The organism is Capnocytophaga sputigena (assembly GCF_002302495.1).
GTDB lineage: Bacteria > Bacteroidota > Bacteroidia > Flavobacteriales > Flavobacteriaceae > Capnocytophaga > Capnocytophaga sputigena.
Genome location: NZ_CP022379.1, coordinates 980,066 through 1,902,811, shown reverse-complemented (window position 1 = coordinate 1,902,811; position 922,746 = coordinate 980,066). Strand labels below are relative to the sequence as shown.

Sequence of the window (922,746 nt, the reverse complement as noted above, 5' to 3'; positions counted from 1 at the left end):
GTTGAACGAAAAGAAGTAGGCTCTCGGATATTCTTTGTTAAGAGATAGGTTTTCGGGCGATTGCCACTCATCACCTGTAGGGGCAGCAGGGTTGCCATAAGCGAAGCCTGCTAAGGTTTTGTGTTGGGCAGTAGCTGAAATGGTAGCGACTAATGTAAAGGCTAAAAAGTAGTTTTTCATTTGTTGTAAATTTATTGAAAGCCCCTGAACCCCCAAAGGGAGACTATCCTCAAAGGTGATTGTATATCAGTTGTGGGGGAGTATCCAAAATGTTTTTTGTGTGGACGTTTGCAACACATACCCAGCTATCGCTGGCTTTCCTACATAACACACTCTAAAAGTGATTGATTATCAAAGCAATCCATTTTAGTAAAGTATGATAATTTGCTTTTTTAAACTCCCACGAATTTCACAAATTTTCACGAAATTGGGAGTGCATAAAAGTCTTTATTTTTTTATTATCTCACGAATTTTCACCTGACGGTGAATTATCTTGTGATTATATTACGATATAACGCTATAAATCAACATTCTGTTATATCGGTAGTAGTGAATAAAACAGCGAACTACTTGTGAGGAGTAGCTCGCTGTTTGTGAAAGTTCAGAAATTAAGTGAAAACTAAATTTATTTTTTGATGAGTTCGTAAGTACCTGTACCCGCTTCTTCGTCAAAAGAGAAATTGATATCGTAAGTACCAGCAGTAACAGGAATATTAGCACCACCACTCTTTAGGTTGCCATCGGAAACATATCCGTAGTTAGTACCCCAAGAGTTATTCAAACGGAATTTAATCTCACCGTTGCTAAGCACTACGTTTTTAGCTTCCCATTGGTCAAGCTGACCGTTATAGCTCATCACCACATCATCAGTATCTCCCCAACCTTTGGCACCATTACCTATGATACCCCAAGAGTATGCTTCCATTTTGTAAGTAAGAGCGGAAAGATTGATAGTAATACGAGTAGCACCAATAACAGAGGCTTCAATATCACTTCCACCAGTTACTAATTTACCTCCTGTGCCACCATAATTGGTACCCCAGTTATTATTAGTGCGGAATTTAATTTTACCTGCTTTAAGAGTAGTATAGGCTACTAAATTACCTCCTTGATTCCACATAGACACATCGGGACCATTCCAACCATTAGGTGTAGCATCACCTACAACTCCCCAAATAGAAGGAGAGAGAAGAGTTTGGTAAGAATTGATACTAATAGTATTTTCAGAGACACCTTTAGTTACTTGTTGTTCACCTACTAATACAGTAGAGGTAATTTTCACATCGGCGGCTTGCCCTACAGGGAGTTTCAAAGTACGAGCAATTCTATTGAGTTCGGCTACGGTATAGGTTACTTTATTAGAAGTAATTTTTTTAGTATCCGATTTAGAACCATACGAAAAAACCGTTTGATACTTCACTGGAGTATTCACACTTAGATTAGCATTATAGGTAATAGTAAGTGCTTCTTGGCTCGCGTTAGCTTCTTGTAAAACAAGGGTATTGCTTGATACTTGTGTAGTAAGTGTTACAGCACTTGTATCGAGAGTTGTTTTATCTTCTTTTTCACAGCCTGCTAATAATACTAACGATAGCAAGGCTAATTTAGTTATTTTTTTCATTGCTTATTCGGTTTTTAGTATCCAGTATTTTGTTTGATTACACCTCCTGATGACAATACTACGTTAGCAGGTATAGGATAGAGTTTGCGGAAGTTATCAACAGCTGCACCAGCTGCTACACCACCTTTGAAAGGCCATAAATACGTACCTTCTACAAATTGGTTATAACGAATCAAATCAGTACGGCGGAATCCTTCCCAATAAAGTTCACGAGCACGTTCATTAAGTATTTCATCGGTAGTAACAGCACCAAGTGTAGTTACTCCTGCACGAGAGCGCAATAGGTTTACATAAGTAAGTGCATTAGCTGTATTATTACCACTGCGCATAGCAGCTTCAGCATAGTTCAAGTATATTTCGGCTAAGCGTATAAGAGCTACATCGGTATCTACAAAGTCACCTGCAGGGTCTTTACCTTTTGTACCTGCTGAAGTGATGTTTTTGTACTTAGTAATAGCATAACCATGTTTGAAATTAGAGATAGAACTAATTTCGTATTCTTGACCATTGGTGAAGAACATTGCACGTGCATCTGTCCAAGCAGTAGGAGGGTTGTTTGTTCCGTTGAATTTTTGCACTAAAGATTTAGTAGTGCGAATACCAGCCCAACCACTACCTACACCATAGTTTTGAGCTGACATAGCGCCTCCTATAGATGCGTGTACTAAGAAAGTACTACCTGCCCAAGTTTTTGAGCTCAAACCATCGAAATTAGCGGTAAAGATATTTTCGTTTTGAGCGCCATTGGTATCGTTATCGGCTAAGAAAAGGTTTTTGTAATTAGGAGCTAAGCTATAACCAGAGTTGATTACCTTTGTAGCGTATTCCATACAATCAGCCCAACGAGGGGTACCTGTATACACTTCGGCATTGAGATATAGGCGAGATAACAAAGCCCAAGCAGCCGCTTTATCCACACGACCATATTCATTAGTTTTAGGAGCCTTGAGGTCGTTTTCGATAGCTTTGAGTTCACTTTCTATAAAAGCAAACACCTCTGCACGACTTTTGCGATCGGAAGTAGTAAGGTTATCTTTTACTTCGGTTATAATAGGTGTTGCCCCAAATAAATCCATTAAGTAATAATAGGCATAAGCACGAATAAAACGGGCTTCGGCAACTCCGTAGGTTTTCATTTCCTCAAACTGGCTATTTTGGTTAATTGAGATAAATGAATTAGCAAATGAAACGGTTTGTGCCAATCGGTAGTACATACCTTCAATGATACCATTGCTGGCAGTCCAGTTCATATTGTGAAAATCGGGCACACCTGGGTCGCTCCACGCTACTACGGCTTCATCTGTAGGGAGTTCTTGCATATAGAACAAGAGACGAGTGAACTGACTTGTTCCTTCATCTATCCCTTGTATATCAGGAGATCCCGAAGGTCCTTGTTGCCCTGTAAGAGCTAAAGAAGCGTATACTTTTGCTAAGGCTTGTTCTGCTTCATCTAAGTTTGATTTTACTGAATTTTCAGTTTTGCTATCGGGGTCGATAGAAGGGTCTTGGTCTAAGTCTTTCAAACAACTGCTAAGTGATAAAGCTGCTGCCAATCCCCATATTTTGATATAATTACTTTTCATACGCTTAGAAATTTAAGTTAATACCAAATAGGTAAGTTTTAGGACGTGGGTATACGTTGTTATCGATACCTGAAGTTGCTCTGTTATTAGCATCCACAGATAATACTTCTGGATCTAATCCTTTGTATTTAGTAAGGGTAAGTACATTTTGCATAGTAGCATAGAGGCGTACTTTTAGTTTGTTAGCTTCAGGGAAATTGTAACCTAAGGTGATATTGTCAATCTTGAAGAAAGACGCATCGTGTAAATACATATCGCTAAGCATTGTTTGCGTTTTACGCTGACTTAACAAAGTGTCGTAGTAAGAGCTTGGTGTATTGCGCAAAATGTTATCGGAATACACGCGGTCAAGCGATGCATTGGCAGATGATACGTTGTCGTACACATAGTTACCAAGGCTTGCACGGGTAGCGATATTCAAATCCCACTGTTTGTAAGTGAGGTTGGTAGTAAGTCCCATAGTGATATCGGCATAAGGAGATTTGCCCATATAACGGTCGTTTTCATCTATTTTGCCATCATTGTTTCTATCTACATAAGCCCCTTCAATAGGCATACCATCAGCTCCATACACTTGCTCGTAGAGGTAGAAAGTGTAAGGGGCATAGCCTTCTTGGTGGCGTTGTACCGTATTACCAGTACCTCCACTAATACCTCCTACGTTTTGAAGGTTGGTAAGTTTGGTAATTTCGTTTTTGTTGTAAGCAACGTTATAAGTAAGTGTCCAGTTGATATTTTTTTCATCATTGCGCACAGGTACTACGCTCACAATAGCTTCAATCCCTTTGTTTTCCATATCTCCAATATTGCTAGCAATACGGCTACCATAGTTAGTAAATGGAGCTACGTTAGCTTCGGCGATAAGGTCTTTGGTGAGCTTGCGATATACATCCACACTACCAAAGAGGCGATTGCCAAAGAAACCATAGTCGATACCCGCATTGAGAGTATTACCAATTTCCCATTTGAGGTGTTTGTTCACACTCTCAGGACGTGCTGTTGCAATATAACGGTTGCCTATTTGATAATAAGCACCATCGTTGATACTACCTACATAACGAGTAAGGAATAGATAATCGCCGAGACCATTTACGTTCCCTACTTCACCATAACCGAGGCGAAGTTTAAGTTCGTTTACTTTTTCTTTATCTTTTAAGAAAGATTCGTTTTTCACATTCCAAGCTAAGGCTACAGAAGGGAAGTAACCCCAACGATCGTCTGGATTCAATTTAGAAGAAGCATCGGCACGGAGGGTAGCTGTAAGCATATAGCGATCGTTGAAACTATAGTTAGCACGACCGAAGAAAGAGATAAGTACATTTCGGCTCTTGTCGTTCACTGGAGTTTCAACATTATTTTGCCCTGTGAAGTATTCAGTTTTATTTGATTCTTTACTGAAATAAAAACGTTGGTAAGAGTGTCCCACCATAAATGAAAGGTTATGTTTACCAATTTCTTTCATATAGTTTGCATAGGCATCAAACAGGGCATTAGAGGCAATGTGTGTATAATGATCGTGTACCCCATTGAAAGTACTTGATGAAGAAGGCATACGAGGATCGGTAATATCATCACCATTACTCTTAGTATAATCGATACCTGTGTTAATAGTAGCCGTAATATCTTTGAAAAAAGGCAAAGTATAATCTACTTTCACGTTAGAAATCAAACGATTTACAGTAGAGGTATTATCACGCAAATAAAGCAATGCCAATGGGTTAGAAGGAGCATTATTATTTTTGTTGCCATTTTCTAACCAAGTGTGATAACCTGCATATTTATCAGGACCTCCATATATTGATTGGGTAGGGTCATACTCAATAGCAGCACCTATAGCACCTTTATCGGCAAAGCGGTTTTTGATAAAAGAGCCTGATACGTTGAACTCAGTACGCAATGATTTATCAAAGAACTGAGGTGTTAAAGACAATTTAGCGGTTGCACGTTGGAATTTATCAGTTTTGAGAATACCATCGGCATAAGTATGTCCTACAGAAAGGCGGTAAGGAACCACAGATTTGATAGAACCAGAAACTCCTACAGTGGTATTGGTAGTAGGTGCTATTTGGTAGATTTCTTTTTGCCAATTAGTATTTGCATTACCTAATAGTGCTTTTTGATCAGCAGTACCAGTTTGGTTTACTAAGGCACGAAACTCATCGGTAGATAGGAGGTTTACATAATCGGACACTTGGCTGAAAGAGATACTAGAATTTACCGCTACTTGTGTATCTTGGTTCATCTTTCCTTTTTTGGTGGTAATCATAATTACCCCATTGGCAGCACGTGAACCATAGATAGCTGTAGATGAAGCGTCTTTTAGCACGGTCATACTCTCGATGTCTTCGGGGTTGATAGAGTTCAAAATACTACGTGACCCTCCAACAGCTCCATCGTTCATTGGTATACCATCTACTACTACAAGTGGATTAGAGTTCAAAGTAAGAGAGCCTGTACCGCGCACGCGGATGTTTTGCCCATCACCAGGAGCACCACCAGCGGAGGTTATTTGCACCCCTGCTACTTTACCTTGTAACAATTGGTCGGCAGAGAGGTTTTGCCCTTTGTTGAAGTCTTTAGTAGTTACCAAGTTTACAGAACCTGTAACATCTTGTTTTCTAGCTACTCCATACCCGATAACTACTACGTCGCCGAGTTGTTGTACATCTTCTTGAAGAACGATGTTCATAGTTCCTGCTTTAGCAGCTACTTCTTGAGATTTGAAACCTACAGATGAGAATACGAGAGTAGCCCCTTTCTCTACTTTTAGTTCAAAATTACCGTCGAAATCGGCGGCAGTACCGTGAGAGGTACCTTTTACGAGCACACTAGCACCCATTAAGGGTTCGCCAGCGCCATCTTTCACTGTTCCTTTTACAGTGATTTGTTGTGCATAACCGAAAGCTACACACAAGAAAAACACTACTGCATAAAGTAGTTTGTTCATTTTTACTTTCATACGCTTTTCTAATTTGAAAATTTGTCGATTTGTCGATGCTAATCAAGAATTAATTTGACTTATCAACTTTGCCAAAGTGTGAAACTTTGGCAAAGTGTGGTGATATATTTGTTGATTTGCGAATCGACTTACTGACTCATTATTTAATTTCTTTAATGCTAATAGCATAGCCGCCACCTTGAGCAGCTGTGAGTTTTAATTTGGTTTTAGCATTTACTTTTTGTTTGGTAATAGTATATGCTTTAGGATTGGTTTTCCAGTTGGCATCTTTGGCATCGGCATAGATGGTAGCCTCATACTTCTTGCCTTTATCGAGGAAGTTGAGCAAGAGTTCTGAAGTATGACCACCTTCGTGAGCGGTACAACCTACGTACCAATCGTTGCTGTGTTTATCTTTACGAGCAATGGTGATGTAACGTCCTGGTTCAGCTTCAAGATATACGCTTTTTTGCCAATCTACGGGTACATCTTTGATGAATTGGAAAGCATCAGCGTACTTTTCGTAGTTCTCTGGCAAGTCAGCTGCCATTTGTAACGGACTGTACATTGTTACATACAAGGCTAATTGGCGTGCCAAAGTGGTGCGTATTTGGCTGTTGTTGTTAGGGTTTACATACTTCATTTCGGTCTCGAAGATACCAGGGGTATAGTCCATAGGTCCTCCTTGCAAACGTGTGAAAGGCAAGATAGTAGTGTGGAATACTTTATTACCACCAAAAGCCTCGTACTCAGTACCGCGAGCTGATTCGTTACCTATCATATTCGGGTAAGTACGGCAGAGACCAGTAGGGCGTACTGCTTCGTGAGCATTCACCATTATTTTGTATTTAGCAGCTTCTTTAATCGCATAAAGGTAGTGGTTGATAGTAGATTGGCTATAGTGGTGTTCGCCTACTGGAAGAATATCGCCTACATATCCACTTTTCACTGAGTTATAACCATATTTGTTCATCAACTCGTAAGCGGCTTTCATATGGCGCTCGTAGTTGCGCGTAGAGCCAGAAGTTTCGTGGTGCATCATCAGTTTCACACCTTTAGAATGAGCGTACTCGTTAAGCGCTTTGAGGTCGAAGTCGGGGTAAGGAGTTACAAAATCGAACACATAATCTTTTTTGTGACCAAACCAATCTTCCCAACCCACGTTCCAACCTTCTACCAACACTTGGTCGAAGCCGTGTTTAGCTGCAAAATCGATGTATTTACGCACGTTCTCGTTGGTAGCGCCGTGTGTACCGTTAGGTTTGGTTTTGGTGTAATCTACGGTATTGAGGTCGATAGTAGGGAGGTCGTTCGTATAGCTCCAAGAGCTTTTACCGGTAATCATTTCCCACCAAACACCCACGTATTTCACAGGTTTAATCCAAGAAGTATCGGCGATAGCACAAGGTTCGTTGAGATTGAGAATCAATCGAGAAGCTAAGATTTTACGTGCATCGTCGCTCACCATAATCGTACGCCAAGGGCTGTGGCAAGGCGCCATTAGGTAACCTTTATCACCTTTAGCATCAGGAGTGAGCCAAGATTGGAAGACGAAAGTTTTGTCGTCGAGATTAAGGTTCATCAAGGAGTAATCAACCAAGGCAGCTTCGTGAAGATTGATATACAAGCCGTCTTTGGTTTTCATCATTAGAGAAGTTTGTACGCCAGTAGGTGAAAAAGCAAACTGCGATACGTTTTCGGTAACAGCTTCTTTCATCAATCCGCGAATTTCAGAAAGTTTGCTTTCCATATAATCGTACTCTTGGGTATCGTAATCCCCAGGAATCCACCAAGCGGTGTGGTCGCCAGTCATTGCAAACTGAGAAAGTTCTTCCTCTATTACAAAATAGGTGAGCTCTTTTTGTGAAGGGAACTCATAGCGGAATCCCACTCCTTCGTTGTACACGCGAAAACGAATGTTCATTTTGCGGTTGGTATTATTTTGCTCTAAAGAAACAAGAAGCTCATTGTAGTGGTTAAGGATTTCGCTTTCTTCCCCCCATACAGGTTTCCAAGTTTCTTTGAAAGTAGATTTTTTAGTATCTACTACTTTAAAGTTATTGGTTAAAGGCTCGGCTTTTTTAAGAGTGAAGCCCAAAGTACTTTCGTTTATCACTGGTTTATTTTTGTAGGTAACCTTATATGAAGGAGTTCCGTCGCTTTTCAGTGAAAAAGAGAGCATCACACTGCCATCTGGAGAGCTTTGTTGCTGTGCCATAGTGAGATGGGCAGCAAAAATGCTCATCAAAAAAATTATTTTTCTCATCTTTTTATTCCTTTATAGTGTTAAAATCGGGCTCAAAGTTACGAATATTTTCTTAATAAGCAAATTTTCTTCACTTTTTTTTAACATAAAAAAATAATATTCAGATGTTAGTAATTATATATTAGGGGGTTATAGTTGTTTGATCACAAGTGCGGTGTTGCTACCACCAAAGCCTGAGGCTGTTTTGAGGATGTAATTCACTTTTTTATGCTGGGTTTCTCTCAACACATTAATAGGATGAGAAACACCGAGAGTTTCAAAATTAAGACTTTTTAGAAGGGTTTTGTAATGAGCTAATTCAATGGTAAGTAGGGTTTCGAGCAGACCTGAAGTACCTAAGGTGTGACCAAAGTAACCTTTGTAGCTGTTGAGAGGCGCTGAAAGGAGATTGGCTCGCATAAAGGCGATGCTTTCCATCTCGTCGTTATAGAGGGTACCAGTGCCGTGAGCATTGATGAGGTCTATTTGCTTGGGGTCTATTTTTGCCTCATCGAGAGCGTTTTGGATACTCAAATACAATCCTTCGCCGGTACGAGAAGGTCCTGAAATATGATTGGCATCGTTGATAGAACTGCTCCCCAAAAGTTGCGCTTTAGCACCTTGCGCTTGCTTACTCACATATACAGCAGCGGTTGCCTCACCCAAGGTAATGCCGTCGCGAGTAGCGTCGTAAGGCTTGCAGGGTTTAGGACTCATCGCTTGAAAGGACTGAAATCCCGAAAGCACAAACTCACTTATCTCATCGCCAGCCAATACCACAGCACTGTCGTAACTATCTGTTTTTAGCAGGCTATCGGCTACTGAGAGCGCCATTACCCCTGATACACAAGCATTAGAAACAACAATAGGCGTTGCAGAGATTCCTATTGCATTGGCTATTTTTTGGGCAGTAGCCGAAAGTAAAGGGGTAGGATTTCCTTTGGCAAGTGCTGAAATATTACCTTTAGTAGTGGAAAGAATTAGGGCAGTGCGAGGAGTAATTTTGATATAACGAAGTATAGGAGCAACTGCCAAAAGGAGCATTTTTTCCAATCGCGAAAAACCTTCAAGCCCCACGAGTTGCTGGTATTTGCTCTCCAAAGCTCCATCGCCTATTTTAGAAAGACAAACATTGGTGAGCTGCCCATAGATAGGATAACGAGCGATACCCGATTGTTCTCTCAGCACCAAATGAGCGGTGGTAGCGAGGTCGAGTCCTAAAGGTGTTACGATATTATAGTGATGGAAATACATTAGGCGATTTAGTGCGAGCCACACGAGCTATTTGATTTGTAAATGAACTATAGCGTTTTTAGCAAGCGGGATGGGGTGATAGAAATAAATTTTTGTCTCGGGAGTAGTAGCTTCTATAAGGTAATGTGCTCCCTGAAAGTAGTTATGTTGCACAGTAGCTCGCCAATCGGTGGGATGAGGGGCAAGCACAATTTGATGAGGTCTAAAGAGTTTGCCTTGATAGGTAGTTACTTCTCCAAAGAGAGAAGCGGTATAAACATCGGTATCTTGAGCGTAGACATTGAGAGTGTCGCCAAAGTGCAACAATTCACCTTTGCGCATTATTGCTGTTTTATCAGAATAAGAAAGGGCATCTTTACCGTCGTGAGTTGCTACTATACAGCTGATATTCTGCTCTTTTAGATAAGCAAAAAGGGTGCGTTGTAAATCGTTTTTCCTAAAATTATCTACCTGACTAAAGGGTTCATCGAGCAACAACAATTGGGGTTCTTGTGCTAATGCCATTGCCAATGCTACACGTTGTTTTTCGCCACCACTGAGGTTTAGGGCTTTTAAAGGAGCAAAGCGCTCCATACCTACTAAGGTGAGGAGTTCCATTACACGTTCTTTTTTATAATCCAAATCGAGATTGGAAATAAACTTACCAACATTCTCAGCAACAGTGTGGTAAGGTCCTAAACCAAAATCTTGTGCGAGGTATTTCATCGTTTTGAAACCTGGCACTAACTGACGTGAGGGTCCCCAAACGCGCTCATTGTGAAAGAGGACAGAGCCTTCTTGCACGTCTACAAGTCCGTAGATAACTTTGAGAAGGGTACTCTTACCACATCCGCTTTCACCCATCAAGGAAAGGTGTTCGCCTTGTGAGAGTTCAAAAGAGATGTTTTTCAGTAATTCGGGTTGCCCGTTGTAGGCAAAAGAAACGTTTTTAAGGAAAAGCATTTTTTAAGGTAACAAGTAACAGGTAACAGGTAACAAGTGTTGTGACACGTTTGTTAGTCTGTTAATTTAATTAAAGAGCGCTTTTGAATTGTTCTAAGAATCGAGCGTCGTTCTCGTAGAACATACGGATATCCCCTATTTGGTAAAGCAACATTGCGATGCGTTCTACCCCCATACCAAAAGCAAAACCACTGTACTGTTCGCTATCGATACCGCAGTTTTTAAGCACATTAGGGTCGGTCATACCACAACCCATAATTTCGAGCCAACCAGTTCCTTTGGTAATGCGGTAATCTACCTCGTTGTTAAGCCCCCAGTAGATATCTACTTCGGCACTAGGCTCGGTGAAAGGGAAGTAGGACGGGCGTAAGCGGATACGAGATTTGCCAAACATTTCTTTAGTGAAGTACAAAAGTGTTTGTTTGAGGTCGGCAAAAGATACGTTTTTATCGATATACAAGCCTTCTACTTGGTGGAACAAGCAGTGAGAGCGAGCAGAAATAGCCTCGTTGCGGAACACGCGCCCTGGGGAGATTGTACGGATAGGCGGCTGGTGGTTTTCCATATAGCGTATCTGTACAGAACTGGTGTGAGTGCGCAAAAGGATATCGGGGTTAGTTTGTATAAAGAAAGTGTCCTGCATATCACGTGCAGGGTGATATTCGGGGAGATTGAGGGCAGTGAAGTTGTGCCAATCGTCTTCCATTTCAGGTCCATTGGAAACATCGAAACCTATATTCGCAAATATTTTTACAATTTCATTCTTCACCAATGAAATAGGATGGCGAGCGCCAATGGGAGCAGGAGCAGCAGGGCGGCTCAAATCACCATAAATACCATTGCTCTCGTTGCGTTCTTCGAGACGGTCACGCCATTCTTGTACTTTAGCTTCAGCTTTTTGTTTGAGTTCATTCACTACCTGCCCAAAGGTCTTTTTTTCTTCATTAGGCACTTCTTTAAAAGCTGCAAAAAAATCGTTTAACAAGCCTTTTTTACCGAGGTATTGAATGCGAAATTGTTCGAGTTCTTCTTTAGTTTTCGCTGTAAAATCTTCAATTTTAGCGATATGTTCTTTTATTTTATCAATCATCATAAAAGCGGAGTGGGTTCATTTAGTTTTTCTCAAGAGGCAAAAGTACAAATAATTTATAAATTAGCAAATTTGTAAATTCCCAAATTTATCAATTAAAAATCTGTTCTAATATTTTAAAGGTGATGAGATAGGTAGGTTTTACGCCCGTAGTACCCAATCCGCCAGAAGCGAGAGTGCTACCAGTTTCGAGAGGGTTATCGGAAGCATAGTAAGCATAACGCACTTTCACATCTTCGCGTATGCTTTTCCGTATTTTAGAAGCTGATTGTATAGCTTTTTGGTAATGAACACCTTCCATTTCCAAGCCTACGGCATTCCACGTAGAGTGCAAGAAGAATTTCAGGATATCCTTATTTTGGAGAGACGTTCCTAACACTGTAACCATCGTGCCTTCAAACACTTTAAGACCATTCCCTTCAAAATCGGCTTTAGAGAACTCGTTGTGGAAAGGATAGTTATCGGCAGTACCTTCAAAAATATGAGAAGTAGGAATCATCAAATCGCCTTTTTCGCCTTCCAAAATACCTGCTTTTCCCATAATAGAAATAGAAATCACATCGAGAAAATGCGTCTTACCACCTTTGTGATAAGGTTTTAGCAACTCGTCGATGGTTTCGTAAGCCTGTTCGCCAAAAGCGTAGTCCATCACAAAGATTACAGGTTTTTGGTTTTCCTCAAGGTGATGCACTTTGTAAGGCGTATCGGCAAAATCTATTTTGGCAGTATCAAAGAGTTGGACATCGATATTGGTACCTGAAGTATCGTCTACCGAAATCATTCCGTGTTTGTGAGCATAGTCTTTCACCTTTTTGCGCAGAGGTTCACTCTCGGGCAAGCTAAGCAGCTCAAAAAGTTCGATACGTGATTTTACTTTCACTTCGCCTGCAAGAGCTTCTTCGGCAAACAAGCTATTCATCACGCTGTGCATATTAGCACTGATGATGTGCAAGGGGCGGTTTAAGAGTCCGTTTTTAAGGAGGATATGTTTGATATTTTCCGCCCATATTTCGCCGTGGAGGTGGTGACCGATGCGTTCGCGCAATACGGTACTGAAAGTAATCACGCGTTTATCGTCGTTCACACGCTCATTGAACGCCAATTTACCCAACCAGTAGATGATGTGAATAAATCGATCGGGGAAAGCGGGGGTAGCCAATGCTTTGTAAGCAGTGAGTACCTCTTCAAAGGTGCGCCCCAACAAGTTACCGATGTGTATGAAAGTAGCCTCACGCTCGGCAAGGGTGAGTTTATTTTTTTGAATATTAGATTCGAGTTTTGCCCAATCGTGAGAAATTTTATTATCGTCTAAGAAAATACGATCGGCGATTTTGTGAGATTCTATAAAGAGGAAAGTGAGGTGCGTAAGCACATCGTAGATATCGGAACGACCGCGAGTAATTTCGATATTCATTTGCTCGGGATCAATGCGATAGCAATTGCGGCGGCGTTTAGGGGGGATAATAGGTTTGAAATGCGATTGGCGATACCCTTCATCGGCGATGAGATTAATGTACTTACATTGCTCAATACCCTCGGGAAGACGGTCGAGTACATAGATAAGTCCGCTGAGTTCAGATTTACTTTCAGCGATAGTGCCATAGATTTCGGGGCGTAGAACGAGTAAAGACTCGCGGAGTGCCTCGCCTGAGATACCCATAGGTTTATAGAAACCTCTTGAGAAGAGGTGTCTCATTGTTACATACATACGCTCAATGGCGTTTGTGGATTCTTGTGCTCTACTTTTCATATTATTCGTCGTATAATTCATCTACTATTTCGTAGACGAGTTCGGGTTCAAAGCCGCGGTATAGGAGAAAGTTGGCTAATTTTGCTTTGGCTTTATAAGGATTTTTTTCTTTGATGGCAGCCTGTTTTTTTTCGGCTAATAGATTGAGGGTTTCGTAGTAGTCATCGTCAGTAATTTCACTCAAGCCAGCTTCGATATTATAATCGGTGAGCCCTCGAGCTTTGAGTTCTCGCTGTATGCGGAGTTTTCCCCACTTTTTGTTATAGAATTTACCACGGGTAAAACTTCGGGCGTAGCGTTCTTCGTTGAGGAATCCATAGTGAATAAGGTGAACAACGATATCGTCGATTGCTAAAGGAATCATACCCATAGTGCGGAGTTTAGCTACTACCTCGCGGTGGCAACGTTCCTGATAGGCACAATAGGCTTCGAGACGAGCTTTAGCTTCTTGGACGGTGTAAGTCTTTTCCAATTAACAATTAATAATTTGCAAAAAAACCATCCTTTTGGGATGGCTTTTTAATTATTAAACTAAATTTGTTTATTATGACAACAGCTCCTTATTAGAAGATAGCTGCTAGGTCTTTTTTGTATTTAGCGAGCAAAGCACGGGTAAGACCGAGATTTGCTTTTGAAGAATCTACTGCTAAGTAGATGAAGTAGCCACCACTTGCAGCGATATCGATAATGTGGATTTGATTAGTAAGAGTAATAAGGATATCCTCAATTTTTTCTTTAGAAGCCAAACCAAGTATTTGGAGGGCGTTTTGTTTTGCCTTTACAACTTCGAGGTTATAAGCAGAAGCTAAGTTAGGGTCGAAACTAGGATCTACTGATTCTGCTCCATAAGAAACACCTGAACGCACTTCAGTAACTGAAACAGCGATAAATCCAGGAACATTGGTTTTCATATCCTGAATGAATTTGTCTAAAACATTTATCATTGTCTTGTAAGTTTTTTTTATTAATTATTAAATGAAATATTGTAAGTGAGGCATCGAGCGGATTTGAACCGCTGTATAAGGTTTTGCAGACCTCCGCCTAACCCCTCGGCCACGATGCCTTTTATTGTTCAGGGCGCAAAGATAGAATTATTTTTTTTAACTACCAAATCTTTTGCGCTTTATTTTTACAATTACTTGAGCTACATCCCCTCCTATAGGAGGATTAACCTTGGCGATTTTTAGTTTTAGTTTCTGAACCTGTGGAAGTTCTGAGAAAATTCTATCGGAGATGCGACCTGCTACATTTTCTAACAATTTCGCACGGATAGCCATTTCTTCTTTTACTATTTTGTTCAGATGTACATAATCTACGGTATCAATGAGCTCATCGGTTTGGATTGCTTTTTTTAAATCGGCGTATATTTTTAAATCAACGCGATAGTCGCTACCAATAATACCTTCTTCGGCAAGGCAGCCGTGACAAGCATAGACGCGTATGTTTTTAAGAATAATTTCTTCCATTTATTATCGTTGTGCACACTTACAGTTACTAACCCCTTGGAACAAGTCGAGACCTAAAGTAAGCATGTGTGTACCAGAGTTATAGCCTATAAGTTCGTTGAGGGTAACTTGATAAGAATAAGCAGCATAGAACATTCCGAATTTAGCTCCTGCCATAGGACCTATATTGAGAGGGCGGAAAAGCTGGTCGTTGAGAGAACGATAGTTCAATCCTACCCAATAGTAATCTTCTATATCAAGCCAACGGAATTTGATATTAAAATCGGTTGTAGAACGCCCATCACTTTCGTAGTGTTGGAAGAGGACAGAAGGTTCGATTTCAAATCGGCTATTTTTGTCACGTTTGTAGCGGTAACCAGTATACACCATATAGTTACGGAGTGCTTTAGGTTCTTCTTTGTAGAAACGCTCGATATCTTTGTTGAGAATATTGAGAGCTGTAAGGTTGATCCACCATTTTTTATAGCGATAAAGGACAGCCACATCGAAGTTATGGTTTACAGTGAAGCGGTCGTTTGTAAGCGCTTGGTCGTTACCAGATATAGTTCTATCAAACTTATCGATTTCAATTTTAAAAGTATTCAAAGCATAAGAAATACCGAAAGAGATGAAGTGGTTGTCGTAACGGTCGAGAGTAAGGTGGTGAGCGAAGGTAGCTTTACCCCCCATTTGCTTAGTAAAACCATTGCGGTCGTTATAGAGCATCACCCCTGCCCCACTGCGTTCACCGAGACGCATATCACCTCCAAGTGATTGATAGTCGGGGGCGCCTTTTACACCTACCCACTGAGTAACCGCAGAGAGACGGATGCGCACGAAGTCACCAATACCAGCGTAGGTAGGAGCGATTAGGAACTCGCTATCTGCCAAATACTGATTTTGTTGTGGTAAATTTAGCTCTTGAGAGAAGGCTTTTGGAGCAAAAGCACATACTGCTAAAACAAACAAAACTATTTTTTTCATTGTTGATAAAATTAAACTATTAGATTGCTATAATACTCAATTTCTGATTTTATGAGACACCTATTTAGTATATAAGTACAACTCACAAAATTTTCAGCAAAGATATTTATTTTTTTTGTGTTACGCTACTATTTGAGTAAAAAAAAACGAATATTTAACGTATTTAGATTTTTTTTAACATTTTTAAAGTATGTTTTTTATTGCATATTTTTTAATAAAAATCCTATTTTATTGGATATAATCTAATGTTTTCGTGTTTTTTGTTACTGTTTATTCAATTTTTTGTGGATTTTATTGATTTTTTAACCAATTGAGAAAAGAATACCCTTTTACGTGAGTTGTGACGAATATTTTAACACTGAAACAAGAGGTAAGAAGCAAAAAAATAAAAGAACTAAAATTTGCTATTTTGCTAATTTTCGCATACTTTTGCCAAAAATTATTCATTTAAATAAAAAAAGCAATATGAAAAGATTTACTTTTGTATGGGCGCTCATAGCGCTATTTTTTATAGGCTGTAAAAACAACAACAGCAATAATCCTTTTAGTGGTTCGGCAAGTGGACAACAAGAGGCTAATGAGGTGATTGAATATTACAACAACGCCTTAGAACTCTATAAAACATATAACAACTCGTACATCAACCAAGGGGTGAATTATATAGAGAAAGCTCAAGAGTTTGTAGAAAAAAAAGCAACAGGTGCTTTGGCTATTAAGCCTATCAAACCTATTTTTATGATGATCAGCCCTATGAAAGAAAACAAGGAAGCACCGAAGGGTTTTGGCGACAAGCAAGAAACCATTAAAAAAGCAATGGAAGAGATGAAACGCAGCGCTCAAGCAATGCGCAATTTAATAGATGCTACTACATCGTACTTAGATGCAGAAGATTACAAAGATGACAATGGCAAAAAACTGAAAGACCACCAAAAAGAAGCTGAAGCTCAAGCCTTGACTTTTAGAGAAAATGCTAAAACACTTCTCAACACAATGAGCCCCATCGTAAATCAAGCTGAAGAGAGCAGTTTAGAAGACCAACCTCTAAAAGAACACATCATTTCGTCTAAAAAATTAGTAACTCAAACAGAAGATTTTATAGATGAAGTAGAAACTCAAGCTGAAAGCGAGCGCTTAGACGATGCTAAATTGCAAAACTTGTACACTGCTATTGAAGAACAAGTTGAAAAAAATGAAAAGTTAGAAATCAGCAACAAAGAATATGCAAGCAGAAAAAGCAGTTTTGATTTTTTCAACAAAAGTGTGAGAGAGTATTTAGGTGCAGCACGCAAATTGATACGTAATGCGAAAGAAGCAAAGGAATTTTCGGAAAGAGATTATCAAGAGCTCAACTCTAATTACAACCAATTGATTAACGCTTATAACAATTTTGTGGATTAATATAAAAAGACTTAGAGAAGAGGGTGTCCAAAAAGTTTTGTTTTGTAAGGGCGTTTGCAAAACGTCCTTACAAAACATATTCTAAAAGTAATTGATTATCATAAAGATTTTGATACCTTTTCAAAATCATAAAGAAATGACAATAACAGATTCAAAAAATAATTATCAAAATGTTATTATTATACTCATTTGCTTTGGGTTGCATATAGGTTTAAGCAATTATCTATATACATTTGCTAAAAACTTAGAGCTTGTACTTTCTATGCGCTTCATTTCAAATTGCTTTGCCAATTTGCTGATTACCTCCCCAATATGGGTGGGCAATGCGCTACTAAATGACGGAAAAAGTTATTGGCAGCGATTAGGACTTGGCAGTAACATCAAAGAGGCTTTGGTATTTATAGGACTTTTAACTTTATTGCTCTCTCCTTTTTTTATTTATAACTTTAGCGACTTCTTACATTTTCTGAACACTAAAGGAACTGTATGGATATTGAACATCTTTTTAGCTGAAATATGCTTGCGAGTATTCTTTTTTCGCAATCTTTGCAACTATACCTCGTGGGGAATTTTGCGCAATGCCTTGATTTATACAGTTATTTATTTAGCTTTTCTCATCTATTCTTCTTTAGACAATATCATTGAAGCCCCCTCCGATTTTCTACCTTATTACGCTTTGAACTATTTGATTAACTTCTGCGTTATTTTTATATCTTCCTGTTTTTATTTTTGGCTTTATGTAGAGTGGAAACACAATTTTTGGTTGGTTTTTGGGGTGCGATTGTTAATTAGTTATTACATAGCATTTGTTTTTGGAGACGGACTCTTACACTATATCACTTGGCTCTTTGTAGCAGTCCCTGCAGTACTGATAATCATTGGGACTATTCTATACAAACGAAAAAAAGGTTTACCTTTAGAAGTAAAACGATTTTGGTAGTAGCACAACAAGCAATTATAACACAATAGGTAATTGCAGGTCTTTATCTTTTCTTTCCCATAAAGAAGAGACCATAACAGCGTTCATTTTCTTCTAATTGTAGAAAATCTTTCAGTTGAAACATAAAACCAGGGGTACCCCAATAACAGCCTACCGCGTGGGCAGTGCAGGTGAGATACATATTCTGTACTGCCATTGCTGTAGCAGCAATTTCTTCCCATTCGGCTACTTTACCACTAAAATGAACACTGATAGTAACTACGGCATAAGATTTAGCTACTTTTTTCGCTATTTCATTCATTTTTATCTCAGAAAAGCTCTCTGCTGGTACATTTTCTTTGTATAAACGCACTAATTCTTCTCCCAAACGCACTTTCTCATCACCTTTATACACTTTTAATCGCCAAGGTTTAGTGCGTTTGTGGTTAGGAGCTTCATCTGCAGAACTAATAATCTCTTGTAAGACTTCTTCGGGTATAGGGCTATCACTATATTCGGGTGGATAGACGCTTTTGCGAGAGGTAATGATATGCTTGAGTGTTTGGGCTTCTGTCATAATATTAAAAAAATAATGTTTCACGGGGCAAAGATAGTAAATAAAGACGAATTACGAATTACTAAAAAAGGAGGTAACAAGGTTGTAACTTCAAAAAATAATCGTACATTTGTAGCCTGATTAACCATTTAGAGTTCTAAACGAATGAAGAAACTACTTTCTTTTGCCACTTTGTGGGTGGCTTTATCACTACACGCACAACAACCTGTGGATTATATCAATCCGCTTATTGGTACTTCTAACTTTGGTGCTACCCACCCTGGCGCAATTGCTCCTCGCGGTATGCTTAGCATTTCACCCTTTAATGTGGCTTTTGACACTACGGGAGTGAAAGCTCCGCTCGAAAAAGATAGTCGATGGCTTTCAAATCCTTATGTAAATGAAAATAAATTCTTCACGGGGCTTACTCACGTGAACCTCAGCGGGGTGGGCTGTCCTGAACTCGGGGTGATTATCGCAATGCCTACTACTGGTAAATTGGAAATCAATCACTTAAAATACGGCTCTACTTACCAAAAAGAAGTCGCTAAAGCGGGTTATTACAGCAATTTCCTCACTAAATACAATATCAAAACTGAAGCTACTGCCACCACCCGCGCAGGTATTACTCGCTATCACTTCCCTAAAGGAGAAGCTAACTTGCTTATCAATCTCGGACTCGGACTCACCAATGAGAAAGGCGCAATGCTGAAATTCGTATCGCCTACCGAAGTGGAAGGAATGCGTATGGTAGGGACTTTCTGCTATAACAGTCCGGAACTGGCATATCCGGTGTATTTTGTAGCCAAAGTGAACAAAGTAGCCCCTTCTTATGGCGTTTGGCATCAGCCAGAAAAACACCAAGGGGTGGAAGCTCAATGGATGTGGTACAACGGCGACACCCGCCTCAAAGAACAATTCGCCCGCGAGGTAGTAGGCGATAGTATAGGGGCGTATTTCCGTTATAAATTTGATAAAGAGGAAGTCGTGGAACTCAAGGTGGGTATCTCATACGTGAGCATAGCCAACGCCCGTGAAAACCTTGAAAAAGAAATAGGCAACCGCACTTTCGACGAGGTGTATGCCACCACACGCCAAACGTGGAACGATGCTCTCCGCGCTACCGTAGAAGGCGGTACCGACGACCAAAAAACCATATTCTACACGGCTCTGTATCACGCGCTTATTCACCCAAATCTCCTCAACGATGTGAATGGCGATTACCCTGAGAGCAAGACTAACAAAATAGGCAAAAATCACCAGCGTTATACGGTGTTCTCGCTTTGGGATACCTATCGCAATTACCACCAATTGCTCACCCTGCTCTACCCCGAACAGCAACTGCAAATGGTGCGCACGATGCTCGACATCTATAAAGAAAGCGGTTGGCTACCCAAATGGGAACTCAATTCTACCGAAACCTTTACGATGGTAGGCGATCCTGCCAGCATAGTATTAGCAGATACTTACCTGCGCGGTCTCACCGATTTTGATATACAAACGGCTTACGAGGCGATGCTCAAAGGGGCAAATACGCTTGAAAATAACCCTATACGCCCAGGGGTGAAAGAGTATTGGAAATTGGGTTACCTGAGTGTAGACGGAGGGGTAAGAGGACCTGTATCTACTACCCAAGAGTACAATGCTGCCGACTTTGCCATTGCGCAAATCGCCAAGAAACTCGGCAAAAAAGCCGATTACGAGAAGTTTAACAAACAAGCCTATTCGTATAGAAAACTATTCGACAAAGAAACCCATTTATTGCGTCCGCGTCACGCCAATGGCAAGTGGTATGCGCCTTTCAACCCCGAAAGTGGGGCTAACTTTGAAGAGAATGTGGGCTATATAGAGGGCAATGCGTGGCAATACGTATATATGGTAACCCACGATGTAAAAGGAATGATCAAGCTAATGGGTGGTGAAAAATCTTTTGAAAAGCAACTCGACCATATTTTCGACAGCAAGCAGTACGATATGGCGAACGAACCCGATATTGCCTATCCGTATCTCTACAACTTCCTGAAAGGCAAAGAGTGGAAAACCCAACAGAAGATAGACCAACTCATCAATGAGTATTTCCAAAACAAACCTGCGGGACTCCCAGGCAATGAAGATACAGGGGTGATGTCGGCTTGGCTCATTTATGGAATGGCAGGTTTTTATCCTATTACTCCTGCTGAACCTAACTATACTTTTACCTCGCCTAAGTTTACTAAAATCACCCTCAAACGCAACCCACAGTACTATCCTGCTGGTGATTTGGTAATAGAAAGTAATGCTTCGCCTGAAAACATTTACATTAAGAATATTTACATCGACGACAAGCCTTACAAATCCTATTTTATTAGCCACGAGGCACTAAAAAATGCGAAGAAAATACGATTTGAGCTAGGTAAAAGATAAGAGGTAAGAAAAGTGTGTCCCACCGCTGGCGCGAGCTTGTAGCTCGTGCCAAATAAATTAGTAAATCAGTAAATAAAAAACACAATGAAAAAAATCCATTTTGTATTAAAATTAACCTTACTGTTGTGTGGCTTTACGGCTTTGGCACAACCTAAATACTTTATCTTTGAAGAAAAAGGTAAGTTAGGATTGGTAGATTTGCAGGGAAAAACAGTGTTAGCCCCTACTTTTAATTCTATAGAAGAAAAACAACCATACTTCATTGCTTGTAAGCAAGCAAAAGGCTGTTCGGTGTATAACGAAAATTTACAACCCATTCTTAAAGGGACTTATAACTCTATAAGATTTGGGTGTGAAGGTCAGTTTATTGTTGAGAAGAATGGAAAGTATGGGGTGGTTTCTGAAAAGGGCACTATAATACTCCCCTTAAAATATTCATTTATAAACTCTAACAAAAATGGCTATACCGTAACTCTTAATGAGAAAATGGGTCTTTTTAACTCTGAAGGGAAAGAAATTATCCCTATAAGCTATCGCTGGATTTACACTGATAAGATAGATGATAATATTCCTATTGTAGCAAAATTGGATAGCAAAGAGGGATATATCAATACTAAAAATGAATGGGTGATACCTCCTACCTACAGAGATGCTTTCGCTTTTCGACAAGGTTTGGCTAAAGTAAGGGAAGTGAGAGATTACATATATATCAACCTTAAAGGAGAACCTATTATTCAAGATTTTGATGCCAATGTGATTGAACCTTCTGACAACACTTACATAGTAGGTGTACGTAAGGAATGTAAGTATATGGTCTATGATTTGAATGGTAATTTGTTAGATACCTACAATCTTTTAAGAAACAATAGGAGTGATGATGCTATTTTCGCGGTTAAAAAAAATGGTAAATGGGGCTATATAGATGGCTATGGCAAGGTAATAATTCCGTTAGAATATGAAGAAGTCGGTAATTTTAGCGAAGGATTGGCTGCTGTACGCAAAGATGGTAAATGGGGGTATATCAACCTAAAAAATGAGGTAGTGATTCCGTTTGAGTTTACTAATAGAGGGGTAAGCTCCTTTAAAAATGGGGTTGCTACATACTATACTGATAGCGGTATAGGTCTTATCAATCTGAAAGGAGAAATAATAGCTGAACCTAAATATAATAGTATAGAATACGTAAGAGAGAATGTTGCTATAGTACTTTTTGATGATTATTACTATCTATATGATTTTGTAAAAGAAAAGAAACTAAAACGCCTTGAAGAAATAAAAATTGAAGAAACCGATATAGCTATAGCACCAGATTGCGACTAATTGACCCTCTGCTGGTGCGAGCTTGTAGCTCGTGCCAAACAAATTAACACATCAACAAATCGCCTTTGCGTAATTCGTCTCTCGTAATTCGTAATTATTATGCATAAACTTCACTTAATTCTTTCCCTAATAGCAGGGGTATTCATATTGCTGGGGGCTCTTACAGGGGGCATCTTGGCGGGTGAATCGGTGTATAACCAAACGTTGCCTTACAAAAGTGCATCGTTTGAAAGCACTACCCTTGCCCAAACCATTGCTGTTTTAAAGGAAAAGAATATAGATGCCCTTAAACTCTCTATCGACCGCAATCACTTTGTGCAGGTGGAGACGACTGAGGGCGAAAAACTCTTTATCCATCCGCAATCGGGGGAGGTCATCAAAGGGGATTATAAGCCCTCGAAGTTTATACAGTTCGTTAAAACCTTGCACCGCTCGCTCTATATGGGCAAAACGGGACGGGTGATTATGGGGATTACGGCTTTGTGTTTGTGTGTAGTAGCCTTGTCGGGTATATGGCTCATCGCCCGCAAACAGCAACGTTGGGGCAGGTTCTTCCACAAACTTCCGCAAGAAAAATTCTACAATCATTACCACAGTGCTCTGGGGCGCTGGGCGCTCGTGCCCATCTTTATCATTGCCCTCACGGGGGTGTATATGACGCTCGAAACAGTGGGAGTGTTTCCTAAGTTCAAAGCTGAACACAATTACGATATTAGCACACTACAAGAAACACCCGCAAAACCCGCTAAAGACTTCCCTGTTTTTCAAGTGCCTCTCGCCGAAGTGCGCCAAGTGGAATTCCCTGCTTTTGAAGATGTAGAAGAGGTTTATAAAGTAGATTTCATCGATAAAAATATAGTAGTCAATCAGTTTACGGGCAAGGTGATTAGCACCTCCACCTCTCCTTACAAAGGCTTGGCGTATTTGGTGCGCACCCTGCACATCGGCAAAGGGCATTACCTCTGGGCGAGCGTGTTGTTGCTATCGTGTGTGGCTCTGTTGTTTTTCCTCTACTCTGGTTTTGCGATGACCCTCAGAAAACGAAAGAAAGGCATCAACAATCCGTTTGATAAAAGCGAATGTGAATACATCGTGTTAGTAGGTACCGAAGGAGGCACCACCCGCAAGTTTGCCGTTCTTTTCCATAACGAACTCCTCCGTTTGGGCAAACGTTCCTACCTGACCGATATGAACGCCTACACTCGTTTTGCTAAAGCAGAGCAACTCATTGTATTTACTTGCACTTATGGCGATGGCGAGGCGCCTATCAATGCTACTCACTTTGCGCAACTATGGGCGAAAAATTCCCCCACACAACCTTTGGCGTATAGCGTACTCGGTTTTGGTTCTGACACTTACCCCGATTTCTGCAAATATGCCAAAGAAGTAGACCAACTTTTGTCGGCTACTGCACAAGCTGAATGTGCGCTGCCTTTGCATACCGTAAACGACCAAGATTTCAGTCAGTTTAAAGCGTGGGCAACGGCTTGGGGTATGGCGCAAAAGCTCTCTTTAGCTTTGCCCGATGATTTCAGCGTACAACCTCAGCGCAAACCGCTCACTTTCACCGTAACAGAGAAAACGCCCGTAATGGACGACGATATTTTCCTAATAGCGTTACGTCCGTCGCAAAAAAGTAGTTTTACCTCTGGCGACCTCTTGGGCATTACCCCTGAAGACGGGCGCGAACGGCTTTATTCTATTGCCAAATACCAAGGAGATGTGTGGCTGAGCGTAAAGCTACATTCACAAGGGGTTGTTTCTAACCTGCTGAACAATTTGCAAATAGGCGATACGCTGCAAGGGGCTTTGGTAGCCAATAAACACTTCCACTTTCCTAAAAAAGCACCTCAAGTAGTGTGTATTGCCAATGGTTCGGGGATGGCGCCCTTTATAGGAATGATAGCCGAAAACACTAAAAAGAAACCCATCACCCTGATATGGGGTTGTCGCCGTGAAGCCTCTTTGGAAATCTACCGCCCTTATATAGAACAGTTTACTCACGAAGGAAAGATAGCCAACTATTGGCAAGCCCTCTCGCGTGAAGGGGACAAATTCTATGTGCAGGACATCTTGCGAAGAGAAGCTCCTTTCTTTGCAGAACTCCTGAAAAACAAAGGAATTGTAATGATATGCGGGTCGGTTGCGATGGAGAAAGCAGTTACCGAGGTCTTAGAGACGATTTGTAGAGAACATTTAGAAAAACCACTGAGCTACTTCCAAAACAAAGGACAAATCAAAACGGATTGTTATTGATTAGATAAGAGATAAGGGATAAGAATATGACAACACATTTTTTACATATAGACCCCAATACTTCGATAGAGGAAGTGAATTTGCTTTTTGAAGCGCACTCGCTTTCGGCTTTGCCCGTGTGCGAAAACAATTCTTTTATAGGGGTACTCCGCAAAGAAGCCGTGGAAGAGGCTGCTAAAGAGGCGTTAGTAAGTGATTATGAGTATGCGCTTGAACACTATTTTATACCTTCAACGGCTACGTGGGATGCTGTGGTAGAGGCTTTTGCGCTCTATCAAACCGATATGTTACCGGTAATCAATGAGGGAGGAGATTTTATAGGTTACTATCATTTAGATGAGTTTGTATTACAATTTATCGAAACTCCTTTTATACAAGAAGCTGGCTATGTGCTTATTTTGCAGAAAGATACTCTTAACTATTCACTTGCTCAAGTTAGCAGCATCGTAGAGGAAAATGGAGGAAAACTCTTAGGGCTTTATCTCTCTAATCGCACGGAAAACAACGTGCTTATCACCCTAAAAATCACCACCAACCGACTCTCGGAAATACTACAACACCTCCGCCGTTATGGATATGGTATCCTCACCGAAAAAGAAGATGATCACTACCGGAAAGAACTGAAAGACATTGCTGATTACTTTGAAAAATACTTAGACTTAGGTAACAGATAAGAGATAAGAATAATCTTTAACTAATATATACTATGAAACGTTTTTTAACTACAATTTTATGGCTTTGTGCTACTTATGTTGGCTTTGCGCAAACCGCAATAGGGGTAAAAGTGAATACTCCATTACATTCTTTTAATTTTTTCAACGAGCTCACCTCTAACGAAAATTATGATATTGAGATTTATCCGCGAATTGCTGCTTTTAATTCAGGTGTATTTGCTCATTTCCAACTCGCCAAACGTTGGGCATTACAAACTGAAGTGCTTTATCGCCGAGAAACATTATCATTCCGTCCTAAAAATAGCACTTGGGATACCGAAGAACGTCCTTATTACGAGTTTGACTACTTAGAAATCCCTCTTATGATGCAATTCGAGGGCAAAAAACCCGTTAGAGGATTTACACAGTTAGGTTTTTCACCCAAAATTAGTACGAGAGCAGCTTTTAGAGATAAAGGAAGCAATGAGGTGCAAGATATGGAATACTATTTTGGTACAGGACAACTACACATTAACTTCAATATAGGAGGAGGGTTGATCGTAGAACGCCCCAGATGGTTGTTGTTTGCCGAAGCACGTTATTCAGTTAATCTTACCAAAATGGCAACGAATAGCAGTTCTCCTTATTTAAATTTCATAGAAGCGAGAAATCATACCTTTACATTTTCGTTAGGTGCAGGCTATAAATTCTCTAAAAAGAAAAACGATACTCCTCCTACTGAAGAAATCGTAGCTCCTACTGAAGAAGTTATCACACCTACTGAAGAAATCGTAACTCCTACTGAAGAAGTAAATAAAGAACCCATAACCGAATAATCTTTAACTAAATCATATTATGAAACGCTTTTTAACTACAATTTTATGGCTTTGCGCTGCTTATTTGGGCTTTGCGCAAACCGCGATAGGGGTAAAAGTAACTGACCCACTATCGGCTGTTAGCTTAGCAGCTCCTCTATATACAGCAACCAATGTTGATCTAAAAAACTACAATGCCTTTGTTAGCCTTGGAGGCTTTGTTCGTATTCCTCTAAAAGAACATTGGGTTTTACAAAGTGAATTGCTTTTTAAGCACGAAGCTGTGCGTTTTAGAATAGAGAATAGCAGCAAAGATTCTTATTATAGATTTGAATATTTGGACGTGCCTTTCTTAGTACAATACGAAGGCAAGAAAGCTATTAGAGGTTTTGGTTTTGTAGGTTTTTCACCTAAATTTCTCATTACTTCTTCTTTTTATGATGCTTCTAAGAGCGTTACTTACGGAGGGAGTTCGCAATTCAATACGGTGATGATGATGGGACATATAGGAGGAGGTGTGCTATTTGAGCGCCCTAAATGGATTTACACAGTTGATGCCCGTTTTTCTACCAGCATAACGAACTTAGCTTCAGGAAGCCATACAGAATATATCAATTTTGATAAAGCGAGAACATTTGTGTTTGGCATTTCGTTAGGTGCAGGCTATAAATTCTCTAAAAAGAAAAACAATACTCCTCCTACTGAAGAAATCGTAGCTCCTACTGAAGAGGTAGTAACTCCTACTGAAGAAGTAAATAAGGAACCTATAACCGAATAATCTTTAACTAAATATATTATGAAACGCTTTTTAACTACAATTTTATGGCTTTGCGCTGCTTATTTGGGCTTTGCGCAAACCGCGATAGGGGTGAAAATCAATAGCCCTGCAAGTACTTTTACGATTATTACTCCTATACAATCAATGGAGGGGTATAATGTGGAGTATTTTGGAAAGACAGGCGTAGTGAACTCTGGGTTATTTTTGCGAATGCCTATCAAAACTCACTTTGCTTCACAAATAGAATTGATGTACAAGCGCGAAGCAATTCCGTATCGCCCTGAAGGCTCAGATTTAAAATTGCAAGACCGCCGTCACATTCGTTTTGATTACTTAGAAATGCCTTTCTTATTGCAATTTGAGGGCAAGAAATGGTTTAGAGGCTTTGGACAAATAGGATTAGCTCCTAAAGTTTTGCTTTTGGCTTCATATTCTGAAAAACAGAACAGTGAGAAGTTCAATATGACACAATATTTCAATAAAATATTGTTTACTTTTCACGTAGGTGGAGGAGTGATGTGGGAGATACCTAAATGGATATTCACCGCTGATGCTCGTTTTTCTATGAACCTCACCCCTATCACCGATCAAGAACACGTTCCTCATCTCTATTTTAAAGATGCTAAAAGTTACTACTTCGCTATTTCTATAGGCGCAGGCTTAAAACTTCCTAAAAACAAAAATGAAGAACCAGCTATTCAAGAGCCGGTATATCCTTCAAGTGAAGAGCCCGTATACCAAGAAGTGAAAGAAGAGCCTATACCTCAAGAAGCGAAAGAAGAGGCTGCTCCTCAAGAAGTAAAAGAGACTGAATAACGCTTATTATCTTCCTAAAATCAAGATTTCATCATCATCTAAAAGGGTATCATTGCGGAATCGCAGAAGAATTTGCGCAACCGTAATGGTATCTTTTTCGCAATAAGTAGCTATACGGTCGATATCACCTTCGTTGTAGAACACATTGCGCACTTCGCTGCCATCAATATCGTCTTTAGGAGAGGGAATGCCTAAAATATGAGCTAAGAGTTTCAGTGAAGTATAGTGTTTGTAATCGCCGAACTTCCACATTTCCATCGTATCGAGATGAGGAATTTCCCAAGGCTTTTTGCCAAAGAGCTGTAGCTTTTGCGGAATCTCTATTCCATTGATTATCATACGTCGGGAGATATATGGAAAATCAAACTCCTTGCCATTATGGGCGCAAAATAATTTATTAGGGCGTGAAAAATGTTCGTTTACTAATCTGCCGAAATCTTCTAACAGATTCTTTTCTTCACCCGTGAACGAGGTAACCCTAAAGGTGCGTTGCTGATGCCGGAATGAAAAATACCCTACTGATATGCACACAATTTTCCCAAACTCAGCCCAAATACCTGCGCGGTCGTAGAATTCTTCGGCAGAGAACTCTTCCTTGCGTTGGTAACGCGTTTTTTCTTCCCAAAGCATTTGAGCTTCAACCGACAATTCGCTGTACTGCTGGTGTAACGGTACAGTTTCTATATCCAAAAAAAGTATGTCGTCTAAGTTGAGTTTGTGAAGCATTACTGTTTTTTTATCTGAAAACGAATATAGGTAATGGGTTTGCCTTGTTCTAAATAGAACTGTTCGTAGAAGGTTTTAATTTCGGTTACTTCTGGGGGTACGCCATCACTATTGTAGATATTGTGATTCGCATAAAGCACTTTATGCCCTGCTCCGTGTAACAATCCCAAGGTATAACCGTGCATAAACTCACTATCGGTTTTGAGGTGCACATAGCCATCGGGGGCAAGGATATGCTCGTAACGCGCGAGAAAATCGGCGTTTGTGAGGCGGTGTTTGGTGCGTTTGTATTTTATTTGCGGATCGGGGAAAGTAATCCATATTTCACTCACTTCGCCTGAAGCAAAACATTTTTCAATGAGTTCTATTTGAGTGCGGAGGAAAGCTACATTGGCAATATTTTCTTCTATAGCGTTTTTGGCACCTCGCCAAAAACGCGCGCCTTTGATGTCTATTCCTATGAAATTCTTCTCGGGATGACGTTTGGCTAACCCTACTGAATACTCGCCTTTGCCACAGCCCAATTCTAAAACTATAGGGTGATTATTCTTGAAATAGAGTTCATTCCAACGTCCTTTATAAGCAAAAGCATCGGTGAGGACTTCCTCACGTGAGGGCTGAATTACATTGGCAAAAGTTTTATTTTCTTCGAATCGTTTGAGTTTATTTTTGCTTCCCATAGGTAAGTGAAAAGTGAATAGTGTTAGGGCGGCAAAGATAGCAATATTTTTTTAATTACAATTTTCTTCTTTGCAATGGCAATTCTCAGTATCTATTTCAAAAGTGCTGTGGGTAATACCTTCGTGAGAAAGGGTGTGTTTCAGTTCGGCTTTGATGGTCATAAATTCTTTTAGCGTAATGCATTCTTTGAGTACCAAATGGGCTGTTAAAGCATTTTGCGCACTACTGAGCGCCCATATATGCAGGTGATGCACACTTTCTACCATAGGGTGTTGTTCTATCAGTTGCTGAATATGAGCTTGGTTTATATTCTGAGGTACGCCATCTAAAATCAGTTTTACACTTTCTTTTAAGAGCCCCCAAGTAGAGAAGAGAATCACGATTCCCACCATAAAACTACTGATAGGATCGGCGATATACCAACCGGTAAAGTATATTATCGCTCCTGAGACAATCACTCCTACCGACACTAAAGCATCGAGTAGCAGGTGCAGAAAAGCCCCTTTGATATTGATATCAGTTTGCTGACCTTTATAGAAGAGAAAAGCCGACACCCCATTGATAATCACCCCTATGAAAGCTGTAATCATAATAGCAGTTCCTGCCATTTCGGGTGGATTGGAGAGACGTTCAAAGGCTTCGATAAAGATTTTTATCACAATATATATCAGCAGTACCGCATTGATAAGTGAGGCAAGAATAGAAGCCTTTTTGTAGCCATAAGTGTATAGCTGGGTAGCAGCGCGGTGAGTGAGTTTCAGCCCGATAAGAGAAATCACCAAACTGGCGACATCACTCAAATTATGACTGGCATCGGAAATTAGCGCCAGCGAATCAACTCTAAAACCTACTATAAATTCGATAAGGGTATAGAGCAAATTCAAGCCTATACCTATATAGAAGGCACGATTCAGCGCACTTAAATCGGTTACGGTGTGATGATGATGGTGGTGATCGTGATGATCGTGATCGTGGTGATGATCGTGATCGTGGTTGTGTAAATGTTCCATAATAGTAATTTTAGGTAAGAGATAAGAGGTAAGAATTGGGGCAAAGTTACAAAATTATTTAGAAATAATCTCTGTTTAGAGGTGTTTTTTCATAGCCTAACCTCCGCTGGAGATGTTTTGGAGAATCTCAGAGAATCTTGGAGAATCTCAGAGAATCTTGGAAAATCTCGGAGGTGGGAAGGGTGGTGTAAATAGTTTTTTGTGTGTAGGTATGGGCGTTTGCAAAACGCCCATACAATGTAACTAAAAATGATTGATTATTTAGGTAATCAACTGATGATTTAGGAGTTTTTGGAGAATCTCAGAGAATCTTGGAGAATCTCGGAGGTGGAAAGGGTGGTGTAAATAGTTTTTTTCTATTTCTTTAGAATATATTTTTTGTATTGGTAATAGGCGATAGCTACTAAAATAAGTGCGATTAGCCAATAAGTTTTTGGGGTTAGCCCGAAATTGTGTTCTTTTTGTTTGAGTGATTGATGTTGGTGGAAATTCAGTACTTTTTGACGAGCTTGGTGCATTTCTTTCTGTTGCAGGCTGTCGGTGCGCTCACGCAAGTGTTTTACGTGGGTAGTGCTGTGGAGTTGCACTTGGGTATGCCCTGTGCTGTCCTTAAACGCCTCAAGTGTGAGATGTACTTCTTGTAGGCCACTGAGCCATTCTACGGTGTGCAAGACTGCTGTTTGTTGGCGGTAGAGACTATCTATTTGCTCACGTATTTGGAGGGTTTCAGTTTGTTTTAGCTTATGTGTTTTGCAGGAGAATAGTAATAAAAAAGGCAATAAAAAGAGAATTTGTTTCATTTTGAGAGTTGTTTTATGATTTTTTTGAGTTGGGTTGCATAATCGGGGGCAGTAGCGTAGCCTGCACGAGCAATAGCTTCAGCAAATAAGTATGGGTCGGTTTTGACTTTTAGAGCCTCGGCGTAGCGGGGATTGTGCAGGAAAAACAGGGCGTGATCGGTAAAGCAGGCTTCGGGAGTGGGGTATTTTTTGAACCAGTCTTTCACCTTATAGGTGTATTTGCCATCGGTGCGCTTGGTAACGCTTAGCACTTCGGGGAATTTTTGTAATGCAGGGTTGCGCTGATAAGTTTCCCAATCACAAGAGAGCACTTCGGTAGTTACTAATAATTGTCGGTCATCAGCGGAGGTATTTGCTTTGGCTTTTACACCAAAGAACATATTACCAGGGGCGTGTGTTCCCCAAGCACTTTCCAAGGCTGCTTGTGCCAAAATAAAGAGGTGTGAGATGCCTGTTTTGCGTTCAGTTTCGATTGCATAAGGCTTGTAGGTAACTACAAAATGTGCGATTTGTTGTTCGTTGTTTGTCATTTTCTAAGTTGTTTTAAAAGGTTTTCGATAGAAGTTTCGAGTTCTTTGATGCGTAGGTTAGCCTCTTTAAGGTCGGCAATGGCTTTGGCGTATTTTTCGCCTAAGTCATCAATCATTTCGCGATAGATATGTATCGCTTTATCTACATTGTCTAATTCGCTGGCTTGTAGTTCCACGCGTTGTTTAGGGCGACCGAAGAGCCAGCCTGCCCATCCTGAGAGCAAAAGCCCTATAAAAGTGATGAATTGTTCTTTGAGAAGTTCCATTTTCTTTTTGATTTGTGATGCAAAATTGAGGAGTTTTGAAGAAGTGCACAAATAGTTGTAACGAGTGGTTACAAGATTGTTACAAGGGAGAAGTAGGGAATAAAAAAAGCGCGAGCTATGAAGCTCGCGCCTTTAATTATTAGGTATTCTCTAATGAGTTATCCTTTCTTAATTGTTGTAATTCCGCCGCTTAGGGCAAATTCCATCGCTTTTTGGGCAGTAAAGCCTTCGGCGGGTTTTACATTCTCGGCAGAAGTAACAATCACCCAACCCGAAATAGCATACGAATGGGGCAAATATACGCTCACCATTCCCTCGAGATTGACAAAATCCATTGACGACTGGGTAAGAAAACCTATGCGCCATACCTCGGGGGTTTCGTTTACACGTACCCACACTGGATTGGAGAACTTGCGTTTATCGCCTACAAATGATGCTAAGACATCTTTGATAGATGAATAGATGATTTTTACCCCAGGGATATGTGCCACCAAATAATCTAACAAACCTACCAATAGTTTCCCTAAAATGAGACGGCTACCTATAAATCCAATGATGGCTGTGCCTAATAGGACTAATGCGAACACTAAACCTGGGTAATCCTTAGAGAGGTCGGGGACGAGGTTATCGACACTTTTGAATATTGACCAAATAATCCAAATAGTAGCACTGAGAGGTCCTATGATAAGTATCCCTTGAAAAAAGTATTTGATAAAAGTACTGAAATAGTGTTTTTTCATTGTTGTAATTTGCTGATTTTGCCAATTTAACCATTGGCAGTAATGCAAAAATAGCACTATTTTTCTAAATAGGAAAATTTTTCTTGCAAGGGAGAGTTTTTGGAGTTCTAGGAGTTTTCAGAGGTTTCTGGAGCGATTGAAGTTTTTGTAGTTGCATAAAATTAGATTGTGGATAGAATAGATTAAATTGTTTTATACAAAAAAAAGCTGCTAAGCGGGGTACTTAACAGCTTTTATTATTTATCCAGAATAGGTATGTACACTCATTTGTGCCGTTGGCAAGTAGTTTACACCAAACCAGCAAACAAGGAGTAGTATAAAGGCAATTCCTACGATAAGGAAACTCTGAAAAGGTTTCTTTTCTTTGTGATTGTACTTGTGGTGGAGATATACCAAATAGCCAAGCCAAGTGATAAATGCCCAAGTTTCTTTAGGGTCCCACGTCCAATAATGTCCCCACGCTTCTTTTGCCCAAAGAGCTCCAAAAAGCAATCCAAAGGTGAGAAATACATAACCTATTTTTACGAGTTGGTCGATGACAGTAAAGATTGATTGTACTTCTTGTCCTTTTTTATAGCGATAAATGCCATAGAAAGCAGTGAGTGAAGCCATCCCTAACATTGCATAAGCAAAGATATACACGATTACGTGTGGAATGAACCACACGCTCTGCAAGGCAGGCATTAGGGCTTTGTTCATTGTATCGGGGTGGGTATAGGTAAGTACTATAAATACAATCCCCATTACAGCTGAATAGCTGAGCATCCACTTTTGGCGATAGAGCCAATAGATGGCACAGCCTATGAGTCCCATAAAGAATGCGTACCAAATACGTGTTTCGGCAAGGGTGCGCAAGGGCGGACGATCTAAGTTTTGCCACAAGGCAACAATAAAGACTCCAATGGTTAGGGTAGCTACTAAATGAGCTGTAATACTGAGGTTTCTAAGAGCTTTACTTTTACTATAGATAAGCGTTCCGGAAAGTAACCATAGGGCTACTGAAATATATGTTATAAGATTGAAATAATGCCACATAGTTTAGAAAATAGGAATTAGGAGTTAGGAATTAGATGTTTGTTTTTTAGTTTTTACTTCAAAGAGGAGGGCAATACCTCCGGCAAGTAGTAAGAAAATTCCTACATAAACGACAGGTAACCAAGGGTCGGAGATGAGTTCGACGACACTGAGTTCTGACCAGCGTCCCATACGTTCATCGTAACTCAATTGGTAAATGCGCCAACCACCTACGCTGATAGGGTGGTTTACTTCTATTTTTTCTTCGAGTACTTCGTTTATATGATCTTTTTGATATATCAATACATCGGATTGGAATTTGCGTGCTTCGGCAGGCGCCATTACCAAGGTATGTTCATCATCTAAATGAATGGCACGAGGTGAGAATTGGAAGTTACCAGCTGAAATCCAATCGGTTTTCTTTTTATGAGTACGGAGGTCTTCTACGGTTACTTTGGCTGCATTGGTCGCACCCCACATCGTGTGATTGACATAAGTACTATCGGTATCGGGGATTGCCTTTTCGAGGTATTGGTGAAGAGTAATTTTCCAATTGAGCAGGGTCATACTCTCACCTTGTTTTTCGAGCATAAAGCCTATAGGTTTTTCGTGAGGCAGTGCTGAGCCTGTGCTATCGATAACAAATAGTTTATTAGGATAAATATCTATACTAAACTCTTTGAGTTCCATAGCGATAGGCAGTTGTACTACACGATTATCATCGGTAGTTGCACGCCATTCGAGTTTATCCTTGTAAAGGTTCATTTTCAAGCGAATGATGTCACCTTGTCCTAATACCCCAGCAAACATTGTAAGCCATAAGCCAAAGTGATTAAGAAGGAAAGGAATGTTTTTGCGTTGATAAACCATTGAGCGTTTGAGGATAGAAAACCAGAGGTTCATCAGTGCTAATACGAAAACGATGCCGAAGTACCAAGTTTTGGTAAGGTCGTCTAATCCTAATTTGCCTAGAAAGCTATTTGCTACTTCTTGAGGATTCACATTGATACTCCCCAAGCCGATGGTGAGTATTCCAAGAGTTGCAACTGTAACAATTGCAAAAGGCGCCGAAGAAAAGCGCACGATGAAGTTTGTTTTTCTAAAGATAAAATATACAGCTGTAGTGATTACTACGAAGGCAAAGCCTTCTATCACATTGTAAGGAAAACTAAACCAACTTTTGCTGATACTTCCTAAGGTAAGTTGCAGTATCAACCCTATGATAAGGGACACACACGCAACCAAAATAGCGAAAGGATATTGTTTCATTAGTTAGGTAAGAGATAAGAGGTAAGAAATAGGGGCGAATTGCCATTCGCCCCTACATCGTTATTTATTATTGGTAATTTGTTATTATTTTTGGGTTACTAAGCGTCCTTTTTCTTTGGCTTCTTTAATCCATTTAGGAACGATAGTTTCTAAGAATTTTTTCTTAGCAGCTTCTTCTTTAGGGATATCTAGACCAATTTCTTTTTGAGCTTTAGCTTTAGTACTGATATCAGGCATTACGAAAGCTGTTTTGATGTTTAGTTTTTCTTTAAGCACATCTAAATTATTTTCAGCTTGATAAGCATAGATAAGACCATCGCTAAGGAGGCGTTCAGATTCGATAGGAGCGTGGAAAGCGGCACCGTGTGAAGAGTGTACCATATCCCAACGCCATTGTGATTTGCGGATAAGTGCCAAAGTAGGTTTCATTTGTTCTTCAGTAGCACCGTTATCCCACAAGAATTTAGCTTTGAAGTGTACTTTTGCTAATTGTTTTTCGAGTTTCATACGCATACCATATACAGCATCTTGGCGATCGTATACGTTTTTCACCAATTCTTCTTCACTTTGGCGGTGACAAGTTTGGCAGCTTGCTGACACATTGCGCAATGGACTGCTGATTTGGTGATCAGAGAATTTTACAGCACCATCAGTTTTGTAAGGCATGTGGCAATCGGCACAAGAAACGCCACGTTGTCCGTGGATACCGAGTTGAGAAAGTTCATAATCAGGGTGTTGTGCTTTGAGGATAGGAGTACGGCTAAGAGAGTGAACATAGTCAGTCCAACCTTCTTTATCGTAATATTCTTCCATTTTTTCAACAGTCATTCCTTCATCCCAAGGGAAAGTAAGATATTTTTTATCACCTTTGAAGTAGTACTCTACGTGGCATTGCGCACAAACGAGAGAGCGCATTTCTTGGTGAGTAGCTTTATTGATGTCACGACCTTGACGTTTGAAAGCTTCTTGTAAAGCCAATTGTTTTACTTGTAATTTCATAGTTTTGGTATCGTGGCAAGTAGCACAACCGATAGGGTTTACGATTTGGCTACCCCATTGATCCCAAGGAGCACTATAGTAAGTTTCAGCACCTACTTCTTTCATAAGGCGAGGCACATCAGGGCTTTTACAAGTCCAACAAGTACCTGGTTGAGGAGAGTGGGTAGAATCAGTAGGCGCGCCAGTACGAAGGATTTTAGTAACATCCTCAATAGCGTGCATGTGTCCGCGAGGAGCGTTATATTCCTTAGAGAAAGCATAACCAGCCCAAAGGATTACCATTTCGGGGCGCAAAGCGAGCAAATCATCATCTTGACTGCTCATATACCTAGAGCGGAATGTAGTGTCGGCAGTTGCTGCCCACGAAGCGTATTCACGAGGATAGAACGGTTCAAAGAGCTCGTTTTTGCATTCCTGATCGGGGAGGTTATTACCGCCTCTTGCGATAAACTGAGCTTCTGAAGATCTATTCATTATTGAATTAGCCAATAGTCCTAACAAAAAGGTAACTACTGCTAATAAACCTGCAATTAACCAATGTTTCTTTTTCATCGCTGTATAAATTATATTTCGTTTTTTTAATTTGTTGATTTTTCTTTATTTTTGACCATATTATCAAGCCATTCAGGGGTGTTGTTTGGCATATTACTAATAATAGGTACGGGTGAATGAGGAGCTGAATTGAGTCCGCGTACACGGCTGTGAGGCACTTCGCGGTGGCAGTCCCAGCAGAGTCGCCCGTTATCGGCGTGAGCCATTTCGGCAGTTACCTTTCCTGCTTGTACTTCACTTACCAAAGTACTATGGCAGCGGATACAGTTTTCTTGTACTACCTTTTGCCCTGGGGAGTGCATTTTAATCACTTGAGGTTCCAAGCGGAAAGTGAACATCGTGGCGTGGCGCAGACCGTCGTTCGCTTTGAAATAGTATTTGCGAAAAACGTTGTCGTGAGGCACGTGGCAATCGTTACACACGGTATTGCGACCGTGAGAGGAGTGCATCCACGTAGCGTACTCAGGCTCCATAATATGGCAGTTCACACACGCCTTAGGGTCGTCGGACAGATAGGAGTGCGCTTTGGATATATAGAATATGTATCCTCCAAGCCCTATCAGTATCCCTACTAATGATGGAATCAAGAATCGAAACCATCGTCCTTTTTTAGTAGATTGGGTGTTGTTATTCGTTGTCGCCATTATATAAAAAAATGTTTTTTCGTTGTTTTTCGTTGCAAATGTAAAATACTTTCTATACATTTGCAAATGAAAACGATAGGATTACGTTACTTTATTGTAAGTCTAAATAAGGTTAATTTATTCCTGTCTAATTTTCAATATATTAACCTTTTTAAATGTAAAAAATTCAAAGAAATTTATACCTATGAAAAAACATTTATTATCAATTTTTGCTTTGGGCACAACTTTCGTTTTGTACCCCACTTTGGCAACTGCTCAAGAAGAGTTACCACCACCTCCACCGATGGAAGAAATGGCACCTCCCCCACCCCCTAATGAGTTTACATTATCGGCACAATTGCGTCCGCGTTTTGAGTATCGCAATGGAGCTTACAAGCCAATTCAAGAAGGAGAAGCACCTGCTATCCTCACTAACAATCGCGTTCGCTTGAATTTTGACTACAAGCACACCGACCGCCTACACCTATATATATCACTACAAAATGTGAATGTATGGGGACAAGCACCTCAAATACAATCATTTGATAGAACTGGTGGTATGTCGGTTTTCGAGGCTTACGCCGAATTTCCTCTCGTTAATACCCTCAGTGCAAAAGTAGGTAGACAAGTGATTGTGCTGGACGATGACCGTATTTTTGGTTCTCTTGATTGGCACCCTGCAGGTCGTAGTCACGATGCTGTGAGCTTGAATTGGAACGCTTGTGACCAATGGACACTACGCAGCTTCTTTGCTTACAACCAAGGAATTGCTTCAGGAACAATGAATGTAAACACCCCTAATGGAGTACATTTCCAAGGAGGACAAGATTACCAACACCTTGAAGCAGTTCACTCTCACCACAAATTTAGCGAAGACCAAAAATTATCTCTCTTGTTTGCTAACTTAGGTTACCGCGTTAATAATGGTACAAACTATAATATGCAAACATTTGGAGCACACTACACTGGCAAAAGTGACGACTTGAGTTATGGCGCTTCTGCTTATTTGCAAACTGGTAAAAATGCGAAAGGACAAGACAAGAGCGCTTATATGTTTGCAGTGAATGCAGGCTACAAGTTCTCTCCTATTTTCAGTTTAGCAGCTGGAGTAGACTACCTTAGTGGCACAGCTACTCCTACCTCTAACACAACAGATAAAACTTTTGATCCATTCAGTGGTACCAACCACAAGTTCTACGGCTTTATGGATTATTACTATGTAGGTTTTACTCCTTCTGCAGGTTTGCTTAATCCTTACCTTACTGCTAATGTACGCACTGGTGAGAAGAGCAACCTCAGCGCTACTTTCCACTATTTTGCACCTGCTGCTAAGTTTGAAACTGACAAAAAACACAGCAGCTATGGCAGTGAAATCGATTTGGTGTATAACCTAAAAGTACAACCTTTTATCGGACTACAATTAGGTTACTCTACTTACTTTGCTAACGATGGCACTAAAGCCCTTAAAAACACCCCTAACCAACGTGGTTACCAAGACTGGTTTTGGTGTAGCTTGAACATCAATCCTAAGTTGTTTTCAGCGATGTTTTAAAGTGAATAATAACTCATAACAAAAAAAGGATAGCTCTCCACTGAAAGCTATCCTTTTTATTTTTCACTCTATCTATTATGATAAATATTGATGAGCAAATAAATTTTGTATTTACTTCTTATTTGCGATTGCTTGTTCAAAAGGGGTGATTGTAATGTTTTGCGCGAGTAATAAACAAGTACTAAACATCAAAGCTCCATAAAAACCATAAACTTTGAAGCCTCCTACAATCAGTGAGGTGAAAAATACCATTATAGCACTGTTTAAAAACATTGTAAGCCCAAAAGTAAGTTCGGCGATAGGCATCAACAAATAGTCTAACAGCGGACGCACATAGGCGTTCAAGCAGGAAAGCACAAAGGCTGCAAGTATGGCTGTGGAATACCCCTCGATGGTAGCGCCTACATTCAAAATACACAATAGGAATATAAGCGTTGCCGAAATTATTAGATATACAAAATATTTTAGGAATTGCATAAAAATTGTATCGTTTTATCGTAAAATTCAGTAGGATTTTGGGCGTGAAGCCAATGTCCTGCCTTACTCACAGTCTCTATAATAGCGTGAGGAAAATGAGTATAAATAAGTTGCTCATCTTCAGGCATTACATATTCAGAATACTCACCTTTGAGAAAGAGTGTTTTACCATTGTACACATTGCTATCCGGCAATTCAGCTCCTATCTCACTCTCATTGGCAATAAGCGCTGAAAGGTTCAGGCGTAAGCCTAAATGCCCAGGGGTTTCCCAATAGAGATTTTTGAGCAAGAACTGACGGGTGCCTATATCACTCACATAGGCAGCAAGTGCTTTATCAGCCTCTACACGCGAGGTTATTTTATTAAAATCAAGAGATGCTAATCCTCGTAATATTTGTTCGTGATGAGGTGGAAAATATTTAGGTGCCATATCGGCAACGATGAGTGAGAGTACTTTTTCGGGATATTCAGTAGCAAAAAGCATTGCTGTTTTGCCTCCCATAGAGTGTCCCATTAAATGAAACGCCTCCAACTGATGCGCTTCGGCATATTGCAATAAATCTTGTACCATTAGCGGATAGCTAAAATCATCGCTGTGGAAGCTGCGACCGTGATTGCGTTGGTCTAACAAATGCAGTTGAAAACCTGCTTCGGCATATTTAAGCGCTAAGGAACGCCAATTATCGGACATTCCTAAGAATCCGTGTAAAATCACGAAGGGAGTTCCTTCTCCTATAATTTGAGAGTGTAATATCATAATTTCAATTAACAATTAACAATTAATAATAGCTAATTTGTTAGTTTCAGTCCGATAATGGAGCTGATAAGGGTCACCAGAAACACTACACGCCAGAGAGTTATGGGTTCTTTGAAAAAAAGCATTCCTACCACTACGGAGCCTACTGCTCCTATACCTGTCCATACAGCATAAGCTGTACCTAAAGGGAGAGTTTTGGTGGCTTTCATCATCAGCCACATACTCAGTGAAAATGCAATAGCAAAAAGTGTATACCACAAGAAACTCTGTCTGCCAATAGTCTCACGTGCTTTACCCATACTAAACACAAAAAGAACTTCAAAAAGTCCTGCTAACACAAGATATATCCAAGCCATATTAGGGGGTTAGGGATTAGAAATTAGTTTATAGGAACGCCATTTTTCGATACATGCCTGCATATCATCGGGGAGTTCGCTATCAAAACTCATAAATTCGTGGGTTACAGGATGCTCAAAACCTAATGTTTTAGCGTGTAGGGCTTGCCGAGGTAATACGGAAAAACAATTCTCTACAAATTGTTTATATTTAGCAAAGGTAGTACCTTTCAGTATTTTGTCGCCGCCATAACGCTCGTCGTTGAAAAGGGTATGTCCTATGTGTTTTAAATGTACCCTGATTTGGTGAGTGCGCCCTGTTTCTAATCGGCAGGACACAAGGGTTACATAACCAAAACGCTCTAAGACTTTGTAATGTGTTACTGCCTCTTTGCCGTGAGAACCATCGGGGAAAACATCCATTTGCAAACGATCTTTCAAGTGTCGCCCTATATGCCCTCGCACAGTTCCCTCATCTTCTTCTATATTACCCCACACTAGGGCAATGTACTCACGCTGGGTAGTTTTATAAAAAAACTGTTGGGTGAGATGTAACATAGCCTCTTCAGTTTTGGCAATTACCAATAGTCCGCTAGTATCTTTATCAATGCGATGCACCAATCCAGGGCGATTGCTGCTGTTGTTAGGTAAATGCTCAAAATGATACACTAATGCATTGATGAGCGTTCCGCTATAGTTGCCGTGCCCTGGGTGTACTACCATACCCGCAGGTTTATTCACTACGAGCAACGCATCATCTTCATATACAATATTTAAAGGGATATTCTCGGGCACTAACAAATCCTCGTGTGGAGGGTGAGAGAGGAGTACCTTCACCACATCGTTAGCCTTCACACGGTGATTAGCTTTCACCGGTTCACCATTTACAAAAATATTCCCCTGTTTAGCTGCTTGTTGTACCTTGTTGCGAGTTGCATTTTCTACAAAATTCATCAAAAACTTATCCACACGCAAAGGTTCTTGTCCCTTGCCTGCTGTAAATGAATAATGTTCGTAGAGTTCGGGAGCTCCCTCGTCATCTGGTTCTAAATCGTCTACTAAATCTTCTTCGTACAAAGTCATAGAATTTTTAGAGATTGTTTTGGATTAATTTGTTGTAATTGAGGATAGAAACTTAAGTAAAACGCTAATCGCCCATCAGTTCCTCTATCGGTATCTCGTTGGGAATTGTATCACGCGTTTCAAAGCCATTACCACAAATCAAGTCTATACGTGAAGTTTTCACTAACTTATCACCTGGTTGCACTGGCTTGCCATTGTATTGCATCTCAAGTACCATATCCTTACCGATATTATCCACATAAGTTACTTGCCCAATAGTAAGCCCCACCGATTGCAGAGTAGCTTCAGCATTCCGGCGTGTTACTTGTATCACCTTGGGAACAGTTACTTTGTGGTAACCCTTAGGATTGAGCGTGAGATATATTTTGCGATTGTACTTCACTCGCTCATTAGGCTCAGGACTCTGACTGATAACTGATAACGGTGGAAATGAAGGATTGTACTCGGTAGAATCGATTACCTCACAGCGCAAATCTTGTTCTTCCAGAAGGATTTGCACTTCGGTAAGGCTTTTATTAGTAAGATCGGGGACTACCACAAACTTACCGTGAGCCGTATAGAGTTGCAAAAATTTGAGTGATATCCACACCAATAACACCACTGCTACTGCTGCAAAAAGCAGTTGCCAAGCGATTTGTTTTCCTGATTTTTTAAAAAATTCTTTGAAGTTCATAACTTTGCAAAGTATTGTTACAGACGGCAAAGATATAAAATAATTGACAATTAACAATTGATAATTAACAAATTATTCTTACTTTTGCAATCTAAAAACTTATCCATAAAATGAATACACGCTTTATAACAATGTCTATCTTAGGGCTCGCTCTTACTGCTTGCCAAAATACTCCTCAAGAAATACCCGTCGCCGAAGATGCTCTTGCTAATACTGAATTAGCTGAAGCACAACGCAATAAATCAAAAGAAGACAATCCTTTTGAGCAGATGAACAACAACACTACGCAGGCTACTCTACCTTCTACCCCTACAGGAGTAACCCTTAATCCTCCTCACGGACAGCCAGGACACCGTTGTGACATTGCAGTAGGCGCTCCACTGCCCAACGACGGCAATGTAGTTGCTCAAGCACAATCTCAAGCTCACCCTGTATCGCAAGGAGACGCGATGCCCGTAGTTTCAGGCGGTATGCCTCAACAAGTGGTGCAAGTGCAACAACCTCAAGCCCAACAGAGTTATGTAGGACCTAAGGGCGAAAAACTCAATCCTCCTCACGGACAGCCAGGACACCGCTGTGATATACCTGTAGGAGCACCCCTCAATAGCAAACCTGCTGCCCAGCCAGCTGCCGCTCAACCACAAGTAACCCAACAGCAAATTGTAATCGACCCTCAACAAGCACAACAACACACGGGCACTACCGAGCCTGGTTTTTCGGGCAAACCTAATCCACCACACGGACAACCAGGACACCGTTGCGATATTGCTGTAGGAGCGACTTTACCTTAATTAAAAATTAACAATTATTAATTAACAAGCTGCAATGTAAAATTGAGAAGAGGTTACTTAAACTTTCATATCAATTTTACCCATAAACTTTGTCGAAATCTATAACACAACTAGTGTTGAGATTTCGACAAAGTTTTTTATTTAGTTTATTTCAAAATAGCTTGCACACTTCAATTCTATTTAGTACTTTTGCCGCCATTAAAAAAACAATCTCATTTTTTATACTACTACCCCACTAATAACTAATATTTATGAAAAAATATCTAATCGCGTGCGCGCTCTTGCCTTGTGGTATGGCAATGGGGCAGGCGCCTGTCACTCCTAAGGACAGTATCATACAACTGTCATCGGTTGATGTAGTAGCTACTGGCTACCAAAATCTTCACAAAGAGCAAACTACTTCGGCTTATACCGAAATTAAGCCTTCACAAATCAATCGGCAAATCAATGCTACTCTCAAAGATGTGATAGAAGGGCAAGTTGCAGGTTTGCGTTTCACAAAAGACCCTTCTACGGGTAAAGAAGTTCCTATCTTGCGCGGTGTAGGCACTTTCTCGGGCAATGTAGGGTATACCCCTCTCGTTGTAATAGACAATATCCCTACTGACATTCCGTTAGAGAACATCAACCCACAAGACATAGAATCAGTAACTGTACTAAAAGATGCTGCTGCTACCGCTATCTACGGGGTGCGGGCTGCCAATGGGGTGATTGTAATCGTTACCAAAAAAGGATTGCATAACGGTTTACGCATCAATGTAAATACCGACCTTTTCTACACTTTCAAGCCCAATGTAGACCGTATGCACTACGCTTCTACCTCCGACCTCATCGACCTTGAAACAGCTTTCTACCAAAGCAAATTAGCGGATAGCAATGGCAATGTAGACAATCTTTTTGCTTCGTATGGAGAAATTGGGGGCAGACAAACCGTGCGATACTACTCGCCCCTCTTCCAGCTCTACCGCGACCAAGCCAAAGGAAAAATCAGCGCTCAGGAGGTGAATAGCACTCTCAACACTTGGCGCAACCGCGATTACGTCCGCGACTTCAAACGTTATGTGTGGCAACCTATCATCAGCAAACGCTATAATATAAGCGTAGAAAGTGGCAATAACCGCAGTCAGAACTACGCTTCGTTGCAATATGAAGACACCGATGAGCGCATCATTACCGAAAAAACTCGCGCTCTCAACCTCTATTTAAAAAATACTTATCAGCTCACCTCTTGGCTCAAAAGTACTATAGGGGTAAACGGCAGGTATACTGCTATTGATGCTGTAGCCGAACCAATGCGCAGTGCTTATACCAATCCGCTAGGGCAAGCTCGTTACACCTCAGTATTAGGTACCAATCCGTATGCAGGGTTTAATTTAGTAGCCCCTATCAACGGTCATATTTTAGAACAAATTGCCGGTAACGATGCTTTTCGTCCGTATAGCTTCAATTTATTAGAATCAATCGCGCAAGAACACCAAAAACAACACACTCTCAACTTGCGTCCGTTTGTAAATCTGCAAGTATCTATACTCAAAGGGTTACAATACCAAAGTTATTTTCAGTACGAACTGAACACTTACGACAGCGAAACTTTCTTAGGCAAAGACACTTACTATATGCGTTTACGCCATAACCAATTGGTAAAACAAGACGCTACTACTCAAAAATTCTCTTCAGAACTACCTGAAGGTGGTTATTACGAGCAACACAAGAAACAAACACAGCATTATACCTTCCGTCAGCAGTTAGATTTCAATCGCACTTTTGCCCAAGCGCACAATGTAAGCGCTTTAGTAGGTTTTGAGATGCGCCAACACTACACTCCGCGCAATATTGCTGAAGCTCATTACGGCTATGATGAGCAAACCCTCTCCTTCCCTACCCTCAATTGGAAAGACCTCTACAACCCTGGGGTAACTTCTTATCTCTATGGCAGGCAATCACTATCGCTAAATCGCAATCAGCAAAGTGAAACCAAACACCGCTTTATTTCTTTTTACAGCACATTAGGCTATTCGTACCGCCAAAAATACAACCTCACAGGGAGTTTGCGTGTAGATCAAGCTGATATGTTTGGGGCAGACCCTAAGTACAAATACCGTCCGCTTTGGTCGGTAGGTGGTAGCTGGAATTTGCATCGCGAAGATTTCTTCAACATCAATGATATTAACTTGCTAAAATTGCGTGTTACCTATGGTATCAGCGGGAATGTAGATCAAACCACTACCCCTTTCTTGCGCGGGCGCTTACTTACTGATGTGCGTGGTGCTTACCCTTCTCTACAGTATTTGCATTTCAACGATACCGATTTGCCTAACCCTAAATTGCGTTGGGAAAAGACTGAAACTGCTAATATAGGTATTGACTTTGGTATGTGGCATTGGCTCTCAGGAAGTATTGACCTCTACCGTCGTTATAGTTCTGACTTATTGGTTCTTACCGAACTCGACCCTACCGTAGGGGCTCAACGACGCCTGATCAACAACGGAGCTTTGCTAAACAAAGGTATAGAAGTGAGTTTGAACGCTACACGCAAATTAGCTGACGATTTGCAACTTAGCATAGGAACTACCTTTGCCTACAACAAAAATACGATTGAAAAAGTGAGCAGCAAGCCTACCAATGCTGTAGAATATGCTCGCAATCCTTTGCTATACTACCGCGAAGGTGATGATTTCAACTCGCTATACGCTTACCGATACAAGGAAACTACCAATGGCTACCCTGTTTATTTAGATGAAAATGGCAATCCTAACACTACTTTCGATGCCAATGGCGTACCTACTATCAAAGATATTAAAAATGAAGATGCCCTTGTACGATTAGGAACGATGAATCCCACTTTCAATGGGGCGCTCAACTTGCAACTGCGCTACAAAGTTTTTGAAGTCTCTACTATGTTTGTTTACGCTGGCGGACATAAACTTCGCAAAGATACCTATTCCATCAACCAAGAAAACGAAACCCACCGCGATATCAACCAGCGTTGGACAGCAACTAACCCTACTGATATGCCGCGTATGTCGTTTGACTATCCAGCCGCTTTGAGACGCACCGCCAACACGGTGAATACGCTTTGGCAACTCGGCGATAACCACGTGGTAAATGCCGATTACCTCAAATGGCGCAACATAGCTTTTGCTTGTTATATCCCTAAAGATATTTGCGAGAAATTGGGCTTGCAAAATGCCAAAGTTACCGCTCAGCTCAACAACCTGCTCACTTGGAGTGCTGCTGGCAATGACATAGACCCCGAAGCTTATAATCTCAACACTGGCACACGCTCTTTGCCCATAGCAACCACTGCCCTCTTTGGCATCTCATTTAGCTTTTAGTCGTAGCAGCCGTAGCACGGCAGGCAGTTTTTTATATCTTAATAATTTTACAATGAAAAGAATCATAATCACAATAATATTCAGCGCATTGTTTTTCAGTGCTTGCGAAAAATATACCGACCTTACCCCTAAAGGTGAAAAGATTATCAACACTGCTGAGGAATACTACGATTTGGTAGTATTTCCCACTAAAAACTACCCTCCTTTTAACTTCCGTACTTTGGTAGACGACAATTGGGTGAAAGAGAGTAGCATCGTTGGGAAAAGTCCCGATCTAAACAGCATCAACTTCTATTATGAGGAAAGTGCCCCACGTGCCGATTACATCGAGTCATCAGCCTTTTATAACAATGTATATAGTTATATCAACAGGTGGAATATGATTATCTCTACCATTGATTATTCCAAAGGCGATACCTCACTAAAAGCACGTGCCAAAGCTGAAGCCCGCTTGCTAAGAGCTTTTGACTACTTTATGCTGGTAAACGTCTATGCCAAAGGCTATAACCCAGCTACAGCAGCTACCGATGGCGGGGTGTGCCTAATGCGTGAATTTGATTTAGAAGCCCATCCTACTAAAGCTACCGTAAAAGAAGTGTACGACTTTATTCAGGAAGACATCGAGGCAGCCTTGCCCCTTTTGCAAGCACAGCCCGTGAATATATATCACCCCTCTTTAGCTTTCGGTTATGCACTGAAAGCCAGAGTACATCTCTTCCGAAGAGAATACCAGCAAGCATTGGCAGCCGCCCAAAAGAGTCTGTCATACAACAAACAACTGATAGATATGGTAGCTTATGAGGCTAACCCAACCAATATTACGATAGACAAAAACCCCGAAGTGCTCAACTTAGCCTATATGAACGGATATACCGAGATGAACATTTGGTACATCTACCCCGTGAGTCCTGAGTTTTGCAATCTTTTTGATGCGACAAACGATATGCGTTTCAAGCTCTTCTTCAAGAAAAACCACCGCTATGCTGATGTAGGTTCAGGTGCAGCCAACTGGGATATGCCCGCCACTAAATTCTTCTACCCTACTGTAGGGATGAAAACAGGCGAAATGTATCTTACTATGGCTGAATGCCAAGCGCGTTTGGGCGACCTCAACGGGGCAATGCAAACCGTAAATACCCTCCGCAGCAAGCGTGTGAAAGGCAGTGGTGCAGCCCTTGCAACCCCTGCTACCACCGAGGAAACGGTAAAACTCATCATCGATGAGCGCCGCCGAGAGCTAGCTATGGGCTTTAATCGCTTTTTTGATTTAAAACGATTGAACACCGAGCCTGCTTATGCTAAAACCTTGCAACGCACTTTCCCTTTGGTGAATACCACTGTACCCCAACGCACTTATACCCTACCTCCTAACTCCCCTATGTATATCGTTCCTTTTCCTAAAGATGTAATGGACAAAAACCCTTCACTCACACAGAATTATTAGAATGGTAGTTAGTTATTTAATGAAAATCATTATTTTTGTATTTTAAAAATCATACAAATTAAATAATAAAATGGAAAACGGAAAACTTTTTACTATTTTAGGTTGGGTAGCTACCGCTACTGCCATAGGAATGTATGTATCATATATTCCACAGATTAGTGACAATCTTGCTGGACACAAAGGCAACCCTATACAGCCTTTGGTGGCAGCGATTAACTGCTCACTTTGGGTAGCTTATGGTTTACTGAAGAAACCCAAACGCGATTATCCTGTTGCCATTGCCAATGCTCCTGGGATTATCTTTGGGCTTTTAGCTTTTGCAACAGCATTATAGCATTTTCAGTCACACAGTTTTCAAAATATCATTTGGCGCGAGTTTTTAACCCGCGCCAATTTATTTTATACTCTTCAAGATATATTATAGGCACAATTATTGTGCATTTATTAAAAATGATTACCTTTGCACTTTCTTTCAACAAGATATAAAAGACAACAAAAAATTAGCATACTAACTCCCACCCCCTAACATCCTAACAACTAAACACTAACAGCTACATATGGAACTGATTAAAATAAACGATAAGACCTTTGAGCCTTACGTATCCGCCGAAGAACTCAACCAAATTGCCGAACGAATGGCAAGTGAGGTTTACCAAGACCTACAAGAGTCCCGACCTATATTTATTGCAGTGCTCAACGGCTCTTTTATGTTTGCTGCCGACTTCCTAAGGCACTACAAAGGCGAATGTGAAATATCATTCGTGAAAATGGCATCCTATCAAGGCACCCAGTCCACCGGAAAAATACACCAACTCATCGGACTTTCTACCCCAGTGGAAGGACGCGATGTGGTAATCTTGGAAGATATTATTGACACTGGTAATACCTTAGAAGAAATTTACCGACTATTTGAAAACCAAAAGGTAAAATCTTTCCGCATCGCTACCCTATTCTTCAAACCCGATGCCTACAAAAAAGACCTCAAAATAGACTATGTAGGCAAACCTATCCCTAATCGCTTTATCGTGGGCTACGGCTTAGATTTCGATGAGATAGCGCGCAACCTACCCCAAGTATATCAATTAAACACTTCATTAACGATGACAAATTTAGTACTTTTCGGCAAACCAGGGGCTGGCAAAGGCACCCAAGCCGCATTTTTGAAAGACAAATACAACTTAGTACACATCTCTACCGGCGATCTACTCAGAGCAGAGAAAGAAAAAGGTACAGAATTAGGAAAAATTGCAGAATCATACTCTAAAAGAGGTATGTTAGCTCCAGATGAAATAACTATTAAAATTCTTGAAAAAGAAGTAGAGAGTCACCCTGAAGCTGAAGGATTCCTCTTTGATGGTTTTCCACGTACCTTAGCACAAGCTGAAGTTCTTGATGCTTTCTTAGAAAGTAAAGGTATGCGCATTCACGGTACCCTTGGACTAGAAGCTGATGAAGAAGCTCTTATTCCTCGTATAATAGAAAGAGGTAAAGTGAGCGGTCGCGCTGATGATCAAGATGAAGAAAAAATCCGAAAACGTTTCAGCGAATACAACGAAAAAACTGCCCCTCTTATCGCTTTCTATCAAGCACAAGGCAAATACCACCCTATCAATGGTATTGGTACTATCGAAGAAATTACTACTCGCCTCTCTGAAACTATCGACAAAATTAAAGCTGAATAATCCCCAATGACCGAAGGCAATTTCACCGACTACGTAAAGATATACGCCGCCTCTGGCAAAGGAGGCGCAGGTTCTATGCACCTACACCGCGAAAAATTTGTACCCAAAGGAGGTCCTGATGGGGGCGATGGCGGTCGTGGAGGACACATTATCTTGCGTGGCAACAAACACCTCTGGACACTTATACACTTCAAGTTCCAACAGCACTTCCGCGCCGAACACGGTGAAGCAGGAGGTGCCAATCGCAGTTTTGGTGCCGACGGTAAAGATATCACTTTAGAAGTCCCCTTAGGAACCATTGTTAAAGATGCTGAAACCGAAGAGGTGCTCTTTGAAATTACTGAAGACGGGCAAGAAATCATCGCACTCCGCGGTGGCAAAGGGGGATTAGGCAACTGGCATTTCCGCACAGCTACCAATCAAACCCCACGCTATGCCCAACCAGGTCTCCCTGGTGAAGAACGCGAGTTGCTTTTAGAGTTAAAAGTATTAGCCGATGTAGGCTTTGTAGGCTTCCCTAATGCAGGCAAATCTACACTGTTATCAGTAATAACTTCTGCTAAGCCCAAAATAGGTGATTATCCATTCACAACGTTAAAACCCAACTTGGGTATTGTGCAAAACCGCGATTATCAATCGTTTGTAGTAGCCGATATCCCTGGGATTATAGAGGGCGCTGCCGAGGGCAAAGGTTTAGGGCATTACTTCTTGCGACATATAGAGCGCAACTCGGTATTGCTATTCCTCATCCCTGCTGATAGTAAGGATATCATAGCCGAATACCACATCCTGCTCAACGAACTCAAAGAATACAACCCTGAACTATTAGATAAAGACCGCCTCATAGCCATTTCAAAAGCAGATATGCTCGATGACGAACTCACCGAAGCCATTCGTCAAGAAGTAGCCGCAGGATTAGGCGATACACCTTTTTTGTTCATCTCATCGGTAGCAGGCAAAGGCATCCAGCAACTCAAAGACAAACTCTGGGAAATGATACAATAAATAAAAAAGTCAGCTTAAAAGCTGACTTTTTTATTATAACATCTTTCATAAAGTTAATAAGCGCGTTCTTTATTGCCTTCATAGAAATTGATAAAGGCGCGATTTACAACGCGATTACCGCCATCGGTGGGATAATCACCGGTGAAATACCAATCTCCGAGGTTTTCGGGGCAGGCTTTATGCAAACTGTCTACTGTTTGGAATATCACTTCCACTTCTAAGGTGAAATCCTTTGGCAAAAGCAAATCTCTTATTTTATCCGAAATTTCTTCATCGGTGAAAGGATCATACACTTCTTTTACATAATTCACTACCTTGTCATCACTTAGTACTACTTGGGTGAGACACTTTTCATATACTTCTTTTATGATGTGATACGTACCGCGTTCTTTATGCAAAGCTAAAGCCGCTTGAAAGGCTACCAAATCTTCTAAACGCGCCATATCAATACCATAACAATCGGGATAGCGGATTTGAGGAGCTGAAGAAACTATTATTATCTTCTTAGGCTCTAAACGCCCTAATATACTAAGAATACTCTTCTTGAGGGTTGTTCCGCGCACGATACTATCGTCTATAATCACCAAATTATCGCCTTTTTGTACTGAGCCATAGGTAATATCGTATACGTGTGCCACGAGGTCGTCGCGACTGCTGTCTTCGGTGATGAAAGTGCGCAGTTTCACATCTTTGATAGCCACCTTTTCGGTGCGTACTTTTTGAGAGAGAATTGTGGGAATTTCGGATTTTTCGGCTACTGCCAACTGTTTGGCTTTCTGCTCATTGAGGTACTGTTCTGCTTCTTCTATAAGTCCTAAGTAAGAGGTTTCGGCAGTGTTAGGGATATAGGCAAAAACTGTATCTTTTAGATTGTGATCTATAGCTTGAGCGACACGAGGGAAGAGCAATTTGCCTAACTTTTTGCGTTCGCGGTAGATATCGCGATCGCTGCCACGAGAAAAGTAGATACGTTCAAACGAACAGGCTTTGCGTACCTTGGGGGTGAGAATTTCCTTGATAGCTGTCTCTCCGCTTTTTTTAATGATAATCGCATTACCAGGGGGGAGTTCGCGTATATTCTCGTATTTTACATTGAAAACGGTTTGTATAGCAGGGCGTTCGGAGGCTACTACCACCACTTCTTCATCTTGATAGTAGAAAGCAGGACGTATACCTGCAGGGTCGCGTAGCACAAAAGCATCTCCGTTGCCTATCATTCCTTCCATTGCATAACCACCATCCCAATATTTGGCAGCGCGTTTGAGGATGCGCTCTATGTTTAGTCGTTCGGCGATGAAAGGAGAGGCTTCTTGTTTGGTATAACCTTCTTCTTTGAGTTTGCGATAGAGTTCTTCTACTTCATCATCTAAAAAATGACCTATACCTTCCATTACAATGACAGTATCGGTCTTGTCTTTAGGGTGTTGCCCGAGGCGTACGAGGTTTTGGAAGAGCTCGTTTACATTGGTCATATTGAAGTTGCCCGCCATAATGAGATTGCGGTACATCCAATTGTTTTCACGCAAGAAAGGGTGCACATTCTCAATGCTATTTTTGCCAAAAGTGCCATAGCGCACGTGTCCCATAATCACTTCGCCTATGTAAGGGAGTTCTCGTTTTTGGAGGGTTACATCGTCTTTCAAAGAAGGATTAGCTTTGAACCCCTCGTTGATGCGCTGGTTGATGCGAGTGAAGATGTCTTGCACGGGTTGCGCCTCGTTGGAGCGTATCCTACTGATGTAGCGTTCACCAGGTTGCATATCGAGTTTGATACTCGCAAGTCCTGCTCCATCTTGTCCGCGGTTGTGTTGTTTTTCGAGCATCAGGTACATTTTATTGATGCCATAGAAGGCTGTACCGTATTTTTCTTTGTAAAAATCAAGAGGTTTGAGCAGGCGGATTAGAGCAATCCCGCACTCGTGTTTGATTGTATCACTCATTATTAAAATTGATATACTACTTCTAATTTATGGTTGCCGAGAGCGCGTTTGGCTTTCTCTAAGTCTTCAGTAAATCCTAAGATATAACCTCCGCCTCCCGATCCGCAGAGTTTTAGGAAATAATCACCCGTATCGATGCCCTGTTTCCAAAGGGTGTGAAACTCTTTAGGTATCATCGGTTTGAAGTGATTGAGCACAATACCCGATAGGCTTTTGATATTGGCAAAAAGCGATTTGAAGCGCCCTTTGAGAAAATCGTCTATACAAGCATCGGTATATTTGATAAATTCCTCTTTGAGCATTTTTTGGAAGGCTTCATTCTTCATATTCTCCATAAAGATACGCACCATAGGGGCAGTTTCGCCTATCACACCACTATCGAGCAAAAAAACAGCGCCTTTGCCATTAGGAGTTTGGGAGGGAATGCCAGTAGGCTCGATATGGTCGTGTGAATTGATGAGTATGGGCAAGCTGAGATAACTATTGAGGGGATCTAAGCCAGAGGAAGTGCCGTGGAAGAAGGATTCCATACGTCCGAAAATTGCTTTGAGTTGCAGTAGTTTTTCACGAGAAAGATTGTCCATCGCACTGATAGGATCGATAGCGTATTCGCTGTAAATGGCAGCTACCAAAGCCCCGCTACTCCCTACTCCATAGCCTTGCGGAATACTGCTATCAAAGTACATACCGGCAGCGATATCGGCGTTGAGTTTTTCTATATTAAAGCGGACGATAGGATTTTCTTCTTCGGTAAGCGTTTGCAGGTAAGAAGCAAATTCGCGAAGTGCCTCGTTTGATTTTTTGGCAGTAGCTTCTTTACCATCCTGCACATCGGATAGCATTTTTAGAGTCCCTTTATAGAAGTTATAAGGGATAGCAAGTCCTTTAGAGTTTTTGATAATGCCATACTCACCAAAGAGGAGTATTTTAGAATAAAAAGGTTTCATTTTTCAGTGAAAAGGGAATAGAGAAAAGTGAAAAGTTGTTATAGTATTTAAAGAGAGTGCAAAGATATATATTTTTAGGATATATTGGTTGTTTTTGAGGGAGAAAAGTTTTTGTAATATAGGTTAGCTTCCTTATTTTACAAAGGTTTTTGAGAGCTACTGCGGAAATGAATTATATAAATAGTCTTATTTTCTTCATCTACTTGATAATACAAGACAAACCTACTTTTGAAAAAGACTCTCTTATACGCCTCTACAGCTTCTACATAATTAGCTAAAAAATAAGGAGACACAGTTATTTCCTCTATTAATTTGGTAGTTTCTACATCAATTTTTTTAGAATAAGAATCAGACATATTGTGAATTGTCCAATACATTAGAGTTTGTTTCAATTCAATTTTAGCTTCTTCTGTCCAAAAAACTTTCATAATATGCTCTTACTTCTTTAAAAACCTCTTCATTACTATACACTCTTCCGTGTTTTATATCTTCACGAGAGCGTTCAATGGCACGGATATCTTCTTCTGTAATGTCAAAAGGGTCTTCAGGTTCAGCTACTTCAATACCCATATTAGCTAAGGCTTTTACTGCCAATTGATATTGCTGAAAGTCTAACTGATTTTTTAATACAATAGTGTTCATTGGTGTTGTCTTTATGTTTTGAACCGCAAAGGTACAAATAATTTGCTAATTTCCAAATTTGCTAATTTGCTAATTTCCTCCTATCTTTGCCGTGATTTTAGAGAATTTCTTTAAAGTTGTTTATCTTTCTCACTGATTATGAATGTAAAAGAACGTATCAAAAAATTTATAGACCACGAGGGACTCTCTATTTCGGCTTTTGAAAAGACGATAGAGGTCTCTAACGGCTATGTGAATAGTATTTCCAAAAATATAGGGATTGACAAGCTGAATGTGATTGTAGAGAAATATCCTCAGCTGAGTTTGGAATGGCTGATTACGGGCAAAGGTGAGATGCTAAAACCCACACTACCAACAACTAAAACCAACAAACTACTGATGCCCAAAGTGGTGGTGGTAGATGATAAAGACAACGAGCGGATTCCGTTAGTGCCTATACGCGCACAAGCGGGTTACCTCACTGGTTACGACGATATTACCTTTATTGAATCACTACCTACTTACAGTTTGCCAAATATGACTAACGGCACTTATAGGATGTTTCAGGTAAAAGGACTCTCGATGTACCCTACCCTGCAAGATAGCAGCTATGTGGTGGGGCGCTTTGTAGATGATTGGCTCGCACTGAGCAGCAATAGGGTGTGCGTGGTAGTAACTCAAAACGATGGGATTATCGTAAAACGCGTTACTAATACCCTTGAAAAATACGGGACTCTTTATTGTAGATCCGACAATCGGGATTTTCCACATCTATCGGTAGCGGCAGAGGATATCAAAGAGATTTGGGAATGCAAGATGCATCTTTCGTTTGAGTTTCTCGACCCTGTTACCAACTACCAAAAAATAGCCTCGTTAGAAGCCGATGTAGCGCACCTGAAAGAAGAAGTACAACAACTGCGGATTATTGATATTCAAGGTAAAGCCAGCGAGTGAGCATAGTTGGGTATGTGAGTACAATTTGTATGGGCGTTTGCAAAACGCCCATACATAAAATGATTACAGTTTTATCTCTTTGGTTTCTCCTTGAAAAATCACTTTAAAGGAAAGACTTTTCCAATGTTTGGGCAGGCGGGGAGTAAAGTGTAATTCGCCATTCTTTACACGCATACCGGCAAATCCTTCTACAATGCTGAGCCAAGTACCTGCCATTGAGGTGATGTGTAAGCCTTCGTGAACTTCTTTATTGTAGTCGTCTAAATCGAGGCGGGCGGTGCGGAGGTAGAGGGTGTAAGCCTCATCAATCTTGCCTAAGGCAGAAGCTAATACACTGTGTACACAAGGTGATAAAGAGGACTCGTGTACTGTGAAAGGTTCATAAAACTCGTAGTGTTTTTGGAGTTCTTTTTTGGTAAAATGGTCTTCAAAGAAATAGAAACCTTGCAGCGTGTCGGCTTGCTTGATATAAGGTGAACGGAGGATTCTATCCCACGACCAATGTTGGTTGAGCGGGCGCTCCCCAGCAGGAATAGCACTCACAGGTTTGAGGTCTTTATCGAGGAAGCCGTCTTGTTGCAAATATACTCCATACTTTTCGCTATAAGGGAAATAGATATTTTGGGCTATGTGTAGCCATTGTTGTGTTTCTTCTTTTGTAATATCTTCTTTTTGGAATGTTGTTACCTGCTCGGCAGCATAACGCAAACACCAAGAGGCGAGGTAATTTGTATAAAAATTGTTGTTTATATTATTTTCGTACTCATTAGGGCCTGTAACGCCTAAGATTACATATTTTTGTTTTTCTGCCGAAAAAGAGACCCTTTGAGCCCAAAAACGCGCTATGGCAATAAGCACTTCTATTCCATAGTCTTTGATATAGGACTCATCGCCAGTATAGCGGGTATAGTTGTAGATTGCAAAAGCAATTGCCCCATTGCGGTGGATTTCTTCAAAGGTGATTTCCCACTCGTTATGGCATTCTTCGCCATTCATTGTTACCATAGGATAGAGCGCTGCGCCACCTGTAAAACCGAGTTTTTGGGCGTTTTCAATCGCTTTATCCAACTGGTTGTAGCGGTACATCAGTAGGTTGCGAGCTACTTCAGCACCTTTGGTAGCCATATAGAAAGGCAGACAATAGGCTTCGGTGTCCCAATAGGTGCTACCGCCATACTTTTCGCCCGTAAAACCCTTAGGACCTATATTGAGGTGAGCGTATTTGCCAGAATAGGTTTGGTTGAGTTGGAAGATATTAAAACGGATGCTTTGTTGGGCTTTTTCATCACCTTCAATCACAATATCCGAGGTTTCCCAAATAGTAGCCCAGTCTTCTCGTTGATTTTCTAAAAGACTATCAAAAAGAGCAATAGACTTTGACAAAGTTGAGCAATCATTACTTCTACTATAGCCTCCGTATTTTTCAATGCAGAAAGTTTGGTTTTGCTTCACTTTTACTTCATATTGCAACCCTATATAATTCTCTTTTTTATTTTCTTTAGGAGAAATATTTAGTGCTTTATTATCTATAAAAAGTTGATTTTGCATAAAAGTATGCACTTTAAACCCTGTTTTTTTAGTTTTGGCAAGTATCGTTGCAAAGTTATCTTCTGAAGAAATTTCCAAAGTATTCCAAAAACGTTCATCCCAATTGGCATCACTGTTTTTGATACCACTGTCTAAGTAACTTTCTATTTCTATAGTAACCTCGGTGGTGAGGGGGGTGATTTCGTAGCGCAGAGCACCGAGTTCATCGTAGCGCAAGGAGAGGAAACGCAAGACTTTCACTTGTATTTCTTGCTGATTGGGGAGTATAGCAGTGAATGAACGCTCATACCAACCTTCTTTCATATTGAGTTGGCGGCGGAAGTTTTTCACTTCGAGGCAGGTGTTCAAATCTAATAATTCCCCGTTGATTTTGATGTGTAAGCCTATCCAACAGGGAGCGTTTAGCACTTTGGCAAAGTACTCGGGATAGCCGTTTTTCCACCAACCTACTCGGGTTTTATCGGGGTAATAGACCCCACCGATATAACTGCCTTGCAGGGTATCGCCTGTGTAATCTTCTTCAAAATTAGCACGCATTCCCATAGCCCCATTGCCGAGGCTAAAAATACTTTCGTGTTTGGTAATATCGGCTTTATTAAAGCCCTCGATGATGATGTTCCAAGTGTTCATTTTTTTTAGGTTTCAGGTGTCAGGGGGTAGGTTTCAGGGGATAGGGTTTTTGGAGAATTGAAATTGTAAAAAACAAATGTGCCAATTAGCTTATTGACTAATTGACACATTGACTATTTTTCTAATTATCCTATAATCATTCCGGCGATGGTGGCTGACATTAGGGAGGCTAACGAACCGCCTAGTACTGCTTTGAGTCCGAATTCTGAAAGAGTTTTGCGTTGGTTAGGAGCTAAAGCGCCTATACCGCCTATCTGGATACCTATAGAGGCAAAATTGGCAAAACCACAAAGCATATAGGTAGCTATCATTATTGATTTGTTGTACATCAAGTGTGGCTGACTCGCCATATCTTTGAGGATACCTAATTGAGTGTAGGCTACGAACTCTGAAGAAGCGAGTTTTACCCCGAGCAATTGCCCCATTAGCATCACATCTTCTTTGGCAATCCCGATGAGCCACATCACAGGGGAGAAAATTGTACCGAGAATCATCTCAAGCGAAAGCCCTTCTTTATAAGGCGTATTGGCAGCGATAAAGCCATTGAGGTCGCCCATATAGCCCATCCAGTGGAGAATATAGTTGATCATCGCAATCATCGCAACGAATACGAGGAGCATAGCAGCTACGTTGGCAGCAAGTTTGAGTCCTTCGGTAGTACCATTGGCGATAGCATCGAGTACATTAGAACCTACATTTTCCATTGATACGTGAGAATCGTTAGAGAATTGTTCGGTTTGTGGACAGAGGATTTTGGAAACTACAATAGCTCCAGGAGCAGCCATTACTGAGGCGGCTAACAAGTGACGAGCGAAGAGCAAGCGCATTTCGGGGTCATCACCGCCGAGATATTGTATATAAGCCGCCATTACCCCACCGGCTACAGTAGCCATACCACCTATCATCACGAGGAGGATTTCGGAGCGGGTCATTTTAGAGAGGTAAGCCTTAATCATCAAAGGGGCTTCGGTTTGACCGAGGAAGATATTACCTGTAACCGAAAGGCTTTCGGCTCCTGAAATATTGAGAAGTTTAGAGAGTGCCCACGCCATTCCGCGAACTACTATTTGGATAACTCCTAAGTAGAACAAGAGAGAGGTGAGCGCTGAAAAGAAAATAATAGTAGGTAGTACTTGGAATACGAATATATACCCAAAAGTACTGGTATCAAGCAGGTTACCCAATAGAAACTGGCTACCAGCTTTGGTGAAATCTAATATCAACACGAACACACTACCAGCGAAATCAAAAGCTTTTTGAATGAAGCCTACTTTGAGGATACCTATAGCGAGCAGTAGTTGTATACTTAAACCAATACCTACAGTGCGCCAATTGATAGCACGGCGGTTGCTGCTAAAGAGAAATGCTATGAGGAGAATCACTACCATTCCTAACACCCCACGTCCAAAGCTTTCCATTGTAAATCCTTCGCTGGGGATTACTTTCATAATTGTTTCTTCCATCTATTATTGTTTTTAAAAGGTATTATCACGTTTTGAAATTTCGTCTCTCACTTGAGCAGCCATTTCGTAATCCTCATTTTCCACACATTCACCGAGCATTTTCTTAAGTTCGCTAAGCGAATATTTGGAGTAACGATTGCGAGTAGCATCATCGGTAACATTATCTAAGGAGGGACTCACAGGTTGTTTTTTGCTATCTTCGTTAGGCAAAGGGATGTAGATGCCAGCGCGTTCTACAATTTCCTTATAGGTGTAAATAGGTGCGTTGAAACGTAATGCGATAGCAATAGCATCGCTGGTACGAGCATCGATAGTGCGTTCTTTGCCGTTTTGCACACAGAGCATATTAGAATAAAAAATACCCTCCTCTAATTTGTAAATCACTACTCTTCTCACTTGAATACTGAAAGTATCAGCTAAGTTTTTGAAGAGGTCGTGCGTGAGGGGGCGTGGGGGGATAATGTTCTTTTCTAACTCTAAGGCAATAGCCTGCGCCTCGAAGGTACCAATAACTATAGGCAACTTCAAATCGGACTCTAATTCGTGCATTATCAGCACAAAAGCATCGTTTTGAGAGTGATTATATGATATTCTTTTTATAAAGAGGCGTACTAAATCCATTAGTAGGGTTAAGTAAGAACTTTTTAATTAGGGGGTAAAGGTAAGCTAAAAAAAGGAAACCACAAAGATTTTGGCTGATTATTTAAAAAAATATACAAAAAAGGCTATGCAATTTTATTGCACAGCCTTTTTTAGTGTGGTTTTGTTTTACATTTGTTTAGTGAGTGTGTATTCTTTCACCATTTGAGGTTCTTTACCATCTTCACCTACTTGTACGATATTATCGCCTTTGGTAATATAGAAAGATTTGTGATTATCAGCTTTAGAAACGAGTGTAAAACCTTTATCAGTGCGTTCTACTTTACCTTCTTCTTTAGATTCGAAGTTTTTGCTTGCGCAATTTTCTTGTTTTACATAGGTGTCATCGGCATAAAGGTGAATAACAGTAGCCATTCCGCCGCAATCGGCAGCAGGAAGCGTTCCTACATAAGTAGCCAACAATTGAGGAGTTACCACTTCCTCTACTTTTTTAGCAGCGTCTTCCATCATAGTGGTGGTTTCACTTACTACAGTGTTAGCTGTTTGTGAAGGATTGTTTTGGCAGGAGGCGAGCAAAAGCACAGCAGCTCCTAGTGTAAAGATGTGTTTTTTCATAAAAATATAATGTTTAATACGTTACTTATTCAAAAAATGTACCAATGTTATAACAAATTCACTGCCTTTGCCTACTTGAGAGGTAAAAGAAATGCTACCATTGTACGAGAGCACAATATTCTTTACCATTGCTAAGCCTAAGCCACTACCACTGGTTTTTGTAGTGAATTTGGGTTCAAATATTTTTTCTTTATCGGCATCGGCGATACCTATACCGTTATCTTTGACAGTGAGGATAATATCTTTCTCTTTTTTAGTAAGCGTTACTTCTATTGCGGGGAAAGGTTCATTTTCAGTAGCTTGTAGCGCATTTTTCACCAAATTGGTAACTACACGCCCTAATTGGTCTTTATCAAACACCGCAACAATCTCATCGTGAGAGTGGGTGAAGTGAATTTCATCGGTGTTGAAAATATCCAAAGTACGCTTGACAACAGACACAAAATCAAATTCCTCATCGTTTTTAGCCGGCATATTCGTAAGTGCGGAGAAAGCCGTTGAAATATTGCTGAGGATATCAATTTGCTGGATAAGTGATTCGCAAAACTCATTAGTTTGTTCGGTTGTTTGGGGTTCGCGGCTCGCTTTACGCTGGTAACTCTGCACCGAAAGGCGCATAGGGGTCAGCGGGTTTTTGATTTCGTGCGCTACTTGTTTTGCCATATCGCGCCACGCTTGTTCGCGTTCCGATTGTGCCAAGAGCGCTTTGCTATTTTCAATCTCGTCAATCATTCCGTTATAGGCATTTACCAATTCGGTAATTTCGGCAGGTGCCGATTTGAGGAGGATTTTTTCATTCTGCGATAGCAAGCGCGTTTTCTCTAATCGGTTTTCGATAGTTTTAAGCGATTTGGTGATATACTTAGAAATAAAGTAAGCCACCGTGAGCGCTACCACCAAGAGTGAGAAATAGACAATTGCCAAATTGTAGAGTGAGCCTTCTAAAGCGCGCTCGTTGAAGGTATCGTTCTCAAAATAAGGAATATTGAGGATAGCGATAGGCTTGAACTGCAAATCGGTGATGTAGCTATAGGAAGTTTGATAGCCACGCCCTGCAAACTCGTGATGCTCTACCAAGCGTTTATTGAGGGTTGCTGAGAGCTGATGTAGTACTGCAGGTGGAATGAAAAACGCATCTTGATCGGGAGAGAGAGAGGCTTTAGAGCTTTTGAGCAGCACTCCATCGAGGTCATAGAGGGCAAAGTTCAAGTTTTGGATATTGGCAATGCTATAGATATCCTCTCGGAAAATAAGGGGAATATAAGGAGTTTCGACAGGGAAAGTGGTTTGCGAAAACACATATTGTATTTGCATTTTTATTTGGTTTTCCTTATCGACAAGACGTTCGTCGTGATATTCCAACGCTTGTTTTTTGTATTGGCTGACCATCACTAAGGCTAAGATAGCAAAAGACACCAGTACGAGGAGGGTCATACTGAGGAATATCTGAAAGCGAAGGCTGTTTTTCTTAAACATAGCGTTCCCCTATTAGAGATTATTTTAAGCCAACCACGAAAGCAGCAGGATAGGATTTTTTAATCTCTATCAAGTTTTTTTCAGCTTCTAAACGTGTGCGGAAACTACCGATACGCACTTTGTAATTAGGAGACTCGAAAGTGAGCAAGGCGGGATATTGTTTGTATTTATTTTTAGCATCGAGTAAGGCTTTGTTAGCCTCGGTGATGTTACCGTTGTAGATTTGTACTTGGAAAGCACTTTCACTGCGAGCTATTTCCTTTTTGTACTCCATAATATCGGCGATATTGCTCTCTTGGTTGATAGTTACTTGTGCATAAGTAGCTCCGGTGAGCAATAAAGCAGCGGTGATAAATATATTTTTCATCTTTGTTTAAAAAAAGTTTTACTTATTAATTACTTGAACGGAATTGTTGTTCCAATTCACGATTACACGTTCGTTGTTGATAGCATCTACCTGCTTACCGCTGTAATCGGGCTGGATAGGCAGGTGGCGGCTAAAACGTCTGTCGATGAGTACTAAGAGTTCTATTTCGGAAGGGCGACCAAAACTTTGTATAGCACTGAGTGCCGCACGGATGCTCCTACCGGTATAGAGCACATCGTCAATGAATACCACTCGCTTGTTTTCCACAATGAAATCGATAGCGGTAGAGTTGGCCTCTAAAGGTTTGCCCGTACGGCGGAAATCGTCACGGAAGAAAGTAATATCCAACAGTCCTAAAGAAATATTAGGCACGTGGTATTCCTCGGTAAGGAGCTTTACCAAACGCTGGGCTAAGTGAGTGCCGCGAGGCTGTATACCGATGAAAACTGTATCGGAAAAATCGTTGTGGGTTTCAATCAGTTCACAAGCAAGGCGATGGAGCATCACTTGGAGTTCCTTATCACTGATAATTTGCTTAGTATAAGTGTTGTCGACAGTCATTATACGTGTTTAAAAGGTAAGTGTATTCAAATTTTTCTGTGCATCGGCATTACCTTCGGCGGCAGCCTTTTGGAAAAAGGCTTTGGCGTTAGCTCTGTCACCCAACATATAGTAACAAGAGGCGCGATAGTTGTTTAACACAGGATCTATTGGAATACCAAGTTGTTCCATTTGGGCAATATCGTTGATAGCACGTTGATACTGCTGAGTGTTGTAGTAGCTAATAGCGCGGTATTTAAGTCCGTCGATATGAGCGGGTACTTTTTCTAAGAATTTAGTAAATACAGGGATAGCCTCGGCATATCGTTGTTGCAAATAGAGTTGCATAGCCTCGCTGTAGAGGGGAGCAAATTGTTCTACTTGCATACGTGAAATAATTTTGTTGCGATTGTTGATGATTTCCTGATTGGTAGGCAAATACACAAAAGCGGTATCTAACACGGCACGTGCTTCGGCAATTTGGTTATTTTTCTCCAATAGGTATGCCAAAGAGTTCCAAGCTTGTACTTCTCCGCGATTCGCCAAACGACCATCTCTATCCACATCAACGTGGAAGATGCTTTTCAAACGTTTTCTCCACTTAGGTTCTTCTTTTTGTACGCTATCTTTTTCTAAACTCAAATACTGTTTGAGCAATTTGATAGATTCTTGTTCTTTACCGAGATTGTTCAGTGCAAAAGTTTCCAAGTTCAAACTACCATAGAAATTAGGTTTGATCATTCGGGCTTTGTGAGCGTATTTGTAGATACTATCTAATTTCTTTTCGGGTTCCATAAAGTAGGAAACAGCCATAAAATACTCAGGGCGAGCATCGTAAGGATGATAGTGAATAGAGGAAAGGATTTTGCGAGCTTCATCAAATTTTTGTTCATCAATGAGGTAGCGCGCTTTTTCCACATCTACAGGTTCGGCAACAGCGGTGAGGTTAGGGATGCGAGGGTAGTTGCGTATGAGGTAATCGGCAGGAGATTTAGGAGAGCGTACCCCTTGTTGTTCTTCTTTTACCATACGTTGGATTTTAGAGGAATCGAAGTACATTCTTTCAACAATCACTCCTAATACCATAGCCACTACAGCTACAGCTCCTATAAAACCTATAGCAAGCATAGGAAGTTTGCGTTCTTTGCTGTTTTTTCCAAAGTACAATACAGCTAAACCAACCGCTATCCCTACATAGATACCAAAGAGCGCTTGAATTTCGGGGCGGTCTTGAGGGAAGTTGAAGAAAGCATCAAACGAATAGGCAAAAAGCCCAAAAAGCGGCAAGAAAAACCACTGTTCTTGTTCAGAATTTTTATTTTTATATGTGCCTTTGATAAAATAGAAAGCCGCTAATAGGAAGATAGCCACAAACGCCAAACCTCCTAAAATACCCACTTCGGCAGTGAGTTCTAAGAAGTCGTTGTGGTTTTTATACATATAGATATAATGCGGACTATAAGAGTTTTCATACTGCAAGAAGCGCACTTTCCAGTTACCAATACCCACACCGAGTAGAGGGTCGTTAGGAATCATATCGGTAGCAGTGATTACCCAAGCGGTTTTACGCAAGTTGTTACTAGCATTTTCTTGGTTAGCCACCTCAGCCAAACGCGCACCGAAACTAGTGCTTTGTCGTACTTCTTGAGGATATAGATAATTCTGTACAAAAGAGAAAATACCGAAAGCAATAACTACTAATCCTACGTGTATCAGTACTTTTACTCCTGTTTCGCGACGTTTGAGGATGAAAAAATCGATTGCCCCATAGATCACAAAAATCACCACAGTGAGGATTGTAGCCAAATAGAAGGTACGGGTACTCATAAAGAAGACCGCCAAAGTACCTAAAGTAAGTCCGACAGCTCCAATGAGACGCAAATAGTTTTCTCGGCGGAAGTAGAACAGCCATACTGCAAAAGGAATCTTGATAAATATAGCTGAAGCTAAGATGTTTTTATTAGAATATGAACCTTTGATAGCCAAATCGGTAGCGGTACCTCTGATGACCCCTTTGATACCGTCCATTGCTACTAAGAAGTCATAGCAAAGCAAAATTGTCATTGCTAAGGCTAAGACAACAATTCCTTCTTTGTAGTAAATCACCAAAGCGGAGACCATCCAAGCGGCAGAGAAAGCGGTGAATATTTTGAAGAAATGGAGTATAGCTTCTTCAGTATTGATAGCCTTGGAAAAAGAGAGCAGTGCCATCACCATTATGAGGCTATAGGCAATCCCTATTTTATTGGTAAAGAAGCCAAAGAGCACCTGAGTGCGTTCTCTAAATTCTTTGACAAAAAACACGAGAGCAACCACTACTAAGTTGAGGATTGCAAAGGTGTAGAATTTGGTAGCGTTAGAGTCAAACGCCATCCAGTTAGGGGTGATTACCGTTACATAGCCATAGGCTATGAGCAAGAAGGTTGCTAACCATTTGATAGAGGTGTCTTGGGGTTGTGCTGCAACGGCAGCAGTAGAGGTTTTCTTGTTATTGGGTTTCATATTCAATTAACAATTAACAATTTATAATTAACAATTGTGATATTTCTTATATTAAGCTTGTTTTTTAGAGAGCGTTTGCAAAACGCCCCTACTTTTAGGTTACTTGAATCAGTTCATAGGCTAAGCCGGTGCTTTTTACCACTGCTTCAGTACGTTGTGAGTGGGTATCGGTGATGAATAGCTGTCCGAAATGTTTTTGAGTTACTAACTGCACTAATTGGGTTACACGAGTGTCATCGAGTTTATCGAATATATCGTCTAAAAGCACTATGGGGGTAATCCCTAATTCTTGTTGCAAAATTTTGAACTGCGAGAGCTTTAGGGCTATCAAAAACGACTTCTGCTGCCCTTGGCTACCGTATTTTTTCATCGGGAAACCTTCAATTTCAAAGAGCAAATCGTCTTTATGAATACCGCTTGTGGTGTATTGCGCACTGCGATCACGCTCGGCATTTTCGCGAAGTAGTGTTGCTAAATCGCTCTGGTGTAACTGACTTTCGTACTGCAAATTCACGCGTTCCTTCCCTCCTGATATATAGGCGTATTGCTCGCTAAAAACAGGCAAAAACTCTTCCATAAAAGCGCGTCGTTTTTCGTAGAGATGTTGCCCTAAGGGGGCTAATTGCTCGTCGTAAATACTGAGAGTTTCTACAGAAAATACTCCGTTTTCAGCCATTTGCTTTAGCAGGGTGTTGCGTTGCAAGAGGATGCGATTGTAACGCAAGAGCAGTTCTAAGTAAGCTCTATCGGTTTGTGAGATGACACTATCTAAAAACTTACGGCGGGTTTCACTACCTTCTACTATCAAGTCGCGATCGGAGGGGGAGATGATTACCATAGGATATTTACCTATATGGTCGGCAAGGCGTTCGTAAGCTTTACCATTGTGTTTCATCACTTTTTTTTGTCCTTTTTTGAGGCTACAGACAATCTGTTCTTCGCGGGTTTCGTGCTGAAACTGCCCCTCAATGAGGTAGAACTCCTCACCGTGGCGCACATTCTGCACGGCACTTGTGGTGAAGTAGCTCTTTGCCATTCCTAAGTGATAAATAGCATCGAGGAGATTGGTTTTCCCTACGCCGTTATCACCTACAAAACAGTTGATAGTAGGGCTAAAGGCATACGCTTGTGAGGGTATGTTCTTGTAATTGACGACGGATATTTGTTTTAAAAACATCATTTGCAACGGCAAAGATACAAAACAATTGATAATTAACAATTAATAGCCAACAAAAAACTTTGCCAAAGGTGTGAGCCACACGGGCTATCATCTTTGGCAAAGTGTATTTTCTAATTGAGGTTTAGATGTTTTTAGTAGGTGTATTCAGTAGTTTGGACAAGTGTTTCACCAGCAGTTTTGTCTTCAGGAACTGAATAAACTTTGATTTGGATAGGATAATCACCATCATACTGAATGTCGTAACGATGTACAGTTTTAGTAACTTTTGTTGAATTAGCAAGTTCAGTAGCTGTTACTGTTTTTTTGGTGATATTGTTAGGAGTAAGGAGTGATACAAAATGGTCTGGAGTAGTTTGTACTCTAAAGCTAACGTATTCAGGATTAATTTTAGTATCATACTCATAAACTATTTCATAGCTATGTGTAGCATCTCTGTACTCATCTTTCACTACATTACCATTAGCTCCTAAAGTATAAACATGCCATTCGTTTACATCATCTCCTTTTTTAGCTTTATCTACTGAATAAGAAGTTTTAGTAACTCTCACCACATTAGCGCTAGGATACTCAAAAGAAGTAGTAATATAATTCCCATCACCATTACTAGCAGGTTTTTCTACTTTTTTACTCAATTTACCATTGGCATACTCGTAATTCTTAATTGTATAAGGAAGTGTAACAAAAACCCTTTCTTCTTTTTCTAACTTTCCATTAGCATTGTACGAAAAGTTACTAAGATACCAAAGACTTGGCTCATCAGTAGGGTCTACTTTAGAAATCAAGCGGTTGTTACTGTCATAATTATACTCGTGGGTTTCTACTCTTCCATTAGTAGAAGAACCTTGATAAGTAGTAATTGTTTCTTTTTTGGGGCGAGTCGCATCTTGTAGTTCAAAGGTGCGCTCTACGCGAGTAGTACCTGTAATCTGAGTGATTTTTTTAGGGAATTTACCACTTGTGTGGTCATCTTCCTTGTCATCACTTTTGCTGCAAGCTACAATAGCTGCTGTTGCTATTAAGGCTAAGATTGTCTTTTTCATTGTACAATTGGTTTTTAATTAATGCGGCAAATATACAAAACAATTTATAATCAGCAATTTTTTTAACATTTTAATTCAGGGAAATCTCAAAAAATCTTGGAGAGGCTCAGAGAGCATCAGAGAAAAAAATCTTTATTTATAGAGGTTGTTATCAACTTTGGCAAAGGTGCGAGTTGCTAATTCCCTAATTTGCTAAATCCTGCAATCTTTTTAGTTCATCACGGTATTGAGCAGCTTTTACAAAATCCAGCTCTTTGGCAGCGGTTTCCATCAATTTACGGGTTTCTTTGATTTTCTTTTCCAACTCCTTAGCCGATAAATAGACTGATTGCGCTTCGGCTGCTGTGCGCTCTTTAAACGAAGGATCGTAGTGAAATTCGGTTATAGGGCTCTTGCTGAGGCTATTCTCTATTTTCTTATGCAAAGGCTGAGGAGTGATGCCGTGCGCTTTGTTGTAGTTCATTTGCTTTTCGCGGCGGTAATTGGTATCATCAATGGTGCGCTGCATACTATCGGTAATCTTATCGGCGTACATTATCGCCTTGCCATTTACGTTGCGGGCAGCCCTTCCTACGGTTTGAGTGAGCGAACGTGTGGAACGCAAAAAGCCTTCTTTATCGGCATCGAGGATAGCCACGAGCGACACTTCGGGCAGGTCTAAGCCCTCACGGAGGAGGTTTACCCCTATGAGCACATCAAAGAGTCCCTTGCGGAGGTCTTGCATAATCTCTACGCGCTCTAATGTATCCACATCGCTGTGAATGTAACGACATCTAACGCCAATGCGAGTGAGGTATTTGGTAAGTTCTTCTGCCATTCGCTTGGTGAGGGTGGTTACCAATATACGCTCGTCTTTCTCGGTGCGCAGTTGTATTTCTTCTACTAAATCATCTATCTGGTTGGCACTGGGGCGTACTTCTATTTCGGGGTCAAGCAAGCCAGTGGGGCGTATCACCTGCTCTACGTACACACCTTGTGTTTGCTGGAGTTCATAGTCGGCAGGGGTAGCACTCACGTAAATCACTTGGTTTTGTAGTGCTTCAAACTCTTCAAATTTCAGCGGACGGTTGTCCATTGCAGCGGGTAAGCGGAAACCATATTCCACGAGATTCTCCTTGCGACTGCGGTCGCCCCCATACATCGCGTGTACTTGTGAGACGGTTACGTGACTCTCGTCAATCACCATCAAGAAATCATCGGGGAAGTAATCTATGAGGCAAAACGGACGTGTGCCAGGTTCTCTACCATCTAAATAGCGGGAGTAGTTCTCAATACCCGAACAATAGCCCAATTCGCGTATCATCTCAAGGTCGAACTCAGTGCGTTCTTTCAGCCGTTTGGCTTCTAAGGCTTTGCCTGATGCCTCGAAGAACTCTACTTGCTTCATCAAATCTTGCTGGATATTCCATATCGCTTTTTGGAGAATATCGGGGGAGGTAACGAACATATTCGCAGGGTAGATATTGAGGCTCTCGTAGTGGTCTAACACCTGATTAGTAGTAGGGTCAAACTGTTCTATTTCTTCAATTTCATCGCCAAAGAAGTGAATGCGGAAAGCGTTGTCGTCATAGCCAGGGAAGACATCGAGCACATCGCCTTTGATGCGGAAATTGCCGTGCCTAAAATCGGCAGTTGTGCGGGCATAGAGACTTTGTACTAATCTGTGCATCAGCTTGGTACGAGGGAGTACGTCGCCTTGTTTGATTGTAATCACATTCTTTTGGAATTCCACAGGGTTACCAATCCCATACAAACACGACACCGATGCCACAACCAGCACATCACGCCTGCCCGACAACAGAGCAGAGGTAGTGCTAAGGCGCAGTTTTTCAATTTCATCATTGATAGAGAGGTCTTTTTCTATATAAGTGCCGGTGGAAGGGATATATGCTTCCGGCTGATAGTAGTCGTAGTAAGAAACGAAGTATTCCACCGCGTTATTGGGAAAGAAGGCTTTAAACTCTGAATACAACTGAGCCGCCAGCGTTTTGTTATGTGCCAGCACAAGGGTAGGACGCTGAATGCGTTCCACCACATTGGCGATAGTAAAAGTTTTTCCAGAGCCCGTAACGCCTAACAACACTTGGTACTTATCGTCGCGCTCAATGCCTTTTACTAACTGGTCAATAGCCTGAGGTTGGTCGCCCGTAGGGGCAAAATCGGAAACTATATTGAATTTCATTTTATTTAGGTAAGAAATAAGAGGTAAAATGAGGGACAAAAGTACTATTTTTTACTGAGATTGCCAAAAAGAGGATAGGCGCACGAGTTATAAGCTCACGATAGCTTGAGACCTTACTTAAAAACAAACTTCGTTTGATGCGGTACTTTATAGCATTCGTACCTACGGCAATGGGTGCTAATAAATTCTATAATACGCTCTATTTCATCATTGACATTCTCTTTGAAAAACGCAGTGTCAATCTCTATAAAATGTTTATCAAGAGGCGTTGATGAAAATTTATTAAACTTAACCGTAGCTTTATTTTTCAAAACTATCATCATACTACTGTATTTTTCAGAAGGCTTTCGCATCATAACTCTCCTTCCAAAGTTAATATGAGCAACCTCTTCCCACTTCACCATTCCCTGAATATATTCATCAAAAAGAATACCTTCATCAGTGAAAGTCATTTTGGGATTTTTTAATCGAAGAAAAAAGAACTCTCCTCTCAACGCCTTAAAAAATATAAACGCTATAAAAAACATTAGTAAGCCTATTGCTATATTTTTTCTTTCAAAAAAATATTCTGACCTATAAGAGATAATAATATAGAAAATCAAAGGCATTACTGAAAGTAACAAAAATACGATTGTATGAAAAATACTTTGCTTTTTACTCAAATGTATTGTAAGTGTTCCCATCGTTTATTAATTTATCCAACCCGTCGCGATAAGACGGCTCGTTTTGAGGTACAAAAATAGCACTTTTTATCAATATATCCAAAACTTGTAATCCATTAAAAATCAGCTTTAAAAAACCTCTTCCAAAAAAAAGATACCAAAAAATTGCTGCTATCTCAAAAATTATTCCTAATATTGACGGCTCAAATCAATTACGAATGACGAGTTACGAATGACGAAATATACCTTACAAGTTACAAATGACGTATTACGAATGAGGAAATATACCTTACATAAGAACTTATATGGGCGCAAGGCTTTGTACTTTTGCGCACTTTTGCTTATCTGTTACTTATTACCTCTGAGTTTAAATGCTCAAACGCTTCAAGAGATTTGGACTAAGGGCACCTTCTACCCTGAACGTATGTTCAACCTCAAAGCACTGAAACACACCCCTCAATACACTGTATTAGAGTACAACCGCGAGAAACGCGCTCAGGAAATCAACCTCTACGATTTTGCAACTCTCACTAAAGTGCAAACCCTCTTTCAAACTAATGATAGAGTGAATCGCATTGAGGGTTACGAATTTACTGCCGATGAAAAAAAACTGCTTATCGCCACTCGTAAAGAGGATATTTACCGCCATTCGTTTATAGCCGATTATTTCCTATACGACCTCGCTACTGGCGACCTTAAAAAAGTGAGCGACAAGCGCATACAAGTCCCCACTTTTTCACCTAACGGCAAACAATTGGCTTTTGTATACGAAAACAATCTCTACTTATACGACCTCGCTACTGGCGAAGAAACCCAAATCACTACCGACGGACAAAAGAATGCTATCATCAATGGTACTGCCGATTGGGTATATGAAGAAGAGTTCGGGATTGTGAAACTCTTTGCTTGGAATGCGGATGGCAGTCAGTTAGCTTTTATACGTTCGGATGAACGCAAAGTCCCTGAATTTTCAATGGATATCTACGGTTACGACCTCTACCCTACCCCTTATAAATTTAAGTATCCTAAAGCAGGTGAAGCCAACTCGGCAGTGAGTTTGCACATCTACACTGTGGCTAACCAATCGGTTGCCGAAATACCCCTCAACGCCTATTATATCCCGCGTTTGCAATGGACGAACGACCCTCACAAACTCACAGTGCAAACCCTCAACCGCCACCAAAACGATTGGCAGTTAGTGCAAGTGAACAGTCTCACTAAAGAGGCTACTACTTTGGCAAAGGAAACAAGCGCTACTTATGTGAGTATCAATAGCGATATACTATTTTTGCCCGATAATAGTTTTATTTACCAATCGGAGAAAGACGGGCATAACCATTTTTACTATTGTAATGCCAAAGGAAAATTGGTGCGCCAGCTCACACGTGGCAACTGGGAAGTAACCGATTGTTATGGTTACGACCCTAAAACACAGCAGTTGTTCTACCAATCTACCCAAATAGGCTCTACCCGCCGAGGACTCTATGCTGTGAGCCTCAAAGGCAAAGCCCCTCGCGCACTTTCTACTGAGGCAGGCACAAACAAAGGCACCTTTAGTGGGGATTTCACTATGTATATCCACGCTTTTGCCAATGCCTCTACCCCTCCACGTTATACGCTAAACGATACCAAAAGCGGCAAACAACTGAAAGAAATCGTTACCAATGCGGAATATACCCAGCGATTGAAAACCTATAATTTGCCCGAAAAAGAGTTTATGGAACTAAAAACTACCAAAGGCACTTTCAACGCTTATATGCTGAAACCTAAGGATTTCGACCCTAAAAAGCAATACCCCCTCTTGATGTACCAATACTCAGGACCAGGTTCACAAGAAGTAGCCGATCAGTGGTGGGATATGAACGACTTTTGGCACGCATCGCTCACCCAAAAAGGCTATATAGTGCTATGTGTAGACGGCAGAGGCACAGGTTACAAAGGAGCAGAATTTAAGAAATGTACCTATCAGCAATTGGGCAAATACGAAGTTGAAGATCAAGCCGATGTCGCACAGCTCGTAGGCAATTATCCTTATATCGACAAGAGCAGAATAGGGATATGGGGTTGGAGTTTTGGCGGATTTATGTCGTCTAACTGTCTGTTTCAAAAAGGCGATATATTTAAAATGGCAATAGCAGTAGCCCCTGTTACCAATTGGCGTTTTTACGACACTATTTACACCGAGCGCTTTATGCGTACCCCTCAAGAAAATGCGAAAGGTTACGACGAAAATTCACCCTTGTTTCACGCTGCTAAACTCAAAGGTAAATACCTGCTCATTCACGGTAGTGCCGACGACAATGTACACGTGCAAAACGCAATGGTGCTGATAGAAACCTTAGTGAGTTTGCAAAAAGATTTTGATTGGCTTATCTATCCCGATAAGAACCATGGAATTTACGACAACACCGGCAGCACACGCTTTCAGTTATACACAAAAATGACGAACTTTATTGAACAAAATTTATAAACTGTAGAATTTTAATTTATAAACAAACCTTAATTTATTAATAAATGAATACAAACGTAGAAAATGAGAAGAAAAAGCACCCTAAGGGGCTTTATTTGGTGTTCCTAACAGGGATGTGGGAGCGTTTCAGTTACTATGGAATGCGCGGTATTTTGATGTTATACCTCACCAAAACGTGGCTTGAAGGCGGTTTGGCTTTCGATCCTTCCACCGCAAGTTTGATTTATGGTTTTGCCACCGGTCTTACCTATTTCACCCCACTAATTGGCGGATGGATAGCCGATAACTTCTTAGGACAACGCAGAGCGGTGTTGTTAGGAGGATTTATAATGTTCTTGGGTGAGGCAGCTCTCTTCGCTTGGACGAGCCACGCAGGACTTTATTTAGGACTCTTCCTACTCATCATCGGTAATGGATTCTTCAAACCAAATATTTCAGCCTTAGTAGGAGGACTCTATGAATCAGGAGATAAACGCCTTGACTCAGCTTTCTCTATTTTCTATATGGGTATCAACTTGGGGGCTTTCTTAGCGCCTCTTATCACTGGACTCCTCACCGATAATATTTTTGCCAAAACCACTATTGATGCCAATACAGGTGAAGTAGCAATGTCGTTCGGGTACAAATTTGGTTTTGGAGCAGCGGCTATAGGGATGCTCATCGGTGAATTGATATTTATTTTCTTTGCACAGAAATATTTAGGAGACCTCGGTTTGAAAGCCAAAGGCTCTAGCAAAAAAGTAGTGGAACTTTCAGAAGCTGAAGCTCATAAACCACTTACTAAAGAAGAAAAAGAACGCATTACAGTAATCTTTGTTTATTTCTTCTTTGCTATCTTCTTCTTTGCAGGCTTTGAACAAGCAGGTTCATCACTTACCCTCTACACCGATAGTTATATCAACCGTGTGGTAGGTAGTTTTGAAATTCCTACCGCTTGGTTCCAATCGGTAAACCCATTGTTTATCGTGTTGTTAGCGCCAGTATTTGCAACATTCTGGGGTACTAAAATGGGACAACGCCTCACTACGCCTTTCAAAATGGGATTAGGTATGATCCTCCTTGGGGTAGGGTTCTTCTTTATGCTTGGTGCTGTGTACGAACGCGGTGGCGCTATAGGGGTAGACCCTAAAGATGTAGCTGTGAAAGCGAGCTTGGCTTGGTTGATACTCACTTACCTCACTCACACTATCGGTGAGTTGTGCTTATCGCCTGTAGGACTTTCTACTGTTACTAAACTTTCTCCTCCACGCTTAGCAGGACTTATGATGGGAGTTTGGATGATGGCTGCATTCTTTGCCAACTCTATAGGAGGGGTGATTGCTTCTTATGTAGAAAAACTCGGTGCGAGTGTAGTATTTGCTGCCGTATCAGGATTTGTAATCCTCTGCGGTTTAGGAATGATACTCCTCAACAAAAAACTTCAAGCGATGATGCACGGAGTAAAATAGTACGAGCCGTACAGGCACAAGCAGGTACGAACTATAATAAAAAAAGGCTGTTCTAAAATAGAACAGCCTTTTTTATTTACCTATAAGTTTTTCTTCTGATTTTTCTTTTTTATATCAGAAATCTTTCGTAATTTTACCGCGATTTTTTCTAATTCCTAACTCCTTATTTTCTAATGACTAACAATAATAATTATGACAAAATTTAGAACAGAATCAGACCTTATCGGCGATTTGCAAGTGCCCGCCGATGCTTATTACGGTGTGCAAACTCAGCGCGCTATTGAGAATTTCCGCATCACCGGTACTAAAATGGGTGACTATCCCGCTTTTGTAAAAGCTATCGGTTATGTAAAACTCGCTGCTGCTCAAACTAATCACGCTTTGGGACTATTACCCGATACACTCCTCAAACCTATTAGTGAGGCTTGTAAAGAAGTTATCGACGGTAAGTTCGACAGTCAGTTTCCTGTAGATATGATTCAAGGGGGAGCAGGTACTTCGGTGAATATGAATGCCAATGAAGTGATTGCTAACCGCGCTTTAGAGCTTATGGGCTATGAAAAAGGCGATTATCCACACTGCTCACCTAACGACCACGTGAACCAATCACAATCTACTAACGATGCTTATCCTACCACCGTAAAATTAGCGGTGATTATGATGAACAAATCACTCATCAAGAAATTGCAATCACTCATCGAGGCTTTCCGCAAAAAAGGACAAGAGTTCGCCGATGTAATTAAAATGGGACGCACCCAATTACAAGATGCGGTACCTATGACCCTCGGTCAAGAGTTTGAGGCTTTTGCAGCCAACTTAGAAGAGGAAATTGCTCGTTTGCAAAGCAATGCCAATCTTTTCTTGGAAATCAATATGGGAGGAACGGCTATCGGTACAGGGCTCAACGCTCCTAAAGGCTATGCCAAACTATGTGCTGAGAACTTAGCCAAACTCACTGGCGATGCTTTTGTAACCGCTGCCAACCTCGTAGAGGCTACCCCTGACACTGGTTCTTACGTGATTTACTCATCGGCATTGAAACGTATGGCGGTGAAACTCTCTAAAATTTGTAACGACTTGCGTTTGCTCTCTTCAGGACCTCGTGCAGGACTCAATGAAATCAATCTTCCTGCTATGCAACCAGGTTCGTCTATTATGCCAGGGAAAGTAAACCCTGTAATCCCCGAAGTGGTGAACCAAGTGTGCTACAAGGTGATAGGTAACGACCTTACTGTTACTTTTGCTGCCGAGGCTGGTCAGTTGCAATTGAATGTAATGGAACCTGTGTTGTGCCAAAGCATTATAGAATCAATTGTATTCTTAGAACGCGCTATTGATACTTTGCGCACTAAATGCGTGGAAGGCATCACTGCCAACCGCGAAGTGTGCCTCAATATGGTGAAAAACAGCATTGGTATTGTAACAGCTCTCAACCCACATATCGGTTATAAGAACAGTACCAAAATTGCCAAAGAAGCCTTACAAACAGGTAAATCAGTTTATGATTTGGTGTTAGCACACGGATTGCTCTCTAAAGAGAAATTAGATGAAGTGTTAGACCCTAAAAATATGCTACACAATTAGGTAATTAGCAAATTTGGAATTTAAAAGAGGCTGCCCATTGTTTGGGCAGCCTCTTTATTTTAATTGGTAAACAGCCTATGCGGCTCGCTCTAAATCTATTCGATATACAAATACAACTGCAAGCGGGCAATCCGTTCTTTATCAAACCCTTCGATTTGCAAAAGGTCGTCAAAAGATTTGATAGCACCGAGTTCTGAGCGTAAGCCTACAATCTTCTTACCTTCGCCGTATTTCACATAGGGTATTTTGCTCAGTTCGTACATATTGAGCGCATTGATGTTCTTTTTCTCAATCACGGGAGCGGTTTGTACCTCAAAACGTTCGGCTACACGCTGGTAGACCTCTTTGTCAAGTCCGTAGACCTCAGCTACTTGGTCGATATAGGTAAAGCCGTGTAGTTTGTCGCGGTATTTCAAAATACGATTAGAAAATCCCTCGCCTATGCCGTAGATTTTCATCAGCTCTTCGGCAGTAGCCGTGTTGATATCTTGTTTGGGAAAATATTTAGAAGAGGCTTCCTGATAGTTATAAGCAGTTGTTTTGCGATTGTTCACCCAATCGGGGAATTTGAAAGAAGGGGCAATCTTAGCGAGCAAACTATCCGAAACACCCGTTACTTGCTGGAATTCTCGAGCAGAATTTACGTATCTATTCTGTGCGCGAAAGGCTTGCAAACGGTCGATTTGCTCTGGAGTGAGCCCCAGTTTGAAGCCTTTATAATCGGTAATGAAATTAGGGTTGAAAGGATAGATCGTATCCTTTTTAAGGGCAGTTACGAGCGCCCTTAGTGAATCCATTTCGCGGTAGCCCAATGCAGTTTCAACGGGAGTGAACGTATGGCGGAATTCACAATTGCGAAAGGCGAATTGCAGTGCAACGATAAGAACGAGGAGCAGTATAACTCCTCGGGTTTGTTGGCGGTTCATTGGTGTTAGAGGTTAGGAGTTAGAGGCGTTGTTTTACTACTTCGTACAAGAAGACGGCACAAGCTACCGAAACGTTTAGCGAACTGATATCGCCTACCATTGGCAATTTGGCTTTGCTATCTACTACCTTCAACACAGCAGGCGATACGCCTACATCTTCAGCGCCCATCACAATGGCGGTAGGCACGGTAAAATCTTCGGCGTATAGCAATTGGTTTGTTTTTTCGGTTGCTGCTACTACCCTGATGCCACTGCCTTGCAGGTAATACACAGCATCTACGAGGTTTTCCACCTTGCAAATAGGCACGCGAAACACAGCCCCAGCCGAGGTTTTGACAGTATCGGCGGTGATGCTCACACTGCCGCGCTTAGGAATGATAATCCCTGAAACGCCTGTACACTCTGCCGTACGGATAATCGCGCCAAAGTTGCGCACATCCGAGAGGTGGTCTAACACGAGGAAAAGCGGTATGGCACCACTTTCGGTAACCGAAATCACCAAATCCTCAAAGTTGTGATAATCTACGGGGGAAAGATTTGCCACTACCCCTTGGTGGTTTTTCTTGGTAAGGCGGTTCAGCTTCTCAACGGGCACATACTGCACGGGCACTTGGGCTGCTTGCAGTAGGGGCATTAGCTCTTTATACAAACCGCCTTGTAAGCCTTTTTGCAAAAAGACTTTATCGATGGTTTTGCCTGCTTTGAGAGCTTCTATCAGGGCACGAATGCCGTATATTTGGGTTTCTTGTTCTTGCATATTGTAGTACGACGGGCGTTTATTTTTATGGTTATACTAAATTTGTGGCAAAAATACTAAAAACTTCTTCTTTCTACAAATATAGTCAAACAAAAGTAGATTGTGAATAAGTTTATTTCAAAAACCTCCACCAATTCACTCCAAAGAATAAACAAAATACGAATAATACAAGGAGTACTAAAATAGTTATTGTAACATTGGTCTCTATCTTTTTCCAACCTCCATAAGTTCCATAAACACTCATACTTAACTGCAAAAATGGCTCTGTAGAAGTTATCATAGCTATAACAATAAAAGGTGTAGTGATAACAGATACCCCTTTAGGTAGTAGATAAATACTTCCACATAAAATCAACATAAATAAAGTTGCAGCACCTATCAGAATCAAAAAACTTATACAGTTATGAGCTACATTCACTGAAGGGTGTTGCAGAATAAAAGGGCGTTGGGTTTTGGCATACTGCTCAGCTTTGGGTTGCTCGTCGATAGGTGTAAAATCGAGGTGTATTTTGTATTTAGGAATGGGGGTATTCACAAAGGCTTTCACTTCAGGAGTGAAGAAAATATTAGGATTAATCATCTTAAGGTCTTTGAGCAAACGCTGCATTGTATCACCGTCCAACACATTGTAACGCAAGTATTGTGGTGTTTTGCCTTTCACAGCAAATTCATAGTAAATACAATAAGTAGTTGTGCCTCTATAGTAAGTCCCTTTTTCATAACATCGCACCGAGAGTATATCCTTTATTTTTATAGGTTTCATATTAGGGAGAGGAACACAAGTAGTCCTCAGCACACCGTTTTCAATATGAACAGCGTGCTTGCAAAGCCCTAAAGAGAAGACTCTTAAAGCAGTACTGGCTTTGTATTTTCTTTCCATTTTTTATTTTTATTAAAAGCCCACGAGTTGCACGAATTTAAGACTACACACCTCTCACATACTCCGCTGCACCTGCTCACGGATTTCCTTCAAAGGGATAACCTCCCCCCGTCACATACTCCGCTCTCGCGGACTTCCTCCAAAGGGGAAAATGCGATGCAAAAGTGATAACACTTTGTTAATCAAGGTTTATTATTTTTCAACTCTTAATTTATATTACAACCCCTAATGATCCAAATAACAGCCCTAAAAAGAGACAAATAGCAGCTATGTAAAGGTTTTTCTTTATTTTTTGCCAGCCATCAGAAGAACCATATAAAGCTAAAGACAGCCCCATCCCCACATTAAAAAGAGGAAAAAAACTTACCGCCATTGGAGGAATGAACATAGAATTTGTTCTGCTTCCAAAACATCCTAATAAAACTCCCAAAACAATTGAATTCCCTATGAAAATAGGTGCCATAACTAAAATAATCATCAGCCAATTATGAGCTACATCCACTGAAGGGTGTTGCAGAATAAAAGGGCGTTGGGTTTTGGCATACTGCTTAGCTTGGGGTTGCTCGTCAATAGGTGTAAAATCAAAATGAATTTTATAGGGCTTAATATATGTATTCATAAATGCCTTTATTTCAACAGAATACTCAACCTTAGGATTGAGCTGCCTTATATCTTTTAGTAGCTGTTGCATTTCTTTGGCGTCGAGCACATAAAACCTTAACAAACGATGTTCTTCACCTTTTACAACAAATTTATAATAGGTTTTATTTACATACCCTCCTTTTGCCCATACTTTTTTAGTATAACACTGTATACAAGTAATATTCTCTATTTTAATAGGTTTTATCCTAAACAGAAAACCACAAGTAGTACGCAACACCCCGTTTTTAATACTCACGGCGTGTTGAAAAATTCCTAAAGAGAGGACTCTTAAGGCGGTACTAGCTTTGTATTTTCTTTCCATTTTTTATTTTTATTAAAAACCAAAGAATTTCACGAATTTAGGACTATATACCTCTTACCTCAACAAAACTCCCATTCTAATTGGTTTTTGGGATTTTCGGCTTCCCAATAGCGTTTCCACTGTTCTAAATCGGCGGTGATTTCGTGATAAATAGGCAGTTTTTTCAGGGCTCCACTGCGCATAAAAAGTATCTTTATCTTGCGATGCCCTACATCCGATGAAAATATATGCCACATCGTATCATTGATATGAGGCTCCTGACCGGTATGAATGAAAAAAGCATCGTTGAGTGCCTCTATAAAACCTATATAGGTTCTGCACTTACTCGCCTCTATCATCGCGATATATTCTTTTTCTTCTTCAAAAGGAAAATCTTTCATAATTATAGTCAAACAAAAATAAATTGTGAATAAATTGTAGCCCCTGCCTGAAAAGTTTTATTGGCGTGGGCGTTTGCAAAAATTATTGACGTGGGCGTTTGCAAAACTTATTGACGTGGGCATTTGCAAAACTTATTAGTGTGGGCGTTTGCAAAACGCCCCTACAGCACTGACCCCTGATACCTGATACCTGAAACCTAAATCCTGATCCCTAACATCTTATACGCCTCATCGATATAGTCGTAGATGTCTTGAGGGTAGATAGTTTCTTCCGAGGGTTTGGAGGCAGTGTCGTGTCCTAAGCGCACAATGATAACATCATCCGTAAGATTGGCAATCACATATTGCCCTAAGTGTCCGCGCATCATAAAGAAGTGCATCCCTTTATAGTCTAACAACCACCAGCCATAACCATACTGCGGACTCTCGGCAAAGCGCGGTTGTACTGAGGTGGCTACAAAAGTGGAGTCTAACAACTGCTTGCCATTCCATTTGCCGTGGTCGCGATAGAGTTTCCCCAAACGAGCGAAATCACGTGCATTAGAGGCAATACAGCAATACGCTTTTTCCAATCCGCTCTCCTCGCTATCCAATTGCCAAAGCGCATCGCTCTCACAACCCATTGGTTGCCAAAGACTCTCGGTGAGGTATTGGGTAAGCGTTTTGCCTGTAGCTTTTTCTAAAACCATCCCTAAGAGGAAAGTATTCCCACTGAGGTATTCAAACGATTTCCCTGGGAGTGATGTAATTTTTAAGTGCAACATCTTCTCGCGGAATTCCTTGTCAAAATAAGCGCGAGTAGTGATAGAGAAAGGGTTGTAGTAGGATTCGTCCCAATCGAGCCCCGACGCCATAGAAGAGAGGTCGCCTACTGTTAGCTGTACCGCCAAACCTTCTTTGTATTCAGGAAAAAAATCACTCACTTTTTGGTCGAGGCTCTTGATATAGCCATCGGCAATAGCCCTACCCAAAAGTGCTGATACATAGCTCTTCGCCATTGAAAACGAATTGCTCATACTTTTAGAATTGTAGTTATCAAAATACTGTTCGTGCCAAATGCTATCCCCTTTGATGATGAGAAAAGCGACTGTGCCGTATTTTTGATGCGCATTTTGCAGTTCGGGAGTTTCGGGAGTTTTGTTGTAATCCAAAGAAATCGCCCAAGGTTGAGCGGCGGAGCTTTTGGCAATCGTACGATTATCAAAATACGTATAATCATCGAGGAAAGTAGTGGTATGTCCTGTACCATAGACCATTGCCACCGCTTTGAGGATATAGCCATAGCCAGTGAGGTAGAGCGTACCTATCACTAAACACAAGAAGCAAAGCAAACCTAATAAAAACTTTTTCATAGAGAAACATTTTTGTTACTGCCGACAAAGATACTACATAATTAGCGAATTAACAAATCGGTAAATTTGTAAATTAGTGAATTATTCCTACCTTTGCCGAAAAATATAATCTATTATGGAAACAGAGGTTTTAGAAAAAAGAAAAACTTCTTCAGATTTAGGGGTAAAAGATATAGGTTTGGCTCTTACAACAGAAGAAAAAGAGGCTTCAAATCAAAGAGAAAACTTTGCTGAGCTGATAAAAGAAGCCCAAGAGATAGGAAGTGAGCTTTACAAAAAAGGCTTAATAGCCCCCTATGACCCTATTCGATAAGATGAAAAAGATAATTTGTGACACGAATGTAATAAGTCGTTATATCCTTAATAGTAGTACTGAAATTACAATCACTATTGAGGAAATTATAGGGATAGAAAACATATTCATTACTCCCGTTATTTATATTGAATTGATGAATTGGCTTGCTTTCTACGAAGGAATTGAAAAAACTAAACGAATGCAACTTAAGAAACTGATAAACAGTATTCCTGTCATCACTCTCAATGAAGATATTTGTAATTTTGCAATGAAACTTGCCTTCCAAAATCCTCATTCTAAAGTAGCTGACACTTTGATTGGTGCAACTGCTATTTATTACAATATCAATATCTACACTTTGAATAAAAAAGATTTTGAGCTTATAGGAGCTCCTTTGTATAGCATTACCTAAAATAATGAAAACCTGCACTATAGAAAACAATACCATCACTCTAAACGGTTCAGTGCTTTTCTCCGATAAAAGCACTTCATTTACCGATTTCTCCAAAAAAGCCCTCAAAGCCCTGCAAATGGAGTATCCTAAATTCTTCAAAATGGATAACCTCAGCAAGCTCGCTTTCTTAGCCGCCGAAGTATTGTTACGTCCGTTTTCACAATCCGAGAAAAACGGTGTAGCCTTAGTATTTGCCAATCGTTCTGCCAGCCTCGATACCGACCGCAAACATCAGGCAACTATTGCCAATCCGCAGGAATATTACCCCAGTCCGGCGGTATTTGTTTACACCCTGCCCAACATCTGTTTAGGTGAGATAAGCATACGTCATCAACTGAAAACCGAAAACAGTTTTTTTGTATTCGATAGTTACGAGGAGGCACAACCCTTTTTAGAGCAATACAGCAAATCACTTTTAGCCCAAGGCAAAGCCCAAAGTGTGCTCACTGGTTGGGTTGAGTTTTTAGACGATGATTATAGAGCAATTTGCCAATTAGCAGATTAGTGAATTTGCTAATTTGCTAATTCTTCACTATCTTTGCCCCCTGATATTAATAACATTTATAATGGACGCACTTATTTTAGAACTCAAGAACAAGATTATTGAAGTACTCAACTTAGAAGAAGTAACCCCCGAAGATATTGATGAAAATGAGCCCCTCTTTGGCACTGGCTTAGCCCTCGACTCTATCGATGCTCTCGAACTTATCGTACTACTCGACAAAAATTATGGTATCCGCTTAGACGACCCTAAAAAAGGAAAAGAAATCTTCCAATCGGTGAAAACAATGGCTGATTACATCACCGCTCACCGCACCAAATAACAATGCCAAAAAAAATAGTCATCACGGGAATGGGTATCAACTCTTCGATAGGCAATACTGTCGGAGATAATTTTTATGCCCTTACTCATCGCCAAGCAGGCATCAGCAGGATTGAAAATGTAGCAACCATTCACGCTGATCACATCAAAGTAGGCGAAATCAAACGCACAAACACTGAGCTTTTTAGCGCTTTGGGATTACCCGAAGTAAACGCCTATTCACGCACTTCTCTCTTGGGGATTATCGCCTTACAAGAGGTGATTGCCAATGCGGGTCTTACCCCAAAAGACCTCTCTCATAGCGGACTTATTATGGCTTCTACTGTGGGCGGTATGGATATGACTGAAAACTATTTCTTCCGCTACGGCGATGAAGAACCCCTGCGACGCTATATCACTACTCACAATATAGGCGAGGTAACTCACCAAATCGCTGATTACGTAGGCATAAAAGGCGTTGTAACCAGCGTAAGCACTGCCTGCTCTTCTTCGGCAAATGCTATAATGACGGCTATCAACCTGCTTCGTACTGGTAGAGCCAACTGCCTCATTGCTGGTGGCGCCGATGCCCTTTCTAAATTCACTATCAACGGCTTCAATACCCTGATGATTCTCTCGGATACCGACTGCACGCCTTTCGACCAACATCGCAAGGGCTTAAACTTAGGGGAAGCTGGGGCTTTTTTGGTATTGGAAACCGAAGAAAATGCCCTACAACGCGGAGCTACTATATTAGCAGAAATCAAAGGGTGGGGCAATGCCAATGATGCTTATCACCAAACAGCCTCCTCCGCCGATGGTGAAGGCGCGTTTTTAGCAATGCAAAAAGCCCTACAAATAGCAGGATTAACCCCCGCAGATATCGATTATATCAATGCACACGGCACGGCTACTGTAAACAACGATCTCTCCGAAAGTCGCGCCTTAATGCGTATCTTTGGCGAGTACGTCCCCGATTTTAGTTCTACCAAAGCCTTTACGGGGCATACTTTGGCAGTAGCTTCGGCAGTAGAAGCGGTATTTAGCGTTTTAGCCTTACAACACGGGGTGGTATTCCCTAACCTCAACTTCAGCACTCCAATGGAAGAAGTGCCTATCCGCCCGCAAACCGAACTGAAATACAAATCTATACAGCACGTGCTTTCTAACTCCTTTGGCTTTGGAGGGAACTGCTCAACGCTTATTTTAGGTAAGAGATAAGAGGTAAGAGATAAGAATTAAGTAGAGTGAAAACAGGAAAATATATGACTGAACTAAGAAAAAAAACAATAGTTTGGTGCAGTAATTATTCTTTGTTTTTACTTCTGTTAAAAAAGTTAAACTTTATTAATTATTTGGTTATTAGGTTCTTATTCTATAGATTTGTACTCTAATCTTAAAAAATCATATTATGAAACAGGCTCTTAAAAACAACTTGATAGTCGTATCGCTTTACATTTTAGCGGGATTTATCTTCAACGGATACCTACCTTATATGTTGGTTGTATTCCTAACTCTATCAGCAACAGTTTCTTACTTTTTGTTCAGAAGAAAAAGTAAAGAGGAAACACGCAAGGGATTATTGCTTATGCACATTCCTTTTCTGTTAATTTTAATGGTAGCTGCTTTGTTTCTCAACAATATAAGGGTAGTACTTCCTTATTTGCTTTTTGTACCTGCTGTTGTATATTTAACGTATTGCGCTATATTTTCAGAAAGAAAAGTGCTGTTTTTTGCAGGAATCATAGCCTTATCTGTTATTAGTGTCGCTACCTACAACGAAATTTCAGGGACAAATGAAATATTTGATGTAAGCTACTACTCGAGATTCATTACACAAAAATAAAATTAAGAAAAACCCGATTTTAGGTAATAAATCGGGTTTTTCTATTGCTTATAAGGGGAGAATCCAAAAAAAATGGTTATTAGATTACAAAACCTATCCCCTGACACCTGACACCTATTACCTGACACCTGATTATGTTACAATTATTCTATCATTCTTCATTAGAAGCGGGTACTGACGAGGCAGGGCGCGGCTGTTTGGCGGGTCCCGTAACGGCTGCCGCTGTAATATTGCCCCCCGACTTCAAAAACGACCTCCTCACCGATTCTAAACAACTCACCGAAAAACAACGCAACCTCTTGCGACCTATCATCGAGCGTGAGGCAGTGGCTTATGCTGTTTGTCACGTACTCCCTGCCGAAATAGACGAGTTGAACATCCTCCGCGCTTCTATCACGGCTATGCACCGCGCTATTGCTCAGCTCTCCCCTACCCCCGAATTTATTGCAGTAGACGGCAATAAGTTTGTGCCTTACCAGAAAATACCTTACGCTTGTGTGGTGAAAGGCGACGGCAAAATACAAACCATCGCGGCAGCTTCGATACTTGCGAAAACCTACCGCGATGCCTATATGGAAGATCTTGCCCAGCAGTTCCCTGAGTACCATTGGCAGCAAAACAAAGGTTATCCCACCCCCGAACACCGCAAAGCTATCGCCGAGCACGGTGCCACTGAGCACCACCGCAAAACATTTCAGTTACTACCCGTGGAACAGTTGAGTTTGTTTTAGGAAGTAGAAAAAAGCCAGCTGGGGAGCTGGCTTTGTTGTATTTGTATGGGGGGATTAGGTATTGATGATTTCTTGGGTTTTCTGTAGGGCTACTATCATTTGTTGATAATGGATAATATCATTGTAGGAGAGGGTTTGCCCTTTGCGGTCTTTGAGCCATTTTTGTGCGGGCTGGTAGCCCCCGATATAGGCTTCCCACGCTTTGAGGGGTACATCTGCGAAATATTGGGTATCGTTGATATATACGTTGCCTTTGTCTTTTTGCCCAGTATCTACCCTTTTTATTTCGGTAATGGTGTTGTTGCCTGCTATGGGGAAAGAGGTGATGAGGGCTTGTAGCTGGGGGCTTTCGAGCAGGTGTAGCTCTCGCAGGTGTTTGCCTATGGTGGCGTAGTGCTGAAGTTCCTCGTTATCTTTTGGGTAGGGGATGCGGGGGAAGTCTATTTTTAGGAATTCTTTGTATTGTTCTCTATAGTTTTTGTCGTGCAATACACCATAGCAATAATCGAAGGCGGTGAGTGGGTTGCCTCCGAGTTTTTTGAGTATTTCGGGATTTAGGTTGGGGATTTTGTCTAAGGTATCTTTAAAGTGTCCTTCGCCTTGGAGGTATAGGTAGAGGGGGAAGATGTTACCTGCTCCCAAACGCCCAGCAGTAGCGGTAAAATTTTTATTACAGATGTTTTTTGTTACAAATACATATTTCCAATCATCTGCACATTGGCGAGAAACAACTAAAGCTATGTTATCTTCTTTTATAAGATGTTGCATTACACTTAGGCGATTTCTATCTATTAGTTTTGTATCCCAATAGATATAACGTGTATCAAAAGGGCGATAGTCTATTTTTTCTACTTTTGTTGGGTCAGAGGCTATATTATAGATTTCTCTTATTTTGGTAAGTAGGGTTTGTTTATCGGTATCCACCAATACAGCATCATTCCCTGTTACTACTCCTACACTATTGATTTTAAAGAGTTCGGTAATAGAGAACCCTTGGTTATATTCTGCTAAGAGGGTATCGTCTTTGGGTACAAAAAGGTAGTTGGGGGCGGTGGGATTGAGCTGGGTAAAGGGTATGGTGTGGAGGTTGTTTTCGCTCAAAAAAGCAAATTTTTCAGCACGCTTACCATAGAGGTCGTAGTGGTATACTTTGGCAAGTTCTGTGTTTTTGGGGTTATTTTTTTTGACAAAGATGTTGATACTTACGCCTTGCATAATATTGAATACGTTTTCGTCGGTTTCGCCACTGGGTGTGGTTTCTTTTTTACGGCTGTTGCCGTGCAAATCGATGGTATAAATGCTGTCAAAGGTTTTGAGCAGGTGGTAGCGCATTCCACGAAAGGTGATGTTATCTAAAAAGCCGTGAGGATTAATATAAACCAGCACCCCACTGCCGTTTTTCTCGATAAAGTGGGAGGCGTAGCGGATAAACTTGACATAGTCATCGTTTATCATTTTGGGGTTTCGTTCGGCAAGTTTTTTATCAGTGTTGGGTTCTTTTTTATAGTCTTCCATTAGGTTCATAATCCAAGAGCCTTTGTTGGTGCTTTCTCCGTTGTAGGGAGGGTTTCCTATTACGCACATTACGGGGGTGTCTCGCTTTATGCGGTTGGCTTCGTTGGCTTCGTCGGAGAGCCAACGGGCGAGGGGTAGAGAGCGGTCGGGGGTGGGTTCTTCGAGGGAGTTGGTGAGGTATATTTGTATGCGGTTGGTGCTCTGGGTGATTTGTGTTTGAGAGAGGAGCATATCGAGCTTTAGGTGTGCGATGGCGTAGCTTGCCATTAGGAGTTCGAATCCGTTGAGGCGTGGCAGGAGGTGTTCTTGGACGTAGTTTTGCCAAATGCCTTGTTGGCTGGCGAACTGCTGGGCTATATACTCGATGATTTGGGCGAGGAAGGTGCCTGTACCGGTGGCGGGGTCGAGTATTTGTACGCGGTGGTATTCTTTTTCTTCTATATCGAAGCCTGCTATTTTGTTGTCTTGCTGTGTTTGTACTTTTATTTTGGAGGTATCGGCGATGCCTTGTGGGAGTTGGAATTGCTCTTTGAGTAGGGTATCGAGGGTACGCACCATAAAATTGACTACGGGCAGGGGTGTGTACCATACGCCACGATCTTTGCGTGTTTCTTTATCAAAGACTTCAAGGAAGTCTTCGTAGAAGTGTACGATGGGATCTCTGGTGGCGTCTTTGCCATAGGAGGAGAGCATTTGAGCTACATCGCAGGCGAGGTACATTTGCACGAGGTCGTCGATAACCCAGCTGATACGAGTATCAACCTCCATTCCTGCGATATATCCAAATAGTTTTTTGAGGAAGGGGTTGGAGGCGGGCAAGAGCTGGTAAGCTTCTTGACGGCTAAAGGTTGGGAGGGTGGGGTCGTGATAGCGTGCGGTGAAGAGCCCATAGGTAATGGTTTGGGCATACATATCGGCGAAGTCTTTAGGGGAGATGTCGTGAATGAGTACGTTGCTAAAGGCGGTGAGCTGGTCGGTAAGGTCGGTTTGTATGCCTTTTGTATGGTCTTCGTTGAGTGCTTTTTCGATGATTTTGGAGAGTAGTTGTGCTTTGGCAGCCATTAGGGTAACGAGGTCTTCGGCTTTGGCGATACCAGAGGGCTCGAAGGAGCCGAAATTTTGGATATAGGTAAGGAAGGTATCGAAGTTTTCGGGTAGGGGTGTGATGCCTTTGTCGGTTACTTTTGCGATGGCTATAGAATGTAGGAGTTCTTCATTTCGGTAGAAATGGAAGGTGAGGTAATCGGTAAATATAAGGTTGGTGAGTGATTTTTTGTAGCGGTCGAACTGTTCTTTGTTGCCGTTTTTGGACTTTTCGCCTTTGAGGTCTTTGTCGTTAATGTCTTTGGTTTCGATGAAACCGATGGGCAGGTCGGCGTGAGTTAGGATATAGTCGGGTGCGCCACAAGCTTGTCGCTTGGGTTCGTTGATGATATTGAGTTTTGGGAGGAGGCTTTCTAATAGGTTTTTAAGCAGGGGACGGTAGGAGTGTTCGGTGGCTTTGCCAGAGGTATATTGGGTATTGAGGTCTGTGATATAGGTATTAAGCATATTGTTTTGTTATTAAGAGTGAGGGGACAAAGGTAGTGATAATTGGGAAAATGAGCAAATACAAAAAAAGCCTCTTCGCTTGAAAGAGGCTTGTAATTCGCTTTTAAAGTGCCTGTTTTACTGCTAGTGTAAAAGGACATTGTAAGATAATGCTGTTGTACTTTCACAATATAAAAGTACCACTTTTTTACGTGGGCAATAATATATACTAAATTCTCCTATAAGATATCAAGGTAAGAGCAAACATAGGGAAATTTGTTTTTCTTATGAGTTTTGTAAATGATTAATAATATTTTTGAGCAGTTCGTTGAAATTGTTATATACATACCATTCGGGTCCTGATCTTAATTTAGTAGCTTTTTTCTCAATAGATTGTTGTAATTGTAAGTAGAAATCTTTTTCTTTTTGCAAAACTTCTTCTCTATAGTAGATATATCTATGATTGAAGATTTCGGACAATCTTACTCTTAAATCTATCTTATCATTGTAAAATTTGGAAATAGTTTTACCATTGATATATTTAAAAATAGGAATTGTGTTATATTTATTCTTTACTTGATGCTCAAAATGGTCGAAATCATTTTTTAATATATTGATTAAGTTTATACTGTCTTGTTTGTATTTTTCTTGTTCTTTTTCATTATTGATTGTAAGACAAAGGTCTATTATCTCTTTCTGATTTTTATCCACATCGCTTCTTCCTTTAATATAGAGTAATTTGTTTGGTAACTCAGGGTCATATACGAATTTGTCTTTACCTTTTTTTATTCCTTTAATGATTCTTTCCTTTAGGGTTTTCTTTTTGACTTTTAACGGGTTGTTAAAATCTAATACAAATCTATAAACGGAATGATAATCTCCTAAACCATACTCTCCTTTATCTACATAAGATAGCATTTCTTTTAACAACTGCTCATAAGTGTCATTGCTCATACTAAACACTTCATTGAATTTGATTCGATTATAAGTGATATAGCACTCTGGAATAGTGTTGTCTTTGGATATTTTATATTTTTCTTTGATATCTTCTTCAAATAATTTTTCATCTAGAATATTGATTCCTACTATGTAATCAAAGATGGGTTCATGGAAATAATAACTAACGTTGTTTTGATAGTAATATTTAAAATCTATTTTCTCAAGTATTGTTTCCTCTTTATCTTTTTCCTCATCAGATGAAGATTTGTTATTTAAATATCTTTCAATATCTTTTATACTAAATCCAATTATATTGCCTATCTCATCTTTATTTTTCTTAGTAACATATCCTCCTTTGTGTTCTATGGAAATAGCTATTGTAAATAATAGGGTTTCTTTCAAGACAGTATTTTTGTTTGATTGTATGTAATTAATACTGGGGGCTATTTTTTCTATTTGTGAATGGATATCGTGATAACGGGTTAAAATAAATTTTAAAGTACGTATATTTTTGTAGTCTTGGAAAAAACTACAGATAAAGTTTTTTTCTTTTTGTAAGAAATTTGTATATTCTGAGAAACTTTGAAATTCATTTTGTATAAGAGTGTCAAAAACTTCTTCTATATTGATTTTATATTCTATTTCTCTACCTATTAGTTTTTCTTTTATCTCATCAAAACTTTCATCTTCTATTTTGTTAGTATTTGCTATGATAATTGTTTTTAGGTTATTGTTTTCAGTGAGGTTGTTTATATAACCTATGAGACTATCTATAGGGAAAGTTTTGCTTCTTCTTTCTAAGTCATCAAAACAAATAATAAGATTATCAGTTTCTGAGTCTATTACATCACTATTAGGAATTTCGGGGATATATTCTTTTATTTTTGGGACACTTGAAAGGAGTTTAAAGATTCCTTTTCCCCATTTTAATCCTTTGTTTAAGGAAGGGTATAGTTCTGCTACAATTCTTCTTTCTATATCATCTATGCTTGTAACGCCTGATAGAGAGACTCTAATAGGTTTGTATTTGACACTTTCATTTTCTTTAATGCTTGTTCCCTTTATTTCTTCACTCAGTTTATTATCAAAGAAATAGGTTTTGCCTACGCCCCATTCTCCTGTGATGAGGAGGGCGTTATTGGATTCTTTGATTAGGTAGTCTTTGACTATATCAATGATTTTTTGCATAACTTCTTTTAATTACTTGGCAAAGGTAGTAAAAATTAGCAAATTGGTAAATACAAAAAGCCTCTTCGCTTGGAAGAGGCTTATAATTCGGTTTTAAGTGGTTGTATGATAGACTTTGTCAAAGTGTAGGATTAATTGATGATATCAAAGCCGGTGTATTTTCTGAGGACTTCGGGGACTACAATGCCTTCGGGGGTTTGGTAGTTTTCTAAAATGCCTGCCAATACGCGCGGAAGGGCTAATGAACTGCCATTGAGGGTATGCGCTAAGCGGTTCTTACCGTCGGAGTCCTTGAAACGCAATTTGAGTCGGTTGGCTTGGAAGGTCTCGAAATTTGATACTGAACTTATCTCTAACCATTTTTCTTGAGCGGTGGAATATACCTCGAAATCGTAGGTTATGGCTGAAGTAAAGCCTAAATCTCCTCCGCACAAGCGCAAAATATGGTAAGGGAGTTTCAGTTCGTTGAGGATGCCTTTCACGTGTTCTACCATTCCTTCTAATGCCTTGTAAGAATTATCGGGGTGCTCGATGCGTACAATCTCCACTTTGTCGAATTGGTGCAAGCGGTTGAGTCCGCGTACGTGAGCGCCATAGCTACCAGCTTCGCGGCGGAAGCAAGGGGTATAGGCAGTGCAGCAAATAGGCAAATCGCTTTCGTTTAACAAAGTATCGCGGAAGATATTCGTAACAGGCACCTCGGCGGTAGGGATGAGATAGAGATTATCAACCCCTATGTGGTACATTTGTCCTTCTTTATCGGGTAACTGACCAGTGCCATAGCCTGAGGCTTCATTCACCACGTGAGGCACTTGAAATTCGTTGTAACCTGCCTCGGTGTTCTTGTCGAGGAAGTAGGTAATGAGAGCGCGTTGCAGTTTTGCTCCTTTCCCTTTGTATACAGGGAAGCCTGCACCGGTGAGTTTTACGCCCAGCTCAAAATCGATGAGGTCGTATTTTTTGGCGAGTTCCCAATGTGGCAAAGCATCTTTACCTAAGTTAGGGATTTCGCCTGCCTCGAATACTACTACGTTATCGGCTTCGGAGGTACCTTCGGGCACTAACTCATTAGGGATATTAGGCACACGATAGAGCAAATCATTGAGCTCCTCTACAGTAGTGTTGAGGGTATCAGTAAGGGTTTTGATATCCTCTTTAAGGGTGGCTGTTTGCTCTTTCAGGGCATTGGCTTTATCGGTTTCACCTGCTTTGAATAGGTTACCGATTTCCTTAGAGAGATTGTTAGATTTCGCCAGTGTTTCGTCTAATGAAAGCTGAGTAGCACGGCGTTTTTCGTCTAAGGCGATGATATTGTCTATGAGATGCAATTCTTTGAAATTGCGTTTTTTAAGTCCGCTGAGTACGCGGTCTTTTTCTTCTCTAATAGTGTTTAGTTGTAACATAGTGTTAGGTGTTAGGTTTCAGGGGACAGGTTTCAGGGTTGTGATGCTATTCAAATTAGAAAATAAGCTAATTAGCAAAATTCGTCGGTAACATCCTCCCAGCTATCATAGCTATAGGGGGTGTTGTTGTAGAAGGCTTCGAAAGGCACAAAGGCTTCATCGGCAGTTTCTACAAAGGTACGGTAATGTGTGAAAGAATCGGGTGAGTGGTATACGCGTGCTTCTACTTGATAACGGCTTTCCTCATCGAGTTCTTCGTTTTCTAAAATAGTTTGCACGTAATCACCCGTATCGCCGTCTTCTGAGAAAACGACAAAACGATGTTCACTATAAGGCAATTCATCAATAAGAGTTTTAATCTCTGTGAGGGTTAAAACAACGGGAGCGTGATACTCATCTGTGACAATTCTTTTCATTTTATTTCAGGTGCTAGGGGTTAGGTTTTAGGTGTAATGGTATTTCACCTTTGTTGGGTCTTCAACTTTGCCAAAGGTGCGAGCCGCACTGGCAGATTTTTTTGGCACTTTGTTAGGTCTTCAACTTTGGTAAAGTGTAGCGACGCTTTTCATTGGCAAATTACTCTGTAGGGGATAGATATGCGGTTTTATCGATGATCTTTTGAGCGAAAGAAGCGATGGAATTATCGGTGAGTTCGCGCATAAAATTGTCTCTAAAAGGTTGTACAGAGGTGTGCAGCGGACAGGGTTTTTCGGACGAGCATTCTTTGAAGCCCATCGCACAAGAAGTAAACTTCTCGGCTTCTCCTATTTGCTTTACCACATTCATTAAAGGGGCTGCTTTTTCTTCATCGGTGAGCCAAAAGCCGCCTCCTGGTCCTTTGTTAGAACTAATGACCTTTTTGCGGGCTAAAGTTTGTAATATCTTTGCCAAAAAGGAGGTAGGAATATGTAACGCTTCTGCCACATCTTTCGGGGCTAACCTCTTGGTTGCCGAAGCGTATAGGGTTAAGTATATTACTGCATTGATGGCATACTTGCTGGAATTGGATAACATATTCGTTTTCTTTTTATTATGAGTTTTTATCTATCTGACGGGTAATAACTAATTTTTGTATTTCGGTGGTTCCTTCACCTATGGTACACAATTTAGAATCACGGAAGAATTTTTCTACCGGAAAATCTTTGGTATAACCATAACCTCCGTGAATTTGAATGGCTTCGGTGGCTACACGCACACACACTTCTGAACTGTACATTTTAGCCATTGCCCCTGATAGGGTTACGCGCTGTCCGTTGTTTTTCTGAAAAGCGGATTTGTGCAAGAGCAGTTCAGAGGCTTCAATTTCGGTTGCCATATCGGCGAGTTTGAATCCAACGGCTTGTAAATCAATCAGGCGTTTGCCGAATTGCATACGTTCTTTGGCATATTTGAGAGAGGCTTCGTAAGCGCCTTTGGCAATACCCAAAGAAAGTGCGCCTATAGAAATACGTCCGCCGTCCAATATTTTCATTGCTTGGATAAAGCCGTCGCCTACGGCACCGAGGCGGTTGGTATCGGGGATGCGGCAGTCTTGGAAAATCATTTCGGCGGTCTCGCTGGCACGCATACCGAGTTTGTTTTCTTTTTTGCCTGCACTGAAGCCCTTGGTACCGCGTTCTACCGCAAAGGCAGTGATACCGTGTTTGTCGCCTTTTTCGCCCGTACGAGCAATCACTACGGCGATGTCACCACTTTTGCCGTGGGTGATGAAGTTCTTGGTGCCGTTGAGCACCCACTCATCGCCGTCTTTCACGGCGGTAGTAGCCATTCCACCAGAGTCGGATCCGGTGTTGTGTTCGGTGATGCCCCACGCTCCTATCCACTCGCCTGAAGCTAATTTAGGCAACCAGCGTTGTTTTTGTTCCTCGTTGCCAAAGCTGAGGATGTGATTGGTACAAAGGGAATTGTGAGCAGCTATAGAGAGCCCTATGGAGGGGTCGACTTTTGAAATTTCTTCAACAATAGCGATATAATCGTGGTAGTCGAGGGCTGAACCTCCATAGATTTCGGGGACTAATATGCCCATAAAACCGAGTTCTCCTGCTTTGCGGAATACTTCTACTGGAAATTCCTGACTTTCATCCCATTGCATCACGTGGGGACGGATATATTTTTCGGCGAAGTCCTTAGCGGCTTCGGCTACCATCTGTTGTGTTTCAGAAAAGTTAAAATTCATTCGTTATATGCTTATATCTAATACCAAGGGGCAAAGGTACAAAATAATTACGAATTACGAATGATTAATGATAAAAAAGAATTACGAATGACGAGGGACGAGAGACGAGAGACGAATGACGAATGACGAATGACGAGGGACGAATTACGAATTACGAGGGAAGAGGGGGTGAGTGCAAAATATATAAATATATAGGGGCGTTTGCAAAACGCCCCTATATAACATAGTTCAAAGATAATTGATTACCAGAATAATTTATCGTTAAGACAATTGATTACCAGAATAGTTCATCATTAAAACAATTGATTATTAGGATAATTCATTACCAGAATAATTCATCTTTAAAGCAATTGATTACCAGAATAATTGATTTTGGTAAAGTGTATGATTTACAATATTACAATTATTCTGAAATTCTCATTTCAACAACATCGGGTTCTACGGAGAGACCTCTTCCGCTTTGATAAGCACCACGTCGTGAGGTGGCATCGCGGTGGTTTTTAGATTGGTCTTTCACATAGTAGTTACCGTCTTTTTGATATACATCAGTACCATTAAGCTTCCAATAGCCAAAGAGACCTTCGCTGTTAGGATCTACGCCAAGTTTGTTGTTTTTAAGCTCGTTGGCGGTACGTGCTACACTCCATACACGACATTCGCACATTTTACCTCTCCAAGTACGAGATCCATCGTAATCGTAAGCATAACCTATAAAGAAGTTACCATTGAGATTAAAGCTATTAACTGAGGCAGTTTTTTCGGCTACGCGTTCTCCATCTACATAGATTTCAGCGCGTTTGGTAGCTCCATCAAACACAAGGGCAACGTGATACCATTGTTTGGCAGCGAATTTTTTGGAAGGGTTGAACTGTACATTTCCAGCCACTTGAATTTGGTCGGCATCTACTGTGGTATCACCAAAACGGAAGATAAGATTCCCTTCAGCTCCCATTACTGTACTGAGTTTTACAAAATTATCTACATAAATCATTGCCTCATAAGTAAGCGCATTGAATTTTGCCTTTTCGTCCATTGGGATAGAAAGGTATTTTCTACCTGTAAAATCGAATACTTTATTGATAACAATAGGTTTAGCCACCTCTACAAATAAGGTTTTAGCTTCGATAGTAGGGACACTTGCATCGGCTATAGTTACAGGGATTACATAGGTATTTCCTTCTTGTATAGTTGAAAGATTTGTAAGAGCTAACTGGCAAGGTTCGGCATAAACACTTCCTTTTTTAATCACAGAACTATTTTTCTGTAAGCTAAAGTTATTCGCTGGCATCATTTGGTATTTGGTGCCATTTTTAGCATTATAGTCGGCTACCATTTGGGCATCACCTATTTGGTAGGTTACGTTCACATCGCTATCACTGATATTTGAGACACGGGCTGTGATGTTGAAAGCGTGACTACTAACATTATTTTCTAATTTGAGTCGCTGTTGAGGTTGCTCAAAATAGACTTTAGTTTCCAACAATTCGTTTTCTTTGTCTTTACAAGCGTTCAGAGCCAAGAAAGCGAAGATTCCTATACAATATTTTATAAGTTTCATAAGGCTGTAGTTTTAGGGTTGTGGATGTTTTTTCATATAATCGGCATAAGATTTATGCATTAAATAAATGGCTTTGCGCATCCATTTATAATCGGGCTGATTGTCGTAGTCGTTATCCATACGATAAGCGCCTACACCTCCTTTAGGTCCTTCAGATGAATTATATTCAGCTTGATCGAGTAGCGCTCCTCCTGATTTTGAATAAGACTCAAAGTTTTCAGTAAAAATGTGTTTACGTGTATTGTAATGCTCGCCAAAAGCATTTTTAACCCCTTGCACCCTATAATCAAGATTTCTATTACCGTAAGATTGTGAAATAAAATAATCAAAATAAGGGGCTGATTCTTTTTTCACATTCCACAATTCACCATCTACCAATAAATAGCGACGTTTACCCGTATCGACAGTAGCTTTGGGTCCTAAGTATTTACCGAGTTCTTCTACCAAAACGTGCAAATACTCACCTCTATCATAACCACCTTTTAGATTACCAAAACCATCGCCAGCACCATCGGGCTCCCAGTCGATATCAAGACCATCGTAATCATATTTTACAATAGTATCGCAGAGCGCTTTGGCATATTTTCTAATAGCGGCAATATGGTCGGTAGAACTTTGTACGCCACTGGTATAGCCCCAATAGGCTTCTTGCGCTTTTTTAATTTTATCATTGAGTACTGCCTGAGAAGCCCCTGGGTTTTCAGCTTTTATTTTATCGGCAATTGAAGAAGGGGTGATACCTGTACCGATATTGTGCAAGATAAAGCACACAAACACTTTAGTACCTTTTACTTTTTGCACATAAGCTTTATCGGCTTTTTTAGCTTCGCTGATACCAAAGGGGCCACTCCACATTGATACCATATCGATACTATCGGGCAAGGCAGACAAATAGCCTTTGCGCACACTACCTTCGGGTGACCAGTTACTAAACCAACCAAAGGACACGGGGCGACCATAGTTTTCGGCAGTTTTTTTCCAAGCGCGCAAGGAAGCATAGTGAGCATCGCGTTCTTCAGGGCTGAGCGTATTAGCTCCCCCATTGTGGTCTATTTCCTTATTCTCTACCTCCGTCCATTTTTCGCAGGAAGTAAGAGAGAAACCTATCATCAATATTGCTATACTGATAATTTTAGATATATACTTCATAACTTTCATAGTATTTTAAACGTTAGTTCTTTTTATCCCACCAAACTTTGGTAGCACCAGTATTGGCACCGCCTAAGAGTTGTAAAGCACGTGCTAAATATACTTTATCCTCGGCAGTGAGTTTGCTTTCTGGATAAGGTATGCGGCGCACTCCCTGCTCAGTAGAGATAACTCCTCCACTGGTATTTTGGACTACTTTATGGAGTTTAGGGTAGCCTGTACGACGCCATTCAGTCCACGCTTCTTGACCATTAGGGTAAAGAGCAATCCATTTTTGAGTGATAATTTTTTCTAATTTTTCCTCGGTAGTACCTTGCCACTGAGTAGTAGCTTGAGTAGGAGCATCGGCATTTCCTAACCAGCTAGCATAATAGTCAGCAGGTTCTTTACCTGAAGTGAGATAAGGATCTACTTGAGCTACATTGATATCGTTCTCAGCAAAAGAAGTCTCTACACCTTTTTTATACAAATCTTCAGGAGTTCCTCCCATATTCCATCCCATTAAAGCACCTTCTGCTCTTAGGAAATATACTTCGGAAGCACGCATCCAATAGGTAGGAGTAGTTTTCTCTATATTAGGCAAGGAAAAACTTTTAAAAGATGTTGATTTCCACCCTGCTCCCGTAGGTAAAGCTTGATATTTAGCTCCAGCAAAAGGTACATTTTGAGCGTATCGACTATCACTAGGTTTGAAATATTTCATCAAGCGAGGATCTTCATAACCTACTAAATAAGAGAACATAGAAGACCCCATACGAGTTTCGCCATATTGGTTTGCAAAGGTTTCGATATTATTTACAAAACTAAGTCCAGCACCTTCTCTCATTTTAGCCTCATCAGCCTTATCGGTCATTACTCCTAAAGTTTGATTGATAGCTTGTTCAGCATATTGTTGAGCTTTGGCAGGAGCGGCATAACGTATGCGCATTGCCAAGCGCAACATTAGTGAATTAGCATATTTTATCCATTTGCTCACATCACCAGCATATACAGCATCATATTTAGGCAACAAGGCACCTCCTTGTTCATATTTAGTTTGCAATACTGCAATAGCAGCTGTAAGATCATCAAAAAATGCTTGATATACTTCTTCTTGGCTATCATAAGGAACCCTTAACAAGCCTTTTCCAGCTTGTTTGTAAGGAATAGGTCCAAACATATCGGCAGTTTTATGCCAAGCTGAAATTTTGAGTATTTGTGCCAAAGCAAAAGCTTCGGGGAAGTTACTCTTTTCAGCATCTTCTTTCACACTGCTCCAAAGGGGTAACATTTTAGTATAAGAGCTGCTATATGAGGCTTCGTACCATCTTTCTAAAAGGAAATAGGTAGTATTATTTTTCCCGTTATCCCAATCTTGGTTTTGAGCAAAATAACCACTCCACGTATCGGCTGCTAAGTGGTAAGCCACTTGATATTGGTTTATAACACTTGTACCATCAGCTTGTGTACCTACAGGTACTACTTGTGCTTGCATAGAGGTAATTTTTGCCCCAATAGTAATACCATCTCTCTTGCCCATTTCTTGGGTTACCCCAAAGGCATCGGTGTTGATTTCTTCAAATTTGTTACAAGAAACCGCAGCAAGAGCTATAGAGGTGTATATAAATAATCTCTTTTTCATAACATTACAATTTTACTTTTACGTTAAATCCTATACTACGCAAGCTAGGTTGCATAAAATAGTCGTTACCTTGACCATAAGTAGCGGTAGAAGGGGTAAGCTCAGGATCAAAAGGAGCTTTGTTGTAAATCATCCACACGTTGTTACCTATCACCGATACAGTAAGTTCATCAATTTTCTTTTTAAACCATTTTGCAGGGAAAGTATAGCTTACCGCTAATTCTTGCAAGCGTACATTGGTAGCATCATAAGTGTAATAGCCTGCTAACTCACTATCGCCTGTACCTACTAATTCGTAATATTTTTTAGCGTCATATTTACCTTGACCAGGGAGTGCTACACCTCCATTATCACGGGCAATAGCTGAAGTTTTAGACACTCCAAAACGATCTAATATCGCTTGAGTAGAAGAAGTTACGATACCTCCAAAACGACCACTGACAAGGAAACTCAAGCCAAAACCTTTATAACCAAAGGAGTTGTTCCAACCCAAAAGGAAATCGGGAGTGGTTTTGCCTAAATACACTGGTTTTTGGTTCTCTAAAGTTAAATCGCCACTTTCAGGAATATTGATGTAACCTTGATTGTCTTTTTTCAAGAATTTAGAGGCATATACATCACTGATACTACCTCCTTTTTTGAGGATAGTTCTACCATTTTCTTTGCTCACTTCATCTATATTGAAAGGTTGCTCAATAAAAGGGTGCTTATAGTTTTTTACCATTTTCTTAATCACGTTTTTATTACGAGTATAAGAAACTGAACTAGCAATATCCACACCGCCTATTTGGTTGCGATAACCTACACTCAATTCTATACCGCTATTTTGCACATCACCCGCTTGCAAATAGATATATTTATAACCTGTAGATTCTGGTAGGTTAGCGATAAAGGTTTGGTTATAAGTATTAGAGCGATACCAAGTAGATTCGATATTAAAGTGTTTGAAGAGTCGCAAGCTAAGCCCTAATTCATAAGATTTAGTACGTTCTGCTTTGAAATCGGCATACGGATATATCTCTTCAGGTTTGATCACACCTCCTATAATTTTTTGGGTAATAGTACCAGGAGTACGACCTGACCAAGCGATAGGTGAAGCCACTTCAGTATATGAACTTCTCACTTTGAAATAATTCAAGAAAGCAGGCATCTCACCCATTTCGGAAATCACGGCAGAAAAACCAATTGAAGGGTAGAAATAAGATTCTTCCGCTGAATTTACTAAGCGAGAATCCCATTCGTTACGTCCTGAAAGAGTAAGATAAGCACAACGTTTAAAGCCTATTTCAGCATTTCCAAACACTGCTACATTGCGTCGGCGGGCATCGCCATATCTTTCGGTTATTTTGCCTTCAGAAGGTGTGATGTTTTGGATCGCAAATAGGTTAGGAACTAATTGCAAGTTACCACCATAACCACGTTCTATAGCATCAAAGTCGGAATAGCTACCCCCTAAGTTAAGCATCAAACTCCAATCATCAAAAAACTGTTTGTTGATAGTTCCAATCACATCGGTATAGAATTGATGATCGTTGTAGTTTGCATATTCATAAGCACCATTAGGTTTGGCAAATATTTCATTTGATGAAGCGTAGAGTTTGCGTTCAAAATTGATATAACTCTTATCTAAACGCGCACGAGCGGCAACATTTGCCCAAGAGGTAATTTTGTAGCTAAGCCCTGCATTGAACATAAATCGGTCTTTGTTGTTAGATGCTAAGTTGCGATAGGCTGTCCAATAAGGGTTTTGAGGAGCAAATCTACTTTCGCTAATAGGCCAATATTGAGTAGCAAAATAACGAGAAGTATCGTAGCGTTCAAAAGTTTTTACTTTTTCAAAATCCTCACCACGAGGGTAGAGATAGGCAGCTACAATAGGGTTCCAATACTCACCTTGAGAGACCATATTCATATCTTTTTGTTTGATATATGAAGCTCCCAAATCTAATTGTACTTTATCTTCAAAAAGCGAAGTAGTGTTGCGTACATTGAAGTTATAGCGGTGGTAGCTATTGTTAGGCACTACGCCATTATTGTTAGTACTCGCTGCTGAGAAGAAGGTTTGATTGGTTTTATTACCCGCTGTAAGGGTGAACGAGTTGATAAAGTTAGTACCTGTTTCAAAGAAGTCTTTTGCAGGATCATAGCTGCTAGGAGTTGCCAATTTGCTACCCCAACTGCTATATTGCCCACTGCGGTTGCCATAAGTGTTTTGGAATTCAGGCAATATAAAAGGCTTGCTAAACTCGGTAGTAGAAGAGAGTGAGATTTGCATTTTGCCTTCTTTACCTTTTTTAGTATTGATAAGGATCACCCCATTGGCAGCATTACTACCATAGAGGGCAGCTGCCGAAGGACCACTAAGCACTGAGATGCTCTCAATATCTTCAGGGTTGAAGTCGGCGATACCTTCACTACCTACACGGCCTTCACCTTTGATACCACTGTTATCACCACCAGCTTGGGTGTTGAAAAGCGGAATCCCGTCCACCACATAAAGCACGTTGTTACTACCTTCGATAGATTTCTCACCGCGCATTATCACACGAGTAGCACCTCCTGGTCCTGAAGCACTTTTGTTGATAGTAACCCCTGCAACTTTACCATTGAGGCTGTTTACAAAGTTAGGAGCTTTCACTTTGGTGAGTTCTTCCGATTTCACCTGTTGCACGTTGTAGCTCAACGCTTTTTCTTCGCGCTTGATACCCAAAGCTGTTACCACAACCTCAGAAAGTTGTTGGGTTTCCTCTTTGAGGACTACATTCATATTCAGTGTTTTGCCAGCTCCTGTTACCTTTTTGTCTTGAGCGACATATCCCACTGAACTAAACTCAATAGTTTCACCTTCTTTGGCTTGGAGGGTAAATTTCCCGTCAAAATCGGTAGAAACACCACGTGTAGTGCCTTTTACCACCACACTCACCCCGATGAGCGGGGTTTTGCTTTCATCAGTAACGACACCCGTTACCGTTTTATCTTGTGCATAAAGTCCTCCAAAAAGTAAGAAAAAGACACTAAACACAAAGAATAGCTTAGGGTAATTCATAAAATAAATGTTAAAAATTGACAATGCAAAAGTATAATTTTATCTTAAACGAAACAAGAAAAAAGCAGACGTTTTTTAAAAATAACTAAAAGAAGCTATGTTTGTTAGTTTATATAGAAAAAAGCACAAGAAAACTATGTTTGTACGCTATAAAAAATCTAAAAATGAAAGGAAGTTGGGACGTTTTTCTTTTTAACACAATAAAGGCAATAAAAAGGGCGGTTTTAACAAAAAATTATCTAAATAACGAGAGACGAATGATGAATGACAAATGACGAGAGACGAATGACAAGAGACGAGGGACGAGGGGTGGAAGTGACAAATAACGATTTAGAGATTTGAAGGTTTGGGGATTATTGCTATTTTTGCGGAGAAAACCCTGAATCCTGACACCTGAAACCTAACACCTAGCAACTATGAGCTTTCAATTTAAACAATTTAGTGTAAAGCAGGAGCAAACTGCAATGAAAATAGGCACTGATAGCGTACTTCTCGGCGCGTGGACTCCTCTTGAACAACCTCAAAGTATTTTGGATATTGGGGCTGGTACGGGCTTACTCGCCCTAATGCTCGCTCAGCGCTGTGATGCCCTTACCATAGATGCTGTGGAAATAGATGAACACGCCTATATAGAATGCACTGAAAATTTTGAAGCAAGTCCGTGGGGCGACCGACTTTTTTGTTATCACGCATCTTTTGAAGAGTTTTTTACTGAAATGGATGAGCCTTACGACTTGATTATCTCTAACCCTCCTTTCTACCCTACCGATTATAAAACTCCTGAAAAAGCACGCAACACCGCCCGTTTTAGCGATGCGTTGCCTCCTAAACAACTCTTAGAGGGTGTGAATCGTTTGTTAGCCATTGAAGGGAAGTTTAGCGTCATTCTCCCATATACCGAAAGTGAAGGTTTTATTACTTTGGCAGCTACTTTCGGGCTTTTTCCTCAACAAATCACTCATACACGCGGCAATGCACAAAGCGAACTCAAACGCAGTATGATGCTCTTTGCTCGCGCCCCTCAAGCCTCCTACCCCATTGATATCCTTACTATTGAAAAAGAACGAGGGGTATATACCGAAGCATATAAAGCACTTACAAAAGAGTTTTATTTGAAGTAAAGAGTAAAAAAATGAAAAGTAAAAAAGGCTATTCAGCGGGATGCTGAATAGCCTTTTTTGTGCTTTATCCTTAGGGTTATTTCTTGAGATATAACCAACCTACTAAAGATTCTTTATTGTTATTACTATCGTAATATTCAATTACATAATAGTAAGTGCCTTGTGGGAGTTTTTCGGCTTGTTCGATAGTTACACGTCCGTTAGAGATGCCTCTAAACACGCGAGTAACATTATCATAACCTTCAACTTCAAAGACTTTCACGCCCCAACGGTTGTAAATACGTACCACATTGTTAGGATAACGCTCGATTCCTCCGATATGGAAATAATCGTTTTTGCCATCGCCATCTACCGACATACCATTGTAAGGCACTATTTTGTTCACCACATCGATAGTAACCGTTGCTGAAGCACAACCATCGGCGTTGCAAATTTCATACACAAAGGTATCTATGCCTTCAAATCCTGTGTTAGGACGATATTCGATAGAGCCGTCGAGGTTTACAACTACTGTACCGTTGGCAGGGTTTGTTACCACATTAGGAGTGGTTGCTCCGTTAGGGGTATCGTTGCCCAATACATTCACCACTACTGGGGTGTTGATAGCGGTTGTAGAACGATCGTCTACTGCTATCGGCAACACTGGGGTAGTGCTTGTAGTCGTGCCACTTACCGTTACTACGATGCTCGCTGTGCTACATACCGTAGGACTTGCTACTGCACATATAGTGTAGCTTATTGTATGTGTGCCCGCAGGGGTATTTGGTGCTACATCAATTGTTCCGTTAGGGTTCAAAGTGAAGCCTGTAGGAGTTGCGGTATTCCAAGTGAGTGTTACAGAGCTGATACTTGGGTTCGGTACTCCATTGAGTTTATCATTAGTCAATACACTTGGCGTAGTGCCTCCTGTGGTACTAGTGATAGTGGTTACACCATCGTTTACAGCTTCGATAGTTGTTGGTGTTGCCACAGCAGGAACAAACACTTTTACAGTCGCTGTAGCTGTTGCACAATTATTAGGGTTCAAACGCTCACAAATACTATACACTATCTCGTAAGTACCCGATTTAGTACCCGAAGGTACAGTAATAGTACCATCGTTGTTTAATGTAGGCGTTTTAGTTGCGCCTACTACATCGGTGGTAGTGGTTACTACGGTAAGGATGACATCGGTAGTGGTTGGCGTTTTAGTGCCGAGTTTGTCGTTGTCTAATACCGTTCCAGTGGTAGTAGTGGTGGTAATACCATTGGTTATTGTATAAGTATCGGCTTTGGCAACTATTGGCGTACTGCCTACTTTTACAGTAGCTGTGGCGGTTGCACAATTATTAGGGTTCAAACGCTCACAGATGCTATACACTATCTCGTAAGTACCCGATTTAGTACCCGAAGGTACAGTAACAGTACCATCGTTGTTTAATGTAGGCGTTTTAGTCGCTCCTACTACATCAGTAGTGGTGGTTACTACCGTAAGGATTACATCGGTAGTTGTTGGCGTTTTAGTACCCAATTTATCATTGTCTAATACCGTTCCAGTAGTTGTTGTGGTGTTAGTACCATTGGTTACGGTGTAAGTATCAGCTTTGGCAACAATCGGCGTACTGCCTACTTTTACAGTGGCGGTAGCGGTTGTACAATTGTTAGGGTTCAAACGCTCACAGATGCTATACACTATCTCGTAAGTACCCGATTTAGTACCCGAAGGTACAGTAACAGTACCATCGTTGTTTAATGTAGGCGTTTTAGTTGCGCCTACTACATCAGTGGTGGTGGTTACTACCGTAAGAATCACATCGGTAGTGGTTGGCGTTTTAGTGCCTAATTTATCGTTGTCTAATACCGTTCCAGTGGTAGTAGTGGTGCTAGTACCATTGGTTATTGTATAAGTATCCGTTTTAGCAATAATTGGCGTACTGCCTACTTTTACAGTCGCTGTGGTTGTAGCGCAGTTATCAGGGTTCAAACGCTCACAGATACTATACACTATCTCATAAGTACCCGATTTAGTGCCCGAAGGTACAGTAACAGTACCATCGTTGTTTAATGTAGGCGTTTTAGTCGCTCCTACTACATCGGTGGTGGTGGTTACTACCGTAAGGATAACATCAGTCGTTGTTGGCGTTTTAGTACCCAATTTATCATTGTCTAATACCGTTCCAGTGGTAGTAGTGGTGCTAGTACCATTGGTTATTGTATAAGTATCCGTTTTAGCAATAATTGGCGTACTGCCTACTTTTACAGTCGCTGTGGTTGTAGCGCAGTTATCAGGGTTCAAACGCTCACAGATACTATACACTATCTCATAAGTACCCGATTTAGTGCCCGAAGGTACAGTAACAGTACCATCGTTGTTTAATGTAGGCGTTTTAGTCGCTCCTACTACATCGGTGGTGGTGGTTACTACCGTAAGGATAACATCAGTCGTTGTTGGCGTTTTAGTACCCAATTTATCATTGTCTAATACCGTTCCAGTGGTAGTAGTGGTGCTAGTACCATTGGTTATTGTATAAGTATCCGTTTTAGCAATAATTGGCGTACTGCCTACTTTTACAGTCGCTGTGGTTGTAGCGCAGTTATCAGGGTTCAAACGCTCACAGATACTATACACTATCTCGTAAGTACCCGATTTAGTGCCCGAAGGTACAGTAACAGTACCATCGTTGTTTAATGTAGGCGTTTTAGTCGCTCCTACTACATCGGTGGTGGTGGTTACTACCGTAAGGATAACATCAGTCGTTGTTGGCGTTTTAGTACCCAATTTATCATTGTCTAATACCGTTCCAGTGGTAGTAGTGGTGCTAGTACCATTGGTTATTGTATAAGTATCCGTTTTAGCAATAATTGGCGTACTGCCTACTTTTACAGTCGCTGTGGTTGTAGCGCAGTTATCAGGGTTCAAACGCTCACAGATGCTATACACTATCTCATAAGTACCTGATTTAGTACCCGAAGGTACAGTAACAGTACCATCGTTGTTTAATGTAGGCGTTTTAGTCGCTCCTACTACATCAGTGGTGGTGGTTACTACCGTAAGAATCACATCGGTAGTTGTTGGCGTTTTAGTGCCTAATTTATCGTTGTCTAATACCGTTCCAGTGGTAGTTGTCGTGCTAGTACCATTGGTTACGGTGTAAGTATCAGCTTTGGCAACTATTGGTGTACTGCCTACTTTTACAGTGGCGGTAGCGGTTGCACAATTGTTAGGGTTCAAACGCTCACAGATGCTATACACTATCTCATAAGTACCTGATTTAGTACCCGAAGGTACGGTAACAGTACCATCGTTGTTTAATGTAGGCGTTTTAGTCGCCCCTACAACATCAGTAGTGGTGGTTACTACCGTAAGGATTACATCGGCAGTTGTTGGCGTTTTAGTGCCGAGTTTGTCGTTGTCTAATACTGTACCGGTAGTCGTTGTGGTGCTAGTACCATTGGTTACAGTGTAAATATCAGCTTTGGCAACAATTGGCGTACTATTTACTTTGATGACACTTGTTTTAGTTACTGTATTTCCTTGAGGGTCTTTTCCTACAAAGGTTACTGTTACTACTGATGTATTACACCAGTTCGCAGGTTTTACAGTAGTATAGTTATGAGTAAGCGTCGCTGTACCACAAGTATCGGTAACAGTAGCCTGACCGAGCCAGTTGTTTACTGTCGTATCGATATTGGCAGCTGTACAAGTTACTGTTAAGGTTGCTGGTACTGTTAGACTTACAGTATTGCTAATAGTAACTGCCACGGCTACTTTATCTGTTTCGCAAGTAGCGTTGAAACGACTTACGGTATAAGCCGCTGTTGCGCTGAGCGCTTCATTGTTATTGGTTACCAAAGTACCGTTTTTATAAACATTTACAGTAGCGGTATCTGTTGCTACTTTGGCTTTCAATTCGGCTACTGTAGCAGCAGCACAGAAAGTATAGGTTTTTCCGTTAGCTGGTTTTTCTAAAATTCTTACATTATAGTTGAAAGTTACTGTATTAGCAGCGCAGGTGAGTCCTTGTGCTACCACTTGGTAAGTACCTGCGTGTTGTGCATCAATTGATGGTATTACCAACTGAGGAGCGCTAGTAGTTACTATAGTTCCGTTAGGATATTTCCACTGATAAGCGGTTGCTCCCAACGAATGCAAGGTAATAGTTACTGTCTCTCCTTTGCAATAAGCCGTTTGTAATGGCGTAGCCAATGCCAACTGTGGGCTGTTGAGTGGCGTGATAGGCAATTCTTTCCAAACAGGATCGGAAGCACAAGCTGAATCGGTGATTTTCACCCAACGACTATTTTGTCCTCCAGTGAAAGTTCCCAAATTAGTAAAGGTAACTTCAGTACCCTTAGCAGCGGTTTTGCTTTCGATAAGAGTGCCGTTTTTCACGTTGTACAAATCGTATTGGTAGTTGCCAGAACCGCCAATACCATTGATAGCTTTTACTACGATTTTACCAGTATTATCTTCACATTTATAGCCTATATAGCCATTCCTATCAAAGTTGAGCAATACATCGTCTACACTAATAGTAAAAGTACGTACACAACCATCAGCTCCATCTGTACTTATATATTTAATAAGATCCTGTTCTTCTCTACCTACTCCACCTATTTTTGCTCCATATATGAAAGTGTAGCTACCTTCAGAATTTTGGTTTCTTGGCAAAGAGAAATACTGGTTGTCAGAATTTGCTTCGTTAGGTTTGAATACCGCTTTTACATATCTTGTTCCTCCTATTACCTCTGATAAATTACTACTTACGGCTATATCTCCATCAGTAATACCAGTAGGGCGTTTGAATAGATATACATAAATATTTTTGTTTTGATTGTTAATTTTTAGCCAATCAAAAGTAGGGTTATTTTTAAATGGATATACTATCACCTTAGTACATTCGGTTTCTACTTTAGGCGTTAATGGTTTTTCTTGGTAAGATGGAAAAACAAGTTTAAACTCTTCTTTAGTAGAATCAAGACCACTATACACATAGGTTACCTTTCCACAAGGGTCTTCTACTCTAATTTTATAAGTACCTTCGGGTAATGAGAAGTTTTGTGTAAGGTCATCTTGGTTCTGAGTAGCCATAATGTTAGTAATAAGGCTATTAGATTTTCTATAAGTGATAGTAACCGTTTCATTGAGTTTGAGTTTTCCAGGCTCATCTACATAACTAGCAGGAGCTTGCTCTAAGGTAACCTTAAAGCCATTCATAGACAATATAGAGCCTGATTGATTTACTCTGAAAAGTACCTCTATTCTTCCCTTAGGTGTACGAGTATCTCCAAAACATCTTACTTCTTGTTTGTATTCTCCTCCTGGACGTACTAGATTATAGAATTTGTTAAAAGATTCTTCTTGGCTTACTGTTTGTCCATCTACAGATGTAAAGGTTACCTCATACTTTTGATCTGCTTTAAATGATTGCCCATTGTCTAGAGTGGTTATTTTCTTCCTTTCACCAGCACTATTTATTTGTCCCTGAGATACTTGCACTCCATTATGTTTAATAACATAAGTTACAGGATAACATACTATTTGATTCTCTGCAGTGACTGACATCTCAGGAGCTTTACAAGAGCCTCCAAATACAATACCTGTATTCATAAAGCGCATATCGCCTGCAAGCATTGGGTCACTGTTGTTATTACAATTTTGCCCTTTGATACGGAAGTAGAACTTAGGACGTTTAGTAGTGGCTATTAAATCCTTGTATTTACGATTATGTGCTTGCAAATCGTAATAAATTATTTTTTGCGCAGAAGTTTTACCTGCAGGTACTGAAAATAACGAACGCCATACAATATTAGGATGGTTGTGATTACCTCCATAAAACTCTGCCAAGTCATCGTCAGAATATGCTGTATACTCATAGAGAGCTGCTAATTCTGGTGTATTGAAATACTTATAGAATGGAGAGTTAGTATTACCACTATAACGAATAGTCATATAGCCACAATCTGGAGAACCTCCACTATGAATATCCCTATACATTTGATCACTACCAAAGTCGTTATTTCTTCTATCAGGAGCTGGGAAATCGCGTTGTAATTTTCCTATTGTAGCAGGCACTGGCTGCGAGTTTGCTACGCTAGAAGTGTGTAACTTAGCCTTATAGCTACCTGCTGGCATATTATAGCCTGTAAGTTTTACAAAACTTACAGCTCCCTCTTTGTCGCTTTCTGTAATGGTAAAGGTACGCGTACCGGTATAGGTTGCTGGCATCTCAACAAGCTCTACTACATAAGTCTTACCTGCTTGAGCATTTTGTATTTGGAAACGCAACTGACCTGTTGGGATACAATTGAGTGAGTTGTTAGTTGCTTGGAAGTTCAGTGTTTCATTACCAGGAGCGGCTTGCGTTACTTTCGAAAAGGTGGTTACACGAGTTTGCTCCAACGCCTTGCATATATTCTCATCGCAAGTTCGAGCACTGAGTTTTGCAAAGGAAAATAAAAGTGTAAATAATACTAATAGTGATTGTAATTGTCTATACGTTTGTGATAACATTGAGGTATAATTAGTGATTTTAGCGGGCAAAAGTAGAAAAAATATTTTACAGTATTATTATAAATATCACACTTTTAATATTTTTTTAACACACTATCCCCTCTAACTACCCTATTCTCTCTTTACTTTATACCCTCTTTTTTCAAATGTTTGCACTAACTGCTGGATATGGTCGGTGCCATTGGTTTCGACTGTGATAAGCACCTCCTTATCGCGGAAACGAGAAAGGTTCTTAAACTGATTGTGAGCGAGTTTTACAATATTTGCACCTACTTCGGCGATGATATGAGTGATTTTAGCGAGTTCCCCAGGACGGTCGGGGATGCTTACTGAGAAGTTAAAAATACGATCACGACTCACCAATCCTTTGTTTATCATTGAAGAAATCATCAGCACATCGATATTACCGCCACTCACTACGGGCACGACATTCTTATTGCGGTCGGTGAGTTTTTTAAGGGCAGCCAAAGGCAATACCCCTGAGTTTTCAGCTATAATTTTATGTTTTTCAGCCAGTAGCAAGAAAGCCTCGGTGAGTTCGTAGTCGTCTACGGTTACTACCTCGTCTACATATTTTTTGATATACTCAAAATTGAGTTCCCCTATGCGTTTTACGGCAGTACCATCAGCGATGGTATTGGCTTCGGGCAGAGTAACGAGTTTATTTTTCTTAAGCGCTTCGGTAGCCGAGGCTGCTCCTGAAGGTTCTACCCCTACAATTTTTATATCGGGTTTAATTTGTTTAGCGGCACAAGCAATACCCGAGATGAGTCCGCCACCACCTATAGGTACGACTATCACATCGGTTTGTGGCAATTGTTCGAGGATTTCGAGGGCTATAGTACCTTGTCCTTCAAGCACATCGGGGTCGTTGAAAGGATGGACAAACACATAACCTTCTTTTTCTTCTAACTCTTTGGCTTTCTGGTAAGCATCGTCGTACACATCGCCGTAGAGCACCACCTCAGCACCGTATTTTTTAGTAGACTGTACTTTGATAAGAGGTGTAGTTTTAGGCATTACAATCACCGCTTTGATACCCAACTCGCGGGCAGCATAGGCAACTCCTTGAGCGTGATTACCCGCCGAAGAAGCAATCACTCCGCGTTGTTTTTCCGCTTCGGTGAGTTTGAGCATTTTGTTATAAGCGCCACGAATTTTGAAAGCTCCTGTTTTTTGGAGATTTTCGGGCTTGATGTAGATGTTGTTGCCTGATTCTTCACTGAAGATAGGGCTATACATAAGAGGTGTGGGAAGGAGCACATTTTTAAGGTGCTCACGTGCTGTGGTAAAGTTCATAATTTTCAATTAACAATTGATAGTTAACAATTAACAATTAGGTTATAGGTCGCAAAGATAGTTAAAATAAATTTCAATTTACAATTACAAATGAAAAATAACCAATGGAAAGTGATGTACAAATTTAAAACTTATACGCTACTCCTGAAGAGGTGCTAAAAAGGTAAAATCTCGCTTTACTGAGATTTAAAAACTCCTTGTTGTTATGTTCTGACACGTTGAATACACTCATAGAAAACCGTTGATCTAAAGTGAAAATCCAATGTTTGCGCTCAATGAGTATACCTGCGCCTATATGCCACATCAGTAAGCTCTTCTTAAAACGATGGCTATCAGCAAATGAAATATCATACGTTCTATCCAAACCATTCTCGCGCCATAAATAAAATTTAGGTGAAAAACCTGTTTGCACAAAACCTCTAATAGGCTGTTTGCCTTCATATTGCAATAATAAAGGCATATCAAAATGTACAAAACGATAGCCCGAATAAAAAGATTGTCCTTGATAAACGCCATCGAAATCTACTTCGGCAATACTGAACATTCCTTCAATTTGCAAAGTAAATCTTTCTTGTATAGGAATTCTAATAAAACCTCCCGCATTCAAATAATTTCTAAATTTACCGAAACTCACAGATGAAGAAGGCACATTGGTAGTAACTGGTCGCATACTTTGTACCATAGTAAAAGGATAAGAAAAACGTACCCCTATAGCTACCTGTGAAAAACCGATTGTTACGATGCTAAAAAAAGCGATAAAGGTCAAAAAATGTTTCATATAGTCTTGAAATTTGGTGATTTGCTAATTAATGTGGGTTCAGCGTAAGTGATTATTTAAAAATCAGTAAAATATTTTTAATCTCCCACGAATTACACGAATTTTCACGAAATTGGGAGCATAAAAGTCTTTATTTTTTTATTATCTCACGAATTTTCACCTGACGGTGATTTTTTTTATGAATATATTATGGTATAAAGCTGTAAATCAATAGTTTGTTATATTAAACTGATGTTAATTATTATGGTTTTGCTTGAATTTTAGCAGCAAAATCTTTCCAAAAGGGTGCTGCTTTATATTTTTCTACTGAGGCTTTAGGCACATATACCTTTTGTAAATTAGTGTCTTTGAAAGGATAATTCACTAAAGTAGGTGGGGTTACAGCATTGATAGTAACTGTTTTAAGATGTTGGCAATACCAAAAAGCATCGTATCCTATAACTTTGATTGTAGCGGGGAGAATGACATTCTCTAACGCCGTACAGCCCGAAATGCCAACAGTTTCTATTTCGGTAATGCCTGTATTTTCCAAGTTGATTTCTTTTAGAAAATTCCACCCGATAGCACCAAACCCTAACACTTCTACTTTATTGAAGTGTAATTCTTCGAGATTATAAGACATTGATAATGCGCTATAAGGCAGTCGTTTTATATTGGGAAGGGAGAGTTTTCTAATTTTGGTTTTGAAGAAGGCTTTATCGCCAAAAACTACTGTAGCATTGGTATTAAAAGTAACAGTACCACTGAGGCTAGCTTCTTCAAAAGCACTTTCTTCTATTTCCTTGAGGTTGTTAGGAAAGGTAATTGATTGAAGGTTTTGATGTTCTTTAAAAGCCTCTTTAGCAATAGTATTGACGCGTTTCAACTCACTATCGGCTTGCATATCAAGTTCGGTAGTATTAGGATTTTTCCATTTGATGAGTGTACGACCATCGATTGAGATGTCGTAATCGGGGGTAGAGCGATAAGAGGCTGAAGAATTATCATCGCTCTTAGAACAACTTGCCAAAGTGATAAAGACAAGAGTAAAAAGGATAAGGGGTTTCATTTTAGTTTGATTATTAAATAGATTCAGAAAAACTCAGAGAGAATCTAAGAATCTCAGAGACTAGGAGTTATTAAAGATTATTTTTAACATCGTGCTTGTAATCTTGCTTGTTTCATTTGTTCTCTAACTCCTCCTTCTTTTAGAAATTTTTCTTGTTGTCTTTCTAACAAATGCTGAAGCATATAAGAAGCTTGATGAACAAGTGTAAGACAGAGATTTGCCATTTCTTCATCAGTACATTTAGGGAGAATTGAAGGGTATTGTAAATACAATTGTTCACTTTGGGCATATTGTCGTGTTTTTAGATAACGAGGATGCCCTTTATCCCATTTCACTTTATTGCGTACTCTCAAATAATCTTCATAGTCAATTTTCAGTTCTTCCAAACTTGCCTTAGCGACATTAGTAAGCTTTATTTGTGTTTCTATAGATGTATAACCAGCTTCATTACCCTCAACGATATTTTGTTTTCCTGAACGAGCGGCTTGTATCATTTGGTCGATTGTACGATCACCTCTATTGAGAAACTTATGAATAAAGAAAGGAGACTTTATAGACACGCAATTTCTTATAGTTCCCTTTAAGTTTTAAGAAGGTGGTATTTTTCATTTTAGTTTGATTATTAGAGAGAGAGTCAGAGAATCTTGGGGAAATTCTAAAAATCTCAGAGAGTTTTAATTACAACATCTTTTGAAATTAACTTGCGACAAAATTACAAAACAATTGACAATTAGCAATGAATAAGTAACGTTATTTTAAGGCTTTAGTTATAACTTATGGATTTTATCGGCTAAAGCTTTCCATTGGGAATCTCTTTTGTATATATCAATCAAATCATCGGGGGTGGCAGGCACATATACTGTGGGGTAAGGGATGCCTTGAAAAGGATTGCCTTCAAAATAAGGGGGATAAAGCGCAAGTACGGTGAGATTCTCTAAGGACGTACAATTAGCAAAAGCCTTGTCGCCTATAGGTTTGAGGTTCATTGTTACCGAGAGAACCACCCTTTTGAGGCGTTTACAGCCGGCAAAAGCCTCTGTACCTATAGCAATAGCTTCGGCTTGAGAGAGGTCTATTTGTTCAATAGCTGTACAGCCTTTAAAAGCTCCTTTGCCAATTTTGCCTGTCTTTGCAAAAGTAACATTTTTCAAAGCAGTACAATTTGCAAAAATCTCTGCCGATAGTTCTTTGGTTTTAGGAAGTGTTATTGAGGTGATGCGGGTATTGCTAAAAACTTTTTCACCCAACACTACATCAGAATAAGAATTGAAGACTACTGAAGTGCGGAGGTCGGTTCCAGCAAAGGCTTCGGCAGCTATTTCTTTGAGGTTATTAGAAAAAACCACCGATTGCAGTCGGCTACAACCTTTAAAGGCTTTTTCGGCAATAGTATTCACCTCACGCAAACGGCTATCAGCTTGCATATTGACCCCAGCGGTAAGGGGATTGAGCCATTTCACTAAGGTTAAGCCATTGGGACTGAGTTGGTAGTCGGACTCAGGTACATTCACACTGTCGTCATCGCTTTTGGAACAGGTGATTAGTGTAAGCAGGAGGATCAAAAAAGTGGTATTTTTCATTTTAGTTTGATTATTAGAGAGACTAGGAAAAGAATCTCGGAGAAACTTTGAAGAATCTCCGAGATTAGGATTCTTATTTTTTAACCTTATTGATGCACTTGCACTTGTGGGAATGGAATTTCTATACCCGCAGCATCGAAGCGATTTTTGATGGTTTCGACTGTGCGGAAATAGCACTCCCAATAATCGGGGGTAAGACACCAATAGCGCAATGAAAGGTTTACAGAGCTATCGGCTAACTCCTCTACATAAACCACAGGATCAGGCTCAGGAAGGGCTTTGACTTCCTCTTTGGCAATTTGCAAGAGCACTTCACGGGCTTTCTGAATATTAGAACTATAGCCTATACCTACAAGTACATATACGCGGCGTTTTTCCTCCTTGCTGTAGTTGATAATACTATTACTAAAGAGCTGGGTGTTAGGGATTATCGCCTGCTCATTATTGGCTTTGTTGAGGGTAGTAGCAAAGAGACCTATATTTTTCACGGTACCTTTTGAATTACTCGCCTCAATAACATCGCCTACACGGAAAGGCTTGAAAATGATTATCATTATCCCACTGGCAAAGTTAGACAACGACCCTTGTAATGCCAAACCTATTGCTACAAAACCACTGGTAATAATAGCGATAAACTGGGTAGCTGGCAAACCAATCACCTGTACTATGGTGAGGAAGAGGGCAATATGAAGTATCCAACGCACTACCTGCAAAAGGAAATTTTGCAAAGCGAGGTCTACCTCACGGCGTTCCATCATTTTTTTTATCAATTTTACAATAAAACGAATGATGTATCGCCCTATAAAATAGAGAGCAATAGCCCCAATTATTGTAGGGGCATAGTTGAAGAGTCCTTTAATCCAATCTTTAATCAGACTCTGAAAATCAATAGGTGAAAATTCGGGCATATTTATTCAATTAACAATTAACAATTAATAATTAATAATTAACATGTTACACAATTAACAATTAATGTTATACGGGTTCATTTTCTTCTATTCTTCCTTCTAATTCGGCTTTTGTTTTTTTGCGCATCAAGCGGCGTTTGATAAAATCATTGAGGTCTTTCCCTTTTACCGAATAGGTATTGAAGAGTAACATAGGGGTAATCACTCCAAAGGCTAAACACATAGTAATAAAGCCTGTTTGCAAACCGAGTTTAAAAGTTTGATAAAGCAGGTCGAGAGTTTCATCCTGACGAGTTTCAACAGTTACTATTTGGATGATTTTCATCATAAACTCATAGCCGTATTTACCAGGAATCATATTGATAACGGCAGGAATGGTGAAGACAATAGGTGGTGTATGCACGCGATGGGCAAAATAGACCGCCAAGAGTCCTACGGCACAAGCTCCTAAAAAGGAGGTAATCACAATTTGCTCAGGCATTATAGTACCTAAAAGTATAAACTTAATCCCCCAACCTATACCGCCTAACACCCCTGTAATCCACAAGGCACGGCGGGGAGTGTTGAACAATAACGCAAAGCCAATAGATATCCACATCGACCAAAAGATGCGTTCGGCTAATCCTAAAAATACATCAAAGAAGTTCATAACCAAATAATAGTAAAGCTAAATAAAAACCTAATGAAATCATAAAAACCAAGATAGCAGCGTGAGTGAGTTTGGCTATCCCTGCTACAATACAACCAGAGAGCATATCGATAAATCCGTTGATAAGAGGCACTCCAGGTACCAACCACAGTACACAAGCCGCCAAGGCATTGTGGTACTGCTCTACTCCCGCCAAACGGAAGATACTCATCACGGCTACCGACACAAAAGCAGCCCACCCCCAACAGATGTAGACATTGAACTTGCGCAACTGCAGAATACGACGTCCCGCCAAACCTAATAGCGTTGCTATAAACGACATTCCAAACTCGGTATAACTAGCGTTTTCTTTACCAAACACATAGGCTAATGAACCTCCTGCTACCGATACGAAGAACCACATTACATACATATTGTAGTGAGGTTTAGCTTTAATAGTTGCTACTTGTTCTTCAATTTCTTCGATAGGGAGTTTCTTTTCAATAGCTTCCCAAGAGAGGATACTAATATCGGAAATAGCACTAAAGTTCACACCGTGATGAGGGATTGTACGGACGATAGTTTCCTTTTCGCCTGTAGCCTTATCCTGCACAGTAAGCACGATAGCAGCGTGTGAATAGAAATTTTCGCAATGGTAGTTGAGGGCATTAGAAATGCGTTCTACATTGCGTTCTACCCTACGGGTATTGGCACCGCTGGAAATCAGCAGTTCGTTAATGTCGGCAAATAGACGTGCCGCTCGTTCAATGGGTTTCATATAGTTAATTTATCGATTTGTTGATAGAGGGTTGGAAAAACTCTGAAAGACTCTGAGAAAATGAGATTTAATTTTCTTTTACTTTTGTTTATTGCCCCCAACCTTCAAGGGGGAAAAGCTGCAAGGGTGAGTATTTTCTATGTTTTATTTTTGAATGGTAATTTCTTGGCTAAAAGGCTCTGATTTCAGCTGTATTTGAGAGGAGAGTACTACTTTATAAGTACCTGCAGGCACATCGTTCTCTATTTTAAAAGCAGCCTCAGTAGGTGTTTTATACGAAGGATAAAGTGTTGCTTTCACTTCATTACCTTGCATCAAAAGTAAAGTGCAAAATCTATAGTTTCTATCAAAGTTCATACCGGTATAAGCAAAATACTCTCCTGTAACTGTTAATTCATCACCTGCCTTGAGTGTTGTTTTAGAAAGTGCTTTGATTATAGGTGTACGAACGGGCTCTATTGTTATAGGTTGTTTTTCACTATTCACAAAAGGAAGTACTTGTTCTTTAGCACCACCTTTTACTACAAACTTAAAGTCGTTACCTCCGCTAAATGCTCCTGAAGGTGTATTGAACATCTTAAATTGGATGTTATAATTGGAGATGTCACTCACTGTAAGCTGATAGTCGTGGGTGCCTTTTCTCAGATAATAAGTATATTTCTTCAAGGCTTCAGTATTGGCGAATACTACTGTTTTGAAAGTTTGCAATTCGGTAGTTGCTAAGGAAGTAGTAGGTTCGTACATAATAACATCTAATACATCCAGTACTATCTCACCGCTATCTAAGGTAAAAACGCCACTTTCTACTTCTTCTTTATCAAAAGTTGCCTTGAAGTAGTATTGACCATTTTTATAAGAGTCGGGCAATACCACATACACACGTCTTTCTTTTTTATCGATTTTCTGTACTTTAAGGGTGTAAACATCAAATGGAGGGCGACGTTGAGCGAGTTCCACTTTTATCTGTTCTTTTTTGACAGGCAAGGTATTGACATCAAAATAAACGACCTCGCCTCCTGCTTTGTTGGTGGTATATTCATTAGGGACGTGTCCAATTTCAATAGGTTCATTAGGCTGTGGTGTTTTTTCGGTAGTTACAAGCACTTTGTAGATTTTAGTGCTTTTATCTTCGGCAGTTACGGTATAACTTACTTCTTTGGAGAAATCTTGAGCTATACCGCTATTAGGCGTTACGGTAGCCCCCTTAGAGAAGGTGATAGTAGGGGTAAGGGAGGTAAGACTGGTATCTTCGGGCAATTGGGCAGTGATGGTAGTATTACTAATAGTACTGCTATAAGTAGTACCTTCTACAGTAAAGGTGAACGAAAGTATATTCTTTTCACTGCTTAACAAAGGGGTTTCATCATTGTCTTTTTTACAGGCTAAAGCGAGAAAAAGGACACATAAAGCGTATATCTTTTTCATTGTAAATTAAGTTTTTAGACAGAAGCCGAAACTTCAAGCCGATGTTACAAAGTGCAAAGATAGCGATAATTAGGAAATTAGCAAATGAACAAATAAGGAAATGATTTATAAGATAAGGTGGATTTCAAAAAACTGTTACTAATTTTTGGTACTTGGCATAATTTTTGTACTTTTGCCGCCGAAATAATTTTAAGCAGGCTTTTTTCCTTGTGAAAAACCATCAGTCTTAAAGAAAACAAAATTTATGAATTTAGTTAAAAAGAGGTATTTTTTTGCAGTAATGGTCTTTGCCTTCTTAGGCTTTACCATCAAAGATGAAGAAACAAAAGTAATCACAATTCCACCCACTTTTGTAGTTGATGTACCTCAAATGGCTACCGCTACGCCAGCAGATGCAACTGCAAATAGCGAACTACTCCCTACTTCTTTTACTCTCCACACAGGAAAATCGTTTATTGGATTTAAAGAAGCCTTAGCCTATCGCGAATCACGCGGTAATTACACTATTGTAAACCGTTTTGGCTATATGGGAAAATATCAATTTGGGAAACGCGCCCTTCGCTTCTATGGCGTAACTGATACCGAACAATTCCTCAACTCTCCTGAGCAACAAGAACAAGTATTCGTGTTGAGCTTACAGCGCACTAAATGGTTTTTGCGCAAAGAAATTAAAAAATATGTAGGCAAAACTATCAACGGTATTCACATTACTGAATCGGGGATATTGGCAGCCGCTCACTTGGCTGGTGAGAGTTCTGTGAAGAAATTCTTCAAACATCAAGGGGGATACAACTTTGCTGATGGCAACGGCGTTACCTTGCAACACTACCTTAAAACATTTGCAGGTTACGACACATCGGATATTGAAGCTGTACAAAAACCTCAATGGAAATCCCCTGAAGAAACTCTTTCTTTAGCAGCATTGTAAGGAAAATCCACAAGTAATTCAAAAAAAGTTTTTTTGAGGGTGTTTGCAAAACGCACCCCAGAAATACTATGCAAACAAATTAATTCCAGTCAATTTCACTTTGTCAAAGTCCGTAAAGCCCTGCGTTAAGGACTTTGGCAAAGTTTGAATTTATTTTTTACCCCTTACTTGAATATACACTAAAGTAGCAATGAGTAATAGGTGGAGATAGACTGAGTACCCTACCAAAGATAAATAGTCCATCGTATGGGCAAATTGGTATAGGGCGATTACTTGTGCTCCATAAGGAATGAGACCTTGCGCATAACACGAGAAGATATCTAATACTGAAGCCGCATTGCGGAGGGGTATTTGGAATTGCTCGGCTATACGCTTACTTATTTTAGAAACAATGAGAATTGCCACCGTATTATTCGCTACGCACACATCGGCAACGGTTACTAAAAAGCCCATTCCCAGCAAGGCTGAAGCTCCACTCTTGATGCGTTTGGCAACGAGATTCATCAGGAACTGAATGCCGCCAAAACGCTCTACTAAAAAGGCTAATCCGCCAATGATAAAGTAGAGGAAGAAGATGTCAGCCATATCCATAAAGCCTTTATAAGTGTGTTGAGTGAGGTCTAAGAAAGAGAACTTACCATACACAACTCCCATAACGCCTGAGAACACAACTCCCAAGAACAATGACACAAACACATTCACTCCAAAAAGCGAAATGACCACTACTGCCACATAAGGCAAAATGAGCAAGGGATTGAAGGTGTGATAGGCTTCGCTATGAGTGAAGGTGGTAGCACCAGGGTTGCCAATAAAAAAGAGAATCACCGCCGATAGCAGCGCAACAGGAAGTGCTATTTGAGCATTAGTTTTCATCTTATCACTCATCTTGCAGCCTAACGACTGGGTGGCGGCGATAGTAGTATCGGAAATGAGGGACAGATTGTCGCCAAACATCGCGCCACAAAGCAACGCAGCCCCTATAAGAGCGGTATCAGAATGACTTTCGAAAGCTAAATTGAAGACAATGGGCGAAAGGGTCATAATGGTACCTACCGAGGTGCCTGTTGCAAACGAGAGGAAAGAAGCAATTACAAAAATACCCACGGGAAAGTATTCGGGTGAAATGTAGTACATACCCATATTCACTATGCTATCGATGCTACCAGAGGCTTTGGCTACCGAAGCAAAAGCGCCTGCCAAAAGGGCTATCACACACATCTGCAACACATTGCTATTACCTGCCCCTCTAAAGAAAAGGGCTATCTTCTGGTTGAGAGGTGCGCGGTAGATAAGCAAAGCTACCACCACTGCAAAAAGCGCAATAATAGGCGCTGGCAATGAATAGAAATTATCAAAATAAATACCACTGCCCAAAAATATAGCTACGAATATGAGTAGTGGGATAATACTTACTATTGAGGTTTTTTTCGTCATTTTATAATTTTGTTAATCTGCTAATTTTCTATTTGTTAATTCTCTCGGCTACTACGGCATAATATCTATTAGTAAAATACCGCAACAGCGGACGCAAGCCTAACTTCTTCACGGGGTGCGTCCATTTTTCTCTATATACAATCCGAAATCCTGCTTTTTCTACCAGCATATCTAATTGCCAATCTTCAAACTCGTGGTAATGACAGTCGCGGGGGTCGGCAGTATTGCGATAGGCTTTGGCAAACCAAAGTCGCAAAGGCACGGTAATCAATATTTTATCTGTAGGGATATTTTGCAACACAGCCAAAGGGTTTACCAAGTGTTCCAAAATCTCTAAAGCGGTAGTGAAATCGGCTTGAAAGTTTTGAAGCGTATTTGCCTCAAAATCTAAATCCTGACCAGTAGTATTAAGCACCGTATAGCCTTCCTCTTTCATAATAGTTGAAAAAGGATTTTCTACCCCTATATCGAGGATTGTACTGCCCTGAGGAGCATATTGTTTGAGAATACTCAAGGTTTTTTGATAGCGTTTTTTAGGAAAGGTTTTGTACATAAATTGAGAATTAACAATTGACAAGGGGATAACGTTTAATTTTAAAGAAGTTATCCGAATTTTTTTTCTTTAAGGGCGTTTGCAAAACGCCCCTACATACATAACATACTATAAAAGCTAATGCGCGTCGAGCCAATTGTTACCTACACCTAAATCGGCGACGAGGGGAACGGCAAGGGTAAAGGCGTTTTCCATCGCATCTTTGATGAGGGGCTTTACAAGTTCTAATTCAGTTTTAGGCACATCAAACACTAACTCATCGTGTACTTGGAGGAGCATACGGGTTTGGAGTTTTTGGGCTTGCAATTGGTTGTGTATGCGTATCATTGCAATTTTGATAATATCGGCAGCTGAGCCTTGTATAGGGGCGTTCACGGCGTTGCGCTCGGCACCTCCACGCACTACTTGGTTATGCGAATGAATATCGGGTAGGTAACGACGTCTGCCTAAAATGGTTTCTACATAGCCGTGCTCGCGAGCAAACTCTATTTGTCTATTGATATAGTTGCGCAAGTTAGGATAGGTAGCGTAATAGGTATCTATCAATTCTTTGCTTTCGGAGCGGGAGAGGTCGGTTTGTGCCGATAGCCCAAATGCCGACACGCCATAGATAATCCCAAAATTCACGGTTTTGGCGTGGCTACGTTGCTCGCGGGTTACCTCTTCCAAAGGAACATTGAACACCTTTGCCGCTGTAGAACGGTGAATATCTTCATTGCGGAGGAAGGACTCAATCATATTGTGTTCTTCGCTGAGGGCAGCGATGATGCGGAGTTCAATTTGCGAATAGTCGGCAGAGAGGAGCACATAATCGGGATTGCGAGCGATGAACGCCTTGCGCACCTGCTGCCCACGAGGGGTGCGGATAGGAATATTCTGCAAATTAGGATTGTTGCTACTGAGTCGCCCTGTAGCGGCTACCGTTTGCATATAGGTAGTATGCACGCGACCTGTATTTTTATTCACCTCTAAAGGCAGGGCATCTACATAAGTAGATTTGAGTTTCTGCACTTGTCGCCATTCCAATATATCGGCTACGATTTTGTGTTTGGCTGCAAAAGGTGCTAAAACCTCTTCGGAAGTAGCATACTGACCGGTTTTCGTCTTTTTAGGTTTGCTGTCAATCTTCAGTTTTTCAAAGAGAATATCGCCGAGTTGTTTAGGTGATGCCAAATTGAAAGTCTCGCCTGCCTGCTGGGCTATGGCTGTTTCGAGTTGAGCAATATCGGCATCTAAGGTTTTAGAGTATTCTTTTAAAAAATCCACATCGAGGTTTACCCCTTCGCGTTCCATAGCTGCCAATACTTTGATGAGAGGTGCTTCTAAATCGGTATAGATTTTTTGAGCATTTACTTGGGGCATTTGGCTTTGGAATACATTTTTGAGTTGCCAAGTAACATCGGCATCTTCCACAGCGTATTCCTTTACCTCATCGATAGGCACGGTACGCATAGAGCGTTGGGCTTTTCCTTTGCCAATAAGGCTCTCGATAGCAATAGGTGTATAATTTAGGTAGGTTTCGCTGAGGATATCCATATTGTGACGCATATCAGGATTTAGGAGGTAATGGGCTATCATCGTATCGAAGAGTGCGCCCTGTACCTCAACACCATAGTTTTGCAATACTTTGAGGTCGTATTTCAAATTCTGACCTACTTTGGCTATCTGTTCATTCTCAAAAAACGGACGGAATTGCTCTATGAGCTTAGTAGCTGCTTCTTTTTCTTTAGGAAATGGCAAATAATGACCTTTATGGGCTGCCCAGCAGAAGGAAATCCCCACTAATTCGGCTTCGAGGGCGTCCACATTAGTAGTTTCGGTATCAAAACACACTTCAGTTTGCTGCAATAGGCTTTGCAACAAGAGTTGTTGTGCCATTGGGGTATCGGCTAATTGGTAGAAGTGAGGCGTATTGCTGCTGTTTTTCTTATCGCTCACCAATTGCGGTTGCGCAAAGAGGTCGCCTTGCGAAAATAAATCCAACTGCCCTGAAGTAGCCTTAGGGGGAGCTTGTACCACAGCTTCTGGCTGGTAGGTTTTTAGGAAATTTTGCAGCAACTGACGGAATTCTAACTCATCGAAAATCTTGCCCACCGCTTCAAAATCGGGTTGAGACATTGCGAAATCGGCTTCATCAAAAGTTACCGGCACATCGAGCATAATAGTTGCCAATTGTTTGGAGAGTATGCCTTTTTCCTTGTTATTCTCTATATTTTCGCGGAGTTTGCCTTTCAGTTTATCGGTATTAGCGAGGAGGTTCTCCATAGAGCCAAAATCGGCGAGTAGCTTTTTGGCGGTCTTCTCGCCTACCCCAGGCAGCCCAGGGATATTATCAACAGCATCCCCCATCATACCGAGGAAATCAATCACTTGCAAAGGGTTTTGCACTTCAAATTTCTCTTGCACCTCTTTCACACCCCAAATTTCTATATCATTGCCCGAGCGCGCAGGTCGGTACATAAAGATATTGTCGCTCACCAGCTGCGCATAGTCTTTATCGGGAGTTACCATATACACTTGGTAATCTTGGGCTTCAGCTTGTTTAGAGAGCGTCCCGATGATATCATCGGCTTCGTAGCCCTCTTTTTCGATGATAGGGATGTGCAAAGCCTTGAGTATTTCGTGGATATAGGGGATAGCCAAACGAATCGCTTCGGGAGTTTCCTCGCGATTGGCTTTATAGTCGGTAAAGAGTTCGGTGCGAGCTACGCTCCCTCCCTTGTCGAAAGCGACCGCAAGGTGGTCGGGTTTTTCTTTTTTAATCACCTCGAAAAGGGAGTTCATAAAGCCGAGAATCGCCGAAGTGTTCAATCCTTTGGAATTGATACGCGGATTCTTGATAAAAGCGTAGTAACCCCTGAAAATAAGGGCATAAGCATCGAGGAGGAAAAGACGTTTTTTCATTTTAGGTGTCAGGGGTTAGGGGTTAGTGATTTGCCAATTTTCTTCAACTTCCCAATTGGCGCGGAGTTCGATTTCTTTAGGCAGATACCACACTCGCTCGGGTTGCCGATGTTCTAAGAAACTACCGGTATCCCATTGGCGATTTTTGTTCTTATCTTCAATGAGTCGCAAGCGGAATTTACCAGGGGTTACGTTCTCGAACAGATATTCGGTTAGAGGTTTTTCGATATAAATTTCGCGGAGTACCTCTGTCGCCTTCTCATTAGTAAGTTGCAGTATAAGTGGATATTGCAATGTATTTTCATCAGCATTGAGATGCATTTTTAGGATAGCTACCTCTTCGAGCTTTTTAGTGCGCAGGGTTACTTTTAGAGTATCGTTCGTATGTCCAAAAAAATCGGTGAGGGCATTAGGAAGGGCTTCAATGCGGTAAGTCTCGTCATTCTTTTTATCGAATGAGAGATAGAATTCCAAATTATTGGGGTCTAAACGCGTTTTGAACGGAATAGCCACCGCTGTAGAGTCTTTGCCAGCAAAGACTTTCAGTTTAGAAGGGTCGGTTTTTACGATAGGGATATTGCTCTTGAAGCCAAAATCCTTGTGCATAGGCAAGTCGCCCGAAAAGAGGTTCTCCATCTGCAAACTGTCGTTTTTCATCTCCTTTAAACGCACTTTAAAAGTATCGATTTTCTGTTGTTTGGCAATTGTAAATACCAAAGAATCTTTTTGTTTAGGCGTATACCAAAAGTTGAGTGTATCTTTCTTAGGATCTTTGGAGATGATGTATTTAAAATCGGGAGTTACGTGAGAGATAGGTTTGATTTTCACGCTATCGGTTTTGCCTTCAAAGCCAAATTGCACGCGGTTGCCAGCAGCTTGAGTAGGGCGATGCGCCTTGTAAGGAGGTACTTCTTTGAACAAGCGCAATTTAGGGTAAAAACCTTGTGGATTGCCTTTCAAATCGGCAACGGTAATAGGTTCGTCCATAAAAGCAATTTTGTCGTCCTTAGGATTGAAGATATAATTAGGACTTTTCTCTTTGAGAGCGACGAGTTTGTATTTGCCCTCTTTGAGGTATTCCAGCACAAAACTATCGAGGCTATCGAGAGTATTGGTTACATAAGTAGGTTGCGTTTTGTACACCAATGAGTCGTTATACTGCTCGTTGTAAGGATAGAGCATCACAGTTACGAAATTATCGGGTTTAGGAGCGATTGCATCGGCGATGTCGCCTTCATACCACAGTGAATCGAGGGTGCTACCGGTAGAAAATACGTATTTGAAATCGGAAATCGGGTTGCCCTCGTTGTAATCCTGAATGCTATTACCGAAGTTTAGCACATAGGTAGTATTAGGTTTAAGGGTGTCGATAATATTAATTTCCAACCATTTAGAAGCCGAAGTAGGCGAAATGATAGGAAAAGTTTTCATAGGAGGCGAAATGATGAGCTGCTTGCGAACATCTTTAGTTACCACAAACTCATCAAACTGCAAGCGTATTTTCTTACCGTGGAACTTCATAGCCCCCGATTTAGGCACCGATTGCAAGAGTACGGGTGGGGTAACATCTTTAGGACCTCCAGTGGGAGAGCCACGGCGGGCGCATTGCCAAAGGGTGAGAGCGATAAGGAGAGAGAGGAGTATGGGTAAACGATGTTTCATAGCTAAGATACGAATTTCTAATTTGCAAAAGTAATAAATAATGTGAATATGGCAAGATTTTTGCGGCTTTTATAGTACAGTCCCGTTCGTCTGAAGGGGAACAATCTTCAAAAAACAAGTACTTATAAGATAATTTATTTTAACATAGAACTATATTCTTTCTAAATGAAAATCAATTAAATCATATTATACAATGAGACGAGTGAGTTTATTACTTTCAGCAGTAGGGCTATTAGTCGCTTGCAACAAGAACGACTACAATGAAGAGCCAGAGCTTATTTATTTTGCAGATAAGATTCACGAAGAAATCTTAGCTGTAGGCAGCACCGAAACCACAACCACCGATTATGAGTTTAAATACCGCGGGGTAGGTTTAGTTACGAATGAAAGCGTTAAAATTTCTACACCTTCTACCATAACGCGGACACTTACATACGAGACTTCATACGATGGCAGTTTTCCTAAAACAACGCTTTATAAAGTGGGTGGAACAACAGTGAACACTACCACTTATGATGAATATATTGATAGAGGTAGTATAAAAAAGAAAACAACAGTGGAAGTAGGCAAAGAAAATCTTCCAATAGTAGAAGGATACGAGTATTACAACCGCAATACGCTTTCTAAATACACTTCAGCAAAAAAGACAGCTACCAATACTACCGTTTATACAGTGAAAGAATATACTTGGGGTGGCAGAAATGAACTGAATGTCAAAACATCAGTATATACGCAAACGGGAAATTCAACTACTTCGGCTACAGTAGTTGTTACTGATAAGTATCTGCTTAACTACAACGAAACTGTGAGAGAACACACTCACACCGAAAACAATCAAACCGTGGTGATTACCTATACTTACGATACCAAAACTAACCCTCGTTACTTGCAATTTTCACACCGAATGACCCACCCCGATTTCTTCTTACAAGAGGGCTATGGTCGCAATAATATCACTAAAAAAACAGTGAAATATCCTAATGTTGCAGGAAAAGACTACGAGGAAGAAACTGCTTATGAGTATTTTAAAAACGAATATCCACAAAAAGCTATTATAAAAAGGAATGGCGTAGTAGTAGGAAGCAGGGAGTTTACTTATTAAATAAGAGATAAGAAGTAAAAAAACGCCAAAGGTCATAGTGTTATGCTATGACCTTTGGCGTTTTTAGAGGGTTAGTACTAACTGACTAACTAAATTAGACTACTACAATTTGTCCTACACCTAAAAGTATCAGTTCTTTGCCTTTGGCTTTGAAGCTGCGTACTGCGGCATCTTTATCTATTTTGATATGCGACATAGTGTTGTAGTGGTATCCTAATATTTTATTACATTTTACGAAATCGGAAGCCATAATAGCATCTTCTACGTCCATAGTGAAGTTACCTCCTATAGGCAATACGGCTAAATCTAATTTGTAACGCACTGGGATAAGCTGCATATCGAAATGCAAAGCGGTACTTCCTGCAATGTAAACGGTCTTATCGGCAGTTTTGATTACGAAGCCACAAGCAGAACCTCCATCACTACCATTTTCAAAGGTAGATGAATGCAACGCCGATACCATTTTCACTGAACCAAAAGGGAAATTGAAAGTACCTCCTAAGTCCATAGGGTGGCTGTTCTCAATACCAAGATTGAAAAAGTATCTAGCAATCTCGAAATTAGAGATGATTTGAGCTTTGGTGCGTTTGGCAATCTTCTCTACATCCCAAGTATGGTCTTGCAAAGCCGTAGTGATGAGGATATAATCGGCTTTTATTTGATTGATATCTATATCACTCGCTAAAGGGTTTTCGGAGATAAAAGGGTCTATAAGCAAGTGTGTTTCACCTATTTTTATCCCTATACACGCGTGTCCATAAAAAGTAACTTCCATAGTAATTTGATAAATTTTTAAGTATGTGTATTTTGTTTATTTACTGATATATATTCCTATAAAAAAGAGTATTGAGAGCAAAAAAGTGCTCAAGGCGACTACTTTTAGTTCTTTGTCTAAAAGCTGAAGTTCATTATTGCGCTTTACTGAAAGCAAATGTACCACCAATGGAAGGAATGCTATGAGATAAAGCAATTCCCAACGCATTTGCAGGCGCAATACCGAAAAACTGAGTAAGGCAACCATTGCCAAGACCATCAAATAGTAGTGGTAGTACTTAGCGAGCGAAATTCCCATTTTCACTACCAAAGTATGCTTGCCCGAACGCTGGTCGTTCTCGTAGTCGCGCATATTGTTGAGGTTTAGCACTGCTACACTTAGTAAGCCTATAGAGATTGCAGGCAAGAAAGAAATCCACTGGAGGGATTGTGAGTAAAGAAATTCACTGCCTACTACACTCACCAATCCAAAGAATACGAACACAAAAAGGTCGCCTAAGCCGCGATAACCATAAGCTGAACTGCCTACAGTATATTTGATAGCTGCTGCTACACACAACAATCCTAACACAAAAAATATCGCTAAATAGAGTAGGTTTTCCGAACCAAAAGCTAAGTAGATAAGTATTAATGCTGAAAGTATAGAGAGTCCTGCAGTGATGAGTACTACCCGCTTGAGCTGAGAGCGACTTATCGCTCCGCTTTGCAAAGCGCGTTGAGGACCTAAACGATGTTCATTATCAGTACCTTTTACGCCATCGCCATAGTCGTTAGCAAAATTAGAAAGCACTTGAAACAATATAGTAGTAAGCAAAGCCCAAGCGAATATTTGCCAGCTAAAAGCTGAAGGGTCATTGCGATATGCCAAAGCACTACCGGTGATAATACCTGCTACCGAAAGGGGCAAGGTGCGGAGTCGCGCAGCTTTGATAAGTGTAATTGCTTTCATTTAAGGTACAAAAGTATAAATAATTCGCCAATTAGCAAATTTGTAGCTATGATAATTAACAATTTTAACAAAAAACGGCTATTTTAAGTAGGTAGGCTCAAAATAAGCTATATCTTCAAAATCTTGGGCGTTGTATTTTGCTATTGCAAAAGGGAGCATATCTTTGGCTTGAGGGAAGGCATCGGGGATAAAAACAGCATTGGGGTGCTTACAAATCGCAGCAAATTTATTACTGCCATCGCCTAAGAAAGTTACTTTGCCTTTGTTTAATTCATCTTGATAACTATGTTCATCGAGGATTTTAGCTTCGGTGGGGGTTACAAACTCATATTGGCTATTAAATACCGCACTATAGACTTCCATACGGCGGGCATCGAGCATTGGTATAATGCAATTGGCTTTGGCTTGATGAGCGAGGATTTGGAGGGTAGGAATTGCTATAAGGGGTTTCTCTAAGGCAAAACAGAGACCTTTAGCGGTGGCAATCCCTATGCGCAAACCGGTATATGAACCTGCACCAGCACTTACTGCTATAGCATCTAAGGCTGAGAGGGGCATTGAGGCTTGTTGCATCACAGCTTCTATAAAGAGATGTAAATTTTCAGAGTGAGTGAATTTTCCAGCATTCTCGGACTTTTCAGCGAGAATACGATTGTCTTTTGACAAGGCTACAGAACAATTAAGCCCTGAGGTTTCTATAGAAAGTAAAAGCATTTTTTTGAATAATATCTAATAAAATTTTCTCGTTTTAATTCCTCTATTGAAAAAACGAATGAAAGTTAATCCATATTTTTGGATTTTTATCTTCTACATATCTAAAATCGTGAATATGACCATCTATTTCAATAACTAACTTTAATTCTTGACAATAGAAATCAGAAAAACATTGTAAATTTCCCACGAATTACACGAATTTTCACGAAATGAGAAGTGCATAAAAGTCTTTAATTTTTTATTATCTCACGAATTTTCACCTAACGGTGAATTATTTTGTGAATATATCTATGATATAAAGCTATAAATCAATGTTTTGTTATATCGGACTGATGCAAAAGCGATACTATTACTTGTTAGCTGAAACAATCATCACTATTTCTCCTTTTACATTTTTATCTTTATAAAAATCCAATAATTCTTGAAGGGTACCCCGTTGGGTTTCCTCGTGAAGTTTGGTAAGTTCACGCGAGAGACTCGCAGGTCTATCAGCACCGAAAGTAGTGATAAAATCGGTGAGAGTTTTGAGGAGCTTGTGAGGGGAAACGTAGAAAATCATTGTTTTGTTTTCGGTAGCAAGCTGTGAGAGGCGGGTTTGGCGACCTTTTTTATCGGGTAAAAAACCTTCGAAAGTAAATCGGTCGTTAGGCAAGCCGCTATTCACTAAGGCAGGCACAAAAGCTGTAGCTCCTGGCAGGCATTCCACAGCCACTCCCTCGGCAATACAAGCGCGAGTGAGCAGGAAACCGGGATCGGAGATGGCAGGCGTACCGGCATCGGTGATGAGGGCGATGGTTGTTCCCCCTTTGATACGCTGCACCCAACTATCTACCACCTTATGTTCGTTGAACAGGTGGTAGCTTTGCATCGGGGTGTGAATATCGTAGTGTTTGAGGAGCTTACTGCTGGTGCGAGTATCTTCGGCTAAGATGATATCCACCTCTTTGAGTAGCCTAAGGGCACGCAGTGTTATATCCTCTAAATTTCCAATAGGGGTAGGAATCAAATAGAGTTTGCTCATTACACTTCAAAACGTTTAAGAACGAGGTCAAGGAAGCGTTGTTCGTACTCTTCTTTACCTTTCCAATAGTTGTAAGTAGGTTTTACTTCTTGCTCGATATAAACTACAGCATCTTGCATAGAATGAAGGTCGGCTATGTGTTTTACTACTTTGTTGTACTCACTTTCACTACCAAAGAAAAGTTTTTGTACAAAAGCCAATTTATCATTCAAGCCTATTTGAGCCGTTTTACCAAATTTATCGTTGAGTGACTGTGCAGGTTTTACCTCTTCATCGGCATCTTTTTTATCGAAAACTGTATGTTTGCTTTGAGAAATAAACTCTTCTAAGGAAGGTGTTTGTTTGAGAATGCGTTCTTCATCGGTATACTCAGGTTGCTGGATAAAATCAGCGAGCTGTTTGATTGCAGATTTTGAAAGTTCAGACTCGTCTATTTCAGGTTTTTCAATGGTAGGCTGTTCAATAGCAGGTTGTTCAATGGCAGGTTGTTCAATTTCAAATGTTACTGCTGACGCTTCTTCGGGGGTAGGTTTTTCTACTATCTCTGCTTTTTCTACAGGTTCAGCAACTTCTTCAGTTTTTGAACGATTTACAGGTAGTGCCCAATGAGGTTCTGGATACTGCTCTTCTTTCAAAGTTTTTTTGGCTACTGGCTTTTCGGCAGGAGTTGGTTTTTCAGCAGGAGCAGTTTTTTCTTCTTTTGTAATAGGCGCTGGTTCCATTGCCACAAAGGTAGCGGGTTCCTCTTTTGGAGTTTCTTTAGCGGCTGTTTTAGGAGCAGTGATAGGTTGCACTTCAGATGCTTCGACTTCGATATCAAAAAGATCTTCTTGACGATTATCATCAATAAAATCGGATACCTTACGCATAGTTCGGTACATACGATCTTCTGAAGCTCCAAGTGTTTGGTAATATTTTTCCACAAAAGTGAGAATGGTAATTTTCTCGGTGATTTTGTGCGCTTGTTTGTTCAGTTGAGCAAGGTTCCACTCTCCTTCGTTAGCGAGAATTTCAGTAGCTAAGATAATGAGGTCGTGTTCTAATGCTTCTTTCATTTGTTACAAATTTTTAGTTCTTTTTTATTATTTAATAGAGGCTTCGTAAATACCTTCTACGGTATGAGCCAGAGCGTTGTTGAACTGTTCATCGGTTTGTGTTGCAGAGAGTCCTTCGGTAAGGGCGCGAGAAAAACTAGCAATTACACCTTTGTTTTCGGCGAGAATGGCATTAGCTTTCTCGCGTGGATATCCTCCTGAAAGAGCGACCACGCGCACTACACGAGGATGCTGAGTAAACTCTTTGTACAAATTGTTGATTGTAGGTAGAGAGAGTTTGAGCATCACATTGGCAGTAGAAGGCAGGGCGTCTAACTGTTTTCTAACTTCGTCGCGTAAAATAGCCTCGGCAGGAGATTTATCGGGGATATTGATATCCACTTCGGGTTCTATGATAGGCACCAATCCTGCGGCTATAATCTGTTTAGCTACCTCAAATTGTTGCTGAACTACTCTTGCAATGCCTTTAGGAGAAGCCTTTTTAACCACTGAACGCATTTTAGTGCCAAAAATATGTCGTTCGTTAGCGCGAGATAATAGTTCTGCAAGTCCGTCAATGGGTTTCATCAGTTGTACTCCGTCGCTATCGAGGGGTTCTAAGCCTTTATCTACTTTTAGGAAAGGTACTACGTGTTTTTCATCCCAAAGATAATCGGCGGTGTATTTACCATCGATTTGTCTGTCCATAGTTTGTTCAAACAAGATAGCGCCTATAATTTTATTGTGAGAAAAAGCGGGACTTTTGATAATGCGGGTGCGCATTTGATGAATGAGGTCGAACATTTGTTCCTCGTTGCTATATTGATCTTCAGTTATCCCATAGAGTTTGAGGGCTTTAGGGGTACTTCCTCCACTTTGGTCAAGAGCTGCAATAAAGCCCTTGCTATTTTTCATTTGTTCAAATTGTTCTTTATTCATTGCTATTAAGTTTTAAAGAATATGCTACAAAGGTACAACTTATTTTTAAATAAAAAAATTTAATCCAGCAACTTGTTTTAAAATGCCTACCCCGTTCCCCTCCCGAAGGGAAGGGACAAGCCGCAAAAGCGACTTTTTTGGTGAGATATATTTGATATTTGTTAGGGGCGTTTGCAAAACGCCCCTACATAAAGCGATTGATTTTCAAGACAATCAACTTTGGCAAAGGTCGTAGCACGACGAGCTATTAAAACTTTGACAAAAGTGATTAGATGACTTGCCTTAGGGTTTAGTGGCAATTGCTTTTTGATAGAGTTGTTCAGCTACATCCCAATCGATTACGTTGAAAAAGTTGTTGATGTAATCGCCGCGGCGGTTTTGGTATTTCAAGTAATAAGCGTGTTCCCATACATCCATTGCTAATACAGGAATACCTGATACACCTAAGCCTGGCATCAATGGGTTATCTTGATTGGCAGTGCTCACGACTTGCAATTTACCGTTATTGACTACTAACCAAGCCCAACCAGAACCAAAACGTTTAGCTCCTGCTTCGGCAAAGGCTTTTTTGAAGTTCTCAAAGCTACCAAAATCGCGGTCGATAGCGGCTGCTAAGGCTCCTTTAGGGTTTCCACCACTGGGTGACATCCCTGCAAAATACATATTGTGATTGTAGTAACCACCGGCATTGTTGCGCAAGGTTGCATTGTTCATATCAAGCGTGCGAAGGAGTTCCTCAATGCTCATTTGCGCTTGAGGGGTACCCGCTACCGCCTTGTTGAGGTTGTTCAAATAAGCGACATAGTGTTTAGAGAAATGGATGAACATTGTTTCCTCATCGATATATTCTTCTAAATCGAAATATTTGTACTTTAGAGGCACAATAGCAAAAGCACCTGCTTCGGCTTTTACATCTTTAGGGTCACCGTAGTTAGAGCCTCTTTGGACACCTATAACGGTCTCTTCTTGTGCTTTTTTAGTTTTTGTTTTTTTCTTCTGAGCGTAAAGGTTACCAGAAGTGAAGGCTGTAGCCAAAGCTACGGCGCTGAGTGTGATTGCGTTTTTGAGTTTCATATAATAAATTAGTTTATTTAGGGGTTAGGGGGATTAGAATTTTTAGTTGTAATTAACGGTTTTTACGATATTGTCGTGGTCGTAAGTTTCTTCAGAGGTGAGTCGACCGGCTTGGTTATAGTATTTCCAAACACCCTCTTTTCTGTTGTTTTTATAAGTACCTTCTTCGGTGATTTTACCATTAGGATAATAGATAACGCTTTTTCCGTTTTTCTTACCATCCTTATAGGGCATTTCAGAATATAACTTACCATTGGAATGATAGGTTTTATACAGAACGAGCTCACCATTTTCTTTCAAAAGTTCTTTTGACAAATAGCCTTCTCTTTGGTAATACTTTTGAGAGCCATCTTCTTTACCTTCTTTGTAAGTGTGTTCTTCAGAGAGTTTGCCATTATCGTAATATATGCACAGGGTGTAATTTTTTTCGCCTTTGTAATCAGATTCTGACTGCAACCACTCGGCATCGTCATCCCAGAGTTGCCATTTGCCCCAAGGCTTTCCATCCTTGTAATTTTTGAGGGATATGAGTTTTCCTTTATCGTTGTAATACTTCCAAGTACCGTCGTTTTTACCATTCTTGTAGTGTTCCTCGGCGGTGAGTTTACCTTCACCATTATAGCGTTTGTAAGCACCATTGATGCGCCCCTCTACAAAGGTTGCTTCGTAATAGGCACCGCCGCTCATCACTACTTTGTAAGCCCCGTCAAGAGGTTCATCGGTAGTGTAGAGTTTGAAAAACTTCTCACCTGCAAATACTTGCTGACGGACATCTCTTTCAGGGAGTAGTTTTTGGGCAAATGAGATGCTGACAAGCAGCAAACTAATGGATAAAAATAGAGATTTCATATTTTTCAATTAACAATTAATAATTAACAATCAGTAAATATGTTGTACTGAGATTATCTTACCATTATATCAATTTTCCCTTTCAATTTCTTAGTCTTAGCCTCTATGTTTATTATACCTGATTTATCTCCTGCTTGTACCATCATCACTAATTTTCCGTTGAAGAGGTGCATTTTAGGCAAGTGGAATTGGTCGGTGCAAGTAGCATCGCCATTGGCAGCTGCTTTATAAAAGCCTGCTCCTTTAACGGTAAACGTTACTAAATCGTTTACAGTAGGGCATAGATTGCCGTCCTTATCTACCGCTTCTACGGTGATGAAAGCGAGCTCTTTGCTATTAGGGGTAAGTTCTGTTTTGTATTCAGTGCTGAGACGCAAGGCATAAGGCTTGCCTGCAGTATGGATTTCTTTTTCGGCTACTGCCTTACCATTGTCATCATAGGCTACTACTTTCACAGTACCAGGTTCGTACTTAGTATCCATCCACATCAGGCGGTAACGCTTCTGACGTTCTAAATCTGAAGGATTACCGTCTTTTTCTTCCTCTTCTAATTTTATAGAAAGGTCTTTAGTGCGTTTGCCTTGACTCTTGCCATTGATAAACAATTCGGCTGAAGGATAATTCGTATAAACGAAGATAGGAGTTACTTCACCCTCGCGCCCTTCCCAATTCCAATGAGGGAGGATATGCAAGGTTTCGGCTTCCTTATTCCAATGTGAACGATAGAGATAGAAGCGGTCTTTAGGCAAGCCTGCCAAATCTACTGCCCCAAAATAGGAACTGTGGGAAGGCCATTCTACATAGTAAGGAGTAGGTTCGCCAAGATAGTCGAAGCCTGTCCAAATGAACTCGCCTACGGTATAAGGCAAATCCTCTTGATGTATCCAGTCGTCTTCGGGCAAGTTTGACCAACCGCAGTGTTCTACGTCATAAGACGACGATTGCATATCGGGGTATTTAGCCATTGATTTGCGCTCTACGGGGAACTTATACACCCCACGCGAACTTACCGTTGAAGCGGTTTCACTACCCAAAATAAGCTGTTGTGGCAACTTGCGGTAAGCCTCTTTGTACTTAAACGGACGGTAATTGAATCCCATTAGCTGCATTGTTGCTGCCATATTGTTTTTAAGCACATCGTGGGGTCTATCCATACCATTGCTCACGGGGCGGGTAGTATCGTATTTTTTGATGATATCTTGCAAATAGCGCGCTACTTGCGAGCCACTTTCTACGCTTTGCTCTTCCACCTCATTCCCGATGAACCACATCAGCACGCTAGGGTTGTTGCGGTAGTGTTTTACAAGGTTGGTAAGGTCTTTTTCAGCCCATTCTTTGAAGTACAAGTGATAACCATTTTCCACTTTGGGGATAGCCCATTCGTCGAAGCTCTCTACAGCCAATAGCATACCCATCTCGTCGGCTAAACGGACGTATTCAGGCGCCGGCATATTATGAGAGGTGCGGATAGCATTTACGCCCATATCCTGCATAATGCTTATTTGTCGGCGTATGGCACTCTCATTTACCGCAGCACCCAGCGCCCCTAAATCGTGGTGCATACACACCCCTTGGATTTTGATTTTTCGTCCGTTGAGGTATAGACCATCGTTAGGTTTGAGTTCGATAGAGCGCACCCCAAAGGTAGTGGTTACCTCATCTTTTACAGTATCACCTTCATAGAGTTTGGTAACCGCTTTATAAAGGTACGGCTTGCCGATGTCCCACAAGCGAGGGTTATCAATATACAATTCTGCTGAAATCTTATCGGTAGTGTAAGGAGTTGCTTTGGTATTAGCATACGCTACTCTTTCACCTTGATTGTTGAAAATAACAGTTTCTGCTGCAATAGAAGTCTTTTTATCAGCTACAAACTCAGTATTTACTACTACTTTGGCGAAGTTGTTTGTTATTTCGGGGGTGGTAATCTGTACGCCCCAAATAGGGATATGCGTTTTGTTTTTAGTGATGATATGCACATTGCGGTACAAACCAGCCCCTGGATACCAACGAGACATCTGGGTAAGGTTGTTAAGTCGCACTGCCAAAGTGTTGTTATTGGCTTTTACGTAAGGAGTGATATCCAAGAAGAAAGTGTTGTAGCCATTGTGCCATTCACCCGCTTTTTGTCCGTTTACGAATACTTCGGGGTTACTCATCGCTCCGTCAAACTGTACAAACACTTGCTTATCGGACGTAAGTTCAGGTACGTTGAACTGCGTGCGGTACCAACCTACACCTACAAAAGGTAACCCTCCCGTACGTCCTGTGTGTTCAATAGCTGCTTTTTGTCCGTCCTGCTTGATAGCCGTGCGCTGGATATCGTTTTCCATATCAAAAGGGCCATAGATAGCCCAATCGTGAGGCACGGTTACGCGTTGCCATTTAGCATCGTTGTAGTTCGTTTGTGAGAAGGCGGGTTTGTCCTCACGGGTAAATTTCCACCCTTTTTGGAGGGTTTGCTGTTGTTGTGCCCAGCTTGTAGCGACAACGCCTAATAAAAGTAAAAGGTTGATTTTGTTCATTCTTATAAATCAGTAGTTTTTTAAATTGGAGTTTTGGGAGCATCTTATAGCTTTCGTTTATCTTTTCACTCCTCGATTAATTTGAGTCCACCTCAATTTTTGAAATAGTTACAGAGTTTGCCTTTAATTTTTTTCCGTTGAGGAGAGGAAATGAAAATTGAAGGTGGTGATCATTTCCAATCCAATAATTACCAAATTCTGCACCTTGTCCTTGGACGCCATTGCTCCAAGGTTGCAAAACTTGTCCATCGGTGGTTCTCGCTTGCATATAAACTCTACCTTTTGGTTTAGAATTGGCATTGGATTTTTTCAACAACAAGTTTACATACAACACCGTGTTACCTCCATCTCCACCCCATTGTTCTTTATCTATTTTGGCAGTAATTCCATTTTGAGTGAGTTCTCTAGTGCCTTCTGGGCACTCTTTACCACTCCCTTTATCATCATCTTTTCCACAAGAGACTAAGGTAACTGCTGAGCATAGTAGTAATAATGCAAACGTTACGTTAATCAGCTTTTTCATCTTTATGATGTTTTTTAAATTATTAATTCTGCAAATGTAAGGATTTATTTTTTACTTACAAGTTTCAGTTTCTTAAAAAACGCTTCTTCTCTCACGGCTATGGCGTACAACTGTTGTGAGAGGGCGTTATAGACATCGGCTTGGGTGCTGCGGTTTTTGTATACGCGGGCTATGGCTACTGCAAAGTCGCGCCACGCATCACCTATGTCGGTAATTTCTTTAGAGAGTTCTAATAAGGCATCGTTTTTCAGGAGTTTGCCGGCTTCTTGCAAGAAAGCGCCATAGATAAACCTAAACCCTGCCCCTCCTGTACCTACTTCTTCCTGCATACGTATCAGCTGGGCGAGGTAGTGATTGGTGGTTTTTGCACCTTTCTTGCGGTACCATTTCAGAATATCCTTGCTAACTGTCTTGATGCCTGCCACCCCCACTATCGGCACGGGAGCGAGCATCGTACTGCACGTTTGCTTGATACCCTTCCATATTGCCTTTTCTAATGAAAGTTCTTTAGGCAGATGGGTGGGGTAATACAAATGTCCTTTAGGAGCCAACACTCCACTGGGGAAGCGCACTTTGGTGAGTTCTTCGGGGGTAAGCGTGGTAACGTGTGGAATCACGGGATCGCTGATGAGGTACTTGCCGTCCTCTTTGCCATAAACTACTAAGTTATGCGCGTTGAAATGAAAACGGTATTCATCGGGAAAATAAGGCAAGTTGAACACCCCTACTTGCAAACCCGTAGGGATACCTTTTGCGAGATTGTCGTCGAGGGCTTGTTGTGCCTTTTCGGGAGAAGAAAACTTTTGGCGTTTCACCTTAAAACCTAATCGTTTAGCTACTTTACTAAAAATATGCCCCGGCATAGTGCGGTAGCTAATAGCGGGAGCTTCATTTACTTTTATCCAAGGAAAATAGAAGAACAAGAGTCCGGAGCCAATACCAAAAACCATAGGCTCACTCAGCTGAACGCCATTGAAATATAACAAATTAGAGGCTACACCATTCTCACAGTGCGCCGATTGTCGATGTTTAAAATCTATTGTTGCCATATAAAATCGGGCAAAGATAGGAGATAATTAGCAAATTAGCAAATTAGCAAATTAGTAAATTTGGCAATTTGCAGATGGGTCAATTGCGCGATGCTAATTATTAGCGAGTATTATAGGCATTTTTAATTCTATTTTTTAGAGAGGGGTGAGTTACACTTCCTTTCATCATCTTGTTCTCAGTGATTTCATTGAGTTTTTCAAGTGTTTGAACGTATTGCTCTGCTCCTACTTTTCTCACAGCAAATGCATCTGCTTGATATTCTAATCGGCGTTGAAAAAAATAAGGGATAAGTATAAAAGCAATAACTCCATAGATAAGCCCCTCTAATGCTACTATAACAGGCTCCATAATTATATCTCTATAATGCTGACTTTCAATAATATTTTCAGAAAAACTATATATAAAAACAAAGATAATAGAGCTTACCATATTTAGGAAAAACATTTTGTACAAATGTCCTAATTTCAGATGTCCTATTTCGTGGAAAACAACCCCTTTTAGTTCATTATCAGTCATTTTTTCGCATAGAGGTTCTCCTATGAGAATTGTTTTGGTAAAAGGAAAAACTCCCGTCGCAAAAGCATTTTCAATTTTTCCTTTAATGATGCGTATGCGATACGAGTAGCCTTCATTACGCAGAAAAGACTCGATTTCTTCATTTTTTAAATACTTCTTTTTTTGAAATAATGCCCTTAAAGGTACAATCAAAAAATAGTAAGAATTGATGAGTGCTAACACTATCACAGCCATTGCATTTGTAAACTTTATATGACTGAAAAACAACATCATAAGAATAAAAATTAACGAGACTACAGCACTATCAAACAGCTCATCTTTCCATATAAAAAGATCTGTAAAAGCATATTTTTTCTTTTTGTCTATTTTGAATGAAAGGTACGCCACAAAGATTTTCAAAGCAAAAATGGCAATCACATAAATAATGTAGAGGAAGAATGGATTCATATTTATTAGGTTTTATATGTTATTGAGCGCAAAAATAATAAATCATTAGGAAATTTACAAATTAGCAAATGGAAAAATGTACTTTATTACGCTTCAAAATTATGAATTTTCTATCCTTTTTCACTAAAAACACCTATTAAATTTCCTATAAATCTCTATAATAATTAACATTTCGTTTAGGCTCTTTCCTTGAAAAACCGCACTTTACAGTGTATAAACTTAAAATTATAAAAAATTTTCTCGGGAAAATTTGGTAGTATTCAAAAAAATATATTAATTTTACGGCGAATTTAATTGACTTACTCAAAAGCCGAGAATTCGACTTTTCCGTAGCCACAAACACCAAACATTATGAACGACCCACTCTTGCTACCATACCTCCCTATCATTCAGGGAAGGCATCAGCACTTTATAAACACACTTCATAGAGTGCAAGGGGACGCTAAGTGCCTTGCTGATGCTTGTAATTCGCACCTCTATTACGGTCTGCACCGTAACAATACAGAATGGGTGCTACGCGAGTGGGCTCCAAATGCAACAGCTATCTTTCTTCTTTGCGATAGCAACGATTGGCAAAAAAACAATCACTATTCTTTTACTAAACTAAACGACCAAGACTGGGAATTGCGTCTCCCTGCTAATATCCTCCGCCACGAAATGCTCTACAAATTGCTCGTGGAATGGGAAGGAGGTAGCGGCGAACGTATCCCTTCACATACTACCCGCGCTGTGCAAGACGACTATACCAAAGTGTTCTCCGCCCAAGTGTGGTGTCCCGATCATCCCTACCACTGGCAACACCCGCGCCCCAAAGCTGCTCCACATCCGCTTATCTACGAAGCACATATCGGGATGAGTACTGAGCACCAGCGCGTGAGTACCTTTATAGAGTTCCGCCTCTATGTGCTACCTCGCATTGCTGTTTTAGGTTACAACACCCTCCAACTGATGGCAATACAAGAACACCCTTACTACGGTTCTTTTGGCTATCAGGTGGCTAACTTCTTTGCGGTAAGTTCGCGCTTTGGCACCCCTGAAGAACTCAAAGAACTCATCGATGCTGCCCACGGCTTGGGTATACGCGTACTGCTTGATATTGTACATTCACATTCGGTGAGCAATGAGGCTGAAGGTCTCAGCCTTTTTGACGGCACTGACTATCTTTACTTCCACCGTGGCGAGCGCGGTAAACACCCTGCTTGGGACTCCCGTTGTTTCGACTATGGCAAGCCACAAGTGCTCAATTTCCTACTCTCAAACTGCAAATATTGGCTTGAAGAGTTTCGCTTCGACGGTTTCCGTTTTGACGGGGTTACTAGTATGATTTATTACGATCACGGTCTGGGCAAAGCCTTTACCGATTATAGCTTCTATTATGATGGCAATGAGGACGACGACGCTTTGGTGTATCTCACTATGGCTAACCAACTTATACATGAGCTCTACCCCGAAGCGCTCACCATTGCCGAAGAAATGAGCGGACTGCCAGGGCTTGCTTCCCCCATCAGCGAGCAGGGAATGGGCTTTGACTACAAGTTGAGTATGGGCATCCCCGATTATTGGATCAAACTTCTCAAGGAAGTCCCCGATGAACAATGGCACGTAGGCGATATCTATTACGAACTGACTAACAAGCGCGCTGAAGAACGCACCATTAGCTATGCCGAAAGCCACGACCAAGCGCTTGTAGGCGATAAAACCATATTCTTCCGCCTTACCGATAAGGAAGTGTATACCGGAATGAGCGTGTTCGACCACAATCTAGTTATAGACCGCGCGATGGCTTTACACAAGATGATACGCCTCATCACTTTAGCAACAGCAGGAGGCGGTTACCTCGCCTTTATGGGTAACGAATGGGGGCACCCTGAGTGGATTGACTTCCCTCGCCAAGGCAACAACTGGAGCTATGCCCACGCTCGCAGACTATGGAGCTTAGTTGATAACCCCGACTTGAAGTTTAAATACCTCAACGCTTTTGATAGCGCGATGATACACTTTGCCGCCGAGAGCAAATTCCTCGACCGTGAACCTCGTGTGTTGGTGCGCGACATCGAGCGACAATTACTCGTATTTGAACGCAGTGGGTACTTATTTGTTTTCAGTTTCAACCCCACCACCTCCTACACCGATTATCAGTTTGATGTGCCAGCAGGCAAATATATCACGGTACTCAATACCGATAACCCCGCCTTTGGAGGTGATAACCGCATCGATGAAAGCGTAGAACATTTCACACAGTACACCGGTAAGGAGAATTTGTTGTCACTATATGTACCCGCGAGAATTGGCTTTGTGTTGAAAAATGACAATTAACAAAGGTTATGGCTTAAACAACACATCACGTTTTGAGAAAAACATTATGAAACTTAAAAAACTTATAGGTATATTATTAGATACTATTTATCGTGATCATATTTACTTGATAAGCCCTGTAATTAATTGGACATTAATCGATGGGGTAAATAGGCACTTTAGAGATAATTACAACAAAGTATTACCCACCTTATTGAAGTGGCAGGAAAAAGGGTATATCTCTTTAGTAAATGATGATGATACTATTTTTATTTTTCACCCTGAAAAACTACCTTTAAAAGAAGATTTACGATCAGAGAGTGTTCTTGTTAAAAAGGAAGAAATTATTGATGATTTCATACACAAAATAGAGGTATACTATAGAAATTTTGGAAGTGAATGGTCTATTTGTGATTTTTCTCAAAATGAAGTTCGAAAAGAAGTAATGAAAATTTTTCTACCAACTCTTGAACAAAAAGGCATTATCAAAATGATAACAGATGAAAGATTTGAAATCATTGATTTACCATCTAATCAATTAAAGTGAGTAACAGCTTTTAAGGTAAGAGCCCTAATATCTTATATATTTTCACAACTTTAAGTAAGCAAAAAAAAATAAGAAAATGGAAATCATAAGCTCAAAAAACCAACAACTCATCAAAGATTTATGTGATTGGAAAATCAATAGAGAACAATTTATAGAAAAAACTGCTTTTAAAGCTAATTACGAACAGTTAAGATATTTATTATTGAGTGTTAAGGATTATATAAACAAAAATGAATACAATCAATACTTTGGCGCTATTCTTTGGGATTTACCCAATAGTATGAGTAATAAAGAAGATGAAGCTTTATTTCAAGAGTTTTTGTCATGTGATTTTCACTCTGAACACGAGAATATGGCAAGTACTTTTCAGTCTACTTTTAACAATAATATAGAAAACATTCCTATCTTACTAAAAGCAATAGAGAACGTCCCTAAATATTTAGAGCCAGAAGATTTTAAATACCCTTATGTAAGAAAAATCATTTATGCTATAGGTGCCCAGCCACAACCTGAAAGTTTTTTAGCTTTAGAGCAATTAGTTTCTCAGACTAAAGACGTAGAAATAAAAAAATTAGCTTTACACCAATTAAAAAAGCGGAAAGAATTAGGCCGATGGGAGTATGAAAGAAATAAATAATGAGCTATAAACTTAGTCAAAGTTTAAAACATTAACTAACTCTAAAACATAATAACGCGTATTATACTACAACCTAATTGTTAATTATTAATCGTAAATTGTTAATTGAAATATGAGTTATTTATCATTTAAAAAAGACCAACTTATTAACCTTGAATATTCTCTCGCGAGAGAATTTCTCGGTACTAACCGCGGTGGAGGTTACTGCTCCTCTACCCTCGTATTCTGTAATACCCGTAAGTACCACGGGCTACTTGTTGTGCCTATCGAAAAGTTCAGAGGCAAAAACTATGTAATGCTTTCCTCCTTAGATGAAACCATCCTACAACACGGACGCGATTTTAATTTTGGAGTGCATAAATATGAGGGCACCTACGAACCTCGTGGGCATAAGTACATTGTTGATATATCGTATGAAAAAGCCTTTACAGTAACCTATCAGGTAGGTGGGGTAGTACTCAAAAAAGAAATTTTAATGATGCATAACGCCCCGCAAGTGCTCATTCGCTATACTTTAGAGGACGCTCATTCGGCTACTCTCTTGCGCTTGAATCCGCTATTGGCATTCCGTGATATCCATTCACTTAGCAAGCAAAACCCCGTAGCCAATACCCAAGTAGAAGAAGTAGACGGTGGCGTACGTGCCAAATTATACCCTGAGTTCCCTTACCTATATATGCAACTCAGCAAACCTGCTAATTTTGGTGGTGCTGCTTATTGGAATAACAATATCTATTACACCAAAGAAAAAGAACGCGGCTACGATTTCCAAGAAGATTTGTTGAGTGTTGGGGCTTTTGAGGTGAGTTTGAAAAAAGGTGAGAGCATTGTTTTCTCTGCCAGCTTAGAGGAAGCTAAATCTAAAAATCTCGCTAAGGATTTTACTAAATATCTGAAAGAACGCGCGGACCGCAATTCGTTTGAAGAATGCTTGCAATACACAGCCTCTCAGTTTATCATTCAGAAAGCAGGCGAAACACGTATCAAAGCAGGTTATCACTGGTATGATAGCACTACCCGCGACACCTTTATAGCACTCCCTGGTATTGCTCTTTCAGGAAGTACCGCCAAAATATTCGACGAGGTGCTACAATCAGCACTCAAATACTGCTACAACGGGCGCTTTGCTCGCGACATCAGCACCCACATAGTAAATCCTGTGTTTGATGCCGACACCTCCTTGTGGTTCTTCTGGACACTCCAACAATACGAAAAAGAAACCACAAGAACCAAAAAACAAATCTGGAAAGAGTATGGCGAGACCCTCAAAGCTATCCTCAACGCCTTCAAAAGTCGTGAACACAAAACAATGCGTATGGACGACAACGGACTTATATGGAGCGACGACCTCAGCCGTCCGCTTACGTGGTTCAACGCCGAAAGTAACTATGGAGCTATCGTACCCCGCAATGGCTATGTAGTGGAAGTGAATGCTCTGTGGTACAATGCCGTATGTTATGCTTTGGAATTAGCCAAAGATGCAAAGGACAAAACTTTCCTATCCGAATGGGGTACTATGCCCGAAACTATTGCCGAGAGCTTCAATCAGATATTTTGGATTGAAAGTGAAAAATACTTAGCCGATTATGCTAACAACACTCACCAAAACACCGAAGTGCGCCCTAATCAGCTATTGGCTTGCGCCCTTGATTATTCACCACTTAGCGAAAAACGCCAACGCAAAGTGTTAGCGATTATCACTCAAGAGTTGCTCACTCCCAAAGGCTTGCGCAGCTTGTCGCCCGAGAGTCCGCGTTACGAAGGAGAGAGCGTAGGCAATGTATTTGTGAGAGATAAAGCTACTTTCAACGGCTCAGTACACCCTTGGTTTGTAGGGTTCTATGTAGAAGCAAACCTCAAACTCTTTGGCGATACTTACATCCCCGATGGCAAAGCCTTCTTAGAAAATTTTGAAGAAGAAATCAACACTCACGGTGTTGGACTCATTTCTGCCATCTACGACGGCAACCCACCTTTCAACCCTCGCGGTTGTATTTCCAACGCCAAAAACGTTGCCGAAATATTGCGCGCTCAATGGCTACTTTCAGATAAGAAGTAAGAGGTATGGCAAAGAATAAAACTATCAGTGTACAAGGTTTTGATATTGTATGGTATGAAACTAATTACAACGACTATATTTCTCTTACTGATATAGCTCGCTATAAAGATGCTGAACATACAGATGCTATCATTCAAAACTGGCTTAGAAATCGCAATACGATTGAACTATTGGGGTTTTGGGAAAGTATTTACAATCCCAATTTTAAACCCCTCGAATTCGAGGGGTTTAGAAAACAAGCTGGACTAAATAGCTTTGTAATGACACCTAAAAAATGGATAGAGAGTACCAATGCTATTGGCATTGTATCCAAATCAGGAAGATATGGAGGAACATTTGCCCATAAAGATATTGCTTTAGAGTTTGCTTCGTGGATTTCAATAGAATTCAAGCTCTATATTATCAAAGAGTTTCAACGTTTAAAAGAAGACGAAACAAGTCAGTTAAAATTAGAATGGAACTTACAACGAACCTTATCTAAAATCAATTATCACATTCACACTGACGCCATTAGAGACAATTTGATTCCAAAAGAAATTACTAAACAACAAGCTAATTTTGTTTATGCTGACGAAGCCGATTTACTGAATGTAGCCCTTTTTGGACTCACGGCTAAAGAATGGAGAGAAAGTAATCCTGATAAAAAAGGAAATGTGCGAGATTATGCTTCTTTAGAACAGTTAGTTGTTTTAAGTAATATGGAGAGTATTAATGCCTTACTTATAAGCCAAGGAATAACACCGTCAGAAAGACTTAGAGAACTCAATAAAGTCGCTATTACTCAAATGAAATCTTTACTAAAAAACAAAGCAATTAAACAGTTGAATTAAAACAACACCCTTCTTCCTCTCCATAGAGGAGAGTTGGGAAAAGGAATAAATATAAAGCGTATGAAGAATGCAAGAGTATTAATGTTTGGATGGGAATTTCCCCCTCATATCAGTGGGGGATTAGGAACAGCCTGCTTGGGTATAGCCCAAGGATTGGCTAAAAACGGCGTACAAGTGCTGTTTGTAATGCCAAAAGCCTCTGGTGATGAGGATGGCAGCGTGGCGAAAATTATTAACGCCAGCGATGTAGAGATGTTGCAAAACACCGAAAAAATAGAAGATTTCTGGAAACATATCAACTTTATGGAGATAGGCTCAAACCTCGTGCCTTATCTCGACCCCGAAACCTTTGCCCGCGAACGCGACCAATACCTCAAAGAAGGAGAACATCACCAACGCATTTCGTATCACAACAAATTTCAGTTTTCGGGTAAATATGGCGCTAATCTTATGGAAGAGGTGTACCGCTATGCCTTAGTTGCGGGTACCGTTGCCAAACGCTATGAGTTTGACGTGATTCACGCCCACGACTGGCTTACCTATAGTGCAGGCATCATTGCTAAGAAGATTTCGGGCAAACCCCTTATCGTACACGTACACGCTACCGAATACGACCGCGGGGGCGAGTACAACCGCAATACACTGGTGTACGACATCGAAAAACGCGGTATGGAAGCAGCCGATAGAGTGGTAACTGTGAGCAACTGGACGCGCAATATCGTCATTGAAAAATACGGTATCCCTGCCGAAAAAGTGATTACCGTGCACAATGCAGTAGATTTCAAAGCCGAAACCGATGCCAAAGAAGAACGCGGCGTGAAAGATAAAATCGTTACTTTCTTAGGGCGTATCACCTTGCAAAAAGGTCCTGAGTACTTTGTAGAGGCAGCTGCCAAAGTGATGAAACGCGTGCCTAACGTGCGCTTTGTAATGGCAGGTAGCGGTGAGAAGATGAACCCCTTAGTGCGCCGTGTAGCACAATTAGGATTGGGCACCCGCTTCCACTTCACAGGCTTCCTTAGAGGTAATGATGTACAGCGTATGTTCCAATACAGCGATGTATATGTAATGCCCTCAGTGTCAGAACCCTTTGGCATTTCTCCTTTAGAGGCGATGCGCTCAGGAGTACCTACTATCATCTCCAAACAATCGGGGGTGGCTGAGGTGTTAGACCACGCTATCAAAGTGGATTATTGGGATATCAACGCCCTTGCCGATGCTATTTATGGCATTTTGGCTTACCCTACACTGGCTCACTATATGCAACGCGAAGGCTACGACGAGGTTAATAAACTCAAATGGGAAAATGCCTCTTTGAAACTTAAAAACATTTACGAATCTTTAATATAAAATAACCAACGATGAAAAAGTCAATTTGTATTTATTTCCAAATCCATCACCCCGAACGTCTTAGAAAATACCAATTCTTTGACATAGGTAAAAAACACAACTATTTCGATAACTACGCCAATCGTTCAGAGCTCGAAGATTTGGCAGAGCATTGCTATCTACCTGCCAATGCCCTCTTGTTAGAGCTCATCAAAAAATACGAAGGCAAATTCAAAGTAGCGTTTTCTATCACAGGGAGTGCTATCGACCAGCTTGAAATGCACACCCCCGAGGTGATTCGCAGTTTTCAAGAACTCGCCGCTACTGGCTGTGTAGAGTTTTTAGCAGAGACTTATTCACATTCGTTGGCTTCACTTTCTGAAGATACCGATGAGTTTGAACAACAAGTAAAACGCCACAGCAATGCCATCAAACAGCTCTTTGGCAAAAAGCCTGTAACCTTCCGTAACACCTCTCTCATCTATTCCGATAAGATAGGCGAACGCGTTGCAAAACTCGGTTTCAAAACGATGCTCACCGATGGCGCTAAACACGTATTAGGCTGGAAGAGCCCCAATTTCGTTTATAAAAACGCTCTCAATGAGAACCTCAATCTCTTGCTTAAGAACAGCAAACTGAGTGATGATATCGCCAATCGTTTTTCCGATAGCAACTGGAGTGAATACCCGCTCACTTCCGAAAAATACGCCTCTTGGGTAGAAAGCAGTTTGCGAGATACTGAAGTGCTCAACCTCTTTATGAACTATGAGGTCATAGGCTATTTCAACAATGCTCAAAGCGGTATTTTCGACTTCTTGCGTTACTTTATAGAAAATATGTTAGCCAACCCTAACTATCAGTTTTTATTACCTAAAGAAGTAGCCAAAAAGCACCCTGCTAAAGATATATTGCCTGTGCCCTACCCTATTTCGTGGACAGATGAAGAGCGCGACACTACCTCTTGGCTTGGTAATGAACTACAAAAAGAAGCTTTTAGCGAGCTCTTTAAAGTACAACCTTTGGTGAGAAAGAAAAAGAATGCCGAGCTCATCGAAGATTACAGCCGATTGCAAGGTAGCGAACATTTCTATTTTATGCGCACCAAGCTCTTTTCGGGCACTGATTATCACAAGTACCTCCTACCCTATGATTCGCCCTACGAAGCCTTCATCAATTATATGAATGTACTGAGCGATTTTATTGAAAGAGTAAATAATTAGGGGGTAGGTAATAGGGGGTAGGTGTCAGGAAACCTGACACCTAAAACCTACCCCTTGAAACTTGACTCCCACTGAAAGATTTAATAATAATTTAAAAAACAGACAAAATGAAAAATGCAGAAAAGAAGAGGGAAAGCAATTTCTTTGAAGGAATTGTTTCCGAAGAGATGAATGAACTGTCTGGAACTACAAGAGTTGCCGAGACAAACCCCGACGAAATGTCTACAGGACATTTGAGTAGTGAAGATTTTCTGTACTCAAACCCCAAAAAGAAAATCAAACCCCTCGCTAAAAACGTCGATAGCGACTTAGTGGAGAACCTTATCTTCACCCCATAGTAAAGAAGCCCCGCGCTTTTGCGCGGGGCTTCTTTTAAATTAGTAATAAGTAAAAAGTAAATCGTGATTTATTAAAAAAATCCTAAAAAAATTTGCAGATTCAAAAAACTATTGTACCTTTGCGCCGTCAATCAAACGAAAGTTCATCATTTTGCGGGTGTGGTGAAATTGGTAGACACGCTAGACTTAGGATCTAGTGCTTCACGGCGTGGGGGTTCGAGTCCCTTCACCCGCACTTGCAAAAGGCTGCCTAATGTAGGCAGCCTTTTTATTTTAATAAACAACAAGTAACAGCTTAACAAGTATGAAAGTATCAGTAGAACTTACCTTCAGTCCGTTGCAAGATGATTTCGAGCAACCTATCATTCATTTTATCAAAAAATTGCGCGCCTCTGGGCTTATCGTGCAAGAAAATCCTCTTAGCACTCAAGTGTATGGCGACTACACCCAAGTAATGAGCGTGCTCACTACCGAAATAGAAGAAGCACTCGAGCTAGTAGAACGCGGATTGATGTACATAAAAATCGTAAAATCCGATCGCCACGAGTATAAAGCGTTTTTTTAGGTAAGAGGTAAGAGGTAAAAAGTAAGAACGAATGACTGATTTTTTTGCGCAATATAGAGGAGTAGATACGCATTTGGTAGTGCTCGAAATCATTGGGGTACTCTTTGGATTCCTCAGTGTGTGGTATGCTAAAAAAGGTAATATATGGGTATACCCTACGGGGATTATCAGTACGGTGTTGTTTGTATATTTGCTTTGGCACTATGTACTGTGGGGTGATATGCTCATCAATGCTTATTATACAGCAATGAGCATCTACGGCTGGGTGTTATGGGCAAAGAACGCACACGATAATGTGATTACCATTTCGGTTACTACGCGCCGTGATTGGCAAATTTGCGGTCTGTTAGGCTTGTTTAGTTTGAGTTTTGTAACCATAGTATATTACCTGAAACCCTACATCAAAAACAACTTTTCAATGGAGGGCATTTCCTTAGGTTTTCACAACTTCCTCCCTACCGAATATGTTGATGTATTTACTACCGCCATTTTCTTAGTAGGGATGTGGCTAATGGCAAAACGCAAGATAGAGAATTGGCTCTTTTGGATTCTCGGAGATCTTATTTCGGTGCCGCTCTACTTCAAAAAAGGAATGCTTTTCACTTCTTTTCAGTATTTATTATTCACTATCATCGCCATAATGGGCTATATCGAATGGAAAAAACACTTGCGCAACGAGAGAGCAACATCAAGCGTATCGCCTTTATAGGTCCGGAATGCACGGGCAAAACCACGCTGAGTCGCACCCTTGCCCAGCGTTACCAAACCGTATGGACAGAGGAGTATATGCGCACTTATTTGCAACACAAGTGGGACACCCAGCGCCTCACCTGCACCCCCGATGACCTGCTGCCTATCGCTCGCGGACAAGTAGCTCTTGAAAATGAGCGCATTTCGCAAGCAAATAAGGTGTTATTCTGCGATACCTGCTTGTTAGAACTTATGATTTATTCATACCTCTATTATGGCAAATGTGAGCCTGAAATAGAACGCGCTGCCCTTGCCCATCATTACGACGCTATTTTCCTTACCTATATAGATGTACCTTGGCAAGCCGATGACCTGCGCGACAAACCTCACGAACGAGAAAGTGTTTTTACTTTCTTTCAAGAACAATTAGATGCCCGAGATATAAAATATCAGATTTTAAAAGGAAGTGTTGAAGAGAGAATTCTTCAGGTAGAAAATAAGGAATTAGCAAATAAGAATTTGTGATAAATAAAAATCCCAAGTATTTTAAAACAATACTTGGGATTTTTTATATGAATTACTACACTACTAATCGGCAAGGATTACCACCTTGTTGTGATTGCACTCCAAGGTACCCCCCTTAATAGTAAAGGATTTCAATTCATTTTTACCTTCAAAAAGGGTTACCTCGCCCGCTGTAAGCATTGAAATAATAGGGGCGTGGTGATCTAATATTACAAATGCCCCCTTAACCCCAGGTACATTCACTGCGGTTGCTTCACCTTTAAACAAAAGGGCTTCGGGAGAGAGGATTTCTACTGTCATAAGCGCGAGCCGCACGGGCTTTTTTTGTTATTGTTTAAAACTTTGTCAAAGGTGAAAGCCGCACGGGCAATTAAGGACTTTGACAAAGTATATAATATTCTAATTAACTAGCTAGCTTCAGCAAGCATTTTTTCACCAGCTTCAATTACTTCTTCAATAGTACCTTTAAGGTTGAAGGCAGCTTCAGGAAGGTGGTCGAGTTCACCGTCGAGAATCATATTAAAGCCTTTGATAGTATCTTTGATATCTACGTAAGCCCCTGGTAATCCGGTGAATTGTTCGGCTACGTGGAAAGGCTGTGACAAGAAGCGTTGTACACGACGCGCACGAGCTACCGCAATCTTGTCGTCTTCGGAAAGTTCTTCCATACCGAGGATAGCGATGATATCTTGCAATTGTTTGTAGTGTTGCAAGAGCTCTTTCACACGTTGTGCGCACTCGTAGTGTTCTTTACCGAGAATTTCGGGGGTAAGGATACGCGAAGTAGAGTCAAGTGGGTCTACGGCAGGGTAGATACCTAGCTCAGCAATTTTACGCGACAATACGGTAGTGGCATCGAGGTGGGCAAAGGTAGTAGCCGGAGCAGGGTCGGTAAGGTCATCGGCAGGTACATATACCGCTTGTACTGAGGTAATTGAACCGTGTTTGGTAGAGGTGATACGCTCTTGCATTGCCCCCATTTCGGTAGCCAAGGTAGGTTGGTAACCCACCGCTGATGGCATACGACCTAAAAGGGCTGAAACCTCAGAACCTGCTTGGGTGAAACGGAAGATATTATCAACGAAGAAAAGCACGTCTTTTCCTTGTCCTTCACCAGCACCATCGCGGAAGTACTCGGCAATGGTAAGTCCAGAGAGAGCTACACGCGCACGTGCTCCAGGGGGTTCGTTCATTTGTCCGAAAACAAAAGTAGCTTTAGATTCTTTAAGAACTTTTCTATCTACTTTGCTCAAATCCCAACCTCCTTTTTCCATTGATTCTACAAACGCATCGCCATATTTGATGATGCCCGATTCAATCATTTCGCGGAGGAGGTCATTCCCTTCACGAGTGCGTTCGCCTACACCAGCAAATACTGAGAGACCGCCGTGCCCTTTAGCGATGTTGTTGATAAGTTCTTGAATAAGTACCGTTTTACCTACACCAGCACCTCCAAACAAACCGATTTTACCACCTTTGGCATAAGGTTCGATAAGGTCGATTACTTTGATACCGGTGAAAAGCACTTCGGTAGTAGTAGAAAGTTCTTCAAATTTAGGGGCTTCACGGTGGATAGGCAAACCATTATCGCCATCTTTTGGCAGGTCGCCAAGACCGTCTACACCATCGCCAATTACGTTGAAGAGGCGACCATAGATATCTTGACCTACAGGCATTTTGATAGGGCTACCGGTAGCGATAACTTCGGTATCACGGCTAAGCCCTTCGGTAGAGTCCATAGAGATGGCTCGTACCACATCTTCGCCTATGTGCGATTGTACTTCTAATATAAGTTTAGTGCCGTCGGGTTTGGTGATTTCTAAAGAATCGTAAATGCGAGGCAGTTGTTTATCCGATGCGAACTCTACATCTACCACCGGACCAATAACTTGAGCTACTTTACCTTTTTGAAACATATTTTTTCAGTTAAGAGTTAAGAGTAAGAAATAAGAAAAAATCCTATTCCCTAATTTCTATATTTCTAATATCGGGCAAATGTAGGAACTTTTTCGTAAAGTAACAAATAAAACGAAGATTTTTTTATTAGTGGTGATTAGTTATCTCTGCTTTACAAAGAAAAAGTGGGGACAAGAGAGAGAAAAGAGTATCCCCTACTTTTCTTTGTAATCACCTGATTTTTCTTTACGGAAAATAAAGGAGATAAAAAATCAGGACTTAAATAAAAGCAAATATTTCGGGGCAAAGACACAAATTTTACCCCCCCCATTATGTTAAAATACTGTTAAATTTTACAACTATCAATGCTAAAGTGTTAATTTAAGAGATGAAAAGGTGGTTTTAGAGTGTCAGGATGTTTTCTTAGGAAGTTTTTATCATTAGTTTTATAAGGTTACTTACTTTTCAATTACAAAATTATTCTTAGCTTTGCAAAATCAATTCACAACAGATGAACAAAATACTTACTAAAAACGCTTTTCTCTGGCTCTTGGTAGCAATGGTGCTCCTCGGTTACCTCCTCCCCTATCGCGAAAGTTATAATGCTTATTTCAATCTCGGCACTTTTATCGACTGGGGAATTGTGATTATCTTCCTGCTTTACGGACTCAAACTAAATCTCCGTGAGGTATTGAACGACATCAAAAACTGGAAGTTACACCTCTTAGCACAGGTAGCTACTTTTGTACTGTTTCCGCTTTTGGTAATGCCTTTCTACAAGATAGCGCAAGGCACTGAGTTTTACGTGTTATGGCTCTCGATATACTTTTTGGCGTGCTTACCTTCTACGGTTTCCTCATCGGTGGTGATGGTTTCTATTGCCAAAGGGAATGTGCCTTCAGCGATTTTCAACGCTTCTATTTCGGGACTTATCGGTATTTTTGCTACCCCTATGTTGATGCAGCCTTTTTTGGAAAACAGTAGCGGGGCAGCTGTAGATCAAGGGGCTATCATTCAACAATTACTACTAAAAGTATTGTTGCCTATTGTGTTAGGTTTGTTCCTCAATCCGCTGTGCAAGAAATTCATAGAACGCTATGGCAAGCTCATCGGTAAGTTTGACAGACTCATTATCTTACTCATCGTTTACGAGAGTTTTTCAACGGCTTTTGTAAATCGCGTGTTTAGCAGTGTGCCGCCTATTACTTTTGCGATTATTGCCTTGGCAGCGGTAGGTTTATTTTTTATAGTGTATCACCTTTTGGGCTGGACATCAAGGCGTTTGCATTTCAATCGTGAGGACACGATTACCACGACTTTCTGTGGTTCTAAGAAATCATTAGTTCACGGGAGCTTGTTTATGATGGTATTAGGCATTCCTGACGACAACAAAGTAATGTTTCTATTGCCCATAATGCTTTACCACAGCTTTCAGCTGTTTTATGTAAGTTGGCTAGCAAATAAAATAGGTAACAGGTGTTAGGTTTCAGGTGTAAGGTAAAGACAGTGAGTTGGTGCAGCTGGGCAGGTGAGTAACAATTCAGCTAATGTTCAATAGTTAATATTTCACTGAAAATCAATCAATCACAACATAAAAAATAAAGAAGATAAACAAACGCAATACAAACATCTAAAGTTTATCCGATAACTAACAACTAAATTATGACTATCAAAAATTGGGAAGATACCGATAAGCCTCGTGAGAAGATGATGGCTCAAGGAAAAACAGCTTTGAGCAATGCTGAACTTTTGGCTATTTTATTAGGTTCAGGCTCTGCCAATGAAAGTGCTGTTGCTTTGAGCAGACGTATATTGGCTTCAGTAGGCAACAGTCTCACGGCTTTGGGCAAACAAACATTGGCGCAACTCACCGCCTTCAAAGGGATTGGTGAAGCCAAAGCAATTACCATTCTCGCCGCTACCGAAATGGGTCGCCGGCGTGCTGCCGAAACTCCTGAACCTCAACCTAAAATTGAAGCTCCCCGACACGTTTTTACTTTGATGCAACCCCTTATTGGAGACCTACCTCACGAGGAATTTTGGGTGCTCTACCTCAACAGTGCCAACCGCGTGATTCACAAATGCCGACTTTCTTCAGGGGGCATAACTCATACCACTGTGGATATACGATTGCTCTTCAAAAATGCCTTAGAACAAGGCGCTGTCTCACTGATTTTAGTACATAACCACCCCTCGGGGAGTACCACTCCCAGCAAAGAGGATATAGAACTTACCCAACACGTGAGAAACGCTGGTGATACTTTGGATATTAAACTCTTAGACCACATAATCGTTACCGAAAAAGAATACTATTCAATTAACAATTAATAGGTAACAATTAATAGGTAACAATTAACAAGTAATAGTATCAATTAAGGATTGAAACAACTTGTTGATTATAAATCAAATAATCTTTTTTTTCAACTCTTAATCCTCATCAATAGATAACCAATAATAAGGGGCACAACTTATTAATTGTTAATTATTATTTGTTATTTGTTAATTGCTATTTATTTCTCATCATTTTCACTGAAAAAACAAAGATGAGTAGGACAACAATCCCCATAATTGTCCATAGTAGTGGCTTAGCCGACACAAAAGTACCATTGGTAGGGCTTTTAGTAACTGAAGTCGTTGTAGTAATAGGCTGATTCTTTACATATTCTACAGTCTCATTGTAATGAATGGAGGGGAGTTGTTTAGGGATATGCTTCACAAAATGAGTGATGTCGTACTGAGGCGCTATGTCGTTAGCTTTGCCATACACTAAAAAATAGTGATGAGCTGTATCGGGGAAGCGTGCTGTGAGTTTATAAGTGATAGGAAAGAGGGTAATTTCATCAATGGCAAGTGGAGTATTGTCTTGGTTATCAATATCAATTTGCAGATGCTTAAACAGCTGTGGTGCAAAAGTATATGTGTTATTCCCCTTAGAGTCGAGCACCCCTTTAACTACACTGCTCAGATAGGTGTCATCGGTAGTTTCGTTTTGCAAAATCTTCACAGAACGATAATAATCATAAGTTGTTGCAGGGTGAATCGCGACTTTGCCAAGGAGCAAAATTTCGGGAAGTTTCACATCGATAATCGTATGTTTAGACACTTTGTCGTTCTTTACAGCAAAGTGCGTAATAGTTTGGGTAGCAACCACTGTATCAGCTATCATATAAGGCACTTCAATAGTATCGGTAACCGAAATGCCATAAATGCGCAAATCGTTATAACTCTCCATACGGTCGAAGATAGTAATGGGCAAAGTGAGAGAATACCAACCGCTTTGATTGAGATTTTCAAGCGCTTGTTTATAGCGGTATGACGAGAGCTGTGCCTGAGCGGTAATACTACAGAAAAACAGCAATACAAAGAGTTTTTTCATAGTTTGATAGCAACTTTACTAATTTATACCGCAAAAGTATAAAAGTTTTTCGTTATTCGCAATTATTTAGTACCTTTGTCGCGATATACTGAAGACATTTTTTGAACTCAATACAATTCAAATGGAAAACATAGCATCACAAATCGTTCATTGGATAAAAACTTACGCCGAAAATGCTCGCGTAAAGGGCTTAGTCATAGGCATATCAGGTGGAGTAGACTCGGCGGTAGTCTCTACGCTTTGTGCGCGTACGGGTTTACCTACGCTCTGTCTCGAAATGCCCATTCACCAAGCTGAAAGCCACGTGAGCCGCGCCCAAGAGCATATTGCTTTCCTTAAAGCTCACTACCCTAATGTGAGCGACTTGCGCACCGACCTCACTCCTGTATTCGACCAATTTGTGGCACAAATACCCCCTACCGATAAATCTACTTATGAAATGGCACTTGCCAACACTCGTGCGCGCCTAAGAATGACGACCCTCTACTATTTTGCGGGACTCGAAGGCTATATAGTGGTAGGCACGGGTAATAAAATTGAGGATTTCGGGGTAGGATTTTTTACCAAATACGGCGATGGGGGCGTGGATATCAGCCCTATTGCCGACCTGATGAAAAGCGAAGTATACCAACTTGGCAAATACTTGCAAATTCCGCAAAGTATCCTCAAAGCAAAACCTTCTGACGGTCTTTTTGGCGACGACCGCAGCGATGAAGACCAGCTCAAAGCCTCTTATGATGAGTTGGAATGGGCAATGCTCCAAACCGATCAAGGCAAAAAAGCTGATGATTTTAGCGGTAGAGAGCGCGAAGTATTTGAGATATACACCCGCCTCAATCGTGCTAACCAGCACAAGATGCAACCAATACCGATTTGCAAAATCGACAAGTGAAACAAATCTACTAATCGACAAATTGACTAATTAATAGAAATGAACATACTTATCCTTGGCTCTGGCGGTCGTGAACACGCCTTTGCCGTAAAACTACACCAAAGTCCGCTTTGCGATACCTTATACATCGCCCCTGGCAATGGGGGTACCCACACTGTAGCTACCAATGTGGCTATCAGCCCTACCGACTTCCCCACTCTCAAAGCCTTTGTGCTTGAAAAACAGATTGCAATGGTAGTGGTAGGTCCCGAAGACCCTTTAGTGCAAGGGGTATACGATTTCTTTGCCAATGATAAAGAACTCTCTCACGTGCAAGTGATAGGTCCTTCACAGCAGGGCGCTACCCTCGAAGGCAGTAAAGAGTTCGCCAAAGAGTTTATGGTGCGCCATAATATCCCCACGGCTAAATATGCGAGTTTTACCAAGGAGACAGTGGACGAAGGTTGCGCTTTCCTCAGCACGATGAAAGCCCCTTATGTACTCAAAGCCGATGGTTTGGCTGCTGGTAAAGGAGTAGTGATACTCGAAGATTTACAAGAAGCCCAAACCGAATTACGCCGGATGCTCATCAACGAGAAATTTGGAAAAGCAAGTACTAAGGTGGTGATTGAAGAATTCCTCAAAGGTATTGAACTAAGCTGCTTTGTCCTCACCGATGGACAAAACTACAAAATATTGCCTACTGCCAAAGACTATAAGCGCATAGGTGAAGGTGATACAGGGCTCAACACGGGCGGTATGGGGGCTGTTTCACCAGTGCCTTTTGCCGATGCAGCCTTTATGCAGAAAATTGAAGAGCGCATCGTAAAACCTACTATTGCAGGATTGTACAAGGAAGGCATTGTATATAAAGGCTTTGTATTCATCGGACTCATAAAAGTAGACGGTGAGCCTTACGTGATAGAATACAATGTGCGTATGGGAGACCCCGAAACCGAAGCCGTATTGCCGCGTATAGAAAGCGACCTCATTCCGTTATTCCAGTCGTTGTACAACGGCACTTTGGCTTCACAAGAGTTGAAAGTAACCCCACAGAGCGCTACTACGGTGGTAATGGTATCAGGTGGCTATCCTGAGGATTACGAGAAAGGAAAAGAGATTTCTGGCACTGAAAAAGCAACAGATAGCACTGTATACCACGCCGGTACCACCCTTAAAGACGGTAAACTCCTCACCGCTGGCGGTCGTGTGTTAGCTGTAACTTCTTTAGGTGATGATTTCAAAGAAGCCTTACAACGCTCCTACAACAATATCAGTAAAATACATTTTGAAGGTGCTTACTGGCGAAAAGACATTGGGAAAGACCTTTCCAATTAACAATTGATAATTAACAAAAAAACACCTCAAAAATTACTAATCCTTATAAATATGAAAAAGAATATAATCGCAATCCTCACCTATATAACCCTAATTCCACTATCTTTTTCTCAGAACACCCTCTCCAAATACCTTGCGGATAAGGAGACTAAAGCCCCTTTAAAAAGTGCTACTATCCATAATGCAAACGATTATACCGTTACCAATGACGACGGGCACTTTGTATTCTACTCTACCAATGACAGTATAACTATCAAAATGTTAGGTTATGAAACCCTCAAAACCACTTTCAAAGCCCTCAGTCGTACAAAAGACACCTTGTACCTTACCCCAAAACCTTTTCAGTTAGACGAAGTAACCCTTTCCAACAAAAACATTATACAAGAAGCTTATAATCACGCTACTACCAATTATCCTATGGAACCTTTTGTTGAAGATTTCTTCTTGCGTTGTGTCCTCAAACACAATGGTGAACTCGTGAAAATAGAAGATTTCAGTGGGCGTATCAAGCGCGATAAGTTATTAGGAGCCGAGAAAAATTTCACCTTTCAATTGCTGAATATGCGTAAGTTTGGTATAGAAAAGAAAGGAGTGCGTGCAGACGATTTTAATATCCCTTCCTTAAATGATGTTTTTCAATGGTGGAGTAATATTTTATTTTTAGATTCAAAGGAGTACCGTTTTTCATTCCTTAAAGTTATAGATGAAACACATCATCAGGTAAGTCATACTCCTAAAAATGAAGAGGATGATAAAAGTAGTATAGGTCATTTCATTATCAATACCGATGATTATGCCGTCAAAGAGCGTATTCATAAAATCAATCCTAAAATAATTCATAAAATACCCTATACTAAAAAACCATTCATCAAATACAGAACTATTGATTATTTTTATAAGGAAAAATGTGAGAAAGACACCAAAAACAACAAATATTTTATAGCCAATGCCATAGTTGGCGCAAAAGTAGAAGGATATGTAGGCAAAGAAAGAATAGTGTACGATGTAAGCTTCGAGCTCATTGTTACTCACCCTTTTTCAGACCTCAATACTTTTAAAGCCAATGTAAATGGCAAAAAAGAGCTCTTTAAATTAGATGTACCCTATAACAAAGAATTTTGGGAGACTCAAAACCAACTCCCCCTTACCAATGAAATGCGCGATTTCATCAATAAACCCCACAACCCAAAAGAATACCGCGTGATTTCTAATTTCTAAAGTAATGTAAAAACATAACAATATGAAAATACTATTCCTTATCCTATTATTCACAGCCACAGCCTTACCCGCCCAAGTAGCCGAACTCACCCTGCTGGATGTCTCTACAAAGCAGCCCATTCCCAATGTCGAAGCCTATTACACACGCTCTCTCAACGGTACTATTACCAATGAGGAAGGCAAATTGCGTATTGCGGTGGAGAATGATACCCTTACCCTAAGCCATATAGGCTATGCAACTAAAAAGATTTTTACCGATAAAACCTTTGCCAAAGCAACCATTTATCTCAATCCTCAGGAAATACAACTTGAGGAAGTTGTGTTGTACAATTTTGATTTAAAAAAGAAAGTAAAGTATGTTTTAGATAATTACTTCAAATTGTATGACACTAAGGCTAAAATATTGGAATGTACTTATCGAGAAAAGATGATAAGAAATGACACCCTTACACGCCTTTATCAAGTGCAGTTAGATTGGTGGAGCAAAAGTTATCGTTATACTTCTTTCAAGCAACCTTTAGAAAAACTATTACAAATCCGACTTAAAAATATCGACTACTCTAAAATGTTAAGCCAAGAAGAAGTCGCGGCTCGTTCTGTTCACTTAGAAAGAACACCGATGTTTATATATATTTTTGTGAACACCTATTTGTCATTTATAGATCAATTTGGTGAAAATATTGATATCAAAAAAGTAGAGAAAAATAAAGAGGTTACTAAAGTAACTTTTAACGCTGATATCGTTATCAATAAAAAGCTAAATCTAAAACTTGAAAACTCGGTATTGGTGTTTGACAATACTACCAATGCTGTGAGAAAAGTTATTTTTAACGACATACATCAAGGTATAAAGGATAAAGTTTCTGAGAAAACTAATAAGCCTTATAAGTCTATTACAGATAATTATCGCTTGGAACTCACCTTAACTGACTATAAAGGCAAACTACTATTTAGTTCTTATTATGTAAGACTCATAGGAGCTATTGAATACAAAGGAAAAAGAGATAAACTCTTTTTAGAACACAGTTTTTTGCGTACAGGAGTACAGAACAAACATATTAAAAAGGAAGATAGAATAGATATTCAAAAGTCTTTCCACGAATACATTACCCCTCACAAACAAGGTGAAGCCAAGTTTTTACTTACCAAAGAAGAACAAGATTTTATAAACCAATAATCTTATATAATCAACTTTGCCAAAGGTACGAGCCGTACGGCAAGAAACTTTGGCAAAGTGTAGCGACGCAAAAGCGATTTTGAAACCTTTTTTGAATAGCTTTTGTCAATTGTTAATTGATAAATGAAACCTGACCCCTGACCCCTGAAACCTAAAACCTGACACCTGCCCCTCACCCTTGGTGAGTTTTCTTGAGCAGGTCGTTTACTACTTTCACAGGGTTGAAGGTGATGATAGGCACTTCAACGAATAGGGTAATCCAATGTGCCATTGAGCCATTCCATAAACCTGGGAGTTCTAATGCTTTTAGCGGACGACCCATATAGGTTTTAGAGGTGATAAAGGCTTGGTTAGGGTCTACGTATTGTTGTAGGTCAAACTTCTCGCCTTTATAGTCTTTGGTACCGCAAATCAAATCTACAGGGTTGAAGTGAGTAGACTGTTGGAAGATTTCCTTTTGCTTGCTATCAGCCATATTCACTTGGGCAGATTCGATGATTTGAAGGCTGTAGCCCTCACCGTCTTTCACCCAGAACGGACCTCCACCAGGTTCACCTTCATTCTTTACCATTCCGCACACGCGTATAGGGCGATTGAGCTGTTCTTTGATGAACTCCATAGCGTATTGGCGGCGGAATTTATAGATGTAATCAGGAACAGAGATATTGATTTCTTTTAGAAAATCAAGGATGTGTTTCACTTCTTTCTTCTTAATCTTATTATTGTCGATACGGTGTAAGATTTTAAAAATTTCATCTTGTACCTCACATAGTTTGCCCGCAAGTGCTTCTTTGTAGAAAACCGTCTCATCGGTGTATTTTTTCACTACCACATTGTCGATATTCTTAATAAAGATGATATCAGCATCAATGTCGTTAAGGTTGCTCAGCAGAGCTCCGTGACCAGCAGGGCGGAAAAGGAGATTACCTTCTTCATCGCGGAAAAGCTCGTTATCTTCGGTTACCGAAACCGTGTCGGTACTTGGTTTTTGGTAAGAGAAATTCACATCAAAACTGATGTTGTAACGCTCTTCAAGCACAGGTTTGATAAGGTTGAGTTCTTTGTGGAATGCTTCGGTGTGCTGCTCAGTAATAGTAAAATGCAGGTGAGCTTCTTGTTCATCGGAAGCGTAGAGCACTGCCTCGCGGAAGTGTTCTTCAAAAGGAGTAGCGATTTTTTCGGAGTGTTTGTGGAAAGGAAGTAGTCCTTTGGGCATATTGCCATAGCCCAAACCATCCTCATTAAGGAGGGTATTGACGATAATGTGTTTTTGGATATCTTCGTTTAGTGAGGAAAAGTCGGGGTGATGTTTATCAATAGCTGTTTTGAGGAGGGGGTAGAAAGCAAAGCGTTCAAGACCTTCAAAGAAAGCCTTTACTTCCTTATTACCAGTCCTACCGATATAGGCTACAAACGATTCGCGATCGAGCTCAAAATCGTCTCTAAAGGCGAAAAGCGATTTGAACATACGCGTCGCTGCCCCCGAAGCTGGTACAAATTTCAGGATAGTGTTGCCTTGTTTGCGCTTTTGGTAGATAGCAGCGTATTTGGCAGCTTCTTCTTTACTAAAAGGGATAATACCATCGTCTAACACAGCAGCTTTGTAGAGCTGGATAGGGGGTACTCCTTGTTTGAATTGTGCTACTTGAGCGTTGAGCATTGCTTCAGTAATGCCTTTTCTGATGAGTAGCTGGCGGTCTTTTTCTGTTAATTCATTCATAATATAATAGTTTCGTTCAACATTCTAATTCTTACGATTGTTTGAGACGTCAAAGGTATAAACAAAAAAAGACAAAAGCAAGAAAAAGCATAAAAAAGTTTTAATTGTTAATTACCAACCGTCAATTGTTAATAGTTAGAATTTCGTCGTAGTTGATGTAATTCCTATAGAACGGCTTACCATTGAAGCGTATTTCACCTGCTTTTTTACCTTTTTCAATAGTAAAAGTCTTGCCATTTTCTAAGTGAAGGGTAGCTTTATCAAACAATGGGGTGGTTAGATAATACCTGCCATCGGAAGGGTTGAGAGGATAAAAACCTAAAGCTGAGAGCACATACCAACTGCTCATTTGTCCGCAGTCCTCATTGCCACAATGCCCACTGGGGGTATTTTTATATTGAGTATTCAATATTTCAGTAACGCGTTGTGATACTTTTTCAGGGTGGTTTGTAAAATGATAGAGGTAAGCCACGTGATGACTCGGTTCGTTACCGTGTACGTATTGACCTATCATTCCGGTACTGAAAATAGGCAATTTTTCATCGGGAGTAACGGCTAAAGTGAACATCGAATCGAGTTTCTGTTCAAAAGCATCAGTACCTCCCATCACATCGCGCAAGCCGAGAATGTTATGAGGCACAAACCAGCGATAATGCCAAGCATTGCTTTCGCAGAAGTATTTGCTGTAGTCCTTAGGATTGAAAGGCTTGATAAACTGTCCTTTGCTGTCTTTAGGACGGAAGAAAGTTGTTTTTCCATCAAAGAGATTGCGCCAATTTTCAGCGCGTTTGGCAAAATAAGCTGCATCTTGTTCCTTGCCGAGTGATTTGGCAAATTGCGCAATACACCAGTCGTCGTAAGCGTACTCTAAGGTTTTAGACACCGACCAGTTTTCATCTGATTTATCTAAATCGTAAGGCACATAACCATATTGCTGATAAAGGTCGATTTCGCGTTCTTTCACCATCGCACTTTGTTTGCAAGCCTCATAAGCTAAGGGGATATCCATCGGGATATTCTTAAAATAAGCATCTACGATAATAGGTACAGCGTGATAGCCTATCATCATATTGGTTTCACCGCCTTGCATACTCCATACTGGCAGCGTGCCATTTTCGCGGTAGTGTGCTAAAAAGCTCTTGATAAAATCGGCAGATGCCTCGCGATGCAACAAGGTATAGAGAGGGTGAGCTGCGCGGAAAGTATCCCAAAGTGAGAAAGTATCGTAACGCTTTTCAGAGGCATCAGCATCACTGAAGAGGTTAGGCGCCAACATCGATTGGTAGAGCATTGTATAGAAAATTGTTTTTTGCTCCTCAGTTCCCCCTTCTACTGTAATTTTCTGTAATTGTCGTTCCCAGAGGTTACGAGCCGCCTCGCGATAGTCATCGAAAGCAAAATGAGGGGCTTCGGCTTCCATATTTTTATAAGCGCCTGCAATGCTGTGCATAGAAAGTGCTGTTTTTACTACTATAGTCTCATTGTCGGCGGTAGCATAGCGAAGTACCATTTTAGAGCGGTTGGCTTTGCCATTTTCTTTTTCTTCTGTAAATTCCTTATCAACAAAGGGTTTGGAGAGCTTGATCACAAAATATACCTTTTGGTTGCGCGCCCAGCCAGTAGAAAACCGATAACCTTCCAAAGTAGTGCTATCCACCACTTTCAAATAAGTTTCAGTAGGTTTATCCCAGTTGATGCTATAGCCTAAATCTACAGTAATTTTGGATTGTTTGTCCTTAGGAAAAGTATAGCGTTGTACGCCTACACGCGGAGTGGCAGTAAGTTCAGCTTTGATGCCATAACTCAGCAAATCAACACTGTAGTAACCCGCAGTGGCGGTTTCGTGTTGGTGAGAGAAATAGGAGAAAGGCAGGTGGTTGTTTGCCTCAATACGCTGGTTAAATCTACTATTGGTGGGCATAATGAGTACATCGTAGAGGTCACCAGCCCCCGTGCCTGAAAGGTGGGTGTGTGAGAATCCAGTAATGATGCTATCGGGGTAGAAATAGCCCGAAATTCTGTCCCAACCTGGGATACCAATATCCGGACTGAGTTGCACCATCCCAAAGGGAGTCATTGCCCCAGGGTAGGTATTCCCCGTCCCATCAGTACCGATGAAGGGATTAACATAATTAGTGAGTTCTTCTTTAACTGACTCTTTTTGTTCTGATGAATTATGGCAAGCTACCAAGGCAAATGCCAAAAGGTAAAGGTATGGTTTCATTAATTTATTATTAGGTTTCAGTTTTCAGAATTTCCAAATTTTCTAATTCCCTACAATTCCATTATCACTCTGTTAAGAGCGCTGATAGTTTTATCCAAATCTTCGTAAGTGAGGGCGTCGTTTAGGAAATAACTTTCAAAAGCGCTTGGCGGTAGATAAATACCTTCGCGCAACATTCCATGGAAATACTTGCGGAAACGCGCTGCATCACTCTTAGCCGAAGAAGCGAAATCGGTTACAGGATTTTCGTTAAAGAAAAGGGTGAACATCGAGCCAAAACTGTTGATTTGGTAAGGTATACCCGCACGTTTTAGCACATTGTCAAATCCTTCGTGCAAGTAAGCTGTTTTTTTCGCTAAACTATCAAACACTTCGGGCTGTTCATTCAAAGCGGTGAGCATTGCCAAACCAGCACTCATCGCCAAAGGATTACCGCTAAGGGTTCCCGCTTGATACACGGGACCTTCGGGAGCTAAGTAGCTCATTATTTCTTTATTAGCAGCAAAAGCCCCTACGGGAAGTCCACCGCCAATCACTTTCCCAAAGGTAACAATATCAGCTTTGATGCCAAAGACTTCTTGCGCTCCACCTTTTGCCAAGCGGAAGCCGGTCATCACCTCATCAAATATCAAAAGTGTGCCATTTTCAGTACAAAGTTGTCTCAATCCTTCTAAAAATCCTTCGGCAGGAGGCACACAGCCCATATTGCCCGCCACAGGTTCGATAATCACACAAGCAATTTGCTGAGGATTGGCTTCAAAAAGGGTCTTCACCGATGCTAAATCGTTGTAGTTTGCTAAAAGTGTATCTTTAGCTGTACCTTGGGTTACCCCAGGGCTATTGGGGCTGCCAAAAGTCGCTCCTCCACTACCCGCCTCAATGAGGAAAGCATCGGAGTGTCCGTGGTAGCAACCGGCAAACTTGATAATTTTCTCTCTGCCAGTATAGCCACGTGCCAAGCGGATTGCGCTCATACAAGCCTCTGTACCGCTATTTACAAAGCGGATTTTATCGATATTTGGCACCATTGCAACCGCCAATTCGGCGATTTGCACTTCTACTTCAGTAGGAATACCAAAAGAGGTACCTTTTTTAGCGCGCTCGGTTACTGCCTCAATTACAGGGGCGTACGCGTGACCTAAAATGAGAGGACCCCAAGAGGCAATATAATCAATGTACTTGCGATTGTCCTCATCGGTAAGATAAGCGCCTTGCGCTTCTTTGATGAAAATAGGATGTCCCCCTACGGCATTGAAAGCGCGTACGGGAGAGTTCACTCCACCAGGGAGTACTTGTTGTGCAGCTGCGAATAATTCGCTACTTCTTTTGTAAAGCATATCTTTTTTAGCTAAGAAGTAAGAGATTAAAGGTAAATTACTTGCCTCTTATCTCTTACCTAAGTTGAATATCAAACTGTGTAAGGTCTCTAAATTGTTGTAAGCGAGTTGTTCGCTCGTTGTGGGTGAGGGTGAGCAAACGTTCAGCACCAAATTTTTCAATGCAAAATGAAGCTACATTTGCCCCTTGAACAATAGCGTTTTTCAAATTAGCAAACGAGTAGTCGCGAGTTTTAGTGAGATACCCCACCATACCCCCTGCAAACACATCGCCGGCACCCGTAGGGTCAAACACTTCGGCTAAAGGCAAAGCAGGTGCAAAGAACACCTTATCCTCGTGGAATAATAACGCCCCGTGTTCGCCTTTTTTAATGACCACATACTTCACGCCCATTGCCATAATCCGATGGGCTGCTTTCACAAGCGAATACTCTTTGGTAAGCTGGCGTGCTTCTTCATCGTTGATAGTGAGCACATCCACACGAGCAATTACCTCCATTAGCAAATCCCAAGTGTGGTTCATCCAGTAGTTCATCGTGTCCATTACCACCAATTTAGGGCGCTGTGTCATTTGGTGGAGTACATCCATTTGGAGGGTAGGATGCAAATTACCGAGCAGAAGCACTTCGGCATCACGGAAAGCCTCAGGGACTACGGGTTTAAAGTCGTTGATAACATTTAGTTGGGTATCGAGGGTATCGCGTTGGTTCATATCGTTGTGATATTTGCCACTCCAGAAGAGTGTTTTGCCTCCTTGTACAATCTCAATACCCGACACATCAATACGACGTTCAGTTAGTAGATTTAGATACTCTTGTGGATAGTCGCTGCCTACGATAGATACGACAGCAGCGGGAATTTCAAACTGAGCAGCAGCCAATGCAATATAGTTAGCTGAGCCCCCCATAATAGAGTTGCTTTTTCCAAAAGGTGTTTCTATTTGGTCGAAAGCGATGCTTCCGAGAATAAGTAGTTTGCTCATTTATTTTAGGTAAGAGATAAGAAGTAAGAAATATATAATGCCACTTACAGTATGTTAATTTTCTGGCAATTACATTTGTAATGTTCTTACTCTTTGTAAATTTTGGGCAAAAGTAAGAAATTATTATGAAATACGGATTACAAATGAAGGGAATTGTATTATTTTTCTGTTTTGCGCCAAAAAAGTAGTAAATTTTTCTACCATCGAAAAAGCTCTAAAAAACATCATAACTACATTGATAACAAAGTTTTTTCTTCATTAATTATTGCTATTTGCTAATTATTTTGTAATTTTGCACTTTCAAACTCAACAATACTAAAAATCAACAATAAAAATGATTAAAATTACACTACCCGACGGTTCAGTAAAAGAATACCAAAGTGGTATCACCCCTGCTCAAGTAGCACAAAGCATCAGCGAGGGGTTGGCGCGTAACGTACTCTCTGCCTCTTTCAATGGCAAGACTGTAGAAAGCGTTACCCCACTGACGACGGATGGTAGTCTTACTCTATACACTTGGGATAACCCCGAAGGTAAAAAAGCTTTCTGGCACTCATCTGCCCACATCTTGGCACAAGCGCTCGAAGAACTTTACTCTGGCATCAAGCTCACCATAGGGCCTGCCATCGCCAATGGTTTCTACTACGATGTAGATTTCAACGGCAAACCGATTTCCGAAAAAGATTTCCCTGCTATAGAAGCTAAATTCTTGGAAATCGCTCGTGGCAAACACGAATTTAAAATGCGTCCCGTGAGTAAAGCCGAAGCCTTGTCGTACTACGCAGGCAAAAATGAGTACAAAACAGAACTCATCGAAGCCCTCGAAGATGGTACGATTACCTTCTGCGACCACAGCACCTTCACCGACCTTTGTCGTGGGGGGCATATCCCTAACACAGGCTTTGTAAAAGCCGTAAAAGTACTCAGCGCTGCTGGGGCTTATTGGCGTGGCGATGAGCACAACCCACAACTTACTCGTGTATATGGTATCTCATTCCCTAAACAAAAAGAACTCACCGAATACCTCGAACTGCTTGAAGAAGCTAAAAAACGCGACCACCGCAAGCTTGGTAAAGAACTCGAACTCTTTACCTTCTCTAACAAGGTAGGACAAGGCTTACCTCTCTGGTTACCCAAAGGAGCTGCCTTGCGAGAACGCCTCGAAGCCTTCTTGCGCAAAGCTCAAAAACAAGCGGGTTACGAGCAGGTAGTTACCCCGCATATCGGTCATAAGAATTTGTATGTAACCTCAGGTCACTGGGATAAATACGGAAAAGATAGTTTCCAACCCATTGCCACCCCTAACGAAGGTGAGGAATATTTACTAAAACCAATGAACTGTCCGCATCACTGCGAGATATACAACTCACACCCTTGGAGTTATAAAGATTTGCCAAAGCGTTTCGCCGAGTTCGGTACAGTATACCGCTACGAGCAAAGTGGCGAGTTGCACGGCTTAACTCGTGTGCGTTGCTTTACCCAAGACGATGCGCACATCTTCTGTACTCCTGAACAGTTAGACGACGAGTTCAAACACGTAATCGATTTGGTGCTCTATGTATTTGGTTCTCTTGGATTCGACAATTTTACTGCACAAGTATCGTTGCGCGACCCCGAAAACCTCAGCAAGTACATTGGTAGTGATGAAAATTGGGCAAAAGCCGAAAATGCGATCATCAACGCAGCGAAAGAAAAAGGCTTGAATTATGTAATCGAAACAGGCGAAGCCGCTTTCTACGGACCTAAACTCGACTTTATGGTGAAAGATGCCTTAGGCAGAAGCTGGCAACTCGGTACCATTCAGGTAGATTACAACCTTCCAGAGCGTTTCGACCTTTGGTATAAAGGTGCTGATAACGAGATGCATCGCCCTGTAATGATTCACCGTGCACCTTTCGGAAGTATGGAGCGTTTCGTAGCCATTTTATTGGAACACACCGCTGGAAACTTCCCTTTATGGCTCAATCCAAATCAAGCTATCATACTATCATTGAGCGAAAAATATGAAAATTATGCTCAAAAAGTTTTGAGTTTGTTAGAAAATTCCGATATTCGCACCCTGATAGACAATCGCGCTGAAACTATGGGCAAAAAAATACGTGAAGCCGAAACCCAAAAAATCCCGTATATGCTCATTGTCGGCGAGAATGAAGAGAAAGAAGGCACCGTATCAGTGCGCAAACGCGGTGGTGAAGATTTAGGCAGTATGAGCGTAGAAGCCTTTGCCAAACTCATCAACGACGAAGTCGCTAAGTCAATTAAACAATTTGGCAATTAGCCAATTGGCAAATCGACAAATTAGTATAGTGAAAGTAATTTAAAATTTTAATAGCTATCATAAAAAAAAGTAACACACCGGGCAGAGATGACAAACAACCTCATCGTATCAATCGCGACATCCGCGTTCCTGAGGTGCGTTTGGTAGGGGAAAACGTCGAAGGAGGCGTATACCCCACTCGCAAAGCATTAGAAATTGCTAATGAATTAGAACTCGATTTGGTGGAAATTTCACCAAACGCTACGCCTCCTGTTTGTAAGGTAATCGATTATAAGAAATTCCTTTACGAACAAAAGAAGCGTGACAAAGAGCTAAAAGCGAAAGCTACTAAGGTAGTGATCAAAGAAATTCGCTTCGGACCTCAAACCGATGACCACGACTATGAGTTTAAGAAGAAACACGGCGAAAAGTTCCTCAAAGAAGGTTCTAAAGTAAAAGCCTATGTATTCTTCAAAGGTCGTTCTATCATCTATAAAGATCAAGGGGAAATCCTCCTCTTGCGCCTCGCTACTGACCTCGAGGACTATGGCAAAGTAGAACAAATGCCTAAACTCGAAGGAAAACGTATGACGATGTTCCTCGCACCCTTACCCAAGAAAAAATAATTAAAGATAAAAGATAAGAAGTAACAGATAAGAGGTATGCAACCTTACCTCTTATCTCTTACCTAAAAAAACGGAATTATATCAATAAAAATCTAAGCAAATGCCAAAAATTAAAACTAAATCTGGAGCTAAAAAGCGTTTCAAGCTCACCGGCTCTGGTAAAATCAAGAGAAAACACGCGTTCAAAAGCCACATCTTAACTAAGAAAGCTAAAAAACGCAAGTTAGCACTCACCCACGCTACACTCGTTCACTCTAACGACGAATCAAGCGTGAAGAAACAATTAGGCTTAAAATAATTGTTTAAATAGTAGGAAATTAATAACCGTGGAGTAGGTACCCCTAAGAGTTTGTTTTAAGCACAAACCACCTGCTACAAAAATTAAAAAAAAGGAATTTATGCCAAGATCAGTAAATGCTGTAGCTCGTAGAGCTCGTAGAAAAAAAATAATGAAGCAAGCCAAAGGTTTCTTTGGCCGCAGAAAAAACGTTTGGACGGTAGCCAAAAACGCTGTTGAGAAAGCAATGCAGTACGCTTACCGCGACCGCCGTAACAAGAAGAGAACCTTTCGCGCTTTGTGGATTGTGCGTATCAACGCAGGGGCTCGCTTGCACGGATTGTCTTACTCTCAATTTATGGGTAAACTTAAAGCAGCTGACATCCAGCTCAACCGTAAAGTTCTTGCCGATTTGGCAATGAACCACCCCGAAGCGTTCAAAGCTATTGTAGAAAAAGTAAAATAAACGTTTAACTAACGATATAATTCCGTATAAAAATAGGCTGCCTCATAAAAAGACAGCCTATTTTTTTTCGTCATTCGTAACTCGTAATTCGTATTTTTTTATTACCTTTGCTCCCTAATAATGATTAATGTCTAATTTAAACACTCTCATAAAATGAAAAAACTTTTCTTATCTCTCTTCCTTATCGGAAGTTTAATGCTTACTTCTTGTTCTAAAAACTCTCCTAAAACTGTTGCCGAGAAATTTATGACAGCTGTAAATGCTAATAATTTTGAAGAAGCTGGCAAATATTGCGATGCGCAAACCTCTCAATTGCTCAAATCCCTCAATGAATTGATGAAATCTGTACCTTCATCTGATGCCAAAAACGAACAATTGTTCAAAGGTTTTAAAATCACAAAAGTAGAAGAAAACGGCGATAAAGCCAAAGTGTTCTACACTACTGAAGATAGCAACGGCAAAGAAACCGCTCTCGACCTCAAAAAAGTAGACGGCAAATGGATTGTTTCTATGAACAAAGAAAATAAAGAAAACGGCGGCGCCCCACACGACCACAATCACGATGGTCACGACCACGATATGCCAGAAATGGATCCTAATATCGATGTTGATGCCCCTGATATGCCTGCTGAAGTAGAGGATGCTCAAACTACAACCCCTACTAACAAATAAGATTACAACACTTTTAAACTACAACTTTGCCAAAGTTTCCTGCCCCTACGGCTCGCATTGCCCGTGCGGCTCGCACCTTTGGCAAAGTTCTTTTTATCCCCTACCCCCTAAAACCTGAAACCTAACCCCCTGACAATGAAAAAACTTCTCTTTTTCCTTGCAGCTTTCCTGCTCCTCTCCTACGCTGCTTTTCGCATTTTTTTCTATATCGACCATCGAAGTGAAGAAAAACAAGTAGCTGAGAACGAGCATTCCCTCCGTCTTACCCCTTCCCAACTCGATTCTCTACAAGAGGGCGACATCATTCTCAGGCGTGGTTATGGTATCTTCAGCGATATGATTGCTAAACGCCTCAACGATGGTCGTTTTGATGTCACCCATTCTGGAATTCTCTATCGCAAAAATGGCAATTGGTGGGTAATTCACTCCCTCTCTTCCGATGTAAGCAACATCGATGGTATGCAAGAACAGCCCTTAAACGCTTTCCTTAAATACTCAATGCCCGAAAAAATCTTAATCGTGCGCCCTTTGCACAGCACCCCCGAGCAAGGTCGTACTGTAGTACAACGTGCCAAACACTACCTCAAAGCTCAAATCCCCTTCGACCATTTAGGCACTATCGATGAGCCTTCTCAGCTTTATTGCACCGAACTCATCTACCAAATTTTAGACAACGACCTTCATTTTGTCGCTTTCCCTACCGATAAACCTCAACGCCAACAACTTTTCACCACTATGACGACGCTTTACAACCCTAAATACTTCGAGATTATCATCAATACATATCCTAAAAAGCAAAAAACCTTATAAAAAACGCCTTTTTCACGTTTTTTTTATAATTTTCTAATTCTCAAATTTGCTAATTCGCTAATTATTTCCTACATTTGTCGCGTAATCCTAAAAACTAACCCTATATAAAAAAACATCTATTTATTTTTACCATTGCAGGACTCTTCTTTTCCTGCCAACGCGAAGAGGCAGACGCCCCGTTCGCAACCAACACCGATATTTCAGTATTACCCAGTACTGAAACCAAGTCTTCCGACAACGGACTTTTAGGTTGGGGAGGAAATACAAAAGGTTTTGGAACTATAGAAGGCTATAATGGGAGATGCTAGTACAATATGGGTGTTTTTAATGCTAAGGATGGAAGAAAATTTAGCTCAAATACTTCTAAATCAGACTCATAAGGAAATTATATAATGATAAAAAATAATATATGTTAATCGATAATAATAAAGCTATGAAAAAGATTTTAATTTTTACAATACTATTAAGCTTATTTCTCTCTTGCGATAAAGGGAAAGATTGTATGAATGTACCTCCTTCTTTAAGTATTATTATTGTAAATAATGCTGTAAAGGATAATAGAGAATTACTGAAAAGTTTTGAAAATACAGAAAACTCAGCCTTTTTATATAAACTAATAGATAATAAAAAGGTGAAAATTAGTTATTCTCCTATGGCTAATAAAAATATAAAAATAAGTAACGGAGGGAAAAAATTAAAAGAATTTTATACAGGGAATTTAGAGACTTTTTATTTGGAGTATGATGGAAAAACAGATATTTTACAAGTAAAAGGAGATTATTATGAAACTAAGCATTGTGGAGATAATGCTTATTTATCAGAGCTATATTTCAACCATAAAAAAATAGAACTCAACCCCATTAGTGATTATACTTATCTAATAGATAATACAAAATAACCAAGTATGAAAAATCTCTTATTCTTTACGCTATTGCTTTTTGCTTTGCACACCTCTGCTCAAGAAGCCTACAACAAAGGTGATATATTTATTGATGTTTGCACGTCAATCGGCAATGCAGGAGTTGGTTATGGTGGAGAAATACACTATGCTTTTGCCCCATTGTTTTCGGTAGGAGCTCAGTTCTATAGTCAAAGTTTTAACTTCAACGATAAGTACATCACTTCCTTTCTACCCAAACTCTCTGCCGACTTTCACTTTGGCAATCGCACTACTATCGATTGGTATGCAGGACTTTCAGGAGGATATTTTATCTGGCAGAGCAATGACCCTTATGAAAATGCTGGCAATACTGGTTGTGTGATAACCCCTCCTACTTATGACATTAGCCTTAGAAACAATCACAAAAATAATTTTATAGCTTGGGGTGCTCACTTAGGCTTCCGTTACTTCATCTTCAAAAATGTAGGTCTCAATGGTCAAGCGTCCTTAGGTAATGTACGTTGGTTTAAAGTGGGAGTAAGTATAAAAATCTAAATAATATGAAAAATCTCTTATTCTTTACGCTATTGCTTTTTGCTTTGCACACCTCTGCTCAAGAAGCCTACAACAAAGGTGATGTATTTATTGATGTACAAACAGGCGCCTCGTTTATAGGAGGTATTATAGGCGGAGGCGTTCACTATGGGGTGACACCTCATATCTCGGTAGGCGCTAATCTTTCTACTCACAGTTTAGACCTCAAAAGTAAATACCAAACCGCTTTTGTGCCAGAACTCAGCGCCGATTTGCATTTTGACCATCGCATCACTACCGATTGGTATAGCGGTCTCTCTGTAGGCTATGGATTTTGGCAAAGCAACACCCCTGACGGACATAGCTCTGGAAGTTGTGATAGATCTTCCGATTCTATACCCGATAAATTCAGAAGAGAACACCCCGGTAATTTTGTATTGTGGAACGTTCACTTAGGCTTCCGTTACTTCATCTTCAAAAACGTAGGTCTCAATGGAGAAGTAGCTTTTGGCAATGCGCTATCATTCAAAGTGGGCGTAAGTGTAAAAATCTAACCCTTAAATCCTGACCCCTGAAACCTAAAACCTGAAACCTGACTCCTACCCCTTGCTAATTAGCAATTATTTCGTATTTTTGCCCTCAATAATAAAAAATCTAATTTTATTACAATGACGGATAAAGATTTTTCAAGATACAACCTCATCGCTGGTTGGCTGGTGTTTGCTATTGCTTTGGTTACCTATAGCCTTACCGTAGAACCTACAGTAAGTTTTTGGGATTGTGGTGAGTATATCGCTACATCGGCAAGATTAGAAGTAGGTCACCCCCCTGGAGCTCCTTTCTTCCAGATGATGGGCGCTTTCATCGCTGCCTTCGCTCCCAATAGCGACAAAATAGCCCTAATGGTAAACTATATGTCGGTGTTATCGAGCGCTTTCACAGTGTTGTTCTTGTACTTTATCATCGTTAATCTCACTAAAAAAATTGCTCTGCGCGGTGCTACAACTCTTAGCCATTCTCAAATCATTGCAGTAATGGGCAGCGGTGTGGTAGGCGCTTTGGCTTATACTTTTTCCGATAGCTTCTGGTTCAACGCTGTAGAAACTGAAGTATACGGAATGGCTATGCTTTTTATATCGGTAATGTTTTGGTTGGGCATCAAGTGGACGGATAGTCTGCACGAACCTCGTGGTGACCGCTGGTTATTGCTTATCTCGTTACTGGTAGGACTTTCCTTTGGGGTACACTTTATGGCACTGCTCACCATTCCTGCTATCGGGATGCTGTATTTCTTCAACAGCAACTACAAGAAAACCGCAGTGAATTTCATCCTCGCTAATGTAATTTCCATCGCCATACTATTGCTTATCTTCAAACTGATATTGCCCTACACATTGGCGTATTTCGGTTATTTAGAAGTCTTTTTCGTCAATAGCTTTGGAATGCCGTTCAACTCGGGAACTATTATCGCGGGGCTCTCAGTTATTGCTTTCTTCTATTTCACACTCAATTATGCTTATAAGAAAAACAAAGTGCGCTTGCAAACGGGCATTTTGTGTTTGCTATTTATATTTATAGGCTTTTCATCTTGGCTGATGATTCCTATTCGTGCAAATGCCAATACAGTAATCAACGAGAATAGTCCTACCGATGCGCGCTTGCTCTTGGCGTACTACAATCTCGAACAATATCCTGAAACGCATCTTTTCTACGGACCTATGTACACTGATAAGTACGCGGGCATCGACCCCGAACATCCTTATGAAGATGCTAAACCTAAATACGAACGCGACTATAAATTAGGCAAATACGTGATTGTAAACAACTACAAGAACGCTCAAACTGCCTCTAATAGAGCGCAAATGGGCTTCTTGCCTCGTATGTGGAGCGCCCAACACGCAGCTAACTATATGAAGCTCACCGGCAATCCGCCTTTCAAAATTACTGAAGAGGCTTATGCTGACCCTCAAGCCTACCAACTATTGCAAAGTATCCAACAGCAAATGGCGGTACGCGCAATGCCTCCAGAGCGTTACGACCAGTTCCTAATGCAATTCCGCGATGAAGTAGAAGTGCAAAAACCTACTTTTTGGCAGAATATGAACTACCTCTTTAGCTATCAGTTTGGCTATATGTATTTCCGCTATTTGGCGTGGAACTTCATTGGTAGACAAGACGATGTGCAAGGCAAAATGGAAAACGACCACGGCAATTGGCTTTCAGGAATTTCAGCTATCGACAGTGCTCATCTCGGCTCTCAAAAGAACCTCCCTTCCGATGTGTTAAACAACAAAGCCCGCAATACTTATTACTTCCTGCCTTTCCTTTTAGGAATTTTAGGCTTGCTGTTTATGGCTATCAAAAGTGAACGACAAACGTGGGTGATTATGGTGCTTTTTCTCTTCACTGGTTTAGCACTGAAAATCTATCTGAACGAGCGTCCGTTCGAGCCTCGCGAGCGTGATTACGCCTTGGTAGGTTCGTTCTATGCCTTTGCAATATGGATAGGAATGGGCGTGTATGCCCTTTTCGATTGGCTGAAAAAATACATCACTCCCAATATATTAGCCCCTACAACCGTTGTCCTCACCCTAATGTCTGTGCCTATGCTAATGGCTTATGAAAACTGGGATGACCACGACCGCTCTCAAAAATATTCGGCTGAGTTCATTGGGAATGCTTACTTAGAATCGGTGGCAAAAGATAAAGATGCGATGATTTTCACCATTGGTGATAATGACACTTTCCTCTTGTGGTATGCTCAAGAAATTGAAGGCTACCGCACCGATGTACGCGTTATCAACACAAGTTTGTTGCAAACCGATTGGTATATCGACCAAATGAAGCGTCAAGCATACAACAGTAGCCCTATCCCAGCACAAATAGAACATAAAAACTACGCTTACGGCGTGCGCGAGGGCATCTACTTCCGCAAACGCACCGAAAACCGTTGGAATATCAAAGATTTTGTAAATTGGGTTACCAGCAACGACCCTAATACGCAAGAAACACGTGGTGAAGGTGAGTACAAACAAACGTTCTACTACTACCCTACTAACAAAATACGTATCCCCGTAAACAAAGAAAATGTACTAAAAAGCGGTATCGTAAAACCTGAAGATGCCGATAAAATAGTAGATTATATCGATATTACCTTGCCTAACGCTATCGACAAGGCGCGCATTGTGATGCTGGACATCTTGGCAAACAACGATTGGAAACGACCTATCTACTTCACTGGAGGTAGTATGGATGCCACCGAGTACATTTGGATGAAAGACTATTTGCAACTCGATGGATTAGTGTACAAACTCGTGCCTATCAAAACCGAAATCGATAAAAACCACCCTTACGATATGGGGCGCATCGATACCGATTTGATGTGCAACATCGTGAAAAAATGGACGTGGGGCAATATGGGTAAACCTAATATCTATTTAGACCCCGAAACGCGCAAGAACAGTATCATCTTCCGCGGCAATATCGCTCGCCTTACCGAGAAGCTCATCGCCGAAGGTAAAAACGCCCAAGCCAAAGAGATGATGGATATCGCTATGAAAAATATGCCGGTAGAGGCGTATGGCTACTATTTCACTCTCGACCCCTTTGTGCAAGGCTACTTTAAGATAGGACAACGCGAAACTGCCCGCAAACTCGCCCAACAGATTTTCGCTAAATACCAAGAAGAACTGAACTACTATACCCACTTAGATGCCGAGGAACTCAACCTCAGCGTTGCCCGCATACAGTACGCTATCGACCGCTATGGCGACCTCTTACAACTCATCGCTCCTTTGGATAGTGAATTCTTCCAAAAAGAATGGGCAGTATTCAAAGCCAAAGCAAGTCCGTTTATGGGTGCTAAAGAATTAGAAGAATATTTTAAAGAGCCCACAGAAGAGGAAAAAGCCGCAGCTGATAGTACAGCAGTTGAAGAAGAAGAATAGAAAAAACTGATAACAATGCGCTATTTCAGCTATATCATCACATTTTTTGCTCACCCTATATGGTTTCCTATCTATGGAGCAATGTTAGTATTGTTTCAGATACCCTTTTCACCCACTATGGAAATCGTAAAATACACTTGGTTATTGCTACTGTTCATCACTGTAGCGTTACCCACCCTTGTATACCTGATGCTCTTTGTGCTGAATTGGCTCAACGACCCTTTCGAGGTGCCCCTTGAAAAACAGAAGTGGTTGCGTTGTGGCTATATAGCAATGTTATTACTCACCGCCTTCAAGGTAACCCCTATGGATCATTATCCCATTTTGTATTTCTACATAATGAATTTGCTCATCAGCACCTTTATCATCTTGTTGATGCACTATTTAAAATTTGTAGGCAATATGTTTGTAATGGGGGTAGGAGCGCTCACCATTTTCAGCATATTGCTGGGAGTTATCTTTGAGATAGATATGACCTATATTGTCGCACTATTCATCTTTCTCAGTGGAGCCATCCTTTCAGCACAAGCCTATCTCTCAGGGCAACCCCTCTGGAAACTCGCCATCAGCTGGCTCATAGGCGCCCTCCCACAGCTTTCACTCATAATGCTGTTTAAGAATTTATTATTCGGAATGCAAGAGTGAAGATAGAATCTCAAAAAACAGTAATTTTACTTTATAAAACATAAAGAAAATGGTTGATATAGTTATACCCATATATAAAAAAGACCCTACTCTTGATGATGCTACAGCTATCAATCAAGCGTTTAAGTTGCTCAAAGGATATGACATTACCTTTGTGCACCCTAAAAGTCTGGATATAACTAATTACAAAAAGTTTGGTGAAGCTACTTTCAAGGCCTTCAACGACACTTATTTTGAAAGTATTTACGGTTACAATCGATTGATGTTAAACGTCGAATTCTACGAGGCTTTTTCTAAAAAATACATTCTTATCTACCAAACTGATGCCTTTATTTTCAAAGACGACCTCAATTATTGGTGTGAAAAGGATTACGACTATATAGGAGCTCCTTGGATTCGCAGCAAGGAAAAACTTCCTCTCATTAAAAAAATATGGGACTATTCTATTTGCTGTGTAAAGAGCTTTATAAACTATCACAGCAGCGGCAACACTCAAAAAAACAAGAGTTTGCTGTACAATCAGGTAGGTAACGGAGGCTTCTCGTTGCGCAAACGTGAGAAATTTATAGAGGTGCTAAAAGCGCTATCACAACAAGTTGCTGTCTACCTCAACCCCATAAACAAAAGTAACTTCTATGCCGAAGATGTATTTTTTAGTATAGAACCTAAGCGAAACAACATCACTTTTAAGAAACCCGATTACAAAGAAGCCTGCCTTTTTGCAGTCGAAAATAAAGTAGAGAAAGCACTTGCTTTCAATAATCAAGTCTTACCTATGGGTTGCCATAGATGGAACAAAGAAAATAGAACTTTTTGGGAGCCTTTTATAAAAAATGAAACAGAAAGAGTTTGAAGGAAAATCAATTATCGTAGGTATACCTAATCATTTTGGGTTACCTCAGCGTTTTAAAGAGAATTTAGAGTTCTTAGGTTTTGAGGTTTTTTTATTAGAAAACTTTAACAATAAGTCTTTATCCCTCTTTGACAAAATCATTCACGGATATAAAAAACTTACTACAGGCGACAGAACTCATAAACCTTTGATGAAAAACAAACTCGCTAAAGGAAAAATTCTCAAACAGTTATCCTCCATCGAAAAAGCTGATTATGCCCTTTTTGTCCGCCCCGATTTGTTTGACTTTGAAGTGATTGAAAAAGCCAAACAATTAGCCTCTAAAACCATTGCCTACCAATGGGATGGAATGAGTAGATTCCCTTTAGCCGAGCGTTACATCAGTTACTTCGATAATTTTTATGTGTTCGATAAAAACGATTTAAACCTTAGCCCTAAGCTACAACACACTACGAATTTTTATTTCGATGATATCATCATCTCCAATCCCGATGTAACTCCAAAATCTGTGTTTTTCGTAGGCTCCTACATCAAAAATCGCATCCCTTTAATCAATAAAATTATTGAAGTTTTAGAAAAGAATCATTTAACACCTAATATCTATTTGTTTGCCCGTCACAAAAAAGCAAACAATGCAAAGTTTAAAATAATTGCAAAAGGATTTAGTTTCAAAGAAAGTGCTCAAAAAATACAACAGTCCGAGTTCCTTTTAGATTTCCATAACCCTATACACAACGGACTTTCATTTAGAACTTTTGAAAGTATAGGCTACGAAAAAAAACTCATTACTGACAATGTTTTGGTAAAAGGCTTCGAGTTTTACAACCCTAATAATATTTTCATAATCGAAAATGAAAACTTTAAAAGGTTTGAAGAATTTGCAACAACTCCCTATGAGCCTTTAGCTGAAGAAATAAAAGAAAAATATAGCTTTACTAATTGGATAAAACAACTATTAACACAATGAAAAAAAAACTCTTATTCATAGCCCCCGATTACTACGGCTTTAATGAGGTTGTTCTCCAAGGATTAAAAGAGTATAGCGGTTATGAGGTAGAACACTTAGTTTCAAACTTTAAATATAAATACAAAAATCACAGAGAAAAAATTCACAACTTTTTCCTTAAAACTTTCTCAGGCAGAAATCTTAAAAAAGAAAAAAAAGAGGCATATATTAGAGAAGTACTGAACCGACACCAAGGGTATGATGTACTCCTTATAAATGCACCTTATACGCTTAGTGATGAGCAATTAGATACTGTTTTGAAAAACACCAAATTCTCTATAGCTATTTTTTGGGATAGCATTGAAAAAATTCCTATGCAGAAAAAGTATTTAGACAAATTTGATGTGATTTACAGTTTTGAACCCGATGACTGCAAGAAATACCACTTGAAAAGCATCACCAATTTCTTTTTTGCCGAAAGCGATAGCCACAATAGCCTATACGATGTTTGCTACTTAGCTACTTTCGACGATAGAATCAAAGAAACTGAACTCATCTTTAAATATTTTGAAGAAAATGGCATCTCTGCCAAAGGACAAATATTTGTGCATACACCTAAGAAAATATCTATCAAAAATGTAGAAGTTATTGAGAAAATCATTCCTTTTTCTAAGTCTTATCAGTTCTATTTAAAGGGTAACATCATTTTAGATATAGCTCACCCTCACCAAAAAGGACTCTCTTTTCGCCCTTACGAAGCAATGGGCTTAAGAAAAAAACTTATTACAACTAATAAAGATATTGCTAATTACGATTTCTATAATCCTAACAATATTTTTATTATAGACGATGTATATAACATCCATATCCCTACGGATTTTATAACATCAAACTATCAAGAAGCTAACCCTGCTATAAGGGAAAAATACCATATTAAAAATTGGATTAAAAGCATTCTCTATGGGAACTAAAATATACTTTCTTTGCCCAAACAACAATTTTATGAGTGGTGGAGTAAAACAGATATTTCACCAAGTAGAAACCCTCAATAAGAACGGTTTTGATGCCTTTGTATTGCTACAAGGTAAGAGTAAGCAAAAATGGTTTGAATCTAATGCTCCCATTGCTTACAGCCCCTATTTGCTCAGAACTCTCAAATATATTGTCGAAAACCGAAAAATGACCCCTAGAAAGCAGCTCACCCTTTGGTCGTTGAAAAAGAAAAGTGTTACCTTAGATGAGGATAGTATATTAGTAATCCCTGAGATTTATGGCGATAAAATAGACCAAATAGCACCCCATATCAAGAAAGTAATCTTCAACCAAAATTGCTACTACACTTTCAATCTCTATTCTTTTGAAAAAGACTATCAAAAAACACCCTATCACCAGCCTAATGTTTTAGCAACCATCGTTGCTTCCGATGATGCTTTGGCTTATATGAACTATACTTTCCCTAATCTAAAGACTTATAAAATGACTTTAGGTATCGATACTTCTGTATTTTCGTATGCCGATAAAAAGCAAAAACAAATATGCTTTATGCCTCGAAAATTAACTGATGATGTTCGCCAAGTAATCCTCATCCTCAAACTGAGAGGCAAACTAAAAGACTGGAAATTAGTACCTATCGACAACAAAACAGAACAAGAAGTAGCCGAGATAATGAAACAGAGTACTTTCTTCTTGAGTTTCAATCACCGCGAAGGTTTCGGCTTGCCTCCTGTAGAGGCAATGGCTTGCGGTTGTTATGTAGTAGGATATCACGGGCAAGGAGGCAAAGAATACTTCAAACCTGAATTTTCTTCACTTGTTGAAGGTGGTGATATCATAGCCTATGTTAAAAAAGTGGAAGAATTGCTTTCTACTTATGAAAAATCACCTGAAACTATTTTAGAAAAAGGTAAAAAAGCCTCAGAATTCATTTTGTCTCACTACACTATGGCTAAAGAAGAGGAGGATACTATCAAAATTTGGAACGATATTTTAGATCATTGATTGCTTGGGCTTTTCTTTGAAAAAAACCATTATCAAAAAAGGAAGAGTAATATAAATACCAGGCAAGTAATTCAGCATTACATCAGTGTTCATTAGCAACAGAAATGTCATAAGACAATAGGCAATACTATCATCTTTGCTCAAAATTGCTTTTCGATAAACAAAAAATACCCATAACAAGAGCACTATAAGCCCTATCATTCCTAAATCAATAAGAGTTGCTAAAAAATCGTTGTGAATATGTATTTGCCCTATCGCCTCTTTAGCCACTAACTTTTCATAGATAGTCCCTTTTCCCACAATAGGATTTGCCATTATGCTATCAAAGGCTTTAGCAAGCATCTTTTCTCGTATAGGATCGGCAAAATAAGTAGAATGTGTAACCAATAGGTAAATTCCCAAAATACCTACGACTACCATTCCTATTTCAGTTATAGCACGCCTACTGATAACCCATCTCTTAGATATATAAAACCATCCCATCAACAAAACGGCTAAAGGGAAGCCTACTATCACTATTCTGGCTTGCATTATAAAGGCAAAACAAAATAATAACACTCCGTACCAAACTACTTCTGCCAGCGATAAATACTTAGATGATTTTCTCCACACCCAAACTCCAAGTCCCCAGATTGTAAACATTACCCAAGCTATAAAACTGGGGTGTTTAAAGAATGTCCAAGCCAATATATGCTCAGTAAAAGCCATATAGCCTTTATTAAAAGTGAAAAAACTAAAAAAGGGAACCCCTACTATCCTATGCACAATAATATAAGTAGCTATATTTAGTGTGAGCAAAAGCAAAAACATCCTAAAAGAAAGGGTAATAAAGCTCATCGTCTCTTGTGCTTTAGGTCGAAAACCTATACAAACTATAGGAGCCAACAGTAATAAGTACATTCCATCGGCATCTACTTCTTGCCAAGCAAAAGTTTTATCCACACTCCACAATATCCCTAAGTACTTGAGTACCATCAGTGCAAAGAAAGTAATCATCACAGCATCAGGTTTTATCCATTTGCGATACACTAAGGAATAAAGTCCACTGCAGAAGAGCAAAAGTAAATCCATACGAAAAGTAACCTTGTGCTTGTATGTCCATAGAAAAACAGCAGCTGCAGCACTACATATTGCTAAAGAACGCAAATAGTTACCTTTTTCAAAAAGAAGTTTGTGATGTTGAAACATCCATAAAGTCGCGATCAGCCCACAAAGATAAAAACCTATTTTGAAGAAATTCTCCCTAAAACTTTCACGCATCCATAGTTCAGGATAAGTATAGGATAGCACTAATACCCAAACGATGGTTACTACAGAGAGCAAAATGAACCAATTTTTAAATAGCTTGTTTATCATTTGTTTATGAATATTCCTCATTAAGAATGCGCAAATATACAAAATAATCACAAATTGCCGATGACAAATAATAAATTATTATTACCTTTGCCTTCGTTATGTTAATAGCTAAATGCTAATTTTTAATGAAAAAACACCTTTTTGAAATCCTCCTACTCCTTTTTTCGGTAGCCATCCCTTTTGCCTTGGATATGAACTTGGCAGTCTATGGTATGTTGGCTACTTTCTTGCTGTTTTTAGCTCTTAGACGACTGAATTATTGGCTATTTGCCCTCTTTTTTGGCTTTGTACTCATCACCTGCGTACTCTTCTTGCCTCAAATTATATGGTTTGGACACCCTCCTGCCACAATGATTGGTGCTTTCTTTGAAACCGATTTTCAAGAGTCTAAAGAGTTTATGCAGCAATTGCCTTTTTATAGTTATGGGATATCGGTGCTTACTTTAGTATTTGGCGGATATATTCTTTATATAGGCAAAAAGGAAACCTATCCTCACAGCCGCAATCAAAAGTTCATTACTTTGGGAATGGCTGTAGTAGGCGTGCTTCTTACCCTCTACCGCCCTTGGGCAAAAATAAAAGAAGAAGGTAGTTTCCAATGGCAAAACACGCGTACAGCCCCTATAGCTTTCTACGCTTCTATATACAACAACGTTCAATACTACAAGCAGTTGCGTGCCGATCTCAACCAGAGTATCGAGGGTACTCCCTCGTGGCAGGTAGTGAGCGCTAACCCCAAATATGCTAACTATGTACTGGTAATAGGCGAGAGTGTGCGCAAGGACTATATGTCGGCTTATGGATTCCCTGTAGAAAATTCGTCTTTCTTGAAGTCTGCCAAAGGCACCCTCATAGATGGTTATACGGCTACTGCCCCTAATACCACCACAGCGCTCTTGCGAATGTTCTTAAAGCAAAAGGACGGTGAGTTCGCTTATGCCGATAATCTTATCTCTTTGGCAAAAGCTGCTGGTTTTGGCACCTATTGGATTTCCAATCAGGGCTCAGTAGGTGAGTGGGATACGCCTATTGCCAAAATAGCCTCTTTGTGCGACCACAAGGTTTTCACCAAAAAAGGCGACTATTCATCTATGAATATCTACGACACTGCTTTGCTGCCTGTGTTACAGCGCTTTTTAGCCGAAAAAAGCACACAGCCGCGCCTATTTGTAGTGCATATTATGGGCTCACACACCTATTTCCCCGAGCGCTTGGAACACGCTATCCACTACGATTACTACAACCGCAACTTCTCAGCCTACCTGCAAACCATTGAACAGACCGATGCATTCTTACAAAGTGTTTACAAACTCTTAGAGGCTCAACACCTCCCCTTCTCTATGCTCTACTTCGCCGATCACGGACTAATGACTAAAGATCGCTCTTCTTCATTTTTTGCCACTCTCACTCACGGCGATACGCACCCTAACAAGGCTGTCTACCGCATTCCTTTTGCTTTGCTCAACAGCGATGACAGCGAGCATAAGGTAATAAAAGTAAACAAATCGGCGTTTCATTTTCTCAAAGGCTATGCCCATTGGTTGGGGATAGAGGAACCCTCTCTTAGCGGATATGATTTCCTTTCTACGACTCCCGACACTCTAAAAGTGTTCAACCAATATGAAAATGTACCTTTTGAAAGTTTAGAAGAAGACGAAGTAATTCGCAATTAACAATTTGCTAATTTACTAATTTACCACTATCTTTGTCGCCATATTACTTAACCCTCACCCAATGAACAAAACCGTTCTCATCACAGGCGCCACTTCGGGTATAGGCAAAGAAACTGCCCTGCTCCTCGCTTCCAAAGGCTTTTTGGTCTATGGTACAGCGCGCAATGTAGAAGGCAAAAACCTGCCTTTCCGCCTTTTGCCTATGGATGTGCGCAACGAAACTTCTATCAAAGAAGCGGTACAGCAAATACTCACCGAAGTAGGTCGTATTGATATACTGATCAACAATGCAGGCGTGGGCATCACTGGAGCAGTAGAAGAACTCCCCGCCGAGCAACTACACAACGTTTTTGCTACCAATCTCTATGGTGCTATAGCTGTGATACAGCAAGTGCTCCCCTCTATGCGCGCACAAGGCAGCGGACGCATCATCAACATTGCCTCTATTGCAGGTTATATGGGCTTGCCCTTCCGCGGAGCTTATTCCGCGAGCAAAGGCGCACTTCTTTTGATGAGTGAAGCCTTGCGTATGGAAGTAAAGCAGTTTGGCATCGAGGTAACCACCATTTCCCCAGGCGATTATGCTACCGATATTGCCTCTCGCCGTTACCACGCTCCTGTAAACGAAAACTCTCCGTATGCCGAAGTCTATGCCAAACAACTCCGTCTGATGAATGAGCACGTTGATAGCGGTGGTGACCCCAAAGAAATGGCAGAGAAGATACTAAAAGTTATCAACTCCAAACACCCCAAAGTGCATTACAAACAAGGTAGTTTCTTGCAGAAATTCTCTATTGTCCTCAAACGACTCTTGCCGAGCAAACAGTACGAGAAAATGCTGATGAAACACTACTCATTAAATTAGCAAATTTGCCAATTTGCCAATTTGTAACACCCACTTTGCCAAAGTTAAATACAATTCGTTTTTTTGACCTGATAACATCACAACTTGTTAATTATTAATCGTTAATTATTAATTGTCTTATGAAATTTTTTATCGACACAGCGAATCTATCGCAAATTCAAGAAGCCCAAGATTTGGGCGTGTTAGACGGGGTAACCACTAATCCGTCATTAATGGCTAAAGAAGGCATCACCGGCAAAGCCGCTATCTTGCAACATTACAAAAACATCTGTGAGATTGTAGAAGGCGATGTCTCTGCCGAAGTAATTGCCACCGATTTTGAGGGCATTGTGCGCGAAGGCGAAGAACTCGCTGCCCTTCACCCTCAAATCGTAGTAAAAGTACCGATGATTAAAGACGGTATCAAAGCTATTAAATACTTCACCGATAAGGGTATCCGCACCAACTGCACCCTCGTATTCTCAGCAGGTCAGGCGCTTTTGGCAGCCAAAGCAGGCGCTACTTATGTATCACCTTTCATTGGCAGACTCGATGATATCTCTGCCGATGGACTTTCTCTCATCGAAGAAATACGCCTCATCTACGACAACTATAACTTTGAGACACAAATCCTTGCAGCTTCTGTGCGCCACACTATGCACATCCTCGAGTGTGCTAAAATAGGTGCCGATGTGATTACCGCACCTCTTTCGGCTATCACCGGACTTCTCAAACATCCCCTTACCGATAGCGGCTTAGCACAGTTTTTAGCCGATGCCAAAAAATTGGGGTAACAATATTAAAACACTATGACAACAAGAGAAGAAATTCAAGAATTGAACGACCATTTGCAGGCGTTCCCCAAAGCAGAAGACATTTTTGTAAAAGAGCAACCGTGGCTCAAAAATCATTTTTTGCCCCTGATGAGTATCGATTTAGCCGAAATCAACCCTGATTGGGCAGGGCAAAAGGTGTATATGCTCGCTCCATTTGAGCCTTACGAGGGGTATATAGGCGATAATACCACCAAGTATCACAACGAATATACCGCGCCTAACTGGCTGGCTTTCCGCCTAACTGATGATAATAAGTTTGAGTTTCTGGGAAAAGAAGGATTTTTTGAAAGAACAGCCATTCACCATTGGGATTTTGATTCTGAAGAGGAGGAAGCCATACAAGAAATGGCTGATAACTATGAAAAAAGCAAGGAAAATGTAGCTAAATATGGTACTTTGGTGAATGTGCGTTACCCTGAATATAAGGGCGAACTGAATAAGGAAAACTATTTAGAGATATTGGGAGGAGAGCCTCAGTATGGTAACTGGTGTTCCACTATTGAAGATGAGGAATATCCGAAGGCTTTTAAGATGAACATAGAAGATGGTGAAGAAGATGATGAGGTAGTGTTTGACATTTCATACAAAGGAAATCCTTTTTATCTTATCTCAGAGGCAACAGCTTTCCATTGGGTGGGTGCTGGTGGCTATATCATTATGTTTTATGAGCCTGTTAGCCGTATCGTGCTATTTACTTTTGATTATTCGTAAGGGGCTGTCCGAAAAGTCTCAAAATCGCTTTTGCATCACTACACTTTGCCAAAGTTTTAATTGCTTGTCGTGCTACGACCTTTGGCAAAGTTGACTACTCTGATTATCAATATTTTCTTGAAGTATGCTATGTAGGGGCGTTTTGTAAACGCCCACACAAATAAAATTTTTCGGACAGACTCCCCTTTCGTCCGACTCGTCCGACAGGTCAGCCCCGTCTGAATTATCCAATAACAGCCCCTCGCTGGCGCGAGCTTGTAGCTCGTGCCTCCACTATCGAATAACGCAAATATAAATATGAAAAGATTATTTTTAACCTCATCGTTCAGTTCAGTAGCAAAATTGTTTGAAGATTTTGCAGGGGAACCTGTAAAAGGGAAAAAATTGGCTTTTATCCCAACAGCAAGTTTGGTAGAAAAAGTGCGTTTTTATGTAGATGATGATAGGAAAGCTTTTGAAAAATTAGGTCTTATCATAGAAGAATTAGAAGTTTCTACCGCTACTATCGAAGAAATAGCGACAGCATTAGAGCGAAATGATTATATTTTTATCTCTGGAGGGAATACATTCTACCTAATGCAGGAACTAAAAAAGAAAGGAGCCGACAAACTACTTATTGAACAAATTAATAATGGAAAGTTGTACATAGGTACTTCAGCAGGTTCTGTCATTGCCTCTCCTACTGTTGAATTTGTTAGTGATATGGACGAAACAAAAAAAGCCCCTGAACTCACTGATTATTCAGGATTACATTTGGTAGATTTTTACCTTTTACCTCACTATCTGAATTTCCCTTACAAGGAAGCTTCTCAAAAAGTAGTAAATGACTATTCACAGAAAATAGATCTAAAACCTATTTCCAACAATCAAGTAATTACCGTTTTAGGTGATGAAATAAAAACACTTGTTTTAGACGACGCCAAAAAATTAGGATAATTAACACAAATGAAAAAATTATTTTTAACCTCATCATTCAGTTCAGTAGCAAAATTATTTGAAGATTTTGCAGGTGAACCCGTAAAAGGAAAGAAACTAGCATTTATTCCAACAGCAAGTTTGGTAGAAGAAGTGCGTTTTTATGTCGATGACGATAGAAAAGCCTTTGAAAAATTAGGTCTTATCATAGAAGAATTAGAAGTTTCTACCGCTACTACCGAAGAAATAGCTACAACATTAGAGCGAAATGATTATATTTTTATCTCTGGAGGAAATACTTTCTACCTAATGCAGGAACTAAAAAAGAAAGGAGCCGACAAACTACTTATTGAACAAATTAATAATGGAAAGTTGTACATAGGTACTTCAGCAGGTTCTGTCATTGCCTCTCCTACTGTTGAATTTGTTAGTGATATGGACGAAACAAAAAAAGCCCCTGAACTCACTGATTATTCAGGATTACATTTGGTAGATTTTTACCTTTTACCTCACTATCTGAATTTCCCTTACAAGGAAGCTTCTCAAAAAGTAGTAAATGACTATTCACAGAAAATAGATCTAAAACCTATTTCCAACAATCAAGTAATTACCGTTTTAGGTGATGAAATAAAAACACTTGTTTTAGACGACGCCAAAAAATTAGGATAATTAACACAAATGAAAAAATTAGGATAATTAACACAAATGAAAAAATTATTTTTAACCTCATCATTCAGTTCAGTAGCAAAATTGTTTGAAGATTTTACAGGTGAACCCGTAAAAGGAAAGAAACTAGCATTTATTCCAACAGCAAGTTTGGTAGAAAAAGTGCGTTTTTATGTCGATGACGATAGAAAAGCCTTTGAAAAATTAGGTCTTATCATAGAAGAATTAGAAGTTTCTACCGCTACTACCGAAGAAATAGCGACAGCATTAGAGCGAAATGATTATATTTTTATCTCTGGAGGGAATACATTCTACCTAATGCAGGAACTAAAAAAGAAAGGAGCCGACAAACTACTTATTGAACAAATTAATAATGGAAAGTTGTACATAGGTACTTCAGCAGGTTCTGTCATTGCCTCTCCTACTGTTGAATTTGTTAGTGATATGGACGAAACAAAAAAAGCCCCTGAACTCACTGATTATTCAGGATTACATTTGGTAGATTTTTACCTTTTACCTCACTATCTGAATTTCCCTTACAAGGAAGCTTCTCAAAAAGTAGTAAATGACTATTCACAGAAAATAGATCTAAAACCTATTTCCAACAATCAAGTAATTACCGTTTTAGGTGATGAAATAAAAACACTTGTTTTAGACGACGCCAAAAAATTAGGATAATTAACACAAATGAAAAAATTATTTTTAACCTCATCATTCAGTTCAGTAGCAAAATTATTTGAAGATTTTGCAGGTGAACCCGTAAAAGGAAAGAAACTAGCATTTATTCCAACAGCAAGTTTGGTAGAAGAAGTGCGTTTTTATGTCGATGACGATAGAAAAGCCTTTGAAAAATTAGGTCTTATCATAGAAGAATTAGAAGTTTCTACCGCTACTACCGAAGAGGTAGCCCAAGCATTAGAGCGAAATGATTATATTTTTATCTCTGGAGGAAATACTTTCTACCTAATGCAGGAACTAAAAAAGAAAGGAGCCGACAAACTACTTATTGAACAAATTAATAACGGAAAATTGTACATAGGCACTTCGGCAGGTTCTGTTATTGCTTCACCTAATATTGAATTTGTTAGCGATATGGACGAACCCAAAAAAGCTCCTGAACTTACTGATTATTCAGGCTTACATTTGGTAGATTTTTACTTATTGCCTCATTATCTGAACTTTCCTTTTAAGGAATCTTCTCAAAAAGTAGTAAATGACTATTCACAGAGAATAGATTTGCGACCTATTTCCAACAATCAAGTAATTACCGTTTTAGGTAATGAAATAAAAACACTTGAAAAAACCCAAACGAGCAACTAAAAAATAGTTTTAATGATGCCCAACATTCTATTACAACAATTAGAAAATGCCCTCCCAAAGGGAATGCAAATCCCTGAGGGACTCCGCCAACTCTATCAGTGGATAGAGGATAACGGCTATTATGATTAGGAATTAGAAGTAGCAACTCCTCATAGTATGGCTGAAAAACCTAAAAAAGGAACTAAGAAATAGTTTCAATTTAAACACGTTTAATAAAATAATATAAGAAAAAATGAAAATTCCAGAAAAGTATTTTGCATTAGTTAAAAAGTATAGCAACTCCGATGATAGTTGGGTAGCTGACAAAGATCAGTTTGGAAATCCAATAGAAACTGAACTAAACATATTCTACAAAACTGAAAAACAAATAATAAAACACAGTAAAGAACTTGTGGAAGACTTCCCCGCTGAAGAGGCTGAAGAATATGCCGACACAGAGCGTATTAATGAATACGATTTAGGGTATATTACCGATTTTTCTAAGATATTCATATTTGGCGTAGATGGTGCAGACTGTCAGTTTTGTATGGATTTTAGTGTAGGAGAGGAACCTCGTATTATCTTCTGGGATGATGCGGAGCTTACTTGGCGGGTGATTGCCAATACTATTGAAGATTTCTTTGCTCTTTTTCATAAAGAATAATCTCTTAAATTAGGAAAATGTCAAACATCTTATTGCAACAATTAGAAAACGCACTTCCCGCAGGAATGCAAATCCCTGAGGAACTCCGCAAACTTTACCAGTGGATAGAGGATAACGGCTATTATGATTAGGAATTAGAAGTAGCAACCCCTCATAGTATGTGCGATGAACCTATTACAGACCCTTTTTTGAAGTGGTTTTTTGAAATAACAGAATAATCATAAAAAGAAAATGAACATTTATTTATCAGAAATAGCTCCTTTTTGCACCACCGATGCAGAAAAAGAATCGTGGCTACGGCTTAAAAAGATACAGAAGTTCCGTATCAAGCGCCATAGTGATAGTTTTCTGTTGGAATCGTTGTTGGATAGCTTCCATATAGAAGAGAAATATGAACCCATAATGTATTATTATGAGGAGGTTATCAAGTTACCATTAGATGAAGAGTTTCCGCTATGGGATACTTTTTGGAATATTTTATCCGTTTTCTATAACAATCCGCTGTGTACAGAGACGCAAAAAGAAGCTATTTTTGCACGCTATAAAGAGGTTACGCAATATACTTCTTCTTTTGAGGGGGCACAACACCTTTTCACTAACTTTTTTGCTAATATTCTTTCGTTGGAAGCGATAAAAGAACGCGAACAAGTACTAAAAAAAGCCGTAAAAGAGAATAATTTACTGCTAGAGTTTTCAATGCGTTATGGCCTGATACTCTATGCTACAAGGGTAATTATTGTCAACAATGGTAAAGATGTAGCCCTACAAGAGCAGATGCAAAACCTTGTAGCAGAGCAAACGCAAGCCTTGCGGTCAGGAAAATTTGAAGAATATATATAACTAAATATAACAAACCTATGAACAACGAAGTATTACCTACAACACATTTAGGGAGAGAGCTCCCAAAAGAGTATGTAAACAGTATTGAAAAGGGAGAGTCCTTCCCCGAATGGCTCACAATGTTCCCTCATACAGAATACGAACACAGTACCGAGATTCAAGTATGGAGCAAAGAGTATCTCTTGTCGCATACTTATAGCAAATCTTTCTGCAATTATGCTTTCTTTACTCGTGATGATCTTGATTTTTCGGTGCTGCAAACCCGTGATGAAGACACTTTAACCCCTGAAGAACTCCAATCAGCCTTTGCTATAGGTTCTGTAAACGAAGGATTTGTGTTTATCAACCTGCACGATGGTTCGCTTTGGATTTGGTATCACGATATGTTTTGTGAGAAAGTTGCTGAAAACTTTTCCGACTTCCAAAATCTTCTTACTAAAGAGCCTGTGGATGGAGATGAGGAGGATATAGATGAGGAGGAATAATTTATTGTATGGATATAGAAATTATCAAAAACAGAAAAGGGGCTCAAAAGGCAGTAGATATACCTGCCGAAGTGCTTTCGCTATTAAATGCGGGGCGTATAGAAACGGTAAACCTTACCGAATGGCTGGCTGTAGACCATTCTCAGCTGGTAAAATCTGTTTTTCCTGCTTTGGGGATTGATAAAAATATCATTGAAGAGTTGGTTTGCCAAATCCATCAGCAAAAGAAACCTTCTACAATGAATACGATTAAGCTCATAGGTGCATTGTTATACGAAAAATATGTACATACTGACCTTTATGAGCCTTTGTTTAAGCAAATCAGCACGCACTTATCCGATTCGGTGCGCTGTTATGCTTGTTATTTGGTGGCTTTGCATACCGAAATTCCTTTAGAAGATAAGCTACACAAACTAAAACCTTTGGTAGCCGATAGTCATTTTGGCGTTCGTGAGATTATTTGGATGGCATTACGCCCCGAAATGAGCGAGCATTTAGACTTTTCAATCGCTTTTCTTTCCCATTGGGCAGAAAGCGAAGAGGAGAATATCCGCAGGTTTAGTACAGAAGCCTTGCGCCCGCGGGGTGTTTGGTGTGCTCATATAGAAGCCTTGAAAGAAAAACCAGAACAGTATTTGCCTATATTAGACAAATTGAAGTCCGATAAGGCAAAGTATGTGCAAGATAGCGTAGGGAACTGGCTGAACGATGCCAGCAAAACCCGTCCCGATTTCGTAACAGCTCTTTGTGAGCGTTGGGAACGCGAAAGTCCTACCAAGGAAACCAAGTATATTGTAAAAAAGGCGCTGAGAACGATTGTCGCTAAATAGTATAAAAACTTATTTTTTTTACCAAATGACCCGAGAAGAACTCATACAATTAGGAAACCAAATCATAGAAGAAACCGATGACGATCGCCAAGAGGAGCTAATGGAGCGCTTCGATCGCAATGTACCTCACCCCGAGGGCAGTTCGTTATTCTTCTATCCAGAAAACTACAACGCCCGCACTATGGATATTTCCTCCTACGACCCCACTGTCGAGGAAGTGGTAGACAAATGCTTGGCGTATCAACCGATTATCTAAAAATATACAATGAACACAAACCAATACAATCAACCTATAGGGGATGCATTAGCTAATTTTTCAGTAGGAGCAACCCCTCATATAACCCTCTTAGAGGGATATTATTGCCTGTTGGAACCTCTTTCGGTAGCCAAACATTTAGACGATTTGAGTGATTTCTATTTGGAAGCCAATGCTGTGATGCCCGATTGGACGTATTTATCTATAGCTCCTGCAAAGAACAAAGAGGAGTTGCACGCTTTACTCACCAAGCAGGAAGCCTCTACCGACCCTTATTTTCTGACAATTGTAGATAAACAAACGCGAAAAGCCGTAGGTACGCTTGCCCTAATGCGTATAGACCCAAAAAACAGAGTGATAGAAGTGGGGTGGGTGAACTATTCGCCGGCTTTACAGCGTACGCGTATGGCTACAGAAGCACAGTTTTTGTTGGCAAAATATGTGTTTGAAGTCCTTCAATACAGGCGTTACGAATGGAAGTGTGACAGCCTTAATGCACCTTCGCGTCGTGCTGCAGAGCGCTTGGGCTTTGTATATGAGGGTACATTCAGGCAGGCAGTGGTTTACAAAGGGCGTTCGCGCGACACCGCTTGGTTTGCTATGATAGACAAGGAATGGGAAGCTAACAAACGCGCTCTTGAGCAATGGCTTTCCCCAGAGAATTTTGACTCGCAGGGTAAGCAAAGGAAGTCTTTGAAAGGGTTTAAGATATAATTTTCAGGTGAATTTTGAATTTTGAATTGGGCAAAACTGTAAGCTCGCGCCAGCGGAGGTAGCTGAAGAGGAACTATGGAAACTATAATTAATAAAATTAGAAGCATATTAGATGACAGAATGCTAAAAGCAGGATTGTACTTTGACAATAAATATACTGCCTATATAGGCACATTAAAAAAAGAAGCTCTACTTTCTTATGGCTATTTTTTTGATTTAAGAAAAAAAAATGGACAAGATTATTATTTATTAGATATTTCTTTATCAATACTTCAAGAAGAAATAGCCCATATAAGCAACCAAATAAAATTAAAATCTATAGGGGAACGTGAGATTCCTGACTTAGTAAAAAAAAGATTACTTAAATACATCAAAAAAAGTGCTCCCATAATAGGAGGCGTTTACAATTGGAGAGACCTTGATATTGTTTTTCAAACTATAAAGGTACAAAGCTGTTATATTAGTAATAGTTCAGAAATAGAAGTTTATAAAGATGAACTTATCACTCTTTTTGAATATGGACAAAAATGGGTGCAAAAAATAAGTGATTGGGATTTTTTAGTTCAATGGAATATAAAAAATAATAATGCTCTACAAGCTTTATGTATTTTGAAATACTTAGATAGAAAAGAAGATTTTAATTACTTAAAGAATGAATCTATTCTTAAATATAAAGCATTAAACTTACCTATTGATGAATTAGAAAATATAGAATGGTAATGATGAGGTAATGTATCAAACGTGTTGTTAAAAACACAACAACTTAACTATTAGTAAAATACAAAATGGCTAAAACCTTTATTTTCCTTTACCTAACATAGAGACAAGCATTTTAAAAACCTATAATACACTCTAAATAGTGCGAGGAGAATTATGAATTGTGAATTTTGAATTGGGCACAAGCTGCAAGCTTGCGCCAGTGGGGGTCTTTGAAGATGTTGAGAAAATTGGCAGAAGAATAGATGAATCAATAGTAAAACCTTACATTTTAAATAACTCTGAATGACTTCCAAGTCTCATCAAATAGATTACTTTTTCATCATCCTCTTGTATCCATATAATGAGTAAATCACCCTCTATATGGCATTCTAAACAACCTTTATATTTTCCTTTTAGATAATGAGGTTTCATCTCAGCAGGAATACCATCAACTCCTTTTTCTCTCAATATTTTAATGGCAGCAGTTACTTTTTCAACTTTTTCAGATTGCTTAGATATTTTTTTCAAGTCTTTTTTGAAGGAAGTTGAATACCTTACTAAAAACTCTTTGTTTTCATCATTATTCATCTTCTTCTAATATATCTTTTATCATTAGATCGACATCAGTATATCCCTTCATAAGGTGCCCCTTTTCCTTTACCTCCATAAAAGCAGCGTGCGTTTCCTCATTAGGAATCGCTGTTTCAATAGGATAAGTCTTTTTCCCCACTTTCTTCTTTAAAAGAACGGTTTTTACGTTGAACTTCTCAAACAAACCTAAAAAAATAGGATAATCGGCTTCATTAATCGTTGCTTGTAATACAATTGAGTTCATAATACTTCTTATTTTTGGGCAAAGGTACAAAATAATTGACAATCTACAAATTGGCTAATTGACAAATTATTACTACCTTTGCCCCCTAAATAATTTTTTCACTTTTCACTTTTCATTTTTCACTTATATGAATTGGATAACCGTAAAAGAATACGAAGATATTACGTATAAAAAATGTGACGGCGTAGCGCGTATTGCCTTCAATCGTCCTGAAGTGCGCAACGCTTTTCGCCCTAAAACCACTTCTGAACTCCTCGATGCCTTCAAAGATGCTTATGAAGACATCAACATAGGCGCCATATTGCTCTCAGCTGAAGGACCTTCACCTAAAGACGGCGTATGGAGCTTTTGTAGTGGTGGCGACCAAAAAGCACGTGGTCACCAAGGCTATGTGGGCGACGATGGTTATCACCGCCTCAATATCCTCGAAGTACAACGCCTTATTCGCTTTATGCCCAAAGTGGTGATTGCGGTAGTCCCTGGTTGGGCAGTGGGTGGCGGACACTCATTGCACGTAGTGTGCGACCTTACTCTCGCTAGCAAAGAACACGCTATTTTCAAACAAACCGATGCCGATGTAACCAGTTTTGATGCCGGTTATGGGTCGGCTTATCTCGCCAAAATGGTAGGGCAGAAGAAAGCCCGCGAAATCTTCTTCTTGGGGCGCAACTATTCTGCTCAAGAGGCTTTCGAGATGGGAATGGTAAACGCCGTAGTCCCTCACGACGAGCTCGAAGCTACCGCTTTTGAGTGGGCGCAAGAGATAATGGCAAAATCGCCTACTTCTATCAAAATGCTGAAATTCGCTATGAACCTCACCGATGACGGTATGGTAGGACAACAAGTATTTGCCGGTGAAGCCACCCGTTTGGCGTATATGACCGATGAAGCGAAAGAAGGTCGCGATGCCTTCCTCGAAAAACGCAAACCTAACTTTGAAAAGAAATGGATACCGTAAAATTTACCCTAAAAGAAGATGCTCAAGGCAATAAAAATCCTATATTGCCCAAGGGAGTAAAAAACTATCTCATCGACATTGATGGTACGGTAGGCGAGGATATTCCTAACGAAGAACCTGAGCGTATGGCTACTGCCGAAGTATTCCCCGATGCCTTAGCACAAGTAAACAAATGGTATGACGAAGGTCACGTGATTTACTTTTTCACCTCACGTACCGAAGCACACCGTGAGGTTACCGAGCAATGGCTCAAAAAGCACGGCTTTAAGTATCACGGCATCATCTTTGGCAAACCCCGTGGTGGCAACTATCATTGGATAGACAATCACATCGTAAAAGCCACCCGCTACAAAGGCAAATTCACCGATTTTGTCCTCAGAGAAGAAACCGTAGAAGTGTTTAACGATTAGTGCGAGCCGCTTTTACTGGCGCGAGCTTGTAGCTCGTGCCTATTCTGTCCGACTCGTCTGACTCGTCCTATCATCGTGCTACGACCTTTAGCAAAGTTGATTGCTCTGATTATCAATAATTTTTGAAGTATGTTATGTACGGGCATTTTGCAAACGCCCCTCAAGAAAAACTTTTAGGACAGCCTCTATTCTGTCCGACTTGTCTGACCCGTCTTACAAATCCTTTCACTGGCGCGAGCTTATAGCTCGTGTCAAATTACCAAATTACAACCCGTGCGGCTCGCACTAAAATAGATTATTATGATTCCAACAATGGCAGAACTCTCAGCTCGTGGCGAAACCCCCGAAGTACTCTTCTGGGTAGGCTGTGCTGGTAGTTTTGACGACCGCGCCAAACGCATTATCAGAGCTTTTGCCCACCTCTTGCAAAAAGCAGGGGTGCGCTTTGCCGTACTCGGCACCGAAGAGAGCTGCACCGGCGACCCTGCCAAGCGTGCTGGCAACGAATTTCTCTTCCAAATGCAGGCAATGATGAATATCGAGGTGCTCAACAACTATCAGGTAACCAAAATAGTAACCACCTGTCCGCATTGTTTCAACACTATCAAAAACGAATACCCTGCGCTGGGCGGGAATTACGAAGTAATGCACCACACTGAGTTACTCAAAACCCTTATCGATGAGGGCAGACTCACTATAGAAAGTGGCACCTTCAAAGGCAAGCGCATCACTTTTCACGATCCCTGCTACCTCGGCAGAGCCAACAAAGTGTACAACGCCCCCCGCGAACTGCTCACCTCCTTAGAAGCCGACTTGGTAGAGATGAAAAAGTGCAAAGCCCGCGCAATGTGCTGTGGAGCAGGAGGCGCACAGCTCTTCAAAGAATCGGAAAAAGGAGATAAAGAAATCAACGTATTGCGCACCGAGCAAGCCCTTGAAGTGCGTCCCGATATCATCGCCACTGCTTGTCCGTTTTGTAATACAATGATGACCGATGGTGTAAAAACCAAAGAAAAAGAAGCCCAAATAAAAGTCTATGATGTAGCAGAATTGCTAATGATGAATGACGAATGAGGTATGTTAAACGCCCTCTAAAATTGATTTTATAAAGATATGAAGAAATATATATTATACACACTATTATTGGGAATGAGCTCCTATGTTTTCGCTCAGCAAACCCCCACAGTCAAAGACACTATTACCAAAGCGGCAACCAAAACCGATACTACCGAAAAACCCGAAAAAACTCCCGAGCAAAAACGCGCCGAAGAGTACGCTAAACTCATCAAAAAAGGAGGTATAGAACGCAACGGACTCTTTACAATCCGCAAGATTGAAGAGAAATGGTACTTTGAAGTCCCCGATTCTCTCCTCAATCGCTATTTGCTATGCGTAACACGCCTCAAAGCGGCTCCTCATAACTTCGGACTCTATGCAGGCGAAAAAGTGAATGAACAAACCGTCTATTTCGAGCAGAAAGGCGAAAAAACACTCCTCTTGCGCTCGTTTCTAAATCTGCAAGAGGCTGGCAACGACGATAATATCTCGGTGGCAGTAGCCAATTCGAGTGCAAATCCTGTGGTAGCATCGTTCACCGTTATCGGGCGTAACCCCAAAACCAAAGCGCAACTCATCGACATCACCGATTTCTTCAAGCAAGACAACAGTATTACCTCTTTTTCATCGAATGCAAAAACCCAAATGAAAATAGGCGCTATCGCTACCGATCGCTCTTTTGTAGACGATATACGTCCTTATCCTATCAACGTAGAGGTCAATACTCTCAAAACCTTCAGTGCTTCACCCAGTACCATTCCGTCGGCAAACAAGGTGGGGGCTATTACCTTAGAGCTGAATATCTCTATGGTGCTTTTGCCCAAAACACCTATGCAAAAACGCCTCTTCGACCCTCGCGTGGGCTTTTTTGCTACCCGATACATCAAGTTTAGCGACCAGCAACAACGCACCGAAACTGAATATTATATCCACCGTTTCCGCTTAGAACCTCGCAAAGAAGACGTTAAAAAATACCTCAGCGGTCAGTTGATACGCCCCAAAAAGCAAATCGTTTTCTATATCGACCCTGCAACCCCTAAACAATGGCAAAAATACCTCATTTTGGGCGTAAACGATTGGAATGTTGCTTTTGAACAAGCAGGATTTAAAGAGGCTATCGTGGCAAAACCTTGGCCTAACGACCCTTCAATGAGCTTAGAAGATGCGCGTTTCAACGTAATTCGCTACCTCCCTTCCGAAAAAAGTAATGCCTACGGACCTAACATTGCCGATCCTCGCAGTGGTGAAATTATAGAATGCCACGTGGGCTGGTATCACAACGTGATGAAACTCCTCAACCAGTGGTATATGATTCAGGCAGGCGCTGTGGATAAACGCGCTCGTACAATGGAGTTCAACGAGGAACTAATGGGCGACCTCATCCGCTTTGTGTCCTCTCACGAAATAGGCCACTGCTTAGGTTTGCGCCACAATATGGGCGCCAGCAGCCAAACGCCTGTAGAAAAACTCCGCGATAAAAAATGGGTAGAAGCCAATGGACATACCGCTTCTATTATGGACTATGCGCGTTTTAACTATGTGGCACAGCCCGAAGACAATATCAGTAGCAAAGGACTCTATCCGCGCATAGGCATCTACGACAAATGGGCAATCGAATGGGGATATCGCTATTACGGCAACAAATATAAAGACGAGTATGCTGAACAAGAGGCGCTTGCCGAAATGGTTACCCAAAAACTCAAAGCCAATCCGCGATTGTGGTTCGGAGGGGAAGGCAAAGATGAAGACCCTCGTGCGCAAACTGAAGACCTTTCGGACAACGTGATGAAAGCCAATACCTACGGATTGAAAAACCTCCGCTATATCGTGCAACACCTCCCCGAATGGACTAAACAGCCTAACGACAAATACGAACATCTCGACGAAATGCAAAATGCTGCCTATATGCAGTATTTCCGCTATTTGAAACACGTGCTCAAGCACATTGGCAATAGATATGTGGGCATCATCGGGGAGAAAGAAGTCTATAAAGAAGTACCCAAAGAGAAGGTAAAAGAAGCTATAAACTATTTAGATAAAGAACTTTTTGAAGCACCTTTGTGGTTATATCCTCAGGAAATAGTAGAAAAAACAGGAGCAACCCCCGATAAGAACATCATCAGTATGCAAAATCTTACCCTGAGTGTGCTTTTAGGAGAGTCAACCCTCTACACCCTTTACAACCAATCGCTCACCTCCAAAAATCCTTATCCGCTAAACGAATATCTGCAAGATGTATTCAAAGCGGTATGGAAACCCCTCAACAACCCCGATGCACGCCAAAACACCTATCGCCGTGGGATAGAACGCTTGTACCTCTCTCAAATCGATAGGCTCATCAATGCGCCTGCTGAGGCTAAGAATACCAAAGCAGCGAGCATACAGCAAGTATCCGATGTGCGCCTCTTTGCCTTGCAGCATTTGGATATGATTGAGGCTTTCGCCAAACAAGCTCTTGCCAAAGAACCAGCGTCATCTATCAACCATCTACACTACCAAGAAATTGTAAAGGAAATAGAACATATAAAAGACCCTAAAAAATAGTGTTAGAACCCGAAGAACTCAAAGACTCTAAACCCGACTTACTGTTTATCCTCATTATGGGACTCCTATCGATGCTCACCCCGCTGGCTATCGATATGTATCTCCCTGCTTTTGTGAAGATTGCTAACGATTTGAACGTATCCGAAGAGATGATTCCTCAAACCTTAGCACTCTTTACCCTTGGGTTTGCTTTTGGGCAACTCTTCTGGGGACCTCTTTCCGATAGTTATGGACGCAAACCTATCATTCTCATCGGGATTATCACCTCAGCCTTAGTGTCGTTAGCGATTACGCAAATTCACCACATCCATCATTTTTATATATTGCGCTTTGTGCAAGGCTTTTTTGGAGCATCGCCAGCGGTAGTTACCGGTGCGCTCTTGCGCGACCTTTTTGCCAAAAATGAGTTTGCCCGCCAAATGTCGATGATTATGATTGTCACGATGATTGCCCCGCTCATTGCCCCCGTACTGGGCGGTCACCTCACCGACTGGTTTCATTGGCATATCATCTTCTATGTGCTGATGGTTTTAGGACTCTTGGCAGCCCTTTTGGTAAGTTACAAAATCCCTGAAACGCTTCCTAAGCTCAAGCGCGCTCCTTTGAAAATAGGCAACACCTTGCGCATTTACGGCAAGCTCCTCAGCAACAAAAAGGTATTGGGGTATATTTTCTGCAACTCGCTTTCCTATTCGGGAATGTTTTGCTTTATCACCACGGGGTCTATTGTATACACCAAACTCTTTGGCATAGCCCCTCAACACTTTGGATATTTCTTCCTTTTAAACATCATTGTAATGATGACGGCAACCTCGCTCAACGGCAAATTCGTCACCAAAATAGGCGTAGAAAAATCCTTGCGATTAGGGCTAACTATCCAACTCATTGCAGGAGCGTGGCTGGTGATATGCGGTATTTTCCATTTGGGATTATGGGCTACCGTAGCAGGCGTTTCAATGTTTGTAGGTTTGGTATCGGTAGTGTCCAGCAGTGCCAATGCCGCCATTTTGGATATGTACCCCGAAGTAGCGGGTACCGCCAATTCACTCACAGGAATGTTGCGTTTTGGTATCGGTTCGGTAGTAGGAGCAGTACTCTCACTTTTCGCCATCACCTCCGAGCGCCCAATGGTATTTGCAATGGCAATATGCATAGGAGTAGGTGCCCTCAGCTATGTATTATTAGTAAAACGATTTGCTGATTAGCGATTTTGTGACTTTTTGAGTGGCACAAGTTACAACCTTGCGCCTGTAGAGCATATATTTTAGTAGGGGGCAAAGTATAGCTTTGCCCCCTACTTTTTTTAATCTATAGTCATTAAAGTGTCTTTTAAATAAACAGTAAGCATTATAGAATCATTTTCTTTTACTTTTATTTTTTTGATATAGACACTTTTGCCTGCCATTACCCCCGTTACCCACATATCGTATTTTCTATTAGGAGAAAGACGCAAATAATTTTGCTTAGGTCTGAATATAGGAACGCCATTAACCCATAGATACCAACGATCACTTGGGATAGGATCACCATATTCAATCACATTGATATTTAAAAATCCAGTACCTCTATCTTTTAGTTTGTGATAACTAAGGGTATAATCCTCTCCTTCTACCCCTATTTTCCGTTCGTTAGGGTTTATTTGTCTTTTAAGGGAGTTACATCCCATTGATAGCAGACTTACTACTACAATTGTTAGGGTTATTACTTTTTTCATATATTATTTTAAGGCAAAGCTACACTTTGCCACTACTTTTTTAATCTATAGTCATTAAAGTATCTTTTAAATAAACAGTAAGCATTATAGAATCATTTTCTTTTACTTTTATGTTTTTGATATAGACACTTTTGCCTGCCATTACTCCCGTTACCCACATATCGTATTTTCTATTAGGAGAAAGACGCAAATAATTTTCCTTAGGTCTGAATATAGGAACGCCATTAACCCATAGATACCAACGATCACTTGGGATAGGGTCACCATATTCAATTACATTGATGTTTAAAAATCCTGTACCTCTATCTTTTAGTTTGTGATAACTAAGGGTATAATCCTCTCCTTCTACCCCTATTTTCTGTTGGTTAGGGTTTATTTGTCTTTTAAGGGAATTACATCCCATTGATAGCAGACTTACTACTACAATTGCTAGGGTTATTATATCTTTCATATATTATTTTAAGGCAAAGCTACACTTTGCCACTACTTTTTTAATCTATTATTTAAAGCGTATTTTTTTACGAGCTAATATCCCCTCATCTACTATTTCTGCTTTTATAACAAGAGAATCGCCTGACTGCGGTTTAATATTTAATATTTTCATAGTTTGAGAGGTGTGAGAACCTATATTAAAATTATATTTTCTATCACTGAAAACTCTAAATGTAACAATAGGTTTATCAAAAAAGAACATTCCATTATACTCTATATAGAACGGTACATCAGGAGTTTTTCCTGCATCATCAACAATTTGAAATGTAATTTGCCCTGAGGTACATTTACTCCTATATTTTTCAATGGTATAATCCTCCCCTAAAATGGCTTTTTTAGGCTTTTTATCAATTACCTTATGGGAGCCAGAATGATAGCAACTTATAAGCATAAGTATGGCAAAAAAGGAAAGTATTTTTTTTATTGGTAAGATTTTCATATCACATTTTTTTAATACTCCCCACTTAGAAATGGGGAGTATGATTATTCAATACAAAATAACATTTTCTTCCTCAAATAAACGTGCTTTTATAACAAGAGAATCTCTTTGTCGAGGTTTTATATTATTAATATGAATCATTTTATAACCAAGGGTGGTGATTTTTGCATTATATTTACTACCACTTTCTACATTCAAAGTAATTGTGTTCTTATCATTTGGAAATCTAAAATAAATATTATTTACTGAAAAGAAAAAATATTTAGCAGGGAGTTCAAACCCTCTTGTTGTTACATCAAAAGTAAGACGGGCACCTCCTATTTCTCTCTTTTTCATTTTATACTTTTCAATGGTATAATCTTTGCCTAATACTGCTATCTTTTCTGTATTAGGGTCTATTTTTGAAGTGCTACAACTCATTAAGAGGAGCGTCAAGAAAAAAACTATTTTATGGTCTATTTTTAGTGAGTTCATCGTATAAAATTCTTTTAATTTTCTCTTTTTCTGCTTCTGGAAGTGCTTTATATTCATCAGTTTTTTCTAAACCTCCCCACGACATCAACCTATAATACTCCAATGAATGTTGTCCACGGTCATATCGAGCTAAGGATTCAGCCATTGCCTCCACAAATTCAGTGATTAACTTATGCTGTGTGATATTAGCATCTTTGTTTTACCCTACTTGAGTGTTTTGATATAAAAGTATTAGCCTTTCAGCTATATCATTATATTGCCGTTCAATTCTCATTCTATCTAATTGCATCAACATATAAGCGTGTAAAGTTTTGTGAATAATAGTCTTAGCAATAGCAAGATTAGAACCTTCTTTTAGTAGTCTTTTGTCTAAGGTAATATTGTAATGGGTAAGCCCTGGTATTTTAGTAGTATTACCATTTGGCTTGAGCATTAATGAGCAATTGTGGCTCCTGCAAGGTAATGCCCTCCTCTTGAAGCGATGTATCTTCTTTTTGGCAACCAGCCAGTAAGAAAACACTACTAATAAGAAACATCACGCCTTTCATTTTATTACGGTTTTAAGTGATTTATCGCGCAAAGAAAAGAAAACTATTCAAAACAAGCAAATTAGAAATGTTAACTTTTTGTTAAAAATATAATAATATTCGCTTTTGCTTGTTTTTAGAGATACTCATAAGAGCAAAGTATATTCAAAAAAATCTCTTTTTTGTGCTTACTTCCATAATAATCCCCCCACTAGCTCGTGCTTTATCAATAAGGATTTAAAACATTACCCCTTACTTGCTTAACCAATGTTTAAACTCACTTGTTAATTTTTTCTCTTTGAGTTTGGAAAGTGGCATCTTCCTTCCTGATAACGTGTTTCTTATATTCCAATAACTTTTCTCCGCAAAAGAAAGAAAATAAAATGAATTTTACAAACTTTAAAGAAGTTTTCTGCTCATTTGCTAATTTTATCATTTGCTCATTCACTAATTTTTCAATACCTTTGTCGCTTGATTTTTTGAGTAAAAAAATGATAAACTTTTTAAGCAAACTACCTTGGTTACTGAGAATTTCACTCATTAGTATCGGTTTTTTCGCAGGTGCAATACTCATCTTTGCAGGACAACTGCTAATAGAAGGACGCCCAAAAGACTTCTTCACCGAAGAAGTTCCTCTGACATACAGCACCATAGGAGCAGTTACTTTTTTCATTGCCTTGCTATTAGTCCAAAAACAACAAGGGAAAGGGACAAAGTTCTACCCTATATTTTACATATTGTGGATTACCCTGCTCTACATCGTTATTCTATACTACAGCTACGGCGAGGAGTGGAAAGAAAATATGTTTGGTTACACCCTCCTTTTCGGACTCATTCTCATAGCAGGAACCCCTCATAACATTATCTTTTTAGGATTGAGTTTTGGGCTGTTATACCTCTGCAAGGAGTCGTCTTCTTAATATTATCCGTACAGAAGGTTAAAAATGTTAATTCTCTTGACAAACGAACAACAAAGCACTACCTTTGTAGCGGAGAATTGATAAACGTATTGCCTATGAAACATCTTGCAATGTAGGCATATAGGTCAATAGAGTGATAACCTATGGCTTACTACAACATTACTAAAAGTATCACTCTCAAACTTAATTACAACAACTTCGTCAAAGTCCTCAACACCTGCAGTGCGACCGCCTTTGACGAAGTTTTCTATTTCCTAAAAATTGCTATTTAAAAAAAACTTTGTACTTTTGCGCTTTACTAAAACTGATTGATTATGTCTTGGTTTAAAAGAACAGCAAAAGGAATACAAACCTCTACTGAGGAAAAGAAAGATATCCCTAAAGGATTATGGTATAAATCACCTAGTGGTAACATCGTGGAACAAGATGAGTTGGCTACCAACTTTTATGTAAGTCCTGATGATGGTTATCACGTGCGCATAGGCAGCAAAGAGTATTTCCAGATATTGTTTGATAACAACGAATTTCAGGAACTCAATGCCAAAATGACTTCTAAAGACCCGCTGAATTTCGTAGATACGAAAGCCTACACCCAGCGATTGGAAGAAGCCACCCAAAAAACGGATCTTAAAGATGCCGTTCGCACCGCCGTAGGTAACTCTAAAGGCAAACCTATAGTCATAGGCTGTATGGATTTCGCTTTCATCGGGGGTTCTATGGGAAGTGTAGTAGGTGAGAAAATCTGTCGTGCTATCGACTATGCTATCAAACACAAATTGCCTTTCTTAATGATTTCTAAATCGGGAGGGGCGCGAATGATGGAAGCTGCTCTTTCGCTAATGCAAATGGCTAAAACCTCTATCAAACTCGCACAGCTCGACGAAGCTAAACTTCCTTATATTTCTCTCTGTACCGACCCTACAACCGGAGGGATAAGCGCTTCATTTGCAATGCTTGGCGACATCAATATTGCCGAACCAGGTGCCCTCATAGGCTTTGCAGGTCCGCGCGTAGTGAAAGACACCACAGGGCAAGACCTTCCTGAAGACTTCCAAACCGCTGAGTTCTTGCTCGAACACGGCTTCTTAGACTTCATCGTAAACCGCAAAGAGCTCAAAGACAAGGTAAATCTCTACATCGACTTGGTGATGAACCGACCTTTGAGATAAAGGGTAACCCCAAAAAGACCAATAGTAATATGAACACACTTGTCTTAAACAAAAATATTAATTTTGAAGAGTATCAACAAATAGTTGATTACTTTGCTACCATAGGGATTGAGGTAACCAATCCTTATAAATATCCCTCTCTAATTACTGATGAAGATAGAGAAGCTATTGCTTTAGCTCGCGAAGATGTTAAAAATGGCAATTGGATTGATGGAGAAGAATTGTTTGAGACTATTAGAAAAAAATATGTGAGTAAAATGGTCGGGTAAGGCAAGAACAGAATTAGAAAACACTTTAGACTTTTGGAGTGAAAAGAATAAATGTTACTCAAACTGACAAAATAACTGTAAACCAATTTTAGGACGTGACACTTGTTACCTCTTACCTCTTACCTAATAAAAATGACAACATTCAAAGCACCTAGTAATATCGCCCTCGTAAAATATTGGGGCAAAAAGGGAGAACAACTCCCTGCAAACCCCTCTATTAGTTTTACACTTACGCATTGTTATACCGAAACTTCTATCGATTACGAACGTAGAAGTGAACTTTCTATAGCTTCAGGTGATTCTTTTTCTTTTAACTTTAGCTTTGAAGGACAACCTAAACCGTCATTTCACCCTAAAATTCACACTTTTTTTGAGCGTATTCTTCCTTACCTACCTTTTTTAAAGGATTATCACTTCAACATTGCCTCTCATAATTCATTTCCTCATAGCAGTGGCATTGCCTCCTCGGCGAGTGCTATGGCAGCACTTTCGGTATGTTTGATGAAAATAGCTAAAGAATTAGGCGAAACTTATACCGAAGAAGCCTTTTGGCAAAAAGCGTCTTTCTTAGCGCGCTTAGGTTCGGGCAGTGCTTGCCGCAGTGTAAAAGGCAACATAGTAGTATGGGGTGAACATCCTGCTATTGCAGGTAGTTCGGACGAGTATGGCATTACCTACCCCCTACCCGTTCACGAGGTTTTTCAAAATTATCAAGATACTATTTTGCTCATCGACCGCGGGCAGAAGCAAGTGAGTAGCACCGTTGGGCATAACCTGATGCACGGTCACCCTTTTGCTGAGGCGCGTTTTGCACAAGCTAATGAGAATATCAACCAACTCGTTAGCTGCTTTGCCTCTGGTGATATTGAGCATTTTATGGAGATTGTAGAAAGTGAAGCCCTCACCCTTCACGCGATGATGCAAACCAGCATTCCATACTTTATCTTGATGCGTCCCAATACCTTAGAAGTCATTCAGCGTGTGTGGCAATACCGCAAAGACACCAAAGTACCGCTCTGCTTCACCCTTGATGCAGGTGCTAATGTGCACTTGTTATACCCTAAAACTTCTATTGCAGAAGTGCAAAAGTTTATTGCAGAAGAATTAGCGCAATTCTGTGAAGGACAGCACTACATTCACGACGAAGTAGGTCAGCTTATTTGAGATAGCAGTATAGGTAAGGCACTTTTGTCAATCTCTTTGCTGGCAGTGAGCAAGGTTACCACTTTGTGAGTTTTCAGCGTTTCGCAAAAAGCGGGAAAATCCACATTGTGTTTTAGTTCTTCAGTATAATCCTTTTTAAAAGTATCAAAATCACCGTCTTGGTGATAGCGTTTGCGCAATTCGGTGCTTGGGGCGATTTCCTTTGCCCAAAGGTCTAAAGCAAGTGCTTCTTTTTTAATGCCGCGAGGCCAAAGGCGGTCGGCAAGTACTCTAAAACCATCGTTAGGGTCGTTTTCTTCATATACGCGTTTGAGATGTATTTCCATTGTTTATCTGTATTAGTTCGTACAAAGTTCGTACAAAGGTAGTGAAAAAAGTAAATATTTCGTACTTTTGCCGCTGATTTTTCAATATAAACAATGACTGCCCACCCACAACATCTTCTCAAACGCCTTTTAATTTGGCGTGTAAAACATATTTCCGATAGGCATTTTATCCTCATTCTCAGCGGGGTAATAGGTATTGCCACAGGCTTAGCGGCTTTGGCAATGCGCTCGTTCACACACCTTATTCAGTGGCTGTTAGACGGCAAACTCGCACAAACAATTACCTACGGATTTTACTTTATCCTCCCGATGTTGGGTTTTGCCATTGTCTATTTAGTAAAAAAATACGTAATACGCCACGATGTAAATCACGGAATCCCCTCAATTCTCTATGCAGTAGCCCATCAAAAAGGGATAATGAAACGTTATCAGGCGTATGGGAGTATTCTTGTAGCGCCTATTACCATTGGTTTTGGGGGGTCGGTAGGGCTCGAAGGACCTATGGTAGTAACAGGAGCAGGCATTAGTTCTAATATCTGTAGATTTTTTCACATCAACCAGTCAAACCGAATGTTGCTTTTAGCGTGTGCCTGTGCAGCGGCTTTGGCAGCTATCTTCAAAGTGCCTATTGCAGCCATATTGTTTGCTATCGAGGTTTTTGGCTTGGATTTAACGCTCTCATCGCTCATTCCGCTATTTATTGCTTCCCTTTGCGGGGTATTCACTTCTTATTTCTTCTTTGGTAGTGAAGTACTAATCCCAATGACGATCACACGTGCTTTTTCATTGCAAGGCATTCCGTTTTACATTCTTTTAGGGGTCGTAGGCGGACTGATGTCGGCTTATTTTACGTATATTTATGAGAAAATCAATGCTTTTTTCAAAAAACTATCTTCTCCTTGGCTGCGAATAGTTGTAGGCGGAGCTCTTTTGGGGTTGCTTATCTACATAATGCCACCGCTTTACGGCGAAGGACACGAGATTATCAATCATTTGAAAGAAGGTCACCCCGAATTATCACTGAGTAGCAATATTTTCGGTTGGGATTTATCCAATGCGTGGGTGATTATCCTACTTTTGGCGGGACTTACCTTTGCCAAAGTCGTTGCTACCTCACTCACCTTTGGGGCAGGAGGCGTTGGGGGAATCTTTTCGCCTATGTTGTTTATGGGCGGAGTGATGGGCAACTGCTTAGCACGGATTATCAATGAGTTTCCTATCTTGGGCTACAAAGCTGCTTTGCCTAACTTCACTTTGGTGGGAATGACTGCCCTAATGACGGGCGTATTGCACGCACCCCTTACAGCCGTTTTCCTCATCGCCGAAGTAACCGGAGGTTATTCGCTATTAGTACCCGCGATGCTCACAGCTGCGGTATCATTTTCGGTAGCCAAATATTTCAATAAATATTCTATTTACACAATGGAATTAGGCAGAAAAGGAGAACTCATCTCCCAAAACAAAGACCAATCTATACTCACTCTAATGGACTTCGACCAAGTAGTGGAACACAATTTCACCCCCGTATATACCGATATGAAACTCCGCGAGGTGGTGTACAACGCTGTACGCGAATCAAACCGCAACATCTACCCCGTACTCGACCGCGAAACGGGTACGCTACAAGGCGTAATCTTGCTTGACGACATACGACACTTAATTTTCGAAACCGATTATTACGATAAGATTCCTGCCGTAGAACTAATGCAAAAACCACCTGCCATCATAGAAATGGGCAAGGACAAAATGAGCACTGTAATGGATAAGTTTCAGCACACTGGCGCGTGGAATCTACCCGTAGTAAAGAACGGCAAGTACGAAGGCTTTATTTCCAAATCAAAATTACTGAGCATCTATAGGCGAAAATTAATCTACTTCACCCAATAAAATATTGCTTTTCCAAAATAATTGTATAACTTTGCTATTTAAAGAATTAAAAGTAAAATAACACTACTCCTCTTACCTCTTATCTCTTACCTAAAACACAGTGATTTCAAAAAACACCATTGATAAAGTATACGACCAAATGCGGGTGGAGGAAGTCATTGGCGACTTCGTCCAACTCAAGCGCGCAGGGTCTAATTACAAAGGGCTGAGTCCGTTCTCTAACGAGCGGACGCCCAGCTTTATGGTCTCGCCCGTAAAGCAAATATGGAAAGACTTCAGTAGTGGCAAAGGTGGGAATGCTATTGCCTTCCTAATGGAACACGAGCACTTCACCTACCCCGAAGCCATTCGCTATTTGGCTAAAAAATACCATATCGATATTGAGGAAACCGAGCAATCTAACGAAGAAAAAGCACAAGCCGATGAACGCGAGAGCCTCTATATTGTATCAGAATACGCCCAACAATATTTTCAGGACACCCTTTTCAATACCGAAGCCGGCAAAGCTATCGGTATGACCTACTTCAAAGAGCGCGGTTTTACTGAGGAAACCATCCAAAAATTCCGCTTAGGCTTCTCACCCGACGAATGGACAGCCTTCACCGATACCGCCCTTGCCAAAGGCTATCAGTTGGAGTTCTTAGAAAAAACAGGACTCACCATCGTCAATGGCGACCGTAAATTCGACCGCTTCAAAGGGCGCGTGATGTTCCCCATTCACTCTATGAGTGGACGGGTATTGGGCTTCGGAGGGCGTATCCTCACCAACGACAAGAAACAAGCCAAATACCTCAACTCTCCCGAAAGCGAGATTTACCACAAGAGCAAAGTGCTGTACGGCATCTTCTTTGCCAAACAAGCTATCGCCAAAGCCGATAATTGCTATCTGGTGGAAGGCTATACCGATGTGATTCAAATGCACCAAAAAGGCATCGAAAATGTAGTAGCATCGAGCGGAACAGCACTTACACAAGACCAAATCCGCCTCATTCACCGCCTTACCCCCAACATCACAGTGCTGTACGATGGCGATGCCGCAGGCTTGCGCGCTTCCATTCGTGGGGTAGACCTCATCTTGGAACAGGGTATGAATGTGAAGGTCTGCTCTTTCCCCGATGGCGATGACCCCGATAGCTTTGCCCGCAAAACTGCCTACGAAGACCTCGTGTTATACCTCGAAAACAACGCTACCGATTTCATTCGCTTCAAAGCCTCCCTCCTAATGCAAGAGGCGCAGAACGACCCTATCAAAAAAGCCGAAACCATACGCGATATGGTAGAGAGCATCTCAAAAATCCCCGACCTTATCAAGCGGGAAGTATATGTGCGTGAGTGCGCTACCATTATGGATATTTCCGAGCAGGTGCTCTTCTCTACTTTGGCACAAATCCTCAAAAAGGACTTTTATGAGGGGCAAAAAGTAGAGCGCAAGCAAAAAGCGGCGATGCAGGTAGTGCAAACGCCAGAAGAAGCCCAAAAACGCACCGTAAATCGCTTAGAAGTCTTGGAATACGACCTTATCAAAAACCTTTTGCTCTACGGCAATAGAGAATGTGTATTCACCGATACCATACTCGTGGAAGAGGAAGACGGCACCCTCAAAGAGGAGCAAGTACAGCAAACGCTGAAAATCTACGAAAAAATATTCCTCGAACTCCAAGAAGACGAAATAGAACTCGCCAACCCCGATTTCAAACAAATCTACGAACTGCTGATGGGCAAACTCAGCGAAAACCCTAATTATGACGTCAATCGCATCGCCAACGAGTTGCCTATAGAACTAAGTGAAAAAGTATCGGGAATGTTGTTAGACGACGAAAACAATCAGCTACACGATTGGAGCAAACGCGACATCGTCCCCAAAGCAAAAGACGCTCATCTTGAAACTATTGTAGGCGATATTATCCTCAACATCAGGAGTTTGTTAGTTCACCATCTCATCCAAAGTCTTACACAGCAAATGGCGCAAGCTAACGAAGAAGAAAAGAAAGAACTTTTAGAGAACGTAATGAACTACATCCAGCTGCAAAAACTCTTAGCCAAACGTCTCAATATTGTAGTGAATTATTAGTCGTTAGTAATCAGTTTGAGACTCTCTTACCTCTTATCTCTTACCTCTTACCTAAATATCACCAGCTTTTTTCTTAGAAAAATATCACTTTGGAACGATTTTAGCTACACATTTTTGCGAAAAGCAGAAAATTATCTTTTTTATGAAACGCCTATTATTCTTTAGCGTATTGAGCGCTCTCCTTTTTGCAGCTTGCAACGATACTAACAATGACAAAAACAACACCTATTTGCCCCCTTCAGTAGGTCCTATCAACAGTGTAGCTGTGGTGATTGACAACGACTTATGGGAAGGCACCATAGGTGATACCATTCGCCGTTACTTCGCTGCTCCTGTAGACGGGCTACCTACCGAAGAACCTACCTTTACTCTCCATCAAATTCCCCCCCAAGTATTTGAAGGCAATACCCGCAATAGCCGCAATATCCTCATCGTTCAACGCGGCGATGAGAAAAAAGCGTTTGTAAAAGAAAATCTTTTTGCTAAACCTCAAGTAGTGTGTGTAGTACAAGGCAAACAAGTACGCGACATCGCTTGCAAGGTTGAAGAATACCACAAAGAGTTTGTCAATGAGTTTAAAAACAGTGAACTTACCGAAACACGCAAACGCTTTGATAATTCCCTTAGTAAAGACAAACAAGTAGAAAATACCTTAGGCGTTAAATTCACTATGCCTAACGTGTTTAATATCCAAAAGTACGGCAACAACTTCTTTTGGATGGAACGCCCTATCAAAGGCGGTAAAGCAAGCATCATCCTCTACGAAATGCCCCTTGGTAGCATCCCTACCGATGAGGAAGGACGCGCCAAAGCTATTGTGAAAATGCGCGATTCTATAGGCGAAAAATATATCCCAGGACCCGAAAAAGGTATGTATATGGTTACCGAAACCTACCTTGCCCCCAGCATCAGTGAGGTGATGATCAAAGGACATAAAGCTATTGAAAGCAAAGGCTTATGGGAAGTAAAAGGCTTCGCTCTTGGAGGTCCTTATATCAACTACATCATTGAGGATAAAGCCCATAACCGACTCTTAGTTGTAGAAGGTTTCCTATATGCTCCAGGAGTTGCCAAACGCGATATGCTCTTTGAACTCGAAGCAATTATCAAATCAATTGAATTTAAATAAATTAGTTAATTAACTAACTCTATAATAAATTTTATTCATCATACATTGTTAATTGCTAATTGTTTCATACCTTTGCACCACAAACAAGTAATAGCTAATAGGTAACACTTTACCTCTTATCTCTTACCTCTTAACTAATAGAAATTATGCTAAGTATATTTTTAGGGGTCGTAGGACCTTGGCAAATCATCATTATTGTAGCCCTTATATTATTGCTCTTCGGAGGAAAAAAAATCCCTGAACTAATGCGCGGTTTGGGCAGTGGCATTCGCGAATTCAAAGATGCTGCTAAAGACCCCAACGAAAAGAAACCCGAAGCTAACAACTCTGAAAAATCAGAAAATTAGCAAATTTGCTAATCGGCAAATTGACAAATCAAAGAAATTAACACTATGATTTTAACAACTACCCCTACCCTCGAAGGACAACCTATCAAACAGTATTTAGGCATCGTTACTGGTGAAACTATCATCGGGGCAAATGCGATTAAAGATTTTATGGCTGGACTTACTGATTTCTTTGGCGGACGTTCTACTACCTACGAAAAAGTCCTTATCGAAGCTAAAGAATCTGCCCTTGCCGAACTCCAACAACGCGCTGCCCAAAAAGGCGCTAATGCGATCGTTGGTATCGACCTTGATTATGAAACCGTAGGTGCTAACGGCGGTATGCTAATGGTTACTGTTAGCGGTACAGCTGTAGTTATCTAATTAGCAAATTCACCAATGAGTAGCAACACTCTCTAACACCTAAAACCTAACCCCTGAAACCTATTTCCGACAAATTAGTGAATTGGTATGCCACTGCCCAGCGCGAATTGCCTTGGCGTGGCACTACCAACCCCTATAAGGTGTGGCTCTCCGAAATTATCCTCCAGCAAACGCGCGTGGTACAAGGTCTCCCCTACTACCAGCGCTTTATCAGCAACTACCCCACCATCACCGATTTGGCAAACGCCCCCGAAGAAGAAGTCCTCAAACTATGGCAGGGCTTAGGTTACTACTCCCGCGCCAAAAATCTGCACCACACCGCCCAATACATCGCTACCGAACTGGGTGGTATCTTCCCAAAAACCTATAAGGAACTCGTAAAGCTCAAAGGCATAGGCGACTATACAGCCAGTGCCATCGCCTCTTTTTGCTATAACGAACCCTGCCCCGTAGTCGATGGCAATGTATACCGCGTGCTCTCACGTGTGTTTGGCATCGCAACCCCTATCAACAGCACTCAAGGAGCAAAAGAGTTTAAAGCCTTGGCACACGAGTGTTTAGACAAAGCCAATGCAGGTGTTTACAACCAAGCAATAATGGAGTTTGGCGCACTGCAATGCACCCCCCAGAGTCCTGATTGCGCTAATTGCGTATTGCGCGACCACTGTTGGGCTTGGGCAAACCAGCAAGTGAACGAACTCCCCGTAAAACTCAAGAAAATCACTATCAAAAAACGCTATTTCAACTACCTCGTATGGTTAAACCCCTACGGACAAACCCTCTTGCAAAAGCGTGAAGGCAAAGATATATGGCACGGACTCTATGAGTTTCCGTTACTCGAAACACACGCTCCCGTCAGTGCCGACACCATAGCTACCGCTCACCCCACAGCTACCGTGAGTTTATACAACGAAACACCCGTAATCCACAAACTCACGCACCAGCATATCCACACTTCTTTTTGGATTATCACCACCCCCGAACCCCTTGACAACAGCATACCCATCAGCGATATACACCGCTACCCCGTATCGGCACTCACCGCAAATTTCATCACCAAGTTTTGGAAATAGGAAAAATAGAAATTATTTTATACCTTTGTAGGCTGAATACGAGGAATTAAAAGATTTTAAACCAAACTATTTTTATAAAACTGTCCGCAAAGTCTTAAAATTGTATTAGCACCTTTACAGTTTGCCAAAGTTTTTAATTGCTCATCGTGCTACAACCTTTGGCAAAGTTGACTACCCTGATATTCTATTGCTTTTATAGTACGTTGTGTAGGAAAGCCAGCGATAGCTGGGTGTTACAATAGAGTTATTTATACAAGCTCACGCCAGCGGGGGAAAATGTAATCGTGGCAAATTCATTAGATGAACTAGGAAAAATAATAAAGTAACTTGTGATGGGGACTCTTTCAAAAATTTATGTAAAAAATGATAATATAGATAATATTATTAATGAGTTTAAAACTTTCTATTCTATAAAAAGAATAGAATTTTTAGATACTCCAAAGTGGTGGCTCTATGCACCCAAAGAGACTATTATTATTTCATCTGAATATGAGAACTGGATAGAAATAGAGGTGCAATTCAATTATTCACTATACATTTATGATGAGTTCTTGAGAAGGTTGTCAGAGAAGTATCAAACTATTATTTTATTAGTATATTATCAATCAACAACGGGAGAAGGTAGAGTGGCTACATTTCAAAGAGGTAGAATGAATTTATCTATTGTTCAAAATTATGTTAGAGAAGAGAATGTAGATAAAATTGTTTTGACAGATAATTTTGGTTTGTCTCTCTCTTTAAAAAAGAAATTTCAAATTCCTAATCTATATGATGAATGTTATATTTTTGACTATGATTTTATAAATTACTTTTTGGAAAAAGAAGGGGTCTTTTCTCTATCAAAAGAAAAAAAACATCATTATATACATATAGAGAAAATTAATTAAAAACAAAATATTACTAAATGGAAAAGTAACGAGGAAGTTCAAAGCAGGAGCTACCTCTTTAGAGGTAATCCGAAATATCAAATCCTACCTACCCGCTAAATTCCATAGCACCCTGCAAAAATTAGAATTAGAAGACCTCATTTCTTATGCAGATGAGGCAGGTGATTTTAGGTTTGATATCAAGTGGAAAGCCTTAAATTCTGAAGGTTTCCCTATAAGTATTTTCATAGATACTAAAAACTATTCTACAGCTCGTAATATGTTCCAAAACTTAGGGCAATATAAAGCGTATTTAGAAGTTATTGATGATTTTGACCAGCTATATATTATCCAACAAGGAGGTAGAGGTATTACAAAAGAAGATATCATAAAAAAACTTGAAAGTGCTATAGCTAAAGATGCTGAAGGAGTTTATTATGCAAAAAAACAACTTTGGCAGAAAATTGGTATAACTGATGAATTTGAATTAGAAAGATTGGCGAAAAACAAATTGCTGTCGAAAGAGATTGATTATAAACCTTTTAGAAATTCAATTCTTATTACCCGATGAAAAAATACAAATTGAAAGAAACAAAGAAAAATGTAACCGAATTCGATGCTGGTTTAAACTTATATGCTTATAAAGGAGAGAATCAAAACTATCTTTTTTTTAACAATAAGATATATCCTTTGAGATATACTCCTATGATTTTAAAAAAGATAGATAAGGTACTATATATTAAGTATAGTGATGGATATTGTGAAAAATTAGTTGAGGATAAGTTTTTACCAATAAATAATATGAATATTAAATATATTAATTTTGGAAAACCTTATTCTGTTATATTTGTATATGACAATGAATATAAGAAATTTTTCAACCTTCTTGATTTAGAAACAAATAAGCTACTTTTAAAAAAGATAGCCTGCATTGGTTATACATAGAGAAAAACATTATTGTAACGTATGATATTTTAGGCTCTTTTATTAGTCGTATCAATACCGATACAGAAACACTTTGGCAATTTACCATTGCTTCCTTAGGGGATTCTCCTTATCCCGATGAAGAGGATAAAATCGGAAAATTTTTAGGCATTACTAACAATTATCTATGGATAGTAACCAACTTAGGTCGACTTATTGCCTTAGATATAGAGACAGGGGAAGTCCAAAAAGTAGCCTCTCCTCATACAACAGATGAGAAATATAATTATCATTTAAACAAGGCTTTTGGACACATTTATATAAAACAAGAAGACGGAAATTTGTATTGTATGTCATATAATATGGTTACCATTATAGATACTCAGACATTTACCATAAAAGAAGAATATAATTTTCGCGAGGAAGACCCCGAAGGAATGGGGCAATATGAATTTGTATATAAATCTTTACTACAAGGAGATTATTTTACCTTTTTAGGTTCTAAACATAAAGAATATGGAGGGATAGGTTGGATAGGTATTTTTGATTACAAGGCGAGAAAGTTAGTATGGGAATACGAACTTATCACTCAAGAAGAACGAAATACCTCTCGCAATCAGTTAGTACCATCTCAACCCTTATATATAAGTGGTAATAAATTGTATATCAAAGATGTAAAGAAAAATCTATACATTTTTGAAAGAGAAGAATAGGATATTTACACCTAAATCATCGTCAAGTGAAAATTCGTGTTTCACATACCATCACTCCTCTTCTCAATCCTATAAATTTCATCACCAAGTTTAAATTTCATCACCAAGTTTTGGAAATAGGAAAAATAGAAATTATTCCTTATCTTTGTACGCTGAATAAAGTCCTAATTTTTTATTTGATGGTCATTTGATAGAAATGTAAAAATATTTAAACTTACTCCTTTATGAAATTAACACTCTTACTCGTTATTGCTTGTATTGCTAATACCTTTGCTCAACTCTCACCACAAGCCTTAGACTCCTTACAACAAGTGAGATATATCAAAGCAAAGTACGTATTGCACGCCGATCAAAACATTTCTTTAGCCCCAAGCAGACTCTATACGTTAAAAGGTGAAAAATATTATGGCGAATATGTAACCAAATACGACCACCGAGGCAGCGCTCTGGAGTTTTATAGCGGAGGTTCAGAAGGTTATATACCTCACAAACGCTATAATACCTATGGCAAAGACCTGCCTTTTGAAGCCGATATGTACGAATTCCATATCAAAATAGACAAAAAGCACGGCATTATCATCGACAATGGGGAAACACATCGCAATTTCCACTTCATCAAAGGCGAAAAGAAAATAAAAGTCCCCACCAACTCCCAAGGTCGCTTTATCATTTATGAGTATTTATGATAATCAATCGCTTTTAAAGTGTGTGGTGTAGGAAAGCCAGCGATAGCAGGGTGTTACAATAGAGTTATTTATAGTAGCACGAGCTACAAGCTCGCGCCAGCAGGGGGCGTCAATTATAAAATCATAATACCTCCAAAGAGTATTTAATTCTTTGGAGGTATTTTCTGCAAAAAAGCACTATAGCTCTGTAATCATAGGTATAACTATAGACTTGTGCCAGTGGTATTTTACTAATTTGCTGTTATTTCGTAGCTTCTTTCACTTCTTTTTCGAGGTCTTCTATGCGGTTCTTTAAATCATCTGATAACTTTTGAGCAGAACCTTTTAACTTTTTCAGATTGAACGAAAGTATTACAGATGAAATACCTGTGGAGATAAATGCTAAACCTGTGAATACTACTAATGAGATACCTGTAAAGATAGGATTAGCAATCAAAATGAACGAGAGGATAATACTCAATACGCTCACTATGGCTAAGTTCCCCCAATTCAGTACGCCTGCTTCTTTTTCTTCGAAGGCAAAACCAAGTAGCTCAAACGAACGGAATAGCAACGTAAAACCTACTACCAATGGTAATATAAACATTGATAGGGCAGGATACATAAGTAAAAAGATACCCATTATCAATGAAATAAGTCCGCTTACCAAATACCAGCCCCAACCATTAAGATTTTTAGTATTCTGTAGGGCAAAGAAGGTTTCAATTATCCCCGATACTAAGAACGAAAGACTAAAGAGTATTGAAAGGGTAAGATAAGAATCTTGTGGTGATATAATTACCCCTATACCACAAAGAATGAACAAAATCCCTAATATAAGGGGAATGTACCAGTGTTTTACTGATCTTCTGATGGATTTGAAAAAATGCAACATAACTTTATCATTTAAAAATTAATGACGCAAATGTAAGGATATTTTTTTGATTAGCAAAATATTTTCAAACAAATTTAAATTGCGAATAAATAAAAGATATATTATCTTTGCACTGTCTATGGAACTAACACTGTCACCAACAGAAATAGAGGAACTTAGAAAGCTCCAACGCAACTTGCAAGGTCGCTCGGATTATGCCCGAGTTACCTGCATTTTGATGCTTTCTATGGGCAATACTCCTATTTTTGTTGCTGATTGCTTGGGTATAGATATTTCTACTATTTATCGTTATCGTTCCTTATATCTTGAAGGAGGACTAGATAAACTCCTTGAGAATCGTTATAGAGGTTATCAAGGTCTGCTTAATATTTTTCAAATAGAATCCTTAAAACAAGAGTTACGCACACATCTTTATACAGATGCAAAACAAGTATCTCAATGGGTTAAAGACACTTTTGAAGTTACCTATACTCCACAAGGAATGGCTGATTTACTTAACAGAATTGGTTTTTCCTATAAGAAAACAACCGAAGTGCCTTGTGAGGCGGATCCTTTAAAACAAAAACTATTTGCTGAAGCGCTCTCTAAAATTCTTTAAGAAAAGGAAGAAGGGGATGTGGTGTATTTTGCCGATGGTGTTCATCCTACACACAACAGCCGTTCCACTTATGCTTGGATAGAGAAAGGTAAAGAGTTTCAACAACCAACAGTTAGTGGGCGTGATAGAGTGAATATCAATGGTTTGCTTAATGCTTATGATGTTACAGATGTAATAGCTCTTGATTGTGAATGCGTTAATGCAGAATCAACAAAAGAACTTTACGAATTAGCTCTTAAAAAGCATCCAAACGCTAAAAATATTTATATTATATCCGATAATGTTCGCTATTATCACAATAAAGAGCTTCAAAACTGGGTAGAAGATAATAGAATTAAGCAAATTTTCTTGCCTCCATACTCTCCGAACCTCAATTTAATAGAGCGCTTGTGGAAATTCTTACGAAAAAAAGTAATCAATACGGGTTTCTATCGGAACAAGACAGAATTCCGAGATGCTATAAGGAATTTCTTTGATAATATACATACTTATAAAAAGGAGTTAGAGTCACTTCTAACTCTCAATTTCCGTTTGATAAATTCGCAAACCATTTCTTTTTGACTATAATTTATGAAGTTTAGAAAAATAAAAGAAATCCAAAAAGTAAAAGCTTTTGACCCAAAAACAGAGGTCTATTCAGTAGATGAACCTACTAAAGGAATACTTTTTAATGAGGTCTTTATACCTTTAGAAAAAGTACCATTAGACATAATAGCAATAGGTCAAAAAATCTTCACAGTAGATGGAGCAAGGTGTTTAAAAATATGGCAAGATGGGATACTTTTAAAAACTATTGAAAAAGCAGATTTATTATCTCCTTCTAATGATAAATGGGTTTGGAAGTATTATCTTGATAAAAAAGATTACAAAAATTACTTCAATATTCTTGATTTAGAGATTAACCAGCTAATTTTCAAAGAGTATATCCCATATAAGCTATATGTAGAAAAAAATATCATTATAGCGTATGATATTTTCGAGGGAGAGATAAAGCGTATCAATACCGATACAGAAACACTTTGGCAATTTACCATTGCTTCCTTAGGGGATTCTCCTTATCCTGATGAAGAAGATAAAATCGGAAAATTTTTAGGCATTACTAACAATTATCTATGGATAGTAAGCAACTTAGGTCGACTTATTGCCTTAGATATAGAGACAGGGGAAGTCCAAAAAGTAGCCTCTCCTCATACAACAGATGAGAAATATAATTATCATTTAAACAAGGCTTTTGGACACATTTATATAAAAGAAGAAGACGGAAATTTGTATTGTATGTCATATAATATGGTTACCATTATAGATACTCAAACATTTGCCATAAAAGAAGAATATAATTTTCGCGAGGAAGACCCCGAAGGAATGGGACAATATGAGTCTGTTTACACCCCTCTCCTTCAAGGTGATTATTTCACTTTTTTAGGTTCTAAACATAAAGAATATGGAGGTATAGGTTGGATAGGTATTTTTGATTACAAGGCGAGAAAGTTAGTATGGGAATACGAACTTATCACTCAAGAAGAACGAAATACCTCTCGCAATCAGTTAGTACCATCTCAACCCTTATATATAAGTGGTAATAAATTGTATATCAAAGATGTAAAGAAAAATCTATACATTTTTGAAAGAGAAGAATAGGATATTTACACCTAAATCATCGTCAAGTGAAAATTCGTGTTTCACATACCATCACTCCTCTTCTCAATCCTATAAATTTCATCACCAAGTTTAAATTTCATCACCAAGTTTTGGAAATAGGAAAAATAGAAATTATTCCTTATCTTTGTACGCTGAATAAAGTCCTAATTTTTTATTTGATGGTCATTTGATAGAAATGTAAAAATATTTAAACTTACTCCTTTATGAAATTAACACTCTTACTCGTTATTGCTTGTATTGCTAATACCTTTGCTCAACTCTCACCACAAGCCTTAGACTCCTTACAGCAAGTGAAGTACATCAAAGCAAAGTATGTATTGCTCGCCATTCAAAACATTTCTTTAGCCCCAAGCAGACTCTATACGTTAAAAGGTGAAAAATATTATGGCGAATATGTAACCAAATATGACCACCGAGGCAGCGCTCTGGAGTTTTACAGCGGAGGCTCAGAAGGTTATATCCCTCACAAACGCTATAATACCTATGGCAAAGACCTGCCTTTTGAAGCCGATATGTACGAATTCCATATCAAAATAGACAAAAAGCACGGCACCATCATCGACAATGGGGAAACACATCGCAATTTCCACTTCATCAAAGGCGAAAAGAAAATAAAAGTCCCCACCAACTCCCAAGGTCGCTTTATCATTTATGAGTACTATTAATAGCAATTTTCATCACCAAATTTTGGTAAGTAGAAAAAAAGTTGTACTTTTGAAAAATATTTTGATTATCAACTCTATATTTATATATTTTATCAATGAACGGAACTTTAAATAAAGTTATTCTCATAGGTCGTATGGGAGATGTTGTAAAACTTACGTATTTTAGCGAAGGCAACTGCATTGGTCAGTTCCCCTTAGCCACTGATGATGAGTATACTAACCGCGCTACCAACGAGCGTATGAGCAGTACCGAATGGCATACTATCATCGTGCGCAACAAGCTCGCTGAACTCGTAGAAAAATACACTCACAAAGGCGACCTTATCTATGTGGAAGGGCGCATCAAAACGCGCAAATGGCAAACGGAAGACGGCGCAATGCGCTATATGACTGAAATCCACGCTACTGATGTAACTTTCCTACCAAACCCCAAACGCGACGGGCAACCCAAAACTGCCCCAAAAACGGCGGAACCTAAAGGGTATGAACCTCCGGTAAGCACCCAGCCGCCTTTCTAAATGTATAACGAAATAATAATATTTTGGAAACAGAACCTTTGTCGGTACTCGCATTGATGCCTTTTTTAGCTATCGATGTGAGTATCGTTATTCAATTTGCAGTGTTTGTAGTGCTATTGCTATGTTCGGCTCTCATTTCGGGAGCTGAAGTAGCTCTCTTTTCACTCACTCCTGCCGAAGTGAATACCCTCCGCGAGGAGAAAATACCTTCTAGCAATATCATCGCCAAGCTCGTTGATAATCCTAAAAAACTATTGGCAACAGTGCTCATTGCCAATAATTTGGTAAACATCTCCATCGTACTCCTCTTCGTGGATTTAGGCGACTTCCTCTTTGGCGGCATCACCACTCCTTGGGTGCGAACTGTACTCGATGTAGGGGTAGTAACCTTTGTCCTCTTGCTCTGCGGTGAAATTCTGCCTAAAATCTATGCCAATCGCAACAACATACAATTTGCACAACGGGTAGGCTATTTTATCTATGTACTCGATTCAGTTTTTACCCCCATCAGCGTACCGATGAAAGCCTTTACGGTATGGATTCAGAAGCGTTTAGGCAAGCAGAAAACAAATATTTCGGTAGGACAACTCTCACAAGCCTTAGAACTTGCCTCGGAAGAAGACACCACCAATGAGGAAAAGAAAATACTAGAGAGCATCGTATCATTTGGCAATACCGAAACGCGCGAAGTAATGGTGCCCCGCGTAGATATCTTTGCCCTCAGCGAAGAACTTTCTTATCAGGAGTTGCTCAACGAAATTGTAGCCATAGGCTATTCGCGTATTCCCGTATATCGCGAGAATTTAGACAATATCACAGGGGTTATTTACATCAAAGACCTCTTGCCTCACTTAGATAAAACCGACTTCGACTGGAATAGTGTGAAACGCAATGCCTTTTTCGTTCCCGAAAACAAAAAACTCGACGATTTGCTCAGCGAGTTCCAAGAAAAGAAAATACACCTCGCCGTAGTGGTTGATGAGTATGGCGGTACTTGTGGCGTGATTACCTTAGAGGACATTATCGAAGAGATTGTAGGCAGTATCAACGATGAGTTTGACGACGATGATGTAACCTACTTCAAAGTAGACGACAACACCTTTATTTTTGAAGGAAAAACAGTGTTAAAGGATTTCTATCGCATCCTCGATTTCAACGATGAAGAAGAGGCTCTTTTTGACGAAAAACGCGGTGATGCCGAAACTCTTGCCGGCTTCCTTTTAGAGATAGCAGGTAATTTCCCTCAAAAAGGCATCCCTATTCTTTTCAATAACTACAAATTCATTGTAGAAGCTTTTGATAAAAAGCGCATCAAGCAAGTAAAAATCATCAGAACCCCTAACCCCTAATCCCTATCCCCTAATGCCTAATATTGACTTACCCGAAAAACTCTATTATAGTATCAACGAAGTAGCGCAGGCATTTGGCGTAAATGCCTCGCTGATACGCTTTTGGGAAAAGGAGTTTGAGATTATCAGTCCGCGTAAAACAACCTCAGGCAGTAGGAAATTTTCAGCAGACGACATTCAAAAACTCAAGCTGATTTATCACTTAGTAAAAGAGCGCGGCTTTACCCTTGAAGGAGCGCGCCAACGCCTGAAAGAAGAAAAACAAAAAACACTCGACAATTTTGCCCTTATAGAGAAATTAGAACATATCAAGCAAACTCTCATCAATATCAAAGAGAGTTTAGGAGAATAAAAAACGGAGTCGCAGGATTGCGACTCCGTTTTCTTATTTAATGATTAAATTATTCGAGTTCTTTAATTTCTTTGAATTTACTTTTCCAGTTTGCTTGCGCTTCATAGTCAGCCTTTTTCCCTTTAGGTACATAAAGTACTGCATTAGCATTGATGCCGTTAAAAGTATTAGTTTGTACTGCAGGAGGAGTTGTAGCTAGCACAGTTACTTTTGTCAATTTTTTGCAGTTCATAAACGCCATTTTGCCAATAGTAGTTAGGGTAGCAGGTAGGGTAGCTTCGCTAAGAGAAGATAGGGCAAAAGCAGCTTGTTCTATTTCTTGTATCTTAGTTCCCACAATAGAAACAAGAGTCTTAGATGATTGAAAAGCACTTTTTCCTATTTTAGTTACGTTGTTAAAATCAACAGAGGTAATACCATCATTGCTAGAAAAAGCACTTGCTCCTACACTTGTTCCTGTAGCAGGCATTTTGATAGCTCCTTTAGCAGTAGCCCCTGCTTTGAGGGTTACTACACCGTCATTACTTACTTCAAAAATATCGTCTTTGGCTTTTACGGTTACAGTGATAGCTACTGTTTTGTTTTGGCTGTCTTTAAGGGTGATAGTAGCGGTACCTGCAGCTACTCCTTTGATAATTACATAGTGGTGCGTATCGTTTTTACCAGCAACTTTTTCAGTTTTTTCTTTTACCTCAGCAGTTGCAATATTATCAGCTGAAGAAGTAATGGTATAACTAGGATTACCCGTGTTGATACGGACTTCGGTAGTAGCTTCGGTTTCTACCTCAGCAGCAGTTTTAGCAATGGTAAGCTCAGCGGCAGTAACAGTTACTTTGAAAGAAGTAGTTTGATTGTTAGTATTATCTTTTATTGCTATTTGAGCAGTACCTACATTAAGAGCTTTTACACGTAGGTTTTTACCGTCGGGGTTACCATTTACAATGCGGGTTTCCACAGTGATACTCACACTTCCTGCAGGACTGATTGTAAAAGAAAGATTGATATTGCCATTGTGTTCGGCATTGAGAATTCTGTTCACTTCTTCTTCCCCGTTTACAAGGGTAAGCGCTTGATTTTCTACCGAAAGTCTTTCGCTAGGGTCGATATTGCTTTCAACGGTTACAGCTATAGCAGCTTTTTGTCCTTTAGCATCGGATACTGTGAGAGTGGTTTGTCCTTCGGCTATTGCTGTGATTTTCACGTTGTTTTGCTCGATTGCTGCTGTAGCAATGTTTTTATCGGCGCTCTCTACCTTATAACCGCCATTGCCTGCTGTGATGCGCACGATAGTGCTTTCAGTTTGCTTTACGGTTACTGCCGATTTCTCTAAAGTAAGTCGCTGAGGGGCTTGTTCGCCACCGTTGTTGTCATCTTTTTTACAAGCTGTAAAAAGAAGGGCTATCAGGGTGAGCCCTAAGGTTAAAAATCTGAGGTTTTTCATAAAAAATATATATAAAATTAAAATTAGACTCTATAGGTTTGTTTTTTGTCAATTATCAATTGTAATAGGACACTACTATTTTTAGGGTTTTACCGCGCAAAACTACTTCTTGGGTAGCGGTACGCACTTCTTCTACATAAAATTTAAGGTTTTCGCGAGTAGCTACTCCTCCTAACTTCTTGTATTCGATGAGTAAATTGATATAAGTGCCTGCTACTGGATGCTCAATAGGCGGAATTTTGTAATACCAATTGTTAAGCGCATTGATAGTAGCGCGCCCCGAAAAGAAAGTGCCTGTGGTAGGGTCTTTAACAATACGTGCTGGGTTAATAGCTTGGCTAAGTGAGCGACTGGTGTTCTGGTATACGCCCAACTGATTGAGAAAGCCTTTTTCGTCTATACAACGCACTTTCACTTTCAGTTCTTTTGGGGCGAGTCCTGCCGAGGTAGCGGTAAGGGTGGCTACCCCTTCGGCTTTGCCTCTTATCTCTACAATCCCACTACTGCCGTTCCAAGTAACTTTCATCACCTCATCGGGGTCGGTAGTGGTGAGGCTCACAATATCACCGCCGCCTAAGCGTATGGTTTTATTGATATCGGTAGGGGCAAGGGTTACTTCATCAGCTGAAAAACTGAGTTCGTTAGGGCGGACGTTAATCTCCAAGCGCGCGGTTTGGTCGTGTGAATGAATGATTGCATAAGTAGTTCCTTGTTCTTGAAAACTCTTTATCTTCAGGGTATCCTGACTGATAGAAGCACTCGCCAAACGACTGTTCGCAACATTCACTATGTACTTGTGGTTGCCCCCTGAGAGCAATATATCGTGCTGACTCTGAGGGTAGAGTGTGAGCTGAGTGAGCGAGCTGCTCTCGGTGCCTATTTTGATAGGCTCGGTGGTATCTGTTTTGTCTTCGCAGGCGCATAGCACTATGGCAAAGAGACATAAGAGTATATTTTTTGTCATAACTGGTAACGTTCAGCGATTTGTTGTGTGATATTTTTAAGTGACCCTACAATTTCGGCAGGGGCTAACAATCGGGATTTATTCCAAAGTCCGGTGCCTGCTATAAGTTGGTTTTGGAGGGCTTTTACTTCGTCGTAAGTGAAATAAAGACTGCCATCGGGTTTGCGAGTGAATTGCAATGCGTATAGGAATCCATAGCCTTGCGACAAGTATTTGAAAGCCTGCTTAGGCGATTCGCTGTAATTGGCAAGGGTATTTGCTCCCGTAAGGGTGTGAATGGTGCGAATAGCCATCACTTTGGAGAGTTCTTTGCGAATGATGCGCATTTGCTCATATAAGGCTTCATAGCGATAGCGCCCTAACTCTATGCGCCCTTGTACAAAAGCATTGCGGATTTTGCGTTCGGCGCCTGCCAAAGCAGCTACTCCATCGGACTGGGTGAGCGATTGCAGATGCAGGAAATAGCCATAAGCCAAATCCCAATGGTGTTCGAGTTGGGTGTAGTTCTCACCAGCGGGCAAGACTACGTTTTGGTGTTCACGGCGCAGGGTAGCATCGGAGAAAAAACGTTCGTCTAAATGGTACAATAGGATCTTATCTAAATAGAGTGCTCCGTTTATAGTGTATATAAACACTTGTGCAGGCGCAATGCCTTTTTCGTCTACATACACGCGATCGGCATCGCCTACCCTTCTGCCAGCATCACCCGAAACGCCTTGTTGGGCTTCGCGCAACGGAATATTTTTGGCTACGAGAAAGAGATTTTTTACATCTTCTCTCACTTGGGCAGTAGCAGCCAAAGGTGAGGAGGCTACTTCATCAGCGGGTTTTACGTAGGAAGTCCCCTCATTGTAGTAACGCAGAATTTCGTCATAAGTAAAATTAGAAATAGCACCATTGAGCAAACGCCTTTCGATAATCTCCAAAGGTTCGCGCAACAAGCTCACGCTGTGTTCATCAACGCTCGACTGCCCATTGCGGCTGAAAGTGTAGGGGATATCAGCTTGCGGACGCAAGATATTAGCAGTCTCCACAGTCTCACCTTCGCCTTTTTGGCAAGCTATTGCAATCAACAGCAGTGAAAAATATGATAGTATGTGTTTTGTTTTCATCATCTTAAGGCAATACTATATATTCGCAATAAGGGGTTATATTATCGGTACCATCGGTGTTTTGGGCTGCAATGTACTGCAAGGTGGGGATATTCACCACTCCTTGGGTATCTACCGCAGTGAGCTGGGCACTCACGCGCGATTCTCTTTCTCCCCCTCCATACACACCGAGATACAGCGGATAACCTGAAGGGAGGGTAAAGGTAAGCGTTTGTGCCGTAGTGGTGGCACTGAGTACCACACGCTCTTTATTGGCATTTACATAACACACATAATAGCGTGGGTCACGAACATTGCCTTCTCCTCGCTGACATTGATAAGTGAGGGTTACCATATACTCACGTGCTTCTTGGGGGGCATCAATACTTGGGTATACAAAATGTTCGATATCACATTGTTTATGCACGAGATCTTCGTAGTTAATGGTAGGTTTTTCAATTCCTTTGAAAGGAAATAGCTTTTGGTAATCCTCTGGAGTAGGATCTTCTTCTTTGCTATTGCATGCTATGAGCAGCAAAAGCGCAATGATACTGTTTATATATTTCATTTTATCAATTTTCAAATATTTCAGCAGTGTAGCCAGTGGCAATTCCTTTGCTATCACGATGATGGGCTACAAAACGGTTGTCTTCTCTTACAAAATCGTAGAATATAATCGACTTGTTGTAGCGCAAGCCTGCTCTAAAGGTGAGTCCGCTTTCAGTGCCTACATAGCCCGATCCTATAAACTGACTTTTATACCTACCTGTTGAGGGGTCTTCCTGCGGATTGGTGCGGTACTCAAACACGTAATACCTATTGGCAACAAATCCCTCTAAGAAAGGCGTGTTAAGCCCAAAATTATTACCTTTTAGGTATACATCACTTTGGTAGTAGATTTTGCTCCCCCGCTTGATGACTATTTGAGGATTTTGCATCTGCTCGAAAAAGAGTCGGTTGTTATAGGCTTTTTGCAAGAACTGTTGTTTATCGCTGGCTGTTTTGAGTTTTTCAAACACAATGTACTCGCGGGCAGGGTCGGCATACGAGGCTGTTTTGAAGACCATATTCTGCAAGGTGTCTTTACCTACATACAGCCAATCGGTAGCCGCGCGAAAGCGGTTGTTTACCAATTGGTGAACGTAGTTATAGGTAGTGAACGACAGTTGTAACTGCGCCTCTTGGCTAAGGGTGTATTCACTTGTTTTGACGGTTTGCAGCGTTTCGCTATGGGTGTCGGCTTGTATGGCTACTGTATTGTCTTTGTGAAAGGTCATCAGGAAATAGAAACCGCCAAAACCTTGGTTTAAGAGTTTTTCTACATAACGCGAATCACTTCGTTTTTCAGCTTTGGTGGGGGTAGCAAACAGCAATGAATCAGTACGGGGAAAGTAGAGCACTTTCCAGCCGTAGGGCGCTTCGGTAAGTTCTTTTTGCAAGGCAATGCGCTGCTGAAGCATTCGCTCTGAGGGCGATTGCTCAAAAACATTGTGGTCTTTTTGGCAAGATGCCAAAAGAAGCGCAATAAATGCTGTTGTTAAAAGATATTTCATATATGATTCATTTATTTTATAGACTCTTCACTTTTACCTATTATTAAAACGGTTGAGGCGTTGGAGACTTAAGAGCTGTAAACGTTTCAGACTGAACCCTACTTTTTTGTTGAAATAATCGGCGATGAAAGCTTCTTTTTTGAGTAGGTTGTTATATGATAGGGCTGCTCGTTGTACTTCTTCATCAGTGCTATCTATAGGGGTCTTAGCAATATTTTTGGCTATCTCTATCTGGGTATTGAGATTGGTGAGGGGTACACTTATCATCTCGGCAAAATCGTTTTCGGCTGAAAGCATTGCTTGAAAAGTGATAAATCCGTAGTGATTGGGCGTGCTTTGGGTAAAATTACAATAGTAGCATTCCTCATCTATACCTGCTTGGTTGTGTGCATTTTGGCATTGGGTAAGCGATGCAAAATACTGAAAAGGCAAGGCACTATTGCAGTTGTTTAAGTCACGCTTTTTGGGGTAATACTGCAAGGCATAAAGGGCAGTATCATCATTAGGGAAGCCGTATAGCTGTTTGTTAGAACTTGCGCGATAATCCTTCTGACTGATATTCAAAAACGCCTGACGGTCGTAAGGGTATAGCTCATCGCCTAATAAGCGAGCGAATTGGTGATGTACAATGCGCATTAGCACATATACTTTATTCTTGTCGCGTGGGTCGAAATTATTGATGTTATACAAATGAAATTCACGCCCTACTGTGCTGCTATTGATGAGCTCTTGTCCGTTGCCATCGATGTTTTTACCGCCGTAGAGGTATATTTTTAAAGGAGCTTTTCCTTTCCAGAAATTAGCCCCTCCTAAAGAGGGCTCACTATAGAGTTCGAGCCATAGGTATTTAATAGCCTCGAGTACCGGTTTTACTTTGCTCACTTCAGGAGGATAGGTATAGGTGCCTTTAGGGGCAGTGTTCTTGTCCCAACGGTATTCCACAGCAATGCCATAAGGCAAGGTGATATTGGTTTCTATCCACTTGTCTAAATCGGTATAGGCTTGCTGAGCGGTTTCGGTATCTACAACGCTTTGTGTAGAGAGTTTTTCACGCTGACAGCTCACTGTGAGGATTAATACCGTAATGAGTGTTATTTTTAAAAGGTTTTTCATATAAAAGGGGTATTTTTCGTATGGGCGTTTGCAAAACACCCCTACATAACATACTCTAAAAACAATGTAGCACTATTCACTTTTCACTATTCACTTTTCACTTTTAACTTACCTCGGGTTTGCAGGCAAACCGCGGTTGATGGCTTCTATGGGGAGTTGTATCACTTTGCGCAAATCCTCTTTTTGGAGGGGTTCATTAGTGCGATTTACAGGGGTATAAAAACGCCTGATGTCTAACCAGCGCATTCCCTCGTGCATAAATTCCCACTGACGCAAAAAAGCGATATTCTTGATTGCTCCTAACTGACGAATGCTAAGCCCATAGAAAGGCGAGTAGTTGCGATAATCGTCATCGGTAGAGGCGATGAGGTCTTCCACGGTGATATTACGAGGATTATCGAACTTTATTTTTTGAAATTCGCGATATTCTAAGAGCAGTTGGTTGTAGTTTTTGAGCATTGCATAAGCTTCCATACGGTTGAGCATCACCTCATCGGTAGTAAATAGTACGTTCGACACGTACAAATCAGTAGGTTTGCTACCAGTGCTACCAAAGAGCGACAACTCATCAAACTTGGCGATATACATCCCATTGTACACGGGAGTAAGTGAGGTCGCTGGCGTGTAGTAGGCAGCGTTATTGTTCATCAGTTGGGTAGTAAAGCCGTACTTAGCTGTTGGGAGCTCTCTTGCCCAACGCGATTGCACAGTGGTGATGAGTAGGTTAGCTCCTTCCTCAGGCTGGGTATAACGCTGATAGAGATACGGACGATTATTGAAAGCATACACATCGTAATAGTCTTTTTTCCAGTGGCGCAACTGCGTTTTAGGTTGCGTAAGTACATAGTTAGCATAGTCTATCACGGTTTGCCATTCGCCTTTAAACAGATAGAAACGCGAGGCAAAAGCATAAGCAGCACGCTTGTTGAAATGAAACTTAGGTTTGGCGTAATAGGCATCACTTACTAAGGTAATTCCTAATTTTAGGTCTTCTTCTATCTTCTGATAGACCTCATACACAGTGCCTCTATTGTATTCTACCAAAGCGTTTTTCTCGGGCGTAGTGAGGTAAGGAATCCCCATATCGTTTTTAGAGGCTTCGCCTTTGTAGGGCTCTGCCCAAATATTCACGAGCATAAAGTGCAGGTAAGCCCTGAGCAAGAAAGCCTCGCCATAAAGCGCTTTTACACGTTCGGTTTTGGGATAACGAGCTAAAAGTTCTAAGGCTTTATTAGCTTGTGCAATGCCTCGGTAACAACTATTCCAATAGAACAAAGGTGCATCAAGGTCTTCTTGGTCTTCATCTTCCCAGCGGTACATCGCTTCGTTCAAACGAGTATGCACACCATTTTCGCGTTCGGCTACATTGTCGGTGCGGGTTTCGAGGAAAGGGAAATAGCTCGCATCGGGGTAAGCCCCAGTAAGGAGTTCAGCTATTTTCTCTTCCGAATCGAGGGGAACATTTAGAGAGGCATCGGGGTCTTTGTCTAAATAGTTGCAACTTAGCAATAACAAAGAAAATATGTAAATTAAATGTTTCATTCAGTTTTAAACTATTAATTTTCAATTGTTAATTGTTAATTCATTAAAATCCTATTTGGAATGCCAAGGTATATTGTTTGGGGGTAGGCAATGATACCCCTCCAGACTTGTAATACTCAGGATCTTGACCGTTGAGTTTGCTATCGGAATAAATAAGGAATGGATTAGTGGCTTGCGCTCGCACCGTGAGACTGCTCATACCATAGCGTTCCAAAGCCTTTTTAGGTACGCGGTAGCCCAATGATATACTCTTCATACGCACAAAGCTGCCGTCGGCTACGCGATTTTGAGAATAGTTGTATGTATTATAAGCGCGCTCTATATTCTCCTTGCCAATGAGGTTGATAAGACTCTGTGAAGGCAATGAGGGTACCTCGGTACGGAGCTCATCGTAAGGATGCAACCAGCGGTTGTAATATTCTTTAGAAAAAACATTCAAATCGCCAAAAGCGGGATCGAAAGTAGGGTTCAAACGGATTTTATTCCCCGCTTGCGCCGAGATAAAGAAAGAAGCTTCCCAATTTTTATAAGTAAAAGTGTTAGAGAACCCTGCAATCACATTGGGTTCTACCGATCCGTGATAGATAAGGTAAGATTTTGAGTACTGTGTGTCGAGAAAATCAGCGCCTACTACATTGGCATTTGCGCGGTTGTTGAGCGGATACAATCCAAAATCAAAGGTAGGTAAACCTTGGTGGTTCACCCCTTGATAGTTGAACGAAAACAATGATCCTTTAGGGTACCCCACGATATTACCGCGCCCTGTACCCGATACCATATCAAAAGTGTTGGGGGTGTTGAGCAAACGGGTAATCTTTTGGTTCATATAGCTGAACGAGATAGTAGTTGCCCATTGGAAATCTTGCTGCTGTATGTTTTTGGTATTCAGAGATAACTCTATGCCGCGGGTGCGCATATCGCCAAAATTGGCGTACTTATAGTATTCACCGCCTATGCCCGAGGTGCGAATCAGGTCGATAAGGTCGAATGAATTACGCTGATAAATATCTACCGACATACTGATGCGATTGTTGAAAAATCCTGCATCGACACCGAGATTCAGTTCGTACATCTTCTCCCAAGTGAGGTCACGGTTCTCTAAGTGCAGCAAGCGCAAGGCGTTCTCTCTATCGCTAAAGCGGTAGCGGTTTTGCACATAGTTTTGGAATACACTATAAGAATTTATCGCTTGCTCATTCATTTTGGCAGTAAGCCCATAACTGGCTCTCAGGGCAAGGGTACTGATGTTTTTGCTGTTGAAGAAATCTTCGCGGTCTATATTCCACTTTGCCCCCACATTCCACGTAGGCAACCAGCGCGAACGCGTAGCACGACCAGCGGTATTAGACCCTTCGTAGTTCAGCACGGCATTGGCGATATACTTACCTTTATAGCCATACGTACCACTGGCAGAAAAGGTGATGCCACGGTCGTACTTCTCGGTAAGCGCAAAATAGTTGTTGCCCTCGTTGAGGAGTTTTTGGAAAATCAGCGGATTGGTAAACACCTGATTGCCGCGATCATACTGAATGCCATAGCCTTGGAAAGGCGTAACAGTGCGGTCGGCATAGCGAATTTCGGCAAAACCAAAGGCTTTGAGATCGTGGTGCTCGTGCAAGGTGCGGTGGTAATCAACCGCCAAGCGCCCCATATAGCTTTTGAGAGAGGTTTCCGTTTTATTGAAAATACCCCCATTGGTGAGCGCTATTTGTGGAGGCGCTAAAGGATTGTCCTTATTTTTGAGCAAATAGATATTATCATTGGCTACCTGAGGGGTTTCATTGGCGCGAAACGCCTTGATAACATTAGAATTTTCGGTGATGTAATGCGATGATTGTGTTTGTGCTTGGCGCGCGGATACTAAAGCAGTAACTTCTAAATGCGGATTGAGCTTGTAAGAGGCTTCAGCTTGTATTTTGAAGTCGAGTACATCGATTTTCATATAGTTGTTGCGATATTCCTCCAAAATATTGAAAGGCGCCCAATTGTTGCGGTAGTACTCCAAATTACCCTGTGCATCTTTAGGTCGCAAGGTGCGCGACGTACCTAAAGCATACGAAAAAGGATTGATGTCAAAATCACGCTCGAAAGCACCTACAGCTGTATTTTTACGCTGTGCAAAAGTGCCAGGGGCTTTCTGACTGCGCAAATTCCCTACGGCAGTAAAGGTAGCTTTTAGTTGGTCGTTGATATAAAAAGTATTTTTGAGGTTGGCAGTGATGCGCTTCACATTATCGGTAATCGTCCAGCCACTGTCGTGATAATAGCCCAAAGAAGCATAACTCGTACTGTTTTTGCCTCCTCCGTTAAATGTAATAGTGTGGCTGCGTATGGGGTTGATAGAAAAAAGATGTTTGAACCAATCAGTATTGGCGTATTCGCGTTCTCTCATAAAGGCAGCTTGAGTTGCTGGCGTATTGGGGTAGTAGTAATTGCCGGTATTAGGATTGATGGTACTCACACCCTTATACCACTGGTAGTAAATGCCACTGCGCCTGCCGTAGAGGGTGTTTTGCAGGTTGAAATAGCCTTTGCTGTTCATCTCTTGCAAAAGTGACATCGTTTCTTGCGAGTTCAGCAAGTCAAAATCTTTATACGACGGAATGGTGCGAAAACTCTGTTCGTAGCTATACGTAATGCGGTTAGGCGTATCGCGTTTGCCCGATTTGGTTGTAATAACAATCACCCCATTGAGGGCGCGCGCTCCGTACATTGAGGTAGCTGATGCGTCTTTCAGCACTTGTATATCCTCTATATCAGTAGCGTTGAGTCCAGCAATAGCCGAACTCACTAAGGTAACCGCATCACCCGAAACCAATTGATCAAGACTGAGGGACACCAAATCTTCATAAATCGCGCCATCGATTACCCAAAGTGGTTGCACATTGCCTATGATAGAAGCTCCCCCGCGAATATTGATGCGCGGCGCCGAGCCAAAAGAGCCCGTTACATTTTGGATAGAAAGCCCAGCCACACGCCCTTCGAGCATACGTGATATATCGGCAACGCCTTCCATTTTGATATTGTCCATTTTCACCGAAGCAGCTGCCCCTGTAAATACGCGGTTTTGTATTTTTTGGTAGCCCGTGAGTACTACCCCCTCTAAAGCTTGGGCTTCTTCTTGGAGTACGATTTGCAGGCTCTCCCCTTTGATTTTGAAACGTTGGGTTTTCATTCCCACATAACTCACTTCAAGGGTTTGCCCTACTTGCGCTTTGATGCTGAAATGCCCCTCCATATCGGTACTGGTGCCTATATGTGATTCTTTCACCACTATCGTCGCACCCAACAGCGGAGTGCCATTGGTTTCTTTCACCGTTCCTTTGAGGGTAAAGGTTTGAGCGCTAGCAGATAGACTTGCAAGGAGAAAAAGAAATATGTATGACAGTTTGTTCATCGTTAATTTACTTTGTAAATGATACCACCAAAAATACCTAAAGGATGCCCTGGACGCAATCCTGAAGGGTGACGGGATACCAAATAAGTGCGATTGGTAAGGTTGATAGCGTTTAGGGTAAGGGTAAAACGGCGAGCGAAATGCGCTTTAGCAGCAACATCAATAATGGTATAGGCTGGAATTTTATGGCGTTCGGCGATAAGTCCTTGCCCTGGTTCAGTGCGCACAGCACCATTATAGCGAATACCTATATTCAGTTCGTATTTTTTGTACTCGGCTCCTATACTCAAGTTGAGGCTATGGCGATTGATATAAGGAATTTCGTCACCTGCAATCACTCGCCCCCAAGAGTTGCTCTCGAAAGAGTTTTTCATCTCGGTATCGGTGAAGGTGTAGGAGAGTTGTAAGGGGGTTTTTATAGGAGATTCCTCAGGGAATGGCTGGTATTGTACGATAAACTCAGCTCCTTTCACGACAGCTTCCCCCACGTTGAACTGTTCGAGGGTACCTGTACCGCCCATAGCCGCAAGGTCGCTGCCCAACATATTGCTGTAATGATTGTAAAAACCTATCAATTCAGTTTTTAGTTGTTTGTAATTCACACGCAAGCCCGCTTCAAAGTTGATACTGCTTTCGGGTTTTTGGTTTTCGGTGAGTAGGGTGATGTTACCATTTCTGTCCATCACACGCTTTTCTTTGCTCACCCCTGGGGGTGAAAAGCCCTTGTGTACACCAGCAAAAGTAGATAGCCAATCGGAAAGATTATAGTGCAACCCCAAACTAGGTATTACGGCATTGGCTACATTGGTAGTTTCTATGCGTTTTTGCCCTGTACGGCGGGTATCGGCAGTAGTATAATCTTTTTCTAACAATTCTATATGTTCAAAGCGCAAGCCCGCAGTTACAGTGAGCTGTTTGTAAGTCAGTTTAGAAAGCCAATAAGCCGCTAAGGCATTGGCACGGGTTATCTTATTCGCCTGACTGCCCTGCAGACCTTTCCAGAGGAGTTGCATTTGCTCGTTTTTCATTGCGTAGATATCGTCCCACTGGTTGCGGTCTTCCTCATCAGTGTGGTAACGCAGCCCCCACTCATTGTCTAAATAACAATTGCCCCATATCGCTTTGTATTCTGCTTTGGTTTGCACGCCACGAGAGAAATAGTTGCGGTAGTTGGCACGCACAAATAGCCCAGGGTTGTCCTTCAAGCGTTCGTAATCGTTGTAGAACACGCGACTATCGGTTTTACCTGAAAGTATATCAAAATAAGGAGCATTAGTTTCGGGGTCGGCAAGGATTTGCCCAATGGTGCGTTTTTCGTTGGCTGAAGTGCCGTATTTCACCGATTCAAGTTTGTACCAATTGCGGAAGAAGGTATTGTAATAGAAGTGAGTAGTAAATTTTAGTCGGTTAGAAAACTGAAGAAGGTAAGTGCCCACCCACTGGGTGTGTCGGGTTGTGAGGTGGTCTTTTTGAGAGCCTACATAGCGCAAGAAAGGCGTTCGGGCGAAATCGGATTGGGTGAGACCTACATAAGTTTCGTTAGAATCTTCATCGGCATAGCCCACTTTCAGCTCAAAAGAGTGGTTAGCCCCTTCGGTTTTAGCAGTATTCACTTTCAATTTAGCAATCAAATCATTGCGTTTGAAGCCTGCATTTTGTTTGTTTTCAAAATGTTTGAAGCCATCGGACTGGTAGCGGAGATATTCCACCATATAGCCGAAGTGTTTTTTACTGTCGCCTGCGTTGATATGCGTTTTAAGGGTGTTGTTAGTTCCACTGGAAGCACTTAGCTTGGCTGAAAATTTAGTTGGGATAGCCGTGGATACCATATTGATAGCCCCACCGGTAGTGAACGGACCGTATTGCACTTGGCTACTGCCTTTCACCACCTCCACCGCTTGCATACGAGCCGCATTAGGGAAATAGTAAGCCGCAGGGGCTGCATAAGGAGCAGGAGCCGCCAAAATACCGTCCTCCATCAAGGTGATTTTCTCACTTCGCTCTGCTTTAGTACCTCGCAAACTGATGTTAGGTCGCAAGCCATAACCATCTTCTTCGTACACATTCACCCCAGGGACGGCTTTGAGCATACGGTTGATATCAGTATAGCCCATTTTTTGAATTTCTTGAGGAGAGATGTAATACGCTGATCCCGTACGGTTGCGCGCCTGAAACTTGCTACCTAATATTTGCTGAGCCGATACCGTTACTTCGTCTAATTTTTGAATAGTATCTTTCTGTTGTTCATTTTGTTGAGCAAAAGCAAAAGAGGTAGGTAACCAAGATAAAAGTATAAAAACACCCAATGTTTTCATATAGGAATCTTAAAATCGGGCGCAAAAGTACGTATTATTTATAAATAAAACAAATAAGGACTGGAAATTACGAATTACGAATTACGAAGAAAATCGGCTATCTATAAAAGTTTTTATTTTATAAGAGGATGTCCAAAAATGTTTTACATTGTAAGGGCGTTTGCAAAACGCCCTTACAATGTAACTAAAAAATAGAGGTATGCGTTTGGGCAGTAAACATTTCTAAGAACTTCATTCCTCTATACGAATTGCCTTTGTCGTTGAGTTTGGGACTCCATACCGCTATGCTGTAATGATTGGGCAATAGGGCGACAATCCCCCCTCCTACTCCACTCTTCCCTGGCAAACCTACTTTAAAAGCAAACTCTCCGGACTCGTCATAAAATCCGCAGGTTTGCATTATGGCGTTTACGCGCTTGGTACAGGTTTCGGTAAGGATTTGCACGCGGTCGTGCATACGGATCCCATCGTTGGCAAGAAATGAGAAGATATACGCCATCGATTTGCAAGTGAGTTCCAAAGAACAGAGTTTGAAATAGAAGTTGAGCACCTCGATAGGGTCGTTTTCGATATTCCCGAGCGACTTGATGTAATAGCAAAGGGCAAAATTGCGATACCCTACTGATTTTTCCGATTCGGCTACTAAAATAGAATAGTTGATACTCTCATCATTAGCCAATTCGCGTACAAAAGTGAGAAAATCAGCTTCGGCATCTTCTAAAATAGAGAGCAAAATATCACACACTACTATCGCCCCTGCGTTGATGAGCGGATTACGCGGAATACCATTATCGGCTTCTAATTGCACCAAGGAGTTGAACGAAGTACCCGACGGTTCTACATCTACGCGTTTCCACAATTGGTCGCCTATGATACTATAGGCCAAAGAGAGGGCGAGCACTTTGGCGATACTCTGCGCCGAAAATTTTACATCGCAGTCGCCTATGCCATAGGATTGCTTGTTGAGGCTATAGAAATAGACCCCAAACTGTTCGGGGTTCACTTGTGCTAATTCGGGAATGTAAGTAGGGACGGTACCAGTATTTTCGCCCTTTAATACTTCCTCATAAACAGCATCTATTATTTTAGAATATTTCATTTTCAATTGATAATTGACAGTTAATAATTACTTTTTTATTGTACGTTTACACAGCCCCAGCCGTCGTAATTACCTTCAAAAGGAGAGGCAAGTTCTAACAAATCCCATACGATATCATCGATAGCCAACGGACTGTCTTCACGAGTGGCTTGAACTGTATAAGGATGCGTATAGTTTTCTGCTTTGCGTTCTTCTACTGTTTTTTCATCGCTAAGAAGTACTTTAAAACCTTTGGCTTCAGCTTCTTTGGCAAAAGCCTGTTGCTGAGCAGCTTCTTTGAAGTAGATAAAATGGTCAATTTCGCGAGGTACCTCCATTTTATCGCCATTCTTTTCGAGTTGCATTAACACTTTGCGGTTTTGCATTGTTTGGTAAGAAAACTCATCGGGGTAGAGGAAACCAAAATAATCTTCCCACTCGGGGTCTTCGGCTATATTATACCCCGACTGATAGCCCTCAAAAGTTTGTAATGCTTCTTCACAAGTTTTTGCCAATGTTTTGGCATTTTGGGTATAAAACCACAATTCTAAAAACCCTTCCGATCTTACTACCCCTGCTAATACAGCCCCTGTAGCTTCGGCTTTTTCACCTATAGCATCCTCTATATCACAGAGGATAGGATATTCTTCATTAGAAGAAAGTCCGTCGGGTCTGGGGTTTTGCATTTTGATATAGAACTGCAAGCGCTGTGTGAGTCCTTCGAGAGGAGCGACCTCAATCAAGGCTAAATTAGTGCGTATAGAGGCAGGAGCGCCTTCGATACGGCACATAAAGAAATCCCAATTTTGGGGGAGATTTTTATGAGTCATATAAGTTTAATTTACAATTTATTATTAATTACTACTATAAATATGGTAAGTTTAGGTTTCCCAAAATAGTAAAAGGGCTTCTTCGATGGCGGTGGTATCGTCTGCGGTGGTATAATGACTAGGGTCGGTACATATCCAGCGCAGGTATTGAGCGACTGCTTGTTTCTGCTGAGCGTTCAGCAATGAGAATTGTTGCTCTTTGTACTCGTCTAAATGGATAAATGTATAGACAAGATCAAAACGGAACTGCCCTTGTAAGTCGGCAATAAGAAAAGCGGGCAGGTGAAATCGCATTCCTTCGGGGTCGAAATAGCAGAGGGCTACATAATATTGGTTGAGAAGCTCTACAGGTATCTTGTGCCAATGGGTTTGCTCATCTTGCTTGCGACAGCGGGTGCGTTCTTCGGCTGGGGCATAATCATCCATAGCATTGCCCTCGCTGAGCCCTATGCCGTTGCCCAAGGTAACGCTAGAAAAGGCTTGCTGTATGGTGTGAATGAGGTGTTGTGGGTTGCTCATCATAGATTTATTTATCAGTAGGCTGATTTGACAATACTTTGCGCAATTCTTCTATATTGGGTAATACACGCTGAAACTGTTCAGGCATTTCGGCAGCTATGGCTGCCGAAATTGTTTCTAATTCGCCAACCGTGGTTGGCGAATTAATAAGACCTTTGTTATCAAACATTTGCAATTTGGAAATTACAATTTCCAAATTAGTATCTAACTCCTGCCACGCCTCATAAAAGGCGCACATATTTTTGATATTGCATTCGCTAAAGTCTCTAAGTCCTGATGGTTCTTTGTGGAGGTTTTTAGAGTATTCATCATAATGATTTGCTGATTTTCTCATTTGCTGATTATTTTTTCTATTGTATATAAGTTGTTTTTATCTAACAGACTATCTAAAAAAGAACTCTTGAGAAGATACGTGCTGTTTTTCTTTATTATTTTTATATAATCCTCTCTTTTCAAATCTACAAATGAAATTTCGTTGTTTTTTTCTTCTTTAAAAACATATTCCTTATCATTACTTTTATCATAAGTTTCTATCTGTAAATGAGCAATATTATCATCTATTTTTACTAAGATTTTTCCCCAAGCACGAGGGTCTGCCTTTTCTTCTTTCAAATATAAAAAATGACCTGAGTATGTTGCCAAGCAATCTGAAGAGTACTTAATTCCACCTTGTTCAATAAGATACGAAACAATCTCTTTGTCTCCTATTTTACGAGCTAATCCAAGAGGTGTTAATCCTTCTTCTGTATATATTTGATTTATATCTGATATGTTGTTTTCTACAAGATATTTAACAATAGGCAAATGACGGTTTTCTATAGACACAAACAAGGCATCATATATCAAATAATCATCTTTTTTTGCAAATCTACTATTTGCTCCTTTAGTAAGAAGTTGTTTTACATTGTCTAAATTTCCTTTTTTACATTCTATACCCAGCTGAGTATATTTAAATATATTTTCTTTGTGATAAAAAGAGTCAATAGTAATTGCATTTTCTGAGACATCAGCAATATAAGTTTTCTTATGTTGTCTACAAGCCGTTATAAAACTACTAAGAATAAAAAGAAATAGTATTTTTTTCATCTAATTATAGAATTTTGATTTCAATTCGCTAAAACCCACGAAGTCCTGATGGTTCTTTGTGGAGGTTTTGGGAGTATTCATCATAATGATTTGCTGATTACTACATATTTCTGAGTAGGAGCATTTTTACTCTCTACAGAAGTCATTTGTAACACATCGCCTAACAAAGGGTCTATATGATTTTTTTTCATCCAATAACGGTCAGAGAAACCTAATTCTTGTGCTATTTCTTGCAAGGTGTGAGGTTCTTGACAAAAAGCTATAATACGTTCAATAATTTTTTCTTTTTTATTACTCCTTGCCTTTTCTACTCCTTGCCTTTTTACTCCTTGAGTTTTACTCCTTGAGTTTTCTACTCCTTGAGTTTTACTCCTTGAGTTTTCTACTCCTTGAGTATATTTTTTGTTAATAACATAAGTAGTCCAACGTCCTTTGTTAGTGGATAATAGCATATCTTTTGCTACTAAGGCATAGAGTAGCTTTCCTGCTTCTAACGGATTTTTGTCAAGGAGTAATTGTACTGTATTATTAGCAATAATCCCCTCACTAAACGCTGTAGCCAAAATAAGTTGCTCTTCTTTTTCTATTTCTTTATAATCATCACCATAGATTTCCAAAAGCTGTGTTTCACATTCAGACGATATTAGTGAAATCATAGAAAGAGTAAGTTCTACCAAGTGCAAATCGGGACGTTCGCTTAATAGAGGTCTGCGCCAGTTTTCTTTTTTGCAAGCCTCTAAAATGGTAGGAAATCCAGAGCCTATATTCTCACCGAAACCAATCATTCTAAAAATGGCTTGTATATGAGGGTTTCGCGCTTTGGAGTGTCCTCCTTCATAAATATCAACTACAGGTATTTTAAGTGAACCAGGATTAGAAAATACAAACTGATTGTCATACTTCTCTACTTTCAAAACCCCTGTTAGCATATAATCAGTATGAATAATTAAATTTGTGAGTGCCTCACGAATAGCTTTGTGTAGCAAACTATCATCTTCGCGTTCCATACCTTTGAGAGTGAAAGGACGCTTGATATCGCTAATAAGTTTGGATTGTACCCGCATAAAGAAGTTATAGAGGTTATTCTCCCAACGCCCATCGTAAGTTAAGCGATCACTCCAACGGCTTTCCTCTTCTAAGTTAGTATAATCAAGATAATCCATACGGATATTATCAAAGCGTTCTCTTATAGAAAGTCCTTTGCCAAAGAGAAGCAAACCTGCCAATGTAAGCCCTTCTCTACCTGTATTTCTATCTTTGGTATAAGCTCCTATATTGAGTAAAAAATCCTTATCATCATAATCATTCCAGATATGGTCGGGGTTAGCAGTTCTAAATCTGTTGCGATAGGCACTAAGGGTAGCACTATCAATATCATCTGTATTATAGTGTTCTATCAGTATTCCGTCATTCCCGCTATCATTGGCATCGCGAATCATTGCTTTCACATCTTCTTCAGTGCAGTGATAGTCCCCCTCATAATTTCGCTTAAAGGCACCATTCATCATATTGCCATTAATATAGATAGGGCGTTGCCTATAATCAGCTTGAGGAACAGTGATACACATTAAAGAAACACCTTCGTAATCTATAATTTCAACATCGCTATCAGTAAGGATATTACGATTTACTTTATTGCTATTGAGTGTATCAAAAAACTCTTTTCTCAATTTCTGTGGATTCGTAATTCCTGTAATTTCAAAATGATTGGCTTCACCTGCAAACTTGATATTTTCAGTAATACCCAAAACAATAATACCTCCAATAGTATTGGCAAAAGAAGAATAAGTTTCCCACACCGACTTTGGAATATTATTTTCGGCTTTCTTGCATTCAAAGGAGATGCGTTCTCCTACTTTTAGCAATACTTTTATATCTGTTGCATCCATAATTGATAATCAATTCTGTAATTCTTTTTAGATTGTTCTCCTCTCTACTTCACCCTACACCCAGTAGCTTCTGCAGCCTCACAAACAAAATTGTAGAGTTGCTGACTCAGTTCAGTTTCTTCTGGATGTTTGAATGAAAAATTATTAGGATGTACTACTTCGTAAGGGGTTGTAGTGTGCGGAGCGTAGAATAATTTTGCGTATTCTATCAATTTCTCTTTTAAAGGACTGTTGTTATTTTCTATAATGGAAAGCAAACAGTTGTGAAATTCATCGGTTACCTTGAATATACAATTGTTTTTTGAGTGTTTCACTTTATCCAAATAACAAAATGACTGAAAGCTACACATTATGATATCCGCCTTAGAAAAATCCAGTCCATCCATTCTGTTATCTACCTTTTCAGGCGGAATAATCTCACCTTTACGCAGGTTCCCTATCTTTTCAACCCCTTCAAACGAGCAGTCGTATAACAGCACTTCAAAGGTACAGTTTTTCAGATTGGAATACCCAAAATGTGCCTTGTGGATTTCTCCACTAAATAGGCAGTTCTCTAATAGTTTACAACTATTGAACTTTAAGCGGACATTCTTTTTAATTTGGGTAAAACGACAGTCTTTTAGTGTAGCCCCTATAAAATCTCCCCATTTGTATTTGCAACCAGCAAAACTGCACGATAAGAAGGTGGCTCCATTTCCACAAATAGCATAGGCACTCAATTGAAACATGCTTTCGTCGAAAATAACGTGATCAATCACAGGGGTAAAATCGTCTGTTTCTTCAATGGCAAAATACTGCCATACCGAGCCTGAAAAGTCGGCATAAGATAGGGAGGTATGGAGGGGTTTGGATATGTTTTCCCACATATAGCCATTTCGCAAAGGAACTTGCGCTCTTTCGCCTATAAGCTTAATCCCGCGAAAGTCCTGCAAACCCTCTTCGGTAAGTCCGAAAGGAGATACACTAAGGTTTTGAGTTGCCGTGAGCACCTCTTGCAAAGTAGAATAAACATCCCAGCGTTTTTTAAGTTTTATTGATATTGCCATAGAGTAATTTGCTGATTATTTCTGACTATTTTTTAGAGGTTGTTTAGAGGTAAGAATATCTGACCCCTAATCAAGCGATTGGTTTTCTTGGGTAGATACGTGTAGCATATCAGCGTATTCGCTGGGGGTGAGGTTGCCATAGTAGAAGTGAATAGGGTTGATATGTTCGCCGTTTTTGATAACCTCGTAGTGCAAGTGAGGGGCTTCGGAGCGACCGGTGCTTCCCACTTTGCCGATGAGGTCTCCGCGCTTCACGTGCTGACCGGCGCGCACATTGTAGGCAGAAAGGTGTCCGTAGAGGGTTACATAGCCATAACCGTGGTCTATGCGGATGTGGTTGCCATAGCCTGAGGCATTGCTATCGGCGCGGGCTACTACCCCATCACCAGCAGCATATACAGGAGTACCTTGGGGTGCGGCGAAGTCCATACCATAGTGGAACTTACGCGCTTTGGTGAAAGGGTCGGTGCGCCAACCGTAACCGGAAGCCATGTGTTTTAAATCCTTGTTATTGATAGGCTGAATGGCGGGAATAGAAGCGAGGAATTTTTCCTTTGCCTTAGAGAGTTTGGTAATCTCATCGAGCGATTTGGATTGTACAACCAACTGCTTGCGCAATACATCTAAACGTTCATTGGTGCTGGCAATCAGTTTGGAGTTGCCGAATTTTTCCAAATCTTTATAGCGATTGGGGTTTTTAAGGCTCTTGCGGATACTATCGGGGATGACAGGAGCGTTGAAGTAAAGGCGGTACATATTGTTGTCGCGCTCTTGGAGGTCGGCAAGCACCTCTTCCGCCAATTCCATTTTTTTGTTGAGGATTTGGTAGTTCGTTTCGTAGGTTTTAATCTCGCGTGCGAGTACTACCTCGCGAGGAGTGAAGAACAAACGCGAGTTAATCATTATAAGAGAGAATAAAATCCCGAAGAGTGCCGCTGCCGTGAGGAATATCAGGGCGTTACGCACCTTTGTGCGCTTGCGATTGCGGATGCGCTTATACGAGAGCGTCTCGGGGTCATAATAATATTTTACTTTTTTCATACGGGCAAAAGTATAAAAAAAATATGAAATTTGCTATTTTATGACGAAAAAAATGTAATTTTGCAGTGAGTTAGGTGTCAAGCATCAGGTGTTAGACATCAGGTAATTGTTAATTATTAATTGAATTTATGGGTATTTCAGAGATTATATTTATACTTTTTATGGTTTTAATACTTTTTGGGGCTGATAAGCTCCCAGAGGTTGCGCGTGGTTTGGGCAAAACAATGCGCCAATTGCGCGATGCTACCGATGAGATTAAAACTGAAATTCATCATCATATCAATCACACGGGAATAGACACTTCTATCGTAGAAGACACCCAAAAAGAGATTGAAGAACTTAAAAAAACAATTGACAATGAAGAATTGACAATGAATAATGAACAATAAACCTACACTTAGCCAAAGGTGCGAGCCGCACAGGCAATAAATATAACTTAAAAACCTCCTCTTGTGGTACAAACTGCAAGGGGAGGTTTTCTGTTAATGATTAATTAGCAATACAAATTAGGATATAAAGATATTTTTTATTATCTTTGCCCCGATGTCAGGTTTTAGGGGGCAAGTGTCAGAGGTCAGGAATCTGATTTGTCTGACACGTCCGACTTGTCTGATAAATTGTAAAAGCAAAAAACATTAAATAATAATTATATGAAAAAACTTATTTTTTCGGCATTAGTTGCCACAGCATTATTCGTTTCCTCTTGCGGGAAAGACGACGACAACGGCGGAGGTAGTGGGGCTTCTCTCCCTGGCACCCTTTATGTGGATTTTGCTACCGATGGTATCCAATCCTACAACTTTTCAAACGGCAAACTCAGCAAGGTTACCAAAACAATGAATGGACCTGGTATTACAGGTTGCGATATTACCTATGGTAGCAAGGAAATAGCATTAGCCATCAGTACTGACCGCTCGTTTGGCACTCAAGATACCCAAACTTTCTTGTTGCGCCCTTTGGATGGTAACTATGTATGGTTTGCCTATGATAAACTGCCAAAAACAGGTAACATTTTCTCGTTTAGTTTTACTTATGACCCTCAGGAATTTTACAAGGAATGTATCATTCGCCTTTCCCCTAACAAGAAATTTATCGCAGTTGATTCTTATTATTGGGATGAGCGCGGAGTACTCTTGCTCAATACTGAAACAGGCAAGCTCATTGCCGATTTTACCAAAGGACTTACTCGAGATGATTTGAGGGCACAAAGTACCCCCGTATGGACACAGAACAACGAAATGTACAGTGCTATCAAGGGAGTACTCTATCGTTGGAAAGAAGAATACGGCAACAAGGTAGAAAAAGTGTTGAATATAAACAACGGCAAGGGAGCCAACTATGTAACAGTAAACCCACAAGGTACGCGCGTGGCTTTTCGTTATGAAGGGCACCTCTGGGTACAGAATATAGACGGCAGCGACCTCCACCAAGTAACCACCTCCAAACTTACAGGCTCCAGCAGAGCAGATGGCGAATATCATCCTGTATTCTCCCCCGACGGCAAATATATTGCTTTTGTAGGAGCACCCACCGTAGGGCGTGCTTGGACAGACTATGACCCATTACAACCCAGCCAAGGAGGTGTTGTGGTAACAAGCGGTGGCTATGGCTATGTGTTTGTAATTCGTGATGATAACAAACTCTACGACCTCGAAAACGACAAAAGTGGCTTCATTGTGCTACGTCAAGAAAGAGGCACACACGGTGTTCCTTCTTATTTTAGCGGTATGATGTGGCGATAATAACGAATAAAGAAATTTTATTAACAAAAAAACATTATTCTTAATACCCTCTTAACCAGATTGCCCCTCTCTCCTTGGGAGAGAGGGAACGGGAGAGAGGATAATACAAATATTATATGAAAAAACTAATTTTTTCGGCTCTGGTAGCCACAGCATTATGCTTTTCCTCTTGCGGGAAGGACGACGACAACGGCGGAGGTAGCACTTCGCTCAAAGGAGATTGGTATCAATATGCTATATATAATAACCTCGATGGTTATGGATTTCGATGGATAACTCCTCATAATTGTGCTCAAAAAACTTATTGGTCTATTTCCGATAAAAAAATAAAGCACGAATGGTATCATTTAGAAGGTTCAGACTGCAAATACACTCCAAAATATTACGATTATACAGCTACTAATGGTGTTTTTAATATGACGATTGCCGATGATTCTCCTAATGGAAACAAAGGGGGAACAGCCTCTATAAAATACGAAATAAAGGACAAGGAACTTATTCTTCGTTTTAAAAATAATCAACAACAGGAAGAAATACAAGTCCTTCACAAAAAAGGGGTAGACTATAGCTATCTCGATCCTTTGGTAGGACTTTGGGAACTTACTAAAATAGAAGCAGGAGGCACTACTTATACTACGGGCACTCCCGCTTGCTTTACTGGTTATATAGTAGCGAGCTCTATAGGTTTTTCGCTTTACTATACCCTGCCTGCTTCTCAAATACAATGCCAAGCTGGTAAGGTGGAAAGTTACGACTATGTAAAAGAAGGAGACAAATATTACAATGTTTCTAACGGACAAAAAGTACCCTTACCTTTTAGCTTTAGCAATAACAACCAAACACTTACGCTTAGCCTTGGAGGAACTACAATGTTCTTCCAAAAACAGTAATCAATTAATAAATTAGTTACTTTACCCTAAAAAAAATCCCTTGCAGTTTGCACTGCAAGGGATTTTTTCTGTTAAAATAAGGGTTGTTGTTTTGAACTTCTAAAATATTGAATCTCTTTAAAAACATCGTCATTGCTTGTAACCATACCAAGGTTCCCTTGCTCTTTTGAGAGCGCAATGGCTTTGAGGTCTTCAGGGTGCGAGCCGCACAGGCAAATTTGGCAAAGTATAGCAACGTAAATTAGTAAATCAACAAATTGCACCCTCTGATATCGGCGTTGTCAAAGCGCCCTAATACTTCAAAAGTACCGTTAGAATGCAATCTTCCTAAATCTTGAGTAGCGATAAAACTACACGATTCTCTATTAGCTAAATCGATGATATTAATTCCGCCGGTTTTGCCAATAGGCAGATAGCTCAGCGCATCATTGGTATCACGGATGAACACTTTGAGCCAAGGTACGCACTTATAAATCCCCTTGCCTGCAGAATAGGCTTGTGAAAGGAGTTCAGTCATTCCGTATTCGGAGTGAATCATTTCGACACCAAAGCCTTGGCAGAGCATAGCGTGCAACTCTTCTCGCACGAGTTCTTTACGCCGACCTTTCATTCCGCCAGTTTCCATTACAATCGTATTTTTTAAGGAGAAAGTATACTTTTCAACAAGGTCAAGTAACGCAAACGATACCCCTATGAGTAGCACTTTTTTACCCGAAACATCGAGGGTTTGCAAACGCTCGGCTAAGAGGTCGTATTCATTGAGATAGAAACCACTATACTCACTACCTGAGCGCTCAATAAGGTCGGCTACCATAGTGATGAGCGAAGAGCCCGTACGCTCTAAATACGAGGGGAGGAGAGCTAATACTACATAATCTCGGATATCGCCATAGAAGTATGCAAATCCTTTGCGAAAGCTCTCTTCGTAAATAGAGAGGTCTTTCACATAATGCTGAGAAGTTTGTGCGCCTGTGGTGCCACTGCTGGTGAAGATTTGCTGGTGAGGCGTGCTGCCACAATACACTTTATGCGTTTTGAAGCATTCAATAGGCAAAAAAGGGATATGCTCGAGGGCAGTTACTTTTTCGGGAGTGCGTTGTAATAGGGTACAAAAGCGGTGGTATACCTCGTTATTTTCGTATTGATAGCGAAAAGTATCCAAGGCAGCAGTAGCCGTAAAATCCGTTTCGTTGTGTATGTTAATTGTCAATTGATAATTGTTAATTGAGGAACATCATTGCCACAACAACTCCTGCGATAAAGAGCAACAGCGCTATAAAGGTTACCCAATTGATATATTTTTTGCGAGGAGTAGCGAGAAAACTATCGTATTCCTTGCGAGCTTGCAAGGTGATATCGCGTTTTTTGAAATACATATCCACCAAGGTATGTAAATCCTTAATTTCCTCGGGGCGAGGTTGTTCGGGTTGTTGGGGCTGTTCTGTTTGCGGCGGTTGTTGCGCGCTATTATCAGAAGATTTATCCGATTTTTTATTAGCTGCCGATTTTTTAGCCTCTTTCTTATTATAGCTTTTTTGGCGCGCCAGTTGGGCATCGTATTCCTTGCGCTTCTCAGCATCCGAGAGCACATCGTAAGCCTCTTGTATATCTTTAAATTTCTCTACATAGGCAGGATCTCCCTGATGTTTATCGGGGTGATTAGCTTTAGCGAGTTTGCGGTAGGCGATGCGTATTTCTTCAGCGGGAGCTTCGGCGGTGAGTCCCAGCACTTCGTAGTAATCTTTCACTGTCATAGTCCTGCATTTTGAGTAGAGTTATCACTAGTTTCCCATCCTATGAGGCGTCCGTTTTGAAAACTGAGCACTACCGATTTGTAGCGCCAGCGTTCAGTAGTAATGCCGTGGAACACTACAGGTTGCACATTCAAAGGGCGACCTATAGCCATTTTCACGAGATAATCGGGCATATTTTCCTTATAAACGCCTTTTTCAATACTATTTACGGTAGCCTCACCAAAAGTTTTCCCAATGAGTTCCATAATAGTTTCTTTGGTTCGTTTTTCGTCTACGAGGGCGTTATGCCATTTCTCGCGTAGTTCCTCTATCACTTTTTCGCGTTTTAGGTTTGCAATTCCCTGCATAATAAGCAGATAAAGCAACACAACCACGCCTAAAGAAAGGAGTACATAGTATATCATCACACTTATTTTTATAATTTGTTACTACTGAAGCGGCAAAAGTATAAATTTTTTAGTAAATAGCAAAAAAATAGCGTGAGTTATTCATTTTTCAACCTTACCCTTTAGTTTCTTTATTCGCTACACAGCTCATACTAAATTTTGTTCATTGTTACTTGTTAATTGTCAATTAATTTGTACCTTTGCATTCTAAATCGTTCAGTACCTTTTATATGCAACTGAAAAATATATCATTCAAAAAACTTATTACCAAAGGGTTGCTCTTTATAGCACCTTTCCTTTCCCTGCTAATGGAAGGGGCTTTGGCTTTAGGTTCTATGGTATATAAACTACTGCGTTACTGCCTCAAATACGCTTGGTATGCCCTTGTGATTCTGCTCATTGGCATTCCGTATTTATTTTATAAACTCTTCAGCAGCAAGCGAGAAGGCAAACAACCCCGAACCTATAAGTTTTACCTCAAATGGGCAGGTATCGCTATAGGAACAGGACTGGCAATGGTGTTATTGCTCTTCACTTTAGTCTATTTCGGTGTTTTTGGCAAATTGCCTACCGAACAAGAACTCAAAGAACTCCGCCAATCCGAAGCGAGCCTCATCTACGACGACCACGGTGAATTCTTAGGTAAATTCTATATCTTCGACCGCACAAAAATCGAATATTCCGATTTTCCTCCTTACTTGGTAAATGCACTCATCGCTACCGAGGACGAGCGTTTTTACAACCACAGTGGCGTGGATATGCGAAGCCTCTTTAGGGTATTTTTCAAAACACTGCTCTTGCAAGACGATTCTTCGGGCGGGGGGAGTACCCTCACGATGCAGTTGGCTAAAAACATTTTCGGGCGTGGCGAGCGCTACGGAAAACTCTCTATGCCTGTGCATAAAATCAAAGAAATGATTATCGCCAGCCGCATTGAGAAAGTCTATACTAAAGAGGAGATTATCACCCTCTACCTCAACACGGTACCTTTTAGCGATAATACTTACGGCATAGAGGCGGCTGCTCATCGATTTTTCAACAAACACACCAAAGATCTCACCCTCAACGAGGCTGCTACCTTGGTGGGCTCTCTCAAAGCCAACAAAAACTACAATCCGCGTACCTCGCCCAAGCGAAGTGAAGAACGCCGCAATGTGGTATTGGCAAAAATGAAAAAAAATGGACTTCTCTCTGATAAAGACTTTGAAGTCCACAAACAGGACAGCCTAAAAATAGACTACAACAATATTGAAAACGAAGGTCTTGCACCTTACCTCCGCGAGCAAATACGCTTGCAACTTCCCGAATTGTTGAAAGACGTTAAAAAAGAAGACGGTACGCCCTATAATATCTATAAAGATGGGTTGCGCATCTACACCACCATCGATCGCACTATGCAACAATACGCCGAGGCTGCCGTGAAAAAACACTTAGAACGCCTGCAAAAAGATTTTGAAACGGCTTATGGCAAAAATCCTCCTTGGAAAACCGATAACGACTGGCTATTACAAGAAGCTAAAAAACTCCCCGCTTATAAAGATTTGAAATCTCAAGGACTTAACGACGAGGATATTTGGAAAAAACTCAGCGAGAAAAAACCAATGGACTTGAGTTTCTACACCAAAGACGAGGTGCAAAAACACAGCACCCTCGATAGTTTGTCGTTTTATATCCGCTTGCTCAACACGGGTTTTGTGAGTGTGAATCCACAAACGGGAGCTGTAAAAAGTTATGTAGGAGGTGTTGATTTTCAGCACTTCAAGTACGACCACGTATTACAAAGCAAACGCCAAGTAGGGTCTATTTTCAAACCTATTGTCTATGCTACTGCCTTAGAGGTAGGAATGCCCGTATGTACTCACTTCTCACCACGCGCCCTTACCTACGCCGATGAGAAATTCTGGACACCGCGCAACGCTTCTAAAACTGACGATGACCCTTATACTTACTACTCTGTAGGCAAGGCGCTTAAAGAATCGCTGAACACTATTGCAGTACAAACGCTCTTCTATGCAGGGCTCAACAATGTCATCAGGAAAGCGCGCGCAATGGGTATCCAAACAGCGTTGCCACAAGTGCCCTCTATCGCCTTGGGTTCAGCCGAATTATCAGTAATTGAAATGGCTAAAGCCTATACCACCTTTGCTAATAACGGCGTGCCCTCACAACCGTATTTTATAGAAAAAATCACTGATAAAAAAGGAAAAATCATCTGGCAACACAAGCCTAAAAAAGAAGCAGCAGCTATCAGCCAAACCACTGCCCAACAGATGATCCAGCTGATGCGCGCTACCGTGAACGAAGGAACAGCTGCCAGAATGCGCGGACAATATGGGCTCACTAATGACCTTGCCGGTAAAACAGGAACTACTCAAGATAATAAAGACGGTTGGTTTGCAGGACTCTTGCCTAACTTGGTGATGATTGTTTGGGTAGGTAACGACCAGCAGATAGGCTTCCGCGCTACCTATTTGGGGCAAGGAGCTAACTCAGCACTGCCTATTGCAGCCCTCTTTGTGTCACAGCTCAACCGCAACAAGCAGTTCAACGCAATCACCCGCGCTACCTTCTCCGTTCCCGATGAGATACGCGAGGAGATAATCAATTGTGAACCCGTGGTGAGAGAAGGATTCCTCGATCGACTTCTCAGCGATAGTGGTGCTGCAAAAGATACCATTAGAGCAGGCGAAGTGCATTACCGCATCTATGAGCGCAAAGGCAAATTAAACGATATAGACAATGGCGATGAGGAGATTTCTATAGACGATGTAGTAAACCCTTCGGCAGCAGCCAAAAACAACACCCAATCAGCTACACAACAACAAGATGACAAACCCAAAAAGAAAGGCTTTTTTGGAAGAATATTTCAATAATTTACCGATTTGCTAATTTAAAACTAAACAGCTAAAAAAACACCAAATTATAAATGAAAAGAATTGTAACTTTAACGGTATCGCTTGTACTTTTGGCGGTACTCAATGCCGAGGCTCAACAAAAAAAATTTAGCGTGAGAACGATTGCTTTTTACAATGTGGAGAACTTGTTCGACACTATCAACGACCCTAATAAATTCGATGACGATCGCACCCCCGAGGGCGCCGACCGCTGGACTTCTAAAGTCTATAACGACCACGTACAGAAAATTGCTAAAGTCATTTCCGAAATCGGTAATGATGTAACGCACCACGCCCCCGATATAGTAGGACTTGCCGAAATAGAAAATGAGGTAGTAGTGCAAGACCTTATCAATACTGAGTATCTCAAACGTTACAACTATGGCATCGTGCACTACGATTCCCCCGATGCCCGTGGGGTAGATGTAGCACTGATCTACAAAAAAGGCGTGTTCAAGCCCGTTTCCTCATTTGCACACCCCCTACACCTCACTAAAGACGACGGCAAACCCCTCTACACCCGCGACCAACTGCTTGTAAGCGGTGAGTTGGACGGCGAAATGATACATTTTATCGTAAACCACTGGCCCTCACGTTTAGGAGGAGAAGCCAAAAGCCGCCCCAGTCGTGAAAAAGCAGCCGCTCTGAACAAGCAAATCATCGATTCTCTACTCAAAAAAGACCCTAATGCCAAAGTTATTGCAATGGGCGACTTCAACGACGACCCTATCAATTCAGGGTTTAAAAATGTTCTTAAAACAAAAGACAAAAAAGAAGATGTAAAACCAGGGGAACTCTTCAACCCTATGGAAGCGATGCTCAAAAAGGGAATGGGTACCCTTGCCTATCAAGATGGTTGGAATCTTTTCGACCAATTCTATTTCACCTACGACTTGCTCAAAGAAGACAAGAGTAGTTATCGCTATTGGAAAACAGGCATCTTCAATCGTCCTTATTTGGCAAATCCCAAAGGGCGTTACAAAGGCTATCCTTTCCGCAGTATGAGCAACGGCAACTACACTTGGGGCTATTCCGACCACTTCCCCGTGTATATGTATTTGATTAGAGAATTGAAATAAATCAACCTTATGCCTCACTATTTTTCATCAAACTTTACTTTAGGAATCCTTGGTGGCGGACAGCTCGGCAAGATGCTCCTCACCGAAACCCGCAAATTCGACATCACCACTAAGGTGCTCGACCCCTCTGCCGATGCCCCTTGTCGCATTGCCTGCAATACCTTTGTACAAGGCGCTCTCACCGATTTTGATACCGTCTACAACTTTGGTAAAGAGGTAGATGTACTCACTATTGAGATTGAAAATGTGAATGTCAATGCTCTTAAAAAACTACAATCCGAAGGGGTAAAAGTATACCCCTCTCCTCAAACTATTGAGTTGATACAGAACAAAGCTACCCAAAAACAGTTCTACACCACTCACAACATCCCTACCGCTCCTTTTCATCGCTTTGAGAGCTTAGCCAATTTGCAGCAGGCAGTAACAAACGAGCAAATAACCCTGCCTTTCGTGTGGAAATCAGCGCGCTTTGGCTACGACGGCAACGGCGTGAAAATCGTACGACAACTACCCGATCTATCCCTTCTACCCGAGGGAGAGTGTATCGTCGAAAATTTAGTGCCTTTCGCTAAGGAATTGGCAGTGATTGTCGCCCGCAATGTGAGCGGTGATGCAAGCACCTACCCTATGGTAGAAATGGAATTTCACCCCGAAGCCAATCAGGTGGAATATGTGTTATGTCCAGCGCGTATCAGCGAGGAAATCGCCCAAAAAGCACGTGCGATAGCCATAAAAGTAGCCGAAGCTTTTCAGGTAGTAGGACTTTTAGCCGTAGAGCTTTTTCTAACGGCTGAAGGCGAAGTGTTAGTAAACGAAGTAGCCCCACGTCCGCATAACTCAGGACATTACAGTATCGAGGCTGCTTATACCAACCAATTTGAACAACATTTGCGCGCCATTTTAGACCTCCCATTAGGCAACACCGATAGCAAAGTAGCAGGCGTAATGGTAAACCTCGTAGGGGCTGAAGGCTACCAAGGCGATGTGATATACGAAAATATAGAACAAATATTAGCAATGCAAGGCGTTACCCCTCATATCTACGGCAAACGCCAAACCCGTCCGTTTAGAAAAATGGGACACGTAACCATTGTAAATAAAGACATTGAAAAAGCCCGAGCCATTGCCGAAAAAGTAAAACAAACAATAAAAGTAATCTCTCACTAACCCCCTATCTACTACTAACTCCTATCCTCTCTATCCCAAAATTCCCAACAAAATCATCTATTATCAAGAATTTTTATTCCACTAGCACGTAGGGTTTATAAAAAGAATAAGCAAAAAATCATATTATGCCCTTAGATTTGAACAAACCACATACATTCGCATCAAAACATCACCCAATAAAACTTATTGCTACTGATTTTGATGAACCTTATTACGGACTAACTTTATGGCGGTTTAGGCTGTACGTGGAAGATGTTATTTTTCATCATCCATTGTTAGATTATGACAATAAGTTTTGTGGATTATCATCAATATTAGATAACTTTATTTTTGAATCTCAAAAAGGTGATTATGTTTTTATACCATACGGACTTATGGTAATGAACACCGCTACTTATGAACTGACAAAATATGAAGTAAAAAGAGGTGCTAATAATGATTTTATTAAAAATATTTTCATTGAAAACAAGCTTATAGTCCTCAATCAGAGAAGTATATGGGTTGTTAATTTGTCTGAAAAGAGTATGATTGAAAAGACATATACTTTTGGAACTGTTCAGTTTAAAGAAATTAAAAGGGAAAAAGAATTTGTAAAATTTATTTCTTGGGCAGAACAAGTTTTAATTTATGATATAAAAAACAATACTTTTATCAATGAAATCACTTAAAAACATATTATTCCTGATACTGAGTATGCTTGTTTTCAGTACAAGCATAGCTCAAACTTGTCTTTTTAATGATTTAGTAGATGATCTAGTTCAGCAAAATTCCTCTTTTCAGGCTTTTGTTGAGAGTGAAAAAGGATTCAGAGCGTGGAAAATATTAGCAACGGAAGCTCCTTCGTTAAGAACTGATATGCAAGAGCTTACCCTTGTTCTTAACAATCTAGAATTAATTGAAAATGTAGGGACTAAAAATTATAAAAGCTGGAAACTCTTGCGAGATGCAGGAAGAACTCAGTTGATGAAAAACGCTGATGTATTAGAAACTCTTACAAGAATAAGAGCAAATAAAAACTTAAAAAAAATAGAGGCTACTGATGAACTCCTTGCTAAAATACAAGGAGTAGAGGGGGTAAGCTACGAACAAGTTTTGAATAATTTAGACTTGTTTGCTAACAATATGGCTAAGAATAACGTTACCTTAAATGATTTTAACAAAGTACTTAACCAACTTACACAAGAAGTAAGCAAAAGAGATGGTGCTAATTGGATAGTGGAATATTTAGCTAAAAACAGTGACCAATTTAAAGGAAAAACCATTAAGTTTGAAGAATTTAACAGTACAACCTTAGGAGGTAGATTTATTGATGTTACCGATGAAACTTTTAGTTTTAACAAAATATTCTATGAGTTTAAATCTGTAAAAACAGTGCCTCCAAAAGATTTTGCTGAACAGTTTATGAAAGATTTAAGCAATGCTGATAATCTCTCACAAATCAAATGGATTTTTAATGGAAGTAAAAATCCTGTTGATTTTAAGAAAAATATGTTAGAAGCTATTGATAAATTACCTTTGACAGAGAATTTAGCAGTTAAACTAATTCAAGAAAAGAATATTAATAAATTGCGAAGATATTTGAAAGATAACTTAGAAGATATTTTTCTATTAAAGTAAATTATTGAATTATGATTTTTTTAAGTAAAGAAGAAAGTATTAGTGAAATATATAGCACAAAAGATTCCATATATTTTGCAAAAGAAGATGTCTTATTAGACATTAACCTTAAATCTATAACTAATTTGTTTAAATCAACTTATATAGTTGATGGTATTTTATATTCCAATACACCAAAAGAATTATATTTTTTTGATTTCCAAAATCAAAAATTTGACTCTATCTTAAAACTAAGTGAAGAAACTAGTTTTTTTGAAGTTATAAATATTAATAATGTTATCGCTTGTATAGAAGAGGAAGATGAAAAATTAGTGATGTATAACAATAGAAAACAAAAATGGAAAATACCTTATGCTCCTGCTTACTATAATCTATTATCTGAAAATGTATTCTTATTACGAAATAATTACAAAACTAGTCAAATTACAAATATAGATTTAGAAATAGTAAAGCCTTTATGGCAATATACCTTACCCGAAGGATTTACCATTTTTAAACAACCTCAGATAATAGACAATGTACTATTTTTTGATAGTTTTAAAAATGGAAATGAAGAAAATTTTGTAGTGGGATTAGATTTAAAAACAGGTGAGGTATTATGGCAACTTTTGTTTAAGATTCCGTATAAAGAACAACTATTAGCAACAACACTACACAAAGAAAACAAACTTTGTTATGGCTATTTAGGAAATTTGTACCAAATTTTCAACCCTATTTTGGGAAAAATTGTTTTTGAAAAGGAGATGAACGAAAAGATAAATCCGTACACTAATGCGATTTACGATAATAAATTATGGTTTGTAAGCGGCAAGTATGAAGAGTGCAAATTTGGCTATATCAATTTAGCTAATAATGAATTGGAATTACTACAAGATTTTCCTCAAGAAGACGATGAGACTTTTGAGATAGTATATCACCAAAAGAAGTTATACTTACGAGGAAAATACTATAACAATCTTTATATTTTTGAAGAGTAAAGATTTTCAATGGAAGTAAAAATCCTATTGATTTTAAGAAAAATATGTTAGAAGCTATTGATAAATTACCTTTAACTGAAGTTTTGGCTAGGAAATTTTTACAAAATGTTAGAAAACCAAATAAACAGAAACTACTAGAGGAATTAAATTCAAATTTTGAGAAAATATTTATTTTAGTAAAATGAAATTAGTAAAAAAAGAACTAGATATCAATAAAGTAATATTGATTAACAATGTTATTTTTATCAAAGGAAAAGAAAAATGTAATGTTGATGGGGTTTTTGTTTTTTCTGATTTTGAATTATTCAATGATCTAGAAACTGTTTATAGATATAAAGAAAGTTTTTTAGATATTTATAATTACAAACAAAAATCCTTTATAAGAATTAGTAATGATTCAAATTATCTAAAACAATCTTATTACAACAAAGGAAGAGGATTAGTTTTTCTTTCTTCAACAGAAGAGGTAGAAGTTTATAATTTTTTTGGGAATACTATAGAATATCGATTGTTTTTGGAAAAAGATATAAGTTTCTTTTTAGAAAATAGCATTATTGTTACAGAAGGAAAATCTTATACATACAAAAATAAGATTTCTCTTTGGTATATACAACCTTTAGAACTTATTTGGCAATATACCTTACCCGAAGGATTTACCATTTTTAAACAGCCTCAGATAGTAGATGATGTACTATTTTTTGATAGTTTTAAAAATGGAAATGAAGAAAATTTTATAGTGGGATTAAATATAAAAACAGGTGAGGTATTATGGCAACTTTTGTTTAAAATTCCCTATAAAGAACAACTATTAGCAACAACACTACACAAAGAAAACAAACTTTGTTATGGCTATTTAGGAAATTTGTACCAAATTTTCAACCCTATTTCAGGAAAAATTGTTTTAGAAAAGGAGATGAACGAAAATATAAATCCCTACACCAATGCGATTTACGACAATAAATTATGGTTTGTAAGCGGCAAGTATGAAGAGTGCAAATTTGGCTATATCAATTTAGCTAATAATGAATTAGAATTACTACAAGATTTTCCTCAAGAAGACGATGAGACTTTTGAGATAGTATATCACCAAAAGAAGTTATACTTACGAGGAAAATACTATAACAATCTGTACATTTTTGAAGAGTAATACTCACCTATGAAAACATTAAGCAACCCCATTGTTATTACTGATACTTTACAGCTGTATCAATATGTTTTTGAAGAATTTGATCAAAAACCTGCTCATCTAAAATTCAAATGTGTTTGCGAGAATTTCAACACTTTTGATTTGCACTATGGCACTAAGGCTTTTCTTTTCAACGATTTATACAAAAAGGGTATTTTGAACCAACAAACGCTATTAGCAACCAAAGTAGAGCCTACGCTATATACCATTGTTGAGTGTCCGCATTGCCATAAACAAATTCTCATAGCCTACAGGTTGAGAGAACCCAATAACAATCGCTTTGTATGCGAAATCGCCGGCGCTTTTATTTTTGAAGAAAAACTAGAAAAATAACCCTTTCTTATTTCAAACTCTCTCTTACACTACATTTCAGAGACTTTTAGTAAAACGTCTATAAATTACCTCTTTAAAAAACAGTATATCATCATTTTAATTTCTTTTTCTTCTTTTTTTACTCAAATTTCTTCCGAAATAATTTGTCCGTTCTATTCGTTATTCTTACATTTGCAGTAAAAATAATGAATATCTTAATTTTATTTTAAAAACACATAATTACAATGAGAAAAAAACTTCTATTCGTAGCCTTGCTATCGGTGATGGCAACTACATTCGCACAAGAAAAAATCAAAGACGTAAGAACTAAACCCGACCTCTATTTCTTACAAATCGGTGAAGTGGCTAACAGCCTAGAACTTCTTCCTCCGCCACCTCAACCAGGTAGTATTCTCTTCCTCAACGACGAAGCTCAATACCAATGGGGCTTAATGCAACGCCGTACCCCTCGTGGCGACCAAGCCGTATCTGATGCTCGTGTAGACGGAGCGGGCGTGCCTAATGCTTTCTCCGAAGCCTTTGGCATCAAAATTTCTAAGGAAACTACCCCTGAAATCTTCAAACTCGTGGTAAATATGCGCGAAGATGCTGGCGACCTCGCTACTCGTGCCGCTAAAGAGCACTATATGCGCGTACGTCCGTTTGCTTTCTACGAAAAAACTACTTGCAACCCTGAGCAACAACAAGAACTTTCTACCAATGGGTCTTATCCTTCAGGACATACCGCTATTGGCTGGGCTACTGCTTTGGTGCTTGCCGAAATCAACGTAGATAGACAAAACGAAATCCTCAAACGCGGCTATGAAATGGGACAAAGTCGCGTGATTTGCGGTTACCACTTCCAAAGTGATGTAGATGCGGCACGCCTTGTAGCCAGCGCCGTAGTAGCGCGCCTCCACGCCAATGATGCCTTTATGAAACAACTCGAAAAAGCTAAAAAAGAGTTTGAAAATCTTGTGAAAAAAGGCAAAGTAAAGAAAAGTGAACGTATGACCAAATAAACTGCTAAAACGATGAAAAAGATACATTTTATGGCACTCAGCTTGATGGCTGTGGGCTACACCTATGCCCAAGAAGTGCCTACTACCGTTACAGAAACCACCGAATTGCTACCTGCTCCTGCACAAGAAGCTCCCAAACCAGAGCCTAAAATAGAAGTGAAACCCGCAGGGCGTATCTTGATAGACGCGGGCTATTTCAATGCCAATGAACAAAAAGACAAGTTCGTAAGTGGGGTAGCCATCCCCGATGCTCGTGCGGGCTTGGGCGTGCGCTATGGCAATTGGAAAGCCAAAGTAGATATAGGGTATGCCTACGGAAAACTCTCTCCTAAGGATATCTTTATTGAGTATGGCTTTAGCAAGCACACCCTCTTGCGTGGAGGTTATTTTGTACATCAATTTGGGATGCAAAGCGCTACCAGTTCTTCTTTCAAAATATCGATGGAAGAACCCCAAAGCAACGAGGCTTTCTTCAACTCTCGTTTGATGGGGTTGATGCTCTTGCACCAAAAAGACGACTTTATGGGTACGCTTAGCCTCTTTGCTGAAGGAGAATCGATGAAGCAAAGTTCTGATGCTACAGGTGACCAAGGAGTGGGAATGATGTCGCGCTTGCTCTATCGTCCACAACGCGAAGAAGGTAAGATTTTTCACGTAGGACTCTCAGGAGCTTTTGAGACCCCACGCTACAACAAAGAAGCTGCCCTTAACCACAGTTCTTATATACTCAAAACCCCTTTCCCAACACGTATTGCCAAAGTAACCGCCCAACAAGCAACTATTGACAACGCTACTTTCCTCTACAAATTCTCTCCTGAATTGCTCTTTGCACGGGGACGTTTAGGTGTAGAAGCCCAATATTACTATGTGAACGTAAACCGCAAGAGTGGATTTGAGAATTTCAAAGCAAGTGGTGCGTATGGAATGTTCCGCGCTATCGTGAAAGGAAATCCTTATGAGTACAATGAAATCGACGGTGGTATCGCCACCCCCAGACCAGGAGCGTTAGAACTCGTTGCTGGCTATAACTACACTGATCTATCCGACTCTAAAGCTGGTATTTTTGGAGGTCGCCTCAACGACTATTCACTTACTTTCAACTATTATATCAATAAGTATATGATTTGGCGTGTACGCACTTCTTATACTGGGGTTACTTACCGCGCAGGAGTTCCCGACACCAATTTGAGTCTTATAGAAACTCGTTTGCAAATCAAGTTCTAAGTGGTACGAGCCGCACAGGCAATTACTTTTACATCACATACTTTGCCAAAGGTCGTAGCACGACAAGCAATTAAAACTTTGCCAAAGTCTGAAACTTTGGCAAAGTGTAGCGACGCAAAAGCGATTTTGATAATTTTCTAATTAAAATACCGTATGAAAACAAGAATCATAACTCTACAAGCATTACTACTTCTCTTGTGTCCGCTTTTAGCGATGGCACAACTCAACCGCTCTGAGAGTTTTAAAAGTCAGTATAAACTCAAAGAAGTGGTGATCCTCAGTCGTCATAACATTCGCTCCTCACTATCAGTGAATGGGAGTACCTTGCAAAAAATGACGCCTCACGAGTGGATAAAATGGAGCGCTGCCCCCAGTGAACTCACCCTTCGCGGAGGAGCACTCGAAACCATTATGGGTCAGTTTTTCCGCAAATGGACAGTTGCCGAAGGACTTTTTGCTGAGAATGCCGTTCCCACTGTTGATGAAGTGAATTTCTATGCCAACAGTATGCAACGCACCATTGCGACAGCGCAATATTTCTCTTCAGGATTTATGCCCGTAGCCAATTTGCATATCAACCACCGCTTTACCCCCAGCAAGATGGACCCTGTGTTCTTCCCTGCGCTAACCAAAAGCAGTGATGCCTTCAAAGCACAAGCAATGAAAGAAATCGCTGCTATGGGCGGTAAAAAAGGTATTGTAGGCATCAACGAGGGGTTGAAAGAGTCTTACCAACTCTTGGAAAAAGTACTCGATTTGAAGAACTCACCCGCTTGTAAATCAGGGGAAGTGTGTGCTTTCAACGATTACAACACCAAACTGATACTCGAAAAAGGCGATGAACCTAATATGAAAGGTTCGCTAAAGTTAGCCAACTCAGCTTCCGATGCCTTTATTTTGCAATTCTACGAAGATAAAGACCCTATGCAAGCCGCTTTTGGCAACAACCTCAGCACCTCCGATTGGGAGAAAATCGCTAAAGTAAAAGATGTCTATGGCGATGTACTTTTCACCGCTCCTATTGTAGCCGTGAACGTAGCGCACCCTCTTTTGGTGTATATGAAAGACGAGCTCAACGCCAAAAACCGCAAATTCACTTTCCTCTGTGGTCACGATTCTAACATTGCCAGTGTGAATGCTGCTTTGGAAGTAGAAGAATACAGCTTGCCAAAATCTATTGAGAAGAAAACCCCAATAGGTAGCAAACTCGTATTTGAAAAATGGGTAGACAACAGCGGTAAAGAGTTTGTATCAGTAAACATCGTATACCAAACCACCGAACAATTGCGTGGTATAGAGCTATTGGATATGCAAAATCCACCCGTAGTATTCCCACTAAAACTCAAAGGCGTACAAGCTAATGTCGATGGTCTTTACACCTTAGAAAGCGTAAACGCCCGCTTTGATAAAGCTATCCGCGCGTATGAAGCGATAAAGTAAATTAAGAAACCCTTTTAAAACAAAACTGCCCAAAGACCATTAGGTGCTTTGGGCAGTTTATTTATATTATAGTACAATCATTTTTGTTAGTCCACTTTGATGTCGGTATTTACGTTTTTGCTACCTACAAGTGCGTAGAACAATAGGAAAGCAAGAGCAAGTACAATCACCCAATAGCTTTCTACGTAACCTACTACATCGGCTACAGCCCCTTGGATAGCTGGCAAGATACCACCACCACAAACCATCGCCATAAAGATACCTGAAGCGGCAGCAGTGTATTTACCTAATCCTTCGGTAGCGAGGTTGAAGATACCTCCCCACATTACTGAAGTACACAAACCACAAAGCACAAGGAACATAATGCTCATTGGCACTTCGGCTAAACCAAAAGATATATCTGATTTAAACACTGGCATATTCACCACTTGAGTAGTAGGGGTTAATATAGCTAAAACTACAAAAAGAATTCCTAAAGCAGATACAAAAGTAAGCATTCCTTTACTTGAGAATTTAGCTCCTAATGAACCTCCTGTCAAACGACCGATAAACATCAAAAACCAATAAGTTCCTACTACCGAACCTGCTGTAGTAGTATCGATACCTAAACCATTAGCTTCACTACTACCTGTCATAAAAAGATTGGCAATATTAGGAATTCCTACTTCTATACCTACATAGAGGAAAATAGCAATCGCTCCTAATATAAAGTGGCGGAACGACATAGGGCTATGTGTGTCTTTTACAGCATTTACATTGGCTTGAGCCGCGTGAGGTTCGGGTATTTGCATAGAGAAAAGCACGATAAATGCCAAAGCAAAAATACCCATCGCTAAGAAGAGTGCAGGGTTAGCATCGGCAATAGAAGTACCGGCGCTAATAGTACCGATGAGGTAACCTACCAATACAGGTACAATGGTTGCCCCGATAGAGTTGATAGCCCCACCAAACTGCAAGAGTTGGTTACCTTTTTTACCTCCTCCACCAAGAGTGTTGAGCATAGGGTTTACCACCACATTGAGCATACACATAGAGAAGCCTGAAATAAAAGCTCCTGTGAGGTATACCGCAAAACTACCTGCAATACCTGAAAGGAAAGTAACGCACACTCCAGTAAAACCTACTACAATAGCGGTTAAAGCTGTTTTTTTATAGCCAATGCGTTGTAACATTTTCCCTGCAGGGATACCCATAAAGGCATAAGCGATGAAGTTGGCTAAGTTCCCCAATTGTGACTCGAGGTTGCTCGCCATAAATTGGTTTTTTACAATAACCCCAAATGGGTTTTGCAAGCCTGTTACGAATGATATCATAAAGAATAGAGCGAACATCATTGCAATAGGCAATACGTAACTTTTGTTTTGTTGATTTTGGTGTTCCATTATTTTTAATTATTTATTTTTAATTAGTTGAAAAAGGTAAGAGATAAGAGGTAAGAATGTGTTACCTATTCCCTGACACCTGATACCTAATTTTGACGGCAAAAGTAAATAAACCAAAATTAAAACGCAACAAAAACGAAGACTTTTTTAAGGTTTATTTATGATTTTTTAAAAGAAGTAAGTGTTAGGTATTAGGAATCAAGGAGTAGGAAGTGAAATAAGATTAAATATTTTTATCAATTAGGGATACTCTCTTTGTCAGTTTGTGATATTATCTAACACTACCCCTAATATTGGATTAATAGACTTTGTCAAAGGTATGAGCCACACGGGCAATTAAGGACTTTGCAAAAGTGTAGCGACTCACCTGAAACCTATTCCCTGAAACCTGACACCTAATCATAAATACCACTCGCTATGGCAAAGGTTTGGGTGTGTGCTCGTAAAATAGAGGTGAGTTGTGGGGAATACCCTCCTCCCATTGAGCATTGTACGGGCAGGTGATACCGATAACACGTTTCAAAAACAAGGCGATCGCGTTCACCGCAACCTTCTACAGTAAGGGATAACTTACCTAACTTATCGGTTGATAGCACATCTACCCCTGCTTGATAAAACACAAAATCGGGTTGCTGGGCTTCTATGAGCTGTGGCAAAGTGCTGCGCAATATATCTAAATAGGTTTTGTCATCTGTGCCATTGGGCAGGGCTATATCTTTATCCGATTGTTCCTTTTCAAAAGGGTAATTAGCTTGTGCATGCATTGAAAAGGTGAAAACTTCGGGGGTATTTCTAAAAATTTCGGCAGTACCATTGCCTTGGTGTACATCTAAATCTACAATAAGCACCCTTTTCACCGCTGTGTGATGTAGCAAATAAGCGGCAGCAATAGCTTGATCGTTGAGCATACAAAAGCCTTCTCCGCGGTTTGAAAAAGCGTGATGGGTGCCTCCTGCTATATTAAAGGCGATTTCTCCCGTACGTAATGCCCACAAAGCACCTTCTACAGTACCTTGCACCAAGGTAAGTTCGCGATCTACTAACTGCTGACATTGTACAAAACCAATGGGCAATGCTTCTTTATGTGAAAGTGTTAAGTGTAAGAAATTGTGCAAGTAAGGTTGCGTATGCACCAAAGCCGCTGTAGCTTGTGTAGCTTTTTCGGGGGTGTGGAAGTTGGACGCACTAGCGATGCCTTCATAGAGGAGTTGTTGAGGCAAGAGGGCATACTTTTCCATCGGGAAACGATGGTTTTCGGGCACTGGGTGATTGTATAATGGGTGATAGGCGATATACATTAGGGGAGTGAGATTAGATTAAGTATTTCATTTGCCAAAACAATTAATTGCGAGTCTAAGTGTAAATCCTTCAAAAACGGGATTTTCTCTAAAAGGAACAGCATAGCCTATTTTAGCATCAACAAAATTGAAAACTGAAAGTCCTATATGAGGTTCTATAGCGTGGGTGTTGATAGCGAAACCCCCACCTAAAAGGAGCACACAAAATTCAGCACCTACTTCGGGGATGATTTGCACTTTTGAAGGCATATCGTTATGAAAACCTATATGCGTACCCCCATACAAGGATATCCCTCCTAAATCGGGTTTGGTATTTAGAGAAGCCCCCGCAAAAATTAGGTTATGAGAGCGATTGGTATGAGTATAGCCTATCTTTGCCCCCCAATAATCAAAATCTTGAGCTATAGCTACACAGGGTGATAAAATAAATAGTATGAGTAAGTATTTCATATAAATTAGAAAATTAACAAAGAAATTCATCGGACAGGGCGGACAAGTGAGACAAGGCAGACGCTGACCCCTGAAACCTGACCCCCTACCCCTTCTCATTCCAGTAGTAGCTATCGGGGTAGATACGCTCACCGAAGATAGCGGTACCCACGCGTACGATAGTAGCACCTTCCTCGATAGCGGTTTCGAGATCACCGCTCATTCCCATTGAAAGCTCTTTGGGGTCTACATTGGGGAGGTTAAGGGCAATAATATCCTGCTGGATACGTTTGAGGAGTTGAAAGCAGGCGCGCACCTTTTCAGTTTCGGCACTAAACAAGCCTATTGTCATCAGTCCTTTGATGTGGAGGGTAGGCAGGGTTGCCACTTGTTTTACAAGGTCGAGCACTTCGGAAGGATCGGCACCAAATTTACTTTCCTCATTAGACGTATTCACTTGGATAAAGATATCGAGTTCTTTGCCCTCAATAGCAAGGCGATTGTGGAGTTTTTGAGCTAAATCAAGGCGATCTACCGATTCTACACAAGTCACCTCATAGCGCAATATTTCTTTGATTTTATTGGTTTGCAAATGACCGATAAAGTGATTCGTATGGGGAGTATCTTTCAGAGCTTCATATTTTTCTTTGAGTTCCTGCACTTTGTTTTCAGCGATGAGGGTATATCCTGCCTCAAGTGCTATTTTGATGCGTTCAGGAGTTACAGTTTTGGTGGCTAAGAGGAGTTTTACTTCCTCGGGTTTGCGACCTGCTTTAGCACAGGCTTTGGCAATGCGTTGTTGTATTAATTCGATGTTTTGCAGAATGTTTTCCATTATTAAGGGTTGAAAAGTTATAAAAAATAAAAAGTTGCCTGATAAACCAGACTATGGCGACAAAAGTAGTAAAAATATCTCATATTTGCTAATTTACCAATTATTTACTACCTTTGTCCCTGATATTAAAAATTTTTCTGTTGAAAACACTACGTACTTACGAAGATTTTAAAGCCATTGTTTTTCACAAAAAACAAGTAGCGATTAGCAAAGAAGCTAAAAATTTGATTGAGGAGAGTTATAACTTTCTAAAAGAATTTGCCAACGATAAAATTATCTACGGCGTAAATACTGGTTTTGGTCCTATGGCGCAGTATCGCATAGAGCCTGAAGACCAATTGCAATTGCAGTATAACCTCATCCGTAGCCACGCTTCAGGCTGTGGAGAAGTATTTGATATAAAAACAGTACGTGCAGCGATTCTCTGTCGGTTAAACAGTCTTTCTCTTGGTAAATCGGGGGTGCATATAGAGGCTATTGAGCTGATGCGCGACCTATTGAACTACCGCATTACCCCGCTTATCTTTCAGCACGGAGGTGTGGGCGCCAGTGGTGACCTCGTGCAGTTGGCTCACCTCGCTTTAGTACTTATAGGCGAAGGTGAAGTGTTCTACAAAGGCTTGCGTCGCCCAACGGCTGAAGTATTTGCCGAAGTAGGCATCAAACCGCTACAAATACACTTGCGCGAAGGGCTTTCGCTGATGAACGGCACCTCGGTAATGACGGGCTTGGCAGGAGTGAATCTTTATTACGCCGAAAAACTATTGGACTGGACAGTAAAATTCAGCTGTGCTATCAATGAACTGGTGCAGACTTATGACGACCATTTTTCAGAAGAATTAAACAACGCCAAACAGCATACCGGTCAGCAGGACATTGCTAAGCTAATGCGCGAGTTTCTCGCCGACAGCAAGCGCACCCGCAAACGCGCAGAACACCTCTACCAAGGTGAACACAACGAGACTGTTTTCAAAGAAAAAGTACAAGAATACTACTCTTTGCGCTGTGTGCCACAGATATTAGGTCCTGTGTTAGACACTTTGCAACACACTCAGCGCATTTTTGAAGAAGAACTCAACTCGGCTAACGACAACCCTATCGTAGATTTGCCTAACCAACAAGTGTATCACGGGGGGAACTTCCACGGCGATTATATTTCCCTTGAAATGGACAAGCTCAAACTCGTGGTTACCCGTATGGCGATGCTTGCCGAACGACAACTCAACTACCTATTGAACCCTAAAATCAACGAGCTTTTACCGCCATTTGTAAATGCAGGCAAACTGGGCTTTAACTTCGGTATGCAAGGGGTGCAGTTCACCGCTACCTCTACCACTGCGGAGTGTCAAACTCTTTCTACCTCTATGTATGTGCATAGTATCCCGAACAATAACGACAATCAGGACATTGTGAGTATGGGTACCAATGCCGCAACGCTCACCCGCAAGGTGATAGAGAACGCTTTCCAAGTACTCGCTATTGAGGCGATTACCATTGCACAGGCTATTGATATCTTAGGCTGTTATGACGAGCTTTCGAGCACTACCAAAGAATGGTATGACGAAATAAGAACCATTATCCCATTCTTTAAAGAAGATATGGTGTTTTATCCTTATTTGAAGGATATGGTATCGTGGTTGAAAAAATAGAACAATCGGACAAGTCAGACATATCAGACTTTTCTGATAGAAAAACTAAATAAAAAAACAAAATGAGAAAGTACGCTATCATTACAGGCGGTTCGCGAGGCATAGGGCGCGCTATATGCGAAAAACTCGCGCAAGACACCGATTATCACCTACTCATTACTTACCAAAGCAATGAGGTAGCTGCCCTTGAAACTCTTAATCACATCAAAAAATTAGGTAGTGATGGAGAGATTATCCGCTTTGACGTTTCTGATCACCAAAGCACTACTGAAGCCCTCACCCAATGGCAACACGACAATAAAGATGCTGTGGTAGAGGTGATTGTGAACAACGCGGGTATCAATCGCGACGGACTTTTTATGTGGATGCCCCAAGAGGATTGGAGTAAAGTAATCTCTACTACCCTCGATGGCTTCTACAACGTAACCAACTTCTTTATACAAAAGATGTTACGCCATCGCTACGGACGTATTATCAACATTTCATCGGTATCGGGAGTAAAGGGAACTGCAGGACAAACTAACTACTCGGCTGCTAAAGGAGCCATTATTGCTGCTACTAAAGCCTTAGCTCAAGAAGTGGCTAAACGTCATATCACTGTAAATGCTATTGCCCCAGGGTTTATACGCACCGATATGACTTCCTCTCTCAACGAAGAAGACCTCGTAAAACTGATTCCTGTAGGGCGTTTTGGCGAAGCGGAAGAAGTAGCCGACCTCGTATCGTTTTTAGTGTCTAAAAAAGCCTCGTATATCACCGGAGAAGTGATCAATATCAACGGGGGAGTATATAGTTAGATAACAAATAATAGGTAATATGAAAAAATCACTTACCGCTTTAGCTCTGTTGTTAAATAGTTTGTGCTTTTCACAAGTATCCTCAGTTACTGACGATATAAGTTTGATACCTGCAGCAGATAAAGAAATTTCTCCTCTTGAACACTGGGGATACATCAACCAAAAAGGCGCTTGGGTAATCCCACCGCAATTTAAAGATGCTTACTATTTTAGGGAAGAGTTAGCCCCCGTTGATTCAGGAGGTGTTTACAGAGATCTTTATAAGTTTGGCTTTATTGACAAAACAGGAAAATATGTCATCCCCCCTAAATACATAAGCGTTACTCATTTCTCAAACGGACTTGCTTTTGTAGTGCCCAAAGGTGGGAGTCCTACGTGTATAGACAAACAAGGTAACCCCCAATTCTCTTTAAAAAAAATACGTAAAGTGAGTATTTTTGTTGAAGATATGGCAGTGTTTTTAGCTGCCGACAGCGAAAAATGGGGATATCTCAACTCATCGGGCAAAGTGACTATCCCCGCACAATTTGAGGAAGCCGATCTTTTCTCAGAGGGTTTAGCTCTTGTAAAGAAAAATGGTAAGTGGGGCTATATCAATAAGAAAGGTGTGATGGTCATCAAGCCTCAATTTGAAAGAGCTAGTTATTTTCAGGAAGGAATGGCTGTTGCACAAGACACAAACGGCGGGCTCTATGGTTATATTGACCATACAGGAAAATACGTAATCAAGCCCCAATTTAAAAAAGCAAGGGTATTTAACGAAGGTTTGGCTGTAGTATTTTTTGATAACAATCAAAGCTGCCTCATTGATGTAACGGGCAAAAGAGTAATTGAAAAACAGCCTTATGAAATAGATAATTTCAGCAGTAATATGGTTGGTTTTATGACTAAAGATTCCTTGTATGGCTATATCAACAAAAAAGGAGAGGAGGTTATCAAGCCTCAGTTCCAATGGATTTCTTATTTTCTCGGTGATATCGCCTTTGCCGATATTGGTGAAGACACTGGTATTATCGACAAAAAAGGACAGTTTATTGTCACTCCCACTACTTATGAGCATATAAAAATTCCTGGGGAATTCTATATGGTTGCCACTGATGACTATGATGCTACTAAATTTTTAGATAAGTTTTTTAATGATTTAAAATCGATGGCAAGCCCCAAGAGGGTAACCGACAAGCCTCAAGAGCTCACTTCTACCCTCTCTGTTGAAAAAGTAGAAAGAGAAAAGAATGCCAATGTTTATCACATCAACTTTAAAAAAACGGGGTTGCTAACGGGTACCTCTATTGTAAACCAAATGAAGGAACTACTCAAAAGAAAATTCAAAGCGAAAGAGAGCAAAGACAGTAAAGCTAATTATGAGATTTTCTCAACTCAGAACTTACATTTTGTTTTTTTCGCAGATTTTTTTAATGTTATCGTTTGGGTCGCTCCCTCAAAAGAAGATTTTAAAGCCACTACCATAGGATGGTGGTACTATTAGGATTTAATCAAATAGATGATGATATACTACATAATCTTACTATAACTTGTATTTCTCAACCTATAAGCAACAGTAGGCTACCTAAAATCATATTTTGATAAAGATTACAATCTAAGCAAAATACACCACTGTATGAATAAACTATATAACATTTTGGGAGATAAGGTACAAAGTATTAGTGCGTAAATATACAAAACATATATTAGACGAACAAGAATGGGGGCACATTGAAGAAGTTAAGAAAAGTAAAAAAAAGGCTATTCAGCGGGATGCTGAACAGCCTTTTTTGTGCTTTATCCTTAGGGTTATTTCTTGAGATATAACCAACCTACTAAAGATTCTTTATTGTTATTACTATCGTAATATTCAATTACATAATAGTAAGTTCCTTGTGGGAGTTTTTCGGCTTGCTCAACAGTTACACGTCCGTTAGAGATACCTTTAAACACACGAGTAACATTGTCATAACCTTCAACTTCAAAGACTTTCACGCCCCAACGGTTGTAGATACGTACCACATTGTTAGGATAACGCTCGATTCCTCCGATATGGAAATAATCGTTTTTGCCATCGCCATCTACCGACATACCATTGTAAGGCACTATTTTGTTCACCACATCAATAGTAACCGTTGCTGAAGCACAACCATCGGTGTTGCAAATTTCATACACAAAGGTATCAGTACCTTCAAAATTAGTATTCGGACGATATTCGATAGAGCCGTCGAGGTTTACAACTACTGTACCGTTGGCAGGGTTTGTTACCACATTAGGAGTGGTTGCTCCGTTAGGGGTATCGTTACCCAATACATTCACCACTACTGGCGTGTTGATAGCGGTTGTAGAACGATCATCTACTGCTATTGGCAACACTGGGGTAGTGCTTGTAGTCGTACCACTTACCGTTACTACGATGCTCGCCGTGCTACATACCGTAGGACTTGCTACTGCGCATATCGTGTAGCTTATCGTGTGTATACCCGCAGGAGTGTTTGGTGCTACCGTAATTGTTCCATTAGGGTTCAAAGTGAAGCCTGTAGGAGTTGCTGTATTCCAAGTAAGGGTTACTGAACTGATACTTGGGTTCGGTACTCCATTCAACTTATCGTTAGTCAATACGCTTGGCGTAGTGCCTCCTGTGGTACTAGTGATAGTGGTTACACCATCGTTCACCGCTTCGATAGTTGTTGGTGTTGCCACAGTAGGAACAAACACTTTTACAGTCGCTGTGGTTGTAGCGCAGTTATCAGGGTTCAAACGCTCACAGATGCTATATACTATCTCGTAAGTACCTGATTTAGTTCCCGAAGGTACAGTAACAGTACCATCGTTGTTTAATGTAGGCGTTTTAGTTGCGCCTACTACATCGGTGGTGGTGGTTACTACGGTAAGAATCACATCGGTAGTTGTTGGCGTTTTAGTACCAAGTTTGTCGTTGTCTAATACCGTTCCAGTAGTTGTTGTGGTGTTAGTACCATTGGTTATTGTATAAGTATCAGCTTTGGCAACAATTGGCGTACTACCTACTTTTACAGTCGCAGTAGCGGTAGCGCAGTTATCAGGGTTCAAACGCTCACAGATGCTATATACTATCTCGTAAGTACCTGATTTAGTACCCGAAGGTACAGTAACAGTACCATCGTTGTTTAATGTAGGCGTTTTAGTTGCGCCTACTACATCGGTAGTGGCGGTTACTACCGTAAGGATTACATCGGTAGTTGTTGGCGTTTTAGTGCCGAGTTTGTCGTTATCTAATACTGTACCTATAGTTGTTGTGGTGCTAGTACCATTGGTTATTGTATAAGTATCAGCTTTAGCAACTATTGGCGTACTGCCTACTTTTACAGTCGCTGTGGCAGTTGCACAATTGTTAGGGTTCAAACGCTCACAGATGCTATACACTATCTCATAAGTACCCGATTTAGTTCCCGAAGGTACAGTAATAGTACCATTACTGTTGAGTGTAGGCGTTTTAGTCGCTCCTACTACATCGGTGGTTGTGGTTACCACTGTAAGAATGACATCGGTAGTGGTTGGCGTTTTAGTGCCTAATTTATCGTTGTCTAATACCGTTCCAGTGGTAGTAGTGGTGCTAGTGCCATTGGTTACAGTGTAAGTATCAGCTTTGGCAACTATTGGCGTACTGCCTACTTTTACAGTGGCGGTAGCTGTTGCACAATTGTTAGGGTTCAAACGCTCACAGATGCTATACACTATCTCATAAGTACCCGATTTAGTTCCCGAAGGTACAGTAATAGTACCATTACTGTTGAGTGTAGGCGTTTTAGTCGCTCCTACTACATCGGTGGTTGTGGTTACCACTGTAAGAATGACATCGGTAGTGGTTGGCGTTTTAGTGCCTAATTTATCGTTGTCTAATACCGTTCCAGTGGTAGTAGTGGTGCTAGTGCCATTGGTTACAGTGTAAGTATCAGCTTTGGCAACTATTGGCGTACTGCCTACTTTTACAGTGGCGGTAGCTGTTGCACAATTGTTAGGGTTCAAACGCTCGCAAATGCTATACACTATTTGGTAAGTACCTGATTTAGTTCCCGAAGGTACAGTAACAGTACCATCGTTGTTTAATGTAGGCGTTTTAGTCGCTCCTACTACATCAGTGGTGGTGGTTACCACTGTAAGGATCACATCGGTCGTTGTTGGCGTTTTAGTGCCGAGTTTATCGTTGTCTAATACCGTTCCAGTGGTAGTAGTGGTGCTAGTGCCATTGGTTACCGTATAAGTATCAGCTTTGGCAACTATTGGTGTACTACCTACTTTTACAGTGGCGGTAGCGGTTGCACAATTATTAGGGTTCAAACGCTCACAGATACTATACACTATCTGATAAGTACCCGATTTAGTACCCGAAGGTACAGTAATAGTACCATTGTTGTTGAGTGTAGGCGTTTTAGTCGCTCCTACTACATCGGTGGTAGTGGTTACTACTGTAAGAATTACATCAGTAGTGGTTGGCGTTTTAGTGCCGAGTTTGTCATTGTCTAATACCGTTCCAGTGGTAGTAGTGGTGCTAGTACCATTGGTTATTGTGTAAGTATCAGCTTTAGCAACAATTGGTGTACTGCCTACTTTTACAGTGGCTGTGGCGGTTGCACAGTTGTCAGGGTTCAAACGCTCACAGATGCTGTATACTATCTCGTAAGTACCCGATTTAGTTCCCGAAGGTACAGTAACAGTACCATCGTTGTTTAATGTAGGTGTTTTAGTAGCGCCTACTACATCAGTGGTTGTGGTTACTACCGTAAGGATTACATCGGTAGTAGTTGGCGTTTTAGTGCCGAGTTTATCATTGTCTAATACCGTTCCAGTGGTAGTAGTGGTGCTAGTACCATTGGTTACTGTGTAAGTATCAGCTTTGGCAACAATTGGCGTACTATTTACTTTGATGACACTTGTTTTAGTTACTGTATTTCCTTGAGGGTCTTTTCCTACAAAGGTTACTGTTACTACTGATGTATTACACCAGTTCGCAGGTTTTACAGTAGTATAGTTATGAGTAAGCGTCGCTGTACCACAAGTATCGGTAACAGTAGCCTGACCGAGCCAGTTGTTTACTGTCGTATCGATATTGGCAGCTGTACAAGTTACTGTTAAGGTTGCTGGTACTGTTAGACTTACAGTATTGCTAATAGTAACTGTTACGGCTACTTTATCTGTTTCGCAAGTAGCGTTGAAACGACTTACAGTATAAGCATCAGTAGTAGTAAGCACTTCATTGTTATCAGTTACCAAAGTGCCGTTTTTATAAACTTTTAAGCTATTAGTATCGGTAGCTACTTTGGCTTTTAATTCGGCTACTGTAGCAGCAGCACAGAAAGTATAGGTTTTTCCGTTAGCTGGTTTTTCTAAAATTCTTACGTTATAGTTAAAGGTTACTGTATTGGCAGCGCAAGTAAGTCCTTGTGCTACTACTCGGTAAACACCTGCGTGTTGAGCATCAATAGATGGAATCACCAACTGAGGGATAGTAGTAGTTACCACGTTTCCATTAGGGAATGTCCATTGATAAGCAGGTGCTCCTAAGGAATGTAAAGTGATCGACACCGTTTCTCCTTTACAATAAGCATCTTTTAGTGGATTCACCAAGAGCAATTGTGGGTTGTTGAGTGGCGTGATAGGCAATTCTTTCCAAACAGGATCGGAAACACAAGCTGAATCGGTGATTTTCACCCAACGACTATTTTGTCCTCCAGTGAAAGTTCCCAAATTAGTAAAGGTAACTTCAGTACCCTTAGCAGCGGTTTTGCTTTCGATAAGAGTGCCGTTTTTCACGTTGTACAAATCGTATTGGTAGTTGCCAGAACCGCCAATACCATTGATAGCTTTTACTACGATTTTACCAGTATTATCTTCACATTTATAGCCTATATAGCCATTTCTATCGAAGTTGAGCAATACATCATCTACACTGATAGTGAAAGTGCGTACACAACCATTGGTGCCATTGCTTGATATATAATCCACTACATCATTTTCCGAACTACTGATAGCATCTACCTTTCCTCCATACACAAAGGTATAGCTACCTTCAGAATTTTGGTTTCTCGGCAAGGAGAAATACTGGTCGGCAGAGGCAGGATTATTAGGGTCATACACTGCTTTGATATAAACAGTTCCTCCTATTTGTCTACTAAGACCACTACTTACCGTTACATCTCCTGCATTGATACCATTAGGACGCTTGTAAAGATACACATAAACATTCCTATTTCTATTTCCTGCTTTCAACCAATCCATCGCTGGATTTCCTTTGAAAGGATACACATTCACCCTTGCACATTCAGTTCTTGTTTCAGGTGTCAATGGTTTTTCTTGATAATCTGTAGGATAAGTGAGTTGAAATTTATCATTTGCAATAGGGTTTCTCGTATTACGCAAATAAATGACTTTTCCACAAGGGTCTTCTAACTTTATTTTGTATATCCCTTCAGGAAGGGTAAAGTTCTTATTAAGGTCATCTTGATAAGGGACTGCTAAAATATTATTAGTACTTGAATTAGGATTTCTATAAGTGATAGTAACTGTTTCTCCTATCTTCAGTTTTCCTGGTTCTTCTGTATAACCTGCCGGAGCACTTTCCAAGGTTACTTTATAACCATTGACAGAATATATATTCTGAGATTTCATCTCTCTGAAAATCATCTCTATATACCCCTTCGTATTATTAGGGCTTCCAAAACACCTTGTAGCAATGGTAAATCCTGCCTGAGGTATTCGTGAATTGTAATAATCATCAAAACTTCCTGTTTTTGTAATTACCTGACCATCTACAGAAGTTAAAACGATTTCATACTCTTTACTTTTATCAAAAGGCACGCCACCATTCAAGACAGATAAATCCTTAGTCTCATCTTGTTTGATAGAGCCTGTAGCCACCTGTATCCCTGTAGCTTTTTCTTTTACTACATAAGTGGCAGGATCACAAAACATAGGATTGAATAGTTTTACAGACATTTTAGGAGCTGTACAAGTACCTTCAAAATTTACATTCGCCCCCATAAAACGCATATCCCCTATAAGCATAGGATCTGCTTGATTATTACAGCTATTATGTCCTTTGATACGGAAATAGAAATTTGGACGTTTAGTAGGGTCTGTTTGTAGATCTTTATAAGTGCGGTGGTGAGCCCCCAAATCGTAATAAACCATCTTTACATTATTAGCAACTGTTTTCCCCGCAGGCACTGAGAATACAGGGCGCCATTGAATATTAGGGTTATTCTTATCCCCACCATAAATGTGTTGTAAATCATAATCAGAATAAGCCGTATACTCATACAGAGCCAAAAGCTCTGGCGTGTTAAAATATTTGTACAATGGCGAATTTGTATTTCTCCCATCATAACGAATATCTAAATAGTTGCAGTCTTTATTACCCGAAGCATCTAAAATGCTTCTATAGGGTTGATCTCTACCAAAATCATTCGTATTTCTATCTGGTGTAGGGAAATCACGTTGTAATGTATGTATGGTAACAGGCACAGGTACAGAGGTATTACAACTAATCAAACGCGCTTTGTAACTACCTGCTGACATATTATAGCCTGTAACTTTCACAAAACTTACAGCTCCCTCTTTGTCGCTTTCTGTAATGGTAAAGGTACGCGTACCGGTATAGGTTGCTGGCATCTCAACAAGCTCTACTACATAAGTCTTACCTGCTACAGGACTTTGTATCTGGAAGCGCAACTGACCTGTTGGTATACAGTTGAGTGAGTTGTTAGTTGCTTGGAAGTTCAGTGTTTCATTCCCTGAAGCGCCTTGTGTTACTGCCACGGCTACTCTATCGCTCTCACAAGTGCCATTTTTCTGCGCTACATAATAAGTGGTACCCGCTACCAAAGGTGTTGTTTTTGCCAAAGGTGTTACATCAGTAGCTGTAGCATACCATACGATGTTCGTGCCTTGCGGTTGCAAAGAGGCTATGGTTTGGTTAGTGCCGGAACATAAAGTGTGGGTGGTTTGGGTTACGGTAGGAGGAGCTATTTCCTGAACTTTTACATCTACTATAGAGCTAGTTACCGTTTTACAATCGTTCTTAACCTCTACAAAGTAATAACGAGTGCCTGCATCAGCAATAGAAGGGGTATAAGTATTACCAGTAGCCCCCGCTATAGCAGTAGCTCCTGCCTGATTATTTGTTGTATTTGTATACCACTGATAAGTAAAAGGTTCAGAGCCAGACGCTTGTACTGTAAGAGGAATTGCTTGTGCTCCTTTACAATAAGTAGCTCGCTGAGGAGATATATAAATTGTTGCTTCAGATTTTACTTCTACTCTTGCTATTGTAGAGGTAACTACCCCACAATCACTGGTTACTACTACTAAATAGTCTTTTGCATACGCATAACTAGTAACAGGAGTGTAGGTACTATTGGTTTCTCTTGGTAAAATTGTAGGAGTTGAGCTATTAATTGGTTTATAGTACCATTGATATCTCAAGGTACCTATACCAGTAGCTTCTACTTTCAAAGGTGTAGGGGCAGTTCCCTTACAATATGTTACTGATAGAGGTTGCAAAGTAATAGCTGTAGGGGTTTGTACCTCAGCAGATGCTGCTGTAGTAGTAATTATATTACCACAAGTACCTTGTACAGTAGCATAATAATACTTAATACCTATTGCGTTTATAGGTGGAACAAAAGCATCGTACACTTCACCTACAATAGCTGTACCTCCCACATTGCTATTGTTAGTACCATTGTCGTACCACTGATAACGCAAATTGTTACCTGTAGCCACTACTCGCATTGCGTTAGTTGTAGGTTCTAAGTGGCAGAGTTTTAGATTAGCCGGCTGTGTGACAATGGTAGTAGGCGTTTGTATTTCTATTTTAGCAGCTGTAGAGGTTGCTATCCCGCAATCACTGCTCACCACTGTATAATAATAGGTAGTAGTAACTACTGATGTAAGCGGTGTATAAGTAGCATTGGTTTCTCCAGCAAGTAAGGTTCCTCCTACATTGCTATTGCTGTGATGTTGATACCATTGATAATGCAAAGTACCTACTCCTGTAGCTATTACACTCAACGGGGTAGCCGTTGCATTTTGGCAATAGGTCGCTCCTACTGGTGAACTGACAATAGTGGTAGCATTCTGTACAGTTACTTTAGCAAAAGCACTATCTTGTGTACAACTATTGCTAAACAGTCTTACAAAGTAGTATTGCACCTCTCCTTTAGCTGTTGAAGGAGTATAGGTAGCGCCTGTTTCGCCTGTCAATGGGGTTGCTCCCTCTATGCTATTAGTAGTGTTTTGATACCATTGATATCTAAGGTTTGCTCCCGTAGCAACCACACTAAGAGGGGCAGCTACAGCATCTTTACAATAGGTTGCATCAGCAGGCTGGTGAGATACATTTATAGGTGTATTTACAGTAAGGGTAGCTGCAGTAGTAGTTTGGGTGATAACAGTATCACAGAGCATAGCAGTATCAGTATAAGTATATACTACTCTATAAAGGCTATTATTATCGGCAGCAGTTACAGATGTGAGAGTAGTAGATATCACATTGTTTGCGAAAACTCCATTAGCTCCTGCTATATCCGCAAAAGTAGCACCTCCATCTGTTGATTTTTGCCATTGATAGTTAATTTTTCCTCTGTAATTATATTTAAAATTCACCTTAGAGGTAAAATTCACATCACTACCTACACAAGCTGCTTGTGGCTGAGGATTTTCTGTAATTTCAAATACATCTAACTCTATCACTGAGGTAGGACAAATTTCCACAAAGAAACCATAACCACTAGCTTCCACAAGATCTTCTATTACCAACTCAGTAAAAGCTCCTTTAGTGCTATTTACTTTTATAGCAACATCATTTACAATTCCATTAGCCGAAGTAATTGTTGATCCATTAAGATTAATATTGTTTTTGCAATCATACACTTTGCTTAGTTGTGCATTGCCACAATTGAGGCTTATCTTAGCTTTATCTATTCCATTTGGGGTATTTCCCATCAAAAGTAACCATACAGTAGCACTCTTTACAGGGCGGCTAAAAGTATAGGTAAGTTTAGAATTATCTCCTGTTCTCAACCAAGCATAGCCTGCATTATAAGATGATTGACAGTGAGCTCCATAAGCAGGTGTAAAGAGTGGCGTACCAGTAAAACTGCGTTTTACCTCTATCCCGTTCATAGTAGTTACTGCATTATCTATAGCAGCAAACTGAGGTGCTGGTGGGGTAGTACACTCACTAACAGTGTTAACAGTAAGTGTTGTATGAGGGGTAATAGTGCACTCATTATAAGTAAGCTCTATGATTTCTAAGGTAGTAGTATCTGTGGCTAAATGAGAAAAAGACAAAGTTCCATTTGTACTAATGGTGTTTTTTTGTATTGCTCCACCATTTATACGGTATTTTAATATGGCTTTGGGAACAGATGTAACATAATAATTAACCCAAGTATTTTTACCTTTTTCTATAGTTGTAGGGACAGCTTTTAGGCTTTTTATAACTAATGAAGGGTACACTTGCACTTTCTTGCGTTCGCTCTCACAAGCACCATTCATTTGAGCAGCATAATAATCCCCTTCTACAAGAGGCTCATCAAGTGATAGAGCTGTACCTCCTGTAGCTTCTCTATACCAACGCACATCTCGTTTTTTGGTTTCTAAATCTGCTACAGTAAGGTGACTTCCGCAAAACACTTGTAAACTTTCTATTTCATTAGGAGCTGCAAATGTAAAATTCATTCGAAGCGGTGCTTTTTCACTCATACATTTCCCTGCCTCCTGAAGAGTGTAGTAACAAAGCCAACTGGTACTGATAGGCTCATTGTCACTCAATCGCTCATAATAGGTATTACCTGATTTAAGATAAATACGCGCATTATTACCCAATAAAGCTTTAACCTGACCTACTGTAGGTCGGGTAGTGCCACACAAGTCGATTCCTCTCTCGGCAATAGGGGTTACATTATCAGTAACTTTGTTGAGTATTAGATTTGTTTTATAGCTAGGGCATTTGCCATTTTCTTGTATAGTATATTGATAAGTATTAACATAAGACCAATCTATAGGAGCTGTATCTTGTTGCAATACATCTGATTTGTATATTTTCAAATCACTACCACTAATATATGATTTAAGATCACTCACAGTACTATTCTCACACAAAGTTATTTTTAGTGACTTAGCTGCTGTTCTTTCCTTTTCGGTAAAAAGAAGTGAATAACGAGCTGATGGACATTTGCCTACTTCTTCTATTGAAAAAGTAGCATACTGGTAGGTCAACAATATTTCTTCCTCTCCCCTTAGGAACTCTTTGTTGTTATAGTTATACACTTTGATACCATCGGGGGTAGCATTAGGATATAGCTCACGAAGGGCAGCTTTTACCTCGTCAACGGTAAAGGCAGGGTATTTTTGAATCCTACTGTAGCTAGTACAAATTGATAGAGCTTGTGGTGAAGCTTGAGTAGTAGGGCGCGATGCCAGTGTTACAGGAGCAGGTTGCGACTCACACATTCCTACTTTTTGCGTATAAGTAATGCCTGTATAGGTTGTAAATTCAAAATTGTCATTCAAGGATTCTCCTCCTTGATAAATATTGATATTGTTAAAGTTAGTAGGGTCTATCAGTTTTTTAAGATCTCCTACATTTAGGGCGCAAGCAGCAGTAAAGGATTTAGCAACAGGGGCATTGGTATTGAGCTGATGTACTGTTATAGTTATCACACCACTATTGCAGTAATAAGCTTTTGCAAGTCGCAAATAGAGTTGCTTTTGGCTATCAGCTGCTAATGTACCTATTGAAGCTGTTCCTACAATAGGGTTAGTTTCGTTTTGAGCATCTTCTAAAGAGTTATACCACAAAAATTCAGGAGCATTAGCTCTGAGTTCTGATTTACTTTTCTCTAAAATAAGTTGCTTGATATCGTTGTAGGTTGAAGCACTACAAATAGTCACATCGGAATGTAGATGTTTGTCAAAATCAAAAATCTTTTTTACTTCTAAAGTAGCTTCAGTTTGAGTAAGTACCTCTCCACAAGCATTTTCTAAACGATAGACGAATGTATTTTTTCTTAAGAAATTTGATGAATATAACTCTACTTTTCCATTTGCTGGCACAGAGATTACATCATTCTTATCTACAATACGTTTGGTAATTTGAGGATGAGCAGGATTAGTGTCAGTAAATAGTGTATTGAGATCAAAGTCTTTACTAGTTGATAGACAGAACTGTTTGTCGTGTCCTTGTACCGAAGTTACAGCTGGAGTTCCTGCTGTACTACTGAAAATATAAGGTTTAATAGCTAATGACAAACAAGAGTTGATGGCAGCATCGTAACTCGACACTAATTTTACACTATACTGATCGCCATTTGTTACAGAAGGAATAACCAAAGTGGTTCCTTCTCCTACAGGAGTAGTTGTGTCGTTATTTTTATACCATTGTATTTTAATCTTGCTTCCCATATCAGGAAGGGTAAGCACTGCTGGCTGTCCATTGCAATATGCAATTTTATCAGCGGTAATTTCAGGGGCTTTAAAATTAGCAATCACACCGTCTACTGTATCTCCTTGTCCACAAGCATCAGTTACCTTAAACACATAGTAAGTATTTAAGTCGGTAGCATCTACATTGAGGAAGAAGTTTTCGTTATCACTGTGTTGATTGAGTTTTTCTTCTGGATGTCCTGGCACTTTTTTAGACACTAAAGTATATGTAAAAGGAGGCGTTCCTCCTTGTGGGATAATTGCTACGTGATATTTGCTACCACTACAACCAAAGCCTATAGCTTTAGGCTTTCTCAAAGTCCCTCTAAATTCTTTTTCGGCAACCACTATAGCACAATCAAAAGCACTACTACCAAGTTCCGGACGCGTATAGAGCATACGTACTACACGGAATTTTCCTTTTCTTTCTCCTTTAACTGTAGAAATGGTTGTTCCTGGTCTATTGAGCAAATCACCTGTATACTCAGCTTGTTTCCACTTACCTGTAGTCTCGTCAAAACGTTCTATATAAAAAGTTGTCCATCCTCTTGCGTCGCCTTTTCTTATACCTTTTACTTTAGGGAAACAATCATCTTCAAAAGTTACTGAATAGATCTCTTCTTTTAGTTCATAGGTAGAGGTTTGCACATTGCCACATACATCTGTATATGCATAGGTATATTTTCCTATGGGCAAATCTCTCAAGATCCAGTTTTGGTTGCTTGATGATATTCTATCTTTATCATTTACTACATAAGGTAACGAAAAACCTGCAGGGAACTGAGTGGCATCTCCATCAAAATTTATAATTTTAATTTCTGATATATCCAAATAGCTTTTATACATCCACCAAGAAGCAAATTTACTTCCGTTTTTATCGGCTTTACAACTACCTATTGAAGAATTGTTGATACTTCCTCTTTTAGAGGATGCTTTTATTTCAAGAGGAGCAAGAAGAATCTCTTTGTTACAATCTTCTGATACTACTCTAAAACGAAATACATCACCTGTACGCAGATGATCTCCTGTTACAATAGTTTGAGCACTACTAACTCCTACCACTTTCTTTACATATTTATCTGCAAGCAATGGATTTGTAGTATTGATTTTGTAGAAGCCTGCTGTATTAGGATTGAAATGAGCAGGATACTCTTCAAGTACATAATACACTGTCATATTCAAATTAGAATTCCAAGCACCATTATGACTTGTAACTATCTGTGCTCCTGTACAAGTATCACCATAAGAAGATAGTATAGTTCCATAGTTTTCTATACTACTGAACAATTTTTTAGTAACGGGAAGAAAAGGAGTTGCTTTGTCACAAACGATAGATCGCCCAGTAAGAGTCCAATTACCATATTCTATAGGAATGTTTTGGTATGTTTCTCGAAGTTGAAAGTAATCACTACTTATGTCAAAAAATCTAGTGAACTCATCTTGGCTGTTTATAACATAAGTAAAAGGATATACCTTATTAGAAGGAGAAGTAAGTGTGAGTTCTATAGTAAAAGGATAAGGAATTGTATTAGCTTGCCAAATTTGATAAACATTTTTACTTTCTAATTTCGCAGCCGAGAATTGTAATTTTTCGCAAGTATGTTCTTTGAGAGTAAAGTCTTTTAGAAGGGCTGTAATTTTAAAATTAAAATCACCAACCTCTACGGGTCTAAAACTTTGGGTTCCTCCACCTATGGCACAGAAATTCTCTACAAGTACCTGATACTCTCCTTTGGGGATACCAACAAAAACATTAGAAGTTTGTTTAGGACGCACTATTTTGTTGCGTTCTTTATTATACAAAGTGAAGTAAAGCGGATATTTACCCGAATTTACTCTTACCTTTATATTTCCATTGCCTTCACAAGGAGTAGGCACAAAGGTTGGGGTAAAATCTATATTTTCAAGATTGTTAACAACTGTAATATTTTTTTGTTCTATATTTTTAGAAGCATCGCTATTGTGCTTAGCGATAAGGTCATAATCCCCTCTGGAAAGGGTACGAACCCCCAAAGAAGCATCTACCAATCTATCAGTGTTAAAACTATAAGCAGTTTCAGAACTCTTTTTGTAATACACCTTATAATCCGATGGATTGACATTTTTTCCTATCAATTGATAGTAAATAGCACCTGAATCATTACACCATTCTGGTTCTATTCTCAATGATAAGGTAGGGGTTATTTGAGGAGTTATATTATAGATATACCCCGATTGATAGACACAACCTTCATTGGTTGCTTTCAAAGAAAAAGTGCGCTTTTGATGCACTTTCCCTACCGGAATGGTTAAAAAAACCTGCTCTGTACCTCCTTTAGGCACTACATAACGCAAGGAATAGGATCCTCCTTTATCATCTGTAAAAGTGTAAGTAGTACCTGGAAAAGGATAACGAATATAAAAATATCCCTCACTTCCTACATTCACATTTTCGAAAGTGGTAGCTCGCGTTTGTTCAAGAGCTTTTAGTACGTTTTCATCGCACGTTTGTGCGTTTAAATTAACAAAAGATAGGCTACAAATTCCTATCAACAAGTATTTTACAAAAAAAATACTACTAAGTTTTTTCATCATTGAGTGGTTAAAAAATACTATTATAGTGTCTGTTGGGCGGCAAAAGTATAAAATAATTACGAATCATAAACGAAGAATGACAATTTTTTTCATATAATAGTATAAATTTTAACAATGCTCTCCTCTAATTTACTCGTCGCCTAATTTTCTCATTTGCTAATCTGCTAATTATAAACTACCTTTGCCCCGTTATTCGTAACTCGTTATTCACAATTATGAAAGAAATCTTCACCGCTCTACAGAACAAACTCAAAGTAGGCAACCGTCGTGGCGTTCACCTCAACGCTATTCCTGCTGCTTCGCGCTATAAATTTGATATCGCACGACTTTCGGCTATCTTCAAGAGCTTGCCCGAACGCTTTATCCTCGACCTCCTCACCCTGCGCAACCTCAACTTTTCGTTTTCTATTCACGATACCGAAAGTACTGATATCGACCGCCGTAGCGCCTCTTCCGAGAGCCGTAACAACAGCTTTGAACGCAATCCTGCCCTCGAAAAACTCGTAGATAGCATCGAAAACCTAATGTTCCAAAGCGAGGTTATCACTTCCGAAAAAGGGGTGAACACACTGGGTTTTGGCTTCCCCATACTATTGCGCCGCGATATGGGCGACGGACAACTCACAGCGGCACCTATCCTAATTTGGTCGGTGAAGATAAAGCCTGCTACCCAAATGAATACGTGGGTCATAAGCCGCAATGAGGACGACCCTATCTACCTAAACGAGGTGCTCACCAATCACCTGCAAAACGATTCGGGCGTAAGCCTCAAACCTATCCCCGACGAGATGCTGGAAGATGGAAAAATCGATAAACCTGAACTGCACTCTATTTGCTCGGATATCCTCAACCAACTGAAAGTTACCCAAAACTTGGATTTCTTGCTGAACAACTATACCGAGATTCTCCCCCTAAAAACCAAAGCGGAGTACGAAGAACTTTTGCCTAACAAAGGCGATGCTTTTATAGAAAAATGTGGTATACTCTCCCTCTTTGAAGTCCAAAAGCAGAATATCATCAACGATTACGAATCGCTGAAAAAGGATTTTGTGCCTTTGCAGGCAACAGCCAACGAACAATTCCAATCGCTGAGCGCTATTGAAACCGACCCCTCTCAACAATCGATTTTGGAATCGCTGAAAAGTCAGCAAAAAATACTTATTCAAGGTCCTCCAGGGACAGGCAAGAGCCAAACGCTCACGGCAATTCTCATCAATGCTTTGGAAAACAAACAGAAAACATTAGTAGTCTGCGAAAAGCAAACTGCCCTCGAAGTGCTATACAACGCCTTGCAAAACAAAGGTTTGGGTAGGTATTGCACAATGATAAAAGATGCCATTGCCGATCGCAAGCTGATTGTAGATGCCGTGCGTAACCATATAGATAATGCCGAGTTTAAAAAAGAAACACCCGCCTTCCCCGAAAATCTCCTTGCCGAACAAGTGCAAGCAATGCGCAAAATTACAACAGATATCAATGCTATTCACCACAAACTCAACCAACCGCTCCTCAACCAACTGTCGTGGACAGATGTAATGGCGGAGTTAATGCGCTATGAAACAGATAGAGAAGACCTTGACCTCTCGGCTTTCTCTTTTCAGTTTACCGATGAAGAATTTACCTCTCTCGCACCCCTTTGGCAACAAGGTGAGCCGCTCTATCAACGGTATGCGCCTTACGCTCAAAATCATCTGTTTAACCCTAAAAAACTCACCGCTACCAATCTGTTTAACACTCAGCAACAACTCGCTGAAGCCTTCAAACAATACGCGCAACAGTGGGAGGTTATACAGCAGCAGGTAGCCGTTTATAAAGCCTATTACTTGCACAAACGCAAAGAAGAATTTACACAACAGCTGGATACCTTAGCGCAATATTGCAATGAGTATGAGCTGATTACCGCTACTCTCCCCCCTACTTCACCTGTGTATCAGCCAGAGGTGACCAAAGGATTTTTCTACAAGCTCTCGGCGCTCTTTTCTGCTGAGAAAAAGCAGGTACTGAAAACTCAAAAACGCTTGCAAGAACTCTGTACAGCGATTAAAGCACTCAGTTTGCACCGCAATTTTTCGTCCATTGCTATTTCGGATAACTTATTGGTCAACAAAACTATTATCGCCGAGTACACTCCTGCCATTGCCCAAGCACAGACCGATTTCGACAGCAAAGTCAATGCTGATTTCGCTGCCTTAGACCTGCTGAATTACTACGATCGTTCGTTTGCAAATGCCGATTTAGACAAGCTCACAAGCGAAGTAAAATCACTTAAAAGCCGCATAGAAGTTGATAATTGGCTCGACACCCTCAATTTTGGCAATACCTTTGCCGAGTTTGAAGCCTTTATCACCCGTAGTTTGGCGACCTACAACAGCTATCAAGCCGACCCTGCACAGCCTTTGGTAGTTCAGTACGAGTGGTTTGCATTCTTCCAATCGCTCAACGATTTCCAAGAGCGCATCGTTTTATCACTTACCAAAGTAACACATTGGGAAGCCTCTTTCCTCCACGCTTATTACACCTTGCTCTTGCAACAAAATGCCGATGATTCTTTAAACTTCAACGAGCGCGATTACGCCGATTTTAAAAAGAAAGTACACTACTTTGCCTCTTCCCAAAAAGATTTTATCGAGGGCTACTGGAATGCCCAGCAACGCAAAGCAGTAAAAACTTTTGAAGAAGCAAACAAGGAACTCACTGTGGCAAACCTCTACAACAAGCGCAAAAGTGAAAAACACAACCGCCTTACCTTGAGACAAATAGCAATGAAGGACACCGACCTCTTTACGAGTTTCTTCCCTATTATCCTCACCACCCCCGATGCTTGTTGCAACCTGTTTGAGGGTAAGAATTTCTATTTCGACAATGTGGTGTTTGACGAGGCAAGTCAGCTGAAACTTGAAGACAACCTGCCGGCTATGCTCAAAGGCAAGACGATTATCATCGCAGGTGATGAACACCAAATGCCGCCATCTAACTACTTTAGCAAAGTATTCGACGGTACTGCCGAAGATGACGACGATAACGAGGAAGAAGATGAAGTGCTCACCTACAAAAATGCGATGCTGAACATAGAGTCACTCTTGGATTACGCTTTGGAATACCAATTCAGTAAGAACCATTTAGATTTTCACTATCGTTCTAAACACCCTTATCTGATTGATTTTTCTAACCACGCTTTCTACAACGCCCGATTGCGTCCGCTACCGAGCACCGAAAGCCGTACCCCTATCCATTTCACTCAGGTAAATGGGACTTTTGATGAGCATATCAACCGTGAGGAAGCTGCCGAAGTATTGCGTATTCTCTCACAAATAGAACCTCGTCCTGACGGTAGTTACCCATCGGTGGGGATTGCGACCTTCAACATCACCCAACGCAACTACATACGCAAACAGATACTCCAAAAGCAAAATGACCCTACGCAAACGGCTTTCCGCGAGAAAATCAATGCCTTAGAACAAGCAGGACTCTTTATCAAGAACTTGGAAAACATACAAGGTGACGAGCGCGATATCATCATCTTATCGGTAACTTATGGCAAGAAGAAAGGGGGCAAGTTCGTACAGAGTTTTGGTCCGCTGAACTTCTCCAAAGGCTACAAACTGCTAAACGTGATTATCACCCGCGCCAAGGAACAGATATACGTGTGTAACTCTATCCCCGAAGAATTGTTAGCCACCTATAAAGAGGCTTTAGCACAAGAAGGTGCTAACAACCGCCGCGCTGTGCTCTACGCCTACCTCGCCTACGCTCGTGCTGTAAGCGACGGCAATGATGCTCTCCGCCGTGAAATCCTATCGGAACTCGACCTCTACGGACACAAACACACCGATATCGACCAGCAAAGTAAAAGTGCTTTTAAAGAACAAACCTACCGTCAGCTCAAAGAAAAATACCCTGACCAGCGCATCACTATGGACTACGAGTTTGGTGGTTATACTATCGATATTTTGTTAGCGCCCAAGGAAGGCAAGCCCATAGCTGTAGAATGCCTTAGCAAACCCCTTTACAACAACGATTTAGCCTATTTAGAAGACCTGCACAAGGAAAAAATATTGCTCAACGCCGGCTTTGACTACAAAAGGAAATGGGCGAAATGATAATGACGAGGGACGAATGACGAATGACGAATTACGAATGACAAGGGACGACTATTGTATTTCTTGTTAAAGGATTATTATTTGTTTGAGGTGTCAAAGTATTTTCATATATTTGCATTCTGAAAATTAATGTATTATGGAATTATTCAAAGGACAAAGCCTCTTAGAGTTTACTGAACGCTTTAAAACAGACTTAGATTGCGAAGAATACTTAGCTTCCAGTCGATGAATTTACCATAGGAGGAAAAGAGGAAGGAAAACAAGGTAGAAGCTATCACACAAAGAAAAAGAAAGTTCTTTGTGCGATACAACTTAGTAACCAAGGTAAAGTTAAACGTTTTTATGCATTTAAAATTCCTGACTATTCCTCAAAATCATTACGAACAATATTTGATAAACACATTGATAAGACAGCTTATATAACGACTGATGAATGGAAAGGCTATAGACCTATAAAGGACTATAATATAACTCAAAAACCGAGTAATGACAGAAAGAATTTTTCTACATTACACAAAGTAATACACCAAGTAAAATCTTGGATACGAGGTATATATTCTTGGGTTTCAGAGTTTAATATAGACCGCTATTTAGCTGAGTATAGTTTTAGAATCAATCGCTCACAAAGCAAAGAGACTATCTTTAACAATCTAATAAAAAGATTGATTGAAAGAAAACCTATTTTCCAATCTCAGTTGGCATGCCCTTAACTTGACACCTCAATCATTTTATTTCCATGACTCTGAGAAAGGTTATTCTCATGGTTGTACTGAGGTAGAAAGTGCTTTATTTACTAAATTGAGAGAATATAGAGAAGAGGGCAACCAATCAATAGAAGTTATGGTTGATTATCCAAACAGAAATCATAGAACAAATGGAGGCACGAAAAAAAAAAAGGAATCGGAATAAAGTCAGCTTTATTGTAATATTTATGTTCATATTTAATATTAATATAGCATCTGCTCAAACACAGATGTTATCAATATCTGCTAGAGAAGATAAAGATAGTCTTTTGATAATTATTGAAAATAAATCAAAAGTAGATACTGTCTTATTCTCTTTATATGAACAGATTAAAATAAAGAAAAAATGGGTAACATCAAACTATGACTTATTTTGTGATGTAAATAATCCTAATACTTCTATTTTTAGGATATTTCCCAATCAAAAAATCAACTTAAAAGCAATGAAATCAAACGTTATTTATACAGATGAAAAGATTGGAAGGTGTAAGTTTTTAGGTATAAAAAGTAAACGAGTATTGCTTGTAGGTAACATTAAAGGTAGTGGTACATCAATCTCAATACATTCTGATGCATGGTAATTTTTAGATAAATAATTATCTGATTTTTAGAAAAATATTTTCTCATGGGTAATGCTCCAGATTGGGAGTTGTGAAAATAGGGTCTTGATTATCAAGACTATCTGATAAGTTAAAAATGCGAAGGCAGGAATTAGTGCTTTGCCTTCGCATTATTTTCGCAATTATAGCATAAGCAAATGAAGCAACAAGATAGTTTTGGAACTTTATGCTCCAGATTGGGAGTTAAGTTTTTATGTCCCTATTGTCAATCTGAGTCAATTGTCAAAAGTGGGAAGAATTGCAATGGCAAACAACGCTACCAATGCAACTATTGCCATAAGCGTTTTATCACTATTTTTTCTTTATATTTGCACCAAAATTCACTTTTAAATAAATCGCTTAACAATGGAACTTAAAAATTTTGCAGTAGACTACATCCTTGCTTGGTTTCAATCAAACCGCCCCGAAATGGATGTCCGTAAAGATTGGGCTTATAAAAGCAGTCGAATCTTTTGACTGGTATAACAACTTTGTTATAGATAAAACTCTTTTAGAAAACGAAGAATTTAGAGATAATGTTCGCAAGAGAGTTCGTACTTATTGGCACAAACTTTAGCAATTCTTTTATTTTGAAAATCTTTATAAAACGGAGTTTTAATATCTTTTAAACTCTTATTAACGATGAAACACCTTTTTCTAACACTATTACCCCTTTTTGCCTTTGGTCAAACCGATTCTATACCTATTGCGCCTCCTCCTCCCCCTCCTATGCGGATAAGAGTGATAAGCGACATCGTTCGAGACCAAGAAAAACTATTAGTTGTGCTCTCTCAACCTAACGACAAGAAAAGGTCTAAACATTACGACGATTACTGGAACGACTATATAGAATCACACCCTAACGACCAAGATTTAGAAGGCAAAAAACCTATTTACTACTACTTTTTTTACTTAGTAGATGAAATTGACGACGCTCAATGGCTCAAAAAAAATGGCATTCCTACTGATAAAAACGTGTATGCTGTATGTGATTATGATGGTGACGTAATGTATTATAAAGAAGCTACTATACCCGAAATGCATCGCAAAAAATTGTTCTATGACGATACTGAAGCTGAGGTGCGCACTACTGCCACTGCTCGTCTCATCGACAAAGTGCTTACCAACCCCCAAGCTCCTATAGAAGATGTAGAAAACGCTTTTCACAAAATGGTGACCAACAACTATGATTTACAACTACAAAAGGTAGAAAATTACACCTTAAAGCTAACCCCTAAACAACTGCGCTGGCAGTGGAAACGCTTAGTGGATACTCATTATCGCGATAGAAAAATAAATGAGGAGTATACCCGTTTACTCATACGCAACTACACTACATTCTACAACCAGAATTTCCTGCAAATTATCTTTCACACCGAATACATCCCTGATGCTACCGACCTAAAGGCTATGGCTTACTTTATCAAATTCTATGAAGAAGCTGTAAAAATTCCTGATGCTGAGAGACTATTTCTCTATAGATATGATCTCTATGAATTCTTTCAAAAACTCACCACAGCCCATCGCGAGTTACTCCCCGATATAGAGATTGTTACCGCCGAAGCCAAAAGAAAAGGAATTATAGATTAATGTCAGTTTTATATAAAATCAACAAGAAATGAGACTAACTGAGTAAAAATGAACTTATCTTGGTGAAAATATGGAATAATTTATGAGTATAGACATTAGATTAAAAAAAGTATTGCAAAAAATCAATTTTGAAAAAAGATATTTAGAAATATGTAATAAATATTCTGATTTTCAAAATAGTATAAATAGTAAATCAATTTCAGATATTGATTTATTATTAAATCAAATGGAAGTAAAATTTAAATATTCCAAAAAAGAATGTTTTTTTAAAATAGAAGACAAGAGTAATTTAATAACAATTGGGTTTAATATAATTCCTTATACTGGAGCTTTACAAATGTCTTTCGTATTATGAACAAGAAGTATTCCCTAAACTATTAGATATAAAGTTTTTAGCTGATTATGTGGGAAGTGTACCTTTTGATAAACAATTGGAGATTGTAGTTGGCGGAACTTATCCTGTCACTCTTTTTAAGAAGATTGCTATTCTAAAATGGGGAAATCACCCAAGATATGAAGAGTATAAAAACGGCTTACAGACCTTTATAAAAGAAGACTTTTTAGAGCCAAGATATGAAAAAGAGGCTCCTTTATACCAACAAGGATTTGATTATTTAATCACTCATTTAGAAAATGAACCCAATCCTTTTATAAAGGAATAACTAAATAAAATATATAAAATGGAAATAGAACTAGATAAAAGATACTTACACGAATTAATAAAAGAAGTAATATCAAAAGAGTATAAGGTAAATTTAGTAAATAATGATGCTACTATTACCGATGATAGTTTTTCTTATGAGTTAAAGGGAGAAAATCTAGAATATTCATTTGATTTTAGGATACAATATGATAGATTACTAACATTTGAGGGGTTTACTCTCAAAATTAAAAAGGTTGAGAAATTAGTGTGTGATTTAATAATAGAAGAGTTGAAAAAATATTATCGTAACCATATATATCCTAATACCAAAGATTTCTATAAAACAGACTATTCTTTTTCGCAAGATATCACCTCAGAGGCTCATTTAGAGGAGTTTTTGTCGGAGTTTTACAAATGTCTTTCATATTATGAACAAGAAGTATTCCCTAAACTATTAGATATAAAATTTTTAGCTGATTATGTGGGGAGTGTACCTTTTGAGAGAAAAGCAGAAATAGCTGTTGGAGGGAGTTTCCCAGTACACTTATTTAAAAAAATAGCTATATTAAAATGGGGCAATCATTCAAGATATGAAGAATACAAAAACGAAACATTGAAACTTATTGATTTGTATGGTATAAAGAAACCTGAAAAAACAGAAGAGGTTGCTATTTTCAAACAAGGATTTGATTATTTAATCTCTCATTTAGAAAATGAACCCAATCCTTTTATAAAGGAATAACTAAATAAAATATATAAAATGGAAATTAAAAAGAAAGATTTACAAAGGAAAATAGAAACTATGGTTTCTAAAAAATATAAATCAAGATTAGGAGATGCAGGATTTATTACTTTTTTTAGAAATACTACAGGAGTAGCATATACTTTTGGATTCAGACTGCAATTTGATTATATGTTGACTTTTACAGGTTTTACAGTCGTCTTAGAAAAAATGGAACATTTTTTCTCTAATCTCTTATTAGATGAGTTAGGTAAATACTATGATAACGAAATGGTGTTTTCTTGCTATGAATTTTATCCTCAAAAGTATGAGTTTGTACAAGAAATCACTTCTGAGGCTCATTTAGAGGAGTTTTTGTCAGAGTTTTACAAATGTCTTTCATATTATGAACAAGAAGTATTTCCTAAACTATTAGATATAAAATTTTTAGCTGATTATGTGGGGAGTGTGCCTTTTGAGAGAAAAGCAGAAATAGCTGTTGGAGGGAGTTTCCCAGTACACTTATTTAAAAAAATAGCTATATTAAAATGGGGCAATCATTCAAGATATGAAGAATACAAAAACGAAACATTGAAACTTATTGATTTGTATGCTATAAAGAAACCTGAAAAAACAGAAGAGGTTGCTATTTTCAAACAAGGATTTGATTATTTAATCACTCATTTAGAAAATGAACCCAATCCTTTTATAAAGGAATAACTAAATAATTTTACTTATGGATTTAACAAGAAACAAAATTAAAAGTCTTTTCGAAAGCAATAGAGTTATGATAAATTATTCAGTTACAAAAGAAGATACAGATATGATTATTCTTTGTAAAAAAACTGATAGTTATATATTAAAGTTTGATTGTAGGTTACAATTTGATTCTTTCCTTAGATTTAACCCTTTTACGATTCAATTAAATAAATTAGAAAATTTCGTATATGATTTAATAATACAAGAGTTGAAAAAATATTATTGTAATGATATAGGATTTGTTATCAAAGATTTCTATAAAACAGACTATTCTTTTTTGCAAGAAATCACTTCTGAGGCTCATTTAGAGGAGTTTTTGTCGGAGTTTTACAAATGTCTTTCATATTATGAACAAGAAGTATTTCCTAAACTATTAGATATAAAATTTTTAGCTGATTATGTGGGGAGTGTACCTTTTGAGAGAAAAGCAGAAATAGTTGTTGGAGGGAGTTTCCCAGTACACTTATTTAAAAAAATAGCTATATTAAAATGGGGCAATCATTCAAAATATGAAGAATACAAAAACGAAACATTGAAACTTATTGATTTGTATGGTATAAAGAAACCTGAAAAAACAGAAGAGGTTGCTATTTTCAAACAAGGATTTGATTATTTAATCACTCATTTAGAAAATGAACCCAATCCTTTTTAAATGAGAATAAGCAATAGTTTTTATATCATCATATTAACCCTATGTTTCTTTCTTAGCTAAATATAAAGACGCTCCTTGTGGTAATTGTAAAGAGGCAGGAAGGAAAATTTTTGGAGGTCGTACCATAGATGAGATGCTCGAAAACTATATAGAAGTAGCCTATACTTTTAGAAACCGTCCTGATTTATGGAAAAAAATAGAAGAAGGCGCTTTAAGTAGCAATGCCGCTATGCGTGAAGGCACACAGCATATGTTATCCACCTTTAAGAAAAACCCTAAAAAATATGCCCCTGAAAACATTGAGCATTTAGATATGAAGTTTGAAAAAGGTTTAGATGATATCTGTGCCAACTGCCGTTATGACGTGAAGTTTAACAATAACCGAAATGAAGGTCTACCTTTATTTGAAGAGTTTAAAAGCTATAATACTGAAACTTGGAGTAAAATAGCTAACGATAAAGGATTTATCAAGCAATTTGAAAGTTATTTACAAGAAGTTAACAAAATAGAAGATTTAGCTTATATGATCAACAGTAATAAAGCTAATATAAATGAGGTAAAACAAGCTTTTAAAGAATTGTTTAAACGTAACAGTGATGAAATTTTTAAAACAAATCCAAATATATGGAAGCAATTTGATAGAGTTGATGGAACTGGTAAAATAAATAGTCTTAAAAATTTCAAAGATTTAGTAGAAGATATTTCTTTTGATGCTAAACACCCTATTTTTAACTTTATAAAAGCTGAATAATTATGTTTTGTGAAAGTAGAACAATAAACAATGTAATAGCTTATGTGAATGAATATTACATTAATAGCAAAGGACTCTTTAATGCTCAATCAAATGAATGTCTATTAGAAATTTCTGGACAGCAAGAACTATATCCCTTTGGAAAAGACCATTTGATATCAAGAGAGATTGTGTATGGAGATTCTGCCATAATCAATATTAACGATTTAACTATTGTTATTAATAATTATAGGATAGAAGCTCAAAATTACCCTTACTTTTCTTTTTATGAAGTTGATGATAAACCACAAGAAGGGATTTATGATTTTGAAAAGAAAAAAATACTTTTTGAAGCTACAAGTTGGTTAGGAAGAAGTATTATAGACAAGTATATATTTCGTGATTTTAAAAAGAAAATAGCTTGTAGAAAAATAGATTCAGATTCAATTCTTTGGGAGTTTCCTCTTTCTTCACTTGGGAAGTGGAAAAATTCGTGGGATGAAGAAAGAGACTTCGAAATAAGACACTTTATAGGCATATACAATGGAATTATTTGGGCTTTCATAGAGATAGGAGGCTTTATAGGCTTAGATATTGAAACAGGAGAATTAAAATACCGTATTCCTGAATATGATCAAGCTATAGGAAAAACTATTTGCAAAGGCAAAGATTTTTTTAGAAGTGATTATTTCTTAAATAGTGAAAAAGGAAAAATTCTTGGTATGGCTATGGATGTCTTTATTGAAATAGATTTAACCCAAGAGCCTCCTTTTGTTACTCAATATGGCTTACAGGAAGAGTTTGAAAAGTACAATATTAGAGGGAAAGACACTTCTACCAAATATGCTGTACAAGATAATTTATTGTACTTTTATCTTGCTGAACAACTAAGATTTGGTATTTTAGACATCAATACCAAGGAAATTATCTATGTTTCAGATCCTATTGCAGTAGTGGAAAGAGATGATAGTTTTACTCGCCTTAGAGATTTAAAAGTCTCAGAAAATAAGGTCTATATCTTAGATAGTAATCATACATTACATATTTTTGAAAGAGAAGAGTAACATCTAAGCTATTATTTTTTCAGAGAAATGACTATTTTAGCACCCTATAAAAGTCCTTATACCTTTAGCAAAATGCAATAAAAACACAATAAAATGTTTAAACTAAATTCTAAAATAGATAATGTAAGAGATTATGTTATTTATAAAGGTAAATCTTATTACATCAACACATCACGTGAAATTCAATGTGGTGAAAAGAAACAAATGCTTTATAAAACGCCACTAAGCCCGCTTGTTACCTTTAATGGTAAATTCTATTGTAGTGAGTGGGAGAATAATTATAAAATCTTCGACGAAAATTTAGAATTAATAGAAGAAGGAAAAGACAAAGCTTTTCTGTATTTATCTAAAGAGTTTTTAGAAACTTATTTTTTAGATGAACAACAAAAAATATTCATTACAGCTCTCTTGGATAGAGAAGGGAATCTTATAGTATTGGGAGATATAGATCGATCTGCTATAAGTGTTTTCTCAAATGAATATATATACATATATATAAAAAATGATAAAACATCTATCAGAGCCTTTTCTATTCAAAAGAAAGAACATCTATGGGAGTTTCCTCTTTCTTCTCTTGGTAAAGGTAAAGATTATAGTACAGATGAAGAATTTGACTATGAAGTAGAACAATTTGTAGGAATATATAACAATATTCTTTGGGTTTATATAGAAAGAGGTGGATTTATTGGTTTAGATATTCAAACTGGGGAATTGGAACATCGTATTCTTGGGATACCCAAGGGGAATTTATTAGGCAAAGTCGATAGTTATGTAGATAGTGAAGAGTTTTACATTTTTTATCGTGCAAAATTTATTTTGGATGATAAAAAAGGAGTAATTATCGGTTTAATAGCTGACAGATTTTTTGAAATAGACCTCAATAAAGAAAAAATAACTCCTATGCTATATGGTATGTGGGATAAAATGGAGAAAATGAACCTAAAAAAATATGGAGTTAGTGGGAATACAAGTCTACAAGAAGATTTATTGTATTTTTATAATGACAAAGAATTACAATTCGGTATTTTAGACATCAATACCAAGGAAATTATCTATGTTTCAGAGCCTATTGCTGTAGTGGAAAGAGATGATAGTTTTACTCGCCTTAGAGATTTAAAAGTCTCAGAAAATAAGGTGTATATCTTAGATAGTAATCATACGTTGCATATTTTTGAACGTGAGCAGCATTAAAAACAACCTATTACCTAAAACAGGATTATAGTAGCAAGCATCTGGCTCACTTTTTGATAGACTTTTTTATCTTTTAACTCTTAACTTATTAACTAATATCTAAAAATGAAAGTACTCCCCTTATTAGCGCTCTTGCCCCTCTCTTTGGCTGCGCAAACCCCCGTTCCTTCAGGAAATTATAAAGCCAATTCACTTGGCAATGCTTTAGAATTGAGATTCCTCCCCAACGGCACTTACGAACTGATTGCTACCTCAGGCGAGTACGTTCTCAAAGATAAAAAAATACTTTTCCAACCTCAAACCTCTTCTTTTGTTGTTGAGAAAAAACAAAGCGACAGTCAGCAATTGCAAATCACACTCAAAACACTGCCTCGCACTGGCGCCGATCCGCGTTATCTCTACATAGGGTATGAAAATGCTAAAGGAGAAGTGGAGTACGTATGCGTTTATAACAAAATCGATTCTTTAGAGAATATTGAAGAAAAAAAGGATAGCAATGGCGAAACTTACTATGTGCTCGAAAGTTTTGAAGTGCCCCGCACTGCCAATCTCTACTTAGTTGATGCTCACCAAGCTGCCTACAGCAAAAACAAGGAAGTAAATATCCAAAAATTCCCTATTGGCAAATATACAAATGCTGTGGAAATCGCTGTTTTAGGCGGTGGTAATTCCATCAACCTCAACGGGGTTTACAATCCCGACAAACAAACTATTTCAGTTTCGGAAGGCAATAGCAGCAATGCCATCGTCTTTAGCAAACCAAACGACAAGCCTAATCCTAACCAAGTGCCTGTCGCTTCTAAAGAGAACGTAAGCCATTGGGCTCACTTCATCGACTTTGGAAAAGAACGCGATATCCCTGAATACGACCCCAATAAAAACGCCAAAGAAAAAGCCAAAGCCGTAGTTTCGGTGCCTAAAAACCTCAATGCTGCCCTCGCTTCAGCCGATAAACAAAGTCGTTTGGTGGTAGTGTTCCAGCAACCCGATAACTCAAAAGCAAAAGCTGAATTTGATGATTTCTTCGCTAAATACAAAGAAGACGGCAGTGGCTACAACTACGATGATGACGATAACAGTCCGCTTTATCCTTACGAGTTCTATTTGGCTACTGCCAAAGACCTCAAAACCCTCAAAGCTAAAGGAGTTCCTGCGGGTAACCAAGTAGTTTTGTTAGACGTTGCAGGCAATGTGCTCTATTCACAACCCGCAACCATCAGTGAGGTTGCCAGCGATGAGCTCTTTACTTCTAACGAAAATGTAGCCCGTTTCAGCACTATTGCAATGGCACGCGCACTCGACAAAGCCTTGAGTAACCCTAAACTACCCGTAAAAGAACTGCAAAACATTTTCACTACTTTCCTAAAAAAGGACAGTCAGCGTGTGTATTTATTAGCAAAGAATCGTCCAGAGCAAAAAACAGGTGACAGCAATGAGGAAGAAGCTTTCGACTATATTGCGCAAGAAGCCGAAGATTATTTCTCTAATTTCAAGAATCCCAAAGGTGTTTACCAAATGCAACTCACCCCAGAACAGGCTATCGCTCAATGGGAACGCGTGGTAAATATTCATAAAAAGGACACCAAATTCGACCCTGAGTACGCTTTCTTGCTCTCGCTCAACAATGCCGACGCCAACTATTACTATCGCATTTTCAACGCCGAAAAACCCACAACTACCGCCGATATAGATGCTATCGCTTATTTGGTGAAATTCGCCGATGAAATCAAAGCCTACAACAAAAAAATTGATGGTAATGAGGATTATTATATGGGCTATAACGAACGTTTAGAAAAAGGAATCATAGAAGTAAATTACGGAGAGCTCTCTAACCAACTCGACCGTATCGTTTTCAACGACAAAAAACTCTTTGAACCCGTAAAAACTGTTTATAAAGAAGGTTTGAAAAAGAAACTCTTCTCTGATGACAACTACATCGATTTTCTCTATGATAACAATGTAGATGAAGCCGCAGTGTACTTCGGTGAGTACTACAAAAATCTATTGCAAAAAGACGGCAATCTCATCGTTGCATTAGACAAGACTTTCTCCGAAGGCGATGATGAGAACAGTTGGAAATACTACAAAATGCGTTTTGCAAATCGCGCCAACAACATTGCTTGGAAAGTATTTGAAGAGCACAAGCAAAACCCCGATAAATTGAATGAGGCTTTCCAATGGTCGAGTTCGGCAGTACAATTAGAACCCGAAAATTCTTATTATTTAGACACCTTTGCACACCTCTTGTACGCACGTGGTGAAAAGCAAAAAGCCTTAGAAATACAAGAGAAAGCCGTTAAAAACCTCCCTAAAGCCGAATTTGGTGGCGACGATGAAAAATCAGAGATTCAAACCAATTTTGAAAAAATGAAGAAAGGGGAGATTTAGGTTTCAGGTCTTAGGTGTCAGGAGTTAGTTGCTACACTTTGGCAAAGTCCTTAATTGCCCGTGCGGCTTGCACCTTTGATAAAGTCTATAAAATAAAAGTATCTAAAAAGTGCATTGATTCACTTTTTAGATACTTTCTTTTTTGTCACTATATTAGGTGTTAGGGGTCAGGGGTCAGGGGTTACAGGATACTTTTGACAGCCTTGTCCGAGTTATCTGAGTTATCCGAGTTGTCTGACTTGTCTGACCTTGTTCAATCTTGTCTGCTTCCCTCCAACTTGTATTGTAATAACAAACAATAAAGCAATATAGGAAAAGTCCCCTTGAGAAAACTGCTGTATCTTTGCCCCAGAAATTCTAATTACACCCTATGAAATCCATCACTCATAACGATTACACCCAGCGCATCAACAAGGTAGCGGAATACATCAACCGTCACCTCGATGAGCCTATCGAACTGAAAACATTAGCCGATATTGCCCACTTGTCGCACTTTCACTTTTGTAGGATTTTCAAAGTGCTGAAAGGTGAATCGCCTATCGCTTTTATCGCGCGTTTGCGTATAGAAACCGCTGCCCAACTGCTGCGCTACTCTACCCTTCCTATAGAGCAAATTGCCTTCAATATAGGCTATGAAACCCCTGCATCGCTCTCCAAAGCCTTTAAAAACCAATATGGCATTACCCCTACCGAGTACAGAAGTAATAAAGATATTTACATTATGAAAAAAGAAATCATCAACCCCGATTTGGCTCTCAAAGCTCCTAAAATAATGGAACTCGAGCCTAAAAACCTCATCTATGTAGCCCTTACCGGCGGATATGGGTCTTTAGACTACGGCAAAGCCTACGAACAATTATGGGCGGTTGTAAAATCGCAAAAGCTATTTACCAAAGGCATTGAGTCTATATGCGTATCGTACGACGACCCTAAAATTACCGAAGCCTCTCTACAACGTTCGGAAGTAAGTTTGGCTATTCACAAACCTGCTCAGCCTGAAGGAAATGTGAGTTGCAAAACCTTAGCTGGAGGCAAGTATGCCGTCTTTTTCTATCAAGGCAGTTACGCTCAGCTTTCTGCCGTTTGCGATGCTGCAATGCGTTGGGTAGTAGAAAGTGAATACGAACTGCGCGATGAGCCTATGTTCGAGAAATACCTCAACGACGCTCGCCGCACCCCCGAAGAAAAACTAAAAACAGAAATCTATATCCCCATTAATTAACTAATTTGCTAATTTTTAACATTATGATTCTTACAAAAACTGAAAAAAGCACAGGGATTGTTTTGGCAATCCTCTTATTATTGCTCACACTTTCAGGGAGTGGTTATTTCTTCTTCACTTTGAAAGTAAATTTCGTGCAATGGCTTGCCTATAACGCTTGCTCACCCAGCAGCTTAGTGTATTTAGCTTGCTTTATCGCCTTTTGGCTCACCAAAAAGAGCTTTTGGCTGCCCCTTGCCTTCCTGCCGATGTACTATTTCGGCACTATGGGACTCTTCACATTCACGTGGAATGGCGCCAATATCTTTGCCCAACTATCGCATATCACAATGACACTCAACTTGCTATGGGCAGGCTACACCCTTTACCGCATCGGTGATTACAAAGGTTTTGCACAAGGTTTGTTGTGGAGCATACTATTATTCGTACCTTACATCGCTTTTGTGATGTACTACTGCCGCACCCACACCGAGGAAATTAGTAACTTGTTACAAATGACGCCTTAAAATACTATAAGGTTTGTTGATTGTAAAAAATTTATTTCGTATCTTTGCCCCAAACTTTTAATTTCAACAAAAATGAAAAGAATAATCCTTTCCCTATTAGTTACTGCTTGCTTGACTGCGTGTAGTAAAAACGACAACGAGGCTCCTGACGACAAGAAGCCTCCTGTTACTTTAGAACCCAAGGAAGCTCCTGAACCCACTGTGGGAGTATATCCTCACATTTTAACTACTACCCAGCATTTAAGACAAATGAAATCGGTTGCTGAATTTACTATTGTCAATGATAAGGTTACCAAATCTATTCAGAAAGTAACTGATTTAAAAAATGGAAATGTTACTACTTATATCATTGATTACAAGTACGATACTAATGGTTACCCCACCGAAATTACCACCTCACGTGAGGGACGTACTATACTTGATGAAAAAGAAACTTACCGCTTTGAAAACAAAAGATTGGTAGAAAAGATTAGAATTGTAGAGGGGGGCGTTAGAACGTATACTCACAGCTATTCTTACGACTCTGAAGGTAAGCTCACAAAGTACATTTACGCTATGCAACAATACATAGATCCTAAACCAAGTGTTAGAGAAACAAACTATACTTATAGCGGTACTACTGTTTCAGCTGCTATTGTAGGCGGACATACTGAAACAATTACTTTTGACAGCCGTTGGAATAAGTTGAAAAGTGAACAAAAATTCACTCGAACTGCCGATGTTTGGGAGTATCAATACAACGATAAACCCAATCAAGCTTATGGTCATTTAGGCGACTTGCTCTACCCCGAAGAATTTATTTCTAAAAATTGTCTTACCTTAATGAGACACATTTCAAAAGAAGAAGGCAAAGCCGATTCTATTACGGAATATCGCAGGGAATACCAATACAACGCACAAGGCAATATAAGCGAAATAAAAAAATACAATTCTGACGGTAAGTTGGAAGAAACTATAACATACGAATATTAATACAAATAACAGGTAACAGATAACAAGTAAAAAATCCCTTGCAGTTTGCACTGCAAGGGATTTTTTTTAAAGTAAAGTAACTATTTCATTAATTGATTACTGTTTTTGGAAGAACATTGTAGTACCCCCAAGGCTAAGCGTAAGTGTTTGGTTGTTGTTGCTAAAGCTAAAAGGTAAGGGTACTTTTTGTCCGTTAGAAACATTGTAATATTTGCCTCCTTCTTTTACATAGTCGTAGCTTTCCACATTACCAGCTTGGCATTGTGTGCTGTTTGCAGGCAGGGTATAGTAAAGCGAAAAGCCTATAGAGCTTGCTACTATACTACCTGTAAAACAGGCAGGAGTACCCGCAGGATAAGTAGTGCCTCCTGCTTCTATTTTGGTAAGTTCCCAAAGTCCTACCAAAGGATCGAGATAGCTATAGTCTACTCCTTTTTTGTGAAGGATATCTACTTCTGGAATACCTAAATTATTTGTAAAACGCAAAATAAGTTCTTTGCCTTTTATTTCGTATTTAAAAGAATTCATTTTCTGTCCTTTAGTGCCATTAGGAGAATTGCTAGCAATACTATGAATTATCTCACCATTAGAAAGGGTATAATCGTAATAGAAAGGAGTATATTTACATCCAGAACCATCCCTACGATACCATTCGAACTTCATCTGGGTATCTGAAAATGAGCGATAAGACTGCTTGGCGCAATTATCAGGAGTACTCCAACGAATATTTTTCCCGTTGCCATTATAGTCTCCATACACAGTATGGTAATACCAATCTCCTTTGATCGAAGTGCTACCTCCGCCGTTGTCGTCGTCTTTCCCGCAAGAGGAAACGAATAATGCTGTGGCAACGAGTGCCGAAAAAATAAGTTTTTTCATATAATATTTGTGTTATCTTCTCTCCCATTCCCTCTCTCCCAAGAAGAGAGGGGCAATCTGGTTAAGAGGGTATTAAAATATATTTTATTAATTGATTACTGTTTTTGGAAGAACATTGTAGTTCCTCCAAGACTAAGCGTAAGTGCTTGGTTGTTGTTGCTAAAGCTAAAAGGTAAGGGTACTTTTTGTCCGTTAGAAACATTGTAATATTTGCCTCCTTCTTTTACATAGTCGTAACTTTCCACTTTACCTGCTTGGCATTGTGTTTGAGAAGCAGGCAGGGTATAGTAAAGCGAAAAGCCTATAGAGCTCGCTACTATAGTACCTGTAAAGCAAGCAGGAGTGCCCGTAATATAAGTAGTGCCTCCTGCTTCTATTTTGGTCATTATCCAACGTCCTATAAAAGGGTCGAGATAGCTATAGTCTACCCCTTTTTTGTGGAGAACTTGTATTTCTTCCTGTTGTCGATGATTTTTAAAGCGAAGGATAAGTTCCTTGTCCTTTATTTCGTATTTTATAGAGGCTGTTCCCCTTTTGTTTCCATTAGGAGAATCATTGGCAATCGTCATATTAAAAACGCCATTAGTAGCCGTATAATCGTAATACACTGGAGTGTATTTGCACTCAGAACCTTCTGAGTAATACCATTCGTGCTTTATTTTTTTATCGGAAATAGACCAATAAGTTTTTTTAGCGCAATTGCCAGAAATTGCCCAGCTTTTTCCATTACCATCGGGGTCATTATAAATGTTGTAAAGATACCAATCCCCTTTGATCGAAGTGCTACCTCCGACGTTGTCGTCGTCTTTCCCGCAAGAGGAAAGGCATAATACTGTGGCAATGAATGCCGAAAAAATTAGTTTTTTCATATAATTATTATTATTAGTTTTTATCAGACAAGTCGGACGTGTCAAACCAGTCAGACCAGTCAGATTCCTGAAACCTATCCCCTGAGACCTGCCCCCTAAAACCTATCATCGGGGCAAAAATAATAAAAAACATCTTTATATCCTATTTTTTTAACTTATTTTATATTTCGTCATTCGTCTCTCGTCATTCGTAACTCGTCATTCGTCTCTCGTCATTCGTAACTCGCCCCTCGTAATTTCCTTACATTCTTTCTATATTTTTCGCTCTTGTTTTCTTTTTATTCTGTTGTTTATCAAACTGCTACATTTTTAGTTATCTATATTTTCACTATCTGATGTTTTTAGTATATCTTTAACGTTTTATCTTTGCGGCAGAATTAGGTCTTAGGGGACAGGTGTTAGGCATCAGGGGACAGGTGTCAGCTCTTACCTCTTACCTCTTAACTTTTAACTAAGATGAAAGGAAAACAAAGAACTTTATTAAACAGTATTGGCAAGCTAGCCTTGCTACTACTTTTTAGCTTGCTTTCTACCGCCCTTTCTGCCCAAAACAAAAAGATTAGCGGAAAGGTAATCGATGAAAAACACCAGCCCGTGCTGGGGGCATCGGTGGTGGTGAAAGGCACTACTAAGGGTACTACTACCGATTTCGATGGGAATTTCACGATAGATGTACCTGCTAAAGCCACGCTATCGGTTTCATTTATAGGGTATCACACCCAAAATGTAGCAGTGGGCAACCAAAACCAACTCACTATCGTGCTCAAAGAAGAACAAGAGCAGTTAGACGAGGTAGTGGTGGTAGGCTATGGTACTGTCCGCAAGAAAGACCTTACGGGAGCGGTTACTTCGGTGTCTAACAAAGCCCTCAAGGAGAAACCTATTGCCAACGCTGGGGAAGCGCTCCAAGGGCGTGCTGCTGGGGTGCAAGTAACCTCGGCGGGAAAACCTGGTGACAACGTGTCGTTTCGCATTCGCGGTATCAGTACAATTAACAACAGCGAACCGCTACTGGTTATCGATGGGGTACCTACCGACCTCGGTATCAACGCGCTCAACGTAGATGATATAGAAAATATCGACGTGCTAAAAGATGCTTCGGCAACTGCCATTTACGGCTCTCGTGGTGCTAATGGGGTGGTGCTTATCACTACCAAAAAAGGAAAAAATGGCGACGGCAAACTGTCGTTTAGCACCAATATAGCCCTTCAACAAGCTACCAACTTACCCGTGATGCTCAACGCTCGTGAGTTTGCTTCTTTTCACAACGAAATGATTGCCAACTACAACCGCACCCCTGGGGTGAGTCCGCTTTCACAACGCCCTGATTTTGCCAATCCTGAGGACTGGGGGGAAGGCACCAACTGGCTCAAAGCGCTTTTCCGCCCTGCTTTTATGCGTAACTATTCGCTTTCATACTCAGGCGGTAACGACAAGAGCAATTACTACGTATCAGCTGGGGTGTTCGACCAAGATGGGATTATCCTCAACACTTCTTACCGCCGTTATACAGTGCAGTTCAACGGCGAGTCGCGCGTAAAACCGTGGATTAAGTTTGGCAACAACCTCACTCTCAGTCACGACGAAAAGAAATCGGGCGACTACAACATCCGTATGGCGATGGCTTCTTTGCCTACACAACCTATTTACAATGAAGACGGTAGCTACTCAGGTCCTGATTCGCCTGCTCATCAGTACAGCGATATCCGTAACGTGATAGGCACTGCTCTTATCAACGGACAAAACACTACCAAAGGCTATAACATTTTGGGGAATATCTTTGCCGAAATTACTCCTGTGAAACATTTGGTATTCAAAACTACTGGGGGGCTTGACTTCAAATATTGGGACAACCGCAGTTTCTCCCCTAAATACAACTGGAAACCAATACCTAATCCGCTCTCTAACCTCTACCAAGATGCTAATAAGAGCACTACCCTCCTATGGGATAACACACTCACTTATACCAATACTTTTGCCCAAAAGCACTTCCTCAATGTGATGGTGGGCACCAGTGCGCAAAACAACGTGTATAGCAAAATCAATGCGAGTGTGAGCAACTTCTTGAGCGACCAGCAAAACCAACTCAGCAAAGGCTTGGAAAACCCTACGGTAGGAGGTACGATGAACGATTGGGCTATCCTCTCCTTCATCGGGCGACTCAACTATACCTATGCTGATAAGTACTTGCTCACTGCTACCGTGCGTCGCGATGGTTCTTCGCGTTTCTCCAAAGAAAACCGCTGGGGTACTTTCCCTTCTTTCTCTTTGGCGTGGCGCGCATCGAACGAGTCTTTCTTCTCTAAAAACGACTATGTAAACGATGTGAAATTGCGCGTGGGTTACGGTATGACGGGTAACCAAGGCGGTATTGATAACTATGCTTATTTCACCAAATTGCGCACAGGGCAATATGTGTTCAACAATAATTTAGTTTCTACCCTCTATCCTCACGTGATGCCTAACCCTAATGTAAAATGGGAAACCGTAGAGCAATTCAACGGGGGTATTGACCTCGCGCTACTCAAAAACCGCTTAAACCTCACTTTCGATGCCTATATCAAAAACACGAGTGATATGTTGGTACCTATGGCGGTATCGGTAAGCTCTGGTTATTCGGATATCAATGTGCCGAGTATCAATGCCGGTAAAGTGGAAAACAAAGGGGTAGAGCTCACTGTATCATCAGTGAATGTGAATAAAAAGGACTTCCAATGGAATACTGATGTAAACGTATCGTTCAACCGCAACAAAATCGTGAAAATGAACGATGGCGTGCCTCTATTCACTGGTTTCGAGGCGTTCCTCACCAAATTGCAAATCCTCTCCGAGGGTCACCCTGTAAACGCTTTCTATGGCTATGTAATGAATGGACTTTTCCAAAACCAAAGCGAGGTAGACAACTATGCTACCCAAGTGGAAAACGGTACTGCTCCTGGTGATGTGAAGTTCCGCGACCTCAACAACGACGGGGTCATCAATGCTGAAGACCGTACTTATATCGGTAATCCGTTCCCTGAATGGACGTTCTCTATGAACAACAATTTCAACTACAAAAACATCGATTTACAAATATTTTTACAAGGTGTAGCAGGCAATGATATCTACAATGCCAACCGTATATGGCAAGAGGGAATGTCGGTGCCACAAAACCAAATTGCCAAAGTAAAAGATCGCTGGACAGGCGAAGGCACTAGCAACAGCATTCCGCGTGCTATCTATGGCGACCCTAACCAAAATGCGCGTCACTCTACCCGCTTTGTAGAAGATGGTTCGTATTTGCGTATCAAAAACGTAACTTTGGGCTATACACTTCCTAAAGAGGTTACTCAAAAATTCCACACCGATATGTTGCGCATATATCTGTCTTGCCAAAACCTCTATACGTTCACCAAATACAGCGGTATGGATCCCGAAGTAGGCACTGGTGGCGTTGATGGCGGTACTTACCCTGTAACCCGCACAGTTAGCTTTGGACTAAACGTACAGTTTTAGGCGCTAGGTGTCAGGTGTCAGGTGTCAGGTAATAGGTAACAAAAGAATCACTACAAATTGTTAATTGTTAATTATGAATTGTTAATTATGAAAAAGATATTATACATCACCCTATTAGCATTTCCGCTCTTCACGGCTTGTTCTAAGTTTTTGGACAAGACCCCTTATGAAGATTCAAGTGCTGAAAACATAAGCGATGCGGCATCGGCAATTGCCCTTACCAATTCGGCTTATAAACCCTTGCAACGCTCTAACCTCTACAATATGCGCCTCTGGACGCTCGACATCGTAGCAGGTAACAGCATCGTAGGCGCTGGAGGTGGTAACGACGGACTCGAAACTATCACTCTTTCCAACTTCAACGCAACTGCCGATAACCCTTTGGCGCTCGAAATATGGCGCGGTTGTAACCCTGGTATTCTCTATTGCAATACGGCTCTAAAAGCTTTGCCTTCTGCCAATATTCCTGAGGATATCAAAAACCGCTGTATCGGTGAAGCCAAATTCCTCCGCGCGCACTACTATTTCCTTTTGGTGCAACTCTTTGGCGATGTGCCTCTTCAGCTCGACCCTAAAGAGAGTTTGACTAACAAAACGCCTTTCCGCCAAAGCAAAATGAAGATATACAACGAGGTGATTATCCCCGACCTCAGAGAGGCTTTCAACCTATTGCCTACACGCGAGCAATATAGCAATGCCGATAAAGGTCGTGCCACCAAAGGCGCTGCTGCGGGTATGCTCGCCAAAGTATACCTCACCTTGGGCAGATATAGTGAAGCCCTTGAGATGTGCAATGCTGTCGAAAACCTTGGTTATATCCTCAATCCTGATTATTCCGATTGTTTTGGCGCTGCCGAACGCAACAAAAACACTGCCGAGTCTATCTTTGAAATTCAGTACTACGGACTTACCAAAGATGATTTTTGGGGCGAAGAAAACCAAGCCTCTTGGCTCAGTACTTTTATGGGACCTCGCAACAGTGGTTGGGTAGGCGGTGCTTATGGTTGGAATCAGCCTACACAAGAGTTTGTAGACCAATATGAGGCAGGCGACCTCCGCAAGGATAAAACCATTCTCTATGAGGGTTGCCCTAATTTTGAGGGGAATGCGTATCGCGCTTCAATGTCTAATACGGGCTACAATGTGCGCAAGTTTTTAGTGCCACTAAGTCAGTCGCCTGATTTCAATACCAACCCTGCCAACTTTGTAGCGCTCCGCTTTGCCGATGTACTCCTAATGAAAGCGGAAGCCCTCAACGAATTGGGTCGCACCACCGAAGCCGAAGTGCCTTTGTACAAAGTGCGCACCCGCGCAGGGCTTACCCGTCGCGCCGATATAGAGAAGCTCACCCAAGCGCAAATGCGTGAGAAAATACGTCACGAACGCCGCATAGAACTCGCTTTTGAAGGGCATCGTTGGTTTGATATGATTCGCTGGGATAACGGTCAGTATGCGCTGAATTTCTTGCACTCTATAGGCAAAACCAACGCCCGCGAGAAACACCTGCTCTTGCCCGTCCCTCAAAAAGACCGCGACGCCAACCCCAACCTTACCCAAAACCCAGGTTGGTAGTGCGAGCCGCACAGGCAATTAAAACAAATTACTTAATTAACAAATAAAAACAATTTCACCCTTGTCGCTTTTGCAGCTTCCCTCCCCCTCGCCTTCGGAGAGGGGGAGAACGGAGGGGGTGAGGAACAAACTAATATGAAACCATACCATTTATACATCGCCTTCCTCTTACTGCTCCTTATGGGCTGTAAAAAAGAGGACTATATGGAGCTCTTCAAAGAGGGAAAACCCTTTGAATTGAAAGCTCCTAAAGAAAATGTAGCCTTAGACGCTGCCAACCCCGAACAAGAAGCGATTAAATTCACTTGGACGGCAGCTTCTAATTACGGCACCAATGCCGCTATCACCTATACTTTCCAAATGGATGTGCAAGGCAATAACTTTGCGGGAGGTATCAGCGAGAATGTAGGTCGTGAAGCCTATGAGAGAGTGTATAAAAACGAAGAACTCAACAATCTATTGCTCAACACTTTCAAGGTTGCGACAGACACCGAAGTTACGATGGAAGTACGCATTATTGCCCAAGTAGCCTCTGGTGAGGGAATGAAACAACATACCAATGTAAAAACCATCGTTTTCAAAACACATACCCCTATCAGCAATACGCTCTATATCATCGGTAGTGCTGCCCCTCACGGTTGGAGTGCCGATCAAGCCGAAGAGATGAAACCTATTGAGGGTACTCCTAAAGCCTTTGCGTGGTCAGGACGATTGGCTGCTGGCGAAATCAAGTTCATCACTACCAAAGGTCAGTTTATACCATCGTATGGCAAAGGCAGTAATAATAGTGAGTTGCATTTCCGCAAAACCGATGCCGATACGAGTGATGAGAAATTTACAATTGCCGAAAGTGGCGTCTATACCGTGAAAGTGAACCTTATCAACCTCACCATAAGCATCACCAAAGGCGAAGCGCCTGAATATACCGAGTTGTGGTTCGTAGGTGAACCTACTGGTTGGAGCTTCAAGAAAATGACTGTAGACCCTGCCGACCCATTTGTGTTCCACTACAATGCCGATTTAGGCAATGGAGGTGAGTTCAAAATAGGCACTAAAGAAGGCGATTGGTTAGCAGTATTTTTCCGTCCGAAAGAAAATAATACGGCTGAAGGTAGCGACCTCCCTGTGAAGAAATGGGCAGGCGACCCCGATAACAAATGGAAAATTTCAGCAGGCACTTACAAGATTTCCCTCAACACCCGTACGATGAAGATTGACATTGTGCCTTTTACCCCTTATGCAGGAATGTATATGATTGGTAGTGCCACCGATGCAGGTTGGGATATCAACAATCCTATTGCTATGACTGTTGATAACAGCAATCCTAATGTCTTTACATGGGAAGGCGACTTGAAAGCGGGCGAACTCAAATTCTCTTGCGACAAGAAAAACGATTGGGGTGGCGACTGGTTCTTGGCTGCTAAAGCTGATAAAGCACCTGCAGGTGTAGAAGAACCGATGATTTTCAGCGCCCACGGTTCTAACCCTGATAACAAGTGGAAAATCACTGAGGTGGGCACCTACAAAATCACCTTGAACCAACTCACCCAAACGGTAGTGATTAAGAAAATGTAAGAAAGGAACAATCCGAGAAAAGTAACTGAATTGTCATAGCTTACGATTCGTTATATTTTCTCAAAATCCAAGTATTAATAACAAACATCTTTATACGTGTTGAACCCTCTTTCCTCCCTTTTGCGGATTCCCTCCCCCTCCCTTTCGGGGAGGGGGAGAACGGAGGGGGTGAGGATAAAAAATCAATTAAAATGAAAGCTTTATATACTTTATTCTTCGCCACTACGCTCAGCCTCTTCTCTTGCGAGAAGAACGATACGCCTAGCAACAACCCTATTACTTATGGCGAAACTTATTTGAAAATAGATATCAGCACCGATAAGGCGGTCTACACCCCTGGTAGCACGGTGCGCTTCTCCTTGGCGAGTATGCCCTCTGGTACTTACAAAGTGCGCTACTCTCACTTAGGCGAAATCATTAAAGAAGAACCTCTTACCAGCGCCTCTTGGCAATGGGTAACCCCTGCCGATGACTACCGAGGTTATTTGGTGGAAATCTACCAAGAAGCTGACGGTAAACAAAATACTTACGGCAGTATCGCTGTGGATGTATCTTCCGATTGGACAAAATTCCCCCGCTACGGCTTCTTGTCCTCTTACGGCAAAAACGAACCTATCGAGAAGAATATCGACTTTATAAATCGCTGTCACATCAATGGCATCCAGTTCTACGACTGGATGTACGACCATCACAAACCACTGGCTGGCACCCCTCAAAACCCTTCTAATGAGTGGCCAGACCTCTTCAAACGTCCCACTTTTCTTTCTACTGTACGTGGCTATATCACCGCTGCTCATAGCAAGGGTATGAAAGCGATGTTCTACAATTTGGCTTTTGGAGCGCTCAAAAATGCCGAAGCCGATGGGGTTGCCAAAGAGTGGTTTCTCTACAAAGACAATCAGCATAAAGAGAAAGACGCTCATATCTTAGGCGACTTTGCCCGCAGTAGTATCTACCTCACCAACCCTGGCAATGCGCACTGGCAAAACTACTTAGCAGGACGCAACAGCGATGTCTATGCCGTTTTTGGTTTTGATGGCTATCATATCGACCAACTCGGAGGGCGTGGCACGGTGTACGATTACAATGGCAATAGCGTAGACCTCTTGCCTCAATACGCTTCGTTTATCAATGCGATGAAAAGCGCACACCCCGATAAACGCCTTGTGATGAACGCGGTAGGACAATATGGTCAAACCGAAATTGCAGGTACCAATAAAGTGGATTTTCTCTATACCGAAGTATGGGACGAAAAAACCTACGACCAGTTAGCTCGCATTATCCTCGACAACTACAATCGTAGCAACAACCAACTCAAAACTGTGTTGGCTGCCTATATGGATTATGAAAAATCTAAGAATGCAGGTTTTGTAAACGAACCTGGCGTATTGCTTACCAATGCCGTGATTTTTGCCTTCGGAGGGGCTCATTTAGAGATAGGCGAACACTACCTCGCCAATGAGTATTTCCCTAACAAAAACCTTCAAATGAAAGCCGACCTCAAAAAAGCGCTCATCACCTACTACGATTTCTTGGTGGCTTACCAAAACCTATTGCGCGACGGCGGTAGTTATACCTCAGCGCAGGTAACTGCTGAAAATGCAACCATAGCGGCTTGGCCTGCTGCCAAAGACCAAATTGCTTGTGTGAGCAAAAAGGTAAATAACAAAGATGTAATACACCTCATCAATTTCAACGGGGTAACCTCTATGGACTGGCGTGATACCAATGGTACTCAAAAGAAACCTACCACAGTAACCGACCTTAAAACTACCGTTGCTGTAACCGCACAACCCAAAAAAGTGTGGTTCGCTACCCCCGACCTCTTTGGCGGTGCTCCTCGTGCCGTAGAATTTACCTATAACAACAACCAAATTACCTTCACCCTCCCCTCCCTTAGCTATTGGGATATGGTGGTGATAGAGTATTAATCCCCTCCCCAACCCCTCCCCCAAGGGGAGGGGCTTGTAGGATAGCATCGCTAGACTTTGCCAAAGTTTTAATTGCTCGTCGTGCTACGACCTTTGGAAAAGTTGACTAGTCTGATTATCAATAATTTTTGAAGTATGTTATGTACGGGCGTTTTGCAAACGCCCACACAAATAAAACTTTTCAGACACCCTCAATAAATTTACTAATTATCGTTATAGTTTTTCTTTCTTTAAAACCTCTAAAACAGTATAGTGAGGTGGATTTGTCTCATCTTGATAGGGTTCTCGTTTAAGAATTTTTTGTTCGCGAAGTACTTTTACAGTATAACGATAACCCGCTTCATAAGTATTGAATTCTAAATCTCCTTCGGCGAGCCTGAAAGTTTTGTTAGATTCATCAGTAACCCTATAACATTTTGTTTCGAAGACACCTGTAAACATCCGAAAAGAGCATTCCTCTAAATGTCCATCAATCACAAAAGTGTGATAACTCTTTTGAATTTCAAATTCAGGTTTTTCTTTTTTACAAGAAAGCAAAAACAAAAAGGTAATAAGTGTGTAAAAAATAGTATTTTTCATAAGGAATAGATTTTAAATTCGAGACAAAGATACTGTTTTATTTCTATAAATACAATTTTAATCTTTATTTTCAGAGATTATTCCCTTCACTTTTAAGAACTGTTCCCTTTCGGGGAAGCCAGTGAAGGCTCATAACTGAATATGTACACCACAATTGTGAGTAAGTGAATAAGGGGACAATCCACAAATTGACAAATCAATGAGATTTCTTACTTTCATAACAATAACTATCCTCTCCTGTGCTACAGCAGTAGCACAGGAGTTATTTTCGCCTAACAAAGCGCTGAAACTCTCTTTTTCGCTCAGCGCGGAAGGTACACCTACCTATTCGCTTTTTTACAAGGGAAAAGAAGTAGTTAAACCGAGTAGATTAGGCATTGAATTATTTAGCTCCAATGAAGTGAAATTTGGCGCTGAAATCACCAAAAAAGAGGGCGCAAACACTTCTCTCTACCATAACTTTGAAGTGGTGAATATCCAAAATACAACCGTTGATGAAACTTGGCAACCCGTATGGGGCGAAAGCCAAAACATTCGCAACCACTACAACGAGCTATTGGTGAGCCTCAAACAAAAGGACACCCACCGAGAAATGAACCTGCGTTTTAGACTATTTGACGACGGGTTAGGCTTCCGCTATGAGTTCCCCGAACAAAAGCAAATGCCTTACTTTGTGATTAAAGAAGAACGCACCGAGTTTGCAATGACGGGTGATCACCAAGCGTGGTGGATACCCGGTGATTACGACACCCAAGAGTACGACTATCAGCACTCACGCCTCTCCGAAATACGCGCTATCAACCAAAAAGGGCGTCAGGCAAATTTAGCACAAACAGGCTTTTCGGATACAGGTGTACAAACTGCTTTAATGCTCAAAACTGACGATGGGCTCTACATCAACCTGCACGAGGCTGCTTTGGTGAACTACGGGGCGATGCACCTCAACCTCAACGATAAGACCTTCGTGTTCCAATCGTGGATTACCCCCGATGCTAACGGCGCCAAAGGTTATATGCAAACCCCTGCCCAAACGCCTTGGCGCACAGTAATTATTAGCGATGATGCCCGCGATATTTTAGCTTCGGATATTACCCTCAACCTCAACGAACCTTGTGCTTTGGCTGATACTTCGTGGATTCACCCAATGAAGTACGTAGGGGTATGGTGGGAAATGATTACTGGTATGAAAGAATGGTCGTATACTTACGATGTGCCCAGTGTGCATATCGGTAAAACCGATTACACCACCCTCAAACCCCACGGCAAGCACGGGGCTACTACCGAAAATGTGAAGAAATACATCGACTTTGCCGCCGAAAATGGTTTTGATGGCGTACTCGTAGAAGGTTGGAACATAGGATGGGAAGATTGGTTTGGACATTCCAAAGATTTGGTATTCGACTTCCAAACACCTTACCCCGATTTTGATATTGAAGCTATTCACCAATACGCCAAAAGCAAAGGAATTAAGATGATTATGCACCACGAAACCTCCTCGTCTATCCGCAACTACGAGCGTTTTATGGATAAAGCCTATCAGCTGATGAACAAATACGAATACCCCGCCGTAAAAAGCGGTTATGTAGGCAATATCATTCCGCGAGGCGAAAACCATTACAGTCAGTGGGTGAACAATCACTACCTTTATGCTATTAAAAAAGCCGCCGACTACCGCATTATGCTGAATGCTCACGAGGCTGTGCGCCCTACGGGTTTGTGTCGCACCTATCCTAACCTTATAGGCAACGAATCGGCGCGTGGAGGTGAGTACCAAGCCTTTGGCGGTAGCAAGCCCAATCACGTGTGTGTGTTGCCTTTCACCCGACTTATTGGCGGACCAATGGACTATACCCCTGGGGTATTTGAAATGGACATCAGTAAGAACAACCCCAACAACCATTCACACTGCAATGCTACTTTGGCAAACCAATTGGCATTGTACGTAACGATGAGCAGTCCGCTGCAAATGGCTTCCGACCTGCCAGGGAACTACCGCCGTTTTCCCGATGCTTTTCAGTTTATCAAAGAAGTTGCCCTCGATTGGAGCGAAAGCCACTATTTAGAAGCCGAACCAGGGGCTTATATCACTGTGGCACGCAAAGCCAAAGGCACTCGCAATTGGTTTGTAGGCAATACAGCTGGCAAGGATTTTACCTCCAAGATTCATTTCAGTTTCTTAGAGCCCAAAACTACTTACGTAGCCACTATCTACACCGATGCCAAAGATGCTAACTACCAAAACAATCCGCAAGCCTATACCATTCAGAAAGTATTGGTAACCAACAAGAGCAAACTCACCCTGCACTCAGTAGCAGGCGGGGGTTATGCTATTAGTTTGTACCCCCTCACCGATAAGGCACAAGCCAAAGGATTAAAAAAACGATAGCAATTACAGTAATATAATAGTGAAAAAAAGCTGCTAAGCGACGTGCTTAGCAGCTTTTTAAATGTTAATTTTTCTTTAAAGAAATTTAGATTATTGTAAGGTGAATGGGTGGGGGTCTGACCACCTCCGCCCTATCTCTTTTTTATTTTATGGAGCAAAGATAATACATTTTTTTGTGACCACCAAACAAATTTACCAATTTGCTAATTGACAAATTTGCTAATTTCCTAATTTTCCTTATTTTTGCCTTTAAAAATAAAATACTATGAAAAAAAACCTCTTTTTCCCTGCTATTCTTGTAGGAATACTTTTTGCTGCCCTTTATATCTACCTTGTTGCTGAATTTGCTACAAGTGCCTACTCTTTTTTATACTTTGTAGTTATCCCCATCCCTTTTGCTTTAGGAATGTGGATGGTTTTCGCTCTTGCTTCTGAACGCGGACTCATACGTGCAGCAGCCATATTAGTTATCAACCTCACTTTTTTTGGCTTTGCAATGTGTGAACTTTCCATCTCACCCACCAAAATCTATTCAGATAACCGTCTGCCTTATGTTTACAAAAGCTATCAAGAACTCAATAAAGATTTAAACAGTCCATTTTACCGAATGCCTATTTATGCAGACAATTATAAGGTAAAAGCCTCTTTCTTTGATGCTCAAGGTGATTTAGTGATCTATTGCGAAGAAGATGTTTACTCCTCTCCAAATACTGAAATTGAGAAGTATGACTCCTTAGGTAGAAGTGAAAATATAAGCTACGCTACCTATCAAAAAATTGCCCATAGTCCTGATGTTTTTTCAAAGGATAGATTTATTAAAAAAGAAGAAAGTTTGAGACGAGGCAATATTCGTCCTCAATATATGCAAAGATATTTTGAAAATGGATCATATATAAGTATTTTGTATTTTGATTTAGTTACTGACCAAGGAGTTGAGCACCTAAAAATGCCTGTGAATTATGAAGTAGAAAACCCTGGTGAACTTCTCAAAAGTCCCACTACTTATTATGAAAACAATACTGAGAAGATAGAAGTTTTCGGGAGCTTTAAATTTTATAGCAATAAACGTTTACAGTACCAACTATTAAAAACAAAACGCGAGTTATATATGATAAGAGACTAAAATCTAATTTGCTAATTGACAAATTGGCAAATTGACAAATTTTTCTTACTTTTGCCTCTGAAAATTAATGTTTGAAAATGAAGTACAAAAGCCTTATCATAACCCTTCTACTACTCCCCTACTGCGCTCTAGCGCAAATGGCGCAAAATCAAACGCTCATTCACAACCTCACTGCACTTATCAAACAGAAAGATAATTACACAAAGCAAAAAGAACGCAAAATAAAAGAAACTATCGACTTGCTACGAGTGCCCAATGCTTCTGCTGAACAACGTTATGCTATCAATCAACGCCTCTTGGACGAGTTTAAAACTTATATATCCGACTCGGCGGTGTACTACGTGAAAGAGAATATCCGCATCGCTGAAGAACTCCAAAAAACCGACCTCCAAAACGATTCCCGCCTTTCCCTTGCCTCTCTCTACATCATTTCCGGCAACTACTTAGATGCTGCCGACCTGCTCAGGGCTATTGATAAAGAACAACTGCAAGAACCTCAGCTCATTCAGTACTACAACTGCTACCTCAACCTCTACAACAACTACGCTTTCAACAACCCCGATGCCAAAACCTATATCGCCAAAAGCGATGCCTATCGCGACCTCCTCCTCAACTTAGTAGATAAGAATTCCACTCACTATATCCTCCTCTATGCCGGCGTGCTCACCGATGCCGGCAGATATGACGAAGCCGAAAAACTCCTCCTCGACCGCTTTGCCCTAATGCACACCGATGAACACGAAAAAGCCGTATTAGGCTATGTGCTCGGCACGCTCTACAAAAAGAAAAAGAATGTCCCTAAACAAATAGAATACTTTGCTATTTCGGCGAGTTGTGACATCAAAGATGCGATTAAAGAAAACGCCTCGATGCTCGAACTTGCCTCAGCGCTCTTCCAATTAGGTGAAGTAGAAAATGCTTACACTTGTATCAAATCAGCGATGGAAGACGCTACTTTTTGCAACGCTCAACTGCGTTCCGATGAGGTGATGAAGATTTTCCCCATCATCGAAAAAGCCTATCAGGAACGCATTCACAGTCAGAATAACAAACTGCGCAACGCCCTGCTGTTAGTAGGGTTGTTTGCCGCTTTCCTCATCATTGCCGTAGTATTGGTTACCCGCCAAATGAAGCGCATCGCCAAAATACGCAAGGAACTCTACCACAAAAACCAAGATTTAGAGCAACTCAACGAACACCTGCGCGAGGTAGTAACCCAACTCAACGAAAGCAACGAAGTAAAAGAAGCCTATATAGGCGAGTTTTTCAACTTGTGTTCGGTGTATATCAGCAAATTAGAGAAATACCAAAAAATGCTTACCAAAAAGGCAAAAGACCGCAATTGGGACGAACTCAACAAAGTACTCCGCTCTACCGAGATGATAGAGCAAGAGCTGAAAGAGTTCTACAAGCTGTTCGACGATATTTTCTTGCATCTATTCCCCCACTTTATCACCGAGTTCAACGCTCTATTAGCCGAAGACGAGCGTTTTGCCCCCAAACCTCACGAAATGACCCCAGAGTTGCGCATCTTTGCCCTCATCCGCTTAGGCATCACCGATAGTTCTAAAATAGCCACTTTCTTGCACTATTCCACCAATACGATTTACAACTATCGCACCCGTGTGCGCAACAAAGCTATCGTGCCGAGAGAAAATTTTGAAGAAATGGTAATGAAAATCGGGAAACGCTAACACAAAAAACAAGCTACTTTATTGCCAATCATTTTCTTTTTTGTAATTTTGTAGCGATAAAGAAATACAACCAGAAGAAATTAATAAACAAATGAAAAAAATAGTAGTAACCGGTGGATTGGGCTTTATAGGCTCTCACACTGTAGTAGAATTGCAAAACGCTGGCTTTGACGTGGTTATTATCGATAACCTTTCCAATGCCCAAGAAAGCGTGTTAGAACACATTACTAAAATCACTGGCAAAAAGCCTCTCTTCGAGAAATTCGACCTCCGCGACAAAGCCGATGTGCAAGACTTCTTCAAACGTCATCGCGATGTACAAGGACTCATACACTTCGCTGCCTCTAAAGCGGTAGGTGAAAGCGTGGAAAAACCGCTTTTATACTACGAAAACAACCTCGCTTCATTGGTATATCTGTTGCAAGAACTGAGCAAGTTGCCTAAAGCACACTTCATTTTTAGTTCGTCTTGTACCGTGTATGGTCAGGCAGACGAGTTGCCTATTACCGAGAGCGCTCCTGTGAAAAAAGCCGAATCGCCTTATGGTAACACCAAACAAATCAGTGAGGAGATTATTGCCGACACTTGTAAGGTTACCCCTTCGCTCAACGCGATTGCCTTGCGCTACTTCAACCCTATAGGGGCACACCCTTCAGCCGAAATAGGCGAACTTCCCTTAGGCGTACCTCAAAACTTAGTGCCTTATATCACCCAAATGGCTATAGGCTTGCGCGAAAAACTCTCCGTTTTTGGCGGCGACTACCCTACCCCCGATGGCACTTGTATTCGCGATTATATTCACGTAGTGGATTTGGCAAAAGCTCACGTGATTGCGCTTCAACGTTTGTTAGAAAGCAAGAATACTGAAAACTATGAAGTTTTCAATATAGGAACTGGTAAAGGTAGTACTGTTTTGGAAGTTATCCAAAGCTTTGAAAGGGTATCGGGCAAGAAATTGAACTACCAAATTGTAGGTAGACGTGCTGGTGATATCACCGCTGCTTATGCTAACACTGATAAGGCTAATAACGTACTCGGTTGGAAAGCCCAAAGCTCTTTGGACGATGCGATGCGCTCGGCTTGGCAATGGGAACAGAAGGTGAGAAGTGAGAAGTGAAAAATGAAAAGTGAAAAATGGCTGTTCAGGCAAGGACTGAACAGCCATTGTTGTTTAAAGGTTTAAATTTTTCAACTCCTGCTCTACATCAATATTGAGTATATGATAGAGAGTTTTGCGCGAAATAAAGAATTTAGGATAGATAAACTCTCGCCAAATCACCGTAATAGGGATATAACGCGCATCGTGAGCGTTGAACTCATTCATTACCGCTTGGTAGCGCAGTAGTTGGTTGCGACGGCAAGTCTCCCGACTCCCGTTGCCTTTAGATTTTATTGTTGTTTTCATTGTTGTATAAATTGTTATTGATTATTCTATAAATAATTGTAACACATAGAGAAACACTAAAAAGGTGGTGATCTATTCATAGTTTTTGCGATTTATTAACCCTGCAAAAATATAGACTTTATCTCTAATACACAAATATTTTTAGAGTGTTTTTCTAAAATTCTTAGAGTATTAGTTTTAAGACATTAATTCTCAAGATATAAAAAAACCTCCCCTTGCAAAAGATTTGCAAGGGGAGGTTTTTGTTTTAAAGGAGTGTTATTTTAGACACTCTTTTTATAACATTTAGCTTTAAGGTCTTTTGTTGTTACACATATATCGTACCCCATTTCTTTTAACCCTTTAATAAGTTCAAAATCACAAGTCCATATTTTATGTCGTTTTTCAAGATGAAGAGCTATAAAAGGATAATCATCAGGGTCAACAAACTGAGCTATCTCTTCAGCTTTGTCTAAATACTTTTGAGGAATATCATCTACTTTGAAAAAAGTAATGTTTTGAATAAATTCTTTTAGAAGAGCTGTTGCTTGTTTCTTAGTAAGATTATTATTTTTCATAATCTTAGGCAAATGTTCTTCTATTTCTTCTAAAAGGTAATCTGGAGCTATAAACTGAATTCTCTTCTTTTTGTCTTTCAAAATATTAGCGATTGCTCCATCAGGTTTATAAAAACAACTATAGATAATATTAGTATCTGAAATAACTATCATATCGCTTGTTTTTCTTTCTTTTTAGCAAGATCCTCTCTCCAACGGCGTGCAATATTTCTGTTGGATTCTTTAGACATAGCCATTATTTCTTCACGGAATTTTATAGGAATACCATACTCATCTTCCTCAAGTTCCTCTGTAATAGGAGCTACTTCTTTAGGTTCTTTTATCTTGGTAACCTTTACAAAATCAAGACTTTTTGCATATTTTACAAAATTCATAGCTGTTGGGCTATCATTGGTAATGGTAAGGGTATAAGGCATAATATTCAGTATTTTTTTGGCAAATATACAATTATTTTTGTGATTAACAATCTTTTATCGCTTCAAAATGCGCCTTTAATCGGTGTTTTCCTACTTTTAGAGGGGTTACTGAATCCATTGCCATTACAGTGAAAACAAACTCTATGGTACCATAAGCGCTCTTTGGCATCAAATATTTGCCTATTTTCAAAATAAAACGTCGTAACCAGTCGGGTAAATAGGTTATTTTCACAGGTTTGTGCAACACTTCAAAAGCTAAGCGGGCAATTTCGGTATGCGTAAAGACCTCAGCACCCCCTACATTCACTTCTTTTTCAGCACTTTCTAATTGTGCCACGCACACTTCGGCTAAATCTTCGCCGTGAATGGGGTTCATTGTATATTGTCCTTTGCCAAACAAACGCACTTTTCCCCCTTTTGCCATCTTTAAAAAGTTACCCATATCGCTGTAAAAACCACTGGGTCGCACAATGCAATAGTCTATCCCACTGACTTTAAGGGCATCTACAAAGCGTTCTTTGGATGCCCCAATGGCGATATGTCGCATCATTTCACCTTTGAATACCGATACGTACACAAATTTCTGTACGCCTTCGCGCAAAGCCTCATCGAGGAGGTTTTTATTAGCCCCATAATCCACTTGTTCGTAGGTAAGTCCGTCCTTTTGTTGGGTAATTCCCACCGTTGAAATCACTTGGCTCATCCCTTTGCATACCCCTTGCAGTGTTTCGGGTTGGGTTACTTCAGCTTCTACGACTTCCAATAGCGGGTGAGTGAGTAGGGCGGGTGCTATTTTTGCCTTATTGCGCACCACAATACGCGTAGGGTATTCTTTTTTTAGGAGCTCAGCTAATATATACTGACCTAAATAGCCAGTTGCTCCTGCTAATAATATCTTTTCTGTTCTCATTGGGTTAATCTTCTTCTGCTAAGTCTAAAAAGTCTTCAAAATATTCCTCAAAAGAATCAAACATAGGAGTAGGTTTGTCTATTTCAAATTCCCCTTTATCATTGCAAAATACCTCTGCTTCGAAGACCTTCGCATCTTTTAGGCGTACCCCATTAGAAACTTTATATAAGGTTAGGAACTCGTCCACCTCGTAATGTAGTACGATAAAATCCTCTGAGAGATGTAAGTCCTCTCTTAGTTGTTTAGTTAGTTCCACAACAGGATAAGATATGGAGTCTTTTTCTTTGTAAATACCATTGATATAGACATCTCCATAATTACACGACCCACATTCTGATAGAAAATCCATATATGCCTCAGGGAGCAAGATGCCCAATTCCTCTTCTATATGCTTAATTTCTTCAGCATTAGCCCCTAGAGAATACTCAAATTCTCCACTCTGTTTTAATTGTTTTAGATAATATCTATCAGCTGATGAATTTATAGATTCAAAAAACGCCTTTAACCGATGTTTGCCTACTTGCATAGGAGCTACAACATCCATGGCCATAATGGTAAGGACAAATTCCATAGCACCATAGATACTTTTAGGGAGGAGGTATTTGCCCATTTTTAGGATCAAACGCCGTACCCAGTCGGGTAAATAAATTATATTGGCAGGTTTATGGAGTACCTCAAAAGCCAAACGAGCCATCTCCGTTTGTGTAAAAATCTCAGCTCCTCCTACATTGACTTCCCGTTCGTAACGCTCCAATTGGGCGACACAGACCTCAGCCAAGTCTTCCCCATGAATGGGATTCGTGGCATATTGTCCTTTGCTGAACAAGTGTATTATGTCCTTCTTGGCCATTTTGAAAAATAGAGTCATATAACTATAGAAAACGCTGGGGCGTATGATACAATAGTCTAATCCACTAGCCTTAAGAGCATCAACAAAACGTTCTTTAGCGGCTCCAATGGCTATATGTCGCATGGCTTCTCCTTTGAATACGGATACATATATGAACTTACGTACTCCTTCGCGTAAGGCTTCATCAAGTAGGTTCTTGTTGGCTTGGAAGTCTACCTGCTCATAGGTAAGTCCATCTTTTTGGCGGGTAATCCCTACAGTTGAAATCACCTTATGCACCCCTTTACATACTCCTTGTAGGGTGTCAGGCTGGGTTACTTCGGCTTCTACTACCTCCAATAGTGGGTGTGTGAGTAGGGCGGGTGCTATTTTTGCCTTATTGCGCACCACAATGCGGGTAAGATATTCTTTTTTTAGGAGCTCAGCTAATATAAACTGACCCAAATAGCCGGTTGCTCCTGCTAATAATATTTTTTCTGTTTTCATTTGTTAATTAAACAACTTGTGTTTCTTAATTTCTTTTCCTTTTCTCAGCAGATAAGCGTGGTAGCTACTCGGGATATCGTTCTGCCATTTGGGTAGTAACAAAATGATAAGAATGACATCCAATTGCGAGAAAAGTCCCCAATAGACCGCCAAGAGCAAGGGGAAACCTCCGTAACCAAAGCCGATGAGCGAGATAAAAGCTACTAATAAGCATACGCCCCACAGTTTGGAAAGAAAAGCGTGTGTACAAGTTTCTTTGCCAAATCGCCAAAAGCTCACCCCGTAGCAGAGTCCTTCCATTACAAAAAGGGCAATAATTTCATACCGATAGGCAGCTATCAAAGTGGGATTGAGATGATAACAAGCCACGCCCACAGACAGCCAAAATATCAAATCTGTTTGGCTATCCATTCGCCGCATTGCCACGGTGCAGACCCCCATATAGCGCGCAATAATCCCATCGAAGATATCCGACAATAGTCCTAAAACGATAAAAACTACTATCCATAGTCTTGCGGTGGGTTCTTCTGCCTTATACGCCACCCACAGAATAGTAGGGGCTAACAAAAACCGAAATAATATCAGTAGGTAGGGAGATTTTTTAAATAGTGTTTTCATTATTCAAATACGATTTTGCCAATAGAAATCTTTTGTATTAGTATGTTGCATTTTTAAATATTACCCTTTACCATAGACTTGTTTTGTATTTTTCTTTATGAAAAGTATTGAATAAGACGAAGAACTCATCCAAAGCCTTTTCTTCTGTTTCAAATTTATAATAAAGGATATCTGCCCAGCCTCCACTACCTCCTACTTTGTATTTTTCTTGTAGCCATTCATAAAATTCTGTGTATAAGACACTAGCTTTTACATCTTCCTTGGTATCACGATAACACCAACCATCAATAAATACTTCGAGGCTGAATATACTATGTTTTCTAATGAACAGTCCAGGAATAGGTTTGATTTGCTTTATAAGTTCTACAATAGTCATATTGAAAATAGTTTTTTGTTTCTGTGTGTTATATTAGGTATAAAGTCTAAAGGATTTCTCTTACTGACTCGTGCCAGCGGGGGCACAACTTAAACTGCAACTCACATTAAATGAATGCGCAAATATACTAAAATTTAAATCATTTGAGCTAAATATTTGCCATAAAAACAGATAAAAATCTACCTAAGAGATTTAGGACAACGGTATAATTTTTGATAATATTTTACAGATTTTTAATTTTATTTAACTAATGAAAATACTTAAAACACTATTATTTGCTGTCCTATTGACAGTAGTGCCTATTTATGGGCAAGATGCTTCCAAAGCACTAAAAGTAGGCGATAAAGCACCTAATTTTACACTTAAAAATGCTTTAGGCAAAAAAGTAAAACTCTCTGCTTTGTTAAAAAAAGGAAATGTGGTACTTACTTGGTATCGCGGTGGTTGGTGTCCGTACTGCAATCGTGCGTTACAAAGCTGGCAAGAAGCCTTACCCGAACTCAAAGCTCAAGGGGCTATTTTTATAGCTTTAACCCCTGAACTTCCCGATTATAGCTTATCAACCAAAGAAAAACATCACTTGCGATTTGAAGTTCTAACAGACCTTAATAATGAGGTTGCGCGTTCTTATGGATTGGTTTTCACTTTAGATGAAGCTACTGCCACTCGCTATGAGCAAGGTTTTGGTTTATCAGTTTATAATGGTAATCATTTGAACCAACTACCTATGCCTGCTACTTACATTATTGATCAAAAAGGGTTGATACAATATGCTTTTGTCAATTCCGATTACACCCAAAGAGCTAATCCTGAAGAGGTTATTAAAAAGTTAAAGGAAATGAAGTAAACAAAAATCTTCACTCTTCACTAAAAAACAATCGTCTCTCTTTCACTAATATATATCCCACGAGTAGGGCGAATAAGCCTGTTTGTATGAGTTTGCTATCAGGGTGGGTGGCGAAGATTTCGTTAGAAATATTGGCTACCAAATGAAATAATATGGCTATTAGTACATTGCGCCCCGACTTGTAATACAACCAGTTGATGATAAACACAAAGGAAAACAGACTCACAAAAAAGTTAGCTGAATAAATCCACCCTTCCGCTTGTACATTGCTTTGGTAATAGTCTTTTACAAAAAACAAGGGCAAATGCCACAAGCCCCAATACACGGTAAAGATAACCGATGAGGTGAACAAACTCCACCTACTGCGCAAAGCATCAGTGCCGTAAGTATGCCAAGCTAATTCTTCGAACACTGGCGCCAAACAGAGCACAACCCAAGCATTGAAGGGCGCTGAACTGAAACTAGGCTGTCCCGAAATGTAAAACTGGTCAAGACTATGCCCTAAATCAAGCGAAAGTAGTTGTGCCACCACAATGGAAAGGGGTGGAAACAAGAGGGTAATCCAAAAATAGCGGTTGGTGAGCAATTTTTTGCCTACAAAACGCGTTTTGAGGTCGGTTAAGAGCTCTTTATTGCGTGTAAAGAGGTAGGTAGCCACTCCCATAGGCGCTAACAAACCTGCCAATTCAAAAAAGCCTGTCCAAAAAGCATTAGGTGCTTTAGGTTGGTGACTCCAATAAGCCACCACAAACCACAATACCCAAGGAATCACAAGGGAAAGGGTGAAAAACAAAATAGGGTGATTATATTTTTTCATTTTATTTAGATAAGAGATAAGAGGTAAGAGATAAGAAGTTAAAATTCTATTTTATAACTGATATTAGGAATCACCAAAGTAGCTTTGCTGAGCTCAATTGCGCCGGTTTGGTAATTGTAATTATGGTCGATATAGATAGGCGCCCCGAGTACATTCTTCATCTGGAAAGAGAACACACTACTGCTCTTGCGGTGGTTGATGCGGTAATTCACGGTAAGGTCGGCGTAGGTAAGGGTGCTGAATTGCTCGCTAAAAGCCCGACTTTCATCGTATATCACACGTTTTTGGGTTACCGATTGGCTTTCCAAAATCGGACTGTAACGCTCGCCTCCGGTTACACTCACACGCGCATTCACATCAAGCACCTTGCGGTTATTGGCAAAATAGAATTCTTTACCAAAGAGGGCATTCAGCACAAAACCTTTGTTATAGCGGGTATTACGCCACACATTATCACCCGCTTTATATTCGGATTTGAAGATAGAGCCCGTGATAAGGTAATAATAATTGTCACCTAAAAAGCGTTCCAAAGTAAGGTCGATACCGTAATTGCGTCCTTTGGTATTATTCACAAGTGCTTTGTTGAGATACAAGGCTCGTCGCAAATTGATAAGCGAATAGCTGGTACCCTCTTCCCCTGGTACATTCCACAGATATTGGTAATAGGCTTCGGCTTTGAAACGCAATTTATCAGTAAGCATCCAGTCGTAACCTAACACAAAATGATGTGCATCGCTCAGCTTCAAATCCTTATTCACAGCTACACCCCCTACTTCTATCATATACACATTCAAATCTTCGGGCTGAGAGTGTTTGCCATAACCAAAGCTCAAACTGTGTTTATCGGAAAGTTTCCAAGCCAATCCCGCTCTGCTTTCAAGAGAGAGTTCTTTACTCAAACCAAAGTAGTGAGCGCGCAACCCTACGTTAGCCAAAAGGGCAGGCGATAGCTGGTATTTCAGTTGGGCATAACCTTCGGTAAGATGTGTATTACCAGCCGAATTGACGATACGCGCATAAGTGGAAGGCACATAATCCTGTGCAGCGCTGAGGTTATACTTGTAGAAAAGTTGTTTGCTGGTAACTCCCACCTTCAAAGTAGCCAAGGGAGAAAACTTATGAGTGAGCGAGGTCGCCAAAGTGAGCGTTCCGTTTTGTTTTTTAAGTCGGCTATCGGGGTGGAATACAGAAGCATCATCGGAAAGATAATCGGTGCTAATACGGTCGTCAGTACCCGAAAAAGCGAGGTGTGATTCTACAAAACTGCGCTCGCCAGCGGTGATTTGGTGGCGCAACCCTACTGTACCCACATAAGTATCCCAATTGTTATTCACACGGTCGATATCGGTTTTCCAGTCGGCAGGAGCGCTCAAAGCATCTTTATGGGTGTTGTCAATCCCCCCGATACCCCAAAGAGAGAATGTACCTGCTTTTTCGGTAGGGAAATTCAATTTAAAGGAAAGGTCTTGGTACTTAATACGCTGACCGGTTTTGTTGATTTTCAAATCACTGAGTAATCCCAAAGTAGAATAGCGATAGTTGAAGAGATAAGAAGAACCTTTGGCACGTGAAAGCGGACCTTCGGAAGCAAAGTCGAGCCCCAATACGCCCACTTGTGCCGTATGTTCATAGCGGGAAGTATTGCCGGTGCGCATTTTCACATCAAAAACAGCTGCGAGCGCATTGCCATACTCGGCAGGGAAAGCCCCTGTAAGAAAATCGGAATTTCCAATCACCTGATTGCTAAAAAGCGTCACCAGTCCGCCCCCGATGACATTTCCGCCAGAAAAATGCTGAGGTGAAGGGATTTCCACACCTTCCAATCGCCATTGCACGCCTTGTGGGGCATTACCGCGCACGACAATAGAGTTGTCCTGCAAGTTACCCGTAGAGACCCCCGCAAAGGCAGACGCCAAACGCGCAGGGTCACTAAGTCCGCCAGCATAGCGCTGTGTTTCCTCTACCGAAAAGGTGCGGGCACTCACGGTAGCCATTGCATTGAGGGCTTTCTCCTTGCGGATACCCGCTACTACCTCCACGCCTTCAAGCTCAGTGGCGGCTTCTTTAAGAGCGATACTAAGCACTACTTCTTTGGCTGAAGTAATGAGCAGTTCGGGAATCACGCGGCTCTCATAGCCTATATAAGAGATTTCTAAACTCACCCTTCCTAAGGGGAGGTTAGCTATCGAAAAGTTTTCCCGCCTCATCGGTAGTCGTACCGATAACTGGCTGAGAGTTTTGTACCACTATGGTAGCTCCTATGAGAGGTTCGTGAGTACTTTGGTCATAAATAGTACCCCTAAGTGTTTGGGTAATATCTTGCGAATGTGCTACAAGCGGAAGCACTAAAAAAAGGGCGATGTTCAAAAAGGTTTTCATTGCGTAATACTTTTAAAATTCTGGGGCAAAAGTACAGCGCAAAATGAAGTGCATCGCCCAAGCGTGAGGGAATGGACGCTTTTTTTAATGACGAATGACGAGGGACGAATGACGAGAGACGAATGACGAGCTGTATGGGTAAGAAATTTTAGCAAAGTTGATAGCTCTGACAATCATTTACTTTTAGAGTATGTTATATAGAAAAATATACAAATAGAAAGCTATAGCCATTAGTTTTTTATAATCGGGATTTGTATTTTTTAAATATATCAGGGTTTTGTATTTCTAATTTTCTGTTTCTGCTCAGCTCTAAAAACTCTTGTTCTTTATCAATACCAACAAATTTTCTACCTTGCAAATTAGCTGCAATACCTGTAGTTGAACTCCCTGTAAAAGGGTCTAATATCCAAGCATTAGGTTGGGTAGAAGCTAAAATAAGTCTTGTAAGTACTGATAAGGGTTTTTGAGTGGGGTGCTTGCCACACGACTTTTCCCAAGGAGCAATAGCGGGAAAACGCCATACATCTTTCATTTGTTTATTACCATTCAGTTCTTTCATTAGTTCGTAATTGAAGTAATGAGGCGTTTTTTCTTCTTTTCTTGCCCAAACGATGTGCTCAGTAGAGTGGGTAAAATACCTACAAGAAAAGTTAGGGGGTGGATTGGTTTTCTCCCAAGTGATAATATTGAGTATTTTAAAACCTAATTCTGTAAGTATTTGCCCTACTGAAAAGATATTGTGCATCGTGCCACTAATCCAAATAGTAGCGTCTTCTTTCATCACTTCGCGTACTAAAGTAAGCCATTGTCTATTAAAATCATTTACAAAAGCTATTCCTTTTGACTTATCCCAATCTCCTTTATTAACGCTTACAATCTCGCCATTATTTACAGTAAGTCCTCCGTTTGATAAAAAATAAGGAGGATCTGCAAAGACCATATCAAACTTGTGATGAAACTGTGGCAATAGTTCCATCGTATCTCCGTGAAGGAGGTAAAATGATTTGTCTTGAGATTTGAAATAGGGGGTAAGCATTTGTTATAATTTTAAAATTTCATCATACAACATTTTTCTTCCTTTTCCAGACCAATATGTAATATCTTGTTCTATGAATAACCATCTCAGAAGTTTTAAAATCAGCTCATAAGATTCTCCTTCATCAATATCAGGTAAATTATTACAAAAAATAAAAGATGTATTAAATGGATCACAATTATAGATTGATTCTATTGCTTTAAGTAATGAATGCCATTCTTTTGGAGAAAGTTTGCTTTTTTTATCAGATAAATCGTTAATGATAAAATTATGAGCAGGAGGTTTGTCATTACCATTTTTATAAAGAATGTGATTTTCTATATAAATAATAAAATCACATCCCTTATTTAATTTACCAGGTCTTTCAAGATATATTCTTTCTTGTCCATTATTTAGATTTTCAACGAAATATCTATACTTTTGATTTGGTTTTTCATTTATCCATATATTTAAGATATATTTTCTTAATGAAGTTTTATCATTAATATTATCAATAGAAGGGATATTTGATGAAATTGATTTATCTTGTCTAATAGCCATATTCTTTTAAAATTTAATAGTTTCTTCTTTTTTTACTTTTTCAACAAACTTATTTAAAGTAGTAAGGTTATAAACACTTGGAATGGCATTGTAGGCTTCCTCTAATTTGTTTTTTGCTGAAAGCCAACCTTGTCCATCGGTTATCCAAACAAATTCATAATTCTCATACTGATTGATTTTAGGAGCTACTTCTGAATAAGCTCTTGCAACTTCATTGAGTTTTGATCCTCCTGTATTATAAAAGTTGGTTTCTATCAAATACGTTTTTTTCTTTGTCTTAATAACAAAGTCAAAACGTTTTACATCAACACCAAGACTTTCTATATCAAGAAATAAAGTGCTATTTACTTCTTTTTTATAGTATACCTCTTCTCTATCAAAAAGTAATGATACTGCCTTAGACATATTGTCTCCTCCTCTATTTTTACGAGCATTAGTGTCTAAACCTACTTCAATTCCAAAAACATAATCCACTAAATTAGTAATTTCTTTATTTTTGAAAACCTCAGCTAATCTAGTTTCGCAAATGTATTCTAAAATACTTTTAGGAGAAGTAAAATAATTTTCTAATGAAACTATTTTGCCTATATTATCCAATATTTTAGTATTTTTATTACGTACTGCAATTAGAATATCCAACACTTCAAATACTTTTGGATTTTCTTCATAAAGTTCATTTATAGCTTCTTCTAAATTATCTTTTCCTATAAGGTAATTTAGCTGATTGAGTTTTAAAGCTATTTTTCTTACATTCCCTATTACTTTCTGAAAATCTACAAAATAATCAAGAGTTGCATTGGTTTCACTAAGCTGTGATAAGAATGTTTTAAATTGCTCTTTCATAATTTTTAAATTGGTTGTAATTTGTAATTAATAATTCATTTAATACCCCTCGCTTTTCAGGGTTAGCATTGATACTTCTTTTGGCTAATACGCGTTTTATTTCAAAGTCAGCATATAGTTCATCAAAAAAATGATTGTTTTCGTCTTTTCCTTTTACATCTGAATTGCTGAGTATCCAATAGTGATTCAAGTTGTCTAATTTTTGGCAGAAATCTCTTAATCTAATTTGTTCGTTATCGTCAAAATTGTCTTTTGCATAAGCATTGAAGTTAGAGGTCTCGCTCAAAGGTTTGTAAGGTGGATCAAAGTAGAACAAGGTGTTCCCCTCGGCATATTGAATAGTTTGCTCGAAATCACCACATATAATTTCCACCTTTTGCAATGCTTTACTTACTGCTAAAATGTTTTCTTTATCGCAAATCATAGGACGTTTGTAACTACCTATGGGCACATTGAACTCATTTTTACTATTTACACGATATAAACCATTGAAACAAGTGCGATTTAAGAATATAAATAAGGCTGATTGGTTTAGTTTTTCTTCATTTCTGCTATTAAACAAGGCTCTTTTCTCATAATAGTATGCTTTTTTAGCCTCTTGTTGATCTTCTAAAGCGTGGTATTCTTTTTGTAAATGTTCAAGAATCGCTATTAACTGATCGGGATTTTCGGCAATAGTGGAATAAGTATCTATCAAATCTTTGTTGATATCATTGATTATTGCTTTTTTCATATTAGGAAACTCATTGAGTAACCAAAATAAGACAGCTCCACTCCCTACAAAAGGTTCTATGTAGGTAAAATTCTCATTATGAACAAAATTAGGTAAATTATTTTTGATTTGTTCTATGAGTTGTGTTTTACCTCCTGCCCATTTTAAGAAAGGTTTTGCTATGTGATTTGTGTTCTTTCTCATTTAATTTTTTATCTACGCTTTTGTTTAGTTAAACAACAATTCGCGGTATTTGGTGAGTGTCCAAAGTTCGTCGTCTACCATAAGTTCGAGTTTGTCGCAATGGTAGCGTATTATCTCAAAGAAAGGTTTGACCTTATTGCAATAAGCATCGGCTTTGGCTTCAAAGTCGGGAAGGTGATTGGCGTGCTTGCGCGCCTCCACCATTGCCTCTACCTGACTGTGGATCACCTTGATATGCTCGGAAATATGGCGTATGAGCTCCATTTGCTCGGCAGCTACTTCTTGATAACTATCGCCAAAGATTTCTTTTAAGCCTTTCACGTTTTCAATAAGGGTGTTTTGGTAACGCACCGCAGTAGGCACCACGTGATTACGGGCAATATCGCCTAATACACGCGATTCTATCTGTACGGTTTTCACGTATTCTTCTAAGCCAATTTCATAACGCGCCAAAAGCTCTACTTTGCTGAGTACCCCTATACTTTCAAACAAAGCCACAGCCTTCTCACTGATGTTTTCTTTCAGTGCTTCAGGAGTAGTTTTATGATTACTCAAACCACGACGGGCAGCTTCCTCTTCCCATTCTTTGCTATAACCATCGCCCTCAAAGCGTATTTTCTTACTTTCCTTAATGTAGCGGCGCAACACTTTAAAAATCGCATCTTCTTTCTTCTTGCCCCCTTCGATAAGTGCATCAACTGCTTTTTTAAACTCGGTGAGCTGTTGAGCTACAATGGTGCTCAGTACCATTGTAGGCTTGCCACAGTTGGCTTTAGAGCCCACTGCACGGAACTCGAACTTGTTGCCCGTAAAGGCGAAAGGTGAGGTGCGATTGCGGTCGGTAGTGTCGAGGAAGAGGTCGGGTATTTTGCCTACTACGTTCAGTTTGAGTTCGGTTTTTTCCTCAGGAGATAAGTTATCAGACGATACCTCTAGGGCATCTAACACTTGAGTAAGCTGTTCGCCTATAAACACCGATACAATGGCAGGCGGTGCTTCATTGGCACCTAATCGGTAATCATTAGTTGCTGATGCCACTGAGGCTCTTAACAAAGGTTCATATTCACATACTGCCTTGATAGTGCAGATGAAGAAAGTGAGGAATTGCAGGTTCTTGATAGGCGTTTTGCTGGGTGCTAAGAGGTTTACGCCCGTATCGGTTACAAGCGACCAGTTGTTGTGCTTACCCGACCCATTCACCCCTGCAAAGGGTTTTTCGTGGAAGAGAATTACAAAGTCGTGGCGCTCGGCTACCTTGCGCATCACGTCCATCAGCAGGGAGTTTTGATCGACAGCAAGGTTGGCTTCTTCAAAAATAGGCGCCAATTCAAACTGGTTAGGTGCGACCTCATTATGGCGCGTTTTCACGGGGATACCGAGCAATAGGCACTCTTGCTCCAAATCGCGCATAAAAGCTAACACACGGCTGGGAATTGCCCCTAAATAATGGTCGTCCAGCTGTTGTCCTTTTGCCGCTTGATGCCCTAAGAGGGTTCTGCCGGTAATCATCAAATCGGGGCGGGTATTGGCAAGGGCTTTATCGATGAGGAAGTACTCTTGCTCACAACCTAAGGTAGTGGTTACTTTGCTCACATTTTTGTCGAAATAGCGGGCTACCTCGGTAGCTGCTTGGTCGAGAGCGCTAAGAGCTTTGAGCAGTGGCGTTTTATTGTCTAACGCCTCACCAGTATAGGCGATGAAGATTGTAGGGATACAAAGCACGGTGCCGTAGACAAAAGGCGGTGAAGAAGGATCCCAAGCGGTGTAGCCCCGTGCCTCAAAAGTATTGCGGATACCGCCATTGGGGAAGCTGGAAGCATCAGATTCTTGTTGAACCAGCTGTCCGCCCCCGAAGCGTTCGATAGCACGGTCGCGGGTAACGGGCTCAAAGAAAGCGTCGTGTTTTTCGGCAGTGCCTCCTGTAAGAGGTTGAAACCAGTGGGTATAGTGGGTAGCGCCTTTGGAGATTGCCCAATCGCGCATAGCGGTCGCCACTTGATCGGCTACACGGCGGTCTATTTTAGTGCCATTGTGAATAGCGTTCATTACAGCGGCAAAGGCATCGCGGGTCATCAGTTGGCGCATATCCTCTTCGTTGAATACATTTTGGGCAAACAGTTCGGAGCGTTTGCCATTTTCGGGTACCGCCACCGGTTTGCGGTTTTGTGCGGTAGTAAGAGCGGTAAATCTTAGCATTTTCTAGGTGTTAGGGGGTTAGGTGTGAGCCACACGGCCAGTTTTATTGAAAAGGTTGATCGAGTAGGACGAGGTCAGACGAGGCAGACAAGTCGGACAAATTTGATAGAGAATTCTGACTAATGACTAAAAGTTAATGGTTATATTTTAGGTAATTTTTGAGAGTTTTCGGCAATTGTTTTCTCATCACGTGCTACTTTGCGTTCTAATTTCTTAATATCTTCAGCGGGAGGCAATTCTTCTGGCTTGATACCACGTTGTCCTAACATTTGTCGGACACTTTTATTATTCTGTACGTGCTCCTGTGTGATAGCAGGTTCGCCGTGCAGATCGTTATTCTCGACATTGTAATTGGTCATTTCGGTAGCGAGGTTCTTAGCGGCAATGGTAAGGGTTGGCAGGAAATCGGCTAAAGGTCTGTTAGCTTTTACCCCTAACCGCAGCTTCATATCCTCAGTAGTATGTCCGCCAAAAAGAGCGGTATCGCCTTTGGAGCGGATACGCGCAAAGCCTTTATCGTCAACGCCACGCTCATAAATATTCTGTGAGAGTTGCTTTTCGGCACTTCTGAGTTTATCACGTGTTTCTAAACGAGAAAGCAAGTTAAGCCGTTCTTCAATGAGTTCTGCCTTACGGGTTTGTACGGCAAAATAACTCTGAGCAAAAGCTACTTCCTCCTTTTTAGGGTCGCCATTCTGAGCAATGAGATAGCAGGCATAACGAGTAAGCATAAAATCTACTACTTCACGCTTTCCTCCTTTACCAATCTCGATCATTTTCGTGACCTCACGAAAATGATCATCTACATTGATTTGTTGCGACTTACACGAAGCTACTGCTCGGTGTATAGCCACCAAAAAGTTTTCCCAACGGGCATAGCCCAATATGGTTTGTAATTCACGGGCAAACCATACTTCTATTTTCTCTTTGGCATCTTCACTCTCTATATGATGTGTAATGCTATCGAATTGGTTTTTGTACTGTAGAATACTATTCTTATCCATAATAGTGTGAGCCACACGGGCAATTTTATTGAAAAGGTTGGGCGAGTAGGGCGAGGTCAGACAAGGCGGACTAGTCAGAGGAGGCGGACACCACCCCCTGAAACCTGATACCTAACACCTGAAACCTAACCCCCTACAACTGCAGGGTAATAGGGGCGTTATCCTTTGATTTGAGGGTAACGGCTTTGCTGGTTTTTAAAGTATTTCCGGTTACATCATCACCTGAAAGGTTCTGCTTGTTCTGGTTGTAATACACTACAAAATGATACACTTCACGCTCATCAAATTTATCTACACTAAGGGTAAAAATTGCTTTTCCTTCGTCGTCAGTTGCCATTGATTTGGCGTGGAAAGTAGGTTTTGAGCCATTTTTGTGTTCCCAAGCCCACTGGTCATAGGCGTAGATCACCCAATTCTTTAGAGGGATGCCATTGGCATCTTTTAAGTAAACAGTTACATCTACTTTACCTTCCATTTTTTTGATGTCCTCTTTGCTACAAGCTACAATAGCAAGTGCAATCAACAGTGTTAAAATTGTTCTTTTCATTGTTTTGTTATTTAGTTATTAGGGTTTAAAGGTTGAGTTAGAGGGTAGTGCTGAAGCATTTAGATGACAAAAGTACTAAATTTTTCTTATATTTGCACTTTCAAACTGAAAAAAGAATGAATACGCTCTTTACCATTGGCATCTTTTTGTGTTTTTTCTTGGCGATACTGCTGTTTTCTAAAAAGTCTCAATCCCTACCGGATAAGGTGTTGGGGGTATGGCTTACGTGCATTGGTATTTACCTGCTGAACTACTATCTGCACTATTTGGGTTATTGGGAGAAATACCCGCATTTGGTAGGAGCTACCCATCCTTTTCCACTGCTTTTTGCGCCTTTTGTGTATTTGTACGTATCGGTGTGTGCGCGTGAAGACCAACGCTTTCATTGGCGCGACACTTTGCACTTCCTGCCCTTTGCAGTAGGCTATATAGCGATGTTCCCCTTTTTATTTGGCTATTCGGCAGAAGAAAAGGCAATAACTGATAGCGCTGATTATCACAGTGATTATCAGTGGTTTTTTACCCTTTCGTTCATTGCTTTTGTGGTGGTGAGTGGGGTGTATTTTGTATTAGCTTATCGGAAAATTAACCACTATGAGCGGGTGATAGGTGAGAATTTTGGCTATAATGAGGGGATTAGCTTGCAGTGGTTGCAGTTGCTATTGTTAGGTTTTGTGGCTATTGTAACAGTATTGGTAACGGTGTATGTGGTGGAATATTCTTTAGAAATAGACACGGGATTTAATATAGAAATCATAGCCTTTGCGCTGTTTATACTATTTATCTTTGCGATTGGCTTTTGGGGCATACGCTATCAGGGGATTTTTAGTGCGAGTGGTGCAGGGAGGGTGACCAATCTCTCAGACAAGTCGGACGGGACTGACAAGGTGGAGGAAGTAGAGAATTTTAATAATTTTGAAGAGGAAACCAAAGCGCCTGAGTATCGCAAATCGGGCTTGAAAGCTGAAGAAGCGCCCGAACTACACCAACAGCTTTTGCGACTAATGCAAACTGAAAAACCTTACCTCGAGCCTAAACTCTCTTTGGCACAATTAGCGGAAAGGTTAGGCGTACTGCCTAATCACCTATCGCAAATTATCAACCAATACGAAGAAAAGAATTTCTACGATTTTGTGAACAGCTACCGCGTGGAAGAGTTTATCGATTTGGCTAAAAAAGATACCGATAAGAATTTTAACCTCTTAGGACTTGCTTTTGAAGCGGGGTTTAACTCAAAATCTTCTTTCAATCAGGTTTTTAAGAAATTTAAAGGAAAAACCCCAAGTGAGTTTTTAAGCTAAAAAGTAAAATTTGCTAATTTGCTAATTATTTTATACTTTTGTCGCTTTCAATTAATTATAAAATATTAGTGAGCTATGAAAATCTTCAACAATCTTCTCGTGAGGGTGATTTGTGGTATCCTCTTAGGAATACTCCTCGGCAACTATGCACCAGAATGGTTATACCGCATACTTCTCACTTTTCAATCATTATTTAGCAATTTCCTCAAGTTTGCTATCCCCTTGATCATGATGGGACTCATTATGCCTTCTATCGCCGATTTAGGCAAGAATGCGGGTAAACTATTGCTCATCACGGTAGGGATTGCCTATGTTTTTACGCTATTTTCAGGTTTTTCTACTTATTTAGTGGGCGAGGCTATCTTCCCTTCACTCTTACAAGGCGAACAACTCGCTTCTCTTGCTGAAAACAGTTTGAAATCTGCTCCTTATTTTACGATTGAAATGCCCCCACTTGCCGATGTGATGAGTGCTTTAGTTTTCTCGTTTATCATAGGGATAGGTTTATCGTTCAACGAAGAATCTAAACTCACCAATGTGATACGCGAGTTTGGCGATATTATCAAATGGTTGATTGTAAAAGCTATTATCCCTATATTACCTTTCTACATCTTGTGTATTTTTGCTGAAATTACTTATAGCGGACAAGTGCTTGCTATAATGGAGGTGTTCTTCAAACTAATCGTTATCCTCTTTGTAATGCACATTTGCTTGCTCATCATTCAGTATCTTATTGCAGGGGGTATTTCGGGCAAGAATCCTTTCAAAGCCTTGGGTACAATGCTACCTGCGTATGCCACTGCTTTGGGTACTCAATCCTCAGCAGCTACCATACCTGTAACCTTGCGACAATCGCTAAAATTAGGGATTTCACAACGCATCGCCGGCTTTGTCATTCCGCTTTGCGCTACTATTCACCTATCGGGGAGTACAATGAAAATCACCGCTTGCGCCCTTGCCCTAATGATGATCCAAGGAGTACCTTACGATTTTTCTCTCTTTGCCGGCTTTATACTGATGTTGGGCGTGGTGATGATCGCTGCCCCTGGGGTGCCTGGAGGTGCCATAATGGCGACCTTAGGAGTACTGAACACTATCCTCGGTTTTGACGAGAGTTTGCAAGGACTGATGGTCGCTCTCTATATCGCTATGGACAGCTTTGGCACTGCCTGCAACGTTACTGGCGACGGTGCTGTAGCACTGATTGTTGATAAAATTGCAAAGAGAGAGGACTCAGGGGAGAGGGGTTAGATAAGAGGTAAGAGATAAAAAAGAGATAGGAATTTGGCGATTTGTTTTTAGGCAAGAATAAACTCTGTCGTCAAATTCCTATCATTAACCATTAATCATTAATCACTGCTCTTATTTCTTTTTGTATATTTCTTCAAAAGGAAGCCTAAAACGTTCTCCCCTAATGCCTTGATCTTCACGCAGTCCGCAAGATACGAGCATATTCACTTCTGCTCCATAAGGCAGGTGTAATATCTTTTTTACACGTCGGCTATCAAAGCCTTCTATAGGGCAGGTGTCATAGCCTGCTTCTGCCATTGCCAGCATAAAGGTTTGCGCTACCAATCCGCAACTCTTGTGTACATTCACCCGCATATCACTTTCAGAAACGAGTTGCATCATAGGGCGAAACCAACTGCTAACTACCCCAAAAGTCTTGCGCAAAAGACCCAAAAGACCAAAACACCTGCTAAAGAGAAAAGGCATCAGCTGGTTGTAAAACTTCTCTTGTTCCTTGATGCGCTTGGCTTGTTTCTCTGGCGGACTATTGCGCTGTATATTACCGCGTTCAAACTCTAGAACCTTCTTGGCGTGCAGACGGTGTTTGTCTTGTCGGGCAACGAATACTACCATTTGCTGCGCTGTAGTAGCCGTTTGCTGGTCAAGGCAAGCGTGTCCTAGCTTTTTAAGCAGTTCCTTATCGGTGATGTGATATACCTCATACAACTGCATATTATAGGTGGTAGGCGCCAGAGTAGCCAATTTAAGGCACTCTTGCACCTTCTCTTCACTAATAGGCGTAGAAGCGTAATAACGCACCGCCCTTCTAAAATCTAAAATGTCTTTTAACATATTTATAATTGATATTTGATAATTAATTTACATCACTACACTTTTAGCAAATTAGCCGATTTGTTTTTAGACAATAAAGCATCAGGAAGCTGAACCAAAATCATCTTTAAAAATAAACGCTGCAGGGACTTTTTCGTTGAGAAGGAGTTCCTGCATTGCTTTGGTAAAGCTATTGGTTCCCACGATGTAATACTCACAATCGGTGAGGGTGTGGAGATGCTCCTTTAAGAAAGTAGCGTTGAGGCGCTTTTGGGTGGCGGTGAACACGGGCAGATAGCTATAATTAGCCAAAGTGCTGTGTTGTAATTCGCTGTGAAAAGCGGCTGAGGTTTCGGTTTTATTAGAGTAAAACACTGCTACTTCACCTGCAAATTGTTGTTGTGCTAAGGTTTTGAGCATCGGGAGTACGGGGGTAATGCCAATGCCTGAGGCGAGGAACACGATGCGCTTATTTTCTCCTTTAAGAGTGAAATTACCCATAGGGGCGAATATCGTAGCAGTATCGCCTATTGCCATTGCGGCAATACTCTTCTTAAAACTGCTATCGCTGAGGCGCATTGCGAATTGCAAAGTGTCATCTTTAGGATGAGAGACCATTGAAAGCGGACGCAAAGGTATATCCAATGCAGTATAACGAGGATTATCGAGGCGCAAAACAGCATACTGCCCTGCTTTATATTCCAAATCTTTAGGTTTTTCAAAAGTGAGCAAGATAGTGTTATGGGCGATAATTTCTTTGGCTAAGAGTTTTACACAGCGTTCATCGGTGAGCGTTGAGGGTGTGTAGTCACGCCATTTCACTTGAGTTTTCATCTTGTTTGCCGTCATAAAACCGCTGTAAATCGCCCCTGAATATCCCCCACCTGAAGGCGCCCAAGCTGAGGCAAAGTACAAGTTTTTCAGCGGTGAAGTGGTGAGCTTATCGCGTTTAGGGTAAGTCTGTTTCACCGATTGCACATAACCATAGGGGGTGCCCTGCGGGTTTAAAGTGTATCTTTTTATTGTTTTGGCAGTCGCTACCTCATAACACTCCAAGTACTGAAGAATAGTGGGAAATTCGGCTTCTAAACGGGCTAAAAACAACTGTGCGACTCTTTCCTTCTTCTGCTGATATTCCGCTTCACTGAGTCCTTCCCATTCTTTGAGGTAATCAATAGCACAAATTACTCCTACCGTCTTTCCCTCAGGAGCTAACTGAGCATCTACTACCCCGTAATTCACAAAAGTAAATGATTTTTGAGCCCAATCGCCTTGCGAATCGGCTTTTACATCTTTCAGTTTATAGTCTTTTTGACCTTGAATGATGGTAGAATAGTGGTTTACGCCGAGTTTTTTCAAATCGGTATTGAAACCCAAATAAATGGTGAGCAAGGAACAGGCGAGTTCTAAAGGCGCTACCTTTTGCGCTAATTTAGAGCGATAAGGCTCGGGGAGCATCTGGGCGACTATAGGTTGGGCAGCATTGGCGACCACACTATCGGCGTAGAGCGATTTTTTAGCTGCCGCACTGTTGAATGTATCGCGATAGCTCACCCCCACCGCTTGGTTGTTTTCCACCAAAATCTCTTCTACAAATTTACCCGTAAGCACTTGTCCGCCACGCTTTTCAATAAAGCGCACCAAGTAGTTAGAGAGCGATTGCGAACCCCCTTTCACAAAGTTGCCTCCTCCTTTTAAATAGCTACCTTGCGCCATCAGGAAGTACATCAGCGAGAGGTTATAAGGGTCATCGGTATAATAACCCAAATTAGCCGTGAGCACGTTTTTGAGTGCTTCATCTTTGATATTTGCATCCAGCCAATCACCTGTGTTCATTGTAGAAATTTTGATGATCGTGGGAATCAAGAAAGGCATCAGCGGGTAGAGCAATATATTGAGCCATTTGTTGCAAGGGAGCCGACGCATTTCGGCGTAAAGCTTATCGATAAGTTTAAAAAAGCGTTCGATTTCAGCTTTGCTATCGGGAAAATCAGCGATGAGTTTTTCTTTGGCTTCTGCCCCGTGATGTAGAGTACACTGGAAGTTTTGCTTCTTCAAATGGTAGAATTCGGGTACTTTTAGAAATTCTACTTCATTAAACACCCCTAAAAGTTCTAAGATAGGACGTTTAGGGTCGGTTTCGTGGAGTCCGTCGATTTCGTGCAAACCTACTTCCATCAAGTAATCTTTGCGTTTAAAAGCGGTGGCACAACCGCCAGCGATATAGTGTTGTTCGAGCACAATTACCTTCTTACCCCAGAGAGACAAAGTAGCTCCAGCGATGAGTCCGCCCAAGCCACTGCCTATAATAATACTGTTGTAATTTTTCATATTTGAGAAAAATTATTAATTTTGGGGCAAAATTACGGCGGTTGCGCAAGTGTGGCAATACGCAAAAATAACCATTTTTAATTGACGATGAGTACCTCAGCTTCTATGAAAATCTTAGCACAGAAGTATATCCCTTATGCCGAAATGCTTGCAAAAATAGGGAATAATGCCGTTTTTATAGTAGATAAAAACGAGCATTTCTATTTTATTTCCGATAAGTTTAAACTCTTTGGTTACGACGATATTCCTAAGAACGACAGTAGTGAAATGCAAGATTATCCGCTGAAACGACGCATTCACCCTGATGATTTGGCAATGAAAGAGCTCATAGATGAGAAGATTTACGAGTTTCTATCGTCCTTGCCCAAAGAAGAACAAGTGCAGTACAAATACATTTACGACTATCGCGGAATGGCAACCGATGGCACTTATGGGCGTGTGACTAACGAGGTGCAACTATTAGAAGTTACTGACGACAATTACCTCGCCTTAGGCATTATAGAAATTGCCCCTGACCAATCGGAGAACTTGCCGGTAAGGGTGCAAATGAAACATTGTATCACAGGGGAGATTATGCCCATAAAAATAGAAGAAGAAGATTTTGTGCTTACCCCGCGAGAAAAGGAAATACTCACACTTGCCTCGCAAGGCTTTTCGAGCAAAGAAATAGCTGAAAAGCTCTTCATCAGCACTTACACAGTGAATAGACACCGACAAAATATACGGGAAAAGTTCAATGCTGAAAGCCTTATAGAAGCGATTGACATCGCGAGGAAAAAAGGGTTTTTGTAGGGTATTAGGTGTTAGGGGACAGGTGTCAGGTGTTAGGGAATAGATATAAAAAAAACTTCCCTTTATCTAAAAATAAAGAGAAGTTTTTTATTTATTTACTAATTAGAATTCACGTGTACTTTCGGCATAGCCACTTTTGCTTTTGAAAACACGTACTGTTCCTATAGGCTCTTCTACTTTATTAATAACTGATTGTTGAAAATCCTTTATTGCATCTCCAGTAAATTCACCTGAAAGGGCAACTAAATCTCTTTCTTTGTTGAGAAAGAAAATAGTAAACTTATTACCTTCTCCTGAGATAACCGCATCTACACCATTAGCAGCATAAGTTCCTGCAGTGTGATTTCTATAGTCTATTTTTAACTTAGAGCCGTTTTGCTCGTAGAATCTATAGTAGAATCCGTCAAAGTTTGCTGATTTTAGAGGATCTTTTTCACCAAGGCTGGTATGGGTAAGTCCTAATTCGCCAGAGGAAAAATAACCTTCAACTTTTGGAGGGGTCGTACCTCCGTAGATAGTAGCTTTACCAGCAGCCATTTTTTGGATAGTTTCCTTAGAAGCAACGGCTGTTACCTCAGAAGAGAAATTATTATTTACAATTCCACCATTGCCTCCTTTTTCATTATCGGATTTTGAGCAGGAAGTCATTACAAATAGTGCACATACCACTGTGCAAAGTGCGTAGATTGTTCTTTTCATTTTTGCTATTTTTTTAAATTACAGGAGGCAAATGTACAATATTCAATACAACACCTCCCTATATCTCTTTGATATTTAATATGTTGTTTGTTTTTGAGCAATACTTTCGTAGTGAGTGAAAATGCGATAGGTACCTACCTTCATTATTTTATTGTTACTGTCATCTTTTTGAGTAACTGTTAGCACATAAACCAAATTCTTAATACCTTGAGATGTGAGTTCCCCTGAAATTAGAGTTATATCGTTATTCTTTACACCTTCTGTATTAGCAGCGTGGCTTAGGAAAACGGTAAACTTGTTACCGCTACCTGAAATGATAGCTCCATAGCCTGTAGCTACATCAAAAACACCAAATTTCAGTACTTTGTAATCCGATTTTACCTTTACTCCTTGTTGATCATAAAACTTATATTTATAATCGGCAGCTGGTTGTCCTTTGGTAAAGTAATGGTCGTCGGGGTCACTGGTGTAAAGGAATTTGAGGTTGTCGAGCAAATAGATACCCTCGATATTAGGCGGGTTAGTTCCTTCGTGAATGGTCATTCCGTTAGCAACCATTTCGGTAAGAGTTTTGTCGGGCAAAATGGCTTTAGCTTCCTTAGGAATGTTGAAGTTTGTAACTTCGACATCATTTTTATCCTTGTTCTTCTTGCTGTCGTTATCATCAGATTTAGAACAGCCAATAATGGTAAGCAGGGCAAATACGCCTGCGCAAAATGTGTAAATTGTTTTTTTCATTTTTATTTATTTTTAAATTGTTCAGTGATTATAGACTTTGCTAAAGTTTGCGACTCGTAATTCGTCATTCGTAACTCGTCATTTGCTAATTAGCTAATTCGTTTTCTCATTTCGTTGAGCTTCATCAGTGCCTCTACGGGGGTAAGGGTGTTGATGTCGAGACTGAGTAAATCTTCTTTTAGAGCTTCTAAGAGAGGATCGTTTATATCAAAGAAGCTCAATTGCATCTCTTTTTGGGCGTTTTTAACCACTTCGGCAGTGGGTACTACATTATGACTCTCCTCAAGCTTTTTAAGCATTTTATTCGCCTTCTGAATGACATATTGGGGCATACCTGCCATCTTCGCTACGTGTATTCCAAAACTGTGCGCTGAACCACCCTCGGTGAGTTTGCGCAAGAAAAGCACGCTGTCTTTGGTTTCTTTTACCGATACATTGTAATTCTTGATGCGCTCGAACTGCTCACTCATCTCGTTGAGTTCGTGATAGTGGGTAGCAAAAAGGGTTTTGGCTTTGCTGGGGTGCTCGTGCAAATATTCGGCGATTGCCCACGCTATGGAAATACCATCGTAGGTGCTGGTACCACGCCCGATTTCGTCCAAGAGCACCAAACTTCTATCGGAGATGTTGTTCAAAATGAGGGCTGCCTCATTCATCTCCACCATAAAAGTAGATTCACCCATAGAAATGTTATCGCTTGCGCCTACACGGGTGAATATCTTATCGACGATACCTAATTGAGTACTGGCAGCAGGTACAAAACTACCTATCTGTGCCAAGAGTACTATCAGGGCGGTTTGTCGCAAAATAGCCGATTTACCCGACATATTAGGTCCGGTAATCATTATAATTTGCTGGCGTTCGCGGTCTAAATACACATCGTTGGCAATGTAGGGCGTACCTACGGGCAATTGCTTTTCAATCACAGGGTGGCGACCATCCTTAATATCAATGGCGTACCCCTCGTTCATCTCGGGGCGGTGATAGTTGTTTTCCATCGCCAAAGTAGCAAAACCACAAAGGCAATCCAGCTGACCGATAAGCGTGGCATTTGTTTGTACCTGACCGATATACTCACTGATAAAAGCAATCAGTTCGGCGTATAACGTTTGTTCTAACTGAGCGATTTTCTCTTCAGCACCTAATATTTTGGCTTCGTATTCTTTGAGTTCTCCAGTGATATAACGCTCGGCATTCACAAGGGTTTGCTTGCGTATCCAATCGGGGGGGACTTTATCTTTATGGGTATTGCGCACTTCGATATAGTAGCCAAACACGTTGTTGCTATCTATTTTCAGAGAAGGAATACCCGTGCGTTGGCTTTCGCGCAAGAGCAAATCGTCTAAATAGCTTTTGCCCGAATGCGAGAGTCCGCGTAGTTCGTCCAATTCTGCCGAAAAACCTTTGGCGATAGCATTGCCTTTGGCGATGTTCACAGGGGCATCTTCACTGAGTGTTTCGGCGATGCGGGCACTGAGCTGTTCGCAACTGTGGAGCTTATCGCCCAAAAGGGTAAGCGATTCATTGGCAGAAGCCAAACACAACTGTTTTATCAGGGGGATATGTTCCAAGGAAGCGCGCAATTGCACTACCTCCCGCGGATTGATTTTAAGAGTAGCGACCTTAGAAATCAGTCGTTCGATGTCGCCCATACGGCTGAGGGCTGTTTTCACCTGCTCTAATACATCGATGTGTTTCAAAAAGTAATCGACCACCTCGTGGCGTTGACGGATTTTGTCTAACTTCTTCAGCGGTAACGCCAACCAGCGTTTGAGGGTACGACTGCCCATAGGCGATAGCGTTTTATCAATCACATCGAGCAAACTCACCGAGGGGGTGGTATTGCCCGCATAGAGTTCCAAATTGCGAATGGTAAACTTGTCGAGCCATACATAAGCCTCTTCGGCGATACGCTGAATGGCAGTAATGTGTTGGAGTTGGTGGTGTTGGGTTTCGGATAAGTAGTAGAGGATAGCCCCTGCGGTAAGAATCGCTTCGGTGAGTTCGTCTATGCCAAAGCCTTTGAGAGAGTTGGTTTGAAAGTGTTTGGTGAGTACCTGCTGGGCATAATCATCTTTAAAGACCCAATCTTCCAAATAGAAACAGTGGAAGTCGTCGCCAAAATGTTCAGCAAATTCCTTTTTTTGGTGTTTAGCAACGAGCAGTTCGCTGGGGCGGAAGTTCTGCAAGAGCTTATCGATATAGGTTTTATCGCCTTGTGCTACCAAGAACTCACCGGTAGAAACATCGAGAAAAGCTGCCCCACAACTTTGTTTACCCAACCATACCGAGGCTAAGAAGTTGTTGCTCTTGCTTTGCAATATATCGTCGTTGAGGGCAACTCCTGGGGTAACGAGTTCGGTAACACCTCGTTTTACGATGCCTTTCACGAGTTTAGGGTCTTCCAGCTGGTCGCATATTGCCACGCGGTAGCCCGCTTTTACGAGTTTGGGGAGATAGGTATTGATAGAATGGTAAGGAAAACCCGCCAATTCACTGCGCTCGGTACCGTTGTTGCGGTTGGTGAGCACAATGTCGAGGGTATGAGCGGCTTTTACGGCATCTTCACCGAAGGTTTCGTAGAAATCGCCTACCCTAAACAGCAGTAAAGCATCAGGATATTTGCTTTTTATCTGATTGTACTGCTTCATTAGTGGGGTTTCTTTTGCCATATATTTTAGTGAAAAGTGAAAAGTTAAGAGTGAAAAGTTTTGAAAGGGCAAAGATAGTAATAATTTGTCAATGAGCAATCTTGTTGGAAGAGTTTGTAAAAGAGGCTGTCCAAAAAGTTTTATTTGTAAGGGCGTTTGCAGCACATACCCAGCTATCGCTGGCTTTCCTACATAACACGTTTTAGAAGAATTTGATTATCAGTGAAATAAACGCCTTCTACCGAAAATCTTTCTCACTACCCACCGCAACCCTATATATAGGACAGTAATGGGTGAGAATATCCAAGCGAGTATAGTGCGAATATGTATTTTTTCGTCCATCTTATCAAAAAAGCGACTAAACAATATACCAATGAAAAGTAGCGGAAGCAACAAAACATATAGCATATTCTTTATGTGAGAGGAGCGTTTCTTCAACTGAAAATAAGTAAATTAGAGGTTTTATTTTTTGTAGAGATGTTCACTCAATTCTTCTGTAGAGGTAAAGAAATGTCCGTAACCTTTTTCAGTAAGTCCCTTTACAAGGATTTTATCAGAAGTCCATATTTTGTGTTTGATTTGTAGATGAAGAGCAATAAAAGGATAATCTTTTATATCTATATCAGCAACTATTTCTTTTGCTTTAATAGCATTAACTTTTTTAACCTCTTTTTCACTTACAATGGTAATACCTTCTAATAGCTTTTTAAAATCGGTTAATAGTTCCTTTTTTGTTTTCTGATTTTTAAAGCGTTTTACCAAATCAGGAATATGCTCGGTTACTTCAGTAATGAGATAGTCAGGCACTATATATTGTATTTTCTTCCTTTCGGCTAATATAGAAGCTGTACGCCCTGTAGGATTTACAAGAGCACTCATAAAAATATTACTGTCGGCAATGATAATCATATCATATTAAATATTAAAGTGTTCATCCCAACGTTTAGCTATATTGTGATTTATCTTTTTAGAGATTGTCATCACAAACGCGTAATCCTCAGGGGTCATTTCTTCTTCTTTAGCGGCTTCTACGATTTCCTCAGGGGTCATTTTTAATACTTTAGAAGCGTCCAACACTTCCTGAGAATACTTAGGCTCTTTTTGCTTTGTAACTTTTACAAAATCAAGTGTTTTAAGATATCTCACAAGGTGTAGTGCTTGTGGATTGTTATCGGCAATGGTAATTGTATAAGGCATAATATTTTCTATTTTTGGCAAAGATACAAGATAATTAGCATATAAGCAAATAAAAAACTATCCGAAAAGTTTTATTTAAGGCTGTCCGAAAAGTTTTATTTGTAGGGGCGTTTGCAAAACGCCCGTACATAACATACTTCAAAAATTATTGATAATCAGACTAATCAACTTTGGCAAAGGTCGTAGCACGAGTAAGTTTGCTGTGAGAGGTTGCTAAAAGATGCTATCTGAAAAGTTTTATTTGTAAGGGCGTTTGCAAAACGCCCCTACATCATAACATAATTCAAAAATAACGGATTACTTGTCCATTCGCACGATGCGTGGCTGGAAAGTACCGATGATATCTACCAAATCGCTTTGGGAAGCCATTACGGTTTCTATGTTTTTATACGCCATAGGAGCTTCTTCGGCATTACCCCCAATGAGAGTGATATCTTTGGCTTTGAGGGCTTTTTTGATATCGGAGTTGGTAAAGCGGTTCTTGCTCTCATTGCGTGAGAAAGCCCGTCCTGCCCCGTGTGAAGCTGAATCGAAACTTTCGGCATTGCCTTTGCCTCGCACAATGTAACCGGCATCGGTCATTGAGGCAGGGATAATACCCAGTACCCCCTCCCCTGCTGGGGTCGCTCCTTTGCGGTGTACTACTACCTCCTTGCCATCGTGAATTTCTTTCCACGCAAAATTGTGGTGGTTCTCGATACGCGCCCTCAATCGTCCGCCTACAGCCTTTATCAATCGGCGGTGGATATCGTCGTGGCAGGCAGATGCATAATCGCCTGCGAGGTTCATAGCCGTCCAATACTCTAATCCTAAGTGGGTATTGAGGTCAAGCCACGCAAACTGCTGGGCTTCTTTGGGTAGCGGACATTGTTCGGCTGCCACGCGCACGTAATACTGGGCGATTTCCGCACCAAAGCCACGCGAACCGCTATGCGAAAGTATACCGAGATATTTTCCTTTGGGTAGCCCTATTTGAGGGTCGTCTGCCAAGAGTTCTACCTCGCCAAATTCCACAAAGTGATTGCCACTGCCCGAAGTACCCATCTGCTTGATTGCCTTATCTTTCAATCGTTTGAGGATAGGAATCAGTGAAAAAGTATCACGGTCGAAAATCTCGTGGTCTACGTGTGATTTATGAGTTTCGTACATACCGAACTTCGTATGCTCCACAAGGGCTTTCTCATACTTATCACGCGCCCCCGAAAGGTAAGACACAGGTATATCCAAGATACTGAGGCACATACGGCAACCGATGTCCAAGCCTACGCCATAAGGAATGACTGCATTCTCCACCGCCAGCACACCGCCTATGGGCAAACCATAGCCACTATGGGCATCGGGCATTAGGGCGCCACCTACCGAAATAGGGAGTTTTAGAGCCGTATAGAGTTGCGTTTTTGCTTCTTCAGTGATGTCCTCGCCAAAAATATGATAAGGCGCACGGGTAGCGTTGAGCTGTCGTTTTTCGGTTTTAGTAGACGAAAGCAGCGCCTCGGCTATCTGACCAAAAGTAAGGTGTCCTTCGTACTGCGCAGGATTTTTTAGAATATCTTCAAGCACAGACTTTACATACGCCAAGTTTTTAGTAGCGTAATTGCGTTTCATCACTTCCAACGCTACATTAATAGATTGATTATTCGGGAAGCCTAACTTGAGGAGGTCTTTCCCTTTGAGTTTTAAATTTGCCATAATAATTTGTTGATTTGCTAATGCCCCCGTTCCCCCGAAGGGGGACAATCTAGAGTCATTGGCTAATTAGATAATTTTTCAAATTTGCTAATTAACGTGAGTTCGACATAAGTAATTATTAAATAATCAGCAAAATGTTTTAAATCTCCCACGAATTTCACGAATTTTCACGAAATAAGGAATACTAAAAACCCTTTACTTTACATTATCTCACGAATTTTCACCTAACGGTGAATTATTTTGTGAATATATTATGTTACAAAGCTGTAAATCAATGTTCTGTTATATCGAACTGATGTTAAATGGTGTTTGCAATGGGCGTTTGCAAAACGCCCCTACACAACATACTCTAAAAGTAATTGATTAACAGAGTAATCAAGTGGAGTGTTGCACTCATTGGCTGATTTTTAAATCTGCTAATGCCAATCAAGGGTTAAATTAACTTGTCAATTTGTCAATGCCCCCATTCCCCCGAAGGGGGACAATCTGGAGTCATTGGTTAATTAGATAGATAAGGAAGCACGATTTGCTGTATATCACTCAAAAAGGCTTCTCTATTCTCTTTAAATTTTTGTTTTCGTTTAAAAATATCGACGATAGTGCCAGAAAACTCATACCAAATATCGCCATTGCCCTTGATATCACCTATACGCTGCGTATTATCATCAGGATAGAAAGAGATAGGCTCCTTATAAGGGGCTTTTTTGATATTTGCCGTGAAATAGATTTCATCAGCGCTGCCATAAGCGCCTTTTTGAATAGAAATCATTTGCAGGCTTTGTTCCACTACTCGGTAAAAATGTAGTGCTTTTTTCTTAAATCCTAAGGGTTTTAGTATTTGATAGAGTTCTTTTACCATCTCGTCGAACTCAATTTGTGTAGCTGTTTTTTCTTTCATAGTAGATTTGTTAATTGTTCTTTTCTTTCTCTCCATTTTGGATAATCAAAGGCAAAAGCGTATTGTTCTCCCACTTCTTTCGCTAAAAGTTCTGCTGAGGTGAGTACGCGGTTTACAAAGATATACTCACTTACGGCATCTTTGAAATCGGATTCAGGAGGGTAATTGTCATTGAAAATCTCTTGATACAAGTGGTTGAGTTCCTCTAATTCTTCTTTTAAATAAGGATTGATATCCAAATCCGCAATCTCCACATTGCGAGGGGTAGGATTCTTCACATTTTCCTCTATCCAAATAGGGGAACAAAAGAACTCAAATTGGTATTTAAATTCAAACTTTTTCATAAGATTAATTTGTCAATTTACTAATTTACCAATGGGCAACAACTGACTTGAACTTCTTTCTTTTCCTTTTATCGGGGATACCTGTATCGCTGTTCCATCGCTGTACGAATTTCTCAAAAGAATCGTAGGCTATTATATAGGGCGAAGGCGCTGGCAGGGATTTCTTAGGAATTGCAGTACCTATCCTCTCCAAGCGTTCAGCAAAGAGCAACAAGGCTTTATGACTCACCCTACGCACATCACTGAGCACTTCCTTCTCACCATCTCCCATCAGCTGAAGGCGCGCCTCCATTAGCGATTCCATCGTTGGCTTTTCAGTACTTTTATATAATAGTTCCACGAAAGTATAATGTCCGTCGCCCTCATAGTTATCAGTCCTCAATAGCCATACCGCACCATACTGACCTCCCAACAAGGGTACGCTCAGCACTTCATAAGGCACAAAAAGGAAATCGGTTACCTTTTGCCAATGTTCGCGTGCAGGCACTGCTGTATTGGCAGTGGCAAGGCGAGAGAGCAGTCGTACTACTTGCTGTTGTCGTTTTTCATAGCTCATCTGGGGGGTATCAGTACCAAACTGCTGTAGCCACTTTTTAGAAACTCCTTTTTGTACCAACTGTTGCAGGGGAGCTACCTCCTCAGGGCGCAACCACCCATACTGCCACAACATATCAAGGCGAAGGGTCAAAAATATTTCCTTCTCCAAAGCAGTGCGCACAGCTTCCTTGCGAAAAGTATCCATAAGGAAGCGTATTTCAGCTTCTGTAGCCCCATAGTGATAAGCATCTTCCACTATAGCTTCCAGTTCATTAGCGAGATCACTTTCAATAATATGAACGCCGTAAATAAGGTTGTTTTTCATTGCGAATTAATTTGTCAATTGATAATGAGACAAGCAGTGCATAATCTTAGCGATGTTATAAGCATCGTCTTTGCCTCGGTGGTGGGTTCCTATAAGGGGTATCTTCAGGTAGTTCAGTGCCTGATACATTCCCAATCGTTTGGGGTGCTGGGTTACCTCTTGGAAAAGTTCCTTTACATTGATATGCTCGTTGCGCATTGGGTAAGGCAGTTTCCTAAGGGCACATTGCTTTTGGAGCATATTTCTATCGTAATTCCCATAACTCGCCCAAGTGTACTGATAGGCTTGGTATTCCCTTTTAAGGATTTGCAAGGCTTCTTCAAAACTTACGCCTTCCCGCGCTACCAGTTCAGGGGTTATGGTGGTAAGTTGGGTACAAAAAGGACTGATTTTGGAATGTGTAGGCTTTACCAAAATACCTCTGTTATCGCTGATCTCACCTGTAAGGGTATCGAGCAGGCAAATGCCAATTTCTATAATTTCGCTCACTTCTCCTTTGGGAGGTATTCCCTCCCAACAAGTCGCTTCTAAGTCTATAATAATGATTTTGTTTGTCATTGTTTTAATTTTTTAATGAAATAGCTCTTATCTTCTGTGGGGCAATAGTAGAGCAGGAGCTTTTCACCTTCTTCCAAAAGAAAGGTAATTTCACTATTTCCCGCTACTTCTTCGGCAAAAATAGCGCTAATGTGTTTGCCTTTGAGTTGCCAAACCTCCGTAAGGTCATCAAAACGATAGTCATCATCGTCCTCATCTACTTCATACTCATTCCAACACTCACAAAAAGCAATACCCACATCTAAAAAGAAATGAAAAATAGGCTGTCCTTCTGCTTTTAAATAGACGATTAAAACACCTCCATCATCAGGATTTACACATACCTTGAGTTGCTCTATGGGCAAACCATTGAGTATGGTAAGGTTGAAATGGGTATCTTGATAGAATCTTCCGGTCATAAAGTTTATTTTTTTGAGAGATGCTGATATCTCGGAGAAACTCAGAATAACTTGGAGGGTTGCTGAAATTCTTTTCAACTTTGGTAAAGGTCGTAGCACGACGAGCATTGGCTAATCTGTTAATTCTCTAATTTCCTTCTTGCCAGCGGCGCGTTCTTTCTTATAGCTTTTTTCTACATAAGTGCTTTTGAAATCGGTGCCTTTGAAAGTGCGTACAGGGTTGCCGCGTTGCACTTGAGCGTGGTTACTCCAATGACTCTGTGCTTGCTCCGCGAGTTGCTGAAGCTCCATTTCGGCGAGTTTTTCTTTAAGGCGGGCAAGAGCGAGTTTCTTATTATCGAGTTGCGAACGTGAATCTTGTGCCAATACGCTGATACCTGTAGGCAGGTGGGTAGCGCGTACTGCTGAATTTACCTTATTCACATTCTGTCCGCCATTGCCTTGCGAGCGAGTGGTTTGGAACTGTACATCGCGCTCCGAGAAAGGCTGGCGTTGCAGTTGGTCGAGCTCAAAAACGCCTATATACCAATTGCTGCGCTGGTGAAACTTGCGAAAAGTGCTCTTGCCTACCCAGCACACAGTTCCGAGCCAAGTTTTCAAAAATGGTGCTAACTCCTTGCCTTTGAGTTGCAGGGTAACCGATTTGACAGTGAGATTGGCATCGCCTTCCTCACGGCTGAGAATGGTATAGTCGATGCCTGCTTGAGTAGCTTCTTGTAGGAAAGTCTTGAGTACTTTTGCTACTACCCATTGGCATTCTAAAGGACCGCGACCAGCGGTGATTTGTATGATTTTTTCTTGCATTTTTTCTTTGGTTTTTTGTAAATCGGACAAGTTGGATGGGGCAGACTGGTCGGATTGAGATTAAAGATTGACCTCCAAAAGCATATCTGCGATTTCCATTGCTGAGGTGTGATACTTAAGGGCTGTGATTTCTTTGAGCGGCGTGCGCTTGTACTTTTCCTTAGGCATATAGCGCTTTTGGTATTGATTCCACGAATTGCGACGACCATAGATTTTATGAGTGATAGTTCCCCAGTTTTTATGGTCATCTATGATTTTATCAAGCTCGGCGAGTTCTCGTTCTATAGCTATATCTACCGGACGGTAGTGGGTGATCATATTAGGCTTTACACGCAGTTCAAAACGCCACGCCTCGGTAAACTCGTAATGGATTTCAAAACGGTCTTTTTGCCGATTGAAACACTCTATTTTTGCAAAATAGGCACGTTCTTTTTGGGTGAACTTCCCCCTTTCAAGGGCTCTTTCCCATTCCCATTGACTAAAAGAGTACAATTCCTGTTTGCGAGCTATGTAAACACGCTTGCCACGGCGCTTTTTCTTCTTCTGGAACTTACGTGTATCAGCGTATTGATAAGTGTTGATTTTCTCCAAAAGTGTCGCGAAAAAATCGGCTTGCTTGCCTTGTCGCACATCTTCCCTCAGTACAAAAAAACGCACATAGCCCTTTTGGTAGGGTTTTTCGAGTGGCACAAGTGGCAGTTCACGGCGTTGTTTAAAGAGTACTTTTTGGCGTTTGATACATTCGCGCAAATACTTCTCGTGGTCTTCTCGAGCAATGCGCTTGCGAGAACGCAAATTGCGGAGGCGAGAAACGCCTTCGGTGGTAATATATAGATTTCCCATTTTTCAATTAACAATTGACAATTAATAATTAACAAATTGCTTCGGGAAAATGTGATAGGAAGGTGTCCTAAAAGTTTTATTTGTGAGGAAAAACAAAAAGCCCGAAGCGGGGTGCTTCGGGCTCTTCTATATATTATAGTATTGTTCTAATCAAGCGGATACGCCACGAAGCGTTACCTTGTGGAAAGGTAATACAGATGCGATATGTAACTTGATATATTTCATTTCTTCGTGCGTATTTTTTGTATTTAGTTAAACGATAATTCTTAAAATCGGGGGCAAAGGTACAACAATTTTTTGAATATGCAAGAAAAAAGATGTATTTTTGCACTATGAATGAAAAAATAGCCATACAAGGTACCCAAGGTTCGTTCCATTATCAGGCAGCTGAAGCCTATTTTGGTAAGGATATAGACGTTATAGAATGTCGCAATTTTGATATAGTGGTGAAAAAACTCTTAAGTGGGGAAGCCCAATGGGGGGTAATGGCAATTGAAAACAGCATTGCAGGGGCTATACTGCCTAACTATGCGCTTATCGACCGCAACAACTTGCACATCACAGGCGAGTACTATATGAATATTCAGCACCACCTGATGGCTCTTGGCAATCAAACTTTAGCCGATATTACCGAAGTGCGCTCACACTATATGGCACTGTTGCAGTGCAAAGATTTTTTTGAAAATTATCCTCATATCCGTTTGGTAGAAGCTACTAACACCGCTCAAGCTGCTAAAGAAATTTACGAGCAACAGCTGAAAGGTGTCGCTGCAATTGCTTCAACCTCAGCTTCTGCGCTTTACCACTTACCGATATTAGCTGAAAGTATCCAAACTATCAAACGCAACGCTACACGCTTTGTGGTGCTTTCTACTACTGATAGCCATCTGCCAAAAGAAGAAATCGATAAAGCTATGCTAAAATTCCAAGTATACGACAAGAGCGGAAGTCTTTCTACCGTGCTGAACGTGTTGCGCGACCACGATATAAATATGACCAAAATACAGTCGTTGCCAGTGATAGAAACACCTTGGAAATACGCTTTTTTCGTGGATGTAGGGTTTGAACATTACGCCCAATTTGAGCAAGCTATGCAACTTTTGGAGATAATGACAGAAGAACTGAAAGTGTTGGGAAAATTTATGTCAGATAAGAGGTAAGAGGTAAGAAGATTAATGCCTAAATCTCTTGGCGAAGCGGTTGATATTCATTTCGTGGGGGATTTCTATTTCTTCAAAAGCGGCTTGGTAAAGCACTTGAGCGCAGTAAGGAGCATTGAGCACGCCTCGGGTTCCTAAACCATTGAACACCCACAGATGTGAGTGTTGAGGATGTTGCCCTAAAAGGGGTCGCCTATCGGCTACTGTAGGGCGAATCGCGGCTTGATGACTTAGCACTTCATAAGGAATGCTCGTCATTTTGTGGAGTTTTTCTAAAAGTTCGGTACGAGCAGCTTCAGTAATTACTTCAGTTAAATCTTCGGGGTCGTAAGTAGCCCCAAGTATATACTTATCATCACCTAACGGAATCAGTACCCCATCACTTTTGTAGATGTGTTGCAACTGCAAACCAGAAGCGCTGATAGTGAGTGTCTCCCCTTTACACGGACGCATAGGCAATTTGCTGAAATACGGATTTTTGGCAATACCGCAGCCTTCACAGAAAATGATATTTCGAGCAGTAACTCCGCAATAAACCACGTGTGTATCATATACTTCTAAATCGTCGTACACAAAAGTCTTCTCGTAGCACACCCCTTCTGTTTGCCAGCATTTTATACTTTCATTTATATAGTGTTGTACCTCCAATCTCCCTGTCTGGAGCACTTCGCCTAAGCCAAAGGGTGCTAGGAGTGCCTCATTAAGGGCAGGCAATATCACAGGACTCAAATAAGGAGCGAGCAGCGGATTATCAGAAGCTGTAAACCAGTTGTTTTGTTCTTCTACAGAAGCGAATTTGCGCACTACGTGTATAGGAACGCGGAATTGACATTGCATTTTAGCCTCAATTTCATCGTAAAAACGGTTGGCACTATTCATTATATCCTCGGAATGCCAAACGGGGGTAAATCGCTTTAAAACAACGGGATTATAAACCCCTCCCGCAATAACGCTCGCCACTTGGGAGTGGTCGGAGAGGAGGCAAAAGGTTTTGCCGTTTTTTTCGAGGGTATGGGCAAAGCTTACGCCTGCAAGTCCCGCGCCTATGATGATAAAGTCGTACATTTTATTCAGGTAAGAGGTAAGAGGTTGTGTGATGGAAATATGATAGTTATTTGTAATTGCTTGTGTGGGTCACTCTTAATTTTCAAATTTTCTTGATTACCAAAGCTGAGTTTGTACCGCCGAAGCCGAAAGAGTTGCTCAAAAAGGCATTGATGGGGCGTTCTACAGTTTCGGCGATGATATTCAGCTTAGCAGAAGCCTCATCGGGGGTTTCAAAATTGATATTAGGAGCTATAAAGCTGTTTTGCATCATCAGTACGGAATATATCACTTCGCTAGCACCTGCCATCCAGCACTCGTGTCCGGTCATTGATTTGGTGGAACTCACAGGGATATGGCTGCCAAAAATCTCGTGTATAGCCTTTGCTTCATTGGCATCGCCTATGGGGGTGGAAGTGGCGTGCGCATTGATATAGTCGATTTCACCCGCTTGCATTCCTGCATTCTGCAAGGCGCGCGCCATCGCACGGGCAGGTCCTTCTACGTTGGGGGTAGAGATATGTCCGCCATTAGACGAAAAGCCGTAGCCTACGACCTCAGCGATAGGAGTTGCCCCACGTCTCATTGCCGATTCGTAACTTTCTAACACCAAAGTAGCCGCACCCCCACTGGGCACTAAGCCGTCTCTATTAGCATCGAAAGGGCGTGAAGCCAAAGCAGGCTCTCCCTCGCGCATTGAGAAGACGCCAAGACCATCAAAACTGCCCATACTATACTTGTTGATTTCCTGAGCACCGCCGCAAATCACGCAGTCTTGCATACCGCTTTGTATGAGCAAATAGCCCAAACCTACTGAGTGTGAGCCACTGGCACAAGCGGCGCTGATGCTCATATTTACCCCGCGCAGTTGGAAGAGGGTAGAGAGGTTCATCGTTACAGTGGAGTTCATCGTGCGGAACACCGCTCCAGAGCCTACCAGTGTAGTGTCTTTCTTTTCTCTTATCTTGTCGTTGGTAAGAATCACCGACTCGGCTACACTGTCGTTGCCATAGAGGATTCCCACTTCGTTTTGTTGTAAGAAATCGCTATCGATACCGGCATTTTTAAGCGCTTCGAGGGTTGCCATATAGGCAAATTCGCTTTCTTGTCCCATAGAAATACGCTCGCGGCGACCCAAGAGACCTTTGAGGTCGGGGTTTTCTACAAAGCCTGTGAGGGCAGAGCGATAGCCATATTCTTTGCGTTCGGGCAAGAAAACAATACCCGATTTCCCTTGGTATAACGAATCACGCACTTCGCCCAGTGAAGTGCCTATGCAGGAATAAATACCCATTCCAGTGATAACTACTCTCATAACAATTAACAATTGATAATTAATAATTAACAAACTGGGGCAAAGGTAATAAATATTTACGAATGACGAATTACGAATGACGAAATTAGGTGTTAGAGAATATAGAGGGGCGTTTGCAAAACACCCCTATAATGTAATTAAAAGTAACTGATTATCAAGGTAATCAAATTTACCAAAAGTGCGGGCTGTACAGATTTGCAAATTATCTCATCACTTCCTTAACGTCTTTTCTTTTGGAGTATGCGATGGGTTTGGCATAGCCGATACGCAAAAGAATTTGAGGATAGACGTTGTTTTCAGTGAGTTTTTCGCGTAGAGAAGTATTTACTTCGGGTACTTCACACGGCTGATTGAGGTAGGCGTGAGCGATGCCTGCTTGGGTGAGCAAGAGCAAAAAGCGTTCGAGGGTGCAACCTGTGGCTATCCACGTGGGGATATCGTTTGTAACGGTAGTGATGAGCACCATATCCGAAGAGGATTGAATCTTTTTCAGGTCGGTTTTGTTTTGGGTTTTTGCTTTGAGGCTTCCTTTTACGATAGGCTCTGTAACCCAACGGGGTAAGTTAGGCGCCCCGAGTACCGCATAACTGAGTCCGTCGTGAGTGCTTTCAGAATGTTTTTTGTTGAAGCGAATCCACGAAAGCAGTTCATTTTTAAAAGCAGGATCGGACATCTGAGCGGTATTGCCTTGCAAGACGGCATCAGTGAGTTTCTCGAAGAGCGGAGTGCCATTGGCAAAAGTAAAGATACCCGTTGCTCCTGTTTGTTTCACAAGGTTTTGCAATAGCGCAGGGTCGATGCGTTTGCCGTCGTACACCGAGCGGTTGGTTTGTCGTTTTTCAATCACACTCGCCAAAGGGTCAGGGGCAACAGCTTCTGATTTTTGTAAGTCAATGGTGATGACCCCCTCAGGACTGAGGGTTACATTAGTTTGGTACTGTAGCTCAGAGGCTTTGATACAGAGATTTTCGAGCGCACAACCCAAGCTGATGAAGAGTTCGCGATGCTGACCATCGACGGCGGGGAGGGCTTTCTCGAAGTTGGGTTTGATAACGATACTGTGATCGGAAGTTTCAAACCACCAAGGCTGAGAGTTATGACCTGAAGGTGCTTGTGTAGCAGCCTTGATAAGGGTCAGAAAGTCGGGATTTTGGGCGGAAGCTTTAAGGGTAGCAAGCGCCATCATAAACGTGATAGGTAACATTTTTAAGTTCATTTTAGTTTGTATTTGTTTTACGCTGCAAAGGAACGGCGAAAAAACACCAAAAAAATGAACTTGGGTTAAGAAATGGCAATACTCAGAAAATTCTTTTTCTAATCCTGCTGAGCGCTTGGGGAGTAATGCCAATATAAGAAGCTATATATTTCAGCGGGATATTCTGGATGAGTTTAGGGTCTTTTTCCAATAGATTGCGGTAAATCTCTTCGGGTGATTGCAATAAGAACTGCGCCTCGCGTTGCATCTTTTCAATGAGCAGATGCTCCAAAATATCAGCTTTTATTTGTAAGTATTCTTGTTTTTCAATGAGGTGTTCCAAGTTTTCACGCCCTATTTTATAGGCGGTAACCTCTTTGAGCGCTTGAATAGAGAAGAGCGAAGGTTCACGCTTTACAAACGATGCATACGACATAAAAAACTGCTCGGCAAAGAGGATATCTACGGTAGTTTCCTTGTCGGTTGTGGGGTTGTAATAAAAGAATCGCACGATACCCTCGCTAAGGTAATAGAGTGAGTGCTCCACCTCACCTGCACGGGTGATGAGGGCATCTTTATCGAAATGTACTTCAGTAAAATACTGACTGAGGAAATCGAGGTTTAGGGTCATTGTATATCTTCTGTTTTTTCTTCTTTTATAAACCACATTTGGCAGGTATTGCCTGTAGCAAAAGTAGTGGGTCGTGCAAAATGTAAGTTGTGTAGATCTGTTTTAATGCCTTTTATCCAACCGCAGTCTACTTGGCATATAATTCTTTGCAAAAAAGTATGCTCAAGGGCTTTTAGTACTTCGTGAAACAAGCACTTTTTAATTTGCAATACATAACCATAATCATTGTCTATAAGGCGTTCAAAGCCAAAACTCTTGCCAAAATAATACGCTTCTCGTGCTTTTGATATCTCCACAATCGCCTTAAAAGGGCGCTCCGAAGCTGTTAAGAAAGCCTCAGTGTTCTGCTCCATAAAAGGGGCTATGGGCTCATTGATAGCAAGACATACATATTTGAAAGCCTCTTTATCTTCCTTGCCTATCTTCACAAAAGCTTCATATAAAGCTACTACCAAAACCGCAAATTGCACATTCCCTTCGTCCAACTCATTCTCGATAAGATGAGATACTTTTTGTAATGAGTGCTTAAAATAATCTTCAAAAGCGTTTGAAAAGTCTTCAAACAACGATTTATCTATCCATTGTTGGGCTTTTATATAAGCAAAAGCCTCTTTCTTTATCCACTGATAGCTATCCAGCGGACTAAAACTGTATTGTTCTTCTTGGTTCATTTTACATTTGTTTTATAAATGCAAAATTACGCACTGCAACACACAAAAAAGTTGCTATTTGGCAACTTCCTCTCTTTACTTGTAAGATTTTAGTCTGCTGATAGAGTATTTAGTCATCCCGAGCATTGTGGCAAGGTCTTTTTGTTTCACTTTTTGTATAAAGGCAGGAAAGCTGAATAAGGCTTCATATCGCTCTTTAGCCGATTGCCTTTGGAAGAGTTCAATAGTTTCCATCAGCCGTAATATTGTTTGTTGCTCATTTTGTATGAAGAACTGTTGCCACTGATAATTGTTTTGGAGTAGTTTGTCCATTTGTTGCTTATGTATTTTCAGCACTTCAGTCTCTTCAATAGCTGTAATAGCATAACGAGAAGGCAAAGAATTTGTATAACTAAATTGCTCTGTAAAGAAGTAATTTTCAAAAGCTATCCAACTGGTGTATTCCTCGCCATTATCATCGTAGAAGAATATCCTAAGAGCCCCTTTGTTTACAAAGTAATAATGCTCACACACTTGTCCGAAGTCCAACAGCAAGGTATCTTTAGTGAGAACTTCTTTTTGAAAAGCCTCGCCAAGGAGTTTTTCCTCTATTTTTAGTTTAGGAATTGTTTTTTGTATGTATGCAATAAGTTTTTCCAATTCTTCTGTAATTCAGCAATAGTGTGTGAGGCAAAGGTAGTATTATTTTTTCTAAATACCAAGATACACAATAAAAAAAGACTGCCTTAATACGGCAGTCCTCTTTATATTTTTAAAAATTGTGTGTGCGACTCGCACTAGAATTTGTAGCTTAAACCTAATCCTAACAATTCACGGATTTGGAAAGCGCGTGCAGCATCGTCGTCGTAGATGGCTTGGAAAGTAAAGTTAGCTGATAAGTATTTGTTTACTTTCATCACTACGTTAGCAGTGTAATCCAAATCTACGTTTTGTGGTTTATCTAAATAGTTGCTGTACAAGCTGAGGATGTTCTCGATAGATACGTTTTCCCATACATCAACTTTAGCATAGCCGTTCAAGTAGAAACCGAGTTCGTAACGGATGTTTTTACCGTCTTCCACTCCGTAGAAGTTATGAGTGTAGTGAGCCCCTGTAGGTGAAGTAAACTCCTTGCGAGCTGTAGTAATTTTAGAAGTTGCAGGCGCAATGTTCACTTTTAGGTTGTCGCTCTTTTTCCACAACATACCAGGACCAAATTGCAAGTAACCAGAAGAGAGCAATTTGTTGATAAGGGTGCGGTTTTGGCTATCTACATACTTGTAACCATCGGTCATTTGAGTTTTGAAGTTCAAGAAGAATGAGTAGTACCATTGAGGGTTGTTCAATTGGTAACCGAGTACAGAGTTTACTTCAAAACGGTCGGTGGTTTTTTTAGTATATTCATCGCCATCTACTTTGGTGAGACCATAGTCGATGAAGATATTGTTATCCCAAGCCCATTTGTCTTTTTTGTAGTTGAAAGCATAGCTAACAGCGAGGTTAGCAGCAACGTTGTTAGAACCACCACCAGTCCAATCGTGGTTGAAAGCAGCTTGTGAGAACAACAATGAAGCGCTACCGCCTTTTGTCCAACGAGGCGCAGGAGCTTCTTCGGCGGGAGTTTCTACCGCAGTAGGGTCTTGAGCAACACCGCCATTAGTTTCGTCTTCCTGAGCGAAAGTAGCTACTGAAGACAATAATAGAGCTGAAAATAAAAGTTTTTTCATAAGTGATTTATTAATTTAGTTTACAAAAATCCTAATTCGAGTTTCGCCACCTCGCTCATCATATCTTGATTCCAAGGGGGATCGAAAGTAATTTCTACAAGTGTTTCGTGTACTTCGTCTATGCTTTGTACCTTTTCTTTCACTTCCATAGGGAGAGATTCGGCAACGGGGCAATTAGGTGATGTGAGAGTCATTAGGATTTTCACATCGCGGTCTTCGTTCACGAAAACGTCGTAGATGAGTCCGAGTTCGTAGATATCTACAGGGATTTCGGGGTCGTATATAGTTTTGAGTACCTCAACGATTTTTTCGCCGAGGACTTCGGTGTTTATGATTTCGTCCATCTTTTTTTAGTTAAGAGATAAGAGGTAAGAGATAAGACCTCTAATTCCTGTTTTCTAATTTCTATTTTCTATTTTCTAATTCCTGCCGAGCATACTGTTTCATTTGCTGAATCATACTCACTAAGCCGTTGGCGCGGGTGGGTGAAAGGTGGTCTTTAAGACCGATTTTATCAATAAAACTCACATCGGCGTTGAGGATATTCTCGGGGGTTTGATGAGAGAATACTCTTATTAAGAGAGCGACAATACCTTTGGTGATAATCGCATCGCTATCGGCGGTGAATACGAGTTTATCATCTTGTTTTTCGGCGTGCAACCACACCTGACTTTGGCATCCTTTGATAAGGTGATTTTCAGTTTTATATTGTTCGTCTATTAGAGGCAACGACTTGCCGAGTTCTATGAGATATTCGTAACGTTGCGTCCAATCTTCAAAGAATGAAAACTCTTCAATGAGCTCATTTTGAATATGTTCGATAGTCATTTGCAATAAATTAGGGGGCAAAGATAAAAAACAATTGAGAATTAGCAATTGAGAATTGACAATTTTAACAATTTTAACAGTTGTGTATTAAGGGTTTTAAAGCATTTCGATTTGTACACTGGGGTTGTAGTGTTTGATAATCGATGCGAAATGTAGGTATAGTTCTTTTGTCATTTTAGCAACATTGGTAGTATTAGGCGTTTTGATAAAAGTCATTCCTCGTTTTTGTCTGTTATAATACCTCCAACTGAGTTGTTTGATAGTTGTAGGGTTGATTTCTTTGATTTTGAAGAGGGGAAACAAGTAGAGTTTATTTCTACAAAACACAAATGGAGGGTTGTATTTCATCAAAGGAAACAAATATTTTTGGGTGTTGAGCAACTGCTGAAAATCAGTATCCGACATTTGCGCAAGGAGTTCTTGTTGGTTTTGAATTTTCTTTTTCAAAACGCGATAGCTAAAGTAGAACGCTAAAATTTCGGCGACTGAGATTGCTAACAAAAGATTGTAGATCTGAGATTTATCTGGAATGATATAGAAGAATATCCCTGCAAAAAATGCTATTGTAACAATGGGTGTGCAGGCAAAGAATACAGCTGCTTTTTTGATATATTTGTTTTGGTTTTCAACATATTGCTGCCGTTCGGAAGAGAGGAGGGCGTTGTTCATTTTAGTTTTGGATTATACTGTTCAACGATTTGCAAAAAGTAAGGAAATGCTTCTCGGGGCATCATTATCATTGTTCGTTTGGGAGCTTTGAGGGTTACTGAGACACCGTTTTTGGATCTTCCCCAGTTCATATTGGTAATTTTAGTAGGGTCAATCTCACGAATTGCAAAGAAAGTAAAGAAATATAACTGATGGTTACACAATACAAATGAAGTATCATATTTATTGATAAATGGTAATCTCTCTTTTATTTTGAGGAGTAACTCAAAATCACTATCGCTCATTTGTTCCACCAGCATACGCAGGGCTTTTTCATTGCGTTTGAACACGTAAGAAAGGAGGTAATAAGCTAAAAAACCAATCAAGAATATTATCAAAGGTTCTACTATCATTTCATTGGGGTATAATACATACCATTTAGCTGTACTCTCTTGAAACATCAATATAAAGTAGATGATTGAAGGAGCGACAAATATTACAAAGAAGATACCTACAAACCAGAGACGGAACTTATGCACCCCTTTCAAATAATCCTCCCGCTTTTGTGACAGCTGGTGCTGAGGGCGATAAAGTGCCAAGCGCTCTTCAAAGGCATTTTTGCGTACCATCACAAAGTACATAATAACCCCGAGAATGGGGAGCATCAAGAAAAATACTGTATCCATAATTTTGATGTAAAAAAAGAAAAAGTCGTTAATCACTAATGACTAACGACTTTTTATATTTACATTACGATATTGATAATCCTATTAGGCACTACAATTACCTTTTTAGGGGTGTTGCCTTGTAGTTGTTCTGCAGTTTGAGGGTCGGCAAGGATAGCTTGCTCTATCTCGGCAGGAGTCATACTGGTAGCATAAGCGCGTTTGAAGCGCACTTTTCCGTTGAACGATACGGGATACTCCTTGCTGTCCTCTTGCAAATACTTGTCCTCGTGTACGGGATAAGGTGCATAAGTTACACTTTCGGTATTTCCGAGCCTTTTCCAGAGCTCTTCGGCGATATGTGGAGCGAAAGGTGCTACCAATACCGCAAGAGGCGCTAAAACGTCTCTATGGTGGCATTTTAGCGATGATAACTCATTCACGCATATCATAAACTGACTCACGGAGGTATTAAAGGAGAAATTCTCAATATCTTCATTTACCTTTTTAATGGTTTTATGGAGCGCTTTGAGCATTTCAGGTGTAGGAGCTTCATCGGTTACTTGCCAACCGTTGTCATTGAAATACAAACGCCATAACTTGCGCAAGAAGTTGTATACCCCCGATATACCTGCCGTGTTCCAAGGTTTGGCTTGTTCCAAAGGTCCTAAGAACATTTCGTAAAGGCGCAGAGTATCCGCACCATATTGTTCGCAAATATCATCAGGGTTTACCACGTTGTATTTAGATTTCGACATTTTTTCGACTTCACGACCTGTGAGAAAATCCTCCCCCTGTCCCCCTCCCAAGGAGGGGGTGTAGAGTGCACCATTTTCTAAAATAAACTCGGCATTAGCAAATTCTTTACGCCACGCTTTAAATTTATCAATATCTAATTCATCAGAAGTATCTTTGAGGAGAGAAACATCTACGTGAATAGGTTGGATAATAGTATTAATTATTTTTCCTGAGAGTTTTTTCATAAACTCCACACATTGAGGATATTTAGGGAAAATCTTCTCTAATAAAACAATCGCCAACTTATCATCCTTGAATTTCTTTGAAACAAATATAGGAGGAAAGTTATTAGATGAAAGCTCTTTTACTTCAACTAAATTCACTTCATTACCTTGCTCATCTTTCACTTCCCATAACACTCGGTATGCAAAGGCACTCATACCCAATATCATACCCTGATTTATCAGTTTTTTGAAAGGTTCTTCAGTGGGGGCAAAACCGCGGTCTTTAAGGAATTTGTTCCAGAAGCGAGAGTACAAGAGGTGCCCTGTGGCGTGTTCGCTACCTCCTACGTATAGGTCTACGTTTTGCCAGTAGTCTACTACGGATTTGGTAGGGAAGGTTCCACGTGCGTCTTTTTCCATCATATACTCTAACCAATACCAAGAAGAGCCCGCCCAACCTGGCATAGTATTCAATTCTAACGGGAATACGGTTTGATTATCAATCAACTCGTTGCTCACTACCTTGTGGTTTGCAGTATCCCACGCCCAAGTGGTCGCATTGCCCAACGGTGGGTTCCCCTCTTCGGTAGGGAGGTATTTCTCTACTTCAGGTAGGAGAATAGGGAGGTGCTCCTCGCCTATCATCTGTGGCAAGCCGTTTTCATAGTATACTGGGAAAGGTTCGCCCCAATAACGCTGACGTGAGAAAACAGCATCGCGGAGACGGTAATTCACTTTGGCTTTGCCTGCTCCTTTGGCTTCTAAGGCTGCTAACACTTTGGTAACTGCCTCGCTAAAGTTAGTGCAACCATTGAGAATATCAGAGTTTTGGTAAGTCATTCCCTCTTTGTCGGTAAAGGCGTTTTCTGAAATATCTTTATCGAAGATGTTAATCACTTCTGGCATTCCTTTGGCGCCCTTGAAGTGTTTAGCAAAGGCATAATCGCGGTCGTCGCCAGCAGGCACTGCCATTACAGCCCCTGTACCATAGCTTGCCAATACATAATCGCCTATCCAAATAGGGATTTGCTTGCCGGTAAGTGGGTGTACCGCATACGCCCCTGTGAAAGCTCCTGATACGGTTTTGGTGTCTGCCATACGGTCGCGCTCTGAACGTTTGGCAGTAGCTGCTATATAAGACTCTACCTCAGCACGTTGCTCCTCAGTAGTGATTTGCAATACTAAGGGGTGTTCGGGGGCAAGAGTAAGGTAAGTAACACCGAAGAGGGTATCGGGGCGAGTGGTGAAGACCTCGACTTTGTGCTCGCCGGAGGCGAGCACAAAGTTGATAGAGGCTCCTACTGATTTTCCTATCCAGTTGCGTTGGCTTTCTTTGATGCTCTCACTCCAATCGATGGTGTCTAAGCCTTGCAAAAGGCGTTCGGCATAGGCGGTGATGCGCATACTCCATTGGGTCATCTTCTTGCGGATTACAGGGTGACCACCACGCTCGGATACGCCATTGACGATTTCATCGTTGGCGAGTACAGTACCTAAGGCAGGACACCAGTTCACTTCGGTCTCTGCCAAGTAGGTAAGTCGGTATTTGAGGAGGATTTGTTGTTGTTTTTCTGATGAAAAAGCGCGCCACTGTTCCGCAGTGAAGGTGGGGGTATCGTCGTCGCAGGCAGCATTGACCTTGCTATTGCCTTCTGTTTCAAAGAGCGCAATGAGCGTTTCAATAGGCTCTGCCTTGTCGGTTGCGTTGTTATACCACGAGTTGAACAACTGTATAAATATCCACTGGGTATGACGATAGTAATCGGGGTCGGAAGTTTTTACCTCGCGACTCCAATCGAATGAAAAGCCTATTTTATCGAGCTGCTCGCGGTAGCGGGCGATATTCTGCGCGGTAGTGAGGGCAGGGTGTTGCCCTGTTTGGATAGCGTATTGCTCGGCTGGCAAACCGAAACTATCATAACCCTGAGGATGCAACACATTGAACCCTTTGTGACGCTTGTAGCGCGCCACGATGTCGCTGGCGATATAGCCCAGCGGATGCCCTACGTGTAAGCCCGCCCCTGAGGGGTAAGGGAACATATCAAGCACGTAGTACTTAGGTTTGGTACTGTCGTTTTGGGCTTTGAAAGTTTGGTGTTTTGCCCAATATTCTTGCCAAAAGGCTTCTATTTCTTTGTGATTATATACCATAGGTGTTAGGTTTCAGGTGTTAGGTATTAGGGTGCAAAGGTAGTAATAATTTGCTGATTCTTTAAGCTAATTCTAAAGATACAATCTCTGCTTTTTCTCCATTTTCAGTTTCACAGACAATAGAGATATAGTCAAAGCCATTTCTTTTCACTTCTTCCCAAGAAATAGTTTCTCCATTGATAAGGGTTACTCTATCTTCTTCGTCTACTTCATAATCTTCTTTTTCTTCTTCGTAATCAATAGAATATCCAAAATCTATATGAATTTTGCAAGGAGCAATATCGTATTTTACCAAAGTTCGTTTTTTAACTTCTGCTGGGTCAAACTCATCGCAAAACATTGCATTATAGCCGTGTCGGTAGCCGTCAAAAAGCAATATTTCTTCGCCTGTTTCTGTATCTTTGGCTACTATTTTACAAGGAATTCCAGTTTTATTATCTACAATAAAAGGCAATTTTTTCCTCTTTACTTCAAATAAATCTCCATAATAATACACTTCAAAGAGTGAATTTCCATTTTTAGATTGGATATCTACTGAGAGATAATCGCCTGATTTTACATTACAAGCGTTTTCACTTAAGTAGGTAGGAACTTTTTGCATATACAAAATTATTTAGAATGTATGTTATATTTTTATTTAAAATCCCACTGTCTTTGGAAAGTTGCTTTTTCAAGAAATTCATCAAAGGTATCAGCTACTAATTCGGTATAAAGGTCATCATATATTACCCAAACACTATGTTTTTCGGGGTGGAAGAAAAGTATACCGCCATCGGAAAAACCAAAGGCAAAAGCTGTTTTTAGAACTTCAACTGAAGGAAGTTTGTCTATACTATTACCTTCTATTGATTTATAGAAAAAGTCTTTTTGTGCAAGTAGTCGATAAGTAGGAATCAGCTTTTCACCATTATCATCGGTTTCACGGGTAAGAGAGAAGAAACCTTGTATTACATAAACTCTTTTAGGAAGAGTGGGTTTCTTACGGCGTGCATATTCGTAGAAAAAGTTGGATTTTTCAGGAATAGTAGCAAATAAATCTCGGTAAGACTGGGGGACGTTTTGCTCTTGTATATTCATTTTATAATGTTTTTTTATTTGTATTCAAAATATGAAAGGTTTATTACCCCGTTTTCACTTAGGTAGGAACTTTTTGCATATACAAAATCATTTAAATAAAAGCATAATTCTTAATTTATCGATTTGCTAATTAGCAAATTTGCCAATTGTGGGGCAAAGGTAGTGTATAATTACGAAATGAGCAAATTTGGGGTGAGAGTAGTGGGGGTAATGAGAGTAGTGGGAGTAATGGGGGGCGATCTGCATGGGCAAATTTGCACGAGCTACAAGCTCTATTTTAGATAAGAGATAAGAGATAAGAAATTAATAATATATTGATAATCAGTATTATAAAAAATTACCTTCCTTATCTATAGTCAGTTCTTTGCCATTTTTGATGAGTAAATAATAATAATCTTCCCATTCTTCGGTAGGTTCTGAATAAGGCTCGGCGTGTTCATATTCAAATGGGAGTTTTGTATTTCCTTTTTTGTCAATCATTCCCCATTTGCCCTTGTATTTCACCATTGCGTAACCACTTTCGTTAAAATGATCTGCGTCATCATATACAAATGGCAGTACAAGCTCTCCTTTAGGATTTAAAAAACCGTAATACCCTGTATTTTTGGCAAATGCCAAACCTTGGTAAAACACATCAATTTCGTCAAACCAAGGGGTAAGACTTTTGTTGTGGCTATCCAAAAGTTGATAACTATCGTTCAGTTTTACCACAAATACGCCTTGTGAATACCAAATAAAATCATACTTAGCAGGGATAATTTCCTCACCTGAAGGTTTGATGATTCCTCTTAAATTGTTGATAGTAACATCGTAAAAAGGCATATCTTGAGGGGGATTGGTATCAATATAATCGTATTTCACGGGGGTGATTTCCAATCCTTTAGGGCTTACAAGTCCGTATTTATCGCCTTTGCGTACCATCATATTCTCGGTGCGTGTAGGGAGTACTTCATCGTACTGTTTGCGCCAATCGCTGTTACAATCTGCACAGCATAGGACTAAGGTTGTTATTAAGAATTTTTTCATTATATTGTTTATTTTGGTTATTCTATTAAAAAGATATTGATTATCAGTTTTATAGCCCCCGTTCCCCCGAAGGGGGACAAGCCAGAAAAAGAGACTTTTATGATAGCTATCAAAATGCTCTTACAAAAAAACTACAAAAGTAATTGATAATCAGAGTAATTAACTTTGCCAAAGTTTCTTGCTTGTGCGGCTCGCACCTTTGGCAAAGTGTAGCGACACAAATGTGAAAATTTACCAAAGTGTAGCGACACAAATACGACGGATTATTGATTATCAGTTTTATAGCCCCCGTTCCCCCGAAGGGGGACAAGCCGGATAAAGAGACTTTTATGATAACTCTCAAAATACTCTTACAAAAAAACTACAAAAGCTATTGATAATCAGAGTAATCAACTTTGCTAAAGTTTCTTGTTTGTGCGGCTCGCACCTTTGGCAAAGTTTATGATGCAAAAGCGATTTTGAGACTTTTTAGAAAGCCCATATTTTCCCCTAACTCAGGAAAGTAATCATCGCCTCTCCCCTACTGGCTGCCGTAGCAAAAAAAGATTGAAGTGCTTGAAAATGAGAATACAAATACTCAAAATCTTCCTCATTCCAATCCAATGAAGGGTATAATTCCTCCTCTTCACACATCGCTTCGGGATTGTAATGCGCTTTTAAATCAGCTTCTGTAAGTGAAGCTATTTTGCGATGAATACCCGCTACTTGCTCAGGAGTAAGGTAATGAGCAGGTCCGTAGCCTACATCCATATCTTCATCAAAGAATTGCGCACTGAAAAAGATACGATTCAGGCTATCTACTTCATCCTCAGGACTTCCAGAGGCAAATGCCTTTCCAGTAAGCAGATATAAAATACCGCCCCACGCTTTATCGATATCCAAAAAAGCATCATCATTGTCTTCTGATTCATACAATACATCCAATTTCTCTTCAAAAAGAGAAGGCGTTTGAATGTAGTTTTCAAGCTCCTGCTTAGAGATGCGGAACAAATTCATAATCATACTCATAGTTTTTAATATTTAGTCGTAATAAGTTATTTCTCTGCGTACAATTTCAGGAAATCTATCTTTTGGTACTGGCTTCTCAAAGATTTCTTCTCGCTCTATCCAATTGCCTTTATCATCATATGTATATTTGTAATGATAGTGTAAAAGTTTAGTTCCTTTTAAGTTATATACCTCTATATCAGTTATTTGACCTTTATTGTCATAATGATAAACACTCTTTATATCGCCTTGAAGTGTATAATCTACCTGTCCGTTATCTTTGTAATAGATGTCATTTTCTATTGTGGTACGCCCTTTCACAGTATACGATGTATACGATATTTGAGTATGAGTACCAAAATACCGATAGGTTGTACTTTCAGATTCGCCAACTTTTTCTACCAAATAAGTACCTGCTTTATCATATAAAAAGCTGATAGCCGTTTCTTCTGCCTTATCAGGATAATTAATTCCCTTATCAGGATAACTAATTCTTTTACCGCCTTTTAAGTGATTGTGCGCATCATATTCATAACAGTATACAATATCGCCCCTAATATTCTTTTCCACAAGATTTCCCTTTAGGTCAAAACGGTAAGTGATAGGTACTACTACTATCATTTTAGTATTTGCTAATTCAGGAGGATAGTTTAGAAAACCCACTTCTGTAACCGATTTTACTTTCCCTTTAAGGTCTAATCTTGCGGTTGTATATTCCTTTTGTGCCTGCAAATGAATTGTTTCTATAAACATAAAAATCAAAAAAAGATACCTCATCATAAGATTTTATATTAGTTGTAATAAGTAATTTCCCTATGTGTAACATAGATAGGATAAGGAACATTCTCCATATATTTACTACATTGAATCCAATTGCCTTTATCATCATATTGATAATCATAACGATAACTTCCCAAACATTTATCAGTAGCAAGATAATACCTCTTATCCGTTTCCTTATCTCCATTGGCATTATAAGTATACACTATCTTCTCTTCGTTTTCCTCATCTATGGTATGACTTATTTTTGTTCGTGTACTATCAGTATAGTAATAAGCTATTCTAAAAATCATCTTAGCATAAGGTAAAATATGACCATAGATAAAGTTTCTTCTCGTAGGAGATACCAAGTGATATTCTTTTTCTGTCAATTTACCTTCCTCTCGCATTATTTCCTTCCAAAAACTATGAGTAGTATCTGTCTCAAAAGTCATACGTCTTTTTATACCATCGTGAGAAATTACTACCGCTTTGGTGGGATAATCAGAACTATCATATTCAAATTGAATAGTATACAATCCTTTCAAAGTATAGGTAAGCAATCTTCCTTGTGTATCAAAAAAGTAAGTAGTGGGAGTGCAAAGTGGTGGATAACTTTCATCTTTTACCACCGTTTTCACCTTCCCTTTAAGCGACATACTTTTAGCTGTATAGACACTTTGTCCAAGTAAACTTATAGGTAATATTAGTACTAAAATCAAAAAAAGATACCTCATCATAAGATTATATATTAGTCGTAATAAGTTATTTCCCTGCGTACAATTTCAGGGTATTTATCTGGTATAGGAGTCTGAAAAGTTTGCTTCTTCTCTACCCAATTGCCTTGCGCATCATACACATACTCATAATGGTAGCTATTACTCACTTCACCATTTTCGTCGTAGAAAATAATCGTCGCTACCTCGCCTTGGTCGTTATAAGTATAGACTTCCTTTTTTCCATCTCGAAGTATGTAATCAATTTTGCTATACGAATAAGGTTTTTGGTAGTAAATCTCCTTCTCATCAAACAATTTTCTATCAATGGTATGAGATATTTTACAGTGAACAGGTGATAAATAATCAATTCTCAATTTCTCTATCTTCTTTTTATAAAAAGTAAGCTCTTCCCAAAAAGCTCCATCTTTAACGCGTATAAACATTATATCTGCCTTTATTTTATCAGAATAGACATACTTTTTACCACCCGATAAATAATGTTGATAGCGATCGTATTGATACACATACTTGATATCCGCTCCTATGCTTTTCTCAGTGAGGTCTCCTCTTTGGTTAAAGGAATAAAGCGTAGGGATAGAGCTTTGCATTTTCATAGTAGCTAATTTTTGAGGAGGATACGCATACTGAGTAATTTCAGTAACGCTTTTCACCTTCCCTTTGAGGTGCATCTCAGCACACGAATATTCGTTTTGCGCCAACAGCCCAAAATGTATAGTAAATACTATAGCAAAGATAATACTTTTCATTAAAAGATAATATTTTTCATTAATAAATCGCCCGTGCGGCTCGCACCCGTGTGGCTCACACTAATTGGTAATTTCTCTCTCCACATACCCTACGATAGTCCCATTTACAAAGATAGTACGAGTAATCCAATTGCCTTTCTTGTCAAAAGTATGTTTAAACTGCTGGTTGTTTGTACCCGTTGGGATACCCTTTTTGTCGTACGTATAACGCAATACTTGTGGGGGAGTGTTACCCTCAGCAATACTGCGCTCTACTACCCTACCCTCACGGTCGTAACGCACTTCTATGCGTATCTCGGAAGAAGTATCGCCCTCGGTAACCATTTTGAGCAAAGTGCGCTGGTTGTGCTTATTGAACTCCTGCCATACTTTTGCCTTATCCTTATCGGTTTGCAAAACACCTTCAACGGGGTTGCCATTACTATCCCACTTACTAAAAGTATAGACCTGCGTAGGCGATACACTCCCCTGCATTAGCATACGATAAGAAAGCAATTTTCCTTGAGCATCATACTCATATTTACCCGTAGAAACGAGCGAACCACCGTGAGCCGTTTTGGTAATCGTTACCTTCAAAGGATGTTGTGCAGCATCATACGTATACTGGTAACGCAAACTATTACCGCTATAACGCTGTTCAGAGTCCGTAGCGTATCCCGCTTTGTCAAACACATAACGATTTTCCGTAGCGAGGCGTTTTTGTTTCAGGTCGCCGCGATACACATCATACGTGCGTTCTACCATCGTTTTCACCTCCCCTTTCAGCTCCTTATCAGCGCGAGTAATAGGAGGATTGACAATTTGTGCCATTCCCAATGAAGGAAACAGACACAGAAAAAGCATTTTTTTCATATTATTAGTTATTAATAGCCATCAAAAGTTAAGTTAAGTATTTTGTAAATATAGCCCCCGAACCCCAAAGAGGGAGAAGGTGTAAAAGCAATTCTCACTGTAACTTCTAATAAAACAATATATCATTTCTTTAATTCTTGATTCATTTTATTAGTATCTAACCCCTGAAACCTATCGTCTATTACCTGAGCGTCCTGAAAGTTTAGCAAATTCTGCTTTTGCTTTATTGAGTTGGTTCATAAACTCTTTATTGGCGTGCAAGCGAGCAACTACGGCACTAGCAACAAGTCTGCCGGCATCTACATCACTTTGGAAGTGATAACCACAAATCACTCTACTTTGCCCTATTTCATAACCGCGTTTGAGGATTTCGTTCTGGCGCTCTACATTGATTTCAGCTAATACCAAGGCAGTAGCCCAACCAATAGCCGTATGTCCTGAAGGATAAGAACCGTTAGTAGAGAGTCCTTGTTGTTGTTCGGTATTGCAAGTATCTTCATTATAGAAGGTAAACGGACGCATACGCATATAGTGTTCTTTAGCACTACGGGTAGCATAATCGCCGGCATCTTCACGAAAATGACTGATGAGTTTGTAAATTTCTGGAGTTCCTTCTTTAGAAATTGTCATCCCAAAAGCCTCCGAAAACGATTTGGCTACTCCATCGCCATAGAGGCGCGCATCACTCACAGCTTGGTCACCGCGGGGTGTAGGGCGTTGCATTTTGCCCCAGCGGTATTGAGCTTCATCATTCAGGAAGAGAATGCTATTCACAGCAGGGGGAGGAGGTAACAGTTCCAAACTACTCGCTACATCTTCTAAAGAAAGATAATGATGCGATTCTTTTTCCTGTGCTTGTACAAAAGTACTAAGGGTCATAAAAGCAAAGAAGCCTACCCAAATAGAATGTTTTTTCATACTAATATTGTTTTTATGGTTAAAATACGCCGACAAAAATAAGAATTAATAAATAAAAATACAAGCAATAAAAGAATAAATCTTAAATCATTTAGTTAGGGATAGCCCTGCACATACGCAGCTATGAGCACTCGCTGCTTCCCCGAAGGGGACAAGCCGCAAAAGAGAATGTTTATATAATGTTCCACGTGGAACATTTTTTAATTAACAATTCACAATTGCGAATTGTTAATTAATTTATTACCTTTGCACCATCTTAACTCTTATCTCTTAACTCTTACCTAAATGAAACGTTTTATAGTAAATAAATTTTTCGTACCTAAAGGCTTTGCAGGAATTACCCTCTACCCTTTTGTATTTACAAATAATCCGCGACTATTAGAAGACCCTCAATTCATCAATCACGAACGCATACATCTTGCTCAACAACGCGAACTCTTAGTGATTTTTTTCTATATATGGTATCTCATAGACTTCGGAATGAAATACCTAAAATACAAAGATAAGTATCGCGCCTATCGCAATATCATCTTTGAACGCGAAGCCTACGAAAACGATAATAACCTCCACTACCTAAAAACACGAAAACTATACGCCTTCCTTCGAGGTAAGAGATAAGAAGTAAAAGGTAAGAAATGTTCCACGTGGAACATTTTTTTCAATTAATAATTAATAATTAACAATTAAATTGCCCGTGTGGCTCACACCTGATGACAATTAAAGATTACAGTGTATCACAAGAGGAATTTACTCTTGTATATGATTCAGTATTAGAACTTTACAGAACAAATCCCGTTCCTAATGAGCTGAGTAAATACTACGAAAGTGAAGCATATATCTCACATACCGATAGCCGTAAAACGCTATTCGACAGACTCTACCAATGGGTGAAAAGCTATAACCTAAAGCATAAAATTGCACTCATCAAGCAATACAAAAAAGAAAATATACACCTCCTCGACATAGGGGCGGGTACAGGCGACTTTGTATTGAGTAGCAAAAAATACGCTCATTGGGAGGCTATGGGCATTGAGCCCAGCGAGAAAGCACGTGCCAAAGCAGAGGAAAAAGGCTTATTGCTACAAGCTGATTTTAGCGAACTCCTCCCCCACTCTTTTGATGTAATTACAATGTGGCACGTACTAGAACACGTACCCGATGTAACAAAAGAAATACAGATTATTAGTAACTTACTAAAAGAAAACGGCATTGCTGTAATAGCAGTGCCCAACTATCGCTCCTGGGATGCTCAGCATTATAAGGAACATTGGGCTGCTTATGATGTACCCCGACACTTATGGCATTTCTCCAAAAAGAGTATCGAGCAGCTTTTCGCTAAAGAAGGTTTCCACCTCCTCGCTACCCACCCTATGCTCTTTGATGCTTTTTATGTGAGTATGCTTTCCGAACAATACAAAACAGGTAAGAAATCATTTCTTAAAGGTTTCCTCAACGGACTCCGTTCCAACTACTACGGTTGGCGCAAAGGAGAATACTCATCACAAATTTACATTTTAGGTAAGAAGTAAGAGATAAGAGGTAAGAGTTACCTATTTTTACTATTTTTGAAGCTAAAAATAGCAAAAACTTCAAATAAGGCATTTTTACGATACTTCTCTCCTATCAATAACTAAGTATATCACTTTTTAAAAATAACGCTTAAAAACGGCTGTAATAAAGTCGGTTTTAATAAAGTATTTTTATAGATTTTTGTTTTAAAATAGAAAATGATTATTCTTAGGAAATAGGGTCAGGGGTCAGGAGGAAGTCGCTACACTTTGACAAAGTTTTAGACTTTGTCAAAGTCTATAGAGGTTTCACGTGGAACAATGAGTGACGAATGACGAGTGACGAAAAATAGTATTTTACTTTTTTGAGTAATAAAATTAAAAAATATTTCATTTACACACAAAACTTTCTTATTTTTGCGACCTGAATTGAATTAAACATTATAGAAAATGAAAAAACTCATCTTAACAGGCGTAGCAATCCTCACTCTTACTGCCTGCACCGATAAGGTGGCTTTCGTGGATAACAGCAAACTCTTAAACGAGTACCAAGAGAAAAAAGACATCGAGGCTAAATTGAAAACTGAAGTTGATGCCTATAAGAAAAAACGCGATAGTATTTCTGTAGCATTCCAAACTGAAGCACGCGCTTTCGACACTCAGGCTAAAACCCTCCCTCAAAATGTGGCTCAGAAAAAATACAATGAGTTGATGCAAAAGAGTCAGATATTGCAACAACACTTGCAACAAGAAGAAGAAAGATTGCAATTGGAAAGCCAAACTCAAATGGATTCTCTACTTAGCAAAGTGAAGAAAAACATTAAAGAATATGGCAAACAAAAAGGCTATACATTTATCCTTGGTGCTAACGACGGCGGTAGCGTACTCTATGGTGCTGATAACAAAGATATTACTAAAGAAGTTACTGAATATTTGAACAATCAATATAAATCAGGTAAGAAGTAATAGGTAACAGATTTCAGGAGACAGGAATCAGGAATCAGAATTGTAATTATAGACTTTGTCAAGGTTTTTAAGACTTTGACAAAGTTTTTTTATTGATAGCTAATTAGTTAATTGTAATACGTTAGGAAAGAACGCTTGGAATATCAAGAAAACTCCAAAGACTAACAATATAATGCTAATCGCGCGTTTGATTTTGTAGATATGAAAAGCGGTAAGTCGGTTTTTGAGCTTCTTAGCAATGAGAATTTTAATGATATCTATGCCAAAGTAAGCCAAGATAATAGAAGTAAAAAATACAAATATCCTACTGGCATTCATATCGAGTTTAGGACCAAAAACGATGATAATCCCTAACCAAAAACCTAAAACCCCTATATTGATGAAATTCAGTAGAAAACCTTTGATAAAGAGGGCTACATAGTTCACTTTTTCAGCTACTTGTAAGTGTGCATTCTCCTTATTATCCATTGTTTTCTTGAAGTCTTTTTTCAGTTTGATAAATGAGATAAGTCCGTAGGCTACCATTATAAGTCCGCCAGCAAAGAAGAGTTTAGGGTCGTCCTTAATTTCGCGCAACAGACTGCTGGTAGTGAAATAGACAATGAGAATGAAGACAGCATCGGCTAATACTACCCCCGAATTGAAAGCAATAGCTGCCCTAAATCCTTTAGTAATAGCTGTTTCCAGCAATACAAAGAAGACAGGACCTATGGTAAAAGCTAACAACAAGCCTAAAGGTAATGCAAGCAATACATCCGCAAACATCTATTTCTACCTAAAATTTGATTAATTGCACAAAAGTACTAAAAAACTGCTGAATCACAAAAAATAAGGGAGAAGTTTTTAGTACCTCTCCCCTACTCTATTGGTATTGTGATAATTATTAACTATGATTTGATAATTTCACTTACTTGTTTTAGAGTTTGTTCATCTTTCAAATCAACTAATTCTTCAAGGTCTTTAGAAAGATAGAAAGCTTTTACATCAGGTACATAAACTAAATAATTATGGATACCCTCAGTATAATAATTAAAAAGCAATTGCTTAAAATTACTAACTCCATTACAAGTTTTCTCTAAATTCTCACCATCATTATTTGCATAAAATACAGTATAATTATCTTTTTGATTGTGAGAAAGTTGTTGTTTTTCATACTTACCAGCCACATCAAAACCTACACCCCAGCTTGATTCAGCAATGATACTTGACAAGAAAGTAACGGTATTATCTTCTTTGTTTAATTTGTATGAGACAAGTAATACTTTCTCATTTGGAACAAAGTTCACTGATTTTTCTGATACAGTTTCAAAAAACTCTTTATAAGTCATTGACTTATCTTGCAAATCTTGCAATGGTTCTTGATTTTTTTCTTTAGAGCAAGACACTAATACTACTGCAAAAAACAATACAAACAACGAAAATTTTATTATTTCTTTCATACTAATTAAATTTAAAATTATTAATTTAATTTTCTTTGCACGTTCTTTTTTATGAAGACAGTAACCCGTAGCTCAGTTAGGGGAAGTCATTTTTAAGGAAAAATCCTCACTATATTTTGTTTACAGAAGAAAACAACAAAATATATCTCCAAAGGAAATAATATCAATATCAGTCATAAGCATAGAGATTAGGATTAGTTGAGGCAAAAGTACATCATTTTTATATAATTTCCAAATATATTTAACTTTCAAGAAGGTATCCGAAAAGTTTTATTTATGTGGACGTTTGCAAAACTCCCATTAAAAAGTTTAGTTCTTCAGATGTTTTAACAGAACATACCGCATTGCGTCGTAGAAAAGAGCAGTGGATAAATGTCCTGTATTCCAAATTTCTACTTTTAGATTTCCATAAGCGGGAGCGTGCTCGTGAAGTGGTAAAAACAGATCGTAGCGAGCCATAACCGGAAATACATTTAGGGATTGATTTTCTTGCCATTGAGCTGAGAAATTTAGGTGATGTGTAATGATTTTGTTTCGCTCAATTTCACTTTCAGTAGCCTTTTTCTTTGGGAAAATAAAAAACTTTTCGTGTGCCACTGTTCCTACTATCGGCACATAGAAATCTGCCGAATTATATGCCACTCGATGCCTGTTTGTTATCACAGCCCCCAAGCTGAATCCGCCAATTTCGATAGTCTGTACTCCTTTTTGTCGTAAAGTGTGAATCAGCTTTTCGGTTAATTTCACACTTGTTGCCATCGTTGCCATAAAGGTCGATAGGTTCGCTGTGCCCTGTCTCAAAGCCCCTTTTTGCTTGTGAAAAGGAGTTCGGACTACGATTAGGTTTATACCTAAATCGTTCAGTATCGCTTTTTTGAAAATCTTAGAAAAAATCCCGTAAAAAGGATATTCCGATGCTCCGTGATGAAAAATGAGTGTATTGGAAGTGTCTGAATCCCATTTGTATACTAAAAATGCAGGATCTAAGACACCTGCTTTGGTAGAAGCTTTTACCTCGTATAATCCTTCTCTGTTCCAATCGGGAATTTCTAAATTTATAGCTTCTAAGTGTTCTGTAAAATCGGCTGTTTCCACTCCGTTAGGAAAATAAACAGGTTCAGAATAAGCTACTTTGTCTACCAAAAAATTCAGATTAAAAGCAGGAATTTCTTTTTTAATCGCAGAATCTGATGCTTGTACGAATGTTTTATCTATTTTTTCGTAAGACGGATTCCGAAACAACCACAGAAGACCGATTGCTAAGAAAATAATAACTGACGATAAAAATAAATATATCATCTTTTTGATTTTCATTGTTTTTAAATTTGTAAGGACGTTTGCAGCACATACTATAAAAATAGTTGATAATCAGAGTAATCAACTTTGTAGTCAACTTTAGTCAACTTTGCCAAAGTGTGAAACTTTAGCAAAGTGTATGGTGCAATTTGTAAGGGCGTTTGCAAAACGCCCCTACATAACATATCCTAAAATCACTTTTAATTATTCACTTATGAGTTCAAAGTCTAATTGCTTTTTCATCAGGTCGGTGTTTTTGACACGTATCATTACTTCATCGCCAAGCTGGTAGGTCTTGCCAGTGGCTTGTCCTACCAAGGCGTATTGTTGTTCGTCGAAAGTGTAATAATCGTCTTTGATGTCGCGAGCGCGTACCAATCCTTCGCATTTGTTTACGGTAATTTCTACATAAATACCCCATTCGGTTACACCTGAAATCACTCCTGCAAACTGCTGATTCTTATGGGCTTCCATATATTTCACCTGCATATATTTGATAGAATCACGCTCGGCTGAGGCTGCTACACTCTCCATTTGTGACGAGTGTTTGCATTTGGTTTCATATTCGGCTTCGGGTTGTGAAGGAGCTCCATCTAAATAGAGTTGCAAAAGGCGGTGTACCATCACATCGGGATAACGGCGTATAGGTGAAGTGAAATGGGTATAATAATCGAATGCTAAACCATAGTGTCCTATGTTTTTGGTAGTATAAGTAGCTTTTGCCATTGAACGTATTGCCAAGGTATCGACTAAATTCTGTTCTTTCTTGCCCTTTACTTCTTCTAAGAGATTATTAAGCGAATCGGTAGTGGTTTGGCGATTTTTCAAATCCAAACTATAGCCAAATCGGTTAATAACTGTATTGAACTGCTGTAGTTTCTCGGCATCGGGTTCGTCGTGTACGCGGTATACAAAAGTCTTTTTCATTTTGGCTACATACTCGGCTACCTTTCTGTTAGCCAAGAGCATAAACTCTTCAATTAGTTTGTTGGCTTCCTTGCTTTCTTTGAAATATACCCCTGTAGGGTTGCCATTCTCATCGAGGTCGAATTTCACTTCTACCTTATCAAAAGTAATAGCTCCTAAACGCATACGCTTGCCGCGCAGTTTTTCGGCTAAGGTATTGAGTGTGAGAATAGCCTCTACCACCTCAGCAGGTACGGTACGCTCTTTATCGGTAATAGAAGTTTCGGCAGGAATGGTGTACTCCTCCCCTACTTTAGCTTGCTCTATTACTGATTGTGCTTCTTCGTAAGCAAATCTAAAAGAGGAGTGCGTTACGGTGCGTCCTATCCAAATATCTACCACTTCAGCTTTCTTATTCATCTCAAACACTGCCGAAAAGGTGTATTTATCTTCATCGGGGCGGAGTGAACAAGCGAAGTTACAGAGTATTTCGGGTAACATTGGCACTACTCTATCTACCAAATATACTGAAGTAGCGCGGTTATAGGCTTCTTCATCTAATATAGTGCCTTCTTTCACGTAGTGTGATACATCGGCAATGTGTACGCCAATTTCGTAATTGCCATTTTCTAATACTTTGAATGACAGTGCATCATCAAAGTCTTTTGCATCACGAGGGTCGATAGTGAAAGTGAGGGTTTCACGCATATCACGACGGCGGGCAATCTCTTCATCAGTAATGGAAAGGTCTAACTTTTTAGCAAAGGCTTCTACCTCTTCTGGATAGGTATAAGGCAGACCGTATTCGGCTAAGATAGAGTGCATTTCGGTAGTTTGTTCCCCTGGTTTGCCGAGTATCTGTTCTACTACCCCCATAGGCGAATCGCTTTTGTCTTTCCAATCTTCTATGCGTACAATCACACGGTCGCCGTCCTGAGCACCATTGAGTTTGTCTTTCAACACAAAGAAATCAGTATACATACGAGCATCGGTAGGGACGACAAAAGCAAAGTTCTTGTGCATTTGGACGGTACCTACAAAGCGCACTTTGTTGCGTTCCAACACCTTGCTAATTTCTCCTTCCATCTTATTGCGATTTCTAAAACGAGGGAATACATACACTTCCACCAAATCGCCGTGGAGGGCTTTGTTTAGAAAATTCTGTGCTACAAAAATGTCGTTATCTAAACCATCCACTATTACATAGCCATTGCCGCGTGAACTCACATCCAGCGTACCTACATAGTAGTGTTGCATAGGGATAGCTTGGTACTTTCCACGATCTATTTCTACAATGCGTTTTTTCTCTTTCAGCTGTACGAGTTGCTTTACCAGCATATCACGACGCGGTGCATCGGTAATGTGGAGTTTGGCAGCGATTTGCTTGTAGTTGAAACTCTCTTCAGGGTGCTCGTGTAGCACCGAGAATATTGCTTTGATAAGCTCGTGCTTGTTGCGTTTAGCGAGACTCTTATTTTTTTTAGGTTTCCCTGATTTGCCTTGTTTCTTGGGTTTGTTTGTTTTTTTCATAGTAATTTCTTTTTTAGATGTGAGTCACACAACAATGTGACTAAGTGCAAAGATAGTCATTTTTGAGTTATCAACAATCTCTAAATTATAAATTGAAAAAAAATATTTTTTAAAAAAAGAAGGTTACTATTATGAGAGTGTGAATAGGGGGTAAAAAATTAGGCTTAAAAATTTGCTTTTTTCAGTTGATGTGATTTATGATTAGTTATCAACAATAAAAAACGATTTACGGCTTTTAAAATGAATATTTTAGGCAAAACTGTTGATAACTGCCCAACGATTATTCAACTGCATTTTGTGGATAATTTTTTAAAATGGCAATTGTGGATAACTGTTGTATCACTGTTGATAATTTTCTAAAAAATAAATTTGCTTATTTTAGACTTGGGTTTGTATATACGGAAAAGTGAGAGAAACAAATTTATTTATTATTTTTTTAGTAATAGTTATGAACAGGTTTTTAGGTTTCAGGGGTCAGGTGTTAGGGGTCAGGTGTTATTTGTTTCTTCTGTCTTCACCCCAGAGTAGTTTGTATCGTAGTGTATTGATAAAACTATCGCCGTCTAATCGTATCATTTTCACTACAAAAGGTGCTTTGCGCACAATAATAGAGTGCTTTTTGTCTACTGATTTGATATGAGAATCTAACGATAAAAGGAATTTCTTTTCCCGTCCTGAGATAGTGAGTTTGATTTCAGTATCTTCGGGGATGATGAGCGGTCGCATATTGAGGTTATGCGGTGCGATGGGGGTAATAACAAAGTTTTTGGCTGTAGGTAAAATCACAGGTCCACCGCAACTCAACGAGTAGCCTGTAGAGCCTGTAGGGGTAGAAATGATAAGTCCGTCAGCCCAATACGACGATAGGAAATCGCCGCCCAGTTCTGTATCGATTGTAATCATCGATGCTGTATTTTTTCGAGTAACAGTAATTTCGTTGAGGGCGAAATTTATAGGGTCTACCGGCTCGCCACTATCGGCATAGACAGCTTCTATTACCGAGCGTTCCACCACTTCGTAAGTTTTGTCGCGCAATTGCAGAAAAACGTTTTGCAGGTCGTCTTTATGAGCATTTGCTAAAAAACCCAAACGCCCTGAATTGATACCTAAGATAGGAATTTGCAAATCGCGGAGGTAAGTAATACCTTTCAGCAAGGTGCCATCACCTCCAATGGTGAGCATCACCTCGTACGAATTGTTGAGGTCGGCAAATGAGCTAAAAGGTTTAGCCCTGAGGAATTGATGAGAGCGAATGTTCAGTTCTTTAAGAATTTCACATTCAATAAACACCTCATCTTCAGGGAGGAGATGAGAGAAAAGTTCGCGAAGTATGGCTTCGTTTTCGGTAGAATATTGTCGGATATAGATTGCTATTTTCATTGATTTGCCAATTTCTGATTAGTCTGTTTGTGAGAATTGGTATGGCAAAGGTACAAATTAATTAACAATTAACAATTAAGAATTGACAATTGGCAATTTACAAATAGTAAAATGCAATTGTTAGCGATGATGTGTTTATTGAATGTTCAGTTCTTTAAGAATTTCACATTCAATAAACACCTCATCTTCAGGGAGGAGATGAGAGAAAAGTTCGCGAAGTATGGCTTCGTTTTCGGTAGAATATTGTCGGATATAGATTGCTATTTTCATTGATTTGCCAATTTCTGATTAGTCTGTTTGTGAGAATTGGTATGGCAAAGGTACAAATTAATTAACAATTAACAATTAAGAATTGACAATTGGCAATTTACAAATAGTAAAATGCAATTGTTAGCGATGATGTGTTTATTTGGTACTTTAGTTATATTTGTAACAATCTCTCCCCTTTTTGCGGTTTTTGGCATACTTTTAGTACGTTAGCCTGCACAAGCATTGTGGCATTAGAAAATCTTTTGTACTTTTGCACCTTTAAAAAAAATATAAATTTAATAGCACATTATTATGAAAAAAATTGTAGCAATAGCAGCTTTATTAGCCACCACCATCGCCTTTGGTCAGGCTCAGAAAAAGAATGGTTGGGAGCGTGCCAAACTCAATGGAAAAGTAAAAACATATACCCAAACAGGTATCCAAGTTACTGAAGAAGGACAAGAAATTCCTATGAATTCCGAACTCTTTGCTCAGTTTGACAAAAAAGGAACTCCCGTAAAAATGTTCTCTAAACAAAGTGGTATGACTATCAATTTTGTGGATGTATACGACAAAGAAGGACTTTTGTTAGAATCGGCTTCTCGCGATGATTCTAATACCCTCCTCTCTAAAAACGTATATGAGTACGACGATCGCGGTAACCTTACCAAACACGATGTTGAAACTCCTGATGGGACTATCTTTATGAGTCGTATCAATGCTTATAACGATAAAGACCAATTGATAGAGCGCACCGAATGTATGGCTGGATTGTGCGATGAGAAAATTACTTATACCTACCTTCCTAACGGAAAAGTAGCTGAAGAATCTAAATACAGCAAAAAAGAATTATCAAGTAAAACTGTATATACTTACGATGCTAAAGGTAATACCATTGAAAAACAAGTGTTTGACAAAGATAACAACCTAAAACAGCGCGTTACTTCAGTTTTTGATGAGAATAACAACGAAACAGAAGTGAAATACTTTGATAAAGACGGTAATGTTACCAAAACAGAATCTTACACACTTGTGTATGACAAAAAGAAAAACTGGATAAAGAAAACAATGTCCATTAATGGTAAACCAACGATGATTTTACTTCAGAAGTTAAAATATTATTAATAGATAACTAAAAAGCTGCTCTAAAATGGAGCAGCTTTTTTTTGTTAGAGACTTCTGGAAAATCCTATTTTTCTAACTTCTATGAGATTCAAAATTCTCCCATTTTTATAAGATACTTGAAACTTTTCACTACTTTTGCATTCTGTACTAACGGACTATTATGTATAATCTCATTATTTATCTTATAAAAGCAATCCTCCCGCTGATTGCCCTCTTCAATAAAAAAATACGTCTCTTTGTAAGCGGACGTAAAATTGTATGGACAACCCTTAATGAAAAATTAGATAAAAATGCGCGTTATGTGTGGTTACACGCGGCTTCCCTTGGTGAGTTTGAACAAGGATTGCCGGTAGCCAAAGCCCTTAGAGCCCAAGGTTACAAAATACTCATTACTTTCTTCTCACCCTCAGGTTATGAGGTGCGCAAAAATACCCCTGATGCCGATATAGTAGTCTACCTTCCTCTCGATACGCGCGCAAACGCTCGTAAGTTTGTACAGCTCGTAAATCCTGTAATGGCTATCTTTGTGAAATACGAGTTTTGGATAAACTACCTCAATGAACTTAAAAAAGCGCAAGTGCCTACTTATTTGCTATCGGGTATTTTTAGAAAAGATCAAATCTTCTTTAAGCCTTATGGCGGAATGATGCGCAAAGCCTTACATTGTTTCACTCATTTCTTTGTACAGAACGACCTCTCTAAAGAACTGCTCGGCAGTTTAGGTTTTACCAATGTAACGGTGAGTGGCGACACTCGTTTTGATCGTGTAGCCGAAATAGCTGAGAGAGACAATCATCTCGATTTTATAGAGCAATTCAAAGGGGATGCTTTGTGTGTGGTGTTTGGTAGTTCTTGGCCTGCCGATGAAGAGGTTTATTTGCAGTATCTCAACACCTGCAAAGCTAACGTAAAATTCATTATTGCCCCTCACAATATCCACCCCACTGAGATAGCTGTACTGAGAGACAACAAGCAGAAGTTAGACCGCAAAGTGGCTCTTTTCAGTGAGAAAGATGCTCTTAACCTCCCAGATTACGAGGTGCTCATTCTCGACACCATTGGTATGCTTACCAAGGTATACAGTTATGCCGATATAGCTTATGTAGGTGGAGGTATGGGAACTTCGGGATTACACAATGTGTTAGAACCAGCTGTTTTTGGTATTCCAGTGATTATTGGTAAGAACTATGAAAAATTCAATGAAGCGAAAGAATTAGTCGCTTTAGGAGGGGTATTATCTGTTGATAGTAAAGAAGCATTTGCTGAGGTGATGAATAGCCTTGTAAATTCGGCTGAAAAGCGCGAGATAGTAGGAAATATCAATCGTGAGTATATAACGACAAAAAAAGGCGCTACAAACGCTTTTTTGAAGGGAATATAAAAACTTTGCCAAAGTTCTATAGCACAAAAGGCTATAATAACTTTGGCAAAGTATAATTTATAATCTTATTGCTTGTGCGGCTCGCACTACTCAGATTGTGCTTGAATTACAGCAAGTGTAGCCAAATTCACCATTTCATCAACGGTAGAACCAAGGGTAGCCACGTGAATAGGTTTGGTAAGACCTAAGATTACAGGACCTATGGTATCTAAGTGTTCTGTTTCCTTGAGGAGCTTATAACTGATATTTGCTGCTTCGAGGTTAGGGAAGATGAGCACATTAGCTGCTTTGCCGTTGTTGAGTTTTGAGAACGGATAGTTCTTGGCAATCTTATCGGGATTGAGGGCAAAATCGGCTTGGATTTCTCCATCTACTACTAAATCGGGGTGGTTTTTATGCAAATAAGCTACTGCCTCACGCACTTTAAGACTGCTTTCGGACACTGCCGATCCAAAGCTAGAATACGACAACATCGCTACCGAAGGCTCTAAACCAAAGAACTTCACTGCGCGCGCTGTAAGTAAAGCGATATTAGCTAATTCTTCGGCAGTAGGGTTGATATTGATAGTTGCATCCGATAGGAAAATAGGTCCTTGCTTGCTGAACATAATGCTGGCAGCAGCAATACGGCGCACTCCTTCTTCTTTCTTTATAATTTCTAATACAGGGCGAATAGCATTTGGATAAGCGTGTGAATAACCTGTAATCATCGCATCGGCTTGACCAGTTTCTACGAGCATCGTACCGAAATAGTTGCGTTCGCGCATTAGTCGTTCGGCTACTTCATAGGTAATACCACGGCGTTCGCGCAATTTCCAATAGTGTTTTACAAACTTCTCACGACGTGCTTTTTCGGCATCACTCTTAGGGTCGATTACATCTACCCGACCGTTAAATCCTATTTCGTATTTAAGGGCTTTAATCATATCTTTATTACCCAAAAGTACAGGAATACCAATGCCATCTTCATAGATGCGTTGTGCTGCTTTAAGCACTTCTAATTGGTCGGCTTCAGCAAATACGATGCGTTTAGGAGCGCGTTTGGCACGGTCTTGCAAGAGGCGTATTTCTTTGCTTCCTACGCCTATTCTATCCATTAGTTCACCTTTGTAGGCTTCCCAATCGGTGATAGGTTTCTGTGCCACTCCCGATGCCATAGCTGCTTTGGCGATAGCAGGGGGTACTTCGTAAATCAAGCGAGGGTCAAACGGTTTAGGGATGATATAGTTGCGACCGAAAGTAAGGTTTTCGCCGCCATATACAAGACTCACTTTTTGAGGTACAGGTTTTTTAGCCAATTCGGCAATAGCGTGTACCGCAGCAAGTTTCATTTCTTCATTGATTTTGGTAGCGCGAACGTCTAAGGCTCCGCGGAAGATATAAGGAAAACCGAGTACGTTGTTCACTTGGTTAGGGAAGTCGGAACGACCCGTTGCCATAATGATATCTTTACGTGTTTTGATTGCTAAATCATAATCGATTTCGGGGGTAGGGTTTGCCATTGCAAATACAATCGCATCCTTGTTCATAGAGAGCAGCATTTCGGGGGTGAGTACATTACCTTTAGAAAGACCGATGAACACATCGGAGCCTTTTACGGCTTCTTCGAGAGTGTGGAGGTTGCGGTCGGTAGCGAACTCAGCTTTCTGCTCTGTTAGGTTAGGCGCATCTTTGCGAATTACCCCTTTGCTATCGCACATTACTATGTTCTTAGGGTCAGCACCGAGGGCTACGTATAAGCGAGTACAAGAGATAGCAGCCGCACCAGCTCCGTTTACCACTATCTGTGCTTTGCTGATGTCTTTGCCTACGATTTCTAACGCGTTGATAAGGGCAGCAGCCGAGATGATAGCCGTACCATGCTGGTCGTCGTGCATTACCGGTATATCCAATTCTTCTTTTAGGCGGCGTTCTATTTCAAAAGCCTCAGGCGCTTTGATGTCCTCGAGGTTAATCCCCCCAAAGGTAGGAGCAATCGCTTTTACGGTTTCTACAAACTTATCTACATCGGTAGCATCTATTTCGATATCGAATACATCGATACCAGCAAAGATTTTGAATAACAAGCCTTTACCTTCCATTACAGGTTTAGAGGCATCGGCACCTATATCGCCCAAACCGAGTACGGCAGTACCATTAGAAATTACTGCTACGAGGTTGCTTTTGGCAGTATATTTATAGGCGTTGCTTTTATCTTCGGCAATTGCCAAACAAGGCTCGGCTACCCCAGGTGAATAAGCCAACGCGAGATCGTGTTGTGTAGAGTGTTTTTTAGTAGGTACGATAGCAATTTTCCCAGGTTGAGGGAACTCGTGATAGTGTAATGCTTCTTCTTTTTTTCTTTGATCCATTTGATTTTAGGTAAGAGGTAAGAGGTAAGAGGTAAGAGGTAACGAGATTGTTACCTAATTACTTGTTACCTGTTAATTGTTTATAAATGCAAAGTTATAAAATAATTACGAATTATGAAGTACGAATGACGAAAAATTAGGAATTACCTCATCGGCTGCACAAAGTACTTGCTCCTCTCCTACCCCTATGACTCTCATTCCAGCAGCTTTAGCAGCTTGCACACCTGCCGGAGCATCTTCAAACACACAGCACTGGGCAGGAGGTAGTTGCAAAAGTTCGGCAGCTTTGAGGAATACTTCGGGGTTGGGTTTGGCTTGAGTTACCATAGTGCCATCAACAATAGCATCGAACAGCGGCAAAATGCCTGTGCGCTCTAATACCAAACGTGCGTTTTTGCTGGCAGAACCCAAGGCGATTTTCTTGCCTTTGCTTTTGAGAGTTTGCAGGAAATCGGCTACTCCTACGAGCAATTCGCTGCTATCAATATGAGCGATGTATTGCAAATAGAGTTCGTTCTTGCGGAGAGCTAAGGATTGGAACTCATTTTCGGGCAGTGTTTTACCTGCCCACTGAAGTATTTTGTGCAGGGAGACCTCACGACCTATGCCTTTGAGTTGTTCGTTATGTGCGGGAGTGAGCTCAAAGCCAAATTCTTGAGCGATAGTTTTCCACGCGAGGTAATGGTACTTGGCGGTATCTACTAGTACGCCATCTAAATCAAAAATATATCCTTCCATTGAAAAGTGAAATAGTGAAAAGTTAAAAGTGAATAGTACAAAGAAAAACCGCTATAAGGGCGACTTATAACGGTTTTTGTTTATAATAATATAAATAGATTACTGAATAGGGAGAGGTTTATAACCATTTGTTTTTAAACCATCAAAAGCTCTACTAGTTAGAACATTTCTCCAAGCATTATAATAACTTTCAATGCTACTAGCAGGAACATAGAGTTTGCGATTAGTACCACCAAGTGTGCTGAAAGGATTATCAATAACAGGAGGAGTAGTTGCTTGACAAGTTACATTTTGTATAGCAGCTGTGTCAAAAGCTCCTCTTTCTATTCTTTGTAGAGAAGCAGGTAATACTACATCTCTTAATCCAGAAGCTCTAAATGCACCACCTTCTATTACTTTTACAGCAGGCATTGTAACAGTAGTTAATTTAGAACAACCCATAAAAGCATCTTGGTCTATTACTTCTACATTAGTTAAATTAACACTTTCAAGATTATTTTGGTTTTTAAAGGCTTCTCTTGCTAATTTTTTAGCATTAGCAGGTAATACCACGTGAGAAGGCAATGTAACACCTGTTTTTACAGTGGCAACACCATCAGCATCTACATTGAAAAAGTTATCAGCTACTAAGGCTTTTACATTAAAGTTGAGGTTCAATGTTTGTCCGTCGCCATTGATAAGGTTTACGGTACCAGTACCTACATTTTTAGCAGTTACTCTAATACCAGTAACTTTTTCACCTAATTTTACCCCATTTTGAGCTTTAACATCTGTTGTAATGAACTGAGCAATAACAGCATTGCCACTTACGTTCATTTGCATTCTATCGAAGCGACCATTTTCGGGAGTAGTAGTGGTATATACTCCTTCTAAAGTGATGTTGTAAGCGCTATTTTGTACTAATTCAGTAGAACTAATGAGAACTTTGAAAGGTACAATTACATAAGCCTCTACCTCTACAGTTTTGTTTAGAGTAAGATCTTTAAAAGTAATTTTATCGGTTAAACCTTCACCTAAGCCTGTTACTATAAATTTGCCATTTACTTTGCGTACGCTACCTAAGGTAGAGTTACCTATGGTTACATCGTAGTTACCAGAACCTCCTTTGAGGTGGCCTGTTACGTCAGTTTCCCCACCTTTTTTAAGGAAGATAGTGCTTTTATCTACTTTAAAGCCGCCATTTTCTTCCACATCTTCTTGTATAACATTGATAGTAATAGTACCTCTATCACCAGAACGGTTAGTAAGTTCTACAGAAGTAATACCTACAGACTTTCCAGTAATTTTGAGGTCTACAGAGTTATTTAATTGATTTACAATAGCTATGCTAACATTCTTAGCTTGAGGTTTAACTAAATCGCTAGAAGTATAGACCCTTACAGTGTCATCGCCGTTTACTGTTAAGGTTACATTTTCTCTTGTAATTTTCAATCCTGAGTCGTCATCTCCACTGTCTTTTTTGCAACCAGTGAGTGTTGTTACAGCTAAAGTTGCTGCCATTAATGTTAAAAATGTAGTTTTCATTGCTAAATTTTTTGTATTACAATAGTTTCATTTCAATTTCGGGACAAAAGTACAATTTTTTTTGAAAAATACAAATCATTGAAAGATAAAGCACTATGTTTTTTTTGTGATAAATGTAACAAATTGCTTTAAGTTGCTGATAGTCAATTGGTAATATATAAAAATAAATAGAGGTAAGGGATAGGAGTTGTGATGACTCTTATCTCTTACCTCTTTATTTATTATCTAAAAAAAAGCTATACTTCTTCTTGATCTTTCAAGTGTTGAATATATTGTGCTTTTTGGATTTCGGCTCTTCTGCGTACAGATGGTTTAGTGAAATGTTGTCTTTCACGTAGTTCACGTACTACACCAGTGCGGTCGAATTTGCGTTTGTAACGTTTTAAAGCTTTATCAATGCTTTCACCGTCTTTTAAAGGAATTATTAACATAGTGATTACACCCCCTTTCAATTTTCAGGGCGCAAAAGTACAAACTAATTTTCTAATTTGCAAATTTGTCAGTTAGAAAAATTGGAAATTTTGAAACAGATATCTCTATATCATCACTTTCAAAAAAGCGGTATTCAGGTGGGATATTCTGGAAAACTTCCTGTAGCTGAGGTGAATAGGTTAGGGAAGATCCAAAGGATAGGGCAATGCCGTGAGTGATGCACTCTTGAGCTATTTTTAGATTTTTGCGAAAACCGTGGAGTATCCAGAGTTGTTTGCTTTTGGTGATTTTTCGCAGGTGAATAACTTCAGAATAGGCTTTTACACAATGGATGATGAGTGGAAGTTCTAAAGTTTCGGCTAAGTGAATGTGTTTTAAAAAGATTTCTTGCTGCAGGGGTAGGGGAGTGGCGATGTTTTTATCGAGTCCGCATTCACCTATAGCCCAGCAGTTGTGATGTTTTGCCAATGGTACTAAGGCTTCCCATTGCAGTTCCCAATTATCTATATACCAAGGATGTATCCCTACTGAGAAGGGTTCAGTAGTATCGGCGGTAAGAGGATATTGGTTGCGAATGACCAGAGTATCAATCGTAGAGTGCTGGGTATGAGAATGAATGTCTAAGTACATTTTTAGGTGTCAGGGGTCAGAGTGCGAGCCACACGGGCAAGGATTAGGGTTTGGAGGGGGTAGCGAAGAGTTGTGTCCAATAGTCGCCACTACGTGCTACGCCTACTTCGGTTACATCGGGGTTCATAATATTGGCACAATGTCCTGAGCTTTTGAGCCAACTTTTCATCACTTCTTCTTCATTTTGTTGCCCCATAGCTACATTTTCAGCCCAAGTGCTCCACTTGTAGCCTGCTTTGTTCAGGCGATTGCCAGGGGTTTCCCCATTTTTGCCATAGTGGGTCATTGTATTGCGACGGCGCATATCATCACTATGGTCTTTGGCGACCTTTTCGAGGGTTGCGTTCCATTTGAGGGGTGGCACAGCTTTGTAGTAGGTATTACCACAGTTACAACCTTTTTGGCGTTGCTGATTGATGAGAGTGAGCATTTTGTTAGTTTTTAAACTCACGTTATCACTATCTTGAGATTTGCTACATTGTAGCGATAGGATTGCTAAGAGTAAAAGGAGTTTTTTCATAAATATAAGTAATAAGTGTTCTGACAGTTTTAATTATTAATAGCTAACTTTTTTATTTTTCTCTGGTAGGTTTGTAGGTAATTGCGTTGGAGTTTCTCAGGGAGGAACGAACGCTGGATTAGAGTTATTACCTTATCAGTTTGAGAGGTGAGTAGGGTTAGGGTTTTGGTGATAAGTTTTTCGGGGAGCCCCACTTCTTTACCCAAGAGCAAAAACTGTTCCCTTATTTTTTGTTGGTTGAAAGGGGAAGGGAGTAGTCCGCTTTTTAGGGCAAAAGGGTGATCGTCTATATGGATGGCTGTATTGAGCAAATCATAAGCGGGAGACAATCTAAAATCGCCTTGTGGAGACTGTATCAGCGAGAAGTTCTTCAGGTGAGCATCGCCATTAGAAAACAAATAGTTAAAAACAATGAGAGTAAACAGTTTAAGACTTTCTACTTGCCACGCAGCTACATTTTTTTTCAATATATTGAACAAATCGAGGTAAGTACCCGTATATTTATAGTCGGTACCGTGGGTTTGAACAGTTTTTCCTAATAGAGAAGCAAAGTCTTCTACTGCATATTTTTCGCCATTAGGGGCAATATCAAAACGTTTGGTGATGTATGCGGGTGTGCCATCGGCAAAGAAGATAAGGGCATTTTCAGCGGTTTCTATACCGAATACCTGCTGAGCGATTTGCATAGTGAGGTGTTCATTAGCAGGAGCAAAGGCTTCATTTTTAGGCATCTCACTGATAGGTTTCAAAATATAAGTACTCTGCTCACCTTTTTGGGTTATTCTAAGAGAAGTGTTGTCCAGTGTCATTAAAATCTTTCTTTGATAACCTGAAATTGAAAGAGAGTACAGAGGTTTATAACTGTTTTTTTCTTCTGTTTTTAGTGAAAAAGACAATAGATGAGATACTTGCTTCCCGTTGAACAAACGGCGCAAAGCTAAAGGTGAATAGGTGTGATAACCTTCAGAAAGTAATGAAGGACATACATTTAATGCTTTCATTGTTAAATTGGTTTTACAGTAATTGCTCCGATGCTATCGTATTGAGCAGCTACCATTAATAATCCAAAGTCATCATCGCTATCAATTTTTGAATCTATACAAATGCGTTCTCTATTTTTTCCTTCAGGGAGCATATTAAAGAAAAAAGCAAAAAGATAGGGAGAATGATATTCTTGTTGTTGTTTTAGAAAACTAAAACTGATAGGAGGTTTTTGACTATCAGCAAGCCAATGGTCGTGATATCTAAAAGTAAAACAACCATCGTTGTGCTGAGTGAGAATACCAGCTGGTTCTCTTTTATAAAAAATTTCTGCTTGTCTCATTGAATCATATCTTTAATGGTTAGATTCAATTCTAAACCAAGTACCTCTAGTATTTTTTGTAAGTTTTTCAGGGTGATATTACCTTTACCACTCTCAAAATGTTTCAGAGTACGCAAACCTACCCCCGAGAGTAAAGCAACCTCTTCCTGATTGACATTCAGTACTTTTCGTCGTTTTTTAACGGTTTGTATTAATTCTTGAAAGTTCATTATATGGCACTTTTTGTGCAAAAGTAGTGAAAATAATAGTAGTATACAAGTAAAAGTGCTATTTATGGTACTTTTAATTAGATTTTTTCTTCTATGTGCTCTCTTATCTTGCTCAGTGAATGGGAGATTTTCAGGAATATTACTTACTGAAAGTTAGTAATATTTGTAAAGATATGTTGTAACTCAAGATTGAAGATATTATTGGGCAAGGTAAGATATTGCCATTAGTTGAGGTGAACCCTTTCAAGTGCTCGTTTGTAAGCGTAGGTTGAAAGCTAACTATAGGTTACAAACGAGCACAACAAGAAAAAGAGAGTTACTAATTTTTTCATTAGAAAATTTCTCTTTCTGAGAAATGGAAATGACTTTCGATAACGGCATTTTCATCACTATCCGAGCCGTGAACAGCGTTTTCGGTTAGTGAAGTCGCATATTTCTTACGCAAAGTACCCTCGGCAGCATTTTCGGGGTTGGTACTTCCTAAGAGTTCACGGAAACTGGCTACAGCATTGTCTTTCTCGAGGATAGCTGCTACTATAGGTCCACGGGTCATAAAGTTGAGCAGACTCTCAAAAAAAGGTTTGCCTTTGTGTATGGCATAGAATTGTTCGGCATCACGGCGGGTGAGCTGGGTGAATTTCATTGCTTTGATGGTAAAACCAGCAGCGATGATGTCGGTAAGGATAGCCCCTATATAGCCTTTTTCAACGGCATCGGGTTTAATCATTGTAAGGGTTCTGTTTGTAGTCATTGTATGTTGTTTTATTAGTTTTAGCCACAAAGATACAAGTTTTTTTCAAAAAAACTTGCAGTGTAATAAAAAAGTTGTACTTTTGCACCGGCAAGTCCTACACGACCAGCTCCTGAAAAATCCTCCAGGGTGGGAACACAGCAAAGGTATTCGGTTGTAGCGGTGCGATGTAGATCGCTTGCCACTTTTTTTTTGTAATTTGTCGATTTGACAATTTGCTGATTTGTTAATTTTGATATTTGCAAATTAGCTCGTACGCTTCTTGTACTTGTTTGAATTTTTCCTCAGCGCCTTTTTTGATGGCAGCATCTTCAGTAATCACTCTATCGGGGTGATATTTTTTTGCCATATTTCTATAGGCTTGTTTTACTTCCTCAGCAGTGGCATTAGGTTGTAATCCTAAGATAGCGTAGGCTTTTGCTAAGGCATTGGGCGTGGTGTTATGAGGGTTGTTGCTATCGTTTTGGCTACTGCCAAACATTGCCTTGATACTCTCAAAATCGCTGTTTTCTATAGCAAAATGATAAGCAATTTCTCGTATTTGTCGTACCTCTTCCTCACTCATCACCCCATCCGATTCGGCAATACCAAACAAGAAATACAAGATTTGCAATCGGGTTTCGTAAGTAGTGCGCACTCGCACATAGATAGCAATGCGAGTAGCATCTAATTCTCTGCCTTTTATGAGCTCGTTGAAACTGCGAAACACTGCATTGGCGCGCTCTTTGCCATATAGGCGTACGAATTGCGCACGCACAAAGTCGAGTTCTGCTTGCGTAACAGTTCCGTTGGCTTTGATAACGAGAGAGCAGAGAGAGAGGAGGTTGAGTTCAAAAGTTGCGGGAGAGATGTGTGAACGGAAAGGATTGCCAAACCCTTTAGTTGCGTTAGGCTGCTGGGCAAAGCGTTTGAAAAATAAAAAGAATAGAATAGCTATAAGGAAAGTAAAGAATTTCATAAAGGAAAATTAGTGAATTAGTAAATGGGAAAGGGGATAGTTCTATCTGTAATTACAATCATTTTTCTGTTTTCATTTTAGCAGGTTTGGTGTAAAAGCGTTTGGCTGCGTTTTTTTTAACTTGATTTGATAACTTCATTAAGAAATCACGATGAGCAATAGGAATTCCATACTCATATTCTTCAATTGTTGTGTTGGGAATAGTATCTTTTTGAGTATCTAAAAAACCTTCTACAATAGTAAAATCTAACTTTTTAGCATATTCTATAAAAGCTAAGGCTTGAGCATTATTACTATTAATAGTTATTGTAATAGTCATAACGATTTTTTTTTGCAAAGATACAAAACAATTGATAATAAGCAATTTCTTCTTATAGAAAACATTGTTAATACCTCCTGCTAAATTATTTATAACGTGAGTTCGACGTAAGAAAAGTTATTTTTTATTTGCAAAAAAGGGATAGTTTTAGTAACTTTGTAGTTTGAAAATCAAAAGTTTAACTAAAAATTTATCCCTATGTTATCATAGCCACAAAGTTACGGAAATTTTCTTTATAATAGACGAATTTGACAAGAATTTTGAAAAAATAGTCTCTGACCATAGCCTTGTGCAAAATACTGACTTAAAACAGAGAAATCGTAAATCAACTTTATCTGATAGTGAGGTTATGACTATTCTAATTCTCTTTCATTCAGGTCATTATAGAGATTTAAAACATTACTATATCAATCACATAAAGAAGCATATGAAAGGTGAATTCCCACAAACTGTATCCTACAATCGATTCGTTGAATTGCAAAAGAAAGTAGTTGTAAAATTAGCTATATTCCTGAAAATGTTTTATTTAGGAAAATGTACAGGCATTTCGTATATTGATTCTACCCCCATAAGAGTTTGTCATATCAAACGTGAAAAACAACATAAAGTATTCAAAGGATTTGCCCAAAAAGGACAATGTTCTTTAGGCTGGTTCTATGGATTTAAGTTACATCTAATCATTAATGATAAAGGTGAAATACTTGATTTTATAATAACACCAGGCAACATAGATGATCGTAAACCTCTGTCTGATATGAACTTACATAAGAGAATCTTTGGAAAACTCTTTGGAGCTAAGGGGTATATCAGCAAAGATTTATTTGAACAGTTATTTATTGATGGGGAACATTTAATCACTAAGATTAAAAAGAATATGAAAAATAGCTTGATGCTCTTACAATACAAAATAGCACTTAGACAACGTGTTTTTAATAGAAACAGTAAATGACGAATTAAAAAATATTTGTCAAGTAGAACATACAAGAGATCGTTCTTTTGATAATTTTATAACTAACTTATTATCAGGACTTATAGCTTATTCTTTCTTTGATAAAAAGCCTTCTATTAATTTGCAAGAAGACATTGTTGATCTAAAAAGACTCGTTGCTGCTTAAATCGAACTCACATTAAAATAAAGAACCTTACCGCTTACAACGTAGCTGTAACTGACTTTATGCGACCTCCAACTATCGAACTGATTGATGCGACACGTTATGCAGGCAATGTAGGAGACAAGATTCGACTCGTAATTTATGACGAATTTGAAGTGAAAAAAGTACTTGTTAGCATTAAAGGATCGGATGGTTCAGTGATTGAAATGGGTGAAGCTAAGCTAAAAGATGTCGATTGGCTATACACTGCAACAGTGAGCAATTCCACTCTTTCAGATACAAAAATAGAGGTGTTAGCATACGATGTGCCCGAACACGAAACCCAAAAACACATTATACTCTAATAAAAATCCCCACAAGTGCACACTTGTGGGGATAAATTTTTATAAAATTATTTACTATCCATTGTCAATTCAAAAATAATACTTACGTTTGTAGCATCAATAAAAAACAATGTATTCTGGCAAAGAAACACTTAGTTTGCCAAGGGGCAACTTGCAATTGCAAGTTTGGTACTACACCCGATAAGCTCAAGGTGCTTACTCAAAACAAGCACTATATTAATGAAGAAGAGCCTAAAGAGAAACTTGTAGCTACCACTGCTGATATAGGTAGCACTTTTGAGAAAAATACTTTTGGGCTATGTAAATTACAACCCACAAATTTGTATGTGATGCTTCTATTGAAGCCGAATGGGGTCTTTGTTTTTATGATAAAGTAATTAATGGTACAAAGAAAGGTATTTATGTACTAGGAACTGTTAATTATTCTGAAGCAGCAGGGACATTTCCTCCTCCTGCAGAATATTCTATCTTAGACTTAAAAATTCATTTTCATAGCCATCCAGGTACTGCTAAAGGGAAAGATGATGTAGCATCAGGGGCAGGTAGTAGTAGGGGAGATGTTCCTATGGCTATACACTATGTGAATTTATTCTATAAAAAAAGAATAAAAAGAATGCCTGCATTTGTAATATATCGTCCTCACGCAGAGAAGCCTCCTTATAAGTTTCAATATGATGCTTGGAAAAATTTTCTTTATGGCACTAAAATGAAGATCCAGACTTATCACGATTTATATAAGAATGTAATACCAATACAATATTAGAAAATAATTATGAAAAAATACATTTTATTAATTCTTTTATCTCTTACTGCTTGTGGTGAAAAAGGTAAGAAAGAAGTAATTGATGATAGGTATATAGTTTTTAATCTATATACTTCAAAAAAAGTGCCTTCTTATAGTATTACCTTAGATTTTAAAGATAAATCAGTTTTTATTCATAATATTGCAAATGAAGGAATGTTTGAATTTAACCCTCCGCCTCCACCACCAAGTTATAATATCAAGTGGACTTCTATTTATAGTATTTATCCCAAAGGGATGATAATAGACAATAAAATAACTCAAAAAACAGATAGCTTATTTGTAAAAATAAATAATATTTTACAAGAGAAATTTCCTTTTTCTTGTATTAATCATCCCCCTATGCCAGATGAGGATGCCTATATGTCTTTTACATATTTTAAAGATAATCAGCTTATTTATTCTTGTTTTAGACCTACACAATATGAATGGGATATATTTTATTTAGCACAAGATTTTATTATAAAAAATGATACAATAAATGCTGATAAATGGAAGTTATTCTATAATAAATGAAATAATTATGCAAAGATATATTTTTATAATACTTCTCTTACCTCTTGTTGCTTGTCAGGAGAAGAAGAAAAATGAACCCATTGATGATAGACAACTCATTTTCAATTTATATATAGGAAAAAAACTAGGGTCTCACTCTATAACATTAGATTTTAAGGACAAATCTGTATTTGTTCATAATATAATAAATGAAGCTAACTTTGACCGATTTGTAGAAGATGAAGTAGAAGTGGTAGAAGGGACTTTACCTGAAGAAGCTATTAAACAGAAGAATGATAGAATTGATTATAATACTATTTATGAGTTAGGATTTATAGCTGATAATAAAATGACCACTGATACAGACGTTTTATTTGAGAAAATAGATTCTATTCTGCAAGATGGAACACCATTTTCGTGCGAAAAAGCAATGCCTGCCCCAGATCAATATGTTTATATGTCATTTAACTATTTTAAAGGAAATAAGTGTATGTATTACTGCTTCAATCCCACAGGAAAAGAATGGGATATCTTTTACTTAGTAAGAGATTTCAATATGAAAAACGACACTATAAACAGAGATAAATGGGTATCATTCTTTAATATAGGAAAATCTAAATAATTAAATTATGCAAAAATATATTCTTATAATACTTTTGCTACTTGCTGCTTGTAGTGGTAAAAAAGAAATCATTGATGATAGATATATAGTTTTTAATGTTTATTCTTATAAATATGTATGTCCACATTCTATAATATTAAACTTTAAGGATAAAACTATATGCATACATAACATAACTAATGAAATATCAACTATTGAAGATATAGAAATAACTTCAAATGAAGATGAAAATAGAATAGAAGAAAAAAAACTTTATAAAAAACCTCCATTAGCAATAGTGAAAGATAATATGATAGTTGATAGCTTGGGTATTTTATTTAATAAAGTTGACTCTATTTTACAAAATAAAGAACCTTTTTCTTATAAAAGTGAGATACCTATGCCTGACCAATACGTATATTTATCATTTAACTACTTTAAAAATAAAAAACATATACATTATAGTTATAACCCTCAGTCTAAGGAATGGAATATTTTCTACTTAGTAAGAGACTATATTATAAACAATGATACGATAAACGGTAATGAATTGAAAACTCTTTATAAAAAATAATTAATTATGCGAAAATATATTTTTATAATTCTTCTCTTTCTTATTTCTTGTAAAGGAGAAGTACCTCAAAAACACATTGATAATAGGATTATTGTATTTAACATGTTTGTAGCTAATGGAAAGATTACGCCTTTCTCTATTATTTTAAATTTTAAGGATCAATCCATATTTTTACATAATATAAAAGATGATAGAAAATCCTTATATAATAACAATAATCAATATATTCTTAATAGAGAAGATGCTCTAAAAGATTGTATATTGACTAAAAATACAGCGCATCTATTTTCAGAAATAGATTCTATTCTGAAGACAATAGATATTAATAATATAAAAAACAATTACTCTGAAAATGAAATTATATATGCTGACTATATTTCTATGTCATTTTATCTTCTTAAAGATAATAAACAAATTTATCATTCTTTTCTCCCCGAGAGCGGCAAGGAATGGCATATTCTTAATTTAACACAGGATTATATTATAAAAAACGACACTGTAAACGCAGATAAATGGAAGTTATTCTATGATAAGTAAAAATTAATAAACTAAATTCATTCACTGTTATAGCCTAAAATTGAAATTCTTAGTAAAGAATACAGAATTTAGCTTTTCATCCCCATCTTATCTTTCCAGCGGCTATTCGTTATGTAGATCTCGGCAGCGACTACCTCATCGCCGACAAAGCCACAGGGGCAGAGAACGTCCTACGGGTCAAAGCCACCACCGTGAGCTTTACCACCGCTACCAACCTCTCGCTCATCACCAAAGACGGACGTTTTTACAACTTTGACATCGTCTACAATCCTACTCCTGTACATCTGAGCTTTGACATCAGCAGACTCTTGCTTGCTCAATCCCCCACCGACTTTCATCGCACTGCCCAAACCGATATCCTCTTTGCTGACACCCGCAGCGATTCACCTGCGGTTATCAATCTGATGATGCTGTCCATCTATAAGCAGCAACGCCGTCTTTTACGGCATATAGGCGCACGAAACGGCACTATTCAAAGCGAGCTGCGCGGTATCTACACCCACGACAGCAAACTCTTCTTTGATGTGTGGCTCAAAAACAAAAGTCGTGTACCCTTTGAAACCGACATTGTCAGCTTTAAAATCATCGACAGCGCTACCACAAGAAAGAGCCTCTCGCAAGAACTCCCCGTTGAGGTTTTAAGAGTGCATCAGCCTATGGATATTATCAAAGACAAGAGCAAAGCACATAGCATATTTATGTTAGAGTAGCTCTCCCTCTCAGGGGATAAACTGCTTAAAATAACGTGAGTTCGACGTAAGAAAAGTTATTTTTTATTTGCAAAAAAGGGATAGTTTTAGTAACTTTGTAGTTTGAAAATCAAAAATTTAACTAAAATCTATCCCTATGTTATCATAGCTATAAAGTTACGGAAATTTTCTTTATAATAGATGAATTTGACAAGAATTTTGAAAAAATAGTCTCTGACTATAGCCTTGTGCAAAATACTGACTTAAAACAGAGAAATCGTAAATCAACTTTATCTGATAGTGAGGTTATGACTATTCTAATTCTCTTTCATTCAGGTCATTATAGAGATTTAAAACATTACTATATCAATCACGTAAAGAAGCATATGAAAAGTGAATTCCCAAAAACTGTATCCTACAATCGATTCGTTGAATTGCAAAAGAAAGTAGTTGTAAAATTAGCTATATTCTTGAAAATGTTTTGTTTATGAAAATGTGCTGGCATTTCGTATATTGATTCTACCCCTATAAGAGTTTGTCATATCAAACGTGAAAAACAACACAAAGTATTCAAAGGATTTACCCAAAAAGGATAATGTTCTTTAGGCTGGTTCTATGGATTTAAGTTACATCTAATCATTAATGATAAAGGTGAAATACTTGATTTTATAATAACACCAGGCAACATAGATGATCGTAAACCTCTGTCTGATATGAACTTACATAAGAGAATCTTTGGGAAACTCTTTGGAGATAAGGGGTATATCAGCAAAGATTTATTTGAACAATTATTTATTGATGGGGTACATTTAATCACTAAGATTAAAAAGAATATGAAAAATAGCTTGATGCTCTTACAAGACAAAATAGCACTTAGAAAACGTGCTTTGATAGAAACAGTAAATGACGAATTAAAAAACATTTGTCAAGTAGAGCATACAAGACATCGTTCTTTTGATAATTTTATAACTAACTTATTATCAGTACTTATAACTTATTCTTTCTTTGATAAAAAGCCTTCTATTAATTTGCAAGAAGACATTGTTGATCTAAAAAGACTCGTTGCTGCTTAAATCGAACTCACGTTACTTTATAATAAATGTAATCTTATTTTTGTACAAAATTTTAATAACAGAGTTTTTACTCCTTAACTTCTAAGTATGAACAAGTAACAAAAATTGTTCATAACTTTGTTGATAAGTATTTTAATTTTGTTGATAACCTATTGCTTTATTCCGTACCTTTGCCCCAGCAACTAAGAAAAAATCACTTCCCCTTTTTTAGGGACTTACAAAAAGCAATATTATACAATGTACTATATATGAGAGGTTTAGATAAACCTCTCAGCACCCTTTTTTACTTGAACGAAATAATAATAAATAAAAAATTATGAGTAAATTTACCAAACTTACTGCTGAACAGTTACAGACAAAATGTAACTTTATTGAGAACTACTTGAGTTCTCATAACGCTGCTACGGGGTCTCTCTTTGATGCCAATGCCAATGTAGCCCATAAGAACATCGCTACAATGGAGGCTGAACTCAATAAGGATATCAATATCCAAGTGAACCGCTCGCTGGTATCGCGCAAAATTGAGCAACTCTTTGGCAAAGAATTAGCAGATGAGTATATTCGTCAGATTGAAGCCCACGAAATCTATGTACACGATGAAACGAGTCTTAAACCCTATTGTGTGAGCGTATCGATGTATCCTTTGCTCTTGGACGGGCTCGTAAAACTCGGCGGTGAAAGCAAAGCCCCACAACATTTGGCGAGCTATTGCGGGTCGTTCGTAAACTTCCTCTTCTCAGTATCTTCACAGTTTGCAGGAGCAGTAGCCACAGTAGAGTTCCTAATGTACTTCGACCATTTTGCACGCAAAGACTATGGCGACGATTACCTCAACACCCATCGTGAAGTGATAGAAAACGAACTCCAACACGTGGTATATGCTATCAATCAGCCAGCAGCAGCACGTGGTTATCAGTCGGTATTCTGGAATATATCATTGTATGACCGTCCGTATTTCGATTCGATGTTCGGGACATTCGTTTACCCCGATGGTAGCAAACCTTCTTATGAGTCTTTAGACAAACTTCAACAGTTCTTTATGCATTGGTTCAATATCGAGCGCACTAAGGCGATCCTCACTTTCCCTGTAGTAACCGCAGCAATGCTCACTAAGGACAAACACGTGTACGACGAGCATTTTGCGCGCTTCTGTGCTAAAGAGCTCAGCGAGGGTAATGCCTTCTTTGTATACCAATCGGATAATGCCGACTCCTTGGCAAGTTGCTGTCGCTTGCGCAATGAAATTTCCGATAATACCTTTAGCTATTCACTCGGGGCAGGAGGAGTTTCTACCGGTAGTATCAATGTGATAACCATTAATATGAATCGCCTCTACCAAAAGCATTTATCGTTAGAACGCACTTTGGATAATATCCATAAATACCAAGTGGCTTACCGCGCTATTGTGCAGGATTACAAAGATGCAGGTATGTTACCAGTGTACGATGCAGGCTTTATCTCGCTTGATAAACAGTTCCTCACTATTGGAATTAACGGAATGGTGGAAGCTGCCGAGTATTTAGGCATTCGCATTTCTGACAATCCCGATTATAAGGCATTCATCAACAAAAACCTCAAACTAATTTATGACAAGAACAAGGAAGCTAAAACCAAATACGGCTTTATGTTCAATACCGAATTTGTACCTGCCGAGAACTTAGGCGTGAAGAATGCTGCTTGGGACAAAGCCGACGGCTTGCAAGTGCCACGTGATTGCTACAATTCATATTTTTATATTGTGGAAGACGACTCTCAAAACCTTATCGATAAGTTCTATTTGCACGGCAATGAGTATATACAGTACTTAGACGGCGGTTCGGCTTACCACTGCAACCTCGAAGAATACCCTACTGCTGAAGGTTTCTACAAACTACTGAATGTAGCCGCTAAAACGGGGTGTAACTACTTCTGCTTCAATATATGCGTAACCGTTTGCAACGATTGTGGCTATATCGATAAACACACGCACGACCACTGCACCCATTGTGGTTCTGAAAATATTGACCACGCTACTCGTGTGATAGGCTACCTCAAACGCATTACTAATTTCTCTAAAGACCGACAAAAAGAAGCTAAAATACGTTACTATGGGCATGCTACGGTATAGCAGTTACGATATAGTCCTCCAAGAAGTACCCAACGAGATTTCCCTGTGTTTTACCATCACAGGGTGTCCGTTGGCGTGTGAGGGTTGTCATTCCGAATATATTTGGGACGGCAGTAAAGGCTGTGCGCTCACCAATGAAGGTTTAGAACAACTGCTCAGCAAGTATGAAGATATGATAAGCTGTGTGCTGTTTATGGGAGGCGAGTGGCAGGTAGAGACCCTGCTCTCGCTTATCTTCCAAGTGAAGTGCAAACGGCTGAAAACGGCACTCTATACAGGGCTCAACCTCAAGCAAGTACAGCGAAAATACCCTGAGCTGTTAGGGTGTTTAGACTACATCAAAACCGGCAAGTGGTTACCCAAACTCGGTGGACTCGACAGCCCCACCACCAATCAAGAGTTTTTAAACCTGCAAACGGGAGAGGTGATGAATAAACTGTTTCATAAAAAAGGTAAAAGGTAAGATTTTCTCAATGTCGGTTATCGCATTGTATAGGGAGGTCTGAGTAGTTATCACTGAGGAAGACAAGGGCTTCACATCCAAAGGATTCTCCATATAAACCAAAGATACAAGCAGGTTTCCCTTTAAGCAAGTGCCCTATATAGGTAGGAGGTATTATATCGCTTTTTTCAGCAGGAGTAATAGAGGTAGATTCACCTGATTTAAAGAATTGACGCTTGATAATCTTTTTAGTGTTGTTATCCATCACTACGAAAAAGCGTGCAACGGGGTCGTAATAACTATCATCTTCAGTAAAATCTTGTATATAACAAGTAGTTTGTTTGTAATGGTATTTGTACGCTTTTCCTAATCTGTATTTAGGATTTACAATTTTGTAAGTAGCAGGGAAAGCAGATGTTTTTATTTCCTTCCAAGTAACTACTTGCATTTGGTTCTCTACAAATGGATTTTCTTTGCCTACATAAGCAAATGCAAACCCATTTTCAGCTTCTTCCCTAGAGAGTTTATCTTTAGCGTAATACACTTCAAACCCTATTTCATAATCGTAAGAGGAAATGTCTTTTTCATCGGCATAAACATTGAGATTAGCAGCGACTCTTAGAGTAGATAAAGGAAATTTTTTCAATGTATTCTTATCGATGTTATAGAGATAGAGTGTATCAGTTTCAGAGAATTTCATACGTTTGAAAAAGCGAGTTCTATAGTTGCCTGTTAAGGGAAAATACTTCATAAATTCCTTTCCTAATTTCTTTTGGTTTTTGATATAATGAGGGGGCACATCTAAGGTGTCGTTTTGGTATATATCAGAAAAAGAAACGTGGATCGCTTTTTCATTCTGAGCAAGTCCTGCGATATACAAATTGATACTATCGGCAACAGATGCAGTGGGTATGTTTTCAAATTCAATGCTTGTAGTATCAATAGGAATATCAGTGTTTTCTGGGTCTTGACTATATTGGATAATTTGAGGTTCTGAGCTATATTCTTTTATACTATCAGACACATAAATTTCGTCTATAGTAGAGGTTGATTTATTTTTACAGCCGTCGCAACTACTAACAGTAGCTAATAGTAAAAGAGAAAGGGGAATGTATTTCATATATTGGAGAGGTTGAAAATGCAAAAATAGTAAAAAATGCGTGATTTACCATAAATCACGCATTTTTTGTTTTTTAATTAGTCATTTTCAATGAGATATAATTTGCTAATTGACAAATTATTTGTATCTTTGCACATAATAATTTAAAATTCAGTTTTATGAAAAAAAGATTCAGTTTTTCAGTAATGCTATTTTCATTAGCATTCGCTACTTTCGTTTCTTGTAAAAAGAATGACGACAATCCGCAACAGCCATCTTTACAAGTTCCTAAGATGGAAGTAACTGCCCCTAAAGGTGATTTTGTGAATGGTACTACTTCTAAAACCATTACAATCAGTAATACTGGAGCAACCGATGTTACTATTACATCAGTGGAATTTACAGGTGCCAATGCCGATGAGTTTACAACCACAGCTTCGCCTACTACTATAGGAGTAGGTAAAAAATACGAATTTACCGTTACCCTTTCTCCTAAAACTAATGGAAATAAAATAGCTAACTTATTGATTAAAAGCAATGCAGGAACTATTACTATTCCGCTAAAAGGAACTGCTACCATAACACCTAAAGTAACTTTTGTTACTAACAAGGCTGAAGGTGATTCCTTTATATTAAGCGTTGCAATTGCAGAGAATGATATTCCTGAGGTGTGGTTTGACCGGAATAACAATGGTGTAAAAGATGGAGGTGAGGCTTTGTCAGAAGTTCTATATCCCAGTGTAAAAGCAGGAAACCTTTTTGTAGGAATAGGTAGCTCTAATACGGTTTCTATTTATGGAAAATTTACAAAAATGGAATTTTCTGGAGAAAAAGGTATTATTAGTATTGATATTTCTCAAAATGAGCATATCAAAACCTTTGCTTGTGGAGGTTCTGATTTTAAAGGTGTTACTCTTAATACAAGTCTTACTAATATGTATTGCAATAAATCCAAACTCACTTCTTTAGATATTTCTAAACTTACAGAACTCAAAGGTTTATATCTAAATGAAAACAATTCTCTAACGAGTTTAGACCTTTCAAAAAATACTAAACTTACGTACGTGCAATTGAATGGTGCCAATTCCTTACAATGTGTAAAAGTAAGCGCTGAACAATTAACAAATCTTGTAGCAAACTGGTTTAAACAAGGAACTAGAGCAGAATTCAAAACAGAATGTAACTAACAAAATCCAGTTTTGAGTACTGCTGGCTTTATAATTCTAAAGAGGTTGTCTAAACTTTAGGCAACCTCTTTTTTAGTGATAGCTAACAAGTAATAGGTCAGGTAAATAATTGATAATTGATAATTAATTTGTACATTTGCAAAAAATATTGAAACTATGGAAGCAACCACAATTACATTCCAATCAGAAATACAAGCTGTAGACTTTCCATTTATCGAAAGAATTTTAAATAGTTTGAAAGCTACAACCAAGGTTATTAAAGAAGAAAAGGACGAAACTTTGATGACTAAGGAGGCTTTTTTTGCTAAAATAGATCGTGCAAGAGCTGGTGAAAAAATACAAATGAGTAGGGAAGAAATGAAAAAATTGATGTTTGACTAATGGAAGAAAAACAACCAACCTTTGAGATTATTTATTCAAAAGAATTTTTTAGTGATTTAAAAATCCATAAACAATCAGGTAATAAACAAATACTAAAAAAGATAGATGCTTTTTTAGATGAGTTAGAAGAGACCCCTACAAAAGGAACTGGACAGACGGAACCTCTTAAAGGATATGGAGAAAGAAATGTATATTCCAAAAGAATCAATGGAAAACATCGCTTTATATATGAAGTTTTTGAGGAAGAAAAAAAAGTAGAAGTACTTTCTGCTTTCGGACATTACAATGATAAGTAATTAAAGAGTTAAAATTATGGACGGAAATACTCACACCCTCTCGGAGGTTATTAAGCTCATTGTAAAGCAAAATCACCTCAATTATGGTTTGCAAAAAGCCTCGTTGCCAACCCTTTGGAATGAACTGATGGGTACAACTATAGCGCGTTATACTACCTCGGTAGAGCTCAAAGGCAATACGCTATATGTGCGACTAACTTCGCCTGCACTTAGCAACGAATTGAGTTATGGCAAAACCAAAATTATTGAGAACCTCAACGAGCGCTTGGGAGAATCTCTAATTCAAAAAGTTATATTTCTAAACGGATGATACGACCTGCAACCCCTACCGATGCACCTGCTGTTGCCCCACTAATGTTTCAAGCAATGGAGGAAATCGTGTATAAAATGATAGGCAAAGACCACAAAGAAGAAGCTATTGCCTTGCTAAAAACCCTCTTTGAACAAGAAGACAATCAGTATTCTTATAAAAACGCTTGGGTATATGAAGAAGAGGGCGCAGTAATAGGGTCAGTTATTGCTTATGATGGAGCGCATTTGCACCGCTTGCGCGCCCCTGTGTTGGTGCTCATTCGCAGTAGCTACGGTATAAATATTGTGCTCGAAGATGAGACCGCCGAAGGTGAACTTTATATAGATACCCTCAGCGTACTGCCCACAGCCCAAGGTAAAGGCATAGGCTCTAAACTTATCACGCATCTCAAAAAGGTGGCTACTCAACCCATAGGCTTACTCGTGGATGTACAAAACCCCGAAGCCGAACGCCTTTACACCCGCTTAGGGTTTGAATATGTAAATGAACAAACGCTTGCAGGTGGAGTATATAAACACCTTGTATTCAGGTAACAAATAATAGGTAATAATGAAAACCCTTATCAAAAACGCCATTATTATAAACGAAAATACCCTCTTTCAAGGCGATCTCCTGATTGAGGGAGAGCGCATTGCCCAAATAGGCTCTCACATCACTCCCAAAGGGAATTACGAGGTGATAGAAGCCGAAGGCAAGTATCTCATCCCTGGAGTGATTGACGACCAAGTGCACTTCCGCGAACCTGGACTTATTCATAAAGCTACTATTGCTACCGAAAGTCGTGCTGCGGTAGCCGGGGGTGTAACTACCTTTTTTGAGCAACCTAACACCGTACCTCAAACCGTAACGATTCCGCTTTTGGAAGAGAAATTTGCAATTGCCAAACAATCCTCTTTTGCTAATTATTCTTTCTTTTTAGGAGGAACAAACGACAACCTCGAAGAACTGAAACGCTTAGATAAGAACGCTTGTGCAGGGGTGAAACTCTTCTTAGGCTCATCTACGGGGAATATGCTCGTAGACAATGAGAAAACCATAGAAGCTATTTTCAACAATGTAGATTTGGTCATCGCAGCCCATTGTGAAGATGAAGCAACTATTCGCAAGAATTTAGCTCACTATCAAGCCTTGTATGGCGAGGATATCCCTATAGACCTGCACCCTTATATCCGCAGTGCTGAGGCTTGCTATCTATCCTCTTCACGCGCCATTGCTCTGGCTGAAAAAACAGGTGCACGTCTGCACGTTTTCCACCTTTCGACAGCTAAGGAAACCAACCTTTTCCGCAATGATATGCCACTAAAAGATAAGAAAATCACTGCTGAGGTGTGTGTGCATCACTTGTGGTTTTCGGAAGACGATTATACTACTCGCGGGGCTTTCATTAAATGGAATCCGGCAGTAAAAACAGCTGATGACTGCACAGCGCTGTGGCAAGCCCTCTTAGATGACCGTCTGGATGTGATTGCTACCGATCACGCACCGCACACCCTCGAAGAAAAACAACGCAAGGGCTATCTGAATATCCCTTCAGGGGCACCTTTGGTACAGCACTCGCTTGTGGCAATGCTCGAGAAATCTTATGATGGTAGTATTTCTATCGAAAAAATAGTAGAGAAAATGTGTCATAATCCCGCAATCCTTTTTCAGGTAAAAGACCGCGGTTTTTTGCGTGAAGGTTATTACGCCGACCTTGTGCTGCTGGATCTGGATACCCAATGGACGGTACAGAAAAACAACCTGTTGTATAAATGTGGCTGGAGTCCGCTTGAAGGGCAACAGTTCCATTCGGCTGTGGTGAGCACTTTTGTAAATGGCAAACAGGTGTACCACAATGGTAAACTTATGGCAGAGCCTCAGGGGCAACGCATCACTTTCAACAGATAAGACTATGAAGAAAATTATTTATATATTGGTTTTGCTACTCGCAGTAGCAGCTTGCAAAAAGAATATCGTTCCTAAACCCGATAAGTTTTTGGACGAAAAACAAATGGAAAATCTGCTCTACGATTTGGCTGTGTTAGAATCTATGAAAGTTTCACAAGCTCAAAAATTAGACTCGTTGCAGTTCAACTCACAACAGTTTATCTACAAAAAATACCAAATCGATAGTATTTCGCTAGCGCAGAATATGGTGTACTACGCTTCTTTCCCTAAAGAATACGATACCATTGTAAAGAAAGTAGAAAAGAGAATCAAACTCCAACGCGATAGTATCGATAAAGTGATAAACACCCCTAAAGACATTAAAAAAGAAGAACAACTCAAAGAAGAACTCATTAAAGAACCCACTCAGTAATTTTGGACGCACTGCTCATTCATCACACTTATCTCACTTGGATATTTCCTGCCTTCCTGCTCATTTTTGGCTTGGTAGCTTTCCTGCGCGTGTTCTATCCTAAACATTTTATGGACTATCAGCGGCTATTGCTCAACAATAAGTATATCATTATCTATGGCAAGAAGGAACGCAAACTCCACCTTTTCACGGTGGTACTCTACCTCATACAATGTTTGTGTTTAGCACTTTTTGTATATATATGCCTAAAACATTATGGGATAACAATGCTTTATACTGAGAGGTTTATGTTTTTAGAAATAGTACTTTTCGTATTTCTATTTCTTGTTGCAAAACTGCTTCTTCAGCGATGGATTAGCAGTCTTTTCGACCTCTCCGATTTTAGCAGAGATTACATTTTTAGCAGGATAGCTTACTCCTCGTACGCTGCAATTGTGATGATAATTGTCCTTTTTTTAGGTGTTTATCTACCTTTTACAAGCGAAAAACACTTGTTTTTACTTCTTTTAGTGTTATTTATGATACTACTGATTATCAATATATTAAGTTGGCTTAAAATCATAAAATCCAATCAAAAAGAAATAAAACCATACTTATTCTATTTTATTTTGTATCTTTGCACCCTTGAAATAGCACCCTATATCTTTCTCATTTACGGAACAAGGTATTTTTAGGAAGTGTAAAGAAATAACATTTATGAAGGTAAAATCGATATTAGTTTCGCAACCAGAGCCAAAGGCTGAAAACTCTCCGTACGCACAAATCATTCAAAACCACAACGTGAAAGTAGATTTTGTGCCTTTCATCAAAGTAGAAGGGATGACCGCTAAGGACATCAGAATGCAGAAGATTGACCTTACCAAATTTACAGCCGTTATTCTTACCAGCCGCAAATCTGTAGACCATTATTTTCGTATTGCTGAAGAAATGCGCTTTAAAGTGCCTATCACAATGAAGTACTTTTGCCAATCGGAAGCCATTGCTTACTACTTGCAGAAATATATCACTTATCGCAAGCGCAAAATATATGTAGGTAAAAAAGAGTTTGCCGACCTCTTGCCTATCCTCAAGAAGTACAAAGACGAGAAATTTCTCTTTCCAGGTTCTGACGCTCCTAAACCCGAAGCTACATCTGCTTTAGATGAGATTAAAATAAAATGGGAACGCGTGGTATTCTACCGCACAGTATATTGCGATATTTCGGCAATTAAAGAAAACAAGTACGACATACTCACTTTCTTTTCACCTGCAGGTATAGAAGCCCTTTTTAAGAGTTTCCCCGATTTCTCACAAAAGAAAACTAAAATAGCCGTTTATGGCGATGCAACCCTTAAAGCTGCTGAAGAAGCAGGACTCATTATCGATATCAAAGCGCCTTCACCCGAAAGCCCCTCGATGACCGTTGCCCTCGACCATTATTTAGGCAAACAAAATAGTAAAAAATAAAAAAAGACTGCTTTTTAGCAGTCTTTTTTTGTATCCTAACAAAGGGGGGTATCCATCAACTGATACCCCCCCTTTTAAATAAAGCTGTATGAATAACTTTTAGAAGTTTAAGTAACTTGTCCAAAACTCTGCCCCTCTATGAGAGTATTCAAAACGGCTAAAAAAATAAATATAATGTTTATACAAGAAATAAAGTTTTTCTCCTCTAATTTACTTTCTGGTTTTTAATACCAATAGTAAGGTAGTAATTTCCAGAAGTATCGTTTAACCGAAGACCTTTTCCTTCGTCTAAATCATACATATTTTTACCAGTAGGTGTAAGCATAGCTTTTCTAACTAATTCTTCAAGAGAAGGAAGTTCAAAAGTAATTTCTACAGATCCATGATCTTTCTTAATTCTTACATCAATGCTTACAGACTCACCTTTCTTGAGTGAGGAAATACTTTGCTTGATAGCTCCGTAATAGTCGTATTTAAGATGTTCAGAACTAGTAACCTTTCCGTTAGTTTTTCTATTTACAGTATAGTACAAAGTACCTTGTCTTCTGTCTAATAAATCAGTTAAAAAATCTCTTTTAATAAGAATTTCAAAATCTAATTTTTTGTTATCAACAGAACCAGCATCGTTTTTTAGATATTTAGAGTAAATAACAGTTCTAAATACATTATTAGTGCCTAACTCTCTCAGTCTATATGAAATAGGAACCCCTAAATTATCTTTTCCAAAAGTAGCTCCTTCTTCTAAAAAGGTACGTATAGCATTAAAATCACCTATGCTTTTTCCAGCCAATTTAGCATTTCCACCTAACACACGTCCGGTGATAGTAGAGCTTTTTTTCAAATCGTTGAAAGCAGTTTCGGCTTCTGCAGAAATTTTTCCACTTAAGAAAGAGGCGTTAATTTTAGCCTCCACTTCTGTTTTGGTAAGAGATGATTCAATGCCGAGTAATAAAACACGTCCGTATTTAATAGACGAGATATAGATAGGTTTTTCACTACCTAATTCCTTTTGAAAATCGAAATCTTCTTTAAAGAAATCAGAAGGTTTTTGAGGAGCATCTACATCAATAGTATAGAACACTTGTTCTATTTTTACGATATAGCGGGTTTTCTCAGTTTCGTATTTAAAATTTACATTACCCTTTACGCTATTTATAGCCCCCGTATAGCTGGCTCCTAAAGCGAGTTTCAAATGTTGCTCGTCGTGCACCTCATAGCTATTGTAAGTGATATTAGCGGGAGGAGCATTGAAGTTCTTGTTTAACAATTCACTAATAGCATTACGAGCAGCCGAAAGCGATGCGTTTTCTACCGTAATACTCGTTTTATCACCAGTAAGAGAAGTAGAGATAGTGTAGGGTTTGCGAGGGGCAAAAATAGCTGAATAAGAACCATCAACTACTGTTTTAGACTTCAATAAGGCGCCTGGGTAGAAAACTTCATCGTTTTCGGTAAATAAAAGTTGGTTTTCGTACTCTTTAGCTTGTTCATAGTATCTACTGCTGTTAGCTGTGAAAACAGCGTCATCCAATAAAGAAACATTTCTACCGACATTTTGTCCTGCGAGGCGCTCGGCAAAAGGAGTGCGCTGTTGTACTGAAGGTAGTTTAGCTACATAATCGTTGAGTTGTGTAGCGTTTAAATTATTTTTAGATTCGGTAGTATCCTCTTTTTTACAAGAGAATAGAGCCATTGCTGAGAAAAGCAGTATTGAGCTTTTCAAAAAAGTTGAATTTTTTACTTCCATTTGTTTATAATTGATTGATAAAATGAAAAAACAACTGAATTAGCTAAAACATCGTTTCCTTTATAGTAATATTTTTATGATAAACCTGACAAAAAATATAAAAAAAAATTGTCAAGCTGATTTTTTTATTCGCTATAATAAGTAGAAAACACTGCTAATGAAAAATTTTAAAACTTCCCATTAATATATTGATAAATAATAAAATATAAGAATTAAATGGAAATAATTTCACTTTTTCACCGTTGTAATTTTAGTTTTACCTAAAAAAATATTATTTTTGCACTAAAAATATTAATTCTCTTAAAACTAAGCATTATGAGTGATTATTGTATGTGTCATATTAAAAATTATTGGCAGGAACTTGTAACATTATCCTCGCAAGAATTTATTCAAGAGGCTTATACAAAAGCTCTTTCTTATAGTAAAGAAGCTTTGTATCGGGCTGAAGTATTAGCCACTCACTCTAAGAGATGTGAAGAATTACAAATTCCTTTTGCAGAGATATATACTTTTTCTTGTGAGAATTTGGCTCAAATATATCAGCAGATAGGTGAACCTTTACAAGCTGAAAAGGTTTTAAAACAAGGAATACTTTTTCTAAGCTATTTATACAAACAAAGGCTATTGAAGAAAAATATTTTTGAAGAAAAAATGCAAACTTTGAGCAGCTTATTTTGTTGAAAATAAAACATTTTGCAATCTATCAATCTGATTAAGATTATTAAAAATGTAATATAAAAGATAATATTATCAAATAATTTGTAATATTTGGCTTGATATTTGTAAATAATTTTAATGTTCAAAGAAAAATATTAAATTTTTGTCATTTTTTTGATGACTACTACAATGTAGTAAAATAATGTATTTTTAATTAATCAATAAAAATAATATTAAATATGAGATCATCAACCGAAGAAGTAGCGCAATGGGTAGATGCTTATTCTGAACATTTACTCAATTGTGCTAACTATTTAGTTTCTGATGGAGTAGAAGCAGAAGATTTAGTTCAAGAGGTCTTTCTCACAGCACTCTCCTCTTACGATTCTTTCCAAAACAAAAGTAACCCACTTACGTGGCTCAAAGCTATTCTCAACCACAAAATAGCCGATTACTACAAAAAGAAATACAAAACTCCTCTCATAAACTTCGATTACTTCTTTGATGAAGATGGTTCTTGGAAAAAAAATCAAGAAATAGACGAATGGGAAGACGAATCATCTCATTCATTAGAAAATTTACTCGATAATCCCGAATTTAACAAAATTCTCCGTAATGCACTCAATAAACTTCCTACCAAATGGGGACTTTTGATGAAAATGTGTTACCTCGAAGGTAAAAAATCTTCTGAAATTTGTCAGGTTATGAATATTACTCCTACTAATTATTGGAAGATATTGCAACGTAGCCGTATGCAGCTTCGGGAGTATTTAGAAATAAATTGGTTTAATAAATAATGAAACACTTTTTACATAAATTCATTCACTTTGTTTGTATGCCTTGTGATGAAGCTACTTTTATGATAGAAAAACAATTGCACAGCAAATTATCACTAAAAGAAAAACTACAACTAAAAGCTCATTTATACATTTGTAAGATATGTTTAGATTATAGCAAAAAAGCTAAAGTGATAGACCACTGGCTACAAACAATATCACTCAAGCGAGTGCCCCATATAGCAATAGAGCAGAAAGAACTACAACAATTTAAAAACCAACTAAAACAACGCTTACATTATTAGCTATTATAGTTCAATGTCAATTATTTTTAAATGTAGAAGGGAATACTTATTTTTTGTTTTTTTTTAGTATTCCCTTCTTTTTAAAAAAGAAGAAAAAATATTGTCAGGATTTGGTTTTTTAATGACTATTAATATGATGTTAAATGTTTTTAAAAATAAAAGTAACCTTTAAAGAAAACTTCATCACATTCTGTTTTTAACACTTAGCTTTATTTTACTAACCCTTTAAGAGTATACACATTCGACTATATTATATGATTTTTTCATCTAAAAAATCTCACACTCTTTAGGGTTAGTTTTTTAGTTAAAAAAAGCTTATAAATACACTGAAATTTAAGGACATAATTATTTGTTGTCTTTCATTAATGATCTAGTTTTCGTCCGTTCAGAAAAATAAAAGAGTTCTATAGCCCATTATAGGCTCTTTTATTTGAGCGGATATTACAAATGAAAATAATAAAAGTTGCTCATCAATAATTTTTTTTCTTTTCAAAATGAATTGGTTTAGTTAAGTAAAAAAATGCCATGAAATATTTCACGGCATTTTTTATTTTGAGAAAATCACTATCACCTTCTCAGTTTTCTGATAGTTACAAATAACAAAGCTGAGAAAAAAGCTACTAAAATAGTGCTTGGTATAGGTACTTTTACAGCTAAAAATATAGTAAAAAGCACTAATAACAGGTTTATAACAAGTACATACCGAAAGGTGATAAGCAGGTGTAACTTATAATGCAACGCATTGGTTAATCCTGCAAAAATAAGAGCTAAACCCGCACTGAAAAACCAAAAGGCTTCAGCCGAAGGTGTGTGGTATGTTTTAAAACAAAGCACTGAATGTGCTATACCTAATAATATAATCCCTATAATGGCAATTAAATATAGTTTCTTCATATATTAAAATGCGTGAAAAAAGGCAGGGTTACCAGTAGTAGAGAGGATTTGCTCTACGGTTTCGGTAGCTGGGTTGAAAGCGAAGAGTCCGCGTTTATCACTTCCAAAAGCACCAAATAGCACTCTGTCTTTCAGCTTGGTGATAAGGATACTATGTCCGTCGGTAAGAGGAACGCCTCTTATTTGGCTGATGGATTTGGCATTGAAATCTACGAGTACAGCCATTGCATTTTTAGCAGTGTAGGGGTTTGACCCACCGAGTTCTACTATACCTACATAGGCTACTGCTTTACCATTGCCTATATACTGACAGTTATACACGCTGGCAGGTTTATAATTTGTGCCTGCAATGGTGGTAGTGGAGATGTCCCACGATTTGCTGCTATCAAACTCGGTACTGCCTTTGGGAATGCAGAGGAAACCACATTTGGTATTGTCTTTAGAGTACCCAAAATAGCCTGCAGTAGCGATATAAATATCACCTGCTTCATTGGTGAAGAGCATTCCTTTGCATTGCGCCATTGGGCGGGTGGGGAAGGTGAGTTTGGTAGTAGTTTCGGATACTACTTTTTCCACTACATCAGTTTGAGGGTTGATGATCGCTACATCACACTGTTGATAATTAGCATAAGGTTGCCAACCTGCTCCAGGGTTGATTTGGTTGAGACATAGGTAATACTTGCCATCGCGAATAATACCCATAGCAGGCTCAGGACTGCTGTCGCTGTGAGCGTATTGGGCGAGATTGATTTCTCCTGTTTTTTGCATTGTTTGTGGGTTGATAATCCACACAACACCTTGGGTATACATAGGCACGTAGGCTTTGGTAGCGCTTACTTTCTCAAGGTGACCTACCATTGAGTTAGAAATTCCTGCAAGAGTAGCTCCTTTAGTAAGTTTTTGAGTAGCAGGGTCATAAGTATATTGAGTGATACCACCTACGCCTTTCATAGTGTCGAAAAGGTAGACGTTGTTACCTTCTACTTGTACTGAAGAACCAAATTCTATTTGTCCGGCTTTGGAGTTATCAACAGCGATACCTCCTGCCATTTTATGGATGATTTGAAGATAGGAACTACCACTCATTCCGTCGGGATTTTTCACCGAAGTTTCTAATAAGAAATTACCGTTGTACTCTACCGTGCTGGGAGGCACAGGAGCTGGTTTGTTGTTGTCATCTTTTTTGCAAGACACACTCAGCAGTGCAAGACTGCAGAAAGTTAAGATTACTTTTTTCATTATAGTTTATTTTTTTTGATTCATTATTGATTTTTATACTTTGGCAAAGTCCTTGGACTTTGCCAAAGTTTGCGACGTTACAAAGTACCTATGAGGCTCGCACTAAAATGTGTGGAAGAAAGTAGCGTCTCCTTGGGTGGTGAGCACTTGTTGTACATTGCCATTGGCAGGATTGTAGCGGAATAGTCCTACTTTATCACTGCCAGAAGCACTTAGTATTACCTCGTTTTCATATTTACCTATAAACAGACTTTGTGGGTCGGTGAGTGGTACACCTTCTATTTTTTTCATTGTTTTAGCGTTGAGGTCTATCAGTACTGCCATTGCCATTTTAGCTGTAAATGGATTATTGCCATAAAGTTCGGCAACACTCACATAAGCTACTACTTTTCCGTTACCTATATATTTAGTGTTGAGAATAGCAGCGGGCTTGTACTGAGTGCCCTGAATGGTTGTTTGTGATAAATCCCACGACTTGCTACTATCGAAGGTTGTATTAGAAACGGTTGCAGCATTGGGGATACACACAAAGCCAAATTTAGGGTGTGCAGGATTGAAGCCGTAGAACCCAGGACAAGCGATGTAAATATCTTTGTTTTCGGTAGTGAATATCATTCCGCGCATAGAAGGACGAGTAGGGTAGCAGATGCCTGAAGTTTTTTCAGATACTACCTTCTCTACCTTATCAGTTTGGATGTTGATAATCGCTACATCGGCTTGCACGTAATCTTCATAAGGTTCATAGTTTTTCTTTTCTTGAGCTAAAGCCAAGTAGAAATAGCCGTCCTTTACAATCCCAGTGGAAGGTTCTGGGCTGTTATCGGTATGTGCATAAGGGCTTAAATCTATCTCTCCCGTTTTTTTCATTGTTTGTGGATTGAGTACGATGATTTTTCCTAAGGCAAAAAGTGGCAAATAGGCTTTGGTATCGCTCACTTTCACCAAGGCAGAGGCTTGCGAATTAGCAGGGATAGGCAACATAGCTTTTTCAACTATTGAGTGGTTAGCAGGGTTGTATTGCCATTTGGTGAGTCCTTTAGTGCCTGTATAATCATCTACTACAAACACCTCATTACCTTCCACTACCACAATAGCCCCAAACGGTATTTGAGCTGCCTTGCTGTTGTCAATCTTTCCTGATAGGTTGGCGAAGGTTTGCAGATAGCAGGTACCCGTAGTACCGTCAGCACTAGCGATAGAGGTTTGCAATAGGTACTTTCCACCTTCTGTATTAGAAGGAGCAGGTTTGTTGTTGTCGTCTTTTTTGCAAGAGACTAATAGCAATGCTAAAGAGCACGCTGTTAAAAATACTTTTTTCATTGTAATATATTAATTAGTAAATTGACAAATTAATCAGAATGCGTGGAAGAAGTCTGCACCCCCTTCTGTGTTTAGCACTTGCTTGCTGATACCGGTAGCAGGGTTATAGCTAAACAAACCTCTTTTGTCTGTACCCGATACACCAAAAATCACTTCGTTGTTGTTTCTACCAATAAACACACTATGGCTATCGGTATAAGGGATACCATCAATCTTCTTGATAGTTTTAGCGTTGAGGTCTATCAATACGGCAATACCATTTTTATCGGTGAAAGGGTCTTTTACATTCAGTTCAGCAGCACCTACAAAACCTACTGCTTTGCCATTACCTAAGTATTCCACACTATAGATAGTTGCAGGTTTATAGGTAGTACCCTCAATAGTAGTGTTGGATATATCCCAACTCTTATTGCTATCAAACTCAGTAACCGATACCGTAGTACTTTGAGGTATGCACACAAACCCTGAATGGGTATTTGCGGGATTGAACCCGAAATAACCAGCACACATTATATATATATCTTTGTTTTCGGTGGTGAAAATACAAGTTTTATACGAGGGTTGAGAAGGCATAGCCAAGTGAGTAGTGGTTTCTGATATTACCTTTTCTACCTTATCAGTTTGTACATTGATGATGAGTACATCACTTTGGAGATGGTCGGCATAAGGAGCATAATCAGGTCCTAATTGCAATAGGGGTAGGTAGAAATACCCATCGCGTATTATTCCGTAGCCTGCATCCGGACTGCTGTCGCTGTGGGCGTACCTTTGAATGTCTATTTCACCTGTTTTCTGCATTGTTTGTGGGTTGATAATCAATACCTTTGGTACGTTGTATAAAGGCAAATAGGCTTTGGTATCGCTCACCTTTATCAAGTTGCAGGGCATAGAGTGTGCAGGGGTATCGAATTTTTTACTTTCGGTAAGTTTTTGGGTAGTAGGGTTGTAAATAAATTTTCTCACACCATAACTACCATCAACAGCATCTAATGAATATACCTCATTGCCATATATCATTACACTCGACATATAAGGCACTTGTATAGCTTGTTTGTTGTTTAAGGCAGTAGTGGCATTGAGATCATTAGTAAGTTGTAAGTAAGAACTACCGCTTTTACCGTCGGGGTTTTTAAAGGTAGTTTTCACCAAATACTTTCCACTGCCTTCATTAGAAGGAGTAGGGGTAGGGGTGTCGTCTTTTTTGCAAGACACACTAAGCAGAGCAAGACTGCAGAAAGTTAAGATTACTTTTTTCATTTTAGTTTGTATTTATGGGTTAATTTAATCATTTTAGATATTCCAATCTTGGGCTCTGTTGTGTGCATTCCACATTCGTTGATAGAGTTCACTACTTTGCAAGAGCTCGTTATGAGTACCGATGGTGTTGATTTCACCTTTTTCAAAAACGATAATCTGGTCGGCAGTGGTGATGGTGGAAAGGCGGTGAGCGATAACAAGCACGGTTTTTCCCTTGATAAGCTCACTAAACGCTAGTTGTATTTTGTATTCATTTTCGGGGTCGGCAAAGGCAGTAGCTTCGTCCAAAATGAGAATAGGAGCATCTTTTAGAATAGCACGTGCCAACTGAAAACGCTGTTGTTCACCCCCGCTGAGGTGTACTCCTTGTTGCCCGAAAAGAGTGTCGTAGCCCTTGGGCAAGCTCATAATAAAATCGTGTATTTGTGCAGCTTTAGCAGCTTCAATCACTTCTTCTTTGGTTTTGTTCATCCCCATACGGATATTCTCGTACATTGTTTGAGCAAACATAAAGCTGTCTTGAAATACAAAAGAGACCTTCTGCATCAGCTTTTCAGTAGATAACTGACGAATATCTACCCCACCAATGCTGATGCTTCCTTCTTGTATATCCCAAAAACGCGACAACAATTGTCCTACTGTGCTCTTGCCTGCGCCTGAAGGACCTACCAAAGCGGTAATAGAGCCTTCTTTAGCAATAAAGTTGATGTCGTTGAGTACATAATGTTCGCCGTCGTAGGCAAACGATACTTTATCGAAACGAATATCGTAATGAGAGGGCTCTTGTGGAGTGTGTGTTTCGGGTAGGACGGGAGCTTCGAGTATTTTGTCTATTTGCTGTACGCCTTGCTCTATGAGTTGTAGTTGCATTGCCATATTGCTCATCGCAAACACGGGGCGCATATAGCCTGTGCCCAGAATTAGGAAGAAGAGCAGGGTGGCGAGGGTGAGCCCATTGTGAAAATAGAGGTATAAACCCAATGCTAAAACGGGCAACATCGCATTGCTGGCAAAGCTCATAAAGATAGCAAAAGGGGGTGAACTGTGGCGTATCCAGTCGCTTACAAAACGATGAAAGGTGAGCACTTTCTTGCCGTACTTATCAAAAGTTTCAGCCGATTGCTGGAAGATTTTCATCACTGGCATAGCGCGCACATATTCTACAATACCGGCGCTCATTTCTTCGAGTGAATGGTGGTATTTTTGGGTGAGGTTCTGGTTTTTACTGCCAAACATCAGGGGCATTATCACCACCAATACGAGTAGCGGCAAACAACTGATGAGTGCTAACCGCCAGTCTTCACTAAACAGATAGCCCAAGGTGAGCAGAGGCAAGGCAACGGCTTTTACAAAATCGGGGATTTGGTGAGCTACAAAGGTTTCGATACGTTCTACATCGTCTGAAATTATTTTCTTGAAAGCTCCCGAATTGCGGTGTGAAAGATAACCCATAGGCAAGATGCCTACTTTCTCAGTAATAGTTTTGCGCAAGCCATAGAGAATATTGAAAGCGGCGATATGCGAGAGAATACCCGAAAGCAAAAAGGCTACCATACTCACTATTACCATCACTATAGCATATACCACATACTGTTGGATAGTGGTGAAATTAGGTTGTGATTGGGTGAGTTCTTTAATAATGTAAAACACTAAGGCATAAGGTACAAGGCTCAGCACGCTGTGTATGACGGCTAAGGTGCAAGAGGCTAAGAGTAAAGTCTTGCGTTGTCCTGCTATTTGGAGTAATCGTTTCATAATAAGCTAATTTTCATATTTGCTAATTTGGCAATTTCCATCCTCCAGATTGCTGTTGGAGTGTCCAAAGGCGCTGGTAAATACCTTTTTGTGCTAAGAGTTCGCTATGCGTACCAGCTTCGGCGATTTTGCCATTTTCTAACACGAGTATCTTATCAGCATTTTTGATAGTGGATAGCTTGTGGGCAATCACCACCACGGTTTTATCTTTTACAAGCTCTTGAATAGCCTGCTGAATAAAAATTTCGTTTTCGGGGTCGAGGCTGGCGGTGGCTTCGTCTAATAAGATGATGGGCGCGTTTTTCAGCAAAGCACGAGCAATACTGATGCGTTGCTTCTCACCTCCTGAGAGTCGGTTGCCCCCTTCACCTACGGGGGTGTGCATTCCTTGAGGCAGTTCCCACGCAAACGACAGTACTTGGGCACGCTCGGCAGCGGCTATAACCTCAGCTTCGGTAGCGTGTGGATTGCCTATTTTGATGTTGTTGTAAATAGTATCATCAAAGAGGTATACCTCTTGAAAAACCTCGCTGATAAGTCCGTAGAAACGCTCTTGCGGAATATGGCGTATATCTACTCCACCAATGGTGATACTGCCTTTGGTCACATCCCAAAAGCGGGCGATGAGTGAGGCAATAGTGGTTTTACCCGAACCTGAATGCCCTACCAAAGCGACCATACTGTGCTCAGGCACTGTGAAATTTAGCTGGCTAAGGGTCTGTTTATCCGGTAGATAACCGAAACTTACATCGTGGAAAGCAATATCAAAATGGGTAGGGAACTCGTTTTTATCGGTTTCCATAGTAGGTTCTTGCAATACTTCAATCACTCTGCTGAGGCTCTCGTTCATATAGCGAATCATCAGGTAGTCTACCAATACTACTTTGATAGGACTATAGAGGTTATACCCCAAAATGAGGAATACCATTAGTATAGGTACTGTAATCTCGCCGTGTGTGAGGTAGTACAAACCCAAGGCGAGCATCAGTATAAAACCTATTTCGAGTACTATAAACGAAAGGGTAACCGTAGGTCCTGGGATAGCCTCTAAACGGATACTCTTTTGGCGGAGGTCGGCGTAGGCTTTTTCGAGAGTGCTATAATTGTCGCCTGTAAGTCCGTAGGATTTTAAATGTCGGATGCCTTGTACATATTCTAAGAACTTAGCCGATACCTCGTTGCGGGCTTTCACTTGTGCTTTGCTCAACCCCCATTTATCAACGATGAAAGTACCGAGTTTTAGAAAAGGAATGATAAGCGGTAAGGCAACTAATAAATAGAGGGTGAGTCGCCAATCGCAATAAAATAAGAAACTTGATAGCATTACAGTACCAAAAAGAGCAGCTGCCAAATTACCAAAACTGTGACTAAAAATATGTTCAAACGAGGCAACATCTTGCATAATTACTGAACCTATTTCTCCAGGGTCACGCTTTTTGAAGAAACCCAAAGAGAGCTTTTGCAAGTGATTGCCCAATTTGATGCGCATTTCTTTACCGAGGTCGTACACATAAAGATTAGAAGAGACCAAAGTGCGTGAGGCTACAAAAAACTGCAAACAGAGCAAGAGGCTCATCAGCCCTACCATCACCCAAACGAGGGAAGTGTTAGGTTGTTCTTTGAAAAGTTCCCATACAATAATGAGCAAAATACCTGACGGTGCTGTGATAAAACCGCTGTGTACAATTTCCCACAACACACTTTTCAGTATTTCTTTCGGTTTAAGAGCTATAATATATTTGAGATTTTGTATCATAGTTTTGTTAGTCTTAAGTTTGCAACGCACTGAATTGCCCGTGCGGTTCGCACTAAATTAGCTAATTGACAGATTAACTACTCTTTGGTTAAATCGCTTATAGAAATAAGGAATCTTATAGAGCATTCTGAATATAAAAGGATAGCGACCTTGGTCGTACTCACTCATATAATACTCTTTAGCCAAATGGATTTTGGGATGCCAACTTTCCATTACGGAACTTTCTTTTTCGCTCCACTTAAATTCAGGGCGTTGGTTTTCACCCATCGCTCTCAACGAATCGTGATTTTTCGCGTGCCCTACTAAGGCGTAGGCGAGCATATCAAACAAAAAAGTGGCTTCATCTACTTTATCGCACAGATTGATCATAAAATCCTTTACTTCTCTCTGGGGGAAGTACATCAGCACGCCCTCCACGATGATGAGCAGAGGCTTGTGATGTGCTTTCACGAGGTCAATCCATTCTCTATCGAAAAGCGACATCTCTAAAAAAGTGCGGCGTTCAGTTTCTTCAAAAAACTGATAGCGCAATTGCATTACTTCGGGCAGGTCGAGTTCATACCAATGGGTAACTTCGGGGCAACCCAAACGCTCATAGCGGGCATCGAGTCCTGCACCCAGTTGTATGACTACCGCATCGGGGTGAGCTGCGATAAATTTGCGTGCCTCTTCATCGATGAGGTTAGCGCGCACGCACACCCCTGCTTGTGAGAAGGCAGCTTTCTTGAATTTGCCGAAATCATAATCTATTTTGCTGATAATCTCAGCAGCTTTTTCATCGCGCAACAAGGGATTGTGTTGTTTTAGTTCGCTTGCTTTTGCCCATAAAGTAATGAGCATTGTTTCAGGTATTTTGTTCATAATCTAAAATATCATTCTAATCTTCACTCCTCCGTTGATACCAGGGAGCGGACGGTTAAATTCTGATAAAGTTTTTTCGTTCGTTACATTGCGCAATTTGCCCGATATAAAGAGTTTGTTATTCAAAAAACTATGTTCAAAACCTATATCTATAGTGGTGCTTCGTGGGATGCGGCGTTTTTGCAATTGGGTCAGTTCAAAATCATAGAAATATTCTTCTACAAAAGCTACATCGGCAAAGAGGCGGGTGTTCTGACCGCTACCGCCAAAAAGATTTTCACGGTGAAATTCCATTCCGGCGTTTGCCATTAGGTAGGGGATATTAGGCATACGCTTGTATTTGGTAGGATTAGGGACGGTGCTGGCGGGTTCGTAGTCACGGGTATCGCGCAAGTCTTGGTAAGTAGTATTCACGTAGGCATAGAGCGAGGGGAGGACATCGGCTTTGGCTTCAAACTCTACCCCAAGGGTGCGCATCTCTCCAAAATTCTGATATTGTGCGCCTATAAGTCCGGCGGTGTAGCGTATCATATCCTGCAAGTACATATAGAAGAAGTTCATTTCTATCTGTGCATTGGTGGGGTGTTTGCCCGTAAGGTCGAAGAGTAACCCAATATTGGCGCTGGCATTGCGTTCAGGCAATAGGTCGGCACTAGGTACTACACTGATACCATCGCCCAAGAGTTCATTTTCCGAAGGGATACGCACTTCATAACCAGCGGATAGTTTTCCCATTAGTGAAGGCAAAAAGCGGTAGCGCAAAGCGTTGTTCACCCCCCAATTGTTCTTTTGTAAATCCACATCGTACTTGCCAGGTACAAATAATGGTGCCATTTGGGTGTGCATAGTGTATTGGTAGTAACGCAGGGTGAGTGAGTTGAGAAACACATCGTTAAGCGACCGCAAGTCGTAAGTAAGTCCGCTTACCCAGCTGTGCATACGCGAATCGAAATTCACTTGCTTGCCTAAACTGAGGGTTTTCAGCTCGTCCTTGGGCGTTCCTTTGGCTATAGAAAATACACTGTTGAAGTTGAACGAATGACGCTCGTTGATGATGTATTCCAAGTTGGTTTTATTAACGAAGGAGAGTTTTTGGTCATCGGAATCTGAAGGGAAGTTGTAGCCCACCTCACCTCCGTAACGCGATGGGGTAGGGTAGGAGCTGCCGTCCCATTCATAGCGACGAGTGGCTTTATCGATGAAGTTCATTTTGGTGAGTACCACCCCGTTGAACATATCGAAGTTGAGTCCTTCGGTAAGGAAATTGTCTTTGGTGAGTTTGTTCGCCAACCCCGCCATTAGGCTCTCGCTATGGGCTTCGCGAATGTCGTACTCTATACCTTGAATTTCTTTGTAAGTCTTCACCACTACGGGTTCAAACTCTACCTCGTCAAACCACCATTTTTTAGCTTTAAAGCTCCCCCCAACGATGTATTTGTGGTATTTATCGTGGTTGCGGGTGATGCGTAACCCCTCGCGATAGGGCGAATCGAAAGTATAGTTATTATCGGAAGTAGTATAGCCCCCACCGATACCAAAAACGAGTCCGCGTGCTTTCAAGTTGCGTTTGAAGACTCCTTGCGCCTTGTGAGTGTTGAAACTCTCGTAACCATAGCTGAGGTCGGCATATTTATCAGGGTATTCGCGAATGACGATATTGATAGCTCCTCCCAAAGACGAACCTCCAAAGCGAGCAGGTACCACGCCTTTGTAAATCTCGATGCGGTCTATCATATCCACAGGAATATCGTTGATATCTAAATAGTCAGTTTGTTCAGTCATTGGCAATTCGTCTATAAAAAAGCCTATGCGCTTGCCTTCCAAACCACGTATCGAAATGCGCGAACTGCTCCCTACACCTCCAGAGGTGCGCAAGGTTACCCCCACGGTTTTGGCGAGAATATCCTGCACATTGCTCACTGTGCCCCGCATATTGCTCATATCAATCACCGTTACAGGCATACTCTCTTCTTTCTTTTGGTGAGCGATGCTTTTGCCCGAAACGGTTACCCCGCCTATTTCCTCAGCTTGCTCTTTAAGGCTGATATCCAAACGTTCTTGTCCTTTTAGATAGATTTTTTTGCTAAAGGATTGATAACCGAGATAGCTACCTATAATAGTATAATTGCCTTCGGGGATACCCTTTAGATGATAGTTACCTTGTGCATCGGCATTAGCGCCTTTCTTCAATTCTTTGAGGTAGATATCGGCGCCTATAAGCGGTTTTTGAGTAGCTTTATCGGTAATTTTACCCGAAAGTTCAGCAGTATTTTGAGCCCATAAAGAAGAAGTAGTGAGCAGTAATAAAAGAAAAGTTTTGTATAACATAAATATTGGTTTTTATCCATTAAATCATTAACTATCAGTATCTAACCTTTATCCCCTGACACCTGATACCTGACACCTAACTCCTAAAAATTTGGTAGTTTGCGATATATTATTTAATTTTGTTCTAAACAACGGATTTCAAGAGGCAAAAGTACACTAAAATAAAAGTACTATTGTTTAATATCCTTAGCAAAGTTTTATATCTGAATAGCTATGATGAACGAAGTGACATTACCTTTGGTGACCAGTGAAGAAGAAGTACAAAGCTACTATGAGGGAGTGAGTGAACAGGTGGGATTGTTTCGGTTAGAACAACAGTTTTTAGGCGAGCATACTTACTACTGTTGGCAAGCACAAATGAAAGAAGATGTAGTTTTTGAAGGACGTATGGATATCCCCTCAGTGCGCCTTTATTTTGTAACGCAAACACATAAAGGTATACAAATAGAGATTGACAAACGTATTGCTACTGCCAAAACAGGAACTCATAATATATTTTTCGGGCGTGAAGAGTGTTTAGGGAAAGATTTTTTGCACAAAGATGATACTATAGAGGTGATTTCCTTAGCTGTGAGTGCCGAAAAGTTTGCACAAATAGCCGCTACCTATCCCGAAACCTTTATGTCGTGGTATGAGCGTTATCAACACAGCGGCAATTTTATGCTCTCCCCCGAACATTCTTTGCCTACTACCTTTGCTATGCAAACGGCACTTTGTCAGTTGCAGCAAGCGACACTCTTGGGCAAGGCTGCCCGACCTTATGCTGACCTTAAAATACAAGAACTCCTTGTTTTGCAATTGCAACAATACGAACAACAACAGTCACAACCTCACCAATATTGTAAAACCCCAACCGATGTACAGAAGATGTACGAAGTGCGTGATATGCTTACAGCCCAGTTAGATACTACGCCTTCCATAACTGAATTAGCGCGTGCTGTGGGTACTAATGAAAAGAAATTGTGTTACGGTTTCAAAGAAGTATTTGGCACTACAGTTTTCGGGTATTTATACGATTATAAAATGGAGTTAGCGCAGCAGCTACTTCTCCACACCGATAAGAATATCAGTGAGATAGCCCTCGCTTGTGGCTATGAGTATGTATCACATTTTTCTACTGCCTTTAAGAAGAAATTCGGCAGAAGCCCGAAACAGGTGTCAGGGGATAGAGGATAGTCATAAACTTTGTGAAAGTAGATTACTCTGATAATCAATTACATTGTAGGGGCGTTTTGCAAACGCCCTTTACAAAAAAAGCTGTCTAACATTAGACAGCCTATTTATGCTACAACTTCAAAAGTTCCTCTATGTATTCTCTACTGTTAGAAAGTCGGGGGACTTTATTTTGTCCACCAAGTTTGTCTTTATGCTTGAGCCAATCGTGGAAAAGACCCGTACGTGCGCTGTGTACTTTAGGTTTGTTGAGGGTCATATTGTTGTAACGCTTGGCTTCGTAATCGGAGTTGAGTTTTTGGAGTTCGAGGTCTAATATCTCCGTGAATTGCTCTAAACTCTCTGGCGCCGACTCAAATTCTATCACCCACTCGTGTCCGCCTTTTAGCTTGTCCTGCATAAAGATAGGCGCTACAGTATAATCTATCAAATTACTATTGGTTTGTTCGCAGGCTTTTTCTAAAGCGCGCTCAGCATTCTCTATAATGAGCTCTTCGCCAAAAACATTGATAAAGTGTTTGGTGCGCCCCGTAATCTTGATGCGATAAGGTGCTACTGAGGTAAATCGCACAGTATCACCTATAATATACCGCCACAAGCCAGCATTGGTGCTAATCACCATTGCGTAGTTCTTGCCTATCTCCACTTCACTCAGCGGAATGGCTTTTTGTTGGGAAGTGCCAAAGGTCTCCATTGGGATGAACTCATAGAAAATACCATAATCCAGCATTAGCAACATTTCGTCTGAATTGTTGCGGTCTTGAATAGCAAAAAAGCCTTCGGAAGCATTGTATATTTCGTAATAACGGAAAGTATCCGAGGGGATAATATTTTTGTATTGTTCGCGATAAGGAATGAAACTCACTCCACCGTGGAAATACACTTCTAAGTTTTCCCACAATTCTAATAGGTGTTGTTTTTGGGTATCTTCTAAAATGCGGTTCAGCAATACGAGCATCCACGAGGGGACACCTGCAATGCTGGTAACATTTTCTGTTTTTACTTCCTTTACAATTGCCTGTAGTTTGCTCTCCCATTCACTCATCAGCGATACTTTGTTGCTGGGAGTACAACTCCATTCTGCCCAAAAGGGCAAGTTTTCAATTAAAATTGCCGATAAATCGCCAAAATAAGTACCGTTTTGCTCGTATAATTGCTTGCTACCCCCAAGTCGTAAACTCTTTCCTTTGAAAAGGTTTGAGTTTTCGTTGTTGTTCAGGTATAAGCAAAGCATATCTTTCCCTGATTTATAATGACACAATTGCAGAGCTTCCTCACTCACGGGTATAAATTTGCTTTTGGCATTGGTAGTCCCGCTGCTTTTAGCAAACCACTTGATGGGTGTATGCCAAAATACATTGCGTTCACCGCGCCGAGCTCTTTCAACATAAGGCTCAAAGTCCTCGTAGGTAGTGAGAGGCGTTTCACGCACAAATTGCTGGTAGTTTTTCACTTCGGCGAAGTTGTATTGCTTGCCGAGTTCAGTATCTTTGGCATTACTGATTAGTTCTAAAAGCACGCGTTCTTGTACCCTATGAGGGTCGAGTACAAACTCTTGTATCTGGTCGATACGGCGTTTTAAAAACCACGAAGTGATAGAATTAAATAAAGCTAAAGGCATTTTATTTCAGGTTTCAGGGAATAGATTTCAGGTTTCAGGGTATAGGGGTCAGGTGTCAAGTTAGGATTCTGATACCTGACACCTGATACCTAATGCCTGATAACTTATAAAGAATTTTCTTTAGTGAATTTTACGATTTCGGAAATACGTCCAAAAGCAACGCCCACTACTGTATCGGCAGCACCGTAGTACACTGCTACTTTGTCTTCTTCGATAGAATGTAAGGCAGCACAAGGGAATACCACATTAGGCACATCGCCGGTAGTTTCGTAGAGAGTGGCAGGCGCCAAGAGGTAAGGCTGTGTACGAGCAATTACCTTGCTTGGATTGTTGAGGTCTAATAGTGCAGCCCCCATAGAGTAGCGGAAACCATTGCAAGTGTTGATCACCCCGTGATAGAACAATAGCCATCCGTCTTTAGTTTTGATAGGCACAGCTCCTGCCCCTATTTTGGTACATTGCCAAGCGCTATCTATAAAAGGCGTTACTTTCATCACGCAGCGGTGTTCACCCCAGTACTTCATATCGGGGCTATAGCTGATGAAAATATCACCGAAAGGAGTATGTCCGTTGTCACTTGGGCGGCTAAGCATTGCGTATTTACCGTTGATTTTCTCAGGGAAGAGCACACCATTGCGGTTGAAAGGCAAAAAGGCATTCTCGCATTGGAAAAACTCTTTGAAATCAAAAGTATAGGCAATCCCGATAGTAGGACCACAATAGCCATTACACCAAGTTACCCAATAGCGGTCTTCGATAAAAGTAACGCGAGGGTCGTACTTATACTCAGAATGAAGGAAATCAGTATTACCACCTTTCATCACGATAGGTTCGTGGTTGATTTCCCAGTGAATAGCATCTTTACTGAAGCCAGCAAAGATGTTCATTTGTACTGCTTTGTTGTCGCAGCGGAAAACCCCTGCATAGCCGTCGCCAAAAGGCACAACAGCCGAGTTAAAAATACTGTTAGAGGTAGGGATATCATACCTACCGATAATAGGGTTTTCAGAATAACGCCACATTACATCGGTACAACCCGCAGGGCGTTCTTGCCAAGGAATTTTTTGACTCATTATTTTTGTTTTAGTTATTAAATCTTTTAAAATATTCATCAATTTCATTATGTAACTCTATACCTACGCGTTCAAAACAATCTAACAAACCTTGATAGGCATTCTCTCCTGCGAGAAAATCCCAAAACTCTTGAGCTACTTTTAGCTCGTTATCTAAATCTAACATTCCCGCCATCGTCCAGCGCGAATAAGGTTTAGGCTCATACGGATTATAAGGTATAGCAATAAGGGTATGTATTTTTCTGTTAGGGTTTTCAGCCAATACACAGCCTACCCATTCTAATAAAGTGCGTTTAAACTCTTTAAAACCCCCTTTGTTAGGTTTAGCTGTTTTAATGTCAAACAAGAAAAGTTCATCTGAATGACTTTCTAACCACACATCTACTTTGGTAGGCTTTACGGTGTTCATTTTCCCTTCTTGACAAACAGCCCTAATAGCTTCTATTTCTGCTTCCTTATTAGGGTTACCATTTACGGTGAGATTATCCATAATATCTTGAATAACACGTTGCGCTTTTTCACTTATCTTATCACCAGCTACCGCTTGTAGTTTAGCAACTTTAAACCGAGATTCAGCTAATGATTTAGCCACAGGCTCAAAAATACTCGTCCCAAAATTAGTATTCAAAGAATGAATAAACGAAAACAGTGCCATACGATCTTTACCCAATAAACGTGTATGGAAAGGCATCACTGCAGGCTCAGGGTTATAGTGCTGAAACTTTGTTCTAAGACTATGCCTAAGGGTGTTTTCTACATTAGTTATTTGTCGTGGGGTTAGTGCCATTTTCTGTTGTATTATTTAGAACATCATCAATATTCTCTGTAAAAACTTGTTCAAAGTTTTCAAATACAGGGGTTGTTCTTCCTCTAGGTAACTTTTCAACAGCTTTATACAATATTTTCTCTTTTGCTTTTGTTGATAAATCTAAGAATTGAGAATAATTATCAGTTATTTTTTTTATTATAAAACTAAATAAATTATTAAACTTAGTAGCATCGTTATAAAGAATTTTATTTAAATTGCAAAGAATAGTTTTTGAAACTTCCTCAACACTTCTAATATCTTCCTCATCTTGATCAGAAACCTTATTTCTTATAAATTCTTCCAATTTTCCTGTTTCTATTCCTTTGTTTAGAAATTTGTACATAAGGTATAGAATGTGATATTTTAGTCTTGCAAATTCTAAATTATCATCTTCTATTTTTTCTTCAATGAATTTTAATAAAACAGTTGCTCTAATATAAATATCTATTAAAATTTCATCAAAAATATATTCAATATATTTAGCGGTAGTCTTATCAAAGTACCCTGAAACTTTATTAGGTATTAACATTATAGTTGAAAAAGAAGCTCTTAGAATATCATCTATTTGCACAATAAAATCAACATCAAAACTATCTTCTTGAGTCTTTTGTCTTTTATACAAAAACTGTTTATCAAACAAAGTTAACTTACTAAATTTACTCTCTAACTCTTTTTGAATTTCAGTTATAGAGATCAAATCTTGAATGTCTACTCCATTTTGATTATTTGTTCTTATAGTTATATTATTATAATCTTCTTCACTCTCTGTTTGTATAATTCGTACAGGTATTTTTATATCTTCTATAGGTAAAGAAGGTGTTGAACTTGCAACGTTGTATATACTATTAGCTGTTTGACAACCATTAACAATGTTTACAGGTTTTATGCTGTAGTTTTTAGAATTATCCTTGTTAATAGAAAGCGTTGTAATTGTCAAGCCATTGTTATAATAATGGAATTTATGAGATTCTTCCTTCAAAGTTTTTTCAATCCCCCTATTTACAGAAGTTTCATTTCCTAGATATAAACGAATGTTATTTTTAAAAACATCTGTGTATAATGTTCTTTTTTCTTCAGCAATGATAGGAGCTATACAATCTAATAGTTCTTTAGCTGTGATGTATCCTATTAAATAATTATCTCCAATTTCTTTAATATTATTTTTACTAACATTCAATTCATATTCATTTGAATTAACTTTTTGATACACAGAATTTAGAAAATCATAACCTCTTACATCAAAAACAATATTTTCTTGGTCAAACCACCTTTTGAGTTGCCCTATTTTCCCATTGATATTTGTCTCCCAATCTTTTTTTAGTTTATCAATATTTTGAGCATCTTTTATGGTATAGAAAATAATTTCTATTTTATGGGTGAATTTTTTAAGTATCTCATCGCTTTCATCAGTAATAGAATCTATAAATTCTTGTACCTTAATCAATAAAGGTTGAGATTTATCGAAAGCATCACCATTCCATATTTTATAAGGAATCTCAAATAAATGTAATACCTGATTCCATTCTATATTTTCTACCTTTTTTGCTTGGATAAAATGGAATGTTATTGATTTCACTTCATTTTTAGGATCTTTAATATATGATATAATTTCATCAACATCATCATTCAATGAATATATTTTTTGAAAATTATTTATAGATATAAAAAAAAGCATCTCCTCCTTCTGAAGAGCCTAATCCAATCTTTTTACCTATTTTACTATCTGAATTAAGAAAAATACTTGAATAGAAACAAATATGCATTGAGTTAACAAACCATTCAAAGTGTTTTGAAGCATCTTTTTTTCTATCTTTGCTATCAAAATTTTCATTAATGAATTTTTCGATATTTTTGTCAATAATACTCTTTTTAGATTTTGCCATAACTCTTTTTTACTTTTCTTTCAAATGAAATATAATCTCAGCATACGCATTTTTGTCTTTTTCGGTACGGTTGAGCACAGGGCGTTTGTATTGATTTACAATACGCATTCCTGCTCGCTCAGCTATTTCAGGGTATAAGCCATATTTGTCGTTGGCTACTAAAAACACATCGTAATCATCGGCTAAAAAGCGTTTGCTATTGGTAAGTACCTCAGCAATACCCGCTACATACATACGTTTGGCTTCCTGCCCTTGTCCTTTGTAAAGGGGACCTATCTCTTTATCATCATTGCGCTCAAAACCAAAAAGGTCGTAAGCATAAGCGTGTTGCTCGTGATAATCAATCAGCCCTACATAAGGAGGTGATGAGAAAATACCTTTTATCTTCTGCTTTCTTGCTAAAGCGGCAAACTCAGGGTTCTTATGCTCTAATGCCTCAAAGATGTCAATAGTACGACTATCGCCCTGTAAACACTTCTGGTAGGTATTCGTACGCAATTCTTTAAATTGTTGCAAACGCTTGATAGTGTCTTTAGTGTAGGTCTCCCACCATTTCAATATAGAAAATAGAGGCTTACATACCTTGCCGTGTTTAGCACAATAGTAGGTAGTAGTTACTGGCTCTATTAGGGTTGCTAAATCGGCGTGAGTAGTGGCACGACAACTGCGAATGGTACGGCTCAATATGAGGGTAACAATACGCTTGGTAGTGGGATTAGCTATCTGTTTAATAAGGTTAAACACAAAATCTATCTCCTCACGTACGTGCTGTATATACCACTTGTCTAAAAACGTATCGGCTTTGGCTTGTTTTAGTTGAATGTGGTACTTTTCTATGAGACCCTGATAAATAGGTAAAAACTGTTGCTCTTTCTCAGCGCCATATACTTTGCCGTCTATCTCTTTGCGTTGTAAGCGGTATTTATAGTCGGGTACAGGGAAGAACTCTTTATTGAAATTATTGAGTGCTTCGGTAAGTTCAGCATCAAAGGCAAGTATGTGTTTTTCTGCTAAAAACTCCTTTAAAGCTTGGGTAATGCGCTGTGTTTCATCATACACATCTACCAAATCATAATGTCCTACCTTAGCATTGCTTATGAGCGCATTGAAAGCTGACACATCTATCCCTATAGCGTGCATTCCTAATTCTGAGGCTTGCACCATAGTAGTACCACTACCCGAAAAAGGGTCGAGGACTATATCACCTGCTTTAAAGAATACTTCTTTTTTAAAAGCATCAGTATGCCCATCTAAAAAGTATTCTACTAACTGCGGAATAAACTTACCTTTATAAGGGTGCAAGCGGTGTACGTGTTTAGTAGTTTCTGCTTCTTTATATTGCTCAAACGACAGACTCCAGTTGAGGTCATCGCCTAATTTCTCTTTCCACTGTGAGGCGCGATTTCCACCCAAAGCATCGTAATAGGCTTTAAGTTCCTCTTTAGCGATTTGGGTGATGCCATTGCTTTCAAACTTCTTTACTTTACCATACTGTACTAAATAGGAGATATTTGAGGAAGTAACATTCTTCCCCATATATTCCGTTGCCCACAATGAGGCTTGTTGCAATGTAAAGTATTGATTTGTATTTAGCATATTTTTCTAATCCGATGGATATTACTATCTTTCTGTCTGTCCTGCCGCGACCTACAATTACACTGTTTTCTTTATCAATTCTGTGATAAACGCTATTTGCTCGTCGTCAAGCTCGGTGTGCATAGGCAGAGAGATGACTTCTTGTACTAATTTATTGGTAACGCCAAAATCAGCTTCGTTATAAGAACTGCGAGTATAGGCTTTTTGGGCGTGCAATGGTATAGGGTAGTAAATACCAAAAGGCACTCCACTTTCACCAAAAACCTTAGCGAGTTCATCGCGTTTGCCATTAGTGATGCGGAGGGTATATTGGTGGAATACGTGGTCGTAACCTTTGGCGATTACAGGAGTAATGATATGAGGATTGCCTTTCAGTGCTTCTGTATATTTGCGAGCGGCTTCACGGCGACGGGTGTTATAATCGTTTAGGTGAGGAAGTTTGGCGCGCAACACAGCCGCTTGTAGAGAGTCGAGGCGTGAGTTTACGCCTACTACATCGTGGTGATAACGCACATACATACCGTGATTTACGATACCACGAAGGGTGTAAGCGAGGTCGTCGTCGTTAGTGAAGATAGCCCCTCCGTCGCCGTAGCAACCGAGGTTCTTAGAAGGGAAGAAAGAAGTTGCCCCTACGTGACCGATAGTGCCTACTTTTTGTTTGCGACCATCGGCAAAAGTATAATCAGCACCAATGGCTTGCGCGTTGTCTTCAATCACGAAGAGGTTGTGTTTTTTAGCCAAAGCCATTACGGCTTCCATATTAGCTGGCTGACCGAACAAATGCACTGGAACGATGGCTTTCGTGCGAGGAGTAATCGCTTTTTCAATAGCCTCGATGTTGATGTTGAAAGTATCATCGTATACATCTACGAGTACGGGGGTGAGTTTCAGTAAGGCAATCACTTCCACAGTTGCAGCGAAGGTAAAATCGGCAGTGATGACCTCATCGCCTTCTTTGAGTCCGAGTCCCATCATTGCGATTTGGAGGGCATCAGTACCGTTGGCGCAAGGGATGACGTGTTTCACGCCCATATAGTTTTCCAATCCTTTTTGGAAGGCTTGTACTTGAGGTCCGTTGATAAAAGCAGTGGTGCTGAGTACTTCCTCAAAAGAAGCTTGTATTTCATTTTTAATTCTTTCATACTGACCTTGAAGGTCAACCATTTGTATTTTTCTCATATATTGAATATTTTTAGTCATTATAATTACAGACGGCAAAGGTACAAAGTAATTGCTAAATTAGCAAATTTTAGTTATTGATTGTTAGCCACTTCCAAATAGCCCGATATTCTTAGGTTTTCTTATGAAAAAATCGAAAACTTAAATTGTTAATAAACAATACTTTAAAATTTTTATCCAAAAATAAACTCTCAAAAAAATTGGAAAATAAAATAATTATATCTACTTTTGTCCTTTCAAACAGAAAATATTAGTTATATACCTTATTTTAATAAAAATAAATGAGAACAATACAATTTAGAGAAGCCATTTGCGAAGCAATGAGCGAAGAAATGCGTCGCGATGAGTCTATTTATTTGATGGGTGAAGAGGTTGCCGAATACAACGGTGCTTACAAAGCCTCTAAAGGAATGCTCGATGAGTTTGGGCCTAAACGTATAATTGATACTCCTATCGCCGAAGGCGGTTTTGCTGGTATCTCAGTAGGTGCTGCTATGAATGGCAACCGCCCTATCGTTGAGTTTATGACCTTCAACTTTTCGTTGGTAGCTATCGACCAAATCATCAACAACGCCGCTAAAATGCGCCAGATGTCAGGAGGTCAATTCAATATTCCTATCGTATTCCGCGGTCCTACCGCTTCTGCTGGTCAGCTTGCTGCTACTCACTCTCAAGCCTTTGAGAACTGGTACGCTAACTGTCCTGGTTTGAAAGTAGTAGTGCCTTCAACTCCTTACGATGCTAAAGGATTACTCAAATCAGCTATCCGCGATAACGACCCTGTAATCTTTATGGAGTCTGAGCAAATGTATGGTGATAAAGGTGAAGTGCCTGAAGAAGAATACACTATTCCTTTAGGTGTTGCCGATATCAAACGCGCTGGTAAAGATGTAACTGTTGTATCTTTCGGTAAAATCATCAAAGAAGCTCACAAAGCTGCCGATATTTTAGCTCAAGAAGGCATTGAATGTGAAATTATCGACTTGCGTACCGTGCGTCCACTCGATTTTGATACTGTATTCGCATCAGTGAAAAAAACAAACCGCTTAGTAATTTTAGAAGAGGCTTGGCCATTTAGCAGTGTTTCTTCAGAAATTACTTACCAAGTACAAGAACACCTCTTCGATTATCTCGATGCTCCTGTACAACGTATTACTACCACCGATACTCCTGCGCCATTCTCTTCAGAATTGCTTAAAGAGTTTTTGCCTAACGCCGAAGATGTAGTAAAAGCTGTAAAAAAAGTACTTTATAAATAAGAATTTGCTATCATTTTTATTTTTTAAAAGTTATATTTTATTTTTTTAGTCTTCACGATTTCCTTTTTCGTGAAGACTTTTTTGTACTCTACCTCCGTTAAAGTTTTGTTAAACTCTTGTATTTACAATGTTAAACTTCTGATAACTTAAAATAAGAGTTTTTAACACATTTCCACTACCAAAATACTAATAAACCATTAAAAATTAAGTCCAAAACTTTTTTCATTAACATAGTTATTATGTTAAACTATAAAATCAGATATTTGTCTCTCTAGATAGAGTTTGTCTATTTTGAAGTTTTTTTACTACTTTTGTACAAAATAGAAGAGAGAAAACAAAAATGCCATTGATTAAAACATTTGATATTGATGTAAAGACTAAACTTTACTTATGGGATGTTGAGGAGAAACTCACTGATTTACAGCAAGCGGTCGTACTCACACCCCAACAGCAAGAGAGTTTGGATGCCATTCGCAATGAGAAAGGTAAAAAGAACTTCCTTGCTACACGCTTATTGCTCAAAAATATTGGGTATACACCTACAGCTTTGTTTTACGATCCTAACGGAAAACCATTCCTTAGCGATGGAAAACAAATTTCTATCAGTCATTCTTTCAATAAAGTAGCAGTGATTATTAGCGATAGAAAAGTAGGGGTAGATATAGAGAAAAAGCGTGATAAAATAGTAGCTATCGCACATAAGTTCACCCAATGGAACTTTAGGGCAGCCTCCTTCTCTTTAGAAAGTATCATACAAAAACTCACAATGACTTGGTGCGCTAAAGAAGTAGGTTTTAAAATTCACGGCAACCCCGAACTCACCCTCAACGATGTGAAAGTACGCGATTTCTTCCCTACTGATAGCTCTACCGAGATACTCGTAGGGCGTGGTAAATACGAAGTCAATTTCATTTTTATAGAGGATTACGTTTTAGGCTATTGCCATAGTATCAAGTAACAGTTAACAAGTAACAAGTAATAAAAAAAGCAGCTCTTTTTGAGCTGCTTTTTTTGTTTATTAAAACATTTTTCGATTACCCCATCCTTATAAATTTACACGCAACTAAAAATATTTTCATAATTATTTTTGTGTTATCTAAAAAAATACTACTTTTGCCCCGAAAATTAATAATTAACACTATATGAAAACTTTGTTAACAGCTATTACTATAGCTTTCAGTACTTTATGTTTCGCCCAAAACGGAACTATCAAAGGTACTATTACAGTGGATAATGAACCTTTAGAAGCTGTAACTGTCCAATTAGAAAGTAAATCTTTAAAAAAATGGACAACTTCCGACCGCAATGGTCATTATTCTATTTCCTTACCTGCTGGTGAATACCGACTAAAAATTCGTTCCTTAGGGTATATACCTTATGATGATAAGGTGGTTATCACCGAAGAGGAAACCCTCTCTCAAGATGTTGCTCTTAAAGAAGATGTGCTCGGTATAGACGAGGTAGTGATTACCGCTACCAAAACTAAAGAAAACCGCAAAGATGCTCCTGTGCTTGTGAGCGTTACTACCCATCGCGAATTGGCAAACGTGAAAGCTCATACCCTAATGGAAGGTCTGGTATTCCAACCGGGCTTGCGTACCGAAGTAAACTGCCAGAACTGTGGTACTTCGCAAGTGCGCATCAATGGGTTAGAGGGTGCTTATTCTCAAATCCTCATCGATAGCCGTCCTATTTTTGGCTCGCTCAATGGTGTGTATGGCTTAGACCAAATCCCTGCCAATATGATTGAGCGTATAGAGGTAATCCGTGGAGGTGGTTCAGCGCTTTTTGGCTCTAATGCCATTGCCGGTACTATCAACGTGATTACTAAAAACCCTACCAAAAACGAGGCACAAGCAAGTATCGTGAGCAACCTCATAGGTGGTAAATCGGGCGATGTGGTGAGCTCTTTCAACGGTTCACTTGTGAGTGAAAACTATATGCGTGGTATCTCTTTCCACGCTATGCAACGCTCACGTCAGTCTTACGACGATAATGGCGATGATTTTACCGAAATTACTCGTTTGCGCAACCTCAATGCGGGTGCAAAACTCTTCAACGATTTCTCCGATCGCCACAAACTTACTGCCGAACTAAACGTGAGCAACGAAAACCGTCGTGGAGGTAATAAACTCGATGAGCCTGAACACCTCGCTGACCTTGCCGAGAGCATTCGCACTCAAATGCTTGGAGGGAATGCCTCTTTCGAGTATTTCTCACCTGCTTATAATCATAAGTTCACCGCCTATACCAGTGCCGAACGCACTCGCGCTGATAATTACTATGGCAGTTTCGATGGTACCGACATCGTAGCCTCTTCTGGCAACTATGGGGTTACCAAAGAAAATATTTGGTTACTTGGCGGACAGCATACGGCTTATGTGCCTACTGCCAAAGGTAATTTGCAATGGACATCTGGTGCCGAATATCAATATGACAAAATAGCCGAAAAGCGTCAGAATCCTAACGTGCTTGCCGTAAACCAAAAAGCGAATACATTTGGTCTCTTCACTCAAGCCGATTGGCGTATTTCGCCTAAAGTAAAACTCCTTGGTGGGGTGCGTTTAGACAATGTAAATTCCGATATAATGAAGAAAAGTGTTACTGCCCTCAACCCTCGTGCGAGTGTGCTCTACAATATCGATGAAAACTTTATCGCTCGGGGTTCGTATTCACGTGGTTTTAGAGCGCCTTTCTTCTATTCAGAAGATGTACACAGCGAACTGCAAGGGGGTGAAGCACGCCGTGTGAAACTCGCCGATGATCTTAAAAAAGAAACTTCCGATAGCTTTACCGCTTCTTTTGAATACAATCACACTCACGATACTCACCAGTTTGTAGTGATGCTCGAAGGTTTTTACACAGCTTTGCACGACCGCTTTACTTATGAAGATGCTGGCGAAGAAAACGGTTTGCCTATCCGTGAGAAACGCAATTCCGATGGCGCCGTAGTGAAAGGGGTGAATTTGGAAGTGAAGTACAGCCCCAATCCCAAATTTATGGTACAACTTGCCACCACTATCCAAAGTTCTAAATACAACAGTGTGCAAAACCCCGAAGAAAACGTCTATACCGATGAAATTCTCCGCACGCCAAGTGTGTACGGCAACCTGATGGCAACCTATAAACCACGCCCTAATTGGGATATCAACCTTGTAACCGTATATACAGGTAGTATGAAAACCACTCACTTGAAAGGCTATATCCCCGATACGCGTTTGGAGACCACTCCCGCGATGTGGGACGTAGGCGTGAACACCGCTTATGAGTTTAAATTCCAAACTTTCTTCCCCTTAGAAGTAAGTTGTGGTATCAAAAACCTTTTTAACCAATATCAAAAAGATTTCGATAAAGGTGCTGAACGCGATGCCGATTACATCTATGGTCCTTCGCTACCTCGCACCGTGTTTGTAGGTTTGAAAGTTAAAATTTAATATCCATATTAACTTTGCAAAGTTTGCCCCAAAATTGAAACTACTTTTATAATCTATTTTAAATAAAGAAGATACAGGAATTACAAGAAGATTAGGTAATGATTTAGTAATAGCTCTTATTTCATTTGATTATACCTATTTTCTCAGTAACTTCTAGGTGAAAAGGTACAACATCTTGACAATATAACCAAAAAAATTTACCTTTGCACCCGCAGACGTGCGTTGCTGCACGTCTGCGTGGAGCTGGTAATGTGTCAGATGTATTATTTTTAATTATGTAGTAGAATGCGACAAAATCAAAAAAATTTGTCAGATTGAAAAAAAATGTATCTTTGCTCCCAATATGAGATTTTTCACCTTCATACTTAGCTTATATCTGTTGGCACTCACTGGGCTGCCTTGTACGGATATGCTTGAAGGTGAGGAGTCTTCAGCTTCTTATGAATTTGTAACAGCCCCAACTGGGGAACACTCTCATTTTCATTTGGATAGCTGTTCACCTTTCTGCATTTGCACTTGCTGCCAAATGGTAATCAGCACGCCCACTACTTATGAGGCCTTAACCATTGCTCAAGCCACCGCAACCATTCCCTCCTATAGCTATCCCCTGACCGTATGGTCTTCGAACTACTATGGGAATATCTGGACTCCTCCCAAGATATAGTCTTTTCTTTCTTCATCTCAAGTGATTGTTCATTAGTCATCTCACCCATCATTAGTCATTAACTAATCATTAATTCTTATTAGAAATGTTAGACAAAATCATACTATTTAGCATCAAAAATAAGCTATTTGTAGGATTCATGACCCTTATGCTTATTTTTTGGGGCGTATGGAGTGCTACAAGGCTCCCCATTGATGCCGTTCCAGATATTACTAACAACCAAGTACAAATCATCACCTCTACCCCTACTTTGGCCTCACAAGAGGTAGAGCAACTGGTTACTTTCCCTATTGAGCAAGCCATCGCCAATATTCCTGGGCTGGAGGAAACACGCAGTATTTCCCGCTTTGGCCTCTCGGTCATCACAGCCGTCTTTAGCGAGGATATGGACATCTACTTTGCCCGCCAGCTAGTCAATGAAAAGCTCAAGGAGGCACAGGAGCAAATCCCTCAAGGCATAGGCTCGCCCGAACTCTCACCCGTGAGTACCGGACTGGGGGAGGTATATCAGTATATCATTCGCCCTACGGAACAGAGCAAAAACAAATATTCCGCCAAAGACCTCCGCACCATGCAGGACTGGATCGTGGCTCGCCAACTCTATGGTACCAAAGGAATAGCCGAAATCAACAGCTTTGGAGGCGAACTCAAGCAGTATGAGGTGGTTATAGACCCCGATCGCCTCCGTGCCATGGGGGTGAGTGTCAGTGATATTTTCACTGCTTTGGAGCAGAACAACCAAAATACAGGAGGTGCCTATATCGACAAGCGCCCCAATGCCTACTTTATCCGAGGAATAGGCATGGCTCGCTCCCTTGAAGACATAGGCAATATAGCCGTAGGCAAGCACACCCCTCCCCTCTTTATCAAGCATGTAGCCGAGGTACGCTTGGGCAGTGCCCTCCGCTATGGTGCCCTTAGCTATAATGGCGAGGTGGATGCCGTAGGTGGGGTAGTGATGATGCTCAAGGGCGAAAACAGCCACGAGGTAGTCAGTCGTATCAAAGAAAAACTGCCCACCATACAGCAATCCCTACCTGAAGATGTAGTGATAGAGCCATTCTTAGACCGCACGGACTTGGTACAACGCGCCATCCATACAGTAGAGAAAAACCTCTTAGAGGGGGCGCTGATTGTCATCTTCATCTTAGTACTTTTCTTAGGGAACCTGCGTGCCGGACTGATTGTTGCCACGGCCATTCCGCTCTCCTTGCTCTTTGCCTTAGGAATGATGAACCTCTTTGGAGTAAGTGCCAACCTGATGAGCTTGGGAGCGATAGATTTCGGAATTATCGTAGATGGATCGGTTATCGTGGTAGAAGCAGTGATGCACCACTTGGCGATCCGAAAGAACCACCAACGACTTACCCAAGCACAAATGGATGAGGAGGTATTCCATTCCGCTTCCAAAATACGCAGTAGTGCCGCCTTCGGAGAGATTATCATCCTGATGGTGTATATTCCCATTCTTACCTTGGTAGGAGTAGAGGGCAAGATGTTCCGCCCTATGGCACAAACCGTCGTCTTTGCTATTTTGGGTGCCCTGATCCTTTCCCTGACTTATATCCCTGCCATGAGCGCTTTGCTCCTACCTAAAACAGTAAGTGACAAGCGCAGTTTTGCCGAGCGAATGATAAGCTGGCTCTACCGTCACTACCAACCGCTCTTTGTCCGTTCTATCCGCCTTAGGGGATGGATAATAGGCAGTACCGTGGTACTGTTCGTTCTTGCGGTAGGCATTTTCAGCCGTATGGGAGGTGAGTTTATTCCACAACTACAAGAAGGCGATTTTGTTTTTGAATGTATTCTGCCACCGGGCACTTCCCTGAAGCAGAGCTTGGAGACTTCCATGCAGGCCTCTCGCCTGATTCGTGAGTTCGACGAGGTGAAAATGGTGATAGGCAAAACAGGTTCTGCCGAAATACCTACCGACCCTATGCCGCTGGAAGCCTCCGATATTGTGATCGTACTCAAGAGCCAAGACCAATGGAAAAGTGGTCGCTCCTATGAGGAATTAGGAGATGCCATCATTGAGCGGCTCAAGGATATTCCTGGGGTCTTCTTTGAGAAAAGCCAGCCTATACAAATGCATTTCAACGAATTGATGACAGGTGTCAGACAGGATGTAACGATAAAAATCTTTGGAGAAAACATGGATACCCTCGCCCACTACGCCCAAAGAGTAAGCCAACTTATCCAGAAAACAGAAGGTGCTACCGCCCCACAGGTCGAAAAAGTAAGCGGACTTCCGCAAATCAATGTTACTTACGATCGGGTACGCTTGGCCAACTACGGACTTTCGGTGCAAGAGGTCAATGAGGTACTCAGTACCGCCTTTGCTGGTAAGAAGGCTGGGGTTGTCTTCGAGAACGAACGAAGGTTCGACCTTGTAGTACGCCTCGATAGCCTCCATCGTACCGGAATTGACGATGTACAGCATATGATGGTAGCTACCGAAAATGGGCAGGTGCCGATGAGCCAATTGGCCACTATCAAATATGAATTAGGCCCCGCACAAGTAAGCCGTGAAGCAGGCAAGCGCCGTATCGTCATTGGCTTCAACGTGCAAGGGCGCGATGTGCAGAGTGTGGTGAGTGATATAGAACAAAAATTAAAGGGCGTAAAGCTCCCTACGGGCTATTACTTTACCTATGGCGGTCAGTTTGAGAACCTACAACAAGCCACCGACCGACTGCTCATAGCCGTGCCTGTAGCCCTACTTTTAATATTTTTCTTGTTATACCTTGCTTTCCACTCTATAAAACAATCATTGCTCATCTTTAGCGCTATCCCGATGAGTGCCATTGGGGGCGTATTTGCCTTGCTTCTTCGGGGAATGCCTTTTAGTATTAGTGCGGGTATTGGTTTTATCGCGCTCTTTGGGGTAGCAGTGCTCAACGGTATAGTGCTTATTGGCACTTTCAACCAGCTGAAAAAAGAAGGAATGACCAACCTTTTGCATCGCGTGATTACGGGTACCGAAATGCGTTTACGCCCTGTGCTAATGACGGCTATGGTGGCGAGCTTAGGTTTCCTACCTATGGCACTCAGTCAAGGAGCAGGAGCAGAAGTACAACGCCCCTTAGCTACAGTAGTTATTGGGGGGTTAGTATCGGCTACCTTCCTCACCCTCTTCGTGCTTCCGTTGCTTTACATCGCTTTCAATAGTACCTTTTCTTGGCGCCGTCCTTCAGCTAAAGTACTCACGATAGCCCTATTGCTTATCAGTCCTATAGCGCTACACGCTCAGCAGTCTTACTCGCTACAAGAAATAGAGCAAATAGCCCTTAAGAACAATGGAGTGATTAAGGCAGCACAACTCAAGCTACAAGGAGCAAGTGCTAAAGAGCGAACCTCTTTTGAATTGGCTAAAACAGACTTTACAGGGCAATACGGGCAGTACAGCAGTGCTGAAAAAGACCTTTCAGTAGGTGTATCACAATCTATTCCTTTGCCTACAGTATTTGCTGCTCGCAAAAAGCTCTATCAAGCAGAGACACAATTACAACAAGGGCAATTAGCCCTTCAGCAGAATGAACTGAAGCGGCAAGTGCGCAACGCATATCAGCAATTGCAATATTTGACTTTTAAAGAGGAACAGCTCTTGCAGCTTGATAGTCTCTACAATAATTTTATTCGCATTGCTGAAGTACGCTATAAAGCAGGGGATACCAAGAAGATAGATATTAACACTGCCCAAGTGAAGAAAGGAGAAATAAGTTTGTTACTTCAACAGAACAAAACTATACAACAAGCTACCTATCGCAACTTGCGTACGTTAATGCAAACAGAAGAAGCATTTACCATTACCAAGTCGCCCGTGTATGAGCCTTTGTTACTCAGTGAGCCTTCGGATGTACAACTCTCTCAGCACCCTTTGGTACAACTCAGCTATCAAGAAGCAAACATAGCTGAGCACAACAAACGTCTAGAGCGTGCCCAAGCCCTGCCCGACCTTACATTGGGCTATACCAATCAGTCTCTTATAGGAATGCAAACCATTGGAGGGGTAGAGACCTATACTGATAGAAGTAAACGTTTTCACTTTGCCACCATAGGGCTTTCAGTTCCTATTTTTACCGCTACCCGTGCCAAGGTGAAAGCTTATAAATATCAGAAAGAAGCAGCTATAGAAGCAGCTCAACAAACAGAAAAACAGCTTAAAACTCAATGGATAAATCTGCAAGAGGAATACCAACTGAATTTGCAAAAATATCAGTTTTACAAACAAGAAGCGCTACCTGAAGCCGAGCGCATTATCCGAGCCAATCAGTTAGGGTATAGCGCAGGTGAAATAAGCTATGTGGAGTACCTTTACACCCTACAGACAGCCGTAGATACCCGCTTGGCATACCTTGAGAGTATCGAGGCGCTTAATCAAAAAGTAATAGAAATACAATCCCTTTTAAACCAGTAAAACAAATGAAAAAATATGGTATAAAAATCGCTTTTATCCTTATAGGAATTAGTCTATCGGCCTGCAATGGCACTCCTACAACTACCAATAATCAAAAGCTCGAAGAGCGCGAAGAACACCACGAAGAAGAAGGCAACCTCACCACCCTTACCCAAGCTCAAATCCAAACTGTAGATATTCGTTTGGGACATATAGAAGAAAAAGCTCTTGCCGCTACCCTCAAAGCCAATGGAATACTGAGCGTGCCTGCCGACCATCAGGCGAAGGTATCGACTGTATATGCGGGGATTATCAAGAGCGTAAAGGTAGAGATAGGCAGTTATGTGCAAAAAGGGCAAGTAATCGCTACTGTTTCTAACCCAGAATTCTTGCAACAACAACAGCGCTTGCTCACCGTTAATGGTCAGATAGAACTTGCTAAACAAGAACTTGACCGTCAGCAAACCCTCTATGAAGGGAATGCTGGTACTGGTAAGAACCTACAAGCCGCTACTACTCAGCTACGCACTCTCCGTACCGAAAAAGCTTCGCTTGAAGAACAAATACGCCTAATGGGCTTAAACCCTCAAACACTCACCGATAAGGGAATGCAATCTACTTTGGCGATAGTGGCTCCTATTAGTGGGAATATCAGTGCGGTATATACTAACAAAGGGGCTTATATAGATGCCTCCACCCCTATTGTGGAAATCATCGACAACAGTTCGCTACACCTGCACTTGCAAGTGTATGAGCGTGACTTGCCTTACATTAAGGTAGGACAACAAGTGCACTTCAACCCTACCAATAACACCTCTCGCGAATATGATGCCCAAGTGTATAACATTGCGGCTTCGTTTGAAAACGAAAGCAAAAGCATCATTGTACATTGCCACGTAGAGGGTGACAAACAAGGGCTCATCAATGGAATGAATGTAACAGGGGTTATCAGTCTTGACAAACAAACGACCCCTGCTGTACCTAACGAGGCTATCGTAGAGGATGCTGGTAAATCCTACATTTTTCTGGTAACCCAAACTTCGGATAAAGAAACCTCTTTTGAGAAAGTGGAGGTAGTAAAAGGAGCTTCCGAAAGTGGGTATACTGCCATTGCCCCTGTAAAACCTATAGCCCCCGAACAGACTATTGCCACCAAAGGAGCATTCTTTATCAACGCAACCTTAGTAAATGCTGGAAAAGATAGTGATTAGAATTGGTAATGTATCGGATATATTATTAAAATTTTATTACATTAGAAATACAATAAAAATATAAAAGTAAAAAACCACGACTTCGGAGTGTGTTTTAAGCTCCCTGCAAGGGCAAGTGGTTTTGAGGTGCCTACACGCCTAATGCGTGCCTCAAAACACAACTTGCTCTGTTCCGGTGAACAGAAAATTCTCCCTAATGGTCAAATTTTAATTAGCCATAAAAAGAGAAATTAACACTACAAGCGGATAAAGTGATTTAGGGCATATTAGCAATATATTTAATCACTTACTTACAGAGTTATTTACAATTCTATGTAAAGCTATATGTATATTTGTACATTACTTTGCATTCACGCATCAAAGCAAGCAAGTATGTACGAAGGTAAAAATGTAATTAGGTAGCTACATAGTTTGAAATTTTTATTCGACAATGGGAGGAAAAGCGGTATTCGTTTCAAAAAACAATCTGTAAGAAGCGGCATTTTTCTCATATTTGACATTTTTTTTATTCGCTTAAAGGTTGGAATGAGCTGGTTTCGTTTCGAGTGCCATAAAAGGTCTGTGTTTAGCTTCTGCAAGGTTTTTCAAAAAAATACTACCCGCAGGACAACGGACAAGGGCTGGAGATTTTTTGAAAACCCATCGGGCTTGACCTTGCAAGAAGCGTTAAGAACACAAAAATACCTTTGCACTCGAACAACGAACCGCCATTACGTGCCTTAAGTGTTTAAAACAGGGAAAATAGGTAAGTCTTAATAACACTCTTATCTTTGTGAGATAGCTTTTTGTAAGGCAACAAAAAAATCCATTGACACATCTCTTTTTGAAATATTATCAATGGATTTCTAATTTTTAAAAGACACTGAGAAGCTATCCTATCTTTAAATTCTTTAATCGTTCGGCAGCAATTTCCATATCCTTGCTGATTTTCTCATTGGTGATTTTAGCATAAATCTGGGTAGTTTTGATATTCTTATGTCCCATCATCTTGCTAACACTTTCCAAGGGAACCCCTTCTGTTAAGAACAGAGTACCAAAGGTATGGCGTGCCCAGTGAAATGAAATGGGTTTTTCACGAATGATGTTACAATCTTTCATCATCTTTCTGATTAAGAGATTGCAATTAGTGTTGGAGGGTGTAGGAAACAATGCCTCTGTACGAGTCGTACCTTCATATTTTTCAATAATTTTCTCGGCTATATCCAACAGACGTACATTACAGGGCACATCAGATTTCTGACGGCGTTTGATAAGCCATTTGTTGCCGTCAAAGAACGATTGTAAGTGGCTTCTTTTAAGTTGTTTGATATCAATATAAGAGAAGCCTGTAAAGCAACTAAAAACAAATAGGTCTCGTACTAATTCAGCAGAAGCACTCTTAGGGTGATATTGTAAAAGAGTTTCTACTTCCTCTCTAAGCAAATAGCCTCTATCTTTCTCCTCCATAGAACTTATATAATTCTTAAAAGGATTGCGATAGATAATTCCTTTGTCTATGGCTATTTCTACCATTTTACAAAGGGGCATCATATAAACCCATATTGTGTTGTGAGTAAGACTTTTATTAACTCTAAGATAGAAATCAAAATCGTTGATAAAGTCTTCTGTAAGCTCTTTGAAAGAAATATCACTTCTGCGGTATTTATACTGGATAAACTCGCTCAAATGAGTATATACATTCTCATATTTGTTAAGAGTGCTGTAACTTCTAACACCTTTTTCTACCATCAAGGCAAAGCCTTCTTTGAAATTCTCATAGACTTTTAGCAAGGAATCTTCCATTACTCCTATGCCTAGAAAAGTAGCTTTTAGCTTCTGAGCAGTAACCACTCCCTCGTACTTCATCAGTTCCTTGTAATGAGTAATAATACGTGAGCGAATCTCTTCCAGCTTGCGATTAAGTTGGGTAGCTTCTTCTGTTTTACCTGTTACCCTTCCGTACTTCAAATCCCATTTCTGTGGAAGGATTTCAAGTTTGGTACTAAACTGAGCTACCTGATTGTCAATGGTAATACGCCCCATAATAGCAACCTTACCGTTCTTCTTTGGGGCATTCTTTTTAAGGCAAAACAATACCTTAAAGGTTGAGCGTTTTACTTTTTTCATACTCTAATTTTTTAATTTGCGAAAGTACTTTTTATCAAGTTACTGTACAATATGAAAAAAGGTGTAAAACACTGAAATATAACCTATTAATAAAAAATATTTTTCAGTATGGTAGGTAACGATTTAGAAACCTAATTTTGAAAAAACCTATCTAAAACATCTAAGACTCTGTCTTCTCTTATCTTCCTGTCAAAAAATTAATCCTCTTTGTATGAGCTAATTACATTATTTTTTGTAGTTTTGCTTTTTATTCGTAATTTTGCAACAAAAAAGCGACTCATTTTCGAGTCGCTTTTTTCATTATTTGTGTATTGCAAATATTAGTAATTCAACTGATAAGTAGTAGTCATATCACTGTTATAGCTAATTTTAACATCAATATTATCTACTACTTGCGCTCCATTTTCAGTTTTAAGTTTGAAAGTGTGGCGAGCTACTTTATTTACTGTTAAGTCGATAGTTTTACCATTCTTATCTTTCTCCACTTTTATAGGGATAATAATATCAAACACTTTTTCATCACTTTTATCACTTACCAATTGGTATTTTTTGTTCTTCTCAGTACCATTTTGAATGTTAGTGATAAGAGTTGTTAATTTTGTTAAATAATTGGTATCAGTAACAAATCCAAGACCTGTATTACTACCAGCTCTTGCATTTCGGGTTTCGTTGATAGTCTTTACAAAACCATCAGTATCAAAAGTATAAGTATAGTTATAAGTATAATTTAAAACAGTGCCATCTTCTGTTAAAACCATTTTTTGTAACAAGTTCTTAGGAGCCACTCCTTGTATCCAACCTATTCGGAACTCAAAATACTGCATATAGCTACCTACAATATTATCCCCTTCAAAGTTGTACAACAAAAACTTATTTTTGTTCAAGTTGTTGTTATAAGAAAGCTGATTTGCAACCGTGGTAACTTTGCCTCTCCAATTTCTCTTTTCACTAATCTTAGTCAGATTGTCATTTGTCCACTCAAAATCACCTCTAGAACCTTTTGTCAATCGTTGGTTACTGTCGTAAGTTCCTAAACCTAACATATTACCAGCAGCGTTGAGTCCCACTTCTCGATTTTCTATACCTCCTGTATCTTCATTGGGAAAAGTTATTTTCACAGAGTTAGCTCCATAAGTAAATGTTTTTACATTATCACTTTTGCCCTCTTCCTTTGTAGTAATTTTTTTGATTCTTCCTTTTTCATCGTATTCATAAGAAAAGTTCAAAGTTTTTACTACAAATTTTTGACCGTTGAGAGAGGGTTCTAATGCACTGTCAAGAGAAGGGGCAGGAGCACCATCTCTATATTCCACCATAATAAAGTTAGAAACAATCTCCTTTACTTTTTTAGTAGGCAAATAGTCACTTTGGGTAGTAAGGGTAGTAGTACCATTACCGCCATTAGGAGGAGTATCATCGTCTTTACTGCCACAACCTGCGAGCATTGCCATTGCTGCGACACTGAATAAAAATTTTTTCATCGGAATTGATTTTTATAAGAATATGGGGCAAAAGTACGAATAATTTTGCTAATTCTCTAATTATTCACTACATTTGCACCAAAATAATGATTCATTATCAATTGTTAATTGTTAATGAGTCATTGTTAATTGTCAATTATTATGATTCGCATTACTAAAAAATTCGACTTTGAAGCAGGACACGCGCTCTTTGGCTACGACGGCAAGTGCAAAAACCTCCACGGGCACAGCTATAAACTCTACGTAACGGTGATAGGCGAACCTATCAACAATCCTCATAACGTGAAAAATGGTATGGTTATCGATTTTGGTGACCTCAAACGCATTGTACAGGAGCAAATTATCGATGCTTTCGACCACGCAATGGTATTCAACGAACTCTCTCCTCACAAAGCCTTAGCCGACGAACTCCGCGCCAAGGGGCATCGCATCATCACGGTGCCTTATCAGCCTACCAGCGAAAACCTCGTAACCGACTTTGCTCAGCGTATTGCCTACCAATTGCCCGCCGGAGTAGAACTCTTTTCTATACGCCTTTGCGAAACCGAAAGTTCCTATGCCGAATGGTTTGCATCAGATAATAGTGCGTATTAATAACATAAAAAGAATATATTATGGGACTTATACTATTAATTATAGTACTCATTATTCTTTTGTTTTACAAAAGGAACATCATAAAGCGTTTGCACAATTCATTTGCACAAAATTCATTAAAGGAGAATACTCTGGACTATATTCGGAATAATTGGCAAAAGGTGTGTATTCATGCTGACCATTGCGATGTGATGAATGAAAATACTACCTTCGATTTACATGCAGTAGAAAATAATCGTATGAAAAGCGATCTTGAGGAAACAATGCTTTTTACAGAAGCAATGTTATTTAATAAATTACAGTTAGGAGAAGAAAAAATGAAACTCAGTTATATAAGATGTTACGACAAAAGTAGCTCTCCTGTAAAAGTATATCAAACTACTGTTGCCGATATAGATGCTAGTGTGGCACAAGTAAAGCTGAATGTGCAAGGCTATATCAATGTGTATTACAACCCACAAAACCCCAAGGAAGTTTATGTCGATACCGAGTTCCTACAAAAAGACCTTTCCGAACTAATGAATGTTTCATAATGAAAACAGATTTTACATTACCCTTATTACCACCTCCGTCAGAAATTGAAACCCGAGAAATTCTCAAACAGCTCACCCTCTCTCATAGGCATTTAGCTGAACTGAAAGGGGTAGTAAAAACAATCCCTAATGAGCAAATCCTCATCAATACTCTTTCCTTACAAGAGGCAAAAAGCAGTAGCGAGATTGAAAATATCGTTACCACTCACGACGACCTCTATAAGGAAAACATTATGATTGATACCAACCCAGCCAGTAAAGAGGTACTAAATTATGCCAAAGGCTTGAAAATGGGTTTTGAAATTGTGCGTAATGAACGGTTGTTGCTCAACAAACATATATTGCTCATTCAAGAACAACTCGAAGCAAATAAAGCAGGCTTCAGAACACAAGCCGGTACTAAGCTCATCAATAGCTATAATGAGGTAGTGTATACACCACCACAAGATAAAGATGAGATACTCAACTTAATGGCAAATCTCGAAAAGTTTATCAACGACCCTGAGTTTTCGGAGCTTGACCCACTTACTAAAATGGCTATTATCCATTATCAGTTTGAGAGTATTCACCCTTTTTATGACGGCAATGGTCGTACAGGGCGTATCATCAATATTTTGTATTTGGTATTACAAGGTTTGCTCGACCTGCCAGTGCTTTACCTCAGTCGGTATATCATTCAGCATAAAACTGATTATTACAAAGCTTTGCAAGGAGTAAGAACCAAAAGCGATTGGGAAACACTTATTTTGTATTTACTCAAAGGAGTAGAAGTAACCGCCATTGAAACTATTGAGATGGTACAAAACATCAAAACACTGATGCAACAAACCAAACAACTCTTGCGTAGTGAGCTACCTAAAATATATAGTCAGGATTTACTGAACAACCTCTTCAAAAACCCATATACTAAGATAGAGTTTTTAGCAATAGATTTAGATGTAACTAAACGCACTGCACAAAACTATTTAGATACGATTGCTGAAATAGGGTTACTTAGCAAGTTGAAAGTAGGGAAGTCAAACTATTATATCAACGAAAATTTGATAAAAGTACTCCAAAGAGAAAAAGTATAACGTGGAAAAAAAACGCCATTTTTTGCCACGTTACTAGTAATGTGGAAAAAAAACGCCATTTTTTTCCATATCATATTCTTCATTTATACGAAATGGACTTTTTGTATAAATGATAAATTAAAGAACTAATGTTATCTATAGAATTACCCAAAGATAAAAAGATATACTTCGCCTCCGATAATCACCTCGGAGCGCCCACTGCTGCCGAAAGCAAACCCCGCGAAGCTAAATTTGTGCAATGGCTCAATACAATCAAAGCCGATGCAGGTGCCATATTTCTCCTCGGCGACCTTTTCGACTTTTGGTTTGAGTACAAAACAGTTGTCCCCAAAGGCTTTGTGCGCACTTTGGGCAAGCTCGCCGAACTGCGCGACAGTGGTATTCCTATCTACTTTTTTGTAGGCAACCACGATTTGTGGATGGACGATTATTTCCAAACCGAATTAGGAATCCCTGTATATCGCCGTCCATTAGAAGTAGAATGTGCAGGCAAACGTTTTTTGATAGGGCACGGCGATGGCTTAGGACCAGGTGATAAAGGCTACAAGCGAATGAAAAAAGTCTTTACCAATCCCTTTTGCAAATGGCTCTTCCGCTGGTTACATCCCGATATAGGCGTGCGATTGGCGCAATACCTCTCGGTGAAAAATAAACTCATCTCAGGGGCTGAAGATGTACATTTCTTGGGAGAAGACAATGAATGGTTGGTGCAGTATTGCAAACGCAAACTCGAGACCCAGCATTACGACTATTTTCTCTTTGGTCACCGCCACCTGCCAATGAACATTAGGATAGGGGAGGGGAGTACCTATATCAACACCGGCGACTGGATTCACTACTTTACCTATGCAGTTTTTGACCCCAAAACAGGATTGGAAATAAAGGAATTTACCGATAAGAGTACTTGCTAAAGCTAATAAAATAAAGGTATTAGAAATATTATTTAAAAAAAATCTACATAATAATTTGCAATTATTTAGAAAGTTTCTATTTTTGTGCCCAAAAAGTAAATAAATAAAAATGTTTTTATGAAAAACAAATCACTATTTTTGGGCAGTTTGCTATTAAGTATGATAGCAACCTCTGCAACAGAAGCAAAAACTTCAATTGCTAAAACTCTCTATACTGAGCAATATCAGCAGGAAGAGATAGAAGTAGAAGGGCAGGTGCTCGATGCCGATGGCTCTCCAATGCTAGGAGTGAGCGTAGTAGTAAAAGATACCCATCGCGGGGTCGTTACCGATGAAAACGGACGTTTCTCTCTTCAAGCCGATGAAAACGCCGTACTCGTATTCCGCTTCTTAGGATATCAAACTCAAGAAATTGCTCTAAACGGACGTTCATCTATTACCGTACAGATGAAAGTCTCTACACAAGAACTCAAAGAGGTAACCGTTACTTCTACTGGTATCAAACGGCAAATTAAAGACTTTGCAGGTACCGTAAATGTTATTTCAGCTTCACAAATAAAAGAATTGGCTATTCCCGCAGTAGGCGATGCAGTGCGCTTTATGCCAGGAGTAAACTATATAGACGAAGACGGTCGCGGATTGCGCCCTGGTATTGGATTACGCGGTATGGAGCCCAACCGGAATAGCAATACTCTGGTAGTAATCGATGGTAAAATACCTATCGGGCAAAGCTATTCCGATATGGGAGGTTACTATATGATGCCCGTAGGCGCTATCGAAAGTGTGGAAGTGATAAAAGGTGCTTCACCAGCGCTCTACGGAAGTGGTAGTATAGGTGGGGTAGTGAATATCATCACCAAAAAAGGTGCTGCTCGTCCTTACACTGGCATCAACTTGCAATACGGCAATCACAACGCTTTGAACATAGGTATTGAAACAGTAGGTAATACCAATGAAGGAAATATGAATTACTATGCTGGCTTCCACCGCCGACAAGGTGATGGCTTCAGAAAATCGCGCAGTCGCTATAATGTAAACGACCTTACTGCCAATGTAACAGCAAAAGTAGGCGAGAAAAACGAATGGCGCTTCTTCCTCAATGGTTTTACTGAATATTCCGATACTCCTGGAGGACTCAGTCAAGCACAATGGGAGCAAGACCCTGAGCAATCTGTAAATCCACACGACTTTTTTGAGGCAAGACGCTTTAGTACCGCTATCTCATACAAACGCAGTTTTGATGAAACAAATAGCCTTACTACTTCTATATATGGTAGTTACCTAAAAAGAGACTGGTGGCTCGACAACCGCAATGCCGACCCTACCAAGCGTAAATTCACCTCTGCCTTGCGCGATATCCCTACAGTAGGCTTATTCTCCGACTACGAGCGTACCAATACCCTATTCGGCAAAGAAAACAAACTCTTAGCAGGTATCCGCCTACATACTGATATTACTCACGAAGTATCGGTAGCAGGCGACGAAATGGGTAAAAAAGCAGGCAAGACTACTGCCAATTCCGCTAATACCGTAGCTGTAGTAGAAGGCTATGTGTTTGACGAGTTTCACATCACCGATAAACTTAATATCAACCCTGGGTTGCGCTATACTTTTGTGAATTACGACAAAGAAGATTACTTCCGTAACAATTGGGATAATCGCAATGAAGATGCTTTCATCTATTCATTGGGGTTATTCTATAAATTCTCTGAAAACTACCGCGCTTATGCTACTTATTCTAAAGGTTATAAAATGCCTCAAATACGATTGGCTTTTGAAACCAATGGCGACCTTGATGCCGAAACTTCTAATAACTACGAAATAGGCTTCCGCACCCAGCCTACACAATGGTTAGAAATAGAATTAGCAGCCTATATATTAGACTTCAACCATAAAATATTCCGCGAAAGTGGCTTGCTTAACAACGGAGGAAAAGCCCTACATCGTGGGATAGAAGTAAGTGGTGCTATTTATCCAGTAGAAGGATTAAAACTCTATGGTAATGGTGCTATCCAAAGAGCAACTATAGAATATGGTATGTACAAAGGCAACCGCGTGCCTTATGCACCGCGCTACACCGCTACTGCAGGAGCCAAATACCAATGTGCTATAGGTGAAGGAACGCTCACTACCAACGTATATGGCAACTTTGTAAGCTCACAATTTTCTGATATTAAAAATACTGAAGTAGGTTCAGCTAATGGCAATATAGGTTTGATACCTAAATTTTTCTTGCTCAATGCAACTGCCAATTATAGCTACAAGCAATGGAATTTCAACCTCAATGCCTTGAACCTGCTTAACCGCAAATACTTCACTACCCGCCACAGTGCTTGGGGAGGTATTATGCCAGCAGCAACTATCAGCGTATTAGGAGGTGTAGGCTATCAATTCTAAAACCCTTTGGTAAATAAAATATAAAAAGCTGTTCAACATTTTTGTTGAACAGCTTTTTATTTCTATGGCAAATTTGCGCAACTACTCATTATTTCATAACTTTGCCACAAAATAACACCTAATGAAAAAAATCTTACTCTTTATTCTGTTCTCTATTTTCAGTCTTATAGCTTGTAAAAAAGAGAATAACGAAGAAATTGTTTGCGTATATCCTCCACAATTAAACCCAAAAGCCCTTACAGGTACTTTTTTGCAACTCTTCGGCAAAGATAATTGGAGTGAAGCACAATGGGACGAGTTTCTCACCGAAATCAAAGATGTAGGAATGAACACCCTTATTGTGCAATATACCGCATTCAAAAATGCTTACAACAATATCACTTGGTTCAATTCCGCAAATACATTTACCGCTACCAAAAGCAAACACACCCTTGAACGTGTATTAGCTTCAGCTCAGCGAAAAGGAATAGAGGTGCATATAGGTTTGCATTTTGATGATACTTATTGGCAACATCAAACTGATGTGGCGTGGCTGCAAACACAAGCCAATTATTGTATTGCCATAGCCGAAGAAATACAAGCACAATTTGGCACACACACTGCTTTCAAAGGTTGGTATATCCCGCACGAGCCTGAGCCTAATGCTTATAATACCGATGAGAAAGTACGCCTTTTTAGAGAGCATTTTGTAGATCGCATTTCCAACCGTTTGCACCAATTGAACAACAAACCTGTGTCTATCGCTGCCTTTTGGAATAGCTCACTCTCCACACCCGAGCAGCTGCAACACTTTATGGCAGAATTAGCTAAAAGCAACCTGCAAATTATAATGTTACAAGATGGTGTAGGCGCACAACACGTAACCCTCAACCGACTTGCCAACTATTATGAGGCTGCACAACGCGGACTCTTTGAAGAAAACAAAAACTATAAAGGTGTATTTTGGAGTGATTTAGAAACTTTTGCATCGCCTAATGGTGAGTATCCTTTTGAGCCTGCCACTTTCGATAGGGTAAAACAACAATTGGAAACAGCTCTTTCTATTCCCAAAGTCAGCAAAATAGTATCTTTTCACTATTTTGATGATATGAGCACTAAGAGCCCGCACAAGGCTAAAGCCGATGCCCTAAGAGAAGCCTATAAGAACTATATCAAACATAAAAACGCTCTTTAACCGTAAATATTAATTAACTTTATATGAAACATTATTTTATTTTTACAGTAATTGCATTGGCAATATCCTTTGCCACAGGGTGTAAGAAAGATGATAGCACCCCCGAAAACACAAAAAAAGATATTCCTCACAAGGAGAATATCGCCTATTACAAAACCGATGTGAACGATGTAAGTGCCTATAAAGTGCTTGTCGATCAAACTGTTGCCGAGTACAACATCTTGCTCGTTGCGGTTGATAAATTACCTCAATATCCTAAGGATAAATACAAATATGCTGGGCAAGATTACGCTTGGGCAGAAGGAAAGAGAATTTCTAATGAACTCCTCCAAAATTATAACAATAAAAAGAGCAATATCGATGTAGCTTTAGCTAAGAAAACCTACGAAGATTTATACCAATACGGGGTGGTCTATGCACACATAGAGCTAATGGCACGCCAAGCTGAGGTCTATCGCAAGCAATACCCTACTAATACCGAAATAGAAAACCTTATCAAAGCTACTTTTGATGGTCTATATACAACCCAAGAAGGGAATGAGCACTTTATAAAATCAACCAATGAAGAGATTGTACTCAACTACAATAAAATTATCGATATAGTAAACAAACTAAAATCATAATATAAAATGACAATAGCCATAGGAAACGACCACGCAGGAGTCGATTACAAGAACGCTATCACAGCCTTTTTAAAAAACAAAAACATTGAAGTCCTCAACTTCGGAACCGATACCCCCGAAAGTGTAGACTACCCCGATTTCGGTCACGCGGTAGCCCAAGCTTTAGAACAAGGCAAAGCCGACCTCGGTATCGTGATTTGCGGTAGTGGCAACGGCATTGCAATGACTGCCAACAAGCACCCACACGTGCGTTGTGCTGTATGCTGGACAAAAGAAATTTCAGCCCTTGCTCGCGCCCATAATGATGCCAATGTACTCAGCATTCCCGCCCGCTTCACCGCCATTGAGCAAGCAGTAGAAATCGCCAATACATTCTTAATCACCCCATTTGAAGGCGGTCGACACGAACGCCGTGTAAATAAAATTTAAAATCACATCACACACTTTGGCAAAGTCCTTAGACTTTGCCAAAGTTGATTATTAGTTGATCTCCCAAATAATCAATTACTTTTAGATCACATTATGTAGGGGCGTTTTGTAAACGCCCTTATTTACAAACGCCCATAAGTAGTCCTCCCACCTCCAAGATTCTTTGAGATTTTCCAAGATTCTCCTAAAACTCCACTCCCTCTAAAACCTTCTCAAAAAAAAAAATCTATAAATTATTTGGAAGTATAATAAATAAGCTATATCTTTGTATCGAATTATTCTAAATAATGTGTTTTCGATGAAAAAGATAATGTTTATAGCGTTGATTATTAGCTTCCCTCTGTTATTAAAAGCACAAGAAGTTACCGACTATAATAGTATGAAGGAAACAATCAAGCAGGAAATTCTTCAGGAGTTAAAACAAAAAGATTCTCTTGATAAAGAAAAAGAGAAAAAATCACTCCTCAGTTGGGATAAATTTTCTTTTAGCGGCTATGGAGCAGTAAACTATTACAATTATGGCACTTACGACTCCGATTCACAAATCCGCGACAAGATAGACCCCGAGCGCCTCAATCTATATATAGGGTATCGCTTCAACGATTGGATAAGTATGCGCTCTGAAGTAGAGTTTGAACACGGTGGCACAGGCGCAACTATGGAATACGACGTCCAAGAAGAAGCCGGAGAATTTGAACAAGAAATTGAAGCTGGGGGTGAGGTAAAACTCGAACAAATGTACCTCGATTTCCATCTCCGCCCCTATTTCGGCGTACGTGTAGGACGCGTAAAACTACACCTAAACCTCGCCCAAACCCTCGACCGACCCACTGCTTACTTCACCACCCATAAACTTAATATGGAAAACGAAATCCTCCCCTTAGGATGGTATGAAAACGGACTACAATTATACGGCACTTTCCTCAAAAACTTCAGATACGAACTCTCTTTTACTAACGGACTCGACTCTTCTGGCTTCAGCTCCCGTAACTTCATAAAAGGCGGTCATCAACTCCGTTTTGAAATGGCTAATGCCGATGCTTGGGCTTACTCAGGTAAAATTGATTATCTCTTTGGAAAAAACAAACATACCTTTATAGGTGCTGGATTCTACTACGGTAACTCTAACCCCAATCGTTCCAAAAAAGATATTACTAAAAACGGCTATGTAACCCTCTTCACTGCTCACCTTTCTTACGACGAAGGTCCTTTGCGTTTTAATGCAGCCCTTATTTGGGGAACTGTACAAAACTCCGACCTTATATCAGCTGCTAACCGTCGCTTGTCAAGCACTTTAGGCGTAAAACGTACCAATGTAGGCAAAGAGGCTATGGGTGTATCTTCCGAAATAGGCTATGATATACTCCATCTTTTCCCCACTCTAAACACTCAACAAAAACTATATCCTTTTGTACGTTATGAGTACTACGATACAATGCGAAAAACACAAGGAAACATCATTAGAAGTCCTAAATGGGAACGCAAAGCATTTACCGCTGGTCTCAACTGGTTTATCACCCCTCAAATAGTAGCTAAAGCACATTACGAATGGCGTACCTTAGGTGCTGATTTCTACGATATGACCCAAATAACCCCCGTGTATATGGGTAGAAAAATGAAAGAAAACACTTTCTCTGCTGGTATCGCTTTCTCTTTCTAACTCCTGAACAAGTAACTAATATCTAAATAAATAAGCTATATGAAATCCAAAATCTTAACACTCAGTACAATTGCAGCCCTCTTCTTCATTGGCTGTAACAAAGACGATAACAACGACGACGAACAACAAAAACTTGCTGCTCAAGTAGCTGCTGAACAAGCCGTAATCAACGATGTTGTTAATAATGTAATTGTCCCTACTTATCACGAATTAGATGCCAAAACCAATGCAATGGTTACCGCACTTACCTCTTTAGAAAATAATGCTACCGATGCCAATCTCACAGCAGCACGTGAGGCTTGGAAAGCAGCCCGTACCCCTTGGGAACAATCCGAAGGCTTCCTATATGGACCCGTAAAACTCCCTGAAGACCTTGATGAAGCAATGGATACTTGGCCTGTGGACGTTAATGCTATGAACAATATCATCAACGGAACAGCCTCTATCACCGCCGATGTAATTAAAAGTAACCCCGAAACACGTGGATTCCACCTTATAGAATACCTCATTTGGGGTGAAAATGGCAATGCAACAGCAGCTTCTCTCTCTGCTCGACAAAAAGAATATCTAAAAGCAGCTGCTGAAGATATGAAAAACAATACTGTTGCTGTACTCAACGGATGGACAAAAGGTCAAAAATATGCCGAAGACTTCTACAACGCATCTAAAGGTACCGGTAAATACAAAACAACCACAAATGCTGTATCCGAAATCGCATCAGGCTTATGGCATATAGCCAATGAAGTAGCGGCTGAAAAAATAGCCAATTGTTTCAACGAATCAGGTGACCCTCTATTTGATAAAGAAGAATCTCGCTTTAGCAACAATTCTAAAAAAGACTTCGCCGATAATATCCGAAGTATTCAAAATATCTATTTAGGCAAATACAACGGCAAACAAGGTAAAGGAATTTCTGACCTTATCAAAGCAAAAGACACTGCCCTCGATACCAAACTCAAAAACAAAATACAAGAAGCTATCGACAACCTCGAAGCCATCCCTGGCACTTTCACTCAGGCAATCACCAAAGGAAATGCAGCTGGTAATGCCGCTGTAAAAAAAGCCCAACAAACAGTATTTGAACTACGTGATATGATAGAAAAAGAAGTAAACAAATACTATGCAATCACTAAAGGTTAATCAAAACAACCGCTAATTTTTAAAACGGCAAAGAGAAACTTTTCTCATTGCCGTTTTCCTCATAGTTTAAAAAACTAACATTCCAATGAAAAAAATAATAACCACACTTACCTTTAGTACACTACTATTGATGAGTTGTTCTAAAAGCGACAGCCCCGATTCCGATGAGTATGAAGGGCTCACCCTATTAGACCTCAACGAACGTATCTATGCAGGAGGAGCTACTACTATATTTAGTGAAAATAGCTTAGCCTATAGTGTAGCAGCCCCTAACCTTACTGAAGCTGAAGACGATAAACACACCATTGGCGACCGCGCTTTCGAAACTACTTTTGTAACCAACCCCGCTCCTATCTACGGTGGTTTAGGACCTATCTTCAACAGCAACTCCTGCATCAGCTGCCACCCAGGCGATGGTAGAGCCGCATTTCCTACCGATTTAGAACGCTCACGTGGCTTCTTTATGCGTGTAAGTCTCCCCGGCACCGATGCTCACGGAGGCCCCTTACCCGTTCCTGGTTTCGGAACCCAAGTACAGAACCGAGCCCTCACTGGCTTCCAGCCCGAGGGTAAATACGCTGTAAGCTTTACCGATTCTATCGTCACCTTCCGTGACGGCTCTAAAGTAACCCTTAAAGTACCTCACTACACCCTCAATGGCGTAAGTGCTACCGTACCTCCTAACATCCTCATCTCTCCGCGCACAAGTATGCCCATCTATGGCTTAGGACTCTTAGAAAATATCCCCGAAGCCGATCTCAAAGCCTTAGAAGATGTAAACGATGCAAACAACGACGGCATCTCCGGAAAAATAAACTACGTGTGGGACGGCGTTCACAAAAAAAGAATGGTAGGACGATTTGGATGGAAAGCCAATACCGCCACCCTTTTAGACGAAGCTGCCGGATCTTTCTCAGGCGATTTAGGAGTAACAAACCCTTATTATCCCGTCGAAATAGGTAAAGGGCAAGCTCATTCCGATGACGGCAAAAACGACGACCCCGAAATGAGCAAAGAAATGGTTGATGCTACCGAGTTCTACCTCCAAACATTAGCCGTACCTGCTATGCGTAATGCCCATAAAAAATCAGTGCGTTATGGAGCATATATATTTGAGGGCATTGGTTGTGCCAAATGCCATACTGTAAAGCAACGTACCCTCAATGCTCCCACTCCAGCCCTTGCTAACCAAACCTTCTACCCCTATACCGATATGCTACTCCACGATATGGGACCCGCTCTCGCCGACAACCGTCCCGACTTCTTAGCCAACGGACGTGAATGGCGCACCCGCCCGCTATGGGGAATAGGCTTACAGGAAATAGCCAGTGGGCACACTAATTTCCTCCACGACGGTCGTGCTAAAAACATCACCGAAGCTATTTTGTGGCATGGAGGTGAAAGTGAAAAATCCAAAAAAATATTCCTAAAACTCACCAAAAAAGAACGTGAAGACCTCTTAGAGTTCCTCAATAGCATTTAGAAAAACAGAATCAATAGAAGCTACCCCAGAACCCTAAAATTCACCTTTGTATCGCTACACTTTGGCAAAGTCTAAGGACTTTGCCAAAGTTGATTACCCAGATAATCAATCACTTTGTAGGGGCGTTTTGCAAACGCCCTCCCGCCTCCGAGATTCTCCCAGCTTCTCAGAGATTTTCCCCAAAACTCCCAAATCATTACTAACAATAATTTGCTCAATAGAAAACAATTTAATAACTTTGCCCAAAATAATTTAATGATATGATCCACAAACTATTCCCTGCAGCCCTACTCCTATTAGTAGCCTGCAATCAAACCCCTAACAACGCTAACAGCGAGAAAATGAATTACCCTCAAACCCGTATGGACAACACGGTAGACACCTATTTCGGCACTCAAATCGCCGACCCCTACCGTTGGCTCGAAGACGACCGCTCTGCCGAAACCGCTGAGTGGGTAAAACAACAAAACAACTTCACTTTTGGATATCTATCTAAAATCCCTTACCGACAAGCCATCAAAGAAAAACTCGAAAAACTTTGGAACTACGAGAAAATAGGCGCACCCTTCACCGAAGGCGACTACACCTATTATTATAAGAACAACGGATTGCAAAACCAGTCTGTGCTCTATCGTAAAGATAAAGACGGTAAAGAAGAAGTTTTCTTAGACCCCAATACCTTCTCAAGCGACGGCACCACCTCTTTAGGCGAAGTAGCCTTCTCTGAAGATGGTTCTTTGGTAGCCTATCTCATCTCCGAAGGTGGCAGCGACTGGCGCAAAGGCATCGTCCTCAATGCCAAAACCAAAGAAGTGATAGGCGACACCTTAATAGATATCAAGTTCAGTTCCATTGCTTGGAAAGGCAACGAAGGTTTCTTCTACTCCAGTTATGATAAACCCAAAGGCAGTGAACTATCAGCTAAAACTGATCAGCATAAACTCTACTACCACAAACTTGGCACACCTCAAAAGAACGACCAACTCATATTTGGAGGCACTCCTGCCGAAAAATATCGTTATGTCTCAGGAGCTGTTTCTTTAGATGCTCACTATTTGTTTATTTCAGCAGCAGTAAACACCTCGGGTAACAAACTCTTCTTAAAAGACCTTAAAAATCCCAAAGCTCCTTTGGTAACCATCACCAATAGTTTAGATGCCGATACCCAATTTATCGACAACGAGGGCAAAACTCTTTTCTTTGAAACCAATTTAAATGCCCCTAACGGTCGATTGGTGAAAGCTGAGGTTGCCAAACCACAACCCGAATATTGGCAAGATGTCATCCCCGAAACTAAAAATGTACTCAGTATCAGCGCTACAGGGAAATATTTCTTTGCCCACTATATGGTCGATGCCCTTTCGCAGATAAAACAATATAACTATAAAGGTGAGTTAGTACGCGATGTGAAACTCCCCAGCATAGGTACAGCCGCTGGTTTCCACGCCAAAAAACAAGAAACTCACACCTATTTCACTTTCACTAATTACGCCTATCCAGCTCAAATATACAAAATGGACTTAGCTACAGGGGCTACCGAGCTCTATTGGAAACCCGCTATAGCTTTCGATGCCAACAACTACGAATCCAAACAAGTGTTCTACAATTCTAAAGATGGCACCAAAGTACCAATGATGATCACCTATAAAAAAGGAATCAAACTCAATGGTAAGAACCCCACCTTATTATATGGTTACGGAGGATTCAATGTGAGTTTAATGCCTACTTTCAGTGTTGCCAATGCCGTATGGATGGAACTTGGAGGTGTGTATGCAGTACCCAATTTGCGCGGAGGAGGCGAATATGGCAAACAGTGGCACGATGCCGGCACCAAAATGCAAAAGCAAAACGTGTTCGACGATTTTATAGCAGCTGCCGAATATCTTATAAATCAAAAATACACCTCACCTGAATACCTTGCTATCAAAGGAGGTTCTAACGGTGGATTGCTCATAGGAGCTACAATGTTACAACGCCCCGAACTATTTAAGGTAGCCTTACCAGCAGTAGGCGTGCTTGATATGTTGCGTTACCACACCTTCACTGCGGGTGCTGGCTGGGCTTACGATTATGGTACTGCCGATGATAGTAAAGAAATGTTCGAATACCTAAAAGGATATTCACCTTTGCACAATGTAAAAAAAGGTGTCAGTTACCCTGCAACCCTCATCACCACTGGTGACCACGACGATAGGGTAGTGCCAGCACACAGTTTTAAGTTTGCAGCTGAACTCCAAGCTAAACAAACAGGTAACAACCCTATTTTAATAAGAATAGAAACTAATGCAGGTCACGGTGCCGGAACTCCAGTGAGCAAAACCATAGAGCAAAACGCCGATTTGCAAGCGTTCACCTTATGGAATATGGGAGTAAAAAAGTTAAATTAAAAAGACTCTAATGCAGAAAAAAATAAATTTTTATTTTAATCTTTTTTTACATTTGACACGTTTAGAGCGTGTAAAATGTAAAGGTATTGTTAAATTTTATAGTTTATAGAAATAAATAGTGAATTTTTTTTGCGTGTGTAAAAAAATATGCGTACGTTTGCGCCCTAATTAAATGTGAATTTAAACAATGTTTATGGCAAGAAGAATAATTGTAGTGCTACTTGTGCTTTTAGCAATGTCTGCTTGTAAACGCGGAAGTGGCGATGGCAAGGGAGAGCTCGTAGGAGTAAGAGGTAAGAGCTGGAAGCAGCCTGCCCCTTATGGTATGACGCTCATCCCGAGTGGTTCTTTCATTATGGGTAGCTCCGATGATGATAAAACTGCGAGTTTAAACGCAACGATCAAAACTGTGAGCGTTGGGTCATTCTATATGGATGAAACCGAAATCACAAATAGCGAGTACCGCCAGTTTGTGAATTGGGTACGCGATTCTATTATTCGTACACAATTAGCCGATATGGCTGAACAAACCGGTCAAAGCCAAGGAGGTGGCGGAATAGGTGAATACGCCTATTTGGACGCCAATACCGAAAAAATGAACGCTTGGCAACAGTATCTCCAAAATACTTACGGTGATGACAAAGCGAGAAAACTGAACAAAAAAGTAGCGCTTATTTGGGATGTAAACAAATTCCCAGATGAGTATTACTCTGAAGTAATGGACAAAATGTATTTGCCTGAAGAAGAAGCTTACAACGGCAAACGCATTATGGACGTTCAAAAATTCGAGTTCAAATACCAATGGCTCGATATGGACAAAGCCGCTCGTAAGAGAGGTAACCGTAAAGACTTCATCAAAGAAGAAATCGTGAAAGTATATCCAGATACTACTGTTTGGATTCGCGACTTCAACTATTCTTATAATGAGCCTATGCACAACGACTACTTCTGGCACGAGGCTTATAGCGACTATCCTGTAGTAGGGGTAAGCTGGATTCAAGCTAAAGCATTCTGCGAATGGCGTACCTTGAACAAAAACTCTTACCAAAAATCTAAAGGTGATTACACCGTAAACGCTTTCCGTCTTCCTATTGAATCTGAATGGGAATACGCAGCTCGCGGTGGTCTATCTGGTGCAACCTATCCTTGGGGTGGTCCGTATACTTACGACGATAAAGCTTGCTTCCTTGCGAACTTTAAACCTATGCGAGGCGACTACGCTTCCGATAACGCTCTCTACACCGTAGAAGCTAAATCTTACGAACCTAACGGATATAACCTATATAATATGGCTGGTAACGTATCCGAATGGACTAACACCTCTTACGACCCTAACTCTTACGAGTATATGTCATCTATGAACCCTAACGTACTCGACGATAGCAACCGTCGTAAAGTAATACGCGGTGGTTCTTGGAAAGACGTTGCCTTTATGCTACAAGTAAACACTCGTGATTACGAATATCAAGATTCTGCTCGTAGCTACATCGGATTCCGTACCGTTCAAGACTTTATGGGGGTTAGCGAAAAACAACAAGCTAAATCTGCAAGAGGTTATAGATAATAATCAAATAAAAAAAGTAAAACAAATCAAACTAATTTAACAACATTTATTTAATAATTAAAGTATTATGGCAGGAAGTAAAGTAACAAAAACAATTTTTCAATACGCTTATGGTATTGGTGCCTCAATCGTAATCGTTGGTGCCTTGGCTAAGATTTTGCACGTAGATATCTTAGGTATGAGCGGTAGTTTCCTTTTAGCAGTAGGTATGGGTACTGAAGCTGTTATCTTCTTTATGTCGGCTTTTGAGCCTCAAGAAGAAGATTTGGACTGGTCTTTGGTTTATCCAGAACTTAAAGGTGGTGCTCCTGTAGCTCGCCAAGGTGTTATGGCTCAACAAAGCCAAGACGACAAACTCATCAGAGAGTCTTTGTCTGAAAAATTAGACAACATCTTAGCCGAAGCTAAGATCGATGCTAACTTAATGCGTTCATTGGGTAGATCTATCGAAAATTTCGCCGAAGCAAGTAAAGAAATCGCTCCTGTAGCTAACACTATGGTGGCTACTCACAAATACGGAGAAGAACTTTCTGAAGCGGCTTCTAACTTAGAATCTCTCAATAGCCTTTACAAATTACAATTAGAAAGAACCGAAAGACAAGTGTCTGCACAAGCAGGAATTGCCGAAAATCTTGATTCTTTGAATCGTCAGATGCTTTCTTTCAAAGATAATTTAAAATCTTTGAACACAATCTATGGAGGAATGTTATCTGCAATGAGCGGTGCAAGATAAGAGTAATTATTTATTAACTTATTAAAAAAATAGCTTATGGCAGGTGGAAAATTAAGTCCTAGACAGAAGATGATTAACCTGATGTATCTTGTGTTCCTCGCAATGATTGCTCTCAATATGGGGAAACAAGTCCTAGATGCGTTCGGGTTAGTAAATCAAAAATTTGAAGTATCTAATAGAAGAGATACTCAGGGAATTAGCTCAGCGATGGAACAACTATCGCTCAAAGCAAGCGAAAGTCCCGCTCAGTTTGCTCAAATCAACGAGCAGTCTAAACAAATTAAAACCATTTCCGATGATTTGTACAACTACGTACAAGGTCTAAAAGATGGTCTTGAAAAAGCAATCGGACAAAGCGATAAAAAGGTAAACGAAAAAGATTACCAAGCAATGGATAAATCTGACTATACCGACCACTTATTCTTTGCTGAAGGTGCTACCGAAGGTAAAAAATTCGTAGAAAATATCAAAAACTATCGCGAAGCCCTATTAAAAGTGTTAGGTGATAACCCAGCTTATGCTGATATCGCAAGAAAAGTTAAAGATAACTTTAATACCGATGCAGTAAAAGATAGAGATGGTAACACCGTTCAATGGTTGAACTTCAACTTCGAAGGTTTCCCTTACATCGCTACTTTAGCAAAATTCTCTATGATGCAATCTGATATCTTATCAGTACAACAAGAGTTCGTTTCTAAAGCGTTGGAAGGTCAATTGAAAGATCAAGTATCAATGACTAACTATACTACTTTGCTCGAGCAAGGTAAAGGTGCTTACTACCAAGGTGAGAAATTCGACGGATCTATCGTATTAGGTAGAAAAGACGCTTCTACTCGCCCTAACTCTGTAGAGCTCTCTTTAGACGGTAGAAAATTAGGACCAAGTGATTATACTATCGAAGATGGTCGTGTGAAATTGAACGTAGGTGCAGGTAATGCCGGTGAACACAAAATTACTGGTAACCTCTACTTCGATCAAGATGGTGAGCGTATTGCAGTACCTGTAGCTCAATCATTCTCTACCATCCCTAAACCTAACTCAGCAGTTATCTCTGCCGATAAGATGAACGTAGTATACCGCGGTGTTGATAACCCTATCACTATCTCTATGCCTGGTGTGCCTAACAACAAAATTGTGGCTTCAGGAGCTGGTCTTTCAAGATCTGGTAGTGCTTGGGTAATGCGTCCTGGTCAAGGTAAAGATGTAACCATTACTGTAAGTGGTGAAATCGATGGTCAACGCTTTAGCTCTTCTAAACTCTTCCGTATCAAAAATATCCCACGTGCCTCTGGTAGTATGGGTGGTATGATAGGAGACGCTAAATTGCCTAAACAAAACGTTGGTGTATTACCTGTAGTGGCTGTACTCGAAGACTTCGATTTCGATTTGAAACTTCAAGTAAACGAGTTCAAAGTATTCATCCCTGGACAACCAAGTATCATCGTAAAAGGTGGTAAATTTAATGAACAAGCTCGCGCAGCTGTAGCAAGAGCTAAACGTGGTGATAAGATACAAGTATTTGATATCAAAGCTAGTATCGTAGGTAACTCAAGCTTGAAATTGCCTCCTGTATCACCTATCATTATTGAAATAACAAACTAAGAAAATTTTTATGTTACAACTGAAGAAGATTATAGTACTATTGATGATAGTATTTGGATTTCAGCTTTCCTCAGCACAGGTAAATATACTTAATGCTAAAGTAGCCGGTGATATAGGGGTTAAGACCGAAGCTCAAATACAAGCGGATAACGATAAGCCGCTACCTTATGGGTATGTAGACGATCGTGACATCCTTTGGTCAGTGGAAGTATGGGAAGTAATCGACCTCAACGAGCGTGCTAACTTTCCCCTCCTTTTCCCTACTGATACTTTGGAAGTAGATGCTTACCGCCGTTCTTTGTACGATGTACTATTAAAGAATATCAAAAATGGTAAAATCAAGGATTTATACGTAGATTCTTATTTCACTCAAACTAAAAGTACTGAAACTATCGAGGCTTCTCTTTCTAAAATCGATACTCTAGACGAAGGTTACAACTTGCTCAACGCTGGTGAAGCCCTTCCTGATGAGTACATCACTCGTAGAAACTTAGAGTCTGCCGATATCGCTCAGTATCATATCAGAGGTATTTGGTATTTCGACAAACGTCAAGGGGAACTCAAATATCGTTTGCTCGCCCTAGCTCCTGTAGCTCCCGATGTAAACTTTATCGATTCTGATGACTCTACAATGTCAGCATTAGTACCTTTGTTCTGGGTGTTCTATCCTCAAGTGCGCGACATTTTGCACGAAGCTAAAACCTTCAACCGTAAGAACGACGCTCGCCCAATGTCTTTCGACCACTTGCTTAACGCTCGTATGTTTAGCTCGGTAATCTACAAAGAAGCTAACGTATATGGCGATAGGAAAATTAAGGATTATATACCCGATAATGCTCTCTTACAACTCTTAGAATCTGATAAAATTAAAGAGAAGATTCGCGACAGAGAGCAAGATATGTGGACGAACTAATTTTAAATTCACAGTTAGAGTATTTTTACAACAATTTTAGAAAAGCATTGCTCTCCCAAGAGCAGTGCTTTTCTAATTTACATTCCAAAACAACAAAAAGATGAACATCAAAAATGCACAATTAGAAGTAGATAATTGGATTAAAGAACACGGAGTAAGATATTTCAACGAGCTTACCAATATGGCTCAACTCACCGAGGAAGTAGGTGAAGTAGCTCGTATCATCGCTCGCCGTTATGGCGAACAATCGGAGAAGGAGAGCGACAAGCAGAAAGATTTAGGTGAAGAACTCGCCGATGTTGTGTTTGTAGTACTCTGTTTGGCTAACCAAACAGGCATTGATTTGCAAGACGCTTTTGATAAGAAAATGCTCCGCAAAACTCAGCGTGATCACGATAGACATCACAACAACGAGAAACTTAAATAAACAAAAAAACTCAGGGCAATACCCTGAGTTTTTTTATGACTATTCATCATCTTCTTCTAAGAGGTCATCGTCGTCGAAATCTTCATCGTCTATATCTTCAGCATCATCTTTTTTACTTTTAGCTAAAGCACCTTTTTTGCCTTTTTTAGGCTTAGCAAATGGGTCACCTCCATCTTTCAGCCATTGTCTTACTTTGGCTTCTATTTCTTCTACTAATTCAGGATTGTCGCGCAAGAGGCTAAGGGTAGCATCGCGTCCTTGAGCGAGTTTGCTATCACCGTAGCTAAACCAAGCACCACTTTTGCCTATAATTTCGGCAGCAACACCCATTTCTAACAATTCACTTACTTTAGAGATACCTTCGCCAAACATAATGTCGAAATAAGCCATTTTAAACGGAGGAGCTACTTTGTTTTTCACTACCTTCACTTTGGTTTTATTTCCTATGATATTGCCATCGCCGTCTTTGATAGCCGCACTACCTTGTGCGCCTCCATCTTTGCGGATTTCAAGACGTACCGATGAGTAGAATTTCAAAGCATTACCCCCTGTAGTAGTTTCGGTAGGACCGCCATACATTCCTCCACCTAATTTGTCGCGCAATTGGTTGATGAAAATCACTATACATTTAGCCTTGCTAATGCTACCCGTAATTTTGCGGAGTGCTTGCGACATTAGGCGGGCGTGAACCCCCATTTTAGAGTCGCCCATATCACCGTCGATTTCGGTTTTAGGAGTAAGCGCCGCTACCGAGTCGATGATTACAAGGTCTACAGCGTTAGAGCGAATAAGGGCATCGGCTACTTCAAGGGCTTGTTCACCACTATCGGGTTGAGAAACGAGCAAATCTTCAGTATTTACCCCTACGTTTTTGGCGTATACAGGGTCGAAAGCGTGTTCCGCATCGATGAATGCCGCTGTACCGCCTGCTTTTTGTACTTCAGCGATAGCGTGAAGGGTAAGCGTTGTTTTACCTGATGATTCAGGTCCGTAAATTTCAATCACGCGACCTTTAGGGTAACCGCCTACTCCCAAAGCAGCATCTAAGGCGATAGAGCCCGATGAGTAGACCTCTACATCTTCTATAGGGTTGTCGCCCAAAGCGCGCACAATGCCCTTGCCATAAGTCTTGTCTAACTTAGCAAGTGTGAGCTTAAGGGCTTCTTTTTTCTGATCTTGAAGCGAAAGTTCTTTATCGTTTTTTGCCATTGATTGGATTTTTATTGTTTAGATGTTTATAAGTGCAAATGTACGAAAATTTTATGAATTAACAAAATTAGGAAGTTTCAGTCTTTTTTTATACATTTGTCCGAAAATGTGTAGCATTCTATTTAACGAAATGAAAAAACGCGTATTGTACATATTATTTATGAGATTATTATCTGTCGTTTTCCTATGTTTATGCAGTTATAATTATATGAATGCCTAGCCTCTTTGGGAAGGTTTGAGTGTGGATAAGTTCTATAGAGAAAACAAAGAGATTTATCTACAAAGATTTGAAAATGGTATAAAATACTTCTCTGATAAAAAGGGAAGAGAAAATAATGGATTATCGCAAGGACAAAATACTTTGATTTATAAAAAAGATACTATGAAAATTTACATAGAGCCTATACCATATCATCTTATTATGGGGATTAAAAGAGTTCATTTTCAAAAAGGGGAATATGTAATTAACTTAAAAAAATGTATTTTAGGAGATAGTCTTAAAATTAAAAATTTTCCTTGTGATTGTTTAAATTATAGAAGAGAAGAAAAATAAAAAGTATTGATTTTTTGCTTTTTAGTTCTATATTTGCAGAAAAAACATATTCTTATCTCTACACTTTGTCAAAATCCTTAATTGCTCTTGCGGATCGCTTTTTTAATAAAGTCTATAAACCTGCCTATCAATCACTTTTAGAGAATGTTATGTACGGGCGTTTTGCAAACGCCCCTAAAAGCAAATCACTCACTTACAATTATATTCGCATCATAATCCGTGTAATTCGAGTTTCACATACCCAGCTGCGCCAACTCGCTCGCTTTGTGCGAGATTAAAAATATTTTACATTACTTACGCCGAACTCACATTAATTTATAATATAACCTAAAATGAAAAAAGTATTCATTATCCTTATCGTAGCCTTTATTACCATTGCTTGCAACGGGCAAACACCTAAAAACAAACACACTGATACCACCACTACCCCAAAAACCATTACAGAAAAAGAAGCTATTGAAGCCTTTAAAAAACAAAAGCACCGCTTTGAAATCAAAGGATATAAAATATATTATAACGACCAGCTGATGAAGTTGGATTCGGTTACCCATTTTATAAAACGAATAGGAGAACCTTCTATTGAAGAAGGAACTGCTATTGTTTGGAATTCTCTTCCTATATGGGGAAGATGTTATTCCACTATGGAAAGATTCTTCATCTACTTTCGTCCTTTTGCAGAAGGCAGAGAAGAATTGTCAGACCTAAATCCTTTTTATTATGCAGCGAAAAGAATGCCTGTAATAGATGGGTATATGTTAGTAGAGGGGCACCCTATCCATAAAGATACAACTCCTAAAGAGCTTTCAGAAATATTAGCTCCTATCTATGGAGATAATTTTGGTAATTTAATGGGAACCCCTACCATAGTTTTTGAACTCAAAGAAGACCAAATCAAAGAAATTATCCCCCACTGGGGTGCCGATAAAGCCTATAACAATATTTTTATTGGTTTTGATTATCTAAAAGATGAGAAAACTAAAAAGATTATAGGTTTAAAAAGCGTAGATTATTACAATTTTATGATGTAAAACAAAATAGTATTGCTTTTGCGGCTTGCCCCCCTTCTTTCGGAAGGGAAGTCGCGAAAGCGAGTATGTGGAGGGGTAGGACTATTATTTTCCTGATTATTAAATAATTTCACACATTCTTATGAAAAAACCATTATTATTTTTACTCTTAGCCTTGCAGCTCGCTAGCTGTCAGAACTATAATAGCAATAATAAGAATAAGAATATAAACGAACTACAATACGATTGGGGCGTAGCGGTGAATACTCCCATAGGCTACCCTATACGTTTTTATGCCGCTATGGTGGGAGGAACTCCCATTGTAAGAGAGTTGTATACTAAAAAAGAAGAACCCGATTGGGGAAATGCTTTTGGTTATGAAAGCACTTCAATGGACAAGCTACCTAAAAGCGTAGATATGGTATGGCTATCCTATAAAGAAGATTGCTTCTATAGGCTTAAGACTGCTATTGATTATGAAAAAATAGAAAAACTCTTCAGAGAAGGTTATAAAGAAAGAGTCCCTAATGGGGAAGTAAGACATAAAACCTATGATACTATAGTAGTGGGTATTGCCCCTGGGGGTGTAGTAGTGCTATGGGTAGGTAGAGGCTATAAAAAAATTACTGAAATAGGAAGATACCAAGCCGAAAAAATAGATTTGAAAGAGCCACCTGGGTTAGATAGTCACGAACGCCTTATATTTAGCAAAGAGGATAGAGAAGAGGTTTTAAATAGTGACTTAACAATTCCTAAAGCGGTACGCGAAGCCAATAAAAACAAACCTATCCCTTTTGGCTTATGGGATAGTTATAGAAACCATCAATACCAATGGTTCCCTATCTATGAAATTCCTGATGGAAAGATAGGTGATGTAGACTATCGCTATTGGAATGGAGAGGCAGGTACTACCTTGTATACTGATTTCGCTTCCTATATGGACAAAAAAGATTTCTTCTATTTAGAAGAGCCTATTCAAAAACGTCCCTTGTTTAAAGAATTAGTCATTTCTTACAAAGCTGAAAGCGGACAAAAATATTTAGCAAAAGTTTGGTTTGATTGGGAAGCAGTAGTAGCAGCTTATCAAAAAGTTTTTGGAAAAGAAGCCGCTCAAGTAACGGCTCACTTAGATATTCGCGTAAATCGCAACAATACCTACCTCACCTTTCAATTGATAGGTGATAATGGCAAACAAACTTTTTTAGAACCTAAAACATTAGAATACTATAAACTTTCTGATAGAAATATCATAACCCCCACCCCCTTAGACTAAAAATATGCCACAGAAATTTGTAATAAAACCATTATTATTTTTACTCTTAGCAACATTCCTAACCTCTTGTTCTATGTTCACCCCAAAGACGACAATATGAAATGGACTGCCCAATACAACTTTATGGATTTGTACAAACAAAAAGTATATGAAGGTTATTTTAATACAGGGGCAGCTATTGAGATAAATGGCATTGCAGTAATCAACAGCCACACTATTTTATTGGGAGCAGAAAAAGATTTGCGAGCTTTTGATCCTGAAATTTTAGAAAAACAAGCGGTGCTTTTTGTCTCTACCGACAAAGGTAAAACCTATAAGGAAATCCCCTTAGAAGGAAGCTACTTTGATAGTTTTTACAAAACTGAGAACTACTGCATTATAGAGACTTCGGGAGAGAATCGTTTTATTTATCTATTTAATAATAAAACACTTAAGGTGGAAAAAATAGATGAGTGTGATAATGATTTGAGTATATGGTATGGTATTTTTGACGGCAGATATATTATGTATAGCAACAAAGAAAATGAATATGTAATGGATATATCAAACCGAAGCAAAATGTATGAAATACCCAAAGCAATTAAAAATATACCTACTTATCCTATCAATCAGAATGGAGATTTGATTTATATGAAAAACAATGATTTGTATATTTACAATGTCATCTCTCAACAAGAGAAGTTATACAAGAAACTCAAAAATAAATATGACTATTTCTCTTCTATGGTATTTGAAGAAGATGATACTCCACTAACATTACAGCAAGTAAAGAATGAAGATGATGAGGAAAAGTATGAGAAAAAGATTTATAATTTAGATGAAGAGTTGTTGTATATTATCAATAAGGACAATAGGCGAAAACATTACAGATACAACAATTTTATTTGTGACTATTCTGCCTTAGGTTCTTCTCCCGAAATTCGTTTTTCTTATGATTATGGCAAAACTTGGAAAACACATAATGTAAAAGGTTTTTCTATCTTACAAAGTACTTTTGGCTTTTATAAAGATGAATTTTTGGTAACTGAGGGCATTTTCTTTCGAGGAAATTCACCAGAAAGTGGTGGGCGCATAATGGTAGGGGAATTTCAGAAATAAAAATAGTACGAGCCGCACGGGCTTTTGCCCGTGCGGCTCGCACCTGTAGTAAATAATTACATTCTGTTTTTCTGGTCACCATCGGCTTGTTGACCCTTGTATTTGCTTTGAGTAGCATTGAAATTGTACTCTAACCCAATGCGAAATGAACGCATATTGTTATCAAAATGTTTATTGTTGGTAACATAAGGATTCTGCACTCTATCATAAGCATTCATTTGGTCGAAAGCATCCATTACACCTCCATATACTTCCAATGATTTGTTGAGGAAAGAATGTGAAAACATCAAAGCTACCATCGACATTGGTTTGTAGCCATAAACAGTATCCTTACTTCCTTTACTGCGATACATCATCATCAAAAAGAGATTGGCATTATCACTTAGGCTAAATTGGTTCATCAAATCAGCTCCAAAATCGGCTTGGTTGTTCTCAAAAACGCCATTAGCAAACTGTTTGCCGTACATCAAATTGAATTTGGGTACCCAACGCCCTATTTGGTAATAAGCCGAAAGTTCTAATCTCAATCTTTGGTAGTCACCAAAATTGTGAATGTAGCGCTCTACTACATTAGGCAGGGTACGCGACAATTGGTAATCTTCAAAAAAACCATTGTGTACCAATGAATAATCTACTGATAGAGAGACAATTTGATAAGTAAGCAAGAGTGAAAAATCATCGCTTAGGCGCGGTTGCAAATCGGTATTACCGCGATTGTAAAGAAAAGGGGTTTCATACGTAAAACGGTCGGAAAGTTCATAAAAGGCAGGGCGAGTGATTTTTTTGGCATAGCTAAATGACCATTCGGTTTTATGCCAAGGAAACGCTACCGAAATATTAGGGAGCAAGTGCTTGTAACTACGGCTTTTAACATTGCTCTTCACATCGTTTTCAAAATAACCAAAATCAGTATATTCATAGCGTGCGCCTATTTTCCATTTGGTTTTATGCCAAGGGAACGAATAACTCGCAAAAACAGCCGATTGCGTTTCCTTGTTGTCAATATCGGTAGGAGTACTGATATTGTCTTTATAATTGTCGTAGCGTGATAGGGTGCTGGCTTCCACCCCATAAGCTAACAAGCCTTTGCCTACTCGCTGCGTGAGATTGGTTTTCATCGTCCACAAGTGTGATTGCGCATCCGAATGGGTGTTGATATTGCGCTGAGAAGGTGTGGTGAGGTTGCGCTGAGAAGGTGTGGTGAGGTTGCGCTCTACAATATCAGAACGATAATTAGAGAATGCGCCCGTATAGAACACATCGGTTTGCAACTTGAGTTTATCGGAGAGTTTGCCATCGTAATACACATTGGCATTGAGGCGTGTATCCTTGTTGAGGCGGTCGAAAGTGTTCAATCCTTGTTGGGTAAGAGTTCCATTGCGGTAAGTAGCTGTGTTTTGCTCGGTAACATTACGCCCCGATAGCGGACTTGTAGTCATCCACACACTTGCCCCCAATGAATGTTTATCGTTGATTTCGTGAGAGAAACCTGTTTTAGCATAGAAATTTCGGGTGTTATCTTTCACTATTTCATCGGTGCGCACTTGCCAATTGTTGGCTTGGGTATGCACATTCAATTCTTGATCGTTTTCGCGTTTGATATTGTGGTTGACATTGGCGCGTGTTGAGAAGAAAACATCTGTGTTACCTGAGCGGTAGTTTAAGTGAGCATCCACAAAGCCTTCTTGTCCTTTTTTAAACTGACTTTCCACACTCACACCGCCACTGAGCCCGTCGCCTTGTTTCTTTTTGAGGAAGATGTGAATCACCGCCCCCACACTGTTGTCGTATTCAGCACCCGGTTGCGTTTCCAAGCTAATGCGGTCTATTTCCTTAGGGGAAAGGCGATATACATCGTTCATATCGCGCACTCGCTTGTTGTTGATATAGAACAAAGGTTTTCCTTTGCCAAATACTTCTACGCCATAAGAGGTATACGACATTGATACCCCAGGTAGGAAATAGAGCAAAAGGTCTACTTTAGGGATGTTTTTTAATGAAGAAGCCGCTACATCGGCAGTAATTACAGTGCCTTGTTGTTTCATCACAGGGCGATGAGCCGAAACCACTACTTCACCGAGTTCATTTACTGATTTTTGTAGGGAAATGTTTCCTAAATCGTTAGACGAAGGGATAAAAACTTTTTCTTTGTACTCCAAATGGGTAATTTTGAGTACTGAAGACTTGCCTTGGGCATTGTCGGGCAGTTCAAAATGACCTTTATCATCACTGATAGCCCCTTTTACCATTGTAGAATCGGGGAGAGTGAGTTGGATAACATTGGCACCAAAGATAGGTTCTCCTTTTTCGCTTACTAAAGTACCTTTATAGGCGCTTTGTGCGTGAGTAATAGCAAGAGGAAGAAGCGCCATTACTAAAAATAGTATTCGTTTCATACTTTGAGTTTGATAATTGATTGTTAATTGCGCCGCAAATATAAATATAGTTTTTTATAAACGCAAGTAAATTTAAAACTTTTTAAAATTAATTTAAAAACTATTTAAATAATAATATATGATTTTAGGTAAAAAATCACAAGAAAAAGAACTAAAAAAATATTTTTGAAGGCAAATATATTTTTTAAAATGACAAATCATTTATTATTCAAAGAGTTTGTCCAAATAATTTAATATGGAACGTTTACAAAATGTCCTTATATAACAACACTTTAAAAATGAATGATTATCAATGTAATAAACTTTTTTAAAGGCGCAATCTACTCCTTTGGCAAAGTCTTTAGTAAATAATTACATTCTGTTTTTCTCTTCCTCATTACCTCCTTGACCCTTATATTTATTTTGAGTAGAGTTGAATCTATAAGCAAGAGCAACAATAAAAGTACGACCGTTAGGGTTGGTTATATAATTTTTATTGGTTACTAAAGCGGTTCTTGTTTCCCCAAAAATTTTAGCACTATTAAAAATATCAGTAACCCCAGTATAGAGCTGTAAGCTTTGTTTAGGGAAAGTTCCTAATATAATAAAATCAAAATATGCTGAGGGTTTATAATTGTAGTCATTACCGCCAAAAGTACCTTTAGTATGGTATTTCATATTGAGCAAACCTATCCATTTTTGAGAGAATAAAATCTGACTATCAATACCTGCAAGCAATACGGGGTCATTATTTTCAAACACCCCATTTCCAAATTGTTTGATGAAAGTAAGTGAGGTTTTAGGACGCCACCTCTTCCAGATAGTATGTTGAGCTGAAAGTACTAATTTCAAGGTTTGATAAGTATCAAAATTGCGCAGAGTTTTTTCTACTACATTTGGATTGAGGGCATAAAGTTGGTAATCGGTAAAAATCCCATCTTTAGCTATAGAATATTCTGCTGAAAGCGAATAATCTTTGTAGGTAGTGAGCCAACTGAACTCGTCTGTGAGAGTAGGTACAATATTAGGGTTACCACGATTGTATAAAAATGAAGAGCTATAAGCTGAATAATCACTGAGTTCATAGAAAGCAGGACGACGAATACGCTTGATATAACTGAATGACCATTGGGTTTTATCCCAAGGGAAAGACACCGAGATATTAGGTAATACATTGCGATAACTACGACTTTGCACCTCGCGCTTTTGTCCATTTTCAAAATAATCAAAATCAGTATACTCATAGCGCAATCCTGCTTTGAAGTTGATTTTATTCCAAGGGAAAGCATAGCTGGTGAAGACAGCAGATTTCAGCTCTTTATTCTCTACCTTAGAAGTGCTGAGCACATTGTCGCGATAGTCTTCATTGCGAGAAAGTGTACTTCCTTCAAAACCATAACTGAGACCTCCATTTTTACCTACTTTTTGAGTAAAAGTAGTTTTGAGTCCCCACCAATTAGATTGAGCTTCCGAATGAGTATTAACATTGCGTTCAGCAGGAGTTAATAAGTTTTTCTCTAAAATATCCGAAGTGTGGTCGGAGCACATTCCTTGATAATCAAGATCGGTTTGCAATTTGAGTTTGTTAGAAAGCTTACCTTCATAGTACATATTGGTAGTTAAACTTTTGTTTTGATTAAAGCGGTCGTAATGGTTTTTGTTTTTGCCAATGAGGGAAGCACCTCGATAAGTTTCGTTTTCTTGGTCGGCAAAAGTATGTCCAGACATAGGGTTAATGTATATCTGTGCACTAGCACCTATAAAATGTTTATCACTAAACTCGTGATTAAACCCAAATTTACTAAACAAGTTTTTACTATTATCTTTTTGAGTGTTTTTGCTGTTCACTTGCCATTGTTGTGATTGAGTTTTAACATTCAATTCTTGGAAATTCTCACTCCATATTTCATTTTTAGTTTCTGGCTGAAGCATCAAGAAAAAGTCGGTATTACGTACGCGATAATTCAGACTTGTTGCGATATGGGCTCTTATTCCGTTCTTAAAATCAGATTGTATTCCCACAATACCACTGAGCCCATCACCTTGTTTCTTTTTAAGTTTGATACGGATAATAGCTCCCACACTGTTGTCGTATTCAGCACCAGGTTGAGTTTCTATATCAATGCTTTCTACCTCTTGAGGGGAGAGTTGCATCAATTCTACATAGCTGCGCAACTTCCTATTATTAATATAGATAATAGGATTTTTCTTACCAAAAACCTCTATTCCTCCAAAAGCCGATTTGTTCACTCCCGGCAGAAAGTCAATAATCATTGAAACTTGGGGAAAATTCTTAAGGGTGGAAGCTGCAATATCGGTAGTAATGAGTGTTCCCTGCTGCTTCATAAAAGGTTTAGTAGCCGAAACCACTACTTCACCGAGTTCATTTACTGATTTTTGTAGGGAAATGGTTCCTAAATCGTTAGAAGAAGGGGTAAGGACTTTTTCCTTGTACTCCAAATGGGTGATTTTAATCACTGAAGGATTACCTTGGGCGTTGTCGGGCAATTCAAAATGACCTTTGTTATCGCTAATGGCTCCTTTTACCATTGTAGAATCGGGGAGAGTGAGTTGGATAACATTAGCACCAAAGATAGGTTCTCCTTTTTCGTTTAGTAAAGTACCTTTATAGGCGCTTTGTGCGTGAGTAATGGCAAGAGGAAGGAGTACCATTACTAAAAATAGTATTCGTTTCATACTTTGAGTTTGATAATTGATTGTTAATTACGCCGCAAATATAAATATAGTTTTTTATAAATACAAACAAATTTAAAACTTTTTAAAATAAAAACCTTTTAATCATTTATTCCTCGTCCCTCGTCCCTCGTCCCTCGTCTCTCGTCATTCGTCCTTCGTAATTCGTCTCTCGTCATTCGTCATTCGTCATTTGCCCCTCGTCTCTCGTCATTCGTCATTCGTCATTATTATATATTTCGTCATTCGTACTTCGTAATTCGTAATTATTTTATATCTTTGCCACTTGATTCTGATTAACACATTACCCTTTTATGAATTTAACTCCTGCATTAGAGAAACAATACACTAAAGAACAGAAAACAGCCCTTGAGGCTCAGCGTTTGGCTCAAGAAATAGCTTTTGGACCTGTTGTTTTTCAAATCTCCCAACTAATGGTAAAATTTGGCGTTTTGGAAGCGTTATGCAACGCTCCTGATGGTCTCACTATGGCGGAAGTTGCCGCTCAAACAAAACTGAGCGACTACGCGGTGAAAATACTTTTGGAGGCATCGCTCTCTATAGGTACCGTAATTGTGAGTAACGACGATCGATTTTCTATCACCAAAGCAGGTTGGTTTTTGTTACGCGACAAAACAACACGCGTGAATATGGAGTTTATACAAGAGGTGTGCTACGAAGGCTTATTCCACCTCGAAGAGGCTCTTACCGAGGGCAAACCTTCAGGATTAAAAGTATTTGGCTCTTGGTCTACTATCTACGAGGGGCTTTCACAACTGCCCCCTAAAGCCCAAGAAAAATGGTTCGCCTTCGATCATTATTATTCTGATTATTCGTTTGATGATGCTTTGAACATCGTTTTCAAACAACCTGTGAAAACCCTGCTCGATGTGGGCGGCAATACCGGTAGATTTGCCTTGAGAACAGTGGAGTACAACCCCGATGTGCAGGTAACCATTATGGATTTGCCACAACAATTAGGGTTGATGAAAGCCAATACCGCTGGTAAAGCAGGTGCTGAACGCATTGCGGGACATCCTGCAAACCTCTTAGACGCCTCGGTGCCTTTCCCTAAAGGATTTGATGCAATATGGATGAGTCAGTTTTTAGATTGTTTTTCTGAAGATGAAGTAACGAACATTCTCAATCGTGCTGCAGCTGCAATGGATGAACATACCTCGCTTTATATACTCGAAGCCTACTGGGATAGACAACAACACGAAACAGGGGCGTATTGCCTCACCCAAATAAGCGTTTATTTTACCGCAATGGCAAACGGCAACAGCAAGATGTACTACTCTGGTGATATGATACGCTGTGTGGAGCGCGCCGGATTGGAAGTAAGTGCTATCTATGATAACTTAGGCAGCGGCAATAGCCACACACTTTTTCAAGTGAAGAAAAAAAGTGAATAGTGAAAAGTGAAGAGTGAATAATGCGATACAAAAAACCTCCCCGTACAGTTCAAATTGCACGGGGAGGTTTTTATTATGGACTTTGACAAAGTGTTATAACTTATTATTTGTTACTTGTTACCTGAATTAAGCGTTCGAGCGCCATACCGCGTGAGCCTTTGATAAGAAGTAGACAATTATTGAACAATAGGGTAGGGAAGACCTCTTTAAAAGCCTCGAAAGTTTCGTATTGCGGATAAGGGCTTTGGGTTTTAGCAAAGTTGCTCCCTACCAAATATACACCTTCCCACTCATAATTTTTTAGTTTATCCACTATACGCTGATGTTCTTCTCCAGCGTAGTTCCCTAATTCAAACATATCGCCTAAAATGAGTACTTTCTTCTTCTCGTCACTCATTGTAAGCAGGTTGTCGATAGCTGCCGCCATACTGCTGGGGTTAGCATTATAAGCATCGAGCAATACGGTATTGCTGCCCCATTGCATCAACTGACTGCGGTTATTCTGCGGGATATAGGCTTCAATACCTCTTTTTATAGCTTCGTTAGAGAGTTTGAAAAATTTGCCGAAAGCTACTGCAGCGGCTATATTGGTAAAATTGTAGCTACCTACTAAATGTGAAGTTGCTACGGTAGGGGTATCGGTAAATCCTTCTATTACAACTCTTTCTCCTTCTTCGGTAGTTTGTGTAGAGGCATCTTCAAATTGTATGGTTACGGGCTGAGTACCCAAACACTGTACGGCTACATTCACCCCTTTACCTACCCCGAAACTATACTCGTTGTGATAATCGGCTAAGAGGGCTTCGGTAATAGGGTTATCGGCATTAGCGATGATAGTTTTTTGGTGCGCTTTCAGGTAGTCGTAGAGTTCGCCTTTGGTTTGTATAACGCCCTCAAAAGAGCCAAAGCCCTCTAAATGAGCTTTGCCTATGCTGGTGATATAGCCGTAATCGGGTTGAGCGATATTGCAAAGGAAAGCGATTTCGCCAGGGTGATTGGCACCCATTTCTACAATAGCGATATCGGTTTCGGGTTTGATAGAGAGCAGGGTGAGTGGTACTCCTATATTGTTGTTGAGGTTGCCTTGAGTGGCTACTACGTTCAGCTGCTGTGATAAAACAGATTTGATGAGTTCTTTGGTAGTGGTTTTACCATTGCTACCAGTGATGCCTATCACGAGAGTTTTGAGTGTGTTGCGATGATAGGTAGCGAGTTCTTGCAGGGTAGTGAGTACATCGCTAACCAAGATCATTTTATCAGAAGTTTGATAAGCAGCCTCATCAATTACGGCATATTGAGCTCCTTTTTCGAGGGCTTCGGCAGCAAAGGTATTTCCGTTGAACGAAGCCCCTTTTAGTGCGAAATAAATACTACCTTTGGCAATATTGCGGGTATCGGTAGAGACGCCTGTAGAGGCGAGGAATTTTTGGTAAAGATTTTTCATTTTCTATTTGCATTATATGCGACTAAGGCATCCCAAGTGATTGTATTTTTTTCTTCTTCATTGAGTTCGTCTAATGACTGTCTTTTTTTAGTAAAGAAAGAGACGAGTTCATCTACACTATTTACTCCAAATATTTCTTTGATAGTGTTGTAGTTATACTCTAAATCATCTTTTAAATATCCTAATTTTTGAAGAGATTTTACAGAGACATATTGTTTTACTACTCCCCATAAAGGGATTAAGCTAGCGCGCTTTATATTTCGCTCTTTTATTCTTTGTAGGTCGATATCATATTGAGATTGATAACTCATCCAATGCATTGCAGGGATTTTGAATACATTCTCTAATAGTACAGCTATTTCGGCAGTTATATTTCTCTTTCCTTTTATAATTTCATTGATATACGATGATTTAACTCCTAAAAGAATAGCTAATTCTTTTTGAGTCATATCTATTGCCTCAAGCTCATCTTTTATGATTTCACCTGGATGAATGGCTTTAAAAGGTATTAAGTTGTTATTATTTGGCTTCATAATTTCTATTTTTTAAGAATAATGGTTATTGAGTTCTATTATAGAACATATTGTTATAATAGTAGGCGGAGTTTCGTCGGTTTCTTCTATAGAGGAAATGAATTCTATCCGGTATTTATTGTTTACTCTAATAGATTCTATACCTTTTTTATCTCCTTTCAATTTTTCATAGTTAAGACTATTATACAGAAATAAGTCTTCTATTCTATCAGCTATTTTCAGTTTTTGAATAGTTTTTACAAAACGTTGCACTATATCCTTTGGTAGGTTTTTATACTTTTTATGTTTTGTTTTTCCTTCTTCATATAACTCTCTTAAACATTCTTCTTCAAATTCTATTATCATAATTGATTGTGTTTTTCTGCTGCAAAAGTACAAAATATTTTATTATAAGTTCACTTTTTAGTGAATATTTTTATACGAGCTACGTGGTAGAAAATTTTGGCAAAGTGTAGTAACAGCAATATGACTTTGTAGATATTATATAGAAAGGTATAATAGAAAAAGTGCTGCAAACATTACTATTTACAGCACTTTTTCTATATTAGTTTTAAAAATTTATCCTTTAGGAGTACGGTGATCCTTTTTAGATTTAGAACCTACACGGCTCATTGCATTACGGAATCCGATGTAATCGGTAGCGATGTATTGAGGGAGATAACGGCGTTGTGCTGGGTCAATCCAGTAAGCGCGGTCTCTCCAAGAACCTCCTTTATACACACGAACTTCATCATCTATAAGAGATGTACGGTCATTAGAAGTGTCGTAGTCTTTACCATTAAGCTCTGTACCTGGTTTTTTAAAACGAGGGGCGTTGTACATAGAGTTTGTATATTCGGCGCCTGGAGCTAGGAGTTCATTTTGGTTACGGAAATTACGTGTAGATGATTTTTCACCATCGTTGTAACTGCGGTTATCGGCGTGAGTAAAGTTATAACGCAAGTAAGTTTCGTTAGAATCGATTGGCACAGTAGCCAAGTTACCAGGGAGGTTGCGAGCGATTACTCTTCTATTAGGCAAGGTATCGTATTTCACAGCTTCAGGAGTTACTACGATTTGTTTGCCATCTTCGCCGATAGCGTGTTTCATATACACGTTACCACGATGGTAGTTGAAGTCGGATTTTTCATCGTCTATGATAGGACGATATACGTCGGCTACCCATTCTGCAACGTTACCAGCCATATCATACAAACCGAAGTCGTTAGGTGGGTAAGTTTTTACAGCAACGGTGATATCACCTTTGTCATCTGACCAACCAGCTAATCCGCCGTAGTCACCTTTACCTTGTTTGAAGTTAGCCAAGAGTTCACCACGAGTGCTACGTTTAGTAGAGCGAGTGTATTGGCTATCCCAAGGGTATTTTTTTCTACCTTGTAAAGAGTTGTATTCGCGGATACCATTGAGTGATTTAGCAGCGTATTCCCATTCTACTTCGGTAGGTAGGCGGTACTCAGGCAACAATACTCCGCTAGTTTGTTTAGCGTAGCTAGGTTCACCTTCTTTATTGGTATTTTTACCACCCATTTCGCCAGCGATTTTACCGCCGTAAGTTTGGGTAGGAGCGTTGAGGTAAGTATCGGTACTGAAAGTACTTTGCGCGTCAACTTGGTAACGGGCATCACGAGCGAGGTAACCATCGCGTTCGAGGATAGCCTCATTCACGCGGTCGGTACGCCAAGAGCTGAATTGTACAGCTTGAACCCAGTTTACCCCAACTACGGGATACTCGGCATAAGCAGGGTGACGCAAGTAGTTGTTCACCATAGCTTCGTTAGCGCTCAAAGGACCTCTCCACACTAAAGTATCAGGGAGAGCACCTATATATATATTGCGGTATTGCTCTTGATCGGGAGGGAAGACACGTTTGAGCCAATCGAGGTACTCCATATACATTTTGTTGGTTACCTCAGTTTCATCCATATAGAAGGATTGTACGTGTTGCTGAGTAGGAGTGTTGTTCCAATCGTGCATCACGTTATCTTGCACTTGCCCCATAGTAAAGGTACCACCTTCAATAAGCACAAGTCCAGGACCGGTTTCTTGATCTTTGAAATCGGTGTTGTATTGGAATCCGCCTTCTTTAGCGTTGATTCTCCATCCTGTTGCACTTGATACATTTCTATCAGACTTTTTGCCTCCACAGCTAGTGAGCAATAAGCCTGTAAGAGCTATGCAAATAGGGATTCTTAATAAACTTCTTTTCATAGTAAAAACACTTGTTAGCATAAAAATTCGGGCGCAAGATACTACTTTTTTTCAAAATAGTATACTTGTTTTAGCATTTTAACGCTATATTAATATTAAAATATTTTTTGCTCTTTGTTATATTGCTGATTTATAATTATTTGTATATCTTTTCCACTTGGTTACATTTTGCTCATTTACAAAGGTTTTAGCGTGTTTTTTAACAATTCTTTAAGTATTTTATTGGAGCAAATTGGCTTTATCTGCTAAAAAAATCAACAGTAGGGAGAGTAAAAAAGATATAACAGGAGCAATCATCCACATTGTGAAAAATCGCTTGACTTGGGTTTTGCGAAATATGTTTTTGTGTCCCATTTTGGCGACGCCTATACCTAAAATAGCTGCTACATTTACTTGTACTAAGGAGGTGGGGATACCTTTTACTACTGAGGCGAGTAGTAACAAACTGCCCGAAATAAAGGCGATAATCACGGCTTCAAACTTGCCAAAGAGGATGATTTCCTTACCAGTGTTTTTGAGTATTTTATGCCCAAAGAGGGAAGCGCCAATCCCGAAACAGGGGGCTACTACTAAGGTGGCGAGCATTAAGATGACGATATGGTCACTTTCACGAATGTGCAATTCGTTGATGGTCATTGTATAGAGGGGACCTGCAGCGTTGGCAACGTTGTTAGAACCAATGGCAAACGATACGTAGAGCGCCATTATCACTAATACAACTTCCCATATATGGCGTTTATTCTCATTTTGTGCACGCTGGATAGTGAGCCCGCGCCGGCGCATAGGTTGGTAGATGTATTTTCCGGCGAAGAAACTGAGGAAATAGGAAATGATGGGCAGAATAAACCAAGCGGGGATAATTTCGACAAAGAGGTTATGGGTGTCTAATTTATTGAAATAGAGCGCTGGGGCTGCTAATGCGAGTACGGCAGCTTGGCTGGTGGATTGAGGAATACCTGATATATTGGAAATGAGCATAGTTACAGCTATGGAAAACAGCGCAATAGAAACGACTGTAAAATCCATATACTCTGACGGTAATATACCGCTACCCATAGTGCTAGCTGTTTTTTTACCAGCTAGAAATGCGCCTACAAAGACCATAATCCCAAAGAGACCTGGGATAAGGGATTTTCTCATCACATTAGCACCATAGCTGGCTGAGAAAGCAGGGGCGGTGCCACTACCTCCCATAGTAATTGCTACAACCATTGCGGTGAGGAAAGGGATGAGTAACTGGTTATAAATAGGCGTCATTTTGCTTTTATATTGTATATTCGTGGCAAAAGTACAAAATAATTATCAATTAACAATTAAGAATTATCAATTAACGGTTCATAAAAAGAAAAAAGCCCGATATTGCTATCGGACTTTTCCATTAACCAACCAAAACTTTAAATTATGAAAACTATTATTTGAAGTTTTACAATGAGCTACCACCCTCATTGCGGTGCAAAGGTACGGCGTTTTTTTGAAATACCAAAACAATTTGATGGTTTAACAAAAATTTAACACCGGTATTGATTGTTATATGTTGATAATTAGTGAGTTGTGTGTATTTAGAATTTTAGAAAATCTCGGAGAATTTCTGAGAATCTTGGAAAATCTTAGGAGGGGTTTGTTATAGAAAAAGCTGCCTAAGGTTTTAGATTTTTTAATTTTTCTATTTCGGTGAGTTCTTGTGGGGAGAGTTTGCGAAATACTAAAACTCTATTTGTTTTACGAGACTGGGTTGTAACCTTTACTTTGAAAGTGACTTTACTACCCTCAATAGCAAACTCTGCTGGGTAATCTTGTTGGATAGCGGGGTTTGTAGCAATAACGATATTACCACGTACTCTGTAGGGACGTTTTTCGATACTGGTGTCCTTGTTATAAACACAGTTACCATTGCTATCTTCTTTGAAAAATATTTCTTCGGTTTCGGTAGCTGAATAGATAATCACATTTTTGTCACATTCAGTAAGAGGTTTGGGCTGATCATTATCAGTGATAGATTCTAATTTCCAACCGCCTATAAGTTGGTTAGGGGTATCGTTGTCGTCTTTGCTTTTGCAAGCGATAAGGCTTGTAATGGCTACTAAAGTTATTAAAATTTTTTTCATATTGAATGAGTGTTTATATGTTACGAACCGTATTCTAATTGTGTTTCAGAAACTAATTTTTCAGAGTTATCGTTCTCTTTTACGTATGCTTTTACACTGATGGGGAAGTTCTGTGCATTGTACTCATATTCATAACGAGTAGTTGTTTTTCCACTGCTGTTAGTAAGAATAATTTGGGTTGGGTTATTTTTAGCATCAGAGTAGCTTGCAAAGACACTTGTGGGTTCTAAAACAGCTATGTTGTGAGAAAGGTAAGGATTGTGTTTGTTGTCATAGGTAATTTCTTGTAATTCAGCACCACTATTATCTATTTTCACTACACTACCTCCTGAAAGTGTGTAGGTAGCGGTACTTCCACTACTAATGGTATTGGTAATGATATTACCAGCAGTGTCTAATTTGTAATTTTTTATCTGTTGTACCACTGTATTGCCATTATTGATGTAACTGTAAGTAATTTCGTTGCAGTGGGTATCTGTTTGAGTACCATTAATTGCCGTAAATTTTTCAATTTCTTTTACAAGGCGGCTGCCTTCATAAAAATATTGAGTATTTACATAACGAGACAAGGGATATTGTTCATTAAGGAAGTCAGAGTTATCTTTTATAAGGTTTCCTTTCTGGTCATACTCAAAAGTAGCAATAAAATCTTTTTTGTTATCTCTTGTTCTTTCCCATTTTATGATGCGACCATTTTCGTAACTATAGGTGTTTATTTCGGGAGCGTTTTGGGCAATTCCTTTGTTGTTGTACTCTTGGTGTGTACTGCTAGTTAGTTTGCCATTTACAATGGTATAGGTGCTTACCCTACTACCCTCATTTGTTTTTACAGTAACTTTTGTAAGGAAGTTACCGCTATGGGTATTGCTATTATCATCGTTTTTTTTGCAAGCGACAAGAGTAATTACTGCTGCTAAAGCTATTAAAAATTTTTTCATATTGAATGGGTGTTTATTTGATTTTGGGGCAAAGATACAAAATAATTGTTAATTGATGGTGATGTTGTGATGAGGGGGGAGGATCTTGGAGAAACTAGGAGTGGCTCGGAGAAACTGGGAGAAACAGGGAGGGGCTCGGAGGGAGGGGGGGAGGGTACAGAAAAAGCTGCCTATGGGTTTAGACAGCTTTTTGTAATTATTACTTGTGTGATTTAGTTTTAGAATTTGTAACCTACACCAATTTGGATGACACGGTTTTTGAATTTACCACCTTCACTATATGTTCCGTCATTATTTTTTTCTTTATTGGACAGTTTGGTAAGACCTAAATTGAAGGTAGCATCAAAGAAGAGTCCCATAGGTAAGTTGTACTCAGCACCTATACCTAAACCGAAATCAAATTTTTTATCAGGAGTAAACGATTCTGTAACTGTTTTTTGTTCATTGTTTTCTCCTTTTGTTTCTATTTTAGTTAGGAATCCTAAGTTTATCCCCACTTTAGGACGAAACCCATTGATGTCATATTTTACCCAAAGAGGGATATTGAGTTGCTGAGTATTGAATTTTGCATTTTTAACATCTTTTTTTGTTTTTGAAAGAACATTTCCATTATTATCTTTTTTGATAAGTTCAGACGATTTGGCTTTAGCTCCTTGGAAAGCATAGTCTACTCCAGCTTCTACCCACAATTTTTCGTTGAAGCCATATTCAATGAAAGCTCCAAAGTGAAAACCAGGTTTGAAAGAGGTATTACTTTTGGCAATAGTTGTTTTTCCTTCATCTGTAAATGAATAATCATCTATAGAAACATTAGACATTAAGAAGCCTGCTTTAGCTCCTACTTTGAATTCTTGGGCGTTGGCGGTGGTCATTCCCGCTACAGCCATTGCTGCAATGATAAAAATTTTTTTCATTTGTTTTTATATTTATTTGGTTATTACTATTTGATCGTTAGTTGTGTATTGTTTATTTCGGGGGCAAGATTACGACAAATATTTGAGATGTGCAAAAGTTTTTTTTAGGTAAGAAATAAGAGGTAAGAGGTAAGAGGGTGGGGGTTAGGGGGTTAAATAATTGGTAATTAGGTGATTAGTAATTTGAAAGGGTCAGTAATTTGAAAGGGTCAGTAATTTGAAAGGGTCAGTAATTTGAAAGGGTCAGTAATTTGAAAGGGTCAGTAAATTGAGAGGGTTAGTAAATTGAGAGGGTTAGTAAATTGAGAGGGTTAGTAAATTGAGAGGGTTAGAGGATTGGGGAATTAAAAAAGCCGTTCAGACCCCTCTGAACGGCTTTTTCGTTTTTAGTTAGTGAAAGAAATAATAATAATTTTACTTGTCGATAGAGCCTACTACACGCTTCATAAAGGTGTTGAGGGCTTCTTTTTGTGGAGTACCTTGTTTGATGAGTTCATCTACTTCGATAGCTCCGTAGAAATTGGAGAGCAATTCGCCGATTACGTCTAACTCCTCATCTTTGAGTTGTTCGCATTCTATGAGATTTTCGAGTGTTTCGATGGTCTCATTCACGTAATCTTGGTCGTTGTTCTCGATAAACTGAACGATATGTTTAATTACCGGTAATCTCATCTATAAATTCTTTTAGGAGTTCGGCTTTGTTAGTTTGCAATTGTTTTTGCAAATTACCGTTTTTGAAAGCGGCAAATGTAGGCAAGTTATCCACTTTGGCGAGTTTGCGTGACTCGGGGAAAGCCTCAGCATCTACATATACAAAAGTAGCATTAGGGTTTTCGGTTGCATACTTTTTGAATTTGGGTTTTATGATTTTGCAGTTACCGCACCACCCTGCGCCGAATTGTACGAATACGAGGGGATTAGCGGCTATGATTTCTTGCAAATTATCTTGGGTAAGTTCTGTCATAGTGATAAAAAAATAGTGTTGAGTTTTTTAGTCAATGCATATTTACAATGATCAAGTTTTTCAGTTTTTTAGTGAGAAGCTAAATAGCTTGCTACGCCTTTACGGTCGGCATTCATAGCGTCTTTACCTTCTTCCCAGTTGGCTGGGCAAACTTCGCCGTGTTGTTGTACGTGAGTGTAAGCATCTACAAGGCGCAAGTATTCTTTTACGTTACGACCTAAAGGCATATCGTTGATACTTTCGTGGAATACTTTACCAGTTTCGTCGATAAGGTAAGTAGCACGGAAAGTTACATCGTCACCTTCGAGGAGGTAAGCATCGGCAGTTTCGTCGTAGATTTCACGAGAGTCGAGGATACCTAAAGTGCGAGCGAGGTTACGGTTGCTATCGGCAAGGATAGGGTAAGTAACGCCTTCAATACCACCGTTGTTTTTAGGAGTGTTGAGCCACGCGAAGTGTACTTCGGCAGTGTCGCAAGAGGCACCTATTACTTTTACGTTGCGTTTTTCGAACTCGGCTAAGGCTTCTTGGAAAGCGTGGAGCTCGGTAGGGCATACGAAAGTAAAATCTTTTGGATACCAGAAAAGAAGTACTTTCTTTTTACTATTTACGGCTTCAGAAAGCACGTTGATTTTGAATGTATCGCCGAGGTCGCTCATTGCGTTTACCTCAATATTGGGGAATTGTTTTCCTACAAATGACATATTATCTTGTTTTTTTATGTTCTGTTTTACGGGTGCAAAAGTAGGATGTTTTTGAAGATTGTAAATAGTTTTCTAATTGAAAGATTTTATGAAGAGATAGGGATTAGTTATAGGGGTCAGGGGACAGGTGTCAGGTGTCAGGGGGTTGCGGGTCTTTTTAATAGATAGTTGATGGCGGTGGCGGCGGCGTGTAAGCCAAAAGCGGCGGGCATAAAGCTGATGGTGCCGTAGAATGACTTTTTGTAGTCGAGACCTTCGGTGCGCTGCATAGTGTCTTTAGAAACGATTTCGGAAGAGAATACAGCTTTGATACCCGAATCGATGCGCTCGTTTTTCAGGCGTTTGCGTATAAATTTAGCCAATGGGCAGTTATAGGTTTTCATTAGGTCGGCTACTTTTATTTGGGATACATCGGTGGCTCCTCCTGCTCCCATACAGCTTACTAAACGCACGCGTTGGCGTTTGGCTGAGAGGATGAGGTTGAGCTTGGGAGTGATGCTATCGATACAATCGATTACATAATCGAACTGAGGGGTTACGATCTCGGTAGCGCGTTCGGGGGTGAGGAATTCGTGTAGTACAGTAAGGTTGAGTTGGGGGTTGATGTCTAAAAGGCGGGCAGCCATTACCTCAGTTTTGTTTTTGCCTACGGTGGACTGAAGGGCAGGCAGCTGTCGGTTAATATTAGATAGAGAAACGCAATCGCCATCGACAATGGTGAGGGAACCTACGCCTGCGCGGGCTATAAATTCGGCGGCAAAAGAGCCAACGCCTCCTAAGCCTACAATGAGGATATGTGCTTTTTGCAAGGTGTTGATGCCTTGCTGTTTGATTAATAGTTCAGTACGTTCTAACCAGTGATTGTTCATATTTTAAAAAAGCCTCTTCGGTATGGAAGAGGCTTGTACTCAATTTTATAGTATCAATTTTTCTACGGGGCAAAGGTAGGAATAATATTGTGAAGTGCAAAAATATTTTGCTACTTAATAAAACTGTCCGAAAAGTTTTATTGGGGGGTGTTTGCAAAACACCCGTACATAGTATACCCTAAAAGCGATTGATTATCAGAATAATCAACTTTGCCAAAGTCGCGAGCCGCACGGGCAGGAAACTTTGGCAAAGTGTAGTGATGTAAAATCGAATTTTAGACTTTTCGGATAGCCTTATGGTTTTTACTTAGAAGAATAGGGCAACACCGATACCAACACCGAATTTACCATATTTTTCGGAATTGTTAGTGTTTACTTTTTCTTTAAGGTTCATTTGGTCATAACCTACATAACCTGTAAGAGCAGCACCTTCGTTTACAAAGTAAGCGATACCACCTTTTAATCCAAAGAGAAAACCTCTTGATTTTTGGCTGTCACTGCTTCCTTCTGACTGCCAAGCGTATCCAACTTTAGCACCTACAAAAGGGGCTAATTTACCTCCAATAGGGAAGTAATAATGAGCATTAGGAGCTATAGCAAAAGAGTTGGTAGCATCTGAAGCTCCTTTTGTTTTTTCGTGTCGGTATTCTAAACCAAGACCTACAGCCAAGTTGTTGATCACGAAATAGTTTACATTGGGAATAAACTTGAAAGTATTGGTAGTACTTTCTCTTTCAACAGTAATGTTATTACGTTTTTCAGAGCTTGTTAATTTTGCAGATTCATAAGAGAAAGATAAATCAGAACCTACCATCCAGTTTCCTTTTTCAGTTTGTGCGTAGGTAGCGGCTGAAAAAGCTATGGCTACCATCAATAAAATTTTTTTCATACAGTTCAATTTTAATGTTTATAAAGGCAAAGATATGAAATAATTACGAATTACAAGCTATGAATTACGAAAAAGTTGGTTTTTTCTTTTTTACTAATGGCAAAAAACAACCATATCTAATCCGTTTTTTAGGCAAAAAGTGATGTTTTCTTTTAAGCCTATAATTGCCTCATAAGCAAAACCTTTTTCATCATCATCTCCATCTAACATAGCTTCTATTTCATCCTCCGTTTTATGAACTTTGGCAAACAAAGAGGCTATATGTTCAAGTCTTTTCTTGTCTAATAGGTCTATCATAGGGAAATCAGCTATTAGAGGTAGCGGGAAAGGGTCAGCATAATCGGCGGGGAATAACTCAGCTTCTATATCAATCTCAATATCATAATCTTCGGCAACAGTTTGGTTGATAAGGTCGGTTATATACCCTAACTTAATTTCTTGTGTTTTGGGCAAGGTTTCTCCTAAAGTAGCGCAAATTCCAATAAAAGCATACCCGTAGTGATAGTCTTCCAAGGAGTAAGGATTGCCCATTATAATATCGATAAGGGCTTGAGAGGTTTCTTGGTTTTGTTCGGCATAGTTTTGGAAAATATCATTGGCTTTTACCTTTTGCAAAAGGGCTTCATCTTTAGAGCCAAAAACAGCTTTGATTTCAGGAGTTTTCACTCCGTAAGTAAAAATATAATATCCCATAAGTAGAATGTTTTTTTATTTAAAGGACAAAGGTGCGAGCCGCACGGGCAGGAAACTTTGGCAAAGTGCAACGATGTTTATTTATAGTCCTACCCCCGTTGAGGTTGTCCGAAAAGTTTGTTTTTGCGTGGGCGTTTACCAAACGCCCCTACATAACATACCGCAAAAGTGACTTTTCACTAATAGCAAAACAGTGCCATATCGAGCTTGTTCTCAAGGCAAAAAGTAATGTTTTCTTTTAAGTCTGTAAATTTACTATTTAAAATAGTAGCGGTATAGCAAACCATCATCGGCAAAAGCGTATAACACATTTTGAGTATAGTAAAGTTTTTTGATATCGCTTTCGGCTTCAAACTCTTTTTGCCAAGTATTGCCTCCATCAGTAGTTTTGTAGATAACCTTGCCTGATGATTGCCAGCCTGTATTTTCATCTTGAAAAGCTAAGGATCGTACACCAATAGGAATTTCAAAAGGTAATTTTTGCCAAGAATATCCTCCATCAGTAGATTTGTATATTTTGTTAACTGATCCAGATATTAAACAATAGCCTATTTGATTAGTAGGGAAATTCACATCGACAGCCCTCCCATCTGGTTCATTTTCAAATACATATTCTGTCCATTGTTCATTATTACCATTACAGAATAGTATTTTAGGTTTGTAATTTCTGTTTTTGTCATCCAATCCACCAATCCATATATGGTTTACATCTTTTTTAAAAGCAAGAAATTGATAATCAACAAGGTTACGGGTTGTGTTAACTTCTCTTACAGGATAAAAATCTTTCCCATTAGTTGATTTATAGACGTCGCCAGCTATTGAGACCACAATGATATTTTTCATTTCATCATCACAAATTACTCTATTGAAAGTAATATTTTTTTTGTAAAAAATTTCTTTTCCACTATTAATAAAAGGGTTAGGAGTTTTTGTTCCTCCAATAGGTACTTTGTATACACCACTAAAATCCACATTCAGGCCTTCGTGAGAGGGGGTAATATAAAAATCAGAAATATAACTCCATACACCTGTATTTGCCCATTTTTCCCAAGTGATACCATTATCTTTGCTAAAAACCACAATATTTCCAGAGGATTTATCCCATACTTGTGTACTATATATGTAATCTCCTATGATTTGGGTTTTTACATTATACCAATCATCAGCAATGGCTACATCCCATTGAGTTTTTACCCATTGTCCTACGACTTTATCAATGATACCTATTTTTTGTTCATAGTCATTGGTTACTTTGTTGTCTACCACAGTTTTTTCGCCAAAGTAGAATTTCAACTCTGGCAAATAGGTACTACTGCGGGGTAATACAAGGGTGAGTTTCTTACCATCGGCTGAAACTGAGGTGATAGTAGCTTCAGTATTTCCAAAAGTTACCTTACATTGTTCTTTTTTAGGGAAATTTTCGCCTAAAATATCTACACTATCACCTGCATAGCCGTAGTTTTTGCTATACGAAGTGATAACAAGATTACCGTTACCGTTCCCATTTCTGTTACCATTGTTAGGGTTAGAATCATCTTTGCTACAAGAGGTGAGTAGTAAGAGCACTAAGCCTACTGCTTTTAAAACTTGTTTCATATACATTTTATTTTTAGCGTTTTACATTGCAAAAGTAATATTATTTTTCGTAAACACAACAAAGGCTGTCGCAAATTTTAGTTTGTGACAGCCTTTTATTTGCTAATTGACAAATTTTCTAATTTGCTAATTGAATGCTTAGTTCTTTCAGTTGCGCCTCATCGATAGGGGAGGGGGCATCAATCATCACATCGCGACCGCTGTTGTTTTTAGGGAAAGCAATAAAGTCGCGTATGGTTTCTTGTCCGCCAAGCAGTGCTACCAATCGGTCAAAGCCAAAAGCCAAACCACCGTGAGGAGGAGCGCCATATTTGAAAGCGTTCATCAAGAAGCCAAATTGTGCTTGTGCTTGCTCGGGTGTAAAGCCGAGGAGCTCAAACATCTTGGCTTGCAACTCTTGGTTGAAGATACGTATAGAACCACCGCCTACTTCGTTGCCGTTGAGCACGAGGTCGTAAGCATTGGCGCGTACTGCCCCTGGGTTGCTGTCGAGTAGCGGAATATCCTCAGGTTTAGGCGAGGTGAAAGGGTGGTGCATTGCAAAGAAACGTTCTTCCTCTTCGCTCCACTCCAAAAGAGGAAAATCTACGACCCATAGAGGGGCATATTCATCAGGTTTGCGCAAGCCGAGACGCTCGGCGAGTTCCATACGGAGGGCGCTGAGTTGCCCGCGTACTTTGTTTGCTTTGCCTGAAAGGATGCAGATAAGGTCGCCTGCTTGGGCGCCAGTGCGCTCTGCCCACGCCTTGAGATCGTCCTCGTTATAGAATTTATCTACTGATGATTTGAAGCTGCCATCTTCATTGCATTTTACATATACCATTCCGGAAGCGCCTACTTGCGGACGTTTTACCCATTCTACCAAAGCATCAATCTCTTTGCGGGTGTAGCTGTTGGCACCAGGTACGGCAATCCCTACAACTAATTCGGCTTCGTTGAACACCTTGAAATCGCGGTGTTGTGCGAGGTCATTGAGTTCGCCAAATTTCATACCGAAACGGATATCGGGTTTGTCGTTGCCATAAGTTTTCATCGCCTCGGCATAGGTCATACGAGGGAAAGCCCCAAAGTCTAAGCCTTTGAGTTCTTTGAGGAGGTGTTTTGCCAATCCTTCAAAAGTACTGATAACGTCCTCTTGCTCTACAAACGACATTTCGCAGTCTATTTGGGTAAACTCCGGCTGACGGTCGGCGCGGAGGTCTTCATCACGGAAGCATTTTACGATTTGGAAATACTTGTCTAATCCGCCTACCATTAGCAGCTGCTTGAAGGTTTGTGGGGATTGTGGAAGTGCGTAGAACTCACCTGGGTTCATACGGCTGGGCACCACAAAATCGCGTGCGCCTTCAGGGGTTGATTTGATAAGCACAGGGGTTTCTACCTCTATAAAGCCTTGTTCGGATAGATAGTTGCGCACCATTATCCCCACTTTGTGGCGGAAAATAAGGTTATCGCGTACAGGGGTACGACGTATATCGAGATAGCGGTACTTCATACGGAGGTCTTCACCGCCATCGGTATTATCTTCAATGGTAAAAGGAGGAAGTTCGGAATGGTTGAGCAGGGTGAGTGCTGTAACGAGGATTTCCACTTCTCCCGTAGGGATATTTGCGTTGGCAGCCTCACGTTTGATAACAGTACCTTGAATTTGAATCACGTCCTCGCGTGAGAGGGTTTTCGCCTGCTCAAAGACTGCTTTATCAGTGCGTTCTTCATCGAATATAAGCTGAGTGATGCCATAGCGGTCGCGTAGGTCTACCCAAATCATAAATCCCTTGTTGCGGACGCGTTGCACCCATCCGCTGAGGGTTACTTGTTGTTTTTCGTGAGAGAGACGTAGCTCTCCACAAGTATGCGTTCTGTACATTTATTTGTTGTTAGTTATAAGGTTTGAGTTTTAATAATAGCTGATTTCGTAGATAGTAGAGGCATCTTGTTTGGTAAACACTATTTCTTTTCTTTCCAAATACTTTCTCTTGCCACTTTCTTCTTTATAAGAAAAGGTATAAACTCTCTCTTGTTCATACTTTACATCAATAGGTTTGCCTTTAGAATCTTTGGTGATGTGCTCTTTATGGGTGATACTAAACTTATAAGTGCCATTGGCATTAGTGAACTCTTTGTAAGTCATATTTTTGACAGTACCTGCCTTTATTTTAGCAATTAGAGCTTCTAATTTTTCCACATCTTTATCTGAGGTTGAACCAGAAGAGATACTTACTCCGTTATCATCACCAGAACAATTTTCTACTATACGACTTACATAGCCGTCTTTATCGTAGGTATAAGTAAATTTTATAAGTCTGGCATACGATGCGTTTTCCTTTTTGTACGTATAAGATTGATAGATAGACTCCAAAAGATTTTTAGTAGGGACACCTACTGGGATTGCATTTAGTAAATCAAAATAGGTAGTATAGACATCTATTTCATCTCTTTCTTTATTGTTGAAAATAAAAAAGTGATTCTTATTTTCGTTAGGATAGTAAGAAAATTTCATTTCGTTAGTTTCTTCTGTTCCTTCCCAAGAGGTAGAAGTATGAGTTTCAGCAGTTAGATTGCCATCTTTCCAAATAAAATTACTATTATTAATTTTAGACAACTGACCTTTTTCGTCATAGCTGAAATAATTATGTCCGCCAGTCTCTTTTAAGTAACCTTTCTCATCTAAAGGGAATTCAAAATTTTGTTTTCCACTATTTGCTATAATTTTTCCTTGAGGGTAACTAAACTCATAGGTTACTTGTTCTCCTCCTTTATCAGAAGTGAATTTTGAAATGCGCCCCTGAGCATCATATTCATAAGAAAAGACTCCATTTTCTAAAGTATATATAAACTTAGGTTCACCATTTAGAAAATAGGTTGGGTCGATATTAGGGTTCTTTTTTCTATTTAAATAGGTAATCTTTACCTCTTTAATTCTCTTTACCTCTGTGGTTTTAGGAGGGGTAGGGTTATCAGGTAGTGGATTATCAGGTGTTGGGTTGTCGTTGCTCTTTCCACAAGAAACTAAAGTAAGGACGGCAGTTGCTACTAAAAATAAGGCTTTTTTCATTGTTGATAATTTTAAATAATTCATTACTATATCATAGGGAATCCAACTTTGCCAAAGTGTGCGAGCCGTACAGGCAGAAAACCTTGGCAAAGTGTAGTAACACACTCATTGACTAATTTACTAATTTTCAAATTTGCTAATTGAGCAAAAACTCGTCCTCCTCATTGCTTTCAATACCTAAGGCTTCGTATATGTATTTGAAGGTGGAGAGCAATCGGGGTTTGCCATCGATGAGGGCTACATCGTGTTCAAAGTGGGCGGAAGGTTTGCCGTCGGCGGTGAGGATTGTCCAACCGTCTTTGAGTTGGCGTATGCTCTTGGTGCCCATATTGATCATAGGCTCTATAGCGACAACCATTCCGTCTTTAAACTTTTTACCACTACCACGTTTGCCATAGTTAGGCATCTCGGGGTCTTCGTGCATTTTGCGTCCTACGCCGTGCCCAACGAGTTCGCGCACTACGCCATAGCCGTGTGCCTCACAGTGCTGCTGTATAGCATTTCCTACATCGCCTACACGGTTGCCCGCACGAAACTGACGGATACCTATATATAGCGATTCTTTGGTTACGCGCAAGAGTTCTTTTACTTCGGGGGCTACTTCGCCTACTTCAAAAGTATAAGCGTGGTCGCCGTAGTAACCATTTTTCAGTGCTCCACAATCTATTGAGATGATGTCGCCTTCTTGTAACGGACGGTCGTTAGGTATGCCGTGTACTACTTGCGCATTAGGGCTCATACATAGGGTGTTAGGGAAGCCATACAAACCCAAAAATCCTGGGATAGCTCCTTGACTGCGGATGTACTCTTCGGCGAGTTTATCAAGATACAGGGTGGTTACCCCTGGTTTTACTTCTTTTGCTAATATACCCAAAGTGCGTGATACCACTTGGGCTGCTTGGTGTAGTAGTTCTATTTCTTCGGCTGTTCTAATGTGAATCATTTGTAATTACGAATTACGAAAGACGAATTACGAAAGTTTTGTCATTCGTAACTCGTCATTCGTAATTAGATTTCTATTTTTTGAATTGTTTTAATAAATTGGTAGTGGAACTGTCGTGTGCAGAGAGTTCCGTAGCGGCGATGTCTTTAAGGATTTTGCTTGCTAACTGTTTGCCGAGCTCTACGCCCCATTGGTCGTAACTGTAGATGTTCCAAATCACACCTTCTACAAATATCTTATGCTCATACATAGCGATAAGGCTACCCAAACTTTCAGGGGTGAGTTTATCGATAAGGAAAGAAGTTGTAGGGCGGTTACCAGTAAACACTTTGAAAGGCACTAAGGCTTCGTTCACCTTATCGCCCATTTCTTTGCGCACTTCGGCTTCGGTTTTACCTTTGAGGAGGGCTTCGGTTTGTGCAAAGAAGTTAGCCATTAGCTTGTTGTGGTGGTCGGTATTGCCGTGTAATGAGTGTTTAAAGCCAATGAAATCAGTAGGTATCAATTTAGTACCTTGGTGGATGAGCTGGAAGAACGCGTGTTGAGAGTTGGTTCCCGGTTCACCCCAGATAATTACGCCAGTTTGATAAGGGATAGGGTTGCCATCACGATCGGTTTGTTTACCATTACTTTCCATTATGCCTTGTTGTAGGTAAGCCGCCAAGCGGTGCAAATACTGAGTATAAGGAATAATCGCTTGACTTTCGGCTCCGTAGAAATTGTTGTACCACACGCTGAGCAATGCCAAGACTACTGGAATGTTTTCGCCAAAAGTAGCGGTGCGGAAATGCTCGTCCATAGCGTGTGCTCCTTTGAGCAACTTATCAAAGTTGTCGTAACCTACTGATAGGGCGATGCTGAGACCTACGGCACTCCACAACGAGAAGCGTCCGCCTACCCAGTCCCACATAGGGAATACATTATCGGGGTCGATACCGAATTTATCGATTTCTTGCAAGTTAGTAGATACTGCTACAAAGTGTTTAGCAATATCTTTTTCGCTACCCGATTTGAGGAACCATTCTTTTACAGTAAGCGCATTGGAAAGGGTTTCGAGGGTAGTGAAAGTTTTAGATACAATCACTATCAAGGTAGTTTCGGGGTTGAGGTGCTTGATAGTTTCGAGCACGTGGTCGCCATCTACATTGCTGATAAAGTGTACGTTGAGGTGATTCTTATAGAATTTAAGCGCTTCGGTTACCATTGCCGGACCTAGGTCAGAACCACCAATACCAATATTCACCACATCGGTAAAGGCTTTACCAGTATAACCTTTGCGTTTGCCACTGATGACCTCTTCGCTGAACTGTTTGATTTTGTGTTTTACAGCCGCTACTTCGGGCATTACATTCTTGCCATCTACGTTTATCACGCTATTTTCGGGCGTGCGAAGGGCAGTGTGCAATACGGCGCGTTTTTCGGTGTTGTTGATAAGGTCACCACCGAAGTACTTTTCGATAGCATCCTTTAAACCACATTCCTCAGCGAGTTGCACAAGGAGTTTAAGGGTTTGGTCGTCTATGCGGTTTTTAGAATAATCTACATAGAAGTCTTGCCATTTGATAGTGAATTTTTCACCGCGAGCAGGGTCTTTCTCGAAAAGGGAAAGGGTATGGCGGTCTTTTACTTCAGTAAAATGTTTTTGCAATGCTTTCCAAGCATTGGTTTGTGTTGGATTACTATTTTTTAACATTTTTAAATATAATTATATTAGTTGTTAGTTATCGGTTATTAATTAGATTGTGTTTCAGAGTGCAAAGGTATAAAATATTTTCAAAATAGCAGTTAGTCTTTAATCATTAGTAGTTAGAAACTGACACTAATGGCTAAAGACTAACCTTATTGTTCATTGGCTAATTTTATATATTGGCTAATTGCCTAACTTATCCAATTGTTCTTTTAGCGGTTTTATAAACTCTAAATACTTTGCTTTTAGATTAGCTTCTATAGGCACAGAATCAGGCATTTTTTCTTTCAATGGGTCTACTTGCACGCCATTTTTCCAGAAACGATAACACACGTGAGGACCTGTGGCTAAACCGGTACTCCCTACCAGCCCTATCACTTCTCCTTGTGCTACGTATTTCCCTTTGCGGGCTAAGATTTTCGACATGTGTAAGTACTGTGTTGTATACATATTGTTGTGGCGCACTTTCACGTAGTTACCATTGCCCGAACTATAGCCCGCTTCTATCACGGTGCCTGCTGCTGTTACACGTATAGGGGTACCTGTAGGAGCCGCATAATCGGTGCCAAAATGCCCTTTCATACGGTGGAGTACGGGGTGGAAACGCATTCCAAATTTAGAAGTAATACGGAAGATATCCAAGGGCGATTTTAGAAACATACGTTTCATCATATTCCCATTCTCATCGTAATAGCCACTGGTGCCTTTGATAGAATCGGTGGTAAAATTAAAAGCGTAATACTGCTTGCCTCCCCACTCAAAATAAGCGGCTTTCACTTTTTCAACCCCTGCATAGATAGTGTCGTCTACATAACGTTCGTCGTAAATAATTTTGAACTTATCGCCTTTTTGCAAACGGAAGAAGTCGATAGTATAATCGAATATTTGTCCTAATTGATAGGTGGCATTTTGGCTGATGCCTGCATTTTGTGCATCGACAGTAAGGTTGTTTTCAATCTCACCTCCTATAGCTTTTTCCTTTATAGAAACCTTGCGCTCAGCCTTATAAGCGTGGATAGAATCAGTGAGACGTACCACGATATAATTCACAATATCGGGTTGATATACAAAACTATGAGGGGTATCAGGGTGTTTTTTATCGTATAAGAAAGCATAAGGATGCCCTACGCGGAAGTTCTTAGGACTGATGAGTTCTTTGGTAGTCTCTGCAATATGGTGGATTTCAGTCGCCCCGATATGTTGGTCTTCAAGGAGTTTACCAAAAGTGTCGCCTTGTTTGAGGGTATCTCTTACAATGTTATAGTCGTTGAGGTTAAATCCAAATTCATATACTGGAGGTTTAGGAGCTTCGGTGGTGGTAGTTGCGGTAGTTTTATCGGTTTTAGTAGTGCGGTCACAAGCCGTAAAAAGTGATAGAGAGCTGAGTAGTGAAAGGCAAAATATTTTTTTCATTCTAATTGTTTTAGTAAAAAGGATTGCAAATAATGCGCCAAAGGTAAGAATAATTTGTTAATTAGCAAATTTGTTAATTAGTAAATTGTGTCTAAAATATTTTGTTAATCCAACAAAAGTTTGTAATTTTGCTCGTCTAAAAATATATTTTGAATTATATAAACACTTTATGACCCTTACTTTAGCCTCTTTAGAAATAGGACAAACTGCTGTAATCACAGGGTTTACACCCGAATGCCGACAAGAAGTGCGACAACGATTGCTCGACTTAGGTTTCGTACGTGGCTCAAAAATTAAAATAGAAAATGTGAGTCCGCTTGCCGACCCAATTGCTTATACCATTCACCACACCCAAATTGCTCTGCGCAAGAGTGATGCGCTTTGTGTGCTGATTCAGGTATCAGGGGATAGGATTCAGGTGTCAGGAGATAGGGCATAGGGGTTGTTAAAAAAATGATTGATTATCAAAATAATAAAAAACAAATCAAACGAGCTATTTAACGGCTTGTTGTACTACGACTATGAAAAATATTTGCGATACTTGTGCGCTTAATCCTTCAGCTTCCTTAAAACCTTTAGGCGAGGAGGCAGGCACTTACCACTATACTATTGCTCTTGCAGGAAATCCTAACACTGGCAAGAGTACCGTTTTTAATGCCCTTACAGGGTTGCGTCAGCACACAGGTAACTGGCCAGGTAAAACCGTTACCCGCGCTGAGGGGAGTTTTTCTTTTCACGACCAACGTTATCGCATAATCGACCTGCCAGGAACTTATTCGCTGCTCTCCACTTCAGAAGACGAAGAGGTGGCGCGCGATTTTATTCTCTTTGGCAAACCCGATGTAACTGTGATAGTAGTAGATGCCAGCAGACTGGAGCGCAACCTCAGTTTGGCACTCCAAATACTTGAAATCACTGATAAAGCTGTGCTTTGCCTGAACCTGATGGACGAAGCTCGCCGCCATCATATCACGATTGATACACGTACACTCTCTCGCGATTTAGGTATCCCTGTAGTGGCTACTTCTGCACGTACCAAAGAAGGTATCCCCGATTTGCTCTTTGCTATTGAAGAAGTAGTAAGCGGTAAATTTCAAACCAAAAAACAGACTTATATAGATCTTCCTAAAGAAAATGCTGAAGCTATTGCTGAACTGCAATCGGCACTTTCTGAACTCAATCCTGAATTGCCAAATACTCGCTGGCTTGCTATGCGACTCATTGAAGGTGATGAAAGCGTACAAAAAGGGGTGGAAGAAGGCACTTTTTCAGCTGAAAACAATCCCGAAAAACAATCCCGAGTGTTGCGTATAGCCGATGAGTATCACAAGATTTTAGGGGATAGCTACCGCAATGACTTGGTAGAAGCTATCTACGCTCAAGCAACCACACTCATCAACGCATCGGTAAGCACTGATTTTTCAGCGCGTTCTTTCCGTGTTGATCGTGCGATTGATAGGATAGTTACGCATAAAATTTGGGGTTTCCCTATTATGTTTTTGCTATTGGCAGCTGTGTTGTGGATTACTATTATCGGGGCGAACTACCCTTCGCAATGGCTTTCGGATCTGTTTGTAGGGTGGCTTTATCCGCTATTGAAAGACGGAGCCAATGCCTTGCATTTTCCTTGGTGGCTCAGTAGTTTCCTCATCGATGGGGTGTATTTAGCCACCACGTGGGTGATTTCGGTGATGTTGCCCCCAATGGCGATATTTTTTCCTTTGTTTACTCTTCTTGAAGATTTTGGTTACTTACCCCGTGTGGCTTTCAATTTGGACAAGCTCTTCCGCACTGCAGGCGCTCACGGCAAACAAGCTCTTACGATGAGTATGGGCTTTGGCTGTAATGCCGCCGGAGTGGTAGCGACCCGTATTATCAACAGTCCGCGTGAGAAACTGATAGCCATTATCACCAATAACTTCTCGCTTTGCAACGGGCGTTGGCCTACCCAAATACTCATTGCTACCTTGTTCATTGGGGCATTAGTTCCCAAGCAGTGGAGTGGTACAGTTGCGATGCTCGCCGTGATAGGTATCGCAGTGTTGGGTATAGTATTTTCATTCCTCACTTCGTGGTTGTTGAGCAAGACCCTACTCAAAGGAGAATCGTCATTTTTTGTATTGGAATTACCGCCTTATCGTCCGCCGCGTTTTTTCCAAACACTCTACACCTCACTTATTGATAGAACCCTCATCGTACTCTGGCGTGCTATTGTATTTGCAGCACCAGCAGGAGCAGTGATATGGCTGATATGCAACTTGCAGATAGCCCAACAGCCTATAGCGCTCTGGCTTATACAAGGCTTAGACCCTATAGGCGTGTTTATAGGTTTGAACGGAGTGATTTTACTCGCCTATATCGTTGCTATTCCTGCCAATGAAATTGTAATCCCTACGGTGCTAATGCTCACCACTATGGTATTAGGGCAAACAGCAGTAGGCGAGGGGGCAGGCGTACTGATGGAAGCCTCTACCTCACAAGTGGGCGTATTGCTACACGCTGGTGGATGGACACTGCTCACGGCTGTAAACCTAATGCTTTTCAGCTTGTTGCACAACCCTTGTAGTACGACTATCTACACCATTTACAAAGAAACCCAAAGCAAGAAATGGACACTTATTGCTACCCTCTTGCCGGTGCTTTATGGGATAGTGGTGTGTTTTCTTGTAACTCTATTTGCTAAGTAAACTTGGTGAAAGTAAAGCTAAATCATCATATACAATGTGATGAAGAGGTTGATTTTGGTGTTTTTCACTTTTATGAAATTTCAAAATATAAAAAAAGCTGCCCATTATCTTGAGCAGCTTTTTTTATTTATGACTTGTCATTCGTAACTCGTTATTAAACCACGCCTTGATCGAGCATCGCGTGAGCGACTTTCATAAAGCCTGCGATGTTAGCACCTTTCACGTAGTTGATATAACCATCTTCTTGACCGTATTTGAGGCAAGCGTTGTGGATAGATTCCATAATTTGGTGTAACTTAGCATCAACTTCTTCAGCTCTCCACGCGAGGTGAGCGGCGTTTTGAGTCATTTCGAGTCCTGAAGTTGCTACCCCTCCAGCGTTCACTGCTTTACCAGGAGCGAAAGGTAATTTAGCATCTTGGAAGGCTTTGATAGCCTCAGGAGTACAACCCATATTTGATACTTCGGCTACGAGTTTTACGCCATTTTTGATAAGCATTTGAGCGTCATCGCCGTCTAATTCATTTTGGAAAGCGCAAGGCAAGGCGATATCACAAGGGATTGTCCACGCTTTTTTGCCTGCAGTAAATTTACTTTCTTTGGCAAATTTTTCGGCAAAAGGCGCTACGATGTTGCGGTTAGAAGCGCGGAGTTCCAAAAGGTAGTCAATCATTTCGTGAGTCATACCATTAGGTACTTCCACACAACCATCGGGACCTGAAAGTCCGATAACTTTTGCGCCTAACTGAGTTGCTTTTTGTGAAGCTCCCCAAGCTACGTTACCAAATCCTGATACTACTACGCGTTGTCCTTTAAGGTCTTTGCCGAGTTTCTTCAACATATGATCTACAAAGTAGAGCGCACCATAACCCGTAGCTTCAGGGCGAATGAGAGAACCACCCCAGTTGATACCTTTACCGGTGAGTACGCCAGTGTTATACTCGTGGGCTAATTTTTTGTACATACCGTACATATAGCCTATTTCGCGTCCGCCTACACCCACGTCGCCAGCAGGTACATCGGTATCAGGACCTATATATTTCCAAAGTTCAAGCATAAAGGCTTGGCAGAAACGCATAATTTCGGCATCGGATTTACCGGTAGGGTCGAAATCAGAACCTCCTTTAGCGCCACCCATAGGGAGGGTAGTGAGGGCATTTTTGAAAGTTTGTTCAAAACCAAGGAATTTAAGCATTGAAGGGTTTACAGCTTTGTGGAAGCGGATACCACCTTTATAAGGACCTATAGCAGCGTTGAACTGCACGCGGTAACCGAGGTTGCTTTGCACTTCGCCTTTATCGTCTACCCAATCCACGCGGAAGGTATGAATGCGGTCGGGCTCTACGATGCGTTCTATAATTTTAGCTTTGGCAAATTGAGGGTGCTGGTTGTACACCTCTTGTACTGATTCAAGCACTTCGTGTACTGCTTGTAAGTACTCTTTTTCTCCAGGGTGTTTTGCCTCTAAGGCAGTCATAATTTTTTTTACGTCCATAATATATTAATTAGTTATGAATTATGTGTTAATAAATTGTTTAGTTACGAAATATATTAATGAGCGACAAAAGTACTTAATATTATTGAAACGTGCAAAGAAAACGAAAGAAATTTTTCACAAAAAGAAATTTAAAGTTTTAACTTAGCTAAACTTCAAAGCTTTGCGATACTCCATTCTATTATTTTTGCTTCACACGATTAACGACTCTTTGATATTTTTTTATTTTTCCTTTCGTAGAATTTGCATTTTAAATAAAAAACACTATTTTTGCCCCCCAAAAAGAAATTTAAAAAAATTATGGCTTTATTTCTTAGCATACTCCCAATTGCGCTTCTCATCTATTTGATGGTAAAGAAAAATGCGCTTCCTTCGTATATTGCACTTCCACTAATCGCCGGATTGGTGTATATACTTCACCTTACTTATTTTAATGGCTCATTCGTAGCCCTAAATGCCAACTTTATTAAAGCAATTATCTCGGTAGCTACCCCTATCACAGTGATTTTTGGGGCGGTACTCTTCAACCGAATGATGGAGATGACAGGAGCAATGAATGTGTTGCGCCGCTGGCTGGGCAATATCAGCCCTAATCCTGTTGCTCAACTAATGATTATAGGTTGGGCTTTTGCCTTTATGATTGAAGGAGCTAGTGGTTTTGGTACGCCAGCAGCTATTGCAGCACCTTTATTAGTAGGTTTAGGATTCAGACCCTTGCAGGTGGCTATTCTCGCACTAATTATGAACTCGGTACCTGTATCGTTTGGAGCCGTGGGTACACCTACGTGGTTTGGGTTTGGTACGCTTATTGGCAATGGTTCTATTTCCGATGATCAGCTTTCGGATATAGGTAGAATTACATCTATCATACATCTATTTGCAGCTTTTGTAATTCCGGTAATGGCGCTTAAGGTGATTGTATCGTGGCGACAAATACGCGAAAATATAGTTTTTATTCTCATCAGTATTCTATCGTGTACGGTGCCTTATGTGGCTATTGCGTGGTTTAACTACGAGTTTCCTTCATTAGTAGGGGGTGCTATAGGTCTTTTTATTTCGGTAGGAGTAGCCAGCAAAGGTATTGGCTTATCAAAAACTGATAACAGTGAGATGCAGCACGAGAAAGTAAAAACTTCAGAGTTATTGAAAGCTCTTTTCCCAACAGCTTCACTGATAGTAATTTTGGCACTCACTCGCATCAAACAGCTTCCGCTAAAAGCCCTATTGAACGATACTACCGAGTGGTTTACTATTAAATTAGGTTACTTAGGAGATTTTCAGGTTACTAAAGGATTGATTTTCTCGTTGAAGAATATTTTTGCTACGGGCGAGAGTGAGAGTTACAAGTTGCTTTATGTGCCAGCACTCATTCCGTTTGTAGTTACAGTGTTGATTTCTATTCCGTTGTTCTCACTGAAATGGAAACAAACTAAATCGCTATTTTCAGCGAGTTTTGTACAGATACAAAAACCATTTTTAGCATTAGTGGGGGCACTCATTATGGTGAATGTAATGCTAATGGGAGGAGAAGACTCTATGGTACAAACTATTGGTCGTGGTTTAGCCAATGCTACGGGTAGTTATTGGACGATGTTCGCTTCGTACTTAGGAGCGGTAGGGGCATTTTTCTCGGGCTCGAATACTGTGTCAAACCTCACTTTTGGGGCTGTGCAATATTCGGTTGCTAATACCACAGGGCTTTCAGTACCTTTGATTCTCGCCTTGCAATCGGTAGGAGGAGCAATGGGTAATATGGTGTGTATCAACAATATTATTGCTGTATGCTCGGTGTTAGGTATTGATAAGGCTGAAGGAAAAATTCTAAAAGTTACGGCTGTGCCTATGTTTATCTATGGAATTATAGCAGCTGTAGTAGCGCTCTTAGTCATACCACTATTGTTCAGTTGATAATTAATAATAATTCATTAATAAAAAGGCTGCACAGAAGAGCATTCTGTGCAGCCTTTTCAATTAATTTATTAACCAATAATATGAGATTTACTTCTTTGTAAAAGTGAGCAGTACAGTTCCTTTGTCATCTTTTAGCAATAACTGTTTGTCGTTCACTTCATATTTAGCTACTTTTTTCATTGCAGCGCCAAAAGTATCGGCAACTTGCATAGTAGTCTCGGGACAAAGCATTAGTGTAGTTGCTAATTCGCTAAATACTAAATCTTTATCAGTGATATTTGTGATACCTCCCATAAAGGTATTACAGCTATCGGAACCGTTTACCTTCATTTCTTTTATATTGAGTTGAAGGGTAGGCTGAGCCTCCGCAGTTACGGCAGTAGTTCCCATAGTAACGAGTTGCCATTCACCTTGTAAGGCATCGGTAGGGACGGTATTGTTACAACTGCCCAATCCCATAGCTACGCATAAAAGCGTTAAAAACTTGATTTTTTTCATTGTATGATAGTTTTAAAATTATTTCTCAGTGAAATAAATGTCTAACCCCATCGTACCGTCGTCATCCTCGTTGTAAAACGCCATTAGTTCCTCTTCTCGGTAGTAAAACTTATAATCTTGGTAAGGATAAGGTTTATTAGATGCCGAAAAGATAATTTGGTTGTTGCGCTTATTGATGCGCCAAGCCACTTCTACTTTATAGATGAGTCGTGGTTGTTTAGTAATTGTTAGTTTTTCTTCTCTAATGATAGCTTTATCTTTCAAAAAAGTGACAAAGATATATTGTTTAGTATTGATGCTATCACCAGCGGCTCTTTTGGTGATTTCACCCTGAAAGTGCCTATCGATGAGGTCGGTGCGTTCTTGTGCATATAGGTTTAGCACACCCAAAAACAAGAGGATAACAAGTATTTTTCTCATAACATTTACTTTTTTTAAAGGTTTATATATAGAGTTGTTATGCTTCAAATGAGGTTGTTTTCTGTTTGGGTTGTAGTAGAACGCTGCAGGGTGAGAGGTGCTATTTTATGTATTTTTTGAGAGTTTTAAGCAGATCGTCGGTTCTGAGGTTCTCTCCTTGTGACAATAGATTGCCTTCGGGGTCTATGAGAAAAGGGGCAGGAATACTGGTTACTCCATAGGCATTAGCAACTTTGCTTTCGCTATCCCATACGTTGTACCATACCATTCCTTCCATTTTGATAGTGTCGAGCCAAGCGTCTTTATCCTTAGGTCTATCAATAGACACAGATAGGATTACAAAGTTTTTTCCTTTGAGTTCTTTATAGGCTTGTTTGAGGTATCTGTTTTCCTTTTTGCAAGGCATACACCACGATGCCCAAAAATCTATGAGTACATATTTGCCTCGTAAAGACGATAGTTTCAATTCCTCGCCATTGGCTTGAGGCAAGGCGATTTCGGGTACTGGTTTGTGGCGTTGTAATTGTTGTGCAAAGGTTTCGGCAGTTGCCAAAAGGAATAGCGCTATGGCTGTAAATAGAAATCTTTTTCTCATTTGTAATCTTGTTTTTTAGTATTCAGGATTTTGATATACAAAAATCTGACCATTTTTTAAACAGATACTTTTTTGCACTAAAAATATCCTCCTTTTTTACGGTCTTCCATAGCAGCTTCGGTTACTTTATCGTCTATACGAGTTTCACCGCGTTCCGAGATGCGTGAAGCAGTAATCTCGTTCACCACCTCTTCAAGAGTTGCTGCATTGCTTTCTACAGCTGCAGTACAAGTCATATCACCTACAGTGCGATAGCGCACACGTTTGTTGAGAATGGTATCATTTTCATCTATTTGGATAAAAGGTGATACCGCAATGAGGCGACCTTCGTGCTCAATTACCTCGCGGTTGTGAGCGAAATAGATAGAAGGGAGTTCAATTTTTTCTTGTTGAATATAGCTCCACACATCGAGTTCTGTCCAGTTTGAGATGGGGAATACACGTACATTCTCTCCTTTTTGGATTCTACCGTTATAGATATTCCAGAGTTCAGGGCGTTGTAGTTTTGGGTCCCACTGACCGAACTCATCTCTTACTGAGAAGAAACGTTCCTTGGCGCGAGCTTTTTCCTCATCACGGCGAGCGCCCCCGATGCAGGCATCGAAGTGAAATTCTTCGATAGTATCTAATAAGGTGTGTGTTTGCAGCCAGTTACGAGAAGCAAATTTACCTTTGGGTTCAGTAAGACCTTTGGCTTTGATGGTGTCTTCAACTTGTCTCACAATGAGTTCAGCGCCAATACGTTTGGCAAGGGCATCGCGATAAGCAAGAGCCTCGGGGAAGTTATGTCCTGTATCGATATGTACCAAAGGGAAAGGTATTTTCATAGGGGCAAAGGCTTTCATAGCCAAGTGCACCAGAGTAATAGAGTCTTTTCCACCGCTAAAAAGTAGTGCGGGGCGTTCGAATTGCGCCGCTACTTCGCGCATTATATAAATACTTTCAGCTTCTAATTGTTTTAAATGTTCTTTATTCACGATAGTTATTTATTCTTTGTATCTTACTTTTCTATTTCACTGCATTCATTGAAAACTCTAATGGGTACATTCCTTGTACAGCAATTTCACGTCCTTGAGCGTCTTTAGCAGGCATCATTTTAGGGAAGTTTTCAAATACGCGTTTGCCTTCAGCTGCTAAAATAGGTTCTCCTTCAACTTTTTGTACACTAAAGTTTCCTTTTTTATCTATTACAAAGTATATTTTTATCAAGCCTTCAATCTTTTTGTTGAGGGCTTCTTTTGGGTAGACAAGTTTATCCGTTACCCATTGGTCTACACACGCCTCGAAATTAGTTTCTTTGGCTATATGAACATTCTCGTAATGCGAGCAGTAAGGTTTTTGTTTTACAACGGAACTGTTGTAGATATCTACAGCTTTGCTGTCTTGTGCTTGTGTAGTAGCAAAACCAGCTACTAATAAGATGCTTGTTACTAAGGTTTTAATTGCTTTCATTGTTTTAGATATTTAGTTATTACCTACTAATTCCACAAAGGTACAACTTTTTTTTTAATTAACAAGTTTTCAACCATTCTTCTATTACTTTTGGAAAATGTTCATACTCTAAGAGATGTATTTTCTCAGCTAAAGTATCGGCGGTATCGGTGGGTAATACTTCGGTTTTTGCTTGAAAGAGGATATTGCCCTCGTCGTAATGTTCGTTTACAAAATGAATGGTGATGCCGCTCTCTTTTTCACCATTAGCCACTACAGCTTGGTGTACGTGAGCGCCGTACATTCCTTTGCCTCCATATTTTGGCAAGAGAGAGGGGTGAATGTTGAGAATGCGGTTGGGGTAGGCTGCTATAAGAGCTTCGGGGACTTTCCACAAAAAACCTGCCAAGACAATAAGGTCGGGTTGTTGTGTTGCGAGTACATCAAGCACTACGTTTGTTTTGTAGAATGCTTGTCTATCGAATACTAGAGAAGGTATTTCTAAACGTTTGGCACGAGCCAAAACTCCTGCTTGTGGATTGTTACAGAGAATCAGACACACCTTTGCGCTACCTTTCTCGGCGAAATAAGTAGCGATGCGTTCGGCATTAGAACCTGAACCTGAGGCGAAAACAACGATTTTTTTCATAGTTAAATAGGTGAATTAGCAAATAGTGAAAGCGTTGTTTTTACGGCATTCTCTATTTCAGTATAGGTGGCTTTTCCTTTTCCGATATAAATAAAAGCTAAGGCATATTGTTGTTCTTTTACAGGCAAAAGGTTTTTCTGTAAGCGATAAGCCTCTCGCAACCTGCGTTTGAGTAAATTTCTATCCACTGCGCGTTTGAAAGTGCGTTTAGGCACACTTATCAGTAATTGATAAGGCACCTCAAGAGTAGCGATAGGAGTGTACAACAAGCGTATAGGATAGGAGGTAACTGCCTCACCCTTAGCGAAAAGTTGCTGTATATAATCGCGTTTACAGAGTTTTTCAGCTTTTGGAAAAGTATACATACGGCAAAAGTACAAATAATTTGTTAATTAGCAAGTTTTAAGAGTCAGTAATCTAGGGAGTAGGGGAGAATAGTAGGCTTTTAGAAAACTTTAAAAGTCAGAGCCTTTCCCGATGATTTTTTCTAATATCCACTTAGTTTATTCAAAAATTATTTTCTTAAAAAGTGTTAAATTTTATTTTTGTTTCAGCGGTGTTTATTACCTCGATTTCATCTGTTTATTTCCTATAAACTCTTTTATATGTTTAGAAATGAATGATTTACACTTTAACAACCCTATGTGATAAAATTCGTATTTTTTTAAGAGAATAACTGAGGTATTTCTATTGAATATTCCAGATCATTGAGAATACTGCAATTTTTTAACAATAACTCTAAACATTCTTTAAAAAATACCTTTAACAAAAAGATTTTATATGCTTATAAAACCGCAGTGAAAAAAAATACCATAAAAAGTTGCTTTTATAAATTTTTTTTCTGAAACTTTGCAAAATAATTGACATAATATAATAGCGATGAAAGAAAAATTGATGTACGCACTGTTATGCGCTGTGCTGTTCGTCGGCGTTGCTTTTGCCCAAGAACACACCGTAACAGGGGTAGTAAAAGATGATGCGGGCACTCCACTACCCGGTGCCTCTGTAGTAGTAAAAGGTACCTCTCACGGGGTCGCTACTGATTTTGATGGTAAATACTCCATCAAAGTACCTAATAGTAAGGCTGTATTAGTCTTTTCGTCATTAGGTATGAAGCCTACTGAACGTTCTGTAGGTAATAACAAGGCAATCAATGTAACACTTGAAGTGGAAGCGCAGCAGCTCACTGGCGTGGTGGTTACAGGTTACCAAGAGTTTGACCGTTCTAAGTTTACGGGTAATGCCCAAACCCTCAAAGCCGACAATATTAAAATGGACGGTGTGGTGGACGTAGGTCGTATGATCGAAGGTCGTGCCGCAGGGGTAAACGTACAGAACATTTCAGGAACTTTTGGTACTTCTCCTAAAATTACCATTCGTGGGGGATCATCTATCTTTGGTGATACCAAACCATTATGGGTGGTAGACGGTGCTGTACAAGAAGAGGTGGTGAACTTATCATTCGAGCAATTGGCTTCGGGTGATGCTTCTACCTTGGTGAGTTCGGCTATTTCTGGTATCAACGCGAATGATATCGAGAGCATTGAAATTCTTAAAGATGCTTCAGCCCTTTCTCTTTACGGTGCGCGCGCCCTCAACGGAGCTGTGATTATCACTACTAAAAGTGGTAAAAAGAACGTAAAAACTCAGGTAAACTACCAATTAGAAGAGTCGGTGCGTATGATTCCTAATTACAATCAGTACGACATTATGAACTCTCAGGAGTCTATGGGTGTTTATCGTGAGTTAGAGGAAAAAGGCTATTTTTCACTTTCTTCATATACACAAGCGCGCTATGGAGGGGCTTATAATATAATGTATCGTGCTATCGATACTTATAACCCTGCTACTGGTCGTTTTGGATTAGAAAACTCTGAAGCTGCTCGTATTGCTTTCTTGCGCAAATACGAATATGCTAATACCGATTGGTTTAAAACACTTTTCCGCCCTTCACTTACACAAAATCACACTGTAAGTCTTTCAGGAGGGGGAGAAAATGCAACTGTATATGCATCAGTAGGTTTCTTTGTAGACCCAGGATGGACAATTGCTGACCGTGTGCACCGTGTAACTGGTAACCTCAAAACCACTTACAATCTTTCGCCAAAAGTAAAAATAGGAGTGCTTACTCAAGGCTCTATACGTACTCAGAGAGCACCTGGTACATTCAACCGTTCTGCCAATACTGTAAACGGTGGTTACGACCGTGATTTCGACATCAATCCCTTTAGTTATGCACTTAACACTACTCGTGCTTTGCGTCCTTATGGTGATGATGGTAAATACGAGTACTACAGTTATAACTATGCTCCTATGAACATCCTCAACGAGCTTGCTAATAACTATATGGATTTGAATGTGCTTGAGTATAAAATTCAAGGAGATTTAGAAATCAAATTAGCTAAAGGACTTAAATATAATTTCCTCGGATCTGTACGTCACGTAAAGAGTTCCAACGAACACTCTATGAGAGAAAGTTCTAACGTAGTAGGGGCTTATCGCGCCAATCGCACAACAGTGATTGCTAAAGCAAACCCTTTCTTGTTTGAAGATCCTGCTAATCCTGATAAAATACCTCAAGTGGTATTGCCTAATGGAGGTATCTATAAACTTACCGAAAACAACTTGCAAAGTTATTACTTCCGCAATGCTTTGGAGTACAAGCATTTGTTTAAAGAAAAACACGACTTAAAACTGTTCTTAGGTCAAGAATACCGCCATACCGATCGCGACAACCAAACTTTCAATGGTTATGGTTACCAATTTGAGCGTGGAGGTACTGCTTTTACCGATTATCGTGTGATTCAAAAGTCAATCCAAGAGAACTCACCTTATTTCGAAAAAGGATTCTCTAAAGAGCGTGGTATAGCTTTCTTCTTGCAAGGAACTTATACTTACGACAACCGCTATGTATTCGCTGGTACAGCCAATTATGAAGGTTCTAACCAATTAGGTAGAAGTCGTTCAGCTCGCTGGTTGCCTACTTGGAACGTGAGTGGTCGTTGGAATGCTTCTAACGAGAGTTTCTTGAAAGATAATACTAAGATTTCTAACCTTGCTTTCCGTGTGAGCTATGGGCTTATTGCTGGTTTAGGAGCTGCTAGTAATGCTTTAGCAGTTTTCAAAAACGGAGTAGCTAATCGTTACAATATTGGTGATAGAGAAAATATCATTGAAATTGACGATCTCCAAAATATGGATCTTACTTGGGAAAAAGTATACGAAACTAACGTAGGTATGGAGCTCGGCTTGTTTAAAAACCGCGTTAATTTATCATTAGACCTTTACCAAAAGAACTCTAAAGATTTGATTGACTATGTACGTACTTCAGGTATCGGTGGGCAATTTGTAAAATTGGCAAACAATGCCTCAATGGTGACCAAAGGTATAGAGCTTGCTTTGGATACTAAAAATATCAAAACTGATAATTTCAGCTGGAATACAGGTATCAACTTTGCCTATTTCAACCAAGAAATCACACACCTTACTTACCGTCCTAACGTGTACAATTTAGTGCGTGAAGTAGGTGGTAACGTAGTAGGAGGCGCACGCAACACCTTGTATTCTTATGATTTTAGAGGATTGAATGACAAAGGTCTCCCATTGTTCAACTTGCTTAATGGTAGTACTAATTTTGATGATATCGATTTCCAACAAATTGATAATATCTTGAGTTACCTCAAAAAAGAAGGTGCGGTAGAACCTAATATCACCGCAGGTCTTTCTAATACTTTCCGTTACAAGAACTGGGAACTCTCTGCACTTATTACTGCTCAAGCAGGAAATAAGATTCGCAAACCCGATCAGTATGACTCAAGCTATGATGATCTAAGTGTATTCCCTAAAGAAATGAAAAATCGTTGGGTACACCCAGGTGATGAAAAGACAACTAATATCCCTGGCATCCCCGATAGAAGAACTGTATATGAGATAGGCTCTAACACCTTACGTCGTGTGTACAACGCTTACAACTACTCTACTGAACGTGTAGTAGATGGTTCGTTTGTTCGTATGAAAAATATCTCTCTTTCCTATGCTTTCCCTAAAGAAGTACTTGAACAATTGAAAGTGAGTAATCTTACTTTGCGTTTACAAGCGGCTAACCCATTCCTTATCTATTCTGATAAGAATCTCAACGGTCAAGACCCTGAGTTCTTCCGTTCTGGTGGGGTAGCCTATCCAGTAACTGCTCAATATACCTTTACAATCAATCTTGGAATCTAAAAATCGTAAGTAAATGAAAAAGAATATATATATACCTATAGTAGCATTTGTTTTGGGGCTTTCCCTTAGCAGCTGCGATAAGTTCCTCGACGAGGTGCCTGATAAACGTACAGAGCTTGATTCGCCCGAAAAAATACAAGAACTTTTGGCGACTGCCTATCCTAATGCCTTGTATGCTGAGTTTTGTGAAACAATGAGTGATAACGCTGGTGATAAAGTAAAATTCTCACCAACTTCTGACCTCAATACTCAAATGTACTCTTGGGAAACTAACACTCAAAATAACACTTGGGATACCCCTCCTTACTATTTTTATGCAGCTTACCGAGCTATAGCTGCTGCTAACTACGCTTTAGAGGCTGCTAATGACCTCAAAGGAGGTAGTGAAAACAATTATCTCAAAGGGGAAGCCTTAGTAGCTCGAGCTTATGCACATTTTATGTTAGGACTTTTCTGGTGTAAACCTTATAATCCTGCCACTGCAGCTTCCGATTTAGGGTTACCTTATGCTACTAAAGCTGAAAGAAAAGTATTTGAAATCTATCGTCGTGTATCAGTAAAAGATTATTACGATGCCATAGAAAAAGACTTGACCGAAGGCTTACCACTTATTGATAATAGCAAGTATAGCAAACCTAAATTCCACTTTACCAAAGAAGCAGCTCACGCTTTTGCCTCACGTTTCTACTTGGTAAAAGGTGATTGGGATAAGGTAATAGAACACGCAAATCAAGCCTTAGGCAGCAATCCCGAAAATAAACTTCGCGATGTAAAAGGGCAACGTTCACGCACCTATGCACAACAAAGCGCTCTTTACGCTGCCTCCGATGAACCTACTAACGTGCTAATAGCAGGAGCTTCATCTAGATATGCAAGAAATTTTGCTACTAACAAATACAGTTTAACCTTACAAAAATCTAATGAAGTATTTGGTTCAGATTCTCATCCATTAGGAGGAGATTGGGCTTATCCTCTTTATGGAGGCGAAGACTATCGTAACTTCCCTAAATTTCAAGAGTATTTTAAATATCTGAATATATCAGCAGGAACTGGTTATCCTTATGATATGGTAGTACTCCTTTCTTACGACGAAGTATTCTTAAACCGTTTGGAAGCCTACCTAATGAAAGGTGAGAAAGCAAAATTCCTTACCGATTTGGTAATCTATTTGAAAAAGAAAACTTTACGAGATATTCCTAGTACTTTTGCATTGACCGAAGCTAATATGAATACCCTTTATCAAAACAAAGGTACAGAGTTCAATCCTGTCTATACACTCTCTACTCAACAACGCGAATGGCTACAAGCAGTAGTAGATGTGAGAAGAACCTCTTTTGTGTTTGAAGGTTTACGCTGGATAGACAATAAGCGCCTCGGGATGAAAGTTGTACACGTGAAAGCTGGTCAAACTATGGAACTTACTAAAGACGACCCACGTCGTGAGTTACAAATTCCTGAAGATGCTATTTCCAACGGTATTACTGCAAACCCAAGATAACTTAACAACAAACATTCAAATTAGTAAGATATGAAAAAGTTATATATCGCCGCAGTGTTAGCACTATCATTAGCTGCCTGCAATAATAAAGAAAATCTTAGCTCAGAGAGTGTGTTAAAACCCAGAACTACGGCTCAAACAGCATTAGATACTTATATCTACAACAATTTTCAGCAACCGTACAACATTATAGTAACCTATAACTATATTGATGCCGATTTTGAAATGGGGAAATATCTCTATCCTCCTACCGAATCCAAAGTGCAACCTATGCTTGAAATTGTAAAAAAAGTGTGGATTGACTCTTATACTCAAGTGGCAGGACAAGACTTTATCAAAAGCGTTGCGCCACGCCAAATTTCCCTTATTGGAGGGTATAATATGAATAGCGATGGTACTATCACCCTTGGGTTCGCCGATAGTGGTATGAAAATCACCCTTTTCAATGTCGATCAGCTTGATGTGACCAAACACGCCGCTACTCGCCAATATTTCCATACCATTCAGCACGAGTATTGCCACATCATCAATCAGAGAAAACCTTACTCTGAAGAGTATGGCAAAATCACCCCTTCGGACTATACAGCCAACTGGTATAATGTACGATTGGCAGATGCTAACAAAAAAGGGTTCATCACTCCATATTCTATGTTGAATGATATTGAAGATTTTGCCGAAATGACCTCAGGTATACTTAGTATGAGCAAAACCGATTGGGATGCTAAAATAAATGCAATCCCTGAAGAGGGTAGAAAACTCATTCGCAAAAAAGAAGCTTTTGTAGTGGCATATTTTAAAAGCGAATGGAATATCGACCTCTATCGCCTACAAGAAGTAGTAGAAAACCAAATGCTATCTGTATTACAATAAACTGGCTCTTATTAATGAAAAATTTTTTATATATAATTATTGCAGTTTTAGGTTTTTTTGCTTGTCAGAAAAATGAGCCTGAAGACCTTTTTGATGGTAAAACACCTTCTCAGCGTTTTGAGCAAGACCAATCTGAATTGCGTACACAACTCACCACTCCTGAACAGGGATGGAAGTTCACATATTTCACTGATAACAAGAAGTTTGGAGGATATACTTTCCTAATGAAGTTTACTCCTGATGGTTTTGTATCTATGGCTTCTGATGTGAATGCTACAGCTACCCCCACAACTAGTAAGTATGAAATTAAATGGGGGCAAGGTACACTACTTTCTTTTACAACCAAAAACTATATCCACGAACTTTCTGATAGTACAAAAGGAGAAACTGGAGTAGGTTTTAAAGGTGAATTTGAGTTCATCTATTTTGGTAAAGAAGGTAATAAACTCAAATTCAAAACTCAACGTAGTGATAATGAACAGTTTGTGTATTTTGAACCTGCAACTATACAAGATTGGAATACTATTCAAAATCTCAGTGGAAGTGTAGATGCTTTAGAAGGTGATATTTTTAGACATTTTTTTAGAGTTACTAAAGATGGCGTGACCAAAGATTATAGCATATCTCTATCTAATAGATTTTTAACGCTAAATCTTTCATCCGATCCTTCTCAAACGCTCAAAACAGCTCTTGTCCCTACTCAAGCAGGCTTTACTTTTGATCCCCCTTTGGTGATTGAAGGTAAAACTTTCACTCAGCTCACTTGGGATAACAATGCCTCTCCAGCACGTTACATCACTACTGTAGAGGGAGTTACTGCCGAAATACGTTTTGAATTGAGACCTTCTCAAGAACATATTTCTGATGATTATCAATCAGTACCAGCAACTATCAACAGATTCTTATTCTTGTCAAGAACACTATCTAATACACCTTTCACATCCGAAGGATTTAGAGATAATGTCATAAAAATAGATGATAGTAATCTGTTCCCATCAGTGATGATTTCGTTCAAGAGTAGCACTAAATGTGAGGTAGAAGTGCGTTATCTATTTCCTAATCAGCAGTTTCAATCTCGACTCATCTTTGTACATAACTACGAAATAAAAGATAAGCGTATTTATCTCAAGGAAAGGACAAGTATTGATGGCTCTAATTTAGATTTATGGCAAGCTACTGAAAATGAAGCTATTTTAAGAAAAGCCTTAACAGCCCTCAACAGTATAGCCTACTTAGGAAGTGAAGGCTTCTACATAAGAAAGGTAGCTAATAAATTTTATTATAATGATGATGTATATGTAATACAAAGTCATCGTTTGCCTAACATCTACTTCCCTACTTATGGGTATTTTCAACAAAACTAAACTTAAAAAAATGTACAATGAAAAAAATACTTATTTTACTCGTTACCATTCTTGCTGTAGCTTGCAGCAAAGATGATAATAAAATCAATAATAACAACAATAACAACAATAGTGGGGGAGGAGGAAACACTTCCACCCCTACTGTTCAATACGATAATCTCAGTGTAGCAACTCAAACCCTTACTTTCACAACTCTTAGCAGTACCCAAAACCTCACTATTACAGCGGGTTCAGGTAGCTATAGTGCTACAGTAGTAGTTCCTATAGTGAATGTAAAGGTAGTGAGCAATACCTTAGAGATTACCAGTGTGGCAACAGGTACCACTACTATTACAGTAGTCGACACTAAAACCCAACAAAAAGCTGAAATTCCAGTAGTTGTAAAAACCCTTTATACGGTAGATGCTAATGGAACTATCACCCATTCCGATCGCCATAACTTCACCGATGATACCGATTTGGTACTCTCTGATGTAAAAGCTATAGCTGATGGTGTATTCAAAGGATTTGGGGAGTTCAAAAGTATCACTACCAATGGAGTGGAAAATTTTGGAAAATTAGCTTTTGCAAGTTGTCAACAAGTAGAAAAAATTACTTTAAAAGGCGTGAAATACATTGGTGTAGCAGCATTCCAGTTTAATAGCTCCGTCAAAACAGTTACAATTACAGGTGTAAATGATAGTGAACTAAAGATTGCAAAAGAAGGCTTTGCTACTTGTGCTTTGTTAGAGACTGTTGTATTACCTGCTCAAACTAAAGAGATAGGAGGTAATGCTTTCTTGCAATGCCGCCAGCTAACAGTAGTAAAATGTGCAGCAATAGAGGCTCCTAAAGTGTTTCGCACTACTTTTCCTAGCTTGATAGCAGGTACAGAAAGAGTATTGTACGTGCCAAAAGGAAGCAAAGAAAAATACGAAGCTGATGCCAACTGGAAAGACAAGTTCAGTCGTATTGAAGAAACTGATTTTTAAAACCCTTTAAAACTACATTTACAATGAAAAGACTCCTCTTATTACCCATCATCGCTTTGGCACTTTTTGCTTGCCAAAAGAACGAACCCGATGACCTTTTTGGAGGTAAAAACCCTTCTCAGCGCTTTCAGCAAAACCAAGCTGAATTGCGTCAGGAACTCACCTCTCCAGAGCAGGGTTGGAAATTTGTGTACTATACGAACGATAAAAAGTTTGGAGGCTTCATCATTTTGATGAAATTTACCCCTGAAGGACTTGTAACTATGAATTCTGATATAGGAGCTACGACCTCTTCCACTACTAGTAAGTATGAAATTAAATGGGGACAAGGTGCGCTGCTTTCTTTTACGACCAAAAACCATATTCACGAACTTTCCGATAGCGCAAAAGGAGAAACTGGAGTAGGCTACGAGGGAAATTTTGAATTTATATACTTTGGTAAAGAAGGTAACAAACTCAAATTCAAAACTCAACGTAGTGATACCGAGCAATTTGTGTATTTCGAGCCTGCTACTGCCCAAGATTGGAATACAATCCAAACGCTTAGTAGTAATGTAAAAACCTTGGAAGATAATATTGATAACTATTATTTTACAGTGAGTACTACAGCAAGTTCTACAGGTTATGAGATGAACTTTGCGAATCGCTTTATAACAATTACCTCTCTTGATGGAAGTAGCACACAAAAAGCCTCAGTTTATGCTACCGAAACAGGTATTGGTTTCAAACCAGCACTTACTTTTGAAGGTAAAACCTTTACAGGGCTTACACGTGATAATAGCACAACTCCTCCTACCTATAAAACTACAGTAGATGGAGTAACAGCACAAATGACTTATTCATTAGTGCCTCCTGAAGCCTTTATCAACGATGATTATAAAGATATGGAAAACATCCGTCTATTCTTGATAGATCCTGCTTCGTTTAGAAAAGGAACTTCTGCTCCATTCTATGATGATATACTCAAAGTAGATGATAATAAAGAATGGTATGTTTTTAGGGTATTTTTCCAAACAAACGGAAAATGCCAAATTCAAGTAGCGTATGATTTTCAAAATAATAACACGCCATCTTATTATCTTGTATCAACTACTTATGAACTAAAAAATAAACGTTTGTATATTAATAATAATGTATTGAGTGCTGGCTATAGCAATGCGGTTTGGAATAACGCTGAAAATGCAGCTATCAAAGCAAGAGCTACTGTAACAGCTGCTAAGTTTTTAGAAATAGCTTCCGAAGGCTTATATATCAAAAAAACAAGCCGCTTATATGCTAGTACATATATAATCTATACAATCCAAAGTCATAACCATCCTACTTATTATAGTGAAGGTGCAACAGTTAAAAGATAAAAATTATTAACTTCTCTGCCAAAGGTCATAGTCTATTGTACTAAGAACTTTGGCAGAGTTCTTAAACTTCTAATTCCTAATCAAATGTATAAATTTATCCTTATAGTATCTGTACTTCTGCTCATTGCTCATATTTTCTATGAGCCATCTATCTTAGGCATTATTGCCCTATTGCTACTTATTGCGCTATCTATTTGGAAAATAAAACGCCCATAACTAGCATTTAACCCCTTAAACCCCACACACAATGAAAAAGTTATTATTATCCCTGCTATTAGGTACTACAATTAGTGCTTTTAGCCAAGAAAAAGAAACCGCTAAAGATAGCATTCCGTATGCGAAATGGTCTTGTGAATTTGATGCAGGCTTAGGGCTTGCCGAAATGGTGAGCAGTGATTTCCAAATGAGAGGTGATGTAATGCGCATACAAATGCGAGTGCTCTACTCTCCTGAAAAAAACTTCCGCATCGAAATGGGATTGGGAGGCAGTGAGTTTTCACAAGGTGGCTTTCAGCAAAGTGAAAGTAACTACGCAATGCTCAAAGTCTCTACCCTCGATGTACCCGTACGCTTAGCTGTGGTTACCCCTGTGAGTCCTAATATTGGTATTGTCACGGGTGCCGGACTCCATCTCAGCGCTCCTTTGTGGCGACAGTTCAAAACTCAGGATGTGGACAACAAAGGTTGGATAGGAGGTACAGTCAACCTCGGGTATCACGCTTTTGCAGGAGTAGATTTATATGCTTCCGACCACAGTAAATTAGCAATTTTTGGAGAAATAGGAGGCTCTTTCTGGAACAAAGGCAACTACATCACCCGTTACCACGCTATTATCAATTTTAGTTATATTTATACACTTTAACCCCCTAAATCACAATGAAAAAAATCACCCTCCTATTGCTCGCTATGAGCCTCTCGTTCTGCACCAAGAACGACAACGATGCAGTAGATAACCCTATTGACCCAGTGGAAAACCCCGCCCTGATGAAAGAGCTTACTGCATCTCCCGACGGCTGGAAACTTACCTATATCTCCTCCGATGATTCTTTCGGGGGCTATAACTTCCTGATGAAGTTCGACACTCAAGGCAAAGTGTCTATGCTCTCCGATCTTAGTGCTACAGTTACCCCTACCACCAGCAGCTACCGCACTCAAGAAGAGGGGAGGGGCTTAGTACTCAGCTTTATTGGCAATAACCAAATCCACCTATTAGCCGATGCTCTACAAGGGGCTGCAGGCAATGCCCATACTGGGAAAGTCTATCAATTTCTATATACAGGTAAAGAAGGTAATAACCTCAAATTCCAAAATTTACTTTTAGGAAACAACGCTTTTGTGATATTCGAACCCGCCACCGCTGCCGATTGGTCACGTACCCCTGCGTTGTACAAAAATATTACCCCTTTAACTAATGCTGCCGCTCATTATTACCTAAAAGTAAGTCCTGCTACAGGTACCCCCACTACCTATCCTATCGAGTTTACCAATAGAGTGTTATCACTGAAAAATACCCAAAGCAAAGTCGCTACTTTGGCAACCGAAAAAGGTATTGCTTTCCATCGCGCTTTTACCTTAGGCGGACAGTCTTTCATCGAGTTAGAACGCGTTGCGGGTAGTGTGCCCCCCGTGTATAAAGCAACCGTCAATGGCGTTACTGCCGAGCTTTTCTACTCCTCAGTACCACCTAATTTCTTTGATGGCGACGATTATAAAGATATCAATACCACTATCGAAGGATTTGCTCTTATGAGCCAACATTTCAAAAATAATGAGTATATGACCGAGGCTTTCTATGAAGATGTGTTGAAAGTAGATGCCTCTACCGACCTCTTTATGCTTAAAATAATGTTTGATGGTGCTGATGATTGCCATATCCAAATAGGACATATTTTTCCAGACAAAGGCTTCTCTATACTCCAAATCAGCTGTAAGTACGAACTCAAAAACAAGCGTTTGTACTTGAAAGATAGTGATAAAAACCTGAGTACTTCTGCTCCTGATGTTTGGGGAGATGAAAAAAATAAGGCTATTTTAGAGCAAGCACAACGCGCCTTAGGAAGTGTTTATGCTCTTGGAGCGCAAGGGTTATACATCAAAAAACTGAATATCAAAGTTAAACCCCAAGAGGATAACCCCGTATATCTATTGCAAAGCTACGAATTTCCGTTGTACGCTTTCCCTATCTGGGGAGTTCCACTGTAGGGGCGATTGGCAAATCGCCTCTCCTGACCCCTGACCCTTAATAATGAGAAACTTAAGAAAGAAATAATAATAATGAAAAAATCCTTAAAAAACACCGTTCTCCTCGCGCTCGCTATGAGCCTCTCATTCTGCTCTAAGAATGATGATGACAACACTGGTAACGACTCCGTTACTCCAGTACAAAACCCTGCCTTGATGAAAGAGCTCACCGCATCTCCCGAAGGCTGGAAACTTACGTATGTCTCTCCTGATGATTCTTTTGGAGGCTATAATTTCCTGATGAAGTTCGACGATCAAGGCAAGGTAACAATGCTCTCCGATCTCAGTGCTACGGCTACCCCTACCACCAGCGGCTACAGCACTCAAGAAGAGGGGAGAGGCTTAGTACTCAGCTTTATCGGCAATAACCAAATCCACCGTTTAGCCGATGCTCTACAAGGAGCTGCAAGTATTGCTCACACAGGTAAAGTCTATCAGTTCCTATATACAGGCAAGGAAGGTAATAACCTCAAATTCCAAAACTTGCTTCTGGGAAACAACGCTTCTGTAGTGTTTCAACCCGCTACTGCTGCCGATTGGTCGCGCACTCCTGCGTTGTACAAAAACATTGCCCCTTTGAGCAACAACGCCTCTCACTATTACCTGAAAGTAAGCCCTACTACAGGTAGCCCTACTACCTATCCTATCGAGTTTACCAATAGAGTGTTATCACTGAAGAATACCCCAAGCAAAATTGCTACTTCAGCAACCGAAAATGGTATTGCTTTCCATCGCGCTTTTACCTTAGGCGGACAACCTTTCAACGAATTGAAACGCGTTGAAAACAGTAACCCTCCTACCTATCGCACTACCGTGAATGGAGTTACCGCCGAACTTTTCTACTCATTACTCTCTCCTGACGATTACAACAGTGATGATTACCAGCACATCAATACCCAAATTGAAGCACTTGCGATTAACACTCAAGTAATGAAAAAATATGAGTATCTAACCGAGGCTTTCTATCAAGATGTATTGCGCGTAGATGCCACTACCGACCTCTATATGGTGATGATGACCTTCTCAGGAACTGTTTGCCAAATAGAAATAGGGCACAATTTTGAAGAAAATAATCTTTCTTTTATAAGTGTAAACGCTAAATACGAACTCAAAAACAAACGCTTGTATTTCACCGAAACTGACGGAACTTTAACAGTTGATAACGAAGATCTTTGGAATGACCCTAAGAATAAGGCGGTGCTAGAACAAGCCAAACGAGCCTTAAACCGCATCTATGAACTTGGTAATCAAGGTTATTATGTGAAAAAATTGGATCTCTCTATCCGACCTTTTGCTACAAACCCCATCTATTTTTTCCAAAGCTATGAACATCCTCAATATGCTTTCCTTACTTGGGGACAATAAACTGTAATTTTTGTATCACTACACTTTGGCAAAGTTTCTTGCCTGTGCGGCTCGCACCTTTGCCAAAGTCTATTTCCTAACCTCTAACCCTTAAAACACCTAATTCACAATGAAAAAAATTACACTCCTCCTGCTCGCTATGAGCCTCACGTTCTGCGCTAAGAACGACAACCCCACTGCTGGAGATGACCCTATCACTCCAGTGCAAAACTCTGCCTTAATGAAAGAGCTTACTACAGCTCAAAACGGCTGGAAACTCTCCTATGCTGTCGATGGAGTTACAGGGCATTATCAATTTCTCCTCAAATTTACGTCTGAGGGTAAAGTATCTATGCTTTCCGACCTCAGTGCGACCGCTACCTCCACCACCACGCGCTACACCACTCAGGAAACCAAAGAAGGTAGTGTGTTGAGCTTTGTAGGGCAAAACTACCTCCACCAGCTCGCCGATGTACTGCAAGGTGATCCAGCTAAAGATCTTTCAGGAAAGGTTTACCAATTCCTATATCTCGGTAAGGAAGGTAACAAACTCAAATTCAAGAACCTCCTTAGCAATCAGCCGTCACAACTCTATTTTGAGCCCCTCACCGCCACCGATGAAGCGCAATTCCCTAACCTTGCGCGCAATATAGTGCCACTCACCGAGCACTCTTCTCACTACCTCCTCAAAGTATCGACGGCAACTACTTCGCCTACATTCTATCCTATTACTTTCACCAATAGAGTGTTAGCTCTTCAAGGCACTACTGTAAAAGCACCCGTAAAAGCTAAAGAAAATGGTATCGCTTTGCTACCTCCTCTAACAATAGAAGGTAAGAGTTTCAGTGATTTAACGCGTAGTGGCAGTACCGAAACTCCTACTTATAGCGCAACGGTAGAGGGGATAACTGTGGAATTGTACTATTCACTCATCAGCCCAGAGGTTTTCAATGCTAACGATTATTTAGCTATCGTCAATGATGAAGTAAGTGCCTTCACCTATTTAGAGTCCTCCTTTAAAAACTCAGCTTATACAAGCAAGCCTTTCCACGACAATTTTTTAGCAATTGATAGTGAAAAAGCATTCAACTCTATCACCCTCCGTTTCAAGGCAGGAAACAAAGTAGATCTTGTCATTGGCTATAAATTCCCAGATAAATCAAGCGCCGAAGCAATTACTGCTAATGCTACTTATGAGTTTAAAGATAAAAAACTCTATATGACCTTTCAAAGTTTCAAGCATCCACTGGCTTCGAGCTCTTGGTTAAAACCCGAAAACCGCGCACTTTTAGACCTCGCTTTTGAGCGTTTAGAAAACCTGATAGCTCTTAGCAGTGAAGGTTTGTACATCAAAAATACAGGAGAAAAACAAAATGATCGCTTTATCTATTTCTTCCAAAGTCATAGTAAGCCCACTTTCTATTTTCCTGCTTATGCACTCAAAAAACTATAATACTCTATGAAAAAGAATGTCCATTGGAGTAATACAGTAAGAATCATTACAGTATTAGTAAGCATATTAGTCATCGTTGCTTTAGTAACGATGAGCAGGAATTATATTTTAAATCCCAGCTACGGCTTGTTGTTAGGTATCATCGCTATTACCATTACCTTAGCTGTATTTGTACTCAGTGCTCCTATGAGTATAGTGTTAGAACCCGATAAACTTACTTTGAAAAAGCTTTTCGGTACTAACAGCTTAAAATACAGACAAATCCTCTCCGTAGAAAAACACAAGCCGTCGCTTTGGGATATGAGAATTTTTGGTTCAGCAGGCTTTTTCGGTTATATAGGTATTTTCTATAACAAGCACATCGGTAAGTACACTTCGTTTGTAGGCGATACCCATCAATGTTTTTTGGTAACCACCAAAAGCGGTAGAAAATACGCTTTCAGTTGTGAATCACCCGATGAGGTGATAACACAAGTTACAGCCAAATTGTGATATAGCCAAAAATTAACAAATTTGCTGATTAATAATTTTGTTAGTTACAAAAAGTTTCGTATCTTTGCGGGTGAAATCAATAAACAAAAACATTCACCTTAAAAACGCAATTATTATGAGACAAAGAGTACCCATATCACAAATTATGAGTAAGGAGTTAGTAACCCTTACTCCCGATCAATCGCTCTATGAAGCCGAGCGTTTATTCAAAAAACACCACATACGCCATATACCAGTGGTGGAAGGCGATAAACTTATAGGCATTGTAAGCTATTCCGACCTCCTTCGTATCAGCTTTGCCGATATGACCGATGGCGAGGAAGAAGTAACCTCCGTAGTCTATGATATGTACACCATCCCGCAGATTATGGCTAAAACACCGCTTACGGTAACTGCCGACACCTCTATCAAAGAAGTAGCCGAAATCCTTGCCGCCCAAAGTTTCCACTCTATTCCTGTGGTAGATAACGGCAAACTCGTAGGACTTGTAACCACTACCGATTTGATCAAATACCTATTAGAACAATATTAAATTTAGATAAGAGGTAAGAGATAAGAAACGCAAACTCTTACCTCTTACCTCTTATCTTTTACCTGAATATGAATGAATTAACATTAGAACTTACCGAAGTCAGCCCCCAAGTGTTTTGTGGGGAAGACGAAAGTAATATCAAGTACATCAAAACCCTATTTCCTAAACTGAAAATCGTTGCACGCGGTAGCAAGCTCATCGTTTTTGGCGAAGAACATCTGCTCAAAGATTTTCAAGAACAAATGGAAAAACTTATTTCTTACACTTCCAAATACAACCGTTTAGACGAGCGCACTATTGATAATATTCTATCGGCATCTAGCCCCGAAACTACCGAAAAAGTACGTGAGGAAGATGTTATTGTGCACGGGGTGAATGGTAAAGTCATCCGTCCGCAAACTCAAAACCAAGTAAAATTGGTAGAAATGATGCGCAAAAACGATATGGTTTTTGCCGTTGGACCTGCCGGTACCGGTAAAACCTATGTAGGCGTTGCCTTGGCTGTAAAAGCCCTCAAAGAAAAGCAAGTACGCCGTATCATCCTCACCCGTCCAGCCGTCGAAGCAGGCGAAAACCTCGGGTTTCTCCCTGGCGACCTCAAGGAAAAACTCGACCCCTATATGCAACCGCTGTACGATGCCTTGCGCGATATGATTCCCCACGAAAAACTCAATGCCTTTATTGAGGCAGGAATCATTGAGATTGCCCCCCTTGCCTTTATGCGCGGACGCACCCTCGACAACGCCTTTGTAATTCTGGATGAGGCACAGAACACCACCCACGCCCAGATGAAGATGTTCCTCACCCGTATGGGGCGCAATGCCAAGTTTATGATTACCGGAGACCCTGGACAAATCGACCTCCCTCGTAAAGTCTCTTCCGGACTCAAAGAAGCGATGCTCATCCTCCAAAACGTACAAGGCATCGCCTTCCTTCACTTAGACGACAAGGACGTTGTGCGCCACCCATTAGTACGCAGCATCATCGAAGCCTACAAAACCATAGAAAACAACGAATAGTCGTAGCACGACAAGCAGTTATATTTATAACTAAATCTCAGAGCCTCTCCGAGTCCCTCTGAGATTTTCTACTCGTGCGGCTCGCACCCCCATTCTTTGTCCGTGCGGCTTGTACCTCTCTATAATTTGCTAATCACCTAATTTGCTAATTGCCAAATCATTACCTCTTACCTCTTACCTCTTACCTCACAAAAATTTTGCAGTTTCAAATATTTGTTGTAATTTTGCGCCCTAAAAATAAAAGTGTCGTTTGATGACACTATAAGGAATGTTTAATTTTTAATAAAAATCACAAAGAGTGGACACATTAAGCTACAAAACCATCTCTGCCAACAAAACCACTGCAAACAAAAAGTGGGTTTTGGTAGATGCTGACGGACAGACTTTGGGTCGCCTTGCCTCTAAAGTAGCAAAGCTACTTCGCGGTAAGTACAAACCCGATTTTACCCCTCACGTTGATTGTGGCGATAACGTAATCGTTATCAACGCCGAGAAAATCAACCTTACAGGGAACAAATGGGAAGATAAAACCTATCTTCGCCACACTGGTTACCCAGGAGGACAACGCACTACAGGAGTAAAACAACTCCTCGAAAAACACCCAGAACGTATCATCGAGAAAGCTGTAAAAGGTATGTTACCAAAAACAAAATTGGGTGCAGCAGTTTTACGTAATTTAAAAGTGTATGCAGGTACCGAGCACAAACAAGAAGCTCAACAACCTGTTACCATTAACTTAAACGATTTGAAATAATGGAAGTAATTCACACCATCGGTAGACGAAAAACCGCCGTAGCGCGTATCTACCTTAAAGCAGGTAACGGTACTATCACCGTAAACAAACGCGAACTCAACAATTATTTCACTACCCCTACATTACAATACAAAGTAAAACAAGCCCTCAGCCTTGTAGGTGCTGAAGATGCTTACGATGTAAAAGTAAATGTATACGGAGGTGGTATCACCGGTCAAGCCGAAGCCGTTCGTTTGGCTATCGCTCGCGCACTTTGCGAACTCAACGCCGAAAACCGCGCTGTATTAAAACCTGAAGGGCTCCTAACTCGTGACCCTCGTATGGTTGAACGTAAAAAATTCGGTCAGAAAAAAGCCCGTAAGAGATTCCAATTCTCTAAACGCTAGTATTAGTGAATATTTAAAAGTTAAAGGAAAAGAGTTAAAAATGAATGTTTATTCTTATCTCTTACCTCTTATCTCTTACCTAAAAAAACAATTTGCTCCTTAGTTTAGCATCCAAATGGCTCAGGCGGTTATTCCATTTTTATAAAACCTCTCCAAGCTATTGCTAATAGTAGGAACGTAAACTATTTAAAAAGAAATGGCAAATAACATAGAAATTAAAGATTTATTAGATGCAGGCGTACATTTCGGTCACCTTACCCGCAAATGGAATCCTAATATGGCTCCCTACATCTATATGGAACGCAACGGTATCCACGTAATCAACTTGTACAAAACCGCTGCTAAAATTGAAGAGGCTGCCGAAGCCCTCAAAAAAATCGTAGCCTCTGGCAAAAAAGTCCTTTTCGTGGCTACCAAAAAACAAGCTAAAGACGTTGTTGCCGAAAAAGCAACGTCTGTAAAAATGCCTTACATCACCGAGCGTTGGCCTGGTGGTATGCTTACTAACTTCGTAACCATCCGTAAGGCTGTAAAGAAAATGTCGTCTATCGACAAAATGAAAAAAGACGGTACTTTCGATACCCTTTCAAAACGTGAAAAACTACACGTAGAACGTATGCGCGAAAAACTCGAGAAAAACTTAGGGTCTATCGCCGATATGTCTCGCCTCCCTGGTGCTCTATTTGTAGTAGATACACTCCGTGAACACATCGCTGTAAAAGAAGCGCAAAAATTAAACATTCCTATTTTCGCAATGGTAGATACAAACTCCGACCCTCGTGAGGTGGATTTTGCTATCCCTGCTAACGACGACGCTTCTAAAGCTATCGAAAAAGTTCTTTCTTACATCACCGAAGCTGTAAACGAAGGTCTTTCTAGCAGAACTGCCGACGCTAATAAAGAAGCTGAAGCAACTGAATAAATCAAATAAGCTTTGACAAAGTCCAAAACTTTGTCAAAGCCTTAAAATTATTTTTTAACTCACTTTCACCGGCTTCTCCCTCCCCTCGGGGGAGGGCTGGGGAGAGGATAAACATTAATAAAAATGGCAAATATTACCGCCGCAGACGTAAATAAACTCCGCCAAGCTACCGGCGCAGGTATGATGGACTGTAAAGCTGCCCTCATCGAAGCCGAAGGCGATTTCGATAAAGCAATCGAAGTATTGCGCAAAAAAGGTCAAAAAGTAGCCGCTAAACGCGCTGACCGCGATTCTAAAGAAGGCGCTGCTATCGCTCAAGTAAATGCTAACCACACGGTAGGTGCTATCATCTCTCTTAACTGTGAGACCGACTTCGTAGCTAAAAATGCTGATTTCGTAGCCCTCGCTAAAGATTTAGCTGATCTTGCCCTTACTGTAAATAGCAAAGACGAACTTCTTACCTTGAACTACAAAGGCATTACTGTAGCCGAAAAACTTATTGAGCAAACAGGTGTAATCGGTGAGAAAATAGAGCTCGGTGCTTTCGAAAAAGTAGAAGCGCCTTTCGTAGGTTCTTACATCCACCACGGCAACAAAATCGCTGCTATCGTAGGTCTTTCTGCTGCTATCGCCGATGCTGCCGAAGTAGGTAAAAACTTAGCAATGCAAATCGCTGCTATGGGTGCTGAAACCCTTTCTTACAAAGATTTCTCTCCTGAGTACATCGCTAAAGAAACTGAAGCACGCATCGCTATCATCGAAAAAGAAAACGAAGAGTTACACCGCTTGGGCAAACCGCTCAAACACGTACCTCAATACGTTTCACAAGCACAACTCACTCCTGAAGTATTAGCTAAAGCTGAAGCCGATGCTAAAGCCGAATTGAAAGCTGAAGGTAAACCAGAACAAATTTGGGATAAAATCCTTCCTGGTAAGATACAACGCTTCATCTCCGATAACACTACCCTCGACCAAGAGAAAGCTCTTCTCGACCAAGTGTACATCTACGACGAAAGCAAAAAAGTATCTGAGTTTGTAAAATCTAAAAACATAGAGATTACAGCTTTCAAACGCGTAGCCTTGTAATTTATACATTTAAATGACATACGTTAAAACTCCTCTTACTATCAAGTAGGGGGAGTTTTTCACTAACTACTAATAACTCATTGTATTACAACCTATTTCAAAACATTACCAAATTAAAATGAAACATATTATCTATTTATTCCTCTACCTCAGTTTCACCACTGCTCAAGCGCAATGGAACATTAGTCTTCCTAATGGTGAAACCCTTAACCTTGAATGGCAAGAACGTGAAAACTCTCAGCAAAATAAAGGCATTCACACCTTTGTAGGCTACAGCCAAAACCAGTTTGTCGCTACTTTGGTAGTACACCCTAATAAAGAGGCTTCTGGCAGCTTGCAGTGGGGAGGAATTACCTACCAACTTACAGGCTCACAACGAGCTAAACTATCAGCAAAAGAGCTACGTCACCACAACCCCAATGCAAGATGTGGCACTGATACAGAGCAGCACACCTCTCATTTTCCTTCTCCTCAAAACAGCCCTACTGCACGCCCTATCACCACTACTACATCTCTAATGCCCAATGACCCCGAGGGGATTCTCTATCTCTATCGCTTGGCAGTATTGGTGGATTACCACGATTTTGCCCATACTTTTGGCAGTGATATCACACAAGTAAAAAACTTCCTGCTCAACCTCGAAACCTTTCTCAACGAGGTATATGTACGTGATATAGGATTGAAATTCAGTATTGTAGATGATAACCGACTTATTATTCAAGAAGCTGCTAAGCAGTTGTACAATCAAAAATCACGACGAGATATCATCGAAAATTCTACTGAAAAAATCAACGAACTCATTGGCGATAAACAGTATGACATAGGAATTGTGATTGCTCCTGGCACCGATGCTACCTTGTCAGGACTCGCTTTCTTTTCTGGAGGATTTCGTCTTGTAAGAAAAGGAGGGGCTTCGGCAATAGCCGAAAATGCAACCATCGCTCACGAAATCGGACATTTATTTGGTGCCGACCACACTTTTAAAAACGCCTATTCAGGTAACTCTCTCTATACAGAACCTCGCTACGGTCAATCGCTGATGGGCTATAGCAACAATTTCCCCGATGGGGCTTTCTTTTCATTGCCTACCGCTTATCAAATACGCAACGGGATTGTCAATCGGTCTTATTTCAAAGATTCTCAGCGTACTCAGTTAGTAGACCGCAATGGGAATGATGTGAGTAATTTCAATTATGTTTATGGTATCAAAACCGAAAGCTCTTTCCCTACAATCGACCGCACTAAACTACAAGAAACCTATACCATTCCTAAAGATACTTATTTCCAATTCCGTATCAAGGCGACAAGCCCTAACAATCTCCCTATTTATTACACAGCGCAACTCACCAGTAGGGCAGGAGTAAACGATCCTAAGTTCCTCACTCGTAAAGGGAAAACAGAAGGAAATCCCATCATTTTCCAAACACAGTACAGCGATTTGGGAGGCTTTATAGAGTATACACGTCCCAATGTAAAAGGCGAACACCTCTTTTGGGTGGCAACCTCTAATCCTGCGCCCCAACACTTTGTGAATTACGATATGGTAGCCGTAAAGGTGAACATCGCCGACGGTAAAACTTTTGCGATCACTAACGGAATGAACGACGAGTACCAAGGGGGTGATAAAATAACACTTCATTGGCAAGTAGACCCTAACTTCTTTGATTCTAATAGCAAAGTGCGTATCCTCCTTTCCGATGATTTTGGTAAAACCTTTAAATATACTTTGGTAGAAAACACCGAAAACGATGGTACTTGCGAGATTACACTTCCTAATATCGAGATAGGTACGGTAGAATGGGGCAAACAGCCAAAAATCCAACTCCCTGCAGGCGTTATCAAAGTGGAAGTGATAGACCATATCGCATTTGCTATCACCAATGTAGCGCCTTATAAAATTTCTAACGGAAAATCAGTGCCCAATGGAGGTTTTAAAATTAAAAAGAAAACAGAAACGCCCTCTCCTGCAGAAGATAGTAAACCACAGCAAGAGCCAGAGAAAAACATTGTTATCTACAATGGTGTTTCTACTGAGAATACGAACAACTATTTTATGGTAGAAGGAGCAGATGATAATAGTCCTATTCACCTCCTCATTTTCGATGAAATGGGCTTAAAAGTATATGAAAATGAACATTATGGAAAAAACGGCGATTACTTTAGAGGGAACGCCAATGCCAAAGGTTTTATAGGAAATAACAAAGCCCTTCACGGCACTTATTTCTATATCGTTCGTTACAGCAAACGCGGAAAAGAAGAACAGCAAAAAGGCTTTTTATATGTGAGATAATACTATCACCGTCAGGTGAAAAAGCTGTCCCTACACTTCTCCGAGCTTTTCCAAGATTCTCCGAGATTCTCCAAGACTCTCCAAGCTTCTCCCCCTCATCACAACATCACTTTTTCAACCCCAATTTCGTGCAAATTCCTATTTCACATACCCAGCTGCACAATTTTGTAAAATTTGAGCGCGATTTAAAATATTTCTCTGATTTTCAAATAATTAATCACACCAAACCCACTATAAAATAATTTTATGATTTATTTTTGGTTGTTTGCTTTTATTGTTGTACCTTTGTCTCCTAATACAAGAAATCAACCTTATTATGTTTAAGAAATTTTATTTGTTCATACTCTTGCTAATGTCAGCTTCGGCATTTGCACAATGGCGAGTAGAAGGAACGGTGGTAGATGAATTGAGCAAAAAGCCATTAGAAGGCGTGAAAGTACACGTCAATGCTTCTGCTTGGCAAGTAACTACCAATGGAAAAGGAAAATACGCCCTCTCTCTTCCCGAAGGCGAATACCTTATCATCTATTCACTTAATGGCTATACCCGTCAAGAGCAATTAGTCTCTGTAGGAGGGGAAAAAATCACTCAGGAACTGCCCGTAGTGAGCCTAACAGCCGATGTAGTTCAGGAATCCGAACAAATGGCTGTCATCAACGAATCTGAACTCGAAGACGATGAGAGTACCGCCGATGCTATGTCTGGACTCTTGCAAAGCTCTCAAGATGTGTTTATGCGACGCGCAGCTTTCGATTTTAGCTCTGCTTTCTTCAAACCTCGTGGTTACGATTCCAAAGATGTAACAGTACTCATCAATGGTATCCCTATGAACCGATTTGAGAATGGTCGCGCCCAATGGAATAACTGGGGCGGTCTCAATGATGTTACTCGTAACCAAGAGTACAGCAATGGGCTCTCAAAGTCTGATTACACTTTCGGAGGGCTAATGGGATCTACTTATATCAACATTCGTCCCTCACTCAACCGCGCTGGGCTTCGCATTACTTCTTCAGCAAGCAACCGCAGTTATACCGGTCGATTGATGGCTACTTACAACTCAGGCGTACTCCGCAATGGTTTATCCTTTATGGTTTCTGCCTCTCGTCGCTTTGCGCCTCAAGGCTCTTGGGTAGATGGTACGCTCTACAATGCCTATGCTTTCTCAGCTGCTGTAGAATACCAACTGGACGATCATAGCAGCTTCAACCTCCTCGGAATGTTCTCCCCCGTGAAACGCGGCAAGAGTTCGCCCCTTACTCGCGAAGCTCTTGATTTGTTCGGTTATCAATACAACCCTTACTGGGGCAGACAAATGGGCGACAAACGTAACTCTCGCAACCGCATCATTTCCGAACCCATCTTCGTTTTCTCATATAACTACTTGAAAAACGATACCCGTTTGAATATCGATTTAGGTTATCAATTCGGCGAAATTGGCAATACCCGCATCGCTTATGCGAACGCTCAAAACCCCGAACCTAACTACTATAAAAATATGCCAAGTTACTACCTAAATCAAAATGCAGGTCCCGACTTTGCAGCCGCCGAAAATCAAAAAAACTACATTTTAGAAAACCCGCAACTCAATTGGGAAAAATTGTATTATGCAAACTATAACAATACCGATAAACACAGTACTTTTATAGTCAGCAACGATATCAACCGCGAACGCACCTTTTCTGCCAACGTGAATTTTGCAATGCCTATTCACGATTTTATCAAATGGACATCAGGACTCGTATACCGCAATATCTCTTCCGATAACTTTGCCGAAATTGACGACTTGCTCGGAGGTCAGTACTTTGTGAACTACGATTACTTCGAGAACAAACCTTATGATGCCAATGAGGCAGATATGAAAAAACAAAAAGGCGATAAATGGAATTACTTCTATAGCCTAAAAAGCAACGTAGGCGAGGCATTTTCTCAATTGGAATTTACATTCAAAAAAGCTGAACTTTTCATCGCAGGGCGTTACCACTACACCGATGTACAACGTGAGGGCAAATACAACTACCCTCTCTACAGCGATTCCTATGGTAAAGGGGCAATGCAAGTGCAAAATGGTGTGAGTACTAAAGCAGGGATTACTTATGCCCTTACTGGTCGCCACCTCTTGCAACTCAATGTAGGCTATTTCAATACCCCACAGTCCTTGCGCAATATATATGCAAATATACGCAATTCTAATCGCTTGTTGCCTAACCTCAAAAACGAATTGGCTTATAGTGCCGATGCAAGCTACATCTTCCGTATGCCTTACCTCAAAGGTCGCCTCACCGGCTTCTTTACCGAGATAGAAAACACTGCCGAAACTAACTTTTTCTATACCGAAACCGCTATTACTGATGAAATCGATAAAGACTTTGTAGCTCAAACTGTAGATGGTATCCAAAAACGCCACTTCGGATTAGAATTCGGCGCTGAAGCTCAATTGCACCCTACTGTAAAAATTACGGCTGCTGCTGCTATAGGGCAATACACCTATATTAATAATCCATCGCTCTACATTTCAGCGGGAGATGTAAATAAAGCTATCGACGAGGTGAAAATGAAAAATTACCACGTACCAAGCGGCCCTCAACAAGCCTATTCATTAGGCTTAGAATACCGCAATCCTAAATATTGGTGGGTAGGAGCAACAGCCAATTTCTTAGCACAAAACTACGTATCGCTATCTGCTCTCAGCCGCACCTCTCAGTTCTTTATAGACCCCGCTACCAAAGCGACTTACTCTAATATCGATTTCGATAAAGCTCGTCAGCTCCTCAAACAAGAACGCTTAGACGATGTATTCTTAGTGAACCTCGTAGGAGGAAAATCTTGGCGCGTAAAGAAAACCTATATCAACCTAATGGCAAGTGTGAACAACCTCTTCAATACCAAATTCCTTTCAGGAGGTTTTGAACAATCACGTACAGCCAACTATGGCAGAATGCTCCAAGATAACGCCCAAGGAGTTCCTTCTTTCGGTAATCGATATTTCGTCGGCTACGGACGCACCTATATGCTCAATTTGGCAGTAAGCCTTTAAAGCTAGAGTGCTCGCTATGTATGAAAGAAAACACAATTAATAAATAATATGATGAATAAACTATCCATCTTTAGAAAAGGGGCGTTAGCCCTCCTCCTAGCAACTACTGCATTAGTAGGTTGCTCTAAAAGCAATGAGTCAAACTCTGACACGGAATTTCAGGGGGTGCCTTATATGTTGCTCACCACCAATAAACCTGTGGGAAGCAATATCTCTTTAACTATAGTTGCCAAAGAAGCCGATAAAAAAGATGTGTGGATAGACCTAAACAACAATGGTGTCTTCGATACGGGCTCCGATGTTCGCCTAACAGCTGCTACAACAACCTATAAACTCCAAGGCAATACAGTGAGAGTTTATGGAAAGGTAACAACTTTTAAATGCGATCGCAATGAAGTAACTTCGTTAGATGTAACCCGCAACGCTGTATTGGAAAGATTGGATATGAGTCATAATAAAATTAAAGAAGTGAACTTGCACAACAATACTCAACTCACTTACTTGAAAGTGTCAAACTTGCCTCTTGTTGGCTTAGATCTTACCAATAATAAAAAGCTCACCGAATTGCGCTTTAATCTTACATTTTCTGGTGAAAAACTAAAAAAATGCGCAAGCACTATGCACGAAAATGGTGGAGGTACGGTTTATATGAATCCCAGAATTACTGATGATCCAGCAGAAAAGCAAACAATGCAAACTTTAACAAATAAGAAATGGAAAATAGGAAATTGCCAATAAGCAAATCCTAAATGGAAGATGAAAAACTCATAACTCTAAACTAATAGTTGTATGAAATTAAACTTATTAAAACCCACAGCGATAGCCCTATTGTCGCTATTTGCAATTACATCGTGTGTAAAAGACGACGATTATGAAATTCCCAACCCTAACGGGGAAAAGCCTCTACCTCCTTTTAGTGGAAAGGTAGTAACTTTTGATGTAGCCACCGCTCAAGCTACTAACACAGTAGTTACCTATGGAGCCGATGAAGCTATCGAAGGTTATGTAATCTCTAGTGATGAAGGCGGTAACTTCTATCAAAAAATTTATATCCAAAACGAAGATAAAACCAAAGGAGTTACTGTCGCTATCAACAAAACAGGTCTATATACTGATTTCCCATTAGGTGCCAAAGTACAATTGCGACTCAAAGGACTCACCTCACAAATAAACAATGGTGGAGTCGACTTTGGAAGTGGAATCTTCCAAGCAAATAATGGAAGAACCAGTGTAGGACGAATGTCAGAAGCCATTGCTAAAAATCACCTTTTCGATAAAGGAGGAGTGCGTAAAACTTTAGCCGAACTCGCTAAAGCCGATGCTTCTATTAATACATTAAAGGTAGAAGCCAATGTCAACCAGCTTATCACCCTTAAAGGAGTACACTTCAAAACCGCTGATGTAGGTAAAGAAATGCATCAAAAAACCAATGACGCTCGTCAAGGAACCGATTATACCCTTACCGATGCACAAGGCAATACGATTCCGTTTAGAACTAGTCGTTATGCCAAGTTCAAAGATGAAAAAGTGCCAGCAGGAACTTTAGATATCACAGGGGTACTCACCAAATTCGGACAAAATTGGCAATTTATGATTAGCAACTATGCCGATATAGTAGTAGTCAACGGAGGCACCTCTACCGGTACCCAAACCAATACAACTGTCGAAACCATAGAAGCTAGTACCGCTACAGCAGCCAGCTTTGTAGAAGGTAAAAAGGTAAAACTGCACGGCAATCTCACAGTTGAAGGAACAAAAGCCTACATTCTTTTTAGCGATGGTACTAAAATACAGTTGTATACACGTAATTTCAAAAACATTAGCAACGAGAACAAAACAAACCTTAAAGAAAATGGCAAAGAAGTTACAGTAACAGGTACTTTTGGCAAATTCAATAATACACTACAAATCTCTTATGAGCAAGACAGCGATTTAGTATGGGGTGCATCTAATAACAACCCTAATCCTCCTGCTACTGTCGAAACTGTAGAAGCCAGCACTGCCACAGCTGCAAACTTCGTAGAAGGTAAAAAGGTAAAACTACACGGTAATCTCACAGTTGAAGGAACCAAATCCTACATCGTATTTAGTGATGGCACCAAAATACAGTTATACATTAAAAACTTCAAAAATCTTAGTAAAGAGAGTAAAGATAATCTCAAAATAAATGGCAAAGAAGTTACAGTAACAGGTACTTTTAGCAAACATAATACTACGCTTCAAATCGCTTATGAGCAAGACAGCGATTTAGTATGGGGAGCATCTAATAACAATCCTAACCCACAACCACCCGCTACTGTAACCGAACTCGATGCTTCTACAGCCACCGCCGCTGATTTTCAGTTGAATAAAGTTGTAAAACTCACAGGAACTATCAAAATGATTAATAATAGATCAACAATTGTATTTACTACAGATAATACCGAAATACAACTTACCACTAAAGGTTATGGCAGTTTACCAGATGATTTTAAAACCAAAATCAGCACAGAAGGCAAAAAAGTCATTGTAAAAGGAACTTTTATTGAGTTTAAAGATAAGAAAAAGGGTACCGTCACTAAACAACTAAAATACGATTCTATTGACGATGTTCAATTCCCTTAAAAGAAATTTAAACGTTTTTCATTGTTAGAATAAAGAGTGAGTCCCCAAAAAGGCTCACTCTTTTTATTCTCACCACTCTAAACCTCCCTCACTCCCCACCCACCGCTCCCACCCTTGTGGATCGCACCCCACCGCTCCCACCCTTTCTGCCCGTGCGGCTCGCACCCCCTTCTGAGTTTCTCTGAGTCTCTCCGAGTTTTTCATCAAAAAATATTTCCCTCATTTTCAACTAACTACAAAAAACTTTCAAAAAAAGTTGCGAAAAAATTTGCTAGTTTAAAAAAACGCCGTACCTTTGCACCCGCAAATGAGACAAAACACGGTCTCAAAACAAGAAACAACACGTACATTGACATAATGTTGTACAGCACAAAACAAAGATTTAAAGAATCGAGTGAAACCTGAAGTCAATTCGTAGGGGCGTATTGCATACGCCCGCTACATAAACAACAAATCGGTTAAAGATATTAAAGATTTTAACGATGAAGAGTTTGATCCTGGCTCAGGATGAACGCTAGCGGCAGGCCTAACACATGCAAGTCGAGGGAGAGGTTACCTTCGGGTAGCCAAAACCGGCGCACGGGTGCGTAACGCGTATACAATCTGCCTTTCACATAGGGATAGCCCGAAGAAATTTGGATTAATACCTAATGGTATATAGAAGCGGCATCGTTTTTATATTAAAGCTACGGTGGTGAAAGATGAGTATGCGTTCTATTAGCTAGTTGGAGAGGTAACGGCTCCCCAAGGCGACGATAGATAGGGGTTCTGAGAGGGATGTCCCCCACACTGGTACTGAGATACGGACCAGACTCCTACGGGAGGCAGCAGTGAGGAATATTGGACAATGGTCGGAAGACTGATCCAGCCATGCCGCGTGCAGGATGAAGGTCCTATGGATTGTAAACTGCTTTTGTAAGGGAAGAATAAGGGTACGTGTACTTTGATGACGGTACCTTACGAATAAGCATCGGCTAACTCCGTGCCAGCAGCCGCGGTAATACGGAGGATGCGAGCGTTATCCGGAATCATTGGGTTTAAAGGGTCCGTAGGCGGGCTGATAAGTCAGAGGTGAAAGCGCTTAGCTCAACTAAGCAACTGCCTTTGAAACTGTCAGTCTTGAATGATTGTGAAGTAGTTGGAATGTGTAGTGTAGCGGTGAAATGCTTAGATATTACACAGAACACCGATAGCGAAGGCATATTACTAACAATTTATTGACGCTGATGGACGAAAGCGTGGGGAGCGAACAGGATTAGATACCCTGGTAGTCCACGCTGTAAACGATGGATACTAGCTGTTTGGAGCAATCTGAGTGGCTAAGCGAAAGTGATAAGTATCCCACCTGGGGAGTACGCACGCAAGTGTGAAACTCAAAGGAATTGACGGGGGCCCGCACAAGCGGTGGAGCATGTGGTTTAATTCGATGATACGCGAGGAACCTTACCAAGGTTTAAATGGGAACTGACAGAGGTAGAGATACCTCCTTCTTCGGACAGTTTTCAAGGTGCTGCATGGTTGTCGTCAGCTCGTGCCGTGAGGTGTCAGGTTAAGTCCTATAACGAGCGCAACCCCTGCCATTAGTTGCTAACGAGTCAAGTCGAGCCCTCTAGTGGGACTGCCGGTGCAAACCGTGAGGAAGGTGGGGATGACGTCAAATCATCACGGCCCTTACATCTTGGGCTACACACGTGCTACAATGGCCGTTACAGAGAGCAGCCACTGCGCGAGCAGGAGCGAATCTATAAAGACGGTCACAGTTCGGATCGGAGTCTGCAACTCGACTCCGTGAAGCTGGAATCGCTAGTAATCGGATATCAGCCATGATCCGGTGAATACGTTCCCGGGCCTTGTACACACCGCCCGTCAAGCCATGGAAGCTGGGGGTACCTGAAGACGGTCACCGCGAGGAGCTGTTTAGGGTAAAACTAGTGACTGGGGCTAAGTCGTAACAAGGTAGCCGTACCGGAAGGTGCGGCTGGAACACCTCCTTTCTAGAGAAAACCGAAAGTTAATGACGAGTTACGAACGACGAATGACGAACAAAAAGTTATTAAGAGTTCCTAACGATATAGGACACCCATTCTTTAAATCTTGCTGACAACAAAAACCGACTGATAATGATAGAGAATGAACAACAACAATACGTAATTCGTCACTCGTAATTCGTAATTTGTTCCTCGTCATTATAAAATAGTCTCATAGCTCAGCTGGTTAGAGCGCTACACTGATAATGTAGAGGTCGGCAGTTCGAGTCTGCCTGGGACTACAATAAGCTAAAGAAGGAAATTCTAGGAGCTGAAGAGAGACGAATATCGTAAATCGTAATTCGTAATTCGTAACTCGTCATTAAGCACGGGGAATTAGCTCAGCTGGCTAGAGCACCTGCCTTGCACGCAGGGGGTCAAGGGTTCGAATCCCTTATTCTCCACAACAACAGTACATTGACATATTGGGATAAAGAGCATAAGAGATCAATAATAGAATATTGATTATCTAACGAAAAATATTAAAAAGAATCAAAGAGAACGAGGTATTTATTTAATTGATAATTGTTAATTGTTAATTGAATAAAACTACAAGCGCGAAAAGTTATGTAAGGGCGTATGGGGGATGCCTAGGCTCTCAGAGGCGAAGAAGGACGTGATAAGCTGCGAAAAGTTGCGTGGATTGGCACATACGAGTTGATACGCAAATATCCGAATGGGGCAACCCAGTACATTGAAGATGTACTACATCGTAAAGATGGGCAAACCCGCTGAACTGAAACATCTAAGTAGGCGGAGGAGAAGAAAACAAAAGTGATTCCCAAAGTAGTGGCGAGCGAAATGGGAACAGCCCAAACCCATATTGTTACGGCAATATGGGGGTTGTAGGACCCAGATATAGGTTGTAAAGCTGGATTAGAAGTGTTTGGAAAGACACACCATAGAGAGTGAAAGTCTCGTATAGGTACAGTTTTATAAATCTTATGGGTATCCTGAGTAGGTCGGGGCACGTGGAACCTTGACTGAATCCACCGGGACCATCCGGTAAGGCTAAATACTCCTGAGAGACCGATAGTGAACTAGTACCGTGAGGGAAAGGTGAAAAGAACCGTGAATAACGGAGTGAAATAGACCCTGAAACCATACGCCTACAAGCGGTTGGAGCAGCTACGGCTGTGACAGCGTGCCTTTTGCATAATGAGCCTACGAGTTACTGTTACCAGCGAGGATAAGTATTTCAGATACGAATCCGCATCGAAAGAGAGTCTGAATAGGGCGCAAATAGTTGGTAGTAGTAGACGCGAAACCTGGTGATCTACCCTTGGGCAGGTTGAAGCGCTGGTAACACAGCGTGGAGGACCGAACTGGTTGTCGTTGAAAAGACTTCGGATGACCTGAGGGTAGGGGTGAAAGGCCAATCAAACTGGGAAATAGCTCGTACTCCCCGAAATGCATTTAGGTGCAGCGTTGATGTGAGTTTAATAGAGGTAGAGCTACTGATTGGATGCGGGGGTTTCATCGCCTACCAATTCCTGACAAACTCCGAATGCTATTAAATGCTCATCAGCAGTGAGGGTATGGGTGCTAAGGTCCATATCCGAGAGGGAAAGAACCCGGACCATCAGCTAAGGTCCCCAAATATATGCTAAGTTGACCAAACGCGGTCTGACTGCACTGACAGCTAGGATGTTGGCTTGGAAGCAGCCATACATTTAAAGAGTGCGTAACAGCTCACTAGTCGAGCGGTTGGGCATGGATAATAAACGGGCATAAGCATATTACCGAAGCTATGGGGTTATTACTTAAGTAATATACCGGTAGGGGAGCATTCTATTGGCGTTGAAGCTAAAGGCGTGAGCCATAGTGGAGCCTAATAGAAAAGAAAATGTAGGCATAAGTAACGATAAGGCAGGCGAGAAACCTGCCCGCCGAAAGATCAAGGTTTCCTCAGCTATGCTAATCAGCTGAGGGTTAGTCGGGGACTAACGCGAACCCGAGTAGGGGTAGTGGATGTACAACGGGTTAATATTCCCGTACCATTAATCTAATAAAAGTGACGGAATGAGATAGCTACCGCGTACTGACGGAATAGTACGTTTAAGGAGTTGTTATGACTTCAAAAGTACACTGAGGCTTCGGCTGATGTGAGTGTGGCAACAACGTTTCCAAGAAAAGCGAAGATTAATGCCCGTACCGTAAACCGACACAGGTGATTGGGATGAGAATTCTAAGGCGCTCGAGAGATTCATGGCTAAGGAACTAGGCAAAATAGACCTGTAACTTCGGGAGAAAGGTCGCCTATCTAGCGATAGGCCGCAGTGAAAAGGTCCAAGCGACTGTTTATCAAAAACACAGGACTCTGCAAAATCGAAAGATGAAGTATAGGGTCTGACACCTGCCCGGTGCTGGAAGGTTAAGAGGAGAGCTTAGCGTAAGCGAAGGTTTGAATTGAAGCCCCAGTAAACGGCGGCCGTAACTATAACGGTCCTAAGGTAGCGAAATTCCTTGTCGGGTAAGTTCCGACCTGCACGAATGGTGTAACGATTTGGACACTGTCTCGGCCATGAGCTCGGTGAAATTGTAGTATCGGTGAAGATGCCGATTACCCGCAGTGGGACGAAAAGACCCTGTGCACCTTTACTATATCTTCGTATTGGTCTTGGATAAGTGATGCGTAGGATAGGTGGGAGACTAAGAAGCGGCTATTCCGGTAGTTGTGGAGTCATTGTTGAAATACCACCCTTTGCTTATCTGAGGTCTAACCCTGCTAGGAGCAGGGGACAATTCGTGGAGGGTAGTTTGACTGGGGTGGTCGCCTCCAAAAGAGTAACGGAGGCTTCTAAAGGTTCCCTCAGCACGCTTGGTAACCGTGCGTAGAGTGCAATGGCATAAGGGAGCTTGACTGAGAGACCAACAAGTCGATCAGGTACGAAAGTAGAGCATAGTGATCCGGTGGTTCCGTATGGAAGGGCCATCGCTCAAAGGATAAAAGGTACGCCGGGGATAACAGGCTGATCTCCCCCAAGAGCTCACATCGACGGGGGGTTTGGCACCTCGATGTCGGCTCGTCACATCCTGGGGCTGGAGAAGGTCCCAAGGGTTGGGCTGTTCGCCCATTAAAGTGGCACGCGAGCTGGGTTCAGAACGTCGTGAGACAGTTCGGTCTCTATCTACTGTGGGCGTTAGAAATTTGCGTGGATCTGACTCTAGTACGAGAGGACCGAGTTGGACGCACCTCTGGTGTATCTGTTGTCTTGCCAAGGGCATAGCAGAGTAGCTAAGTGCGGATGGGATAAGTGCTGAAAGCATATAAGTACGAAACCCGCCACAAGATGAGATTTCTTTTAAGGGTCGTGGGAGATGACCACGTTGATAGGTTACAGGTGTAACGGTGGTAACATCATAGCCGAGTAATACTAATCACCCGTAGACTTTTCGCGCAGCATTCTTTTTTATAGATAAGAGTTAAGAGATAAGAAGTAAGAAAGGTAATACTACTTATATTTTATCAATCTCTTAGGAAGTTAGTTACAAATATGTTTTTTATCCCTATATGTTAAAAAAATGATTAGGAATAGGTATTTTAGGATAAGATACAAAAAAGAGTTTTAAAAAGCTCTTATCTTTTACCTCTTACCTCTTACCTAAAAGATTTAAGGTGGTTATAGTCAAAGGTCTCACCTCTTACCATTCCGAACAGAGCAGTTAAACCTTTTAGCGCAGATGGTACTACGGTCACGTGGGAGAGTATGTCGCCGCCTTCTTATAAAGAGCAATTCTGATAAAGAGTTGCTCTTTTTTATTATATCATCATTTCATAAAATCTCTCACAGTTCCTCCCCAATCAGCCTTGTCTTCCTCGTCCTATTCTCTCCGAGCCTCTCCTAAATTCTCAATTTTTCAAAAAAAAGAACCCTATCACTAGGATAGGGCTCCCTTAAATGTTTTCACAACGGAATAATCCTTATTGTGAATTGCTTTCAAATTATGCGACAAAAGTAGGTATTATATTTTTAATGTACAAATATTTTAGTATAAAAAAAATCATTATATTTGTCCTTTCTTAAAACATTATACCAATGAAACACATATTAGGCTTAGATTTAGGCTCAAACTCTATCGGTTGGGCTTTTGTACAACAAGATTTTGAAAACAAACAAGGAAAAATTATTGCTACTGGTAGTAGGATTATTCCTATGGATCAGGGTATATTAGGCGATTTTGAGAAAGGAAATACAGTTTCTCAAACTGCCGAAAGAACTACTTACCGCAGTATGCGTCGTCTGAGAGAACGGCATTTACTTCGCCGTGAGCGACTTCATAGAGTACTTCACATATTAGGTTTTTTACCTCCTCACTATGATGCACAAATAGACTTTACCAAAAGATTTGGTAAATTTATAGATAATGCTGAACCCAAAATAGCTTATAACAATGGGAATTTTATCTTTATGAATAGTTTCAATGAGATGATTGAGGATTTCAAAAAATACAAACCTCAGTTATTCTACAAGAAATCTAATGGCGAAGAGAGTAAAATCCCTTATGATTGGACAATTTATTACCTGCGTAAAAAAGCACTTTCACAAAAGATTACCCAACAAGAATTGGCGTGGCTTATTCTTCACTTCAATCAAAAAAGAGGGTACTACCAGTTGCGTGGCGAAGAAGAAACTGAAAACCCTAACAAAGAAGTTGCTTTTCACTCTTTAAAAGTTGTAGAGGTAGAGGCTGAAGCTCCCAATAAAAAAGGTGAGATTTGGTATACAATCCGTTTGGAAAATGGTTGGATATACCGTCGTACAAGTAAAATCCCTTTGGACGATTGGAAGGGAAAAACACGTGATTTTATCGTTACTACCGACCTTAATGATGATGGCACTATTAAAGTAGACAAAGAGGGTAAAGAAAAACGTTCCTTCAGAGCTCCTGAAGAAAACGACTGGAACTTGCTCAAAAAGAAAACAGAACACGATATTGATTTTTCTGGAAAAACTGTAGGTGCTTATATCTACGATCATTTGTTGCAAGACCCCAATCAGAAGATTAAAGGTAAATTAGTTCGTACGATTGAACGAAAATACTATAAAAATGAATTAAAAGGTATTTTAACCAAACAAATAGCACTTCAACCAGAATTGTTCACTGAAACCCTATTGGCGGACTGTATAAGAGAATTATACCGCAAAAACGAGACGCAACAACAAAATCTATTATCAAAAGATTTCCTTCATCTGTTTGTAGAAGATATCATTTTCTACCAACGCCCGTTGCGCAGCAAAAAATCTACTATTGCCAATTGTACCTTAGAAAAGCGTTCGTATATAGATAAGGAAACTAATGAGCGCAAAGATGCTCCTATAAAAGTATGTGCCAAATCTAATCCTTATTACCAAGAGTTTAGAGCGCTACAATGGCTGCAAAACTTGCGAATTTACGAAATAGAAACTGACCGTGAGGTAACTGCTGAGTTTATTGAAACACCCCAAGACTATGAGGCTCTCTTCAACTTCTTGATGTCTCAAAAAGAAATAGATAATGAAAGTTTACTGAAATACTTTTTACATGCAAAAAATCCTCAAATTAAAGACAAAGCAGCTAAAAGCGAGCTTAAAAAATGGCTCACTACTTATCGCTGGAACTATGTGTATGATGTGGCAGATAACTCCTCCAAAAAATACCCTATGAATGAAACAGGTTATGACCTTCAGCGGTATTTGCAGAAAGTAGAAGGACTCCCAGCCAACTTTCTAACCTTTGATACAACATATCGATTGTGGCATTTGTTATATTCGGTGAAAGACAAAGTTGAATTTGAAAAAGCATTAAAGAGATTTGCTAAAAAGAAACAATTAAACGAAACATCCTTTGTAGAAAGTTTTAAAAACTTCAAACCCTATCCTAATGAGTATGGTAGTTTCTCCGAAAAAGCTATTAAAAAATTACTCCCTCTGATGCGATTTGGCAATCATTGGGACTTTAATCGCATTGATGTATCTACTCAAAAACGTATAGACGACCTTATTAATGGAGTGGCGAATGAGGATATCCGTACTATCATTAGAGAAAAAGCAGAGAAATATCAGCTCAATAGTGAGAGCTGCTTTCAAGGCTTACCGCTTTGGTTGGCTCAATATATAGTCTATAACCGTCACGCCGAAGCTACCGATATAGAAAAATGGACTTCAGTGAGTGATTTAGAAACATATTTAGAAGATTTCAAACAACACTCTCTTAGAAATCCTATAGTAGAGCAAGTAGTTACCGAAACTTTACGCGTAGTAAGAGATATTTGGCAACAATACGGTGGGGGACAAGCGAATTTCTTTGATGAAATACATATAGAATTGGGTAGAGAACTCAAAAAAACAGCTGAAGAAAGAAAACAACTTTCTAATAGAAATCAAGAGAATGAAAATACCAACCTACGCATTAAAAAATTGCTTGCTGAATTAAAAGAAGATGCAAGCATACAGAACGTACTCCCCTATTCGCCTGTACAGCAAGAACTGCTTAAAATCTATGAAGAAGGTGTATTCAGTAGTACAGATGAAATAGAGGAAGATATTCAGAAAATACGTAAAAAAACTGAGCCTAGTAAAGCAGACTTACAACGCTACAAGCTCTGGTTAGAACAAAAGTATAAATCGCCTTATACGGGAGAGGTGATTTCACTCACAAAGCTATTTACCGAGGAGTATGAAATAGAACATATTATTCCACAAAGCCGTTATTACGATGATAGTTTTTCTAATAAAGTAATATGCGAATCGGCTGTAAATAAGCTAAAAACAAATCTATTAGGATTAGAATTTATTCAAAAACACCACGGAGAAAAGGTACGTGTAGCAGGTAATAAAGAAGTTACTATCTTCACAGAAGAACAATACAAAGACTTTGTCAAGAAACATTACGCTAATAATTTAGCTAAACAACAAAAACTTCTTTTGAATGAAATACCTGAAAAAATGGTGGCTCGCCAGCTGAATGACACTCGCTACATCAGCAAGTATATTTCTGAAATACTTTCTAAAATAGTGCGTTCAGATGAAAAAGATGAAGGAGTAAACTCTAAAAATGTAATACCTTGTACGGGTAAAATCACTACTGCCCTCAAGCAGGATTGGGGACTTAATGACGTGTGGAACGAGCTTATACTTCCTCGTTTTGAGCGAATGAACCAACTTACCCAAACGCAATTATTTACCTCCTATAACGACAGACTTCAAAAAAATCTTCCTACGGTTCCAATAGAGTACAGCCAAGGTTTCCAAAAGAAACGCATAGACCACCGTCATCACGCTATGGACGCCTTAGTGATTGCTTGTGCTACGAGAGAGCACATCAATTATATGAATAACCAACACGCATTGGATAAGAACAAGGATAAAAAAGAAAAACAACAATCTCGCATAGACCTTCGCACCATCCTCTGTGAGAAAAAGAATAATAACTGGCAGTTCAAGAAACCTTGGGCTACATTCACTCAAGAAGCCAAAGAATCCCTCGAACATATAGTAGTGAGTTTCAAACAAAACCTAAGAGTGATTAATAAAGCTACCAACTATTATGAAAAATGGGAAGAGAAAAATGGTGTACTTGTAAAAAAGAAAGTAAAACAAGAAGGAACTAATTGGGCTATCAGAAAGCCTTTACATAAAGAAACTGTTTCAGGTAAAATTATTTTGGATAGAAAAATAAGTAAAGATAAAATACTTACAGCTACCCGAAAAACGGTAGATATTACCTTTACAGAAAAGATTATCAGTAGTATTACCGATACAGGTATCCAAAAAATATTACTCAATTATCTCAAGTATAAAGGAAGCCCCGAAGTCGCTTTTTCAGCAGAAGGATTAGAAGAACTCAATAAAAATATTGCCCAATACAACGAAGGCAAGAAACATCAGCCTATTTATAAAGTCCGTATTTTTGAAGAAGGAAGTAAATTCCCGCTGGGAGAAACGGGCGCTAAAGCTACCAAATTTGTAGAAGCCGCCAAAGGAACGAACCTCTTTTTTGGAGTATATCAAGGCAAAGAAAAACGCTCGTATACAACTATCCCTTTCAACAAAGTAATTGAACGACAAAAACAAGGACTTCCTTCTGTCCCTGAGCACAATGAAAAAGGAGAACCACTATTATTTATCCTTTCGCCTAACGATTTGGTATATGTGCCTATGGAAGGAGAAATCGCAGAGACAATAGATTTCAATAACCTCAGCAAAGAACAGAAAGAAAGAATTTATAAAACAGTGAGTTTTACAGGAAACGAATGTCATTTTGTAAAATCTACTATAGCATCTCTCATAAAATCCTATGACGCTAAATCTAAGATAGGAGAATTAGGAAGTTTAAATAAGTTAGAGGTTACTATTAGTGGAGACAGTAGAATAAAAGAAGTTTGTATCAAACTAAAAGTAGACCGCTTAGGAAATATTACCAAAGCATAAAAGTCTTTTTTAAGAATTATAGGAAAATAAAAACCTCCTCTTTAGCCTTATAAACAAAGGTAAAATAGGAGGTTTTTTAGTACTATTTTTCAGTAAAACTGATTGATACTAAAACCTTTAAAAGATTGAGGTTGTTATCAATCACAAAACTACAAAATTTGAAAGCAATTCACAACTAAATTTTCCGTTAATAATTTTGCCTTTTCGTTGTTATCAATCACAAAACTACAAAATTTGAAAGCAATTCACAACCTACGACCCCAACACCTTAGAACTACAGTGGTTGTTATCAATCACAAAACTACAAAATTTGAAAGCAATTCACAACGTAGTCTGCTGTAAGATACGACTGTATTATGTTGTTATCAATCACAAAACTACGAAATTTGAAAGCAATTCACAACATTGCAATACTCTAAAACCGAACTCGGCTAGTTGTTATCAATCACAAAACTACAAAATTTGAAAGCAATTCACAACAGCGTTGGACTGCTTTGGAAAACTCTCTTAGTTGTTATCAATCACAAAACTACAAAATTTGAAAGCAATTCACAACTAATTTCAAGGAAACTCATATCTCGGAGAGGTTGTTATCAATCACAAAACTACAAAATTTGAAAGCAATTCACAACCATCCATTATCACACCTATCATATCGCCTTGTTGTTATCAATCACAAAACTACAAGATTTGAAAGCAATTCACAACTCATATTCTTTTTATTGTTTTTTCTACCTAGTTGTTATCAATCACAAAACTACAAAATTTGAAAGCAATTCACAACTAACCCATAGTTGCTTATTAGGCAGAGGCGGTTGTTATCAATCACAAAACTACAAAATTTGAAAGCAATTCACAACAATAATTTTGCATCGTCATCAGGGTTCAGGGTTGTTATCAATCGCAAAACTACAAAATTTGAAAAGCAATTCACAACTGTTGGTTATCGGAGTAACCTACCTCAAAAGTTGTTATCAATCGCAAAACTACAAAATTTGAAAGCAATTCACAACATAAATGTTTAATTTATCAAATAGTTCAACAATAAAGCGCAAAGATACAAAAAAAATATTTTATAAGTAACAAAGCATAAAAAAGGTTGCCCAGACTTCTGAGCAACCTCTTTCTATATTCTATTAGATGATTAACTTCCTAAGGTATACCAATGTACGCCTATCAAATATTGAAACTCCGCTGAAAACGACAACCGTATGGCAACTACCAGCAGAAAAGTCAATGCCGATAAGCCTATCTTCTGGTACGTCTTGCTCACGGTGGCAATGAGCATTCCTAATAAAAAAGCTGCCCCTGTGCTCACAATATAAATCAGAGCTAAACTGAAATGTGCATCAGGCAGACTCCCTGCAATAAGCATTAACCCCGTAAACGGAAGAACAATGCGTAAGGCACTTTGTAGGCATTCTTGGGGTCTCTCTCTTACAAAGAGATAACTCATAATCACTACTCCTGTTAAGTACAGGGGTAGGGTTACCAAATGATCTCCATAGGCTATTGAATTTATAAACAAGTAAAGTGTAATAGCTGAGATAAGTTCTAAAAAGATTTGTACTGATTTTTTCATAATAAAAATGATTAAAGATTTTAGAATTTTGCGACAAAGTTATAAGATATTCTCTTCTCTGTCAAGTAAGTTAACAAAGATTAAGATTGTCTTTAACTTTTAATTGTAGACTTTGTATTGTTTTTAACAAATTCTAAATAACAACCTTTAAGAATAAAATGCTAATGCCTTCCTCTCTCTCCTCTGATCACTGCCTCAAACTCCTTAACTAATGCAGGCTGCCGCCCAGCGATATTGTGTCTCTTAGCAGGGTCTACGCTCAGGTCGTAGAGCTGAGGAGCGCCCTCAAAGCCTGTTTCGATGCCCGTCTCCCAAGCCCGTTTCATAGTTTGGGCGGTAGGCTCGATATACTTGTATTTGCCTTTCAGCACTGCTAGCACATTGCGCAGCCCTTCCTGCACCGCATAAGTACGACCCTTCTTGTCCTTACCTACCCACGAAGTCCAATGCGGCTGCGTGTCGCGTGCAGGTGCTACCTCATAAGGCACGCGGTCAGAGGTCGCTGGCATAATAAAGCTCTCGTCAAAGCCAATATCATTAGGCGTATGAGGGATCGGCTTATTCCAATCGATACCGCTCCTATCGCCTAAGCCTAAGTGCCACTTGCCGATGGCAGCCATAGCACAGCCCGCCTTCTTAAAAATAGTAGCCACCGTCTGATACCTCGCAGGGATGAGCGCAAAGGCATCGTTGTTATCAATCACAAAACTACGAAATTTGAAAGCAATTCACAATATAACGTTATGATTTTTATTTGTTTTTTAAATAATAATTCTTACCTTTGTACCCTAATTTAAATTTTAAAATTATGGGTATTATTGCAACACTTATTATTGGAGCCATCGCAGGATGGTTAGGAGGCACTATCTATAAAGGTAGTGGTTTAGGACTTATCGGGAATATCATTATTGGTATTCTTGGAAGTGGCGTTGGGTATTGGCTTTTAGGAAGTGTATTCCACATCTCACTTGGAGAAGGGTGGATTGGCGCTATCCTAACAGGAGCTATTGGTGCTATCGTTATCTTATTCTTGATAAATCTGGTATTTAAAAAGAAGTAATAGCAGAATTAAAAATCAAAAACCCCCGAAAAATATCCAATATTTTCGGGGGTTTTTAGTGAATGTTTTAAAATTACCTTTTTGCGTTGGCAGTCCAGGTTTTTCCGTCTGTAGTATACAGAATGTACAATGAAGAGGCGTTAATTCTGATTACTTTTAAACCATCTTGCAAATCAACATTTATTAAAGTGTTATCACCTTCTTTTTTGAAGCTAACACCTTTTAGGTCTTCAATACCATCTGAAAAACGGAAATAATAATCATTCCCTGTTTTTACAACAGTTACTGAACCATTATCAACAGCTTTTTTCTCTTGACCATTTAAGTAAGAGATGCTACCTTTGTAGGTTCCTACAAAAAGGTCATTGTCTGCAGGGTCATCATTTTTGCTGCAAGAAAAAGCTACTAGTGATAAACAAATCACTGATACTAATGCAATAATTTTTTTCATAGTTGATTAAATTTAAAAATTAATATTAAAGTTTGATGCAATAATTATACCAAAAGGAATATTTTATACAAAATTTAATATATTAATCGTGATATTTATAGTTATATTAAAACTTGTAAAAGATATTTTTTATCTGTTTTTGTTCAAATATCTTTTGGCTAAAAGTTGCATACCATATTCCAAAGCGATATTTATCCATCGTTTGTTGTTAAACAGAAGAGAAACCCAAGTATTAGCTAATAAATTCTTTGGACTCAAACTTTCTGCTGAAGCGGATACTTGTTGCGTGAGAGATAGTCTGTCAATCTCTTTTTCTAATCGCAACAGTCTAATTTCATTATCAATTTCTTCAAATGATGAATAAGTCTTATTGTTCATTTTCTTCTTCTTCGGGGTCAGTTTTAAAATAAATTTCGGATAGTTTTCGCAATAGTGACCTCTCAATTAGTTTCTTGCGAAACAATAAAACTACTAATGACAACAATATATAGAAAGCTCCTACAATAGCAAATCCCAAACCATTACTACCTAAAGCCTCACCAATGGCATAAGCTCCAGCAAGTGATAGGAAAAATAATATTAATAAACTTGCAAAGGCATAAACAAAAAAAGTTATTAGCCCATACGAAGATTTAGCTATAAACCTAAAAACTACAAGTTTATAGTAAGCAAACTGCGAATTAAAGGCTGAGTTTGCTTTTGTAGGAACTTCTACAAACGTTTCTTTAATAGAATAAATCGCCATAAAATTATTTCTTAACTTTAGCGGCTTCTTCTTTCAATGAAGCTAATTTCTTTTCTAGAAGACTAATTATATCTTCAGATTTATTGCTTGCTTTTGAAAAAAGTCTATCTACTTTTTCTTCTAAAGAACCTTTTAGTTCCAAAGATTTCTCACGTACACTTTCTGTAAGATTATCTAATTGTTCTTTCAAATCATCAGACTTGTCTCTAAGAGTGTCTTTAATTTTTTTACGTGTGTTTTTACCTTCGTCTGGCGCAAAAAGAATGCCCAAACCTACTCCGATAGCAGTACCTACTGCTAAGCCTAATACGGCATTTGCTGTTTTTGACATAGTGTTCAAAATTAATGTTATTAAATTAGTTATAAAGTGAAATATGGGGCAAAGATACGAATAACTTTCCATAAAACCTAATTTTCAATAATACTTTTTAACTATAATGTATCGAAAAAATTTATTTTTAGTTTTGATTTACATTCCTTTTTAATCATTTTTCTATTTCTTTTGAGTTCGTTTTTCCTGCTCGTACGACTTGTCCTATTCCCTACAAAAATCTCCAATGCCTTTCAACTTCCTCCCAGCAGTGCAAGCTATCAAAACCAGAATTAAATAAAATATTTTCTACCAATCTATTGTTAATAACCAAAATTATACTACCTTTGCCCTTACAAATCATTATTTACGAATAACCAATAAATAAAATACCAATATGGAAATTCAAGGACGAATTATAAAAATTAACCCTACTCAAACTGTAGGGCAAAATGGCTTCCAACGCCGCGATGTGGTGATTATGACCGAGGAACAATACCCTCAGTACATCCCATTCGACTTTGTTCAAGAAAAATGCGTACTCCTCGATAACTTTCAAGAAGGACAAACAGTGCGTATCAGCTTTAATATTCGTGGTCGTGAGTGGGTAAACCCTCAAGGAGAGACCAAATACATTGTAAACTTGCAAGGATGGCGCATCGAAAATGCTGAAATAGCACAAAACTATCCTCCACAAGGGCAACCTTATCCACAAGGCTATGGGCAACCCGCTTACCCTCCACAAGGATACGCACAACCACAATACCAACAGGCACCTCCTCAATATCAGCAAGCTGCGCCTCAGTACCAACAACAAGTGCCTCCTCAATACCCACCTCAAATGCCACAACAGCAGTTTCAATCTACTCCACAGCAGGCTTTTGGCACTCCTCCAGTACAAAATACTCCCGTAGCTCCTGCTGAACCCGAAGACGATCTACCATTCTAAGAATGATATACTTAATAAACGACGAAACACCTTTTCCTTCCCCCGAAACCGCTTCGGAGGAAGGAATTGTTGCTTTTGGGGGCAATCTCAACCCCGCCCGACTCGTAGAGGCTTACTCCCAAGGCATTTTTCCTTGGTATAACGAAGGAGACCCCGTGTTATGGTGGTGTCCCGACCCTCGCTTTGTACTTTTCCCCGAAAAACTGCATATCAGCAAAAATATGCGCAAACTCCTCAGCAAAGCACCTTATCGCGTTACCTACAACCGTTGTTTTACCGAAGTAATGCAGCAATGCGCTACAGTGTCTCGCAAAGACCAACACGGCACTTGGATTCACCCCGAGCTCATAGAAGCCTATACAACCCTCCATCAGCAAGGAATTGCACACTCGGTAGAGGTGTGGCAAGACGAAACCCTTGTAGGGGGCTTATACGGACTTCAAATGGGTAAAATTTTCTGTGGAGAAAGTATGTTTAGCAAGCAGCCCAACGCCTCGCAGTACGGTTTTATCACTTTCCTGCAAGCTCACCCTCATATTGCCTTAGTAGATTGCCAAATCCACAGTGAATATTTAGAAAGTTTAGGTGCCGAAGAAATCCCAAGAGCAACATTTTTAAAATTATTAACCATCAATCGTTAAAAGAATAGATTTGCGTTTCACATACCCAGCTGTGAGCCCTAGCTATCTTTGTGGGAGACTTAAAAATATTTTATTGATTGTTAAATAATTACTTACGCCGAACTCACGCTATTTTATCAACAATTACAATGGCTATATTAAGGTTAAATAAAAATGCAAAAAGGATTATAATTGTAATAATGGTTATTACCGCTATTATCATAGCTAGAATAATTATATCGAATTATTATGAAAATCAGAAAGTGGAACTTTCTAAAAAATGTTTCAATGATTCAAATATAGGTTTCTATCATAAGGAATTTAGTTTCTATTTTCCTGAAGAGCTTGAACTACAAGGAGCCCAAATATTACAAATTCATAATCAAGATACTATTGTGATTGATTATAGGATTCTAGGTCATAACATAGTGATAAATAGTCCTAAAAATTTAAAGTCTGAAGACATTATTAAGATTATACTAAAAGACGCTGTTTTTACTCTGAGAGATTTTAGGAATGGACCTAGATTTGGAGGAGGTAGAGTTTTTTTGGGTTGCTTTTTACAAGAATGTGTTATAAATAACCGAAAGAAAATATGTGATGATGCAGGAATCTTTATGTTTTTTAGTACTCTTTAAATTATTAATCATTAGAATTTTTATGCCTTATATTGGAAATACGTCAGCTTAACAGCGTCCCTACACTTTGCCAAAGTTTTAGTTCCTCGTCGTGCTACGACCTTTGGCAAAGTTGACTACTCTGATTATCAATAATTTTTGAAGTATGTTATGTAGGGGCGTTTTGCAAACGCCCACATAAATAAAATTTTTCGGACAGCCTCATTAGCAAATTAGCAAATCGCCCGTGCGGCTCGTACTAATCGCCCATACAACTCGCACCAAATCAAAATTATTCGTATCTTTGCCCCCTCATTCTAACTAATACTAAAAATGAAAATATCATTTAAAAACGATTATGCCGAGGGAGCTCATCCAATGATATTAGAGGCACTTATGCGTACAAATGCAGTGCAACAAGCTGGTTATGGGAACGATAGTTATTCGGCAGCTGCCAAAGAACTCATCAAAAACAAGATAGAAAACCCTGAGGCGCAAATATTTTTTGTAAGTGGAGGTACACAAGCTAATATGCTGGTAATAGGCACTTTGTTGCGCACCTACCAAAGCGTAATAGCCCCCGAAACAGGACACATCGCCGATAATGAAACCGGAGCCATAGAAGCCGTAGGTCACAAAATACACTTAGCCCCAGCAACAAACGGTAAAATTACCCCTGAGAGCATTGCCGATTTTGCCACCCGCTATACAAATTATCCACACCAAGTGCAACCACGCCTCGTGTATATTACGAACGCCACCGAGATAGGAACCATCTATACTTTGGCAGAGCTCAAAGCGATTTACAAGTGTTGCCAAGCGCACAACCTCCTGCTATTTATGGACGGCGCGCGATTAGGGTCGGCATTGAATGCTGAAGACAACGATATACAATGGAAAGATTTAGCGCGTTATACCGATGTGTTTTATATAGGAGCTACCAAAAACGGCGGATTGTTAGGCGAAGCCATTGTAATGAACAACCCAGCCCTCGCCGATGGTTTTGAGTATTACCTCAAACAACAAGGCGCATTACTTGCCAAAGGTCGTTTGCTCGGCTTGCAATTTCTCACCTTGTTTGAAAACGGATTGTACGATGCTTTGGCATTGCACGCGAACCAACAGATGAAGCGCATCAAAGAAGCGTTTGTAGCCAATGGTTATACCTTGCTTTCAGATACTTGTACAAATCAGTTATTCCCGATACTCACTCACACACAAATTGCCGCATTGGCAGAGCAGTTTGATTTCTACCAGTGGCAAAAAGTAGATGAAACCCACACCGCCATTCGGTTGATTAGTTCGTGGGCTACTACCGATGCACAGGTAGATACGCTTATCCAAGCAATTCAATTATTATCAGTTGCAAAATGAAAAATTATCTTCTTCCTTTTCTCTCTATCGTTATAGGGGCTTGCCTTGTGTTGTGGCTCAAACCCACGCAGAAGAGTAGGATTAAGTTGTTATTGGCTTTTAGTGGTGCTTTTTTGATGGGGATGACCATTTTTCACCTCCTCCCCGAAGTATATCACGAAGCATTACACCATCACGAGGAAAACAGTGATTTTGGCGATAAAGCAATAGGACTATGGATTGTTGTGGGCATACTCTTGCAAATCGTCTTAGAGTTCTTTTCTCACGGTGCCGAACACGGTCATTTTCATTCACCTGCCAAAGGATTACAAACGCATTTTCCTTGGGGGTTGTTCATCAGTTTGAGTATCCACTCGCTGCTTGAAGGCTTTCCACTGCACGAGCACAGCAATATGGTGTACGGCATTTTCATCCACCACCTGCCCATTGCTATGGTGCTGACAATCTTTTTCTTAGATTCTGGCATCGGACTCAAACGCACGCTCGCTTTTCTGTTTGTCTTTTCGCTAATGACCCCGCTGGGTGCTTTTTTAGCAAACTATGTCCCCGCCTTATTGCCCTATCACAACCTGATGAGTGCCGTAGTCGTAGGGATATTCTTGCATATCTCGTCAGTAATACTGTTTGAAACCTCCGAAAATCACCAATTCAATTACAGGAAATTAGGCGTGATTGTTATAGGTTTTGCAATGGCATTTCTATTCAATTAACAATTGATAATCAACAATTAACAATATGAAGCATTTAATTTTTACAGTCCTATCACTGCTTTCATTACAGCAGTACGCACAACAACTCCTCACCGAGAGTGAGATAGACGAAAAAAAATTCGGCAATGAGAGTATCCATTTTCTCAAAAGCAACAACACCCGCTTGAATGGCGCCTACAAAATAGGCAACAACCAAGGAGAATACTACGAAGTTACCTTCGTTGATGGAATTGCTAACGGATTGGTGAAATTCTACAACCGTTATGGCAAACTTAAAACCGAAGCCACTTTTGAAAAAGGCATCTTCCACGGTCCTTATAGAGAATACGCCCCTTACTCAGGCGAAATGCGCCGTGAATACAACTACAAGAACGGCGAACTCGACGGCAAATTCCGCGAATATTCTGATGGCAAAGTAGTAGCTGATAGAAACTACAAGGACGGCAAACCCGACGGCGATTGGAAAGAATACGATGAGAACGGCAAACTCACCAAAGAAGAACACTACAAAATGGGCAAAAAGGACGGTAAACAATGGTCGGCTGTCACTCGCCGCCGTAGCGGACTTGTACAAACTGATGTAGAATACTACAAAAATGGTGAACCTACAGGCAAATGGGTCTCTAAATTGAGCGATGGTACATTGCGTGAAGAAAGAGAGTACAAAGCCAATGGCACTTCAGTACGCAAAGAATATTACGATACCGGTAGGCTTAGCAAAATGGTGCATTACAAAGGGGAGAAATACCAAGGTGATTACCAACTCTACAACAGCGATGGTATCCTTATTGAAGAAGGTACTTACGACAACGATTTCCCTACAATGAAAAAAACATATTACCCTAACGGAAAACTAAAAACTGAAAGTTATTACCAAAACAACGAACAACACGGCAAATACGCTTCTTACGACGAACGCGGACGTCTATTAGTAGAAGGAGCTTACCTAAAAGGCTACCCTGATGGACATTGGAAATCATACAACTCTGAAGGGATTTTAACTAAAGAATCTCACTATGACAAAGGTAGAGAAGAAGGCATTTACAAAGAGTATTACCCCTCAGGAATGGTTTCTATAGAAGGACAATACACTCGCGGACAGAGAGAAGGCATTTGGAAATACTACAATGAGCAAGGTCAGGTTTCCAGAGAAGTAAAATACCAAAATGGCAACTCAGTACAAGTTACCAATTACACTGATAAATAAAAAAGGCTTCCGAAAGGAAGCCTTTTTCGTTGGTCTACTAGGACTCGAACCTAGAATAACAGAACCAAAATCTGCTGTGTTACCATTACACCATAGACCAGCGATTTTGCATTTTTGCGGTGCAAAGGTACTGCTATTTTTGTAATCTGCAAATTTTTTAGAAGATTTTTTTAAATAAATTGATAAAAAACTTTTTTAACTACTGAAAATCAAAGGAATTAACAAGTTGCCAAAAATAAGCCCGTGCGACTCGCTTCAAATCAACAAATTATCCGTACCTTTGCGCCCTGCTAATCAGCTAATCTAATAATCAGCAAATTATAAAATATTTTATCTTATAAACACTCACTTTTGCAGCTTGCCCCCTCTCCTTGGGAGAGGGGGAACGGGGGTGAGGCTATTCAATCGACAAATGAAAGTATATCACGACCTTTTGCGCCATATCCTTGAAAATGGCTATTCTAAAGACGACCGCACTGGTACCGGTACAACCAGCGTGTTCGGTTACCAAATGCGCTTTGACCTCAGCAAGGGGTTCCCTTTGGTGACTACTAAAAAAATACATCTAAAATCAGTGATTTACGAACTCTTGTGGTTCTTAAAAGGCGATACCAATATCAAATACCTCACCGATCACGGCGTGCGTATCTGGAACGAGTGGGCTGATGAGAACGGCGACCTTGGTCCTGTGTATGGCGCACAGTGGCGCAATTGGAATGGGGAGGCTATCGACCAGATAAAAACGGTGATAGAAACCCTCAAACACAATCCTGAAAGCCGCCGCATCATTGTATCGGCTTGGAATCCTTCGGTATTACCCGATACCGGAAAATCGTTTGCCGAGAATGTAGCCAATGGCAAAGCTGCCTTACCCCCTTGCCACGCCTTATTTCAGTTCTATGTCGCCGATGGCAAGTTATCCTGTCAGTTGTATCAACGCAGCGCCGATGTGTTTTTAGGCGTACCTTTCAACATAGCCTCGTACGCTTTGCTCACAATGATGCTCGCCCAAGTATGCGATTTGCAAGTAGGTGATTTTGTGCATACTTTCGGCGATGTACACATCTACAACAACCACCGCGAACAAGTAGCTTTACAGCTCAGCCGTATCCCGCGTGAATTGCCTACTATGCACCTCAATCCAGCTGTAAAAGACCTTTTTGCTTTCGACTACGAGGATTTCCGCTTAGAAGGCTATGACCCCTATCCCGCCATCAAAGCACAAGTATCAGTATAATGAGCAAATTTTCCAATTAGCAAAATTGCTAATTAATCTCAGTTCGATATAACAGAATATTGATTTACAGATTTGTATCATAATATATTTACAGAATAATTCACCGTCAGGTGAAAATTTGTGAGATAATGTAAAGTAAAGAGTTTTATAGAGTCCCAAATTTGTGAAAATTCGTGAAATTAGTGGGAGATTTAAAATATTTTGCTGATTGTTAAACAATTAATTACGTCGAACTCACATTGATAACTTTTTCCACCGTTAAAGTTTCGTTAAAAAGCAGTGGATAACTTTTTTATATAAGCCTTTTTTAGTTATTTTGTACGCTCAAACAAAAAAATCTATGCAGATGAAGAAATTATGTACACTCCTTATCGCCATATTAATGGCACAAAGTATTTTTGCTCAAATTAGCAACGAAACTTTCACTTCAGGCACAACAGGCAATCGCCAAAAATTAGGCATCTACAAGCCCGCAGGTTACACCGATAAACAAACCTACCCACTCATAGTAGTGCTCAATGCCAACACCCTAATGGAACCCGTGGTAACCGCCGTGCGTTATTACGAACAATTCCAAGAAATGCCCAAATGTATAGTAGTAGGCGTATTCGATGAAAAGTTAGAAGATGTAGCTGTCATCGATGAGGTAGGACGTCCTATGAATGAGTCGGCACGCTATTTCGAGTTTATTTCCAATGAATTAGTACCCTATATACAAGGCAAATACCCTATCGCCAACTTCAAAGGAATTGTAGCTTCAGAGGAGGCTGGATTCTTAATCAACTACTACCTGCTCAGCCCCAAGTCACCTTTCAGTATGTACGTGAGTTTGAACCCTACAGTAATCCCACGTATGGCACCCGAAATAGCCACTGCTCTAGCTACAGGTCCCTCAAAAAATCAACACCGCTTGTACTACTATATGGCAACCGCCGATGTAGAAAACAAACTCAACTACGACAAGGCAATCAATTTTGAAAAAGGCTTGCGTTCTGTACCCTCACACGAATCGGTAGTCTATCGCTTTGCCAATATGAAAGGCAATGCTATCAACTCCGCCAAATTGCAGGGAATAGCCCAAGCACTTGATGAGTGTTTCGATATCTATAAACCTATAGGAGGCAAGGAATACAAAACCCAAATAGAAACCCTTAACAATAATATTTTTGAATATTTAGAAAACAAATACAACACTATCGAACAATACTTTGGACTCAAAAAGAAACCTTTGCTCAACGATGTAATGGCAACCTATACCGCTATCAAATCTGCCGCCGATTGGGAGTCACTTAGGAAGTTAGCAAAATATGTAGAAAGCAATGGTTATGTAAAAACCGCTATGCCTAACTTCTTCTTAGCCGAATACTACGAAAAAACCGAAGATTACAAAAAAGCATTGAAAACCTATCAAAAATCGTATACTGAGCCCAGTATAGATTTCATCACCGCCGACCTTATCAACGAGCGTATCAATGCACTTAAAACTAATAGAAATTTAGGAAAAACCTCTAAGAAATCTAAGAAAATTACAGAGGAAGTTTCAGAACCCACAGACGAACAAACCCCCACTGATGAAAGTAATCAAAACTAAATTAGAAGGCGTGGTAATTATAGAGCCACAAGTATTCTTTGACGACAGAGGTTATTTTTTCGAGTCATTTTCACAGCAGCGTTTCAACGAACAAGTAGCCCCCATCACATTTGTGCAGGACAACGAATCGAAATCCAGTTATGGCGTATTGCGTGGCTTGCACTTCCAAAAGCCCCCTTTTGCACAATCCAAATTAGTACGAGTTGTGAAAGGCAAAGTATTAGATGTAGCAGTAGATTTGCGCAAAGGCTCACCCACTTTTGGACAATACGAATCGGTAGTGCTTAGTGAGGAAAACAAACGACAGTTTTTTATTCCACAAGGCTTTGCACACGGTTTTGCCGTACTGAGTGAAGAAGCTATTTTTCAGTACAAATGCGACAACTACTACGCCCCTCAGAGTGAGGGAAGTGTGCGCTGGAACGACCCTACTATAGCGATAGATTGGCAGCTGCCAGAAAAAGATATTATCCTATCGGCAAAAGACGAACAAGCCCCACTCTTATCACAATTGATAGGTAACAGCTAAATCCAGTGAGGGCTTACAGCTGGGTATGTGAGTAATAAGTAACAAGAGTTTATAAGTCAAAATTATACGCTTTTCACTTATATCAAGTATTTAAAAGTCAAACCTATACAAACTTTTCACTTTTCATTTTTCATTTTTCACTTAAAAAAGTTTGGTAGTTTCAAAAAAAGGTATTACTTTTGCCCCCGAAAAAATAAAGACGGTGGTTTTAGCTCAGTTGGTTAGAGCGTCGGATTGTGGTTCCGAAGGTCGTGGGTTCGAGCCCCATATTCCACCCAAAGGGAAACCCTAATAAAAATACGCCTTAGAGCGTATTTTTTTATGTCTATACTTTAAAGGCATAACAAAACATTAACTTGCAACCATATTTACACCACAATCCGTGCAATCTAGCTGCACCAGCTGCCAATCCCTTCACACCACTTTTGTTAATTGAATTAGCTCTTCTTATTAGAAAAAAACTTTTTGATTTCTACTAAAAAACCATTACCTTTGTCAGCGTATTACCTTTCAAATTCCTAAACAGATGAAATTTTACTTGTTACTAATCGCTTTTTCACTCTTTTTTTGTTCTACCAAACAACAGAAAAGCGACAAAAATATCATAGAGAAAGCACAAAAATCCAATGAAAATGAAATTCTAAAGATTAAATATTTTTATGTAAGATGTGACATCCCTATAAATGTAGGCAATGTAGCATTAGAGAGAGTGTAGTGATTACTAAAAATAGATATCTAATCTATGAAGAAAATTATGATGAGGGCGTTCAGCTTAAAAATTCTATCATAGCGGATATCCCTTTCAATGCAGATAGTCTTTTTTTATCAATACCTGAAGCATATCTCAATAATGCTAAAGCATATCCTTTTTTAAATTTCAAATTCATTCGTGATTATCCTTACGAATGTTTCTATATTTTCAGACAAAGAGATACTATCGAATGGCATATTGCTGACGAACTACTTCCTGAAGATTTTGTTTTTTATAAAAATTTTCAAAAATTCCGATTGGAACAGTTGAGAAATAAGAGAAGTAAATAGATGATAAAAAGTGCATATATTGGGCTAAAAAGGAGGTTGCCTGTAAACTCTAATGAAGAAAAAGCTCTAAATAATGAAACTATATAAAATTATATTTTTATTTTGGATTTACAATATTGTTGCGATATTTCAGTTTTCTTGGATGAATGGAAGTTGGTTTGACACAGAAGATTTGATGCAACGAATGGATTATGAAATATACAAACCACCTTTGTGGCAATATCAAGTGTATTACATATTGTTGGGGGTGTATGTAGTGATTTGTTCTTTGTTATTATACCTTTGGCAAAAGAAGATAAGAGATACTGATAGGGCAATCATTGTTTGGGTGTTACATATTGTATGGGTATTACTTTTTATATTAGGCTGGATAATTGCTATTTAAAAATTTCAATATATATGAGGTTATAAACCTTTTATTACGATAGAGGAAAAAGAACAAACCTTAAAATTTAAGATATGCTAAAATTCGTATTGATGATATTTTTAGTTTTTGGAATTACTTCTTGTAGCGATTTCAATCCCAATAAACCCACAACTTTTTGTAAGATAATTAATAATAGTATTTATGTGGTTGATAATTTCCCCAATGATACTCTATCAATAAAAAAAGAAGTTGAAATGTTTATTTATAGAAATTTTTCAGTTGATTCTGTAAGAAAAAAGGATATAAACTTATTTTTTTATAAAGCAGATAAACACTTGACTTGTGATTTTGAGGAAGGGGAACCCTATGCTCCATCTTTTTGGGAGGGAACGTGGGATAATATTCAATATTTAGGTCATCACAATCAAAATAATATCATTAATTATACAATATACTGCAGAAAAAATAATACAGGTTTCTATACTTATAGATTTGTTTATAACAAGAAAGGAACACTCTTAAATGCAAAAGATGTCTATGTAAAATTTAATGATATAGATTCTTTATTTATAGCAAAACAAAAAGAGTATGGTATTAAATAACATCAGTTCTATAGGCACATCACAACTGATAATACAGATTTATCCGTGTAATCAGTGCGAGGCTTAGATAAATAGTGAAACTGTTTATGAGATTAATGAATGTTTAACTATATATTTCTCACATCAAACTTTATTTATGTTTTTAAGAAAATACAGTCACAATATATACAAGGTACAAGTAGTCTTATTTCTGGTATTTATATTTTTAGCTACTGTATATTACAATTATCCACAGGCGCATCGCTTTTTCAATAGAATGTGGTATGAAAATTCTTGTTTCTGTTTTGATTATCTATTTTCAGCTATAATGACAATATTGTTCGCTTGTTTTTTTTGGATAATCTTGGTCTATCCTCTTGTTTATCTGTTTTCTTTGTTCTTTATGAAAATGGGTTGGAAAAGGCTTGTAATATTACTAATTCTTTACCTAACAAGCTTTGTTTGTGAATTTTCTCTATACACCATACCCAATCAACGAATGTTTAAGGAGAGGAGAAAACAAAATCCAGATGAAATTCCTACTGAGCAAGCTCAAAAAGTAAATGACGATTACCAAGCATTTATAGAAAATAAAAATGATACAACCAATATAAATAGAAAAGAGTTATATAAAATCTTTAAATATGATGAATTTTCCGAAAGAGAGGGGTATTATCAAATTCCATATTATGGATGTCCATACAAAGGAAATAAATTAGGAAATGCGAATGTTATTCTAATTCCTAAGACAAATCGATTTGATACTTTTATCATTGCATCTAAATGTAATGGTGAAGAAGTGTGTAAAGATAAAATAAGAAAAGAAATAATGTCATTATCAATAGAAGAACTCAACCAACATTTCAATGCTGTTGTTTTTATTATTCCAAAAAAATATTTGAAATACACACCACATTTAGAAACTTCGTATAATCCTAAGTATCCTTATAAGGAAGATGCTTATGTTTTAGAAAATGGCAAATGGTCAATAAGAAAAACATATACTGTTACAGATGAAATAGAACAAGAAATCAATAGGTTACAGGATAGATATATCGATAGTTTAGTAGAAGAGTATCAATTTCGGGAATAATTTCAAATAAAAAAGCAGCTGAAAAATATGAAGAAATTATTAAACAGATGGTTTTGTTATACATTAGTGCTGCTATGTAGCGCGATGTATGCACAACCTTGTACTTTTGAGGATGTTGTAAAGGAAACAACTTATGATATCCCTTATAAAAAATATACTGCTACTCTTGATATGGAGAAAGTATTAAATGCTGAAAAAAGCAACTTTTTAGGATTTATAGGAACTAATTATAAAAGGTTACGTATCACTTTCACTTCCATAAAGAAGAGTGAAGAAAACAAAGATGTATATGAGGTAGAGGGTTTTAGCACTGTGATGAACAAAAACAAACGGACTTTCAAAGGAACTTTCTCTTTGCGGTCTCATTACAAATTTGCAGAACAAACTGTTGATGTTCCTCTTCCTAAAAAGGGAGAAATAGTAGGATATTCAACTTTTTCTTATGAATTAGCAGAAGATGAAAATCTTACAGCTACTGGCGTTTTTAAAGGAAAGATGATTGTAATGTGGCTCAAAAAGGTAAATGCAGCACCGGTTTATTATATTCCTTTCCACGATGATGGTGAAAGAAACTACCAATTTTTTGGCACTTGGACGAGTTACAAAACTAAAAAAGCCTCTATAGCCTCTTGGGGAGAATATCGCATACCCTGCTCCGGAGATTTTGATTTAGGAGATGGAGATTTTGGTCCTAATCCCAAATATTGGCAATATGGTTGGGAGGAATTTAGGTATTAGTCCATAAGAATACAACAAAAATTGAGAAATAACGTGAGTTCGATGTTCTGTTATATCGAACTCACGTTAATTATTAAGAATTGCAATAATGTTCGTACATCAGTTTTATGCCTTGTTGTAGTTCGATGGCGTGTTGCCAACCGAGTTGATGTAGTTTAGAGGGGTCGGTGAGTTTACGCATTGTACCATCGGGTTTGGTACTATCGAATATTATTTCTCCTTGATAGGCAATGGTCTCTTTTATCATATAAGCAAGCTCTTTGATAGAAATCTCTTTGCCCGTACCAATGTTGATGTGCGTATTGCGCACCTCTTTGGTATTGGTGGGGTAAGTATCTTTAAAATTGATGCGTTCCATTAGAAACACACAAGCATCGGCCATATCTTCACTCCACAAGAACTCGCGCAAAGGTGTGCCAGTACCCCATAAAGTTACTTTTTTATCGGTGATGCCATATTTAGCTAAAATGGTTTGTATGGATTCCTTGCTACTTTCACCTGTAACACCTTCTACAGGGCGTTTGTTGAGGTCTATTTTTACTGCTTCCCAATCATTTTTAAGCAAGGCATTGGCTAAGTGTATTTTGCGTACCATTGCTGGTAATACGTGTGAGTTTTCGAGGTGAAAATTATCGTTAGGCCCATAGAGGTTGGTAGGCATTACAGCAATATAATTAGTGCCGTATTGCAGGTTGTAACTCTCGCATAGCTTGATGCCGGCAATCTTAGCAATGGCATAAGGTTCATTGGTGTATTCCAGCGGAGAGGTGAGCAAACAGTCTTCTTTCATAGGCTGAGGGGCTTCCTTAGGGTAGATGCAAGTACTCCCTAAAAATAACAGTTTTTTCACCTTATTTTCGTAAGCCGAATGAATTACATTGTTTTGAATCATTAGGTTTTCGTAGATAAAATCGGCGCGATAAGTGTTGTTAGCCATAATGCCCCCTACTTTGGCTGCTGCCAAGAAGACATACTCGGGTTTTTCATCTTTAAAGAATTGAGCGACAGCTTGTGCATCACGTAGGTCGAGTTCGGCACTGGTTCTGCCTATCAAATTAGTATATCCTTTTTGAGAAAGATTCTTCCAAATAGCAGAACCCACTAACCCTTTGTGTCCTGCGATATATATTTTAGCGTTTTTATCCATTGTTATTCAAAGTAATTCATTATGGTGAAACCACCTTCTTTGAGGTAAGCATCGCGTTTGAAGAGTTTGATATCCGAGCGCATCATATCTTCGATTAATCCTTTGAGGTCATACTCAGGTTTCCAACCTAAAACAGTTTGCGATTTGGTAGGGTCGCCTATGAGCAAATCCACCTCAGTAGGGCGGAAATACTGAGGGTCTACATTCACCACTTCGGGGTTATTGGTAATACGTTCGCGTATAGCACTGAGGTACTTTTCGCCTACTTTTTCGCTGAAAACAGAAGCGTCTACTGCAGTGATATAGCCTTTTTCGTCTACACCTTCGCCTTTAAATTCGATAGTGAGACCTATTTCTTTAGCTGCCATTGTGATAAAATCGCGGATGGCGGTAGTGATACCTGTAGCAATTACATAATCACTAGGAGCAGGCTGTTGCAAGATCAGGTACATCGCCTTGATATAATCTTTGGCGTGCCCCCAGTCGCGCTGTGAACTGAGGTTACCCATATAGAACTTATCCTGCATACCCAACGCTACCCTGCTTAGCGCACGGGTTACTTTGCGAGTTACGAAAGTCTCCCCACGTATAGGAGATTCGTGGTTGAAGAGGATACCATTAGAGGCGTGCATATTATAGGCTTCGCGGTAGTTTACGGTAATCCAATAGGCATACAATTTAGCGACTGCATAAGGAGAACGCGGGTAGAAAGGAGTACGCTCACTTTGAGGTACTTCTTGCACTAAACCGTAAAGTTCGGAGGTAGAAGCTTGATAGATACGCGTTTTTTCGGTAAGCCCCAAGAGGCGTACTGCTTCGAGGATGCGCAAAGTGCCGAGACCATCGGCATTGCCTACGTATTCGGGGGTTTGGAAACTCACGTGCACGTGGCTCATCGCAGCGAGGTTGTAGATTTCATCGGGTTGTACCTCTTGGATAAGGCGGGTGATATTCATACTATCGGTGAGGTCGCCGTAGTGTAGGATGAGGTTGCGGTGTTCTAAATGAGGATCTTGGTAGAGGTGGTCAATACGGTCGGTATTGAAGAGGGATGAGCGGCGTTTCATACCGTGTACCTCATATCCTTTTTTAAGCAGGTACTCAGCGAGATAGGCACCGTCCTGCCCTGTGATACCTGTAATGAGTGCTTTTTTTGTCATTTTATTATTTGGTGTAATAAAGGTGATTGTTCAAGGGGCGAAGTTACGAAAAATATTGGAAATGGGGTTGTTTTGGTGATATTTTTTGATCTTGATTTACTATAATGAAAAAATAGTTTGTGTTATAAAATCAAGAATTCTTCTAATAAAAATTTAACGGACTGATAGTAACAAGATTCTTATCAATAGATGTCTTTGTTAAAACTTGTACTTTAGCAGTTAATGTTCTACGTCTGTTTCTATTGAAATCGGTTAGTTTGTGGTGAGACTTAGTAGTAGTTAGCAAAAGAGCGAAAAAAGTACTTACACAAATTAGTAAGAAAAGTCCTATATAAGCCCATTTTGCGGTGCTATGTTGCTCGTAAGTATGCAGTATTTTTTGGTGTTTTTGGTGAGTGAGTTCTCCGCGTTTGCGCAATACTTGTAGTTTTTCTGTCCACGCTTGTTGTAGGGCTTCATCTCTCCAATCTACAAACCATAAATTCCATTTAAATTGATAGTTGGTTATTGTTTGAGCTAAGTGTTTTTGCAATCGGTAGGTGAAAATGAGTCGGGTGAGTATATAATAGATAATTCCGAAAATAGTGGCTATATATACAAGGATTTTATTTTCTATATTGGTATGAGCTGCATAATATACAAATGAAGAAACAATAGTAACGGGTAAAAACAAGGCATTGTGAATACTATTGGTTTCTTTTTCTAGGAAATCTTCACCTTTGAGCATATTCTTAGGGGAATATTTCTTCAGTATGAGAGAGTTTATCATAAATATGTGTGTTTTTTAATAAAGTTAAATGTTTTGAGTTGCAAAGTTATAAAAAACATTGAGATTTTTCCTATCTCATATAATTTTTCTTATATACAAAACAATAGGCTCATTTAGCTATAGATGAGCCTATTGTTTTTTTAATTGTCGTTATAATAACGAGTTGAGATTAGAGGGTTATTTCCTTTACGGTTTTGTTACCAGGGCGGTCGGTAGCGGTTACTACTACTTTATCACCTGAGAGAGAGGTATTGGTAGCGGTGGTGCTATAAATCCATTTGCCTTCTTTGAGAGTTGCTTCGCCTTGTTCTACGGTACTTTCGTCGCTACCTAAGATAGCTACTTTTACGCTGGTTACCTTAAAATTATCGGTTACTGCAATCGCTATTTTTTCTCCACTTGCAAGACCTTTGTAGGCTGAAACGTCTACGGTTTCTATCACGGGAGCTTTGAGGAAATCGGCGACAGCGAGGTTGTAGGCTGTTACACCTTTGCGTTTGAGGGCTTCGGTGGTGTAGGCTTCTTTAAGAGCGTTGTCCTGCAAAGCGTTTTTGCCGTAGGTGATAGCATTTGAGAATTTTGTTTGCTGTGCTATTTGTTTAGCGGTAGGCTTTTTGGTGCGCACTGGGAATTTAGAAACGATGGTTTCGCCATTGCGTTGGCTGAAAACGATTTGTTTACCAATTCGACCTGAAAGTCCTTCTGTTACGATGTTATTAATACTTTTTGCCATTTTTGTTTGATTTTAAAGTTGTTCATAATTAGGGGTTAGGAGATAGCCCCCGACTCACTTACTCGGCAATTGCCGACAATCCCGAAGGGGGACAATCCGCAAAAGAGAATGTTTATGAGATAAATTGTTCTAAAGCGAGATTTTTGGGGATAGGGGATAGTGCTGGACACGTCAGCCTGTCCAGAGGGGCTGACCACTATTCTATTTCCTATTTCATTTCTGAACTTTATTTCCTAACTTTTACGGTGCAAAATTGCGGCGAATTTTGCGAGTGTGCAAAAAGTTGTAACGAGGGGTAACAGGTTTGTAACAGGGATATTATGTCAATGAACTGAGAGAGAAAGGATTGATTATTTTTCTATTTCTTGGAGTGTTCGGGCGTTTATAATTCTCCTTTCCTTATCAAAAAACCAGCCGTACTTATTGAAGTAATAAATAGCTGATTTGATATGGGCTTTTAATAGTTTGATATTTTTATAAGATGCTTTTTGGTATTCGTGTACAACAATGGCTTCGGGGAAGAAGATAGTTTTGTAGGCACGGTGGATGCGACGGTTGAGGTCGAAATCTTCCATATACATAAAAAATTGTTCATCAAATAATCCTACTTTCTCAAGGGCTTCGGTGCGCAAGAACATAAAGCAGCCTGAGAGTATGGGGATATTCATTGTTTGGTTATAGCTAAAGTTGTGTAACTCAAAATGTTTGTTGCTTTTGTCTCTCCATTTTTTAAAAGGAATAAAACGCCTAAAAATGAGGTCGATAGGGGAGGGGAGGAGTTTGCAAAGGTATTGCAGTTGCCCATCGGGATAGATGATTTTTGGCATTATATTGCCTACCTCGGGGTGCTCATTCATATAATGAGTGAGTTTTTCTAAGGCACCTTCTTGTATTACAATATCAGGATTTAAGACTATGTGATAGGGCAGCCCTTGCTCCATAGATTTTTTGATAGCAATATTATGTGCTTTGCCATACCCCATATTCTCATTGTTGAAAATATAGTGTATTTCCTTATCGGGGTACATCGTTACAACGCTTTTGAGCACATCGGTGGGCGAGTTGTCGACAAGGAACAACTGTAGTGCCTCACTTTTGCAAGCGAAGTAGCTATCGATGACCTTTTTGAGAGGTGTGAGGTTGGTTTGGTATAACACTATGGAGGCTGAGAGTTTCATTAGTTTTTGCAATATAGTTTTAAATATTGATTACTCATATTTTCAATGCTATAATCATCTATAGCACGTTTGTATATATTTTCAGCGTACTGTTGTTTATTATTAAAGGCATTTACAATCGCCTCGGATAGAGAGGCTATGTTGTCTAACTCATAGAAAACTACTTCATTTTCATTGTATTGTTCTTTAAAAATAGCGATATTAGAACATACGGTAGGTAATTTGCATTGTCCTGCTTCAATAAGTGAGAGGCTAAACCCCTCGGAATAAGAGGTTGCAGTATATACATCAAAATACTTCAAGTAACTAATAGCATTCTTTTTGTAGCCTAAGAACCAACAGCGATCGTACACGTTTTCTCGCTTAGCTAAGGATTTTAAGTTTTCTAACTCTGTGCCATCTCCTACTATGATAAAGAAATAATCGGGGAGGTGTTTTAGGGCTAATATAGTTTGGTGTATTCCTTTTCTTTTGGTGAGCAAGCAATGGGTTCCGATGAGCTTAAATTGTTTTTTAATATCTAATATTTGAGATTCTTCGTCTACTTTGGCTTCTATTTTTTCTTTGTGATAGGCTCTTCCATTATAGATCACTTGATAAGGTTTGTGAATTCTATTTTTATAAGTATTAGCCATTAAATGGGTAAGATAGACAATAGAGTCTTGTTTATTTAATATTTTCACCCATATTTTTTCGAATATATAGGCTATAAATTTGTTGTAATTGCCTTTTAAATTGTCGTAAATAATTTGGTGTAGGGTGGAAATGAACTTACATTTATCAGTTTTTTTTCGGTGATACCATATATAAAGGTCAGGACGGAGCATATTGGTGTGCACTATATCATACTTATTGAAATCTATTTTCTCAAAAAAAGAAATTTTATAGGTATTACAAGGGAAAGAAATGGCATTTTCTCTTTCATCAAAATAATATACATCTATTAAATCCACTTTATTTATAAGTCCTTCAATAATATCTTTAGTGACTATTACGGGACCTTCGTTGATAAGAGAGGGTATTATAAAGGCGATTTTCATTTTTTATAGATTTTGTATAATAATTTATTTTTGATGTGTTGCAATTGGTAATAAGGTGAAAACAAAATTGCCAAAGGTAAATAGATGATTCCTTCTCTTTTTTTTCTTAGTACGAATTTTCTAAAAAGGGAAGCAGATATGTTGTGCATTTTTGTAATAAAAGGGCTTGTGGTAAGATATTTTTTAAGAGCTTCTAAAGAATAGCTATCAGTAAGTGTGTTGTTTTTCATTCTTTCTTTATGCAATTTTTTTACATAGTTAGAAAGTTTTATTTGAGAGAGTCCCATAGTAGAAATGGTATTTCCTTCTCTTATTCTTAAGTAATATAATCCTTTTTGTACATTAGCGAGAGGTACGTTATTAGAGATAAGTCGTAAAATAAAGTCATAATCTTCAGCTCCAGACATTCTGTAATTACCGTATTTTTCATATATATATTTGTAAGTAAGCCAATGGTGAGAGACGGGCGAGCTAAAAAGAGCTACTTTTTTAATAGATTCAAAACTTTCTGGATAGATTTCTTCTTTTAAAATTGCATCTTTTTCGTTTATAGAAAAAAGGTTGGAACTTACTAATTTTACTTCAGGGTGTTCTTGTAGATAGTTATAGAGGGTTTCTATGCGAGTATTATCAGCGATATCATCTCCATCTATTCTAGCGATATATTTTCCAGTAGCTTGTTCAATAGCAAAATTAAGTGTTGCGGCAATTTTCATATTTTGTTTATTTCTAAAAAGCTTTATTCTACTATCTTCATTTGCTAATTTTTGGAGTATCGAGAAAGTATCGTCAGTAGAGAAATCGTCTACTACGATAATTTCCAAATTAGTATAGGATTGTTGCATAACGCTTCGTATAGCTTTTTCTACAAATTTACCTACATTGTAAGTGGGAATGAGAACTGATATTTTTTCTTTCATATATTACTTGTTTTCAAGTTGAGTCCATTTTTTAGGATAAGGAGACATATTATTCATTTCAAATTTCCAAGGTTTTTTAGGGACTATTACATTTTTAGCAGTTGCGAGCATAGCTGCCCACCAAGCAAAAGTACTATTTCCTATGGCAAAATTACTAAATTGTTGCAATAAGGCAAAATCTTCTAATACAGATTGTTCTTCTACTAAAACAATGTTATATAGTTCATTTATTTTTTGTATATCCCCTTTAATAGCTTCGAAATCATCTGAGAAAATATAAATATTTTCTATTTTTAGATTGTTTTTAAGAATTTCTAATGCCTTGAGATAGTATGGGATTTCTATTTTGCTATATATTTCGCTACCATAGGTGAGGAAATCACCACGACGGATATGAACAGCTACATCGTTTTCAGTAATTGTATAAGAGGGATTATTAGGAACTAATGTTCGTATTACCGTTCTTACCTTTTGTTTGAATTCTTCAGAAATATATTGATGAGCTTGGTAATAGCCTATATGGTAACTCCAAAGAGCTATTTTAGGAGTAGCTATTTTATATATAGCCCATTCAGTTTGAGGTTCTTTTTGTATATTTACGATTTTGCTCCAAATGCTTTTATATAGGGGAATTTTTTGGATGCGTATTAATGCTGACAATATATATTTATGAGCGAAATAGGATAGCTCAATGCCTAATTCTATAGGGAGTTCAGTGAGTAGTGAACGTTTGTTTCTATCTTTAGTATCGCCTTTATTATTTTTATGAGGGAATGCAATCATTTTTACATTGCTAAAGCCTTGTTTTTTGAGGTAATAAGCGTAAGAAAGCATATAAAGTTGATTGCCTAAACCGGCTTGTAATAACACATAGTTAGTGGGGTTAGGGAGAATCTTTTTAAGTATTAGACTTATTTTATTTTTACAAATTGTTTTAAATTGATTCCATAACCAAGCTTGTTTTGTTATTTTCACATCTGTTTGCCCACGTAACCATTGGTGTCCTCCAAAGCGATAGTGATTTTTATTTTGAATGATAATTTTAGGATTTACAATTTTTTTATTTCCTTCAGGAACGCCATAATTTTCAGGTTGTACTAATACTGTATCTTTGTTTTCAAACAAATATCGATTGAGGTGACTCTCGTCATGCCATAGAGCGATTATGTTATTTTCAAGGTCTTTTTTAATTCTTTGATCTAATGTATGTATCAGTTTTAAATAATCATTTGTTTTGCCACCATTTAGACCTCCCATAAAGTAATATTCACCCTCATTTTCTGGCATATAAGCTAAAGAGTTAGGGTTTGTTTCATAAGTAAAACTATGACGTTTTTTCATATAAAAACCAGGGTGTTTTACTCCTAATAATCCTTTTTCAATTGGCAAGAAATTCTTATCTACAGGAGCTATAAATTTCATATTAGCGTTGAAAAAGAAGATATAGTCCATTTGCTGTAATTCATTTTCAGCTTTTAGGAAAATCTCAAATCGCATAAGAGTATCATAAGGCCAGCCTAATTTTTGTTGGTAGATACGTTTTACGCGTTTTGTATCTTCTCCCTCTATAGGGTTTTGAGAATCAGTAAATACAAAATAGTGTTTGGTAGCTCCTGTAATAAAGTACTTTTCAGCACTTTTAAAGAATTCTTCCCAAAAGGTGATGTATCTACCTGTAGCTATGTATAAAATGGCGATGTTCATAGTTTTATAGTTGTTTTTCTTTTTAAAATAAAACGCAATTTTACAAAAATACGCCAACCTAAGAAAATTAATTTGTCTACAAAAGTTATTTTACTTTTTAGTTCTGTTATTTTTTGATTTATTTCAGGAGTATTGACTTTAAATACTTCTTTTGTACCAATAAAGTGCAAAAGTTCTCTGTTCTTTTGATAAATACGAAATAGTTTTTTATATAGAGAGGAGCGATTTTGAATAATAGCATCTTGTATTTCTCTATCTTTTATATTTAAAGATGTTATAGTGCTCCATTTCATACTATAGTTTTCCAAGACTCTATATAAAGATAAAGGATATTTTAGAATCTTAACAACTTTTCCTATTTGAGATAATCGTAAATGTAGTTCATAATCGAAACAGGGATCAAAATATTCATTAAATCCATTTAACTTTATAACTGATTTCCGATTAAAACAAGCTCCTGCAATGCATCCTACATTATAAAACTGAAAGTCATTTGGGCATAAAGAAAGTATTTGTAATGTAGTAACTTGTTTTCTTGGTTTAAGTGTTGATGTTGATGAAAAAAAGCGTGTTTCTATATAAATAGCATCTATTTTTTCTTGATAGTGCTTAAGGACTTTATTGATTTTCTGAATATAATCATCTTCTAATTTGTCATCATCGTGGAGCATTACTACGAAATCAGTTTGAGCTAACTCAAAAAGTTTGTTCCAATTGCCTGTGAGTCCTAAATTTTCAGTGTTTTTATAGTAAGAAATATTTTTACTGACATAGGAAGTTATTAGTTCTTCTGTTTCGCAATTTCGTTGAGGGTCATTATCTACAATTAGAATATTAAAAGGGATGTTTGTTTTCTGTTGTAAACAACTATCAATTGCCTCACGAAGAAGTGAGGTACGTTTGTAAGTAGGAATTGCTATAGTAAATTTAGCTTCCTTTACTACAGTTATTTTTATGGGAATAGAAGTTATTTTTGTTATCTCTTTGTAGTTCATTATCTAAATAATTTCATTTTCTAAAACAATCCAATGATCAAGGATTCTAAAATCTCTTCCTATATTATACTTAAATGTATTTTTAGGAACATATACATTTTGAGCATTTGATAATATAGCACCCCAGTAGGCAAAAGTACTATTGCCAATCACAAAATTATCGAAATAGGTCATTAAACTTAAATCTTGTAAAACAGTTTGTCTTTCAACTAGTACTATAGAAAATTTATTAGCAATAGTTTGAATTTCTTCTTGGATATTTTCAAAATCATCTGAAAATATATAAATTTTTTCTATACAAAGTTTCTTTGAAAGTAATTCTAATCCTTCAATGTAAAAGCTAGTTTCGATCCTATTGAAAATGTGTTTGTTTTCTTCAATGAAGAAATCACCCCTACGGATGTGAACAGCTACATCATTTTTCGAAATAATAAAGTTTGTTTTAGGAGAAAGTTGTTTTAGAATTTGTTGTGTTTTTTCTTTAAAGGTATCAGTAATATACTTGTGAGAAGCATAATAACCTAAATGAAAATTAAAAAGAGCTGTTTTTCCTAAATCAGGATGAAAGCCTTGATTTTTTAGTAGTTCTTTTCTTTCCTCTTCTCCAAAATTAATACGAGGTTCTAAATAAATACGTGCGAATCTTCCTAAAAAAGTTTTTTGTAGACCTATCTTAGACATTCGTATTAGGACAGCAAAAAGGTAAGCAATTTTTTTAGGAGATAATGTGACTATAGAGAAGCCTAATTGTTTAGGTATTTCTGTAATAATATTGCGTTTTGCTTTATCAGTAGTATCTCCCTTATCCTTAGTTCTTGGCATAAGGATACTTATTTTTTCATTTTGTTGTTGTTGGGTAAGGAAGTAGGCATAAGCTAAAATATATAATTGGTTACCTAAACCACCCATTAAGTAAATATAATGTCTTGATTTCATACTATTGTTTGTTAAAAACCTTTTTATTGGTAATATATTTAAGATATACAATTTCAAAGAAAACAATTAGGGTCATTGAAATAGGTATAATGAAAATAGAGTTTGACAAGGCAAAGCCTATTGCTAAACAGATAAAAAGTTCTAATGTAACTATAAGTAAGTCCTTTAGGATGTAGCTATCTAAGTGATTAGGAATAAGTGTTAATGAGGTATAACAAGCAACTTGCAAAGTAGCATAAAGTCTAAATGATAAAATGATAGCTATAGGATAGGCCATATACATACCCTCACTACCTAATAAATTTACAGCTAATTTACCAAAAGTTATTATTAGGGCAACAACAGTGATGCCAATTATTCTTTCTATTTTTATGATTTTTTTCAATGATTGCACATTGAAATTAGCTACCATCCTAGGGAAAAGGGCATCGTTGATACTTGCGACCAACATTGTAGGAATTTGTACTATTTTAGTAGCCAAATCATAAATAGCTAAATCAGTCATTCCCCAACGTAACCCTATAATCAAATTTAAAGTATAACTATGCAAGGCTGTAAGGAAAATACTTGAAAAAAAATAGAATGCTTCTTTTATATATTCTCTCATTTTTTTTAAAGAAACTATTTTTAGTGATATTTTCTCAACTATTAATAAGTATGCAAAAGCAAAAATGCTACTAAATAGAATACTAAGGTTTGTAATAGTTGAAAACAATAATAAATCATTAGGTTTCTTTATGAAATAAAAAATAAAAGGTAAGGTTAGTAGTTTAAAAGTTAACTGAGTTAAAGTAACAACTTTCATTTTTTGAATTCCTTGAAAGTACCATATAGGAAATAGTATATTGGTTAGTGTATTCAAAAAACAAGTGATATAAATCCATTTGTGATTTTGAAGTAAAGGGCTTACCAAATAAATACAAACAGCTATTATTGATGAGAATAAGAATAATGCAATTTTTACTGAGAATATACTTGAGACAATATCTGATTTTTGCTCAATAGAATCCTTATGTAAAGCAATTTTTCTTGTTCCTAATAAATCAAATCCAAAACTGATAAAAACTATAAAATAATTAACAACTGTAGTGATAAAAATATAAATGCCATAAGATGAAGCTCCTAAAGTTCTAATCAAATAAGGATAAAGCAATAAAGAGAATGTTGCATTTAAAAATATTAATAAAGTCATAAAAAAATAGTTTTCAATTATTTTTTTATTACTAATAAAAATTCTTTTTATTTCTAAAAATAGTTTCAAATTATTCTATTTATTTCGTTTTTTACAAATTGTTCTATATTTTCTTCTAAACTCCTTTTAGGTTGCCATCCTAAAGAGCACAACACACTGTTATCTACTTGGGGCTCCATAATCTCCCCCTCTCGGTAAGGAAGTGCTCCAAAGTTTAATTCAGTTGCTATGGGGTGACCTTTTAGCTTTTCTAATGTTTCCTTTACAAGGGTTACAAAAGTTTTTACAGGGGTAAGCACTCCTGTGCCTACTTCTATATCATTAAAGGCTTTTAACTGCGAAGCCTTCTCCAAGCAGGTAAGGTAGGCACACACTACATCATCTATATAGATAAAATCGCGTTTTTGTGTACCTGAGGTGAGTGGTATGGTTGGTTTTTCCTGTTTGAGTTCATTTAAGATCCAAGTAGTGAATTTGTCATTACCATCTTGCTCACCAAACATAAGTTCTAATTTTAAGTTTACTACTTGTATTTTATTAGAAGCTATTTTTAGCCATTCTTCAAATTGTTTTTTTGAAAGGGCATAAGCGTTTATTTGTTTATCTAAAAGTGTGCTGGTATTAAGAAAATGTTTTGTATTAAAATCTATTGCTGCAGTAAGCAATTCTACTCCAAACATTAAGTTTGTTTTGAGTATCTGCTGTATACTTTCTCCTTTTCTGCCATACATACAAGCTGTGTGAATGATAGTGTCAATATACTGGTCTTCAAAAACTTTTTGCAAAGGCACTTGGTCTATATCATAGCTTATAAAAGTGTTTTCAAAGCCTTTTAAACGCCAGATATTGGAGGTGGTGCGCTTGAGTGCTACTACCTTATACCCTTTGCTGACTAAGGCTTTCAGCAAATGACTGCCGAGGAATCCTGTTGCGCCTGTTAAAAGTATTGTCATAATTATATTGCTATTTTCAAAATCTTGCTCTATATAGGATTGAAAGTTCCTATGAAAGGCACGTTTCAGCTTGTGCTGATGGTGGTTCGCTCACGAATTTCACGAATTTACACGAATGTTTCAGCTTGCGCTGATGAGGTTTTTCGCCCACGAATTTCACGAATTTTCACGAATGTTTCAGCTTGCGCTGATGGGAGTTTCGCCCACGGATTATACGAATTTTCACGAATGTTTCAGCTTGCGCTGATGGGGTTTCGCGCACGGATTATACGAATTTTCACGAATGTTTCAGCTTGCGCTGATGGGGTTTCGCCCACGAATCTCACGAATTTGTACGAATATTTTCAGCTTGCGCTGATGGGGGTTCGCCCACGAATTGCACGAATTTGTACGAATATTTCAGCTTGCGCTGATGGGGGTTCGCCCACGAATTGCACGAATTTGCACGAATGTTTCAGCTTGTGCTGATGGGGTTTTGCCCACGAATTGCACGAATTAACACGAATGTTTCAGCTTGCGCTGATGGGTTAAACAAAGGCATCAGCGAAGAAGTTTTCTTCTTTTAGTCCTTGTTGAGAGAGGAGCTTTTGAGCGCTTTGTATCATCACTTCACTACCACAAGCATATACTTGTGCTTTTTGCCAATGGATAGGTTGTTGTAGGGCTATTTCCTGTACATAACCTTTAGCTCCTTGCCACTCGTCTTCGCGAGTGAGTACGGGGATATAGGTGAAATTAGGTAGTGTTGTTTCAAGTTGCCAAAAGAGGTCTTCTTTTTTTCTTCCTCCCCAAAGTAACCATATTTTTTTACCTTTTACTTGCTCGGGTTGTTGTTGCCATTGATCGAGTATTGCTTTGATAGGTGCAATCCCTGTGCCTGTTGCTAGCAATACAATCTCTTCACAAGCGGGATTGTTGCGGTAGAAAAAGGTGCCTAAGGGGCCTTCCATTCGCAAAAGGTCATTGGTTTTGGCTTCGCTAAACCAATACTGACTAAACAAACCTCCCTCATAATTGCGGATAAACAATCTTAGTTCATTGCCTTCACATTGGCTATGGTTGATAGAATAACTGCGTTTTTGTCCGTTTCTGATGATATCTATATATTGCCCTGCTAAAAACTGAAAATCGACTTTAGGGGGCAAGCGTAAGACTACTTCTGCTATATGTGGGGCTACGGCTGTAATGCTATTGATTTTGCAAGGTGTTACTTGTGGTTTAGGCAACGTTATTCCCAAGTCTTCTACATCCAGTACTACTTCTGATCTAGGTACTACATTACACGAGAGTACATAGCCTGCTGCTTTTTCTTCTGCGGTAAGGACTTGTTCATCTTGCAAATTCTCTACCTCACCCTCAAGTATTTTCACACGGCAACTGCTGCAACGGGCGTTGAGACAAGAGTATTCCAAAGCAATACCACTATCCAAAGCGGCTTGTAACAAAGAGGTATTCTCTTCACAAGTGTAGGTTTTGTTGTTTTTTAGATGTATGGTGTGTGTAGCCAAGATGAGTGATATTTAGGTTGCAAATATAGTGATTTATTTCTAGAAATAAAAGAAGGGGTTATTTAAATAAACTTTTTTCTATATGATTTTGAATAGTTTCTACATTAAATCTTTGATTTAACAAATTAAAACTATTATTTCCCATTCTTTCTCGTAATTCTTTTGATTGTAATAATTGTTGTGCAGCTATAAAAAGTTCTCTTTTATCAGTATTTTCAAAAATAAACCCTGCTTTTGCTTCATTGATAATTTCTTTTAAATCATTACCTTTATTTACACAACCTAAAATGGGTTTAGAATACTCCATATATCCTAAAAGTTTACCGGGGAAATTATGAGTTAAATGATTAGGGTGAAGATTGAAAAGCCCAACATCAAACTCTGAAAGCATTTGAAAATACTCATCTTGATCTACTGCTGGTAAATAAGTAACATTAGTTAAATCGTATTCTTTCTGTTTTTCTAATATTAAGCTTACTTCATCTCCTTTTCCCACAAAGAGGAAATGAGCTTTGGAAAAAGGTTTCATAGCAATCGCTAAATCTACTAAGTTTATCATATTTTGGGCGTGCCCTATATTTCCTCCATAAAAAAAGACTATCTTATTTTCTAAACGTAATTCTTTTCTATATTTATTTGATTGATAAAAGATAGGTGCTATTCTTGTCCAGTTAGGCAATACTTCGAATTTTTCAGAATTTTCAAAATTTTCTTGACACCATTTCAAATTAGCCTCAGACATCACTCCTATACAATCGGCATTTTTATAATTAATACATTCAAAATGCTTGAAATATTTGTGAATAAGGGAATCTTTCTTCATCAGTCCATTGTCTATAGTCCATTGAGGAAAGATATCTCTCAATATTAAATAGGTTTTAGCATTGTACAATTTTTTAAGTTTTGATATGAGTTTTCCCCAAAATATAGATGGGGAATAGTAGACTATCGCATCAAAATGATTAGTTTTAAAGAAAGTTTTGCAATATTTCCACGCTCTATAGGATAACAGAGACTCATTGATAGCTCTCTTTATTTTTGGAATGTTTTTTATTTTACCAGATTTAAAGAAAATGGTATCAATACCCTGTACTTCTTTTTGTTCAAAACTTTTTTTCAATGTATGCAAAGGGGTTAATACACTAACAGCAACCCCTTTTTCTTTAAAAGATGTAGCTAACTCGAACATCATTTTTGCTGCCACTTTTGTACTATGGGGCAGAAAGTCATCTACAATAAACAAAATCCTCTTCGTTTTCATACTTATATATTTTCTTGCCAAACGACTCTTTTTACATAATCAGTATAAGAAATGATGATACGCACTACTTTTTCTGATACATTAGGCATTGAATAATCGGCTACAGGGCGATAGTTGCGCTGATCGCCTATCTGTTGTTGCAATACTTGTGTGAGTCCTTGCATAATGCGATCGGGCGATAAACCTACCATCATTACAGAGGTTTCTTCCATTGCTTCAGGACGTTCGTGAGCTTCACGAAGATTTAAGGCGCGAAAATTCAGTATAGAAGATTCTTCTGAAATCGTACCGGAATCACTTAGTACTACATAAGCTTTCTGTTGTAAAGCATTGTAATCGTGAAATCCTAAAGGTTTTAGGAATTGTATTTCGGGGCGCATTGCTATTTGTTTCTTGTCTATCATATTGCGAGTACGCGGGTGAGTAGAGACAATGATGGGGTAATGATACTGCTCGGCGATTGTATTGAGAGCATTCATCAAGTTAGTAAAGTTTTTTTCGGAATTGATATTTTCTTCGCGATGGGCTGATACTACAAAGAATTTACCTTCCTCTAAACCTAAAGTTTGTAACACTTTTGATTTTTGGATCTCAGGTAGATAGTGGTGTAGTACTTCATACATAGGAGAGCCTGTTTTGATAACTCTATCAGCAGGAAGTCCTTCTCTGAGGAGGTACTCACGGGCAATGCTTGAATAGGTGAGATTGATGTCGGAAATATGATCTACGATTTTTCTATTAGTTTCCTCGGGTACTCGTTGGTCGAAACAGCGATTGCCTGCTTCCATATGGAAAATGGGTATATGTTTTTTCTTAGCTGGAATCGCACACAGGCACGAATTAGTATCGCCTAACACTAAAAAGGCATCGGGCTGGAGTTCATCTAATACGGGGTCTATTTTAATGAGGATGTTACCAATGGTCTCGGTAGCAGTTTTACCTGCTGCTTCTAAGAAATAATCGGGTTTGCGAAGTTGTAAATCTTCAAAAAAGATTTGATTGAGCTCATAGTCGTAATTTTGACCAGTGTGCACAATGATATGTTCTATAGCCTCAGAAGCATCTAAGGCTGCGAGGACACGAGATAGGCGGATAATTTCGGGGCGAGTGCCCACTACGGTTACTACTTTTAATTTTTTCATACTTTTAGAAAATAAGTGTCGGCATTATCGGGGTTATAAGGTTCATCGATCCAAAAGATAGTGTACAAATCATCATTTCCTATGTTGGTAATGTTGTGAGTGTACCAAATAGGCATATCTACATAAGCAGGTTCGTTGCCATCTAAATAGAAATCTAATACTTCTTGAGTATCTATTTTTCGCAACTGAATTAAGGCTTTTCCTTTGATAACTGTAAAACGTTCTATCTTGCGGGTGTGGTAATGATTGCCTCGAGTGATATGCGGATGAGTGGTGGAAAAAGAGCACTGACCTCCAATTCCTAAACGAATGACTTCTACGAAAGCTCCACGATCATCGGTATGTTGAGTGAGTTTGACAGGAAAATGGCTCTTATGATCTATATATGAGCGAAATGTATTAAACAAGTTGTGTTCAAAAGCATTACTAAGTACAGGAATTTCACCTTTCTCTAAATAGCACATTTTAAAACCTTCCAAAAGTGTTAATACTTCTGAGACTTTTTTAGTAGCTGTAGGAGTTACTTCCAAAGCAGGAGTACTTCTTTCAGCGCGAATTTCGTCTATGATAAGTGATATGAGTTCTTGTACATAAATGAGGTTTACCTCAGCATCGGTAGCGATGGTGGGCGTTTGTCCGTGAGTGAGTTGATAGCAGAAAGTTGCAATAAACGAGTTATAAAACGGCTTACCAAAAGCACCAAACACATTGGGAATGATGAGACCACTAGCTTTTCCTCCGCAATTTTTAGCCCACTCATTTAGGAGCTCACGCGCCACACGTTTAGATTTTCCATAAAGGTTTTCACGTTCTTCTTGAGTGGAGGAAGATATGAAAACGTGTGCCTTACTTTCAGTTTTTTTAAGTGCTGTTATGAGCTTTTGAGTAAGAGCGACATTTGTATCATAAAGTACTTGTTCACTCTCGTGACGATTGACAGCTGCCAAATGCACTATCACATCACATTGAGCTACAAACAGTGCTAATGTATCCTCATTTTCAAAATAAACATCCTCAAAAGGGAGACATTCAAACTCATTTGGGAAAAGCTGGAGTGAGTTGTACAAATGACTTCCTATAAAACCTTTTTGTCCTGTAATACCTATTTTTTTCATTGCTTAATATTTTTTCCAATCTACCCATAAATGACTATCGTATCGCCAACTATCTTCGTAGGCTTCGGGGATTCGTTTTCCAGAAAAAACTAATAGAATACTGTTGTCTTCGCCAGCCTTGATACAATTTGCATAGCCTTCGGGTACACAAAGTATTTTGCTATCTTTTTCGCTAAGCTGGATAATATCAGCTGGTAGGTTAGTAGAGGGGTTATCCCAATCATCGGGTTGTACTAAGGCAATAGTAAAAGAACCTTTCACACAGTAAAACCATTTTTTTTCGTGCTGATGTCCGTGCCAACCACGTACTACATTTTTATCGGGATGATGGATAAAATAAAAACGTTCGACCCCTTCAAAGACAAAGTTGTTTAGAGAACTTATTTGTCCTCGGTGGTCTGTAAATATTTCTCCTTGTATGGTTTTTACTTCAAACATTGTATATCGTTTTGTATTTCGTCTAATTTTAACAATAGAGATTTCATTTCCTCTACGCTTAAGCGGGTGGTGTTATGAGAGTGGTAGTCTTCGATGAGAGAGACTTTTTCTTGCCCGTCTTTGAAATACTTGTCGTAATTTAAGTCGCGAGTATCACACGGAATGCGGAAATAGTTACCCATATCTTCAGCGCGAGCCATTTCTTCGCGAGCGACTAAGGTTTCATACAATTTTTCGCCGTGACGGGTACCTATAATCTTTACTTCAGTATTTTTATTGTAGAGTTGTTTTAGAGCTTCGGCTAATACGGTAAGTGTAGCAGCAGGAGCTTTTTGCACGAAAAGGTCGCCGTTATGTCCATTTTCGAAAGCATATAGGACGAGGTCTACAGCATCGGCTAAAGTCATCATAAAACGGGTCATATTAGGGTCGGTTAGGGTGATGACTTTGTTTTCTTTCATTTGCTCTATCCATAGAGGGATTACAGAGCCTCTAGAAGCCATTACATTGCCATATCGAGTACAGGAAATGGTTGTTACAGCATTTTCGCCTAACTGACGACCTTTGGCGATAGCTACTTTTTCCATCATTGCCTTGGAGATGCCCATTGCATTGATAGGGTAGCAAGCCTTATCGGTAGAAAGAACGACTACATTTTTGACTTGATGGGCGATAGCAGAGTTTAGCACATTTTCTGTGCCTAACACATTTGTTTTGACAGCTTCTAAAGGGAAAAACTCACAAGAAGGTACTTGTTTGAGGGCAGCGGCGTGGAAGACATAGTCTACGCCTGTCATAGCTATATCTACAGAGGATCTATCACGTACATCGCCTATATAGAATTTGACTTTAGGGTTTTGCAAGGCGTGGCGCATATCGTCCTGTTTTTTTTCATCGCGTGAAAAAATGCGTATTTCTTTGAAGTAATCGGTAGGGAGGAAACGCTGTAATACAGCATTTCCGAAAGATCCTGTTCCTCCTGTGATAAGAAGGGTTTTATTTTTTATTTCCATTATTTGTTGCTATCTGTTCTATAATTTCTATATATTTTTTTGTTCGATCCATACTTGTTCCAAAACGTTTTAGGTTTTGCTCTCCTTTTTGAATAAGTTCATTTTTTACACTTATATTGTTGTGCAGTAGTAGGATTTTTTCTGCATACTCATCGGCTTTCAAAGGGCTACAATACAAAGCTGCCTCTGCACAAATATCTCTTGAGAAAGGCATATCTGAAGCAACTATAGGTACTTTCATTGCCATTGCCTCTAGATAAGTGGTAGAGAAAGTTTCTAATAGGGAAGGCATTAGTAGCACATCCATTTGTTGGTATAACGAGGGCAGTTGGTTTAGCGGTACATTTCCTAAATAGTTGATGTAACTATCATACTTGTCATTAAAATTTAGGTCTTCTTTTTTTAGCGAAATATGTACTTTAAAGTTTAACTCAGGATCTATATTTTGAATTTCATTTATAAGTTTAGGAATGATCTGCAAATTTTTATGTGGATAATTAGCTGTAAGGCATAAAATATCCAGTTGAGTTTTTTCAATAGGTAATGTTTGCCATTCCTCCCTTTTGCTAAAAACAGCATTAAGGGTATTATGCACTGTAAAAGTATCCTTTTTATATTCTGTTTTTTGCTTAAAAATAAGCCTTGCATTTTCTGTTTCGAACACTAAGGCATCGGCATTGTTTATAAAAGCTTTTTTCTTTAAGAAAATGAGCAGTTTATATTTCAGTTGCTGTAAAAGAGAAAGTTGCTTATAGAAAGGAGAGTTAGTATAGAGCATTTGTCCAAAAGCAAAGCCTACTATTTTAGGAAAATTACTTTTGTGATATGATGGTCCAAAAGTAGTAAAAATAACGTTAGGTTTGATTTCTTCTTCTATTTTTTTTACAAACTTGCTTCTTTTTAGTTTAGCTGTATAAATTTTCTCAGGAATATCATAGAACACGAAATTCTTAGGGAAAGTAGCAGTATCAATAGTTTTAGTACTATGAGGGGATTGGAGCACCCAATACAGATGTTCCTTGTTAAAAGTTTTTAAATCATTTAGGAAAGAAGTAGCAACTTGTATACCTCCTCCAGCAAAAAGATTAGAATTATCTATGAGTATTCGCATTGAAAAGTGTTATTTTTATTTTAGAGAATCGTTTTATTATTGCATATAGTATGACAATATAAAAGGGAATTTTGAATAATCCTATGATATTATATCCAAACCAACGAGGGTAGGTAGCTAAGACTATAATACAATAAAGTATAAAATGTAAATTTTTACTTTTTTGTAACTTATTGATTAGAGAAGCAATATAATAACCTATAAGAATTATTCCTGGGTATGAAAGGAAAAAGAAAGAATAAGCACTGATAAGAGCCCCTCCTCCTGTGCTAGCTATATTTTTTTGGATATAAGATACCACAGCAGCTTTTTCAGGCAACCAAGAATAAGGTACAAATAAAGAAAGGACATTATAGAAAAACATTTCTAAACGTGTATATATACTTAGTGTATCAGATAAAGCAGCCTGATTGAGTATTGTAGAGGAATAGAAAATATCGATCTGATTACCAAAAAACTCTATATGAGTTTTTAAAAGGTCTCCTCTAAAGGGTAAAAGCAAAAGTTCGCCCCAAGAAGATGTTAATGCTAAAGCAATATTTCCTCTGATAGCACCTATCAGTACAAAAATATATAAAACAGGAATAGCGTAACACAAAATCTTAAAAAGTGATATATGATTTTTTCGAGTATCGTAATAAAATATGAGATATAATAACCCCATCATCAGCACTCCAATTCTCCCTCCATATAACAATAGTTTTATACCCATTAGCAACATTAGGATATGAACAACCTTTTTCATAACATAACTTTTACCACTATACATATAGAGCAAAGGGATGAGTATTAAAAAATATTCTCCCAATCCTCCTAGACCAGTAGTATCTCCTTTTTGTCCATATCCCCCTGTATCTAATACAGTGTCCCCTCTTATACCAAAAATGAGGAAAAAAACGAATAAGACACATAGAGATAAATACAAAAAGACATTCTCAGTTTGCGGAATTTTTTCGTTTATGTACAATCTTTTTTTAATAGGGCGTAAAAAAGTATCTAAGATACATAAAAAAATAGTATGTATTTGCAAAGTTTCGTAAAAGCCCTTTGTAGGACGGTAAGGAAATATATATTCTCCTGCAAAAAAGAAAGGGATCAAATTGACTATATATGTAAGGAAAAACAAAAACATCAATAGTATAGGCAAACTTCTATAAGTTTTGAAGATAATAGAAAGGTTTGCTACTATCGCTAATGATAGTAACATTTCAGGAGATTCTTCAAAAGAAGAGTACAAGATTACTATTGTGTATATTAGTAATCTTATAAAGATAGAAAGTAAATAGCTATACGGCATTTTATTCTATATATTTTGCAATTTGTCCTATTTAATGTCAGTTCGGTGTAAGTATTTATTTAACAATCACGAAAAGATTTTAAATCTCCCACGAATTTCACAAATTTGGGAGTGTATAAAACACTTTACTTTATATTATCTCACAAATTTTCACCTGACGGTCAATTATTTTGTAAATATATTATGATACAAAACTGTAAATCAATGTTCTTTTATATCGAACTCTCGTTATTTATATTATTTTTCTTCTGAATTTATAATTTAGGGCGTCTTCCTATTATTTTTTTTAGGGTACGAATCAAAGAATCATTAAAACGAGTACCAAACAAAAAAAGAGACCAATAATAAATGTAGAAATAAGCACTTTTATTGAATCCTAATTTGGCTAATTCTCTTGCGTACATTTTAAATTGCTTTCTTCCTTTATTTCGCTGGATAGCTAATACTGGATATGAATATTTTGACATATTCAATAATATCTTATCTGCAGTACCATTCTTGTATTTATCACTTATATAATTAATAATTTTTAAATACCAACTCATAAAATTGAGTGAATTTTGAGTGGTAATAGTTCCTGGAGTATAAAGTTTTTTTTCAGTCTCACTTGAACCGAAAAAAGGAGTACCTCCCTCTGTTGCCTGAGTAAGGGGTTGATGAAAATAAGCACTTGGGTATTTTTGAGTTACTTCAGCTAAAAGATATAATTGATATAATAATGAACCATCAAAAATTGTGTTCTCAAATTCTTTTGCAAATTTACGATTGATCGTAAACCCCGAGATAAAAACGCTCTTATCAAATAATGTTATATAAGTATCTGCAGAAGGAGTAAAGTCTTTATTTTCTGGGAAGTATTGGAAATACTCTATTTGCCCATTCTTATAAACATTTCTATAAGAACGGAGAATGTAACCATATTCCAATCTTTCTTTGAGAAATGGAGCATAACTATCTAATACATTAGGAATAAAAGTATCATCATCTCCCATAAAAATAACAAAATTCCCTTGTGCAGTATTTATAAGAGCTCTTAAATTTCTGTCATATCCTAAATTCTCTATGTTTTCTACATAAACAACTTTATAGTGAGTTGTGGATTTGAATTGTTCAACTATTTTTCTTATCTCTTCTCGTTGAGGGGAATTGTCTTCACAAATTACAATTTCCATTATTTCAGGTTCTGAAAAATCAATACTTTGGAGTAGATTTTTTAGTTCCTGTGGCCTATTATAACTGGGTATACATATTGAAAAGAGTAGTTTTTCCATTCTTTAATTATTTTAGTTTGTAATATTCTTCTACTATTTGTTTAGCTCTATCATTTTCAGAACCGCCTAATATTTTTAATCTTTCACAAGCATTTTCAGCGAGTTGAGCTACTTTCTCAGGATTGTCTAACAAATATTTCGCCTTAGTTACTAACTCTGTAGGGTTTCTAAAGTAGAGCGCAGCTTCTCCTTCTGGGAACATTTCATTCATATCATCAGTATATTCGCTGAGCATTACAGCTTTTGTTATAGGAATTTCAAAACATCGGCGTGTATAGGTATCACTATTGATTTTTGAGAAAAATACTAAGGCTATTTTTAGTCTGTTAAGTGTTCTATTATAATATTCTCCTCTTCTTGCAGGAAATATAGATTCTTTAATTTCGTTATATAAAGGAGCTTTTTTCCAAGCGTCATCGCCATAAACCACTACAGGAATATTTGCCTCTAATAAACTTTTTATCAAAAAGTCACGACCATCGTTCTCAAAATGCCCTATAAATGCTATAGGGATATCTTTTTCCACTTCTTCTAATCTATAGTTAAAAGAACTCAGATAGTGAGGTAATAATATTTTAGTGTTGGTAATTCCTATTTTCTTAAAATCTTCAATATTTTTTTTTCTGTATACAAAGTTTATATCACATAAAAAAGCATTTTTTATAAAATGTTTATAGTATGCCTTAGAGGGGACGCCACTAAAAGCATCATCATTGTTATACGAAAAAATTTTGCAATTAGTTTTTTCTTTTATTTTTTTTAATGTATTGGTGTGTACAGAATAGCATCTATACAAAAAAATAAAATCAGGATCAAAACTCTCAACTTTTTTGAGAATAGTGCGATTATATTTTAGGATATTAATACCTATATGAAACCTATTCTGTACTTTATTAAGAAATGTGGTCAATTTATTTTTATTAGTATACAAAAAATCCTCATAATCAATTTTTTCTACCTGCCAATTGTTTTCTAAATTTTTATATTCTTCACTTACTTGTATAAAGCCATTGTAAATTGCAGGAGCATATTGTGACCATTTAAAAGATCCTATCACTAATATTTTCATTTTCTTTTATTTTTGTAATGAAATTTCAAACTCTTCACACCACAAGGCTAATACATACACTTTCCAAATATTGAATACATAGTTGCGCTTGCCCTGAAGATGCAAATATAATTCTTTTTTAAATTTTTCAACATCTAAATTGGGGACAGAGTAAAGGAAAGTATCATTTAACTTTTGTAATACATCAGCTTTCAATTCATTGCGTAACCATTTCTCTAATGGAATAGAAAAACCTTTTTTAGGTTGAGTGAATACTTCTCTCGGAATATATTCTTCCAAAATATCCTTCAATATTCGTTTTGTTATCCCATCTTTATAACGATATGATATAGGCAGTGTTCTGGCAAATTCTATAATTCTATAATCTAAAAATGGACTGCGTGATTCTACCGAAAATGCCATACTTGCTCTATCTACCTTTACATTGCTATCATTTTCTAACCACAATTTAATATTCAAATCAGCGGCACGTTGCAAAGCATCTTTTGAATGATGTTTAAAACTGCTATAATGCTTGTCTAACCACCTCAAGTCTCTTTTTTTGTTAATTGTATCTAATGAGATATAAAACTTCACAGCTAATTCATTCTCATCTTTTGAGTTTAGTATTTCCCTAATAGTATGAGGCATTGAACCTGTAAACCAATGAAAAGGAACTTTACTTAGCAGTTTGCGTATAGGGTAAGGTATCCAAGATAGCTTTCTAAACTTATCAATAATCACAAAGTGTGAATAGCCTATAAAACTCTCATCGCCTCCATCACCTGAAAGAGCTACTGTTACCTCTTGTTTTGTTATTTTGTTAAGTAATAACGATGGTAATGCTGAACTATCAGCAAAAGGTTCGTCATAAGCCCTTCTAAAGTCTGCAAGCATTTCCAGAAACTGTTCAGGTTTGCAAGTAGTTTCTTTATGATGGCTGCCTATAAGTTCTGCATATTGTCTTGCAACCTTGCTTTCATCATATTGAGGGTCCTCTGAGGCAATGGTAAAGGTGTTGATGGGGTTATCAGAATTTTTAGCTGCAATGGCTGATACTAATGCTGAATCTATACCTCCTGACAAAAATGAACCTAAGGGTACATCAGACTGCATTCTTATTTTTACAGCATCTTTTATTAGTTCATGCAACTTATCCTTGGCTTCTGCATAACTCATATTGGTAAGAGTTACTGGCTGTAAATCCCAATATGTCTCTATCACTTTGGTTTTCTCGATAGTATCTATAAGCATATAATGCCCTGGTGACAGCTTATACACCTCTTCAAAAATAGTATAAGGACTGGGAATATAACCACAATCTAAATAAATAGCAATAGCTTCTTTAGAAACTGTTAATTCTTTACTGAATAAAGGACGTAACTGGCTGCATATTTCAAATTTCCCTTCTTTCCAAAAATAATAAAAAGGTTTTACTCCTACTCTATCTCTAGCACAAAATAGTTGTTTGCTTTCAGTATTATAGATAGCAAAAGCAAACATACCATTCAATTTTTTGAGAATTTCTTTCCCCCAACAGTCAAATCCTTTAATAAGTACTTCTGTATCACTAGTAGTTTCAAAATAATAGCCTTCAGACACTAATTCACTTTGTATTTGCTTATAATTGTATATTTCACCATTATAAACAATAGTGTATTTTCCAAAATTATAAGGTTGATTAGAGCGTTTTTCTAAATCTAAAATAGACAAGCGCAAATGTCCTAAAGTTACTTCATCTATTTTTTCTATCCCCATATTATTGGGGCCTCTAAAATGGATAGACCTTAGTTTGTTTTCAACTTCCTCTTCTAAATAGGGGATGTTTGTTACATAAATTCCACACATGATTAAAAAATATTTAAACGCTTTCTAATTCTTTTCTTACAACATAGCTATTATATACAAAAATAAATATTTGTGTAAGAACACTAGCCAAGGCGGCTCCCAATATGTCTATATAAGGAATGAGTAGTAAGTTGCCAACAACATTAACCCCTCCTGCAATAAAGGTAATTTTTAGTATTTTATGCTCCTTACCCATTCCCACTAAGGTGTATGAATTGACCATTGACAAAGCATTAAACATTACTGAAAATGACAATATAACTGATGCCCATACTGTTTTATCTGAGGTCACTCCATACAGAAATGGTATAATGTACCTATTAAAACACAAACAGAATAAACTAAAAAGCACTGTTATGAAAAGTATTAAAAACAGCTGTTGTTTGCGTTTTTGTAGTAAAGCTTTGTAATCATTATTTTCTATATAATTTTTAATTTCTGACAAATAGATAAAACAAAAAATTCCTATAGCTGGCATCACAAACATAGTGAGAGACATTGCTATTTTGTAATACCCTACTAATGAATCACCCATTAGATACTTGATAAGGATTGTATCTAAGTTTCCATATAGTAGTGTCATCAGCATTGTAAGCATTAATATTTTTGAATCTTTAATATAGTTCCATATTTTGTTCGTTGTTATTTTACCTAAGCTTATGTGTCTCAAATTATTCCATACAAAAAACAAGGAAACTCCCCACGACACTAATGCTAAATATAGAAATTGTATTAAAGAAGTAGGTTTAAAAGCAAACAAAGCTATTATAAGTAATCCTACAGGTAAAACATTAGGCAAAAAAACCTTATTATCCATTCTTCTTAAACGAAGTGAATATACACTTATTTGTATAAAGTTTATAAAAAGAGTAATTATATATATATATACAAGATTTATAAAATTATATCCTAAGAATAAGAAAACAGGTAAAAGTAACAAAAAAAGGACAAATGTAGCAGTTATAAAAGTTATAAGAGCTAAAAAATAATCTTTTACGATGGCATTTCTCAAATAATTGGTAAGGATTCCGCTATAGATCATACCTATAGACATGTTCATAATAGCGAGTAGGGAATTATAGCCTCCAGAGACCTCTACACCAGCAATACGCACCAAAAACATTCCCAACAAAAAACCTAAAAGCTGAGAACTGAGCTGCCCAAATACTTGATATAAGTAAGTAGGATTTTTTATATAGCTAAGAATTTTTACAAAAATTTTCATTTAATATTTCTAAGTATTTTTTAGCAAAATTTTCTTCAGAACATTCTTTAGCTTTCATCCAGCCATTTTCTCCCATTCTCTTTCTTAAAGATATATCTGTTAATAATGCAGAAAGTGATGCTATCCACTCTCCTTGATTTTCACATATAAAACCATCAGCCCCTTGTTCTACAATTTCTTTATATGATTGAATTGAGGATGCTACTACAGGTAGTTTATATGCCCAATAAGAAATAATCTTATTATAGGGTTTAGCCCTATTAAACTTCTTTGTTACATCTATAGGGGCAATAGCTATATCTGCCTCTGTCAATGTTTTTTTAAAGTTTTCTTTAGTCCATTCCTCAAAAGTAAAATTCAATCCTTTATTCTTTAAGTAAGAAATAAAGTCTTCATCTTTTTTATTATATCTGTTAGACAGTATTATAAAGGTAAAATTATGTAACTCTTGTAATGCTTTTAATGCATCTAGTACTACCTTTATTTGATGCATTGATGCGTTAGTACCTTCCCATACTATGGTAGGGACTTCATTATATGATTTTTGTATTGATAAATCATACAGCAAAGGATACTCTTCTTCAGGCACACAATCGACTATATGACTAATATTATGGTTAATACTCTTAGCTGTCTCTGCTTGCATTTTACTGCCACAAACAATCAAATCACACTTTTTAATTAGTTCTTTATGGAGAATGCTAGGATGTGTTTTATTTTTAATAAATGAGAGTAGTTGCCATATAGTTTTTCGTATGAAAGGAGGATTGATAACTCCTCCTAAATCATCTGAACGATCATATACTACATACTTACTATATTTCTTATTAATAATATTGTTAAAAATATCTGTATCATTAGGTATAGCCTGAAGTATCAAAACATCAGCACAATTAGGTTTTTTAGGATCAAACTCTTCAATTTTTATATCCTTAAATTGTCTTTTTAAAGGTAATATTCTTCTTTTATAAGTAATAAAGGCATTCTCATTACAAAAATATAATATTTTCCCTATTTCAGTCATTATGTTCTTTATTTACAAAGTTTCATACATTTTCTTCTAGACTCCTTTTAGGTTGCCACCCTAAAGAGCACAACACATTATTATCTACTTGAGGTTCCATAATCTCACCCTCTCGATAGGGGAGAGCGCCAAAATTCAACTGTGTTTGTATTGGTTTGTCTTTAAGTTTTTCTAATACCTCTTTGACAAGTATTACAAAAGTCTTTACGGGAGTGAGTACACCTATACCTACCTCTATATCATTAAAGGCTTTTAGTAGTTATGGTGCTTGTTCTAAACAAGTAAGGTAGGCACTCACTACATCGTCTATATAGATAAAATCACGCTTCTGTGAGCCTGCGGTGAGCGGGATGTTTGGTTTCTCTTGCCGAAGTTCATTCAAGATCCAAGAGGTGAATTTGTCATTACCATCTTGCTCTCCAAACATAAGCTCTAATTTTAAGTTTACAACTTGTATTTTATCAGAAGCTAATTGTAACCACTCTTCAAATTGTTTTTTTGAAAGGGCATAAGTGTTTATTTGTCTATCCAACAATGTGCCTATATTGAAAAATGTTCTAGTATTAAAGTTTATTGCTGTATTAAGCAATTTAATGCCAAACATTAAATTTGTTTCTAGTATATGTTGCATGCTCTCGCCTTTTCTACCATACATACAAGTGGTGTGGATGATAGTATCTATATACTGATCTTCAAAAGCTTTTTACAAAGGTACTTGGTCTATATCATAGCTTTTAAAAGTATGTTCAAAACCTTTTAAACGCCACATATCGGAGGTAGAGCGTTTGAGTACTACTACCTTATAGCCTTTGCTGACTAAGGTTTTTAGCAAATGACTGCCGAGGAATCCTGTTGCGCCCGTTAAAAGTATTGTCATAATTATATTGCTATTTCAAATTCTTGCTCTATGTAGGATTGAAAGCTCCCACGAAAGGCATATTTTCAGCTTGTGCTGATGGGGTTTTGCCCACGAATTTCACGAATTTGCACGAATGTTTCAGCTTGCGCTGATGGGGGGTCGCCCACGAATTTCACGAATTAACACAAATATTTCAGCTTGTGCTGATGGGGGTTCGCCTACGAATCTTACGAATTTGCACGAATGTTTCAGCTTGCGCTGATAGGGGTGATATTGTAAAGATACCCATTAATTGGTTCTTACTTATTTGTGCTAAAGTTAGAAATTTACTCCGAAATATTCCTCTAATTGTTCCGCTATGTAATCTAATTCTTCCTCACCTAAGGCGGGATAGATACCTACCCAAAAGGTTTGGTTCATTGTGATATCGGTATTAGTAAGGTCGCCTACGATGCGGTATTCTACTCCTTGGAAATAAGGTTGCTTGATGAGGTTACCAGCAAAGAGCAGGCGTGTGCCTATTCTTTGTTGGTCTAAGAAGCGGAGCAAGTCTACACGTGTAGTGCCTGATTTTTCTTTAAGGGTAATAGGAAAGCCAAACCAAGAAGGGTCACTATTTGGGGTTGCTTCTGGTAGGTATAGAAAATCAGTAAGCGTTTGGAGTCGCTCTTTGAGGTAGGTGAAATTTTTACGGCGTTTTTCTATAAACTCCTCTACGCGGTCTAACTGTGCTAAGCCACAAGCGGCTTGCATATCGCTAATTTTTAGGTTGTAACCTATATGTGAATACACATATTTATGGTCGTAACCAAAAGGCAAATCGCCGTGCTGTTGTGAGAAGCGACAGTTGCAAGTGTTATCTTTCCCAGGTGCGCAATAGCAATCACGACCCCAATCGCGGAAAGACTCAGCTATGGTTTTTAGTTCGGCATTGTTAGTAAATACTGCCCCTCCCTCGCCCATAGTGATATGATGCGCAGGGTAGAAGCTAAGTGTTGCAATATCACCAAAAGTTCCTACTTTTTGTCCGTTGTAGGTAGCACCTAAGGCATCACAGCAATCTTCTACGAGCCAAAGGTTATATTTCTCACAAAGGGCTTTTATTTTCTCTAAGTTGAAAGGATTCCCTAAAGTATGGGCGAGCATAATCGCCTTGGTTTTAGGGGTGATAGCTTGTTCTATAAGGTCGGCGTTTACATTATGTGTGTGTAGGTCGACATCTACAAATACGGGTATAGCTCCAAACTGTATAATAGGGTTCACTGTAGTAGGGAATCCTGCTGCTACGCCTATTACTTCATCACCTTTTTTGATTGCGCGGTCGCCTAATTTAGGAGAAGTGAGGGTATTGAAAGCTACTAAGTTGGCTGATGAACCTGAATTTACAGTAATGCAATATTTCACCCCTAGGAAGGCGGCTAATTTCTGTTCAAAAGCGGCGTTAAATCGTCCTGTGGTGAGCCAAGCATCTAAAGAGGCAGCTACCATATTTTGGAGTTCTTGTTCGCCGATTACTTTTCCTGAAGGAGGGATTACTGTTTTTCCTGCTTCAAAGGGTTTGGGTTTGTAAGCCTCTTGGGCATATTGGGTTACTAATTTTGCTATTTCTTCTCTAATTGTTTCTAATGACATATTTTCTTTTTTGATTATAAAAGTTTTCAGCTTGCGCTGATATTTTTTTTGCCCACGGATTGCACGAATGTTTTCAGCTTGCGCTGATGGGGTTAGGATTCCATATATCCTTTGATTTCGTAAAGGCAGTGGGTTTGCATATCTGCTCCTTGTAACCAAGAGCGATGCCAGTGGACGATTTTCTCTAAAGTATCGGCAAGTCGCCATTGAGGATGCCATTTGAGTCGGGTAGCAGCTTTGGAACAGTCGAGTTTTAAGAAATTAGCTTCGTGAGGCTGTTCGCTCTTGTCCCATTCATAATGAGCTCCTTCACCCCAAAATTGTACCATTTTCTCTAATATCCATTGTACAGGCTGGCAATCGTCGTCCTTAGGTCCAAAGTTCCAACCTTCGGCAAAGGCGTTGCCTTCATTATACAAGCGTTCGGCTAATACAAGATAGCCTGAAAGGGGTTCTAATACGTGTTGCCACGGACGCGTGGATAGTGGGTTACGGATGATTACAGGTTGTTGTTTTTCGAAAGCACGCAAGATATCGGGTATCAACCGGTCGTCAGCCCAATCGCCTCCTCCTATCACATTACCTGCACGGGCTGAGGCTACTGCTGCGGTATCGTTAGTATAAAAAAACGAACGGCGATAGGCAGAGACTACTAACTCAGCACAGCCTTTGCTATTGCTATAAGGGTCGTGTCCGCCCATAGGTTCGTTTTCACGATAGCCCCATTCCCATTCGCGGTTCTCATAACACTTATCGGTAGTGATGATTACTACTGATTTCAGGTTAGAGGCATAACGAGCTGCTTCTAAAACGTTTACCGTACCCATTACATTGGTACTATACGTATCTACAGGTTCTTTGTAGGAAAGTCGGACTAAAGGTTGGGCAGCTAAGTGTAACAGCACATCGGGATTGAAAGCACGTATGCTTTGTGATAGCTGCTGGAGGTTGCGAATGTCGCCTATTTCAGTTTGCATATTGTCACCTACTTTAGCTACTTCAAAGAGGGCGGGCTGGGTAGGAGGAGCTAATGAAAATCCTTTTACTTCGGCTCCCATCAGTTGTAGCCATAGTGATAGCCACGAACCTTTGAAGCCCGTGTGCCCTGTAACAAATACGCGTTTGCCTTTCCAAAATTGTGGGTTTACTTTTCCTATTGCCATACTTTCCAAGGAGCTTTATCGTTTTGCCATAATTCTTCTAAGAGCATTTTGTCGCGAAGGGTATCCATTGGTTGCCAAAATCCTTCGTGTTTGTAGCTCATCAGCTGTCCGTCGGCAGCTAATCCTTTGAGAGGTTCTTGTTCCCAAATTGTATTATCGTCTTTGATGCGCTCTATCACTTTAGGAGAAAGCACAAAGAAACCTCCGTTTACGAGAGCACCATCGCCTTTGGGTTTTTCTTGAAACTTCATAATCTGATTGTCTATTATATCTAAAGCTCCAAAGCGACCTGGGGGATAGACAGCTGTGAGGGTGGCTTGCTTGCCATGTGCTTTATGGAATGCCACTAATTTAGCGATATCTATATCAGATACTCCGTCGCCATAAGTAAAACAGAAAGCTTCATCGTTTTCAATGTATTGCAAAACACGTTTGAGGCGACCTCCCGTCATTGAATGTTCCCCTGTGTCAATAAGGGTAACTTTCCAAGGTTCGGCGCGTTTTTGGTGTACGTGCATCTCGTTGTTTGCCATATCGAAAGTGATATCCGATTGGTGCATAAAGTAATTGGCGAAATACTCTTTGATGATATATCCTTTGTAGCCACAACAGATGATGAACTCGTTGATACCATAGTGTGAATAGATTTTGAGGATATGCCACAAGATGGGCATTCCTCCTATTTCTACCATTGGTTTGGGACGTATGGCGGTTTCTTCACTGAGGCGTGTACCAAGACCGCCTGCTAATATTACTGCTTTCATAGTGTTTTATATCGAATTATTTTTTTGACCACAAATGTTTTCAGCTTGCGCTGATGGGTTAAACAAAGGCATCGGAGAAGAAGTTTTCTTCTTTTAATCCTTGTTGGGTGAGGAGCTTTTGGGCGCTTTGTATCATCACTTCACTACCACAAGCATATACTTGTGCTTTTTGCCAATGGATAGGTTGCTGTAGCGCTATTTCTTGTACATAACCTTTAGCTCCTTGCCACTCGTCTTCGCGAGTGAGCACGGGTATATAGGTGAAATTAGATAGTGTTGTTTCGGGTTGCCAAAAGAGGTCTTCTTTTTTTCTTCCTCCCCAAAGTAACCATATTTTTTTACCTTTTACTTGCTCGGGTTGTTGTTGCCATTGATCGAGTATTGCTTTGATAGGTGCAATCCCCGTACCTGTTGCTAACAATACAATCTCTTCACAAGCGGGATTGCTGCGGTAGAAAAAGGTACCTAAAGGACCTTCCATTCGCAAAAGGTCGTTGGCTTTGGCTTCGCTAAACCAATACTGACTAAACAAACCTCCCTCATAATTGCGAATGAATAGTGTTAACTCATTATTTTCACATTGGTTATGACTGATAGAATAACTGCGTTTTTGTCCGTTTCTGATGATATCTATATATTGCCCTGCTAAAAACTGAAAATCAACTTTAGGGGGCAAGCGTAAGACTACTTCTGCTATATGTGTGGCTACGGCTGTAATGCTATTGATTTTGCAAGGTGTTACTTGTGGTTTAGGCAACGTTACTCCCAAGTCTTCTACATCTAAAACTACTTCTGATCTAGGTACTACATTACACGAGAGTACATAGCCTGCTGCTTTTTCTTCTGCGGTAAGGACTTGTTCATCTTGCAAATTCTCTACCTCACCCTCAAGTATTTTCACACGGCAACTGCTGCAACGGGCGTTGAGACAAGAGTATTCCAAAGCAATACCACTATCCAAAGCGGCTTGTAACAAAGAGGTGTTCTCTTCACAAGTGTAGGTTTTGTTGTTTTTTAGATGTATGGTATATTTCATTACTTATAATATTCTTTATACCAATTTATAAACTGTTTTATACCTTCTTCTATACTTGTAGAAGGCTTATAGTTATAGTCTTTCATTAGGTCACTTACATCAGCCCAAGTACGTTGTACATCTCCCATTTGCATAGGATACATCTCTTTTTTAGCTTCCTTGCCCATATATTTTTCAATAGTAGCTATAAAGTCCATTAACTTTACAGAATTATTATTCCCTATATTATATATTTTGTACATAGGTCTAAATTCTGTAATAGGTTTTTCTATAATAGTTACTACCCCTACTACTATATCATCAATATAGGTAAAGTCTCGCTCCATATTACCACTATTAAACACCTTTATAGGTTGATCTTGTGCAATAGCGTTAGCAAACAAGATAGGCGACATATCAGGGCGCCCCCAAGGTCCATAAACAGTAAAAAAGCGCAATCCTGTAGAGGCAAACTTATATAGATGAGTATAGGTGTATGCCATCAATTCATTACTCTTTTTAGTAGCTGCATACAAGCTTACAGGAGCATCTACTTTGTCGGTTTCAGAGAAAGGTATTTTAGCATTCATTCCATATACGCTTGAACTACTCGCATATACTAAATGTTTTACCAAAAAATGGCGGCAACATTCTAACAGATTAGCGAAGCCTACTATATTAGATTGTATATAAGTATCAGGATTTTCAATAGAATATCTCACTCCTGCTTGAGCGGCCAAATTACATACTACTTCAAACTTTTCTTTGTCAAATAACGATACTAATTGTTGTTTATCTGTAATATCTACTTTTGCAAATTGAAAAGTAGAATATAATTCGCTATTAATAAGTGTATGATCAATACATTTTTCTTTTTTAATACCTAAAAAATCTAATCGACCATATTTTAAATTTACATCATAGTAATTATTGAGATTATCAATCCCAACCACTTGATGTCCTTTTTCTAATAAAGCTTTGCAAACAAAGGCACCAATAAATCCTGCAGCTCCTGTTACTAATATTTTCACTTGTTAATCTGCTAAATTCTTTATAAACTCTTTTATATGTTTCTTAGCTTTCCAGCCAAGTTCTTCTGTTTTTTGGGTAACCACTTCGGCAGTCATTCGGTTGCCTTTGCGTTCTGGTAGCATTTGTATCTCGCCTCCAAATAGTTTAGCAATCTCCAAAACAGTATAAGTCTCAGGACTGCCAATGCCGTAGCCATCGCCTTTGCCTTTTTGTCCTACTAATAGCAGTCCATCGACGATATCGTCTATATGGGTGAAATTGCGCTGTTGGGTACCAGGACTCACTACTGTTAGTGGTTCGCCCTTTTTCATTTTCTCAGTAAAAAGGGCTATGAGAGTAGCGTATTTACCGGTGTGTATTTCTCGTTTGCCATAGACATTGTAGAAATATACAATGGCATAATTTAAATTGTACCAATTGCCATAGTTGATAATCAGTTCGGTGTTAGAGGATTTGCTCCAAGCATAAGGGCTTTGGTCTTTGCCCATTCCGCCATCGCCAAACTTAGTGCTACTGCCTGCATAGACCAGTTTGCACCTGTGTTTACGACAGAACTCTAACACTTTTAAGGTGCCTATTTTGTTGAACAAAAGGACTTTGTCTATATCCTCAAAACTTTGCTCTACTCGTGAGTATTCCCCTAGATGATATATCAAATCGGGTGTAAAATTGATCAACTCAAAAATGTGTTCGGTGCTACCTTCTATATAGGTTACACCCTCCACGTGGTTGTCCCGACTTCCGGTAAAGTAATTGTCTAACGAATAGACATCGTTTTGAGGGGCTTTGGCTAGGGCTTCACAAAGGTTTGAGCCTACAAAGCCAGCTCCTCCTGTTACTAATATTTTCATCACTCTCTTTTTAAACTCCTATTTGTATATATTCCCAACCTTTTTGGGGTAATTCAAAGGCGTTGTATTGGTTACGACCGTCAAAGATTACTTTTTCGTTTAGCAATTTAGCTATTTCATCGAAATCAGGGACGCGGAATTCTTTCCATTCGGTAAGTAAAATGAGGGCGTCAGCTCCTTTTAGGGCTTCATATTTACTCTCTACATAAGTAACTTCTACATCCTTTAAATAACATACTTTGGCTTCGTGTACTGCTTTGGGGTCATAGGCTTGCACTTTGGCACCACGTTTCACCAATTCTTTAATGATATAAATTGCAGGTGCTTCACGCATATCATCGGTTTCAGGTTTGAACGAAAGCCCCCATACAGCAAAGGTTTTACCGCTGAGGTCTTCCCCATATTTGGCAATCACTTTTTGGGCAATCACATATTTTTGTCGGTTGTTTACCTTATCGACAGACTCAATAAGTTCTGCTTTGTAGTTTACCTCTTCAGCTAGTTTTTTTAAAGCTAATACATCTTTGGGGAAACAAGAACCTCCATAACCACAACCAGGGTAAATAAAACTGTAGCCTATACGGCTATCAGAACCTATCCCGATACGCACTTTGTTCACATCGGCTCCTACACGTTCACAGATATTGGCAATCTCGTTCATAAACGATATTTTGGTAGCAAGCATTGTATTGGCGGCATATTTGGTCATTTCAGCTGAGCGGATATCCATTGTGATCATCCGTTCATTTTGCATATAAAACGGATTGTAGAGTTCTTTCATCTTCTTGAAAGCGTATTCGTTATCCGCTCCTATAACCACGCGATCGGGCTTCATAAAGTCTTCAATGGCTTTACCTTCTTTTAAGAACTCGGGATTGGAAACTATGTGAAATTTGTAATTTACTCCGCGTTTATCTAAGGCAGCTTGTACAGTAGCACGCACTTTGTCGGCTGTACCTACAGGAACGGTAGATTTATCGACTACTATGAGTTCTCCTTGCATCGTTTCGCCTATTGCTTGGGCTACTGAAAGTACATATTGCAAATCGGCAGACCCATCATCGCCCATAGGCGTTCCCACAGCAATGAAAGCAACCTCGGCATCTTTGATAGCTTCGGCTATATCAGTTGTAAAAAACAAGGTATGATGAGCTACATTGCTAAGCACCATTTCTTCCAATCCGGGTTCGTAGATGGGGATAATCCCTTGTTTGAGCTTTGCTATTTTCTCAGTATTGACATCTACGCAGGTTACTTTATTGCCCATTTCGGCAAAACAAGTGCCTGATACTAAGCCTACATAACCTGTGCCTATAACTGCTATCTTCATATATAAATTTTTATATTACAAATTTGGTGCAAAAATACGAATAATTTGTCAATTAGCAAATTTTAACAATTTGTAATGGGTTCTCCATACAAATCGTAATCTGCAGCCTCTATAATTTTAACATCAGTAAAATCGCCTATTTTCACATAGTGTTTTTTAGCGTCGATGAGTACCTCGTTGTCGACATCGGGGGAATCGTATTCGGTGCGTCCTACGAAATAATTACCTTCTTTGCGGTCGATGAGGCAACGGAAGGTTTTACCTACTTTCTCTTGGTTCAATTCCCACGATATTTGCGATTGCAATTCCATAATTTCATTGGCACGTTGTAGCTTTACTTCTTCGGGTACATCGTCGGCTAACTCGTAGGCTGTAGTATTCTCTTCGTGACTATAGGTAAAACAACCGAGGCGATCAAAACGCATTGCTTTAACAAATTCTTTAAGTGCCTGAAAATCTTCTTCGGTTTCCCCTGGGTAGCCTACAATTAGGGTTGTGCGGATTGCCATTTCGGGGACTGCCTCGCGGAATTTATTGAGGAGCTTGGTAGTCTTCTCTTGGGTGGTACCGCGTTTCATACTGGTGAGAATCTTATCGGAGATGTGTTGTAGTGGGATATCTAAATAATTACATATCTTAGGCTCGGTTTTCATCACCTCAAGCACGTCCATCGGGAAGCCTGTGGGGAAGGCGTAGTGAATGCGTATCCACTCAATGCCTTCAACTTTTACCAAGGCGCGCAATAGGTCGGCAAGAGCGCGTTTTTTATAGAGGTCTAAGCCGTAATAAGTGATATCCTGAGCGATGAGAATGAGTTCCTTCACCCCTTTGGCGGCGAGTTTTTCGGCTTCGGTTACCAAATCTTCAATGGGGGTAGAGATATGAGCGCCACGCATCAGTGGGATAGCACAAAAACTACAAGGGCGGTCGCAACCTTCGGATATTTTAAGATAGGCGTAATTTTTAGGTGTAGTGGTGAGTCGTTCGCCTATGAGTTCGTGTTTATAGTCGGCGCCGAGAACTTTGAGCAGAGCGGGCAATTCACTAGTGCCAAAATATTGATCGACATCGGGGATTTCTTTTTCTAAATCGGGTTTATAACGTTCGGAGAGACAGCCCATTACAAACACTTTATCCACTAATCCTGCTTCCTTTTGTTGTACATAGTCCAATATAGTGTTGATGCTCTCTTCTTTGGCGTTGTTGATAAATCCACAAGTGTTGATAACCACTATGTTACCTTCTTTTTCGTGTACTACTTCCTTGCCACCAGCCTTTAACTGCCCCATTAACACTTCGCTGTCATACACGTTTTTAGAGCAACCAAGGGTTACTACATTGATAGTATTCTTTTTTATTGATCTTGTTCGCATTCTTCAGTTTGTTTCAGGGTGCAAAAGTACGGATAATTTGTCAATTTGCCAATTTGCTGATTATTTGTATCTTTGCGGCGAGGTTTAGGTAAGAGATAAGAGGTAAGAGATAAGAGGTAAGAAGTAGGGATTTGCAGGGGAATGAGTTTTTGGAGTACTCTGAGGGTATCTGAGAAACGCTGATGTTTAGAAAGTCTCTCAAGGATTACACGGATAAAACAGATTATGATGGTTTTAACTCCCACGAATCTCACGAATTTTCACGAATTTCAGATTGCATAAATTCTCTATATTATTTCAATATTATCTCACGAATTGGCAGCTGGCGCTGCTGGATTTATACAGATTGTATAAAACAATATGATATTTTTTTAACGGATGAACATAGCTTTTGATGCCAAACGGGCTTTTCATAACTTTCGCGGTTTGGGTAACTACAGTCGCGACTTGATTCGTATGCTCCAAGAGCATAAGGTTGGTCGTTTGTACCTATTCAACCCTCAAAAACGCAAATTTTTAGGAGTGAAAATTGATGAAAATACTACAGAAATCATACCTCAATCTTTCTTCTGGCGCACATTAAAAAGTCTTTGGCGCAGCGTGAAAATCACTGATATAGCTAAAAAACTACCTATAGATATTTATCACGGACTTTCGGGGGAAATTCCCAAAGGTATCGCTCAGCATTTGCCGACGGTGGTGACGATTCACGATCTTATTTTTATGCGTTACCCCCAATGGTATTCGTATTTTGATAGAAAAATTCACTATAAAAAATTTCTTTACGCTGCCCAAAACGCCCAGCATATCATTGCTATTAGCGAACAGACAAAACGCGATATCATCACTTATTTGGGTGTTCCCGAAGAGAAAATTACAGTGGTATATCAGGGGTGTCACAAGGCGTTTAAAAACACTTATACTTCGGAAGAAAAAACAGCGATACGCCAAAAATACCGACTTCCTGAACGTTTTGTGCTGAATGTGGGGGCTATAGAGTCTCGCAAAAATGCTCTTGAAATAGTGAAAGCGATCGAACCTCTTGAAGATATGTCGCTCGTATTGGTAGGTAAACCCACTCAATACTACGAGGAGATAAAGAGGTATTGTGAGTTGCATAACCTCAATGAGCGTGTGCAGTTGCTCAGCGGTGTATCAATGGAAGAATTGGCGATTATCTACCAATTGGCAACTGTGTTCTGTTATCCTTCAGTGTTTGAGGGTTTTGGTATTCCTATCATAGAAGCCTTATTTTCTAAAACGCCCGTCATTACTTCTAAGGGCAGTTGTTTTCCGGAAGCTGGAGGAGTTCATTCTATTTATGTGAATTTAGACCGAGCGGCTACCGAAATACGCGAGGCTATAGTGAACATCACTACCGATGAAGCGCTGCGCACGACGATGATTACCGAGGGCTACCACTATGCACAACGCTTTACTGATGAGGCGGTGTTTCAAGAGTTGATGAAAGTTTATGATCAGGTAAGAGATAAGAGGTAAGAGATAAGAGGTAAGAATGTTAGGGTTCACTTGTGAAGGTACTGGCGGGTAAGTTGGCTTCGTTTACTAAATTGCCGTCGGTCACGGGGCTAAAGCCATAGCGCACCATTTTGGGAGTACTTACTTCTTCACTTGTCACTTTTATTGCTTCTCCTACAACTTCGGCTGTTGCCGGATAGAAAATTCCATTACCATCAGAAAGTTCAAACCCACGCAAGGTTTTACCATCGGCGGAGTGCATTCCTTGGGCATAATCAAAAGCAACCGTAGCGACTTTTCCATTGAAAGTTGCTGAACGGAACAAAGGTCCTGAAGGGAGTACTTTTCTGCCATACGTGTCGGCTAACGCCCATTGTGCTAAACGCTCACCTATGGGTTGTTTGTTTTTAGGGTGTACATCGGTGGAGTGACCATAGTCGTAAGACACTGCCATTCCGCTGTGAGGGACTACCTTCATCAATCGGCGCTGACTTTCTCTAAACCAACCCCACGACGGACGGTTGATACTCGATAGCTGCACATAATAGAAAGGTAGTTGCGAATTGTTAAACTCAGTGCGCCAACTTTTTACTAACAATGGAAACAACTTGCTATGTGCATCTTTGTTATGCGCATTGGATTCTCCTTGATACCAAATCACTCCTTTGATAGGATACTTCGCTAAGGGCAATATGCCTGCTTCAAATAGATACGCAGGCTCATAGGGGTGTCGCTGTAATTTATCGGTAGCTTTAGCGATATTCTCGCCTGCACGCTGGCGTACCCAATCCATTATAAAATCGTTTTCACGCCAATTGTTGAGGATACGCGGAAACTCATATTCCAATGTACGGCGGTCTACCCACGATTCGGTAGGCGATCCACCTACAGCATTGCAGATGAGCCCTATAGGCATATCCAAATCTTTTTGAAGGGTACGTCCAAAGTAATAGGCTACTGCCGAAAAGGCACGTACGGTTTTGGGGGTACAGACTTCCCATTGAGCGGGTTTATAGTACTGCAACACATTGATAGAATCCAAGGCAGAAAGCTCCCAAGCGTTAGCATTATCAGTGCGCCAACGGGCTTCCATATCGAACAAGCGGATGTTAGGATTTTCGGCTTGAGGGATATCTCTTTCGCCCGTTGAGGCTTGGAACATTTCAAACTCCATATTCGATTGTCCTGAACAAAGCCATACTTCACCAGCTACTACATTCTTAAAAATGCGTTTTTCCTTACCGGCAGTAATTTGCAAAGTGTAAGTTTCTTTGGCAGCAAGTGGTGCCAAGGTTACTTGCCATTTGCCATTGCTATCGGCAGTGGTGTTGAGTTGCTGTTTGCCTATTGTTACAGTGATTTTAGTGCCTGCATTGGCAATCCCGTGCAAGGGCAGCGGCTGCCCGTGTTGCAATACCATATTATCAGAATAGATTTCAGGGAGTTGCAAGCCTCCATAGTTGCCTGTAATAGCACCAAAGACTACTTGCGCCAAGATAGCTGCCCCTTGTGCATTAGGGTGTACGGCATCGGGGAGCATTTGTGGGAAGTGGTACAGCGGCTCGTGAAAGTCGATGAGCTGAGCGTTTGTTTGCTGAGCAACGAGCGCAATGGCTTGTTGTATTTCGGCGTGCCAATCGCGTGTGCCTGACTCAAAACGGTGGTGGCGATGCGATAGAGGACTCATACGTGCGATGACGATGCGCGCTTTGGGGTTTGCTTTTTTAAAAGAAGAGATAAGAGTGAGATAATCTTTTACAAAATCGTTGCGGTGGTTAGGCCAGTTACGTGGGTCGGTATCGTTGATGCCTAAGTGAATAACCACGATATCGCCTGCAAAAGCAAGGGCTTTTTTGTATTCCTCTTGTTGGATGTACGGGCGATGTCCCTTGCTGAGCAAAGTCGCTCCTGAATGACCGAAATTGCCTACCTTATAACCTTTACCCAACAAGCGTTGTAACACTGAAGGGTAGCTGTTTTGTTCGCGATTTTCGATGCCATAGCCGTAGGTAATGCTGTTGCCTACGCAAGCTACTTTGATAGTTTTTTGCTGTCCCCAACCCAAAGAGCCAAGCACTAAGGCACTGATAAAGAGGAGTTGTTTTTTCATTTGGTTGTAAATTGAATGCTATTCAATTACAAAAGTACAAATAATTAGCGAATTGGGAAATTTTATTTCCAAAGAATCATTAGAGCTTGTGTTTTTAAAAGTCTAAGTTTTGTTACCTCATAAAAGTCTTTATTTTTTATTATCTCACAAATATTCACCTGATGGTGATGTTGTTATAAGGGGGGAGTGTCTCGGAGAAACTAGGAAAATCTCGGAGGGAGAGGAGAATCTCGGAGAAACTAGGAAAATCTCGGAGGGGGATTGTTATAGAAAAGCTGCCTAAGGGTTTAGACTTTGGCAAAGTGTAGTGATGCAAAAATTGCAAATAATTAGGAAATTTTATTTCCAAAGAATCACCAACGTTTCTTCAGAGGATAGGCGGGCGGTGTTAGCTGTTGCACTTCCTCCCTTATCGGCAAAAACAACTGAAGGATTTACTCCTTTGGGGCAGCGCAATGCTACTGTGGTAGCTTGTGGGCGTTTGTTGATGAGGATAGTAAGATATTGATTGCCTTTTTGCATTGTATACATTTGCACTCCTTTTTGGTAAGTTTCAAACTGAAAAGGGACTGCCGCTTGTACTTCGGCGAGTAGCAAATGCGAAAGCGCTTCCCCTTTGCCACTGCGCAAAGCGCCCAACCCCAATAGCGATGGCAACCAAAAGGTCTCCCCCCTCACAAAGCGATGTCGCGTTGCCAACACATTATTTCCCTCTTGGACAACTATTTGTCCTTGAGTATTGTAGATGCTGCCTTTCCAAAGATGGGCGGGCAGAGGTGCGTTTTGGTAATTTATACTGAAATCGGTAGGGAGGCATTTTACTTCTTTCAGTGCGCCCCCCAATACATCTTGTAGTGGAAAGCCCGTGTGATGTAGGGCAAACATATTTTCGTCGTAGAACGCGCTGAGTCCTTCCATTATCAGTTTGCCGCCATTGCGTACAAAGTTGCGCAGAGGTTCCCAATAACGCGATGGGAGGCTTACTTGTCCTGATAAAATAATCGTTTCACCTTTGTAAGAGGGTTTGTTCCAGTTGAACTCATCAAAGCACTGAAACTGACTATTGATACCATTTTCAAGTAGGGTTTCATACATTGCAAACGCCGATTTCATAGCACCTCCGGTATTTCTGCCCTCGTAATCATTGTTGGTATTATCATTTAGTTGGGCTTTCTTTTCTACCCAAAGCGTTTCGCGGGTATAGAGGATATGAATGTTGGCTACTACGGGTTTAAATTTGCTACTATTGATTTTCTGGAGTGTTTTGGCAACTTCGGAGGCAGCAGTGAGTCGGTCGGTAGGTTGGTTTTGGAAATCTACGAGCGCCCATTCACCTGCTTCATCACCCACAGCACGCGGGTTTAAGCACCAAAACAAGATGTGTTCAGCACCATTGCCAATGCTCGTCCACAGCCATTGGGTGATTTCTTCTTTGGTAGGGCAGAAGGCTTTATAACCGCTATAAGTGTTGTTGCCCCCTTGCAATTCGGTTACCCAAAAAGGCAATTCGCCTGCTCCCGAACGTATGATAGCGCAATTAGCCCCCAAAGCTGTAGCGTATTGATTTCTGTGAAGCATAGTGTAATGCCAACTGGGGTGAGCTGAAGCGCCTAACGAACTGAGGAAGTTGCGCCAAGCGGGGAAGTTGTATTCGGCAATATTGCTGAATATTTGGTGAGAATTGACGTGTAAATAGGCGTTAGGGTCGTATTTTTTTACCTCGTTGGCAATCCATTGCAGGTACCAAGTGTTGTAGTGTAGCAAGAATTGTTGAGGGGTGAAATCTACTATTTGTGGGTAGCCTTTGCTGTTGTAGGCAGTAGGTTGTAGTGTTTTGAGCCATTCACTTTTTTGGGTATTGGCAAAGGCATCGTTAGGCACCCAACCCCCAGTGCCAGGTTCGTTCATCAGCACCCAACCATAGAGGGCAGGTGAGGTTTTGAAATGGGTTACTACTTGCTTGATATAGGCAGCAATTTCTTGTAGATGCGACTGCGAATAAGGGTGTTTAAAGCCACCTAACGAATTGTCAGGCGCAGCGGGGAAGAGCGTGCCTACAATCTTTACATTGTACCGCTCAGCTGCTTTAAAAGCCTTGTCGAACAGCGAGAAATCCCAAGTACCGTCGGGGCGCTTCATATAATTCTCAAACATACGAATGCGACAACAGTTCATTTGGTGCTCGCTGAGGAGTTTGAACCAAGTATTTATCTCCTCATCAGTTTGTCCAGGTTCGATAAACACCTGTGCACCAATGGGTGATACATAGGGTTGCGCTTTCACAGTGGTAGTGATGGAGGCAATCCCAAGGCATAAAAGGTATATACAATTTTTTAAAAACATACAAATACTTTTTTGGTGGTACATTTTATGGTGCAAAGGTAAGGTGATAAAGCATTTATCCACTTATCTTTTCTTTTATAAAACTTATCAAATTAGCTTATACATTTCATTTTTCACTTTCTCCTTTCAAATACTCTCGCGGTGAGACATTGTAGAACTTTTTGAACGAGCGACTGAAGTTCGATAGCTCTTGGTAACCCACCTTATAGGCTACTTCCGAGATGTTCAAATTACCTTGCTTCATCAGTTGGGCAGCGGCGGTCATACGTATTTGTACAATCACGTTGTAAGGGGTGGTGTTCATAATGGCTTTTACCTTTTTGAAGAGTTGGTTAGTGCTCATATTTAGGGCATCGGCGAGGGCATCGATACCAAACTCGGGGTCGCTGAGGTGTTCCATTACAATGTTATTCACTTTGTCTACAAACTCTTTTTTCCAAGGTTGCCCAATGAGTTTTTCGCGGTACACATTCAGGTTAGGGGAGGAGCTGTACTGTTCCCACAACTTCTTGCGCGAAAGCAGTATATTTTCGATGCGCTTGCTGAGGATTTTAGCCGAAAAAGGTTTGGTGATATAGTCTTCTACGCCCAAACTGTACCCCTCTACCACTTGCGATTCCTTGTCTAAGGCAGTGAGCAGAATGATAGGGATATGGTTTGTTTTTTCGTTGGCGCGCAGTTCTTTTACCATTGAAATACCATCGCGTTTAGGCATCATAATATCCGATACGATAAGGTCGGGGATGTGGGCAATAGCCAATTCTAAGCCCTCTTCGCCGTCGCGTGCCAAGAGTACGTGGAAATGCTCGCTGAGGATATGCTGTATATAATCGAGCATATCGTCGTTGTCTTCCACTACCAAAATAGTTTCTTCCTTGTCGGTTGCATTTTCTTGTGGAGTTATTTCTTTTACTGCTTGGGTAGTGTCTATCTGTTGCAAGGTGATAGACGCCTCGTCGTGGAGTTGTGGCACATCTAAAATAGGCAACAATACCGTGAAGGTAGCCCCTTGTTTTTCTTCACTTTCTACCTCTATATGCCCTTGGTGTAGGTCGACGAGGTCTTTGGTGAAGGCGAGTCCTAAGCCAGCCCCCTCGTTGTGGATTTCTTTTTGACGTTTGCCTTGCAAGAAAGCAGTAAAGAGCTGTTTTTGTTCTTCTTTGGAGATGCCAATGCCTGTATCGGCTATCTTTATTTGCAAAAACTTCTGTTGGTTTTGCACCACAGTCGCAATGAGTACCGTGATTGCGCCTTTTTCGGGGGTGTATTGGAAGGCATTTCCGATGAGATTGTAGAGAATTTTGTCTAATTTATCGGCATCAAAAGGCATCCACAAGCTGGGCATTGTACTCTTGATAGTGTATTGTATTTGTTTTTCTAAAGCCAGATAAGCAAAGGTTTCACTCACTCCTTTTACAAATTTCACCACATCGTCGTATTGCAAATTCAGCTCTAATTTGTTCTTTTCTAACTTTCTAAAATCGAGTAATTGGTTGATGAGGCGCATCAGTTTTTGGGCGTTGCGCAACATCATTGTATACTTATCTTTGTATTCCTTAGGAGAGTTCTCATCATCTACCATTTGGTTCAGCGGACCTACAATGAGCGAAAGCGGTGTTTTGAACTCGTGAGAGATATTAGAGAAAAAGTTGGTTTTCATCTCGTTGATTTCGTACATACGCTGGGCTTCCAATTGCGAGATGCGCAGGTTCTGCTTGTCTCTTTCCTTGATGGTGTAATACTTCACGATAAGCACCAATAAGCCCACCCCCAGCAAGGCGTAGAGGATATAAGCCCAAGTTGTTCGCCAAAGCGGAGGGGCTACTACTATCTTAATTGTAGTGGGTTTTTCGCTCCACACCCCGTCGTTGTTAGTGGCTTTTACTTTGAAGATGTAAGTGCCTGGGTTGAGGTTTGTATAGGTAGCGATGCGCTCAGAAGTGTCGTAAATCCAATCGCTGTCGAAACCTTCGAGCATATAGGCGTATTGGTTTTTGAAAGAAGCGCGGTAGTTCAATGCCGAAAAACGGAACGATATTACTGATTGCCAATGTTTGAGGTGAATGCTTTGGGTCTCATCTATCACCTCGCTGAGCACCCCGCCTTCTTCTGGTCGTACGGATTTGTTGAATATTTGAAAATCGGAAATTACTACTTTGGGTTGGGTTTGGTTAAGGGTAAGCTGTTGAGGATAGAAAGTATTAAAACCGTCTTTTCCTCCAATGAGCAACTCGCCGTCTTTGGCTTGTGCAAAAGCCCCTAATTGAAAGCCCGAATTTTGCAAGCCATCGTACTCGTTGAACACTTGAAACTGTTGGCTTTTTGGGGTGTATTTCAGTATTTCAGAAGGGGTACTCATCCACAGATTGCCACTGTTGTCTTCTGCCAAACCGAAAATAGGGTCGCCATAGTCGGTACCTTTACGACGAATGAGCTCAAAGCGTTCGGTTTTCTTGTCGAACTTGTGTAGCCCTCCTTTGGTGCCTATCCACAAGGTGCCGTCTTTGCTCTCGTGGATAGCCGTAATAAAGTCGTTGCTCAGGGCGTGTGTGTTGTTTTTTAGGGCTGTATAGGTGTGTTTGAGTTTTAGGTCGCGGGTGTAACAACGCAAGCCTTTTTCGGTGCCTACCCACAAAATGAGGTCTTGGTCGCGGTGAATTACGTGGGTTTTATCTTCGGGGTAGATAATGTTCTCGCTTTCAAATAGCGGGGTAAAAACACCCGTAGCGGGCTGGTAGTTGATTGCCCCCAACTCGGTAGCAAGCCAAAAGGAATTATCCCAATCTTTGGTAATTTGATAGACGTTGCGGTAGGTGTAATTCGTACCGGTAGGCACGGGAATGGGCACTTGACTAAAACTGTTGGACGAAGGATTGTACTTAATGAGGTAATTGGCGTAGTTGCCTATCCAAATATTGCCTTCGGCATCTTCACAGAAAGCCTGATAGAGCTGAGTATTGGGGTTGTAGGATTGGTTGCTAAAAGCAGTGAGTGTTTTCCTATCGGGATTGAGTTTATCAATATGGTTTAAGCCACCTATCCAGAGGTTGCCTTTGCTGTCCTTAAAGATAGCGCGCACTTGTTTTTCCGAAAGAAAATTCTTGTACCTCACCCATTTGAATTGGGCAGGGGTAGGACTAAAATAGTAAATCCCTGAGGCGGTACTCACCCACATCAGCTGACTTTTATCTCGGTAGATGTGATTCACACTTTCATTAGCGAGTTGCGGGTTTTGCAAGTCGGTAATGGAGTGAGTGTTTTTGTTGAGGAGTTTGATGCCCTCGTTGGTCTCTATCCAAATGTTGTGCTGACCGTCATCGGCTACCGAAAGCACATTCACATTGTGTGTGCAATGGGTTGCACCACACACCGCATAACGCTGGTAGTTTTTTGTTTTTTCATTTAAGCTATACAAACCACCGTGAGCTGATGATACCCAAACCGTGCCTTCAGGGTCTTTGTAGAGGTTGAAAATGTGCTTGCATACCTTCTCATCAGTGTCGTTTGTATGCCAATAAGGGTGTAGCTCAAATTGTTTTTCCTTGCGGTTAAAACGGTACACCCCGCCACCCCACGAACTGAGGATGAGCGTACCATTGGTAGCTACCATACCTGTAAGGGCGTTATTCAGAGGTTGGAAAGTGCCTTTTTCTCGAACGTCATAATGAGTAAAAACTCCTGTTTTTGGGTTGAGCATATCCAGTCCGCCGCGGTCTACGGCTATCCAAATCATACCCGCCTCGTCCTCTACTATGCCCGCTACATCGTTATAGCTGAGGCTATTACTCCCTTTTTGATGTTTGTAGGTGGTGAAGATACCCGTGCGCAGGTTCAGTTTGCTGAGTCCTTCGCCTTTTAAGCCAATCCAAAGGTTGTGCTGACTGTCTTCAAACAAACACCTGATAGAGTTCCCTGCCAGGCTGTTCTTCTGGGTGCTATTGTGCTTATACACAGTGATATCATAGCCGTCGAACTTGTGCAATCCGTCATCAGTGCCTATCCATATAAAGCCTTTTGAGTCCTGCAACATACTGGTAACCTCATTGCTTACCAATCCGTTGTGAGTGGTGATTTTGGATAGATACGCCCAGTCCTGCGCTGAGAGCAATGCAGGAAGTAACGCCCATATTATGTAGAGGAGTTTTCTCATCTTTCAAATTTGCTAATTTTCTAATTTCTTACCTGAATGCTAAATTCGTAATGATAATAGGGTTGGTTGAGTAAAAATTCTTTATGTACGCGTGGCGACCAGCTGTCGTCTCCTCCTACACCCATTTGAGCCTCATCGATGTGCAAATAAGTGTGGTCTCCACGGCGCAGTTCTTGGGTTTCTTTGGATTGGTTCAGCGCATCATCGGAATAGTCTTGCACGTTGAAATTAAAGAGTTTAGGAGCACTGATGTACAGTTCGGTAGTACCCGAAAGGAGTTTGAGCCAACGGGTATCGGTATGGTTGCCATTTTCAGAAGGCATCACATAAGGGAAGTGCATATCCTTTACCGCACCATTATGAATACCCACAAAAGCCGATTCTTTTCTATCGGCATAAGTTTCATAAGGACCTTTGCCGTACCATTCCACTTTGTTAAAACTCTTGTCGAGCGTTAGGAGCATTCCCACTCTTGCCAAAGGAGGCACAGAGGCAGGCACTTCCACATTTGTGCTGATATCTATACGTCCCTCGCCATTGATGAGGTAAGTTACTTGTTGGCTGATATTGCCCGCTTTGGTTTCAATGCGGTTGTGTGCTACTATTTTCACTTGGGTTTCCCCTATTTGCGTAGCTTTCATTTCAGTAGCTGTTACTGCAACTTCTTTTAGCCCCGCTTTGCGCCAAGCTGAGGCATAGGAGTGTTCAAAACCACCTTCATCGTTATCGGTAGGCACACGCCAAAAAGAGGGCACCATCGCTTCTGAAAGCAGGTTTTTCCCTTTATGCGTAAATTGACTTAAACCGCCTGTTTTTTTGCTGAATACAGCTGTAAAATCATCGCCTTTTACGGTGAAGTTTGTCGCTTCATCAGTAAATGTTAGTTTTTTATCAGAAGGTTTAGCGATTTCCCTTACAAAATAGTTAGGGAAGGCGAGTTGTTCTTTGGCTACTTCAAAATCTTTTGAAGTCCAAGTAGTAGCTTTTTTATTCTTAAAACGGAAATTCATAAAGTATTCCTTGCCGTTTTGTACTAATTTTGTATCGAAAGGTATTTGTAGGGCTCTTTGGCTTTGAGGGGCGATGTTCAGGTCGTTGATTACCCCATTGGCAATAGGCTTGCCATTTTCGATAAGTTCCCATTGCAAATACACCTCGTCACTATTTACAAAGTAGTTGCTATTGCTGATGAGCACCAAACCTGTGTTGATATCAATATCTTTTACATTGAAATACTGATATACCTTTTTCAGTTCGTGCATTTCGGGTTGAGGAACGCCTGTGGCATTTACCAATCCATCGTTCACATTTGCCTTGTCGATGTGATTGATGATGTTCCAATACTCTTTGCCGTTCTTATCTTTGCAACGCAACGCTTGATCTTTCCAGTCCCACGTAAAACCACCTTGGTAGCGCTCATTGGTAGCAAAAAGCTCCCAATACTTGCGGAAGTTACCCAAGCTGTTCCCCATAGAATGGGCGTATTCGCAGATAATCACAGGGCGTTTAGGGTCTTCGGTAAAGAGATTGTTCAGGTGGTTGAGCTCGGTGTACATATTAGATATGATATCGTAATGCGAGAGCACGCCCGCATAAGCAGGATTTTTAGATTCGTAATGCACAGGGCGTTTTTGAGGGTCGAGGGCTTTTATTGCCTCATAAGCCGCATCGAAGTTTTTGCCCCAACCCGATTCATTCCCCATCGACCAATAGATGATACAAGGGTGGTTCTTGTCGCGAGCAACCATATTCACATTGCGCTCCACAATATCTTTTTGCCACTCAGGGCGTTCGCCTATATAGTAGCCACTCTCCCACAATCCGTGGCTCTCGATATTGGCTTCGTCTACCACATATAAGCCATATTCGTCGCAGAGGGTATACCACTCAGGCAGATTGGGATAATGTGAGGTACGCACCGCATTGATGTTGTGCGTTTTCATCAGGATAATATCGTCAATCATCGATTGGCGGGTGATAGTGCGACCGTTATAAGGGTCAAACTCGTGTCGGTTTACTCCTTTAAACTTCACAGGCTTGCCATTCACAAGGAGCAATCCGTTGTTTAGTTCAACTTTCCTAAATCCTACATTTTGAGTAAACGATTGTAACACTTTGCCTTTGGCGGTGAGCAAACTGAGTTCCACTTTGTAGAGGTTAGGGGTTTCGGCTGTCCATTTCAACGGATTTTTTACAGCTATTTGGGCACTAATAGTAGCTTCTTTTCCCGCAGCAATATCCGCAATAGAGGCTTTTTCAGTGCCTATCACATTGCCTTTATTGTCTTTAAGAGTAGTTTGTACCACAAGAGCATCGCTTACTTTTTCGCCTAAATTCTGTACCTCTACTTGCACCTGCAAGGTAGCATCGCGGTATTGCGCATCGAGCTGAGGATAAACCGAAAAGTCACGCATACGCAACTCGGGGGTAGCAAAGAGGTATACATCGCGATAAATACCGCTGAGTCGCCAAAAATCTTGGTCTTCTATATAACTGCCGTCCGACCAGTTCAAAACTTTTACATACAGCTCGTTTTTTCCTTTTTTTAGGTAAGGAGTGATGTTGAACTCGGCAGGTAGCATTGCATCTTCGTGATAGCCCACTTGCTTACCATTGATGAACAACTCCATTGCCGATTGCACTCCCGCAAAGTGAATGAACACCTGTTCGCCTTTCCATTTATTAGGCAAAGTGAATTGCGTTCTATACACTCCCGTAGGGTTGTAGTCCTTAGGGGTATAAGGAGGGTTCATCTCAAACGGATATTTGATATTAGTAAACACAGGAGGGTCATATCGGTTGCTTTGCAGTTGCCAATTAGAAGGCACTTTTATAGCGTCCCACTGGCTGATGCCTTTGCCCAAAAAGAAATCGGCAGGCACTTGTGAAGGGTGCTTGAAGTAGGCAAACTGCCAATTGCCGTTGAGGAGTACTTTTCCAGCTGGCTCATAGTGGCTATGGCTTTTTTCGGTGTTGATACTGCTTACCGCTAAGTTTTCCCAATTGTGGGTTTGTGCTGTGCTGAGGCTACTCGCCAAAGCGAAAATGAATAAGAATAGAGTATGTTGTATTCTCATAATCGTTTATTATTTTATGGTTTGTTATTCTTCTAAAATCACTACTATTGAACGTTTGAAGGCTGGAATTAAAGCCTTGTTACTTTCAATAGGTATATGTCGTTTCCATTTGTCAGTCCAAGGATCGTATATACTGTAATGCGTATATTTGTTGTTGATGTGGCTGAGGGGTATTTCGAAATTGCGTTTTATTTCGGCAGGATGCCCATCGTGCAATTCTGTTTTCCAATTATTAGCAAGGTCTCGGCACCACAGAATTGTTTTGGTTTTCCCTTGTAAGCCATAACAATTTACATTCATTGAACTAAATGAAAAAGGTTGCATCGCTTCCTTTATAGGGTCAATGCCTTCAATAGCATTTTTGAAACGCCCAAAGTGATACCACAGTTGGTTAGGCTCGATATAATGATCCCAATGCCAAGTATTGCCCGAACCTGCACTGCCACAAAAGAAAGGCGCAAAAATGAAATCGTGTAATAAGATGCCTTCTGTGTCTTTAGGATAAAGCGCTGAAGGTCCTGCGTGGTTGGGTTGCACTGCACCAATCTCATTGATGACAATAGGCTTGGGGTTTTCTTTAGTAAATTCTAATCCGATATTTACAGCATTGCTCACTAATGAATCGATTGCTCCTTTTACGACAGGATATTGCTGCCACTTGTCTCCCTCGTCTAAATAACGGTGAATGCTCAAAAAATCGTTATTAGGGATTGCTGCTAACTTTTTGTAGTAGTCGTCCATATAAGGGGCGTGCATACTGCCTAAGGTTTGGGTAACCAATTGCTCAGGGCATAACTTTTTCACCTTACCGAGCATCTCTTTGGTAAAAGGAAGCCACTCTGCTTCGGGTACTGCTGAATCCATTTCATTCCACAGTTCCCAACCGTAGAAATATGGGTGGTTTGCACATTTTTTGGCTATTGCTGAAAGGCGTTTTAAGTAGGACTTTTTGCCTTTTTTGCTACTTATGTACTCGCTTACATTCTTGAATTTAGTAGCTAATGAATAACTGTTACACCAAGAAGCCTCAGGTGAGATGTTTTTGGAGATAGTGCGCAAGTGATGCAGGGTGAATTTGATATAAATATGATACTTTTCGGCAAGTTGTAGCAATTGTTCTATACGCACTAACTTCTCGGGGTTGTACTTGCCTTCTTTTTGGTCTTCTATCTCTAAAAAATCGGTGCTTACCCATATACGCATCGCATTTCCGCCATTTTCGGCAAAGTGTTTAAAGTATTTTTCAGCTTCTTCAAAGTTTTGGATAGGCAGATAGTTGGTGCTAATAGGAATCCACGTCGCGCCGTTTTTTTCAAAATAGCGCGGGTGGGTTTTGCTCACTGTTATATTTGCTTGCGAAAAGCCCAGTGCTCCACACAAGCAAAGTAGCCAAAGCAGTATTTTAGATAGTTTTATGTTAAACATTTTTTTACAAATCAAGAATTTATTTAAATCTCCTACAAATCATACGAATTGTGATATATAAAATAATAGCTTCCAAGAATTTATTTTTGGGTGTTTGTTTCGAGGGCGTTTGTTTTGGGCGTTTGTTTTTGGGGGCGTTTGCAAAACGCCCCTACACAACATACCCTAAAAGTGATTGATTATCAAAGTGTAGCGACTTTTCACTTTTCACTCTTCACTATTATTTGTGCTTCTTTTAGACCTTTGGCAGTAGCGCGCAATTGCAGTTTGCCACCTTTTTCACCTGAACGGATAATCACTTGGCATTTACCATTGAAAAGTTTGCGCTCTACACGTTCTTCTTTGGCAAAAGCGTCTTTCTCGTGCGAACTGGGGTCTCCATTGCCCACGCCTGCTATGGTGGCATCACCTATGAGTTCAAACTGGATTAGGTTCTGAGCATCAGGTACTTCTCGCCCTTTTTTATCTACTACACTCACGTTTACCACTACGACATCTTGCTTGCCAGCTTTCAGCTGTGTTTTATGAGGGGTGAGCACAATTGCATAGGGATTTTCGGTAGTAGTAACTTCGGTAGTAACCCGCTTTCCATTCTTAGTGCCTACGGCTTTCAGCGTACCTTTTTCGTAGGGTACATCCCAATACAAATGCCCAAAAGTAGGTGTTTTTTGTTTACCAAGCGACTTTCCGTTTAAGAAAAGTTCTACTTCTTCGGTATTGCCATAGACCCACACTTTTACCATAGAGCCTTGTGGCAGGTTGAGATTCCAATGAGGAGCTATGTGTAACACAGGCATTTCACCCCACTGGGCTTTGTAATAATAATACACGTTCTTAGGGAAACCACACACATCCATTACCCCAAAATGTGAACTGATATTAGGCCACGCAAAGGGAGTAGGCTCTCCGCGATAGTCGAAACCCGTCCATACGAAACCTCCCATAAAACGAGGGTCGTTAGCCGTTGTGCTGTACCACTGCTGTGCTTGTGATGCCCAACTGGGGTAACTCTTGTCTTGGTCGAGCAGGTAAGCGCGGAGGGTATCGGCTACAAAATGACCGCTGTAACCGCCTGCTTTGTCAAGCACGATTTCTGGCAAATATACCCCTCGAGTACCCACAGTGCTAGCTACTTCGGTACCGATGATAGGTTGGTTAGGGTGTGCTTTCTCATAATCGGTAAGCCCATAGAGGTTGTAATTGAAGCCTCGTACGGGTATGGCAGCACTCACACCTTCACTTTCATTACCCACATTAGCACCATAAGTGCTCACGCGCGACGGGTCTAAATGCTGTTGTAAGCTCACCAACGTACGCGCAATGCGCTCACCAGTTTCGGTGCTTTGGATTTTTTCTTCTTCATTCCCGATGCACCACATAAAAACGCTAGCGTGATTGCGGTCGCGCTTGATAAGGTCTTCAAATTGTTGGCGGTATTCTCGTCCGCTGTTTAAGAGTCGGGTTTCGTCCATCACTAATAAACCCAAACTGTCGCAGGCTTGAAGCACGACAGGGCTGTGAGGGTGATGGGCAGTGCGGTAGGCATTGGCACCCATCGCTTTGAGTAGCCCAACGCGATAGTACTGCAACTCATCTAATAGAGCCGTACCTACGCCGGCGTGGTCTTGATGTACACACACGCCCTTTATTTTCATTTTTTTGTTATTGAGGTAAAAGCCGTCGGGTTTATAACTGAAAGTACGCACTCCAAAACGAGTGTGAATGAGGTCGGTAGTTTTTCCGTTAGCAGTGATTTTTGTTATTAGAGTATACAGATAAGGATGTTCGGTATCCCAGAGTTGTACATTAGGAATATTGAAGTTACTCTTTACTGTTAGTTTTTCGTTAGGATCAAAAGTAGCATTTGCAGATTGGTGAGTGGCTATTACTTTTTTTTCGCGGTTGAGTACCGTCCATTCCACTTGAAATGTTTGTGAGCTTGTATCTCGGTTATAAACCGTAGTTTCGGCGTGCATTTCGGCTTGTTTGCCAATGCTTTTGGTATAAATAAAAACCTCTTCGGGGGAAGAATGCACAGGGCTGTAAGAGTTCAGCCACACGTGCCGATAGATACCTGCCCCTTCGTAAAACCAACCCTCATTTTGGGTAGCGTCTACCCTTACGGTAATGACATTAGGCTTGCCAAAATGCACCAAATCGGTAATATCGTACTTTACGCCCGTATAGCCGCTGAGGTGTTGCCCTACATAAATGCCATTGACCCAGCATCTACTGTCTCTAAAGATACCGTCGAATTGCAGTTCGATGCGTTTGCCAGCTTCGGCTTTGCTGAGGTCAAAGGTTTTTCTATACCAACCGATACTACGCTCGGGGAAGGCATTGCCTAAGGCTTTATAGCCGTGTGACCAATCGCCTTTTTCACTGAAAGGGAGGGATACAGCCCAATCGTGAGGGAGGTCGACGATTTGCCAAGAGCTATCGTCGTAGTCGATACTTGAAAAGTTAATACCTTTGGAGAGTGTTTTGGAGAAGTCGTTATACACGCGGTAGTACAAATCTTTGGAGGGGTCGGTAGCGTGTCCGAGGGTAAATTTCCAATGGTTATCCAACAAAATATGTTCCCTTGTGGCTTGCCCATAGATGGGGAGGGCAAGCCATAGGGACATACAGATAAGGATGAAAAGCAATTTGTTTAGATGAGTCATTTATTTTTTAGGTACATATTTATATACCTTAGCCCAGTCTACTTGGAGTTTGAGGGCTTTGGTAAAAGGTTTGTTAATGTCTTTTTCGGTTTGGAAGCACAAGTGATGAGGAGCTTTGGCTATTGCCACAGGGTCTTTGAGATCCAATACTAATTTGTTATCGATGTAAATCTTGATGTACTCAGGCGCCCATTCCATTGCTACGATGTGCCAATCGCTTTTGTTGTATTGGAAAGTTTGTTGGTACTTTTGGTCTTTACCAGATACGCCATAGTGGATATTCGTATTCCAAGTGTTGTTCTCGTGAGCAGTCTCGTAGATATCATTTTCGCCATCGTCAGGCCATTTTTCACTTTCAGGCCAAGTAAGTCCTAAACCGCTGGAAGACTTATGAGGGTCTTCGTCCATACGGATTCTGAACTCAAATTTGCCGTATTTGTAGTTCTTTTTATGGGCAATACCGCCTGTCATAAACCAGCCATTGCGTTTAGGGTCTTTGTCGATAAGGCAGTTTAGGAAGCCATCTTTTACTTCAATAGCATAAGTACGGCGGGTGTTCTCGGGTTTGAGTTTGCCTTCTTTTTCGAGGTATTCATTGTCGTACACTGCCCAATTATCGGTGTTTAAGGCATTGCCATCGAAATTTTCTTGAAAGTCTAAAACCCATTCAGTAGGGGTTTCGGGCATAGGATTCTCCTCGATAGGGGTATCACCGCCTGACTTGTTGCAGGCGGTAATACCACATAAAAATATTGAGAGAAAACTAAATAATTTCAGTGTGTTCATATTGTTTAGTATTAATTTGATTTTTTAAAAAAGGCGTTTGCAAAAGGTTTTGATATGGGGATTTGTATGGGGGCTGTCCTAAAAGTTTTTCTTGAGAGGGCGTTTGCAAAACGCCCCTACAAACATACTTCAAAAATTATTGATAATCAAAGTAATCAACTTTGCCAAAGGTCGTAGCACGACGAGCAATTAAAACTTTGGCAAAGTGTAGTGATGCAAAAGTGATTTTGAGACTTTTTGGATAACCCTTACAAACATAATCGAAATAATCGAAATAATCCAAGAATATAAGATTATTAAGGTGCTTTTTTGATAAAAATATCTGAAAAAGTTAAGTCTTCGTAATTGTTATCCCAGCTACCTATTTTTATCACAAAGAATAACTTACCACTTTTTGTAGCGGTATAAGTCTTTTCACCTGAAGCTAATTCCGACATCAATCCGCTTTTAGGAGTTTTGATTTCTCCCGAAAGGTCAAACACTTTGCCATCGTTGAAGTCTTTACCTTCTTCAGGTTCCCACTGACTTATATACACTTGTATCCAGCCCCACGCTTTGCCTTTGGCGGTGAGTGTCATATCGTAAGTATAAGTTTCTCCTCCGCTTACTTCAATAGGTTGATAGATCACGTGGTTGAACTTCTTGCCTTCGGTACCTGAGGTATAATGAATATTACCATTGGTAAAGGTGATATCGGCTTTTTCTGAAAGACCTCCATTGATGCCTTGCAACAGTATTTTCCAAGCGTCTTTCTTGATGCGGGTTTCTACAGCAGGTTTAGGAGGCTTAGGACTGTTATCTTTTTTGAATACGATATCAGAGAGGGCTAAATCCTCGAAATTATTATCCCAGCTACCTATTTTTATTACAAAATAGATCTTACCAGTTTTACCAGCGGTATAGGTTTTTTGGTCTTGGATAGCTGAAAGTTCCGCAAATGAGCCACTCATAGGCGAGGTGATGTTATTTTGGAGTTCTAATACCTTGCCGTCGCCAAAATCTTTGCCTTCTTCAGGTTCGTGTTCACTCACATACGCTTGTATCCAACCCCACGCTTGACCTTTGATTTCCACGTGCATATCGTAAGTGTAAGTTTGTCCTTTTTCTACATTTACCGGTTGGTAAATCACGTGGTTGAACTTACCGCCCACTTTGCCAGAAGAGTAATGTATATTACCCTCAACGATATTAATCTTAGCATCGGCAGTGATTTTGCCGTCGATACCTTGTTTTACTACCTTCCAAGCATCTTTTTTGAGCAAAGTTTCCAAGGTAGGTTTAGGAGGCTCAGGAGGAGTAGGCAAGAATTTTGCACCATCAATCACTACTATGGTAGTTGCTTTAGAGGCGAGAATTTTCTCGTTCCCATAGATGCTAACAGCCAAAGCGATGCGATTTTTGTAATAATCGGGGTGTGCGGTAAGGATTTTTTGCATATCCACTTCTAAGTAGAAAGACTCTTCATTTTTACCAGAAGGGATGGTAGCGCTTTCAGGCAGAGTGTAAGAACCTTCGGGCAGTACAACAGCCGGTTTTTTCTCATCGTTTTTGTACTTTTCTACATAAGCATTAGTAGCTTGTGCATCTACTTTTACTTTTACAGCAAAGCCATCGGTAGAGAGACCTGAATTTTTCACGCCCAATACTATTTTCAATTTTTTGGTAGTCTCGTTGAAAGTGTAGTTCTCGGAGTTTCCGCCGAAAGGCACATTGTATTCATTACCTCCGTTGTTTAAGGAGGCTTGCGGCATATAAAGGGTAGTAATGCCGGGGTCTTCGAAAACATCGTCTTTTTTACAAGCGATGAAGGCTACGAATAGGAGTAGCAATAATGTAATGTTTTTTGTTTTCATATATAAGAGATTGTCTGTCCTCACCCCCTCCTTCTCCCCCTCCCCCAAAGGGAGGGGGAGGGAATCCGCAAAAGCGATGAGGTTTGTTATTCAGTTATTTTTTTAAATTGACGTATTTCGTCATTCGTCACTCGTCATTTGTTATTACCAACCTGGGTTTTGTTTTACAATTCCGTTGGATTTATTGATTTCACTATGAGGGATAGGGTAGTAATACATCTTTTGGGTAAAAGTGCGCTTTTCTACTTCTTTTACTTGATAGCTAAAATGATTGCCGTTTTTGGTAGCTTGTACTCCCGTAAGTGGCTCATTGAGCACGATAGCAGCCTCTTTCCAACGGCGCAAATCCCAATAGCGGTGTTCTTCAAAGGCGAGTTCTATACGGCGTTCGTGTTTTACTTTTTCTCTGAACTCCTCTTTTGATGCTGTAGTAATCGCAGGCATTTCCACACCCGTTCTGCCTCTCACCAAATTGATAGCCTCTTTGGCAGTGAGTGCATAACCATTGTTAGCATCGGGTCCGTAGGCTTCGTTCATCGCCTCGGCATAGTTGAGGTAAATTTCAGCCAAGCGGAACACTATCCAAGAGCGGAGTCTTTTCTCGTCTTGTACTAAATCGAGATTGTCGTTCAAAAACTTTTTGAGGTAGTAGCCCGTGCGAGAAGCGTTTTTGGCGTTGTAGTTGTCAGCGCCACCTGCGTATATTTCTATCATGCGTCCGTTCCATTGGCTGTTGTTGGTTACTATTGTATAGCCGAGTCGGGGGTCGCGATTGGCGTATATATCATTAGGGTCGGGGGCACCTTTGTACTCATAAGCACTTACCAAATTATGCGAAGGCGTGATGCCGCTGTTGCCTCCGGCACTGCCAATAGGGTAGTTTTTTCTTTCCAAATCATTGGTGGCGCTTTGGCGAATAGCAAAAATCGTTTCAGAGCTTTTCGCGCTTCTGTCGCCGAGAAACAAATCGCGGTAACTATTGTCGAGGCTGTAAAGATTTAAGCTGAGGAGCTCATTGGCAGCCTCGGCAGCTGCTTTCCACTTGTTCACATCGTTGGTGGGGTTGTACAGCGGACTTGCCGCATAGAGCAACACTCTGGATTTGAGGGCTAAGGCAGCGCCTTTGGTAATGCGCCCATCTAAGCCAATATCAAAATCTCTTCCCCAATTCGTAATCAAGCTATCTTTGGAAGCATCGATTTCACTCACGATATAGTTCACTACCTCGTCCACTGTGTTGCGAGGCAAATGCGTGTTACTATCGGCGGAAAGCGTTGTTTTTACAAGAGGCACACCTCCATAGCGTTTCAGTAGTTCGAAATAGAAATAAGCGCGCAACACGCGGTTTTCAAAGCGCAAAGCCCGTATACTCTTTACATCGCGATTGTAGTTGTTGATGTCGTTTTGAGTGATAAGGTTGCGGTTCTGCTTTAAGAAAGAAGCATAGTTAGGGAATTTTTCCAAGAAATAAGTAGCCGCTTGTATACCTTCGTAGTTGTAAGCATACGTATTATCGGGGTTGTTGGTGCTATTCCAGCTTCCTTCGTTAAAAACTTGAGTGTTTGAAGGCGAAAGCGTATATTCAGCCTCGTCGCTCACTGCCGCAAACAGATTGCCATCGATGGCATCAAAGCGGTTTTGCAAACGCGTATAGGCAGCATAACCAAAGTCGTACAACACTTGGTAATTGGTTTTTATCTGCTCATCGGTATCGTAAATATCTTCTTTGGTGTCTAACACATTACACCCGATGAGTGTACTCATCAGCGCAATGCAGCTCACTGCAAAGATTGTTCTGCTCGGTTTATTACTCTTTAACATAGCGATATATTTTCGGTAGTTCATTTGTTTAAAACTTTAAAGACACCCCCATAGTAACCGATTTGAGGGCAGGGTAACCCGATAGCACTTCGGGGTCTAAGTCGTAATCGGTAAGCAGTGATGAGAAAGTAAACGGATTGGCGGCATTTACGTAAATGCGCAATTTGCTAACGCCTATCTCGTCGAGCATTCGTTTAGGAATGCTGTAACCTAACTCTATGTAGCGTACTCTTAGGTAATTAGCTTTCTTTATCCACAAGGTGGAAGGCTGGGTGTTATTGTTGTTGCTCAATAACGACAAACGTGGGTATTGGGCGCTGCTACGGGTATCAATCCCTTGTGCAGGATAGTAAGCCCAGCGGTTTTTGGCGATAGCATACACATTGCCGTTGTTCTCGAAAGCAACTGTTTTTTGGCGTGCATCGTCTAATAAATTCACCTCTCTGCCTTGTACGCCTTGTACGAGCACGCCAAGGTCAAACCCTTCATAACCAAGGTTGAGTGTACCAGCATAAGTGAGTGTAGGGAGGTAACTTTTGCCTATTTCAGTTTTATCGGCAGGGTCTATACGGTTGTCGCCATTTAGGTCGCGGTATTTCACATCACCAGGGGCAACGTTTCCAAAGGAAGGTTTAGGGAGTGAAGGTAGCAGGTTGCCATTGCTGTCAAAATCGTTGATGTCGTAAAAACCAGCAGCTTCATAGCCAAAGCGCGTGCCGATAGGTCGACCTGTTTGTGCTGAACTCTCGCTAGTAGCATCGTACTCAGCCATATAGTCAATTTTGTTTTTAGCATACGAAGCATTAGCACCTATACTATAAGTGAGTTTTCCAGCTGCATTGCTGTAAAGCGTACTCACTTCAAAACCTCGGTTAGTTACCTTTCCTATATTTTTATAGGGAGGGGTAGCCCCAAAGATACTTGAAATGCTGTAATCGGGGGTGATAATACCTTCGTGTTTGTTGAGGAAAGCATCTATCATCACGTCCCATTTGTTAAAGAATTTAGCTTCCACGCCTATGTTGTACTTATAGGCTTTTTCGGCAAATATACGCTCATTAGGCACATATTTTAGTCCGATAGCACTATGCCAAGAAGGGTCGTCGTTTCCTGTGGCAAAACCACCTCCTCCGTAAGAACCGTAATAGCGTTCGTATAAGTAGCGACCTTCGTTGTACACATCATTACCGGTACTACCTACTGAAGCGCGCAATTTTAACCGATTGATATTGGTATTCGCCGAAGGGTGTTGCTCATTGAAAACCTGATAGGCTGCTGAAAGGGCGTGATAAAAACCAAACTGATTGCCTTTCTTGTAGTTATCTGATCCACCGAAGGCAAAACCAAATTCAGCCGATACGCGTTTGTTCCAATCGTAGAACACACGTCCGCCAATGTTCTGATAAGCGTAGTTGTTGTTCAAGCCTGCTTTGCCGTTGAGATTGTCGTCTATATTATAAACGTATTGAAGGTAGTTTACCGCTGTTTGGAAAGTGTTTTGCCCAAATTCACGGGCATAACCTGCCCCCAACAGCAACTGCAAACGGTTCCATTGGTTGGTACCCCAGTCGTCGTCTACTTTGTAGTTGCTATCGCGATGGGTGGTTTGTGCTACCCCATTGAACATACGAGTGTAATCTCTACTTACAATGCGTGTGCCTCGTGTCCACGAACTGAGCGATACACCTTGTTGTATGTACAGCCCAGGGGTGATGAAGTCTAATTTCTCTTTTAGGTTGAAATTAGCCCCTAAAGTGCGATCGTGTAGTTGCTTGATACCTAAGGCTCGGATAGAAGCATAAGGGTTATCGGGGTGGATAGCTGTACCAGGGAAAGACCCATTAGGGTTTTGCGCCGGATAAATGATATTAGGGTAGCTCGCCAAGTTTTGCCAGAGCTTATACTCGTTGTAATTAGGCGATTTACGGTCTTCTATACGCCCGTTGATATTTACATTTCCTTCAAATATTTTGAGCATACTGAAGTCTAAATTTGCCTTTACGAGATATTGGTCAAACCTTCCGCTAGAATGTGAATCGTCGTTCTTAGAGGCGTACAAACCACTGTTGCCGGCGTGCCCTAATAGCACAAAATACTTGGTAGTAGCCGAGCCTCCGCGTATGCTCACATCCTGCCTATCAAACAAAGCCGATTTTTTGAGCACTTTGTCGTACCAATCGGTGTTGTATTTCACATCGTTAGGAATATTGTAAAAGCTCGTCCAAGCCCCTGCATCGTTACTGTAAGCCTCGTTGTATAGCTGGGCATACTCGGTAGCCGATAGCGGTTTGCTCAGTACCGTAGGCATTTGCACGCCTGTTTGGAAATCTACCCCTACCACAGGCTTGCCTTCTGCACCGCGCTTGGTGGTAATCCACACGATGCCGTGTGCGCCTTTCATACCAAACGGCGCTAAGGCAGCCGCATCTTTCAAAACCGTAATCGACTCAATTTCGGAAGGTGATAGCAGTATAAAATCACTTTGGTAACCATCGATAAAATAAGTAACCGAAGGGTAGTTGTACGAACCCAACCCACGGATATTTAGGCTGGCATTGTCCATTCCTCCGCCTTGCAATACAGTGAGCCCAGGTAGCACCCCAAACAAACTGTTGGTAAAGTTAGTTGTGGGCATTTTCAAGAGTTGTTCTCCTTTTACTGATGAGGTAGAAAGCGTAGACAATTCTTCGGGTATGTTCAGAGGGCTTTGTGCCTGCACAGCACCTGCCCAAAGCATACAGCCCACAAGGCCACAAAATAATATGTTATGTTTATATTTCATTTCAGTTGTTTTTATTATACGTGAGTTTAGGATATTTTTTTGCTTTCCACGAATCTCACGAATTTACACGAATTGTATTCAGTATGAAATTCCTTTATATTGTATAATCTCACGAATTTTCACCTTATGGTGAATTTCTTTTGTTTATATCAATAACCAGGGTTCTGTATCAAATAGCCTTTGTTCACTTCCGATTGAGGGAAAGGCTCTAAATACTGACTGTTATCCCAATATCCTGTATAGACAGGTTTCACAGCATAAGAAGCGTAATCCCAAGCGTTCCACCCTTCCGATTTCCCTGGGGCGTACTCAAAAACTACTCCTTTCTTTGCCCCTCCAATGATACCATTGGCGATATCGGTGAGTTTCCAGTGTTTTACATCAAAGTAACGGTGATTCTCTTCGTAGAACTCTACCGCCCACTCTCTTTGTACAATTTTGCGCAAAGCATCTTGTCCTGTTTCAGTAACATTGGGTAGCCCTGCACGCGAGCGGATAACGTTTAGGTTTTGCAAAGCCTGAGCAGGATTGCCTGCTTCGTTATAGGCTTCGGCGAGATTCAAATAGAACTCAGCTAAACGGTACAAAGGGAATTCAAACCAATCGCGGGTATCAGCCATATAGAAGAATTTTACACGGCGTCCTGCGCCTTCACTGCCCGCTCTCTTTTCCCAAGTAGAAGCATTTGCCAAACTCTCACTTGACCAATAATGCGAGCTCGGGTTGTTCCACGCTTGTTGTCCTGCAATTGCTGCTGAGGCTTTAAAGCGTGCTTCTAACTCATTGCATTTGTTCACATAAGTTGCGTAGCTTTCCCAGTTTTCACCCGTCCACGTTTGGTCGGTACCATCAGTTTTGTAGTATTGAGTAAGCTGCAAGTAACTCATAGAATTTGCTCCTCCTGGTTGGCTGTGAGGGTTATAAGCCTCTATAAAGCTTTGTGATTTAAAGGCGAGGAGTACTTCTCGGTTGTTAGAGGTTGCTACTGCTGTACCGTAATCGGCTAAGGGGTTGCCCGTATTGATGATTTGGTAACCATTGGCAGTTGCCCAGCGTATCACTTGCTCATTTGCCTCTATGGCTTGTTGCCACAACGAAGCATCGTGTGTGCCAAAACAAATCAGGTTGTTATTACCTCCCAAACTCATATAAGGCGTATTGCTATTGAATAGCGGACGTGCGGCATACATCAATGCTTCGGCTTTGATACACATTGGGATACCTTTGGTTACACGTCCTTTTTCCGAAGCGTTGTAGCTATCGGGCAGGTCGGGAATAGCTTTGTTGCAAAGGGCAATAATATGGTTTAAGGTAGCGCGCAAGGTAGCGCGAGGGATATTCAGCTCGGAATCTACTGAAAGAGTACCCTCTATAATAGGTACCCCGCCGTAACGTTTAAACATCTCCTCATATCGGTAGGCGATGAGGGTGTACATTTCGGCTTTGATACTTTTCTTTTGTACCTCAGTAAGATCGGGGACTTTATCGATATTTTCAATCACCAAATAGCACTGACGGATAGATTGATAGTTGAACACAAAACCATCGGAGCTAAGCGCTTTGCCATCGGAGTCGCTGGCTACCATTCCAGAACGTTGAATTTTATAGGTGTCTTCCCAACTGAATTTCACATCGTTCACTTCTCCTGATAGGTGAGAGAGTGTACCTGCTTTCAGCCCGCTAATGCGCCCATTGTCGTAACGCAAGGTAATACCCGATTGCAGGCTCATCGCGTAGGCTTGGGCAATAGCCGAGAGAGATTTCTGTTTGCTCGAAAAGATAGAATCGACATTCACATCGCTTCCTAAACTCTTTTCGAGGAAGTGGTCTTCTAACTTACAAGAAAATACTTGTGAGAAAAAGACGAGGATTAAGGTGGTATAAATGAGCTTTTTCATTGGTTGTATTTTTTAAAATTGAACGTTGAGCCCTACGCTATAAGTGCGGGTCATAGGGTAGAGATATCCAGAGGCAGCGCCGTTAGAATCTTGTTGTTCGGGGTCGTAACCATCGTGCATTTTAGACCACGTATAGAGGTTGTTACCGCTCACCGATAGTTTCACCGATGAGATACCCGTTTTTTCTAACCACATTTTCTTTTGCAAGAGATAACTTACTTCTATGTTTTTCAGTTTGATATGGTCGGTAGAGAGCAACCAGAAGTCGCTAAACAATCCGTTGATATTGTCGCCAGTGCGCATAGAAGCACGTGGGAAAGTAGGGGTAATGCCATTTTGAGCTTTCTCAGGAGTCCAACGTCCGTCGTACTGATGTTGGAAAGCAGCCCCTGTACCCATATAGAAAGGGTTGCGGGTATAGAAATCCAAAGGCATAGAACCTTGAGCCGTACCAGTGAATAGCACTGATATTTCAAATCCTTTGTAGCCTACATTGAGGTTTGCCCCAAAAGTATAGCGAGGGAAGTTCGCATAACCAATAGGCACGCGGTCTTTCTCGTCGATAACGCCATCGCCATTCACATCTACATAGCGGAGGTCACCAGGTTGCACTTTATTGCCATCAAAACGCGAATAAGGGCGTTGCATTACCTCTTGCCAAGTATTGTAGAAGCCATTGGTGAGATAACCTCTATACTGCCCGATAGCATAGCCCGTTTCATTCATCCAAGGATAAGGATTGTTAGGCTCATCGCGGTAGTCTATTTTGTTTTTGGCATAGGATACATTCCCCCCGATGCCATAAGTGAAATCGCCTATCTTGTCGCCCCAGTGCACTTGTACTTCATAACCTTTATTGGTTACTTTACCTATATTGCTCGCAGGAAGGTCAGAACCTACAATACCAGGCACTGTACCTCTGTTCCACAAGATGTTATCGCGTTTTTCTTGGAATACATCGGCATTGATGGTAAGCCTATCTTTAAACATATTCAGGTCGATACCTGCATTGCTCTTTTTGGCGCGTTCCCAAGTAACATTGGGGTTCCCTACACGCGTTTCCCAAGCACCGGTATAGAAAGGGTCTTTGGTAGTACCATCACTACTACCGAAATAGTAACCTCCTGCACCATAGCCATCGTTGTGGTAACCTTCATAGCCGTAGCCCCAAGTACTAGGCAAGTATAGAAAACGGCGACCACCTACTTGGTCATTCCCTACTTCGCCATAAGAACCTCTGAGCTTTAAGTAAGTAACAATATTGTTTTTAGGGAAGAATTTTTCGTTAGTAACTACCCAACCCAATGAGAAGGCAGGGAAGAACCCGAAGCGTTTGCCAGGAGCGAAATTTTCGGTACCATTATACCCCATATTACCTTCAATAAGGTAACGGCGGTCGTAATCATAAGTAACCCTACCGGCAAGCCCCATAATACCAGCAGGCACGTTGAACTCAAAACCAGGGTCATACGTTTTTTGTCCGTTAGCCAAAAGTAAGGCAGTGATATTGTGTTTTCCGAAAGAGCGGTCGTAGTTCGTAGCTACTTCAAAATAGAGGCGACGCCACTTGCTTGACTTAAAGCGGTCGGTAAGGGTAGTGTGTTTGAGTCTGCCGCCAAAGAAGAGTAGTTCAGCAGGGTTTTTAGGGTTGCGAGTTACGCTATACGAAGGGATAGAGCGTTCTCTTTTAACCCCTTTTCTATACAAATCGTTGTAAGAAAAAGTACCCGAAATAGAAAGCCCCTGAGTGATATAATCGAGTTTGTGTTTCAGTTTTAAGTTTAGGTTTAAGTCCGTTTGATAGGTAGTAAGGTAAGGTCGCCAGAGCAAACTGGACAATACGGAATAACCTGTACCTCCTTTGCCTACTAAAGGATTTACACCATCTACATATCCATCGATTAAACGTCCATCTACAATACCAGGACCTGCAAAAGGCGTATTAGCCAAGATATGCACTAACATCGACTTTTTGCGGGCTGTTTCGCTGTTTACATCGCCGTCTTGCTCACTACCTAAAATACCTCCTACCTTTGAAGATACAGCAGCGAGGTCGAGGGTGAGGTTGGTGCGATCGGTAAGTTCAAAATCGAAGTTAGAGCGGAAGTTGTAACGCTGGTATTTAGAGTTTACATCGGCGTTGTGGTAGTTAGTTTCTTTGAAAGTACCTCCTTGATAGAAATAGCCCAAAGAAGTAAAATAACGCGTTTTCTCACTTCCCCCTGATACGTTTAGGTTAAATTGCGTTTGAGGAGATACCCCGCCAAAAGCCTCTTTGAAATAGTTATGACTGGTGTAATATAACGCTGGGCTATTTAGCAGGGCTTGTTTTTGTTCAGGAGTGAGGTTCATCGCTTCCACCTCTTGAGGTGTATAGTCGCGATTGTTCTTGAACTTCCAGAGCTCGTTGTGAAAACCGCTTTCACTGAACAGCTTATCGAAGTTACTAGGGTCGTTGTCATTGCGAATAGCTTCGTTGCGGAAGCGCGCATAATCATAAGAATTGAGTAAATCTAACTGAGTAGCCAACTGACTCATACCAAAGTTATAAGTAAGACTCACTTTAGGAGCGCCAGAGCGACCTCTTTTGGTAGTTACTACCACCACCCCGTTAGCGCCTTTCACGCCGTAGACAGCTGTAGCCGAAGCGTCTTTCAATAAGTTAATACTTTCAATTTCGTAAGGATCCATCGCATTTACGGCATTCATAGAGCTTTGGATACCATCTACTACTACCAAAGGTTCTTGGCTACTTGCATTGAAGGTACTCACCCCGCGAATACGAATGGTGGTAGCATTTCTACCAGGCTCACCGCTGGACTGAGTGGAGGTAATCCCTGGCATACGCCCAACCAGCGCATTGGAGACATTGGCAACTGCATTTTCTACGAGTTTATTTCCTTTGACAGAAGAAATAGCACCTGTTACGGTTTCCTTCTTTTGGGTACCATACCCCACCACCACCACTTCTTTTAGTTCGGTGGTTTCGGGCAAGAGTTTTACGGTGATGTTGTTGCGGTTTTGTGTTTGCACTTTAGTGCTTTTATATCCTATATAGGATATATCTAAGGTAGCACCACCGTTTTTTAGGGTCAGCTGGAAGTTGCCATCGAAATCGGAGCTTACCCCGTTTTTGGTACCTACTTCCAAGATAGTAGCCCCCATTAGAGGCATATTGTCTTCATCAACTACTTTTCCTCTGATTGTTTGTGCGGATAGCGACTGTATTCCTGCACAAAGCCCCAAGAGCCATACGAGCATCAGTAGTTTGGTTTTGTATGAATGTAATCTATCCATAATTTTGGCATTTTAGTTATATGGAAAATGTTTAATTTCGATGGGGCAAAGGTAGGAAGTTACATCAATAAGGTTGTTATCATTTCTTTTCGTTTATTTATCAAAATCTATACGTTATAAAATTATCTTAAAGTAAAGGAAATATATAGGTGGATATTATTGCCTGTTTTTCAGTTGGTTAAAATATTTTTATATATAATTAGCAGAGGCAATATTACATATTTTAATACAAATAAGCAAGTACAGGTTTAAAAAAAGAAGAGAGAAGGTGTGGTAGAGGAATAAGAAGATGTTGCCTCACGAAATTGTTATATTTGATAGAATACTTCCCCATTTGTCTATTGTCATACTCTCAAAACCTTTAGGTGAACGCAATCTAATTTCTCTTAGCAGAAATATCAATTGTTCTTTAGTAAGAGCTACTGCTGTAATACTACATCTTATATATAATCCGTATATATCATTTCTGGCGTTGTAAAAAACCTTTATTCTTTTGAGATTACTTATGGCAACACTGAATGTTTGAATACCAGAGAACAAGTAAACACGCCTTTTACAAAAGATAAAAGGTGGTAAATACTTTTGTTTTTCTTTTAAAAGAGGTTCTGTAGCACGTAAAGTTTTGAAATCTCTATCGCTCATTTCATCTAATAAAATAGTACGAGATTTTAAATCACGTTGAGCAAGATATGAAAGAGTATAATAAACTAAAAAGATAGGAAGAGGGAGAAGTATAAAAACATATCCTATTAAAGTGTAAGGTTCTAATAAGTCCTCAAAATGAGGAAGGGGGAATATCACCCAAAATATACCCCAAATAATGCCAATAGTTCTTGTGCCTAAAAAAATGAGTTTAGGTAATACAGATTTGAGAGTTACTCGATAAGCCTCTCTTTCAGGATTAATAAGCGTTTTGGGAGCTTTCTTTTTGTCAAAATAGCGTTGTGTAGGAGTTTTGAAAATCCAAATAGGAGGAACTACAAATAATACTGTAAAAGCTATTACTATTAAAAAAAGAAACCAAAAGATAAGTCCCATAACTAAGAATATTTACTTATTGTAATCCCCCTATTCTTACTAAACTGCCGAGTATTACCATTAGTACCCCAATAAGGGTTACACAGATGATATGCACTGCCATTTCGGGTAACTTGTTGAGCTGACCTTTGCGAAGTTTTGGCAATACCCTTGTTTGTGCCGAAATAGCAAAACATACAGTGGTGAGCAAAAAAGTGAGTTTCAGTGATACCACGCGCTCAATAGGGGTAGCGAATGAGAACCAAGAGCTGAAACCAGCATTGTAGTCGTAAGCCATTAGGATACCCGTGATGATTAACACGGCTAAAGAGGGCATACCGATAGGCTCGTAAGTCTTTTCAAAATTGCCTATATAGCTGAAATCCTTATGCTTGAGGGCTTTTGGCAAATAGCCGATAGCCAATACTAAGTGTCCGCCTACCCAAATGGTGGCAGCAATGAGGTGCAGAACGAGGAGAATGTGATGTGTGTACATAGTTTGTTAGATTTCAGGGGGCAGGTTTCAGGTTTCAGGGATCAGGGGTCAGGGGTTGTGCTTCCTATTTCCTAAATTCAAATTCCTAAATTCAAATTTCTAATTCCTATTTATTATTAAAGGTGTTCATTGTGATATTAAGCCCTGCTAAGCCAAAAGAAATTACGGCTTCAGCGCATTTTTCTAAACGTTCGGGGAGGAGGTTTTGCTCTTCGGGAGTCCACTCGCCAAGTACATAGTCTATTTGCTTGCCTGACTCAAAATTACTGCTAATCCCAAAACGCAAACGCGCGTATTGCTGGGTATTGAGTTGGGCTTGAATATCTTTAAGTCCGTTGTGACCACCATCACTTCCTTTGCCTTTGATGCGGATAGTGCCAAACGGAATATTCAAATCATCGGTAATTACCAAGAGGTTTTCTAATGGAATATTCTCTTTTTCCATCCAATAGCGCACCGCTTTGCCGCTGAGATTCATATAAGTAGAAGGTTTCAGCAATATAAAGGTACGTCCTTTTACTTTTATTTCTGTCAGGTCGCCTAATTTTTGAGTGCTGAAGGTAACATTGTGTGTTTTAGCTAAGGTATCAGCCACCATAAAACCGATATTATGGCGTGTATTTGCATATTCAGCACCTATATTGCCTAAACAGGCGATTAAGTATTTTTTCATAGAACGGATAGTTACAAGTTATTTGTTTTGATGTAATCTATGATTTGTTGAGTGAGGTGAATATGGTCACTGCCTCTCACTCCGTGTCCGTGCATAGGGTAGATGAAAGTATCTATAAATTTATTTTTCTTGATAGCATCGCGGGTGATAGTCATCAGGTGTTGAGGGACAACTACATCGTCTATACTACCGTGAATGAACAACAACGGACGATTGAGGTTATCGAGGTATTTACCTACTCGGCTGTTTTCATAACCTTCGGGGTTTTCTTTTGGGGTATCCATATAGCGTTCGCCATACATTACCTCATAGTATTTCCAATCGGTTACAGCCCCTCCAGCTACAGCAGTGGTAAACACTTCGGGGTGGCGGGTGAGCAGGCTTGAAGCCATAAATCCTCCGAAGCTCCAACCGTGTACAGCTATACGATTTCCATCGACATAGGGCAAGTTCTTGATGTAATCCACCCCTTTGAGTTGGTCTTTTATTTCAGTTTCTCCTAAATGGCGGTGGATAACACTCTCAAAAGCAAATCCTCGGTTTTCACTACCGCGATTGTCCAAAGTAAAGACGATATATTGTTCGTTTTCTACAAATGAATGTAACCACAAATAAGTATCGGCTAACCATTCGTTTTTCACTTGTTGAGCGTGAGGACCTCCATATACATAAATGAGTATAGGGTATTTTTTGTTAGGGTCTAAAGTAGTAGGTTTGTGCAACTTGCCGTAAAGAGGCGTGCCGTCATCAGCTTTTAGAGTAACAAACTCAGTAGTTCCTACAGCTATACCTTCCAATGGATTTTTGGCGGTGAACAAACGTTGTTGGCTGCCTTTATCGGTAGCAATGAGGTCGGTACGTTGAGGGATTGTAATGCTGCTATAGCTGTCTAACAGATAGTTACCGCTATGGCTTAGCTGTACATTATGAGAGCCTGCTTCGCGAGTGAGAGCAGTTATTTTTTTAGGGTTTTTGAGTTCTATTTTGAAGGCGTGTTGCTCACGAGGGTCGGCACCAGTACCTGTGATAAACATATATTTGCCTTGTGCATCGAAACCTAAAATATCTTGCACTACCCATTGGAAATTAGTGATTTGCTTGATGAGTTTGCCATTAGTATTGTAGTGATATACATTGGTAAAACCGTTGCGTTCGCTCAGCCACAAGAATTCATCAGTTTTATTAGGCAAGAAAACGGCAGGTTTTTCGGGTTCAACCCATTTGGCATTGCGTTCTTCAAAAATGGTATTTACTTTTTTACCAGTACGAGCATCATAGCGGTTGAGAGCGAAGTGGTTTTGAGCGCGATTAACTTCGGCTAACAAAATATAACGCTCATCGGGACTCCAAGCTAAGTTTGTGAGGAAGTGTTCATCGGTGGTATCAATATCTAAGTACAGCACCTTTTGGTTTTGGAAGTCGTAAATCCCTACGGCAGCCTGTTCACTGGGTTGTCCTGCCATTGGATATTTTATAGATTTGAGTGTTGCAGGGGTAGTGGTGATATCTACTAAAGGATAATCGGCGACTTTGCTTTCATCTTTTTGATAGAAAGCGACATAGTTGCCTTTAGGAGAGAAGAAAATTCCTTTGTTGATACCAAATTCATTGCGGTGAATTGCTTTTCCGGCTACTATATTGGTATCGGTAAATGAGGTAATCGCTTTTTTATCACTTTCGTTGTTAGCGAAGTACAAATTGTTATTGAGTGTATAAGCCACTACTTTCGCTTGAGGGTCGTATTCAGCATTTTCACTACCCTTAGGAAGAGCAATCGTTGCCAAAACCTGCTTGCCATCACTGTTATAGCGGTAGAAGGTATTTTCGGATTTGGTTACGATTTCATTTTTGTCAATCAGCAAGATATCGCCGTTTAGTTGTTCAGCGTTTATACTTCCTACTTGCTCCCCTTTTGGGTTGAAAATAAGATAGTTTCCGTCTTTAGCATAAAGATAGACATCACTATCTTTGAACCAACGGAGGCTCTCGAGAGTTTCGGGGAATAGATAGCGGTATCCCATTGGATTAGAGGGATCTTGCACGGCATAAAACACCGATTCGGCTACTGAGAGTTTGCGGTTTTGAGCAAGAGCTGAAAGGGAAAAAAAGGTTCCTAAAAGGAAAAGTGTTATTCTTTTCATAAAATAAGATTTGTGATGTAATTATTTTTTCTTGTTTAATTCTCTCCAAATAAAAACAATTTGCACGACTACCAAAAAGGCGTTGGGCAGAATTACGGGAATACTATGGATAAAGTATCCATAAATTACAAAAAGAGCACACCCCACCAAGTTGGTAAGGCGTATGTACAAAAGGTTATCCTTAATAAGGAAGCTGAGCACTATAAAGAGTGAAGCAGCATATCCAATAATATTAACTATAGTCATTATCGTTTGCGGTTTTTAAGTCGGGTATTGCGTCTGAACCAAAACATAGCCAATGCGCCGAGAGTAAAAGCTATGTATATATACCACTGAGTGCGATCGGGGGTATTATATAAGGCATACACTTGGTAGGCACAATAGAAAGCGATAGCCAAATAGGCATATTCAAAAAAGATACGTGCGTTCATAATTATTCATCTTTGTCCTCGATAGCCAAAATACCAGTGGTTTTATGGGCTTTAACGGTAGAGAATTTCTTATCGAAATCCATACCTATACCATTGGTGATGGTGCCTTTGGCTTCATCGGTAAAACTAAATTCTTTATCGGTAAATATCCAATCTTCTTTTTGATCCCAAAAGAGTTGTTCGGTTTTTAGACGTTTGCCGTCGTAGGTAGTAAGTACTACATTGTTGCGCAGTTCTACAATATCGGAAGAGGGGTAGATGATTCCATATTGAGCTTCAACAGTATTTTTATGTCGGGCTTGGTCGTAGAATTCTACTTTCACACCTTCAGGGAACTCAGAATAAGGCATTCGTTGGTTCGTATAATCTTTGTTGAGAGGGCTTGTAACAACGGCTACCACCTTAGTAGAATCGGTATATACGAGTTTGAAGTTATAGGCTTCACCTTGGGGGAATTTTTTTTGGATGCTGAGTTGTTGCAGGTTACGCATATCGTTGTTACACGAAAAAAGCATTGCCATACCTGATAGTACGGCAATACTTTTTACGATATTAAAAAAACTTATTTTCATATAGCATTACAAACGTGGCACTACTACTGATTGTCCTATCCAGCATTTGAGGGTAACGGTTTTCCCTGCTAATCCAGATTCGAACACATCTACTTTAGACGGAGCTAAAGCATCGTAACGAGCTGCTAAACTTTCCAAACCACCTTTGCGAGCAGTTTTGGCAGCTAACCAGTATACAGCTCTTTTTTCAAATGAAGTGCTACCGCATTCGTTAGCTGAACTTGCATAGGCGTGAGCCATAATACGATAAGCATCAGAGTTTGAAGGGTTGTAAGTAAGCGCTTTTTGTGCATAGGCAACGGCACTTGCTTTGCTGTGTTTAGAAGCGATACGGATAAGGAGTTTAGACTTCTTAAAGTTGTCGGTCTCAAGATTTACCGCCTCGTTGTAGTACTGCATAGCTTTAGCAGAGTTACCAGATTTGTCATTCATTACCCCTAAATAGTAAGCAGAGTTTGCTGATGGTTTTACTTGGTGCAATGAAGTTACTATCTTCACGAAAAGAGGGTCTTTAGTACAATCTTTATCGGACATTTTACCAGCGGCACGGCGCAACCATTCTTCGTTAGTTTTGTTAGCCTCATAGTTCTTAGTGTAAAGAGGGATGAGGTTGTTACAATCGGCAAGCTGACCTAATTTAGCATCGATACTTTCGGCAATAGTTTCGTAGTTGTCTACGCGTTTGCGGTTAGCCTCGAGCAATTTTTTGTCTTTCTCACTGATAGTTCCAGCTTCTTCTTGAGCTAAGTACTTGTTGATAACTTCAGAAAGTTCGTTTTTCTCATCTTGGATTTTATCTGAAATGTTATCGTAGGCATCAAACACTTCTTGTAGTTCTTTTTGTCCTTTTTCGTGTAAGGCTACCAATTCAGAGAAATACAAGTATAAGGCTTTTTCGTTTTTGAAATCGTTTTTGCCCTCAGTAAATGCTTTGTGCAAGAGGTCATAGATTTCTTGTTCAGAGCCAGCATTTTCGTCGAACATCAAAAGAGCTTGACGGATGCGCATTTCGGTAGCATTGAAACGTGATGCAAAGTGCTTGTTGTAATCAGTGTACATTTGCAACAATTCTTTTACAAATTGTGTTTTTTCAGCACCATTGCTAGTTCTGATTTTGTCCTGCAAGATGCGTTCGCCATAAGCAAAGGTAGCATAGTGAAGGGTAGGGCATTGAGTATATACTTCTTTCCAAATAGGATACGCTTCTTTGTAGTTTTTCGCTTTAGCGTACTCGCTAAATATCGAAAGTTTCTGAGTGAGCTCAGGAGTATTGCAGTTCTGAGCCTCGGCTTGAGTTGCAAAGAAAAAACCTGCAACCATTGTAGCTAATAAAATTCTTCTTCTCATTCTTGTTTGTTTTTATTGATACTTTGTTCGTTGGAACCACTTGTCGTTTAAAGTGAATCCTATTCTTAGGTTAAACTCATTTTCTTTTATCAAATTGGCTGTGGTAGTACCACGTTTGCCATATTCACCCACGAGGGTAATATTTGAAAAACCTTTTACGGGAAGACTTAGTCCAAAAGACGTGCCAAAATAATTGATGTTTTGTCCGTTGAGTACAATTCCAGTGTTCTCGTAGCGGAAACCTGCTCGGTAGGTAACTCTGTGCCAGTAACTTGAGAACGAATGGTAGTTAGGAATCCAAAAACCTCCTGCTGCGAGTTTGTAGCTATCTTTGTAATTTACATCGGTAGTGGTGAGGAAGGGATTTGAAAATTTACTATTATTAATATAGGTATATTCTAAACCTGCGAACCATTTTTGGTGTTCACCTAAACCTATGCCCACTTCTATTTGTGAAGGCAAGGTAAGTTTGGTATTTTTGAGTCCGGTAGCATCTAAATCAAGAGTTCTGGTTTCGCGAACCGTAAGCTGAGCTCCGCTTCGTGAGGAGGCTACATAGCTGAGGGTAGAGATATTGCGTTGATTCTCAGATGAAAGGGTGCTTTGTGGCGTGTATACTAATGAAGTGTATAGGCGCAAACGGTGTTTTAGCGTTTCCTCGTAATACAAACCGATATTGAAAGCTCCTCCAGAGAGGCGTGATTTGCTGAACTCTTGAGTGTAGAACTCGATGTTGTTCTGCTGATAGAGGTCGGTCATATCAATTGTTCCGAAATGATAGCGGAAAGAAGCACCTAAACTAAGCCCTCCATAGATTTGATAACCAGTTGATAAAAAGAACTGATTCACGTTCCCGCTACCTTCGTACTGATATACGCGGTTGGCTTTGGTGTTTTTGATTTTGTAGCCTACAGAAGAATAAGGCACCAACCCAAATGATACTCCTAATTTTTCGATTATGGGAAAACCGAGTGCAAAATAATTGAAAGAGGAAGATTGGGTGTTGAGTTTTGTGTTATTTGTAACAATATTTTTACGTTGCATTGTAAAGCCAGCGGAAAAAGCGGTAAATTTTAGCTGAGAAAGAGCCGCAGGATTTTGAATATTCACCCGAGTACTATCGGCATAAATACCCAAACCGCCCATTGCACTTTCTTCGGCTATTCCACTAAAATTGCGTTCGCCTACGCCGTAAAACGAATAGGGAGACTCGGTTGTTTTTTGTGAAAAAGCAACGTAAGTAGTTGTAAATAAGGCGATAATAAGAGTGATTAACTTTCTATTCATCATATTGTTTAAACTGTCCATTTATAGAGTGTTGCATTTCTTTTTGGTATTCTAAAATACTATTCAGCCCTTCGAGCAACACAAATGAGCTGGCAAATATCGGTTTTTTTATTCTTTCTTGCAAATATTTTTGATTACCTCCGGTGAGTATTACCGCTAAATCGGCAAATTTTTCATCGTATTGTGATATGACACCTTCTATTTCTCGCACTACATTGTTATAGACCCCTGAAAGCATACAACTCTCGGTAGTATTGCCTATAAACTGTTCGGTATCAAAATCTTGTTGTTCTAAAAGTGGTAGTTTGGAGGTAAATTGATGCATTGCTTTTAGTCGCATAGCAATTCCTGGGGCAATAGCACCGCCGAGGTATTCTTTTCTTTGGGTAACCACATCAAAAGTGATGCAAGTACCTGCGCTGATTACCAGTGTATTGCGATTAGGAAAAAGCCGTATTGCTCCAGCGATTAAAGCCAAACGGTCAACACCTAAGGTTTGAGGAGTAGCATATTTATTTAGAAAAGGCAAAGGCATTGTGCTTGAAGCGAAAACCACGTGGGGAGTATGTTTTTTTAAAAAGCTGAAACGAGTTTCGGCACCTGTTACCACTGAGGCTATAATAACTTCTTGTACCTCATTAAAATCGATTTCTTTCAGCAATTGTTGCTGAAAATCTTCGGTGCTGTAAGTATTAAAGAATACAAGTTCTTGCTTTTTGAAAAGCGCTACTTTTACAGCAGTATTCCCCTGATCGATAATGAGGTTCATAAAAAAGATTTTATTTACTGAAGAAAACTTATATCAAAAAAAGTGCCAATTGGCGAAAAAGCTTTATTTCAAAAGACGTGAGATACTTATTTTAAATCTTTTTAATAAAGGGTTTCATTTAACGTGGTAAAAAAATGTTAAATATTGTTTGCGTTTTGTTAATTATTTTGTACTTTTGCTGCGTGATTTAGAAAAATAACGAAATATAAGAAATTTACTACTCAAGTGTTATCAGAGGATAATAAACTTATAAAGAGGAGTATAACATTTTTAAAAGGATAAATTCAAAAAACATTAACATTTTATTAATTTTTCACACTATGAAGACTTGTCCGCTAACCATTCTTGTTTCACTTGCTATAGTGATGTATTTTTTGTTGGATATATTTTTTTCCTATTCTAAGGAAACTTATTTCAATGAGGATTCTATTTCTGAAAATCTTCCTATTGCCTTTGGTTCAGTTGTAGGGATATTGGTATTAGAGCAGTTGTTTGCTAAAGAGCCTAAGGAGAAAACTCATAAAGAAGGAAGGAAAGTAAACTAACATTTTTAATAGATTTTTTGGGAGTTGCGTCGTTCTTAGAAACAGATATTTAAAGTATAAGTGTTTATGGATTTCAGTGGCTTATGTGTTGAATTGACGTTAAACAATCAATTATTAAATGTTAATTGAAAAAGCCTTGGAAGTGCAATCACTTTCAAGGCTTTTTTGTGGTCCCAGTTGGGCTCGAACCAACGACCCTCTGATTATGAGTCAGATGCTCTAACCGACTGAGCTATGAGACCAGTCCTTTTTTACAAGACGCGGCAAAAGTAGTACTAATATTTGAATTGTGCAAATTTTTTTAGGAAAAATTATAGGTGGGAGTGGTGGTGGGTATAACAAAAAGAAGGTGTCTGAAAAGTTTTATTCATGTGGGCGTTTGCAAAACGCCCGTACATAACATACTTCAAAAATTATTGATAATCAGACTAGTCAACTTTGGCAAAGTGTAGTGATGCAAAAGCGATTTTGAGACTTTTTGGACAGCCTCTGTAGGGGCGCAACTGACATTAAAAAGGAAAAGTCCTTTTCTTTATGAGAAAGGGACTTTTCTATTTATGAAGCATATAATTTTTTTGATTATTCAGATTTTTTCTTCAAACTCTCGGTTATTTGAGCTGAAGCGGTGAAAGAAGTAATCATATTGTTGAGCATTTCAGTACCTGCTTCGGGTGAGTTAGGCAACAAAATGAGGTTGCTTTTAGTTTGCTGACCGACAGCTTGGAGGGTGTCATAATGTTGTGTAACGACAATAAGAGCAGAGGCTTCTTGTGAGCTAACGCCTACTTTTTGGAGAACATCAACGCTTTCTACCAACCCGCGTGCTATTTCACGACGCTGGTCGGCGATACCTTGACCTTGGAGGCGTTTGCTTTCGGCTTCAGCTTTAGCTTTTTCGACGATGAGGATACGTTGTGCATCACCTTCATATTGAGCGGCTACTTTTTCGCGTTCGGCGGCGTTGATGCGGTTCATCGCTGCTTTTACTTGAGCATCGGGGTCGATATCGGTAACCAAAGTTTTGATGATGTCGTAACCATAAGTTTCCATAGACTCTTGAACTTCGCGTTTAACGGCGATAGCGATGTCGTCTTTCTTCACGAATACATCGTCCAACTTCATTTTAGGTACTTCGGCACGAACCACGTCGAACACATAGCTGGTAATCTGATCGTGAGGGTATTCCAGCTTATAGATGGCATCGTATACCTTTTCTTTGATAACGACGAATTGCACCGATACTTTGATTTTCACGAATACATCGTCTAATGTTTTGGTTTCTACAATCACATCCAACTGCTGGATTTTAAGGCTGATGCGTGCCGCTACTTTATCGATAATAGGTATTTTCATTTGTAAACCCGAATGGCGAATGCTTTCAAATTTACCGAAACGCTCTATTGATACGGCGGTTTGTTGGCGCACTGTAAAGAAAGTAGAGAGCAAAAATACTAATGCAAAAAAGATTAGGATGTAAAATAAGTAAGACATAATAAAAAAAATATTTTAGGTTGTTATACGGCACAAAAATATAAATTAATTAGCAAATTAGCAAATTTGTTATTTTTTAATTAGGGTGTACCATTCTTCACCTGTAAGGTCGTAGATTTTTTGGATTTTGTGAAGGAATCCTTCGAAATCGAGATTGAGGTCTATGAGATTACCCGATTTTATATCGAATACCCAACCGTGAACAGCAGGGAATTTGTTTTTTATATAACTTTCTTGCACGACAGCCATTTTGGTTACATTAAGGCATTGTTCTTCGACGTTGAGTTCTACCAAACGGCGGTGACGCTGGTCGATATCGGTAATGGCATCGAGTTCGGCATGATGTAAGCGATATACATCACGGATGGTTCGCAACCAAGGGTTTAGCAAGCCGTAGTCCTTAGCTTGCATAGCGGCTTTCACGCCTCCGCAATCGTAGTGACCACATACGATGATGTGTTTTACCTGCAAGTGTGATACGGCGTATTGAATAACAGCGGTAGAACTCATATCAAGGGTGTTTACCACATTGGCGATATTGCGGTGTACGAATACTTTGCCGGGACCGACACCCATTAGTTCTTCGGTGGCTACACGGCTATCGGAGCAGCCGATGTAGAGATAATCGGGGGTTTGGTCTTCAGCGAGTTTTTCAAAGAAATGAGGGTCGCCTTCTTTGCGGCGTTTTACCCATTCGCGGTTGTTTTCGAATATTTTTTTGTATGTAGGCATAAATTAGGTGACAGGTTATAGGTTATAGGTAATAGGTTGTGGAGGCAAAAGTAAGAATAATTTGTTAATTAGTTGATTTGGCAATGAAAAATTTAGCATAAATCTCTTGCGATGAGGCGTGACATTCCTTGTTTTTTAGCAGCTTCATCACCTCGTAGTCCGTGGAGGTAAACTCCTAAACAAGCGGCTTCTATAGCGCTATAGCCCTGAGCGAGCAAGCTGGTGATCATACCGGTGAGCACATCGCCACTGCCTGCTGTTGCCATTCCAGCATTTCCGGTGCTATTCACCCAATAATGCTCGCCATTGGTAATCATTGTGTGAGCTCCTTTGATAAGGAGGAGTACTTTGTGCTCTTTGGCAAAATCTTTAGCTTTGGCAAGTTTGTGCAGGTCGTCGTCCCATTTGCCTATGAGTCGTTCTAACTCTTTAGGATGAGGAGTGAGGATTGCATTTTTGGGTAACAAAGTTACTTTTTCGGGGTGTTGAGCGAGAATGTTTAGGGCATCGGCATCGAGGACAAAAGGCGTATCGGGGTATTGTTGCAACAGACTGAACAGTGCGTTAGCCGTATCGGGGTGAGTGCCCCAACCTACGCCTACACCTATAGCCGAGGGTGCAAAAGGAATTTCCATAGCCTTGTAATGTTTTGCCTCGTCGCAGGTGAGCACCATTGCCTCGGGCAGGGCAGTTTGTAATATTGTATAGCCACATTCGGGGATAGCCACAGTGAGCAGCCCCACTCCTGTGCGCAATGCAGCTGTACCACTGAGTACTACTGCGCCCATCTTGCCATAACTACCACCTACGAGCAAAGCGTGACCGTAAGTACCTTTGTGTGAGAATTTTGGTCGTTTTCGTTGCAATTGCAGTATATCGGGTTCGAGGTAGTAGTAATCGGGTTGCAGGGTGTTTAAGAAGTGGGTATCTAAACCTATATCAAGCACTTCCCAATGAGGGATATACTTTCCTGTGGAAGGTAGCAAGAAGGGGAGTTTAGGGGTTTGGAAGGTGAGCAGCTGGTGAGGGTGCACCCAAATTTCCTCGGGTGAAGGAATGCGGTCGGTAGGGAGCCCTGAAGGCATATCTACACTTATAATATAGCTATTGGAATCGTTGAGTTGTTGAAAAATTTGCTGTAGCCAAATAGGGGCTGGACGTGAGAGCCCAATGCCAAAAACAGCATCAATTACTACCTTTGCAAAGGAGATTTGAGAGACTTGTTCGGCTTGTATTTCGGTTATGGTAATACCTTGTTCTTCTAAGAGTGTTTTGTTTTGCTGGCAATCGGGGGAGAGGTGGTCGCTAAAGCGCAATAAATAAGTAGTTACGTGCCAACCATCAACAGAGAGCATACGCGCTAAGGCAAGTCCGTCGCCACCATTGTTACCTGTGCCGGCTAATATGGTAAAAGTTTCTTTTTTAGAGCAGTGTTGTTTTATCCAATCAAAAAGTTTTGTAGCAGCGCGTTCCATCAGTTGCCAAGAGGAGATATTTTGGGCAGTGAGGGTTTGGGCATCGGCATCACGTAGTTGTTGAGAGCTAAGGATTTTCATTTTTTAGGTAAGAGGTGTTTTTATTGTCGGTTTTTGTTGAGAGGAAAGACTCTGAAGTATCAGAATTTCTACGATAATTAATATGAGTTGGTTGTAAATAATTATTTTAACAATCAATTAGTTAACTTTGTCAAAGTACTAGGACTTTGACAAAGTTTGCGATGCAAAGGTGATTTTGAGACTTTTTTTGTAATCTCTTGTGGAGAATACTCTTAGATTTTACCTGATTAAAAGTCCAAAACCTGCTTCTATGAAATATAGTGGTTCTTCTTGCCACAATGTACGTCCGCTACTGATGTCTAACTGTAGGGTAGGGGTGAGGAGATAGGCAAAACCTGCATTGATATTATGCTCAGGAGCACGCGAGCCATTATAAGAGGCATAATATTCCACAAAAGTCCAAAACTTATTGTTAGTAGGGACATAATTGATTTGGGCGGTAACATCCAAATTTTCAAATTGTCCAGAACTACTAGCGCCATAAGCTAATGAAAGCACATTGGTGAGGGAACTCTCGAACGCTAAGCAAGCATCGAAAGTATAGGCTTTAGCATCTGTTTTGCTGTATTGTCCATAGCCAATGAGTCCTACAGAGGGGATAAAACGCTGTTCGGATTCGTACAAACGCTGTTTTACGCTGAAGGTAGTACTGCTAAAATCGGGGGTACGGAGGTCGAAATCGCCTTCTAAACGGATTTCGGTGTTAGGGATAAGTCCGTAGCGCAACATTAGATTTGCACTGTTATCTTCTTTGCTGAAAACATATCCGTTTTCTATTTGAAACTGACCTTTAGGTAGTGTGTACACCCCTTCACTTTGGTCGGGGCGATCGGTGTTGATGGTTTCATCGTTTTGAGCAATAGCCAAAGAAGTGCAGCATAAGCACAAAAGGAGTAAAAAAAGGTTATTCTTCAATTTTCTCATATAGGAAATTATTAAAAGGGAAGCGGGTGATGTGTATCTCCTTCACTTTTTCGTACACTACCTTACGGAATTCTTCGAGATTGTTTTTGTTGAGAGCTGAAATAAACAAGACATCACGCCCCATTCGCTGCATCCAAGTTTGTTTCCATTCTTCAAGGGTGAAGTGTTTTTTGGTGCGCTCGGTAGCCAAATCGTCTTCGGCAATTTCTTCGTTTGTATAAGCGTCGATTTTATTGAATACCATAATGGTAGGTTTATCGGCGCTGTGAATTTCGGCTAATATTTGGTTTACCGATTGGATATGTTCCTCAAAATTAGGGTGCGAGATATCTACTACGTGCAAGAGTAAATCGGCTTCGCGCACCTCGTCGAGGGTACTTTTGAACGACTCGATAAGCTGGGTAGGCAGTTTGCGAATGAACCCTACGGTATCGCTGAGCAAGAAAGGCAGGTTCTCAATCACGACCTTGCGCACAGTAGTGTCCAGCGTGGCAAAGAGTTTGTTTTCGGCAAAGACTTCGCTTTTGCTTATCACGTTCATTAGGGTAGATTTGCCCACATTGGTATAACCGATGAGCGCTACACGCACTAATGCCCCGCGGTTGCTGCGCTGGGTTGCCATTTGTTTATCGATGGCGGAAAGTTTCTTTTTGAGCAGGGCAATACGGTCGCGCACAATACGGCGGTCGGTTTCGATTTCGGTTTCACCAGGTCCGCGCATCCCGATACCCCCACGCTGGCGTTCGAGGTGCGTCCATAGCCCTGTAAGGCGTGGCAATAGGTATTCGTACTGAGCGAGTTCCACCTGAGTGCGTGAGTAGCTGGTTTGGGCGCGCTGGGCAAAGATATCCAAAATGAGACCTGTACGGTCTAATATTTTAGCTTTGAGAATGCGCTCGATGTTTTTCTGTTGGGCAGGCGTAAGCTCATCGTCGAAGATAACCGTTCCTACCTCATTTTCCTCAACAAATTGCTGTACTTCTTCCATTTTACCGGTGCCGATGAATGTTTTAGGGTTAGGCACATCAAGCTTTTGGGTGAAGCGTTTGAGCACTTCACCGCCGGCGGTATAGGTAAGAAATTCGAGTTCGTCGAGGTATTCTTTAGATTTTTCTTCTGTTTGTAATTGATTGATAATCCCTACGAGTACAACTTTCTCGTAAGTAAGATTGATTTGTTCTAACATTTGTTAATCCCATTTATTGCGAGTAGAAAGAGCGTATTTGCCCCCTCCGGTAAAGAATAAAGCTAAGGCGCCTAAGAAGAACAAGGCGGGCAATTCGGGAGCCCAGCCACCGTGTTGGGTAAGGGCAGAGAGTTTATCGGAATAGGCTAAGTAGATCGTTGCCAGTCCGTTGAGGAACATCACCAGAGCAGCCAAGCGCGAGCGGAATCCTAAAACGATGAGCAGGGGCGCTACAATTTCGCCAATGAACACGCCATAGGCTATGAAAGTAGGGAGGTTTTTAGCATCTAAAGTACTTTCGATATAACCAAAAGCATCGGGGTGCAATAGTTTGTTGATGCCGTGAGGAATCATTAATAAGCCTACAGTAAGGCGCAAAATGAGTAGTCCTAAATCTCTATTTTTCATAAAATGGAGGTATTTTTAAGTTTATGGGGGCAAAGATAGTAAAAAATTACGAGTTACGAATTACGAATGACGAAGTTGTAGATAAATTATAGCGACGAATTACGAGTTACAAATGACGAAATTGTAGCACGACGGGCAATTAAAAGAGGGTGTTCCAAAAATTCTATATTGAGGGGGCGTTTGCAAAACGCCCCTACATAACATACTCTAAAAGTAATTGATTATCAAGTTTATAGAATATTTCGAAGTTTCTTGCCTGTGCGGCTTGCACCCCATAACCGCCCGTGCGGCTCGCACCTCGCACCTTTGGTAAAGTGTAAAGATTAAAAAAACTGCCCACATTGCTGGGGGCAGTTTTGTATGAGGTTATAAGGGGATTAATATTCGTATTCTTTGGCGCCTTCTAAAGTGCCATTTCTAAATTCCTTTATAGTTTTAGGATAGCCCTCAGGAGTGTATTCATATTCATAACGATAAGTGCTTTTATAAGTGTCAGTCTGTCCATTATGTGAATATGTGTTTATAACCTCCTTAGATGTAATATTATTCTTATTAACATCTGTTTCATCAAAATACTCAGGATAAGCGAAAAAAGGTCTTAAAGAAAAAAGTGTTTTGGCATTGTCGTGTTTAAATGTAGTTACAGTTTTTCCATATTCTCGAGTTTCTTCTTTTTTTACAACATTACCATTAGAAAGGGTATAGATGGTTGTAGAAGTACTTACTGAACTATCTTCTATAACCTCTTGAGCATTGGTGTTATACTCTTTTATATTCACAGTAATGTTTTCATTAGTGTAACTGAAAATTTGTGTTTTATAACGTTTTTTCCCATTATTTAAACTTCCTTTATAGGTAAATTGTTTTAATTTACTATTTTCGTATTTGTACTCTATAGTCCCATTCCCATTAAGTTTCATAGGGTAGGTAATTTCTTTTCGCTCTAAATTACCACTGCTGTCATAGAAGAAAGTTTCTGTGTCGTCGTCTTCATCAAAAGAACCATCTTCTCGGGCTTTTTTGATTTCTTGGATACGCCCTTGAGCATCATACTTTAAATTAATGATTCTGGTTGTTCCAGTTTGTACTCCATTAATGAGTTTTCTCTCAGAGAAAGAGGTTATTTTTCCATCTTCATAGTGATATACAATTTCATAGGTGTGTTTTCCATTTTGCTCAAAGGAAATAATTCGTTCTACTTTCACTGTAGGGGTTTGTGTGGTGCTTGTAACAGTAGTTGAGGTAGTACCACCATTACCATTGTTTCCACCGCCGTTATTGTTGTTGTCATCATCGCTTTTGCTACAAGCGGCTAATGTAGCGATAGCCAAAAGGCTTACTAAAAAATGCTTCATAATGCTATAAGATTTATAATTTTGGGGCAAAGATAGTAAAAAAATACGAATTACGAAGTCGTAGCACGACGGGCAATAAAGTATAGTTACGAATGACGAGTTACGAATGACGAAAAGAGGAGGGGGCAAAAATTCTATATTGAAGGGGCGTTTGCAAAACGCCCCCTACAATGTGACTAAAAGTGATTGATTATCAAGTTTATAGAATATACCAATTTTTCTTGCTTGTGCGGCTCGCACTTTATTTTCTCATTACCTCTACCCATTTGCCATTGGTGCGGGTGTTGTAGCGGTTGCTGTACATAGCTTCGGCATAAGTGCCTGGCAGATAGTACTTACCTGCATACGAGGCGTTGAGTTTGAGCTTGATATACTTGGTTTGTTTGGCTTTCAGTGACAAGTAGAAATTCGCACGGTCGTCGCGGAAATCAGCGTAGTCTACATTGCTATTGCTGCTGCCCTCATCGTAATCGGTAAAACGGGTATTTACAATTTCCCAACCTGAAGGGATGATTTGGGTGAGCGCTACATTCTCTACCGCCTCGCCAGTGAGGTTCGTAATCTCGATAGTGGCAACAAACTGAGTGCTTTGGCGCAAATTGGTCACATCAAGTGTGTGTCCGTTGCTATCGCGGAAAGTGGTGCTAAGCGAAAGTCCGTTTTGCATAGCGAGTTCTTTGCCCACTGGCAATACGCCACTTGTGATGAGGCGTACATAAAGGGTTTGGTTACCATTGTTCTTCACTTGTAGGCTCTCATTGCCTTTAGCAGCAAGGGTTTTCTGTAGCATAGGCTCGGTAGCTTTAAGGTTTTCGGTTTTGCCACTGAGGGTATAGCTGGCATTGATGCTCCTGCCGCTCTTATTCACAGCCACATATTTTGCCATTGCATAGAGGGCATAAGCCGTGGTTTGGGTGCTGAGCCAATCGTTAGTAGAGAGTTTTTCGGCTATCTCTAATGCCCAGCGTCCTGCATCTTCTTTCCTGCCGATGAGCAAAGCGGTTTCCATTGCCATTGCTTTGTTGCGAAGTACAGAACCGTAATAGCTATAGGCATCATCGTCTATAGCAGTGGTTTGGAACAACTTTTCGGCAGTTTGTTTTTGTCCAGCAAGGGCGTAGGCAGCTGCCAAAGTGCGTTTGGCATTAGGGGTGATCTCACTGAGTTCACGCAAGCGGTTCATAGCGCCTATGTTAGGATTTCCGGCAAGTGCCAAAGTATAGAGGCGATAGGCTTGGGCAAAATCGTTTTGGTATTTACCCTCATAACGCCATTGGCGCGCTTCACTATTTTGGTAGTTCAGCCAGCTCTGTTTGCTACCCGATGGCAATACATAGCCTTTTTTCTCGGCTTCTACAAAAAACTGACCTATATACGAAGTTACCCAATCATCGGCGTATTTACCGCCTTTCCAATAGGTGAAACCACCATTGGAGAGTTGGTTCTCGTGCAATTTGCTGATAGCTGCACTCACATTGCGGTTCACCTCATCGGCTTTTTCTTTAGAAAGGGTTACAAAATCACCTAAGAAAAGTTGCGGGAAAGCCCCCGAAGTAACTTGTTCACCACAGCCGTGTGGATAGCTGATAAGATAACCCAAACGCTGGGTGAGGTTTACCCCTGGGAAGCTGGAAACTTCCAACACTGTTTTGGCTTTTTCGCCAAAGAGGTTGATATTAAGGTTGTGTGACTGTCCGCCTTGCAATACTGCATTTTGTACTACGTAGGTTATAGGGTTAGGGTTGTACACATCCATTTCTACCTCATAAGTAGATTTTTCTTTACCCGAAGTAGCGGTGATTTTCACTTTGGCGATACCTGTTTGAGCGGTGGTTTCGAGCTCAAAATAAGCCATTTGTTCGCCTGTTTTTTCAAAATGTAACTGCTGATTGTGTGTACCCACCACTTTAAACAAGCCATTAGTTTCTACTTGGAGAGACACGTTCTTCACTTGTTTTTCCATAGCAAAAACGGTTACTGGCAATATGATTTTCTCGTTAGGCACAGCTTTGCGCGGCAAGGAACCTAAAATTGATAGCGGACTTACCACAGGTATATCTTTTTTCTCGGCACTACCAAAAGCATTGGCGGCTACATCACTGGCGACTACCATCACACGAGCAGAGCCCATATAATTAGGAATTTTCACGGTATGAGCATTAGTAGCCCCTTTCTTGAGTTCAAACGGACCGCGGAAGATAACAAAAGGTTTGAAGCGGTTTGCTTTTTGAGCATCAGCACCGCCTAAATCCTCGTCACCCCCTATGCTAAACGCCTGATTGATAGTTCCGCCATAAGCGCCAATCACATCGTCGTACACGTCCCAAGTTTTTACACCTAGAGCTGTTTTGCTAAAGAAAGTATTCCAAGGGTTGGGGGTTTTGAAGCGGGTGAGGTTCAAGAGTCCGTCCTCCACAATCGCCACGGTATAGGTCATTGGTTTACCCGATTTCTCACTTACTTTGATGCTTACTTTTTGGTTAGGTGTCAAGCGGTCGGGCATTTGGATTACAGGGTTGAGCACTGTGTTTTTATCTACTACTTTCACGGGAACAACTCCGTACAAGCGAATAGGCGCATCGTTGAGCGTTTTGTTGTGTGGCTGCAATAGGGTAACGTAGAAATACACATTAGGCGACATTTTATTGGTGATAGGCACCTCAAAAGTAGTCTCTTTGTTAGCAGTTTCTACCCAATAAGTTTCGAGTACATCGTTGCCATTTTCTACCGAAATAAGCGCACGTCCGCCTTTATCGGAAGGGAAAGTGATTTTGGCTTTTTCGCCTACGTTGTATTCTTTTTTGTTAGTACCCAAGGCGAGCATTACCGCTTCACTACCTTCACTGCCACGTGATTTGCCAGTCCAGTCACCCCAATCAAAATAAACCGTAGTACCGCATTTATGACCGCTTTGGTTATCACTGAGCATAATAAAATAGCGACCCCAGTCGGCATCAGGGATATTGAGGGTAAAGCGTCCTTTTCCGTTGCTATCGGTGGTGATATAGTCGGTTTTGTAAATAGCATTGCTGCTACTGCTGTTGTAGGTAGAGATGTTTTGGTTAGAAGCGTCCCACCACCAGTTCCAACCTACTTTATACACAGTAACCGCTACTGTTCTGTTGCCCAATGGCTGTCCGTTTTCACTGAGCACTACCGCATCGAAAGTATGGTTTTGCTGGGTGTTGTAGTAGTCGTATTTGTTAGTTTCGGGCAAACGCAAGCCCACATACTCACTGTAAGGGGAGAAAGAGGCGGTACTCACATCGGTACTAAAGTCGCCACCGCTTTCGTTAGCTTGGGTGAGGAAGTTCACCTTTAGCATACCAGGGGCTTCTAAGTCGTTCGTTCTGAAGTAGAAATTTGCATTCCCATTGCTATCGGTTTGCCCTTCGTACACGTTCATTTCTTCGCTCTCAAACTGATAAGCACGGTTGTTGAACACGTATTTTTCATAGCCTTTAAAAGCGGTTTCTAAGGGGTAGAATTTTGCTTTTACATTTACCCCCGTATTGCCCGCAGGACTACCGTGTAACCACAACACCTGCAAGCGCACATTCTCGCCATTACCGCTGATGAGTTTGCCACTGAGGCTATTCTCAATCTTAAGTCGGTTAGGTTTGATAGTTTCTATTTTGATGCGTTTGCTAAATTTCGCAGCTCCTGCTGAAATAGCAACACTCCAGTTGCCTGTAGGGGCATCGGCATTGGTTTTGAGTCCAAAAACGTATTGATTGGTAGGGTTGCTGGTTTGCATACGCTCGGCAATCACTTTGCCATAAGGGTCGGTAAAGCGGAGTTTGATAGGCAGTTTTTCAGGATTTTTCTGAGCAAAATCGTTTAAAATGAAACCTACATAGATGCTATCACCAGGGCGCCATACACCGCGCTCAGTATAAATAAAGCCGTTGAGCCCTTTCTGCAAGCGCATACCATCTACATCGTACTTGCTCACCGACTGAGGGGCAACATCGTCTAACTTCACATAAGTAGTGAATTTATCTTTTTTCACTTTAACGAAATAAGCACGATTGCTGAGGTTTAGATGCAACATCCCCTTGCTATCGGTTTTGTCTTCTTGAATTTTCTGTTGTTGGTAGTTAAACACCTCTACCACAGCGCCATCTACTGGTTTAGTGGTGAGGAGGTCGTTTACTATAATGGTAAAACTATTGGTTTGCCCTTTCTTTACGATCACCCCAAGATCACTGGCGAGTACATTGGTACCCACTGTTTTACCGTAGTAATAATTATCTTTGCAAGGGCTATCCTCATCTTCTTCTTCCCAGTAGAATTCCTCGTCGTAATCGTAGTAATACTCTGTATAGTTCACATCGTCGTCATTCAGAGGTTTTTCTTCAAATGAAAGGTCGAGAGGTTCTTCATTTTTAGTGCCACAAGTGTAGAGCGAATAGTTTTTGGTCATTCCTAATTCCACGCGGTAAATCGCACCAGGTTCGGGAGTAATTACCGATGCTAAATCTAAGGAATAAGTATTCCACTCGTTCAGCGGATAGAGCGCTCCATCGTTCAGCTTCAGCACTTTGCGTGCAATAGGTTTCCCTACACGCTGTATGTAGGAGCCTCCACCTAAATCGTTATCTTGCAAAAATTGAAAGATATTATTCTCAAAAATGCGATAAACAGTTACATTCACTGCACGCAAGTTGATAGTTTGGAAATTAATTTTCAAATTTTGAGAGCTTGGCAGGATGGTACCGCTTTTCAGGAAGCGAATATCGGGTTTTTGTTGCAAGAATTTGATGTCAAAAGTTGCTTCTCTTTCCAAGCGATCACCATAGATATTCTTGATACCTTTAGAAACATAAACCTTGTAATCACCCTCTTTTTGTTCCTCGCGGAAGACTTTCAGCACGTTGCCATTTACACTGTATTTTAGTGCTGTATTGGTATTGCTGAGGCTTACCAATCCTGTGAAATCTTGTTCTTTTTCCAAGGGGTCGGAGAAGTTTACACTAAACGACTGATTAGCGCCATCGGTACGGGCGTTTAGCGCTTTGAATACTCCTTTTTGTGGAATAGTGAAAGAGAATGGAATAAGGTTTTCCTGAGGAACATCCTTAGTATCCCATTTAATTTCAAGTGTTTGCTCTTTATCGATGCGCGGGATACTATCAAAAATAATCACAAATTTATTGTTAGTACCTTGTGATTGGAATTTTACAGCCACTTTTTTGCCGTTGAGGTTGGCTTTGAGCACATCTTTCACCGTTTCGTAGGAAATTTGGTCGTTAGCCAAAAGCTCGGCATTGAGGAAGTATAAATTTTTGTTGTATGACTGTAAATCACCAGATTTCACCCTAAAAGCCTGTTCTAAAGTCTTTACAGTAAAGTTGAAGAGTTCGAGTTCTTTTTTAGGCACATCATAAAGTTTCTTTACATTGAAAGAAATTTGATATTCAGTGTTTTGAGATAAAGGTTTATTGGGTACAAAGGCGATTTGCGACGGACTTTGGCACACCACTTTCCCTTCTACTTTAGGTGAAATTTCAAAAAGATGGAGGTCGTTTATCTTGTCCATCTTTTCTTGTGATAGCGGTTCATTCAGCAGTATTTTAATCCCCGAATGGGCAGAAATCACCCCAGAGGTATACCCCGAAATATAATCTTTAAAAGCCAGCGGATCGCTGTTGAAATTGGCGTTTTTCTTACAAGCAACTGCTAATAATAATGCTAAGAGTACAAAGCCTATTTTTTTCATAGTTCAATAACAATTGATTTTCAAGCGACAAAAGTAAGGAATAGTTAGGAGATTAGCAAATTTTATTTAGAGTAAGAATTAAGTAGTAAAACCAGTTAACAGTTAATGAGTAATCACTAATGTTTGCTAAATAATTAATAATTTGTACTTTTGCACCTCAAACTTTTACCAAAGTTGAAAAAGTAAATCTGCTGATGATTAATAATACTAAGAAAATGACAAAAAAACTCCTCCTTTTCGCCTCTTTGCTGCTAATAGTAGCTTGTGGTGACAAAAAAGAAAAAGAAATTGCCGCCATACCAATGTCGTTCGAGACCGTGCGATTAGACTCACTATTTGTAAAAACTCCCGATGCTCAGTTTCCTGCCTTGCGCCATCAGTATCCTTATTTTTTCACTCCCAGCATTAGCGATAGCGAGTGGGTGGAAATCAAGCACAAACCTATTTTCCCCGATTTGCCAGAATTTTCGAATATCTACTACCACACGCTATATGGCGAAGTAGAAAAACAATTAGGTAATTTATCAGCCGAGAAGAAAGAACTCAACGGCTTGTTACAACATATCAAGTACTATTTTCCTAAGTTTCAAGCGCCTAAAGTGGTAACCCTCCTCAGTAGGGTAGACTACGAGTCGCGTGTGATCTATGCCGATAGCCTTTTGCTCATAGGTACCGATAACTACTTGGGTGCCAAACACCCCTTCTATCAAGATATGGAACGCTACATTGCTACCGAGCTCGACAAAAAATACTTAGCAGTAGATGTAGCCGATGCTTTTGCCGATAAATTAGTGCCTCGTGCGGTGCATCTCACCTTTTTGGACAATATGATTTACGAAGGCAAAAAGCTCTATTTAGAGCAACTGTTACTCCCCAAAAAATCGGCTGCTGATTTGTTGCGTTATACCGACCAGCAGTACGCGTGGGCAGAAGCCAATGAAGCTGAAATATGGCGTTATTTTATAGAAAAAGAGCTCCTTTATCAAACTGATAAGAAGCTCCTTACGCGTTTTCTCTATCCTGCACCTTTCTCTAAATTCTATTTGGAATTAGATAATGAATCACCAGGGCAAATAGCAAAATTTATAGGGTTGCGCATCGTTCAGGCGTATGCCGAAAATCACAAAGAAGAACCATTAGTAAAGATTTTGGCAATGAACCCCGATACTCTCTTCAAACAATCACAGTACAAACCTAATAAGTAATAATAAAATTTTTATAGGGGTGTTTGCAAAATCCTTTTTTGTAAGGGCGTTTGCAAAACGCCCTTACATAACATACTATTTATCTCTTACCTCTTACCTCCCTAAAACCTCTAAAACATTATCTAAAGCCTTGACCACTTCTTGTGAAGCGTCTAAGGTTACTAATTTGTGGCGATGTTCCTTAAAATTAGGGATTCCTTTAAAATAATTAGCATAGTGACGGCGCATTTCCACCACCCCTTGGCGTTCGCCTTTCCATTCTATCGACCATAACAAGTGGTTTTTAGCCGCTTCCACACGGTCGGCAATAGTAGGCGAGGGGAGGAGTTCGCCTGTGGCAAAATAGTGTTTGATTTCATTGAAAATCCACGGATAGCCAATAGCCGCACGCCCTATCATAATGCCATCGATACCATACTTATTGCGGTATTCTAAAGCCTTTTCGGGGCTATCGATATCGCCATTGCCAAAAATAGGAATGTGAATGCGAGGGTTGTTCTTCACTTTGGCAATATAACTCCAGTCCGAATGCCCTTTGTACATCTGGCTGCGGGTGCGCGCGTGAATAGTGAGTGCGCTAATGCCCACATCTTGCAGGCGTTCAGCTACTTCCTCTATGTTGATACTCTGTTCGTCCCAGCCTAAGCGCGTTTTCACAGTTACCGGTAGGGAGGTGCTATTCACCACAGCTTTGGTAAGGCGTACCATCAGGTCGATATCCTTGAGAACCCCAGCGCCAGCTCCTTTGCTCACCACTTTTTTCACCGGACAACCAAAGTTGATATCCACCAAATCGGGGTTTACAGTAGCTACAATTTTAGCCGAGAGAGCCATAGCCTCCTCATCACCCCCAAAAATCTGTATTCCTACGGGGCGTTCATAGTCAAAAATATCTAATTTTTGTCGGCTTTTAATAGCGTCGCGTATCAAACCTTCCGATGAGATAAACTCGCTGTAGAGCATATCAGCGCCGTGCATTTTGCACAATCGGCGAAAAGGAGGGTCGCTCACATCTTCCATAGGGGCGAGCAGTAGTGGGAATTCTCCCAAGTCTATATTTCCTATTGTAGGCACTTTGTAATAATTTTATTTTTCAAAGGCGCAAAGGTAGTGTGTAATTAGCAAATTAGCAAATTTGGGGATTAGCAAATAAAAAAAACCTTTAAAATTTTTGCTACTTTAAAAAATAATTGTATTTTTACGCCCCAAATTTAGAGAGGAGTTGTAGGTTTTAGGTTTTTATACTTCCCCTACCTCCAAATTACTAACCCTAAACCCTATTATACTATGGAAGAAAATATCAGAGTACGCTATTCCGATAAGGAATTGGAAGAATTTAAGGCACTTATAGAAGAAAAAATCAAAAAAGCTCAAAACGACCTTGAACTTATCAAAAGCTCCTATATGAATAGTGCCACTAATGGTACCGACGACACTGCCCCTACTTTCAAGGCTTTTGAAGAGGGTTCTAAGGTAACCAGCAAAGAAGAAAACACTGCTTTGGCGATCCGTCAAGAGAAGTTTATTCGCGACCTTAAAAATGCACTGATTCGCATTGAGAATAAAACCTATGGCATCTGCCGTGTAACAGGTAAACTTATAGATAAACGTCGATTGATGGCAGTGCCTCACGCTACCCTTAGCATCGAGGCTAAAAATATGCAATAGCCTGATGACACTTACCGAGTATCTACACGAAGAAACTCAAATTCCCATCACAACCCTTACCTCCCTAACGGCTCACCTATTTGAGCGCAGGGAGGTAAAGAAGTATAGCACTTTGCTCAAAGCGGGTACTACTTCAAAAGAGTTGTTTTATGTGGAAGAAGGTTTGTTGCGCTGTTATTACTACAATAAAAAGAAAGATATTACCCACAATTTTTTTCTTGAAAAGATGTTTTATTTTCCAGTAGAAAGCATCTATTTCAATCAATCTTCCCCTTTATGCTTAGAAGCCTTAGAGGATAGTGTGGTGTGGGTGGCTAACTTTTCGGAAGTAGAACTTGTAGTAAATGAACATCAGGAACTGGAACGCCTGATGCGCCTGCTGTTGGTCTCAGCCATCAAATCACTCACCGAGCGGCTGTACCTTGTAAAGTTCCAAACCGCCCAAGAGCGTTACCAATGGCTGCTAAACAACTACCCCCAAATACTCCTCCGCGCTCCCTTAGGGCACATCGCCTCGTTGTTAGGCATTACCCAGCAAACCCTCAGCGTTATCAGAGCAAACCTCTTAACCCCTATTCCCTAACCACTAACCCTAAAATCCTATGACCTACCGTCTTGCCTCTCTCGCCGATGCCCGCAAAGTAGCTAGTGTGCTCACCGATGCTTTTGCTAATTACAATATGTATCGCACGGTGCTCAACTCTTTTTTCACTACCGATAGCAAGTATATCGACTATCTGAACAAATTACATTATGTGCAAGTGATGAGCAATATCCGCAAGGGCTATTGCCTGATAGCCGAAGAAAATGGCGAAATTATAGCTGTTGCCGTGATGCAATCACTGCGCCACACCCGTATTACCCTTTGGGACTACCTGCGCTCAGGAGCTTTTGCACTTTGGCGTTATGCCAAACCCACTCAATGCTTCCTGCCATTTTTAGACAAGAGCAGCGAGTACGCCAAAAAACAAACTTCTGAAAACAGATGGTATTTAGAGAGTTTTGTAGTGAGTCCCGCGTGGCAAGGCAAACACATAGGAGGTAAGTTTTTAGATGAAGCCGTTTTGCCTTTAGTAGCACGTGAAGGAGGTAGCCAACTCAGTTTGGTCACCAATACCGCAATGAATGTGTTTTTCTACCAAAAACACGGCTTTGAGCAAATTCACCAAACCAAAATAGGAGGCGTAGATGTTTGGACAATGCTAGTGGAAGTAAAGAGTGAAAAGTGAAGAATAAATCGTGAAAAATTGCATACTTTGCCCAAGTTTTTGCCCGTGAGGCTCGTAACTTTGGCAAAGTTTTTTTATGCTCTAAAACTCCAAATTTGCTAAATTCCTCATTATTTTCTACTTTTGCGCCAAACTAACGTCTAACGACTACAGCTCTTGTGGCTCACACTTAACGATTAATAATAACCAATATATGAAATTCAACGAGTATAAACACTTAGATCTTACTAAGATAGCAGAAGAAATATTGGCTTTCTGGAAAGCCGCCAACATCTTTGAGCAGAGTATCGCCTCACGTGAGGGCGCTATTCCGTTCGTGTTTTTTGAAGGACCGCCATCTGCCAATGGCGTGCCTGGTATTCACCACGTGATGGCGCGTTCTATTAAGGATATTTTCTGCCGTTATAAAACTCAGAAAGGATTTCAAGTAAAACGCAAAGCAGGTTGGGATACCCACGGATTGCCCGTAGAACTCGGGGTAGAGAAAGAACTCGGCATTACCAAAGAAGATATAGGCAAAAAAATAAGTGTAGAGGACTATAACAAGGCTTGTAAGGAAGCCGTGATGCGCTATACCGATATCTGGAATGACCTTACCGAGAAAATAGGCTACTGGGTGGATATGGAAGACCCTTATATCACCTATAAACCCAAATATATGGAAAGCGTATGGTGGCTTTTGAAACAACTCTACAATAAACAGTTGCTCTACAAAGGCTACACTATTCAGCCTTATTCGCCTAAGGCAGGTACAGGCTTGTCATCACACGAGCTGAACCAACCAGGGTGCTACCGCGATGTGAGCGATACTACGGTTGTGGCGCAGTTCAAAGTAAAAGCGTTAGCAGCAGCGGCAAGTAAAGCATTGGGTAACCCTACAGCACCTATCCATATCCTCGCTTGGACAACTACCCCTTGGACATTGCCTTCTAACACCGCACTTGCCGTGGGCAAAGAGATTGAGTATGTACTCGTAAAAACATTCAATCAATATACTTTTGAGCCGATAACAATCATCATCGGCAAACCGCTTTTGGCAAAACAATTCGGCAAAAAGTTTGTAGAGGGCGATGCAGCTGCTTTGGCGGCTTATACGCCTGAAAGTAAGACAATTCCTTACCAAATTATAGGAGAATGCAAAGGTGCAGACCTTGTGGGTACTGCTTACGAGCAACTCATTCCTTGGTGCACTCCTGCCGAAAACCCTACTGAGGCTTTCCGCGTGATTGCAGGAGACTTTGTTACGACCGATGATGGTACAGGTATCGTGCATATCGCTCCTACTTTTGGTGCGGACGACGCCCGTGTAGCCAAAGAATATGGTATCCCCCCAATGCTTGTGAAAGACGCGCACGGCAATTTGATTCCGCTCGTAGATTTACAAGGAAAATTCATTGAAGGACACAATATTCCAGAGGCTTTTGCTGGCAAATACATCAAAAATGAATATTACGATGCAGGAGAAGCGCCTGAAAAATCGTGGGATGTGAGCTTGGCAATTCTCCTCAAAGAAGAAAACAAAGCCTTTAAAGTAGAAAAATACGTACACAGCTATCCGCACTGCTGGCGTACTGATAAACCAGTGTTGTACTACCCGCTTGACTCGTGGTTCGTACGCGTAACCGATTTCAAAGAACGTATGTTCGACCTCAATGAAACCATCAACTGGAAACCTAAAGCTACCGGTGAAGGGCGTTTTGGCAACTGGCTCAAAAATGCTAACGACTGGAACCTTTCGCGTTCGCGCTATTGGGGTATCCCGTTACCTATTTGGCGTACATCCGATAAGCAAGAGGAAATCTGCATCGGTTCGGTAGAAGAACTAAAAGCCGAAATACAAAAAGCTATTGCAGCGGGCGTAATGACTGCCGACCCTTATAAAGATTTTGTAGTGGGCGACAACTCCGAAAGCAATTACGACAAGGTAGATTTACACAAAAATATCGTAGATAACATAGTGCTCGTATCGCCATCAGGCAAGCCAATGCACCGCGAAACCGACCTTATCGACGTATGGTTCGACTCTGGGTCTATGCCGTATGCACAATGGCACTATCCTTTTGAAAACAAGGACTATATAGAAAATCATACCGCTTACCCAGCCGACTTTATAGCCGAAGGGGTAGACCAAACACGCGGTTGGTTCTATACACTTCACGCCATTGCTACTTCGGTATTCAACAGTGTGGCGTACAAAAACGTAGTGTCTAACGGACTAGTGCTTGACAAGAACGGACAAAAGATGTCTAAACGCTTGGGCAATGCGGTAGATCCATTCACTACCATAGCCGAGTATGGTGCCGATGCTACTCGCTGGTATATGATTTCCAACGCGAATCCTTGGGATAACCTCAAATTCGATTTGGAAGGAGTAGCCGAAGTGCGCCGTAAATTCTTCGGTACGCTCTACAACACTTATTCATTCTTTGCGCTCTATGCGAATACCGACAGCTTCACTTATGCAGAAGCCGATATACCACTGGCTGAACGCCCAGAAATAGACCGCTGGATACTTTCAGAACTCAATACCCTCATCAAAGAAGTAGATGCGCTCTATGCTGATTATGAGCCTACCCGTGCTACGCGTGCTATCTCGGATTTTGTACAAGAAAACCTCAGTAACTGGTACGTACGCTTGTCACGTCGCCGTTTTTGGAAAGGAGAATACGAAACCGATAAGATAGCCGCTTACCAAACCCTTTATACCTGCCTCATAACCATCGCTAAACTGATGGCGCCTGTAGCACCTTTCTATGCTGATAGATTGTACAAAGATTTGGTGAGCGTTACCGGTAAAGAAAACAAAGAAAGTGTACACCTCACCGATTTCCCTGTAGCTAATGAAAGCTACATCGATAAATCATTGGAAAGCAAGATGCAGAAAGCGCAGACTATCTCGTCCTTAGTACTATCGTTGCGCAAGAAAGAAAGTATCAAGGTGCGTCAGCCATTGCAAAAGATAATGATACCGATAGCCAACGCCACTGAGCGCGCTGAAATAGAAGCGGTAGCAAACCTCATCAAGCACGAGGTGAATGTGAAGGAAATAGAGCTCTTGGAAGATGCCTCAGGTATATTGGTAAAACAAATCAAACCGAACTTCAAGACCTTAGGACCTAAGTTTGGCAAGGATATGAAAGCCATTGCCACAGCCGTGCAAGAGTTTGGACAAGCGGAAATAGCACAGTTTGAAAAAGCACAAACGTACAGCTTGCAACTGCCCGACAAAACAGTTACTTTGAGTTTGGACGATGTAGAAATCAGCACCCAAGATATAGAAGGCTGGTTGGTAGCCACCGCTGGCAGTCTGTTGGTAGCTTTAGATATTCACATCACCCCTGAACTGCGCCAAGAAGGTATCGCTCGTGAGTTGGTGAACCGCATTCAGAATATCCGTAAGGACAATGATTATGACATCACCGACCGCATACAAATACGCCTTCAAGCGTACCCTGCCCTACAAGAAGCAGTTACTGTCAACGGGGCTTACATCAAGAATGAAACCCTTACTGATAGCATCACTTTTGTAGATAGTCTGCCAGAGGGTGAAGAAATAGCCTTCGACGAAGTAACAACAAGAATAATAGTTGCAAAATCGTAATCTAATGATACACTTTGCCAAAGGTGCAAGCCGTACCTTTGGCAAAGTTTTTTTTATTAGAGAGAAAGGAAATGATATAAGATAGTACTTATGTTTTTAAAATGCAATGATAAAAAAATTGAATTACATCCTACTGTGTGGGAATATCTATATCCCTATCTTTTAAGATTTTCGATAAAACACAATATTGACTGGACTATCTGGAAAGCAAAAGATGCAGTGTATATACCAGAAGATAAGAGAGAAGAGTTAATATTTATGTTAGAATATATTTTTGAAGAACTTATGGTAGAGTGTTATAAAGAACCTACACAAAGACAAAGAACAAAACATTCTACAAGGTTTGAAAATGTGATTTTTAAAGATAAAAAATATATCTTAAACTATGTAACAGATATTATTGGAATCATTGGTTATTGGCTTATATATATGATAAATGCTTTGTCTTAGAATTTAAATACTACAAAACATAAACTTTAAAAGCTAATGTAATGAAAATAAAATATTCTGATTATCAATTACTTTTGTAGTATTTTATGTACAGGCGTTTGGCAAATGCCCACACAAAACAAAACTTTTTCATTACCTTCTTTATATTTTTTCTTTAGTAGTACCTAACCCCCCTTTGTAAAATAACCAAATAAGAAATATTTCTATGAGTTTTGCTAATGATATTAAGAACCTAAGCAGTTTTTTAAAAGAGCAAGGTTTTTTGGCTGTACCGATCAATTACAATAACCTTCGTTCGTGGGTAAAGGAATTGGATAGCGAACACTTGGTTTATATGTATGTTTACGTCGGTCAGTACAAACAACATAGCCAAAATGGTTTTCTTATCGTATCGCCTCCACGTGATAACGATGATCTTTGGGAACGTACCTCCTTAGCTTTTGGGATTCCTTTAGATGAAAACTTTGAGTTAGGTTCAGGGTTTTATGACAAATACATCAATAGACTTACCAATCTATTGCCCAGTGCCGTTTGCTTAAAAGAAGCCGTAATCAATGAGATGCACAACCCCAGTGAGATTGCAACAAAAGGTATTAATACCGCTAAAATATTAGCCACTCGTTATATGAGACTTGTACAAGGGTTTCGCGATTTGCAGAAAGCGCCTAATTTTGCTGAGCTCTGCCAAATTAGCAAAGAAACGTGGTTAAAAAAGAAGAAAATCTATTGGTTAGAAGAAGATTTGGGCAAGAAATATCTTGACCCCTATGCTGATGATATTATAAAACAATATCCTGATACTTATACCGAAAGACTTAGTATTATTTTGGCTACTTATAGTGTTTTTAGGTAGTACCTTCTAAATTTTAAAACCTAATGTGATGAAAATAAAATCTTTTTTCTGTATTTTACTGTTAATTGTGAGTGTGTATATTTATGCGCAAGGGGAAGTTGCTGGCAATGATTGGACAGCAATGGGGCTGAAAGGCAAGGTAAAATCAGTGAAAACTTCTATTTATTTTGCTGAGGAAAAAGGCAATGATTTTGCCAAAGGGTCTACTCTCTCTCAAGGCATTTACCCTGTTAAAAAAATTAAACAGTACAGCGAAATGGAACGAATGGGGGTAAAAGCATTCTTTATACAGTTTTTAGTAAACATTATCCCTTCGGCTATTACTTTTGATAAAAATGGTTTTATAACTGAAAAATGGCGCTATGATGATATATTTCCTAAAAAAATAGTATATACTTACGACAAAAAGCATCGCCTTATTGATAAATCGACGTTTGTAGATGAGGTTTTAGAAACAAAGGATACGCTTGTCTATAACACCAAAGGGCAATTAGAGAAGGAAGTACTTGACCTAAAAACAAAAGATGAAACTATCTACACTTATACTTATAATGTTGATGGAGAGCTTATTCAAAGGAATTTTAAAAGAACTGAAGATCTCCCTTTGTTTAAAGAAATATACATTTATAACAATAAAAGACTTGTAAATAAGGAAGTTTACCAATTTGACCGACTTATATGGCGAGGACTTTATGAATATGGAGCAGAAGGAGAGCTTATTAAAGCCATTTCGCAGAAAATAGACGACTTTATATGGCACTCTAAATATACTTATGACCAGAACAACCAGCTCAAAGAGGAATATCTTTTGATAAATGAGAGTGAAAATAATGGATTTTTAAACAAATTCGGTTCAGATAGGCGTCTCACCTATCATTTAACGTTTTCTACCGATTATCTTTGTGAGTACAAATATACGGATGACAAGCAAGGTAATTGGGTGAGAATGATTACATACGAACAAGGCGTACCTATGCTTTATGTAGAGCGAAAAATAGAGTACTTTAAGTAAAACACATTAACTGATAAGAAATTCTTCTATGGTATTGGTTTCTGAGGGCAAAAAGGTTTGTATGCTTCTATCGTGAATTAAGTATATCTTTTCACAAGTTTGTAAGGTTTCTAAAATATGAGAAGCAATCAATACGATGTGATTAGTAGCCAACTTGTTTAACAACTGTTTGATATGCAATGCCGAAGTAATATCTAAACCGTTGAAAGGCTCATCGAAAATGTAGAGGGTGTAGAGCTTTTGTAATACAGCATTACAATATACTTTCTTCCGCATTCCTGTAGAAAGCTCTCGAATGAGAAGTGTTTTATCTACTTCAAAAGGCATAGTCCCTTCTGGTTTTATTCCTAATAACAAACGAAAAAACGTATAAAACTCGGCTACTGTAAGATGTTCGTACAAATAAGGTTCAGTAGGTAAAAAACCAATTTCTTCTGGCATTATTCCCCTTTCGCAATAATGCACTTCTCCTTTAAAAGAGGTTAAACCCGACAAACATTTAAAGAAAGTTGTTTTTCCAGCACCATTTTTCCCTACTACTCCATAGAGTCCGTTCTTTGGGATAGAAAGTTGTATGTTTTCGAGTATTTTTCTATTGGAATAGTGTTTTTCTTGAATGAGAATCTCTAGCATATTGTAGTTTTTTAATCTTTTGTATAGCTAAATAATAAAAATAAGGAATCGCAACAAGCGGAATGATATAAATTGCTCCTGCACTAATAGCCGCTAATGCAAAGAATTGCCATAAAGGATTTTCCCAAAAAGCGTATTTAGTAATTACTCCTAAAATAGGAATAACGACAAACAACGGTAGAATTGCTATATTTTGCGTGCCAAATCCTATAAAATAAGTGATGAGCAAGGGGGTAAAGAGCATCATAGTATTCAGTAATCCAGCTTTGAGCTGCTTGCGTAAGTACATTTCTCCTTTGTGATTTGCCACTGTTATATGTGGGCTAAATTCCCTTTCAAAATAGGGGACGCAAGCGGTAAAAGCCATTGCTCCTAAAGCAAAAAGTGCTACATTAGGATTCCCGTATATACGCCCTATTATCACAAGAGCGATAGTGAAAGGCAAGATAATGATGAGTTTATACTTGCGGAAAGCGATATGCCAAGTGGGATCAGTAAGTGAAAAAGGGTATTTGAGAGTGAAGTTTTTTTGAGGTAAGCAACTTATAAGTACAAATAATAATAGTATCCCAACAGCAGTTGAAAAATCATTCTTTAACAACATAAGAATGAAAAACGGCAGACTTTCGATTACATATTCCGCAATGAGAATTGCTCTATAATGCGAATGTGTTTTTAGTAGCGATATATCTTTGCGAGTGTTGTGGTAAGAGAAAGTACTCAAGGGCAGGCTCCAAAGCACATAGTGCCAAGTTTCATAATGCTGGTATAAGCCTAATAAGGCATAACACAATACCCCCAATAACAATCCTATAGTGAGCAAATCGCCTTTAGGGAAAAGTTTGCGATAATAGATATAACCGAGGTAGAGAGCGAGGCGCAACATTCCTTACATTTTATGTATCCAAAATTCGGGGTTGAGTCGTGTGGTATTTTTGTATAAAAAGAACTTCATTTCGGTTTTGCCATTGCTATCGGTGAAGATTTTGCCTAATGCTTCTTTGGCTTTTACCTTATCTCCTTTCTTCACATATACATCGGTAAGGTTGTAATAAATAGTAATATAATTCCCGTGACGCACTTGCACTACTTTGTTACTACCGGGGATAGATTGTATCGCCGATACCTCACCTTCAAACACACAACGGGCTTCAGCACCTTTTTCGGTGGCGATGGTTACCCCATTGTTATAGTGTTGCAATTCAGGGTATACGGGGTCGTAGTACACGCCGAAACCTTGTGATTTATACCCTTTGACTACAGGCCATATCAAGTTGCCTTTGTTGGCTTCAAAACTATCGGCGACACGGCGCGACTCGGGGGTGAGGACAAAAGACACCTCGGCATCAGAAGCTGATGGAGGGGTAGAGGTGGTCATTCCACCTTGTGATTGCGCATTGCCTTTGCCTCGGTTGAGGGCTGCCAAACGCTCTTTTTCACGTTTGTTAGCCTCGATAATCGCCAAGCGGATGAGGCGTTGTATTTCGCGGTCGATGGCGTTGGCTTGTTTTTGTTTTTCGCGTATTTGAGCTTCGTAACTGCGTTCTACTGTGCGTATATTAGCCGCGAGAGTTTCTAATTCTTTTTTCTCAGTCTGCAAGGTAGCTTGTTCTTGGCGTTGTTCTTCAAGCACTTGGTTTTTAGTATTCCGTTGCGCTATGAGGGTATCGTTGAGGCTCTTAATTTTGTCGGTTTTTGTTTGGATGAGGGTAACTTGTTCTTTACGGTAGTTCACGTACTGTTTCATATAAGCCAAACGTTTGTAGGCTTGTGAGAAACTTTCGGATGAGAGCAAGAAGAGCAATCGGTTTTGAGCGGATTTACTTTTGTACGACTGCTTGATAATTTTGGCGTATTCGCCTTTGTGGTATTCTAATTCTTTTTTGAGGGTGCGCATTTGCTCCTCGTTATCGGCAATTTCTTTAGAAAGCAGATTTGCCTGCTGCTGATTGATTTGTATCAGGCGGGTGCGCGCTAATATCTTCTCGTTAGCGACTTCTATTTGTTGTACGGTGGTTTTGTGTTGCTGACTTTGTTGTTGGCGCAATGCCGACATCTCCTTGATTTGTTCAAGCAGTGCCTTTTTGCGTTGTTCTAATTCTTTTTGCTTGGTTTGTGCTGTGAGGAGCAGCGGGAAGCAAAGCAAAAGCAGTATGATTTTTAGTATATTCATAGGTCGTAGCACGACGGACAGTTTAACGTATTTTCAACTTTGCCAAATTTTCTTGCTTGTGCGGCTCGCACCTTTGGCAAAGTTTGTGACACATTTGTTACTTGTTTATTGTTATTTCTTTCATTCCTGATGGAATTTTAAAGGGGAATGAGAGTTTTTTATCTAAATCCAATCCTTTGAATTCTAAAGAAATTTGGGTATTACTATCGCCTTCGCTGGCAACTATTTTGATAGTGTGAGGCAAGAGGAGTTTATCTACTTGCTGATAAGTGTAAGTAGCTGTAGCTTTTTGCTTGCCACCTAAATGATTCACTTCGGTAACGCCTACGCGGTAGTTATCGGGCAAGAAGCGGTAAATCACTCCTATAGGCGACTCGCCAGTTACTTCGATGTTGTACATATTGTTGTCCTCATTGAGGAGCTTGATAGTGCCCTCGCTATTAAAGTTGATGTTGTAAAGCGCATTGCCTAACAGAAGATTTTGCAATTCGCTGAAACCTACTTCTACCCCTAATAACTTACTGATATAGCTAAAATCACCGCTGAAGTACGAATTGTCTATGCGGTTGTAATATTCAGCTTTTTCGGGGGTGATGAGCGCTTTGGCAAGTCCTAAAGGAGCAGAAATCCATATTGTTTTATCTTTTTCCATACGGAAAGAAAAAGGCAGACTTTGCTCGTTTTTACCGTCGTTATAGGTTACCTGCAAATTCCCGCTCAAGGTATTGAAAGAGGGGAATGATTTTAGGTGCTGGTTGATAATTTCTTTGGATTGTTTATCAACGCTGGCTCTCCCTGCAGGGGTTACCAAGGTTTGTTTGGTTTTACAACTCACCAATAAGATAGTTGTAAGGATTAAGATGATTTTTTTCATAATATTTTGTCGATTTTTTCGATTTGCCAAAATGAGGGTTCTATATAGAAAACAGTATCTATAAAGAAAAGTGAGCCGTTACGTGTGAGGACGTTTTCGTCGTGAAGGTCTTCTAATATGATACCTAATTCGGGATTGCGATAGTCGTTATTTCGGATATTTATAAAACCATTCAGTTTCATAAAAGTTTTCACTTCTTCTAATGAAGTAGGGGTATCAGCTTTTATATATTCTTGCCTTACTACTGCATAAAGGGTGCCGTTATCTTTGTAAAAACCTTTTAATTCATAAGCTGTATCAGGGAAAAAATAGTTGTTCAGCAACAAATTGTTGAAATAATCTATCCACGAGGTGTAGTAAATGGCATCGTTGAGTTTTAGTACTTCTTTTTCACTATTTAAATATACTTTTTGCTCTGCACCTTGTGAAAGAAACAAATTCATATCAATATTATTAAACCAAAGTTGCTGCTTCTCTATCCATTGACAGAGATTCTCTGTTTCTTTATTTTTGACCGACTTTTTTTCTTCAGCCATTCCACTTGAGCTCTTGCTTCTTCTAAGGTAACGGGTGGCTGCTTGGATAGTATCTCCATAGCTAACTTTGCCCGTTCCGCAAATGATAGTTTGTAACTCATATTTCAATTCGCTAATTTCCAACGCTGCTAATTTGCTAATTTCCTCCCGTACTTCCAAAGCCTCCGGTTCCTCTTTCGGTATTGGAAAGTTCGGTAACTGTTTGGAAAGAGGCTTTTGCGTATGCCGCAAATACCATTTGGGCGATGCGGTCGCCGTGAGTAATGGTAAAGGGTTCGTTAGAGAGGTTTACGATGGGTACTTTCACTTCGCCGCGGTAGTCGCAATCAATGGTGCCAGGGCTGTTGATCACAGTGATGCCGTGCTTGATAGCCATCCCACTACGAGGGCGCACTTGAGCTTCATAGCCTTCGGGGATTTCCAAAAATAAGCCAGTAGGCACAAGGGTGCGTTCTAAGGGTTGCAGGGTGATATTGCTATCGGGGAGATTGGCGCGGAGGTCTACCCCTGCAGCTCCTTCGGTTTGATAGGAAGGAAGCTCGTTATTAGATAAGTTTTTAATTTTTACAATCATTGTTCTTTATTTATTTGTTGTGTCGGTTGTGAACTCAGCGAATTGGTCGTAAGGAACTTTTTTGCCGTGTTTGAATAGCACAAAAGGTTCTTCGTCTATAAAACCGATGGTTATTCCGTTTTCATCAAAATTGTCTACTTCATCAAACTGAGGAGCGAATATTTCTTTTCCGTTAGTATCTACAAATCCCCAAAGGTCGTTTTTGCATACGGCAGCCATTTGGTTGTAGAAATCATCTACTTCATCGTATTGTAGAGGTACGATTTCTTCGCCTTTGGCATTCATAAAGCCCCATTGCTCAGCAATCATCACGGCGGCAAATTCGCCATTGTCGTCAAATTCGGCTGCTTCGTCGTATTTTAGTTCGCAAATAAGTTCGCCTTGAGCATTGGCAAAGCCCCATTTTTCGGATTTCATCACGGGAGTAAATCCGTTGTTAAAACCTATGATTTCATCGTATTGAAAAGGGATAATCACCTCGTCGTTTGGGTTGATAATACCCCAATAATTGTTCTGAATCACTTTGGCTACACCATCGAAAAAGCCCTCAGTTCCCTCGTATTTATAAGGGATTACGAGTTCGTTTTTCTTGTTGATGAACCCCCAAAGTTCGTTGTTTTTCACTGGAGCGAGTCCTTCGCTAAAGGAATCGGCATCGTCATAAACAAAAGGAATTACTTCTTTGCCTTTGGTGTTGATAAAACCAGCTTTACCATTGAGTTTTACGGCAGCCATACGAGCCGAAAAATGATTAGCAGCCTCGTAAATTAGGGGGATTACAAGCTCTCCTTTGGTATTTACAAAACCAAATTTACCATTTTTCTTCACTTTGATAAGCCCTTCAGAAAAAGTAAAAACTTGGTCGTAGTACACGGGGACAATTTCCTTGCCAGCAGTGTTGAGCACGCCCCAAAGGTCGCCTATTTTCACGGCTGCAGTTCCGTTGATAAAAGGGAAAGTAGCATCGTATTTAAAAGGACATATTTCTTTACCGTTTTGGTTTACAAATCCCCATTTTCCGTTGCGTTTGGCAGCGGCGAGGTTATCGCTTGTTAGTATTTGAGATTCTTCATAGTTTTTTCGCCACAATTCTTGCGGTATTTCCATTCGTTTTCGTTTTTCTTTATTATTGGGGGCAAAGGTACGAATAATTTGTCAATTAGCAAATTAGCAAATGGTTATATATTGCGACCTTGTTCATCGGGGTAGAGGGTGTATACGGGGTCGCTTTGCCAATAGTCGCGGGTATCGATATCCATAATAGTGATGCGCCCTTTGAAGGCAGCGCCCGTATCCACATTAGTTACTCCATTGAAAGAAAGTGGTTTATCGGTACCTAATCGGGTGGTGGGGGTATGCCCGATGTATATTTCGGTATAGAGTTTTAGTCGGTTAGGGAAATGCGGGTCGGTAGGGGAGAGGTTGCAACTTTGTGCGAGTTCCCAAAGGGTTCTATCCCAATAGAACATTTGTTCGAAGTGTTCGTGGGCGATGCCGCGCAGGTTCGTAAAACCGGCGTGGAGGAAGAGGCGGTTTTTGCTGTCTAAATAGTAGTTTTCAAGCTCGGCTAAGAAGTTGAGGTGAGCGTTGCGGCGTTCGTGAGTGACGTTGCGGTAGGCTTTTTCGGTAGCTTTACCGCCGTGTAAGCGCCAAAGGGTATCCATAGGTTTTCCTAAGAGGAAATCGTAGCATAAGGCATCGTGGTTGCCGCGCAAAAAAAGGCAGCGGTGTTTTTGGCGATAGCCGATGAGAAAATCCAATAGTTCAGGGGTTTCGCTCCAGCCATCGGCGTAGTCGCCGAGGAATATAAGGAAGTCGTCGTGCTGAATGTCAGCACGTTGCAAAACTTGAATAAGGGCACGAGGAGCGCCGTGAATATCGCCAATAACAAGGGTTCTCATTGTAATAAAAAGGGTATTGATGAGGCAAAAGTAGCAAAAATATTTGGATTTTAGGGATAAAATGTTTTTATTTGCGGACTAAAAACTATGCAAGCGATGGAATTAGGTAACAAACACAAATGGAGTACCGTTACGACGGTAGGTTTTGCACTTTTCGCGATGTTCTTTGGGGCAGGCAACTTGATATTACCTCCTTTTATAGGATTGGAAGTAGGCAATGATTGGCTGTGGGCACTTTTAGGCTTTTTTGTCACGGCTATTATTGCACCATTTTTAGGTGTGCTAATGGTAGCCAAAGCGGGTACAAACTTCACTCATTTAGGCAATCGCATTCACCCAGAACTCATCAAATGGCTTACGCTGTTTGTGATATTGTGTATAGGTCCGCTCATTGCCATTCCGCGTACGGGTTCCACTACTTTTGAGGTAGGGATAGCCCCTTTGTTACCCGATTTGCCTAAAATTGCATTTTTAGCTGTGTTTTTTGGGGTGGTTTTAGTGCTTTCTATCTCTAAATCGAAGATTGTGGATATTATAGGGAAGTTTCTGACGCCTTTTCTGCTAATAGTGTTGGTATTGCTCATTGTTTTAGGCATTATCTTCCCCTTGCATCACACACTTCCATCGGATTTTACTGCAAAAGATAGTTTTGTTTTTGGTTTTACTGAAGGTTACCAAACGATGGATGTGCTTGCCTCGGTGATTTTTGCGGGGATTATCATTTCGGCAGTCAGTGAAAAAGGCTATCATTCACCCGAAAAGCGTTCGCATATCACGTTGCTCTCGGGCGGTATCTCCACAATATGCTTGTTGCTTATCTACGGCGGACTCATCTATTTAGGAGCGACTTCGGGGTATCTTACTGATAATGAAGTTTCGCGCACCGACTTGCTATTGTATATTTCACACGCAGTGTTAGGAAAGTGGGGAACAACAGCGGTTGCACTGGCGATAGGCTTTGCTTGCCTTACAACGGCTATAGCGCTCACCTCGTCGGTAGGGAGTTTTTTTGAAGACTTCACTAAAGGGCGATTGCCTTATAAAGTAGGGGTAGTGTTCTGTACTATTGTTTCTATAGTGCTTTCTATCAACAAAGTAGATAGCATTATACAATATGCAGCTTATATATTACTGTTTTTATATCCTATTGTATTTACTATCATTTTGGATGTGTTGCTCTTTGGCAATACTATAAAATCGCGTACGCCCTACCTCGTGAGCATTGCTGTTACTGCAGTGTTATCGTTTATCGACAGTTGTAAAACTTGGGGAGTATCATCATTGGAGCAGGTGTATGCTCTCAAGGCGTATCTTCCGTTAGATAGCTATTCGTTAGGGTGGTTGTTGCCATCACTATTGGCATTTTTGGGAGCAGCGGTGAGGAGAGGTAACAGGTAATAGGTTTTAGGTGTCAGGTTCCAGATGTTAGATAACAAAGGGGGCAAATCTAGGTATGTGAAACACAGATTACTAGTTGTTACTGATAGATTTTGTACAGTTTACCTTATTAACTAGACAATATGTGAAAAAGAGTATTGCTAAAATGAAAGCAGGTATTAATGAACTTACTGCAAAAGGTATAAAGATAAGATAACAAAAAAAGCACTTACATTGTAAGTGCTTTTTTTATTGCTCCCCCTACTGGACTTGAACCAGTGACCCTCTGATTAACAGTCAGATGCTCTAACCAACTGAGCTAAGGAGGAATATTCTACTTGTTTTTTTCTTAATTGCGGTGCAAAGGTACGACTATTTTTGAAACCTGCAAATTTTTAGGAAGATTTTTTTAAAATATTTTTTCTATTTGCAGTTAAAGTGTTTATTATCAATGGTTATTGATAAGTGTGGTTCGTGCCGTCAGATAATGAGAAAGGGGGCTGTATATACTTTGACAAAGTCTATACAGCCCCCTTTTATTTTGGTATTACTTGTTATTTACAAAGTAGTGATAGAACCACGGAATGGTTTCAATACCTTTGAGGAAGTTGAAAATACCATAGTGTTCGTTAGGTGAGTGGATGGCATCGCTATCTAAACCAAAACCTAAGAGGATAGATTTGCTACCTAACTCTTCTTCAAAAAGGGCTACAATAGGGATACTACCGCCTGAACGCACGGGTATAGGTTCCTTGCCGAAGCTCGCTTGGCAGGCTTTTACCGCTGCTTGGTAAGCAGGTGTATCGGTAGGGGTTACATAACCTTGTCCGCCGTGGTGAGGGGTTACTTTCACGCGTACTCCTGCAGGAGCGATGCTCTCAAAGTGTTTGGTGAAGAGTTCGGTAATTTCGTGGTTGTCTTGGTTAGGCACCAAGCGCATTGATATTTTAGCATAAGCCTTACTTGGAATCACGGTTTTGGCTCCTTGCCCTGTATAACCGCCCCAAATACCATTTACATCAAGGGTAGGACGTATAGAGGCGCGCTCGGTAGTGGTGTAGCCTTTTTCGCCATATACTTCATCGATATCTAAGGCTTTCTTGTAGGCTTCGAGTGAGAAAGGTGCTTTTGCCATTTCATCGCGTTCGGCTTGTGAGAGTTCTTCTACTTTGTCGTAGAAATGTGGAATGGTCACGCGGTTGTTCTCGTCGTGCAAAGAAGCAATCATCTTAGTAAGCACATTGATAGGGTTCGCTACCGCACCACCGTATAAACCAGAGTGCAAATCGCGGTTGGCACTAGTAACTTCTACTTCCACATAGCTAAGTCCGCGTAAACCCGTAGTGATAGAAGGGGTATCGTTAGCCAGCATACCGGTATCGGAAATGAGGATGATATCGTTTTTGAGTTTTTCGTGGTTGCGTTTTACGAACCAGCTCAAACTTTCAGAACCTACTTCTTCTTCACCCTCGATCATAAACTTCACATTGCAAGGCAATACGTTGTTTTTCACCATATATTCAAGGGCTTTCACGTGCATAAACATTTGCCCCTTGTCGTCGCAAGCCCCACGAGCGAAGATAGCGCCATCGGGGTGGATATCGGTTTTTTTGATCACAGGCTCAAAGGGGTCGGATTCCCAAAGCTCGATAGGGTCGGCGGGTTGTACATCGTAGTGCCCATATACCAATACGGTAGGTAGGGCAGGGTCGATAGTTTTTTCACCATAGACGATAGGGTAGCCAGGGGTTTCACATATTTCTACCTTGTCGCAACCAGCCTTTTCTAAGGCATTTTTTACGGCATCGGCGGTGTTGAGCACATCCTGAGAATAGGCAGCATCGGCACTAATAGAAGGCATTTTGAGCAGTTCTATCAGTTCCGCAATAAAGCGGTCTTTGTTTTCGTTGATATAATTTTTTACTGAATCCATTATGTATCGATTAACAATTTACAATTAATAATTTATAAAATAAGAGTTTTTTAAAAGAGCAACAAAGGTACATTATTTTTCTAAAATACCAAAACTTCATCTATAAAAAGCCACGCATCACCGCCTTTAGGAGGGGTTTTGACATTTTTGAGGGTAATCTTGATATGGCGTGCTTCTTGAGAATTGAACTTCAGTACAAAATCTTTTAAAGAGGGTTTTCCTCTCACTACACAAGGCTCGTTGTGGGTTGCTACTTCGCGGTAGTTTTTGCCATCGGTTGAAAGGGCTACTGCAAATTTTATAGGAAAGTAAATACCAGATGCTTGGTAGTCCATTGCGCCTATACGTACTTCACTTACCTCGGTGGCTTGTTCTAAATCAAGGGTGAGGGTTACATCGTCGCCTAACCAACCGAGCCATTGTCCGTCTAGGAAGTTTTTGCTACCGCGAACCACATTGGTGAGAGTCATCTCGCCTTGTCCCTGATACTTCTTATGATAGAGCGGACTATAACTCATTTTTTTAGCTATCGCTTTGTGGAATGTTACCTCACCAGTGGTAATGGTATTGGTCGCTTTTCCACTGAAAACAGTAGCTTTGAAGGTAGTACTTTCATTGAAAGGAATAGGTTGGGTGTATTTTTCGGCTTTTTCTATGGGGGTATCGCCTAAAGCATAGCGAATATCGGCGTTAGGGACTTCACACTCTAATTTTAAGAAAACCTTACCGTTTTGGTTTTCAACGGCAGGCAACACCTGATACATAGAACGTGCGTATTTTATTTTCATCACATCTAAACGATCCATAAAGGTTTCGGTACGCTTCACGAAGTTGTCCCAATTTTTTAAGTTATCGGGTGTCCAACTGATTTCGGAAAAAGCTAACAAGCGAGGGAAGAGCATATATTCCGAATGTTCGGGGGTAGCTATAAATTCAGCCCATAGATTAGCTTGGGAGCCTAAAACGTTTTTTTGTAGTTCTGGAGTGAGGTTTTCTTTTTCAAGATTGTAGTGGTAGAGTTTTTTAAGTGTTACATAACCGCCATTAGCGAGAGGCTCATACTCAGGGAGACCTTGATATCTGTTGATATAACAATCACTGGTGAGCACTACAGGGTTGCCTTGTTCGAGGGCTTTTCTGCCTATGTCGATACCGCGCCAATTCATCACTACCGCATCGTTAGCCAAACCACCGTCCATTATTTCATCCCAACCTACAAGAACACGTCCTTTAGAGACTAAAAATTTGTCTATTCGTTTGATGAAATAGCTTTGCAATTCGTGAACATCTTTTAAGTGGTTGTCTTTTATACGTTGTTGGCATTTAGGGCATTTTTCCCATTCGGTGTGATCAGCTTCGTCGCCACCTATGTGAATGTATTTGCTAGGGAATAGCGCCATTACTTCGGTAAGTACATCTTCTAAGAAAGTGAAAGATTCCTCTTGTCCTGCACAATAGATGTCGATGTTAGGCCATACGGCGCCAGAAGGTACACCTATGGGGCGTTTATGACAAGAGAGTTCGGGATAAGCGGCTATAGCACTCATCACGTGGGCGGGCATTTCTATTTCGGGGATTACCGTAATACCACGAGCAGCAGCGTAGGCTACAATCTCTTTGATATCCTCTTGGGTATAGAAACCGCCATATTTTTTAGGAGCTGATGCAGGATTGTCAAAGGCATCGGCAGGGTTAGAGGTGCGCTCATCCCATAGTTTATCCTCTTGATCTACACGCCAAGCACCTACTTCGGTAAGTTTAGGGTATTTTTTAATTTCGATACGCCAACCCTCATTGTCTACCAAATGGAAATGAAAAGTGTTGAGTTTGAGCATCGCCATACGGTCGAGGGTTTTCAGTATATATTCTTTAGAGAAGAAATGACGAGAGACGTCGAGCATCAATCCGCGCCAAGGGTATTGGGGAGCATCAGTGATAACAATGGCAGGTACCACCCAATCGGTTTGTACGGGGGTAGGGCTTTCAAACTCTTTGGGTAGTAGCTGACGCAGGGTTTCGAGGGCATAGAGTGCCCCGTTATAGTCAGCTGCAGTGATAGAAATTCTCTCAGGTTCTACTACAAGGGTATAACCTTCTTTTGGCAGAGATTTATCGGCAACGAGTGCGATGTAGTTAGTTGTTACACCACTTGCTTGCATAGAGAGTTCAAAGCCAGAAGCTTTTTTGAATTGTTCGGCAAAGAGTTCTGCAGCCTCAACAAAAGCGATGTCGCTCACAATTGCCGTCTGTTTGTTAAACCAAAAGTTATCTTTGTTGAGTAGCGCAAGTTTTTTGGGTTGTGGAATGATACAGATATCATTTTCAGTGAATTTCACCTCTTTGTGAGGGGGTTGGCAAGCAATGGTTAAGAGGGCGGTAAGAAATAAAAGTTTCTTCATCGGTATTAGTTGTTAGAGGGTTAAACTTCTTTTTTAAAAGTTGCTCGGCGCGCAAATATAGTGGGGTCAAAATTTTTCCAAAGTTGTTGGATAGCGATGTTTTCTTCGAGTTCGGGGGTGATAATACAATGAGTCACCTTGTTTTTAGAGAATACATCGTAGTAATAATCAAATAAGAGTGCGGGAATACCTTTGCTTTGGTATTCAGGAGCTACTCCAATGAGGTAGAACTCAACGGTATCGTGGTGTTTTTTGGCTTGCAATAAGTGCCACCAACCCCAAGGGAAGAGTTTGCCTTTAGCTTTCTGTAAGGCTTTGGAAAAAGAAGGCATTACAATAGCAAAACATATCAGTTTGCCGTCTTTATCTTCAATAAAACGGATGTACTCAGGATTGATAAACGGAATGTATTTCTGTTTGAAATAATCGCGCTGACGGTTGCTCACGGGTACGTAAGAAGCTAACTTAGAGTAGGTTTCGTTGTAGAGATCGAACATTGCATCAACGTGCTTGAGCACCTCTTGGGTAGTGGGTGTGTCAATAGATTTTACTCCATAGCGTTTTTTTATAGCTTCGGCTGTTTTTTTGAATAGTTCGGGCTTCGCATTTTTTAATCGGAAAGACATATCAATAAAGCCTTTTTCTTTAGTAAACCCTAATTGCTCTAAGTGTTGTTTGTAGTACGGATAGTGATACCAGGTCATCATATTAGAGATATGGTCGTACCCCTCGGTGAGCAAGCCCACCTTGTCCATACTCGAAAATCCCATAGGGCCTTCGATATATTCCAACTGGTATTCGCGAGCTTTCTCGGTTACTTTGTTTAAAAGAGCTTTAGTAACCTCGATATCGTCAATCATATCGAGCCAGCCAAAACGCACTTTTTTTGTACCTTGTTTGAGGTCGTGTTGGTTTACGATAGCAGCCACACGTCCTACCATTTTACCTTTTTCGTTGTAAGCGCCGTAGAAGAAGGCTTCGGCATTTTCAAACACAGGGTTTTTGGTTTTATCAAAAGATGCCACTTCATCGTTGATGAGAGGCGGTACCCAATAAGGGTGGTTAGGGTATAGTGATAGAGGGAACTTTACAAATTCGGTAAGTTCTTTTTTAGAGGAAAGTTCTTTAATCGATAGCATTACGTCTGTTTCTTTTAGCTTTTTTCTTATGGTCTATTTTAGTAGGTTCTACTTTTTCTTTGAGTACTTTTTTGATATAGCTATTGTGATTGTCGATGCGGTATGAAGCACCTATCAAGCCCATATAACGCTGAGGAGTATCTTTCCAGCCAAAACCTACATCGGCATTGAGTTGCAATTTATCAGAGGCTAAAAAGGCTACTCCAAGGCGGGTGATTTGGTCGCGGTATTGTTCGTTATAAACACCTTGTTGTTCGGCAAAAATACTGAACCAACCGTTGTCTAAATTGTGAGTAACGGTGAGGATATAACTATACTCGGTACTTTCTTTTTTTAAGAATCTATCGGCGATGAGATTGGCTACGATTACCACACGAGGAATAGGTTCAGCTTGGAAAATAGCAGCTACTTTGGGGGATAGTTGGGGTACTTCTTCATAATAATAACGCTTGTTAGGCAAGAAGTTCATACCCGCATAGAGGGCGATAGAGGGGGTGAGGTTGCGCCAGCGGAAAGAATTGTTAGCTTTCCAGCTGTATATATTAGGTTTTTCGTCTAAAAAAGCGGGTTTGAACAACTGGTATTTTGCTCCAATAGTGTTGTTTACAAAACCAAAATGAGAGGAAGAACTGTTATGCTCGAGAGTATAGTCGTAGGCAAGGGTACCATTGAGCATTACTTCTAATTGTTCTTTAAAGAAGCCATAGTGCACGGCATAATTCACTCCTGTAAAGTTCATAGAAGTGCCGGTTTTTTTATGGTTGCTGCGTTCGTACCACAAGCCCCCTTCGAACTGCAATACGCGAGCCCCTACAGCATAGGCACTTTGAGAATTACCAGGGAGATTGGAGTTGATAATCTCGGTATATTGGGCGGAGGCTGCCATTGGCAACAGTGTGATTAAGAGTAAGGAGAGTTTTTTCATTGTAAATAGAATATTTTAGGCGACAAAGATAATAAATAATTACGAATTATGAGTTACGAATTACGAAATTATTACGAGTTACGAAGTGAGGTATTAGCCCAAAGACGTTTGTTCTACTTAGAGAGGAGAATTTGTAAAAACATTTTTTTTATAAAACAAAATGTTTTTCTATGGAATTTAAGGATAAATATATAAAAAAGTTGCTTAACAATATTGTTAAACAACTTTTTTACTCATTATTTGTAACTTGTTATTATTTTTTCTTTTTATTCTCGAAATTTACGGCGCAAGAGTCGATTTCGGATACACGGAGGGTATTTACCATTCCTTTGCCTTGCATTGGCATTGATACGAGACTTATCATTATATCACCCATATCCACATAGCCTTTTTCGTTGGCAATATGGTTGATGTCCTCAATCAATTCATCGGTAGAAACAAAGCGATCGTAGTAGAAGGTGGTTACCCCCCACAAGAGGTTCAACTGGGTGAGGATGCGCTTGTTAGATGTGAAAATGAGAATGTGTGAATTAGGGCGGTATGACGAAATACGGAAGGCAGCATACCCACTGTTTGTAAGTGAAGTAATTACCTTGGCATTGGTGTCGTTAGCCATTTTAGCTGCGTGGAAACAGATCGTGTTGGTTACATAACGCAACGAACGTATAAACGGTGTGATGAGAGGAACTTGGATAAGGTTAGAATCCTCTACACTTTTGATGATACGAGTCATCTGCTGGATTACTTGTACAGGATATTTACCTACTGAAGTTTCACCAGAGAGCATCACCGCATCGGCACCATCCATTACTGAGTTTCCTACGTCGTTCACCTCAGCGCGGGTAGGGGTAAGGCTTGAAATCATACTTTCCATCATTTGGGTAGCGATGATTACAGGGATGTGGTGAGATTTAGCTTTGCGCACCAATTCTTTTTGGATAAGAGGCACTTCTTCAGCTGGGATTTCTACCCCAAGGTCACCACGGGCAACCATAATACCATTACAAGCAGCCATAATCTTATCGATATTTACCAAAGCTTCAGGTTTTTCAATCTTGGCAATGATAGGAATTTCGTAACCTGCATTTTCTTTGATAAGTTCTTTTAGGTCTTGGATATCTTCGGGGTGGCGCACGAAAGAAAGAGCGATCCAATCAACTTCTTGAGAGATAGCGAAAAGTGCATCGCGCACGTCTTTTTCGGTAAGAGCAGGGAGAGATACTTTGGTATTAGGTAAGTTCACCCCTTTTTTAGATTTGAAAGGACCACCTTGTATAACTACGGCTACTACCTCGTCTTCACGATTGGTAGATACCACTTCAAAGATGAGTTTGCCATCGTCTAACAAAATGCGTTCGCCAGGGTTTACATCTTGAGGGAACGCTTTGTAGTTCATATAAGCGCGTTCTTTAGTACCTACAAAAGGTTCGCCTGTAACGAAAGTTACGCGGTCGCCAGGGTATACCACAGCATCGTCTTCCATTACCCCAACGCGCAATTTAGGACCTTGGAGGTCGGCGAGGATAGCGGTATGAAAACCGTGTTCTTCGTTGATTTGGCGAATCATCTTGATGCGGTTGCGCACATCGTCGTAATCGGCGTGTGAGAAGTTGATACGGAAGACGTTCACGCCCGCAGCCATCATATCTTTTATTACCTCAGGACTTTCGGTAGCAGGACCTAAGGTAGCTACAATCTTTGTTTTTTTTGTATTTAACATTCTTGAAAAATCTGTTTATATTTATTATTCAGTGTATCGGTATCGATAGTATAAGCGGTAGTAGCAGGTATTTCGGATATTTTAGAGAGCAATGTTGCTAAATCCATACGCCTTTCGGTGTCAATTTTTAGAAAGTAGTCTACTTTTTTGTATTTGTCTATTAAGTAGATAAGAGAGGTTGTACTCTCAAAAAGCGAAAGGGATTGCATTTCTTTCTCTATTAGCAGTTTGTTGCCTATGCAGTGCCAAGCTGTTCCTAACAAGGGGTTTTCCCAATAGTAATACGAAAAATATTTACCCGAAACAGTGTCTAACAAACTTGCTTTTTGGTTTTCTTTAGCCAATTGCAATTGCAGCGTTTTGTTCAGAAAATAAGCCAAGCGATAGTCGTCTAAAGCTGAATGTACTGCGATGAGCTTGTAATCACAAGGTAAAACATCTAGTAATTTAAGTACTGCTGCCATAGTTCTTCACTTTCAGGCGGCAAAGATACAAACTAATTAGCGAATTAGCAAATTAGCGAATTAGAAAATTGTTTTGGCACGGTTTTTGGAAAGAGGTAGTAAAATAATTTAGAAATCGCTATTATATTATATATTCTAAGGCGCGTTGCTGTGATAGTGACGCGCTTTTTTATTTTAGAATCGGATGCCAAAACCTATGCCTAAAGTGCGGTATTCTACTGTATCGGGGATTTCATCGGCAAGAATGGGTTTGCCCACCTCAAAACTTGTATATGAGGCATCTATCAATACGCTTACAGTGAATGCATCTTCTACAGCAATAGGGATACTCAACCCTATTTTAGCTTCGCCAAAAGAGGACTTTACTTGTTTGCTTAGTGGGATAAAACCAGATAGTTGTCCGTAAATATCGGCATAAGAAGCCTTAGGGAGCATTCCTCTAACAACAATTCCTGCTTTTAAAGCTGTGGTTACGGGGGCTCTGAAATGGTGAATCCCCACAATAGCTCCTACAGCCAAAGAACGGGTGAATAGGTAATTAGTTGAAAAATCGGTGGAATAGATTACTTTTTCTCTAAACTTGTATTCTTTTCCATAAGAAGCATCTCTACCTAAATGATCTATAAAATGAACCCCATACGAATAAGTAGCTTTTTCTTTTCTGGGGATGTTTAGATGAGCACTTGCTTGGAAAAACCATCTTTCGTCAAAGAAATCTTGAGCGAGAAGCATTGAGGGCAATAAGAAAACTGCAATGTAAAGGATATTTTTCATTTGTTACAATCTAAAAATATTCTCAGCAATAGGCAATTTGCCTTTTACATCGTAAATGATTCCTTTTTCGTTTAGGTAATCGGCTATATTCATCTGTAAAAACTCGTTGTGTGCTACGCAAAGCACTACCACATCATTGTTTTTAGGAAGGTTTTCTCTATTGGTTTCTACTTTAACGGCATACTCTTCATCAGCACGATTAGGGTCAGCCCAAGGGTCGTATATCACTATGTGAGCAGTGAAATTTTCGAGTGTGCGATAGATATCTATAACCTTGGTATTGCGAGTGTCGGGGCAGTTTTCTTTAAAGGTAAAGCCCAAAAGCAAGATTTTGCTATCTTTCACTGGAGCACCTTGCAAACACAAGCGGTTGATAATCTGGTAAGCGATATATCCCCCCATAGAATCGTTAGTTTTGCGGGCTTCCATCATTAGGCGGGGTGAAACGCCGTGGAGCTTAGCTTTTTGTATGAGGTAGTAAGGGTCTACCCCTATACAATGTCCGCCTACCAATCCAGGGCGGAAAGGCAAAAAGTTCCACTTGCTGCTGGCGGCATCTATCACGGCATTGGTATCGATGTCGAGAATATTGAATATTTTGGCGATTTCGTTCATAAAAGCAATATTCACATCGCGCTGAGCGTTTTCTATCACTTTGGCAGCTTCGGCTACTTTGATAGAGGAGGCGAGATAAGTACTCCCTGTGAGTACTGAATTGTAAAGCGCATCGACTTTTGCTGCTATCTCAGGGGTAGAACCTGAAGTTATTTTGCAGATGTTCTCCACCGTGTGTTGTTTGTCGCCAGGGTTGATGCGTTCGGGGGAGTAACCTACGAAGAAATCACGGTTGAACACGAGGTTTGATACTTTTTCTAAGACAGGTACGCATACTTCTTCGGTTACTCCTGGGTAAACCGTTGATTCGTAAATCACAATATCACCTTTTTTGAGCAATGCCCCTACTGTTGCACTCGCTTTGCGGAGTGCGGTAAGGTCGGGTTGCTGATAGAGGTCGATAGGGGTAGGGACAGCCACGATATACACATTGCAATCGGCGGCATCTGCAGGGTTTGTAGTACAAATGAGGTGAGTAGCCAAACGCTCTTTAAGCGTTTCACTACTGATTTCGCCGGTAGTATCTACCCCAGCGTTGAGGCTTTCTACACGCACCTTATAAGGGTCGTAACCCACGGTGGGATATTTTTTAGCAAAGAGGCAAGCTAAAGGTAACCCCACATAACCGAGACCTATAATACCTATTTTCATCAATTAACAATTAACGATTAACAATTAATTTTAAAACCTATTTGTATATTATCTCATTTATTTTTTCAGGATCATAATCTTCAAAAAGGATTTCTCCAAAGTCTTTTTGTGTTGCTTGAACATTAGAAGGCTTTCTCTCATCCCACCAATAGGTGATATGTCCAAATCGGTGTAGAACAATCTTATTTTTACTATATTTAAAAGTGATATACTTTTCAGCGGTATAATTTCCAGGTACTTCAGTATTTAATTCAATGGTGAAAAAATTGTCTTTAAAAGCAATTCTTTTGAAGAAAATAAACTCCATACTTGGATATATTTTTTCATTGTGAAAGAATCTGTATTTATCACCTCCTTGATGAATTAACAAAATAACAGGAGTTACTAAAGTCTTATGATCATCAGTTTCTGGGGCGTTGTTGTTTTCAAAAGCGAGGATGATATCTTTATTACCATCTTGATTGAGGTCGTGTTGATACATTTTTTTCAGCGTAAAGAGTTTAGATTTTTGTATGCGATTGATGACCTCAGAAATATTTTTAAATTGAATCATCTCCCCACTATCATTTTGAATGATCCCCCTCTTCTGTTATGACGATGTCCTCAGGAGTGGTAAAATCGTTTTTCAAAAACTCTTCGTAATATCCTTTTTTATCACCATTCCTATATTTCTTGTAATAAGGAAGTTCCGTAGAAGGAAACTCAAAATAATACATATTTTTATCTTTAACGAGAGTTCCTTCTAAATAATCAGGATAATCATTGTATTCACTATCCTCTGCTGAAATATATTTTTTAGGCATAGCAACAATATATTTTCCTTCGGATCTATATATTTTTACAAAATCACCATAAGTAGTTTTAGACTCTTCATACTCTGCTTTCCAATAGGTTATTCTCTGCCCTAAAGGAAAGATTTTGTTATCCTTATAACAATATAGTTCCCAACCAAAATTATACTCACCCACCAAAGGAAAAAGCAAGATGTACGTTTTGTTTTCCTCATCCAAATAAACAAAAGGGCTTGAAGTAAGTAAATCATTAGGCTTTTTCTTTCTGATGATTTTTCTAGCATCCTTACCAACAGTTACTGTAATTATTTCAGATATACTATTTTTACCTTCTTCTATTTCATTTGCAACCCTTACATTTTGGCAATTCAATTTATAAAATTCTTCTTTATTAGAGGCATTACAATCTAATTTTAAAAGTTGAACCAGTTCTTTATAGTCTATAGTTGTTTCTTGAATATCACTAGGCATTACATCTCTTTTCCCCGCTAAAATATCATCATTTAATATTTTAGAAATTACAAAATGCCCGTCCTTATCTTTTTCTAATAAATAGTCTACACAAGTTTCTTTTTCATTAGTGTCTCCAAATAGTAAAAAACAACATCTGTATTCATTTTTGTTTTCTAAAGGTGTTATTTTTAATGTACTATTGAGAACATCAGCAAAAAAATCTTGCCCATCTATAAAAGGGTCGTAATCTAATGTCATATCAGCAGATAGTTCGTCAATCTTTTCCAACAATTGCTTGGAAACATATTGCTTGAAAAGTACTTCTCGGTTATCTAACGAACCATTATAAACAGATGAATAAAAAGCTTTTAGAGTTGCTATAGCAACTTCTGTATCTGTAGGTGTAGGTTCAGTAGCAACGTTATTAGCGTTCTTCTTATCTCTACAACTAATAAAAGCTATTAAAATAAATATGATAATAATTCTTTTCATAAGTAAAAAAAATGTCAGACAAGTCGGACGGGGCAGACGAGTAGGATGGGGGCAGGGAGATAGTGCTAACTCCTGAAACCTGAGACCTGACCCCTAAATCATATTATATTGCTTTAGTTTTCTGTACAGAGTGCGTTCGGAAATTCCTAAAGCCTTAGCTGTTTCTTTGCGTTTGCCATCGTTGTGTTCTAATGATTTGCGTATCATCTCACGCTCTTGTTCTTGGAGTGAAAAACGCTCTTCTTCAGCAGCTTCCTCGTAGTCGTACACTACTTCGTGAGGAAGGATTTCTTTTTCGGCAGGCGTTACAGGTAAAAAAGCAAAAGAAGGAGGTGTAGGGTCGTTTTTGCGAGTGTCGTTGCCATAAATGCGATGGATGAGACCTTCGTTCTCTTGTTGTACTTGGGGGGAATTGCCGTGTTGTAGTAGCTCGAGAGTGAGTTTTTTCAGGTCGTTGAGGTCGTTTTTCATATCGAAAAGCACCTTGTAGAGCAGCTCGCGTTCGTTGCTAAAATCACTATCTGAGCGGTTTTGTGCAGGGACTATTGAAGGCAAATTTGTACCTTCGTCGGGCAAGTAAGAGCGCAAAAGACTTGCGGTGATGTCGCGGCGTTGTTCCAGCACTGAAATTTGTTCGGCTACATTGCGCAACTGACGTATATTACCGCTCCAACGGTAGTTTGTGAGCAGATGTACAGCATCTTCACTGAGTCTTACGGCAGGCATTTTGTATTTTTCGGCAAAGTCAGAAGCGAACTTGCGGAAGAGCAGATGTATATCGTCTTTGCGTTCGCGCAAAGGAGGAAGGTGTATTTCCACCGTGCTGAGTCGGTAATAGAGGTCTTCGCGGAAACGTCCTTTTTTGATAGCTTCTTGCATTTGTACATTGGTAGCAGCCACAATGCGCACATTGGTTTTCTGTACTACTGAAGACCCTACTTTGATGAACTCGCCATTTTCCAGCACCCGCAAGAGGCGCACTTGAGTAGTAAGAGGCAGTTCGCCCACTTCGTCTAAGAAAATAGTACCGCCATCGGCTTCTTCAAAATAACCGCTACGGGTAGCTGTAGCCCCTGTGAAAGCGCCTTTTTCGTGACCAAAAAGTTCAGAATCAATAGTGCCTTCGGGGATAGCCCCACAGTTCACAGCGATATATTTGCCGTGTTTGCGCATTGAGAGTGAGTGAATGATACGAGGGATAGCCTCTTTTCCCACCCCACTTTCACCGGTGATGAGCACCGAAATATCGGTAGGGGCGACTTGTATAGCTTTTTCGAGCGCACGATTGAGCTTTAAATCGTTGCCAATGATGCCAAAACGCTGTTTTATTGCTTGTATATTTTCCACGTTTGTTACTTGAGAGTTTAGAGTTGCAAAGATATGAATAATTAACGAATTAGCAAATTTGCCAATTCGCTAATTTGTCAATTAATAAATTATTCTTACTTTTGCCGTCTAAAACAATTCTAAATAACAACCACTATGGAAAAAGTGCCATCTCACCCTCATACTATTGCCGACCTTAAAAAAGGCGAAAAAGGTGTCATTCAGGAGTTTGACTGCTGTAAAATTCCTCTTAAACTCATTGAATTAGGCTGTTTTGTAGGTAGTGAAGTGGAGGTACTCCAAAAGGCGACTTTTGGCGATCCTATTTACATTCGTATGAACGATGCTTATCTTTCTATTAGAAAAGATATGGCAAAAACAATTCAATTAGCAAATTAGGCATAAGTCGCACAAGCAATTTAATTAACAGATTTAGTAAATTGGCACATCTTAAAATCGCCCTTGTGGGCAATCCTAATACAGGAAAAACATCTCTTTTCAATGCGCTTACAGGCTTAAACCAGCAAGTGGGCAACTACCCTGGTATTACTGTAGAAAAGAAAATAGGGCATTGCAAACTCCCTGATAACCAGCAAGCTGAAATTATCGACTTGCCAGGTACTTATAGCCTCAACCCAAGTTCAGAAGACGAACAAGTGGCTGTGGATACTCTTATCAACCGCCAAGGAACATACTTCCCCGATGTGGTGGTGGTGGTGAGCGAGGTGAGCAACCTCAAGCAAAACTTGCTGCTCTTCACCCAAGTGAAAGACCTCCAGCTGCCTACTATTCTGGTTATCAATATGGCTGACCAGATGCAGCGCAAAGGCATTAGCATAGATATCCCCCAATTAGAACGCTTGTTACACACCCGAGTTATCCTAACCAGCACTCGCAAAGGTGAAGGGCTTTTAGCATTGAAACAAGCTATTGTAGACTTCAAAGAATTATGGGTTGCCCCTTGTGTGGATATGTCGCGCTTGGAGGCTATACCCTTTGGTACTTCGGAAAGTGAACAACGCCGCAAACAGCAGAAAGAGACTATTATCCGCTATCAGTTTATCAACGAAACTCTCAAAGAAACTTATACGGTAGATCAGCACAAGGCACAAACCCTACGCGCCCGCCTCGACCGTTTTCTCATACATCCATTCTTTGGTTATGTGGTATTTGCCGCTATACTATTGCTCATTTTCCAAGCAGTTTTCACTTGGTCGAGTTACCCAATGGACTGGATAGAGGACGGGTTTGGTATTTTAGGAGAATGGCTGGCGACCAAATTGCCTGCAGGCGCACTTACTAATTTACTCATCGATGGTGTGCTCCCTGGAATAACAGGCATCACTGTGTTTATCCCACAAATAGCCGTACTTTTCACCCTGATAGCCATTTTAGAAGAAAGCGGCTATATGAGTAGGGTTGTTTTTTTGATGGACAATGTGATGCGACGTTTTGGGCTTAGTGGCAAGAGTGTAGTGCCACTCATTTCGGGGGCTGCTTGTGCCGTGCCTGCTGTAATGATTGCCCGCAATATCGAGAGTTGGAAAGAACGCCTTATCACCATACTCGTTACTCCGTTTATGACCTGCTCGGCGCGTTTGCCCGTGTATCTTATCATTATCAATTTGGTAATTCCCGAAGGTGATTTTCTGTGGGTTAGCTACAAAGCGTGGACATTTTTCGCAATGTACTTATTAGGGCTTGTAGTGGCATTACTTTCGGCTTTTATCTTAGATAAAGTGCTGAAAATACAAAAGAACAGCAGTTTTTTTATAGCCGAAATCCCCGACTATAAAATTCCGCTACTGCGCAATGTATGTCTTACAGTATACGAGAAAACCAAAGGTTTTGTGATGGGGGCAGGTAAGTTTATTTTGGCAATTTCGGTATTGTTGTGGTTCTTAGGCTCTCACGGAATGGGCGAAAAGTACAACAGCATTGAGGCTACCGCCGAACAACTAGCACAAACCCACCAATGGACAGAAGAACAAAAAGCGAATTACATCCAATCCGAAAGTTTAGAATATTCGTTTTTAGGCTATATAGGCAAGGGGATAGAACCCGTATTTCGTCCGCTGGGTTACGATTGGAAGATAAGCATAGGAGTAGTCGCTTCATTTGCGGCTCGTGAGGTTTTTGTCAGCACATTATCAACGGTTTATAGTTTAGGAAAAGACCTCGATACCGAGGGAGAAGAAGGAGAACGCACGATTTTAGCAAAAATGCGCTCGGAAGTACACCCCGATGGCACCCCCGTATATACTCTTGGCACAGGAATTTCACTATTGCTCTACTACGCTTTTGCGATGCAATGCCTTAGCACGGTTGCCGTGGTACGCAAAGAAACCAATAGCTGGAAATGGACAGCCCTACAGTTTTTGTTTATGACCGGCATTGCTTATATAAGTGCGATGTTGGCGTTTATTTTAATTAGATAATTAGCAAATTAGCAGATTGTCCCCGACTCACTTACTCGGCAATTGCCGACAATTTCGAAGGGGGACAATCCGTAAAGGTGATAATTGACAACTTATGAAGTTAGGTTTAGTATTTTCAGGAGGCGGGGTACGTGCTTTGGCACACGCTGGATTGCTCAAAGCCTTAGAAGAAAAAGGCTTGCGACCATCAATCATTTCAGGCACCAGTGGAGGAGCTCTCATTGGGGCACTCTATGCTTGTGGGGTAAAACCCGATGATATGATGCGCTTTTTCAAGGAAACTCCCTTGTTCAAATGGTCGATGATTACCTTTAAGAAAGTAGGCTTGGTGGATAGTGCTAAATACGCTAAATTCTTCAAAAAAGAACTTCAGTACCACACTTTTGAAGAACTCCAACTGCCCTTAATTGTTACAGCTACTAATTTGCTGAACGGCAAGCTACAGTATTTTAGCAAAGGAGAACTCATTCAACCTATAATAGCCTCAGCCGCTTTGCCACCCTATTTTTCACCCGTGAGAATAGGTGAAAGCCTCTATTGCGACGGCGGACTTTTAGATAACTTTCCGATAGAACCTATTAGAAAACAATGTGATAAAATCATAGGTAGCTTTATAAATCCTTTAGAATCAATTACCGAAAAAGACCTCAGCAACTCTTTCCAATTTATGCAACGCATCTACAACATCGCGATGGACGGCAACTACAGCCGTAAATTCAAGAAATGCGATTTGCTATTGTTGCACAACCTCAGCAATATAGGGGTGCTGGATACCAAAATGCTCGATCACGCTTTTGAATACGGTTATGAAATGGGAATAAAAAGATTAGCGGAGTTGAAAGATTAACAATTCTTTAACAATTTTATTTCTCTAAAACCTATACTTTTGCGCCGTTAAATTATAGTAATTCAGTAATATGAAGAAATTTTTATTAAGCCTTTTGGCAACAGCTACCCTTGTAGGGTGTGGTAGTAAGGACGATAATGAACCCGTTTATAGTCCTGAAGATGGTAAAACCATAGTAAAAAACACTATGGAAAGTGTTTATGACTGCTTTAAAAAAGCTAATGATGGCAGTTTTGCTGATTTTTTGTTCCAAGTGAATAAAAAATCGGGAGATAATACTTGGGCTGAATATTTAGGTGAAAAATTCTATGACCAATATGATACTCAAAAAAATGGAGGTTTTAATTTTCAAGAGTTGAAAGGTATTTACACTTGGAATGTTGTTACTAAAGAGTGGAGTAAGACTGGTTCTAGCAGTAATATCACTTGGATTTTCCCTGCTACTGCTAATGGTACTAACCTCAATGGTCGTGCAGTACTAGAGAACTATCAAGATAAAGTTATCACTGTAGAAAGTGATAGTGAAAGATTTCCTGTAAAAGGACATATTATCATCACGGTAGACAATAAAAAAGTAGCTGAAATGAAACTTAATAATGTTACTTTTGAAGAAAATACCAATTTTCTTTTCCCTAACCATATTGATCTTACTATTTACACTGAACCATTCACTACTACTGTGAAACTTACAAAACGTACTGCTGAAGAATTTCTTTTTGATTTTTCTCTCAGTTCACCAAAAGGTTGTACAACAGTGCTTAGAGCTAATGCAAAACTAACTTCAAGCAACTATAATAGTTTTACTTCAGTAGAAGAAGCATTTGATAATATTAACTTAATAGCTATCCAAAATGATTTGCAATTGGTGGCTAAGGTAGATGTAAAAGCTATTCATAAAGCAGGTAAAAAAATTGGAGATCTCACTACAGAAGAAGTAAACACTTATGTTAAGGCAGAACTCTTTAAAGTAAATGGAGGAAAGATTGCCGATGTGAAATATGCAGTTGAAGGTGATGACGATATAATTTACTTCATTTATTCAGATGGTTCAAAAGTGAAAGCAGAAGAATATGTTTCTGACTTCCAAGAAAAAGTAAAAAACATTTTTAAACGCTTTTTTAACGAATAAAACTGATGAAAAAGAATTTATTTTTCATATTTATAATAATTAGCAGCATTGCTCTCGCTCAAGAGAGCAATGCTCTTTTTACTTCTACTGATAGCCTTACAACCTCTCCTACTACTTGTAAACATCAAATAGGTATAGGGCTTTCTAAATTTGTAAATGCTGCTTTTCCAAGTGATAGCAATGCTTTTTTGTTAGAATATCGCTACCAGAAAACACCAACTGTTGCTTATCGTATAGGAGGTGATTATCGTGCAGAAAGCTCTAAAGATAGCAGTTATGAAATAGCCCTAAAAATAGGGATTGATAGATTGCTAAAAAACTACAACAAATGGCAATTTTACTATGGTATTGACCTTTGGGGGCGTTATCTGCACTATGGCGAACGAAAACAACATTACACTAATATCGCTATAAATCCTTTTCTAGGTATACTTTTTCGCTTTAGTAAAAATTTTTCAGTAGCTACCGAACCTGGTTTTTTTGTAAAATATAATATCCGTCGCGACCGTCGGAGTTTTGATCCTGAAGCACAAGCTGAATGGTTTGAAAGTCGCTTGGCTAAAATAGGGTTTATACAATTGAATTTTCATTTTTAATTTAGTATTCACATATTCAGCTAATCTACCTTCTTTTTTGCAAAATCCTCAATTTCTCCCTATCCAAATTATCAAATCAATAATTTGCCCCCTTTCTTTTTTTTATATCTTCAAAATTTTAACACTTTAGCTACCTAAACCCTCTTACCATCTCATAAACCACTGATTTCCAACAAAAATATGTTAAACTTTTGTTAAAATAGTATTTTCATTAGGTTGCTTTCAGTTGTTTTTTCTTACCTTTACCACGAAAAAAGTGATAAAATCGAAAATAGAGCTATAAAGTATTATCTCTTTTTAACATTTAAGAAGCATTAAAAAAACACTAAAAACAAATTGTACTATGGAAAACACAGCAAAATTGATTTTTGAAGGAAAAGAGTATGAATTTCCTATTGTAGTAGGGACTGAAAATGAAAAAGCAATCAACATTGAAAAATTGCGTGCCCTGACTGGATTGGTAACCTTAGATTCAGGTTACAAGAACACTGGTTCTTGCAAAAGCGCTATTACTTTCCTCGACGGTGAAAAAGGTATTTTGCGCTATCGCGGCTATAATATTGAAGAATTGGCTGCCAAAGCCGAATTCCTCGAAGTAGCCTACCTCCTTATCTTTGGCGAACTCCCCACTGCCGAAGAGTATGACGATTTCAAAAAAACAATTCACAAGTATACCCTTGTACACGAGGATATGCGTCACATTATGGACGGTTTCCCGCGCTCGGCGCACCCTATGGGAGTGCTAGCATCGGCTACCAGTGCGCTCACCGCTTTCAATCCTGTACCAGTGAATGTACATTGCCCCAAACACGTCTATCAAGCGGTCTGCAAAGCCATTGCCAAAGTAACTATTATCGCTTCTTGGGTGTACCGCAAGCGCGAAGGTTTACCGCTGAATTATTACGACAACAAGAAAGGTTATATCGAGAATATTTTGCGCCTTTTCTTTGAAATTCCTACTGAGGAATACAAAATCAACCCTACCATTGTGAGTGCTCTCAACAAGTTGCTCATCCTCCACGGCGATCACGAACAGAACTGTTCTACTTCTACCGTGCGCTTGGTAGGGTCTTCAGAGGCAGGTTTGTTTGCCAGTATATCTTCAGGGGTTTCTGCCCTCTGGGGTCGACTCCACGGCGGCGCAAACCAAGCTGTGATTGAAATGTTAAACGATATTCACGCCGATGGTGGCGGAGTTGATAAGTTCATCAACAAAGCAAAAGATAAAGATGATCCTTTCCGCCTAATGGGCTTTGGTCACCGTGTGTACAAAAACTTCGACCCACGGGCTAAAATCATCAAAGTGGCTGCCGATGATGTGCTCAATGCTTTAGGCATCGACGACCCTATTTTTGGCATTGCCAAACATCTCGAAAAAGTAGCTTTGGAAGATGACTACTTCAAATCGCGCAACCTCTACCCCAATGTCGATTTCTATTCGGGTATCATCTACAAAGCCTTGGGTATGCACTTAGAGATGTTCACCGTGCTTTTTGCTATCGGTCGTCTCCCTGGTTGGATTGCCCAATGGAAGGAAATGCGCCAAGGAGGAGAGCCTATCGGTCGTCCGCGACAAATATACGTAGGTGCCACCGAAAGACCTTTTGTTGAATTGAATAAAAGATAAAAATGAAAAACATTATCTATACCATTACCGACGAGTCGCCTTATTTGGCAACGCATTCACTATTGCCTATCATCAAACGCTTTTGCGCCTCTTCGGGTATCAACTTTGAAGCCAAAGACATCTCATTGGCAGGGCGTATTTTAGCCTCTTTCCCCGATTTTCTCACAGCAGAACAACGCGTGCCCGATGCTCTTAGCGAACTGGGGGCGTTGGCAACGCGTCCAGAAGCCAATATCATCAAGTTGCCTAACATCAGTGCTTCGGTACCCCAACTGAAAGCGGCTATTGCCGAACTACAATCGCAAGGCTATGCGCTTCCCGATTACCCTGAGAACCCTACTGATGAAGCCGAAACAGCTATCAAACAGCGGTATGACAAGGTGAAAGGCAGTGCGGTGAACCCTGTGTTGCGCGAGGGTAATTCCGATAGGCGCGCACCCAAATCGGTGAAACAGTACGCGCAAACGCACCCGCATTCAATGGGCGCGTGGAGTGCTGAGAGTCTCACGGAAGTCGCTACGATGCAAGCGGGCGATTTCTATCACAACGAGCAATCGGTAACCCTCAAAAAAGCTGATGTGGTGCGCATAGAGTTGGTAAGCCCTAAACACGAGGTGCAACTGCTCAAAGCGGAACTTCCTTTGCAAGCGGGCGAAGTGATAGATGCTACTTTTATGAGCAAAGAAGCCCTTTTCAAATTCTATAAAAAAGTCTTTGCCGAAGCGAAAGACAAGGGGGTACTCCTCTCTTTGCATCTGAAAGCTACGATGATGAAGGTTTCCGACCCCATTCTCTTTGGCTATGCGGTTGAAACGTACTTTGCTAATTTGTTCCAAAAACACCCGCGCGAACTGAAAGCCTTAGGGGTGAATGTGCGCAACGGTCTTTCGGATATCCTCGCCAAAATAGAACAATTGCCTGCTGAAGAGCAAGAGCCTTTAAAGCACGATATCGAGGGGGCACTTGCGCAAGCTGCGGCTTTGGCGATGGTAAATTCTGATAAGGGGATTACCAACTTGCATTTCCCTAACGATGTGATTGTAGATGCTTCTATGCCAGCAATGATTCGCAATGGGGGCAAGATGTGGAATGCCAAAGGGGAAGCACAAGATACTTTGGCTGTACTGCCCGATAGCACTTATGCGCGTATCTACCAAGTAGTGATTGACTTCTGTAAGAAACACGGGGCTTTCAATCCTGCCACAATGGGGAGTGTTGCCAATGTGGGCTTAATGGCGCAAAAGGCTGAAGAATATGGCTCGCACGACAAGACTTTCGAAATTCCTCATAGCGGACGCGTACAGGTGGTAGGTGCCGACGGTAAAGTGTACTTGTCGCACAAAGTAGAAAAAGGCGACATTTGGCGTATGTGCACTGCGAAAGATGCTGCCATACAAGATTGGGTGAAATTAGCGGTAACGCGCGCACGTCTCAGCCAAACGCCAGCGGTCTTTTGGTTGGACGAGCACCGCGCTCACGATGCCCAGCTCATCAAAAAAGTAAAACACTATTTGGCTCAGCACGATACTAAAGGGGTTGATATTCGCATTATGTCGCCCGAAACGGCTATGCTCTTCACCTTAGAGCGCTCTCGCAAGGGCAAAGATACCATTTCGGTAACGGGCAATGTGTTGCGTGATTACCTCACCGACTTGTTCCCTATCTTAGAATTGGGCACCAGTGCCAAAGTGCTCTCTATCGTCCCCTTAATGAATGGCGGCGGACTCTTTGAAACGGGCGCAGGAGGTTCAGCACCTAAATTAGCCGAACAACTCTTTGCCGAAAACCACTTGCGTTGGGATTCCTTAGGGGAATTTCTCGCCTTAGGGGCTTCACTGGAGCATTTTGCTCAAAAACACGACAATCCTAAAGCCTTAGTGTTAGCCCAAACACTTGATGAGGCGACAAGCAAGCTGTTGAACAACGACAAATCGCCACAAGCCAAAGTGGGTACGCTTGACAATCGCGGAAGTCACTTCTATTTAGCGCTCTATTGGGCTGAAGCCTTAGCGGCACAAACTCAAGATAGCGCTCTTGCCGAAGAGTTTGCTCCTGTCGCCAAAGCCCTAAAAGACAACGAAACGACGATCGTGGAAGAGCTAACCCAAATACAAGGTACACCCGTAGAATTAGGAGGTTATTACCACCCTAATCTCACCAAAGTAGCCGAAGTTATGCAAGGAAGTAAAACCCTATTGTTAATTATTAATTCTTAATTGTTAATTGAATTATGGTTTTTGATATTGAAATGATAAAGAAGGTCTACGCCCAATTTCCTGAGCGCGTAGACAAAGCCCGCCAAGTGGTAGGAAGACCCCTTACCCTTGCTGAAAAAATATTATATACACACCTATGGGATGGCAACCCCTCTCGTGCCTTTGAGCGCGGTAAAGACTATGTAGATTTCGCCCCCGACCGCATTGCTTGTCAAGATGCTACTGCCCAAATGGCACTCTTGCAGTTTATGCAAGCGGGCAAAAGCAAAGTGGCTGTCCCTACCACCGTACACTGCGATCACCTCATCCAAGCCAAAATAGGCGCCGCAACCGACCTGAAAGTAGCTACTGAACAGTCTAAAGAAGTATTCGATTTTCTCTCTTCGGTATCTAACAAATATGGTATTGGCTTCTGGAAACCTGGCGCAGGGATTATTCACCAAATAGTCTTAGAAAACTACGCTTTCCCTGGTGGAATGATGATAGGCACCGATTCGCATACAGTAAACGCTGGCGGATTAGGAATGCTCGCTATTGGTGTAGGCGGGGCTGATGCCGTAGATGTGATGGCGGGAATGCCGTGGGAACTGAAATTCCCTAAACTCATTGGGGTAAAACTCACAGGTAAACTCAGTGGTTGGACAGCCCCAAAAGATGTGATTCTAAAAGTCGCTGATATCCTCACCGTAAAAGGTGGTACTGGTGCAATTGTGGAATACTTTGGCGAGGGTGCTAAGTCGCTTTCCTGTACCGGTAAAGGTACTATTTGTAATATGGGTGCCGAAATAGGGGCTACTACCTCTACTTTTGGCTATGATGAGGCGATGCGTCGCTATCTGCTTGCTACTGGGCGCGAAGAAGTTGCCCTCGCTGCCGATGCCATTGCGCCTTACCTCACCGCCGACCCCGAAGTCTATGCCGACCCCGAGAAATATTTCGACCAACTCATTGAGATAGACCTCTCTGCCTTAGAGCCTTATATCAACGGTCCTTTCACCCCCGATAGAGGTACTCCTGTATCCAAAATGAAGGAGGTAGCCCGCGCCAACGATTGGCCCTTGGAGGTGCAATGGGGGCTCATAGGTTCGTGTACTAACTCCTCCTACGAAGATCTCACCCGCGCGGTTTCGGTGGTAAAACAAGCCTTAGAAAAGAGAATTACCCCTAAAGCCTCTTTTGGTATCAACCCTGGCTCTGAACAAATACACTATACTACCGAGCGCGACGGAATTATAGACATCTTCGAGCAGTTGGGTACTCGTGTATTCACCAATGCTTGTGGTCCCTGCATTGGTCAGTGGGACAGAGAAGGTGCCGAAAAACAAGAGAAAAATACGATTGTACATTCCTTCAACCGTAACTTTTCCAAACGTGCCGACGGTAACCCTAATACCCACGCCTTTGTAACTTCTCCCGAAATGGTAGCGGCTTTGGCAATTGCCGGTAGGTTAGACTTCAACCCTATCACCGATACCTTGCTTAACGACCAAGGTGAAGCCGTAAAACTCACTCCTCCTTATGGCGAAGAGTTGCCTTCTAAAGGTTTTGCCGTTGATGATCCTGGCTATCAGGCTCCCGCCGAAGATGGTAGCAACATCGAGGTGGTGGTATCGCCTACCTCCAACCGCCTCCAACTGCTCACGCCTTTCGCTCCTTGGGACGGCGAGAATATCACTGGGGCTAAACTCCTCATCAAAGCGCAAGGCAAATGCACCACCGACCATATTTCGATGGCAGGGGCTTGGTTGCGTTTCCGCGGACATTTAGACAATATTTCCAACAATATGCTCATAGGGGCGGTAAATGCTTTCAACGGTAAAACTAACTTCGTGAAAAACCAACTTACCGGCCAATACGACGAAGTGCCCAAAGTGCAACGCGCTTATAAAGCAGCAGGAATCCCTTCTATTGTAGTAGGCGACCACAACTATGGCGAGGGCTCTTCACGTGAGCACGCCGCTATGGAACCTCGTCATTTGGGCGTACGAGCCGTATTGGTAAAATCGTTTGCGCGCATTCACGAAACCAACCTTAAAAAACAAGGAATGCTCGCCCTCACCTTTGCCCACGAAGCTGATTACGACAAGATTCAAGAAGACGACGTAATCAACTTCCTCGACCTCACCGCCTTTGCGCCTGGCACTCCTTTACATTTGGAATTTGTGCACAAAGACGGTAGCAAAGATGTGATTACCTGCAACCATACCTACAACGCTCAGCAAATAGGTTGGTTTAAAGCAGGAAGCGCCCTGAACCAGTTAAAAGATAAAAGTGAAAAGTGAAGAGTGTCATATCCTGAAATAGGTTTACACTAAAAAAACAGGAAAAGATATGACGACAGGAAGAAGAACAACAGTTCGGTACAGCGATTGCTTGCATCACAATCCTAACCTTTAATTTCTGTTCAAAAACGATACATTGGTATTATTTTTGCATACCTAAGCCCGTCATTAATAAAAAAAACATATATGAGCAAAAATGTATCCGACCAATTGGTCGAAATGTTAGTACAAGCAGGCGTAAAAAGAGTCTATGCTATTACTGGTGATAGCCTCAACCCTGTGAACGACGCCATCCGTCGCGATGGTCGCCTTGAGTGGATACACGTCCGCCACGAGGAATCAGCGGCTTATGCTGCCTCTATGGACGCCGAACTAAACGGCATAGGCTGTTGTATGGGAAGTTCAGGACCTGGACACGTGCACCTTATCAACGGACTCTACGATGCTAACCGCTCAGGGAACCCCGTAATTGCCATTGCCAGCACCTGCGCTACCCATAAATTTGGTACCAATTGGTTCCAAGAAACCAACCCCTTCCTCCTCTTCCAAGATTGCAGTAAATATGTGTATGTAGCCAATACCGCCAAGCAATTTACCACAATGATGCAACGCGCCATACAAACGGCTATCAACGAGAAAGGCGTGGCTGTATTAGGACTCCCTGGTGATGTGGCAGGCGCCGACCTTGAAGAGGTACCTACTGCTACACAAACCTTCTTAGCAAAACCTGTAGTGCGCCCTTCCGATAGTGAACTTGACAAATTGGCAGCAGTACTCAACGACAACAAAAACAAGAAAATAGCCCTCTACTGCGGTCACGGCTGTCAGTATGCGGTGAAAGAAGTAGAACAGCTTGCCGAAACCCTTAAAGCGCCTATCGTGGCTTCTTTCCGTGGCAAAATATTCTTCGATCGCACCGATAGCCCTTATATAGCGGGAATGAATGGCTTGCTCGGACACCGTTCAGGTTATGATGCTTGTGCCAAAGCCGATGTGCTTGTAATGCTCGGCACCGACTTCCCTTATGCGGAGTTCTTGCCTAAGAAAAGCACTATTATCCAAATAGATGAACGCCCCGAGATTATCGGTCGTCGTGCCAAAGTAGATTACGGTTTTGCAGGCGATGTGAAAGATACCATTACCGCCTTATTGCCTAAACTCACTCCTCGCACCGACGATAGTTTCCTCAAAGATATTCACAAAGAGTATTTGGAACTCGAAAAATCATTGGACGATTACACCAAAAAGAAAACCGAAGAGAACCAAATAGACCCTGAATATGCGGCTAAACTTTTGGATAAATACGCCGCCAACGATGCTATTTTCACCGTAGATACAGGTATGAATGTAGTGTGGGCAGCGCGCTTTATCAAAGGTACGGGCAAACGTTACCTCACTGGCTCTTTCAACCACGGTTCTATGGCAAACGCCCTCCCAATGGCAATTGGCGCAGCAGCTTCTTCCAATGGCAGACAAGTGGTAGCAATGTGTGGTGACGGCGGTCTATCAATGCTTTTGGGCGACTTGGCTACCCTAATGCAATACCAATACCCTGTGAAGATATTTGTGTTCAACAACCGTTCACTCGCAATGGTAAAACTCGAAATGGAAGTATCTGGCTATCTCGATTGGCAAACCAATATGGTAAACCCACCTTTTGATAAACTCGCCGAGTTGATGAACATCAAAGGCTATGAAGTACGCAAAACCGAAGATCTTGAAGCCACTGTAAAAGCAGCTTTCGAGCACGACGGACCTACTTTGGTGAATATCTACACCAATCGCGATACTTTAGCAATGCCCCCTCACATCACTTTTGAACAGATGAAAGGTTTTGCGACCAACATCATCAAAAAAATAGGACAAGGAGACTTTGCAGATGCCAAAGATAGTATTGCCAACAGTATGAAGCACGTCAAAGACGTGTTTTAGAAATTAATTTTGATAATAAAAAGCTGCTGAGCATCTTGCTTAGTAGCTTTTTTTGTTTAATAGGAAAATTATTTATACTTTTGAGCTTGTAAAAAACACTTAAATTTTTCAACAATGGGAAAAAGATTACCCGAGAAAACAATCGTGCCAATATGCAAAATCCAAACAAAGGGAGCGATGGCACAAATAAACAATATGATAAAGCCCAAGGTAATAGGGGCAAACAAATGAATCCTAATAGGGAAAAACAATCTTGATTTTGTTCCTTAGGGTTAAAAACGATTAAAAAATTACCGATTCTAATTTACTAATGCTAATTTTCTAAAAACCAATACAAGGTTAATTCTTAAAAGCAAAAGTAAATATACAAAGAGGCTGTCTTTTTAGATAGCTTTTTTTTGTATATTAAAACAGCGATAACTGTCCGGTGAAGAGTTCTTTGTGCTTGTTATGGCTGTTAGCGATGAGCAAATGGCGGAGTTTTGTGGGCTCCATAGTGCCTGCTAATGGGGTTGCCCCACTGCAAGTAATGAAGTATTTGGCTCGGCTGAGGGTTACTCCTATCTGTTTGAGACTGTAATAGGTGAGTTTTTGGAAGGTACGCGCTGCGAGTATCTTCTGTACCGAGCGAACGCCTACCCCTGGAATGCGCAAAAGCATCTCACGAGGTGCCGTGTTCACATCTACCGGAAAGAGGTGTGGGTGGCGCAATGCCCAAGCGAGTTTGGGGTCTATTTCTAAATCGAGAAAGGGCTGACGTGTATCTAAAATCTCATCGGGAGCAAAGCCGTAGTAACGCATTAGCCAATCGGCTTGATAGAGACGATTTTCGCGCACTACAGGCACCTGAGAGTGAATAGAAGGCAATCGGCTGTCTTGCAATACCGGTACATATCCCGAATAGTACACCCGCTTCATCTCTAACTTATCATACATATAACTGGCGACTTTTATTATCTTCTGGTCAGTTTCATTAGTAGCACCTATAATCATTTGGGTAGTTTGTCCGGCAGGGGCAAATTTTGGCGTATGCTTAAATTTCTTCTTTTCTACTGAGTGGATAGCCAATTCATTTTTCAGCTGCTGCATAGGGGTGATCATCTGCTGGTGATCTTTTTCGGGTGCAAGCAACTTGAGTCCTTCTTTGGTGGGGATTTCGAGGTTGATAGAAAGACGGTCGGCATAGAGTCCTGCCTCGTGAACGAGGGCTTCACTCGCCCCTGGAATCGTTTTTAGGTGGATATAGCCGTTGAAACGCTCTTCTAAGCGCAACTTTTTAGCTACGCGCACCAATCGTTCCATTGTAGTATCGGGGTCTTTGAACACTCCCGAACTGAGGAACAAACCCTCTATATAATTTCGGCGGTAAAAGTTGATAGTAAGGTCTACCACCTCTTGCACACTGAAGGCAGCGCGCTGTATGTCATTACTGCGTCGCGATACGCAGTACACACAATCGTAGATACAATGGTTTGTAAGGAGTATTTTGAGCAGAGAAATACACCTGCCGTCCTCGGTAAACGAGTGGCAGATACCGAAGTTGGCTGCGTTGCCCAATTCACCTTTCACTGCCTTGCGCGAGCTTCCGCTACTGGAGCAAGAAACATCGTATTTGGCAGCATCGGCGAGGATCGCTAATTTTTCTTTAATGCGCTCAAAGTCCATTGTTAGGTGTCAGGTTCTAGGGGTTAGGTGTCAGGAAATGGGAGATAGGGGGTTCCACTGTTCGGGGTATTTTGGATTGATATCCTTGTAGTAATCCTGAATTTCCTGCATAATACTCTCTTGAGAGCGCGTTTGCAGGTCGGTGAGGGAGATGGTTTTTCCTATGTATATTTTCTTTTTCTTAAAATCGCCAGCTCCCAAAACCACAGGCACTTGGGCAGAAAGGGCGATATGGTAGAAGCCCATACGCCATTTGTTTACGCGAGAGCGCGTACCTTCGGGGGTTACCACTAAGCTGAAACTATCTTCTTTAAAGCGTTGGGTGATAAACTCAATGAGGTGGTTGTGCTGAGAGCGGTCGATACCTATGCCCCCCAATTTGCGTACGATCCAGCCGTACCACGCTTTGGTGTGTGCATCTTTGATAATGAGTTTGATAGGTTTTTCGAGCTTCCAATAAGCTAAAATTCCGAGAACAAATTCCCAGTTGGTAGTATGCGGAGCCACTACCAACACACAGCGATTAAGATTTTCTTTATCGCCTTGTAGTTCTATTTTCCAGCCCGTCACCCACAAGGCGAAAGAGCCAATCCATTTTTTAATCATAAACTGTCAATTTGCTGATTTGTCAATTTGTCAATTCTGAGGTAAGATGTTAAGAATGTTACAAAAAATAACAAACCAGAGATAATGGTTAAGAAATGCATTTTGTTGTTGAGATATTCCATTAAGCAATAGCTAGAAAAGCACAATGAAAGACACATCATTACGATAAGAACAATTTTTTTGCTGTTCATAACCTTGATTGTTTTAAATATTTACGGCAAAAATACGAATAATTAGGAAATTGACAAATTTGCAGAAGAGTTAGCGAAGAAGTTGCTGTAGAAATTTTGACTTTGCATTAACTCCTTGTGAGAGCCTGAGTGGGTGATAGTTCCTTTTTCTAAAACACAAATACGGTCAGCGAGGTTGGGTAAGGAGTGCAGGCGGTGGGATATGAAGAGTATTAGGCTATTGTGTTTGATTTGGTGAAGAACCCTATGTATAAAGGCTTCAGTATGCCTATCCATTGCAGAAGTAGCTTCGTCTAAAATTAGCAATTGAGGTTTTTTGAATAGTGCCCTAGCAAAGGCAATGAGCTGTTTTTGTCCACCAGAGATATTTACCCCTTTTTCACCTAACTGAGTAGCTAATCCTTGTGGAAACTGATTGAAATAGCTATCAAAACCATATTTATTTAAGAAAGCGATGAGTTCTTCAGGGGTAGATTGAGCACCTAATAAAATATTATCTAATACATTCCCGTTGAAAATAGCCACCTCTTGTGGAATATAGGCTACTAAATTGCGATAGCTTTCTAAGGTGATAGTATGCAAAGGCTGTTCCTCATTGATAATAATATGTCCTTCATCAGGAAGATAAAATTGCAATAAAAGATTAGCAAGCGTACTTTTTCCACAGCCGTTTTCACCTATAATAGCCACGATTTCACCTTTGTTTATTTGTAAAGAAAGATGGTGCAAGATAGGTTTTCTACCTACAAAACGGAATGATACATTTTCTAAGATTATTCTATCAATAGTATTGATATTTTCACCTTCTTCTTGCTCAGGAGGTATGGCTGTGAAATTGTACATACGCGCAAAAGCTACTTTGGCTTCGTTGATAGGAATACTTATCAGTGCTAAATTGAGAACAGAAGGCAATAAAGAGCCAGCCATTGAAAGGATAGCCATTAATCCACCTAATAGTAAAGTGCCTTTGAGTACTTGTATAGCGCTATAAATGAGTATACTTACTAAGAAAATCACACTTATTATTCCAGATATCCAAGAGAGTTTGATATTCACTTTTCCTAACTGGAAAGCCTTTTCTTGTGAAGAGAGAAAAAGAATTTCATTTATTTTTGAAAATACATTTTGTTTGTTGCCTATTTTTATATCGGTAATACCTTGAAAGGTATTGATATAATGACTTTCGACTAAAGCATAACTTTGCATTACATCGCGTTGTAGGGTAACAATTTTAGTGTTGTTTTTATGAATGACAAAAAAATAAATAGGAATGGATAGTAATGTAAATACCCCCACTTGCCAAGAGTAGTAAAACAAGAATGCAGATGTGATAAGTACTACCAGAATATCAATGAATGTAGCACTCACAAGCATTTTTATTACCCGTTGAATACGCTGGGTATCGTTTAGGCGAGCAATGAGTTCTCCTATTTTGCGTGTATCGAAAAAGAATTTAGGCAAGTGAAGGAGTTTGCTAAAAAACTGCTCATTGATACGTGTATTGAAGTCTTTGGCTTGCAAGAGTAAGAAGTATTCTCTCACTACTGAAATACCAATGCGTGCTAATAATAAAAAAGTGAGCAATAACACACCTTGAATGAGTTTGCTAACGTCTTTTGAGGGGAGGATATTATCAATGAGTTTTTGAGAGAAGATAGCCATAGCTAAACCTAAAACAGCTATAACTGTGCCTAAAAGTCCGCTGATGAGAAGCAAGCGCAAATCTTTTTGAATGAGGTTTAAAAACCATTTAAACTGAGCTTTCTGTTCTGTGCTTTTCTTTTTAAGTTGTGTTGTAGGTGTGAGTGTTAGGCAAGTTTTGGAGAGCCAAAGACTGTTTAATTCTTCTGGAGATAGTTTTATAATACCTTTAGCGGGGTCACCGATGATAAATGTATCTTTTTCAAAGCCATAGCACACTACATAATGCTCTAAATTACCTATTGTTAGATGTAATATAAGCGGAGCGTTATAGGTTTTAAGCACTGCTATATCCGCCTCGTTACCTTCTGCTTCAAAACCTATGGAATTGGCAGCTTGGTAGAGACCTAAAAGCGTAGTGCCTTGCACGGTAGTACCGCTTTGTATACGTAAGTCTTCCAAGGAGTGAGTGCCACTATAATATTGAACGAGCGACAGCAAGCAGGCTACCCCACAATCACTTTGGTCGTGCTGGAGTACAAAAGTTTTATAGATATGTTTTAGAGGGAGAGACATATATAAAGATAGGTTGATAATTAAACAAAGCCATAGCACGGCAGGTAAATTATTACTGGGAGTTTCTGAGAAACTCCTAAAAGTAGGGTGTTGAGATGTTGGGAAAGAGTATGTTATTTGTCTTTTAGTATCAAATAATAAAAATAACCCTCATTTAAGAAACCCTAAATGAGGGTTGTTAAGGTTAAAATTTTACATTAAAGCCAGCTAATGCTCTTTTTTCTTTTTAAAACTGTCATAAAGATTCATAACAAAATAGATTGACAATAGGAAAAAGAAAATAGGACTTAATACGTTATTTGCAAAGGCTTCTTTTGGTAATTTAAGTAATACAAAAGGAAAAAGTATTATTATTATAAAAGATAATACTTTTTGTAGTTTATTCTTCATATTTACCAAAGTTTTATTCTCCTACCTAAACAGGCAACAGTTCCTGCAGCAAAAACAGCTTCTCCCCAAAGAGGTATTGCAAGGAGAGTCGCTCTTGCTGCAATACCTGCTGCTGTAAAACCAAAGACTGCACACGCTCCGTCCAAAGTGTCTCCACCTTGGATTTTTTCCATTTGTTTGATTTCTAACTTTTTCATAGTTTAAAAAGTATTAAATTAATAAATTAATGAGTATCATCTAAAAGAAGTATCCACAAACGCTAGCTTTTTTGCTCCTCTCCTTAACAGATGATTTTATTTTTCGCCTAAGAGCTGTAATAGTTTTTCAACTCTTAATTGTCCTTTATGACGCAATAGTAATTTGCCTTGCGCATCGTACGCCAATATATAGGGTATACTATTGGCTTCGAATTGTTTGGCAAAAGTGTAAATGCTATCTTGCAAAAATATCACTTGGTCTTTACTAAATAAATTTTGCTTTATAGCAAAGGCTTTAATGGCTTCTTTACTCTCGTTTGAGACAAGTAGTAATGTAGTTGCCTTAAATCGTTCTAACTGCTCGCTGATGTCTTTGGTTTCATAGAAACAATAGTCGCATTCGGTATTGAAATAGATAAAAACTGCTTTGTTATTTTTAGGAAGGTTCGTTTTCGTAAAAGCGCTCCCTTCTAAGGTTTGAAAGCTAAACTCGGGCAAAGTGCTGATTTGTTGCTGTACTTGTTTTTTGTATTGTAACTTTTGTACGATTTGAAAACCCATAAAACTTATAAACACTACTACAACTGCTATAATGAGTTTCTTTACAATTGTTTTTTTCATACTATGTCATATTTAAGGTAAAGAACATTACACACATTATCCATAGAAGCATTCCTAAGCCATAACCACTTGCCATAATGTTAAGTCCTTTGCCAGTAGTGCTCCCAATAGCTTTGTTGAGCTGTATAGCCATAAAGAACCAATAGGCTATTTCGAATAAATTCAGCACTTGCAAAGGATAGAGAAACCAAACTGCAATACCTTTATACCCTGTGATATTTAAAGCTGATAGTGGATAGAAATACTGTATATCTTCCAATGTGAAATCAGGTTGAAAAAATGTAAACCAACACAATTTAATAATAGGAATGACTAAAAAAATACTTTCACCTAACAGCGCCATACGAAAAAGTTGTTTATAGGGCAATTTTTCGTTGTAGAACACACAACCTATATCTATTAGCAGGGCGATTACACTTATCTTTATTATTAGTAGTATGGGAACTGCTACATAGCCTATCCATTGCCACTTATCTCTAAAAGAAATAAATTTATCTATTTGCTCTGAGGTAAGTTGCTCAGATAATGATTGTGCCATTACCCCATTTAAATTTAGTATTACAGATGAAATATAGGAGAGTAGTATATAAGCCCCCGATAATACAATAAAAATAGTGCTGTTATTCCATTTCATAAAAATACTTTGGTTTGAATTACGAGGCAAAGGTACTACGAGTTTTCAAAAGTTGTAGTGCAGAAAATGCACAAATTTTGTGCAGAATGCGCACTTTTCAAAAAATTAACAATTTTGTTGATTAATATACAATACTTCTATTGTTTTCTTAACAATAATATTATTTTTATATATGCAAAAAGGGCAGTTTTTTTTTTTTTATAATAAAAAATATATAGTTTTTTTTGCTATTTTCAGTTTAATTATTAATTTTGCCTTACTAAACACTTAATCCGATGAAAAAATTCACACAAGAAGTTGCTGAAAAAAATAGCAAGATTTTAAATAAAATAAGACAGCTAAGAGAAGAAAAACGCTACAGTCGTGAAGAAATGGCTGAAAAATTAGGAATGGACACCTCTACTTATACGAGGATAGAAAATGGAAATGTTCATTTAAAGATGACTACCTTTATAATGATTGTTATGGTATTAGGAGTATCGATGATAGAATTGTTCCCACAAGAAAACTAAACCTCTATTTCACACGCACCCGTGATGAGGCTACTAACGAAGCTAAAACACCTAATATTACTATTGTTGCAAAAACAATTACTATATTTAGTGCTGTAATAGCAACGGGGTAGGGGAGGATAGGGCTTATCTTCACAAACTCAAAATGTTGTTGTAATAGCACAATGGTTGCTCCTAATACAATCCCTAAAATAGCTCCTAATACCGATGCCATTGTGCCTTGCCAAAAAAATATTTGTCGCATCTGCTGTTCGTTCATACCAAGGGCATAGAGCGTTTGTAAATCTTCCTTTTTATCCAAAATCATCATAATAATTGCCCCTACAAGATTGAAAAGTGCAATGATAAGCACCAAAATAAAGATGAGATATACTGCAATATTTTCGGTGTTGAGCATACGGTAAAGCGCATCGTTTAGCTGTACGCGGTTTTTCACTACTATTGGCTCGTGAAAGAGTTTGGGGAGTTGTTCAGTTACTTCTTTTTCATTGGCATTAGGGGCTAATTTCACTTCTATAGCCGATACTTGATTTTTGTTTGCTCCCAACAAAAATTGCGCCTCTTCTAAGGATGAAAATACGTATTTCTTATCTAAATCTTCAGTAAGTTGGTAGATACCTTGCACAACCGAAAAGGCTTGTCGGTAAGGCATAGGGTCATTCAGGATACTGCCTTTACCAGCTTTGGGGACAACAATTTGTAAGGGAGAAGAGCCATCGGCGAGATTCAAGCCTAAGTTGTTGAAAATAGTACCTCCTACAATTACACTGGGGGGAGTGAGATCCCAATTGCCTAATACGAGGATGCTATCCACTGCATTTACCAATGGATACTCAGTGTCTACCCCTTTGATATAGGCAATGTGGTTCTTTTGGTTATGAGTGAGGAATACCTGTTCTTCTAATACTTTAGTGAAGTGAGCAACAGAGGAGAGTTGGCGTAAGTTTAGAGTGTCTTGTTTGGTAATCGATAGGTATTTGCCCGTTTTTGGGAAAATTTTCAGGTCGGGGTCGAAGGTAGAGGAGAAGGAGAGGGTAAATTCTTTAAGTCCGGCAAATCCTGCGAGCACGATAAATAGGGCAGCGCCACCCAGCACCACTACAAAGGCAGTAACCCTATTGATAATGTTGATAACGTTCTGTGAACTTTTGGCGAACATATAGCGCCTTGCTATGTAGAGAATGGGAGACATTTTTTAGGTAACAGGTAACAAGTAAAGCCAGCAAGGGCTCACAGCTAGGGTATGAGTAATAATTGGGGCAAAGGTAGCAATAATTTGCTAATTGGCAAATAGCTAAATTAACTCATTTAGAAAAGTGTCTATACTACTCTGAAATATTCCATTACTGCTTTGTACTCATCTTGATTGTATAGCAAAAATCTATTTGAGTGCGGTGGTAGATATGAGATATTTGTTCTTGTAATAATCGTTCTAAAAGCATATTTTATTCATAGTAATCTCTTGGTTTTGATAGCTGCTTCTAACTGATATATGTAAAAAGGCTTCTTTTCCTTTCCTAAGCCCAAAAACTTTATAAACCAAAGGTATGGAACCTTTGATTCACTATAAAAATAATCATCAAAAGGGAAGTCGCTGATGTCTACCTCAAAAGCCTCACTGAACGCGACCAACAAATCCTCAGCATCATCACCCTCAATATGCAGCTCTTTATTAAGGGTAGTTTGTGAAGAAAAAGCTTCTTTCCCTACAAACTTTTCAATGAGTTGTTGCAATTTCTCCCTCATAGCTTCCCCCAAGGATTATGTCATTTTTCTCTTGTAGAGCAAATCACGGTTTTCAATAGGGTTTTCTTCTTCTTTGAGTGATTGTTCAATGCCCTCGATGTATTGCAATGAGTCATCTATATAGAAGAATAACTCTGGCATACGGCGGAATTGGTGTTTGGTGATTTGTGAGAGTTCGTGTTTGATAAGGGGGGCGTTAGAAGTTACCCCTTTGAGCACCTCGGCAGCCTTTGCCTCTGGGAATACGCTGAGGTATACTTTAGCTACCGATAAATCTACAGTTACATTTACTTTAGTTACCGAAACGAGTAAATTTTGTTGCCCAGCATCACGTATGGATTGCTGCAACACTTTGGCTAATTCTTCTTGAATAATGCCTGCTATTTTCTTTTGTCTGTTGTTTTCCATTGTATATTTTATTAATTTGTAAATTAGCTGATTTGTGGGGCTTTCACACCTTTGCCAAAACTCACTTCACTTTTGTAAATACGCATTTCGTCGTATAAACCTGCATTGATAAATTGTTGCAGGGTGTATGCGCCTCCTTCTACGATAAGACTTTGGATGTTGCGCTGGTAGAGCAGGTCACAGATTTGTTGAGGTACGTTGTGGGTGAAGTCGATGCTTATTATTTCTGTTTGTACCCCATAGTTTTTATCACTTACTTTTTCCTTGTTAGTTATGAAAAGCGTTGGTTGCAAGTCGTTCCACACTTTAAACTCTTTAGGAGAGCGCAGGTGAGGGTCGATAATTACCCGTAGCGGATTTTTGCCATACCAATCGCGGGTGTCGAGTGAAGGATTGTCGGCTAATACAGTGCCCACGCCTACTAATATAGCCTGTTCTTCACTGCGCATTTTGTGTACTTCTTGGCGTGTATAAACATCGGTAATCCACACAGGGGCAAGCGTATCTTTATGAGCAGGAGCGATAAAACCGTCCGCGGTTTCTGCCCATTTGAGGAAGATATAAGGGCGTTTTTTCTCGTGAAAAGTAAAAAATCGTTTGTTGAGTTCCCTACATTCTTTTTCCATCACCCCCACTGTTACTTCACAGCCTGCATCGCGCAGTTTTTCAATACCACGACCAGCCACTTTAGCAAAGGGGTCGGTAGTGCCAATGACCACACGGGGAATGCGGTGTGTGATAATCAAATCGGCACAAGGAGGTGTTTTGCCATAATGACTGCAAGGCTCCAAACTCACATAGAGCGTACTCTCTGCTAGTAGTGATTTGTCTTTCACCGAGGCAATAGCACGCACCTCGGCGTGAGGTTCACCTGCTTTTTGGTGCCAACCCTCACCGATGATTTTGCCATCGTGCACTATCACACAACCTACCAAAGGATTAGGATATGTAGTGCCAAGTCCATTATAAGCTAATTGTATACAGCGTTTTATCATAGATATTAGGGGGGTAGGATTTAGGGAATAGAGTTTAGAGTTTAAGGATTAGATGTTTTTGCAAAGAGTTGATGATTTTTCCAATTTCTTGAATGAGAGAAATTGATTTTTCAATATCTTCTGATATCTGACACCTATCCCCTAATACCTAAATCCTTAAAACAAATCGTTTTCGGTGATGCTCTTGTCGTGTTTGGTATAGGCGGTAGGACGTTTGGCAAAGAAATCGTCGAGTTCGTTGCTAAATACCTCTTCTTCAAACCACATCATAGGTTTAGCCTCATCACCACTGATGTTGAAAGGCTTGTCTAAACCGAGTTGGGTAAGCGAGTCGTCAAGACGGTAACGCATATAGTTAGCGAGGTCTTTTTTGCTGAAAAATTCTAACTCGCCTTGTTCAAAAATCCAGTCGAGCATCTTGTCTTCTAAAAGGATGTAGTTGCGGATGAAATCAGTAGCTTCGCGCTCGGCAACGGTTTTCATTTCGGGGCGTTCTTCAAATATTTTTTTGAGGATATAAATGCCAGCATTAGCGTGCAACTGCTCATCAATAGAAGTCCAAGCGATGATGTTGGCTACATTTTTCAAATAACCTTTGAAACGTGTGAACGATAAAATAGTAGCAAACTGACTGAACAAAGAGGCATTCTCTATAATAAGGGTGAAGAAAAGGATGCGCTCCATAGCATTCTCGCGGTTTTTAGCGAGGTATTCTTTTAGTATGTTGTTGCGCTCTTTGAAGATAGGTACTTCAAGAAGGTTTTCAAACTCGTTGTTGTAACCCAATACCTCCAATAAGCGTGCGTAGGCTTCGCTGTGGCGGAACTCACACTCGGCAAAAGTAGCGCCAAGTCCGTTAAATTCAGGTTTTGGAAAAAGGTCGTAGAGGTCTCCCCAAAAGGTTTTTACCGATACTTCTACCTGTGCAATACCTAATAAGGCACGCTTTACGGCTTCTTGTTCTACAGTTGATAAGTTGGATTTGAAATCCTGAATATCGGCTGTAAATTCTACTTCAGAATGCACCCAGAACGATTTGTGCATAGCGTTTACAAACTCCATAACCTCTGGGTATTCAAAAGGTTTGTAGTTCTCGCGTTTATCAAAAATTCCCATTTTTATTTAGTGTTTTTTTTATAAATGTTTCAGGGGGCAAAGATAGATATAATTTGTCAATTTCCCAATTTGTCAATCAGTAAATTAATGGCAAAATGAGCTCTCCATTCAATTCATTATAGTGAAAATTTTCCAATCCATTTAAAAACGCCATATTCTTTCCTCTCTAACTCTATTCACTGACTCCTATTTCCCAACTTTCAACCTGTTGATAACTCTGTTAATAACCTGTTGATTTTAATTGATAACTATTTCATTGCTGTTTTGCATTTTCTTCATACCTTTGCCCTCGCAAAACAGTAGAAAAGTCATTTTAATAAAAAGTTATAAAACTATGGAAGAATTTGTAAAACTAATTGAACAAATTTTGTATATGGAAAACTTCAATACTGAAGTTACTCCTGATTTAAAAGAAAGATTTGTAGAGTTGTACAATAGCTACGGCAACAACGTGCCTGATAAATACAGAAGTGACGTGAATAGAATGTACAACAAATACGCTGCAACTTCGCAAGTAAGTAGCAATGCGTTTAGCTTTAGTTACTAATGAATGTGTTGGTAACAGGAGCTAACGGTCAATTAGGCTCCGAAATACAAAACAACACACACCGTATAAGCAATTATTATTTTAGCGATGCCGACAGCTTGGACATTACAGATGCCCGAGCTATTCGTGCTTTTGTTCAACAACACGCTATCAACCTCATCGTGAATTGCGCTGCTTATACGAATGTGGACAAAGCCGAAGATGATTGTGCTACCGCCGAAGCTATCAATCACACCGCTGTTGCGCATCTGGCGAGCGTATGCAAGGAATTTCAGTTGCCTCTTATTCATATTTCTACCGATTATGTGTTTGGAGGTACTAAAAATACACCTTATAGTGAAACTGACACTACTCAACCACTAGGGGTGTATGGTCGTACCAAATTAGCAGGCGAACAAGCTATTCAAAATAGTGGCATTGAACATCTTATCATCCGTACTTCTTGGCTCTACTCTCTTCGTTTTGGCAATAATTTCGTAAAGACGATTCAGCGACTTAGCGGTGAACGCCCTCAGTTAAAAGTAGTAGCCGACCAAGTGGGGACGCCTACTAATGCTGCCGATTTAGCCGATTTTATAGTGCAAGCTATAGAAAATGCTTGGTATCGAGGCAAACGAGAAGTGTATCATTTTTCTAATGAGGGAGTATGCTCTTGGTATGATTTTGCGGTAGCTATTGTAGCTGCCTCAGGCAATGTTTGTGAGGTATTACCTTGTACTTCAGCCGAATTTCCTAGCAAAGTAACACGCCCTTCTTATTCAGTATTAGACAAAACCAAACTTAAAACCGATTTTGGTTATCGCATTCCGTATTGGAGAGATAGTTTTTTGAAATAACATTTCTCTATGAAGAAATTCCCTCTTATCATACTTGGTATTTTAGGTCTTTTGGCTTTTACCCTGCGCCATAAAGACGATATCTTCACCGACCCCGAATATATCGCTCAACTGCGAACGATGTATAGTTCTGGCGACCCTACAAAATGGGAAGCTCCTACCTTAGATAGCACTCTTGTAGCTGGTTTTCAAGATATAGGCTCTTTACCTCCAATGCCTTTTCCCGCTGATAATCCTTTCTCCGAAGATAAGAAAACACTGGGCAAACTGCTCTTTTTCGACCCTCGTTTGTCGCGTTCAGCACAAATATCCTGTGCCTCTTGTCACGATTCGCAATTGGGTTGGGGCGATGGTCGCAGTGTGTCCTTTGGGCATAATCGCCGTGCAGGGGTACGCAACGCAATGACTATTCTCAACACGGGCTATTACACTTCTTTCTTTTGGGACGGTAGGGCTGCTACTTTAGAAGCTCAAGCCTTAGGTCCTATGACCGACCCCGTGGAAATGCACTCTACCCAAGAATTATCCGTAAAACGCATTCGCAAAATTAAAGGCTACAAACCTTACTTTGTAAAGGCTTTTGGCGACGACAAGATTACTATCAATCGCATTATTCAAGCTATCGCTACTTATGAACGCACTATTGTGAGTGGCAAGAGCAAATTCGACCGCTTTATCAGTGGGGATAAAAAACGCTTCACCGATGAGGAAGTTGTAGGCTTACACCTTTTCCGCACCAAAGCGCGCTGCATTAATTGTCACAATACCCCTCTGTTCTCCGATAACCAGTTTCACAATGTGGGACTTTCCTATTACGGACGTATGTACGAGGATTTAGGCAAGTACAAACACTCTAAAAAGAAAGAAGATGTGGGGAGCTTTAGAACGCCATCGCTTAGAGAGGTCGCACGCACTGCTCCTTATATGCACAATGGCTTTATGCCCGACCTTGAAGGGATTGTGGAGATGTACAACATAGGAATGCCACGTCCTGAACCTCGCGAAAACCAAAAGAAAGACACACTTTTCCCTACTACCGACCGCCTATTGCAGCCTCTGAACCTCAGTAGAAAGGAAAAAGAAGCCTTGGTAGCTTTCCTCAAAACACTTTCTTCACCCGCTTATCACGAACGAATGCCCGAACTCCCTCAATAATGACTACTATCGACCTACAGAAATACCAGCACTTTTCATTTGATATGTGGCTCACGATTATCCGCTCTCATCCTGTTTTCAAAGAAGAAAGAGACCGATGGTTACGCCGCTATTTTAGCATTAATGCACCTTTAGACGAGGTGCGCAAAGCAGTACGTACGGTAGATTTGCAAGCCAATGCCGAAAGTGAACGCACGGGGCTGCATATCCCTCAGCAAGTGCTTTTTGAGAGAGTACTCACGCTGTTGAATGTTCCCATAGATGAAAAGATTGATTGGGAAGCGTGTTTTGCAGAACAGGAAACACTCTTTTTGCATTATATGCCTCAGTTGTTAGACCCTAAAATAGATGAGCTTTTCGCCGAAATTCAATCGCAAGGGAAGACCATAAGTCTGTTGAGCAATACGGCTTTCATTAAGGGAAAGACCTTGCATAAGGTATTGGCGTACTACGGATTAGCATCCTATTTTTCGTTTGAAATCTATTCAGATGAGGAAGGAATTGCCAAACCTAACCCCGCGATTTTCCAAAAGGCTTATGAGCTTACTAACGCCTTGCGCCCCGTTGAAAAAACTCAGTGGTTGCATATAGGCGACAACCCTATTGCCGATATACAAGGTGCTACCAATACAGGTTTGTGCGCCTTTCTTATCTCTTAACTTTTATCTAAATTAAATGAATAAACGTTTTAGTCTGCACTCTATAGAGAGCGCCGAGGCTTGTACTTTTAGCGAAGCCGCCTATAGTAGATTTAAATTTGGCGACACAGCTGTTGCCGAACAATTTGGCAAAGAACTCTTTGCAGGGTTTATCGCCCAGCACAGTGATTTTATTTTAGCACAAGATGAAATTGTACTTTTGCCAAGTCCGTATTACGCAATTCCTACTGCATCCGACTATCTGTGTCATTATTTTAAGAAAGAACTGAACTACTTTCTTTTTCAGCACAACCGCAAATCTTGCGTAACTGCCAAAATACACCGCAATCAAACCTACGTGCAAGATTATGGCAATATGAGCTACGAACAACGCGTAAACCTCATTGCCAATGATACTTATTACATTGATCGCACTTTTATAGAAGGGAAGTGTTGCTTGCTTATTGACGATATCAAAATCACTGGTAGCCACGAGCACACCGTGAACCGCATTCTCAAGCAGTACAACGTACAAGGCGATTTCTTTTTCTTGTACTACGCTGAACTTACCAATAAGGATATAGACCCTAAAATTGAAAATCACTTCAATTATTTTGCTATCAAAACTCCTGATGACCTTATTGAACTGATGAAAAGTGAGCGTTTTGCTTTCAATACGCGCATCATTAAGTATATTTTATTACTTCCTGAAGCTGAATTTGAAAAAATACGCCAATCAATTAGCGAAACCCAACGAAAAGAGATTTTTGAATGGGCAATTAGCAATAATTATCACCAAATAGCTGAATATAGGACTAATTTACTAAAAATAGCACCTTAATTTTGAAGATTTTAGTATACGATAGTACTTTTGAAGGCTTCCTCACAGCGGTTTTTGTAGTTTTTGAATACCGTTATGAGGAAGTTGCTATCGTTGCCCAACACCAATTTGCTCCCTCGCTGTTTGAGGAAGCAATAACCATATACACCGATGCAGCTAAGGCTGAACGCGTGCTGAACAAAATAGAACAATGTTGGGGAAAAGAAGGAAAAGCAGTGGTTTTGAGGGCTTTCCTATCGGAAGAAGAGGGGATGGAAAACTATCTGTTAGCAGCCATCCGGTTGATGATACAATACCCTGAAGAACAAGTGCTTGAAAACTATGGGAACACAGCTATTGCTGCCATACAAAAGGCTGCCAAAAGTGTAGGCAGAGAAGTGCACCGTATGAAAGAGTTTGTGCGTTTTGAGAAGGTAGGCGATTTATATTTCGCTAAAATAGTTCCTGAATACGATGTGCTGGCTTTGGTAGTTCCTCACTTCAAAAATAGATTTTCCGACCAGCAGTGGGTACTCTATGACCCGCAACGCGCTTATGGTTTTGCTTACAATTTAAAAGAAGTCTTTCCCTTTACTCCTGCCGATAAACAATTTGGGAAGCTATCCACCTCCCTGTCCGACGGCTATGAAATGCTTTGGAAAACTTATTTCCAGCACATCAACATAGCCGAACGCAAGAACAGCAAGTACCAGCTCAGGAATATGCCTAAGCGTTATTGGCAGTACTTGCCCGAAGTTTAAAACGAAAGGGAAAGAGGTCTATCGGTAGAGAAAATTTGAATACCTTTTTGCGCCCATTCTTTGTAAAGATGGTCACCTTTAGTTGCTGCACGCTTGTCTAAGTTTCCTAAAGTACCCAAAATAGCAGGGATTTTCAGTTCGTTCAAACGTTGGTAGAGCGCATCGGGAGCTACCTTGATACCCGTGAAAGCTACCAATTTTTCTTTGGGGATACCCGTTTGCAATATGCGTTCTAATTCATCGTTGTTACGCACACTTACCGAGAGCAACATCTCTGGAGCCACTTTGTAGAGCGCTTTAGCTTGCTCGGTGTTATAGCTGATGAGCACCACTTGGGCTTCCATACCTTCAGCACGTACTAAATCTACTACTTTTTGGTAAGAAATTCCTTTTTTGAAATCGAGCATTAGGTATCCGTGATTGGCTTTACACCACGCCAATACATCTTTTAGATAAGGGATTTTAAACTGAGTTACGTTGCCAAACTCATCTTTTAGATTTTCTTTGAGTAAATCGGCGGTAGACATAGCCGAAACTTCACCTTTGCCCGTTGCGGTACGACCTAAACTGTTGTCGTGCATCAAAAGCAAATCGCCATCGGCACTTTCAAAAATATCAATTTCAAAACTGTGCACTCCCTTAGAAGAAAGATACTGAATGCTTTCCAAACAGTTTTCGGGGTATCCTTTGAGACCTTCCCCGCCGCCACCGCGGTGAGCCGATACAATAGGTTTGGCAGCAAAGTAGATTTGGTTTGTAATCTCTTGCTGAGCGATAATCTGTCCTGTTGCAGGAGCCGAAGTATTTTTGCAGGCTATGGCGCAAAAAAGGAGTCCTATAAATGATAAAAATTTCTTCATCAGTGTTTATTTCTTCTTATTTTTCTTAGTAGTTTTAGTATTTTGGGTATTTTTAGTATCTAATAAAGGAAGATATTGGCTATAACCTTCTTTTTCCATATCTTCTTTAGGGATAAAGCGCAATGATGCACTATTGATGCAGTAACGCAAGCCGCCTTTATCTTTAGGTCCATCGTTGAACACGTGCCCCAAGTGAGCATCGCCTAATTTGCTGCGCACTTCGGTACGGGTCATATTGTGAGAAGTATCGGTTTTTTCAGCGATGAGCTTGTTGTCTATAGGTTTAGAGAAACTTGGCCATCCACACCCTGATTCAAACTTATCGGTAGAGACAAAAAGTGGTTCACCAGTGGTGATATCCACATAAATACCTTCGCGAAACTCATCGTAATAAGCATTAGCAAACGGACGTTCGGTAGCACTTTCTTGAGTTACAGCGTACTGTTCGGGGGTGAGCTGCTTGCGGAGATCGGCTTTAGAAGCTTTTTTGAAAGTTTTCTCGGCAGGAGCGGGATTCGCTTGGCGAGCCAACTTAAACAAAGCGGGTGAAATATGGCAATATCCTTGCGGATTTTTGTCTAAATAATCTTGGTGATATTCTTCGGCTTTGTAGAAATTTTTCAGCGGAAGTACCTCTACCACTATGGGTTGGGAGTATTGTTTTGCCACTATGGCAATAGCTTTCTCGATAAGAGGTTTTTCAGCTTCATTTATGTAGTAGATACCCGTGCGGTACTGAGTACCGTGGTCGTTGCCCTGTTTGTTGAGAGAAGTAGGGTCGATGATTTTGAAATACAGGTCGAGTAGTTGGTTCAGGTTGATGAGTTGAGGATCGTAGGTAACTTTCACCGTTTCGGCAAAACCTGTATCGCCCACGCACACTTGGCGGTAGCTGGGTGCTTGCGAGAGGTTGCCATTGGCATAACCTACTTCGGTAGCGAGTACTCCGCGTATTTGCTTGAAAAAGTGTTCAGTGCCCCAAAAGCAGCCTCCTGCAAAATAAATATCGGTAGTATTCTTATTGGAGTAATTTTGTTCTTTCATCTCGTTGTTGAGGTTCTTGTTGTTAGTTGAAACTTGTTGGTTAGTAGCGGTTCCATTAGCGCATCCTAAAGTGAAGACACTTGCCAAAAGGCTAAAAAAAAAGGTTTTCATTTGCTGTTGTTGATTATTAGTTTTTCAGTTGGCAGTTTCCTCAAAAACAGTGCCAATACTAATTCTCAAAGACAAACTTTTTTCCGTCTTCAGCTAAAAAAACATTCTTAAAAACCTCTTGGGCTTCCTGTTTAAACATATTTACATCGGGGTAGCGAGAGGAGTAGTGCCCTAAAATAAGCGCTTCAGCCTGAGCATTTTTGGCGACAAGCCCTGCTTGGTAGGCGGTAGCGTGCATTGTTTTAGCAGCGAGTTCTTCATTGATTTTCAAGAAAGTAGATTCGTGGTAAATCACTCTTGTTCCTCGTATTTCGGTTGCCAAATCTTCTAAATAAACCGTGTCGCTGCAATAGGCATAACTTTGCGGACGATGAGGCTCGAAAGTGAGTTCAGTATTAGCAATAGTTTTACCATTTTCTAAAATGATGTCTTTTCCGTTTTTGATATTCTGATAATCACATACTTCAATCTCGGGGTATTGAGCGATAGCATCCATATTCAGGCGGCGTTCACCTTCTTTTTCTTGAAATAGGAAACCATTGGTATAGACGCGGTGTTGTAGCGGAATAGTGCGCACCAGCACTTTGTCATCTTCGTATAAGAGTTCAGAATTTTTAGAAGATAGTTCGTGAAAATACAAAGGGAAAGGCGTGTAAGCCCCACCGAGTTTGAGCACGAGTAGCACCGCTTCTTTGATGCCTTTAGGTCCGTAGATATGCATTTCGGCTTCACGACCAAGGAGTTGGAAAGTAGAAATAAGTCCGAAAAGTCCATAGAAATGGTCGCCGTGGAGGTGAGATATGAAGATGTGCTTGATGCGGGAGAATTTAGTATTGGCATTGCGGAGAGCGATTTGGGTAGCCTCTCCACAATCGATGAGGAACAGATGACCGCGCATTTCGAGCAGTTGAGCCGAGGGGCGGGCATTAGAGCGAGGGGTCGCACTGTGGCAACCTAAGATAGTTACTTCCATAAGTCGCGTTCTATTTCGTCGAGTTCAATAAGGTCGTAGGCTTCTTGTAGGGTAGGGGCGATGTGCAGGCTGAGTTCAAAATCTTCGAGAGCCAAAGCGCGTTGCACCACCACCACCGATTTTGCTTGTTGCTGACTGTACTGTTTTGCAAACGAAGCAAGGGGTTTGAGGTCTTTTTTGAGCCAATGTTCCTCTTCGGGTAGTGTAATGATAATATGCTGAGGTTTTTGGGTAGCGCTGAATGTTGCCAGCCAAGAGGGGAGTTGTGATTTATTGAGGGTAATTTCGGTAGTTTCTTTCATTAGTATAAATTTCCCGCAAAATTATAAATAATATTTTAAAGGACAAAGGAATCTATTAAAAAAGAGGCAAGTGCGCAGATTATTAGAATGCAAGAGTGGAAGTTAAAAATGAATAGGAATAGAATTGAAATATGAAGTCTCAAAATTACAGTATACACTTTGTCAAAAGTCCTTAATGCTTGTCGTGTTAGGGATTTTAACAAAGTGTAATGATTTAAACTGTAAAACTTTATTGTTTTAGAGTCATTTCAGTGCTGGCATTGTCTATTTTAACTCTGTCTTTTCCCAATTGGTAGCCTATTTCAAAAAGCATAATTATTGTGAAAGCAACAGAAAATACTAATCTATTTTTTTTGTCTTTAGTGGTTAAAGAATAGATTAGACATACAGCAGAAAAAATTGCGAGTATCCACATAAAATAATAATTTAAGAGGTTGTTTTTTATTTACCTAAAAAGCCATTTACAAAATCTTGTGGGTACTCAATAACGCTAATAAGTAAATAAGCAACAAAGAGCCCCATAAGTATATGAAAACTTCGCTTTAATACTGATTTTTTCATAGAGAATAGTTTTAAAATTTGTTACAGAGATGGTTTATAATTATATGTTAGTGTGTTAGGTAGTAGATAAATTCTCCTGTAGCTTTCCCAAATTTATAGATAAAGAAAACTGATAAACAAACGGCGGCAAAGCTTAACCATTTGTTTTTAATATAAGGAGATGGGCATTGTAAAGTTTTGTGTAAACTTATCGATAATCCAAGTGATTTATAAATTACTTAGTGAGGTTCCCTATAAATTGCCCCAAAGCATAGAAAGCATTATAGAAAAAAAACCACATTAGGACAGCTATAAATACTGTTTTAGTTATGTTTATATTTTTTGTTTTCATATTATAAAGGTATTAATAATTCGCAACAAAGATAGAAATTCTTTTTTTACGAAGCAATAAAAACTCGATATTTTTTTCAGAATGAGATAGCTATACAACACAAATGAGATGAGAAAGCTACTTATCTTTTGTTTTTAGAGTCATTGTAAAAATTAAAAAATACAACAAAATTTAGCTTGGCTATCATTTTCTTTTCTTTTTAGTATCAAAATACAATTTTGAGAAAAGAATAACGAATAAGACTCCTGATAAAATGGGAGCGATTTTTTCTTGATTGTAAAGGTATTCTATAACAGCATAAATAGTATAGCCCAAAGCGAGCAACAGCATTGTTATAATGAGAATTGGTTTTCGGGGATTCATAGGGGTTAAAAAGTTTGTGATGTACAATATTATTCTTGTTGTCTTTCTTTTTGTAAAACAAAACCTATAGAAATAGCTGAAAGCAAACATACCAATGCTGTAAGGCTATTGCTTAATACATCTCTACCATTTAAATTTGCAAAACATAGAAAGGCTATTTCTACAGAAAATCCGATGGTTGCTAACACAAATAAGACACTTTTTACATCTTTTCTTAAAAAAGGTTTCATAATAAATAAGGTATTAAGATTAAAAATTGAGATTGAAGTGAGTTAACGCTTTTCTCTCTTACTGACAAAATAGCCAATAACAAAAATATTACTAACTAACACTGTGTATGACAATGCTATTAACCATTTATTGAGTTGATATCCAACAAAACCATTCATATAAATAGGAATAAATGATATAATGGCTATAGTGAGCAATATATAACGTATGGATTTTTTCATATTATAAAGGTTTTAAAATTTACGCTACAAAATTTAGCTTGGATATTGTTACTAAAGTTATTTAATTTTCTTAACAAGAAGATAAACAAAGTAGTAGAAACATATAGTGCTTAAAATTAGCAAAATGTTACCAATAGCACTATACTCTCTATAATCTATTTTGATAATTATTCCTGCTAAAGCAGTAAGGGTACTTAGTATGAGAGGAAAGAATAACTTCATAACAGATTAGGTTTAAAATTGCGCTACAAAGTTAGTAATTAGTTTTTTACGAAGCAAGAAAAAAAGGATATTTAACATTTTATCCGCGGTGAGACAGGCTTCTTTTTATTTGTTTTTTACAATATAATCTTGAAACATTGGGTAAAAATTTTCTTCAAAATATTTTCTTTCTTCTACGGTTAAGGATGTTAAAATTTCTTCGTTAATACAATTGTAAATATTGTAATAAACAGCAGTTTTCTCTTTCCATCCTGTTTTAAGTGAAGGGGCATAAAAAACTTCTATAACACTCTGTTTCTTGATTTTATTCTTTAAGGCTACTAATGAAAAAAGGTCGACTTGTTGTTCGCTTATCAAAAGCTGGTTGTCATTATCTTTTAGGATTTCACCCATATCGTTTTTGATAGTTTTTTCGTCTGTGAGCAAAGCGTTTGACAAAGAATGATTGATGTAATCAATTATTGAAGAATCACCATATTTATAGGCGTTTTTAATGAAAAAATGAGGTTTATATAAGAAAAGTTGATATAAATATACATTGTAATCTTCTAAATAATAACCTAATGAATGATCTTTAAAAATATGATTTAAAATATCATATAAAATAGCTTCATCTTTCTGTTGGATGCGAACTAACAATAGTTTTATGAAAAAAACTTGAGCATATTCTTCTTTTTCAAAATCTTGTTCTTTTAAAAATGTGAAAAACTCCAAGCAAAAATCCTTTTTTTGAAAATCATCTAATTTTAAATCTTCAATATAGGTGTCTTTGTATTTGTATTGTTTTAATTCAATGTTCTTTATGAATGATTCTGAAGTATTTACCCCTTCAATAAGAGTTGCCTCACTCATACTATTCTTTTGATTATTATCACCTTTCCCCATTGCACATTTTAAAGCAAGTGATAAAATGATGAAAATAGATATTTTGTAAATCATATACTTAATTTTTTTATGAAGAAGCTGTTTAAAAAAAAAAGTTCCCGAAAATTAGTAAATTTGTGTTTGAAAAAGAATACCAAAATTCAGGAACTTTGGGCAAAGATACAATAATTCATTGGATTATTCTTTTTTTAAGTGTAGAAAAAAGATTTAGCTTTAATAAAGGAGTGCAACCAGATGTTTATTTTCTTGATGTAACTTAGATTGGAATGCTCCTGTTCGGGTTTATTTCCAAGTTGCTCAAAAAAGTTAAAACACTTTTAACATATTTAATTCATTATCAACACACCACAAATGAAAAATCCAATTCTATTTCCTGCATTTCTTTTATCAAATACATAATATACGAAGGAAGCCTAAAACCTCCATTATCATAAGATGATACAATAGAACAATATATATTTCCTTTTTTTATATTGAATTTTTCACAAAGCTGAATAATTGTATAGACATCTTCTTTGTGATTCATATCTATAATAATGTTTCTATGCTCCTCATTCACCTCAAAGTCTAAATCTAAACTTACCATTGAATGTTGTATCTCAATAAATTGATCAAGACTCATATTCAGCATTCTGAAAGCACAATTCACTTCATCAATTCCATTTTCCCTTTGTATATTCATAGTAAAATTAATTTTCTCTATATTTCTTCCACATATTTAGAACATTACCTATCTGGAATATAGCCTATTATTTAAAAATAGATAATATAATTAATCCCAAAAGTATTATTATTAGTATGAATGAATCAAATACCCTTGCTATATTCATTGGGTTGTCATCATTTTTCTTCTTTCTTTTATCCTTTATATAAATAATTGTAAGAACTATTAATACAATATAAATAGGGATATATTCTTTTGCTATCATTTATTTTATTTTGAATTGTTTTGTCACTTTCTTTTTGAGTTCTTTTATTCTCAGCACAAGCTCCCAACGTGGATTGGCAGGGCAAAGAAAGTATAAGCAAGGTACTGTAGGGTCTAAAAATGTAAAGGATAAGGGATAAATGAGGAATAAGCATCAGTTGCCTTTTGTAAAAAATTATCTTTTTCTCAATTTCAACAATCCATAAGTGAGCAACCCTAACAATAATGAGGCGCTAATTGCCAAAGTAAAACTCCCTACTAAATATTGTAACAAATTGTTTTGGATATATTCCATTGCTGTGAGGTCGCCTTGTGGCAGAATGGTGCCTCCCACGAAAAAAGTACCTATTTTAAGAGAAGAAAAAATAAGCACAGGTATCATCGGGGGGATACTCACATTAGAGCAGATAAAAGCCAGAGTTTTATTCAGATTGAAGAATACTGCCAAAGTGATAGTAAGTATGGTTTGAAACCCCCAAAAAGGTGCAATGCCAAAGAATACACCTAATGCTACCGAACTAGCTTTCACACTATCGCTGCTGTCGCTTTCTAATATATCCTCTTTGATAAAGCGTTTGAGGCTCTTTTTTTTGGCATCTCTAAAGAAATTACGCGGCTTGATGTAGAAAAGCGCGATGAGTACCAACACGCTGTTGAGCAAGCTGATACGCATAAAGTCGCGGAAAGGTCGAAAATGAGAAACGCGTTCCTCGGGGTCGTACAACACTTGTATAGGTACATTCTTTAGTTGTACCCCATTCCAACTGCTACGCACCAAAATTTCTATTTCAAACTCAAACTTTTCGGTATAATATTTTTTAGGGATGTGATGTAAAGGATACAACCTATATCCTGATTGTGTATCGGGGAGATTCACCCCCGTTTCGAGGTGAAACCAGAAGTTAGAAAATTTATGTCCGAAGCTACTTTTCTTAGGTACGCCATCTTGAGTCATATTGCGGCTACCTACCAGCAGAGTAGGTTCATTTTCAGCTTCTATAGCGGCTATAAATACGGGGATATCATCGGGGTAATGTTGTCCGTCGGAGTCAATGGTAAGGGCGTAGTCGTAGCCTAAATCACGGGCTTTGTTAAAGCCTATGCGCAGGGCATTGCCTTTGCCTTTGTTCTTAGGAAGATGAATAATAGTGAGTTGGGGGTAACGAGCGAGTATATCGGGAGTAGCATCGGTTGCGCCATCATTCACTATGATAATATGAGAGGTATAGCGCAACACCCCATCAATCACGCGAGCGAGGGTTTTAGCATTGTTATAAGTAGGAATTAAAACGCAATAGTTCATAGTCCCATTTTCTTTTTCTCTTCATCGTTAAATACTTTCGACTTCTTTACAAACCCTGCTATATGTTTTTGTAGTTCAGGGGATTGCAGAGCGTAGTGTGCGAGTATAAAATCCTTATCGGCAGTGATGTTGTTGCGATAGGGTACTACTTTGGGTAAGTGTTCTTGTACACTGAGGCGTATGAGGTGGAGTTCAGCATTTTGAGGTTGCTGTTTGAGGGCGTTTTCTAACAGCGGTTTGCCCTCTTTGAGCAAGGCTACTCTACCCCCTCCAAATTTGGCTAATATCATTTTGCTTGCCCCTTTATAGGCACTTAGCACCACATCGGTGGTAGGAGCATTGGCTATCAGCTCTGCAAAAGCTGTGGCGTTCTCTTTACTATCGGAAGCCGTAATATAGGCAGCGCGCACCTTTTCAAGGCTCTGCGCTTGCAGAACCCCCAAACTCAAGAATAATATGATGAAGTAGATGTGTTTCATTTACTTGTTAAATATTGCTCTATACAAGTCGCTACCATTGGCATATAGCAAGATAGCAATGAGGATTACAAATCCTACCATTTGAGCGTATTCTAATACTTTTTGATTAGGCGCTCTGCCTGTTACCATTTCATAGAGGAGGAATACCACGTGTCCGCCGTCTAAAGCAGGTATAGGCAAGATATTCATAAAGGCTAAAGCGATAGAAAGGAAGGCAGTGATTTGCCAGAAAGAAAGCCAGTTCCAATTATCTTGGAAAAGTTTGCCTATAGAGCCAAAACCTCCTACTTCACTTGCTCCTTTTTTAGTGAATACAAATTTAAATTGCGAAACATAGTCGCGCAACACATTGTAACCATAAGCAGTTCCGTGACTTAAGGCAGCTCCTAAAGAGTAGTTTTTATGTGAAAGCTGTACTTCGCCTTCTCGTTGTCCTGCCGAAACTCCCATTTTTTTCTCTTCACCGAGAACTATTTTTAGTTCTTTGGCTACTCCGTCGCGTTCTATCATCACACTCATGGGAGTACCCTCAGGAGCCATTGTAAGGGCAGGAGGTACATCCGAAAAATAATAGATAGGTTCTCCGCCAATATTTACTAATTTATCGCCTTTTTGTAAGCCTGCTTTAGCCGCTGGTGATTCTGGGATAACGGTATCGATAATAGCTTTTGTTTTGATGCTAAAAGGAGCTGTTTCACCGCGTAAATAAAGGGTTTTACCTATATTTTCGGGGAGAGAAAGGGTGCGTGTATTCCCGTCAATACCTTGTACGGTAATCTGTTTGGGGTCGCGCAACAAAATGTGTTTGCTGGCTTCCAATACATTCTCCAAAGGTTTGCCATCAATAGCGGTTACAATGTCGCCATTTTGGAAACCATAAGCACGCATAGTGCGAGTAACGGCAAAACCATCTTTCACACCTTCGGGTTTGAGGTAATCTTGCCCCCAAGCGAAGAGAATCATTGAGTAAATAAAGAATCCTAAGAGCAAATTCACGGTCACTCCGCCTATCATAATGATAAGGCGTTGCCACGCAGGTTTAGAGCGGAACTCCCACGGCTGTGGAGGTTGTGCCATTTGCTCTTTGTCCATACTCTCATCAATCATACCGGCAATCTTCACATAGCCACCCAGTGGTAGCCACCCGATGCCGTATACAGTTTCACCTATCTTCTTTTTGAAGAGGGAAAACTTCACATCAAAGAAAAGAAAAAACTTTTCTACTCTTGTTTTGAAGAGTTTAGCAGGGATAAAATGTCCTAATTCGTGTAGGACTACTAAAATTGAAAGACTCAGAATTAGTTGAGCCGCTTTTATTAAAAATACTTCCATGTTCAGGTTTTAGGTAACAGGTAAAGTTAGTGAGTTGGCGTAGCTGGATATGTGATAGATTCTTATGACAATAAGTGATGCAACACAAATGTTATACCACTCTTCACTTTTCATTTTTCACTCTTCACTTTTCACTTTCTTATTCGCTAATTGTCCGCAGGCAGCATCGATGTCTTTGCCACGTGAGTGGCGAACGGTAACGGTAATGCCTGCTGCTTCAAGCATCGTTTGGTAAAGTTCAAGTGCTTTAGGGTCGGCTTGTTGAAAATCACCATCATCTATGGGGTTGTACTCAATCAGATTCACTTTAGAAGGGGCAAACTTACAGAATTTTATCAGCGCCTCTACATCCTTTTTCTGGTCGTTGATACCCTTCCACACCACATACTCGTAGGTGATGCGGTTTTTAGTTTTTTGATACCAATATGCCAAAGCGTCACGTAGTTCTTCTAACGGGAATTGTTCATTGAAAGGCATAATACCCGTGCGCACACTACCAATGGCTGAATGCAAAGATACTGCCAATTTGAATTTTACCTCATCATCAGCCATCTTTTTAATCAATTTGGGTATACCCGAAGTGGATAACGTAATGCGTTTAGGCGACATTCCTAAGCCTTCAGGCGAAGTGATTTTGTCGATTGCCTTCAGTACATTGTTGTAGTTCATCAGCGGTTCGCCCATTCCCATAAACACTATGTTAGAAAGCGGACGACCAAAAAAAGCGCGACTCTGCTCATCGATTACCTTCACTTGGTCGAATATCTCATCGGGCAGGAGATTGCGCATACGTTTTAAGCGCGCTGTCGCACAAAACGAACAGTTGAGACTACACCCCACCTGACTCGATACGCAGGCTGTCGTGCGGGTATCGGTAGGAATTAACACCGATTCTACCAGCAAACCATCGTGCAGGCGCACAGCGTTTTTGATGGTACCATCGTTACTGCGTTGCATCACATCTACTTTGATGTGGTTGATACTGAAGTGTTCAGCGAGCATCTCGCGTGTAGCTTTTGGCAGTGAGGTCATTGCCTCGAAAGTATGCACGCCTTTCTGCCACAACCATTCGTACACTTGGTTGCCGCGAAAAGCCTTGTCGCCATTACTCTCAAAAAAAGTGCGGAGTTCTTCCTTAGTAAGAGCGCGTATGTCGCGTTTTTGCATCATAATTTAAAATCCTTTACTACGTCTTCTAAAGGCAAGCGCGATTTAGGGTGCAAGTGCAACTGATTGCTGTCCTCGGGGTCGCGGTAGCCTATTGCCACAGCAAAAAGCGTAGTGTATTGAGGTTCATTTAAAAGTTTGTCGTACTCAGTGTTGATAATACCTTCCATAGGGGTGCTATCAATACCCATAGAAGCACAAGCGCTCAGGAAAAATCCTAAAGAGATATACACTTGGTTGTTCATCCATGCATAAAGACTTACATCACCTTTAGGTTTCTGCACTTTGTGATAAAAGCCAACGCCTGCTTCGGTAGAGGCTTTAGCGAGTTTTTCTTCAAATGAAGGCAAAGCACTATTCGCCATAAACACCACTAAATGACTTGCTTGTCTAATGCGTTCTTCGTTGATAAACGATACTTTAGCAAAAGCCTCTTTGGTAGCCTCATCGCTTATGAATACAAATTGCCAAGGCTGTGAGTTAATAGACGAAGGGGTAAGGCGCAATATCTCTTTAAGTTTAGCAATATCCTCATCACTCACGCGTTTAGAACTGTAGAGTTTAGTAGTATAGCGGTTTTGTGCTAATTGTAGGAAATCCATAGTAATTGTTTTTTAGTTTCAGGCGGCAAATGTACGGCGTAATTAACAAATAACCAAATTAGTAGTTAGCTATCAGTTTGCTTGTTTGATTATTGATTAGATAATTAACAGTTGTAATTTGCAAATTTCTAAATTATTATTATCTTTGCGCCCTAAAAACGTTTAAAAACAGAAAGATGAAGCTAAATTTATTTTATACGTGGATTTTCTTCTTAACAGCTTCCTTTGCGATGGTCGCGCAGAATATAGAAGTTACAGGTACTGTAAAAGATGAAAAAGGCGAGCCTTTATTAGGCGTATTAGTATTGATTAAAGGCACCCAGCGCGGTGCTGCTACCAATATGGATGGAAAGTACGAGATTCAAACCAAAGTAGGTGAAGTACTGCAATATTCATTTTTGGGAATGAAAACTGTTGAAAAGAAAATCACTGCAAGCACTAAGCGAGTGGATATTGTTCTTAAAGACGATGTGCAAGAACTAGAAGAGATGGTGGTTACCGGTTATGGTGCTCCTAAAATTGCCAGCCGTACAGTAGCACAAGTAGCCCAAGTGAGCAGTAAAGACTTGAATAACGCTCCTGTGGCAAGTGTTTCGGACGCATTGCAAGGACGCTTGGCAGGGGTAGTGGTTTCTTCAAGCTCTGGTCGTCCTGGCAGCAATAGCGAGATTATCATTCACGGATACAATAACTTCCAAGCAGTTCAAAGAGGTGAAAATACTCACGAACCCTTGTATATAATGGATGGTGTAGCTGTGAGTAGCAGTGTGATGAGCGACTTTAATCCTAATGATATAGAGACTATTACTGTATTAAAAGATGCCGCTTCTACTTCTGTTTATGGAGCACGTGCTGCCAATGGGGTTATATTAATTACCACCAAAAAAGGACGTCGCAACGAACGTACAAGTATCACAGTTAGTCATCAGCTTGGTTTTTCAGCACTTACTAGTGCCAGTCGTAAATTCTTTGATAATATGATGACACCACGTGAGTATATGGATTTTTGGCTTGAAAAAGACCCTACATCTATTATCTCGGCAGCTGGTATGAGCAGAATGGGCTCTACTCGTGAAGTAGCTGAAGCTGCAGCTAATAAAATATTGCAAGAAAATCCGTACAACACGCGTTGGGATAAAATCTATTTCCGTGATTTTGTGCCAATGTCACGTACCGATGTTTCTCTTTCAGGAGGTACCGAAAGCACCTCTTATTACCTTTCTTTAGGCTATTTCAACCAAGAAGGATCTAGTAACCCATCAGTTGATTACAAACGTTATACCCTAAATACAAATATAGATACACGTGTTACTAAATGGCTAAAAGTAGGACTTTCACTTTCGGCAGGACATAGTGAACGCGATGGTAGTAGCGGTGATATCACCGCACGTGTAACTGCTTTGCCTTTTTATTCTCCTACCTATCCTGATGGATCAAGAAAAGACTATATCACAAGTATTACACGTAACTCGTCTATGGGTTTTTATCACCCCGAGTATTATGCCGAGAAACACCCAAGAACCTCAGTTAGTGATGACTTTTTGCCTTCTGGTTACATCACTATTGAGCCTATCAAAAACTTGATATTCAAAACACAAGGAGGGATACAGTACGGTTATTCTGATAGTGAAGCTAAAGAATTGCCTTCTTTCTTGAATTATAGACAACGTGTACCTGCTCCTACATCAAATCCTTTCACTCGTTTTTCTACAGATAGGTCTCTTAGAAAAACACTTACCAATACCTTAGAGTATCGCTTTTGGTTAGGAAACAAAAAGGAACACTCTTTCAACTTTTTGATAGGGCAAGAGTCTATAGAAAACACAGCTAAAAATGTAACTGTAACTGCCTATGGACAAGCAGCCGATGGACTTTCTACCCTTATGCAAGGAAATAAAAATAAAGTAATAGAAGATGATAAAAGTGCTAATACCTTCAATTCTTATTTAGGGCGATTTGAATACTCTTATAACAATCGTTACTTTTTAGACTTATCAGGCAGACGTGATGGTTCTTCTGGTTTTGGAGCAGGACATCGCTATGGTAACTTTTGGGCTGTAGGGGTAATGTGGAAACTCAAACAAGAAAAATTCCTAAAAGAAGTAAAATGGCTTAGTGATTTGAACTTGCGTTTTAGTACAGGTCTATCAGGAAACTCTATAGGAGGAGGCTACAAACATCTTACAAGTATAAAAGTTGATGATTTTTATGAAGAAAAAGTAGGGTATAGTGTTTTTGCTTTAGGGAATCCTTATTTGCACTGGGAAGAACAACGCAAAACTACTGTAGGTCTTAACATTGTGATTGATAGAGGTACTTCGTTTAATATAGAATACTACGATCGTGAAACTTACGATATGCTTTCTAGCCGTTCCTTGAATAGTACCAGTGGTCAAAATCAGTTCTTTGACAATGCAGGAGGTATGCGCAACCGAGGTATCGATTTTACTTTCTCATCAGTAGTGTATAGAAGTAAAAACAACGATCTCTCTATCCGTCCTTATTTCAATGTCAATTACAACAAGCAAGAAGTAACTTCTCTTTTTGGTAATAAAATATCAGATGTGGGAGTCTCTGGAGTTGGTTATAAAATAGGCCGTCCTCTTGAGTGGGGGGCTGTGATACGCAAAGGTGTAAACCCTACAACAGGTGAAACCGAATACTATGTGCCAGGTGAAGACCGTATGGAACAAGTAACCGATGATAATAAAATAACTAACGCCTATGATGCCAATAAACTCATACAAACTACAGGTAAGAAAATGCAAGCACCTATCAATGGAGGTTTTGGATGGAGTATCAATTACAAAACTTTCACAGTAGATATGGCTTTCTCATTTTCTTTGGGTAGATATATGATGAACTACGACGTAAGTTATACCGAAAACCCAGCACGTTTCGGTTACTCAAATTTAAGTAGAAATGTCTTTGATTATTGGAAGAAACCTGGCGACGAAACTCGTCACCCTAAAATTACTTCTAATGCTTTTGTTTATGGCTTAGATTCACGACTCTTACAAGACGCTTCGTATGTGCGTATGAAAAGCATCGGTCTTAGCTATCGCTTGCCTAAAGAAGTGATTGACCAAGTGAAATTCTTTGAAGGGGTACGTTTCCACGCTACGGCTCGTAATATCTTTACCTTTACCAAGTATGAAGGGCCTGATCCAGAGTCCTCTAGCGCTATCTCTTTAGGCGGATATCCACCTTCTCGTCAGTTCACCTTGGGTATAGATCTTAACTTTTAAAAATATAAATCGATGAAAAATATTTATAAAATACTCATTTTAATAAGCATTCCGTTTTTACTAAACGCTTGTTTTAGCCTTGAACAAGAGCCTTATAAAGAGCTCAGTCAAAAAAACTCTTTTAAAAGCCTGCAAGATGCACAGTTTTGGGTAAATGGAATGTATGCCACTTTGCGCGAAAATGTATATGGAAGTGCAATGTACTCCACCGATATACAAGCCGATTTCCTTAATATGGCTCGTCGTGAAGGTGAATCCGATTTGGTAACCAATTTTCATAACTGGACTCTTTTCACCTCTTCAAATGGTGCTACAGCTTCTATATGGCAAAGTTATTTCAGTGCTATACAAGATATAAATATAGCTTTGGAAGGAATTCCTACAATTCCTATATCAGCACAAGGAGCCGCAACCTCTACAGCACAAATCAACCAGAATATGGGTGAACTTTACTTGGCACGAGCTTACTATTATACTTATTTGGTAACTCACTATTGCCCTGTATATGGTGAATCAGCCTATGGATTGCCTCTGCTTGATAAACCTACAATCAATGATTTTCCTAACAGAAGCTCTGTAAAACAAACTTACGAGTTTATTTTAGCCGATATAGCACGTGCTGAACAGCTTTTGGGTAATGTAAGAGGTAGTGTAGGTAAAACTACTTTCTCTAAAGATGCAGTAGCAGCCCTTAAAGCCCGAGTGTTGCTTTATAAAGAAGATTGGGCAGGAGCTTATCAAGCTGCAAGTCAGCTTATTTCATCAGGCACTTATCCTTTAGCAACTTCATCATCTACATTGCAAAATATATGGGATAAAGATGTTACTAACGAAAATATTACGCTCCTATTTACCCGTTACGACAAAGGAAATATCGCCGAATTGCCTAAAGGTAATGATGTGTATTTAGGTGAAGATAGAAGCTGGCTTACACAAAAAGTTTTAGGGTATTACCCTAAAATGATTCCTACTCAAACTTTTGTAGATTTGTTCAACGATGCCGATTTTAGAAAAGATATCTATATCAAAAAACTTTTTGCTAATTATGGTAGCACAAAGTACGACAATATCTATTTAGTTTCTAAGTATCCTGATAATAATACTTTGAAAAGTTCTGCAAATGACGACCCTACTTACCTTCACCGCCCTAAAGTATTCCGCATTGCCGAAACATATCTTATAGCCGCTGAAGCAGCCTATAAGAATGGTGATCAAGCCAATGCTAAAATCTACTTAGATAGATTGCGCACTGCACGTGGTATCGGTAGTGTAACCTATACCGACCTTTGGGCAGAGATTCAAAACGAACGCAACCGCGAACTTGCTTTCGAAGGCTTCCGTATGGCAGATATTAGGCGTTGGGGCTTAGGCGTGGTACGCGGTACACCTCAAAACTTAAACCTCATTATTTCAGATAATCCTGATCAATATTATCAATTGAATGTCCCCGCAGGAAATTACAAAATGACTTGGCCTCTTCCTCCAAGCGACATCCGATATGAACAAGGTAGAGCCAATTGGCAACAAAACCCAGGTTGGTAATTTCTTGAAAATCAAAAATAAAAGGCTGTTCTATTTTTAGGACAGCCTTTATTGTATTACCTCTTACCTCTTATCTCTTATCTATTCAAAAAATATTTATTTACTAAAAAATTGCTTTTTATAAAAACATATTGTATTTTTGCCCCAAATATACAAAGTTCGCTATTTGATGAGTGATTTAAAACAATTCGTAGCCTTATTAGATGAAAAAGCTATTGCCCTACAAGCCCAATTTCAAAATCTTAGGGAAGAAAATGGCAAGCTAAAGCAAACCATTGAGGAACTTCGTAGTGAAAAAACAGTACTTCAAAGCACCATCACTACACTAAAAGAAAAAAACGAAACACTCGCCATCGCTAACCGTATATTAGGCAGTAAAGAACACAAGAGAGAAACTAAACTGAAAATCAATGCACTCATCCGTGAAATCGACGCGTGTATTGTTCAGCTCACAAAACAATAGCAATGGAACAGGACGAATTGAAAATCAAACTTTCAGTAGCCGATAGGCTATACCCCCTTACCATTGCCCCAGCTCAAGAAGAGGGATTTAGAAAAGCCGCTAAAAAAATAAATGATATGATTCAAGAATTTGAAACCATTTATCAATTGCGCGATAAACAAGACGGACTGGCTATGTGTGCTATCACCTTAGCACGACAAATAGAACAAACCCGCCTCAATGAAACACAAGAAGATGAAACCCTCAAAAATACCCTGCAAAAGGTATACAACACCCTAAACCAAATAGGGTAAAAGCACGTACATTTACATACAAAAACTTACTGCCTATATTGATTGTCCTTTCGGTAAACTCAACATTAACATTTCACAAAAGGGTGAGTTACAGTAGCTAAAGCGCGCCGGTCTTCAGTTGCCGGATACTTGACCTACTGAGTATCCCTAAACCTGTTTTTCAGAGTTTTACGTGAAACACATTAATCAATATAGGCATTTTTTTATATTAATATTTTATTTTTTTAAATCAACAAGATGGATAGTACAGTTATTATAAGTATTGCAGTTTTTATTATCGCCCTTGCCATAGGGTTTGCTATCGCCAAAGTGCTGGAAAAGAAGAACGCCTCTAAAATTATTCTCAACGCTCAGAATGAAGCCGACGTTCTTCTAAAAAATGCTAAAGTTGAAGGCGAAAACATTAAAAAAGACAAAATCTTCCAAGCTAAAGAAAAGTTCCTCGAACTAAAAGCCGAACACGAAAAAACAATCGCTGCCAAAGATAAAAAAATGGCAGAGGCTGAAAAACGTATTCGTGATAAAGAGTCTCAAGTATCCAATGAGTTAGCTCAAAACAAACGCCTTAAAGACGAGTTGGAAAAGAAAACTGAAGAAGCTGATTTCCGCCTCCAAACTCTCGACAAAAAACAAGAAGAAATCGAACGTTTGCACAAAAGCCAAGTGCAACAACTCGAAGTTATCTCTGGACTCTCCGCCGAGGAAGCTAAAAAACAACTCACCGACTCTCTTCGCAGTGAGGCGCAAGCCGATGCAATGGCTTATATCCAAAATACCATTGAGGAAGCCAAACTCACCGCTCATCAAGAAGCACGCAAAATCATCATCAACACCATTCAGCGTATAGGCACTGAGGAAGCAATAGACAACTGTGTGTCAGTATTCAACCTCGAATCCGATGAGGTGAAAGGTCGCATCATCGGTCGTGAAGGGCGCAACATCCGTGCCCTCGAAGCAGCTACAGGGGTCGAAATCATTGTAGATGATACCCCCGAAGCTATTATCCTCTCTTGCTTTGATTCAGTACGCCGTGAAATTGCTCGTTTGTCATTGCACAAACTCGTAACCGATGGGCGTATCCACCCTGCACGTATTGAAGAAGTAGTTGAAAAAACTACCAAACAAATAGAAGAAGAAATCGTTGAAATAGGTAAACGCACCGTAATTGACCTCGGTATCCACGGATTACACCCCGAATTGGTGAAATGTGTGGGTCGTATGAAATACCGTTCTTCTTATGGTCAAAACCTCTTGCAACACTCACGTGAGGTAGCCAAACTCTGCGGGGTAATGGCAGCCGAATTAGGCTTAAATCCTAAACTCGCTAAACGCGCCGGACTCTTGCACGACATCGGTAAAGTGCCACAAGTGGAAACCGAAACCCCTCACGCACTCCTCGGTATGGAATGGGCAGAGAAATATGGTGAAAAACCCGAAGTGTGCAACGCTATTGGGGCGCACCACGATGAAATTGAAATGACTTCATTACTTTCACCTATCGTACAAGTATGCGATGCTATCAGTGGAGCACGTCCAGGAGCACGTCGCCAAGTACTCGATTCGTACATTCAACGTCTCAAAGACCTTGAAGATGCAGCCTTCACTTTCCAAGGTGTGAAAAAAGCCTATGCTATTCAAGCAGGTCGTGAGTTACGCGTAATCGTAGAAAGCGAAAAAGTAACCGACGATAAAGCCGCAGAACTATCATTCAACTTATCACAAAAAATCCAAACTGATATGACCTATCCAGGTCAAGTGAAAGTAACGGTAATCCGTGAAACTCGCGCTGTGAATATCGCAAAATAGTGTATGACCTATATACAAAATTATATATACCAAATCATCGCTACTGCCATTGCATTGGTGGTTTTCACTGCCTTGCGCTATTTGGTGAACTCTATTATCGAAAAGTTTGGCAAAAGAGCAGGTTTAGGCGTGAGCCGTACACGTTTGGTTAAAAAGTATATAGATTATTTTATCTATGCATTGGCTATCCTTACTATTGTCTCTATTTGGGGAATAAAAACCGAACAACTCTTCTTGTTCGTTACTTCAATTCTTACAGTAATAGGGGTAGCATTCTTCGCTCAGTGGTCTATACTCAGCAATATTACAGCAGGTATTATTGTGTTTTTCTCTTCTCCTTTTAGAATAGGTGATACTATCAAGATTTTAGATAAAGATTATCCTATTGAGGCTAAAATAATAGATATCAAGTCTTTTTATACCCTTTTGAAAACCGAAGAAGGTGAACAGATAAGTTTGCCAAACAATCTCTTGTTACAAAAGGGAATTGTGATTGTCTCGGAAGAGGAATATGCGATAAAACTAAAATCGTAATACCGCTTTAAATAATTAAAACCTAATTGATATGCTAACCAAAAACATCAAAAGTTCTGTTGTTATAGCCATCGCATTGGTGATAGGAGTCTTGCTTTATTGGTTTCTTCCTTATGAAGAACCTACTAAAAAAGGCTTGGCACTACTTGCCTTTGTAGCCATTTTATGGCTTACTGAAGCCTTACATATCACTGTTACAGCACTGTTAGTGCCTGTATTGGCAATACTTTTAGGCTTAGAGAGTACTAAAAGTGCACTACAGGCTTTTGCAAACCCTACAATCTTCTTGTTTTTTGGTGGTTTTGCCATTGCTACTGCCTTAAGCGTCCAAAAACTCGACCAATATATTGCCCATAAGGTGATTTCTTTGGCGAGAGGTAATTTCCTATTAGCGGTATTCTTACTCTTTTTAGTTACAGCTGTGCTCTCTATGGGTATCAGCAATACAGCTACAGCAGCGATGATTATCCCTTTGGCTATTGGATTGCTCAAAAATATCGACTATGAGAGCAATAAAGGCACTTATGCCTTTGTGATATTAGGGGTGGCTTATAGTGCGAGTATAGGGGGTATGGGTACTTTGGTGGGTAGCCCTCCTAATGCGATTGTAGCTTCTCAATTGAACATCACTTTCGCCCAATGGTTGCGCTATGGTATGCCTACAGTTTTAGGTTTGTTCCCTCTGATGATTGGAGCTATGTATGTGGTATTTCGCCCTAAACTGAACATCAAGATAGAGAGTGAAACAATGACTGAAAAACTGAACACTAAACAATACCTCACTATTCTCATCTTTTTAATTACAGCCCTTTGCTGGATATTTGGCGACGTAATCAATGAGGTGATTACTTCTTTCTTGCATATCGAAAAAATAAAAGATTTTGATGCTGTGGTAGCAATGATTGCTGCCGTGTTTGTGTGTTTGTTTGGCGTTGCCGAATGGAAACAAATACAAGAAAACACCGATTGGGGCGTGCTAATGCTCTTTGGTGGCGGACTTTCATTAAGTGTAATCCTCACTCAATCGGGAGCGAGCAAGGCATTGGTAGATTCGGTGCAATTCCTCATTTCTGATAGTAGTTACTTTGTCATTGGAGTTGTGGTGGCTACTTTTATCATCTTCCTCACCGAGTTTACTAGCAATACCGCCAGTGCAGCACTTTTGGTGCCTATCTTCATTTCGGTAGCCGAAAATATGGAACTTGATCCGTTAGGGCTTTCACTCATCATAGGTTTAGGAGCATCTTGTGCCTTTATGTTGCCCGTTGCAACTCCGCCTAATGCCATTGCCTATGGTACGGGTAAAGTGCGTCAGCAGGATATGATAAGAGCTGGTTTTGTACTGAATATATTATGTATTATTTTTATATCACTAATGGCTTTCACCTTTTGGAAATAACAAACAGAAAATATAAAAAAGCTGCCTGAACATTGTGTTCAGGCAGCTTTTTCTTTTATCTCTTACTTATTCAAGACTCTTTTTAGGGTGAAAGTAGCTAATACCAAATACACTAAACAGAGTCCCCACATTCCTAGCCAATAAGGCATAATGGTAGTGAGATGAGCCCCCATTTGGGTGATGGAAATAAACCCTTTTGCGCCTAAGGTGGTAGGTACAATGTACGAAAAGACATTTAGCCAATCGGGCATTGCTACTGAGGGCCACGAAAAGCCAGTGAGCATTACCGCTGGCAACGAAGTGTACATAATGAGCATAATCGCATCTTCACGGCGACGTACAAAGTTGAGCAGACAAAGCCCCATAAACACTATCGAAAGGATAAAAGGTATCATAAATACCAAGGTGCTGAGCATTGAACTGCGCACGGGAATGCCAAACAATGGCATTATAATGCCTAAGATAATGAGCAATATCACCATTGAAAATCCTAAATAGGTAGTAGCTTTTCCCATTACAATGGGTAGTGCTCCCCAGAAGCTATGTGAATTAGGGTATATTTTGCGTAGTTTGTTACCCTCGCGCATTGTACCTCCTAAAATGCCTACTGCTGTGAGAATGGTGGTTTGGAAAATAATCACCAATACTATGGGAATTAGGAAAGTAGCATAACCCGATGAAGGATTGTACAAACTCACTACTTTAGCACTCACAGGCATAGCTTCCTCGCGTGCTTGGGTAGGGAGCTTACCTTGTGCTGACGATCGCTTCATCTCCACGCCTGCGTTGAGATAGGTTGCCGAGAGTTTGGCTGCAGTGAGTACTTGCTTGTAATAGAGCATGTACGAAGCATCGGCATAGACTGATATAGAGGGTTGTTCTCCGCGTTGTAGGTCGCGTGCAAAGCCGTTAGGAATCGTTACGATACCCCGTATTTGCTCACGCTGAAAAGCCTTTTCTGCTTCGCTGAGATTGAGATAGCTGCTGTAGATAGCTACACCGCTATTGGCATCTATCATACGCAATAGCTGGCGACTTTGCGCTGTATTATCCTCATCAACCACTCCAATAGGGAGTTTTTGTAGCGTTTCTTCGGAATATAGGTAGGTGTACAAGAAAGAGACTACCACTGCTACTATCACAAACGAAAAGAACACCGCTTTGTCGCGGAATATATATTTGGCTTCCCAGAGCATAGCACGGGTGAAGTCGGCTGAACTTTGATATATATAACTTCTAAATTGTTTCATATCCTCCTGATTTTATTTTCTTTACAAATATAGGGTAGGCAACTATCAGCAATAAGCCAAAGAGCAATAAGGCTAAAAGGGGTTGCCACGTCATTTCCACAGGTATCCCTTTGATCGCTCGGTTTACATAGTATTTCATAAAATGAGCATAAGGGAAGATTTGCGCTAAATACTGTATGCTGCGAGGCAGACCTTCCATAGGGAAAGTATAAGCCGCAAACGAGAAGGCAATCGCTGTAAAACCACTACCTACAGTGAGTGCCGACCTGAAATTAGGCAAGAGAGAAACAAACATAATGCCTATAATCTGATATACAATCACTAAAGCAAAGGTAATCAGCACTACATTGAACATTGGGATGTGGAGGGGAGCGCCTATAAGCCCGAAGAGGAGATAGTTCATCCACCACGCGACAAAGAGGAGCACTAAGGTATAAGGCAGAAGTTTGCCAATTAAGGCTTTTAACGGACTGCCACCAGCCTTTTTGAGCCATTGTTTCCCCCGACGATAACGGAATTCTATTCCTAATACATATACCGTTACCATCATCACAATCATTTGGAGCATCATCGGCAAGAGTGCTGTAAGCAGGTAATAGGCATAATTAGAATAAGGATTGTACAAACCGTGGTCATCTACTTTTACGGTTTGAGCCTCAGCGCGTACCTTCTCGGTTTGTTGTCCTTTTTGCATTTTCTTCTTCATTACCAGTCCCGCAGAGAACATTCCTACAGTAGTTTGAAAATCCTTTTGGATAAGACTTGCCCCCAGCATAAACTGATTATTGGTATAACAAATCACCGATTGATTTTCGCCTTTGAATAGTTTCTGCTGAAAATCGGCAGGGATAACGATAAAGCCCATTATCTGCTGTTGCTGGATAAGTCGCTGGGCTTCCTGCTCATCGGTGAGTTTGATTTTCAGGTCGATGTTAGGGGTAGCATCGAGCATACGCAAAAGGTTCTCGGACAGCTGACTTTGGTCGTAATTGATATACGCCATAGGCAGGTCGCGAGGCACGCCTTTGTAGAAAATAGCTGCAAAGAATCCAAAAATAACCAAAGGGAACACCAAAACGTAAAACAGCCGTTTGGGTGATAGGAAAAGGTTCTTGCATTCGGTTTTAAAATATTTCATAGTATAATTAGCAAGTTAGGTTTATTCTTTTTCTTCTAAAGTAGCTTCTGAAAGTAATTCATCAAAGCTATTAGCTATTTTGTGAGTAGATTTATCGTCAAGCCAATAGTCCCAAACTGACCCATCGGAGAGGTTGAAGTATAGTCTGGAGTCATCACCTAGACTACCAAAAACAAAAGTATTTTCAGTATTAGGTTCATCAAGATATTGTAGTAATTGCCACGCTTGATAGTCTCTACTCAGCTTTTCAAAAAGGAGGTTACGATTTTTAATATCCAAATCTTTACCTTTGTACTGATAAAGGCAATATAAATCAAAACTGCTGAGGATTTCCTTGTAAAGAGCAGGAAGTTCAAAGGAATGTTTTTGTTCTGTTTCTGTAATTCTGTTCATACTTTTTTATTTATTAAATAATCTAAGTTAATTATATTTCTTCAGCGTCTTCTAAGTTTTCTATTAGGATAGGTTCTTCGTCTTTAAAATGAAAAGAAACTCCATAAGGCTCGCAAAAGCTGAAACCACCTCCGGCAAAATGCAATATCCATTCTTTGTTGTCATAAAATAGGAACTGTGGACTTTCAAAAGGAAGTTCCTGCAAAGGAACTCTTAGCAATTGTTTTTCTTCTTCTGAAAGATGAAAGCCATCTGAGCACATTAGCAGTTGTTCTTGAAAATAAGAAAGTGCTTTGGCAACCAACTTATCTGCACTGGCAAGAATTTTTTCAATAAAAGCAATAGTATCAGGCGTGAGGGTTTCAGTATTGCTAAACACAGAAAAAGGCAGCTGTAAAGTTTCTTTATAGAAATCACTTTTCCACTGATATGAAGCTTCCCAAAAATACTCGTCTCCCACTTTTTGAGAGAAAGCAAGAGTGCCAAACTTGGTGTTATAACTTGATGTGTTCATTGTTTTAGCCAATTAATTTCTTCTTTACTAAGGAGAAAGTATTTATATACAAAGTGTTCGCAGGCTTCTTGTTCGCTCTCAAAAGATTGTTCGTCAGAGAAACAACGCCAATCGGTAAGGCATACCACCCATTGGTTTTTTCGATGCAGAAAACAAGTGTTGCTCACAGCTAAGCTGCCGCTCTCAAAAGTATCAGTCTTGAAATAGCATAGGTCAGGATCGTAGTTCAAGGCTTCTAAGGCTTGTAACAACTCTTTGAGCGATGGGATAGGGAGTTGTTCTTTTATTTGTGCTAAAAGCTGTTGTCTTTTCATTTTTTCTTGTTTCTTTTTGCAGGAAAACCAAATAAGAATAAATATCCAAGCCAAAACGGCTATCAATAGAGGTGCTAGTATATTGTAATTCACAAGAGCAAAACTGTATTTTTTAAATATTCTTTATTTTATATAATCACACTCTTCCATTTTTCAGGGTCTCTGTTCTCAGGCAAATACTGTTCTTTGATAGTATCTAATAGCCAGCGATCTTCTACGAGTTTGTATTTGTACTCGCGCTTGTAATTCATTCCTGCATAGAGCCTATTGGTAAAGATAGAGGCTTTTTTACCCGTGATTTGCACTTCGGTAATGCTTTCTTTAGAAGGGTCGTAGTTAGGAGGAAACAAGTGACTGGTGTATTCAGCACCACCGTTTTTGCGTTCGCGTTCGGTGATGTATTCCTTATAAATAGGGATACGAAGCTCGGTTTGCTTTTTGCAAAAGTCTTCCCAAGAGAGGGTTTTCTTTTTCTCCACTTCTTCTTCATCCACTCTGTTGGCTTCTGTTTCCCAGTTGTACATCGCTTGCAAGAAAGCAGTGAAGCGCTGGCGTAGGGTTTGTTCTGTTTCTGTCATTTTAGATTATAATTTTAAATTGTCATTTTCGTCAAACTCCCAAAAAGGATTATAAGCAACTTCAAAGAGGTAGCCGTCCAAGTCCTTGAAATAGCCACTATATCCACCCCAAAATACTTTTTGAGCTGGCTTGACAATAGTAGCTCCTAATTCACTGACCTTGGATAAAACAGCATCTACTTCTGCTTCCGATTTGGCATTATAACTAATTGTTATTCCTGCAAATGTACTTGACTGATAAGGTAGCGTAGTATCTTCGGAGAGTTCTTGTAAAGGATATAGACCTAATACCATTCCTCCCAAAGGGAAAAGAGCATACTCCTCCATACTTTTGTCCGACTTCTGCCAGCCTAAGTTCTCGTAAAAGGCAAGCGCTTTCTTAAAGTCGCGGACACCTAAAGTGATGAGGGTGAATTTCTGTCTCATTTTATTTATGGGTTAAAAGTTCTCTCTCTTTCTTTGTGCCAAATCCGCCATTCCTCAGGGCAATGGTATTTATCCATATATTCCTGTTGTGCTTCGGGGGATAAGGAGTCCCAATATTTTAAAAAAGTATCTCTATAATGCTCTTGGTATCCTTGATTCCAGCGAGGAGCTCCATAAAAACTATGAGGAAAGACTGTCCAAAACGGAAATACTTCTTTATAACCCTCCATTTCTTTCTGAAAATGCTCTCTTTTGTCTTCTTCATAGAATGCTATTTGTACAAAAAAGAGTTTATCGGCTTCTTGGGTTATCTGTAGCTGTCCTTTGCTAAGGGAATAAGGCGCTTTGCTAAAGAAAAGCCTAATACTTTGGGGGCTGACCTCTCCTTCAACTGCCTCTATACGTTTGTAGAGAACTACAGGAATAAAGAATTCATACCCAAAAACTGGACAGGATTTACAAAAGAAATCTTTGAGCTTTGAGAACATCATCTTGAATTAACTAATTAACACTTCTCTCTCTTTCTTGGGGACTTTGGCAAGTACTTGGTCGTAAGAGTGCTGTATCATCTCCTTGATAAGGGCAGGGGGTAAGCCTTCTAAAAGCACAGTATTCCAATGTTTTTTGTTGAGGTGATACCCTGCTGTAATCTTATCGGGGTACTGCTCGCGGAGTTCTATGGCGCGCTCGGGGTCGCACTTGAGACTCACCCGCAAAGGTACTGATTCTAAACTTGTAAGCACAAAAATACGATTACAAATTCGAAATACTAAAATATCCTCGCCAAAAGGCATATCCTCGGTAACGTGGGGCAAGGAAAGGCAATATTCTCTAAGTTCTTCTAAGTTCATTTTGTTTAGGTAAGAGATAAGAGATAAGAGGTAAGAGGGGGCTCATTCCTCATTATCAATTCAGCACACACGTGTGCCAAATTTTTATTCAAAAATCTTATTAATTTGTGCGGAAGGGTTTGCTATAAACTCTTCAAAGGTACAAAGTTCAGTAAGCAATAAAAGTCTAAACGGTTTTCAATAAAATGGTTTCTTTAGGCAGTGGGTTATACTTATTTAGTAATGTTTCTTCCTCTCCTTCGTGTAGCAAGGTAAGAAATGTATAACAGCCTCCAGATGTAAGTTTTCTAGTATATTCTTTAATCTCTCTTTTATAAATATCCTCTAACACCTCCGCTTGTTCTTCTGTTAAATAAGGGCAATGGGTGCGAAGTGTCTGACGTAGATTTTCATAAAAATCACCATAACAGATAAAACTTATGTCGTGAAAATGTGCTACCAACCATTTTATTAATTGGTAAAAAATAAAGTTCTGCAAATTGCCTGAAAGGATATCCACCTCTCCATCTTCTCTAATAAATACTACACTTGGCTCTTGCGTTGGTTTTTCTTTGTCATAACAAAAACAATAAACCATATAGTCATCCACTACAGCTCTTCCAAAGGGAGCGAAGAAGAACTTTTGGTTCTGAGGATATTGTGTTAAATGCTGATTTAAAAACTCAAACTCTTTTGCGAGTTGAGAGGGGGTGAGTACCTGAAACCAATCTACATACAGAAACAAAGGCGGGTTCTCTTTCAGTTTAGGATATTCCTGTTCTAACCACTCCTTATTAGGCAATCTATCACCATTTTTGTATTCTATAGGACAATAAGAATGATATGAATATTTTGCGCCTATATTCAGCATTCCATCCTCATAAAGCCGGTGATATAGCTTGGGGTACAGAAAGCCATAAGTTTGTTCTATTTGTTGTAATGGGTTCATATTGCTGAAGTTTGATGTTAATTTCTCACATATCTTCCCCTATATCTTTTAAGAAGCTATCTATCGCCTCAAAAGAGCTTTTAGAAGAAGAAGCATATATTAATTGACTGCCTTTGTCTAATATAGCAATACTATCTGTGGCATCCCCATAAAAGTCGGCTCCTTCTAACCAATGATGGAGGGCAAAAGGTTTTTTGGGGAAACGCTCTTTTATAGCTATCAATTCCTCAGGAGTGATATATTTAAAGCCTTCATAAGCATAAGGAAGCGCAAATACAGCTTGCAAGTGAGCCATTGCCAACAAAAATTCAGCTAATGTATCACATTCTACTTGCCAATGTTGGTGAATAAAGTCGGTACTCATATACACCTTAGGATTGGCGGTATCTAAATCTTCCTTTGCGATAGCCCACAGACAGCAATTTTGATTTTCCGTATAAAAAACAAAATAGTTTGGGTCGCTGAAAAGAGTAAGGTTATCCTTTGGGGTTACCAAGTTATCTTGTGTTTGATTCAGAGCTTGATGTTTTCCCAAAGTAGTGTAATAGTTGTATAGCAGTGTAGGCATTTTCTCTATCACCTTGAAGAAAGGTTGCATCTCTTCATCGGTAAAACCACAATCTTCCTCTAAACCAAAGAGCGTACGGATTTGTTCAAAAATGTTGCTTTCTTCTATTATATTAGATTTCGTTTTAGTCATTGCTATATTCAAATTGTTTTTCTTCTTTTGGAATGGGAATAAACTTGTTACACAAAGTATCAAACTCTTCTCGCGAAAGTAATCCTATATATTTTTCGGTGTATTCCCTATCATTAAATGTATAGACGTAGGTAGAAGCAAAAGTTTTTCTTTTATAAATATCTTCTACTATTTTTGCTTGCTCCTCACTTAAATAAGGACGGTGCGTACGGAACATATTGGCTATTTCGGTATAAAAAGAATCGTCATCAGCAAGTAGTTCATCTATACATAATACGCATTCTAACAATCCATAGAAGATAAAGTTTTGAAAGTTATCAGCTAAGACATCTACATTAATCCAATCGTGAGCAAATAGTACCACCCAAGGTTCAGGGAGAGGGTTTTCTTTATTGTAAAATAAACAATAATAGTCGCCTGCTCCATTCTTTCCAAAAGGAATGAAGAGGTACTCAGGTTTAATTTTATAAAAACTTTCAGTACCGTGTAAGAATTCTATTTCTTCTGATATTTCAGAGAGTTCTAAAATTTCAAAATCCATACGCCCTTCTAAAAGTAATGGTGGATTATCTTTGATTTTAGGGTACTCAAGTTCACGCCAACGAGGACCAAATTCTCCCCAATTGAGCATACCATCCTCATAAAGCTGGTGATATAGCTTGGGGTACTGAAAGTTATAGGTTTGTTCTATTTGTTGTAATAGGTTCATATTGGATGTTTTTTTTATTCATAATACCTTCCCAAGTCTAACAGATGTCCTAAGAAATACCAGTCGTTAGGGATGATTTCATCTTCCCCTATATAATCACATAAGCCTCGTGCGCCACACTCCAAGAGGTCTAAAGGATTGAAATTGTACCAATCATAGCCCGTTTCGGAGGTGATGCCAAAGGAATGCATTTCGTTATGAAGTTCTTTGTCTTTCATACGGTGGAGTTCAGCTATCTGAAAGAGAATAACTGCTTGGGTATAAGCAAAGGCGGAAAGATGTTCAGTCTCTTCGGGCATTGAGCGAATGCTTGTCCACTGTTCCTCATAAGTAGCAGTCTTTGCACTGAATGCCTCCTTAAGCAGTTCAAGGCAAAGAGTAGGGGAGAAGGGGGTGTTTTCGTGTGGAGTTACAATCCTATATAAAGCCAAGAGATAGGCTTCTAAATCTCTGTTGGTTAATTTTTTAGGAAGCTGTTCTATACAATTGTAAAATTCGTCGTAGGTCATAGAGATAATTAGCAAAAGGGTGTTTCTTATTCATTAGCGTATTCAATGGTTCGTTCTACAATCAGGTTGGTATAACGTTTAGAGTATTCGATGCGTTTCTCTATCCAATTGCCGTGATTATCATAGCGATAGGTGTATTTGCGAGTATAGACTTCGCCTTCTTTGTTGCTAATTCGCTCGAAAATTTCGTTGTTATGCTCATCAAAAGTGGTTTCAGTTATTGAATAAGGTTTGGGGTCGCCTATATCCTGATGGGCAACATAAATTACATTGCCTTTTTCATCAAAACGAGTTATGGTAAACATAAAAGGCTTTCCGCTTTCTGAAAAACTGGTATTGACTTTTTCGGTATCACTATGAAATTCAGTAGAGTGATGAAAAATCTTTTCTCCCGTAGTTATATTTGTATAATGATTATCTATACATCTGCCTTTGGCATCATATTCGAGTTGGAACAAGTATTGGTAGTCAGCAGTGCGAGTGAGCTGACTTATGTTATTACCGTGTGCATCGTATTCGAAAGTAACAGTTTCTTTCCATTTGCCATTTTCATAAGTAATACATTCTACCTTTTGTTGTAGGTCGTTATAGCGGTATTGTTTTTCCTCCCAGCAGTCGGTTAGCTCTTCATCTTCAGGGTCGTAGAGGTGAGAACTCAAGCGGTTGCCGTGGGAGTCGTAGGTAAAGAGGAAGTGGTATTCCTCGCCATAACAAGCCTCTACAAGCTTACCTTGCTCATTGAAAATGAGGGTTTCGGTATAGTCTTCTAAGAAGTATTCTTCGCCTTTTTGCCACTGACCATCTTTGGTGATGACAGCAGCATAACAATGCGATTCATCTCGTTTTATCTTCATTTTTTAAGGGTTATTTTAATGTTTTTAAAAATTCTTTGCCTTTATCAGTAAGGTAGTATTGTTGCTTGCTACTTGTGGGTTTATCAGGAATGGTAAGCGCTACAAAACCTTGTTCTATGGCAGGATTGAGATAGTTTTTTCTGAAATAATCTCTATCTATAGGGAAAATCACTCGCAAGGTGTTTTTCCATAAACTTAAAAGATTCTTTAGGATAACTCTGCAAAATACGTGGGGGTAACTTGTCGCTTGTATTCTATGTTTTTGGATTCAATCATTGTAAAATGAGGTTTTTATAGGACAAAGATAGTGATAATTAGCTAATTTAGCAATAAGCTAATTAGTTAATTGCCGAATTACTTTTCATCATCTTGTATTTTTTTCTTTCTCCCTCTACAGTGGCTACTACTTTAAAACCAAGTTTTGTATAAAGACCTTTAGCTATGAGGTTGTCATCAAATACATTTAAGCTAATAGAATGAACTCTTTTATTCTCAAAAAGCATTGCAATAAATAACTGCATTGCTGAGGTGCCTAATCCTTTTCTTGTAAGCGAAGGATTGATAAGAAATCTACCGATATGTACGTTGCTCCCTTCTACTCTTATTTGCTGAATCATTCCTATAAAACTACCTTCTGTCTCAATACGATAACAATGAGACAAAGCATTGAGCGCTTCCATTGTAAGAGGATAAGGCAAAGCATCTCCTGCCCATTGTTGCAAGAAATCAGCGCCTTTGCTATTTGTCCAATGTATAATAGCTTGCTTATCTTTAGTCAATAATCCTTCAGTTATTCTCATTTTATCAAATAAACTTACTTGCTTTTTAATATTATCTAATCAGATAGTTATCTCCACCATATTGCCATCAGGGTCAAGTATCACACTCTCGTAATACCCATCACCTGTGGTACGAGGAAGACTAAAACACACATAGCCTTCATTTACGATTTTCTGAGTAAGTGCATCAACAGCTTCCTTGCTTCCTACACTGAAGGCAAAGTGTATGAGTCCTTCACTCGTCACCTTGTCCAAACGTTCGCTAAGATTGGGGCGCCACATAATTTCTAAGCGAGCTCCACTATCAAAACTTAGAAAGTAGGTATGCAAGTCCGTTTTAGGATTATGGTACAACTCGTTTGATTTTGCCCCGAAGAAAGTCTTATAAAAGGCTTTAGAAACTTCCAAATCTTTTACATATAAAGCGATGTGGTCTATTTTCATAATAACAACTTACTTATTGATGGCTTAATTTTCTGATGAGTTAATCAGTTAATTTTTATCTTCAACTAATACCGACATACCCGGTCTTAAATCCTTTATTTTTTGAGTGGGGTAGGCTTTGATAGCAAAAGTTTTCTTGTCGAAGTCACCTTTGCTTTTAGTAGCTGTCCAAGTGGCAAAATCGGCTTGTACGGCGATGTGTTTTACTTCCAACTCTATTACTTGATTGCCCAAAGCGGGCACGATACCTTTGAATTTAGTGCCTATCTTGAAGTCAGCCATTTTGTCTTCGCGTATGTTGAACACTACCCACTCGTCCTGAGTATCGATGAGGTTCATCACAGGGTAACCTGCATTCACAATTTCGCCTTCGTTGGGGATAATGGTTTGTATCTCGGCATCGGCAGGAGCGAATACTTTAGCACCATCTTTATAAGCATTTACCTCAGTAATAACTCCTTGTGCTTGGGCGACAAGCGCTTGAGCAGCGGTTTTATCCTCTACACGAGCCCCGTTTTTCGCCATTTCATATTGTGATTTGGCTGCTTCGGCTTGTTTTTGAAGGGCAACCATTTGGGTATAAGCCTCATCTTTCTTTTGGGCAGGCAATACCTTTTCGTTATAGAGGTTGCTCACACGCTGATAGGTTTTCTCAGCGAGTTGGGCAGCCGCTTGGGCTTGTTGCCATACATTGTAAGCCCCTTGAATTTGTTCGCTACGAGCACCGCGCTGTGCTTTGTCAGACTGCGCTTGTGCAGCCAAACGAGCTGCTTCGGCTTGAGAGAGTTTGGCATCGAGTTCGGTGCTTTCGAGTTCCAAAAGGAGGTCGCCTTTGTGCACTTGGTCGCCTTCTTGTTTGTAGATAGCTTTCACTCTACCAGGCACTTTGGGGGCAACGTTGATTTGTTTAGCTTCTACTTGTCCTTGCAAATATACAGGTTCGCGGTTGCTGAAGAAGTAAATAGAAAGAATGAGTACTACCGCAAATACAGCGATAGTGATAATAAGTCCGGTGATGTTTTTCTTTTTCATTGTTTATTTAGTTAAGAGTTTATGAGAGGCACGAGCTACAAACTCGCGCCAGCATATGGAATACTTGCAGCTTCTTCCCCTTCGGGGGTTGGGGGGCTACCTTACTTGTTCGCTGAATTTATCACTCATTCCGCAGGTCTCAAGGAGCTGGGCGAGGGTTTTGTCCATTTCAAAAAGGGCTTGGTAGCGTTTGATTTTAATAGAAGCCAAATAAAGGTTGGCATCGGCTACATCGGTGGAGGTGGAGAGACCTTCGGCAAAAGCTTTGTCGCGGGCACGTACGAGCTCTTCGGCAAAACGCAAACTCTCTTCTAAGCTGAGGTATTGTTCGCGTTGCTTTTCAATCTCGGTGTACTGTTTTTTCACTAAGGTTTGTACGTCTTTTTCGGCTTGTGCAGTGATGAGCTCTACACTCTCACGCATTGCTTTGGCTTGTGCTATCTTGTTCTTGTCCTGCAAACCGTTGAAGAGATTCCACTGTAACCCTACACCCACTACCCAGTTATCGGGTTCGGTTAAGGGGAGATTTTCACTCCACAAGTACTTTTTGCCAACTACGGCTACATCGGGCAAATAAGCGGCTTGTTGTGCTTTTACACTTTGGGTAGCCATTTGGGCTTTCAGTTTGGCTTGCACAATCATAGGGTAGTGCTCTTTGGCTTGCTGTTGGTAGTACTCTAATGATTGAAGAGGGGCTACTTCAAAAAGTTCGGTGGTGAGGGCAGTGAGTGGTTGCTCGGTAGTACCCATTACACCATATAGAGCCGTTTGCGCTAATTGTATATCCTTTTCGGCAGCCATTACCTCACGCTGAGCATCGGTAACGGCTTTTTTAGCTTGTAAGACCTCTACCGAAGCTATCATTCCGTTCTTTTCGAGCTTTTGAGCGTTTTCGTAGTGATGTTGCGCTGTTTCAAACGACTGTTTTCTCACCGCTAAGGCTTTTTGAGCTAACTGTACTTGAAAATAACGCTCAGCCAACTCACTAATGAGGGCATTTTCGGTTTTTTTGGTTTCTACAGTAGCTATTTCGGTGTTGAGCGCACTCACACGATTGCCTACGCGCACCTTTCCGCCAGCAAATAACACCCATTTGGCATCGGCGCTTACTTTCCAGATGTCCTGTTCTTGGAACTTATAACGCCAATCTTGGGCAAAAAGAGGTTGCACCCTGCCGAGTAGCGGGGCAAATAGCGGACGCATAGGAGCGGGTACTTGGGTGGCAAAGCCTTGCAAACCGTTTTGTATGGGTGCTTTATAGTCGTTGAAGCTGAGGTAGAGAGGGTCGGCGAGGTGCATATAGCTCGCATTGACACTCAATTGGGGCAAGTATAGCCCGCGGAACGACTTGCGGTTATAATCGGCAGCTTCGGTTTGTTTTTCAATGCCTTTGAGTTTTTGATTGCCTGAACGCATTTGACTAAGAGCTTCGTCGAAAGACAGCGATTGCGCTTGTAATGAAGCTGTTAGCCCTATTGCGAAGAGGCATAGTAAAGTGTATTTTTTCATAAAAGAAAATATTTTATTTTGATGGGGCAAAATTACAGCGTTTTTCTGAGGTAGAAGAATAAATAAAGTAGAATGTTTTTAAGATAGATTAAAAAAGGTGTTAGGGGTCAGGTATTAGGTGTTAGGACAGGGGCTAACAACTAACTTCAATGCTTTTTGAGTGGCTTCAGTAATTTTAAAGCGATCGTCCAAACGCTTTCCTATAACCCATACAATGTCTTCCCCGCTGCACAATATCCATTGGTTTTCACGTGCTAACTGACTGTATTTTTCATCAATAAAAAACTTGCTGAGTTTCTTCTTTACTCCCAGACCTATGGGATAAAAAAAGTCACCCGCTTGTTTTTGTCGGAGGATGGGGGGAGCGGAGAGTTTATCGGCATCGATAAAGGCAATATTGGGGTCGCCTTTAGTGAGGTTGAATGGGGGAGTAAGTTCCTCATAAGTAAGCGTAGGAGGAAGACTTTCAGCTGTGAGTTCTTTTAGCCAAGCACCTTTACTATCTTTCACAAGAGAGTGAGTAGCCGAAAGAAGTTGTTTGCCCGCTTCAGCATTGAAGAGGAGATTTTTTAGGTCTTTTACATTGCCAAAACCATAAGGATAGAAGAGTTTGTGAAGCACCAAATCTATTTCGGGGGCTGTTTGTAGTTTTTGGGTATTTACAAATATAGGTTGGGTGCCTTCAAAACAAGATTTTCTCCATTCTTCTATATAAAAATCAATAAATCGCGCCGATTGATGTAAATATTCTTGCGTTTGGTTGAAATTCTCTAAATAATTAGGGTGTACCAGAGCCATTTGTGGAATTATCTCGTGCCGAATGACATTCCGCACGTATTTATTGCTCGCATTACTGCTGTCCTCACGCCATTGTAGTTCGTGAGCTTCAGCATAATTGTATATCTGTTGGCGCGACCATTGCAGTAGCGGACGCACAATTTTATCGGTTTGCTGTGGTATACCTAACAGTCCGTCCAAGCCACTGCCACGCGAGAGGTTTATCAAAAAAGTTTCGAGGTTATCGTTTGCGTGATGTGCCGTAGCAAGGTCATCGCAATGATGTGTTTCTAATAGCTCATAAAACCACTCATAGCGCAACTCACGGGCAGCTAGTTGGGTGTTAAGTTGGTGTGCTTTCGCATACTCTTTAGTGTCAAAATGCTTTACTTCCAGTGGGATGCCGAGCGTTTTAGCAAAGTTGCGCACAAAAGCCTCATCGCCATCGCTTTCCTCTCCACGCAGTTGGAAATTGCAGTGGGCTAACAATAATTCAGTACCGTGAGAATGTAGCAAATGCGTGAGTACCACGCTGTCAATACCGCCACTAATAGCGAGGAGTATTTTTTTATTTTTTAGTTCATTTAGGGTGTTCATAGGGCAGTTTTATCAACATTAGTATCTTTTTTACCTCTTAACTAACCCCAAACCTCGCACTGGTATTCAGTTTTCCTATCAAACTTTTTGCTACCTCACAAGGGTATGCTTTTTTTCTATATTGGCGGATAGGCTGTATCCCCACTATGCTATTCGTAAAGAAAAGCTCATCAGCTTTTTGGAGTTCAAAAGGCGAAATAGAAGTCTCTACCACCTCGTAATCTTTGGTTTTACCAAGGGTTTTGATGAGCATCTTGCGGGTAATACCATTGAGAGCGCCGTCGGTGAGAGGGGGAGTTTTGAGGATATTGCCATTTACTACAAACAAATTGCCGTCGAGCATTCCTGCAATACTCTTGTTGCTATTGAGCAAGATACAATTCTGATAGTCGTTTTCGTCGGCAAAAATGCGTCCTAATACATTCACATTGCGGTTGAGGTGATTTACATTAGCAAGCAAATCGGGCTGTACGAAGAAATCTTTGAAGAGCTCTACCTCGTAGGGTTCTTCACTGAGTGTGTAGAAAGGGTTTTCAATAACTTTGGTTTCGATGAGATAGTCAATTTCATTAGAAGTCCCCTCTTTGCGGAAGATACTCAATCGCACTTTGGCAGGTTTGGCTTCTATACCATTAGCTTTGATGAGGTTGAGTATTTCTTCTTCAAGGTATTCCATAGAGAAGCTCATTGGGATATTCATACGCAAGATGCGCATACCCGCCATTAGGCGTAGGTAGTGTTCTTCCCAAAAGATGAGTTTTTGGTAGCTGTATTTACAAAGGTCGAACACGCCATCACCATAGCGGAAGGCGCGGTTGTGGATGGTGAGAAAAGAGTCATTCTCACTGATAATATTGCCGTTATAATTAATCTTCATTATTACTTTTTAAAGTCTAACACCTGAAACCTAACATCTAATTTGCACCTATTTTAGCTTTGAGGTCAGCTATTTGCAGTATCCATAATTGTTTAGCTTCTTCAATTTCATCGGTAGGGGCAAAATCGGTGATGGCAAGAGATACCTCTTGAGTGAGGTCGTTCACTCTAATTCTAATTTCAAAATAAGTAGTAGCCTCTTCATCTTCTTTCCAATGAAAACGAATGTGTTCGTCTAATTTTTGGCGTAGTAGTTGGGCAGTTTCTTCAATGCCATTCCACACAAAAGTATAGGTGTCCTCGTCTGCACGTACATCATCGGCGTACCACGAAGCGAGCCCTGCTGGGGTAGAAATGTACTGGTAAATCAGTTGAGGTGAGGCATTTACAGTCACTTCCAATTGATATTTTTCTTTTGTTTGCATAGGCGATAGCAGTTTATTGGGCGCAAAGTACAACATTTTTTTGAAATAGCAAAATTTTAAATAGTTAGGTGGTAGCCGATAGTTGTAAAAACTATTTTATTTGTCATTACTTGTTAGTTGATAATTTATTTGTATTTTTGTGGCTAAATTTGTTAATTTCTCAGTATAAAAGTAGTAATTTCTAAACAATGAACAGGCAATTTGTAAAATGGATGAGCATTTTTCTGCTCTTACCCTTAGGAAGTATCGCTCAAAATCTCCCTTATGATACCCCTGCTTTCAAGGCTATTGAAAAAAAACTCAAAATCAATAAACGGCAGGTTTATTGGGATTTCTATACCACACAAATCGTACAAGGCGACTCTCTAAATCAGCTTATTGCTTTTCCACTTGTTAAAAGGGAACAAGGTGCTATGAAATTAGATTTGTACGTGATAAATTATCACACGGCTAAACAAAAAATAGAATCTTATTACAAAGGTGAAAATCAATGGACTATATCCGAAGATACCTCTTTGCGAGGCTTAGAAATAGTGCCCACCCCTCAGCAGCTCAACAGTAAAACGTCCGCTTATCAACTTAGAGCATTCTTTTCCAATAGTGTACGTTACAACCCTACAGGAAAGGAAGAGTTGATTTGGTTGATATCCAAAGGTAAGGACTTTCATAATATATTCACTGCCAATGTGATGAGTTATTCAGGGAAGATGGAAAGTAGTGAACTTAGCAATGGGCATATCCCTTGCAATGGCAATAAAGAAGAAATTACCAGTCATTTTAGTATTTTGCCTCACAAAGTACACGGTTTTTTTGCCCTGATGGAACATCGTACTACCAAGCAAATGCGTATAGTTCCTGATGCTGAAGGCTTTTGTACTGAAGAACTTTCAAACCAGCAAGAGGCGATGATAGAATGGCAATACAACAAAAAAGAAAAACACTACAAACCTAATTAGCAGGTGAGTAATTGGCAATTTGCCAAATTATTACTAACTTTGCCGGCTCAAAAAAGACTAATATCATTATGCCACGTATATATTATAGAGAAAAGAAATTACACGATATTCCCCTGAAAAACGAAGTTATTACTGTTGGTTTATTTGATAAAATCATAGAACTTAGTGCCTTTATCCCCGAAGATGCGCTCCAGATTTTTGAGCTCCCTCAAAAGAAATCTACCTTTACTTTTTGGAAAAACGATAAGCCTTTTAAATACGCTGTTGTTTGGAATACTGATAAGCCTCATACTACTTATGAATATGGGGATTTCTACCTCCCTAAAGCTATCGTTTTCTTCGATGTGAAAGATGCTTATTTCCCATCTGATTACTACTTTATAGTAAATATCGACGGACAGTTAGAACTCGGCTATAGCCGTGCAGGTGCCAGTACCGCTTGGTATGAACAACCTCAATTGAGGCATAAAGTTACTAGCCCTAAAATCATTAAACGATTTGAAAAAAGCATTCAAGCTCTTCATAACTATTTAACAAAAAATCAATAATGGGTTTTGTCGCTACTATCCCCTTTTGGGCACTCTGTATAATAGTGGGACTCTATTTTTTCAAAAGAAAACCCAATAACAACTTGCGCTACAGCAGTCCGCGCTATATGCCTGAAAAGCGAAAGCAGTATATCGCTAAATTAAAGAAATACGTAGGGGTAGTATCAGTATCTATAGGGATATTATTTTGCCTAACTTTTTCCTCATTTCTACTTTTAGAGTTGTTGGATACGCCTCATTCTTTTTATGAAAATTTATTTCTCTATACCCAGCAACATCCTTTTATAATCTACCCTACTGTAGCAGGATTTTTGGGATGGTGTCTAGCCCTATATTTTTATGATAGTCGAAATATTAAATACTTACAAAAGTTATTAGAAGAAATGAGTGATGCTGATTATGAGCGTTTCACCCAAATGATGCAACTGATGAACTTCGCCCAACGCTATTCGCCTTTTGTGGTGATTTGCCAAGGGAAAGCCTACTTTATGTCAAATCTTAGTGAGGGAATTCTGCTTACCAATATAACACACTTAAAATGGACGTATCGCTCAGAGCGTCACAGTCGTTCAAAAAAAGGTAATACGCTAATAGAAGAAGCTCATATTTATACCCGCCAACAACCCAATACCCCTATTACTGTAACGATGCCCAAAGAGCAATACCGCTTTTTAGAGCGCGCTTACCGCGAGGTGAATTGTTAATTATTAATTGTTAATTGTCAATTGTTTTGTACCTTTGCCGCCTGAAATTATAGTCAATTGAAGATGGTTGGCAATTTTTTTGTTGCTACACTGATAATCACTCTTTTTTTTTAGGTATGTTGTAGGAAAGCCAGCGATAGCTGGGTATGTGCTGCAAACGCCCATAGCAATAAAACTTTTAGAACATTCCCATTACCCAATTGACAAATCAAAAAATCAACAAATCAACAAATCGACAAATGTTTACAACAGAATATGATGTGATAGTAGTAGGCGGAGGGCACGCAGGTGCCGAAGCTGCTGCTGCTGCTGCCAATATGGGCGCACAAACCCTCCTTATTACTATGAACCTCCAACATATAGCCCAAATGAGCTGCAACCCCGCTGTGGGGGGCATCGCCAAAGGACAAATAGTGCGTGAAATCGATGCGCTGGGTGGCTATATGGGTATTATTACCGATAAAACGGCTATCCAATTTAAGATGCTCAACCAGTCCAAAGGACCTGCAATGTGGAGTCCGCGCGCTCAGTCCGATCGTATGCGCTTTTCCGAAGCGTGGCGCTTACAGTTGGAAAGCCTCCCTACTCTTGATTTTTTCCAAGGTATGGTAAACGACCTGCTTATCGAAAAGGATAGGGTAGTGGGGGTACGCACTTCTTTAGGGGTTACTATCAAAGCCAAAAGTGTGGTGCTCACCAATGGTACTTTCCTCAATGGGGTGATGCACATAGGGCTTAAACAGTTTGGTGGTGGTCGTGTAGGTGAACCTGCTGCTCACGGACTTACCGAGTGTCTCGTACAACACGGTTTTGAAGCTGGTCGTATGAAAACTGGTACACCACCGCGTGTAGATGCCCGCTCTCTCGATTTCAGCAAGATGATTCCACAACCAGGTGATGAGCATCCTCAAAAATTCTCTTTTTCTTATGAAACCCAACCTCTTGCTGTACAAAAAGATTGTTATATGACCTACACCAGCGAGCGCGTACACAATATCCTTCGTACGGGTTTTGACCGCTCGCCTATGTTTCAAGGAATTATACACGGCGTAGGACCTCGCTATTGTCCTTCTATCGAAGATAAAATCAACCGTTTTGCCGATAAAGAGCGTCACCAAATATTCGTAGAACCCGAAGGATGGCATACAGTTGAAATGTATGTCAATGGTTTTTCAACCTCTTTGCCAGAAGAAGTGCAATATGCTGCCCTTAGTCAGGTAGCAGGCTTTGAGAAAGTGAAATTCCTTCGCCCTGGTTATGCAATTGAATACGACTATTTTCCACCTACCCAACTCAAACATACACTCGAAACAAAACTCATAGAAAACTTATACTTCGCCGGACAAATCAATGGAACTACAGGCTATGAAGAGGCTGCCGCTCAAGGACTGATGGCGGGTATCAACGCCGTACTAAAAGTGCGTGAACGCGAGCCTTTTGTGCTGAAACGCGACGAGGCTTATATAGGTGTACTCATCGACGACCTTATCACCAAAGGTACCGAAGAGCCTTATCGTATGTTCACCTCACGTGCCGAATACCGCACTTTGCTCCGTCAGGATAATGCCGATAGCCGCCTTACTCCTCTGGGGTATGAAATAGGTACGGTAAGTGAAGAGCGTTACCGCGCTTGGGAAACCAAAAATCGCAAAGTAAATGAGTTCATTACCTATATAAAAGAATTGAGCGTTACCCCCGACGAAGTGAATCCTATTCTCGAAAAGTACGATTCATCACCAATGAAACAAGGTGATAAACTCCAAAAAGTACTCTCACGCCCCGATGTAACCCTCGCCGATTTCGAGTCTATAGAACGCATTGCAAGCTATATAAAGGAAAATGACCTTAATGAAGAAGAAAAAACTTGTGCTGAAGTAGAAGTTAAATATGCAGGTTATATAGAAAAAGAACGCAATAATGCCGATAAACTAAACCGTTTAGAGAGCGTGCGTATTCCCGATAATTTTGATTACGACAAAATCATTTCTCTCTCTTTCGAAGGACGTGAAAAACTAAAGAAAATACGCCCTGCAACCCTTTCTCAAGCCTCTCGTATCAGTGGTGTTTCTCCCGCCGATATTAGTATCCTATTGATATATATGGGAAGATAAATTATTGCTAATTTAGGATTATTCAAAATAATTTTCGTACCTTTGCCTCCGTTATTCTAAAAACAGAGATACGATAATGTTTTTATCACCTAAATATATAATCCTTTTGCTCACTTCTTTTTGTGCAACTCAACTCTTCTCTCAACCTGTAGATGAAGAAGTTACACAACTCAGTGAGGTTGTGCTCACAGGGCAATCACCTATCAAGCAAGTGCAAAAAGCAGCTTACAACGTGGTTGCTATCGAAGCTCAACAGCTCCGCAATCTCAACAGCAATGCTGCCGATATGCTTGCCCGTGTATCGGGAGTGAAAATGCGCGAAACCGGTGGGGTAGGGGCAGAAGCGAATATCAACCTCAATGGTTTTACCGGTCGTCATGTGCGTATCTTTATCGATGGGGTACCTATGAACGAAGCGAATGCCTCTTTTCGCATTAACAATATTCCCGCTGAACTTATCGAACGTATCGAAATCTACAAAGGTGTGGTACCTGTTACTTTTGGTGCCGACGCTCTTGGGGGCGCTATCAATGTGGTAACGCGCAAAAGCCGATACAGCTACGGCAATCTGTCCTATACTTTTGGTTCTTTCAACACCCATAAAAGTACCTTAAATCTCGGGCAATTCCTCACCGATAACATCAGTGTAGAACTCAATGCTTACCAAAATTACTCCGATAACAGCTATAAAGTATTTACTGAATATCTCGATCTCCAAACAGGTACTTACTCTAAAGAAAAACGTTGGTTCAAACGCTTTCACGACCGTTATCACAACGAGGCTATCATAGGTCGCGTGAATATCTTCGATGAAAAATGGACTGATAAACTTTCTTTTGCCCTCAATTATAGTCAAGAGGATAAACAACTCCAAAATGCCAACCTAATGCAAAAAGTATTCGGGGGTAAGTACCGCAAATCTCATAACTATTCATCTTCAGTAGAATATGAGAAAAAGAATATCCTCAACGGTCTCTCTTTCTTCCTTACAGGGCGTTATGATTTTACCACCACTCAGAATGTAGATGAAGAAGCTCGTCGTTATAGCTGGACAGGTGAGTATGAACCAATGGTTACTCGTGGTGAGTCGCAACTTCAGAATACTATTTTTGAAGGTAAAACCGGCTATATCACTTCTCACTTAGACTATCAACTCAATGAAAAACACTCTTTTCAACTCACACACACCTTCAGTAATTATACTCGGCGTAACAAAAATATGCTCATTACCAACTATACCCTCGATTCCGATTTTATGAGGCGCATCAATGAGAAAAATATTTCTGGATTCTCCTACAAGTTTACCCCTTCCGAGCGTTGGAATATATTAGCTTTCGGTAAATATTACAATACAGCTGTAACAGGTCCAGTGATAATAAGCGGTCAAGGAAGTCGCGCTGTATATGAAGAAGAAACTCATCACACTCAGGCTTGGGGGTATGGTGGGGCGACTACTTATCAGCTGTTAAAAACACTACAAACCAAAATTTCTTACGAAAAGAGCTTCCGTCTACCTACTGATAATGAACTCTTTGGCGATGGTGATTTAGAAATTGGTAACTATAAACTCAAACCCGAGAACAGCAACAACCTGAATGTTAATCTCTCTTATCAACCTGCGTTCAAAGCACATTCTCTCTTAGTAGAAGCAGGGTTTGCCTATCGTTATATTAAAGATTATATCATCAGAAGTATTATCAGTGCAGGAGCTAATAAAGGCTCTGCAGGAAGTCGAAATCACGGTAAGGTGCTCAATATGGGAGTTGATGCTACCTTGCGCTATTTCTATAAAGATGTATTTTCAGTAGGTGGCAACTTGTCCTATATGAACTTGCGCAACAAAGAAGAATTTACTGAAACGGGTCGCCCTTCGGCTATCTATAACGACCGTTTGCCTAATATGCCCTATCTATTTGGCAACGCCGATGCTACTTGTAATATAGGAAGCCTCATTGCTAAACACGACAAACTATCACTAAACTATAATCTCTTTTTCACTGAAGAGTTTTTTACCTCGTGGCAAAGTGAAGGAACAAAAATTAAAGTCCCTCGCCAACTTTCACACAATGTGAGCCTTACCTACTACACCCCTAATAAGCGTTTGAGTCTTTCAGTAGAAGCTAAAAATATCACCGATGAGCTGTTGTACGATAACTACAGCCTCCAAAAAGCCGGTCGCGCTTTCTATGCCAAACTCTCCTACCGATTCTACTAACCCCTAAAACCTAATCCCTGACCCCTGAAACCTAAAAATAAATATATGTATATCAATTTTCAAACATTCAAAAAAACGCTACTTGTAGGCTCATTAGTTAGCTTCGTAGCCCTTACGTCTTGCAAAAAAGACGATAATACTCCAGTTCCTCCTCCTTCTGCAGAAGGAGCTAACTTCTTTATCGATGCAGGAGGTGATCAAAATAGAACTCGTTATCTGTTGGTCGCTAAAAACGTAGAAAATGGGGAACTCCCTCTTTCTGCTAACCAAGAACAATTCAAAGAAGCTAATGGCTATTTCTGGCAGTTCAACAAGAACACTGCAGTAGGTCTATCCTATGGCTTTAGAGGAGCTGGTATCGGTATTTCTTACGAAAAAACAGCTCAAGGTGTAAAACATCTTACTGATTTTGACGTAGCCGAACGTGCCACTACTTTTGGTTTCTTCAGTGATTATTGGATAACTGTAGTAGGCGGACAAGAATACGAAGGCAAAAAGGACGGTGCAACCTTCAACTTCCGCAATGCCAACAATTATACCAAAGCTTTTAGCAAAACTATCCATACAGCAAATCTCCTTCCTGAGATGAACACCTCCTCTTCTACTCAAGAAATCGTGTCGTTTGCTGGTATCTTAGACAATGGTAACGGTGAGTTCTTCAGCGGTATGATAGTTTCTGATTACAAAGATGTGCAAGTAGCTCAAGGTTCAAGCACTGGTAAAATCCACAATCCCGATGTAGTATATGTAGGGGTACTCGATAAAGACTTGAACCTCAAACGTAGCTATAAAAGCGATAAGCTCAGCTATAGTGCAGGTCGTTTCAAATCTCAATATTTGTTAGAAATGGGTAAAGCCGATAATGGCGATGTATATGTGTTCTCAGGAGCAATTGCTAAGAATCCTCCTAAAGTAAAAGCTCCTCAAACCCCCGATGTTGCTTCAACAAAACCTGCAGGTGCTTTGCGTATCAAACAAGGAGCTACCGACTTTGATAGCTCTTACTTCTTTGATATTTCAGCAGTATCCGATAACGGAATCTTCCGTCGTGTATGGCATATCACTGGTAATAAGTTCTTGCTTGAGTTCTTTAATGATGCTTCAAAAGCTGCCCTCAACGTAGTAGATGTAAACCGCTTTGCTATTGTAGATATGGAAGCTAAATCCTTCAACTGGGTAACAGGACTGCCAGCTCTCTCTGATTTTGCCAATATGACATCAAATCCCGTAGAGCTTACTGTTTATAATGGTAAAGTCTATCTACCAGTAAATATAAAAAATGGTGACCCAGCTATTTATGTGATTGATCCCGCTACCAATGTAGCCACCAAAGGTCTCACTGTAAAAGGAGCTTCTTTCATCAACGCTATCGGTCACTTCAAATAATAAAATAAAGAGGCTGTCCAAAAAGTCTCAAGATCATTTTTGCGTCATTACACTTTGCCAAACTTTCTTGCCCGTACGGCTCGTACCTTTGGCAAAGTTGACTACTCTGATTATCAATAATTTTTGAAGTATGTTATGTACAGGCGTTTTGCAAACGCCCACATAAATAAAACTTTTCGGACAGCCTTTTTCCTATTTTTACTTTTCACGTTTCACTTTCTCCAGCCATTTCTCGGTATTTCTCAAATACTTCTCACTCGGCACAAACTTATAATGCAACCTTTTAGAAAGTGCCTCATACCGTTGCTGGATAATCGCAGGATTTTTCTCAATATCATTGCGGTCGATAAACATTTCTGCAAAAAGCCTCCGCATCAAATCCATATTCCCTATTACCTGTACCGTACCGTGATTCTCGTTGGGATACTCAACAAAATAAGTCTCCAAATTCTTAAAAGCCCCCTTTGCAGCCATTGCCTGCACCGACTCTATCGCCTCACGATGCCTACTGCGACCATTATTGCGCACCTTCTTCCCCGAATATGATAAATAGAATATCCGATGTTTAAAATCCTTTCCTTTATTCGCTTCGAACAACCGTTCTCCATCGTTTTTTCCCCACCATAAACTCGGGTCGTGTGCAATATAAGCATTAAATAGCTCCGTATGTTTGTTAAGAGCAGAAACCACCGCCAATCCACTTAATGAGTGACCTACTAAAATGCGAAAATCACTACACCTATATTGTTTTTTAACCAAAGGAATAAGTTCATCAGCCATAAATTGCCAAAAACGATCGCCATCGCTCCCAAAATCCCTTTCACGCTGAGTGTTTTCAATTCCAATGACAATCATTTCAGGCACATTAGGAATCCCCTGAGCCAGTTTTTCCATTAAAGTACTAAAATAGTTGAAATTTGTCTCCCCATCCAGCAGATACACCACTGGATAATCCGTTGCTTTCAAGGTAGAATCATAATATGAATCAGGCAAATACACACTTATAGAGCGTGTTTCACCTAATGTTTTAGAAGAAACCGATAATTGTTCACCTATACAAATAGAATTCTGCCCTATAGCAAAAGAGCAAGCAAATAACCAAAATATAAAAACTCTTTTCATTATTGATTTATATAAATAATTGTAAATTGTTAATTATAAATAGGTGCAAAGATATTAAAAAATATCAATTACTCAATTATTCACCCCTCCTAGTCCCTCCCACCTCTCCTAGTCCCTCCGAGTTTCTCCTAGTCCCTCCCACAGCTCCCACAGCTCCCACAGCTCTCATCACTCCCACTGCCCCCACCGCTCCCATCCCTCCCACAACTCCCATCCCTGCCCGTGCGGCTTGCACCCCTCCGAGTTTCTCCGAGTCTCTTCGAGTTTTTCATCAAAAAAATATTTCCCTCATTTTCAACTAACTACAAAAAACTTTCAAAAAAAGTTGCGAAAAAATTTGCAGGATAAAAAAAACGCCGTACCTTTGCACCCGCAAATGAGACAAAACACGGTCTCAAAATAAGAAACAACACGTACATTGACATAATGTTGTACAGCACAAAACAAAGATTTAAAGAATTGAGTGAAACCTGAAGTCAATAACTTAAAAGTCGGTTAAAGATATTAAAGATTTTAACGATGAAGAGTTTGATCCTGGCTCAGGATGAACGCTAGCGGCAGGCCTAACACATGCAAGTCGAGGGAGAGGTTACCTTCGGGTAACCAAAACCGGCGCACGGGTGCGTAACGCGTATACAATCTGCCTTTCACATAGGGATAGCCCGAAGAAATTTGGATTAATACCTAATGGTATATAAGAGCGGCATCGTTTTTATATTAAAGCTACGGTGGTGAAAGATGAGTATGCGTTCTATTAGCTAGTTGGAGAGGTAACGGCTCCCCAAGGCGACGATAGATAGGGGTTCTGAGAGGGATGTCCCCCACACTGGTACTGAGATACGGACCAGACTCCTACGGGAGGCAGCAGTGAGGAATATTGGACAATGGTCGGAAGACTGATCCAGCCATGCCGCGTGCAGGATGAAGGTCCTATGGATTGTAAACTGCTTTTGTAAGGGAAGAATAAGGAGTACGAGTACTTTGATGACGGTACCTTACGAATAAGCATCGGCTAACTCCGTGCCAGCAGCCGCGGTAATACGGAGGATGCGAGCGTTATCCGGAATCATTGGGTTTAAAGGGTCCGTAGGCGGGCTGATAAGTCAGAGGTGAAAGCGCTTAGCTCAACTAAGCAACTGCCTTTGAAACTGTCAGTCTTGAATGATTGTGAAGTAGTTGGAATGTGTAGTGTAGCGGTGAAATGCTTAGATATTACACAGAACACCGATAGCGAAGGCATATTACTAACAATTTATTGACGCTGATGGACGAAAGCGTGGGGAGCGAACAGGATTAGATACCCTGGTAGTCCACGCTGTAAACGATGGATACTAGCTGTTTGGAGCAATCTGAGTGGCTAAGCGAAAGTGATAAGTATCCCACCTGGGGAGTACGCACGCAAGTGTGAAACTCAAAGGAATTGACGGGGGCCCGCACAAGCGGTGGAGCATGTGGTTTAATTCGATGATACGCGAGGAACCTTACCAAGGTTTAAATGGGGACTGACAGAGGTAGAGATACCTCCTTCTTCGGACAGTTTTCAAGGTGCTGCATGGTTGTCGTCAGCTCGTGCCGTGAGGTGTCAGGTTAAGTCCTATAACGAGCGCAACCCCTGCCATTAGTTGCTAACGAGTCAAGTCGAGCCCTCTAGTGGGACTGCCGGTGCAAACCGTGAGGAAGGTGGGGATGACGTCAAATCATCACGGCCCTTACATCTTGGGCTACACACGTGCTACAATGGCCGTTACAGAGAGCAGCCACTGCGCGAGCAGGAGCGAATCTATAAAGACGGTCACAGTTCGGATCGGAGTCTGCAACTCGACTCCGTGAAGCTGGAATCGCTAGTAATCGGATATCAGCCATGATCCGGTGAATACGTTCCCGGGCCTTGTACACACCGCCCGTCAAGCCATGGAAGCTGGGGGTACCTGAAGACGGTCACCGCGAGGAGCTGTTTAGGGTAAAACTAGTGACTGGGGCTAAGTCGTAACAAGGTAGCCGTACCGGAAGGTGCGGCTGGAACACCTCCTTTCTAGAGACGACCGATAATTGAACATCGGACTAACTCATTCTTTAAATCTTGCTGACAACAAAAAATAAGCAGTCTCATAGCTCAGCTGGTTAGAGCGCTACACTGATAATGTAGAGGTCGGCAGTTCGAGTCTGCCTGGGACTACAATAAGCTAAAGAAGGAAATTCTAGAAGCTGAAGAGAGACGAATAGCGTAAATCGTAATTCGTAATTCGTAACTCGTCATTAAGCACGGGGAATTAGCTCAGCTGGCTAGAGCACCTGCCTTGCACGCAGGGGGTCAAGGGTTCGAATCCCTTATTCTCCACAACAACAGTACATTGACATATTGGGATAAAGAGCATAAGAGATCAATAATAGAATATTGATTATCTAACGAAAAATATTAAAAAGAATCAAAGAGAACGAGGTATTTATTTAATTGATAATTGTTAATTGTTAATTGAATAAAACTACAAGCGCGAAAAGTTATGTAAGGGCGTATGGGGGATGCCTAGGCTCTCAGAGGCGAAGAAGGACGTGATAAGCTGCGAAAAGTTGCGTGGATTGGCACATACGAGTTGATACGCAAATATCCGAATGGGGCAACCCAGTACATTGAAGATGTACTACATCGTAAAGATGGGCAAACCCGCTGAACTGAAACATCTAAGTAGGCGGAGGAGAAGAAAACAAAAGTGATTCCCAAAGTAGTGGCGAGCGAAATGGGAACAGCCCAAACCCATATTGTTACGGCAATATGGGGGTTGTAGGACCCAGATATAGGTTGTAAAGCTGGATTAGAAGTGTTTGGAAAGACACACCATAGAGAGTGAAAGTCTCGTATAGGTACAGTTTTATAAATCTTATGGGTATCCTGAGTAGGTCGGGGCACGTGGAACCTTGACTGAATCCACCGGGACCATCCGGTAAGGCTAAATACTCCTGAGAGACCGATAGTGAACTAGTACCGTGAGGGAAAGGTGAAAAGAACCGTGAATAACGGAGTGAAATAGACCCTGAAACCATACGCCTACAAGCGGTTGGAGCAGCTACGGCTGTGACAGCGTGCCTTTTGCATAATGAGCCTACGAGTTACTGTTACCAGCGAGGATAAGTATTTCAGATACGAATCCGCATCGAAAGAGAGTCTGAATAGGGCGCAAATAGTTGGTAGTAGTAGACGCGAAACCTGGTGATCTACCCTTGGGCAGGTTGAAGCGCTGGTAACACAGCGTGGAGGACCGAACTGGTTGTCGTTGAAAAGACTTCGGATGACCTGAGGGTAGGGGTGAAAGGCCAATCAAACTGGGAAATAGCTCGTACTCCCCGAAATGCATTTAGGTGCAGCGTTGATGTGAGTTTAATAGAGGTAGAGCTACTGATTGGATGCGGGGGTTTCATCGCCTACCAATTCCTGACAAACTCCGAATGCTATTAAATACTCATCAGCAGTGAGGGTATGGGTGCTAAGGTCCATATCCGAGAGGGAAAGAACCCGGACCATCAGCTAAGGTCCCCAAATATATGCTAAGTTGACCAAACGCGGTCTGACTGCACTGACAGCTAGGATGTTGGCTTGGAAGCAGCCATACATTTAAAGAGTGCGTAACAGCTCACTAGTCGAGCGGTTGGGCATGGATAATAAACGGGCATAAGCATATTACCGAAGCTATGGGGTTATTACATAAGTAATATACCGGTAGGGGAGCATTCTATTGGCGTTGAAGCTAAAGGCGTGAGCCATAGTGGAGCCTAATAGAAAAGAAAATGTAGGCATAAGTAACGATAAGGCAGGCGAGAAACCTGCCCGCCGAAAGATCAAGGTTTCCTCAGCTATGCTAATCAGCTGAGGGTTAGTCGGGGACTAACGCGAACCCGAGTAGGGGTAGTGGATGTACAACGGGTTAATATTCCCGTACCATTAATCTGATAAAAGTGACGGAATGAGATAGCTACCGCGTACTGACGGAATAGTACGTTTAAGGAGTTGTTATGACTTCAAAAGTACACTGAGGCTTCGGCTGATGTGAGTGTGGCAACAACGTTTCCAAGAAAAGCGAAGATTAATGCCCGTACCGTAAACCGACACAGGTGATTGGGATGAGAATTCTAAGGCGCTCGAGAGATTCATGGCTAAGGAACTAGGCAAAATAGACCTGTAACTTCGGGAGAAAGGTCGCCTATCTAGCGATAGGCCGCAGTGAAAAGGTCCAAGCGACTGTTTATCAAAAACACAGGACTCTGCAAAATCGAAAGATGAGGTATAGGGTCTGACACCTGCCCGGTGCTGGAAGGTTAAGAGGAGAGCTTAGCGTAAGCGAAGGTTTGAATTGAAGCCCCAGTAAACGGCGGCCGTAACTATAACGGTCCTAAGGTAGCGAAATTCCTTGTCGGGTAAGTTCCGACCTGCACGAATGGTGTAACGATTTGGACACTGTCTCGGCCATGAGCTCGGTGAAATTGTAGTATCGGTGAAGATGCCGATTACCCGCAGTGGGACGAAAAGACCCTGTGCACCTTTACTATATCTTCGTATTGGTCTTGGATAAGTGATGCGTAGGATAGGTGGGAGACTGTGAAGCGGCTATTCCGGTAGTTGTGGAGTCATTGTTGAAATACCACCCTTTGCTTATCTGAGGTCTAACCCTGCTAGGAGCAGGGGACAATTCGTGGAGGGTAGTTTGACTGGGGTGGTCGCCTCCAAAAGAGTAACGGAGGCTTCTAAAGGTTCCCTCAGCACGCTTGGTAACCGTGCGTAGAGTGCAATGGCATAAGGGAGCTTGACTGAGAGACCTACAAGTCGATCAGGTACGAAAGTAGAGCATAGTGATCCGGTGGTTCCGTATGGAAGGGCCATCGCTCAAAGGATAAAAGGTACGCCGGGGATAACAGGCTGATCTCCCCCAAGAGCTCACATCGACGGGGGGGTTTGGCACCTCGATGTCGGCTCGTCACATCCTGGGGCTGGAGAAGGTCCCAAGGGTTGGGCTGTTCGCCCATTAAAGTGGCACGCGAGCTGGGTTCAGAACGTCGTGAGACAGTTCGGTCTCTATCTACTGTGGGCGTTAGAAATTTGCGTGGATCTGACTCTAGTACGAGAGGACCGAGTTGGACGCACCTCTGGTGTATCTGTTGTCTTGCCAAGGGCATAGCAGAGTAGCTAAGTGCGGATGGGATAAGTGCTGAAAGCATATAAGTACGAAACCCGCCACAAGATGAGATTTCTTTTAAGGGTCGTGGGAGATGACCACGTTGATAGGTTACAGGTGTAACGGTGGTAACATCATAGCCGAGTAATACTAATCACCCGTAGACTTTTCGCGCAGCATTCTTTTTAACAAAAATGTTAGTCACAACAATTGTTAATTATTAATTATCAATTGTTAATTGAAAAATATGTTTTTTATCCCTATATGTTAAAAAAATAAGGTTACAGGTCGTAGGTTATAGGCATCAGGGATTCCCCTGAAACCTAATCCCTAACCCCTGACAACTAAAAGATTTAAGGTGGTTATAGTCAAAGGTCTCACCTCTTACCATTCCGAACAGAGCAGTTAAACCTTTTAGCGCAGATGGTACTACGGTCACGTGGGAGAGTATGTCGCCGCCTTCTTATAAAGAGCAATTCTGATAAAGAATTGCTCTTTTTTTATTATCTATATAATGCAAAAAAAAATAAGGAGTAAAACTCCTTATTCTACGATTTCTATATTTACTTGTAGCAAACCTTTGCTCTTGTTATCGGTGATTTCCATAAAGGCACGCTTGGTAAGATCAAGTTCACGACCTTTAGTAAAGGGACCTCTATCAGTGACGGTTACTACTACCGATTTTCCATTTATGGGATTGGTAACCTTTAGTTGGGTTCCAAAAGGTAACGAAGGGTGCGCCGTGGTTAGCTTGCTATTGCTAAATACAGCCCCACTAGCGGTCTTTCTCCCGTTAAACTTATCGTGATAATAGGTTGCAGTAACATCCGTTTTATAAACGCCTGTTTTTACATTAGCTGTCTTAGGGGCAGCTTTTTTTGTATGCGCACGGGTAGTACGCTGGTTATTCATAGTAGCACAGGACTGTAAAGCCAAAATTGCTATTAAACAAAGAGTAAGTTTTTTCATATCGTCTTCTTTTATTAAAATAAAAGACTGTTCAAAAAGAGTTGTAGTTGCATTTTGAACAGTCTTTATAATTATAATTGTTTATAGTTTTCCTACTTTTAATATCCACGCTTTAGAGTTTTTAAACTCTGGAATGCGGAGCAAGTTGATAAGCCTATCACCTGCTTCTGCTCGTGTATCATAAGGTTTATCTATATAGATGTAGGTAAAGTTGTTGTTAGGGTGTAGGAAGCTAGCTACATCAAGGTCTAATTTCTGTTTGATTTCTTTAGTGATTCTGTAAGCTCCCCCTGGGCTGTTGTATACCCCAACAATCACATAGTATCCTGGAGGAATATTACCAATATCATCTTCAACTACTTTGATACGTCTGCTCAAGTCATCCATAGGAGTTTTAGGTTTAGGAGGAGCTGGAGGAAGTGTAGGAGTTTGTGTAACTGTAACAGTAGGTGTTACTACCTTAGGTTCAGGTGGTTTTACTACTGGAGGGTCTTTTTTAGGAGGCTCTTTTACTACTGGTGGTTTTTTGATATGATGTTTGCCACCAAATTGATAAGATACTACCACATCATAACTACCGCCTTGTTCAGCTACATAGTTGGCAATGCTTTGTTCGTAACCAAAGCCAATGCTAAAATGGTTGCTTACATTGAAGCCTATTCCTCCAAAAACGCCATATTTTTGGTCGTAACCAGCATACGCCCAGCCCATATTTACATCGAGCATTAGGTTTCCGCCAAATTGGAAGTTATCTTTTGTTCTTTTACCCTTTGCCATTATGCTGAAGAATCCGTCTTCCAAAAAGTCGCTTGTACTCTGTAATTCTTTGCGGTACATCACGTGAGCGGTGAGTGATTTTTCGTTGAAAGGCACTGCCATTTCACCTGCTGAGAAAGAATAGTCTAAAAGGTTTTCGGCAGTAAGCCCTACGTGCCAATAACCAAAGTTTACATCTACCCCTGGTTGGAGGTTGATGATACTGGTTGCTTTGGCATTCTCAACAAGAGGGTCTTGTACGTTTGAACGCACTTTGCTTTTATCGATACTGCTACGGGCAAACACTACGTTCAAACCTAAGCGCAAATAGTTATCTCTTGAGATTTCTACTTGGTGTACATAGTTTCCTAAAATGCCTACATTTGAGAAGAAGCTCGCATTGCGCTTGAATATCATTCCGTGAGCCATATTATTCCCGTCGTAGTAATCTTTTTTTCTACCTGCATCACCGCCCCATTTTTTACCATACGAAAGTCCAAAGGTATTGAATTTATCATCTTTGAAGCCCATCCATTGGTTGCGATGGAAGAAGGTGATTTGTGATTCGTTTTTGCTAAATATAGGAAATGCAGGGTGCATCAGGTAGGTGTTGTACTTCACGGCTGTATGTCCGGGCATTTCATAAGGCAAGTAATTACCATCGCCTTGTGCCCAACTCCAGTAGGCACCAAGCACAAACGCTATGATGAGTATATGTATTCTAATTTTCATTGTTCGTTCTTATTTTAGTATGGTAATTGTTCCTTTCAAATCAACACTTTTTCTCTCTCCATTTTCAGTGTATTCACCTTTTATAGTATAAATATAGATGAGAGCGCGTTTGCCAAGATCTTTGAAAGCACTAGAATTTGATGAAGGCCACTGATTTTTATAATTAGTGCCTGAATATTCTTCTTTACCTTCAACTGTATAAATGGTTACTTTCACGTTGGGGCTAGTGTATTTAGCTGGGATTTCCCAAGTGTCGTTGAAATGGTCGCCATTAGGGGTTACAATATTCGGTACTACATCTACTTTGTAGATATCCAACTCAAAACTTATAGCGTTTTCGCCTATAGCAGGGCACGATATTTCTTTTAGCGTGTAGCTACCTGCCATATCTTCGGAGGTGATATCAAGTGATGTGCCATATTTTTCAGTGCCATCGTCTTTCACCCATACAAAGTTACCTCCAGCTATTTCTATTTCATCGTCGGTATTTGTTTTTTTAAGCACTACGATGTGTTCACCTACTTGAGCACTTATTTTAATTCTAGGCGATTGGTATTGTTTTATTTTTGTAACAGCACTATTGTTGTCGCTTCCTTTAAAGCCAAGTTCAAAGAGCCCTAAGCGGTAGTTTTCTACTTTTATATGAGCGCGTTTAGGGCAACCACCATTGTTGATTTCTAAATAGTATTCGCCAATGGCATCTACTTTTGCGGTAGGAGCTTCACTACCCAAAGCTGTGTCGTTCGTATAGTTAGCACTGGTTACTTTGTACCATTTGTACGAAAAGCTATCGGCGAGGGTAGCATTGGGGTCAAAACTATCGGCGGAAACTGTGAGAGTTACCGAACCTCCTTGGCAAAGGTAAACAGTTCCTTTGGCGCCATCGGCTGATGAGATTTGAAAATCGGGGATAGGAGTAAAGGCAATAGCGCGTTCGGTTGAAGTTTTGATAATACTTGTATTATAAGTAACTTTTACGCTATATTTAGCCGACTCGGAGTTGCCAGCGCGCAATACTACTAATTGGTGGCGAGTTTCGCCTAAGATATCGTTACCATCTTTTGACCATTGGAAATTGAAATAACGATAGTCGGCGCGTTTCACTTCCACTTCTTGTCCGCTACTGCTGAGTTTTACTTTTATTTTTTGTACCTCAAGGGTAGTTTGTGAGCGAGTTTCGCAATCGGTAGATGAGATAGCAAGTGTACCCACTTTCACTTCTGTGATATCGGCGATAGTTTCGAAATACACAGGGTCGAGGGTTTTTACTGTACCACAATTGCCGTTATCGGTGAGTTTTACGGTATAGATATCTACCGATGTAGGAGCCGATGAAATGGTGAGTTGGGTACCTGTTTCGCCAGGGATTACAGCGCCATTTTTGCTCCACTCGATAGTAGGCGTAGTCATATTGTGTGATACTTGTAACACGTTTGTTTTGCCGTGATAGTAAATTTCACGGGTGTTGATATCTTCAGCCCAACGCGCTGTGATAGTGGTTTTCTTTACCACTACCGAGTTAGAAGTTGCAGGACAGCCGCCAGAGCTTGAGCCTACTGTAGCGTAGTATACACCAGAACCCTCGGCAGCATATTCGGTTTTACCTACACCTTCTGCTACTTTCACATTGTCCTTAAACCAAGTATAGTTAGCTGAAGGAGAAGCTCCTGTAGTGACAGTGAGGGTTACAACGCCATCGCAGAACTCCAATGAGTTGTTGCCGTTGTTAATTTTTAGCGCATCACTATCTTGCAAACGGATGTCTAATTCGTTAGAATCGGGGATAGTAAAGCCAGTAGCCGTTACTTTGAGTTTGTATTTACCATTTTCTGTGGCACTACTTAAAGACAATTCGCTTTGGGTTTTCCCTGCTAAATCTTGATAAGTACCAGAGAGATTGGCTTGCCATTGAAAGGAGAAAGTGCTATAATCGGAAGAATCTACGGTGAGTTCAGTACCTCCTGCTACAGCAACAATTTTATCAATTGCTAAAGTAACGGCATTCGTAGTACAAGGTTGGAAAGCGGTTTTAGTTTTGATAGTAACTTTAAAGCTATCAGGAGCTTTAAGGGTTATTTCGTTGGTAGTAATAGTAGCGGCACAGCCAGCAGTTTGTGTAACTTCGGCTTTATAGGTACCAGCAGCATTGGCAGTATAGGTAGCGCCTGTTTGCCCTGTGATTTCTACCCCATCCTTAAACCATTTGTATTGCGGACTTTGGGCGGTGGTGCTCACTGTGAAAACGCGAGTTTTACCAGGCATTAACACTGTGCCACCATCGGAGCTTATAGAGGCAGTGATATTGTCTTTTCGTTTGATAGTAACGCGATTAGATTGCACATCGCAACTGCCACCACTCCCCACTTGCACATAGTAGTTACCAGCGAGGTTTTGTCCAGCGGGAACTGTATAGGTATTCACGCCATCAGTTTCAGCTATTTTGGTATTATCGCGATACCAAATGAACTTAGCAGAGGGATTGGCAGGAGTAGCAGTAAGGGTAAAAGGCTCACTTTCGCATACCTCAGTAGCAGAAGAAGAAAGGTTAACCGACTGACTACCAGAGACTGTTACTTCTATATTTTGAGAATAAGACTTATTATCACAAATTCCAGAAAATTCTATACCAGCATAATAAGTACCTGCTTCGGAGACTGTGAAAGTAGGACCTGCATTTCTTTGGATTGGAATGCGATTATTACTATTATTTATTTTACCCCATACATAACGATAGTTACCCACTGGCTCACCATTAGGAAGGCTTACTACTTTTAATTCTTGAGTGTGTCCAGGGCAAAGAGCTACATTTTGAGGGGATACAAATATAGGTGTAATAATTGGCATCCAAGCTATTTTGAATGCTTGAGTATTAGCACGATTTTCTTTATCTACAGCAATTATTTCAGAAGCAGGATTGGTGCTTCGCACTCGAATTTTGAAGTTTGAATCATTGAGATTAGTAGGTAAAGAAAAATCAAGTGAGGTGTCATTTATATTACTTCTCTCATAGGCAGTGATATTAGGTCTAGTATTTATTACTTTTAAGACTGTAGGACTGTTGAAATTCCCATTAGCATCGGATAATTCTACATAGAACTTGTTATCTGGATTAGGAAAGGGGGGACTCCAATAGAAATGTACTCTCCATTTACCATTATTGGAAGGAGAGACACAAGCATCACCAAATTGCCGTCTTGCAGAGAGTAATCTACCTTGTGTTTGAGCATACAACTCCTGTGCTCCAGAGAAGAGAAAGAGCAACAAGGCAAGGTATTTAAAAAAACTTTTTACTTTCATTTCATCTAAAAATTAAAAAACATTGCTATAAAAAAAGTGCCTACAAAGCACCATAAATCGCACAAAAGTACAAAAAAGAAAAATACTATACAAGTGTAAGTGTGAAAAAATTTTAGCAAGCTATGCGGTGACAGTTGTTTTTTCAAGCAATAATATTTTGTTTTACAAAAAGTTGTGAGTGTAAAAGGTGTGAAAATATTACTTTTACCAGAGATAATATTTAACATTTGTTTAAGAAGTGCGAGCCGCACGGGGAGAGGTGGGATAGCCCCCGACTCACTTACTCGGCAATTGCCGACAATCCCGAAGGGGGACAAGCCGGAAAAGGGGACAGTTGCGGGAGTGGTGAGAGCGGTGAGAGCGGTGAGAAAATCTCCGAGAATCTTGGGAAATCTCAAAAAATCTCAGAAGTGCAAGCTACAAACTTGTGCAGTAGTGGGGATGAATAATAGTAAATGCTCATAGAGTTTTGAACCAAATACAAAAAACTTTGGCAAAGTTGAGGATTTGCCAAAGTTTTTTTAGATTTATTAATAGCTATACTATTTAAAAATTCAAGAAGATACTTTAATTCAAGAAGATACTTTCTTGTGCTTCTGGAGTGTTAAAAATATCTTTTAGCATAGCCATATACTCATTGTATGACTCATCATTAGGAAATAATAGAAAAGCCTCTAAACGACCAAGTTCATAAAAAGCAATAGCTTTATGTTCAGGTATAGGTTTAATGATTAACTCTAGCAAATCAATATAATTACTAATTCTTGAACCTCCTATACGAATGCTTAAAAAATGATCACCTGTGCCACGGTGAAAAAGATTAAAAGGTTCCATCGCATAGTCTTGATCATCAGTATACATATACTTGTAATAAATTTCAAAACGATACTTTCCTTCAAAAGCGTTTTTATATTGATGATTCAAAGACTCCATAGTTTTTCCTGTATTGTAGTAACTAAAAGGAAGAGCAATTGATGATTTTGCTAATTTTTTTCTAACTTTTTCGTTATCAATGGTTTTAGGAATAAATGAAGGAAGGGCTGAATCTCCTCCTACCCAAGATAATTTGAAAACACTACCACAATAAATAAGAGGTAGAGGCTTTACAGGTAAGTCATAAAAATGATATTTTTCATAATCATCAACATAAATACTTCTAAGCATATTCACATATTCTTTATAAGCCTCTTTAGTAGCAAATTTATAAAATTTTAATGCCTTGAGTCTAAACTCACCTCCTTTTAAAATATCTAAAGCAGTATCATCAAGGTTATAAAATACAACAATATTTTCCTTTTCATCTAACCCAAAAACACTATTAGGGTTAATAGGAGGGAGTGGAGGATTGTCATAAAAATAAATAGGCTTAATTTTATAAGGTATTTGTGTTGCTTCTTTTTGATGTTCTTTGTTTGCAAAAGGGACTCCACCATCAGAGTGAGTAATTTCAAAACCATCACTATTTACAATGTTATATTTCTCAAAAAAAGCATTTAACACTTTATTGTTCTGCTCTAATAGATTAGGGTCATTAATGATAGGACCAACTCCCCTATCAACATCGTAGTAAAAGGAGTAGTTTGCAGGGATAAATTCAGTAATATTGAATTTCTTAAAGTCTTTAGGAAAACCTAACATTATTTGGTTAGGTTTGATAGTAGCTGTAGGGGTTTTAGTGCCACCATTATTACCATTGTCATTATTGCAATTACAATTTTCTTTATCTTTGCTACAACTTGCAAGAGTGAGGGCAATAATTGCCAAAATAGTTAAAAATTTTTTCATTGTTTCTTTTTTTTAGTTATTGGACAAAAGTACAAAAAAGAAAAATACTATACAAGTGTGAGTGTGAAAAAATTTTAGCAAGCTATGCGGTGACAGTTGTTTTTGCGAGTAATAATATTTTGTTTTACAAAAAGTTGTGAGAATAAATGGTGTGAAAATATTACTTTTATCAGAGATAATATTTAACATTTGTTTAAGATTGAGAGACCTGAAGTGAGTAGGTGTAGAGAAAGAGAAAATGGGTGTTACTAATTTTCTGATTTTTAAATTTTCTAATCAGCAAATTAGCAAATTAGCAAATTATATAGTACCTTTGTGCCCTCAAACCAGTATAAGTGTTATGGAACAGGTTTACATTTTTATGCTGTTCGTGTTCTTAGTGCTCGCTATCATAGACTTAGTAGTGGGGGTAAGCAACGACGCAGCGAACTTTCTCAATTCGGCCGTAGGCTCTAAAGTGGCAACTATTCGCACGATTATGATAGTTGCGAGTGTGGGGGTAGCCATCGGTGCTGTTTTCTCGAGTGGAATGATGGAAATTGCCCGCAAAGGGATTTTTAACCCCCAACTCTTCTATTTTGATGAGGTAATGATTATCTTTATGTCGGTTATTCTTGCCGATATTCTTCTTTTTGACCTCTTCAACTCTATAGGATTGCCCACCTCTACTACTGTATCTATAGTTTTCGAGCTTTTGGGGGCTGCAATGTGTGTAGCGACTATCAAAACCTTTACAAGTGGCCAACCATTGCTCTCCGCTTTCGACTACATCAATACATCCGAGGCTCGCAAGATTATTATGGGTATTTTTACTTCGGTAGCTATTGCCTTTACAGTGGGTACCATTGTGCAATACTTAGCCCGATTGGTGTTCAGTTTTAAATATCAAAACAATGTAAAATATGTAGGAGGGGTATTTGGCGGCTTGTCGCTCACAGGTCTTTCCTACTTTATTATTTTTAAAGGACTCAAAGACGTTGCTTTCATTCCTAAAGAAGCCATTGCGTGGATAGATGCTAATATCATTCTTCTGCTCATTGGCTGTTTTATTTTCTTTTCGGTGCTCTCACAAGTACTTATCCGTATGAAAGTGAATATCTTTAGCGTGATTATCCTCAGTGGTACTTTTGCTTTGGCGATGGCTTTTGCGGGTAACGACTTGGTGAACTTTATTGGGGTGCCGGTAGCTGCTTATCAGTCGTATGATATATGGCATAACTCGGGGGCAGCACACAATGGTTTGCTTATGGGGGCTTTAGCCGACGGAGAAATCACTACCCCTACCTTCTTGTTATTGTTCACAGGCTTTGTGATGATTCTCACCCTTTGGTTTTCCAAAAAAGCACGCCATGTGATTGATACAGGGGTGAACCTCTCACGCCAAAGTGAGGGCGGTGAAGAGAAATTCTCGTCTAACTTCTTGTCGCGTTTTTTGGTGCGTATTACCGTGATTTGCGCCAATGCAGTGGAGTTTGTAATGCCTAAATCGCTCAGTAGGAAAATAGACAGTCGTTTTGAAAAACCAGAACCCGACCCTAATGTAAAAGAAGAAGACCTCCCCGCTTTTGACCTTGTGCGCGCTGCGATTAACCTTGTGGTATCGAGTAGTTTGATTGCAGTTGGTACTTCATTCAAATTGCCGCTCTCTACTACTTATGTAACCTTTATGGTGGCAATGGGTTCCTCACTCGCCGATAGAGCTTGGGGGCGCGATAGTGCTGTGTACCGCGTGGCAGGGGTGCTAAACGTCATTGGCGGTTGGTTCCTAACAGCTATCGTGGCTTTCATTGGAGCTTTTATAGTTTCAGGAATATTGTACTACGGCAGTGTGATTGGACTTATCGTGATGATTATGGTAGTGGGCTTTGTACTCATCCGCAATGCTGTGATTTATCGCAATAAACAGAAAGCCAAAGCGCAAGGCAAACGCTTTGAACGCGCTGATTTGGCGACCATTGGCGGGGTAATCAAAGAAAGTTCTAACTACGTATCTGAAACGATTTTCCGCATTGATGAGCTTTATAGCAAAGTGGTGAAAAACCTAGGCACGCAAGACCTCGCTAAACTTACCAAAAACAAGAAAAACGCTAAAAAGTTAGAAAAAGAACTCGACGAGCTGAAAGGTAATGTGTATTACTTTATCAAATCGCTGAATGAGAGTTCGGTAGCGTCAAGTAAGTTCTATATACTCATTTTGGATTGCTTGCAGGATATGGCGCAGTGTCTCACCGCTATTACCCTCAACAGCTACGAGCACGTGAACAACAATCACAAGAACCTTAAGTTCAACCAGCTGAGGGATTTGAAATACATTTCGGACAAGATGGAAGAGGTGTTTAAGGCAGAAGCTGAAATATTTAAAGGCTCAGACTATAACAAGTTGCATATCATTTTTGAAGATTGCAAAGTGTTGAAAAACGAAGTATCAAAAATGGTACAAAAACAAATCGACCGTATTCGCACTACTGAAACCAGTCATAAAACCACGAAGCTATACTTTAGTATCTTGCTAGAAACCAATGCGCTTATCCGTGCTAACAACAACTTGCTAATGCAGTTTGACGAGTACCAAAAACAGCAAAATAAGAAGAAGAAAATAAACCTTATCAATCTTCAACAAGAGGTAAGAGATAAGAGATAAGAGGAAAATCAGTATACTTTGCCAAAGTCCTTGGACTTTGACAAAGTGTATGTAATATCATAAAAAAATAGGCAACTAAGAAATTTCTTAGTTGCCTATTTTTTTATTACTAATATCTTATTTCTTAGCTGCTAAAATTCTTCTTGCAGCTTCGGAAGCAGCGATCAAACCACCTGCCGACATTATAATGTCTTTCAATACCAAGCGTCCAGCTCCTGATAAGTAAGGGAAACCATAAGCTGGAGTAGGCATATCACCACCTAAATTAGGTACATACACTTCTGGTGTAGTGATGAGGAAAGAAAGGGTAACGATGCTCATTCCAAAAGTAAGCAATCCTCCTACTACCCCAATTTTAGGTGACCAAATACCCAAAAGGGTAAGTAACCCTATCAAGCATATAAAAGCACCTAAACCATAAGAGAAAATATAAGTGTTGTTCTCTTTATGCCACTCGATATTGGCTTTCACCATTTTACCTTCGGGGTTTTTGTGCAATTTGTATTGAGCTACTTCTTTACCTTTGTTAGCTTCACCTGTAACACCGTTCTCATCAATGGCGGTTTTACCTGAATTAGCATAGAAAAAACTCATAAACGGACTGTTAGTCACGAAAGGTACAATGCCATCGGCTTCGTACTGACATACTTTTAAGCCACCTATCCACGCCATTACGATGAAGATAGCAACTCTAATAAAATTCACGAAACTACGTTCGCTTCCTGCTAAAAATGATAATAATTTCTGCATACTGTTAAAATTGTTTTTGTTAAATAAAATCCCCATATATTTTTACAGATTTTTCCCTTGGGGGATAGGGTGTTCTTTCAGGGCGCAAAATTACGGCTTTTTTGGCAAATGCAAATGGATAAAAAAGGTGATTACATAGACATTTTAGTCTGCTTCATTGGCAACTATAGAAATACCTACACTTTCGCGGAAGTGTTTAGGTGAGAGTCCTACATTTTTTTTGAAGAATCTACTGAAATAGAACTCATCTTCAAAATTCAAATCGAAGGCTATTTCTTTGATAGACTTATGAGTGAGGTGCAGTTGCTTTTTGGCTTCTAACACCAATCGCTCTTGGAGGAGTTTGGTAGGTGTTTTCCCGATGAGTTTTTTCAGCTTCTTGCTAAAAGCATCAGGGGTGAGGGAGAGCGCCTCGGCATAGAAAGAGAGGTTGCGCTCACTAAGGAAGTGTTTTTCTAAAAGCTCTTGGAAGTCGGTTGCGAGAGTGTGTTCGGTTTGAGGAGGAGCATCGGTGAGTAAGAGGCTTTTTTCCTTGCTGGAAAGCGCCAAAATAAGCTGAAGATAAGACCGCAGTACGGCTTCTGAAAAAGGATTGTTCTCTATAAGTTCAGCAGTTATATTTCTAAATAGATTTTTAACTTCTACAAAAGTAGCTTCTGCCACACTGATATGAGGTTGCAAAAACAGGGCATTGAAGAGGAAACCATTGCAAGCAACTTCTTTTTTGTGGTATTCTATACAATAGAAATCACCGTGAAATTGCAAAAGTTCGGCAGTTGTAATGCTTGCTTCTTGCCACTGAAAGTGCTGAAAAGGAGAGAGGAAAAGCAAGGTGTAACCCTTATAAGTATACGGGGTAGCATCTACTGTAAAGACTCCTGAGCCTTCAAACATAAATATACAATAATTCTCCACACTTGTGGGTGTGGAGAATTGTTGCAAATTGATATGTTCAACAAATAAGGTCATTTTTCACCTAATTGTTTATCATCTATTCATTGATAGCAGCGATACCAGGAAGTACTAATCCTTCGAGGCTTTCGAGCATAGCACCACCACCGGTAGAAACATAACTCACTTTGTTTTCAAAGCCAAATTGTTTAACCGCTGCTACTGAGTCGCCACCACCTACGAGAGAGAAAGCACCTTTTTTAGTAGCTTCGGCAACATAATCACCTACGGCAATAGTACCTTTAGCGAAGTTAGGCATTTCAAACACGCCTACAGGGCCATTCCACAAAATAGTTTTAGAAGCGAGCAATACTGATTTGATATTTTCGAGTGTTTTAGGACCTGCATCAAGACCTTCCCAACCATCAGGGACAGCATTTACAGGTACTACTTGGGTTTTAGCGTTGTTGTCGAAAGCATCAGCCGCTACTACATCGATAGGCAAGTGAACTTCTACACCTTTAGCTTTTGCTTTAGCGAGGATATCGAGAGCGAGGTCGAGTTTATCATCCTCACAGATAGAATTACCTACTTTACCGCCTTGTGCTTTAGCAAAGGTATAAGCCATACCACCACCGATGATAAGGTGGTTTACTTTGTCTAAAATATTTTCGATGATAGTGATTTTAGAAGAAACTTTAGAACCACCAAGGATAGCAGTTACAGGTTTTTCACCGGTTCTCATCACTTTGTCGATGCTTTCAATTTCTTTAGCGAGAAGGTAACCAAAGCATTTATTGTTAGGGAAGAATTTTGCTACAATAGTAGTAGAAGCGTGGGCGCGGTGAGCAGTACCGAAAGCGTCGTTCACGTAGATATCGCCCAATTTAGCCAATTGTTTAGAGAAGTTTTCGTCACCTTTTTCTTCTTCATTGTGGTAGCGCAAGTTTTCGAGGAGTACTACACTACCAGCAGGAGCTGCTGCTACAGCTTTTTCGGCTACTTCGCCTACACAATCATCTACGAAGATCACTTTTTTACCTAATACTTTTTCTACTTCGCTAACGATATGACGGAGAGAATATTTGTCGTTGCGTTCTCCTTTTGGGCGACCCAAGTGGCTCATAAGCACTGCAGTACCACCATCTTTAAGGATTTTCTCGATAGTAGGTTTAGCAGCCTCAATACGAGTGTTGTCGGTTACTTTAAAGTTCTCGTCTAATGGTACATTGAAGTCCACACGAATAAGGGCTTTCTTGCCCGCAAAGTTAAAATTGTCTATGGTTTTCATATATTGTATATATAAATAATATTTTCAAGCTACAAAGGTACGGATTAATTAGCGAATTTGCAAATTTAGCAATTACTTTATCGTTCTTAAATACTCAAGCACTTCACGGGCTTGTTGCTGGGTGAGGTTTTGGTTGAGCATTAGGCTTTGGTACTCTTCCACTAATTTTTTAGCGATAGGGTCTTGTTTTTCCATCACATCGGGGTAGAGTATCATATTCATCAGCCACTCAGGGGTGCGGCGTTCCATTATGCCAATCATCGCGGGACCTATCAGGCGCTTTTTAGGGCGGTGGCAGGCAATACAAAGATTGTTGAAAGTTTCTTCACCTTTGGCAGCCATTGCTGCGTCGGGGGTATCGGCTAAAGGCGGGTTAAGTGTAATAGGTTTTACCCCTTTTTGGTTTTGCCAATCGGGAAAATCGGGTTCAGGAGTAGCTGTAGTAGTTGCCTGAGGGGTAGTAGTTTCGGGGGTGGTGGTATCGTTGCTGTTGTTATTATTGTTGTTGGTACCGCCACCACAAGCAGTTAGAAGTGCCATAGAGGCAAGTGTTAAAAAGTGTTTTTTCATAGAAAATTTAAATGTAGTTATTTAGTGAGGGCGTTTGCAAAACGCCCGTACATAACATACTCTAAAAGTGATTGATTATCAGGTTTATGACACAAAGGTGATTTTGTTTTTACAAGAGTTTTACGACTTCTTTGGCGAAATAGCTTGCGATAATATCGGCACCAGCGCGTTTGATGCTCACGATTTGTTCCATCATCACGGCATCGTGGTCGAGCCAACCCTTGGCAGCAGCAGCTTTGAGCATTGCGTATTCGCCGGATACTTGGTATACCGCTACGGGTACTTCGCTCATATTCTTTACCTCACGAACGATGTCTAAATAACAAAGCCCTGGTTTTACCATCACAATATCAGCGCCTTCCTCTATATCCATACGTGTTTCGCGCAAGGCTTCGAGGCGGTTGTGATAGTCCATTTGGTAAGTTTTCTTATCCTTAGGGATATCTTGCTGATCTACAGGAGCACTATCAAGGGCATCGCGGAAAGGACCGTAGAAAGCAGAAGCGTATTTGGCACTGTACGACATTATCCCCACGTGCTCAAAACTATTATCTTCAAGGGTTTCGCGCAAGGCAAGGATACGACCGTCCATCATATCACTAGGCGCGATAAAATCGGCACCTGCCTCGGCGTGAGAGAGTGCCATACGGCAAAGAGCATCAACTGTAGCATCGTTTACAATGCGACCCTTCTCTACAATACCATCGTGACCATAGATAGAATAAGGGTCGAGAGCTACATCGGTCATTATAAGCATTTGAGGAGCTGCTTCTTTTACAGTTTTAATGGCACGTTGCATCAATCCATTAGGGTTTGCTGCTTCAGTACCTTTGTTGTCTTTGAGGTTATCGGGGACTTTTACAAATAGTAAAACAGATTTGAGTCCTAAGCTCCAAAGTTCTTTAACTTCTTTTGCTAAGAGGTCGAGGCTATAGCGATAATAACCTGGCATAGAGGCAATTTCTTCTTTTACACCTGTACCTTCTACTACAAAGAGAGGCACAAGGAAATCATTGGGGGTAACGATCGTTTCTTTTACCAAACTGCGTATCGTATCATTCACGCGCAAACGGCGGTTTCTTCTGAGTGGAAACATATTTAATCAATTAACAATTTACAATTAACAATTTACAAAAAAGTGTTTTACTTCGTTTTCAAATATTCCTATGGGATAAGAGTGTTCCATAGTGTTGAGCAAATGAATGGTAACATTGGACAAAGCACTCATATCTTCACGCAGAACAGCAAGCGATTCCCACGGAGCAATCACTTTGTCCTGTAACCCAATGACTACCTGCATATAAGCAGTATAATTGGGATTGGGCTGAGTGTTGATAGGCATTTCGTTTCGGTGAGTAAGTGCAGGGTTGAACAGCAAGCAAGGTTTGCCTAATTTTTGGGCGAGGTAATAGACAACAAGCCCTCCTAAACTCGACCCGATGAGTACATCGGCAGAGGCGTATTTTGTTTGTAGTTCACTAAAGAGGTTAGGGGCATTGCGATAGTCGATAGTAGGGGCAAAGATTTCTCCATAGGGTGAAAGCACAGCACGCCTATCATCTTGTAAAAAACTATCAAGCCCGTGTAAGTAAAGTATTTTCATAATGGGGGCAAAGGTAGTATATAATTAGCAAATTAGCAAATTAGGGAATTAGAAAATTGGCAAACACTTTCTGTTATAATTTTAGTAGAACTGAAAAATATTACTACCTTTGTATTTTCAAATAACTAAAAACTCGTAAAAACTTTTAATAATGATTGATTATCTTATTGCTAAATGCATCCATATCATCTTTGTAGTGAGCTATTTTGCAGGAATTTTTTATATGGTGCGTCTTTTTATCTACCACACCGAAGCCTTGGAAAAAGAAGAACCCGAGCGTTCTATTCTTCACAAGCAATTTAGCTTTATGGAAGAACGCTTGTGGAATATCATCACTGTCCCCGCCCTTATACTGATGGTGCTTTCGGGCATTTATATGTTCTACGCAATGCAATGGGTGTATTTCACTCAAGGGTGGATGCACGTCAAACTGCTGTTCATTGTCTTTTTGTTTGTGTACCATTACTATTCTTGGCGTTTGATGAAACGCTTACAAGCAGGACAGACGACTCTTACTTCTGTGCAATTGCGAATGCTCAACGAGGTAGCAACCATTATTCTTTTTGTAGTAGTTTTTGCCGTTGTGCTTAGAGGTTATTTTGTTGCCTATTGGTATGCTTCCTTATTAGCTTTTGTAGCAATGGGTGTACTGATTATGTTGGTGGTAAAATTAGTGAATAAAGGAAAGAATTAGCGAATGTGATGACTATACAACAGCTTAGAAATACTCCTACCGCAGCACTTCCTGCACTGGCACAACAAATCCGTGAGCGCATTATAGAGGTTATCGCTACACGGGGCGGACACTTAGGTGCGAGTCTTGGAGTGGTGGAACTCACTATAGCGTTGCATTATGTGTTCAACACCCCCGACGATGTATTAGTGTGGGATGTGGGACACCAGTGTTATGCTCATAAAATCATCACGGGTAGAGACGAAGCTTTTGCACATATTCGCGAAAAGGAAGGTATTAGTGGTTTTCCTAAACGCTCAGAAAGTGAATACGATGCTTTTGGTACGGGACACTCTTCTACCTCTCTTTCAGCGGTTTTGGGTATGGCAATGGCATCGGCTTTGGAAGGGAATACCACCCGCCAGCATATAGCTGTGATAGGCGATGCGTCAATTGTGAGCGGTATGGCTTTCGAGGCGCTCAACTATGCAGGCACTACCGATGCGAATATGCTTATTATCCTCAACGACAATGCGATGGCTATCGACCCTACTGTGGGGGCTCTCAAAAATTATTTCGAGCAGTTACGCCAAAGAAAAGGTGCCGATGAAACTTTCTTCAACGATTTAAACATCACTTACAAAGGTACGGTAGATGGGCATAACCTCCCTGAATTAATAAAAACGCTTGAAGCTGAAAAAAATGAGAGAGGTGTACGGCTCTTGCACGTGCTTACCACCAAAGGCAAGGGATTTGCTAAAGCGGAAGCCCAACAAGTGAGTTACCATTCGCCTGCCTTATTCGATAAAATTACGGGAGAACCACTCCCCGAGAAACCTTCACTTCCCGTTAAATACCAAGAGGTAGTAGGGCAGACCCTCACCCAGCTTGCTGCACTCAACCCTAAAATTGTAGCCATTACTCCTGCAATGAGCAGTGGTAGCGGACTTACCACTATGCACCAATCTTTCCCCAATAGGGTGTTTGATGTAGGTATTGCCGAACAGCACGCTGTAACCTTTGCAGCAGGTTGGGCTACACGTGGGTTTATACCTTATTGTGTGATTTATTCCACTTTCTTGCAACGCGCTTACGACCAACTCATTCACGATGTAGCCCTGCAAAACCTCCCCGTAGTGTTCTGCATAGACCGTGCGGGACTTGTAGGCGAAGACGGTGCTACCCATCACGGGGTATTTGATATGGCATTTTTGCGTCCCATTCCTAACCTTATTATCGCTGCCCCGCGCAATGCTACCGAGTTGCGCCATCTGCTCTATACTGCCCAGCAGCCATTAGAACACCCTATTGCCATTCGCTATCCGCGCGGTAGATGTAATGAAAAACATTGGCAACAACCTTTTCAGGCATTACCTATTGGCAAGGGCGAGCAGCTAAAAGAAGGTAGTGAGATAGCGGTACTTACTATTGGTGCTATCGCTGAAGAAGTTGCCGAGCAAATTCAAAAGAGTAATACTGCTGAAAAATACGCCCATTACGATATGCGTTTTCTCAAGCCTTTAGATGAGGAAATGCTGCATCACATCTTCCAAAATTACAAGAAAGTCATCTCCATAGAAGAAGGAGTTACAGGTGGATTAGGCTGTGCTGTAGCCGAATTTGCCGCTCAGCACGGTTATACTATCCCTTTGAAAATTATCACACTTCCCGATGAGTTTATGGGGGTAATGAGCCGGTTTACCGATTTTTCAATTGGCTAATTGCCAAATAATCCCTACCTTTGCACCCCGAATCATTTAGCATCACTTTCAGTATGAAAAAACTCGTTATCGCACTCCTACTTTGCAGCGTTACAGCGTGGGGACAAGTGCGCAAAGCTAAGGCTTTCCAAGCCGATGTAAAAAGCGATACTATCAGGGTACTCACTGACCCCGAAGCGCTTAAATTTACCTTCAACCGATACCAACAAGCACAACAAAAATGGTTTAAATTCAACCAAGTAGGGTTGAATATGAGCGAGGTAGCCTTTTCCAATTGGAATGCAGGGGGAGAATCCTCAATTTCAGGTATTATGAATGCCAGATTCCGCCGCCGTTATACAGAACGCACTTTCTTTTGGGATAATGAACTCGAAATCAACTATGGTATCAATGCTCAAAAAGGACGCGAAGTGCGCAAAACCGACGATAAGTTGTCGCTCATCTCTTCATTTGGCTATCGCGGCGACTCACAGTCGTTTTGGTATTACACCGCACGTTATCAGTTTTTATCGCAAATTAGCAATGGGTATAACTACCCCGATGTAGAAAAACCTATCTCTAAATTCTTAGCGCCAGCTTATATTACCTTCGGTTTGGGTGCTGAATATGCGCCTGCTAAAATCAAATTCAACCTCTTTCTTTCACCTATTACGCTCAAAACTACTGCCGTGTTTGATCAGCGTTTAGCTGATGACGGTGCTTTTGGGGTAGAAAAAGCTCTGCGTGCCCCCGATGGTACAATCCTCAAGAAAGGAAAACGCACTCATAATGAACTCGGTTTTTCGGTATCAGGACGTTGGGATAAAAAAGTAATGGAAAATATGATGCTCAACACCACCTTCAACTTCTATGGCGACTACCTCAGAAACTTTGGAAATATAGATGTGGATTGGGAAACCAACCTCAACCTAAAGGTGAATAACTATGTTCAAGCACGTATAGGGGTGCATATCAAATACGACGACGATGTGAAATTCTATTCGTACACTGCTCCTAATGGCGAAAAACACAACTATGGAGCACGCACTCAGCTCAAACAAATATTAGGAGTAGGGGTATTATATACTTTTTAAGCGATGTTTTTAGAAAATACAGTAAACGACAACGAAAAAACGGGTTGGATAGAAGTAATATGCGGGTCGATGTTCTCGGGTAAAACCGAAGAACTGATTCGCCGATTGCGCCGCGCTCAATTTGCCAAACAGAAGGTTGAAATCTTCAAACCTGCCTTTGACACCCGCTATGACGATACCAATATAGTGTCGCACAATGCCAATGAAATCCCCTCAACTCCCGTAGAAGCCGCTTCCAGTATTATGCTCTTAGCCGATGGTTGTGATGTGGTGGGTATAGACGAAGCACAATTCTTTGACGATGAAATTGTGAATGTGTGCAACGAACTCGCCAATCGCGGTATGCGTGTGATTGTAGCAGGGCTCGATATGGACTACAAGGGCAGACCTTTTGGTCCGATGCCTTTTTTGATGGCAACTGCCGAATATGTTACCAAGGTACACGCCGTTTGCACCCGCACGGGCAATCTCGCCAACTACAGTTTCCGCAAAGTAGCTAATGACCAACAGCGAATGCTCGGTGAAGCCGATAGTTACGAACCTCTAAGTCGCGCAGCTTTCTATAAAGCAATGAAGTCAGGGGATAGGGGGTAGGTGTCAGGTGTCAGGGGGAGTAAAAAAATAGAGTTTAGATGATTTGTTGGAATAAAAAGTTGTATCTTTGTAAAAAAAAATAATAGAATTATGAGTATTGCAGTATGAACACAGAATCCAAATGTTCAGTTTATAACCGATAGTACTGAAAACTATAAAATAATTTAAGACATAATGAACACCTTATTTTTTACTTGTGAAGAAATAGACCTCAATCCTCGTGCATCTTGGGCAGAGCTTTTACAAATAACTTTTGTAAATAAGGAGCAATATTTTTCTATAAGTAGATTAGCTTATGAAGAAGAACTCTATTTTGAATACAATGAGCAAACTCATTATATTTATGCCTTGTGCCAAGATGTAGTGTTTGAATTGAAAGCTAATGTCTTGCATATTCATATCACAAAAAACCTAAAAAGTAATTGCCTTTTCAGTACTATTACAATACAATTACCTTCTTTTTCTGTTGATTTAGAAGAAGTGTTTCAAGAATTAAAAAAGAAAGTCCGATAATTCTTTTATCGGACTTCTTCATTAACCAACCAAAACTTTAAATTATGAAAACTATTATTTGAAGTTTACAATGAGCTACCACCCTCATTGCGATGCAAAGGTACGAATAAAACAGTACCTGTCAAGCGTATTTTTAAGTTTAACAAAAGTTTAATATAAAAGGGGCTTATAGCGCCCCTTTTTAGCGTAATTTTAATACTTAAAGCACTTATTTTTTTAAGATTTTTTTACCATTTTTATTTGGCATTACGTGCTTCAATCCACTTGCGGGCATTGATAAACGCCTCTAACCAAGGGCTAACCGCTGTTTTTTCACTCGGATAGTATGCCCATTGCCAAGGGAAAACCGAACGCTCTATATGGGGCATTGTTACCAAATGGCGTCCTGTTTTGTCGCATAGCATAGCCGTGTTGTAATCAGAGCCATTAGGGTTGGCAGGGTACTCCTGATAAGCGTATTTACCCACGATATTATATTCGGCTTCTGCCAATGGCAAGTGGAATTTCCCTTCGCCGTGTGATATCCATACCCCTAAGGTACTACCGGCAAGGGTGGAGAGCATCACCGAGTTGTTCTCTGGAATAGTTACTGATACAAAGCCACTTTCGTGCTTGCCACTATCATTATGCCACATTTTGCCGTGCTCAGTGTGCTCAGGATTGATAACCTCTAATTCCATAAACAACTGACAGCCATTGCAGATACCTACTGAAAGGGTATCGGGGCGGGCAAAGAAGTTATCCAATGCTTTTTTAGCCTGCTCGTTGTAGAGCAAAGCACCTGCCCAACCTTTGGCACTGCCTAAGACATCGGAGTTAGAGAAACCACCTACAGCCCCTATAAATTGTACATCTTCCAAAGTCTCACGTCCGCTGATAAGGTCGGTGGTATGTACGTCTTTCACATCAAAGCCTGCTAAGTATAGGGCATTTGCCATTTCGCGCTCGGAATTGCTACCCTTTTCGCGTATCACTGCTGCTATAGGGCGTTTGCCTGCGGGGCGTGCGGGTTTTTCACCTGTGAAGTGCGCTGGGAAAGTGTATTGTAAAGGCTGTTCAGAATAGTTTTGATAACGTTCAGTCGCCTTGTCGTTTTGCGTTTGCTGTTTGTCTAACAGATAAGAAGTGAGATACCACACATCGCGCAATTCGGGGATGTTGAAATGATAGTCTCTACCGAAATGGTGAATAGTAAGTTCTTGTGAAGTAGTTACTTCGCCTATATTAGCCCATTCTAAGAAGTTTTCTTCTAAAGTAGCTTCAACACTGCTATCAGCTTGAATTACTACCCCTGCATTTTCGGGAAATAGCGTTTTGACAAGGTCTTCATCGGCAGAGAGTCCGCTCAAATCGATGGTAGCTCCTAAATCGTTTTCGGCAAAGCACATCTCTAAGAGCGTTGTGATAAGTCCGCCGCTACCAATGTCGTGTCCTGCTTGTATTTTTCCTTCTTTTATGAGTGATTGTACTACGTTGAAAGCTGTTTTAAAGCCTTCGGCATCTGTTATGGTAGGGGCTTTATCGCCTATTTTGTTTAATACTTGGGCAAAAGCCGAACCCCCTAATTCAAAATGAGCGCCTGAGAAGTTGATATAATAAATGTTACCTCCATTGCGTTTCAATACGGGCTCTACTACTTTTTGCACGTCGGTACAATGGGCAGCCGCCGAAATAATCACCGTACCTGGGGCAATCACATCACCACCATCGGGGTATTTTTGTTTCATTGATAGGGAATCTTTACCGGTAGGGATATTGATACCCAATTCAATCGCAAAATTAGAAGCGGCTTCTACGGCTTCGTACAAACGTGCATCTTCTCCTTTATTGCGGCACGCCCACATCCAGTTGGCGGATAGCGATACACTTTGTAAGCCGTCTCTTAGTGGCGCCCAAACAATGTTAGTAAGTGCTTCGGCAATAGCGTTGCGGCTACCTGCGGTAGGACTGATGAGTGCCGTAAGAGGTGAATGACCAATACTGGTAGCGATTCCTTCTTTGCCATTGTAGTCCAAAGCCATAACCCCTACGTTGTTCAAGGGGAGTTGTAGTGCGCCTGCACATTGTTGTTTGGCGACTTTGCCCCCTACACAACGGTCTACCTTATTGGTAAGCCAGTCTTTACAAGCCACGCTTTCTAATTGCAATACTTGTACCAAATAGTTCTGTAACTGACTTGTATAGTAGTGTAACTCTTCGTAGTTAGTAACTACTGTTTCATCGGTCATTACGGTTTTTGGCGAACTGCCAAAGAGCGCGCTGAGGTCTAAATCCATTGGGTGGGTACCTTTCTTTGCAGAAGCAATGCTAAAATGCTTGTCGCTGGTAACCACGCCCACTTCGTACATAGGTGCACGCTCACGGTCGGCAATGGTTTTTAGTTTGGTAATAGCCTTTTCGGGCAAAACCAATCCCATACGCTCTTGAGATTCATTGCCTATAATTTCCTTGTCCGATAGGGTAGGGTCGCCTACGGGCAGTTTGTCTAAGTCAATTTTACCACCGGTTTCTTCTATGAGTTCTGAAAGACAGTTGAGGTGTCCGCCAGCCCCGTGGTCGTGTATAGAAACGATAGGATTCTCGTCTGATTCTACCATTGCGCGAATCGCATTGGCAGCGCGTTTTTGCATCTCGGGGTTAGAACGCTGTACGGCATTGAGCTCGATACCTGCGCCAAAAGCGCCAGTATTGGCAGATGATACCGCAGCACCTCCCATACCTATGCGGTAGTTTTCACCGCCTAAGATAACTATTTTATCACCTTCCTGTGGGGTGTGCTTTATAGCTTGTGAGGCTTTGGCATAGCCTACGCCTCCTGCTTGCATAATCACTTTGTCAAAGCCTAATTTGCGTCCGCCTTCTTCGTGTTCAAAGGTGAAGAGAGAGCCCGTAATGAGTGGTTGACCGAATTTATTACCGAAATCGGTGGCTCCGTTAGAGGCTTTGATGAGGATATCCATTGGCGTTTGGTACAACCATTGGCGTTCAGCCATTCCTTTTTCCCAAGGGCGGTCTTCTTCTAATCGGGGGTAAGCCGTCATATATACCGCCGTACCTGCCAAAGGCAAAGAACCTTGTCCGCCCGCCAAGCGGTCACGTATTTCACCTCCTGAACCTGTAGCAGCCCCGTTGAAAGGCTCTACGGTAGTGGGGAAGTTGTGGGTTTCGGCTTTGAGTGAGAGCACAGCCTCAAAAGGTTTCACCTCGTAGAAATCGGGTTTATCGGCACTTTTGGGTGCAAACTGGTCGACGGTAGCCCCTTTGATGAAAGCCACATTGTCCTTATAAGCCGAAACAATGCTATTAGGGTGTTCTTGTGAAGTCTTTTTAATGAGTTTGAAGAGGGTAGAAGGTTTTTCCTCACCATTGATAACAAAAGTACCATTGAAGATTTTATGGCGACAGTGTTCGGAGTTGATTTGTGAGAAACCAAACACCTCCGAGTCGGTGAGTTTGCGCCCGAGTTCTTTAGAAAGATTTTGCAAATAGGCGACTTCTTCGGCGCTTAGCGCAAGTCCTTCTTGCTGGTTATATACCTCGATATCATCGATTTCGAGTGTTGTTTGCGGTTGCATATCGATAGTAAAGCTCTCTTGAGTAAGCCCGTTGTATCGCTCAAAGAGCATAGGGTCGAAAGGCGTATCGGGGTCGGTTAGTTCGTGGAACTCCTCGATGCGAGTAATCCCGTGGATGTCCATATTTTGGGTAATTTCCACTGCATTGGTACTCCAAGGGGTAATCATCGCCGCACGGGGTCCGATGAAAGTACCGCTAAGGGTAGGGGAGGGGAGTTGCTGGACATTGCCAAACAGCCATTTCAGTTTGTTGAGGTTGGCCTCAGTAAGGGTAACTTCGGTAGCTACCACATAGATAGTGTTTTTGGGGTTTTTAAAGAAGAGAAGCATCTTTTTCAATTAACAATTGACAATTAATAATTAACAATTAGGGGTAGTATTTAGTATATAGTTTCTTTAATCAACTATGCCAAAAGTTGTAGCACGACGAGCCATTAAAAACTTTGGCAAAGTGTAGAGATACATCAATATTGGCACAAAGGTATAAACTTTTTTTCAATTGGCAAACAAACCACTATTTTATTTGTCTGTTGCTAAAATATTCATACATTTGCAATTGTAATTTAATTGTTTTTACAAATGAAAAGAATAAAAATCTTGTTTTTAGTAGCCATACTTTCAGTAATGAATGTTTGTGCTCAAAGTTTCAAAGTGAAAAAAGGAGAACTCCAAATAGATGGAACTCCTGTTGCTAAGTTTGAGAAAAAAGATGGCAAATTCGTATTTAGCGATCTTTCTAACAATTTGCTGTTCAGAGCTTTTCTTACTGAAGAAACCGCTCAAGGAAACACTGCTCCACACCGCTGGATTGAGTTCTCTAATGCCAATGGAGTGATTAGAGAGGTGGAAATTCCTGATAAAGTGAAGTTTACTTTCTCTGGAGAAAAATACATTATCGATTGTGTTTACAAATCGGGGACAAACTTGCTTACCGAAAAAGGTATCGACCCTGCGGTAGTAACAGCTTTCTTCCAAACTTCAGATCGTCCTTTCTCTGAAAAATGGGATAATATTTTCCAACAAGAGAAAAACACCAATCAAACTGAAGATAATTTGGCAACTGCCGATAATCTTTCGGTAGAAGGTGAGGTAATCGTTAAAAATGGCAAGAAGATAGGCTTCATCAAAAGAAAAGAAGAATCTGGCGATGGAGGTATTGTTATCAACAACTTTACAGTAACCGATAGCAAAGGCAATGTGGTGGCAACTGCTAAACACCATAATTTCAACCAAAAGGACAAAGAATTTTTCATCATCAAAACCTATGACGAAAAAGAACTCCCTGTATTTAGTCAGCTAACAAAAATGAATGATGCTAACAAGCGCATTGTTAAGAGATTGTATGCTAATGGATACCCTTTTGGCGATATGACAGAACGTTTCAACCAATTCATAGAAGATAAGAAGAATGCTGTAAACGAGCAGAACAATGCAAAGGTAGAAGAAGCTAAAAAGCAAACTGTAAATATTTACGATGCTGCGGGTTACGTGATAGATGCTAAAGGTGATAAAAAAGAAGGTCTTATCACTATTGAATTCCAATCGGTAGATGCGATTATTGGTAAAGATAAAAATATGTCTGATCTCACCTCTTATGGAACTACAGTAAAACTCAAAAGAGAAGGAGAAAAAGATTTGTACTTTAAAGCTAAAGACGGCAATAAATTCTGTATAGGCGAACGTTGTTTCTTAGGAGCAAAAGGTAGTGAAGATGGTTTTTTTGGTCACGGAGGTTCAGATCTAAATGTGCTTTCAGGAGCTGCTCAGTTCTTCGAAATCCTCTATGAAAAGGACGGAAACTACGTATTGGCTCACAGCAAATATCCTGAAGATTACTACTTAAAGATTAAAAAAGCTGATAAAGCAGTTTATTTAGGAACTAAAACTACTTTCGGTTCCAAAAGTACTGAAAAAATACAAAAAATACTAAGCAAATACGTTAATTGTTCTTCATTAGATGTAACCAAATACAATACTCTAACTAAAGAAGGTATGATACAATTAGTAGATGATTATACTTCATCTTGCAAATAGTACGAGATTATAAAATAACCTAAAGAAAAAAGTTGTCCTCTTTTGAAGAAGGCAACTTTTTTATGTTTTATTCCTAATTTTTAATATCCATAGCGGTCGCCCCATAGTTTTTTGAGATAGTCGCGCAGGGCATTCTCACGTGGATTATCGGAGGGTTCATAGAAGGTTTCTCCTTGTAATTCATCGGGGAGGTAATCCTGAAAGGCAAAATTATGTTCATAATCGTGAGCGTATTGATAGTCTTTGCCATAACCGAGTTCTTTCATCAGTTTGGTAGGGGCATTGCGCAAGTGGATAGGTACGCTGAGGTCGCCTGTTTGCTTTACAACTTGTTGGGCTTTGTTGATCGCCTTATAAGAAGCATTGCTCTTAGGCGATGAAGCGAGATATATAGCACACTGACTGAGGATGATACGCGCCTCGGGATAGCCGATAGTGGTTACTGCCTGAAAAGTGTTGTTCGCTAAAATCATAGCTGTAGGGTTGGCATTGCCAATGTCTTCCGAAGCGAGAATGAGCATACGGCGTGCGATAAACTTCACATCTTCACCACCTTCAATCATTCGTGCCAACCAATAAACCGCGCCATTGGGGTCGCTGCCCCGTATCGATTTGATAAAAGCCGAAATGATATCGTAGTGCTGTTCACCCGTTTTGTCGTAGAGTACGGTGTTTTTCTGTACAAGGTGCAATACGCTATCGTTGGTAATAACAACAGGTTCACCATCGGGGGTAGCATTTATAACCAGCTCAAAAGTGTTGAGTAGCTTGCGACCGTCACCGCCTGAGAGTTTTAGTAAGGCTTCGGTTTCTTGCAGTTGGATATCTTTGGTTTTGAGAATCGCATCTCGGGTAATGGCATTGTGGAGCAGTTGTTCTAAATCCTTGCGCTCAAAAGCCTTGAGGATATACACTTGGCAACGAGAGAGCAAGGCAGGAATCACCTCAAAACTGGGGTTTTCGGTAGTTGCTCCAATGAGAGTAATCCAACCTTTTTCGACAGCCTGCAAGAGGGAATCTTGTTGGGTTTTGTTAAATCGGTGAATTTCATCGATGAAAACGATAGGGTTTTGGGTAGTAAAGAGTCCGCCGCTTTGCTTGCTTTGGTCAATTACTTCGCGCACTTCCTTAATCCCTGAACTAATGGCACTCAGGGTATAGAAAGCGCGGTTGCTTTGGTGCGCAATGATATTTGCCAACGTGGTTTTCCCCGTACCTGGGGGACCCCAAAAGATGAGCGATGGCAAAAGACCGCGTTCTATCTGTTGGCGCAAAGCCCCTTGAGCTCCTACTAAGTGCTCTTGTCCCACATATTGCGCAAGGGAAGTGGGGCGCATACGTTCTGCTAAGTTTTCCAATTAACAATTAATAATTAATAATTAACAATTGCCCCCGACTCACTTACTCGGCAATTGCCGACAACCCCGAAGGGGGACAATCTGTAAAAGCTACTTTTTGATGAGAAAAACATCTAAAAAGGGGGCTAAAAAGTTTTGTTTTATATGGGCGTTTGCAGCACATACCCAGCTATCGCTGGCTTTCCTACACAACATACTCTAAAAGTATTTGATTTTCATTTATATACTTTGCCGTAGCACGATGAGCAATTAAAACTTTGGCGAAGTGTAACGATATACAATAATTCGTCATTTGTCATTCGTCATTTGTCACTCGTCACTATTGAGTGATATTTGCGCCAGAGGCAGAGCCGATACCTACTACTTCGTCATAGAGAGCGCCAGGAGCGCGGTAGTATACAAGCACGAGGTAAGTGTTTTCTGTCTGCTGAAAATTACCACTTATTTCGTTGAAATCAACTGTGTTGCCTGCTTTGGTAGCAAACTTATAGTTGTAAAATCCTTGTTTGAGGAGTACTTTTCCTTTGAAAAGACCGTCTTTTTCGTCATAAGTAAGTTTGTACTCATCGCGGAGTTCGTAGTTGCTGAACTTGCCATATACATACACTTCTTTATTCCAAAAAGTAGATTTGCCTTCTAAGGCGAAATGTACTTGGGTGTAATCGGCTTCGTTAGCAGGGTTCATTCCGTTGAGCGTAGTAACCAAGAAATCGCCATTGATATCAGGATAATAGGTATAGACATTGCTCGCACGGCTTACATTAGGGAAGAGGTAGCTGTTCACCCATTTACTACGGTCGATACGTGAAATACCCGATGCAGGCACTCGTATATCCTTGCTATCGAAATAGAAATACTCATTGCCGCCCCAGAAAGCCGTTTCACGGTCGTAGCGATATACAAGGTCGTTACCCATTACATACTGAGGTTTTACGCCCGTGATAGCCGTATCCCAACGGTAGTTTTGCAGGATAGCTACTTTCACTGCTACATTGGGATTGTCAAGTCTGAAATCTTTCTGCCGAATGGTGAACTGTACCACTTGTTGGGTATCGAAATACTGCAAATCGCGAGCGCGTTTTACTTCAGTGAGTACATTCACTTGGGATGTATAGAGCACAAAACGGCGTGAAAAGAGCTCTGTACCATAACTATCGGTGATAGAGAGCATATAGTTACCGCTAAGAGTGATTTTAGTGAGTTCGTTAGGGAACGTAAGACGGTAATGCGAGTAACCCTGTAGGGTACCATAAGAGTTACTCTCGGGCTGTACCGGTTGGTTATCAATGCCCTTGAGGTATTCACTTTTCAGCAGAGAAGAGGCAGACCAATCGGCATTGCAATGGGTGATTTTATAGTAGTAAGTTTCCTCATTCCCCCCGAGGTCATCGAACTGCAAGCTAAACGACTCGTTACGGCGCACGATAGGGAATTGGTTCTTGTCGTTGGCGTCGGCTTTGAAAATAATCGTTTTGATATAGTCGGGTGGGGTTTTCTCCACCAAAGCTTGTGCTTGCAGGGCTAATGGGAATAGGAGTAAAAGTATAAGTTTTTTCATAATGTATAATGTTTGTTTTTGTTTTAGAATTTCTATAGAGGGCGAATTGCCATTCGCCCCTACAATATACCAAAAAGCGACTGATAATCAGAAAAATTAACTGCTTTTATTGCTCTTTCAATTTTTCGACTACTATTTGGTGGTAGATTTCACCTTTTACAAATATAGAAAAAACTAAAGCTGTTGCAATTACATTTTTCTTCATATCTAACTTCGTTTTTTTGCACATTCGCTTTATAAAAGAGGCGTTTTTCTCCAAAACAACTGCTGGAAAAGAATCCTTTTCTTGTATAAATAGATAAGCAGTGGTGTCAAGTCCTTTTTTGCGATAATAGTTATGTACTTTCTTCTTTATTTTTTTAGGCAAAAAGCGTGCTATGGTATCTAAATGAAAGAAATTATCTCCCTTTTGTCCATCTCCACAAGGGTAAAAACTCGCTTTAAATTCTTTTTGAGTATGATGAATAGCATCTATTTTGTTAACATCTATATCTGTATAAGCATAATAATCAGTATCACAAGACTTACAAGCACAGGTGTTATCCATAAAAGTAATGCAATGTTTTTCTTGTGAGTACAAGAAAAAAGAACAAAAGTACATAAAAACAATGATATGTTTCACTTTACGAGTCGTCATTTATCAATAGGTTTTGCTTCTTTGATGTAAATCATATCTTTTTGTCCTCCAGTATAAAAGGGGAAAATAGTTTTTTATAAGAAAACTCATTTATCTATTACCATTAAGTAAACGTGAGTTCGGCGTGAGTAATTGTTTAATAATCAGCAAAATGTTTTAAATCTCCCACGAATTTCACGAAAATTCACGAAATTGAGACAGTATAAAACTCTTTACTTTATATTATCTCACGAATTTTCACCTGACGGTGAATTATTTTGTGAATATATTATGTTACAAAGCTGTAAATCAATGTTCTGTTATATCGAACAGACGTTAAGTTATAGTATTCTCCTGTACTGAGTACTATATCCATACGGAAATCCTCGGTTTGATATTGTTTATTCTTCTCTGTAAAGGAAGATAAGCAAGGGAGTAGGAGCAAGAAGAGGAGTTTTTTCATATTTTGAGAATTTACTAATTTATGAATTTGCTGATTAAGTGTGTAGGGAGTCCCATTACGTTGTTATAAGAACCTTCGATAGCGGTAACGCCTATATGTCCAATCCATTCTTGGATGCCGTAAGCTCCTGCTTTGTCGAATGGTTGGTATTTATTGATGTAATAGGTAATTTCGTCGTTAGAAAGTTCCTTAAAGGTTACTTTGGTGATGCAGTGTTCAGTAATTTGCTTTTCATCAGTGGTAAAGCATACGGAAGTAATCACCTCGTGGGTCTTGCCAGAGAGTGAATGCAACATTGCAAAGGCATCGGCAGTGTCTTTGGGTTTGCCCAAGGCTTTCCCTTCGTGCCATACAATAGTGTCGGAAGTGAGAAGCACGCAGTTAGCAGGTATTTCTCCTGCAAAAGGTGTGGCTTTTAGTTGCGCTAAATAATCAGTGATTTGCTCGCGCTGCAAGTGTGCAGGGTAAGTCTCGTCTACGGGTTTGAGAATGACTTCATAGGGAAGGTCTAACTCTTTTAGGAACTGCTGGCGACGCGGAGAGCCTGAGGCAAGAATTATTTTTTTCATATTTATCGATTTTTTGATTTGGATTAAGAGCGCAAGTTACAAGAAAATCACCAGCAAAAGGCAATTATTTTTAATATCCAATCTAACTATTGATTGATATAAAATTTCTCTCCTAAATACGGTTTCATATATTCGTGTTCAAGGCTCTTTTCAAGCATTTGGCGTTCAAGATCACAACGAAATACTTCACCTTTGAGGTATTTTTCAATCATTAGAGAAGCGATAGGTCCGGCAACACGAGCTCCGTAATAACCGTTTTCTACAAATACGGCGATAGCTATTTTAGGATCTTCTACAGGGGCAAAAGCGACGAATATAGAGTGGTCAGTAAGTTGCATACGTTTGCCATTGACCCTGATAAAGTTCTCGGCTGTTCCTGTTTTTGCCGCAATATTAATGCCATCAATTTGAGTACGGCGCGCAGTACCAGCTAAATAAGCCATATTCATTCCCTTGATTACGGGCTCGAAGTGTTTAGGGTCTATGGTAGTATGCTTTGGTACGGTATATTCTTTAAAAGGAGTTTGTTTGTTGTCGATTTGCTTTACAATGTGAGGGGTGTAGAAATAGCCTTTATTGGCAATAGCAGCCATTACATTCGCCAATTGTATAGGGGTGGTAAGGATTTCACCTTGCCCGATAGCGTTAGAAATGTTAGTAGTACCGCTCCATCTCTTAGCACCATATTGCTTGTCGTACAAAGCAGTATTAGGCACTTTTCCTGCACGCCCCGTAGGGAGGTCACAGCCAAGGAAGCCACCGAGTCCGAAACTTCGCACGTGAGCATTCCACTTGTCCATACCTACTGCTGAGGTGGTTTTCATATCGATAGCGCGCTTGTAGGTGTTAGCGAAATAAGCATTACAAGAGAGAGCAATACCGTGCAAAAGGTCGTTAGATCCACGTCCGCAGTGGCAGCGCATAATATGTCCGCCATAGCGATAGCCACCGCCACAGCTGAACACACTTTGAGGAGTGATGACCCCTTCCTGCAAACCGATGAGTGCATTTATTACTTTGAAAGGAGACCCTGGGGGATATTCGGCAAGTAGCGTACGGTCGTAGAGAGGTTTGGCAATAGAATCGTTGTAGAGAGCGGTGTAGTTTTTGGAGCGTTCACGTCCTACTAACAAAGCAGGATCGAAAGTAGGGGCGGAGATGAGAGCGAGAATTTCGCCAGTTTTAGGCTCGATGGCAACAATACCGCCGTGTTTGTGTTGCATTAGTTGTTCGCCATAAGCCTGCAAGCCTATATCAATAGTGAGTTGCAAGGGTTGCCCCATAATAGGCAGGGTATCCATTGCCCCATTTTTATAACGTTCGATAGCAGCGTTGTGCTTGTCCTTTTGGTAGTATTGTACTCCTTTCTTGCCGCGCAAAAACTCTTCGTATTGTTTTTCAACTCCGCTACGCCCAATGAGTTCACCAGCGAGGTAGTAAGGATTTTTCTTGAGTTCCCATTCGTTTACTTCACTGATGTAGCCCAATACGTTCCCTGCATTGTGAGTGAGGTAACTGCGGAGCATACGTTTCTGTATATAAAAACCTTGGAATTTGCGCAATTTTTCTTGGAGTACCGCATAATCATCTTTAGAGAGTTGGTGTACAATTACTGATGGTTTTTTGCGCGAATAGTCGCGAGCTTTTTGGAGACGTTCTCTAAAATCGTTTTTTTGAAGTTCTAACAATCCGCAGAGTTCGAGGGTATCTAAATTTTTAACCTCACTAGGGATCACCATCACGTCGTAAGCAGGTTGGTTAGAAACCAAAAGTTCGCCGTTGCGGTCGTAGATATAGCCGCGTTCGGGATAGTCGTAAACGGTTTCTATAGCGATATTATCGATGTTGTTGCTATCGTCGTGGAAGACGATTTGCAGGAAGAACAATCGCAACAAGATTACGACCGCAGTGAATATGATAATAATCGGAAGTAAGAGTTTTCTCATTTCTTATTTTTACTAAACAGATAAATAGTGAGCAAACAAACGATGATAGTGAAGATAGATGCCCCTATAATTTTAGTAAAAGTAAGTAACAAATGATTGAAATTGAATATTTCTAAGAAATAGAATAGGGTGTGATGCACTACCACCATTAGGGTTGTATAACTAAAGATTTTGGTGAATGGATAGCTTGCTAAATCCATTTCTTGATATTCAAAATTCCTGCCAAAAACGATGAGCAAGATACTTTGTCGGCAATAGGCTATTAGTACACTACTAGCAGCGTGCAAGCCTCCAGTGTTAGAAAAAATATCTATACAGAGACCTATAGCAAAGGCAGCTAATAGATTGGGTACTTGGTTTTCTCGATAAGGAGCTACCAAAAGGAACACGATGTAAATCATCGGGTTTACATAGCCCCAGTACTCTATATGATTGAAAATAAGCACTTGCAAAAGTACTAATGCTATGAATAGAAAGGTATTTTTTACAAGTGGGTGCGTCATTTTGGGTTTTGTTTTTCTAAAGCTGAAATAGCTTCTTTATCTTTGTTTTCTATCAGATATACATAGTCGATGTTAGACATATCGGTAAAGAGCCATACATCGATGATGAAGGTATTATCGAACTTGCTTTTCTCGAAATGTACAATTTTACCAATAGGGATTCCTTTAGGGAAAATATTGGACATACCGCCTGTTACAATGGTATCGCCGTTTTGAATAGGAGCGATATTAGGTACTTCGAGCAATTGTACTTTGTTTACTTCTTTGGCATTCCAGTGCAGTGAACCGAAATGCTGAGTGCGTTTTACCATTGCATTGAGGGCTGAACGGGTGTTGAGCACGCTCTGTACTGTAGCAAAACGCCCTGAAGTGTTTTCTATAATTCCTACAACACCTCGTGGTGAGAGTACGCCCATATCTTGTTTTACGCCATCTTTACTGCCTTTATCGATAGTGAGATAGTTTTTTTGAAGGCGAAAACTATTGTTGATGACATTAGCTTTTATGACCTTGTATTTCAGTGAATCGGTAGTATCAAAGCTGAGGCTATCAGCACCTCCTGTTTGTCGCAATTGTTCTTGCATTTGGAGTACTTGGTCGCGCAAGCTGCGGTTTTCTTCAGTTAAGGCTTCATTTTGGCTTCTCAAATTGAAGTACTGAGCCCAATAGTTAGAAAATGCATAGAGCTTCCCTGATATGGCATTAGCCGAATTGATATAGGCACTCTGAGGGTAATAATTACTTCTAAAAACCAAACCAATAGCGCATAGAAACAGCAGGAGGAACACGCAAAAGTTCCTCGTTCTGATGAAAAATTGGATGATTTGGTTCATATTAGGTGTCAGGTGTCAGGTAACAGGGGTTAGGAGTCAGGTGTCAGGGAGTAAAGCCTGAGACCTAAAACCTAACAGCTGAAACCTATTTAAGTAAGATGCTTCTAAATTTATTAATATTTTTTAGGGTGATACCGGTACCACGTACTACGGCGCGCAAAGGATCTTCGGCTACGTATACGGGGAGGTCGGTTTTCATAGAGATACGCTTGTCTAAACCGCGGAGCATAGAACCACCACCAGCCATATAAATACCTGTGTTGTAGATATCGGCGGCGAGTTCAGGAGGTGTTTGTGAAAGGGTTTCCATAATAGCATCCTCAATGCGCAAGATAGATTTATCGAGAGCTTTTACCATTTCGCGGTAAGATACTTGTACTTGTTTAGGTTTACCAGTGAGCAAGTCGCGCCCTTGTACCATAATGTCATCGGGTGGAGCATCGAGGTCTTCGGTGGCAGCACCTACGGTGATTTTGATATTCTCGGCAGTACTTTCACCTACATAGAGGTTGTGCTGGGTACGCATATAGTGAACGATATCGGAGTTGAATATGTCCCCCGCGATTTTCACTGATTTATCGCATACAATACCTCCGAGGGCAATGACAGCGATTTCGGTAGTACCCCCACCTATATCAATAATCATATTACCTTTAGGTTGCATAATGTCGAGCCCAATACCGATAGCGGCTGCCATAGGTTCGTGTACGAGGTAGATATCCTTACCATTTACGCGCTCACACGATTCGCGAACGGCACGAGTTTCTACTTCGGTAATCCCTGAAGGGATGCACACCACCATACGCAATGATGGAGAAAAGAAGCGTTTGCGCAAAGCAGGGATACTTTTGATGAGCATACCAATCATTTGCTCGGAAGCGTCGAAGTCGGCAATTACCCCGTCTTTCAAAGGACGTACGGTAGTGATGTTAGGGTGAGTTTTACCTTGCATCAAGCGAGCTTCTTGACCTACGGCTATGATTTTTTTATTAGTTCTATCCAATGCTACAATAGAAGGGCTATCGACAACTACCTTATCATTATGAATGATAAGAGTGTTGGCAGTACCCAAATCTATTGCTATTTCTTCTGTTAAGAAATCGAAAAAACCCATATTTTATTTCTTTCTATTGTATGTTTATCTTAAAAATCAATTAGTTAAGTATCTGAAAGGACACTTTTTTAGCGGGTGCAATTTTACGAAAAAAAAATAAGGTGAGCAAATAATTGAGGAAAAAAATAGAAAATTCAAATAATAGGGGTTGTTCTATTATTTGAATTTTGAGTTGTAAAAACAAGATTTATAATGTTTTAAGTGAATTATAAAACAGGAGTTTCTTATATTTGTTGAGAGGCTAAAAAGCCATATATCAAATTTTTAAATAGAGTGCTTGGCTAATTGTTTCTACAATGTAGCTAAAAATGACTGATTATTAAGATAATCGTTACTATAAGGGCGTTTGCAAAACGCCCCTACAAAGTATGACACAAAGGCTTTTATTGATTATGCAAAGTTAACAGAAAAGCGTATTCTTTTGCGGTTTCTTTTAGGGCTTCAAAACGTCCTGAAGCACCGCCGTGACCAGCTTCCATATTGGTGTCTAAATACAGTGGATGGTCGTCGGTTTTGAGTTCGCGGAGTTTGGCTATCCACTTGGCAGGCTCCCAATACTGCACTTGAGAGTCGTGCAAACCAGTACTCACATACATTGCTGGATAGGCTTGAGCACGCACTTGGTCGTAAGGCGAGTAGGAGAGCATATAGTTGTAATATTCCTCGTTATTAGGATTTCCCCACTCGTCGTATTCGCCCGTAGTGAGTGGAATACTGTCGTCGAGCATTGTGGTTACCACATCCACAAAAGGCACAGATGCGATAATGCCCTTATACAATTGCGGCGCCATATTGACCACGGCACCCATTAACAAACCTCCAGCCGAGCCCCCTTCAGCAAATAGATGTTCGGGAGAGGTGTAACCTTCGGCGATAAGGTGCTGAGAACAAGCGATAAAATCAGTAAATGTGTTTTTCTTTTTGAGGAGTTTACCATCGTTATACCATTGGCGACCTAAGTACTCTCCTCCGCGGATGTGTGCAATCGCATAGATAAAGCCTCTGTCTAACAAGCTCAAACGGGTGGTAGAAAAATAAGGGTTGATGGTTACCCCGTACGAGCCATACCCGTACAACAACAAAGGATTTTGTCCGTTTTTCACTATATCTTTGCGATAGATGAGCGAAATGGGGACTTTCACTCCATCGGGGGCAGTTGCCCAAAGGCGTTCTTCTATATAATTATCTTTGTTGAAGTTCCCACCTAATACCTCTTGTTCTTTTAGCAGGCGCTCTTCGCCAGTGCGCATATTGTATTCTATAATAGAGGCAGGGGTAGCTAATGATTGGTAGTTGTAGCGCAACCATTCGGTGTTGAAATCTATATTTTGGGTAGTGTAGGCAGTATAGGTTTCGCTGTTGAAGGGGAGGTAATGCGTTTTTGAGCCATCCCAAGAGCGTATTTGTATGCGTTCTAAGCCGTTGTACACTTCTTCGACTACCAAGAAATTTTTAAAAATTTCTATATCGTTCAGACGTACTTCTGTGCGGTGGGCTATTACTTCTTCCCAATGTTCTGCAGTTGTAGCCTTTTCGGAGGTGCGCATCAGTTTGAAGTTAGTCGCACCATCTTTATTGGTAAGGATATAAAAATAGTCCTCATAATGAGCGATGTCGTACTCCAAGCCACGTGTGCGGGGTTGGAATACTTTGAAAGGCTCGAGAGGGGTATTGGCATTCAAGATTTGATATTCGGATGTAAGGGTACTTTCGCTGCCTATCACAAGGTATTTGCGAGACTTCTCGCGGTAGACAAACACATAAAAAGTATCGTCTTTTTCGTGGAAAATCAATACATCGCTTTTGGGGTCAGTACCCAAAATATGACGGTATACTTTGAAAGAGCGCAGGGTTTGCTGGTTGTTCTTCACGTAGAAAATGGTACGATTATCGGCTGCCCAAATCGCTTGTCCGTTGGTGTTTTTGATTTTATAGGGCAGTATTTCACCTGTGCTGAGGTTCTTGATTTGCAGCGTATATTGCCTACGAGATACTGTATCTACCCCAAAAACAGCCCACTGATTGTCGTCGCTTATGGCAAAGCTATCAAGGTGAAAGTAGGCTTTACCTTTAGCCATTGCATTACAATCGAAAAGAATTTCTTCAGGAGCTTCGAGCGTTTCCTTGTAGCGCACATAAATAGGGTAATCCTTACCTTCTTCATAACGAGTTTGATACCAATAACCGTTGTAGCAATAAGGCACAGAGCTATCGTTCTCTTTGATGCGGCTTTTCATTTCGGCAAAGAGCGTTTCTTGCAAAGGTTTGGTGTGTGCTGTTTGCGCCTGATAGTAGGCGTTTTCGGCTTCTAAATAAGCAATAACTTCAGGGTTTTCGCGCTCGCGCAGCCAATAGTAATTATCGGTGCGTTCTTTTCCAAATTCGTTGAATATATGAGGTATTTGTTTGGCTTTAGGGGGGTGTGATTGAGGTTTATTCATTTGATATGATATATGTTTTATTGTCAATTCCGATGCCTTTTAAAGTGATTTTTTTCCAATGTGCAGGCATTACAGTTTTCAGTTGTTGTACACCTTTTTCTTCGGATATATCTAAGCCTCCAAAGCCCATCATCACCGTTTGTAGTACGCCTCCTGCTCCAGTGAGGAAATAAGGAGTCTTACCATTTTTGGTTTCAGCCATTACTCTAAAAGGAGGCAAGAGGTTAGGGTGGTAGGCTTCGGTGAAATACTTATAAGCCTTTTCGCGGTCGCCTAACCGGCTGTATAAGAGAGAGAATATAGCTTGAGTCATCGCAGGGGTATCGTTGTAAGGCACTTTGTCTTTGTAATACTCTAAATCTTTTTGTATTTGCTTTTTGTCGGTAATTACTTCTAACGGATAAGCCAATAGGTTTACATCGGCTTGTTTGATGAATTGCCCCGTATAGCTATCATGTTCACGAGTTACGCCATTATCCATTGTGCTGAAAACGAGTTGTTCGGCTATGTTTTTCCACTGTGGGTTAGCTTTTATCCCCAATACTTTGGCAGCCGCAGTAGCGTAGAGCAAATTTAGTTTGGCAGCCGCATTGGTGTAGGCATTGTTATCTACATTTTCAGCCCATTCATCGGCACATACTACGTTTTTAATTTGATAGGGAGCTTGTTCACTCACTCGGCTTTGCCAAAAAGTAGCAGTACTTTCTAAAATGGGGTAGCCTATGCGGCGCAACCACTCTTTATCCTTAGTTACACAATAGTAATTCCAAACCGCTATGGCTACATCGGCAGTGATGTGGTGCTCATAAGTACCTGTGAGTGCCCACACAGGGGTATCTTCTTCTCCTGAAGCGGCACTTTCCCAAGGGAACATTGCTCCTTGATAACCGTGCAACGCAGCGTTGTGTTTGGCGCGTTCTAACCTTTCGAAGCGATAGTTGAGGAGGTTTTTAGCTATTTCGGGTTGCAATAATAGCAAAGGGGGATACATCCACATTTCGGTATCCCAAAATATGTGTCCCATATACCCTGTGTGGCTTAAGCCATAAGGAGAAAGAGAAAAGGAATGGAGCTCACTTACTGAAGCGTATAAGTGGTATAACATATTGTGGATGTCCTGATTAGCTTGTGCGTCTCCCTCAATCTCAATGTTGCTTTCCCAGAGTTTTGCCCACTGTTTGTTATGTGCTGCAAGTAGTGCCTTGTGTCCCTGCAAGAAAGCATAAGTACAGAGTCTTTCGGCTTGGTTGTAAGGGTCGGCAGAGTGCTGAGAGCTTATTAGGTTGCCAATTAGTGAGAAAGAATAGGTTTCGCCTGCTTTTAGTTTATGAGTGAATTGCATTAGGTGACTATTGTAGTCTCTCATTTCGTGCAATATTTGGGGAGCGTTACCGTATTTTTTTGAGAAAAGAAAAGCGTTACTCACCGCTACTTTGGCATTTTCTGCTGGTGTTTGAGCCACCGTAGTGAGCAATGGGATATGAGCGTGAGGCGGATTGATTTCATTGAAGTAGTTTTGAGGGTTGCGGAAGCCATCGGGAGTGGTTAGAATGTTCTCTGCCAGAAGTGTAATATCGCGCAAAGGGGTAATACTGATATCTAACAACAAGGTGTGAGGCAAGTGCCTTAAGGCATAATAAGTGTAGGACACTTTAGCTTTGTTTTTAAAGCTGAAGTGCCCTGTGAATGCCCCATTGCGCAACTCTAATTCTTGAGTAAAATCACTAACGGAATGAGTGTTGATATCCTCGTAATCAATAGCCATTCGCAGTTGTAATGGATTGATATTAGGCATAGCTGAAACTACCCTACTTTTGCCGTAATCGTACAGTCCAGCTATGATTACTTGGTCTATTTGTAGAGGTACAGCAGAAGAACGCATTCCTATCATTCCATTGCCTATTGTAACCCCATAATAGTTGGCAGGATTGATACTTTCTGCTTTGAGCACCCACGGGTCTTGGGCATTCAATGAAGCGCAACAAATGAAGCCTATAATGAAAAAGAATTGTTTCATAATCACTTAATGCTTATAGCCAAACCTCCACTGGGAGCAAGGCGTTGTTTTAGTTTGGTTTTGTGAGTTACTTTCATTGTTTTGATGGAGTAACTTTTGGGGTTGGTACGCCAGTCGGCATTTTTGCCATCGGTGTAGAGGGTAGCGGTATAGGTTTTTCCTTTGGGTAGAAAACTGAAATCGACGAGAGCTTCACGGGCGTTTTCATCGGTGATAGCACCTACAAACCACTCGTTTTTACCTTTGACTTTGCGGGCAATAGTGATGTAATCGCCAGGTTCGGCTTCTAAAATATAAGTATTATCCCAGTCGGCTGCTACATCTTTGATAAATTGGAAAGCATCGAGATGTTTTTCGTAGTTCTCAGGCAAGTCGGCTGCCATTTGCAACGGACTATACATTGTTATGTAGAGCGCCAACTGCTTCACGAGGGTAGTGCTGAGTTTGGCTTTGTTGTTGCCATATTGGCTCAAATCGCCTTCAAAAATACCAGGGGTATAGTCCATAGCACCGCCCATCAAGCGCGTGAAGGGGAGGATAGTAGTATGTTCGGGGTGATTGCCGTTGAACGACTCAAATTCGGTACCGCGTGCGCTCTCTTGGGCTATCCAGTTAGGGTAAGTACGGCTCATACCAGTAGGTCGTACTGCTTCGTGTGAATTGACCATTATGCGGTACTTAGCAGCGGTTTCGGCTACATAGTTGTAGTGGTTTACCATCCACTGTCCGTCGTGGTATTCGCTGCGCGGAATGATAGGTCCTACATAACCTGTTTTTACTGCATCATAACCATTGTCGTTCATAAAGCGGAAAGCCTCGTGCAAGTGGCATTCGTAATCCACTACAGAGGAGGTCGTTTCGTGGTGCATAATCAGTTTTACACCTTTGCTAGCAGCGTATTGATGTAATGCTTGTACATCAAAATCGGGGTAGGCTTTGGTAAAGCTGTATATGCGCTCTTTGTCGTAAGCATAGTTATCTTCCCAGCCTTCGTTCCAGCCTTCCACAAGAACGGCATCAAAACCGTGTTGAGCGGCAAAATCGATGTATTGTTTTACGTGCTCGGTATTAGCACCGTGATGTCCGTTAGGTTTTAGTTTTGTATAATCGGTAACGCCAATGGTAATATCGCGGTCATCGGAGTAAGCCCACGTACTACCGCCTCCTATAAAATACTCCCACCAAACGCCTATGTATTTGGTAGGGTGAATCCAAGAAGTATCGGTGATTTTGCAGGGTTCGTTGAGGTTGAGAATAAGGTTAGAAGCCAAAATATCACGAGCGTCATCGCTTACTACTATTGTGCGCCACGGTGTTACGCTACCCGTTTGAACATAGCCTTTTACCCCATTCTTATCGGGGACTAAATGAGCTGATAACTGATGTTTGGCAGCATTGACATTGAGCATCATTGAAGGATAATTCACCAAAGCTGCCTCGTGCAGATTGATGTACAATCCATCATTTGATTTGAGCATCAAAGGCGTTTGTACAGCTACATTGGGAGTAGGTGCTTTGGCAGCCAAAGGCTCTTCGCGCACTTTATCTATAAGTTTTGGAATTTCCGAAATGGCAGAAGTGGTAATAGGAAACTCGTTAGTATCATAATCAGCGGGAATCCAGAAGACTTTGTGGTTACCTGAAAGTTGGAAAGCAGTAAGTTCTTCTTGAATTCTAAAGTGACGGAAATTGTCTTGCACAGGGAACTCATAGCGAAAGCCTAACCCGTCATCAAATAGCCGAAAGCGCAAGTACAATTGTCGACCGTTGTTTTTCTGAGTGAGACGGATGAACATTTCTTTGTGATGGTCGCGTATTTCTTTGTTTTCGCCCAATATAGGTTGCCATACACTATTAGCTTCAGCAAACTGAACCTCTGTGGTTTCAAAATTGCTGTTGAAATCCTCCTTTTGGTTGATTACAAACCCCAGAGTACTCTCACTGATGACTGTTTTGCCTTTAAAAGTTAAGGCATAAGTAGGACTCCCTTTTTCAGTGAGCTGAAAAGAGAGTTTGAGGTTTCCGTTAGGAGACGAAAGAGTTTGCGCAAAAAGAAGAGGTGCACAACAGAACATACATACAATAGTGATAATAAACTTTTTCATTGGTTAAATATTTTGTTATTATTATTTCCTACTTGAAAGAAATTCTTGTAAGATAATAGTAGCACTTATCTCATCTATCAGGGCTTTGTTCTGGCGTTGTTTCTTTTTCAGTCCGCTATCAATCATTGTTTGGAAAGCGAGTTTAGAGGTAAAGCGCTCGTCTTGTCGATGGATAGGGATTGAGGGAAATTCTTTTTGCAATTGTGTTATAAACTGCTGAATGTGAGTTTCTACGCTAGAGTCCTCGTTGTTGAGCCGTTTAGGTTGCCCAATCACGAAGCCTTCTACAGCTTCCTCGGTAGTGTATTGTTTTAGGAAAGCGAGTAGGGTAGGGGTTTCTACTGTGCAAAGCCCCGAAGCGATGATTTGCAGGGGGTCGGTTACAGCAATACCAGTGCGTTTAGTTCCGTAGTCTATAGCTAAAATGCGCATAATTAATCTTTTAAAAATTCTTGAAAATTTTTCCAAGTATCAGCTGAAAGTACTGGTTTATACTCTCTTTTTTCCTTTTGGATATTCTGTAACAGATATTCTTTTCTGTCTTCAGGGAAAGGGTGAGTGCTTACCCATTTGAAAACTGAAGGCAGGTCTTTATCTTTATCATCGTGAATTACCCCTATAAACTCAGCAAAAGGTTTAGGATCTATTTGAGCATTTTGTATGTAAGTAAGCCCTACAAGGTCGGCTTCTTTTTCTAAATTTCTACTAAAAGCAGTAGATGAGACCATTCTGCCTATTTCGGAAACCATTGAAAAATCACCTCCCGAAATGATGGTAAATAGAGTACCTAATCCTATTTCTCTCACTAGAGATTGCATTACATGATCTTTTTGGATATGAGCTAGTTCGTGCCCTATTACCCCAGCAAGCGCTTCGGGGGTAGAAGTTTTTTTGGCAAGCCCAGTGTGAATCATCAGTTGGTGGTTAGGCAAAGCAAAGGCGTTCACCTCTTCACTTTCTAATAAATAGACTTTCAGTTCTTTGCGGTTGATGTTATTAGCTTCACATATTTTGGTTACTATAGTATCTATAGTAGCTACAGCAAGATCATCATTTACCACTGAGTATCTACTGGTAAAATCGTCATACATCAGTTCGCCTAGTTCTACTTCTATTTTATTTACATATTCATTGCGCAATAGTGGATTGATATTGAAAAATCCTATCCAATTCACTTGTTGTAACAAAAACCAACTGCCCAAGAATACACTTAGCAAAATACAACCTCTTATAATTACTTTTTCCATTATTTTTTTACGATTAAATCTACAATATCTCCATAAAACCACCAAAAGAGGTGTTTGCCTTTGCGCACTTCCACAGCAGAATAGAAAGTGCCTATAATCTCTATCACATTGAAAGAGAAAGCTATGATAATCCAAGCAATATAGGCATTAGAAATTATATTGCTGCCTAACAATATAGATATTGTCCACCAAAAAGAGGTAGTGTTTACAAAGAATAAGAAGAGCTGTGACACCAAAGATTGGTAGCAGTGCCAACGCACAAAATAAGAGCCTTTGCGATGGGCTATTAAGAAGAAAAGAGTAGCTAGCAAGTTGATGATAGGTAGAGGCATTCCTGCCATAATAGCTACTATTGACATTATATAGCTATTAGCAGCGCGTTCTTTGTCACCTTCGCTAATACGTTCGTTTAAGGGTTTAATTACTATCATAAGCCTTTATAAATGTTCCAAATCCAATTCAGTAGGATAAAAATGAAGAAAGGGATATACACTTGTGGACGTTTGAAAACGCGTTCGAATGTGATGAAAGAGCGATATAGGGTAGACTTCTTTAGAAACAAGTCGCAAAGCAACCACAAGGGTATACTCACTAATGCTATAGCAGCTAATACTCCAAGCGGATTGGTGAGTAAAGCCTCAAACCAGTGCCCTTCAAAAAAAGAGACTACCGACCGCGTTGTACCACACGACGGACAAGGGTAACCCGTAACATTCTTTATTACACAAACAGTAACCCCTATGTCGTGCCTGTGAGAAAGAAAGTGGCTAAGTAGCCAACCCCAACTAGCAAGACATAGGAGTGTGATGAATGTATAGAACTTTTTAGTTGTCAATTAGTAACTAAGTGCTGAAGCTAATAATTCGGCATTTTTATCTCTTGTAGCATCCATAATTAGGAACCAATCTACAATGCTCCAAATTCCGAATCCACCACAAGTAATCAATTTACCAACACCCATTCCCACATCGCCGATGTAGAAACGGTCGATACCTAATCCACCTCCTAAGAGAGAGATGATTAGAGAAGTAGTAGGGTCTTTAAACTGTATCGTTTGTAGCATCACCCATTTAGATTCGTCCAAAGAAAGAAGCTTTTCACGAATTTGAGGAACGATTTCAGGTCTAAAAAATTTACCGTTGGTCACGATAAACATATCCACTTTTTGTGCATCCATAGTATGTGAAATTATTAGATTAAAATTACGGTGCAATATTACACTATTTTTTTGATATTGCCTAATATTTTAATAAAAAAATATAATCTATTTTTTGATTTTTATCAATTGAATAGCAGTGAAGGTTTCTAAGGCTATGAAATAGAAAGTAGGTAATATGATGAAAAGCAGTTCATACAGAGGTTGAGAGGTTATGCGTTTCTCTAAAGGCAAACAGAAAATGATAATAGCAATAAGGCGTAGTAAAAAACCTGCCACAAAGGCAAAGGCAGTGTATAAGGGGCGTTTTAGGTGAACAGCAAGAATAATCACAAATGTTAATGCTGAAATCCCACAATGGAAGAGGAGCAATTTATCCAATGGGTAAAACAAATTAACCCCTTGTGTTCCTACATAATAGTTGTAACAACCGTATAAAATGCCAGTTCCTATTGCCCATCCAACCAAATACCAAAAACTACAAATGGCTATGCGCATAGCCATTTGTAGTTTTACTTGTGAGAAATTCATCCACTTATTTATTGATTTTTTCGAGGGGTTGTTGAGGTTTGTTGTCATTTACAAAAGATTTAGCCCCTTTCATAGTACAAGTTACGTTGAATACAGCTCCTGGTTCGATAGAGAGTTTATCAACGTGTACTTCGCCTTCCACCACAGCGGTTGATTTTAAGCTAAGAACACCACTCACTTTTAGAGTGCCTGTTACTTTACCTTCTATATCGGCGTTTTCGCAAATCACAGTGCCTTTAATCACACCAGTTCTGCCTATTACTAATTTACCAGAAGTTTCGAAAGTACCTTCTACTTCTCCATCAATTCTAAAATCGGATTTAGAGTGGATTTCTCCTTTGAATTTTGTTTCCGCTACTATGCGGTTGCTGCTTCCTAATGTGTTGTCTGCTGCCATAATGTTTCTATTATCTCTTTCTTTGTTGTTAAATATAGCCATTGTATTTCGTTTTACAAATACAGAGACAAAAGTATAATAAATTTTTTAAAACTACAAATTTTTAATGTCGTTTTATTTAATTATATTTTGTAAAGTGCTATTCCATAGAGTATTATGTGATAGAAAACTTTGGCAAAGTCTATACTGAAAGCTGATAACTAATACCTAAAACCTATTTAACTCCGTGCATCAGTTTCTTTACAAATGGATTGATAAAGATGATAATCACCCCTGCTACAGCAGGTAGAATGGTGAAAATGAGAAAGAAAGTAGATAGGCTATATTGTTCGGTGATATTTTTTATTTGTCCTCCTGCCACAGCTGCCGATTTATGACCAATAGCTACAGCAAGGTACCATACCCCAAACATAAAAGCAATCATTCTACTTGGTACCAATTTCGATACATACGAAAGCCCCACAGGCGATAAGCACAGCTCACCCATAGTGTGGAACATATAGGCAAATATAAGCCATAACATACTTACTTTTACATCACTAGTAATTCCGTGTGAGCCTAAAGCGAGCAAACCAAAACCTATAGAGAGCATCAATAAACCAATGCCGTATTTCACTGCAGCAGGCGGGTTGTATTTGCTTGACCACCAACGAGAGAACAAACTTGCTAAAGAGATGATAAAGAAGGCATTCAATATAGAAAACCACGATACAGTTGCTTCTACCCAATTGTCGCGCTCTTCTTTTACTTGGGCTACTATCAACCCATTGTCCATATTGAGTTCAGCCCCGCGTTGTTTAGCCCATTGTTCTTTTTCGGCATCTACATAACCAAAGGAAGTGTTTTTGTTGTTTTTGCTCAATAGCTTGATTTCTTGTCCTACTTTCAAATGTATATCAGTAAGACCTATGATAGTGGTTTGTTCCACAATTTTCAAATCGGGTTGAGCTTCGCGATTTTCTTCAGTGATAGGGAGGTAAGTTTTCTTACCTTCTTTGTCTACATGCTCGTAAGCCTTGTAAGCAACACTATAAGCCGTTGTTTTGAAATCGCGGTTAAGCATCCACAAAGCAATACCCCATACCAAACTAAAGCACACTAATAGTACTATTACTGCAGGGAATATTTTTTTGTAAGTTTTTTTGATTAAGAGGAACAACACACCACTGATGAGCAATAGCGGAATCAAAGTGAGCAATGCATTGAAAATGTTGTAGAGCATAGCCGAATCACCTTGTAGTTCACGCTGTATGTGGTCACGAGCGAAAATCACTAATGATGAGGCTCCTTGTTCAAACGAGAGCCAAAATATCATTACAAAGAAAGCAAAAATCACTACAGTGAGCATACGGTCACGCACTATAGTAGTGTAGCGCATAACTCTACTACCTATTACGTATAGAAAGGTTGTTAAGCCTATAATCACCATTACATATTGCCCTTTAAGCTGCCCCATAGAAGCCCACGCAAAAAGGTCGATATTCCATACTTTTGAAAGCGGGTCATTAAGTGCATAACCTATGCCTATAATTGCTGAAATAGCAATTAATAATTTATCAACAATAGTGAAAGGATTAGGTTTTTCTTCATCTGTTTTTTCTCTGCTATCTGTCGCTTCTTGATTAGCATCTTCAGTTTTCTTTTTTCTTTTTCCTATATCTCCAAACAAAGGTTGTGAAAGCCAGAACTGTATGGTTCCCAAGAGCATAAACACCCCTGCTAAGCCAAAGCCCCAGCTCCAACCTATGCGCTCAGCCAAGTAACCGCAGAGCATCATCCCAAAGAAAGAACCAGAGTTTACTCCCATATAGAAAATGGTATAAGCAGCATCTTTCTTTTCGGGTAAATACTTGTACATTTCGGATACGAACGACACCATATTAGGTTTGAAAAATCCGGTACCTATCACCAAAAGTCCAAGCCCAAAATAGAGAGAGAATTCAGTTTCAAAAGCCATCGATACGTGCCCTAAGGTAATAATTATAGCCCCTATGATCACCGCCCAGCGGTAACCGGTAATTTTATCGGCAATCACCCCTCCGAGTATGGGGGTGAGATAGACGAGCATAGCGTAAGTACCAAAGAGAGCGGTGGCATTTTCGGTACTCCACGCCCAACCAGGGTTGTATCCTATGAGTGTCATTGTAAGAAAATTGATGAGTAGTACCCGCATTCCGTAGAATGAAAAGCGCTCCCACATTTCTGTAAAGAAGAGCACGAACAGCCCCGCTGGGTGTCCTAATACTTGAGTGTCGAAAATTGTCTTTTTTGTCATAAAATTTGTTGCCTATTAACTGAAGATATCCCACTTGATGCCTAACCTGATAATAAAATCTCTATACGGCTGGCGTGGTGCTGAATAGTAGTTGTAAGGATTTCCCATTTTTAGCCAATTGCTCACGGGCACCTGCCATTGTTCTAAAGAGAAGAAGATGCGCATTGTGCGTACTTTGGCATTGAAGAAAAAGTCGAACATCGGGAAACCACCTGTTTTTTCGGCTGTTTGTACCGCAAATTCTCCTAATAACGGATTGTACTGGTTAGCATAGTATTTCGTAAAATAATTGAATCCAATACCCGTTTGTAAGTACATCGCCTTGTTGAACAAATGTGAAGCAAAGTAAAAACTGTTGCGAGTTACAAAAGTAGGCACATTCAATATGTTACTATCTTGCACCACTTGCTGGTAGAGCATTGTATTATCCAATCCCCATTTGCCAAATTTGAACTCTTTTTGTACTTTTAGCTGCAAATATTGTATGTTGCCACTATACTGCTCAGGGCGTACTTGCCCTAAGGTTTCTACTTGAAAATAAGTGTAATCGTTGAGATTGGTGAGACTTAGTGAAGCATTTCCCCATTGAGTTTTCAAATCGCCATAGAGCGTTTGAGTATTCTGTTTTTTAAACGATGAATAGTTATCCCAATTGAACTGTTTGTAGTCGCTTTGGTAGAGCAAATAGTTGAAATTAGGCATAGCCGAATGCAATTCAGCTCCTGCAGTAATACTGTTATTGTCGTTAAAAGCATAAGCGAGTTTACCGCTGAGTTTGGTGCCTGTCATTTTGCCTATAAACGTTTGTTCTCCTTCAGCTTCTATGCTAAAACCGCCTACTTTTTTGTGCCATTGTATCCCTAAACTCAGGTCGGTATCTTTGATTTGGTGGCGTTGCAACACCCCTGCTACATAGTAAGCATTTTGGAAATAATAGTTGTAGAAATAAGCATTTCCAAAGAGGAAAGTTCTACCCAAATACGGCAATTCTAATTCAGCTCCTGCACGGTTAGTCATTCGTTGCAAGCGTGCTTTATCGTGCAGGTTTTGAGGCACATAAGCATCACCAAAATAGGAACTATTTTGGGTTTCGTTGTAAGTGTAATATTCAGTTTCGTAGCTAAATAAATGGCGGAAGCGTATTTGCTTATAGGAAGCTAAGGAATCTCGATTGCGCAAAAAAGCATAGTCGTGTTGCAAAAAATAGCGTTTGCTCTCGCGAGTATTCTCGGCATAGAGCAATTGCACATCTATAGTTGCACGATTTTTAAACTGCTGTTCGCCGCCTTCAAATTGCTCGGGCGTTACAATACCTCCATTCTCCTGACTGGTGATATCGTGAGAGGCAAAGTGCGCAAAAGCAGTGTATTTTTTATTAGGTGATACGTACGAAAATCCTGCCCTAAAATTCCCATTGCTCACTAATATACGTTGATATTTACCAAGGGAGCGCAGACCTTTGTAAGCGATGAAGAAATTGAAATTTGGCTGTAAGTTTATGGAAAATAGGGTGTTTAGAAACTGACCTTGCTCCATACCGCTTTTGTAAGTAAACTCGGTAAGGGGGGTAGGCAAATGGTAGTAAGTAATCTCCTCGGGAGTGAGGTAGAGTTGTTTTTTAGCTTCAGCCCCCATTGAAGGCACATAGTCCTGACGGCGGAAATCGTAAGCCATTGTGTTATAGGGCTGTCCCATATTAGAGAAAGGCATTTTGCCAAACATATCCTTGCCCCACTCATTGTTCAGGTAATACTTTTGCATAGAAAGGGTAGTATCCACCGAAGTTGTATCGCGGGTATAGGTAATAATTTTGTAGTCGAGAGCGGTGAAAGTAATACTGTCTTTCTTCTTTTTAGGGCGCAGAGATTTGAAGGTTACGCCCCCCTCTTTGCTATTAGGAGTTCCCTCCTCTTCTTGAGCAAAAGAGAGTAAAGGAAATAGTGCCCCAATGAAGAAATATATTAAGTGTTTCAAGGTCATTCTTTTCTATTTTGGGGCAAAGATACAAAAAACAATTAATAATTGATAATTAACGATTAACAATTGATGATTTTTCACTTTTCATTTTTCACTTTCCACTAATCCCATCGCCTCCTCAAATAAGGGTTTGTAAAAATCGGGTAGAGGTTCGTGGTATTTGTTTTCGTACACGTGCTGTAATACCTCATAAGGCTGTAAGTCGTTGAGGGTAAGTTCACTTTGTAGAACTGTTTGTTTAGCTTTGTTTTGTTGTTGGTAGCGCACATCAATACGCGCTAAACGCACGTGCTTGTTAGCAATAGTTTTTAGAATGCTGTTCTTCAGTTCAGGAGTGGGCTCTTTGAGCAGTACTTTCACTTCTAAATAAGGCGCTGTACTCTCACTTGTTACTTCGGGTAAAGCAGCGAGAAGATGTAACACCTCCTCAGGAGGAAGTGCCCGTTCAGGGATACTGAGCAAAGGGGTGTGGATAGGTAGGGGAATAGGTTTGATGCCCTGTACTTGTCCGTTTTCTATGGAGAAAGTTACTACTTGGTGGGTATAGTGTTTTTCGGAAAACGAAAGGGGTATAGGACTTCCTGCATAACGTATATGGGCATCGCCTAAGGCTTGCGCTTTGTGAATATGTCCTAAAGCGATGTATTTCAATGCTTTTGGAAAACTTGAAGGGGATATACTCTCCATTCCCCCAATGATAGGACGCTCAGCAGTATCTTCTTCACTGAGTTCAGCCCCTAAGGCGTGCAAATGCCCCATAGCAATCAGTGGTTTACCGTTAGCAATAGCCAAAGCTCTTTCGGTAATTTCTTGGTAGAAAGAGGCAATTCCCTTGCTGTAATCCGAAAAATCATCAGTTTTAGGTGTGTCGCCTAAACGCAGAAAAGGCACAGCGAGACAATAGGCAGCAATCTCGCCTTTGCTGTAAAGAGGAAGGATAAGGGCATCGTAGTCAATTTCGCGAATTTCGTTTCGCCTAATATGACCTATTAAGTGTACTTTAGTATTTTCTAAGAGAGGTAAGGGCATTTCAAGCCGCACGGGAGAGTCGTGATTACCTGCAATAACGATGATTTGCAAGTGCGGGAAACGTTCAGTAGCTTGGTGTAGAAAGTGATAGAATTGTTTAGTAGCAGCTACCGAGGGGTTAGCAGTATCGAACACATCGCCACTGATAAGGAGTACCTCAATAGCTTCAGTTTCCAGAATTTGCAAGAGAGTATCCAAGAAGTGTTGATGCTCTTCATAGCGGTCGTATTGGTAGAATGTTTGTCCTAAATGCCAATCGGCAGTATGTAGAAAATTCATTGTTTTCTCTTAGAATCTATATTTTTTTGGCAAAGATACTACATAATTAGCTAATTAGCAAATTGGCTAATTTGCCAATTCAAAAAAAAGTATTACATTTGTCGCCTGAAAACAGTGACTGATGAGCTATCAGTAATTGTTAGTTGAACATTACCAGCAATATGGAAAAAAATTATAAAATGGTAGCCAAAACCTTCTTCGGCTTTGAAGATATATTGGCTGACGAACTTCGCAATTTAGGCGCTATGCACGTAACTAAAGGTGTGCGCAGCGTACAATTTGAAGGCGATAAGGGCTTTATGTACAAGGCAAATCTCTGCTTGCGCACCGCCCTAAAAATCCTTAAACCTATTCACTCTTTCTACATCCGTAACGAAAAAGAGTATTACCAAAAACTCTACGACTTCAATTGGCAGGAAATCTTGGATCTCAACCAAACTTTTGCTGTAACAGCAACCCTGCAAACCGAGATATTCAACCATACGCAATATGTAGCTCTCAAAGCTAAAGATGCTATCGCCGATGCTTTTCGCAACGCTACAGGGCGTCGCCCCAGTGTGGATGTGCTCCACCCCGATGTGGCTATTCACATTCATATTCAGCGCAATGAGGTGATTGTATCGCTTGATAGTTCAGGGGCTTCTCTCCACCAACGCGGTTACCGTACTGCTACCAATATGGCGCCTATCAACGAGGTGTTAGCGGCGGGCATACTGCTAATGAGTGGTTGGCAAGGGCAGTGTGATTTTCTCGACCCTATGTGTGGCAGTGGCACTTTTCTTATAGAGGCTGCAATGATTGCTTGTAATATTCCAGCCAATGTACACCGCAAAGAGTTTGCTTTTGAGCGTTGGAAAGATTTCGATGAGAACCTCTTCAATCTTATTTTTGGTAGTTGTATCAAAAAAATACGTGAGTTTCACTATCAGATTGTAGGCTATGACAAGGCGCCTTCAGCAGTAGCCAAAGCAAAAGATAACCTTGCAAATGCCGACCTTGGTGACTATATACAAGTATTCCAAAAAGACTTTTTTACAACTGAAAAAGAAGATAAACAGAAACCTTTGCACATAGTTTTCAACCCGCCTTATAACGAGCGTTTGCAAGCTGATACTGAAGAGTTGTACTCCTCTATAGGCAACACTCTCAAACGCAATTACCCCAATACTGAGGCGTGGTTTATCACCGCCAATTTAGAGGGAATGAAATATGTAGGCTTGCGACCCACCCGCAAAATTAAACTTTTCAACGGTAAATTAGAAAGCCGATTGTTACAGTACAAAATGTATGAAGGAAGCAAGAAAACAATGAACAAAGAATAATTGATAAATAACAAAAAAGCTGTCTTTTGAGACAGCTTTTTGTTATATCACTATTTTCTAATTCCTAACTCCTAAAGAATATAATCTGTATTGATGAAGTTAGAAGCACCAGTGCGCAATAGGTTCTCTACTATCATGTCGTTATAGTCGTTGTTTTGGAACGATACAAAGGTGCGAATAGAGAATGAGCGCAAGGCATCGTGTACGCTTAATGTGCCCACAGCCGAATCTTTTCTACCAGTGAATGGAAATACATCTGGACCTCGCTGACATAAACTGTTCAAATTCACACGACAAAGCATATTCACCAGCATATCAATTAGTGGAGAAAGCTCGTGAGGGTCTTCTCCAAACAAACTGATTTGTTGTCCGTATTTAGAATCCGAAATCTCATCAATAATCTCATTGATGTTAGAGAAAGGTTTTACAGGTACAAGAGGACCAAATTGCTCCTCATTGTACACTCTCATCTCTTTAGAAACAGGGTAGAGTACCGCTGGGAAGATAAAGTTATCTGTGCGTTCACCGCCTTTTTTGTTTTGAATGGTAGCCCCTTTAGCAAGAGCATCATCTATAAGTTCTTGTATGAAAGCAGGTTTGTCCACCTCGGGTAGGGGAGTGAGGGTTACTTTTTCCTCCCACGGATTACCAAATTTAAGTGCATCTACTTTTTCAGCAAAACGCTTCAAGAACTCATCTTTTATTTTGGCGTGTACATAGAGAATTTTCAGTGCTGTGCAACGCTGTCCGTTAAACGATAAGGCTCCTTTCACACATTCGTCTACTGCTAAATCTAAGTTAGCATCGGGAAGGATAACTCCTGGGTTTTTAGCTTCCAAACCAAAAACAAGGCGCAAACGATTTTTCTTAGGGTGTTGGTCTTGTAGTGCAATAGCCGTTTTGCTGTTGCCTATGAGCGCCAAAACATCCACTTTGCCACTTTGCATAATAGGCGGTGCAACGGTGCGACCGCGCCCATAAAGGATATTGATTACCCCACGAGGGAAAGAATTTTGGAAGGCTTCTAATAAAGGCGTAAAGAGTAGTACCCCGTGTTTAGCAGGCTTGAAAATAACGGTATTACCCATAATAAGTGCGGGAATGATAAGCGCAAAAGTCTCATTTAGAGGGTAGTTATAAGGACCTAAACAGAGCACAACTCCTAAAGGACCACGACGAATAAGAGCGTACACCCCATCGCGTCGTACAAATTTAGACGATTCGTTGTCAAGTTCCTTATAAGCGTTGATAGTGTCATAGATATATTCTACCGTACGGTCGAACTCTTTGCGAGAATCATCTAAGTTTTTACCAATTTCCCACATCATCAGTTTTACCACCTCATCGCGTTGTTTTTCCATTTGTTTTACAAATTTTAGCATAGCACTGATGCGGTCTTTCACTTTCATTGTAGGCCATAAACCTTTACCCTTGTTATAAGCTTCAGTAGCCGAATGTAGGGCTTCTAAAGCATCGTTTTCACCCAGTGAAGGCACACTGCCTAAGAGGGTGCGTTCATACTTTTCAGTAGAAGAAATAGTGGAGTAGATATTTGTAAATTCACCTTTCCACTCACGGAGTTCGCCATCAATGAGATAAGTCTCTTGGCGAAACGGTTTTACTTGAAATTGTTCAGGTATGATCATAATTTTCTATTTTTCTGTTATCTATTATTTGTCATCTGTTACTTGTTCTAAACTCTTCCTTTAAGGGCGTTGAACACCCACGCAATAGCAAAGAACCCAATGCCTACAGCTCCAAAGCCAAAGCCTGCAACTTCATTGTATTTAAAGGCTCCTAAGGCAATAAGCCCTAAACCTACTATAATCATTATAAGGGTTGCCCACCCCAAAACTGTATTCTTATTCATAGTATAATATTCTATATAATGTTGGTTACAAAAGGCAAAGGTACAGATTAATTAGTAAATCAACAAAAAAATATTCAAACAACACAGGGTGTTTGTATTTAAAACAATAACCTATATATCTTGGAAATAAAGGCTATAATAGTAGAATATATAAGATATTTTTTATCAAAAAGTCGCTTTTATGGCTTGCCCCTCTCCTTGGGAGAGGGGAACGGGGTGAGGATTTTAAACGTGAACGCCGTGAGAAGTAAATCCCTAAATTTGCTAATTGACAAATTATTCTTACCTTTGCGGCAAAATAATAGTTTTCCTTATCAGTAAAGGATTTAATAATGAAACGCTTAGTAATATTAGGTGGTGGTGAGAGTGGTGTAGGTACCGCAATTTTGGGTAAACAAAAAGGTTGGGAGGTATTCCTTTCCGATAGAAATTCCCTCAAACCTCACTACCGTGAAACCCTCAACAAAGAGGGTATAGAATGGGAAGAAGGCTTCCATACCGAAGAGAAAATCCTCTCCGCCGATGTGATAATGAAAAGTCCAGGTATCCCTGATAAAGCTCCTATCGTGAAAATGGCTCGCGAGAAAGGTATTCGCATTATCTCGGAAATAGAATTTGCCAATGAGTATACCCATAGTCTTATTGTAGGCATCACGGGCAGTAATGGCAAGACCACCACTACTTTGCTCACCCATCAAATATTTAAAGATGCAGGCTTGCAAGTAGGTTTGGGCGGTAATATAGGTTATAGTTTCGCCGAATTAGTAGCTACTGAAAATCCGCCCTACTATGTGCTTGAAATCAGTAGTTTTCAATTGGACGGCATCGAGCATTTTGCCCCCCATATTGCGGTATTGCTCAATATAACCCCCGATCATTTGGATAGATACGACTATAAGTTTGAAAACTATATAGCCTCTAAATTCCGCATCGCAATGAATCAAACTGAGAACGATTATCTCGTTTACGATGCCGATGATCCCGTAATTGAAGAGTGGTTGCAAAATCACACCCTAAAAGCTAAACTCATACCATTTTCCATAGAAAAAGAACTCCCTTACGGAGCTTTCTTAAAAGATAACAAAATACACATTATGTTAGAAAATCAAACTGCTGAAACTACTGAAATTGATGTAGAAGAAATCAGCTTGCGTGGTAAGCACAATATCAAAAATACAATGGCTGCAAGTGTAGCAGCCCGCTTGGTAAATATTCGCAACAACTCTTTGCGCGACAGCCTTAAAGGCTTCAAAGGAGTAGACCACCGCCTTGAAGAGGTAAAAGTAGTAGAGGGCGTTACTTATGTGAACGACTCTAAAGCAACCAATGTAAACTCAGTGTATTTTGCACTCGATACGATCAAAACTCCTATCGTGTGGATTGTAGGTGGTCAAGATAAAGGCAACGACTATAATGCCTTGCTCCCCTACGTACACGAAAAAGTAAAAGCTATCGTGTGCTTGGGCGTTGATAACGAACCTATCTTGCGCTCTTTTAGCAATAGCGGAAAAGAAATGATAGAAACTCAATCTATGGATGAAGCTGTAAGAATTGCCAAAAAGTTTGCTACCGAAGGTGATACTGTATTGCTCTCACCTGCTTGTGCAAGTTTCGATTTATTCAAAAGTTACGAAGATCGTGGCGACCAATTTAAAGCAGCGGTAGCTCGCTTGTAATCTCTATTTTAGTGATGCAAGAATGGTTATCTAAACACATCAAAGGAGACAAAGGGTTATGGGCACTCATACTTATATTTAGCCTTGCCACTCTTGTAGCCGTCTATAGCACTAGTACCAATTTGGTATATGTGGTAGGAAAAGGAACTCCTACTGGCTATCTATTTAAGCAGCTGGTTTTCGTAGTAGTAGGTTTTTTTGTTCTTTATGGAATGCATAAAATTTCTTACACTCGATTCCGTTTGGCAGCTAAACTGCTAATTCCTGTCGCTGTACTATTTCTTTTGATGGCTCTTTTTACGGGGACGACCATTGAGGGAGCCAATGCTAGCCGCTGGTTGAACTTTGGCTTCTTTTCTTTCCAGCCTTCTGCCTTTGCTTTAGTAGTGCTAATGGCTTATGTAGCTTCTTATTTAACCAAAACTTACGGCAAAAAACTCACCTTCAAAGAAACTATCTTACCCTTGTGGCTTCCAGTAGGAACAATTACAGCTTTGGTAATGATATCCAACCTCTCTACTGCCGTACTGATACTCACCTCAGTACTTATCCTCATTTTTTTAGGACGATTCCCTTTTAAACATATTCTCTCAGCTATGCTCATTGCAATAGCTTTTTTAGGACTATTCTTTTTGGTGGTAAAAGCCTTCCCCGATGCTTTTCCTAATAGGGTAGATACGTGGATGAGTCGTATTGAATCCTTTACAGCAAGTGAAGATGAAAAAGAAGGTTACCAAATTGAGCGTTCTAAAATGGCAATAGCCAAAGGTATAGGCTTAGGTCAAGGTCCTGGCAAAAGCACAATGAAAAACTTCCTTCCTCAAAGCTCTTCCGACTTTATCTTTGCTATCATCACCGAAGAATGGGGAACTGTAGGAGCCATATTCATAATGTTACTCTACATACTATTGCTCGTTCGCATTGTAGCAATTTCGCTCAAAGCACCCACCCTATATGGTCAATTATTAGCGTTAGGTTTAGGTATCCCCATACTTCTGCAAGCAGTTATCAATATGGGAGTAGCAGTAGAACTCTTCCCTGTTACGGGGCAGAACCTCCCACTTATCAGTAGTGGGGGAACCTCATTTTTAGTAACTTGTATAGCTTTAGGAGGAATTCTTTCCGTAAGTGTACAAAAGCGCAAAGACGGCAAAATGGAAAAAGACAAAACTGAAGCCGATATAGAAGAAGAACTCGCTGAAAGTGCTCTACGCCAAATGAAGAAAAACACTAATGTTGAATAAACATTCTCACTTTTTAACTTTTCACTTAACTAAAAAATGCCTAAAAAAGGAGTATTACTCGTAAATTTAGGATCTCCCGACTCCTTCTCTATTAAGGACATCAAGCGATACCTAAAACAATTTTTGATGGACAAGTACGTCATTGATTTACCTTACCTATTGCGTTACGCTTTGGTACACGGCATCATCCTCAATACACGTCCGCCCAAAACAAGCAAAGCTTATCAAAAAATATGGTGGGACGAAGGCTCTCCTCTCATTGTAATCACCAAGCGACTCACTGAAAAAATACAACAGCAAGTCTCTATCCCCGTTGTAATGGCTATGCGCTATGGTAATCCTAGTATAGCCAATGGGTTACAACAGTTGCACGACCAAGGAGTAGATGAGGTGCTTTTGATGCCTCTCTATCCCCAATATGCAATGGCAACTACTCAAACTATTGAGGTACTTGCTCACCAATTGGTAAAAAAGCAGTTTCCAAAAATGAAACTTATAGAGTTTCCTGCTTTCTTTCATCGCCCCGAGTATATTGAGGCATTAGCCGAAGTAACTCGCAAGTACTTAGACAGTAATCCTTGTGATCACTTATTGTTCTCTTATCACGGAGTACCCGAACGCCATTTGTACAAAACTACCCCTACGCCTGCCCACAAAAAAATATCAGAAGGCACTACTTGTTGTGACCCTTATAGTGAGGAAGGAAAATATTGTTACCGAAGTCATTGCTTTGAAACTACACGTTTGTTAGTAGAAAAATTAGGTTTGCAAAAAGGAACTTATTCACAATCATTCCAATCGCGTTTAGGTATTGATAAGTGGATTACTCCCTTTACATCCGATAAAATAGCCCAACTCGCTCAACAAGGCGTGAAAAAATTAGCGGTGATTACCCCAGCTTTCGTCGCCGATTGTGTAGAAACGCTCGAAGAAATAGAAATGGTGGGTGGACAAACCTTCCGCGAAAATGGTGGTGAAGAGTTCAAAATGATTCCTTGTCTCAACGACTCCGATTTGTGGGTACAAGCCCTCGTTACTTGGATTAGAAATAACTAATAACAAAGCAAAATCTAACAGATAATTATGAATGATTTTCTTGACATACAAAATGCTAAAAAGAAAAAACGCACTAAAAACATTATGGCACTAATAGTGGGTGCGGTGTCTTTTGTTGTGGTATTTTTAGCGGCATTTTTTACGACGCGCCATCTCACAAGTTCCTTCTTTTCAAAAGGTAAACACGATTTAGTTGCCGATGAAATGAAGAATCAAGTAGCCGAAATAAACCAGCAGTTACCACAAATAATAGAAGAGGGGGTGCGCTTAGATAGTGTTGCCCTAAAAGGAGAAAGAACTATGGGGTATTATGCAACCCTTTTTGATTTTGATTCCGAAGAAATAGAGTTCAACACACCAGCAGCTAAGGAAGCTATTTTGCAAAATTTGAGAAGCAATCGCGAAAAGATGCGCTTTTTCATTGATAATGATATTACACTGTTGTATTATTACTACGATGAAAACAAAAAACTTGTATCCGAAATAAGAATACCCCCATCACTATACAAATAACAAACACCTAACATCTAACAAAAATGAGTATTATTATTGCCATTGACGGCTATTCGTCAACCGGAAAAAGTACTACTGCCAAAGCTGTAGCCAAAGCATTAGGCTACGTTTATATTGATACTGGTGCGATGTACCGCGCCGTTACTTATTTAGCTTTAGAAAAAGGCTATGCTTCCACCTCAGGCATCGAAGTAAAATCCCTGATGAAAGCTCTAAGAAAATCCGAAATAAAGTTCGTCTACAACCCCGAATTAGGATTTTCTGAAATCTATTTGAACGGTAAGAATATCGAAAATGAAATACGCGGTATAGAGATAGCCAATTGGGTGAGTGAAGTCGCTAAACAACCTGAAGTGCGCACCTATTTAGTAGATCTCCAACGCAAAATGGGGAAAGACAAAGGTATTGTAATAGACGGGCGTGATATTGGTACAACTGTATTCCCTGAGGCTGAACTTAAAATATTTATGACTGCCAGCGAACAAGTACGTGCCGAACGCCGTTATAAAGAGTTACAAGCCAAAGGTGATAAAGCATCGTTTGACGAAGTCCTTGCCAACATCCAGCACCGTGACCATATCGATACCACTCGCAAAGAATCTCCCCTCAAAAAAGCCGATGATGCTATTGTTATCGATAATACCAATCTTACCATAGAGGAACAAGTACAAAAAATCTTAGCAATGGTTAAAAGTTAATATTGCGTCACACACTTTCGTAATTCGTAATTTGTCATTCGTAATTAATTTACTACCTTTGCCCCCAAAAATAAAGAAAAACCATGTGTGAAAATCAACATACTTGCGGCTGTAACAATGCCCAAACACGCCATAACTGGACAAAAGAAGAAATTGTTGCTATTTACAACAAACCCCTAATGGAGTTGCTCTACGAAGCTGCTACCGTACACCGTAAATACCACGACCCTAACTCAGTACAAGTTTCTACCCTCCTTTCTATCAAAACAGGAGGCTGCTCCGAAGACTGTGCTTATTGTCCGCAATCGGCGCGTTACGAAACTGAAGTAAAAATAGAAAACGCCGATATGATGAGCGTTACCCACGTAAAAGCACAAGCGCTCCGCGCTAAATCAGCAGGAGCTTCGCGAGTGTGTATGGGGGCTGCGTGGCGTAACGTGAAAGATGGTCCTGAGTTTGAACAAGTACTCGAAATGGTACGTACCATCAACAAACTCGATATGGAAGTGTGTTGTACGCTTGGTATGATTACCGAAAACCAAGCCAAACGCTTGGCAGAAGCTGGTTTGTATGCTTATAATCACAACCTCGATACTTCCGAAGAATACTACAAAGAAATTATCTCTACCCGTAGTTACGACGACCGCCTCAAAACGATTGACAATGTGCGTAAAACCAATATCACTGTGTGCAGTGGAGGAATTATTGGTATGGGTGAATCACTCGAAGACCGCGCGGGTATGCTTGTAGCGCTTTCTACGCTCAATCCACAACCCGAGTCAGTGCCTATCAATGCCTTAGTGCCCGTAGAAGGAACGCCTTTAGAAGATTGTGAGCCCGTAGATATCTTCGAGATGGTGCGTATGGTAGCTACCGCACGTATCGTGATGCCTCAATCGCAAGTGCGTCTTTCCGCAGGTCGTACCCAAATGAGTCAAGAAGGGCAAGCCTTGTGTTTCTTTGCGGGAGCTAACTCTATTTTCGCAGGCGATAAACTCCTCACCACTCCTAACCCCGATATCAATGAAGATATGCAAATGCTCGGTGTATTAGGAATGCGCATCCAAAAACCATTCGAAACACACCCACAACCCCATACTGTAGAAGCAGCCGACTCTCAATATCACTCCTTAGGTGAAAATCCTAAATGGACGCGCCCTAACCACAAAATAGAGCGCAATGAAGAAAAGAGAAAAATGGTTAAAATAGCACACTAATAAATTTGCTAATTTTCTAATTCTATGAACCCTGAAATTCTCAAAGAAATCATCACAACCCCAATGCCTTATGGCAAGTACAAGGGGACTATGATAGCCGATTTGCCTTCCTATTACCTCGAGTGGTTCAGCACCCAAGGATTTCCCAAAGGGAAGTTAGGAATGCTATTAGCAACTACTTTTGAGATTAAAACCAATGGGTTACAAGAGATAATAGATAATCTTAAGACGCTAACTGCTAATAATTAAAGCACATAGTACATACAACTCTATGATACCACCTATGTGAGGGAGCTTTTCAAAAACAAAGTAACAAATAAAAACAATTATATATGAAAAATTTTGGTTCATTCTTATTACTCTTAGGAGTATTAGCAATTGTGCTAGATTTCTTTAACTATGTACCTAAACTCCTTTTCTGGATTTATGAATGGGGAGATGGTGTAGCTTGGGGTATCAAAATAGCTTTAATTGTAGTAGGAGGAATTTTGTGGTTCCTTGGTCGTAATGCTGAAGCAGAAGGAACTACTGAAAATTAAATCTCTAAAACCTAAAACGAATGTTAGTTAAGAAAATTAACGGAAAGCAACCTACCTTCGGGGAAGGTTGCTTTTTTGCCGAAAATGCAACCCTCACAGGCGATGTGCAGTTAGGCAATCGCTGTACCGTGTGGTATAATGCGGTTATTCGCGGCGATGTGAATAGCATTCGCATAGGCGATGACACCAATATCCAAGACGGTGTAGTGATTCACGCTACCTATCAAACACACCCCACTACCATTGGCAATCGCGTTTCTATAGGGCATAATGCTATTGTGCACGGTTGTACGATAGAAGACGAGGTGCTTATAGGTATGGGAAGTATTGTAATGGACGGATGTGTGGTGGAAAGTGGTAGTATCATAGCTGCTGGAGCAGTAGTACCTCCTAATACCCATATAGAAAAGGGAAGCCTTTATGCAGGGGTACCCGCTAAGAAAATCAAAGAAGTAACCGAAGAACAACGTGCTCTTATTGAGCGTACTGCGGCTAATTATCCCAAATACGCCAGCTGGATAGAAAATGATTTTATTAATGAGTAAATTTGCCAATTAGCAAATTATTTGTACTTTTGCCATTATTTTAAAAACTAAGAATATCGATGAAAAAAATTATTGTAGCTGCAATGCTTGTGTTTTTCTCAGTAAAAACATTTGCGCAAGATCGTCAACATCAAGTAAATTTAAACATCTTGAACGCTATTTGGTTAGCTTCTGTTGAAGTAGGTTATGAACATTTTATTGCTGAAAATCAATCTATTGAAGGAGAATTATTCTTCAACGACCGTTTTTCTGTAATTCCTAAAGGCAATGGGAAATATAGTGCTACTAGTGTAAAACTAGGTTATAACTATTATTTTGAAGAAGATGGAGGTACAGGTCTCTATGTAAACCCTTTTATCAAACAACGTTTTGGTAATTACAAATACAATGATGGCACCAAAACAAAATTAGATAGTTTTATCTTAGGGATAGGAGCAGGTTATCAATGGAATCTCGACAATACTTTCGTTATAGCCCCTTATGCTAATATCGCTCGCAACTTTGGTAAAGGTGTAAACGAAGATAAAAAATTCTGGGCTATCGAACCTAATTTTGGCATCAAAATAGGATATAGATTCTAATCAACAATTGCTAATGAACAATTGGTAATAATAAAAAAACAGGTAATAAACTCTATTGCCTGTTTTTTTATATATCTATCAACTGAAACCTAATCCCTGTTACCTGACCCCTGAAACCTGGAAACAGTGTTTTTCTTCTTCAAAAGTGTAATACACCTTCAAATGGTAACTTTCCGCAATCGATTTTACAATAGCCAAGCCTAAACCTGTAGAAGTAGCATCTTGTTGCCCCTTGTGGAATCGTTGGAAAATCTTAGAAGGGTCTAAACGTATGGCATCTTTGGCAGTATTTTTTACTTGAAAACGATTCTCTTCTATCAATATTTCTATGTTGCCACCTTTTTCAGTATATTTTATAGCATTGCGCAATAAGTTTGAAACGAGTATTCTTGCCAAATCGGGGTTCATCTCTACTTGGAAATCGCTTATTTCTTCAGTGTTCACTTCCAATGCTTTAAAGGCTATCAAATCGCTCAAATCGTCTATAATATCTGTTGTGAGAGCTTGAAAAGATACATCTTTAGCTTGCTTGTATTGCTGATTTTCTATACGGGTGAGCATTAGTAACGACTTGTTTAGGTGGGTCATTCTCATCAATGATTGTTTCACCTCACTCAGTTGTACCAATTGCTTTTCATTCAGCGAAGGGTCATTGGCGAGTAGTTCTAATTTGTTAAGAGTGATAGCCAAGGGGGTTTGGAGTTCGTGCGAAGCATTTTCTATAAATACTTTTTGTTCCTCGAATACCTTTTCATTGCGTTGCCACATCTGTTGGATATTATCGTGTAATATGTTAAATTCTATAACCTCGGTAGCAATGGGTTGTAGTTCTGTTTTATTGCCTACTTCATACCGCCTAATAGCGGAAAGTATCCCCTTAAAAGGCTTCCATATTTTATTGATTACTAATAGGTTGATAAGATACATAGAGAGTACTAACACAACATAAAGTACTCCTAAGGCAATAGCCAAATTAAATAGTAGGTCATCTTTCTCCACAGTTGAAGTGCGAATCTCAAGTGTATAAGGGTTCATATCACGATCGTAAAACCCTGTTTTCAGCACCCTATAAGGTTCTTCTTCATCGTCAAAAGGCATATAAAAAAAGGCATTGCTAAGGATGTTGCGGTCAGAAAAATCTTCTTGTGAAGGATAGACCCTAAAATCCTCTATACCAAACTCATTTATTTGCAGCAGTTCGGGGTGACGGAGGATATTTTGGATAATAAGCGTTTTTTTATCTTTAAGTCCATCGTCTATATTGTCGTACACCTCGTCCAAAATATAAGCGTAGAATACAACTGCCCACACTGCTAGAATCAGTAGGAAAGCGAGCGTAAGGTAGCGTAGCGTGTAGTTTTTCAATGATATTTTCATCCTTAAACTAATTTATAACCAATGCCATAAACCGCCTGTAAGTCTATTTCAGCTTCAGCAGTTTTGAGCTTTTTACGGAGGTTTTTTATTTGAGAATAGATAAAATCGAGGCTATCCACTTGATCTATATAGTCACCCCACACAGCTTCAGCGAGCGTCATTTTCTCCACCAGTCGATCAGGGCGAATCATAAAGTAGTATAATAAGTCGTATTCCTTGCGATTGAGAGTAAGAGTCTCTTCACCTACTTTCACAGTACGTGTTTCAGGAAAAAGACGTACGTTTTTAAGAGTAATTACCTCTTCACCTTGTTGGTTTTTCCTCCGTATAATCGATTTTACCCTTGCCAAGAGTTCTGCGAGGTGAAAAGGTTTCGCAAGATAGTCGTCAGCTCCTTTTTCAAGACCTAACACCTTGTCTTCCACCGAGTCTTTAGCCGATATAATCAATACCGAGTGATTTTTTTTCATTGCTTTGAGCTCATCTAAGAGTTGCATACCACTGCCATTGGGCAACATAATGTCCAACAGAATGCAATCGTAGTCGTAATCAGCGAGTTTAGAAAGGCCAGAGGTATAATCTTTAGCTGTTTCAACCAAAAAGTGTTCTTGTTCAAGGAACTGTCGCAGGGTGAGGCGCAGTTCTTTTTCGTCTTCTATTATTAATATTTTCATACGGGGGCAAAGATAAAGATAATTACTTAATTTAGCAATTTGTCATTTAGTAATTTTGAGGTGCTATTATTTATATTCGTATATCCAACCCAATAATTATTAAAATATTTTAAAAAACATCGAAAGTTTGTTTTCCTTTCAGCTAACTTTATAAGAGTCCTGTCTCTTAAATTTAACAATAAATTAACTAAAACTCTATTTTTATGAGAATAATATCTTAAATCTAAACTTTTTATGATTTTAATTTGATAAAAAATATAAAAGTGTTTTAGAATTCATTTTTTTTACAGTTAAAAAATGCAAATTTAGAAAGTGAATAAAATAAAAATATAGCCTATTTTATTTCGTTTGATTATCAAACTACTACGATTTTTAAAAAGAAAATACATAAGAAACGAAAAAAAATATTGTTCAAAAAATTTGCATTATGTTAAAGTATTCTTAACTTTGCCCCAAAATTAATTTATTTCAATAAAGTAATGAAAGTAAAAATATCAATGCTGTTATTCGTTTTTGCATTGTTTAGCGGTGCGCTAATGGCACAAACGAAAGTAACTGGTACAGTTACTGGCGGTGATGGAATGCCACTGCCTAGTGTGAGTGTTGTCATTAAAGGTACAACACGTGGAGTTTCGACTGACTTCGATGGGAAGTACGAAATTCAAGCAAATGCAAATGAGACCCTTGAATTTATCTCATTGGGGTATGCTACTCAGCAAAAAAAAGTAACTCAGGCTAAAGGGCATCTCACCCTTAATATAGTAATGCAAGAAGAAGCATTACAACTCGGTGGGGTAGTGGTAACCGCTTTGGGTATCAAACGCCAAGAAAAAGCCTTGAGTTACAACGTACAACAAGTGAAGTCTGAAGAACTTACTAAGGTGAAAGACGTAAACGTGGTGAACAGTCTTAATGGTAAAGTAGCTGGGGTGAACATTCAGCGCAGCTCTTCTGGGGTAGGTGGTTCTACTAAAGTAGTAATGCGTGGTCTTAAATCTTTGGATGGTAACAATGGTGTACTCTATGTGATTGATGGGGTGCCTTTGTTCAACAAACAAAGTGATGGAGGCGGAAGTAACTTCGGTAAACCAGGAGGTGGTGAAGGTATCGCCGATATCAACCCTGATGACATCGAAAGTATCAACGTACTTACTGGTCCTTCTGCAGCGGCTCTCTATGGTAGTGAAGCTGCCAATGGGGTAATCCTTATCAATACTAAAAAAGGTAAAGAAGGTAAAACCGAAGTGAATGTTTCTAGTAGTGTTGAAATCCTTACTCCTATCCAATTACCAGAGTTCCAAAATACTTATGGTAGCAATGGTGATAAGAGTTGGGGTGCTAAATTAGCAACTCCTTCTAATGTAGATCCTAAAAAATTCTTCAATGTAGGACACAACATTATGAACTCTGTTACCTTCTCTACAGGTAATGCTCAAAATCAAACTTTTGTATCTGCAGCACAAACTAATGCCGAAGGTCTCATCCCTAACAACGCTTACTATCGTTACAATATAGGGGTGCGTAATACTGCTAATTTTGCAAAAGATAAATTACATTTAGATGTAAGTGGTAACTTTGTTCGTCAAGGTAGCCGTAATATGATTGCAGGGGGTGGTTACTTCAACCCATTAGTAGGTTTGTATTTGATGCCTCGTGGTATTGACTACCGCGATGTAAAAGCTTACGAGCGTTATAACCCAAGTACTCAAATTTATGAACGCTACCAACCTTTCTCTGAAAGAGCGGATAGCTACTTTTCTGAAAACCCTTATTGGGTAGCCAATCGCGAACTTTTCTTGAATAACAAGAAACGTTATATGATGTCAGCTTCATTAAAATATGATATCCTTGATTGGATGAATGTTACTGGTCGTGTACGTTTGGATAACGATTATGGTACTTCCGAAGAAAAATTGTATGCAAGTACTACTAACTTCTTAGTAGGTTGGAAAACCGAATTAGGTTCTTACAACAAAGGTCGTTATGCAATCAACGAAACTAAAGATGAGCAAACTTATGCCGATATTATGCTTAACATCAACAAGAATCTTGGTCAGAAATTCTCTTTGACTGCCAACGTAGGTTCTAGTTATAACGATCGTTTGAGCAATAACCTTTCAGCTGGTGGTTATCTTAAAGAAATTGCTAACTTGTTCTCAATAGCTAACTTCGACGGACAAGTAGGAGCTTCTGGTCAAGGATACTCTCGTGCTAAAAACGTAGCAGTTTTCGCTAGTGCTGAGTTAGGCTATAGAGGTATGTTATACCTCTCAGCTACAGGTCGTAACGACTGGTCTTCACAACTCGTAAACTCTGCCGAACCTTCATTCTTCTATCCTTCAGTAGGTCTTTCTGGTGTGATTTCCGAAATGGTGAAATTACCTTCTTTCATCAACTATTTGAAAGTACGTGGTTCTTATACTGAGGTAGGTTCTCCTATCAGTAAAACAGGTATTACACCTGGTACTATTACTCACCAACTTACCTCTACTGGTTTGGTAACTAACAAGGTATATCCTTACCCTGACTTCAAAGCGGAACGTACTGCTTCTTGGGAAGCTGGTTTGAATACTAAATTGTTTGATAATAGCTTGTCAGTAGATTTGACTTTGTACAAATCAAATACTTACAACCAATTCTTTGAACAACAATTGTCATCTTCTTCTATCTATACTTCTTTCTATTTGCAAGCTGGTGACGTAGAAAACCGCGGTATTGAGTTGGCAGTAAACTATAACAAAGAGTTTTTAAACAAACAATTAGCTTGGAACACTACCCTCACTTACTCTCGTAACGTAAACGAAATTAAAAAATTAGTACGTGGATATCGCAATCCATTCACTGGTGATTTGTTCGATATTACCGAAGTGAGAAAAGGTGGTACTGTGTTACGTGAAGGTGGAAGCCTTTCTGATATCATAGTGAAAGGAGTGCTTTCACGTGATGTAAATGGTAACTTGATAGAAAATGCTTCTGGTTTCCAATACGATGAAACTCAAGAAATCAAATTAGGACGCTCTACCCCAGATTTCCAAATGGGATGGCGCAATACCCTTTCTTATAAAAATATCGACTTGAGCTTCCTTATCAATGGTAGCTTTGGAGGTATTGTACTTTCAGGTACTCAACCTTACTTAGATGCTTATGGTGTATCTAAAGCTTCAGCCGATGCTCGTGATGCAGGTGGTGTATTAGTAAATGGAAAACTCTACAACCCTGAAAAATACTATAACACTATTAAAAACCTTGATGGTTACTACTCTTACGACGCTACTAACGTACGTTTGCAAGAAGTTTCTCTTACTTACTCTTTAGATGGTTCTCACTTCTGGGATAAAGTAAAACGCGTAACTATTGGGGTAATTGGTACCAATCTTTGGATGATTTATAACAAAGCTCCTTTCGACCCTCAACTTACTTTTGGGGTAGGTACTTATGCAGCTAAAGAACTCTTTATGACTCCAAGTGCTGCTAGTTATGGAGCAAGTTTAAAAATTCAATTCTAATTCTAAACAAATACAGTAATGAAAATATTTAATAAACATATAGCAATTGTAGCTCTATCAGCTTTCAGTTTTACCGCTTGTATCAAAGATTTTCAAGAGGTGAATACCAATAAGCTACAACCTACTGATGCCGATATCAATCGTGGTGGGTACTCTTCAGGAGGCTACTTCAACGAATTGGTACAACGCCCTATCCCTACAGGAGTAGGCGTAGGACCTGCTAACGACTATCAAGTAGTACAAAATATGAGTACTGATAACTGGGTAGGTTATTTTTCACCAGGACGTAATAGCTGGGACAATGGTTTTAACCAAACTAGTTACTACATTTCTAACGGACGTGCTAATGGTACTTTCTCCACTTTGATTACAAGAGTAATGAACCCTTACTTCCAAATCAAAGGACAAATGCACAATGTAGAAACTGTGAATGGTAAATTAGTATATCAACCTAAAGATCTTACTAGTAATGCTATTTACCAATTGGCTCAAATCGTGAAAATAATGGGAATGCACCGCGCTACCGACCTTTTCGGTCCTATCCCTTATAGCGATATGGAACCTGGTAAAGTAAAAGCTAAATACGATAGCCAAGAAAAAGTTTACAGATCTTTCTTAAAAGAATTGGAAGAAGCGGTTACTGTACTCAACCAATATGGTGCTAACAACAAAGTATTACAAGATTTTGACCCTGTTTATTCAGGAGACACTTCTAAATGGATACGTTTAGCTAACTCTTTGATGTTGCGTTTAGCAATGCGCGTTCGTTATGCTGATGCTGCCCTATCTCAAGAATATGTAACCAAAGCTATTAATGGTGGTCTTATTGAAAATGACGACCAAGCAGGTAAGTTAGTAACATCTAGCAAATACATCTTCCACCATTCTTTGGTAACTATGTTAGGCTATGGTGAACTTAAAATGGGGGCTACTATCTATTCTTACCTAAAAGGATATGACGACCCTCGTATGGCTAAATATTTTACCAAAAGTACTCCTTATGGTCAACCTTTAGATTTTTATGCAGTGCGCTCTGGTCTTAATAATACAACTCAAGCAGCCGACTACAAAGATTATTCAGTACCTACTGTAGTACAAACTACCCCTACTTACTGGTTGCGTGCTTCAGAAGTACAATTCCTTTTAGCTGAAGCTGCTTTGATAAATTGGTATAATGGTGATACTGCCGAAAACTTGTACAAAAAAGGTATCGAAATGTCATTTACTGAGAACGGTTTAACAACTGCACAAGCTCAAGCATATTACAACGCTTCAGGTACTCCTGCTAAATATGTAGACCCAAGAGATTCTAACTACAATGTTGATGCAAAAAGTACTATCAATAAAAAATGGAGTGCTGTTACAAGTGTTGAAGATCACTTAGAGCAAATCATTACTCAAAAGTATTTAGCTAACTATCCTAACGGATTTGAATCTTGGAGCGAATGGAAACGTACTGGTTATCCTCGTATGTTTACAGCTGCTTATAACTTGAGCAACGTAGGAGCTCAAAATATTGATGTTACAGGTAAAGATTTTGGCGTACGCCGTTTCCCTTTCCCTCAAAGCGAATTTGAGTTGAATGCCGAAAACGTAACAGCAGCTAAAAGTCTTTTAGGAGGTCCCGATAACGCCGCGACTAATGTATGGTGGGACAAAAAATCTAAATAATTTTAAAGGTAAAATACTATGAAAAAATTTGTATACACATTATTAGCTCTTACTATTGGCTTTACAAGCTGTAGTAAGTGGACAGAAACAGAGTCAAAAGCAGAAGACTTTGAAAAAGCTGCGCTAGAGGACTTAAAGAACAAAAGAGATGCTGCCAAATGGCTTGCCGAGGCTGAACGTACTGAAGAGAACAAAAAAGCTCTTGAAGCCTATTGGGCTCAACTCCGTGACTACAAACAAAAAGCATGGCTCAATACGGGGGCAGCTGGTGGTCAAGTACCTATGGTATATTTTTGGTATGATGGTCCTACTTGGCAACCTATAAAAGGTATTGCACGTGGTTGGTTACAATCAGTTCCTGACTCAGTAGTAGCAATTTCTATCTGGGGAGGTACCAATATGCGTCCTGAAACACTAACCCCTAACCATAAAAAAGATATCGAGATTTTCCACAAAAAAGGAAGTGCTATTTTGATGTGTTGGCAAACTCCAGGGGTAGGTTTAGGACTACCTGCTACTAAAGATGGAGTAAGTGGTTATAAAAATTTCCATAACAAATATCCTTATTCCGAATGTTATAGTCAATGGCCTGCAATTTATGCACGTGAGTTAGCACGTTATATCATTGCAATGGATTTTGATGGCTATGATGTAGACTGGGAAACTTGTGGGGATCACGGAGCTGTAACTAAAGAAGGAACCCCTTTGATGATTGCTGATAATAACTACGAAAATATTGCCAATTTTGTAAAAGAAATGGCTAAATATTTCGGACCAGTAGGTACTGAACACGCTGTAAAAACGCAAGCTGAACGTGAAGCCAACTTAAAAGCTTTGTTTGATCCTTCTACAGTTGGTTTCCACGCTAAAGAAAAAGAGTATATAGATGAGTTCAAAAATTATCTGCCTGCTAATTATCTCACTAAACGTTACTATTTCTGTGCCGATGTACCTTGTGGTGTCGCCCCTATCTTTGGATCAAATTCTCAAACACCTATCACTAGTGGTAATGCTTTTGCTATTTATTTTGATAAACACTTTATGCAAGATTATCCACATGATGGTGTAAATCTTTCTGGTTCTCAACCTCCAATGTTAGGAGGTCCTTACTACAACTCTACTTCTGCTAACTATCAAGCCGGTAATTTCCGCGTGATGATCAATAAAGGTAAAGCTGTGAAAGAAGGTAAAGTATGGGGATTAGGTGCTTATCACGGACAAAGTGACTACGCTGTAACCAATGAAAGTGATGCTCACTTCAAAAAATATCTCCAAGATAACAATATCAAGCGTAAGTATTTACACTATGCTTGGACTCGTGAAGCCATTCGTGTGGCAAATCCACGCCCTGATTACTCAGGATATAAAGAAATGGAACCTACAATTATTCTCCCTTAATATTTTATTGCAATGAAAAATACAATCATAAAATTAGCGAGTGTAGCCCTATTCTTAGGGCTCACCGCTTGTCAAGAAAAATTAGACAGCGACAATAATAATAGTCTTGGAAGTATTCCAGCTGTGTATATGTACAATAGCAATGCTAGTGTGAGTTTTGCTAAATCTACTGAATCAGGTAGTACAAACTTTGAAGTGCGTATGTCTAACCTAAGAGATCGCAATGAAACTATTACCATTGCTGCAAGTGATTTCTTTGCCGAATACAACGAAAAGAATGGCACTAACTACAAAATGTTGCCCGCTTCAGAATACGAATTGTATGAAGAAGGTAATACAGCCAATAAATCTACTAATGGCACTTTAAATATCACTTTAAAACCAGGGCAAGCCTCTGTGCAAGTAGGAGTGAGAGTACGTCCTTTAAATGAAGATACCTATCCAATGGGAATTAAATATGCTATCCCTTTGCGTATTGTTTCAGCTTCATTGCCAATCCTTTCTAATAAGGATGTAGTAGTAGCCCTTAGTCGTCCGTTTAAAACTTCAGTAGCTTTAATAAAACAAGGCTATGCTTTAGGAGTAAAAGTAGCTGATAACGTACAACAAAGTGAAGAGTTTACTATACAAGGAATGTTTTTATTTGAAAATTTCCAAGCTTATAGCGGTAGAAATGTGAATATGTCTCTCTTCCAAGGTGAAATGTTGCCTTATACTCGTATTGATGCAGGGCAAATACAAGTAAAAAATGGTGGGGGTGATAGTCCCGACGACTGGGCACATACCGATGAAATCGCTAGAAATAAATGGGTGCAAATAACCTTTACATACAAGGATTCTTTTCTTAAATTATATATCAATGGTAAATTGATAAAAACTTATCAACGCCCTAGTTTAAAAGTTTCTCCAGGTATGCGCATCAATATCGAAAATACTCAAACTTCTTACTCTGCTAATCGCTATTTCCGTGAATTTAGACTATGGAATAGAGTACTTACCGATGCTGAAATCGTAGATGGTTTATATCTCCCTGTTGACCCAACTAGCAAAGGTTTAGTAGTATATTTGCCTATCAACAAAAAAGATGGCTTTAAAGATATGAGTAAGTATGACAATACTACTATTTACAGAAAAGGTACTTCAAGCTATTCTACAGGAATACAGGATGGTGATTCTTATGTGAAAGATATTGATGAAGCTACCTTTACCCCTACTGTACAATGGAAAGATAATGTGAAATTTCCTGCTGTAGGTTTAGAAACAGAAGAATAGTAATAACAATGAGGTTGTCCAAAAAGTATTAAAAGTTACTTTTGCTTCACAAACTTTTTGGACATCCTCTAAAAAAAGCAAGTACAATGAAAAAAATAATATTTAATAGTTTAACAGTTGCTTTCTGTTTAGCTATTTTAGGTTCTTGTAATAAAGACGAGATTTCTATAGAGAAAAATGAAAGTACTGCTTGGGAAATCGACAAGAAAATAGTAGACGACGATATCCGTACACGTATTGGTTATGACCCAAGATTTGACTACGTTACTCCTACTACTTCAGAAGTGGTAGCCCCTATGCTTACTTTAGAAGGTTTTACTTTTGCTGACAAAAATACCCGTACATTAGAAGTGAAACTAACAAAAGCTTCTGATAAAGATGTAACTGTTTCGTTGATGTACGATGCCTCATTGTTTAGCAAAATAGCAGGTAACTACTCAGGATATGAGCTGGGAGATGCTTCTTTAGCAGAGATAGCAACTACTCAAAAAACAATAGCTGCTGGTACAACCACCACTACTTTTGAAATAAAGGTAACAAACCAGTCTACTTTTAACAAAAAAGTAATTTTACCTTTTGCTGTAAAAGCAAGTAATAATGAATTTGTAAAAACACTAAGTGGGAAAGATTACTTCGTAGTTAGAATTTATCCTAAAGCACTTACTTTTGATACTACCAACAAAAAAATTATCAAAGAGGCTGTTTTAAAAGCCGGAAAAGCTGAATTGACTAACAAAGTAGTGAATATAGCTATAACCTCTTCTGATGCTATTGGTACTCCTATTTCATTAGGTTTAGAACGTGACAATAGTCTTCTAACCTCAGGAACCTTAGCTCCTGAAAATATAGTAGGTACTATCAGTAAGGTAGATTTTAAAGACAAAACTTCTGCTACTATTTCATTTACTTTACAAAATATAGAGAGTATTAGTGCTAAAGGAACTTATGTAGTACCTTTCAAATTAATGGCTTATGATGCTTCAGGAATGGGACATAAAGTACTTGATACACCAATATTGCTTAATATTGAAGTAGGAGATGAAGGTATCCCAACTGATAATGAGGTTGAAGTATCTACCGACTATAGTGTTACTATGATGAATAGCAGTAAATATAGCTTTGAAACTAACTACATGCCAGGCCATGTTGAAAAAATGCATGATGGTAACCTATATGGAAACCCTTGGTGGATAGATACTAGTATCGATGAGGATAGCGACGACTCCCCTTATGTGTACGTACATTTTACATCTAAAACTCTTATCAACGGTATTAGAATAACCCAAAATACTTCTGAAAAAAGAATCGGACAAGTATTTATATATGCAGTAACTGATGAAGGTTCTTATATACATCAAGGTACTTATGATGCTAGCGGCTCTCAAAAACCAAGATTCTTGTATATTAAATTCAAGAAACCTATAAAAGCAAGTAAATTGTATTTAGCTTATTTCAGAAATTCTGATAATCAATATATTGATATCAACGAAATGCAATTCTTCTAATAGAAAAATATTTTGCCAATGCACAAAAGTATAAAGAAAAGTATGATCTTCTTTATCGCAGGAATATTATTTTCCTGCGGTAAAGAAGATATTACTATTGAGAAAAATGAAAGCACTACGTGGGAAATCGATAAAAGTATAGTAGATGACGATATTCGTACACGTATAGGTTATGACCCTCGTGAGCAACAAGCATATTTTTATAAAACAGAAGTTGATTTGCCAATGTTTTCTTTCGCAGATCTTGCTGTTAAAGGTACAAATACTGCTGTAGCTGAGTTGAGACTAACTCAAAAAACTACCCAAGATACAAAAATATCATTAGTATACGATGCTTCTTCTTATGAAAAAGTAAAAGAAAACTATACTGGTTATGAGTTAGGAACCCCTAATTTAGTGCAACTTATCCAAAGTGAAATCATTGTTCCTAAAGGAGGTAATATCGCTAAATTTGAAATTACGTCGTTGAACGATAAAGATTTTAATAAAAAAGTAATCCTCCCATTTAAATTAAAAATTGAAGGGGATAAAGCTAAAATATTAAAAGGAAGTGATATTTTTGTAGTGAAAGTTTTCCCTAAAGAAGCCGTTATCACTGTCGATTCTCCATCACTCACTAGAGTAGTAACTCTTGATGCTGCAACCGATGCCCTTTCTGTTGATTTTAATGATATGGCATTTACTATCACAAGTGATACTAAAATTTCTGAAGATATATCATTAGGATTAATACGTGATGAAGCATATACTTCAAGAGATCTTGCACCACTAGGAACTGAAACTGTTATTGAAAAAGTACCTTTTAAAAATGTAACAACTGCAAAGTTCACTTTTAAGTTTAACAATTTAAATCTAATAAAAAGAGTAGGAAGATATACAATTCCCCTTAAATTAGTAGTTTATGATGCAAACGGAGGTGTACATACTTTAGCAAATATCAAACCTAAAGTGTATATTACAACCCAATTGGTTTATCCTAAAAATAATATAGAAACATCTAATAGCTTATCCGTTCCTTCTGGGAATAAAATAACGGGAGTTACAGGTAATTTCCAACAGTTTTTTAATTTTGATAAAGAAGGGTTTGATAATATGTTAGACGGTGATGAAACTACTTTTGCTCGCTTTGCATCAGCTGATTTTTTACCTGAAAAATTAGGATTTACCTTTGGTGATAATAAGAAATTAAAAACAATTCGCTTAAAAGTAGATGCAAGTTCACCTATCAAAACTATGGTAGTATATACAGGTGCTGATGAGCAAGTGTTAGGATACATCACATTCAATGCTTCAACCAATTGGTATGTAATTACCTTTAAAAAAGCAATAACTATAGCTGATATTTATCTTGGACAGTTAGGAAATGACCAAGAGGAAAATCAGTTTAAAATTTATGAGGTAGAGTTCTATGAACAATAATTAATACATCATTATGAAAGAATTTATAATAACACTAAGTTGTTTTTCACTATTAGTGTCTTGTAAAAAAGATGAGATTACTATTGAGAAAAATGAAAGCACTACGTGGCAAATCGATAAAAAAGTAGAAGATAACGATATTCGTACTCAATTAGGGTATGACCCTCGTCTTAACTATATCTATTTGCGTCCCACAGTTGCCGAACTGCCAATGCTCTCTTTTGGTAATGTTACCATCAATAGAGATTATACAAAAGAAGTAGAAGTTAGATTGCTTGATAAACCTTATGACAAGGATATACAAGTGTCATTTGCTTATGATGCTTCAGCTTACGACAAAGTAAAAGCCAATTATTCAGGCTTTGAATTAGGCGATGAAAACCTTGTTCAGTTAAGCGAAGCTACCAAAACCCTCAGAAAAGGTGAAACTTCTGTTTCTTTTACGCTTACCATTAGCAATAACTCTAATTTTAAAAAGAAAGTTATTTTGCCTTATGCTTTAAAAGTAACTGATAGTGGTCTTACACTTCCTAAAGGGAAAGATGTATTTGTACTAAAAGTCTTTCCTGAAGAAATAAAAATTAGTGCTGAGTCCAAAGTGGTTTCCAAACTTTTAGGCTATTACGATGGTAGTGTTTATATAGGGAATAGAGATAAGGAAGTCACTTTCACTATAAAAAGTAATTATGAACTCCCTTCAGGACTTAAAGTAGCTTTAGTACGTGATGATAGTGCTGTACTGAGTGGTAGAATTCTTGCGCCTGCAGGAGTTGAAGGAACGCTTCCTGAAGACGATTTCGATGCTACTAGCAAGACACTTTCTTTTGAACTAGCAGAAGATTATTTTACTAATAAAGGAGAATATGCATTACCTCTTAAGTATGTAGTGAAGGACGCCTCAGGAGTTGAACAAGAATTGAGTAATAACAAACTCTTTGTAAATTTTGATATTAAAGAGTTGGTTGTTTCTAATGATAATGTAGAAGTAGCTACTCAACCATCTGGTAAAAAAATAGATAGAAAAGGTATCACTTCTTCTCATTATGGAAGTATTTATTACTCTCCGAGATACTTGTTAGATGGAGATGAAAGTACCTATTCTTATGTGAAAAATGGAGCTTATTATTACTTTACTTTCCCTAAAGTAAGACTTATAAAATCAGTAGTATTGAAACCTGTATCAGGAAACCAAGTGAAAGAAATATCAGCGTATGCAGGTATGGTACAAGGAAATGAACAATATCAAGGAACTATAACTTATAGTGGTAGTGGTGATATTGTAATAACATTCAAAAAAGCTGTTCCTCTTATACGTTTAGCAGTAGGAAATTTTGTTAATGATGAAAACGCTGCCTCTCTTTGGATGGGATTCTCTGAAGTAAACTTCTACGAAGAATAACATCATTTTAAAATTGCCCATCTGGCTCACACCCTTTGCCAAAGTTTATAGCATAAAAGCTATCAAAACTTTGGCAAAGTTTTTTACTCTCTACTCCCTATCCTCACATTAGCCACTTGTCCCTCCCACTTGCAGCTTGGGGATCACCTCTTACCAATTACTTGTCCCTCCACTTGCATCTTGTCCCCCTTCGGGGGTTCGGGGGCTAGTTTCAAACTGTTAAATTTTTGTATACAAAAAGTTAAAATATAAAATATAAACAACTTCTTGTGGCTTTGTATAATAAGGTTTTTATATAGGCTATTTGTTTATAAATGATACAGTTGTATAATTGTTATTGCACTCTCTAAATATACTTATCTGCTTGTAAACACAATATTTGTTTTAACATTTACCAAAATTAGATTTTGCAGTTTCGTTGGAAATGTGTACTTTTGTGCATTAAAGTACCATTGTGTACTATCGTTTCAAAATAGCATTTATAGCATTATGAAAAAGTTTTTTCTAACAATTTTCTTACTACTTATGGCAATGGGTGGGCTCAGCGCTCAAGCATTGAACTTAAACAACTTCACCACAAATGTTACCAATGGGCAATGTAGCTCAGATGGTAAGATAGTCGTTTCACTATTGAATAATATGGCTCCTTCAGGAAGAAAGGTGCAGGTGAAGCTTGATGTGCCTGGAGATCCCGTAGGTCGTACCCAGCCCCTTGAAGTTGGGGTAACGGGTAAAAACTCTTACACTTTCGATTTCCTAAAAGCGGGTACCTATACCGTTACTGTCATAGATGTGAACACCAATAAAAACGCATCTAAGGTAGTAACTGTAGCTTCCGATTACGTATCTCCTGAATTTGTAACAGGAAGTTTGATTGCCGAATCTCCTAGTTGCACAGGGATAGATTATGATGGTAAAATATCTTTTAAAATACCAGCAGGTTCTAAAGGACCTTTTGTGGTAAAACTCTCTAAAGGAGGCACCCTTATATATAATCAAACCCATACTAAAGCTAATCCAAGTCAAATATTAGCCATTACTATACAAGGTACTGCTTCACAACAAATAAAAGCAGGAAAGTATATCCTTACTGTTGAAGACCAAGCAGGTGGGGTGGCTAATTGTGGAGAAACTGTAAGGAGAGAAATAGAAGTGCTTTCTTCTAATAAAGGTAATCCCGCTTGTATGGAGTTTGAACTCAATGGAGAGACAAGTACTTTGTATTTGGATCCTAAAACCTGTAAATTCAATATGTCTTTTGCTCTTAAACGTAAAGACAATGTGGATATATGGGGCTTAGAATCTCAAATCAAAGCAAACCCTAATGCTGCTATATTAAAGGTGTATAATGCAGCTGGAACACTAAAAGGTACTTACAATATCTCTGGTACCTATCAAAATGCTTCAAGAATTAATATATCTAACTCCTACTCCTTTATTACCAATAATATAGTAGCTCTTGAAACTAATGATGTTGTAGAGCTTACTATCAATGTAGGAAAAACTCCTATTGTTAAAAAATTCAAACTTGATGAAAACCTTGTAAATGTAATTAAAAACAGAACTACTATCAACGATGTAGCTCCTGGTGACGGTCATTTTACCTATTTAGATAGAAGTGGTTCGAGAGTTATCGAAGCAATAGATCGCTCCGATTTAGCTGTAGACCCTGCTGTTCCTTGTCCTCCAAGTGGAACAAAACGCTATATGTTGGTAAGAACTTATTTCAGAAAATTAAGGCTTCCTAACCCCGATAACCCTACTGATAAAACTTATATAGGATATTACAACTGGCAAAGTTTCCCTGATTCTGATTGGTTACCTAACCCATCTGCACCAGGGGCTAAGGGCTATTACTATGAAGTCTATAAATTTACTGGTTCAGGTAATCCAAGCCTTAACAGTACTTATCAAGGAGGTCAAATAAGCGATCCTAGCAAATGGCAATTGCTCACCCCAGGTGTTGATTTTAATTGGATAAACAATAGCGGCACTATCTATGCCGATTTAACTGCTAAAGGCGATGGTTGGTATAAAGTTAAATATAAAACAGTAGGTTCGGGCATACAACAATGTTTTGAGCCTGAACGTGTTGCTGAAATAAAAACAACTCCTACTAAAATAGCAGAACGTTTTGATGGTATGGAAATCAATAGAGGTGCTTATAAAGGTACTGTTTCTATCCGAAAATGGTTAGCTGCTTATCACTATAACTACCCTATCACTGTAAAAATAGATTATATGGATGATGGTAAATCAGGTACCACCCGTACTTTTGATTTCCAAACAAGTCTACCTTTTGAGGCTACTAAAACAGTTACATATACTTTCCCAATGATCAAAACGGTAGATAATCCTGATACTTCTAACGGAACCAAACGTTTTGAATTTGGTGATATCCCTCCTGGTAACTATAATATTACCGTTACTGATAACTGTGGTAATACAGCTTCTAAACAATACAACCTCGATACTCCAATGCAATATAGCAAAGAGAGTGTAAAAGTAACTCAAGGTTGTCAAGGAACAGCTCAGTTGTCTTATGAAGTAGACTCTAATCCTATTGCTACAGTTTCGAAACTTCTTTTTACCTTACGAAAAAAAGATCCTGTTACAGGGCAATACCAATGGTTAGGAACTGCCTATCAAACCCGAAATCGTAACCACACTTTCAATAACTTGGTAAGTGGAGAATATGAATTATCGGTATCAGGATTTTATCATGCGCGTATTAAAGAAACCTATGACTATGGAAAACCTAATCAAAGAGATTACCTAGCCGACCCTACTTCTTTACTAAATGGATATAGCGAAGTGCCATCACCAGATGCTGTGCGCCCTTCTGATCCCGCAGGTAATGGAACTATAGGTTATCACGTAAGCCGCTCATACTATACTATCAAACCTAATGGAGAACTACAACGCGATGTAGTAGGTACTTCTTGCGATGCTTCTTCTGGTTCAGGTATCATAGCGGTACATATCAAAAATCCAGACTATATCCGCTACCCTCTTACCTTTATACTCGAAAAAGGTGGTACTGTAGTTAGTCAAACTACTTTCCAAGAAGACTCTAAAGCTACTGGGGTAACTTTTAAAAACCTTACTGATGGTCAATATGTAGTTAGAACTATTCACGCTTGTCAAAGTAATATGTTTGATACAGCAGTCGTGAATACTAATAGTTACACACACCCTGGAATTAGAGCCGTAGCACGTACTACAAACCCTTGTAATGGTGATATCGTGGATCTTACTTTCGGAGGTTCTACTCAGCTCTTTGACATTGAGTGGTTCCGCATAGAAGCCGATGGCACCGAAACCTCATTAGGCTTTACCCAAACCATCAGCGATACGGTAAACCGCGATACTAAATATGTAGTGCGATATAAATTGCAAGACGCTAACTTGTGTGTAAACCGCACAGGAGAGTCTTCAGTTACAGTACAATTTACTAAGGATACTATACCTCCTGTAATCACTGGTTGCCCTACTTCTACTATTGTAGTAGATGCCCTTTCTGCTCAGTGCTATGGGGTGCCTACTTGGGGCGTGGTAACTGCTACCGATAATTGCCGTATTGGCACTTGGAGTCAGTCACACCAAAGTGGTGAGCGTTTCCCAGTAGGAACTCACACAGTTACTTATGTGTTTAAAGATACATCAGGTAATACCGCTACTTGTACTTTTAATGTAATAGTGAGATCACGTGCCGTGAAAATGGCTGTGAAAACTGATTATGTAGATGATGCAAGTCCAGCGAACGTTATCAACCGTGATTTAGGTCTTACCGAATCTTTGAACTATCGCATACGTTATAAAAATGAAGGTACTGCCAATGTAACTTCTGCTACATTGCAAGTTACATTGCCTAATCACCCTAATGTTACAGTAGGTACTCCTATACTCTCAAAATCTGGACCTACTATCTTTAAAGCTACGGTAATAGCCACTACCTCTAATACAATTACATTCAATATCCCAGCTGCCTCTGTTACCCCTGGTGGTGATGAGAGAACTATACTCATTCCTCTTACCCTCAATGGCGATTGCGCCGAAGTGGGTAAACCTTGTATGAACTTGCTCACATCTACCTATTCATTCACTTATGTAAGTGGTTTAACAGGCTGTACAATTCCTGAGCAAACTAGCACAGGTTCTAAAACAATTGCTATCTCTACGCAAAACTGTATCCGTAACGAGTTAGTTTGTAGCGATGGTGCAGGAGGTATCAATACCTTCCGTATACAAGCAACACCTGGATTTACTGAGTACAAATGGTATAAAAATAATCAACTACAACCTAACCCGCTCAACCTTGATTATTTAGATGCTACCCAAACAGCTACCTATAAAGTAGAGAAAATAGCAGTGTGTGGTGGAGTAACTTATACTACTACTGAGGTAATACAATTGCAAACTCCTCAAGATATGTCCGACCCTATCAAACCTCAATCTAATGGTGGTGATTTGTGTTTGGATAACAATATTTGGGTAAGCCACTTTATCTTGTGTAACCAGCCGTCACGCAATATAGTGGTAAACTTTAGAAATAGTGATTTTGTATGGCAAAAACTCAAAGCTGGCTCTAGTCCAAATAGTTTAAACTGTCCTAATGTCGATGATTCAGCTTGGGAAGATATACATTCTAACAGAACCTTTGTAGCCAATGCTGCAGGTCACTTCCGTTTGCGTGTAACTAATCCTAATGGTTGTAGTGCTAACTTCTATTTTGATGTATTTACTAATTCACTCAGCGGACAAATATTAGATTCAGGTCCAGTAACTAACTTTGTACAAGGTTTCATCAAAGTACAAATGGCTACTGCTGGAATTACATATAAATATGTGTTGAAAGATGAGTACGGCAACGTCGTAAACCAAAATGGTCAGCCATTTGTCAATACCACTCAGTCTGAATACACTGTTCCAATTGCAGCACCTGGTGATTATACAGTAGAAGTAACTTCTCCTGCTTTGCCAGATTCTTGTAAATTGATATTGAAACAAAAAATCGAAAAGAAAATCACCGTTACTGCCAAAGCAACACCTAAGGCTTGGAAAGGTTGTAACCTCCGTACTATACGTTTCGAAGCATCAGGAGGTAAAACACCTTATAAGTTTGCTATTTGGAGTATAGATGGTGTTGTTCAAAATGGTTATACCGATTATAATAGTGTACCTGCTTCTGCTTTCGTAGCTACTATCCCAGTAGGTTCAAGTTTCGTAGAAGCCGATGTACATATTGATCAACCTGGTAAATATGTGTTCATCGCTCGTGACGATGTAGGAGCACACGCTCTTACCCCTGAAGTAGATATTTATCCTGAAAACTTCTTGGGTTATACCATCAAAACACGTGATATCCTTTGTGGTTTTGCCGATAATACAGGTCAGATTTCAGTAACCTATAATACAGTACAGAACGTAAGAACATCTCTTTATAAATACGATGGCTTCGGCGGAAAAACATTTATAACCGAAAATGGTACAGGTTTCTTCTCCGATCTTACTGCAGGTAGATACGAAATCGAAATTAAAATAATAATGGGTTCTGTAGCAAGTGCTGTTTGTACATATAGAAATCCTAATGTCGTAATCAAGAGTATAGAAAGCACCTTGCGCGCTTATGCAGGGGTGTTAGAAGATATCTCTTGTGATACTGCTACACCTTCACAATACAAAGTGCGTATCAACAACGTGAGTGGTGGTACTGGTAAAGGCTATGAATATAGTGCCAACAATGTAACCTATAGCACTAACCCTGTGTTAATGGTAGGTTCTACAGCTAGTGTGGTATATGTACGCGATAGCAATAAATGTACACTCGAAATTCCTATCTCTATCCGTCCGATAGTACCTCCTACAGTTACCGCTACTACAGTGAGCTACGATTGCGAAGGTAAAGGTACATTTACAGTAACTGCCAACCCTTCAGGTAACTACCAATATAGAATTATAAAAGACGATGGTACGCTTAGCGAAACTCGTACCTCTAATGTCTTTACTCTCAACCCAGGAATATATAGCATCGAAGCAATCTATACACCTGCTTCTGCTACAGGTACAACACCTAATATCTTGTTCAAAGAAGACTTTGGTAAAGGTGCTGATACTTGTGATTCCGAGTCGATATTTATCACTTGTGCCGCTGGTGCTACTACCTTGGGTGACAACCAATATATGATCACTCGCCAAGTGCCTACCGGTGGAACCAACTGGGTAACAACCCCTCCTTCCGATGCTTCTGGCGTTACCGATGGTCGCTATTTAGCTATCAATGGGGTAAGCCCTGATAACAACGAGGGGGTTGTATATCGCCGTACTATTAATGATATAGTACCAGGCAGTGACATAAAAGTATCTGTGAAGTTATTCAACTTGTTGCCGCCTTCTTTTGTAGGTGGTGCTAACCCTAACTTGATGATACGCCTCTATAACCCTGCAAATCCATCTCAAGGAATACAAAAATCCTTAGGTGAATTGCAACGTACAGCTTCTTGGGTACAAAAAGAAGTAACTTTTGATGGCGCTGACATCAACTTTAGTAGTATCCGATTTGAAATTAGAAATACCACAGCTGCATCTATTATAGGTAGCGATTTAGCGGTAGACGATATCGTAATTTCACAACCTACAAAACTATGTACAATCCGTACCGAAGGTATTTCAGTGAAAGTAGAAGGTAATAAAGCCTTCAAAGTTCGTGGCGTTGCTACCGATGAAAAATGTGGAAAAGATGATGGTTCAATCCGTTTAACAATCGATAACCCTGCTGGTACTTCAGTACAATACCACGTGGCTGGGGCTACTGTTTGGACACCATTAACTCTTACCCCAATTACAGCTACTCAAGGTGTAGCTACCATCACAGGATTGAGCGCTGTAAACAATGGCACTCTCTATGTACGTCGTACTTCCGATCCTTCTTGCGAAACAAGTATCAACTATACGATTAAGAAACCTGTGCCGCTCACCGTTACAGCTACTGTTACAGCTCCTGTAACTTGCTTGAATACTTATGCTTCTGTACGCTTTACAGGTACAGGAGGTGCGAGACCTTACAAGGAATTTAGCTTCTCACCTCTCACTGGTAGCACTTCCGCTGCTACTCATAATGCCTTGAATAACGAAGCGGATATCAACCTTACCAAAGGTACTTATATTATCCAAGTGAAGGATGCTAACGATTGTACTGCTACAGCTACACTCGAAGTCCCTGATGCAAAACCTCTACAAGTGGAAGTGCTTGATTTAGAGCCTTGCTTCCCTGGTGCTAACGGCGGACGCTTGCAACTGAAAGCAACTAGCGGTAATGGCGAATATAAATTTAGTAAAGATGGCGGTGCTACTTTCGAAAATACAGCACCTAATAGCAACTCTTATATATTCGAAAACCTCTCTGCAGGTACTTACAACTTTATAATTAAAGATGGTGCTGATTGCCAAACAAGCACTACTTATACTATTGATAACCCATTGCGCATACAAGTAGCTCCTGTAAATCCATTAACTTGTGTGGCAAATAGCGAAGCCGAGTTTAAAGTTACTTATACCGGTGGTAAAGTAGGTACACGTGAATTCTTGTGGAGCCATACACCTACTACTGGATTTACTACTGCGGTAGGTACTGGTATGACTTTAAGCCAGTCTGGTAATGTATTTACATTCAAAACTAAAGTAGAAGGTGACTACTACTTTAAAGTGCGTTACCAAATGCCAAATGGCGATTATTGCGAGGTAGTCTCTACCAAACAAGAAGTGAAAGTAGTATTACCTTCATTTGCCGTAACTCCTACTGTAGAAGATGTGAGTTGTGCAGGTGCTAATACTGGAAAAATACGCATCAACCCTACAAGTATAACAGGTGGTGTACCTCCTTATACCTTGTTAGTAGACGATGGTCTTACTACTCAACCTCATCCAGTAGCCGATATCACTGGCTTACGTCCTGGTACTTATACCATTACAATACAAGATAATATCTCTTGTAAATCAGTGCCAGTGGGCTTTACAGTTTCTGAAGTAACTGCAATGGTAGCAACCGTTACTCACACTCCTATAACTTGTGCACCAACAGGTACTCAGTTGGCAACTGCCGAAGCAGTAGTTACCGCAGGAGGTACAGCTCCGTACAAGTTTACTTTGGTGAAAAACGGTGCTGATGTACAATCAAGTACCAATATACAACGAAACACAATTGTACCTTACAACAATTTGGATATCGGTAATTACCAAATAGTAATAGAAGATGCCAAAGGATGTAAATATACTCACAACTTTGTAGTTAATTCTAAAGCCAATGGCTTAGATGTACGTGGAACAGGCGTTATAGGTTGTGCAGGAAATACTGGTGAAGTAGCTGTTTCCGTATACGATAACACGGGTGGAGTAATTAGAGAAGGTCAATACATAAGTGTATATCACGAAGGTATGCAAATCCCTTATGGTATTACAGGACCTCAACAAAACGTAGGAGGTCATACTTGGTATCGCGGTGGAGCAGTAGTTTCTACCACCCTTTCTGATGGTACTGTAGTACAAGCCTCTACTTATACTTATACGGCTTCTGCACCAGGGGTAGTACCAGGGGTTACTTATACCTTTATAGTGTACGATTCTAATACAAATTGTACCTTTACTAAAGAAGCTAATATCCACGTTCCTACTCAATCTACATTGAGTGTAACCGTTAACGGAGTAGCTTCTACTACTTGCGCCGATGCAAATGATGGTAAAGTATTTGTAAACTTGAAACATTGGGATCCAAGTACTACCAATATAACTTATAATATATATACTTATCCACCTACGCACCCAGGTCTTACTAGTCCTGCGGCAGGAGTAACAACAGGCTCTATACCTGTAACTGGATTTACCCCTGCAGTTGGTAAAGATGTAACTATAGAAGGTGTGCCTGCAGGTCGTTACTTTATACTCTTTACTGATGGTAGTGGATGTTCAATGGGTAGCAAAGAATTTACTATAGGTAAATCTACCTCATTGCTCACTGTTACTGCTACAGTAACTAAATTAGCAAACTGCAAACAGCCTGCTACAATAGGTTTGGGTAGAATAGCGGTAGAAGCTGCAGGAGGAACTGCTCCTTATCAGTACTACTACCACGATTTGGCTACTCCAGCTCCTACAGGTACTGCCTTAGACAATGCACTTGCAAACTCTGTTGATGGTGCTGCTAAGAATGTAGGCTCAGGTAATTGGCAAGTATTTGTAAGAGATGCCAATGGTTGTACTAGAAATACAATATTAGTTGTAGGAGTAGATCCTCAACCATCTATTGCTAAAGTAAATGTACACGATTCTTGTAACGATAATGCCGATTATCCTATAAGTGTAGTATTCAATACTATAGGAGTAGGTCAAAATCAATATAAGATTGATGGTATTACTAACTGGCAAAATATCACAGTAGCTACCGAAACTACATTGCCTATACGTTTAGCACCTAACACATCATCTTACACTATTTCGTTCCGTGATGCCAATGGTTGCGAAACTAGTACTACTTTCAAAGTAAATGAGATGATTAAGTACAAGGCTTCTCATACACCTATGTACTGTGGAGGTTCTGCTACCACTACTATCAATGTAACTAATATTACAGGTGGTTCAGGAACTTACAAATTAGGATTGTATAGAATTGTAGATAAAGGTACACCTGATGAGCGTGCTGTAACCGTTGTATCTCCTATGGATATAACTGGTAACTCTCACGCAATCACCACAGGTTATGGTATTGGAAATTATCGCATCCACGTGTATGATAAAGTTACTTTTGGCACGTCAGCTGAATGTGCTAAAGTAATGGACTTCAACGTGGTAGCTCCTGAAATACCTCAAATAGAAGTACTTTCAGTTTCAACACCTACTTGTGCTGGTGGTACAGCTACAATACGTGTGAAAGCTACTCCAGCAAGTGTAGCAACATTCACTTTCAATATAGTAGAAAAAACTTCAGGTACTACTCCAGCAGGTATAGTAATCACACCTAACGTGAACTATGCTACCATCACAGGAGTTCCTTCAAGAGGAGTTACTTTAGGAGGATACGACTACTATATCTCGGCTCAATCTGCTTATAGTTGTACAACTACTATCACCGTGAACGTTACTTCACCTGATAGAATAGATATTGCAGCTGGTAGCTTTACTAAAGAAAATTACGAATGTGTAATAAACAGCAGTGGATTCCCTACTGGCGAAACTACTTTCCCTAAACTTCATTTAGATATGTCAGGAGTTATAGGAGGAACTAATAGCTATACTCGCATAGAGTTTAAAGAATCTCCTTCAGGTAATGTAGTGAACCAACAACCAATAGTGCCAGGTGTAACTAAGTATACTTACGAGTTGCCTAACTATCTCACCACTACTACCAGCTATTATGCTGAAGTATATGATACTAATGGCTGTTCAGCTACAACCACTGTACAAACAATTTCGGCTACACTTATAATGAGTAGCTTGACAGCAGTTCAAACACAACCAAAAACTTGTGCTGTGGACGAATCGTTCAGTGTAACAGTAAGTACAACTACTGTCTACAACAATGAACCAATAGAGTACAGTATCTCTAAAGTAGGTTGGCCAGGAACTATTGCAGCACCAGTAATGCGTAATTCACTTACTTGGACTGCTACAATCAGCGAACCAGGTAACTACATCATTAGAGCAAGAAATACTGATACCAATTGTGAAGTAACAGCTAACTACAGCGTGTTAGAACCTAACACTCTATTGCTCGAAGCTAAAGATCCTAAACGCATCACTTGTAAAGGTGGTACAGGTGAAATCACCTTAGAGCTTACCGATACTCGTCTTTCCGATGGTGACCAAGTGGCAAATGGCTTTAGCTATGTGATAACCCCATTACCTACAGGAACACCTATCACAGGAACATCACCATCAGGCACTATTGTTCACACAGGCTTACCTGCAGGTCACTACAAAGTAGAAGCTACTTCACCACTTACAAGTTGTAGTGCTATCGCTACCTTCGAACTTGTAGAAGCTGCCGAGCCTATCACCGTGTTAGCTAAAGAAACACGTAGTGTAACCTGCGACAACAACCGTGGTGAGATACTTGTTACTGTATCAGGTGGTTGGGCTCCTTATACAGTGAATATACAAGGTGGTGCTATCACTCGTCAAAAAACCATTGCTTTAGATGGCGATAGCGTATTGTTCGACAAATTGAGTGCTACTGGTACTCCAGGTGGATCACTTACTTACAACATCACCATCACCGATGCTTGGGGTTGTAACGTAGCTTCTGGTACTACTAGTGTAACCTTGTTAGACCCCGATCCTATTGCAGCAACTATCAGTGTTACACAACACCTCACTTGCTACAACAGTACCGATGGTATCATCACTGTATCGGGTACAGTAACAGGAGGTTCAGGAAGTTATTACTTCACCTTGATAAATAATGGTACAGGTGAAATATACGGACCTCAAAGTGATGATCCTAAGTTCGACAACCTCCCTGATGGTGTCTATACTTATGAAATTATGGATACTTGGGGCTGTAACCTTAGAACAACAACTTTAGAGATTATCAAACCTAAACCAGTAACAATTTCTGTAGTTACAAGCACTACCGAATTGCAAGTGTGCTATGGAGGTCACGATGCCTCATTCGAGTTCACTGTACAAGGAGGACGTCCTCCATACGATGTGAAGATATATCCTAAGAATTCTGGCACACCTCACCACGTACAAACAGGTGTAGTTTCTAACACCGTACGTACTACAGGTCTTTACGCAGGTGAGTGGAGAGTAGAAATACAAGATGGTAGTGCTAATGGAGGTTGTACAATGTCACCTACTTACGTGTTCAATGTCGATACAGCTCCTGATTTAAATGTAGATCTCGAGGTAATCAATAGCTGTAAAGACAACAAACCTTATACTGAGTTAGAAGTACGCTTTAAAGATGAAGTAGACGTAAATAAGATTACCTATAGACTTAACGGAACAGGCGCTTATAAGAGCTTAGGAAAAGGTGTGGGTAACCAAACGAATGTATTCCGCATTGCACCACCAGATTTGAATACTAATATTCAAACTCAAACTATAGAACTTGTTTATGCTAACAAACATTCTATTACCCAAACCACAAGAACTTGTGTAAGCACACCTACTACTTTTGAAGTAAATAAAGTAGAAAAACTTAAACTTACAAGAACTCCTACTACAGTAGTGAATACCTTGCAAGTAGAAGGTAAAGACGGTGTTAAACCATACCGCTATGTATTCAATGGTGAAGATTACGATACTAAAAACGTATACGAACTCAAAATCACCGATCCTGATTACATAGACCCAATAAGCGGAAAAACTAAGAAGAAAGTAGATGTACAAGTAATCGATGCTTCTGGATGTACAGCCTCTGCAACATTCTATGAAGAATACTTCGATGTAATGATACCTAACTTCTTTACACCTAATGGTGACGGAGTGTACGACACTTGGGCTCCTATGCACGTTGAGAAGTATCCGTTCATCCGTTCTACAATCTTCGACCGCTTTGGTCGTCGCCTCAAAGTCTTGAGAGCTGGAGAGGCTTGGGATGGTAAGTATGAAGGTAGAGATATGCCTACTGGAGACTACTGGTACATCGTAGAACTCACCGATGAGTTTGATACCCGTATATTCAATGGTAACTTCACCCTCTATCGTTAATGATAAATTGAACAAATCATAACAAAACAAAAAAAGCTGCCCGAAAAAGGCAGCTTTTTTGTTTATCTCTTATCTCTTACCTCTTACCTATAAAAAAAAGGCTACCTAATCTCTAGGCAGCCTTTTTGAATTTAATAATAAAAAAGAAAACTTAAAAATAAAAATTATGAAAAAAACTTTTTGTTTTATGCTTTAACTTTTTATACACAATTGTATTTTGGTTTATATGGCTATGAAAAAGTCACTCTTTCTTTCATTTCTTTATCTTGACGGCACAAAGATACATCAAAAATATGAACTACCAAACTTTTTCTTAAAAAATATTTAAAAATATTTAAAAGGATTATTAAAAATAATGATTTTTAACTGCTAAAAACGCATCAAAATCTTAATTATATTGATTTTTATACAATAAAATACCTTTTCAATTGCAAAGTATCTAAATATAATGTTAAAATATTGCTGAAAATTAAATAGTGTTAAAATTTGACTTTCATAGTTTTTCCCTTTTTATTTGTTAGCACTTTCTATACAAATCTAATAAAAAGATTTTAAACACTTTTATTATTCAAAAATACTTTTGTATCTTTGCACCCTAAATTTAAATCACTATGAGTATATCAACAAACAAAACCATTGGCGAAATCGTTGCCGATGACTTCCGCACAGCGGCTATATTTAAAAAACACGGTATCGACTTTTGCTGCAAAGGCGGTCGCTCTATAGACGAGGCTTGCGACAAAAAAAACGTGGATAAACAAGCTCTCATCAACGAATTAGAAGCGCTCCCTAAAGGCAATAGCAACGAAGTAGATGTACGCGATTGGCCTCTCGACCTTTTGGCTAACTATATCGTACGCATTCACCACCAGTATGTGCGCGACAAATCTCCTATGCTCTTGCAATTCTTAGATAAATTATGTCGTGTACACGGCGATCGTCACCCCGAGCTTTTTGAAATCAATCGTATTTTCAATGAGAGTGCGCAAGACCTCGCATCCCACTTTGTAAAAGAAGAAAATGTACTTTTCCCTTTTATCGAAAATCTTGTGAAAAAACAACAATCAGGTGAGGCTCTTGGCGAAATACCTTTTGGTACAGTAGAAAATCCAGTAGCTATGATGATGCACGAACACAGTGTAGAAGGTGAGCGTTTTGAAGAGATTGTAAAACTTACTAACAACTATACACCTCCCGCCGATGCTTGCAACACTTACAAAGTAACTTACCAAATGCTCCAAGAGTTTGAAGCCGATTTAAACCGCCATATCCACCTCGAAAACAATATCCTTTTCCCTAAAGCCATCGCTTTAGAAAAACAACTAAGAGGCTAATAACAAAAAAAGCTGTTCAGCACCCGCTGAACAGCTTTTTTTCTTATCTCTTACCTCTTATCTAAATCTAATATTTACCCCTACTAACTGATATCCGTCCCAAGTATTGGAAGTGCTAAATTCCCAATGATATTTTTTAGGGTTGAGAGCATTTACTTCTTCTGTTTTTACTTTAGTAATACGTCTGTTAGCAATCGTTTTACCAGTGATATACCCCACGAATAGGGCGATAGGGTAGTCGGAAGCCCAGTGTACTTTACTTTGCATCATCTCGTAGCACATTAAACCTAAAGCAGTGTAACCTACGGGCTTTATCCATTTGTAATCGGGGTAGTTTTCCGCAATTACGGTAAGTGCCGACATTGCTGTGGTGAGGTGTCCTGAAGGCATTGCATCGTAGTGAGGCGTATCCTCTTGATAGGCTTTAAAGCTGGGAGCAAACGTCCAATGGCTGTGCCAACGCCCATCATTAGCTGTAATAAACGGACTCTCGCGCCCTGTGAGTCGTTTGATAGGTTGCACAAAAGCCCCTGATACGATAATACTTTCTAATATCTGCATAGCAGTACTTTTGGCGCGATAATCACCTGTGATGAGTCCATAGGTAGCCATCCCTCCACTGATGATGATAAAAGTAGTACCATTTCCTATAAAGTATAAAGCAGAATTTACATCAGCGGGAACGATTTTTAAAAAGCCTAACTTCTTATAGGTATGCGCTTCATTTAGTCCTAAATTCTCACCCAAACTTCTACTTTCTCTAATGAGCCAAGGGTCGGCAGGAATGAGTGCCGCAGTAGCACCAATAGCCGCCAATCCGTAAGGATAATTTGGTTTAGACACCATCTCCACCGCCGATTTTCCTATATTATGTGGTATCTTGTTGAAGATATCCACAAAGCGCGGCTTTTGGTATATATAGGTTAGCTGATCATTGATTTTATAACTTCCTTTTTCAGGAACTACAACACTATCCAGTGTAGCTTGAGGAATAGAGTCGTTTTCCTGCGCTATAGCAGGGGAGAGGGGAAAAATAAAGGAGAGTAATAAAAGGTATTTCATTTGTAGTTTTTTATAAAATTAAATCGTCAGTCGCGACTGACGATTTAGTAATTTGTTACTTTAAAAAGATTTAAAAATTTATGATATTCTATCGAATCAAATCATTCAAAAAACTATCAGTGTTTTCGTTGTTGTAGAAGGCTTTGATTTCTTGAGCGTTTTCTTTGAGCAACTGTCGAATGAAAGCATCGTAGGTAGTTTTGCGGTCTTCCAAAAATCCGTTGAAATAGCGTTCGCTTACTTCCAAACCATTGGCTTTTTCAATCTTTAAGAGTCGTTCGTACAAAGGGGCTATATGCTCGCTGATGAGTGCTTTAGGCAATGCTTTGCGGTGTGATACAAAGGCAGTAATCTCATCGTGTTCATCGCGTACGATTTGAAAATTTGTGATTACCCAATAGTAACGTCCACTTTTAGAGAGATTCTTGATGATAGCGTGGAAGTTGTTACGCCCTTTGAGGTTGTCCCACAGTATTTTAAAAACCACTTTGGGCATATCGGGGTGGCGGATAAGGCTATGAGGCTGGTTGTATAACTCAGCCTCACTATAACCTGATACTTCCTGAAATGCCTTATTGGTTTCCATTATATGCCCGTGCTTGTTAGTGCGACTCATCAGGGTAGTGGTTTTATCCCACAACACTTCTTCGTCTATAGGCTCAGGGCGTTTAATTGTTGGATTTTCAGTCATTTTCTTACCTCTTATCTCTTACTTCTTATCTAATTTGTGCAGCCAATTGCGCATATCCACTTCTTTAGCAATAGTAGCGCGCAATTCGGGAATAGCAATGCGCACTTGCTCCATAGTGTCGCGGTGGCGCAAAGTAACAGTGTTGTCTTCCAAAGTTTGGTGATCAACAGTCACGCAGAAAGGTGTACCTACGGCATCTTGACGGCGATAACGGCGACCTACGGCATCTTTTTCGTCGTAAGCTACATTGAAATCGTATTTTAACTCGTTTACTATTTGCTCGGCAACTTCTGGAAGTCCGTCTTTTTTGAGCAATGGCAATACGGCTACTTTGGTAGGAGCCAACACAAAAGGCAAGCGCAATACGGTGCGAGTATCTCCTCCTTCTAACGCTTCTTCTTGCAATGAGTTAGAGAATACCGCAAGGAACATACGGTCGAGCCCAATAGAAGTTTCGAGTACATAAGGGGTGTAGCTCACTTTCTCTTCAGGGTCAAAGTATTGCATTTTTTTACCTGAATATTTCTCGTGGTTACCAAGGTCGAAATTAGTACGAGAGTGGATACCTTCTAATTCTTTGAAACCAAATGGGAAACGGAATTCAATGTCGCAAGCTGCATCGGCGTAGTGAGCCAGCTTTTCGTGCGGATGGTAACGATAGTTTTCTTCACCCATTCCTAATGATAAGTGCCATTTGAGGCGGGTTTCTTTCCAATACTCATACCATTGTTGTTGGGTACCTGGTTTGATGAAGAATTGCATTTCCATTTGTTCAAACTCGCGCATACGGAAAATAAATTGGCGCGCCACAATCTCGTTGCGGAAGGCTTTACCTGTTTGGGCAATCCCGAAAGGAATTTTCATACGTCCAGATTTTTGTACGTTGAGGAAGTTTACAAAAATACCTTGAGCGGTTTCGGGGCGCAAGTATAAATCCATAGAGGTATCGGCAGAGGCGCCTATTTTGGTGCCGAACATTAGGTTGAACTGTTTTACATCTGTCCAGTTGCGTGAACCTGTTTCGGGGTCGGCAATTTCGAGTTCTTCGATAAGGGCTTTTACATCGGCGAGGTCTTCTTTCTCAAGCGATTTGCCCAAGCGGTGTAATATTTCTTCACCGCGTTGTTTGTATTCTAACACACGAGGATTGGTAGTTACAAACTGCTCGCGGTCAAAAGCATCGCCAAAACGTTTTTGAGCTTTAGCAATTTCTTTTTCAATTTTATCGTCGAGTTTAGCAACGTAATCTTCTACGAGCACATCGGCGCGGTAGCGTTTTTTAGAGTCTTTGTTATCAATCAGTGGGTCGTTGAAAGCATCCACGTGTCCAGAAGCCTTCCACGTAGTAGGGTGCATAAAAATAGCAGCATCGATACCCACAATGTTCTCGTTCATTTGCACCATTGCGCGCCACCAATATTCGCGGATATTCTTTTTGAGTTCAACGCCATTCTGACCGTAATCGTACACGGCACCAAGTCCGTCGTAGATTTCACTGGATGGAAAAATAAAGCCATATTCTTTGGCGTGAGCAATAACTTTTTTGAATTGATCGTCTGTATTTGCCATATATTCAATTGATTTTCAGTTATAAAAATAGATTGAGTTTCGTTTGAGATTGAAAATAATTGGACAAAGGTACTATTATTTTTTGGAAAAAGGAGTATCTTTGCCGAAAAAGTTGTTGTAATTGTGTTTTTTAGCTAACGAATTACGAACCTCTAACCCCTAAAACTAAAACTATGATACTATCAGATTTATTGTCGGTTTTTACCCCTCATTACTGCAGGGCTTGTGGCAAAATGCTGAAAGAGGAAGAACGCTTTTTGTGCCGAGATTGCAGTAGAGATTTAGAGGAAACTCATTTTCATTTGCGAGCAGATAATGAGGTAATGCAACTGCTCTCGCTACAAAATGATATTACAGCCGCAATGACATTATTTTACTTTCAAAAAGGTAGTGTGGCACAACATTTGATACATCATCTCAAGTACAGAGGTGAAGAACAAATAGGCGAGTGGCTTGGCAATTGGCTGGGTAATAGGCTCTCTCAATCGCCTCTCTATCAGTTAGTAGAAGTGGTAATCCCCGTGCCTTTGCACCGTGATAAACTAAAGAAAAGAGGTTACAACCAAGTAGCTTTATTAGCTAAAACAGTTGCTAAGGTATTAGGAGTGAGCTATGTAGATGATGTGTTGCTAAAGGTTACTGCTAATACTACTCAAACCAGAAAAATATCGTGGCGGCGTTTGGAGGAAAGCGAACATATATTTGTGTTGCAGCATCCTGAAAAGCTGAAAAACAAACATATACTACTCATAGACGACCTTATCACCACAGGGGCTACACTCTCCCATTGTTGCGAACAGTTATCCACTATCGAAGGAGTGAAAATCGCTGTAGCAGGAATAGGTTTTACCATACGCTCTTAACATTGAAAAAAAATTAATAACTAAATAAATATATTGTATGAAGAACACTTTTAAAATGATGCTTGTAGCATTCGCTATGTTCGCGTTCAGTGCTAACGCAGGGGCTATGACCCTTAATCTCAATAAAGTAGCTAAATCTCTTATCGTAGACCAAGATGGTAACGGTGGTGTGAAAGTGAAAAAATCTTGCGATAAAGACGGCGAGAAAAAAGAATGTAGCAAAGATGGTAAGAAAAAATCTTGCTGCAAAAAAGACGGTAAAGAAGCCGACAAAAAAGAGTGCAGCAAAGATGGTAAAAAGAAATCTTGCTGCAAAAAAGACGGCGAGCACAAAGCCGAAAATGAAGAAGCTAAATAGTTTCTCATTATATAAATTTTAAAATTACTGGAAAACCTTAGCAGTTGCGCTGAGGTTTTTTGTTATTGATTCCAATGAAAACATTTATATACAGCATTTTAATCTTTATTGGGGCGCTTTCAATAGCCGCTTGTGCCACCGATATTTTACCTAAACCTAAAGGCGGACTTCGTTTGGATTATCCGCAAGCAGCTTATAGCTCTGTAACCGATTTGCCTAACTGTCCGTTTACTTTTGAGGCAAACACCCTTTCGTCTATAGAACACAAAGCCAATTCTTGTGATGTGAATATCAATTATCCAGCGATGAAGGCAACTATCTACCTCACTTATAAAAATGTAGATGGCAATATACGCAAACTCCTCACCGATGCACAGAACTTCACTTATAAGCACACCGTAAAAGCCGATAATATTGCAGCCACAACTTTTGTGAACGATACGACCAAAGTATATGGTATGTTCTATCAAGTGTATGGCAATGCGGCTTCACAATCACAGTTTTACGCTACTGATAGTGTGAAACACTTTATCTCGGGGTCTATTTATTTTAATGTAGAACCTAATTACGACTCGGTACAACCAGCGAGTGATTATTTGCAGAGAGATATGCGCCGCATAATGGAAACCCTTCGTTGGAAATAAAAATAGGGGAGAACTGTTGGCAATTTAGAAATATTGCTTTACTTTTGCCCCATAAAACACTAAATGAATTATGAGTTTACAAACTAAAGTAATGGAAGCGCTCAAAGAAGCGATGAAAGCCAAAGATACGGTAGCTTTAGAATCGCTAAGAGCCATCAAATCGGCTATATTGTTAGCCAGAACCGAAGCAGGAGCCTCTGAAGAATTATCGGAAGCCGACGAGCTCAAACTCTTGCAAAAATTAGTAAAACAGCGCAAAGATAGCGCCGCACTCTACACCCAGCAAGGTCGCAATGATTTAGCTGAACCTGAATTGGCACAAATGGCAGTAATAGAGAAATTCTTGCCAGCCCAGCTCAGTGAAGCCGAAGTAGAAGAAGCGTTGAAAGGCATTATCGCCCAAGTAGGAGCTACAAGTCCTAAGGATATGGGCAAGGTAATGGGCGCAGCTACTAAGCAATTAGCAGGCAAAGCCGATGGCAAATTGATTTCGGATATTGTGAAGAAATTATTGTCATAGTAGTATATATTTTAATAAGAAGGGCCGCATAGTTCAATGGATAGAATGTCAGATTCCGGTTCTGAAGATAGAGGTTCGAGTCCCCTTGTGGTCACAAATTATTTTACAAACGGCATTACCATTAAATAAAAATTGAGGTATTGCCCCAATAATATAAGGATAGCTGTTCCAAAAAGGAGCAGCTTTTTTTGTTTGGCTCGTGAGGAAAGCAAGATGAGAAAAGGTAGCGCAAAACTGAGAATGAGCATTGCTACAATTGCCTCTCCATAACCTTTGCTAAGAAGGGTTTGGTAATAAATAGTTTCTTCGGGGATATTGGCGTACCATATCAGCATATATTGTGAGAACCACAAATACGCCCAGAAAATAGAGAATCCAAAGAGGTATTTGCCTAAATCGTGATAGTGCTCTGGCTTGCTAAATAAGGTAATGAGCGCAATGCCTGAGAGCAGAAAACTGCTGAGCAATTGCCACGCAAAGAGGGTGCTTTGCCATTCAGGGGTAAGACTCAAAAACCAATCCCACGCCATTGGGGTTTCGGTAAGAAAGAAAATGACTAAGAATAGTACGTGAGGCGTTAAACTCTTAAACTTTTTTAAAGTATGGCGATACCCCGCCCATACTGCCATATAACCTACAGCACGCAACAGAAAATAAGATTCGCGATGCACTATATACAGCACCCCTAACAAAACTAATAATACTAACCACAAAGGTGTTGTGATACGCTTCATTATAGGGTACAAACTCATAGCCCACTCAGCGTGCGTGACTTTGTTGATAGCATAAAATACCAATACCCCTACTAACGTAAGCGCAATAAACAATAGAATTGAATATGTTAAAAACAATATGCTCATACTTCTTACCTCTTATCTCTTAGCTGTTCAACGTACATTGTTACTTGCCAGCGTTCTTTCTCACTGAGTTGAGTAGCAAAGGCGGGCATTGCATTGCGTCCGTAGTAAATTACGTGATAGATACTCCCCTCCGTAAAATCTCGATTTTTATAATTAGGCACTCCAAAAAACTTTTCCCTTTGTACTAAAATTCCTTTGCCATCACCTTTCTCACCGTGACAGAGCGCGCAATAGATGCCGTAAAGTGCTTTGCCATTGGTGAGGTTTTGAGTTTGTTGTAAGGAATCAGTTGCTAAGGGGTTGTGCAATTGAGTTTTGGCTTGCTCATAACCTTCAATAGTATTGGGGTAGCTATAGGGCAACTCACCTCTTTTCACAGTGTGTTCAGGAGGAGAGAGCGGAGCAACTTCATAAGTTTTATAAGCAGGACTCTCATACATATCGGGCATGAACTCAATGTTGCGCTGTTGTTTGTTCCTGCAACCAATAGCCAATGATATTAGCAATACATACTTTATATAATTATTAAAATGTTTCATTTCTTACCTCTTACTTCTTATCTCTTACCTGAATTACGAATTTATCATCACTACTTTTCTTTATAGGATTTTCAGCTTTTTTGAATGGATATAACCTACTTCTGATAAAGAAACTAATCACCAATAGATGCGCTGCAAAATATACAACCAACTCGAATATTACCGGTACAAAAGCAGGAAGGTTTTGCCAGAAAGTGGCATTAGGCTTTCCGCCAATATCCATTGGCCAGTCTTTTATCATTGTGATATAGGTGAGCCAACAACCGAAAAACAAGCCTATAAGTCCATATAGAAAAGTAGCTTTGCCTAAGCGAGTGCGCTTGAGCCCCAAGGCTTCGGCTAAACCGTGTACATAAAAAGGCGTATATACTTCTTGAATTTCCCTACCATCTGATTTTAATTCTTTTATTTTATCTAAAAGTTCTTCAGGCGAGGTAAGAGTTAAGAGATAAGAGTTAAGAGACTCCTGCCCGCTAACATCTGTCCCCTGATACCTATTCCCTGACACCTGACACCTGCCCCCTGACACCTGAGACCTGCCTCCTTTCACCTCAGCTTGTGCAATCATCGGGAAGCTCCTTGCATATAATAAAAACAACAAAAAGAAGAACCCTAAAGTGCCAACAAATATCCCTATATCCACCCACGTAGGACTGAACATCGTCCACGACGACGGCAGATAACCGCGGTGTAGTGAGGTAACGATAATCACAAAGCGCTCAAACCACATCCCTACACAAACCACCAAAGCAACACATACAGAGAAAGTGATACTACGGCGTAACTTTTTGAACCATAGCAGTTGAGGGAGGACTATATTGCAAATAATCATCGTCCAGAATGCCCACGCATAGGCACCTGTAGCGCGATTGTGGAATACGTATTGTTCAAACTCCGAGTGAGAACGCATAGCCATAAAAAACTCGGTGAGGTAAGCAACCGCTACAATACTACCAGCCACTAACATCACAGTGTTCATCAACTCGATGTGTTTGAGGGTGATATAGGCTTCTAACTTACATACTTTGCGCAAGATAATCAGTAGCAAACTCACCATTGCAAAGCCCGAAAAGATAGCCCCTGCTACAAAGTAGGGTGGAAAAATAGTAGTGTGCCAGCCAGAGACTACCGAAGTAGCAAAATCGAAAGAGACGATAGTATGCACCGAAATTACTAACGGAGTGGCAATACCAGCTAATAAAAGCATTGTTTCTTCTATACGTTGCCAATCTTTGGCGCGCCCGCTCCAACCGAAACTCAGCAAGCTGTAAATCTTCTTCTGAAAAGGCTTGAGAGCACGATCGCGCAACATCGCAAAATCAGGGAGTAAGCCCACCCACCAAAACACTAAGGATACCGAAAAGTAGGTAGCAATAGCAAAAACATCCCATAACAAAGGCGAGTTGAAATTGTCCCACAATGAGCCGTATTGGTTAGGAATAGGCAAGTTGAAATGCAATAACCACGGTCTGCCCAAATGCAGGATAGGAAAGATACTCGCTTGTAGCACAGCGAAAATAGTCATCGCCTCAGCCGAGCGATTGATAGCCACCCGCCACTGTTGGCGAAAGAGCAACAGTACTGCCGAGATGAGCGTTCCCGCATGCCCGATACCTATCCACCACACAAAGTTAGTGATGTCCCAAGCCCAGCCTACATTCTTGTTGAGCCCCCAAGCACCTATACCATCGCGCAAGGTTACCCATATTGCCCACACCCCCCAGAGGGTCGCAAGGAGGGTAATGCCAAAGGCAATCCACCACGCGCGAGAAGCACGACCTTCGATGGGGCGTGCTATATCTTCACTGATGGTATGATAGGATTTATCGTTGAGTATCTGCATAAATAAGATTTTTTACAGCGTCCTTGCCGTCAGGAGTTACAAACACACAAGTGAATTGCCATTTCACCAATCGCACTTCGAGGGTAGAGAAAGCTCCTACAGGTAGCTTGAGCAACACTTTATTCCATCCCTTGTTGAGCGTAACTTGTAAAGGAGGACGCACTTGGAAATTTTCGTTAGTAAGAGGTATTTCGTTAGAGAGTTCTCTGTGAGTTGATTCCCATATAGGAGGAGAGAGTTCTGTATCGTTTAGCCAAATTTTGCTCTCCTTGTAATCCCATTTGCCTTGTGGCGGGGGAAGATCTTTTTCCGACCGACTGTAATCTTGAAAACTTACCCATAAACCAACCTGCTGTTCTTCGGGTGAATATATATAAGTATACGCATAAGCAGTGTGGTTAGGTTGAGTTTTTTTATAAAAAGCAGGTACAAGATCGCCCCAAGTATGTCGCAAATAAATACCAGCCCCTATAGCTTTATGGGTGTGATAAGTTTTTCCTTCATAAGAGTAGCTTTCTTTTAAAGCTTTCTCAGGCGGAAAGGATTGAGCAAGATTGCCATTGTTAGGAAATGCATCGGTAATGCGCCAGACTACGTTGGTTTGGGGTACGTAGGCAAAGGGTTCATCACCAAAATAATGGGCTTTATGCCAGCATATACGCCTCTCAAAATCAGCAAACTGCCGGAATATAGGGTCGCTGGTATCAGTAGGGAGCATAGTGCCTTTGCCATCGAAATATTCGCTACCTCCTCCTTTCCAAGAGCGCTCTGCCAAGGCAAGCATCGCAGGATAAAAATTGTTTTGAATGAGAATATTTCGCTCTCCTTTGATATAGCGGTCATTCCACAACCCTATAATAGCTCCCGCGTGGTCGTCGTCGCCTTGGGGTACATTTAAAATTCTGCTGTTGTAGAGGGCAACCAAATCAGCAAAAGCATCAAAATGATTGATATAGTGAAATTTGCTATCGATAGCGGGGATGCCTTTTTGTGCTTTACCGCGATAACTCCACAATTGGGTCATATCTATTTCACCTGCTTTATATTGCCACCCAGGGTTCCACGAAATCACCTTTTTGCCTTTATTACGCAAGTAACCCACCATTTCGGGTACAAATTGCGGGTTGCTAAAAACTACTTCATCAGTGCCTATATGAATATAAGGAACATCAAAATTATCGACTACCTCATCCAATAGTTCTTTGAGAATTGCTATTCCTTTTTCCGATTGCATAGCTACCCCAAAAGCCCTCTCAAAAGCACGACTGTGTCCAGGCATATCAATTTCTGGGATGAGCAATACATTGTGTTTTTTGCAGAAAGTGACTAACTCTTTGGCTTCTTGTAGGGTATAATATTGGGCAGGCATACGCTCATAGCTAGAAGGAGCATTGAGTTCAGGATAGCGTAAACTCTGCAAACGCCACCCTTGGTTTTCGGTGAGATGCCAATGAAATACATTGATTTTATACTGCGAAAGTAGTGCTATTTCTCTTTTCAACTCCTCCAAACTCATAAAGGTGCGCCCCACATCTTGCATAAAACCACGCACTCTAAAAGCAGGATAATCGATGATTTTGCATCCTTCATAATAGGCTTTATTGCCTTTGGTAACCAAAAGTTGCTTTAATGTTTGTTTCGCCCAATACACACCTTTCCCACTGATTGCTCTGATGAGAATGCAATTTTTGGTAACTTCTAATAAATACCCTTCTTCTTTATTGATAGGAATTTCGGGCAAATCGGCTACCATTTCTACAATAATAATCGGACGTGTTTCTGCCGAGGCTACCTTGTAGCGTTGTCCATTAGCGATGACTTGTTGCGGTGCAGGCAATAAGTGGTCTATCCCTGCATACAGCACACAAGGAGAAACACACCAAAGGTATATGAAAAATATGTAAAACTTCATAACTTCTAATTCCTAACTTTCACTTGATACACCACATTAGGGTCGGTGTTGAGTTCTGCTAAAAGCTGATACATACGATCGCTGGCACTTAACTGAGCGATTTTGCTTCCTTCTTCGTTAGCATCGCCAAATACCATAGCCCCTGTATTACAAGCAGCGGCACAAGCTACTACATTGTTGAACTCTCCTGGGGCAACGGCACGACCTTCTCTTTTGGCTTTCAGTATTACCGCTTGGGTGTTCTGGATACAGAGGGAACACTTTTCCATTACCCCTCGCGAACGTACCGTTACATCGGGGTTGAGCACCATACGCCCTATTTCATTGTTCATATTGTAGTTGAACTGCTTGTTTTCACTATACTGAAACCAGTTGAACCGGCGTACTTTGTAAGGGCAGTTGTTGGCACAGTAGCGCGTGCCTACACAGCGGTTGTAAGCCATTTGGTTTTGTCCTTGCTGTCCGTGAGCGGTAGCGATTACGGGACAAACAGTCTCACAAGGGGCATTATTACAATGCTGACACATCACGGGCTGAAAGCCTACGCACCTTTGTTCGTTTTCTCTTGATTCATAACGATCGATGCGCAACCAGTGCATATCGCGCGAGCGACGCACTTCTTCTTTACCTACTACGGGCACATTGTTTTCGGCGTGGCAGGCGATCACACAAGCTGCACAACCCGTACACGCATTTAGGTCGATAGAGAGTTTAAAGTGATGTGGGGTAGTAGGATCTTTCTTTGTTTTAGGGTGTTTGGGGTTCCACACTTTAGCGGATTTGCCTAAAAAGGTCTCTAAAGAAATCTCTTTGAGGATATTTTTCCGTCCTACCAATTCATTTTGCAGTTGCAAGCAGGCAAATTGGTGAGTGCCTTCTGCTTTTTCTATCTGTACGCCTTGGGTTTTACAATGGTCTTTATAAAGCACAAAGGCATTGACCCCCACTTGCATTTCGGTTTGTATGCCTGCCTTGCGTCCATAACCTAAGGCAAGCCCTACACTGCCTTGTGCTTGCGCAGGGGTGATGAGTACGGGAGCGATGATACTTTTGCCGTTAGCACTGATTTTCGCCTGATACCCGTCCAAAGCACCATCAGCAGTATGCCAATTCTCAATACTTAGACGTTGGGCATCGCTGGGGTGCATCGTGAGGAAGTTATCCCACGTAGTGCGGTGGATAGGGTCGGGAAGCTCTTGTAGCCAAGGATTGTTAGCTTGCTGTCCGTCTCCCAAAGCGGTGCTGGTATAGAGGCTGAGTTCAAAAGGTGTTTCTACTAATTCTCTGGGAAGTACTGTGCCTATTAGCCTTAAAGTTTCCTCACGTGTGAGGGTCATAGGCGGTTTCCTCAGCGAAGGGATTTTTTCTTCTTTCGGCAACTCAAAAGATTTTATATCTTCTTTTACAAAAGTGCCATCGTGCAGGGCTTGTTTCCAAGAAAATCCTTTTAAGATATGGGTTTCCCAATGAGCTTTGATAAAATCGTAATAGCTCTCCTTGTGTCCTATCCATTGCAAAAAACAGTCTTGCCATTGTTTGGTGTTGAAAAGCGGACGTATACAAGGTTGCATCAGTCCGTAGTGCCCGTATTTAAATTCTACATCGCCCCACGACTCTAAATAATGCGGTTGAGGCGCCCAAAGGGTTGTTTGCTGGGCAGTTTCATCAGCGCGCATCGCAAAGGATACCGAAAAAGGTACTTTCTTCAAGCCTGAGACAAACACTTCGGCGTTAGGCAAACTGTATAAAGGGTTGAGATTGTTGATAAAGAGAACGCCTACCTTGCCTTCGTTCATATCGGTGAGTAGCTGTTGTAGAGCTTTAACATTACCTTTACGGGTAAGCACGGGAGTTTGAGGCGAGAAAGCTTCACTTTGGAGATGTTCATTGATAGCAAAAGCGATTAATTGAGCTTCAACGCTATCAATACCTGTTACTACTAAGGCTTTGCTACCCGCTTTTTTGAGTTCGGAAGCTATTTTCTTTATTTTGTCCTCAATAGTAACTTTATTCTCCTCTTTTTCTATAATAGAGTTTGGGAAATGAAATTGTTCATTCTCCTCAAAACCTTTTAGGTATTGGAAACAGTAAGCCAATGCTTTTTTCACTTGGTCAGGAGTGAGGGCAATGCGCTCATCGGCATTAGCGCCTGTAAGGCTGAGGTTGGCTTCCAACTGAATATGGCGCGACATTCCGTTTGCTTTGCTAGGAATACGCCCTTGCGCATAGCCAGCTTCATAGCCCCCTCCATTCCAATCGCCTAAGAAATCGGCATCAAAGGAAACAATGAGCTTTGCCTTGCTGAAATCGTAATCGGGCATTGCACGCAATCCATAGCGCCATTCAAAAGCGGTGAGAATAGCATCTTCTGATATGGTATCGTATTCAACGAGCTTAAAGGTGGGGTATTTTTCTTTTAATAGTTCTACTAAGGCATAACTTGACGGACTTGCGAGTGTTTGACTGAGCATCACAATTTGCTTGCCTTCAGCTTTTGCTTTCTCTAAAGCTGTAATGGCTTTAGTATCCAGCTGTTGCCACAATTCCCCTCCTTGAGAGAGGGCAGGGGATGGGTTTCTATGCTCGTCATACAAACTCAATACCGATGCCAATATCCTTGCATTCACTGCCCCTCCTGCTTTGGCTTCGGGGTTGCGCAATACAGCAATGGGTCGCCCTTCGCGAGTTTTCACCAGTACGCTGGCAAAGTCAAAACCATCGGCTATGCAAGTAGCGTAATAATTGGCTTCACCTGCTACAATACTTTCGGGCTGTATTACATACGGAATTGTTTTATGTACCGCCCCTTCGCAACCTGCCAAGGCTGCCACCGCTGTAGAAAAACCTAAGAATTTTAGGAAATCTCGCCGTGATGTTGATATATTATGTATATTCTCATTCGTCATTCGTAACTCGTCATTATTAGTAGTGGCATTTTGCACATTCTAAGCCTCCCATTTCGGCAACTGTTAGTTTGGCTACATTTAGCTTTTTAGCCAAAGCCTTGTGCACTTCTTCATAGTGCTGATAATAAGGGTTATTAGCATTCACAGGCATTTGGCGGTGGCACTCTATACACCACCCCATCGTAAGAGGCGCGTGCTGGTGTACCACCTCCATTTGTTGTACTTCGCCGTGACATTTCTGACATTCCAATCCACCCACTGCTACGTGCTGACTGTGATTGAAATAAGTAAAGTCGGGGAGTTTGTGAATGCGTATCCACTGCACAGGTTTAGCAGTACCGGCATAGCGAAATTTCTGTTCGTCCCAGCCTACTGCTTCGTATAATTTCTTGATTTCTTTGGTGTAAAAATCTTTGGTGTAACCATTGGCAGTGTCCTCCTCACCCTCATATTCCGAGATAGTAAGGTGGCAACCCATACATACATTGAGAGAGGGCACTCCTGCTACTGCCGAAGTCCGCGCTCCTGAATGGCAATATTTACAATCGATTTGGTTATCACCTGCGTGAATTTTATGAGAGAAATGAATGGGTTGTATAGGTTCATAACCCTCGTCTACCCCTATCTGCATCAGAAAGGCGTAAAGAGCGTAGGTAATGCCTAAAAAGGCAATAATAAGGGTTGATATAATGATAATTTTTTTCAATTAACAATTTATAATTAACAATTAACAAATGTTGTTGTGTTACAAACTTTCGTCCGTCATTCGTAACTCGTCATTCGTAACTCGTAACTCGTAACTCGTTATTAATTCTCTTTACTTCTTTTTTTGCTTTTTCCAAATCGATGTTCTCAATCACTGCATTTGAAAGGGCAATGCGCTGGGCATCACTCCATTGTTGTGCCATACGCGCTCGCACTTGGGCTTCGGTGCAATGGTCGCGCGCCATTACGCGGGCAATGCGCACTTCCTCAGGCGCTGTAACTGTGATGATATAATCACAATCCTTGTAGCTTCCACTCTCAAAAAGGATAGCGGCTTCTTTCAGCACATAAGGTGAAGTTTGCTCCTTTGCCCATCGTTTAAAATATTTTGCAAGGGCAGGATGTACAATGCCGTTGAGTATCGCCAATTTCTCAGAATTGTTAAACACAATCTGGGCGATATAAGCGCGGTTATATTCTCCATTGTGGTAAGCCTCCTCGCCAAAAGCAGCGATAATGCGTTCCTTTACCTGCGCATCGGTAGCGATGAGTGCTTTAGCTTGTTCATCGGAATTGAATACTGCGATGCCTAAGGCAGCAAATGCTTTGGCTATAGTACTCTTGCCACTGCCAATACCTCCTGTAAGTCCTACTACCATCATTCTTTGCGTATGAGAAAATCAACTGTTGTTTCGTTCATTAGAGCCACTTTTATACGTCGTTTGTTAGTGCTGATTTGCAGTGGGATATGCCCTGCATTAGCTTCACACATATCGGCAGTTACTTCTATATCGTTAGGAGTGAGTGTTTTAAGTAGGTTTAATTCCCCCGTACAGAGTACACTCACCTCATCAGGGAAAATTTTCACCTGACTGTTTTTCGGTACACCCATCACCTTCACTGGTACGCGCAACTCTTGCTCACTCACCTTATCTACAAAGGCTTGCATCGCTATTTTATGAGTGTTGAAATGTACCAAAGGCGTGCTTTTGAGTGTGTAAGTCTCACTGAAATTATCCTTTATAGGGTGTTTGCTATGATAGTGAAAAACAACTTGAGAGAGCGTGTCTATCACTTTTTGGCTACCCGATGCCACTACCGAATCGGGGGAGAGTTTTAGATCTGTGAGTTGGTATTCTTTAGGGTATTCCACGTTTAGATGTACCACTACGGGGATTTTTTTAGTGTGTTTAGGCGCTAAATACAATTGCAGCGTATCGGAGACTACCGAGCGTATTTTGAAGTTTGCGAGATAAGTATTGCTCAGCTTGTCTTTACTGTTTTTGGAGAGTGTATAGAAGTGTTCACTCACCTCTTGCAGGTCAGTAAAATCAACGGTGAGGGTAGGGTTTTGTCGGTAGGATTTCAAAAGAGAAAAGCCATTACCTTCAACTACAATTCTCACGAAATTAGGGGCAGAAGGCAGAAATACCTCGTTGGCAGGGGGATTGATAACTGTCACAGGGATAGATACTTCCCTAAGTAAATTTTTAGAAAGTTTTACTAACGACCAGATAAAAACCGATAGGATGAGGCATATTATAAAAGTGAGGTTGCGGCGGTTCATAGCAACAATAAATTACGAGTAACCAAATAATGAGGGCAAAGATATGAAATGATTGGCAAATGAGCAAATTTGGTAATTTGGAATTTTGCAAATTATTTTTTACTTTTGTGCTTTCATTTTTCACTTGTTTGCTATGAAAACACTCCGAAATATCCTTATTGCCTTGGGCGTTACTTTCGCGGCTTATGTTCTTATAGAAGGCAACAATCCTACTTTCTCACTCCCTGATTGGGATTTGGAATCTTTTTTTACTGCTGATGATAGTGATAATAGTGCTCTTTACAATCAAGAAATGGAAGATAAAGATGTATATATAAGCAAAGAAAATGAAGATCTTGCAATTATCAACTTTTATAATTTTTGTAATACTTTAACTGCAGCTTGCTATAATGAAGTTGCTGCTCCTGATAAGTTGCGAGAAATTCGCAATACTTTAGAGGCAGTAAAAAATGGCAAAACACCCCCTGAATTTTCTACTAAAAATTCTCTTCTGAAAAATCTCAAAAAAGACAATCTTTCACAAGGAGTGCCTAATATATTAGGTTTTGAAAAGCACGATGTAGAGAACGCATATAAAGCACTAAAAGCCAATGTAATTGCTATAATGGAAGCGCGCGAGAGTATTATTGCTGATTTCAATAAACCTCTGCAAGGTAGCTTTGTTGAACAAAAAATAGGCAACTTCCAAAGGCGTGCTAACCACCTTCTTACGATGCAATCACAACTAAATGCACTCTTGCAAAACAGCATCATCGCTGCTGGTGACCATTTGATCGAAGACAATAGACAAGCTACTACTTTCTACGACTATCAAGAAATGCTCAAAACTTTTGAAAATCTTCTCAACCTCTTGGAAAGAGCCGAAGCTGGTGAAACCGTAGATGTACAAGAAGCTAAAAAACTCTACAACAGTCTTATAGAACAACATACAGCCCTAAAAAGCAAACCTCTGGGGCGTGAACATTTCATCAATACTGATGTCTTTTTGGTATTAGAACTCGAAAAACCAATTTTCCCCTCTTTGAGTAAACTTATTTATCAACTCACTAACTCTCAAAAAATAGACTCAACTATATTTTGGGAAGTGCGACACCAAGCACAACCCCTCCTAAATCCTTATGCCCTATTCAATACCCGTAACGCCTCGTACTACGAATATGATTTGTAACACATTCATTTGTAACTATTCACTTTTAAATTTTAACTATTGAAAAAAGCAATCATTATAGGTTTAGGGCTTATTGGGGGCTCCTTTGCCTTAGAATTGAAAAAACGCTTGGGGTACACCATTGCAGGTATCGACCTCAACCCTACTCATATACAAAAAGCCTTAGATTTAGGTATTATCGATGAAAGCACCGATTACAACCACCTCACCGATGCCGACCTTGTGCTCATAGCTGTACCCGTGAATCACATTCACAAAGTATTGCTACAAGTGCTCGACAAAATAGGCGAAGAAACCCTTGTAATGGATGCAGGTTCCGTGAAATCGCATATTTGTGAAGCGGTAGCCACTCACCCGCATCGCCAAAATTTTGTAGCGGCACACCCTATGGCAGGTACAGAGCACTCAGGACCTGAGGCGGCGCTCTACGACCTTTTCGACGGCAAGGTAATGGCGCTCTGCGAAGTAGAAAAAAGCGATTGGCGATTGTTAGACCGTGCTTTGAGCATCGTTAAAGCCTTGAATATGCGTGTGAAAATGATGCAACCTGCCGATCACGACCTTCATACTGCCTACGTGTCGCACCTTTCGCACGTGAGCTCCTTTATGCTGGGGAAAACCGTTTTAGAAATTGAAAAGGACGAAGCTCATATATTTGATTTGGCGAGTACTGGTTTTGCCTCTACCGTGCGTTTGGCAAAGAGCGATGCCCAAATGTGGTGTCCTATATTTTTAGAAAACAAAGACAACATACTCAAAGCCTTGAATGAGTATATCAAAAACTTGGAAGCCTTTAAAACTCTCATAGAAACTGATCAAGCAGAGGCACTTACCCAAAGCATACACGAAGCCAATTACATTAGAAAAATATTGAAATAAACTGATATCCAATGAAAACACTGATTCCTAAAACAACTGTATGGTATATTTTTATTGCTCTTATAGCACCTAAATTACTGTTGATTTTGTATTATGCTTTATACTATAAAAGCTTATTTTTTTTAGAGGTATGGGAAGAAAATAGTATTTTTTTATTGAAAAGCTTTGTGATAAGCTATAGTGTAGGGCAATTTGTACCCTTTGAAAAACTTCCCAAAGGTGGAACTATTGCTATAGCATTATTGTGTTTACTCATATTGCCAATTATAAACATTTATAATTTTTGGCGTATTTATGATGAGTTTAATATTCAAAATCATTTAGATTACTTAGGTCTGAATATAATTATAGGAATATTATTAGGAGTGATGCTACACAGAATTGCTAAAAAAGAAAAGGCAATCCCTCCGATGAATCAAATTAACCCAAGAATAAGGGCAATTCTTTACATAGCTTCCTCTTTTTGGATAGGTGCTATTATACTAATGTTTATAATAGGAATTTTCAGTGTAGAGTTGTTGTATCCAGAATTATTTTCAATTATTACTCTTATAGCAGGCGTATATACCGTTTTGGGAGCAATCTTAGCACGATCCATTCCTTTTACCGATTATACTAAAATTACAAATTTCAAAATAGGCTGGTTTATTACAATTATTGCTTGGTTACTTCCTTTAGTTCTAATTTATATAGTTGGACTCCCCATTGATGAAAAAACAACATTAGTTATTTATACTTGTTTCACCTTTTTCCCAGCTCTGATAAGCGGTTTTTACTTAGCCAAGAAGCTCCAAAAATTAGGAAAAACACCCTAAAAACCTCTTACCTGTTACTTCTTACCTAAAACAAAATATTCCCACACTATCGATTTCACTTGGTAATAATTGGTAATGAGCTTTGAAGGTCGTTTCTTTTTAAAGAAGAAAAATCGTTTATAAAAATGAAAATGCGCTCTTATCACTTCCCACGTAAAACGCGGCTTGCCTTGTAAAAGGAAACGCACTCCTGCAATGCCATCTAATACCATACGTAAGAAGATTGTAGTATAGAGTCCTTTAGCGGGTAGGTTTTTCAGCAACATAAACAAACTATTGCGGAAGTTGAGGTAGGTTTTTTTAGGGTTGGCAGTAGTGAGAGTTGCCCCTCCTACGTGATAGACAGTACTTTCGGAGCAATACACCACTTGTTTGCTGAGGTGATGCACCCGCCAGCACAAATCTATTTCCTCTTGGTGGGCAAAGAAATCTTCGTCAAAACCTCCTAATTGGTGGAATACCTCTGCACGTATAAAAAAGCACGCCCCCGATGCCCAAAAAATAGGTACGGGGAAAGTCTCGTTATACTGACCTTTGTCCTCTTCAATAGTCTCAAACACTCTCCCTCTGCAATACGGAAAACCATATCGGTCTATAAAACCACCTGCTGCACCAGCATATTCAAAATGTGTGCGGCGTTTTTCATCTTTAATTTTAGGCTGTACCACTGCAATGCGTTCCTCTTCAAAAGTGCGCAGGATAGGGGAGAGCCAACCTTCAGTTACTAACACATCCGAGTTCAGCAGGCAATACACATCGGCTTTAATATGTTGTAAAGCGCGATTGTAGCCTCCCGCATAACCGCTGTTAGTGGGGTTTTCTACAATATGTATTTCAGGAAAGTGGGTGCGCACGAAATCAAGAGAATCATCGGTAGAGGCATTGTCTACGATGTAGAGTTGCGCTTCGGGCGAGTAGCGCACTACCGAGGGGAGGAATTGTTCTAACAGCTTTTTGCCGTTCCAATTGAGTATTACGATGGCAAGAGTCATTGTGAGAGGTCGTTGTAATGAGGGAGTTCTTTTAAAAAATGATACTGACTTTGCTGGTAGTCCATTTGGCAATAGTAATGAGTAATGCCATTGGTAACCATTAGATATTGAGCGTTTAAGCTAAGGTTATAGCGTGCAATTTGGTCGAAAGTATGTTGGGTAATAGGCATATTTGGTGCTTTGCATTCCACCGCTAAGAGCACCGTTCCTATTTTAGCATATACTACCACATCGTAACGCTTGGTGAGCCCATTGATAGAGAGCTTTTTCTCCACATTGATAAGCGATTTAGGGTAACCTTTCTCCTCAATGAGAAAATGCACCACGTGTTGGCGCACCCATTCTTCGGGCTGTAACACCACATATTTGCGACGAATCACATCGAATATCCACGGTTTCTCATCGGATATTTTAGTGCGAAAGGGGTAGTTTTTGAAATTTAATACTTCCATACTGCAAAAGTAGAATATTTTTTGTATTTTTGCACTATGAATGAAGTAAAAACTATTGTAGGCAACATAAAAAAAGGCATTATCGCTCCTATCTATTTTCTGATGGGCGAAGAACCTTATTTCATAGATATAGTATCCGATTACATTGAAGATCACGTGCTGCAAGAAGACCAAAAGGGTTTCGACCAAATTGTGCTCTACGGTCAAGATGTAACAGTGCCTGCGATTATCGATTATGCGCGCCGTTTCCCAATGATGAGCGACCGCCAAGTGATTATCGTTAAAGAAGCCCAAAACCTCAGAGCTACTATCGACCAATTAGTGCCTTATGTAGAGAACCCTACCCCTACAACGGTTTTGGTATTCTGTTATAAATACGAGAAGTTAGACGCACGCAAGAAACTGCTGAAAACCTTACAAAAGAACAAAGATTGCGTATTACTTGAAAGCAAAAAACTTTATGAAAACCAAGTAGTCGCTTGGTTACCCGATGTATTGAAGAAAAAACACCTCAGCATTCAGCCTAAAGCCATACAAATGTTAGTAGATTTCTTAGGTACCGACCTGAGTAGGATACAAAATGAGGTGAATAAATTAGCCCTTATCGTTCCTGAAAATACTGAAGTAACCCCCGAAATTATAGAGAAAAATATAGGTATTAGCAAGGAGTTTAACAACTTTGAACTCAAGAGTGCTATTGCTGCAAACGATGCCTATAAGATAGCGCGTATCCTCAAACACTTCGCTGATAATCCTAAGGATAATCCCTTGGTAATGACGCTTACCGTGCTTTATGGTTATTTTCAACAACTTTTGGCTTTCCACGGTCTTACCGACCAAACTGATAAGAACGTAATGGCAACCTTAAAAGTGCCTGTTTTTGCTATCAAAGACCTGCGTTCAGGGGCACAACACTACCCAATGAAGCGCGTGAGTGCTATCATTGCTACGCTGCGCCAAATCGACCTAAAAAGCAAAGGCTTAGGAGCCACCAATAACCTCTCCGAAGCCGACCTTCGCAAAGAACTGATTATAATGTTACAAGCGTAATTTGAAAATCTTTTTGTAGCTTAAAAAATAATATCATACCTTTGTAAAAAAATAGAAATGTTATGCAAACAAATGTCATACCTTTAGAAGAAAATACAGATTTTCAACCTTGTCAATTAGTTGAAAATGAAGAAGATTTCTATTATGAGCTAACAGCCGAAGACCTACGTAAATTAGCTATAGCTGAAAAACAATCACAATTAGGAATGTTTACTGATAGTTCAGAAGTACATAGAAAAGCCCAACAGATGATCAACCAATGGAAATAAAATGGATTTACGACGCTGAAGAAGATTATTATAACACCCTTACTTATTGGTATAAACATAATGGGAGTTATACCTATTCTGAAAAAATAATGAAAGCAGTAGAAGTTTTACAAAGAGAAATAGCAAAAAATCCTTACTTCTTAGCAAAATATAGTGAGCATTTAGGAATGTATCGAAGAAACTTTTTAGATAATAGGTTTGTAATTTATTATAAAGTTATAGAAGATAAAAATAGAATAGAAATACACTATTTTAGAAGTACTAAACAAAGACCTTTATAGAAGAAAAAAGCTGTCTACATTTTACTTTTGTTAGACAGCTTTTTTTGCTACTTGTTATCTTTTACCTAAACAGAAACTCCATACTCTCTTAGAGCATCGTTTAGTGAAGTTTTCTTATCGGTTGAGGCTTTACGCTGCCCGATGATAAGAGCACAAGGCACTTGATAATCGCCAGCAGGGAAGTGCTTGGTGTAACTACCAGGGATTACTACTGAGCGCTTAGGTACATAGCCTTTCAGTTCTTTAGGTTCACTGCCCGTTACATCAATGATTTTAGTAGAGGCTGTAAGCACTACATTAGCACCAAGTACCGCTTCTTTGCCTACGCGCACTCCTTCTACCAAGATACAACGCGACCCGATAAAAGCTCCGTCTTCTACTATCACGGGAGCTGCTTGCAAAGGTTCTAATACACCTCCTACACCTACGCCACCACTCAGGTGCACGTGCTTGCCTATCTGAGCGCAACTACCCACAGTAGCCCACGTATCTACCATTGTACCTTCATCTACATACGCCCCTATATTCACATAGCTGGGCATCAGTATAGCGCCTTTGGCAATAAAAGCACCACGGCGTGCTACAGCAGGAGGTACTACGCGCACTCCTTTCTCGTCGTAGTTGTGTTTGAGTGGAATCTTATCGTGAAACTCAAAGATACCCACCTCTACGGGTTTCATATTTTGGATAGGGAAGTAAAGCACAACAGCTTTTTTCACCCATTCGTTTACTTTCCAGCCATCGGCAGTAGGCTCTGCTACTCGCAACTGACCTAAATCTAAGAGGTGAATGACCTCTCTGATAGTCTGTTGTACGATTTCCTCATGAAGCAGAGAGCGATTCTCCCACGCCTCATCTATCATTTGTTTTAAGTGTTCCATTTTATTTATAAGAGATTATAATTGCGCAAAGATAATACTTATTTTTCTATTACAAAACAGAATTATTTCAAATCTTCTTCACGAATCAATCTTTTCCCATCTTTTATAAACTGCTCAGCTATTTTTTTCGCTCCATAGGCATTAATATGATTTGAATCATAAAGAATAGGTATTCCTTCTATATAACCATCATTTGATATATAATCTTTTATATCAACAAAGTGAACTTGAGGAAAATTATGTTTAATATCTTCTTTTATACACTCCCATTCTTTAACTCTATCTTTAAATTTATTCCCTTTTAGTTCCAACTTTTGCAAAGTACCTATATTCTTTTGAAATTTTTCAACTCTTTGTAAATCAAAATCAAACCTTATACAACTATTTATTAAATAAATAACTTTCTTTCTATTTAATAACTCTTGTATGGTACTCTTCAATTGCTCTATAATATTTGGTATTTTTTCTTTTTCTCCTAAATAACTATTTGATAGTATAAAAACATCATAATCAAGATAATTGTCTTTAAGGAAATTACTCATTTTTTCACAATCACTATCAAGTGTTTTTATAGGTGTATTATATTTGAGTCCTATAATAGAAGGACAACCTGCACTTGAAAGCACACTGCTTTTCCATTTTTCATTTTTCCCTATTATATCAATAAAAGGTACTATATGAGATGTATGACTATCTCCTACAAGTAATATTTTTTTCTTTACTGAGCTGTTCTGATCTCCAATAGTTGACAAAAAATCTTTCCCTTCACTACATTTATTACATTTTAAAGGTAAATAATCAGTGTAAGGTTTTTGACATTCTGGCACTGGGGTCTTATACATACCTACACAGATAAATAATACTATTATTAAAGGAATAATATAAAATACAGTGATAGATTTTTTAAAATTGTATTTTTTTACTCTAAGAGGTTGTTCTACAAAATAATAAGTAATCACAGAAAGAGTTAATATTAGTAAAAGTACCATAATTGGATTGATTATAACAATTTCTCCTGTTCCAAAAGTATATCTAAGCACAGCTAACACAATCCAATGCCATAAATATAGAGAATAAGATAGTTTACCTAACCACACAATAGGACCCAATGAAAAAAAAGATTTTATCCATAGTCCTTTTTCATTAGCTAAAATAAGCATAGCTACTAAGATACAAGGAAGAAGAGATAGAATACCAGGAAAATAAGGAAGAATAAAAAAGTCCTTTAAATAGAAACAGATGAGGAGTAGTAATACAGAGAATATTCCTAGAAAATTAGATTGTGTTTTTGACAATGAATTTCCTTTCTCTAGTAAGAATACTGAAAGAATAGACCCTACTAATAATTCTATCATTCTTAAATGAGGAAGATAATAACTATCTAAAGAGAGTCCTATTTTTTGGAGATTTATAAATGAAAGAAGTAGTAAAATCCCTCCCCCTCCAACTAGTGTGCCAATCTTATGGTTTTTTAAGAATTTATTTTTGAAAATAAATAATAAAATAAGAGGAAAAATGAAATAGAATTGCTCTTCTACTGATAAAGACCAGATGTGATTAAAAGGCTTTTCCTCTGTATTGATATCAAAATATCCACTACCTCTTGAAAAATAAATATTTGATAAAAAAAGTATTGATGCAATAGCACTATTACCAACTTCATAATAGCTTCTCTCTAAAAATAACCACCAAACGATCAATAACCCTACAATCAGTACTATAAAAAAAACAGGTAAGATGCGCTTAATACGCCTATTATAGAAATTAGCAAATGAAAAAGTACCTTCTGCCATTTCTTTATAAATGATAGAGGTTATTAAAAAACCTGAAATTACAAAAAATATATCAACTCCTAAAAAGCCACTTGGCATATAATTAGGGTTGATATGAAATAGTATAACAGAAATTACAGCTAAAGCACGGAGTCCATCAATATCAGGGCGATAAGAGAGTTTTCTAAGCATATTTTTATAAAAGACTTTGTCAAAGTTTAAGACTTTGACAAAGTACACAAAGTATAATGATTATTATTTTGATAAAGTGTCTATTGCTTTTTCAATAGTTGCTATTTTCGCTAATGCATCAGCTTCTTTTTTGCGCTCGTTCTCTACTACTTGAGCAGGCGCTGAGTTTACAAACTTCTCATTAGAAAGTTTCTTGCGCACTGATGCTAAAAAGCCTTGTGTATAGGTGAGTTCCTCTTGTAGTTTTTTGAGTTCCTCTTCTACATTCACCGCACCTTCCATTGGGATAAAGTATTCATTAGCTTTTACGCGGAAAGACATTGCGCCTTCTATGGCTGTGCTTACTTCGGCAATAGTCTCAAGTCCGCCCATTTTGCTAAGTACCACATCAAAGCGGTTGCTCGTTTGCTCTTTGTTTAATACTGAAAGGCTAAGCGGTGTTTTGAAAGGTATATTCTTCTCTTTGCGCACCGTACGGATGCCTGCAATCACTTCGGTAGCAAAATCAAATTCTGCTAATAGTTCTTCGTCGTACGGCTGTACGGTGGGGTAGGTAGCCACGATAAGGGCTTGTTCAGGGGTACGAGGTGCTAAACTTTGCCATATTTCCTCGGTAAGGAATGGCATAAAGGGGTGGAGAAGTTTTAGTAAATTCTCAAAAGCGGCTACCACGCCCTCGTAAGTCGCTTTGTCCATTGGTTTGCCGTATTCGGGTTTTACCATTTCCAAAAGCCAAGCACAGAAGTCGTCCCAAGTGAGTTTATAGATTGCCATTAGAGCATCGGAGATGCGGTATTTCTCAAAATGGTCTTCTACTTCGGTGAGTACCGCGTTGGACTTCGCTTCAAACCATTGCAAAGCGAGTTGAGCGGCTGCAGGTTGCTCTACTGTATCTACCTGCCATCCTTTTACTAATTGGAAGGCATTCCACAATTTGTTACCAAAACCTTTTCCTTGCTGACAAAGGGCTTCGTCAAACAGCAAGTCATTACCTGCTGCCGATGAGAGCAAGAGTCCCACGCGCACGCCATCAGCACCGTAATCGGCGATGAGTTTGAGTGCATCGGGTGAGTTGCCTAAAGATTTAGACATCTTGCGGCGTTGCTTGTCGCGTACCAATCCAGTAAGATACACATTGCTAAACGGACGCGCGCCTTTATACTCATAACCTGCTACTATCATTCGGGTTACCCAGAAGAAAAGGATGTCAGGTCCTGTTACCAAATCGTTGGTAGGGTAATAATACTCAATTTCAGGGTTGTTAGGTTCTAAAATACCGTTGAACACACTCATTGGCCATAACCAAGACGAGAACCAAGTATCGAGAGCATCTTCATCTTGTCGCAAATCGGCTTCAGTAAGATGTGCATTACCGCTCTTTTCTTTAGCCAACACAAGCGCTTCTGCCTTAGTTTCGGCTACTACAAATTGGTCTTTGCCCTCGCCGTAGTAGTAAGCAGGAATTTGTTGTCCCCACCACAATTGGCGTGAGATATTCCAATCGCGTACGTTCTCTACCCAATGGCGATAAGTATTTTCGAACTTTTTAGGATATAGTTTGATGCTTTCGTCTTCCAATACCGCCTTGATAGCTGGCTGGATAAGAGTATCCATTTTTAAAAACCATTGGTCGGAAAGGCGGGGTTCTATCACGGCTTTGGTACGCTCCGATGTCCCCACTTTGTTAGTATAGGTTTCTTTCTTAGCAAGTAAGTCTTTTGCTTCTAATTCCGCTACTATTTCCTTGCGCACTACAAAGCGGTCTTTGCCTGCATAGTGCAAGCCGTAGCTATTAAGAGTTGCATCATCATTGAAAATATCAATGACTTCTAACTGATGTTTGTCGCCCAAAACCTTGTCATTAGGATCGTGCGCAGGGGTTACTTTCAGGCAACCTGTACCAAACTCTACATCTACGTACTCATCTTCGATAATCGGAATTACGCGGTTGCAGATAGGCACAATCGCTTTTTTGCCTTTCAGGTGTTGCCAACGCTCATCGTTAGGGTTGATACAGATAGCTGTATCGCCAAAAATCGTTTCGGGGCGCGTTGTAGCAATGATAAGGTACTCATTCGTCCCCTCAATTTGATATTTCAAATGATATAAAAATCCTTGACGTTCTTCGTAAATTACCTCTTCATCAGAAAGGGTAGTTTTAGCCTCTGGATCCCAGTTCACCATACGGTGACCGCGGTATATCTGTCCTTTGTTGTACAAATCTACAAACACTTTGATAACCGAAGCTGAAAGTTCCTCGTCCATAGTGAATTTAGTGCGCTCCCAATCGCAAGAGCAACCCAATTTTTTGAGCTGTTCGAGGATTACCCCACCGTATTGGTGTGTCCATTCCCACGCGTGTACGAGGAACTCCTCACGAGTAAGGTCGGATTTTTTAATGCCTTGTTCTTTGAGTTTTGCCACCACTTTAGCCTCTGTTGCAATAGAAGCGTGGTCAGTACCTGGCACCCAGCAAGCGTTGAAGCCTTTGAGGCGCGCACGACGAATAAGCACATCCTGAATGGTGTTGTTGAGCATGTGTCCCATATGGAGCACCCCTGTAACGTTAGGGGGCGGAATCACAATAGTATAGGGGGTACGCTCATCGGGGGTTGAGTGAAAATAGTTGTGGGCAAGCCAATAGGCATACCATTTTTCTTCTAATTCTGTAGGATTGTATTTTTTAGGTTCTGTCATACTTAATGAGTCAATTTTAAGGCGCAAAGGTAGTAATTAATTGACAATTAACAATTATCAATTGTCAATTATTTCAGTTTGCCAATTTCTGTAGGGATTTTTGCTGAGCATAGCATTGTAGTAACGCGCCTCATTGGTTACTTCCTCGCCTAACCATTCGGGACGCTCAAAAGGGGTGTTTTCAGAGGGTAACTCTATCTCGGCAATCACTAATCCTTCATTGTCGCCATAGAATTCATCTACTTCAAAACACAACTCGCCACAAGGCACGAGATAACGGGTTTTGTCTATCACTCCCCTTTCACAAAAAGTGAGCAGTTGCTCAGCATCGGCTACTGCAATGGCTTTCTCCCACTCAAAACGCGTGGTGCCGCTCTCGTTGCTACTGCCCTTTATAGTGAGAAATGCTTCGTCGCCTTTTATGCGCACTCTCACTGTGCGCTCTGGCACAGAGCTCAAATAGCCTTGTGTAATGCGTATAGCCTTAGTAGAGAGTGCTTTATAAGTGTTGCTTTTTACCTTGAATTTGCGTTCTATTTCTTGTAACATTACTTTTCTTTTTTGTAGTTGTCGTAAGTGAATGGCACTTTCCACGTCATATAAAGAGCTGGGATAGTGCAAATCATTACTAACAAGAAGAAATGTTGATATCCTAAGTAGGTGCTTAAGAAACCGCTAATCATACCTGGAATCATTACCCCTAAGTTCATCAAACTATTGGCAAAAGCGTAGTGTGCCATTTGGTATTTACCAGGGGCTATTTGTTGCATCATAAAGAGGGTAAGACCTACAAAACCAAATCCATAACCGAAGTATTCGCCTACAATTCCCATAGCGATAGTAGGTAAGTGGGTAGGTTGAAAATAAGCAAAAAGCAAATAGACTACAAACGGAATATTGAAAGCACACGCCAAAGTGAACAAAGCCTTTTTAAGCCCCACTTTCGATACAAAATATCCTGCTACAATAGAGCCTAAAATGAAGGCTACAGTACCTGCTGTACCATACACTAATCCGTATTGTTCGTTGCTGAGTCCTAAACCTCCTATTGATAGCTCATCTTTGAGGAATAATGGAGCTATTTTCATTGCCAAACCTTCGGCAAAACGATATAAGAAAATGAAGAAAAGATAGAAGAGAATATGTTTTTTTTGGAAGAAATCGGCAAAAATACGCCATAACTCCTCCGATTTTTCACTAAAACTACCTTCTTTTTGTGGTTTTATGTCTTTTGGAAGCGCGTAGAAGTGATATAAACCTACTAAACCGAGTATAGCTGCACAAATGCTCAGAATCAACTGCCAAGAGGCTACAATGCTCATTCCTTGAGAGTTCACTAACCAGCCCGCTAAGAAGATGAGTCCGCCATTAGCGAGTACTTTGGCTAAGTTGTAAAAAGCTCCTTGCCAGCCTGAATAAAAACTTTGGGTAGCAGGATCTAATTGTTCCATATACATCCCATCGCCTGCAATATCGTGAGTAGAACCACTTAGTGCGATGATTCCCATCAGAGCTAAACACATATTGAAAAAGTTAGGCAAAGGCAATGAGAAAACAATACAGCCAAAAACTACTGCCGATACGATTTCAGTAATTACAATATATTGTTTTTTAGTGCCGTAGAGTTCCATTATCACACTGATGATAGGCTTAAGCGACCACGGAAGAATTAATAAGGAAGTCCAAAAAGCAATGGTTTCATTGGGTACACCTAAATCTTTGAAAATGATAGGAGAAACTAAAGATAACATCACAAAGGGTAGCCCCATAGCAAAATAGGTGGTAGGCACCCAAGTAATAGGATTTTTCTTTTTCATAACAGTTGTTGTTTAATATGTTTTTATGTGTTTGTTAAAAAAATCCGACAAATGTACGACTATTTTAGAAATTAACAAACTTTTAAGTCTTTAACCTAAAATAAGTTTTGCTCATTTGCTATTTATTTATACCTTTGCAAAGTTTTTCATATAACTCAAAAAAATCATAATTAACAAAGAATGAAAAAATCATTTATTTTAGCTACTTCAGCAGCTTTGCTATTAGCGAGTTGCGGCACTACTAAAGGCGCGTTAGACAAAGCTCCTACTTCCGCTTTTGCTGAAAAAAAATACAGCGACGACGCTCTTAAAGGCTGGCCTCACCAAGGGTTTAAACAAAATTTCCCTGGCATCAATTTAGACGAGGCTTATGCCCTCCTAAAAAATCTTACTCCTAAAAAAATCATCGTAGGGGTGGTAGATTCTGGTGTAGATATCAATCACGAAGATCTTAAAAACGTGATCTGGACAAACACTGCCGAAATTCCTAACAACGGCAAAGACGACGATAACAACGGCTATGTAGACGATATTCACGGATGGAACTTCCTCGGTAATATCACTCAAGAAAATACCGAAATGACCCGTATCTACAAAACTAAAGATACTAAAAATCCCGATTATGCTCGCGCTAAAGAAGAGTACGAAAAAGAAGCCTCTGAAACCAAACGCAATAAGGATTTCTATCAACAACTTATTGAAACTGCCGATTTCGCCGATAAAGCTGTACGCAAAATCGTAGGTAAAGACACTTATTCTCTCGAAGATATCGAAAAAGCTACCAAAGGAAAATCTTATGACGCAATGACTACCGATATGATAGGCTTTATGAAAGAACTTTTGGCTCGCGCTAACGACAATGAAGAAATTAAAAAAGAATTGAAAGAAGGCGTAGACTATTTCGATACCAAACTCAAATACCACTTGGGCTTAGACTTCAGTCCGCGTAAAACTATCTTGAAAGACGACGAAAACGACTTTTCTAAAAAATATTACGGCAACAACAACGTAATAGGTCCTGATAGCAAAGAAGCCCTTCACGGTACTCACGTAGCTGGAATTATTGGTGCTGAACGCAACAATGGTATCGGTATGGATGGAGTTGCTAATAGCGTGTGGATTATGGCTGTACGCGCCGTTCCTGATGGTGATGAATACGACAAAGATATCGCTCTTGCTTTGCGCTATGCAGTAGACAATGGTGCTAAAGTAATCAACACTAGCTTTGGTAAAGGATTTTCTCCTCACAAAGAGTGGGTGTACGACGCTATCAAATACGCTGCTTCTAAAGATGTATTGATAGTAAACGCTGCAGGTAATGACTCTCAAGATATCGACGTGAAAGACACTTACCCTAACGACGAGGTAAACAAAAAAGAAATTGCTGATAATTTCCTTACTGTAGGAGCACTCAACTATCAGTTCAATAAGAATTTAGTAGCTGAATTTTCAAACTATGGCAAACGCAATGTGGATGTATTTGCTCCAGGGGTAAAAATCTACGCTACTGTTCCTGAAAGCAAATACCAATTCTTACAAGGTACTTCAATGGCATCACCCGAAGTAGCAGGAGTAGCAGCCTTGTTGCGTTCTTACTTCCCAAGCCTTACAGCAGCCCAAGTGAAGAAAATCATTATGGATTCAGGGGTGAAAGTGAATATGAGTGTATATGTAGGTGAAGATAAAGGCGATGGTAAAAAACGTCCAGAAAAGAACTTTAGTGAACTTTCTACAACTGGAACTATCGTAAATGCTAAAAACGCTGTAATAATGGCAGCAAAAATGGCAAACGTTAAATTGAAATAATCAGATAATAGTTCATAAAAAAAAGCTGCCCTAAGGCAGCTTTTTTTATTCGTCGTCATCATCATCGTCGTCTTCGTCTTCGTAACGCTCTATGAAATCATCACTTACCGCATTGAAATCTTCGGCAGTTTTTACTATGAAAGCGTTGTTTTTCTTGAGTTGAGCTTGCTCTTCTGGAGTTCCTCTCAAGCCTTTTAAACGCATTTGGATAAGAGTTTTGTAACCATCTTTCATCAAAGCATCGTAATTATCGAAGAATTTGATAGCAGCTTCAAGTAAGGAAGTATCTCCCTTGTAAGCACCAAGTTTGCGCACTTCTTCTTTGAAAGTTACAAGGTCTTCAATCCACTGCAAACGCACTTCTTCAGCACGATTGAAGTCATTGTCGTCCATAGCATCGTTCATTTCGGCCATTTCGTCTGTACAACCATTAGTGATACACACAATTTCGTTGTTGTACTCTATGGCATCATCGTACTCGCCTTTAGCGTAGTACACGCCCTCATCGGGTTGCCAACCTCTTTTTTCATTAGCGCTATTCATAGCGTCCATTTGTTGCATTTGTTGTTGCATTTGCTGTTGCATCTGCTCCATTTGCTTTTGCATATCTTCAGCCGATCCTCCCATCATATTCTGAAGATTCTTTAGAAAATCCATCATAATTTAGTTATTTTAAATGTTTTTAATAGACTGCAAATATAATATAATTCTCATAAACGACTGTATTGTCATTTAAACATTAACAAATCTTTAACGTCTAATTTTTATTTTTTTCTTCTATCACCTATTTCCTAATTTCTACTGTTTAATACCTATTTCCTTAATAAATAGCTATTTGCAAAAAATAGAAAAAAATATTTTCGCTTTCCTGCACGTAAATAGAAATAAAAATATTACCTTTGTACCTCAAAAAACTTTTTGATAAAAACCAATGACAGTAGAAGTAAAAAAAGAAGGTAAATTTACATACATCGAAAAAGGTGAGGGCACTCCTATCATTATTTTGCACGGATTGATGGGGGGGCTTAGTAACTTTGAAGAAGTAGTTTCTTTTTTTTCCCGCAAATATAAAGTGGTAGTCCCCGAACTGCCTCTCTTCTCTATGCCTTTGCTCACAACTTCAGTGAAAACATTGGCTAAATATATACAGAAATTCATCAAACACAAGAAGTTTGAAAAAGTAATCCTACTAGGTAATTCACTTGGCGGACACGTAGGCTTGCTCTATACTAAAATGCACCCTAAAAACGTACTCGGATTAGTGCTTACAGGTAGTTCTGGGCTGTACGAAAGTGCAATGAGCGATGGTTATCCACGCCGTGGTGATTACGATTTTATCAAAAAGAAATGCGAAGAAGTGTTCTACGACCCTGCCGTAGCTACTAAAGAAATTGTAGATGAGGTATTTGCTAATATCTCCGACCGTTCTAAACTTATCAAAACTTTGGCACTTGCCAAAAGTGCTATCCGCAACAATATGGCTAAGGATTTGCCTAAAATGGACACCCCTACTTGCCTTATCTGGGGTAAAAATGACAATGTAACCCCTCCTAAAGTAGCTGAAGAATTCCACGAACTATTGCCTAATTCCGAACTGCATTGGATAGACAAATGTGGGCACGCCCCAATGATGGAGCACCCTCAACAGTTCAATGATATTTTAAATAAGTGGCTTGAAAATAAGGAGGTAAGATGATAAAAAAAGCTGAATTTGTGATGAGTAACTCTCAGGTGAGTAAGTGCCCTAAGGAAAACTTACCTGAGTATGCTTTTATAGGGCGTTCCAATGTAGGGAAATCGTCGCTCATCAATATGCTTACCAATCACAAGAATTTGGCTAAAACTTCTGGGCGTCCAGGGAAAACCCAACTCATCAATCACTTCAAAATAGACAATAGTTGGTTTTTAGTAGACCTCCCTGGTTACGGGTATGCAAGAGTATCCAAAGAAACTAAAAAGGTATTTCAGCAATTTATTACTAAATATTTTGAGGAACGACAACAATTGGTATGTGCATTTGTATTAGTAGATGTGCGCCACGAGCCCCAGAAGATAGATGTAGAGTTTATGCAATGGTTAGGCGAACACGGCATTCCGTTTGCTATTGTCTTCACCAAAGCCGATAAACTCAAACCTTTGGTAATTGAGCGCAATATAGCAGCTTATCAACAAGTGCTCCTCGAAACTTGGGAAGAATTTCCACCTTACTTCGTCACTTCAGCCGAAAACAAAACCGGCAAAGAAGAACTAACCCATTACATCGAACAAATCAATGAAGAGATAAAAAATAAGAGATAAAAAGTACAATTTCTTACTTCTTATCTCTTATCTAATTAAAATACTTCTGATATTACTTTCACAATATTATCCGATTTTCCCATAGAATAGTAATGCAATACGGGTGCTCCTGCAGCTTTCAGCTCTTTGCTTTGCTGTATAGCCCATTCTATGCCCACTTGTTTTACATCGGCGTTGTTTTTGCAGGCTTCTACTGCTTTGATGAGCTCTTCGGGGAAGTCTATTTTAAAGGCTTGTGAAAGCAGGTTGAGGTGCTTTTTAATAGCAATAGGTTTAATCCCTGGTATGATAGGCACATTGATACCCGCTTCTTTGGCTTTCTCTACAAACTCAAAATACTTCTGATTGTCAAAAAACATTTGTGTTACCACATAGTCGGCACCGGCATCTACCTTTTCTTTCAGGCGCGCCAAGTCCGAGGTGAGTGAGGGGGCTTCAATGTGTTTTTCAGGATACCCCGCTACCCCTATACAGAAATTAGCCTTATGGTCGGCAGCAATACCGTTGAGGTAAATTCCTTTGTTCAAATTGATGATTTGAGTAACGAGTTCGGTAGCATAAGTATGTCCGCCCTCAGTAGGCTGAAAGTAGCGTTGTTCTTTCATTGCATCGCCGCGCAAAGCCATTACGTTGTCTATACCCAAGTAGAGGCAATCTACCAAAAGGTACTCAGTTTCTTCTTTTGAAAAACCACCACAAAGCACGTGTGGTACAGTATCTACCTTATATTTATGCTGAATAGCCGCGCAAATACCCACGGTACCAGGGCGCATACGGGTTACTTTCTTTTCCAATAGCCCATTGGGGTGTTCAATGTAATAATACTCCTCACGTGAGGTAGTTACATCTATAAACGGAGGGTTGAACTCCATTAAGGGGTCTATGTTTTGGTATAATTCTTCAATATTATTTCCCTTTTTAGGAGGTACTACTTCAAAGGAGAAGAGTGTTTTTCCTTTGGCATTCTTAATATGGTCTGTTATTTTCATATTTTCCTTTAAATTCTTCTTTTGCTATCAGTGTATATCGTTTTATAAAGTCTGTTTTGTGAGCGGTATAAGCATCTCGGTCGTACTGGAAAGGCTTCCAAAGAGACAATTTAAGTGTTTCATAGTCTTTGGCAATTGAGGGGTGAGCTTGTAGTTCATCGCAAAAATAGAGTTCGTCATTATCGCCTTCATAACGCAAGTGCAAGTGAAATACACGTTCTGCAAACCCATTAATAGTATAGCCTTTATTAAAAGAAATCCTATCGTTTGTTTCATTCATACATAGATAACCTGATTGTAAAATGACTTCTTTTAGCTTCTGAAATGAACTGTCTTTCTTCACTTCCAATAGCATATCTACAATAGGTTTGGCTTGTATCCCTTCCACAGCGGTGCTACCTATATGGCTTAGCCGTACCACTTCATCACAAGACAATTGTTTTAAAAGGAAACTGTGTTCTTCCTCATACCATTCTTTCCACAAAGGATTGTGTGGCGTAAGATTGATAGGGAACAGTTGCCACAATTCCTGCAACGACATTTGTAACAAAGGATTTTCTTCTTGATTCATAGTCCTAACACCTGAAACCTGATGCCTAAAACCTACTCTTCTCTGCTAATCTTAAAATATCGCCAAATACCCCGCGTGCGGTTACTGAAGCGCCTGCTCCTGCTCCTTGTATCACGATAGGGTTATCGCCGTAAGATTCGGTGTAAATCTCAAAAATAGAGTCGGCACCTTTTACCTGACCGAGAGCACTGTTGCGCGGAACCGATACGAGCGATACGTCTAACTGTACCGTTTCAGTAGAGGCTAAATCGCCGTGAAGGTCGCCTACATAACGCAGTACGTGGTCGGGCGCTTGGGCTTCTTTGATTTGCTGATAAGGCGCGTTGAACTCGTCTAAGCGTTGCAAAAAGTCTGCTACCGAGCCTTCTCTTAAATGTTCGGGGATAAGATTTTGTATCTTTACATCGGTGAACTCATTACCTAAATCAAGCTCGCGGGCTAAGATGAGCAGCTTGCGCCCTACATCGTTACCACAGAGGTCTTCACGAGGGTCGGGTTCAGTATAACCGCTGTTGATAGCGTGTTGGAGCACCTCGCTAAACGGCTTATTTTCTGCTGAAAAAGTATTGAACAGATAGCTGAGCGTCCCTGAGAAAATCCCCTTGATACGGGTGATGTTCTCGCCTGAATGGTGCAAGAGGCGAATAGTGTCTATCAATGGTAAGCCTGCCCCTACATTGGTTTCGTAGAGATAAGTTTTTTGGTGTTGTTTGAGGGTTTTACGCAGTTCTTGGTAGAAGCCAAACGAAATAGTATTTGCTATTTTATTAGCTGAAACCAAATCGTAACCGCTCTTGATAAGTGGAATATAGTTATCTACAAAGGTTTTGCTGGCGGTTACATCTACCGCGATAAGGTTCTCTAAGTGATTTTTATCTACAAAGGCTTGCAAAGTATCAAAGCTATAAGGAACGGCTTCTTTATCGAAGGCAGAACGCCAATTGTTGCCAATTCCTTTTGCATTGGTGAGCAGTTGTTGTGAATTGGCAATCGCGACAATGCGCAAACTGATGTTTTTGCGGTGGAGTATATTGTCGTGTGCAGCAATCACTTGGTCGATGAGGGTAGCTCCTACGGTACCTTTACCAAAGATTACCAAGTTGATACGGCGTGAAACCCCAAAGATTTCACCATGAATTACGTTCAGTGCCTTGTGGAGTTTTTCGGTTTTAAGTACCAAACTCACGTTTCTACCCGTTACGGCATTGTTGATGAGCAAAGGAACGATTTGGTTGCGTATCAGTGCGTTATAAGGGTGGTGGAAGGTAGCAAGCGGTTGCCCTACGATAGAAATTACGGCTACATCTTCTACAATGCTCACACTGCTCACATCATTGGTGTAGAAATCGTGTGAGAATTCCTCGTCTATAGCTGCTTTGGCAAGTTTAGCATCTTTAGAAGCTACTACCAAGCCTACCCCGCGCTCGGATGACCCTTGCGAGATGATACTCACACTGATACCTTTTTGTGCGAGGGCTTTAAAAATGCGCGCATCTACGCCCACTTTGCCCAAGAGTCCTCGACCTTCCATCACGATAAGGGCATTGTCTTTAATTACCGAAATCGATTTGATGCCCTCTTGCACGCTTTCTTGGTGAATGAGTGTGCCGGCGTCTTCACTATTGAAAGTGTTTTTGATACGCAACGGAATGCCTTTTTCAATGAGTGGGATAATAGTTTTGGCGTGGAGTATAGAAGCTCCAAAGTTAGCCAATTCATTGGCTTCTTCGTAAGAAAGATGGCGTATAATTTTGGCTTCGGGTACTAACTCAGGATTGGCAGTGAAGATACCATCGACGTGGGTGTAGTTTTGCAGTTCGGAAGCGTTGAGGTAGTTAGCCAAAAGTGCTGCCGAATAGTTACTACCATTGCGCCCCAAGGTAGTAGTGTCGCCTTTTTCGGTGGAAGCGATAAAGCCCGTAACCACTGCCACACAATTAGGAGGAATGGTTGCAAAGCGGTCGCGGGTGAGTTTTTCGGATACTGAGTTGATGATTTGTGCATTGCCCACCACCGCATCAGTTTTGAAGATTTCACGGCTATCTACAAAGGTACTTTCCAAGCCCTTGCGCTGGAGTAGTGCTGTTACAAGTTTAGCCGACATCAGTTCACCTTGTGCCAATACCAAATCTTTGGTCTTAGGGCTGTAGTCTTTTAGTAGCGAAACGCCTTCAAGAAGTTTTTCGAGCAACTGAAATTCGGACTCAAACGACACACGAGGGTCGTATTGTTGTTCGTCTTTCAGTTGTTGAAAGTCGGCAGTATAGTCCTCACCTCTACTTGCTTTTTCGAGCAAAGCCTCTAATTCATCGGTGGTGTTGCCTCGCGCAGAAACTACTACCGATAGAGGTTCTTTATGTGAAGTAATGATAATATCAATCACCTTTTCAATGCCGTCATTGGCAAGTGATTTTCCACCAAATTTTAATATCTTCATAACAATTAACAATTAACAAATTCTTACCTCTTATCTCTTATCTAACGAACACTTTCTTTAAATACTGTTCTAACTGTTTGTGTTCTATTAGGAAAGCATCGTGACCGTGTACGGAGTGGATTTCGTAATAGTCTACGGGTTTGCCCATTTCGCGCAGTTCAGTTACAGTGTCGCGGTTCTCTTGAGGAACGAAATACAAATCAGAATCGGTGCTTACAATGGTAATATGGGCAGTGATAGGCGCAACAGCCTCGGCAAAACTACCGCGTTCTTTAGAAATATCTATGGTTTTTACCAATTGGTTCATCAGTTTGTAGGCGGAGAGTGAAAAGCGTTTGTGCAGTTTGTCGCCGTGGTGTAAGAGCCACGTTTCTACATTGTACAACTGCAACGGAATGTTAGTAGTGCGCTCAAATTTCAGTTTCAACGATTGAGGCGTGCGGTAACACAACATCGCGTGGAGACGTGCATCGTGCAAGGGGTGTGTGGAGTTTTTGAGTATCTGCTCTTGCAAAAGGCAGTTACCAATAATCCAGTCGGTTGCTTTCCAATCGGCAGCTACGATTACCAATTCTTTGAAAAGGGTAGGGGCGAGGGCAGCCATTTCCCAAGCAATACCGCCTCCTAACGAGCACCCTACAAGGGCAAATACCTCTTTAAGACCTAAATGCTCGGTGAGCGCTTGGTTGAAAATACGCGCTACATCTATACCCGCCCAATGCTCATAATTAGAAATCATATCTTCTTCGCGTGCTCCAAAACCATTGCCTGGGATATTAAAAGCTACTACTGTGTATTTAAGGGTATCTATCAACTTCCCTTCACCAATAGCTTCTTTCCACCAGCCGTTTTCACCCGTTACTTGTGAATTGCCTGTAAAAGCGTGATTTACCACTACCACGGGCGCTTCTCCTAGCGGTAAGCCAAAACATTGGTAATATAACCTAAGTGAGGGAATGCGCACCCCATAAGAGGTAACGAAATCAGTAAGGGTGTAATGTAGGATATCAGGCATAGAATATTATAGTAAATATTTTTACGAATATTATCTTAAATAGAAAATATTTCTATTTCAAAGATGATGCGCTTTGTGTATATAATTTGAGCGGGGCAAAAGTAAGAAGTTTTTCCTTATAAAGCAAGTTTTTGACAATGAATTGTTTAAATTTGCTAATTTGCTAATAATCTCTTACCTTTGCCGAATCATTTAGAATTGAGATAATGAAAATTATTAAACAGAATAAACTTTGGTATTACATTCGTAACTATGCACTTATTTTCTTTGGTAAAAAGGGAGGGTATGAACGAAAAATAGCAGCTTTGAAAGCTAAATTTTCAGCTGAAGAGTTAAAAAGGTTAGAAGAGCGTGTAGATTATTACTGTAAACTCAATACACCTACTCCTATTTCTGGAAATACTTGTATAGCCGACCTAAAGAAACCAAAAACTCCTAAGGTTTATTACTTCGAAACCTACGAATATGCACGTTTTTTCAACGCTCAACAACCTATTGATTTTGTTTTTGGTGATGTAATTCACATACCTAATACGCCTTCTATCGTAAAAAGTCGCCCTATTAGTGAGGATAATCAAAATTCTGTATTGCTAAAATTAGATAAAACACGTCATTTTATTCGAGTTTTAGATGACAAGCCTTTCCTTGATAAAAAAGATTTGATGATAGGAAGAGGAGGTATATATCAACAGCATCGCTTTGATTTCTACGACAAATGGTTTGGTCACCCTCTTTGCGATTTAGGAAGTGTAGAGAAAAACGGACTTAGCAAACCTGAATGGCTCACTGAAAAAATGAACCTAAAAGCACATTTAGACTATAAGTTTATCCTCAGTTTGCAGGGGAATGATGTCGCTTCAAACCTCAAATGGATAATGAGTTCTAACTCTATAGCTGTGATGCCTAAACCTACTATAGAAACTTGGTTTATGGAGAGTAAACTTGAAGGTGGCAAGCACTATATAGAAATTGCCCCTGACTATCACGACCTTGAGGCAAAACTCACTTATTACATTGCCCATCCCGAGGAATGTTTGGAAATATTAGACAATGCTCATCAATATGTAGCACAATTTTGGAATAAAGAAGCTGAAGATTTGTGTAGCTTAATGGTACTGCAAAAATACTTTTCTCAAGTAACAAGTAATAAATAATAAAAAAGTGCGATGTTTAAAACAGTAAACATCGCGCTTTTTTATCTTCTTTAACTGTATTTTTTTTATTGTCGTTTATCGCTAATTCCTATTGCTTTTCCTATAAGGGTTGTAGAGGTGCAATTTGTTACTTCTACAAGTACAAAATCACCTACTTTATAATTTTCTTTGGGGAATACAACTACAGTGTTTTGAGTGTTGCGTCCCATCCATTCATCAGCTGATTTTTTAGAAGTCCCCTCGATGAGTACTTCAACAATCTTACCTACTTGAGCTTGAGTGCGGTATAAACTGTGTTTTTGTTGCAAGTCGATGATTTCGGCAAGACGGCGTTTTTTCACTTCTTCTGGCACATCATCTTCTATTTTGCGAGCGGCTAACGTACCAGGGCGCTCAGAATAAGCAAACATAAACCCAAAATCGTACTTCACATATTCCATTAGCGAAAGTGTATCGCGGTGATCTTCTTCAGTTTCGGTAGGGAAACCAGCAATCATATCTTGCGAAATGGCACATTCAGGAATGCGTTCGCGTATGCTATCGATGAGTGTAAAGTACTCTTCACGAGTGTGGAGGCGGTTCATTGCTTTGAGAATGCGATTGCTTCCGCTCTGTACTGGCAGGTGAATATATTTGCAGATATTAGGGTGTTTTGCCATTGTGTCAATCACATCAAGGGTCATATCTTGCGGATTAGAAGTAGAAAAACGGATACGCATTTCAGGCTGAGCTGTTGCCACCATATCAAGGAGTTTGGCGAAGTTGATAGCAGTAGCTTGTTGCATCTCACTTGCTTTGCTAAAATCTTTTTTGAGTCCGCCGCCATACCATAGATAGCTATCAACATTTTGCCCCAAGAGAGTCACCTCTTTAAAGCCACGTGCTTGGAGGTCAGCGATTTCGTTGAGGATAGAGTAGGGGTCACGGCTGCGCTCACGTCCGCGAGTGAAAGGCACGATACAGAAAGTGCACATATTGTCGCAACCACGTGTGATAGATACAAAAGCAGTTACCCCATTGCTATTGAGGCGGATAGGCGCAATATCGGCATAAGTTTCATCTTTAGAGAGAATTACATTCACCGCCTCGCGACCTTCTTCTACTTCTTCAAGGAGGTTAGGCAAATCTTTATAAGCATCAGGACCTACCACCATATCCACGATTTTTTCCTCTTCAAGGAAAGCGTGTTTTACCCTTTCAGCCATACAACCCAATACGCCCACTTTCATCGTCGGTTTCTTGCGTTTGTACACATTGAACTGTTCCAAGCGCTTGCGAATAGTCTGTTCCGCCTTTTCGCGTACCGAACAAGTGTTGATGAGCACCAAATCGGCATCATCAACAGTATCAGTAGTATTATAACCTACTTTAGAGAGGATAGAAGCCACAATCTCACTGTCGGAGAAATTCATTTGGCATCCATAACTCTCGATGTATAGTTTTTTAGAATTGTTGTTATCAGCTTGTAGCACAAGGCTTTGTCCTTGTATACTTTCGTCTATTTCTTTACCCATAGAGGTTTTCTTACTTGATTGAGGGCGCAAAGATACAAAACAATTGATAATTAGCAATTGATAAGTAGCAAAAGAGGACTAATAGCTATTTTGCTATTTCTAAAATATTTATTACCTTTGCGCTCTAATAACTCTTAACTTTTAATTCTTAACTAAAACAATGGCTCGTGTTTTAACAGGTATTCAAAGTACCGGTACCCCTCATTTGGGGAATATTCTTGGGGCTATACTCCCCGCAGTGCAAATGGCGTCAGATCCTGCTAATGAATCATTTCTGTTCATTGCCGATATGCACTCTCTCACTCAAATAAAAGACGGCGCTCTTCTTCGCGCCAATACTTATAGCGTCGCTGCCACTTGGTTAGCTTTTGGTTTGGACACAAACAAAGTTACTTTCTACCGCCAGAGCGACGTACCTCAAACTGCTGAACTTTCGTGGTATTTAGCGTGCTTTTTCCCTTACCAACGCCTCACTCTTGCCCATTCATTTAAAGACAAAATGGACTATTTGCAAGATGTGAACGCGGGACTCTTTACTTACCCTATGCTGATGGCTGCCGATATTCTTCTCTACGATGCTGAGGTGGTACCTGTAGGTAAAGACCAATTGCAACACCTCGAGATTACCCGCGATGTGGCTTCTCGTTTCAATCATCAAATGGGTGAAACTTTTGTGTTGCCACAAGCTAAAATAGAGGAAAAAATAATGATTATCCCCGGTACCGATGGTGAGAAAATGAGCAAATCACGCAACAACTTCATCAATATTTTCTTACCCGAAAAGCAACTCCGCAAGCAAATAATGGCTATCCAAACCGATAGTACGCCTTTAGAAGCTCCTAAAGACCCCGATACTTGCAACGTGATGCGCCTCTACCGCCTATTGGCTTCTCCTGAGCAAATACAAACGATGGAAGCTGCTTACCGCGCTGGTGGTTACGGTTTTGGCAATGCCAAACAAGCCCTCTACGAACTGATATTAGAAAAATTTGCTGCCCCACGTGAACGCTACAATTACTATATGGAGCATTTAGATGAACTCGATGCTATCCTCAAAGAAGGTGCTGCCAAAGCACACCGTGTAGCCGATGAAACCTTGCGCAGGGTGCGTGCTAAAATAGGATATTAAAATGACAAAATTAAAAGCTGGCGTCCTCGGTGCAGGACATTTAGGAAAGATACATTTGCGATTGCTCAACCAATCGGATAGATATGAACTCGTAGGTTTTTACGACCCCGATGAAACTAATGCTCAAAAAGTGAGCGAAGAATTTGGCTACAAGCGTTTTGATAGTATAGAAGCCCTTATCGCCGAATGTGATATGGTGGATGTAGTAACTCCTACCCTCAACCACTTTGTGTGTGCCGAAAAGATTATCAAAGCGGGCAAACACCTCTTTATCGAAAAACCTATCGCTACTACAGTAGAAGAGGCTGAAGCAATTATTGCCCTTGCCAAAGAACATCACGTAAAAGGACAAGTAGGTCACGTAGAGCGTTTTAACCCTGCCTTTATAGCAGTACGCGACCAAATTCACAACCCTATGTTCATCGAGGCACACCGCTTGGCAGAGTTCAACCCTCGTGGTACCGATGTGCCTGTAGTGCTCGACTTGATGATTCACGATATCGATGTGATTTTGAGCGTTGTAAAATCAAAAGTGAAACACATTTCGGCAAGTAGTGCAATGGTCATCAGTCATTCACCCGATATTACCAATGCCCGTTTAGAGTTTGAAAATGGTTGTGTAGCCAATATCACTGCCAGTCGTATCTCTATGAAAAATATGCGCAAAAGCAGATTTTTCCAAAAAGATGCTTATATTTCGGTAGACTTTTTGGAGAAAAAAGTAGAAGTGGTGAAAATGAAAGATGCACCCGAAGTAGCTGGTGATTTTGATATGATATTGCAAAATGCGGAAGGAGAACGTCGCCAAATTTATTTTGAATACCCTGAAATACATAATAACAACGCTATCTTAGACGAACTTGAGAGCTTTGCCGATGCTATAGAAAACGATACAACTCCTATGGTTACCCTCGAACAAGGCACTGAAGCCCTTAGAATAGCCAAACAAATTGTAAGTCTATGAAACAACTCATTACGCTCTTAATTTGTGTAGTAGCGAGCCCATTATCAATGGCACAATCTGCTACCGATTTTAAAATCCGCTATGAAACTTTTATCAAAGGGGATATCAAGATCATAGGGAATAACATTCTCAACCGCAATGAGAAGCGCAATTCACCTAACGAACCATACAACGATCGCAGTCCTAAAGCAAAACTCAACGATGAGTTTGATATGCAATACATTGATATTGATAGCGACCCCAGCACGTTTTCCTCTAGTAGTGCCAATTTTGCGTATGAAGGTGCAGGAGGAGGTAAGGTAGCTTATGCAGGTTTGTACTGGTCGGCTACTTATCCGTATGCTAAAGGACAGCTAAAAGGTAGTAAAAACACTATCACCGATGCTAATAGAGAAGATGCTAGCAGCGTGTTGTTCAAAACTCCTAATAGTGGCAGTTATATGCCAATAGATGGTGAATTGATATTTGATGGTCGCACTGATTCCGATTTGAAAAACTCGGCTCCTTATGTGTATTACGCCAATGTAACCAGTATATTATCATCGGCAAATACTGTAGAAGGAGAATACACTGTTGCCAATGTAAAGGCAGCCTTAGGACAAGTAGAAGGAGGTTCGGCTGCAGGTTGGGCACTCGTGATAGTTTATGAGAATACCAATAGCAATATCAAAAAAATAATTACTTACGACGGTTTTTCGGCAATTACTAACGACGCTGCTAAATCTTTCACCTTCAGTGGATTTAAAACTCCTGAAGCAGGTGATTTTAAAACCCGTATTATGGGGGTAACTCTTGAAGGCGACTTTAATATGACGGGTGATAATGTGGCTATAGGTGTACCTGCAAGTGGTAAAACAACTTCTTTGGAAACCAAATTGCGCCCTAATCAAAACTTTTTTAGCAGTGCCATTACCTATAACGATGAGATGGTGAAAACGCGCAAACCTAACAGTGAAAACACTTTAGGGTTTGATATCTTCCGTATGGATATAAAGAACGACAACCAATATCTCATCCCTAACAACGCTACTTCATTAGATTTGAGCTATACCCGTAGTCGCGACCGTTATTATCTGTTTCTCACTGCTTTGGAGATAGAGAACAACCCTAAAGAGATTACCCAATTGCACCGTAGTACTCGTGTAACCAAACTTACCGCTAAAGATACTGAAAAAGGATATTACGTGATTGTAGGGGTATTCCTCAATATCAACAATGTAAATAATAGGGTAGAAGAGATGAAAAAATGGGGCTATGATGCTCAAGTGTATTACAACCGTGACCAAGTGCTGAACTTCATTTATGTGGCTCGTTACGACAAGTATGAAGATGCAGTGAAAAAGGTAGATGAAATACGCGAAAATACCGAAATCCCCGACCCTTGGATTTTGGATGTTGCCAATTACGATTAATTTTAGATGTTAGACAAAAATACACAAGTAGCCTTACAGAAGGGGGAGATTCTCCCCCTGATGGAGGCTTTTTACAGCTTACAAGGTGAAGGTTTCTACAAAGGAACTGCCGCTTACTTCATTCGCTTGGGCGGTTGTGATGTAGGTTGTCATTGGTGTGATGTAAAGGAAAGTTGGGCTGCCGAAGCACACCCTTTAGTGCCTGTAGATACTATTGTAACCGATGCCTTAGCACACTCCAAAACTATGATTATCACGGGAGGAGAACCCTTGATGTGGAATTTAGATCTTCTTACCGAAAAACTGAGAGCCGCAGGGGCGCGCACTCATATAGAAACTTCAGGGGCTCACCCCTTATCGGGTACTTTTGATTGGATATGCCTCTCTCCTAAAAAAATAAAACGCCCCGTGGGGGACGTTCTTCAAAAAGCTAATGAGCTGAAAATGGTGATTTACAACAACAACGACTTCCTTTTTGCTGAGGAAATGGCTGCACAAGTATCACCAGATTGCCTGCTCTATCTACAACCCGAGTGGAGCAAACGCAATAAGGTAATCCCCAAAATTGTAGATTATGTAATGGCTCACCCTCAGTGGAAAGCCTCCTTACAAATGCATAAATACCTTGATATTAGGTGATAGGTGTTAGGTGACAGGTCTCAGGGGACAGATTGCTACTAATTTACTAATTTAGCAAGGTAATCAAAGTGTTCACCTTCGGCGATAAGTTTACATTCTAACCCTACTGAAATAGCTACATTCTGCAAAGTATTGTAATCTACATACATCCACGGGAAAGGTTTTTCTTTCTGCCCCTTGTACTTCACCACGTAATCCACTTCTCCATAATAATCGAAATAGAGCGGTACATCATAACTGCCATCAGGGTTTTCATCGAACATATAGATAATATCAGAAGAGTCGGTGAGGATTTGTCCGTGTGGCGCTAAAAGCGTTTTGAGGTGAGCATAGAAAGCACCCATTTTTTTAAGCCGTCCGCACATACCTGCGCCATTCATTAGCAAAAGAATGGTGTCATACTGCCCTGTTGTTTCTAATACATTCTGCACTTGGGCATTGCACAATCCTCGCAATTGGCAAGCCTCAATAGCCTTAGGCGATAGGTCGATAGAATGTACTTCAAGTTTGCGTTCATTCTGCAAATAGAGACCGTGAGAGCCTGCCCCACAGCCTACTTCTAATACTTTTCCTTTTGCCATTTGTAGAGCTTTTTGCTCTAATGCAGGCATCTGTTCAAAGGAGCGAAACAAATAAGGCAAGGGCAATACATCTTCCTCGGAAATAGTAGTTTCCGTTTTGATATCTTCAGTATATTGCCCTTGCTGATAATCTAAAATAGCCTGCCCGAATAAGTCTTTCATTAGTTATCCCATTCTAATAAGCGACGTTCACCTTCAATTGTTTTTATATCGGTAATGTCTTGTGACATTTCAATCACACCTTTATAGTTCTTTTCTTTGTCGCGCACTGCAAAATAACGCACATAAATAAGGCGACCGCGATAATTGAACCAGAAATTAGCTTCGTTTTGTGTGCCTGCACGGAAGTTCTCTACAATTTTGAGTACTGTGCCTACACTCTTAGGAGGGTGACAGAATTTTACTTCGCGCCCTATGATACCCGCACTGCGAGGGAATACACGTTCTTCGCCACGGTTGTAGAAAATTACGCGGTCGTGTTCATCTACAAAAGTAATATCAATAGGGAGGGTTTTGAGCAAGAGGTTCACCTGTTCAATGGTCATATAGCCCTCATCATAATGGGCAGCATCATCATCGAATTTAACATCGGTGCGACGTTCGGTATCCATTGAAGGGTGTACATATACAGGCTCATTGGGGTTGTTGTTAGGGTAAGGGGCAGGTTCTTCTTTTAGCATCCAGCCTATTTCTTCCTCACCTTTGCGCATTTCAATCCAATCTTCTTCAGTGAGCAACTGCAAAGCATTAGGGAAGAGGATATTAGCTTCTACATTCAACAAGCGACCCAAGTTATCTTCGATATAGCGTACGTTAGTTTGTGCTGCATCAAAATCTTTTTCTTCTAAGTTTTTGCGCACCAAGCGGAAGATATCGCGAATAGTATCGTGGAAAGACCACATATTTTGTGAAGGGTTTGTCCAGCCGCGTTTTTCCAAGAAAGGGAAAAGCTGGTTTTCTTTGCGAGCAAAGTGTTTTTCTACGGTTGCCAAATGGTTGAACACGTTGTAGAATTTCTGATAATCAGTATGAGGGTCTATGCCAAGGAGCTCGTCCATTAATGAGTAAATAAGTTCAGCTTCAAGCATATAGGTATGCACGGGATGTCCTGCAGGTAAAGTTTGTTCCATAAAAAATTATTTTAGGAGGCAAAGGTATGAAATAATTTGTTAATTTACTAATTTGTTGATTAGCAAATCAAAAAAAGATGTATATTTGTACCTTAAAAAATAACGTTATGAAAGAGTTCATTCATATAGGGCAACGTTTGGTTTTATTAGTTTTAGTATGGATATTGTCATTTATTCTCTACTAAAATGACAAATTCAAGAAATATTTTTATACATACAGATAATGTGCAGATTATTCATTTTTATAACACTTATTTGTTCCCAGAGTTTTTTGTACTCTCAGGATACTATCAATATGATTGATAGGCTACATATCAAAAATGAGTTTAAAGAGTTAGAGGATAGAATAGAGTATCTTGTAAGAAAAGCTAAGATAGTAAATGAAAATGAAGAAATTCAACAGTTTCATATATTTTTCTTAAAAAATACTTTATTCGGTATACCTAATTACAAAGCAGATAAAGAGGAATATTTGAATGGTTCTTTTTTGCAGTATTTGAAACCAAACTATTATAAAATTAACCCCCAAAGACTTTGGCAAAAAAGGAAAGACTATTTAGATACTTCTACCTATATTATGGATATTAAAGGAAATTTGATTGCAACAGGAGATGCAAGACTTGTTTCAATAGCATTTGCATCATATTCTTTAATGATAAAAACAGCAAAATTTCTTTTTGAGAAGAAATTTGATTTTGTTTTTTATATGGGAGGAATTTATGGATATTTTATAGCTATAAAGGAAAGTAAACTATATGTAATTAGTGATTTTAGTGGAGAAATAGAAATGTATGAATGGGAGTACTTTGTGAATAATTGTTTAGATAAAATAGTGCCTTCTCAGTTTATTGAAAAGAAGTAAAAATGATTATAACACATTATGGTAAGAATTATTATTTCTGTATTTTCATTCTTTTGTCTGTGTGCTTGTAGTGTTATTTACAATAAAAAATCTTTTGTATTTAGTAATACACTCAGTGAAAGAAAGTTAAGAACAAATGGATATTATTATCAAGTATACAATCTTGATAAGGATTATATGCGACAAAAAGGTGTATATATCAATATGCAACTTTTTTTAGATAATGGATATACCTATGTTGTCAAAAATGGTTTTGGAGATTACTGTGGTGATTTAATAGAGAAGGAATGTGCTGTTAAAGCCTCAGAATATATGTTGGATAAAAATATAAATGAGTTTTTAGAAGAAACTAGTAAACAAAGCAATAGAAATTATCATATTTGGAATTGGGGTAAATATCATATTCAAAATGATACCATAGTTGTAAAATGGTTTTATAATCATTTTGGTGACTATTTTTTAGTAGAAGAAAAGGGTATTGTAACAGACTCTACAACAATTGATTTTTTCTATTTCAAAGATTACCAAACTAATAACGATACAATATATAAGATTCCTAAAACATATAACTTTAAAGGTCACCCCATTGATAAAATATATAATAAAATCCCAAGGAAATTAGTTGAATGGAAATAGAAAGTTTTCAGCATAGAACTTATAATCCTTATTCATTATGGTAAAGATATTTAAAATATTAATTGCTTGTGTACTGCTTGTCTCTTGCGCCGATTATATCCCTAAGAGAGTAAGCAAGAATTTTTCCTATTGCTACGACCCTCATACGGATTATAGCAAAAATTCTCTTGTGAAATTCAATGGAATTTATAAGATTTGTTACTGCGATTCTATATCTATAGAATGCAATGAAAATTGCTCTTTTGAGTATATGAGATTCTTTCCTAATGGTATTTGTGCTACAAGTTCAAGAATAACTCATAATCTCAATTTTGAAAAAGAATTGATAGTAGATAATGATACTTTGTGTATTTTTAACTTAGAAAATAGTGCTTATACTGTATCAAAAAATGTAAATGAATTTTATGGTCTTTATAAAATTTCAGGAGATACTATAAAAATGATGACTGTTAATGACCAAATGTGGCCTAATCCTTATTGGTATCATTCTGAATATTGGTATATTATTTCAGGTGATACTTTAAAAACAGTTTTTAGAAAAAGTTATACTCACGATAAGATGGCAAGTTATAATGAACCCTCTATTCATTTTATTGAAAAAAATATAAGCGTTACACCAGATGTATGGCTTAAACGTAAAAAATGGTTTTGGTGTAATTCTCAAGAATATGAAAAATATATGAAGAAAAACAATAAATAAAGCCTCCCAATTTCTTAGGAGGCTTTTTTGTATTGTGTTTGTCGTGCTACTACTTATGTGCGTTGTAGAGTTCAGCAACTTTTGCCCAGTTGATTACACTGAAAAACGCTTCGATATAATCAGGACGACGGTTTTGATAATTTAAGTAGTAAGCGTGTTCCCATACGTCTAATCCTAAGATAGGAAAACCGCCACAACCTGTGTTAGGCATCAATGGATTATCTTGATTTGCAGTAGAGCAAATCTCTAGTTTGCCGCCTTTGTGAACACAAAGCCAAGCCCAGCCTGAGCCAAAACGAGTAGCTGCAGCTTTGCTAAAAGCCTCTTTAAAACCTTCAAAACTGCCAAAAGCCTCATCTATGGCTTTAGCGAGTTCTCCAGTAGGTTTTCCACCGCCATTAGGGCTCATTATTTCCCAAAAAAGATTGTGATTGTAAAATCCACCAGCGTTGTTGCGAAGTGCAGCGTTGTTCATATCGAGGTTGGTAAGAATTTCCTCAATACTTTTGCCTTCTACCCCAGCAGGAGCCAAAGCGGCATTCAAGTTGGTTGTATAGGCATTATGGTGTTTTGTATGGTGAATTTCCATTGTACGCGCATCGATATAAGGCTCAAGTGCGTTGTAAGCATAAGGTAATGCAGGTAGTGTAAACATAATATATTCTTTTTAAATTTGTTGCAAAATTACTATAAAAACAAATGAGTAAGAGTATTTTAGTTATAGATTTTTCTTATAAAGCTATAGTTTTATTTGTAAAAGAGAGCAGTTTTACTTATTTTTGTGAACTAAATAATATAAGTTGTTAATTATGAAACGTTGTATTCTATTTTTCTTTTGTAGTTTCTTGTGGGCTACCTATGCACAAGAATTGCCCTTGTTAGACCGTCTTTCAGCTATCAAAAACGGCGATAGAGATTTTTATGCGATTGATGGCTATACCATTACCAATGAGGATTTGAAACTTCCTTTTGATGAAAAAGGCTTTAAGAAAGCCTACCGAAAATTGAAAATTAATGCGCAAGATGCGCAGTCTAACCCTCGCATACACACTGATAACTATTTGGTTAATAGAGATAAAGAGGAGTATGTAGAGTCTCTTTATTTTGTGAAAAGTCCAGCGAATACTATTTCCCTTGTTTGGTTTTCAAAACTGAGAGACAGAGAGGTTGAGGTAGAAGAATCCTTAGTAAACCTCATTGTTGAAAATAAAATCCCTCAGGAATTATTTGCCCCTACCGATGCCAGAAGTATTGATTTTGCAGGACGAAAAATCCCGATGTTAGACGACTGTTATTTCACGGGTATCAACATAGTGCAATGTCCGTACAACGGCGAAATGAATTGGGGAGTATATCGCACTTTGGAAGACGCTCAACAAGCTGTAGCCGAACAGTTTGCAGTCAACAAACAACGCAAAATGTTCAAACCTATAGAAGAGGAAGAAGTTGAGGTACTTTTTGAAGAGATACCCACTAAAGCCAAGAGAGTAGTGTTTGACATCAAGGGAGTTGCGTCAGCTTTAGCAGGGATGTCGGGCGGAAAAACCCTTACGGTATACTATGTAGCCCAAGTGGTGCGCAATCGCCCTATTGCTTGTGTGATGAGCTTTTGGAATAATGATAATATCAATGCTACAACAGGCTTGCCTCCGCTCTTGAGTCGTGTAATGCAATTGAAATGAAGATTAATTTGCTAATTTGCGAATTATTTGTACTTTTGCGCCATTAAATAATTCTAAAAATAACAAACAATGAAAAAAACAATTCTTTTATTAGTTGCTATCTTTGCAATGGTAGCTTGCGGCAAAAGCGATGACAGCAAAGATGGAGGTGGAAACGGAAGCGGAAATTCTTCAGGTTGGGCTCTTAAAATTTTAAAATCTGAAGGAGTTACCGTAGGATCTATTGTAATTCAATATTCAACAGGTGAGACATATATCGATTCAAGTCAAAAACCACTCACTAAAGATTATGTAATGGATATCAAAGGAGGTGAGCCTATGCAAGTAGCAGTAGGAGGAACAGGAGTAAATGATAACTCTACACTTACCATACAACTGTTACAAAACGGACAAGTTAAGAAAACTTCTTCCTCAAAAGGAATTGTTTTAACCACTTATCTTTAAGAAAAATAATAAAAAAGACTTAACCTATCGTTAAGTCTTTTTTATTTATAATCAAATAAATAAATCCCCATTATGAAACAAATTGTATCACTCATCGCTCTATGTCTCGCCCCTCATCTTTGGGCTCAAACCCCTTTTGAAAACATTATCCAGAAATCAAGAAATACGTTTGACTCCTTAAAACTTGCCGAAGATAACCAGATGTATTATAAATTGGAGTTGCTTAGATACTTGTTCGACAAAGAGAAAATTACCTCAGGAGAGTATGACCAAATGGCAAAGGAAATTCGCGAGGCTAACAAGCAACACATTCTCCTACATTACTACAAACAAGCCTTGCAATTAAACTCTGAACTACAGCAAAAAAACTCTCAAATCGCTATAGATACCGTTCCTAAAACAACTACTCTTGATAGCCTCATCACCGATGAGCTGAAAATGGCTTACGAAGAAGAAAGAAGAGAGCTTTACAAGAATAGAATGCGATATGGTGACAACGACCAAACGCTACAACCCCGACCTTATATGGCAATGGGCTTGCAAACGGCAATAGGCGACAACAATCAACTTAAACCTCATCTCCATACCGATTTAGGCTTGGGACTTATAGCACGTATCAGCGAAAAACGACGACTCTTTATTAGTGCAGGCTTGGTGTGGCAAAACAACCGATTTGAAATCAAAGGCGATAACTATTTTGTAACAGAAAATGAAACCTCGCGCTTAATGCCTTATGGAAAACCCTTGAAAAGCTCAAAATTACGTCTGCATTACCTTATCATTCCTATCGAATTGCAAAAGAAAATTAGAAGAGAAAGCCATATAGGAATAGGTTGTTATTTTGGCGGACTTATAGATGCTACTCAAAAAATTAAATATGAAGAAAATGATGAGGATTACAAACTCGTTCTTCGCAACAATCTAAAACCCAATAGAGCCACTTATGGGGTTTCTGCTCAAATAGGCTATGGAGGTTTGGCAATCTATGCCAAATACAGTTTAGCACCCCTCTTCCAGCATACCCCTACCGAGATACACCCTCTTTCAATAGGAGTGAGTTTTTATCTCAATTGATAAATTGAAAAAAATCTAATCAAATTCCAACCTTTTTATTTTTTCTTCGTTTATAAGGACAAAAGAGATTAATTATTTACCATTACCAAAGTGCAAATCGACAAATACCTTATAGAAAAAGCCCAACGCAACGACCGCTTAGCGCAAAAGCAGCTGTACGACCAGTACGCTCCTGCTTTGTTGAGCGTGTGCAGGCTGTACATCAACGACTTGCAATTTGCCGAAGATGCCCTACTAAAAGCCTTCTTCAAAATTTTTACTCATATCAACAAGTACCAAGAACAAGAACATTTCTACGCTTGGATGCGGCGAATCGCTGTGAATGAGTGTATAGATTTCCTCAGAAGCAAAACACAAAAGCTATCCTTTGCCGACTGGAGTGACACTTACGACACGGTAGATGATGCCTACTTAGAGAACGAAACTTTTAGCGATACCGAAATACAATCCTTTGTAGACCAATTGCCTACCGCTTGCCGTGCCGTTTTCAACCTCTATGTGTTTGAGGACTATTCGCACAAGCAAATCGCCGAAGAGCTTTCTATCGGCGAAGGTACTTCTAAATCACAATTGGCGTATGCCAAAAAACTTTTGCAACAACACGTAACAACTTATAAAAAAAGAGCTTAAAACATGTGGAAAGACAATATACAACGCTTATTTAGGTACAGAAAAATCAACCCTTCACCTGCTTTGTGGGAACAATTAGAAGCCCAATTAGCCGAGAGTGAAACCTTGCCAACTGGGCAAAAGAGGCGGAAACTGTGGTATTACACTGCGGCAGCTGCGGTACTGTTATGCCTTGCAATAGGATACTTGTGGCAACAATACACTGAACCCAATAATGACCTCCACGTCTCAAAAAAACTCATTGTTGTAAAGTCATCAGTGCCTACAACCAGCCCGCACCCTATAGTGCCTACAACTCTTAAAGACAGCCAGTGCAGTTCACACCCCTCAATTCTCAAAAATAGCCAATATGCCCCATATCTTACTTCCTCAAAAGAGGAGATTACCCTTATCGATATCAATGCGGTAGATACTCTTTTCACCCAGTATACCGCCGATGCTATACAAAGCCGAATCACCAAGCAGATGGAAGCCCAAATGGCTGCCGATTTGCAGCACCTATCCCCCGAATATTTAGCTCTTGTAGCTACTACTCAAGCAGAACTCAACCAATATGTTACTGAAAAATATCAGCAAGATAAAACCTTCAACACCATTGAAAAAGAACAGCTGAAGGACAAAGTAAAATTCTTAGCTGAAAGGCTACTCAAAGAAATAGGAACACGTGTCGTATCAAATAATAAAAGTTAAAAACAAGTATCAGAAAATGAAAACATTACATCTATTATGGATGACTTGCTTGTTGGCGACAAGCGTCATCACCGCACAAAATAATTCTGAAGAGGCTATTAAAAAATCCAAAGCCACAATAGATTCTATAGTTTCTTCAGAAAAAGAAACGCTCAAGAAAAAACTTTCAGCTGTTAATGAACTGCTTAAAGATAAGAAAATTACCGAAGAATTGGGCTTACAGATAAAGGAAGACCTCACAGCCACTACCGAGAAGAACATCAAAGAAAAAACCGCTGCCGAGGCTGAGCATTTAGCAAAACTTATACGCGAGCAAGTAGATTCAAAGGCTATTGTAAATACTCTTGATACCCTTAATGTGAATAAAGCCAAGGACTATTTGCGTGCAATGCAAGAGTTGGAGAAGGTTTTGCGCAGTAAAGAAAACAAAAAACCAAATACGAATCGCGCTTCTGATGAATTGAATATCTATACATCTGTAGGTATTTGCAACCTCAGAAACGATAGTAATTTTGGTGATAGTCGTTTTCAAACCTTAGGCTCAAGAACATTTGAAATAGGATTTACTACGGGCTTTCGCTTGCTCAAAACTAACAATTTATTCCATATCAACTATGGAATTGCTTGGATGCACAACGGACTCAAATTCAAGGAAAGCGAGTATTTTGTAAGAGAAAACGATGTGACAAAATCGGTACCTTATACCGCTAACAAACTCAGTAAATCTAAATTGCGTACCAATTACCTCATTGTACCTATAGATTTTGAGTTTGATTTTACACCTCCTGAAACTGAAAAAGGGGTTACCGTTTACCCCACTCACGAAAGTTTTAGAGTAGGATTTGGCGGTTATGTGGGGGTGGCTATAGGTGATAGCCAAAAAATAAAGTACAACAATGGAGGTGATACCTATAAAACGGTTATGCGTAACGATTTGAACGTGAGTCCGTTCATATATGGACTCTCAGCACACTTGGGATACAAGAGTTTTTCTATTTACGCGCGTTACAGCCTCGCACCACTCTTCCGCAACAACCCAGTAAACGAATATCCTTTCTCTATAGGAATGCGCTTTGGAGATTAAAAAAATAGGGGCGAAACAACTCGTCCCTATTCTTTTTATAATCAATCAGAATTAACTTGTAATTTTTGCGCCACAAACTTTGACAAAATCTATAAATTGTCAAATTAGCAAATTTTTATTACCTTTGTCGGCAATAAAAAACATTGTAATGACAACAGAAAATACACAATTAGTAATCCTTGATATTCAAGGTAAATTATCGCAAATAGTTTATCAAAGTGAAGAAGTTTTGCGCAATAGCACTATCCTTATCGAAGGTTGCAAACACTTGGAACTTCCTATAGTTTGGGTAGAACAAATGCCCGATAAGTTAGGGGTGACTCACCCCGCGATTGCCGAACTATTAAGCTCTAAAACTCCAGTGAAAAAAAGTAGCTTTTCAGCTTGGGATAATACTGATTTTCAGCAACAACTCTATGACAATCAACGAAAAAGAGTACTCCTTATAGGCATTGAAACTCATATTTGTATCTATCAAACAGCAGTTGATTTGCTAGCCAATGGTTATGAAGTATCAGTAATTGCCGATGCTGTTTCTTCGCGCACCGAGAGTAACAAGCAAATAGGACTCACAATGCTCCGCGATGCAGGCGCTACCCTTTTGAGTACCGAAGCAGCCCTCTTTGCCCTTTTGCGTACTGCCGAGCACCCTAAATTCAAAGAAATAGCACGATTAGTAAAATAAAATCACATTATCAACAACAAAAAATTTTGGCGAAGTCCTTAGACTTCGCCAAAATTTTTATCATTCACATATCACAGTGCCAGTATCTCCTAACACCTGATACCTAACACTTACTGCCTATTACCTGACACTTGTCTATTGTAAATGTACAATGAAACAGCTGCAAATACCCCCAAAGCACAAATCACATACCAGAGTTTTGCAGGATTATAAGCCTGCCAAAGCAGTTCTGTAATTTGCGACTGACTGAGTCCTAATTTCTGACTTGCCAACTCAAAATATTGAGTTTTAGTGAGGTTTTTAGGCATTTCAATAGCGCGTTTGGCTAATTCTATTTTCAATAAACTGTATTTATCTGACCATTCAGTATATAAATATCCTGAAAAGAAACCTGTGAGGTAATTTCCTGCGGCTACGGGCAAAAATACCGTACCTTGATAGAGTGCTTCTTTGCCTTTAGGTGTAATTTGTGCTACAAAAGCCGATAGGGTGGGGCTGGAAGCCATTTCTCCTACCGAGAAAATCACGGTACCTATAATAGTAAACCACGGATTGTTGAACATAAAAGTAAGCGTTACCCCTAAAGTGGCGATAACTGTCCCTCTAATCATAGCGCTCACGTGGCTCATTTTGGTTACAAAATACGATACAAGCACTTGAAAGAAGATAATCATAAACGAATCTATGTTGATAAACCACTCAGCTTTCACTTGTCCTTCAGAGGTGAGGATAGTGCCTAAAAAAGATGATTTTTCATTAATCCACGCACTCAAAGCTGATGAGTCTACCCAATCTTCAATAAAGTTAGGCAAGGTGTAGAAAAGCTGGTTGAACATCGTCCAAAAGCCTACCATCAAAAGCAATAGCACGGTAAGTCGGCGGTCTTTCAAAGCCTCAACAATGTGCATCAGTGATTCTTTGATTTCGGTGAGCAAAGGCTTTCTGATTTTTTGAGCGAGTTTAGGTTCTTTATAGAGGAATAAAGCTACTAACACATTGATAGTCATTACTACAGCTCCTTGTATAAAGATAATGCGCCAACCATATTCGGTGCGGAGGTAGGACGACATTGCAGGACCTAAGAAGCCCCCTATGTTCACCATCATATAGAAAATTCCAAATCCCATAGTGCTGGTGGTTTCATCGGTATTACGCGCCACAATACCATTGACTACAGGTTTAAAAAATCCTGCCCCAATAGCCGATAATAGAAATATAGAATATACTGCTGCATAATCGGTAACTTCTCCCATCAAAAAGTAGCCTACTGCGGTAATAGCACACGAAATTACTAACGAAAGTTTGTAGCCAATACGGTCGGCAATCACCCCAAAAATAGGAGGCAAAAGATAAAGAATAGCCGAAACGTTTGCCATTATACTCGCTTTCTGTAAGTGGTCAAAACCAAGTCCGCCCTTATCAGTAGAGGCAACTAAATAAAGCCCCAAAAGCGTAAAAATACCGTAATAAGCCCAGCGCTCCATCAACTGAAGGAAGCTTGCTACCCAAAAAGTAGGAGAAAATTTATTTAACATAGTTCGTAAGTTATAAGTCGTCCGACATTAGATTTTGAGCGCAAAGGTAGCTAATATCTCATCTTCAGAAAAATAAATACGCATTTTCTACAAAGGACAAACATTTTGTTACAAATATAACAGAGTGTTTACTGAGTTTTTCACTCCTATTTAGAATTATTTCATATATTTATTTAGAATTGTTTTATGTAATTCAAAAAAAGTATTACCTTTGCCCTCGATTTTAATGAGTGTGAAAAGTGAAAAGTGAAAGAATGCATTGTCCTCTCTATTATTTTCCCAATATTTTCATTGGGATATTCCTCCTATTCTCTCTTTTTTCCCCAACACTTTACGCTCAAACAGCTACTGCTACCACTACCAGCACAACAACTGCTACTACCCAACCCATTCAGTTAGAGGAAGTAGTGGTAACTGCTAAAGAACTTCCTGCGCCCACTTCTACTTCGCTTATCGACCGTAAGGCAATGCGACATCTTCAGCCTTCCAGCTTTGCCGATTTAGTGAGTCTGCTCCCTGGTCGCCAAGTTACTACTCCCTCATTGAACTATGCCAATACCCTCACCCTTAGACAGACGGGCACTCCTATGTCTGGTTATAGTATTTCCTCTTTAGGCGTAGGCTTTAATATCGATGGTGTTCCCTTAGATGTGAATAGCAATATGCAATCTACAGTAGGATCCGGAATGATTATCACTCCACAGTCAGGCTATGCCGATGATAAGCGCAACACTACCCGCTCAGGGGTGGATATGCGCACCATCGCTACCGATGATATTGAAACAGTGGAGATTATACGCGGTATTCCATCGGTGAAATTTGGCGATATCAGCAGTGGGGTAGTAACAATTCACCGCAAAAAAGGCTATACTCCCCTTAGGGCACGCGCCAAAGCCGATGGTTTTAGCAAACTTTTCTATATAGGTAAAGGTTTCAGTTTTTTTGAAAATAGCCTCAAACTCAACTTTAGTTTGGATTATTTGAATGCACAACCCGACCCGCGTAACAGCTTTGAAAACTACAAGCGTTATACTGCTTCAGCACGTGCTGAAAAACTTTTTAATACAACAAATCCGCTTACGTGGAATTTTAGCATCGACTATACGGGGACTATTGATAAAGAAAAACGTGACCCCGATGCGGGCTTCGATCGCTATGACGCTTATCAATCTACTTACAACAATATCCGCATTGCCAATGGGCTGAAATATGAACTTCCTCAAGCATTCTTCAAAACATTGCTACTCAAAACTAGTTATTCACAGAGTTTTGACCGTATTGAGCAAGACAAATGGGTGCAAATTGCCAATGCGCGCCCTGTCTTCACAAATACAGAAGCTGGTGAATTTTACGGAGCATTTTCCGATCCTCACTATGTGTCACACTTAATTGTTGATGGCAAACCACTAAACCTCTATGCCGACCTCTCAACGGCTTCTCACAAGCTCTTTTCGGGCTATCGCAACGAATTACTAATCGGACTTACTTACAACTATAACAAAAACAACGGTCTGGGGCAGGTATATGATTTGGCACACCCACCATCACCCGAAATGGACACCCGTCCGCGTACTTTCAAGAGCATTCCTGCAATGCAAGATATGGCTTTTTATGCTGAAGAACAGTTAGAGAAAACTTTTTGGCATACCGAATTTCTCGTGCGTGCGGGCTTGCGAGCCAATACCCTTTTGGGACTCGATTCTCGCTACGCATTGCACAACAAAGTGTGTTTCGACCCTCGTGTGAATGTGAAAGTTACTTTCCCAAAAATTGAGTTCGCTAACCAAAAAGCTCTCAGTATCAGTCTTACAGCAGGCTGGGGGAAACACAGCAAACTCCCCACTCAAGAAATGCTCTACCCTCAAGATAAATACGAAGATTTTGTACAATTAAATTACTATCACAACCAAAAAGCATACCGCCAATTACACTACAAAACTTACATTTTTCCGCAAGTGAACTACGACATAATGCCTGCCGTGAACAACAAAGCCGAAGTACGCCTTGGGTTAGAATACAATCATCATTCATTGTTCATCACTTATTTTGATGAGCGTATGCAATCGGGCTTCCGAAAAATGAGTGATTATCATAAGGTATTCTTTAAAAAATACGATGCTACAGGGCTCAATCACAACACAATTACTGCTCCTCCTTTGGTAGAAAAACTGCCCTATACAGTGCAAAATGCCCTGATACTCTCAAATATGGAGAGCAATGGCTCAGCTATTGATAAACAAGGGGTTGAGTTTCAATACAGCAGTAAGCGCCTTCAGTTGCTCAACACTCGTTTTACACTCAGTGGAGCGTGGTTTCACAGCCTATATTACAACTCATTGCCCGTATATCGCTTTGCCGATAAAGATGTGATCAACAACCGCAAACATTACAATCTGGGAGTATACCCCGAAGTGGAGAAGTACGACCGCGAACAGCTGGAAACCAGTCTCATTGCCGATACTTACCTCCCCGAACTAAAACTCACAACCTCTGTGCGTTGCGACCTCACTTGGTATACTATTAACACCAATCCACCACTTAGTCGTGTGCCTACTCACTACATCAGTGAGGATGGAGTGCGTCACCCATATACAGCGGCAGAAGCTAATGACCCTGTATTGCAATGGCTCATACGCCCTACAACTATAAGTCTCAGCGATAGAACCCCACTATCTATGAACATACATCTAAAAATATCTAAAGATTTCTATAAGTACTTCACACTCTCAATGTACGTAAACAATTTGTTCAACTTTTATGAAGATTACCGCGTCAATAATCAATATATCAACCGCCGCGGACTCATCAATCCCTATTTCGGAATGGAAATGAACGTTTCACTCAAATAACAAATAACAAATAACTGCCCATACGAATCGCACCAAATTAACAAATTAATATGAAACACTTAAAACAATTTTTAGCTGTAGCACTTGGTTTAGTGCTCTTAAACGCTTGTAAAAAAGACGACAACAATGGCATCCCTACAGAACCTCTTTCTGTAACTTTTCATTTGCAAGCCCCCGACAAGGTAGCTATCACTCAATACGCTACCCTCACCCTCACTCTCACCGAGCTCAACAAAAATGAGAAGGTAGAAAAGGTATATCACAATGTATCAAGTAGTGATTTTAAGTTAGAATTATCAGCAGGTAGTTATGAAGTACGTGCTGCTGGTAGCGTAAATTACACTCAAAGTGGTACCACTGCCACGGGTGAAGTAGCAGGATTTGTAAGTAAGATTGATATTCTTACAGCTACTACCTACACAGTACCCCTTAGTCTAAAAATCATTCCCTCAGGAGAAGGAGATTTTATCATTGAAGAAATTTTCTTTACAGGTACAGCAACTCCAGAAGGCAAACAGTATTTTGGTGACCAATACATCAAATTGTATAACCCTACTGATAGAGTGCTCTATGCCGATGGATTGGTTTTAGCAGATTCTGAGTTCCTAACCGTAACCAAAAGAGATTATACTCCCAATATAATGGCAGAAGCCTTTACTGCAGGAAGTATGGTGCAAATTCCAGGTACAGGCACTCAATATCCCGTACAGCCTGGTGCTTCTATTGTAATTGCAGAACAAGGAATTAATCATAAAGAAAATAACCCTAATTCTATAGACCTTTCAAAAGCTGATTTTGAAAACTTCTACCCTCCAAGAGTAAAAGATGTTGATGGGGTAGGAGTGACTAACAATATCAACTTATATGGTATTTTTATATTCAACAACAGAGGCAATAGAAGTTATGTGATAGCACGCTTCCCTGAAGGTACTGCCACAGCTACACTTCAGTATGATTATGAATACAAAATAGGAACAAAATTAATGCAGAGACAGGCTTTGAAAATTCCTAATAATTGGATAGTAGATGCTGTAAATTTAAGTACTAAAAAAGGTTTCGAGTGGATAGTTACAGCTCCCTCTTTAGATGCTGGTTATACTTATGTAGCTAATGATGAAGGAGATGCTTCTCGTTACGGCAAATCTGTACGCCGTAAAGTCCTCTCTCAAAATAACGGAAAACCTATTTTTAAGGACACCAATAACTCTACCGACGATTTCGAGATACTCACTACGCCCACACTTAAAAAGTGAAAAAGTGAAAAGTCGCTTTTGTATCGCAACACTTTGGCAAAGTTTCACACTTTGCCAAAGTTCATTGTAATTAATTATCCTGATAATCAATCACTTTTATAGTATGTTATGTAGGAAATCCAGCGATAGCTGGGTATGTGCTGCAAACGCTCTTACAATATAAAAACTTTTTTCGGATAACCTATTTATAATTAACAAATTAATAAATTGCCCGTGCGGATCGCACCTAACTGCCCGCGCGACTCGCACCGGATCGCACCAAATTAATTAATATGAAACACTTAAAACAATTTTTAGCTGTAGCACTTGTTTTAGTGCTCCTAAATGCTTGTAAGAAAGACGATAACAACGGTATCGCTACCGAATCTTTGAACATAACCCTTCATTTACAAGTCCCTGATAAAGTAAACATTACCCACTATGGCACGCTCACCCTTACCCTTACTGAGCTCAACAAAAATGAGAAGGTAGAAAAAGTATATCACAACACTACTACCAACGATTTCCAACTGAGTATTCCTGCGGGTAGCTATGAGGTACGTGCCACGGGTACTGTGAGTTACACCCAAAGTAGCACTACCTATGCAGGTGAAGTAACTACCTTAATACCCAAACTCAACATACTCACAGCCACTACTTACAGTCTGCCTATCACTTTAAAAACAATTGTAAGTGATGAGGATAAAGATTTACTTATTGAAGAGATTTTTATCACGGGCACAACTACTCCACAAGGCAAACAATATTTAGATGATAGTTATTTCAAGATTTACAACCCTACTTCTAGAGTTCTCTATGCTGATGGTTTGCTTTTGGTACAATCGGCGTTCCAAACCAATGATAAACAAACCTATACGCCAAATATAATGAACCAAGCTTTTACAGCCAATGCGGTATACCAAATACCAGGGAATGGCAAGCAATACCCCGTAGCAGCAGGCGAGAGCATCATCATTGCCCTTACGGCTATCAATCACAAAGAACTTAATAGTAATTCAATAGATTTGAAGAAAGCTAATTTTGAAATCAAAGATGAAGCAGACGATGAAGACCCCGATAATGCTGCAGTGCCTAATATGTTCGTAAAGTTTGAAGATGCAGTAATCAATCATCAAGCAATCAACGCTTTTGCACTTGCCAGAATGCCAAAGGGGGTTATAGAGTTAGAGAAGTATTCTTATACATACAAAGATGAATCAGGATTTGACTCAGAAGGTGATGCCGTAAAAATCCCCAATACGTGGATTATCGATGCTGTAAATCTCGCACAAAAAGAAGACTTTCAATGGCTTGTAACTGATGTTTCTTTAGATAGTGGTTGGACTTACGCCTCCGAAAGTCAAGGAGATGCTTCTCGTTATCGCAAAGGAGTGCGCCGCAAAGTAACAAGTCAGCAAAACGGTCGCCGTGTGTTAAAAGACACGAATAACTCCACCGAAGATTTCGATGCTCGTGTAACACCATCACTTTTTAATTTTTAAGAAGTAAAAACTCATAACACAAGAAGTATTTGTATCGCAACACTTTGTCAAAGTCCTTAGACTTTGATAAAGTTGATTGTTCTGATAATCAATCACTTTTAGAGTATATTATGTAGGAAAGCCAGCGATAGCTAGGTATGTGCTGCAAACGCCCTTACAATATAAGAAATTTTTGCAACCGCCCTTATAGTATAAAAACTTTTCAGACAATCTTTTTATAAATTAACAAATTAACAAACTGCCCGTGCGGCTCGCACTGGCTCACACTAAGTTGATAAATCGATTCATAAACATATTATTTTTTGTTTTCCTCTGCCAAATAAGCTGGGGGCAAAACACTGATACCCTCTTGCTAAAGCTGAAAGAACAGCAAAATATCTCTCGTTTTTACAAGGCTTATTTTCAGAATCCAGCTACGATGCCCAAGTGGGGAAAACATCGCTTTTCTACCGTACAAGCAACTTATGAAAGAAGTGATAAGGAGGCTTATGCTCAACAGTATCCTGAAGGGCATATCGCTTTTTCAGCAAAAGCAACCTCTTTCTTCCCTTATGATAGCACACGCACGCTTTGGGGCAATGCGTCCTATAAAAATCAAGAACTGCGAAAAGTGCGTTGGAATGAGTTGGTAGATAGTGATTTGCTCTATCCATACTTCACCGCCGATGCTGTAGGGGGCGACTTGCATAGCGAGCAATACGCTTTTATGGGTGGTTTTGCCAAGCAATGGCAACGACTGCATTGGGGTATCAGTTTGGATTACCAAGCCGAATTAGCAAGTCGCAACAAAGACCCGCGTCCTAAAAATATCACTTCTAATCTGCAATTACGCTCAGGATTTATGTGGAGAGTAGGGGAGTGGCAAGCAGGAATATATGCTTCTTTCCAGAAATATACCCAGTCTAACGAACTCAAATTTTTCAATGAATTGGGGAGCCCTTCAGTCTATCATCTCAATGGCTTAGGCTATTACAACCACCTGCTGAAAGGCAACAAACTCAGAGCTTTTTATGAAGGTTATGGATATGGTGGTGGACTGAATATCAGCAGAAAAAACAACCTTTTCCTCTCTGCCAATTACCAGCAATTGGCAATCGAAAAATATATGACAGAAGATAATGGTGTGATAGCTGTAACACTTACCAATCGTACCCTATATACCGAGCTGACAAAGCTGTTTCGCAAAGATACTTATCTCTATGGTTTCAAAGGATATTACTCTCTGCAAACCAAAAGTGGGGTAGAGCCTATTCTTTCAGGGCGCAATAGCAATTGGACGGAAGTAGTAGCTAAAAATGAGAATTATACTCTAAAAAAAGAGCACTACCAATTGGCAATGTTTTTCTCTAACAATAGTGATTTGCAATATCACATAGCACCTTATGTAGGTTATGAAACTCATCGTGAGGACTATACCCTTGTGAGGAGTTTTCAGCGTTTTGATTATATGAATATAGGGATAAAAATGAGTGTTGTAGCGCCCTTAGGGAAGAAGAGTATAGGCGTTGCAGGTTTGCATTACCAGTATCGCAATACACTAAAAGGCAACTATGTACTCCGCAATGATAGTGAAGTATCCCTCAGCGAAATGCTTTTGCACAATGCCCGTTTCCTCACCTCCGATGAACAAGTTTTCCAAGCACATTTACAGTACCATCACCCAATATCGTCATCACTCAGTTATTTTGTGGGACTCAATACCCAAATAGGAGTTTTTACCCTCCAAAAAACGAATACTTTTCATCAATTAAACATCGGTTTAACATTTTAATTACCTATCCCCTGACCCCTGATACCTATTCCCTATACTCTGGAAATTCTAATTTCAACTGTATGTACATCGGTTGTTTTACAATCTCTTTTTCAGGTTCATTGTTGAGGTGAGAGACCGAAATACCTAATAACCGTACCGATTCACTCAACCGTTCTTGGTAGAGCAATTCTTTGATGTGCAAAAGAATTTCCTCTTTGCTACTAATAAAATCTTTAAGGGTTTTGCTGCGTGTTTGAATAGTGAAGTCGCTGTATTTTATTTTCAAGGTGATAGTTTTACCTGCAACTTGCTGTTTTTCAAGACGACGGACGACATCCTCGGCTATACGTTCAAGTTCGCGTTCCATATAGACCTCACTGGTGAGATTTTCGGCAAAAGTTTCTTCAGCACCTACTGATTTGCGAATCCTAAAAGGCTGAACTTCACTGCGGTGAATACCTCGTGAGAGCTCATAGTAATAATGTCCGCTATTGCCAAAATTCCGTTCTAAGAACGCTAATGATTTCTCCCGTAAATCCTTTCCTTTAAAAATTCCTAACTGATACATCTTTTCGGCAGTTACTTTGCCTATGCCATAGAATTTGCGCACATCGAGTTTGTCTAAGAAATCTTGTACTTCAGCCTGAGTGATAGTAGTCTGTCCGTTAGGCTTGTGGTAGTCGCTAGCAATTTTGGCAATAAACTTATTTACCGAAATACCTGCTGAAGCTGTAAGTCCTGTTTCATTGAAGATGCGCTGCCTGATTTCTTGGGCGATAAGGGTAGCCGACGGGTTGCCTTTTTTGTTTACAGTAACATCTAAGTAAGCCTCGTCGAGGGAGAGAGGTTCCACCAAATCAGTATATTCGTAGAAGATAGCGCGTATTTGCATTGATATTTGCTTGTAGCGTTCAAAGCGGGGTTTTACAAAAATAAGGTGTGGACACAATTTGCGCGCCTGCGCCCCACTGATAGCACTGCGCACACCAAATTTGCGCGCCTCGTAGCTGGCTGTTGCCACCACACCGCGCGCTTCGCCTCCGCCTACTGCAATTGCTTTTCCTCTCAATTCAGGAAAATCGAGTTGCTCTACCGAGGCGTAGAAAGCATCCATATCAATATGTATAATCTTTCTGTTAATTGTTACTTGTTAATTGTTACCAGTTACTTAATCTCAAACATTTTCCCTGGCAGTGGTTTTACCACTCCTTTCAATTCCATTTGGAAAAGTAAATTAGAAAGTTGGTAGATAGGTATTTGGCAGCCGAGAGCGAGTTCATCTAAAGCTTGTTTGCCATTCTCTTTGAGGTAGTTTGCCACCAATTCTTCATCGGGACTGAGGTCTATGAAAAGTTCTTGTTGTACGGCTTTAGGGGCGGGAGTATCCCAATTCAGTAGGTAAATGAGGTCTTTAGCTGAGGTGAGTATATTAGCTTTGCGGTTGCGTATCAGCTCATTGCAGCCTATGCTATAAGTATCTGTCGTACGACCTGGTACGGCAAATACTTCGCGGTTGTATGAAAAAGCAATATCAGCAGTAACCAAACTTCCCCCTTTTTTACCCGATTCAATCACTACAGTAGCTTCCGTAAGCCCTGCAATAATGCGATTTCTACTTAAAAAATTCTTCCTATCAAACGGACTTTGGCTACTGAAATCAGTGATAAAACCGCCGTTCTCTTCCATTGCCTCACAGTATTTCGCGTGAGTAGCAGGGTAGATAAGGTTAAGACCGTGAGCGAGGCAAGCCACTGTTTGCAAGCGGTGTTTCATTGCAGCTTTGTGTGCCGTGATATCCACCCCATAAGCATAACCACTTACAATCACCACATCAAGTGGGGCGAGTTCTTCTATCAGTTGTTCGCAAAATGCCGTGCCGTAAGTCGTGATATTGCGGGTACCTACAATGCTCAGCAGTCGTTTGTTTTGCAGGTTTATGTGTCCTTTTTGGTAGAAGAGTATAGGGCTATCAACGCACTGTTTCAGTAGTTTAGGGTAGTGAGCATCGGTATAACTAACAATGTTGATGCCGTTTTTTTCAGTAAAGAGCAACTCAGTTTCAGCTTCTTGTAAGTACTGAGAGTTGAGGATATTTTGGGTAATTTTAGAACCTATACCCATTACTTTTTCTAAGCTACTTCGGCGTTGTGCAAATATATTTTTAGCACTCCCAAAGTGTGCAATAAGTTTTTTGGCAGTAATATCGCCTATAAGTGGAATTTTCTTTAAGGCAATGAGGTATAACAAATCGTCGTTCATAGTTTGGTTTTGTTTCACGTTGCAAAAATAGCGATAATTAGTAAATTAGCAAATTTGCTAATTAGCAAATTATTACTACCTTTGCCTCATCATTCGTAATTCGTAACTCGTCATTCGT

The 922,746-nt window shown here is 39.8% G+C and carries 804 protein-coding genes, 11 tRNA genes, 6 rRNA genes, 1 other RNA gene, 8 pseudogenes and 1 CRISPR repeat array (1 of these 831 running past the window's edge); of the genes and pseudogenes, 364 read left to right on the top strand and 466 right to left on the bottom strand.

Annotated features, from left to right (window positions below):
* The 14 genes from CGC57_RS08390 to CGC57_RS08325 form a co-directional block, all read right to left on the bottom strand.
* Positions 1-180, bottom strand: partial view of a glycoside hydrolase family 2 TIM barrel-domain containing protein gene (locus CGC57_RS08390; protein WP_095898780.1) — the beginning only. 3,675 nt of this gene lie to the left of the window's left edge; 180 of the gene's 3,855 nt are visible here — the first part of the coding sequence; the start codon lies at positions 178-180; its stop codon lies off the left edge, out of view.
* Positions 181-625: 445 nt separating this feature from the next.
* Positions 626-1,621 (bottom strand): SusE domain-containing protein, encoded by a 996-nt coding sequence (locus tag CGC57_RS08385; RefSeq protein ID WP_002677982.1) that lies wholly within the window; start codon positions 1,619-1,621, stop codon positions 626-628.
* A 14-nt stretch (positions 1,622-1,635) separates the two neighbouring features.
* Positions 1,636-3,204 (bottom strand): RagB/SusD family nutrient uptake outer membrane protein, encoded by a 1,569-nt coding sequence (locus CGC57_RS08380; protein ID WP_095898779.1) that lies wholly within the window; start codon positions 3,202-3,204, stop codon positions 1,636-1,638.
* 4 nt (positions 3,205-3,208) lie between these two features.
* Entirely contained in the window at positions 3,209-6,163 is a 2,955-nt protein-coding gene (locus CGC57_RS08375) for a SusC/RagA family TonB-linked outer membrane protein (RefSeq protein ID WP_095898778.1), read from the bottom strand.
* Positions 6,164-6,302: 139 nt separating this feature from the next.
* A complete protein-coding gene (locus tag CGC57_RS08370) occupies positions 6,303-8,408 on the bottom strand; it encodes a glycoside hydrolase family 97 protein (RefSeq protein WP_095898777.1) in 2,106 nt (701 codons plus the stop codon).
* Positions 8,409-8,537: 129 nt separating this feature from the next.
* The gene (locus CGC57_RS08365) at positions 8,538-9,641 is read right to left on the bottom strand and encodes a beta-ketoacyl synthase N-terminal-like domain-containing protein (protein ID WP_095898776.1); all 1,104 of its coding nucleotides are present in this window, start codon (positions 9,639-9,641) and stop codon (positions 8,538-8,540) included.
* Between the two features lie 27 nt (positions 9,642-9,668).
* The gene (locus CGC57_RS08360; RefSeq protein WP_095898775.1) at positions 9,669-10,583 is read right to left on the bottom strand and encodes an ABC transporter ATP-binding protein; all 915 of its coding nucleotides are present in this window, start codon (positions 10,581-10,583) and stop codon (positions 9,669-9,671) included.
* 70 nt (positions 10,584-10,653) lie between these two features.
* On the bottom strand, positions 10,654-11,676 hold the full coding sequence (gene pheS, locus CGC57_RS08355; protein ID WP_095898774.1) for a phenylalanine--tRNA ligase subunit alpha: 1,023 nt from the start codon (positions 11,674-11,676) through the stop codon (positions 10,654-10,656).
* A gap of 88 nt (positions 11,677-11,764) precedes the next feature.
* On the bottom strand, positions 11,765-13,423 hold the full coding sequence (locus tag CGC57_RS08350) for a DUF6909 family protein (protein WP_040360760.1): 1,659 nt from the start codon (positions 13,421-13,423) through the stop codon (positions 11,765-11,767).
* 1 nt (position 13,424) lies between these two features.
* Entirely contained in the window at positions 13,425-13,895 is a 471-nt protein-coding gene (locus CGC57_RS08345; RefSeq protein ID WP_095898773.1) for a regulatory protein RecX, read from the bottom strand.
* Between the two features lie 91 nt (positions 13,896-13,986).
* Entirely contained in the window at positions 13,987-14,367 is a 381-nt protein-coding gene (locus CGC57_RS08340) for a hypothetical protein (protein WP_002677716.1), read from the bottom strand.
* A 48-nt stretch (positions 14,368-14,415) separates the two neighbouring features.
* A tRNA-Cys gene (locus CGC57_RS08335) sits at positions 14,416-14,486 on the bottom strand.
* A 37-nt stretch (positions 14,487-14,523) separates the two neighbouring features.
* Complete coding sequence (gene folB / locus CGC57_RS08330; protein WP_095898772.1) at positions 14,524-14,889, bottom strand: dihydroneopterin aldolase; 366 nt, start codon at positions 14,887-14,889, stop codon at positions 14,524-14,526.
* A 3-nt stretch (positions 14,890-14,892) separates the two neighbouring features.
* Positions 14,893-15,852 carry a PorP/SprF family type IX secretion system membrane protein gene (locus CGC57_RS08325; protein ID WP_002677988.1) on the bottom strand — a complete coding sequence of 320 codons (960 nt, stop codon included), beginning with the start codon at positions 15,850-15,852 and terminating at the stop codon, positions 14,893-14,895.
* 465 nt (positions 15,853-16,317) lie between these two features.
* Here CGC57_RS08325 and CGC57_RS08320 point away from each other — a divergent pair, with 465 nt between their 5' ends.
* Together CGC57_RS08320 and CGC57_RS08315 are read left to right on the top strand one after the other, a co-directional pair.
* A complete protein-coding gene (locus CGC57_RS08320; protein ID WP_095898771.1) occupies positions 16,318-17,250 on the top strand; it encodes a YiiG family protein in 933 nt (310 codons plus the stop codon).
* Between the two features lie 136 nt (positions 17,251-17,386).
* A complete protein-coding gene (locus CGC57_RS08315; protein WP_157909314.1) occupies positions 17,387-18,190 on the top strand; it encodes a hypothetical protein in 804 nt (267 codons plus the stop codon).
* A 43-nt stretch (positions 18,191-18,233) separates the two neighbouring features.
* Here CGC57_RS08315 and CGC57_RS08310 read toward each other — a convergent pair whose 3' ends face one another.
* The gene (locus CGC57_RS08310) at positions 18,234-18,746 is read right to left on the bottom strand and encodes a nitroreductase family protein (protein ID WP_095898769.1); all 513 of its coding nucleotides are present in this window, start codon (positions 18,744-18,746) and stop codon (positions 18,234-18,236) included.
* Positions 18,747-18,890: 144 nt separating this feature from the next.
* Between CGC57_RS08310 and CGC57_RS08305 the strand changes: the two genes are divergently transcribed.
* The 7 genes from CGC57_RS08305 to CGC57_RS08275 all read left to right on the top strand — a co-directional run bounded on the left by CGC57_RS08305 (position 18,891) and on the right by CGC57_RS08275 (position 27,766).
* Positions 18,891-21,128 carry a GH92 family glycosyl hydrolase gene (locus tag CGC57_RS08305; RefSeq protein WP_095898768.1) on the top strand — a complete coding sequence of 746 codons (2,238 nt, stop codon included), beginning with the start codon at positions 18,891-18,893 and terminating at the stop codon, positions 21,126-21,128.
* Positions 21,129-21,212: 84 nt separating this feature from the next.
* Positions 21,213-22,448 carry a WG repeat-containing protein gene (locus CGC57_RS08300; protein WP_095898767.1) on the top strand — a complete coding sequence of 412 codons (1,236 nt, stop codon included), beginning with the start codon at positions 21,213-21,215 and terminating at the stop codon, positions 22,446-22,448.
* A gap of 99 nt (positions 22,449-22,547) precedes the next feature.
* Positions 22,548-24,704, top strand: coding sequence for a PepSY domain-containing protein (locus tag CGC57_RS08295; RefSeq protein WP_095898766.1), 2,157 nt, complete (start codon positions 22,548-22,550; stop codon positions 24,702-24,704).
* A 26-nt stretch (positions 24,705-24,730) separates the two neighbouring features.
* The gene (locus CGC57_RS08290) at positions 24,731-25,378 is read left to right on the top strand and encodes a CBS domain-containing protein (protein WP_095898765.1); all 648 of its coding nucleotides are present in this window, start codon (positions 24,731-24,733) and stop codon (positions 25,376-25,378) included.
* A 32-nt stretch (positions 25,379-25,410) separates the two neighbouring features.
* Positions 25,411-26,193 carry a porin family protein gene (locus CGC57_RS08285; protein WP_095898764.1) on the top strand — a complete coding sequence of 261 codons (783 nt, stop codon included), beginning with the start codon at positions 25,411-25,413 and terminating at the stop codon, positions 26,191-26,193.
* Between the two features lie 19 nt (positions 26,194-26,212).
* Positions 26,213-26,950, top strand: a complete 738-nt coding sequence (locus CGC57_RS08280) for a porin family protein (protein WP_095898763.1) — start codon at positions 26,213-26,215, stop codon at positions 26,948-26,950.
* Between the two features lie 18 nt (positions 26,951-26,968).
* The gene (locus tag CGC57_RS08275; protein ID WP_095898762.1) at positions 26,969-27,766 is read left to right on the top strand and encodes a porin family protein; all 798 of its coding nucleotides are present in this window, start codon (positions 26,969-26,971) and stop codon (positions 27,764-27,766) included.
* A 6-nt stretch (positions 27,767-27,772) separates the two neighbouring features.
* On the opposite strand, the gene CGC57_RS08270 is transcribed toward CGC57_RS08275, so the two are convergent.
* From CGC57_RS08270 to nrfH, 11 genes are all read right to left on the bottom strand, one after another.
* Positions 27,773-28,492: a 3'-5' exonuclease gene (locus tag CGC57_RS08270; RefSeq protein ID WP_095898761.1), complete on the bottom strand. Its 720-nt coding sequence runs from the start codon at positions 28,490-28,492 to the stop codon at positions 27,773-27,775.
* Positions 28,492-29,172 (bottom strand): tRNA (guanosine(46)-N7)-methyltransferase TrmB, encoded by a 681-nt coding sequence (gene trmB / locus CGC57_RS08265; RefSeq protein WP_095898760.1) that lies wholly within the window; start codon positions 29,170-29,172, stop codon positions 28,492-28,494. The genes CGC57_RS08270 and trmB overlap by 1 nt, the downstream gene beginning before the upstream one ends.
* 51 nt (positions 29,173-29,223) lie before the next feature.
* On the bottom strand, positions 29,224-30,183 hold the full coding sequence (locus CGC57_RS08260) for a cation diffusion facilitator family transporter (RefSeq protein ID WP_095898759.1): 960 nt from the start codon (positions 30,181-30,183) through the stop codon (positions 29,224-29,226).
* A 356-nt stretch (positions 30,184-30,539) separates the two neighbouring features.
* Positions 30,540-30,983 carry a hypothetical protein gene (locus CGC57_RS08255; RefSeq protein ID WP_002677920.1) on the bottom strand — a complete coding sequence of 148 codons (444 nt, stop codon included), beginning with the start codon at positions 30,981-30,983 and terminating at the stop codon, positions 30,540-30,542.
* Entirely contained in the window at positions 30,980-31,513 is a 534-nt protein-coding gene (locus CGC57_RS08250; RefSeq protein ID WP_095898758.1) for a glycoside hydrolase family 73 protein, read from the bottom strand. The genes CGC57_RS08255 and CGC57_RS08250 overlap by 4 nt, the downstream gene beginning before the upstream one ends.
* Positions 31,510-31,779, bottom strand: coding sequence for a cell wall anchor protein (locus tag CGC57_RS08245; RefSeq protein ID WP_198537255.1), 270 nt, complete (start codon positions 31,777-31,779; stop codon positions 31,510-31,512). The genes CGC57_RS08250 and CGC57_RS08245 overlap by 4 nt, the downstream gene beginning before the upstream one ends.
* A 158-nt stretch (positions 31,780-31,937) precedes the next feature.
* Positions 31,938-32,519, bottom strand: a complete 582-nt coding sequence (locus CGC57_RS08240; RefSeq protein WP_095898757.1) for a DUF502 domain-containing protein — start codon at positions 32,517-32,519, stop codon at positions 31,938-31,940.
* 240 nt (positions 32,520-32,759) lie between these two features.
* Positions 32,760-33,554: a cytochrome c biogenesis protein CcsA gene (ccsA, locus tag CGC57_RS08235; RefSeq protein ID WP_002677844.1), complete on the bottom strand. Its 795-nt coding sequence runs from the start codon at positions 33,552-33,554 to the stop codon at positions 32,760-32,762.
* 24 nt (positions 33,555-33,578) lie between these two features.
* Positions 33,579-34,802, bottom strand: a complete 1,224-nt coding sequence (locus CGC57_RS08230) for a cytochrome c biogenesis ResB family protein (RefSeq protein WP_002677692.1) — start codon at positions 34,800-34,802, stop codon at positions 33,579-33,581.
* An 84-nt stretch (positions 34,803-34,886) separates the two neighbouring features.
* Positions 34,887-36,353 carry an ammonia-forming cytochrome c nitrite reductase gene (nrfA, locus tag CGC57_RS08225; RefSeq protein WP_095898756.1) on the bottom strand — a complete coding sequence of 489 codons (1,467 nt, stop codon included), beginning with the start codon at positions 36,351-36,353 and terminating at the stop codon, positions 34,887-34,889.
* 26 nt (positions 36,354-36,379) lie between these two features.
* A complete protein-coding gene (nrfH, locus tag CGC57_RS08220; RefSeq protein WP_095898755.1) occupies positions 36,380-36,997 on the bottom strand; it encodes a cytochrome c nitrite reductase small subunit in 618 nt (205 codons plus the stop codon).
* Positions 36,998-37,181: 184 nt separating this feature from the next.
* On the opposite strand from nrfH, the gene CGC57_RS08215 reads away from it, so the two are divergent.
* Positions 37,182-38,528: an alginate export family protein gene (locus CGC57_RS08215; protein ID WP_095898754.1), complete on the top strand. Its 1,347-nt coding sequence runs from the start codon at positions 37,182-37,184 to the stop codon at positions 38,526-38,528.
* Between the two features lie 111 nt (positions 38,529-38,639).
* On the opposite strand, the gene CGC57_RS08210 is transcribed toward CGC57_RS08215, so the two are convergent.
* The 5 genes from CGC57_RS08210 to CGC57_RS08190 all read right to left on the bottom strand — a co-directional run bounded on the left by CGC57_RS08210 (position 38,640) and on the right by CGC57_RS08190 (position 41,854).
* A complete protein-coding gene (locus tag CGC57_RS08210; RefSeq protein WP_095898753.1) occupies positions 38,640-39,005 on the bottom strand; it encodes a phage holin family protein in 366 nt (121 codons plus the stop codon).
* Positions 38,993-39,760, bottom strand: a complete 768-nt coding sequence (locus CGC57_RS08205) for an alpha/beta fold hydrolase (RefSeq protein ID WP_198537264.1) — start codon at positions 39,758-39,760, stop codon at positions 38,993-38,995. Before CGC57_RS08205 ends, CGC57_RS08210 begins: the two co-directional genes overlap by 13 nt.
* Positions 39,761-39,795: 35 nt before the next feature.
* Positions 39,796-40,119, bottom strand: coding sequence for a DMT family transporter (locus CGC57_RS08200; RefSeq protein ID WP_095898751.1), 324 nt, complete (start codon positions 40,117-40,119; stop codon positions 39,796-39,798).
* A 9-nt stretch (positions 40,120-40,128) separates the two neighbouring features.
* Entirely contained in the window at positions 40,129-41,181 is a 1,053-nt protein-coding gene (locus CGC57_RS08195; RefSeq protein WP_095898750.1) for an RluA family pseudouridine synthase, read from the bottom strand.
* A gap of 64 nt (positions 41,182-41,245) precedes the next feature.
* Positions 41,246-41,854: a PASTA domain-containing protein gene (locus CGC57_RS08190; protein ID WP_095898749.1), complete on the bottom strand. Its 609-nt coding sequence runs from the start codon at positions 41,852-41,854 to the stop codon at positions 41,246-41,248.
* A 110-nt stretch (positions 41,855-41,964) separates the two neighbouring features.
* On the opposite strand from CGC57_RS08190, the gene CGC57_RS08185 reads away from it, so the two are divergent.
* From CGC57_RS08185 to obgE, 6 genes are all read left to right on the top strand, one after another.
* Positions 41,965-42,645, top strand: a complete 681-nt coding sequence (locus tag CGC57_RS08185) for a hypothetical protein (protein WP_095898748.1) — start codon at positions 41,965-41,967, stop codon at positions 42,643-42,645.
* A 293-nt stretch (positions 42,646-42,938) separates the two neighbouring features.
* Complete coding sequence (locus CGC57_RS08180; protein WP_306303982.1) at positions 42,939-45,980, top strand: SusC/RagA family TonB-linked outer membrane protein; 3,042 nt, start codon at positions 42,939-42,941, stop codon at positions 45,978-45,980.
* Positions 45,981-46,032: 52 nt separating this feature from the next.
* Complete coding sequence (locus CGC57_RS08175) at positions 46,033-47,424, top strand: RagB/SusD family nutrient uptake outer membrane protein (protein ID WP_095899486.1); 1,392 nt, start codon at positions 46,033-46,035, stop codon at positions 47,422-47,424.
* Positions 47,425-47,494: 70 nt separating this feature from the next.
* Positions 47,495-47,758, top strand: a complete 264-nt coding sequence (locus tag CGC57_RS08170; RefSeq protein ID WP_002677774.1) for a SemiSWEET family transporter — start codon at positions 47,495-47,497, stop codon at positions 47,756-47,758.
* A gap of 223 nt (positions 47,759-47,981) precedes the next feature.
* Positions 47,982-49,106 (top strand): adenylate kinase, encoded by a 1,125-nt coding sequence (locus tag CGC57_RS08165; RefSeq protein ID WP_095898746.1) that lies wholly within the window; start codon positions 47,982-47,984, stop codon positions 49,104-49,106.
* Positions 49,107-49,112: 6 nt separating this feature from the next.
* On the top strand, positions 49,113-50,111 hold the full coding sequence (obgE, locus tag CGC57_RS08160; RefSeq protein ID WP_095898745.1) for a GTPase ObgE: 999 nt from the start codon (positions 49,113-49,115) through the stop codon (positions 50,109-50,111).
* Positions 50,112-50,164: 53 nt separating this feature from the next.
* Here obgE and CGC57_RS08155 read toward each other — a convergent pair whose 3' ends face one another.
* The 4 genes from CGC57_RS08155 to CGC57_RS08140 all read right to left on the bottom strand — a co-directional run bounded on the left by CGC57_RS08155 (position 50,165) and on the right by CGC57_RS08140 (position 53,640).
* Entirely contained in the window at positions 50,165-52,051 is a 1,887-nt protein-coding gene (locus CGC57_RS08155; RefSeq protein ID WP_095898744.1) for an amidophosphoribosyltransferase, read from the bottom strand.
* 2 nt (positions 52,052-52,053) lie between these two features.
* Positions 52,054-52,998, bottom strand: a complete 945-nt coding sequence (locus tag CGC57_RS08150) for a mevalonate kinase family protein (RefSeq protein WP_095898743.1) — start codon at positions 52,996-52,998, stop codon at positions 52,054-52,056.
* 137 nt (positions 52,999-53,135) lie between these two features.
* Positions 53,136-53,426: a type II toxin-antitoxin system RelE/ParE family toxin gene (locus CGC57_RS08145; RefSeq protein ID WP_095898742.1), complete on the bottom strand. Its 291-nt coding sequence runs from the start codon at positions 53,424-53,426 to the stop codon at positions 53,136-53,138.
* Positions 53,398-53,640, bottom strand: a complete 243-nt coding sequence (locus tag CGC57_RS08140) for a toxin-antitoxin system, antitoxin component (protein WP_095898741.1) — start codon at positions 53,638-53,640, stop codon at positions 53,398-53,400. The genes CGC57_RS08145 and CGC57_RS08140 overlap by 29 nt, the downstream gene beginning before the upstream one ends.
* Positions 53,641-53,778: 138 nt before the next feature.
* On the opposite strand from CGC57_RS08140, the gene CGC57_RS08135 reads away from it, so the two are divergent.
* Positions 53,779-54,573 (top strand): S24 family peptidase, encoded by a 795-nt coding sequence (locus CGC57_RS08135; RefSeq protein ID WP_095898740.1) that lies wholly within the window; start codon positions 53,779-53,781, stop codon positions 54,571-54,573.
* A 63-nt stretch (positions 54,574-54,636) separates the two neighbouring features.
* Here CGC57_RS08135 and CGC57_RS08130 read toward each other — a convergent pair whose 3' ends face one another.
* From CGC57_RS08130 to CGC57_RS08075, 12 genes are all read right to left on the bottom strand, one after another.
* Entirely contained in the window at positions 54,637-56,751 is a 2,115-nt protein-coding gene (locus CGC57_RS08130) for a family 65 glycosyl hydrolase domain-containing protein (protein ID WP_095898739.1), read from the bottom strand.
* Between the two features lie 125 nt (positions 56,752-56,876).
* On the bottom strand, positions 56,877-58,214 hold the full coding sequence (locus CGC57_RS08125; RefSeq protein WP_095898738.1) for a NupC/NupG family nucleoside CNT transporter: 1,338 nt from the start codon (positions 58,212-58,214) through the stop codon (positions 56,877-56,879).
* A 12-nt stretch (positions 58,215-58,226) separates the two neighbouring features.
* On the bottom strand, positions 58,227-58,835 hold the full coding sequence (locus CGC57_RS08120; RefSeq protein ID WP_095898737.1) for a bifunctional nuclease family protein: 609 nt from the start codon (positions 58,833-58,835) through the stop codon (positions 58,227-58,229).
* 147 nt (positions 58,836-58,982) lie between these two features.
* The gene (locus tag CGC57_RS08115; RefSeq protein ID WP_095898736.1) at positions 58,983-59,429 is read right to left on the bottom strand and encodes a copper resistance protein NlpE; all 447 of its coding nucleotides are present in this window, start codon (positions 59,427-59,429) and stop codon (positions 58,983-58,985) included.
* 21 nt (positions 59,430-59,450) lie between these two features.
* A complete protein-coding gene (locus CGC57_RS08110) occupies positions 59,451-60,905 on the bottom strand; it encodes a sensor histidine kinase (protein WP_095898735.1) in 1,455 nt (484 codons plus the stop codon).
* A gap of 19 nt (positions 60,906-60,924) precedes the next feature.
* A complete protein-coding gene (locus CGC57_RS08105) occupies positions 60,925-61,272 on the bottom strand; it encodes an SPOR domain-containing protein (RefSeq protein WP_095898734.1) in 348 nt (115 codons plus the stop codon).
* An 18-nt stretch (positions 61,273-61,290) separates the two neighbouring features.
* Positions 61,291-61,833 (bottom strand): bifunctional pyr operon transcriptional regulator/uracil phosphoribosyltransferase PyrR, encoded by a 543-nt coding sequence (gene pyrR / locus CGC57_RS08100; protein ID WP_095898733.1) that lies wholly within the window; start codon positions 61,831-61,833, stop codon positions 61,291-61,293.
* Between the two features lie 9 nt (positions 61,834-61,842).
* On the bottom strand, positions 61,843-64,314 hold the full coding sequence (locus tag CGC57_RS08095; RefSeq protein ID WP_095898732.1) for an O-antigen ligase family protein: 2,472 nt from the start codon (positions 64,312-64,314) through the stop codon (positions 61,843-61,845).
* Positions 64,315-64,408: 94 nt separating this feature from the next.
* Entirely contained in the window at positions 64,409-65,491 is a 1,083-nt protein-coding gene (gene recF / locus CGC57_RS08090) for a DNA replication/repair protein RecF (protein WP_095898731.1), read from the bottom strand.
* A gap of 134 nt (positions 65,492-65,625) precedes the next feature.
* The gene (locus tag CGC57_RS08085; RefSeq protein WP_095898730.1) at positions 65,626-66,534 is read right to left on the bottom strand and encodes a peptidoglycan-binding LysM; all 909 of its coding nucleotides are present in this window, start codon (positions 66,532-66,534) and stop codon (positions 65,626-65,628) included.
* 184 nt (positions 66,535-66,718) lie between these two features.
* Positions 66,719-68,716, bottom strand: coding sequence for an excinuclease ABC subunit UvrB (uvrB, locus tag CGC57_RS08080; RefSeq protein WP_095898729.1), 1,998 nt, complete (start codon positions 68,714-68,716; stop codon positions 66,719-66,721).
* A 113-nt stretch (positions 68,717-68,829) separates the two neighbouring features.
* Positions 68,830-69,399 (bottom strand): hypothetical protein, encoded by a 570-nt coding sequence (locus tag CGC57_RS08075; RefSeq protein ID WP_095898728.1) that lies wholly within the window; start codon positions 69,397-69,399, stop codon positions 68,830-68,832.
* 253 nt (positions 69,400-69,652) lie between these two features.
* Between CGC57_RS08075 and CGC57_RS08070 the strand changes: the two genes are divergently transcribed.
* The 3 genes from CGC57_RS08070 to aspA all read left to right on the top strand — a co-directional run bounded on the left by CGC57_RS08070 (position 69,653) and on the right by aspA (position 74,880).
* The gene (locus tag CGC57_RS08070; RefSeq protein ID WP_095898727.1) at positions 69,653-71,848 is read left to right on the top strand and encodes a S9 family peptidase; all 2,196 of its coding nucleotides are present in this window, start codon (positions 69,653-69,655) and stop codon (positions 71,846-71,848) included.
* Between the two features lie 44 nt (positions 71,849-71,892).
* Positions 71,893-73,296, top strand: coding sequence for a peptide MFS transporter (locus CGC57_RS08065; RefSeq protein ID WP_095898726.1), 1,404 nt, complete (start codon positions 71,893-71,895; stop codon positions 73,294-73,296).
* A 192-nt stretch (positions 73,297-73,488) separates the two neighbouring features.
* Positions 73,489-74,880 carry an aspartate ammonia-lyase gene (gene aspA / locus CGC57_RS08060; protein WP_095898725.1) on the top strand — a complete coding sequence of 464 codons (1,392 nt, stop codon included), beginning with the start codon at positions 73,489-73,491 and terminating at the stop codon, positions 74,878-74,880.
* A 95-nt stretch (positions 74,881-74,975) separates the two neighbouring features.
* Here aspA and CGC57_RS08055 read toward each other — a convergent pair whose 3' ends face one another.
* The 6 genes from CGC57_RS08055 to CGC57_RS08030 all read right to left on the bottom strand — a co-directional run bounded on the left by CGC57_RS08055 (position 74,976) and on the right by CGC57_RS08030 (position 80,139).
* Positions 74,976-75,806 carry a helix-hairpin-helix domain-containing protein gene (locus CGC57_RS08055; RefSeq protein ID WP_095898724.1) on the bottom strand — a complete coding sequence of 277 codons (831 nt, stop codon included), beginning with the start codon at positions 75,804-75,806 and terminating at the stop codon, positions 74,976-74,978.
* 19 nt (positions 75,807-75,825) lie between these two features.
* Positions 75,826-76,563 (bottom strand): 23S rRNA (guanosine(2251)-2'-O)-methyltransferase RlmB, encoded by a 738-nt coding sequence (gene rlmB, locus CGC57_RS08050; RefSeq protein WP_095898723.1) that lies wholly within the window; start codon positions 76,561-76,563, stop codon positions 75,826-75,828.
* Positions 76,564-76,675: 112 nt separating this feature from the next.
* A complete protein-coding gene (locus CGC57_RS08045; RefSeq protein ID WP_095898722.1) occupies positions 76,676-77,443 on the bottom strand; it encodes a hypothetical protein in 768 nt (255 codons plus the stop codon).
* A gap of 211 nt (positions 77,444-77,654) precedes the next feature.
* Positions 77,655-78,407, bottom strand: a complete 753-nt coding sequence (locus tag CGC57_RS08040) for a hypothetical protein (RefSeq protein WP_232747224.1) — start codon at positions 78,405-78,407, stop codon at positions 77,655-77,657.
* Between the two features lie 59 nt (positions 78,408-78,466).
* On the bottom strand, positions 78,467-78,787 hold the full coding sequence (locus CGC57_RS08035; protein WP_095898721.1) for a hypothetical protein: 321 nt from the start codon (positions 78,785-78,787) through the stop codon (positions 78,467-78,469).
* 197 nt (positions 78,788-78,984) lie between these two features.
* A complete protein-coding gene (locus tag CGC57_RS08030; protein WP_095898720.1) occupies positions 78,985-80,139 on the bottom strand; it encodes a serine hydrolase domain-containing protein in 1,155 nt (384 codons plus the stop codon).
* Between the two features lie 115 nt (positions 80,140-80,254).
* Here CGC57_RS08030 and CGC57_RS08025 point away from each other — a divergent pair, with 115 nt between their 5' ends.
* From CGC57_RS08025 to rnhB, 7 genes are all read left to right on the top strand, one after another.
* Positions 80,255-80,452: a 3-phosphoshikimate 1-carboxyvinyltransferase gene (locus CGC57_RS08025; RefSeq protein ID WP_095898719.1), complete on the top strand. Its 198-nt coding sequence runs from the start codon at positions 80,255-80,257 to the stop codon at positions 80,450-80,452.
* 1 nt (position 80,453) lies between these two features.
* Positions 80,454-80,846 carry a type II toxin-antitoxin system VapC family toxin gene (locus CGC57_RS08020; RefSeq protein ID WP_198537254.1) on the top strand — a complete coding sequence of 131 codons (393 nt, stop codon included), beginning with the start codon at positions 80,454-80,456 and terminating at the stop codon, positions 80,844-80,846.
* A 4-nt stretch (positions 80,847-80,850) separates the two neighbouring features.
* Complete coding sequence (locus tag CGC57_RS08015; protein ID WP_095898717.1) at positions 80,851-81,393, top strand: 3-oxoacyl-ACP synthase; 543 nt, start codon at positions 80,851-80,853, stop codon at positions 81,391-81,393.
* 61 nt (positions 81,394-81,454) lie between these two features.
* The gene (locus CGC57_RS08010; RefSeq protein WP_002674344.1) at positions 81,455-81,712 is read left to right on the top strand and encodes a phosphopantetheine-binding protein; all 258 of its coding nucleotides are present in this window, start codon (positions 81,455-81,457) and stop codon (positions 81,710-81,712) included.
* A gap of 2 nt (positions 81,713-81,714) precedes the next feature.
* Entirely contained in the window at positions 81,715-82,911 is a 1,197-nt protein-coding gene (locus tag CGC57_RS08005; protein ID WP_095898716.1) for a beta-ketoacyl-[acyl-carrier-protein] synthase family protein, read from the top strand.
* Positions 82,912-83,101: 190 nt separating this feature from the next.
* Positions 83,102-83,536 (top strand): hypothetical protein, encoded by a 435-nt coding sequence (locus CGC57_RS08000; RefSeq protein WP_095898715.1) that lies wholly within the window; start codon positions 83,102-83,104, stop codon positions 83,534-83,536.
* A gap of 134 nt (positions 83,537-83,670) precedes the next feature.
* Entirely contained in the window at positions 83,671-84,267 is a 597-nt protein-coding gene (gene rnhB / locus CGC57_RS07995) for a ribonuclease HII (RefSeq protein WP_095898714.1), read from the top strand.
* 54 nt (positions 84,268-84,321) lie between these two features.
* Here the strand turns inward: rnhB and CGC57_RS07990 are convergent, their stop codons facing one another.
* The 10 genes from CGC57_RS07990 to CGC57_RS07945 all read right to left on the bottom strand — a co-directional run bounded on the left by CGC57_RS07990 (position 84,322) and on the right by CGC57_RS07945 (position 100,392).
* Positions 84,322-87,333, bottom strand: coding sequence for a type ISP restriction/modification enzyme (locus tag CGC57_RS07990; protein ID WP_095898713.1), 3,012 nt, complete (start codon positions 87,331-87,333; stop codon positions 84,322-84,324).
* A 264-nt stretch (positions 87,334-87,597) separates the two neighbouring features.
* On the bottom strand, positions 87,598-89,439 hold the full coding sequence (locus tag CGC57_RS07985; protein WP_095898712.1) for a P-loop NTPase fold protein: 1,842 nt from the start codon (positions 89,437-89,439) through the stop codon (positions 87,598-87,600).
* 131 nt (positions 89,440-89,570) lie between these two features.
* Positions 89,571-90,842, bottom strand: a complete 1,272-nt coding sequence (serS, locus tag CGC57_RS07980) for a serine--tRNA ligase (protein ID WP_095898711.1) — start codon at positions 90,840-90,842, stop codon at positions 89,571-89,573.
* A gap of 71 nt (positions 90,843-90,913) precedes the next feature.
* On the bottom strand, positions 90,914-91,258 hold the full coding sequence (locus tag CGC57_RS07975; protein ID WP_095898710.1) for a hypothetical protein: 345 nt from the start codon (positions 91,256-91,258) through the stop codon (positions 90,914-90,916).
* Positions 91,259-91,418: 160 nt separating this feature from the next.
* Entirely contained in the window at positions 91,419-91,856 is a 438-nt protein-coding gene (locus CGC57_RS07970) for an RrF2 family transcriptional regulator (RefSeq protein ID WP_095898709.1), read from the bottom strand.
* A 16-nt stretch (positions 91,857-91,872) separates the two neighbouring features.
* Positions 91,873-93,018: an acyl-CoA dehydrogenase family protein gene (locus CGC57_RS07965; protein ID WP_095898708.1), complete on the bottom strand. Its 1,146-nt coding sequence runs from the start codon at positions 93,016-93,018 to the stop codon at positions 91,873-91,875.
* Positions 93,019-93,421: 403 nt separating this feature from the next.
* Positions 93,422-94,576: a DUF1735 and LamG domain-containing protein gene (locus tag CGC57_RS07960; protein WP_095898707.1), complete on the bottom strand. Its 1,155-nt coding sequence runs from the start codon at positions 94,574-94,576 to the stop codon at positions 93,422-93,424.
* Positions 94,577-94,588: 12 nt separating this feature from the next.
* Positions 94,589-95,725 carry a glycoside hydrolase family 18 gene (locus CGC57_RS07955; RefSeq protein WP_095899484.1) on the bottom strand — a complete coding sequence of 379 codons (1,137 nt, stop codon included), beginning with the start codon at positions 95,723-95,725 and terminating at the stop codon, positions 94,589-94,591.
* Positions 95,726-95,747: 22 nt separating this feature from the next.
* Entirely contained in the window at positions 95,748-97,346 is a 1,599-nt protein-coding gene (locus tag CGC57_RS07950) for a RagB/SusD family nutrient uptake outer membrane protein (RefSeq protein ID WP_002677675.1), read from the bottom strand.
* A 4-nt stretch (positions 97,347-97,350) separates the two neighbouring features.
* Positions 97,351-100,392 (bottom strand): SusC/RagA family TonB-linked outer membrane protein, encoded by a 3,042-nt coding sequence (locus tag CGC57_RS07945; RefSeq protein WP_002677657.1) that lies wholly within the window; start codon positions 100,390-100,392, stop codon positions 97,351-97,353.
* Positions 100,393-100,808: 416 nt separating this feature from the next.
* Here CGC57_RS07945 and CGC57_RS07940 point away from each other — a divergent pair, with 416 nt between their 5' ends.
* Positions 100,809-101,513 (top strand): tRNA1(Val) (adenine(37)-N6)-methyltransferase, encoded by a 705-nt coding sequence (locus tag CGC57_RS07940; RefSeq protein ID WP_002677890.1) that lies wholly within the window; start codon positions 100,809-100,811, stop codon positions 101,511-101,513.
* Positions 101,514-101,589: 76 nt separating this feature from the next.
* On the opposite strand, the gene CGC57_RS13035 is transcribed toward CGC57_RS07940, so the two are convergent.
* The 10 genes and pseudogenes from CGC57_RS13035 to CGC57_RS07890 form a co-directional block, all read right to left on the bottom strand.
* Positions 101,590-107,895, bottom strand: coding sequence for a T9SS type B sorting domain-containing protein (locus CGC57_RS13035; RefSeq protein WP_232747222.1), 6,306 nt, complete (start codon positions 107,893-107,895; stop codon positions 101,590-101,592).
* A 222-nt stretch (positions 107,896-108,117) separates the two neighbouring features.
* The gene (ilvA, locus tag CGC57_RS07930) at positions 108,118-109,305 is read right to left on the bottom strand and encodes a threonine ammonia-lyase (RefSeq protein WP_095898706.1); all 1,188 of its coding nucleotides are present in this window, start codon (positions 109,303-109,305) and stop codon (positions 108,118-108,120) included.
* 124 nt (positions 109,306-109,429) lie between these two features.
* Positions 109,430-110,083 (bottom strand): porin family protein, encoded by a 654-nt coding sequence (locus tag CGC57_RS07925; protein WP_095898705.1) that lies wholly within the window; start codon positions 110,081-110,083, stop codon positions 109,430-109,432.
* 241 nt (positions 110,084-110,324) lie between these two features.
* Positions 110,325-111,131, bottom strand: a complete 807-nt coding sequence (locus CGC57_RS07920) for a leucine-rich repeat domain-containing protein (RefSeq protein ID WP_095898704.1) — start codon at positions 111,129-111,131, stop codon at positions 110,325-110,327.
* An 83-nt stretch (positions 111,132-111,214) separates the two neighbouring features.
* Positions 111,215-111,625 (bottom strand): four helix bundle suffix domain-containing protein, encoded by a 411-nt coding sequence (locus tag CGC57_RS07915; RefSeq protein ID WP_232747220.1) that lies wholly within the window; start codon positions 111,623-111,625, stop codon positions 111,215-111,217.
* Positions 111,626-111,898: 273 nt separating this feature from the next.
* A complete protein-coding gene (locus CGC57_RS07910) occupies positions 111,899-112,711 on the bottom strand; it encodes a leucine-rich repeat domain-containing protein (protein WP_095898703.1) in 813 nt (270 codons plus the stop codon).
* Positions 112,712-112,797: 86 nt separating this feature from the next.
* On the bottom strand, positions 112,798-113,619 hold the full coding sequence (locus tag CGC57_RS07905) for a mechanosensitive ion channel family protein (protein ID WP_002680401.1): 822 nt from the start codon (positions 113,617-113,619) through the stop codon (positions 112,798-112,800).
* A 67-nt stretch (positions 113,620-113,686) separates the two neighbouring features.
* Positions 113,687-114,268 carry a threonine/serine exporter family protein gene (locus CGC57_RS07900; protein WP_095898702.1) on the bottom strand — a complete coding sequence of 194 codons (582 nt, stop codon included), beginning with the start codon at positions 114,266-114,268 and terminating at the stop codon, positions 113,687-113,689.
* Positions 114,255-115,025: a threonine/serine exporter family protein gene (locus CGC57_RS07895; RefSeq protein WP_002680279.1), complete on the bottom strand. Its 771-nt coding sequence runs from the start codon at positions 115,023-115,025 to the stop codon at positions 114,255-114,257. Before CGC57_RS07895 ends, CGC57_RS07900 begins: the two co-directional genes overlap by 14 nt.
* A 147-nt stretch (positions 115,026-115,172) precedes the next feature.
* A pseudogene (locus CGC57_RS07890) lies at positions 115,173-116,450 on the bottom strand (SGBP N-terminal domain-containing protein); the annotation flags it as partial.
* A gap of 244 nt (positions 116,451-116,694) precedes the next feature.
* Between CGC57_RS07890 and CGC57_RS07885 the strand changes: the two are divergent.
* A complete protein-coding gene (locus CGC57_RS07885) occupies positions 116,695-117,378 on the top strand; it encodes a peptidoglycan-binding protein LysM (protein WP_095898700.1) in 684 nt (227 codons plus the stop codon).
* A 150-nt stretch (positions 117,379-117,528) separates the two neighbouring features.
* Here the strand turns inward: CGC57_RS07885 and CGC57_RS07880 are convergent, their stop codons facing one another.
* The 4 genes from CGC57_RS07880 to CGC57_RS07865 form a co-directional block, all read right to left on the bottom strand.
* Positions 117,529-118,812, bottom strand: coding sequence for a Na+/H+ antiporter NhaC family protein (locus CGC57_RS07880; RefSeq protein WP_095898699.1), 1,284 nt, complete (start codon positions 118,810-118,812; stop codon positions 117,529-117,531).
* 28 nt (positions 118,813-118,840) lie between these two features.
* Positions 118,841-119,365 carry a methyltransferase domain-containing protein gene (locus CGC57_RS07875; RefSeq protein WP_095898698.1) on the bottom strand — a complete coding sequence of 175 codons (525 nt, stop codon included), beginning with the start codon at positions 119,363-119,365 and terminating at the stop codon, positions 118,841-118,843.
* Between the two features lie 117 nt (positions 119,366-119,482).
* Entirely contained in the window at positions 119,483-122,269 is a 2,787-nt protein-coding gene (gene polA / locus CGC57_RS07870; RefSeq protein ID WP_095898697.1) for a DNA polymerase I, read from the bottom strand.
* 15 nt (positions 122,270-122,284) lie between these two features.
* The gene (locus CGC57_RS07865; RefSeq protein ID WP_095898696.1) at positions 122,285-123,931 is read right to left on the bottom strand and encodes an Ig-like domain-containing domain; all 1,647 of its coding nucleotides are present in this window, start codon (positions 123,929-123,931) and stop codon (positions 122,285-122,287) included.
* A gap of 193 nt (positions 123,932-124,124) precedes the next feature.
* On the opposite strand from CGC57_RS07865, the gene CGC57_RS07860 reads away from it, so the two are divergent.
* Positions 124,125-125,033, top strand: coding sequence for a hypothetical protein (locus CGC57_RS07860; RefSeq protein WP_095898695.1), 909 nt, complete (start codon positions 124,125-124,127; stop codon positions 125,031-125,033).
* Positions 125,034-125,127: 94 nt separating this feature from the next.
* On the opposite strand, the gene CGC57_RS07855 is transcribed toward CGC57_RS07860, so the two are convergent.
* The 13 genes from CGC57_RS07855 to CGC57_RS07795 all read right to left on the bottom strand — a co-directional run bounded on the left by CGC57_RS07855 (position 125,128) and on the right by CGC57_RS07795 (position 137,448).
* Positions 125,128-125,808: a metal-dependent hydrolase gene (locus tag CGC57_RS07855; protein WP_095898694.1), complete on the bottom strand. Its 681-nt coding sequence runs from the start codon at positions 125,806-125,808 to the stop codon at positions 125,128-125,130.
* Between the two features lie 36 nt (positions 125,809-125,844).
* On the bottom strand, positions 125,845-126,756 hold the full coding sequence (menA, locus tag CGC57_RS07850; RefSeq protein ID WP_095898693.1) for a 1,4-dihydroxy-2-naphthoate octaprenyltransferase: 912 nt from the start codon (positions 126,754-126,756) through the stop codon (positions 125,845-125,847).
* Positions 126,757-126,834: 78 nt separating this feature from the next.
* Positions 126,835-127,470 carry a tRNA (adenosine(37)-N6)-threonylcarbamoyltransferase complex dimerization subunit type 1 TsaB gene (gene tsaB, locus CGC57_RS07845; protein ID WP_095898692.1) on the bottom strand — a complete coding sequence of 212 codons (636 nt, stop codon included), beginning with the start codon at positions 127,468-127,470 and terminating at the stop codon, positions 126,835-126,837.
* Between the two features lie 43 nt (positions 127,471-127,513).
* A complete protein-coding gene (locus tag CGC57_RS07840; RefSeq protein ID WP_081450876.1) occupies positions 127,514-127,657 on the bottom strand; it encodes a DUF559 domain-containing protein in 144 nt (47 codons plus the stop codon).
* A 162-nt stretch (positions 127,658-127,819) separates the two neighbouring features.
* Positions 127,820-128,491 carry a 16S rRNA (cytidine(1402)-2'-O)-methyltransferase gene (gene rsmI, locus CGC57_RS07835; protein WP_095898691.1) on the bottom strand — a complete coding sequence of 224 codons (672 nt, stop codon included), beginning with the start codon at positions 128,489-128,491 and terminating at the stop codon, positions 127,820-127,822.
* Positions 128,491-129,546 carry a DUF8457 domain-containing protein gene (locus tag CGC57_RS07830; RefSeq protein WP_095898690.1) on the bottom strand — a complete coding sequence of 352 codons (1,056 nt, stop codon included), beginning with the start codon at positions 129,544-129,546 and terminating at the stop codon, positions 128,491-128,493. Before CGC57_RS07830 ends, rsmI begins: the two co-directional genes overlap by 1 nt.
* A gap of 27 nt (positions 129,547-129,573) precedes the next feature.
* Positions 129,574-130,464, bottom strand: a complete 891-nt coding sequence (locus CGC57_RS07825; protein ID WP_095898689.1) for a fructose bisphosphate aldolase — start codon at positions 130,462-130,464, stop codon at positions 129,574-129,576.
* 282 nt (positions 130,465-130,746) lie between these two features.
* Positions 130,747-131,538 carry a superoxide dismutase gene (locus tag CGC57_RS07820; protein WP_095898688.1) on the bottom strand — a complete coding sequence of 264 codons (792 nt, stop codon included), beginning with the start codon at positions 131,536-131,538 and terminating at the stop codon, positions 130,747-130,749.
* A gap of 42 nt (positions 131,539-131,580) precedes the next feature.
* The gene (locus CGC57_RS07815; RefSeq protein ID WP_095898687.1) at positions 131,581-132,387 is read right to left on the bottom strand and encodes a toxin-antitoxin system YwqK family antitoxin; all 807 of its coding nucleotides are present in this window, start codon (positions 132,385-132,387) and stop codon (positions 131,581-131,583) included.
* A gap of 53 nt (positions 132,388-132,440) precedes the next feature.
* Positions 132,441-134,912 (bottom strand): glycoside hydrolase family 2 TIM barrel-domain containing protein, encoded by a 2,472-nt coding sequence (locus tag CGC57_RS07810; protein ID WP_095898686.1) that lies wholly within the window; start codon positions 134,910-134,912, stop codon positions 132,441-132,443.
* Between the two features lie 76 nt (positions 134,913-134,988).
* Positions 134,989-135,435 (bottom strand): hypothetical protein, encoded by a 447-nt coding sequence (locus tag CGC57_RS07805; protein WP_095898685.1) that lies wholly within the window; start codon positions 135,433-135,435, stop codon positions 134,989-134,991.
* A gap of 44 nt (positions 135,436-135,479) precedes the next feature.
* Positions 135,480-136,484 carry a BtrH-related acyltransferase DarH gene (gene darH / locus CGC57_RS07800; protein WP_095898684.1) on the bottom strand — a complete coding sequence of 335 codons (1,005 nt, stop codon included), beginning with the start codon at positions 136,482-136,484 and terminating at the stop codon, positions 135,480-135,482.
* A gap of 100 nt (positions 136,485-136,584) precedes the next feature.
* Entirely contained in the window at positions 136,585-137,448 is an 864-nt protein-coding gene (locus CGC57_RS07795) for a M48 family metallopeptidase (RefSeq protein ID WP_095898683.1), read from the bottom strand.
* Between the two features lie 351 nt (positions 137,449-137,799).
* On the opposite strand from CGC57_RS07795, the gene CGC57_RS07790 reads away from it, so the two are divergent.
* The 12 genes from CGC57_RS07790 to CGC57_RS07735 all read left to right on the top strand — a co-directional run bounded on the left by CGC57_RS07790 (position 137,800) and on the right by CGC57_RS07735 (position 148,483).
* On the top strand, positions 137,800-139,764 hold the full coding sequence (locus tag CGC57_RS07790; RefSeq protein ID WP_095898682.1) for an alpha-amylase family glycosyl hydrolase: 1,965 nt from the start codon (positions 137,800-137,802) through the stop codon (positions 139,762-139,764).
* Complete coding sequence (locus CGC57_RS13030; RefSeq protein ID WP_232747217.1) at positions 139,754-140,290, top strand: hypothetical protein; 537 nt, start codon at positions 139,754-139,756, stop codon at positions 140,288-140,290. Before CGC57_RS07790 ends, CGC57_RS13030 begins: the two co-directional genes overlap by 11 nt.
* A gap of 76 nt (positions 140,291-140,366) precedes the next feature.
* Entirely contained in the window at positions 140,367-140,927 is a 561-nt protein-coding gene (locus CGC57_RS07780; RefSeq protein WP_095898681.1) for a hypothetical protein, read from the top strand.
* A 112-nt stretch (positions 140,928-141,039) separates the two neighbouring features.
* Positions 141,040-142,986, top strand: a complete 1,947-nt coding sequence (locus CGC57_RS07775; RefSeq protein ID WP_095898680.1) for a glycogen debranching enzyme N-terminal domain-containing protein — start codon at positions 141,040-141,042, stop codon at positions 142,984-142,986.
* Between the two features lie 5 nt (positions 142,987-142,991).
* Positions 142,992-143,816: a KilA-N domain-containing protein gene (locus tag CGC57_RS07770; protein ID WP_095898679.1), complete on the top strand. Its 825-nt coding sequence runs from the start codon at positions 142,992-142,994 to the stop codon at positions 143,814-143,816.
* 60 nt (positions 143,817-143,876) lie between these two features.
* Positions 143,877-145,166, top strand: coding sequence for a glycosyltransferase family 4 protein (locus CGC57_RS07765; RefSeq protein ID WP_095898678.1), 1,290 nt, complete (start codon positions 143,877-143,879; stop codon positions 145,164-145,166).
* 11 nt (positions 145,167-145,177) lie between these two features.
* The gene (locus CGC57_RS07760; protein ID WP_095898677.1) at positions 145,178-146,365 is read left to right on the top strand and encodes a glycoside hydrolase family 57 protein; all 1,188 of its coding nucleotides are present in this window, start codon (positions 145,178-145,180) and stop codon (positions 146,363-146,365) included.
* Between the two features lie 107 nt (positions 146,366-146,472).
* Positions 146,473-146,703, top strand: coding sequence for a hypothetical protein (locus CGC57_RS07755; protein WP_095898676.1), 231 nt, complete (start codon positions 146,473-146,475; stop codon positions 146,701-146,703).
* Between the two features lie 153 nt (positions 146,704-146,856).
* Positions 146,857-146,938: transfer RNA gene (locus tag CGC57_RS07750), tRNA-Leu, on the top strand.
* 69 nt (positions 146,939-147,007) lie between these two features.
* Positions 147,008-147,268 carry a thiamine-binding protein gene (locus CGC57_RS07745; RefSeq protein WP_095898675.1) on the top strand — a complete coding sequence of 87 codons (261 nt, stop codon included), beginning with the start codon at positions 147,008-147,010 and terminating at the stop codon, positions 147,266-147,268.
* Between the two features lie 31 nt (positions 147,269-147,299).
* Positions 147,300-147,977 (top strand): nicotinamide riboside transporter PnuC, encoded by a 678-nt coding sequence (pnuC, locus tag CGC57_RS07740; RefSeq protein ID WP_095898674.1) that lies wholly within the window; start codon positions 147,300-147,302, stop codon positions 147,975-147,977.
* Positions 147,923-148,483, top strand: a complete 561-nt coding sequence (locus tag CGC57_RS07735) for an AAA family ATPase (RefSeq protein WP_095898673.1) — start codon at positions 147,923-147,925, stop codon at positions 148,481-148,483. The genes pnuC and CGC57_RS07735 overlap by 55 nt, the downstream gene beginning before the upstream one ends.
* A 63-nt stretch (positions 148,484-148,546) precedes the next feature.
* Here CGC57_RS07735 and CGC57_RS07730 read toward each other — a convergent pair whose 3' ends face one another.
* The gene (locus CGC57_RS07730) at positions 148,547-148,783 is read right to left on the bottom strand and encodes a F0F1 ATP synthase subunit delta/epsilon (RefSeq protein WP_095898672.1); all 237 of its coding nucleotides are present in this window, start codon (positions 148,781-148,783) and stop codon (positions 148,547-148,549) included.
* Positions 148,784-148,890: 107 nt separating this feature from the next.
* Positions 148,891-150,399: a F0F1 ATP synthase subunit beta gene (atpD, locus tag CGC57_RS07725; RefSeq protein ID WP_095898671.1), complete on the bottom strand. Its 1,509-nt coding sequence runs from the start codon at positions 150,397-150,399 to the stop codon at positions 148,891-148,893.
* A gap of 491 nt (positions 150,400-150,890) precedes the next feature.
* Between atpD and CGC57_RS07720 the strand changes: the two genes are divergently transcribed.
* Positions 150,891-151,862, top strand: coding sequence for a bile acid:sodium symporter family protein (locus CGC57_RS07720; protein ID WP_095898670.1), 972 nt, complete (start codon positions 150,891-150,893; stop codon positions 151,860-151,862).
* A 179-nt stretch (positions 151,863-152,041) separates the two neighbouring features.
* The gene (radC, locus tag CGC57_RS07715) at positions 152,042-152,707 is read left to right on the top strand and encodes a RadC family protein (RefSeq protein WP_095898669.1); all 666 of its coding nucleotides are present in this window, start codon (positions 152,042-152,044) and stop codon (positions 152,705-152,707) included.
* A gap of 178 nt (positions 152,708-152,885) precedes the next feature.
* On the opposite strand, the gene CGC57_RS07710 is transcribed toward radC, so the two are convergent.
* Positions 152,886-153,755 (bottom strand): hypothetical protein, encoded by an 870-nt coding sequence (locus CGC57_RS07710; RefSeq protein ID WP_095898668.1) that lies wholly within the window; start codon positions 153,753-153,755, stop codon positions 152,886-152,888.
* A 121-nt stretch (positions 153,756-153,876) separates the two neighbouring features.
* Here CGC57_RS07710 and nadE point away from each other — a divergent pair, with 121 nt between their 5' ends.
* The 4 genes from nadE to CGC57_RS07690 are packed head-to-tail and all read left to right on the top strand — an operon-like array spanning position 153,877 to position 158,359.
* Entirely contained in the window at positions 153,877-154,647 is a 771-nt protein-coding gene (gene nadE / locus CGC57_RS07705) for an NAD(+) synthase (RefSeq protein ID WP_095898667.1), read from the top strand.
* A 39-nt stretch (positions 154,648-154,686) separates the two neighbouring features.
* Positions 154,687-155,964 carry a phosphoribosylamine--glycine ligase gene (gene purD / locus CGC57_RS07700; protein WP_095898666.1) on the top strand — a complete coding sequence of 426 codons (1,278 nt, stop codon included), beginning with the start codon at positions 154,687-154,689 and terminating at the stop codon, positions 155,962-155,964.
* A gap of 51 nt (positions 155,965-156,015) precedes the next feature.
* Positions 156,016-157,182, top strand: a complete 1,167-nt coding sequence (locus CGC57_RS07695; protein WP_095898665.1) for a peptidase associated/transthyretin-like domain-containing protein — start codon at positions 156,016-156,018, stop codon at positions 157,180-157,182.
* Between the two features lie 22 nt (positions 157,183-157,204).
* Complete coding sequence (locus tag CGC57_RS07690; protein WP_095898664.1) at positions 157,205-158,359, top strand: carboxypeptidase-like regulatory domain-containing protein; 1,155 nt, start codon at positions 157,205-157,207, stop codon at positions 158,357-158,359.
* A 172-nt stretch (positions 158,360-158,531) separates the two neighbouring features.
* Here the strand turns inward: CGC57_RS07690 and CGC57_RS07685 are convergent, their stop codons facing one another.
* The 4 genes from CGC57_RS07685 to CGC57_RS07670 all read right to left on the bottom strand — a co-directional run bounded on the left by CGC57_RS07685 (position 158,532) and on the right by CGC57_RS07670 (position 164,622).
* Positions 158,532-160,079: a DUF4301 family protein gene (locus tag CGC57_RS07685; RefSeq protein WP_095898663.1), complete on the bottom strand. Its 1,548-nt coding sequence runs from the start codon at positions 160,077-160,079 to the stop codon at positions 158,532-158,534.
* Between the two features lie 121 nt (positions 160,080-160,200).
* On the bottom strand, positions 160,201-162,303 hold the full coding sequence (locus CGC57_RS07680) for a GH92 family glycosyl hydrolase (protein WP_095898662.1): 2,103 nt from the start codon (positions 162,301-162,303) through the stop codon (positions 160,201-160,203).
* A gap of 50 nt (positions 162,304-162,353) precedes the next feature.
* Entirely contained in the window at positions 162,354-163,640 is a 1,287-nt protein-coding gene (hemL, locus tag CGC57_RS07675) for a glutamate-1-semialdehyde 2,1-aminomutase (RefSeq protein WP_095898661.1), read from the bottom strand.
* 55 nt (positions 163,641-163,695) lie between these two features.
* Positions 163,696-164,622 (bottom strand): PfkB family carbohydrate kinase, encoded by a 927-nt coding sequence (locus CGC57_RS07670; protein WP_095898660.1) that lies wholly within the window; start codon positions 164,620-164,622, stop codon positions 163,696-163,698.
* A 334-nt stretch (positions 164,623-164,956) separates the two neighbouring features.
* Here CGC57_RS07670 and thrS point away from each other — a divergent pair, with 334 nt between their 5' ends.
* The 15 genes from thrS to CGC57_RS07595 all read left to right on the top strand — a co-directional run bounded on the left by thrS (position 164,957) and on the right by CGC57_RS07595 (position 179,533).
* Positions 164,957-166,900 (top strand): threonine--tRNA ligase, encoded by a 1,944-nt coding sequence (thrS, locus tag CGC57_RS07665; RefSeq protein WP_095898659.1) that lies wholly within the window; start codon positions 164,957-164,959, stop codon positions 166,898-166,900.
* Positions 166,901-167,007: 107 nt separating this feature from the next.
* Complete coding sequence (gene infC, locus CGC57_RS07660; RefSeq protein ID WP_040361428.1) at positions 167,008-167,505, top strand: translation initiation factor IF-3; 498 nt, start codon at positions 167,008-167,010, stop codon at positions 167,503-167,505.
* A 100-nt stretch (positions 167,506-167,605) separates the two neighbouring features.
* Positions 167,606-167,803: a 50S ribosomal protein L35 gene (gene rpmI, locus CGC57_RS07655; protein WP_002680287.1), complete on the top strand. Its 198-nt coding sequence runs from the start codon at positions 167,606-167,608 to the stop codon at positions 167,801-167,803.
* A 100-nt stretch (positions 167,804-167,903) separates the two neighbouring features.
* Entirely contained in the window at positions 167,904-168,248 is a 345-nt protein-coding gene (gene rplT, locus CGC57_RS07650; RefSeq protein ID WP_002674637.1) for a 50S ribosomal protein L20, read from the top strand.
* A gap of 153 nt (positions 168,249-168,401) precedes the next feature.
* Positions 168,402-168,920, top strand: a complete 519-nt coding sequence (locus tag CGC57_RS07645; RefSeq protein ID WP_095898658.1) for a DUF4878 domain-containing protein — start codon at positions 168,402-168,404, stop codon at positions 168,918-168,920.
* Between the two features lie 135 nt (positions 168,921-169,055).
* Positions 169,056-169,730 (top strand): YiiX/YebB-like N1pC/P60 family cysteine hydrolase, encoded by a 675-nt coding sequence (locus tag CGC57_RS07640; RefSeq protein ID WP_095898657.1) that lies wholly within the window; start codon positions 169,056-169,058, stop codon positions 169,728-169,730.
* Positions 169,731-170,163: 433 nt separating this feature from the next.
* Positions 170,164-170,628, top strand: coding sequence for a hypothetical protein (locus CGC57_RS07635; protein ID WP_232747215.1), 465 nt, complete (start codon positions 170,164-170,166; stop codon positions 170,626-170,628).
* Positions 170,629-170,634: 6 nt separating this feature from the next.
* The gene (locus CGC57_RS07630; RefSeq protein ID WP_095898655.1) at positions 170,635-171,165 is read left to right on the top strand and encodes a hypothetical protein; all 531 of its coding nucleotides are present in this window, start codon (positions 170,635-170,637) and stop codon (positions 171,163-171,165) included.
* Between the two features lie 5 nt (positions 171,166-171,170).
* Positions 171,171-171,698: a hypothetical protein gene (locus CGC57_RS07625; protein WP_095898654.1), complete on the top strand. Its 528-nt coding sequence runs from the start codon at positions 171,171-171,173 to the stop codon at positions 171,696-171,698.
* 114 nt (positions 171,699-171,812) lie between these two features.
* Positions 171,813-175,091, top strand: a complete 3,279-nt coding sequence (locus CGC57_RS07620) for a glycosyltransferase family 117 protein (RefSeq protein WP_095898653.1) — start codon at positions 171,813-171,815, stop codon at positions 175,089-175,091.
* A gap of 15 nt (positions 175,092-175,106) precedes the next feature.
* Complete coding sequence (locus tag CGC57_RS07615; RefSeq protein WP_095898652.1) at positions 175,107-175,736, top strand: hypothetical protein; 630 nt, start codon at positions 175,107-175,109, stop codon at positions 175,734-175,736.
* A 49-nt stretch (positions 175,737-175,785) separates the two neighbouring features.
* Positions 175,786-176,589 carry a DUF5672 family protein gene (locus tag CGC57_RS07610; protein WP_095898651.1) on the top strand — a complete coding sequence of 268 codons (804 nt, stop codon included), beginning with the start codon at positions 175,786-175,788 and terminating at the stop codon, positions 176,587-176,589.
* A complete protein-coding gene (locus CGC57_RS07605; protein WP_002680381.1) occupies positions 176,570-177,556 on the top strand; it encodes a WaaS/CpsH family glycosyltransferase in 987 nt (328 codons plus the stop codon). The genes CGC57_RS07610 and CGC57_RS07605 overlap by 20 nt, the downstream gene beginning before the upstream one ends.
* A gap of 17 nt (positions 177,557-177,573) precedes the next feature.
* Entirely contained in the window at positions 177,574-178,506 is a 933-nt protein-coding gene (locus CGC57_RS07600; RefSeq protein WP_486598994.1) for a WaaS/CpsH family glycosyltransferase, read from the top strand.
* On the top strand, positions 178,496-179,533 hold the full coding sequence (locus tag CGC57_RS07595; protein WP_095898650.1) for a glycosyltransferase: 1,038 nt from the start codon (positions 178,496-178,498) through the stop codon (positions 179,531-179,533). The genes CGC57_RS07600 and CGC57_RS07595 overlap by 11 nt, the downstream gene beginning before the upstream one ends.
* Here CGC57_RS07595 and CGC57_RS07590 read toward each other — a convergent pair.
* The gene (locus CGC57_RS07590) at positions 179,522-180,889 is read right to left on the bottom strand and encodes an O-antigen ligase family protein (protein WP_095898649.1); all 1,368 of its coding nucleotides are present in this window, start codon (positions 180,887-180,889) and stop codon (positions 179,522-179,524) included. The genes CGC57_RS07595 and CGC57_RS07590 overlap by 12 nt on opposite strands.
* Positions 180,890-181,014: 125 nt before the next feature.
* Between CGC57_RS07590 and CGC57_RS07585 the strand changes: the two genes are divergently transcribed.
* From CGC57_RS07585 to CGC57_RS07515, 15 genes and pseudogenes are all read left to right on the top strand, one after another.
* Positions 181,015-182,562, top strand: coding sequence for a phosphoethanolamine transferase (locus CGC57_RS07585; RefSeq protein WP_095898648.1), 1,548 nt, complete (start codon positions 181,015-181,017; stop codon positions 182,560-182,562).
* A gap of 61 nt (positions 182,563-182,623) precedes the next feature.
* Positions 182,624-183,427: an SDR family oxidoreductase gene (locus tag CGC57_RS07580; protein WP_095898647.1), complete on the top strand. Its 804-nt coding sequence runs from the start codon at positions 182,624-182,626 to the stop codon at positions 183,425-183,427.
* 119 nt (positions 183,428-183,546) lie between these two features.
* Entirely contained in the window at positions 183,547-184,200 is a 654-nt protein-coding gene (gene fsa, locus CGC57_RS07575; protein WP_095898646.1) for a fructose-6-phosphate aldolase, read from the top strand.
* Between the two features lie 15 nt (positions 184,201-184,215).
* The gene (locus CGC57_RS07570) at positions 184,216-184,953 is read left to right on the top strand and encodes a hypothetical protein (RefSeq protein ID WP_095898645.1); all 738 of its coding nucleotides are present in this window, start codon (positions 184,216-184,218) and stop codon (positions 184,951-184,953) included.
* Positions 184,954-185,250: 297 nt separating this feature from the next.
* Positions 185,251-185,889, top strand: a complete 639-nt coding sequence (locus CGC57_RS07565) for a Type 1 glutamine amidotransferase-like domain-containing protein (protein ID WP_095898644.1) — start codon at positions 185,251-185,253, stop codon at positions 185,887-185,889.
* Between the two features lie 9 nt (positions 185,890-185,898).
* Positions 185,899-186,537 (top strand): Type 1 glutamine amidotransferase-like domain-containing protein, encoded by a 639-nt coding sequence (locus CGC57_RS07560; protein ID WP_095898643.1) that lies wholly within the window; start codon positions 185,899-185,901, stop codon positions 186,535-186,537.
* Between the two features lie 36 nt (positions 186,538-186,573).
* On the top strand, positions 186,574-187,212 hold the full coding sequence (locus tag CGC57_RS07555) for a Type 1 glutamine amidotransferase-like domain-containing protein (RefSeq protein ID WP_095898642.1): 639 nt from the start codon (positions 186,574-186,576) through the stop codon (positions 187,210-187,212).
* A 9-nt stretch (positions 187,213-187,221) separates the two neighbouring features.
* Positions 187,222-187,861, top strand: a pseudogene (locus CGC57_RS07550) (peptidase E).
* Positions 187,862-188,086: 225 nt separating this feature from the next.
* Entirely contained in the window at positions 188,087-188,497 is a 411-nt protein-coding gene (locus CGC57_RS07545) for an SMI1/KNR4 family protein (RefSeq protein ID WP_095898641.1), read from the top strand.
* 231 nt (positions 188,498-188,728) lie between these two features.
* Positions 188,729-189,337 carry a ubiquitin family protein gene (locus CGC57_RS07540; RefSeq protein WP_095898640.1) on the top strand — a complete coding sequence of 203 codons (609 nt, stop codon included), beginning with the start codon at positions 188,729-188,731 and terminating at the stop codon, positions 189,335-189,337.
* A 17-nt stretch (positions 189,338-189,354) separates the two neighbouring features.
* Complete coding sequence (locus tag CGC57_RS07535; protein ID WP_095898639.1) at positions 189,355-189,822, top strand: hypothetical protein; 468 nt, start codon at positions 189,355-189,357, stop codon at positions 189,820-189,822.
* 8 nt (positions 189,823-189,830) lie between these two features.
* A complete protein-coding gene (locus CGC57_RS07530) occupies positions 189,831-190,652 on the top strand; it encodes a DNA alkylation repair protein (protein WP_095898638.1) in 822 nt (273 codons plus the stop codon).
* 25 nt (positions 190,653-190,677) lie between these two features.
* On the top strand, positions 190,678-190,908 hold the full coding sequence (locus tag CGC57_RS07525; protein WP_002665645.1) for a bacteriocin immunity protein: 231 nt from the start codon (positions 190,678-190,680) through the stop codon (positions 190,906-190,908).
* Positions 190,909-190,917: 9 nt separating this feature from the next.
* Positions 190,918-191,622: a GNAT family N-acetyltransferase gene (locus CGC57_RS07520; protein WP_095898637.1), complete on the top strand. Its 705-nt coding sequence runs from the start codon at positions 190,918-190,920 to the stop codon at positions 191,620-191,622.
* Between the two features lie 75 nt (positions 191,623-191,697).
* Complete coding sequence (locus CGC57_RS07515) at positions 191,698-192,342, top strand: hypothetical protein (RefSeq protein ID WP_095898636.1); 645 nt, start codon at positions 191,698-191,700, stop codon at positions 192,340-192,342.
* A gap of 261 nt (positions 192,343-192,603) precedes the next feature.
* Here CGC57_RS07515 and CGC57_RS07510 read toward each other — a convergent pair whose 3' ends face one another.
* Together CGC57_RS07510 and CGC57_RS07505 are read right to left on the bottom strand one after the other, a co-directional pair.
* Positions 192,604-192,909 (bottom strand): type II toxin-antitoxin system YafQ family toxin, encoded by a 306-nt coding sequence (locus tag CGC57_RS07510; protein WP_095898635.1) that lies wholly within the window; start codon positions 192,907-192,909, stop codon positions 192,604-192,606.
* On the bottom strand, positions 192,902-193,156 hold the full coding sequence (locus tag CGC57_RS07505; protein ID WP_095898634.1) for an antitoxin: 255 nt from the start codon (positions 193,154-193,156) through the stop codon (positions 192,902-192,904). The genes CGC57_RS07510 and CGC57_RS07505 overlap by 8 nt, the downstream gene beginning before the upstream one ends.
* Positions 193,157-193,283: 127 nt before the next feature.
* On the opposite strand from CGC57_RS07505, the gene CGC57_RS07500 reads away from it, so the two are divergent.
* The 5 genes from CGC57_RS07500 (at position 193,284) to CGC57_RS07480 (ending at position 199,329) form a co-directional block, all read left to right on the top strand.
* Positions 193,284-194,114 (top strand): 1,4-dihydroxy-2-naphthoyl-CoA synthase, encoded by an 831-nt coding sequence (locus CGC57_RS07500; protein WP_095898633.1) that lies wholly within the window; start codon positions 193,284-193,286, stop codon positions 194,112-194,114.
* A complete protein-coding gene (locus CGC57_RS07495) occupies positions 194,102-194,524 on the top strand; it encodes an LNS2 domain-containing protein (RefSeq protein ID WP_095898632.1) in 423 nt (140 codons plus the stop codon). The genes CGC57_RS07500 and CGC57_RS07495 overlap by 13 nt, the downstream gene beginning before the upstream one ends.
* A gap of 300 nt (positions 194,525-194,824) precedes the next feature.
* The gene (locus CGC57_RS07490; RefSeq protein ID WP_095898631.1) at positions 194,825-195,598 is read left to right on the top strand and encodes a (Fe-S)-binding protein; all 774 of its coding nucleotides are present in this window, start codon (positions 194,825-194,827) and stop codon (positions 195,596-195,598) included.
* A gap of 39 nt (positions 195,599-195,637) precedes the next feature.
* Positions 195,638-198,124 (top strand): zinc-dependent metalloprotease, encoded by a 2,487-nt coding sequence (locus tag CGC57_RS07485; RefSeq protein ID WP_095898630.1) that lies wholly within the window; start codon positions 195,638-195,640, stop codon positions 198,122-198,124.
* The gene (locus CGC57_RS07480) at positions 198,124-199,329 is read left to right on the top strand and encodes a Bcr/CflA family multidrug efflux MFS transporter (protein WP_095898629.1); all 1,206 of its coding nucleotides are present in this window, start codon (positions 198,124-198,126) and stop codon (positions 199,327-199,329) included. Before CGC57_RS07485 ends, CGC57_RS07480 begins: the two co-directional genes overlap by 1 nt.
* A gap of 98 nt (positions 199,330-199,427) precedes the next feature.
* Here CGC57_RS07480 and CGC57_RS07475 read toward each other — a convergent pair whose 3' ends face one another.
* The 7 genes from CGC57_RS07475 to CGC57_RS13120 are packed head-to-tail and all read right to left on the bottom strand — an operon-like array spanning position 199,428 to position 201,779.
* Positions 199,428-199,838: a hypothetical protein gene (locus CGC57_RS07475; RefSeq protein WP_095898628.1), complete on the bottom strand. Its 411-nt coding sequence runs from the start codon at positions 199,836-199,838 to the stop codon at positions 199,428-199,430.
* A 40-nt stretch (positions 199,839-199,878) separates the two neighbouring features.
* The gene (locus CGC57_RS07470; RefSeq protein WP_095898627.1) at positions 199,879-200,289 is read right to left on the bottom strand and encodes a hypothetical protein; all 411 of its coding nucleotides are present in this window, start codon (positions 200,287-200,289) and stop codon (positions 199,879-199,881) included.
* Between the two features lie 48 nt (positions 200,290-200,337).
* A complete protein-coding gene (locus CGC57_RS07465) occupies positions 200,338-200,769 on the bottom strand; it encodes a hypothetical protein (RefSeq protein WP_123862232.1) in 432 nt (143 codons plus the stop codon).
* A 48-nt stretch (positions 200,770-200,817) separates the two neighbouring features.
* A complete protein-coding gene (locus tag CGC57_RS07460) occupies positions 200,818-201,243 on the bottom strand; it encodes a hypothetical protein (RefSeq protein WP_096088315.1) in 426 nt (141 codons plus the stop codon).
* Positions 201,218-201,388 carry a hypothetical protein gene (locus tag CGC57_RS12895; RefSeq protein ID WP_157909313.1) on the bottom strand — a complete coding sequence of 57 codons (171 nt, stop codon included), beginning with the start codon at positions 201,386-201,388 and terminating at the stop codon, positions 201,218-201,220. The genes CGC57_RS07460 and CGC57_RS12895 overlap by 26 nt, the downstream gene beginning before the upstream one ends.
* A gap of 54 nt (positions 201,389-201,442) precedes the next feature.
* The gene (locus CGC57_RS07455) at positions 201,443-201,676 is read right to left on the bottom strand and encodes a hypothetical protein (protein ID WP_095898624.1); all 234 of its coding nucleotides are present in this window, start codon (positions 201,674-201,676) and stop codon (positions 201,443-201,445) included.
* Positions 201,657-201,779, bottom strand: a complete 123-nt coding sequence (locus CGC57_RS13120; RefSeq protein ID WP_262482404.1) for a hypothetical protein — start codon at positions 201,777-201,779, stop codon at positions 201,657-201,659. Before CGC57_RS13120 ends, CGC57_RS07455 begins: the two co-directional genes overlap by 20 nt.
* A 482-nt stretch (positions 201,780-202,261) precedes the next feature.
* Here CGC57_RS13120 and CGC57_RS07445 point away from each other — a divergent pair, with 482 nt between their 5' ends.
* The 4 genes from CGC57_RS07445 to CGC57_RS07430 all read left to right on the top strand — a co-directional run bounded on the left by CGC57_RS07445 (position 202,262) and on the right by CGC57_RS07430 (position 205,292).
* Positions 202,262-202,690, top strand: a complete 429-nt coding sequence (locus CGC57_RS07445) for a hypothetical protein (RefSeq protein ID WP_095898622.1) — start codon at positions 202,262-202,264, stop codon at positions 202,688-202,690.
* 314 nt (positions 202,691-203,004) lie between these two features.
* On the top strand, positions 203,005-203,859 hold the full coding sequence (gene accD, locus CGC57_RS07440) for an acetyl-CoA carboxylase, carboxyltransferase subunit beta (RefSeq protein WP_095898621.1): 855 nt from the start codon (positions 203,005-203,007) through the stop codon (positions 203,857-203,859).
* Between the two features lie 29 nt (positions 203,860-203,888).
* Complete coding sequence (locus CGC57_RS07435) at positions 203,889-204,128, top strand: hypothetical protein (protein WP_095898620.1); 240 nt, start codon at positions 203,889-203,891, stop codon at positions 204,126-204,128.
* A gap of 132 nt (positions 204,129-204,260) precedes the next feature.
* Complete coding sequence (locus CGC57_RS07430) at positions 204,261-205,292, top strand: diphosphomevalonate decarboxylase (RefSeq protein WP_095898619.1); 1,032 nt, start codon at positions 204,261-204,263, stop codon at positions 205,290-205,292.
* Here the strand turns inward: CGC57_RS07430 and CGC57_RS07425 are convergent.
* Positions 205,280-205,618: a DUF488 domain-containing protein gene (locus CGC57_RS07425; protein ID WP_002681948.1), complete on the bottom strand. Its 339-nt coding sequence runs from the start codon at positions 205,616-205,618 to the stop codon at positions 205,280-205,282. The two genes, CGC57_RS07430 and CGC57_RS07425, sit on opposite strands and share 13 nt — an antisense overlap.
* 93 nt (positions 205,619-205,711) lie before the next feature.
* On the opposite strand from CGC57_RS07425, the gene CGC57_RS07420 reads away from it, so the two are divergent.
* The 11 genes from CGC57_RS07420 (at position 205,712) to CGC57_RS07375 (ending at position 215,677) form a co-directional block, all read left to right on the top strand.
* A complete protein-coding gene (locus CGC57_RS07420; RefSeq protein ID WP_095898618.1) occupies positions 205,712-207,505 on the top strand; it encodes a chloride channel protein in 1,794 nt (597 codons plus the stop codon).
* Positions 207,506-207,605: 100 nt separating this feature from the next.
* The gene (gene dnaG, locus CGC57_RS07415; protein WP_095898617.1) at positions 207,606-209,576 is read left to right on the top strand and encodes a DNA primase; all 1,971 of its coding nucleotides are present in this window, start codon (positions 207,606-207,608) and stop codon (positions 209,574-209,576) included.
* Between the two features lie 142 nt (positions 209,577-209,718).
* Positions 209,719-210,705, top strand: coding sequence for a DUF4837 family protein (locus CGC57_RS07410; RefSeq protein WP_095898616.1), 987 nt, complete (start codon positions 209,719-209,721; stop codon positions 210,703-210,705).
* Positions 210,706-210,851: 146 nt separating this feature from the next.
* Positions 210,852-211,052 carry a Sec-independent protein translocase subunit TatA/TatB gene (locus CGC57_RS07405; protein WP_095898615.1) on the top strand — a complete coding sequence of 67 codons (201 nt, stop codon included), beginning with the start codon at positions 210,852-210,854 and terminating at the stop codon, positions 211,050-211,052.
* A gap of 45 nt (positions 211,053-211,097) precedes the next feature.
* The gene (locus CGC57_RS07400) at positions 211,098-211,415 is read left to right on the top strand and encodes a heavy metal-binding domain-containing protein (RefSeq protein WP_095898614.1); all 318 of its coding nucleotides are present in this window, start codon (positions 211,098-211,100) and stop codon (positions 211,413-211,415) included.
* Between the two features lie 77 nt (positions 211,416-211,492).
* On the top strand, positions 211,493-212,488 hold the full coding sequence (gene mutY / locus CGC57_RS07395; RefSeq protein ID WP_262482403.1) for an A/G-specific adenine glycosylase: 996 nt from the start codon (positions 211,493-211,495) through the stop codon (positions 212,486-212,488).
* 332 nt (positions 212,489-212,820) lie between these two features.
* Positions 212,821-213,375, top strand: coding sequence for a hypothetical protein (locus CGC57_RS07390; RefSeq protein WP_095898612.1), 555 nt, complete (start codon positions 212,821-212,823; stop codon positions 213,373-213,375).
* Between the two features lie 259 nt (positions 213,376-213,634).
* Positions 213,635-213,925: a chaperone HtpG gene (locus CGC57_RS07385; RefSeq protein ID WP_095898611.1), complete on the top strand. Its 291-nt coding sequence runs from the start codon at positions 213,635-213,637 to the stop codon at positions 213,923-213,925.
* Positions 213,922-214,299: a hypothetical protein gene (locus tag CGC57_RS13025; protein ID WP_232747213.1), complete on the top strand. Its 378-nt coding sequence runs from the start codon at positions 213,922-213,924 to the stop codon at positions 214,297-214,299. The genes CGC57_RS07385 and CGC57_RS13025 overlap by 4 nt, the downstream gene beginning before the upstream one ends.
* Positions 214,300-214,628: 329 nt before the next feature.
* Positions 214,629-214,991 carry a hypothetical protein gene (locus CGC57_RS13020; RefSeq protein ID WP_232747210.1) on the top strand — a complete coding sequence of 121 codons (363 nt, stop codon included), beginning with the start codon at positions 214,629-214,631 and terminating at the stop codon, positions 214,989-214,991.
* A 224-nt stretch (positions 214,992-215,215) separates the two neighbouring features.
* A complete protein-coding gene (locus tag CGC57_RS07375) occupies positions 215,216-215,677 on the top strand; it encodes a hypothetical protein (RefSeq protein ID WP_095898610.1) in 462 nt (153 codons plus the stop codon).
* Positions 215,678-215,918: 241 nt separating this feature from the next.
* On the opposite strand, the gene CGC57_RS07370 is transcribed toward CGC57_RS07375, so the two are convergent.
* Positions 215,919-216,551 (bottom strand): HdeD family acid-resistance protein, encoded by a 633-nt coding sequence (locus CGC57_RS07370; protein WP_002682371.1) that lies wholly within the window; start codon positions 216,549-216,551, stop codon positions 215,919-215,921.
* A gap of 118 nt (positions 216,552-216,669) precedes the next feature.
* On the opposite strand from CGC57_RS07370, the gene CGC57_RS13015 reads away from it, so the two are divergent.
* The 7 genes and pseudogenes from CGC57_RS13015 to CGC57_RS07340 all read left to right on the top strand — a co-directional run bounded on the left by CGC57_RS13015 (position 216,670) and on the right by CGC57_RS07340 (position 221,692).
* Positions 216,670-217,149, top strand: a complete 480-nt coding sequence (locus CGC57_RS13015; RefSeq protein WP_232501580.1) for a helix-turn-helix domain-containing protein — start codon at positions 216,670-216,672, stop codon at positions 217,147-217,149.
* Between the two features lie 15 nt (positions 217,150-217,164).
* Positions 217,165-217,710 (top strand): annotated as a pseudogene (locus CGC57_RS13010) (IS630 family transposase); the annotation flags it as partial.
* Positions 217,711-217,719: 9 nt separating this feature from the next.
* A complete protein-coding gene (locus tag CGC57_RS07360) occupies positions 217,720-218,787 on the top strand; it encodes a PQQ-binding-like beta-propeller repeat protein (RefSeq protein ID WP_095898609.1) in 1,068 nt (355 codons plus the stop codon).
* 224 nt (positions 218,788-219,011) lie between these two features.
* Positions 219,012-219,473, top strand: coding sequence for a hypothetical protein (locus CGC57_RS07355; protein ID WP_095898608.1), 462 nt, complete (start codon positions 219,012-219,014; stop codon positions 219,471-219,473).
* A 95-nt stretch (positions 219,474-219,568) separates the two neighbouring features.
* Complete coding sequence (locus CGC57_RS07350; protein ID WP_040361708.1) at positions 219,569-219,991, top strand: single-stranded DNA-binding protein; 423 nt, start codon at positions 219,569-219,571, stop codon at positions 219,989-219,991.
* A 56-nt stretch (positions 219,992-220,047) separates the two neighbouring features.
* Complete coding sequence (locus CGC57_RS07345) at positions 220,048-221,340, top strand: gliding motility-associated protein GldE (RefSeq protein WP_095898607.1); 1,293 nt, start codon at positions 220,048-220,050, stop codon at positions 221,338-221,340.
* Between the two features lie 13 nt (positions 221,341-221,353).
* Entirely contained in the window at positions 221,354-221,692 is a 339-nt protein-coding gene (locus tag CGC57_RS07340; protein WP_009414313.1) for a MerR family transcriptional regulator, read from the top strand.
* 49 nt (positions 221,693-221,741) lie between these two features.
* Here CGC57_RS07340 and CGC57_RS07335 read toward each other — a convergent pair whose 3' ends face one another.
* The 17 genes from CGC57_RS07335 to CGC57_RS07255 all read right to left on the bottom strand — a co-directional run bounded on the left by CGC57_RS07335 (position 221,742) and on the right by CGC57_RS07255 (position 242,597).
* Positions 221,742-223,133 carry a leucine-rich repeat domain-containing protein gene (locus tag CGC57_RS07335; RefSeq protein WP_095898606.1) on the bottom strand — a complete coding sequence of 464 codons (1,392 nt, stop codon included), beginning with the start codon at positions 223,131-223,133 and terminating at the stop codon, positions 221,742-221,744.
* A gap of 55 nt (positions 223,134-223,188) precedes the next feature.
* Entirely contained in the window at positions 223,189-224,097 is a 909-nt protein-coding gene (locus CGC57_RS07330) for a hypothetical protein (protein ID WP_095898605.1), read from the bottom strand.
* On the bottom strand, positions 224,094-225,209 hold the full coding sequence (locus CGC57_RS07325) for a DUF4856 domain-containing protein (protein ID WP_095899482.1): 1,116 nt from the start codon (positions 225,207-225,209) through the stop codon (positions 224,094-224,096). The genes CGC57_RS07330 and CGC57_RS07325 overlap by 4 nt, the downstream gene beginning before the upstream one ends.
* Before the next feature lie 4 nt (positions 225,210-225,213).
* Entirely contained in the window at positions 225,214-225,756 is a 543-nt protein-coding gene (locus CGC57_RS07320) for a hypothetical protein (RefSeq protein ID WP_002681255.1), read from the bottom strand.
* A 4-nt stretch (positions 225,757-225,760) separates the two neighbouring features.
* Positions 225,761-226,741, bottom strand: coding sequence for a DUF4302 domain-containing protein (locus CGC57_RS07315; RefSeq protein WP_095898604.1), 981 nt, complete (start codon positions 226,739-226,741; stop codon positions 225,761-225,763).
* A gap of 33 nt (positions 226,742-226,774) precedes the next feature.
* Positions 226,775-227,854 carry a putative zinc-binding metallopeptidase gene (locus tag CGC57_RS07310; RefSeq protein ID WP_095898603.1) on the bottom strand — a complete coding sequence of 360 codons (1,080 nt, stop codon included), beginning with the start codon at positions 227,852-227,854 and terminating at the stop codon, positions 226,775-226,777.
* A 108-nt stretch (positions 227,855-227,962) separates the two neighbouring features.
* Positions 227,963-229,396, bottom strand: a complete 1,434-nt coding sequence (locus tag CGC57_RS07305; protein ID WP_095898602.1) for a RagB/SusD family nutrient uptake outer membrane protein — start codon at positions 229,394-229,396, stop codon at positions 227,963-227,965.
* 43 nt (positions 229,397-229,439) lie between these two features.
* The gene (locus CGC57_RS07300) at positions 229,440-232,793 is read right to left on the bottom strand and encodes a SusC/RagA family TonB-linked outer membrane protein (RefSeq protein ID WP_095898601.1); all 3,354 of its coding nucleotides are present in this window, start codon (positions 232,791-232,793) and stop codon (positions 229,440-229,442) included.
* A gap of 2 nt (positions 232,794-232,795) precedes the next feature.
* Entirely contained in the window at positions 232,796-235,108 is a 2,313-nt protein-coding gene (locus tag CGC57_RS07295) for a TonB-dependent receptor family protein (protein ID WP_095898600.1), read from the bottom strand.
* A 184-nt stretch (positions 235,109-235,292) separates the two neighbouring features.
* Positions 235,293-236,207, bottom strand: coding sequence for a glutaminase (locus CGC57_RS07290; RefSeq protein ID WP_095898599.1), 915 nt, complete (start codon positions 236,205-236,207; stop codon positions 235,293-235,295).
* Between the two features lie 35 nt (positions 236,208-236,242).
* Positions 236,243-237,016 carry a DUF695 domain-containing protein gene (locus CGC57_RS07285; RefSeq protein WP_095898598.1) on the bottom strand — a complete coding sequence of 258 codons (774 nt, stop codon included), beginning with the start codon at positions 237,014-237,016 and terminating at the stop codon, positions 236,243-236,245.
* Between the two features lie 51 nt (positions 237,017-237,067).
* Positions 237,068-237,538 (bottom strand): DUF6714 family protein, encoded by a 471-nt coding sequence (locus tag CGC57_RS07280; protein WP_232033964.1) that lies wholly within the window; start codon positions 237,536-237,538, stop codon positions 237,068-237,070.
* 4 nt (positions 237,539-237,542) lie between these two features.
* Positions 237,543-237,869, bottom strand: a complete 327-nt coding sequence (locus CGC57_RS07275) for a hypothetical protein (RefSeq protein WP_095898597.1) — start codon at positions 237,867-237,869, stop codon at positions 237,543-237,545.
* On the bottom strand, positions 237,866-238,621 hold the full coding sequence (locus CGC57_RS07270; protein WP_095898596.1) for an ankyrin repeat domain-containing protein: 756 nt from the start codon (positions 238,619-238,621) through the stop codon (positions 237,866-237,868). The genes CGC57_RS07275 and CGC57_RS07270 overlap by 4 nt, the downstream gene beginning before the upstream one ends.
* A gap of 80 nt (positions 238,622-238,701) precedes the next feature.
* Entirely contained in the window at positions 238,702-240,510 is a 1,809-nt protein-coding gene (locus CGC57_RS07265) for an RNA/DNA-binding domain-containing protein (protein ID WP_095898595.1), read from the bottom strand.
* Positions 240,511-240,554: 44 nt separating this feature from the next.
* Positions 240,555-241,556 (bottom strand): pentapeptide repeat-containing protein, encoded by a 1,002-nt coding sequence (locus CGC57_RS07260; RefSeq protein WP_095898594.1) that lies wholly within the window; start codon positions 241,554-241,556, stop codon positions 240,555-240,557.
* Between the two features lie 66 nt (positions 241,557-241,622).
* Positions 241,623-242,597, bottom strand: coding sequence for a M23 family metallopeptidase (locus CGC57_RS07255; RefSeq protein ID WP_095898593.1), 975 nt, complete (start codon positions 242,595-242,597; stop codon positions 241,623-241,625).
* Between the two features lie 128 nt (positions 242,598-242,725).
* Between CGC57_RS07255 and CGC57_RS07250 the strand changes: the two genes are divergently transcribed.
* The 3 genes from CGC57_RS07250 to CGC57_RS07240 all read left to right on the top strand — a co-directional run bounded on the left by CGC57_RS07250 (position 242,726) and on the right by CGC57_RS07240 (position 245,229).
* Complete coding sequence (locus CGC57_RS07250) at positions 242,726-242,986, top strand: Sec-independent protein translocase subunit TatA/TatB (RefSeq protein WP_095898592.1); 261 nt, start codon at positions 242,726-242,728, stop codon at positions 242,984-242,986.
* A gap of 261 nt (positions 242,987-243,247) precedes the next feature.
* The gene (locus CGC57_RS07245; protein WP_095898591.1) at positions 243,248-244,339 is read left to right on the top strand and encodes a PD40 domain-containing protein; all 1,092 of its coding nucleotides are present in this window, start codon (positions 243,248-243,250) and stop codon (positions 244,337-244,339) included.
* A gap of 116 nt (positions 244,340-244,455) precedes the next feature.
* Positions 244,456-245,229: a lipocalin-like domain-containing protein gene (locus CGC57_RS07240; protein ID WP_095898590.1), complete on the top strand. Its 774-nt coding sequence runs from the start codon at positions 244,456-244,458 to the stop codon at positions 245,227-245,229.
* Positions 245,230-245,470: 241 nt separating this feature from the next.
* Here the strand turns inward: CGC57_RS07240 and CGC57_RS07230 are convergent, their stop codons facing one another.
* Genes CGC57_RS07230 through CGC57_RS07220 form a run of 3 tightly spaced genes read right to left on the bottom strand, consistent with a single transcriptional unit; the run spans position 245,471 to position 247,387 of the window.
* A complete protein-coding gene (locus CGC57_RS07230; protein WP_095898588.1) occupies positions 245,471-246,439 on the bottom strand; it encodes a LuxE/PaaK family acyltransferase in 969 nt (322 codons plus the stop codon).
* 10 nt (positions 246,440-246,449) lie between these two features.
* Complete coding sequence (locus tag CGC57_RS07225) at positions 246,450-246,983, bottom strand: DnaJ domain-containing protein (RefSeq protein ID WP_095898587.1); 534 nt, start codon at positions 246,981-246,983, stop codon at positions 246,450-246,452.
* The gene (locus tag CGC57_RS07220) at positions 246,980-247,387 is read right to left on the bottom strand and encodes a hypothetical protein (protein WP_095898586.1); all 408 of its coding nucleotides are present in this window, start codon (positions 247,385-247,387) and stop codon (positions 246,980-246,982) included. Before CGC57_RS07220 ends, CGC57_RS07225 begins: the two co-directional genes overlap by 4 nt.
* Before the next feature lie 212 nt (positions 247,388-247,599).
* On the opposite strand from CGC57_RS07220, the gene CGC57_RS07215 reads away from it, so the two are divergent.
* The 11 genes from CGC57_RS07215 (at position 247,600) to CGC57_RS07165 (ending at position 260,287) form a co-directional block, all read left to right on the top strand.
* Positions 247,600-250,242 carry a transglycosylase domain-containing protein gene (locus CGC57_RS07215; RefSeq protein WP_095898585.1) on the top strand — a complete coding sequence of 881 codons (2,643 nt, stop codon included), beginning with the start codon at positions 247,600-247,602 and terminating at the stop codon, positions 250,240-250,242.
* 53 nt (positions 250,243-250,295) lie between these two features.
* The gene (locus CGC57_RS12890; protein ID WP_095898584.1) at positions 250,296-251,342 is read left to right on the top strand and encodes an endonuclease/exonuclease/phosphatase family protein; all 1,047 of its coding nucleotides are present in this window, start codon (positions 250,296-250,298) and stop codon (positions 251,340-251,342) included.
* A gap of 9 nt (positions 251,343-251,351) precedes the next feature.
* Positions 251,352-252,509, top strand: a complete 1,158-nt coding sequence (locus CGC57_RS07205) for a 5-(carboxyamino)imidazole ribonucleotide synthase (RefSeq protein WP_095898583.1) — start codon at positions 251,352-251,354, stop codon at positions 252,507-252,509.
* A gap of 125 nt (positions 252,510-252,634) precedes the next feature.
* Positions 252,635-253,177 (top strand): hypothetical protein, encoded by a 543-nt coding sequence (locus CGC57_RS07200; RefSeq protein WP_095898582.1) that lies wholly within the window; start codon positions 252,635-252,637, stop codon positions 253,175-253,177.
* Positions 253,164-254,126, top strand: a complete 963-nt coding sequence (locus CGC57_RS07195; RefSeq protein WP_095898581.1) for a hypothetical protein — start codon at positions 253,164-253,166, stop codon at positions 254,124-254,126. The genes CGC57_RS07200 and CGC57_RS07195 overlap by 14 nt, the downstream gene beginning before the upstream one ends.
* Positions 254,127-254,137: 11 nt before the next feature.
* Positions 254,138-255,103, top strand: a complete 966-nt coding sequence (locus CGC57_RS07190; RefSeq protein WP_095898580.1) for a hypothetical protein — start codon at positions 254,138-254,140, stop codon at positions 255,101-255,103.
* Between the two features lie 181 nt (positions 255,104-255,284).
* Positions 255,285-256,250 (top strand): PQQ-binding-like beta-propeller repeat protein, encoded by a 966-nt coding sequence (locus CGC57_RS07185; protein ID WP_095898579.1) that lies wholly within the window; start codon positions 255,285-255,287, stop codon positions 256,248-256,250.
* A gap of 9 nt (positions 256,251-256,259) precedes the next feature.
* Positions 256,260-256,622 carry a hypothetical protein gene (locus CGC57_RS07180; protein WP_095898578.1) on the top strand — a complete coding sequence of 121 codons (363 nt, stop codon included), beginning with the start codon at positions 256,260-256,262 and terminating at the stop codon, positions 256,620-256,622.
* 224 nt (positions 256,623-256,846) lie between these two features.
* Positions 256,847-257,623, top strand: a complete 777-nt coding sequence (locus tag CGC57_RS07175) for an acid phosphatase (protein ID WP_095898577.1) — start codon at positions 256,847-256,849, stop codon at positions 257,621-257,623.
* A 12-nt stretch (positions 257,624-257,635) separates the two neighbouring features.
* Complete coding sequence (locus tag CGC57_RS07170; protein ID WP_095898576.1) at positions 257,636-258,847, top strand: OprO/OprP family phosphate-selective porin; 1,212 nt, start codon at positions 257,636-257,638, stop codon at positions 258,845-258,847.
* Between the two features lie 153 nt (positions 258,848-259,000).
* Positions 259,001-260,287 carry a histidine-type phosphatase gene (locus tag CGC57_RS07165; RefSeq protein WP_095898575.1) on the top strand — a complete coding sequence of 429 codons (1,287 nt, stop codon included), beginning with the start codon at positions 259,001-259,003 and terminating at the stop codon, positions 260,285-260,287.
* Between the two features lie 86 nt (positions 260,288-260,373).
* Here CGC57_RS07165 and CGC57_RS07160 read toward each other — a convergent pair whose 3' ends face one another.
* From CGC57_RS07160 to CGC57_RS07145, 4 genes are all read right to left on the bottom strand, one after another.
* Positions 260,374-261,669, bottom strand: a complete 1,296-nt coding sequence (locus tag CGC57_RS07160) for an MFS transporter (protein ID WP_095898574.1) — start codon at positions 261,667-261,669, stop codon at positions 260,374-260,376.
* Between the two features lie 395 nt (positions 261,670-262,064).
* Positions 262,065-262,967 carry a histone deacetylase family protein gene (locus CGC57_RS07155; RefSeq protein ID WP_095898573.1) on the bottom strand — a complete coding sequence of 301 codons (903 nt, stop codon included), beginning with the start codon at positions 262,965-262,967 and terminating at the stop codon, positions 262,065-262,067.
* A gap of 27 nt (positions 262,968-262,994) precedes the next feature.
* Positions 262,995-263,417: a hypothetical protein gene (locus CGC57_RS13005; RefSeq protein ID WP_232747205.1), complete on the bottom strand. Its 423-nt coding sequence runs from the start codon at positions 263,415-263,417 to the stop codon at positions 262,995-262,997.
* Between the two features lie 85 nt (positions 263,418-263,502).
* Positions 263,503-264,231 (bottom strand): YggS family pyridoxal phosphate-dependent enzyme, encoded by a 729-nt coding sequence (locus CGC57_RS07145; protein WP_095898572.1) that lies wholly within the window; start codon positions 264,229-264,231, stop codon positions 263,503-263,505.
* A 140-nt stretch (positions 264,232-264,371) separates the two neighbouring features.
* Here CGC57_RS07145 and flxA point away from each other — a divergent pair, with 140 nt between their 5' ends.
* From flxA to CGC57_RS07130, 3 genes are all read left to right on the top strand, one after another.
* Complete coding sequence (gene flxA, locus CGC57_RS07140; RefSeq protein WP_095898571.1) at positions 264,372-265,880, top strand: flexirubin biosynthesis tyrosine ammonia-lyase FlxA; 1,509 nt, start codon at positions 264,372-264,374, stop codon at positions 265,878-265,880.
* A 62-nt stretch (positions 265,881-265,942) separates the two neighbouring features.
* Positions 265,943-266,677: a flexirubin biosynthesis SDR family reductase FlxB gene (gene flxB, locus CGC57_RS07135; protein WP_095898570.1), complete on the top strand. Its 735-nt coding sequence runs from the start codon at positions 265,943-265,945 to the stop codon at positions 266,675-266,677.
* 19 nt (positions 266,678-266,696) lie between these two features.
* Positions 266,697-268,163, top strand: coding sequence for a WG repeat-containing protein (locus CGC57_RS07130; protein WP_002681292.1), 1,467 nt, complete (start codon positions 266,697-266,699; stop codon positions 268,161-268,163).
* A 305-nt stretch (positions 268,164-268,468) separates the two neighbouring features.
* Here the strand turns inward: CGC57_RS07130 and CGC57_RS07125 are convergent, their stop codons facing one another.
* A complete protein-coding gene (locus CGC57_RS07125) occupies positions 268,469-281,701 on the bottom strand; it encodes a T9SS type B sorting domain-containing protein (protein WP_157909311.1) in 13,233 nt (4,410 codons plus the stop codon).
* Positions 281,702-281,913: 212 nt separating this feature from the next.
* Here CGC57_RS07125 and CGC57_RS07120 point away from each other — a divergent pair, with 212 nt between their 5' ends.
* The 18 genes and pseudogenes from CGC57_RS07120 to CGC57_RS07040 all read left to right on the top strand — a co-directional run bounded on the left by CGC57_RS07120 (position 281,914) and on the right by CGC57_RS07040 (position 299,581).
* Entirely contained in the window at positions 281,914-285,801 is a 3,888-nt protein-coding gene (locus CGC57_RS07120; RefSeq protein ID WP_095898568.1) for a DEAD/DEAH box helicase, read from the top strand.
* A gap of 221 nt (positions 285,802-286,022) precedes the next feature.
* Positions 286,023-286,511: pseudogene (locus CGC57_RS07115) on the top strand (IS1595 family transposase); the annotation flags it as partial.
* Positions 286,468-286,710: a hypothetical protein gene (locus CGC57_RS13000; RefSeq protein ID WP_232747309.1), complete on the top strand. Its 243-nt coding sequence runs from the start codon at positions 286,468-286,470 to the stop codon at positions 286,708-286,710. The pseudogene CGC57_RS07115 and the gene CGC57_RS13000, both read left to right, overlap by 44 nt.
* A gap of 64 nt (positions 286,711-286,774) precedes the next feature.
* Positions 286,775-287,125 (top strand): hypothetical protein, encoded by a 351-nt coding sequence (locus CGC57_RS07110; protein ID WP_232747203.1) that lies wholly within the window; start codon positions 286,775-286,777, stop codon positions 287,123-287,125.
* 176 nt (positions 287,126-287,301) lie between these two features.
* Positions 287,302-287,520, top strand: coding sequence for an IS1/IS1595 family N-terminal zinc-binding domain-containing protein (locus tag CGC57_RS13150; protein WP_095898567.1), 219 nt, complete (start codon positions 287,302-287,304; stop codon positions 287,518-287,520).
* 265 nt (positions 287,521-287,785) lie between these two features.
* Positions 287,786-288,733, top strand: a complete 948-nt coding sequence (locus tag CGC57_RS07100; protein ID WP_095898566.1) for a hypothetical protein — start codon at positions 287,786-287,788, stop codon at positions 288,731-288,733.
* 82 nt (positions 288,734-288,815) lie between these two features.
* Positions 288,816-289,088: a hypothetical protein gene (locus CGC57_RS07095; RefSeq protein ID WP_232033962.1), complete on the top strand. Its 273-nt coding sequence runs from the start codon at positions 288,816-288,818 to the stop codon at positions 289,086-289,088.
* A gap of 49 nt (positions 289,089-289,137) precedes the next feature.
* Positions 289,138-289,395 carry a hypothetical protein gene (locus CGC57_RS07090; protein WP_095898565.1) on the top strand — a complete coding sequence of 86 codons (258 nt, stop codon included), beginning with the start codon at positions 289,138-289,140 and terminating at the stop codon, positions 289,393-289,395.
* A gap of 18 nt (positions 289,396-289,413) precedes the next feature.
* Positions 289,414-290,118, top strand: a complete 705-nt coding sequence (locus tag CGC57_RS07085) for a hypothetical protein (protein ID WP_095898564.1) — start codon at positions 289,414-289,416, stop codon at positions 290,116-290,118.
* 18 nt (positions 290,119-290,136) lie between these two features.
* Positions 290,137-290,817 carry a hypothetical protein gene (locus CGC57_RS07080; RefSeq protein ID WP_095898563.1) on the top strand — a complete coding sequence of 227 codons (681 nt, stop codon included), beginning with the start codon at positions 290,137-290,139 and terminating at the stop codon, positions 290,815-290,817.
* 16 nt (positions 290,818-290,833) lie between these two features.
* Positions 290,834-291,508 carry a hypothetical protein gene (locus CGC57_RS07075; RefSeq protein ID WP_095898562.1) on the top strand — a complete coding sequence of 225 codons (675 nt, stop codon included), beginning with the start codon at positions 290,834-290,836 and terminating at the stop codon, positions 291,506-291,508.
* Between the two features lie 133 nt (positions 291,509-291,641).
* Positions 291,642-292,259 (top strand): hypothetical protein, encoded by a 618-nt coding sequence (locus tag CGC57_RS07070; RefSeq protein ID WP_232033961.1) that lies wholly within the window; start codon positions 291,642-291,644, stop codon positions 292,257-292,259.
* 2 nt (positions 292,260-292,261) lie between these two features.
* Positions 292,262-293,302 carry a hypothetical protein gene (locus tag CGC57_RS12995; protein WP_232033960.1) on the top strand — a complete coding sequence of 347 codons (1,041 nt, stop codon included), beginning with the start codon at positions 292,262-292,264 and terminating at the stop codon, positions 293,300-293,302.
* Positions 293,303-293,395: 93 nt separating this feature from the next.
* Positions 293,396-294,493 (top strand): hypothetical protein, encoded by a 1,098-nt coding sequence (locus CGC57_RS12990; protein ID WP_232033959.1) that lies wholly within the window; start codon positions 293,396-293,398, stop codon positions 294,491-294,493.
* A 105-nt stretch (positions 294,494-294,598) separates the two neighbouring features.
* Positions 294,599-296,881 carry a hypothetical protein gene (locus CGC57_RS07055; protein WP_095898561.1) on the top strand — a complete coding sequence of 761 codons (2,283 nt, stop codon included), beginning with the start codon at positions 294,599-294,601 and terminating at the stop codon, positions 296,879-296,881.
* A 370-nt stretch (positions 296,882-297,251) separates the two neighbouring features.
* Positions 297,252-298,103 (top strand): AraC family transcriptional regulator, encoded by an 852-nt coding sequence (locus CGC57_RS07050; protein WP_095898560.1) that lies wholly within the window; start codon positions 297,252-297,254, stop codon positions 298,101-298,103.
* A 23-nt stretch (positions 298,104-298,126) separates the two neighbouring features.
* Positions 298,127-298,609: a hypothetical protein gene (locus tag CGC57_RS07045; RefSeq protein ID WP_095898559.1), complete on the top strand. Its 483-nt coding sequence runs from the start codon at positions 298,127-298,129 to the stop codon at positions 298,607-298,609.
* A gap of 72 nt (positions 298,610-298,681) precedes the next feature.
* Positions 298,682-299,581: a hypothetical protein gene (locus CGC57_RS07040; protein WP_095898558.1), complete on the top strand. Its 900-nt coding sequence runs from the start codon at positions 298,682-298,684 to the stop codon at positions 299,579-299,581.
* A gap of 96 nt (positions 299,582-299,677) precedes the next feature.
* Here CGC57_RS07040 and CGC57_RS07035 read toward each other — a convergent pair whose 3' ends face one another.
* Both CGC57_RS07035 and CGC57_RS07030 read right to left on the bottom strand, forming a co-directional pair.
* On the bottom strand, positions 299,678-300,460 hold the full coding sequence (locus tag CGC57_RS07035; RefSeq protein ID WP_095898557.1) for a lipocalin family protein: 783 nt from the start codon (positions 300,458-300,460) through the stop codon (positions 299,678-299,680).
* Positions 300,461-300,555: 95 nt separating this feature from the next.
* Positions 300,556-301,329 (bottom strand): lipocalin-like domain-containing protein, encoded by a 774-nt coding sequence (locus CGC57_RS07030; RefSeq protein WP_095898556.1) that lies wholly within the window; start codon positions 301,327-301,329, stop codon positions 300,556-300,558.
* A 456-nt stretch (positions 301,330-301,785) separates the two neighbouring features.
* On the opposite strand from CGC57_RS07030, the gene CGC57_RS07025 reads away from it, so the two are divergent.
* The 4 genes from CGC57_RS07025 (at position 301,786) to CGC57_RS07010 (ending at position 309,902) form a co-directional block, all read left to right on the top strand.
* Complete coding sequence (locus CGC57_RS07025; RefSeq protein WP_095898555.1) at positions 301,786-304,824, top strand: SusC/RagA family TonB-linked outer membrane protein; 3,039 nt, start codon at positions 301,786-301,788, stop codon at positions 304,822-304,824.
* 87 nt (positions 304,825-304,911) lie between these two features.
* Positions 304,912-306,396 carry a RagB/SusD family nutrient uptake outer membrane protein gene (locus CGC57_RS07020; RefSeq protein WP_095898554.1) on the top strand — a complete coding sequence of 495 codons (1,485 nt, stop codon included), beginning with the start codon at positions 304,912-304,914 and terminating at the stop codon, positions 306,394-306,396.
* 135 nt (positions 306,397-306,531) lie between these two features.
* Positions 306,532-307,971 (top strand): SusE domain-containing protein, encoded by a 1,440-nt coding sequence (locus CGC57_RS07015; protein WP_095898553.1) that lies wholly within the window; start codon positions 306,532-306,534, stop codon positions 307,969-307,971.
* Positions 307,972-308,162: 191 nt separating this feature from the next.
* Positions 308,163-309,902, top strand: a complete 1,740-nt coding sequence (locus CGC57_RS07010) for an endo-dextranase (RefSeq protein ID WP_095898552.1) — start codon at positions 308,163-308,165, stop codon at positions 309,900-309,902.
* A 213-nt stretch (positions 309,903-310,115) separates the two neighbouring features.
* Here the strand turns inward: CGC57_RS07010 and CGC57_RS07005 are convergent, their stop codons facing one another.
* On the bottom strand, positions 310,116-310,481 hold the full coding sequence (locus CGC57_RS07005) for a DUF4377 domain-containing protein (RefSeq protein WP_095898551.1): 366 nt from the start codon (positions 310,479-310,481) through the stop codon (positions 310,116-310,118).
* A gap of 199 nt (positions 310,482-310,680) precedes the next feature.
* Here CGC57_RS07005 and CGC57_RS07000 point away from each other — a divergent pair, with 199 nt between their 5' ends.
* From CGC57_RS07000 to galE, 4 genes are all read left to right on the top strand, one after another.
* Positions 310,681-312,867, top strand: coding sequence for a glycoside hydrolase family 97 protein (locus CGC57_RS07000; protein ID WP_095898550.1), 2,187 nt, complete (start codon positions 310,681-310,683; stop codon positions 312,865-312,867).
* Between the two features lie 265 nt (positions 312,868-313,132).
* The gene (locus CGC57_RS06995; protein ID WP_095898549.1) at positions 313,133-313,990 is read left to right on the top strand and encodes a hypothetical protein; all 858 of its coding nucleotides are present in this window, start codon (positions 313,133-313,135) and stop codon (positions 313,988-313,990) included.
* Between the two features lie 77 nt (positions 313,991-314,067).
* A complete protein-coding gene (gene susR, locus CGC57_RS06990) occupies positions 314,068-315,684 on the top strand; it encodes a SusR family glycan utilization regulator (protein WP_095898548.1) in 1,617 nt (538 codons plus the stop codon).
* A 91-nt stretch (positions 315,685-315,775) separates the two neighbouring features.
* Complete coding sequence (gene galE / locus CGC57_RS06985; protein ID WP_095898547.1) at positions 315,776-316,801, top strand: UDP-glucose 4-epimerase GalE; 1,026 nt, start codon at positions 315,776-315,778, stop codon at positions 316,799-316,801.
* A gap of 54 nt (positions 316,802-316,855) precedes the next feature.
* Here the strand turns inward: galE and CGC57_RS06980 are convergent, their stop codons facing one another.
* From CGC57_RS06980 to CGC57_RS06950, 7 genes are all read right to left on the bottom strand, one after another.
* Positions 316,856-317,089 (bottom strand): hypothetical protein, encoded by a 234-nt coding sequence (locus CGC57_RS06980; protein ID WP_095898546.1) that lies wholly within the window; start codon positions 317,087-317,089, stop codon positions 316,856-316,858.
* A 263-nt stretch (positions 317,090-317,352) separates the two neighbouring features.
* Positions 317,353-317,799 carry a PIN domain-containing protein gene (locus CGC57_RS06975; protein ID WP_002679647.1) on the bottom strand — a complete coding sequence of 149 codons (447 nt, stop codon included), beginning with the start codon at positions 317,797-317,799 and terminating at the stop codon, positions 317,353-317,355.
* Complete coding sequence (locus CGC57_RS06970; protein WP_002679686.1) at positions 317,796-318,062, bottom strand: hypothetical protein; 267 nt, start codon at positions 318,060-318,062, stop codon at positions 317,796-317,798. Before CGC57_RS06970 ends, CGC57_RS06975 begins: the two co-directional genes overlap by 4 nt.
* Positions 318,063-318,105: 43 nt before the next feature.
* Complete coding sequence (locus CGC57_RS06965; RefSeq protein ID WP_095898545.1) at positions 318,106-318,972, bottom strand: NAD(P)H-binding protein; 867 nt, start codon at positions 318,970-318,972, stop codon at positions 318,106-318,108.
* Positions 318,973-318,976: 4 nt separating this feature from the next.
* Complete coding sequence (locus CGC57_RS06960; RefSeq protein ID WP_095898544.1) at positions 318,977-320,308, bottom strand: NAD(P)H-binding protein; 1,332 nt, start codon at positions 320,306-320,308, stop codon at positions 318,977-318,979.
* 3 nt (positions 320,309-320,311) lie between these two features.
* On the bottom strand, positions 320,312-320,926 hold the full coding sequence (locus CGC57_RS06955; protein WP_095898543.1) for a CDP-alcohol phosphatidyltransferase family protein: 615 nt from the start codon (positions 320,924-320,926) through the stop codon (positions 320,312-320,314).
* Positions 320,927-320,993: 67 nt separating this feature from the next.
* Positions 320,994-321,302, bottom strand: a complete 309-nt coding sequence (locus tag CGC57_RS06950; RefSeq protein ID WP_095898542.1) for a hypothetical protein — start codon at positions 321,300-321,302, stop codon at positions 320,994-320,996.
* A gap of 250 nt (positions 321,303-321,552) precedes the next feature.
* On the opposite strand from CGC57_RS06950, the gene CGC57_RS06945 reads away from it, so the two are divergent.
* Positions 321,553-322,149 carry a peroxiredoxin-like family protein gene (locus CGC57_RS06945; protein WP_095898541.1) on the top strand — a complete coding sequence of 199 codons (597 nt, stop codon included), beginning with the start codon at positions 321,553-321,555 and terminating at the stop codon, positions 322,147-322,149.
* Positions 322,150-322,159: 10 nt separating this feature from the next.
* Here the strand turns inward: CGC57_RS06945 and CGC57_RS06940 are convergent, their stop codons facing one another.
* The 9 genes and pseudogenes from CGC57_RS06940 to CGC57_RS06900 all read right to left on the bottom strand — a co-directional run bounded on the left by CGC57_RS06940 (position 322,160) and on the right by CGC57_RS06900 (position 332,427).
* Positions 322,160-322,966: a CPBP family intramembrane glutamic endopeptidase gene (locus tag CGC57_RS06940; protein WP_095898540.1), complete on the bottom strand. Its 807-nt coding sequence runs from the start codon at positions 322,964-322,966 to the stop codon at positions 322,160-322,162.
* A gap of 38 nt (positions 322,967-323,004) precedes the next feature.
* A pseudogene (locus tag CGC57_RS06935) lies at positions 323,005-325,345 on the bottom strand (TonB-dependent receptor).
* 238 nt (positions 325,346-325,583) lie between these two features.
* The gene (locus tag CGC57_RS06930; protein WP_095898539.1) at positions 325,584-326,381 is read right to left on the bottom strand and encodes a DNA-methyltransferase; all 798 of its coding nucleotides are present in this window, start codon (positions 326,379-326,381) and stop codon (positions 325,584-325,586) included.
* A gap of 3 nt (positions 326,382-326,384) precedes the next feature.
* Positions 326,385-326,921, bottom strand: a complete 537-nt coding sequence (locus tag CGC57_RS06925) for a hypothetical protein (RefSeq protein WP_095898538.1) — start codon at positions 326,919-326,921, stop codon at positions 326,385-326,387.
* Between the two features lie 6 nt (positions 326,922-326,927).
* Positions 326,928-327,764, bottom strand: coding sequence for a type II restriction endonuclease (locus tag CGC57_RS06920; protein WP_095898537.1), 837 nt, complete (start codon positions 327,762-327,764; stop codon positions 326,928-326,930).
* Entirely contained in the window at positions 327,748-328,680 is a 933-nt protein-coding gene (locus CGC57_RS06915; RefSeq protein WP_095898536.1) for a DNA adenine methylase, read from the bottom strand. Before CGC57_RS06915 ends, CGC57_RS06920 begins: the two co-directional genes overlap by 17 nt.
* A gap of 24 nt (positions 328,681-328,704) precedes the next feature.
* Positions 328,705-330,876, bottom strand: a complete 2,172-nt coding sequence (locus tag CGC57_RS06910; RefSeq protein ID WP_095898535.1) for a glutamine synthetase III family protein — start codon at positions 330,874-330,876, stop codon at positions 328,705-328,707.
* Positions 330,877-331,016: 140 nt separating this feature from the next.
* Entirely contained in the window at positions 331,017-331,880 is an 864-nt protein-coding gene (gene dinD / locus CGC57_RS06905; protein WP_095898534.1) for a DNA damage-inducible protein D, read from the bottom strand.
* Between the two features lie 133 nt (positions 331,881-332,013).
* The gene (locus CGC57_RS06900; RefSeq protein WP_095898533.1) at positions 332,014-332,427 is read right to left on the bottom strand and encodes a hypothetical protein; all 414 of its coding nucleotides are present in this window, start codon (positions 332,425-332,427) and stop codon (positions 332,014-332,016) included.
* A 116-nt stretch (positions 332,428-332,543) separates the two neighbouring features.
* Between CGC57_RS06900 and CGC57_RS06895 the strand changes: the two genes are divergently transcribed.
* Positions 332,544-333,728 carry an AraC family transcriptional regulator gene (locus CGC57_RS06895; RefSeq protein ID WP_095898532.1) on the top strand — a complete coding sequence of 395 codons (1,185 nt, stop codon included), beginning with the start codon at positions 332,544-332,546 and terminating at the stop codon, positions 333,726-333,728.
* Positions 333,729-333,803: 75 nt separating this feature from the next.
* Positions 333,804-334,979: a dicarboxylate/amino acid:cation symporter gene (locus CGC57_RS06890; RefSeq protein ID WP_095898531.1), complete on the top strand. Its 1,176-nt coding sequence runs from the start codon at positions 333,804-333,806 to the stop codon at positions 334,977-334,979.
* A gap of 111 nt (positions 334,980-335,090) precedes the next feature.
* Here the strand turns inward: CGC57_RS06890 and CGC57_RS06885 are convergent, their stop codons facing one another.
* Both CGC57_RS06885 and CGC57_RS06880 read right to left on the bottom strand, forming a co-directional pair.
* Positions 335,091-335,810, bottom strand: coding sequence for a nitroreductase family protein (locus CGC57_RS06885; RefSeq protein ID WP_095898530.1), 720 nt, complete (start codon positions 335,808-335,810; stop codon positions 335,091-335,093).
* 81 nt (positions 335,811-335,891) lie between these two features.
* The gene (locus CGC57_RS06880) at positions 335,892-338,120 is read right to left on the bottom strand and encodes an FAD-dependent oxidoreductase (RefSeq protein WP_095898529.1); all 2,229 of its coding nucleotides are present in this window, start codon (positions 338,118-338,120) and stop codon (positions 335,892-335,894) included.
* A gap of 87 nt (positions 338,121-338,207) precedes the next feature.
* Here CGC57_RS06880 and CGC57_RS06875 point away from each other — a divergent pair, with 87 nt between their 5' ends.
* Complete coding sequence (locus tag CGC57_RS06875; protein WP_095898528.1) at positions 338,208-338,912, top strand: response regulator transcription factor; 705 nt, start codon at positions 338,208-338,210, stop codon at positions 338,910-338,912.
* A gap of 102 nt (positions 338,913-339,014) precedes the next feature.
* Here the strand turns inward: CGC57_RS06875 and CGC57_RS06870 are convergent, their stop codons facing one another.
* The 13 genes from CGC57_RS06870 to CGC57_RS06810 form a co-directional block, all read right to left on the bottom strand.
* The gene (locus CGC57_RS06870; RefSeq protein ID WP_095898527.1) at positions 339,015-339,611 is read right to left on the bottom strand and encodes a hypothetical protein; all 597 of its coding nucleotides are present in this window, start codon (positions 339,609-339,611) and stop codon (positions 339,015-339,017) included.
* 75 nt (positions 339,612-339,686) lie between these two features.
* Positions 339,687-340,349, bottom strand: a complete 663-nt coding sequence (locus tag CGC57_RS06865) for a hypothetical protein (RefSeq protein WP_095898526.1) — start codon at positions 340,347-340,349, stop codon at positions 339,687-339,689.
* A gap of 89 nt (positions 340,350-340,438) precedes the next feature.
* Positions 340,439-343,021, bottom strand: coding sequence for a DNA mismatch repair protein MutS (gene mutS / locus CGC57_RS06860; RefSeq protein WP_095898525.1), 2,583 nt, complete (start codon positions 343,019-343,021; stop codon positions 340,439-340,441).
* A gap of 441 nt (positions 343,022-343,462) precedes the next feature.
* Complete coding sequence (locus CGC57_RS06855; protein ID WP_002679723.1) at positions 343,463-343,909, bottom strand: PIN domain-containing protein; 447 nt, start codon at positions 343,907-343,909, stop codon at positions 343,463-343,465.
* A 6-nt stretch (positions 343,910-343,915) separates the two neighbouring features.
* A complete protein-coding gene (locus CGC57_RS06850; protein ID WP_095898524.1) occupies positions 343,916-344,197 on the bottom strand; it encodes a hypothetical protein in 282 nt (93 codons plus the stop codon).
* A 297-nt stretch (positions 344,198-344,494) separates the two neighbouring features.
* Positions 344,495-345,886: an RtcB family protein gene (locus CGC57_RS06845; protein ID WP_095898523.1), complete on the bottom strand. Its 1,392-nt coding sequence runs from the start codon at positions 345,884-345,886 to the stop codon at positions 344,495-344,497.
* A gap of 499 nt (positions 345,887-346,385) precedes the next feature.
* On the bottom strand, positions 346,386-346,784 hold the full coding sequence (locus tag CGC57_RS06840) for a DUF4304 domain-containing protein (RefSeq protein ID WP_095899476.1): 399 nt from the start codon (positions 346,782-346,784) through the stop codon (positions 346,386-346,388).
* Positions 346,781-347,128, bottom strand: a complete 348-nt coding sequence (locus CGC57_RS06835; protein ID WP_095898522.1) for an immunity protein CdiI family protein — start codon at positions 347,126-347,128, stop codon at positions 346,781-346,783. The genes CGC57_RS06840 and CGC57_RS06835 overlap by 4 nt, the downstream gene beginning before the upstream one ends.
* A gap of 25 nt (positions 347,129-347,153) precedes the next feature.
* Positions 347,154-347,990 carry a hypothetical protein gene (locus tag CGC57_RS06830; protein WP_095898521.1) on the bottom strand — a complete coding sequence of 279 codons (837 nt, stop codon included), beginning with the start codon at positions 347,988-347,990 and terminating at the stop codon, positions 347,154-347,156.
* Between the two features lie 6 nt (positions 347,991-347,996).
* Positions 347,997-348,548: a 3'-5' exonuclease gene (locus tag CGC57_RS06825; RefSeq protein ID WP_095898520.1), complete on the bottom strand. Its 552-nt coding sequence runs from the start codon at positions 348,546-348,548 to the stop codon at positions 347,997-347,999.
* Complete coding sequence (locus CGC57_RS06820) at positions 348,545-348,946, bottom strand: hypothetical protein (RefSeq protein ID WP_095898519.1); 402 nt, start codon at positions 348,944-348,946, stop codon at positions 348,545-348,547. The genes CGC57_RS06825 and CGC57_RS06820 overlap by 4 nt, the downstream gene beginning before the upstream one ends.
* 111 nt (positions 348,947-349,057) lie before the next feature.
* Positions 349,058-349,750 carry a peptide chain release factor H gene (prfH, locus tag CGC57_RS06815; RefSeq protein WP_095899475.1) on the bottom strand — a complete coding sequence of 231 codons (693 nt, stop codon included), beginning with the start codon at positions 349,748-349,750 and terminating at the stop codon, positions 349,058-349,060.
* Positions 349,751-349,810: 60 nt separating this feature from the next.
* Positions 349,811-350,593 (bottom strand): hypothetical protein, encoded by a 783-nt coding sequence (locus CGC57_RS06810; RefSeq protein WP_095898518.1) that lies wholly within the window; start codon positions 350,591-350,593, stop codon positions 349,811-349,813.
* 332 nt (positions 350,594-350,925) lie between these two features.
* Between CGC57_RS06810 and CGC57_RS06805 the strand changes: the two genes are divergently transcribed.
* A complete protein-coding gene (locus CGC57_RS06805; protein ID WP_095898517.1) occupies positions 350,926-351,753 on the top strand; it encodes a prephenate dehydratase in 828 nt (275 codons plus the stop codon).
* Positions 351,754-351,765: 12 nt separating this feature from the next.
* Here CGC57_RS06805 and CGC57_RS06800 read toward each other — a convergent pair whose 3' ends face one another.
* From CGC57_RS06800 to CGC57_RS06700, 21 genes are all read right to left on the bottom strand, one after another.
* Positions 351,766-352,818, bottom strand: a complete 1,053-nt coding sequence (locus CGC57_RS06800; protein WP_095898516.1) for an NAD(P)/FAD-dependent oxidoreductase — start codon at positions 352,816-352,818, stop codon at positions 351,766-351,768.
* Between the two features lie 82 nt (positions 352,819-352,900).
* Positions 352,901-354,112 (bottom strand): beta-ketoacyl-[acyl-carrier-protein] synthase family protein, encoded by a 1,212-nt coding sequence (locus tag CGC57_RS06795; RefSeq protein WP_095898515.1) that lies wholly within the window; start codon positions 354,110-354,112, stop codon positions 352,901-352,903.
* Between the two features lie 202 nt (positions 354,113-354,314).
* On the bottom strand, positions 354,315-355,328 hold the full coding sequence (locus CGC57_RS06790; protein WP_095898514.1) for an Acg family FMN-binding oxidoreductase: 1,014 nt from the start codon (positions 355,326-355,328) through the stop codon (positions 354,315-354,317).
* Between the two features lie 82 nt (positions 355,329-355,410).
* Positions 355,411-355,938, bottom strand: coding sequence for a Crp/Fnr family transcriptional regulator (locus tag CGC57_RS06785; protein WP_095898513.1), 528 nt, complete (start codon positions 355,936-355,938; stop codon positions 355,411-355,413).
* Positions 355,935-356,609: an L-2-amino-thiazoline-4-carboxylic acid hydrolase gene (locus CGC57_RS06780; RefSeq protein ID WP_095898512.1), complete on the bottom strand. Its 675-nt coding sequence runs from the start codon at positions 356,607-356,609 to the stop codon at positions 355,935-355,937. Before CGC57_RS06780 ends, CGC57_RS06785 begins: the two co-directional genes overlap by 4 nt.
* A gap of 75 nt (positions 356,610-356,684) precedes the next feature.
* Positions 356,685-357,248: a Crp/Fnr family transcriptional regulator gene (locus CGC57_RS06775; protein ID WP_095898511.1), complete on the bottom strand. Its 564-nt coding sequence runs from the start codon at positions 357,246-357,248 to the stop codon at positions 356,685-356,687.
* A gap of 137 nt (positions 357,249-357,385) precedes the next feature.
* Positions 357,386-358,315, bottom strand: coding sequence for a DUF3078 domain-containing protein (locus CGC57_RS06770; protein WP_095898510.1), 930 nt, complete (start codon positions 358,313-358,315; stop codon positions 357,386-357,388).
* Positions 358,316-358,335: 20 nt separating this feature from the next.
* Positions 358,336-358,659, bottom strand: a complete 324-nt coding sequence (locus CGC57_RS06765) for an iron-sulfur cluster assembly protein (protein WP_002679592.1) — start codon at positions 358,657-358,659, stop codon at positions 358,336-358,338.
* 61 nt (positions 358,660-358,720) lie between these two features.
* Complete coding sequence (locus CGC57_RS06760; RefSeq protein ID WP_095898509.1) at positions 358,721-359,143, bottom strand: SufE family protein; 423 nt, start codon at positions 359,141-359,143, stop codon at positions 358,721-358,723.
* Positions 359,144-359,239: 96 nt separating this feature from the next.
* Positions 359,240-359,812: a hypothetical protein gene (locus CGC57_RS06755; protein WP_095898508.1), complete on the bottom strand. Its 573-nt coding sequence runs from the start codon at positions 359,810-359,812 to the stop codon at positions 359,240-359,242.
* A complete protein-coding gene (locus CGC57_RS06750) occupies positions 359,809-360,477 on the bottom strand; it encodes a hypothetical protein (RefSeq protein ID WP_095898507.1) in 669 nt (222 codons plus the stop codon). Before CGC57_RS06750 ends, CGC57_RS06755 begins: the two co-directional genes overlap by 4 nt.
* Before the next feature lie 59 nt (positions 360,478-360,536).
* Positions 360,537-363,569 (bottom strand): leucine--tRNA ligase, encoded by a 3,033-nt coding sequence (locus CGC57_RS06745; RefSeq protein ID WP_095898506.1) that lies wholly within the window; start codon positions 363,567-363,569, stop codon positions 360,537-360,539.
* A 61-nt stretch (positions 363,570-363,630) separates the two neighbouring features.
* Positions 363,631-364,170 (bottom strand): hypothetical protein, encoded by a 540-nt coding sequence (locus tag CGC57_RS06740; RefSeq protein ID WP_095898505.1) that lies wholly within the window; start codon positions 364,168-364,170, stop codon positions 363,631-363,633.
* Between the two features lie 32 nt (positions 364,171-364,202).
* Positions 364,203-364,646: a hypothetical protein gene (locus CGC57_RS06735; protein WP_095898504.1), complete on the bottom strand. Its 444-nt coding sequence runs from the start codon at positions 364,644-364,646 to the stop codon at positions 364,203-364,205.
* A gap of 327 nt (positions 364,647-364,973) precedes the next feature.
* Complete coding sequence (locus CGC57_RS06730) at positions 364,974-365,672, bottom strand: WG repeat-containing protein (RefSeq protein WP_095898503.1); 699 nt, start codon at positions 365,670-365,672, stop codon at positions 364,974-364,976.
* Between the two features lie 489 nt (positions 365,673-366,161).
* Complete coding sequence (locus CGC57_RS06725) at positions 366,162-366,674, bottom strand: YfbM family protein (RefSeq protein WP_232747196.1); 513 nt, start codon at positions 366,672-366,674, stop codon at positions 366,162-366,164.
* 18 nt (positions 366,675-366,692) lie between these two features.
* Positions 366,693-367,412, bottom strand: a complete 720-nt coding sequence (locus tag CGC57_RS06720; protein WP_095898501.1) for a hypothetical protein — start codon at positions 367,410-367,412, stop codon at positions 366,693-366,695.
* A 38-nt stretch (positions 367,413-367,450) separates the two neighbouring features.
* Positions 367,451-368,158, bottom strand: a complete 708-nt coding sequence (locus CGC57_RS06715; protein WP_157909310.1) for a hypothetical protein — start codon at positions 368,156-368,158, stop codon at positions 367,451-367,453.
* Positions 368,159-368,169: 11 nt separating this feature from the next.
* On the bottom strand, positions 368,170-368,904 hold the full coding sequence (locus CGC57_RS06710; RefSeq protein WP_095898499.1) for a hypothetical protein: 735 nt from the start codon (positions 368,902-368,904) through the stop codon (positions 368,170-368,172).
* 60 nt (positions 368,905-368,964) lie between these two features.
* Positions 368,965-369,756 (bottom strand): hypothetical protein, encoded by a 792-nt coding sequence (locus CGC57_RS06705; RefSeq protein WP_095898498.1) that lies wholly within the window; start codon positions 369,754-369,756, stop codon positions 368,965-368,967.
* A gap of 171 nt (positions 369,757-369,927) precedes the next feature.
* Positions 369,928-370,674: an acid phosphatase gene (locus CGC57_RS06700; protein WP_095898497.1), complete on the bottom strand. Its 747-nt coding sequence runs from the start codon at positions 370,672-370,674 to the stop codon at positions 369,928-369,930.
* Between the two features lie 285 nt (positions 370,675-370,959).
* Between CGC57_RS06700 and CGC57_RS06695 the strand changes: the two genes are divergently transcribed.
* The 3 genes from CGC57_RS06695 (at position 370,960) to CGC57_RS06685 (ending at position 373,148) form a co-directional block, all read left to right on the top strand.
* Positions 370,960-371,292 (top strand): hypothetical protein, encoded by a 333-nt coding sequence (locus CGC57_RS06695; RefSeq protein ID WP_095898496.1) that lies wholly within the window; start codon positions 370,960-370,962, stop codon positions 371,290-371,292.
* 92 nt (positions 371,293-371,384) lie between these two features.
* Positions 371,385-372,203: a class I SAM-dependent methyltransferase gene (locus CGC57_RS06690; RefSeq protein ID WP_095898495.1), complete on the top strand. Its 819-nt coding sequence runs from the start codon at positions 371,385-371,387 to the stop codon at positions 372,201-372,203.
* A gap of 429 nt (positions 372,204-372,632) precedes the next feature.
* Entirely contained in the window at positions 372,633-373,148 is a 516-nt protein-coding gene (locus tag CGC57_RS06685; RefSeq protein WP_095898494.1) for an OmpH/Skp family outer membrane protein, read from the top strand.
* Positions 373,149-373,247: 99 nt separating this feature from the next.
* Here the strand turns inward: CGC57_RS06685 and CGC57_RS06680 are convergent, their stop codons facing one another.
* The 6 genes from CGC57_RS06680 to CGC57_RS13115 all read right to left on the bottom strand — a co-directional run bounded on the left by CGC57_RS06680 (position 373,248) and on the right by CGC57_RS13115 (position 379,969).
* Positions 373,248-373,913 (bottom strand): LysE family translocator, encoded by a 666-nt coding sequence (locus CGC57_RS06680; RefSeq protein ID WP_095898493.1) that lies wholly within the window; start codon positions 373,911-373,913, stop codon positions 373,248-373,250.
* 122 nt (positions 373,914-374,035) lie between these two features.
* Positions 374,036-374,587 carry a hypothetical protein gene (locus CGC57_RS06675; protein WP_095898492.1) on the bottom strand — a complete coding sequence of 184 codons (552 nt, stop codon included), beginning with the start codon at positions 374,585-374,587 and terminating at the stop codon, positions 374,036-374,038.
* A 309-nt stretch (positions 374,588-374,896) separates the two neighbouring features.
* Positions 374,897-375,886 carry a hypothetical protein gene (locus CGC57_RS06670; protein WP_232747194.1) on the bottom strand — a complete coding sequence of 330 codons (990 nt, stop codon included), beginning with the start codon at positions 375,884-375,886 and terminating at the stop codon, positions 374,897-374,899.
* A gap of 201 nt (positions 375,887-376,087) precedes the next feature.
* Positions 376,088-378,319: a ribonuclease R gene (gene rnr, locus CGC57_RS06665; protein WP_095898490.1), complete on the bottom strand. Its 2,232-nt coding sequence runs from the start codon at positions 378,317-378,319 to the stop codon at positions 376,088-376,090.
* A gap of 495 nt (positions 378,320-378,814) precedes the next feature.
* On the bottom strand, positions 378,815-379,699 hold the full coding sequence (locus CGC57_RS06660; protein ID WP_095898489.1) for an NAD kinase: 885 nt from the start codon (positions 379,697-379,699) through the stop codon (positions 378,815-378,817).
* Between the two features lie 135 nt (positions 379,700-379,834).
* The gene (locus tag CGC57_RS13115; RefSeq protein WP_262482402.1) at positions 379,835-379,969 is read right to left on the bottom strand and encodes a hypothetical protein; all 135 of its coding nucleotides are present in this window, start codon (positions 379,967-379,969) and stop codon (positions 379,835-379,837) included.
* 291 nt (positions 379,970-380,260) lie between these two features.
* On the opposite strand from CGC57_RS13115, the gene CGC57_RS06655 reads away from it, so the two are divergent.
* Positions 380,261-381,073 carry an RHS repeat protein gene (locus CGC57_RS06655; protein ID WP_095898488.1) on the top strand — a complete coding sequence of 271 codons (813 nt, stop codon included), beginning with the start codon at positions 380,261-380,263 and terminating at the stop codon, positions 381,071-381,073.
* A 160-nt stretch (positions 381,074-381,233) separates the two neighbouring features.
* On the top strand, positions 381,234-382,454 hold the full coding sequence (locus CGC57_RS06650) for a 3-deoxy-D-manno-octulosonic acid transferase (protein WP_095898487.1): 1,221 nt from the start codon (positions 381,234-381,236) through the stop codon (positions 382,452-382,454).
* Positions 382,455-382,540: 86 nt separating this feature from the next.
* Here the strand turns inward: CGC57_RS06650 and CGC57_RS06645 are convergent, their stop codons facing one another.
* The 10 genes from CGC57_RS06645 to CGC57_RS06600 all read right to left on the bottom strand — a co-directional run bounded on the left by CGC57_RS06645 (position 382,541) and on the right by CGC57_RS06600 (position 390,933).
* Complete coding sequence (locus tag CGC57_RS06645) at positions 382,541-384,805, bottom strand: NADP-dependent malic enzyme (protein ID WP_095898486.1); 2,265 nt, start codon at positions 384,803-384,805, stop codon at positions 382,541-382,543.
* Positions 384,806-384,910: 105 nt separating this feature from the next.
* Entirely contained in the window at positions 384,911-385,543 is a 633-nt protein-coding gene (pgmB, locus tag CGC57_RS06640; RefSeq protein WP_095898485.1) for a beta-phosphoglucomutase, read from the bottom strand.
* Between the two features lie 99 nt (positions 385,544-385,642).
* Positions 385,643-387,067, bottom strand: a complete 1,425-nt coding sequence (locus CGC57_RS06635) for a leucine-rich repeat domain-containing protein (protein ID WP_095898484.1) — start codon at positions 387,065-387,067, stop codon at positions 385,643-385,645.
* A gap of 236 nt (positions 387,068-387,303) precedes the next feature.
* Positions 387,304-387,498 (bottom strand): 30S ribosomal protein S21, encoded by a 195-nt coding sequence (rpsU, locus tag CGC57_RS06630; RefSeq protein ID WP_002674401.1) that lies wholly within the window; start codon positions 387,496-387,498, stop codon positions 387,304-387,306.
* Positions 387,499-387,550: 52 nt separating this feature from the next.
* Entirely contained in the window at positions 387,551-388,129 is a 579-nt protein-coding gene (locus tag CGC57_RS06625; protein ID WP_095898483.1) for a TatD family hydrolase, read from the bottom strand.
* A gap of 43 nt (positions 388,130-388,172) precedes the next feature.
* Positions 388,173-388,649: a CAP domain-containing protein gene (locus CGC57_RS06620; protein WP_095898482.1), complete on the bottom strand. Its 477-nt coding sequence runs from the start codon at positions 388,647-388,649 to the stop codon at positions 388,173-388,175.
* Positions 388,650-388,678: 29 nt separating this feature from the next.
* Entirely contained in the window at positions 388,679-389,650 is a 972-nt protein-coding gene (locus CGC57_RS06615; RefSeq protein ID WP_095898481.1) for a type II toxin-antitoxin system HipA family toxin, read from the bottom strand.
* A gap of 2 nt (positions 389,651-389,652) precedes the next feature.
* Positions 389,653-389,973: a HipA N-terminal domain-containing protein gene (locus CGC57_RS06610; protein ID WP_095898480.1), complete on the bottom strand. Its 321-nt coding sequence runs from the start codon at positions 389,971-389,973 to the stop codon at positions 389,653-389,655.
* Entirely contained in the window at positions 389,970-390,182 is a 213-nt protein-coding gene (locus CGC57_RS06605) for a helix-turn-helix domain-containing protein (RefSeq protein WP_095898479.1), read from the bottom strand. Before CGC57_RS06605 ends, CGC57_RS06610 begins: the two co-directional genes overlap by 4 nt.
* Before the next feature lie 331 nt (positions 390,183-390,513).
* Complete coding sequence (locus CGC57_RS06600; RefSeq protein WP_095898478.1) at positions 390,514-390,933, bottom strand: nucleoside-diphosphate kinase; 420 nt, start codon at positions 390,931-390,933, stop codon at positions 390,514-390,516.
* An 88-nt stretch (positions 390,934-391,021) separates the two neighbouring features.
* Between CGC57_RS06600 and ffs the strand changes: the two genes are divergently transcribed.
* Positions 391,022-391,119: signal recognition particle sRNA small type (ffs, locus tag CGC57_RS06595), an RNA gene on the top strand.
* Positions 391,120-391,159: 40 nt separating this feature from the next.
* On the opposite strand, the gene CGC57_RS06590 is transcribed toward ffs, so the two are convergent.
* Positions 391,160-391,891: a tellurite resistance TerB family protein gene (locus CGC57_RS06590; protein ID WP_095898477.1), complete on the bottom strand. Its 732-nt coding sequence runs from the start codon at positions 391,889-391,891 to the stop codon at positions 391,160-391,162.
* A gap of 58 nt (positions 391,892-391,949) precedes the next feature.
* On the bottom strand, positions 391,950-392,210 hold the full coding sequence (locus CGC57_RS06585; RefSeq protein WP_095898476.1) for a glutaredoxin-2 domain protein: 261 nt from the start codon (positions 392,208-392,210) through the stop codon (positions 391,950-391,952).
* Positions 392,211-392,379: 169 nt separating this feature from the next.
* Between CGC57_RS06585 and CGC57_RS06580 the strand changes: the two are divergent.
* The 11 genes and pseudogenes from CGC57_RS06580 (at position 392,380) to nrdG (ending at position 401,007) form a co-directional block, all read left to right on the top strand.
* A pseudogene (locus CGC57_RS06580) lies at positions 392,380-393,325 on the top strand (IS982 family transposase).
* Between the two features lie 59 nt (positions 393,326-393,384).
* Positions 393,385-393,666 (top strand): hypothetical protein, encoded by a 282-nt coding sequence (locus CGC57_RS06575; RefSeq protein WP_095898475.1) that lies wholly within the window; start codon positions 393,385-393,387, stop codon positions 393,664-393,666.
* Positions 393,667-393,701: 35 nt separating this feature from the next.
* The gene (locus tag CGC57_RS13140) at positions 393,702-394,043 is read left to right on the top strand and encodes a PAAR-like protein (RefSeq protein ID WP_370684729.1); all 342 of its coding nucleotides are present in this window, start codon (positions 393,702-393,704) and stop codon (positions 394,041-394,043) included.
* 395 nt (positions 394,044-394,438) lie between these two features.
* The gene (locus tag CGC57_RS06560) at positions 394,439-394,984 is read left to right on the top strand and encodes a hypothetical protein (protein WP_009414516.1); all 546 of its coding nucleotides are present in this window, start codon (positions 394,439-394,441) and stop codon (positions 394,982-394,984) included.
* A gap of 7 nt (positions 394,985-394,991) precedes the next feature.
* Entirely contained in the window at positions 394,992-395,585 is a 594-nt protein-coding gene (locus tag CGC57_RS06555) for a hypothetical protein (protein ID WP_095899474.1), read from the top strand.
* Positions 395,586-395,592: 7 nt separating this feature from the next.
* Entirely contained in the window at positions 395,593-396,138 is a 546-nt protein-coding gene (locus tag CGC57_RS06550) for a hypothetical protein (RefSeq protein WP_095898473.1), read from the top strand.
* A 6-nt stretch (positions 396,139-396,144) separates the two neighbouring features.
* A complete protein-coding gene (locus CGC57_RS06545; protein ID WP_095898472.1) occupies positions 396,145-396,675 on the top strand; it encodes a hypothetical protein in 531 nt (176 codons plus the stop codon).
* Between the two features lie 59 nt (positions 396,676-396,734).
* Positions 396,735-397,385: a conjugative transposon protein TraN gene (gene traN, locus CGC57_RS06540; protein WP_095898471.1), complete on the top strand. Its 651-nt coding sequence runs from the start codon at positions 396,735-396,737 to the stop codon at positions 397,383-397,385.
* Between the two features lie 164 nt (positions 397,386-397,549).
* Positions 397,550-398,437 (top strand): annotated as a pseudogene (locus CGC57_RS06535) (IS982 family transposase).
* A 316-nt stretch (positions 398,438-398,753) separates the two neighbouring features.
* Entirely contained in the window at positions 398,754-400,544 is a 1,791-nt protein-coding gene (gene nrdD / locus CGC57_RS06530; protein ID WP_095898470.1) for an anaerobic ribonucleoside-triphosphate reductase, read from the top strand.
* Positions 400,525-401,007, top strand: a complete 483-nt coding sequence (gene nrdG / locus CGC57_RS06525; RefSeq protein WP_095898469.1) for an anaerobic ribonucleoside-triphosphate reductase activating protein — start codon at positions 400,525-400,527, stop codon at positions 401,005-401,007. The genes nrdD and nrdG overlap by 20 nt, the downstream gene beginning before the upstream one ends.
* Before the next feature lie 7 nt (positions 401,008-401,014).
* On the opposite strand, the gene CGC57_RS06520 is transcribed toward nrdG, so the two are convergent.
* Positions 401,015-402,106 (bottom strand): hypothetical protein, encoded by a 1,092-nt coding sequence (locus CGC57_RS06520; protein WP_095898468.1) that lies wholly within the window; start codon positions 402,104-402,106, stop codon positions 401,015-401,017.
* 158 nt (positions 402,107-402,264) lie between these two features.
* Here CGC57_RS06520 and CGC57_RS06515 point away from each other — a divergent pair, with 158 nt between their 5' ends.
* The 9 genes from CGC57_RS06515 (at position 402,265) to CGC57_RS06475 (ending at position 408,007) form a co-directional block, all read left to right on the top strand.
* Positions 402,265-403,272 (top strand): choice-of-anchor D domain-containing protein, encoded by a 1,008-nt coding sequence (locus CGC57_RS06515; protein ID WP_095898467.1) that lies wholly within the window; start codon positions 402,265-402,267, stop codon positions 403,270-403,272.
* A 156-nt stretch (positions 403,273-403,428) separates the two neighbouring features.
* Positions 403,429-403,653: a hypothetical protein gene (locus CGC57_RS06510; RefSeq protein WP_002679792.1), complete on the top strand. Its 225-nt coding sequence runs from the start codon at positions 403,429-403,431 to the stop codon at positions 403,651-403,653.
* A complete protein-coding gene (locus CGC57_RS06505; protein WP_095898466.1) occupies positions 403,653-403,949 on the top strand; it encodes a Txe/YoeB family addiction module toxin in 297 nt (98 codons plus the stop codon). Before CGC57_RS06510 ends, CGC57_RS06505 begins: the two co-directional genes overlap by 1 nt.
* 16 nt (positions 403,950-403,965) lie before the next feature.
* Positions 403,966-404,259: a DciA family protein gene (locus tag CGC57_RS06500; RefSeq protein ID WP_095898465.1), complete on the top strand. Its 294-nt coding sequence runs from the start codon at positions 403,966-403,968 to the stop codon at positions 404,257-404,259.
* A complete protein-coding gene (locus CGC57_RS06495; protein ID WP_095898464.1) occupies positions 404,256-404,795 on the top strand; it encodes a GNAT family N-acetyltransferase in 540 nt (179 codons plus the stop codon). Before CGC57_RS06500 ends, CGC57_RS06495 begins: the two co-directional genes overlap by 4 nt.
* A 16-nt stretch (positions 404,796-404,811) precedes the next feature.
* Complete coding sequence (locus CGC57_RS06490) at positions 404,812-406,149, top strand: dihydroorotase (protein ID WP_095898463.1); 1,338 nt, start codon at positions 404,812-404,814, stop codon at positions 406,147-406,149.
* A gap of 4 nt (positions 406,150-406,153) precedes the next feature.
* Positions 406,154-406,561, top strand: a complete 408-nt coding sequence (locus CGC57_RS06485; protein WP_095898462.1) for a DUF4296 domain-containing protein — start codon at positions 406,154-406,156, stop codon at positions 406,559-406,561.
* A 2-nt stretch (positions 406,562-406,563) separates the two neighbouring features.
* On the top strand, positions 406,564-407,235 hold the full coding sequence (locus CGC57_RS06480) for a DUF4271 domain-containing protein (protein ID WP_095898461.1): 672 nt from the start codon (positions 406,564-406,566) through the stop codon (positions 407,233-407,235).
* Between the two features lie 22 nt (positions 407,236-407,257).
* Positions 407,258-408,007 (top strand): uroporphyrinogen-III synthase, encoded by a 750-nt coding sequence (locus CGC57_RS06475; protein WP_095898460.1) that lies wholly within the window; start codon positions 407,258-407,260, stop codon positions 408,005-408,007.
* 205 nt (positions 408,008-408,212) lie between these two features.
* On the opposite strand, the gene CGC57_RS06470 is transcribed toward CGC57_RS06475, so the two are convergent.
* Positions 408,213-409,754 (bottom strand): thiol-activated cytolysin family protein, encoded by a 1,542-nt coding sequence (locus tag CGC57_RS06470; RefSeq protein WP_095898459.1) that lies wholly within the window; start codon positions 409,752-409,754, stop codon positions 408,213-408,215.
* A 315-nt stretch (positions 409,755-410,069) separates the two neighbouring features.
* Here CGC57_RS06470 and CGC57_RS06465 point away from each other — a divergent pair, with 315 nt between their 5' ends.
* The 3 genes from CGC57_RS06465 (at position 410,070) to CGC57_RS06455 (ending at position 411,492) form a co-directional block, all read left to right on the top strand.
* Complete coding sequence (locus CGC57_RS06465) at positions 410,070-410,435, top strand: DUF2753 family protein (protein ID WP_232747192.1); 366 nt, start codon at positions 410,070-410,072, stop codon at positions 410,433-410,435.
* A 215-nt stretch (positions 410,436-410,650) separates the two neighbouring features.
* Entirely contained in the window at positions 410,651-411,208 is a 558-nt protein-coding gene (locus CGC57_RS06460) for a sigma-70 family RNA polymerase sigma factor (RefSeq protein WP_095898458.1), read from the top strand.
* Entirely contained in the window at positions 411,208-411,492 is a 285-nt protein-coding gene (locus CGC57_RS06455; protein ID WP_095898457.1) for a hypothetical protein, read from the top strand. Before CGC57_RS06460 ends, CGC57_RS06455 begins: the two co-directional genes overlap by 1 nt.
* A gap of 567 nt (positions 411,493-412,059) precedes the next feature.
* On the opposite strand, the gene CGC57_RS06450 is transcribed toward CGC57_RS06455, so the two are convergent.
* The 8 genes from CGC57_RS06450 to CGC57_RS06415 all read right to left on the bottom strand — a co-directional run bounded on the left by CGC57_RS06450 (position 412,060) and on the right by CGC57_RS06415 (position 422,902).
* The gene (locus tag CGC57_RS06450) at positions 412,060-412,386 is read right to left on the bottom strand and encodes a hypothetical protein (protein WP_095898456.1); all 327 of its coding nucleotides are present in this window, start codon (positions 412,384-412,386) and stop codon (positions 412,060-412,062) included.
* 3 nt (positions 412,387-412,389) lie between these two features.
* Positions 412,390-413,628: a DUF4374 domain-containing protein gene (locus CGC57_RS06445; protein ID WP_095898455.1), complete on the bottom strand. Its 1,239-nt coding sequence runs from the start codon at positions 413,626-413,628 to the stop codon at positions 412,390-412,392.
* Positions 413,629-413,727: 99 nt separating this feature from the next.
* Entirely contained in the window at positions 413,728-414,945 is a 1,218-nt protein-coding gene (locus CGC57_RS06440; protein ID WP_095898454.1) for a DUF4374 domain-containing protein, read from the bottom strand.
* Positions 414,946-414,978: 33 nt separating this feature from the next.
* The gene (locus CGC57_RS06435) at positions 414,979-416,202 is read right to left on the bottom strand and encodes a DUF4374 domain-containing protein (RefSeq protein ID WP_095898453.1); all 1,224 of its coding nucleotides are present in this window, start codon (positions 416,200-416,202) and stop codon (positions 414,979-414,981) included.
* A 33-nt stretch (positions 416,203-416,235) separates the two neighbouring features.
* Positions 416,236-417,957, bottom strand: a complete 1,722-nt coding sequence (locus CGC57_RS06430) for an ABC transporter ATP-binding protein (protein ID WP_095898452.1) — start codon at positions 417,955-417,957, stop codon at positions 416,236-416,238.
* Between the two features lie 22 nt (positions 417,958-417,979).
* The gene (locus CGC57_RS06425) at positions 417,980-419,713 is read right to left on the bottom strand and encodes an ABC transporter ATP-binding protein (RefSeq protein ID WP_095898451.1); all 1,734 of its coding nucleotides are present in this window, start codon (positions 419,711-419,713) and stop codon (positions 417,980-417,982) included.
* Positions 419,714-419,770: 57 nt separating this feature from the next.
* Positions 419,771-420,574, bottom strand: coding sequence for a class I SAM-dependent methyltransferase (locus tag CGC57_RS06420; protein WP_095898450.1), 804 nt, complete (start codon positions 420,572-420,574; stop codon positions 419,771-419,773).
* A 3-nt stretch (positions 420,575-420,577) separates the two neighbouring features.
* A complete protein-coding gene (locus CGC57_RS06415) occupies positions 420,578-422,902 on the bottom strand; it encodes a TonB-dependent receptor (RefSeq protein ID WP_095898449.1) in 2,325 nt (774 codons plus the stop codon).
* Positions 422,903-423,109: 207 nt separating this feature from the next.
* Here CGC57_RS06415 and CGC57_RS06410 point away from each other — a divergent pair, with 207 nt between their 5' ends.
* The gene (locus tag CGC57_RS06410; protein ID WP_095898448.1) at positions 423,110-424,078 is read left to right on the top strand and encodes a helix-turn-helix domain-containing protein; all 969 of its coding nucleotides are present in this window, start codon (positions 423,110-423,112) and stop codon (positions 424,076-424,078) included.
* A 109-nt stretch (positions 424,079-424,187) separates the two neighbouring features.
* On the opposite strand, the gene CGC57_RS06405 is transcribed toward CGC57_RS06410, so the two are convergent.
* The 7 genes from CGC57_RS06405 to CGC57_RS06375 form a co-directional block, all read right to left on the bottom strand.
* Positions 424,188-425,696, bottom strand: a complete 1,509-nt coding sequence (locus CGC57_RS06405) for a GH3 auxin-responsive promoter family protein (RefSeq protein ID WP_095898447.1) — start codon at positions 425,694-425,696, stop codon at positions 424,188-424,190.
* Positions 425,697-425,800: 104 nt separating this feature from the next.
* Positions 425,801-426,769: a glycoside hydrolase family 130 protein gene (locus CGC57_RS06400; RefSeq protein WP_009417204.1), complete on the bottom strand. Its 969-nt coding sequence runs from the start codon at positions 426,767-426,769 to the stop codon at positions 425,801-425,803.
* A gap of 10 nt (positions 426,770-426,779) precedes the next feature.
* Positions 426,780-427,556 (bottom strand): TdeIII family type II restriction endonuclease, encoded by a 777-nt coding sequence (locus CGC57_RS06395; protein WP_095898446.1) that lies wholly within the window; start codon positions 427,554-427,556, stop codon positions 426,780-426,782.
* Positions 427,528-429,207, bottom strand: coding sequence for an AIPR family protein (locus tag CGC57_RS06390; RefSeq protein WP_157909309.1), 1,680 nt, complete (start codon positions 429,205-429,207; stop codon positions 427,528-427,530). Before CGC57_RS06390 ends, CGC57_RS06395 begins: the two co-directional genes overlap by 29 nt.
* Before the next feature lie 19 nt (positions 429,208-429,226).
* Complete coding sequence (locus CGC57_RS06385; RefSeq protein WP_095898444.1) at positions 429,227-429,460, bottom strand: hypothetical protein; 234 nt, start codon at positions 429,458-429,460, stop codon at positions 429,227-429,229.
* Positions 429,461-429,469: 9 nt separating this feature from the next.
* Positions 429,470-431,056, bottom strand: coding sequence for a DNA methyltransferase (locus CGC57_RS06380; protein WP_095898443.1), 1,587 nt, complete (start codon positions 431,054-431,056; stop codon positions 429,470-429,472).
* Between the two features lie 57 nt (positions 431,057-431,113).
* Positions 431,114-432,238, bottom strand: coding sequence for a DegT/DnrJ/EryC1/StrS family aminotransferase (locus CGC57_RS06375; RefSeq protein WP_095899472.1), 1,125 nt, complete (start codon positions 432,236-432,238; stop codon positions 431,114-431,116).
* A 281-nt stretch (positions 432,239-432,519) separates the two neighbouring features.
* Here CGC57_RS06375 and CGC57_RS06370 point away from each other — a divergent pair, with 281 nt between their 5' ends.
* The 6 genes from CGC57_RS06370 to CGC57_RS06340 all read left to right on the top strand — a co-directional run bounded on the left by CGC57_RS06370 (position 432,520) and on the right by CGC57_RS06340 (position 443,202).
* Complete coding sequence (locus CGC57_RS06370) at positions 432,520-433,497, top strand: pyruvate dehydrogenase complex E1 component subunit beta (protein WP_095898442.1); 978 nt, start codon at positions 432,520-432,522, stop codon at positions 433,495-433,497.
* Positions 433,498-433,837: 340 nt separating this feature from the next.
* On the top strand, positions 433,838-434,455 hold the full coding sequence (locus CGC57_RS06365) for a 4'-phosphopantetheinyl transferase family protein (RefSeq protein ID WP_095898441.1): 618 nt from the start codon (positions 433,838-433,840) through the stop codon (positions 434,453-434,455).
* 184 nt (positions 434,456-434,639) lie between these two features.
* Positions 434,640-436,931, top strand: coding sequence for a TonB-dependent receptor (locus tag CGC57_RS06360; protein ID WP_095898440.1), 2,292 nt, complete (start codon positions 434,640-434,642; stop codon positions 436,929-436,931).
* A gap of 343 nt (positions 436,932-437,274) precedes the next feature.
* Positions 437,275-437,595 (top strand): DUF6660 family protein, encoded by a 321-nt coding sequence (locus CGC57_RS13135; RefSeq protein WP_009411032.1) that lies wholly within the window; start codon positions 437,275-437,277, stop codon positions 437,593-437,595.
* An 85-nt stretch (positions 437,596-437,680) separates the two neighbouring features.
* Positions 437,681-442,012 (top strand): CusA/CzcA family heavy metal efflux RND transporter, encoded by a 4,332-nt coding sequence (locus CGC57_RS06345; protein ID WP_009745500.1) that lies wholly within the window; start codon positions 437,681-437,683, stop codon positions 442,010-442,012.
* A gap of 5 nt (positions 442,013-442,017) precedes the next feature.
* Positions 442,018-443,202 carry an efflux RND transporter periplasmic adaptor subunit gene (locus CGC57_RS06340; protein WP_095898439.1) on the top strand — a complete coding sequence of 395 codons (1,185 nt, stop codon included), beginning with the start codon at positions 442,018-442,020 and terminating at the stop codon, positions 443,200-443,202.
* Positions 443,203-444,072: 870 nt separating this feature from the next.
* Here CGC57_RS06340 and CGC57_RS06335 read toward each other — a convergent pair.
* Entirely contained in the window at positions 444,073-445,308 is a 1,236-nt protein-coding gene (locus tag CGC57_RS06335; RefSeq protein WP_095898438.1) for a site-specific integrase, read from the bottom strand.
* Positions 445,309-445,628: 320 nt separating this feature from the next.
* Positions 445,629-446,789, bottom strand: a complete 1,161-nt coding sequence (locus CGC57_RS06330) for a DUF4595 domain-containing protein (protein WP_095898437.1) — start codon at positions 446,787-446,789, stop codon at positions 445,629-445,631.
* A gap of 141 nt (positions 446,790-446,930) precedes the next feature.
* Between CGC57_RS06330 and CGC57_RS06325 the strand changes: the two genes are divergently transcribed.
* From CGC57_RS06325 to CGC57_RS06245, 17 genes are all read left to right on the top strand, one after another.
* A complete protein-coding gene (locus CGC57_RS06325) occupies positions 446,931-447,383 on the top strand; it encodes a 6-pyruvoyl trahydropterin synthase family protein (protein ID WP_095898436.1) in 453 nt (150 codons plus the stop codon).
* A gap of 20 nt (positions 447,384-447,403) precedes the next feature.
* Positions 447,404-447,916: a hypothetical protein gene (locus tag CGC57_RS06320; protein WP_095898435.1), complete on the top strand. Its 513-nt coding sequence runs from the start codon at positions 447,404-447,406 to the stop codon at positions 447,914-447,916.
* Positions 447,916-448,989 carry a Fic family protein gene (locus tag CGC57_RS06315; protein ID WP_095898434.1) on the top strand — a complete coding sequence of 358 codons (1,074 nt, stop codon included), beginning with the start codon at positions 447,916-447,918 and terminating at the stop codon, positions 448,987-448,989. The genes CGC57_RS06320 and CGC57_RS06315 overlap by 1 nt, the downstream gene beginning before the upstream one ends.
* A gap of 128 nt (positions 448,990-449,117) precedes the next feature.
* Positions 449,118-449,900, top strand: a complete 783-nt coding sequence (locus CGC57_RS06310; RefSeq protein ID WP_095898433.1) for a UDP-2,3-diacylglucosamine diphosphatase — start codon at positions 449,118-449,120, stop codon at positions 449,898-449,900.
* A gap of 117 nt (positions 449,901-450,017) precedes the next feature.
* Entirely contained in the window at positions 450,018-452,297 is a 2,280-nt protein-coding gene (locus tag CGC57_RS06305) for a TonB-dependent receptor (protein WP_095898432.1), read from the top strand.
* 121 nt (positions 452,298-452,418) lie between these two features.
* Complete coding sequence (locus CGC57_RS06300) at positions 452,419-453,471, top strand: DUF4434 domain-containing protein (protein ID WP_095898431.1); 1,053 nt, start codon at positions 452,419-452,421, stop codon at positions 453,469-453,471.
* A gap of 23 nt (positions 453,472-453,494) precedes the next feature.
* A complete protein-coding gene (locus tag CGC57_RS06295; RefSeq protein ID WP_095898430.1) occupies positions 453,495-454,094 on the top strand; it encodes a GAG-binding domain-containing protein in 600 nt (199 codons plus the stop codon).
* A 6-nt stretch (positions 454,095-454,100) separates the two neighbouring features.
* Positions 454,101-454,523, top strand: coding sequence for a ribose 5-phosphate isomerase B (gene rpiB, locus CGC57_RS06290; RefSeq protein ID WP_095898429.1), 423 nt, complete (start codon positions 454,101-454,103; stop codon positions 454,521-454,523).
* Between the two features lie 298 nt (positions 454,524-454,821).
* Positions 454,822-456,183: a hypothetical protein gene (locus tag CGC57_RS06285; RefSeq protein WP_095898428.1), complete on the top strand. Its 1,362-nt coding sequence runs from the start codon at positions 454,822-454,824 to the stop codon at positions 456,181-456,183.
* Between the two features lie 39 nt (positions 456,184-456,222).
* On the top strand, positions 456,223-457,323 hold the full coding sequence (locus CGC57_RS06280; RefSeq protein ID WP_095898427.1) for an imelysin family protein: 1,101 nt from the start codon (positions 456,223-456,225) through the stop codon (positions 457,321-457,323).
* Positions 457,324-457,408: 85 nt separating this feature from the next.
* On the top strand, positions 457,409-458,806 hold the full coding sequence (locus tag CGC57_RS06275) for a di-heme oxidoreductase family protein (protein ID WP_095898426.1): 1,398 nt from the start codon (positions 457,409-457,411) through the stop codon (positions 458,804-458,806).
* A 260-nt stretch (positions 458,807-459,066) separates the two neighbouring features.
* The gene (locus tag CGC57_RS06270) at positions 459,067-461,193 is read left to right on the top strand and encodes a prolyl oligopeptidase family serine peptidase (protein WP_095898425.1); all 2,127 of its coding nucleotides are present in this window, start codon (positions 459,067-459,069) and stop codon (positions 461,191-461,193) included.
* Between the two features lie 187 nt (positions 461,194-461,380).
* Positions 461,381-462,757, top strand: a complete 1,377-nt coding sequence (porK, locus tag CGC57_RS06265) for a T9SS ring complex lipoprotein PorK/GldK (RefSeq protein ID WP_040361252.1) — start codon at positions 461,381-461,383, stop codon at positions 462,755-462,757.
* Positions 462,758-462,824: 67 nt separating this feature from the next.
* Entirely contained in the window at positions 462,825-463,490 is a 666-nt protein-coding gene (gene porL, locus CGC57_RS06260) for a type IX secretion system motor protein PorL/GldL (protein ID WP_002679774.1), read from the top strand.
* Positions 463,491-463,526: 36 nt separating this feature from the next.
* On the top strand, positions 463,527-465,092 hold the full coding sequence (gene porM / locus CGC57_RS06255) for a type IX secretion system motor protein PorM/GldM (RefSeq protein ID WP_095898424.1): 1,566 nt from the start codon (positions 463,527-463,529) through the stop codon (positions 465,090-465,092).
* Between the two features lie 10 nt (positions 465,093-465,102).
* Positions 465,103-466,005, top strand: coding sequence for a type IX secretion system ring subunit PorN/GldN (gene porN, locus CGC57_RS06250; protein WP_095898423.1), 903 nt, complete (start codon positions 465,103-465,105; stop codon positions 466,003-466,005).
* A 100-nt stretch (positions 466,006-466,105) separates the two neighbouring features.
* Positions 466,106-466,432 carry a nucleotide pyrophosphohydrolase gene (locus CGC57_RS06245; protein WP_095898422.1) on the top strand — a complete coding sequence of 109 codons (327 nt, stop codon included), beginning with the start codon at positions 466,106-466,108 and terminating at the stop codon, positions 466,430-466,432.
* A 39-nt stretch (positions 466,433-466,471) separates the two neighbouring features.
* Here CGC57_RS06245 and recA read toward each other — a convergent pair whose 3' ends face one another.
* Positions 466,472-467,641 carry a recombinase RecA gene (recA, locus tag CGC57_RS06240; protein ID WP_095898421.1) on the bottom strand — a complete coding sequence of 390 codons (1,170 nt, stop codon included), beginning with the start codon at positions 467,639-467,641 and terminating at the stop codon, positions 466,472-466,474.
* Positions 467,642-467,882: 241 nt separating this feature from the next.
* Between recA and CGC57_RS06235 the strand changes: the two genes are divergently transcribed.
* From CGC57_RS06235 to CGC57_RS06215, 4 genes are all read left to right on the top strand, one after another.
* A complete protein-coding gene (locus CGC57_RS06235; protein WP_232033955.1) occupies positions 467,883-468,194 on the top strand; it encodes a hypothetical protein in 312 nt (103 codons plus the stop codon).
* Positions 468,195-468,526: 332 nt separating this feature from the next.
* On the top strand, positions 468,527-469,222 hold the full coding sequence (locus tag CGC57_RS06225; RefSeq protein WP_095898419.1) for a hypothetical protein: 696 nt from the start codon (positions 468,527-468,529) through the stop codon (positions 469,220-469,222).
* A 121-nt stretch (positions 469,223-469,343) separates the two neighbouring features.
* Entirely contained in the window at positions 469,344-470,474 is a 1,131-nt protein-coding gene (locus CGC57_RS06220) for a DUF2931 family protein (RefSeq protein WP_095898418.1), read from the top strand.
* 96 nt (positions 470,475-470,570) lie between these two features.
* Entirely contained in the window at positions 470,571-471,572 is a 1,002-nt protein-coding gene (locus tag CGC57_RS06215) for a hypothetical protein (RefSeq protein ID WP_095898417.1), read from the top strand.
* Positions 471,573-471,628: 56 nt separating this feature from the next.
* Here the strand turns inward: CGC57_RS06215 and CGC57_RS06210 are convergent, their stop codons facing one another.
* Both CGC57_RS06210 and CGC57_RS06205 read right to left on the bottom strand, forming a co-directional pair.
* Complete coding sequence (locus tag CGC57_RS06210) at positions 471,629-473,968, bottom strand: outer membrane beta-barrel family protein (RefSeq protein WP_095898416.1); 2,340 nt, start codon at positions 473,966-473,968, stop codon at positions 471,629-471,631.
* A 351-nt stretch (positions 473,969-474,319) separates the two neighbouring features.
* Positions 474,320-476,644 (bottom strand): outer membrane beta-barrel family protein, encoded by a 2,325-nt coding sequence (locus CGC57_RS06205; RefSeq protein ID WP_095898415.1) that lies wholly within the window; start codon positions 476,642-476,644, stop codon positions 474,320-474,322.
* 311 nt (positions 476,645-476,955) lie between these two features.
* Here CGC57_RS06205 and CGC57_RS06200 point away from each other — a divergent pair, with 311 nt between their 5' ends.
* On the top strand, positions 476,956-478,056 hold the full coding sequence (locus CGC57_RS06200; RefSeq protein WP_095898414.1) for a FlxJ family methyltransferase: 1,101 nt from the start codon (positions 476,956-476,958) through the stop codon (positions 478,054-478,056).
* A gap of 103 nt (positions 478,057-478,159) precedes the next feature.
* Here CGC57_RS06200 and CGC57_RS06195 read toward each other — a convergent pair whose 3' ends face one another.
* From CGC57_RS06195 to CGC57_RS06100, 20 genes are all read right to left on the bottom strand, one after another.
* A complete protein-coding gene (locus tag CGC57_RS06195; RefSeq protein ID WP_095898413.1) occupies positions 478,160-479,500 on the bottom strand; it encodes a UDP-N-acetylmuramoyl-tripeptide--D-alanyl-D-alanine ligase in 1,341 nt (446 codons plus the stop codon).
* Positions 479,497-480,033, bottom strand: a complete 537-nt coding sequence (locus tag CGC57_RS06190; RefSeq protein ID WP_095898412.1) for a HigA family addiction module antitoxin — start codon at positions 480,031-480,033, stop codon at positions 479,497-479,499. The genes CGC57_RS06195 and CGC57_RS06190 overlap by 4 nt, the downstream gene beginning before the upstream one ends.
* A gap of 12 nt (positions 480,034-480,045) precedes the next feature.
* Positions 480,046-480,378, bottom strand: coding sequence for a type II toxin-antitoxin system RelE/ParE family toxin (locus CGC57_RS06185; RefSeq protein ID WP_095898411.1), 333 nt, complete (start codon positions 480,376-480,378; stop codon positions 480,046-480,048).
* 213 nt (positions 480,379-480,591) lie between these two features.
* Complete coding sequence (gene gldJ, locus CGC57_RS06180) at positions 480,592-482,241, bottom strand: gliding motility lipoprotein GldJ (RefSeq protein ID WP_502692924.1); 1,650 nt, start codon at positions 482,239-482,241, stop codon at positions 480,592-480,594.
* A 219-nt stretch (positions 482,242-482,460) separates the two neighbouring features.
* Positions 482,461-483,498, bottom strand: coding sequence for an inorganic phosphate transporter (locus CGC57_RS06175; RefSeq protein WP_095898409.1), 1,038 nt, complete (start codon positions 483,496-483,498; stop codon positions 482,461-482,463).
* Positions 483,499-483,878: 380 nt separating this feature from the next.
* Entirely contained in the window at positions 483,879-484,346 is a 468-nt protein-coding gene (locus CGC57_RS06170) for a lipocalin-like domain-containing protein (protein ID WP_095898408.1), read from the bottom strand.
* Positions 484,347-484,366: 20 nt separating this feature from the next.
* Positions 484,367-485,284, bottom strand: a complete 918-nt coding sequence (locus CGC57_RS06165) for a hypothetical protein (RefSeq protein ID WP_095898407.1) — start codon at positions 485,282-485,284, stop codon at positions 484,367-484,369.
* Positions 485,285-485,502: 218 nt separating this feature from the next.
* On the bottom strand, positions 485,503-486,198 hold the full coding sequence (locus CGC57_RS06160) for a porin family protein (protein WP_095898406.1): 696 nt from the start codon (positions 486,196-486,198) through the stop codon (positions 485,503-485,505).
* Positions 486,199-486,612: 414 nt separating this feature from the next.
* The gene (locus CGC57_RS06155) at positions 486,613-486,870 is read right to left on the bottom strand and encodes a DUF6952 family protein (protein WP_088593360.1); all 258 of its coding nucleotides are present in this window, start codon (positions 486,868-486,870) and stop codon (positions 486,613-486,615) included.
* Positions 486,851-487,162 (bottom strand): thioredoxin family protein, encoded by a 312-nt coding sequence (locus CGC57_RS06150; RefSeq protein ID WP_095898405.1) that lies wholly within the window; start codon positions 487,160-487,162, stop codon positions 486,851-486,853. Before CGC57_RS06150 ends, CGC57_RS06155 begins: the two co-directional genes overlap by 20 nt.
* A 68-nt stretch (positions 487,163-487,230) precedes the next feature.
* Entirely contained in the window at positions 487,231-487,866 is a 636-nt protein-coding gene (locus CGC57_RS06145) for a peroxiredoxin (protein ID WP_095898404.1), read from the bottom strand.
* A 137-nt stretch (positions 487,867-488,003) separates the two neighbouring features.
* Positions 488,004-488,735 carry a tRNA threonylcarbamoyladenosine dehydratase gene (locus CGC57_RS06140; RefSeq protein WP_095898403.1) on the bottom strand — a complete coding sequence of 244 codons (732 nt, stop codon included), beginning with the start codon at positions 488,733-488,735 and terminating at the stop codon, positions 488,004-488,006.
* Between the two features lie 307 nt (positions 488,736-489,042).
* Positions 489,043-489,624, bottom strand: coding sequence for an outer membrane beta-barrel protein (locus CGC57_RS06135; protein ID WP_095898402.1), 582 nt, complete (start codon positions 489,622-489,624; stop codon positions 489,043-489,045).
* A 93-nt stretch (positions 489,625-489,717) separates the two neighbouring features.
* Positions 489,718-490,317, bottom strand: a complete 600-nt coding sequence (locus CGC57_RS06130; RefSeq protein ID WP_095898401.1) for a DUF7691 family protein — start codon at positions 490,315-490,317, stop codon at positions 489,718-489,720.
* Between the two features lie 255 nt (positions 490,318-490,572).
* Positions 490,573-491,913, bottom strand: a complete 1,341-nt coding sequence (locus CGC57_RS06125) for a WD40/YVTN/BNR-like repeat-containing protein (protein ID WP_232747296.1) — start codon at positions 491,911-491,913, stop codon at positions 490,573-490,575.
* 118 nt (positions 491,914-492,031) lie between these two features.
* Complete coding sequence (aspS, locus tag CGC57_RS06120; RefSeq protein WP_095898399.1) at positions 492,032-493,780, bottom strand: aspartate--tRNA ligase; 1,749 nt, start codon at positions 493,778-493,780, stop codon at positions 492,032-492,034.
* Positions 493,781-493,810: 30 nt separating this feature from the next.
* Positions 493,811-494,968 carry a DUF4595 domain-containing protein gene (locus CGC57_RS06115; RefSeq protein WP_095899471.1) on the bottom strand — a complete coding sequence of 386 codons (1,158 nt, stop codon included), beginning with the start codon at positions 494,966-494,968 and terminating at the stop codon, positions 493,811-493,813.
* 136 nt (positions 494,969-495,104) lie between these two features.
* Positions 495,105-495,911, bottom strand: a complete 807-nt coding sequence (gene map / locus CGC57_RS06110; protein WP_095898398.1) for a type I methionyl aminopeptidase — start codon at positions 495,909-495,911, stop codon at positions 495,105-495,107.
* Between the two features lie 73 nt (positions 495,912-495,984).
* Entirely contained in the window at positions 495,985-497,604 is a 1,620-nt protein-coding gene (gene pgi, locus CGC57_RS06105; RefSeq protein ID WP_095898397.1) for a glucose-6-phosphate isomerase, read from the bottom strand.
* Positions 497,605-497,781: 177 nt separating this feature from the next.
* Positions 497,782-499,011, bottom strand: a complete 1,230-nt coding sequence (locus CGC57_RS06100; protein WP_095898396.1) for a M23 family metallopeptidase — start codon at positions 499,009-499,011, stop codon at positions 497,782-497,784.
* A 169-nt stretch (positions 499,012-499,180) separates the two neighbouring features.
* Between CGC57_RS06100 and CGC57_RS06095 the strand changes: the two genes are divergently transcribed.
* Positions 499,181-499,450, top strand: a complete 270-nt coding sequence (locus CGC57_RS06095; protein ID WP_095898395.1) for a FeoA family protein — start codon at positions 499,181-499,183, stop codon at positions 499,448-499,450.
* Positions 499,451-499,532: 82 nt separating this feature from the next.
* Positions 499,533-501,698 carry a ferrous iron transport protein B gene (gene feoB, locus CGC57_RS06090; RefSeq protein WP_095898394.1) on the top strand — a complete coding sequence of 722 codons (2,166 nt, stop codon included), beginning with the start codon at positions 499,533-499,535 and terminating at the stop codon, positions 501,696-501,698.
* A 154-nt stretch (positions 501,699-501,852) separates the two neighbouring features.
* Here feoB (CGC57_RS06090) and gdhA read toward each other — a convergent pair whose 3' ends face one another.
* Positions 501,853-503,193: an NADP-specific glutamate dehydrogenase gene (gene gdhA, locus CGC57_RS06085; RefSeq protein ID WP_040361877.1), complete on the bottom strand. Its 1,341-nt coding sequence runs from the start codon at positions 503,191-503,193 to the stop codon at positions 501,853-501,855.
* Positions 503,194-503,493: 300 nt separating this feature from the next.
* Between gdhA and CGC57_RS06080 the strand changes: the two genes are divergently transcribed.
* On the top strand, positions 503,494-505,101 hold the full coding sequence (locus CGC57_RS06080; RefSeq protein WP_095898393.1) for an L-lactate permease: 1,608 nt from the start codon (positions 503,494-503,496) through the stop codon (positions 505,099-505,101).
* A gap of 90 nt (positions 505,102-505,191) precedes the next feature.
* Here the strand turns inward: CGC57_RS06080 and CGC57_RS06075 are convergent, their stop codons facing one another.
* The 7 genes from CGC57_RS06075 to rnpA form a co-directional block, all read right to left on the bottom strand.
* Positions 505,192-505,602 carry an META domain-containing protein gene (locus CGC57_RS06075; protein WP_095898392.1) on the bottom strand — a complete coding sequence of 137 codons (411 nt, stop codon included), beginning with the start codon at positions 505,600-505,602 and terminating at the stop codon, positions 505,192-505,194.
* An 18-nt stretch (positions 505,603-505,620) separates the two neighbouring features.
* Complete coding sequence (locus CGC57_RS06070; protein ID WP_095898391.1) at positions 505,621-506,022, bottom strand: hypothetical protein; 402 nt, start codon at positions 506,020-506,022, stop codon at positions 505,621-505,623.
* A 100-nt stretch (positions 506,023-506,122) separates the two neighbouring features.
* Complete coding sequence (locus CGC57_RS06065) at positions 506,123-506,617, bottom strand: TlpA family protein disulfide reductase (protein ID WP_002681869.1); 495 nt, start codon at positions 506,615-506,617, stop codon at positions 506,123-506,125.
* 77 nt (positions 506,618-506,694) lie between these two features.
* A complete protein-coding gene (gene cysD, locus CGC57_RS06060) occupies positions 506,695-507,594 on the bottom strand; it encodes a sulfate adenylyltransferase subunit CysD (protein ID WP_088593404.1) in 900 nt (299 codons plus the stop codon).
* A gap of 31 nt (positions 507,595-507,625) precedes the next feature.
* Positions 507,626-508,069, bottom strand: a complete 444-nt coding sequence (locus CGC57_RS06055; RefSeq protein WP_095898390.1) for an energy transducer TonB — start codon at positions 508,067-508,069, stop codon at positions 507,626-507,628.
* Positions 508,070-508,127: 58 nt separating this feature from the next.
* Positions 508,128-508,697 carry a phosphoribosylglycinamide formyltransferase gene (gene purN / locus CGC57_RS06050; RefSeq protein ID WP_095898389.1) on the bottom strand — a complete coding sequence of 190 codons (570 nt, stop codon included), beginning with the start codon at positions 508,695-508,697 and terminating at the stop codon, positions 508,128-508,130.
* 2 nt (positions 508,698-508,699) lie between these two features.
* Positions 508,700-509,062: a ribonuclease P protein component gene (rnpA, locus tag CGC57_RS06045; protein WP_095898388.1), complete on the bottom strand. Its 363-nt coding sequence runs from the start codon at positions 509,060-509,062 to the stop codon at positions 508,700-508,702.
* 514 nt (positions 509,063-509,576) lie between these two features.
* Between rnpA and CGC57_RS06040 the strand changes: the two genes are divergently transcribed.
* The 28 genes from CGC57_RS06040 (at position 509,577) to cas9 (ending at position 547,577) form a co-directional block, all read left to right on the top strand.
* Positions 509,577-512,921 carry a SusC/RagA family TonB-linked outer membrane protein gene (locus CGC57_RS06040; protein ID WP_095898387.1) on the top strand — a complete coding sequence of 1,115 codons (3,345 nt, stop codon included), beginning with the start codon at positions 509,577-509,579 and terminating at the stop codon, positions 512,919-512,921.
* A 13-nt stretch (positions 512,922-512,934) separates the two neighbouring features.
* Complete coding sequence (locus tag CGC57_RS06035; protein ID WP_095898386.1) at positions 512,935-514,419, top strand: RagB/SusD family nutrient uptake outer membrane protein; 1,485 nt, start codon at positions 512,935-512,937, stop codon at positions 514,417-514,419.
* 30 nt (positions 514,420-514,449) lie between these two features.
* Complete coding sequence (locus tag CGC57_RS06030; protein ID WP_095898385.1) at positions 514,450-515,289, top strand: zinc-binding metallopeptidase; 840 nt, start codon at positions 514,450-514,452, stop codon at positions 515,287-515,289.
* Positions 515,290-515,303: 14 nt separating this feature from the next.
* The gene (locus tag CGC57_RS06025; protein WP_157909308.1) at positions 515,304-516,653 is read left to right on the top strand and encodes a DUF4302 domain-containing protein; all 1,350 of its coding nucleotides are present in this window, start codon (positions 515,304-515,306) and stop codon (positions 516,651-516,653) included.
* A 17-nt stretch (positions 516,654-516,670) separates the two neighbouring features.
* On the top strand, positions 516,671-517,624 hold the full coding sequence (locus tag CGC57_RS06020; RefSeq protein ID WP_095898383.1) for a leucine-rich repeat protein: 954 nt from the start codon (positions 516,671-516,673) through the stop codon (positions 517,622-517,624).
* 23 nt (positions 517,625-517,647) lie between these two features.
* Complete coding sequence (locus tag CGC57_RS06015; RefSeq protein WP_095898382.1) at positions 517,648-518,979, top strand: DUF4302 domain-containing protein; 1,332 nt, start codon at positions 517,648-517,650, stop codon at positions 518,977-518,979.
* A gap of 84 nt (positions 518,980-519,063) precedes the next feature.
* Positions 519,064-519,195 carry a hypothetical protein gene (locus CGC57_RS13110; RefSeq protein WP_262482415.1) on the top strand — a complete coding sequence of 44 codons (132 nt, stop codon included), beginning with the start codon at positions 519,064-519,066 and terminating at the stop codon, positions 519,193-519,195.
* A 31-nt stretch (positions 519,196-519,226) separates the two neighbouring features.
* Positions 519,227-519,841: a hypothetical protein gene (locus CGC57_RS06010; protein ID WP_095898381.1), complete on the top strand. Its 615-nt coding sequence runs from the start codon at positions 519,227-519,229 to the stop codon at positions 519,839-519,841.
* A 14-nt stretch (positions 519,842-519,855) separates the two neighbouring features.
* Complete coding sequence (locus CGC57_RS06005; RefSeq protein WP_095898380.1) at positions 519,856-521,181, top strand: DUF4302 domain-containing protein; 1,326 nt, start codon at positions 519,856-519,858, stop codon at positions 521,179-521,181.
* Positions 521,182-521,253: 72 nt separating this feature from the next.
* Positions 521,254-522,585, top strand: a complete 1,332-nt coding sequence (locus tag CGC57_RS06000; RefSeq protein WP_095898379.1) for a DUF4302 domain-containing protein — start codon at positions 521,254-521,256, stop codon at positions 522,583-522,585.
* A gap of 109 nt (positions 522,586-522,694) precedes the next feature.
* The gene (locus CGC57_RS05995; protein ID WP_095898378.1) at positions 522,695-524,017 is read left to right on the top strand and encodes a DUF4302 domain-containing protein; all 1,323 of its coding nucleotides are present in this window, start codon (positions 522,695-522,697) and stop codon (positions 524,015-524,017) included.
* A 6-nt stretch (positions 524,018-524,023) separates the two neighbouring features.
* On the top strand, positions 524,024-524,509 hold the full coding sequence (locus tag CGC57_RS05990) for a PH domain-containing protein (RefSeq protein WP_095898377.1): 486 nt from the start codon (positions 524,024-524,026) through the stop codon (positions 524,507-524,509).
* Positions 524,510-524,624: 115 nt separating this feature from the next.
* Positions 524,625-525,041, top strand: coding sequence for a CBS domain-containing protein (locus tag CGC57_RS05985; protein WP_002681867.1), 417 nt, complete (start codon positions 524,625-524,627; stop codon positions 525,039-525,041).
* 68 nt (positions 525,042-525,109) lie between these two features.
* Positions 525,110-526,060, top strand: coding sequence for a PhoH family protein (locus CGC57_RS05980; protein ID WP_095898376.1), 951 nt, complete (start codon positions 525,110-525,112; stop codon positions 526,058-526,060).
* Positions 526,061-526,358: 298 nt separating this feature from the next.
* Positions 526,359-526,814, top strand: coding sequence for a 50S ribosomal protein L13 (gene rplM / locus CGC57_RS05975; RefSeq protein ID WP_095898375.1), 456 nt, complete (start codon positions 526,359-526,361; stop codon positions 526,812-526,814).
* Entirely contained in the window at positions 526,814-527,200 is a 387-nt protein-coding gene (rpsI, locus tag CGC57_RS05970) for a 30S ribosomal protein S9 (protein WP_002681865.1), read from the top strand. Before rplM ends, rpsI begins: the two co-directional genes overlap by 1 nt.
* A 196-nt stretch (positions 527,201-527,396) precedes the next feature.
* Complete coding sequence (gene rpsB / locus CGC57_RS05965) at positions 527,397-528,122, top strand: 30S ribosomal protein S2 (RefSeq protein ID WP_095898374.1); 726 nt, start codon at positions 527,397-527,399, stop codon at positions 528,120-528,122.
* 123 nt (positions 528,123-528,245) lie between these two features.
* Positions 528,246-529,208, top strand: coding sequence for a translation elongation factor Ts (gene tsf / locus CGC57_RS05960; protein ID WP_095898373.1), 963 nt, complete (start codon positions 528,246-528,248; stop codon positions 529,206-529,208).
* Positions 529,209-529,326: 118 nt separating this feature from the next.
* Entirely contained in the window at positions 529,327-531,498 is a 2,172-nt protein-coding gene (locus CGC57_RS05955) for a T9SS type B sorting domain-containing protein (protein WP_095898372.1), read from the top strand.
* A gap of 316 nt (positions 531,499-531,814) precedes the next feature.
* On the top strand, positions 531,815-534,532 hold the full coding sequence (locus CGC57_RS05950) for a TonB-dependent receptor (RefSeq protein ID WP_095898371.1): 2,718 nt from the start codon (positions 531,815-531,817) through the stop codon (positions 534,530-534,532).
* Positions 534,533-534,583: 51 nt separating this feature from the next.
* The gene (locus CGC57_RS05945; RefSeq protein ID WP_002682272.1) at positions 534,584-535,270 is read left to right on the top strand and encodes a hypothetical protein; all 687 of its coding nucleotides are present in this window, start codon (positions 534,584-534,586) and stop codon (positions 535,268-535,270) included.
* Between the two features lie 51 nt (positions 535,271-535,321).
* Complete coding sequence (locus CGC57_RS05940; RefSeq protein ID WP_095898370.1) at positions 535,322-537,136, top strand: DUF5689 domain-containing protein; 1,815 nt, start codon at positions 535,322-535,324, stop codon at positions 537,134-537,136.
* Between the two features lie 479 nt (positions 537,137-537,615).
* Positions 537,616-539,130: ribosomal RNA gene (locus CGC57_RS05935) — 16S ribosomal RNA — on the top strand.
* 201 nt (positions 539,131-539,331) lie between these two features.
* Positions 539,332-539,405: transfer RNA gene (locus CGC57_RS05930), tRNA-Ile, on the top strand.
* 88 nt (positions 539,406-539,493) lie between these two features.
* Positions 539,494-539,567: transfer RNA gene (locus tag CGC57_RS05925), tRNA-Ala, on the top strand.
* Between the two features lie 154 nt (positions 539,568-539,721).
* Positions 539,722-542,564: ribosomal RNA gene (locus CGC57_RS05920) — 23S ribosomal RNA — on the top strand.
* A gap of 214 nt (positions 542,565-542,778) precedes the next feature.
* Positions 542,779-542,888: ribosomal RNA gene (gene rrf / locus CGC57_RS05915) — 5S ribosomal RNA — on the top strand.
* Together the 16S, 23S and 5S rRNA genes with 2 tRNA genes alongside form the textbook arrangement of a ribosomal RNA operon.
* Positions 542,889-543,203: 315 nt before the next feature.
* The gene (cas9, locus tag CGC57_RS05910; RefSeq protein WP_095898369.1) at positions 543,204-547,577 is read left to right on the top strand and encodes a type II CRISPR RNA-guided endonuclease Cas9; all 4,374 of its coding nucleotides are present in this window, start codon (positions 543,204-543,206) and stop codon (positions 547,575-547,577) included.
* 130 nt (positions 547,578-547,707) lie between these two features.
* Positions 547,708-548,590: a CRISPR direct-repeat array (repeat unit 46 nt; unit sequence GTTGTTATCAATCACAAAACTACAAAATTTGAAAGCAATTCACAAC).
* 131 nt (positions 548,591-548,721) lie between these two features.
* Here the strand turns inward: cas9 and CGC57_RS05905 are convergent.
* Both CGC57_RS05905 and CGC57_RS12880 read right to left on the bottom strand, forming a co-directional pair.
* Positions 548,722-549,159 (bottom strand): hypothetical protein, encoded by a 438-nt coding sequence (locus tag CGC57_RS05905; RefSeq protein ID WP_095898368.1) that lies wholly within the window; start codon positions 549,157-549,159, stop codon positions 548,722-548,724.
* A 161-nt stretch (positions 549,160-549,320) separates the two neighbouring features.
* Complete coding sequence (locus CGC57_RS12880) at positions 549,321-549,863, bottom strand: sulfatase family protein (RefSeq protein ID WP_157909307.1); 543 nt, start codon at positions 549,861-549,863, stop codon at positions 549,321-549,323.
* 104 nt (positions 549,864-549,967) lie between these two features.
* Between CGC57_RS12880 and CGC57_RS05890 the strand changes: the two genes are divergently transcribed.
* Positions 549,968-550,219, top strand: coding sequence for a GlsB/YeaQ/YmgE family stress response membrane protein (locus tag CGC57_RS05890; RefSeq protein ID WP_095898365.1), 252 nt, complete (start codon positions 549,968-549,970; stop codon positions 550,217-550,219).
* 73 nt (positions 550,220-550,292) lie between these two features.
* Here the strand turns inward: CGC57_RS05890 and CGC57_RS05885 are convergent, their stop codons facing one another.
* The 4 genes from CGC57_RS05885 to CGC57_RS05870 form a co-directional block, all read right to left on the bottom strand.
* Positions 550,293-550,670: a hypothetical protein gene (locus tag CGC57_RS05885; protein ID WP_095898364.1), complete on the bottom strand. Its 378-nt coding sequence runs from the start codon at positions 550,668-550,670 to the stop codon at positions 550,293-550,295.
* 129 nt (positions 550,671-550,799) lie between these two features.
* Positions 550,800-551,048 carry a DUF6327 family protein gene (locus CGC57_RS05880; protein WP_002678554.1) on the bottom strand — a complete coding sequence of 83 codons (249 nt, stop codon included), beginning with the start codon at positions 551,046-551,048 and terminating at the stop codon, positions 550,800-550,802.
* Positions 551,038-551,415, bottom strand: coding sequence for a hypothetical protein (locus tag CGC57_RS05875; protein WP_002678524.1), 378 nt, complete (start codon positions 551,413-551,415; stop codon positions 551,038-551,040). Before CGC57_RS05875 ends, CGC57_RS05880 begins: the two co-directional genes overlap by 11 nt.
* 4 nt (positions 551,416-551,419) lie before the next feature.
* Positions 551,420-551,746, bottom strand: a complete 327-nt coding sequence (locus CGC57_RS05870; RefSeq protein ID WP_095898363.1) for a YtxH domain-containing protein — start codon at positions 551,744-551,746, stop codon at positions 551,420-551,422.
* A 376-nt stretch (positions 551,747-552,122) separates the two neighbouring features.
* On the opposite strand from CGC57_RS05870, the gene CGC57_RS05865 reads away from it, so the two are divergent.
* The 6 genes from CGC57_RS05865 (at position 552,123) to CGC57_RS05840 (ending at position 557,202) form a co-directional block, all read left to right on the top strand.
* Positions 552,123-552,674 (top strand): DUF3127 domain-containing protein, encoded by a 552-nt coding sequence (locus tag CGC57_RS05865; RefSeq protein ID WP_095898362.1) that lies wholly within the window; start codon positions 552,123-552,125, stop codon positions 552,672-552,674.
* Between the two features lie 2 nt (positions 552,675-552,676).
* Positions 552,677-553,315: a leucyl/phenylalanyl-tRNA--protein transferase gene (gene aat / locus CGC57_RS05860; RefSeq protein WP_095898361.1), complete on the top strand. Its 639-nt coding sequence runs from the start codon at positions 552,677-552,679 to the stop codon at positions 553,313-553,315.
* A gap of 128 nt (positions 553,316-553,443) precedes the next feature.
* Positions 553,444-553,932 (top strand): hypothetical protein, encoded by a 489-nt coding sequence (locus tag CGC57_RS05855; protein WP_095898360.1) that lies wholly within the window; start codon positions 553,444-553,446, stop codon positions 553,930-553,932.
* A 312-nt stretch (positions 553,933-554,244) separates the two neighbouring features.
* Positions 554,245-555,285 (top strand): threonine aldolase family protein, encoded by a 1,041-nt coding sequence (locus tag CGC57_RS05850; RefSeq protein ID WP_095898359.1) that lies wholly within the window; start codon positions 554,245-554,247, stop codon positions 555,283-555,285.
* On the top strand, positions 555,282-555,995 hold the full coding sequence (locus CGC57_RS05845; RefSeq protein ID WP_095898358.1) for a ZIP family metal transporter: 714 nt from the start codon (positions 555,282-555,284) through the stop codon (positions 555,993-555,995). Before CGC57_RS05850 ends, CGC57_RS05845 begins: the two co-directional genes overlap by 4 nt.
* A gap of 25 nt (positions 555,996-556,020) precedes the next feature.
* Positions 556,021-557,202, top strand: coding sequence for a toxin-antitoxin system YwqK family antitoxin (locus CGC57_RS05840; RefSeq protein WP_095898357.1), 1,182 nt, complete (start codon positions 556,021-556,023; stop codon positions 557,200-557,202).
* Positions 557,203-557,231: 29 nt separating this feature from the next.
* On the opposite strand, the gene CGC57_RS05835 is transcribed toward CGC57_RS05840, so the two are convergent.
* A tRNA-Gln gene (locus CGC57_RS05835) sits at positions 557,232-557,302 on the bottom strand.
* Between the two features lie 312 nt (positions 557,303-557,614).
* Here CGC57_RS05835 and CGC57_RS05830 point away from each other — a divergent pair.
* From CGC57_RS05830 to CGC57_RS05790, 9 genes are all read left to right on the top strand, one after another.
* Positions 557,615-558,439, top strand: coding sequence for a thymidylate synthase (locus tag CGC57_RS05830; RefSeq protein WP_095899470.1), 825 nt, complete (start codon positions 557,615-557,617; stop codon positions 558,437-558,439).
* Positions 558,440-558,785: 346 nt separating this feature from the next.
* Positions 558,786-560,030 carry an alpha/beta hydrolase-fold protein gene (locus CGC57_RS05825; protein WP_095898356.1) on the top strand — a complete coding sequence of 415 codons (1,245 nt, stop codon included), beginning with the start codon at positions 558,786-558,788 and terminating at the stop codon, positions 560,028-560,030.
* Positions 560,011-560,559, top strand: a complete 549-nt coding sequence (gene rfbC, locus CGC57_RS05820) for a dTDP-4-dehydrorhamnose 3,5-epimerase (RefSeq protein WP_095898355.1) — start codon at positions 560,011-560,013, stop codon at positions 560,557-560,559. The genes CGC57_RS05825 and rfbC overlap by 20 nt, the downstream gene beginning before the upstream one ends.
* Positions 560,560-560,760: 201 nt before the next feature.
* Positions 560,761-560,836, top strand: a tRNA-His gene (locus CGC57_RS05815).
* A gap of 437 nt (positions 560,837-561,273) precedes the next feature.
* Positions 561,274-561,600 carry a hypothetical protein gene (locus CGC57_RS12975; protein ID WP_232747293.1) on the top strand — a complete coding sequence of 109 codons (327 nt, stop codon included), beginning with the start codon at positions 561,274-561,276 and terminating at the stop codon, positions 561,598-561,600.
* A 73-nt stretch (positions 561,601-561,673) separates the two neighbouring features.
* The gene (locus tag CGC57_RS05805; protein ID WP_095898354.1) at positions 561,674-561,985 is read left to right on the top strand and encodes a hypothetical protein; all 312 of its coding nucleotides are present in this window, start codon (positions 561,674-561,676) and stop codon (positions 561,983-561,985) included.
* Between the two features lie 74 nt (positions 561,986-562,059).
* Complete coding sequence (locus tag CGC57_RS05800; protein WP_095898353.1) at positions 562,060-562,569, top strand: hypothetical protein; 510 nt, start codon at positions 562,060-562,062, stop codon at positions 562,567-562,569.
* A 388-nt stretch (positions 562,570-562,957) separates the two neighbouring features.
* The gene (locus CGC57_RS05795; RefSeq protein ID WP_232747291.1) at positions 562,958-563,641 is read left to right on the top strand and encodes a hypothetical protein; all 684 of its coding nucleotides are present in this window, start codon (positions 562,958-562,960) and stop codon (positions 563,639-563,641) included.
* 27 nt (positions 563,642-563,668) lie between these two features.
* Complete coding sequence (locus CGC57_RS05790; RefSeq protein WP_232747290.1) at positions 563,669-564,379, top strand: hypothetical protein; 711 nt, start codon at positions 563,669-563,671, stop codon at positions 564,377-564,379.
* 73 nt (positions 564,380-564,452) lie between these two features.
* Here CGC57_RS05790 and CGC57_RS05785 read toward each other — a convergent pair whose 3' ends face one another.
* The 35 genes and pseudogenes from CGC57_RS05785 to CGC57_RS05615 all read right to left on the bottom strand — a co-directional run bounded on the left by CGC57_RS05785 (position 564,453) and on the right by CGC57_RS05615 (position 602,671).
* Positions 564,453-565,526 carry a GDP-L-fucose synthase family protein gene (locus CGC57_RS05785; RefSeq protein WP_095898351.1) on the bottom strand — a complete coding sequence of 358 codons (1,074 nt, stop codon included), beginning with the start codon at positions 565,524-565,526 and terminating at the stop codon, positions 564,453-564,455.
* 2 nt (positions 565,527-565,528) lie between these two features.
* Positions 565,529-566,686, bottom strand: coding sequence for a GDP-mannose 4,6-dehydratase (gmd, locus tag CGC57_RS05780; RefSeq protein ID WP_095898350.1), 1,158 nt, complete (start codon positions 566,684-566,686; stop codon positions 565,529-565,531).
* A 142-nt stretch (positions 566,687-566,828) separates the two neighbouring features.
* The gene (locus tag CGC57_RS05775; RefSeq protein ID WP_095898349.1) at positions 566,829-567,455 is read right to left on the bottom strand and encodes a hypothetical protein; all 627 of its coding nucleotides are present in this window, start codon (positions 567,453-567,455) and stop codon (positions 566,829-566,831) included.
* Positions 567,456-567,624: 169 nt separating this feature from the next.
* Entirely contained in the window at positions 567,625-568,188 is a 564-nt protein-coding gene (locus tag CGC57_RS05770; RefSeq protein ID WP_095898348.1) for a hypothetical protein, read from the bottom strand.
* Positions 568,189-568,538: 350 nt separating this feature from the next.
* Complete coding sequence (locus tag CGC57_RS05765; RefSeq protein WP_095898347.1) at positions 568,539-569,366, bottom strand: glycosyltransferase family 2 protein; 828 nt, start codon at positions 569,364-569,366, stop codon at positions 568,539-568,541.
* Positions 569,366-570,406 carry a glycosyltransferase family 4 protein gene (locus CGC57_RS05760; protein WP_095898346.1) on the bottom strand — a complete coding sequence of 347 codons (1,041 nt, stop codon included), beginning with the start codon at positions 570,404-570,406 and terminating at the stop codon, positions 569,366-569,368. Before CGC57_RS05760 ends, CGC57_RS05765 begins: the two co-directional genes overlap by 1 nt.
* Positions 570,403-571,326 (bottom strand): glycosyltransferase family 2 protein, encoded by a 924-nt coding sequence (locus CGC57_RS05755; protein WP_095898345.1) that lies wholly within the window; start codon positions 571,324-571,326, stop codon positions 570,403-570,405. The genes CGC57_RS05760 and CGC57_RS05755 overlap by 4 nt, the downstream gene beginning before the upstream one ends.
* Before the next feature lie 3 nt (positions 571,327-571,329).
* Positions 571,330-573,030: a family 6 glucosyltransferase gene (locus tag CGC57_RS05750; RefSeq protein ID WP_095899468.1), complete on the bottom strand. Its 1,701-nt coding sequence runs from the start codon at positions 573,028-573,030 to the stop codon at positions 571,330-571,332.
* On the bottom strand, positions 573,027-574,025 hold the full coding sequence (locus CGC57_RS05745) for a glycosyltransferase family 2 protein (protein WP_095898344.1): 999 nt from the start codon (positions 574,023-574,025) through the stop codon (positions 573,027-573,029). Before CGC57_RS05745 ends, CGC57_RS05750 begins: the two co-directional genes overlap by 4 nt.
* A 3-nt stretch (positions 574,026-574,028) precedes the next feature.
* Positions 574,029-574,961 (bottom strand): alpha-1,2-fucosyltransferase, encoded by a 933-nt coding sequence (locus CGC57_RS05740; protein WP_095898343.1) that lies wholly within the window; start codon positions 574,959-574,961, stop codon positions 574,029-574,031.
* A gap of 1 nt (position 574,962) precedes the next feature.
* The gene (locus CGC57_RS05735; protein ID WP_095898342.1) at positions 574,963-576,222 is read right to left on the bottom strand and encodes an oligosaccharide flippase family protein; all 1,260 of its coding nucleotides are present in this window, start codon (positions 576,220-576,222) and stop codon (positions 574,963-574,965) included.
* Positions 576,219-577,106, bottom strand: coding sequence for an NAD-dependent epimerase/dehydratase family protein (locus CGC57_RS05730; RefSeq protein ID WP_095898341.1), 888 nt, complete (start codon positions 577,104-577,106; stop codon positions 576,219-576,221). Before CGC57_RS05730 ends, CGC57_RS05735 begins: the two co-directional genes overlap by 4 nt.
* A gap of 527 nt (positions 577,107-577,633) precedes the next feature.
* Complete coding sequence (locus tag CGC57_RS05725; protein ID WP_095898340.1) at positions 577,634-578,614, bottom strand: 2Fe-2S iron-sulfur cluster-binding protein; 981 nt, start codon at positions 578,612-578,614, stop codon at positions 577,634-577,636.
* Between the two features lie 58 nt (positions 578,615-578,672).
* Positions 578,673-579,875: a glycosyltransferase family 4 protein gene (locus CGC57_RS05720; protein WP_095898339.1), complete on the bottom strand. Its 1,203-nt coding sequence runs from the start codon at positions 579,873-579,875 to the stop codon at positions 578,673-578,675.
* Between the two features lie 2 nt (positions 579,876-579,877).
* Positions 579,878-581,017: a non-hydrolyzing UDP-N-acetylglucosamine 2-epimerase gene (wecB, locus tag CGC57_RS05715; protein WP_095898338.1), complete on the bottom strand. Its 1,140-nt coding sequence runs from the start codon at positions 581,015-581,017 to the stop codon at positions 579,878-579,880.
* A complete protein-coding gene (locus CGC57_RS05710) occupies positions 581,014-582,132 on the bottom strand; it encodes a polysaccharide biosynthesis C-terminal domain-containing protein (protein WP_095898337.1) in 1,119 nt (372 codons plus the stop codon). The genes wecB and CGC57_RS05710 overlap by 4 nt, the downstream gene beginning before the upstream one ends.
* A gap of 3 nt (positions 582,133-582,135) precedes the next feature.
* Positions 582,136-582,570, bottom strand: coding sequence for a WxcM-like domain-containing protein (locus tag CGC57_RS05705; RefSeq protein WP_095898336.1), 435 nt, complete (start codon positions 582,568-582,570; stop codon positions 582,136-582,138).
* Positions 582,558-583,583: a polysaccharide biosynthesis protein gene (locus CGC57_RS05700; protein ID WP_095898335.1), complete on the bottom strand. Its 1,026-nt coding sequence runs from the start codon at positions 583,581-583,583 to the stop codon at positions 582,558-582,560. The genes CGC57_RS05705 and CGC57_RS05700 overlap by 13 nt, the downstream gene beginning before the upstream one ends.
* Positions 583,567-584,694 carry a glycosyltransferase gene (locus tag CGC57_RS05695; RefSeq protein WP_095898334.1) on the bottom strand — a complete coding sequence of 376 codons (1,128 nt, stop codon included), beginning with the start codon at positions 584,692-584,694 and terminating at the stop codon, positions 583,567-583,569. The genes CGC57_RS05700 and CGC57_RS05695 overlap by 17 nt, the downstream gene beginning before the upstream one ends.
* Complete coding sequence (locus CGC57_RS05690; protein ID WP_232034039.1) at positions 584,675-585,901, bottom strand: hypothetical protein; 1,227 nt, start codon at positions 585,899-585,901, stop codon at positions 584,675-584,677. The genes CGC57_RS05695 and CGC57_RS05690 overlap by 20 nt, the downstream gene beginning before the upstream one ends.
* Positions 585,902-586,245: 344 nt before the next feature.
* Entirely contained in the window at positions 586,246-587,262 is a 1,017-nt protein-coding gene (locus tag CGC57_RS05685) for a glycosyltransferase family 2 protein (protein WP_095898332.1), read from the bottom strand.
* Positions 587,263-587,269: 7 nt separating this feature from the next.
* Positions 587,270-588,331 carry a glycosyltransferase family protein gene (locus CGC57_RS05680; protein WP_095898331.1) on the bottom strand — a complete coding sequence of 354 codons (1,062 nt, stop codon included), beginning with the start codon at positions 588,329-588,331 and terminating at the stop codon, positions 587,270-587,272.
* Positions 588,332-588,337: 6 nt separating this feature from the next.
* On the bottom strand, positions 588,338-590,158 hold the full coding sequence (asnB, locus tag CGC57_RS05675; protein WP_095898330.1) for an asparagine synthase (glutamine-hydrolyzing): 1,821 nt from the start codon (positions 590,156-590,158) through the stop codon (positions 588,338-588,340).
* 13 nt (positions 590,159-590,171) lie between these two features.
* Positions 590,172-591,383, bottom strand: a complete 1,212-nt coding sequence (locus CGC57_RS05670) for an MATE family efflux transporter (protein WP_095898329.1) — start codon at positions 591,381-591,383, stop codon at positions 590,172-590,174.
* The gene (locus tag CGC57_RS05665; RefSeq protein ID WP_095898328.1) at positions 591,358-592,407 is read right to left on the bottom strand and encodes a glycosyltransferase; all 1,050 of its coding nucleotides are present in this window, start codon (positions 592,405-592,407) and stop codon (positions 591,358-591,360) included. Before CGC57_RS05665 ends, CGC57_RS05670 begins: the two co-directional genes overlap by 26 nt.
* 259 nt (positions 592,408-592,666) lie before the next feature.
* Positions 592,667-593,284: pseudogene (locus CGC57_RS05660) on the bottom strand (NAD-dependent epimerase/dehydratase family protein).
* 300 nt (positions 593,285-593,584) lie between these two features.
* Positions 593,585-594,898, bottom strand: a complete 1,314-nt coding sequence (gene rfbH / locus CGC57_RS05655) for a lipopolysaccharide biosynthesis protein RfbH (protein ID WP_095898327.1) — start codon at positions 594,896-594,898, stop codon at positions 593,585-593,587.
* A 92-nt stretch (positions 594,899-594,990) separates the two neighbouring features.
* Positions 594,991-596,061 carry a CDP-glucose 4,6-dehydratase gene (gene rfbG, locus CGC57_RS05650; RefSeq protein WP_095898326.1) on the bottom strand — a complete coding sequence of 357 codons (1,071 nt, stop codon included), beginning with the start codon at positions 596,059-596,061 and terminating at the stop codon, positions 594,991-594,993.
* Positions 596,052-596,825: a glucose-1-phosphate cytidylyltransferase gene (gene rfbF / locus CGC57_RS05645; RefSeq protein WP_095898325.1), complete on the bottom strand. Its 774-nt coding sequence runs from the start codon at positions 596,823-596,825 to the stop codon at positions 596,052-596,054. The genes rfbG and rfbF overlap by 10 nt, the downstream gene beginning before the upstream one ends.
* A gap of 58 nt (positions 596,826-596,883) precedes the next feature.
* Complete coding sequence (locus tag CGC57_RS05640; protein ID WP_095898324.1) at positions 596,884-597,861, bottom strand: 2Fe-2S iron-sulfur cluster-binding protein; 978 nt, start codon at positions 597,859-597,861, stop codon at positions 596,884-596,886.
* The gene (locus CGC57_RS05635) at positions 597,861-598,871 is read right to left on the bottom strand and encodes an NAD-dependent epimerase (RefSeq protein WP_095898323.1); all 1,011 of its coding nucleotides are present in this window, start codon (positions 598,869-598,871) and stop codon (positions 597,861-597,863) included. Before CGC57_RS05635 ends, CGC57_RS05640 begins: the two co-directional genes overlap by 1 nt.
* 3 nt (positions 598,872-598,874) lie before the next feature.
* On the bottom strand, positions 598,875-599,723 hold the full coding sequence (locus CGC57_RS05630) for an NAD-dependent epimerase/dehydratase family protein (RefSeq protein WP_095898322.1): 849 nt from the start codon (positions 599,721-599,723) through the stop codon (positions 598,875-598,877).
* A gap of 10 nt (positions 599,724-599,733) precedes the next feature.
* Positions 599,734-601,053, bottom strand: a complete 1,320-nt coding sequence (locus tag CGC57_RS05625) for a UDP-glucose dehydrogenase family protein (RefSeq protein WP_095898321.1) — start codon at positions 601,051-601,053, stop codon at positions 599,734-599,736.
* A 62-nt stretch (positions 601,054-601,115) separates the two neighbouring features.
* Positions 601,116-602,426, bottom strand: a complete 1,311-nt coding sequence (gene rimO, locus CGC57_RS05620; protein WP_095898320.1) for a 30S ribosomal protein S12 methylthiotransferase RimO — start codon at positions 602,424-602,426, stop codon at positions 601,116-601,118.
* A complete protein-coding gene (locus tag CGC57_RS05615; protein WP_095898319.1) occupies positions 602,408-602,671 on the bottom strand; it encodes a hypothetical protein in 264 nt (87 codons plus the stop codon). The genes rimO and CGC57_RS05615 overlap by 19 nt, the downstream gene beginning before the upstream one ends.
* A gap of 133 nt (positions 602,672-602,804) precedes the next feature.
* On the opposite strand from CGC57_RS05615, the gene CGC57_RS05610 reads away from it, so the two are divergent.
* Positions 602,805-603,926, top strand: a complete 1,122-nt coding sequence (locus CGC57_RS05610) for a glycosyltransferase family 4 protein (RefSeq protein ID WP_095898318.1) — start codon at positions 602,805-602,807, stop codon at positions 603,924-603,926.
* A gap of 19 nt (positions 603,927-603,945) precedes the next feature.
* Here CGC57_RS05610 and CGC57_RS05605 read toward each other — a convergent pair whose 3' ends face one another.
* The 22 genes from CGC57_RS05605 to CGC57_RS05500 all read right to left on the bottom strand — a co-directional run bounded on the left by CGC57_RS05605 (position 603,946) and on the right by CGC57_RS05500 (position 640,846).
* Positions 603,946-606,015: a GDSL-type esterase/lipase family protein gene (locus CGC57_RS05605; protein WP_095898317.1), complete on the bottom strand. Its 2,070-nt coding sequence runs from the start codon at positions 606,013-606,015 to the stop codon at positions 603,946-603,948.
* Positions 606,016-606,354: 339 nt separating this feature from the next.
* Positions 606,355-608,421 carry a beta-galactosidase gene (locus CGC57_RS05600; RefSeq protein ID WP_095898316.1) on the bottom strand — a complete coding sequence of 689 codons (2,067 nt, stop codon included), beginning with the start codon at positions 608,419-608,421 and terminating at the stop codon, positions 606,355-606,357.
* 43 nt (positions 608,422-608,464) lie between these two features.
* A complete protein-coding gene (locus tag CGC57_RS05595) occupies positions 608,465-612,508 on the bottom strand; it encodes a hybrid sensor histidine kinase/response regulator transcription factor (RefSeq protein ID WP_095898315.1) in 4,044 nt (1,347 codons plus the stop codon).
* A 20-nt stretch (positions 612,509-612,528) separates the two neighbouring features.
* A complete protein-coding gene (gene lacZ / locus CGC57_RS05590; protein WP_095898314.1) occupies positions 612,529-615,585 on the bottom strand; it encodes a beta-galactosidase, LacZ type in 3,057 nt (1,018 codons plus the stop codon).
* A 24-nt stretch (positions 615,586-615,609) separates the two neighbouring features.
* The gene (locus CGC57_RS05585; protein ID WP_095898313.1) at positions 615,610-617,010 is read right to left on the bottom strand and encodes a cellulase family glycosylhydrolase; all 1,401 of its coding nucleotides are present in this window, start codon (positions 617,008-617,010) and stop codon (positions 615,610-615,612) included.
* A gap of 200 nt (positions 617,011-617,210) precedes the next feature.
* Positions 617,211-619,676 (bottom strand): beta-galactosidase GalA, encoded by a 2,466-nt coding sequence (gene galA / locus CGC57_RS05580; RefSeq protein WP_095898312.1) that lies wholly within the window; start codon positions 619,674-619,676, stop codon positions 617,211-617,213.
* A complete protein-coding gene (locus CGC57_RS05575) occupies positions 619,677-620,462 on the bottom strand; it encodes a glycoside hydrolase family 16 protein (RefSeq protein ID WP_095898311.1) in 786 nt (261 codons plus the stop codon).
* A 296-nt stretch (positions 620,463-620,758) separates the two neighbouring features.
* Complete coding sequence (locus tag CGC57_RS05570) at positions 620,759-622,315, bottom strand: DUF1735 domain-containing protein (RefSeq protein ID WP_095898310.1); 1,557 nt, start codon at positions 622,313-622,315, stop codon at positions 620,759-620,761.
* 144 nt (positions 622,316-622,459) lie between these two features.
* Positions 622,460-624,160, bottom strand: a complete 1,701-nt coding sequence (locus CGC57_RS05565; RefSeq protein WP_095898309.1) for a RagB/SusD family nutrient uptake outer membrane protein — start codon at positions 624,158-624,160, stop codon at positions 622,460-622,462.
* Between the two features lie 4 nt (positions 624,161-624,164).
* Positions 624,165-626,918, bottom strand: a complete 2,754-nt coding sequence (locus CGC57_RS05560; RefSeq protein WP_095898308.1) for a SusC/RagA family TonB-linked outer membrane protein — start codon at positions 626,916-626,918, stop codon at positions 624,165-624,167.
* 149 nt (positions 626,919-627,067) lie between these two features.
* The gene (locus CGC57_RS05555; protein ID WP_095898307.1) at positions 627,068-628,816 is read right to left on the bottom strand and encodes a RagB/SusD family nutrient uptake outer membrane protein; all 1,749 of its coding nucleotides are present in this window, start codon (positions 628,814-628,816) and stop codon (positions 627,068-627,070) included.
* A 12-nt stretch (positions 628,817-628,828) separates the two neighbouring features.
* Entirely contained in the window at positions 628,829-632,113 is a 3,285-nt protein-coding gene (locus CGC57_RS05550) for a SusC/RagA family TonB-linked outer membrane protein (RefSeq protein WP_095898306.1), read from the bottom strand.
* A gap of 297 nt (positions 632,114-632,410) precedes the next feature.
* Positions 632,411-633,151: a hypothetical protein gene (locus CGC57_RS05545; protein ID WP_095898305.1), complete on the bottom strand. Its 741-nt coding sequence runs from the start codon at positions 633,149-633,151 to the stop codon at positions 632,411-632,413.
* A gap of 16 nt (positions 633,152-633,167) precedes the next feature.
* Complete coding sequence (locus tag CGC57_RS05540) at positions 633,168-633,626, bottom strand: CopD family protein (RefSeq protein WP_095898304.1); 459 nt, start codon at positions 633,624-633,626, stop codon at positions 633,168-633,170.
* 106 nt (positions 633,627-633,732) lie between these two features.
* A complete protein-coding gene (gene pth, locus CGC57_RS05535) occupies positions 633,733-634,299 on the bottom strand; it encodes an aminoacyl-tRNA hydrolase (RefSeq protein ID WP_095898303.1) in 567 nt (188 codons plus the stop codon).
* Positions 634,300-634,310: 11 nt separating this feature from the next.
* Entirely contained in the window at positions 634,311-636,440 is a 2,130-nt protein-coding gene (locus CGC57_RS05530; RefSeq protein ID WP_095898302.1) for a S9 family peptidase, read from the bottom strand.
* Positions 636,441-636,461: 21 nt separating this feature from the next.
* Positions 636,462-636,680, bottom strand: coding sequence for a uroporphyrinogen decarboxylase (locus tag CGC57_RS05525; protein WP_081450860.1), 219 nt, complete (start codon positions 636,678-636,680; stop codon positions 636,462-636,464).
* Between the two features lie 5 nt (positions 636,681-636,685).
* On the bottom strand, positions 636,686-636,871 hold the full coding sequence (locus tag CGC57_RS05520) for a hypothetical protein (protein WP_002678359.1): 186 nt from the start codon (positions 636,869-636,871) through the stop codon (positions 636,686-636,688).
* Positions 636,872-636,873: 2 nt separating this feature from the next.
* Positions 636,874-637,443 carry an LPS export ABC transporter periplasmic protein LptC gene (lptC, locus tag CGC57_RS05515; protein ID WP_002678398.1) on the bottom strand — a complete coding sequence of 190 codons (570 nt, stop codon included), beginning with the start codon at positions 637,441-637,443 and terminating at the stop codon, positions 636,874-636,876.
* 6 nt (positions 637,444-637,449) lie between these two features.
* Positions 637,450-638,790 carry a hypothetical protein gene (locus CGC57_RS05510; protein ID WP_095898301.1) on the bottom strand — a complete coding sequence of 447 codons (1,341 nt, stop codon included), beginning with the start codon at positions 638,788-638,790 and terminating at the stop codon, positions 637,450-637,452.
* Positions 638,791-638,802: 12 nt separating this feature from the next.
* Positions 638,803-640,077, bottom strand: coding sequence for a BamG family beta-barrel-assembly machinery protein (bamG, locus tag CGC57_RS05505; RefSeq protein WP_095899467.1), 1,275 nt, complete (start codon positions 640,075-640,077; stop codon positions 638,803-638,805).
* Positions 640,070-640,846, bottom strand: coding sequence for a type III pantothenate kinase (locus tag CGC57_RS05500; protein WP_095898300.1), 777 nt, complete (start codon positions 640,844-640,846; stop codon positions 640,070-640,072). Before CGC57_RS05500 ends, bamG begins: the two co-directional genes overlap by 8 nt.
* 320 nt (positions 640,847-641,166) lie before the next feature.
* Between CGC57_RS05500 and CGC57_RS05495 the strand changes: the two genes are divergently transcribed.
* Positions 641,167-641,391 carry a hypothetical protein gene (locus tag CGC57_RS05495; RefSeq protein ID WP_146741537.1) on the top strand — a complete coding sequence of 75 codons (225 nt, stop codon included), beginning with the start codon at positions 641,167-641,169 and terminating at the stop codon, positions 641,389-641,391.
* A 168-nt stretch (positions 641,392-641,559) separates the two neighbouring features.
* Here CGC57_RS05495 and CGC57_RS05490 read toward each other — a convergent pair.
* From CGC57_RS05490 to CGC57_RS05450, 9 genes are all read right to left on the bottom strand, one after another.
* Positions 641,560-641,633: transfer RNA gene (locus tag CGC57_RS05490), tRNA-Ile, on the bottom strand.
* A 337-nt stretch (positions 641,634-641,970) separates the two neighbouring features.
* Positions 641,971-642,882 carry an SPFH domain-containing protein gene (locus tag CGC57_RS05485; RefSeq protein ID WP_002678543.1) on the bottom strand — a complete coding sequence of 304 codons (912 nt, stop codon included), beginning with the start codon at positions 642,880-642,882 and terminating at the stop codon, positions 641,971-641,973.
* A 69-nt stretch (positions 642,883-642,951) separates the two neighbouring features.
* Positions 642,952-643,614, bottom strand: coding sequence for a carbonic anhydrase (locus CGC57_RS05480; protein ID WP_002678508.1), 663 nt, complete (start codon positions 643,612-643,614; stop codon positions 642,952-642,954).
* Positions 643,615-643,706: 92 nt separating this feature from the next.
* Positions 643,707-645,170: an NAD(P)H-hydrate dehydratase gene (locus CGC57_RS05475; protein WP_095898299.1), complete on the bottom strand. Its 1,464-nt coding sequence runs from the start codon at positions 645,168-645,170 to the stop codon at positions 643,707-643,709.
* Positions 645,171-645,389: 219 nt separating this feature from the next.
* A complete protein-coding gene (locus tag CGC57_RS05470) occupies positions 645,390-646,094 on the bottom strand; it encodes a transporter (RefSeq protein WP_095898298.1) in 705 nt (234 codons plus the stop codon).
* Positions 646,075-647,280: a GTPase HflX gene (gene hflX / locus CGC57_RS05465; RefSeq protein WP_095898297.1), complete on the bottom strand. Its 1,206-nt coding sequence runs from the start codon at positions 647,278-647,280 to the stop codon at positions 646,075-646,077. The genes CGC57_RS05470 and hflX overlap by 20 nt, the downstream gene beginning before the upstream one ends.
* A gap of 3 nt (positions 647,281-647,283) precedes the next feature.
* The gene (locus CGC57_RS05460) at positions 647,284-647,688 is read right to left on the bottom strand and encodes a DoxX family protein (protein ID WP_095898296.1); all 405 of its coding nucleotides are present in this window, start codon (positions 647,686-647,688) and stop codon (positions 647,284-647,286) included.
* Between the two features lie 377 nt (positions 647,689-648,065).
* A complete protein-coding gene (locus CGC57_RS05455) occupies positions 648,066-649,043 on the bottom strand; it encodes a hypothetical protein (RefSeq protein ID WP_095898295.1) in 978 nt (325 codons plus the stop codon).
* A 241-nt stretch (positions 649,044-649,284) separates the two neighbouring features.
* Entirely contained in the window at positions 649,285-654,765 is a 5,481-nt protein-coding gene (locus tag CGC57_RS05450; protein WP_095898294.1) for an alpha-2-macroglobulin family protein, read from the bottom strand.
* A 215-nt stretch (positions 654,766-654,980) separates the two neighbouring features.
* Between CGC57_RS05450 and gldB the strand changes: the two genes are divergently transcribed.
* A complete protein-coding gene (gene gldB, locus CGC57_RS05445; RefSeq protein WP_095899466.1) occupies positions 654,981-655,970 on the top strand; it encodes a gliding motility lipoprotein GldB in 990 nt (329 codons plus the stop codon).
* 93 nt (positions 655,971-656,063) lie between these two features.
* Here the strand turns inward: gldB and dusB are convergent, their stop codons facing one another.
* Positions 656,064-657,044 carry a tRNA dihydrouridine synthase DusB gene (dusB, locus tag CGC57_RS05440; protein WP_095898293.1) on the bottom strand — a complete coding sequence of 327 codons (981 nt, stop codon included), beginning with the start codon at positions 657,042-657,044 and terminating at the stop codon, positions 656,064-656,066.
* A 213-nt stretch (positions 657,045-657,257) separates the two neighbouring features.
* Here dusB and CGC57_RS05435 point away from each other — a divergent pair, with 213 nt between their 5' ends.
* The 7 genes from CGC57_RS05435 to CGC57_RS05405 all read left to right on the top strand — a co-directional run bounded on the left by CGC57_RS05435 (position 657,258) and on the right by CGC57_RS05405 (position 664,783).
* A complete protein-coding gene (locus tag CGC57_RS05435; protein ID WP_095898292.1) occupies positions 657,258-657,638 on the top strand; it encodes a TraR/DksA family transcriptional regulator in 381 nt (126 codons plus the stop codon).
* A gap of 4 nt (positions 657,639-657,642) precedes the next feature.
* The gene (locus tag CGC57_RS05430; RefSeq protein WP_095898291.1) at positions 657,643-658,221 is read left to right on the top strand and encodes a Crp/Fnr family transcriptional regulator; all 579 of its coding nucleotides are present in this window, start codon (positions 657,643-657,645) and stop codon (positions 658,219-658,221) included.
* Positions 658,222-658,240: 19 nt separating this feature from the next.
* Entirely contained in the window at positions 658,241-658,867 is a 627-nt protein-coding gene (locus CGC57_RS05425; RefSeq protein WP_095898290.1) for a GNAT family N-acetyltransferase, read from the top strand.
* Positions 658,868-659,060: 193 nt separating this feature from the next.
* On the top strand, positions 659,061-662,468 hold the full coding sequence (gene ileS, locus CGC57_RS05420) for an isoleucine--tRNA ligase (RefSeq protein ID WP_095898289.1): 3,408 nt from the start codon (positions 659,061-659,063) through the stop codon (positions 662,466-662,468).
* 90 nt (positions 662,469-662,558) lie between these two features.
* Entirely contained in the window at positions 662,559-662,918 is a 360-nt protein-coding gene (locus CGC57_RS05415) for a transporter (RefSeq protein WP_095898288.1), read from the top strand.
* Between the two features lie 205 nt (positions 662,919-663,123).
* A complete protein-coding gene (locus CGC57_RS05410) occupies positions 663,124-663,771 on the top strand; it encodes a hypothetical protein (RefSeq protein ID WP_095898287.1) in 648 nt (215 codons plus the stop codon).
* 28 nt (positions 663,772-663,799) lie between these two features.
* Positions 663,800-664,783 carry a hypothetical protein gene (locus CGC57_RS05405; RefSeq protein WP_095898286.1) on the top strand — a complete coding sequence of 328 codons (984 nt, stop codon included), beginning with the start codon at positions 663,800-663,802 and terminating at the stop codon, positions 664,781-664,783.
* A 6-nt stretch (positions 664,784-664,789) separates the two neighbouring features.
* Here the strand turns inward: CGC57_RS05405 and CGC57_RS05400 are convergent, their stop codons facing one another.
* From CGC57_RS05400 to CGC57_RS05365, 8 genes are all read right to left on the bottom strand, one after another.
* Entirely contained in the window at positions 664,790-665,416 is a 627-nt protein-coding gene (locus tag CGC57_RS05400) for an ATP-binding cassette domain-containing protein (RefSeq protein ID WP_095898285.1), read from the bottom strand.
* Positions 665,376-666,302, bottom strand: a complete 927-nt coding sequence (locus tag CGC57_RS05395; protein ID WP_172595621.1) for an ABC transporter permease — start codon at positions 666,300-666,302, stop codon at positions 665,376-665,378. The genes CGC57_RS05400 and CGC57_RS05395 overlap by 41 nt, the downstream gene beginning before the upstream one ends.
* Before the next feature lie 3 nt (positions 666,303-666,305).
* Complete coding sequence (locus CGC57_RS05390; RefSeq protein ID WP_095898284.1) at positions 666,306-667,589, bottom strand: murein hydrolase activator EnvC family protein; 1,284 nt, start codon at positions 667,587-667,589, stop codon at positions 666,306-666,308.
* Positions 667,590-667,686: 97 nt separating this feature from the next.
* Positions 667,687-668,463 (bottom strand): lipoprotein insertase outer membrane protein LolB1, encoded by a 777-nt coding sequence (gene lolB1, locus CGC57_RS05385; RefSeq protein ID WP_095898283.1) that lies wholly within the window; start codon positions 668,461-668,463, stop codon positions 667,687-667,689.
* Positions 668,460-669,158: a putative polyvalent protein kinase domain-containing protein gene (locus CGC57_RS05380; RefSeq protein WP_095898282.1), complete on the bottom strand. Its 699-nt coding sequence runs from the start codon at positions 669,156-669,158 to the stop codon at positions 668,460-668,462. Before CGC57_RS05380 ends, lolB1 begins: the two co-directional genes overlap by 4 nt.
* Positions 669,136-669,573, bottom strand: coding sequence for a dUTP diphosphatase (dut, locus tag CGC57_RS05375; protein WP_095898281.1), 438 nt, complete (start codon positions 669,571-669,573; stop codon positions 669,136-669,138). The genes CGC57_RS05380 and dut overlap by 23 nt, the downstream gene beginning before the upstream one ends.
* Before the next feature lie 6 nt (positions 669,574-669,579).
* Positions 669,580-670,680, bottom strand: coding sequence for a WG repeat-containing protein (locus CGC57_RS05370; protein WP_095898280.1), 1,101 nt, complete (start codon positions 670,678-670,680; stop codon positions 669,580-669,582).
* 71 nt (positions 670,681-670,751) lie between these two features.
* On the bottom strand, positions 670,752-671,474 hold the full coding sequence (locus CGC57_RS05365) for a metallophosphoesterase (RefSeq protein WP_095898279.1): 723 nt from the start codon (positions 671,472-671,474) through the stop codon (positions 670,752-670,754).
* A 96-nt stretch (positions 671,475-671,570) separates the two neighbouring features.
* On the opposite strand from CGC57_RS05365, the gene brnQ reads away from it, so the two are divergent.
* The gene (gene brnQ, locus CGC57_RS05360) at positions 671,571-672,872 is read left to right on the top strand and encodes a branched-chain amino acid transport system II carrier protein (RefSeq protein WP_095898278.1); all 1,302 of its coding nucleotides are present in this window, start codon (positions 671,571-671,573) and stop codon (positions 672,870-672,872) included.
* 234 nt (positions 672,873-673,106) lie between these two features.
* Here brnQ and CGC57_RS05355 read toward each other — a convergent pair.
* From CGC57_RS05355 to CGC57_RS05300, 12 genes are all read right to left on the bottom strand, one after another.
* Positions 673,107-673,180: transfer RNA gene (locus CGC57_RS05355), tRNA-Asn, on the bottom strand.
* A gap of 218 nt (positions 673,181-673,398) precedes the next feature.
* Entirely contained in the window at positions 673,399-674,784 is a 1,386-nt protein-coding gene (locus CGC57_RS05350; protein WP_095898277.1) for a dipeptidase, read from the bottom strand.
* An 80-nt stretch (positions 674,785-674,864) separates the two neighbouring features.
* A complete protein-coding gene (locus tag CGC57_RS05345) occupies positions 674,865-677,183 on the bottom strand; it encodes a glycoside hydrolase family 20 protein (RefSeq protein ID WP_095898276.1) in 2,319 nt (772 codons plus the stop codon).
* 20 nt (positions 677,184-677,203) lie between these two features.
* A complete protein-coding gene (locus CGC57_RS05340) occupies positions 677,204-678,322 on the bottom strand; it encodes a GTP cyclohydrolase (protein WP_095898275.1) in 1,119 nt (372 codons plus the stop codon).
* Positions 678,309-679,247: a transporter gene (locus CGC57_RS05335; RefSeq protein ID WP_095898274.1), complete on the bottom strand. Its 939-nt coding sequence runs from the start codon at positions 679,245-679,247 to the stop codon at positions 678,309-678,311. The genes CGC57_RS05340 and CGC57_RS05335 overlap by 14 nt, the downstream gene beginning before the upstream one ends.
* 253 nt (positions 679,248-679,500) lie before the next feature.
* Positions 679,501-680,967, bottom strand: a complete 1,467-nt coding sequence (gene pyk / locus CGC57_RS05330) for a pyruvate kinase (protein ID WP_095898273.1) — start codon at positions 680,965-680,967, stop codon at positions 679,501-679,503.
* The gene (locus CGC57_RS05325) at positions 680,961-681,431 is read right to left on the bottom strand and encodes an IPExxxVDY family protein (protein ID WP_095898272.1); all 471 of its coding nucleotides are present in this window, start codon (positions 681,429-681,431) and stop codon (positions 680,961-680,963) included. The genes pyk and CGC57_RS05325 overlap by 7 nt, the downstream gene beginning before the upstream one ends.
* A gap of 174 nt (positions 681,432-681,605) precedes the next feature.
* Positions 681,606-682,205 (bottom strand): hypothetical protein, encoded by a 600-nt coding sequence (locus CGC57_RS05320; RefSeq protein WP_095898271.1) that lies wholly within the window; start codon positions 682,203-682,205, stop codon positions 681,606-681,608.
* A gap of 3 nt (positions 682,206-682,208) precedes the next feature.
* Positions 682,209-683,471 carry a nucleotide sugar dehydrogenase gene (locus tag CGC57_RS05315; RefSeq protein WP_095898270.1) on the bottom strand — a complete coding sequence of 421 codons (1,263 nt, stop codon included), beginning with the start codon at positions 683,469-683,471 and terminating at the stop codon, positions 682,209-682,211.
* Positions 683,472-683,508: 37 nt separating this feature from the next.
* A complete protein-coding gene (locus CGC57_RS05310; protein WP_232747287.1) occupies positions 683,509-684,024 on the bottom strand; it encodes a hypothetical protein in 516 nt (171 codons plus the stop codon).
* Between the two features lie 10 nt (positions 684,025-684,034).
* Positions 684,035-685,207, bottom strand: coding sequence for a YqhG/Tai3 family protein (locus tag CGC57_RS12970; RefSeq protein ID WP_232747285.1), 1,173 nt, complete (start codon positions 685,205-685,207; stop codon positions 684,035-684,037).
* 93 nt (positions 685,208-685,300) lie between these two features.
* The gene (locus CGC57_RS05300) at positions 685,301-686,554 is read right to left on the bottom strand and encodes a sigma-54 interaction domain-containing protein (protein ID WP_002678411.1); all 1,254 of its coding nucleotides are present in this window, start codon (positions 686,552-686,554) and stop codon (positions 685,301-685,303) included.
* A gap of 135 nt (positions 686,555-686,689) precedes the next feature.
* On the opposite strand from CGC57_RS05300, the gene CGC57_RS05295 reads away from it, so the two are divergent.
* The 9 genes from CGC57_RS05295 to CGC57_RS05255 all read left to right on the top strand — a co-directional run bounded on the left by CGC57_RS05295 (position 686,690) and on the right by CGC57_RS05255 (position 699,600).
* Positions 686,690-686,932 carry a FeoA family protein gene (locus tag CGC57_RS05295; protein ID WP_002678330.1) on the top strand — a complete coding sequence of 81 codons (243 nt, stop codon included), beginning with the start codon at positions 686,690-686,692 and terminating at the stop codon, positions 686,930-686,932.
* Positions 686,933-686,973: 41 nt separating this feature from the next.
* Entirely contained in the window at positions 686,974-688,971 is a 1,998-nt protein-coding gene (feoB, locus tag CGC57_RS05290; protein WP_198537263.1) for a ferrous iron transport protein B, read from the top strand.
* A gap of 94 nt (positions 688,972-689,065) precedes the next feature.
* A complete protein-coding gene (locus CGC57_RS05285; protein ID WP_095898268.1) occupies positions 689,066-689,818 on the top strand; it encodes a patatin-like phospholipase family protein in 753 nt (250 codons plus the stop codon).
* 70 nt (positions 689,819-689,888) lie between these two features.
* On the top strand, positions 689,889-690,947 hold the full coding sequence (locus CGC57_RS05280; RefSeq protein WP_095898267.1) for a hypothetical protein: 1,059 nt from the start codon (positions 689,889-689,891) through the stop codon (positions 690,945-690,947).
* A 5-nt stretch (positions 690,948-690,952) separates the two neighbouring features.
* Positions 690,953-691,543, top strand: a complete 591-nt coding sequence (locus tag CGC57_RS05275; RefSeq protein WP_002678535.1) for a hypothetical protein — start codon at positions 690,953-690,955, stop codon at positions 691,541-691,543.
* Between the two features lie 343 nt (positions 691,544-691,886).
* On the top strand, positions 691,887-693,170 hold the full coding sequence (locus CGC57_RS05270) for a citrate synthase (RefSeq protein WP_095898266.1): 1,284 nt from the start codon (positions 691,887-691,889) through the stop codon (positions 693,168-693,170).
* Positions 693,171-693,172: 2 nt separating this feature from the next.
* Positions 693,173-695,386 carry an NADP-dependent isocitrate dehydrogenase gene (locus CGC57_RS05265; protein ID WP_095898265.1) on the top strand — a complete coding sequence of 738 codons (2,214 nt, stop codon included), beginning with the start codon at positions 693,173-693,175 and terminating at the stop codon, positions 695,384-695,386.
* Between the two features lie 14 nt (positions 695,387-695,400).
* Positions 695,401-697,668 (top strand): aconitate hydratase, encoded by a 2,268-nt coding sequence (locus CGC57_RS05260; protein ID WP_095898264.1) that lies wholly within the window; start codon positions 695,401-695,403, stop codon positions 697,666-697,668.
* Positions 697,669-697,854: 186 nt separating this feature from the next.
* Entirely contained in the window at positions 697,855-699,600 is a 1,746-nt protein-coding gene (locus tag CGC57_RS05255) for a thiamine pyrophosphate-dependent enzyme (protein ID WP_095898263.1), read from the top strand.
* A 405-nt stretch (positions 699,601-700,005) separates the two neighbouring features.
* Here CGC57_RS05255 and CGC57_RS05250 read toward each other — a convergent pair whose 3' ends face one another.
* The 6 genes from CGC57_RS05250 to CGC57_RS05220 form a co-directional block, all read right to left on the bottom strand.
* A complete protein-coding gene (locus tag CGC57_RS05250) occupies positions 700,006-701,265 on the bottom strand; it encodes a putative DNA modification/repair radical SAM protein (RefSeq protein WP_095898262.1) in 1,260 nt (419 codons plus the stop codon).
* A gap of 30 nt (positions 701,266-701,295) precedes the next feature.
* Positions 701,296-701,868 carry a 1-acyl-sn-glycerol-3-phosphate acyltransferase gene (locus tag CGC57_RS05245; protein ID WP_172595639.1) on the bottom strand — a complete coding sequence of 191 codons (573 nt, stop codon included), beginning with the start codon at positions 701,866-701,868 and terminating at the stop codon, positions 701,296-701,298.
* A 236-nt stretch (positions 701,869-702,104) separates the two neighbouring features.
* Entirely contained in the window at positions 702,105-704,279 is a 2,175-nt protein-coding gene (locus CGC57_RS05240; protein ID WP_095898260.1) for a peptidase domain-containing ABC transporter, read from the bottom strand.
* 392 nt (positions 704,280-704,671) lie between these two features.
* The gene (locus CGC57_RS05230) at positions 704,672-704,866 is read right to left on the bottom strand and encodes a hypothetical protein (protein WP_095898258.1); all 195 of its coding nucleotides are present in this window, start codon (positions 704,864-704,866) and stop codon (positions 704,672-704,674) included.
* Between the two features lie 96 nt (positions 704,867-704,962).
* Positions 704,963-705,487 carry a TlpA family protein disulfide reductase gene (locus tag CGC57_RS05225; protein ID WP_095898257.1) on the bottom strand — a complete coding sequence of 175 codons (525 nt, stop codon included), beginning with the start codon at positions 705,485-705,487 and terminating at the stop codon, positions 704,963-704,965.
* A 1-nt stretch (position 705,488) separates the two neighbouring features.
* Entirely contained in the window at positions 705,489-706,121 is a 633-nt protein-coding gene (locus CGC57_RS05220; protein ID WP_095898256.1) for a hypothetical protein, read from the bottom strand.
* Between the two features lie 275 nt (positions 706,122-706,396).
* Here CGC57_RS05220 and CGC57_RS05215 point away from each other — a divergent pair, with 275 nt between their 5' ends.
* Positions 706,397-706,633 (top strand): helix-turn-helix domain-containing protein, encoded by a 237-nt coding sequence (locus tag CGC57_RS05215; protein WP_095898255.1) that lies wholly within the window; start codon positions 706,397-706,399, stop codon positions 706,631-706,633.
* Positions 706,634-706,637: 4 nt separating this feature from the next.
* Here the strand turns inward: CGC57_RS05215 and CGC57_RS05210 are convergent, their stop codons facing one another.
* The 5 genes from CGC57_RS05210 to CGC57_RS05185 form a co-directional block, all read right to left on the bottom strand.
* Entirely contained in the window at positions 706,638-707,792 is a 1,155-nt protein-coding gene (locus tag CGC57_RS05210; protein WP_095899464.1) for an ABC transporter permease, read from the bottom strand.
* A gap of 290 nt (positions 707,793-708,082) precedes the next feature.
* Positions 708,083-708,379 (bottom strand): DUF1493 family protein, encoded by a 297-nt coding sequence (locus tag CGC57_RS05205; protein ID WP_040360944.1) that lies wholly within the window; start codon positions 708,377-708,379, stop codon positions 708,083-708,085.
* Positions 708,380-708,394: 15 nt separating this feature from the next.
* On the bottom strand, positions 708,395-708,787 hold the full coding sequence (rbfA, locus tag CGC57_RS05200) for a 30S ribosome-binding factor RbfA (RefSeq protein WP_002678496.1): 393 nt from the start codon (positions 708,785-708,787) through the stop codon (positions 708,395-708,397).
* 23 nt (positions 708,788-708,810) lie between these two features.
* Positions 708,811-709,782: a bifunctional diaminohydroxyphosphoribosylaminopyrimidine deaminase/5-amino-6-(5-phosphoribosylamino)uracil reductase RibD gene (gene ribD, locus CGC57_RS05195; RefSeq protein ID WP_095898254.1), complete on the bottom strand. Its 972-nt coding sequence runs from the start codon at positions 709,780-709,782 to the stop codon at positions 708,811-708,813.
* A 156-nt stretch (positions 709,783-709,938) separates the two neighbouring features.
* Complete coding sequence (locus tag CGC57_RS05185) at positions 709,939-710,898, bottom strand: ribonucleotide-diphosphate reductase subunit beta (protein ID WP_095898253.1); 960 nt, start codon at positions 710,896-710,898, stop codon at positions 709,939-709,941.
* A 334-nt stretch (positions 710,899-711,232) separates the two neighbouring features.
* Here CGC57_RS05185 and CGC57_RS05180 point away from each other — a divergent pair, with 334 nt between their 5' ends.
* From CGC57_RS05180 to CGC57_RS05155, 6 genes are read left to right on the top strand one after another with little or no spacing between them, the layout of a single operon-like run.
* Positions 711,233-711,445, top strand: a complete 213-nt coding sequence (locus tag CGC57_RS05180; RefSeq protein ID WP_095899463.1) for a deoxynucleoside kinase — start codon at positions 711,233-711,235, stop codon at positions 711,443-711,445.
* Complete coding sequence (rfbD, locus tag CGC57_RS05175) at positions 711,445-712,281, top strand: dTDP-4-dehydrorhamnose reductase (RefSeq protein WP_095898252.1); 837 nt, start codon at positions 711,445-711,447, stop codon at positions 712,279-712,281. Before CGC57_RS05180 ends, rfbD begins: the two co-directional genes overlap by 1 nt.
* Before the next feature lie 9 nt (positions 712,282-712,290).
* On the top strand, positions 712,291-713,436 hold the full coding sequence (locus CGC57_RS05170; protein WP_095898251.1) for a cytochrome-c peroxidase: 1,146 nt from the start codon (positions 712,291-712,293) through the stop codon (positions 713,434-713,436).
* Positions 713,436-714,095 (top strand): HAD family hydrolase, encoded by a 660-nt coding sequence (locus CGC57_RS05165; RefSeq protein ID WP_095898250.1) that lies wholly within the window; start codon positions 713,436-713,438, stop codon positions 714,093-714,095. Before CGC57_RS05170 ends, CGC57_RS05165 begins: the two co-directional genes overlap by 1 nt.
* 16 nt (positions 714,096-714,111) lie before the next feature.
* Positions 714,112-714,915: a phosphoribosyltransferase family protein gene (locus CGC57_RS05160; protein ID WP_095898249.1), complete on the top strand. Its 804-nt coding sequence runs from the start codon at positions 714,112-714,114 to the stop codon at positions 714,913-714,915.
* A gap of 2 nt (positions 714,916-714,917) precedes the next feature.
* On the top strand, positions 714,918-715,655 hold the full coding sequence (locus CGC57_RS05155) for a TIGR03915 family putative DNA repair protein (RefSeq protein ID WP_095898248.1): 738 nt from the start codon (positions 714,918-714,920) through the stop codon (positions 715,653-715,655).
* On the opposite strand, the gene CGC57_RS05150 is transcribed toward CGC57_RS05155, so the two are convergent.
* From CGC57_RS05150 to CGC57_RS05105, 8 genes are all read right to left on the bottom strand, one after another.
* Positions 715,652-716,515, bottom strand: coding sequence for a glycerophosphodiester phosphodiesterase family protein (locus CGC57_RS05150; RefSeq protein ID WP_095898247.1), 864 nt, complete (start codon positions 716,513-716,515; stop codon positions 715,652-715,654). The two genes, CGC57_RS05155 and CGC57_RS05150, sit on opposite strands and share 4 nt — an antisense overlap.
* Positions 716,516-716,521: 6 nt before the next feature.
* Positions 716,522-717,559, bottom strand: coding sequence for a peptide-methionine (R)-S-oxide reductase MsrB (msrB, locus tag CGC57_RS05145; RefSeq protein WP_370684728.1), 1,038 nt, complete (start codon positions 717,557-717,559; stop codon positions 716,522-716,524).
* A 169-nt stretch (positions 717,560-717,728) separates the two neighbouring features.
* Positions 717,729-718,643: a ribonuclease Z gene (locus CGC57_RS05140; protein ID WP_095898245.1), complete on the bottom strand. Its 915-nt coding sequence runs from the start codon at positions 718,641-718,643 to the stop codon at positions 717,729-717,731.
* Positions 718,634-718,945, bottom strand: coding sequence for a hypothetical protein (locus CGC57_RS05135; protein ID WP_002678453.1), 312 nt, complete (start codon positions 718,943-718,945; stop codon positions 718,634-718,636). The genes CGC57_RS05140 and CGC57_RS05135 overlap by 10 nt, the downstream gene beginning before the upstream one ends.
* Positions 718,946-719,174: 229 nt before the next feature.
* Positions 719,175-719,360, bottom strand: a complete 186-nt coding sequence (locus CGC57_RS12965) for a hypothetical protein (RefSeq protein ID WP_095898244.1) — start codon at positions 719,358-719,360, stop codon at positions 719,175-719,177.
* 360 nt (positions 719,361-719,720) lie between these two features.
* A complete protein-coding gene (locus CGC57_RS12915) occupies positions 719,721-719,837 on the bottom strand; it encodes a cell division protein FtsX (protein ID WP_095898243.1) in 117 nt (38 codons plus the stop codon).
* A gap of 392 nt (positions 719,838-720,229) precedes the next feature.
* Entirely contained in the window at positions 720,230-720,430 is a 201-nt protein-coding gene (locus CGC57_RS05115; protein WP_095898241.1) for a hypothetical protein, read from the bottom strand.
* Positions 720,431-720,979: 549 nt separating this feature from the next.
* On the bottom strand, positions 720,980-721,813 hold the full coding sequence (locus CGC57_RS05105; protein ID WP_095898239.1) for a hypothetical protein: 834 nt from the start codon (positions 721,811-721,813) through the stop codon (positions 720,980-720,982).
* A gap of 62 nt (positions 721,814-721,875) precedes the next feature.
* Here CGC57_RS05105 and CGC57_RS12960 point away from each other — a divergent pair, with 62 nt between their 5' ends.
* A complete protein-coding gene (locus CGC57_RS12960) occupies positions 721,876-722,019 on the top strand; it encodes a hypothetical protein (RefSeq protein ID WP_232747283.1) in 144 nt (47 codons plus the stop codon).
* A 77-nt stretch (positions 722,020-722,096) separates the two neighbouring features.
* Here the strand turns inward: CGC57_RS12960 and CGC57_RS05100 are convergent, their stop codons facing one another.
* From CGC57_RS05100 to CGC57_RS05070, 6 genes are all read right to left on the bottom strand, one after another.
* Entirely contained in the window at positions 722,097-722,441 is a 345-nt protein-coding gene (locus CGC57_RS05100; protein WP_232034029.1) for a hypothetical protein, read from the bottom strand.
* A gap of 421 nt (positions 722,442-722,862) precedes the next feature.
* Positions 722,863-723,990 carry a DUF2062 domain-containing protein gene (locus CGC57_RS05090; RefSeq protein WP_095898237.1) on the bottom strand — a complete coding sequence of 376 codons (1,128 nt, stop codon included), beginning with the start codon at positions 723,988-723,990 and terminating at the stop codon, positions 722,863-722,865.
* Positions 723,987-724,469 (bottom strand): hypothetical protein, encoded by a 483-nt coding sequence (locus CGC57_RS05085; RefSeq protein ID WP_095898236.1) that lies wholly within the window; start codon positions 724,467-724,469, stop codon positions 723,987-723,989. The genes CGC57_RS05090 and CGC57_RS05085 overlap by 4 nt, the downstream gene beginning before the upstream one ends.
* The gene (gene rseP / locus CGC57_RS05080; RefSeq protein ID WP_095898235.1) at positions 724,470-725,801 is read right to left on the bottom strand and encodes an RIP metalloprotease RseP; all 1,332 of its coding nucleotides are present in this window, start codon (positions 725,799-725,801) and stop codon (positions 724,470-724,472) included. It lies immediately after the preceding gene.
* Positions 725,802-725,918: 117 nt separating this feature from the next.
* Entirely contained in the window at positions 725,919-726,971 is a 1,053-nt protein-coding gene (gene rlmN, locus CGC57_RS05075) for a dual-specificity RNA methyltransferase RlmN (protein ID WP_095898234.1), read from the bottom strand.
* Complete coding sequence (locus CGC57_RS05070) at positions 726,968-727,570, bottom strand: nitroreductase family protein (protein WP_095898233.1); 603 nt, start codon at positions 727,568-727,570, stop codon at positions 726,968-726,970. The genes rlmN and CGC57_RS05070 overlap by 4 nt, the downstream gene beginning before the upstream one ends.
* Before the next feature lie 176 nt (positions 727,571-727,746).
* Between CGC57_RS05070 and CGC57_RS05065 the strand changes: the two genes are divergently transcribed.
* From CGC57_RS05065 to CGC57_RS05030, 7 genes are all read left to right on the top strand, one after another.
* Entirely contained in the window at positions 727,747-730,818 is a 3,072-nt protein-coding gene (locus CGC57_RS05065) for a SusC/RagA family TonB-linked outer membrane protein (RefSeq protein ID WP_095898232.1), read from the top strand.
* 12 nt (positions 730,819-730,830) lie between these two features.
* Positions 730,831-732,360 carry a RagB/SusD family nutrient uptake outer membrane protein gene (locus CGC57_RS05060; RefSeq protein ID WP_095898231.1) on the top strand — a complete coding sequence of 510 codons (1,530 nt, stop codon included), beginning with the start codon at positions 730,831-730,833 and terminating at the stop codon, positions 732,358-732,360.
* A gap of 169 nt (positions 732,361-732,529) precedes the next feature.
* Positions 732,530-732,823: a hypothetical protein gene (locus tag CGC57_RS05055; protein WP_095898230.1), complete on the top strand. Its 294-nt coding sequence runs from the start codon at positions 732,530-732,532 to the stop codon at positions 732,821-732,823.
* A gap of 2 nt (positions 732,824-732,825) precedes the next feature.
* Complete coding sequence (locus CGC57_RS05050; protein WP_095898229.1) at positions 732,826-733,116, top strand: cell division protein ZapA; 291 nt, start codon at positions 732,826-732,828, stop codon at positions 733,114-733,116.
* A gap of 237 nt (positions 733,117-733,353) precedes the next feature.
* Positions 733,354-734,922: a ribonuclease Y gene (gene rny / locus CGC57_RS05040; protein ID WP_095898228.1), complete on the top strand. Its 1,569-nt coding sequence runs from the start codon at positions 733,354-733,356 to the stop codon at positions 734,920-734,922.
* A gap of 3 nt (positions 734,923-734,925) precedes the next feature.
* On the top strand, positions 734,926-735,456 hold the full coding sequence (locus tag CGC57_RS05035; protein WP_002681339.1) for a mechanosensitive ion channel domain-containing protein: 531 nt from the start codon (positions 734,926-734,928) through the stop codon (positions 735,454-735,456).
* 31 nt (positions 735,457-735,487) lie between these two features.
* Positions 735,488-736,855, top strand: coding sequence for an SLC13 family permease (locus CGC57_RS05030; protein ID WP_095898227.1), 1,368 nt, complete (start codon positions 735,488-735,490; stop codon positions 736,853-736,855).
* A 62-nt stretch (positions 736,856-736,917) separates the two neighbouring features.
* On the opposite strand, the gene CGC57_RS05025 is transcribed toward CGC57_RS05030, so the two are convergent.
* The 22 genes from CGC57_RS05025 to CGC57_RS04925 all read right to left on the bottom strand — a co-directional run bounded on the left by CGC57_RS05025 (position 736,918) and on the right by CGC57_RS04925 (position 752,458).
* Complete coding sequence (locus CGC57_RS05025; RefSeq protein ID WP_095898226.1) at positions 736,918-738,105, bottom strand: ABC transporter permease; 1,188 nt, start codon at positions 738,103-738,105, stop codon at positions 736,918-736,920.
* On the bottom strand, positions 738,092-739,243 hold the full coding sequence (locus tag CGC57_RS05020) for an ABC transporter permease (protein ID WP_095898225.1): 1,152 nt from the start codon (positions 739,241-739,243) through the stop codon (positions 738,092-738,094). Before CGC57_RS05020 ends, CGC57_RS05025 begins: the two co-directional genes overlap by 14 nt.
* Before the next feature lie 21 nt (positions 739,244-739,264).
* Complete coding sequence (locus CGC57_RS05015) at positions 739,265-739,636, bottom strand: SMI1/KNR4 family protein (protein ID WP_095898224.1); 372 nt, start codon at positions 739,634-739,636, stop codon at positions 739,265-739,267.
* Positions 739,637-739,667: 31 nt separating this feature from the next.
* Entirely contained in the window at positions 739,668-740,150 is a 483-nt protein-coding gene (locus tag CGC57_RS05010) for a hypothetical protein (protein ID WP_095898223.1), read from the bottom strand.
* Positions 740,147-740,557: a hypothetical protein gene (locus CGC57_RS05005; protein WP_095898222.1), complete on the bottom strand. Its 411-nt coding sequence runs from the start codon at positions 740,555-740,557 to the stop codon at positions 740,147-740,149. Before CGC57_RS05005 ends, CGC57_RS05010 begins: the two co-directional genes overlap by 4 nt.
* A gap of 35 nt (positions 740,558-740,592) precedes the next feature.
* Complete coding sequence (locus tag CGC57_RS05000; RefSeq protein ID WP_002681382.1) at positions 740,593-741,042, bottom strand: NTF2 fold immunity protein; 450 nt, start codon at positions 741,040-741,042, stop codon at positions 740,593-740,595.
* Positions 741,043-741,048: 6 nt separating this feature from the next.
* Positions 741,049-741,468 carry a VOC family protein gene (locus tag CGC57_RS04995; RefSeq protein WP_095898221.1) on the bottom strand — a complete coding sequence of 140 codons (420 nt, stop codon included), beginning with the start codon at positions 741,466-741,468 and terminating at the stop codon, positions 741,049-741,051.
* Between the two features lie 5 nt (positions 741,469-741,473).
* Positions 741,474-741,959 carry a hypothetical protein gene (locus CGC57_RS04990; protein ID WP_232747279.1) on the bottom strand — a complete coding sequence of 162 codons (486 nt, stop codon included), beginning with the start codon at positions 741,957-741,959 and terminating at the stop codon, positions 741,474-741,476.
* Positions 741,960-741,965: 6 nt separating this feature from the next.
* Complete coding sequence (locus tag CGC57_RS04985; protein WP_095898220.1) at positions 741,966-742,319, bottom strand: MmcQ/YjbR family DNA-binding protein; 354 nt, start codon at positions 742,317-742,319, stop codon at positions 741,966-741,968.
* 166 nt (positions 742,320-742,485) lie between these two features.
* Complete coding sequence (locus tag CGC57_RS04980) at positions 742,486-743,247, bottom strand: hypothetical protein (RefSeq protein ID WP_095898219.1); 762 nt, start codon at positions 743,245-743,247, stop codon at positions 742,486-742,488.
* Between the two features lie 25 nt (positions 743,248-743,272).
* A complete protein-coding gene (locus CGC57_RS04975) occupies positions 743,273-743,947 on the bottom strand; it encodes a hypothetical protein (protein ID WP_095898218.1) in 675 nt (224 codons plus the stop codon).
* Positions 743,940-744,656: an SMI1/KNR4 family protein gene (locus CGC57_RS04970; RefSeq protein WP_095898217.1), complete on the bottom strand. Its 717-nt coding sequence runs from the start codon at positions 744,654-744,656 to the stop codon at positions 743,940-743,942. The genes CGC57_RS04975 and CGC57_RS04970 overlap by 8 nt, the downstream gene beginning before the upstream one ends.
* Before the next feature lie 14 nt (positions 744,657-744,670).
* Positions 744,671-745,165, bottom strand: a complete 495-nt coding sequence (locus CGC57_RS04965) for a hypothetical protein (protein ID WP_095898216.1) — start codon at positions 745,163-745,165, stop codon at positions 744,671-744,673.
* Positions 745,166-745,191: 26 nt separating this feature from the next.
* Positions 745,192-746,019: a hypothetical protein gene (locus CGC57_RS04960; RefSeq protein WP_095898215.1), complete on the bottom strand. Its 828-nt coding sequence runs from the start codon at positions 746,017-746,019 to the stop codon at positions 745,192-745,194.
* Positions 746,020-746,029: 10 nt separating this feature from the next.
* On the bottom strand, positions 746,030-746,191 hold the full coding sequence (locus CGC57_RS12875) for a Fic family protein (RefSeq protein WP_157909306.1): 162 nt from the start codon (positions 746,189-746,191) through the stop codon (positions 746,030-746,032).
* Between the two features lie 166 nt (positions 746,192-746,357).
* Entirely contained in the window at positions 746,358-746,819 is a 462-nt protein-coding gene (locus CGC57_RS04955; RefSeq protein ID WP_095898214.1) for a GNAT family N-acetyltransferase, read from the bottom strand.
* Positions 746,820-746,858: 39 nt separating this feature from the next.
* Complete coding sequence (locus CGC57_RS04950; RefSeq protein WP_095898213.1) at positions 746,859-747,242, bottom strand: VOC family protein; 384 nt, start codon at positions 747,240-747,242, stop codon at positions 746,859-746,861.
* Between the two features lie 48 nt (positions 747,243-747,290).
* On the bottom strand, positions 747,291-748,274 hold the full coding sequence (locus tag CGC57_RS04945) for an HlyD family secretion protein (RefSeq protein WP_095898212.1): 984 nt from the start codon (positions 748,272-748,274) through the stop codon (positions 747,291-747,293).
* 96 nt (positions 748,275-748,370) lie between these two features.
* Complete coding sequence (locus CGC57_RS04940) at positions 748,371-749,783, bottom strand: TolC family protein (RefSeq protein ID WP_095898211.1); 1,413 nt, start codon at positions 749,781-749,783, stop codon at positions 748,371-748,373.
* A 114-nt stretch (positions 749,784-749,897) separates the two neighbouring features.
* A complete protein-coding gene (gene tilS / locus CGC57_RS04935; protein WP_095898210.1) occupies positions 749,898-751,157 on the bottom strand; it encodes a tRNA lysidine(34) synthetase TilS in 1,260 nt (419 codons plus the stop codon).
* A gap of 37 nt (positions 751,158-751,194) precedes the next feature.
* Complete coding sequence (locus tag CGC57_RS04930; RefSeq protein WP_095898209.1) at positions 751,195-752,034, bottom strand: aminotransferase class IV; 840 nt, start codon at positions 752,032-752,034, stop codon at positions 751,195-751,197.
* Between the two features lie 37 nt (positions 752,035-752,071).
* Complete coding sequence (locus CGC57_RS04925) at positions 752,072-752,458, bottom strand: START-like domain-containing protein (RefSeq protein WP_095898208.1); 387 nt, start codon at positions 752,456-752,458, stop codon at positions 752,072-752,074.
* Between the two features lie 188 nt (positions 752,459-752,646).
* On the opposite strand from CGC57_RS04925, the gene CGC57_RS04920 reads away from it, so the two are divergent.
* The 6 genes from CGC57_RS04920 to CGC57_RS04895 all read left to right on the top strand — a co-directional run bounded on the left by CGC57_RS04920 (position 752,647) and on the right by CGC57_RS04895 (position 760,378).
* Positions 752,647-753,414, top strand: coding sequence for a hypothetical protein (locus CGC57_RS04920; RefSeq protein WP_095898207.1), 768 nt, complete (start codon positions 752,647-752,649; stop codon positions 753,412-753,414).
* A gap of 68 nt (positions 753,415-753,482) precedes the next feature.
* Positions 753,483-753,962, top strand: a complete 480-nt coding sequence (locus CGC57_RS04915; RefSeq protein WP_095898206.1) for a hypothetical protein — start codon at positions 753,483-753,485, stop codon at positions 753,960-753,962.
* Positions 753,962-754,666, top strand: a complete 705-nt coding sequence (locus CGC57_RS04910; RefSeq protein ID WP_095898205.1) for a signal peptide protein, YSIRK family — start codon at positions 753,962-753,964, stop codon at positions 754,664-754,666. The genes CGC57_RS04915 and CGC57_RS04910 overlap by 1 nt, the downstream gene beginning before the upstream one ends.
* Before the next feature lie 239 nt (positions 754,667-754,905).
* The gene (gene mnmG / locus CGC57_RS04905; RefSeq protein WP_095898204.1) at positions 754,906-756,777 is read left to right on the top strand and encodes a tRNA uridine-5-carboxymethylaminomethyl(34) synthesis enzyme MnmG; all 1,872 of its coding nucleotides are present in this window, start codon (positions 754,906-754,908) and stop codon (positions 756,775-756,777) included.
* A 76-nt stretch (positions 756,778-756,853) separates the two neighbouring features.
* Positions 756,854-758,992, top strand: coding sequence for a TonB-dependent receptor (locus CGC57_RS04900; protein WP_095898203.1), 2,139 nt, complete (start codon positions 756,854-756,856; stop codon positions 758,990-758,992).
* Between the two features lie 45 nt (positions 758,993-759,037).
* On the top strand, positions 759,038-760,378 hold the full coding sequence (locus CGC57_RS04895; RefSeq protein WP_095898202.1) for a DUF4374 domain-containing protein: 1,341 nt from the start codon (positions 759,038-759,040) through the stop codon (positions 760,376-760,378).
* Positions 760,379-760,576: 198 nt separating this feature from the next.
* On the opposite strand, the gene CGC57_RS04890 is transcribed toward CGC57_RS04895, so the two are convergent.
* Positions 760,577-761,500: an alpha/beta hydrolase gene (locus CGC57_RS04890; protein WP_095898201.1), complete on the bottom strand. Its 924-nt coding sequence runs from the start codon at positions 761,498-761,500 to the stop codon at positions 760,577-760,579.
* A gap of 516 nt (positions 761,501-762,016) precedes the next feature.
* On the opposite strand from CGC57_RS04890, the gene CGC57_RS04885 reads away from it, so the two are divergent.
* The 5 genes from CGC57_RS04885 (at position 762,017) to rrf (CGC57_RS04865) (ending at position 767,126) form a co-directional block, all read left to right on the top strand.
* Positions 762,017-763,532: ribosomal RNA gene (locus tag CGC57_RS04885) — 16S ribosomal RNA — on the top strand.
* Between the two features lie 70 nt (positions 763,533-763,602).
* Positions 763,603-763,676: transfer RNA gene (locus CGC57_RS04880), tRNA-Ile, on the top strand.
* Positions 763,677-763,764: 88 nt separating this feature from the next.
* A tRNA-Ala gene (locus tag CGC57_RS04875) sits at positions 763,765-763,838 on the top strand.
* A gap of 154 nt (positions 763,839-763,992) precedes the next feature.
* Positions 763,993-766,836: ribosomal RNA gene (locus CGC57_RS04870) — 23S ribosomal RNA — on the top strand.
* A gap of 180 nt (positions 766,837-767,016) precedes the next feature.
* Positions 767,017-767,126: ribosomal RNA gene (gene rrf, locus CGC57_RS04865) — 5S ribosomal RNA — on the top strand.
* Between the two features lie 79 nt (positions 767,127-767,205).
* Here rrf (CGC57_RS04865) and CGC57_RS04860 read toward each other — a convergent pair.
* The 4 genes from CGC57_RS04860 to CGC57_RS04835 all read right to left on the bottom strand — a co-directional run bounded on the left by CGC57_RS04860 (position 767,206) and on the right by CGC57_RS04835 (position 774,201).
* Positions 767,206-767,631 (bottom strand): septal ring lytic transglycosylase RlpA family protein, encoded by a 426-nt coding sequence (locus tag CGC57_RS04860; protein ID WP_095898200.1) that lies wholly within the window; start codon positions 767,629-767,631, stop codon positions 767,206-767,208.
* Between the two features lie 81 nt (positions 767,632-767,712).
* A complete protein-coding gene (locus CGC57_RS04855) occupies positions 767,713-769,119 on the bottom strand; it encodes a PorP/SprF family type IX secretion system membrane protein (protein ID WP_095898199.1) in 1,407 nt (468 codons plus the stop codon).
* 9 nt (positions 769,120-769,128) lie between these two features.
* Entirely contained in the window at positions 769,129-772,416 is a 3,288-nt protein-coding gene (locus tag CGC57_RS04850) for an Ig-like domain-containing protein (protein WP_095898198.1), read from the bottom strand.
* A 567-nt stretch (positions 772,417-772,983) separates the two neighbouring features.
* Positions 772,984-774,201 carry a hypothetical protein gene (locus tag CGC57_RS04835; protein WP_095898195.1) on the bottom strand — a complete coding sequence of 406 codons (1,218 nt, stop codon included), beginning with the start codon at positions 774,199-774,201 and terminating at the stop codon, positions 772,984-772,986.
* Positions 774,202-774,541: 340 nt separating this feature from the next.
* Between CGC57_RS04835 and CGC57_RS04830 the strand changes: the two genes are divergently transcribed.
* Positions 774,542-776,842 (top strand): inorganic phosphate transporter, encoded by a 2,301-nt coding sequence (locus CGC57_RS04830; RefSeq protein WP_095898194.1) that lies wholly within the window; start codon positions 774,542-774,544, stop codon positions 776,840-776,842.
* A gap of 117 nt (positions 776,843-776,959) precedes the next feature.
* Here CGC57_RS04830 and CGC57_RS04825 read toward each other — a convergent pair whose 3' ends face one another.
* From CGC57_RS04825 to CGC57_RS04800, 6 genes are all read right to left on the bottom strand, one after another.
* Positions 776,960-777,592, bottom strand: coding sequence for a DUF417 family protein (locus CGC57_RS04825; protein ID WP_095899461.1), 633 nt, complete (start codon positions 777,590-777,592; stop codon positions 776,960-776,962).
* 144 nt (positions 777,593-777,736) lie between these two features.
* Positions 777,737-778,561, bottom strand: coding sequence for a helix-turn-helix domain-containing protein (locus CGC57_RS04820; RefSeq protein ID WP_095898193.1), 825 nt, complete (start codon positions 778,559-778,561; stop codon positions 777,737-777,739).
* 22 nt (positions 778,562-778,583) lie between these two features.
* On the bottom strand, positions 778,584-779,774 hold the full coding sequence (locus tag CGC57_RS04815) for a phosphoglycerate kinase (protein ID WP_002682254.1): 1,191 nt from the start codon (positions 779,772-779,774) through the stop codon (positions 778,584-778,586).
* 72 nt (positions 779,775-779,846) lie between these two features.
* Positions 779,847-780,344, bottom strand: a complete 498-nt coding sequence (locus tag CGC57_RS04810) for a c-type cytochrome (protein WP_095898192.1) — start codon at positions 780,342-780,344, stop codon at positions 779,847-779,849.
* A gap of 109 nt (positions 780,345-780,453) precedes the next feature.
* The gene (gene hemB, locus CGC57_RS04805) at positions 780,454-781,440 is read right to left on the bottom strand and encodes a porphobilinogen synthase (protein ID WP_095898191.1); all 987 of its coding nucleotides are present in this window, start codon (positions 781,438-781,440) and stop codon (positions 780,454-780,456) included.
* Positions 781,441-781,464: 24 nt separating this feature from the next.
* Entirely contained in the window at positions 781,465-781,947 is a 483-nt protein-coding gene (locus CGC57_RS04800; protein ID WP_095898190.1) for a YqiA/YcfP family alpha/beta fold hydrolase, read from the bottom strand.
* Between the two features lie 151 nt (positions 781,948-782,098).
* Between CGC57_RS04800 and CGC57_RS04795 the strand changes: the two genes are divergently transcribed.
* The 5 genes from CGC57_RS04795 to CGC57_RS04775 all read left to right on the top strand — a co-directional run bounded on the left by CGC57_RS04795 (position 782,099) and on the right by CGC57_RS04775 (position 786,521).
* Positions 782,099-782,641: a CopD family protein gene (locus CGC57_RS04795; RefSeq protein WP_095898189.1), complete on the top strand. Its 543-nt coding sequence runs from the start codon at positions 782,099-782,101 to the stop codon at positions 782,639-782,641.
* A gap of 14 nt (positions 782,642-782,655) precedes the next feature.
* Positions 782,656-784,341, top strand: a complete 1,686-nt coding sequence (locus CGC57_RS04790; RefSeq protein ID WP_232747300.1) for a 1-deoxy-D-xylulose-5-phosphate synthase — start codon at positions 782,656-782,658, stop codon at positions 784,339-784,341.
* A 53-nt stretch (positions 784,342-784,394) separates the two neighbouring features.
* Positions 784,395-785,414 carry a DUF3078 domain-containing protein gene (locus CGC57_RS04785; RefSeq protein ID WP_095898187.1) on the top strand — a complete coding sequence of 340 codons (1,020 nt, stop codon included), beginning with the start codon at positions 784,395-784,397 and terminating at the stop codon, positions 785,412-785,414.
* 3 nt (positions 785,415-785,417) lie between these two features.
* Entirely contained in the window at positions 785,418-786,008 is a 591-nt protein-coding gene (locus CGC57_RS04780; RefSeq protein WP_095898186.1) for a thymidine kinase, read from the top strand.
* A gap of 174 nt (positions 786,009-786,182) precedes the next feature.
* Complete coding sequence (locus tag CGC57_RS04775; RefSeq protein ID WP_095898185.1) at positions 786,183-786,521, top strand: transcriptional regulator; 339 nt, start codon at positions 786,183-786,185, stop codon at positions 786,519-786,521.
* A gap of 236 nt (positions 786,522-786,757) precedes the next feature.
* Here the strand turns inward: CGC57_RS04775 and purL are convergent, their stop codons facing one another.
* Positions 786,758-790,426 carry a phosphoribosylformylglycinamidine synthase gene (gene purL / locus CGC57_RS04770; protein ID WP_095898184.1) on the bottom strand — a complete coding sequence of 1,223 codons (3,669 nt, stop codon included), beginning with the start codon at positions 790,424-790,426 and terminating at the stop codon, positions 786,758-786,760.
* A 249-nt stretch (positions 790,427-790,675) separates the two neighbouring features.
* Between purL and CGC57_RS04765 the strand changes: the two genes are divergently transcribed.
* The gene (locus tag CGC57_RS04765; RefSeq protein ID WP_095898183.1) at positions 790,676-792,130 is read left to right on the top strand and encodes a hypothetical protein; all 1,455 of its coding nucleotides are present in this window, start codon (positions 790,676-790,678) and stop codon (positions 792,128-792,130) included.
* An 80-nt stretch (positions 792,131-792,210) separates the two neighbouring features.
* Here CGC57_RS04765 and CGC57_RS04760 read toward each other — a convergent pair whose 3' ends face one another.
* From CGC57_RS04760 to CGC57_RS04660, 22 genes are all read right to left on the bottom strand, one after another.
* Positions 792,211-793,467, bottom strand: coding sequence for a replication-associated recombination protein A (locus CGC57_RS04760; RefSeq protein ID WP_095899460.1), 1,257 nt, complete (start codon positions 793,465-793,467; stop codon positions 792,211-792,213).
* Between the two features lie 340 nt (positions 793,468-793,807).
* Positions 793,808-795,046 carry a type IX secretion system plug protein gene (locus CGC57_RS04755; RefSeq protein ID WP_095898182.1) on the bottom strand — a complete coding sequence of 413 codons (1,239 nt, stop codon included), beginning with the start codon at positions 795,044-795,046 and terminating at the stop codon, positions 793,808-793,810.
* A gap of 106 nt (positions 795,047-795,152) precedes the next feature.
* Positions 795,153-795,683 (bottom strand): hypothetical protein, encoded by a 531-nt coding sequence (locus tag CGC57_RS04750; protein ID WP_095898181.1) that lies wholly within the window; start codon positions 795,681-795,683, stop codon positions 795,153-795,155.
* Between the two features lie 268 nt (positions 795,684-795,951).
* Positions 795,952-796,125 (bottom strand): hypothetical protein, encoded by a 174-nt coding sequence (locus CGC57_RS12870; RefSeq protein WP_157753329.1) that lies wholly within the window; start codon positions 796,123-796,125, stop codon positions 795,952-795,954.
* A gap of 14 nt (positions 796,126-796,139) precedes the next feature.
* Complete coding sequence (locus CGC57_RS04745; RefSeq protein ID WP_095898180.1) at positions 796,140-796,694, bottom strand: Maf-like protein; 555 nt, start codon at positions 796,692-796,694, stop codon at positions 796,140-796,142.
* Between the two features lie 86 nt (positions 796,695-796,780).
* The gene (gene mrdA, locus CGC57_RS04740) at positions 796,781-798,640 is read right to left on the bottom strand and encodes a penicillin-binding protein 2 (RefSeq protein ID WP_095898179.1); all 1,860 of its coding nucleotides are present in this window, start codon (positions 798,638-798,640) and stop codon (positions 796,781-796,783) included.
* Positions 798,637-799,143, bottom strand: a complete 507-nt coding sequence (gene mreD, locus CGC57_RS04735; RefSeq protein WP_002680148.1) for a rod shape-determining protein MreD — start codon at positions 799,141-799,143, stop codon at positions 798,637-798,639. Before mreD ends, mrdA begins: the two co-directional genes overlap by 4 nt.
* A complete protein-coding gene (gene mreC / locus CGC57_RS04730; protein ID WP_095898178.1) occupies positions 799,140-799,976 on the bottom strand; it encodes a rod shape-determining protein MreC in 837 nt (278 codons plus the stop codon). Before mreC ends, mreD begins: the two co-directional genes overlap by 4 nt.
* Positions 799,977-800,061: 85 nt before the next feature.
* Positions 800,062-801,090: a rod shape-determining protein gene (locus tag CGC57_RS04725; RefSeq protein WP_002680118.1), complete on the bottom strand. Its 1,029-nt coding sequence runs from the start codon at positions 801,088-801,090 to the stop codon at positions 800,062-800,064.
* A gap of 383 nt (positions 801,091-801,473) precedes the next feature.
* On the bottom strand, positions 801,474-803,531 hold the full coding sequence (locus CGC57_RS04720) for a S9 family peptidase (protein ID WP_095898177.1): 2,058 nt from the start codon (positions 803,529-803,531) through the stop codon (positions 801,474-801,476).
* The gene (locus CGC57_RS04715; RefSeq protein WP_095898176.1) at positions 803,524-805,548 is read right to left on the bottom strand and encodes a kojibiose hydrolase; all 2,025 of its coding nucleotides are present in this window, start codon (positions 805,546-805,548) and stop codon (positions 803,524-803,526) included. Before CGC57_RS04715 ends, CGC57_RS04720 begins: the two co-directional genes overlap by 8 nt.
* Before the next feature lie 2 nt (positions 805,549-805,550).
* Positions 805,551-807,653 (bottom strand): glycoside hydrolase family 97 protein, encoded by a 2,103-nt coding sequence (locus CGC57_RS04710; protein ID WP_095898175.1) that lies wholly within the window; start codon positions 807,651-807,653, stop codon positions 805,551-805,553.
* A gap of 21 nt (positions 807,654-807,674) precedes the next feature.
* The gene (gene ruvX, locus CGC57_RS04705) at positions 807,675-808,085 is read right to left on the bottom strand and encodes a Holliday junction resolvase RuvX (RefSeq protein WP_002680151.1); all 411 of its coding nucleotides are present in this window, start codon (positions 808,083-808,085) and stop codon (positions 807,675-807,677) included.
* 2 nt (positions 808,086-808,087) lie between these two features.
* Positions 808,088-808,900, bottom strand: coding sequence for a M48 family metallopeptidase (locus CGC57_RS04700; protein WP_095898174.1), 813 nt, complete (start codon positions 808,898-808,900; stop codon positions 808,088-808,090).
* Positions 808,900-809,331 carry a hypothetical protein gene (locus tag CGC57_RS04695; protein WP_095898173.1) on the bottom strand — a complete coding sequence of 144 codons (432 nt, stop codon included), beginning with the start codon at positions 809,329-809,331 and terminating at the stop codon, positions 808,900-808,902. The genes CGC57_RS04700 and CGC57_RS04695 overlap by 1 nt, the downstream gene beginning before the upstream one ends.
* Complete coding sequence (locus CGC57_RS04690) at positions 809,328-809,735, bottom strand: DUF2752 domain-containing protein (protein ID WP_095898172.1); 408 nt, start codon at positions 809,733-809,735, stop codon at positions 809,328-809,330. The genes CGC57_RS04695 and CGC57_RS04690 overlap by 4 nt, the downstream gene beginning before the upstream one ends.
* Positions 809,736-810,077, bottom strand: a complete 342-nt coding sequence (locus CGC57_RS04685; protein ID WP_040361396.1) for a TM2 domain-containing protein — start codon at positions 810,075-810,077, stop codon at positions 809,736-809,738.
* A gap of 87 nt (positions 810,078-810,164) precedes the next feature.
* Positions 810,165-810,635, bottom strand: coding sequence for a hypothetical protein (locus CGC57_RS04680; protein WP_232747276.1), 471 nt, complete (start codon positions 810,633-810,635; stop codon positions 810,165-810,167).
* Positions 810,592-811,026, bottom strand: coding sequence for a bactofilin family protein (locus CGC57_RS04675; protein WP_095898171.1), 435 nt, complete (start codon positions 811,024-811,026; stop codon positions 810,592-810,594). Before CGC57_RS04675 ends, CGC57_RS04680 begins: the two co-directional genes overlap by 44 nt.
* 172 nt (positions 811,027-811,198) lie before the next feature.
* A complete protein-coding gene (locus CGC57_RS04670) occupies positions 811,199-813,259 on the bottom strand; it encodes a peptide MFS transporter (RefSeq protein WP_095898170.1) in 2,061 nt (686 codons plus the stop codon).
* 15 nt (positions 813,260-813,274) lie between these two features.
* Positions 813,275-815,239: a putative porin gene (locus CGC57_RS04665; protein ID WP_095898169.1), complete on the bottom strand. Its 1,965-nt coding sequence runs from the start codon at positions 815,237-815,239 to the stop codon at positions 813,275-813,277.
* An 81-nt stretch (positions 815,240-815,320) separates the two neighbouring features.
* On the bottom strand, positions 815,321-816,544 hold the full coding sequence (locus CGC57_RS04660) for an exonuclease SbcCD subunit D (protein ID WP_095898168.1): 1,224 nt from the start codon (positions 816,542-816,544) through the stop codon (positions 815,321-815,323).
* Between the two features lie 161 nt (positions 816,545-816,705).
* Between CGC57_RS04660 and CGC57_RS04655 the strand changes: the two genes are divergently transcribed.
* Entirely contained in the window at positions 816,706-817,866 is a 1,161-nt protein-coding gene (locus CGC57_RS04655) for a THUMP domain-containing class I SAM-dependent RNA methyltransferase (protein ID WP_095898167.1), read from the top strand.
* Between the two features lie 71 nt (positions 817,867-817,937).
* Here the strand turns inward: CGC57_RS04655 and CGC57_RS04650 are convergent, their stop codons facing one another.
* The gene (locus CGC57_RS04650; protein WP_095898166.1) at positions 817,938-819,512 is read right to left on the bottom strand and encodes an NADP-dependent glyceraldehyde-3-phosphate dehydrogenase; all 1,575 of its coding nucleotides are present in this window, start codon (positions 819,510-819,512) and stop codon (positions 817,938-817,940) included.
* Between the two features lie 47 nt (positions 819,513-819,559).
* Positions 819,560-819,736, bottom strand: a complete 177-nt coding sequence (locus tag CGC57_RS12910; protein WP_002680130.1) for a CAL67264 family membrane protein — start codon at positions 819,734-819,736, stop codon at positions 819,560-819,562.
* Positions 819,737-820,068: 332 nt separating this feature from the next.
* On the opposite strand from CGC57_RS12910, the gene murD reads away from it, so the two are divergent.
* The 10 genes from murD (at position 820,069) to CGC57_RS04595 (ending at position 827,805) form a co-directional block, all read left to right on the top strand.
* Entirely contained in the window at positions 820,069-821,412 is a 1,344-nt protein-coding gene (murD, locus tag CGC57_RS04640) for a UDP-N-acetylmuramoyl-L-alanine--D-glutamate ligase (protein ID WP_095898165.1), read from the top strand.
* Between the two features lie 14 nt (positions 821,413-821,426).
* Positions 821,427-822,656 (top strand): FtsW/RodA/SpoVE family cell cycle protein, encoded by a 1,230-nt coding sequence (locus tag CGC57_RS04635; protein WP_002680134.1) that lies wholly within the window; start codon positions 821,427-821,429, stop codon positions 822,654-822,656.
* A gap of 36 nt (positions 822,657-822,692) precedes the next feature.
* Positions 822,693-823,712 (top strand): ferrochelatase, encoded by a 1,020-nt coding sequence (gene hemH, locus CGC57_RS04630; RefSeq protein WP_095898164.1) that lies wholly within the window; start codon positions 822,693-822,695, stop codon positions 823,710-823,712.
* Between the two features lie 27 nt (positions 823,713-823,739).
* Positions 823,740-824,225 carry a DUF8479 domain-containing protein gene (locus tag CGC57_RS04625; protein WP_095898163.1) on the top strand — a complete coding sequence of 162 codons (486 nt, stop codon included), beginning with the start codon at positions 823,740-823,742 and terminating at the stop codon, positions 824,223-824,225.
* Positions 824,226-824,248: 23 nt separating this feature from the next.
* On the top strand, positions 824,249-824,923 hold the full coding sequence (gene cmk, locus CGC57_RS04620; RefSeq protein ID WP_095898162.1) for a (d)CMP kinase: 675 nt from the start codon (positions 824,249-824,251) through the stop codon (positions 824,921-824,923).
* 83 nt (positions 824,924-825,006) lie between these two features.
* Positions 825,007-826,140: a biotin synthase BioB gene (gene bioB, locus CGC57_RS04615; protein ID WP_095898161.1), complete on the top strand. Its 1,134-nt coding sequence runs from the start codon at positions 825,007-825,009 to the stop codon at positions 826,138-826,140.
* Between the two features lie 24 nt (positions 826,141-826,164).
* Positions 826,165-826,389 (top strand): DUF3820 family protein, encoded by a 225-nt coding sequence (locus CGC57_RS04610; protein WP_002680108.1) that lies wholly within the window; start codon positions 826,165-826,167, stop codon positions 826,387-826,389.
* Between the two features lie 83 nt (positions 826,390-826,472).
* Entirely contained in the window at positions 826,473-826,679 is a 207-nt protein-coding gene (locus CGC57_RS04605) for a hypothetical protein (RefSeq protein ID WP_002680228.1), read from the top strand.
* A gap of 20 nt (positions 826,680-826,699) precedes the next feature.
* Positions 826,700-827,224: a gamma carbonic anhydrase family protein gene (locus tag CGC57_RS04600; RefSeq protein WP_095898160.1), complete on the top strand. Its 525-nt coding sequence runs from the start codon at positions 826,700-826,702 to the stop codon at positions 827,222-827,224.
* Between the two features lie 59 nt (positions 827,225-827,283).
* A complete protein-coding gene (locus CGC57_RS04595; protein WP_095898159.1) occupies positions 827,284-827,805 on the top strand; it encodes an autotransporter outer membrane beta-barrel domain-containing protein in 522 nt (173 codons plus the stop codon).
* Positions 827,806-827,904: 99 nt separating this feature from the next.
* On the opposite strand, the gene CGC57_RS04590 is transcribed toward CGC57_RS04595, so the two are convergent.
* Together CGC57_RS04590 and CGC57_RS04585 are read right to left on the bottom strand one after the other, a co-directional pair.
* Entirely contained in the window at positions 827,905-829,182 is a 1,278-nt protein-coding gene (locus CGC57_RS04590) for a sensor histidine kinase (protein ID WP_095898158.1), read from the bottom strand.
* Between the two features lie 2 nt (positions 829,183-829,184).
* Positions 829,185-829,856 (bottom strand): response regulator transcription factor, encoded by a 672-nt coding sequence (locus CGC57_RS04585; protein WP_095898157.1) that lies wholly within the window; start codon positions 829,854-829,856, stop codon positions 829,185-829,187.
* Positions 829,857-830,335: 479 nt separating this feature from the next.
* Between CGC57_RS04585 and CGC57_RS04580 the strand changes: the two genes are divergently transcribed.
* The 9 genes from CGC57_RS04580 to ric all read left to right on the top strand — a co-directional run bounded on the left by CGC57_RS04580 (position 830,336) and on the right by ric (position 856,068).
* Entirely contained in the window at positions 830,336-833,362 is a 3,027-nt protein-coding gene (locus CGC57_RS04580) for a SusC/RagA family TonB-linked outer membrane protein (RefSeq protein ID WP_095898156.1), read from the top strand.
* Between the two features lie 18 nt (positions 833,363-833,380).
* A complete protein-coding gene (locus CGC57_RS04575) occupies positions 833,381-835,033 on the top strand; it encodes a SusD/RagB family nutrient-binding outer membrane lipoprotein (RefSeq protein WP_095898155.1) in 1,653 nt (550 codons plus the stop codon).
* A gap of 18 nt (positions 835,034-835,051) precedes the next feature.
* Positions 835,052-836,431 (top strand): glycoside hydrolase family 18 protein, encoded by a 1,380-nt coding sequence (locus CGC57_RS04570; RefSeq protein ID WP_095898154.1) that lies wholly within the window; start codon positions 835,052-835,054, stop codon positions 836,429-836,431.
* 12 nt (positions 836,432-836,443) lie between these two features.
* Positions 836,444-837,703, top strand: coding sequence for a BT_3987 domain-containing protein (locus CGC57_RS04565; protein ID WP_095898153.1), 1,260 nt, complete (start codon positions 836,444-836,446; stop codon positions 837,701-837,703).
* Between the two features lie 86 nt (positions 837,704-837,789).
* Entirely contained in the window at positions 837,790-839,208 is a 1,419-nt protein-coding gene (locus CGC57_RS04560) for a DUF1735 domain-containing protein (RefSeq protein ID WP_095898152.1), read from the top strand.
* Positions 839,209-839,250: 42 nt separating this feature from the next.
* Positions 839,251-840,627 carry a DUF1735 domain-containing protein gene (locus CGC57_RS04555; RefSeq protein ID WP_095898151.1) on the top strand — a complete coding sequence of 459 codons (1,377 nt, stop codon included), beginning with the start codon at positions 839,251-839,253 and terminating at the stop codon, positions 840,625-840,627.
* Positions 840,628-840,640: 13 nt separating this feature from the next.
* Complete coding sequence (locus tag CGC57_RS04550; RefSeq protein ID WP_095898150.1) at positions 840,641-842,026, top strand: DUF1735 domain-containing protein; 1,386 nt, start codon at positions 840,641-840,643, stop codon at positions 842,024-842,026.
* A 489-nt stretch (positions 842,027-842,515) separates the two neighbouring features.
* Positions 842,516-854,734: a T9SS type B sorting domain-containing protein gene (locus tag CGC57_RS04545; protein ID WP_095898149.1), complete on the top strand. Its 12,219-nt coding sequence runs from the start codon at positions 842,516-842,518 to the stop codon at positions 854,732-854,734.
* 611 nt (positions 854,735-855,345) lie between these two features.
* Complete coding sequence (gene ric, locus CGC57_RS04540; protein WP_002680102.1) at positions 855,346-856,068, top strand: iron-sulfur cluster repair di-iron protein; 723 nt, start codon at positions 855,346-855,348, stop codon at positions 856,066-856,068.
* Positions 856,069-856,125: 57 nt separating this feature from the next.
* Here the strand turns inward: ric and CGC57_RS04535 are convergent, their stop codons facing one another.
* From CGC57_RS04535 to CGC57_RS04525, 3 genes are all read right to left on the bottom strand, one after another.
* A complete protein-coding gene (locus tag CGC57_RS04535; protein WP_095898148.1) occupies positions 856,126-857,130 on the bottom strand; it encodes a phosphatase PAP2 family protein in 1,005 nt (334 codons plus the stop codon).
* An 88-nt stretch (positions 857,131-857,218) separates the two neighbouring features.
* The gene (locus tag CGC57_RS04530) at positions 857,219-857,821 is read right to left on the bottom strand and encodes a PAS domain-containing protein (protein WP_095898147.1); all 603 of its coding nucleotides are present in this window, start codon (positions 857,819-857,821) and stop codon (positions 857,219-857,221) included.
* Between the two features lie 18 nt (positions 857,822-857,839).
* Positions 857,840-859,390, bottom strand: coding sequence for a glycine--tRNA ligase (locus CGC57_RS04525; protein ID WP_095898146.1), 1,551 nt, complete (start codon positions 859,388-859,390; stop codon positions 857,840-857,842).
* Positions 859,391-859,563: 173 nt separating this feature from the next.
* Here CGC57_RS04525 and CGC57_RS04520 point away from each other — a divergent pair, with 173 nt between their 5' ends.
* The 5 genes from CGC57_RS04520 to CGC57_RS04500 all read left to right on the top strand — a co-directional run bounded on the left by CGC57_RS04520 (position 859,564) and on the right by CGC57_RS04500 (position 861,869).
* Entirely contained in the window at positions 859,564-860,253 is a 690-nt protein-coding gene (locus CGC57_RS04520; RefSeq protein WP_095898145.1) for a ComF family protein, read from the top strand.
* 37 nt (positions 860,254-860,290) lie between these two features.
* A complete protein-coding gene (locus tag CGC57_RS04515) occupies positions 860,291-860,611 on the top strand; it encodes a hypothetical protein (RefSeq protein ID WP_095898144.1) in 321 nt (106 codons plus the stop codon).
* A 74-nt stretch (positions 860,612-860,685) separates the two neighbouring features.
* Positions 860,686-861,255, top strand: a complete 570-nt coding sequence (gene gldD, locus CGC57_RS04510) for a gliding motility lipoprotein GldD (protein WP_095898143.1) — start codon at positions 860,686-860,688, stop codon at positions 861,253-861,255.
* Positions 861,256-861,325: 70 nt separating this feature from the next.
* Positions 861,326-861,775, top strand: coding sequence for a GatB/YqeY domain-containing protein (locus CGC57_RS04505; RefSeq protein WP_002680144.1), 450 nt, complete (start codon positions 861,326-861,328; stop codon positions 861,773-861,775).
* Positions 861,776-861,797: 22 nt separating this feature from the next.
* Positions 861,798-861,869 (top strand) — tRNA-Arg (locus CGC57_RS04500).
* A 4-nt stretch (positions 861,870-861,873) separates the two neighbouring features.
* Here the strand turns inward: CGC57_RS04500 and CGC57_RS04495 are convergent.
* From CGC57_RS04495 to CGC57_RS04460, 8 genes are all read right to left on the bottom strand, one after another.
* Complete coding sequence (locus tag CGC57_RS04495; RefSeq protein ID WP_095898142.1) at positions 861,874-862,635, bottom strand: hypothetical protein; 762 nt, start codon at positions 862,633-862,635, stop codon at positions 861,874-861,876.
* Positions 862,636-862,640: 5 nt separating this feature from the next.
* Positions 862,641-863,174, bottom strand: a complete 534-nt coding sequence (locus CGC57_RS04490) for a c-type cytochrome (RefSeq protein ID WP_095898141.1) — start codon at positions 863,172-863,174, stop codon at positions 862,641-862,643.
* Between the two features lie 10 nt (positions 863,175-863,184).
* A complete protein-coding gene (locus CGC57_RS04485; protein WP_095898140.1) occupies positions 863,185-865,017 on the bottom strand; it encodes a quinol:electron acceptor oxidoreductase subunit ActD in 1,833 nt (610 codons plus the stop codon).
* Positions 864,998-866,929: a family 20 glycosylhydrolase gene (locus CGC57_RS04480; RefSeq protein ID WP_095898139.1), complete on the bottom strand. Its 1,932-nt coding sequence runs from the start codon at positions 866,927-866,929 to the stop codon at positions 864,998-865,000. Before CGC57_RS04480 ends, CGC57_RS04485 begins: the two co-directional genes overlap by 20 nt.
* A gap of 5 nt (positions 866,930-866,934) precedes the next feature.
* A complete protein-coding gene (locus CGC57_RS04475) occupies positions 866,935-869,835 on the bottom strand; it encodes a 4Fe-4S dicluster domain-containing protein (protein ID WP_095898138.1) in 2,901 nt (966 codons plus the stop codon).
* 16 nt (positions 869,836-869,851) lie between these two features.
* Positions 869,852-870,541: a cytochrome c3 family protein gene (locus CGC57_RS04470; protein WP_095898137.1), complete on the bottom strand. Its 690-nt coding sequence runs from the start codon at positions 870,539-870,541 to the stop codon at positions 869,852-869,854.
* Between the two features lie 70 nt (positions 870,542-870,611).
* A complete protein-coding gene (gene coaE / locus CGC57_RS04465) occupies positions 870,612-871,202 on the bottom strand; it encodes a dephospho-CoA kinase (RefSeq protein ID WP_095898136.1) in 591 nt (196 codons plus the stop codon).
* Positions 871,199-872,107: a YbbR-like domain-containing protein gene (locus tag CGC57_RS04460; RefSeq protein ID WP_095898135.1), complete on the bottom strand. Its 909-nt coding sequence runs from the start codon at positions 872,105-872,107 to the stop codon at positions 871,199-871,201. The genes coaE and CGC57_RS04460 overlap by 4 nt, the downstream gene beginning before the upstream one ends.
* Before the next feature lie 133 nt (positions 872,108-872,240).
* On the opposite strand from CGC57_RS04460, the gene CGC57_RS04455 reads away from it, so the two are divergent.
* From CGC57_RS04455 to CGC57_RS04445, 3 genes are read left to right on the top strand one after another with little or no spacing between them, the layout of a single operon-like run.
* Entirely contained in the window at positions 872,241-873,275 is a 1,035-nt protein-coding gene (locus tag CGC57_RS04455; RefSeq protein ID WP_095898134.1) for a hypothetical protein, read from the top strand.
* Positions 873,276-873,314: 39 nt separating this feature from the next.
* On the top strand, positions 873,315-874,154 hold the full coding sequence (locus CGC57_RS04450; RefSeq protein ID WP_095898133.1) for a prephenate dehydrogenase: 840 nt from the start codon (positions 873,315-873,317) through the stop codon (positions 874,152-874,154).
* A gap of 11 nt (positions 874,155-874,165) precedes the next feature.
* Positions 874,166-874,969, top strand: coding sequence for a hypothetical protein (locus CGC57_RS04445; RefSeq protein ID WP_095898132.1), 804 nt, complete (start codon positions 874,166-874,168; stop codon positions 874,967-874,969).
* 14 nt (positions 874,970-874,983) lie between these two features.
* Here CGC57_RS04445 and CGC57_RS04440 read toward each other — a convergent pair whose 3' ends face one another.
* Together CGC57_RS04440 and CGC57_RS04435 are read right to left on the bottom strand one after the other, a co-directional pair.
* The gene (locus CGC57_RS04440) at positions 874,984-875,961 is read right to left on the bottom strand and encodes a glycosyltransferase family 2 protein (protein WP_095898131.1); all 978 of its coding nucleotides are present in this window, start codon (positions 875,959-875,961) and stop codon (positions 874,984-874,986) included.
* Positions 875,958-876,413 carry a type I restriction enzyme HsdR N-terminal domain-containing protein gene (locus CGC57_RS04435; protein ID WP_095898130.1) on the bottom strand — a complete coding sequence of 152 codons (456 nt, stop codon included), beginning with the start codon at positions 876,411-876,413 and terminating at the stop codon, positions 875,958-875,960. The genes CGC57_RS04440 and CGC57_RS04435 overlap by 4 nt, the downstream gene beginning before the upstream one ends.
* A gap of 36 nt (positions 876,414-876,449) precedes the next feature.
* On the opposite strand from CGC57_RS04435, the gene holA reads away from it, so the two are divergent.
* From holA to CGC57_RS04420, 3 genes are all read left to right on the top strand, one after another.
* The gene (holA, locus tag CGC57_RS04430; RefSeq protein WP_002680140.1) at positions 876,450-877,463 is read left to right on the top strand and encodes a DNA polymerase III subunit delta; all 1,014 of its coding nucleotides are present in this window, start codon (positions 876,450-876,452) and stop codon (positions 877,461-877,463) included.
* 62 nt (positions 877,464-877,525) lie between these two features.
* Positions 877,526-877,732, top strand: a complete 207-nt coding sequence (locus tag CGC57_RS04425) for a hypothetical protein (RefSeq protein WP_002680080.1) — start codon at positions 877,526-877,528, stop codon at positions 877,730-877,732.
* 89 nt (positions 877,733-877,821) lie between these two features.
* The gene (locus CGC57_RS04420) at positions 877,822-878,013 is read left to right on the top strand and encodes a hypothetical protein (protein WP_306303973.1); all 192 of its coding nucleotides are present in this window, start codon (positions 877,822-877,824) and stop codon (positions 878,011-878,013) included.
* A gap of 65 nt (positions 878,014-878,078) precedes the next feature.
* Here the strand turns inward: CGC57_RS04420 and CGC57_RS04415 are convergent, their stop codons facing one another.
* From CGC57_RS04415 to CGC57_RS04395, 5 genes are all read right to left on the bottom strand, one after another.
* Positions 878,079-878,894: a 2,3,4,5-tetrahydropyridine-2,6-dicarboxylate N-succinyltransferase gene (locus tag CGC57_RS04415; RefSeq protein ID WP_095898128.1), complete on the bottom strand. Its 816-nt coding sequence runs from the start codon at positions 878,892-878,894 to the stop codon at positions 878,079-878,081.
* Positions 878,895-878,956: 62 nt separating this feature from the next.
* Positions 878,957-880,858: an acyltransferase family protein gene (locus tag CGC57_RS04410; RefSeq protein ID WP_095898127.1), complete on the bottom strand. Its 1,902-nt coding sequence runs from the start codon at positions 880,856-880,858 to the stop codon at positions 878,957-878,959.
* A 63-nt stretch (positions 880,859-880,921) separates the two neighbouring features.
* Complete coding sequence (locus CGC57_RS04405; protein ID WP_095898126.1) at positions 880,922-883,555, bottom strand: valine--tRNA ligase; 2,634 nt, start codon at positions 883,553-883,555, stop codon at positions 880,922-880,924.
* Between the two features lie 57 nt (positions 883,556-883,612).
* On the bottom strand, positions 883,613-884,104 hold the full coding sequence (locus tag CGC57_RS04400; RefSeq protein ID WP_095898125.1) for a CYTH domain-containing protein: 492 nt from the start codon (positions 884,102-884,104) through the stop codon (positions 883,613-883,615).
* Positions 884,104-885,372, bottom strand: a complete 1,269-nt coding sequence (locus tag CGC57_RS04395; protein WP_095898124.1) for an MFS transporter — start codon at positions 885,370-885,372, stop codon at positions 884,104-884,106. Before CGC57_RS04395 ends, CGC57_RS04400 begins: the two co-directional genes overlap by 1 nt.
* A gap of 180 nt (positions 885,373-885,552) precedes the next feature.
* Here CGC57_RS04395 and CGC57_RS04390 point away from each other — a divergent pair, with 180 nt between their 5' ends.
* Positions 885,553-887,178, top strand: coding sequence for a S8 family peptidase (locus CGC57_RS04390; protein WP_095898123.1), 1,626 nt, complete (start codon positions 885,553-885,555; stop codon positions 887,176-887,178).
* Positions 887,179-887,223: 45 nt separating this feature from the next.
* Here the strand turns inward: CGC57_RS04390 and CGC57_RS04385 are convergent, their stop codons facing one another.
* Complete coding sequence (locus CGC57_RS04385) at positions 887,224-887,838, bottom strand: LIC11966 family surface protein (protein WP_095898122.1); 615 nt, start codon at positions 887,836-887,838, stop codon at positions 887,224-887,226.
* 271 nt (positions 887,839-888,109) lie between these two features.
* On the opposite strand from CGC57_RS04385, the gene CGC57_RS04380 reads away from it, so the two are divergent.
* Together CGC57_RS04380 and yihA are read left to right on the top strand one after the other, a co-directional pair.
* A complete protein-coding gene (locus tag CGC57_RS04380; RefSeq protein ID WP_095898121.1) occupies positions 888,110-888,874 on the top strand; it encodes an alpha/beta fold hydrolase in 765 nt (254 codons plus the stop codon).
* Entirely contained in the window at positions 888,871-889,476 is a 606-nt protein-coding gene (gene yihA / locus CGC57_RS04375) for a ribosome biogenesis GTP-binding protein YihA/YsxC (protein WP_002680158.1), read from the top strand. Before CGC57_RS04380 ends, yihA begins: the two co-directional genes overlap by 4 nt.
* Before the next feature lie 35 nt (positions 889,477-889,511).
* Here the strand turns inward: yihA and metF are convergent, their stop codons facing one another.
* Genes metF through CGC57_RS04355 form a run of 4 tightly spaced genes read right to left on the bottom strand, consistent with a single transcriptional unit; the run spans position 889,512 to position 894,488 of the window.
* On the bottom strand, positions 889,512-890,465 hold the full coding sequence (metF, locus tag CGC57_RS04370; protein ID WP_095898120.1) for a methylenetetrahydrofolate reductase [NAD(P)H]: 954 nt from the start codon (positions 890,463-890,465) through the stop codon (positions 889,512-889,514).
* Positions 890,443-891,036, bottom strand: a complete 594-nt coding sequence (locus CGC57_RS04365; RefSeq protein WP_095898119.1) for a GrpB family protein — start codon at positions 891,034-891,036, stop codon at positions 890,443-890,445. The genes metF and CGC57_RS04365 overlap by 23 nt, the downstream gene beginning before the upstream one ends.
* Before the next feature lie 25 nt (positions 891,037-891,061).
* Positions 891,062-893,473, bottom strand: a complete 2,412-nt coding sequence (gene thrA / locus CGC57_RS04360; protein WP_095898118.1) for a bifunctional aspartate kinase/homoserine dehydrogenase I — start codon at positions 893,471-893,473, stop codon at positions 891,062-891,064.
* A gap of 37 nt (positions 893,474-893,510) precedes the next feature.
* Complete coding sequence (locus CGC57_RS04355; protein ID WP_095898117.1) at positions 893,511-894,488, bottom strand: alpha/beta fold hydrolase; 978 nt, start codon at positions 894,486-894,488, stop codon at positions 893,511-893,513.
* 206 nt (positions 894,489-894,694) lie between these two features.
* Here CGC57_RS04355 and CGC57_RS04350 point away from each other — a divergent pair, with 206 nt between their 5' ends.
* Positions 894,695-895,642, top strand: a complete 948-nt coding sequence (locus CGC57_RS04350) for a glycosyl transferase family 90 (RefSeq protein WP_095898116.1) — start codon at positions 894,695-894,697, stop codon at positions 895,640-895,642.
* Positions 895,643-895,707: 65 nt separating this feature from the next.
* Here the strand turns inward: CGC57_RS04350 and miaB are convergent, their stop codons facing one another.
* On the bottom strand, positions 895,708-897,156 hold the full coding sequence (gene miaB, locus CGC57_RS04345) for a tRNA (N6-isopentenyl adenosine(37)-C2)-methylthiotransferase MiaB (protein WP_095898115.1): 1,449 nt from the start codon (positions 897,154-897,156) through the stop codon (positions 895,708-895,710).
* A gap of 160 nt (positions 897,157-897,316) precedes the next feature.
* Here miaB and trpS point away from each other — a divergent pair, with 160 nt between their 5' ends.
* From trpS to CGC57_RS04325, 4 genes are read left to right on the top strand one after another with little or no spacing between them, the layout of a single operon-like run.
* A complete protein-coding gene (gene trpS, locus CGC57_RS04340; protein WP_095898114.1) occupies positions 897,317-898,285 on the top strand; it encodes a tryptophan--tRNA ligase in 969 nt (322 codons plus the stop codon).
* 1 nt (position 898,286) lies between these two features.
* A complete protein-coding gene (locus CGC57_RS04335) occupies positions 898,287-899,249 on the top strand; it encodes a Gfo/Idh/MocA family protein (RefSeq protein ID WP_095898113.1) in 963 nt (320 codons plus the stop codon).
* Positions 899,246-900,661, top strand: coding sequence for an SPOR domain-containing protein (locus tag CGC57_RS04330; protein WP_095898112.1), 1,416 nt, complete (start codon positions 899,246-899,248; stop codon positions 900,659-900,661). Before CGC57_RS04335 ends, CGC57_RS04330 begins: the two co-directional genes overlap by 4 nt.
* A 6-nt stretch (positions 900,662-900,667) precedes the next feature.
* Complete coding sequence (locus CGC57_RS04325) at positions 900,668-901,300, top strand: 7-carboxy-7-deazaguanine synthase QueE (RefSeq protein WP_095898111.1); 633 nt, start codon at positions 900,668-900,670, stop codon at positions 901,298-901,300.
* A 38-nt stretch (positions 901,301-901,338) separates the two neighbouring features.
* Here the strand turns inward: CGC57_RS04325 and CGC57_RS04320 are convergent, their stop codons facing one another.
* Together CGC57_RS04320 and CGC57_RS04315 are read right to left on the bottom strand one after the other, a co-directional pair.
* Entirely contained in the window at positions 901,339-902,043 is a 705-nt protein-coding gene (locus tag CGC57_RS04320) for a class I SAM-dependent methyltransferase (RefSeq protein ID WP_095898110.1), read from the bottom strand.
* Positions 902,043-903,011, bottom strand: a complete 969-nt coding sequence (locus CGC57_RS04315; protein WP_095898109.1) for a DUF438 domain-containing protein — start codon at positions 903,009-903,011, stop codon at positions 902,043-902,045. The genes CGC57_RS04320 and CGC57_RS04315 overlap by 1 nt, the downstream gene beginning before the upstream one ends.
* 295 nt (positions 903,012-903,306) lie before the next feature.
* Between CGC57_RS04315 and CGC57_RS04310 the strand changes: the two genes are divergently transcribed.
* The 3 genes from CGC57_RS04310 to CGC57_RS04300 are packed head-to-tail and all read left to right on the top strand — an operon-like array spanning position 903,307 to position 905,209.
* Positions 903,307-903,873, top strand: a complete 567-nt coding sequence (locus CGC57_RS04310; protein ID WP_095898108.1) for a hypothetical protein — start codon at positions 903,307-903,309, stop codon at positions 903,871-903,873.
* Between the two features lie 18 nt (positions 903,874-903,891).
* Positions 903,892-904,509: a hypothetical protein gene (locus CGC57_RS04305; RefSeq protein ID WP_157909305.1), complete on the top strand. Its 618-nt coding sequence runs from the start codon at positions 903,892-903,894 to the stop codon at positions 904,507-904,509.
* A gap of 37 nt (positions 904,510-904,546) precedes the next feature.
* Positions 904,547-905,209 (top strand): hypothetical protein, encoded by a 663-nt coding sequence (locus tag CGC57_RS04300; RefSeq protein WP_095898106.1) that lies wholly within the window; start codon positions 904,547-904,549, stop codon positions 905,207-905,209.
* A 49-nt stretch (positions 905,210-905,258) separates the two neighbouring features.
* Here CGC57_RS04300 and CGC57_RS04295 read toward each other — a convergent pair whose 3' ends face one another.
* Positions 905,259-905,864 (bottom strand): superoxide dismutase, encoded by a 606-nt coding sequence (locus CGC57_RS04295; protein ID WP_095898105.1) that lies wholly within the window; start codon positions 905,862-905,864, stop codon positions 905,259-905,261.
* A gap of 154 nt (positions 905,865-906,018) precedes the next feature.
* Between CGC57_RS04295 and CGC57_RS04290 the strand changes: the two genes are divergently transcribed.
* From CGC57_RS04290 to CGC57_RS04260, 7 genes are all read left to right on the top strand, one after another.
* Positions 906,019-906,891, top strand: a complete 873-nt coding sequence (locus CGC57_RS04290) for a hypothetical protein (protein WP_095898104.1) — start codon at positions 906,019-906,021, stop codon at positions 906,889-906,891.
* Positions 906,892-906,960: 69 nt separating this feature from the next.
* Positions 906,961-907,335 carry a hypothetical protein gene (locus CGC57_RS04285; RefSeq protein WP_095898103.1) on the top strand — a complete coding sequence of 125 codons (375 nt, stop codon included), beginning with the start codon at positions 906,961-906,963 and terminating at the stop codon, positions 907,333-907,335.
* A 72-nt stretch (positions 907,336-907,407) separates the two neighbouring features.
* On the top strand, positions 907,408-908,409 hold the full coding sequence (locus CGC57_RS04280; protein WP_095898102.1) for an outer membrane beta-barrel protein: 1,002 nt from the start codon (positions 907,408-907,410) through the stop codon (positions 908,407-908,409).
* Between the two features lie 90 nt (positions 908,410-908,499).
* Complete coding sequence (locus CGC57_RS04275; RefSeq protein WP_095898101.1) at positions 908,500-909,039, top strand: RNA polymerase sigma factor; 540 nt, start codon at positions 908,500-908,502, stop codon at positions 909,037-909,039.
* A 3-nt stretch (positions 909,040-909,042) separates the two neighbouring features.
* Positions 909,043-909,729 (top strand): anti-sigma factor, encoded by a 687-nt coding sequence (locus CGC57_RS04270; RefSeq protein ID WP_095898100.1) that lies wholly within the window; start codon positions 909,043-909,045, stop codon positions 909,727-909,729.
* 16 nt (positions 909,730-909,745) lie between these two features.
* Positions 909,746-910,813, top strand: coding sequence for a hypothetical protein (locus CGC57_RS04265; protein ID WP_095899458.1), 1,068 nt, complete (start codon positions 909,746-909,748; stop codon positions 910,811-910,813).
* Positions 910,814-910,961: 148 nt separating this feature from the next.
* On the top strand, positions 910,962-911,498 hold the full coding sequence (locus CGC57_RS04260; RefSeq protein WP_095898099.1) for an isochorismatase family protein: 537 nt from the start codon (positions 910,962-910,964) through the stop codon (positions 911,496-911,498).
* Positions 911,499-911,608: 110 nt separating this feature from the next.
* On the opposite strand, the gene CGC57_RS04255 is transcribed toward CGC57_RS04260, so the two are convergent.
* Entirely contained in the window at positions 911,609-913,033 is a 1,425-nt protein-coding gene (locus tag CGC57_RS04255; protein WP_095898098.1) for an MFS transporter, read from the bottom strand.
* A 239-nt stretch (positions 913,034-913,272) separates the two neighbouring features.
* Here CGC57_RS04255 and CGC57_RS04250 point away from each other — a divergent pair, with 239 nt between their 5' ends.
* The 4 genes from CGC57_RS04250 to CGC57_RS04235 all read left to right on the top strand — a co-directional run bounded on the left by CGC57_RS04250 (position 913,273) and on the right by CGC57_RS04235 (position 920,387).
* The gene (locus CGC57_RS04250; RefSeq protein ID WP_232747273.1) at positions 913,273-915,882 is read left to right on the top strand and encodes a TonB-dependent receptor plug domain-containing protein; all 2,610 of its coding nucleotides are present in this window, start codon (positions 913,273-913,275) and stop codon (positions 915,880-915,882) included.
* Positions 915,883-915,932: 50 nt separating this feature from the next.
* Positions 915,933-917,135, top strand: a complete 1,203-nt coding sequence (locus tag CGC57_RS04245) for a DUF4876 domain-containing protein (protein WP_095898097.1) — start codon at positions 915,933-915,935, stop codon at positions 917,133-917,135.
* Between the two features lie 272 nt (positions 917,136-917,407).
* On the top strand, positions 917,408-918,616 hold the full coding sequence (locus CGC57_RS04240) for a DUF4876 domain-containing protein (RefSeq protein ID WP_095898096.1): 1,209 nt from the start codon (positions 917,408-917,410) through the stop codon (positions 918,614-918,616).
* Positions 918,617-919,034: 418 nt separating this feature from the next.
* Positions 919,035-920,387, top strand: coding sequence for a DUF6850 family outer membrane beta-barrel protein (locus CGC57_RS04235; protein WP_232747271.1), 1,353 nt, complete (start codon positions 919,035-919,037; stop codon positions 920,385-920,387).
* Positions 920,388-920,412: 25 nt separating this feature from the next.
* Here CGC57_RS04235 and dinB read toward each other — a convergent pair whose 3' ends face one another.
* Together dinB and dprA are read right to left on the bottom strand one after the other, a co-directional pair.
* A complete protein-coding gene (gene dinB, locus CGC57_RS04230) occupies positions 920,413-921,510 on the bottom strand; it encodes a DNA polymerase IV (protein WP_095898095.1) in 1,098 nt (365 codons plus the stop codon).
* A 23-nt stretch (positions 921,511-921,533) separates the two neighbouring features.
* Positions 921,534-922,628, bottom strand: coding sequence for a DNA-processing protein DprA (gene dprA, locus CGC57_RS04225; RefSeq protein ID WP_095898094.1), 1,095 nt, complete (start codon positions 922,626-922,628; stop codon positions 921,534-921,536).
* Between the last annotated feature and the right edge of the window lie 118 nt (positions 922,629-922,746).

Bases quoted from the DNA above. Each gene is read 5' to 3' on its own strand.
- CGC57_RS08385 (WP_002677982.1), bottom strand. From the start codon at position 1,621: ATGAAAAAAATAACTAAATTAGCCTTGCTATCGTTAGTATTATTAGCA.
- CGC57_RS08380 (WP_095898779.1), bottom strand. From the start codon at position 3,204: ATGAAAAGTAATTATATCAAAATATGGGGATTGGCAGCAGCTTTATCA.
- CGC57_RS08375 (WP_095898778.1), bottom strand. From the start codon at position 6,163: ATGAAAGTAAAAATGAACAAACTACTTTATGCAGTAGTGTTTTTCTTG.
- CGC57_RS08370 (WP_095898777.1), bottom strand. From the start codon at position 8,408: ATGAGAAAAATAATTTTTTTGATGAGCATTTTTGCTGCCCATCTCACT.
- CGC57_RS08365 (WP_095898776.1), bottom strand. From the start codon at position 9,641: ATGTATTTCCATCACTATAATATCGTAACACCTTTAGGACTCGACCTC.
- CGC57_RS08360 (WP_095898775.1), bottom strand. From the start codon at position 10,583: ATGCTTTTCCTTAAAAACGTTTCTTTTGCCTACAACGGGCAACCCGAA.
- pheS (WP_095898774.1), bottom strand. From the start codon at position 11,676: ATGATGATTGATAAAATAAAAGAACATATCGCTAAAATTGAAGATTTT.
- CGC57_RS08350 (WP_040360760.1), bottom strand. From the start codon at position 13,423: ATGAAAAGTAGAGCACAAGAATCCACAAACGCCATTGAGCGTATGTAT.
- CGC57_RS08340 (WP_002677716.1), bottom strand. From the start codon at position 14,367: ATGATAAATGTTTTAGACAAATTCATTCAGGATATGAAAACCAATGTT.
- folB (WP_095898772.1), bottom strand. From the start codon at position 14,889: ATGGAAGAAATTATTCTTAAAAACATACGCGTCTATGCTTGTCACGGC.
- CGC57_RS08325 (WP_002677988.1), bottom strand. From the start codon at position 15,852: ATGAAAAAAATAGTTTTGTTTGTTTTAGCAGTATGTGCTTTTGCTCCA.
- CGC57_RS08320 (WP_095898771.1), top strand. From the start codon at position 16,318: ATGAAAAGATTTACTTTTGTATGGGCGCTCATAGCGCTATTTTTTATA.
- CGC57_RS08315 (WP_157909314.1), top strand. From the start codon at position 17,387: ATGACAATAACAGATTCAAAAAATAATTATCAAAATGTTATTATTATA.
- CGC57_RS08310 (WP_095898769.1), bottom strand. From the start codon at position 18,746: ATGACAGAAGCCCAAACACTCAAGCATATCATTACCTCTCGCAAAAGC.
- CGC57_RS08305 (WP_095898768.1), top strand. From the start codon at position 18,891: ATGAAGAAACTACTTTCTTTTGCCACTTTGTGGGTGGCTTTATCACTA.
- CGC57_RS08300 (WP_095898767.1), top strand. From the start codon at position 21,213: ATGAAAAAAATCCATTTTGTATTAAAATTAACCTTACTGTTGTGTGGC.
- CGC57_RS08295 (WP_095898766.1), top strand. From the start codon at position 22,548: ATGCATAAACTTCACTTAATTCTTTCCCTAATAGCAGGGGTATTCATA.
- CGC57_RS08290 (WP_095898765.1), top strand. From the start codon at position 24,731: ATGACAACACATTTTTTACATATAGACCCCAATACTTCGATAGAGGAA.
- CGC57_RS08285 (WP_095898764.1), top strand. From the start codon at position 25,411: ATGAAACGTTTTTTAACTACAATTTTATGGCTTTGTGCTACTTATGTT.
- CGC57_RS08280 (WP_095898763.1), top strand. From the start codon at position 26,213: ATGAAACGCTTTTTAACTACAATTTTATGGCTTTGCGCTGCTTATTTG.
- CGC57_RS08275 (WP_095898762.1), top strand. From the start codon at position 26,969: ATGAAACGCTTTTTAACTACAATTTTATGGCTTTGCGCTGCTTATTTG.
- CGC57_RS08270 (WP_095898761.1), bottom strand. From the start codon at position 28,492: ATGCTTCACAAACTCAACTTAGACGACATACTTTTTTTGGATATAGAA.
- trmB (WP_095898760.1), bottom strand. From the start codon at position 29,172: ATGGGAAGCAAAAATAAACTCAAACGATTCGAAGAAAATAAAACTTTT.
- CGC57_RS08260 (WP_095898759.1), bottom strand. From the start codon at position 30,183: ATGGAACATTTACACAACCACGATCACGATCATCACCACGATCACGAT.
- CGC57_RS08255 (WP_002677920.1), bottom strand. From the start codon at position 30,983: ATGAAACAAATTCTCTTTTTATTGCCTTTTTTATTACTATTCTCCTGC.
- CGC57_RS08250 (WP_095898758.1), bottom strand. From the start codon at position 31,513: ATGACAAACAACGAACAACAAATCGCACATTTTGTAGTTACCTACAAG.
- CGC57_RS08245 (WP_198537255.1), bottom strand. From the start codon at position 31,779: ATGGAACTTCTCAAAGAACAATTCATCACTTTTATAGGGCTTTTGCTC.
- CGC57_RS08240 (WP_095898757.1), bottom strand. From the start codon at position 32,519: ATGAAAAAACACTATTTCAGTACTTTTATCAAATACTTTTTTCAAGGG.
- ccsA (WP_002677844.1), bottom strand. From the start codon at position 33,554: ATGTGGCATTATTTCAATCTTATAACATATATTTCAGTAGCCCTATGG.
- CGC57_RS08230 (WP_002677692.1), bottom strand. From the start codon at position 34,802: ATGAAACAATATCCTTTCGCTATTTTGGTTGCGTGTGTGTCCCTTATC.
- nrfA (WP_095898756.1), bottom strand. From the start codon at position 36,353: ATGAAAAAGAAACATTGGTTAATTGCAGGTTTATTAGCAGTAGTTACC.
- nrfH (WP_095898755.1), bottom strand. From the start codon at position 36,997: ATGGCGACAACGAATAACAACACCCAATCTACTAAAAAAGGACGATGG.
- CGC57_RS08215 (WP_095898754.1), top strand. From the start codon at position 37,182: ATGAAAAAACATTTATTATCAATTTTTGCTTTGGGCACAACTTTCGTT.
- CGC57_RS08210 (WP_095898753.1), bottom strand. From the start codon at position 39,005: ATGCAATTCCTAAAATATTTTGTATATCTAATAATTTCGGCAACGCTT.
- CGC57_RS08200 (WP_095898751.1), bottom strand. From the start codon at position 40,119: ATGGCTTGGATATATCTTGTGTTAGCAGGACTTTTTGAAGTTCTTTTT.
- CGC57_RS08195 (WP_095898750.1), bottom strand. From the start codon at position 41,181: ATGACTTTGTACGAAGAAGATTTAGTAGACGATTTAGAACCAGATGAC.
- CGC57_RS08190 (WP_095898749.1), bottom strand. From the start codon at position 41,854: ATGAACTTCAAAGAATTTTTTAAAAAATCAGGAAAACAAATCGCTTGG.
- CGC57_RS08185 (WP_095898748.1), top strand. From the start codon at position 41,965: ATGAATACACGCTTTATAACAATGTCTATCTTAGGGCTCGCTCTTACT.
- CGC57_RS08180 (WP_306303982.1), top strand. From the start codon at position 42,939: ATGGCAATGGGGCAGGCGCCTGTCACTCCTAAGGACAGTATCATACAA.
- CGC57_RS08175 (WP_095899486.1), top strand. From the start codon at position 46,033: ATGAAAAGAATCATAATCACAATAATATTCAGCGCATTGTTTTTCAGT.
- CGC57_RS08170 (WP_002677774.1), top strand. From the start codon at position 47,495: ATGGAAAACGGAAAACTTTTTACTATTTTAGGTTGGGTAGCTACCGCT.
- CGC57_RS08165 (WP_095898746.1), top strand. From the start codon at position 47,982: ATGGAACTGATTAAAATAAACGATAAGACCTTTGAGCCTTACGTATCC.
- obgE (WP_095898745.1), top strand. From the start codon at position 49,113: ATGACCGAAGGCAATTTCACCGACTACGTAAAGATATACGCCGCCTCT.
- CGC57_RS08155 (WP_095898744.1), bottom strand. From the start codon at position 52,051: ATGAGTGATACAATCAAACACGAGTGCGGGATTGCTCTAATCCGCCTG.
- CGC57_RS08150 (WP_095898743.1), bottom strand. From the start codon at position 52,998: ATGAAACCTTTTTATTCTAAAATACTCCTCTTTGGTGAGTATGGCATT.
- CGC57_RS08145 (WP_095898742.1), bottom strand. From the start codon at position 53,426: ATGAAAGTTTTTTGGACAGAAGAAGCTAAAATTGAATTGAAACAAACT.
- CGC57_RS08140 (WP_095898741.1), bottom strand. From the start codon at position 53,640: ATGAACACTATTGTATTAAAAAATCAGTTAGACTTTCAGCAATATCAA.
- CGC57_RS08135 (WP_095898740.1), top strand. From the start codon at position 53,779: ATGAATGTAAAAGAACGTATCAAAAAATTTATAGACCACGAGGGACTC.
- CGC57_RS08130 (WP_095898739.1), bottom strand. From the start codon at position 56,751: ATGAACACTTGGAACATCATCATCGAGGGCTTTAATAAAGCCGATATT.
- CGC57_RS08125 (WP_095898738.1), bottom strand. From the start codon at position 58,214: ATGGAAGAAACAATTATGAAAGTAATCCCCAGCGAAGGATTTACAATG.
- CGC57_RS08120 (WP_095898737.1), bottom strand. From the start codon at position 58,835: ATGGATTTAGTACGCCTCTTTATAAAAAGAATATCATATAATCACTCT.
- CGC57_RS08115 (WP_095898736.1), bottom strand. From the start codon at position 59,429: ATGAAAAAACACATCTTTACACTAGGAGCTGCTGTGCTTTTGCTCGCC.
- CGC57_RS08110 (WP_095898735.1), bottom strand. From the start codon at position 60,905: ATGTTTAAGAAAAACAGCCTTCGCTTTCAGATATTCCTCAGTATGACC.
- CGC57_RS08105 (WP_095898734.1), bottom strand. From the start codon at position 61,272: ATGAAAAATATATTTATCACCGCTGCTTTATTGCTCACCGGAGCTACT.
- pyrR (WP_095898733.1), bottom strand. From the start codon at position 61,833: ATGACTGTCGACAACACTTATACTAAGCAAATTATCAGTGATAAGGAA.
- CGC57_RS08095 (WP_095898732.1), bottom strand. From the start codon at position 64,314: ATGAAACCCAATAACAAGAAAACCTCTACTGCTGCCGTTGCAGCACAA.
- recF (WP_095898731.1), bottom strand. From the start codon at position 65,491: ATGTTTTTAAAACAAATATCCGTCGTCAATTACAAGAACATACCCTCA.
- CGC57_RS08085 (WP_095898730.1), bottom strand. From the start codon at position 66,534: ATGAAAAAGACAATCTTAGCCTTAATAGCAACAGCAGCTATTGTAGCT.
- uvrB (WP_095898729.1), bottom strand. From the start codon at position 68,716: ATGAAATTCAATATAGTTTCCGATTTTGCCCCTACGGGCGACCAACCT.
- CGC57_RS08075 (WP_095898728.1), bottom strand. From the start codon at position 69,399: ATGGGAACACTTACAATACATTTGAGTAAAAAGCAAAGTATTTTTCAT.
- CGC57_RS08070 (WP_095898727.1), top strand. From the start codon at position 69,653: ATGAGGAAATATACCTTACATAAGAACTTATATGGGCGCAAGGCTTTG.
- CGC57_RS08065 (WP_095898726.1), top strand. From the start codon at position 71,893: ATGAATACAAACGTAGAAAATGAGAAGAAAAAGCACCCTAAGGGGCTT.
- aspA (WP_095898725.1), top strand. From the start codon at position 73,489: ATGACAAAATTTAGAACAGAATCAGACCTTATCGGCGATTTGCAAGTG.
- CGC57_RS08055 (WP_095898724.1), bottom strand. From the start codon at position 75,806: ATGAACCGCCAACAAACCCGAGGAGTTATACTGCTCCTCGTTCTTATC.
- rlmB (WP_095898723.1), bottom strand. From the start codon at position 76,563: ATGCAAGAACAAGAAACCCAAATATACGGCATTCGTGCCCTGATAGAA.
- CGC57_RS08045 (WP_095898722.1), bottom strand. From the start codon at position 77,443: ATGGAAAGAAAATACAAAGCCAGTACTGCTTTAAGAGTCTTCTCTTTA.
- CGC57_RS08040 (WP_232747224.1), bottom strand. From the start codon at position 78,407: ATGGAAAGAAAATACAAAGCTAGTACCGCCTTAAGAGTCCTCTCTTTA.
- CGC57_RS08035 (WP_095898721.1), bottom strand. From the start codon at position 78,787: ATGAAAGATTTTCCTTTTGAAGAAGAAAAAGAATATATCGCGATGATA.
- CGC57_RS08030 (WP_095898720.1), bottom strand. From the start codon at position 80,139: ATGAAAAAGTTTTTATTAGGTTTGCTTTGCTTCTTGTGTTTAGTGATA.
- CGC57_RS08025 (WP_095898719.1), top strand. From the start codon at position 80,255: ATGGAAACAGAGGTTTTAGAAAAAAGAAAAACTTCTTCAGATTTAGGG.
- CGC57_RS08020 (WP_198537254.1), top strand. From the start codon at position 80,454: ATGAAAAAGATAATTTGTGACACGAATGTAATAAGTCGTTATATCCTT.
- CGC57_RS08015 (WP_095898717.1), top strand. From the start codon at position 80,851: ATGAAAACCTGCACTATAGAAAACAATACCATCACTCTAAACGGTTCA.
- CGC57_RS08010 (WP_002674344.1), top strand. From the start codon at position 81,455: ATGGACGCACTTATTTTAGAACTCAAGAACAAGATTATTGAAGTACTC.
- CGC57_RS08005 (WP_095898716.1), top strand. From the start codon at position 81,715: ATGCCAAAAAAAATAGTCATCACGGGAATGGGTATCAACTCTTCGATA.
- CGC57_RS08000 (WP_095898715.1), top strand. From the start codon at position 83,102: ATGAAACAGGCTCTTAAAAACAACTTGATAGTCGTATCGCTTTACATT.
- rnhB (WP_095898714.1), top strand. From the start codon at position 83,671: ATGTTACAATTATTCTATCATTCTTCATTAGAAGCGGGTACTGACGAG.
- CGC57_RS07990 (WP_095898713.1), bottom strand. From the start codon at position 87,333: ATGCTTAATACCTATATCACAGACCTCAATACCCAATATACCTCTGGC.
- CGC57_RS07985 (WP_095898712.1), bottom strand. From the start codon at position 89,439: ATGCAAAAAATCATTGATATAGTCAAAGACTACCTAATCAAAGAATCC.
- serS (WP_095898711.1), bottom strand. From the start codon at position 90,842: ATGTTACAACTAAACACTATTAGAGAAGAAAAAGACCGCGTACTCAGC.
- CGC57_RS07975 (WP_095898710.1), bottom strand. From the start codon at position 91,258: ATGAAAAGAATTGTCACAGATGAGTATCACGCTCCCGTTGTTTTAACC.
- CGC57_RS07970 (WP_095898709.1), bottom strand. From the start codon at position 91,856: ATGTTATCCAATTCCAGCAAGTATGCCATCAATGCAGTAATATACTTA.
- CGC57_RS07965 (WP_095898708.1), bottom strand. From the start codon at position 93,018: ATGAATTTTAACTTTTCTGAAACACAACAGATGGTAGCCGAAGCCGCT.
- CGC57_RS07960 (WP_095898707.1), bottom strand. From the start codon at position 94,576: ATGAAACTTATAAAATATTGTATAGGAATCTTCGCTTTCTTGGCTCTG.
- CGC57_RS07955 (WP_095899484.1), bottom strand. From the start codon at position 95,725: ATGAAGTATATATCTAAAATTATCAGTATAGCAATATTGATGATAGGT.
- CGC57_RS07950 (WP_002677675.1), bottom strand. From the start codon at position 97,346: ATGAAAAAGAGATTATTTATATACACCTCTATAGCTCTTGCTGCGGTT.
- CGC57_RS07945 (WP_002677657.1), bottom strand. From the start codon at position 100,392: ATGAATTACCCTAAGCTATTCTTTGTGTTTAGTGTCTTTTTCTTACTT.
- CGC57_RS07940 (WP_002677890.1), top strand. From the start codon at position 100,809: ATGAGCTTTCAATTTAAACAATTTAGTGTAAAGCAGGAGCAAACTGCA.
- ilvA (WP_095898706.1), bottom strand. From the start codon at position 109,305: ATGAACTTTACCACAGCACGTGAGCACCTTAAAAATGTGCTCCTTCCC.
- CGC57_RS07925 (WP_095898705.1), bottom strand. From the start codon at position 110,083: ATGAAACATTTTTTGACCTTTATCGCTTTTTTTAGCATCGTAACAATC.
- CGC57_RS07920 (WP_095898704.1), bottom strand. From the start codon at position 111,131: ATGAAACCCCTTATCCTTTTTACTCTTGTCTTTATCACTTTGGCAAGT.
- CGC57_RS07915 (WP_232747220.1), bottom strand. From the start codon at position 111,625: ATGATACAAGCCGCTCGTTCAGGAAAACAAAATATCGTTGAGGGTAAT.
- CGC57_RS07910 (WP_095898703.1), bottom strand. From the start codon at position 112,711: ATGAAAAATACCACTTTTTTGATCCTCCTGCTTACACTAATCACCTGT.
- CGC57_RS07905 (WP_002680401.1), bottom strand. From the start codon at position 113,619: ATGCCCGAATTTTCACCTATTGATTTTCAGAGTCTGATTAAAGATTGG.
- CGC57_RS07900 (WP_095898702.1), bottom strand. From the start codon at position 114,268: ATGAACTTCTTTGATGTATTTTTAGGATTAGCCGAACGCATCTTTTGG.
- CGC57_RS07895 (WP_002680279.1), bottom strand. From the start codon at position 115,025: ATGAAACCCATTGAACGAGCGGCACGTCTATTTGCCGACATTAACGAA.
- CGC57_RS07885 (WP_095898700.1), top strand. From the start codon at position 116,695: ATGAATTTAGTTAAAAAGAGGTATTTTTTTGCAGTAATGGTCTTTGCC.
- CGC57_RS07880 (WP_095898699.1), bottom strand. From the start codon at position 118,812: ATGACGAAAAAAACCTCAATAGTAAGTATTATCCCACTACTCATATTC.
- CGC57_RS07875 (WP_095898698.1), bottom strand. From the start codon at position 119,365: ATGTACAAAACCTTTCCTAAAAAACGCTATCAAAAAACCTTGAGTATT.
- polA (WP_095898697.1), bottom strand. From the start codon at position 122,269: ATGAAAAAACGTCTTTTCCTCCTCGATGCTTATGCCCTTATTTTCAGG.
- CGC57_RS07865 (WP_095898696.1), bottom strand. From the start codon at position 123,931: ATGAAACATCGTTTACCCATACTCCTCTCTCTCCTTATCGCTCTCACC.
- CGC57_RS07860 (WP_095898695.1), top strand. From the start codon at position 124,125: ATGAGACGAGTGAGTTTATTACTTTCAGCAGTAGGGCTATTAGTCGCT.
- CGC57_RS07855 (WP_095898694.1), bottom strand. From the start codon at position 125,808: ATGGAAGTTACTTTTTATGGACACGCGTGTATAGGGATAAAAATAGGT.
- menA (WP_095898693.1), bottom strand. From the start codon at position 126,756: ATGAAAGCAATTACACTTATCAAAGCTGCGCGACTCCGCACCTTGCCC.
- tsaB (WP_095898692.1), bottom strand. From the start codon at position 127,470: ATGCTTTTACTTTCTATAGAAACCTCAGGGCTTAATTGTTCTGTAGCC.
- rsmI (WP_095898691.1), bottom strand. From the start codon at position 128,491: ATGAGCAAACTCTATTTGATTCCTACCCCTATTGGAAATTTAGAGGAT.
- CGC57_RS07830 (WP_095898690.1), bottom strand. From the start codon at position 129,546: ATGAAAGAAGCATTAGAACACGACCTCATTATCTTAGCTACTGAAATT.
- CGC57_RS07825 (WP_095898689.1), bottom strand. From the start codon at position 130,464: ATGAATAAAGAACAATTTGAACAAATGAAAAATAGCAAGGGCTTTATT.
- CGC57_RS07820 (WP_095898688.1), bottom strand. From the start codon at position 131,538: ATGAAACTCAAAAACGCAATCACACTCAGCGCCGTAGCTTTGGCTACA.
- CGC57_RS07815 (WP_095898687.1), bottom strand. From the start codon at position 132,387: ATGAAATCTCTATTTTTATCCATTAGTTTGCTGCTTGTCAGCATCTCA.
- CGC57_RS07810 (WP_095898686.1), bottom strand. From the start codon at position 134,912: ATGAACAAAATCAACCTTTTACTTTTATTAGGCGTTGTCGCTACAAGC.
- CGC57_RS07805 (WP_095898685.1), bottom strand. From the start codon at position 135,435: ATGAAAAAGCTGATTAACGTAACGTTTGCATTATTACTACTATGCTCA.
- darH (WP_095898684.1), bottom strand. From the start codon at position 136,484: ATGGCAACAATAGATTTTAAACATCGACAATCGGCGCACTGTGAGAAT.
- CGC57_RS07795 (WP_095898683.1), bottom strand. From the start codon at position 137,448: ATGAATCCATTCTTCCTCTACATTATTTATGTGATTGCCATTTTTGCT.
- CGC57_RS07790 (WP_095898682.1), top strand. From the start codon at position 137,800: ATGAACGACCCACTCTTGCTACCATACCTCCCTATCATTCAGGGAAGG.
- CGC57_RS13030 (WP_232747217.1), top strand. From the start codon at position 139,754: ATGACAATTAACAAAGGTTATGGCTTAAACAACACATCACGTTTTGAG.
- CGC57_RS07780 (WP_095898681.1), top strand. From the start codon at position 140,367: ATGGAAATCATAAGCTCAAAAAACCAACAACTCATCAAAGATTTATGT.
- CGC57_RS07775 (WP_095898680.1), top strand. From the start codon at position 141,040: ATGAGTTATTTATCATTTAAAAAAGACCAACTTATTAACCTTGAATAT.
- CGC57_RS07770 (WP_095898679.1), top strand. From the start codon at position 142,992: ATGGCAAAGAATAAAACTATCAGTGTACAAGGTTTTGATATTGTATGG.
- CGC57_RS07765 (WP_095898678.1), top strand. From the start codon at position 143,877: ATGAAGAATGCAAGAGTATTAATGTTTGGATGGGAATTTCCCCCTCAT.
- CGC57_RS07760 (WP_095898677.1), top strand. From the start codon at position 145,178: ATGAAAAAGTCAATTTGTATTTATTTCCAAATCCATCACCCCGAACGT.
- CGC57_RS07755 (WP_095898676.1), top strand. From the start codon at position 146,473: ATGAAAAATGCAGAAAAGAAGAGGGAAAGCAATTTCTTTGAAGGAATT.
- CGC57_RS07745 (WP_095898675.1), top strand. From the start codon at position 147,008: ATGAAAGTATCAGTAGAACTTACCTTCAGTCCGTTGCAAGATGATTTC.
- pnuC (WP_095898674.1), top strand. From the start codon at position 147,300: ATGACTGATTTTTTTGCGCAATATAGAGGAGTAGATACGCATTTGGTA.
- CGC57_RS07735 (WP_095898673.1), top strand. From the start codon at position 147,923: ATGGAAAAAACACTTGCGCAACGAGAGAGCAACATCAAGCGTATCGCC.
- CGC57_RS07730 (WP_095898672.1), bottom strand. From the start codon at position 148,783: ATGACAGTAGAAATCCTCTCTCCCGAAGCCCTTTTGTTTAAAGGTGAA.
- atpD (WP_095898671.1), bottom strand. From the start codon at position 150,399: ATGTTTCAAAAAGGTAAAGTAGCTCAAGTTATTGGTCCGGTGGTAGAT.
- CGC57_RS07720 (WP_095898670.1), top strand. From the start codon at position 150,891: ATGAACAAAATACTTACTAAAAACGCTTTTCTCTGGCTCTTGGTAGCA.
- radC (WP_095898669.1), top strand. From the start codon at position 152,042: ATGACTATCAAAAATTGGGAAGATACCGATAAGCCTCGTGAGAAGATG.
- CGC57_RS07710 (WP_095898668.1), bottom strand. From the start codon at position 153,755: ATGAAAAAACTCTTTGTATTGCTGTTTTTCTGTAGTATTACCGCTCAG.
- nadE (WP_095898667.1), top strand. From the start codon at position 153,877: ATGGAAAACATAGCATCACAAATCGTTCATTGGATAAAAACTTACGCC.
- purD (WP_095898666.1), top strand. From the start codon at position 154,687: ATGAACATACTTATCCTTGGCTCTGGCGGTCGTGAACACGCCTTTGCC.
- CGC57_RS07695 (WP_095898665.1), top strand. From the start codon at position 156,016: ATGAAAAAGAATATAATCGCAATCCTCACCTATATAACCCTAATTCCA.
- CGC57_RS07690 (WP_095898664.1), top strand. From the start codon at position 157,205: ATGAAAATACTATTCCTTATCCTATTATTCACAGCCACAGCCTTACCC.
- CGC57_RS07685 (WP_095898663.1), bottom strand. From the start codon at position 160,079: ATGAATGAATTAACAGAAAAAGACCGCCAGCTACTCATCAGAAAAGGC.
- CGC57_RS07680 (WP_095898662.1), bottom strand. From the start codon at position 162,303: ATGAAACCATACCTTTACCTTTTGGCATTTGCCTTGGTAGCTTGCCAT.
- hemL (WP_095898661.1), bottom strand. From the start codon at position 163,640: ATGCTTTACAAAAGAAGTAGCGAATTATTCGCAGCTGCACAACAAGTA.
- CGC57_RS07670 (WP_095898660.1), bottom strand. From the start codon at position 164,622: ATGAGCAAACTACTTATTCTCGGAAGCATCGCTTTCGACCAAATAGAA.
- thrS (WP_095898659.1), top strand. From the start codon at position 164,957: ATGATTAAAATTACACTACCCGACGGTTCAGTAAAAGAATACCAAAGT.
- rpmI (WP_002680287.1), top strand. From the start codon at position 167,606: ATGCCAAAAATTAAAACTAAATCTGGAGCTAAAAAGCGTTTCAAGCTC.
- rplT (WP_002674637.1), top strand. From the start codon at position 167,904: ATGCCAAGATCAGTAAATGCTGTAGCTCGTAGAGCTCGTAGAAAAAAA.
- CGC57_RS07645 (WP_095898658.1), top strand. From the start codon at position 168,402: ATGAAAAAACTTTTCTTATCTCTCTTCCTTATCGGAAGTTTAATGCTT.
- CGC57_RS07640 (WP_095898657.1), top strand. From the start codon at position 169,056: ATGAAAAAACTTCTCTTTTTCCTTGCAGCTTTCCTGCTCCTCTCCTAC.
- CGC57_RS07635 (WP_232747215.1), top strand. From the start codon at position 170,164: ATGAAAAAGATTTTAATTTTTACAATACTATTAAGCTTATTTCTCTCT.
- CGC57_RS07630 (WP_095898655.1), top strand. From the start codon at position 170,635: ATGAAAAATCTCTTATTCTTTACGCTATTGCTTTTTGCTTTGCACACC.
- CGC57_RS07625 (WP_095898654.1), top strand. From the start codon at position 171,171: ATGAAAAATCTCTTATTCTTTACGCTATTGCTTTTTGCTTTGCACACC.
- CGC57_RS07620 (WP_095898653.1), top strand. From the start codon at position 171,813: ATGACGGATAAAGATTTTTCAAGATACAACCTCATCGCTGGTTGGCTG.
- CGC57_RS07615 (WP_095898652.1), top strand. From the start codon at position 175,107: ATGCGCTATTTCAGCTATATCATCACATTTTTTGCTCACCCTATATGG.
- CGC57_RS07610 (WP_095898651.1), top strand. From the start codon at position 175,786: ATGGTTGATATAGTTATACCCATATATAAAAAAGACCCTACTCTTGAT.
- CGC57_RS07605 (WP_002680381.1), top strand. From the start codon at position 176,570: ATGAAACAGAAAGAGTTTGAAGGAAAATCAATTATCGTAGGTATACCT.
- CGC57_RS07595 (WP_095898650.1), top strand. From the start codon at position 178,496: ATGGGAACTAAAATATACTTTCTTTGCCCAAACAACAATTTTATGAGT.
- CGC57_RS07590 (WP_095898649.1), bottom strand. From the start codon at position 180,889: ATGATAAACAAGCTATTTAAAAATTGGTTCATTTTGCTCTCTGTAGTA.
- CGC57_RS07585 (WP_095898648.1), top strand. From the start codon at position 181,015: ATGAAAAAACACCTTTTTGAAATCCTCCTACTCCTTTTTTCGGTAGCC.
- CGC57_RS07580 (WP_095898647.1), top strand. From the start codon at position 182,624: ATGAACAAAACCGTTCTCATCACAGGCGCCACTTCGGGTATAGGCAAA.
- fsa (WP_095898646.1), top strand. From the start codon at position 183,547: ATGAAATTTTTTATCGACACAGCGAATCTATCGCAAATTCAAGAAGCC.
- CGC57_RS07570 (WP_095898645.1), top strand. From the start codon at position 184,216: ATGACAACAAGAGAAGAAATTCAAGAATTGAACGACCATTTGCAGGCG.
- CGC57_RS07565 (WP_095898644.1), top strand. From the start codon at position 185,251: ATGAAAAGATTATTTTTAACCTCATCGTTCAGTTCAGTAGCAAAATTG.
- CGC57_RS07560 (WP_095898643.1), top strand. From the start codon at position 185,899: ATGAAAAAATTATTTTTAACCTCATCATTCAGTTCAGTAGCAAAATTA.
- CGC57_RS07555 (WP_095898642.1), top strand. From the start codon at position 186,574: ATGAAAAAATTATTTTTAACCTCATCATTCAGTTCAGTAGCAAAATTG.
- CGC57_RS07545 (WP_095898641.1), top strand. From the start codon at position 188,087: ATGAAAATTCCAGAAAAGTATTTTGCATTAGTTAAAAAGTATAGCAAC.
- CGC57_RS07540 (WP_095898640.1), top strand. From the start codon at position 188,729: ATGAACATTTATTTATCAGAAATAGCTCCTTTTTGCACCACCGATGCA.
- CGC57_RS07535 (WP_095898639.1), top strand. From the start codon at position 189,355: ATGAACAACGAAGTATTACCTACAACACATTTAGGGAGAGAGCTCCCA.
- CGC57_RS07530 (WP_095898638.1), top strand. From the start codon at position 189,831: ATGGATATAGAAATTATCAAAAACAGAAAAGGGGCTCAAAAGGCAGTA.
- CGC57_RS07525 (WP_002665645.1), top strand. From the start codon at position 190,678: ATGACCCGAGAAGAACTCATACAATTAGGAAACCAAATCATAGAAGAA.
- CGC57_RS07520 (WP_095898637.1), top strand. From the start codon at position 190,918: ATGAACACAAACCAATACAATCAACCTATAGGGGATGCATTAGCTAAT.
- CGC57_RS07515 (WP_095898636.1), top strand. From the start codon at position 191,698: ATGGAAACTATAATTAATAAAATTAGAAGCATATTAGATGACAGAATG.
- CGC57_RS07510 (WP_095898635.1), bottom strand. From the start codon at position 192,909: ATGAATAATGATGAAAACAAAGAGTTTTTAGTAAGGTATTCAACTTCC.
- CGC57_RS07505 (WP_095898634.1), bottom strand. From the start codon at position 193,156: ATGAACTCAATTGTATTACAAGCAACGATTAATGAAGCCGATTATCCT.
- CGC57_RS07500 (WP_095898633.1), top strand. From the start codon at position 193,284: ATGAATTGGATAACCGTAAAAGAATACGAAGATATTACGTATAAAAAA.
- CGC57_RS07495 (WP_095898632.1), top strand. From the start codon at position 194,102: ATGGATACCGTAAAATTTACCCTAAAAGAAGATGCTCAAGGCAATAAA.
- CGC57_RS07490 (WP_095898631.1), top strand. From the start codon at position 194,825: ATGATTCCAACAATGGCAGAACTCTCAGCTCGTGGCGAAACCCCCGAA.
- CGC57_RS07485 (WP_095898630.1), top strand. From the start codon at position 195,638: ATGAAGAAATATATATTATACACACTATTATTGGGAATGAGCTCCTAT.
- CGC57_RS07475 (WP_095898628.1), bottom strand. From the start codon at position 199,838: ATGAAAAAAGTAATAACCCTAACAATTGTAGTAGTAAGTCTGCTATCA.
- CGC57_RS07470 (WP_095898627.1), bottom strand. From the start codon at position 200,289: ATGAAAGATATAATAACCCTAGCAATTGTAGTAGTAAGTCTGCTATCA.
- CGC57_RS07465 (WP_123862232.1), bottom strand. From the start codon at position 200,769: ATGAAAATCTTACCAATAAAAAAAATACTTTCCTTTTTTGCCATACTT.
- CGC57_RS07460 (WP_096088315.1), bottom strand. From the start codon at position 201,243: ATGAACTCACTAAAAATAGACCATAAAATAGTTTTTTTCTTGACGCTC.
- CGC57_RS12895 (WP_157909313.1), bottom strand. From the start codon at position 201,388: ATGGCTGAATCCTTAGCTCGATATGACCGTGGACAACATTCATTGGAG.
- CGC57_RS07455 (WP_095898624.1), bottom strand. From the start codon at position 201,676: ATGCTCAAGCCAAATGGTAATACTACTAAAATACCAGGGCTTACCCAT.
- CGC57_RS13120 (WP_262482404.1), bottom strand. From the start codon at position 201,779: ATGTTTCTTATTAGTAGTGTTTTCTTACTGGCTGGTTGCCAAAAAGAA.
- CGC57_RS07445 (WP_095898622.1), top strand. From the start codon at position 202,262: ATGATAAACTTTTTAAGCAAACTACCTTGGTTACTGAGAATTTCACTC.
- accD (WP_095898621.1), top strand. From the start codon at position 203,005: ATGTCTTGGTTTAAAAGAACAGCAAAAGGAATACAAACCTCTACTGAG.
- CGC57_RS07435 (WP_095898620.1), top strand. From the start codon at position 203,889: ATGAACACACTTGTCTTAAACAAAAATATTAATTTTGAAGAGTATCAA.
- CGC57_RS07430 (WP_095898619.1), top strand. From the start codon at position 204,261: ATGACAACATTCAAAGCACCTAGTAATATCGCCCTCGTAAAATATTGG.
- CGC57_RS07425 (WP_002681948.1), bottom strand. From the start codon at position 205,618: ATGGAAATACATCTCAAACGCGTATATGAAGAAAACGACCCTAACGAT.
- CGC57_RS07420 (WP_095898618.1), top strand. From the start codon at position 205,712: ATGACTGCCCACCCACAACATCTTCTCAAACGCCTTTTAATTTGGCGT.
- CGC57_RS07410 (WP_095898616.1), top strand. From the start codon at position 209,719: ATGAAACGCCTATTATTCTTTAGCGTATTGAGCGCTCTCCTTTTTGCA.
- CGC57_RS07405 (WP_095898615.1), top strand. From the start codon at position 210,852: ATGCTAAGTATATTTTTAGGGGTCGTAGGACCTTGGCAAATCATCATT.
- CGC57_RS07400 (WP_095898614.1), top strand. From the start codon at position 211,098: ATGATTTTAACAACTACCCCTACCCTCGAAGGACAACCTATCAAACAG.
- CGC57_RS07390 (WP_095898612.1), top strand. From the start codon at position 212,821: ATGGGGACTCTTTCAAAAATTTATGTAAAAAATGATAATATAGATAAT.
- CGC57_RS07385 (WP_095898611.1), top strand. From the start codon at position 213,635: ATGTTCCAAAACTTAGGGCAATATAAAGCGTATTTAGAAGTTATTGAT.
- CGC57_RS13025 (WP_232747213.1), top strand. From the start codon at position 213,922: ATGAAAAAATACAAATTGAAAGAAACAAAGAAAAATGTAACCGAATTC.
- CGC57_RS13020 (WP_232747210.1), top strand. From the start codon at position 214,629: ATGTCATATAATATGGTTACCATTATAGATACTCAGACATTTACCATA.
- CGC57_RS07375 (WP_095898610.1), top strand. From the start codon at position 215,216: ATGAAATTAACACTCTTACTCGTTATTGCTTGTATTGCTAATACCTTT.
- CGC57_RS07370 (WP_002682371.1), bottom strand. From the start codon at position 216,551: ATGTTGCATTTTTTCAAATCCATCAGAAGATCAGTAAAACACTGGTAC.
- CGC57_RS13015 (WP_232501580.1), top strand. From the start codon at position 216,670: ATGGAACTAACACTGTCACCAACAGAAATAGAGGAACTTAGAAAGCTC.
- CGC57_RS07360 (WP_095898609.1), top strand. From the start codon at position 217,720: ATGAAGTTTAGAAAAATAAAAGAAATCCAAAAAGTAAAAGCTTTTGAC.
- CGC57_RS07355 (WP_095898608.1), top strand. From the start codon at position 219,012: ATGAAATTAACACTCTTACTCGTTATTGCTTGTATTGCTAATACCTTT.
- CGC57_RS07350 (WP_040361708.1), top strand. From the start codon at position 219,569: ATGAACGGAACTTTAAATAAAGTTATTCTCATAGGTCGTATGGGAGAT.
- CGC57_RS07345 (WP_095898607.1), top strand. From the start codon at position 220,048: ATGCCTTTTTTAGCTATCGATGTGAGTATCGTTATTCAATTTGCAGTG.
- CGC57_RS07340 (WP_009414313.1), top strand. From the start codon at position 221,354: ATGCCTAATATTGACTTACCCGAAAAACTCTATTATAGTATCAACGAA.
- CGC57_RS07335 (WP_095898606.1), bottom strand. From the start codon at position 223,133: ATGAAAAACCTCAGATTTTTAACCTTAGGGCTCACCCTGATAGCCCTT.
- CGC57_RS07330 (WP_095898605.1), bottom strand. From the start codon at position 224,097: ATGACAAAAAATATACTCTTATGTCTCTTTGCCATAGTGCTATGCGCC.
- CGC57_RS07325 (WP_095899482.1), bottom strand. From the start codon at position 225,209: ATGAAAACAAAACACATACTATCATATTTTTCACTGCTGTTGATTGCA.
- CGC57_RS07320 (WP_002681255.1), bottom strand. From the start codon at position 225,756: ATGAAATATATAAACAGTATCATTGCGCTTTTGCTGCTCATAGCATGC.
- CGC57_RS07315 (WP_095898604.1), bottom strand. From the start codon at position 226,741: ATGAAATATCTTTTAACAACAGCATTTATTGCGCTTCTTTTGGCATCT.
- CGC57_RS07310 (WP_095898603.1), bottom strand. From the start codon at position 227,854: ATGAAAAACCTTTTAAAAATAACACTCATTACGGTATTAATCCTCACA.
- CGC57_RS07305 (WP_095898602.1), bottom strand. From the start codon at position 229,396: ATGAAACATTTAATTTACATATTTTCTTTGTTATTGCTAAGTTGCAAC.
- CGC57_RS07300 (WP_095898601.1), bottom strand. From the start codon at position 232,793: ATGAACAAACTGTCATACATATTTCTTTTTCTCCTTGCAAGTCTATCT.
- CGC57_RS07295 (WP_095898600.1), bottom strand. From the start codon at position 235,108: ATGAAAACATTGGGTGTTTTTATACTTTTATCTTGGTTACCTACCTCT.
- CGC57_RS07290 (WP_095898599.1), bottom strand. From the start codon at position 236,207: ATGAAATATTCTAAAATAATAGATGCTGTTTATGAGGAAGTATTAAAG.
- CGC57_RS07285 (WP_095898598.1), bottom strand. From the start codon at position 237,016: ATGACTCATAAAAATCTCCCCCAAAATTGGGATTTCTTTATGTGCCGT.
- CGC57_RS07280 (WP_232033964.1), bottom strand. From the start codon at position 237,538: ATGATGAGCAACCCACAACACCTCATTCACACCATACAGCAAGCCTTT.
- CGC57_RS07275 (WP_095898597.1), bottom strand. From the start codon at position 237,869: ATGAGAAAATCAGCAAATCATTATGATGAATACTCTAAAAACCTCCAC.
- CGC57_RS07270 (WP_095898596.1), bottom strand. From the start codon at position 238,621: ATGAAAAAAATACTATTTCTTTTTATTCTTAGTAGTTTTATAACGGCT.
- CGC57_RS07265 (WP_095898595.1), bottom strand. From the start codon at position 240,510: ATGGATGCAACAGATATAAAAGTATTGCTAAAAGTAGGAGAACGCATC.
- CGC57_RS07260 (WP_095898594.1), bottom strand. From the start codon at position 241,556: ATGGCAATATCAATAAAACTTAAAAAACGCTGGGATGTTTATTCTACT.
- CGC57_RS07255 (WP_095898593.1), bottom strand. From the start codon at position 242,597: ATGAAAAAAGTAAAATATTATTATGACCCCGAGACGCTCTCGTATAAG.
- CGC57_RS07250 (WP_095898592.1), top strand. From the start codon at position 242,726: ATGGGTATTTCAGAGATTATATTTATACTTTTTATGGTTTTAATACTT.
- CGC57_RS07245 (WP_095898591.1), top strand. From the start codon at position 243,248: ATGAAAAAACTTATTTTTTCGGCATTAGTTGCCACAGCATTATTCGTT.
- CGC57_RS07240 (WP_095898590.1), top strand. From the start codon at position 244,456: ATGAAAAAACTAATTTTTTCGGCTCTGGTAGCCACAGCATTATGCTTT.
- CGC57_RS07225 (WP_095898587.1), bottom strand. From the start codon at position 246,983: ATGACAGTGAAAGATTACTACGAAGTGCTGGGACTCACCGCCGAAGCT.
- CGC57_RS07220 (WP_095898586.1), bottom strand. From the start codon at position 247,387: ATGATATACTATGTACTCCTTTCTTTAGGCGTGGTTGTGTTGCTTTAT.
- CGC57_RS07215 (WP_095898585.1), top strand. From the start codon at position 247,600: ATGCAACTGAAAAATATATCATTCAAAAAACTTATTACCAAAGGGTTG.
- CGC57_RS12890 (WP_095898584.1), top strand. From the start codon at position 250,296: ATGAAAAGAATTGTAACTTTAACGGTATCGCTTGTACTTTTGGCGGTA.
- CGC57_RS07205 (WP_095898583.1), top strand. From the start codon at position 251,352: ATGCCTCACTATTTTTCATCAAACTTTACTTTAGGAATCCTTGGTGGC.
- CGC57_RS07200 (WP_095898582.1), top strand. From the start codon at position 252,635: ATGCCCTTAGATTTGAACAAACCACATACATTCGCATCAAAACATCAC.
- CGC57_RS07195 (WP_095898581.1), top strand. From the start codon at position 253,164: ATGAAATCACTTAAAAACATATTATTCCTGATACTGAGTATGCTTGTT.
- CGC57_RS07190 (WP_095898580.1), top strand. From the start codon at position 254,138: ATGATTTTTTTAAGTAAAGAAGAAAGTATTAGTGAAATATATAGCACA.
- CGC57_RS07185 (WP_095898579.1), top strand. From the start codon at position 255,285: ATGAAATTAGTAAAAAAAGAACTAGATATCAATAAAGTAATATTGATT.
- CGC57_RS07180 (WP_095898578.1), top strand. From the start codon at position 256,260: ATGAAAACATTAAGCAACCCCATTGTTATTACTGATACTTTACAGCTG.
- CGC57_RS07175 (WP_095898577.1), top strand. From the start codon at position 256,847: ATGAGAAAAAAACTTCTATTCGTAGCCTTGCTATCGGTGATGGCAACT.
- CGC57_RS07170 (WP_095898576.1), top strand. From the start codon at position 257,636: ATGAAAAAGATACATTTTATGGCACTCAGCTTGATGGCTGTGGGCTAC.
- CGC57_RS07165 (WP_095898575.1), top strand. From the start codon at position 259,001: ATGAAAACAAGAATCATAACTCTACAAGCATTACTACTTCTCTTGTGT.
- CGC57_RS07160 (WP_095898574.1), bottom strand. From the start codon at position 261,669: ATGGAACACCAAAATCAACAAAACAAAAGTTACGTATTGCCTATTGCA.
- CGC57_RS07155 (WP_095898573.1), bottom strand. From the start codon at position 262,967: ATGTATATCGCCTATCACCCATTATACAATCACCCAGTGCCCGAAAAC.
- CGC57_RS13005 (WP_232747205.1), bottom strand. From the start codon at position 263,417: ATGAAATACTTACTCATACTATTTATTTTATCACCCTGTGTAGCTATA.
- CGC57_RS07145 (WP_095898572.1), bottom strand. From the start codon at position 264,231: ATGGAAAACATTCTGCAAAACATCGAATTAATACAACAACGCATTGCC.
- flxB (WP_095898570.1), top strand. From the start codon at position 265,943: ATGAGAAAGTACGCTATCATTACAGGCGGTTCGCGAGGCATAGGGCGC.
- CGC57_RS07130 (WP_002681292.1), top strand. From the start codon at position 266,697: ATGAAAAAATCACTTACCGCTTTAGCTCTGTTGTTAAATAGTTTGTGC.
- CGC57_RS07125 (WP_157909311.1), bottom strand. From the start codon at position 281,701: ATGATGAAAAAACTTAGTAGTATTTTTTTTGTAAAATACTTGTTGATA.
- CGC57_RS07110 (WP_232747203.1), top strand. From the start codon at position 286,775: ATGTTATCAATATCTGCTAGAGAAGATAAAGATAGTCTTTTGATAATT.
- CGC57_RS13150 (WP_095898567.1), top strand. From the start codon at position 287,302: ATGAAGCAACAAGATAGTTTTGGAACTTTATGCTCCAGATTGGGAGTT.
- CGC57_RS07100 (WP_095898566.1), top strand. From the start codon at position 287,786: ATGAAACACCTTTTTCTAACACTATTACCCCTTTTTGCCTTTGGTCAA.
- CGC57_RS07095 (WP_232033962.1), top strand. From the start codon at position 288,816: ATGAGTATAGACATTAGATTAAAAAAAGTATTGCAAAAAATCAATTTT.
- CGC57_RS07085 (WP_095898564.1), top strand. From the start codon at position 289,414: ATGGAAATAGAACTAGATAAAAGATACTTACACGAATTAATAAAAGAA.
- CGC57_RS07080 (WP_095898563.1), top strand. From the start codon at position 290,137: ATGGAAATTAAAAAGAAAGATTTACAAAGGAAAATAGAAACTATGGTT.
- CGC57_RS07075 (WP_095898562.1), top strand. From the start codon at position 290,834: ATGGATTTAACAAGAAACAAAATTAAAAGTCTTTTCGAAAGCAATAGA.
- CGC57_RS07070 (WP_232033961.1), top strand. From the start codon at position 291,642: ATGCTCGAAAACTATATAGAAGTAGCCTATACTTTTAGAAACCGTCCT.
- CGC57_RS12995 (WP_232033960.1), top strand. From the start codon at position 292,262: ATGTTTTGTGAAAGTAGAACAATAAACAATGTAATAGCTTATGTGAAT.
- CGC57_RS12990 (WP_232033959.1), top strand. From the start codon at position 293,396: ATGTTTAAACTAAATTCTAAAATAGATAATGTAAGAGATTATGTTATT.
- CGC57_RS07055 (WP_095898561.1), top strand. From the start codon at position 294,599: ATGAAAGTACTCCCCTTATTAGCGCTCTTGCCCCTCTCTTTGGCTGCG.
- CGC57_RS07050 (WP_095898560.1), top strand. From the start codon at position 297,252: ATGAAATCCATCACTCATAACGATTACACCCAGCGCATCAACAAGGTA.
- CGC57_RS07045 (WP_095898559.1), top strand. From the start codon at position 298,127: ATGATTCTTACAAAAACTGAAAAAAGCACAGGGATTGTTTTGGCAATC.
- CGC57_RS07040 (WP_095898558.1), top strand. From the start codon at position 298,682: ATGAAAAGAATAATCCTTTCCCTATTAGTTACTGCTTGCTTGACTGCG.
- CGC57_RS07035 (WP_095898557.1), bottom strand. From the start codon at position 300,460: ATGAAAAAACTTATTTTTTCGGCACTCGTTGCCACAGCATTATTCGTT.
- CGC57_RS07030 (WP_095898556.1), bottom strand. From the start codon at position 301,329: ATGAAAAAACTAATTTTTTCGGCATTCATTGCCACAGTATTATGCCTT.
- CGC57_RS07025 (WP_095898555.1), top strand. From the start codon at position 301,786: ATGAAAGGAAAACAAAGAACTTTATTAAACAGTATTGGCAAGCTAGCC.
- CGC57_RS07020 (WP_095898554.1), top strand. From the start codon at position 304,912: ATGAAAAAGATATTATACATCACCCTATTAGCATTTCCGCTCTTCACG.
- CGC57_RS07015 (WP_095898553.1), top strand. From the start codon at position 306,532: ATGAAACCATACCATTTATACATCGCCTTCCTCTTACTGCTCCTTATG.
- CGC57_RS07010 (WP_095898552.1), top strand. From the start codon at position 308,163: ATGAAAGCTTTATATACTTTATTCTTCGCCACTACGCTCAGCCTCTTC.
- CGC57_RS07005 (WP_095898551.1), bottom strand. From the start codon at position 310,481: ATGAAAAATACTATTTTTTACACACTTATTACCTTTTTGTTTTTGCTT.
- CGC57_RS07000 (WP_095898550.1), top strand. From the start codon at position 310,681: ATGAGATTTCTTACTTTCATAACAATAACTATCCTCTCCTGTGCTACA.
- CGC57_RS06995 (WP_095898549.1), top strand. From the start codon at position 313,133: ATGAAAAAAAACCTCTTTTTCCCTGCTATTCTTGTAGGAATACTTTTT.
- susR (WP_095898548.1), top strand. From the start codon at position 314,068: ATGAAGTACAAAAGCCTTATCATAACCCTTCTACTACTCCCCTACTGC.
- galE (WP_095898547.1), top strand. From the start codon at position 315,776: ATGAAAAAAATAGTAGTAACCGGTGGATTGGGCTTTATAGGCTCTCAC.
- CGC57_RS06980 (WP_095898546.1), bottom strand. From the start codon at position 317,089: ATGAAAACAACAATAAAATCTAAAGGCAACGGGAGTCGGGAGACTTGC.
- CGC57_RS06975 (WP_002679647.1), bottom strand. From the start codon at position 317,799: ATGATAGTTATTTCAGATACTAATATTATCTATAGTTGTTTTTATAAA.
- CGC57_RS06970 (WP_002679686.1), bottom strand. From the start codon at position 318,062: ATGCCTTATACCCTTACCATTACCAATGATAGCCCAACAGCTATGAAT.
- CGC57_RS06965 (WP_095898545.1), bottom strand. From the start codon at position 318,972: ATGAGAACAGAAAAGATATTATTAGCAGGAGCAACTGGCTATTTAGGT.
- CGC57_RS06960 (WP_095898544.1), bottom strand. From the start codon at position 320,308: ATGAAAACAGAAAAAATATTATTAGCAGGAGCAACCGGCTATTTGGGT.
- CGC57_RS06955 (WP_095898543.1), bottom strand. From the start codon at position 320,926: ATGAAAACACTATTTAAAAAATCTCCCTACCTACTGATATTATTTCGG.
- CGC57_RS06950 (WP_095898542.1), bottom strand. From the start codon at position 321,302: ATGACTATTGTAGAACTTATAAAGCAAATCAAACCTATTCCTGGACTG.
- CGC57_RS06945 (WP_095898541.1), top strand. From the start codon at position 321,553: ATGAAAATACTTAAAACACTATTATTTGCTGTCCTATTGACAGTAGTG.
- CGC57_RS06940 (WP_095898540.1), bottom strand. From the start codon at position 322,966: ATGAAAAAATATAATCACCCTATTTTGTTTTTCACCCTTTCCCTTGTG.
- CGC57_RS06930 (WP_095898539.1), bottom strand. From the start codon at position 326,381: ATGCTTACCCCCTATTTCAAATCTCAAGACAAATCATTTTACCTCCTT.
- CGC57_RS06925 (WP_095898538.1), bottom strand. From the start codon at position 326,921: ATGGCTATTAGACAAGATAAATCAATTTCATCAAATATCCCTTCTATT.
- CGC57_RS06920 (WP_095898537.1), bottom strand. From the start codon at position 327,764: ATGAAAGAGCAATTTAAAACATTCTTATCACAGCTTAGTGAAACCAAT.
- CGC57_RS06915 (WP_095898536.1), bottom strand. From the start codon at position 328,680: ATGAGAAAGAACACAAATCACATAGCAAAACCTTTCTTAAAATGGGCA.
- CGC57_RS06910 (WP_095898535.1), bottom strand. From the start codon at position 330,876: ATGCTAAGATTTACCGCTCTTACTACCGCACAAAACCGCAAACCGGTG.
- dinD (WP_095898534.1), bottom strand. From the start codon at position 331,880: ATGGATAAGAATAGTATTCTACAGTACAAAAACCAATTCGATAGCATT.
- CGC57_RS06900 (WP_095898533.1), bottom strand. From the start codon at position 332,427: ATGAAAAGAACAATTTTAACACTGTTGATTGCACTTGCTATTGTAGCT.
- CGC57_RS06895 (WP_095898532.1), top strand. From the start codon at position 332,544: ATGAATACGCTCTTTACCATTGGCATCTTTTTGTGTTTTTTCTTGGCG.
- CGC57_RS06890 (WP_095898531.1), top strand. From the start codon at position 333,804: ATGAAAATCTTCAACAATCTTCTCGTGAGGGTGATTTGTGGTATCCTC.
- CGC57_RS06885 (WP_095898530.1), bottom strand. From the start codon at position 335,810: ATGTTAAAAGACATTTTAGATTTTAGAAGGGCGGTGCGTTATTACGCT.
- CGC57_RS06880 (WP_095898529.1), bottom strand. From the start codon at position 338,120: ATGAAAAATTACAACAGTATTATTATAGGCAGTGGCTTGGGCGGACTC.
- CGC57_RS06875 (WP_095898528.1), top strand. From the start codon at position 338,208: ATGAGTACCTCAGCTTCTATGAAAATCTTAGCACAGAAGTATATCCCT.
- CGC57_RS06870 (WP_095898527.1), bottom strand. From the start codon at position 339,611: ATGAAAAGAACAATCTACGCACTTTGCACAGTGGTATGTGCACTATTT.
- CGC57_RS06865 (WP_095898526.1), bottom strand. From the start codon at position 340,349: ATGAAAAAAACAATTTACACATTTTGCGCAGGCGTATTTGCCCTGCTT.
- mutS (WP_095898525.1), bottom strand. From the start codon at position 343,021: ATGGCAAAAGAAACCCCACTAATGAAGCAGTACAATCAGATAAAAAGC.
- CGC57_RS06855 (WP_002679723.1), bottom strand. From the start codon at position 343,909: ATGATTATCATTGCCGACAGTAATATTTTTATGAGTGCTCTTGTAAAT.
- CGC57_RS06850 (WP_095898524.1), bottom strand. From the start codon at position 344,197: ATGCCTTATACAATTACCATTGCCGATAACAATCCACAAGCACTACAC.
- CGC57_RS06845 (WP_095898523.1), bottom strand. From the start codon at position 345,886: ATGGCAAATTTAAAACTCAAAGGGAAAGACCTCCTCAAGTTAGGCTTC.
- CGC57_RS06840 (WP_095899476.1), bottom strand. From the start codon at position 346,784: ATGAAAGAAAAAACAGCTACACAAATTGAGTTCGACGAGATGGTAAAA.
- CGC57_RS06835 (WP_095898522.1), bottom strand. From the start codon at position 347,128: ATGAAAAAGTTTGAATTTAAATACCAATTTGAGTTCTTTTGTTCCCCT.
- CGC57_RS06830 (WP_095898521.1), bottom strand. From the start codon at position 347,990: ATGAAAAACAACCTTATTTACGGCGTTCATATTATTGAAAGTGATCTC.
- CGC57_RS06825 (WP_095898520.1), bottom strand. From the start codon at position 348,548: ATGACAAACAAAATCATTATTATAGACTTAGAAGCGACTTGTTGGGAG.
- CGC57_RS06820 (WP_095898519.1), bottom strand. From the start codon at position 348,946: ATGACCGGAAGATTCTATCAAGATACCCATTTCAACCTTACCATACTC.
- prfH (WP_095899475.1), bottom strand. From the start codon at position 349,750: ATGCAAGAAAAAATCATACAAATCACCGCTGGTCGCGGTCCTTTAGAA.
- CGC57_RS06810 (WP_095898518.1), bottom strand. From the start codon at position 350,593: ATGGGAAATCTATATATTACCACCGAAGGCGTTTCTCGCCTCCGCAAT.
- CGC57_RS06805 (WP_095898517.1), top strand. From the start codon at position 350,926: ATGAATGAAAAAATAGCCATACAAGGTACCCAAGGTTCGTTCCATTAT.
- CGC57_RS06800 (WP_095898516.1), bottom strand. From the start codon at position 352,818: ATGTACGACTTTATCATCATAGGCGCGGGACTTGCAGGCGTAAGCTTT.
- CGC57_RS06795 (WP_095898515.1), bottom strand. From the start codon at position 354,112: ATGAGAGTAGTTATCACTGGAATGGGTATTTATTCCTGCATAGGCACT.
- CGC57_RS06790 (WP_095898514.1), bottom strand. From the start codon at position 355,328: ATGAACTTAAAAATGTTACCTATCACGTTTATGATGGCGCTTGCTACC.
- CGC57_RS06785 (WP_095898513.1), bottom strand. From the start codon at position 355,938: ATGACCCTAAACCTCGATTTCCTCAGTCAGTATTTTACTGAAGTACAT.
- CGC57_RS06780 (WP_095898512.1), bottom strand. From the start codon at position 356,609: ATGAACCAAGAAGAACAATACAGTTTTAGTCCGCTGGATAGCTATCAG.
- CGC57_RS06770 (WP_095898510.1), bottom strand. From the start codon at position 358,315: ATGAAAAAACTTTTATTTTCAGCTCTATTATTGTCTTCAGTAGCTACT.
- CGC57_RS06765 (WP_002679592.1), bottom strand. From the start codon at position 358,659: ATGGACGAAATCATAAACACCGAAGTCCTCGGCGAAAAAATCGTTGAG.
- CGC57_RS06760 (WP_095898509.1), bottom strand. From the start codon at position 359,143: ATGACTATCGAACATATTCAAAATGAGCTCATTGAAGAGTTTTCATTC.
- CGC57_RS06755 (WP_095898508.1), bottom strand. From the start codon at position 359,812: ATGAACAACGCCCTCCTCTCTTCCGAACGGCAGCAATATGTTGAAAAC.
- CGC57_RS06750 (WP_095898507.1), bottom strand. From the start codon at position 360,477: ATGGATACAGTATTTTTCTTGATGCTCCCCATTCTCGGGGTTATTATG.
- CGC57_RS06745 (WP_095898506.1), bottom strand. From the start codon at position 363,569: ATGGTATATAATCACAAAGAAATAGAAGCCTTTTGGCAAGAATATTGG.
- CGC57_RS06740 (WP_095898505.1), bottom strand. From the start codon at position 364,170: ATGCAAAAAGTTCCTACCTACTTAAGTGAAAACGCTTGTAATGTAAAA.
- CGC57_RS06735 (WP_095898504.1), bottom strand. From the start codon at position 364,646: ATGAATATACAAGAGCAAAACGTCCCCCAGTCTTACCGAGATTTATTT.
- CGC57_RS06730 (WP_095898503.1), bottom strand. From the start codon at position 365,672: ATGAAAAAATTCTTAATAACAACCTTAGTCCTATGCTGTGCAGATTGT.
- CGC57_RS06725 (WP_232747196.1), bottom strand. From the start codon at position 366,674: ATGATTATGAATTTGTTCCGCATCTCTAAGCAGGAGCTTGAAAACTAC.
- CGC57_RS06720 (WP_095898501.1), bottom strand. From the start codon at position 367,412: ATGTTTATAGAAACAATTCATTTGCAGGCACAAAAGGAATATACAACC.
- CGC57_RS06715 (WP_157909310.1), bottom strand. From the start codon at position 368,158: ATGATGAGGTATCTTTTTTTGATTTTAGTACTAATATTACCTATAAGT.
- CGC57_RS06710 (WP_095898499.1), bottom strand. From the start codon at position 368,904: ATGAAAAGTATTATCTTTGCTATAGTATTTACTATACATTTTGGGCTG.
- CGC57_RS06705 (WP_095898498.1), bottom strand. From the start codon at position 369,756: ATGAAAAAAATGCTTTTTCTGTGTCTGTTTCCTTCATTGGGAATGGCA.
- CGC57_RS06700 (WP_095898497.1), bottom strand. From the start codon at position 370,674: ATGAAAAAACATTCTATTTGGGTAGGCTTCTTTGCTTTTATGACCCTT.
- CGC57_RS06695 (WP_095898496.1), top strand. From the start codon at position 370,960: ATGAAACGTTTTATAGTAAATAAATTTTTCGTACCTAAAGGCTTTGCA.
- CGC57_RS06690 (WP_095898495.1), top strand. From the start codon at position 371,385: ATGACAATTAAAGATTACAGTGTATCACAAGAGGAATTTACTCTTGTA.
- CGC57_RS06685 (WP_095898494.1), top strand. From the start codon at position 372,633: ATGAAAAAACTCATCTTAACAGGCGTAGCAATCCTCACTCTTACTGCC.
- CGC57_RS06680 (WP_095898493.1), bottom strand. From the start codon at position 373,913: ATGTTTGCGGATGTATTGCTTGCATTACCTTTAGGCTTGTTGTTAGCT.
- CGC57_RS06675 (WP_095898492.1), bottom strand. From the start codon at position 374,587: ATGAAAGAAATAATAAAATTTTCGTTGTTTGTATTGTTTTTTGCAGTA.
- CGC57_RS06670 (WP_232747194.1), bottom strand. From the start codon at position 375,886: ATGATATATTTATTTTTATCGTCAGTTATTATTTTCTTAGCAATCGGT.
- rnr (WP_095898490.1), bottom strand. From the start codon at position 378,319: ATGAAAAAAACAAACAAACCCAAGAAACAAGGCAAATCAGGGAAACCT.
- CGC57_RS06660 (WP_095898489.1), bottom strand. From the start codon at position 379,699: ATGAAAATAGCAATCTATATCCGACAATATTCTACCGAAAACGAAGCC.
- CGC57_RS13115 (WP_262482402.1), bottom strand. From the start codon at position 379,969: ATGAAAATAGCAATCTATATCCGACAATATTCTACCGAAAACGAAGCC.
- CGC57_RS06655 (WP_095898488.1), top strand. From the start codon at position 380,261: ATGAAAAAAATTGTAGCAATAGCAGCTTTATTAGCCACCACCATCGCC.
- CGC57_RS06650 (WP_095898487.1), top strand. From the start codon at position 381,234: ATGTATAATCTCATTATTTATCTTATAAAAGCAATCCTCCCGCTGATT.
- CGC57_RS06645 (WP_095898486.1), bottom strand. From the start codon at position 384,805: ATGGATCAAAGAAAAAAAGAAGAAGCATTACACTATCACGAGTTCCCT.
- pgmB (WP_095898485.1), bottom strand. From the start codon at position 385,543: ATGGAAGGATATATTTTTGATTTAGATGGCGTACTAGTAGATACCGCC.
- CGC57_RS06635 (WP_095898484.1), bottom strand. From the start codon at position 387,067: ATGAAAACTACATTTTTAACATTAATGGCAGCAACTTTAGCTGTAACA.
- rpsU (WP_002674401.1), bottom strand. From the start codon at position 387,498: ATGTTAATAATTCCTTTAAAAGACGGTGAAAGCATTGATAAAGCTTTA.
- CGC57_RS06625 (WP_095898483.1), bottom strand. From the start codon at position 388,129: ATGTACTTAGACATTCATTCTCATACCCAGCACTCTACGATTGATACT.
- CGC57_RS06620 (WP_095898482.1), bottom strand. From the start codon at position 388,649: ATGAAAAAACTCCTTTTACTCTTAGCAATCCTATCGCTACAATGTAGC.
- CGC57_RS06615 (WP_095898481.1), bottom strand. From the start codon at position 389,650: ATGAAAGCATTAAATGTATGTCCTTCATTACTTTCTGAAGGTTATCAC.
- CGC57_RS06610 (WP_095898480.1), bottom strand. From the start codon at position 389,973: ATGAGACAAGCAGAAATTTTTTATAAAAGAGAACCAGCTGGTATTCTC.
- CGC57_RS06605 (WP_095898479.1), bottom strand. From the start codon at position 390,182: ATGAACTTTCAAGAATTAATACAAACCGTTAAAAAACGACGAAAAGTA.
- CGC57_RS06600 (WP_095898478.1), bottom strand. From the start codon at position 390,933: ATGACTACAAACAGAACCCTTACAATGATTAAACCCGATGCCGTTGAA.
- CGC57_RS06590 (WP_095898477.1), bottom strand. From the start codon at position 391,891: ATGAAATTCTTTACTTTCCTTATAGCTATTCTATTCTTTTTATTTTTC.
- CGC57_RS06585 (WP_095898476.1), bottom strand. From the start codon at position 392,210: ATGACTATTACAATAACTATTAATAGTAATAATGCTCAAGCCTTAGCT.
- CGC57_RS06575 (WP_095898475.1), top strand. From the start codon at position 393,385: ATGCGACCTCCAACTATCGAACTGATTGATGCGACACGTTATGCAGGC.
- CGC57_RS06560 (WP_009414516.1), top strand. From the start codon at position 394,439: ATGAAAAAATACATTTTATTAATTCTTTTATCTCTTACTGCTTGTGGT.
- CGC57_RS06555 (WP_095899474.1), top strand. From the start codon at position 394,992: ATGCAAAGATATATTTTTATAATACTTCTCTTACCTCTTGTTGCTTGT.
- CGC57_RS06550 (WP_095898473.1), top strand. From the start codon at position 395,593: ATGCAAAAATATATTCTTATAATACTTTTGCTACTTGCTGCTTGTAGT.
- CGC57_RS06545 (WP_095898472.1), top strand. From the start codon at position 396,145: ATGCGAAAATATATTTTTATAATTCTTCTCTTTCTTATTTCTTGTAAA.
- nrdD (WP_095898470.1), top strand. From the start codon at position 398,754: ATGAGTAAATTTACCAAACTTACTGCTGAACAGTTACAGACAAAATGT.
- nrdG (WP_095898469.1), top strand. From the start codon at position 400,525: ATGGGCATGCTACGGTATAGCAGTTACGATATAGTCCTCCAAGAAGTA.
- CGC57_RS06520 (WP_095898468.1), bottom strand. From the start codon at position 402,106: ATGAAATACATTCCCCTTTCTCTTTTACTATTAGCTACTGTTAGTAGT.
- CGC57_RS06515 (WP_095898467.1), top strand. From the start codon at position 402,265: ATGAAAAAAAGATTCAGTTTTTCAGTAATGCTATTTTCATTAGCATTC.
- CGC57_RS06510 (WP_002679792.1), top strand. From the start codon at position 403,429: ATGGAAGCAACCACAATTACATTCCAATCAGAAATACAAGCTGTAGAC.
- CGC57_RS06505 (WP_095898466.1), top strand. From the start codon at position 403,653: ATGGAAGAAAAACAACCAACCTTTGAGATTATTTATTCAAAAGAATTT.
- CGC57_RS06500 (WP_095898465.1), top strand. From the start codon at position 403,966: ATGGACGGAAATACTCACACCCTCTCGGAGGTTATTAAGCTCATTGTA.
- CGC57_RS06495 (WP_095898464.1), top strand. From the start codon at position 404,256: ATGATACGACCTGCAACCCCTACCGATGCACCTGCTGTTGCCCCACTA.
- CGC57_RS06490 (WP_095898463.1), top strand. From the start codon at position 404,812: ATGAAAACCCTTATCAAAAACGCCATTATTATAAACGAAAATACCCTC.
- CGC57_RS06485 (WP_095898462.1), top strand. From the start codon at position 406,154: ATGAAGAAAATTATTTATATATTGGTTTTGCTACTCGCAGTAGCAGCT.
- CGC57_RS06475 (WP_095898460.1), top strand. From the start codon at position 407,258: ATGAAGGTAAAATCGATATTAGTTTCGCAACCAGAGCCAAAGGCTGAA.
- CGC57_RS06470 (WP_095898459.1), bottom strand. From the start codon at position 409,754: ATGGAAGTAAAAAATTCAACTTTTTTGAAAAGCTCAATACTGCTTTTC.
- CGC57_RS06465 (WP_232747192.1), top strand. From the start codon at position 410,070: ATGAGTGATTATTGTATGTGTCATATTAAAAATTATTGGCAGGAACTT.
- CGC57_RS06460 (WP_095898458.1), top strand. From the start codon at position 410,651: ATGAGATCATCAACCGAAGAAGTAGCGCAATGGGTAGATGCTTATTCT.
- CGC57_RS06455 (WP_095898457.1), top strand. From the start codon at position 411,208: ATGAAACACTTTTTACATAAATTCATTCACTTTGTTTGTATGCCTTGT.
- CGC57_RS06450 (WP_095898456.1), bottom strand. From the start codon at position 412,386: ATGAAGAAACTATATTTAATTGCCATTATAGGGATTATATTATTAGGT.
- CGC57_RS06440 (WP_095898454.1), bottom strand. From the start codon at position 414,945: ATGAAAAAAGTATTTTTAACAGCGTGCTCTTTAGCATTGCTATTAGTC.
- CGC57_RS06435 (WP_095898453.1), bottom strand. From the start codon at position 416,202: ATGAAAAAAGTAATCTTAACTTTCTGCAGTCTTGCTCTGCTTAGTGTG.
- CGC57_RS06430 (WP_095898452.1), bottom strand. From the start codon at position 417,957: ATGAAACGATTACTCCAAATAGCAGGACAACGCAAGACTTTACTCTTA.
- CGC57_RS06425 (WP_095898451.1), bottom strand. From the start codon at position 419,713: ATGATACAAAATCTCAAATATATTATAGCTCTTAAACCGAAAGAAATA.
- CGC57_RS06420 (WP_095898450.1), bottom strand. From the start codon at position 420,574: ATGAACAAAATACCTGAAACAATGCTCATTACTTTATGGGCAAAAGCA.
- CGC57_RS06415 (WP_095898449.1), bottom strand. From the start codon at position 422,902: ATGTTATACAAAACTTTTCTTTTATTACTGCTCACTACTTCTTCTTTA.
- CGC57_RS06405 (WP_095898447.1), bottom strand. From the start codon at position 425,696: ATGCCTTTAGCTTTATTTAATTCTATCACTTCGTGGTTTTTAAAACGC.
- CGC57_RS06400 (WP_009417204.1), bottom strand. From the start codon at position 426,769: ATGAGTCAAAAAATTCCTTGGCAAGAACGCCCTGCGGGTTGTACCGAT.
- CGC57_RS06395 (WP_095898446.1), bottom strand. From the start codon at position 427,556: ATGGCACTAACCCCACGACAAATAACTAATGTAGAAAACACCCTTAGG.
- CGC57_RS06385 (WP_095898444.1), bottom strand. From the start codon at position 429,460: ATGGCAAAATCTAAAAAGAGTATTATTGACAAAAATATCGAAAAATTC.
- CGC57_RS06380 (WP_095898443.1), bottom strand. From the start codon at position 431,056: ATGCTAAATACAAATCAATACTTTACATTGCAACAAGCCTCATTGTGG.
- CGC57_RS06375 (WP_095899472.1), bottom strand. From the start codon at position 432,238: ATGAGAAAAATACAAATGGTTGACCTTCAAGGTCAGTATGAAAGAATT.
- CGC57_RS06370 (WP_095898442.1), top strand. From the start codon at position 432,520: ATGAGAACAATACAATTTAGAGAAGCCATTTGCGAAGCAATGAGCGAA.
- CGC57_RS06365 (WP_095898441.1), top strand. From the start codon at position 433,838: ATGCCATTGATTAAAACATTTGATATTGATGTAAAGACTAAACTTTAC.
- CGC57_RS06360 (WP_095898440.1), top strand. From the start codon at position 434,640: ATGAAAACTTTGTTAACAGCTATTACTATAGCTTTCAGTACTTTATGT.
- CGC57_RS13135 (WP_009411032.1), top strand. From the start codon at position 437,275: ATGAGATTTTTCACCTTCATACTTAGCTTATATCTGTTGGCACTCACT.
- CGC57_RS06345 (WP_009745500.1), top strand. From the start codon at position 437,681: ATGTTAGACAAAATCATACTATTTAGCATCAAAAATAAGCTATTTGTA.
- CGC57_RS06340 (WP_095898439.1), top strand. From the start codon at position 442,018: ATGAAAAAATATGGTATAAAAATCGCTTTTATCCTTATAGGAATTAGT.
- CGC57_RS06335 (WP_095898438.1), bottom strand. From the start codon at position 445,308: ATGAAAAAAGTAAAACGCTCAACCTTTAAGGTATTGTTTTGCCTTAAA.
- CGC57_RS06330 (WP_095898437.1), bottom strand. From the start codon at position 446,789: ATGAAAAAATTTTTATTCAGTGTCGCAGCAATGGCAATGCTCGCAGGT.
- CGC57_RS06325 (WP_095898436.1), top strand. From the start codon at position 446,931: ATGATTCGCATTACTAAAAAATTCGACTTTGAAGCAGGACACGCGCTC.
- CGC57_RS06320 (WP_095898435.1), top strand. From the start codon at position 447,404: ATGGGACTTATACTATTAATTATAGTACTCATTATTCTTTTGTTTTAC.
- CGC57_RS06315 (WP_095898434.1), top strand. From the start codon at position 447,916: ATGAAAACAGATTTTACATTACCCTTATTACCACCTCCGTCAGAAATT.
- CGC57_RS06310 (WP_095898433.1), top strand. From the start codon at position 449,118: ATGTTATCTATAGAATTACCCAAAGATAAAAAGATATACTTCGCCTCC.
- CGC57_RS06305 (WP_095898432.1), top strand. From the start codon at position 450,018: ATGAAAAACAAATCACTATTTTTGGGCAGTTTGCTATTAAGTATGATA.
- CGC57_RS06300 (WP_095898431.1), top strand. From the start codon at position 452,419: ATGAAAAAAATCTTACTCTTTATTCTGTTCTCTATTTTCAGTCTTATA.
- CGC57_RS06295 (WP_095898430.1), top strand. From the start codon at position 453,495: ATGAAACATTATTTTATTTTTACAGTAATTGCATTGGCAATATCCTTT.
- rpiB (WP_095898429.1), top strand. From the start codon at position 454,101: ATGACAATAGCCATAGGAAACGACCACGCAGGAGTCGATTACAAGAAC.
- CGC57_RS06285 (WP_095898428.1), top strand. From the start codon at position 454,822: ATGAAAAAGATAATGTTTATAGCGTTGATTATTAGCTTCCCTCTGTTA.
- CGC57_RS06280 (WP_095898427.1), top strand. From the start codon at position 456,223: ATGAAATCCAAAATCTTAACACTCAGTACAATTGCAGCCCTCTTCTTC.
- CGC57_RS06275 (WP_095898426.1), top strand. From the start codon at position 457,409: ATGAAAAAAATAATAACCACACTTACCTTTAGTACACTACTATTGATG.
- CGC57_RS06270 (WP_095898425.1), top strand. From the start codon at position 459,067: ATGATCCACAAACTATTCCCTGCAGCCCTACTCCTATTAGTAGCCTGC.
- porK (WP_040361252.1), top strand. From the start codon at position 461,381: ATGTTTATGGCAAGAAGAATAATTGTAGTGCTACTTGTGCTTTTAGCA.
- porL (WP_002679774.1), top strand. From the start codon at position 462,825: ATGGCAGGAAGTAAAGTAACAAAAACAATTTTTCAATACGCTTATGGT.
- porM (WP_095898424.1), top strand. From the start codon at position 463,527: ATGGCAGGTGGAAAATTAAGTCCTAGACAGAAGATGATTAACCTGATG.
- porN (WP_095898423.1), top strand. From the start codon at position 465,103: ATGTTACAACTGAAGAAGATTATAGTACTATTGATGATAGTATTTGGA.
- CGC57_RS06245 (WP_095898422.1), top strand. From the start codon at position 466,106: ATGAACATCAAAAATGCACAATTAGAAGTAGATAATTGGATTAAAGAA.
- recA (WP_095898421.1), bottom strand. From the start codon at position 467,641: ATGGCAAAAAACGATAAAGAACTTTCGCTTCAAGATCAGAAAAAAGAA.
- CGC57_RS06225 (WP_095898419.1), top strand. From the start codon at position 468,527: ATGAAAAAAGTATTCATTATCCTTATCGTAGCCTTTATTACCATTGCT.
- CGC57_RS06220 (WP_095898418.1), top strand. From the start codon at position 469,344: ATGAAAAAACCATTATTATTTTTACTCTTAGCCTTGCAGCTCGCTAGC.
- CGC57_RS06215 (WP_095898417.1), top strand. From the start codon at position 470,571: ATGAAATGGACTGCCCAATACAACTTTATGGATTTGTACAAACAAAAA.
- CGC57_RS06210 (WP_095898416.1), bottom strand. From the start codon at position 473,968: ATGAAACGAATACTATTTTTAGTAATGGCGCTTCTTCCTCTTGCTATT.
- CGC57_RS06205 (WP_095898415.1), bottom strand. From the start codon at position 476,644: ATGAAACGAATACTATTTTTAGTAATGGTACTCCTTCCTCTTGCCATT.
- CGC57_RS06200 (WP_095898414.1), top strand. From the start codon at position 476,956: ATGAATTTAACTCCTGCATTAGAGAAACAATACACTAAAGAACAGAAA.
- CGC57_RS06195 (WP_095898413.1), bottom strand. From the start codon at position 479,500: ATGAAAAATCTTTACCAAAAATTCCTCGCCTCTACAGGCGTCTCTACC.
- CGC57_RS06190 (WP_095898412.1), bottom strand. From the start codon at position 480,033: ATGAAGCCAAATAATAACAACTTAATACCTTTTAAAGCCATTCATCCA.
- CGC57_RS06185 (WP_095898411.1), bottom strand. From the start codon at position 480,378: ATGATAATAGAATTTGAAGAAGAATGTTTAAGAGAGTTATATGAAGAA.
- gldJ (WP_502692924.1), bottom strand. From the start codon at position 482,241: ATGAAAAGAAGTTTATTAAGAATCCCTATTTGCATAGCTCTTACAGGC.
- CGC57_RS06175 (WP_095898409.1), bottom strand. From the start codon at position 483,498: ATGACGCCTATTTATAACCAGTTACTCATCCCTTTCCTCACCGCAATG.
- CGC57_RS06170 (WP_095898408.1), bottom strand. From the start codon at position 484,346: ATGAAAAAAATTTTAATAACTTTAGTAGCCATTACAAGCCTTATCGCT.
- CGC57_RS06165 (WP_095898407.1), bottom strand. From the start codon at position 485,284: ATGAAAAAATTTTTAATAGCTTTAGCAGCAGTAATTACTCTTGTCGCT.
- CGC57_RS06160 (WP_095898406.1), bottom strand. From the start codon at position 486,198: ATGAAAAAAATTTTTATCATTGCAGCAATGGCTGTAGCGGGAATGACC.
- CGC57_RS06155 (WP_088593360.1), bottom strand. From the start codon at position 486,870: ATGAGATTACCGGTAATTAAACATATCGTTCAGTTTATCGAGAACAAC.
- CGC57_RS06150 (WP_095898405.1), bottom strand. From the start codon at position 487,162: ATGACAGAACTTACCCAAGATAATTTGCAAGAAATCATAGCCGCTAAT.
- CGC57_RS06145 (WP_095898404.1), bottom strand. From the start codon at position 487,866: ATGTCATTTGTAGGAAAACAATTCCCCAATATTGAGGTAAACGCAATG.
- CGC57_RS06140 (WP_095898403.1), bottom strand. From the start codon at position 488,735: ATGAACAATCACTGGTTAGAACGTACTGAACTATTAATCAAACAGCAA.
- CGC57_RS06135 (WP_095898402.1), bottom strand. From the start codon at position 489,624: ATGAAAAAAATTTTATTGATGGTAGCCATAGCTTTTTCAGCCGCTACC.
- CGC57_RS06130 (WP_095898401.1), bottom strand. From the start codon at position 490,317: ATGGGATATTATATTTTTACTTACGGAGTGAAAACTCCTGAAATCAAA.
- CGC57_RS06125 (WP_232747296.1), bottom strand. From the start codon at position 491,913: ATGAAACAAGTTTTAAAAGCAGTAGGCTTAGTGCTCTTACTACTCACC.
- aspS (WP_095898399.1), bottom strand. From the start codon at position 493,780: ATGTACAGAACGCATACTTGTGGAGAGCTACGTCTCTCTCACGAAAAA.
- CGC57_RS06115 (WP_095899471.1), bottom strand. From the start codon at position 494,968: ATGAAAAAAGCCTTATTTTTAGTAGCAACTGCCGTCCTTACTTTAGTT.
- map (WP_095898398.1), bottom strand. From the start codon at position 495,911: ATGATTCACATTAGAACAGCCGAAGAAATAGAACTACTACACCAAGCA.
- pgi (WP_095898397.1), bottom strand. From the start codon at position 497,604: ATGTTAAAAAATAGTAATCCAACACAAACCAATGCTTGGAAAGCATTG.
- CGC57_RS06100 (WP_095898396.1), bottom strand. From the start codon at position 499,011: ATGAAAAAAATATTTTGCCTTTCACTACTCAGCTCTCTATCACTTTTT.
- CGC57_RS06095 (WP_095898395.1), top strand. From the start codon at position 499,181: ATGACCCTTACTTTAGCCTCTTTAGAAATAGGACAAACTGCTGTAATC.
- feoB (WP_095898394.1), top strand. From the start codon at position 499,533: ATGAAAAATATTTGCGATACTTGTGCGCTTAATCCTTCAGCTTCCTTA.
- gdhA (WP_040361877.1), bottom strand. From the start codon at position 503,193: ATGGACGTAAAAAAAATTATGACTGCCTTAGAGGCAAAACACCCTGGA.
- CGC57_RS06080 (WP_095898393.1), top strand. From the start codon at position 503,494: ATGGCTTTATTTCTTAGCATACTCCCAATTGCGCTTCTCATCTATTTG.
- CGC57_RS06075 (WP_095898392.1), bottom strand. From the start codon at position 505,602: ATGAAAAAAATCAAGTTTTTAACGCTTTTATGCGTAGCTATGGGATTG.
- CGC57_RS06070 (WP_095898391.1), bottom strand. From the start codon at position 506,022: ATGAGAAAAATACTTGTTATCCTCTTGTTTTTGGGTGTGCTAAACCTA.
- CGC57_RS06065 (WP_002681869.1), bottom strand. From the start codon at position 506,617: ATGAGAAAAAGATTTCTATTTACAGCCATAGCGCTATTCCTTTTGGCA.
- CGC57_RS06055 (WP_095898390.1), bottom strand. From the start codon at position 508,069: ATGAAAGCAATTAAAACCTTAGTAACAAGCATCTTATTAGTAGCTGGT.
- purN (WP_095898389.1), bottom strand. From the start codon at position 508,697: ATGAAAAAAATCGTTGTTTTCGCCTCAGGTTCAGGTTCTAATGCCGAA.
- rnpA (WP_095898388.1), bottom strand. From the start codon at position 509,062: ATGTATACTTTTCCAAAAGCTGAAAAACTCTGTAAACGCGATTATATA.
- CGC57_RS06040 (WP_095898387.1), top strand. From the start codon at position 509,577: ATGAAAGAAAAATTGATGTACGCACTGTTATGCGCTGTGCTGTTCGTC.
- CGC57_RS06035 (WP_095898386.1), top strand. From the start codon at position 512,935: ATGAAAAAGAATATATATATACCTATAGTAGCATTTGTTTTGGGGCTT.
- CGC57_RS06030 (WP_095898385.1), top strand. From the start codon at position 514,450: ATGAAAAAGTTATATATCGCCGCAGTGTTAGCACTATCATTAGCTGCC.
- CGC57_RS06025 (WP_157909308.1), top strand. From the start codon at position 515,304: ATGAAAAATTTTTTATATATAATTATTGCAGTTTTAGGTTTTTTTGCT.
- CGC57_RS06020 (WP_095898383.1), top strand. From the start codon at position 516,671: ATGAAAAAAATACTTATTTTACTCGTTACCATTCTTGCTGTAGCTTGC.
- CGC57_RS06015 (WP_095898382.1), top strand. From the start codon at position 517,648: ATGAAAAGACTCCTCTTATTACCCATCATCGCTTTGGCACTTTTTGCT.
- CGC57_RS13110 (WP_262482415.1), top strand. From the start codon at position 519,064: ATGTATAAATTTATCCTTATAGTATCTGTACTTCTGCTCATTGCTCAT.
- CGC57_RS06010 (WP_095898381.1), top strand. From the start codon at position 519,227: ATGAAAAAGTTATTATTATCCCTGCTATTAGGTACTACAATTAGTGCT.
- CGC57_RS06005 (WP_095898380.1), top strand. From the start codon at position 519,856: ATGAAAAAAATCACCCTCCTATTGCTCGCTATGAGCCTCTCGTTCTGC.
- CGC57_RS06000 (WP_095898379.1), top strand. From the start codon at position 521,254: ATGAAAAAATCCTTAAAAAACACCGTTCTCCTCGCGCTCGCTATGAGC.
- CGC57_RS05995 (WP_095898378.1), top strand. From the start codon at position 522,695: ATGAAAAAAATTACACTCCTCCTGCTCGCTATGAGCCTCACGTTCTGC.
- CGC57_RS05990 (WP_095898377.1), top strand. From the start codon at position 524,024: ATGAAAAAGAATGTCCATTGGAGTAATACAGTAAGAATCATTACAGTA.
- CGC57_RS05985 (WP_002681867.1), top strand. From the start codon at position 524,625: ATGAGACAAAGAGTACCCATATCACAAATTATGAGTAAGGAGTTAGTA.
- CGC57_RS05980 (WP_095898376.1), top strand. From the start codon at position 525,110: ATGAATGAATTAACATTAGAACTTACCGAAGTCAGCCCCCAAGTGTTT.
- rpsI (WP_002681865.1), top strand. From the start codon at position 526,814: ATGGAAGTAATTCACACCATCGGTAGACGAAAAACCGCCGTAGCGCGT.
- rpsB (WP_095898374.1), top strand. From the start codon at position 527,397: ATGGCAAATAACATAGAAATTAAAGATTTATTAGATGCAGGCGTACAT.
- tsf (WP_095898373.1), top strand. From the start codon at position 528,246: ATGGCAAATATTACCGCCGCAGACGTAAATAAACTCCGCCAAGCTACC.
- CGC57_RS05955 (WP_095898372.1), top strand. From the start codon at position 529,327: ATGAAACATATTATCTATTTATTCCTCTACCTCAGTTTCACCACTGCT.
- CGC57_RS05950 (WP_095898371.1), top strand. From the start codon at position 531,815: ATGTTTAAGAAATTTTATTTGTTCATACTCTTGCTAATGTCAGCTTCG.
- CGC57_RS05945 (WP_002682272.1), top strand. From the start codon at position 534,584: ATGAATAAACTATCCATCTTTAGAAAAGGGGCGTTAGCCCTCCTCCTA.
- CGC57_RS05940 (WP_095898370.1), top strand. From the start codon at position 535,322: ATGAAATTAAACTTATTAAAACCCACAGCGATAGCCCTATTGTCGCTA.
- cas9 (WP_095898369.1), top strand. From the start codon at position 543,204: ATGAAACACATATTAGGCTTAGATTTAGGCTCAAACTCTATCGGTTGG.
- CGC57_RS05905 (WP_095898368.1), bottom strand. From the start codon at position 549,159: ATGAAAAAATCAGTACAAATCTTTTTAGAACTTATCTCAGCTATTACA.
- CGC57_RS05890 (WP_095898365.1), top strand. From the start codon at position 549,968: ATGGGTATTATTGCAACACTTATTATTGGAGCCATCGCAGGATGGTTA.
- CGC57_RS05885 (WP_095898364.1), bottom strand. From the start codon at position 550,670: ATGAAAAAAATTATTGCATTAGTATCAGTGATTTGTTTATCACTAGTA.
- CGC57_RS05880 (WP_002678554.1), bottom strand. From the start codon at position 551,048: ATGAACAATAAGACTTATTCATCATTTGAAGAAATTGATAATGAAATT.
- CGC57_RS05875 (WP_002678524.1), bottom strand. From the start codon at position 551,415: ATGGCGATTTATTCTATTAAAGAAACGTTTGTAGAAGTTCCTACAAAA.
- CGC57_RS05870 (WP_095898363.1), bottom strand. From the start codon at position 551,746: ATGTCAAAAACAGCAAATGCCGTATTAGGCTTAGCAGTAGGTACTGCT.
- CGC57_RS05865 (WP_095898362.1), top strand. From the start codon at position 552,123: ATGGAAATTCAAGGACGAATTATAAAAATTAACCCTACTCAAACTGTA.
- aat (WP_095898361.1), top strand. From the start codon at position 552,677: ATGATATACTTAATAAACGACGAAACACCTTTTCCTTCCCCCGAAACC.
- CGC57_RS05855 (WP_095898360.1), top strand. From the start codon at position 553,444: ATGGCTATATTAAGGTTAAATAAAAATGCAAAAAGGATTATAATTGTA.
- CGC57_RS05850 (WP_095898359.1), top strand. From the start codon at position 554,245: ATGAAAATATCATTTAAAAACGATTATGCCGAGGGAGCTCATCCAATG.
- CGC57_RS05845 (WP_095898358.1), top strand. From the start codon at position 555,282: ATGAAAAATTATCTTCTTCCTTTTCTCTCTATCGTTATAGGGGCTTGC.
- CGC57_RS05840 (WP_095898357.1), top strand. From the start codon at position 556,021: ATGAAGCATTTAATTTTTACAGTCCTATCACTGCTTTCATTACAGCAG.
- CGC57_RS05830 (WP_095899470.1), top strand. From the start codon at position 557,615: ATGAAAGTATATCACGACCTTTTGCGCCATATCCTTGAAAATGGCTAT.
- CGC57_RS05825 (WP_095898356.1), top strand. From the start codon at position 558,786: ATGAAGAAATTATGTACACTCCTTATCGCCATATTAATGGCACAAAGT.
- rfbC (WP_095898355.1), top strand. From the start codon at position 560,011: ATGAAAGTAATCAAAACTAAATTAGAAGGCGTGGTAATTATAGAGCCA.
- CGC57_RS05805 (WP_095898354.1), top strand. From the start codon at position 561,674: ATGAAACTATATAAAATTATATTTTTATTTTGGATTTACAATATTGTT.
- CGC57_RS05800 (WP_095898353.1), top strand. From the start codon at position 562,060: ATGCTAAAATTCGTATTGATGATATTTTTAGTTTTTGGAATTACTTCT.
- CGC57_RS05795 (WP_232747291.1), top strand. From the start codon at position 562,958: ATGGGTTGGAAAAGGCTTGTAATATTACTAATTCTTTACCTAACAAGC.
- CGC57_RS05790 (WP_232747290.1), top strand. From the start codon at position 563,669: ATGAAGAAATTATTAAACAGATGGTTTTGTTATACATTAGTGCTGCTA.
- CGC57_RS05785 (WP_095898351.1), bottom strand. From the start codon at position 565,526: ATGGATAAAAACGCTAAAATATATATCGCAGGACACAAAGGGTTAGTG.
- gmd (WP_095898350.1), bottom strand. From the start codon at position 566,686: ATGACAAAAAAAGCACTCATTACAGGTATCACAGGGCAGGACGGTGCC.
- CGC57_RS05775 (WP_095898349.1), bottom strand. From the start codon at position 567,455: ATGATAAACTCTCTCATACTGAAGAAATATTCCCCTAAGAATATGCTC.
- CGC57_RS05770 (WP_095898348.1), bottom strand. From the start codon at position 568,188: ATGGCAAAAAGTATTAATAACATCGTAACAGAAGGACTTTCAGGTCGA.
- CGC57_RS05765 (WP_095898347.1), bottom strand. From the start codon at position 569,366: ATGAAACTCTCAGCCTCCATAGTGTTATACCAAACCAACCTCACACCT.
- CGC57_RS05760 (WP_095898346.1), bottom strand. From the start codon at position 570,406: ATGAAAATCGCCTTTATAATACCCTCTCTTATCAACGAAGGTCCCGTA.
- CGC57_RS05755 (WP_095898345.1), bottom strand. From the start codon at position 571,326: ATGAAAGAAAAAATATCAGTTCTCATTCCCACTTACAATGTAGGTAAA.
- CGC57_RS05750 (WP_095899468.1), bottom strand. From the start codon at position 573,030: ATGAACATCGCCATTTTATACATAGCTACAGGTAGATACATCACCTTT.
- CGC57_RS05745 (WP_095898344.1), bottom strand. From the start codon at position 574,025: ATGAACTACAAAGAGATAACAAAAATAACTTCTATTCCCATAAAAATA.
- CGC57_RS05740 (WP_095898343.1), bottom strand. From the start codon at position 574,961: ATGAAATCAAGACATTATATTTACTTAATGGGTGGTTTAGGTAACCAA.
- CGC57_RS05730 (WP_095898341.1), bottom strand. From the start codon at position 577,106: ATGACAATACTTTTAACAGGCGCAACAGGATTCCTCGGCAGTCATTTG.
- CGC57_RS05720 (WP_095898339.1), bottom strand. From the start codon at position 579,875: ATGAAAACGAAGAGGATTTTGTTTATTGTAGATGACTTTCTGCCCCAT.
- wecB (WP_095898338.1), bottom strand. From the start codon at position 581,017: ATGAAAAAATTAAAAGTAGTAACCGTAGTGGGCACTCGCCCCGAAATT.
- CGC57_RS05710 (WP_095898337.1), bottom strand. From the start codon at position 582,132: ATGAAAAAAATAGGTATTACAGGACAAAAAGGTTTTATAGGAAGTCAT.
- CGC57_RS05705 (WP_095898336.1), bottom strand. From the start codon at position 582,570: ATGTTTGAAGTAAAAACCATACAAGGAGAAATATTTACAGACCACCGA.
- CGC57_RS05700 (WP_095898335.1), bottom strand. From the start codon at position 583,583: ATGGAAATAAAAAATAAAACCCTTCTTATCACAGGAGGAACAGGATCT.
- CGC57_RS05695 (WP_095898334.1), bottom strand. From the start codon at position 584,694: ATGCGAATACTCATAGATAATTCTAATCTTTTTGCTGGAGGAGGTATA.
- CGC57_RS05690 (WP_232034039.1), bottom strand. From the start codon at position 585,901: ATGTTACTATCATTAGCGATAGTAGCAAACCTTTCTATTATCTTCAAA.
- CGC57_RS05685 (WP_095898332.1), bottom strand. From the start codon at position 587,262: ATGGAAAAACTACTCTTTTCAATATGTATACCCAGTTATAATAGGCCA.
- CGC57_RS05680 (WP_095898331.1), bottom strand. From the start codon at position 588,331: ATGAAAATATTAGTGATAGGATCTTTTAAATGGTCACAATATGCTCCT.
- asnB (WP_095898330.1), bottom strand. From the start codon at position 590,158: ATGTGTGGAATTTATGTAACAAACATCCCCTATTTAGAAGAGGAAGTT.
- CGC57_RS05670 (WP_095898329.1), bottom strand. From the start codon at position 591,383: ATGAAAATTTTTGTAAAAATTCTTAGCTATATAAAAAATCCTACTTAC.
- CGC57_RS05665 (WP_095898328.1), bottom strand. From the start codon at position 592,407: ATGACTGAAATAGGGAAAATATTATATTTTTGTAATGAGAATGCCTTT.
- rfbH (WP_095898327.1), bottom strand. From the start codon at position 594,898: ATGTCATTAGAAACAATTAGAGAAGAAATAGCAAAATTAGTAACCCAA.
- rfbG (WP_095898326.1), bottom strand. From the start codon at position 596,061: ATGGCAATAGGAAAAGTAAACCCACAATTTTGGAAAGGCAAACGCGTA.
- rfbF (WP_095898325.1), bottom strand. From the start codon at position 596,825: ATGAAAGCAGTAATATTAGCAGGCGGTCTTGGTACACGCCTCAGTGAA.
- CGC57_RS05640 (WP_095898324.1), bottom strand. From the start codon at position 597,861: ATGAAATATACCATACATCTAAAAAACAACAAAACCTACACTTGTGAA.
- CGC57_RS05630 (WP_095898322.1), bottom strand. From the start codon at position 599,723: ATGAAAATATTAGTAACAGGAGGAGCTGGCTTTGTAGGCTCAAACCTT.
- CGC57_RS05625 (WP_095898321.1), bottom strand. From the start codon at position 601,053: ATGAAGATAGCAGTTATAGGCACAGGTTATGTAGGCTTAGTATCAGGC.
- rimO (WP_095898320.1), bottom strand. From the start codon at position 602,426: ATGCGAACAAGATCAATAAAAAAGAATACTATCAATGTAGTAACCCTT.
- CGC57_RS05610 (WP_095898318.1), top strand. From the start codon at position 602,805: ATGAACATAGCTTTTGATGCCAAACGGGCTTTTCATAACTTTCGCGGT.
- CGC57_RS05605 (WP_095898317.1), bottom strand. From the start codon at position 606,015: ATGAAAAAACAACTCCTCTTTATCAGTGCCTTAGTGCTTGGCTCTTTG.
- CGC57_RS05595 (WP_095898315.1), bottom strand. From the start codon at position 612,508: ATGAGAAAACTCCTCTACATAATATGGGCGTTACTTCCTGCATTGCTC.
- lacZ (WP_095898314.1), bottom strand. From the start codon at position 615,585: ATGAGAATACAACATACTCTATTCTTATTCATTTTCGCTTTGGCGAGT.
- CGC57_RS05585 (WP_095898313.1), bottom strand. From the start codon at position 617,010: ATGTTTAACATAAAACTATCTAAAATACTGCTTTGGCTACTTTGCTTG.
- galA (WP_095898312.1), bottom strand. From the start codon at position 619,676: ATGACTCATCTAAACAAATTGCTTTTCATCCTTATCTGTATGTCCCTA.
- CGC57_RS05575 (WP_095898311.1), bottom strand. From the start codon at position 620,462: ATGAACACACTGAAATTATTTAGTTTTCTCTCAATATTTTTATGTGGT.
- CGC57_RS05570 (WP_095898310.1), bottom strand. From the start codon at position 622,315: ATGAAAACAAAAAACATTACATTATTGCTACTCCTATTCGTAGCCTTC.
- CGC57_RS05565 (WP_095898309.1), bottom strand. From the start codon at position 624,160: ATGAACTACCGAAAATATATCGCTATGTTAAAGAGTAATAAACCGAGC.
- CGC57_RS05560 (WP_095898308.1), bottom strand. From the start codon at position 626,918: ATGAAATATAAACATAACATATTATTTTGTGGCCTTGTGGGCTGTATG.
- CGC57_RS05555 (WP_095898307.1), bottom strand. From the start codon at position 628,816: ATGAAAAAGCTCATTTATACCACCTTAATCCTCGTCTTTTTCTCACAA.
- CGC57_RS05550 (WP_095898306.1), bottom strand. From the start codon at position 632,113: ATGGATAGATTACATTCATACAAAACCAAACTACTGATGCTCGTATGG.
- CGC57_RS05545 (WP_095898305.1), bottom strand. From the start codon at position 633,151: ATGGGACTTATCTTTTGGTTTCTTTTTTTAATAGTAATAGCTTTTACA.
- CGC57_RS05540 (WP_095898304.1), bottom strand. From the start codon at position 633,626: ATGTACACACATCACATTCTCCTCGTTCTGCACCTCATTGCTGCCACC.
- pth (WP_095898303.1), bottom strand. From the start codon at position 634,299: ATGAAAAAATACTTAATCGCCTGTTTAGGCAATATAGGTGCTGAATAT.
- CGC57_RS05530 (WP_095898302.1), bottom strand. From the start codon at position 636,440: ATGAAAAGAATAACACTTTTCCTTTTAGGAACCTTTTTTTCCCTTTCA.
- CGC57_RS05520 (WP_002678359.1), bottom strand. From the start codon at position 636,871: ATGAACGCACGTATCTTTTTTGAATATGCCTATTTGGCTATCGCTTTC.
- lptC (WP_002678398.1), bottom strand. From the start codon at position 637,443: ATGAAAATAAGTTTTTTTAATATCGTAAAAAGTATTGCCGTACTATCA.
- CGC57_RS05510 (WP_095898301.1), bottom strand. From the start codon at position 638,790: ATGAGAAGAAGAATTTTATTAGCTACAATGGTTGCAGGTTTTTTCTTT.
- bamG (WP_095899467.1), bottom strand. From the start codon at position 640,077: ATGAATAGAAAGTTAATCACTCTTATTATCGCCTTATTTACAACTACT.
- CGC57_RS05500 (WP_095898300.1), bottom strand. From the start codon at position 640,846: ATGAACCTCATTATCGATCAGGGGAATACTGCTGTAAAAGTAGCGCTT.
- CGC57_RS05495 (WP_146741537.1), top strand. From the start codon at position 641,167: ATGAAGACTTGTCCGCTAACCATTCTTGTTTCACTTGCTATAGTGATG.
- CGC57_RS05485 (WP_002678543.1), bottom strand. From the start codon at position 642,882: ATGTCTTACTTATTTTACATCCTAATCTTTTTTGCATTAGTATTTTTG.
- CGC57_RS05480 (WP_002678508.1), bottom strand. From the start codon at position 643,614: ATGCCTACATACAAAAAAATATTCGAAAACAACCGCGAATGGGTAAAA.
- CGC57_RS05475 (WP_095898299.1), bottom strand. From the start codon at position 645,170: ATGAAAATCCTTAGCTCTCAACAACTACGTGATGCCGATGCCCAAACC.
- CGC57_RS05470 (WP_095898298.1), bottom strand. From the start codon at position 646,094: ATGAGAAAATTGAAGAATAACCTTTTTTTACTCCTTTTGTGCTTATGC.
- hflX (WP_095898297.1), bottom strand. From the start codon at position 647,280: ATGTTAGAACAAATCAATCTTACTTACGAGAAAGTTGTACTCGTAGGG.
- CGC57_RS05460 (WP_095898296.1), bottom strand. From the start codon at position 647,688: ATGAAAAATAGAGATTTAGGACTACTCATTTTGCGCCTTACTGTAGGC.
- CGC57_RS05455 (WP_095898295.1), bottom strand. From the start codon at position 649,043: ATGAAGCATTTTTTAGTAAGCCTTTTGGCTATCGCTACATTAGCCGCT.
- CGC57_RS05450 (WP_095898294.1), bottom strand. From the start codon at position 654,765: ATGAAAAAAATAGGCTTTGTACTCTTAGCATTATTATTAGCAGTTGCT.
- gldB (WP_095899466.1), top strand. From the start codon at position 654,981: ATGACAAAAAAACTCCTCCTTTTCGCCTCTTTGCTGCTAATAGTAGCT.
- CGC57_RS05435 (WP_095898292.1), top strand. From the start codon at position 657,258: ATGGAAGAAAATATCAGAGTACGCTATTCCGATAAGGAATTGGAAGAA.
- CGC57_RS05430 (WP_095898291.1), top strand. From the start codon at position 657,643: ATGACACTTACCGAGTATCTACACGAAGAAACTCAAATTCCCATCACA.
- CGC57_RS05425 (WP_095898290.1), top strand. From the start codon at position 658,241: ATGACCTACCGTCTTGCCTCTCTCGCCGATGCCCGCAAAGTAGCTAGT.
- ileS (WP_095898289.1), top strand. From the start codon at position 659,061: ATGAAATTCAACGAGTATAAACACTTAGATCTTACTAAGATAGCAGAA.
- CGC57_RS05415 (WP_095898288.1), top strand. From the start codon at position 662,559: ATGTTTTTAAAATGCAATGATAAAAAAATTGAATTACATCCTACTGTG.
- CGC57_RS05410 (WP_095898287.1), top strand. From the start codon at position 663,124: ATGAGTTTTGCTAATGATATTAAGAACCTAAGCAGTTTTTTAAAAGAG.
- CGC57_RS05405 (WP_095898286.1), top strand. From the start codon at position 663,800: ATGAAAATAAAATCTTTTTTCTGTATTTTACTGTTAATTGTGAGTGTG.
- CGC57_RS05400 (WP_095898285.1), bottom strand. From the start codon at position 665,416: ATGCTAGAGATTCTCATTCAAGAAAAACACTATTCCAATAGAAAAATA.
- CGC57_RS05395 (WP_172595621.1), bottom strand. From the start codon at position 666,302: ATGTTGCGCCTCGCTCTCTACCTCGGTTATATCTATTATCGCAAACTT.
- CGC57_RS05390 (WP_095898284.1), bottom strand. From the start codon at position 667,589: ATGAATATACTAAAAATCATACTGCTTTTGCTTTGCTTCCCGCTGCTC.
- lolB1 (WP_095898283.1), bottom strand. From the start codon at position 668,463: ATGAAAAAAATCATCTTAATCCTTACAACTATCTTATTGGTGAGTTGT.
- dut (WP_095898281.1), bottom strand. From the start codon at position 669,573: ATGATTGTAAAAATTAAAAACTTATCTAATAACGAGCTTCCTTCCTAT.
- CGC57_RS05370 (WP_095898280.1), bottom strand. From the start codon at position 670,680: ATGGAAATACCGCAAGAATTGTGGCGAAAAAACTATGAAGAATCTCAA.
- CGC57_RS05365 (WP_095898279.1), bottom strand. From the start codon at position 671,474: ATGAGAACCCTTGTTATTGGCGATATTCACGGCGCTCCTCGTGCCCTT.
- brnQ (WP_095898278.1), top strand. From the start codon at position 671,571: ATGGAATTAGGTAACAAACACAAATGGAGTACCGTTACGACGGTAGGT.
- CGC57_RS05350 (WP_095898277.1), bottom strand. From the start codon at position 674,784: ATGGATTCAGTAAAAAATTATATCAACGAAAACAAAGACCGCTTTATT.
- CGC57_RS05345 (WP_095898276.1), bottom strand. From the start codon at position 677,183: ATGAAGAAACTTTTATTTCTTACCGCCCTCTTAACCATTGCTTGCCAA.
- CGC57_RS05340 (WP_095898275.1), bottom strand. From the start codon at position 678,322: ATGCTATCGATTAAAGAACTTTCCTCTAAAAAAGAACTTACCGAATTT.
- CGC57_RS05335 (WP_095898274.1), bottom strand. From the start codon at position 679,247: ATGAAAAAACTCTCCTTACTCTTAATCACACTGTTGCCAATGGCAGCC.
- pyk (WP_095898273.1), bottom strand. From the start codon at position 680,967: ATGTTAAATACAAAAAAAACAAAGATTGTAGCTACCTTAGGTCCTGCT.
- CGC57_RS05325 (WP_095898272.1), bottom strand. From the start codon at position 681,431: ATGGCAGCAGTACTTAAATTACTAGATGTTTTACCTTGTGATTACAAG.
- CGC57_RS05320 (WP_095898271.1), bottom strand. From the start codon at position 682,205: ATGAAAAATATCCTTTACATTGCAGTTTTCTTATTGCCCTCAATGCTT.
- CGC57_RS05315 (WP_095898270.1), bottom strand. From the start codon at position 683,471: ATGAAAATAGGTATTATAGGTCTCGGTTATGTGGGGTTACCTTTAGCT.
- CGC57_RS05310 (WP_232747287.1), bottom strand. From the start codon at position 684,024: ATGATTCAATTTAAAAATATTTCTGAGGTCATCAATCGCATACAAAAA.
- CGC57_RS12970 (WP_232747285.1), bottom strand. From the start codon at position 685,207: ATGAAAAGAATTATTATCATATTTATTTTAATAGCTTTTATTAGTTGT.
- CGC57_RS05295 (WP_002678330.1), top strand. From the start codon at position 686,690: ATGGAAAAAGTGCCATCTCACCCTCATACTATTGCCGACCTTAAAAAA.
- CGC57_RS05285 (WP_095898268.1), top strand. From the start codon at position 689,066: ATGAAGTTAGGTTTAGTATTTTCAGGAGGCGGGGTACGTGCTTTGGCA.
- CGC57_RS05280 (WP_095898267.1), top strand. From the start codon at position 689,889: ATGAAGAAATTTTTATTAAGCCTTTTGGCAACAGCTACCCTTGTAGGG.
- CGC57_RS05275 (WP_002678535.1), top strand. From the start codon at position 690,953: ATGAAAAAGAATTTATTTTTCATATTTATAATAATTAGCAGCATTGCT.
- CGC57_RS05270 (WP_095898266.1), top strand. From the start codon at position 691,887: ATGGAAAACACAGCAAAATTGATTTTTGAAGGAAAAGAGTATGAATTT.
- CGC57_RS05265 (WP_095898265.1), top strand. From the start codon at position 693,173: ATGAAAAACATTATCTATACCATTACCGACGAGTCGCCTTATTTGGCA.
- CGC57_RS05260 (WP_095898264.1), top strand. From the start codon at position 695,401: ATGGTTTTTGATATTGAAATGATAAAGAAGGTCTACGCCCAATTTCCT.
- CGC57_RS05255 (WP_095898263.1), top strand. From the start codon at position 697,855: ATGAGCAAAAATGTATCCGACCAATTGGTCGAAATGTTAGTACAAGCA.
- CGC57_RS05250 (WP_095898262.1), bottom strand. From the start codon at position 701,265: ATGGACTTTGAGCGCATTAAAGAAAAATTAGCGATCCTCGCCGATGCT.
- CGC57_RS05240 (WP_095898260.1), bottom strand. From the start codon at position 704,279: ATGTCTCTCCCTCTAAAACATATCTATAAAACTTTTGTACTCCAGCAC.
- CGC57_RS05230 (WP_095898258.1), bottom strand. From the start codon at position 704,866: ATGAAAAAGTTAGAAATCAAACAAATGGAAAAAATCCAAGGTGGAGAC.
- CGC57_RS05225 (WP_095898257.1), bottom strand. From the start codon at position 705,487: ATGAAAAAAACAATTGTAAAGAAACTCATTATAGCAGTTGTAGTAGTG.
- CGC57_RS05220 (WP_095898256.1), bottom strand. From the start codon at position 706,121: ATGAAATGGAATAACAGCACTATTTTTATTGTATTATCGGGGGCTTAT.
- CGC57_RS05215 (WP_095898255.1), top strand. From the start codon at position 706,397: ATGAAAAAATTCACACAAGAAGTTGCTGAAAAAAATAGCAAGATTTTA.
- CGC57_RS05210 (WP_095899464.1), bottom strand. From the start codon at position 707,792: ATGTTCGCCAAAAGTTCACAGAACGTTATCAACATTATCAATAGGGTT.
- CGC57_RS05205 (WP_040360944.1), bottom strand. From the start codon at position 708,379: ATGAGGGAGAAATTGCAACAACTCATTGAAAAGTTTGTAGGGAAAGAA.
- rbfA (WP_002678496.1), bottom strand. From the start codon at position 708,787: ATGGAAAACAACAGACAAAAGAAAATAGCAGGCATTATTCAAGAAGAA.
- ribD (WP_095898254.1), bottom strand. From the start codon at position 709,782: ATGATAAAACGCTGTATACAATTAGCTTATAATGGACTTGGCACTACA.
- CGC57_RS05185 (WP_095898253.1), bottom strand. From the start codon at position 710,898: ATGGGAATTTTTGATAAACGCGAGAACTACAAACCTTTTGAATACCCA.
- CGC57_RS05180 (WP_095899463.1), top strand. From the start codon at position 711,233: ATGGAAGAATTTGTAAAACTAATTGAACAAATTTTGTATATGGAAAAC.
- rfbD (WP_095898252.1), top strand. From the start codon at position 711,445: ATGAATGTGTTGGTAACAGGAGCTAACGGTCAATTAGGCTCCGAAATA.
- CGC57_RS05170 (WP_095898251.1), top strand. From the start codon at position 712,291: ATGAAGAAATTCCCTCTTATCATACTTGGTATTTTAGGTCTTTTGGCT.
- CGC57_RS05165 (WP_095898250.1), top strand. From the start codon at position 713,436: ATGACTACTATCGACCTACAGAAATACCAGCACTTTTCATTTGATATG.
- CGC57_RS05160 (WP_095898249.1), top strand. From the start codon at position 714,112: ATGAATAAACGTTTTAGTCTGCACTCTATAGAGAGCGCCGAGGCTTGT.
- CGC57_RS05150 (WP_095898247.1), bottom strand. From the start codon at position 716,515: ATGAAGAAATTTTTATCATTTATAGGACTCCTTTTTTGCGCCATAGCC.
- msrB (WP_370684728.1), bottom strand. From the start codon at position 717,559: ATGAAAGAACAAAATTACTCCAATAAGAATACTACCGATATTTATTTT.
- CGC57_RS05140 (WP_095898245.1), bottom strand. From the start codon at position 718,643: ATGGAAGTAACTATCTTAGGTTGCCACAGTGCGACCCCTCGCTCTAAT.
- CGC57_RS05135 (WP_002678453.1), bottom strand. From the start codon at position 718,945: ATGAAAGAAACTACCGAAATTACCCTCAATAAATCACAACTCCCCTCT.
- CGC57_RS12965 (WP_095898244.1), bottom strand. From the start codon at position 719,360: ATGTGGATACTCGCAATTTTTTCTGCTGTATGTCTAATCTATTCTTTA.
- CGC57_RS12915 (WP_095898243.1), bottom strand. From the start codon at position 719,837: ATGAAAACAAAAAATATAAACATAACTAAAACAGTATTTATAGCTGTC.
- CGC57_RS05115 (WP_095898241.1), bottom strand. From the start codon at position 720,430: ATGAAACCTTTTTTAAGAAAAGATGTAAAAAGTGTCTTATTTGTGTTA.
- CGC57_RS05105 (WP_095898239.1), bottom strand. From the start codon at position 721,813: ATGATTTACAAAATATCTATTTTCATCATTTTATCACTTGCTTTAAAA.
- CGC57_RS05100 (WP_232034029.1), bottom strand. From the start codon at position 722,441: ATGAATATACAAAGGGAAAATGGAATTGATGAAGTGAATTGTGCTTTC.
- CGC57_RS05090 (WP_095898237.1), bottom strand. From the start codon at position 723,990: ATGAACTATTGCGTTTTAATTCCTACTTATAACAATGCTAAAACCCTC.
- CGC57_RS05085 (WP_095898236.1), bottom strand. From the start codon at position 724,469: ATGAAACACATCTACTTCATCATATTATTCTTGAGTTTGGGGGTTCTG.
- rseP (WP_095898235.1), bottom strand. From the start codon at position 725,801: ATGGAAGTATTTTTAATAAAAGCGGCTCAACTAATTCTGAGTCTTTCA.
- rlmN (WP_095898234.1), bottom strand. From the start codon at position 726,971: ATGATGCAAAAACGCGACATACGCGCTCTTACTAAGGAAGAACTCCGC.
- CGC57_RS05070 (WP_095898233.1), bottom strand. From the start codon at position 727,570: ATGGATTTCCTACAATTAGCACAAAACCGCTATACTACTAAACTCTAC.
- CGC57_RS05065 (WP_095898232.1), top strand. From the start codon at position 727,747: ATGAAGCTAAATTTATTTTATACGTGGATTTTCTTCTTAACAGCTTCC.
- CGC57_RS05060 (WP_095898231.1), top strand. From the start codon at position 730,831: ATGAAAAATATTTATAAAATACTCATTTTAATAAGCATTCCGTTTTTA.
- CGC57_RS05055 (WP_095898230.1), top strand. From the start codon at position 732,530: ATGAGTGATTTAAAACAATTCGTAGCCTTATTAGATGAAAAAGCTATT.
- CGC57_RS05050 (WP_095898229.1), top strand. From the start codon at position 732,826: ATGGAACAGGACGAATTGAAAATCAAACTTTCAGTAGCCGATAGGCTA.
- rny (WP_095898228.1), top strand. From the start codon at position 733,354: ATGGATAGTACAGTTATTATAAGTATTGCAGTTTTTATTATCGCCCTT.
- CGC57_RS05035 (WP_002681339.1), top strand. From the start codon at position 734,926: ATGACCTATATACAAAATTATATATACCAAATCATCGCTACTGCCATT.
- CGC57_RS05030 (WP_095898227.1), top strand. From the start codon at position 735,488: ATGCTAACCAAAAACATCAAAAGTTCTGTTGTTATAGCCATCGCATTG.
- CGC57_RS05025 (WP_095898226.1), bottom strand. From the start codon at position 738,105: ATGAAACAATTTAGAAGTTATATATATCAAAGTTCAGCCGACTTCACC.
- CGC57_RS05020 (WP_095898225.1), bottom strand. From the start codon at position 739,243: ATGAAATATTTTAAAACCGAATGCAAGAACCTTTTCCTATCACCCAAA.
- CGC57_RS05015 (WP_095898224.1), bottom strand. From the start codon at position 739,636: ATGAACAGAATTACAGAAACAGAACAAAAACATTCCTTTGAACTTCCT.
- CGC57_RS05010 (WP_095898223.1), bottom strand. From the start codon at position 740,150: ATGAACACATCAAGTTATAACACCAAGTTTGGCACTCTTGCTTTCTCT.
- CGC57_RS05000 (WP_002681382.1), bottom strand. From the start codon at position 741,042: ATGACAGAAACAGAACAAACCCTACGCCAGCGCTTCACTGCTTTCTTG.
- CGC57_RS04995 (WP_095898221.1), bottom strand. From the start codon at position 741,468: ATGAGACAGAAATTCACCCTCATCACTTTAGGTGTCCGCGACTTTAAG.
- CGC57_RS04990 (WP_232747279.1), bottom strand. From the start codon at position 741,959: ATGATGTTCTCAAAGCTCAAAGATTTCTTTTGTAAATCCTGTCCAGTT.
- CGC57_RS04985 (WP_095898220.1), bottom strand. From the start codon at position 742,319: ATGAACTTAGAAGAACTTAGAGAATATTGCCTTTCCTTGCCCCACGTT.
- CGC57_RS04980 (WP_095898219.1), bottom strand. From the start codon at position 743,247: ATGAACCCATTACAACAAATAGAACAAACTTATGGCTTTCTGTACCCC.
- CGC57_RS04975 (WP_095898218.1), bottom strand. From the start codon at position 743,947: ATGACTAAAACGAAATCTAATATAATAGAAGAAAGCAACATTTTTGAA.
- CGC57_RS04970 (WP_095898217.1), bottom strand. From the start codon at position 744,656: ATGAACCTATTACAACAAATAGAACAAACCTATAACTTTCAGTACCCC.
- CGC57_RS04965 (WP_095898216.1), bottom strand. From the start codon at position 745,165: ATGACCTACGACGAATTTTACAATTGTATAGAACAGCTTCCTAAAAAA.
- CGC57_RS04960 (WP_095898215.1), bottom strand. From the start codon at position 746,019: ATGAAGATAAAACGAGATGAATCGCATTGTTATGCTGCTGTCATCACC.
- CGC57_RS04955 (WP_095898214.1), bottom strand. From the start codon at position 746,819: ATGAGAATAACTGAAGGATTATTGACTAAAGATAAGCAAGCTATTATA.
- CGC57_RS04950 (WP_095898213.1), bottom strand. From the start codon at position 747,242: ATGAAAATAGACCACATCGCTTTATATGTAAAAGATTTGGAAGTTTCT.
- CGC57_RS04945 (WP_095898212.1), bottom strand. From the start codon at position 748,274: ATGAAAAAGAAAAACATCACCGGACTTATTATCACTATCGCTGTATTT.
- CGC57_RS04940 (WP_095898211.1), bottom strand. From the start codon at position 749,783: ATGAAAAAATACACTTTACTATGCCTCTTCGCAATAGGGCTAACAGCT.
- tilS (WP_095898210.1), bottom strand. From the start codon at position 751,157: ATGAACACCCTAAATGAACTAAAAAATAAAAAAATACTCCTCGCTATT.
- CGC57_RS04930 (WP_095898209.1), bottom strand. From the start codon at position 752,034: ATGAAGATTAATTATAACGGCAATATTATCAGTGAGAATGACTCTTTT.
- CGC57_RS04925 (WP_095898208.1), bottom strand. From the start codon at position 752,458: ATGCAAACAAAAGAAAAATATCAATTGGAAGTGACTGTAAATGCCTCA.
- CGC57_RS04920 (WP_095898207.1), top strand. From the start codon at position 752,647: ATGAACAGGCAATTTGTAAAATGGATGAGCATTTTTCTGCTCTTACCC.
- CGC57_RS04915 (WP_095898206.1), top strand. From the start codon at position 753,483: ATGCCACGTATATATTATAGAGAAAAGAAATTACACGATATTCCCCTG.
- CGC57_RS04910 (WP_095898205.1), top strand. From the start codon at position 753,962: ATGGGTTTTGTCGCTACTATCCCCTTTTGGGCACTCTGTATAATAGTG.
- mnmG (WP_095898204.1), top strand. From the start codon at position 754,906: ATGTTTACAACAGAATATGATGTGATAGTAGTAGGCGGAGGGCACGCA.
- CGC57_RS04900 (WP_095898203.1), top strand. From the start codon at position 756,854: ATGTTTTTATCACCTAAATATATAATCCTTTTGCTCACTTCTTTTTGT.
- CGC57_RS04895 (WP_095898202.1), top strand. From the start codon at position 759,038: ATGTATATCAATTTTCAAACATTCAAAAAAACGCTACTTGTAGGCTCA.
- CGC57_RS04890 (WP_095898201.1), bottom strand. From the start codon at position 761,500: ATGAAAAGAGTTTTTATATTTTGGTTATTTGCTTGCTCTTTTGCTATA.
- CGC57_RS04860 (WP_095898200.1), bottom strand. From the start codon at position 767,631: ATGAAAAAACTTACTCTTTGTTTAATAGCAATTTTGGCTTTACAGTCC.
- CGC57_RS04855 (WP_095898199.1), bottom strand. From the start codon at position 769,119: ATGAAAATTAGAATACATATACTCATCATAGCGTTTGTGCTTGGTGCC.
- CGC57_RS04850 (WP_095898198.1), bottom strand. From the start codon at position 772,416: ATGAAAGTAAAAAGTTTTTTTAAATACCTTGCCTTGTTGCTCTTTCTC.
- CGC57_RS04835 (WP_095898195.1), bottom strand. From the start codon at position 774,201: ATGAAAAAATTTTTAACTATTTTGGCAATTATTGCCCTCACTCTTGCA.
- CGC57_RS04830 (WP_095898194.1), top strand. From the start codon at position 774,542: ATGGAACAGGTTTACATTTTTATGCTGTTCGTGTTCTTAGTGCTCGCT.
- CGC57_RS04825 (WP_095899461.1), bottom strand. From the start codon at position 777,592: ATGCAGAAATTATTATCATTTTTAGCAGGAAGCGAACGTAGTTTCGTG.
- CGC57_RS04820 (WP_095898193.1), bottom strand. From the start codon at position 778,561: ATGACCTTATTTGTTGAACATATCAATTTGCAACAATTCTCCACACCC.
- CGC57_RS04815 (WP_002682254.1), bottom strand. From the start codon at position 779,774: ATGAAAACCATAGACAATTTTAACTTTGCGGGCAAGAAAGCCCTTATT.
- CGC57_RS04810 (WP_095898192.1), bottom strand. From the start codon at position 780,344: ATGAAAAAACACTTTTTAACACTTGCCTCTATGGCACTTCTAACTGCT.
- hemB (WP_095898191.1), bottom strand. From the start codon at position 781,440: ATGTTTCCACTCAGAAGAAACCGCCGTTTGCGCGTGAATGATACGATA.
- CGC57_RS04800 (WP_095898190.1), bottom strand. From the start codon at position 781,947: ATGAAAATACTTTACTTACACGGGCTTGATAGTTTTTTACAAGATGAT.
- CGC57_RS04795 (WP_095898189.1), top strand. From the start codon at position 782,099: ATGATTGATTATCTTATTGCTAAATGCATCCATATCATCTTTGTAGTG.
- CGC57_RS04785 (WP_095898187.1), top strand. From the start codon at position 784,395: ATGAAAAAACTCGTTATCGCACTCCTACTTTGCAGCGTTACAGCGTGG.
- CGC57_RS04780 (WP_095898186.1), top strand. From the start codon at position 785,418: ATGTTTTTAGAAAATACAGTAAACGACAACGAAAAAACGGGTTGGATA.
- CGC57_RS04775 (WP_095898185.1), top strand. From the start codon at position 786,183: ATGAACACCTTATTTTTTACTTGTGAAGAAATAGACCTCAATCCTCGT.
- purL (WP_095898184.1), bottom strand. From the start codon at position 790,426: ATGCTTCTCTTCTTTAAAAACCCCAAAAACACTATCTATGTGGTAGCT.
- CGC57_RS04765 (WP_095898183.1), top strand. From the start codon at position 790,676: ATGAAAAGAATAAAAATCTTGTTTTTAGTAGCCATACTTTCAGTAATG.
- CGC57_RS04760 (WP_095899460.1), bottom strand. From the start codon at position 793,467: ATGCGCCCCACTTCCCTTGCGCAATATGTGGGACAAGAGCACTTAGTA.
- CGC57_RS04755 (WP_095898182.1), bottom strand. From the start codon at position 795,046: ATGAAAAAACTTATACTTTTACTCCTATTCCCATTAGCCCTGCAAGCA.
- CGC57_RS04750 (WP_095898181.1), bottom strand. From the start codon at position 795,683: ATGACGACTCGTAAAGTGAAACATATCATTGTTTTTATGTACTTTTGT.
- CGC57_RS12870 (WP_157753329.1), bottom strand. From the start codon at position 796,125: ATGAAAAAACTCCTCTTCTTGCTCCTACTCCCTTGCTTATCTTCCTTT.
- CGC57_RS04745 (WP_095898180.1), bottom strand. From the start codon at position 796,694: ATGAAAAAAATAATTCTTGCCTCAGGCTCTCCGCGTCGCCAGCAGTTC.
- mrdA (WP_095898179.1), bottom strand. From the start codon at position 798,640: ATGAGAAAACTCTTACTTCCGATTATTATCATATTCACTGCGGTCGTA.
- mreD (WP_002680148.1), bottom strand. From the start codon at position 799,143: ATGACGCACCCACTTGTAAAAAATACCTTTCTATTCATAGCATTAGTA.
- mreC (WP_095898178.1), bottom strand. From the start codon at position 799,976: ATGAACCAAATCATCCAATTTTTCATCAGAACGAGGAACTTTTGCGTG.
- CGC57_RS04725 (WP_002680118.1), bottom strand. From the start codon at position 801,090: ATGGGTTTTTTCGATTTCTTAACAGAAGAAATAGCAATAGATTTGGGT.
- CGC57_RS04720 (WP_095898177.1), bottom strand. From the start codon at position 803,531: ATGAATAAACCTCAATCACACCCCCCTAAAGCCAAACAAATACCTCAT.
- CGC57_RS04715 (WP_095898176.1), bottom strand. From the start codon at position 805,548: ATGAAACAATTCTTTTTCATTATAGGCTTCATTTGTTGCGCTTCATTG.
- CGC57_RS04710 (WP_095898175.1), bottom strand. From the start codon at position 807,653: ATGAAAAAGTTTATTATCACTATTGTATGTATGTTCTGTTGTGCACCT.
- ruvX (WP_002680151.1), bottom strand. From the start codon at position 808,085: ATGCGCATTTTAGCTATAGACTACGGAACTAAACGCACTGGTATTGCT.
- CGC57_RS04700 (WP_095898174.1), bottom strand. From the start codon at position 808,900: ATGGAAAAAGTAATTATAAGAGGTTGTATTTTGCTAAGTGTATTCTTG.
- CGC57_RS04695 (WP_095898173.1), bottom strand. From the start codon at position 809,331: ATGATAGTAATTAAACCCTTAAACGAACGTATTAGCGAAGGTGACAAA.
- CGC57_RS04685 (WP_040361396.1), bottom strand. From the start codon at position 810,077: ATGGATGCACAAAAAGTGGATATGTTTATCGTGACCAACGGTAAATTT.
- CGC57_RS04680 (WP_232747276.1), bottom strand. From the start codon at position 810,635: ATGACAACAAACCTCAACAACCCCTCGAAAAAATCAATAAATAAGTGG.
- CGC57_RS04675 (WP_095898171.1), bottom strand. From the start codon at position 811,026: ATGGCTATATTTAACAACAAAGAAAGAGATAATAGAAACATTATGGCA.
- CGC57_RS04670 (WP_095898170.1), bottom strand. From the start codon at position 813,259: ATGACAAAAAAGACAATTTTCGACACTCAAGTATTAGGACACCCAGCG.
- CGC57_RS04665 (WP_095898169.1), bottom strand. From the start codon at position 815,239: ATGACCTTGAAACACTTAATATATTTCTTCATTGGGGCACTATTTCCT.
- CGC57_RS04660 (WP_095898168.1), bottom strand. From the start codon at position 816,544: ATGAATTTTCTACATACTGCCGATTGGCATTTAGGACAAACATTCTAC.
- CGC57_RS04655 (WP_095898167.1), top strand. From the start codon at position 816,706: ATGGAAAAAAATTATAAAATGGTAGCCAAAACCTTCTTCGGCTTTGAA.
- CGC57_RS04650 (WP_095898166.1), bottom strand. From the start codon at position 819,512: ATGATCATACCTGAACAATTTCAAGTAAAACCGTTTCGCCAAGAGACT.
- CGC57_RS12910 (WP_002680130.1), bottom strand. From the start codon at position 819,736: ATGAATAAGAATACAGTTTTGGGGTGGGCAACCCTTATAATGATTATA.
- murD (WP_095898165.1), top strand. From the start codon at position 820,069: ATGAAACGCTTAGTAATATTAGGTGGTGGTGAGAGTGGTGTAGGTACC.
- CGC57_RS04635 (WP_002680134.1), top strand. From the start codon at position 821,427: ATGCAAGAATGGTTATCTAAACACATCAAAGGAGACAAAGGGTTATGG.
- hemH (WP_095898164.1), top strand. From the start codon at position 822,693: ATGCCTAAAAAAGGAGTATTACTCGTAAATTTAGGATCTCCCGACTCC.
- CGC57_RS04625 (WP_095898163.1), top strand. From the start codon at position 823,740: ATGAATGATTTTCTTGACATACAAAATGCTAAAAAGAAAAAACGCACT.
- cmk (WP_095898162.1), top strand. From the start codon at position 824,249: ATGAGTATTATTATTGCCATTGACGGCTATTCGTCAACCGGAAAAAGT.
- bioB (WP_095898161.1), top strand. From the start codon at position 825,007: ATGTGTGAAAATCAACATACTTGCGGCTGTAACAATGCCCAAACACGC.
- CGC57_RS04610 (WP_002680108.1), top strand. From the start codon at position 826,165: ATGAACCCTGAAATTCTCAAAGAAATCATCACAACCCCAATGCCTTAT.
- CGC57_RS04605 (WP_002680228.1), top strand. From the start codon at position 826,473: ATGAAAAATTTTGGTTCATTCTTATTACTCTTAGGAGTATTAGCAATT.
- CGC57_RS04600 (WP_095898160.1), top strand. From the start codon at position 826,700: ATGTTAGTTAAGAAAATTAACGGAAAGCAACCTACCTTCGGGGAAGGT.
- CGC57_RS04595 (WP_095898159.1), top strand. From the start codon at position 827,284: ATGAAAAAAATTATTGTAGCTGCAATGCTTGTGTTTTTCTCAGTAAAA.
- CGC57_RS04590 (WP_095898158.1), bottom strand. From the start codon at position 829,182: ATGAAAATATCATTGAAAAACTACACGCTACGCTACCTTACGCTCGCT.
- CGC57_RS04585 (WP_095898157.1), bottom strand. From the start codon at position 829,856: ATGAAAATATTAATAATAGAAGACGAAAAAGAACTGCGCCTCACCCTG.
- CGC57_RS04580 (WP_095898156.1), top strand. From the start codon at position 830,336: ATGAAAGTAAAAATATCAATGCTGTTATTCGTTTTTGCATTGTTTAGC.
- CGC57_RS04575 (WP_095898155.1), top strand. From the start codon at position 833,381: ATGAAAATATTTAATAAACATATAGCAATTGTAGCTCTATCAGCTTTC.
- CGC57_RS04570 (WP_095898154.1), top strand. From the start codon at position 835,052: ATGAAAAAATTTGTATACACATTATTAGCTCTTACTATTGGCTTTACA.
- CGC57_RS04565 (WP_095898153.1), top strand. From the start codon at position 836,444: ATGAAAAATACAATCATAAAATTAGCGAGTGTAGCCCTATTCTTAGGG.
- CGC57_RS04560 (WP_095898152.1), top strand. From the start codon at position 837,790: ATGAAAAAAATAATATTTAATAGTTTAACAGTTGCTTTCTGTTTAGCT.
- CGC57_RS04555 (WP_095898151.1), top strand. From the start codon at position 839,251: ATGATCTTCTTTATCGCAGGAATATTATTTTCCTGCGGTAAAGAAGAT.
- CGC57_RS04550 (WP_095898150.1), top strand. From the start codon at position 840,641: ATGAAAGAATTTATAATAACACTAAGTTGTTTTTCACTATTAGTGTCT.
- CGC57_RS04545 (WP_095898149.1), top strand. From the start codon at position 842,516: ATGAAAAAGTTTTTTCTAACAATTTTCTTACTACTTATGGCAATGGGT.
- ric (WP_002680102.1), top strand. From the start codon at position 855,346: ATGAGTATATCAACAAACAAAACCATTGGCGAAATCGTTGCCGATGAC.
- CGC57_RS04535 (WP_095898148.1), bottom strand. From the start codon at position 857,130: ATGAAATACCTTTTATTACTCTCCTTTATTTTTCCCCTCTCCCCTGCT.
- CGC57_RS04530 (WP_095898147.1), bottom strand. From the start codon at position 857,821: ATGACTGAAAATCCAACAATTAAACGCCCTGAGCCTATAGACGAAGAA.
- CGC57_RS04525 (WP_095898146.1), bottom strand. From the start codon at position 859,390: ATGGCAAATACAGACGATCAATTCAAAAAAGTTATTGCTCACGCCAAA.
- CGC57_RS04520 (WP_095898145.1), top strand. From the start codon at position 859,564: ATGATACTATCAGATTTATTGTCGGTTTTTACCCCTCATTACTGCAGG.
- CGC57_RS04515 (WP_095898144.1), top strand. From the start codon at position 860,291: ATGAAGAACACTTTTAAAATGATGCTTGTAGCATTCGCTATGTTCGCG.
- gldD (WP_095898143.1), top strand. From the start codon at position 860,686: ATGAAAACATTTATATACAGCATTTTAATCTTTATTGGGGCGCTTTCA.
- CGC57_RS04505 (WP_002680144.1), top strand. From the start codon at position 861,326: ATGAGTTTACAAACTAAAGTAATGGAAGCGCTCAAAGAAGCGATGAAA.
- CGC57_RS04495 (WP_095898142.1), bottom strand. From the start codon at position 862,635: ATGAGCATATTGTTTTTAACATATTCAATTCTATTGTTTATTGCGCTT.
- CGC57_RS04490 (WP_095898141.1), bottom strand. From the start codon at position 863,174: ATGAAACATTTTAATAATTATATAAAGTATGTATTGCTAATATCATTG.
- CGC57_RS04485 (WP_095898140.1), bottom strand. From the start codon at position 865,017: ATGCAGATACTCAACGATAAATCCTATCATACCATCAGTGAAGATATA.
- CGC57_RS04480 (WP_095898139.1), bottom strand. From the start codon at position 866,929: ATGAAGTTTTACATATTTTTCATATACCTTTGGTGTGTTTCTCCTTGT.
- CGC57_RS04475 (WP_095898138.1), bottom strand. From the start codon at position 869,835: ATGACGAATGAGAATATACATAATATATCAACATCACGGCGAGATTTC.
- coaE (WP_095898136.1), bottom strand. From the start codon at position 871,202: ATGATGGTAGTAGGACTTACAGGAGGTATTGGCAGTGGCAAGAGTACT.
- CGC57_RS04460 (WP_095898135.1), bottom strand. From the start codon at position 872,107: ATGAACCGCCGCAACCTCACTTTTATAATATGCCTCATCCTATCGGTT.
- CGC57_RS04455 (WP_095898134.1), top strand. From the start codon at position 872,241: ATGAAAACACTCCGAAATATCCTTATTGCCTTGGGCGTTACTTTCGCG.
- CGC57_RS04445 (WP_095898132.1), top strand. From the start codon at position 874,166: ATGAAAACACTGATTCCTAAAACAACTGTATGGTATATTTTTATTGCT.
- CGC57_RS04440 (WP_095898131.1), bottom strand. From the start codon at position 875,961: ATGACTCTTGCCATCGTAATACTCAATTGGAACGGCAAAAAGCTGTTA.
- CGC57_RS04435 (WP_095898130.1), bottom strand. From the start codon at position 876,413: ATGGAAGTATTAAATTTCAAAAACTACCCCTTTCGCACTAAAATATCC.
- holA (WP_002680140.1), top strand. From the start codon at position 876,450: ATGAATGAAGTAAAAACTATTGTAGGCAACATAAAAAAAGGCATTATC.
- CGC57_RS04425 (WP_002680080.1), top strand. From the start codon at position 877,526: ATGCAAACAAATGTCATACCTTTAGAAGAAAATACAGATTTTCAACCT.
- CGC57_RS04420 (WP_306303973.1), top strand. From the start codon at position 877,822: ATGAAAGCAGTAGAAGTTTTACAAAGAGAAATAGCAAAAAATCCTTAC.
- CGC57_RS04415 (WP_095898128.1), bottom strand. From the start codon at position 878,894: ATGGAACACTTAAAACAAATGATAGATGAGGCGTGGGAGAATCGCTCT.
- CGC57_RS04410 (WP_095898127.1), bottom strand. From the start codon at position 880,858: ATGCTTAGAAAACTCTCTTATCGCCCTGATATTGATGGACTCCGTGCT.
- CGC57_RS04405 (WP_095898126.1), bottom strand. From the start codon at position 883,555: ATGACAGAACCTAAAAAATACAATCCTACAGAATTAGAAGAAAAATGG.
- CGC57_RS04400 (WP_095898125.1), bottom strand. From the start codon at position 884,104: ATGTTACAAGAAATAGAACGCAAATTCAAGGTAAAAAGCAACACTTAT.
- CGC57_RS04395 (WP_095898124.1), bottom strand. From the start codon at position 885,372: ATGAAAAAGAAAAATCCTATTACTTGGGTGCCTACCACCTATTTTGCT.
- CGC57_RS04390 (WP_095898123.1), top strand. From the start codon at position 885,553: ATGAAAAAATCATTTATTTTAGCTACTTCAGCAGCTTTGCTATTAGCG.
- CGC57_RS04385 (WP_095898122.1), bottom strand. From the start codon at position 887,838: ATGATGGATTTTCTAAAGAATCTTCAGAATATGATGGGAGGATCGGCT.
- CGC57_RS04380 (WP_095898121.1), top strand. From the start codon at position 888,110: ATGACAGTAGAAGTAAAAAAAGAAGGTAAATTTACATACATCGAAAAA.
- yihA (WP_002680158.1), top strand. From the start codon at position 888,871: ATGATAAAAAAAGCTGAATTTGTGATGAGTAACTCTCAGGTGAGTAAG.
- metF (WP_095898120.1), bottom strand. From the start codon at position 890,465: ATGAAAATAACAGACCATATTAAGAATGCCAAAGGAAAAACACTCTTC.
- CGC57_RS04365 (WP_095898119.1), bottom strand. From the start codon at position 891,036: ATGAATCAAGAAGAAAATCCTTTGTTACAAATGTCGTTGCAGGAATTG.
- thrA (WP_095898118.1), bottom strand. From the start codon at position 893,473: ATGAAGATATTAAAATTTGGTGGAAAATCACTTGCCAATGACGGCATT.
- CGC57_RS04355 (WP_095898117.1), bottom strand. From the start codon at position 894,488: ATGCCTGATATCCTACATTACACCCTTACTGATTTCGTTACCTCTTAT.
- CGC57_RS04350 (WP_095898116.1), top strand. From the start codon at position 894,695: ATGAAAATTATTAAACAGAATAAACTTTGGTATTACATTCGTAACTAT.
- miaB (WP_095898115.1), bottom strand. From the start codon at position 897,156: ATGGGTAAAGAAATAGACGAAAGTATACAAGGACAAAGCCTTGTGCTA.
- trpS (WP_095898114.1), top strand. From the start codon at position 897,317: ATGGCTCGTGTTTTAACAGGTATTCAAAGTACCGGTACCCCTCATTTG.
- CGC57_RS04335 (WP_095898113.1), top strand. From the start codon at position 898,287: ATGACAAAATTAAAAGCTGGCGTCCTCGGTGCAGGACATTTAGGAAAG.
- CGC57_RS04330 (WP_095898112.1), top strand. From the start codon at position 899,246: ATGAAACAACTCATTACGCTCTTAATTTGTGTAGTAGCGAGCCCATTA.
- CGC57_RS04325 (WP_095898111.1), top strand. From the start codon at position 900,668: ATGTTAGACAAAAATACACAAGTAGCCTTACAGAAGGGGGAGATTCTC.
- CGC57_RS04320 (WP_095898110.1), bottom strand. From the start codon at position 902,043: ATGAAAGACTTATTCGGGCAGGCTATTTTAGATTATCAGCAAGGGCAA.
- CGC57_RS04315 (WP_095898109.1), bottom strand. From the start codon at position 903,011: ATGGAACAAACTTTACCTGCAGGACATCCCGTGCATACCTATATGCTT.
- CGC57_RS04310 (WP_095898108.1), top strand. From the start codon at position 903,307: ATGATTGATAGGCTACATATCAAAAATGAGTTTAAAGAGTTAGAGGAT.
- CGC57_RS04305 (WP_157909305.1), top strand. From the start codon at position 903,892: ATGGTAAGAATTATTATTTCTGTATTTTCATTCTTTTGTCTGTGTGCT.
- CGC57_RS04300 (WP_095898106.1), top strand. From the start codon at position 904,547: ATGGTAAAGATATTTAAAATATTAATTGCTTGTGTACTGCTTGTCTCT.
- CGC57_RS04295 (WP_095898105.1), bottom strand. From the start codon at position 905,864: ATGTTTACACTACCTGCATTACCTTATGCTTACAACGCACTTGAGCCT.
- CGC57_RS04290 (WP_095898104.1), top strand. From the start codon at position 906,019: ATGAAACGTTGTATTCTATTTTTCTTTTGTAGTTTCTTGTGGGCTACC.
- CGC57_RS04285 (WP_095898103.1), top strand. From the start codon at position 906,961: ATGAAAAAAACAATTCTTTTATTAGTTGCTATCTTTGCAATGGTAGCT.
- CGC57_RS04280 (WP_095898102.1), top strand. From the start codon at position 907,408: ATGAAACAAATTGTATCACTCATCGCTCTATGTCTCGCCCCTCATCTT.
- CGC57_RS04270 (WP_095898100.1), top strand. From the start codon at position 909,043: ATGTGGAAAGACAATATACAACGCTTATTTAGGTACAGAAAAATCAAC.
- CGC57_RS04265 (WP_095899458.1), top strand. From the start codon at position 909,746: ATGAAAACATTACATCTATTATGGATGACTTGCTTGTTGGCGACAAGC.
- CGC57_RS04260 (WP_095898099.1), top strand. From the start codon at position 910,962: ATGACAACAGAAAATACACAATTAGTAATCCTTGATATTCAAGGTAAA.
- CGC57_RS04255 (WP_095898098.1), bottom strand. From the start codon at position 913,033: ATGTTAAATAAATTTTCTCCTACTTTTTGGGTAGCAAGCTTCCTTCAG.
- CGC57_RS04245 (WP_095898097.1), top strand. From the start codon at position 915,933: ATGAAACACTTAAAACAATTTTTAGCTGTAGCACTTGGTTTAGTGCTC.
- CGC57_RS04240 (WP_095898096.1), top strand. From the start codon at position 917,408: ATGAAACACTTAAAACAATTTTTAGCTGTAGCACTTGTTTTAGTGCTC.
- CGC57_RS04235 (WP_232747271.1), top strand. From the start codon at position 919,035: ATGCCCAAGTGGGGAAAACATCGCTTTTCTACCGTACAAGCAACTTAT.
- dprA (WP_095898094.1), bottom strand. From the start codon at position 922,628: ATGAACGACGATTTGTTATACCTCATTGCCTTAAAGAAAATTCCACTT.